Genomic DNA, 917,499 nt, shown 5'->3' with positions numbered 1-917,499 from the left:
GGACTCACTTATTGGCATCCGTGCTTTTCAGCACGACACCTCAAGCACTTTTGAGCGTAGAGCTGTGATTAGCAGTTCTCAGCGAAGTACTTAATGGTACGGACCATCTGAGAGGTGTAGGAGTTCTCGTTGTCGTACCAAGACACGACCTGAACCTGATAGGTGTCGTCGTCGATCTTAGCGACCATGGTCTGGGTGGAATCGAACAGAGAGCCGTAACGCATACCGATGACATCGGAGGAAACGATCTGATCCTCGTTGTAGCCGAAGGACTCAGAAGTAGCAGCCTTCATAGCAGCGTTGATGGACTCCTTGGTGACGTCCTTGCCCTTGACGACTGCGACCAGAATGGTGGTGGAGCCGGTGGGGACAGGCACACGCTGAGCAGAGCCGATCAGCTTGCCGTTCAGCTCGGGAATGACCAGACCGATGGCCTTAGCAGCACCGGTGCTGTTGGGGACGATGTTCTGTGCGCCAGCGCGAGCACGGCGCAGGTCGCCCTTGCGCTGAGGACCATCCAGGATCATCTGATCGCCGGTGTAAGCATGAACGGTGGTCATGATGCCGGAGACGATGGGGTAGGTCTTGTTCAGGGTGTCGGCCATAGGAGCCAGGCAGTTGGTGGTGCAGGAAGCAGCAGAGATGACCTGATCTTCCTTGGTCAGGGTCTTCTCGTTGACGGAGTAAACGATGGTCTTCAGGTCGTTGCCTGCGGGAGCAGAGATAACGACCTTCTTAGCGCCAGCCTGAATGTGAGCCATGCTCTTCTCCTTGCTGGTGTAGAAGCCGGTGCACTCCAGAACGACATCGACGTTCAGCTCGCCCCAAGGAGCATCCTTAGCGTCCTTGACAGCGTAGATCTTGATCTCCTTGCCATCGACAATGATGGAATCCTCGGTAGCCTCGACGGTGTGCTTGTTCTCGCCGATCTTGCCGCAGAAGGAACCCTGAGCGGTATCGTACTTCAGCAGGTGAGCCAGCATCTTGGGGCTGGTCAGGTCGTTGATAGCGACGACCTCGTAACCCTCAGCATCAAACATCTGACGGAAAGCCAGACGGCCAATACGACCAAAACCATTGATAGCAACTCTAACAGCCATGTTAATAGTACCTCCTAAATGTTTCTTACCCTGATTCGGATAATTCACGGTACTCTTATTTTAGACCAAAACGGCAAAAGTTTCAAGTGCCTGCCAAAAAATTAACAAGTCGTTTTCACACTTTTTTGCTTTTGTACTATTTTATCCGGGAAAGGTGTGCTGTTTTGAGCAATTCAACCAACCGGCTGCTGATGGGTTTATGCACCCTGTCCAGCACGGCAGCACCGCACGGCGCACAAGCCCCCCAGCACACCCACGCAGCACAGCCCCAGCCGGAACAGCAGCTCCGGTGTCAGGAGGGCGGCGCTGCCGTTTTCTGTCAGCATCTGCACCACACTGGGCATCTCCCAGCACAGGCAGAGCGCGAAGGACGCCAGTGCCCCGGCGCAGAGGGTGCGGCCATCGGAGGTGCCGGGCAGATAGAGCGCCCGGGCCAGCGCCGAGAGGAACACCAGCCCCGCCAGCAGCTGCCAGACCATCGCAGTGGGGGCGACGCGGTGCCAGCTGGAGCTGTTCTCCATGAAGCGGGCCAGCACGCACCAGTAAAAGATGACGCTGCCCAGCACGGCGGGCGTGAGGCTGCGGGTGGGGGCCTTCCAATCCTTCCGCAGCCAGCTCAGCCCCAGCCCGAGCATCCAGAACGCGCACAGCGCCTCCAGCACTGCGCGCAGGAGCATCACCACGCTGCTGTGCATCCAGAGGATGCGCAGCACAGCGGTCTCTCCATAGCAGACCGCTGCCGCCAGTGCCGCGACGCCGGAGGGGATGCACCGCCCCCGCAGCGCATCAGGCTTCGGCTGACTGCTGCGGCCCGCCGCCACAGCGATGCCGACCACCGCAGCCAGCGCCGCATACCGCAGCCAGACCGGACCGACCACGCAGAGGCCCGTTTCTGCGTCCGTCCAGAACGTCAGGTCGATGCCCCGGAAAATGCCCAGCAGCACACTCAGGATAAGCGAAACCAAGATCAAAGAATTCATCTGTCATCCTCGAATTTTATCCCCTCTGGGGAGAATCTTATAGAATATGATAACGCGCTTTCGGCTGAAATGCAAGGCATTCCTTTCTTGTGCGCTTTTTTGCTGACGTCAGCCGGTAGACTGAGAGTAAAATGTCTGTCCGGGAGGGATGTTCTCAGTGAAAAAAGCCTTTCTGCTCCTCTGTGCCCTGCTCCTCGTGCTGGGCAGCGCTCTGCCGCTGGCGGGCTATCGGCTGGCCCGGGCGGTGCTGGGCCGCAGGGCGGATGTCGCTCCTTCCCCCGCGTCCAGCGCCGTCCCGGCCGCCCCGGAAGCCGCTCCTGCCGCTTACGAGGGCGACGCAGACCTCTTTCTCATCGAGGACAGTACCACCGGCGAAGTGCAGCAGGTGCCGAAGCGGGACTATCTCATCGGGGCAGCGGCGGCTGAGATGCCGCTCTCGTGGCCGGACGAGGCCCTCAAAGCCCAGATCGTCGCCGCCCACAGCTACGCCCTCTACTGCCGCGACCACGCCTCTGCGGCCAACGGCAGCTGGCTCTCCGCCGACCCCGCGCGGCGGCAGGGCTATCTGACCGACGCCGTTCTCCACAGCTACTGGGGCACCGACTACGAGGCCAATTATGCCCGGCTCTCCTCCCTCGTGGATTCCGTCCTCGGCGATGTCCTCTGCTATGACGGCGCGGCGGCAGGGACGAGCTATTTTGCCCTCTCCAACGGCCGCACCGAGGCCAGCGAGAACGTCTGGGGCAGCGCCCTCCCCTATCTCGTCCCGGTAGACAGTAGCACCGACCTGTCCGCCGACAACTACGAGGTCACGCTCACCCTCTCTGCCGCGCAGACGGGGCAGCTCCTTTCGGAAGGACTGGGCATTGCCGCCGACCCTGCCGCGCCCGGGCAATGGTTCGGCGAACCGACCCTGACGGCCTCCGGCTATGTCGCCTCTCTGCCCGTCTGCGGCCAGACCGTCTCCGGCGCGGCCCTCCGGCGGGCACTGGGTCTGCGGAGCGCCTGCTTCACCCTCCGGTATCAGGACGGCGGCTTCTGCATCACGACGCGGGGCTACGGCCACGGCGTCGGCCTGAGCCAGTGGGGCGCAAAGGCGCTGGCCGAGCAGGGGCAGGGCTATGCAGACATCCTCTCCCACTATTTCCCCGGCACCCAGCTCTGCCGGTGACGCAAAAACAGGGTGGCCGGCAAGTGCTGACCACCCTGTTCTTATTTCGGAAACTCAGCCCAGAAGCCAGCTCCAGATGTTCTTTTTCGTCTCGCCTACGGCCTCAGAGCCAGACTCCACTGCCTCGACAGCTGCCGCTTCGACCTCCTGAACGATCTGGCTCACCTTCGAGCCGGAGGGATCCTGCACCGACCAGTAGACAGCGGTGCTGTTGGCGCTGCCGGACACCGTGAAATCGCTCATGAAGCAGAGGGTCTGCCCATTGGAGTCAATCAGGACGACCATGTAGGTGTAGCTGCCCTCCGGCAGCTCACCGAAGCGGATCTGACTGTCGAGGTTCTTCAGCGACCAACTGGACACGTTGGGGGCCGCTTCGGCGCTCTGGACGGTCTGGTCGTTGGCGTCAAGGATGACCACCTCGACCTCCGTCAGTACGGCGTTCGAGGCGCTGGCGGCGATGCCGCTCACGCTCATGCCCTTTCCGGTGCGGATGTTGACCGGATAGTGCATCCCTTCCAGACGGAGGCTGTCCGGCGAGGCCGTGACACTATTCTGATCCGAGGTGATGTACCAGTAGCAGGACGCCCCCGCGATGGAGATGCTTGCCGCCGAGATGGGCACGCGGCCCAGCGAAACGCTCCCGGCCGGGTCGGAGCAATAGAAGACGCCGTCGGTGTAATCCGTCAGGAGAACAGCGTGGGGACGGCTGCGGTCATAGAGGACGATGCCCTCGGGGTGCTCGGCCAGCAGCTGGATAAGCGTCTGCTTCTTGGCTTCCGTGCCGGAGGGCAGGGTGGCGTAGCCCACCTGCATGGCATTATAGTTGAAACTGTGGGCCAGTCCCCCGGACCATGCACTGCCCCGGACGCTGTTCTCGGTCACATCCGTCCAGTCGGTCAGGCCGTCCAGAAAAGCGCGGCGGCGAAGCATCATGGCGGCAGAAGCCAGCGTACAGGTTCCGCCCCGGCTCTGTTTGAAGTAGAAGCCTGCGTCCACATTGAGGTCTACGGCCAGCGCTCCCGGCAGCATCACAGCCATCATCACGAGCGACAGCACAAGGGCCATCAGTTTCTTCCACATCCGGTGCGGCGCACATTCCATGTTTGACTCATCCCTTCAGCTATTATCGCAATTTTCAAAAATAGTGCCTATCAAAATAGCATATTTGCGATATGCAGTTTGCGGATGTTGCTTGTGCATTAAAAACGCAAACTGCTATATTCACTGCTGTAAAGTATAACAGTTTGTTACACTTTTGTAAACCACATGAAGACTTTTTTCTCAAATTTCACACCCTTTGTACACAGTTTCAGAGCAAGGTGCACAATTATCGGCTAACTTTTTGGGCTATATCACAAAAAAGCCCCCGCCATCCCGAAGGACAGCAGGGGCAGGAATGGAACGAAATTTCGTTTAGAACAGGCCTGTGATCTTGCCGTCGGCGTCCACATCGATACCCACGGCAGCGGGCTTCTTGGGCAGACCGGGCATGGTCATGATGTTTCCGCAGATGACCACCACGAAACCGGCACCCGCAGCCAGACGCACCTCACGCACCTCCATCGTAAAGCCGGTGGGTGCGCCGGTGAGCTTGGCATTATCGCTGAAGCTGTACTGGGTCTTGGCGATGCAGACGGGCAGATCGCCGTAACCCATCTCCGTCAGCTCGGCCAGCGTCTTGGCGGCAGCAGCGCTGTAGTTCACGCCGTCGGCGCGGTAGATCTTCGTGGCGATGGCGCTGATCTTATCCTTCAGGGGCATCTCCAGCGGGTAGGTGTACTGGACGGAGCAGTCCTCCATGATGTCCAGCACCTTCTCTGCCAGCGCCTTGCCGCCCTCGCCGCCCTTGGCAAAGACTTCGCTCAGGACGCAGGGCACGCCCTGCTCGGCGCAGACCTGCTCGACGTAGGCCTGCTCCTCGGCGGTGTCAGTGGGGAAGGCGTTGATTGCCACCACCACGGGCAGACCGAAGCCGTTCTTCATGTTGTCGATGTGGCGGACGAGATTGGCTGCGCCCTTCTTGACGGCCTCGAGGTTGGGAGCGTTCAAGTCCGCCTTTGCCACACCGCCGTGGCTCTTGAGGGCGCGGAGGGTCGCCACCAGCACGCAGGCGCTGGGTGCAATGCCCGCATAGCGGCACTTGATGTCAAGGAACTTTTCCGCGCCGAGGTCTGCACCGAAGCCGGCCTCGGTGATGACGTAATCGGCCAGCGAGAGGCTGAGCTTGGTGGCCATGACACTGTTGCAGCCGTGGGCAATGTTGGCGAAGGGGCCACCGTGGATGATGGCGGGGTTGTTCTCGAGGGTCTGGACGAGGTTGGGGTCGAGCGCATCCTTCAGCAGGGCGGTCATGGCACCGGCCGCGCCGATCTCCCCGGCGGTGACGGGCTTGCCGTCGTAGGTATAGGCGCAGACGATCTTGGCGAGGCGCTCTTTCAGGTCGGAGATGCTGGTGGCGAGGCAGAAGATGGCCATGACCTCGCTGGCGACGGTGATGTCGAAGCCGTCCTCCCGGGGGGTGCCGTTGACCTTGCCGCCCAGACCGTCCACGATGAAGCGGAGCTGACGGTCGTTCATGTCCATGCAGCGCTTCCAAGTGATGCGGCGGGGGTCGATGTTCAGGGGGTTGCCCTGCTGGATGCTGTTGTCGATCATCGCGGCCAGCAGGTTGTTGGCTGCGCCGATGGCGTGAAGGTCACCGGTGAAGTGGAGGTTGATGTCCTCCATCGGCACCACCTGCGCATAGCCGCCGCCGGCTGCGCCGCCCTTGACGCCAAAAACGGGGCCGAGGGAAGGCTCGCGGAGGCAGAGCATGGTCTTCTTGCCCAGCGCATTCATGGCGTCGGCCAGACCCACGCTGGTGGTCGTCTTGCCCTCGCCTGCGGGGGTGGGGCTGATGGCCGTGACGAGGATCAGCTTGCCCTGCTTCGAGGCCTTATGGATGAGGCGGTGGTTGATCTTGGCCTTGTAGCGGCCATAGGGGATCACGTCCTCGTCGGCAAGGCCCAGACCGGCGGCGATCTCTGCGATGGGCTTCATTTTGGCTTCCTGTGCGATCTCGATGTCAGACTTCATGTTCAGCATCCTCCTTGATAACAAAAAAGGCAGCTTTGCGCACCATTACGCAAGGCTGCCCAGACGGTCGGCAAAAAGCTTTTCTTCCCTTCCGCACTGTGGTGCTCCACAAGATCCGTCAGCAGAAGGGTCAGCTAACATCTAAAAGATAACACACCCGCGCAGGGTTTGTCAAGCACAAACGAAAAAAGACGCTCCCGCCTTGCAGCGAGAGCGTCTCTTTGTTCAAGAATCGAAATTCAAGAAGCCAACTTCGGGGAGATTAAATTACTTAACCTCAACCTTAGCGCCGGCATCCTCCAGCTTCTTCTTGATGTCGTCAGCCTCAGCCTTGGAAGCCTTCTCCTTGACAGCCTTGGGAGCGCCGTCAACGATAGCCTTAGCCTCCTTCAGGCCCAGACCGGTGATCTCCTTGACCAGCTTGATGACGCCCATCTTGCCAGCGCCAGCCTCGACCAGGATGACGTCGAACTCGGTCTTCTCTTCCTCAGCGGCAGCAGCAGCGCCAGCAGCAGCGGGAGCAGCAGCAGCAACAGCAGAAACGCCGAACTCCTCGCAGTATGCGTCGATCAGCTCTTTCAGCTCCAGAACGGACAGCTCCTTGACGGAGTCGATGATGGCAGTAATCTTCTCAGAAGCCATAGTAGTAACCCTCCAATATAAATGGTTTGTTGTTTGTTTCAGATGTGTTTTAAGCAGCGGTCATGCAGCCATTAGGCAGCAGGCTCCTCCTGCTTGTCGGCATAAGCCTGCATTGCAACAGCCAGACCAGACAGAGTGCTGGTGAGGGCGCCTGCAAACATGGACAGCATGCCTTCGCGGTTGGGCAGCTTTGCGATGGCGTTGGTCTCGGCAGCGTCCATGACCTTGCCCTCCATGAAGCCTGCCTTCACGACGAACTTCTTGGACTTATCGCCATCCTGATACTTGCACAGGATGCGGGCAGCGGACATGGGGTCCTCCTCGTGAGCAAAAGCGATAGCGGTATCGCCCTTGAACTGCTCAGCCAGGGCCTCCAGAGAAGTGCCCTTGACAGCCAGACGCAGCATGGTGTTCTTCACGACCATGTAATCGACGCCTGCCTCACGCAGCTCCTTACGGAGCTTGGTGTCGTTCTCGACGTTGATGCCGCCGTAAGCGACGACGCAGCCGGAAACCGCACTCTCAAACTTTGCCTTCAGATCAGCGACGTAAGCCTGCTTCTCAGAAAGAATCTTTGCACTGGGCATTCGGTTTCACCTCGTTTCAAAAACTTATATCGAAAGCTGGTGAGCAACGAAAAAAGCCTCTTTCCCGCACTTGGCCGAGAAAGAGGCATAAAGCAACTTTACGCACGTTTCTCGGCAGGCGGCATAGCCTTACGCTGGACTCCAGCACCTGCTGTCTCAAAAACAGCATGATTATTTTACCGCAAACGTGCGGAGTTGTCAAGTACTTTTTTGAATTTTTTCAAAAAAGTACTCTTGATCCAAAAATCAGACGCCGTACTTCAGGGTGTTGAGACGGATGCCAGGGCCCATGGTGGTGGCGATGGTAGCGCTCTTGAAGTAAGTGCCCTTTGCAGCGGCGGGCTTAGCCTTTGCAATGGCGCTCATGACGGTATCCAGGTTGGTGTACAGCTTCTCTGCACCGAAGGAAGCCTTGCCCACGGGGACATGGATGATGTTCTGCTTGTCCAGACGGTACTCGATCTTACCAGCCTTGGCCTCGGTGACTGCCTTGCCCAGATCGGGAGCGACAGTACCAGCCTTGGGGTTGGGCATCAGGCCGCGGGGGCCCAGCACCTTACCGAGACGGCCGACGCGGCCCATCATGTCGGGGGTGGTGACGACAACGTCGAAGTCCATGAAGCCGCCGGCGATCTTTGCGATCAGCTCATCATCACCGACAATATCAGCGCCGGCTGCCTCAGCAGCAGCGGCAGCAGCGCCCTTTGCGATGGCGCAGACGCGGACGGTCTTGCCGGTGCCGTTGGGCAGGACGACAGCGCCGCGGACCTGCTGGTCAGCGTGGCGGCCATCGACGCCCAGACGGACGTGCAGCTCGACAGTCTCGTCGAACTTGGCAGAAGCGGTCTTGCAAGCCAGCTCCAGAGCCTCGTTCACATCGTACATTTTAGTAGAATCGACCAGCTTTGCAGCGTCGACATAGTGCTTGCCATGTTTCATTGTATATCCTCCTGTGTGGTCATGCGGGCAGTGTTATGCCCTCCCACTGTTTATGTCTCAGCCCTCGACAGTGATGCCCATGGAACGGCAGGTGCCGCGGACCATGCTGCATGCAGCTTCCAGAGAAGCAGCGTTCAGGTCGGGCATCTTGGTCTTAGCGATCTCTTCCACCTGAGCGGCGGTCAGAGTAGCGACCTTTTCCTTGTTGGGCTTGCCGGAAGCGGTGTTGATGCCAGCGGCCTTCTTGATCAGAACAGCTGCCGGAGGAGTCTTGGTGATGAAGCTGAAGGAGCGGTCAGCGTAGACGGTGATGACGACGGGGATGACATAACCCATCTGGTTCTTAGTACGCTCGTTGAACTCCTTGGTGAAGGCCATGATGTTGACGCCCTTCTGACCCAGAGCAGGGCCAACAGGGGGAGCCGGAGTCGCCTTGCCGGCCTCGATCTGCAGCTTAATGTAGCCAGTAACTTTCTGTGCCATAGTAAATGCACCTCCAAAAATCTGTGGTGAGTTGCGGCGCGGTGTCTCCGCGCCTCCCACGAGCGCGCACCCGATGTGCACGCTCTATAAGAACCGCACTGCGGTCTTACCTTGGTAGAACGGTCTGTGCCGGTTGGTTACGGCAGCTCGACCTGCGCGATGTCCACCTCTGCGGGCGTCTCGCGGCCGAACATATTGACCTTGAGCTTGACTTTGAAGCTCTCGGTATCGATCCCCTCCACAAGGCCCATAAAGCCTTCCAGAGGGCCGGCGGTGATCTGCACGGTATCGCCGACTTTGAAATCGACGGTCAGCGGAGCCGCCTTCTCGACGCCCATCTTCTCCACTTCCTCAGCGGTCAGGGGGACAGGCTTCGAGGCAGGGCCGACGAAACCGGTGCAGCCGCGCGTGTTGCGCACGACATACCAAGTGTCGTCGTTCATGACCATCTTGACCAGAACGTAGCCGGGGAACAGCTTGTGCTCCACCATACGCTCCTTGCCGTCCTTGATCTCAGGGACCATCTCGGTCGGGACCTTGATGTCGCAGATCAGATCCTGCAGGCGGCGGTTCTCCACCATAGTCTGTAAGTCCGTTGCCACTTTGTTTTCGTAGCCGGAATAGGTATGCACGACATACCAAAGAGCCTCATTGGACTGCTCTTCCATTCTGGTTGACCCTCCGTTTCAAGATGATTCAAGCGCCGATGATAAGGCCCAGAATACCGCCGAAGACGGCATCCAGTGCGATCATCACGACGGCTGCGATCGCCACAGTCACGAGCACCACGACGGTGTTGGTCTTGATGTCCGCCTTAGACGGCCACACGACCTTTTTCAGCTCGCTCTTCGTGTCGCGGAAGAACTTTGCCGCATTTGCGGCAAAACCCTTCACGGCGGCCTTCATTCTGGCCACAAAGCCCGGCTTTTTCTCGGTTTTGTCTGCCATGATGTTGTCCGCCTTTCTTACTTGGTTTCGCGATGAACGGTGTGCTTCTTGCAGAAGCGGCAGTACTTCTTCATCTCGAGACGATCGGGGTTGTTCTTCTTGTTCTTCGTGGTGTTGTAGTTGCGCTGCTTGCACTCGGTGCAGGCCAGAGTGATTTTAACGGTCATTTGTTGACACCTCCATTATAACGGTTGTTTTGAACCTCCCTCGGCTTGCGGGTGTGCCCTCTAAACAGGCGCACTTAATAACCCCGCAAAAGAGGTGTTATCATTGTATCACGTCTTTTTCCATTCGTCAAGCGGAAATCCTGCGTTTTTTCTGGTTTTTTGCTTTTTCTTTCTCCCGGCTTGTCTGTGCGGCGGCGCTTGCATCCCGGACATAAATATTATATAATAAGTGTATCTATGGATATAGACTAAATTTTGGGCCTGTCTGCCGGGTGCAGCGGCCCTGAGATCAGGAGAGATCGATTATGTTATCCGATTCTGAACATAAAATGTGCGTTGTCGTCCTGTTCGGCGGGATGTCCAGTGAGCACGAGGTCAGCCGCGTGTCCGCCGGTACCTTCGTGGACCAGCTCGACCGCCAGCGCTACGAGCTACTGACCATCGGCATCACGAAAGATGGCCGCTGGCTCTACACCGAAGCCACCTCGGCCCAGATGGCCGACGGCAGCTGGGAAGAGCTGCCGGGCAATATGCCCTGCGTGGTCAGTCCCGACCGCGCCGACCACGGCCTCATCCTCTTCACCCCCGCCGGGCAGGTGGAGAAGGTCCGCGCCGATGTGGTCATCCCCGTCCTCCACGGCCTGTGGGGCGAGGACGGCACCGTGCAGGGCCTGCTGGAGCTGGCCGGCATCCCCTACGTCGGCTGCGGCGTTCTGGCCAGCGCCGTCTGCATGGACAAGGCAGTGGCCAACGCTATGTTCGACGCTTCCGGCATCCCCCACACCAAGTGGCTCTCCGCCACCCGCTGGGAGATCGAGTGCGACCCCGAGGGCGTCTGTGACGGCGTCATCGCCAAGCTGGGCTGGCCCATCTTCGTCAAGCCCGCCAACGCCGGTTCCAGCGTGGGCATCACCAAGGCCCACGACCGCACTGAGCTGAAGGAGGCCATCCGTCTGGCTCTGGCAAACGACCGCAAGGTGGTCTTTGAGGCCTTCGTGGACGGCCACGAGGTGGAGTGCGCCGTCATCGGCTCTGACCCCGCCGTCTCCACCCGCCCGGGCGAAATTCTGGCAGGCGCGGAATTCTACACCTACGACGACAAGTACAAGAACGGCGTCAGTCAGGTGGTCATCCCGGCAAAGCTGCCCGAAGAAAAGCTGGACGAGGTGAAGACCTACGCCGCCATGGCCTACACCGCACTGGGCTGCGAGGGTCTGGCCCGCTGCGACTTCTTCGTAGAGAAGAACACCGGCCGCGTCCTCATCAACGAGATCAACACCCTCCCCGGCTTTACCCCCATCAGTATGTATCCCAAGCTGATGGAGCACGAGGGCATCCCCGTGCCCGCCCTCATCGACCGCCTCATCGCTCTGGCTCTGGAAAGGACGGAAAAGCAGCATGGATAACCGTCCCATCGGCGTATTCGACAGCGGCCTTGGCGGGCTGACCGGCGTGCGGGAGCTGCGCAAGCGCCTCCCCCACGAGAACATCGTCTATTTCGGCGATACCGGCCGCGTCCCCTACGGCAGCCGCAGCCCTGAGACTATTTTGCAGTACGCCCGGCAGGACATCGCCTTCCTGCTGTCGAAGGATGTGAAGTGCATCATGGCCGCCTGCGGCACGGTGTCCAGCATCTACCCCGCCGCCGAGGCCGCGAAGCTCCCCGTCCCCTATCTGGGCGTCGTGGACGCCGCCGCCCGGGAGGCCGCTTTCGTCACCCGCAACCGCCGCATCGGCGTCATCGGCACGGCGGCCACCATCCGTTCCCGCAGTTATGAGACCCTGCTGCGGAAGCTTGTCCCCGGCGTGGAGATCACCGCCCGTCCCTGTCCCCTCTTCGTCCCCCTCGTGGAGGCCGGTTATGTGGACCACAGTGCCCTCGACAAGCAGCAGGTGACCCGTCTGGTCATCGCGCAGTATCTGGCCGAGGTGCGAGAGGCCGGGGTGGACACCCTCATCCTCGGCTGCACCCACTATCCCCTGCTCAAGGAGATGATCGGCTGGTACATGGGCAAGAACGTCACCCTCGTGGACCCGGCCCAGACTGCCGCTCATCATCTGGAACGGACGCTCAGCGAGCACGGCCTGAAGGGTGACCACGAAAAGGGCGAGGCCCATTTCTACGTCAGCGACGTGCCCGACAGCTTCGCCCAGACCGCCGACCTTTTCCTCGGGGAGTACAAGGGTGGACTCATCGATCAGGTCGCCATTGAAAAATACTGATAAGGACACAAAACTGTGAGCAGATCACCCATTGAAAATTACATCATCCGCATCAAAAGCTCCATCGACCAGTTCGACAACGAGGGCGTCATCCGCGAGGAGGACCGCGATCACATCGAGCTGATGACCCGGGGCAGCTTTACCAAAAAGAACGGCAGCTACTACATCTCCTACAAGGAGACACAGACCATCGGCTTCGAGGGCTGCACCACCACCATCAAGATCGCCGAGGACGGCAGCCGAGTGGCTCTTCTCCGCTTCGGGCGGGCCAACAGCCAGCTCCTCATCGAGCGCGACCGCCGCAACCTCTGCCACTATGAGACGGAGGTCGGCTCTCTGACGCTGGGCGTCACCGGCGACGGCATCGACTGTCAGCTGACCGAAAAAGGCGGCAGCGCCTCTTTCAGCTACCTGCTGGACGCTGACGATGCCCGCATCGTCAGCCGCAACACGCTGGAAATGACGGTACAGCACGTCAACTAAGGATATGCACCTCAAATGAAAGGAATCATACCAATGACCGACTTTGAAAAGACCTACCAGAACTACAACCCCCGGCAGACCGCGCTGGACGAGGCCCGTGCCCTGCTGACTGCCGCCGCCAAGGCTGCAATGGCCGACGGTGCTCTGCCCGAGGCTGAGCTGCCCGCCTTCATCGTGGAGATCCCCGCCGACGTCAAGAACGGCGACATCGCTTCCAACATCGCCATGGCCGGTGCACGCACCTGGCGCAAGGCCCCCAAGATGATCGCCGACGCCCTCATCGCCCACCTGCCCGACCTGACCGGCGGCGTCTTTGCCAAGGTCGAGGTGGCCGGCCCCGGCTTCATCAACCTCTTCCTTGCCCCCTCCTTCTGGGCCGGCGTCGTGCTGGGTGCCTGCGCAAACAAGGAGTATGGCCGCACCGACCACGGCAAGGGCGCAAAGTACAATGTGGAGTTCGTCTCCGCCAACCCCACCGGCCCCATGCACATGGGCAACGCCCGCGGCGGCGCTCTGGGCGACTGTCTGGCCGCTGTCCTCGACTGGTCGGGCTACGACGTGACCCGCGAGTTCTATATCAATGACGCGGGCAACCAGATCCAGAAGTTCGGCAAGAGCCTCGCCGTCCGCTATCTCCAGCAGTACTGCGGCGAGGAGGCCTATCCCCTGCCCGCCGAGTGCTATCAGGGCGGTGACATCAAGGTTCTGGCCGGTGAGTTTGCCGAGCAGAACGGTGACAAGTACGTCGCTGCCTGCAAGGGGATGGACGAGGAGACCCTCTTTGAGAGCGAGGCCTTCGCCGCCCTCAAGGACGCCCTCGTGGCCTACGCCCTGCCCAAGAACATCGCTGCCCTCAAGCGCGACCTCGGCAAGTACCGCATCGACTACGACGTCTGGTTCCACGAGAGCACCCTCCACGAGTCCGGCGCTGTGCTGGCCGTGGTGGACAAGCTGCTGGAGCTGGGGGCCTGCTATAAGGCCGAGGACGGCGCTGTGATGTACCGCAGCGCCCAGTACGCCGCCAAGTACGGCACCGTCAACAAGAAGAAGACCGACGACGGCACCGAGGAGGAGGCCAAGGACGAGGTCCTCGTCCGCGCCAACGGCATCCCCACCTACTTTGCCGCCGACATCGCCTACCACTACAACAAGCTGGCCACCCGCGGCTTTGCCAAGGCCATCGACGTCTGGGGTGCAGACCACCACGGCCATGTCGCCCGCATGAAGGGCGCTATGGACGCCATCGGCCTCCACGGCGAGGACCTCGACGTCGTCCTGATGCAGATGGTCAACCTGATGCGGGACGGCCAGCCCGTCCGTATGTCCAAGCGCACCGGCAATGCCATCACCCTGACCGACCTGCTGGAAGAGGTGCCCATCGACAGCGCCCGCTTCCTGTTCAATATGCACGACGCCGGCAGCGGCATCGACTTCGACCTCGATCAGGCCGTCAAGACCGACAACGACAACCCGGTCTACTACGTCCAGTACGCACACGCCCGCATCTGCTCCATCCTCAAGAAGATGGAGAGCGAGGGCGTGGCCTTCGCAGGCGCGGAGCAGATCGATGCCACCCTGCTGACCGAGCCGTCTGAGATGGACCTCATCCGGATGCTGGCCGCCTACCCGCAGGAGATCGTCATGGCCGCCGAGAAGTACGACCCCAGCCGCATCAACCGCTTCGTCATCGACCTCGCCAGCGCCTTCCACCGCTTCTACGGCAGCTGCCGCATTCAGGGCGCAGACCCCGCCGTCCAGCAGGCCCGTCTGGCCCTCTGCATCGGCGTCAAGAATGTCATCTTCAACGCACTGACCATGTTCAAGATCAATGTCCCTGAGAAGATGTAAGCCGCCTCTCCGTACCTTATAAGATAAGCAAAGCGCCCCCGGAGCTTGAAAAAGTTCCGGGGGCGCTTTTTGGCTTGTGTTTTCCGAAACGGCGGCGGAGCTTACTCCTCCGTCACCTCAAAGTCCAGCGGCTTGCCGCAGTTGGGGCAGACAGGCTCGCCATCCAGCAGGGCTTCCTCGTCCACAACGGAGGTCGCGCCGCAGGCGGGGCAGGTCACTTCGTACTGCACCGGACCGTCCTGCTCGGCTGCTTCGTCGTCCTCGGGGTCTTCCAGTGCGACCTCAAAGGCCACCTTGCAGCTGGGGCAGATGGCTTCGCCGACGTCGAGGTCATCCTCGCTCACATAGACGGTCTTGCCGCAGGCCGGGCAGGCCACTTCGTAGTAAGGCTCACCTGCCACATCCGCGTTGTCGTCGGCCTCGGTCTCGTCATCGGCGTCATCCTCTTCTTCCTCGTCCTCGGCGTCGTCCTCTTCGTACAGGTCTGCTTCAAGGTCTTCCAGCTCTTCGCTCAGGTCGTTGATCTGGTCGTAGGCATGGGTGACATCCTCGTCGATGCTGTCCACAGCCTCGGCCATCTCGCTCAGCAGCTCGCTCATAGCCTTGATGACCTTGCCCTCTTTGGTGCTCTCATCAATGCCAAGGCCATCGATCAGGCCCTTCAGGTATGCAGCTTTTTCCTTCATAGGGAATACCTCCTATCGCAAAACAGCATTTTATGAAAAAACCGGGCAAACGGTCGCCCGCTGCCCGGTCTTATCGATAACGTATCAGACGCGCTCCATATACTCGCCCGTGCGGGTATCGATGCGGATGTGGTCGCCCTCGTTGATAAACAGGGGGACGCGGATCTCAGCACCGGTCTCGACGGTAGCGGGCTTCAGGGTGTTGGTGGCAGTGTTGCCCTTGACGCCCGGCTCGGTCTGGGTGACTTCCAGCTCGATGAAGTTGGGGATCTCAACGCTGAAGACCTTGCCCTTGTAGCTCAGCAGCTTGCACAGCTCGTTCTCCTTGCAGAACTTGAAGTTATCGGGCACATCGCTTGCGTTGACGGGGATGTCATCGTAAGTCTCGTTGTCCATGAAGTGGTACAGGTCACCATCCTCATAGCTGTAGGTCACGTCCTTGCGCTCGATGAAAGCCTGCGGGAACTTAGCGGTCGGGTTGTAGCTGGTCTCGACCACAGAGCCGGTGATGACGTTCTTGGTCTTGGTGCGGACAAAGGCAGCGCCCTTGCCGGGCTTGACGTGCTGGAACTCGACGACCTGAAGAACCTGGCCGTCCTGCTCAAAGGTCACGCCATTGCGAAACTCGCCTGCAGAAATCATAGGAATTCCTCCATTAGTTTAATGTCTCAGATGCATTACGCATATCTCTATTTATTTTACCCAATCCCGCGCCGTTTGGCAAGGGGTTTCGGCAAAAAAGACGATGAAAATGACAAAAAGTGTGGGATAAAGCCGTTGAAGGCTCTCCCTTTGGGAGAGCTGGCGCGAAGCGCCTGAGAGGGCAAGGATGTTGACAGGGACTTATCCACGCTGCGACAGCATCGCTCTGACCAAGGCTTTTGCCCATCGGTGTGCGGCGGCTCTATCGCACCGGGCTTGCCCTCTCCGTCACCTGCGGTGCCACCTCTCCCAAAGGGAGAGGCTTTTATACAGGGTCACTTTGCAGCTTCCTCGTACATCCTCTTCATCGCCTGCGCATCCTCGGCCTGCGTGCCGGCGCTCTCGCAGATGATGACCGGTGCGAGCCTGCGCTCGGCCAGCAGCTCCATCAGGGGCTGCGGCTCAGGGCCGAACTGAGTCTGCGCAAAGGTCCAGTGGCGTTTCTCGCCCCCGGCGGAGAACTCGATGCGGGAGAAGTGGACGTGGAAGCGCTGGGCACGCTCATCTCCCAGTGCCTCACCCAGATGGTCGAGGAGGACGGCGTAGTCCGCCTTGGACTGGATGCCGCCCAGCGTCCGGGCGTTCAGGTGGCCGAAGTCGATGCAGGGCGTGATGCGCTCATCCACCCCGCAGAGGGCCAGCACCTCGTCCAGCGTGCCCAGCTGGCCGATCTTCCCCATGGTCTCGGGGCAGAGGGTCATATCGCCGTAGCCCGCTTCATCCAGCGCTTCCACAGCCCGGCGCATGGTGTCCAGCGCCTTTTCGAGGGCAGCTTCCCGGCTCTGTCTGCCGCAGCTGCCCGAGTGGAAGATGATCCGCCTGCCGCCCAGCGCCCGGCAGACCTCGGCGCTCTGGAGGAGGTAGCGGACGCTGTTCAGCCGCTTTTCTTCCTCAAGGCTGGACATACTGATATAATAAGGTGCGTGGACGCTGAACAGAATGCCCCGCTCTGCGGCGTCTGCGGCCATCCTCCGGGCCTTATCCACCCCGAGGCGGACGCCGTGGCCGCACTGGTACTCAAAAGCGTCCAGCCCCATCTCTGCCGTGTAGGCGGGGATGTCGAGGCTGGTCTTGTAGCCCTTGGCCTCGAAGCTGTCGCTGGTACCGGCGGTGCCGAACCGTATTTTCCAATCACACTCGCTCACAGCGTCTTCCCTCCCCGGTCGTAATACTCCTGCCAGTGGCGCTTTTCCCACTTGCGCTTGAGCACCACCTGTGCGCCGAGGTCAGGGCCGCGGGGAATGACCATCAGCCCCGGGATGCCGTAGAGGGCCGCCGCCATCCGGTCGGCGTAGAGCTGGTCGCCCACCATCGCCATCTCCCGGCGCTTCACGCCCATCCGGCGGCGGGCCGCCATCAGGGCGAAGGGCAGGGGCTTTGCCGAGCGATAGAGATAGGCCAGCCCCAGCTTCTGGGCGAAGGGGCGGACCCGCTTCTCTGCGCCGTTGGAGACGATGGTAAGGCCGATGCCGGCCTCCCGCATCCGGGTCAGCCACCCGGCCACCTCGTCGGGCAGCTCCTGACTGCGGTCGGCGGTGAGGGTGTTGTCGATGTCCAGCACAAGGGCGCGGATTCCCTTTTCTGCCAGAAACTCCGGGGTGATGTGGGTGACATCCTTAAACACATATTCGGGCGTGATCAGCATAACGGCTTTCCCTTTCTCTGCTCTCTGCCGTAAATGAAAATAGAGGAGCCTGAAGTTCAGGCTCCTCTACATCGGCGTTAGCAACGCGTTTGAAATCTAAAGCAACAATGCGATTCCAAGCAGTTAATTACTTGAACTTACGCTTGCGGGCTGCTTCGGACTTCTTCTTGCGCTTAACAGACGGCTTCTCGTAAGCCTCGCGCTTACGGACCTCTGCGAGCACACCGCTGCGGGCAGTGCTACGCTTGAAGCGACGCAGTGCGCTCTCCAGCGACTCGCCCTCTTTAACACGAATTTCCGACATCTTATTCCCTCCCTTGGACCGTGAGGCAGGAATTTCGTTGTTACATGGTAACTAACAGTAGACAGTATAGCGCATTTTCATGCGTTCGTCAACCTTTTTCAGAAAGTTTTTTTGAAAAAACTTTAGCCCTTGACTGCCAGATTGACCAGACGGCCCTTGACGTAGATCTCCTTCACCACAGTCTTGCCAGCCAGAGCCTCGGCGACGGCCGGGTCAGCCTTTGCGGCAGCGATGGCGTCCTCAGAGGTGATGTCTGCGGCCACCTTCAGACGGGCCTTGACCTTGCCGTTGACCTGCACGGCAATCTCCACGGTGGATTCAACGCACTTGGCCTCCTCATACTTGGGCCAAGGATAGTAAGCCAGCTGCTCGTCGTGGCTGTGGCCCAGCTTCTCCCACAGCTCCTCGGTCATATGGGGAGCGAAGGGGTTCAGCAGCTGGACGACGGTCTCGAACTCAGCCTTGGTCGCGCCGCCGTTGTCGTACAGGGCGTTCACCAGCGTCATCAGCTGGGCGATGGCGGTGTTCATCTTCAGGCCCTCGATGTCCGCGCCCACCTTCTTGATGGTCTGGTGCATCAGGGTCTCGATCTGAGGACGGTAGCCCTCGCCCTCCACCAGCTTGTCGGACAGTGCCCACACGCGGTCGAGGAAGCGGTTGCAGCCTGCGATGGCCGAGGTCTGCCACGGTGCAGCCTGCTCGAAGTCGCCCATGAACATCTCATACAGACGCATGGTGTCGGCACCGTAGGTATCCACCACCTCATCGGGGTTGATGACGTTGCCCAGAGACTTGGACATCTTGACGATGGGGTGGCGGGCCATCTCGCCGTACTTCTCCTCCAGAGCCTTCTCGGCGGCCTTCTGGCTGCCGTACTCCTTCAGCAGCTTCTCCTGCTCCTCAGCGGGCAGGTTGACGAAGCTGTGGGGGTTCAGACCGAGGATCATGCCGTGGGCCGTGCGCTTCTGATAAGGCTCTGCAGTGGGCACGACGCCGATGTCGTAGAGGAACTTATGCCAGAAGCGGCTGTAGAGCAGATGCAGGGTGGTGTGCTCCATGCCGCCGTTGTACCAGTCCACCGGAGACCAGTATTCCAGCGCCTCCTTGGAGGCGATGGCGTCCTTGCAGTGGGGATCCATATAGCGCAGGAAATACCAGGAGGAACCGGCCCACTGCGGCATGGTGTCGGTCTCGCGGGTGGCAGGGCCACCGCAGCAGGGGCAGGTGGTCTTGACCCAGTCGGTATGACGGGCCAGCGGAGATTCGCCATCGGGACCCGGCTCAAAGTCGGTGATGTCGGGCAGGGTCAGAGGCAGGCTGCTCTCGGGCAGGGGCTGCCAGCCGCACTTCTCGCACTTGACCATCGGGATCGGCTCACCCCAGTAGCGCTGACGGCTGAAGACCCAGTCGCGGAGCTTGTAGTTGACCTTATCCTGCCCCTTGCCGTTGGCTTCCAGCCACTCGATCATCTTTTTCTTGGCGTCGGTGACAGACAGGCCATCGAGGAAGCCGGAGTTGACCAGCGTACCGGTGGCTACATCGGTGAAGGCCGCCTCGTCGAGGTTGGAGGGGGTGTTGCCCTTGACGACCTCGATGATGGGCAGGCCGAACTTCTTGGCAAACTCCCAGTCACGGGTGTCGTGGGCAGGCACAGCCATGATGGCGCCGGTGCCGTAGGTGGACAGGACGTAGTCGGAGATGAAGATAGGGATCTCCTTGTCGTTGACGGGGTTGATGCCCATAACGCCGTCCAGACGGACGCCGGTCTTCTCCTTGTTCAGCTCGCTGCGCTCAAAGTCGCTCTTGCGGGCCGCCTCGGCCTGATAGGCTTTGACAGCGTCGGCGTTCTTGAGGATGCCCTTTTCCAGCCACTCCTTGACGATGGCGTGCTCGGGAGAGACGACCATGTAGGTCGCACCGAACAGGGTATCGCAGCGGGTGGTGTAGACGGTGAGGGTGTCGCCTGCGGTGGTGCCGAAGTTGACCTCTGCGCCGTGGCTGCGGCCGATCCAGTTCTTCTGCTGGGTGGCGACGCGCTCGATGTAATCCAGACCATCCAGACCGTCGATGAGCTTATCGGCATAGGCGGTAATCTTCAGCATCCACTGGCTCTTGACTCGGTGGACGACCTCGCTGCCGCAGCGCTCGCAGACGCCGTTGACGACCTCTTCGTTCGCCAGCACGCACTTGCAGCCGGTGCACCAGTTGACGTTCATTTCCTTCTTGTAGGCCAGACCCTTCTTGTACAGCTGCAGGAAGATCCACTGGGTCCACTTGTAGTACTCGGGGTCGGTGGTGTTGATCTCACGGTCCCAGTCGAAGGAGAAGCCCAGAGCCTTCAGCTGCTGGCGGAAGTGGTCCACATTGTTCTTGGTGACGATGGCCGGGTGGATGTGGTTCTTCATGGCGAAGTTCTCGGTGGGCAGACCAAAAGCGTCCCAGCCCATCGGGTAGAGCACGTTGTAGCCGTTCTGGCGGCGCTTGCGGCTCACGACATCCAGCGCAGTGTAGCTGCGGGGATGGCCGACGTGCAGACCCGCACCCGAGGGGTACGGGAACTCCACCAGTGCATAGAACTTGGGCTTGGCGTGGTCGATCTCAACGTGGAAGGTCTTTTCGTCCTCCCACACCTTCTGCCACTTGGCCTCCACGGCCTTGTAATCATACTTCATTTTTGTAATCAGCTCCAGACTTTTTCTAAAACAATACCAATGATTTATGACAAACTCAGCGATGCGGCGGACAACCTCTCAGTCTCGCTTCGCTCGACAGCTCCCCTACCGAGGGGAGCCTCTGGCGAAGAGATTAAGCTTTACGAAATGCCAAAGCCTCCCCTCGATAGGGGAGGTGGCACGCCGCAGGCGTGACGAAGAGGTTATCTCCACACCCGAGCCGTTTGCCTTACAGACTGTTATCCGGGGTCAGATACTCCGAGATGTCGATGGGTTCGCCGTCGGCCCACAGGTGCTCGAGGTCGTAGTAAGTGCGGGTGTTGGGCACGAAGACATGGACGATGACGCTGGAATAGTCCAGCAGCACCCAGTTCTTGGAGTCGAAGCCCTCGGTGGTGTGCGGCTCGATGCCGCTCTGGGAAAGCTCGTACTCCACCTCATCGGCCAGAGAGCCGACCTGCGTGGTGGACGTACCGGAGGCGATGACGAAGTAGTCGGTGAGGACAGTCAGGCTGTCCACCTTGAGCACCCGCACGTCCTGCGCCTTCTTCTTGTCGAGGATCTTTGCGATCTCAATGGCAAGAGTCTTGCTGTCGATGTTCTTATCCATAGATATTTCTCCTTATCATTGTCCGACCGGCTGACCGTCGGTGGTGGTCGCGCCTGCCACATCGGTGTCGCCGCTGAGGATGGCGTCGTCCGACTCCTTATCCAGCTGGCCCACGAACTGGACGTTGGCGCTGGTGGAGGCGGTGCCGTGGGGCCAGCTGTCCGTCACGAGGTTCAGCTCGTCGGCACTCACCGGGCCGGTATAATTGCGGAAATAGGTGTTGAGCAGCTCTGCGATGGAACCGGCGTCCGGCACCACACAGGAGTAGCCGTCAAAGCTCTCGGTCGCGCCCACATTGGGCACGCCCATGAAAACAGGGGTCTGCGCCAGCATGATGTTGGCGCTGTCGATGCGGGTGAAGGACACCAGCATCTTGGCGATGGTGGTCAGATCCATATCCGTGTGGATATAGTTGTTGAAGACCAGCGGCAGCTGGTTGAGCACGTCAGTGATGCCCATGCTGCGCACCCGCTTGAACAGGCCGGCGTAGAAGTAGCGCTGCATATTCAGGCGGTCGATGTCCGAGTTGGAGTAGCCCTGACCGTGGCGGCAGCGGACGAAGAACTCCGCCGATGTGCCGTCCAGATTGCGGTAGCCCTTCTTGAGAGCGCTGCCTGCAAAGGACATATCGTGGGGGATATAGACCTCGATGCCGCCGAAGTTGTCCACCATCTCCACCAGCGCCTGCATATCCACCGTCACATAGTAGTCGATGGGCAGCTTGTACTGGTCATAGATGACCTCAGCCAGCGCGGCGATGCTGCCGCCGTTGGACAGGGCCACGGAGTTGATCTGATAGTTGGTGGCGGCGTAGGTCTTGCCGTTCGAAAGGGCGACCTTGCGGCTCTTGGCGGTCACGAGGCTGTTGCGGGGGATCTGCAGCATCCGCAGCGCACCGCCCTTGATGTCGAACTGGCAGTAGAGGATCATGTCCGTCATGCCATCGTTGGAGGTGGGGTCGTTGGAGTAGTTGCGGCCCTCCTCGTAGTCGATGCCGCAGACGAGGATGTTCACCACATCGCCCTTGTATTCCTCGAGGGTCTGGATCTCCTCGATGATGGAGGGAGCATCCTCCTCCGGGCGGATATTCTCCTCCACCCGGTTCACCATGCTGGCGGCATACACCACCACGCCTGAGATGACGGCCAGCACCGCCAGCGTCACGACCAGCGGGAGCCAGAGCGGGGTCTTTTTCTTCTTTTTGCGGCGGCGGGGCGGCTCGCTTCTGCCTGCGGGAGACGGGGCACGGGGCGGCTTTGCGCCGCCGCCTGCGCCTGCGCCTGCGCGGCGCAGCGGCTCTGCGGGTCCTTCCTCTGCAAAGAAGTCCGGCTGGGCAGGCTGCACAGGCCGGGACGCGGAGGCTTTTTCGGCCCGCTGTTCCGTCGGGCGGTTGAGTGAACGGTCTGTCTTGATATGACGCGGATTCTGACTCATTCCATCTTATTCCTTCCAAGCGTTTTAGGGAGCAGGCCGGCCGTCGGCCAAAGCTCCTGTGCTCTTTTTAGTATACCATTCTTCCCCACGATTCGCAATCAGCATTCTTTTTTCTGATGGTTCAGGATGTCCTCGTAGGCAGCAGCGGATTCAGGGTCCAGCGGCTTGCCCTGCGAGAGGACGAAATCGTTGGTCTGCCGGAGGGCCGCCAGCATGGCAGCGTCGAGGTCCTTCAGCTCCAGCTTCCGCAGCTTTCCCACGCCGGGCCAGTCCCGCTCCTTGCTGGTCATGTCGGCCAGATAGACCACCTTATCCAGCTTGGACATCCCCGCCTTGCCCGCCGTGTGGCAGGCGATGGCGGAGAGGATGGCTTCGTCCTCCACGCCCCACTGGGTGCGGGCGAGGATGGCGGCACAGATGCCGTGCCAGACCGGGGTAGGCCGGGCCTCTCCGCCCTCGGCGTACTGGGGATACTGACGCATCAGCGCACGCATCTCGTCTTTGGAGATCTCTTTCGCAGCGTCATGGAGCAGCGCAGCCAGCGCGGCCCTGTTCTCATCCACGCCGTGGCGCTTGGCCAGCTTGACGGCCATCTTTTTCACATTCAGGGTATGCTCGTAGCGCTTGTCACTCAACCGGCTGCGCACAAGCTCTTTTGCCTGTTTCTGGTTCATTTGTGACTTCTTCTCCTTTGGTGTAAAGCCCCTCGCGCCGGATGACCCGGCGCACCGAGGCCGGAAGCTCTTTTTCGCATTCCTCTCCGGCCGCGAGCCGTGCGCGGAGGGCGCTGGACGCCATGGGCAGAGCTTCCACCGGCGCGAACAGGATGCGGCTCCCGCTTTCGTCCAGCTGGTGGGCCTTTGCGTGGAGCGCCGGGTCGTCGCCGACGTTCCGGCTTGTGACCACCAGACGGGCCAGCTTCAGGATGTCCTCCCAGCGGCACCACCCGTCGAAGCTGAGCAGCATATCGCTGCCGATGGCCAGATACAGCTCATCGCCGGGGTTCTCCCGGGCCAGCTTTTCCAGCGTGAGTACGCTGTAATTTTTCCTGCCCAGCGCGGCCTGCTCCACCTCCCAGCCGCTGACTTCGAGACCGAAGCCCAGCTCCCGGGCCAGCGCGGCAAAGCACCCGCACATTTCTACCCGGAGCGGGCCGGAGGCGGTCGTGCCCTGTTTGAAGGGCGAAACGCCCGCCGGCATGACCACCACGCGGTCGGGCCTTACCCGGGCGGCGGCGGCGCGGAGATTGTTCATATGGCCGTAGTGAGGGGGGTCGAAGGAGCCGCCGTAAAGCAGGACCCGCATTACTTCAGCAGATCGGCGTAGGCGCTGTCCTTCTTTTTCTGGAGGTAGAGCACGAACTTGGAGCCGATGACCTGCACACAGTCGGCGCCGGTGGCCTCCGCCAGCTTGACGGAAGCCTCACGGGCGTTGTACATGCTGCTCTCCAGCACCTTCAGTTTGATGAGTTCGCGGGCCTCGAGGCAGTCCTTGACGCCCTGGATCATGGTCTCGTCGATCTCGCCCTTACCCACGATGAATACGGGGTCCATGGTGTTTGCCTTGCCGCGCAGGATCGCGCGCTGTTTGCTCGTCAGCATAATTGTAGTTTCTCCTTTATCATTCGTTTTATTTTCAAGTCAAATTTTTGTACGGCCTTGCTCAAGCCTCTCCCTTTGGGAGAGGTGTCACCGAAGGTGACGGAGAGGGCAAGCCCGTTTTTCAAGAGCCGCCGCACAGCGATAGGCAGATTCTTTGTCAGTGCGATGCTATCGCCATGCTTGCACTTTTCTGTCAGCGTCCTTGCCCTCTCAGGCGCTTACGCGCCAGCTCTCCCAAAGGGAGAGCCTTCAGGCCTTTTTCAAAAACTCCGGCAGCTGCTTCTCCATCTGGGCCAGCGCGTTGCCGCGGTGGCTGATGGCGTCCTTTTCGTCGGGGGTGAGCTGGGCGTAGCTGCGGCCCTCTGTGTTGGGGCGCTTGCCGGTCCTGCCCACGCCGCACTCGGCCGGGATGAACAGCGGGTCGTAGCCGAAGCCGTAGTCCCCGGCCAGCCGCTCGAAAGCCACCCGGCCCGGGCACTCGCCCCGGCAGGTGAGATGCTGGCCGGTGGGCAGGATGAAGCAGACCGCTGCCACGAACTTCGCGCCGCGCTGCTCCGCCGGGACGTCCTTCATCTCCTCGAGGAGCTTGTCGTTGTTGGCCTCGTCGTCGCCGTGATGGCCGCAGTAGCGGGCGCTGTAGACGCCGGGCGCACCGCCCAGCGCGTCCACGCAGAGGCCGGAGTCGTCGGCGATGGTGGGCAGGCCGCTGGCCTTGCAGATGGTCTCGGCCTTGATGAGGGCATTCTCCTCAAAGGTGGTGCCGGTCTCGTCCGGCTCAATGGTGATGCCAAGCTCCTTCTGGCTGACCACCTCGTGGCCCTGTGCCTCGAGGATGCGCCGCAGCTCGCGGAGCTTTCCGGCATTGCCGGTGGCTGCACAAATTCTCATCGGGTTGCTCCCTTTCTATGTCTGTTGCTCCCTGCCCTCGGCAGCAGGGCACTACTGTCTCCGGGGCATCGAGCCTTGCTCGTCCAGCGTCGGCCTGCCCGGCACGCCAGTGGTGCTTCGCACCCGGGTTGCGGCACCCAGCGTCTGCTTCACTGTCGCTCGCATCCTGCTGGCCGCTGCCCCAACAACTCCTCCCTGTTTCCGCCACTGGCGGCGGTCGTCGTCGTTGCCCCTCTTGGGGAGAGGTGTCACCGCAGGTGACGGAGAGGGCTCAATGCTTCCATCCCGTGCGGGGGATCAGTTCTTCCACAAAGCCCTCCGGGGTGAAGGGGATGAGGTCGTCGATGCCCTCGCCCACGCCGATGAACCGCACCGGCAGGCCGAGGCGCTGTTTGACGGCCACCACGCAGCCGCCCTTCGCCGTGCCGTCGAGCTTGGTGAGGATGATGCCGGTGGCGTCGGCGGCCTTGCAGAATTCCTTGGCCTGACTGATGGCGTTCTGGCCCGTGATGGCGTCCAGCACCAGCAGCGTCTCGAGACTGGCCTCGGGCGCGGCCTTCTTGACGCTCCGGCTGATCTTGGACAGCTCATTCATCAGGTTCGACTTGTTGTGCAGACGGCCTGCGGTGTCGGCGATGACCATGTCATAGCCCCGGGCGGCGGCGGACTTCACGGTGTCGAAGATGACAGCGGCAGGGTCCGCACCCTCGCCTGCCTTGACGATGGGCACGCCGGCCCGACCGGCCCAGATCTCCAGCTGCTCGCTGGCGGCGGCGCGGAAGGTGTCGCCTGCGGCCAGCATGACCTTTTTGCCCTGACGGGTGTAGTAGTCGGCCAGCTTGGCGATGCTGGTGGTCTTGCCCACGCCGTTGACGCCGATGACGAGGATGACGGCGGGGTGGCCGTCCAGCGCCATCTCGGCCTCCGGGCGCATCTCGTCGGCGATGAGGCCGCGCAGAGCGTCGGCCGCCTGTTCGCCGGTCTTGAGGCCCTTTTCCTGCACCCGGTCGCGGAGCGCATCCACCAGCTTGATGGCCACATCGCCGCCCACATCGGCGAGGATGAGCTGCTCTTCCAGTTCATCGTAAAGGTCGTCGTCGATCTTGCTACCGGTGAGGGTGTTCATGATGCTGCCCCAAAAGCCCGTGCGGGTCTTTTCGAGGCCATCCTTCATTTTGTCCTTTTCTTTTTTGCCAAATCCAAAGAGTCCCATTGGTTCTCTCCTTTTTCAGGTTTTATTCTCTTTTTCAACTTACCCCTTCGTACAACCTCTCAGTCGGGCTTGCGCCCGCCAGCTCCCCTAGTAGGGGAGCCTCTGGCGAAGAGGGAAAGTTTCCGATATGCCAAGGCCTCCCCTATCGAGGGGAGGTGGCACGGCGTCCGCCGTGACGGAGAGGTTTGATTTACGTCTTATTATACCTACGAAACCATCTCCGCGTCAACCTGTTCAAGGTCGAGCTTGAGCAGCTTGGAGACGCCGTCCTCCTGCATGGTGACGCCGTAGAGGACATTGGCGGCCTCCATCGTGCCGCGGCGGTGGGTGATGACGATGAACTGGGTCTTGTCGCTCACCCGGCGGAGATACTGGGCAAAGCGGACGACGTTGGCGTCGTCCAGCGCGGCTTCGATCTCATCGAGGATGCAGAAGGGCGCAGGGTTGACGGCAAGGATGGCGAAGTAGATGCTGATGGCCACCAGCGCCTGTTCGCCGCCGGACAGCGCCTCCAGATTCTTGATGACCTTGCCCGGCGGGGCCACCCGGATGCCGATGCCGCAGGCGAGCACATCGCTCTCGTCCTCGAGGACGAGGCTGGCCTCGCCGCCGCCGAACAGCTCCGTAAAGACCCGCCCGAAGTTCTCGTTGATGGCACGGAAGCTGTCGGTGAAGATGTCCCTCATCTGGTTCGACAGACCGTTTATCATCCGGGTCAGCTCGTTTTTGCTGCCCTCAACGTCCTCCACCTGTGCCCGGAGGGCATCGTAGCGGGCTTTGACCTCCTGATATTCCTCAATGGCGCTGACGTTGACGCTGCCCAGTGCGCGGATCTTTCCGCGCAGGTCGGCCACCTGTGCCCGGAGGGCGTTGATGTTCTCGAACTCCACACAGAGCGCCTCGGCCTGCGAGAGGGTCAGCTGGTACTCGTCCCAGAGCTTTGCGGCCATCTGGTCGTATTCGCTCTCGGCGGCGGCCTTCCGCTCGGCCAGACGGGCCATCTCCCGGCCCATCTCTTCCCGCTCGTCGGAGGCGGCACGGCCCTTGGCCAGCGCCTCGGTCTCGCTCTTCTGACAGAGCAGCCGCTTCTCGGTGGCAGCACGGATCTCCGCCTCCTTCTCGGCGATGAGTCCGGTGCTGTCCACCTTGGCCCGCCGGATGGCTTCGATCTCCTCCTGACAAGCCCCGCTGCGGGCAGCAAGGGCGGTGAGGCTCTCTTCCAGCGCAGCGCGGCGGCTCTCGGCGTCCTTGGCCTGCTTTTCCAGCGCCTCGATCTGGCTGCGGGCCAGCTCGGCGTCCTTCTGGCGGGCCAGCTGCTCCATCCGCTTGGCACTCAGCCGCTCGGCGAGGCTCCGCTGCCGGGCAAGGAAGGCGTCGTCGCCCTCGGCGATGCGTTCCAGCTCTGCCGTGCGGGCGGCGATGTCGGCGGCGAAGGCCGCTTCCTGCTTCTCTGCCTCGTCGGCCCGGGCGCGGGCGGCTTCCAGCTGGGCCTTCCACCGCTCCATCTCGTCCTGACGGCCTGCAAGAGCAGCTTCCGACTGCGTCACAGCCGCCTCAAGCCGTTTCTGCTCGGCCTCGGCGCGGACGCGGTCATTGGCGGCAGTGATGATCTCGCTCTCGGCGGCGGTCAGCTCTGCGGCCAGCGCATCGGTCTGCGTCTTCAGCTCGTCGGTGCGCTCCTGTGCCGCGAGGCAGTCCTTCTGGAGCTTGGCGGCCTTGACCCGCAGCTCTTCCATCTCCTGCCTGCGGGTGAACAGGCCCGCCGACCGCTGGACGCTGCCGCCGGTGAAACTGCCGCCTGCGTTGATGACCTGACCATCCAGCGTCACCACCTTGTTGTGGTAACCCAGCTCCCGGGCCACCCGGGAGGCTTCGTTGATGTCGTCCACCACCACGATGCGGCCCAGCAGGTTCGACACGATGTTGGCGTAGCGGGGGTCTGCCTTCACGAGGGTGGAGGCCAGCCGGGCCGAACCGGAGAGGTTTCCCCGGAAAAAGCCGGGCTGGACGGTATCCAGCGGCAGAAAGGTGGCGCGGCCCGCATTCTCGCTGCGGAGGAGGGCGATGCCAGCCTTGGCGGCGGCTTCGTTCTCCACCACGATGTTCTGCAAAGCGCCGCCCAGCGCCGTCTCGATGGCCACTTCCCGGCCCGGCTCGACGCTGAGGATGGACGACACCGGCCCGATGATGCCCCGCAGGCGGCGGGCCGAGGCGGCGCGCATGACGGTCTTGACCGAGTTCTGGTAGCCGTCCATGTTCTTTTCCAGCTCTTTCAGCACGCCGAGGCGCTGGCGGGCAGCATCCAGCTCCCGGCCCAGCTTCTGCTCGGCGGCATCGGCCTCGCTGAGGGCGGCTTTCCGGCCCTTGAGCTTGAGGCTGAGGCCCGCCCTGACGTTGGCCAGCTGCTTTTCGTTCTCGTCCAGCAGCTTCCGGTACTGGATGGTATCGGCGAGGTCCTGCTTTGCTTCATCCCGCTGGGCCTCGAGGGCCTCAGCGTTCTCGGCGAGGGTGGGCAGCTGCTGCTGCGCCGCCTCAGCGGCAGCCTCGGCAGCAGCTTTCGCCACCTGTGCCTCAGTGCGCTTGGCAGTCAGGTCGGCCACCTCTGCCCGCAGGGTGTCCCGGCGGGCACCGCTGGCGTTGTTCTCACTGGTCAGCCGCAGAAGCTCTGCATCCAGCTCGGCCAGCTCTGCGGCCAGCTTCTCTCCTGCTGCCGCCATCGACCGGGCCACGGCGCGGTGGCGTTCCAGCGCGGCGGCGGCCTCGGTGCTGTCCTGCTCCCCGGCGGCGATGTCCGCCTGTAAAGCAGCGGCACTCTCCTCGTTGCGGGCGATGTCGTTTTCCAGCACGGCGATACGGCTGTCGCTGCCGTTCAGTTCTTCGGTGATGCTGCGAATATCCCCATTCAGGCGCTCGACGGCGATGGTCAGCTGCTGTGCCTGCATACGGATCTTCTCAGCCTCGGCTTCGGCGGCCTTGGCCTCCCGGTCGAACCGCTCATAGTCGGCCTGCGCGGTCTCATAGTCCCGCACCTGACGGCGGACGGCCTCCCGGGCGCGGTGGACGCCGTCGGTCCAGAGGGTAACTTCCAGCGTCTTGCGCCGGGCGCTCAGCTCGAGGAAGCGCTGGGCCTTTTCGCTCTCTTTTTCCAGCGGGCCGACCCGGGCCTCCAGCTCGCCGAGGATGTCCCGCAGACGCTCGAGGTTCTCGGCCGCTGCGGCCAGACGGCGCTCGGCCTCGTTCCTGCGGTAGCGGTACTTTGCGATGCCGCAGGCCTCCTCGAAGATCTCGCGGCGCTCGCTGCTCTTTGCGGCGACGATCTCCGCGATGCGGCCCTGCCCGATGACGGAGTAGCCATCCCGGCCGATGCCGGTGTCCAGCAGCAGCTCGTAGATGTCTTTGAGGCGGCAGACCTGACCGTTGATGGTGTATTCGCTCTCGCCGGAGCGGTAGTATTTGCGGCCGATGACGGCCTCATCAGCGTCGATGTCCAGCGTGTGGGCGCTGTTGTCCAGTGTCAGACGCACCATGGCAAAGCCCATGGCCCCCCGGCGGCGGGTACCGCCAAAGATGACGTCCTCCATCTTGCCGGCAGCGCGAAGCTGGCGGGAGCTGGTCTCGCCCAGCACCCACCGCACCGCGTCCGACAGGTTCGACTTGCCCGAGCCGTTGGGGCCGACGACGCCGGTGACGCCCTCGTCGAACCGTATCCGGACCTTGTCCGGAAAGCTCTTGAAGCCTTGGATCTCCAGTTCCTTGAACACCATTTTACTTTTCCTTAATGACGCCCAGCAGCTTCAGGGCCTCCCGGGCAGCGTGCTGCTCTGCCATCTTCTTACTGCGGCCCTCGCCCCGGGCGATGCAGTCCGAGTTGAACCGGACCGCCACCACGAAGTGCTTGTCATGGTCGGGGCCGGTCTCCTGCTCCACCACATAGCTCAGTTTCTCTTCGGGGTTCTGCTGGACGATCTCCTGCAGACGGGTCTTGTAGTCGGCCTCGGCGTGCTTGCCCTCGGTGATGAAGGGCAGGATGAAGCCCTTGGCCACCTCCATGCCGCCGTCAAGATAGAGGGCGGCAATGACAGCCTCGAAGGCGTCCGACACGACGCTGGGGCGGGTGCGTCCGCCGCAGCGCTCCTCGCCGCGGCCCAGACGCAGGTAGTCGCCCAGATGGATCTCCTGCGCAAACTGGAACAGCGCCCCCTCGCTGACGAGGCTGGCACGGATGCGGGTCAGGTCGCCCTCGGGACGGTCGGCGTAGGCGTGGAAGAGGTAGTCTGCCGAAACGATCTGAAGCACGCTGTCGCCCAGAAATTCCAGACGCTCATTGTGCTTGACCGGCGGGCGGGTCTCGTTGGCGTAGCTGGTGTGGGTGAGCGCCGTTTCCAGCAGCTCCGGGTGCTTGAACTTGTAGCCAATGATAGTTTCCAACGGATGGCTCATGTCTTTTTAACTCCCTTGATTTCCTTATTCCTTCGCAGTATTCAGCTCATCCAGCGCAGTCTGCATGGTGCCGCACAGGTCGTTTTCCACGCAGATCTTTGCCTGCCGGATGGCGTTCTTGATGCCCTTGGCCTTGGAGGAGCCGTGGGCCTTGATGACCGGCTGCTTTGCGCCGAGGAAGGGTGCGCCGCCGTACTCCTCGCTGTCCATCTGATGCTTGAGGCCGGACACGCTGTTCTTCAGCAGCAGGAAAGCCAGCTTTCCGCCCAGATTTTTCAGGAACATCTCCTTCAGCATCCCCAGCAGCATCTTGGCCACGCCCTCGGTAAGCTTGAGGATGACGTTGCCGGTAAAACCGTCGCAGACGACGACGTCCACGTCGCCGTTCGGCACGTCCCGCGGCTCGATGTTGCCCACAAAGCGGATGCCCGGGGTGGTCTTGAGGAGCTGGTGGGCCTCCTTAAGCATGGGCGTGCCCTTGCTCTCCTCCGCGCCGTTGTTGGCCAGCGCCACGCTGGGGGAGGTGCGGCCCTCTACCTTGTTCACATAGCAGCTGCCCATGACGGCGAAGGCAGCCAGCATCTCGGGGCGGCACTCCACATTCGCGCCGCAGTCCAGCAGCAGGTAGGCCTTATTCTTGGCAGGCACCATGGTGGCCAGCGCCGGGCGCTTGATGCCCCGCAGGGTGCGGACGATAAGGCTCGCGCCCACATGGAGCGCGCCGGTGCTGCCGGCCGAGACGAATGCGTCGCCCCTGCCCTCCTTCAGCAGGTTCAGGCCCACGACGATGGAGGAGTCCTTCTTGGTGCGGATGGCCCTGGCCGGCTCGTCGCACATCTCGATGACCTCGGTGCAGTTGACCAGCTCGATGCCGTCCAGCGGGATGTTGTTGTCCGCAGCAGTCTTGCGGACAAGGGCCTCATCGCCCACGCCGATGAGCTGGACGCCATACTCCTTGACAGCTGCGGCTGCGCCCTCCAGCACAGCCAGCGGGGCGTTGTCGCCGCCCATCATATCCACGATGATCTTCATAGGTTTTGTCTCCCTTCTTGGGGGATAACCTCTCCGTCACGCCTGCGGCGTGCCACCTCCCCTACCGAGGGGAGGCCTTGGCATTCCGGAAAGCTTTTCCTCTTCGCCAGAGGCTCCCCTCGGTAGGGGAGCTGTCGAGCGAAGCGAGACTGAGAGGTTGTCCATTTTACAGAGAAGTTTCCTCCAGCCACTGCTGGAAGCTGGCCACGGCGCGTTCGGCCACGGCCATGTAACGCAGGCGCTTGTCCCGCGGGCGGGTCTCGGCGGGCAGCGGGGGCAGGATGCCCATGTTCGCGCCCATCGGCTGGAAATGCTTGTTCTCGGTGGTGAGGTACTGGATGAGCGCGCCGCACATGGTATCGATGGGCGGCGCGGGCAGCTCTTTCCCCTCCAGACGGGCGTAGAGGCTGCGGGCCGCCAGCAGGCCGCAGGCCGCGCTCTCCATATAGCCCTCAAAGCCGGTGATCTGGCCCGCGAAGAAGACATTGGGGTGCTCCTTGAGGTACAGGCCGGTGCTCAGCACCCGGGGCGCGTCGAGGAAGGTGTTGCGGTGCATAACGCCGTACCGGACGAACTCGGCGTTCTCGAGGCCGGGGATCATGCTGAACACCCGCTTCTGCTCTCCCCATTTCAGGTTGGTCTGGAAACCCACGATATTATACAGCGTCCGCTCCTTATTTTCAGCCCGGAGCTGGACGTTGGCCCACGGGCGGTGGCCCGTGCGGGGGTCGATGAGGCCCACCGGGCGCAGCGGGCCGAACCGCATGGTGTCCGCGCCCCGCGCCGCCATGATCTCGATGGGCATACAGCCCTCATAGACCGTGACGGTGTCGGCCTTCTTGCCGTGGGCGTCGGGGTCGGGCTGTGCGCCCTGCTCTGCCCCTGCATCAAAATCGTGGAGGGGAGCGCGCTCGGCAGAGGCCAGCGCGGCGTGGAAGGCCTCGTACTCGGCCTTATTGAAGGGGCAGTTGAGGTAGTCGGCCTCGCCCCGGTCGTACCGGGAGGCGGCAAAGACCTTCTCGTAGTCGAGGCTCTCCGCCGTCACGATGGGAGCCACAGCGTCATAGAAGTGGAGGCGCTCATCTCCGGTGAGGCGTCCGATCTCGTCCGCCAGCGCGCCGTCGGTCAGCGGGCCGGTGGCCACGAGGACGGGGGCGCTCTCATCAATGTGCTCCACCCGCTCGCGGTGGACGGTGATGCCCGGGCATTCCTCCACCATCCGGGTGACTTCGGCGCTGAAGGTGTCGCGGTCTACCGCCAGCGCACCGCCTGCGGCCACGCGGGCCGTCTCGGCGGCATTCAGGAGCTGGCTGCCCATCCGGCGCATCTCCTCCTTCAGCAGGCCGGAGGCGGAGTCCAGCCGCTCGGCCTTGAGGCTGTTGGAGCAGATCAGCTCCGCGAAACCCTCGCTCTTGTGGGCCGGGGAGAAGTGTGTGGGCTTCTGCTCGTAAAGCTCCACCTGCACGCCCCGGCCCGCCAGCCAGAGGGCCGCTTCGCAGCCCGCCAGACCGGCGCCTAATACGGTAACTTTATAGTTGCTCATTTAATATCCCTTTTATCTCACTTCAAGCTCAAGGCAGTCAGCGAAGACTTTCCCGCACTGCCAAAGGCTCCCCTCGATAGGGGAGCTGTCTGCGAAGCAGACTGAGAGGTTCAATCTTAATCGCCTTTTTTCGGCACCGGCATCTCGAAGCCGCAGCCCTCCTTTGCGCAGTAGAGCTTGGAGCCTTTGCGGAAGAGAGTGGAGCCGCACTTCTCACACTTGGTGGGTACCGGCATATCCCAGGTCATGAAGTCGCAGTCGGGGTAGCGCTCGCAGCCGTAGTAGATGCGGCCCTTGGCGCTCTTGCGCTCCAGCATACGGCCCTTGCCGCACTTGGGGCAGATGCCGCCGGTATCCTTCACGAGACGCTTGGTGCCCCGGCACTCGGGGAAGCCGCTGCAGGCAAGGAACTTGCCGAACTTGCCCACCTTGATGACCATGGGGCGTCCGCAGAGGTCGCAGACCTCGCTGGACGGTTCATCGGGCACCTTGACCTTCTTGCCTTCCATGTTCTTCTCGGCCTGCTCGAGGCTGGCGGCGAAGCCCTTGTAGAAGTCGTCCACCGTCTTGTGCCAGTCGGCCTTGCCGCTCTCCACCTTATCAAGGTTCTTTTCCATCTCCGCGGAGAAGTCCACGTCCACGATGTGGGGGAACTGCTCCAGCATCAGGCCGTCCACGGCACGGCCCAGCAGGGTGGGCTTGAGCTTCTTCTGCTCCCGCTCCACATAGCCGCGGTCGATGATGGTGGTGATGATGGGGGCGTAGGTAGAGGGGCGGCCGATGCCGTTCTCTTCCAGCGCCTTGATGAGGGTGGCTTCGGTATAGCGGGCGGGGGGCTGGGTGAACTTCTGCTCGCTCTTCAGCTCCCGCAGCTTGAGCACCTGACCCTCCTCGAGAGGGGGCAGGCTGGTCTCCTTCTTCTCCTTCTCGTCGGTGGCCTCCTCGTAGAGAACGGTAAAGCCGTCGAAGGTGACGGTGTAGCCGCTGGCCTTGAAGCGGTAGCCCCCGGCGGTGACGGTGACGGAGACGGTGTCCTGCTGGCAGTCGGCCATCTGGCTGGCCATGAAGCGGCTCCAGATCATCCGGTAGAGCTTGGCGGTGTCGCCGCTGATGCTCTTGTCCACTTCATCGGGGGTCAGGCCCGGCACAGAGGGGCGGATGGCCTCATGGGCGTCCTGCGCTGCCGTGGCGCTCTTGGTCTTCCAAGTGCGCTTGTAGGGGCAGATGTAGCTCTCGCCGTAGGCCCCGGCGATATACTCCTTAGCGGCGGCGACGGCCTCATCCGAGATGCGGAGGCTGTCGGTACGCATATAGGTGATGAGGCCCATGGTGCCGTGGCCCGCGATGTCCACACCTTCGTAGAGGGTCTGGGCGGCCCGCATGGTGCGGGTGGCCGTAAAGCCCAGACGGCGGGAGGCCTCCTGCTGCAGCGTACTGGTAATGAAGGCCGGAGTGGGCTGCTTTGCGCGCTTGCCCTTCTTCAGCTCGGTCACGGTGTACTCGGCCCCCTCGAGGCCCTGCTCGATGGCGCGGGCCTCAGCCTCGGTGCGGGGCAGGAGCTTTTTGCCCTTGGCGTCAGAGGCCAGCCGGGCGGTGAAACTCTTGTGGCCCACGCCCAGCGTGGCGTCCACGTTCCAGTATTCCTCGGGCTTGAAGGCCTCGATCTCCTTCTCGCGGTCGTCGATAAGGCGGACGGCTACGCTCTGGACACGGCCCGCCGACAGGCCCCGGCGCACCTTCCGCCAGAGGAAGGGGCTGAGCTTGTAGCCCACGAGACGGTCCAGCACACGGCGGGCCTGCTGGGCGTTGAAGAGGTCTTCGTCGATGGCGCGGGGGTGGGCCATGCCCTCCTTGACGCCCTTCTTGGTGATCTCATCGAAGGTCACGCGGTTGGGGGCGTGGGGGTCAAGGCCGAGGATGTTGGCCAGATGCCAGCTGATGGCTTCGCCTTCGCGGTCCGGGTCGGTCGCAAGGATCACGCCGTCGGCGTGTTTGGCCTTGCTCTTCAGCTCCTTGATGAGCTTTTCCTTGCCCTTGATGCTGATGTACTGCGGCGTATAGTCATGCTCGACATCGATGCCCAGCTGGGAGGCGGGCAAGTCGCGGATATGGCCCATGCTGGCCGTAACCTCATAGTCGTTGCCCAGATATTTGCCGATGGTCTTCGCCTTGGCAGGCGACTCCACGATCACGAGTTTTGCCATTACACTTTACTCCTATATATAGATCCTCATCAGCCGCTGCCGCGCGGGCAGAGGCGAAGCCCGGCCTTGGCGGACTGAGAGGTTTGCTCTCTTTAAATTGCGCGTCCTCAGCGCAGAATATACCGTTTGCCCGGCAGGCAGGTCACCCTGCCGGAAAGCTCGAGCCGCATCAGGACGCCCAGCAGTGCCGCCGTGGGCAGGCCGCTCCTGACGCCCAGCTCCTCGATGCCCTGCGTTCTGCCGCTCATGCAGGAGAGCACGAGCCGCTCGTTCTCGCTCAGAGGCTGGGGCGCAGCCTTGGGCGGCGGGGCCGGCCTTGCAGCGCTCAGCCCCAGTGTACCAAATAAATCCTCTGCTGTACAGACCGCTTTTGCGCGGCCATCCCGCAGAAGAGCGTTCGTCCCCGCCGAGGAAGGCGAAAAGATGCTTCCCGGCAGCGCGAACACCGGCTTGCCGTACCGCTCCGCGTGGGCCACGGTGGACATGGTGCCGCTCTTTTCCTTGGCTTCCAGCACCACCAGCGCCCCCGAGAGGGCCGCGATGAGGCGGTTGCGCTGCAAAAAGCCCACCGTCCCCACAGCGTCGTTCTCGGGCGGGTACTCGCTGATGACGCAGCCCTTCTGCTCGATGGCCCGGCGCAGCTCCCGGTTGGCGGCGGGATAGGTGCGGTCGATGGGGACGCCCATCACCGCGATGGTGGGGCAGTTCTCCCCCACCGCCGCCCGGTGTCCGGCACTGTCCAGCCCGTCGGCCAGACCGCTCACGATGATGGCCCCCGCCCGGGCGAGGCCCTTCCCGATGTCAGCAGCGGCCCGCAGGCCGTATTCGGTGGGTCTTCTCGTCCCCACCATCCCCACGGCGGCAGGCTCGTTGAGCCAGCGGGGGTCGCCGGTGCAGTAGAGCACCAGCGGCATATCCGGGATGCGGGAGAAGGCCAGCGGGTAGTCGGGGTCGTCATAGGTCAGGATGCGGATGCGGCGGGCCGCACACCGCCGCGCAAAAGCGCTGTAGTGCACCGGCGTGTTGTCGGGCAGACAAGCCCGCTGGGCGGCGGCAGGGCCGACAGCGGCGGCGAAGGCATCGGTGTCCCGGGCCTCCCATGCCTCCTGCGCTCCACCGAAAGCATCCAGCACGGCTCCGGCCCGCAGGCTGCCCGCCCCCAGCGTCCCCGCCAGCCAGAGCCAGCACAGGAGCGGGTCGGGGACAGGCTCGGGCGGGAAAAGGCTCAGCTGCCCCTCCCCGGCCCGGTTCACAGGCTCTCCTCCCGGAAGTGCCACAGCAGGATGCTGCCCGCAATGCCTGCGTTCAGGCTCTCGACCCGGTCGGTCATGGGGATGCGCACCGTGCCGGTGCAGGCGGCGATGGTCTCATCCGTCAGGCCCTGTCCCTCGCTACCGATGACGACGCAGACGCCGTCCGGGCAGCTGGACGCCGCCGCGCTCAGGGGCTGGGACTGGTAGAGGGCAGCGGCGAGACAGGTGATGCCCAGTGCCCGCAGCCGGGCGATGGTCTCGGGCATCTTTCCGGCCTCGATGACCGGGATGCGCACCGCTGCCCCCATGGAGGCCCGGAGAGTCTTGGGGGCGAAAACGCTGGCACAGCCGTCGCTGAGCAGCACGCCGTCGAAGCCGAAGGCCGCTGCCGAGCGCAGCAGGGTGCCCACATTGCCGGGGTCCTGCACCCGCTCGAGGGCGAGGTAGCGTCCGCCCTTCTTCACCTCTTCCAAGGTATGCACCGGCGTGCGGAAAACACCGAACACCCCCTGATGGGTGCCCACGTCGGCCAGCTTGTCGGCCACATGGTCCTCCACCAGATAGTGCTCCCCCGGCAGGCCGGAAAGCTCCGGGCATTTTTCCAGCGCCGCCTCGGTGCAGAAGAGGGTCTCCAGCTCTGCGCCCCGGCAAAGCTCGGGGCAGAGCTTCCGCCCCTCGGCCAGAAAGCGGCCCTCGGCGCGGCGGAACGCCCCGCTGGACGCCAGACGGCAGGCGTATTTGACTTTTGCGTTTTCCCGGCTGGTGATCTTCTCCATCCGTCTTTCCTCCTACTGCCAAAACATACAAAAAGGACGCCCGCGTATCAGTACGCGCGGGCGTCTTTTTTAAGGTCTATTAGGCGTTCTTCACGGTCTCGACCAGAGCTGCGAAGCTCTTGGGATCGTTGATGGCCATCTCGCTGAGCATCTTGCGGTTCAGCTCGATGCCAGCCTTCTTCAGGCCAGCCATGAAGCTGGAGTAGTTCATGCCCAGAGGACGGACAGCGTTGTTGATGCGGCATATCCACAGGTTGCGGAACTGACGCTTCTTCATGCGGCGGCCAGCCAGAGCGTAGTTGCCGCTCTTCATGACCTGCTGCTTAGCCATCTTAAAGTGCTTGCTCTTGCAGCCGTAGAAGCCCTTGGCCAGCTTCAGCATCTTCTTGCGACGTTTGTGAGTCATGGTTGCGCCCTTAATACGTGCCATTTTTTATATCTCCTTTAGTATCTCAGTAGAATGTGTTTGCTTGCGGCTCGCTCTTAGGCGTAGGGCAGCATGCTCTTGATGGTAGCTGCGTTGGTCTTGTCAACGTAGCTGGGCTGACGGTAGCCACGGGTCAGCTTGGTGGTCTTCTTGGTCAGGATGTGGCTGCGGAATGCATGACCGCGCTTGATCTTGCCGTTCTTGGTCAGCTTAAAGCGCTTCTTAGCGCCGGAGTGCGTCTTCAGTTTCATCTTAGCCATTTTAGTATCCTCCTAAAATTAGTCCTTATTGGGTTTCGGGATCAGCAGAATGGACATCGTACGGCCCTCGAGGACCGGCGGCTTATCCATGCTTGCCTGAGGCAGGGCCTCAGCGAAGCGCTTCAGCACGTCGGCGCCCAGAGCGCTGTGCGCCATCTCACGGCCGCGGAAACGGATCGAAGCCTTTACCTTGTGGCCAGCGGCCAGAAACTTGGCCGTCTGGTTCAGCTTGGTGTTGAAGTCGTTGGTGTCAATGTTGAGCGAGAGGCGGGTCTCTTTGACTTCGACCACCTTCTGGTTCTTCTTGGCTTCCTTCTCCTTCTTCTGCTGTTCAAAGCGGTACTTGCCGTAATCCAGCACCTTGCACACAGGCGGGACAGCCTGCGGGGCGATCTTGACCAGATCAAGGCCGGCGTCCTCAGCAGCGCGCATGGCCACCTGAATGCTGACCACGCCCTTCTGCTCGCCGTCAGCACCGATCAGGCGAACCTCACGGTCACGGATCTGACCGTTGATCTCCAGTTCCTTCGACTTTCCAGCGGTAGCGATAATGAATGCACCTCCAAACAATAGTCCATAGTGTTGCGTTTTTGGCATAGAAAACGCGGCCGCCCCAGTTTCGGGACAGCCGCGCGAAATTCACTCAAAAGCGCGATTCGTTCTTTAAGACGAACCGGTTCAGGGTATAGCCCGGGAGTCCAGACTCCACAAGGCGAGCGCGGCACAGGCCGTAGCTGCTTTCTTTACTCAAGTATTCTACCACACCCCGGAGAGGCTGTCAAGCATTTTTATGCGCTTTTTTGAAATTTTATGTTTGAGACCGCCCCAAGGCTCTCCCCTTGGGAGAGCTGGCGCGAAGCGCCTGAGAGGGCAAGCCCGGCGCGACAGGGCCTCTTTACAGCGATCGGCAGGCGCTTCGTCAGAGCGATGCTATCGCTGTGCCTGCGATTTTCCGTCAGCATCCTTGCCCTCTCCGTCACCTTCGGTGACACCTCTCCCAAAGGGAGAGGCTTTGGCGTCCCGCAACGCTTCGCCCTCTCTCTATACCTTTATCAATTCCCCCAGCTCCAGCGAGTAGATTCCCTTATACGTCACCCGCCGGGGCGCGAAGCGCTTGTCGATGGCCTTGGCGTACAGCTCCAGCTGGGCGCGGTAGGCGCGGACGAAATCGGCGCGTGTCTTGCGGCGGTCGGTCTTGTAGTCCAGCAGCTCAAGGTGGTCGGGGTAGACGAGGACGATGTCCGCGATGCCCTGCACCAGCACCCCGGCGTCGGCAGCGCTGTTCCCCTCCGGCAGGGCACGTCCCTGCGCGGCCATGACCTCTGCGGCGGGCAGCGAGGTGATGAAGGCCAGCTCCCGCAGCACCTCCTCTGCACCGCAGATGCGGTCAAAGGCCTCGCTGCGCACAAAGCGGAGGATCTTATTTTCATCCAGTTTTTCGGCGATGGCGGGGGGCGTGAGCTGTGCCGCCACCTGACGCTCCCGCTCGGTGCGGACTGCATCCAGCACAGCGGCATCCTCCCCGCCCTGCACCGCCGCCAGCGCGGCGAAGTCGGCGTGCTCGAGGAAGGCGTGGAGGGCCGTGCCCATCTCGGCAGCGGTGAGGCCGTCCTTTGAGAGGAAGCCCGGGCGCTCAAGAGTGGTGCGTTCGGCGGCGTGGACAAGGCTGGTGACGCTGACCTTGGCGGGGATATTTGCCAGCGCCGCCGCCGGATACTGCCAGCCGAAGCCCTGCCGCAGCGTTTCCACAAGGGCGGGGTCGGCCTCGGGCTGAGGCGGCGTTTCCTCCCCGGTGCGCGGCCCTGCGGGCGGGAGGGGGTCTGCCTGCACTGTGAGGGTGAGGGTGCTCCGGGTATCCACAAAGGGCAGTTCAAGGTTCCCCGCAAGGCGGCGGAGCGGCCCGCCGTTCGGGTGGACGAGGAGAGCTGCCCGCAGCCAGTCGGCAAAGCTGCCCGCCTGGGCGTTCAGGGTCTGGCCCGCCCCGGCGGCAAGGAAGGCGGCGGCTTTGGCGAAGGGGTTGGACGTCCGGCCGATGCCCAGCGGGACGGTGAGGATGAGCTTGTCCTGCGCCCGGGTGAGCGCCACATACAAAAGCCGCATCTGCTCGCTGCGCAGCTCAGCGGCGTGGACAGTGGCAAGGGCGGTGTAGGCCGCCGTCCGATAAGACCCCTCGCCGCCCTCGGGACGGAGGCGGAGTCCCGCCCCGCAGACCCGGTGGAGCAGGACGGGCTGGCGGGTATCGGCGGCGTTGAACTGCCGGGCCGTGTCGGCCACGAAGACCACCGGGAACTGCAGGCCCTTGGAGCGATGGATGGTCATGATGGTGACGCAGCCGGGCCTTGCCCCGCCGGGGGTGGTCTCCTGCCCGGTGGAACCGGCCAGCGCGGCCGCGTCGATGGCCCGGACGAGGGCCGAGATGCCCCCCGCGCCCGCACCGGCGCAGAAAGCGGCAAACCTTCTCGCGTCCTCCCGGCGGCGCTGACCGTTCTCCATGGCACCGAGGGCGGCGAGATAGCCGGTGGAGACGAAGATCTCCTCCAGCAGTTCCTCCACCGGCACGCTCCGGGCCATCCGGCGCAGGGCGGTGAGACGCTGGTAAAAAGCCCCCACCCGGCGGGTGAAGTCATCCTCCGCCCCGCTGCGTGCAGCCTGCAATACCGCGCCGTAGAGGCTGATGCGGGTGTGCTGGTCGGTGCTCTGCGCCCCTGCCCGGAGGCGGACGAGGTCATCGTCGGTGAAGCCGAACATGGGGCCGAGCATAGCGGCAGCAAGGTAGATGTCCTGCGCGGGGTTGTCGATGACCCGCAGCAGGGCGATGAGGGGGCGGATGTGGGGTGCGTCCAAGAGGTTCTCCCGGGCGTCGGCGTAGACCGGGATGCCCCGGGCCGTCAGGGCCTCGGCGTAGGCCGGAAAGTCGCCGCGTGCCGCCAGCAGGACGCAGCAGTCCTCATACTGCACCGGACGGGTGGTGCCGCCATCCCGCACCGGCTCACCGGAGGCTACCATCGTCTCGATGCGGTCGGCAATATAATTTGCATCCGTCTCGGCGGTGTCATCGGACAGGAAGCAGGCCTCCACGCTGCCCTCATACTCCCCCGGCGCACCGCAGACAAGGCGCTGGCCGTCGCCGTAGGCCGTATCGCCCAGCTGAGGGGTCATGAGCTGTTCGAAGAGGAAGTTGATGCCCGCCACCACCTGCGGGGCGGAGCGGAAGTTGGCGTCCAGCGCCAGCAGGGCGTTCCTGCCGGGGGCACCCTCTTCGGGGCGGGGGCGGGCCGCGCCGCCGGGCAGGGGCGGCCAGCTCTCCAGCTTCTCCCGGAAGATGGTGGGGTCGGCCTGCCGGAAGCGGTAGATGCTCTGCTTGAGGTCGCCCACGAGGAAGAGGTCGTCCCCTGCCGGGCTTGCGAGGCAGCGGTAAAGGGCATCCTGCAATGCGTTGGTGTCCTGATATTCGTCCACCATGACGGCAGCATAGCCCTGTCGGATGCTCTGGCACAGCTCAGTGGGCTGGCCGTCCTCGTCCCGCAGGAGGCGGAGGGCCAGATGCTCGAAATCGCTGAATTCCAGCAGCCGGCGCTCCCGCTTCCGGGCCGTAAAGCGGGCGTCGAAGTCCCGCACGGCGGCAAAAAGGGCGCGCAGGCGGGGTTCGGCGGCTCTCCGGTCCAGCTCGGCCTCGTCCAGACTACAGCTGATCAGATCTTCTATTTTTTCAAAGAGCTTCGCGGCCTCGTCGGCCCGGGTCTTGACAGCGTCCTTGTGCTCGCCGGTGAGCCGCTTTTTCATATTCTTGAGGCCGGGGACCTGCTCCATGCCGAGGACGTAGGGCGTCAGCTTATCGTAGAGGGGCGTCCACTCCCCCGCCTCCGCCAGATGCTCCACCTCTCCCAGCAGGGCGGCGGCGCTCTCGAGCCGTTCCAGCGGCTCGGCGAACCGCTCATTCATGCCCGCCACAGCCTTTTCCTTGGCGGCGGGGGTCTTTTTGCTGGCCTCGGCGTCGGCCCGCGCCGTGACGAGGTCGGCCCGGCTGTCCTTCAATGCGGCGGACAGCAGCTCCCCCGCCGCCCGGGCCGACCGGGCGGCTTCGGCCAGCAGGATGTCGTGCCAGCAGGTGCGGACGAAGCCGTTCTCGTCCTGCCATGGGGCCAGCATCTCGTCCAGCTTCCTGCCGTAGTCGGGCAGGGCGCGGAGGAAGTCATAGACCTGCAGGACGGCCTCCCCCGCCGCACTGTCGGTGCGGCCCTTGCCGTAAAGGTCGGCGAAGGCACAGAAATCCGCGTTCAGATAGGCCGCTTCCAGCGTCTCGGCGAGGGCCGCAGTGCGCAGCGTCTCCACGCTGCCGGGGTCGGCGGGGGTGAAGTCGGGCGGGATGTCCAGCGCCTGAAAGTGCTTGCGGAGCAGGTCGAGGCAGAAGGCGTCAATGGTGCAGATGGGGGCACGCTGCAAAAGCATCCGCTGGCGGCGGAGGGCCGTGTTGGACGGCTCGGCCTGACTGCGGCGGAGCAGCGCCTGCCCGATGCGGGCGCGAAGCTCGGCGGCGGCGGCGTTGGTAAAGGTGACGATGAGGAGCCGGTCGGCGTCCACGGGGTGCTCCGGGTCGGTGATGAGCCGGACGGCCCGCTCCGTCAGCACGGCGGTCTTGCCGCTGCCCGCGGCGGCGCTCACCAGCAGCGCACCGCCCCGGTCGTCGATGGCGGCACGCTGGGCCGGGGTCCATTTTGTCTCGCTCACGGGTCTTTTTCCTCCTTCTTATCGGGGTCTTCGGATGGCTCAAAGGGCTTTGCGGGGGCGTCGAGGGCGCGCTCTCCCACGCCGTCCTCGTGGCAGCAGATAAAGCCGTAATCGCACCACCGGCAGGGGCTTCGGCCCGTGACCAGCGGCTCGGCGGCGATGCAGCCGCTGTAGAGCTGCTCGCCCATCCGGGTGACGAGGTCGTCGAGGTGGAGCTGGATGCGGGAGAGCTTGGCCTTGTCGGCCCGCTTGTCCTTCTGGTAGGGGCTGGGTTCGCCGCCCCGGAAGCTGAAGGGCAGATACCGTCCCGTCTCCTCGGCGTCCATGGCGTCGAAGACCTTTCGCTCGTCCCGCACGAGGCCGTCCAGTTTATAGTCCATGGTCTGGGCGGCCTTGTCTCGGGTGGTGGTCTCGGGGGCGGGGTCGGCCAGCAGATACAAAACGCCCGCCGGTTCGGCCCCGGTGAAGCGTCCGCCCGCGTCCCGGGTCAGGCTGAACAGGTAGAGCAGCATCTGGCAGTCAAGACCGCAGTAGACCTCCCGGAGGTCCAGCTTCTTCGAGCCGGTCTTGTAGTCCACCACCCGCACCCAGCGGGTGCCGTCGTCCTCGATCCACTCGTCGGCACGGTCCACCGTGCCGATGAGCTGCACCGTCCGCCCGTCGGAGAGGCGGTAGGTCTGGCCCCGGACGGCGTCCTCGCCGGGGCCGATCTTCAGCTCACAGGCCACAGGGCGGAAGCTGGACTGACGCTGCTCGTCCCGCAGGTAGCACAGCAGGCCTGCCATGCTCTTTTTCAGGCGGGAGAGCAGGTAGGCAAAGCGGGCCGTGTCCTCGGGGAGGTAGCGCTTTGCATACTCGTCCACCAGCAGCCCGGCCAGCGCTGCCATGGCCTCGTCGTCGAGGTCGAGGAAGGGCTGCAGGCCCGCGCAGGGGTTGTCGGGGCCGGGATGGGGGTCGAGGGCCATCTGGAGCACCCAGTGCATGAGGGTGCCGCTCTGGTCGGCGGAGAGCTCGGCCCGCCTGCGGGGGCGGAGGCCCAGAACATATTGCAGAAAATAGCCGTACCGACAGGTGTAATATTTTTCCAGCTGGCTGGGCGAAATGCGCAGACGCCGCCCCAACAGGGTCTCGAGGGCCTCAAGGTCGCTGACCTGACGGGGGGCGCGGCCCGCCATCCGGCGCAGGAGGGCGAGCCCCTCCGGCTCGGCTGCACCGGGGGCGCAGAGGGCCTCGGTGAGGCTGGCCCGTTCGGTGTCCGTCAGGGGCCAGCCGCCGCCCAGCACATCGAGGCCGTCGGCGGGGGTGGCGGCGAGGTCGGGCAGCTCCAGCACGGGAGCAGCGGGGGCCAGCAGGTCCACGACCGGCTCGAGGGCGGCGCAGAGGGTCTGGCCCTGCCCCTTGGGCCAGCTGAGCCAGAGGCCCTTGGCCGGGGCGGTGAGGGCCTTGTAGAAGCAGACCTGCTCACGGACGACCCGGTTCTCGAAGCAGTCGGGCAGCTCGACCTCCTGCGCCATGAGGGCGTCCCGGTCGGCGTGGGTCAGGAGGCCCGTCTCGCCGGGCGCGGCGGGAAACTCGCCCTCGGAGAGGCCCAGCACAAAGACGTAGTCCGGCGCATCGAGGCGCATCTTGCCCGCGCTGGCCAGCACCACAGCGTCCAGCGTCTGGGGGATGTGGCCGAGGTCGGAGGAGCGCAGCAGCAGACCGAAGAGCTCCTCGTACTCGGCGATGGTGACGCTCTGACCGCCCAACAGGCTGGCCATCTCGTCCAGCAGGCCCATGACCACATTCCACTCCCGGGCGGCTTCCTCGGCGGCGGGGATGCCCCGCTCGGCCCGGATGGCCTCCACCTGCGCGGCCTGTGCCTCCTCGGCCCCCAGCTCCTTGAGGCAGAAGTAGAGAGCGCGGCTCATCTGCTCGGCGCTGGCGGAGCGGAGCTTTGCACGCAGACCGTCGGCGGCCGTTACAAGGAGGGCGCGGGCCTTCTCGGCCCGGGCGAGGTTCTCGGTATCCTCGGCGGTGGGGTCTGCGTCGCCGAAGCCCCGGGGATTCTTTTCGAAGGGAGCGCGCCACGCTGCCGCGCCCGGCGACCATGTGTAGGCGTAGTTCTCGAGGGCGCAGACCTCCTCTTCGGTGAGGGCACACAGGCCCGTCTTTGCCAGCGTGGTGAGCTGTTCGGTCAGCTCTGCGCCCCGGGCAATGGCCAGCAGGCAGCGCACCGCCGTGGCCGGAGCGCTGAACTCAGGGGTGGTCGGCTCGTCGCAGTAGAGGGGGATGTCCGCCATCCGGAACTCGTACCGGACGGCGGCGCGGTACTTTGCAATGTCGCGGCAGACCACGGCGACCCTGCCGCAGCGGACGCCCTGCCGCATGAGGCGGCAGATAGCCGCAGCAGCAGCCCGGGCTTCCTCCTCCCGGCTGGGGGCGGCGAAGAGCTTTATTTCCGGGCAGGCCGGGGGCGGGTCGCACTGGCCCGACGCCAGCAGCCGGGCCGCTGCCGCGAGGCCGGGGGCATCGGCGTGGCGCACGTCCCGGCGCAGCAGCTCCGGCACGGCCACCTCGGTGCCGCTCCGGCGGGCTAGCTGGCGCAGCTGTGCCGCCACCTGCTTTGCCCCCGAGAAAAGGCTCATATCCCCCGGGATGAGGGGAGCGCCGTCATCGCAGAGAGCCACCGTCACGGTGGGCAGAGAGGCCAGCAGCGCACCCATCAGCCGCTTTTTCGGGGCGTTGAAGGTGTCGAACTCGTCGATGAACACCTCCCGACCGCGCAGAAACTCCGGCAGTCCTCCCCGGGCAAGGGCGTTCTCGAGGCGGGACGCAGCCAGCGTGAGGCGGTCGGAGGGGTCCATGCCCGTCCCGGCCAGCAGGGTCTCGTAGCCCTGAAAGATGAGGGCCAGCTCGCTGAGCTTTGCGCTGTCTGCGCCGCACTCCTGCGCCAGCGCATAGAGCCGCTGGCCCGAGAGGCCCGCGCTCTTCAGCTCGTCGATGGTCTCCGCAGCCATCTGGCAGAAGGCGGCAGAGCGGCGGTGGCGATAGTAATAATGGACGTTGTCCTGCAATTCCTCGAGGGCTCGGCGGACCAGCACGGCCCGGCCCGCATCGCTGAGGGTCTGGACGGCGGAGCCGCCCTCCGCCGACAGGATGTGCTCGGCGAGGCTGGTGAAGGAAAAGCTCTCCACCAGCCCGCTCAGCGCGTCTCCCAGCTCCCGGTGGATGCGGCCCTCGGTGGACGAGGTGAACTGTTCCGGCACCAGCAGGATGCTCCTGCCGCCCGCCTCGGCCCGGGCGCGGATGCGCTGGTACAGCAGGGTGGTCTTTCCGCTGCCGGAAGCTCCTAAAAGTAGTTTTAACATGATGAATCTCTCCGTTGGATGGATTTTCTGCTTATTTCTCATTGTACCACAAAATTGCAGCGACATCTATTCTGTGGTACAATGGAGAAAAAATCATCTCAGGAGGATGACCCTGCATGAAAATATTAGCCGTAGATTACGGTGACAGCCGCACCGGCCTCGCCACCTGCGACCGCACCGAATTTCTCACCACCGCCATCACGCCCCAGATCACCCTCAAGGCCCGGGACAAGGTGGCCTCGAAGGTCTGCGAGGTGGCAAAGGACATCGGGGCGGAGCTGATCGTCATCGGCCTGCCGCTGAACATGGACGGCACCGAGGGCGAGCGTGCCCGCAAGAGCCGGAAGCTGGCCAAGACTGTGGAGATCTGGAGCGGGCTGCCCGTCCGGATGTGGGACGAGCGCCAGACCACCTGCGCCGCCGCCGACCTCCTCGACGAGAGCGGCACCTTCGGCGCAAAGCGGAAGGGCATCCTCGATTCGGTGAGCGCGACGGTCATTCTGGACGACTATCTCGCATGGCGGAAGGAGCATCCGGGGGAGGTCTGAAAGCCCCCCGCCGCCCCTGCGGCAAAGTTTCTTTGCGAAATCCGGACAGTTTGTTGCGAAGTCCGCAGAAAATCGTCGTTTTCCGGTTTGTTTTCACAATTTTCCCAAGCCGAATTTGTATAGTTTTCCGGCTTGACAGCACCGGCTCTTCTCCGATAAAATGAGGGTAGAAGAACCCCCTGCCCAGATGGCCGGGGATGACGCTTCTTCATGAGAAAAAACAACTGGACTCACCGAAACAAAAACGATTGGAGGCGACCCACATGACAAAACTGAGAAAACTGACTGCCCTGCTTCTGGCCGGTGCACTGACCCTTCTGTTCCTGACCGCCTGCAGCGGTGGCGGCGGTTCTTCCGGCCCGGAGGCCCAGGCCGAAGCCGAGGTGATGGGGGCCATCCAACGCAATACCTCCACCGCAAGCCTAAAAAATGACGATGGGATGCAGCGTATCGCCAAAGCCAGTCTGAAGGCCAAACTGAAAGGTAGCTTCAGAGGATACACAGGCTACCACGAAGTAACGTACGATGAAAAAACTTCGACCCTGACCCTCATCGCCCAATACGATTATAAGGACACTACCTTGGAAAAACTCATTGGTTACATCACCGAGAACAAGGAGGCTTCTAACCTGAAGTTCAATCTTTCCAGCAACTGGGCCAAGGTAGGCGTAGCAGCTGAGACCTATCGAGGGAAGACCTACATCGCCATCACTCTGCAGGTAAAGAAGACCTGACCTGTCCCTTTTCCCCATAAACGCAAATCACCCGCCAGTTGGCGGGTGATTTTTTTGCAGCTGTCCCACCGCCCGGAGGGCGGAAAAGCAGCTTCTTATTCGTATTTCGTGATGGTCACACTGTTGATGGTGATGGGTTCGGTGGGGCGCTGAGCCTCATCCACGCCGGTCCGGGCGATGGCGTCCACCACGTCCATCCCCTCGTACACCTGCCCGAAGACGGTATCGGTGTAGTCGAGATAGGGTGCGCCGCCCGCCGTCTGGTAAGCGCTGATGACCTCGGCCCGCCAGCCGGCGGCAGTCATCTGGTCGGTCAGCTCCTGTGTCACTGAGTCTGCGCCCGGCAGCGTCTCCATGACGTAGAAAACGCTGGCGCATTCGCCCGAGGCGTCCGCCGCCGCACAGAGGGCACCGGAGTAATGGTGGAGCTTATCGGTGGTCTCGGCGGGGTAGCGGCTGCCGTTCCAGATGGTGGTGCCCCTGCCGTCTGCGCCCTGCCCGGCCTCGACCACAAAATCCTTCTCCACCCGGGTGACGGTGAGACCGTTATAAAAGCCCTGCCCGGCCAGCGTGGTGAAGTTCTGCACCGCCTGCGGGGCTTCGTCGGGGAAAAGCACGGCCTTAAAGATGCCCGCCGAGGTGTCGAACACCGCGATGGTGTCCCCCGCCGCCGGGTGGGCGAACTGCAGCTCTGCCGACTCCACCGCCGGGCGGCTGATGCTCTGAGCTGACGTGCTGCCGCCCTTGAGGCTGGAGAGGACGCCGCCCCCACTGCACCCGGCCAGCACTGCCGTCAGGGCCAGTGCGGCCATTATTTTTTTCAAGGCTCTCATATCCGGGCCTCCCTCTTCGTATGCTGTAGTAAAAGCTATCGATATAGTATAGCACATTCCGGGATGAAATGCGAGAGAAAAAAGCATCAAACTTTGTCCGATAATTTCTTTGAAAAAACTCTTGACGAGTGACGATAAAAACGCTAAACTATAGGCGTACCCGGAACCCGCACCACCAGAGCGATGGGGCCGCCGGGGCATATGTGAGATAATCTGTTTGTGTATAATAGTGCATACCCGGTATTTCGATAGGAGAACGTGATCTATGGCAGAAGAGATGAAGAAGCCCGCCGCTGAGACCGAAGAGGAGTATCAGCCTGATCTGATGACCCTCGAGGACGAGGATGGCAACGAGGTCACGTTTGAAGTGATCGACGCTCTGGACCACAAGGGCGTGCATTATCTTGCCGTCGTGGAATACGCCGAGAACGAGGATGATCTGGACGAGGATGCCCAGTTGGTCATCCTGAGTGTCGGCGAGGACGATGAGGGCGAGTATCTCGACGTGGTGGAGGACGATGAAACGCTGCTGGAAGTCAGCAAGCTGTTCGAGAAGCGTCTGAGCGACCAGTTTGAGATCGACTGATTTGTCAACTGCGTAAGGTTTTCCTGCCCGACTCGATTTGTTGCGGTTTATATGATCCTACTAATCAATCAACGGGAGCTTGGAGTTCTCCGGTGGATTGCAGACCTCCCCGTCATGGGTCGACCATGAAGGCTCGATGAGGAAGCGCGAAACCGGCGACAGGGCACCCACCTGTCCGTAAGGGTAGGTTTGATTGCCGCAGACGATCGGGTGGGATATCTTTTTATAAAACACACTGGCTTTCGTGCCATTCTTTTCGGTCGGCATGGGAGTCTGAGGTACTGAGATCTGTTCGTGCCATCATTTCCTGCTGGCATGAGCGCCCTGTACGATACAAAAAAGGCTTTCGCGCCGCATTCCTGACGGCACGAGAGCCTTTTTGTTTTGTCCGGAGGCCGGGGTCACTCCCCGGTCTCGTCGTCACCGAACAGCCCCGGGATGCCGCAGACTGCGGCCACGCCCACCAGCGTAAAGACGATGCGCGACCAGATGGACGCGCTGCCCCCCAGCAGCCAGCCGACGAAATCGAACTGGAACAGGCCCACCAGCCCCCAGTTGATGCCCCCGACGATCATCAGGACGAGACAGATTTTGTAAAAGCTCTGCACAAAAAGGCCCTCCCTTCCTGCGGGCAGTATGCCCAAAGGGAGGGAGGGTTATGCATTTGGGGAGGCGAAGGACAGCTTGACCGATACGACGAGAACCGCAAAGCCTAAAAAGGAAAGCCCCCTTGGAGTTCACGGCTCCTTGGGGGCTTTTCCATTGGGGGTTAGGCCAATGGAGTATTCACATTCCTGAATCTATTATATGCCATCCCGCCCAAAAGTCAAGCACGGCATAAAAAATTCACAGATGCATCGTACTGTCAGCGCCGTCTCACCGGCTGCACCTCCGCCCCTCCCCTTACGGGCTGGGCGGTATAGACCTCCGGCCAGCGAGGACGGAGGGCGGCGGCAGCGGCAAGGGCCTCGTCCTCGGTGCGGAAGACGCCAAAGACTGCTGCACCGCTGCCGGTCATGAGGGCAGCGACCGCGCCGTTTTCCCGCAGGGCGTTCTTGATGGCCTCATTGTCCTTCGCGCCGCTGCACTCCTCGAGGGCATTGCCTGCGGCGGCACAGACTCCGTCGAGGTCCTCGGCCCGGATGGCGGCCTCCTGCGCGGCGCAGTCGGGGTGGACGCTGCTGCCCACCCGGTCATAGGCCGCAAATGCCTCAGGGGTGGAGACGCCGTAGTCGGGCATGACCACCGTGAACCAGCACTCCGGCAGGGGCGGCAGGGGCTTGAGCACATCGCCGAGGCCCTGCACCCGGCAGGTGCCGCCCATGAGGGCGAAGGGCACGTCCGCGCCGATGGACGCCCCCAGCGCGCACAGCTCGCTCATGGACAGCCGCGCACCGTACAGCTCATTCAGGCCCACCAGCACGGCGGCAGCGTCGGCGCTGCCGCCTGCCATGCCAGCCCGGACAGGCACGTTTTTATAGATGGTGATGTCGGCCCCCGCCAGCAGGCCTGTGTAGTGAAAAAAGGCCAGCGCCGCCTTGATGGCGGTGTTGCCGGGGCCTGCCTTGACCTTGCTGCCCGGGAGGGTCAGGTCGAGGTAGGGGCTGCGGCGGATGACCACCCGCTCATACAGCGAAATGGCCTGCATGGTCATGTCCAGCGCGTGGTAGCCCCCGGGCAGGATGCCCACCACGTCCAGCGCCAGATTCAGCTTGGCCGGGGCCAGCACCGTCACACTGCTGCGCATCGTCTGTCCCCTCCTCACTTGCCGTTCTCGCTCAGGAACTCCCGGATGCGGCGGAGGGCCTCCATCAGGTGCTCCACGCTGTAGGCGTAGGACACCCGGGCGTACCCCTCGCCGGACGCACCAAAGGCGTTGCCCGGAATGATGGCAACATGCTTCTGCTCCAGAAGCTTGGTGCAGAACTCCTCGCTGGTCATGCCGCTGGACTTGATGCAGGGGAAGGCATAGAATGCGCCCCGAGGCTCAAAGCAGCTCAGGCCCATGTCGTTGAAGCTCTTGACCACGAGGCGGCGGCGCATATTGTACTCGTTGCGCATCCGCTCGATCTCGCCGTCGCAGTCCTTGAGGGCCGTGATGGCGGCATACTGGCTGGTGGTGGGGGCGCTCATGATGGCGCTCTGATGAATTTTCGTCATAATTTTGATGATGGGCGCGGGGCCGCAGGCATAGCCCAGCCGCCAGCCCGTCATAGCGTAAGTCTTGGAGAAGCCGTTGACCACCACCGTCCGCTCAGCCATGCCGGGCAGGGTGGCGATGGAGACATGGTTCTGGAGGCCGTAGTTCAGCTCAGCATAGATCTCATCCGACAGCACCATGATGTCGGTGCCCCGCAGCACCTCGGCGATGGCCTCAAGGTCTTCCCGCTCCATCACTGCGCCGGTGGGGTTGTTGGGGAAAGGCATGATGAGGAGCTTGGTGCGCGGGGTGATGGCGGCTTTCAGGGCGTCGGCCCGGAGGCGGAACTCGTCCTCCTGATGACAGGCCACGTGTACCGGCACGCCGCCGGAGAGGGTCGTGATCGGCTCATAGCAGACGAAGCACGGCTCGGGGATGATGACCTCATCGCCGGGCTGTACCAGTGTGCGGATGCACATATCAATGGCCTCGCTGCCGCCCACGGTGACGAGGACCTCCTTGGCCGGGTCGTATTTCAGGCCCATCCGGCGGTCGAGGTAGCGGGCGATCTCGGCCCGCAGCTCCTTCAGACCGGCGTTGGAGGTATAGCGGGTGCGGCCATGCTCGAGACTCTCGATGCCGGCCTCCCGGACGGCCCACGGGGTCTTGAAGTCCGGCTCGCCGACGCCGAGGCTGATGCACTCGGGCATCTCGGCGGCAAGGTCGAAAAATTTGCGGATGCCGGAGGGCCGCATGGCGGCGGCGGCAGGCGCGATCAGTCTATCATAATCCATCACAGCACCGTGCACTCTCTTTCATCGATTTCTTCGTCCTGATACAGACGGCCCTCTTTCTTGTAGGTGCGGAGCACGAAGTGGGTAGCTGTGGACAGCACATCGTCCAGCGGGGACAGACGCTTTGCCACGAAGAGGGCGATCTCCTGAAAGGTCTGGCCCTTGATGACCAGCTGCAGGTCGTAGCCGCCGCTCATCAGCAGCACGCTCTCCACCTCGTCGAAGGAGGCGATAGTGGCTGCGATCTCGTCGAAGCCCCGGCTCTTTTTGGGGCTGACGTTCAGCTCGATGACGGCCTCCACCCGGTTCACCCCGGCCTTCTCCCAGTCCACGAGGGTCTTGTAGCCCTTGATGATGCCCTGCGCCCGGGCAAGGTCGATCATCGCCGCCACCTCGGCGGGGGATTTGTTCAGCATAGCCGCGATGTCCTCCACCGACATCCGGGCGTTGTCCTCAAGGATCTTCAGAAGCTGTTCCATAGTCGTTTCTCCTTTGTTCAGCCTGTGCGATATTTCTATCAGTATAACACACCAGCGGGCGGTTTGCACCCAGTTTTTGCAGTTTCCCGCCCCATTCCGCCCACAATAGACACTCTTTTGTCCTTCTTCCCTGCTCTTTTTTCCAAAAAGAGTGTTCATTTTTCGTGAAATCTGCTATACTAAGGGAGGATTAACCACTCGGGTATGCCCACGAATCAACCTCTCCGTCACGGCTTTGCCGTGCCACCTCCCCTACCGAGGGGAGGCCTTGGCATTTCGTAAAGTTTCGCCTTTTCGCCAGAGGCTCCCCTACTAGGGGAGCTGGCTGCGAAGCAGACTGAGAGGTTGTACGAGGAGAAGCCTGCCCTCACGCCAAAGGCGTGACGGAGAGGCCGTACCACCACATAAGAGAAGGGGTAGAACTATGAAAGCATTCATTACCGTCATCGGCCACGACACCGTGGGCGTCGTCGCCCGCGTCTCGGGCCTGTGCAGCGAGCTGAACATCAACATCGAAGACGTCACCCAGAGCATCCTGCAGGGTATGTTCGCCATGATCATGCTGGTGGACATCACCAAGTGCAATGTCTCCCACGAGGAGCTGCACCAGAAGATGAATGTTCTCGCCGCCGAGATGGGGATGCAGATCAATCTCACCCGTCAGGAAGTTTTTGACGCGATGCATACCATCTGAGGAGATACGAATATGAACATGATGAACACCGGCGACATCCTCGAGACCATCGAGATGTTCACGCAGGACAATCTGGACGTGCGCACCGTCACCATGGGCATCAGCCTGTTGGACTGCATCGATCCGGACCCCAAAAAGGCCTGCGAAAAGATCTACAATAAGATCACCACCCGTGCCGCCCGGCTCGTGCCCGCTGTGGAGCACATCAGCGCCGAGTACGGCATCCCCATCATCAACAAGCGCATCAGCGTCACCCCCATCGCCATGCTGCTGGGTGCCTGCCCGGACGCCGACCCGGTGGACTTTGCCAAGACCCTCGACGCCGCCGGTAAGAAGGTCGGCGTCAACTTCGTGGGCGGCTACACTGCCCTCGTCCACAAAGGCTTCTCGGCGGGCGACCTGCGCCTCATCGAGTCCATCCCCCGTGCCCTCGCCGAGACGGACATCGTCTGCAGCTCGGTGAACATCGGCGCGACCAAAGCGGGCCTGAACATGGACGCCGTGAAGCTGATGGGCGAGGCCGTCAAGAAGGCCAGCGAGCTGACCGCCGACCGTCAGTGCATCGGCGCAGCAAAGCTCGTTGTCTTCTGCAATGCACCCGAGGACAACCCCTTCATGGCGGGCGCGTTCCACGGCCCCGGCGAGCCGGACTGCGAGATCCATGTGGGCGTCTCCGGCCCGGGCGCAGTCCGCGCCGCGCTGGCCCGCCTGCCCAAGGATGCCCCCATCGATCAGGTGGCCGAGCTGGTGAAGCGGACGGCCTTCAAGATCACCCGCGTGGGCCAGCTGGTGGCCAATCTCGCCTCCGAGGAGCTGGGCGTGCCCGCCGGCATCATTGACCTGTCTCTGGCCCCCACCCCCGCCGTGGGCGACAGCGTGGCCAACATCCTCGAGGAGATGGGCCTTGAGACCTGCGGCTGCTGCGGCACCACCGCCTGCCTCGCCCTGCTGAACGACGCCGTCAAGAAGGGCGGCGTCATGGCCTCCAACCATGTCGGCGGCCTGTCGGGCGCGTTCATCCCCGTCAGCGAGGACGACGGCATGATCCACGCCGCCGAGTCCGGTTGTCTGACCATCGAGAAACTGGAGGCCATGACGGCTGTCTGCTCGGTGGGCATCGACATGGTCATCATCCCCGGCGACACCACCCCCGCCGTCATCAGCGCCCTCATCGCCGACGAAGCCGCCATCGGCATGGTCAACACCAAGACCACCGCCGTCCGCGTCATCCCGGCCATCGGCCGGAAGGCGGGCGAGGTGCTGGACTTCGGCGGCCTGCTGGGCTACGGGCCGATCATGCCCGTCAACCAGCGCGACCCCTCCGTCTTCATCAACCGCGGCGGCCGCCTTCCCGCACCCATGCAGTCGCTGAAGAACTAAGTAAGGCTCCGGCATTCTGATACGGGAGTTGTAAACTTTCCGTGCAGTGCTTGACTTCTGCGGGAAATCGCATATAATAAAAGTACGAGAGTAAAACTCAGCATAACATTTCACCAAAAGCAAAAGAAAACCCCCTTACGGAGCTGCTACTCCACAAGGGGGTCTTCTTTTTAGTGCTTGCGGCCCGAGAACCATCCGTCAAGCCACTTGCAACGGCGACGACCGCCGCCAGTGGCGGAAACAGGGAGGAGCTGTTGGGGCCGCGGCCAGCAGGATGCGAGCGGCAGCGAAGCAGACGCTGGGAGCCGCAACCCGGGTTCCTTTAAAAAATCATTGGCCTCCCTCCCATTTTGTAATGGGCGGGCAAGGCCGCAAGACTATTATAGCACACTTTTCGACGAAAAGGAACTGTGAATAAAACACCCTCCGCCAGCCCATCCTCTGGATAAAACTTCCAGAGGAGGCTGGTTTTTATGTTATCACGCCGGGAGATGGGGGCGCTGTGCGCCGCCCTGCTGCTCTGCTTTTTGCTGTCGCTGGGGGCAGGCTGGGCGAAGGGGCAGCTGGACGCCGCCGACGCCCTCGCTGCCGACACCCTGCGGCTCCACATCCGGGCCGACACCAACGCAGTGCGGGACCAGAGCGCGAAGCTGGCCGTCCGGGATGCCGTGCTGGCCCTTGCCGACGAGAGCTGCCCAGCGGACGGCAAAGCCGACGCCAAGGTCTGGGCGGCGTCAAATCTCGTCCGGCTCGAACTGACGGCCCGGGAGGTGCTGGCAGCGCGGGGCACCCACGCACCGGTGCACGCCTGCCTCGTCAATATGTATTTCCCCACCCGGCGCTACGCAGGAGCGGCCCTGCCCGCCGGACGGTACGATGCAGTGCGGCTGGACATCGGGACGCACCGGCCGGGCCGCAACTGGTGGTGTGTGCTCTACCCGGGCCTCTGCCGGTCGGCCTGCGGCGGGTATGCACGGCCCGAAGAAAACGACCTCGTCTGCGGGGAGTACCTCGTGCGATTCCGGCTGGTGGAGTGGTGGGGCGAAGTCACCGCCCCCCGGGAGGATGCAGTGCTGGCCGGGGGAACGCTCTGCCCCGACGCCGCATAGGATAGGCGCGGAAGGAGTGTGACAACACTATGGCGATCCCTGCTTACTACTCACTCATCCAGCGCGGCAGCTCCGGCCCCGACGTGGCCCTCGTACAGACGTGGCTCAACGGCATCCGGGACAGCTGCACATGGCACGCAGCCCTCACCGTGGACGGCCGCTTCGGTGCAAAGGCCGAAAAGGCCGTCCGGGAGTTCCAGCTGCGGTATGGTCTGGCAGAGGACGGCAAGGTGGGCGCGAACACATGGAACGTCCTCTACGCCCGCTACACGGCCAAGCACGGCCTGACCGTCCCCTACCCCGGCATCGTGCTGCGCAGCGGCAGCACAGGCGGCTGCGTCCGTCTGGTGCAGCAGAAGCTCAACGCCGAGGGCGAGCGCCTGACCACCGACGGCAAGTTCGGCACAGGCACTGCTGCCGCCGTCAAGCGCTATCAGGCCCGCCATGGCCTCGCCGCCGACGGCACGGTGGGCAAGGCCACATGGGAGAAGCTGTTCCCGACGGCGTGATGTAAAAAGGAGTCTGGGCAGCGGCCCAGCGCATATTCTCCCACGCCTCCGCACACCCTAAGTACGGAGGTGTTTTTTATGGAATCTCTCACACCCTTCATCCGCCGCCAGCTTGAGGACGCACCCGGCCCCAGCAGTCCGCCGGAGGAGGCGGGCAGCCGGGTCAGTCCGGCCCTCGGACAGCCGCCGAGCACAGAGCCGCCCAAACCGGGTTGCGGCTCTCAGCAGCCGCCGTCACAGCCGGATGACCCCGATGTGCAGCTGCCTCCCGAGATCGAGCAGCCCGGCGTCCCGATGACGAACGGCACCCCTGTCGCCTGTCGGCAGAAGAACGCCGCCGAGTATCTGGCCGGGCGGTCGCCGGGCGTGATGGCACAGTACGGAGACGGGCTTTTCGGTGCAGAGCAGCACACGAAGAGCCGTCAGCCGGCGCCCGACAAAGACGAGAGCGGCGTTTTACAGCTGGTAGAGTGGCGCGAAGAAGCGCCTTACGGTTGAAACGGGACTAAAATTCAGAAAATATTTTCCAATTACCTGTTGAAATCTTTGCGCAGTTCTTTTATTATGGTAGCAAACAAAGCAAAGGCAGGTAATCTATTATGGCAGAGATCAAATATGAGATCGTGGAGCGCATCGCCGTCCTCGGCGAGCGTCCCCGGGGCTGGGAGCGTCAGCTGAACCTCATCAGCTGGAACGACGGCGACCCCAAATATGACATCCGCGACTGGTCCCCGGACGGCACCCGCATGGGCAAGGGCATCTCCCTGAGCCACGACGAGCTGGCCATCCTCAAGGGCATCCTCGAGGATATGGAGCTGTAAGATGACGGAGCGCGAGGAGTTTCTGGACATTTTCCACCGGTACGTCACCCGTCCCGGCAGTGAAAAGCTGCTGGACTGGCTGGACACCAAGACGGATTTCTTCACCGCACCGGCCTCCACCCGCTTTCATGGGGCCTATGACGGGGGGCTGTGCGCCCACAGCCTCAATGTCTACCGGGTGCTGCGGAGCAGCTTTTTCGAGCCGGACACCGACACGGAGGAGACTTACGCCATCGTCGCCCTGCTCCACGACCTGTGCAAGGCCAACTTCTACAAAAAAGGCACCCGCAACGTGAAGAACGACGAGACCGGCAAGTGGGAGAAGGTACCCTCCTACAGCGTGGAGGATATGTTCCCCTACGGCCACGGCGAGAAAAGTGTCTTTCTCATCGAGCGGTTCATGAAGCTCAAGGTCGAGGAGGCCGTGGCCATCCGCTGGCATATGGGCGGCTTCGACGACGCCGTCCGGGGCGGAAGCTTTGCCATGTCGGGGGCTTTCGAGAAGTACCCTCTGGCCGTCAAGCTGCATATCTCCGACCTTGAGGCGACGTATCTGATGGAGACGAGGGGAGAGTAACCTCTCCGTCATCGCTGACGCGATGCCACTGCCCGGGTTGCGGCACCCAGCGTCTGCTTCGCTGTCGCTTGCATCCTGCTGGCCGCGGCCCCAACAGCTCCTCCCTGTTTCCGCCGCTGGCGGCGGTTGTCGCCGTTGCTCCTATCGAGGGGAGGCCTTGGCATCCCGGAAAGCCTCGCCTCTTCGCCAGAGGCTCCCCTACTAGGGGAGCTGTCTGCGAAGCAGACTGAGAGGTTGTACGAAGGCGAGGCCTGTCCAAGAGACAATAACGGAGAGGTCATCCCACAAACCTAAAAACCGCCCATCGCGCAAAAGCACGCGATGAGCGGTTCTTTTTTACGTTATTTTTCTCCCGGCATCAGCCTCGCCAGCTGAGCCAGCACCTCATCGCCGAGATGTTCGAGGCGGGTCTTGGGCCGGGCCGGGGCAGCCGGAGGCGCAGGGGCAGGCGCAGCGGCCTCCGGGGGCTGCTCTGCATCCTTCTTTTCGTCCCCGGGGAAGGAGATGGTGGGCAGAGGGGGCAGCTCCGGCAGGGGCTTGAGAGCCTCCGCAGCCAGCTTCTCCACCTCGGCGTGCAGCACATCGCACCGGGCGCTCAGGTCGGCATTCTCCTTCCGCAGGGCCAGAATGGTGCGCTCGTAGGCGAACATCCGCGTCTCATAGCGGCGCAGCTCGGCGTTGGCAGCGTTGAGCTGACGGCTCAGCTGCTCAAGCTTGGCCCGTTCCGCCGCCTCGGGCGCAGGGGCAGGGCATGACCGCTCTGGTTCGGGTGCCATGGCTTCTTCCACCTCCTGCAGTCTGCGCTGGGCGCAGCGCTCCTCCCGGGCAGTCTCCCGGCAGAGCGCCTCGAGCCGATGCAGCTCCGGGGTCCGGCGGCTGCTCAGCCATTCCAACGGCAGCTTGGTCTCCTGCTGCTCCACGGTCGGGGCCTCCTTGTGTTTATCTCCGCTTGTTCAGGATCGCCAGCAGGTCGTCATAATAGCTGGTGTCGCTGTTCTCCTCCTCCACGGGCTTGGCGGCAGCGGTGCCGGAAGCGGCAGAGGGGGTGTTGACCTCGGCGCTGAAGACTGCGCTGGGGGCGGAAGCGGTGACGCCGGGTGCTGCGGCACCGGCGGCAGAAGTGCCGAGGGTGCTGCGCAGGCCGTCCGCAGCCTTGTTGTCGAAGCCGGTGGCCACGACCGTGACCCGCATCTCGTCCGACAGGTTCTCATCGAAGGCAGTACCCCAGATGATGTTGGCATCGGGGTGAGCGCTCTGGGTGATGAGGCCTGCAGCGGTCTCCACGTCCTCCAGACCGATGTCGGGGCTGGAGGTGATGTTGATGATGACGCCGTGTGCGCCGGCGATGCTGGTCTCCAGCAGCGGGGAGGAGATGGCAGCCTTGGCGGCGTTCTCGGCCTTCCCTGCGCCCTTGGCGCTGCCGACACCCATGTGGGCGTAACCGGCATCCTTCATGATGGAGCGCACGTCGGCGAAGTCGAGGTTGATGAAAGCCGGCACGTTGATGAGGGCGGAGATGGACTCGACGCCCTGACGCAGCACATTGTCGGCTGCCTGGAAGGCGTTCATCAGGGTGATCTTCTCCTGACTGATCATCTTCAGGCGCTCGTTGGGGATGACGATGAGGCTGTCCACGTGCATCAGCAGGTTGGCGATGCCCTGCTCGGCCAGACCCATCTTCCGCTTGCCCTCAAAGGAGAAGGGCTTGGTGACGATACCCACGGTCAGGATGCCCAGATCGTGTGCCACCTCGGCCACCACGGGGGCTGCGCCGGTGCCGGTGCCGCCGCCCATACCGGCGGTAATGAAGACCATCTGAGAGCCCTTCAGGGCGTTTGCGATCTCGTCCTTGCTCTCCTCGGCGGCGCGCTGGCCGATCTCAGGGTCGGCACCTGCGCCGCGGCCCTTGGTGAGCTTGGAGCCGAGCTGTACTTTCGTTGCAGCATGGTTCTTGGAGAGAGCCTGCTGGTCGGTGTTCATTGCGATGAACTCGACGCCCTGCAGGCCGTCGCTGACCATGCGGTTGACGGCGTTGCCGCCGCCGCCGCCCACGCCGATGACCTTTATCGTCGTTACGTTTTCGTCCATTTCTTCGTCGAGCATGAGTGCCATATCATTGTCCTCCATCGGATTTTATCGTGACCCGCGCCTGCGCGCGCAGGATTATACGCATACTGAAGCTACTATATAACAGTATCGTATCATCTTTTTGCCCCGAATGCAAGTCTATTCTGGTTTTTAGCTGGTATTTTTTTCACACAGCCCGGAGCAGGGGTCATTTCTCTCCCAATTCGTGCCCCGAGCGCGGCCAGCGTCTCCGTCAGGCCCGCGTAACCCCGGTCGATATGACGGGTGTCCTCCACCCAGCTCTTTCCTCCTGCCGCAAGGGCGGCAAGGACCAGTGCCGCGCCGCCCCGCAGGTCGGGGGCCGAGAGAGTCGTACCATGCAGGCCGCTCTCCGGCAGCGGGCCGACGGAGAGCACCCTCCCGGCCCGTTTTGCCCGCCCGCCCAGCCGCTCAAAGCCCTCTGCGCAGCCGAAGCGCTCCTCGAAGACGACGTCCTCGATGCTGCCCTCCCCCTCGGCGCAGAGCATGGCGGCAGCCAGCAGGGGCGCAGCGTCGGTGGCGAGGCCCGGATACACCCCTGTGAAGACCCTGCCCACCCCATACAGCCGCCCGAAGCGGGCTATTTCGGCCCGGTCTGCTCCCCGCTTCACGGTGCAGCCCATTTGTTCCAGAATTTCCAGTACCGGCTCGTAGAGTCCGGGCGGGCATCCGGCCAGTTCCACCCGCCCTCCGGCTGCAGCAGCGGCGCAGGCAAGCGTGGAGGCGAAGATGCGGTCGGGCAGAGGCGAAAAATCGCAGCCGGAGAGCACCCGCCGCCCCTCGATGCGGATGGTAGATGTCCCCGCCCCTTCGATCTGTCCGCCGCAGCGGCGGAGGAAGTCCGCGAGGTCGGATATTTCCGGCTCCCGCGCAGCCCCCCGCAGCACCGTGGTGCCCCGGGCACAGACAGCGGCCAGCAGCAGGGTCTCGGTAGCCCCCACGCTGGGGAAACGGAGGGTGAAGTCAGCCCCGTGAAGCCCGCCCGGCGCGGCCAGCACCAGCCGTCCCGCCCCGGCGTCCAGCTCTTTCGCGCCCATCCGGCCAAGCCCCTCGAGGTGCAGGTCGATGGGCCGCTGGCCGATGGGGCAGCCCCCGGGCAGGGAGGTCTCGGCCCGGCCCAGCCGCGCCAGCAGCGGTGCGCAGAAGAGGATGGAGGCCCGCATCCGGGCGGCAGCGTCCCCCGGCAGGGTGCTGCACACCGGCGTGCCGCTGACGACTACGTCCGCCCCCTGCCGCCGGGCGTCACACCCTGCTCCCCGCAGCAGCGCAAGGCAGCACTCCACGTCCGACAGGGCCGGGACAGCCCGCAGCCGCACCGTCCCCCGGCAGAGCAGCGCCGCCGCAAGGAGCGGCAGCACGCTGTTTTTCGCCGCAGGCACCGCCGCCGTCCCGTTCAGCGGCCTCCCGCCTATCACCCAGATCCGCCCGCTCTCCTGTGTCATATCCCCGGCCCCCCGTTCTCGAAAAGATACCCCACAGTATGCGGAAGCGGAGAAATATGTTTGCAGTTTTGGCAAAAGACTCTCCCTTTTGGGGAGCTGGCGCAAAGCGCCATTTTCTGTTTCTTTTCGTCGAAAAATATGTTATACTTGTTCTGCGGCCTCGTCCGCCCATTACCAGATGGGAGGGAGGTGAACAACATGCAGGACTTGCACTCTCTTGTACTGTCTGTCGCAGCAGATGTGATCTCGTATTGTATCTGCAATGTGCTTGACAGATGGCTGAAGGGCCGTAAGCACTAAAAAGGACCCCTCTTTTTGGAGCGGCAACTCCGAAAGAGGGGTCTTTTTCTTTTGGTGAGCACTTATGCAGGACTCTATTCTCTTGCATCTTTATTATATCCCATCCCATCTAAAAGTCAAGCAGGGTGCAGAAAGTTTACAAAGGAGTCCGGGTTGCGGCTCCCAGCGTCTGCTTCGCTGCCGCTCGCATCCTGCTGGCCGCGGCCCGAGCTTCGCCTCCCTGTTTCCGCCGCTGGCGGCGGTCGGCTCAGCTCCGTGATACCCCCAGTACCACCCCCATCTCTCCCAGCAGCATCATGAGACTGGTGCCGCCTGAGGAGAAAAAGGGCAGGGAGATGCCGGTGTTGGGGATGGTGTTGGTGACGACGGCCACGTTCAGCACCGCCTGCAGCGCCACCTGCACCACGAACCCCACCACCAGCAGCGCCCCGAAGCGGTCGGGGGCGTGGGCAGCGATGACGATGCCACGGCACAGCAGCAGCACGAACAGCCCCACCACCGCACAGGCCCCCACGAAGCCCAGCTCCTCGCAGACGATGGAGAAGATGAAGTCGTTCTGCGGCTCGGGAACAAAAAGATGCTTCTGGCGGCTGCTGCCGAGGCCGAGACCGGCGGCCCCGCCCGAGCCGATGGCGTAGAGGCTCTGGATGGTCTGGTGGCCGTCCCCCAGCGGGTCGGCGAAGGGGTCGAGCCACGACCGCAGCCGGTCGGCGGCGTAGGGCACGAGGTCGGGCATAATGGCCACTGCCGCCGCGACGGCCCCAATGCCGCCTGCCCCTGCCAGCAAGAACCACCGCAGCCCCGTGCCCCCCACGAACATCAGCACCGCCCCGATGCCGAGGATAAGGACGGTGCCAGAGAGGTGGGGTTCCAGCAGCATCAGCGCTGCCACCACCCCCAGCACCAGCGCGAAGGGCAGCACCCCCACGCTGAAATCCTTCATCCGGTCGTGGTTCAGCGCAATGATGTGGGCGAACACCAGCACCACCGCGAACTTTGCGATCTCGCTGGGCTGCAAAGTGCCCAGCCCCGGGATGACCAGCCACCGCTTGCAGCCGTTGTACTCGGGCATGAAGAGCACCGCCGTCAGCATCACCAGCGACAGCCCCAGCACCGGCCATGCCAGCTTGTGGAAGATGTGGTAGTCCACCCGGCTGGCCAGCCCCATACCGCACAGCCCCAGCGCCGCATAGAGCAGCTGCGGCCGCAGGTAGGCCCACGCATCCCCCCGCCGGTAGAGGGCCACAGCGCTGGACGCACTGGCCAGCATCACCAGCCCGAAGCCCACCAGCGTGAGCACCAAGATCAAAAACGGCAGGTCCATGCCGGGCATCGGGCGCAACAGCTTTTTCATCCTCTCCCCCCTTCCCTTTAGTGTACGCAGCCGCCCGGGCGGCTAGTCACACCGACCGCCGCATATCCTGTAGAGAGGGAGGTGCTGTCATGTCAAACGATTCCGACACCCTGCGCACCCTGCCGGAGCGGGCCTTCCGCGCCCGGGCGGGGCTTGCGGCGGGGGTGTTTTGCCTCATCTGCCTCGGGTTGGCGGTGCGGCTGCTGTTTTTGCAGGTGGTGGGCGGCGGCTGGTACGCCCAGCGCGCCCTCGGCCAGCAGCTGCGGGACACCGTCGTCCCCGCCGACCGGGGCCGCATCACCAGCGCCGACGGCCTCCTTCTCGCAGCCAACAGCAGCTGCTGGACCCTCCGGGCCTCCCCCCGGGAGATGCCGGAAGACCGCCTTACCCTTGCGGCCAAGGGCCTTTCCGACCTTCTGGCGCTGGACGAAAAGAAGCTGCTGGAAAAGTTCAGCGACCGCCGCTCCAACGACTGTCTTCTCCGCTACCGGGTGGACCGTCAGACCGCCGACGCCGTCCGGGACTTCTGCGAGGCCAACGGCATCACCGGCATCCGCATCCAGCAGGATTCCAAGCGCTGGTATCCGCAGGGAGAATTTCTTGCGTCGGTGCTGGGCTTCACTAACGTGGACAACGCAGGTGTCTCGGGCCTCGAGCTGAAGTATGACGACCTGCTCACCGGCGAGAACGGCGTGGTGCTGACCGCCGTGAATGCGTGGGGCTACACCCTCGAGCAGAGCTATGAGACAGAGATCCCGCCCACCGAGGGGGACGGTCTCCGCCTCACCATCGACACGAATATCCAGCACTACCTCGAGAACGCGCTGGGCTATGCAGTGAAGGAACACCATGTGGCGGCCCGGGCCGTGGGCATCGTCATGGACGTGAACACCGGGGCAGTGCTGGCCATGTCCACCACTCCCTCCTACGACCCCAATCAGCCCCGGGTGATCGCTGACAAAGCCGCCCGGGAGGCCGTGGAGGGTCTGACCGGCAGCGAGCGGGCGGCAGCGCTCCAGCTGGCCCAGCAGACCCAGTGGCGGAACAAGGCCGTCAGCGACCTCTATGAGCCGGGCAGCGTTTTTAAGCTCATCACCTGTGCGGCGGCGCTGGACACCGGGGCCATCGGCAAACATTCCAGCTTCTACTGCGGCGACTCCATCTCGGTAGCAGGCACCCGCTTCCACTGTGCCAACCACAAGCGCCACGGGGCGCAGACCGTGACGCAGGCGCTGGAAAACTCCTGCAACCAGAGCTTCATCCAGATCGGTGCACGGCTGGGCAAAGAGGCTTTCTGCGACTACTTCGAGGCCTTCGGACTCCGCGCCCCCACCGGCATCGACCTGCCTGCCGAGCCGAAAAAGAGCCTCTACTACACCGCCGAGCGGATGGGGCCTGTGGAGCTGGCCTCCTGCGCCTTTGGCCAGAGCAGCAAGGTCTCCTACCTCGAGATGGCGGCGGCGGTCTGTGCCGTGGTCAACGGCGGGCGGCTGATGCAGCCCTATGTCGTCTCGGACATCCTCGGCCCGGAGGGCGAGGTCATCGACCATCTCGCCCCGGTCTGCCGCCGCCGGGTGCTCAAGGAAGAGACCTCCCGCACCATGCGGGAGATGATGGAGGCTGTTGTGCTCTACGGCGGCGGACGGAACGCCCAGATCCCGGGCTACCGGGTGGGCGGCAAGAGCGGCACCAGCCAGAAGCTGGACAGCACCGACGAGAAAGCCCGCATCGCCAGCTTCGTGGCCGTGGCCCCCATCGACGAGCCCCAGTTCCTCTGCCTCGTCTGTCTCGATGAGCCTCACAGCTGGACGACGGCGGGAGGCAGCCTCTCGGCTCCGGTCTGCGCCGAGGTCCTTGAGCAGACGCTGGTCTATAAGGGCATCCCCCGGGCCAGCCTCCCGGCTCCCTCCACCGCTGAGACCTCCGCCGACCTTCCCGAAGACGGCGACAGCTTCGATGGGGCGTGATTTTTTCGTAAAAGAAAAGACCGCCCGGAGGCGGTCTCGAGTGCATATTCTCCTTAGCTCTGCTGCGGCTGGTCGCGGAAGGTGATCTCGCCGGTGGCGCTGTCCATGGCATCGACGATGGCGAGGCTCTCCAGCTGGATGCCCTTGCTGCGGATCAGCTCGCCGCCCTGCTGGAAGCCCTTCTCGACGGCGATGCCGATGCCCTCCACGGCGGCACCGGCCTTCTCGGTCAGCTCCAGCAGACCCATCAGGGCGCAGCCGTTGGCAAGGAAGTCGTCGATGATGAGGACGTGGTCCTCCGGGGTGAGGAACTTCTTGGAGACGATGACGTTGTAAATTTTCTTGTGGGTGAAGGACTGGATCTTCGTCTCGTAGTTGTCGTAGTCGAGGTTGATGCTCATAGACTTCTTGGCGAACACCACCGGCACGTTGAACTCGCTGGCCACCACAGCCGCAATGCCGATGCCGCTGGCCTCGATGGTGAGCACCTTGTTGATGGGTTTGCCCGCGAACAGGCGCTTCCACTCCTTGGCCATCTCCCGGAACAGCGGGATGTCCATCTGGTGGTTGATGAAGCTGTCCACCTTCAGCACGTTGCCTTCGCGGACGATGCCGTCTTTGCGGATGCGGTCTTCCAGCATTTTCATGTTCTGTCTCTTCCTCCCTGATCTCCTGTCACAAAACGGTCGATATTTCATATCAGTATACCGGAAGCCGCCCCTGTTGGCAAGGCCCTTTCTGCCCAAATTTTGCCTCTTCTCCCCGGTTTTTTCAGCGCTTTGCGTTAAAAGTACGACTTTGCCCTTTCCCGTGCGCTGGGGCGCGTCCATCCGGGGGCAGATTTCTTCCGTTTTCTCTTGTTTTCTGCGCAAAATCGAGTATACTGGTAGCAACCGGAAACGGCTGCTGCGGCCTGTGGGGGCCGCGCCAGAAAAAAGGAGTCACCATATGAAAACAGGGCTAGTATTAGAGGGCGGTGCCATGCGCGGGATGTTCACCGCAGGCGTCCTCGATGTTCTCATGGAGCACGGCCTCACCACCGACGGCACTATCGGGGTATCCGCCGGTGCAGTGTTCGGCTGCAACTTCAAGTCTCATCAGATCGGGCGCGCCATCCGCTACAACACCGAGTATTGCGACGACAAGCGGTATGCCAGCTTCGGCAACCTGCTGCGCACCGGCAATCTCTATAGCGAGGATTTCTGCTACCACATCGTGCCGGAAAAACTCGACCCCTTCGACGAGGAGGCTTTCCGCGCCTCGCCGATGGACTTTTTCGTCGTCTGCACCGACCTTCGCACCGGCGAGCCCATCTACCACAAGTGCCGCACCGGCGATGCCGAGGACGTGCGTTGGATGGAGGCCTCGGCGTCCATGCCGCTGGCCGCCAAGGCCGTCCGGATCGGCCACTATGCCCTTCTGGATGGCGGCGTAGCTGACTCCATCCCCGTCCGCTTCTTCGAGAGTCTGGGCTACAAGCGCAACATCATCATCCTGACCCAGCCCAAAGGCTTCGTGAAAAAGAAGAATCCCTTCCTTCCTGCCATCCGGGCGCGGTATCTGCGCTACCCTGCCTTCGTGGCGGCGGTGGCCGACCGCCACGAGCGGTACAACGAGACGCTCTCCTACATCGCCATGCAGGAATCCACTGGCAGGGACTTTGTCATCCGCCCGCCTATCCCGCTGGAGATCGGCGCTATGGAGCGCGACCCCGCCCAGCTGCGCCGGGTCTACGATACCGGCCGCGCCGTGGCGGAGAATCAGCTGGATAAGATCGAGGCTTTCCTGAATGAAGTGAAGGCGATGCCGGAAGCATAAAGCCTCTCCCTTTGGGAGAGCCTGAGCAACGGCAAAGCCCACCTTCGTACAACCTCCCCAATCATGCAAAAAAGCAGGCCTCCGCCCGGAAGGGCGGAGGCCTGCTTTGCTTTTATCTCTTACGGGACATCGGTCTCGGAGATGGGCGTATCCAGCTCATCGGCGGGCGCGGAGGCGTCCGCTGCTGCTTTTCCGCCCTTTTTCTCCTTGCGGGGCGCTTTCTCCTTTTCGGGCTTGCCGCCCTTGGGGCCGCGCTTGCTGCGAATGCGCTTTGCCAGCAGCAGGAGCAGCACCAGCAGGGCCGCGCCGCCGGCGCAGAACGCCCAGACGGGAAGTTTGCTGGGCACAAAGGCCACTTCCACTTCGGTGCCGGTGACGGTGAAGGTGGTGTAGCTGCCGAAGCTGCCCGTCTCCACTCGCTGCCAGCTGCCGTCGGCCTGCTTGACGTAGACCTTGCCCTCGGCCTTGCCCGGGGTCAGGTAGCGGATCTGATGGGTCTCGTTGCCGTCGTCGGTGAACTCCAGCAGCCACTGCTCGGTGACGCCATGGACGTCGGCTGTGATGTCCTGCTGGGTGACCTGCACCGCGTTGGAGCCGCCGAAGAAGCCGTCCACATAGAAGACCGGGCGACCGTTCTCACGGGTCACGCTGCTGCCCAGCGCCGGGATGTAGGAGGTGTACTCCACATTCACTACGGTGTCGGTGTGGAGGGCATCCAGCACGGGGGTGCTCCACTCGGCGTAGTAGCCCTCCTTCTGGGGGATCTCCGGGTAGTCGGCCTCCGTGAAGGACGCGCCGTAGTCGAAGCTGATCTTCTTGATGGTGTGACCGTCAGCCTTGAAGACGAGGTTCAGCTTGCGGAAGGCCTTGGGCAGGCCCTCCTGCGCGAGCAGGGTCTCATAAGTGACCGGCTCGGCCTGACCGGCCCGGCTCAGGCGGTCGATGCCCTGCAGGTCGTCGGAGACGAAGAGGTTGCCCACGAAGCTGCCGTCCTGACCGCCGGAGATGGCGCCCACATACTGCTGGCCTGCCAGCACCGAGACGAGGGCGCGGTTGTTGATGGCGATAAGACTGCCGTCGGTGAGGTCGCTGTCGCTGCCCTGACCCACGATGCCGCCGACGTACTTTTCACCGCTGAGGGCGCATTTTGCCCAGTTGCTGCGGAGCTTTGCGCTGGCCGCACCAGCGATGCCGCCCACCTGATTGACACCGGTGACGTCGCCGTAGGACTCGCAGGCCGTCACAAGGCCCAGCTCCTCCTGACCCACGATGCCGCCGACCATGTCCTTCTTGGCGGTGACGCTGCCCTCGTTGGTGTTGCCGATGAGGACGGCGCTGACGGTGTAGGAGGTGCGCAGGAGCGAGGTGCCCTCGTCCTTGTTGTCCTCCTCGGGGTCCAGCAGGTTCTCGACGCCCATGGTGCCGGCGATGCCGCCCACGTTCATGTCGGCGTCGATGATGCCCCGGTTGATGCTGTTCTCGATCTTTCCGTCGGACTGGGCGGCGATGAGGTCTTCGGACTCATCCTCATAGATGGTCTTGCTGCCCGGATCGCTGATCTCCTGCACGGCGTCCAGCATCAGGTTGGACACGACGCTGACCTGTGCGGTCACAGCCCGCATCTTGGCGGTCAGCTGCTCGCTGGAAGCCCGCATGGTGCTGTTGATGTCCTCCATCTTATCGGTCAGGCCGCTGACCGCATCAAAGAGGGAGTCCTTGGTGTTGGTCAGCTCCGCCGAGGGACGAGGCACCTTGATGGGGTCCTGCTGGTTGAGCCAGTGGAGGATGTCGCGGGTCTGGCTCATCATGTCAGTCAGCCCGCCGAGGCCGTCCTGCAGCTGGCCCAGCGCCACAGAGGTATGGACCAGCGTTGCACTGGTGAGGGCGGCGTCGGTCTTGAGCAGGTCGATGGAGTCGCTCAGGTCGTCCATGCCATCGCTGAGCTTATCGGACGCATCTCTCAGCCTTTCGATGCCGCTCTTGATGTCGTCTGCGCCGTCCAGACCGCCGACCCAGTCCTTGATGCTGCCCATGATGTCGTCGGTGATGCTGCCCATCCCGGTCAGGGCGTCAGAGGTCTTGGTCAGGGCCGACGCCAGCTCGGGATGGTCGGCGGCAGAGACGGCCTTAGCCGCACTGCCCACGATGCCGCCCATCTGGGTGGTGATGGTGGAGATGGTTCCGATGGCGCTGGCGATCTGAGAGGTCGCACGGGCGATGTCACTGTCGTTGGACAGGAGGGATGCCGTCCGCAGCAGGCCCATGCCTGCGGTGACGGCCTTCATGGCCGGAGAGAGGCCGCTGCCCAGCGTAAAGACGCTGGCCACAGAGTTGGCCACCTTCAGCAGCTCGATGCCGGTCTTGAGGTTCTGATCGGACTTTGTATCCGGGGAGAGGGAGTCGTAGGCCGAGAGGATGCCGGAGATGGCCTGCGAGGCGGCGGTGTCGTCGCCGGTGTTGATGGATTCCAGCAGCTTCTTGATGCCGTTGGAGATACCATGCAGGCCGTCGCGGTTATCTGCGGCGGCGTCTGACACCTTATCCAGACTGTCGCTGGTCTTGGCAAGGGCGCGGGAGGCCATCAGCATCTCCGCAGCCATCTCGCGGATGGCCCACTTGAGGCTGCCGGTGGCTTCGGCGAGCTTGGTCATGGCGTCCTCGCCGGTGTCCATGACCGGCTCCAGCTTGGTGAGGGTATCGGCCAGCAAAGTGGAGGCGCGGTCGATCTCGTCGGCCACCTCATCGCCGTAGTCGCTGGCCTGATCGTCCAGCTGGCGGGCCGTGGCAATAGCGGTATCCATCTGGCTGGTCATGGCGTTGAAGGAATTGGAGATGCTGGTGGTGGAGTTCTCGATGACGCCGGTGGTGTCGTCCACGAGGCCCCGCAGCACATCCAGCTCGGAGCGGAGGCGGCGGATGGTGTCCTTGGACAGGTCCAGCTCCCGGTAAGGCTCGGCCTGACCGGCGATGCCGCCCACGTCCTTGCGGCCCAGCACACGGCCCTGATTGACGCAGCCGGACACAAGGCCGTCGGTACGGCCCACGATGCCGCCCACGTTGTAGCCGATGTGCTCGTAGCCGATGGTGCCGGTGTTGACGCTGGTGAGGATCATGCCGGAGGAGCGGCCCGCGATGCCGCCGGTGTCGGTGGCGACATTGGTGGTGGAGCTTCCACTGTTGTCGGAGGAGTCGATGCTGGCCTTCCGACTGTTGATGTAATCCACCATTTTTGCCGTGAAGCCGTCGGTATCCAGCGAGGCCTCCTGATACTCGGTGTTGATGCTGCCGACGTTGGTACAGCCGGTAATCGCGCCGAGGTTGTAGCCGGTGATGCCGCCGGTGGCGGACTTACCGGTGACGATGGCCCGGGCGGTACAGTGGTCGATGGTGCCCTCGGCCTCGTTGCGGCCCACGATACCGCCCACCTCGCTGTCGCCGGTGACGACGCCGGTGAACTGGCAGCTGATGAGGGTGCCATGGTTGATGCCCACGATGCCGCCGGTGGTGGTGTCCTTGGTGTCCGAAACGGACACGACGCCCCGCACGCTCAGGGACTCGATGGAGCCTTTTTCCTCCACGATGCCGAAGAGGCCCGCCGGGGAGTACTCGCCCGACACCGTCAGGTCGGAGATGGTATGTCCGTTGCCCTTGAACTGTCCGCTGAAGGACGGGATGGGCGCCCAGAACATCCCCTCAAGGGAGAGGTCCTGCTGCAGGACGACGGTCTTGCCCACCGACCACTGATCGTAGGCACAGCTCTTGGCCAGCGAAAGCAGGTCCGAGACGCTGTTGATGTAAATGGTATCGCTGTCGTCAGACGCGAACACTGGCAGAGCGATGCTCAGCGTCAGCACAGCGGCCAGAAGCGCAGCCGTCAGGCGGCGCAGCAGCTTATTCTTCTTCATTCTGCACCTCCTGCGGTCTGTTGTCATCCAGTTCCTGCGCCACATTGCCCGAGATAACGGTCAGCTGGACGTCACCGTCCACGATGGCGTTCATCGTACCGGCCACAGAGCCGTGGATCTCACCCTGCACGATGCCGTTGACCCGCATCCGGCCATTGCCGCTGCTGCGTGCCACCAGCTTGGGCACGGCGAAGCTCGTCTTATCGACGATCTTAGAGCCAACCAGCAGGATCTGGGGCAGGACGAAGAGGACGAGGAAGATGGAGATGATGGTGCCTCGGCCAAGGCACTGGCCGATGCCTACGATGCAGGCGTCGGAGGTCATCTGGCCGATAAGGGTGCCCGACACGGCCATGATCGTGCCGGAGGTCAGGATGGTGGGGAAGGCAAAGTTGATGGTCTCGATCATGGCCTGCTCGTGATCCATCTTGTCCTTCAGCTCGCTGAAGCGGGTACCGATGACGATGGCGTAGTCGATGTTCGCACCCATCTGGATGGAGCTGACGATCAGGTAGCCCATGAAGTAGAGGTTGGTGTGGGAGAAATAAGGGAAGGAGAAGTTGAGCCAGATGGCGCCCTGAATGACCACGATGAGCAGCAGGGGCATACCCACCGACTGGAAGGTGAACAGCAGCACCAGCAGGACGATGAAGATGGACACGACGCTGACGACGACGTTGTCGATGGCGAAGGACTTCTGGAAATCGTACTCGTTGGTGGCGTTGCCGGCCATGTACAGCTCGCCGTCCGGATAATACTTCCGGGCGATGGAGCGGATGGTATCGGTGAACTCATAGGTCGTCTGGCCGGCCTCCAGCGAGGGGCTGAGGTAGATGAGGACGCGGTTGTACTTGTCGCCCTGCAGCTGAGCCAGTGCGCTCTCCATCTTCTCCCGGGCCTCGTGGAGGTCGTCCAGTTCCTCCTGCGAGAGGGAGACGATGCCGGTGTCGGCCTCGTCGCAGACGTAGAGGAACATATCCACAAGGGGCACCCGGTACGAGGCAAAGTTGCCGATGATCTGGCCGTACTCCTCGTTCTCGATGGCGTAGGCGGTGTAGACGAGCTGGGCGGCCTCGTAGTCGAGGTCGGCCATTTCAGAGAACTGGCGGGCGGTGAGCTTGTCTTCCAGCATATAGCCGTCCTGGGCCTCGATGTTGGACAGGCCCTGCGTGTGGTCGATCTCGTCGTAGCTTTCCAGCTCCTCCAGCATCTTTTTCTCGACGCTGTAGTCGTCATTCTTAGGGTAGACGAGGGCCACGAGGTTGGACTTCGTAAAATTCTCCTCGATCATCTGGTCCGCGATGAGGGATTCGTTCATCTTGGGCACCTTGATGACATCGTAGCCGTAGGCGTAGGGGCAGAGGCTCGAGAAGTGGTAGGCGATGAGGATGACCACCACGAAGATGGCGGGGACGATCTTGCGGGTACGCCATGCAAAGCGGCCCACGAAGGGGATGTCCGGCACGAAGTTTTTGTGCTTGGTCTTGTCCATGTAGGGGCCGAAGAGCATCAGCAGACCAGGCATGACTACGAACACCGAGATCATCGAGAAGAGGATGGCCTTGATGAGGCAGGTGGCCATATCCGCGCCGATCTTGAACTGCATGAACAGCATGGCCACCAGACCGCCGATGGTGGTCAGGGAGCTGGAGCTGATCTCCGGGATGCTCTTGCTCAGCGACTCGATGACAGCTTCCTTCAGCGGCATGGTCTGGTGCTCTTCTTTAAAGTGATTGCAGAAGATGATGGCATAGTCCAGCGACAGGGCCAGCTGCAGGATGTTCGTCACCGAGTTGGAGACGAAGGAGATGGTGCCCAGCAGGAAGTTGGTGCCCATGTTCAGGATCATGCCCACCACAAAGGTGAGGATGAGGACGGGCACCTCGGCGTAGGTCTGGGAGGTGAAGATCAGCACCACCACAATGATGACGGCGACGTACACCATGATGACCCGCACCTCGGCATCAATGGTCTCCTGCTGGGTGTTGCCCAGCGAGGTGGAAACGTAGATGTCGTAGTCGGCCAGATACTCCTTCACCCGGTCGAGGGCCTCGAGGCACTGGTCGTCCTCCTCGGGGTAATCGAAGGTGATGGAGTAGAGGGCCGATACCGCGTCCTTATTATAGTGGTCTGTGGTGTCGTCGTAGTCCAGCATCTGGACGCCCTTCAGCTCGGTGAGCTGATCGGAAAGCGCGTCAGCCTCGTCGGGGGTGATGTTGGCCACCATGACGTCGGCAGAGCCGTAGGTCGTGAACTGATCCTCCATGATGTCCAGACCCAGACGTGTCTCTGAGGTCTTGGGCAGATAGGTGGTCATGTCCGTCTCGACCTTGACCCATTTCACCGCGAATACCGTGAAAATGGTCGCCAGAACGACGAACAGGAACACAAGGTTGCGGCGCTCTACGATCTGGCGCGCAAGCTTGTGCATAAAGTCTATCTGTGGTTTTTCGTGTTCGTTCAAAGCGTCTGACCTCCTTTACGATGGTTTGTCGGCAGTTTCATCCCCGGGGATGGGCTGCACAGTCGTCTCATAAGCAACCTCCGTCTAATACACAACTTTTGGTGATTTTGTTAAAATTCACACGGCAATATTTGTACAAATGATATAATAAAGCCCGACCTGTCAAAATGCAATCAACAAAGCCGCTCGAATGATAAAATTAACCCATTCTTTGCCGGGGCGAAGCTTGCCTCAATGCCTGCGCCGCCTGCGCGGGCCTGCATTGACATAGCCGAACACCGTGCCGCACACGCCGCCGACGATATGCATAAAGTTGGCCACGTTGTCCCGCACAAAGATGATGTCATACACCTGCTGGCCCAGATAGAGCGCCGCCACCAGCAGCATGGTCACCGGGATGCCGCCCGAAAAGCCGGACAGGGACGCCAGCATGATGAGCATAAAGACGATGCCCGACGCCCCCAGCAGGGCCGTGCGGGGGAACAGAAGGCACTGCAATACGCCCGAGATGAGGGCCGTGAGCAGGATGCCCTTCAGAAGCGGCAGACTGCCGTACTTTTCCTCCATCGGCGGGCCGACCACCAGCAGCAGGAGCATATTGTTGATAAAGTGGTCCCAGCTGCCGTGCCCCAGCACATGGCCGAAGAGCCGGAAATAGAACAGCGGGTCTTTCAGCGAGGAGCGGTAGACGCTGAACAGATGGGTGGTGGTCCAGCCTCCGGTGTACCGGCCCAGAAACAGTGCCCCCAGCGAGAGGAGGAAAAATGTAAGGATGACCGGCGAATTGTACTGGACTGCCAGCGTGAGTTTAGGTCGTTTCGTGTCTGTTTCCTTCTTTCCCAGCGGGCCGTCCGGGCCGCAAGCTGCGTGATGAAGCAATGATACCATAAGTTCCAAGGCTTTTCCAGATTTTTTCCGCCAGAGAAGCCGATTTTCCGCCCCTTCAGCCCCGGGTCTGCACCCAGTAGGCACCCATGCTCTGGCCGGGCTGGTCGGTGACTTCGTCCCGGAGGTAGTCTGCAAGGCCCACGGCCTCCGGCTGCCAGCTGCGGGCGGCCTCCACGGTGGGGTACTCCACCTCGGCGTACCAGAACTCCGTGGGCTGGCCCTCATCCACATGGTTCACCTCCAGCACCGCGCCGTCGGGCAGCCGGTAGCTGCGGCGGAGCTTCGGGATGAGGGGCTTCGCAATGATCTTCGTCTCAAGGTCGTGGAAGAGTGCTTCGTCGATGTCCCGCTCGATCTCCTCCCGGGCCAGCCCGCCGCCCGACTTGAAGCAGAGGACATAGCTGGTCTTTCCGCCGGTGAGGGCCTCTTCCCGGATGCGGACGGTGGGCTGCACGCTGATGTAGCCCTGCCGCATGGCAAACTCCTCCTCCATCGCCAGCCCCTCCGGCCAGCCCGTCACCATCCATTTGCGCTCGATCTCCATGATGTTTTCCTTCCTTTCGGTGGTTTTTGTATTTATTCTAGCACACTTTTATGGTATTATAAAGAAGCAGCCGACCGCGTGCAAAAGCCTCTCCCTTTGGGAGAGGTGTCACCGAAGGTGACGGAGAGGGCAAGCCGCCTGTGGCAGAGTCTCCGCACAGCGATAAGCAGTTCCTTTGTCAAAGCGATGCTGTCACAGCGTCCGTGCGTTTCCTTCAGCATCCTTGCCCTCTCAGGCGCTTCGCGCCAGCTCTCCCAAAGGGAGAGCCTTAAAAAGCATCAAGGAGCAATCATATGAAATCAGACCGCACCTACCCCGTTTATAAAGTAAATAAAAAAGCCGAGGCCAGCCTTGTGGGCGGACACCCGTGGGTGTACGAGAACGACATCCTCGCCTTCCCCGAGAGCGAGCCGGAGAACGGCACCCTCGCCGATGTGGTGAGCACCAAGGGTGCCTACCTCGGCACCGGCTTCGTCTCCCTCAAGAGCAAGATCCGCGTTCGTCTCATCTCCCGCAACGCCAACGATACCTTCGACGCCAGCTTCTGGCGGCGTCGGGTGGAGTATGCGTGGGCCTACCGTAAGACCGTCCTTGAGCCGGATGACCTCTCGGCCTGCCGGGTCATCTTTGGTGAGGCCGACCAGTTCCCGGGCCTGACCGTAGACCGCTTCAACAACATCCTCGTCACCCAGACTCTCAGCGTGGGGATGGAGAAGCTCAAGCCCCTCCTCTTCCCCCTCCTCGCCGAGGTGCTGCGGGCCGACGGCCAGACCATCGACGGCATCTACGAGCGGAACGACGAGGCTCTGCGCGCCAAGGAGGGCCTCGGGCAGAACAAGGGCTGGTTCGAGCTGCCGGGTGAGACGCACCCCGCCTCCACCCAGACCGAGATCTGCGAGAACGGCGTCTACTACCACGTCGATTTCGAGAACGGCCAGAAGACCGGTTTCTTCCTCGACCAGAAGTACAACCGCCGGGCCGTGGCACGCCTCGCCGCCGGACACACCGTGCTGGACTGCTTCACCCACACCGGCAGCTTCGCCCTCAACGCCGCCAGCGGCGGCGCAGCCCGGGTCACGGCGGCAGACATCAGCGCCGACGCCATCGCCATGGCCCAGCGGAACGCCGCGCGCAACGGCCTGACCAACATGGACTTCCTCTGCGAGGACACCTTCGAGCTTCTGCCCCGCCTCGAGAAGGAGGGCCACCCCTACGACTTCATCATCCTCGACCCGCCTGCCTTCACCAAGGCACGCCGCACCGTGGAAAACGCCATGCGCGGCTACAAGGAGATCAACTACCGGGCCATGAAGCTCCTGCCCCGGGGCGGCTACCTCGCTACGGCCAGCTGCTCCCACTTCGCCACCGAGGAGCTGTTCATCAAGATGCTCCGCTCCGCCGCCAAGGACGCCCACCGCCAGCTGCGCCAGATCGAAGTCCGCCAGCAGGCCCCCGACCACCCCATCCTCTGGGGCGTGCCGGAGACGAATTATCTGAAGTTTTTCTTATTCCAAGTGATTTAACCTCTCCGTCACGCCTGACGGCGTGCCACCTCCCCTATCGAGGGGAGGCTTTGGCATACCGGAAAACTTTCCCTCTTCGCCAGAGGCTCCCCTCGGTAGGGGAGCTGTCTGCGAAGCAGACTGAGAGGTTTTCCCTTTGCAATAGTCATACCCTCCGCGCAAAACTCCAAAATTTCGAGAGTCGGTTTGTGCAGAATCGTCAAATCTGTCTATTGCCTTTTTCGGCCTCTTCGGCTATAATCAACGCATAGACAGCAACGGCGCTGTGAGTCACCTCCTGACTCGCAGCGTCGTTTCGTTTAACCAAATATTTCGCGGGCAGGGGTCTCCCCTCTCCGCGCAAAAATCCACGGCAAGCTGAAGCATTTTGTTCAAGTAAGGAGTAGGAATTTATGGCAGCAAATGTTATGGAGATCTACGGCAGCAAAGTCTTTAACGAGCACGTCATGAAGGAGCGTCTTCCCAGCGCTACCTATAAGAGCCTCGAGAAGACCCTGCACAAGGGCGCGCCTCTGGACATCGAGGTCGCAAACGTCGTGGCCAGCGTCATGAAGCGCTGGGCAATGGAGCTGGGTGCCACCCACTACACCCACTGGTTCCAGCCTCTGACCGGCATCACCAGCGAGAAGCACGATGGCTTCGTCTCCCCCGTGGGCGACGGCACCGCCATCATGGAGTTCAACGGCAAGGAGCTTGTCCGCGGCGAGCCGGATGCCTCCTCCTTCCCCTCCGGCGGCCTGCGTGCCACCTGTGAGGCCCGCGGCTACACCGCATGGGACCCCACCAGCTACGCTTTCGTGAAGGACGACGTCCTCTGCATCCCCACCGCTTTCGTCAGCTACACCGGCGAGGCTCTGGACAAGAAGACTCCCCTGCTGCGCTCCATGAACGCGCTCTCCAATCAGGCCATCCGCGTGCTGAAGCTCTTCGGCAAGGATGTGGACTACGTCTCCACCACCGTCGGCCCCGAGCAGGAGTACTTCCTCATCAAGAAGGAGGACTACGAGGCCCGTCAGGACCTCATCCTCACCGGCCGCACCCTCTTTGGCGCACCTTCGGCCAAGGGTCAGGAGCTGGAAGAGCACTACTTCGGCGTCATCCGCCCCGAGGTCTCCGCGTTCATGAAAGAGCTGGACGAGGAGCTGTGGAAGCTGGGCGTCCCCGCCAAGACCAAGCACAACGAGGTGGCCCCCTGCCAGCACGAGCTGGCCCCCATCTTCGATACCACCAATGTCGCCATCGACCACAACCTGCTGACGATGGAGATGATGAAGAAGCTGGCCCCCAAGTACGGCCTCGTCTGCCTGCAGCATGAGAAGCCCTTCGAAGGCGTCAACGGCAGCGGCAAGCACAACAACTGGTCCATGTCCACCACCCATGAGAATCTGCTGGACCCGGGCGACACCCCCATGGAGAACCTGCAGTTCCTCGTCTTCCTCGCCGCTGTCATCAAGGCAGTCGATGAGTACGCCGACCTGCTGCGCACCTCCGTCGCTACCCCCGGCAACGACCATCGTCTGGGTGCCAACGAGGCACCTCCGGCCATCATCTCCATCTTCGTGGGCGAAGAGCTGGAGGCCGTCATCGACGCCATCGCTTCCGATTCTCCCTACGCCGGCCCCGTCAAGATGAAGATGGACCTGGGCGTGGACGTCCTGCCCAAGTTCAGCAAGGACACCACCGACCGCAACCGTACCTCCCCCTTCGCCTTCACCGGCAATAAGTTCGAGTTCCGTATGCCCGGCTCTGCCGAGAACCTGAGCGACGCCAACACCATCCTGAACACTGCCGTCGCCAAGGAGCTGAAGGGCTACGCCGACGAGCTGGAGAAGGCCGACGACTTCACCAGCGCCGCCATCGCCCTCATCAAGCGCACCATCCGCGACCACCGCCGCGTCATCTTCAACGGAAACGGCTACACCGCCGAGTGGGAGGCCGAGGCAGCAAAGCGCGGCCTGCCCAACAAGAAGAACACCCCCGCCGCTCTGCCCGCCCTCATCGACCCGAAGAACATCCAGCTGATGGAGGACTTCGGCGTCCTGACCAAGGTGGAGATGGAGAGCCGGTACGAGGTCGAGCTGGAGCACTACTCCAAGATCATCAACATCGAGGCCCTGACCATGCTGGAGATGGCCCGCAAGCAGCTGCTGCCCGCCATCAACTCCTACATGAGCGAGGTCGCCAACACCGCTGCCTCCAAGCTGGCCGTCAGCGAGAGCCTGAGCGTCCGCAGCGAGACGAAGACGCTGAGCCACCTGTCCGCCGATGCCGACGCCATGAGCGACGCCATCGACGAGCTGCAGGCAGCCGTCGATGCCGCCAAGGCCCTCTCCGACGAGAGCGCAAAGGCCGTCGCCTTCCACGACGATGTGCTGCTCAAGATGGACGCTCTCCGCGCCGCCGCTGACGACGCCGAGACCATCTGCGGCGAGGACTACTGGCCTCTGCCCAGCTACAGCAAGATGCTTTACTACGTTTGAGCTTCTCGCATCAGCGCAGAATAAAGCACCTTGGGCTGAGGCGCTTCTCTAAGCCATTCTCCTTTTCCTATTTCTTACACCAGCCTGAAGACCTGCTCCTGTATGGGGGCAGGCCTTTGGGCGTTTTTTAAGAGGACACACTATGAGCTATACGACACAGCAGGACATCCTCGATTTCGTCGAGGACAATAACGTAAAATTTGTCCGCTTCGCGTTCTGTGACATCTTTGGCGTTCAGAAGAACATCGCCGTGCTGGCCAGCGACCTGCCCAAGGCGCTGGAAGAGGGCGTCTGCTTCGACGGCAGCTCCATTGCGGGCTTCATGCATGTGGAGGAGAGCGACCTTGTCCTCCGGCCCGACCTGTCCACCACGACCATCCTGCCCTGGCGCACCGCCGAGGGGCGGGTGATGCAGTTCTTCTGCGACGTGGAAAAGCCGGACAACGCCCCCTTCGGCGGCAACTGCCGCGGCTTCCTGCGGGACATCAACCGCCGGTTCCGAAATCTGGGCCTGAGCTGCAATGTAGGCACCGAGTGCGAGTTCTATCTCTTCGAGAACGACGACCATGGCCGTCCCACCCGCATCCCCATCGACGCAGGCGGCTATTTCGATGTGGCCCCGCTGGATGCAGGCGAGAACCTGCGCCGGGACATCTGCCTGACCATGGAGCAGATGGGCCTTGCGCCCCAGCACAGCCACCACGAGAACGGCCACGGCCAGAACGAGATCGATTTCCACTACGCAGGCCCCCTGCGGACTGCCGACAATATCTTCCTGTTCAAGCAGATCGTCCGGGCCGTGGCCGCCAGCAACGGCTTCCACTCCAGCTTCCTGCCCAAGCCCCTGCCCGATCAGGCCGGCAGCGGACTCCACATCAACTTCTCGCTGTCCATGGATGGCAGGAACCTCTTTGAGGGCGACATCGCCCCCGACAGCATCCCCGGCAGCTTCATGGCGGGCATCCTCCGCCACAGCCGGGAGCTGACGGCCTTCACCAACCCCCTGCCCAACAGCTACCTCCGCTTCGGCTGTGACGAAGCCCCCCGCTATGTGAGCTGGAGCCGCCAGAACCGCAGCCAGCTCATCCGCATCCCGCAGGTGAGGGGCAACAACTGCCGGATGGAGCTGCGCAGCCCCGACCCGGCCTGCAACCCCTACCTCGCCATCGGCCTCGTGCTGGCGGCAGGCCTCGATGGCATCGAGAACCGGATGCAGCTGTCTGCCCCTGTCAACCGCAACCTCTTTATCCCGGCCGAGGCCGTCGGCCTCGGCCTCGAGACCCTGCCCGCCTCGCTGGAAGAGGCCGTGGAGGTGGCCAAGGGCAGCGAGTTCCTGCACAAGTTCCTGCCCGACGAGCTGAGTCGGCGCTACTACGCCGAGGCCCTGCGCCGGTGCGAGGCGCTGAAGAGCGCCGCCGACCCGATCGAATACGAGCGCGTCCACTACTTCAATGCCATCTGAGACAGCATGACATGAGAAAGGAGTGAGCCGTATGGGACGTGCCCTGATCGTAAGCGCAGGCGCAAGCTCGAACGAATATATCTCCGCACGCCTGACTGAGCTGGGCTATGCGCGGCCCCTCATCGTGCCCAGCGCGGCGGAGGCGAGGCGGCGGATGCTGGAATCCGACTTCGAACTGATCGTGGTCAACGCGCCTCTGCCGGATGAGTTCGGCCATGAGCTGTGCACCGACGCCGTGGAAAAGACCGACGCGGGCGTGGTGTTTCTGGCCAAAGCCGCTGTCGCCGAGCAGCTTCTGACCCCTCTGAGCGAGCAGGGGGTGCTGCTGGTGACAAAGCCCTTCTCCAACACTTTTTTTCTACAGGCCATCCATATGGCCGCCGCCAGCAACCACCGCCTGCTGCTCCTGCGTCAGGAGAACCAGCGGCTGCAGGAAAAGCTGGCGCAGGTGCGGCTGGTCAGCCGCGCCAAGTGCTGCCTCATCGAGCTGGGTCACATGACCGAGGCCGAGGCGCATCGCTGCATCGAAAAAAAGGCAATGGACACCCGGCGCGACCGCACCGAAGTCGCGCAGGAGATCCTGGACTCCTACGACCCCGCGCAGTGATATATTTGAAGCACTGCGCCCCCACAGCGGGAAAGCATATGTTTCAAGACCATCTGTAATCTGTAAATAGAGGAGAATACTATGGCAAAATTTATTTTCGTGACCGGCGGCGTCGTCTCCGGTCTGGGCAAAGGCATCACCGCCGCCTCTCTGGGCCGACTGCTGAAGTGCCGCGGCCTCAAGGTAGCCAGCCAGAAGCTGGACCCCTATGTGAACGTGGACCCGGGCACCATGAGCCCCCTGCAGCACGGCGAGGTCTTCGTCACCGACGACGGCACTGAGACCGACCTCGACCTCGGCCATTACGAACGCTTCATCGACGAGAACCTGAACAAGTACTCGAACCTGACCACCGGCAAGGTGTACTGGAACGTGCTGAACAAGGAGCGTCAGGGCGCTTATCTCGGCCAGACCGTCCAGATCATCCCCCACATCACCAACGAGATCAAGAGCTACATCTACAATCTGGCCTCTTCCACCGAGGCTGATGTGGTCATCACTGAGATCGGCGGCACCACCGGCGACATCGAGAGCCAGCCCTTCCTTGAGGCCATCCGTCAGGTGGGTCTCGAGCAGGGCAAGGAGAACTGCTGCTTCATCCATGTCGTCCTCGTGCCCTACATCTCCGGTTCGGACGAGTACAAGTCCAAGCCCGCACAGCACTCCGTCAAGGAGCTGCAGGGCATGGGCGTCAGCCCCGACATCATCATCCTCCGCGCCGACGGCAACGTGGGCAGCGACATCCGCCGGAAGATCAGCACCTTCTGCAACGTCAAGCCCGAGTGCGTCATCGAGAACCTGACCATGCCCAGCCTCTACCAGTGCCCGCTGATGCTCCACACCGGCGGCTTGGACGATGTGGTGGTCAGGCAGCTCCACCTCGATGTCCCCCCCGCCGACCTCACCGAGTGGAAGGAGATGCTGTCCCGGATCGCCACCCGCACCAAGACCTGCACCATCGCCCTCGTGGGCAAGTACGTCAAGCTGCACGATGCCTATCTGTCGGTCATGGAGAGCCTCTATCACGCCGGCTTTGAGAACGACAGTCAGGTGGAGATCAAGTGGGTCGAGAGCGAGGACCTGCCCGATCAGGCCGCCTGCCGGGAGGCTTTTGCGGACGTGGACGGCATCATCGTGCCCGGCGGCTTCGGCGACCGCGGCATCGAGGGTATGATCCAGGCCGCACAGTATGCCCGTGAGAACCATGTCCCCTACTTCGGCATCTGCCTCGGTATGCAGATCATGGTGATGGAGTTCGCCCGCCACGTTCTGGGCTACGCCGACGCCAATTCCAGTGAGTTCACCCCGGAGGGCCATCACAACGTCATCGACCTGATGGCCGACCAGCAGGGCAACATCCCCAAGGGCGGCACCATGCGTCTGGGCAAGTACCCCTGCGCCGTCCTGCCCGGCACCAAGATGGCCGAGTGCTACGGCCAGAGCGAGATCTGGGAGCGCCACCGCCACCGCTACGAGTTCAACAACGAATACCGTCAGGAGATGCAGGATGCCGGTCTTGTCATCTCGGGCACCAGCCCTGACGGCCGCCTCGTGGAGACCGTTGAGCTGCCGGGCCGCGATTTCCACCTCGGCGCACAGTTCCACCCCGAGTTCAAGAGCCGCCCCAACCGCGCACACCCCCTGTTCAAGGGCTTCATCGCCGCCGCGCTGAAGGCCAAGAAGGAGAAGATGGGGCACTGAAACAGATAACAAAAGCCTCCGATTTTCTGCGAAAATCGGAGGCTTTTGTTTCTAATATGTAACTCTTACTTACTTGCTGGCCTTGGTGCACTTCTTCCGTGCGGCGGTCTTGCGGGCAGGCTTTGCGGCGGGCGCCTTGGCGGCAGGGGCAGCGGCCTTTGCAGCCGGAGCGGCCTCGGCGGGCTTCTCCTCAGCCTTGGCGGGGGCAGTCTCTGCCTTGACCTCGGCAACCTTTTCAGCGGCCTTGGCAGCGGACTTCTTGGCCGCAGGCTTCTTTTCGGTCTTCGGCTCAGCCTTGGGGGCTGCCTTCTTGGCGGCGGGCTTCTTCGCTGCGGGTGCGGCCTTTTCCTCGGTCTTTGCGGCGGCGGGGACAGCGGCCTCAGCCTTGGCCTCAGCGGGCTTGTCCTCGGCCTTGGGAGCGTGCTTTGCACGGTCCTTTACCTCCGAGATGGTCCACAGCTGGTCCTCACCAGCCGTCTCCTGCCAGATCTGGAGGACAGCGCCATCGGCGGTGCCCATGCCCACGGTGTCGATGCACTTGCCTGCGGCCCACATGGAGCGCAGACGGACGGTGCCCGCCGGGGTCGGCTCCACCTTCCACATCTGGGACGTGCCGCCCACGTCCTCCCACAGGTGCAGCCATGTGCCGTTGGCGGTGCCGGTCATCATCAGGTCGATGAGCTTGCCGGAGGCGCGGTTGCGGATGCGGTAGACGCCATCGCCCTCCCGGACGAAGGCCCACTCCTGCTCGGGCGCGTGCCCGTACTTGCCCAGACGGATGCTGCCGCCATCCTTGGCGTTCTCCACAGCCTGAATGACGCTGCCGGTCTTGGCGGCGATGGTGTAGAAGCGGTCTGCTTCGATAACGGTCTGTGCCACAGATTTCATAAATTTTCCCTCCGTGTTCTGAGGAACTGTTCCCTCAAAGCTCTTCTCAGCGCTGTTTTTTCTCGCAGCGTTTTTCTCTCATGTACCAAATTATACCACTTGACGTGATTTCCCACAAGCAATTCGACCTTTCTTTGTCAAATGTGCTAAAAGACATTCCATTTTTTCCTGCTTTTGCGCTCAATGCCCTAACTTTTTGGAGCCGTCAGCCCCAAACTCCCAGACCTCGACATTTTGCAGGATCTGCGTTATACTTATTTTAATTATGAAAGCGAGGTATCCAGCCCATGCATTCCCCGTCCCAAGCCGATGAGACCGCGCGCAGTGCGCTCCAGTTCGAGAAGATGACCAAGACCCCTGTGCCGAAGCTCATCCTCGGCCTCGCCGCGCCCACCATCCTGAGTATGCTCATCACCAGCATCTACAATCTGGCCGACACCTTCTTTGTGGGCCAGCTGTCCACCAGCGCGTCGGGCGCGGTGGGCGTCGTGTCCAGCCTCATGGCCATCATTCAGGCCCTCGGCTTCATGCTAGGCCATGGCGCAGGCGGAATCATCAGCCGCAGCCTCGGCAATCAGGACACCCACGCCGCCACCAAGTTCGCCTCCACCAGCTTCTTCACGGCACTGGTCTTCGGCATCGTGCTGGCGGGGGTCGGCCTTTCCAACCTGCCCGGCTTCATGATGCTGCTGGGCAGCACCGACACCATCCTGCCCCACGCCTGCGCCTATGCGCGGCCCATCCTCATCGCTGCGCCCCTCATGATGTCCAGCCTTGTGATGAACAACATCCTGCGCTACGAGGGCAAGGCCAGCTTCGCCATGATCGGCCTTGTCACCGGCGGCGTGCTCAACATCCTGCTGGACCCCATCTTTATCTTCGGCTTCGGCATGGGCACCGGCGGCGCGGGTGTCGCCACCGCTCTGAGCCAGAGCATCGGCTTCTGTATCCTGCTGTCTATGTTCCTGCGGGGCAGGACGGTGAGCCAGTTCCGCATCACGAAAGTCACCCGCAGCGCCCGGGACTTCGGCCTCATCTTCTTCAACGGTGCACCCAGCTTTGGCCGTCAGGGCCTGAACAGCATCGGCAGTATGCTGCTGAACGTCGCAGCCCGCAGCTACGGCGACGCCGCCGTGGCCGGCATGAGCATCGTGTCCCGCATCTTCCAGTTCCTGCTGTCGGTGGCCATCGGCGTCGGGCAGGGCCTGCAGCCTGTGGCGGCGTTCAACTACGGCGCACGCCGCTTCGCCCGGGTGCGGCAGGCGGCCATCTTCACCATCTCGACGGCCTTCTGCTTCGTCACGGTGCTGAACATCCTCTGCTGGTTCAATGCCGAGCCTCTCATCCGCCTCTTCCGCGATGACCCCGCTGTCACCGCCGTGGCCCTGCCCGCTCTGCGGTATCAGTGCATCGCCATGTTCTTACAGCCTGTCATCATCGTCACCAACATGATGTTCCAGTCCATCGGCAAATCGGGCCGGGCCACCTTCCTCGCCTGCTGCCGTCAGGGCATCTGCTTCATCCCCCTCATCCTTACCCTGCCCCGCATCTGGGGCCTGCCCGGCATCGAGCTGTGCCAGCCCATCGCCGACGCCCTCACCTTCTGCATCTCGATGCCCTTCCTCCTGCCCTTCCTGAAAGAGCTGGGAGAAAAAGGGGACGAAGCTTGAATTGCCTCCTTCTCCGGCAATTCCCCCGCAAATAACCCGGGACACCTGTCCCGCCCTATTGCCTGCGGCAACAGGGTCCCACCTCCCGGACATTTGCGGGGGAACCGCCCTCGCGTCGGCGGGTAAATGCAGTTGCCCCATTGTCACCAAACTGTAACCAGACCCGGCCAACTTTCTGCAATGAAATGGCCGGGTCTTTCGTATATACTATAAACAGGAAAGTCAAATTCTGGGAAACTGCGAGGTGTTTCTATGAAGACCGCTCTGCTTCGACTCCGCTGCCGCGCCGCCTGCCTTGTGCTGGCAGGCGGACTGCTGACGAGCTGTTCGCTGCTGCCCGCGGCGTCGCCCCGGCCCGAGGGGACGGCGGCATCGCAGGCACCGCAGTATTACAGTGAATCGTGGCTCACCGACGATGCGCTCCATTTCATTTATTCCTACGCTGGCAACGGCGGCGGCACCATCCTCCGGGGCGGGAAAGTGCTCTATCAGGGCAGCCGCTCCGACAGCGTCCAGCTGGTGCGGAACACCCTCACCGGCGAGGCAGACTACTATCTTGTCTCCCACTCCACCCCCGGCACCGAGGAGCGCACCTCCACCCTCTACGACGCCGACGGCAGCGCCGTCATGGCCTTTCCCTATGCCGTGAACGCCACCCTCTCGGGCGGGCTGCTCATCCTGCGGGACGACGCCGACGTCTGGGCCTTTGAGAGCGGTGCCACCGGCGGCATCCGGGTGTACGACCTCGCCACCGGGGCCGAGCTGCCCGTGCCGGAAACGGCCCTTGACTGTCTCGTGGTGGATGAGGGCGGCCAGCGCCTCATCTTCAACTGCTACGACCTGCCCGAGGGCCTCACCTACGCCTACGACGACCCCGACCAGCCCCTGCATCAATACGTCCTCGTCACCGACCGGGAGGGCAATGTGCTGCTGCGGGAGGACGGCTGCACGGCCCAGAGCCTTGCGTCGTATCGCGGCAGCTTCGCCGACTGGCTGACCTTGAGCTGGTTTCGCGGCGCAGACTGGGGCATCGCCCGGGAAGGGCTTTACAACATCCTCACTGGCCAGCTGCTCACCGGCGAGGACGACAGCTCCGCCTCTGCCTGCGGCGTCGGCATCGCCTGCCTCCAGAGCCGTCAGGACAGCCACTCCATCCTCTACGACCTGAACAGCGACGAGGCCGTGGAGCTGGGCCGCTTCGACTGGTGCGTGATGGACCACACGCCCGGCTGTGTCACCCTCCTCGGCAGCGATGACCCGGATAACCCCTACACCCTCATCGACCTCGCCAGCGGCGAAAAAACCGCTGTCCAGCGGTGCGACAGGGACTATCACTCCGGCAATGTCGCCGTCCTGACAGCGGACAACGTCCTGAAGGTCTACGACGGCACCACCGGCGCACTCCTGACCGATGTGGAGGTGACACCCATTGAAGAGGCTCGTCATGTCAGTGTGACGGCCCTGCCCGGCGGCTATGCCCTGCTGCAATATGACGACGAGGACTACAATACCCTCGCCATCCAGACCTACGGCGGCGAAGGGCTGCTCTGGTCGTCTGCTGACGAGACGGAGCAGTACACCTACGTCTCCTACCTCACCAACACCGCCAACGGCCCTCTGCTCACAGCCCACCGGGACAACAGCGACTCGTCGAACCTCTCCGACGTGCTGGACATGGAGGGCAGTGTGCTCCTCCGCCGCCTCGGCAGCTGCTACAGCATCGACGGCCTGCCCGACGACTGCTTTATCGCGCGGCAGGGCTTCGACTACGGCCTGATGGACTCCACCGGCCAGTGGCTCTACCGCGAAAGCATCTTTTCCTCTCCCGGCGACGACTCCGGCGGAGGCTATCTGTATTGACAACGGAGGTTTTTGGATATGAAAGAGAAGATTTCCCGCCGCAGCTTCCTGCAGGTGCTGGGCCTCGGTCTCGGGGCGGCAGTGCTCACCGCCTGCACCCCCGGCGCAGCAGACTCCCCCGTCAACTCTCCGGCGGCGTCTGTCCCCGACCCGGACACCACCCCTGAACCTTTCCTGACCGTGGAGGAGTTTCCCCGCCTCGACGGCTCCACGGCCTGCATCCCTCTGATGGCCCAGCTCAAGGCTGACATCACCGGCATGGACCTGCTCGAAGCTCAGACCGGCATCACCGTCAGCACCACAGCCTATGCGTGGGAGAACTTCGGCCTCTGGTCCCGCAGCGACAGCGACGACTACGGCGCACAGCTGCTCATCGTCTACGAGGCCCCCGAGTACGTTAAGGAAGAGCTGGCCGAGGCCGACGCAAAGCTGGAGCAGAAAGCCATCGGCCGGGACGCGCTGGTCTTCATCGTCAACGAGTCCAACCCCGTCCAAAGCCTGACCCAGCAGCAGCTGCGGGACATCTATGCGGGCCGCATCACCAACTGGAAGGATGTCGGCGGCGCAGACGCCCCCATCGTGGCCTTCCAGCGGGGAGTGGACTCGGGCAGTCAGACCCTTTTCAAAAAGCTGCTCATCGACAAGGGCGATGGCCAGTTGATGACCGCCCCCACCGAGCTGGCTCCCGCCGACATGGGCGGGCTGGTGGACCGCATCGCCGAGTACAACAACTCTGCCAACGCCATCGGTTTCTCCGTCTATTACTACATCGACCAGATGTATTCGAAGCCCGGACTCCGCCTGCTGGCCGTGGATGGTGTGACCCCCGGCAATGACACCATCGCCAGCGAGAGCTACCCCCTGTGCAACGAGTTTTATGCGGTCATCCATGGGAATGCCGCCCCCGACAGCCCCCAGCGGAAGATCTACGACTGGCTGAGCACCGACGAGGGCCGCCGATGCATCGAAACGGCAGGGTATGTGGCCTGCGGCGGAGCGGCTACACCACCAGACACCACAGCGGCGTCGTAATGAGGGACAGTACCGTAGAGAGGGCCGTACACTTGCTGGCGAACGTGGAATCGGCACCGTACTTCTCGGCAAGGATGGCGGTGGTGCCGCCCATCGGCATCCCCGCCAGAACAACAGCGACCCCGGTGGTCAGCTCTCCCACATGGGCTGCGCGGCAGCCCACCAGCACCACCAGCGGCATCAGGAACAGCCGGATGACACAGTAAAGGATGGCGTCCCGGTCCAGCAGCGGGTGGAGGTCGCAGCTGCCGATGATGGCCCCGATGAGGAGCATCGACATGGTCATGTTGCAGTTGCTGGTGCACTGGAGAGCCTTGCCGAGAAAGGCGGGCAGCTGGCATTGGGTCAGCATGAGGGCCATGCCCACGAACACCGCCAGAATACAGGGGTGAGTCAGGGTCTTGCGGAGGACGGCGCGGTGGCGCGTCCTTCCCCCGGGGCTGGCGGCTGCATCGTCCTGCATGAAATAGGACACGCCCATCGACCACATTACGATGCGCTGCGGGATGAGGTAAACGGATGTCAGCAGCAGCCCCACTCCGCCGAACAGGCCCTCGGTCAGCGGACTTCCCAGAAAGCCCGCGTTGGAGCAGACCGTGCCGTACTGCATCACAGCCTTCCGCGCGACGGCGTAGCGATTGTAGCAGACCGCGCAGATCACGCCATAAAACACCTGCAGCACGATGGACAGGATGAGGATGTCCCGCGTGCTGCGGAAGATCTCCGCATTGAACTCGATGCGGAACGACTGGATGGTGTTTGCCGGCAGGATGAGAAAGAGCAGCAGGTCGGTCAGGCAGGCGCGGCCCTGCTCGGTGATGATGTTCTTCTTCGTCAGAAAGATGCCAATGGCCAACAGCAGCAGCATCTGTGCCTGCAGGCTCAGCATGGTGGAAAATTCGGGCACAGATATTCCCCTCTCGTTTGAACGTCCTCTTTTGATGATTTTTCGATGAATTTATTATACCGGCATGGTGCGGGAAGTGCAAGGCCCGCAAGCCCTCCGGCAGCATGATTTTTCCGAATGGTCGGATACCGCCACGCCGCAAAAAGCAAAAGCCCCGCGATACACGCCGCCTTTCGGCGGTATATCGCAGGGCTTTTTTGGAGCTGGTGACAGGAGTTGAACCTGCAACCCACTGATTACAAATCAGTTGCGCTGCCATTGCGCCACACCAGCAAAGCGTACCCTCTCGCATCGCGCAGGGTACTTTAGTAGAATACCAGAAATTTCCCCGGTTGTCAATATCTTCTGCGGCTTCTGCCTCAGAATGCGAAAGCGCCCCGCCGCTCCTGACAGAACGGCGGGGCGCCTGAGTGGTTTCGTGAGTGTTACTGTGCAGCCATTGCCCGCTGGATGGCGGCGAAGTTCTCGAGGGTCAGGGCCTCAGGGCGGATGCGGGCATCAAAGCCCGCCGCCTCGATGGCGGCGATGACCTTCTCCTTTGGCAGACCGAGACCACTGGCGATGGCGTTGGCGGCGGTCTTGCGGCGCTGGCCAAAGGCCGCGCGGATGAGGGCAAAGTAACCGTCCTCATCCTCCACCTGCACGGCAGGAGCGGGGCGGATGTCCATCCGCACAACGGCGCTGGTGACTTTTGGGGCCGGGTAGAAACTGCCCGGCGCGGCAGTAAACATCAGCTTGGAGGTGGCGTAGTAGCTCACAGCACAGCTGATGGCGCTGGAGGCGCGGGTGCCGGGCGCAGCGGCCAGACGGTCGGCGGCCTCCTTCTGCACCATGACCGTCAGGTTCTGGATGGGCAGGCGGTCGCCCAGCAGCTTCATGACGATGGGGCTGGTGATGTAGTAGGGCAGATTGGCGCAGACGGCCACCGGCATCCCGGGGAACTCCTCCTCAATGAGGGCACGGAGATCCACTTTCAAAACATCCTGTAATACCAGCTTAAAATTATCCACACCAGCCATTGTTTCGGCCAGCAGAGGCGGCAGACGCTCGTCCACCTCGATGGACACCACCTTGGCGGCGCGGCTGGCCAGCTCTTTGGTCAGCACGCCGATGCCGGGGCCGATCTCCAGCACGCCCCAGTTCTTATCGACGCCGCTGGCATCCACGATCTTCGGAGGCAGGCCGGGATTGATGATGAAGTTCTGTCCAAAACCCTTGGAAAGCGCAAAATCGTATTTTTCGCACAGGGTACGGATCACGGAGAGGTCGGTCAGCTCCGGCATAGTGTTTTTTCCTTTCTCTTATATCAAGACGCGCTTTCCACGCTGGAAGCAGCAGCCGCCGAGGAAGCCTCGCCCTCCCCTGCTGCCTCGGAAGAGGCGGCGGCGGAGTCTGCTGCGAGGTCGGCATCGTTCACGCCGCCTACGGTGGTGGTGCCGGTGAGCTGCTGTGCGCAGCTGACGGCACGCTGGATCTGGGGGTCGGTGTCGAGAGTGTAATCGTAATAGCTTACCTGCTCGTCCGGGGTCAGCGGACGCTCCACGTCCACGGTCAGGCCGGTGCCGTCGAAGCAAGAGCCGTCGCCGCAGATGAGCTTAGCTACCGTGACCACCACAGCACTGCCGTCCGAGAGGCGCTGAGGGCTGCTTTGGATGGTGCCCTTGCCCATGGTGCTGCTGCCCACGAGGCGTGCGCCGCACAGGGAGCGCAGGCTGGACGCAAACAGCTCTGCCGCGCTGGCGGTGTTCTCGTTCACGAGGCAGACGGAGGGCTGGCTGATGACGGTGTCGTCGGTGCTGCTGCCCAGCAGGGTGCGGTTTCCGGTCTTATCCTCGGCATAGGCCAGCACGCCTTCCGGTGCGACGAGGTCGATACAGCTGATGGCATCGTCAAGGATGCCGCCGCTGTTGTCGCGCAGGTCGAACACGAAGCTCTGTGCACCGCTGGCGGTCAGGCTGCGCAGGGCAAAGTCCAGTTCACTGGGGGTGGAGTTGTCGAACTGCCAGATCTTGATATAGCCCACATTGTCCTGCACCATGGCGGAATCGACGCTGTTGGCCGTGAAACCGTAGTGGGTCAGGTCAGCGGTGTGCTGGGCGTTCTCGCTGTCCAGCCAGACCACATTGACGGTGATGCCGCTCTCGCCCCGGAGCTTGTTCTGGACGGCCTCTGCGCTGCCCAGACTCTTGACGTCCGTGCCGTCGATGGTGATGATGTAATCGCCTTTTTGCAGGTCGGCCTCCTTTGCGGGGGACTCGTCGTACACCTTGGTGACCTTGGCGTAGCCGGACTGGTCGATGGCCAGCTCCACACCGATGCCGATCAGCTTGCCGCTCTGGGCATTGAGCAGGTCGGTGTAGGCCGAGGCGGTGTAGTAGCGGGCGTACTTGTCGCCGGTGCCCAGCAGATAGCCTGCGGTCAGACGGTCGTACAGCATCGTCTCGTCGATGTCGTAGTAGTCGTTGGCACGCACATAGCGGTCTACTTCGGCCACCTTGTTGTACATACTCTCCTTTTCCTTCACGCTGGTGACGGTGCGGTCAAACAGCCGCATCGCCAACAGCATCGTGATGGAAAATGTGACCGTCATTGCCAGAATGACGATGGTCACGGTCATCCCTACGGAAATTTTACGGTTCATTCAGTTTTCCTCCCCGGTTCAGACCAAAAGCATCAGGACGACGCTGCCCAGCACCGACAGCAGGAATACTCCCGCCAGCAGCAGACAGCCCGCCCGAAGGATACGCTTGCGTTTTTGCTCGTTCATTTCGCCTTATGGCCTCCTTTGACCCCTCGACACAGTATTATTTCATAGGAATATAACCACGGGGATTGACTGCATTGGCCTTGGAGCCGCCCTTCCACACCTCAAGGTGGAGATGGTTGCCCGTCGAGTTGCCGGTAGAGCCGACATAGCCGATGAGTTCGCCCTGCTTGACGTACTTGCCCGCCGACGTTGCCACCGAGCGCATATGGCCGTAGAGGGTGGAGTAGGCGTTGCCGTCCGACATTTTGCCGTGGTAGATGATGACGTAGTTGCCGTAGCCGCCGCTGGACCATCCGGCCACCTGTACATAGCCGCTGGCGGCTGCGTAGATGGGGGTGCCGGCGGGGGCGGCGAAGTCGGTGCCCGCGTGGAGCTTGTTGACACCCGAGACGGGGTTCTTTCGCCAGCCGTATTCACTGGAGATGCGGGTATAGCTCTTGAGGGGGCAGATGAAGCCGCTGAAGCTCAGTTGCGGCTTGCTGGCCGCTGCGGCTGCGATGAGTTTCTGGATCTCCTTCTTGACGGCCTCGTAGTTCATCTCATCCGACTCGATGGCCGCCTGCGCGTCCTTCTGGGCCTGCTGAGCCTCGGCGGCGCTCAGACGGGCCTCCTTGACGCTGGAGTTCAGCTCGTTCTGCTTGCTCTGCATCTGCTTATTCTGGGCACTCAGCTCGGCCTTTTTGTTCTGCAGCTGGGTGCGCTCCGCCACAAGCTGGGTGCGGTCATTCACAAGGCTCTCTCGGGCAGCCTTCATGGTGTCAAGGATCTCGGTATCCTTCACCGAGATGTCCTGCATGACCTCGTTGAAGGTCAGCAGCTCGTACAGGTCGTTCACCGAGCTGAGCATGGCCACGCTGCCGCCGTCCCGCAGCTCCTGCATCGCGGCCATATGGCTCTTGAAGCCTTCCCACTGGTCGGCGATGTCCTGCTCCTTCTGGGCGATCTCGGCCTGCTTGGCGCTGATCTGCTGCTCCTTGACGCCGATGCTGTTCTGCACCTCGGCGATCTGGCCCTGAAGCACGCTGATCTGGCTCTGGATCACCGAGACCTTTTCCTTCAGCTCAGACTCGAGGGCCTTTGCGGCAGCTTCCTTCTTCTTGGCGTTGTTCAGTTCTGTCTTATGCTGCTGGATGGACTGGGAGAGCTTATCCAGCTTATTCTGCAGCGAACTCATGCTGGTGGCCGCGCTGGCCGGATAGACCGTCATGCTCAGCACAAGGCAGGCCGCCGCCACAAAGGCGCAGGCAGCACGCATCATGACCGAGTGGCCGGAGGGCTTTGCATGGCGGGGCGAGTGGCGCAGGACGAAGCCTGCGGAATGCTTATCGTGATACACAGTAGGCCCTCCTTACACATTAAGGTGCTTGCGGATGGAGAACATACTGCCCAGACCGCCCACCAGAGCGCCCGCCACGAGGCTGTAGGTCAGGATGGTGGGCCAGACGTTTTCCAGCGGCACCAGAGCCATGCCCATGAGCATCTGCCACAGACTGCCCAGTGTGGGCGAGATCTCCACGATATAGGCGTAGCCGCCGATGCTGGCCGCCGCTGTGATGATGCCGGAGATGAGGCCCATCACCAGACCCTCGATGACGAAGGGCAGGGTGACGAGGGCGTTGGTGGCGCCGACGTACTTCATGATCTCAATTTCGCGGCGGCGGGCAAAGACGCTCAGCCGGATGGTGGTGCCCACCGTGATGATGCTCACGGCCATCAGCACCAGCACGACGATCCGCCCGGCCTTGGTGACGGCCTTCTGGACGTCCACGAAGGTCTTGGTCATCTCGATGGGGGCTGTGACGCTGTAGACGCCCTCAATGGCCTCGAATTTCCTGCTCATGGCCTCCATCTGACTCAGATCCGACAGGGAGACGCGATAATTTGCTTTAAAGGGGTTGTCGTTCTCGAACTCGTCCAGTAGGTCGGCGTACTCGGACATATAGCCCTTGTACTGGTTCAGGACGTCCTCTTTGGACATATACTGCACCCGGCTCACCCCTGCGGTGCTGCCGATGGCCGCGCCGACCGACTCGATGAGGGTGTTGTCGGCCTCGGGGTCTACATAGACCACCATCTCGTTCTGGGTACCCAGATAGTTGACCATGCTGTCCACGTTCACCTCGACGAGGCTGGCGAAGGTGTTCAGGGTCATGCAGACACTGAGCGAGGCGATGCAGGCAATGGTCATGGCCCAGTGCTTGCCGAGGTTGCGCACGCCGCGCCGGGTCAGGAAACCAAACGTCGAGATCTTCATGCGTGCACCTCCTCGCCGAAGCTGGCCGGGACGTCGGAGATGATGCGGCCGTTCTTCAGGGTGACGGTGCGGCGGTTGAAGCGGCGCACCAGCTCATGCTCGTGGGTGACGACCAGCACTGTGATGCCCATCTCGCTCACCCGCTCCAGCAGCTCCATCATCTCAAGGCTCATCTCGGGGTCGATGTTGCCGGTAGGCTCGTCCGCGATGACCAGACGAGGGCTGTGGGCCAGAGCACGGGCCACGGCCACCCGCTGCTGCTCGCCGCCGGAGAGGAACTCGGGGTAGACCTTTGCCTTATCCTCCAGATGCACCAGCTCCAGCATATAGTTGACCCGCTCCTTGATGTCCTTCTTGCCGATGTTGGTGACGTGCATCGCAAAGGCGATGTTCTCGTAGACCGTCATGGTCGGGATGAGGCGGAAGTCCTGAAAGATGATGCCCATCTGGCGGCGGAGATAGGGCACTTTGCCCCGGCGCAGCCGGGCGACATCCTTGCCGTCCACGAGCACGCGGCCCTCTGTGGGCAGCTCCTCCCGGAGGATGAGCTTGAGCAGGGTGGACTTGCCTGCACCGGAGTGTCCCACCAGAAAGACGAACTCGCCGTCTGCCACATGGAAGTCGATGTCCTCCAGCGCGGGCTTGTCGCTCCTCTTGTATATCTTGGTGACATGTTCAAAATCTATCATGAGTATCTTGCTCCTGAAAAGTTATTTGGTACAGAAGTTCCAAGCTTAAACCTCTCAGTCTCGCTTCGCTCGACAAGGCCAGGTTGCGGCTCCCAGCATCCGCTTCGTGCTTTGATAAGCACTCGCGTCTTGCTGGCCGCTGCCCCAACAATGACTCCCTGTTTCCGCCACTGGCGGCGGTCGTCGTTGTTGCCCCTACCGAGGGGAGCCTCTGGCGAAGAGATAAAGCTTTCCGCCGTGACGGAGAGGTTGTCCATACAGGCTATAACAAAAGAAACCGGCCAGCATCGGGGTCGAGCGGCCGGTTTCGGCGTCCGCAGCCGGGACGGCTGAGACGAAATATCAATATTTGGCCGGATTGTTGGACAGGTACTTCTTGACCATGAGCGCTACCTTGAACACGATAGCGTCGTCGAACTCACGCAGATCCAGACCGGTCAGCTTTTTGATCTTTTCCAGACGGTACACCAGCGTATTGCGGTGGACGAACAGGCCGCGGCTGGTCTCGGAGACGTTCAGGTTGTTCTCGAAGAAGCGCTGGATGGTGAAGAGGGTCTCCTGATCCAGACTCTCGATGCTGCCCTGCTTGAACACCTCGCGCAGGAACATCTCGCAGACCGTGGTGGGCAGCTGATAAATGAGGCGTGCAATGCCCAGATTGTCGTAGCGGATGATCTGCTTCTCGGTATCAAACACCTTGCTGACCTCCATGGCGATCTGTGCTTCCTTAAAGGAAGTGGCCAGATCCTTCACGTTGGCGATGGGGGTGCCGATGCCCACGACAGCCTTGATGTAATGCTCTCCGGACAGGGTATCCACGATGCTGGCCGCCAGCTTTTCCATATCGGAGCGGTCGATGCCCTTGCGGATCTCCTTGACCAGAACGGTGTCCGTCTCGCTGATGTTGAAGACGAAGTCCTTCTGCTTGTCGGGGAACAGGCTGCTCACCACGTCGTAAGCGGAGATGTCGCCGCCGCTGGTGACGCGGACGATGAACACCACCCGGGAGACGTCGGTGGCGAAGTGCAGCTCACGGGCCTTGGCGTAGATGTCGCCGGGCAGGATATTGTCCAGCACCACATTCTTGATAAAGTTGGACTTGTCGAACTTCTCGTCGTGATACTGCTTGATGCTCTGGAGGCTGATGGACAGCAGCGCGGCGAACTGGCCCGCAGTCTCGTCAGCGCCTTCCACGAAGACGGCATAATCGTTATGCTTTGCGCTGGAGAACTGCTGATAGGTGTAGCCATCCCGCACGAAGCGGTCTCCGGCCGTCAGACGCTCTGCCATAAAGCCCTCGCGCACCTCGCCGATCAGATTCAGCTCCGAGCAGGAGATGACAGCGCCGGTCTCATCCACCACGCCGACCACACGGTCGATCGCGTCCTTCATCTGGTAGATCACGCTCTGAAATACTCTATTGGCCATAAATGGATACCCCTTTTCCTCTCTTGTGCAAACCGCAGGTGGGCGGGATTGTGATTTTCAACAATTTCGCCGCATTACATTTTATATTTTACACAAAAGAATTTACTTTTGCAACATATTTCACCAAAAAAAATTCTTCTTTCTTGTTGAAATTATCTTTCGGGGCATTTTCAGGGCCAAAAAAGGCCTTTCTGCGTGGTTCTGAGAGCTATTTTACCGGCAAATTGTGATACTTTTTTGAAGAAGGGGTGAAAAGCGCCGCCTCACCCCGTGGTAATTTTCGCCACTTCGTCGGCGGTCAGCTCCCTCCACTGGCCCGGCGCAAGGCTCTCGTCCAGCGTAAGGCCGCCGATGGCGTCCCGGTGGAGGGCGTTGACGCCCGCGCCGTAGATGCCGAACATCCGCTTGATCTGGTGGTAGACGCCCTGCCGCAGCAGGACGCGGACGGTCAGGCCGTCGGGTGTAAGGGCGGACACCTCTGCCGGAGAGAGGGCCGTGCCGTCGGCCAGCGTGACGCCGGCGGCAAAGCCTGCGCGCATCTCCTCCGTCAGCGGGGTGTCGATGGTAACAGTGTAGGTCTTGGAGACATGGCGCTTGGGCGCGAGGATGTCGTGGGCAAAGCCGCCGTCGTCCGTCAGCAGGACAAAGCCGGTGCTGGTCTTGTCCAGCCGCCCCGCCGGGAACAGCTCCCGGCGGGGGTAGGCGTCCCCCACCAGATCGACGACGGTGGTGTCTCTCTTGTCGGTGGAGGCGCTGACGACGCCCTCGGGCTTATTGAGCATGAGGTAGACGAACTGCTGGTAATCAAGTGCCCTGCCGTCCACTGCCACGGCGTCGGCGGCCTTCAGCTGGGTGTCCCCTTTCTTGCAGACCGCACCGTTCACGGTGACGCGCCCTTTTGCCAGCAGCGCCTTGGCCTCGCTCCGGGTGCATTGGGCCGTCTCGGCCAGATATTTGTCGAGTCGCATGGTGTTCTCCTGATTCTCAATGTTTTGTGCGGATATATTGTAGCATTTTAGGTAAAACGGTTCAAGGCTCTTCCTTTGGGAGAGGCTTTTGCAGTGCCCAAAAAAACTTTGTCTCAAAACAAAAGAGAGAACGCGCAGCAGCGTTCTCCCTTTGTGAGCTAATGTTTTGAAGCCTTAGACACTCAGATTCGCATGCTGCTCCACAGCATCCGGATTCGTGTCGAAAATGGGCTTGAGGATGTGGGCAATGAACTCCTCCACCTGCTGGGGAGCGCGGCCCACGAAGTTTTCGGGCACAAGGCCCGCTGTGATCTCCTCCTTGGTCAGGCCAAAGGCGGGGTCAGCGGCGACACGGTCTACCATATCGTTGGGCAGGCCCTCTTCCTTGACCTGCTTGCCGGCGGCGATGGCGTGCTGGCGCAGGCGCTCGTGCAGCTCCTGACGGTTGCCGCCCTTCTCCACGGCCTGCATCATGATGTTCTCGCTGGCCATGAAGGGCAGCTCCGCCATCAGGCGGCTGCGGATGACCTTCGGGTAGACCACGATGCCGTCGGTGACGTTGAGCATGATGTTCAGGATGGCGTCGGTGGCGAGGAAGCCTTCGGCCATTGCCACCCGCTTGTTGGCGCTGTCATCCAGCGTCCGCTCGAACCACTGGGTGCCAGTGGTGAAGCTGGGATTGAGCACATCCACCATCAAGTAGCGGCTCAGTGCGCAGATACGCTCGCAGCGCATGGGGTTGCGCTTGTAGGGCATGGCAGAGGAACCGATCTGGTTCTTCTCAAAAGGCTCTTCCATCTCCTTGAAGTTGGCCAGCAGACGCAGGTCGGTGGCAAACTTCATGCAGCTCTGGCCGATGCCGGCCAGAGCATTCAGGATGAAAGCATCCACCTTGCGGCTGTAGGTCTGGCCGGACACCGGGATAACGGCCTCGCGGTCGAAGCCCATCTCCTCGGCGATAGAGGCATCCACGGCGCGGATCTTATCGGCGTCGCCCTTGAACAGCTCCATGAAAGAGGCCTGCGTACCGGTGGTGCCCTTGACACCGCGCAGCTGCAGGGTCGCAAGGCGGTGGTCGATCTCGTTGAGGTCCATCACCAGCTCGTTGGCCCACAGGGTGGCACGCTTGCCCACGGTGGTGGGCTGGGCGGGCTGGCAGTGGGTGTAGGCCATGCAGGGCATATCCTTGTACTCCTCGGCAAACTTGGCCAGCTTTGCCAGCACGCCGATGAGCTTCTTGCGCACCAGCTCAAGGCCCTGACGCATCACGATGATGTCGGTGTTGTCGCCGACGTAGCAGCTGGTGGCGCCCAGATGGATGATGCCTGCTGCCTTGGGGCACTGCTGGCCGTAGGCGTAGACATGGCTCATAACGTCGTGGCGCACCAGCTTCTCCCTCTCGATGGCGACCTCATAGTTGATGTCGTCCACATGAGCTTCCAGCTCGGCCACCATCTCGGGGGTGATATTGGTCAGGCCCTGCTTCATCTCGGCCCGGGCCAGCGCCACCCACAGACGGCGCCATGTGCGGAACTTGTTGTCGTCCGAGAAGATGTACTGCATCTCATCGGAGGCATATCGGGTGGAAAAGGGGCTGATATAACGGTCATGCTGAGACATTAAGCTGTCCTCCTTGGGTATTCGTTTCCAGAAAGTTACCGTCACGCTGCCAAAAGCCTCTCCCCTTGGGAGAGGTGGCATCGCCTGCGATGCCGGAGAGGGCAAGCCGCCTGACAAACTGCATCCCGTACTGTGATAAGCAGGCTCTTTGTCCAAGCGATGTTTCCCTCTTTCCTGACATCCTTGCCCTCTCAGGCGCTCACGCGCCAGCTCTCCCAAAGGGAGAGCCTTTGCGGATCGGGTAAGTTTCTTCTATTCTACCATCAAATCTTGAAATAGTCCACGCCGCCCTCGAAGATCGGCTGATACTTATCGCCGGTGACATTCTTGTAGAGGTACTCGCCGCTGCGCTCCGAGTGGCCCATCTTACCAAAGACGCGGCCGTCCGGGCTGGTGATGCCCTCGATGGCGAGGACGGAGCCGTTGGGGTTATACCGCAGGTCCATGCTGGGGTTGTCGTCCTGATCGACGTACTGAGTTGCGATCTGGCCGTTGGCGATGAGGGTATCCAGCACGCTCTGGGGGGCCACAAAGCGTCCCTCGCCGTGGCTGATGGCCACGGTGTGCTGGTCGCCCACGCTGCACTTGGACAGCCACGGGCTGCCGGTGGAAGCGATGCGGGTGCGCACCAGCATACTCTGGTGGCGACCGATGGTGTTGAAGGTCAGGGTCGGGTCGCAGGACGTGATGGGGCGGATGTCACCGTAAGCAGCCAGACCCAGCTTGATGAGGGCCTGGAAGCCGTTGCAGATGCCCAGCATCAGGCCGTCACGGTGCTGCAGCAGGTCGCGGACCGCCTCGGTGACGGCCGGGCTGCGGAAGAAGGAGGCGATGAACTTGGCGCTGCCGTCCGGCTCGTCGCCACCGGAGAAGCCGCCGGGCAGCATGACGATCTGGCTCTCGTTGATGGCCTTCACCAGTGCCTCGCAGCTGGCAGTGACGTCAGCGGGGGTCAGGTTGCGGATGACCAGCACCTCGGGGTCGGCACCGGCGCGGGCAAAGGCGCGGGCGGTGTCGTACTCGCAGTTGGTGCCCGGGAAGACCGGGATGATGACCTTCGGCTTTGCCACGCCGATCTTGGGCGCAGCGGGAGCGGTCAGGCTGCCGCTGATCTTCTCGACGACGGGGCCGGACTTGCGGTAGGGGTAGACCGGCTCGAGCTTGGACTCCCAGATCTCCTGCAGCTGTGCCATATCCAGCTTGTCGCCGCAGCACTCGAAGACGTAGTCCGCCGTGGTCTCGCCCAGCAGCTCACCGGCCGGGGCGTCGGAGACCATCTCCAGCACGATGGAGCCGTACATGGGCTTGAACATATCGTGGGTGGACATCTTGGTCATCATCTTGAAGCCGATGCGGTTGCCCAGACCCATCTTGAAGAGGGCCTCGGCCAGACCGCCGTAGCCCACAGAGCAGGCGGAGGCCACGATGCCCTCCTCCATCATCTGCTCGACGATCTTATAGTTGGCTTTCAGGGAGAAGAAGTTGGGGCAGCCGGTCGCCGGATCGAGGATGGGCCGGAGGAGGACGACCGTGCTCTCCGGCTTCTTGAACTCGGTGGAGACGACGCGGCTGGCCTTGCCGATGGCCGTGGCGAAGGACACCAGCGTGGGAGGCACATCCAGCTGCTCGAAGGAGCCGGACATACTATCCTTGCCGCCGATGGAGGCGATGCCGAGGCCCATCTGGGCATCCAGAGCGCCCAGCAGAGCGGCCAGCGGCTTGCCCCAGCGCTCCGGCACATTGCCCAGACGCTCGAAATACTCCTGGAACGTCAGGTAGGCGTCCTCATAGCGGAAGCCGCTGGCCACCAGCTTGGTCACGCTCTCGATCACGGCCATCTGCGCGCCCACATACTGGTCAGCGCTCATCAGATAGGGGTTGTAGCCCCATGCCATGCCGGAGCAGGTGTTGGTCTCGCCGTCCACCGGCAGCTTGGCCACCATGGCGTTCTGGGGGGTCAGCTGGCGTGCGCCGCCGAAGGGCATCAGCACAGTGGCTGCGCCGATGGTGGAGTCGAACCGCTCCGAAAGGCCCTTCTTGCTGCAGACGTTCAGGTCGCCCACCATGTTCTTCATCTTCTGCTCGAAGGTCACACCGGCCCACTGGGGCTGCCAGACGGTGCCCTTCTCGATGTGGACGTTCTGATGCTTCTCGGCACCGTTGGAGTTCAGGAACTCGCGGCTGATGTTGACGATGGACTTGCCGTTCCACACCATGTTCAGACGCTTTTCTTCCGTGACCTTCGCCACGGGGGTGGCCTCAAGGTTCTCCTCGGTGGCAATGGCGATGAACTTGTCCACATCCTCGGGGGCCAGCGCCACGGCCATTCGCTCCTGACTCTCGCTGATGGCCAGCTCGGTGCCGTCGAGGCCGTCATACTTCTTCGTGACCTTGTTCAGGTCGATATACAGGCCGTCGGCCAGCTCGCCGATGGCGACGGAAACGCCGCCTGCGCCGAAGTCGTTGCAGCGCTTGATCATCTTGCAGGCATCTTCGCGGCGGAACAGGCGCTGCAGCTTGCGCTCGATGGGGGCGTTGCCCTTCTGCACCTCGGCACCGCAGTGCTCGAGGCTGTCCAGCTTGTGGGCCTTGGAGGAGCCGGTAGCGCCGCCGATGCCGTCACGGCCGGTGCGGCCGCCCAGCAGGACGATGACGTCGCCGGGGGCGGGGCACTCGCGGCGGACGTGGGAAGCGGGAGTCGCGCCCACGACAGCGCCGATTTCCATACGCTTTGCCACATAGCCGGGGTGATAGATCTCATCCACCTGACCGGTGGCGAGGCCGATCTGGTTGCCGTAGGAGGAATAACCGGCGGCAGCGGTCGTCACCAGCTTGCGCTGAGGCAGCTTGCCGGGCAGGGTCTCGCTGACGGGCTTGAGGGGGTCGCCTGCGCCGGTGACGCGCATGGCCTGATAGACGTAGCTGCGGCCGGACAGGGGATCACGGATGGCACCGCCGATGCAGGTAGCCGCACCGCCGAACGGCTCGATCTCGGTGGGATGGTTGTGGGTCTCATTCTTGAAGAGGAAGAGCCAGTCCTCGTCCTTGCCGTTGACATCACACTTGATCTTGACGGTGCAGGCGTTGATCTCCTCAGACTCATCGAGGTTCTTCAGGACACCCTGCTTTTTCAGCTCCTTGGCACCGATGGTGGCAAGGTCCATCATGCAGCGGGGCTTGTTCTCGCGGCCAAGGTCGGCGCGCATGGCCATGTAGCGGTCAAATGCCTTCTGCACCACGGCATCGTCGATCTGGACGTCGTCCAGAATGGTGCCGAAGGTGGTATGGCGGCAGTGATCGGACCAGTAAGTGTCGATCATCTTGATCTCAGTAATGGTCGGGTCGCGCTTCTCCGAGCGGAAATACTTCTGACAGAACTTGATGTCGCCGAGGTCCATCGCAAGGCCCTTCTCATCGATGAACTTCTTCAGGCCCTCCTCGTCCAGCTCGTTGAAGCCGTCCAGAACGGCCACCTCGGTGGGGACGGGATACTCCATCTTCAGGGTAGCCTTGGTGTCCAGCGAAGCCTCGCGGGCCTCCACGGGGTTGATGACGTATTTCTTGATCTCGGCCAGCTGCTCGTCGGTCAGGGTGCCCTCCAGCAGGTAGACGCGGGCAGAGCGCACCAGCGGGCGCTCGCCCTGACTGATGAGCTGGATGCACTCGGCGGCAGAGTCGGCGCGCTGGTCGAACTGGCCGGGCAGGTACTCCACGGCAAAGGACACGCAGCCGTCCGCAGCGGGCAGCTCCGCATAGGTATTGTCCACCGGCGGCTCGCTGAACACAGTGGGCACGCACTGCTCGAACAATGCCTCGTCGATGCCCTCCACGTCGTAGCGGTTGAGCAGCCGCAGGCCGCTCAGCTCCTTGATGCCCAGCAGCGAGACCAGCTCGTTGCGCAGGCTCTGGGCCTCGCCGTCGAAGCCGGGTTTCTTTTCAACATAGATACGATATACCATTGGGTATTTCCCTCCTGTATCGATTTTTCCGTCCGGGCAGAACCTCTCCGCCGCGCCGCCTCCCCTACCGAGAGGAGGCCTTGGCATATCGGAGAAGTTTTCCTCTTCGCCAGAGGCTCCCCTCGATAGGGGAGCTGTCTGCGAAGCAGACTGAGAGGTTATTCTTCCGCCAGCGCCTTCAGCGCCCGCATCCCGATGTCGGTGCGCTTGTGCAGCTTATCGAAGTGGATGTGCTCTGCGGCCTCGTAGGCAATGGCGATGGCCCGGGGCAGGCCGGGCGCAGTGGCCGTCACGCCCAGCACGCGGCCGCCGTTGGTGACGAGCTGACCGTCCTCGGCGATGGCCGTGCCGGAGTGGTAGACCGTGACGTCCGGCTCATCGGGCAGCTGACCGTCCACAAGGCCGGTGATGGGCTTGCCCTTCTCGTAGGCCACAGGGTAGCCGCCGGAAGCGAGGATGACACAGGCAGCCGCGCCGTCGGAGAACTTCACCTCGGTGTCGGCCAGCGTGCCCTCGGTGCAGGCGGTCATGATCTTCAGCAGGTCGCTCTCCAGCAGGGGCAGCACCACCTGCGTCTCGGGGTCGCCGAAGCGGCAGTTGTACTCGATGACCTTCGGGCCGTCCGGAGTGAGCATGAGGCCGAAGTAGAGACAGCCCTTGAAGGGGCAGCCCTCGGCATTCATGGCCTTGATGGTGGGCAGGAAGATCTTTTCCATGCACTCGGCGGCGATGGCCGGGGTATAGTAGGGGTTGGGGGCGACGGTGCCCATGCCGCCGGTGTTCAGGCCGGTGTCGTGGTCGTTGGCACGCTTGTGGTCCATGGAGGACACCATCGGCTTGACCACCTTGCCGTCGGTGAAGCTGAGGACACTGACCTCGGGGCCGGTGAGGAACTCCTCCACGACCACATGGTTGCCGGAAGCGCCGAACTTTTTATCCAGCATGATCTCCTTGACGCCCTCGGCAGCCTGCTCTTCGTTCTCGCAGATGAGCACGCCCTTACCCAGCGCAAGGCCGTCGGCCTTGATGACCACAGGGTACTTGCCCTCGGCCTTGATGTACTCCATGACCTTGGCGGGGTCGTCGAAGGTCTCATACTTCGCGGTGGGGATGCCGTACTTCTTCATCAGGTCTTTGGAGAAGACCTTGGAGGCCTCGATGCGGGCCGCAGCCTTGTCCGGGCCGAACGCCGGGATGCCGACCTTTGCCAGAGCGTCCACCATGCCCAGTGCCAGCGGGTCGTCCTGCGCTACCACGACATAGTCGAACTTTTCCGTCTCTGCAAAGCCCACCATCGTTTCCACATCGGTGGCCTTGATGTTGACGCAGTGGGCATCATAGCCGATGCCGCCGTTGCCGGGCGCACACCAGACCTCACCGCAGTCGGGGCTTTTTTTCAGTGCCTTGATGATGGCGTGCTCACGTCCGCCGCCGCCAACGACCAGAATTTTCTTTGCCATTTTTATGCCCCCTTAGTGATGGAACAGCCGGATGCCGCAGAAGGCCATCGCAATGCCGTACTTATTGCAGGTGTCGATGACCTGCTGGTCACGGATGGAGCCGCCGGGCTGGACGATGGCGGTGACGCCGGAACGGCGTGCCCGTTCGATGTTGTCGCCGAAGGGGAAGAACGCATCCGAGCCGAGGCAGACGCCGGTGACATGGCTCAAATACTCCTTCTTTTCCTCAACGGTCAGCGGCTCAGGCTGACGGGTGAAGGTCTCGGCCCAGACATCGTCGCCGATGACGTCCTCGGGGGTGTCGCCGATGTAGACATCGATGGCGTTGTCACGGTTGGGCTTTGCCACATCGTCACGGAAGGGCAGGTCCAGCACCTTCGGCATATGGCGCAGCTGCCAGTTGTCGGCCTTCTGGCCCGCCAGACGGGTGCAGTGGATGCGGCTCTGCTGGCCTGCGCCCACGCCGATGGTCTGGCCGCCTGCGGTGTAGCAGACGCTGTTGGACTGGGTATATTTCAGGGTGATGAGGGCGATGATGAGGTCGCGCTTCTGCTCCTCGGTCACGGTCTTGTTCTCCGTGACCCAGTTGTTCAGCATGGTGTCGGCGTTGATGACCAGCTCGTTGCGGCCCTGCTCGAAGGTGATGCCGTAGACCTGCTTGTGCTCCACGGAGGCGGGCTTATAGGCAGGGTCGATGGCGACCACGTTGTAGTTTCCCTTCTTCTTCCCGGCGAGGATGGTCAGGGCCTCCGGCTCATAGCCCGGGGCGATGATGCCGTCAGACACCTCGTGCTGGATGAGCTTTGCCGTGGGCACATCGCAGACGTCGGAGAGGGCGATCCAGTCGCCGAAGGAGGACATCCGATCTGCGCCGCGGGCGCGGGCATAGGCGCAGGCCAGCGGCGAAAGCTCCATGTCCGGGGCGATGTGGTACATCTTCCGCTCCACCTCGCTCAGGGGCAGGCCGAGGGCCGCGCCCGCCGGGGAGACGTGCTTGAAGGAGGCGGCGGCAGGCAGGCCGCAGGCCTCTTTCAGCTCCTTGACCAGCTGGATGGAGTTGAGGGCATCCAGAAAATTGATGTAGCCCGGCTTGCCGTTCAGGACGGTGACGGGCAGGTCAGAGCCGTCCTCCATATAAATGCGGCTGGGCTTCTGGTTGGGGTTGCAGCCGTACTTCAGCGCAAGTTCATTCATTTGGTGCATCCTCCTTGTATCTCGTGTTATTCTTCCTCGGCGTCGAGCTTCTTCAGCAGCTCCAGCTCCTCGGGCAGCAGCTCCGGCTCCTCGGGATCGTCGAGGTCGCTGCACACAGCGTCGTATTTGTTGAAGATCATGTCGCCGCTCTCGCCGGTCTCGAGGTCGATGACCCGGGCGAAGAGGCTGACCTTGTTGTCGGGGTTCAGGTTCTGCCACAGGCCATGGGCGAAATCGCCGATGGTGCGGGGGCAGGCGAAACGGAGCGGCTCGCCCTCAAAGCTGGGGATGGGGCTGCCGTTGTGCTTATAGGTGCTGATGAAGTGACCCTCCCCGGCCACGGGCTGCGGGTAGTCGAAGAAATAGCGCTGCACGCTCTCGCCGTTGCCGTCAGCAGACTTCAGGATGCTCATCTGATAGCTGCCGTCAGCGTACACCACAGCGGAGATGCGGGGGGTGTAGTTCGGCTCGTCCGGCTCGAAGGTGCGGGTGCGCAGGGCGTCGGCAAAGCTGCGGCCCCGGCTCATCTCGTCAAAGATGGTGTCGGTCTGGTCGCCGTTGGTGACGATGTGGGTCTTGCCGAGGGTCAGCACGGGGTTATAGATGATGAGGCTGGGGTCCTCCAGCTTGGCCGGGTCTGCCGCCATCGTGCAGATGCCGCCCCGCTCGGGCACCGGGTCGAATACCCGGTTGCGGCTGTTCTCGCTGCGGCCCATGATGAAATAGCCAATGAACATCTGACGGCCATCCGGTGCTTTTGCCACCGCGATGCCGCGGCCGGGGTACTCGTTGGAGGCCAGATATTCGTTCAGGTCGATTTTTTCCATTGTCTTTCTCCTATCGTTAAACCTCTCCGCTGCAGACCATCGCCACCGCCTGCGGCAGCAGCTTCCACTCGGCCTGCTCCATCACCCGCTTCTGCAGCACCTCGGGGGTGTCGCCGGGCAGGATGTCCACGGCCTTTTGTAACAGGATCGGCCCGCCATCGCACTCTTCATTGACGAAGTGGACGGTGGCGCCCGTCACCTTGCAGCCCCGGGCCAGCGCGGCCTCGTGGGGGCGCAGGCCGTACATACCCGGCCCGCAGAAGGACGGGATGAGGGCGGGGTGGATGTTCAGGATACGGCGGGGATAGGCCTCGATGACGCTGGGACCGAGCACCGAGAGGAAGCCCGCCAGCACCACGAGGTCGATGTCGTGTTCCTTCAGCGTCTTCAGCAGGGCGGCGTCGAACGCCTCGCTGGTGGCGTAGTCCTTCCGGCGGACGACCACGCCCTCGACGCCTGCCTTGGCTGCGCGCTCCAGCGCGTAGACGCCGGGCTTGGATGCCACCACCAGTGTGATCTTGCCGTTCGGGTTCTCGCCCCGGGCCTCACTGTCCAGCAGGGCCTGCAAATTGGTGCCGCCGCCGGACACTAACACAGCGATGTTCAGCACAGCTCGACACCCTCACCTTCTGCGATGACGCCCAGACGATAGGCCTCCGGCTCACCGTTGGCGTGGAGGATGTCCAGTGCCTTGTCGGCCTGCTCGGCGGGGACGGTCAGCACCATGCCGACGCCCATGTTGAAGGTGTTGAACATATCATGCTCGGAGATATTGCCGGTCTTCTGCATCAGCTGGAAGAGGGCCGGAGTGCGGACATCCTCCTTCTTAATGCGGGCGCAGCAGCCCTTCTTCAGGCTGCGGGGGATGTTCTCGTAGAAGCCGCCGCCGGTAATGTGGGAGATGCCCTTGACATCCACCTCTTCCAGCACCTTCAGCACCGGCTTAACGTAGATCTTAGTGGGGGCCAGCAGGGCCTCGCCGAGGGTCTTGCCGCCCAGCTCTGCGGGGGTAGTCTTGAGAACGGCGGGGTCGCCGTCGATGTCGAAAATCTTGCGCACCAGCGAGAATCCGTTGGAGTGGACGCCGGTGGAGGGCAGGGCGATGATGACGTCGCCGGGCTTCATGGTCTCGTTGCTCAGGATCTTTTCCTTGTCCACGACGCCCACGGTGAAGCCGGCCAGATCGTACTCCTCCTCCGGCATCATGCCCGGGTGCTCTGCGGTCTCGCCGCCCACCAGAGAACAGTCGGCCTGCACGCAGCCCTCGGCCACGCCCTTGACGATCTCGGCGATCTTCTCGGGGATGTTCCGGCCGCAGGCGATGTAGTCGAGGAAGACCAGCGGCTTCGCACCGGCGCAGATGACATCGTTGACGCACATGGCCACGCAGTCGATGCCGATGGTGTCATGCTTGTCCAGGATCATGGCGATCTTCAGCTTGGTGCCCACGCCGTCGGTGCCCGAGATGAGGACGGGGTGCTGATAGCCGGTGCAGTCCAGCTCGAACAGGCCGCCGAAGCCGCCCAGCCCGCCGATGCAGTGCTCGTTCATGGTGCGGGCCACATACTGCTTCATGAGTTCGACCGAACGGTAGCCTGCGGTGATGTCCACACCTGCGGCTGCATAGCTTTCCGAATAGCTCTTTTCCATTGTTACTCTCCTAACTTTTTCTCGTCCTTGGGACGGTCATTCAGGTGGCGTTCATGAATATCGGTGGAAAGCACCTCTTCCGGCTTCACGGCGTACTGGCCGGTGAAGCAGGCAGTGCAGAAGCCGCCGTTCGCGTTCTGGGCCAGCCGGACGACGTGCTCCGTCGAAAGGTAGCCCAGCGTGTCGGCCCCGATGATCTCGTTGATCTCGTCCACCGTGCGGCCGGTGGCGACCAGCAGCTTCTGGTCGGGGATATCGGTGCCGAAATAGCAGGGATATTTGAAGGGGGGCGCGGAAACACGGAAGTGGACTTCCTTCGCTCCGGCGTCCCGCAGCAGCTTGATGATGCGGGCGGAGGTGGTGCCGCGCACGATGGAGTCATCCACCAGCACTACCCGCTTGCCCTTGACGGTGCTGGACACGACGTTCAGCTTGATGCGGACGCTGTTCTCGCGCTGCTTCTGGCTGCCCTGAATGAAGGTGCGGCCGATGTATTTATTCTTGATGAAGCCGATGCCGTAGGGGATGCCGCTCTCCTGCGAGTAGCCGAGGGCCGCATCGAGGCCGGAGTCCGGCACACCGATGACCACATCGGCCTCTACGGGGTGTTCCTGTGCGAGGAAGCGGCCTGCCTGCTTGCGGGCCTCATGCACCGAGCTGCCCTCAATGATGCTGTCAGGGCGGGCAAAGTAGATGAACTCGAAGACGCACATCTGGCGGTCGGGACGGCCGCAGTGGTCTTTGATGGAGCGCAGCTCACCGGTCTTGGTGTCGGCGATGACGATCTCGCCCGGCTCCACATCCCGCAGCAGCGTCGCACCGACGGCGTCCAGCGCACAGCTCTCGCTGGCGAAGGCATAGCCGCCGCCGGGCAGGGTGCCGATGCACAGAGGCCGGTAGCCCCGGGGGTCGCGGGCCGCGATGAGCTTGGTGGCCGACATGACCACGAGGCTGTAGGCGCCCTCGAGGACATCCATCGTCTTGCTGATGGCGATCTCGATGCTTCCCATCCGCAGGCGGTTGCGGGTGACGAGGTAGCAGATGACCTCGGTATCGGAGGAGCCGTGGAAGATAGCGCCCTCGTTTTCCAGCTGGCGGCGAAGCTCCAGAGCGTTCGTCAGGTTGCCGTTGTGGCAGAGGGCCATGGTGCCCCGGCCATGCCGGACGATCATGGGCTGGGCGTTGGCCCGGACGCGGCTGCCGGCGGTGGCGTAGCGGACATGGCCGGTGGCCATATGGGCCGTGGGCTTTGCCAGCGAAGCCAGCACCGCCGGGGTGAGCACCTCATTGACAAGGCCGAGGTCCCGGTGGCCGTTGATGACGCCGTCATCGTTCACGGCGATGCCGCAGCTCTCCTGCCCACGGTGCTGCAGAGCGTACAGGGCCGAGTAGGCGGCAGCCGCCACATCCTCCGTGCCTGCACGGTCATAGATGCCGAAAACGCCGCACTCTTCGTGAAGCGGGTATGCAAAATCAGACATTACAGTTCCTCGATCTCTTTCTGCAGTTTTTCTTCCTTTGCGGCGATCTGCTGCGCCATCGCGGTGCGCTCAGCCTCCAGCCGGTCGGCCAGCGCCTCGTCGCCGAGGGCCAAGATCTCAGCAGCCAGCCATGCGGCGTTCTTTGCGCCGTTCAGGGCCACCGTAGCCACCGGGATGCCGCTGGGCATCTGGACGGTGGCCAGCAGTGCATCCAGACCGTCCATCGCGCCGCCCTTCATCGGGATGCCGATGACCGGCAGGGTGGTGTTGGCGGCGAAAGCACCAGCCAGATGTGCTGCCATGCCCGCCGCGCAGAGGATGACGCCGAAGCCGTCTGCCTTTGCCTTTTTTGCGAAGTCCGCCGCCTCGGCGGGGGTGCGGTGGGCCGACAGGATGTGGGCCTCAAAGGGGATGTCCAGCGCCTTGAGCTGGGCGCAGGCCCCCTTGACCACCGGCCAATCACTATCCGAACCCATGATGACTGCCACTTTACGAATCATCTGTATCCAACCTCTCTTTCTCAAAATCCCACGACACAAAAACAAAAAAGGCTGTGATGCACCTACACCACGGCCTTTTATTTCATCTGCGACAGCATAGACTCGCAGCAGGTTACACGAAGGCCCTGATGCATCCCCGCGCCGAGACGGCACTTGGTACTCAGCAGCTCATTCCACATTCTGCTCCTCCTCCGCAAACCTCGTTGTCCACGCTGTTCTTTCCGGCTGAAAAAAGAGTTTGCCTGCCCTTCCGTCCGCCGTCTAGATACAGTATACGGCAAAAAAACGCCTTTGCAAAGAGCGTTCGGGCAAATTTTCCCTTGTGTTCTCTGCTGTCAAAAAACTTTCTAAAATTTTGTGCAGTTTCGACATCGTTTTTCTTTTTAAGTACGACTTCTTGGAGAAACTTTCTATAATAAATATTCTTTTAAAGGCTCTCCCTCCGGGAGAGCTGACGCAACGCGCCTGCGAGGCTTTTCAGAAGATGATCTTCGCGGTCGTTGCCCGTGCAGCCTTGATGAGGTCGGCAGCGGCGCAGCACACCTGCGTGCCGATGCGCCCGCCGGAGACGTAGACCTTCGGCTGGCTCAGCACGCTCTCGTCGAAAACGGTGGTGTATTGCTTCTTCATGCCCACCGGGCTGCAGCCGCCCCGGACATAGCCGGTGACTTTGTTGATGTCGGCAACGTGGATCATCGCCACGCTCTTTTCACCCACGCTGCGGGCGGCGGCCTTCAGGTCAAGCTCCGCTGCCACCGGGATGACGAAAACAAAGTAGTTCCTGCTGGCCCCCTGCGTCACCAGCGTCTTGTAGACGCAGGCGGGGTCCTCGCCCATGCTGGCGGCGACGCTCACGCCGTCCACCGCCACGCCCTCTTCGTGGGGATATTCATGCGCGGTGTAGGCCACCTTGGCCCGCTCCAAGATGCGCATGGCGTTCGTTTTTGCTTCTTTGCCCATATGTAAGACCTCTATTGTTGTATTAACCTCTCCGTCACGCCTTACGGCGTGCCACCTCCCCTATCGAGGGGAGGCCTTGGCATAGCGGAAAACTTCTCCTCTTCGCCAGAGGCTCCCCTCGGTAGGGGAGCTGTCGAGCGAAGCGAGACTGAGAGGTTGAGTCCAGATTTATTCTACCACTTTCTCTCCCAAAATTCAAAAACTTTTGAGAAAGCTCTTGACTTCATGAAACTGAAGTGATATGCTATGTCCATGCCCCGTCACTTCACGATAGTGAAGTTCATGATACTGAAACATCTGCGGCAAGGCGGCTTCCTCTCCCCTGCCGTACGGAAATAGGAAAAGGAGAACCCGCCATGATCATCGTACTCAAACAGGACGCCCCCGAAGCCAAGGTCCACGAATTCTGCCGCGAGCTGGAAGGCATGGGCCTGCAGATCAATGACTCCAAGGGCAGCGACACCCACATCCTCGGACTCATCGGCGACACCAAGGCCATCGCCGAGAGCTGGGTGCTGGCAAATCCGGTGGTCGAGACCTGCCGCCGCGTCTCGGAGCCGTACAAGAAAGCCAACCGCAAATTCCATCCGGACGACAGCGTCATTGATGTGGAGGGCGTGAAGATCGGCGGCGGCAGTTTTGCCGTCATCGCAGGCCCGTGCAGCATTGAGAGCGAGGCCCAGATCACCTACTGCGCCCAGCGCGTCAAGGCCGCCGGTGCCTCCCTGCTGCGCGGCGGCGCATTCAAGCCCCGCACCTCCCCTTATTCTTTCCAAGGGATGCGCAGCGAGGGCCTCGACCTGCTCAAGCTGGCCCGCCGTGCCACCGGCTCTCCCATCGTCACCGAGATCATGAACACCGAGCATCTGCCCCTCTTTGAGAATGTGGACCTCATTCAGGTCGGCGCCCGCAATATGCAGAACTTCGAGCTGCTCAAGGCCGTGGGCCGTCAGAAGAAGCCCGTCCTGCTCAAGCGCGGCCTTGCCAACACGCTGGAGGAGTTCGTCATGAGCGCCGAGTACATCATGGCCGAGGGCAACGAGAACGTCATCCTCTGCGAGCGCGGCATCCGCACCTTCGAGACCAGTATGCGGAACACCCTCGACCTCGCCGGTGTGGTCATGCTTCACAAGATGACCCACCTGCCCGTCATCGTGGACCCCAGCCACGCCTGCGGCCACGCATGGATGGTGCCTCAGCTGGCAAAGGCCGCCGTCGCCGCCGGTGCCGACGGCCTGATGATCGAGGTCCACAACGACCCCGCCAAGGCCAAGTGCGACGGTGCCCAGAGCCTGACCCCCGACCAGTTCGACGAGCTGATGGACTTCATCGGCAAAGAGGTGGAGTTCTTCGGCAAGAAGATGAACTGAGTTTTGCACCGTGCGCCCTCTTCGGAGGGCGTTTTTTCTTTGGGCCGCGTTTTCTTTTTCCGTTCTTTATGGTATACTATAGTGTATTTTGATTTATCCTTTGAAAAAGAGGTACGATGCAATGAAAGCACATATCGCACGCAACCAGAATGCCGGCGTCCCGCTGGCGCTGGGCTGGAACCTGTCCGCCGCCGACCGGGGCATCCTTGAGGGGATGGCCCCCGCCTTCGGCATGAAGCTGCTGTCCGTCTCCCCCGCCGACGCAGGCAAGACCGTCGCCCAGCTGCTGGGCGAGGTGGAGGTCAAGACCTCCCGCACCCTCGTGCTGGAACCGGGTGCCTATCCTCCTGCGCTGGTGCTGGCAAACTTCCGGGAAAAAGACCTCGACACCCTGCTGGACCTCATGAAGCAGGCGCAGGTGAACATTCCCCTCAAGGCCGTCATCACCCCCTCCAACAAGAACTGGGTCTTCGGCGACCTGCTGGCTCACCTGTCTGAGGAGCACGCCGCCTTCACGGCTGCGGCAAAGGAGCAGGCATGAGCATCAAGCGCTTTGTTTCTACCCTGCTGGCCGGGACGCTCTGCCTGAGCCTCCTTGCTGCCTGCGGCTCATCTCAAAAGCCTGCGGCCTCCGGCGTGAGCGCGGATGCCCAGCGGTACAGCACCATCTTTTACGACGCTTTTGACACCGTAACGCAGGTCATCGCCTACTGCGACAGCGAGGAGGAGTTCAACCGCCAGATGGACGCCCTCCACGCCGACCTGCTGGAATACCACCGTCTCTACGACATCTACAACGACTACGACGGTGTGGTGAACGTCAAGACCATCAACGACAACGCGGGCACTGCCCCGGTTCAGGTGGACGATAAGATCCTCGGGATGCTGGAGCTGGCCCGGCAGATGTACGACACCACCGGCGGCAAGCTGAACATCGCCATGGGCAGCGTCCTCCGCATCTGGCACGACTGCCGCGAGGCCGCTGAGGCCACCGAAAGCGAGGCGGACAACCAGCTGCCCTCGCAGGAAGCGCTGGATGCCGCCGCACAGCACTGTGATATTTCTGACCTCGTCATCGACGAGGAGGCCAAGACGGTCTACCTCTCCGACCCCGCCATGTCCCTCGACGTGGGCAGCGTGGGCAAGGGTTATGCCGTCGAGATGGTGGCGCAGGCTGCTGAGGCCCGGGGCCTGACCAGCGCCCTCATCAGCGTGGGCGGCAACCTCCGCGCCATCGGCACAAAACCCGACGGCTCCCAGTGGTCGGGCGGCGTGGAAAACCCGTGGAACTCCTCCGAGGTCTACACCGCCAGCTCCTCCTACGTCTCCGGTGTCAACATGAGCGACATGGCCCTCGTCACCAGCGGCAACTACCAGCGGTACTACGTCGTAGACGGCGTGCGCTACCACCATCTCATCGACCCGGACACCCTCTGGCCCGCCCGCTACTTCGACAGCGTCAGCGTCCTCTCCCCCGACTCCGGCGCGGCCGACTGCCTCACCACCGGCCTGTTCTGTATGTCCCTTGAGGATGGTCAGAAGCTCGTCGAGTCCCTCGACGGCGTGGAGGCCCTTTGGTGCACGCCGGACGGCGATATTATAAGCTCCAGCGGCTGGTCTGACCACGAGAAAAAGTAACAGAAATCGAAAGTCCCCTCTTCGTCACGGTTCTTGCTCCAATGACGAAGAGGGGACTTTTATATACTTATATATCAAGAATATTTCCGTGCGTTCACTCTTCCATACAGGCATACTTTGCCATCAGGACAGCCCCGCCGGTCACGAGTGCAACGACAAGCTCCACCACCCAGACAGATGCCACTGCACTGAGCAGAACGGCCAGCGAATCGATGACGAAGTGGAACAGATACGCATTGAGCAGGTCTTTCCGGGACTTTTTGCGGATGGACTGGAACACCAGAATCGAAAGGCTCACATGGAGCACCACCGCCAAAAGCCGCTCTACGCCGCCTGCAAAAAACGTCAGGCTCGGTGTCGTCCACAGCGCCGAAAGAGCCGCTGCCGTGTCTGCCGCCTTCTTTGCGTCAAGAGACGCCAGCTGTGCAGACATGGTGCCGGAGTTTATCATCACGGCACTTGCGATGTTGCTGATGGATGCCACGCCGCACAGAAGCATTGCCTCCACGCCGCCGTGTCCGGCACCATACATAAAGGCATTCGGAAAGTCCATCGGCTTCACCAGAAACCTCATGGCGATGTAACGGCCAGTCTCTTCAAAAAGTGCTGCCATCAGGCCGCCATAGACTGCGTATAGGATCACGCTTCCGGTCAGCGCTTCTCCGGCCAGCTGGAACACGATGCGATGGATGGCAGCTTCCAGCATCACCACCATCACGAAGAAAACGCCGCACCCGATAAAGAACGGTGCCGCCTTCGCGCCCAGCTTCTTCTTTGCGTAGATGAAAAGGCCTATGGGAAGTGCGAAGGAGACGACAAGGGAAAATACCATGCCTGCGATGCTTGCTGCGGGGACTGTCATAAGCGTCATAACTGCGCCCTTTCTGCCTGTACGGCTCTCTGCTGTCTGCCATATCCGTCTGCCATGGACTCCGGCGGCTCCGCATTTCCCATGCGGGCCGTCTTTCCTTTGGGGATACCAGAATCATATCACTTTCCCCCTTCTCTGTCAAAGGAAACGCAAAAGGACCCACCCATCCGTAAAATGGACAGGCAGGCCCTCTGCTTTGGAGAAATTGGAGAAATATCGCTTATGTTCGAAAGGAGTCTTAACGCTTGTATTTGGATGCGGTCTGCAGCCGCTGCATGGCACGGTCGAGGGCGATCTTTGTCTGATAGTACTCGTGCATACTCTGCTTGTGCTGCAAGCGCTCTTCGGCGCGGATGCGGGCGGCCTCGGCGCGGTTCTTGTCGATGTCCTCGGGCCGCTCGGCGCTGTCCACCAGCAAAAGCACGAAGGTGGGCGTCACCTCGGCGATGCCGTCACCGACCAGAATTTCCCGGGTCTCGCCGTCCACGGTGAACTTGAGCATTCCCATGTGGATGGCCACCAGCACCGGGCTGTGACCGGCCTGCACACCGTAGACGCCGTCCTTCACGGGCAGCACCATGCTCTCGCAGCTGCCCTGATAGAACTCACCGCTGGAGGCCGTGATGTTGAGGATGAAGCTGTTCATCAGGCCTCACCGCCTTTTTCCTCCGCCAGCTTGTCCGCTGCCTTCTTGCGGGCGTCGTCGAGGGTGCCCACGTTGAAGAAGGCCCACTCGGGCAGGTCGTCGCACTTGCCGTCCACGATGGCGGCAAAGCCCTTGACCGTCTCGGCCAGCGGCACATATTTGCCGGGCAGGCCGGTGAAGTTCTCGGCCACCGCGAAGGGCTGGGAGAGGAACTTCTGCAATTTACGGGCACGGGTGACGGTGAGCTTGTCTTCCTCGCTCAGCTCATCCATGCCGAGGATGGCGATGATGTCCTGCAGCTCCTGATAGCGCTGCAGCGTCGCCTGCACCTTGCGGGCCACGCGGTAGTGCTCCTCACCCACGATGTCTGCTTCCAGAATACGGGAGGTGGAGGCCAGCGGGTCCACGGCGGGGTAGATGCCCTGCTCCACGATTTTACGGCTCAGGACGGTGGTAGCGTCCAGATGGGCGAAGGTGGTGGCGGGGGCGGGGTCGGTCAGGTCGTCGGCAGGGACGTAGACAGCCTGCACCGAGGTGATGGAGCCGTCGCGGGTGGAGGTGATGCGCTCCTGCAGAGCGCCCAGCTCGTTTGCCAGCGTGGGCTGGTAGCCGACGGCGGAGGGCATACGGCCCATCAGGGCGGAGACCTCAGAGCCTGCCTGCACGAAGCGGAAGATGTTGTCGATGAAGAGCAGCACGTCCTTATGCGTCTCCTCACGGAAATACTCCGCCATGGTCAGGCCCGTCTCGGCCACGCGCATACGTGCTCCGGGAGGCTCGTTCATCTGGCCGAAGACCAACGCAGTCTTGTTGAGGACGCCGGAGGCGTTCATTTCGCCCCAGAGGTCGCAGCCCTCGCGGGAGCGCTCGCCGACGCCGGTGAAGATGGAGTAGCCGCCGTGCTCGGTGGCCACATTATGGATCAGCTCCTGGATCAGGACGGTCTTGCCGACGCCTGCACCGCCGAACAGACCGATCTTGCCGCCCTTGGCGTAGGGAGCCAGCAGGTCGATGACCTTGATGCCGGTCTCCAGAATTTCAGTAGCGGGCTTCTGCTCTGCAAAGCTGGGGGCCTTGCGGTGGATGGGCCAGTGGGGCACCTCGTCCACCGGACCCTTGCCGTCGATGGGGCGGCCCAGCGGGTCGAACATACGGCCCAGCGTGGCCTCGCCCACCGGGGCAGTCAGGCCGTGGCCGGTGGCAGTGACCACCATGCCCTTGCCCAGACCTTCGCTGGCCGAGAGCATGATGCAGCGCACCGTCGATTCGTTGACGTGCTGCGCCACCTCCATCGTGCGCTCAGTGCCCTCTGCGGTCACGGTCAGCGCTTCCTGCAGGGCAGGCAGTCGGCCTGCGGCGAACTGGACGTCCACCACAGGGCCGGCTACGCGGATAATAGTTCCCTGTATCATAGATTTGCCTCGTTTTGTTATTCTTGATTCTTCACCGCCGACGCGCCGCCGATGATCTCGGTGATCTCCTGTGTGATGGAGCCTTGGCGGGTGCGGTTGTATTCCAGCTGCAAGTCGCGGATCATATCGTTTGCGCTCTTGGTGGCCGAGTCCATGGCCGTCATGCGGGCGCTCTGCTCGGCGCAGAAGCTCTCGGTCATGGCGCCGAAGATCATGCCGTGCATATAGATGGGCGCGGTCTGCTCGAACACTGTCCAAGCATCGGGCACCAGCTCCACCTCGCCGCGGGGATCGCCCAGACCCTTGGGAGCGGGCTGCAGATGCTCGCGGTCCAGCGGCAGCAGCCGCTCCATGACCGGCTCACTGGTGAGCGCGTTCTGGATCTTGGTATAGATGAGATAGATCTCATCCAGCTTGCCCGACTTAAAATCGTCGATGGCGTCCACCGTGATGTCACGGGCACGCTGCAAAGACGGTGCCGTCGCGCCGTACTGGAACTCCTTCACCAGCCGGGGGTCCTTGCGGAGGGCGCGGTAGCCCACCTGACCGATGACATAGAACCGGTCGTTTTCATCGGCCTTTTCCAGCAGGAGCTTCAGCACGTTCTGATTGAAAGAGCCTGCCATGCCCTTGTCCGCCGTCAGCACCAGATAGGCGCGGCGGGGGTTGCCGTCCTCCCGCTGCCGCTCGTGGAAATACGGGTGCACCGGTTCCTCGGGCAGATGGGGGACGACACGGGAGATGGTGTCCCTCATGCGGGTGAAGTAGGGCAGGACGTTCTGGTAATTCCTGCGTGCCTTGCGCAGTTTGGAGGAAGAGATCAGATACATCGCATTCGTGATCTTGCGGGTGTCCTGAATGCTCTCGATGCGCTCTTTCAGCAGCTTACTGGACGCCATGACTCTCGCCTCCCTCGTAGGCCTTCCATGCGTTCAGGATGGTGTCGGTCTGCTCGGGGGTGAGCTTGCCGGTGGCCGTGATGGCGTCCATCGTGCCGGACACGTCTGCATGGAACTGACGCACAAAGGCGGCGGTGCGTGCCCGCTGTTCCGCGAGGGGCACATCGTCCAGCATCCCGTGGGAGGCCAGCACGAGGATGACCACCTGCTCGGCGTCGGTCTTGGGCTGATAGAGCGGCTGCTTGAGCATCTCGGTCAGGGCCTTGCCGTGTTCCAGCTGATGGCGGGTCTCGGCGTCCAGATCCGAGCTGAACTGAGCGAAGGACTCCATATCCTTGTACTGGGCCAGCTCGATGCGCAGGTTGGCGTTGGCCTTCTTCATGGCCTTGGTCTGGGCTGCGCCGCCCACACGGGAGACGGACAGGCCCACATTGACGGCCGGGCGGTTGCCGGCGTTGAAGAGGGCGCTCTCAAGGAAGATCTGTCCGTCGGTGATGGAGATGACGTTGGTGGGGATGTAGGCGGACACGTCGCCGGCCTGCGTCTCCACGATAGGCAGAGCGGTGATGGAGCCGCCGCCCAGCGCGTCGCTCATCCGGCAGGAGCGCTCCAGCAGACGGGAGTGCAGATAGAAGACGTCGCCGGGGTAGGCCTCACGGCCCGGAGAGCGGCGGAGCAGCAGCGAGATGGCACGGTAGGCCACCGCATGCTTGGAAAGGTCGTCGTAGACGATGAGGACGCTCTTGCCCTGCGCCATGAAGTACTCGGCCAGCGCCGTGCCCGCATAGGGGGCGATGTACTGCAGCGGGGCGCTGTCGGAGGCGGTCGCCGCCACGATGGTGGTGTAGCTCATGGCACCATGCTTTTTCAGGTCCTCGGCCACGCGGGCGATGGAGGAAGCCTTCTGGCCGATGGCGACATAGATGCAGAGCACGCCGGTGTCCTTCTGGTTCAGGATGGCATCGGTGGCGATGGAGGTCTTGCCGGTCTGGCGGTCGCCGATGATCAGCTCACGCTGGCCGCGGCCGATGGGGAACATGGAGTCGATGGCGAGGATGCCGGTATGGAGCGGGGTGTCCACGCTCTGGCGCTCGAGGATGCCGGGGGCCTGCTTCTCGATGGGGTTGTAGCCCACAGCCTCGACAGGGCCTTTGCCGTCGATGGGTTCGCCCAGAGGGTCGATGACACGGCCAAGGAAGCCCTCGCCCACCGGGATGCCCGCGCGCTTGCCGCTGCGGGTGACCATGGTGCCGACGCCGACGCTCTCCGCGCCGTCAAAGAGCATGATGCCCAGACGGCCCGGCTCGACGCTCTCCACCATGCCCTTTGCACCGTTCTCAAAGGTGACGATCTCGCCGTAGACAGCGCGGTCCATTCCTTCTACTTCCACGATGCCGTCGGCAGAGGAGACGACCACGCCGCCCTCCTCGCTGGTGGCAGCGGGCTTGTAGTCCTCGATGCGGGTCTTGAGGGTGGCCAGAGAGGGCTTGTCGGCCATCATCTGGTCGATGGCGTGACGGCCGGAGTTGTCAAAGACGCGGTCGCCGATCTGGAGCACATAGCCGGAGAGGAGGCTGTCGTCCACCGTGACATTCAGGATGACCTCGGTGGCGTCGTACAGCTTGCAGACCTCTTTCTTGATCCGGTCCAGATCCTCCTCGCGGGGGGTGCGGGCGGCACGGAGGTCCGCTTTGACGATGCGGTTGGCCTCAAAGAACTCCTTGCTGAATTCACTTGCCATTTTCAGCCCCCGCTTTCTCCAACAGGTCGTCCAGCAGGCGTGCGTCGTCCTGCTCGTTCAGGCTGCGGGCCAGCAGCTTCTCGCACATGGCGCGGGCCAGTGCGGTGGTCTGGGCGTCGGCCTGACGCAGCTTGTGCTGGCGCTCGGCCTCAGCGGCGGCCTTGCCCTCGGCCAGAATGGCGTCGGCCTGCTTCTGGGCATCAGCCAGCAGCTGCTGCTTGTCCTTTTCGGCCTGCTGTTCGTAGGCCGTGCGGCGGGCTGCTGCCTCGGCGTCCACATTGCGCAGCTTAGCCTGCGCGTCGTTCAGGGTCGCTGCGGCCTCCTGCTTGGAGGTCTCGGCGGCGTTCAGGGCGTCATCCACCTGCTTCTGGCGCTGCGCGATGATGTTCATGACAGGCTTGTACAGGAACTTGCGCAGCAGCAAAAACAGAACCAGAATGTTGACGACTGTATACAGAAGGTTCAGATTCAGAGTCAGCATTCGTCATGCCTCCGTGATCAACCCAGGAACAGGATGATAAGCAGAGCAACGACGAAGCCGAAGATGGCAGTACCTTCGGCCAGAGCTGCGCCCAGCAGGAGGTTGGTCTGGATCTTGCCGGAAGCCTCCGGCTGGCGGCTGATGGCCTCCGTTGCCTTGCCGGTGGCGATGCCGATGCCGATGCCGCCGCCGATACCAGTCAGCGCTGCGATGCCAGCGCCCAGAGCTACGAGTCCGTTCATAATTATTTCTCCTTTATAATCAATATTCTTCTTTGGCTCTCCCCTTGGGAGAGGCTTTTGGAGTGGGTCACTCTTCTCCTCCGATGCTCTCTTTCATGAACAGCGAGGTGAGGAAGACGAAAACATAGGTTTGGATGAGACCGTCGAACAAATCAAAGTAGAGGCTGAAGATGGCCGGCACGAACACCGGGACCACCAGCTTGATCAGCTCCATGATGACGAAAGCGCCCAGCACATTGCCGAACAGTCGCATACACAGGCTGGTGGGGCGGATGGCGATCTCGAGGATGTTCATGGGGGTCATGATGGGGGTAGGAGCGGTGAGGCTTTTCAGGAAGCCTTTGCCGCCCCGGGCACGGACGCCGGAATACTCGATGAGGCAGATGCTCATGAGTGCCAGCGCAGCGGTGACATTCAGATCCTTCGTGGGGGGCTTGATGCCGAACACGCCGATGAGGTTTGCGCAGGCGATGTAGAGAGCCACCGTCATGAGGTAGGGCACATACCGCCTTCCCTGCTCGCCCAGCAGGCCCATGAAGAAGCCGTCGATGGTGGTGACTACCATCTCAAGGACAGCCTGTCGCTTGGAGATGTGATCCACCTTGAGGTTCCGGGTGAGCAGGATGGAGACGATCACCAGAAAGAGCATGATGCCCCAGCTCACCACCACGGATTCCGGCACCTGCAAGCCGCCGATGGAGACCATCTCCACGTTCAGCTCTTCTTTCAGGGCCGCAGTCAATGCGTTCATCGCTTTGCCTCCTTTCTGAGCAGAGTCTTATCTTGAAGCGTAAGGGTGTGGTTCGTTTTCACTCTATCTCCTTTCGTTTCTCTAGTCAAAGAGACCGCGCCGAAAATCAAAGAAGGTGCGTCCGTTTTTCATGGAAACACACCCTCTTTCCGCGCTCAGCGCATCCTTTTGCGTCTGGTATCATAGCACGATTGGGCCGATTTGATAAGCCCTTCGGTCGATATTCTACTTTTTGTTATATCTTATTTCACGCTTGTGCCGAAACTGTCGTACATCTTGCACAATATTTCGCTCTCAAACTGTCCATTTCAACCAATTTCTTAGCCATTTTTTAGCGATTCGTTTCATTTTTTGAGGTAATATGAAACACTCTCGGCAGAAATATACACTCCATGTATATCGGGTATATAAAATTCATATAGTTGTCAAGCGCTTGATACCTGAAATTTTGTTAACCGGAAACTTATATAATATTACCTGTTTATAATAGGCTCACTGTTTCCCGCGGCGGAAGATGAGCCGGAAGAGAAAGCGGGCCAGCGGGCCGCAGTAGAACATCTGCCAGCACAGGGCCATCGGGAAGTTGCAGCCGAAGGTATGCACCCACGTCCCAAAGCTGGGCTCCTTGAACAGCACGGTCGCCACAAGGCTCATGATGGGGCACATGATGCAGACGATCATCAGGGAGATAGCATAGGTGATGAACTGGGGGCGATCCGAAGGGCGCATAAAGGTGAAGGCCAGTGCGGTGGCCAGCTTTTCCACTACAAAAAACTCCAGCACGAAGGCCACCGGCACCATGATGGGCATTTCATGCAGCGCCATGCCGAAGGTGGCGTTGGTCACACCGCCGGTGGCGAGGGCGACATTGTAGACGATCATTCCGTAGACCATGATCGCGGCCATCACGAGAGTAAAGACGATTTTTTCAAGCAGGGTCTTGGGCATTTTTGTTTTCTCCTCATTTTTGGTTGTGGGTAAAATGTCTTCTGGAACTTTCGCCGCACAAAAAAAGACAGACGAGGGCGGAACCTTCGTCTGTCTTTGCACGACTACCATTCATTGCCCGCTATGATAGCACAAACTCCCGCTCCGCGTAAGCGTTTTTCGCCGTTTTCTCCCGTTTTGCGCAAATCCTTCCACGAACGACCCAAAATTTTCGGGCAGATTCGTTACTGCACCGCCTCCCCTGCCCGGAGCCACAGACGGTTTTGGCGCAGGGAAAATCTTTCGTCCTGATATTTGTATGACTCTCACAGTTTTTTGGTCGTTTCTTGAAAAAGTATGTCCAATTCATTGTGCACTCTGCGAATAGACAAAACAGGCTCGTGCGTGTATAATAAAGCCAGAAACCAGAGAAGTACAGCAGAAGTTCAAATGAGAACTCACCCCGCTGACTTTAAGAAGAAAGGAGCGAAGACCGATGGTTGATATGGAACCCGCACAGTGTGCACAGACTGTCGGGGTTCGCTGAGAAGCAAAACAGAGGCTCACCACAAACGGGATGTTTCCCCCGTATAAAAACACAACAACAAGAGCCGGTCTTGAGCATTCAATAAAGCGGATAACAGTACAGTCTGTGAAATAGATCCCTCGCGTTCAAATAGATCCGCCGAAGGTGATTCGAAATGAAGAAAGCTTTTGTACGGAGCATCGTATTTGAATAACTCCAAAGGAGAAACTCCAATGTACTAGTAATGACGCTCCCTTCGCAAATCTAACTCGAAAGAATGTGGTAATATGAAATTCATCTCTGTGATTCGTATCCCGCACTCCAACAGTTAAGAAAAGGGTCATTCCAATGTACTAAGAAATTCATTCCCCTGCTGATCGTTCTTCATCGTTTCAAAGGAGAAGCTTCCATGAAACGTCCGGTACAGACCGAAAAATGAGGAAATCGAGGTCAAGAGGCTATGACTCCGAAGAAGTAAGCATCCTGCCGACAGAGGGCTTGCAACCGCCTCGTGTCGGCAGGTTTTTTTGTCTGATGTTTTCCAATGAAGCCTGCATCCTCCCGCCGGGAGAGTGCAGGTTTTATTTTGTTCCAACCAAAAAGGAGGTCGTCTGCCAATGGCAAGCAATTTCGAATTCTACTCCCCCACCCGGGTCATCTTCGGCAAGGGCACCGAACAGCGCGTGGGCGCGCTGGTGCGCGAATACGGCGGCACCCGCGTCCTCGTGGTCTACGGCGGCAAGAGTGCCATCCGTTCCGGCGTGCTCGACCGGGCCGAGAAGTCGCTGGCGGAGGCCGGCCTGTCCAGCTGGACGCTGGGCGGTGTCGTGCCGAATCCCCATCTCGACAAGGTCTACGAAGGCATCCGCATCGGCCGGGAGAATGGCATCGACTTTCTTCTGGCAGTGGGCGGCGGCAGCGTCATCGACACCGCCAAGGCCATCGCCTACGGTCTCGCTGAGCTGGACAAGGATGTCTGGGAGCTGTACGAGCACACCCGCAAGGCCCAGAAGTGCCTGCCTGTGGCCAGCATCCTCACCATCGCGGCGGCGGGCAGCGAGACCTCCAACAGCAGTGTCATCACCCGCGAGGATACCCACCAGAAACGGGCCTACAACGACGACCTCAGCCGCCCCAAGTTCGCCATCATGGACCCCGAGCTGACCAAGACCCTGCCCGACTACCAGACTGAATCCGGCTGCGCCGACATCATGATGCACACGATGGAGCGCTACTTCACCAACGGCGGCAACATGGAGCTGACCGACGCGCTGGCCGAGGGCCTGCTGCGCACGGTGATGAAGAACGCCCGCATCCTCCACACCGACCCCGCCAACGATGAGGCCCAGGCCGAGGTGATGTGGGCGGGCAGCCTCTCTCACAACGGCCTCACCGGCTGCGGCATCGCCAGCGGCGATTTCATGTCCCACAAAATGGAGCACGAGATGGGCGGTATGTTCGACGTGACCCACGGCGCGGGCCTCGCCGCCCTCTGGCCCAGCTGGGCACGGTATGTTTATAAGGACTGCCTGCCCCGCTTCGTCCGCTTTGCCCGGAATGTCATGGGGGTGACGGCAGACGGCACCGACGAAGAGGTGGCCCTGCTGGGCATTGACGCGATGGTAGACTTTTACCACAGCATCGGGATGCCCGCCTCCTTCCACGAGCTGGGCATCGCCCCCACCGACGCACAGATCAACGAGATGGCCCGCCGCTGCCTCGAGGCCTCCGGCACTGCCCTCGGCTCGGCCAAAAAGCTGGGCCTCGACGACATCATCGCCATCTACCACGCCGCCAATAGATGATCGCCGCTCTGCCGCCTTGCGCTTCCGTCCGCAAAACGGTATACTGAAAGAAATACCACGAAAAGGACGGGGACATCCCATGGACGAAAAAGACCTGCTGATCTTCCTGACGCTGGCCGACACCGGCAACCTGACCCGCACCGCAGAAAAGCTCTACCTCTCCCAGCCCACCCTGAGCAAGCGGCTCCAGAACATGGAGGCAGATCTGGGGGCAGCGCTTTTCCTGCGCAGCAAACAGGGCGTCACCCTGACCCCCGCCGGGGAGGCCGCACGGGAGGTCATCCAGCGCACCGCCCGGGAGCTCAACACCCTGCGGGAGCAGCTGCAGATGCGCAAGGACACCATCTGCGGCACCCTGCGCATTGAGGTCTCCATCGACTACTCCAAATACCGTCTGCCGCAGGTTCTGGCGGCCTACACGGCTCAGTGCCCGGACGTCACCCTCAGAGTCTCCACCAACCACAGCCGTGACTGTCTCCGGACGCTGCAGGACAGCAGCGTCCACCTCGCCATCGTGCGGGGTGAATACGACTGGGACGAGGGCAAGATCCTGTTAGAGCGGGAGCCGGTCTGCCTCATCCGCAGCCGGGAGAATGCCAGCGTGCCCCTGCGCGAGCTGCGCTACATCGGCCGGGACTCTGACCCCGAGCACATGAGCATGAAAGCCCGCTGGCTGATGGAGCACAAGATGGAGCCGGACGCCCAGCTGAATGTGGATGGGCTGTCCACCTGCGTGGCCATGGTCAATGCCGGTCTTGGCTGGAGCATCGTGCCGTCCATCTGCCTGAACTACTTCGACGGCATCTCGGAGCCGCTCTTCTTCGCCGACGGCACCCCTCTTACCCGTTCTACTTATCTGCTCTACCGCAAGCGCGAAAGTGAGCTGCCGCAGGTGCGGGAGTTCATCCGGATGGTCTGCGCCATGAGCAGGCACTGAATCCCATATCCTCTTTCAAAGAGAGACCGGCCCGCCCGGTCTCTCTTTTTTGCTGCCAAACCTGCGTGAAAGGGGTCATTTCCTGCGTGAATGACTGTCCTCAAGGCTGCGCGGGTGTGTTATAATAGGAGCGTAAGGAGGCATATGAGAGGATGGAGCTTCGATTCGCGGTCGTAGAAGACCGCCTGCCCGACGCCCAGCGGCTGGAAGGTCTGCTCCGGCTGGCGTTCGGCAATGGATACATTCTGGTCTGTGACCACTTCGAGAGCGGCGACGCCTTTTTGCAGGCGTTTCCCTCCCGGGCCTATCAGGCCGTTTTTCTGGACATCTGCATGGAGGGAACCAACGGCATCGACACAGCCCGCACCCTGCGCCGCACCGACCCGGACCTGCCGCTGGTCTTTGTGACCTCATCGCCGGAGTATGTGTGGGATGCATTTCCCGTCCACCCCTTCGATTATCTGCTCAAGCCCTACCGGGAAGAGAAGCTCTTTCAGCTGGCCGATGAGCTGCGGCGGGTGCTCTTCCGGGCCGAGCCGGAGCTGGACGTCCGCATCGCACGGCAGACCGTGCAGCTGCCACTGCGGAAGATCCAGTACGCCATGTCCCAGAACCACTATGTCCGGGTCGTCACCGATGACGGCGAGTGCCGGGCCGTCTCCACCTTCGCACAGGTGGAGCAGCTGCTGCGGGCGCAGGAAAATTTCCTCGTCTGCAACCGGGGCGTCATCCTGAACATGGACAAGGTGCTGCGGCTGGACGGCGACGCTTTCGAGATGCTGGACGGCACCCACCTGCCGGTGCGCCTGAAAGATAAAAACACCCTGTTCGCCCAGTTCACACAATACCAGTTCCGCCATATGCGGCGGGAGCTTTGACGACGAGAGGAGGCCCTGCCTTGGACATCACTTTATTCGGACGCTATTTTCTGGACCTCTCCATCCTCTACCCGGGGGCGTTCCTCTGCCTCGCCCCGCTGTGGGAGCATCTGAAATCGCCCCGCCGCACTGCCCTGCTGACCGCCTTCCTCGTCACCGTCATCAATCTTGCGGCGGCGGCTTTCTGCACTGTCCTTGAGCTGAACAGCAATATGATGCTCCTGCCCATCTTCCTGACGGCATTCTGGCTGCTGCTCTGGCGGGTGGAGTCGGCAGTCTCGACCGGGCAGACAGCCTTTCTCTTCTCCCTCTCTGCCGTCATGATCGCCGTCTGCAATCTGCTCTCCATCGTGCTCAATGCCCGGGCCGAGGTGGACAACGACGCGCCGGTCTGCCTTGTCTCCACTGCCCTGCTCAAGCTGGGGCTGTCGGCGGTGCTCTGCATCCTCTTCTGGTTCACCGCGGTCCAGTGGAGCCGCTGGCTGCTGCGGGAGTATCGAGGCGAAGCCTTCTGGCAGTCGGCGTGGCCGCTGCCCGCCATCTACGCGGCCTTCCTCATGTTCTGTATGCCGCTGGACCCGGGCGTCATCCTCATCAACCGGCTGATGATCATCTCCGTGCTGGCCGTCTCCATCTCGCTGCTGGGCATCTTCCTGCTGCTGTATGAGATGTATCAGGTGGCCCGGGAGTACACCCGCAGCGCCCAGCTGGACCGGGAAAACCAGCTTCTGGCTGTGGAGTCCCGCCGCTACACCGAGCTTCGGGCCTATATGGAGCAGACGCGCCATCTGCGCCACGATTTCCGCCAGCACCTTCACGTCATCGCCGGCCTGACCGAAGCCGGCCAGCTGGAGGAGCTGAAAAGCTACCTCTGCCAGTACGAATCCGAGCTGAGTGAGGAGCGCCCCACCCTCTGCGCCAACCCCGCCGTGGATGCGCTGGCCGGGCACTACGACCATGAGGCCCGCCAGCTCGGCGTGCCGGTGGAATGGCGGCTGGAACTGCCCCGCCAGCTGCCCGTTCCGGAAGCCGACCTCTGCATGATGCTGGGCAACCTGCTGGAAAATGCATTCCATGCCAGCCAGAAGCTCCCGCCCGAGCAGCGGCAGGTGAAGGTGATGGCCCGGATGCTCAGCCCCGCCATGCTGGGCCTGCTGGTCGAAAACCGGTACGACGGCGTACTCAAGCGCCAGAAAGGCGCGCTCCACTCCACCAAGCACGACGGCATGGGCATCGGCCTCGTCTCCATCCAGACCACCGCAGCCAAATACGGCGGCTCCATGACCGTCGAGACCGAAAACGGCCTGTTCCGAGTGAATATTTTATTGAATCTTTAACCTCTCAGTCTCGCATTCGCTCGACAGCTCCCCTACCGAGGGGAGCCTCTGGCGAAGAGATAAAGCTTTACGAAATGCCAAAGCTTCCCCTCGTTAGGAGCAACAACGACGACCGCCGCCAGTGGCGGAAACAGGGAGTCGCTGTTGGGGCCGCGGCCAGCAAGACGCAAGCAAAGCGCTGCGGATGCTGGGTGCCGCAACCCGAGCAGTGGCATTGCGAAGCAATGACGGAGAGGTTGACACAGCTAATTAAAGGAGGACTCCACCATGAAAATCACCCGACGCAGCTTCCTCAGCGCTTCCGCTCTCGCTCTGCTGTCCTGTCCGCTGGCCCCCACCGCCAGCGCGGCCAAGTCCGACAGCCTGTTGGCCGGCCTTTTCCACAGCGAAGACACCGCCCTGCCTTTGAAGCCCCTGACGGCAAAGGGCGTGGATGCGAACCCCTTTATGGGCAGCAGCGAGTCGAACATCCACCACGACTGCTACAACACCGACTCCACCGACGCTGTCCTCCCCGTAGGCATCTGCCCCGAGGTCAATGTGGCGATGGAAAAGACGAACCCCAATGCCTCCCCCGCCATCTTCTTCGACAACTTCGACAACCCCATCAGCCCCTTCCTCGGCGGTCTGGCCATCCGCGACCTCGACGCAGAGGAGGTACGGACCATCGGCTTTTTCTCCCCCGCAAAGCATGACGGCGGCGGCTACCTCATCCAAAGCTCCTATTCCTTCGTGGACGGGCGCAACCTCATCGTCTGCCCCACCAGCCACAACCACGTCCTGATGCTGCGGGCCACGGACGAGAGCGGCACGCCGCTGCCCGTTTTCCAGAAGGTGCTGGACATCAACATCAAGGAGGCTGCCGAGCGGGTGCTGGGCCGCAGCCTTGAGCAGAATCTGCTCTCCATCGTCTTTGACTACGACGGCAACCTCTGGTTCGTCACCGGCGGCTTCCGCATCTACCCCAGCCGCGGCCAGCAGGGTGCGATGGGCTATATCTCCCGCGCAGCCATCGACACCATCCTTGCAGGCGGCACCGCCGACCTCAGCCGCGAGGTGCACGTCTACGCCCCCGCCCCCGGCGAGGGTGCTGAAAACGGCATCGCCTCCTGCCGGGAGGGCGCAGTCATCCTCACGAACCTCGCCTGCTACCTGCTGCGGGCAAACGGCGGCGTAGAGGTCGTCTGGCGCACCCCCTACGACAGCGTGGGCGCAAAGGACAGCCGCGAGGGCGCAGCCACTACCGGCGGCGGTCTGGCGTGGGGCGGCGGTTGCTCGCCCTCTCTGAGCAGGGAGCTGGTCTTTTTTACCGACAACCTCGAGGTCGTCAGCCTCATGGCCGTGGACATCCGCACCGGCGAGGTCGTGGCCAGCCATCCCGTCATCGACGAGCTGCCCGACAATATGCCGGTCTCCGTCGAAAACTCGGCCATCGTCTACGACCACGGCGACGGCAGAGTCAGCACCATCGTCTGCAACTGGTTCGGCGCGGGCAGCCCCAACCTCGCAAAGCCCGACAGCGATTCCTCCATCCAGAGCTACGAGAACATCTATGACCGGAACTGGCTGCTCAAGGGCAACTGCATGATCATGCCCGGTGTCGAGCGTGTGGACACCGTCCGCACCGCCGACGGCTGGGCCATGAAGAGCATCTGGTGCCGCGACGACCTCAGCGACACCTCCATGATGAAGCTCTCCACCGCCACCGGCTACATCTACGGCTTCGTGCAGGATGTGGACAGCGGTATGTGGCAGTACATCGTGCTGGACTTCGACACCGGCAAGACCGTCCTCACGGTGGACGTTGCCTCCCTCTACGGCTACAACAACATGGCCATCGGTATGTATGCAGGCCGGGACGGCAACAAGCTCTACTGCCCCACCGGCTACAAGGAGCTGCTCCGTCTGCAGGACCGCTTCGTCTTCCTGCCCGAGATGCCCTACCGGAAGGTCGATCTGGACAAGACCTCCCGCCGGGTGCTTTCTGCCGACGCTTTCCATGCCGCAGGCGGCACAGGCACCCCCGCAAGCTGGCTGCACACCGTCACCCTCGACAATCTCCATCCCCAGACCACCGTTGCCTTCCGCATCAACGGCCTGACCGGGAACCCCGCCGACTACAAACTCTTCGCCCTCGGCACGGACAGCCTCTACCACGAGGTGTCCGGCTGGCGCTTTGACGACGCCCCGGCCCGCTTCAGCGCGAAGAAGGTCTACACCGTCTGCGTCCCCGCACAGGACGGCGGCAGCTTCGACCTCTCCTCCGACGCCAAGGAAGTCACCCTTTCCATCGTTCTGGCCCGCTGAATCTGCAAAAAGGAGGCTCCTGCCATGAAAATGACCCGACGCGATTTTCTCAGGCTCTCTTCCGCCGCTGCCGCCGCCTGCGGCGTCACCCTTCTGCCGACCCAGAAAGCCGATGCGGCTTCTGAGATCCAGACCCTGCTGGAAGAAGCGTACCTCTACGCCTTCCCGCTGGTGCTCGTGGACGCCACCAAGACCGTCTCCACCAACGCGAAGACCCCCTCCGCCAACCGCGCCCCCGTCAACCAGTTCATCCACGCCCGGAAGCTGCTGGACGCTTCCAGCCGCACCGTCGTCAGCCCCAATGTGGACACCATCTACACGCAGGCATGGCTGGACGTCAGCGCCGAGCCGCAAATTTACGTCGTGCCGGAGACCGACCGCTTCTTTAACGTGCAGGTGCTGGACGCATGGACGAACACCGCCGCCGTGCTGGAAGCGCCCGGGGCCTACGCCATCGCCTATTCCGGCTGGGAGGGCACCCTGCCCGAGGGCGTCCGGCGCATCGACGTCCCCACCCGGACGGTCTGGACCATCGCCCGCATCATGCTCTCGGGGCCGGACGACCTGCCGAACGTGGCGGCGCTCCAGAGCCGGATGCAGCTGATGCCCCTCTCGGCCTACCCCGCCGGGCCGGACGCCGCGCCGGAGGGCAGTTATTCCCCGGAAAACGATTTCGTCCCGGTGGAAAAAGTCCTCGCCATGACGCCGCAGGAGTTTTTCGACACCGCCAACCGGCTGATGGAGACCGACCCGCCCGCCGAGGCGGACGCGCCCCTTCTCCGCAGCCTCGCGGCCCTCTCCGTCGGCCCGGGCGAGCGGTTCGACGCCTCCGTCCTCGGCCCCCTCGGCGGGCTGCGCTGGAAGCGGATGCTCCTTCAGCTCAAGAGCAGCCTCCGGGCGCAGGCCGCACGCTATGCCCGGCAGATGGGCCAGTGGACCTACTACGGCGACCCCATCGGCGATTTCGGCACGGCCTACGACTACCGCACCATGGTGGCCCTGATGGGCCTTGGGGCCAACACCACCGACGTCGCCATCTACCCGCGCACCTCCACCGACAGCACCGGGGCCGACCTCACCGGCAAAAAGACCTATACCCTCCACTTCGACGCCCTGCCGCCCACGGTGGGCACCGGATTCTGGTCGGTGACGGCCTACGGCGAGGACAACTTCCTCATCGATAACCCCATCAGCCGCTACTGCGTGAACGACCGCTCCGGCCTCCACCGGAACCCGGACGGTTCCATCGACGTCACCCTCTCCAAGGATGCGCCGGAGGATACCACCAACTGGCTCCCCGTCTCGGACGAGAAGTTCCACCTCTTCCTCCGCATCTACAAGCCCGACTGGACGGCGCTGGACAGCTTCCCGCCGCCGGTCATCCGCGTGAAGTAACAAAAACGCCATCTGCGTCTCGGCGCAGATGGCGTTTTCATCGTTATCGCGTTTTACAGGGTGCTCAGCAGGCGGTGGCCGCCGTTCTGGTCGGCGGCATAGCGGGTGGTGCGGCTGACCTGATTGTCCAGCGGCAGGCCCTCGGCGTAGCGCTTGAGGTTGTGGACGAAGATGTCCACGATGTTGTCCAGCGTCTTGGGCAGGCTGAACTTGCCGGAGTTGTGGGGGGTGATGATGGCCCCCGGCTCGCCCCACAGCGGGTGGTCGGCGGGCAGCGGCTCGGGGTCGGTGACGTCGAGGCCCGCGCCGAAGATCTTGTCGCTGCGCAGGGCGTCCACAAGGGCGTCGCTGTCCACGGTGGTGCCGCGGCCCACGTTGAGGAGGATGGCCCCATCCTTGCAGCGGGCAAAGCGCCCAGCGTCGAACATATGGTAGGTCTCCTCGGTGCCGGGCAGGCTCATGGCGATAAGGTCGGCTTCGGGCAGCTCCTCATCCAGCTGGCTCTGGGCCACCACCCGCAGGCAGTAGTCCGGGCAGGGGGTGTCGGGGTGGACGGTGCGGCGGACGCCCACCACCTCAGCGCCCAGCATATGAGCGCGGCGGGCGAAGTTGGAGCCGATGTCGCCCATGCCGACGCAGAGCACCCGCGCCCCGGTGATGCCCCTCACAGGGCGGTCGATGGGGTCCCACCTGCGCTGGTTCTGGCGGTCGCGGTAGAGGAACATATCCTTCTGGATGCCAAGCCACATGGCCAGCATCCACTCGCTGATGGCCAGACCATATGCGCCGGTGGCGTTGGTCACTACGCAGTCCTCGGGCAGGACGCCGGGCTTCAGGTAGGGGTCCGGGCCGGCGGAGTTGGACTGGAACCACTCCATGTGCTTGTTCTGAGAGATCATCGACACCGGGGCGTTGCCCAGCACCACATCGGCCCAGAGCACGTCCTCGGCGTGGACATCGTCCAGCGCATTGAAGCGGAATTCAAACTCCGGCACGGAGGCCTCCAGCGCGGCGCGGTGGGCGTCGTTCAGGGGCAGACAGACCAAAACTTTTTTATGCATAGGGATACCCTCACTTCCTGATCGTTCTTTTATAAGGATACACGTTTCTACCCTGCTCCGCAAGAGGGGGATCCGCCTTATTCTTAAGAATTCCTTAGGATTTTATCCCCCAAATCCCAAGAAGTATGTGATAAGCTGTCCCCAAAGCAGAAAAAATCTGCTATACTGATACCAAAGCAGCACAGGAAAGGAATCATACACTACGATGATCTCGGCTGCGCAGCGGGCAAAAAGATCCGCGTGCTCATCGCCGTAAAGAACGATTGAAACAAAGAAAGCCCTCTCAGCGGCGCTGAGAGGGCTTTCTCTTCGTATCAGGACTTATCCTTCAGCCAGCGCAGAGCGAACCAGCAAAAGGCCGCAGAGCCTTCGTAGAGGATGCTGTCATCGAACTTCACCTTGGGGTGATGCTGGCCGTAGCAGTACCCCTGTTCCGGGCTGCCTGCGGCGATGAACATACTCACCGTAGGCACCTCGTGGCTCACGAAGGCAAAGTCCTCGCTGCCGCCGCCGGGCTTGCCGCCGGTGAGGGCGGTCATATCCATTGCGCCCCGGCCCAGCAGCTCGGTCATATAGGCCATCGCGTTTCCGGCGAGGGCCTTGTCCACCACCATGCAGGGGCAGAAGTCGGCGAAGGACACCTCCGCCGTGCAGCGGAATGCCGCCGCCACACCCTGCGCGATCTCGGTCATCCGGGTGCGGATCTGTTCGCCCACCTTGTTTTCCGGGTCGGTGGTGCGGATGGTGCCCCACATCTGGGCCACATCCGGGATGACATTGGAGGCTGCACCCGCCTCGAAGCGGCCGGTGGTCAGCACCCCGACGTCGCCGGGCTTCAGCTCGCGGCTGTTGATCTCCTGCAACGCGATGTGGATGTGGGCTGCAGCTGTAATGGGGTCGATGCAGTTTTCCGGCGTCGAGCCGTGGCCGCCCTTGCCCCTGACCACGATGTGGTACTGCTCACAGCTGGCCATGGTGATACCGCCGCCCGGCACCAGCACCGTGCCCGTCGGCAGCGGCATCCCGGCCAGCACGTGGAACATGACCGCTGCGTCCACATGGGGGTCCTCCAGCAGGCCGTTGGCCAGCATATCCGGCGAACCTTGGAAGATTTCCTCGGCGGGCTGGAATTCCAGCTTGACCGTACCTTCCAGCTCGTCCTCGTGGGCCTTGAGCAGCTTTGCCGCACCCAGCAGCATGGCCGTGTGCATATCGTGGCCGCAGCCGTGCATCTTGCCGGGCACTTCCGAGCAAAACTCCTCGCCCGACTCCTCGGGGATGGGCAGCGCGTCCATATCGGCACGCAGCAGGATGGTCCTGCCGGGCTTCTTTCCGCCCGCCAGCGCGAGAACTCCGGCCCTGCCGCAGTCCTTCGGCTCATAGCCCATCTCCGTCAGTGCCGTCTTGACCAGCGCCTTTGTCTGGGTCAGGTCGAAGCCCACCTCCGGGTGACGATGGAGCGTCCGCCGCCACTGTTGCAGCTGCGGTTCCAGCGTGCGGGACTCCTTCAGAAGCTCTTCCGGTGTGATATTCATACTCATCCGCTCCTTTGTTTTTGATTCAGAAAAAGCTCTCCCGAGGGAGAGCTTTCTTGCTATGGTCTTATTCAGCCCTCCGTGTGGCTTCCTTCGGGGTGGTACTTGGCGCAGGTGCACTTTTTCCACTTCAGGCCGCTGCCACAGGGGCAGGGGTCATTGCGGCCGATCTTGATGACCCGGACAGGTTGGCCCTTGGGCGCGCCCTTGGCACCGGGGGCACCGTTGCCGGGCACATAGCCCTCGCCGGTGGGCTTTGCCACCTGCTCGCGCTTGGGGGCTGCGCCCGCCTCGCGCACCTCGATGGTCAGCAGCATCTTGATGCTGGACTCCCGGATGGAATCGACCATCTGGTCGAACATATCGAAGCCCTCGATGCGGTACTCGACGACAGGGTCCTTCTGGCCGTAGCCGCGCAGGGCGATGCCCTGACGCAGCTGGTCCATATTATCAATATGGTCCATCCACTGGCGGTCTACACACTTCAGCAGGCAGATACGCTCCAGCTCCCGCATCAGAGGTGCGCCGTAGCGCTGCTCCTTGTCGTTCAGGATGTCCATGCCGCGCTGATACAGCATATCGGCGATGCTCTCCTGCGAGATGTTGTCGTAATCGGCCACGGTGTAGTGGAAGTCCTCGTCGGTGGTCAGCCAGCCCAGATAGTGGCGGCGGAGTGCGCCGAAGTCCCACTCATCCTTCACATCGCCTGCGAGGAACTGCTTGCAGCTGGACTCGATGTTCTCCTTCAGCATATTGTGCATCTCGGCGCTGATGTCCTCGCCGTTCAGCACCTTGTGACGCTGGCCGTAGATGATCTCACGCTGCTGGTTCATGACGTCGTCGTACTTCAGGACGTTCTTGCGGATCTCGAAGTTGCGACCCTCGAGTTTCTTCTGGGCCGTCTCGATGGTGCTGGTGATCATCCGGTTCTCGATGGGGGTGTCCTCGTCGATGCCCAGCGTGCCCATCAGGTTCTGCACGCGGTCGCCGCCGAACAGGCGCATCAGGTCGTCCTCGAGGCTCAGGTAGAAGCGGGATGCACCGGGGTCGCCCTGACGGCCTGCACGGCCGCGCAGCTGGTTGTCGATACGGCGGCTCTCGTGGCGCTCGGTACCAATGATGAACAGACCGCCTGCGGCACGCACCTCCTCGGCCTCCGCCTCAGTCAGGGGCTTGTACTGGGCATACAGCTCATCGAAACGCTTGCGGACTGCCAGAATGTTGGCGTCGCTGGTCTCGCCGTGGCCGTCGGCCTCGATGAGCAGCTGTTCCACAGCGGCGGGCAGGGCCTCTTCGGGCTTTTCAGGGTTCAGCAGTTTCTCGCAGAAGTGCTCTTTCCGCATCTGGGCCTTTGCCATATACTCGGCGTTGCCGCCCAGCATAATATCCGTACCACGGCCTGCCATATTGGTGGCGATGGTGATCGCGCCCTTCTTGCCGGCCTGTGCGACGATCTCAGCCTCTCGCTCGTGGTTCTTGGCGTTCAGCACATTGAAATCGCGGGTATACTTCTGCAGCATCTTGGCGAGAGTCTCGCTCTTCTCGACGCTGACCGTACCCACCAGAACAGGCTGACCATTCTTATGGCACTCCATGACCTGCTGGATGACCGCGTTGTACTTGCCGTTAATGGTCTTGTAGATGGCGTCCGGGTAGTCCTTGCGGACGTTGGGACGGTTGGTGGGGACGGTGACGATGTTCAGGCCATAAATTTCGGTGAACTCGGTGGCCTCCGTCTTGGCTGTGCCGGTCATACCGGCCAGCTTCTTGTACATACGGAAGTAGTTCTGGAAGGTGATGGTAGCCAGCGTCTTGCTCTCGGCGGCGATCTTCACGCCCTCCTTGGCCTCGATGGCCTGATGCAGGCCCTCGTTGTACCGGCGGCCGATCATCAGGCGGCCCGTGAACTCATCGACGATGATGACTTCGCCGTCCTTCACGACGTAGTCAATGTCCCGCTGCATCACACCGTAGGCCTTGATGGCCTGATCGATGTGGTGGGCGAGGGTCATATTCTCAGCAGCGGCGAGGTTCTCGACCTTGAAATATTCCTCCGCCTTCTTGATGCCCTTGGCGGTCAGGGTGCAGGTCTTGTGCTTCTCGTCCACGACGTAATCGCCGTCAGCCTGCTCGTCGGCCTCCAGCTTGTCTTCCAGCTCGACCACGACGCTCTTGCGCAGGGTGCGGACGAAGCGGTCCACCTGCGTGTACAGGCTGGAGGAATCCTCACCGCGGCCGGAGATGATCAGGGGGGTGCGGGCCTCATCGATGAGGATGGAGTCCACCTCATCGACGATGGCGTAGACATGGCCGCGCTGCACCATGTTGTCCTTGTAGGTCACCATATTGTCGCGCAGGTAGTCGAAGCCGAACTCGTTGTTGGTGCCATAGGTGATGTCGGCGTTGTAGGCCCCACGGCGGGCGTCGCCATCCATGCCCTGTACGATCAGGCCGACCGACAGACCCAGCCAGCGGTAAAGCTTGCCCATCCACTCGCTGTCGCGCTTGGCGAGGTAGTCATTGACGGTAACGATGTGGACGCCCTCGCCGGTCAGCGCATTCAGGTAGGCGGGCAGGGTCGCCACAAGGGTCTTGCCTTCACCGGTCTGCATCTCGGCGATGTCGCCCCGATGGAGGGCGATGCCGCCGGTGACCTGCACCGGGAAGTGCTTCATGCCCAGCACGCGCCATGCGGCCTCGCGGCAGACGGCGAAGGCGTCGGGCAGGATATTGTCCAGCGTTTTGCCGTCGGCCAGCTGCTGCTTCAGCGCGGGGGTCTGGGCCTGCAGCTCGGCGTCGGACATGGCCTGATACTTGCCTTCCAGTGCCAGCACCTGTTTGGTGAGGGGGTTGATCTTTTTCAGCTCCCGGTCAGAGAAGCTGCCAAAGAGTTTTTCAGCTAAGGACATTGGTCACACCTCATGATTCTTTAAAATAGCAAACGTCCGGGCTTTTTTCAGCCTCAAAACGAATATTCACATACAGATATATGATACACCAAAAGCGGCATCCCGTCAAACCCGACCGTGAATTTTAGCCGGTTATTGAATGAATTTTCTGTAAATTCCTTCGCTCTATCCAGCCGCAGCATGGGATCAGCCTTTTTCGATATAATAGCAGACGAGGTCTGTCGCGCCGCGCACCGCATGGCGCACTAGCCACCTTCTTTTCTGAGTAAAAGAAAACCGCCCTGAGAACCCTCAGAGCGGCATATTCAAGTCGGCGACTACCTATTTTCACAAGCCGTTTCCAGCTAACTATCTTGGGCACGAGTGAGCTTAACTGCTGTGTTCGGAATGGGAACAGGTGGAACCTCACCGTCATCGTCACCGACCATATGACTAGCTAAGTATATCATTTCTGACTTACTTTGTCTAGTATTTCTAGAAGGACGTGCCTTCAAAACTGAATAATCACTGCTTACATTTTTTCGTTGACTCTAAGAGTCTCAAGCGAATTGTGGTCAAGCCCTCGACCTATTAGTACACGCTTGCTGAATGGATCGCTCCACTTACACATCGTGCCTATCGACCTTGTAGTCTTCAAGGAGTCTTACTTGTTTAAAACAATGGGATATCTTATCTTTGGGTCGGCTTCACGCTTAGATGCTTTCAGCGTTTATCCGATCCGTACGTAGTTGCCCAGCTATGCTCCTGGCGGAACAACTGGTGCGCCAGAGGTACGTCCGTCCCGGTCCTCTCGTACTAGGGACAGCTCCCATCAAATATCCTGCGCCCACGACAGATAGGGACCGAACTGTCTCACGACGTTCTGAACCCAGCTCGCGTACCGCTTTAATTGGCGAACAGCCAAACCCTTGGGACCGAATACAGCCCCAGGATGCGATGAGCCGACATCGAGGTGCCAAACCTCCCCGTCGATGTGGACTCTTGGGGGAGATCAGCCTGTTATCCCCAGGGTAACTTTTATCCGTTGAGCGATGGCATTTCCACTCACATACCACCGGATCACTAACTCCAACTTTCGTTACTGCTCGACCCGTCAGTCTCGCAGTTAGGCTCGCTTCTGCGTTTGCACTCTTTTGCTTGATTTCCGTTCAAGCTGAGCGAACCTTTGAACGCCTCCGTTACTTTTTAGGAGGCGACCGCCCCAGTCAAACTGCCCACCTAACAATGTCCCCCGACTCGATTCAGAGCCGCAGGTTAGAATTCCAATATCGCAAGGATGGTATCCCAACGGCCACTCCGCAGAAGCCAAAGCTCCTGTTTCCCTGTGTCCCATCTATCCTGTGCATGCAACATCGAAACCCAATATTAGGCTACAGTAAAGCTCCATGGGGTCTTTCCGTCTTGTCGCGGGTAACCGGCATCTTCACCGGTACTACAATTTCGCCGGGCGGGCTGTTGAGACAGTGCCCAAATCATTACGCCTTTCATGCGGGTCAGAACTTACCTGACAAGGAATTTCGCTACCTTAGGACCGTTATAGTTACGGCCGCCGTTCACTGGGGCTTCGATTCAATGCTTGCACATCTCCTCTTAACCTTCCAGCACCGGGCAGGCGTCAGCTCGTATACGTCATCTTTCGATTTAGCACAAACCTGTGTTTTTGGTAAACAGTTGCTTGGGCCGATTCTCTGCGGCTCCATCTCTGGAGCACCCCTTCTCCCGAAGTTACGGGGTCAATTTGCCGAGTTCCTTAACAACCCTTCTCCCGTTGGCCTTAGAATCTTCTTCCTACCTACCTGTGTCGGTTTGCGGTACGGGCACCTCAGAAATACACACAGCTTTTCTCGCCATCTTCCATCCCAGACTTCGGTACTAACTTCCCTCGATCTCTACCGGAACCAACACCCGGCTCTGAGACTTCAAATGTGTCCCTGTGCTTAACTCTTTTGGTGGTGACGGAATCTCTACCGTCTGTGCATCGGCTACGCCTTCCGGCCTCACCTTAGCTCCCGACTAACTTGGAGCGGACGAACCTTCCTCCAAAAACCTGAGGCTTTCGGCCATGCAGATTCTCACTGCATTCGCGCTACTCATTCCGGCATTCTCACTTCTATACACTCCACAGCCGCTTACGCTACTGTTTCTCCGCGTATACAACGCTCCCCTACCCAATCCATTACTGGATTGCCTAAGCTTCGGTGTCAGGTTTAGCCCCGTTAAATTCTCCGCGCAAAGACGCTCGACCAGTGAGCTATTACGCACTCTTTGAATGAGTGGCTGCTTCTGAGCCAACATCCTGGTTGTCTGCGTATCTTCACATCGTTTTCCACTTAACCTGACTTTGGGACCTTAGCTGTAGATCTGGGCTGTTTCCCTTTTGACAATGACATTTATCTGACACTGTCTGACTCCCAAGCATCAATACTCTGGCATTCTGAGTTTGATAAGCTTCGCTAACCTCTCGGCCGCTAGGCTATTCAGTGCTTTACCTCCAGGTATCTAACTTGAGGCTAGTCCTAAAACTATTTCGGGGAGAACCAGCTATCTCCGGGTTCGATTGGAATTTCTCCGCTACCCACAGTTCATCCGCCGCCTTTTCAACGGAGGTCGGTTCGGTCCTCCATGGAATTTTACTTCCACTTCAACCTGACCATGGGTAGGTCACCCGGTTTCGGGCCCATTATATGCAACTTAACGCCCTTTTCAAACTCGCTTTCGCTTCGGCTCCAGACCTTAAGTCCTTAACCTTGCTGCATACAATCGCTCGCCGGACCGTTCTACAAAAAGTACCCTATCACACATTGACGCGCTCTAGGTGCTTGTAGGCACAGGGTTTCAGGTTCTTTTTCACTCCCCTCCCGGGGTGCTTTTCACCTTTCCTTCACAGTACTATACGCTATCGGTCACTGGGTAGTATTTAGGGTTGGAGGGTGGTCCCCCCATCTTCCGACCAGGTTTCACGTGTCTGGCCGTACTCTGGAATCTGCGCAGCTCTCTCCGTTTTCACCTACGTGGTTCTCACACTCTCTGACCGGCCTTCCCATGCCGTTCGGTTAACAGATTGAGTCCTAAAAGCAGTCCGTACCCCGGAAGTATTTCTACTCCCGGTTTGCCCTCTTCCGCGTTCGCTCGCCACTACTTACGGAATCTCGTTTGATGTCTCTTCCTCGCCCTACTTAGATGTTTCAGTTCAGGCGGTTCCCCCGATGCACCTATTTTAAATTTCAGTGCAGCGTACTTGAGTATGAACTCAAGTGAGTTTCCTCATTCAGAAATCTCCGGATCAATGCTTATTTGCAGCTCCCCGAAGCTTATCGCAGCTTATCACGTCTTTCATCGGCTCCCAGTGCCAAGGCATTCGCCCTGCGCCCTTGTTCGCTTGACCATTCAAACTATTCTCTCTCGAGAATGGCTTGTATCCTCTTGATTCTCTCTTGCCAACGAAGATTATTGTTACCCTTCCTTTTGAAATTGTAATATTTCTTAAAAAGAACTTACTATAATCTTTGTTTCGCAGTTATTATTCAGTTTTCAAGGTACGTCTTTGAGTTCCCTTTTCAGGGCCCTCAAAATCGAACAATATCTAATCAACTTGTCTCTGTCACCTGTTCCAAGAACAAACCATCTTCGATGTTTCGTTCTTGCCTGACTCCTTAGAAAGGAGGTGATCCAGCCGCAGGTTCTCCTACGGCTACCTTGTTACGACTTCACCCCAATCACCAGTTTTACCTTCGGCGGCGTCCTCCTTGCGGTTAGACTACCGACTTCGGGTCCCCCCGGCTCTCATGGTGTGACGGGCGGTGTGTACAAGGCCCGGGAACGTATTCACCGTGGCATGCTGATCCACGATTACTAGCAATTCCGACTTCGTGCAGGCGAGTTGCAGCCTGCAGTCCGAACTGGGACGTTGTTTCTGAGTTTTGCTCCACCTCGCGGTCTTGCTTCTCTTTGTTTAACGCCATTGTAGTACGTGTGTAGCCCAAGTCATAAAGGGCATGATGATTTGACGTCATCCCCACCTTCCTCCGTTTTGTCAACGGCAGTCTGGCCAGAGTCCTCTTGCGTAGTAACTGACCATAAGGGTTGCGCTCGTTGCGGGACTTAACCCAACATCTCACGACACGAGCTGACGACAACCATGCACCACCTGTCTCCTTGCTCCGAAGAGAAAACATATTTCTATGTTCGTCAAGGGATGTCAAGACTTGGTAAGGTTCTTCGCGTTGCGTCGAATTAAACCACATACTCCACTGCTTGTGCGGGCCCCCGTCAATTCCTTTGAGTTTCAACCTTGCGGTCGTACTCCCCAGGTGGATTACTTATTGTGTTAACTGCGGCACTGAAGGGGTCAATCCTCCAACACCTAGTAATCATCGTTTACGGTGTGGACTACCAGGGTATCTAATCCTGTTTGCTACCCACACTTTCGAGCCTCAGCGTCAGTTGGTGCCCAGTAGGCCGCCTTCGCCACTGGTGTTCCTCCCGATATCTACGCATTCCACCGCTACACCGGGAATTCCGCCTACCTCTGCACTACTCAAGAAAAACAGTTTTGAAAGCAGTTTATGGGTTGAGCCCATAGATTTCACTTCCAACTTGTCTTCCCGCCTGCGCTCCCTTTACACCCAGTAATTCCGGACAACGCTTGTGACCTACGTTTTACCGCGGCTGCTGGCACGTAGTTAGCCGTCACTTCCTTGTTGAGTACCGTCATTATCTTCCTCAACAACAGGAGTTTACAATCCGAAGACCTTCTTCCTCCACGCGGCGTCGCTGCATCAGGGTTTCCCCCATTGTGCAATATTCCCCACTGCTGCCTCCCGTAGGAGTCTGGGCCGTGTCTCAGTCCCAATGTGGCCGTTCAACCTCTCAGTCCGGCTACCGATCGTCGCCTTGGTGGGCCGTTACCTCACCAACTAGCTAATCGGACGCGAGGCCATCTCAAAGCGGATTGCTCCTTTTCCCTCAGGTCGATGCCGACCCGTGGGCTTATGCGGTATTAGCAGTCGTTTCCAACTGTTGTCCCCCTCTTTGAGGCAGGTTCCTCACGCGTTACTCACCCGTTCGCCACTCGATCGAAGAAGCAAGCTCCTTCTCTCTCGTTCGACTTGCATGTGTTAGGCGCGCCGCCAGCGTTCGTCCTGAGCCAGGATCAAACTCTTTATTAAATGATATTTATCACTTAAAAAGTGTTAAATCTCTCTTCGCTCAGCACGCAATCGCTTGCGTCCTGTGTGAATTACTTTGTTTGGAATTGTTTAACGTGTTTTTCCAACACGAAAATAGGTTCCGTTACAAGTTTTTCGATATTGTTCAATTTTCAAGGTCCTGTAGCGCCTCAGCCAAGCGGCTGACGACTTGATTATTTTACCACAGAAGCGGTTTTTTGTCAAGCTTTATTTTTTCGAAGTTTTTCGTTTCTTACCGAACTTGGAGCATCTCGAAAGCCTCTCGCATTCCTGCCGGACTTTCTCGCGTCTATTGGTTCTTTTCGCTTTACTTCTAGCTGAGACTCGGAAGTCATTCTTTTGTCTCAGCGCTTGGCGCTCAAGTATAATACCACATCACCGCCCGGATGTCAACACTTTTTTGCTTCTTTTTTCAAGTTTTTTCGCGCTGACTGAAATCGGCTTCATCTCCTTGTATTTTCAGACGCAAAACCATACCATCTTTATATAGGTATCGCAGCCGCAGGACGCAAAAGGGCATAAAAAAATCCCCCAAGAGACGTTTCCTGCTCGTCTATCGGGGGACTTTCGAAAGACATCATCACTCAAATCTGTTCCGGCGACTAAAAAAAGAGGAACCACAATACTCATAGACAAAGTAAAGGCAATTCCTCAAAATGCAACTGGCTACCATTTTACAGGCCCTTTAGCTTTGCGTCATAGCTTTTCAACTATTTTGCTAAATATTCTATTCGCAAACTCTTTTTTGAGTCGATCAGATTTAACTGATTTTCCAGCGCTCACGCGCCTTCATCTCTCTGGCAATAATATACCATACTCCCTTAGCTCTGTCAATGGTAAATTTTAGAATTTTTATTATTTTCTGGCTGTAACACAAAAAGGAGGGCAGCCCTTTCGAGCTGCCCTCCAGAAACCTATTTCTCAGCCGATCACTGAGCAGCCTTTGCTGCCTCGATCTGCTTGATGAGTTCGGGAACGACCTTGAACAGGTCGCCAACGATGCCGTAGTCAGCCACGCCGAAGATGGGGGCGGACTCGTTCTTGTTGACGGCGATGATGCACTCGGAATCCTGCATACCTGCGGTGTGCTGGATCGCGCCGGAGATGCCAAGAGCCACATAGATCTTGGGGTGGACGGTCTTACCGGTCTGACCCACCTGATGGTCAGCGGTCATCCAGCCTGCGTCGGTGACGGCACGGGATGCGCCGACAACGCCGCCGCCCAGAGCTGCAGCCAGCTGCTCAGCCAGCTCAATGCCCTTGTTGACGTCCTTGCTGATGCCACGGCCCACAGAGACGATGACGTCTGCGCCGATGAGATCGACCAGCTTCTCAGCTGCCTTCTCAACGCTCAGGACCTCGGTCTTCACATCGTCAGCAGTCAGGCTGAATGCGGGCTTCACGATCTGGCAGGCATCTGCCTTGGCCTGATCGAAGGGAGCCTTCTTCATGACGCCGGGACGGACAGTGGACATCTGGGGACGGAAGCGGGGGCAGATAATGGTAGCCATCAGATGGCCGCCGAATGCGGGACGGGTCATCTTCAGGTTGCGATCCTCATAATCGAACTTCTGCTTGGACAGGTCGATGGTGGAGCTTTCCTTCAGGAACTCGACATACTTTGCAGTGTCGATGTCCAGATGGGTCGCATCAGCGGTCAGGCCGGTGTGCAGACGAGCTGCGCAGCGGGGGCCAAGGTCACGGCCGATGTTGGTAGCACCGATCAGCAGGACCTCAGGCTTATACTCGTTGACCATGTCGCAGACGACCTTAGCGTATGCGTCAGTGGTGTAATCCTTCAGCAGGGGGCTTTCGCAGACCAGGACCTTATCAGCGCCATAGCCGCCCAGCTCCTTTGCGATGCCTTCCACGTTGTCGCCCAGCAGCAGGCCGGTGACTTCGCAGCCCAGCTCGTCAGCCAGCTTGCGGGCCTCGCTGACCAGCTCAAAATCAGTGGACATCAGTGCGCCCTGGCGCTGCTCGCAGAAGACCCAGACGCCCTTGTATTCGTTAAAATCAGCCATTGTAATCCTATGCTCCTTTCATCAGATCAGGTGCTTCTTGGCCAGGATACCAGCCAGCTGTGCAGCGGTATCGTCGCCAGTCAGCATAGTGCCTGCGCCCTTCTGCGGAGGAGTGAAGGACTTGAAGACGTTCGTCGGAGAACCCTTCAGACCGATGGTATCGACCTCGATCAGCGGATCGTCCTTCAGTGCATTGTAATCGAACACTTCCATCGGCTTGTCGTAGCAGGTGAAGATGCCGTTGACGCTCATATAGCGGGGCTGGTTCAGCTCCTTGATGCAGGTCAGCAGGCAGGGAGTCTGCACCTTGACCATCATGTAGCCGTCTTCCAGCATACGCTTGACGGTGAGGGTGTTGCCATCCTTCTGGATGTCTGCAACATAGGTCACCTGAGGCAGGTGCAGCTTCTCAGCGATCTGAGGGCCGACCTGTGCGGTATCGCCATCGATTGCCTGACGGCCGCAGAACACGACGTCCTCGGGGCCGACACCGATCTTGTTGACCGCAGCAGCGAGGATCTGGCTGGTTGCGAAGGTATCAGAACCGCCGAACTCGCGGCCGGACACCAGAACAGCCTTGTCAGCGCCGCGGGCCAGCAGCTCACGCAGCATACCCTCGGCCGGCGGGGGACCCATGGTGACGACGACGACTTCACAGCCGGTCTCGTCCTTCAGCTTCAGGGCGGCCTCCAGAGCGTTCAGGTCATCGGGGTTGGTAATGGTTGCCATAGAGGCACGGTCCAGAGTACCGTCCGCCTTGACGGCCACCTTACCGGAGGTATCAGGAACCTGCTTTACACAAACGATTGCTTTCATTGTAAATCTTGCCTCCCTTACTTCAGCAGCGCGCCGGAAATGACCATCATCTGCACTTCGCTGGTGCCCTCGTAGATCTCAGTGATCTTGGCATCGCGCATCATGCGCTCGATGGGGTAATCACGGGTGTAGCCGTAGCCACCGAACAGCTGCAGGCAGCGGCGGGTGACATCGCTGGCGGTGCGGGCTGCGATCAGCTTAGCCTCAGCAGCCTCGACGCTGTAGCGGACCTTTGCGCCGTTCATTGCTTCCTGCTTCTTCAGAGCGGCAGCGTAGACCAGATACTTTGCAGCCTCGATGCGGGCCTTCATCTCAGCCAGCTCGAACTGGGTGTTCTGGAAAGCGGAAATGCTGCGGCCAAACTGCTTGCGCTCCTTGACGTAAGCGACAGTCTCCTGCAGAGCGCCCTCGGCGATGCCCAGAGCCTGAGAGGCGATGCCGATACGGCCGCCGTCCAGAGTGGCCATAGCCAGCTGGAAGCCCTTGCCACGGATGCCCAGCATACGGTCCTTCGGGATGCGGCAGTCCTCAAAGATCAGCTCGCAGGTGGAAGAACCACGGATGCCCATCTTGTCCTCAGCCTTGCCGACGGAGAAGCCCGGGTCGGTGCGCTCCACGATGAAGGCGGAGCACAGCTTGGTGGGACGGCCCTTCTTGTCGGGCACGACGTCGGTGACAGCGATGACGATGAAGACATCAGCAAAACCGGCATTGGTGATGAAGATCTTGGAGCCGTTCAGCACCCAGTAATCGCCATCTTCCTTTGCGATGGTCTGCTGGCCCTGAGCGTCGGTGCCAGCGCCCGGCTCGGTCAGGCCGAAAGCGCCCAGCCACTCGCCGCTGCACAGCTTGGGCAGGTACTTCGCCTTCTGCTCGGGGGTGCCGTTCTCGTAGATGGGGGCTGCGCACAGGCTGGTGTGTGCGGAAACGATAACACCGGTAGTGCCGCAGACCTTGCTCAGCTCCTCAACTGCCATGACGTAAGACAGGACATCGCCGCCTGCGCCGCCAACGGAAGTGGGGAAGTAAATGCCCATCATGCCCAGCTTGCCCATCTTCTCGACGGTCTCCTTGGGGAAATACTCTTCGGCATCAACTTTCTTTGCCAGAGGCTTAACTTCGTTTTCAGCAAACTCGCGGTACATCTTCTGCACCATCTGCTGCTGCTTGGACAGAGTAAAATCCATCGCTATATCCTCCTAACGGATGTTTTTCTTTCAGCACAGGGCAGCTGCACGCTTGTCCTGTGCAAACAAATTCCTCCCGGCCGCTTTTTGAGGGCGACCGAGAGAAATTTCAAACTAAATTACAGCTCGTCCACCGGGGTCTTGGTGCGGTCTGCGTTGTAAACGTAGAAGCCCTTGCCGCTCTTGCAGCCCAGATTGCCGCCGCGGACCATCTTGCGGATCAGCGGGCAGGCACGATACTTGCTGTCGCCGGTCTCCTTGTACAGGACGTCCATGATGGCGAGGCAGATGTCCAGACCAATGAAGTCGCCCAGCTCCAGGGGGCCCATCGGGTGGTTAGCACCCAGCTTCATGGCGGTGTCGATGCCGGCGATGTTGGAGACGCCCTCCATCTTGATGAAGGCAGCCTCATTGATCATCGGGATCAGGATGCGGTTGACGACGAAGCCGGCAGCCTCGTTGACCTGCACGGGGTTCTTGCCGATGGCGACGGAGATCTCCTTGATCTTCTCGACGGTCTCAGCAGGAGTGTTGCAGCCAGCGATGACCTCGATGAGCTTCATGCGATCAGCGGGGTTGAAGAAGTGCATACCGATCATGGGACGGGACAGGCCCTTGCCGATCTCGGTGATGGACAGAGAAGAGGTGTTGGAAGCAAAGATGCACTCGGGCTTGCAGATCTTATCCAGCTCGCCGAAAGTGGTCTGCTTGACCTTCATATCCTCGAAAGCAGCCTCAACGATGAGGTCGCAGTCAGCGCACAGGTCTTCCTTCAGGCCCGGGGTGATGGCGGCGACGATAGCGTCGACCTTCTCCTGCGTCATCTTGCCCTTAGCCACCAGCTTGTCGTAGCCCTTCTTGATCTTTGCCAGACCATTCTCAGCCCACTCCTGCTTGATGTCGCAGAGTGCAACAGTGTTGCCCTCGACCTGAGCAAATGCCTTTGCAATGCCCTGGCCCATAGTGCCAGCGCCGATAACACCGATCTTCATGGGAAATCTCTCCTTTATTATGTAATGTTTATCCTCTCCGCCGCCTCCCCTTTCCGGGGAGGCTTTGCAGAGGTGGTTGGTTTTAGTTGTTCGTGAACACAGCCTTGGGCTTCGGTTTCTCACGGCTCAGGAAGCAGGCCGCGTCGGTACTGACTCCACTTCGTTCGCAGCAGCATTGCTGCTGTTGCTCACTCTGTTCCGTAGTACCTCCTTCTCCCCACAAAATCTTGCTGCGCAAGCTTTCGCGGGGGCCCCTTCTTGACGGCATGGCCTGCCCGAGGCTGTCGCTTACCCTTTAGTTGTTGGTGAACACAGCCTTGGGCTTCGGTTTCTCACGGCTCAGGAAGCAGGCCATGCCTTCCTTCTGGTCGTGGGTCTCGAAGCAGTCGCCGAAGAGCTTCTCTTCGACTTCGACAGCCTTCTCGATGGGGAGGCTGATGCCGTCATTGATGGCCTTCTTGCAGTTGCGCACCGCGATGGGGGCGTTCTTGGCGATCTTGCCTGCCAGCTTCAGGACATTCTCCATCAGCTCAGCCTGCGGATACACTGCGTTGACCAGACCGATGCGGTATGCCTCGTCTGCCTTGATGTTCAGTGCAGAGTAGACCAGCTGCTTTGCCATGCCCATGCCCACCAGACGGGCCAGACGCTGGGTGCCGCCGAAGCCCGGGGTGATGCCCAGACCGACTTCCGGCTGACCGAACACAGCGTTGTCGGAGCAGATGCGGATGTCGCAGCTCATAGCCAGCTCATTGCCGCCGCCCAGTGCGAAGCCGTTGACGGCTGCGATGACGGGGATGGGGAAGCTCTCGATCATCAGGAACACATCATTGCCCAGCTTGCCGAAAGCCTCGCCCTCAGCCTTGGTCATGGTGCTCATGGAGCCGATGTCAGCGCCTGCCACGAAGCTCTTGTCGCCTTCGCCGGTCAGGACGATGCAGCGGATGGTCTCCTGATCGACTGCCTCGAAAGCAGCCTTCAGGTCAGCCAGAACCTCGGGGTTCAGGGCGTTCAGTGCCTTCGGGCGGTCGATGGTGATGATCTCGACAGCGCCCTGCACCTCGGTTTTTACAAATGCCATTGTGAAAACCTCCAATCAGGTTATATCTTACTCAAATCAGCCCCCGGACAGGGGGACAGGTCTCCGGTCCTGCCCCTTGTCCGGGCGGTATCAATATCCGGAGTGACCCTTCAAAGGGAACTTAGTCCATCTCGACGATGGTTGCGCAGCCCATGCCGCCGCCGATGCACAGGGTAGCCAGACCCTTCTTTGCACCACGATGCTTCATAGCATACAGCAGGGTGACGAGGATACGAGCGCCGGAAGCGCCGACCGGGTGGCCCAGAGCGATGGCGCCGCCGTTGACGTTCAGCTTGTCCTTGTCGAAGCCCAGAGCCTCGCCGACTGCGATGGACTGAGCTGCGAATGCCTCGTTGGCCTCGATCAGATCCATATCATCAACGGTCAGGCCGGTCTTTGCCATGACCTTCTTGGTGGCAGCGATGGGGCCGAGACCCATGACCTCAGGCTCGACGCCTGCCAGAGCACCTGCGACCCAAGTAGCCAGAGGCTTGATGCCCAGCTCCTTAGCCTTCTCCTCGCTCATGACGACCAGAGCAGCAGCGCCATCGTTGATAGCAGAAGAGTTGCCAGCGGTCACGATGCCGTCCTTGGTGAAGGCGGGCTTCAGGGTGCCCAGCTTCTCGACCGGGGTCAGACGGGGGCCTTCATCGGTATCGAACACGGTGTCGCCCTTCTTGCCCTTGATGACGACAGGAACGATCTCGTCCTTGAATGCGCCGTCCTTGATGGCCTTGTCAGCCTTGATCTGGCTGTTGTAGGAGAACTCATCCAGCTGCTCACGGGTGATGGGGCTGTAGCCGTACTTCTTCTGATAGGTCTCGTTGCTGCAGACATTCTCAGCGGTCATGCCCATGTGCTTGTTGAAGCCGCAGGCATCCCACAGTGCATCGTTGACCATGGTATCGACCAGCTCGCTCTTGCCCATGGGAGAACCCATGCGGTAGCCGTAGCGGGCCTTCTGCAGGGCGAAGGGAGCCATATCCATGTTCTCCATGCCGCCTGCGACCACGATGTCAGCATCGCCAGCCTCGATCATCTGAGCAGCCATGTTGACGCAGTTCAGACCAGAGCCGCAGACCACGTTGACGGTGACGGCGGGGGTCTCGATGGGCAGGCCAGCCTTCAGGGAAGCCTGACGGGCGACGTTCTGGCCCAGACCAGCCTGAATGACGCAGCCCATGTAAACATGATCGACCTGCTCAGGCTTCACGTTTGCACGGTTCAGAGCTTCCTTGATGACGATGGAGCCAAGCTCAGCAGCAGGGACGTTTGCCAGAGTGCCGCCAAACTTACCAATAGCGGTACGGCAGGCAGATGCGATAACAATTTTTTTCATGTTAATAGCCTCCTGAAATGTGTATATTTACGGGGTTTTCGTAAAACGATCTATCAAAAGGCCCGAGAGCCTTTCTGCATGATAAAAGGGATCAGATGGTCTTTCCTTCTGCCTGAAGTTGCTCCACTTTCGCGTGGATGGCCGCTTCTACGTTGGGCGTCACGAACTTGGAGATGTTGCTGCCGTAGCGGGCAGCCTCCTTGACGATGGTGGAGGAAAGGTAGCTCCACTTGATGCTGGTGGCGAGGAACATGGTCTCGATGCCGGGCATCAGTGCGTGGTTGGTCTGCGCCAGCTGGATCTCGTTTTCGAAATCCGTCACGGCCCGCAGGCCCCGCACCATCACCGAGGCGTGGCGCTTCTTGGCGAACTCCACGGTCAGGCCGTCAAAGCTCTCCACCGTCACATTCGGGATGTCCTTGCAGCACTCCTGCAGCAGCGCCACCCGCTCCTCTACGGTGAACAGAGGGTTCTTCGCGCTGTTGATGAGCACTGCCACAATGAGGTGGTCGTTGATCTTTGCTGCCCGCTTGATGATGTCGAGATGTCCTCTCGTGACCGGGTCGAAGGACCCGGGGTAAACTGCTGTTGCCATCGGTATGGTCTCCTTTATCGCCGCGCTTTGGAAAAGCGCAATTTGGTGTTGCCATGATAGCACTTTTCAGTTCCCGCTTCAAGTATCGAGGCATACGCCCCTCGCAACATCGTTAATTTTTAGTCAATTAACGTCACACTGGGGCGCTTTGTCTTGGTACACATTAAGTAAACCATATTGTCAAAATTTTATCAAGTCTTTTTTCAAAAAAATTTGTTTTTGTCGTACCAAATTATCCCCACAAATTGCTAAGATTTTTAGTCACCTTGTCCGTAGGGCTATTTTTTGCGAAAGGGGGCTTGATTCTGCTCTTTGTTAATGTTATAACTAAGTTGAGCAAGTCTGCCTCTGCCGGAGGCATCCGTCCTGCTGTTTCCAAGGATACCGCCGGGATGTGATAAGCCGGTGTCAAAACTGGAAACGAACGGTAAATTTCCGGCAAAGATCTTTGTTCCGCAGGAATGTAAATGGTAAATTTACAATTCTTTTATGTTATTATAGGAGAGGATGGTTTATAATGGATTTTAAGGAAATGTACGCGCAGAAAAAGATGACCGCCGAGCAGGCTGCCGCGCTGGTCAAGAGCGGCGACTGGGTGGACTACGGCTGGTGTGTCAACACCCCTGTGGCCGTGGACGCCGCCCTTGCAAAGCGCCTGCCGGAGCTGGAGAATGTCAACTTCCGCGGCGGCATCCTGATGTGGGTGCCCGAGATCTTCCAGATCGACGATCCTGCTGCCCACATGACCTGGAACAGCTGGCATATGGGCGGCATCGAGCGCAAGGCCATCGCACAGGGCTTTTCGTTCTACTCCCCCATCCGGTATTCTGAGCTTCCCCGCTATTACCGCGAAAGCCCCGACCCGCTGGATGTCGCCGTCTTTCAGGTGACGCCGATGGACGAGCACGGCTACTTCAACTTCGGCCCCAGCGCTTCTCATCTGGGCGCTGTCTGCGAGAAGGCCAAGAAGATCGTCGTCGAAGTCAACACCAATATGCCCCGCTGCCTCGGCGGCATGGAGAACTGCGTCCACGTCTCCCGGGTCACCGGCATCGTGGAGGGCAGCAACCCGCCCATTGGCCAGATGGCCGCTGCCGGCCCCGCTTCTGAGGTCGATCTGAAGGTCGCAAATCTCGTCGTGCCCCAGATCCCCAATGGTGCCTGCCTGCAGCTGGGCATCGGCGGTATGCCCAACGCCATCGGCAGCCTCATCGCCCAGAGCGACCTGAAGGACCTCGGCGTCCACACGGAGATGTACGTCGATGCCTTTGTGGACATCGCTAAGGCCGGCAAGATCACCGGCGCACACAAGCAGCTGGACAAGGGCCGTCAGGTCTACGCCTTCGGTGCCGGCACCCAGAAGATGTACGACTACCTCAACAACAATCCCGAGTGTATGTCCGCCCCCGTCGATTACACCAACGACATCCGCAGCATCTCCGCACTGGACAACTTCATCTCCATCAACAATGCGGTGGACATCGACCTGTTTGGTCAGGTGAACGCGGAGAGCGCCGGTATCAAGCACATCTCCGGTGCAGGCGGCCAGCTGGACTTCGTGCTGGGTGCCTACCTCTCCAAGGGCGGCAAGAGCTTCATCTGCCTGTCCTCCACCTTCTTTAATAAAAAGACCGGCCAGCTGGAGAGCCGCATCCGTCCCACGCTGGAAAATGGCAGCATCATCACCGACACCCGCGCCAACCTGCATTATCTCTGCACCGAGTACGGCTGCGTCAACCTCAAGGGCCTGACCACTTGGGAGAAGGCTGAGGCCCTCATCAACGTGGCACACCCCGACTTCCGTGAGCAGCTCATCAAAGAGGCCGAGAAGATGCACATCTGGCGCCGCAGCAACAAAATCTAAACATCGCCGTATCGGCTCCTGCCGTCTGCGGCAGGAATGGAGTCTCACATGATGGACAAAAAACCGCACATCAAGCCCTACATCTACGGAATGTTGGCGGGCTTTGGTGCGATAAGCCTGAGCATCCTCTTTTTCTTCTTCATCTACCGCTTCGACGGCTTCGGCGACGCCGTCTCCACCATGACCGGCATCCTGATGCCCTTCATCTATGGTGCGGTCATCGCCTACCTGCTCAAGCCGGTGTGCAACACCATCGAGAACTTTCTGCACCGCATCTTCCCCCAGAAGATGCACGGTCTGGCCAATATGCTGGCCATCGCTGCCACCCTGCTCTTCGGCATTCTGGTGGTCTACGCGCTGGTGATGATGGTGGTGCCGCAGGTCATCTCCAGCGTCACCTCCCTCTACTACACGGCCCAGACCAGCATCGCCCGCTTCATGCGGTGGGTCAACACGCAGGACGTCTTTCTGGACAATGCGACCCTGATGGGCTACTTTAACGACGCTTACGATGCCATCACGAGCAATCTGGCCTCTCTGCGCACCACCCTGCTGCCCTCCCTCCAAAACCTGCAGGGCATCCTGAGCAGCGTGGGCGTGGGCGTCATAAACGTGGTGATGTGGTTCAAGAACCTGCTCATCGGCCTTATCGTCGCGGTCTACCTGCTGGCCAGCCGCAAAAAACTTGTCAAGCAGGCCAAGATGATCCTTTACAGCATCTTCAAGCCCCGCTGGGCGCAGCTCATTCAGGAAGAAGTCCTTTACGCAGACCGGATGTTCGGCGGCTTCATCAACGGCAAGATTCTGGACTCTGCCATCATTGGCGTGCTCTGCTACTTTGCCTGCATCGTCTTCAAGTTCCCCAGCGCTCTGCTGGTATCCGTCATCATCGGCGTCACCAACGTCATCCCCTTCTTCGGCCCCTTCATCGGTGCGGTCCCCGCCACCCTGCTCATCCTCATCCAGAGTCCCATCAAGGCCCTCTGGTTCGTGCTCTTCGTTCTGGTGCTCCAGCAGCTGGACGGCAACGTCATCGGCCCGAAGATCTTGGGCAACACCACCGGACTTTCCAGCTTCTGGGTGCTCTTCTCCATCCTGCTGTTTGGCGGGCTGTGGGGCTTCGTGGGCATGATCGTAGGTGTGCCGCTGTTTGCCGTCATCTACGACATCATCAAGAAGCTGGTGTTCCATGGCCTCCGCCGCAACGGCCAGCTCGGGCAGGTAGAAACCTACCATGAAGAGTTCGGCGACCCGGATGACCCGGCTCCCGCCCCTGCCGAAGCAGAGAGCGGGACCGAGATCGTCATCGACTCCGGCGAAGAATAACAAGAACAAGCCCCCATCCTCCCGGCTGCCTCAGCCGGTGAAGATGGGGGCTTTTCTGCGCATTTTTATTCCAGTGGAAAGACCGATAAAGTCATTTCGCGGTGGTGGGTCTCCAGTCCTTGTAGTTCTCGTACCGGCTCTCCCGGAGCGTGACGTGAGACCAGATCTCGTCGGCCACAGGCTGCCAGTCTGCCGCATAGGCCGCACACTTGTCGCAGAGGTGGTCTACGGTCTCGGGGGACTGCAGATCCGTGCTGTGGGCACCGGTGTCGTGGACCATCTTCCGCAGCAGCTCGGGATTTTCCAGCATCGGACAGGGCCGCAGGTGGTTTTTATTGAAAGGCTGCCCATTGTGATAGGACATGAAGAGGGGGCTGCGGAGGATGTCGAGGATGCTGCTGTCGTGGATGTTGGCGTTCGAGTAGTGGATAAAGACGCAGGGTTCGGCGTCGCCCGCCGAGTTGATGTGGAAGTAGTTGCGTCCACCTGCGATGCAGCCGCCCACGAACTCGCCGTCGTTCTGGAAGTCCATCGGGTAGAACGGGATGTCGCTCTTCTCCGAGCGGAGATACCGGATGCGCTCCAGCATATACTTGCGCTGGGCCGGGGTGGGCATCAGTTCGGGCGCAGCCTCGTTGCCTACCGGCATGTAATGGAAGTAGAAGCCGAAATGCGCGCCCTTATCGCAGAGCATCCGCATGAAGTGGTCGCTGGTGACGGCCTCAAGGTTGTCCCTCGTATAGCAGATGGACGTCCCGAAGAGGATGCCGTGGGCCTTCAGCAGGTCCATCGCGTGCATGACAGCGGCATAGTGCCCCTCGCCCCGCCGGGCATCGTTGGTGGAAGGCGTGCCCTCGATGGAGAGCATGAAGGCGATGTTGCCCAGCTTTACCACCTGCTCACAGAACGGCTCGTCGATGAGGGTGGAGTTGGTGTAGATGGCGAACTGCACATCGTTGTGCTTCTCCGCCAGACGAAGGATGTCCGCCTTCCGCACCAGCGGCTCGCCGCCGGTGAGCATATAGAGGTAGACGCCCAGCGCCTTGCCTTCGGTGACGATCTTGTCCATATCCTCAAAGCTGAGGTTGTTCTTGTGGCCGTACTCGCCCGCCCAGCAGCCCACACAGTGCATATTGCAGGCCGAAGTGGGGTCGAAGAGGATGAGCCACGGGATGTTGCAGCGGTACTTGACCCGGTTCTCCCGGATGGTCTTGGTGCCCCGGAAGAATGCCTCATAGCCGAGGTTGAGGGCCGTGGTGCGGGCCACATTGGGGTCTGTCTGGCTGAGCACACAGTTGATGAGCTTCGACCACTTGCTGTCCGGGTCAGCCAGCACGGCGCGGGCGTGCTCGTAGGTCTCCTCGCTGAACGAATCGCCGTAAAACTGCTTTGCCACGTCCACCATCTCGGCGATCGCCTTCTGACGGTCCTTGTTGACATGGGCCAGTGCGACATCCACCATCGTCCCGACAGCAGCACGCTGCACCTTGTGGCTCAGAGAATCCAATGCGGTACTCATAATGTCAGCCTCCTTAGCCGGTTCTTTGCCGGTTTTCTTTGACAATACTTTAACATTTTCTCCGCAAAGGTTCTATAAACAACAAAAGCAGGGTGATAGTTTTTCCATCACCCTGCTTTTGTTGCTCAATTTTTTATCAGTCTGTCTCGATTGATGCTTTTCCATCCGTGCGGAAGCGCTGCAAGGCCCGCTTCAGGTCGCCCTGCATGATGGTGTTCAGGCGCTCGGCCATGATGGCCGGGTCGGCCTTCATGTCGCGGCGGATCCATTCCAGCGCCAGCCCCACGAAGCCGTACTTGTAAAAGTCGATGATGAACTGCTTGTCTTCCTCTTTTACCGGGATGTTCAGCCGCTCCACGAATATCCGCAGCAGCGGGTCCAGCATCTTACAAAGGTACTGCTCCACTTGTTCGCGGCTGACCGAGCGGTAGACGTTCAGCACCAGCACCCGATTAGCCTGCACCTTTTCCAGCATCTCCCGGAGCGCCCCGCTCCACGTCTCGAAATCCTGAAGTCCCTCCAGCGCCTCGGCGGCATCCTCCATCAGGATCCAGTCCACAAGGTCATAGATGTCCTTGAAATGATAATAAAATGTCATGCGGTTGACGCCGCAGTCCTCGGTGATGTCGCTGATCGTGATCTTATTCAGGGGCTTGCGGAGGAGCAGCTTTTTCAGCGATGCTTCCAGTGCCCGTTTTGTCGTCTGTGCCACAAGAATGCCCATCCTTTCCGGCCAGAGCCTCTTGCCCCAAGGCTCTCTGCCTGTCCCTCTGCCGCGCGCAGAGTTTTCCAACTTTCATCGGTCATATCTTTATGATACCGCAGACCGTCGGGACAGTGCAAGCATCTTTTCCAACATTTTCATGAACTTTTTGTGTCCCACCGCCGGGTGTTTCCTCTTTATTTCCGGCAAAGGCTGCCTCTTTTCCCCCGCAGCAGAGACAAAATACTTGATTTTCTGCCCGGCTGTGCTTAAATGGAAAGCAGAAAGGAAGGGTAAGTATGAGAAAGACCATCGGATTTTTAGGCTGCGGCAACATGGGCGGGGCCATCGCCCGGGCCGTCTGCAAGGCAACCGACCCCCAGAGCGTCTGGCTGGCCAACCGCACCCCCGCCAAGGCGGAGGCGCTGGCCGCAGAGCTGGGCTGCAATACCACCAGCAACGACGAAGTCGCAGGCCGCTGCGATCTTATCTTCTTGGCCGTCAAGCCTCAGATGATGGAGGAGCTTCTTGCCCCTCTCCGCTTCACGCTGGCCGAGCGGCCGGGCCGCTTCGTGCTGTACAGCATGGCGGCAGGCCTGTCCATTGGCCGCATTCAGGAGATGGCCGGCGGGGACTACCCGGTCATCCGCATCATGCCCAACACCCCGGCCTCTGTGGGGGCAGGCATGATCCAGTACTGCACCTCCGGCGTCACCGCCGAGGAGGAGGCCGACTTCCTCCGCCTGATGGCCCCCGCCGGGCGGCTGGACGCCGTGCCGGAGGCCCTCATCGACGCGGCCAGCTGCGTGTCCGGCTGCGGCCCGGCTTGGGTGTACCAGTTCATCGAGGCGCTGGCCGACGGCGGCGTGGCCTGCGGCCTGCCCCGGGCCAAAGCGCAGGAGTATGCCGCCCAGATGGTGCTGGGCAGCGCAAAGCTGGTGCTCGAGAGCGGCCAGCACCCCGGCGCACTCAAGGACGCCGTGTGCAGCCCCGGCGGCAGCACCATCCAAGGCGTCCGGGTGCTGGAAGAAAAGGGGATGCGGGGCGCTGTGATGGACGCCGTCCTCGCCGCCTACAATAAGACAAAAGAGATGGGAAAGGGCTGAATCTATGCGCATCGTCGTCAAAGTGGGCACCTCTACGCTGGCCCACGCCACCGGGCGGCTGAACATCCGCCACACCGAGGAACTGGTAAAGGTCCTCAGCGACCTGAAGAACGCCGGGCATGAGGTCATCCTCGTGTCGTCGGGTGCCATCGGCATGGGCGTGGGCAAGCTGTCGCTGCCCGCCCGCCCCACCGATATGTCCTCCAAGCAGGCCTGCGCCGCCGTGGGCCAGTGCGAGCTGATGTATGTTTACGACCGGCTCTTCAGCGCCTATGACCATACGGTGGCCCAGATCCTGCTCACCGGCGTGGACGTCGAGCACGCCAGCCGCCGGGAGAACATCCAGAACACCCTCACCCGGCTGCTGGAGCTGGGCGCACTGCCCATCATCAATGAGAACGACACCGTGGCCACCGATGAGATCACCTCCATCGGCGACAACGACACCCTCGCCGCCATCGTCACCTGCTGCATCAAAGCCGACCTTCTGGTGCTGCTGAGCGACATCGACGGCCTCTACACCGCCAACCCCCACACCCACCCGGATGCAAGGCTCATCCCGCTGGTAAAAGAGATCACCCCTGAGGTGATGGCTCTGGCCGATGGGGCCGGGTCGGCGCTGGGCACCGGCGGTATGTCCACCAAGCTCCGCGCCGCCCGGATGGTGACGTCCAGCGGGGCCGACATGGTCATCGCCAACGGCGCCCATCCCGAGCTGCTCTATGACATCGCCGAGGGCCGTGCCGTCGGCACCCGCTTTGCGGCCCACAGACAGGAGGCATGACCATGACCACACAGGAGATCCTTGAGGCCGCCCGCGCGGCCAAGACCGCCGTCGCCCTCTCGGACGGCACCACCCGGAACGCCGCCCTCTGCGGGATGGCCGACGCCCTCGGCACACCGGAGCATCTGGACGCCATCCTCGCCGCCAACGCTGAGGATATGGCTGCTGCCAAGGGGAAGATCAGCGACGTCATGCTGGATCGCCTCGCTCTGACGCCCCAGCGCGTCGCGGCGATGGCCAAGGGTATCCGGGACGTCGCCGCCCTGCCCGACCCGGTGGGCCGGGTGCTGAGCCGCATCCAGCGGCCCAACGGCCTCCTCATCGAAAAGACCGCCGTGCCGATGGGCGTCATCGCCATCATCTACGAGAGCCGTCCCAACGTCACCAGCGACGCCGCCGCACTCGCCATCAAGAGCGGCAACGCCTGCATCCTCCGCTGCGGCAAGGAGGCGTGGCGCTCGGCCAACGCCATCGTGGCCGCCCTGCGGCAGGGCCTGCGGGCCAACGGCCTGCCCGAAACGGCGGTCTGCCTCATCGAGGACACCACCCACGCCTCGGCCAACACCCTCATGACCGCTGTGGGGTATGTGGACCTGCTCATCCCCCGGGGCGGGGCCGGACTCATCCGGGCCTGCGTCGAGAACGCAAAGGTCCCCTGCATCCAGACCGGCACCGGCATCTGCCACATCTTCGTGGACGACACCGCCGACCAGAACAAGGCGCTGGACATCATCGAGAACGCAAAGGCCAGCCGCCCCAGCGTCTGCAATGCCGAGGAGGTCTGCCTCGTCCACAGCGCCATCGCGGCCGGGTTCCTGCCGAAGCTGGCCCAGCGCCTCGGCCCGGACCGCACCGCCAAGGGCCTGCACCCGGTGGAGCTGCGACTGGACCCGCGCGCCGCCGCCCTCATCCCGGGCACACCCGCCGGGCCGAAGGACTTCGACACCGAGTTCCTCGACTACATCCTCGCGGTGAAGGTCGTGGACAGCGTGGAGGAGGCCGTCGCCCACATCGCGGCCCACTCCACCGGCCACAGCGAAGCCATCCTGACCCGGACCGACGCCCACGCGGCCCTCTTTACGGCTGCCGTGGACAGCGCTGCCGTCTACGTCAACTGCTCCACCCGCTTCACCGACGGCGGCGAGTTCGGCCTCGGCTGCGAGATGGGCATCTCCACCCAGAAGCTCCACGCCCGCGGCCCCATGGGCCTCGGCGAGCTGTGCAGCTACAAGTACATCATCCGCGGCGACGGTCAGGTCCGGTGATCTTTTGACAAGACCGCCGCTGCGATAAAAATTTTCTTCATTTTTCACGACAGGCCGGGGCCAGACGCCTCGGCCTGTACTTTTGTTTCATTCGAATGGACTGTTTTTCTGCAGGATACACTTTCGGCTGAAAAAATTTTTACAAATTCATCGGAAAATAAATTCTTGTATCCAAATTTTCGCCATTCTCCACAAAGCTATAGTCATACTTTCCCCATTTTGTCTCGCAAAAATCACAACAAACCTCTTGACATCCGAGCTTTGAGCGGGTTAAATTTAAGATGAAGGTATAATTCAACACCATCTTACTTGTTTGGTCTGTTTGTTGAGAGTTGTTCTCCACGAGGCTTCAGTTTTTTAAGTCGTTTTCTATCCGGGGACACTTTTCCGAGCATATCCGCCCACCCACAACACTATACTTGGAATGAAGGAGAGAGCGTTATGACGATTGCTATACTCGCACATGACTCCCGCAAAGAACTTGCACTTCAGTTCTGTACCGCCTACAGTGGAATCTTATCCCGCAACACGGTCATTGCCACCGGTACCACCGGTCGGATGCTGGCGCAGGCCACCGGTCTGCCCGTGCACTGCTACCTCTCCGGGAAGCTGGGCGGCATCCAGCAGATCGCGGCCCGGGTGGCCTGTGACGAAGTAGACCTTGTGCTCTTCTTCCGCGACCCCCTCAAGCAGGAGACCGGCAGCAGCAACGAGCAGAATCTGCTGCGGCTGTGCGATATGCACAGCGTGCCCATCTCCACCAACATCGCCACGGCCGAGGTTCTGCTGCGCGGCCTCGATCAGGGCGACCTCGATTATCGTGAGGGCATCCACCCCGACATCACGGAGCCTCTGCCCGTCCACCGGGCCGTGTGCTGAGGCTGTTTTTTGAGACATCGACCCATCTGGTGTTTTTTTGTGTATAGAGGGTTTCGAATAACGAAAGACACCGCAGAAGTTTGCGCTTCTGCGGTGTCTTTTCATTTTATCCTGTGCTCAGGCAGCACGGAGGGACGACTTATTCCAGACCGCCCATCTGTTTGATGGCCTTGATGGCAAAGGTCAGGGTGCGGCCCATTGCCACGCCTGCCATCAGGCAGGGGTAGTTGTTGGCGAAGAAGGAACCGGACATATCGCCGGTGACGTACAGGCCGGGCATGGGCTTGTTGTCGTTGTCGAGAGCCTGACCCTTATCGTTGATGGCGATGCCCTGCTCGGTGCACAGCAGGGAGGCACCCAGCCAGCAGCCGTAGTAGGGGGCGGTGCGGATGGCGCTCAGGCGGTAAGCGGGCTTGCCGAAGTCCTCATCCTCCTGCTTGTCGTACAGCTCATTGTAGCGGTCAACGGTAGCGAGGAAGGTGTCTTTTGCCTCACCGGTGAAGCCCAGCTTGTCGGCCAGCTCCTCGATGGTGTCGCAGACGAACAGAGTGCCGGCTGCGACCGCCTCATCGACCTTGCCCTGGAAATACTTCTCGCCGCCGGCACGGGTCTGGGCAGAGCAGCCGATGGTGTGGAAGCGCTTTGCGTCCTCCAGAATATTGGCGTCGCAGATCTGTGCGTAGACGCGGCCCGGCTGGTGGGCAGCAGCATAGACGATGTCGTTGTAGGGGCTGCTCTCGTTGGCGAAGCGCTCACCGTTGCGGTTGACCTTCAGGAAGGGCTGGGTGCCGGGGTTGTACTGGCGGATGGGGCCGGGGAAGGCCTTGCCGCCGAAGGCAGAATCGCTTGCCACATAGCCGCCGTCCACGCCGGGAGCCACGATGCCGCGGTCGAACAGCATGGGAGCTGCTTCCTTGTCGAAGTTTGCGCCGGCCCAGACCGCAGCACGGATGCCGTAGCCCTTATCGGCCGGAGAGTAGGAGCAGGCGGTGGTGACGGAGGTGCCCAGCGGGTCCAGCTGCTCCATCATGTAGGGGTTGCCGGGGAAGCCGCCGCAGGCCAGCAGGACGCCCTTGTTGGCGTTGTAGCGGATGAAGTGGTCGTCCTCGGTGCTCTGGGCGATGACGCCGGTGATGCGGCCGGTCTCGTCCTTCTCCAGCTTTGCCAGAGAAGTCTTGAAGTCCACATCATAGCCCAGCTCGCGGATGTAGTCCAGCAGCAGCTCGTTGCGGGCTGCGCCGGAGCTGCGGTCGTAGGTGTACTCGATCTCCGGGTACATATAGTCGGTGTTGTGCTCGGCGTTCTCGGCGGGCCATCTTGCCTCATCGCCGTAGGTGTAGATCATCTTGACGCCGTACTTGTCCTCCATGATGGAGCGGATGAACTCGATCATCTCGCCGGACTCGTTGATCCAGGTCTTGACGACGCGCTGGTCGCACTTGCCGGAAGCGTAGCGGGACACCTCGCTCAGGAGCTTTGCGCGGTCCATCTTGATGCCCTGTGCCTGTGCGCCGAAGCCGTCCACCGCGCCGACCCAGTGGCGGGTATCCTGCACATTGCCGTTCTGCTCGATGACGCGGAAGTTCAGACCGTTGGCGGCTGCGTAGGCAGCTGCGCCCATGCCGCCGTTGCCCGCGCCGACGATGAGGATGTCGGTGTCCACGGTCTCAGTGATGGCAGCCTCGTCGATGTCAGGCTCCTTGCCCAGCCAGTCGGTCTCATCGCCGGTGGGCAGCTGGACGGAGGTCACAGCAGCCTCGCCCTTGGCCTGTGCGTAGCAGCTCTTGGCGGCCTTCATGACAGCGTCGGAGGTGATGGTGGAGCCGGAGACGCCGTCGATCTCGGCAGAGCCGGCGGCCATCAGCTGCTCGCGCAGCTCGTCGGCAGCGGCAGCGCCGTAGGAAGCAGTCTCGCCGGAGGTATCGACCACAACATCGGTCACAGCGCTGTCAGAGAAGGTCATCGTGACCTTGACGGTGGAAGAGATGCCCTCGGCAGTGCCCTCATAGGTGCCGGGGATGTAGGTACCGGCTGCGCCGGAGGAAGCTGCGGTGGAGGAGCTGGCGGTGTTGCAGGCAGCCAGTGCACCGGCAGTCACACCGGACATGGCGGCCGCGGCAGCGATCTTCAGAAAACCTTTGCGGGAGATCTTATTCATTTTGCGTAGACCCTTTCTTCTCGTTCTTCTTTATTCTTGCTCATAGCTCCGTGCGGCGGCAGACCTTCTCGCGCTGCGCCCACATCGTTCGACAATAATTTAACACAAATGCAGGGGTCTGTCTTTTAAGAATCCTTAAACTTCTCCGCTGCCGTTCGGTCTGATTTTCGTCCCAAAGGCCGTTTTCGTTAATTATTTGCTTAACAAATCACAAAAAGAGCGCCGACTGTTTAAGTTTCCTTAAAAAGTCGGCGCTCTCATTTAAACGATTCTTAAGCCCTCTCCCCCTCCGGCTGGAAGACGTATCCCTTTCCCCAGACATTTTTTAAGTAGACGGGCTTCGCGGGGTCCGGCTCGATCTTGCTGCGGAGGTTATGGATATGGACCTGCACTGTCCGTACATCGCCGAGGCTGTCCTTGCCCCAGATCTTCTGGTAAAGCTCATTGGCCGTAAAAAAGGTGTTCGGGTAGCGGACAAAGAGGGTCAGGATGCGGTATTCCATATCAGCCAGATGGACGCTGCGGCCGTCCTTCTCTACGCTGTGGCTGTTGGCGTCCAGTGTGAAGGCCGTGCAGTGGTAGCCGTTGACGCTGGGTTCTGCGCCGTCCATCTGGACCCGGCGAATGTTGGCCATAATGCGGGCCAGAAGGATCTTGTTGTTATAGGGCTTGGCCAGAAAGTCATCGCCGCCCATTTCCAGTGCACGGACGATGGTGTCAGTGTCGTCCAGACAGGAGGTGAAGATGATGGGGCAGTGGTGCCAGCTTCGCAGGCGCTGGCAGAGGTCTACTCCGTTGGTGTCCGGGAGAAGGATGTCCATCAGGATGACATCGAACCTCTCCCGCGCATGGCTCAGCGCGTCGCCGCCCGTCTCCGCACAGACCACCTCGAAATTCTGCTGGCTCTTTAAAAAATAGCAGGTGGTGTCGCGGATCACGGGGTCATCTTCCACCAACAATACGCGGATCATCCCTGTCAGCCCTCCCCTTTTTTCGCACGATTTGATATACTATAGTATACCTTATTTTTCTTACATCCACAAGGGGAGGCATCGCCATGAAGCAAAAATGGCCCATTCTCATTTTTTCCGCCCTGCTGACGGCTTTCATCGTGCTGGCCGGCATCTGGGGCAATGCACAGTTCCAGCAGCTGCCCAGCGGCGGCGTCCTTACGGCCCAGCAGGCCGCCAAGGGCATCGCGCCGGATGGCTGGCGGCAGGAGGCTCCCGGCCAGTGGCATTTCACCTTCACCGCCGGGGAGGATCTCTCGTCTCTCACCCTCTGCGTCACCAATACGGCAGCGCCGCTGGAGGTCGAACGGCTGACCGATCTTGCCCGCTCGGGCGAGCTGTACGCGCTGGATGTTACACCCGGCGAAACGGTGGAGCTGGTATTCGCCTGCCGCCGCAGCCCCCAGACATGGCTGATGTCCTCGGCCTTCGCCGACCGGGCCTTCCGTTCCCGCACCCTGACCCAGCTCATCACCCTGACGGCTTTTGTGACGATGGGGGTGGTGGTGCTGGCCCTCTACCACTATAAGCACCAGCCGGAGCTGGGGTATTTTCTGCTCTACCTTGTCATCATGAGCGCGTGGGCGCTGATGGTCTTTTTCTTCCCGGCCATCCGGAGCGGCCCGCTTCAACTCGTTCTCCGCTCTTTCTTCGCCTTCACGGTGCTGGCCTCGGCGCTGCTGGCTGCGGGGTTGCTGGGCATGGAGCTGCCCCGCTCCGGGCGGGGGCTTCTCGGGCTCATCGCGGGCTGTGCCGTTTTCTTCCTGCTGGGCATGAACGACTATTCCCCACTGCGGTTCGGGATACTGGCGACAGGTATGTTCTTCTGCCTCTATCTCCTGATGGCCGCTGTGAAGGCAGGCTATGAGGGGGCCGGACTGATGCTCCTGCCCTGCGCCGTCACCACCGGTTTCCGGATCTGGGCGCTGCTGCCCGGTCTGGACAGCCCCTTCTTCGTGGAGTCCGTCCCCTTCTACCTGCTGCGCTGTTCCCGCCTCTACGACCTGCCCTTTGCCATCGGCTGCATGGTCTTCGTCTGCCGCCGGTTCGCCCTCCTCTTCGACCGCACCGAGCAGCTGGCCCGGGAGCTGGACGCCCGGGTGGCCGAGCGGACGAAGGAGCTGACCGCCGAGACCGATGCCCGCAAGAGCATGATGCTCAATATCTTCCACGACCTGCGCAGCCCCCTGTTTGCAGTCAGCAACGGGCTGGAAACGCTGGAATCTGCCCCCGAGGCCCTGCCTGCCCTTCTGCCCGCCCTGCGCCAGCGCGTCGAGTTCCTGCGGCGGCTGACGGAAGACCTCTTCCTTGCGGCCAAGCTCGAGCAGAAGCAGCTCCTGCTCAACGAGGACCGCGCTGCGCTCAACGAAGAAGCCGCCGCCGTCTGCGCGGCCTGTCAGAGCGAGGCCGACCAAAAGGGTGTTGCGCTCTGCCTCAGCGCCGACGTTCTCCTGCCCGTCTGGGGCGACAGCGTGCGGCTGCAGCAGATCCTCCAGAACCTCGTGACCAACGCCATCCACTACACCCCCGCCGGGGGCAGCATCCATGTGGTCTGCCGCGCCGAGGGCGGGACGGCCTGCGTCAGCGTGCAGGACACCGGTTGCGGCATCGCACCGGAAGATCAGGGGGCCGTCTTCGACCGGTATTTCCACACCTCTGCCGACAAAAAGCACGACTCCACCGGCCTCGGCCTGACCATCGCGCAGGAGCTGGCCCGCCTCCATCACGGCGAGATCACCCTGCAAAGCGAAGTCGGCAGGGGCAGCATCTTCACGCTGAGGCTGCCGCTTCTGAATATCGAAGAGTATAGCAGTTTGCGCTTTTATCGCAAGACAAGAAATTAGTGCAACATTCAAACAGCATATTTGCGATATGCAATTCAACGCTGTTGCTGTTGCATTAAAAAGTTGAATTGCTATAATGCACAAGACCCGGAACCTTTTCAGGGCCAGAGTGGCTCAGAGAGGTTCCGGGTCTTGTGCTATTTCTTTGTGTAGACCGCTATCGCATTTTTATCTTGCAGCAGCTTCTTCTACACTCAATCCTTGAAATACGCATTCTGCACCGCCAGCAGGACGCCTGCGCGGCTGGCGGCGAAGTTCAGGCCGCCCTGCAGATAGCAGGTGTACGGCTCACGCAGGGGGCCGTCGCAGGAAAGCTCGATGGTGCTGCCCTGCGTGAAGCTGCCGCTGGCCATGATGACCTCGTCGGTGTAGCCCGGCTCGGGAGAGGGTTCCGGAGCGGCATAGCTGTCCACGGGGCTTGCGGCCTGCACGCCCCGGCAGAAGCCGATGAGGGCGTCTGCCGTACCGGCGTCAAAGCAGGTGACGATGTCGTTGTGGGCCTCGCAGTAGCGGGGGATGGGCTTTTTGCCCACCAGCTCCAGCAGACACTGGGCATAGATGGCCGTCTTGATGGCCTCGCAGACCACGCCGGGGGCGTAGTAGAAGCCCAGATACATATCGCGGGGCGTCTCGAGGGTGCAGCCCAGCTCTTTGCCGAGGCCGGGGGCGTTCAGACGGTAGGCGCACAGCTCCACGAGGTCTTTCCGGCCTGCGATGTAGCCGCCGGTGGGGGCGATGCCGCCGCCGGGGTTCTTGATGAGGCTGCCCACCACGAGGTCGGCACCGGCCTGACAGGGTTCCTCTTTCTGGGTGAACTCACCGTAGCAGTTGTCCACAAAAACGATGATGTCGGGGTTTGCGGCGCGGGCGGTGTCGGCGACCCTGCGGATGGTGTCGAGGTCGAAGGCGTTGCGCTGCAGATAGCCGCGGCTGCGCTGGATGTGGCACACCTTCGCGCCCGGGGCCTTCTGGGCGATCAGCTCATAGTCCGGGGTGAAGTCCGCCTTCAGCGGCGCTTCGTCGTACCGGATGCCGTAGTCCATCAGGGTGCCGGTGCCCTTGCCCTTGCCGTCCAGACCGATGACGCCTTCCAGCGTGTCGTAGGGACGGCCCGTGGCGGCCAGCAGGGTATCGCCCGCCCGCAGCAGGCCGAAGAGGGCCACCGCCAGCGTGTGGGTGCCGCTCTGAAACTGGCTGCGCACCAGCGCATCCTCCGCGCCCATCACCTCGGCAAAGATCTGTTCGAGCTTGGCGCGGCCGCTGTCCCACAGGCCGTAGCCGGTGGTGCCCAGCATATCGGTGGAGGACATCTGGGTGTCCGCAAAGGCTTTCAGCATCTTGAGCTGGTTGTAATCGCGGATGTCCTCCATCTGCTTGAAGTAGGGCTGGCAAAGCGCAAGGGCCTTTTCGTCCAGCGCCAGAACTTCGGGTTTGTAATCGAAAAATTGATTTAACATTGACATGATATTGGTTCCTTAGTTTTTCTGTTTTTTTATTCGCGGCATCTTCGCCGTAGTCGCTCCGCTGGGCCAGAAGCAGAGAGGTAATACCAGCTGCGAAGCAGCAAATCGGAGAAACGAGAAAAAAGCGCAACAGCGACGACCGCCGCCTGCGGCGGATACAGGGAGGAGCTGTTGGGGCCGCGGTCAGCAGGACACGAGTGCCGCTCAAGGCACGAAGTGGACGCTGGGCACCGCAACCCGTCTTAGCGCAGCGGCTAGCTTTTTTCCGTTTCGACAACTCCTTCGGGATTATCAAGGGCGAGCAGCCCTTGATTCGTGCCTCCCGCGCCTCGAAAGTAGCGGGTGCTTTTCTGGTTCTCTTTTGGCACGCAAAAGAGAACTAAGCCCTACCGCAAGAGCAATTTAATCCGCGCTGCCAGCGCGCAGCTCCACCGCACTTTATTTGAGCCAAAAAAACTTACTGCGACGTGTATCTCGCATACTCCCCCAGCTTCTCAAAGCCGAGTCGGGTATAGAAATGCACCCGCTCGGGGCTGCACAGAAAGACGGGCATCCACCCCTCTGCCGAGAGGGCATTGGCCATCCCAACGATGAGCCGCCCGCCGATGCCGCGCCCCCGCAGGGCCTCGGCCGTCTCGCCGCAGGCCATATAGGCCTGCCCTTCCGCCAGCGCATAGGCTCCCACGGTGCAGACGATCTCCTCCTCCCGTTCCAGCGTCCAGACCCGGGCAAGGCCCCGGCTGCGCTTGGAACACAGCTCAGAGTAAAAGTCATCCCGTTTGCCGGGGCGGTCGGGGAAGAGCATCTCCGCTGTCTTTCCGGCCGCAGGCTCAGTGTTCTTTTCGAGGCTCTGCCAGAGGGCGGCGTCTGCCTCGGGCAGAGGCAGCTGCCGCCCCGGCGGGAGGCCGAAGACTGAGAGAGTCTTGGCCCGCTTCCAGCCTGTGGGCGGCGGACACTCGGCCTCGTCCAGCACCACGGCCTCACAGCCGCAGAAGTTCAGGAATCCCGCCAGCTCGTCGGGGTTGACGTGGCCCGCCAGCCATGCCGTGCTGCCGCCTACATCCAGCGCCAGCGTCGGCCCGGCGAAGAAGCGGCCCGGCTGGCTTTTGCCGAAGAGTGAGAGCGCCAGCGGCATCGTCGCTCCAAGACAGAGCTTTTCCCGGCAGGCGTTGAAAAACCGCTGCCGCTGGCGGGACGTTTTGACCTGTGCGATCACTTGAGGGCGTTGACGATCTTCTTGAACTCGCGGCCGCGCACCTCAAAGTTGGGGTAGAGGTCAAAGGAAGCGCTGGCCGGCGAGAGGATGATGATGTCACCGGGCTTTGCGCAGGCGCGGGCCAGCTCCACGGCGTGCTGCATATTGTCGGCGTGCCGGATGGGCAGCTCAGCCTCGTTGAAGTTCGGGTCCTCGCGCACAGCCTTCTCGATGCGGGGGCCGGTGGCACCCATCAGCACCAGATCCTTGACATGGGCGGTGATCTCCGGGGCCAGCGGCTCATAGGGGATATGCTTATCGTAGCCGCCTGCGATGAGGATGACCTTCTGGTCGAAGCTGCGCAGGCCGGCGATGGTGCGGGTGGGGCTTGTGCCGATGGAGTCATTGTAATAGGTGACGCCGTCCAGCACCCGCACCGGCTCGATGCGGTGCTCCACGCCGGTAAAGCTGCTGCCCACCAGCTGGATGGCCTCCACAGGCACCTCGCCCCAGACGGCTGCGGCAGCGGCCAGCAGGTTCTCGATGTTGTGCAGACCCCGCAGCTTCACGTCCTTCTGGGCGAGGAAGGGGGTCACGACGCCGTTCTCGGCCATGCAGAGCATCCCGTCGTCCCGCAGGAATGCGCCGTTGTCCGTCTCGTGCAGGCGGGTGAACCAGACCTGTGTGCCCTTGCAGTCCTTCTGCATCGAGCGGCTGATCTCGTTCTCATAGCCCAGCACCGCGCGGCAGGGCTGCTTCTGGTAGAGCAGGATGTTCCGCTTTGCGTCGATGTACTCCTGCATATCCTTGTGGTGATCGAGGTGGTTGGGGGTCACGTTGGTGACCACCGCGATGTCGGGGCTTTGGTGCATACTGATGAGCTGGAAGCTGGACAGCTCCACCACCGCCACATCGTCGGGGCTGACCTCAGGCAGCATGGGCAGCAGGGCTGCGCCGATGTTGCCGCCCAGATGCACCCTGCGGCCTGCGGCCTCATAGAACTTGGAGATGAGGGTGGTGGTGGTGGTCTTGCCGTCCGAGCCAGTCACAGCCACGATCTCGCAGGGGCAGAACTGGAAGAACAGCTCCACCTCGCTCGTGACCATCGTGCCCGCAGCCATCGCGTCCTGCAGCGGCTTCTCAAAATAGCCCACGAAGCCCGGGGTGCGCATGATGATGTCCTGCCCCTTGAAGCCGTCGAGATAGTTCTCACCGAGGCTCAGGCGGATGCCCAGCTCCTTGATGGTGGCAGCGTAGTCGCCGAACTCCTCCACGCTCTTTTTCTGGTCACAGAGCGTGACCTGCGCCCCCAGCTCCACGAACTCCCGGATGAGCGTCTTATGGCTGACGCCCGCGCCGATAAAGGCAACTTTCTTGCCCTTGATGAGGTTTGCAAGCTCCTGCTGTTCCTTCTGCATAAAAAAGGCCCTCCTCTATAAATATAAATATATTACGATCGTCCCCCGCCGCACGCCGCCGCAGGAGAAAATTCATTGCCGTCCTCCATTATAGACCATTTGTGCCCGCTTGGCAACGGAAAACCCCAAACCTTGGAACAAAATGTCCGCCCAAATCAACAAAATGTCGATTGTCTTTTCGTTTCGTTTCTGCTACACTTAGTACAACTCTGATTTTTGGCGCAGCATCAGCAGCATTGCGCCCCATCGACCCCAGAGTCTCCCTGCGCCCGGCCGGGTGCAGGCCGATCTTTGAACCTGCTTTTTATGACAAACAGGGCCACCGGCCCGGAAGGATGCATTTCTTGAGACAGTTTCGCCTTATCGCAGCCCTGCTGGCTGCGTTTTTTGTCCTGAGCCTCACCGCCTGCGGCTCCGGCTCCAACAGCTTTACATGGTTCGTGGATTCCATCCCCGCGAACCTCGACCCACAGGTGGCATCCAGCGCCGCCGACGTCATCGCCTGCGAGAACCTCTACAGCGGCCTCGTCCGCCGCACGCCGGACGGCCAGCTGGCCCCCGAGCTGTGCGAACGGTGGGAGGTGTCCGCCGACCAGCGCACCTATACATTTTATTTGAAAGACGGTCTGACCTATACCGCCGCAAAGGGCAGCGCCACCGACTACGCCATCACCGCCGAGGACTTTGCCTTTGCGTTCCGGCGGATGTTCCTTCCCGGAACAAATTCTCCCTATGCCGTGGAGTTTTCCGCCCTCGAGAACAGCGCCGCCGTGCTGGCCGGGCAGATGGCCGCAAGTGCGCTGGGCGTCTCTGCCCCCGAGCCTCTGCAGCTGGTGTTCCGCCTCTCCACTCCCGACGAGACCTTCCTTTCCAAGCTGACGCTGCCCGGCGCGATGCCCTGCGATGAGGAGTTTTTCAACAGCACCCGGGGCACCTACGGCCTGACCAGCGCCTCCACCCTCTCCAGCGGCAGCTTCTACCTCTACAACTGGACGTCCGGCGGCCTCTTCCTTCGCCGGGCCGCCTCCGGGGAGCAGATCGACAGCCTGCGCCTTGTGGAAAACACCAACAACTCCGGCCAGTCCGCCGAGGAGCTTATCCGCAACGAGAAGTGCACCGCCGCCCTCGATGACAGCGGTACCCCCACCTCACTCCAGAGCGTGACCTACTCCGACACCACATGGTCGCTGCTCTTCAACTGCAATTCCATCTTCGCTTCCACAGAGCTGCGGCAGGCGCTGGCCAGCGCGGCGGTCTCGGCGGTGGAAGTACCAGACGGCGGGCTGTTCGCGGAGGCCAAGGGCCTCATCCCCGACGGCCTGACTGTGGACGGCATCGACTACCGGCAGGCGGCAGGCGATGTCCGCCCGGCCCTCGGCGACCCCCGCAGCCTCTACATCGCCGCCCGGGACGGCGGCGTCTCCCCCGCAGACTTTGGCCGCATCTCCCTGCTTCTGCCCTCCGGCAGCGGCCTCAGCGACGCCGCCGAGCAGATCAACAGCGCATGGCAGAAGGAATTTTCCCTTTTCTTCTCGGTAGAGGAGGTGGAGCCGGAAGAGTTCCAGAAGCGGCTCGAAAGCGGCGATTACACCATCGCGCTGGCCCCTGTACAGGCCGAGGGCGGCAGCGTCTACGCCGCACTGGCCCAGTTCTCCCCCACCGGCGGCGGGCTGACCGGCTACAGCGACGCCCTCTACACCACCCAGCTCTCGGCCAGCGCCACAGCCACCGGCAGCACCCGCTGCTCTCTGCTGGCCGCCTGTGAGCGCCAGCTGCTTGAGCAGGCCGTGGCCGCTCCCCTCTTCACCCAGCAGAAGCGCCTGCTCCTCGCCAACGGCATCAAGGGGCTGGTCTTCGACCCCTTCGGCCCGGTGCTGGATGTGACCTACGCGACAAAGAGCTGACCGCTCTCAGCATACTATCCCAATAACACCAAAGACGCCCGGCGGTATCACCCGCCGGGCGTCTTTGGCATTGACAGAACAATGATGGGAAAATAATTGGGAAATGGGAAATTGGATTAGGGCTTGATGATTCATGCGGCCTTTGCCGGGGCAAAGACCAGAGCCTTCTTGCGGCGGTTCTGCATCGAACGGACCACACAGCTCAACGTGAAGTTGATGACGAAGTAGATGACACAGGCCGCACCGAACAGCACCATGACGTCGGAGACGTTCACCGTGCCAAGGCCGTTGTAGGTGCCTGCGGCGCTCAACAGCTGACGGATGCGGGCCATCAGCTCGATGGTGGCCACATTGGCCAGATAGGAGGAGTCCTTGATGGTGGTGATGACCTGACTGAGCAGGGTGGGCACGATGTTGCGGTAGGCCTGCGGCAGGACGATGTACAGCAGCACCTCAACGGTGTTGAAGCCCTGTGCATAACCGGCCTCGAACTGGCCCTTGGACACGCCATTCAGGCCGCCGCGGACGATCTCGGCGATGACGGAGGAGTTGAAAAGGATGAGGGCCAGAGCAGCCTTGAACAGCAGTTTCATCTCCACACTGGTCAGGCCGAACATCTTTCGGGCGAAGAAGTCCGGGCAGGGGCAGAACACGACGCAGATGAAGATCCAGAGCAGGTAGGGCGTGTTGCGGAACAGCTCGATATAAGCCGTAGCGAACCAGCCGAGGATGCGGGACGGGCCTTTCTTGCAGTAGGTGCGGGCCAGCGCCAGCAGAGAGCCGACGATGAGGCCCATGATAACACCCAGCACCGAGATGATGCAGGTGAAGGCCACACCCCGCAGCAGGTAGAGCATGACGCCCTGCTTCGTGAGGATGGAAAGGCTTGCAGCAAGCGTTTTCATATCAGGCAGCCTCCTTCAGCTCCACTTTCTTGTTGGCGGTCTTGAGGTTTGCGTTCACGCTGCCCTTGCGCTTCTTGAGGGAGGCTTCCCAGCGGGCTGCCAGCGTGGACAGCGGGAAGCAGACCACAAAGAAGATGACGCCGCAGACGATATAAGCGGGGGCGTATGCGCCGCCGGTGGAAGCACCGGTGACGAAGCTGTAGGTCACGCTGATGAGGTCAGCACCGCCCACGATGTAGAGGCAGGAGGTATTCTTGAAGAGGTTGACCACCTGATTGACCATCGGAGGGAGCATCACGGGGATGCTCTGGGGCAGGATGATGTAGCCCATCCGCTGCAGATAGTTGAAGCCCTGTGCCTGTGCGGCCTCGAACTGGCCCTTGGGGACCGACTCGATGGCGGCGCGGACGACCTCGCCCATGTAAGCGCCGGTGTAGACGCCCAGCGCGATGATGCCGGTGCGGATGACACCGAGGCTCACGCCTGCAAAGGCCAGCGCATAATACAGGAAGCAAAGCAGCAGCAGCAGCGGGGTATTCTGGATGAACTCGACATAGATGCGGGCGACGATGCGCAGCGGCTTATTGCCGCTGGTGGACATCAGACCCAGCGCAGCACCGATGATAAAGGCCAGCGCCAGTGCGCAGACAGCCGTCTGCAACGTGTTGCCCAGACCCAGCAGAAAGCTCTCCCGATGTGTCCAGACGGTGGACCAGGAATCCAATGAAAACAAGCCAGACATGGCAAGCACTCCTTTCCCTACACTCTCTTTGTTCTGGAAGATCCGGGTTTAGCCCAGACCGTTGTCTTTGATGAGCTGATCGATGGTGCCATCGGCCAGCCAGCCCTTGATGAGGTCGTCGCACACCGTGGAGAAGTCGCTGCCCTTCTTGGTAGCGACGCCGTACTCCTGCGGGCTGAACTCGGCGTCAATGTAGCTGCGGCCTTCGGTCTTGTAGATGGCGAGGATGGACTTATCAACGCAGAAGCCCTGCACCTCGCCTGCGCTCAGTGCGGTGCTGATGGCGGGATAGTCGTCGTACTGACGGAAGGAGATGCCGTCCTTCCAAGTGTCGGCGTTGAAGGTGTCGGCGTCGAAGTTTGCACCGTCCAGCACGCCCTCGTCGATCATGGCCTTGACCAGTGCACGGGCGGAGGTGGAGCCGGAGGAGACGCCCACGACCTTGTCCTTCAGGTCAGCCAGACCCTTGATGCCGGTGGAATCCTCCACCAGAACGGAGACGTAGTCGGTGTAGTAGGGGGTGGAGAAGTCCCAAGTCTTCTTGCGCTCCTCGGTGATGGTAAAGGTGGCCAGAACAGCGTCGATGTCGCCGGAGTCCAGCAGCTCGCCACGGGTGGCGGCGGTAACGGTGGTGAACTCCACGTCCACACCGAGGTGCTCTGCGATCATCTCTGCAAGGCTGTCCTCGAGACCGGTGTACTCACCGGTGAGGGTATCCTGAAAGCTGAAGCCCTGCACGGCATTCTTGACGCCGACCTTCAGGACGCCGCGATCCACGATGGCCTGCGTGTCAGCGCCCAGCGCTGCGGCAGAGGCGGCCGTGCTGCCGGCGGCAGAAGATGCCGTAGAGGCTGCGGTAGAGCTTGCGGAGCCGCCGCAGGCGGTCAGGGCAGCCGCAGCGCCCACAAAACCAGTGACCTTCAGGAAATCACGACGCGAGATCTTTTTCATAATAAACCACTCCTCTTTGTTTTTTCGGCCCGAGCGGCTTTCCCTGTCCGCTCCGAAACGGCCTGTTATCAACAACGGCGTCTCACCACAACTTGTGAGTCCCTGCCGTGTCAACCTTTGTGGTGTTCGTCCTCAGCGGACGATCTTGCTCAGGAACTGCCGGACGCGCTCGTTCTTGGGGTTGGTGAAGAAGTGCTCCGGCGTGCCCTCTTCCACGATCTGGCCGTCCGCCATAAAGACGATCCGGTCAGCGACATTCCGTGCGAAGCCCATCTCGTGGGTGACGACCACCATCGTGATGTTCTTCTCGTGTGCCAGCCGCACCATGACGTCCAGCACTTCCTGGATCGTCTCCGGGTCGAGGGCCGAGGTCGGCTCGTCGAACAGGATGATCTTGGTCTGTGCGCAGAGGGCACGGGCGATGGCGATGCGCTGCTGCTGACCGCCCGACAGCTGGGCGGGGTAGACATCCGCCTTATCCCGGAGGCCGACGACCTCAAGATAATGATATGCCAGCTCCTCTGCCTCCTCCTTGGTCTTGTGGTGGAGCTTCATGGGAGCCAGTGTCAGGTTCTTGAGCACCGTCATGTGGGGGTAGAGGTTGAACTGCTGGAAGACCATGCTCATGTTGTCGCGGACGATCTTGGTCTTGTTCTTGTTGGTCAGCTCCTGACCGTCGATGTAGACGTGGCCGCTGGTCGGCTCTTCCAGAAAGTTCATGCAGCGGACGGTCGTGGATTTGCCGCTGCCGGACGGTCCGATAATGACCAGCTTTTCTCCCTCGGCCACCTCAAGATTCACATCCTTCAGGACGTGCAGGTCGCCGAAATACTTGTCAACGTGTTCGAGTTTGATCACTGTGATCCCCGCCTTTCCCTATCCTAGTTCTGTCGTCCGTGCTCTAGCGCCACGGACAGCGCATCCGGTGCGGCTTTCCCGGACCGCACACAAAAACGAAAAAACAAAAAAGGCGCAAAGTGAACACGTTCACTTAAGCGCCTTTGCTTTCGTTAGCTAAAGTATAGTCTTTTTCCGCTCAACTTTCAATCCATAAAGTGCAACAAAAATCTGAACGGTCTTATCTGCATTTTGGAAAGCTGCACAAACATCATACTTAAAATCCGTAAATCAACGGACCATCAGCAGGAGCAGCGCCGACGCAACGGCCTGCAGGATGAGCCAGCGGGCCACCACCTGCTCGTCGCTCCAGCCCAGACGCTTGCGCACATGGTCGTGCAGCGGGGTGAGGGTGTTCCGGAGGATGCTGATGTGCAGGAAGCGCTTGAAGCTGATCTTCAGGATGCCGAGGCTGCCGTCCACGATGAACACCAGCGCCGCCAGCAGGAAGGCGAAGGGATGGCCGCTCTTGAGGGCGAGGATGGCGAGGAAGAAGCCCATCGCACGGCTGCCGGCGTCGCCCATCAGGAGGCTCGAGGGCTTGGCGTTGGACCACAGGTAGGCCAGCAGCGCACCGATGAAGACGATGGCTGCGGTGGAGTAGTCGCCCAGCTCCTCCCCGTAGGCCAGCAGGAAGGTGCCGATGCTCACCACCGCAAGGCTGGCAGACAGGCCATCCACGCCGTCGGTGCAGTTGACCACGTTGATGCTGGCCCAGATGAGGATGACGATGAGCAGCAGGTAGAGCGGGTACGGGATGGCGAAGGTCATGCTCAGGAAGTGCACCGCCGTGCTGTTGAAGTTCAGGTAGGTGACACCCGCCACCACTGCGATGACAAAGTCGATAAGTCCCTTCTTGTACTCGTTCCACGCCGTCTCGGAGGCGTCATCGAAATAGCCCGAGAGCATGGAGGCGATGAGCAGGACAGTATAAATAAGGTATTCCACCTTAAAAGGCACCACCGCCAGCGTCACCAGCGCGATGCAGAGCACAAAGATGAGTCCCGAACCCCGGGCCTTGCCCTTGGAAAGCTCGCCGTTGACCGCGAAAGCACGGCCATGGTCGTGGGGGAGCTTGTCGTGGAAGACCGAGTCCATCAGGGCGGTCAGGGCAAACGCCAGCAGGAACGCCAGCGCGTCCACGGTCTGCTGGCCGGTGGCTGAAATAAGCTGCAGCATATTTTAAACCTCTTTCAATGATATTCTTCTTACTCCGAGAGTGTATCACGCCGGGGCCAAAAAATCAATCACCCGGTCATAAAAGCTGTAACCCGCTTTTGCCGATGCCAGGACCTTCGCCCTTTAAAACTGTACTTCCGGTACAGACGCCCCCATTCGTCACCTGCGGTGACTGCATCCCCCGGCCGGGGGATGTTATAATGCGGAATCAATTTCATCACGGAAGCTGCTGGTTTGACAAATTTCAGCCTCTTACTTATAATAGGAGAGCAAATTCAACCATAACGAAACAGGAGACGACATGACACTTTCTTTGGAGCAGATCTCCGCCCGGATGCGGCAGGGCGAAGACATCCCGCTGTCCGATACTGCCCGCATCGCCCTGACCCTGAGCATCCCGTCCATCTTGGAACAGCTGGTGGTCACGGCCATGGAGTACATCGACGCCGCCATGGTGGGCCACATCGGCGCAGAGGCCACCGCCGCCATCGGCATCGTCAGCTCGAGCACATGGCTGCTCCATGGCATCCTCGTGGGGCTGTACACAGCATTTTCCATCCAGATCGCCCAGTACCTCGGGGCCGACCGCCAGCAGGACGCCCGGGGCGTGCTGCGGCAGGCCATGCTTTTCAACCTGATGCTGGGGCTCGGCGCTGCGGTCTTCGGCGTCGGCATCAGCCGCTTTCTGCCCGGGTGGCTGGGGGCAGACGTCTCCCTTCAGGCCAACGCCAGCGCCTACTTTGCCATCTGGTCAGCGGCTCTCCCCTTCACCATGGCGATGGGGATGTATACTGCCATGCTCCGGGCCACCGGCGACGCCCTGACCCCCGGCCTCATCAGCGTGCTGGTCTGCGCGCTGGATGTGGTCTTCAACTTCTTCCTCATCAACCCCACCCGGCAGCTGGTGCTGTTCGGCCAGAGCGTTACCGTCTGGGGCGCAGGCCTCGCCGTGCCGGGCGCAGCGCTGGGCACGGCCCTCTCCACCGTCGTGGGCGGTCTGCTGGCGCTGGGCGTCCTGCTGCTGCGGGACGGCCCGCTCTGCATCCGTAAGCCCGGCAGCTGGCGCATCACCTCCGCCTGTCTGCGCAACCTCTGGCGGGTGGGCGCACCGCTGGCCGCAGAGCGCGCAGCCCTCTCCTCAGCGCAGGTGCTCCTTGTCCGGATCGTCTCAGGCCTCGGCACGGTAGCCATCGCCGCCAACAGCCTCGGCGTCAGCGCCGAGGGCCTCTGCTACATGGCGGGCTACGGCATTCAGGACGCCTCCATCGCCCTCATCGGGCAGGCTGTCGGCGCCCACCGCCGGGACATGGCCAAGCGGTTCGCATGGCTCTGCACGGCGATGGGCATAGCCATCATGGCCCTGTCGGGCGTAGGTCTCTGGCTCTTCGCCCCGGCCCTCATGGGCATCTTCACGGCAGACGCCGCCGTCATCGCGCTGGGTGCGCGGGTGCTGCGCATCGAGGCCTTTGCCGAGCCGATGTTCGGTGCCAGCATCGTCGCCAGCGGCGCGATGCAGGGCGCAGGCGACAGCACTGCCTGCTTTTTGCTGAATCTCCTCAGTATGTGGGGCATCCGGCTCACCCTCGCCTTCCTGCTGGCCCCTCGGCTGGGCCTCGTGGGCGTCTGGGCCGCCATGTGCCTCGAGCTTTGCATCCGGGGCGTGCTCTTCCTCCTCCGGCTTGCAAGGGGAAAGTGGCTCGACAAGGGCGCTTTGCAATAAAAAAAACAACCTCTCCGTCATCGCTTTGCGATGCCGCCTCTCCTCGGTAGGAGAAGCGGCAAAGCCGAAGGCTTTGACTGAGAGGTTTTTCTTTCTTACTTAATTACTTGCGGCCATGCAGGATGGGCGACAGCGGCTTATAGATGACCATGCAGAGCACGGCATCCAGCAGGCCCTTGACCAACGTGAAGGGCAGGTTGAAGATGACGAGGCACTTAATGAGGCTGTCCGCCGAGGACAGGATGGCCTGATACATCCCGAGGATGGCTTCCAGCGGCATATGGTAGAACTGCACATACGCCGGGTAGGTGATGAAGTAGTTGGAGGGTACACTGAAGACGGCCATTGCGGCGGCACCCGCCAGCGCACCGAGGATGGCGGTCTTGCGGCTCTTGTGACGCTTGTAGATGAAGCCCGCCACAGCGGAGAAGACAGCGCCCAGCATAAAGTTGCACAGCTCGCCCACGCAGGCGGTGGAGGTGCCCTTGATGACGATGTGGAGCAGGTTCTTCATGAAGCTGATGACCACGCCGTACACCGGGCCGAGGGCGAAGGCACCCAGCAGGGCGGGCAGGTCGGAGAAGTCCATCTTGACGAAGGACGGGATGAGCATCGGGATGGGGAACTCGATGAACATCAGGATGAAGGCCACGGCGCTGAGCATAGCGGCGACGGTCAGGTTGTGGGTCGTATCTTTTCTCATAATTTTCCTCCCGGGGCGGCTGCCCCACTCAATAAAGACTGGAAAGCCCTTTTCGCACGCGCCGGAACCGGGAAGACAAATGAAAACGCGCCCTGCCATAGCCTAACACTATAACAGGGCGCGCACAAACAAACCGATTTGTCTGCCGTTTCTTGCATCCGGACTATACCGTTGGCCCCGGAGTCTCACCGGGTCAGCACTCTTTGGGAGTGGTCGCGGGCTGTACCGCCAGTGGGGAATCACACCCCGCCCTGAAACGAACTTTCTGGGCAGAGTATAACGCGCTCTCCCTTTCTTGTCAAGCCCCTTTGTTCAACTTTTTAACAACCCGCCCCGGATTTGCGCCGGAGGCCGGAGTATGCTATACTGATTCCATCATCATTCGTCCGGAAGGAATTTGTTTTTATGATCTTTACCATCCATGATTTAGGCTTTTCGTTCGCCGGGCTGCTGCTGGAAGGCTGGTTCGCCTTTGCAGCCCGGTGCGTCTGTGCGCTGGCTCTGCTGTTCGTCGGCTGGGTCTGCTGCCGCTGGCTCCGGAAAAAGCTCTTCCCCCGCCTGTTGCAGCGCAGCTGGCACTTCGCCTTTACCCATCCCCTGCTGGAGAGCTTCGCCAGCCCCGCCGCCCGCATCGCGTGGTATACCGGCATCTATCTGGCCCTGCGCAGCCTGCCGTGGGCCATTCCCGGCTTCCCGGCCCTCCTGCTGAAGGTCTACCGGATGCTGCTGGTCTTCCTCATCGGCACCGGCTTCTACCACGCCTCCAGCATCGCGGCCCTCCTGCTGGCCTCGTCCAGCGAGGAAGTCCGCACCAACCGCACCCTCCTCACCCTGCTGGATAAGGCCTACAAGATCGTTGTCGTCCTGCTCTGCGGCGCGACCATCGCGCAGGAGAGCGGCCTGCCTGTGGGCAGCATCGTGGCCAGTGCGGGTCTTGTCGGCCTGACCATCTCGCTGGCCGCGCAGGACATGGCCAAGAACTTCTTCAGCGGCGTGGTCATCCTGCTGGACAAGCCCTTCTCCATCGGCGACTGGATCTCCGTCGGCGAGGTGGAGGGAGAAGTGGTGGACATCAACTTCCGTTCCACCAAGATACGGGCCTTGGACAACTCGGTCTACATCCTCACCAACAGCACCGTCAGCAGCGCCACCATCAACAACGCCACCCTCCGCAACAAGCGGCTCTACCGCTTTACGCTGGGCGTCACCTACGATACCACCCGCCCCCAGCTGGAAAAGCTGATGGCTGACCTGACCGCCATGCTGAAAGCCAGCCCCGACGCCTACGAGGACACCGCCTTTGTCCGGATGACCGGCTTCGGCGATTCCAGCATCAACCTGATGGTCTCCGCCTATCTTCGCACCGCCGACTACGGCGTCTTCCTGCGGATGCAGAACGACCTGAACCTGAACATCATGGACGTGATGAAGGCCGACGGTGTGGAATTTGCCTTTCCCTCCACGACGGTCTATCTCGAAAAAGAGGGCTGAACCTAAAAAATCCGATGCAGATGCATCGGATTTTTTGTTACAGCGCGATGTCCAGCGCCATCATGAGGGCAAAGCCCAGCACCACGCTGATGACGCCCGCCGGTTCGTCCTGCCCCACGGCCTCAGGGATCATCTCCTGCGCCGTCACGCAGACCATGCACCCGGCGGCGGCGCTCATCAGCCACGGCAGGGCGGCGCTCACCCAGCCCGCGAGGGCCAGCGCCAGCAGCGCCCCCAGCGGCTCCACGAGGCCCGACGCAGCCCCGGCGCAGAAGGCTTTCCGCCTCCCCTGCCCGGCCTGTGCCAGCGGCAGGCTCACCGCCGCGCCCTCCGGGATGTTCTGCAGGCCGATGCCCAGCGCAAGGGCCAGTGCCCCGCTGACGGCTTCCGGCTCGCCCCGCAGCGCCAGCGCCGCCGCAAGGCCCACCACCATCCCCTCCGGCAGGTTGTGGAGGGTCACAGCCAGCACGACCCGGCCCATCCGGCCATGCTCCCTCCCGCCGCCGTGCATCAGCCGCCCGGCGGCTTCTTCCAGTCGCAGCAAGCCCACAGCGCCCAGCACAAGCCCCGCTGCCGGGGCCAGCCAGACCGGCAGCGGCCCGGCCTCTGCCCGCTCGATGGCGGGCAGGAGCAGGCTCCACACACTGGCGGCCAGCATGATGCCCGCCGCCATGCCGCAGAGCATCCGCCGGGTGCGCGGCTCGTCGGCCCGCCGCACCAGAAAGACCCCCGCCGCACCCAGCGCGGTGCAGAGCGCAGGCAGCAGCAGGACGACCGCCGAAAACAGATAGACGTTCACATTGCATTCCCCCTTCCCACCGATGTATGCGGCAGAAAGAGAGAGTGTGAATACAGAAAGCGGAGGCCTCCCTGTCCGGGAAGTCTCCGCTTTTTTCTGCACAGTGTTCCTTATTCCGACAGCTCGTGCCGCGTCTCCGTGCACGGCAGTCCTTCCAAAGCATTCTTCAGCTGCGGTAGCAGCGGTCCTGACCCACGAGCCAGTCCTCGCACAGCCGCTCGGCCTCTTCCCGGCTGCGGCTGACGCAGTGGAACAGCCGTCCCTTCAGCGAGCAGTAAGAATAGCGGATCTTCGACACTCCATTTGCATCCCGGAACGACTCCCATCGTTCCTGTCCCGGCATCAAACAGCTTTGCTCCATGATTTTTCGCTCTTCCTTTCCGGCCGCTCTGGGCAGCACAACGTGTTCATTTTATCACGTTTTGGCCGGGGAGGCTATTCGCTCTTTCCACAAAAAGCGCCTTGCTTTTTAAGGGAGAATGTGTATTGACAGCGGGGGATTCAACAGCGTTTCTTTTTCTTCCAAACAAAATACCCCGTGTATACCACAAACACCGCCAGCCCGGCCAGCGAGACCTTGCTGGCCAGCGAGAAGCCGTCGGCCTGATAGACGAAATCGATGGTGTTCTCCCCCGCCGGGGCCAGAACCGCCATCAGCCCCTCATCCACCCGGAGGATGTCGGTCTCCTGACCATTGACGTAGGCCGTGAAGCCGTCGTCGTAGGGGACGGAGAAGAAGACGAGTTCCTCCTTTCCGAGGTCGATCTCCGCATGGAAGCCGGAGTTGGTCATCTGGAACACCCTGCACGCAGAGGCCCGGCGGTCGGCACAGTCGGAGACATAGGTGTCATACCACAGGTCGTTCCGCTTCTCCTCAGGCAGCTTTTTGAGATACTTACCATAGACTGCGGCATCCTCCTCGCTGAGCACCAGCGCACGCATCAGAAGGTTCGAGCGGGTGTTCTTCACCGTAGCTTCGTACTCCTCTTCGGTGATGTAGTAGTCGTAGGTGAAGCCCATGGGAACGTAATTTTCGTTCTCGTAGAGCATGAAGCCGTCCCGGGTGTCGTAGTAGTCCCACCCCTCGTCGGCAGCGGCGAGAAAATCTTCCTGCTTTTCGGGGGTGGTGATGAGGTACTTCACGCTCAGCAGGCCCCGCAGGGCGTAATTCGAGATCTCCGGCTCACTGCGGACATCCCGCTTGACGCCCAGCGCCGGGTAGAAGCTGAGGATGCTGGGCGCGGCCGTACTGCCGAAGTATTGCAGGCAGCTCTTGTCGAGCCAGAGGCCGAGGTTATCGTGGGTCTCATAAGTGTCCACACGCCAGTCGCCCTCCGGCAGGTCGTCTTTCAGCTGGAGGGCCGAGGTGTACTGCTCCACAAGGTCGCTGTCCGTGTGCCACTGGCCGAACTTGCCGATGCCGATGTGCACCATGCTGAACAGGCAGGCAAAGGCCAGCACCGCCGCCGTCATCCGGCGGGCAAAGGCCCGGCTGCCCCGCCAGCGGCGGCAGATGAAGTGATAGAGCACCAGTCCCCCCAGACCAAAGCCCAGAACGACGAAATACTGGCCGGGATTCTGCAGAACGCCCAGCGACCACTCTTTGGTGCTGCTGTCCTGCACCGGCACCACGGCAAACGCCAGCGTCGCCAGCATCAGCCAGCCGATGCCCCGCGCCGGAGCGTCCAGCTCGTCGGCGGTGATGTCGGGGCTTTCCAGCCCGCAGGCCGTCATGGCGCAGAGGATGAGCACCGGCATATAGTACCAGCGGGCGTAGTAGCTGGAATTGAGGGCATAGAAGGCGCTGTTGAGCACCGGCACCAGCGCAAAGACGGCACAGACAGCGACGATGCGCTTTTTGCTGTCACCCTGCCGTGCCCGCCAGTAGGCCGTCGCGCCTGCCAGACTGCACAGGGGCAGGTAGGCGGACATACTCGTCCATTTGATGATGCCCTCCGACCAGATGGAGGTGATATAGGGCGAGTCGGGCGGCAGGATCCAGCTCAGCAGAATGGCCAGATACTGCTGCACCTTCGAGTAGGTCAGGAAGCCCCATCCCGACGAGAGATCGATGGTTCGCGGGTTCTGCAGCAGACTCAGCACGGCAGGCCAGAGCAGGACGAAGCCCAGCGCTGCACCCAGCAGGCTCTCGAACGCCAGCCGGGCAAAGAGCCGGAGATCCATCGGGAAATCTCTGGTGGTCAGCTTGCAGATAAAATAGATGACAAGGAAGATGACCTGCCCGATGAAGAAGAAATAGTTGTTGAGCAGGTTGACCCCCACCCAGAACGCGAAAAGCCCATAGTGCTTTTCCTGCTCGTAGAGCGTCTCATCCAGCGCCCAGAGCATCCACGGGAAGAGGGCCACCACATCCACAAAGTGGTTGAAAAAGACATTGTAGACGCTGAAGCCCGAGAACGCATACAGGCAGGCGCCCAGCATCGCATAGTCGGTGCGGCGGACGTAGCGGCAGAGGTAACGGTATGCGCCGCCGCCCGCCACCGCGAACTTGAGGATGAGCAGGGGCACCATGAGGTAGGGTAGCCAGTTCTGGGGGAAGATGAGCGACAGCCAGAAGAAGGGCGAGCCGTACAGATAGAAGGAGTAGGCGTTCATCGCACCGCTGCCGAGGTCGGTGGCCCACGAGAAGGTGTTCCGGGCCGCACCGGCCATGCCGTCGGGGTAGCCGCCCCCCTTGATGAAGCCGTTCATGTAACGGTAAAAGCTGATCTGCTGGCTGTTGAAATCGCCGGCGTAGTGGAAAAAGCCGCCATCTATGAGATAGAACGGCAGGAAGAACACTGCCGCCGTCAGCGCGCAGAGCAGCATCGTGCGGAGCATCTGATCCCGCCGCCCCGGCATATTGAGAAGCCGGGCGCTCCCGGCCTGATGATTCAGATCGTCCATCGTATCCTCTTTCCCCGCCCGGAGGGGCGGCACAGGCCCGGAGCCTGCATCGTTTTCACGTTCAGTATAGCACGCGGCTGTGTGGAAAAAAAGAATTTTCACATTTTGCTTGACATTCGCCCGCCGGGCAGGTATAACCCTCTCAAAGACACTTCAAGGAGGCCGCCATGAAGCTATATCCCTTCAGCGCCCTTTTGGCGCGGATGAAATACATCACCCGGTGGAGTCTGATGCACTCCACCCGCCCGGAATCCCTCAGCGAGCACACCTGTGACACCGCCCTGATGGCGCACATCCTCTGCCTCATCGCGCGGCGGTACACCGGCACCCCCTGCCGCCCCAAGACGGTGGCGGTGGCAGCCCTCTACCACGACGCACCTGAGATCATCACCGGCGATATGCCCACGCCGGTGAAGTACAGCAGCCCCGGCCTGCGGGACGCCTACAAAGCGCTGGAAGCCGAGAGCGTGGCTTCCATGACCCGCCTGCTGCCGCCGGAGCTGGCCGAGGAGGTCAGCCCCTTCATCTCCGGCAGCCTGCTGACCGCCGAGGAAAAGCGTCTGCTGAAAGCCGCCGACCGGCTCTCGGCCCTCGTCAAGTGCATGGAGGAACAGCGCAGCGGCAACCATGAGTTCGACGCCGCGCTCCGTCAGCAGCAGGAGGCGCTGGAAGGGATGCATTGCCCCGAAGCCGACTGGTTCATGGCCCACTGTCTGCCCTGCTTCACCCAGAACCTCGACGAGCTGACCCGCAGCGAATAGGCGTTACGGGAAGGGGACTTCCCGCACATCGTCCGGGTCCTGCCCGGCTTTGCGCTGCTCTTCGAATACTGCCGCAATCAGCTCGTCCAGATCTTCTAGACGGGACAGGGTGCAGCAGCAGCGGCGGAGGGCGGCAGCGCCCTTGAGGCCCTTCATATAGTGCATGGTCTGGGCGCGGGCCTGCGGCATGGCCGTATACTCGCCCTTCTGCTCCACCATCTCCTCCACCTGACGGCGGAGAGCGTTCATCCGGGCCTGCAGATTCGGCTCCTTGGGGGCGGGCAGGCCCTCGATGGCGGCATTCACCCGCTCAAAGAGCCACGGGTCGCCCAGCGCTCCCCGGGCGATCATGACGCCGTCGCAGCCGGTGCGGGACATCATCTCCACGGCATCCTCTGCCGTGTGGATGTCGCCGTTGCCCAGCACAGGCACCTTCACTGCCGCCTTGACCTTGGCGATGATGTCCGGGTCGATGCCCGGGGTGTACATCTGCTCCCGGGTGCGGGCATGGACTGCGATGAGCTGCGCTCCCGCCTGTTCGCAGGCTTTCGCGCACTCCACTGCCGTGATATGGTCGGCGTCCCAGCCTTTCCGCATCTTGACCGTCACCGGACGGGAGGTGTGGGCCTTGACCTGCTCGACGATGCGGCCGCAGAGGTCAGGGTCCAGCATCAGCTTGCTGCCCGCGCCGCCCGAGACAATCTTGGGGGCCGGACAGCCCATATTGATGTCCAGAAAGTCGAAGGAGTATGCTTCGATGGCCGCTGCGGCCTCGCCCATGATCTCCGGCACCTCGCCAAAGATCTGCACGCCATAGGGTGCACCGTTGGGTTCGGCCTTGAGCAGGCTGACCGTCTTGTGGTCGTGGTAGACCAGCGCCCGGCTGGACACCATCTCGCTGACCGTAAAGCCTGCGCCGTGCTGGGCCATCAGCCGACGGCAAGGCGCGTCCGTGAAGCCCGCCATCGGGCCGAATACTGCCCGGTGGGGCAGGGTGATATTTCCGATCTTCAAAGGTTCCATCTTATCCCTCGTTTTGCTTGACAAGCGCTTGCAAAAGCTCTATACTATAAATAAGAAAGGCACTGTCTGCGAATGGTCAGCGTCCTTCCAGCATTAAGTCAAAAGAAATGACCGCTGGCTGTGGGAGCTTGGGCGGTCATTTCTTTTTGCCGTTAAAAATAGTCCAGCTGATTTGAAACGTGATGTAGATCGCCCCGCCAAGAAGCGAGAGCAATAATACGACCTGTTCAAATGTCATGGAGCATCCCCCCTTTCGCCTATGCGTCAGGGGACAGCAGAAAGCTCACCTCCCCGGCGCAGGGCCGGAGGGACGTGACCACCTACATTGCAGACAGTACCAGTGCTGCCTATGCAGCATCTATAGAATATCATATTTTCTGCCCGAATACAACACCCCGTCCGCTCACAGGCCGGGGTGTTCGTCTTGTCTATCCCGCCTTCTCCTGCTATACTGAGAACCAAAGGAGCGGCGGGCAGGCCCCGCCGGACAAAGGCTTATGGAGTATCGGAACTGGAACCAAAAAGACGGCACCGGACGAAGCATCTCCACCTCCCTGCTGGGATATGGATGTATGCGCTTTCCCACCCTGCCGGACGGCAGCATCGACGAGGTGCGGGCCGAAAAGCTGCTGAACACGGCCCGGGAGGCGGGCGTCAACTATTTTGACACTGCCTTCCCCTACCACGGCGGCGCAAGTGAGCCTTTCGTGGGCCGCATCATCGCAAAGTGGCCCCGGGAGAGCTTCTACCTCGCCACCAAGCTGCCTGTCTGGAACTGCAAGACCCTCGACGAGGCCAAGGCCATCTTCGAGCAGCAATTCCAGCGGCTGGGCGTGGACTACATCGACTTCTACCTGCTGCATTCCCTGCACAAGGCCCGCTATGACGCGGCCAAGGAGATGGGCATCGTGGATTGGCTCTGGGAGCAGAAAGCCGCCGGGCGCATCCGCAGCTTCGGCTTCTCCTGCCACGACAACGCAGCAGGCTTCGAGCACATCCTGCGGGACCAGCCGTGGGACTTCTGCCAGCTGCAATACAACTATCTTGACACCGACGACCGGGCTGAAGAGATCGCAGGCGACCGGGGCTACGCCCTCACCGAAGAGCGGAATGTCCCCCTCATCATCATGGAACCCATCAAGGGCGGCACGCTGGCCCAGCTCCCGCCGGATGCCGCTGCGCCGCTGCGCGCACTGGACCCCGCCGCCAGCGCCGCCTCGTGGGCGCTGCGCTGGGTGGCCAGCCATAAAAATGTGAAGGTCGTCCTCTCCGGCATGAGTGCAGAGGACCAGCTGGGCGACAACCTCTCCACCTTCGGACAGTTCCGGCCCGTGACCGACGCCGAGAACGCCGCCATCCGCCAGACTGCCGACATCCTGCGCAGCCACATCAGGGTCGGCTGCACCGGCTGCCGCTACTGTATACCCTGCCCGATGGGGGTGGACATCCCGGACAATTTCAGCATCTGGAACAAACTGGGGATGTTCGGCCAGAAGGACGCCATCCGTCAGCAGTGGACGGCCCACTTCCCCGACGCCGAAAAGGCCAGCCACTGTGTCCGCTGCGGCAAATGCGAGGCCGTTTGTCCCCAGCACCTGCCCATCCGGGACTCCCTCGCAAAGCTTCAGACCGAGCTGGACAGCTTATAACAAAAGAAAGGCGCTCTGCCTGTCCCGAGAGACGGCAGAACGCCTTTCTTTTTAGCCCACGTTGATGTGGCCCACCGGAAGCACCTTCCGCTTGTTGTCGTCGGGCTTGGCCGTCAGGCTGATGGCCAGCGACACCGGGCCGACACGGCCCATGAACATACAAGCCATATACAGCAGCTTTGCGCCGGTGTTCAGCTGCCCTGTGACGCCCACCGACAGGCCCACCGTACCGAACGCCGAGCAGGACTCGAAGATACAGTCGATGACCGACACCGTCTCAGCCGTGTTGTAGTAGACCACGACAGCCGAACCGAACGCCGCCACTGCGCCGAGGACGATGATGGTCAGTGCGCGGTAGACCGTTTTGGACTCGATGTGGTGTCCGCCGATGACGCAGTCGTCGCGGCCCTGTGCCACACTGCGGATGGTCAGGATGAGCACCGCAAAGGTCGTCACCTTGACGCCGCCGCCCGTCGAGCCGGGGGCCGCACCGATGAACTGCAGCACACTCATCAGAAGCTTGCTGATAGGGCTGCACGCTGCGAGGTCGATGGTATTCATACCGGCGGTACGGGTGGACACCGACTGGAACAGCGCCGCCATCAGCTTGCTCGGGACGGACAGGCCGCCCATCGTCTTGGGATTCGACCACTCCAGCAGGGCCAGCAGCACCGCACCGCCCACCCAGAAGATGGCCGAGAACTGCAGCACGACCTTCGCGTGGAGGGAGAGACGCCGCTTTTTGCGGTACTCCGCCAGCTCCACCCAGACCATGAATCCCAAGCCTCCGGCCATGATCATAAACATGACGACCGCCTGCACATAGTAGTTGTTGACATAGGGCACCAGCGAGGAATAGGCCCCAAACTGCCCAAAGAGGTCAAAGCCTGCATTGCAGAAGGCCGAAATAGCCGTGAACACGCTGACCCACACGCCCTCTGCGCCGAACTGGGGCACGAAGGCGAAGAGCAGCAGCACGATGCCCACGGCCTCGAAGGCCGCTGCCAGCTTGATGACGATCTTCAGCACCTCGGTAGCCTTGGACAGGCCATCTGCCGAGACGCTCTCACCCAGCAGCCGCAGGTCGCGGAAGCCCATCCGCCGCCGGGCTGCCAGCGCAAAAAAGCTGGTCAGGGTGACGAGGCCAAGGCCGCCCACCTGAATGAGCATCAGGATGACTACCTGCCCAAACAGCGAAAACTGGCTCCATGTATCCCGCACGATCAGACCTGTCACACAGGTGGCACTGGTGGCGGTGAACATCGCGTCGATGACCCCCAGCCGCCCCGTCCTGCTGGAAATGGGCAGAGTCAGCAGCAGCGTCCCCACCGCGATGACCAGCAGGAAGCTGATGCAGATGGTCTGCGTTGCGCTGCTGCCCGCCAGCCAGCCCTTGTTGGGGCGGCGGAGCGTCCATTCTTTCTTTTTGGTTTTTCCCATTGCAACCTCCCGGGCCGCCTCCGGCCATCTGCCGGAGGGGCGAGTCGTTCTGCGCCTCCGCGCAAAGTTCCCCCAGCGCAGAAGCCTCTTCTTATAGGATACACCTTTTTTCTCTCCGGTTCAACTTGATTTTATGCTCCATTTGCGGTATTATATTTGTGGTGTGTCTCAGTAGCTCAGTTGGATAGAGCGTCCCCCTCCTAAGGTTGTGCTCTACCAGCTGCCTTACGGGGAAAAGTGATCGTTGCCAGTCTCAATTTAATATAAGTCTCTGTAGCTCAGCAGGATAGAGCGTTCGCCTCCTAAGCGAAAGGCCGTGGGTTCGAATCCCGCCAGGGACGCCAGCAAACACGCCGAAAACCTTTGATTTATCAGGGTTTTCGGCTTTTCTTATTTCTGCGGCTTTTGTGGCTTTTTTGCAAAAAACCTTGGTTTGCTAACATTTGCTAACGAGATTTGGCCTTTTGCTAAGAAAGGCGGTAAGTCAGAGGTTCGATTTTTACCAAAGGAACTTGCAAACATTTGTTAGCAGAAATTAGAGGAAGTTGCAAACAAAATCGCGAATTTGCTAACATCGCTCAAAAATGCTTTCAGAACCTTGCTAACAAAAAAAGTGTTTGGTCACTGTGCAAAGTGGTTCAAACGAAGAAAACCTCTCACAAAGTGAGAGGCGTTCTTCTGAGGGAGGGACTTTATAAAGCTTTTGCCAGCTGCTTGAGCAGTGCGGCAGTTTCGGGATTTTTAAGCAGTTCCAGTATCTTCGCTGCATCACTTTCATCACTTTCAGTGACGGCAGTATCCGCAGTTTTAGGCTCTGTATCTTCAACAGGGTCAGGAGTCTTGGATGAGTAAAATGCTTCCTCCAATCGCTGAGCGTTTATGCAGCGATCCTCGTCGATGATGTGAGAGTAGACATCTGCAACCATTTTTACCTGAGCATGACCAGAGTCGCCCTGGACGGATTTCATATCGCCGCCATTGAGTTTCAGCTTGTAGGTGATACTGGAGTGACGGAGAGAATGGAATACAACATGAGGCAGTCCGTTTTCTTTGATAAGTTTATTGAAAGCACGGTTAATCACCTGGCTTTCCATCGGACGGCCATTGCTGGAGCAAAAGACCAGGTTATTGTCGATGTATTCGTCTCCAAACAGCTCCATCAGCTCGTCGATTTCTTTTTTTCTCTCTACCAGCATATAGGCAACTGTTTTCGGCAGGTACACGCGGCGAATACTGGTTTTGGTTTTAGGCTCTTTCAGGACCAGAGCAGTATGGGTACTGGCTATGCAAGGTGGAAACTTCTTAATAACACCTTTGTCGCTCAAATCGTCCAATGCACCTCGTGTAACCCGTTGCAGCTCTTTGTTGACGAATATATAAGCTGAACCATTTTCTATGCTCTGTGGTGCAATATCAATGCAGTCCCAGGTAAGGCCCAGCATTTCGCCAATGCGTAAAGAGCAGGAGAACGCCAGATTTAAGGCAAGGGAGAGGATAGGATCATCACAGACTTCCATCGCCTTGCTCAGCGTTTCGGCAGTCCATATATCCCGTTCTTTATGTTCTTCTTTGGGAAGTGTCGCATTCAGGACAGGGTTACGGCTGATTAGTTCCCAACGCACCGCCTGATTAAAGGCACTGCGAAGTAGCTTGTGAATTTCTCTTACTGTATGCGGGGTCAGATATTCGCTTGTGGGTTTGCGGTTGTTGACGCTTACCGTTTTCACAGAGAGCAGATCGCGGTAATACTTATCCATCATCCTTGGAGTGATGTCGGATAGTAACATATCTCCGATAATAGGAGTTATGTAGTTTCTCGCCAGACCACGGCGGCTTTCATATGTTGACATTGCCCAGGTATTTACACCATAGATGGACATATATTCATCGAGCAGATCGTTCAGGGTCTTTGCCGTAGGAATAAAGAAGGTTCCAGAGTCCTGCTCATACTCAATTTGCTTTTTTCGTTTTTTTGCTTCTGCATTTGTGCTGAAGGTTTCCCAACGCTGTCTGCGTTTTCCGTTTTCATCTGTGTAATCATACACCACAGAATATTTGCTTTTACGCTTCACGATAGATGCCATTTTCATTGCTCCTTTCTGAGATTTTCACATAATGAGTTTGCTTTTGATACCAGGCTTCAAAACTGCTGGTAATGATACGAATTCTTCGATCAATCAAGATCGTCTCAAAATAGCCCCTTTTAACAAGGTCATAAGCTGTGCCAGATTTCAGCCCCAAAAGATCCGCCATTTCCGGAACTGACATCGTAGTATGCCTCCATTTCTCTCCGGGCGGTGTACCATCCACTTTTTTATAGTGGAACTGGCCGGCATACCAATCTTCAAAGCTATCCAGCATAACTCTCATTCGTCCGGCCACTTGAATTGTTTTGAAATAGTTCTTTTTAACCAACCAGTAGGATTCTACTTTACCAAGCCCAAGCATTTTGCCCATCTCTGGTACAGACATACTGGTCTTTACTCTTTGTTTTTGCATGGCTTTTGCCTCCTCTATAAAGTTTTTCTTGCTATGGCCTCATTGTAAGAGAAAGCAGAAAAAAAGTTAAGGATGTCGATTTGGAGAGCGGCATCCTTGACAAATCATTCATCTGCGTGATCCAGCCAGTCATCAAAGCTCTTTTTGGAAATGCGGATATGACCGCCGACTCTGACGCTGTGGAATACACCTTGTTTTACCAGATTATATGCTGTGGGACGACTGATACCCAGAATGTCCTGAATCTCATCGACCGTATAGGTTCTTTTGTCATAGCTGACAGGATTTTGTTCATTAAAGCGGTTCAATTCCGCAATTCTTGCTTCAAACATAAAAACGCCTCCTTTATCCGGTAAGTGGCCTTACGGAGCCTCCATTTCCTCCGGAATATGAATATCTAAACTAACTTGCAGAGCATCATCAATCGCTCTCATTTCTTCGCGAGATACGCGCCCAATGTACGATAAAACACGCCTTTTATCAATCGTTTTAATTTGCTCCAGCAGAACAACAGATTTCAGTCCAAGCTCTGGAACGCTCTCCAGTGCATAGTGTGTGGGCAGCTCCTTTTTCTTAATCCATTTACTGGTGAGCGGAGCTACGATCAAAGTGGGGCAGAAAAAATTCCCCACATTGTTTTGAAGAACCAGGACAGGACGGGTGCCGCCTTGCTCTGATCCAAAATAAGGATTCAAATTGGCATAATATAAATCCCCACGCTTATAAATCCAATCTTCTTTCATGTTCATCCTCCTATGTTTTGAGATTTGATTATGTAAGAAGGAGGCTCTGCAAATTACAGAGTCTCCTTCAATTTAGCGCCTGTTTTATCCCTTACTTGTCCACGACACCCCAGGGACTTGGGTAATCATTAAGCCGCAGATGGCTGGCCTGCTTCTCAGGAATTTCACCTCCACTTCGTTTGGTCTTACCCATGGCCTGCGACGGTTGTTATCACGCTCGGACTATGGCTGTAAGAGAGCTTTCCTCCTTGTTATGCCATGACCGGATGCCATCCGATGTATTCCAGCCTGATATATTTCTGATAAAACGCAAACTCATCTATACAGCAAAAATGGGTTGGCCTGTTATGTGAGTGGCAGCTCTCAGAAAATATACCGCTGATGTAGCGGCTATTACGCCCAAAGAGGATCAAACTTAATGATTCGTATATGAGGTTGTCAAGGTGCAAGTGAAAGGATTTCCCTCTCACTTGCTACTGCCACTTTTTTAGAAAATCGCAACCAACTTTTTTATTTTTTCTTCGATTTTTTTCAATCGCTTATCTGCGGCTTGCCGAGTAATACCATATCGTTGGGCTAAACAAGTTGCATTTGGTATCTTCATTTCATAATAGGACAATATAAAATCTCGTTCTGCCGGACTCAGTTTCAATAGAGCTTGGTGTAAATCCTCAAGAAGTAAATTCTGAATAGCTTGTTCCGCAGTATCAACAGATTCATCCACAAACAAATCTGTATCCTGATAACCTTCCTCTGTGCCGTCACGATCTCCCACATGAGAAGCCGGGAATATAGAGCAACTTTTCTCATGTTCCTGGAGATAGCGGCTGTGGCGGTCCTCCTGCTGGTATTTTTCAAAATCTTTGCGAGAACATTCCATGATAATGCGGTCATCTTCATCACGGAACATTTTGACTGTTTCAACAAAAAAGCGCCCAGTAAAGCAACCATTGCGGCGTGCCTTACTGAACGCTGAAAAACTGATTTCCTCCCATTCCTGTGGGCTGTTATTTTTCCAAATGAATACTCTCGTCATATCCTTTCCTCCGTTCAAATTCTTGGTAGGCAGCGAATTTGAACGGTGTCATGGATATTTTGCTATGTACGCCTCCCAGCGCATACCGGCCTCCTAATACCGGGCAAAGAAAAAGGCCGGAAGTGTTTTCACCTCCAGCCATGTTCCTGCCGCCATATTGCAGCAGGAATGAAAAAAGCCCGGTTAATGCCGGGCCTTATGTAGAAAAGTATTCAATTTAGCGCATTCCTGCCACTATACCAAGTATAGCAGGTCGGAAGTCGGAAGGGAGTAGGGATTAGGTCGGGGACTTGTCGGGATTTAGTCGGAATTTAGTCGGGGCAGCTCCTCCAGGACTTCTGGAATAGAATATCCAAACAAGCAAACAGAAAATAAATAGATGGCTTCTCGTTTTCGGTCATAAAAGACACTGCGTTCTATATTTAGTTCTTCCAGCAATTCTTTCTCTGTACTGTTAAACCGATAGATGAATTGCTTAGTCAAAATTTCATAGTAAAGTTCTCCTCGATCCGGATACCGTTTCAGACGAAGGAGTGCACGGTCAATAATATTGACCAGCATTTGATTTTGAACAAGGCAGCAAACTTTTTCTTCAAAGGCTTGCAGTTCAATATCTGGTGCAAAATTTTCAAGATAGCAGAGGCCGGACTCTATATCTTGTTCTCCCATTATCCAAGCGGTTTCTTGTAATTCTTCTGCCCGCTCACTCAGAACCCAGACTACATCACGGTAAATCTTTAGAATCAGCTTACTTCTATGAAACGCAGCGTCGCTGTTAAGCCCCAAAGCTGTTAGCCTGCTGTTACATTTTTGGATTGTTGTGCTTTCTTTTCTCATAGAACATCCCTCCTTGTTCGCAATATTGCGAACATATTAGGTACAAAATAGCATAGCAGAGGAGCGTGAGAGAGGGCAGTGCCTCTCTCTATTCCCCCATTTGGTTATATCAGGTTTCTGGATTTTAGACGAATCTGCATTGCTTGCTTGGAAACCTCAAAAATATTTGCCATTTCAGCAATGAGCTGTTCATCTGTCCGGCCTATTCTAAGCCGGTAAAAACATTTTTTGATCTGCGGTAAAGGCATCAGCAGAGCAGAGGCCAGGGTATCCGCCTGACGCTCAATTATGCCATGACTTTCGTCGGAAGAAACATTTCCGTTATAAGCAGCAACATCTCCAGTACCGGAGTATAACTTCTTATGTAGTACCCAATGAGCCAGCTCATGGGCACAGGTAAAACGGAGCCGCCCTAATTTTGATGGATCACAAAGCCGTTCATCAATTAAGATTGTACCGGCTCTTACTGCAATCATTCGATACTGTCTCTGTATCTGGTCATATAAAACAACGGCACCGTCATCGAAAATTGTTTCCCCTAATATCTTGGGGTTTTTTCTTAGTGTATGAAACTCCAGGATTAGATCAAACTTTGTCTCGATAATGGTTTCGATTGGCACAGAACATGGTTGCCCGGATAGCAGAGAGGGATCATATTCCATCAGGATTTTTCGCCCTACCGCCTCGATTGCTTCTGTACGGATTTGTGGAATTGACAAAGCTATCCCCCCTATCGTTTACGCTCCTTTAGCATTTTCATAAATGTCTGCCATTCTTCATCGGTAGCGTCTACTTCTTTTGCCACACGCAAGGCTGCCCGAACAATATCTTTTTCCATGATATAGTCTGGCAAATCAGCAGATACTGTATTGCGTGATTTTGCAGCCAGATCCAAAAGCAACTCATGTTCTGATTTATCCAAATTCAGAAAGGCGGAGATGCGTTCCACAAAATCTCCATTGGGTGCAGGACGGCGGCTTTGTTCAATATCACACAGATAGCCGTAAGCAATATTCAAATGCTTGGCTGTATCGCGTAAATTGAATTTGTGCGCCTTGCGTTTCTCGGCTATAAATGATCCAAAAGTTATATTGCCCACAGCATTCACCTCTCATTTGTTCGACGAACTGCGAACATCTTGCTTATATTGTATATCGAACATCTGTTCACTTCAAGGATAAAAATTTCATTTGAAAAGAGGTGTTAAAAATCAATAACACCTCTTTTGCGCTATATAAATTCCTGAGCGATTTGCTGTATTTCTGTAATGCACTCTTTTGGGGATAGAATCTTTATTTTCCCCTTGAATTTGAATATCCAGCCATAAAAAGTTCCACTGGGGTTCACTTCAATTTTGGCTGTGAAGTGCCCGTCATCATACCTCTCAACAGGGACATCTTCTCCGTAATGGTCTATGATTACACGCATCAGTTCGTTTTCACATAACAGGGTTACTTCCTTCGATGACTCTGATGTAAACATATCAACCATTTTGTTTGTATAGGAGGCTACATCAAATCCCTCTACTGGCATAAAGCAAGTTTCAAGGTTTTCTACGCTTGTTAGCCGATCTACACGGAAGTGAGCAATTTTCTGATGCTTCAGAGAATATCCAATTAAATAATAGTGGTCATTTTTCCATTCCAGCGCATAAGGATTTACGACATAATAATATCCATCATGCTTCAAGATTTTCTTTTTTTCCTGAGTATATTCATAGTATTGGAACCGAATTTGCTGATGGTTTCCAATCGCTGTTTGGATATTGTCAATGATGTAGTAAACCTTTTCATTATGCGGTTTGACACGGCTGGATAAAGCAGCAAATTTTTGAAGCTGCTTTGCCTGATGTAGACTGGTCAGACGGCATAATTTCTGCACCAACTCCTCAGACTTCTTGGCAGAAATGATCTTCGAGGATGCTACTGCGTCTGTCAGCATTTTCAGTTCTGGATACTCAAACAGGCGGTTTCCCATAAAATATTGGTTTTGGGTACTCTTAACCACCACAATATCAATCCCCGCATCGATCAGCGCATTGGTATCTGCGTAAACAGTCTGCCGCACTGCCTGAATTCCTTTTCCATTCAGATGGGCAATGATGTCAGATACTGTGGCGGGATGGTTTTCATCGGTCCGCTCATAGAGAAACCGGAGTAATTCCAGTATCCGCATATTTGTTGAATTCTGCATACTTCACCTCCTCGATTCTTAAAATGGCCTATTTTGTATGGTGTCCAGCCCCAAAGACCAGAAGCAGGGCGACAGCACAGAGAAGCAGGCCGATCCAATTTCGATCTATAATCAGCTTGATCACCGCCACAAGCAGAAGTCCGCCTACCAGGAGCACAACGCCATTCATTCAGCGTCCTCCCGAAGCATAGTTTCCCATGTTGATGTCCAGCACCCCTCTGGGCGGCTGGATCAAGGCATCTTCATATTGGCACTTCCACTGGATCTCCCGGCACATCTGGCCATCCGCCACGCCGTCTATGGTTTCCCCATCCTCAATGGGGTTATCATGCTCCAGAATATAGGACGCAACATTATAGGCGTGGTTTACCACCCAGTTGGGGTCCATGCCGTGGAAGTGGTACTGGAGATCCGGCAAAAACAGGGTGCTCATGCCCACCGTGTCGATGAGCATATCCTCCGTGCCCTCGATGTTGAAGAAACGGACATTGACGCCAAAGCGGATGAACCGATCCGGCCCCTCAATCTGATGGGAGCGCACATCCTCTGCCAGAAACAGCTTGCCGCAGTTCTGGAAATAGAACGCCTCACAGGTGGGGTACAGCTCTGCCAGAGCCTCCAGAAAGTCGGCATCCAGGTTGGCACGCTCCAGCGCTGGAAGCGCCGCAGTCAGCATATCGGTGGCCACCACCTGATATTTGCACTCCCGGAAGATCCGGTCACGGTCCTCCTGGCAGTCCCACATCTGGCTCATCAGAAAGGCATCAAAGCCTTTGCCCTTGAACTTGTCGCATTTCATCACCATCAGCTGTACCGGGCACTTGCCGTCCTGAAATTCCGCGACATGATCCAGGGCGGCAAAGCCGGCCATTTTCTTATCATAACAGAAGCACTCTGTTGATCCGATGTGCTTCTCCATTATGGCAGTCATTTTTTCTTTATCCGGCATTTCTACCGGCTCTTTGAACAGCATCTGAATGAGATAGGGACCTCCGGGCTGGGGGCCTTTTTTGTCGTCCAGATTTTGCTGGAAAGCTTTATTGCTCATTTGGTTTCCTCCTTAATAATCAAGCAGGATAGGCACCTGCTGTTCCTCGGCAAACCGCATGGCCCGCCAGAACATGGAGAAGGCAAACTTGGCAAGGGATTGAGTGTCATACTGGGTGTGTTCCGGGATGTCTGCCTTGCTGTACTGTCCATCTGAGTCTACGGTTCCGTCTACCGGGTATCCCTCCGTGTCTGCCCAGCCAAGGATAGTGTCCTCATCGGCCTGCCACGCCAGCTGGTTCAGCTTTTCCAGCTCCTTCCGCAGTCCGCCCAAGGTGGCGATAGCGGCGGTGTCATCGGTAGGCAAGGACCCTTGGAACAGAAAGCTGTCAGAAAGAGGGAGCCACCAGGTAGCCCCACGAAACAGGGACCACACCCGCTCCTCATCTGATGCAAGGCGGGCGACCAGAGGATGCTCCCCGAAGATCCAGTCCTTCTCCACGGTGGAAGGCACCGGTTCCTCGTATGTACGACAGGCGGCCACCAGCAGCATAGCGCCGAAGGCATCCCAATCCGGCTTGTCGGTGTAATAAGGTTTCTCATTATCTTCAAGCCAGGGAGCGTAGGGGGGCTGGCCCGGCTGAGAAATGGCGCTCAAGATCTGATCCCGCCAGTTCTCCACCGCCGCCTGGACCTCAGCCGGGGACATTTCTTCCTCGTTATCAGCAGGTTCCCCGTCCGGGGTGATGCGGTTGAAAGAGTATCCGTTTTCCTCCGCCCACTGCTGCACAACAGTTTTCCAGTTGTGAGAATAGTACCGGGTCAGCGTCCCGGCGTAGATGTCAAGTCCCATAGTAATGTCTCCTTTTCAATCAAAATCCATCCAGACCAGGTGTTTTCCGCAGTGGAGGCACTGGAACAGATAGCATTGCAGATGCCCGCCATTGACAGATTCCCGGATCATTTCTTTTTGCTCATCGTCCCACATCGGATCGTCCAGTACCTCCTCCAGCACACCCAGGGCCCGCAGTTCTCTGGCACCCACATGGCCCAGGTAGGCGCAGTAGTCGCCGCAGTGGGCGCGCCAGTATTCCTGCTGCCAGCCGGAGTAGCCGGGGGTGCGGTGGATCAGCTCGTCCAGCTTCTCCGGATCGTCTACACCATCATCCACAGAGAAATCATCTTGAAAACTACCGTCATATTTCCGGGCTGCTTCGCCGTTGGCGATGCACTCTGGGCACAGATATGCAATATCCTCCACGGCGTAAAAGGGGGCTGTATAGAAAATATGGGTCGTCTTGCCACAGCAGTCGCAGACAACGCCGTCTGCGGATTCCTCAAAAGCCCCAGTTTCCAGAGGGTTTGGGTGATACCGGAAGGCGGGCAGGCCCAGCTGGGCCTGCCGTTCCTTCTCTTTCTGCTTTTCCTCCGGCGTTTTGGGCTTGGGGAGAGCATAATGATTGCCCCAGTTTTCCGCATAGTCCTTCAGCGTGCCCAGCCGCTTGAGGGTCTTTTTATCGGAACGATTTCCGATTTGGCAGAGCAGTTCGTAGGCGTCCTTCTTAAAGTCCAGCAGGTCATATACATCCACCAGCACTTCCTTGGCCTGCTGATCCTCACTCTGCTCAAGTTCTTCCTTGAAGGTATATAGAGCGCGGACATTGTCTGGACCTTCATTGGTCGCAACAAACTGTTTTTTTAGTTCGATATAGGTTTTCTGATATTCTGTCATTGGTCGCACCTCCCATCAATCCCACCAGAAATACCAGACAGTGGACTGCCACAGGACATCTGCCAAGGAGCCAATGCTTCCATCCTCATTCTGATCCAGATCTGGGCAGAAGCCATATTGCTCCACAGCCACTTCCATAGCTCTTTCCTTGGAGATCGGAGTCGGAAGTTCAAACTCCAATTCATCGTGGCTCATGGCGGCAGGGATGGCACCATGCTGCTCGAACCAGTATTTCGCCACTGCCATCAGGTCCGGCGTGTCGGGGCACTCATTCCAATTTCCAAAGGGCAGGTAGGCGAAGATCTCCCAGGGGTTCTTTACCGGAATTTTAGCCAGAATGAGCGGATATGTCATTCCGGTATCATCGTTCCAATAGTTTGCGAAGCGGTCGTTGGGTTCTCCGCCCTCCATCTCGCCCAGGACTTCCTCATCCCAGTCCAGATCATCGTCCTCGGCTTCTTCCTTGCGCTGGCCGGTCAATTCCTCCAAAATCGCCTTTCCGTCCTTGATGGGAGCGGAGAGCACCTTCTTCCGGTACTCCGTTACGGTTTTGAGGTCAAATTCATAGAAGTCCGCGTCATGCTCCGAATCGGCGTTCATTACCAGACACTCCAACAGCGTTTCATCATCCGCCTGGATAAGCACGGGAACAAAGCCCTCCCGTACCCCCAGCCGCTGGGCGTAGCTGTATGCCGACATGATGGGGTCATCATCTGCCATGGATGGGAAATAGGTACACTCGCAGTCCAGATACTCCATGATGGCCTGAGCCACCTCGGAAGGCTCCAGCGTGTCCCCGTCGAAGTCCTGTCCTTGCCAGTTGGTGAAGCGTTCCTCGATCACCTCTGCCATAGCCTGATAGTAGTCCTCGTCAAAGGGGATGAACAGGTAGGCTTCATCCTGGAACTCATCGGAGTGATACCGCTCCGGGCCGAAGAAGCGGAGGGCGTTGTCGTCAACATCGGCAGGATAGTAGGGGCTGTCGCCCTCTCCGTAGTAATAGCCTGCAAAGGCACGGCCTTGCTGATTGAACAGCACAGAGAACAGACAGCCGTCCAGCTCATCCCGGATAAACTCCCTCAGATCCACATTGGCAGGATCAGCTTTGACCTGTTTGGTCACTTCGCTGTATTCTTTCAAGAAGTCCTCGCCCATCAGGTCGTGCTCCATACACCAGCGCAGGTAGATGGCCATGTGGTTATAAGCATTGATGGGGTCAATAGGCAGTTCCTTCTCCTCAATGCTCTCGATATGATAGGAAGCATCGTCCATCTCACCGTCAAAATCATCATTGGAAAGGGTGCCACGGGTGATTGCATCCTGGCGATCAGGCTCCACCACAAAGCTGATGCCGTTCATTTTGCCCAGCAGGGCGTCCGCGTCATGGGCCAGCTTATATTCCAATTCATCCCGGTAGAGAGGAATCACCTGATAGAAGTTGACCTCCTCGCCACTCGGCAGGATGCAGACCTCGCTGCCATCTTCGGTATCCTGGGGACCAGTCAGAATGGCGGCGCACAGCTTTGTGTCCTTTGCAAAATCCTCCTCATTGTCCATGGTATGGCCGAAGCCCAGCCAGGTATCGCTGGCAATGGGAAGGCGGGCCAAGGATTTCAGCAGGCGGATGGGCCAGTACCACTTTTCGTCTTTCATGGACTCCTGATCCAGCTTCCAGTCCGCAGGCAGGGCAATGGCCAGCTCCGCCCGCTCCAGCTTATATTCCGCCAGTTCCTCCGGCACATTCATCCGGTGAGCGCCCATGCCCATGGTGACCAGGGTGCAGTAGTCCCGCTCCTCAGAGGGCGGCACCACGCAGATGTCCACATGGATGTCGGGAGAAACCAGCTCATGGAACACATTCTCGAACTTGCCGAAATACTGCTCAATGTGCCCCTCGACGGCTTCCATCTCCTCCTCGGTGTAGACTTCGGGATTACTGAATTCTTCCTCATCCTGCGTGTCATCATTGTCTGAGTGGTCGCAGCTGTCATCCTCCGGATCTCCCTTTATAGGCTCGTAACCGATCTTCAGGGTCATCTGTTCCTCCGGCAGGGAGACGCCGGGGCTGCGGGTGATGGTGTGCTTATCGTCCGCAGAAAAACCGATGGTCTCGCCGTCTTGCAGTGTCACATCACACGCCAGCACATAGGAGGCAAGGCTGGCCAAAAAGTCCCGCAGTTCCTCCGGCTCAGCGTCGGTGTTCAACACCTCCATTTCCTCCTTGCCAAACACATCCATGCCGTAGGTGTAGCCGTTTAGGCCCCCCTCGCTCCGGTACAGGCCGAACCAAACCCAGTTGAAGATGGGCAGTTCGTCCTCTTTGAGCATATCGGCAAGGCCCTCATAGAAACGAGGCTCAAATACCACGCCGCTGGTGTAGACACCGGTGGCGTATTTCTGCTTGCAGCACACTGCCATCGCCTTGGTGAACAGCTTGCCCCGTTCCAGCAGTTTTTCCTCCTCGCCCAATACAGCCACCATGATATGGGCCTTGTGCGCTTTGGCCACCTCTACGGCCTCTGGCCACATATAGTTGTTTTCGGCGTTGATCTCCGCTTCATTGTCCGGGATGTGACCGTGGAAGAGTGTCACGATCAGCATCATGCCGCCGACCCGCATTACCACAGCGTCATCGCTGTTCTCAACATCTTCGTCGCCCTCATCCGGCTCCTCATCTACGATACCCCATTCTTCCCGCAGATCTCGGATCAACTGCTCCTTGTCCCACTCTGCTTTGGAGAGGAGCACAGATCCGGCAAAGGAACCCTTATGGTCGGTTTCCTCCTCGTCGGCGTCATCCTCAAGACCCTCTACATCTTCATCCGGATCATAGAGGGATTCATGCTCCAGTCCGCGGATAAATTCCTCAAAGCTATCTGCCAGATGGGTAATTTTATAGTCATTTTCCTGATCCACATGGACTACCGCAGGCTCTCCCTGGGGACCGCAAGCCCGGTAGTCCAGGAAAATCATATCGTGTCCGGCGCTTGGACAGTCGCAGATGGCCACGCCGATGGCAGGATACTCCCACTCATCGATCATAAACTGGCTGCCCAGCTCTCCACAGAGGGAGCAGCTCTTTTCTCGTCCGATGCCGAAAATGCCGGTGATGGCCACATGGTCATCTGCCCAGCTGGTAGGTTCATCGCAGGGATAGCAGGTGTTCACCGGAATGCCGCCGTTGTGCTGCTTCATCAGCCAGATGTAGGCGGCGGGCAGCTTGTAGCCCAGTTCCTCCTCCACGCTGGCGATCAGCTCATCGGAAGGCGGATCACTGACATATTCTTTCAGTGCATACCAATTATCATCCCAGAAGTTGGTGAGGTCGAAGCCCTCAAATGGAGTATCACCGGGCACGAATTTGGCCTTCTTCTTCCGGCTGCGCTGGCGTTTCCGGATCTCCGCCTTACACTCCCGAATTACTGCCGGGGCATTTTCGTCCTCGGGGTCCAGCTCCGCCCACCGCTCGGCGTAGGGGATGGCCTTTTCCTCCTGACCATAGAGATACTGATAGCCATAGGCCATCCGCATATTCCACTCCGCCTTGTCCTGGCCTTCCTCCCGGACGGACTCCAGCACCTCAATGGCCCTCAGAAGGGCTTTGTCTCCCTTGGATTTCAAAGTACCTTCGTCATGGTCCCCGATGATGGCGTAGTTCTCCAGTGCACGGGCCAGGGCGTAGGCGGTGCGGTAGTTCCTCCAGTTCTCCGGGATGGCATTCAGTGCCTGGATACAGCGGGTGTACTCGTCTTCGGCGTTCCACTGCTCCAGCTGAGCGAAGAATGCTTCGGCGTTCTGTTGGGTGTAAGGAATATAGTCCATGCCCGTAAGCGTTTCATTCAACTCGTCATCCTGATTCTTAGTTTCTGGCCCATCATCTTGTTGCTTTAGGGGTACAGAACCTGCTTCACGGCGGAAGGTGTGGAAGATGGCCCATGGGATGTCCGTGCCTTCAAAGAACTCTTTCGCCATGTTCAGCGCCTCTTGGATGTCCCAGGCGATGAAGTCCACATAGCCACAGTAGAGGCCGGTAGCCCCGCCGGTGAGAGTGAGCACTTCCGAACCATCCCCGCCGGTGAGCACTTCCTCCAGTTTGTCCCGGAAGTCGAAAATTTTCTGACTGCCTTCCTCCTCCCGCAGGGTATCCAGGGGATAGCAGAAGAAGCCCGCCACCGCGCCGTCGGCATGGAGATCGTCCATAAAATCATTGTCGGCATTCAGATAGCCGTTGATGAGCGGCACACAGCAGGTGGAACCGGCCATTACATCCAGCCGCCAATCGGCGTCCGGGTCCTGTTTGGGTTCCATTTTGTAACCAAGGTAGCTCTCCAGATAGGCTTCCGGGTCGGTGGAGAGCTCCAGGCCCTGCTCCCGCAGTTTGTCGGGCAGCTGGGACAGGAGGAAGGACGGCTCTGCCTTGGGTTCCTCCAGCACATCAAAGCTGTCTATGTATCTCATGTGGGAGATCTCGCCCAGCACTTGGTCGGTGAAGGTAGTGAGCATCCACCAGGCCCGGCCTTCTTCCTCCCGGAGCATAGGCAGCAGCTTTTCGCAGTAGGCGGAGATGGCGAAGCTGTTTTCACCCTGCTCCTCCAGCCAGATCTGCACATCCTCCCCGGAGATGTCCCAGCCATCCTCAATACGCAGGCCGATGTTCTGGAAAGGCTGACGGCCCACAAGGATATTCCAGTGCTCCAGCACCTCCTTGGGGGCGTGCTTCTGGAAGTAGACCAGCTCAAACAGTTTGACCTTATCCCCCTCCGGGGTGAGGATCAGCTCATGCTTTTCGCCGTTGAAGCCTATCTCGAAGGAAATCTCGTCAAAAACCAAATTCAGGGTTTCCTCCATTTGGGCCACGATCTCCGCACCGCGGGTGTGATCTTTGTCCTCGTCCATCATCTGGCGCAGCTCTGCTTCCATCTCGGCAAAGGTTTCCCACCAGTTCTCTGTCCGTTCCCGGAAGCACTCCCAGAACTGCGGCAGAGAAATACCCTTCTTGCACGAGTCAATTAGTTCCTCCATGTCCTGTCGGGTGTTGAGCTTCGGATCATCACCGGGATGCAGTTCCAGAGCTTTTTCAAAATGCCGCAGAGCGCGGCCCTCCTGATCCAGATAATAATAGGCATACCCCATACGGAAATTCCAGGAATAAGTATCTCCCAGTTCCTCCTCATGGGACTGCATCAGTTCCAGTGCCTGGTGAAGCAGCTTCCTTCCCTCCGGCTCGCTGGAGTCCGCCAGATTGTTGTAGGCGCGGGCCAGCTCCATATCCATTTCCGGGGTACGCTCCTCGGCAGAGATTGCCTCCAGTGCGTCAACGATTTTCTGGTGTTTGTCCTCCTCATGCCACTTCTGGCACTGCTTCAAAATATCCATATCAGGGTCCTCCTCGTCCTCATCTGGTTTCCAGTCTTTGATCTGCTGGAACACGCCATTTTCATCCCGCTCAAAGGCGCAGGGAGCGGGGGTGTTCAGCAAAGGGATGATGTCGGGATCGTCATTGCAGATCGTGTTCAGCTTGTAGATCCCGGCGTTGTTAGGGTCGTCCATGTACTCGTCGCTCTCATCACCGGCGGTAAAGCGCCAGCCGCTGTCCCAGCCGCCGTCCGGCTCCTCCCTGTAGCAGTAGCCCACCTTGCGGCCCTCTACTGTGATGCGGTTGGTGGCGATGCAGCCATCGGCACCCTTCCAGTCAGGGAGCAGAGATTTCACATCCTCCGCTTTCACATGGTAGTCCCGGTTGCGGCCAGCGGCCTCGTACAGTTCCTTCCGCAGCGCCTCCACATCCCGAGCCATCTCCTGGATCTCCTCGTTGTCCATCATCTCACTGAGGTCATATTCCAGCGGATTCTGGGCAAAATCCGCCAGTGCCTTGTTCATGGCGTCATGCTCCTCTGGCGTGACGGTGATGCGGATGCGGCGGGCAGGGGTGTTGTACTCGTCCAGATCCTGAAGGTTTACACTGCCGCTGACGCTGCACTCCAGCAGGATGGCGGCCAGATCAGTGACCACATCAATGGCGAAGTGGAAGTCCATCTCCACGCCATCGGAGTGTGTAAACTCCAGATACTCCACGGTCTGGCGGAAGTCCCAGTTTTGTTTGTCCAGCCCAATCTTGGCAAATATCTCGCTGAGGGGGATCTCCTCTTTCTTCTGGTCTTCCAAAAATGCCACAAGGTTCAGACTGTCATCGGAACCGCCAATAAAGTTGCCCCAGTATTTTTTGATATACATTTGTCGTGCCTCCTGTTCTGAATCCAGTCGATCAATGAGCTGATTCAAGTGTTCCAACCACGCAGGAGCGATCTCACCGCTGTCCTCGTTCTTCCAAAGATCCACAATCTCACGGATGCCGTCCTCGTCCGGCACCTCGTTTTTGATGTCGGTGAGCTGCCGCAGCAGGAAAGCAAGGGCTTCTTTGGATGCTGTGAAACCGGTGACTTTATCCCATATAGCTTCTTCATGATCGTAGTCCAGTTTGCTGTTATCCTTCCATTGGAAATACAGCTCCGCCAGAGCCATCGCAGTATTGTCAAAGAGGAAGTCGATTTGTGAGAAGTCAGATCCCAGCATGACTTCCTCTTTCATCAGTTCGATCATCTCGCCCAGATCCATTACCGGATGCTCCGGTACATATTCATTTTTGAGGATGTCCAGTACATCCAACCCTTCGTCACGCTCTAATGCTTTTATGCCCCATGCTCCCATGTCGGCACCTCTCTTTCTTTATTTCGTATCAAGCTTCTATTGTCAATCATAGTTCTCCAACCGAATGATAGGCCGATAAAAGTCATAATCTCCGTTTAGTTCATTGTCCTCCTGCACTTCTGGCTTACAGTGGGGCGAACAGGGTAGGAAACCGAGAAATGGGCCCAGCCCACCGCAGATATTGCATCCGCCGTCACCGCCGCAGGTGGTAAGCCTATCAGCCTGCACCACTTCCCGCATATAGGGATCGTAGGCGATGGACAGGCCGAAGAAGTTGGGCTCCTCCATGTCATAGGGCCGGTTCTCATCCTCATCCATGTTCTCAAACCAGTGCAGACGCATGGAGTAGTCTAACCCATCTCCCCATGGAAACAGGGTCCGACACCCGCCGCCACACAGGTAGGCCCACTCGTCCGCCGTGGGCAGGGAGAAGCCCCTGTTTTCCAGCATGGCAAGAAGCGCATCGTAGTCTGTGTGGTTATAGATACAGATCTGAAAGCCCTTTTCCGTCCGCTCAATGCGGGCCGACTGATGCAAGGTAAGACTGCTGCTGTCACTCCAGGCAAAATCACGGAATTCCTTCAGCCAGTCAGGGTGGACAGTCAGTCTGGGATCATCCATTTTGACTGGCTCCCAGTTAATTTCCTCCAGCTCCCGGCCCACCAGCATGGGTCCAATGGCCGCCTGCCGAACAGGAGCCATGCTTTCCCGAATCATCTCCTCCGGGTCCCGCTCCATTTCCCATTCTCGGAACAGATACTCCAATTCCTCCCGGCTCTCCTGATTCAATCCCACGGCAAACTGCTCCCAGCCCAGGGTGACGGTATCGCCGGGGACAAAGACGAACTCCCGACCATCTTTCTTGAAGATGCCGGTGGTGCAGCTCTGGCCCCAGCGGTCAAAAGTATGTAGACCGAGAAAGGTCATATCATAACGGGCAGCCAGGCTCTCCATCAGCACCTGCTTCTCGATGTTTTCCATTTGATTGAATTGGGTGCGGAATAGTCTTTTGTTCATAACAAGTCCTCCTACAGCCTATCCAGGTTTTCCTGTAAATCGCCCTGCATCAAGTGCTGGGCAATGGCTTGGTTCAGTGCCTTATGGGGGTGATAGGCTGCCTGCTCTACATCGTGCAGGCACTCCTCCATCAATGCCTCCGGAGAAATGCCTTCCCGTTTGCCATAAAGATGGCCGAAGGCATAGCACACGGACTTGAGAAAGTCGAAAATATAGTCGTGATTTCCACGCATACTGGGCAGGTCGTTGAACGAGCCCATACCTCCGTATGCCCGAAGATGGTGGGCAACCTCCCGCCGCTGGTTCCAGTCCTGAATGTCCCGCTCCAACCAGTCGATCCAGTTTTGGAACTCTGGATGGTCTGCCAGAAGGATGGAGCGCAGACAGGTCAGAGCCTCGGTATAAATATCAGACTGTTTCATTGGCCATCGCTCCCCCAAATACCTCCATAGAGCACACCATCTTTTCCAAGGAACAACATCCGGCTGCGAAGCAGGCTGCACTGCTCCACAGCGACCTTGTTTCCGTCACAGGTGGGAATAGCCTCCTGTTTTTTCCCAAGGTGATCACCATGAGCGGTAAGGAAGTAGAATTTATCCCGTTGCTGGTATCCGCCTTGAAACAGGAAGGTATTGCCGGACGGGGCAACAGAAAAAGCTCCGCTTCCTTCGATTGGCAGTTCAAATACAAAGTCCTCTTTGAAGTTCGTCCGCACCAGCCGGAATTCATCGTAATAATAAAACCACAGGTTTTCTTCTTCGTCCAGGCTGATGGCGTAGCAGTCATAGATGGAATAGTTCTCATTCTTCCAGAGAGGAGTTCCCTCCGATGTCCATGCAATCAGGCCGCAAGCACCCAGAGGTTCATCCCAACCGTAATTACCAAATACACCTTCGTCAAAGTAGCTGGTAATGATGGTGCCATCTTTTTTTACCACACAGTCTTGAATGCCATCCCCCAGGCAGAAACGGGACAGCACAGCTCCGTCCCGGCTGACGATCCAGGCGTTCTGGTCGGGGCCGTTTTCCCGATAGGCGCATCTTGCCCCCAGCAGGAGGAAGTGATCACCTGCGGGCCGCAAATAATGAAACTGGAACTTCAAGAGGCCAAGAGGAAACAGCGTCGTTTCCAGCACCCGCTGTTCCGCCCAATCCAGCTGGATTTCCACTGCGGTATAGGTGGAAGGAGTGCTGAGCCAGTCCTTACCCTGTGTTTCGGACGGCTGTTCCATGAGAAGATAGACTTTTCCATCCCTTGCCGTGAAAAAGTCTGTCACTTCTGTGCCCTCCAGATGTTTTTCCCGGCGCAGCTGGTCCAGGTCAATGATGGAGAACAACGGCAGATTTTTGGCTTTTATAGGTTTGTTCATAGTGTCTCCTCCTGGCTACTTTAACGCTCCATCATAGGTGTGGCTTTCCCAGGCGGCCTCAAATTCCGCCTGCTCTATGACGCAGGCGTGGAACTCCTCACCCCAGACATGGGCGTTCAATTCCTCCACGGTGGGGATCGGCGTGATCTCGATGGCGCCGTCGTAAAGGTCAGGGATATTGCGGGTGCGGCCATCTGCAAAGATGTCAATGGAGTGGAGGGCCAGCCGCTCATTTTCTGTATCCACTTCATAGAGGATCACCGACGGTTCTCCCTCCGGTGCGTCCTCCCAAAAAAGCTTGATGTACTCCATCATTCCATTTCCCTCATTTGAACCAATGCCACCCCGTCATGGTGCCGGTTACCTCATCTATCTGTATTGCAATATCATAATTGCCGCGACAGCCCAGCAAGGCCGCGAGATGATCGTTTTCCATAATCAAATCATAAAACTCAACCGCTATGTCTTGGAATTCCTTCGGAATTTCCAGTGCAGAGAAGAAATCCACTGATTGAGCATTTTGGAAAAATTCAATGGCCGTTTTACTGCATTTTACTATAATCCCTGTTTGAGTGGTCAAATCTTTCATGCTTTCGCAACCTCGCTCATGTTCAGATACATCCCCATCGTTTTTTCATTGTCACAGGCCGCCCGGATCATTTTGGACAGCAGCATCAAATCGTCGATGTATTGGGAGTACACGCAGAACACATCCTCGTCAGAGTCGAAGTGAAACAGATCCACGCCGCTGTTATTTTCCTCGAACTCCTGGATCACGCCCCGGGCAAGCCGCTCCCAGTCCTCGCTGTTGCCAATCAGTCCCAGCCGACGGAATACTTCCGTCCGGAATCCATTGTTGATTTTCAGCAGAAGGGAGAGCGCATAGGGGTGGTGGGGAATGAGAAAGAATGGCGCAATCTGCTCCGGCTTCACCCAGATTTTGAAGGGCGGACGCGGGTCAGGTATCCAGGGCAAGATTTCCCATTCGTCCTTCGGCCGGTTTCCGTATTGGCAAAGGTCTTTCATAGTGTTCTCCTTTGTTCTGTCACATTTTTAATCCTGCTCTCGATAACTGGCTTCAATGTCAATGAACCGCACATACACGGCGCAGATTTTGCCCTTGGCGTCATACCCGAAGTAGACAGGATAGTAACCATCCCCCCAGCCGGAGGCAAAGATGGGCAGGTTGCAGTCCGTGCCCGGCACTGTCCAGTTGAGCCAGTCGCCGCAGTCCCCCTGATATTTGGGGTAGGCTTTGGCGTTTTCTTCCATAAGATCGCAGAACAGGTCGTTGTAGGGGTCGATGTCCGGGTCTTCTTCTAAACGCTTGGCCCAGTATGCCTTGAAGGCCGCCTGGGTCTGGATGTCCGCGACACAGCCCATCCCGGCGTCTACGCCAAAGCCAAAATACTCGTCCTCTCCCAGTTCCTCGTCCAGATCCTCGTTGCCCACCATTCCCAGCTCATAGCGGACAGGCTTTTCCTGAGAAACCTCCACCTTGACGCAGGCATAGCGGTCGCCGTATTGTTCGCTGGGCACCACGCAGATTTTTACGGGATAAGTTCCGGCGGGGATCGTTTGAAGGAACGGCAGAGTGTCCTCCAGTTCCACCAGCGGATCACAGGCGAAAATCTGCCCGGTGGGGAAATGGACGGTGCCGATGTCCAGCACATCCACCGCCATGTTCCCAATCACTTTCTCTGTGAAATGGGCCTCCAAGTCATCTTTACAGGTCAATTTATCCTTGATTGCTTCGTATTTGTTCAGCCATTCAGTTGTAGGCATATCAGTTTCCTCCTGTTGATTCTGTTTCTTGATGTACACACTCTTTGAGCCGTCCCAATAGCAGTTCACACACCGGCCATCCTGAAAATGATGGTCACAATTCGGGTAGCCATAGAGAACATGGGCACATTCTGGCACAGCCCCATCATCTGTGAGGAGCCTTTGAAAAACAGGCTTCCGCACTCATCACAAAGGGCCAGTTCTTTTTCTGCCATAGGGTTCACCAGTCCCGTTCCCGGATGGCCTCCTCGGTGTCAATGGGGATGCCAAACCACTCCAGAATGTAGGCCACGGTTGCCGCAATACATTCCCGCGCCACCGTTTCGATCTCGCTGTCGTTCTCGTCAAACTCCTCCTGGAGATCATTGATGCCGCAGACCGCCTCGTCCAGCGTCTCCTGCACCGCATCGGTATTGGTTTCGCCGCTCTCCAGCAGGTCGATGACTTTCTGGAGTTCGTCCTTTACCTTGTCCACCAAAAAAGCAGGATAGTAATCGTCTTGATACATCTCGTCCAGCAGCTTGTAATTGGGGTCAAATGCTTTCATAGGGATTGCTCCTTTCCTCGTGTATGTCAGTCACGCTCAGCTCTCATGTGTGATACAGAAAATCTCCTTGTTCAAATCAAAGTAGATTACCATCAGTTCGTCGGTAATCTCCGGGTTAAAGGACAGATCCAGAATGAAAACTTGCTGGTTCATCTCGCTATCCACCAGACTGCCGAACCGCTTGAGCTTCAAAAAGTCAACCATCTCAGCAAAGGACAGTTTGGCTGGGTCGGTTCCCGGAAAAAGTTCCGCCACAATATCCGGGCCTACATCGTCCCGATGGAACTCCATGAAAAATGTCACAACGCTATGGTAGCGGCTGTCCTCGTCTGCCAGCGCCGCTTTGATGGCGGCTTTGGCCTTCTCCGCCAATTTCTCCGCCTCATCCAGCATTTCTCCCACCGCATCCATGACAGCAGGATCGCCGGTCAGTTCTTCCTCTACATCGAAGATAAAGGGTAGTCCCGATTCCTCGGGAAAGTTGAAGATTTCCTCACCGGGTGTATATGTAAAATCAATGCGTTTACAATTCAGTTTCATAGATATACCTCTTATTTCAATTTCAGCACAAATCCCCAGATACTCACCACAATCAGGAGGACACCCAACAGAAAGAACACCACCCGCCGGTATCCTCTGCTGTGTCGATGGGCATCCCGCGTACCAGTGGGGTCGCAGAGCCAGTTCCAGTTGCGGATCGCCCCAATTAAAATCACGACCCCGATGAGCACCGAGGCAATGTACCAATACTCTTGCAAAAATGCTGTGATCTGTTCGCTGTTCATTCTACTCCCTCCTCACGCAAATACCTGCTGGTATTTCTCTTTCAGTTCCTTCGGTGCTGTCTTGATGACCTTGCTACCACCATTTTCGGAATTCTTTCCCCAGATGGCCCAGAGCAGGCTCTGCCAAGCGATGGCCCGGAATTTCGGGTCTTTGTTTTCTTCCGGCAGGAGATAAGCGGAAAAGCGGCGCTTGACTGCCAGCAGTGCATCCAGGCTTTCCCCATTGGCTATCAGGCTGCGGAATTCCTTGGCAGGCTTCAGCCACTGCATAGATAATGCGCCCCGTACCAATACGCCCAGTGTCCATGTTTGAAAACCAAACTTCCGGATCAAGGCATGAAGGAATTTCTCTTGCAGGGAGGAGTGCTCGTCGTCACAGAGATCCAAATACTCTGCTACCAGCGGTGCCCACTGTTCTCCCTCCAGTCCCAGGGCGAACACGGCAAAGGTGCCAGGCATAGCACAGGCTTCGTCCGCAAGGTTTTGGTACCACTCAAACTCCCGCATAGCCAGACGAGCGTATCGCTCCATAGCTGGATGCAGATTGGGGTGCTGCACAGCGCAGGCAAAGAGCTGATTGACTCCCTTCTTGGGCAGGCCGGGAATAGGCAGATAGAGTTTTTCCTTCCCACGGAACTCCACCGAGTAACTGCGGGGAAATTCCTCCTGCTCCAACACCGCACACAGGTAGTCCAGGATTTCAGCATAGCACTCCTCGGTGGAGTCCCTGGCGGTGATGCGGATGGCAGCAAACGCATCATTGGCCGATGCGGTGAAATGCTCTGTCTTACGCTGCTGGATGTCCTTTGGTAATTTGCCGCTGCCGGCTGTTTTCAGTTGCTTCACCATATCTGGGCGAAGCTGGGAAACCAGGCCAAGGATGTGTTCAGTGGTGAGGGATTCAAAACTCTGCCCGTACACGGTATGGCAGATAGCCACATAGCAGGCAAAGCGCAGCAGACCTTCATCCACATCCTCCGGCCGCAGCTCCGGCCACACAGTACAAGGCGGGTAAGGCGTAAAATCATCCTCTTTTTCTCCAGTCTCAAAATACCTTTCCTGCACCTGCTTTTCTATGTATTTCTCCAATGTATAGCGGATCTCCTGCCAGCCCACCAACCGCCGCAGGGCATCGCAGAATGTAACAGCTTCCTCATAGGGGAATCCCTTCAAAGGCAGTTTGGACAGATACCGCTCCAGGAGCTGGTTGGGAAGAAAGGGTGTCCCGTTGTGATTTCGCACCACGGTCGGGTAGGCGGAGTGATTTTCACGAGCGGTTCCGTTCAGCACATCCTGAATGCAGAGATCCGCCTCCGCCAGCAACTCCGGGGAAGTGTCCGGCTTGTGGATCAGATAGTAGCGGTCATGTACGCCGTCGCGTTTTGGCAAACTCATGCTTGATCACCTCTTTTCAGACAATAAAAAAGCCCCACGCCGCACTGTCATAAAGACAGGCTGACGCAGGGCATGAAGAAGCCGCGTTGAAGGAGCCGCATCCACCAGCAGATGTAGTTTCTTCAACAACCAAAATATTTTTTTCGTATCTTAAAGCAGCAAATTGCTGTCCAATATATTTGTTCATAGCGGCACCATTTGTTCTGAGCGTAGTTTTATATCTTATTATATCACAGCACCCCTTCAATGAAAATATTTTGTTGGAAATGCTAATGAAAAATTTTTGTGAATTTGTTAAGGCGCAGGGGCTGTTATCTCCATAGTGTCTGGATGGATCAGAGTGATTACTTTTCCCTGATGCAAGGCATAGTTGACTGTCTGTGCTGTACCTGAGCGCAGCTTTTTCTGATTATCAAACACACCGATGATGTACTCTGCATGATCGACCATATAATAATTTCTTTTTTTATAACTGGAAACATCCGCAGAATGTGAAATAACAATAGAATCGTTTGCGTTTTGGATCAGCTTTTTCAATCTATGTTTACTCTGATCCGGCCATTTAGAGTCATAGCCGATGAAGGGAACTACAACGATAATTTTAATATCCTCGTATCCTGTTTGTGCTCTCAATGTCAGCAGCTGTTCTCCAGCCCACATATCTACACCAAGAGCACCGCCGACAAAAAAAGTACGGACAAATTTCTCGTCATGGAGTATGCGAAACTGCTCCAGGAGACATTCTTTCAGCTTTTGGCATAGAGGATCTTCCTCATTATATCCAAAGCAAAATCTTGTTGGTCTGTGGCCGGTAATGGCACAGGCATACTGATTCATACAAATCACCCTTGATAACTGCCTTGATTACGCATATAAAGCAAAAATAACGTAAATAATAATGCGTATAAAGGTTATATTACAAAATTATAACACAACACATACGAAGTATCAAGAATTGCTTTCTGCTATGCTAAAAGAGCAGAGAGGTGAGCGTATGGACGAAGAATTTATCCGCAATCGAATCACAGAATTACGATTGAAAAAAGGCGTTTCAGAATATCAGATGAGCATGGAGTTAGGGCAGAACAGAAGCTATATTCAGGCGATTTCTTCCGGGCGTTCTATGCCGTCTATGAAGCAGTTTCTCAACATCTGTGAGTATTTTGAAATCACGCCGCTTCAATTTTTTGATGCACAGGAGAATAACCCTCAGCTTATCAAGAAGGCTTTGGACGGAATGAGAAAGATGTCAGATGACGATTTGATTATGCTGATTGGTTTTATAAGTCGCTTAAACACAGAAAACTAACGATAGGAGGCAGTAAGCGTCCCGTCGTTAGTTTTTTCATTTTATGCGCAGCATATTGTGGCAAGCAATGCTTGTGGCTATCCATTTCGCCACAAGCTGCTTGTTGAGGGCAGCGCCCCCAAGCCCCTTTGAACACAGAATTTCATTCTGTGGCTGCGCGTTCTGCGAACGCTTTTGACCAGGACCAGCTTACCGCTGGCCGTGGTCTTTTTCTTTTTCAACATCCTGTTCTACCTCCATTTTCAGCACTCGATCCACATTGGCCTTTGCCGTTAAAAGCTCCCGCATTTCTTCACGGGAACGCCGGTACTCGGCATAGGTCTTTTTCTTTTCTTCCAGCAATTTCGCGTACTCCGTCTGTAACTCTTTGACCTTGGGCAGCTTCTTGACGCCCATCTCATCAAAGGCATTCTTAGCAGCCTGGTGGAGCAGAATTTCTTCCTCATGTTCCTCCCGGAATTTCTTAGAGTAGCCTGCCTTGCGGTATGCCACATAGACCTCACGGGTCTTGGCATAATTTACAATGTGAGTACGCAGAACAGCAATCTCTGCCATGCGCTTTTCAGCCGCTTTGATCTGCGCCGAAAGCTCATTGTGATGTGCCGTGGCAGCCGCAGCCTTTTCTTCCAAAACCGCATACTCCAGCAGGTTATTCTCTGACAAGTAATTCATGGTCTGCGCCATCTGCTTGAGGTTGAACACCTTGGCCCATCGAGCATAGCCAGCACCTTTTCCAGCCTGCAATTTTGCCTGAATGTCCACCAGCAGATTGACCTTCTGCGTCTCTGCCTGTGTAACTATTTTCTTTCGTGGGGTATGCGTTTTCTTCCCGGAGAGAACCGCCTGCAAATCATCTAATCCATATCCTTCGCCCAGGCTGTCCATTCGGGCGGCTTTCTCCCAGCCGGGGAGTTTCAAACGATACGATTTTCCGCGCTTTGATACTTCACAGCCGGACTCTTGCAGCAGCTTCAGCAGTTCCTCAAAATTAGCAGGACTTTGTGATAATGCGTTGTCAATCGCCACACGAAGCAGCTCTCGGTGAGAGGGCTTTGCCTGATCTCCCAGCCACTTGTTATAGCTTTTTCCGTGAAGTTTCGGATTCTCTACAATGGACAGTCCGTTTTCAATGCAGATGGTATCACTTAACCGGCGAACCGCCTTGGTGCTGCCCCAAAAGTTTCGGAATTTCCGGTCATATTCTAAGCTGACCGATGACCAGATAATGTGATTGTGAATGTGCGACTTGTCTATGTGGGTGCAGACCACAAAGGCATGATTGCCCTTGGTAAAACGCTTGGCAAATTCTACGCCCAGCCGGTTTGCTTCTTCCGAAGTGATCTCTCCGGGGCGGAAGGACTGGCGCACATGATAGGCAATCACATCATCCGCACCGCGCACTCGTCCGGTCGTGGCAAGGTACTGCCGCTTTGCCAGAAGGAACTCTGCATCCGCAGTCCTGCTGTCACACGCATAGCCGGTAATAAGCCTGCCGCTATCTGTTTTTTTGGGATTGGCCACATAGTCGATGATGTCACTGATCGCCCGACTTTCTGTGCGGCCCTTGCCGACATGAAGCGGCATGATTCTCGTGGTTGCCATAGGTCAGACCTCCTTCCCGAAAAGAAAACGGCCTGCCATAGCAGACCGCTTTCACTATTCTATAAAACTTTCTTCATCGAAAAAATTGAACTCATCATCTTCTAAGTGTCTTGGTGGAAATCTCATTTCATATTGCTCTTGCGCCAATGCACGGACATCAGGCCGCCTATCCTTTAGTCGATTTTTCAGCCAGGACAACTGCTCTTTCGATAGCCTCCATGGAAGATTCAAAAGACGATTCAGTGTCATCAGTTCAGCCTGCTTTTCTGCTGGTAGCGAAGCACAGGATTTACAAATGTGGGATGCATGACCTTTGCCTGAAAATTTTTCGTTGGCTTTGTATTCACCACAAACTTTACAATAGTGTCCATGCTTTTTCATAAGCTGATGCCCTTCTCGCAAAGAACATATAACCTGCGAATTGCTTTCATAATCACATCCCATTCCAAATCAGAAGCATAAGAAAACTTTTTACGGTATGCCTCCCAAAGTTTTTGCATAACCGAATCATTTTCCACTTCGTCAAAAACTTCTTCAGCCTGGTTAAGATACTTCTCCGATCCCCGTTTATGAGCAGTTGCCAGAAGCGCATCATGTAAAATTTTCGGGTTCAGCGTGGTTCCATGCAGCTGTTCTAAAATGTAAATATCGTAGAAATCTCTCATGCGGGTATTGGTTGTGGTTCTGGTAATAATGGTTTCCAGTTTTTCTGCCAGCACAGTTTCTAAATTATAAGCCCAAATATCAATGGAGCGATCTTCCAGCATAAGTTTGAATGAATACCGAACCTCTCTTGGAGTGATTGCATCTCCCGTAGAAATATCAATTTTCAAAGGGGTCACTACACCATCGAATGTTGTACTCATGCTGACACGAATCCCCGGATACTCTGCTTCATCCATAATCTCCGAAATACTTTTCAGCTGAAATTTAACACCATCATCAATCGGAACAGTTACGATTGATGAAATTAGATTCTCAATATCCTCCACATTAACATTAGCTCCTTTTATGGTTGCATCCAAATCCATCGTAGAGCGGGCATCCAATCCAACCATAGCCGCTACCAACATACCACCCTTTAAGATAAACTTATCACGATACTCAGAAAGAGAAATACGCTCCAAAAAACGCTCCATCATGTAGTTCCTCATTAAAATCTGAGCATCTGCGGATTTTTCTCTGGAAAGGTTTCGTATTAAATCTTTAAGCTGCCTTGCTGTTTTTATCATAAAAGTACCTCCAAATACTGTCGTAAAATTTTTTCCACCTTGAACATCCCGGCATATTGCATTAAAGCTCGCAGGTTCTTATCTTTTCTACGGGCATACGCTTTCAGTGCTCCCTGAAAGGTCTGAATTTCAATTCTGCTACGGCTTCTGAGCAAATCACAGATCGTTCGCTCCATATCATAAACCGGCACAGTATGCCCGAACGGAGTTTTCGCTGTTGTAAGTCCTACATCATGTAAGTCTGCTTTAATCGTAAAAACTTGAATGCCTTCTGCTTTCATTTTGCTTGGATTGCATCCAGTTTTGACCGTAACTGTATATTCTATTGGTTCACGGTCTGTCAGATCGTGAAAAAATAAAGCTGTTTCATGTGAAAATACTGCTTGTTCAAATCGCAAATGAAGCAGATACATGGCATCCACCCAGGAATCTTTGGACAGATAAATCCCATGTGCAACTCTATCCAAATCTCGTGAACGCACATAATCATAAAATACCGGCTTTGAAATTCCAGAGGATACGACCTGTGATGTTCGCAGCATTCCTTCTTGTGCTGTTAGCATCTGATCCAGCTGTTCAAATTGTCCCATCATGTCACTTCCTTTCGTACTAATATTATATTCAATATTAGTTCAAAAGTAAAGTCGTGGATATAAAATTCCTTTTCCCAAATTTAACAGACGGTGTCTGGCATTTTATGGTTTTGCGTATTTTTATCCATAAACCAACTCCTGAATTGCAAATTTCAAACTCTGCACCTTACCCATCAGCCAGATTGCAGCCAGTGGCAGCCCCATCGGGCTAATCAAAAATGCCATGACCAGCAGAATCACACCATTCTGCGGGGAATAGGTAAGCAGCACAGCCACACCAAGCAGAGCAATCACGGTACTGAACAGGCCGAGCACCAGACCGGATATGTAGATCAGCCCCGTGCAGAGCCGGACAAAAAGTGTCAGAACCAAAATGACCGGTGCAGTTATAATCATCAAAAGCCCTTTCAAAATCTTCATGTCATTTCCTCCTTGCAGCGCTCTTGGTATCTTTTCTAATCATATTATCCGGCATGGGCAGGCAAAAGACAAGGATACCGATAAAAAGAAAAAGCGGAGAGAGGAGCAGCGAAGTAATGCCGTTCCTCCCTCCGCAAATGGAGTATCTATCCCTGTTATAAGAGTTTGGAAAGCTGGGTAATGATTTCCTCTACGCCCTCCCATAACTGTTCCTGCCGCTGGGATATATCCTCCAAGTCAGCATCATAAACCCGCCCAGTCTCATGCACTTTACGGGTCAGCTGGTTTAAGTTGTTGCTGCTTCGGCGCATCAGGGAAACAAGCTCCTTCAACTCCGGCAGCTCCAGCTTGACTACATACCCATCCAGCGCCATTTTTCTTAGATAGGCTTCACGGTTGGAGGTTCCAAACTGAGACATTTTTTGCTCAATCACAGCAAGCTCCTCCGCTGAAACTCTAAAGTTTAATTGCATATCCCGCTTACGCTTTGCCATAGTTATCGCTCCGGCTCCCGTTTCTTCGGGGCGGCAGGCTTATGGGCAGGCAGCTCCTGTTTGAGCTTATCCCGTACTGAGGGGCGGGACGGTTGCAGTTTTTCTCCCTGAGTACGGCTGCGCTGCTGTTCTTCTCGCACCAGATCAATAAAGCCATCCAGCACAGCAGGGTGGCTGTTCAGGACATAACCACAACGGACGGTTTCAGGGTTCTCGTTGGGAATGGTCTTAGCCCATTCCTTATTGCGTCGGGAGTAGCGCCCATCCCAGTCCTGAAGCTGGACGGTGTTGGCCAGAACCAAAGCCACACGCTCCATGCCATAGGTCTCGATCACACCCTTTGCCGCATCGTGACTGAGATACATTCCGTCGAAGTATTCCCGCACCGCCGCTTCAATGGACTCCTTGCATTGGAGATTTACATTGTTGGAAGCTCGGTACTGCTCCAGTTCCCTATGTTCTCTCGCATAGGCGGCAGAGTGGGGATAGACCGGTGTTGTTCGCAGTTCCTCTTTAGCTCTGCACACATCGTCGGCACGGTTCTCAATACTGTCCCGGATCATATCCATATAGCCGGTCTCCAGCTTTTCAAAATAACGGTACACATCCGCCAACGGAGAGGGAGATTCCAAAAGCGCCTGGGCCTGGGTGTCGGTCAGCTCCAGTTCCTCCATCGCCATCACAATATCCTCACGGACAGTATATTCATAGGTGTGGTGTAGGATTTCTTCCGGGGGCTGGCTTTTCAGCCAGTCCCGGAACTTGTCCTGTTCAGCAGTCATCTTTTCATAAAGGGCTGTATTCAGATTATTGGTATTCATGTTATCGCACCTCCTCATGCTGTTTTGGTTTCTTGTCTGTACTGCGGGGCGTCGCCGGACGCTTCAGGCTGTCCAGCACCGAAGTCCGTGTGCTTTTGGCAACAACAGCCTCGGCGTGTGCCTGTCCCTTTCCGTCGATGTTGAGCAAAGTATCCAGCTCCACCAGACGGGCATTTTTGCTTCGCAGTTCTTCTTCATAAAGGAATGGCTTTCCGACTTCCTCCTTTGCGGCAGCCTGCTGCTGATAGAGGTTATCCAGCTGGGCCTTTGCCGCCTCCAGACGCTGGGGCATCTGGGCGAGGGCATTGTCGATACGGGTAAGATTTCCGCGAGGGTCTGTACCAAGGGTTGCCCGGTGGGTCATCTGTCCTTTCAGCAGGAGCGTATACTCCTGTTTCCAAGCGGAAAATTCCACGGATATGGCATAGCCCCGGTAGTTGCCGATCTGCACCGGATTGGAGGTTTTGACCTCCTTGCAGGCATCCAAAAGAGCTGCACCAGCGTTCTCCTTATCGGTCAGCAGGTCTCCACGAATCTCCATACCGGCAAAGCCATCCTCTGGGTGTGGGTGCGCTGCCAAAACCTCCAGATCGGATTCAAAGCCCTTGATAAAACCTTTGTGCTTTTCAATCTCCTCCGGGAAGTATTTGAGCAGCTGGTCCTCCAGACGATATTGCTTGCTCTGGTGGTCGGCTTTCATCAGTTTCAGGCGGGATACCTCCACATCCAAATCCATACGCTCCTTGATACGGGGATCTCCGGCACACAGAGCCTTGATCTCGGCAAAACTCAGGGCGGTTTCATCCACATCATCGCAGGAACGCACCGGCGATTTAGAAGTCATGATCTGGCTGATAAATTTTTGCTTATTCTCCACCGTCTGCCAAAGGTATGCGTCAAAGGTTCCTTCGGTCACATAGCGGTACACATGGACAAGAGGATTCTGGTTGCCCTGGCGCTCGATACGGCCCTTGCGCTGGGCAAGGTCTCCCGGTCTCCACGGACAGTCCAGGTCATGAAGTGCCACCAGACGGTCCTGCACATTGGTGCCTGCGCCCATCTTGGCGGTGCTGCCCAAAAGGACACGAACCTGACCGGTACGGACTTTAGAGAACAGCTCCTTTTTCCTCACTTCGGTATTGGCTTCATGGATAAAAGCGATCTGGTCGGCAGGCATTCCCTGAGCAATGAGTTTCTGACGAATATCGTCATATACCGTAAAGACCGGTTCCTGCTCCGGCAGAGGCACAGAGCCTTCCAATGCGTGAAGCAGTGGATTATCCAGCGTTTTCGCCGCCTTGCTTGCAGGAGCTTTTGCCTGCGGTGTAGAAATGTCGCAGAACACCAGCTGGGTCAGCTTGTCAGCTTTGCCATCCCGCCAGATCTGCATGATGTTGTCCACGCACTGATTGACCTTTGTTCCGGGTTCATCCGGTAGCATCTGGTTGACGATTCTCTGGTCAAGCCCCAGCTTGCGGCCATCCGAGGTAATCTTGAGCATATTATCCTGGGACGGGTCAACGGTTCCGCTGTGTACCAGCGATGCGCGCTCCGAAAGAGCCTTGACCATTTCCTGCTGATGTTCGGTGGGTTGCGCCACGATGTTGTGGTACTCCACTTCCGGGGTAGGGAGATTTAACTGATCGGCAGTCTTAATGTCGGCCACTTCTTTGAACAGGTTCATCAGCTCAGGCAAGTTAAAGAACTTGCTGAATCTCGTTCTTGCCCGGTAGCCGGTGCCTTCCGGTGCCAGCTCCAATGCTGTGACGGTCTCCCCAAATCGGGAAGCCCAGCAGTCGAAGTGGGTCATGTTCAGTTCTTGCAGGCGTTCATATTGAAGATAACGCTGCATGGTGTAAAGCTCGGTCATGGAGTTGCTGACCGGTGTGCCGGTGGCAAAGATCACGCCACGGTTTCCGGTGATCTCATCCATATAGCGGCACTTGGCAAACATATCGGAGGATTTCTGCGCGTCCGATGTGGAAAGACCAGCCACATTCCGCATTTTTGTGTATAAAAACAGGTTCTTGTAGTTGTGGGCCTCGTCCACAAACAAACGGTCCACACCCAGCTGCTCAAAAGTTACCACATCATCTTTTCGCCCCTCGGCTTGCAGCTTTTCCAGTCTGGCTTCCAGAGACTTTCTGGTACGTTCCAGCTGCTTGACGGTAAAACGCTCGCCGCCGCTGGCCTGCACCTCTGCGATACCCTCGGTGATCTCGTCGATCTGCTCATAGAGAAGCCGTTCCTGACGCTCCCGGCTGATGGGGATACGCTCAAACTGGCTGTGTCCCATGATGATGGCGTCGTAGTCACCGGTCGCAATACGGGCGCAGAACTTCTTGCGGTTATGGGTCTCAAAGTCCTTTTTGGTTGTGACTAAGATGTTGGCAGAAGGATAGAGGCGCAGAAACTCCGATGCCCACTGCTCAGTCAGGTGGTTGGGAACCACAAAGAGAGATTTCTGGCACAAGCCCAGGCGTTTGGCTTCCATCGCAGCGGCCACCATCTCAAAGGTTTTGCCCGCGCCTACTTCGTGTGCCAGCAGGGTATTTCCGCCATACAGCACATGGGCGATGGCACTTTTCTGGTGTTCCCGCAGGGTAATGGCCGGGTTCATGCCGCCAAAAGTGATATGGCTGCCATCATACTCGCGGGGACGGGTAGAGTTCATTTCTTCGTTATACTGGCGCACCAAAGTCTGGCGGCGCTCCGGGTCTCTCCAGATCCAGTCCCTAAAGGCTTCCCGGATCGCCTGCTGTTTTTGGGCAGCCAGAGTGGTCTCCTTGGCGTTTAGTACGCGGCGCTCTTTTCCGTCTGCGTCCTCTATGGTGTCATAGATACGGACATCCCGCAGGTTTAAGGAATCCTCCAGAATCTTGTAGGCGTTGGCGCGGCTGGTTCCGTAGGTGGTATAAGCTGCCACATCGTTGTAGGATACAGAAGATTTCCCCTTGATCTGCCATTCAGCAGTAAAGGAGGAATAGTTGACCTCAATGCTGCGCTGGAGATAAAACGGGGTGTTGAAGGTCTCGTACATAAACTGCTGGATGTACTCCTTGTCAATCCAGGTAGCGCCCAGACGCACCTCAATTTCCGACGCATCCAGGTCTTTGGGCTGGGCGGCGGTAAGAGCTTCCACATTGACTGCAAAAGAAGGGTCCTGCTGTGCCGCCCGCTGCGCCTGACGCAGTTTGCGGCGTACATTGCCGGAAAGGTATTCATCAGCAGTCACATAATGGGGTGTGCCGTCCTGTTCCAGCTGTCCCGGCACACGGAAGATCACGCCTTGCAGTTCTCCGGCCAGTTCTTCTTTTGTTTTTCCGGTAAGCTGGCTCATATAGCCCATATCCACGCAGGCTTTTTCCGAGATAGACACCGCCAGTGCTTCACTTGCCGTATCCACCACAGCCACCGCCTGATGGGGCTTGATGGTCCGTTTGGTGAACATATCCGCCTTGCGCTCCAGCTTTCCGTCCTCGTCGATGACTTCCAGCGCACAGAGCAGGTAATAGGAAGAATCGTCTGCATAGGCCAGCCGATTTGCACGGTCATTGATGAGACCGTATTTGGCAGAAAAGCTGTCATAGAGGCTGTTCAGTTCCGCCTGCTTTTGGGTAATGGTGCTGTCCGGAACCGCTGCATCCATCTGAAGGTCGATCAGTTCCTGCACACAATCACGCAGTCCCACAAGACCTTTCACGCGGGCTTCGGCGGTGGCGTTGAGGTCAGGGCGCACCATGCGGCTGTTTTCCCGATAGTACACCTGCCCGTCTACAATGGCATAGGAATAGTTCTTCACATTGGGGTCAGCAGGAATGGAGGTGTCAATGGCTTCGCCCTCGCCCAGCTCCGGCAGCTCTGCCTCCTGATAAGTGCCATGAATGTACTTCACAGCATCATGCAGCTGGTCGGAAAGCTCCAGTCCCTCGATAGGGTTCACGGTGTAATCCATACCATGAGCAGTGCTTACCGGCTCCTGTCTGCCCAGCACCATTTCCGGGTGGTCGATAAAATACCGGTTGATGGCAAACCCGTCCTCCGTCTGTCCGGTCTGGGTCCATTCCGGCACGATGTCCAGCGGGCGGTCCCGCTTTTGGAGAAAGATGATGTCCGATACCACCTCGGCACCGGCATTCTTTTTGAACGCGTCATTAGGCAGACGGATAGCTTCCAGCAGCTCGGCACGCTGGGCAAGATAGCGGCGCACGGTGGAATCCTTGGCATCCATGGTATAGCGGGAGGTCACAAAAGCCACCACACCGCCGGGACGCACCTGATCTAACGCTTTTGCGAAAAAGTAGTTGTGAATACTAAAGTTTAACTTGTTGTAAGTTTTGTCGTTGACCTGATACTGACCGAAAGGCACATTGCCGACGGCAAGGTCAAAGAAGTCACGCCTGTCAGTGGTCTCAAAGCCGCCTACTGTGATGTCCGCCTTGGGATAGAGCTGCTTTGCGATACGCCCGGAAACCGGGTCCAGCTCCACACCGTACAAACGGCTGTTTCGCATTTCCTCCGGCAACATACCGAAGAAATTGCCCACACCCATAGATGGCTCCAGAATATTTCCGGTTTCAAATCCCATACGGTCCACCGCTTCATAGATGGCCTGAATGACCGTAGGGCTGGTGTAATGGGCGTTGAGGGTAGAGCTTCTGGCGGCGGCATATTCCTCCGGGGTCAGCAGTTCTTTTAGCTGGGCATACTCTAAAGCCCATACCGGTTTCTCCGGCTCAAACGCATCAGAGAGACCGCCCCAGCCCACATATCGAGAAAGGACCTCCTGCTGTTCGGGGCTTGCCTGCTGTCCGGCAGCTTCCAGCTCTTTCAGCAAACGAATCGCATTGACATTTGCCTGGAACTTGGCTTTCGGACCGCCTTCGCCCAAATGCTCATCGGTAATGCGGAAGTTTTTTGCATTGCGGTGCAGGTTAGCCTTGTATTCCTCATAAGATGCTTCCTCGGCAGCTTTGGCATTGGGAAAGGTCTGCCACTGGCCATTGACCTGAATGGAAACCGGGTGTTCATCCAACACTTCCTCAAAGATTTTCTCCGGCTCAGTCACAGGGGCTGGTGGCTCCGGCTCCTCGATATGCAGTCGTTCCACCACCACATCATAAGGCAGATTGTTCTTATCGCCCGGATAGACGGCCATGGTCTCGGAATGGAAGGTCGGGGATTCGGTAGCCGGTTGGGGCTGTTCCTGTCCAAAACCATCCTGCTGACGGGCATACATCCCGCGCAGCAAAGGCGCAACCTCATCCCAGTGGAAATACAGCATAGCCAGACGCTTTTCCTCTGCATCCATGACTTCCAGTTCTATGCCCTGTGCCGTGGTACGGTAATCGGCAATATCGCCGGTCTCCAGATTCAGTGTCTCAATCTCACCGGAATAGGCTCTGCTCAGCCAGTAGGCGATCTCGCTGTTGCTCCTGCCGGATTGCAGCAGCGTGGAAATCTGCTTTTTATCCGCTTCATCCATCAGTCCATGAGCCAATACATCCCGCAAGTCCTGATCTGCCTTGTCCGGGTCAGTAGGAAGAAACTCGGTATAGTAAGCATTGCGGCGGTCTGCCCGAAGCAGCTGCTCGAACTGTTCTTTGCGCTCTGCCCGGTAGATGGGATATACCATCCCGGTGGGCAGAAGCTGTACGGTGTCCTCCCGCAGCTCGGTGATCTGATAGGCGTCATCCTCGATATACACGGTATTGCCCACGGCATAGACCGGGGTGGCTGGGTCATAGGAGGTTCTTTGCGGAATTGGGCGGCGAACTGCATCATATTCCTCATCGGAAATAGCAACTTCGGAAGTCTGCTCTGTCTCAGCAGCTGCGATCTGCTCTACATCCGACATCACCTGTTGGATAAACGGATCATTGTCCAGTTTTTCCGGGTCTGCCACCTGGCCGTTGACGATCCCTCTTTCTTCCAGAGCTTCCCGGATGGCGATTGGGTCGATGTCGTCAAAACGGTTCTGTTCTTCTTCGGTATAGAACCGGTCCTCCTGAATGAGCTGGGCAATCCGGCGCTGTACCTTCGGCCAGGGCAGCTGCGTTTCCTCCGGGCTGCCGGCACGGACAACGAACAGGCTGTTGCTGTTACTGCCGCCGTATTCCTGAGCCAGCCATGCGGCGGTATCTTTTTCTCTTGCATGGTCTTTCATATAGCGGGCAACAGCGTGTTTACTCTCGATATTGCCGTTCCATGCACAAAGGGCAGTATCAATATCTTCCTGAGAAAGAGGGCGCAGAAGTTCATGGAGTTTTGGATAGGTTTCGTCGATCACTTCCCGGTGCAGTCGCTGTCGGAACTCCGGCACATCCGAATAGAGGCGAATCAGCTCCATATCCTTAGAACCAAGGACCGCACGGCGCACAGCGGCATTGCCCTCGATGACAGCATTTTCACGGTCAGAATGCCCGCAGGCATTGCGGTATGCGGCATCCTCGGAAATGGCGGCAGTCACCACAGTCTTATACTGCTCAAACTGCTCCCGAAGGGTAGGCTTTGGCGTTTCTTCCTCCACCTCCGGCTGCTGGGCTTGGATGGCATCTTCTTCTGCCAATTCCTTTTCAGCCTGGATTTTGTCATACTGCGCCTGTTCCTGTTCGGTAAGATAGCGGCCTTTCTGGACAAGAGAGGTAATGCGCTTGGCAACCTTTTCCCAGTTCAAGTGAACATCCGGGCAGTCCTGCTTTTTATAGTGCAACCCTTTCCCGTCGTGATCTTCGCCGCTGTGTGTTGCGCCGGACAGGGCATGAGAGCGTCCGCCAATGCCATACTCGTCTTTGAGGAATCTCACTTTTTCCTTATCCGTATGGTTTTCCATGAAGAACGCATAGATACGGCCTTTTCCTCCGGCGAAACTGCTTCCGCCGGTCATGGCGGCGTCGATCTCATCCTCGGTAATAAAGTGCTGGACGGTTGGCACTTGGGAAAGCTCTGAAGAAAAGGTCCTGCGGGGCAGGTCAAGGTCCTTCAGGTTCTCCCAGATCTCCCTCGATCTATGATAGTGAAAACGCAACAGGTCACGGTCCTGCTGATAGGCAGTCCAGAAGGCAGCGTATTCTTCCTTGAGGGTCTGGCGGAAAGCCGGTTCACTCAGCTGCTCCATCAGGCGGCGGGTCTCCTCCGGGAAACCATTGCCTTTGATCTCTGACAGGCAGGACAAATATCCGGCTTTTCTGGCGTCCTCACTGAGATCGTGATACAGATGCCAGAGCTTTTCCGAGAGGAGGGAGCGTTCATAGCCTGCCGCTTCTGCAAGCTCCACATTGGAGGCAAACTGACCACTTTCCAAAAGCTCCCCGATACGCTCTGCGGCACTCTCCCAGGAAATGACCTGGGCAGACCTGTCATAACGGACAGACTTCCCGTGGGAAAGATGGATACCATCCTCGGCATACCATGCGCTCACACTGCCAAGGCCATTGCCGCCGTGGTACAGCGTTTTCAGTATCTCGGCAATCTCAGCGGTGGTTTTCTGCTTTTCAAAGGCTGCAACCACACGCTCCCTTTGACGGTCTGTATTGCCGCCCAAACGCAGCACATGGTCGATGTCATTTTGGGTAAAAGAAAAAGCAGAGGATGTATGCGCTACATTCTCTGCTTCATCTATGGATTGGATCTGTTCCGCTTCGGAGAGGAACAGGTTTAGAGTCAGCTGTTGATAAGCTCCGCCATCAGGATCTCCTCGGCCTGAGCTTTGCAGGTGTTCATCAGCCCCACCCACTTCATGGGATCGCTGGCTTTCAGGTCCTCGGTGGCTCCCGCTTCCTTCGCCAGCTGGGGCATCATCTGCTCCAGTCTGCTCTGGGCGGTCTCGTCGATCTCCAGAAGGTGCGGGTACAGCTTCTCGCTCAGCAGCATCTGGTTGTAGAGGATGGGACGGTGTTCCTTCAGGTAGGTTTTCCTCATCCTTCCGTACTTGCCCAAGGGTTTCTCCGGCTGCTGGCTCAGCTTCAGGTCGGGAATCAGATAGTCTCCGTTCTGGATATAGGTCATGGGATTGTTCATCTTGTTTGCTCCTTTCTTGGTTGGCTTCGCGCTCTGCATTTCGGACGGTAACGCCGATCTGCCGCAGCACCTGCTGGTTGATCTGGCTGACCGCTGTTCCCAGCGCTCCGATGGTTGCCGGAGTATTGAAATCAAAGATCGCCATGAAATCTTCGTGGTCGAAGTAGCGTTCCGGCTCCAGTCCACAGCGGGACATCAAAGCGTAAGTGATACTGACGGTGGCTGCTGCCTTGAACTGTACTCCGATGTTAAACTCATCATATTCCTCCAAAAAGGAACCGTCAACGATATAGAAGAAGTCCTGCTGATGCTCCGTCCAGTATTCCTCAGCCAGTTTTCCGGCTACCTCGGTGAGCTGTCCGGCAAGGTCATCACCGGAAACATCATAGGTGCGCTCCAGCATGGCCTGCACCGAATCCAAATGGCGCTCCTCCAGCTGCCACAGCCAGGGAGTGCGGGAATGTTCACGTGTTCCGGTGTCGGAAATATCAAAAACATAGCGCAGGCGGGGCCTGTCCCCGGAATCGTCCACCAGAGCGATTCCCTTGGAGCCGCGCCTTACATACCGTCCCATCTTTTCATTCCACAAATCGTACTCTGCACAGGCGGTAGCGTCCGGACGCTGGGCGTAGATCATCAACTGCTCATGGAACGGGTACTTGTAAAGGCGGGAAGCAGTGGTGAGAAACCCTGCCCATTCCTGCCAGCTCCCCGTGAGCTGCGTTGCCACCTTCTCCGCCACCCGTATGTCAAGCCCACGACAAAAAAATTTATAACTTTTTTTGAAGTTTTTCGGGCAGCTTCATAGCTGCCCATAGCTGTTTCAAATGGGTGTTCACGGTTATACCTCCTTTTCGGATTCCTTAGTTTCTAAGAAATCCTGTGTTGCATATTCAATCTCAATCCTATCTCCTGGAAAGACGTAAACTTTGTTGATAAGCCGGTCAATCAGAGCTTTTGTCAGCATGTTGGCGTTTCCGACTTCCTGAACAATTTCCTGTTGTTTCAGCTTAATCTCATAATCACTTTTTATCTGCTTTGTCTGTGCAGTAATGACAGCATGAACATTTTTGGCTTGTACCAGCTCCGTGTCATAAACCGCTTTTCGTGTTCGATAGGTTTCCAAATCAATCTCTCCGAGTGCATACTGCTCATAAAGATGCCGCTTGCTGTCTTGAATAGAACGGAGTTTTTCTTCATGTTCGGCCTGCTGGACTGTCTGCAAATCCAATTTATCCTTATTGCTATCAATTCCCAATGCCGGACACATTTGAGCCCGAATTGTTTCAAATACAACCTGCTCCAGATCTGCCATCTTTATGCGCACACCATGACAAGGAAGCGTTTCAGCCACCTCGGAATGACGGCAATAAAACCACGCACCATTTCGTAGAGACATTGCATGATCGCAGCATCCGCAGAATACCTTACCACGGAGCAGATAATCACGCGGCTTTTTATTTGACAGAGAGAAACGCTTAATTGAAGCATTGGCTCTCTCAAATAGATCCACACTTACAATAGCCGGATGATGGTTCGGGATTTTGAACCACTCACTTTCATCCTTTAACTGTGTATGTCGGCTGCCAATCTCTTTTACCTTTCTCTTGCCAATTACATAGGTACCGATATATCTTTGATCTTCTAAAATACGCAGAACCGTTGATGTACTCCAAACGCCGTTTGTTCGGGAAACATTGTAATAGGCCTTGCCTTTAAGTTTGCGATATTCCCCAGGGGTGGGGATATTCATGGCATACAATTTTCTTGTGATCTCGGCTGCGGTGTTGCCTTCAGACGCCCATTGAAATATCATCTGCACATTCGGGGCAACATCCTCGTCCGGTTCCATACGTCCGTCTGCACTCTTGCGATAGCCGTAAGGACAGATGACACTCTGATATTCCCCACGACGCATCTTTGCGTATTTTGCACTTTTGGTTTTCATGGACATATCCCGGCTATACCACTCGCTGATAAGATACTTGAAAGCAATATCAATCCCTCCGGTATCACCTTTGAAATTAGCTGTGTCAAAATCATCACTGACGGAAATAAAACGGGTGTGATAAAGAGGAAATACCCGCTCAATAAAATAGCCGGTTTCAATGCTGTTACGTCCAAATCGGGAAAGGTCTTTTACAATAATACAGTTGATTTTTCCGGCCTGAACCATTGTTAAAAGTTCCTGCACCGCCGGACGCTCAAAGTTTGTCCCCGTATGACCGTTGTCAATAAATTCCAAAATCTCGCTGTCATCCCATTCCGGCAGAGACATAGCTTTTTCACGAAGAATCAGTTTTTGATTTGGTATGCTCAAACTTTCAGTTTTGAAATCTTCCACAGAAAGACGGATATAAAGGGCAATCACATAGTTGCGCACGGTACCACCGCCTTTCCCTGAAATTCATTTTTGAAACGGAAGGTCACATGAATATTCCGCTCGTGGTCTATCTCAATTCGTTCAATGAGCCGTTCGATCAGTTCTACAGTCAGTACGTGATCCTGTGCCAGTGTTTTTGCATCCTTTTCCATTGCACGGTATCTGGCAAGCTGGTTGTCCAGAGAGTCCATAGATTTTTCAAATACTTCAATCTCACCAGACAGAGCATTGATAGCATGTTCATAATCCGCTTTCAATTCAAAGTATTCGTCATTTGTCAAAATACCCTGCACAAAATTTTCATATAGGCCACGGATCAGCCGGCGTGTTTTTTCAATTTCCTGCCGTTTGGCCGACATCTGAATTTTCAGCTTATCTTTTTCCTGTTTTTGTCTTGTCTCCAACTGAAAGAGTGGCAGCGACATTCCCAGCGCAACTGTCAGCTCTTTTTCAAGAATAGCCGTAACAGTAGAAATCAGTTCTTTCTCTTGTATTATCGCACCTTTGCAGCTATCTTTTTCTACCCGGCTGTTTGTAAGGCAGTGGAACCAGTAAGTGTCGGGTCCTTTCCGGCGCTCGGCGCGTTGCCTGTGAAGGCTTCTGCCACAATCAGCACAGAACACTTTACCTTTGAAAATGTTTGGTGTGTAGGGACGTTTTGGAGTTGCTTTGCTTTCTTCACAGATCTGTTTTCTGTATTCCTGAACTGCATTAAACAACTCATGGCTGATGATCGGTTCATGGGTGCATTTTGCAATAATCAGATTATCTTCTCCAGCCTTGACCTGCTGATGATCTACAATCTTTGTTTTTCCTTGCACCAGATCGCCTGTATAAACTTCGCTTTCTAAGATTTTCATCACTGTGCGGGTCTGCCATTTGCCACTTCCGATCAGTCCCGGACTGGTAATCTCGCCAGTGGTCTTTTTATAATGGCTCGGTGCCGGAATTCCCATCTCATTTAGATTGCGGACAATCCGGTTCAGTGCCACATGCTCATGTGCCCATTCAAAAATCTGTTTTACCACAGGGGCAGTATTTTCATCAATCAGAAGTTTATGGCAATTATCCGGGTCTTTCCTGTAACCGTAAGGCGCCCGTGCACCAATATAGTCGCCATCTTTCATAGCCTGCCGCGCCTGTGCTTTGATTTTTCGTCCAATGTCCAGAGCATAGGCTTCATTGATCATATTTTTCAAAGGCAGCATGATACCACCATGAAGATTTCCGGAATCCGCTGTGTCAAACTGATCCGTAACAGCAATGAAGCGAACATTATGAGCATGGAAATACTGTTCGATATAATAACCTGTGTCAATAGAATTTCGCCCTAATCGGGAAAGATCCTTAACAATCACACAGTTAATGTGGCCTGCTTCAATATCAGATAGCATTTGCTGAAATCCAGGGCGGTGAAAATTTGTCCCTGTCGCTCCGTTGTCGATATAAGTATCATACACAACGAAGTCCGGTTTATCCGAAAGAAAGTCATTCAGTACCAGTTTTTGGTTTTCTACTGAGCAACCCCGCTTTTTGTTATCCTCCACAGAAAGACGGATATACAGAGCCACATGTACATACAAAGATGGTGCCGGCATAGGAGCTGCCGTCTGTTTTCTGCTTTTTCTTGCCATTTAGCTCACCATCCTTTCTTCATTTTTTGTAGCAATCTGTTCAGCCAAAGAGATTGCTTTCTGATATTCATCCTGGTAATTAAATTCAATATGCAGTTCATCTTTACCCATTACCCGTATGCTTCGGATAAGCTGCATGACTGCCCGGCGGTCAATATCCTCCATAGTAGAAAATTTCATAAAATGGTTGATCCAACGGTTTCGTTCGCTTCGGTTTTCCAATACATCTGTAAGTTTATCGTTCCATTCAGCGATTGCCTTTTGGAACAGTTCAATATCTGCATTGTATTTTCGCTTATAAGAGAGAAATTCTTCCTTTGTCAGAATTCCACTCACCAGATTTTCATAGAGTTTTGCCTTAAAGCCCTCGGTCTGTGCCACACGCTTTTCATTTACTCTGATCTGTGCGGCATATTCCTGCGCCAATTCCCGGTTGATCCGTTCCTGACTGATACTGGACAGCAGGGCATGGATATAGGCGAAAGGGTTATAGTGCATGGACTTCTTGAAGTTAATGGTATTTAGGACCTTGATTCGGTACGGCTCATAAATGACCTTGCCGTGCTTATCCTTCATAGGCTTTCCGTCTTTCCCCAGCTTGGGTGCGCCCCTTTGGAGCATTTTTCCGCACTCCACCAAAATGGTTCCCTTCGGGTCTGTGACCACATAGGAACTGTGCATCTGCATCAGATTCGGTTTGAGCCAGAAGCGGGTCTTACCGGAACCGGAGCCGCCAATCACCAGCACATTTTTGTTTCTGGCGGTCTTTGGGTCCTTGGGGCGGCTGTTCATTGTCAGGCTCTCCGTTTTCGTCAGAATCACATTGTTCTGGAATACCGGGTCGATGTAGGGTGTAATGTCCTCATGGGTTCCCCACCGGGCGGAACCGTATTCCATGCCGTGCCTGTACTTCTTGGCGTTCTTGCTTTTCAGGTACACAGCCAGCCGCAGGCCGCCGCAGCAGCACAGGCCCACCAGCAGGTCCAGCGGGTGCAGGCTGGGCCACCAGCTGGCCAGCGCCACCGGCAGCGTGGAGAAGAACGAGAGCATTTTTGCCGAAGCGTCCGCACCCACGGCCATCCGCCACGCTTCACCGAAGTTGGTGGAGAAAAGCCCCATCAGGATATACGGCAGATTCAGCAAAATGAGCTTTTTGATGTTCAGCTGCTTTTTCATCGTTCCAGCTCCTTCCGCTTGTTCCGGTCCACGACGGCGTGTTTTACCAGTTCTTTGAACTGGCTCAGCTTTGCCAGCACGGACGGGCGCTCGGATTTCTCCGCCTTTCTGACCTTTTTCCCGGTGTACTCGGTAAAAGCAGCGGTCAGGGCATCCGCGTCCCGACCCTTGAAAAAGATCAGGTACTTGGGTGGGGAGCTGCTGCGGTCCTTCTTCACCGCATAGTCCACGCCGTATTTCCGGGCGATCTTCTCAAACTCCTTGATGGAGGGGTCGGTGATCTCGATGTTGGAAACCCCTTGGTTTTGACCAATCAGCTGTTTCACCGTCTGCTTGCCCTGGGGCTTCACAGGCGCGTCACGGCTTCTCTGCTTTTGCAGCTTCTTTTCCTTGCGGTGGGCAAGGTACTTGCTGATGGCGGCTTTGAGCAGCCTGCCGGTGAACTTTGTTCCGCTGACAACCAGCGTTAAAGTCCTGTTTTCCACTTCTTCCTGCATTTTCATCGCCTCCTTTCCACAAAATGTGCAGGGGTGGTGCATTTATTTCTAAGGCGGGACCACCAGCCGCCGGAGAAGGTATTTCTTCATCGAACCGCCCTCAACGAATTTGCTCAGAACGGTCATAGAGCAAATCTCCATTTCTGACCTTTGCATGACTGAGAATCTTGATCTGTCCCTTTGCCTGACTGTCCAGAGCTTTTTCATAGCCCTTATCTGACAAAAACAGGCGGGTTCGTTCACCTTTCCAGCCCACCGGGGAGTCATGCGTCAGCACATCAAAAATAATCATGTGCCGGGTGTTCTCAGCAAATCGCTGGAGATCCATGTAGTCATGGCCGTGATAGTTCTGCGCTCCAGCTTTCTGGCGCATTTCTTCCATCAGCTGACCGATTGTTTTGCCTTCTGGCATAAAACTCACTTCCTTTCCCACTCTCATACAACCATCAAAATCATGTCTCTCAGCTGAGCAAAGTAGAGTTTGCCTTGCGGGGTTATCAGCGTATAGGAGCCGATATGCCCGTGATTGCAGTAGTCTTTGACACAAAACAGTCCTTCATTGGCTGGCTTTGCATAGGGCAGTACATTACCGGATGCGGTGCGGTACACAAAACGCTTTTCCAGAAGGAAACGGACAAACCGACGCTCCGGGACAAGCAACTCTTTGGCGGTGGTGCGGAGGTTGGTACTGTGATTGAGGTCGATGAACAAATCATAAAAGGCTGCCTTACTCTCCAGCAGGGCATTTTCCTCTCGTAGCGACGCATTTTCTTCCCGCTCAGCAAGCAGCTCGGAGCAGAGCTTTATCAGAGCTTCCGGAGAAGTGGCTATCTCCCACAACTTCTCTTTTGTGAGATAGGCTCCGTGCTTGCGAATGGCAGGTAGAACTTCATCAAACACCCATTGTTCAAACCGTTCCGCTGACGGCAGTTTACTATGGGCGATCAGACGATATAGATCACCTTCGGGGATAAAGAGCATTTCGACCATTTGTACCGCGGGGCTTCCATCTGCCTTTTTCCCAGTCTGGACCCCTATGGAACATTTCGTTCCACCCCTGGTATGGTCGCGGACGGCTTTGCGTGGATTGGTATATCCCAGCGCTGTTGCCACATCTGTACCGCAAAATAATACTTTGCCATTCTGTTCCAAAGTGCGAATGCTTCCGAACTCTGGACTATTGAAAATTTCAATCTGATTCATGCTGTGCCTCCTTTGGTGTAATACAAAAGCGGCTGATTACCAGCCGCCTGCGTGCATATCGTGATTTACCAGTGAAGTGTAGTGGTTATTCATGGTGGTAGGAGCGTTGAACAGCACTGCAAGCAGGTACTGCTTGATGTTGTGTACCTGGGTGGTGTTCTTTTGCAGACAGTCCATGACAAACTCGATGTGAGAGCTGTCCAGCTTCAAAAAGCGGGAGCGTACAATTTCATGAGGAAAGTCCGCACCAGAGATCCGGGTGGTCTTTCGTTTGGCACAGACCGTTTCTACCAACAGCTCTACGATCTCATTCAGGTCATCCAGGTAGAGAGGATAACGCTGCTTCAGACAATCATACTCGATATCCTCCAAAATCAATTCCCGATAATTTTCTATCTCTGTGACAGACATCGCATCCCTTCCTTTCCGTTCCGGCGGTATTACCGCCGCTGTTTCCCGGAAGGGAATGGAATCGGTATTTGATCCATGAGTATTTTGTTTTTGGGTATTTGATTTCTTAGTATCCACCATATCCAAAAGCTCTGGAATCAGTTCAGTCAAACGAACATATCGCATTACCTGGATACCGCTTCGTTCACCGGCTTCTTTTGCCACCTGGTCTCTGGCGCTCAACTTCTGTTCAACTTGAACAGAAGTCAGGTCTGTTCTTGCTCCTTGATGTTTAATGGCTTCCAGCTTCATTTTGTAGGCAAAGGCCCTTTCACTGGGGAGCAGATTTTCTCGCTGCAAATTGCTGTCAACCATAATAATTGTGGCAGCATCGTCATCCAAGTCGCGCACAATGACAGGCATGGTTTCTTTTCCGGCCAATTCGCTGGCTCTGCGGCGTCTGTGACCGGCTACCAGCTCATAACCGCCATCAGGCAGTGGTCTGGCAATCGCAGGAACCAAAACTCCATACTTTTTGATGCTGTCTGCGGTTTCTATCATTGCATCATCATCCTTGACCTTGAAGGGGTGATCCTTGAACGGATGCAGTTCAGATAGGGGAATTTCCTGAATTTTTTCCAGTTGCTCGTCTTGCCGACTTTCTTCAGTAGAAAACAGGTCATCTACTGAGGCCAGCTCTATTTTTTTCGCGCTGCTTTTCAAGTTTCAATACCTCCTTCGTCAGATTTTTGTAGCCCTCAGCCACTTTGCCATTAGGATCATGGGCATAAATGCTTTTTCCTTCAGCACTGATTTCTTTAGCCCTGACAGAATGAGGAATTTCTGATGTAAACACCTTGATCTTACTGCCATAGGTTTCGCGCAGAAGAGCGGAGATTTCTTTGGCAAAGTTGGTTCGGCTGTCTACCATCGTCAGCAGAATCCCATCAATTTGCAGCTTGGGATTGATTTGTCTGCGAACCTTATTGATAGTTTGCAAAAGCTGCTCCAAACCTTTAGCTGGAAGATACTCTGCCTGGACGGGGATTATAACCCTATTAGCGGCAGCCAGTGCATTGACCGTAAGCATACCCAGGGAGGGCTGGCAATCAATAAGGATATGGGAGTATTGCCCCTTCAGCGTGTCCAGATATTGTCGCAGAATGGTTTCTCGGCTCATAGCGTTTACCAGAGATACCTCCATACCAGATAGCTGGATGTCCGCAGGCATCAGGTCTACGCCCTCAGGGTGGTGCAGGATACCCTCGCCGGGACGAATTGGTTCATCCATCAAAATACGGCCCATAGCGTCTGACAGTGTAAAGGGCAGCTTATCAGGCTGAGGATTGCCCAAGCTGATGGTCAGGCTTCCCTGTGGGTCTCCGTCAATCAGAAGGACTTTCTTCCCGGACTGCGCCAGACCAATTCCAAGATTGGCACAAGTGGTTGTTTTGCCGACACCACCTTTTTGGTTGGCTATGGCAATAATCTGTGTATTCATAATTTCACCTCATTTCTTTCTAAGTTTAGATATGAAAAAAAGTGCCTGCTCTACCTTTCCTGAAAAAGATAAAACAGGCACTTTTACTGGCTCTATACCTCTTGTAATGAACCTCTATGTATGGTAAACTATGTCCACGATACCATGAATATAATTAAGTCTCGACGGGAATTGAACTTTTGGCTAACGCCAAATTTCGCGCCTTTGCAAACAGAGTGCAAACAATAGGGGGCTAAAATCCTTTGTTTTTGCTTGATTTTGCTTGTACAAGGTTTATAGAGAACATGGAGAAAAGCCTTGATATAACTGCATTTTCTTTATCCCCGTTGATAGGGAATATATGCACTGGGTCCATCTCCTAAGGGGAAGGCCGCAGGTTCGACTCCTGTCTGGGACATATTGCGAAGATGCGAAGGATGTTTCCGCAAAGGAACTGTCCTTCGCATTTTATTTTACCCCACTGTGCAGTTTTCCACTTTTGGGGCCTGCGCCGTGCAAAGCGTCCTGTCTCCCGGACACAACAAAAGCGGCTTCGATCGCTCGAAGCCGCTTTATAACTGTGGAAGTGGAAACTCATTGGGTGAACTCAGTTTTCCAGCCAACCGTAATCAAATTCTGTAAAGTCGTGGATGTAGTGGTCTGCCCCCAGTGCCAGCAGCTCAGACCCGTCTGCCGTCTCTCCGATGCCCACGAGCCGGCCTGCGCCGTTTCGTTTTGCCAGAGCGATGGCGGTGACGCTGTCCTCGATGACCAAGCACTCAGAGAACGGAACACCCAGCCTCCGCGCCGCTTCCAGATGCATCTCGCCCTTGTCGGCATAGCTTCCGTCGTCGTATACGACATCCTGTTGTTTCAGCCAGTGACCGATTGGAAACGCGTCAAAGTAGAAATCAACATTCGCTTTTATGGAAGCACTCGCCAGCGCGAACGGGATGCCGCGCTTCTGTAAGCCTTGCAGCAGCTCTTCAGCACCTGCTACGAGGTGTAAACTGGCAGGATCGCTCCTGCACGCCTCCCGGTACAGAGCCTCTTTCTTTTCTGAATACTGCTGGCGCTCCGCAGGGGTGAGCCACGGGGCCATGTTCTTCAGGATGACGTCATTGCAGGGGCCGCATATCTTCGTCGAAGCAAGAGGGCTTTTGTCCTCGGGGTGCAGTTCATGATAGATCTTTGACCATGCTTCCATGTGGAAGTGGGTATCAAAGAACATCGTCCCATTAAAATCAAGAAGTACAGCGTGCATTGTAGCTCCAGCTTTGAATTAAGCGAAGATACCAAAGAATGCGCCGACCAGACCGATGACCAGCAGCAGAGCGATGCAGGTAACGGGCTTCCAGTTCTTCTTCTTCATCAGGAAGAACAGGCCGAGGGTCAGAGCCAGAGGGATCAGCTTGGGCAGGACGCCATCCAGAATGCTCTGGATAACGATGGGGCTGTCGCCGTTCTCGATAACGGTAGCAACGGTGGTGCCGCCGTAGTTGGAAGTCAGAGCACCGACGATGAAGACGCCCAGCATGGAAGCTGCACGGGTGAACTCCTTTGCGTTGGCAGTCAGGATGTCGATTGCCTTGGTGCCCAGATTATAAGACCAGTACATCAGGAAGAAGCGGCATGCGAACTGCACGATGTTGAAGATCAGCAGGAACATGATAGGACCAGCAAGCGATCCGTTGATGGCCATGTTCGATGTGATACCTGCGGTGATAGGAACCAGAGTGAACCAGAAGATTGCGTCGCCGATACCGCCCAGAGGACCCATAGCGGCAACACGCACGGCACGAATGGTTTCGATGTCAGCCTTCTGCTGTTCCAGAGAGAGGATGATGCCCATAACGAAGGTAACGAGGAAGGGGTGAGTATTGAAGAACTCAAGGTTATGCTCCATGGAGAGCTTCAGGTCTTCCTTGTTATCGCTGTGGATCTTTTCCAGACCGGGCAGGATGCAGTACAGCCAGCCGGCAGCCTGCATACGCTCGTAGTTGAAAGATGCCTGCAGGTTCAGGGAACGGAACACCATCTTATTCAGCGTAGCCTTATCCAAAGGCTGCGCGGGAGTCAGATTGTTGTAATGAGTTGCATTAGATGCCATCTTCGTCGTCGCCTCCATTCGCAGCAAAACCAGAACCAGCAGCCTGCTTGATAGCAACGCGAGTCTGGTAGTCGTACAGAGCAATTGCAATGCCCACAAATGCGATCAGCAGCAGAGCAGAGCCGGACAGTTCGGGGATGTAGCCGATGATGGTTGCCAGAGCAAAACCAGCAAAGTAGATGCCCCAGAACTCGTTGGACAGCATGATACGCAGCAGGGTTGCGAAACCGACGAAACGCATCATACCACCGGCAGCGCCCAGACCAGCCATGACCCATGCGTACTTCGCAGCGAGGTTGCTCAGGGTAGTGCCCATTGCAGAGCCGCCCAGCATACCGAGGGTGCAGACAACTGCAAACAGCAGGCCCAGCAGAGCCATTGCCATATAGTTCAGACGGACGATGCCCTTGGTGTCGCCCTTTGCTGCCAACTGGTCAGCTTTGGACATCATGGGGGACATGAGGGTGAACAGGAAGGTAACCATGTACTGGCCGATCAGAGCGAAGGGAACTGCCAGACCGACAGCAGCGGTGGTATCCAGATGAGAAGAGATCGCAAACACGGCAGCCATGACGCCGCCGATGACTGCGTTTGGCGGCTGAGCGCCGCCGACCGGCATGTTGCCGATGGTCATCAGCTGGTAAGTACCGCCAACGATCAGACCGGTGGGAAGATCGCCCAAGATCGCACCGATGACAGCACCGGAAACGATAGGCTGGTACAGGGATTCCAAGAAATCAAACTGGTCGATGGCCACGATAAAGACCCACACAAAGACCAGAATGATCTGAAGTGCACTAAAGCCCATAATAAGTACTCCTTTTCAAGTATTTAGGAGAGCAGCCGTCTGTTTACTTGAACAGCTTGTCGGTGCTTTCCGCGTGTTCGGTAGGAACGCGGCGGATCTCCAGCTCCACACCAAGCTCCTGCAGCCGCTTGAAAGCAGCCACATCGGCGTCGTCAACGGCGACGGAACCTGCAACCTGACGCTTACCTTCTGCCATGTGCATGTTTCCGATGTTGACTTTCTTGATGGGGACGCCACCCTCCACCAGCTTGACGACATCCTGCGGGTTCTCGCAGACGATGAAGATCAGCTGCTTGGCGCTGGCCTTGTGGATGGTATCGATCGTCTTCTGGATGGTCCAGTAGCGCATTGCAGCGTAGGCGGGAGCAGCCATATTCATCAGGCCCTGACGCAGGCTGTTGCCAGCCACCTCGTCGTTGGCCACCAGAATAAGGTTTGCACCAATGGCGCCACACCACTGCGTTGCGACCTGACCGTGCACAAGACGGTTGTCGATCCGCGTAAGAACAATGTTCGGCATTCTCAAATTCCTCCTTGAGTTTTTTGTCTGAGTTTCCAATTCAGAGTAACTACATTATAGGCTATATTTGAACAAATGTCTTTATATTTTTTAACAAACTGTTTCGAAAAAACGGTTAAATTCAGCGAGTCTCATTACAATCTACCAAAAAAGTGCAAATAAGACTATTCAAATTGCCAAAAAAATGATATACTTTTTCAGTAAGGAGGGATTTGAATGCAACGCGAAACTTCCAACGACAGTTTTCTGGATTACGGCTCGGTCTATCATCAGCCCATCGACCGCGAACACCCGGAGCTGATCCATCAGACAATGGTCGCCATCACCCGCCGCTATGTCTCCCAGTTCTACTGCTTCAACTGCGATACCTATTTACAGGTAAAGGAGGGCATCGGCGTGCTGCTGGTCTCCCACACGGCGGACGCAGCCGCCGTGGAGGAGTTTGCCATGAACCGGCTCATCCACATCAAGCCGAACGTCTACTTCGCCGTCGTTTCCACGACCCAGAAGCTGGAATACGACCTCTACGCCGAGAGCAGTTATTCGCTTCACATCACGGACTTTCCTTCCCAGTACGAATTTCTGGCCGTCCTGCCCCGCATCGAGATCCAGAAGATCCTGGGCTACTACTACCGCATCCGCACCGAGAATTATTGCTTCAAGGGGGAGCAGCACGATTTCTTCGAGCTGACCTATGTGGACACCGGTGAGCTGGAAACGGAGGTGGACGGTGTGCTCTACTACTTAAAGGAAAAAGACCTGATGATCTACGGCCCGGGCCAGTTCCACACCCAGTACACCGACGAAGAGCACAGGGCCTCCTATATGACCATCCTCTTCGATATGCGCAACCTGACGCCTGTGGAGCGGGAGGTCTGGTACGACGCCCTCATCAACCGGGTGTTCCACTACGACCAGAAGATCAACACCTTATTAAAAACCTTCGTCCGGGAGAGCACCACCGGTATCCCCTATATGAACAGCCTGATGCTCTGCCTGCTGACCGAGACCATCATCCGTCTGCTCCAAGGCACCTACGCCTCCCCCATGACGTCCGCCAGCAGCACAGCCCACCAGAGCGCGATGGACGAGCTTTTCGACCGCATCATCGCCTACATCCACGACAACATCTACGACCCGCTGACCATCCCGGAGATCTGCGAGCACTTTTCGCTGTCCCGGTCGGCCCTGCAGCTGCTGTTCAAGAACTCGGTGGACCAGTCCCCCAAAAAGTATATCAACGACAAAAAACTGGAGCGCAGCTGTCAGATGCTGCTCGAGAACCGCTACACCATCAGCGAGATCTCGCTGCGGCTGGGCTACAGCTCTATCCACTATTTCTCCAAATCCTTCAACATGAAGTACCATATGTCCCCCAGTGAGTTCGTCAAGCAGAACTGTCAGGCCAGTCTCTGATACTCATTATATATAGCAGTTTGCGTTTTTAATGCACAGGCAACATCCGCAAACTGCATATCGCAAATATGCTATTCTGATAGGCGCTATTTTTGAAAATTGCGATAGAAGGAGGAGCACCCATATGAACCTCGGCATCCTCGGCACAGGCTCCATCGCCCGCACGATGGCGGCGGAGTTTGCGAAAGTCCCCGCATTCCACTGCGCGGCGGTCTGCTCCCGGCAGAAGGCCACCGGCGAGGCGCTGGCCCAGTCGTTCGGCATCCCGAAGGTCTACACCGACTATGACGCCATGCTGGCCGACCCGGACATCGACCTCATTTACATCGCCACCCCCAACAGCCTCCATTACGGGCAGGCCAAGGCGGCGCTTCTGGCCGGGAAGAACGTCCTCTGCGAAAAGCCCTTCGTGCCCACTGTGGCCGAGGCCGACGAGCTGATCGGTCTGGCCAGAGAGCGTCATCTGTTCCTCTTCGAGGCCATCACCACGGCCCATCACCCCAACTATGCCCTCGTGAAGGAGCACCTGCCCGACATCGGCCCCCTCCGCATCGTCTCCTGCACCTTCTGCCAGTATTCCAGCCGGTACGATGCCCTGCTCTCCGGGCAGGTGCCGCCGGTGTTCGACCCGGCCTGCTGCGGCGGTGCGCTGATGGACCTCAACCTTTACAACGTCCACTTCGTGGTGGGCCTGTTCGGCGAGCCGATGTCGGTCAGCTACCACCCCAATCTTTACCGGAACGGCATCGACACCAGCGGCATCCTCCTGTTGGAATACCCGGACTTCCTCTGCCAGTGCACCGGCGCGAAGGACTGCGCCGCGCCGGGAAGCGTCCAGCTGGTGGGCGAAAAGGGCCGCATCCTCATCGAGCCGGGCAGCAGCAACTGCAAGAAGCTTCTCCTCGACCGCCCCGGACAGGAGACGTTCTCCCGCGAATGCGACGAGTCGCCGTGGTATTATGAAGTATCGGACATCGCCGCCCTCCTCGCCGCCAAGGACTATGACGCCTGCTATCAGGCGCTGGAAAAGACCCGTCAGGTGGTGTCGGTCCTCGAGGCCGCCCGGCAGGACGCACAGCTGGACTTTTGAAAAATCAACCGCAAATGACAAACTCTTTAGCGTTTTTGCTCTTGCCAAATTAGCCGAGACTATCTATAATAAGGATGAATCGTTAAACTCTTAACGCTTTTGAAGAAGGTAAGCTATCAGGAGGTTTTACTATGTCTTTAGTTACGACCAAAGAGCTGATGCTCGACGCACAGAAGAACCATTACGCCATCGGCGCGTTCAATGCCGAGAACATGGAGATGGTGCAGGCCATCATCGCCGCTGCCGAGGAGCTGCGCGCTCCCGTCATCGTCCAGACCACCCCGGGCACCCTGAAGTATGCTTCTCCGGCCATGTTCCACGCCATGGTGGCCGCCGCTGCTTCTGAGGCCAGCGTCCCCGTCGTGATGCACCTCGACCACGGCAGCAGCTACGAGCTGGCCATGCAGGCCTTCCGCGCCGGTTACACCTCCGTCATGATCGACGGCTCGCACCATGTCTTCGAGGAGAACATCGAGATCACCAAGTCCGTGGTTCGCGCCTGCCACGCCGCCGGCATCCCGGTGGAGGCTGAGCTGGGCAAGGTCGGCGGCAAGGAAGACGACCTTGACGGTGGCAATGGCAACGGCTACACCGTCCCCTCCGAGGCTGCTGAGTTTGCAGAGCGCACCGGCGTGGACTCTCTGGCTGTCGCCATCGGCACCGCCCACGGCGTCTACAAGGGAACTCCCAAGCTGGATATTGAGCGCCTGAGCGAGATCCGCAAGGTCGTGTCTGTGCCTCTGGTGCTGCATGGCACCTCCGGCGTGCCCGACGATGCCGTCCGTGAGTGCGTTGCACGCGGTATGTGCAAGGTCAACTACGCCACCGACCTGCGCATCGCCTTCAGCAAGGGCCTGAAGGAATACCTCGCCAAGGATCCTGAGGTCTTCGACCCGAAGAAGTACAGCGCCGTCGGTCGCGAGTACGTCAAGGAGTATGTCAAGAGCAAGATCCTTGTCTGCGGCAGCAACGGCAAGGCTTAATCACATAAAATCGCAGCGGGAGCGGACGCCCTTCGGGACGTCTGCTCCCGTTTTTTTGCTGCACAAATGACAAGACCCCCGCAGAATGCTGTGATGCTTCTGCGGGGGTCCTGTCGTTATGAAAGAAAGGTAAAGTATATAGCAGAATACAGGGGGACGCTGCTGCTTACTTCAGCAGGCTCTGGACTGCATAGCGGGAGATGGTGATGATGACCTTGGGGGCCACCTCCACCCGGAGGGTATCTTCGTTATCGATGCTGACTACCTTGCCGTAGACGCCGCCTGCGAACATGATGTGGGAGCCGACCTTCAGCCCCGTGTGCACCTCGCCCAGCTCCTTGCGCTTACTGCGCACGTTCTTGGCCGAGATGGCATAGAGAATGAGGCCGATGACTCCCATGAGCACAGCCAGCGTGATGCAGGTCCAGAGGATCACTTCCCAGTTGATGGCCATAGATCAGATCCCGTCACTTTCTTCAGACTCAGTCTCGGCAGTGGCAGCCTCCAGCTCAAACAGAGCGATGCAGTCCCTGCCGGTCTCGATCAGTTCATCGGCCAGCGAGCGGGGGTCATCCTCCATGTCCAGCATGGTCACAGCGGTAACGATCATGGGCAGGTTGGTGCCTGCGATGACCTCGATCTTCTGCTCCGGGCGTGCATACTTGCACTCCACAGCAGTCTTGAAGGGAGAGCCGCCGGGCAGGTCGGACAGCACCACGACGCCGTCGCAGCTCTTGAACTCGTCAAACGCCGCGTTGAACTTCTCGGCCAGCTGCTCGGGAGTCATCCCCTCTTCAAAGTTGATGTAGCGGACATAATCATTTTCGCCCGCGATCATCTGCGCAGAGGTGTGGATACCGTCTGCAAAATGGCCGTGGCCGGTAACTACCAAACCGATCATACTCGTTGCCCTCCTGAATTTATGACGTTGTTTTGATTATTTCAGCGTGTAGGGGTACAGGGTGACGCCCTTGACGACGCGGTTCACCTCGCCGGTGGGGCAGGGGTTGTCCGGGGTGATGCCCAGAGACAGGGACTTCATCAGAGCGATGGTCTGTGCGAAGAGGATGAAGTCCAGACCCAGCAGGACGTTCTCCATGTCTGCGCCGACCTTGATCTGGACGGGATAGTCGGCCAGCTCTTCGATGCCCTCGCAGTCGTGGTTGTAGACGACGGCGATCTTGTTGCCCTTGCGCTGATGGGCCATCTCCTTGACCAGATCCAGCTCGTAGCGGCGGCGGTACTCGTCATCGCTCAGGTAAGCGACGGTCAGGGTGTTGTCGTCGATGATGGACTTGGGGCCGTGGCGGAAGCCCAGCTCGGAGTCGTACATGGTGGCGACCTTGCCGGCGGTCAGCTCGAGGGTCTTCAGAGCGGACTCCTGAGCGACGCCCTTCAGGCCGATGTTGCCCAGATAGACGATGCGGTTGTAATCGAACTCGTCCACGATCTTCTGTGCCAGACCGAACTGGTCGTCGAGGAAGTGCTGGCCAGCCTCTGCCAGCTTCTCCACCTCAGCGGTGATCTCGTCCAGCTTGTCGAGGTTGAAGGCCAGATAGGTGGCCAGATACATATTGCTGTAGCTGGAAGTCATAGCGAAGGACTGGTCGTGGGTCTCGGGGGTCAGGTTGATGGCGAAGCAGTTGTGACGGGTGTTTGCCAGCTTGGACAGGGTGCCCTCGTGGTTGCAGGTCACAAACAGGTGATACAGGTTCTGGCAGACGACCTCAGCGGCCTCCACGTTGCCCAGAGACTCGGGAGAGTTGCCCGAGCGGCCAAAGTTCACCAGCAGGGTGGGCTTGGTGCGGGAGAGGAAATTCTCGGGAGAGGGTACAAGGTCGGTAGAAGCGTAGGACTTGACCTTATAGTTATACTTGGGGTTCAGGTCCTGAAAGAGAGAGTTGCCGACGAACTCGCTGGTGCCGGCACCGGTGAGGACGATGTCGAAATCATCCTGCTTGACGACCTGATCGATAAAAGCCTGAAGCTCATCCTTGCAGGCGGCCAGCTGGGCGCAGGTCTTGCGCCATGTTGCAGGCTGCTGATAGATCTCGTGGGCCGTAAAGGTGGAAGACGTCTCCTTCATCTTCTCATCGGTCAGATTAAAAATGCTCATCCTAAATCTACCTCCTAATGGACACGGTAAAACTTTTTTCTGATAATTCCATAGCAGAGCTGTTCCGCTCTCTTTTGTTTGTTATATCACATTCAAACCGCAGAAAACAAGGGGGTAACTGAAAGCCATAACTTTTTGATTGAAAAAGACAAACTGCCGCCCCGGCATCGGCCTCCCAAGCCGTTTTTTCGCTCATTTTTATAGCTTTTTGCCGAAAGGAATAACAACTCGATTGAAAATTATAAATATTTTTCCAAAGCCTTGCGGTATAATGAAATCAAGCGATCTACCCCAGAAGGAGGGCATTCAAAATGGTAATACAAAGCAAAAAGGTCTGGCTGGCAGACCAGTTCGTCCCTGCTGCCATTGAGGTGAATGACGGCAGGATCACCGCCATCCTGCCCTATGGCACCAAGGATGTGGACGACGATTACGGCGACAAGCGCATCGTCCCCGGCTTCATGGACATCCACTGCCATGGTGCCTACGAGTTCGACACCAACGATGCAAACGAGGACGGCCTGCGCTACTGGGCCGAGCACATCGTCTCGGAGGGCGTCACCAGCTTCCTCGCCACCACCATCACCCAGAGCGTCGAGGTGCTGACCAACGCCGTCACCAATGTGGCGAACGTCATGGAGAGCGGCTACGACGGCGCAGAGATTTTGGGCATCCACTTCGAGGGTCCCTACCTCGACATGAAGTACAAGGGCGCACAGCCCGACCAGTACATCGTGAAACCCACCATCGAGCAGTTCGAGCACTACCAGAAGGCGGCCCGGGGCCACATCCGCTATGTCACGCTGGCCACCGAGCACGATGAGGACTTTGCCCTCACCCGCTATCTGACCGCCCACGGCGTGGTGGTCAGCATCGGCCACAGCGGCGCCACCTACGAGCAGGCCGTCATGGCCTATGCCAACGGCGCGCGCTCCATGACCCACGTTTATAACGGTATGTCGCCCTTCAACCACCGCGCCAACGGTCTGGTGGGCGCGGCCTACCGCATCCGCACCATGTACGGCGAGATCATCTGCGACGGCTGCCACTCCACCCCCGCTGCCCTGAACAACTACTTCATGAGCAAGGGGCCGGACTACGCCATCATGATCTCCGACGCCCTGATGGCCAAGGGCACCCCCGTGGGCAGCAAGTACCTCTTCGGCGGCAATGAGATCATCATCTACCCCGACGGCAGCGCCCATCTGACGGCCACCGGCGGTCTGGCAGGCTCTACCCTGAACATCAACAAGGGCCTGCGCATCCTTGTGGAGGAGGCTCTCGTCCCCTTCAACTACGCGCTGAACTCCTGCACCATCAACCCGGCCAAGTGCCTGCATCTGGACGACCGCAAAGGCTCCATTCAGGTGGGCAAGGACGCCGACCTTGTGGTGCTGGAAGACAACTACGACGTCCTGCAGACCTACTGCATGGGTCAGCCCAAGCTCTGAGAAGGAAACACGAAGGAGAAGATCGATCATGAAACATCCGCTTCAGGAAATGATGGACAAGCGCCGTCAGGGCATTCGCTGCGGCATCCCCTCTTATTGCAGCGCCAATGAGCTGGTCATCGAGATCGCTCTGCGCCGCGCCAAGGAGCGCAGCATCCCCGTCCTGATCGAGGCCACCGCCAATCAGGTCAACCAGTTCGGCGGCTACACCGGCATGAAGCCCGCAGACTTCTATCAGATGGTCCTGAAAATGGCCAAGGACATCGACCTGCCCGAGAACATGATGATCCTCGCAGGCGACCACCTCGGCCCCCTGACGTGGCAGAAGCTGCCCGAGGCTGAGGCCATGAAGAACTCGGTGGAGCTGGTCTATCAGTACGCCCGCGCCGGCTTTACCAAGATCCACCTCGACACCAGCATGAAGGTGGCCGACGACCCCGCCGGCCTGCTGAAAACGGAGGTCATCGCGCGCCGCGGCGCAGCCCTCTACAAAGCCGCCATGAAGGGCTACGAGGAGCTGAAGGCCGAGAAGCCCGACGCCATGCGTCCCGTCTTCGTCATCGGCAGCGAAGTGCCCATCCCCGGCGGTGCTACCGAGGCTGAGGACACGCTGGCTGTCACCAGCCCCGATGCTTTCCGCGACACGGTCTCTACCTACCAGCGCGTCTGGACCGAAGAGGGCGTGGGCGACGGCATGAAGGACGTCATCGCCGTGGTCGTCCAGCCCGGCGTCGAGTTCGGCGACGAGCAGGTGTTCGACTATGACCCCGCTGCTGCCGTAGACCTGTGCGCCGCGCTGAAGGAGTTCCCCGACATCTGCTTCGAGGGCCACTCTACCGACTACCAGACCGCCGCCGACCTGTACAACATGGTCACGGACGGCATCGCCATCCTGAAGGTCGGCCCGGCCCTGACCTACGGCCTCCGCGAGGCCCTGTTCTCCCTCAGCATGATGGAGAAAGAGCTTGTCCCCGAGGATCAGCGCGCCAACTTCATTGAGACGCTGGACGCCGTCATGCTGGCCTCCCCCGCCAACTGGGAGAAGCACTACCACGGCGACGAGAAGCATCTGGCACAGTGCCGCAAGTACAGCTACTCCGACCGTGCCCGCTACTACATCGGCCAGCCCGAGGTGGTCGCCGCCATGAACAAGCTGTTCGACAACCTCCGCGCCTACCCCATCCCCATGAATATGCTCCACCAGTATATGCCCATCAGCTACGCCAAGATCCGCGAGGGCAAGCTGAAGCTCGACCCCCGTGAGCTGGCAATGGACGGCATCGTGCAGTTCATGCTGGACTACGAGAGTGCAGTCTAAGCCTTGACCGTCCCATCCCTCTTTCATTGATAAGGAGACTACGACCCATGAAACAGTTCCAGTACACCATCAAAGATGAGCTTGGCGTCCACGCACGCCCTGCCGGCCTGCTGGTCAAGCTGGCCAAGCAGTATACCAGCACCATCACCATCGAGAAGAACGGCAAGACCTGCGATATGCGCAAGCTGATGGCCGTGATGGGCATGGGCATCCGTCAGGGCGAGACCATCACCGTCACCGCCGAGGGCGAAGACGAGGCAGCTGCCATCGAGGCTGTGGAGAAGTTCCTGACCGAGAACGTCTGAGCATCGTATTATAAAAAATGCCGCCGTGCAGTTTGAACTGCGCGGCGGCATTTTTTTATCGCAAGGCAAGAAATTAGTGCAACCTGAAAACAGCATATTTGCGATATGCAATTCAACGCTGTTGCCGTTGCATTAAAAAGTTGAATTGCTATGATGTTCTCAGAGAAGCTTGATGAAGTACAGGATGGCCAGAAGCAGGATGGCACCGCCCGCCACGACGAGGAAGCTGCGGTCTTTTTTGCCCGGCTCCGGCACAGGGGCGGCAGGCTGCTGACCCTTTTTCAGCGAGCCGATGCCGTCGCCCAGCTTCTTGCGCTTGGGGTCGTCGTTCCGGCGGTAGATGCGGTTCAACGTGCCCATGTAGCGGCTGTAGTCCTCCGGCTTGGACTGTTCCTGCAGGGCTTCTGCCGTTTTCTTTTCGTTTTCGTCCATACGCTCCTCCGGGGCTTACAGCAGGCTCAGAGCCTCTTCGTCCGCCACGAGGGTGCAGTCGGGGTGCAGCTGCAAAATCGAACCCGGGCACTCGGGGGTGACAGGGCCGGAGACGACCGCCTTGACCGCCTTGGCCTTGGCCAGACCGTTGGCCACCACCAGCACCTTGCGGGCCTGCATAATGGTCTTGATGCCCATGGTATAGGCCTGCTTGGGGACGAGATCCTCGTTGCCGTCGAAGAAGCGCTTGTTGGCCTCGATGGTGGCCTCGGTCAGGTCAACACAGTGGGTCTCCAGCTCGAAGGCCTCGCCCGGCTCGTTGAAGCCGATGTGGCCGTTGGGGCCGAGGCCCAGCAGCTGCAGGTCGATGCCGCCCACGCTGTGGATGACCTCGTTGTACTTGGCGCAGGCATCAGCCGCGTCGGGGTTGGTGCCGTCGGGCAGATGGACGGCCTCGGGGCGGATGTTCACATGGTCGAACAGGTTCTTGTGCATGAAGCTCCAGTAGCTCTCGGGGTGCTCCTTGGGCAGGCCGCGGTACTCGTCGAGGTTGACGGTGGTGACTTCGGAGAAGTCGAGGTCGCCCTTGTTGTACCACTCCACCAGCTGTGCGTATGCGCCCACAGGGGTGCCGCCGGTCGCCAGACCCAGCACACAGTTCGGCTTCATGATGACCTGCGCGGAGATGATATTGGCCGCCTTGCGGGACATATCCTTGTAATCTTTTGCACGAATGATCTTCATTGGTAGAACCTCCTGATGCATTTTTGCTATCCTACCGCCTATTATACCATATTTTTCAGAAAGGAGTGCCAGTTTTTTGCATTTTCTGTTGTAATTTTGTGTCAACTTTTTATAATTTTCGGTCAGGAACCGCTTCCGTGAGCGGAGTGCAATGCCTGTGAAAACAGCTCCTTACTTTTGGAAAAGCAGGAGGTTCGTGAGGACAGCGAGAAGGAAAAGATGGACGGGGTAGAACCAGTAGAACGCCCACTGTTCGGCCCTTGAGCAGCTACCCCGCTCGCCGCTATAAAACCACACCAGCCCGAAGGCCAGCGGGGCCACCGGCTCGAAGAGGGTGAAGACTACGCCCGCGATGCACTGGGCCACCCGGTCTTTCCGCGTCAGATAGAGGGCGAGGATGAGGGCCATCCCCATCACGTCGTAGTCGCAGCGGAGCAGCGCCGCCGCCCCGGTGCAGGCTGCCGCGCAGAGGATGCCCCGGGCGTCCGGCGTCCCCTCCCCGGTCCGGAAGGTGTCCAGCGCCTTCATGGCCAGCAGGCCCAGCAGCAGGGTGAAATAGACATTCTGATGCCCCCACCAGACCCCGGAGAAGAAGGCCCAGTCAAAGGGGAACTCACTGAGGAGGGCAAAGCCCAGCATCCGCAGGGCGTATTTCCGGAAGTCGTGGGTGTGCACGAACCCCTCCACCAGCAGGAAGCAGTAGATGGGAAAGGCCAGCCGCCCCGCCATCCGCATCACAAAATCCAGCCGGACGCCGCCCTGCCAGACGGCATTCTGCCGGAACAGGCCGTTTTCCAGCAGAGCCGCGCCGATGTGGTCGATGAGCATGGACAGGCAGGCGATGCGCTTCAGAGCCGTGCCGCTGAGGGAAGGCCCCGGGCGGGCGAGTGTGTTGTGCTCCATTGGATGACCTCATTTCAAAAAAGGCTGCCGCACACATGGTGCAGCAGCCTTTCTGCTCTGTTGATTTACCACAGGCGGATGACCTTGATGACCCCCTCGGCCTTGTCGCGGGCGATCTCCAGATGCTTCTGGAGGGCGTCGGCGGCGGTGTTCCAGTCGCCCTTCAGGGCAGGCTCGAGGATCTCCAGATGCTCCTCGCAGGTCTGCTCCCGGTTGATCATGCTCACCTTGCCGGTCATGATGCGGAACCGGGTGTTCAGGCCGGTGATGCGGTCGTAGGCCGAGCGCATATACTTGTTGGGCAGGGTGCTCATGAGCAGCTCGTGGAAGTCATCGTCCGCCTTGCAGAAGTCGTCGATGATATCCGGGTCGTGCATCATCTGGACAAAGTGCTCCAGCTCCCCGTGGGGGATGTCTGCGCCATAGGTGCGCAGGGCATAAGGCTCCACCAGCAGACGCATCTCGAACATACTGTGCACATCGTCCTCGGTGATGCCGGAGACCATCAGCCCCTTCTTGGGCAGGATGGTGATCAGGCCCTCCTGTTCCAGACGCCCCAGCGCGTCCCGCATGGGGGTGCGGCTGATGTTGCCCATCTCCGCGCAGAGCTTCTGCTCGTTCAGGAACTCGTTCGGGCGGTACTCACAGTTGAGGATCTTGGTCTTCAGGTACTGATACGCCTGCAGCTTCAGGCTCAGCTTTGCCTGTGTTTCCGTCTCTTTCATCTTCCTCTTCTCCAATCATTTCCTGCTGGACGTTCCACACGCGGTCTTCCGGTGCTGCTTGTATCCCTGAAACAATCCAACTATTCTCTCGATTTTATTATCACACAATAGGACATTTTTTACAAGAGTTTCCGCCTAAGTTTGGCTTGATTTCTGTTTTGCCTAAATATCATTCCTCATTTTTGCACATATTTCACAACAGTTTTTGTGCTTATTGTCCGAATCTCCCTGTTGTTTTGCATCGAAGAATAAAATGTGATACACTACAAAGAGAAAGAAGGGATCTGCATCATGGCACGAAGCGACGGCTACAACACCAAGACCCGCCAGCTCATCTTAGATTATCTCATCCGCAACCGCCAGCACGCGGTCAGCGCCTCCAACATCCTCGAGCATCTGGAGGCCGAAGGGGCCAGCCCCAACCCCACCACCGTCTACCGCTATCTGGACAAGCTGGCCGGAGAGCAGCGGGTGATGAAATATGTGGCCGACAAGGGCGAAAAGGCCGTGTTCCAGTATGTGGACGAGGGCCGCCACTGCCGGGAGCACCTGCACCTCAAGTGCGTGCGGTGCGGGCGCATCTATCATCTGGACTGCCACTTCATGGACGAGGTGCGCGCCCACCTGATGGCCGAGCACGGCTTCACCCTGCAATGCGAGGGCAGCGTTTTGTATGGTATGTGCCGCAGCTGCGCCGCAAACGAGGCTCAGGACGGGCAGGCTGCACAAACCTGTAAAAATTGCTGCGCAGAGGTTGACACGGAGAAAAAGCAGTGATACAATTCTCGCAAGAAAAGCGTTGAACGGGAAAAGTAAGGCCCAAGCGCCCTCTTCCAGAGAGTGCGGGCAGGTGTGAGCCGCGCAGATGGCCGGGCCTGAACGAACCCCCGTGAGCTTCCCCCTGAACCCCCGGGTGCTGTGGCGCTGCGGGCAGTAGGGGCAGACGTGCGCCGCTCGTTATCGCGGCAGTGCTTTCAACGGGGAGAGCGCACAAAGTGACTGGCAGGCTCTGCCGGTAATTTAGGTGGCACCACGGATACGGCAGCATTCGTCCTAGCAACAGGACGTTTGCTGCCGTATTTTTTATTTTATCCGCCTCCCCGCCGGGACGAAGAAGGGAAAGCTTCGCAGGCGTGACGGAGAAGTCAAAAACCAACATAAGAGGGGTAAGAAATATGTGCTGTGTGATCGGCTATACCGGGCACGATATCAGTGCCGACAAATTCAAAGAATACCTGATGCGCACCGTCTCCCGCGGGCCGGACGACCAGCGGGTCGTGGAGGGGCCTTTCGGCCTGATGGGCTTTGGCCGTCTGGCCATCATGGGCCTGACCCCGGAGGGGATGCAGCCCTTCTACCGCGGGGCCGACTGCGTGGTCTGCAACGGCGAGCTGTACGGCTTCCGCTTTGAGAAGGAGATCCTGAAGCGCCGGGGCTATAAGTTCCACTCCGACTGCGACTGCGAGATCCTGCTGCCGCTCTACTATGAGTACGGTCTGGATATGTTCCGCCACATGGACTCCGAGTTTGCCCTTATCATGTACGACTCCCGCAAGGACCGCCTCATCGCGGCCCGCGACCCCATCGGCATCCGCCCGCTGTTCTACGGCTACTCCAAGTCCAGCCACAAGATTGCCTTTGCCTCCGAGATGCAGAACCTCATCGGCTGGTGCGACGACATCCGCCCCTTCCCCATCGGCAGCTACTACTGCGACGGCCGCTTCGTCCGCTACGAGGACATCGCCGACGTGCCCGCCCCCATGCAGGACGACATGGACACCATCCTGACCAACATCCGCGAAAAGCTCATCGCCGGTGTAGAAAAGCGTCTGGACGCCGATGCCCCCGTCGGCTTCCTGCTTTCGGGCGGCCTCGACTCCTCGCTGGTCTGCTCCATCGCCGCCAAAAAGCTGGGCAAACCCATCCGCACCTTCGCCATCGGCATGGACACCGACGCCATCGACCTGAAATATGCCCGCCAGACCGCCGAGTATCTGGGCAGCGAGCACCACGAGATCATCATCAACCGGGACATCGTCATCCAGAACCTTGAGGAGGTCATCCGGCTGCTGGGCACATGGGACATCACCACCATCCGCGCCAGCATGGGAATGTATCTGCTCTGCAAGGCCATCCACGAGCAGACCGACGTCCGGGTGCTGCTGACCGGCGAGATCTCCGACGAGCTGTTCGGCTACAAATACACCGACTACGCCCCTACCGCCGACGCCTTCCAGCAGGAGAGCCAGAAGCGCATCCGTGAGCTGTATATGTACGACGTCCTCCGCGCCGACCGCTGCATCTCCGCCAACAGCATCGAGGCCCGCGTGCCCTTCGGCGACCTCGACTTCGTCCGGTACGTCATGGCCATCGACCCCGAAAAGAAGCTGAACAGCTACGGCAAGGGCAAGTACCTGCTGCGCAAGGCATTCGAGGGCGACTGGCTGCCGCCGGAGATCCTCTGGCGCGAGAAGGCCGCCTTCTCCGACGCCGTAGGCCACAGCATGGTGGACGACATCAAGGAGTACGCCGAGAGCCTCTATACCGACGAGGAGTTCCAGCTCCGCCGGGCAAACTACTCCGCCCACTGTATGCCCTTCACCAAGGAGAGCCTGTTCTACCGCGAGATCTTCGAGAAATACTACCACGACCAGAGCCGCACCATCGTGGGCTTCTGGATGCCCAACAAGGCGTGGCCGGGCTGCAACGTCAACGACCCCTCCGCCCGCGTGCTGGCAAACTATGGCGCTTCGGGTGTGTAAGAAGCCTCCGAGCCACGCGGGTTATCTGGCCAAGTTCCAAAATATCAGCGTACCAACGCCATAAAACGAACTTTGCCAAGGTGGCAAACTTGTGCCCTGCTGGCAAACTTCGAACTTTGCCAATCTCAGGGAACTTTGCCAAGCTGGCAAAGTTCGATTCTGAACGTATCTATGTTATTATATTGGAACTTTGCCACTTAATTTTCCTCAGTAGAGCAATGGTAAAAGTAAAGCAGGCACGCCGCTCCGGCTTTCCCGGGTGTGTGCCTGCTTTTGTTTTTGTTCCTGTTCCGGCTCAGCCGCCGGAGGTCGCCAGCGCCAGCACACCGGCCAGAACGGCAAAGCCGCCGAGGACGCCGAGGGCGATCTTTACCTCATCGGCCTCGATCTGTTCCTGAATCGCCACCTGCGTGCCGCAGTAGACATTGCAGCAGGCGCTGTGGCCGTCCGGGGTGGTGGCGGTGATCAGGGCCTCCCCGTCCCCCACCGCCGTTACCAGACCAAAGGGGTCTACGGTGGCGGCGGCAGGGTTGCTGGTAGTCCAAGTGATGGGTACTGCGTCACCGTTCTTCACGGCTACGGAAGCTCTCAGGGCCGCCGTGCCGCCGATGTTCTCCAGATACAGCCGCTCCTGATTCAGGGTCACCCGGCCCACGTTGGACACCACCGTTACGTCACACCGCAGGGTGGTGGTGTAGGTGTTGGCCACGATGGTGGTCTTGCCGGGCTTCTGGGCCGTTACGAGGCCGTTGCGGTCTACGGTCGCTACGGCGGGGTTGGTGCTGTACCACTGGTAGACCATATCTCCGTCTGCCACACTGGAAAGATAGAGCTGACGGACGGGGTGCGGGTCGTTGTATTCGATGGTCATATCCAGATAGCTCTGGCTCAGGCGGCTCTCTGCCGCAGCCTCGGCTGCGTTCTCCGCGTCCAGCTCAGCCACAACCGCAGGCAGCTCAGGCGCAGCGGCAGCAGCGCGCAGGGGGCTGGCCGCAGCGCCGAGCAGAAGCGTCACGGCCAGAGCGGCCGCAAGGTGGGTCAGGTGCTTTCTCATCTAAATTTCCTCATGTTCTGGCGGGTACCGGTCGGCGCGGCCCGCAGTTGTCCGCTTGTCCTGCCGGGTGCAGACGCCGCTCTGCCCCGGCTCGCTTTCCTTTCTATTATATCATCCCGTCCTTTCCCGGGCAAACAAAAGCTCTTGCACAGTTTTTGTGCAGATGTTACAATAAGGGCGTCAAAGCATCCCAGCCAACAACAGGAGGATTTTTATTATGGTCAAGCATATCATTCTCTGGCAGCTCAAGGACGAGTATTCCGACGCCGAAAAGGCCGACATCAAGGCGGGCATCAAGGCAGGCCTTGAGGGTCTGGCCGGTCAGATCCCGGGCCTCGTGGAGGTGCACGTCAACATCAACGGCCTGCCCTCTTCCAACGCCGACCTGATGCTGGACACCACCTTCGAGTCCGCCGAGGCGCTCAAGGGCTACTCCAAGCATCCGGCCCATGTGGCCGTGGCCGATAGCAAGGTGCGGCCCTATTATAAGAACCGGGTCTGTCTGGATTACGAGGTCTGACACATTATCATTGACAAACCCGCCGATTTTGCGTATATTAAATATAATAATGTAAACTGGCTGTGAAGAGAAGAGTACGCCTCGTCTGCGCCTGACAGAAAGCCCGAAGGATGGAACCGGGCAGGCCGCGCGATGCCGAAGATGGTCTCCGAGCTGCGCGGGCGAATCGTTAGCCCGCGACGGGTGCGCCCGTTACCGCGCTCGCCGGAGTTCCGGCGCAAGGCCGCGCCTGCAAGGGCACGGCGAAGCAAGGTGGTACCACGGAAGTTATACGCTCTCGTCCTTGTCCGGCACAGTCGGCAGGGCGGGAGCGTTTTTCGTTCTGAGCGCCAAAAGAAAGGAAGAATCGTTTTCATGAGCGAGCACAAGACATTCTACATCACCACACCGATCTATTACCCCAGCGACAAGCTGCACATCGGCCACAGCTACACCACCGTGGCCTGCGACGCACTGGCACGCTTCAAGCGGATGCAGGGCTGCGACGTCATGTTCCTGACCGGCACCGACGAGCACGGCCAGAAGATTCAGGACAAGGCCGCCGACGCCGGCGTGACTCCGAAGGAGTACGTCGATAAGATCGTCGCCACCGTCAAGGACCTGTGGAAGCTGATGGACATCAGCTACGACCGCTTCATCCGCACCACCGACGACTACCACATGGAGTCCTGCCAGAAGATCTTCACCAAGCTCTACGAGCAGGGCGACATCTACAAGGGTGAGTACACCGGCCACTACTGCAAGCCCTGCGAGAGCTTCTGGACCGACAGCCAGCTGGTGGACGGCAAGTGCCCCGAGTGCGGCCGAGAGGTCTACGAGGCCCACGAGGAGGCCTACTTCTTCAAGACCAGCAAGTACGCCGATCGTCTGCTCAAGCTCTACGAGGAGAACCCCCAGTTCATCCAGCCCGAGAGCCGGAAGAACGAGATGATCGCCTTCATCAAGCAGGGCCTGCAGGACACCTGCGTCTCCCGCACCTCCGTCAAGTGGGGCATCCCCGTCCCCTTCGACCCCAAGCACACCATGTACGTCTGGGTCGATGCGCTGAGCAACTATATCACCGCGCTGGGCTACGGCAACGAGAAGTACAGCGACTACGACAAGTTCTGGCCTGCCGACCTGCACATGGTGGGCAAGGAGATCCTCCGCTTCCACACCATCCTCTGGCCCGCCATGCTGATGGCCCTCGATCTGCCGCTGCCCAAGCGCGTCTTCGGCCACGGCTGGCTGCTGATGAACGGCGGCAAGATGTCCAAGTCCGTCGGCAACGTCGTTGACCCCGTCATCCTCTGCGACCGCTACGGCGTGGACGCCATCCGCTACTTCCTGCTCCGCGAGATCCCCTTCGGCAACGACGGTATGTTCACCAACGAAGCCCTCATCAACCGCATCAACAGCGACCTCGCCAACGACCTCGGCAACCTGCTGAGCCGTACCGTCGCCATGTGCGAGAAGTACTTCGGCGGCACCGTCCACAAGACCGCCGGTGCTGAGGCCATCGACGCCGAGCTGGAGACCATGACCAGCGAGCTGCTGAGCAAGGTCACGGCTGATATGGACAGCCTGACCATCCCGCAGGCCCTGATGGAGATCTTCGCCGTCATCCAGCGCGCCAACAAGTACATCGACGAGACCGCGCCCTGGGCACTGGCCAAGGACGAGGCCAACAAGGAGCGCCTCGAGAGCGTGCTGTACCACCTGTGCGAGGCCCTGCGTGTCTGCGGCATCCTGCTGAACGCCTATCTGCCCTCCACCGCCCCCAAGATGATGGAGCAGCTGGGTCTGACTGCGGCCGACATCGACCTGACCAAGGCCGTCTACGGCGCACAGGAGAGCTACACCGTCCACAAGGGCGAGGCCCTGTTCCCCCGCATCGACGTGGCAAAGGAGATCGCCCACCTGAAGGAAGAGGACGAGAAGCGGAAAGCCGCTGCCGAGGCCGCTAAAAAGGCCAAGGAGGAGGCCGAGAAGAAGGCCGCTGCCCCCGCAGAGGAGAGCAGCGTGGACTTCACCCACGAGGCCGAGATCTCCTACGACGACTTCTGCAAGGTGGAGCTGCGCGTGGCCGAGGTCCGCGCCTGCGAGAACCTGAAGGAGAGCAAGAAGCTGCTCCACCTGACCGTCTTTGATGGCGAGCGGGAGCGCTGCATCCTGTCCGGCATCGCCAAGTGGTTCAAGCCGGAGGACCTCATCGGCAAGAAGCTCGGCATCGTCTGCAACCTCGCCCCCCGCCCGATGATGAAGGGCAAGTACGTCAGCGAGGGCATGATCTTTGCCGCTGACACCGCCGACGGCGGCTGCTCCATCCCCTTCTACAGCGAGGACACCCCCGTGGGTGCCCGCATCCACTGAGCCATGGAGAACACGTCCCTGACCCGCGCCCAGCGGCTTGACCAGATCTTCGGCACGCCGGTGTTCGCGGTGCTGCTGGCCATCTTCTGCAACGTGCTGTGGGGCTGCGCGTTCCCCTTCATCAAGATGGGCTACCGCCTCTTTGCCATCGACCCCAGCAACACGGCCTCCATCTTCTGCTTCGCCGGTGTGCGGTTCATGCTGGGCAGTCTTCTCGTTCTGCTGGGCAGCACCCTGCTCCAGAGCCGGGCACCCACTCTCCCGAGGGGCCGGGTCTTTGCCGAGTGCTGTGTGCTGGGCCTGTGGCAGACCACCCTCCAGTACGCCTTCTACTACATCGCTGTAGCGATGCTCACCGGCGCATTCGGCGGCATCCTGAACAGCACCCAGAGCTTTCTGGGCGTCATCTTCGCCCACTTCCTCTACGGCAATGCCGACCGGATGACCCCCGCAAAGACACTGGGCTGCGCCGTCGGCTTTGCAGGCGTCCTCATCGGCACGCTGGGCAACCACGGCGGCGGCAGCGGCTGGGGCATCTTCTGTATGCTGCTGGCCACCGTCGTCTTCACCCTGTCCGGCCCGTGGAACAAGTCCGTCACCAAAAAGGCGGACAGCTTCGCGGTCTGCTTCCTGAACCTCTTCGTGGGCGGCGCAGCGCTCTTTGTGCTGGGCACGGCCCTCGGCGGGCGTCTGGGCAGTGTGACCCCGCTGGGGGTGCTGGTGCTGCTGTATCTGGCCTTCATCTGCGGCGCAGGCTATCTGCTCTGGGCCTTGCTGATGAAGAACAACCCCGTCAGCCGCATCGCCATCTTCGGCTTCGTGAACCCGGTGGTCAATGTCCTGCTGAGCGCCGTGCTCAACGGCGAGCCGCTGTTCCGCTGGCAGTATCTGGCCGCGCTGGTCTTCGTCTGCGTCGGCATCTGGCTGGTGAACAAGGCCCCCGCCAAGAAGGAGGCTCCATGACCGGCCCCATCTTCGACACCCACGCCCACTACAGCGCCCGCGCTTTCGACGCCGACCGCTTCGCCCTGCTGGACAGCCTGCCTGAAAAGGGCGTCGTGGGCGTCTGCGAGCAGGCCACCCACTCCGGGGACGCCCCCCGGGTGATGGAGCTGGCCCACCGCTATCCGTGGGTGTACGCCGCCATCGGCATCCACCCCGAGAGCCTGCTGGCCCCCAAGGACTGCGGCACAGAGGGGCCTGCCCCGACGGTCTCCGTCTTCGGCGGCGACTGGGCCGCTGAGATGAAGGCCCTTGCGCCCTATTACGACGACCCGAAGGTGGTGGCCGTAGGCGAGTGCGGGCTGGACTATCACTGGCCCGTCCCGAAGGACGCCCAGCTGGCCCTCTTCGAGGCCGAGCTGCGGCTGGCCCTCGAGCTGGACAAGCCCATCATTGTCCACGACCGCAGCGCCCACGCCGACGTCTACGCCCTGCTGAAAAAATACCGGCCCAAGGGCATCGTCCACTGCTATTCCGGCTCTGCGGAGGACGCCGAATGGCTGGCTGCGCAGGGCCTGTACTTCGGCTTCGGCGGTGCCTGCACCTTTAAGGGGGCGAAGCGGGCCGCGAAAGCCATCTCCGCCCTGCCGCTGGAGCGCATCGTCCTCGAAACGGACTGTCCCTACATGGCCCCCGAGCCGGTGCGGGGCACCCGCTGTGACAGCTCCCTCATCCGCTACGTCGGCGAGTACATCGCCAGCGTCAAGGGCCTCTCCCCGGAAGAGGTCTTCCGTCAGACCGCCCAGAACGCCCGGGCAATCTACCAACTGTAAGATTCAGGGCATTTTCCTGTTTCTGTATAAATTTGAATCCATATTTTTCATAAGGAGAAACCTACTATGAAAGCTCGTATCCCTTCTCACCGCGAATTTATCATCAACTTCCCCGACAGCGTCGATAACGCCAAGGCCAACGAGGGCTGGGCAAAGCTGCAGCAGATCGTCGAGGACTACAAGAAGACCCACAACGGCGCTTCCGTCTACGCCCCCACCTTCATCGAGGACTGCGAGCCTGCCGTCAAGAAGCTGCAGGAAGAGTACGGCTTCGAGTACACTGTCGAGTACGTCAAGTAATTTTTTCAAGAGCTTCTACTCTGTGAAAACAGCCGCTGCACGGCTGGGATGAAGCCCCTGAAATCCGTCTCAGGTGTCCTGTCTACGAAGAGATAGGACAGCAACAACCAAATCCCTCAAGCGTCTTTGCCCATCCGGGCAGGGACGCTTTTTTCGTGCCATATTCGCTCAGCTGGCAGAGCGGTCTCCCGGCCCGGTTGTCGCAGAGCAAAACAAAAAGCAGCCCCGGGGTGGGGCTGCTTGGAAAGCTATTGATTTCAGGCAAGATGGAGCTGATGCTTCAGAGCGTCCTGAAGGACTTGGCTGAAGTTCACATTGCGCTCAAGGGCTGCGGCGTTGAGCCACGCCGGGAGAGTGACCGTGCGGTTGACGGAGCGATTGACGCTGGCCAGCCGGACGGAGGGCATATAGGCATCGACCAGCACCACCCGCTCGTTGTCCTTGGGGTGGATGTCCGACAGGGCGGAGGGCGCCGGGATAGGCTCGCCATCCTCCTCCAGCCCGCACATCACGCAGCCAAGCAGTTCTCGGGCCGAGAGCAGAGCATCGTCCTCAGACGTGCCGCTGGTGGCAACACCGAGGTCGGGAAAATCGACGGCGATCTCCTGCCCGTCCTCATAGATGAACACGGCAGGATAGAAATAACGGTCGGGAAGATTCTTTTTCATCAGAAAAACCTCCTATCATTCAGCGGAATTTGAGACCGGACTGCTGCTCGATACGATTCAGTGTGGCCCGGGGAATATCTTTGTCTGGGTCTTTTACGGTGACACGGCCGGGCTTGGTGGGGTGCTTATACTGATGGTGGCTTCCCACACAGTTGACCTCGTACCAGCCGTCGGCCTTGAGCGCCTTTATGACCTCTCGGGAAGAGTAGCTTTTCACTTCATCATCTCCTCAAGAACAGTATAACAAATATAATTATATTTGTCAATCAAGAGAAAGGTCGTGGTCTCTATCACTATCATGAGTCTGATGTTTATGCAAAAGAAAACCGCCAGTGTATTTCTACACCAGCGGTTTTTTCATGGGCGCGGGTGGATTACGCAAGCCGCGCTGCTAAAAACAGCCCACTGGGCTGTTTTTGCGCTGTCTTCTGCGACAGCGCCGCAGCTGTTCGAATCCACCCTAGATAGTGAAACTCAAGATTCCATGTAAAACAAAAATCCAGCGTAATTACTACGCTGGATTTTTTGGTGGGCGCGGGTGGATTCGAACCACCGAAGCTGAAAGCAGCAGATTTACAGTCTGTCCCCATTGGCCACTCGGGAACACGCCCTTATTCATTTTCGTGTCCGTTGCCGGACGACTTGTTTAGTTTATCATAGCTTTCCCGTTTTGTCAACAGTTATTTTGACATTTCCCAAGAAAAAGACACGCTCTCCGACTTTACCGATCCCCGCGCCAAGACAGTCTGCGGCACAAGTCCATGAGCGGCATGATGGATATTTTCATCTACGCTCACCGGAATAAGCACCCTAAGAGTCGTACTCATTCATCATCTTTTGCAAAAACGTGACTTTTTTGTATTTTTCCGGTGGACAAATATCGGACGTCCGTGCTACAATAGGCTTTGTTCTTTCCCGGCTGCTTGCGGGCGGCGGGAGTTTCACACAAAGACAGGAGGAACTTTCATGTTCGAAAAAATCTTTCACCTGAAAGAGAACCACACCGACGTCAAGACCGAAGTCATGGCCGGTATCACCACCTTCATGACGATGGCCTACATCCTTGCGGTCAACCCCAGCATCCTTTCCGCTTCCGGCATGGATGCCAACGCAGTCCTGATCGCCACCTCGCTGGCATCCTTCGTGGGCACTGCCCTGATGGCTCTGCTGGCCAACTACCCCTTCGCGCTGGCCCCCGGCATGGGCCTGAACGCCTACTTTGCCTACACCGTCGTTCTCACGATGGGCTACAGCTGGCAGCTGGCCCTGATGGCCGTCTTCGTCGAGGGCATCATCTTCATCGTGCTGAGCCTGACCAACGTGCGTGAGGGCATCTTCAACGCCATCCCCATGACCCTCAAGAGCGCTGTCAGCGTGGGCATCGGCCTGTTCGTGGCCTTCGTGGGCCTGCAGAATGCCAAGCTCATCGTCAACAGCGACTCCACCCTCGTCACCTACCAGCACTTCAAGGGTGAGACCTTCTCCTCTGTGGGCGTGGGCGCCATCCTCGCTCTGCTGGGCGTGGCCATCACCGCCATCCTGCTGGTGAAGCACGTCAAGGGCGGCATCCTCTACGGCATCCTCATCACATGGGTGCTTGGCATCGTCTGCGAGCTGACTGGCATTTATATCCCCAACCCCGACGCAGGGATGTACTCCGTCATCCCCACCAGCTTTGTCAGCTTCGACTTCTCCGCACTGGGCAAGACCTTCGGGCAGGTGTTCAAGACCGACTTCTCCGGTGTGGGCATCCTGAACTTCTTCGCCGTCATGTTCTCCTTCCTCTTCGTTGACCTGTTCGACACGCTGGGCACCCTCATCGGCGTCGCTTCCAAGGCCGATATGCTGGACGAGGAGGGCAAGCTGCCCCACATTAAGGGCGCGCTGATGGCCGACTCCATCGCCACCTGCGCCGGTGCTGTGCTGGGCACTTCCACTACCACCACCTTCGTCGAGAGCGCTTCCGGCGTCACTGAGGGCGGCCGCACCGGCCTGACCTCCATGACCACCGGCGTGCTGTTCCTGCTGGCCGTGGTGTTCAGCCCCCTCTTCCTGACCATCCCCTCCTTCGCTACCGCTCCGGCCCTCATCATCGTGGGCTTCTACATGATGGGTTCTGCCATCAAGATCGACTTCTCTGACCCCAGCGAGGGCATCCCCGCCTTCCTGACCATTCTGGCCATGCCCACTGCCTACAGCATCTCGGAGGGCATCGCCATCGGCGTCATCTCCTGGACCATCATCAATGTCGTCACCGGCAAGGCCAAGGAGAAGAAGATCAGCCCCCTGATGTACGTTCTGACCATCCTCTTCATCCTCAAGTACGTCCTGCTGTAAACGCTTCCGGCAACAGCAAAAGCCCTTCGCCATTTTTGTCTGGCGAAGGGCTTTTTTCTGCGCTTATTGTTGCAGGTGCACCCCGGGGAGGGCGGCAGTTCAGCCGCCGAACAGCCCGAAAAAGCTGGTATGGGTCATGCCCAGCACCAGAAACAGGACGATGAGGGCGAACAGCACCCCGATGATAATGTCCATCTGGTGCACCGTCAGCGGGAACTTATCGTAGAGCTTCTCTTTCGGGTTGACGAAATCGGGGTCATTGTTGTTGAGGAGCGTTTTGCGGCCCTCCGGAGCCTCTGCACGGGCTGCTTCGAACTTGGCCTGCTCCTGTTCCAGCTGGGCTTCGCGGGCCGCCAGAGCGGCTTCCCGCCGGGCCAGCTCCGCCTCGCGGGCGGCTTGTTCTTTTTCGGTCATAGTTGTGTCTCCTGTTTTTAGATGGTGTTCTCCCCTTCGGGAAGGCTCTCCCTCTGGGAGAGCTGGCGCGTGAGCGCCTGAGAGGGCAAGCCCGGCACGACAGAGCCGCTGCACAGCGATGGGCAGACTCTTTATCAGAGCGATGCGGCCGCCGCGCTCATACTTTCCCGCCAGCATCCTTGCCCTCTCCGTCACGCCTGCGGCGTGCCACCTCTCCCAAAGGGAGAGGCTTTGGCTCGAGGATAGGCTCGTCTCCGTACAACCTCTCAGTCTCGCATACGCTCGACAGCTCCCCTAGTAGGGGAGCCTCTGGCGAAGAGGCGAAGTTTCCCGGCCTGCCAACGGCTCTCCCTCTGAGGAAAGACTTCCCCCGGTCGGGGGAAGATGTCGCGTAAGCGACAAAAAGGGGAATCTGGCGCGTAAGCGCCCGAGAAGGCTATTCCTATTATAACAAAGTGGGCCGCCCACTGCAACGAGTGGGCGGCCCGATAAGCGCTCTCTTCCGGGGGATTTACTTCTTTGCGAGGTACTTGCGAATATCGATGGCGACAGCCACGATAATGACAAGGCCCTGCACGATGTAAGTGTAAGAAGAGTTGACGTTCATGAACTGCAGAGCGACCTTCATCAGCTCGAAGACCAGCACGCCGACGAGGATGCCGGGGACCGTGCCGACGCCGCCGGTGGTGGAGACGCCGCCGATGGTGGAAGCCGCGATGGCGTCCAGCTCATAGCCCATTGCAGTGTTGACGGATGCGCCGCCGGACTTTGCAGCCAGCAGGCAGCCTGCCAGACCGAACATGCAGGAGGCCAGGATGTAGATGCGGATCTTGGTGGCGTAAACGTTGACACCGGCCACCTCAGCAGCAGCCTCGTTGCCGCCGATGGCGTACATATACTTGCCGTGACGGGTCTTGTTGTACAGGAACCAGAAGCAGCAGGCCACGAAGAGGGCGATGATGATCAGCACAGGAACACCGAAGAGGGTGTTGGAGGCCAGAGAGGTGAAGTCCTTGTTCAGAGAGCCGATGGGGGTACCGCCGGTGTAGACGAGGCAGATACCGTAGACCACCTGCTGCATACCCAGCGTAGCGATAAAGGGCTGGACCTTCAGGTAGCTGACCACGAGGCCGTTGCACAGGCCCACGATGGCGCAGATGGCGATGACGAGGATGAAGACCACGGGGGTGGGCAGGGTGGGCATATTGGGGTAGAACTTACCGGCAGCGCCCTCGGTCTGGGCGAAGATACAGGCCAGACAGGCGGCAAAACCAGCCAGACGGCCTGCGGACAGGTCGTTGCCGGTGGTGATCAGACAGCCGGAGATGCCCAGCGCGATGATGTAGCGGATCGAGACATTCTTGAACAGGTTGATGATATTGGCCAGTGCGAAGAAGTTGGGATGGATGATGCCGACGATGAGGGACACGGCCAGCATCAGGACGATGATGGCGTTGTTGCCCAGCCACTTCTTTACAGACTTGCCCGTTACTTTCTTGGTAGCTTCCACGATAGACAGCCTCCTTGTTTACTGATTGGCCGCCGCCGCTTCGGGCGCGGTCTCAAACTGGGTCGCCAGAGCCATGATGTTCTCCTGCGTAGCGTCCTTGCCGTCGATAAAGCCGGTGATGCGGCCATCGCACATGACCATGACGCGGTTGGACATACCGATGATCTCGCTCATCTCCGAGGAGATCATGATGATGCTCTTGCCCTGCTTGGCCAGGTCGGCGATGATGCAGTAGATCTCGTACTTTGCGCCGACGTCGATGCCTCGGGTAGGCTCGTCCAGAATGAGGACATCGGGGTTGTTAGCCAGCCAGCGGGCGATCAGCACCTTCTGCTGGTTGCCGCCGGACAGGCTCTTGATCGCCGTCTTGGGGCTGGGCACCTTGATGGCCATCTTCTCTTTGTTGGTGGCCACCAGCTCGAGGATCTTCTTATCGTCCAGCATGATAGGCCCTTTGCGCAGCGCATCCAGCGAGGCGATGGAGATGTTGTCGGCCACGCTCAGCACACCCATGATGCCGGTCGCGCGGCGGTCCTCCGTCAGCAGAGCCACGCTGTGCCGGATGGCGTCGCGGGGCTGCTTGATGTTGACCTCCTGCCCCTTGATCCACACCTTGCCGGAGGTGTGGGCACGCAGGCCGAAGATACCCTCCATCAGCTCGGTGCGCTGTGCGCCCACCAGACCTGCCACGCCAAGGATCTCGCCCTTCTTCAGCTCGAAGCTGCAGTGGCGGAAGGAGCGCGGATGGATGGAGGTAAAGTCCTCCACCTTCATCATGATCTCATCGGAGGGGTGATTTTCCAGCGGGGGATACAGATTGGACAGCTCACGGCCGACCATCTTGGCGATGATCTCCTCTTTGGTCATGTTGGCGACGTCCCACTTGCCGATGTAGTGGCCGTCACGCATGATGGTGACTTCGTCGGCGATGACCTTGATCTCGTCCATCTTATGGCTGATGTAGACCAGAGCGACGCCCTGCTCCTTCAGCTCGTTCATGATGCGGAACAGCGACTCGACTTCGTTCGCGGTCAGCGAGGAGGTCGGCTCGTCCAGGATCAGCACCTTGCAGTTTGCGGAGACGGCCTTTGCGATCTCCACCATCTGCATCTGTGCGATGCTCAGGCTGCCCAGCTTTGCGTGGGATTTGATATCCAGCTTCAGCTTTTTCAGCAGTTCGTCGGTGTCCTTATACATCTTGGCGTGGTCCACGATGGTGATGGGGCCAGCCTTCTTGGTGGGGTAGCGGCCCAGCCAGATGTTCTCGGCCACAGTGCGGGCCGGGATGGGCTGCAGCTCCTGATGCACCATTGCGATGCCGCGGTTCAGTGCATCCAGCGGGGTGGGGATGTTGACCTTTTGGCCTTCGTACTCGATCTCGCCCTCATCCATCTTGTAAATGCCGAACATGCATTTCATCAGGGTGGACTTACCGGCACCGTTCTCGCCCATCAGGGCCATGACTTTGCCGGGGCGGAGCTCCAACTGCGCGTGGTCCAGCGCTTTCACGCCGGGGAAGGTCTTTACCACGCCTTTCATTACCAGACGGTATTCTGACATTCCTCAGAGCCTCCTTGTCTATGGGTCTCAAAAGTGCCGTTTTTGCCATCGGCTTTTCAAAACAAGGCGCGTGCGCGGAGATTTCTTCTCGCACGCACGCGCTTTTTAGCTCTTAATCAAGCCTTATTGGTTCACTGCGCACCTTGCAACGATAGGGTTTTGGCTGCTTACTTGATGTACTGTGCAGCGTTCTCCTTGGTGACCTTGACGTAATCGACCCAGTAGTACTGCTCGACCTTGCTGCCCTCGACGTACAGCTTGGTAGCAGCTGCGGCGGCGGTAGCCTGACCCACGTCATCGTTCAGAACGGTGCCGGTCATGTTGCCATCGACGACGTTCTGGACAGCCTCGCTCAGTGCGTCAACACCGACCAGATAGACGTCCTTGCCGACGGTGCGGCCAGCCTGCTGCAGGGACTGCAGAGCGCCCAGTGCCATTGCGTCGTTGTTGCAGAAGACGACTTCGATCTTCTCGCCGTACTGTGCCAGAGCGTTTGCGACGTCCTGCTGTGCAGTGGTCTGATCCCAGTTGTCCAGGTACTCGTACAGGCACTCGACTTCCTTGCCGGCGTCGGTCAGAGCCTTGATGGAGTACTCGGTGCGGTACTGAGCGTCGATGTTCTCGGGGTCGCCCTTGCACATGATGTAGGTGATCTTGCCGTCGCCGTTGATGTCGCCCTGCGTCTCGGTCTCGAGGATCAGCTCGCCCTGATAAGTACCGGACTGACGTGCGTCAGCACCGACGTAGCAGCACTTGTCTGCGTAGGAGTCCAGAACGCTCTTGTCGGGCTCACGGTTGATGAAGACGATGGGAGTCTCAGAGGGCTTGATGGTATCAACGATGGTCTGTGCGGAAGTGGTCTGGACGGGGTTGATGACCAGCACGTCCACGCCCTGCTGCAGGAAGGTGTTGATCTGCTCGGTCTGGGTGTTCTGGTCGTTCTTGCCATCGACGATGGTGACGGCGTAGCCCATATCCTTCAGGTACTCTTCCAGATCGGTGCGGTACAGGGTCATGAAGTTATCTGCAAACTGATAGATGCAGACGCCGATGTTGGCAGAGCCGGAAGCAGCGGCGGTAGAGGAAGCAGCGGTAGAAGCTGCAGTAGAGGAAGCAGCGGTAGAGGCAGAGGAACCGCCGCAGGCAGTCAGGACACCAGCAGCACCCACAACAGCGGAAGCCTTCAGGAAGTCACGACGAGAGATCATTTTCATAATTTTGTTCTCCTTCATTACGCTTGTCACAGCATTTCGCAAATCGCACTCTTTGCACGTTTCGCGGTTTCTGTTTGTATTATAACCATCTGCGGAACTGTTCGCAATAGAACAAATCACCAAGATTCTTTGTTATATTTTGTGCGTGTTCCACAATAGCTTCTGTTGTATCCCAAAATCTTTTTGTTAAGCAGCACAATTCTTCATGTTTGTGCAACTTGCGTCCAAAAATCGTGTGTCTGTGCGTAATTTCTTGCAAAATGGTTACAGGATCTTCTGTCTCCTCTGCCCAAAGATGCAACAATTTTATCGGTCTGCGCCAAATTTCTATTTTGTCAGGTTTCCCGGGAAACTTCCATTCCTTTTTGGAAATCCATCTTCCTGCATTGACGAGATTCCTCCCCTTGTGGTAACATAGACTTATATATAATTGTTTGTCGCAGAAGGTCCGCAGTTTTTCTGCCCCCTCCCACGTCATCACCCCCCGTTATCACAGGAGCGACACATGTCCGAACTTACCGACCATATTATGACGCGCCAGCAGGCCGAAGAGGAAATGGCCTGCCTGCGCAAGATATTCCCCATCGTCCGTCTGCTCGACCGGAAGACATTAGCGGAGCAGCCCTGTTATCCGCCGTGGAAAAACGCCCACCCCTGCACCAGCTGTGCGGGCCGTGAAGCGCTGGCCGGAAAATGCCAGTGCACCAAGCTGGAAACGATGGGCAGCAAGCTCTATCAGGCCATCGCCCGTTACGTCGAGATCGACGGTGAGCCGTCTGTTATCGAGATGGTCCTTCCGCTGGACTCTGGTGCCCTGCGGACGCTCCACTCCGACGAGCAGCTCTACACGGACCCCCTCATCGGGGCTTACAACCGCCGCTTTTATGAGGAGGAGCTGAAGCACAAATACCTCAACGCCGGTGTCGCCATGATCGACCTTGACGACTTCAAGCTCTGCAACGACACCTTCGGCCACGCGGCGGGCGATGCGGCGCTCCGGCTCACCGCCTCCATCATCCACCGCTGCATCCGCTCCACCGATATGCTGGTGCGGTACGGCGGCGACGAGCTGCTGCTCGTCCTGCCCAATATCTCTGCCGGGCATTTTGTCCAGAAGCTCCGGTACATCAGCAAGCGCCTCTCCACGGCCCACCTGCCCGAGTTCAGCAAGCTGCAGCTCTCGGCCAGCATCGGCGGCGTGATGGCCGCAGACATCCCCATCAGCGACGCGGTGGTGGTGGCCGATAAGCGGATGTATCTTGCCAAGCGCTGCAAGAACACCGTCGTCACCGAGGACGTCGCCCCCAGCTCCGTCTGCTCCGGGAACGCCCACCGCCCGACGGTCCTTATCGTGGACGACTCGCCCATGAACCGGGACATCCTTTCCGAGATCCTCTCCGATGATTTCGAAGTTCTGGAAGCCTCCAATGGGGCAGAGTGCCTCGAGATCCTGGATGCACGCGGCCCCGAGCTTTCCATCTTGCTGCTGGACATCGTGATGCCCGACATGGACGGCTTCGATGTGCTGTCCCGGATGGCGGCGCAGGGCCTGCTTGAAGACCTCCCCGTCGTGATGATCTCCAGCGAGGACTCCGCCCAGACCGTCCGCCGTGCCTACGAGCTGGGCGCTTCGGACTATATCAGCCGCCCCTTCGACGCCCGCATCGTCCACCGCCGTGTTACCAACATCACCCGGCTCTACGCCCGTCAGCGGCGGCTCCGGGCCATGGTGTCCCAGCAGTTCTACGACCGTGAGAAGAACGACCAGATCCTGTTCGGCATCCTCAGTCAGGTCATGGAGGTCCACTACGGCGAAAGCTCCCACCATATTCCCCGGGTGCAGCGGATCACGGGCATCCTGCTGGAACGGCTCTGCCAGAAGACTGACTGCTACGGTCTGACCGGGGCCGACCGCCGCCTCATCACGACGGCGGCCGCCCTCCACGACATCGGACGGATGGCCATTGACGGCCGCATCCTCAACGCCCCCGACCCGACGCCGGAGCAAAAGGCCATCCTCCGCACCCACACTATTCTGGGTGCGCAGATGCTGGAAAATCTGTCCCAGTATCAGGACGAGCCGCTGGTGAAGTTCGCGCTCCAGATCTGCCGCTGGCATCATGAGCGCTGGGACGGCAGCGGCTTCCCCGACGGCCTGAAGGGCGACAGCATCCCCATCGCGGCGCAGGTGGTCTCACTGGCCGATGCCTACGACAGCTTGGTCGGCAAGGGGGACAAACATCTGGCCCTCCCGCAGGCGCAGGCCATCGCCGAGCTGGAAGCCGGAACGTATGGTGCATTCAACCCGCTGCTACTGGAATGCCTGCGTGACGTAAAAGACCGCCTCGCCGAGGAGGCCGGGATGGATACCCCAGCCCCCCCCCAGAAAAAAGACTGCCCTTTGACGAAACTTCTCTTGGATGAGGTATAAAAAATGACGTTGGAACAAATGTATGCCGCCATTGGCGGCGATTATAAGGCTGTGATGGAGCGTCTGCCCAGCGCGGATTTCGTCCGCCGCTTCGCCCTGAAATTCCTGCAGGACGACAGCTTCCCGAACCTGAAAAAGGCGCTGGAAGCACAGGACGCCCCCACGGCGTTCCGTGCCGCCCACACCCTCAAGGGCGTCTGCCAGAACCTTGGCTTCGATGCCCTCTACGCCCCCGCAAGCGCCCTGACCGAAGCACTCCGCGGCGGCACGCTGGACGGCGCAGATACCCTCTTCCCTCCCGTGGAGAAGGAGTATCAGCGGGTCGTGGCGGCGTTGAAAGAATTGGAGTAAAACAATTAAACCTCTCAGTCTGCTTCGCAGCCAGCTCCCCTACCGAGGGGAGCCTCTGGCGAAAAGGAAAAGCTTTCCGCCATGCCAAAGCCTCCCCTCGATAGGGGAGGTGGCATTGCGAAGCAATGACGGAGAGGTTATCCCCTCTCCCGACCAGAACAAAAAAGCACCCGCTGGGCCTTTCGGCTGCGGGTGCTTTTCTTTATTGGAAGAATATCAGGGGTCGTCTGTCATTATTTCCGGCTTGCCAGCAGGGCCTCGATCTTCTTGATGGGGTCGATGATGCTGGAAACGGACATATCGTGGTTCAGGGCCACGACAAAGTAAGCGGCGTACTTGGAGACGTCAACATCGACGTACCAGTCGCGGGTCAGCAGCTCAGGCATCCGATAGGTCAGGTTGGTGCCGGTGACGTAGTCCAGAGTGCCGTTGGCCACAGCCTTGTCGAACTTCTCGAGGCCGCTGGTGAAGAGCGGGAAGGTGGCGTTGGCGATGATGCGCTTTGCGCCGCGCTCCTTCAGGTTGGTGGCGACCTCCAGCATGCTTTCGCCGGATGCGATGATGTCATCGGCCACAAAGACGGTCTTGCCCTCAACAGAGTCGCCCAGATACTCGTGGGCCACGATGGGGTTGCGGCCATTGACCACGCGGGTGTAGTCGCGGCGCTTGTAGAACATACCGAGGTTGCAGCCCAGCACGCTGGAGAAGTACATATTGCGGCTCATGGCTCCCTCGTCGGGGCTGACCACGATGAACTTGTCCTTGTCGAAGCTGATCTCGGGGTTCTTCTTGAGCAGGCTCTTCAGCACCTGATAGGTGGGCATGGCGTTGTCGAAGCTCATCAGAGGCACAGCGTTCATCAGGCGGGGGTCATGTGCATCGAAGGTGATGATGTTCTTGACGCCCATGGCCTGCAGCTCCTGCAGGGCCACCGCGCAGTCCAGACTCTCGCGGGACACGCGGCGGTGCTGACGGCCGCCGTACAGGCTGGGCATGATGACGGACACACGGTGTGCCTTGCCCGCCACAGCCTGAATGAGGCGCTTGAGGTTGGCGAAGTGGTCGTCGGGAGACAGATGGTTCTCATAGTTGAACAGCTTGTAGGTCACGCTGTAGTTGCCGGGATCGACCACGATGAAAATATCGTCGCCGCGCACCGACTCCTTGACCAGACCCTTGGCATCGCCGCTCTGGAAGCGGGGGCAGGCGCTCTCGATGATAAAGCTATTGGTCTGGTAGCCGGCCTCAGCGGCCCAGCGCACCAGATGCTTGTCGATGAGGTTGGTCAGCTCCTCGGCACCCGGGCAGGCGATGAGGCGCAGGTCGGCGACCTGAGGCTGGTGGAAGCAATCCTTGGGGATAATGACAGACATAATTACAGCTCCTTAATGTTTCTTTTATCGGTCGATAAAATCAGACGTTGAAGTGCATATCCGGTAATATTCTATCACATTTTCGGCGTTTCGACACTAAAAACTCGCATTTTCTGCGCCTTGCACATCTCTTTTTCCAAAAAAGGCCGGAGACTATGTGTTTTTTACAAAAAACATACAATCTCCGGCTCATAGCAGTTTGCGTTTTTAATGCACAGGCAACATCTGCAAACTGCATATCGCAAATATGCTATTCTGATCGGCGCTATTTTTGAAAATTGCGATAAAAGTCATTCTATTCTATTTTCGCGCTCAGAGGGCTGCGACTGCGGCCTTCAGCTCTTCGACGCGGTCGGTGTTCTCCCACTTCACGCCGAGGTCTTCGCGGCCCATGTGGCCGTAGGCAGCCAGCTTGCGGTAGATGGGCTTGCGCAGGTCGAGGGTGCGGATGATGGCGGCAGGCGTCAGGTCAAAGACCTTCTCCACAGCCTTCTCGATCTTCTCGTCCTCCACGACGCCGGTGCCGAAAGTGTCCACCATGATGGAGACGGGCTTTGCCACGCCGATGGCGTAGGCCACCTGCACCTCGCACTGCTTGGCCAGACCGGCGGCCACGATGTTCTTGGCCACCCAGCGGGTCGCATACGCGGCACTGCGGTCCACCTTGCTGGGGTCCTTGCCGGAGAATGCGCCGCCGCCGTGGCGTGCGTAGCCGCCGTAGGTATCGACGATGATCTTACGGCCAGTCAGGCCGGTGTCGCCCTGAGGACCGCCCACGACGAAGCGGCCGGTGGGGTTGATATAATACTTGGTGTTCTCGTCCAGCAGCTCGGCGGGGATGGTGGCTTTGATGACCTTCTCCATCACGTCGGCGCGCAGCTGGTCCATGCTGACGGCCTCGCTGTGCTGGCTGGAGATGACCACAGCGTCCACGCGGGCGGGCTTGCCGTCCACATACTCCACCGTGACCTGACTCTTACCGTCCGGGCGCAGGTAGTCCAGCTCGCCGCTCTTGCGCACCTCGGTCAGCTTCTTGGCCAGCTTGTGGGCGAGGCTGATGGGCATGGGCATCAGCTCGGGGGTCTCGTCGCAGGCATAACCGAACATCATGCCCTGATCGCCTGCACCGCCGACCTCGTCGTTGGTGCCGAGGGCGATATCCGGGCTTTGGCCGTCGATGTTGGAGATGACGGCACAGGTGTCAGCGTCGAAGCCGAACTTTGCACGGGTGTAGCCGATGTCCGCCACGACCTCGCGGACGATCTTCTGAAAATCGACGTAGCAGTTGGTGGTGATCTCGCCCATAATGTGGACGAGGCCGGTGGATGCACAGGTCTCGCAGGCCACGCGGGCGTCGGGGTCGTGGGTCAGGATCTCGTCGAGGATGGCGTCGGAGATCTGGTCACAGATCTTGTCGGGATGGCCCTCGGTGACGGACTCGGACGTAAACAGACGATTCTTTGCCATTTTTGTACCTCCTTGGCGTTGGGGTGTGTATTACTCTTGACAGCTTCCTACACGTTCATCAAGCTCATGCAACAAAAAAACGCTCCGAACCGAAGTTCTGAGCGTCTGCACTCTTATCTTTCGGTTTCCCGCAGGATTTGGCACCTTATGCTCACGCACAGGTTGTCGGGCTTCACAGGGCCTGTCCCCTCAGCCGCTCTTGATAAGTCGGTATTCAGTTTGTCCGGGTAATATCTTATCATTGCTGCGTCGAAATGTCAAGAAGCGCCGCACTCTTTTTCGGCATTTTCTTGAAAATGATGCACCCGCCCTCATTTCTTTTCTGCCAGAGCGCAGCCTCCCCCGCAAACAGAAAAGGCACAGCCGGAGCTGTGCCCTTTGCGGAGCGGAAGCTTAGTAGCCCTTTGCCTGCTCGCCGTTCAGGATCTTGACGGCGCGGGAGGTGCCCAGACGGTCTGCGCCGAGGGCGAGGAACTTTTCCATATCGTCCACGGTGGAGATGCCGCCAGCAGCCTTGACCTTGCAGCGGCCTGCCACGCCCTTGACCATCAGCTCGACGTCGTGGAAGGTTGCGCCTGCGGTGGAGAAGCCGGTGCTGGTCTTGATGTAGTCCGCGCCTGCCTCGCAGACGATGTCACACATCCTGCGCTTCTCGTCGTCGGTCAGCAGGCAGGTCTCGATGATGACCTTCAGGATCTTATCGCCCACAGCCTGCTTGACGGCGCGGATGTCCTCGCGCACGGCGTCGTACTCGCCGTTCTTCAGGCGGCCGATGTTGATGACCATATCCACCTCGGCGGCGCCGTTCTCGATGGCGGTCTTGGCCTCAAAGGCCTTGGAAGCGGTGTCCATCGCACCCAGAGGGAATCCGACCACACAGCACACCGGGATGCGGCCTGCCATGTACTCGACAGCCTGCTTCACATAGCAGGTGTTGATGCAGACAGAGGCCGTGTGGTTTGCGATGGCCTCGTCGCACAGGGTCTGGATCTGGGGCCATGTGGCCTCAGGCTTGAGCAGGGTGTGATCGACGTGGGACAGGATCTCTTCTCGATTCATGTTTTTTCCTCCTGAATCAATTTTTGGTGGCACGGCGCACCTTTGCCATACCGACAGCGCTCAGGGCAATGGCTGTTGCAGACACCGTTGCGCCGATGATGCCCAGCACAAGGCCGGAGACCAGAAATGCAAAACCTTTCAGACCACGTTTCATAATACCGTACCTCCTAAGTTATATTGGATATTTTTCCGCCGTTGGCGAAAAAATATCTCACTTGCGCTTAAAAACAATGAGCTTGCTGAACACATAATTCAGCACGACCACCACCACATTGGAAAAGACCTTGACGGCGAGGCCCCACAGAGCCTGGGCATCGTAGAAGCTGGTGACGAAGATGGCCGTCGGGCCGTCGGCGCCGCCAATGATGGCAATGGCGGCAGAGCCGTCCGAAACAGATGCAGGGGGCGTTATGCTGCTTGTCGCCATGTGGAGCACCGTGTCCGGGCCAAACCAATTCGCCGCTGCGCTCAGCAGACCATTCATGAAGCCCTCCACAAGCGCTGTGCCCTGTGCGGCCAGCAGGTTTCCGAAGACCATCATGATGGCGGCATCCAAGACCAGTGTGCCCAGACGGCAGGTGACGAATGCACCAAATTCCTTCAGCGCCTCCCTGCCCTGCGTCCGGCTTGCAAAGACGAATGCCCGGTTGGTGAGATAGGCGAACAGGATGCAGAGCAGATTGTCCAGCACATTGCCCCAGCTGTTGGCGGCCTCGTACCCGAAAAGCCCGCTGAACAGCATGTACAGCACGATGTTCAGCAGGGTGGTCAGCACCCCGAAGATGAGATAAGCCAGCACCTCGCGGTGCTTTACAAACCAGTTTTTCATTGATCCCAAAACCTTCCGTCGCCAGCAGGGCACTACTGTCTCCGAGACAAGAAAACTTCACTCGTCCAGTATCCGTCCGACCGGCACGCCAGTGGCTCTCCCTCCGGGAGAGCTGTCGCGTCAGCGACTGAGAGGGCGATACAAAAACAGCCCCGCCGCCGTTTTCCCGGCAACGGGGCTGTTGTTCGCATTGTGTCTGAAGAGACTATGCTGCGGGCTGATTACTCAGCGTCGTCGTTCAGCAGAGCCTTCATGGACAGGCTGATGCGCTTCTTGTCGAAGTCAACATCCAGCAGCTTCACATCGACCATATCGCCGACCTTCAGTGCGTCGGAGACCTTCTCAACGCGATCGTTGCTGATCTCGCTGATGTGGACCAGACCGTCAACACCCGGCAGGATGCGGACGAATGCACCGAACTTGGTCAGGGACACGACCGGAGCATGGAAGGTGCTGCCGATGGGGTAGTTGTTCTTCAGCTGCTCCCAAGGATTGTCCTCAGCCTTCTTGTAGCCCAGAGAGACCTTGTGGTTCTCGGTGTCGATATCCTTCACATACACCTCGATGGTGTCGCCCACAGAGACGACCTCAGAGGGATGCTTGATGCGGTTCCAGCTCAGCTCGCTGATGTGGCACAGGCCGTCCACACCGCCGATGTCAACGAATGCACCGTAAGAGGTCAGGCTCTTGACGACGCCGGTGTAGGTCTTGCCGACCTCGACGTTTGCCCAGAACTCCTCACGCTTTGCCTTGTTCTGCTCAGCGGTGACCTTGTTGATGCTGCCGACGATCTTGCGGCCAGAGCACTCGGTGACGACCAGCTGAACGTGCTGGCCGACCAGAGCGGTGTAATCCTCGTCGCGGCGCATGGTGGCCTGAGAACGGGGGACGAACACCTTGACGCCCTTGACGTTGACGACAACGCCGCCCTTGTTGAACTCGGTGACGTCGCCCTCGACGACCTCGCCGGACTCAGCTGCCTTGGCGATCTCTTCCATGCCCTTGCGAGATGCGAGCTTCTTGCGGGAGAGCTGGATGACGCCATCCTGATCCATAACCTTCTCGACGATGAGGTCCAGCTCATCGCCAACTTTCACCAGGTCCTCGACCTTGGCGGAGGAATCATCGGTCAGCTCGCTCAGCTTGACAAAGCCGGTCTGCTTAGCTCCGATATCCACCTGGATCTCGTTGGCAGAGATGCTGGTCACGATTCCTTTCACAATACTGCCTGCATGAACACGCTTTTCCTCGGATGCGTTCAGCATCTCCTCAAAGCTCATGCTGTCATTGATTTCTGCGCTCATACTGTTAAGTACCTCCTCAATAATAGACGATGGCGTTGAAGCCCCGGCTGTGACGCCCGCCGTCTTTACATCTGCAAACCATTCCGGCCGAAGTTCGCTCGCGGTCTCGACCGTTACGGCTCGCGTATGCTTTGCGGCGACCTGTACCAGCTTTTGGGTATTGGAAGAATGATGACCGCCAATGACAACAATGATGTCGCATTGTTGGCTGAGGTCTTCCGCTTCCTGTTGCCTCGCCCACGTCGCATTACATATTGTATCAAAAATTCGGGCGTTTGTATAGGCTTTTTTGAGAAACTCCGAACTTTCTTGCCATTTTGTTACCTGAAATGTGGTCTGTGCAACCGCAAAAATGGGCTTTTGGGGGTCAGAAGGGCCTTTCCACGCCTTCAGCTGGGCCAGATCGCCGAAAACAAATACCTCTCCCCGGGTATGCCCCACGATGCCCTGCACCTCCGGGTGGGAGGCGTCTCCGGCCACCACGAGCACCGCACCGGCAGCTTCGGCCTCGGCGGCGATCTTCTGGATCTTCCGCACAAAGGGACAGGTGGCGTCGTGGTAGACACAGCCCCGGGCCTCCAGCTCGTCGTAGATGCTGCGGGGCACGCCATGGCTGCGGATGACCACCTCATAGCCTGCGGGCACATCGGCAGGGGTGTCCGCCACCATCGCGCCCCGGCGCTCAAGGTCTTCGACCGTCTGGGGGTTGTGGATCAGGGGGCCGAGGGTGGCCACCTTGTGCCCCTCTTCCAGCAAACCATAGGTCAGCTTGACCGCGCGATCCACCCCGAAGCAGAAGCCGGCGGTCTTTGCCAAACGAATTTCCATAAACATTCTCCTAAATTAAACCTCTCCGTCACGCCTACGGCGTGCCACAGCCCGGGTTGCGGCTCCCAGCGTCTGCTTCGCTGTCGCTTGCATCCTGCTGGCCGCGGCCCCAACAGCTCCTCCCTGTTTCCGCCACTGGCGGCGGTCGTCGCCGTTGCCTATCGAGGAGAGGCCTTGGCATTCCGGAAAGCTTTCCCTCTTCGCCAGAGGCTCCCCTCGCTAGGGGAGCTGTCGAGCGAATGCGAGACTGAGAGGTTTATTCCAATCAAGCCGCCTTTACAGCTTCTCCCACGCCTCCAAGACGGCCTGCTTATTCTCCCGCAGCTTTCTGAGGTCGCGGCGGCCCTCCATTGAAAACCGGGCGGCGGGCATCGGCTCGCCGTAGACCACCCGCACCCGGCAGAACGGCTTCATCCTGCCGTCGGGCGTGTCGTAATGGATGCGGCAGGGCACGACGTCCACACCGGCGGCAGCTGCGACGACGAAGAGGCCGCTCTTGAGGGGGAGGAATGCATTTTCCTTTTCCCGCGTGCCCTCCGGGAAGATCAGCAGCGTGCCGCCCTCTTTGCACTTTTTCACCGTGTCGTCGATGGCACCGACCTCCTCCTTCGTGCCCCGGACGCAGACCGCGCCCGCACACCGGAAGAACCACGACAGGAACGGGTTTATCTCAAACAGCTCTTTCTTGGCGAACACCATCATCCGCTGCCCCCAGAACCGGGTGATGACGATGAAGACCGGGTCGATGGCAGAGATGTGGTTGGGCGCGATGATGCAGCCCTTCGTGCCGACCTTCTTCAGATTTTCCCGGCCCTCACACCGGACGCGGAAACCGATGTTGAACACCAGCCATGCCAGCGGCACAATAATATAATATAGTATCATCCGACCTTCTCCACGATCATCTTTTTCATGGCCTCCAGACTCTGCTCGAAGTTCATCTCCGAGGTGTCCAGAAGCTGGGCATCGTCGGCCTGTCGGAGGGGGGCTGCGGCGCGGTGGGTGTCCTGATAGTCCCGCTGCCGGACGTCGGCCAGCACCTCCTCATACGAGACCTCAACGCCCTTCTGCTGGTATTCCTTCCAGCGCCGTGTGGCGCGGGCCTCGGGGCTGGCGGTGAGGAAGATCTTCACCGTCGCATCGGGCAGCACCACAGTGCCGATGTCGCGGCCATCCATCAGGACGTCCTGCGTCTTGGCCATATCCCGCTGCATCCCCAGCAGGAAGGCGCGCACCTCCGGGTTTGCGCCCACGGCAGATGCCGCCATGCCCACCTCCTCGGTGCGGATGGCCGTGCTGACGTCCTCGCCGTTCAGGTAGATGTGCTGTTCGCCCCCGATGAAGGCGAACTTGAGGGAAATCTCGGGCAGCAGGGCGTTGACCGCCTCGTTGTCCTTCGGGTCCTTACCCGCCCGGAGGGCGTAAAGGCCGATGGTGCGGAACATCGCGCCGGTGTCCACATAGATGTAGCCGAGTTCTGCGGCCAGACGCCGCGCCAGTGTAGATTTGCCTGCGCCCGCAGGCCCGTCGATCGCAACAGATACCATTTTTCTATCTCCTTTTATATAAATACGGTTCAGCCTCTCCGTCACGGCTTCGCAGACGGAAAAGTCATCCCAGATTATTCGCAAAGCTCTGCGCCGTGCAGAACGCGATCTGCAAATTATATCCGCCGGTGTAGGCGTCCACATCCAGCACCTCGCCTGCGAAGTAGAGGCCCAGCGCCTTTTTGCTCTGCATGGTCTTGGGGTCCACCTCCCGCACCGACACGCCGCCCGACGTGATGACGGCATGGGCTAAGTCGCCCCGGGCGTCGATGGATACCCGCCAGTGCTTCACCAGCTGCACCAGCTCCCGCTTCTGCTCGCGGGTGATCTGGTTTGCCTTGGTGGCCGGGTCGATGCCCCAGCGGGCCACCATGACCGGCTGCATACTGGACGGCAGCAGCTTCACCAGTGCGCCCTGCGCCGCGTGGTTTGCCAGCAGGGCAAAATCCCGGGTGATGCGGTCATAAAGCTGCTCCTCGCTGAGGGCGGGCTTCAGGTCGATAAAAGCCTCGTACCTGTGTTTTTTCATATCGCCCAGATGGCTCGAGGCGCTGAGGGTCAGCGGCCCGCTGATGCCGAAATGGGTGAACAGCATCTCGCCCTGCTCCTCGAAGATGGCCTTGCCGTCCTCGTGGAGGGTGAGCGTCACGTTCTTGAGGGCGAGGCCCATCATCTTTTTGCAGTCGGCGTCGTGGCTGACGAGGCTGACGAGGCTGGGCACAGGCTCCACGAGGGTGTGGCCCGCCTGCTGGGCCAGCTTGTAGCCGTCGCCGGTGGAACCGGTGGTGGGGTAGCTCAGGCCGCCCGTCGCCACCAGCACGGCATCCGCCCTGTACTCCCGGCCCGAGGTGCCCCGCACGCCCACACAGCGGCAGGCCGGGCCGGGCTTTTTCTTCTTGGGGTGGCGGGGATTTTCCGGCGCGGCGGGCGCTTCCTCCGGCTGAGCCAGCGGCTCCAGCAGCAGCTTTTTCGCCCCGTCGCGGACGATGTCCGCCCCCTCGGCGTACCGCAGAAGGGCCTGCCGGATCTCTTCGGCCTTGTCCGACACCGGGAACACCCGGCGTCCCCGCTCCACCTTCAGCTCCACCCCGAGCGACTCGAACAGCTCCATCGTCTTGGCAGGCGGGAACGCCCCCAGCGACGAGAACAGAAAGCGGGGGTTCGTCCGCACATGGTGCAGAAATTCCTCTGCGGTGCAGTCGTTGGTGACGTTGCAGCGGCCCTTGCCGGTGACGAGGATCTTCTGGGCCGGCTTTTCCATATGTTCCAGCACCGTCACCTCATGCCCCTGCCGCAGGGCCGCACCCGCCGCCATCAGGCCGGCCGCACCGCCGCCTATCACTAAGACCTTCATCCTTCGTTCCCTCCGCTTTTCCTTCATTTCATACTGATACGAGTTTATCATACCAGAATCGACGTCCAAAAGCAATGCATCACCGTCCGCATTTTTCAGCTGGGCTGGACTGCCTGCTGCAGCGGCGCTGTTTTGGAAGACCGCGATAAAAAAGCAGGCACAGCGTTCCACTGCACCTGCCCGGGAATTTCTGCTTATTTCATGGCCTTCACAGGGTCGAGATACCGGCCATCCTGCATGACCTCCAGATGGATGTGGCTCTCCTCGGCGCACTCACAGCTCACGCTGCCCACCTTGCCGATGGTCTGCCCGGCCGAGACGGTATCGCCCTTTTTCACCTTGGCGTCCGCCGTGCCGCAGACCCGCCAGACCCTGCCGGATTCGTCCTCGATGGCGACCACGGGCCCCCACTTGTCGTCGGTGCCCGTCTCCACCACCTTACCCGTCGCCGGGGCGGCTACCTCTGCGCCCTTTTCGGCGGCGTAATCCACGCCGTTGTGGGTGCGCCAGTCCCCCAGCGTCTTGCTGTAGACCAGCTCATCGCCGCTGTAGCTGTTCAAGACGCGCCCCGAGACAGGCTGCGTGGAGGCAGGCGCAGCCGAACTGCTGGCAGGCGAGGACTCGGTTTGCAGCGCGGAAGGTTCGCGCACCGAACCAGACCCAGACTGCGCCCCAGAAGAGGATGCAGCTCCACCGGAGGAGCTGCGGGCTTCGGGCACATTGGCCACGCTGTTTGCGGCGGGTGCGGTCTGCTGCTGCCATTCGGCGTCCTCCTCTCCGGCGAGGCCGGGTGATGTGCGGATGCCCTCGTCGATGCCGGGGGCAGTGCTGGACGGGCTGCGCACCGCGTCCAGATCTTTCTTCAGCTCCTTGCGCACCGTGCGCACGGCCCACACTCCGGCCGCTGCCGCCGCCAGCAGGCAGGCGGTGAGCACCAGTGCAAAGGCCTTGTCCCGCAAAAACTTTCTGAATTGCTCCATCGTTCGTTACTCCAATCCATCTTTGTGTACGGAATCGTTTCTTTGGTGGTAGTTTGGAGCGATGGAGTGGGGTTTATTCATAAAGACGCAAAAAGGCCCCGGCGGATCGGGGCCTAACGAGTTCATGATTCAGTGGGCGGGCATTGCTGCGGCTGAGGCTCAATCCTCAGAAGCACCTTCATCAATGCCACCGTCATTCTTATCAATTTTTATCCGGATTCTGATTCGGCTTATAATCCGGATTCGTTACAGCAGTAGTCTTAAAGAGCGCGACCATGTACTTCTTACCGTTAATTTCACCGGTAGCAACGGCAACATAAAATTTGTCACCATCGGTCCAATTACGGTTCCGCTCAGAATCCTTAACTGTGGCAGGCGGATTGATTTCGTCGTCCAAGCGGTTCTCCATCAGTTGAAGCGCGTAGTAAATATTCTGGCTGCTGCTTGCAGACAAAGTTGTGCTAATATCGACAAAGCCAAACTCATACAGCGGCGAATTCTCATCATCAATGGTTGCTTTGGAGAACTGCTTTGCCCAATCCTTCAGCTTCAGCTTTGCAGCGCCATCGTTCACGATGGCCCAGTACATTTCATCGATGTCCTCGCCACCTTGAAAATTGATTTTCTTACCGGCGTCATCCACGATTTCCACCAAATCGTTTACCTGAGCCTGCAATTTTTCATCGCCCTTTTCGAAGGTAATACCCTCACCATAAAATCTTGACCAGTCATTCAGCGCATCGAGCATTTTCACGGTAGCCACACTATTGCTGTTGTTGCAGCCCGTCAGGACGGACAGCGCCAGCACACCCGCAAGGGCGGCGGCGAGAACCTTTTTGAACAGTTTCATTCGAAACCCCTCCTCAATAAAAATAAGCCTTGTGTGATGCTGCCGCAAACATCGTCCGCCGCATCACCACACAAATTTTACCCCCCCCCCGAATTCTGTCAACCTTTTCCTCGATTTTTGGCAAATCGCACAGTTATCATGATTCAAAGCAGGCATTCTGACAAAAAGAGCCGCCGTGCAAACGCTCTGCACGGCGGCTCCCTTATTTTTTATGCAGCACAATCCGGGAAGTTTACGACCGTGATCTCTGCCACAGCCTTTTCGACGGTCTGCAAAATACGCTCTATCTTTTCTATCGTGTCTGCCGACAGAACGACCTCACCGCACTGTTCACACTTCATACAGGGAACATTTTTGATGACAACGACACAGTTCTTTAGCTGTACGGTGTGGATAGTCGTGCCGGGCTTCATCTCGCCCTTGCAGAAAAAGCAGGTCATGTTCATCAGTTGTTGCGGCTGCGGCTGTTCATGCCCAGCAGGCGGACAACATACAGGAAGATGTTGATGAAGTCCAGATAGAGGGTCAGTGCGCCGTAGATGGAAGCCTTCTCGGCCATCTCGGCGTCGCCTGCGTAGTAGGCGTAGATCTGGCGCAGCTTCTGGGTGTCGTAGGCGGTGAGCAGCATGAACACCACCAGACCGATGCCGCAGTAGAGCACCGAGGCACCGAAGCCAAAGCCGAAGAGCGCGCCCACGAGGCTGGTGACGATCATGGCCACCAGAGCCATCATCAAACGGGGACCCCAGCCGGTGAGGTCCTTATGGGTGGTGGTGCCGTACACGGCCATAAGGCCGAAATAGACCGCCGTGGCGAGGAAAGCCATGACCAGAGTGCCCACCGAGAAGAGCAGGAAATAGTAGCTCAGCACCATGCCGTTGAGGATGGCGTAGCCAAAGAATGCGGCCCGCGCCCCGTCGATGGACATCCTCTGCACCCGGGCGCTGAGCATGAACACCAGCGCCAGCTCGGCGATGGTAAGCAGGAAGTAGAGGGAATCGACCAGATAAATGAGCGGCGTGGTCGCCGTGATATAGGCCATTGCGAAGGTGACGAGCAGGCCGCCGGCCATCCAGCGGTAGGTGCGGGTCATATAGTCCGATGCGCTCATCGAAGGCTCCGCATAGCCGCGGTCATAGTTGTTGTAATCCATAGGGAATCCTCCATTCAAAATCAGGGCATCGGCCTCGGCCTTGCCCCGGTCTACGAAATATAGTATACTGCATAGAAATGAACGATTCATGAAAAAGGCTGTGATATTTGATGTCCCTCGGACTTTATCTGCATATTCCCTACTGTTTTTCCAAATGCCGGTACTGCGATTTCTACTCTGCCCCCGGCCAGCGCGGCGTGCCCCGCGCCTATGTGGACGCTCTGCTGCGGGAGCTTTCCCGCTTTGCGCCGGACGCCCCCCTGCGGCCGGACACCCTTTATTTCGGCGGCGGCACCCCCAGCCTCCTCGCCCCCGCAGACGCTGCCCGCCTCATCGACGCCGCCCAGCCCCTGCCGGGGGCAGAGATCACGCTGGAAGCGAACCCCGAGACGGTGACGGAGGCGTCCCTCCGGGCGTTCCGCGCCGCAGGCGTCAACCGCATCTCCTTCGGCGTCCAGTCGGCCCGGGACAGCCAGCTCAAGACGCTGGGCCGTCCCCACACCGCAAAGCAGGCCCGTGCGGCCTTTGCCGCCGCACGCCGGGCCGGGTTCGAGAACATCAGCGGCGACATCATGCTGGCCCTGCCCCATTATACGCAGGCCGAGTTCGACGAGACGCTGGAGCTTATCGAGGAGGGCGGCGCGACGCATATTTCGGCCTACCTCTTAAAGATAGAGCCGGACTCTGCCTTTGGCCGGACGCCCCCCGAGGGTCTGCCCACCTCCGACGAGGCGGCGGACTTCTACCTCTACGCCGTCGAGCAGCTGGAGCACCACGGGTATCTGCAGTACGAGATCTCGAACTTCGCCCGCCCCGGCTATGAGGGGAAGCACAACCTCATCTACTGGGACTGCGGTGACTATCTGGGCATCGGCCCCGCCGCCCACTCCTGCATGGGCGGCAAACGGTTCTACTACCCGGCCGACACCGAGGCTTTCCTGCGGGACGAGGCCGCGCCGGTCATGGACGGCGGCTGCGGGGCGGAAGATTATCTCATCTTACAACTCCGTCTCCGCAAGGGCCTGAACCTCGACGAATACAAAAAACGCTATGGCAGGGAGCTTTCCAGCGCACAGCGGGCTTTCGTGCAAAACTGTGTGAAGAGCGGCTACGCCAGCTTCGACGGCCGCACCCTCGCCCTCACCCCCGCCGGGCTTATCGTGCAGAACAGCATCCTCGCCGAGCTGTTGTGAGCCTCAGTGGAGGGCAAAGCTCAGGGCCGCCAGCACAAAAATTCCAACGATGTCGGTGATGCGGCCCATCCGCTGCATCGAGTAGTACCAGTCGGTCGGCTCGCCGCCGGATACCTCCAGCCCGTGGCGGAGATTCCAGAACAGCAGCGGGAAGCGGAGGTCCAGAAACAGCAGCAGCGCCAGCGCCCCCATCGGCAGCAGGAGAGCCACGCTGCCCCGGGTCTCCCGCCGTCCGCCGACGGCCACATTATAGAGCCAGCCGCAGCTGGGCCAGAGGTCATCTTTCTGGTATTCGCCATTGACGATGACCTTCACCTCGTCGGCCAAGCCCCCGTCGTCCTCCCGCCAGAGGATGGCATCCCCGGGGTCGCCCAGTGCACTCCCGTCAAAGACAAGCGCCCCGTCCTGATAGAGCTTTACCTCTGTGCTGTCCTTCGCCTCGATGCGGTAATGCCTCGTCTCTCCGTCCAGCGTGAACGCTGCCTCGGCTTCGCTCTCCGTCCCGGAAAGCTGCAGGGTGTAGGCCGCATAGGCATCCTTGCCCGAAAAGCTGCCGTCTGCCTGCCGGTACAAAAAGGCGTCCCGCAGCCAGACCCCCGGACGGAGGGCGGCGAAGAGGTAGACGCCAAGCAGTACGAGACAGACGATCCAGCAGGTGCTCGTCTGCATTTTGTGGAAGATCGATCCTTTCATACAGCTTTCTCCTTGACAATCCACGTTAAAACGCATATACTAGAAATACAAAAGGTGCTGCCCCAAAAACGGCTAGCTCCTTACCATACGCGAGCAAAAAAGATTGACCGGCATACTTGGGGAAGTAGGTGGCGGTCAGTCTTTTTTGTTTTTATGATCTTTGTCGTCATGGCTGATTTTCCATGTAATGTCGAAGACACCATAGGCTACGCTGAAGACGAGCGTCAACAGCAGCAAAACCTCGGACAGAGTCATGCGCTATCCCTCCTTCTGCCAGAACATCGGGAGTATGCGCCAAAAAAGCCGCTCTCCCGATGCCTGTTCACTCGAAAGTTAAACAAGAGCGCATCGGTAAGGAGCGTTCGCCGCCTGCGTTTGAGGCAACACCTTTGCAGTCCGGAGACTGCATTCCTAGCATAGCATAAATTCTTTCAAATTACAATCGCCCTACCCCAATTCAATGACCCTCCACCCCAGCTCCCGGATGGCCGCTTGGTCGTGGGTCGCCAGCAGGGCGGGCTTTGCGCCGCAGCGTGCTTTGAGCATGGCTGCGGCCTTTTTCATGGCGGCGGGGTCCATCCCGGTGAACGGCTCGTCCAGCAGGAGGGTGTCACTCTCGGCCCAGAGGGCACGCAGGAGGGCGGTGCGCCGCTTCTGGCCGCCGGAGAGCTTCCGGGCCGGCAGGGCGAGGGCCTCATCATCGAGTCCAAGCTGTATAAGGTCTTTCCTTATCTGCTCTTTGTATTGCGTTTTTGCCTTGTACTGCTCCGCCGGGAGCACCAGCGCCACATTTTCCTCTGGGGTGAGCTGGGGGCAGAGCCGGTCCTCCTGAAAGACCACGCCGACCCGGCCCACCCCCTCCACGCTACCGGAGGTGGGCACTTCCAGCCCCATTAGGATGCGCAGCAGGGTCGTCTTGCCCCAGCCGCTGGGTGCCCAGAGCACCGCCGGGCCGTCCACCGTCAGGGACAGACCTTCGAAGAGCGTTTTCTCTCCGAATCGTTTTGTCAGGTTCTTTATTTCCAGTTTGTTATGATATTCTCCCATTTTTATGCCCCCTCTTCGCCCAGAACTGCCGTCACCGCCCTGTCCAGCAGGGCGAGGAAGAGCTTTTCGAACACCGCGCTCAACAGGATGATGACGAAGGTCCATGCGAACAGCTCCCCGGTAGAGAGGGTGATCTTCGCCCGATAGAGGGCGTCGCCGATGCTGCCATCGGGCAGGCCGATGACCTCCGCCGCCACGCCGCTCTTCCAGCAGATGCCCAGCGCCACACTGCACCCCTGCCGGAACGCAGGCAGCACCGCCGGGAGCCAGACGGCCCGCAGACGCCGCCCCAGCGGCAGGCGGAACACCTGCGCCATCTCGAGAAGCCGGCGGTCGGCGCTCCCGATGCCGGTGCGCACCGCGCCGTAGAGGACGGGCAGCACCATCAGGAAGCTGATGAGGACCGACAGGGACGAGCCGCTGACCCACACCAGCGCCAGAATGATGAAGCTGGCCACCGGGGTGGCCTTGACCAGCTGCATCACCGGGGCGAGAAGGGCGTCCACCCACTCCCATTTTTCCGCCGCCACCGCCAGCACGGTACTGGACAGTGCACCCAGCCCGAAGCCCAGCAGGATGCGCCCGGCGCTGAACGCCACCCGCTGCCAGAACTCCGCCTGCGGCAGAAGCTGTACCAGCGTCCCCAGCGCCTGCACCGGCGAGACCAGAAAGACCTCCTGCCCGATGGCCATTGCCGCCGCCTGCCAGACGCCCAGCCAGAAGACCGACGCCGCCAAGAGCTGAAGGCGGCGCTTTTTTGTTTTTTCCATCTGTTTCTCTGCTCCTCTTCTTTTTTCGCTTTCAGAATATCACATCATGTGAAAGAATACAATCCTTCATCTTTTCTTCTCTTGACATGAAGGGGATAAAACTCTACACTGTAATAAAGCAATCCGTGTTTCATATTTTACGCGCTCCTGCGCACGACTGGGAGAGATGACCATGCACGAATCCACGCAGGCCCTCCGGGGCAAAAAGCTCTTTCTGGTGGGGTTTACCCTGTTCTCGATGTTCTTCGGGGCGGGCAACCTCATCTTTCCGCCCTTCCTCGGCGCACAGGCCGGGACGGCGCTCTGGCTCGCCTTCGCAGGCTTTGCCGTCAGTGCTATCGGCCTGCCCATCGCGGGCGTGGCGGCGGTGGCGCGGGCGGGCGGTCTGCCCGTGCTGGCCGGGCGGGTGCATCCCCGCTTTGCGCAGGTGTTCGCTGTGCTGGTCTACCTGTCCATCGGCCCCTGCCTCGCCATCCCCCGCACGGCCAGCACCTCCTTTGAGATGCTGACCCCTCTGGTGGGGCGGAGCACGCTGGGGCAGTTTCTCTACTCCCTTGTATTCTTTACGGCAGCGTACTTTGTGGCCCTCCGGCCCGAAAAGCTGACCCAGCGGCTGGGCCGCATCCTCTGCCCCGCCCTGCTGGTGCTCATCGTGGTGCTGTTCGCGGGCTGCCTCCTCCGCCCTGCTGCCTCCGGCTACGGCGTGCCCACTGCGGCTTACGCCGCCCTCCCCGCCGCGCAGGGAATATTGGACGGCTACCAGACCATGGACGCGCTGGCGGCGCTCAACTTCGGAGCCGTCATCGCCCTGAATATACAGGCCGTCGGCATCACGGAAGAAGCCGCCGTGCGGCGGGGCACCATCCGGGCCGGGCTCGTCGCAGGCGGGATGCTGCTGGTGGTCTACGCCATGCTGACCCACATCGGCGGCATCTCGGGGGCAGCGTTCCCCGGCTGTGACACCGGCGCGGCCGTCCTGACAGCGCTGGCCGACGGCCTGTTCGGCCGGGTGGGACAGGTGCTGTTAGCCGCCATCTTCGTCATCGCCTGCTTCAACACCTGCGTAGGACTCATCGCCAGCGTGGGCGAATACTTCCATGAGCTGCTGCCCCGGCTGTCCTACCCTGCCATCGCGGCCTTCTTCGCACTGATGAGTATGCTTCTGGCCAACATCGGCCTTGCGGACATCCTGAGTCTCTCTGTCCCGGTGCTGAACGCCATCTACCCCATCGCCATCATCCTCATCGTGGTGGAGTTTCTGCCGGAACGGTTCCAGCGCCCTCCGGTCTGGCGGCTGGGCGTCCTCTTTACCGCCCTCCAGAGCATCCCCGCCGCCCTGCCCTTCGGCCCTCTCTCCGGGTTCATGAACGCCCTGCCTCTGAGCGGCCTCGGCTTCGGCTGGCTGCTCCCGGCCCTCATCGGCATCGGTGCCGGCCTCGTCTTATAACGTGAAAAAACTGCCGTACAGCTGTGCGGCAGTTTTTCGTTGCAAAACTTACTTTGCAGAGTTGCGGATGGCCGCCATGACCTTGCGGAGGACGGACGGCTCGGTGTAGTAGAAGCCATCGTCCGGCAGCTTGCCGCCCACAGAAGCGGGCGAGGCATCGTAGAGCACCTGCAGATAGGCGGAGATGTCCTTCTTCATTTCCTCGCCGTTGCGGTAGACGATATTGCACTTGGGCAGGGCCTTTTTGGCGATCGCCGCCTTGGCCACCACGCCGACCTGCTCACACAGGGCGGCAGTTCCGTCGATGTCCTCATTCGCAGCCTTGACGCTCTTCTGGTAGTCGGTCAGGAAGGCGGCGATGACGTCCGGGTTCTTTTTGGCGTACTCGGTGCGCACCACGGTGACGCCGGTAATGAGCTGGGTATCGCAGATCTTGTTCCACTCGCGGGTCAGGTCAAGGACGACGCGGAGGCTGCTGTCCTTCATCTGGGCGGCAGTGACGTAAGGCTGGGGCAGAACGGCGATGGCGTCCTTCTTGGCAGCGGCCATCTGGGCCGTGACCTCAGAGGCCTCGCTGTAATACTCGATCTTCACGTCCCTGTCGGGGTCGAGGCCGTTCTTCCGGAGCAGATAGCGCAGGACGTATTCCGGCGTCGTGCCCTTGCCGGTGGAGAGGATGGTGCGGCCCTTGAGGTCGGCGAAGCTGTGGACGGTGTCGCCCTTCTCCACGACGTAGAGCACACCCAGCGTGTTCACTGCCATGACCTGAATGCCGCCGTTCGTCTTCTGGTAGAGGGTGGCGGCGAGGTTGGCCGGGATCGCAGCCATATCGAGGTCGCCCTTGATGAGCTTGGGCACGATCTCATCGGCTGCACCGTAGAGCTGCAGGTCGTAGTCGAGGGAGGCGGTGCCCTCCTTCTCCATGCTCAGCAGGTTGACGAGGCCCATGGTGGTGGGGCCTTTCAGGCCGGCGATCCGCACCTTGGTGTTGGTCTTGGCCGATGCGCCGCAGGCCAGCATACTCACCAGCAGCACCGCCGACAGGAGCAGAGATGTCAGTTTTTTCATTTTGTACAGTTCCTCACTTTCATCGGGATAAATTTTCCCGCAGAAAATTTGCAAAAACCATTTGCTTTACGCCCCCAAGTTTACTATAATAAAAGAAAAAATACCGTTGCGTATGCAACGGAATCGCAGAAGGGCGGTGAGGGCCCGGGGAAAACCTCACGGAATGGGTATGGAAAACTATCTTCCGCTGTTACAATCCACCTCTCTGTTCGCCGGGCTGGAGGCCGAATCGCTCCGGGTCCTGCTGGGCAACGTGGGAGCCGTATTGCGCACCTACAGCCGGGGCGAGACCCTCGTGCTGGCCGGGCAGACCAACCGCCGGGTGGGCGTGGTGCTCTCGGGCACCATCGAAGCCTATCACCCTGCCGCCAGCGGGGCGCGTCTGCCCATCAGCCAGATGGGGCCGGGCGGCGTATTCGGCGACGTGCTGGGCGGCTCGAGCCTTTCCAGCCCGGTGACGGTGATGGCCTCCGCCCCCTGTGAGGTGCTGCTGATGCCCTACGAAAAGCTCCTGCTGCCCGGGGCCGACCCGGCCCGCCAGCGGGTCTTACAAAATCTCGTGCGCACCATCAGCGACAAATATTTCCTCCTCTCCCGCCGGGTGGACCTGCTGCTGCTCAAGAGCCTGCGGGCCAAGGTGTGCGCCTACCTCCTCAGCGAGGCGGAGGTGCACCACAGCCTTACCTTCACCATCCCCTACTCCCGCATCCAGTTGGCCGATTACCTCAACTGCGACCGCAGCGCCCTCTCCCGGGAGCTGAGCCTCATGCAGCGGGACGGCCTGCTGGAGACTTATCGGAGCAGCTTCAAGCTGCTGGAGCCGGAAGCGCTGCGGCGGATGGTTTTATAAAGGAGAACTTCATCATGTCCAAACCTATCCTATGGATCGTCATCCCCTGCTACAACGAGGAGCAGGTGCTGCCCATCACGGCCCCCCTGTTCCTGAAAAAGATCAACGACCTTGCCACAGCGGGCCTTGTCAGCGAGAAGAGCCGGGTGCTCTTTGTCAACGACGGCTCCCGCGACGCCACATGGTCCCTCATCCAGAGATTTTCCGCTGAGGACGAGCACTTCATCGGCATCTCCCAGAGCCGCAACCGCGGCCACCAGAACGCCGTGCTGGCCGGGCTGATGGAGGCGCTCCACAGCGGCAGCTGCGACATTACCATCTCCATCGACTGCGACGGTCAGGACGACATCAACGCCATGGACGAGATGGTCAAGAAGTATCTCGCCGGGGCCGAGGTGGTCTATGGCGTGCGCAGCCGCCGGGACACCGACACCTTCTTCAAGCGGTTCACCGCCGAGGGCTTCTACCATGTGATGAACGCGCTGGGGGCCGACATCGTCTTCAACCATGCCGACTACCGCCTCATCAGCACCCGTGTGCTGGAAAGCTTTGCCGACTACCGCGAGGTGAACATCTTCCTGCGGGGCATGGTGCCGCTGGTGGGCTACCCCAGCGACACCGTCTATTACGAGCGCCACGAGCGTCTGGCCGGTGAGAGCCACTACCCGCTGCGCAAGATGCTGGCCCTCGCCTTCGACGGCATCACCAGCCTGTCGAACAAGCCCATCCGCCTCATCACCGGGGCGGGCATCGTGGTCAGCCTCATCAGCTTCATCGGCGTCCTCTGGGCCATCGTGCAGGCGGTCAGGGGCAGCGTCGTGGCCGGCTGGGCCTCCACCATCTGCATCGTCTGCTTCATGGGCGGCGTCCAGCTGGTCTGTCTGGGCGTCATCGGCGAATACGTCGGCAAGATCTACATGGAAACCAAGGCCCGCCCCCGCTACATCATCAGCGAGCGGACATGGGCACCCTACGAAAGGAAGTATCACGGATGAACAAACAGAGCTGGCGGGGCAGCACCCTGCTGAACCCGGAGCCGCCGGTGCTGGTCTCCTGCGGCGGGCTGGACAAGCCCAACCTCATCACCATCGGCTGGACGGGCACCATCTGCACCCAGCCCAGCATGGTGTCCATCAGCGTCCGCCCCGAGCGGTACAGCCACCATCTCATCAAGGAGAGCGGACAGTTCGCCATCAACCTGCCCACCGAGGCACTGGTGAAGTCGGTGGACTGGTGCGGCGTCAGGAGCGGCCGGGACTTCGATAAATTCGCGGCCTGCGGCCTCCATGCCGCCCCCGGCTCGGTGCTGACGGACTGCCCCATCCTCGCCGAAAGCCCCGTCAATCTGGAATGCCGGGTGACGCAGGTCATCCCGCTGGGCAGCCACGACCTCTTCCTCGCTGAAGTCGCCGCCTGCGACGTGGACGAAAGCCTGCTGGACGAAAATGGCAAGCTCTGCCTCGACAAGGCCAGGCTCATCGTCTACAGCCACGGCGAATATCTGGCACTGGGCAAAAAGCTGGGCACCTTCGGCTACAGCGTCCGGAAGAAAAAAGCACGGCGGAAATAACTTCCCCGTGCTTGACAATTCGCGTAAAACAAACTATACTAAAAATAGAAAAGGCACTGCGACAAGCGGTTAGCCTCTAGTCTAAGGTTTTAAGCTCTATTGAACCGTCGCCTTTGCCGAGGTGGCGGTTCAGCGTTTTTTCACGATAATGGTGATAGTAAACTCACCAATATGGAAAGTAATCCGCATTGCCTCACCCCCTTTCGGGAAGTGTAGGCCAACCGCCTGCCGTATGTGCAGTGCCTTGCCGCCAAAGCAGCAAAATTAGTATAACACAGTTTTCGACAATCTGCAATCACAAAAGCCGCAGGATGCATAAAGCATCCCGCGGCTTCGATTTTATCGCAAGGCAAGAAATTAGTGCGACATGAAAACAGCATATTTGCGATATGCAATTCAACGCTGTTGCTGCTGCATTAAAAAGTTGAATTGCTATATTTCAGCAGATCACTCAAGCACTTGACCGTCCGGCCATGATGGCCGGTAACGGTCTCCGCGTGGAGCAGACTGCTCAGGACGCTCTCCTCCACGCACTCGGCCACGGCCCGGAACAGGGGGTTGATGGCGTCGTCGTGGACCATGCCCATTGGCAGGATGGCCTTTTCCGAGTCATGGGGCACCCGGTTCGCGGTGGTGAAGGCGATGACGATCTCGCCCGAACCGTTTCCGCAGAAGGAGCCGGTGCGGGACAGGCCCACCAGCGCCCGGTGGCAGAGCCGCCGCAGCTGGCGCTCACTGAGGGGGATGTCCGTCGCCAGCACCGTGATAATAGAGCCTTTGTCCTCGTGGGGCGGGATGCTGGCGTCCAGCAGGGTCTGGATGGGGGTGCCCGCCACTACGAGGTCGTCGAAGACGGCGTGGTTGGAGAGCACCAGCGCACCGATGGTGTAGGGCTTCCCGTCCAGCTCCACCACGCGGGAGGCCGAGCCGATGCCACCCTTCAGGCCATGGCAGCGCATTCCCCGGCCTGCGCCCACCGCACCCTCGGCGAAGTCGGCGCGGCAGTCGGCCAGCGCGGCCCACACATTTTCCTCGGTGACATGGAGGCCCCGGATGTCGTTCAGGCCGCTGTCGTTGCACTCGCAGACCACCGGGTTGACGCTGCCGGTGGTCTCGCAGATGTCGGGGTTCCGGTCCAGCATATACTTCACCAGCGCCGTCTCCACCGTGCCCACGCTGAGGGTGTTGGTGAAGAGGATGGGCGTCTCCAGCGTGCCCAGCTCCTCGATCTGGACAAGGCCGGTGGTCTTGCCGAAACCGTTGATGACGTGGCTGGCCGCCATCACCTTATCGTGGAAAATATCCCCCGGATGGGGCAGCAGGGCGGTGACGCCGGTCTGGACCTCGCCGTCCGACAGCGTGCAGTGGCCCACCGTGACGCCCGGCACGTCACTGATCTTGTCCAGCGGGCCGCAGGGCAGCTTGCCCACCCGGATGCCCCGGTTTTTCCATTCTGATTCGATTCCCATACAAATTCTCCTTACAAAAATGCCCTCCTCGTTTCGTGCGGAGAGGGCGTTCTTTGTTTATTCTTCCCCGTGCTCCACCCGCTTGATGGCTCCCAGATCGTAGGGCGTATTCTGGTAGACGTAGTAGTTCAGCCAGTTCTCATACAGCAGATGTGCGTGAGCGCGCCAGCGGAAGAGGGGCGGCTGGGCGGGGTCGTCCTCTGGGTAGTAGTTCTTCGGCACAGCGATGGGCAGGTCCTTGGCCACATCCCGCTTGTACTCGGCGTCGAGGGTGTACTTGTCGTACTCCGGATGGCCGGTGACGAAGATCTGCCGGCCATTCTCGGTGCTCATCAGGAAGGGGCCTGCCTCGTCGCTCTCGGCGAGGATGCGCAGGGCCTTGCAGTTCAGCACATCCTCGCGGGAGATGCCGGTGTGGCGGCTGTGGGGGGCGTAGAACACCTCGTCGAAGCCCCGCACCAGCGGGTTCGAGGGGCGTGTGACCCTGTGCTCGAAGACGCCGAACATCTTCTCGTCCAGCAGCTGCTTGCGGATGCCGTAGTGGTAATAAAGCCCCGCCTGCGCACCCCAGCAGACGTGGAGGGTGGAGTAGACATTCGTCTCGCTGAAGTCCATGATCTCGCACAGCTCCGGCCAGTAGTCCACCTGCTCGAAGTCGATCTTCTCCACCGGTGCGCCGGTGATGATCATGCCGTCGTAGCGGTTATTCTTCACCTCGTCGAAGGTCTTGTAGAACGTCTCGAGGTGGGCCGCCGAGACATGGGTCGCCGCGTGGCTGGCCGTCTGCAGCAGGGTCATGTGCACCTGAAGAGGCGTATTGGCCAGCAGGCGGGCGATCTGCGTCTCAGTCGCAATTTTCGTCGGCATGAGGTTCAGGATGAGGATCTCCAGCGGGCGGATGTGCTGGGAGAGCGCCCGTTCCCGGTGCATGACGAAAACATTTTCCTCGTAGAGGGCGTCATAGGCGGGAAGGGTCTTGGGGATGATCAGGGGCATAGCGATTTCTCCTTAGATTTTATCGAGTGCCTGTGCAATATCTGCGATGAGGTCCTCGCTGCTTTCCAGTCCGCAGCTCATCCGCACCAGCTCGGCAGGCACACCGGCAGCGGCCAGCTGCTCGTCGTTCATCTGGCGATGGGTGCTGGAGGCCGGGTTGAGGCAGCAGGTACGGGCATCGGCCACATGGGTCTCGATGGCGGCAAGCTTCAGCTCCTTCATGAAGGTGCTGGCCGCCTCGCGGCCTCCGGCCAGACCGAAGGAGACGACGCCGCAGCTGCCGCTCGGCAGATACTTCCGGGCCAGTGCATGGTAGGGGCTGCTCTCGAGGCCGCAGTAGTTGACGTAGGCCACCTTCGGGTGGGCCTCGAGGAACTTTGCGACGGCCATGCCGTTCTCGCAGTGGCGCTGCATCCGGACGTGGAGGCTCTCAAGGCCGAGGTTCAGCATATAGGCGTTCATGGGGGACTGCATCGAGCCGAAGTCCCGCATCAGCTGTGCGGTGGCCTTGGTGATGAATGCCCCCTCCTTGCCAAAGCGCTCGGCGTAGGTGATGCCGTGATAGCTCTCGTCGGGGGTGCACAGTCCGGGGAACTTGTCGGCGTGGGCCATCCAGTCGAACTTTCCGCCGTCCACGATGGCACCGCCCAGCACCGCACCATGGCCGTCCATATATTTGGTGGTCGAGTGGGTCACGATGTCAGCCCCCCACTCGAAGGGGCGGCAGTTGACCGGCGTGGGGAAGGTGTTGTCCACGATGAGGGGTACGCCGTGGGCGTGGGCGGCCTTGGCGAACTTCTCAATGTCCAGCACAGTGAGGGCAGGGTTTGCGATGGTCTCGCCGAACACGACCTTGGTGTTGGGCTGGAAGGCAGCGTCCAGCTCCTCCTCGCTGCACAGCGGGTCCACAAAGGTGGCGGTAATGCCCATCTTCTTCATGGTGACGGAGATGAGGTTGAAGGTGCCGCCGTAGATGGTGCTGGACGCCACGATGTGGTCGCCTGCCTCGCAGAGGTTGAACAGTGCGAAGAAGTTTGCGGCCTGACCGCTGGACGTCAGCATGGCGGCGGTGCCGCCCTCCAGCTCGCAGATCTTTTTCGCCACCAGATCACAGGTGGGGTTCTGCAGGCGGGAGTAGAAGTAGCCGTCGGCTTCGAGGTCGAACAGTTTGCCCATGTCCTCGCTGGTGGCGTACTTGAAGGTGGTGGACTGGATGATGGGGATCTGGCGGGGTTCGCCGTTGCCGGGGGTGTAGCCGCCCTGCACGCAGATGGTATCACGGTTCATTGCAACATACTCCTTTACTGGGTTTGTCTGTATAGCACAATTCCCCGCCAGAGGGCAGGCCTCCGGCGGGGAATCGGTTCGTTAAATTTTGTTCCCTGCTGGAAGCCGAGACCTCTAAGTTTACAACCTACGGTCAGGCCGTCCTTCCATCCAACCTCTCAGTCTCGCATTTGCTCGACAGCTCCCCTTGTAGGGGAGCTTCTGGCGAAGAGGGAAAGCTTTCCGCTATGCCAAAGCCTCCCCTCGTTAGGGGAGGTGGCACGGCGACAGCCGTGACGGAGAGGTTGAGCGACCACTTACTTTCTCAGCCGCTTATCGCTCTTGGTCGCCCAGAAGGTGCCGACGGTCTGGAACACCTGCACCATGAGCACCAGCAGCACGACGCAGACGATCATGATGTTGGTCTGATAGCGGTAGTAGCCGTAGGACAGGGCGATCTTGCCCAGACCGCCGCCGCCGATGACGCCGGACATGGCCGAGTAGCCGAGGATGGTGGTCAGGGCAGTGGTCATGCTGGAGATGAGGCCGGGCAGGCACTCAGGGATCATGACCTTGGTGATGATCTGGAAGGGGGTCGCGCCCATGCTCTGGGCTGCTTCCACGACGCCCTCGTCCAGCTCGCGCAGGCTCGTCTCCACGAGGCGGGCCACAAAGGGGAAGGCCGCGACCACCAGCGGAACGATGGTGGCCTTGGTGCCGACGGTGGTGCCCACGATGGCGCGGGTCAGCGGGAAAACGCAGATCATCAGGATGAGGAAGGGCACGCTGCGCAGGATGTTGATGACGATGTTCAGGATGTGCATCAGCCAGCCCGGCAGGGGCAGCACGCCGTCCTTGTCGCCCGCCACCAGCAGAACGCCCAGCGGCAGGCCCAGCACCAGAGAAAATGCCGTGGAGAGGACGGTCACATAGAACGTCTCCCAGATGGCGAAGCCATAATCTGCAAAGCTCATTCTCCGGTCACCTCCTCAACGGTCACACCATTCTGGCTGCGCATATAGCACACAGCCTGCTTTGCCTGTTCGGTATCGCGGGGAAGCTTGAGCAGCATCGAGCCATAGCACTGGCCGCTCAGGTCGCGGGTGTCGGCGCTGAGTACCGACACAAGGATGCCCTTCTCCGCTGCGAGACTCGCCACCAGCGGCTTTGCGGCGGACGAGCCGTTAAAGGTCACACGCACGACGTGGTCATCGGGCGCAAAGCTCGAGAGGTCGCGGGCCGCGCTGCCGCCGTTGGGGGCGACAAGGCGCTTGGCCGCAGCCGTCTTGGGATTTGCGAAGATCTCGCGCACCTCTCCCTGCTCCACGACCACGCCGCCGTCCAGAATGGCGACCCGGTCGCAGATCTCTTCCACGACGCTCATCTGGTGGGTAATGACCACCACCGTGATGCCCAGCTTTTTGTTGATGTCCTTGATGAGGGTCAGGATGGCGTGGGTCGTATTGGGGTCCAGCGCACTGGTGGCCTCATCGCAGAGCAGGACTTTGGGGTCGGTGGCCAGCGCACGGGCAATGGCGATGCGCTGCTTCTGGCCACCGGAGAGCTGGGCGGGGTAGGCGTTGGCCTTATCGGGCAGGCCCACCATTTCCAGCAGCTCTTTTGCGCGCTTTTCGGCGTCGGCTTTCTTCACGCCCGCCAGCTCCATCGGGAAGCAGATGTTCTTCAGGCAGCTGCGCTGCATCAGCAGATTGAACTGCTGGAAGATCATGGTGATGTCCCGGCGGCGCTCCCGCAGGGCGGCGGGAGACAGGGTCTCCATCGCGGTGCCGTCGATGACGACGCTGCCCTCGGTGGGGCGTTCCAGCAGGTTGATGCAGCGCACCAGCGTGGATTTGCCCGCGCCCGACATACCAATGATGCCGTAGATGGAGCCATCGGGGATGGTCAGGTCGATGTCCTTCAGCGCATTCACCGCGCCGTCCTTCATCTGGAAAGTCTTGGAAAGGTGTTTGATCTCGATCACAGTTTACTCCTTAGTAGGGTCTTAACCCTCGATGGGGGCAAGGCTGTCCTGCTTGCCGCCGTAGATGCCCATCGGCTCGACGTGGATGCCGGCGACCGTCACCAGATGGGTGCCCTTTTCCTCATTGAAGTTGTCCAGATACGGCTGATGCTGGAAGTAGTTGGTGTCGCACTGGCCGTCCTCGACGATGGTGTTGGGGATCACATAGTCGTCGTACTCCTGAATGTCCAGCGTGATGCCCTTGGCGGCCAGAATGTCCTTGCAGACCTCCAGCACCTCGCAGTGGGGAGCGGGGGTAGCGGCGCAGCTGACGGTCTCGCCGTTCAGTGCGTCATAGTCGATGGAGGGATCGTAGCCGTCAGTGGGGTTCTCGACGACGGAGACGACAGCACCCTTGTAGTTTTCATCCATGAAGTCCTTGACCTGCTGGCTCTGCAGAGCAGCCACCAGCGCCTTGATCTTCGGCTCGTTCTCGTTGCCCTCCTTGCAGACCAGCACGTTGACGTAAGCAGAGGAGCCGTCCTCCATGGCCAGAGCGTCGGTCATGGGGTCCAGACCAGCGGAGATGGCGTAGTTGGAGTTGATGACCGCGTAGTCCTCGTCCTGCAGGACGTTGGGCACCTGAGCAGCCTCGACCTCATCGACGGTGACATTCAGGGGGTTCTCCTCGATGTCGTTCTTGGTGGCGGTCAGACCGGCGTCTGCCTTCAGCTTGAAGAAGCCGTTCTTCTCCAGCAGGGTCAGGGCGCGGGCCTCGTTGGTGGTGTCGTTGGGGACAGCGACCTTGATCTTGTCCAGCTTTGCAGCAGCGGAAGCAGCCTCAGAAGAAGCAGCGCCGGAAGCAGCAGAGCTTGCGGTGGAGGAAGAGCCGCCGCAGGCGGTCAGGGCAGCAGCAGCGGCTGCAACACCAGTAACTTTCAGAAAATCACGACGAGTAATCATAGTTTTGTTCCCTCTCTATTGTTTGGATAAAATGTACGGCGGCGCGGCACAGTCCGCGCCAGCTCTGGACGGAAGCTCGAAAAAAGCCTCCGTCCCTGTCAGCTCTGCGCTGCACAAGGACGGAGGCCTGAAACTTCCGTGGTACCACCTTGGTTCGCAGCATCCTCACGGACGCTGCCTCAAAACTGCGGCAGAAACTCTTTCTGCTTACAGCCGGACGCTTTAACGGGCGCACCCGTCGCGGACTAATGCTCTTGCTCGTCGTCCGCGCAGCTCCGAGACCATTTTCAGCTCCCTGTCTCCTGCCCTTTTCCATCCTCCGGGCTTTCTGGTAAGGCTCATGCGAAAGCTTACTCTTCTCTTCACAGCCATTTTTGTGATATTGCGTTTATTGTACTCGCCTTGACAGGATTTGTCAACCCTTACAACAAACTTTTCTGGTAGGGAACTAAAATTTTTTCGCCCGGCAGACAAAAATGCCCCCGCGCGAGGTGCGCGGAGGCATTTTGGAAAACGTGATTTAGCCCTGCTCCTGCTGTGCCTTCTTGGCTTCCAGAGCCAGAATGGCATCGCGGCGGCTCAGGTTGATGCGGCCCTGCTGGTCGATGTCCGTCACCTTGACGACGATGGCATCGCCCACGGCGACCACATCCTCCACCCGCTCGACCCGCTTGGTGTCCAGCTTGGAGATGTGGACGAGGCCCTCCTTGCCCGGAGCGATCTCGACGAAGGCGCCGAAGTTCATCAGACGGGTGACTTTGCCCTTGTAGATGGCACCGATCTCGGGGTCCTCCACGATGGTCCTGATGGTAAAGATGGCACGCTTTGCATCCTCCTGATCCACCGCAGAGACGAAGACATGGCCGTCCTCCTGCACATCGATCTTGCAGTTGCAGGTGGCGCAGATGTCCTGAATGACCTTGCCGCCCTTGCCGATGACATCCTTGATCTTATCGGTGGGGATCATCATGCTGAACATCTTGGGTGCCCAGCGGCTCAGCTCATGGCGAGGCTCGGCGATGACCGGCTTGATGATCTCATCGAGGATGTACAGACGGCCCTTGCGGCACTTCTCGAAAGCCTCGGCGATGATGTCGTAGGTCAGGCCGTCGATCTTGATGTCCATCTGGATGGCGGTGATGCCCTTGCGGGTGCCGCCCACCTTGAAGTCCATGTCGCCGTGGAAGTCCTCGACGCCCTGAATGTCCAGCATGGTCATCCAGCGGTCGCCCTCGGTGATGAGGCCGCAGGAGATGCCGGCGACCGGAGCCTTGATGGGCACGCCTGCGTCCATCAGGGCCAGCGTCGAGCCGCAGATGGAAGCCTGCGAGGTAGAGCCGTTGGAGGACAGGACCTCAGACACGCAGCGGATGGTGTAGGGGAACTCCTCCAGAGAGGGCAGCACGGGCACGAGAGCGCGCTCGGCCAGTGCGCCGTGGCCGATCTCGCGGCGGCCGGGGCTGCGGGGTGCGCGGGCCTCGCCGACGGAGTACGGCGGGAAGTTGTAGTGGTGGATGTACCGCTTGGTCTGCTCGTCGGTCAGGTCATCCATGAGCTGGTTGTCCTTGGTGCCGCCGAGGGTGCAGGTGGTGAGCACCTGTGTCTGGCCGCGGGTGAACATACCGGAGCCATGCACGCGGGGCAGGATGCCGACCTCTGCGGCCAGCGGACGGATCTCGTTGATGCCGCGGCCATCCACACGCTTGCCCTCATCCAGCAGCCAGCGGCGGACGACGTACTTCTGCATCTTGTAGCTGACGAGGTCGAGGTCGGCGTCGGTCAGGTCGGGGTACTCCTCGGCGATCTTGTCCATGATGGGCAGCAGGGCGGCGTCACGCACATTCTTGTCGTCGGTGTCCATGGCGGCCTTGAAGTCGTCCAGATACTTCTCCTTGATGGCATGGAACATATCCATATCGAGGCCCACGACCTGAAAATCGATCTTCGGCTTGCCGCGCTCGGCCACGATGCTGTTGATGAACCCGATGACCTTCTTGATCTCCACATGAGCGGCCTTGATGGCGTCCAGCATGGTGTCCTCATCCACCTCGTTGGCACCGGCCTCGATCATGACGATCTTGTCCATGGTGGCGGCAACGGTCAGGGCGAGGTCGCTCTTTCTGCGCTGCTCCTGCGTGGGGTTCAGGACGATCTCGCCGTCCACCAGACCCACCTGCACGCCGCCGATGGGGCCGTTCCAGGGGATCTCCGACACGGCAGTGACCAGCGAAGCGCCGATCATGCCGGCGATCTCGGGGCTGCAATCGGGGTCAAGGCTCATGACCGTCATGGTGATGCAGACGTCGTTGCGCATCTCCTTGGGGAACAGGGGGCGCATGGGGCGGTCCACGACGCGGCTGGTCAGGATGGCGCGCTCGCCGGGGCGGCCCTCACGGCGCATGAAGCTGCCGGGGATGCGGCCTGCGGCGTAGAGCTTTTCCTCGTACTCCACATTCAAGGGGAAGAAATCGACGCCTTCGCGGGGCTTAGGGCTCATGACCACGTTGCACATCACGCAGGTCTCGCCGTAGCGGATGAGGGCGCTTGCGTTGGACAAGCCGCACATCTTGCCCATTTCCACCTTGAAGGGGCGGCCTGCCAGCGTAGTCTCGTAAACTTTGAAGTTGTCAAAGTTTTCTTTGCGGGAACCAAATTCGATTGCCATTTGGTTTGCCTCCTTATGTCCGTTTGATATTCCAAAAGGCTGCCCGCCGCGCATCATAGCAATAAATCCAGCGTCCGTACCAAGGCACAGGCGCTCGATTTACTGCTGCAACACGCAGCAGCGGCCTATTTGTTCCAGAGCTTGGGATACAAGGGAAAATCCAACAAAAAAGAGCAAAGGGCAGGCACCACATTGCGGTACCTGCCCTCTGTTTTCTATTACTTACGCAGACCCAGAGTTGCGATCAGAGCACGGTAACGCTCGATGTCCTTCTTCTGGAGGTAGGCCAGCAGATTGCGGCGGCGGCCAACCATCTTCATCAGACCACGGCGGCTGTGGTGATCGTTCGGGTTCTTCTTCAGATGCTCGTTCAGCTCGTTGATGTGAGCGGTCAGCAGAGCGACCTGAACCTCGGGGGAGCCAGTATCCTTCTCGGTCAGAGCGACTTTGGCCATAACTTCCTGCTTGTTCATAGTAACAGTACCTCTTTATAAAATTTTATTTGCCGACGGCACAGCAGCGGGAAAACGGTACTCCCGGATGGGCATACTCCCAGCCCCGTATCGCGGTAACAGTGCTAGTATAACAGAAACGACCGTAAAAAGCAAGAAAAATTTTTACAGATGTGCAAAAATGAGGATATTGTTTTTCTGTCGAGTCATGGTATAATCTGTCTGTTATCAGAATGAGGTATCTCTATATGTTATGTGAATTTTCCCGCCGCAGCTTCCTGAAAGGGAGCGCAGCCGCCGCAGCGGCGCTGGCCTGCCCGCTCTGCCCGGCCGATGCCGCTCCTTCCCCATCCGAAAACGGCCTGTTCTCCCCCGTCACGCCCCTCCGCCCGACTCAGTATGGCCCGGTGCGGGGCAGGGCGCGGGAGGATGGCACCCTCTGCTGGTACGGCATCCCCTACGGGGCCGCACCCACAGGCGAGGACCGCTGGACATCCCCCCGAGAGCCTGCCCGCTGGCGGACAGTGCGGGACTGCACCGCCCCCGCCCCGGCAGCGTATCAGCACACCAGCTTCCCCCTCGGCACCGAGGACTGTCTGACGCTGGACATCTATTCCGTGCCGGAGGCAAAAAAGCGGCCCGTCCTCGTCTATCTCCATGGCAGCGCTTTCTCCGGCTCGCCGCAGGAGCTGCCCGGCAGCGCACTTGTGCGGGACACCGGCTGCGTCTTCGTGGCCCTCAGTTACCGGCTGGGGCTGTTCGGCTGGAACTGCCTGCCCGCCCTCACCGCCGGTTCAGACACCGCCGGGAACTTTGCCCTGCTGGACATCCTCCGGGCGCTGGACTGGGTGAAGGAGAACATCCACCACTTCGGCGGCGATGGGGCCAGCATCACCCTCTGCGGCTTTTCCGACGGCGGACGGATGGCGGCTGCCCTCGCGGCCAGCCCCCTCTCCCGGGGCCGTTTCCAGAGGGCCATTGCGCTCTCGGGCGGCTGGTCTCTGGCCGACCCGGACGCTTCGGCCCGTCAGCTGGCCGAGCGCTTCGCGCCGCTGGCCGTGGAGGACGGCCTGTTTGCCGACCCGGCTTCCGCCGCCGGATGGCTGCTGACGCCGGGGGCTGACGTCCGGGAGTGGCTCTGCGGCCTCGAACCGGCCCGCATCGCGGCCCTCGGTGCGCCCTCCATCCTCTATGCCGACGAGGCGCTGCTCCCCCGGGATGCCCGGAGCGCCGTCCCCCTCCTGCTCCTGAGCAGCGCTACTGAGTTCAGCGGCCTCGTCCGGGACGACCTGCGGCCCGCCTCCGGCCCGGCCCGGGCCTACGCCGTCCGGTACGGCTCGGCCCTCTGCCGGTGGAGCAGCACCGAGGCCCTCGCCGAGGCGCTGGGCGGCAGCGCACCGGTCTGGCTGGGCCTCATCGACTACGGCGGGGCCGACAGCCGCACCGTCCTCCCGGGCCTCGGCTCCTTCCACGGCATCCTGCTGGCCCTTTTGTCGGGCGAGAGCAGCTTCTCCCGCTGCGCCGACCTCTCCTCCGAGGGTGCACAGGCCCTCTCCTCCCGCCTGAAGCAGTCCCTCGCCGATTTCATGACCAGCGGCACCCCGGGCTGGGCGGAATGGACGCCCCAGAGCCGCACCGTCCTCCGGCTCGACGCGGACAGCACTGCGTGCTTTTCCTCCCTCTCTGCCTACCCCGACACCCGGGAGAGCATCCGCGCCGCCATGGCCGCAGACGCCTCCCTCTCCGACGCCGAAAAAGAGACCGTGGAGCACCTTTACCTTTCGGGCTTCTACTTTTGACCAAGCAGAAAGCACCCCGCCGATGCAAGCGCATCAGCAGGGTGCTTCTTTCTTTTTGTTCAGCGGACGGTGCCGTCACTCCGCAAAGTATTCCTGTGCGCGCTTCGCTGCGTGGTCGATGCAGCCCCGCAGCTCATCCAGCGTGTCGAACTTTTTGCTGGGGCTGAGGTAGGCGTGGAACTCCACCACCGGGTCGGTGCCGTAAAGGTCGCCGGTAAAGCCCGGGATGAAGGTCTCACAGGTCACCTTGCTCTCGTCGCTGTTGACGGTGGGCCGGGTGCCGAGACCAGTGGCCGAAGGATACCAGTGCTCTCCGATCTTGGTGCGGGTGATATAGATGCCGTACCGGGGCAGCTGGAAGCCCTGCGGATAGATCTGGTTGATGGTGGGCACCCCCAGCGTCCGGCCAAGGCCCGCCCCGTGGTGCACCGTGAAGCGGATGGCGTAGGGCATCCCCAGCATGGCGTTGGCCGCCGGGATGTCGCCGCCCTCCAGAGCAGTGCGGATGCGGGTGGAGGAGACCGGTTTCTCCTCGAACTGCGCCATCGGCAGGACGATCACCTCCACGCCCAGCGGTGCGCAGAGCTGACGCAGCAGCTCCGGCGTGCCCGCCGCCTTGGCACCAAAGGTGAAGTTCTCGCCGCAGAACAGCGCCCGGGCGTTGCAGTCCCGGATGATGCCCAGCACGAACTGCTCGGGCGTCATGGCCTTGATCTCCTCGAAATCGGGGCAGAGGTAGTGCTCGACGCCGAGGCTGGCGATGAGGGCGTGCTTGTCCTCGGTGGAGAGCAGCCGCTTGCCCTTCATCTTGTTCTCGGCGGGCAGGCGGAAGGTGAAGACCACCGGGGCCGCGCCATGGGCTTTGGCCCACTCCACCGCGCTGCCGATGACAGCCCGGTGGCCGATGTGGATGCCGTCAAAAAAGCCCATTGCCACAGCAGAGCCGTGGGCACCGCCCAGCGCAAGCGGCGCAAGCTGCGAATAGATCTGCATGAATGTTTAGTCCTTTTCGTTTCTCTCTACGAAGAGTTTTTCGACCTTGAGCACGCCGCCGGTGATCTTTGCAAGCCCGAGGAACTGTCCCCCGGCGCTGCGCACGCGGTAGCGGCCATCTGCCGCCGGGTAGCGGCTGGTGGGGCAGCCATTGTAAAGATGCTGCTCCACCCTCGGCTCCACCACCAGCAGGGGCAGAGACTCGAACACGCTCTCCACCGGCAGCATCAGCGCCTGCAGCGCCTCGGGGCCTGCGTCCTTCGCGGCCTGGATCTCTTCCAGCGTGTGGGCGTCGGCCTCGGTGTAGACGCCTGCCGTCGTCCGGCGCAGAGCGCTCATGGTGCCCTTCTGGCCCATCGCCGCAGCGATGTCCTCCAGCAGGGTACGGATATAGGTGCCCTTGGAGCAGCGGACCGTGAGGACGTATTCGTTCTCCGCCGGGCTGCCGCCGTACCGGATGTCCAGTATCTCGATGGGGCGGGCCTTCCGCTCCACGGTCACGCCCTCGCGGGCCAGCTTATAGAGGGGCTGGCCGTTGAGCTTGACCGCCGAATACATGGGCGGCGTCTGCATCTGCGGGCCGAGGAACCGGGGCAGCACCGCCAGCAGCTCGGCCTCCCCCGCCGTCACCGGGGCCGTTTCCAGCACGGTGCCGGTGATGTCGCCGGTGTCGGTGCGCAGCCCCAGCTTCAGCCGGGCGCAGTAGGTCTTGGTGTGGTCGAGCTGAAGGTCCACAGCCTTGCTGGCCCCGCCGCAGAACACCGGCAGAACGCCGGTGGCCATGGGGTCGAGGGTGCCGCTGTGGCCCAGCTTGCGGGTACCGAGGATACCGCGCAGCTTGGCGATGACGTCGAAGCTGGTCCAGTCCATCGGCTTATCTACGATCAGGATGCCCTGCATCAGCCTTCCTCCTGCATCTCGGGGCGGTCAAGCTCCGCCTGCACTTCGGCCAGAATGGCGTTCTTGGCGTTGTCGAGGTTGCCCAGCAGCTCACAGCCCGCCGCGCGGGTGTGGCCGCCGCCGCCCAGACGCCGCGCGATGGCGCAGGCGTCCACGCCCTTGGCGGTGCGCACGCTGATGCGGTAGCTGCCGCCGGGCTGCTGGCGGAGCAGTAGCCCCACTTTGACGCCCTCGATGCTGATGGGCAGGCTGGTCAGCTCCTCCAGATCCGCAGGGTCCACGCCGCTCTGCTCGATCTCGTCGCGGGTAAGGTACATCAGGGCGCAGCGGTCGTCCAGATGATATTCCAGATGGTTGCGGGCGATGCGCTCGGCCTCCATCCGCTCCCGGGGCTTGGTGTCAAAGAGCAGAGTGTTCAGCTCTTCCAGCTGCGCGCCCGCCAGAATGAGCTTCGCCGCCACAAGGTGGGTGTTGGCCGTGGTGGACGAGAAGCGGAAGCAGCCGGTGTCGGTGGCAAGGCCGGTGTAAAGGCAGTTGGCGATGAGGGGGGTGATCTCCACGCCCATCTCGCTGATGACCTCATACAAAAGCTCTGCCGCTGCGGCCGCGCTGCCGTCCAGCAGGGTGAAGTCCGCATAGCCGCTGTTGCCCGCGTGGTGGTCGATGCAGAGATCGATGTGGCGGGTATACTGGGGCACGCCGTTGTTTTCGCCGAAGAGCTGCACGCTGGCAACGTCCACGGCCACGACGGTCTTCGGCTCGAAGCCGCCCCGGAACATCACCGGCGCGGTAAAGCTGTAGCGGGAGGGCACTGCATCGGAGCAGAGGACAGCCGCCGTCTTGCCCAGCGCCTTGAGCGCGTGGCAGAGGGCGCTGCCGCAGCCGATGGTGTCGCCGTCCGGGTTTTTATGACACAGGATCAAAATGTTGTCCGCAGCACAGAGGCGCTGGGCCATCTGCTGCACATTGAGCTGTTCTGTCATTCGATGGATCATCCTTTCCGCAGCGCTGGATTTATTCCTCGGTCTCGGCGGGCTGAGTCTCCTCGGCATCGCCATTCACATTCAGCGTGCGGAGCAGCTCGTTGATGTGGGCTGCATAGGCGGCACCGTCGTCCTCCACAAAGATGAAGCGGGGTGCCTTGCGGATGTGCATCTTTTTACTCACTTCGGTGCGCACATGGCCTGCGGCGCGGTTCAGGGCCTCGATGGCAGGCTTGGGGCCGTCCTCGCGGCCCATCACGCTCACATAGACCTTTGCCACGTCCAGATCCGGCGTCACATCCAGCCGGGTGACGGTCAGCAGACCGCCCTCCAGCCGCGGGTCCTTCAGCCGTCCGATGATGGCGATCAGCTCACGCTTCATGTCCTGCGCCAGACGGCCCATATTTTTCTGAGACATAGTTTCTCCTCTAAAAAGTCTGTTATCACCGCCCGATGGGCGGTGATAACAGTACCTTCAACTCTTAGTCGCGGTATTCTTCCATCTTGAAGGCCTCGTAGACGTCGCCTTCCTTGACGTCGGCAAACTTTGCCAGAGTGACGCCGCACTCGTAACCCTCGGCCACTTCCTTGGCGTCGTCCTTAAAGCGCTTCAGCGATGCGATCTCGTCCTCGGTGATGACGATGCCGTCACGGACGACGCGCACCTTGCTGTCGCGGGTGATCTTGCCGCTGGTGACGCGGCAGCCTGCGACGGTGCCGACGTTGCTGATCTTGTAGACCTGACGGACCTGCAGCTCGCCCAGAGACACCTCGCGGAACTTGGGAGCCAGCATACCCTTCATAGCGTCGGTGACGTCGTTGATGGCGTCGTAGATGACGCGGTACATCCGCATCTCGACCTTGGTGGCCGCAGCCTCTTCCTTCGCCACATTGTCGGGGCGGACGTTGAAGCCGATGATGATAGCGTTGGAGGCGTCGGCCAGATCGACGTCGGACTTGCTGATGGCACCGACACCGGCGTGGATGACGCGGACGCGGACCTCCTCGTTGGAGATCTTCTCGAGGCTCTGCTTGACGGCCTCGGCGGAACCCTGCACATCCGCCTTGACGACGATGGCCAGCTCCTTCATGTCGTTCTGTGCCATCTGGCTGAACAGGTTATCCAGCGTGACCTTCTGGAAGGAGGAGAACTGCTTCTCCTTGGCGGCGGCAACACGCTGCTCGGCCAGCTCACGAGCCAGACGCTCGTCCTCGACGGCCTCGAACAGGTCGCCGGCCTCCGGCACAGCGGTCAGACCGGTGATCTCCACGGGGGTGGAGGGGCCTGCGTCGTTCAGCAGCACACCCTTGTCGCTGCGCATGGTGCGCACGCGGCCCACAGCGGTACCGGCGATGATGACATCGCCGGAGTGGAGGGTGCCGTTCTGCACCAGAATGGTAGCGATGGGACCCTGACCCTTATCCAGACGGGCCTCGACGACAGCACCCTTGGCGCGGCGGTTGGGGTTGGCCTTCAGCTCCATGACCTCGGCCTCCAGCGCGATGCGCTCCAGCAGGTCGTTGATGCCCATGCCGGTCAGGGCAGAGACGGGGATGCAGGCCACGTCGCCGCCCCAGTCCTCGGTGATGATGCCGTACTTGGTCAGGCCTTCCATCACACGCTCGGGGTTGGCGGTGGGCTTATCCATCTTGTTCATGGCCACGATGAGCTTGACGTTGGCAGCCTTGGCGTGGTTGATGGACTCGACGGTCTGGGGCATGATGCCGTCATCGGCAGCAACGACCAGAACGGCGATGTCGGTCATGTTGGCGCCGCGGGCACGCATGGAGGTGAATGCCTCATGGCCCGGGGTATCGAGGAAGGTGATGAGGCTGTCGTTGACCTTGACCTGATAGGCGCCGATGGCCTGCGTGATGCCGCCGGCCTCGCCTGCGGTGACGTTGGTCTTGCGGATGGCGTCGAGGATACTGGTCTTGCCGTGGTCAACGTGGCCCATGACGCAGACGACCGGGGGACGGGTGACGAGGTCTTCCTGTGCGTCCTCCTCCTGCGTGAACAGGCGCTCTTCGATGGTGACGTGGACTTCCTTCTCGACCTTGGCGTGGAACTCCTCGGCCAGCAGAGAAGCGGTATCGAAGTCGATGACGTCGTTGATGGCGTGCATCTCGCCCATCTGCATGAACTTGGCGATGACCTTGCCTGCCTGCTGCTTCAGGCGGGCGGCCAGCTCGCCGACGGTGATTTCATCGGGGATAAGGACCTTCAGCTGTGCGTTGCGGGCCTTTTCCAGCTGGATGCGCTGCAGACGCTCGAACTCGGTCTCGCGCTTGCCCTTCTGGAACTGCTGGCGCTGGCGCTGGCCGCGCTGGGTGAACTTCTGCTTGTTGCCCTGCGGGGTGGGCTTGCGGCGGTTTTCGGTGTTCTTGGTGGAGGCCAGATCGTCGTAGCGGGCATCGAAGCGGTCCACGTTCATATCGACAGTGCGGGTGTCCACCGTCACCTGATTGTCCTCGCGGCGGACGGAGACGGACTGTGCAGGGGCAGCGGTAGCCTTTGCGCCGGTCTCACGGGCCAGATCCCGCAGGGAGACGGTCTTCTCCTCCCGCTTCTTGTGCTGCTCGGGCTTCTTGCCGTTGTCGTGCTTGGCGGCGGGCTTTGCCTCAGCCTTTGCAGGCTCGGGCTTTTTCTCGCTCTTGGCCTCCGGCTTCTTCTCCGCCTTCGGCTCTGCCTTCTTCTCGGCAGGCTTTGCCTCGGCCTTGGGGGCCTTGGCGCTGTTCAGGAACTCATCGAGGTTCTTGACGCTGTTGTCCTTGCTGAACTTCTCCAGCAGGAAGTTCAGCTCGTTCTCCTCCAGAGTGGAGCTGTTCTTCTTGCCGGTGCTGCCCATGGCGTTCAGTTCATCGAGGACCTTCTTGGCAGAGATGCTCAGGTCCTTTGCAAAATCGCTCACTTTATATTTTACGGTCATTCGCTCATATCCTCCTCATTTTGAATCGCTCCGCACGCCGTCAGCCGGTCAAAGCAGAGCTTGGCGAGGTTGCGGTCGGTGACAGCATACACGGCCACCGGTTTGCGGCTGATGTCAGCCAGCTTATCCTGTGTCAGCGGCATGGGGATGACGTCCACCATATCGCCCACAGCGTAGTTGAGCCGCTGCACGGTCTTGGCGCTGGCGTCCGACGCGGTCATGACCAGCCACGCCTTGCCCTTGACGACGGCCTCCTCCACTGCATCGAAGCCCATGGTCAGTGCGCCCGCCTTGCGGCAGAGGCTCACGGCCTGAAACAGGGCCTCCTTCGGCTCGAGGGCCGGTTTTTCGGGGGCGTTATGCTTCTTTGCCATCGCGGTCAGCCTCCTTTTCCACTTCCACACCGGCCAGCTGCTGGGCCAGTGCATCGTATACCTCGGCGGGGACCGGCTGCTCAAAGCAGCGTTCCAGCGCCTTCTTCTTCTTTGCCTTTGCAAGGCAGGCGGCATCCGGGCAGAGGTAAGCACCGCGGCCGGGCTTCTTGCCCACGGGGTCGATGCTGATCTCTCCGCTGGGTGCGCGCACCACACGCACCAGCTCCTTCTTGGGGCGGCTGGTCATGCAGCCGATGCACTGGCGGGCAGGGATCTTTTTTTGTGCCATCCGGTTTTCCCTCCTTCGGCAGGTGTTCTGCGCTTATTCTGCGGCGGTGTCTTCGGTCTTCTCCGCCTCGGCAGCCTTCGGCTCTTCCTCGCCGTAGTAGCCGCTCTCGGGGCGGATGTCGATGTTGTAGCCGGTCAGGCGGGCGCACAGACGGGCGTTCTGGCCCTTATTGCCGATGGCAAGGCTCAGCTGCTGGTCGGGCACGGTCACGCGGCAGGAGCGGGTCTCGCCGGGCAGAAGCTCGACCTTGACCACCTTGGCGGGGCTGAGGGCAGCGGAGATGAACTCGGAGACATCCTCGCTCCACTTCACGATGTCGATCTTCTCGCCGCCCAGCTTCTCGACCACAGCGGCCACACGGTCGCCGTGGGGGCCGATGCAGGCGGAGACGGGGTTGACGTTGGGGTCCTTGGACCAGACGGCCATCTTGGTGCGGGCACCGGCCTCGCGGCTGATGGCCTTGACCTCGACGGTGCCGTCATAGATCTCGGGCACCTCCAGCTCGAACAGACGCTTGACGAGGCCGGGGTGGGTGCGGCTGATCATGACGCGGGGGCCGCGCTCGCTGGCCACCACATCCACGATGTAGACCTGCAGCATCTGTCCCTCGGTATACACCTCGCCGGGCACCTGCTCGTTGCGGGGCAGGATGGCCTCGCCGCCCTTGCCCAGATCGAGAGCAACGATGCCCTTCTCGGGGTCAACGCGGGTGACGGTGGCCTGCACGATGTCGTGGGCGCGGGACTGGATCTCGCTCAGCTGCTGGCTGCGCTCGGCCTCGCGGATGCCCTGACGGATGACGTGCTTTGCGGTCTGGGCGGCGATGCGGCCGAAGTCCTTGGTCTTGAGGGGGGTCACGACCCGGTCGCCCACCTGATAGCTCTTGCGGATGTGCTGTGCCTCGGTGATGCCGATCTCGCTGTGCTCGTCGTACCAGTCCTCGTCGGCCACGACGTCCTGAATGAGGGCGACGTTGAACTTGCCGGTCTCGGGGTCGATCTCGACCATGACGTGGTCGTCCTCGACCTCATAGTTCTTCTTCACGGCAATGATGATAGCAGCCTTGATCTTGTCGATCAGGTACTCTGCCGTAATGCCGCGCTCGTGCTCCAGCATGGAGAGAGCTTCAAAAAATTCGTTGTTCGCTGCTGCCATTTTTCGGGTTCCTCCTAGTTTATATTGTATCTTCTCTCGGTTCCTCTTTGGCTCTCCCCCCGGGAGAGCTGTTTTCAGTCAAACAGGTGTTCATCATCACAGAGATGGACGCTGGATGCAGCGCTCACCTCAAAGCTCACCGGGCCGTTCTCGGTCTCGACCGTGACGGTGCTGCCCTCACGGCCTTTGAGGATGCCGGCAAACTCGCGCACGCCGTCGGCGTTAGGGCGGATGAGCTTGACGCCGATCTTTTCGCCCTTGAGCGCCTCATAGTGCTCCGGGCGGGTCAGCTTACGGCCAAGGCCGGGGCTGCCCACCTCGAGATAATAGCTCTGGTCGATGGGGTCTGCCTCATCAAGGATGGGGTCCAGCGCGTGGGACACTTCCGCACAGGTGTCGGTGTCCATGGTGCCGTCCTTGTCGATGAGCACGCGAAGATACCAGTCCGGCCCTTCCTTCTCAAAGACCACATCCCACAGGCGCAGGCCCATGCCCTCCACGGTGGGGCGGACAAGCGCTTCGACTCTCTGGGCGGTATTGCCGCCAGACTGCTTCGCCATAAAAAACCTCCAAACAAACAAGAAAAGCGGACCTTGCGGCCCACTTTCCAATAAAACTATAGCGTACTACTAGAATATAGCATACTCTTGCGAATTATGCAAGCTTTTTCGTGAAAAATCCTCTTCTCACAGCACCCAGACGCCGTCGCGGAAGAGTTCCACGGTGCGGCCGTCGCGGCATTTGCCGGTGATATGGCTGTCCTCCGCGCCGACCATGACATCCTCGTGGATGGTGGACTGGTTCATGCCCCGGGCCAGCAGCTCGTCCTTCGACAGGCGGGTGCCGTTCTCGGTGGTGCCGGGGTAGCTGGCACCGAAGGCGATGTGGCAGGCAGCGTTCTCGTCGAAAAGGGTGCTGTAGAACAGCGCGCCGCTGCGGTTGATGGGGCTGGAGGCAGGCACCAGCGCCACCTCGCCGATGCTGCGTGCGCCCTCGTCGGTGTCCAACAGCTGGCCCAGCAGCTCTGCGCCCTCCTCAGCCCCGTGCTCCACGACCCGGCCATCCTTGAAGGTAACATGGAAGCCCTTGATGAGCTGGCCATTGAAGACGTAGGGCTTGGTGCCGTAGACGATGCCGTCCACCTTGTCCTTGTGGGGTGCGGTGAAGACCTCCTCGGTGGGGATGTTGGGCAGGAAGACCACGCCCTTCTCGCTGACGCTGGCGGCGCTCTCCCAAGTGGCCTTATCGGCGATGCCCACGGTCAGGTCGGTGCCGTTGGCGCTCTCGAAGTGGACGCTCTCGAGGTCGAGGGCGTTCATCTTGTTTTTCAGGTCGGTCAGACGGTCGAGATGGGCCTTCCACTCGTTGACCGGGTCGCCGTTCGTCACCCGGCAGACGTCGAAGATGAGCTTCCAGAGCTTCTCGACGGCGGCAGCCTCGTCCAGCTCCGGGAACATCTTCTTGGCCCACGGGGCGCTGGGCATGGCGGCGATGGACCACTGGACGCGGTCGTTCATGGTGTACTCCCGCCACGGGGCCATGAACTTGCGCTGACCGGCGTTCACCCGGCTGATCTTCGCACCGTCCAGACCGGCGTAGACCTCGGGGTCGTCGGCATGGATGTGGAGGACGCAGACGCTGCCCTCGCTCTCGGCGTAGTCGAGGTAGCGGCGCAGCTGCCACGACTTGAAATCGCTCAGGGCCTCCTCGCTGCCCAGCTCCATCCGGCTGCGGGAGACGTCGTTGTCGCTCCAGTTCACCAGCACGTCACGGGCACCGGCCTCGTAGGCGCTGCGCACACACAGACGGGCCAGCGGAGCGGCCTCGAGGCAGCAGTTGATGATGAGGGTCTGGCCCGGCTGAGGGTTCACGCCCACCCGGACGATGAAATCGGCATATTTTTTCAGAAGAATGTCAAAGTTTTCCACAAAGATTCCTTTCTGCCGTGCAGAACACGGCGGTGCATTTTCTGCTTAACAGTATAACCCATTTACAGGGGAGTTGTCCATATTTGAAATTTCAGGAGATCCATTGCCTTTTTCACGTTATCGTGCTATACTATAGATACAAAAAGAGAGTGTTGCCCGGCAAACGGTCTTCGCTCTTTGGCTAGTCACAAAAATGACCGCTCAGTTTGCGAGACTGGGGGCGGTCATTTTTTGTTGCCGAAGATTTTCCAAGCGATGTCGAACATTCCAAAGCCGACCGTTGCAATCAGCGTCAGCAGAGCTAAAGTCTCCAAAAGCGTCATGGTCCATCCCCCCTTTCGCAGTGAAGCGTCAGGGGTGCAGCAATGCAGGCTCCCTGACACCGTGCCAAAGAGCTGCAAGACCGCCTGCCGTATGTGGGCAGCACTCTCATATTTTAAGTATAACAGACATTCCGTAGTTTTTCAACAAAAAATGACCGCCGTGCCTACCAAACTCGTGCGGTCATTCTTTGTGATTGACTTGCCGGAAAGGTACTGACCGTTTGCCAGACAGCACTTTCTTTCGTTGTATTAAAAAACAGCCCCGCCGAAAATGCAACGGCGGGGCTGTGTTTTTACTCACGAAAGTAAGTTTTTTATCAGAACTCGATCTTGCTCTCGATGTAGCTCTTCAGCTCGGAGATGGGCATACGCACCTGCTCCATGGTGTCGCGGTCGCGGACGGTGACGCAGTTGTCGGCTGCGATGCCCTTGGCCTCGTCGCCCACGGTGTCGAAGTCCACGGTGATGCAGTACGGGGTGCCGATCTCATCCTCGCGGCGGTAGCGCTTGCCGATGGAGCCGGTGTCGTCGTAGTCCACCATGAAGTACTTGCTCAGCTCGTTGCGGATCTCCATGGCCTTGTCGCCCAGCTTCTTGCTCAGGGGCAGGACGGCGCACTTGTAGGGAGCCAGAGCCGGATGCAGGTGCAGAACGGTGCGGATGTCCTCCTTGCCCTTGCTGTCGGTCAGGTGCTCCTCGTCGTAGGCCTCGCACAGGAAGGCCAGAGCCACACGGTCACAGCCCAGAGACGGCTCGATGACGTAGGGGATGTAGTGCTCATTGGTCTCGCTGTCGAAATACTCGAGGCTCTTGCCGGAGGCCTCCTGATGGCGGGTCAGGTCGTAGTTGGTGCGGTCTGCGATGCCCCACAGCTCGCCCCAATCGGTGAACGGGAAGGCGTACTCGATGTCAGTGGTAGCGCGGCTGTAGAAGGCCAGCTCGGCAGGCTCGTGGTCACGCAGGCGCAGATGCTCCTTCTTGATGCCAAGGCTCAGCAGCCAGTTCTCGCAGTAGTCCTTCCAGTAGCTGAACCACTCAAGGTCGGTGCCGGGCTTGCAGAAGAACTCGCACTCCATCTGCTCGAACTCGCGGGTGCGGAAGGTGAAGTTGCCCGGGGTGATCTCGTTGCGGAAAGCCTTGCCCACCTGACACACGCCGAAGGGCAGCTTGCGGCGGGTGGTGCGCTGGATGTTGGCAAAGTTGACGAAGATGCCCTGTGCGGTCTCGGGGCGGAGATAGCAGGTCGAAGAGCTGTCCTCGGTGACGCCGATGGCGGTCTTGAACATCAGGTTGAACTTACGGATGGGGGTGAAGTCATGCTTGCCGCAGACGGGGCAGACGATGTCCTCGTGCTCGGCGATGAAAGTGTCCATCTCGTCGAAGCTCATGGCATCGACGTTGACCTCGGGGTGCTCCTCGCCGATGAGCTTATCGGCGCGGTGGCGGGCCTTGCAGGCGCGGCAGTCCAGCAGGGGGTCAGAGAAGCTGGAAACGTGGCCGGTCGTCACCCAAGTCTGGGGGTTCATGATGATGGCGGCATCGAGGCCGACGTTGTAGGGGCTTTCCTGCACGAACTTCTTCAGCCATGCCTTCTTGACGTTGTTCTTGAACTCGACGCCCAGAGGGCCGTAGTCCCAGCTATTGGCCAGACCGCCGTAGATCTCAGAGCCGGGGAACACATAACCACGGTTCTTGCAGAGATTGACGATCATATCAAGGGTCTTTTCGCTCTGTTCCATTGTAAGTACATCCTTTCCGTCCGCGGCTGGTTTGCCGTGTCGTGTTGTAGTATTCTCCCGGCCGCTTTCCCCGCAGCCGGGCGTGCCTTTCCTGTCGAAAGCACATTATCTTTACTTTATCATGTTTTGGGGGGATTGTAAAGGCCAAACCGCGTTGTTCTTCCGCGTTCCTTCCCTGAAAACACCAAGGCCCGGGGTGTCTCCACTCCGGGCCTTGGTGCCATTTTTTATCGAAGAAATAGGGAATTGCTTAGTTGGAAGAATCAGGAAGCAGACTTGACCTGAGCCTTGCAGGTGACAACGACCATGACGTAATCCTTTGCATCCTTGCCGCTGCCGATGGTGAACTCCTTCATGCTCAGCTTAAACTCGTTGCCAGCCTCGATGGCAGTGCCGCTCTTGCCATCGACCTTGACGTCACTGTAGTTGACAGCGGCACCGGTGTTGATCGTTGTGGCAATGGGCATCACGAGCATCATCTTCTTGGCGATCTTCTGAGCCTTATCACCCTTCTTCAGATCCTTGGTCTCAAAGCAGTCGTACCAGACGTACTTATCGTTGTTATCCTTGCTCAGTGCAGTCTTGACGTCAGCCTTCAGAGTAGCCTCAGCCTTGAGCTTGCCGTCAGTGGTCTTAGCAGCATCGACTGCCTTTTTTGCCAGATCGTCATCGACAGCCTTGACGGTAGCCTTGGGGTTAGCGGCCTTCAGCATACCCTCCAGCTCGTCAGCGACCTGACGAGAAGAGATGCTTGCGCAGCCGGTCAGCATGGACATTGCCATGACGCCGGTCAGGACGAGGGCCAGAAGTTTCTTTGCCATTTTCATGATTTTTTGCCTCCATAAGTAAAAATAAATTATACAGGCAGGCCATCCATTTCCGGCTGTCGGCCTGTGGCCTCATTATACCCCCCCCCCCCGAATAGATTTGTCAATATCTTTTTCGCATTTTTATCACATTTACAAATTATCTCTATCCAAACCGTGCATTTTCCACAAATTCACAGAAAGGGACAGCGAAATACAACCGCTCCTATCGAGGGGAGGCCTTGGCATTCCATGAAGCTTTGCCTCTTCGCCAGAGGCTCCCCTACAAGGGGAGCTGTCGAACGAAGTGAGACTGAGAGGTTGGACAACAGAAAGCCTACCCTTTTCCACACTCTCTCCACGCAAAAAGGACGCCGCCCGTTCCCGGACAGCGCCCTTTGCGCACCATTCTTATTTATGATACTTCATCCCCGCGTTGATGGTGCAGGCGCGGTAGATCTGTTCCGTGAGGACGAGGCGGGCCAGCTGATGGGGCATCGTGATGCGGCCCATGCTGAACTTGAGCGCCGCCGCACGCTTGACCTCCTCCGAGAGGCCGTGGGATGAGCCGATGACGAAAGCCACATCCCCCGCCCCGCTGTTTGCACGGTCGGCGAGGAACTGCGCCAGCTCATCGGAGGAGATTTGCTTTCCCTCGATGCACATGGCCACGATGGCCGCGCCCTTGCGGGCGCTGGCGAGGATGGCTTTGCCCTCCTTGTCCAGCGCTTTTTTCACCACAGCGTCGGAGGCATTTTTCTCTTCGATCTTCTCCTCCGGCAGCTCGACGATGCGGAAAGACGCGAACGCCGCCAGACGCTTCTGGTATTCGGCCACGCCCTCGGCGAAATACTTCGCGTTGAGCTTGCCGACGCAAATCAAGTCGATGTTCTGCATTGTTATTGTTCCTCTTTTATTGTGTGGTATCTCGCGCTGGTGGCGCGGGGCAGAGCGCTTTTTCGTTAAGGCTAATGTTCTCTTTTGCGTGCCAAAAGAGAACCAGAAATGGTTCTCGCGCTGGTAGCGCGGATTAAGTTTTTTCTTTTGGTCAAGCGGCTTGCGCTCCGCGCGGGCCAGAGGCAGGGAGGGGTGTTTCGACTCCCCCCTCCCTACCTCTGGACTCCACTCTCCCCGCAACGAGTTAAGGGCTGCTCGCCCTTAACAATTCCAAAGAGGAAGTCGAAGCCCAAAAATGCTAGCCGCTTCGCTAAACGCATTTTTTTGTGCTTCTCCCATTTACGGCTCCGCCGAAGATTTCACGTCTCTGCTGAACTTCACGCCCTGCAAGGGCGTAACACCAGCTGCGAAGCAGCAAGTCGGAGAAACGAGAAAAAAGCGTTTAGCGCAGCGGCTAGCTTTTTTCCGTTTCGACCTCTCCTTCGGGGTCTGAAAGGGGCGAGCAGCCCCTTTCTCGTGCCTCCCGCGCCTCGAAAGTAGCGGGTGCTTTTCTGGTTCTCTTTTGGCACGCAAAAGAGAACTAAGCCCCACCGTAAGAGCGATTTAACCCGCGCCACAAGCGCGCGCACCCGTTCATCTTATAAATTATAAAATCACAGCAGCGTCATCTGCTCCCCTTCATCCTCCGCCCGGATGAGCGCACCGGTCGCAGGCAGGCTGCGGACGCGGTAACGGTGGGGGTTGGCCAGCTCCAGCGTATCCGCCGGGACGACGGAGGCGATGGTCTGGTTCTTTTTCAGGGTCACGACCGCCACGCCCTGACTGTCGCGGGTGGCCTTGGCGGCGATCTGCGCCGTGCTGACCAGCAGCATCCGGCCCGCACTGGTGCGGATGGCAAGCTCCGTCTCCTCCGGGAGGAAGAGCATCGCCGCCAGCGGCTCCTTATCGCAGTAGGCTTTCAGCAGCTTGCGGCGGTTCTGTTTGGTGGCGTAGGAGCTGAGCGGGATCTTCGCGCACTTGCCGCTGGCAAAGAAGAAGAGCATCTGCCCGCTGTAGTCGGAGGTGATGACCATCGAGAGGATGGCTTCGCCCTCGTCCATGCCCAGCCGGCCCGGCAGATAAATGCCCATCTGGGCCACCTTGCCGTCTTCCAGCTCCGCCAGACGCACCTTGTACACCTGCTGCCGGTCGGTGAAGAAAAGCGCTTCCACATTGTTCCGCGTCTCTACCTGCCGGATGATCTCGTCGCCCTCCTTGAGCTTGTGGGCACCGGCTGTGCGGAGGCTCTGGGGCGGGATCTTCTTCAGGTAGCCCTCGCGGGTGAAGAAGACGGTGACGGGATAATCCGGCACGGCCTCTTCTTCGGCGCCGCCCTCTTCCTCGGGCAGGTCGTACAGGATCTCGCTGCGGCGGGGCTGGCCGTACTTCTTTGCCACGTCGCCCAGCTCCTTGATGATGATCCTGCGGATGCGGGCGGGCTTTGCGAGGATGTCGTTCAGGTCGGCGATGTCGGCTTCCAGCTGCTCGATCTCGCCGGTGCGCTTGAGGATATATTCCCGGTTGAGATGGCGCAGCTTGATCTCCGCCACATAGTCGGCCTGTACTTCGTCGATGCCAAAGCCGATCATCAGGTTGGGCACGACCTCCGTCTCCTCCTCCGTGGTGCGGATGATGTGGATGGCCTTGTCGATGTCCATCAAAATCGCCGCCAGACCCTTGAGCAGGTGGAGGCGCTTTTCCTTGCCGTGGAGGTCGTAGTAGGTGCGGCGGCGGACGCACTCCATCCGGAAGGCCGTCCACTCCTGCAAGATCTCCCGCACGCCCATGACCCGGGGCTGGCCCGAGACGAGGATGTTGAAGTTGCAGCTGAAGCTGTCTTCCAGCGGGGTGGCCTTGAAGAGCTTGGCCATCAGCTTGTCCGCGTCCACGCCCCGCTTGAGGTCGAGGGTGAGCTTGAGGCCGTTCAGGTCGGTCTCGTCGCGCATATCGCTGATCTCCTTGACCTTGCCCGTCTTGACCAGCTCGGCGATCTTGTCCATGATGGCTTCCACCGTGGTGGTGGGCGGGATCTGGGTGATCTCGATCATATTTTCGCCCGGCACAGCGGCGTAGCGGGCGCGTACCTTCACGCTGCCCCGGCCATTCTCGAAGATGTCCCGCATCTGGGCTTCGTCGTATAAGATCTGACCGCCGCCCACGAAATCCGGGGCGGGCATGGTGGTGGCGATGTCGTGGCCGGCATCCTTCATGAGGGCGATGGTGGTGTTGCACAGCTCCGCCAGATTGAAGGAGCAGATGTTGCAGGCCATGCCGACGGCGATGCCCAGCGTATTGTTGGCCAGAATGGTGGGGAAGGTCACGGGCAGCAGGGTCGGCTCGGTGGTGGTGCCGTCGTAGTTGGGCACGAAGTCCACCGTCTCCTTGTCGATGTCCCGGAACAGCTCTTCGCAGACGCTTTCCAGCTTGGCTTCGGTGTAGCGGGCTGCGGCGCAGGACATATCCCGGCTGTAGGCCTTGCCGAAGTTGCCCTTGCTGTCCACGAAGGGCACCAGCAGGCTCTCGTTGCCCCGGCCCATGCGCACCATCGTGTCGTAGATGGCGGCGTCGCCGTGGGGGTTGAGGTGCATGGTGCTGCCCACGATATTGGCCGACTTGGTGCGGGCACCCTTGATGAGGCCCATCTCATACATCGTATACAGCAGCTTGCGGTGGGCGGGCTTGAAACCGTCGATCTCCGGCAGGGCGCGGCTGACGATGACACTCATAGCGTAGGGCATATAGTTCGTTTCCAGCGTGCGGGTGATGGGGTCTTCCAGCACGCTGCCAGCGTTCAGTATTTCGACGCCCTCGCCCAGCTGGGGGCGGACAGGCTTCAGGGTCTTTTTGCTTGATTTCTTTGCCATTTTCTATCCTCTTTAAGACACATCCAGATCATCCAGATACTCCGCGCCGTGCTGGGCGATATGCTCCTTGCGTCCGGCGAGGTTGTCGCCCAGCAGGATGTCGAACACCTGCGCGGTGCGCTCCACGTCGGTGGGCATCACCTTGATGAGGCGGCGGCTCTCGGGATTCATGGTGGTCAGCCACATCATCTCGGGGTCGTTCTCGCCCAGACCTTTCGAGCGCTGGATGGTGTATTTCTTGTCGCCGATCTCCTCGAGGAAGGTGGCCTTCTCCGGCTCGGTGTAGGCAAAATAGGTACGGTCTTTTGTCGTGATCTCGTACAGCGGCGACTCTGCGATATAGACATAGCCCTCGTTGATGAGGGTGGGGGTCAGCCGGTAGAGCATGGTGAGCACCAGCGTGCGGATCTGGTAGCCGTCCACATCGGCATCGGTACAGATGACGATCTTGTTGAAGCGGAGGTTGTCGAGGTTGAAGGTGGCCAGCTCCTTATTGTGCTTGCCGCCCAGCTCGACGCCGCAGCCCATGACCTTGATGAGATCCACGATGACGTCCGACTTGAAGATGCGGGCATAATCGGCCTTGAGGCAGTTCAGGATCTTGCCCCGGATGGGCATGATGGCCTGATATTCGCTGTCGCGGCTGGTCTTGACCGCGCCCATAGCCGAGTCGCCCTCCACGATATACAGCTCCCGGCGGGAAGCGTCCTTGGTGCGGCAGTCCACGAACTTCTGCACCCGGTTGGCGAGATCGATCTGGGTCGTGAGGGTCTTTTTGATGCTCTGGCGCGTCTTTTCGGCGTGCTCACGGCTCTGCTTGTTGACCAGCACCTGCTGGCAGATCTTCTGGGCCTCGTCGGGCTTTTCGAGGAAGTAGACCTCCAGATAGTGCTTGAGGAAGTCGGTCATGGCCTGCGAGACGAACTTGTTGGTGATGGCCTTCTTGGTCTGGTTCTCGTAGCTGGTGCGGGTGGAGAAGCTGGACGAGACGTAGACCAGACAGTCCTGCACATCCTGAAAGCTGATGGCGCTCTCGCCCTTCTTATAGAGGTTCTTGTCCTTGAGATACTTGTTGATCTGGTAGACAAAGGCCGTGCGGACGGCGTGCTCCGGACTGCCGCCGTGCTCGAGCCAGGACGAGTTGTGGTAATACTCCAACATCTGCACCTTGTTGGAGAAGCAGAACGCCGCGCTCATCTTCACCTTATATTCGGGCTGGTCGTCCCGGTCGCGGCCGGTGGCCTCGCTCTCGCAGCTGAACACCGGGGTCAGGCTGTCTTCGCCCGCCGTCTCAGCGACGTAGTCGGCGATGCCGTGCTCGTAGCACCAGCTCTCCTTCCACGGCTTGCCGGTGGCCGGGTCTTTCTCCTTCTCATCGGTGAAGTTGAGGGTCAGGCCCGCGTTGACGACGGCCTGACGGCGGAGAACATCCTTGTAGTAGCTGCCGGGCACGTCGATGTCGGTAAAGACCTCGTCGTCCGGCTTCCAGTGGATGATGCTGCCGGTGCGGCGTCCCTTGAACGGCTCTTTGTGCAGGCCACCCACATTCTCGCCCTTCTGGAAGTCGAGATGATAGTGGAAGCCGTCGCGGTAGATGTCGGCGGTCATCCACGCCGAGGCGTACTGGGTGGCGCAGAGGCCCAGACCGTTCAGGCCAAGGCTGAATTCGTAGTTATCCTCCCCCTCGCCGTACTTGCCGCCTGCGTACATCTCGCAGAAAAGCAGCTCCCAGTTGTAGCGCTCTTCGCCCTTGTTCCAGTCCACGGGCATACCGCGGCCAAAGTCCTCGACGATGACGCTGCCATCCTTGCAGCGGGTGACGTTGATGGTGTCGCCGTGGCCGTCGCGGGCCTCGTCGATGGAGTTCGAAACGATCTCGAAGATGGAGTGTGCGCAGCCCTCCACGCCGTCCGAACCAAAGATGACGGCCGGGCGCTTGCGCACACGGTCCGCGCCCTTCAGCGAGGTAATGCTTTCGTTGCCATATTCCTGTTTTTTTGCCATGCTGCTCCTCCCGGCCCCGGAATGGTCTGCTGCGGGGCCGTCTCAAACGCTTTTGCTATATATAGGTATATATCTCCCCTTGTCGGGAAAAAAGCGATTTTTGTCATTCCTTTTCATTAAACCATAGGTTGTTGCCAATGTCAATTCTTCTTTCTCATTCTGCTCCTTTCCTCCTACCCTCCCAAAACCGCCGAAAAAGTCTGTCTTATTTTGGTCGATGGCACGGCAAAAATAAAGAAAATTCAAAAATTCTCAAAAAAATTTGCATTTACCCCTTTACAAAATCGAAATTTCAGGTATAATAATCATCGTCCGGTGCGCCTCTGTAGCTCAGTCGGTAGAGCAGGGGACTGAAAATCCCCGTGTCATTGGTTCGATTCCGATCGGAGGCACCAGTCAGGAAACCCAGCAGGGTTTCCAATATGCGGCCGTAGCTCATCTGGTAGAGCGCCACCTTGCCAAGGTGGAGGTAGCGAGTTCGAGCCTCGTCGGCCGCTCCATTATGGAGCAGCAGCAGTTGCTCCGGTATGGCCCGGTAGCTCAGTTGGTTAGAGCACCAGCCTGTCACGCTGGGGGTCGTCGGTTCGAGCCCGATCCGGGTCGCCACATTTGAAGCGAAAGCTTCTACCTACTTTGAATTTATTTCAGGGCATCATTAAATGATGGGTGCAGGGGTAAATGCACCGAATATGCGGCCGTAGCTCATCTGGTAGAGCGCCACCTTGCCAAGGTGGAGGTAGCGAGTTCGAGCCTCGTCGGCCGCTCCATAAGGAGCAGCAACAGTTGCTCCAAATATGGTGACGTGGCCAAGTGGTAAGGCAAGGGTCTGCAAAACCCTCATCCACCAGTTCAAATCTGGTCGTCACCTCCAAAAGATTCCCGGGTGCTGAGGCATCCGGGATTTTTTGTTTTCCGCTCTCGTTAAATAATCTACTTACGCAAAAAGTCTTGTCCCCCCTCTTCGCTCTGTGCTATGCTAGGCGTGTCCGCAAAAAAACGGCTAAGAACTGCATCAATAGAGGAGGATACAGACTCATGCCAGAGTTCCCGCGCAAGGATTTCCAGCTCCATGTGGGCTGGCGCACCATCAAAACTGCCGTCAGTGCCATGCTGGTGGCCATCGTCTACTGTCTCATTGGCCGCAACCCGGCCTTTGCCTGCATCGGCGTCATCTTCGGCATGGGCGTCGATATGCGGGATTCCATCCAGAACGGCGGCAACCGACTGTTCGGCACCCTCATCGGAGGCCTGCTGTCCATCGGTGTGTTCTGGGTGTATCTGCTGTTCTATCCGCAGGGCGGCCACACCGTTTTTCTGGCGGTGCTGCTGGGCGCTGCCACCGTCATCCTCATCCTGCTGTGCCAGTATTTCTGGCCGGGCGGCGTCCAGCCCGGCGGCGTGGTGCTCTGCATCGTGCTGTTCAGCACCCCCATCGAGAGCTATGTGAGCTACGCGCTCAATCGCATCCTCGACACCGCTATCGGCGTCATCATGGCGCTGCTGGTCAACTACTTCCTCCCCCGCGCCCGGGTCGTGGCCTTCTGGGAGGGACTCAAAGGTCTGTTCCGAATGGGCAGCAAGGTCTGAACATCTTCGCGCCCCGCTCCGGCGGGGCGCTTTTCTTTTGCCCTCCGCCGTGATACAATGGACATATCATCACTTTCCGGAAAGGAGGCCGCGCCATGCCTGCCGAGTCTCACACCACCCTCACCCCGGACACTCCGGTGCGCTACCTCAAGGGCGTCGGCCCTAAGACCGCCGAGCGGTTCGAGAAGCTGGGCATCCTGACCCTCAGCGACCTGCTCTGCCACTATCCCCGCCGGTATCTGGATTTCTCGAAGCCCTATTCCATCGCCGAAGCTCCCAGCGACACCGAGTGTGTCGTGAAGGCCGAGGTATTCGCAAAGCCCGGCGGGCGCATCCTCCCGGGCGGGCGGCGGATGGAGCGCATCACCGCCGGGGATGATGTGTCCAGCCTCGAGGTCACATGGTTCAACAATCCCTATGCGGTCCAGAAGCTGGAGCTGGGACAGGAATATTATTTTCAGGGCATCGTGACCGGCGGGATGCTCCGCCGCCAGATGGTCAACCCGCAGGTGCGCACCGACGCACAGGTGGCCTCCTCCCCCTTCGAGGCCGTCTACCCACAGACCGAAGGGCTGACCAGCAGCGCCATCGCCAAATGTGTGCGCCAGCTCCTCCCTCACGTCGAGCTTCTGCCCGACCCCCTGCCCCCCGGGATGCTGAAAAAATACCGCCTGCTCCCCAAGGCCGACGCCGTCCGGGCCATCCACTGCCCTGCCTCTGAGGAGGAGGCCTTCGCGGCGCGGCGGCGGCTCATCTACGAAGAACTGCTGGTCTTGCAGCTGGGCATCGGGCGGATGAAGACCCACGGCGCAGCCTCCACCGGCGCGCCCATGCAAAAGGCCGACGTCTCCCCCTTCTGGGACGCTCTCCCCTTTTCTCCCACCGGCGCACAGCGGCGGGCCGTGGAAGAGATCCTGACCGATATGGCGGGTGAGACCTCCATGAACCGGCTCCTGCAGGGCGACGTGGGCAGCGGAAAGACGCTGGTGGCCGCTGCGGCCATCTGGGCCTGCATCCGGGCCGGGTATCAGGCAGCGCTTCTGGCGCCCACCGAAATCCTGGCCAGCCAGCACGCCGAGAACCTGAACCGCCTGCTTGCCCCCTTCGGGATGCGGGTGGCCCTGCTCACAGGCGGGATGAAGGCTGCCCCGCGCCGCACCACCCTCGCCGCCATCCGGGACGACGAAGCCGACCTCATCGTGGGCACCCACGCCATCCTCAGCGAGGGCGTGAGCTTCGCCCGGCTGGGGCTTGCCGTCGTGGACGAGCAGCACCGCTTCGGCGTCCGTCAGCGGGGCCTGCTGGCCGAAAAGGCCGCGAACCCCCACCTGCTGGTCATGAGCGCCACCCCCATTCCCCGGACACTGGGGCTTCTGATGTACGGCGACCTCGACATCTCCATCCTCGACGAGCTGCCGCCGGGCCGCAAGCCGGTCAAGACCCGCTGCATCACCGGCAAGAAGCGGGCCGACCTCTACGGCTTCCTCGACCGGGAGATCGGTGCCGGGCGTCAGGTGTATATCGTCTGCCCCGCCATCGAGGACGCGGGCGGCAGCGGCCTTAACGCCGTCAAGAGCTACTACGAGGACATCGCCAAGGCCCTGCTGCCCGACCGCCGGGTGGGTCTGATGCACGGCAGGCTCAAGCCGAAGGAAAAAGCCGAGGTCATGGAGGATTTCAAGGCCGGGCGGTTGGATGCCCTCGTCTCCACCACCGTCATCGAGGTGGGTGTGGATGTGCCAAACGCCACGGTCATGGTCATCGAGAATGCCGAGCGGTACGGTCTGAGCGCCCTCCACCAGCTGCGCGGACGGGTGGGCCGGGGCGCGGCGGAGAGCTGGTGCTTCCTCGTCAGCGACAACGCCTCCGAGTCGGTGCAGAAGCGGCTCCGCTTCCTCTGCTCCACCTCCGACGGCTTCGCTGTGGCCCAGTACGACCTCGAGACCCGCGGCCCCGGCGACTTCTTCGGGAGCCGCCAGCATGGCCTGCCGACCTTACAGGTCGCCGACCTCATGAACGACACCCGCACCCTCCACGCCGCCCAGAGCGAGGCCGCGGCCCTGCTGGCCGCAGACCCACTCCTCGAGCGCCCTGAGCACGCCCTGCTGGCCCGTCAGGTCGAGCAGATGTTCGATCAGGCCGGGGCCATGAACTGAGGAGCAGCAAAAAAGGCCCCCGCAGCGTCAAACTGCGGAGGCCTTCTGGTTCAATGTCTGCTCTTTTTCTGCCACCACTTTTTCTTCTCCCCGATGCTCACCACATCGCAGAAGAGGCAGCGGCTCTTGGTGGAGAGCTGCACGTCCCGGTGATAGCAGCCGAAGAACCACTTTTCGTAGGTCGTCTTCATCACGACCTTGTCGAGGAAGAGGTGCAGCCGGTTGCTCTCGCCCACAGCCAGCACGCTGAAATCCAGAAACTTGCTTGGCGCGTCGTGGGTCAGCACATAATCTACCTGCCAGCCGTTTGCTTCCAGCGCAGCTTCGCAGCGGGCGTATTCCTCGTCCGAGGGCATCTCCTGCGGCCACCAGTTGACGTGGGTCTCCCGTTCTTCCTTGTCCGGGCTTTCCGCACCGCCGAAGCAGAGGTATTTCTTCCCTTCCAGCTCCAAAACGCTGCCCCGGCAGACATGGTACAGCTCCCCGCCCAGCGGCTGCACCAGCCCGCCGAATTTTTCCTCGGTGGGATACTGCTCCAGCAGGTCGTAGTTCTCGTGGCTTCCGTCGAGGAAAAGGAGGGTGTAAGGCCGTCTGCGCAGCCAGTCCAGCTTCTTCTGCTCGGCCTTGCTGCCGTCCCACACGAAGCCGAAATCGCCCAGCACGATGACGATGTCGCCCTTGCCTGCCCGGCGCAGTTCTCTTTCTTTGAAACGGTCCAGCTCGCCGTGGGTGTCGCCCGTAAGATATACCATTCTCTGCCTCCCTGTGCGGAGTGTGAAATCGACCCAAAAGCCTTGTCACGCCCCATCAAACCTGTTATTATAAAGTATAAGGCCCCTCTGGCGAGCCTTGTTTCTGCTCTGTGTGAACGGACCATGCTTTTTGTCCGATACTATAATATATTATCGCTTTTTGAGGAAAATGTCCACATGAAACGTATCGTTACCCTGTTTCTCAGCCTTGTTTTGCTGTTGAGCTGCCTGTGTGCACCGGCCTCAGCCCTCTTCGACCCCAGCCTCTTCTATGAGGTGCAGGCCAGAAGCGCCTATGTCGTCAATACAGACACCAACATCATCGTCTACGACAAGGACAGCTCCCGTCAGGTGCCCGCCGGGGGGCTGACCAAATATATGACCATCGCACTGCTGCTGACAAACTATGCCGACCAGCTCGACAATACCTTCCAGATGCCCTTTGCCATCTCGGACTACGTCCACAACAGCGACAACGCCGATATGCGCTCCAACGAGACCTTCACCTACCGGGAGGCCGTCTATGCGATGGTGACGCGGAACGCTAACGAAGCCGCCATGGGCCTCGCCTACAGCCTCTCGGGCGGTGACCTCGCCGGCTGGGTGAGCCAGATGAATGCCCTCTCCCAGCGCATCGGCACCACCGGCAGCACATGGACGGACGCCTGCGGCCTCGACAGCGGCAATGTGACCACAGCCGTGGATATGTACCTTATCCTGCGGTATCTGATGAGCTTTGATGCCTTCGTGGAGATCTCGTCCGCCCCCACCTTCACCATGCCCGCCAAGGAAAAGCACGCCAAGAGCTTCGTCCTCCTGAGCCAGAATGTAGCGCTCAACAAGACCAGCGGCGGCAGCTTCTACCGAAAGGCCATGCAGGGCGGTATGTGCGACGTGATGGCCTACAAAAACGACCACGGCGACCAGAGCTATGTTTCGTGGGCCAATCAGAACGGCTCGACCTATATCTTCTGCATCATGCAAAGCCCTGACACCTGCGACGCCTACGGCTATGCCAACCGCCGCCCGGCCCTCTACGAGACGACCCGGCTTATCGACTGGGTGTTCCAGAGCTTTTCCATCCAGCCCGCGTTGGACACCGACCTCGCACTGGCCGAGATCCCCGTCAAATATTCCTCCGACACCGACACCCTCAAGCTCTACCCCGACAACAGCATGATGACCCTCCTGCCCTCCTCGGGCGACGGCACCGTGACCCAGAAGTATTTCCATCTGCCCGACTACGTCTGCGCCCCCATTCAGCAGGGCGACATCATCGGAACGGTGGAGCTGAAGCTGGCCGGCGAGACCATCGGCATGGTCAACCTCATCGCCGGGCAGGACGTGAGCCAGAGCAGCCTGCTCTACTCCCTCTCGAAGCTGCGGGAGTTCTTCGGCAGTCTCTACCTCAGGGTCGTGCTCTGCGTCAGCGCCCTCTGCGCCATCGTCTATGTCGCGTGGCTCTTCCTCAACGCCCAGCATGACCGCCGCCCCTCCAAGAAGATCCACCGCTACGGCCGTCCCCGCGACTGAACCATGCCGTCCAGCATCCGGATTTTCCCGAAAAAGCTGTAAAAAGCAGTTGACAAACACGCTCCCGAGTGGTAATATATACAGGCAGTCTTCGACTGCAAAAAACTGTATAAGGGCGTGTTCCCGAGTGGCCAATGGGGACAGACTGTAAATCTGCTGCTTTCAGCTTCGGTGGTTCGAATCCACCCGCGCCCACCAAACAAGAAAAATCCGAACCTGTTTCCGATTGGAGAAGGGTTCGGATTTTTCGTTTTCTTCGGGTACAACAATGAAGGCTCCTGTGGACGGCGCAAAACTCTGATGCCTTGTCATAGACCGTAAGCCGATAACGAGAATTGGAGGATGCGATTATGAAGTACGATGAAAGAGCCTGCAAGTTTAACATGGATACCGGGTGTGTGGAGTTGACTCTCCAAGATGGGAGAAAAATTTCCATCGGCTGCACCGGGGTCGAGGATGCACTGAATGTGACTATGGCACAGCAGACGGAATTGGACTACCTTATCTACAATGACCCGCTGAGCTATGCCGATTTGATTCTGAACGGTGACCCAGAGGAATATTTGAAAAATGCAGCCGGGAGCCATGGGTTAGAAGATTAAGGGCAAAAAAATAAGAGGTGTGCCCAACTGGACACACCTCGGTGAGATACATCTATATAAGGCAGGGCGTTCCCTTTACTGGGAGCGTCCTGCTGTTTTTATGCTGCAACAGGCAAGGCTTGTAGAACTTCCTGCTCTTTCAGCCATTCCTCATATTCACGCTGGCCTTCCTCGCTGTTGAAAAACTCAACCATGGAGGGATAAAAGCAACGCGCAAGGGTCTTGATTGCTTCATCCGGGTAGCCGGATTTGTTCGACTTCTTCTTTTTGTTCAAATGGTATCCTCCGAAAATCAAAGTTCCATATCCTGCCCACGCTTGCGGTTTCGCTGCGGCACATTCATGGTGCGCTCCTGCTTGGGGGCAAGAATCTTTTCCAGAAAGCCGCGCACCAGTTCGGGCGCACGGTGGAGAGCATCCAGATAGGGTTTCACGTCGTACCACAGGTCGTGGTACTTGTTGCTCCAACGAACGGCCTCCTTCTTGGCGGTGGAAAGTTCTTCTTTCAAGCGGCGGTTCTCCACGTCCATCATATAGCCGTGGTCGGCTTGCTTTTTCAGCTTGGAAAATTCTTCTTCGGTCAGCGAGTAGTTACCGAGAATGGTGCGCTTGCCGATATAATCCAGATCGCGCGCATGAATGAGGGCTTCTTTCGTGAGCGTGGCCTTTTTCTGCACAGCGGCAAGTTCCTTTTCGGTCTTGGAGAGGGTTTTGTTGGTTTGGGTGAGGTGCTGCTCTTTCTGGTCAATCTGGGCAGTCAGGCTGTCCAGACGCTCCTGCTCCCGCTGGACTTTGAACTGGGTGACGGTCAGGTGTTCTTCAGTGCTGCCGCGTTCACCGCGCTCTATATCGGTGTACCCGGCAGCGCGCATAAAATTGAAGAAGTTGTCCTGCAAGACGCTGTACGACTTCTTCAGGACTGGCTTGCCGTTCTTTTGCAGCGCAGGCTTTCCGGCATCGTCCAGCAGAGGTTTGGATGCCCACTTCTTGCTCCGGCTGACCTGCATGACAGTCTCCTTGACGGTGCCGACCAGTGCCTTGTCCTTGCAGCGTTTCGACCAGAGGATCTGCTTTTCCACCACAGGCACATAGACCACATGGAGATGATAGTGGTAGACTTCACGGCCTAATGCTTCGGTCATGGCACGGTTGATCTCATCGGCGTGCATGACTGCCGAGAGGATATACTGCTCACCGCCCACGATTTGAACGGCAGCTTGGTAGGCATCCTCATAGAACTGCTTGGCGAACTCGTAGCCGCCGTGGTTGTCAAAGTAGGCCGAGTTGACATCAAAGACAAGCTCGCAGTAATGGGTGGCATCCGGCTTCAAGCCGCGCGTGGAGATGGTTCCGGCGGCTTCCAGTTGGGCGAATAGGTCGGTGTAGCTGGCGGTTGGCTTTTTGAAGTGGACGTTCCATGCAGCGCGCTGGGGGATAATATCGGGGTTCCGATAGCTGTCCTTTTCGCGCTCGTTGTGCTGCTGGGTGTTACCAACGGCCTTATCCGAAACGGCGAGGTTTCGGACACTTGTGCGGTCAATACCATCATTTCTTGCCAAAGGGCATCCCTCCTTTCGGGGTTCATCGGGAGGTAACGGGGAACGGAGATGCACTTCTTCGGAAGTGTAATAACCCACTATAACACTTTCATCCCTATGGGCTGCAAAGTGTAGTGGGCTCTTCGAGGACTCTCCGAGGGGGAACGTCTCCTGCGGGAGAGCTACGATCAAGTTCGCACAATGCGAACTTGATTGCTCCGTACGCATCTGAAAAAATTGCGTACGGACTTCAAATAACCCGTACGGTCTGTACGGCGTACGGAAATTTGAAATATAAACGATAGCACGTTTTAATTTACTTGAATTTTCCGTACAGGTGCGTACAAGTACAGACCGTACAGGTTGTACGAACTTCTTCCGTAAAAAAATGCACTTTTTACGGGCAGGGGTGGACAAGCGGCTCAATGCCCACGAAACCCCGCACCCTGCGGCCACCGGGCAGGTAGATGTTGTTGGTGGCTTCAAGGTTATAGCGGCGGTCATTCTGGCGCAGTTCGGCGCTGAAACGGATGGCCGATACGCTGTGGCAGGCGTTGTCTTCGCACCACTGTTTATAAATGTCGTAGAACTCCTTGGAGCTGATGGAGTAGTCCGCCTTGAAGCGGAAGTAGCCCTCGGACTCCATGAAGTCGATGACATTGTTGCTGCTGCGCTTGATGGTGTCCACGTTGGCGGCGGCTCGTTCGCTGACCGTGAAGCGGAAATCGTTCTGCACCAACCGGTGCAGCCCTTCCAGACACCAGAGCAGGATGCCCTCCAACTCGGCGCACATCTTCTCCACAAGGAAGGGGTCATCCGTGCGGTCGGCAGGCTTGTCCTTGGTGGTCAGGATGAGCTGGCGGCGAAAGAAGCCGTCCGAATGGTCGTACAGCGAGGTCAGCGCACCGTTGCCGAAGCAGAGGAACCGGGCGTAGATGTCACGCTGGTAGCTCTGGACACCCTTGCGCTCCAAGTCCAACTTGGCTTCGGCAGTCACGATGGTCTTGATATAATTCGTCTTGGGCAGGGCGTTCATGTCCATATCATCGTCGATCATCAGCAGGCGGCGTTCCAGATCGGCACGGGCAAAACGGTTGTTCTCGACTTTCTGGACGCTGCCATTGCTGGCGGCATCTCCCATGAGTCGCTTGAGCACCAGCCCGATGCGGGACTTGCCCTCGCCGCCCTTGCCAACGATGAGCATCATCTTCTGCCCCTTGGTACTGGGGATGAGGCAGTAGCCCAGATATTCCTGCAAGGTGGGGATGTCGGCATCGTCCAGCAGTTCGTGCAGGAAGGTCAGCCAGCGGTCAGGGGTGGGTGCTTTGGGATCGTACTTCACCGGCAGGCGGTTCTGGCAAAACAGGCGGCTTTCCTGAAAGGTGCCGTCCGGCAGATGGTACACGCCGTTCTGGAGGTGGATGCAGTCCTGCTCGATGGGGAACGGGTCGGAAAAGGCCAGCAGCTTGATGGTCTCCAGAATGTTGGTGACCTTTTTGGACAGGCCGGAGGTGACATATTCCTCGATGTTCTCCAAGATGCGCTGCTTGATCTCACTTTCGTCCTCCACCGGGCCGTCCAGCGTGTACAGCGTTCCGTTGACGCATTTCAACGGCCACTGCTCCAGAAAGGCACGGCCAAACTGGACTTCATCGATCTTCTTGCCGTTGTACCAGTCCGGCCATAAGGGGTTGCGGGAAATGTTTTTCTTCATAGGGTGGTTCTCCTTTAGAAAAGTGAAGTGGTTGGTCTCACGGTGAGACCCACCACTTCGGGTGAATAAATTATTAGGCGCACTTTGCCAGAGCAAGGCGGTCGGTGCGCTCTTCCAGCATCAGCAGGTACGACCCGGACAGCAGTTGTGCGGCGGCAGCGGCCTTCTGCTGGGGCGTCCCAAAAGCAACGCAGTCCGTCAGGTGCTCGATGGTCTCGGTCGTGTGGAGGGCTTCCACGAACCGCTCGTCCAGCGGTTCTTCCGGGCTAGTAGGCTTGTAACACTCTCGCCAGTCGTGCAGCAGGTCGAGATAATCGGTCAATACCCGCAGGCAGTAGGCGATGTCTGCCCACTGCTCGTCCGTCAGGTCACGCTTGGGCGGCAGCAGGGCGATGGCATTGGCGGGCGGCTTGTCCGGGTCAAGCCAGAGCTTGTCGGGGCAGGGCCCCTCCATCTTGCTGACGCAAGACCGCTCTGTCACTTGCAGTCCCCACTGGGGACTGCATTGCTTCGCAAACGCGAAGTCATTTATCAGCTTCTCGGCGGCTTGCCGGGGGTTCAGGTCGAACAGCTTGGCGGTGAGGTCGATGGCATCTCCATTGGCTCCACAGCCAAAGCAATAATAATAGGTGTCGTTCAGCTTCATGCTGGGGTGGTTGTCGGAGTGGAACGGACAGCACACCATGCCATGGCGGTCGGGCTCCATGCCGTACATCTCTCCCACCTGCCGAACGGTGATGGCGGACTTGACAGTTTGATACAGGCTCAAGGGCATTCCTCCTTTGTTTCGTGCGTTGCACCAGAGTCCCTAGCGTGGGAACTCTGGTGTTTTTTGCTTCCTGCCTGAATATACGGAAAATTTTGCAGAAAAGGCGAAAAAGCGGCAGAACTGCAACGGAAAAAGAAAAATGCCCTCACTGGTTGCAGGACTGCAACAGCGAGGGCAGAGAGGTAACCGTATATTGAACAAAACGGCAGAGCGTATTATAATGAGGAAAAAGCTCAAAAAGGAGGGCCGACCACATGGCACAGGAATATCTGCCCGCACCATCCAACATCCGTCTTGCGGACTTGATGAAAGAGCACAACATCAGCCAACCAGAACTTGCCAAGGAACTCGGCTGCTCCAAGAGCACCATCAGCCGCTTTATCAGCGGTGCAAAGGGAACCCTGACCCATGAGCAGGTGCTGAAAATTGCAAGGCTGTTCAACGTGTCCACGGATTTTCTGCTGGGAGAAACCAACATTCCCGACCGCAAGAACTACGACATTGCCGAGTTAGGCTTGTCCGTAGAAGCCGCAAAGAACCTCTACACAGGACGTGTCAATACAGAGGTGGTCAACCTGCTGTTGGAAAACGCTCGCTTCGCAGAGCTTACTTACCGCATATCGCAGTATTTTGATGATACCTTTGCTTCCGGCATCGCAGCACAGAACGCCATGCTCACGACATTGAGCACCCTGCTGCGTACAAGGGTCAAGACCCCGGAAGCAGCCAAAGCCGCAAAGGACATCAGCCTTCGGAGAAAGCCAGTATACCAAGGTGACCTTGATGACATTGAGATGTACTTCATGGCAACGGTCAAGGAAATCAAAAAGGACATCGGGAGCCATTACGCCGAACAGGAAGCCATGAGCAAGAAAGTGGCAGAGAAGATGTTCACCGAATTGACCAAAGGGCAGGATGTGCAGCACCCAACGATTACGGCAGAGCAGTTGACAGATGCAATGTTGGACAGTGTTTCGGGCATGGAAGGAGCCACGCCGGAAGCACTGGAACAGCTGCGAAGCGGTCTGTTGGGAATCTTGCAGTCTGCCGCAGAGCAGGAAAACGCCCATGAAGCAGACGAATGAACGGCTTTGTGCGCTGGCACAGAAAGGCGATGCTGCCGCGTTGGACAGCTTGATTGACAACAACAAGTCCTTTATTGGCAAGGTGGCAAATGACCTTTTCCGCAGCATGAATCTGGCACAGTCTGGCCTGAACCTTGACACGGACGATCTGAAACAGGCGGGCAATCTGGGCTTGTGGAAGGTCGTGCCGAAGTTCGATGCAGCGCGCGGCATGAAGTTCCTGACCTACGCAGCTCCGGCCATCCGCAACGCCATGATGGACATGGTGCGGGATGCCTTTGCCGCTTTTGAACAGCGGATGGTAACGGAGGACAAGGACGGCGTCTGCTACCAGCGCGTTTCGCTGGACGATGTTCTGCCGGGAGAAGAGCAGCTGCGGCGCATTGAAGCCATAGCCGACCCCTACGCCATGCAGCCGCAGAGCATTATGGAGGAGCAGGAATCGCGCCGGGAGCTGTACGATGGCCTGAAACGGCTGACCCAGCGAGAGCAGACCTATCTGCTGTACCGCTATGGCTTTACTGATGGCGAGGAACATCCGCTGATCGGCACGGCGATATACTTTCACCTGACGAAAGGCCGTGCCAAAAAGACCGAGGAACAGGCCATGGATAACCTGTGGCTGGAACTGCCGTGGTGGTTTATCTGAATGGGCAGAGAGGAATTGTGTCAAATTGACATAATTCCTCCCGATAAGAGGGATGTGAGCGAAAATGCTGGCAATGTATCTGGCAGTTCTGGATGACCGGAGCAGCGAAGAACAATTTATAGATGTATATAATACCTACAAACGGCTGGTCTACCATACCGCTTACAAAATTATGGGCGATTCGTATCTGGCAGAAGACGTACTGCAAGAAGTGTTTTTGTACGTTGCCAAAAATTTTTCTAAAATTCATCGAGAAAACTGTCACGAACTCGCCGCTTATCTCGTTAGTTGTAGTAGAAGCCGTGCATACGATATGCTTCGCAAGCAGCGAGAAGAACCGCTGGAAGAAGTCCCGGCCGCACCAGACGATGCCCCGGTGCCGGACGATGCAGTAGTCAGCACCGATAACATCCAACACCTGACAGAACTGATCAGCCAGATGAAACCGATGTACCGTGATCCGCTTCGCCTTTTGGCAATGGGCTACACCAACCGGGAGATTGCCGAATCGCTTGGACTGACGGATGAAGTGGTTCGGATGCGGCTTTTCCGTGGAAGAAAACTATTGTGGAAGGAGCTAAACAGCCATGAGTGAGCGGACAGAAGTTTCTTTTGACGCTGCATTGATGATGGCACTCCGTGCAGATGCACAAAAAGAGCTGGATGAGCTGCCAAGTCCGGCCCAGCTTAAGGAACGCTACCCGGATACTTCCCGATGGGATGCTCGCCTGCAAGCGGCATTGCATAAACGCCGCCCTATGCTGAAACGGGTGCTTGTTGCAGCCCTGACGCTGGTAATTTTAACTCTCGGTGCGCTTGCAGTAAGCGCAGACTTCCGCAAGACAGTCTATACGATGATTCAAAAATTTCTGCCCATTGAGATGCAGCTGACGTATCAAGTGGATGGAGAACCATTGGAACAGCTTCCGAATGGATACAGCGATTATTATGTGCCGGATGGCTTTGAACGAGATTGTGAGCAGGAATTTGAAAGCGCAGAAAACTTTTTGCACGTTTACTCGTCAAAAGGAAGCGGTAAAGGATATACTGTTCGATGCTCCATTATACAGCCGGGGCAACAGTCCTCGTTTGACAATGAGCATACAACTTATGAGAACGTAAAAGTTGGAGACGCAGACGCAACTTTGGGAACGAGCGTAGAAAAGAACGGCGATACAGTATATATTTTAAGCTGGGAGCAGAGAGGCATTTCAAACACGATTATGGGAAACATCTCACAAGATGAGATTGCGAGAATCGCTGAAAACATTTTTTAATATGAGCCTCCATGTTATTTGTTAGAATCAACAAATAACATGGAGATTTTTTGTATAAGCGTACAAACATAACGAAAAGCAGAGATTTTTTCAAAAAAGCTGTCACAAACATAAGGCGAATTACGTTGACTAAACAAAAGCTCCTATTGGGAGCAAAAAAATGGAGGTGTATGGTGATACTATTATAATTTATGATGTGGGATATGCGTCCTCTGATGATAAAGATGCTCTCCAAGGCTCATCGGAGCGATTAGGGCGATATAATTATCCAACCTCATATTCTTACGGAACCGAATGGGAAGCCCAGAACTATTTTGTTATCTCAGTAGCAAAGGGGCAAACGACAACTTTGACCAGAGCATTTGAACAGACAATTGGAACGTCTCTTAAAGTCGGAACTCCATTTGAAATAACCGCTGAACTAAAAAAATCCGTAACGGCAAGATATGAAACAACTCAGAAGTTTGCAGGTCCTCCGGAGACCAGTGCATACAATAGTAGAGAATATCGAGTACAGTTTTATGCGAGAACTTGCACATGGACGCAAAGACAAGTCGATATTCAAACGGGAAAAACAGTGGCAAGCAAAACTGGTCAGGCGGATGTGCCTTCTAAATATCTGCTATATAGTTTGGATCATTTGATGGGATGATGAAAAATTTTTTTACGGTGACTTTTTCTGCGATAGTCTTTTTAGTTGGTATAGTATTTGTTCTTTGTGCTGATGCTGATATTCTGAGGTACAGATTTAATCAATCCATTACGCTTACAGTAATTGGAGGATGCATTCTATGTACTTTAGGTGGTATCGGCCTTCTCATGAATCTTTGGGCTATCTTAAAAGGTTGGAATGATAAATAATGGTTGAACATAGTATCAGAAAATTATAGCCATAAAAATCAAGCAATTGCCCTTATTTTTAATGAAACCGTCGGTAAATGTTGAAAACCATCAGCTATCCGTCTTATGGTGACTTTGGTCGAATAGCTGATGGTTTACAAGAATAAAAGTTGATTCCGTAAAAAGTCTCTAAAAAATTGGTGTGTAAACCCCGGAACCATCTAGAGCAATCTATGCTCGAACTGGATCCGGGGCTTTACTTTTTATGAGCACTCAGTTGATATTGATACACCTCAAGTTTTATAGTGGCTTTCTACACTCCATGAATCCAAAAACTATTACTTCCTTCAGGATCTTTGCTTTTCCATTCTTTTATTTTTTGGAAAAAATCCCGAAATTTTCCATCTTCCAATGCAAGCTTTTCAATCTGTTCCCATTGTTCCGTTGTTATTTTCTGCGATGCATAATAGGAAAAATCAGGAATAACTTGTTCCAGATAAGGATTCAAACAATAAAAATCATCATCGGACACAAAAATAGAATCCGCATTCCAGTTTTGGAGATGCCTAATGTCATAACAAAACTCTAGGACATCATGGGACACTAGTTCTTTCAGCAACATTGTTCTCATAGTTGATTCTCCTTTAAAGCATAATTAGCTTCTACGAAACTTCAGAACTCCAATTTGTTTTAACTCGCTGGACTAATATGGTTAATTTAATAATTATACGACAATTATATTTTATTTGTTGCAAATAAAATAGCAACTTGAAAATGTTTGGCACTTTAACCAATATATCACAAGAAATATTGTGCAACTAAGAGAACTTTGATTGAGGCTGCACACTCAGTTGACTTGTAAAGCGAAAAGCATTACAATGGATTCGAGGTGATAACTATGGAAAAATCGATGATGCTGAACGTCCGGGTCAGCCCCAGCGTCAAACAGCAAGCCGAGGATGTACTGAAACAGCTTGGCATCCCGATGGCAACCGCCATTGATATGTACCTGCGCCAGATCACCCTGACTGGCGGCATCCCCTTCTCGCTGTCTTTGCCGAAGGCTCCTGCGGCTCTGAATGCTGACACCATGACCGATGATCAGCTTCATGCAGCCCTGCAGGTAGGCATTAAGGAAATTCAGAACGGTGATACCGTGGATGCCGCAAGCGCATTCGCACAGTTCAGGGAACAGCACAGATGAAGCAGTATGACGTAAAAATTTCCCATGCAGCCCTCAGTGATATGGAGCAGATTTACAGCTACATTGCTGACCGTCTGCTGGAGTCTGACACGGCCATGGGGCAGTATAACCGCATTGCAGAAGCTATCCAATCGCTGAACATCCTGCCGGAACGCTGCGCGCTGGTGGAAAGCGAGCCGGAGCGCACCCAAGGGCTGCGGCAGATGCTGGTGGACAACTACTCGGTGTTCTACATTGTGGGCGAGGATGCTGTGTCGGTGGCGCGTGTGCTGTACAGTGCATCCGACCTTGTCCGCCGCCTGCGGAGAATGAAGTGAAAGGGGTGTTTGCATGACCGCCGTGATTTATGCTCGCTATTCCAGCGACAACCAACGCGAAGAATCCATTGAAGGCCAAATTCGTGAATGCACGGCCTATGCGGAAAAGAACGGCATCACCATCGTCAAGCACTACATCGACCGCGCCCTTTCCGCTAAAACTGACAATCGTCCGGAGTTCCAGCAGATGATAAAGGACAGCGAAAAGCGGCTGTTTGACATTGTGCTGGTCTGGAAACTTGACCGCTTTGCCCGAAACCGCTATGATTCGGCACACTACGAGTATCAGTTGGAGCGGAACCACGTCAAGTTGGTATCGGCCACCGAGCCGATTTCAGAAGGCCCAGCAGGTATTATGGTCAAAAGTATGCTCACCGGCATGGCTGAGTACTATTCCGCAGAACTTTCTGAAAAGGTCGTGCGCGGCATGACCGAGAATGTTCTGAAGGGTAAGTACAACGGCGGCACGATTCCCATTGGCTATACGGTAGACGAGGAAAAGTTCTTCCAGATTGACCCTTTGAAAGCTCCCTTTGTGGTAGAAGTCTTTCAGCGTTACAACGATGGTGCAACCATGAAAGAGCTGATGAACTGGCTGAACGACAGTGGCGTGACCACCAACCGCAATCAGAAGTTCACCTATAACAGTATTCAGACCTTGCTGACAAACCGCCGTTATATCGGCGAGAACCGTTTTAAGGACATTGTGATGCCGGACAGCATCCCGGTTATCATTGAGAAAGAACTGTTCGACAGTGTACAGGATAAAATCGCCAAGAACCGCCGCGCTCCGGCTCGGCACAAAGCGGAGGACGATTATTTGCTGACGACCAAGCTGTTCTGTGGAATGTGTGGAGCGATGATGTTCGGCGAGTGCGGAACGAGTCGAAATAAGAACGTCCACCATTATTATAAATGTGCTAATGCCAAGCGCACCAAGACCTGCAAGAAAAAGACCGTCCGCAAAGAGTGGCTGGAAGATCTGGTAGTCAACGAAACCATGAAGATGATTCGTGACGATGACAGTATCCAGTCCATCGTGGATGCGGTGATGATTCTTCAGGAACAGGAGAACACGGTGCTGCCCCTGCTGGAAAAGCAGATGAAGGATATAGAGAACGGCATCGAGAATCTGTTAAATGCGATTCAGGCAGGTGTACTGACCAGCTCGACCAAAGGACGCTTGGAAAAGTTGGAGGCTCAGCAGAAAGAGTTGGAAATCCGCATCGCGGAAGAAAAGCTGGCGAAACCGAAAGTCAGCGCAGATTTTGTGAAATTTTGGCTCACCAACTTCCGCAAACTCGACCCGAACGTGAAAAGCCACCGGGAAACGCTTATCAATACGTTCGTGAATGCTGTTTATCTCTATGATGAAAAAGTTTTGATTACATTCAACTACAAAGACGGCACAAAAACCATCACGTTCGATGAGATTGCTGCCAAAGATGCCCCAGAGGGCAATGGTTCGGATTTAGGTTGCTTCGCTCCATGAAAAAACCGCTGGTGTAGAAATACACTGGCGGTTTTCTTTTGCATAAATGTCAGACTCACACTGGCGGGGGGATTCGAACAGCTGCGGCGCTGTCGCAGAAGACAGCGCAAAAACAGCCCAGTGGGCTGTTTTTAGCAGCGTGGCTTGCGTAATCCATCTGTGCCCGCCTTGGAAATCGCACAGCTCTGCACAGACCTCCAGCACATAACAGAAGAAATGCGTTCTATTCTTGCATCGGTAGAATGACCCCATACGAAAAAGCGCCCCCGCCTCGGAGAACATCCGAAGCGGGGGCGTTGTCATGCTTATGCAGTTATGGGCCGCATTTGCGGTCAGGCCCAGTTCTTCCGCCCGTAGCGGGTGGTCATCTGGCCGATCTCCTTTTGGAGCTTCTTGGTCAGCTGGGTCTTTTTCAGCCGCCAGCACCAGTTCTGGCCCACGGTGGAGGGCTGATTGATGCGGGCGGAGTTGTCCAGCCCCAGCCAGTCCTGCATGGGGATGATGCAGGTCGCCGCTGCGCTGCGCAGGATCAGTGCGATCATGCTTTTATAGAGCTGCTCCTCTTGGGTGGCGTAGTCGTACAGATAGTCCCGCACCATGGTACGCTCGGCGGCAGTGATGGTCTTGTACCACGATACCAGCGTTTCGTTGTCGTGGGTTCCGGTATAGGCCACACTGTTCACAGAGTAGTTGTGGGGCAGATAGTCGCTGGCACTGCCGGTATCCCGGGAGTCAAAAGCAAATTCCAGCACCTTCATGCCGGGGAAGCCGCTGTCCCGCACCAGCTGACGCACGGTGTCGCTCATGTAGCCAAGGTCTTCCGCGATGATGTTCCGCTTGCCCAGTGCCTGCTCCACAGCGCGGAACAGCTCGATACCGGGGCCTTTCTCCCAGTGGCCCGGCGCGGCGGTCTCGCTGCCGTAGGGGATGGAGAAATACTCGTCGAAGCCGCGGAAGTGGTCGATGCGAACCACGTCGTACAGCTCGAAGCAGTACCACAAGCGGGTGATCCACCACTGGTAGCCGGTCTCGCGGTGCGCTTCCCAGCGGTAGAGCGGGTTGCCCCAGAGCTGGCCGGTGGGCGAAAAGCCATCCGGGGGGACACCCGCCACTGCTGTGGGGAGATTCTCCTTGTCCAAAGGGAGAGGCCTTGGCATTTCCTGCAAAGTTTCTGGTTTCGCCAGAGGCTCTCCCTTTGGGAGAGCTGCTGAGCGCAGCGAAGTTGAGAGGGCAAGGATGCTGCCCTCTCCTATTTTTTCCGGTATTCCCGCGGCGTCATGCCGAAGTGTGCCTTGAAGGCCCGGTTGAAATAGGAGAGAGTTTCAAACCCGCACCGGGAGGCGATGGTCAGGATGGTCTCATCCGTAGTCTGGAGCGCTTCGGCGGCGGCGTTCAGGCGGTATTCGTTCAGAAAGGCGATGAAGCTCTGCCCCGTCATCTGCCGGAACCATCGCATGAAGTGGCTGGCGCTGAAGGAGCAGACCCCGGCAGCATCGGCGACCCGAAGCGCCTCGGCATAATGGGCCGAGAGCCATTGCAGGACGGCTTTCAGCCGCTGGGTGTCGGCGGTCTCTGCGGGGAGCTGCTGTTTTCCCTGTGCAATGAGCAGGGCCAAAAAGCGCAGCAGCGCCCCCTTGACCAGCAGTTCATAGCCGGGGAGCTTCGAGCGGTTGGCCTCCTCCACCTCCCGCAGACAGGCGGCAGCCTGAAGATAACACAAATCGTTTGGGGTCAGACGGGCAGGCAGCGACAGCCGCCCGCTCTGGAGCGGAAGCAGATATTTCTCGGCGCAAAGGTCCTCCGCACCACCCAGAAGCTCCAGCTCAAAAATAAGATTCTCGTATTCCATGGACTGTCCCTCCGTCTGCCGCAGGGCGTGGAGGGTGCCGGGCGTAAAAACGAAATTGTACCATAGTCTGCACTTTTAAGGCAAGATTTTGATCGTTTTATGTGGTATATCTTGAATTGCAGATGTCAAACCTGTTTTCCGTAGCAAAGGAGGATCCATTTATGAACTTCACCGAGACCTTACAGAATCTCACGGGCAAGCCGCTGGCCGACTGCACGGATCAGGAGCTGTACCTCGCTCTGCTGGAGCTTGTCCGGCAGAAGAGCGCAGACCGTGTGCAGCCCGTCACCGGCCGCAAGCTGTACTATATCAGTGCCGAATTTCTCATCGGCAAGCTGCTGTCCAACAACCTCATCAATCTGGGGCTGTACGAGGAAGCCCGCGATGCACTGGCTGCTGCCGGAAAGCGCCTGTCGGACATCGAAGAGGTGGAGCCGGAACCTTCTCTGGGCAACGGCGGTCTGGGCCGTCTGGCGGCCTGTTTTCTGGACTCGCTCGCAACGCTGGGCCTGCCCGGCGACGGCGTGGGCCTGCGGTATCACTTCGGCCTGTTCCACCAGTCCTTTGAGGACGGCGTCCAGAACGAAAAGCCCGACCCGTGGCTGACCGCCCACAGCTGGGCCGAAAAGACCGACGTCACCTATCCGGTGGAGCTGGCGGGCAAAGAGTACACTGCCCGGCTGTACAAGCTGGCCGTCACCGGCTACGAGGGCCGCACCAACACCCTGAACCTGTTCGATCTGGACACCATCGACGAGAGCATCGTCCACGACGGCATCGCGTTCGACAAGACCGCCATCGACAAGAACCTGACCCTCTTCCTCTACCCGGACGACTCCGACGAGGCAGGCCGCCGTCTGCGGGTGTACCAGCAGTACCTGATGGTCTCCGCCGGTGCCCAGCTCATTCTGGCCGAGTGCGCCGCCCGGGGCTGCAGCTATCATGATCTGGCCGACTACGCCGCCATCCAGATCAACGACACCCATCCCAGCATGGTCATCCCGGAGCTGATCCGGCTGCTGGGCGAGAAGGGCATCGAGTTTGAGGAGGCCGTGGCGATCGTCACCAAGACCTGCGCCTACACCAACCACACCATTCTGGCCGAGGCGCTGGAAAAGTGGCCCCGCGCCTATCTGGATGCCGTTGTGCCCCAGCTGATGCCCATTATCGAAAAGCTGGATGCTCTGGCCCGCACCCGCACCAAGGACGAGAGCCTTGCCATCATCGACAAGGACGACCGGGTGCATATGGCCCACATGGACATCCATTTCACCCACTCCACCAACGGCGTGGCGGCGCTCCACACCGAGATCCTGAAAAATTCCGAGCTGCACAGCTTCTACGAGCTGTACCCGGAAAAGTTCAACAACAAGACCAACGGCATCACCTTCCGCCGCTGGCTGCTGGAATGCGACCCCCGCCTGACCGCTGTGCTGGAACAGCGCATCGGCTCCGGTTTCCGCAAGGACGCAGCTGAACTGGAAAAGTTGCTGGCCTTTGCCGACGACGAGACCGTGCTCGGCGAGCTGACCGCCGTGAAGAAGGCCAACAAGGAAGCTCTGGCGGACTGGCTGCTGCGCACCCAGAAGGTGCAGGTGAACTCCTCTGCCCTGTTTGATATTCAGTCCAAGCGCCTGCATGAGTACAAGCGTCAGCAGCTGAACCTGCTGTACCTCATCCACCAGTACTACGAGATCAAGGCCGGGCACCTGCCTGCTGTCCCGCTGGTGAGCATCTTCGGAGCCAAAGCCGCTCCGGCCTACACCATTGCCAAGGACATCATCCACGCCCTGCTGACCCTTTCCAAGGTCATCGCCGCCGACCCGGAGGTGTCCAAGTGGCTGCAGGTGGTCTTTGTGGAGAATTACAACGTCACCGCCGCCGAAAAGCTCATCCCGGCCTGTGACCTGTCCGAGCAGATCAGCCTTGCCTCCAAGGAGGCCTCCGGCACCGGCAACATGAAGTTCATGCTGAACGGTGCGCTGACGCTGGGCACCATGGACGGTGCCAACGTGGAGATCAGCCAGCAGGTGGGCGATGAAAACATCTATATCTTCGGCCAGACCTCCGATCAGGTCATCCACCGCTATGCCGTGGGCGATTACGACCCGGCCCAGTGGGTGGAGGGCGATGCCAACATCCGCCGGGCCATCGACTTCCTGACCGGCCCCGAGATGCTGGCTGCCGGTCACGCCGAAAACCTGACCCGCCTCCACGACGAGCTGATCCACAAGGACTGGTTCCAGACCCTGCCGGACTTCAACGCCTACGTCGTGCGGAAGGGGCAGGCCCTCAGCGATTACGCCTGCGACCCCATGGGCTGGCGGCGCAAGTGTCTGGTGAACATTGCCAAAGCGGGGATGTTCTCCTCCGACCGCACCATCGCCGAGTATGACCGCGACATATGGCATCTGGGCAAGTGAGCTGAATCGCCCCAACAAAAAGCTCCGTCATCAAAACAGAGCGCATAGAACCGATACAAAAAGCACAGCCCCGTTCTGGTGAAGGAATCCAGAACGGGGCTGTATTGATGAAGGAGAAATGAAGGGAATATCAGGTTACAGATTCAGCTCAAACTGTTCTGCCGTAACAGTTGCTTTGCCATCGGCAGCAAAGGTGATGCCGTCGGCAGACTGGGGCGTGTAGATCCATGCGGTCATGGTCTGCTCGCCGTCGTTGACAAAAACTTCGATGCTGTTTTTGTCCAGCAGGATACGGAGTTTGAGCGCACCGTTCTGGCTGCGGACCTTGCAGCTGCGGCGGTGCACGATGTCGGCACGGGAACCGGCATAGCTGCGATCCAGCGTCAGCTCGGAGGTGTAGGGGTCGTAGGTCAGGCTGGTGTGATGGTCTGCATCGGCGGCCAGCTTCAGGGTGAAGGAGCGGTATTCGCCGGGCTGCACCGTGACGGTCAGGTCGGCCACACGGCCCTTGATGCCCTCCAAAGCGGTTTCGCTCTGCACGGTCACATTCTCATGCAGCGTGCGCTTACCGTGGACGGCATCCAGCTCCCGCACCGGGGTCTGAATAATGCGCCCATCCTTGATGTGCAGTTCGCGCGGGCAGATGGTCTGCCCGAACCACTTGCAGCCCCGGGGCTTATCCTCGGTGTCCGACCATGTCTGCAGCCATGCGGTCATGATGCGGCGGCCATCCGGGGCAAGGGTGGTCTGAGTGGCGTAGAAGTCGATGCCGCCGTCCATCAGCTGCACGTTTTCCTTGGTGAAGGTGTGGCTGGCTTCGTCGTAGCTGCCGATGAAGGCAATCACGTTGTGGCCGTTGTGGAACTCGCCCTTGGGCAGCATCTCCATGGGGCCGAGCATCAAAATCTGCTTGCCGTCCAGCGGGAAGAAGTCCGGGCACTCCCACATTTTGCCGTACTGATTGTTGCAGCGTTCCAGCACCGTGACAAAGTGCCAGTCGAAGCCGTCCTTGCTCTGGAACAGTGCTGCTGCGCCGCTGCCGTCATCGGCGAGGCAGACAGTGACGGCGGAGTAGGTGCCGTCGGCCTCACGCCAGATCTTGGGGTCCCGGAAGTCGAACTTGCTGAAGCCTTCCGGCAGGTCTTTCTGGGTCAGGACGGGGTTGCAGGCAGGCTTTTGGTAGTCGAGACCATCACCGATGGCAATGCTCTGGGTCTGGATGTCCCGCATCTCCCCATTGGGCTGCTTTTCTGCCACCACGCTGGTGTACATCAGCAGCTGCTTGCCATCGTCCATCTCGGTGGCAGAGCCGGAGAAGCAGCCGGGGCCGTTGTCCGCCGGGGAATCCGGGGCAAGCGCACAGGGCAGATACTCCCAGTGCAGCAGGTCGGTGCTGACGGCGTGACCCCAGTGCATGGGCGCCCACCGCACATCGTAGGGATTGTACTGATAGAACTGATGGTACTGCCCCTTATAGTAGGAGAAGCCGTTGGGGTCGTTCAGCCAGCCCACATAGGGGGTCAGGTGGTAGGCAGGGCGTTCCGCCGGGGAAATGGCTGCGCCGTGCTCGGCCTCGTAGGCACGGGCTTTTTGTAAAGTCAAATCGTTCATGGAATCCTCCAAAGGAAAGAATTCTTATGCGTAGTAAGCATCCAGATATTTCTGCATAATGCCCAGATAGTCGGACAGGCCGTAGGCTTCCAGCTTGCTCAGATATTCGTTCCACTCTGCATCCGTAGTGCCGTTCATGATCCAGTCCGCCTTCTGCGTATTCATGTAGGTCTGCAGATCTGCCTGCAGGTTAGAGACCTGCTCGGTGTCCTCGTTGCTCATAAAGACATTGGGATAGACATAATCGTTGTTCATATCCGGGGTGTAGATCTCCTTGATCCAGTCCAGACGGTACTGTGCATCGTCCGGGCAGGTAACGTATACACCATAGTAATCATCCAGAACCGCCAGAGGCCCACTGACACACTGCGCTTCACGGACTTCCACGGGAGAAGCATCGCCCAGAGGAGCGTGCTTCAGCATGGGCTCGCCCTTATCGTTGGTGGACAGTTCAAAAATATTAAAGCCTTCCGCATCGCCGTAAGTACCCCAGTTGTTCTGCGGAGACTGGAGGGGAGCGTACATCTGATCCAGCCATGCGCAAACCAATGCGGGGTTAGTTGCCTTTGCGGTGACAACGCATCTGCCGCGGGCAAAGCCGCTGGTGAAAGAGCCGTTCTGCGGGGTGATATTGCGGGTATCGGCGGTCAGGGCAGGCAGCGGCTCCCAGTCGGTCAGGTTGTCAATGTTGGCAACATCCCAGCTGAAGCAGACACCATAGCGGCCAGCCTTGCCCTTGGAAACATAGGTGGACCACTCCTGCGTGAAGCACTCCGGGTCAATGAGCTTCTCGGCATACAGCTTGTGCAGCCAGTCCAGACCATCACGGTAGCCCTGCTGGGTGGCGGCACAGATGACTTTCCGGTCGTTGGTAACGGCGATATGGCGGTCTTTGTCTGCATCGCCGTAGCCTTCGCCAAAGCCATTGATGAGGATGCTGGGATCCTGATCGCCGTTGTTGACGATGCAGGACATGGGGATGATGTCGCCGTCAATGCCATACTCTGCCTTGATAGAAGCGGCGTTATCACGGAATGCCATCAGCACCTGTTCAAACTCGTCCACTGTGGTGGGCATCGACAGACCGAGGAAGTTCAGCCACTTGGTATTGATGAAGCTCATGTTGCCAATGGTCTGGATGGCGGTCTTTTCTGCGCCGAGCTGCTCGATCCAGGGCAGTGCCCAGATGTGGCCCTCGCTGTCGGTGCACATGGTGCGGTACTCCGGGTACTGCTCAAAGACCTTCTGGAGATTCGGCATATTGTTGTCAATATAGTCTTCCAGATTGAGGATGACACCCTGATCTGCGTAGCGCAGCAGATTGCTGTCGGTAAAATCAGCAGTAAAAACAAAATCCGTCAGGGTGTTGGGGTTGGACATATTCAGGGTGATCTTATCGCTCCACTGGTCGGACTGGATGGCGGTCCAGTCGATGTGCACATTGGTCTGCTCTTCCAGACGCTTGAAGATGGTGCGGTTGTTCGGCTCGGGTTCGCTGCCCACAGGGAAGCTGGTCATACCGGTAAAGGTGACCTTTTCGGACAGCGGAAATGTAACGGCACCGGTTACGTCCACAGCTGCGGCAGCAGAATTGTTGCCGCCGTTGGATTTGCCGCCGCCACAGGCAGACAGAGCAGCGGCAGAGCCCGCCAGAGCGCAGACCTTGAGGAAGTTGCGGCGAGAGATCAGCTTTTTCATGGTATTTTCTCCTTTTTCATGTTTCTTTTTTCGTGTGACAGATGAGCGTACCGGCTCATAAAATTCTGGAATATCCTCAGCCTTTAATGGAACCAGCCATGATGCCGGCATCAAAATACTTCTGGAAGAAGGGATACATCACCAGCAGCGGCAGACTGGAAATAATAATGGTTGCATATTTGAGCAGCTCTGCCATCTTCGCACGTTCGGCAGTACTTTGGATATCTGCGATCATACCGGATTCCGGCTGGCTCTGGATCAGGATGGAACGCAGCACCAGCTGCAACGGCTGCTTCGATGCGCTGTTCAGGTAGATCATGGCGTCAAAGTAGCTGTTCCACATTGCCACGAACTGCCACAGAGCCAGAACTGCCACCACCGGCATACAGACGGGCAGCAGGATCTTGAAGAAGTAAAGCATCTCGCTGGCTCCATCCACATCCGCAGCTTCACGCAGCTCACGCGGGATGCCTTGATAATAGGTACGGGCAATGATCATGTTCCACACGCTGAATGCTCCCGGCAGAATGACCGCCCACATGGAATCCAGCAGACCCAGATTGTTGATGAGCAGGTAGGTGGGGATCAGACCGCCGCTGAAAAACATCGTGATCACAAACAAGGTGTTGAAGATATTTTTGCCCTTGAAGTCCGGCAGCGACATGGGATAAGCGGCAAGCATCGTCACAGCTACCGAGATGATGGTGAAGATGATCGAGTAAAGTACTGCGTTCTTGAAGCCGACCCAGATCTGCTTGTCCGAAACGACACGCTGGTAAGCATCCAGACTCCACTTGCTGAAATCAAAGGAGATGCCCTTGTTTTGCAGAGTGACCGGATCCATAAAGGACGCGATGACGATGTAGATCATCGGAATGATGATCGCCAGCAGGAACACGCCCAGAAGTGCGTAGCCGCAGTACAGGATGATCTTATCTTGTCTGGTGTAGAGGGCCATTTTTGATTTTTTCTGTTTTGCCATGGTAAACCCCTCCTTACAAGCCCTTGCCATCGTTCATTTTGGCAACGACCTTGTTCACTGCGATCAGCAGGATGACATTGACAACGGTGTTGAACAGACCGACTGCCGTGGAAAAGCTGTAATCGCCGTCCAACAGGCCCTTTTTATAAACATACGTTGCAATGATCTCGGCCGTGTTCAGGTTCAGGTCAGTTTGCAGGGCATAGGCTTTTTCAAAGCCGATGCTCATGATGTTGCCTGCCTGCAGGATAAACTGAATAACGACCATATCCTTAATGGCGGGCCACTCCACCGTCATAATCTGCTGGATCAGGTTTGCGCCGTCGATCATCGCAGCTTCCTTCAGATCTTTGCTGGCGTTAGAAAGGGATGCGGTGTACATGATGGATGCCCAGCCGGCACCCTGCCAGATGCCGCTGATGATGTAGATGGGGCGGAACGCTTCCGGCAGCGTCATGAAGTTGATGCTGGTGTGAAGCAGGCCGTTCACCGGACCAGTGACACTCAGCAGCACCCGGACGATACCGCACAGCACGATGACCGAGATGAAGTTGGGCATATACAGCACCAGCTGCACCTTCTGCTTGATCTTCTTGCTCTCGATACGGTTGAGCAGGAATGCCAGCAGGATAGGGATCGGGAAGCCCCACAGCAGACCGTAGACGCTCAGCTTCAGGGTGTTGATCAGATAGCGCTGGAAGTCCGGCGAGGACATGAAGCGGGTAAAGTTTTTGAAGCCTACCCACTCGCTGCCCCAGATGCCCCTGAAGGGATTGTACTTCTGGAATGCGATCAGCACACCGCCCATGGGAGCGTACTTGAACACCAGCGTCAGCACCACGGCAGGCAGCAGGAACAACAGGTAAAGCTGCCAATGCCGTTTGATGTAGACCCATGTGTTGTGCAGCTTGCGTTCTGCCGTCAACACAGCCGTTTCCGGCGAGGCTGTCTTTGCTTTCATGAATCATTCTCCTCCTTTTGATTTGTTTGCCGCTTGATCAGTGTTTTACATTTGCACCTTTGAATTTTACGTTTTTTCATTTCGATTGTGCAAATGTAAAATTCTCTAATTCATTTATACCACGCAAACAAGCGAATGTCAATGATAATTCATGGGATACATAAAGAAATACTGTGCATTCGTACAGGTGCACAAATTCGAAAGTGCGTAAATATGCAAAATGATGATTTGCATTTTTACATTTGACTAATTTGTGCATTTGCACTATACTGGAGTCATAAAGAATACGAACCGTCACCAGACTTTATCTATAAAAGGATATCTGCCCCTATATTATAAGGAAAGAGGTTGACTTATGGCAACCAAAGTCACCATTCAGGATATTGCCGACGAACTGCAGCTTTCCCGCAACACAGTTTCAAAGGCCATCAACAACACCGGTGTGCTGGCAGATGCCACACGGGAGAAGATCCTGCGCAAAGCCGCCGAAATGGGCTATAAGCAGTTTGCCTATCTGCCGCTGTTTCAGGAAAACGCTGCAAAAGCAGCAGAGCCTTTCATTCTGCCGAGTGACAAACGGGAGATCGCCATGCTGACGACCCAGTTTCTGAGCAGCTCTCACTTTTCCTCCATGATGCTGGATCGTTTCCAGGCGGAAATCGACCATCTTCACAGCGGCATGACCATCCATCGCATTTCTCCCATAGAGCTGAAAGAGAAAAAACTTCCATCCTCTCTCAACATCCAGCGCACAGCCGGCATCATCTGCTTTGAAGTATTCGACTATGACTACGCACAGATGCTGTGCGATCTGGATGTTCCGCTGCTGTTTGTAGACACCCCTGTGATGGATATGCGTCCTCCTCTTAAAGCTGACCGCCTTTATATGGAAAACCGCATTGAGATCCAGCATGCAGTGGCCCACATGGTCCAGCGCGGCAAAAAACGCATCAGCTTTGCGGGGGATAAAAACCACTGTCAGTCCTTCTTTGAGCGTTATATGGCTTATAAGGATGCAATGGAGCACTTTGGTCTGACAGAAGGCCTGAGCACCTGTGCGATGCCATCTGGACAGCAGAACTATCCGGCATCCCTGTACGAAACCATACGTCGGTTCAAAACGATGCCGGATGCCTTTGTCTGCGCCAATGACTTTGTTGCCATGGATCTGGTCAAGGCATTGAATGAGCTGGGGTATTCGGTTCCCGATGATATCTGGGTCTGCGGCTTCGATGACAGTCAGGAGGCTTCCTACTTTGTCCCCCGTCTGACTTCGATCCATATCCATGAACAGATCATGGGCTACACCGCTGCCAATCTGCTTATGACCCGCATCGAAGAGCCATCGCTGAACTATCGCACCGTCTATACGGAAACCAACCTGATCCTGCGCGAATCCACAGGAGATTGAGCGAAAGGAGAACCCCCATGCGTGACCTGTGCAATACGGACAAGCCGCTGTTTTCTGTGCTGACGAAATTGACTTACAGTGCTTACCTGAACATCTTATGGCTCGTGTGCAGCCTGCCCATCGTTACCATAGGGGCTTCTACGACCGCACTGTTCTACGTCACGCTCAAAATGGCGGAAGATCGGGACGATGGTCTGACCCGGATGTTTTTTAAGGCGTTCCGGGAAAATTTTAAGCCTGCCACAAAACTCTGGCTTATCCTGCTGGCAGTCGGCAGTTTTCTGGCTGCGGATGGCTTTGTGCTGCGCCGAATGTGGAGCGAAAACATTTTCTGGACGCTGCTCACTGCAGTGCTTATTGGTGCGGCAGTTCTGTACGGCATCGTTCTGCTGTATACCTTTCCCCTGCTGGCACGCTTTGAAAACACCACCTTCGGCATTCTGAAAACAGCGTTTCTCGTGGGTGTCCGGTATTTGTTTTGTACCCTGCTGATGGCGGCGATCTATGGCATTATGGGGTACGTCATCGTGTTTGTGTTCACGCCTGCATTCCTGCTGGGCATGGGCTTCTGCGCCATGATCTGCTCCTTTCTGATGCTTCGGATCCTCTATCTGATCGGTGGAGACCCTGACGCAGTACACGAGGAATACGACCATGACAAAAACTGACCGGGATACGCTCCGCTCCCTCCATGGGTACAAAAAGTGGGAGCACATCTGGGCATATTACAAGCTGCCCATTGCGATCGTGCTCATCGTCGTCTATATCCTTGGCTATGCAGCCTACCGCCATGTGACGAAAAAAGAGGATGTGCTTTACCTTGGTCTGGTAAATATCACTGCCGGGTCTGATCTGACGGAACAGCTTACCACCGGCTTTGCCGAGGCGCAAGGTCTGACCAAAAAGCAACAGGTCAATCTGCTGTCCGGCTTGCTGCTCAGCGAGAGCGAACGCGCAGAGGAGCAGTATGTATATGCTTCGGAGATGAAGCTGCTGGGTGCAGTCAGTGCCCAGCGGTTAGATGTTGTTCTGATGGACGAATATGCACGGGACCGACTGTTGGCAGATGATTATTTTCTCGATCTGCGAACGCTGGATCCGTCTTTCCATGCCCTGTCGGGTCTGAACGCCGGTGGGACCGTGCTGGATATTTCGGATACGCCGTTTGTCAGGCAGGCAGGTTTTTCTGGCAGGGTCTATCTTGGGGTGGTGCAGAATGCACCGCACCCGGAGCGTGCAGCCGCTTACATTCATTATCTGTTCCAACGGTGATCGTTGGGTTTCACACCAAGAATAAGGAGAATTATCATGGACATTGTAACGATTGGTGAAGTTTTGATCGACCTGACCCAGACCGGCAAGGATGCGCGCGGCATTCCTCAGTTTGCCGCAAACCCCGGCGGTGCCCCGGCAAATCTGGCTGTGGCTGCTTCTAAACTGGGCGCACAGACTGCCTTTATTGGCAAGGTGGGTGCAGATGCCTTTGGCCGCTACCTGAAAGAGGTTCTGGCGGAAAACAAGGTGGATGTTTCCGGCATGGCGGTGGATGCAGACCACCCCACCACCATGGCGGTGGTCTCGGTGGATGCCACCGGCGAGCGGGATTTCAGCTTCTACCGCAGTGCCAACGCTGACGTGATGCTGTGCAAAGAGGATATTTCGGACGAGGCTCTGAAAGCTGCCAAAATCGTCCACTTCGGTTCTGTCAGCCTGACCGCTGACCCCTCCCGCACTGCCACGCTGGACGCTGCTGCCCGTGCTAAAAAGCTGGGTGCTACCATCACCTACGACCCCAACTACCGCGCCAACCTCTGGAAGAACAAAGAGGAGGCCATTGCCCAGATGAAAGCACCCCTGCCGCTGGTGGATATTCTGAAAGTGTCCGATGAAGAGCTGCCCCTGCTCACCGGCACCACCGACTGCGAAAGCGGCACAGCACAACTGGCACAGAACGGCATCCGGCTGATTTTTGTCACCTTGGGTGCAAACGGCGTATTCTACCGCTTTGGAGACAAGACCGGCCATGTGGCTGGCGTTCCCTGCAAGGTGGGCGACACCAACGGCGCAGGCGATACCTTCTTTGGAGCTGCTCTGTCCAAGCTCTGCAAGGAGGAGCTGGACACCCTGACGGTGGACAAGCTGGAAAGCATTCTGGCCTTTGCCAACAAGGCCGCCAGCATCACCACCAGCCGGCATGGTGCCATCCCCGCTATGCCCACCCTTGCAGAAGTGGAGGGCTGAACCATGGCAGCAAAACAGGAATTTGAGTCTCGGTTTGCCAAGCACAAGGACGAGCTGGAATGGCTGTTCATGGAGCTGTACCACAACCGGGAAGGGCTGGAGGTTCTGGAGCGGGAGATGGCAGAAGCCTACAACGCCCGCAGCGCTGAGCTGAAAGCACTGGACAAGGCACGCTCTGCCGACCCGGAGTGGTACAAGCGGGGCAATATGTTCGGCATGACCATGTACACCGACCTCTTTGCCGGAAATCTGAAAGAACTGGCAAAGAAGCTGCCCTACCTCAAGGCGCAGAAGCTGACTTATCTGCACCTGATGCCCCTGCTGCAGATGCCCCACCCTCACAACGATGGCGGCTATGCGGTGGAGGACTTCGACACCGTAGACCCGGCCCTTGGCACCAACAAAGATCTGGAAAACCTGACCCGTGAACTGCGCAAGGCAGGCATCAGCCTGTGTCTGGATTTTGTCATGAACCACACCGCCAGCACCCACCGCTGGGCGATAGCGGCAAAGGCGGGCGACCCGTGGTTTCAGGCCTATTACCATCTCTATGACGACCGCACCATCCCCGACCAGTACGAGCAGACGGTGCCGCAGGTGTTCCCCAACACCGCGCCCGGCAACTTTACATGGTGTGAGGAGTTGCACAAGTGGGTGCTGACCACCTTCCACGACTATCAGTGGGATCTGAACTACGGAAACCCGGCGGTGTTCGTGGACATGACCAAGAGCATTCTGCACCTTGCAAATCTCGGTGTGGAAGTGTTCCGCATTGATGCCGTGCCCTACATCTGGAAGCAGCTGGGCACCACCTGCCGCAACCTGCCGCAGGTACACACCATCGTGCGGATGCTCCGCATGGTGCTGGAATGCGTCTGCCCCGCTGTCGTGCTCAAGGGCGAGGTGGTCATGGCTCCCAAGGAGCTTGCCGCCTACTTCGGCACCCCGGAAAAGCCGGAATGCCATATGCTCTACAACGTATCCACCATGGTCAACCTGTGGGGCGCCCTTGCCAGCCGGGACACCCGACTGCTGAAAGCCCAGCTGGATGCCCTCCACGCCCTGCCGGACAACTGCTGGTTCGTGAACTATCTGCGCTGCCACGATGACATCGGCTGGGGTCTGGACGAGGCGGTGGAAAACCGGCTGGGCATCGACCCGCAGAAGCATAAGGAATATCTGTACCACTTCTACGAGGGCAATTTCCCCGGCAGCTGGGCAAAGGGCGAGCTGTACAATTACGACCCCGCCACCGGCGATGCCCGGAGCTGCGGCACCACCGCCAGCCTGTGCGGCGTGGAGCAGGCACTGGAAAAGGACGACAAAACCGCACTGGACTACGCGGTGAAGCGTGACCTGCTGCTGCACACTGCCATGGCGTTTTTGCAGGGCTTCCCCATGCTGAACTGTGGCGATGAGATCGCTCAGCTCAATGGCTGGGATTACAAAAATGACCCCGACCGTGTGGAGGACAGCCGCAATCTGCATCGCAGCAAATTCAACTGGGAAGATGCCAAACAGCGCACCCAAAAGGGCACGCTGCAAAACCAGCTGTGGCAGGGTATGGAGCAGCTGCGCCAGATGCGGGCAGACCCCTGCTTTGCCCCGGATGCGTGGGTAACAACTTGGGACAGTCACAACCCCGGCGTGCTGGCGCTGGTACGCAAGCGTGGCGAGGAAACGCTGGTGGGACTGTTCAACTTTACCGAGTACCCGGCAGGGGCCAGTCTGGACGCGCTGGGCGGCAAGTATCACACCCCGGAGGGCACTTCCGTCTGGCTGGCGGATGTGGAGCTGGAGCCGTATCAGGCGCTGCTGGTAAAAAATAAATAAGCAAAACCAGATTCATTGCAGGGATTTGGACATTTCAAAACAAATCAGGGAGCAGCTGTGACCTATGCTGCTCCCTGATGTGTTTTTTGTGGTTCTTTTTAATGTGTCACCGTCACGGATCTGTTGCTTGCAGCACGCAGGCACAATACCCCGGCTCCGGCTGGTAACAATGGATGGTCAGGTATTTATCCGCCTCCGGGCTGTAATCGTGAAGCGTGTGCTTTGTGCCGTTCAGCGCCACATCTGCATACGATACCAGCCACTTTTTATCGCCATTGGGGAACACCTTGTAAAAAGAGCGATCCAGCATTTCTTCCACTGGCACACCCTCGATATTTGCCATTTCTGCGTTGCAGTAGCGGAAGATGAAATCCACACCATGCCCATCCTCATTAAAGACCAGCTCAATGACGCAGAACGCCAGCGGCATATCGTCCAGCAGGCTGCATTTTTCCAGCAGGCTCATGTTCATGGAGTGGGGCTGTGTGTCTGCCACCCCAATCTCCGCACGCAGGCGGCGATGGTCGCGCATTCCACGCTTGCGTCCCTGAAAGGTGCGCCCGTCGGACATGGTATAGACCCCATCGTTGCTGATATTTACGATCTGGCTGCGGCACACTGCGATCCCTTTGCTGATGTTCAGAAACCGGTCTTCCGGCAAAATGGACAAGACGCTGTGCAGCGGAGCATACAGCGCAGCTTCCTCCCCGTCCATGCGGTGAACAACCGTTTTGCGGTCGCTGCGGTAGAGATACAAGATGTTTTCTGGGCAAAGGTCATTTTTCTGAAACCACTCATGCAGATCATTCATCGCCATACTCCTTTGTCAGTTGGATATGTTTAGTATAGCATACCTCCGTGCAGAGCACAAGAACAGCTTGATTAAAATTCACTTCAACGGAGTTTTTACCAATTTACATCGTGCGTTTTTGTCAATATTCACATTTTTAATGTCGAAAGTGCAGAAGCCGTTGACTTTCGAGCATTTCCTGTGTATTCTGTAACATAGAAGGTCAAATGGTTTTTCGCAAGATGTATGAAGCACATCAAACGAGAGGTCTGACAGGAGAGCTTCCACTATGAAAATGGCTCGCCGAGATTTTCTGAATGTTTCCACTGCGGCTGCGGTGGTATGCGCAGCCGTGCTTCTACCTGTGGAGAAAGCCGCAGCAACACAACAAATGATGGCGGCGCAGGAACTTCTGGAACAGGCGTATCTGTACGCCTTTCCACTGGTTCTGATGGATGCGACCCGAAAGGTTTCAACCCACACAGAAACACCGAACGGTATCCGTGCGCCGATCAACCAGTTCTGCCACGCGGAAAAGCCGGCAGACGCCCACGGTCTGTGTAAAATAAGTCCAGATATAAAGGAGGCAAACCACCATGAAGATGACTCGCAGAAACTTTCTTTCCACTTCAGCGGTTGCGGCGTTAGCCTGCGGCGCATCCCTGACCGCGCACGCAGCAGGCAGTACCGATGAAAACAGTCTGAACTTTATCACAGACATTTTCAAGGACCCCACCCAGCCGGGGGAGGTCGAAGGCGCAACGACCCGAACCGCAGAAAAAAATGCAGAGTGGTACAGCAAACTGGATTTTTCCGACCGGCGGGAACTTGACAATGCAGCACGTGGCCTGCTGGACAATCAGGAAGGCAGGGTCATCTACAACGATGACGGAACAACGGCATGGGATCTGCAAGGCTATGGGGATCTGGACCGTGATGCGCCGGATACGGTCAACCCGAGCCTGTGGCGGAATACCCAGCTCAATGCCAAAGCCGGTCTGTTTGAAGTATGTGACGGCATCTATCAGGTGCGTGGCTTTGATATGGCCAATGCGACCTTCATCCGCACCAACAACGGCTGGATCATTTTTGATGTCCTGATGTGCAAAGAAAATATGCAGGCAGCAAAAGCGCTGATGGAAAACCGGTTCGGACCGCTGGATGTCAAAGCTGTGCTGTACAGTCATAGCCATGTGGATCACTTTGGCGGCGCAGAGGGTGCGATCGACCGGAACGATGTAGCGGACCCCAGCCTTTCCATCGATAAACAGCTTGCCTCGGGCAAAACGGTCATCCTTGCACCGGAAGGATTTTTGAAACACGCCATCAGCGAAAACGTCTATGCCGGCATCGCAATGGCCCGGCGTGCGCAGTATCAGTATGGTACGGTGCTGGAAAAAGGGGAGAAAGGAGCGCTCTCCATCGGCATCGGCATGGGACAGTCTACCGGTCAGGTGAGCCTTATTGCACCGACCTATGAGATCGGGGAAGATGTTCCAAAGCTGACCATCGACGGGCTGGAGATTGAATTTCAACTAACCCCCGGCACCGAAGCCCCTGCCGAAATGAACGCCTATTTCCCGAAGTACCGTGCCCTCTGGATGGCCGAAAACTGCACCGGCACCCTGCACAACCTCTACACTCTGCGTGGCGCACAGGTGCGGGATGCCAACGATTGGGCGAAGTACATCATCGAGGTTGACCAGCGCTTCTGTGACAAGACCGACGTGGTGTTCCAGAGCCACAACTGGCCGCACTGGGGCGAGGAGATCCATGAATATCTGCTGAATACGGCAGCCATCTATAAGTTTATCCACGACCAGACCCTGCATTACATGAATCAGGGCTATACCTCCAACGAGATCGCCGCCATGATCTCGCTGCCGGATGCCCTCGAAAAAGTCTGGTATACCCGCCAGTATTACGGCACGCTGCCGCATAACGCCAAAGCCATCTACCAGAAGTATCTGGGCTGGTACGATGCGAACCCGGTCAACCTGGACCCGCTCCCGCCCAGCGATGCCGCTAAGAAGCTTGTAGAATATCTGGGCAGCACGGAGCTGGTGCTCTGCAAGGCAAAAAAGGACTATGCAAAGGGCGAATATCAGTGGGTGGCACAGATCACCAAGGAGCTGGTCTTTGCAGACCCGTCCAACCAGAAGGCACGCAACCTGTGCGCCGATGCGCTGGAGCAGTTGGGTTATCAGGCGGAATCCGGTGCGTGGCGCAACGCCTACCTGATGGGTGCGGCGGAACTGCGGAACGGCAATCTGTCTGGGCGGGCCCGCACGGCGAATGGTCTCACCAACAGTATGCGAGCAATGACGGTTTCCATGCTGTTGGATTATATCGCCATCCTGACGGATGCCAACGCTGCACAGAATGATGACCTGACCCTGAATCTGACCGTAACGGATGAGAATGAGCAGTTCTATGTCACCCGCAAGAACGGCGTGCTGCTGACCTATCCCGGCGAGAATCGCCCGGATGCGCAGGCGTCCGTTACTTGTCGGCGGCTTCAGTTGTTTGCTCTGATGACCGGTCAGCAGGCAGGTCAAGTCCAGATCAGCGGCGATGCCACAGTCCTGAAACGCCTGCTGGCGTATGCCTCCAAGTTTGAAAAGACCTTCAATGTGATCGAGCCGTAAAAACGGCTTCTGATCTCGGGATATGTCAAGAGGGCTGTTGCAAAATAGCCCAAACGAAAAAAATGAGATAGACTTCCCCGAAAGGGGTTGCCTATCTCATTTTTGTTGTAAGCTGAAACTGCAATGAACCAACTACAGCATAAACAGTATACAGGAAAGGGCGGCATAGCGGTTGGCACTGCCCTCTGCCTTGACCACAAGAACGCATTCGCCCTCTTCCACCACTGTTCCGGCGTAGACGGTGGCACCCATGATCTTGCGTACCGGCATAGATTCTCCGGTGCGGGCGGCTTGGTTCACCATGGCTTCGCTCTCCAGTACCATGCCGTCCAGCGGTATCGGCAGCATGGATGACATCCAGGACTTGTTCAAGGAAACCATTGCCGAATTCATGGAGAATGGTCTGCGGCATTCCAGTGCGACCTACCCATGCAGAGGATTCCTATGAAAACGCCAACCGTGCATCGCCCGTGCAGACCCCGATTTTGGGGATTACACAACAAAAAAGAACGCAAAATTTTACGATTTGACGCTCAAAATCCGGCGTACCTCGCGCACTCATATCCGAACTTTTCTCTGCTTTTACGGCTTCCCCAAAAGCGACCGTTTCCGTACCTTCCTTATAATTAAAGGTAATGAGAACCTTATCATCGTAGAGATAGATGGCATTGATGAAGGTATCCACCAGTGCCTGCCGCTGCTCCGGCTGGGTCATATCCAGCTTACGGAAACGGAGCAGCCAGAACCGGACGAATTCTTCTTTCATCTTCGGCTTGGCCAGCCGTTCTTCTGCAATGCGGGCTTGCAGTTCCTTCCGCTGTTCTTCCAGCGCTTCCAGCCGCTCCTTGGTGGAGCTGGTCAGAATGCCCATCTGGATAGCGTTCAGCATATTAGTGATGCCGGTTTCCGTTTCCTTCAACTGCTTTTCGTAGATAGGCAGGTCAGTGCTTTCCTGATTTTGCAGCTCCATGACCTTGGCAATGATGGCATTCATGGAAGCATCATCTTCCACCAGCTTCATGGTTTCGTTGACCACCAGATCTTCCAGCCACTGTTTCCGCACGGCCTTTTTATCGCAGGTCTTTTTCTTCTTGGCAGCAGCACACTTGTAGTAGGTATACATTTTCCCGGTGTGGCTGACACCGCTTTCTCCGAACATCAGTGCACCGCACTTGCCGCAGTACAGCTTGGTGGTGAGCAGATAGCTTTCCTCTGCCTTATGACGGGCAGGGGCTTTTTTGTTTTTCGCCAGCTTTTCCTGCACCTTGTTGAACAGGTTCGCGTTTGCGGAGCGCAGTGCAGCAATGAAAGCCCCAGTGGGGCTTTTAAGCGACAGAACGGTCTTGCGTAGCAAGATGGAGGGGCCTTACCCCGACAAGTTCACCTGACACCAGTGCCGGGATTGCATTGGGCTGTACCACATCCCGCAAACGCAATTCGCCGATGTACCGGCGATTACTCAACATCCGCTAATCGTGTTATAGGACATCTCCCCGCCCATCGAATTTTTGATGTTGTGCGCCTTCAACCAATCCCGCAGGTCAGTCATCAAAGATGCCACGTTCGCTGTCCTTAATCATCTGCTGGAACTGCGGGCGATTATCCGTTTTTTAACCGAATGCAATACTTTTTCCAAATAAAAGCCGCCATCATTCTCAGATCGTCCAGTTCTGGCTTGCCGACTGCAGATCCACCATGTGGGTGTACAGTCCCTTCCGGGCGTACAGCTCTGCCGGGCTGCCCTGCTCGGCCACGATGCCACCCGACAGCACCACCACCTGATCCGCACCGGCTACGGTGCGCATCCGGTGGGCGATGATGAGGACGGTCTTGTTTTTTATGAGCCGGGATAGTGCCTCCTGAATGGCAGTTTCGTTTTCCACATCCAAGCTGGCGGTGGCCTCGTCCAGCAGGATGATAGGCGCATCCTTCAGAAAAGCACGGGCGATGGAAATGCGCTGACGCTCGCCGCCGGAAAGAGCGCATCCATTCTCGCCGATGTTGGTGTTCCACTTGTCCGGCAGCTTTTCGGCAAATTCCTCGCAGTTTGCCAGCTTTGCCGCCGCCAGAACCTCCTCGTCGGTGGCCCCCTTGCGCCCCAGACGGATGTTTTCGAGGATCGTGTTGTCAAACAGGGTCACATCCTGAAAGACGATGGAATACAGGCTCATGAGCTTTTCCGGGTCTATTTGGGAAACCTCCATGCCGCCCACGGTGATGCTGCCCTTCTGATAATCCCAGAACCGTGCTGCCAGCCGGGAAACAGTGGTCTTGCCGCCGCCGGAGGGGCCCACCAGTGCCGTGACCTCGCCCTGCTTTGCGGTAAAGGAAACATCCCGCAGAACCGTCTCGCCAGAGTTATAGGCAAAGCCCACATGGTCGAACACGATATCGCAGCCCTGATTGGTCAGCTGCTCGCTGCCGGTCTGGACTGGGTATTCCAGAATCTCATTCATCCGGCCCACGTTGGTGCGCATGGCAATGACGGCTGCCAGATTCTGCAAAGCGCCCTGCATAGGATCGTACATCCGGGAAGCTGCCATCAGGAACAGAAACAGGGTCAGTACGTCGATACTGCCCTGCACCAGCAGCACTGAGCCGGTGAGCGCCACCGACGCAATACCCAGCTTGAGCACCATGCCGGCGGAGGACACAAACAGCGCTGTTTCCAGTTCTGCCACAATAGACTGCTTTTCCACTGCCCGAATTTTGTCGGAAAGGCCAGACAGATACCGCTGCTCCGCATTGCTGGCTTTCAGGTCCCGGAGGGTCTCGATGTACTCCTGAATGCCGTCCGCACAGGCCATTTTCGCCGCCATGGTCCTGGCCTGCACCTTATCCTGTACCCGATAGCTGCCCACCACGATGGCAGCGGATACCGGAATGACCCACAGAGCCGCCAGTGCCATCCGCCAGTCGAACGCAAACAGGCTCAGGGCAATGAGCACGGTGGAGATGAGGGAGCCGAACAGACCGGGGATGAAGTGGGAGCAGTCCTTTTCCAGTACCTCGCAGTCTGCCATGATGGTGCTGGTCAGGTCGGCAAGATCCCGCTTGCCAAAGAAGGACAAGGGCAGCTTGCGCAGCCGCTCTGCAAGGGTCAGGCGGCGGGTGCCGCTCTCTTTATAGGTAGTAAAATAGGTGCCGTTGTACTGGAACCATGTGGTCAGCAAAATCAGCACAAAGCAGGCAACGCATCCCACCAGATAAAAGGTGCTTCTCCCGCTCGTAGAGCCTGCCAGCAGGTCTTTTACCAGAAGATACAGCAGCCCGGTGGGCAGCATGAACGCCATGTTCTGGAACGCACAGGCCAGAACGCCCTTTACAAGCCCCTTTGCGCCCTCCGGGGAGCTGGCTGTGGCGTGTTGAATTTTTTCGATCATTCCTTACCCCTCCTTTGCGACCTTCCACTGCACCGACGCCTGATACTCCTGCCACATCCGGGCAAACAGACCGTTCTGCGCACACAGTTCGTCCTTTGTGCCGGATTCCACAATCTGCCCATCCTGCACCACATAGATGCAGTCGGCGTTGGCGACGGTGGACAGGCGGTGTGCGATCATAATGACCGTTTTGCCCTTGGCAAGCTGCGCAAATGCAGCCTGCACTCTGGCTTCATTGTCCGGGTCGGCAAAAGCGGTGGCCTCGTCAAGCAGCAGGATAGGCGCATTTTTCAGCATGGCGCGGGCAATGGCAATGCGCTGCTGCTCGCCGCCGGACAGATACACGCCTTTTGTGCCAATGACGGTATGGATGCCCTCCGGGAACTTTTCCACGATATCCATGCACTGTGCAGCTTTCAGCGCCGCCAGCACCTCGGCTTCGGTGGCCTGCGGCCTACCCAGACGGACGTTGTCCAGAATGCTGCCCTTGAGCAGGCGGCTGTTCTGGAACACAAAGGAGATGGTGTCCATCAGTTCTTCCTTGGGGATGTCCCGCACATCCGCTCCGCCCACCCGGACGCTGCCGCTCTGCACATCAAAGAACCGGCAAATCAGGTTTGCCAGTGTGGATTTGCCGCCGCCGGAGGGGCCAACGAAAGCCACCATCTGACCCGGCTGAATTTTCAGCGAAACGCCCTTGATAACATCCGTTTTGCCATCATAGCTGAAATGCACATCCTGCAGCGCGACAGAGGAATCCTTCGGGTGCTGCGGAACAGCCTGCACCTGCATGGGTGCTGCCTCCAGCACCGAGTCGATGCGTGCCAGCACATCCGCCACAACGAGTTCATTTTCGCTCATGTACATGATGCGGGTCAGGGTCAGGGAGATCACCGGCGTGATGATGATATAGAACAACAGGTTCAGCAGAAATTCCGCGGTCACGCCGTTGGCCGTGAACAGCAACCCGCCTGCGATCAAAAAGGCAAACACGCCGTTGACGGCAGCGGTGTAGAACATCATGGGCAGGCGCAGATCTTTAGTGTAGGAGATGACCCATTTTTCGTATTCGTCAATGGTGGCCTTGAACTTTTTGAAGGAAAATACCGATTGTCCGAAGGTCTTGACCACCGGGATGCCCCGGACGTATTCCACTGCCTCGTTGGACATCGCCTCCAAGGCGTTGCCGTACTGCCGCATTTTTTCAGCCATCCGCTTGCCGGTCATGGTCGCCATGATGAGAAACGCCAGCACCACCGGCGCAAGGCTCAGCAGACCCAGCCGCCAGTCGAACGCCAGCAGCAGCACCAGCAGCCCCACCGGGGTGGCGATGGCGTTGTACTGGTCGGGCAGCTGGTGGGCCAGATAGGTCTCGGCGGCTCCGGTGCTCTCGTGGATGATCTTGCGCAGCTTGCCGCTACCGAAGGTCTCGGCAAAGCCCAGCGGCAGCACCGCCAGATGCTCTGACACCGCCAGCCGCAGATTGGTCGCCACCCGGAACGCCGACAGGTGGGAGCACATCAGTGCCGCAATGTAAATGAGGTAGGACAGCACCGCAAACAGCACTGCCATCCAGCCGTAATGGGGGATGTTCACCGCCTGCGCATAGTCTGGCGCGGCGTTCAGCACATCCCGCAGGATCTTCCAGATGTACACAAAGGGCACCAGCGCCACCAGCGCACTGACCGCAGACAGCACCCACGAAGCGTAGGTGAAATATCGGTAGTTCCCGGCGTAGCCCATCAGCCGGGAAAAGTCCGATCGTTTTTTCAATCAAATCACATCCTTACCGTAATATTGCCATGCGTACCGCCTGACATGATCGGGTGCGCATGTGCCGTTTATTCTGCCTCAGACAAATTTTCCGTGACGAAAAGTTCAATGACATTTTCCATAGTTGCCTGATCATAGTCCTCTGCGATGGCGGCAGCATTCCAATAAGCATAATTTCCTTCATACCAGCTCTGCAGGTCGTCGAGATCCTCTGCATAGCGGAATTCCAGATGATACGTCGTTTCCATCGTATCGGGCGCAAAGGCAAAGTAGGTAAACTCCCCGGAATCCGCATCCTCGCTCTGGTAGAAGAGGAAGCTGTTTTCATTGTCCACATCCAGTTTCTGGTAGGTGTGTGCAAACACTTCCTGTCCTTGCGCATCCAGACCGGTGATGGTGTCGCCATTCATCACGAATTTTTCCACGCCGCCCAGAAAATAGCAGTTGAACGCCGTGCTGTCCGGATCTGCTGCATATTTTTCAACAGCCTCCTCGCCATACGGCTCTGCCATGCACATTCCCAGCAGCATATCCGTAGCCGATTCCGCATTGTCCTCGCCTACCAGCGGAGTCGCAGCGTCGATCCACAAATTCCGGTATTCACTCTTTGCCATCTCCGGGAACAGTTCCACATAAGTCCCGCTGATACCAGACAGATAATCCTCCGCATCCATTACCTGACTTGCGGAAGCCGAAGAAGCCACCGAGGAGGAAACGCTGGATGCCGAAGACGCTGTGCTTGCGCTCTGCTGGCCGCAGCCGACAGCAGACAGCAGGCAGACCGCAGACAAGGCCACTGCAACAAATTTCTTTTTCATCATCATATGAAAGTACCTCCGGTTTTAAAGTAAGTTTGTTCTAACCGCTCTGTACTTTAGCATATTTTTCGGCCGTGGACTACTCCATTCTGATTTCCCTGCTCCGTTTTGCGAGTCCATTTGCGTGGGTGCGGTACTGCGACGGGGTCGTTCCATATCGTTTCCGGAAAGCCTCCGAAAACTTGCTGGCGTTGTCATATCCTGCATTCTGTGCGATCTGCGTAATGGGCTTTGCGCTCCGGACAAGCTCTACGGCAGCCTGTTCCAGACGGTATTCCTTGATATAGTGGTATACTGGCACACCGTAGACCTGTTTGAACATTTTTTGCAGGTGCGAAACCGAGATCCCGTGTTCTTCTGCCAGCTGCGCAAGGGAGACATACCCCTCCCGGTTTGTCAGAAGGTGATCCCGGAGATGGTGTGCTAGTTCGGTCTGTTCGGTAGAACAGTACAAGTCCGTTCCTTCCTCCTGCGGAATGCGGCTCAGCAGCATCAACAGCTCCACCACCTTGAGCCGCAGGAACCGGAGATCCATGTAGGGCGCATTTTCGTACAATTCCCGGAAAACGTGCTCACAGCGGGGTCCTGCCGTACCGAACATGAACCATCGGTTTCCCAGAAGATTCTGCTTCAGTACCGCAAAATCCACCGAAAAGCCCGGTGCGTTCTTCTCAAGCCAGTTCTGAGCGGCTGCTGGATCAACTTCCAGACACAGCCCTTCGTAACAGCCCAGCGGGAACCGTGACTCTGAACGTGTTCCATGCCGTCCGTCGTAGCAGCTGACGGCCATATCCCCCGGCTTTAGCAGAACGCTATCACGCATGGAAAAGCTGGTTTCAAAACGGCCATTGATGCAGAAATTGATCTCTATCATACCGATCTGCGTGCGGATTTCCGTATAGGTCTCCATCTCCAGCCGCAGCAGCATGATCCCCACGCCATCAAACAGCCGGTAATAGTGAATTTCTCCACTTCCGGCCGCATTTTCAAAGCCGCCTGTTTGTCCGGGATTATAGGGAGTGACCCCCGTTTTGTCATGAAAAATGATATCAATCATACTGTTTATTCAATCCGATCTCCACAATCCGTCTTTTGCAGGGCTTGGAATGGCAGCTGTGGTCAACTGGCAGATCTCTGTCTTTCATATTTTTCCTTTCTTCGCCCCTTGCATCGCAATTTTCTCAACCATGCGCTATCCCAGTGCCACATCCAGTACCATCATCACGCTGAAGCCTACCGCAAAAAACACCGTGCCGACGTTAGAGTGCTGCCCCTGCGACATTTCCGGGATCAGCTCCTCCACCACCACATACAGCATGGCTCCGGCGGCAAAGCTGAGCAGATAGGACAAAGCGGGCACCACAATGCCTGCCGCCAGGATCGTCAATACTGCCCCGATCACACCGAGAATGTACCATCGAATCAGCTTTTTCGGTTTCTCCGTCTTCATCTTTTTTGCCTCCGATTGCAGTTCATGATTCTGCTTTTCATTTGGGCAATTTCCAACTTCTTAGAAAATCAAATGGACAATACCGCCGACAATTGCCGCTCCCGCAACCCAGATCAGCGCCAGTATGCTTCGCTTTTTCAGCACCTGCCTCCAGGTCTGCACGAACGGCGCATCTTCAAGCCCTGGCAGCACCCAAAACTGGCTGTGCCCGACCCATAGCTTGTCGATTATAACGCCGTCATAGATATTCATGACCTCAAGAAACAGCAGCGCCTGCCAATAGACCTCACCAAAGGAGGAAGCCCCGTTCCACAAACCGATGATCAGCACAAGAGCAGCAAGCATTACGATAAAGAACAGTATCATAAAGCATTTTCGTTTCCGGTTCATCGTATTGCGGTCGATCAGTCCCAGTTCGATGGCGCGATCCTGCACCTCCTTGGGATAAAAGTACAGTCCATTGACAGCACCGCCGATCACAGCGATTTTTACCATTGCGGTAAACAGCAGACAATAAAGCAGCAGTTGCAGTACGATCATTGTTTTTCTCCTCTCAGTCTGCGTGCGAATCGAGCATCTGGCATCATCGCGGTGTAGCGGATTCCTTGTTTTCCCTTATGCTGAAGCTGCTGGATATGGGCTTCTGTTGTTTTTCTTTTTTCATGCAGGACTTTTTTTATCACACGCATAGAAAATCTCTGCCTCCCAAAACTATTGCTTCTGTCACACGTCCTCAAAGCAGTGCGCAAAGCCACGCTGCCACAGCGGAGGCGGGAATGTAGATCACAAAGTGCCGGATATGTGTTCGCTTGTTATAGCCGAACATATGCGGACCGACCACGCCCTTCAGCTCCGGATAGAAATGCGGAAAGAAATTGGAGTGACACAGCAGCACCCAGTCAAAGAAAATGATGTCGTAGATCTCCATGGCGTAGAGCACGGCGAGAAACCGCACAAAGAAGTCCAGGAAGCCGAAGCCGTTTCTGACGCCGTCCCATACGCTTAGTGCCGCCGCAGCGAGAAAAAGCAGGATGGCAATGATCTCAATCACCCAGCCGATACTATGTGCGCCGGGAAATCGTTCCTTTGTATCGGGGATTGCGTCCAGATTTTCCTTTGGTGCGGATGAGAAAAAACGCTTGTCCTGAATGAAACCCACCCCGCCGTATAAAACAAGAAAGTATGCCAGAAATACCATGAGCGTTACAAGAACCGTGATTTTCATTTTGATGTTGATGCCTCCGTACTGACAGACTGCTGCTTTTCCGCGTCCGGTTTTTTGATCAGGTCATACAGCTTTCCAAATTCGCCGATGTCCCGCACTCCGGCAAGTTCCATGCCCAGATGGACATATTTGTCGCACTTGCTTTTTGCATCCGTTTCCAGGATCACCGGCACGCCCAGCCGGTCGCCCTCAGCAAAGGCAAGGTCCAGCACCTTTCGCATATAGCCCTGCCCCTGATACTGTTCCCGCACACAGACAAGTCCAACGAAAATGTAGGGTTTCTTTTCCTTGTCCATGCGGTCTTGCAGGGAAGCCCCGCCCCGCTTGATGGCAATACCAAATTGCAAAAGGCGCTTCAGGGTGGAGTTGTGCAGCATTCCGCAGGCGATGGGCCACATCGTCTTGAGTCCCATCTTCTCCTTTGGCAGCTTGTAGGCGATATATCCCTCGCCCCGCTCGCTGGTGGTGTGCAGAAAGCCGCCCCGCAGCACCCCGCGCACATAAGCGCAGATATAGTTTGCCGTGGCTTCTTTCCCGGAAAAGGCAGCGGACATTCCTGTTTCCTCTTCATAGTCATAATAGCCGAAGGCATGGCCGATATCACGGATGGATTTTTCGTCTAATGTTGTAACTTTCATTGTATTTCACTTTCCTGATCCTTTAGCACATCTCTCTGTCCCGCCATCCGTCAGAAAGCGTTCCAGCTCCGATGCAAGCAGCGCCGGATGATTGATGATCTCGCCATGGCCGAAACCGGGGAAACAGCGGACGATCAGGCTCGGATATGCCGTCCGCAGCCGCTGGATGGCCTTTTTCATGTGCCCTTCTTTTTCTCCGTACCAACAGGCGACCTTTGCATCGGGCTGTACCAAAAAGTCCGTTCGATAGAGATAAAGTCCTGCCTCCCAAGTGGCCCGGACGGATTCCAAACTGATATGATCCGGGATACGGCGGAGCATAGTCTGCATTCCCTGCTCCGTCTGCCCCATAAAGCGCAGTGCCCATGCAGGCATATACTTTTCGTGTGCCGTTCGATATTGCTTTTGCGGCATGACCTTCAAAATCAGTCGATTCAGCACTCCGAAATCCAGATACTCCGGCCCGCTGAGGATCATCCGATCGATCTGAACGGTTGGGGAAGCCTTCAGAAAAACAGCCGGTCCGCAGCCCAGCGACTCTGCAAAAAGCAGATCCAGCCGTCCGTCAAGCTCTTTCTCAATATAACCGGCCAACTTGTCCGCCTGATTCTGGGCGGTCGTGTAGGTTGTTTTGCCTGTTCCGTCAAAGCCATCGAAGCTGACGGCATACACGCAGAATTTCCTTTCCAGCAGCGGGATCAAATCCTCAAACTGCTGCCAGCACATAAGATTTCCGTGCAGCAGCATCATGGTCTTTCCCTCTATATTGCCGAATCGTTTGATTTCCATACCAATCTGCCTCCCCGCTATTATCTGACCTTCATGCAAAAATCGCAGCGGTCATTTCCGTGCCCCAGCGTCATGCTTCTCTCCCAGATCAGCTTCGGATGCAGCCCAGTATAGCTGATGTCATCACTGTCGCAAAAGCAGCGGCACAGCTCCGGGCAGCCGTATTCTGTGCAGGTGTCGTGATAGGGACACTTCATCATATCCACACGCCAGACGCCGTTACCGGTCTGCAGTTCTTTTGGGGCAAAGCCCGCCGCCGGGCCGAAAACGCTCCGGGTGGATTTGACGAAAACGCCGGGAACAAGGCGGTAAAGCCCCGGTATGTGCAGCAGGGCGGCAAGCTGTTTGTGGCTCGTTCTCGCCAGCCGCTCCACATAGCCGTGAACGGTTTGCAGTGCTTCTTCTTTCGGCATGACTCGCTGCAAGGTTTCGTAGGCCGCAATGCCCGGCAATATCTGCCGCTTGAGGTGGTATTGCTTTTCCTTGCTTGCATCTGCATTTTCAGCCAGCAGCGCACTCAGGCGCATATCGAAAGCGGTGTTCAGTTCCTTTGCCTGCGCGGGAAAGCGCAGTGCCGCAGTCTCCCGGAAATCACGGGAAAGATAGGTTTTCTTCCTCTTCATCGTCCGTTACCCTTTCTTTTTGTACCCGCAGTCGCAGTAGGATCCGCCGGAAGCAAGGGTATACTGCCGCACAAAATTTGTCACACCGCCTGCTTCGCTCATGGTGTAGTCCAGATGGCACAAAGCAGGGGTCAGGTCATACAGCCCCAGCTCCTTCATCAGCACACAGATGCCGCACTTGGTAAAGCGTCCTTCGTAGCCGCTGCCGTCAGGGTATTCGTAAAATTCCATGTTCCACGAGTAGGGGTTGCGGTCGGCGGCTTTCAGAGCAGCAGTGGCCTTCATGGCGGCAATATCCTTTGGGGTAAACTTGCTTTTTCCGCTCTTGCGGCAGAACCACTGCATGGGCTTTGTCATCATAGATTTTGCATAATACTCCGTCAGCCGCTCCACATCCGGGTGCTCCGGCATGGAGAGAATAAACGCACCGATCATCGCGCAGTTGACGAGGTTCATCTTGAACCGGTCGCCTTTTTCAAACTCCGGTAGCCTGCGGATGATCTGCCGGTATTGCGGCTTTGCTTTTTTGGTAATGGCTCTTGCGGTGTCTGCATCATAGCCCAGCACAGCGGTCAGCTGCTTTTGAAAGGAACCGGCAAACAGCATCCACATTCCAAAGGGCATACCCATGTATTTCATTGCACGGTCTCCTTACATTCTCCGCATTTTGCCTTCTCCCGAAGCAAAACCAGCCCCAATACCAAAACCAGCAGGTGTCCGGCGGATTCCGTGCCGTGATCGATCTGATCCAGCGGCCACGGCAGAAGCGTGAAGAGATTTCCCACAATCCCCGTAAAAACGATGGGGTTGCAGAAGGATGCCAATATCCGCTGTGCCGTCGTTTTGAGCGGGAGCATCCTTTTCCAGATCATAACGAGCATCACGACAGAAAGAAGTACATCACACAGGATATATGCTGCCAGCAGCGGCGCGGCGTTGCAGTAAAACACCTTGTTGGCAATTTCAGCTGCCGCCTGCATATCGCCGTATTTCTCAAAGGTAAACTTGAAGATCAGCGCCACATTCATGAACATAGCATGAACATAGCCCCAGCAGACCGTGCCGGTGAGATAGGCAATTTGAAACAGCTTGACCCATTTCTGCTGCTTCGGTTGGGTGAGGCGTTGCTTCAAAAGCTTCCACATCTGGTGAAAACCGATGTAATAGAGTGCCGTTCCGAGAACACCGCAGATGATGCTGACCACCATGCGCCATGTTGCCATATCAAGATAGGCGACCTTGACCATCAGCCCAATGGATTCTGTGCTTTGGCTTTTCCCGGTCGCCGCAAACAAAAAGTCGCCGATCACATATAAAAGGCACCCAATCATACCTGCGATGAGTGCTCGTTTTTCTTTGCTCATTTTCATTGCTTGCCTCCGAATTCGATTTTCACGATCTGCATTTTCATCCCGTTGTCCCCGACCCTTGCGAAGAAGCGGAAAAAGCTGCTGACAGAAGGGTCTTTCCGATCACTGTACTGTCATCATTGCCGCCAGCACCATCGCTATGACTGCCATGCCCACCGTGCCGAACAGCCACTTTTTCGCCTTGTCCTTGGCGGTAATATAAGGCTTCAGATCTTCTGTTCCGGGGATCGTCCATGCGTTCGTGTGCCCCACCCAATAGCCGTCAACCAACAGGCGGTCCATGAGATTCATAACGGACAAGATGACGAGTAACTGCCAGAAACCCTGAACAAAGCCCTTTGCACCGTTTATCCCATAGACACAGACCAGCACATAGCCGATATAGCCGGGAATGCAGACTGCTTTGAACAGCAGGCTGTTGCGTCGGATGCGTTCCGGACTTGTAAGCCCCAGTTTTACGCACCGCTGCTGCACCGCCGGGCTGTAAAGATGCACCATCCCAACAGCCCCCTTACGGATGCCCGCAGCGCAGATCAGAACCAGCAGAACTCCCAACCCAAGACCTTCCAGAATCACTTGTAAAATCATTCCCTGTTCCTCCTGTATCCGTTTTCGTCCCGGTATTCGGGATGTTCCTTTAAGTATGGATCCTGATCGCCGCAGATGGTGTAGTCGCACTTACAGCCATTTGCACAGGTGGTCGTCCGCACCAGCCTTGCGTGAAGCAGTTCCATCGCTGCAAAATCCACATTGCACAGGGCGGGCATACGCTCCTTCTCTATTTATTTTCCACCTGTAAATAGAAGAGATATATTTCTTCGTATAGGGCAGAGTTTTGAGTTAGGCAAAGCTAACTTTCCATTCTATAAAATGCCGCTTCTCCGCGGTCCTTCTGCCAAAATAATACGCCCTGCCGTCTCCTCTGTCAAGGAGTTTAGTCATTTTCGGAGATTTTGAAAAAGATTTCGTTATTGGAGCTTCCCCTGCGGCATAGAGGAGGCAAAACGTTTCCCGCATCGAAAAAATTTCGCCTCTGTAAACTTGTCTGTTTCTGCTTGACAACGCCCGGTGGGAGTGCTATTTTTACTTCGTGAATTTGTTTTACCTAACCATCTGAGGGGTTTTTCCCCTGCATTTTTTTGCATCGATTGTTAGACAATGGTCAAAAATGCAACATCCTGTTGCTGCCGGCAATAGAAAGATCTACCGCAGACAGAAAATGGGGGTTGTTCTGATTCACATAGCGTATTTTTTCCTAAAGCTACAAGATGTGTCATACTTTTCTTGCTTCACTTCAATAAATTTTTCAAAACCCTCTTGACGCATTCTACATGCCGTGGTATTTTTCTTGTAAGTCCCACTGGTTTTGTGGATTGGTTACAAGTCATCCACAAGATGTGGTCGTGTTCATTTTGAACACAGCCACAGAAAGTGGTTGGTTATCACCGTGAGACCCACCACTTCAGTGAGGGAAAGTCCGCAAAAGAATTTACCGCCCCGCAACACACCCGATCAATTTTGCCGCCGATTCACCCGACAAAATCATCGCTGCGCTGCGTGGGCGGTATTTTTCTTTTCTGGGAACTTGTCAGGGCAAAGTCCTTCCATCTTGCTGTGCAAGACCGTTCCGTTGCTTAAAAAACCACTGGGGCTTTCATTGCTACGCTACGCTTGCAAACGCAAACCGTACCTTGAAAATTTCATAAGCCGTCCGAACGTGATACCGACTTTTCGTCAACGCCGCTGCACAAACAGGGGCAGGAACTTCGTTCGGATCAAACGGTGACCCCCTTACATGAGCAGCACCACCTCTACTTATTTTTGCGTCTTAACAATTCGGAAACATTTGTTGAAAATCAACCCTGCGCTGGAACCGTTTTCCGATGCGGATTTCCGGAATGATCTGAAAGCATTTGTTTCCGGTGAGACAGAAGTCCTTTCCGATGCCGGACTGCCGCACATGACGCTTTCGGTCTGCGAAACAGACTATCCCTTGCTTTGCTATGCAACGGCTCTTTGTGAACGCCTGACTGCTGCCGGAGCAGATGTCACGTTGAAGCAGTACAGCGAAACCATGCTGCGTTCCCGTGCAATCAATGGGCGGTATCAACTGCTGCTGGTTTCGGAAAATACGCTTGATGCAACAGCATTGCCGGATGCAGACATCCTTCTGCTCTCCGCAGAAGAAATGGAGGACCCCTCATGCGAAAACTGAACACCATTCTCTCCGTTCTGCTACTTTTCATCTGTCTGCTTCATGGGCTGATGGGCAGTTTTATGTTGCTGGGCATCAGTTCCGGGGCAGGAAAGTTTCTGGCATGGATCGGCGTTGGCATTCTGGCGGCGCACACCGTCCTTGGGCTTTTGCTGACCGCACAGACATTCCGGGCTTCCCGGTCCGGCGGAAAACTCTACGGAAAGCAGAATGCTCTGTTCTGGGCAAGGCGCACCAGTGGGCTTGCTATTTTACTCATGCTCTTTTTCCATATTGGCGTGTTCGGCAGAGTGCAGGATGGCGTATACATTCTGTTTCCGTTCACAACGGTCCGGCTGCTGACGCAGCTTTTACTGGTTGCTTCGGTATTTGTGCATCTTCTGCTCAATCTCCGACCCCTTCTGGTATCGCTGGGCATCGTCCGGGATAAGGAGCAGCGCGGCGACCTCTATCTGATTCTTTCTATACTGGTGCTGTTTGCTGCCGGTTCGATCATTCTATATTATATCGGGTGGAACAATGTATGAAACACACTTTGGTGATCGTGGGTGCAGGGCTGGCAGGGCTTTCCGCTGCTTTGACTGCTGTGAAAAACGGCTGGACGGTAAAGCTGGTGTCCTCCCTTGCCTCCGAGCGGGCGCAGTCTGTTATGGCAGAGGGCGGAATCAATGCAGCCTTGAATACCAAGGGAGAGGAGGATAGCCCGGAGCAGCATTATACAGATACCCTGACCGCTGCCTGCGGACTTGCTGACCCGAATGCAGTCTGGGGGATGACGCAGGCTGCGTCCGAACTGGTGCGCAGCCTGCACCATCTGGGAGTACAATTCAACGTGACAGATGACGATGAACTCGACCTGCGGAATTTTGGCGGACAGAAGAAAAAGCGGACGGCCTTTGCACAAAGCGATACGGGAAAGCAGCTAATGACCGCTCTGATTGATGCTGTGCGCCGGGAAGAAAGCGCAGGAACGGTCGAACGCTTTCCACACCATAAGTTCCGCACCCTGCTGCTTTCCGGGAACATCTGCGGTGGCTGCACAGTGCAGGACACCTATACTGGCGAACTGCTGCGGTTTGTATGCGATGCCGTCCTGATTGCCACAGGCGGGCTGCATGGCTTATTCGGTGATACGACCGGCTCTCTTGCCAATACCGGAGAAGTCACCGCAGAACTGTTCCGTCTGGGCGTTCCGATGGCAAATCTTGAAATGATCCAGTACCACCCTACCACGGTCGAACTGGGCGAAAAACGGATGCTTCTGAGTGAGGCCGCCCGTGGTGAGGGCGGGCGGCTGTTTGCATTACGGAACGGGAAGCCGTGGTATTTCATGGAAGAAAAATATCCGGAACTCGGCAACCTGATGCCGCGTGACATCACCGCGCGGGAAGTCTGGACGGTCAGCCGTGACTATGAGGTGTTCCTTGATATGACAGAGCTTCCTAAAGAAGTCATGGAGCATAAACTTGCCGGACTGGTGGATGATTGTCAGACCTATCTGCACAAAGATATTCGCAAAGAACCCATTCCGATTTTGCCGGGTATCCACTACTTTATGGGAGGCATTCAGGTGGACGAGCGGCACCGCACTTCGATGCGGAATCTGTACGCTGCCGGTGAATGCTGCGCTCAGTACCATGGCGCAAACCGTCTGGGTGGAAATTCTCTTCTGGGTGCGATCTATGGAGGACAGATTGCTGCGGAAACTGCCTGCCGGGAAACAGTCAGTTCCCCCAATATGCCCTGTGCCGAAGAATCCCTTCTGCCCGAACTTTCCCCGGACGCTCAAATGCAGATGAATCGTATTCTGCTGAACGCACTCGGTGTCGTGCGGGATGCACAGACATTGGAAGCGGGCATTCAGGAAATCCGCAAACTGTCTGGCACCCTTCCGCTTCTGGGCTGTGCCATGCTGGAAAGTGCCCTCGCCCGAAAAGAAAGCCGGGGTGCGCACTGGCGGGCAGATTATCCCCAACGCAACGATGCCGTTTACTGCAAAACCACCGTGGCACACTGGAACGGGCAGCATATCGCCATCAGCTTTGAATCCATCCCCGAAAGGCGGCATGATTTATGAACTACACCATCCGAATCAAACGGCAGGAAAACCCGCAGGCTTCACCCTGCTGGCAGGAGTTTTCCTTTGAGGGAAGTGCGGACACCTCGATTGCTTCGGTGTTGAACGAGCTGAATCACCGCAGCCCTCTGTGCGAAAAGAGCGGAACGGTCGTTTCCCCCATTGCGTGGGAATGCGGCTGCATGATACGCAAGTGCGGTGCCTGTGCCATGCGGATCAATGGTCTGCCTCGTCTTGCCTGTTCCGTTTTTCTGCGGGACTGTAAGGGAAGCGTTGTTACTCTGGAGCCTTTGAGCAAATTCCCACTGGTGAAAGATCTGGTCGTAGACCGTTCCGTGATCTTTGAAGCACTGAAGCGGACAAAGCTGTGGCTGGAAGGAGATGCGTTCCAGACCAGCTATACGCACAGCCAGCGGTATCGATCTGCTAAGTGTCTGCTCTGTGGCTGCTGCTTGGAGGTCTGCCCGAACTTTGACCCGAACAGTGAATTTGCTGGAGCTGTTCTGCCCGTCAACGCTTACCGTATTCTGAACGAAGAACAGGATATTGCCCATCGGACAGAACTCGCAAATGCGTATCGTCAGCTTTATTTTGAAGGCTGCGGAAAATCTCTTGCGTGCCAGGACATCTGCCCAGCCGGAATCCCGGTCGAAGAACTGATGTCACGTTCCAATGCCGCAGCGGTCTGGAAGCGATAAAGTGTAAAAGGGTATGCGGTTTATAGCCGCATACCCTTTTATGCTTAATCTTCTAATCCGTGACTTCCCGCCACATTCTTCAGATACTCCTCTGGTTCGCCGTTCAGAATCAAGTCTGCATAGCCAAGCGGGTCATTGTAGATGAGATAATCTAACTCCAACCTCTGCGCCATGGTCACGTCCAATTCATCCTCGACCCCAGTGCAGTCAATGGAGATCATTCTCCCATCCCGGAGCAGCAGCTCCACGCAGCCGGTATCCATGTTGAAATGGCAGGCTCTTGCATCGTACTTCATGTTTGTGTCCTTTCTGCCTTACGGCACTCTTACCGTGGTCTGTCGTGCTTTTTTGTGATAAGGTCTAGGACGTTTTTCGATGGAAGCAAGGGATTCGTTCTGTTTTCCAAAGAAAACAAAAAATCCGAACCCTTCTCCTATCGGAAAAAAGTTCGGATTTTGTTGTTGTGGTGCACCTCCAGGGACTCGAACCCTGGGCCCACTGATTAAGAGAGCAAGTCGCCGGTTCGTCTCAGTTTCTGGAAGTTTCGAGTTATCGTTATTTTTAATCAAAGCAACGTAATTTTTCACCCAGCAATTTCTGCACCCTTTATCCAATTTTGCAACGATTTGCACCATCTGCACGGTTTGAAACCGTGCAAAATCCGTGCAGAAACCGTGCACTTACTCTCCGACAAATAAAATCACCCTATCCCCCATCGACTTGACGGCATTGGTTTGGGTGGCCGACCCAGATATCCTAAATTATCTCTCTATGTTTACAAAACATCTGTGATTCTCTCTTTCTATTACGTAAGGACGCAAATGAAGGGCCCCATAAACGTCCTACTAAAAAAAGGAGATTATTACTATGTTACTCAAAAATGGAAGTACTGGCAACTATGTTATGTACCTGCAGTATGGACTGCATATCATGTGCTGCCCTCCGGGTAGTTTTGACAGCAAATTTGGCTCTGGTACTGAAAATGCTGTTAAGAAGTATCAGGGCAAAAAAGGTCTTACCCAAGATGGCATTGTTGGCGATGGTACATGGAACGCACTGGTAAGCGACATTAAAACCATCCAGCAGCTCCTGAAGAACAAAGGTTATTACGCCAGTACAGTGGATGGCCTTGCAGGTTCAGGCACTTATAACGCTGTTATCAGTTTTCAGAAAGCATCCGGCTTGACTGCCGATGGTATGGTCGGCAGTGCCACCCTAAACGCATTGAACGCTTCTTCGGGCGGTACAAGTGGTCAATCTCATTCAATCACTCTGCCTACTGATAGAAACTATCTTTGGGCACAGAAGAATCCGGACATTGTTAAGCTTGTTGGAAATAGTGGTTGCTCTCTTGTTGCCGTGTTGAATACCGCTAATATCTATGGGCCTCGTGAATTCACCCCTAACGAAGTCCTGACTGCCTGTGGAAATTGGGGTGCAAACGGTCTGAATACTTGGGCTCTTCCCAGCAAGTGCAATGGTAAAATCGACACGAGCAACTACACTCATGGCGGTAAGGAGCAGGCGACTGTATTCAGTGCAGTCAAAGCAAGTATTGACAATAACCTTCCCATCATTATTCGGCTCAACAGTAGCGATGGCAAAAAGACGCATTTTGTCACAGCGATTGCTTATACTGGCAGTTGCTCCTCTGCAAGCAGCATTTCCGTCATTGATCCTGCTGGTGGTGTCATTCGAACTCTTGAGGAAGCGGGAACTGCACGCAATGAAACCGTATACGGTGATTATATCGCAACCGCTCGTCGCTCCTAAATATCTCTACTCTCTTCATCAACAATAAGTTGTAAAGCATCATTTTTAACATATATCCCCCCCAAAGTCTTTTCTCAACTCTCGAAAAGGCTTCGGGGGGGATTTTTCAATGCCTATTATATGCAACACTTTTCACTATCTGCTTATCCAAGCTCAGGCGAGTGATATTTATTTACTCTCCACACATCCCCAACTTTTACCAACTGCATTTCATATTCGACTTTATTCATGTCATCATATGAATACTCATCATGTTCCTCATACGTTTCATTGGGATTATAGTATGCAATCATTACAAAATTTACTTGTGCTTCCGTTTTATTTTTCAAATAGTATCGCACTGAGCAGAAATCATCCGGATAATATTCTCCCACATATCCAGTAAAATATGGAATTTGTGCCAAATCATAGTCATCACAAACGGCAAGTTTTCCATTATAATTCACAAACTTTTTCTCAATTGAATCTTGTGACAAGAAATCATTTGTAAAAATAGATTTCATATATTCTTCAAACTCTTTATAAGAATTTTGATAGACCTCATAATCATGTCCGTTCAGTTTTACATATGTCGGCGCATTTTGCGTCATAGGCACAAAAGTCGGAGCATCTTCAATTTTAAAATTCAGTCCTTTTAAGTTACTTGATTGTCCCCAAAGTGCATAGTCTATTTTCTGCGCTTTTTCAAAAACAGTATATTGATCTTGATCTAAAAATACCGAGGTCGAATCAACTAACGTCTGGGAAAAATCTTGCAAATCATTTTTTTCTTCAGAATTGCATGAACTTGACGATGTATCCTGTGACGAAACTACTGTGGACATTGATGATGCTGTTGTATCATTCATTCCACATCCCACCAAATTCACCGCAATACAACCTAGAATCACTATCATTTTTACACTTTTTGCACAATTCATATATGTTCTCCTTTTTTATAAGTTTATCAACATATTGTTTAGTCTCTATTACCTTCTTGTAAACTTTTTATATTAGCTCACAAAAATCTATTTTTCCGTTTACAAATCTTAACATTTTTTCTCTTTCCTCTTAAAAGGAGGAAAGAAAATTGAATTATACGCTTTTTGACCTTTTTCTAAATGCATATAACGGCAACTCCTTTGCACAGCTACAAATCGTCCAACGTTTTCAGCCATTACTGAAAAAATATGCAGCTCTTCTTAAGTATGAGGATGCCTATTCAGATTTACAATTATATCTTCTCGAATTACTGCATTCCGGAAAATTGACCAAACTTCAAAGAAAAGATGACGGCACATTAGTGAAATATATTGAATCCTCTATCCGGCATCAATACATTTCGCTTAACAGCCGAAAAAACGCCGTAGATAACTCTGTCATCGCAAGCGTTGATGAAATTGATTTCGATTAGATGTCTTTGTCCTCAAACGATGAATATCCTGAACTATTGATTTCCGATTTACATTCTGTTCTTCAACCTTCTGAACTGACCTTATTATCTCAATTTGTTTTTAAAGGAATGAGCATCGCAGATATAGCAGAAAAATCTGGTGTCAGTAGACAAGCTATCAACCGTAAAAAGCTTTCCATATTAAAAAAATTAGAATGTGCATTCTTCCCTAAAACTTCCAAATAAATTCTCATTCATTTTGATTTCATTCTTTAGTGTATAAAAGCTATTTTCTTCGCTCCCTTTAATCAAACCACCACGGCAGTTCCAGCCACAGGTTATCCATGGCCTGTTCCTCGGTCTTTTTGGCGCGGCCTTTTGTCAGGTGAAAGTATATCGCCGTGCCGATCAGCGGATGTTCCTCGCCATCGGTGAAGCCATAGCGGTACAGCAGATAGGTCTGCTCCCGTTGGGTCAGCCGTTTCAGGCCATCGTACAGTTCCCGGCGCGATTCCTGCTCTTCCATAATACTCTGCGGCTGCATGGCGTAGGGGTCGGCTATGGCTTCAATGCGCCGCAGTTGTTCCTCTCCCGGCAGAACATCGTCCAGCGAAACGCGCTGGTAGCAGACGCCGTCCTTATCCTCCGTCACCATCCGCTGTTCAAAAGTGGCAAAGGCATCCCGTACCATGTCCATCATGGCGTTGCGAATGGCAGGAGCCGCATAGGTCAGGAACTTCATGCCGCGCGCCGCATCAAATTTCGGCACGGCTTTCCATAAGCCCAGATTCCCCGCCTGTTTCAAATCGTCCGTGTCAAGATTCAGACCGGACTGCGCCAGATTCATACTGCGGAAAAGGTCATTTGCCACCTTGCCGATAAAGGACTTGTTGTTTTCAATCAGGCTGTCCAGTGCGGCGGCATCGCCTTTCTGCGCCAGCGCACAAAGCCGTTCATTCGTCTGCTTCATGGGCGTTTTCCTGCTCTGCGGCAGACTGCAAGATTCCCAGCAGACCGTTCCGCAGCTGTTCCAGTGCTTCCGGCGTAGCTCCCTCCATGCCCGAAACACTGTCCAACATTGCATCCGTCAGCTGCTCTGCTGTAATCGTTGGGTGCTGTACATCCTGCCCCTTGGTCAATTCGGTGAACATCTTCTCTGCCACTTTCTTACTCATAGCTTCCTGTTCGGCGTAATGGCTCCCGATACCCTTTTTGATCTCCTTGACCGCTGCCATGAAATACATCTCAATGTCATCAAGGTCGCCTTGGTACACAGGCTTTCTCCGAAGGCTGATGTCCTTTGCAGCCTTGGCTGCTTCCGGGGTCTTGACCTTTGTGCGCAGAAGGGTACTCAATGTCGTGAGCATAGCGTTCTGTGCTGCGATGCCGGATGCAAAGGTATCATCAAAATACTGCGCTATGCGGTAAGTAAGCTCTGCAAAGCGAGCGTTTTCCAGCAGCAGATTGACCACCTCTGCATTGACACGCCCTGTGTAGAGGTTCTTTGCAGCTTCTACGGACAAGCCCAGTTCGGCAATATCGTAGTTCTTGCGGTCAGGAATGTTGGTTTCTCCCAGCAGAAAATCCGTGGACACGTTGAACAGCCTTGCAATCCTCAGCACCTGCTCATGGGTCAGGGTTCCCTTTGCACCGCTGATAAAGCGGCTGATGGTACTCTTGGAGCAGCCGATTTCCTTGGCAAGCTCCGGTTGGCTGATATTGTGCTCTTTCATCAAGTCCGCAAGACGGACGTTGGACGGTTCGGGCAGATATTCCTGTGCCATGTGGTCGGCCCTCCTTTTTGATCTTTTTCCTCATTATAATACGCTCTGCCGTTTTGTTCAATATACGGTTACCTCTCCGCCCTTGCTGTTGCAGTCCTGCAACCAGTGAGGGCTTTTTTCTTTTTCCGTTGCAGTTCTGCCGCTTTTTCGCCTTTCCTGCAAAATTTTCCGTATATTCAGGCAGGAAGCAAAAAACACCAGAGTTCCCACTTTGGGGTCTCTGGTGCAACGCATAACACCGCCCTGCCCGGTGGCCGCAGGGTGCGCGGTTTTGTGGGCATTGAACCGCTTGTCCACCCCTGTCCGTAAAAAGTGCATTTTTTCACGGAAGAAGTTCGTACAACCTGTACGGTCTGTACTTGTACGCACCCGTACGGCGAATCGAAGCAGATTAAAACGTGTTATCGTTTTTATTTTAGATTTCCGTACGCCGTACAGACCGTACGGGTTATTTGAAGTCCGTACGCAATTTTTTCAGATGCGTACGGAGCAATCAAGTTCGCATTGTGCGAACTTGATCGTAGCTCTCCCGCAGGAGACGTTTTCCCTCGTTCCCCCTCGGAGAGCCCACTACACTTTGCAGACCGCAGGGATGAAAGTGTCATAGTGGGTTATTACACTTCCGAAGAAGTGCATCTTCATTCCCCGTCACCTCTCGATGAACCTTGAAAGGAGGGATGCCCTTTGGCAAGAAACGATGGCGTTGACCGCACCAGTGTCCGAAATCTCGCCGTTTCGGACAAGGCCGTTGGCAACACTCAGCAGCACAACGAGCGCGAAAAGGACAGCTACCGGAACCCCGACATCATCCCCCAACGCACTGCATGGAACATCCACTTCAAAAAGCCAACCGCCAGCTACACCGACCTGTTCTCCCAACTGGAAACCGCTGGCACGATTTCAACGCGCGGCTTGAAGCCGGATGCCACCCATTACTGCGAGCTTGTCTTTGATGTCAACTCGGCCTACTTTGACAACCACGGCGGCTACGAGTTCGCCAAGCAGTTCTATGAGGATGCCTACCAAGCTGCCGTTCAAATCGTGGGCGGTGAGCAGTATATCCTCTCGGCAGTCATGCACGCCGATGAGATCAACCGTGCCATGACCGAAGCATTAGGCCGTGAAGTCTACCACTATCATCTCCATGTGGTCTATGTGCCTGTGGTGGAAAAGCAGATTCTCTGGTCGAAACGCTGCAAGGACAAGGCACTGGTCGGCACCGTCAAGGAGACCGTCATGCAGGTCAGCCGAAGCAAGAAGTGGGCTTCCAAGCCCCTGCTGGACGATGCCGGAAAGCCTGTCCTGCAAAAGAGCGGCAAGCCAGTCCTGAAGAAGTCGTACAGTGTCCTGCAAGACGATTTCTTCCACTATATGCGCAACGCCGGGTATACGGATGTAGAGCGCGGTGAGCGTGGCAGCACTGAAGAACACCTGACCGTCACCCAGTTCAAAGTCCAGCGGGAGCAGGAGCGACTGGACACTCTGACCGCCCAGATTGACCAGAAAGAGCAGCACCTCACCCAAACCAACAAAACCCTCTCCAAGACCGAAAAGGAACTTGCCGCTGTGCAGAAAAAGGTCACGCTCACAAAAGAAGCCCTCATTCATGCGCGCGATCTGGATTATATTGGTAAGCGCACCTTTCTCGGCAACTATTCGCTGACCGAAGAAGAGTTTTCCAAGCTGAAAAAGCAAGCCGACCACGGCTATATGATGGATGTGGAGAACCGCCGCCTGAAAGAAGAACTTTCCACCGCCAAGAAAGAGGCCGTTCGTTGGAGCAACAAGTACCACGACCTGTGGTACGACGTGAAACCCTATCTGGATGCTCTCCACCGTGCGCCCGAACTGGTGCGTGGCTTTCTGGAAAAGATTCTTGCCCCCAAGCAGGAGCACACCATGAATGTGCCGCAGCAAAACCGTAAGCGTGGGCAAGATGTAGAACTTTAAGCTGAATTTTTAGATGATATGACAATATAAGGAGCAATGCTTATGGATTTTGACCGTAATTCTATGACCGTCCCTGTGCAATCTTCCGATTATACGAAAAAGTTCTTGCAAAAGGACTCGAATCCCACTACAATGGAAGTGGTCACTCAAACCAATGCCGTCAAGTCTCCGACTGACAGCCCGGCAACCACGAAACTGGTGTACACGGTGGAAGAGATCGCACGAATGCTGGCCATCAGCCTGCGCTCTGCTTACAATCTGTGCAACAGCACTACCGAATTCCGTGTCCTGCGAGTAGGCGGAAGCATCCGTGTGCCGAAGGACAGCTTCGATGCGTGGCTCTACCGGGCAGCTTGATAAGGAGGCAAACAGTATGGCATATATTACGAAGCGCGGCAACTCTTACAGCGTCCGCTACACCTACGAAGATGAGCACGGCAAGAGCTGCGACAAATGGGAGAGCTTTCCCACAAAAGAGGAGGCAACGAACCGAAAAAAGCAAATCGAGCATGAACTGGCCGCTGGCACTTTCCTGATTCCGTCCTCGGTAACGGTGGCAGAGTTCCTGATGGACTGGCTGCCGAAACAGTGCAGCAAGCACAAGTGGGCACCCAAAACCTACGAATCCAACCTTTCCACCATTCAGAATCTCATTATCCCCTATATCGGTAGTATGGAGATGCAGAAGCTCAAGCCCTACCACATGGAGAACCTCTACACGACCCTGAGCAAAACGCCCTGTGGTTCGTATATCGAGGGCAAGAAGCAGGAACTGACCGAAAAGCAGAAGCAGCGTTTCCTTTCCGGCACAACGATCCATGAGGTGCACCGGCTGCTGGGCACTGCCTTCCAGTATGCCGTAGAGTGGGGCATCCTTGTCAAAAGCCCTGTTCCCGTGGACAGCCCCAAGAAGTCTACGCAGGAGCGCACCATCTGGACGGTAGAGGAAATGAGGGCGGCTCTGGACAGCATGGAGGACCCCATCCTGCATCTGGCAGTCCACCTCACACTGGTGGGCGCACTGCGAGAGGGCGAGATCGTAGGTCTGACCCCGGAAGATCTGGATTTTGATGCTGCGGATGGCATCGGAACCTTCCGTATCAACAAGTCCATGCAGCGAGTGCGAAAAGAAGCCCTGAACCAAGTGGACGATGGCTGCATCATCAAGATATTCCCGGACAAGCTGGAGCGCAGCACCACTTCCCTCATCCTGAAAAGCACCAAAACCGCATCCTCCTGCCGTACCATCTTCATGACCTCTGCACTGAAAGAGGAATTGAAGAAGTGGCTGAATCAGTTGGCGGCAGACGAGAGGAAAGACCCGGCACGCTACCATGATAGCGGAATGCTGTTCCGTCTACCCAATGGTCTGGCAGTGGAGCCGGTGCTGATCCGCAAGAAGTTCCTCAAATGGCAGGATGCCCACCCGGAATTCCCCCGCATTGTGTTCCACGGTTTGCGGCATTCCAGTGCCACCTACCAACTGATGATCTCCGGCGGCGATGTGAAAGCCGTTCAGGGCACCACAGGGCACGCCACGGCGGATATGCTGGTGAACACCTACGCTCATATCCAGCAGTCCTCTCGTGTAGAACTGGGCAGGAAATTTGAGGAAGGGTTCTATGCTAAACAGGAAAGCCCCAGCCCGCAGGCTGTACCCGCCGCAGGCGAACCGACCATCTCCATGACCGCTCTGCTGGAACTTCTGAAGGACGCAGACCCCGAAGTAAAGGCGCAGCTCCGTCTGGCTCTGCTGACCTGATGCAAAATTTACCACGCATTTCAAAGCAATTCCAGCCCATGCAGAGGATTCCCACGAAAACGCCGACCGTGCAAAAACCGTGCATTGACCGTGCAAACCCCGATTTTTCGGGGTTACATAACAAAAAAGAACGTCAAATCTTACGATTTGACGTTCAATATCTGGTGCACCTCCAGGGACTCGAACCCTGGGCCCACTGATTAAGAGTCAGTTGCTCTACCAACTGAGCTAGAGGTGCATATGGTGACCCGTACCGGAATCGAACCGATGTTAAAGGCGTGAGAGGCCTCTGTCTTAACCGCTTGACCAACGGGCCATATAAAAGTCGGCGGCTACCTATTTTCACAAGCCGTTTCCAGCTAACTATCTTGGGCACGAGTGAGCTTAACTACTGTGTTCGGAATGGGAACAGGTGGAACCTCACCGTCATCGTCACCGACCATATGACTGACACAGTATATCACATTTCTGTGTATCTGTCCAGTATTTTTAGAAGGACGTGCCTTCAAAACTGAATAATCACTGCTTACATTTTTTCGTTGACTCTAAGAGTCTCAAGCGAATTGTGGTCAAACCCTCGACCTATTAGTACACGCTTGCTGAATGGATCGCTCCACTTACACATCGTGCCTATCGACCTTGTAGTCTTCAAGGGGTCTTACTTGTTTAAAACAATGGGATATCTTATCTTTGGGTCGGCTTCACGCTTAGATGCTTTCAGCGTTTATCCGATCCGTACGTAGTTGCCCAGCTATGCTCCTGGCGGAACAACTGGTGCGCCAGAGGTACGTCCGTCCCGGTCCTCTCGTACTAGGGACAGCTCCCATCAAATATCCTGCGCCCACGACAGATAGGGACCGAACTGTCTCACGACGTTCTGAACCCAGCTCGCGTACCGCTTTAATTGGCGAACAGCCAAACCCTTGGGACCGAATACAGCCCCAGGATGCGATGAGCCGACATCGAGGTGCCAAACCTCCCCGTCGATGTGGACTCTTGGGGGAGATCAGCCTGTTATCCCCAGGGTAACTTTTATCCGTTGAGCGATGGCATTTCCACTCACATACCACCGGATCACTAACTCCAACTTTCGTTACTGCTCGACCCGTCAGTCTCGCAGTTAGGCTCGCTTCTGCGTTTGCACTCTTTTGCTTGATTTCCGTTCAAGCTGAGCGAACCTTTGAACGCCTCCGTTACTTTTTAGGAGGCGACCGCCCCAGTCAAACTGCCCACCTAACAATGTCCCCCGACTCGATTCAGAGCCGCAGGTTAGAATTCCAATATCGCAAGGATGGTATCCCAACGGCCACTCCGCAGAAGCCAAAGCTCCTGTTTCCCTGTGTCCCATCTATCCTGTGCATGCAACATCGAAACCCAATATTAGGCTACAGTAAAGCTCCATGGGGTCTTTCCGTCTTGTCGCGGGTAACCGGCATCTTCACCGGTACTACAATTTCGCCGGGCGGGCTGTTGAGACAGTGCCCAAATCATTACGCCTTTCATGCGGGTCAGAACTTACCTGACAAGGAATTTCGCTACCTTAGGACCGTTATAGTTACGGCCGCCGTTCACTGGGGCTTCGATTCAATGCTTGCACATCTCCTCTTAACCTTCCAGCACCGGGCAGGCGTCAGCTCGTATACGTCATCTTTCGATTTAGCACAAACCTGTGTTTTTGGTAAACAGTTGCTTGGGCCGATTCTCTGCGGCTCCATCTCTGGAGCACCCCTTCTCCCGAAGTTACGGGGTCAATTTGCCGAGTTCCTTAACAACCCTTCTCCCGTTGGCCTTAGAATCTTCTTCCTACCTACCTGTGTCGGTTTGCGGTACGGGCACCTCAGAAATACACACAGCTTTTCTCGCCATCTTCCATCCCAGACTTCGGTACTAACTTCCCTCGATCTCTACCGGAACCAACACCCGGCTCTGAGACTTCAAATGTGTCCCTGTGCTTAACTCTTTTGGTGGTGACGGAATCTCTACCGTCTGTGCATCGGCTACGCCTTCCGGCCTCACCTTAGCTCCCGACTAACTTGGAGCGGACGAACCTTCCTCCAAAAACCTGAGGCTTTCGGCCATGCAGATTCTCACTGCATTCGCGCTACTCATTCCGGCATTCTCACTTCTATACACTCCACAGCCGCTTACGCTACTGTTTCTCCGCGTATACAACGCTCCCCTACCCAATCCATTACTGGATTGCCTAAGCTTCGGTGTCAGGTTTAGCCCCGTTAAATTCTCCGCGCAAAGACGCTCGACCAGTGAGCTATTACGCACTCTTTGAATGAGTGGCTGCTTCTGAGCCAACATCCTGGTTGTCTGCGTATCTTCACATCGTTTTCCACTTAACCTGACTTTGGGACCTTAGCTGTAGATCTGGGCTGTTTCCCTTTTGACAATGACATTTATCTGACACTGTCTGACTCCCAAGCATCAATACTCTGGCATTCTGAGTTTGATAAGCTTCGCTAACCTCTCGGCCGCTAGGCTATTCAGTGCTTTACCTCCAGGTATCTAACTTGAGGCTAGTCCTAAAACTATTTCGGGGAGAACCAGCTATCTCCGGGTTCGATTGGAATTTCTCCGCTACCCACAGTTCATCCGCCGCCTTTTCAACGGAGGTCGGTTCGGTCCTCCATGGAATTTTACTTCCACTTCAACCTGACCATGGGTAGGTCACCCGGTTTCGGGCCCATTATATGCAACTTAACGCCCTTTTCAAACTCGCTTTCGCTTCGGCTCCAGACCTTAAGTCCTTAACCTTGCTGCATACAATCGCTCGCCGGACCGTTCTACAAAAAGTACCCTATCACACATTGACGCGCTCTAGGTGCTTGTAGGCACAGGGTTTCAGGTTCTTTTTCACTCCCCTCCCGGGGTGCTTTTCACCTTTCCTTCACAGTACTATACGCTATCGGTCACTGGGTAGTATTTAGGGTTGGAGGGTGGTCCCCCCATCTTCCGACCAGGTTTCACGTGTCTGGCCGTACTCTGGAATCTGCGCAGCTCTCTCCGTTTTCACCTACGTGGTTCTCACACTCTCTGACCGGCCTTCCCATGCCGTTCGGTTAACAGATTGAGTCCTAAAAGCAGTCCGTACCCCGGAAGTATTTCTACTCCCGGTTTGCCCTCTTCCGCGTTCGCTCGCCACTACTTACGGAATCTCGTTTGATGTCTCTTCCTCGCCCTACTTAGATGTTTCAGTTCAGGCGGTTCCCCCGATGCACCTATTTTAAATTTCAGTGCAGCGTACTTGAGTATGAACTCAAGTGAGTTTCCTCATTCAGAAATCTCCGGATCAATGCTTATTTGCAGCTCCCCGAAGCTTATCGCAGCTTATCACGTCTTTCATCGGCTCCCAGTGCCAAGGCATTCGCCCTGCGCCCTTGTTCGCTTGACCATTCAAACTATTCTCTCTCGAGAATGGCTTGTATCCTCTTGATTCTCTCTTGCCAACGAAGATTATTGTTACCCTTCCTTTTGAAATTGTAATGTTTCTTAAAAAGAACTTACTATAATCTTTGTTTCGCAGTTATTATTCAGTTTTCAAGGTACGTCTTGGTGATGTCCTGCAAAGCCCGGTCTCCCGAAACTCTGCTCTTCATCACATGGTGGGCCAAAATGGACTCGAACCATCGACCTCACGATTATCAGTCGTGTGCTCTAGCCAGCTGAGCTATTGGCCCATGTGGTGGAGATTAAGGGAATCGAACCCTTGACCCCCTGCTTGCAAAGCAGGTGCTCTCCCAGCTGAGCTAAACCCCCACATTAGGTTTTGAGTAACCCCTTTTCAGGGCCCTCAAAATCGAACAATATCTAATCAACTTGTCTCTATCACCTGTTCCAAGAACAAATCATCTTCGATGCTTCGTTCTTGCCTGACTCCTTAGAAAGGAGGTGATCCAGCCGCAGGTTCTCCTACGGCTACCTTGTTACGACTTCACCCCAATCACCAGTTTTACCTTCGGCGGCGTCCTCCTTGCGGTTAGACTACCGACTTCGGGTCCCCCCGGCTCTCATGGTGTGACGGGCGGTGTGTACAAGGCCCGGGAACGTATTCACCGTGGCATGCTGATCCACGATTACTAGCAATTCCGACTTCGTGCAGGCGAGTTGCAGCCTGCAGTCCGAACTGGGACGTTGTTTCTGAGTTTTGCTCCACCTCGCGGTCTTGCTTCTCTTTGTTTAACGCCATTGTAGTACGTGTGTAGCCCAAGTCATAAAGGGCATGATGATTTGACGTCATCCCCACCTTCCTCCGTTTTGTCAACGGCAGTCTGGCCAGAGTCCTCTTGCGTAGTAACTGACCATAAGGGTTGCGCTCGTTGCGGGACTTAACCCAACATCTCACGACACGAGCTGACGACAACCATGCACCACCTGTCTCCTTGCTCCGAAGAGAAAACATATTTCTATGTTCGTCAAGGGATGTCAAGACTTGGTAAGGTTCTTCGCGTTGCGTCGAATTAAACCACATACTCCACTGCTTGTGCGGGCCCCCGTCAATTCCTTTGAGTTTCAACCTTGCGGTCGTACTCCCCAGGTGGATTACTTATTGTGTTAACTGCGGCACTGAAGGGGTCAATCCTCCAACACCTAGTAATCATCGTTTACGGTGTGGACTACCAGGGTATCTAATCCTGTTTGCTACCCACACTTTCGAGCCTCAGCGTCAGTTGGTGCCCAGTAGGCCGCCTTCGCCACTGGTGTTCCTCCCGATATCTACGCATTCCACCGCTACACCGGGAATTCCGCCTACCTCTGCACTACTCAAGAAAAACAGTTTTGAAAGCAGTTTATGGGTTGAGCCCATAGATTTCACTTCCAACTTGTCTTCCCGCCTGCGCTCCCTTTACACCCAGTAATTCCGGACAACGCTTGTGACCTACGTTTTACCGCGGCTGCTGGCACGTAGTTAGCCGTCACTTCCTTGTTGAGTACCGTCATTATCTTCCTCAACAACAGGAGTTTACAATCCGAAGACCTTCTTCCTCCACGCGGCGTCGCTGCATCAGGGTTTCCCCCATTGTGCAATATTCCCCACTGCTGCCTCCCGTAGGAGTCTGGGCCGTGTCTCAGTCCCAATGTGGCCGTTCAACCTCTCAGTCCGGCTACCGATCGTCGCCTTGGTGGGCCGTTACCTCACCAACTAGCTAATCGGACGCGAGGCCATCTCAAAGCGGATTGCTCCTTTTCCCTCAGGTCGATGCCGACCCGTGGGCTTATGCGGTATTAGCAGTCGTTTCCAACTGTTGTCCCCCTCTTTGAGGCAGGTTCCTCACGCGTTACTCACCCGTTCGCCACTCGATCGAAGAAGCAAGCTCCTTCTCTCTCGTTCGACTTGCATGTGTTAGGCGCGCCGCCAGCGTTCGTCCTGAGCCAGGATCAAACTCTTTATTAAATGATATTTATCACTTAAAAAGTGTTAAATCTCTCTTCGCTCAGCACGCAATCGCTTGCGTCCTGTGTGAATTACTTTGTTTGGAATTGTTTAACGTGTTTTTCCAACACGAAAATAGGTTCCGTTACAAGTTTTTCGATATTGTTCAATTTTCAAGGTCCTGTAGCGCCTCAGCCAAGCGGCTGACGACTTGATCATTTTACCACAGAAGTGGTTTTTTGTCAAGCACTTTTTTGAAGATTTTTGAAGTTCTTGGGAGAACCAATCGACCTTCGTGCTTTTCTGTCGCTCATTTCAGAGGCGTTTCTGTCAGACGTCCACCTGACGTTTATACATTTTAGCATAGGATTTCTCAAAAAGCAAGTCTTTTTTACACTTTTTTCGAATTATTTTTCAGTTCGTCTTTTTGCCCAGTTTTTTCTCCCGGATTTGACCATTCTGTCTTGTCATTCATCCAGCAGCCTGTCCCGCATCACCTTCAATATCTTGCGCTCCCGCCGGGAGATCTGCACCTGCGTCGTATGCAGCAGCTTTGCAGTGTCGCTCTGGGTCTTTCCTCCATAGAAACGAAGCTGGATGATGCGCCTGTCTTCTTCCGGCAGACCTTTCAGCACCTCTGCCAGACCGATCTTATCGGCAAGCTCTTCCTCCGGCGACTCTACCGGAATGTCCATCTGTCGGTCGCTCTCTTCCCGGTTCTCCGGCGTCAGACTCACCGCAGGCTGGGCCGCCTGAATGGCCAGCGTGATGTTCTCCACGCTCTCCCCCAGTTCCTCCGCCAACTGCGACAGGGTCGGCTCCACTCCGCAGAGCTTGCAGTGATGCTCCCGTGCCGCATTGATGCGCAGGCTCAGCTCTTTGAGCGACCGGCTCACCTTCACGGTGCCGCCATCCCGGAACAGCTTTTTGATCTCCCCCAGAATGACCGGCACGGCATAGGTGGAAAAGCAGACGCCCCGCGACTCGTCAAAGCCGTCATAGGCCTTGACCAGCCCCATGCACCCCGCGCTGTAGAGGTCATCGTACTCGATGCCCCTGCCCCGGAACCGCCCGGCGCAGGAATGCACCAGCCCCAGATTCTGCTCGATGAATGCACTCCGCCGGGTCTTGTCCGTTACCATTGCAACGCCCTCTTTTCTTTTATTATGTAGAGCGCTCATCCAGCCGCTTGGTCAGCACCACCCGCGTCCCCTTACCGGGCTGGGAGGACACCTTGACCTTATCCATAAAGCTCTGCATCACGGCAAAGCCCAGACCGGAGCGCTCCTCCGGATTTCCGGTGGTGAAGAGCGGCTCCATCGCCCGCCCGATGTCCGGGATGCCGATGCCTTTATCCATCACCGTGATCTTGACCAGCCGTTCCGGGTAGACTGCGATGCACAGCGTCACCGGGCCGATGCGGTCGGGGTAGGCGTGGACGATGCAGTTGGTCACTGCCTCGGACACCGCCGTCTTGATGTCGGCCAGCTGGGGCACAGTGGGGTCGTACCGGGCCAGAAATGCTGCCGCCGCGCCCCGGGCAAAGGCCTCGTTGGCACTCAGGGAGTCAAACTGGATCTTCACACTGTTTTCCGCTTTCATTTCATATCCCTCCTGATATTTCCCCGCCCGGCTCGGTGCAGGGGATGCCTGCAAGTTGTAAGACCCGCCGGAGCTGTTCCGGCGCGTGCTGGATGCGCAGGCTGCCGCCCAGCGTCCGGGCACAGCGCTGCCGCCCTAAGATCAGCCCGATGCCCGACGAATCCATGAATCCCACTCCGCCGAGATCCATAACCAGAATGCGGGGGCTGCGGGTCAGCAGGGCGTCGTCCAGCTGGATGCGCAGCCCCTGCGCCGCATCGTGGTCGATCTCACCGGCCAGGTAGGCGTAGAGCACATCGTCTGCCGCGCTGAAAGTCACGGTTGCCATATCCTCATCTCCTTTGCTTGTCCTTTTTCTGGATAAAGAAAAGACCTGTGCACCTTTTCAGTGTACAGGTCTTTCGGGTTATTTTTTAGAGAACGGTGTCGCTCAACAGTTTCTCAGCCTCGAGGGCGATGGCCTCACTGCCGCAGACCAGCAGGCCGCGGCGGCTGTTGGCTTTCGCCTGCTTGACGGCGTCGTCCAGCGACGGGCAGAGCACGGCGTCGAAGTGATACCGTGCCTTTTCGGTCAGGCGCTCGGCCAGCGCAGCTTCCGTTCCCGCCGGGGCAACGAGGAAGACTTTGTCGAAGGGGTTCTCGTTCATGCCGGGCATCGTCCCCTTGTCCTTCTTCTGTTCCTCGGGGGTCAGACCGCTTTCCAGCACGGAAAAGAAGGCCTCTGCGCCCTCCTCCCCGGTCAGGCCGATGACAGCGCTCATGTGGCGCACCTTGGCCATATTGAGGACGCGCAGAAGGGCTGCGGCCTGCTGGGGGGTACGGCAGGCGTCGAGGATGATGAGGGGCTTCTGGGACAGGACGCGGATGCTGCTGCGGTTCTCCACAGCGGCAAGGCCCGCCAGAATGGCCTCATCGGGGATCTCGAAGCCCTTCCGCCAGAGGGCCAGCGCCAGCTCGACTGCGACGGCGGCATTGCCCGCCGCGTGACGGCCAAGGAAGGCCAGCGGCGCGGTGTATCCGCCGTAGTCCACCCGGCTGGTGAATTTTTCCGCCTCAAGGAAGGTGATGTCCTCGGCGTCGGGCACCACAAGCTCGCACTCCGCCTTGGCTGCGGCCACCACCAGCTCGCTCAGGACAGCCTTCGGCTGCTCCGGCGCGGTGACGCAGACCGCGCCTTTCCGCATGACGCCCGCCGCCAGCGCGGCCAGACGCTCCACCGAACGGCTCACGCCGTCGGGGCCGATGGCTGTGACGGCGCAGACCGGCATACTGGGCAGGGCAGCCGCCAGACCGGCATCCGGCAGCTCCACCACAGCCAGCTTACAGCCTGCCGCACCGAAGCAGCAGGCCGCAGCCGCCAGCTCTGCCGCTGCGCGGGGCAGAGGCTTTGCGGCGCTGAGGGCCTCTGCGGCCTGACAGAACAGCACCGGGTCCACCGACACGCCGCCGATGGCGATGCGGGCCGACAGCGGCTCGCATCCGGCACGGTAGAAGCCGGTGTGGAACGCTGCCTCCCGCAGGATCGCCGTCAGCAGACCGGCGGCAGCGGTCTTGCCCGCCGTACCGGCCACGCCGACGAACTGCACCTTCCGGGCATCCGCCGTCAGGGCAGCGCTCAGCTCCTCCGCCGGGGCAAAACCCTCGGGCAGAGAGGAAAAATATTCGTTTGCCTGTTCGATGGTCATTGCGTCAATCCTCATTTCGATGTTTGTAGAGCAGATAGCACATCCTGCACAGGGCCAGACAGAACATCCCCACCAGAATGCCGGTCAGCACACCGGAAAAATCCAGCCAGACATCGGTGATCTGGCTGCTCCGGCCATCGCTGAACATCTGGATGGTCTCGTCGGTCAGGGCCGTGAGCAGACCGCCCAGAATGGGCCACGAGATGTGGCGGACGAACCGCCGGGTGTAGACCCGCAGGCAGAGCGTCAGCAGGAAGCCTTCCAGCATATACTCGCAGAAATGCGCCATCTTGCGCACGATGTGGTCGGTCAGGCGGCTGGCGATGCCGGGCATCCCCAGCCGGGTGAACACCTTTCGCATCAGGGTCAGCGCCCTGCCGCTGGCCACAGATGAGACGTCGGCGATCTGCATGGAGTTCGAGAAGATGAACACGATGCAGGCGATGAGCGCGAAGGTAAAGAGGACTCGCGTCGCAATGAGCCAAGGAGAGGTCTTTTGCATATTGGACTCCGTGGGTATCTCCTTTCCCCGCATCAGCCCAGAGCCTTGATGCTCTGCTCAATGTTGGCGAGCTTATCCTGACTCTTGGCGTGCTTGGCGCGGATGTCCTCCACCAGTGCGGCAGGGGCGCGCTCGACGAACTTGGGGTTGTTGAGCTGGTTCTCGAACATGGCCAGCTCCTTCTCGGCCTTGGCCTTTTCCTTGTTCAGGCGGGCCAGCTCCTTGTCACGGTCGATCAGCTCCATCATGGGGATGAAGCCGCGGGCGGCGTGGGTGGACACCTGCACCATGCCGTCGGTGCTGCCCTCATACTTGGCGGTGAAGGTCACATCGGTGGCGAACGCGAACTTTGCCAGATAGACTTCGGCGTTCTGGAAGGGGGCCGGGTCGGCCGTCTCGATGATCATGCTGGTCTTCTTGGCAGGGTGGACGTTCATCTCGGTGCGCATGGTACGCACAGCCTTGATGTAGTCCATCACCTTCTCGAAGGCTTCCTCTTCCTCTGCCCAGTTGTGGCTCTCGTCCACGGTGGGCCATTCCTGCGTCATAATGGTCTCGGCAGAGCCGGGCAGGGCCTGATACAACTCCTCGGTGATAAAGGGCATGAATGGATGCAGCAGCTTGAGGGCCTTGTCCAGCACATACACCAGCACGCGGCGGGCGGTGTCGGCCTGCTCGGCGTCGCCGGAGTTCAGGCGGGGCTTTGCGATCTCGATGAACCAGTCGCAGTAGACGTCCCAGATGAAGCTGTTGATCTTCGCCGCAGCCAGACCCATCTCGTAGTGGTCAAGGTTGTCGCTCATGGCACCGGCCACCTGATTCAGCTTGGTCAGCACCCACTTGTCGCTCATGTCCAGCTTGTCCTCACTGGGCAGGCCGGGCTGGAAGTCCTCGGGCAGGTTCATCAGCACGAAGCGGGTGGCGTTCCACAGCTTGTTTGCAAAGTTGCGGGCAGCCTCCACCTTCTTCTCGCTGTAGCGCATATCGTTGCCCGGGGTGGAGCCGTCCACCAGCATGAAGCGCAGGGCGTCCGCGCCATACTGGGCGATGACCTCCAGCGGGTCGATGCCGTTGCCAAGGCTCTTGGACATCTTGCGGCCCTGACTGTCGCGGACGATGCCGTGGATGCAGACGGTGTCGAAGGGGGCTTTACCAGTGTAGGCAAGACCGGAGAAGATCATGCGGCTGACCCAGAAGCCGATGATGTCGTAACCGGTGACGAGGGTGTTGGTGGGGTAGAAATACTTGAGGTCTTCGCTCTCCTCATTGGGCCAGCCCAGCGTGCTGAAGGGCCACAGCGCGGAGGAGAACCAGGTGTCGAGGGTGTCGGGGTCCTGCGTCAGCTTTGCGCTGCCGCACTTGGGGCAGGTGCAGGGTGCACTCTTGGCGACCACAGTCTCGCCGCAGTCGTCGCAGTACCATGCCGGGATCTGGTGGCCCCACCACAGCTGACGGCTGATGCACCAGTCGCGGGTGTTCTTCATCCAGTTCATATAGTTCTTGGTGAAGCGCTCGGGCACGAACTTGATGTCACCCTTCTCCACGCTCTCGATGGCAGGCTCTGCCAGAGGCTCCATCTTGACGAACCACTGCTTGGACACCATCGGCTCGATGGTGGAGTGGCAGCGGTAGCAGGTGCCGACCTCGTGCTTCAGCGGCTCGATCTCCTTCAGGAAGCCGCCTTCCTTCAGGTCGGCAAGGATGGCCTTGCGGGCCTCGAGGGTGGTCATGCCGGCGTACTTGCCGCAGTCCAGCACATGAGGCTCGTTGACGGTGTTCTTCCCGGCAGCAAACAGGGCGTCGGCCGCAGCCTTGTCGGCGGCACCGGTCATGTGGCCGTCGTAGGTGAAGACGCGGACGATGGGCAGGTCATGGCGCAGGCCGACCTCGAAGTCGTTGGGGTCGTGGGCCGGCGTGATCTTGACGACGCCAGTGCCCTTGGTCATGTCGGCGTGCTCGTCGCAGACGATGGGAATCTCCTTGTTCAGCAGGGGCAGGACGACGTGGCAGCCGTGCAGGTGGGCATAGCGGGGATCCTCGCCGTTGATGGCGACGGCGGTATCGCCCAGCATGGTCTCGGGACGGGTGGTGGCCAGCTCCAGCATCTCGCCGGTCTCCTTGACCGGGTAGAGCAGATGCCAGAAATTGCCGTCCTTCTCCTCATACTCCACCTCAGCGTCGGAGATGGAGGTGTTGCAGTGGGGGCACCAGTTGACCATGCGGTTGCCGCGGTAGATGAGGCCCTTGTCGTACAGGCGGACAAAGACCTCCTTGACGGCCTCGGAGCAGCCCTCGTCCATGGTGAAGCGCTCACGCTCCCAGTCGCAGCTGCTGCCCAGCTTCTTGAGCTGGCTGACGATGCGGTTGCCGTATTTAGTCTTCCAAGCCCATGCACTCTCGAGGAAGCCGTCGCGGCCCACCATCTCCTTGGTCAGGCCCTCCGCACGCATGGCCTCCACGACCTTGGCCTCGGTGGCGATGGAGGCGTGGTCGGTGCCGGGCACCCACAGGGCAGCATAGCCCTGCATCCGCTTGGTGCGGATCAGGATGTCCTGCATGGTGTTGTCCACGGCGTGGCCCATGTGGAGCTGGCCGGTGACGTTCGGAGGGGGCATGACGATGGTGTAGGGCTTCTTGTCGGGGTCGGCCTTCGTGTGGAAGTAGCCGCCATCCAGCCAGAACTGGTAGATGCGGTCTTCCACCTGGCTCGGATCATACTGCTTTGCGAGTTCTTTCATAGAGAATCCTCCCGGATGATTGATTGGTGGGACGAAAAAAGCCGCCCCACGGAGCGTTCCATGGGACGGCTGAATATAACCGCGGTACCACCCAAATTGCACACAGCGCTTTGCCGCGTGCCCCTTGATGCCCCGATAACGTGGGGCAGACCCGGAGGCGACTACTCCCTTTCCCCGCCTCTGCTCAAAAGCGACAGCACGCCGCACCGCCATACCGGGTTTTCAGCAGCCCCCCGGCTCTCTGGATGGCAGTTTCAAAACGGCGCACACTCTTTTTCCTTGCATTTATAAAAAGAATATAGCGTTTTTTGTGCGTTTTGTCAATCTCTTTTTGACCGGAACAAAATTTTCACACCCTTGTGCGGGGCCCTCGCTCCCTGCGTCAGGCAGATTTTATTTCTTTTCTCACCCCTCCGCGTCCAGAAGCTCGGTCCGGAGCCGGGCGATGAGCCGCTCCATCAGAGCCACCCGGTTGAAGGGGGTCATGAGGTAGAAGCCGTCGGCGTAGGGCAGGGCCTCCCGAGCCATCTGCATCGACACCTCAAGGCCCAGCGCCTCGCCCTGCTCCCGGTCGAGGCCCGCAAAGCGCTGGATGATGTCCTCCTCCACATGGATGCCGTTGATCTCATTTTCCATGAAGATGGCGTTCCGCTGGCTGACCACCGGCATGATGCCGGCCAGGATCCTCGCCCGTTCGCCCAGCGTCTGGCGGGCCTTGCGGAGATTTTCCACTGCCTGTGCCGAGAGCACCGGCTGGGTCAGGAATCCCGCCATCCCGTTTTCCAGCTTTTCCACGGCCCGGCGGAGTTCCACGTCGAAATTCCGGGCGTTGAGGTTCAATGCGCCGAACACCGTCATAGGCGAGGGCATCTCCCGGCCCTCCCCGGCCAGAGAGACGATGTACTGGGCCAGCTTGCGGGAGTTGAACTGGTAGACATTCTTCACCTCGTCCCGCTCTGCGGTGGGGATGGGGTCGCCGGTGATGGCCAGCACCTCCCGCACGCCCTCGGCGTAGAGGCCCAGCAGAAGGGCTTTCGTGGCGTTCAGATTGCGGTCGCGGCAGGTCATGTGAGGCAGGGCACACATTCCCAGTTCCCGGTGCACCCGGCAGGCCACGAGGGAGGAATCCATCCGAGCCTGTGCGATGGGGCAGTCGGCGATGGTCAGCAGGTCGGCACCTGCGGCCTGCAATCTCCGTGCGCCGTCCAGATAGCCGCTCAGGTCGGCCACCCGGGGAGAGTCCAGCTCAATGGCGATGACTTTTTCGCCTTTGTCCAGCTTCCGCAGGAAGGTGTCGTCTTTTTCCACCTCCGGTGCGGCGACGGTGGAAAGTTTTGCGACCGGGGCGGCTCCAGTCTGCCGGGGCAGAGCATCCAGCTCTGCCCGCAGGGCTGCAATGTGGGCAGGGGTCGTGCCGCAGCAGCCGCCCAGAATGCGGACACCGGCGGCAGCGATCTGCCCCATCTCCCGGGCGAAATACTCCGGCTTGCCCTGATACAGCACCCGCGCCCGGGTGACGACCGGATAGCCCGCGTTGGGCATCACCGACAGGGGCAGCCGCGTCTCGCCCAGCCCCTGCACCAGCTTCTTCATCGCGCCCGGAGCCGAAACGCAGTTCAGGCCCACGGCATCCACCACGCCGCTGCCCTCCATCCGGTGCAGCAGGTCGCGGAACAGCAGGCCCTCGCGGGTGTAGCCGTCCGGCAGCACTGCGAAAGACACCATGATGAAGGCGTCCGGCACAGCTACCCGGAGGGCCTTCACAGCCTCCACCACGCCCACATCCGAGCTGAGCGTCTCAAAAAGGAAATTCTTTGCCCCCAGCGCCGCGAACTGCTGGGCTGCAAGGCCGTAGGCACTGCTGGCCGGGGCGGCCTCCGTGTCCAGAGCCGGGCCGAGGTCCGCAAAGACGGCGGCGTCCTTCTCGGCGGCGGCGTCGCAGGCCAGCTTCCAGCCCGCCTCGGCCAGCTCTTCCCAGCCCGGCATCTGGGCCGCTGCCATCCGGGGCAGGCCGAAGGTGTTGGTCTTGATGGCCTGTGCGCCCGCCGCCAGATACTCGGCGTGGACCCGCTTCACCCCTTCGGGGTCGGTGAGGTTCGCCAGCTCGCATTCTACGCCCGGCGCGGCTTTATAATAGGTACCCATGCCGCCGTCGAACAGCAGCGGCTTATGGGCAAGATACTCTCGGATGTCCGTCATCGTAAGGTTCTCCTTTTTTCTTCATTTTTCCCTCTATTTTTCCCGGCTCCCCCGGGACGGAGCTTTTGTGCAGTCATCTTCAGTTTAATGAAGTTTGCGCACTTGTCAAGCATTTTTGTCTCTCAATGGCCCATTTTGCTTGCACCGGAGCCGCTTTTGTGCTATTCTATGCATATTTATAGCAGTTTGGAGGAATGTATCATGCGCCACGCCGGCACACAGGAGATCGAAACGCCGCGGCTGCTTCTGCGCCGCCTTCTGCCGTCCGATGCCCCGATGATGTACGCCAACTGGGCCAGCGACCCGGAGGTCACCCGCTGGCTGCGCTGGACGCCGCATAAAGATGTGGCCGAGACGCGGGAGCTGCTGACCGCATGGGCGCTGCTCTACCCCAACGAGGACTACTACCAGTGGGCCATCGTGGAAAAGGCCTCCGGGCAGGTGTTCGGCTCCATCAGCATCTACAACAGCCTTGCGGGTGAGCCGCAGCAGAAGGCCGAGTGGCCCGGGCGGGACATTTCCGAGGGCATCTGGGAGCCGGGCTACTGCATCGGCAGAGGCTGGTGGAACAAGGGCTATACCACCGAGGCGCTGGACGCTTTAGTAGTATACTGGTTCAAGAATACGGACAGTAATTGGCTTGCCTGCTGCCATGCCGCCGAAAATCCCGCCAGCGGCAGGGTCATGACCAAAGCAGGCTTCGTTTACGACCATGACGCAGAGTACCACAAATTCGACGGCTCCCCCGTCCCCTGCAGGTGCTATGCACTGACAAGAGAGCATTATCTGGAACGAAAGGAATCATTTTGAGCGAACTTTACGATATTTTAGTGGAAACACCCCCGACGAAGGTAATTTTGCTGGCCCTCGATCAGGGCCTGTGGGACTGCGAGCGCAGCCTCGCCGAGCTGGCCGCGCTGTGTGAGGCCAACCACATGGAGGCCGTGGCCGAGGTCACCCAGAAGCGCCAGACCCCCGAGACCGGCATCGTGCTGGGCAGCGGCAAGCTGGAAGAAGCCGCCGCTGCCGCCGCAGAGCTGGGGGCCGTGTGCGCCGTCTTTGACGGCGAGCTGACCGGCAGCCAGATCCGCAACATCTCCACTGCGCTGGGAGGCCTCGAGGTCATCGACCGCACCATGCTCATCCTCGAGATCTTCCGCAGCCGCGCTGTGACCAACGAGGGCAAGCTTCAGACCGAGCTGGCCCTGCTGCGCTACCGCCTGCCCCGCTTACAGGGCATGGGCGAGAGCCTGAGCCGTCAGGGCGGCGGCGGTGGCGGCGGCGGCGGTGCACGCCGCGGTGCCGGTGAGACCAAGCTGGAGCTGGACCGCCGCCACGTCCACGCCCGCATCGACGCGCTGGCCGAGAAGCTGGCCGAGATGGAAAAGCGCCGGGGCGAGAGCCGGAAGGCCCGCGCCAAGACCGGGATGCCGGTGGTCAGCCTCGTGGGCTACACCAATGTCGGCAAATCCAGCCTGATGAACGCTCTCTGCGGCCCCAGCGTCGCCGAGGCAGACATGCTCTTCGCCACCCTCGACCCCACCAGCCGGAAGCTCGTCCTGCCCAGCGGCATGGCGGTGCTGCTGGTGGACACCGTCGGCTTCGTCTCCCGCCTGCCCCACAATCTGGTGGAGGCCTTCAAGTCCACGCTGGAAGAGGCCGCATGGTCGGACGTCATCGTCCGGGTGGCCGACGCAGGCGACGAGCAGCGGGAGGAGCAGCTGGCCGTCACCGACGAGGTGCTGGACGGCCTCGACTGCGCCGACATCCCCCGCCTGACCGTCTACAACAAGTGCGACAAGCCCGGTGCACTGAGCTTTGACCCCGACATCCTGCTCACCAGTGCCAAGACCGGCTACGGACTCGACAAACTGCTGCAAAAGCTGGACGAGACCCTCAGCGACCGCGTCCACACCATCCGCGTCCTGCTGCCCTACGACAAGCTGGGCCTCGCCGCCCCCATGCGGGAGCGCGGCAGCGTCCAGCTGGAGGAGTACCGCGAAGATGGCCTCTACCTTGAGGGCATCGTAAAGACCGAGGATCTCCACTGCTTCGAGGGCTACCTCGTCTGACATCCTGCACCCAAAAAGAGCCAGACTCAGGCCGAGTCTGGCTCTTTTGCTGTCTTGGCAGGCGGTCAGCCCACAGCCGGGGGCATTTCCGCCAAGTCCATCAGCTGGTCGTACCGTCCGGTAAAGACCCGTTCCGGCAGGGCCGCGGTCAGGGCGAGGGCAGCGGTCAGCCGCTCCTCGTCGGTCAGCTCTGCTTCCACCGGCGGGAAGTGGGCAAGCACCTCGTCCAGCTGTTTTCTGACCTCCCGGGCCACAAAGATGCCCCGGTCGGTGAGGTAGATCTTGCCGTAATATTCCTTGACGATCATTCCCCGCTCCATCAGCAGGTTCATCACCCGCACCACCGAGGGCTTGGTCACGCCCAGCTTCTCGGCAATGCTGCGGGAGCTGATGTCCAGATGGGTCTGCGAGACCTCATAGATGGCCAGCAGGTAGCGCAGGTGTGCCGGCGTCAGTTCCATCTCGTATCACTCTCTTTTCGTTCTGTTACGCTAACTCTCGATCTTCAAAAGGGGCGCGGGCCAAAGCTCTGACCCGCGCCCCCTTCTCTTCCATTATGGCTCAGTGGCAGCCGCCCTTGCAGCTGCTGCAGCTTCCGCCGCAGTCACAGCCGCCGCTGCATCCACTGCAGCCGCCGTGCTTATGAGAGTGCCATGTGATCCAGCCCACACCGCCAAACACGATGGCTCCGACGATGATCGTCGGCAGATTGAAATTCGCAGCCAGAAACTCCATCATAAAAATGCACCCCTTTCAGCGCGTTTTGAGAAATTTTTACTTGATCTTGGAAACGTCGATCTTGACTTCGTTGTCGTTCACATACTTGTTGGGACGGAACATCAGATACAGGAAGGCAGCGACGATGACCACGGCCACGACGGTGAAGAAGTTGAAGCCGACTTCACCGGTGATGAGGCCGCCCAGCTGGTACACGACCAGAGCAGAGCAGTAGGCCAGTGCGCACATATAGCCGATGGCGAATGCCGTCCACTTGCCGTTGTTCATCTCACGCTTGATCGCACCCATAGCAGCGAAGCAGGGAGCGCACAGCAGGTTGAAGATCATGAATGCATAAGCGCTCAGCGCGGTGTAATCTGCCGCAACAAGGCTCCAGATCTCATCGCCGTTCTCAGACAGCTCCTCGCCGCCGAAGTGATACAGAACGCCGAAGGTACCGACGACATTCTCCTTTGCGATCAGGCCGGAGACAGAAGCGACCGTTGCCTTCCAGTTGCCGAAGCCCAGAGGAGCGAAGATCCAAGCGACTTTGGTGGCGATAGCCGCCAGCACGGAGTTGTCCTGATCCTCCACCATGCCGAAGGCGCCATTCTCGAAGCCGAAGCCCTGCAGGAACCACAGGACGACGGTAGCAGCCAGAATGACGGAGCCTGCACGCTTGATGAAGGACCAGCCGCGCTCCCAAGTAGCGCGGAAGACATTGCCCCAAGCGGGGATATGGTATGCGGGCAGCTCCATGACAAAGGGAGCAGGGTCGCCTGCAAAGGCCTTGGTCTTCTTCAGGATGATGCCGGAGCAGATGATGGCAGCCATGCCGATGAAGTAAGCGGAGACAGCCACCAGAGAAGAACCGCCGAATACCGCACCTGCGATGAGGCCGATGATGGGCATCTTTGCGCCGCAGGGGATGAAGCAGGTGGTCATGATGGTCATGCGGCGGTCGCGCTCATTCTCGATGGTACGGGAAGCCATGACGCCCGGGACGCCGCAGCCCGTGCCGACCAGCACGGGGATAAAGCTCTTGCCGGACAGGCCGAACTTGCGGAAGATACGGTCCATGATGAAGGCGACACGGGACATATAGCCGACATCCTCCAGAATGGACAGCAGGAAGAACAGGACCAGCATCTGGGGAACGAAGCCCAGAACTGCGCCGACACCGGCGACGATGCCGTCCATGATCAGGCCGTACAGCCAGCCCGCCACGCCGATGCTCTCGAGGAAGCCGCCCAGCGCGTTGGGGACGATCTCACCGAACAGGACGTCGTTGGTCCAGTCGGTCGCAAACGTGCCGATGGCCCAGCCGCCATCGGCGATGGAAGTACCCACAGACAGGGAGTACATCAGGTACATGATGACTGCGAAGATGGGCAGAGCCAGCACACGGTTGGTGACGATCTGGTCGACCTTATCGGAAACGGTCAGGTGCTCGACGCGGGCCTTCTTCTTGACAGCCTTATCGACGACACCGTTGATGTAGGCGTAACGCTGGTTGGTGATGATGCTCTCGGCGTCATCGTCCATCTCAGTCTCGCAGTCCTTGATGTGCTGGTCGATGTGCGCGGTCAGGTCGGAGGGCAGCTTCAGCTCATCCATGACCTTGTCGTCGCGCTCGAACAGCTTGACGGCGTACCAGCGCAGGAAGCGGTCATCGACCTTGCCCTGAATGGACTCCTCGATGTGCGCAATGGCGTGCTCGACGCTGCCGGTAAAGACGTGGGGCAGCTCGCCGGCCTTGCCTGCCTTTGCAGCAGCCATAGCAGCCTTTGCAGCGGCCTCGGTGCCCTCGCCCTTCAGGGCGCTGATCTCGACTGCCTGACAGCCCAGCTCGGCACTCAGCTTCTTCAGGTCGATCTTGTCGCCGTTCTTGCGGACGAGGTCGATCATGTTGACGGCCATGACCACGGGGATGCCCAGCTCGATGAGCTGGGTGGTCAGGTACAGGTTGCGCTCGATGTTGGTGCCATCGATGATGTTCAGGATGGCGTCGGGCTTCTCCTTGACCAGATAAGTACGGGAGACGACCTCCTCCAGAGTGTACGGAGACAGGGAGTAGATGCCGGGCAGATCCTGAATGATGACATCCTTCTCGCCCTTCAGCTTGCCTTCCTTCTTCTCGACGGTAACACCGGGCCAATTGCCGACGTACTGGTTCGAGCCGGTCAGATTGTTGAACAGGGTAGTTTTACCGCAGTTCGGGTTGCCGGCCAGTGCAATTTTGATACTCATTGCAGCTCCTTTCCTCTCGTTGCGATCAAACGACTTCGATCATTTCAGCGTCGGCCTTGCGCACGCTCAGTTCGTAGTTGCGCACGGTCAGCTCCATCGGGTCGCCCAGAGGGGCGACCTTGCGGACATAAATTTCAACGCCCTTGGTGATGCCCATGTCCATGATGCGGCGCTTCACCGGGCCTTCGCCGTGCAGGCGCGCCACGGTGGCAGTCTCGCCGACCTTAACGTCTTTCAGAGTCTTCATAAAAATCCTCCTCTGCTTGTCTTCTTTCTATTCAGAGACTATCCCAGTTTCGGAGCGTCTCCCAAACAGCGGTCTCGCCGCTGCTCAGCCGATCATAATGCGGTTCGCCATCGTCTTGTCGAGGGCCAGACGGCTCTCCTTGACCTGAACGATGAGGTTGCCTGCGATCTCATTGACGATCGTCACCTGACTGTCCACTACGAAACCCAGTTCGGCCAGATGCAACCGCACCTCATCCTTCCCGGTGATCTTGCGGATGGTGACGGTCTCGCCCGCTTTTGCCATAGTCAAAGGCATCATAATTGTTCCACTCCCATTCGTGCTCCCCATTCTGCGGGGAGCGTTTCGGTTCGCTTTTTTCGTCCTCGGGGATGGCCGCACCAGCCAGACGCCGCAGCGCGCTCGCTCATGTCCGCGTCCCCCTCCGAAAAGCTACGGCAGTTAGTCAGTCGCAACTATCAGCATAGATAGTTTACACTTACTAACCAATTCTGTCAATCATTTTTCCGTAAAAAAAGTTAGTTTGTACGAACCAACAAATTTTATCCTCTGCTTTTCAGAAAAATTTAACAATTTCTACATATGACACAGCCGCCCGGTGCAGGGGGTATTCTGCACCGGGCGGCCGCGTGTCAAAAGGAGGATTTCTTCCCGTCATCGTCTATTTTAAGCAGACTCCGACGGGCGCCAGGATAAAAAGAGAGTATTTGGAAGTGAATGTCAGGATTTCAGGAGCGTCAGGCTGCGACGGCCAGACGCTGGATGGGGGTGCCGCTGTGGAACAGGCGGAGATACACCGCCGTGCACTTGTTCAGCTGGGCGAAGTGCTGCCGGGCAGCGGCAGGGTCGCCGTAGGCTTTCCAGCAGCCGCAGCAGGTGAAGTTGCGGCCCTCATTTTCGATAAAGCCCACCACATCGGGGAGGGGGTAGCCCAGAAATACGCCGATCTCATGGGGAAAATCAGCCTCACAGCAGAGCCTCCGGGACAGCTGCCGCAGCAACGGCGCATCGTCATCCGGCTGCTGGGGAAGGTCGTACCCCTCGCCGCGCAGGAAGTCCCGCACCTGCGGCTGGGCCAGCAGGACGCGCAGCCTGCTCTCACGGTAGACGTACACGAGATACTGGTGCGTCCGCATACAGCCCTTGAGGACGCGGACGCAGAGGCCTTTTTCGTCCAGCTGCTCATTCCAGCTGCGGACGCGGCGGGCAAGGTCTGCGCAGTCTCTGGTCTCATAGCGGAAGAGTCCCGCAGGCTTCAGGCCAGCCAGCACCGGGGCGCATTGCTCGATCATCACAGTCTCAAAGTTGCGTTCCATTTCCCGGCCTCCCTGCCTGTTTTCCGCTATTGTCTCCTGCGGCGCGACGTTTATGCAGAAGGTGTAGTTAGAATCAGCTAACCAGCGCTGCAAAAAGAACGCGGCAGCAGCCGCTTTGTCTCTTGGAATCTTTCAGGTTAGTTATTTCTAACGTGACATTATCTTATCATAGCTTTGGCCCTGTGTCAACACCTTTTTACAAAAATATTTGCCCCATCTTCTCTGCCGTGCTATACTGGGCAAAAGGATCATTGAGCAAAGGAATGGTGTCCCCATGCATCTTGTGTCCCCCGAAGAGCTGTCCGGTCTGATCACGGCCCGGCTCAAGCAGCAGCCCACCGTCCTCGTGGCGCTGGATGGCCGGTGCGGCAGCGGCAAAACAACGCTGGCCGCACAGCTGGCCGAGCGCTTTCCCCAGAGCATCACCCTCCACACCGACGACTTTTATCTCCCGCCGCCCCAGCGGGTCACAGGCTGGGAGCGCATTCCCTGCGCCAATATGCACCTCGAGCGGCTGCGGGCCGAGGCCGTCGCGCCCGCACGGGCCGGGCGGGCCGTGTGTTACAAGGCCTACTCCTGCCGGGAGGGTGCCTATCTGCCGCCCCGGGTGCTCGGGCCTGCGCCGCTGGTCATCGTAGAGGGCAGCTACAGCCATCACCCCAGCCTTGCGCCCTACTATGATATAAAAGTATTCGTCACCTGCTCGGCGGAAGAACAGATGCGGCGGCTTCGTGCCCGGGAGGGGAAGCGGTATCTGAATTTCGTGCAGCGGTGGATCCCGCTGGAAGAGGAATATTTTACGGACTATGCCATTGAACGAAACGCGGAGATGACGGTCGTTACAGGGTAATAGTATAGAGCGCTCTTGCGGGAGAATTTGTTTTTTATGAACGGCTTCTCGCGCTGGTGCGCGGGGCAGAGCGCTCTTTCATTAAGGCCAATGTTCTCTTTTGCGTGCCAAAAGAGAACCAGAAAAGCACCAGCGATTTCGACGCGCTGGATCCACGAGAAAGGGGCTGCTCGCCCCTTTCAGACCCCAAAGGAGTTGTCGAAACGGAAAAAAGCTAGCCGCTTCGCTAAACGCTTTTTTCTCGTTTCTCCGATTTGCTGCTTCGCAGCTGGTGTTACCTCTCTGCTGACGGTAACGTCCAGCAGAGACGTGAAATCTTCGGCGGAGCCGTAAATAGGAGAAGCACAAAAAAAAATGCGTTTAGCGAAGCGGCTAGCATTTTTGGGCTTCGACTTCCGTCTTGGGTTTGTTAAGGGCGAGAAGCCCTTAACTCGTTGCGGGGAGAGTGGAGTCCAGAGGTAGGGAGGGGGGAGTCGAAACACCCCTCCCTGCCTCTGGCCCGCGCGGAGCGCATGCCACTTGACCAAAAGAGAAAACATACCCCGCGCTACCAGCGCGAAAACCCACCTGAAATCACAAATGTACTCCCCTCTTGTAAAAAGCCCTCAAAAAGGGTATCATAAAGAAAAAACATAAAGGAGCTTTACTTATGCGTGCTTACGAGCGACTTCTGAAATACGCCAAAGTATATACCACCTCTGACCCCGAATCCGGCACTCACCCCTCTGCCGCGCGGGAATTTGATCTGGCCCACCTGCTGGTGGAGGAGATGAAGTCCATCGGCATCGAGGACGCCTTTGTGGACGAGCACTGCTACGTCTACGGCAGCATCCCCGCCACCAAGGGCTGCGAGAAGAAGCCCGCGCTGGGCCTCATCGCCCACATGGACACCGCCCCCGACGCCTCCGGCGAGAACGTCAAGCCCATCCTCCACGAAAACTACGACGGCGGCGATGTCGTCCTGCCCGGCACCGGCATGGTCATGAAGACCTCCACCTTCCCCTTCCTGAAAGAGCTGAAGGGCGAGACCCTCATCACCACCGACGGCACTACCCTGCTGGGCGCAGACGATAAATCCGGCGTGGCCGAGATCCTCACCGCCGCCGAGACCATCATCCAGAAGAAGCTGCCCCACGGCAAACTCTGCATCGCCTTCACCCCCGACGAGGAGATCGGCGAGGGCGCTTCCCTCTTCGACATCCCGGGCTTCGGCGCAGACTTCGCCTACACCGTCGATGGCGGCGACGTGGGCGGCATCGAGTATGAGAACTTCAACGCCGCCTCTGCCACCGTCACGGTCCACGGTTTCTCCGTCCACCCCGGCAGCGCCAAGGACGCCATGATAAATGCCTCCAACGTGGCGATGGAGTTCCACATGGCTCTGCCCGCCATGGCCCGCCCCGAGACGACCGAGGGCTATCAGGGCTTCTACCATCTGTGCCAGATGTACGGCGACGTCACCGAGGCTAAGCTGGGCTATATCCTCCGCGACCACGACATCGGCAAGCTGCAGTTCAAGAAGGACAACCTTCTCCACATCGCCTGCTACCTCAACTGCAAGTATGGCCCCGGCACGGTGGAAGTCGAGATCAAGGACAGCTACCGCAATATGCTGGAGAAGATCAAGCCCCATTTCCACCTTGTGGAGACCGCCCGCAAGGCCATCACAAAGGCCGGCCTGACCCCGGAGGAGATCCCCGTCCGGGGCGGCACCGACGGCGCTGTTCTGAGCTGGAAGGGCCTGCCCTGCCCCAACCTCGGCACCGGCGGCTTCAACTTCCACGGCGTCTGCGAGTGCACCACCGTCGAGCGGATGGACAAGGCCACCGAGATCCTGCTGAACATCGTAGAGCTTTACTCTAAGTAATAATATAAGATGATACAACAAAGGCCGCCCCGGGCAAGGGCGGCCTTTGTTATGCGGGATCGAGGCTCTGCCTCCTCTTCCCGAAGAAGCATCTCCGGGCCATTTATCCCGCGGTCATATCCCAAGCAGACCATGCAGCCCAAGCCCGGCCACGCCGCACAGGCACATGGTCAGGATGGGGTTCCATTTGAGCTTCCGCAGCGCAAAAAAAGCCGCGGCAAAACTGCCGATGCCGACCCAGTCCAGATGGGCGAGGGTCTTTGCATCGCCGCCAAACGCCACCATCGACAGGATGGAAAGCCCTGCGCCAAAGATAAGTGCCACGATGACCGGCCGCAGGCAGGCCAGAACGCTTTGCAGCAGGGAAATGTCCTTGTACCTGCGGTACTCACAGAAGAACTTAAAGTGTACCTGATAGATGCCCAGAGTCTTTTCGGAGAGGTTCTTAGCTTTGCACTTCTCCATAAAGTCGGCGAAGGCTTCTGTTATCAGAACGTCTTGGGGTCTAGTCGGCTGCATCTTGATTTTTTCCATAGTGGAAATTCATTCCTTTCAGCAATAAAAAATACTCGTCGGACTGCCTGTAAAGGGCTGAAAAGTCTGACGAGTATTTTCTTGCCGAGAAGTAAAACAAAAGACCTTGTAAGTATCGTACCTACAAGGTCTTTTTCAGAAGATGGTGCAGTAAAGCAATCCAAATCCGAACCATTTTCTTTTGATGCGGCTTGAGCCGCTTCCTCAAACGTGATGGTCTGTGTACCTTCTTTATAGTTAAAGGTTATCAAAACCTTATCATCGTACAGATAAATCGAATTGATGAACGTATCCACCAACGCCTGCCGCTGGTCTTTCAGGCTCATGTCCAATTTACGGAACCTCATCAGCCAGAAACGGATAAATTCCTCTTTGATCTTGGGCTTTGCCAGCTTTTCTTCCGCAATGCGGGCTTCAAGCTCTCGCTTGGTTTCTTCGAGCTGCTCCAGCCGCTCCTTGGTGGAACTAGTGAGGATTCCGGCCTGAATCGCGTTGAGCATATTCTGGATACCCGATTCCGCATCCCGGAGCTGCTTCTCATAGAGGGGAAGATTGGTGTTCTCCCGGTCTTGCAGCTCCATGACCTTGGCAATGATGGATTCCATGGCGGCATCGTCCCGGACAAGCTGCATGGTCTGGTTGACCACCAGATCTTCGAGCCACTGTTTGCGGACGGTTTTCTTCTTGCAGCCCTTCTTCTTTTTGACCGTGGCACATTTATAGTAGCGGTGGACTTCTCCCGTCCGGCTTGTACCGCTTTCGCCAAACATCAGCGCACCGCAGCAGCCACAGTGCAGCTTGGTGGTCAGCAGGTAATCGTCCTCTGCCTTTCTCCGGGCAGGGGCTTTCTTGTTTTTGGCAATCTTTTCCTGCACATCATCGAACAGTTCCAGTGGCACGATGGGCGGGATCGCATCCGGCACGACCACATCCCGGAATTTCAACTCCCCGATGTACCGCCGATTCTTGAGCATATGTTCGACACTGTTATAGGTGAACGCACCGCCGACCGGGTTCTTGATGCCATTTTCGTTCAGCCAGTCCCGAATCTCTTTCATCGTGAGGCCATCCCGATACTTCGTGAACGATTCCAGTACGAAAGGGGAGGCAAGCGGGTCGATGTGAAATTTCCGCTCGGAATCCAGCGTATATCCAAACGTTCCACGACCACCGTTGCAGCGGCCTTTCAGGATGTTCTCTGTCTGTCCACGGACAACCTTTTCGGCAAGGTCGGCAGAGTAGTATTCTGCATAGCCCTCCAGAACCGATTCCAGAATGATACCCTCTGGCCCCTCGGAGATGATCTCCGTAGCTGACATGAGCTTGACACCGTTCTTCTTCAGCTGGGTTTTATACCGGGCACTATCGTAGCGATTCCGGGCAAAACGGTCAAGTTTCCAGACCAGTACAATATCAAACAGCTTCTTGTCGCTGTCCTTGATCATCTGCTGAAACTGCGGGCGGTTGTCCGTCTTAGCAGAGATGGCACGGTCAATGTAGTGCTTGACGATAGTGATGCCATTTTTCTCGGCATACGCCGTACATTCACGAATCTGACCCTCAATGGATTCTTCGCGCTGGTTATCACTGGAATAGCGGGCGTAAATCACGGCGGTCATGGCGGACACCTCTCATTCCACATCATTGAACGGTGAAACGTTCTTTCAAAGCATTGTTTCGTATAATGTATATACCATGTTTTGATGGAGAAATCAAGACTTTTTATTATCTTCAGTTTTTCTTTTTGAACAATTGACCCAACAGCCACCCCTCTCGTTGAAATGAGGTGACTGTTGGGCCGACTTGCTCGGATTCCTTTATTCTTCGTTTAGCTGGACGATGGTATTATAAAAGATTTTGTTTGGAATAACGACTTGAAGAACACCCTTTTTCAAAAGTGCTTCTATGCGTTTCATGACATACCAGTCACTTACCGGCGCAGAAATCGCTTTTAATGCGTCTGCGGTAAGTTCACCAACCGAAATAGGAATTCTCGATACTAAACTAATAATTCTCTGGTCGAAATAATCTATGTTAACGCTTTTAACATCGTTCGCATGCCAAATACGCATGGAGGTGTTTTCGTTTAATAACTTTCCCCATCTTTTGGCATACTCGGTAATAGTTTCTTCCGTCAAATACTTTTGTGAGATCTTATCGGTTTTCCCTTCCATAAATTCTTTCAGACCTTCTCTGGATGCAAGCAAAATTCTATTTGTACCATACTTTGCTGCATAGTAACAAATATAATAAATGCCGCACCAACAATCGGCAGAACTCCTGACCCAAACACGCAGTGGCTTATGATTTATCATATCACATTGAACCGCATTCGCTGTACCATGATATTTCGACCACAGTTGTCTAGCTTCAATTTGGCTGTCAGGATAATATTCTGAAAGGCAATTCACGAATTGTTTGCAACGATATTCTGAATCGCAAGCATATTGAAGTTCTCCCATTGATAACATAAACGGAAACAACTTTACACTTTCGACGATGCCTAAAGCTGCTAACATATTGACATCACTGGGTTCAAAAACAATTTCATCCATAGCTGGTCAGAATCATAATTTCGGGATAGTGACTTGTGTAGTTGCACTCCAATAGATTGGTTTGCTTGAGCCAACCACTCCAAAATAACACCCAACGCTGCAATCAAGATAAGTTCCAACATCATAGAAGTCATATGTATAGGTTGTATTATATATACTTTGTTCTGGAACTAGTGCTGTCGTTGAAAATGGGCAGCTTCGTTCGATGTTATCGGAATAGCTCGTGTAGTAATCCGTTCCTGAAACATTTTTTATTAAATCCGGGCCAATACCGACGGTAGTTCCACTCATATAAAAGCCCAATCCATTGGCCTTTGTATAAAGAACTCTCCATGTTCCATCAATATACGATACAACTCTTGAGCCGTCTGTATTAGAAACAGGAACGCGCATTGGAACCTCGGCCAAAACATAAAATCCGAGATTCTCTTGTTCTTGCACAGAAAGATTGAGAAGTTCTTCTATCGAATAATCATCGATCTTTCTCTTATTTCCAGTTGCAAATGCTGGCTGAATGGTCAGGAGAAATAAAACCGTGACCAATAGAATGGAAATCAGCCGTTTGATTTTGTTAGTCATAGTATACTGCCTCCTAATTTATTTTTTTCTTCACTCAATACACTAAAGCTCCATTGGAATCACCTTCATTAAATTTTCCCCTTCAGGTGTATACTCCTCGGCAAATAAATGTGAACCATACAAATGCTGAAACTACTAGAATACTGTTGGAATAGAAAATATTGTGACCTTACACTGCTTTGGGTGATTACGTTGCTTTCCTTCATTGAATAGCTAGAACAACAGCTACTATCAAGAACAAAGTTGAAAGCCCAAGCTGAACCCATGCAATTTTTTCGTTTTCGGCATTGTTACAGCCTTTGGAGGATACTGCCACTTGGATATAATGCACTGCTACGATTCCATATGAGAAAAACAAAGAAGCCCAAGCATAAGGTACTGCGCTTTTATCTGTCAATCGGACAAGATTACTAGTCCATACTGAAATGCAGCCCCAAAGAGCAAAAGGAGCAATAAGAAAAAAGTTGCTTTTGCCTTTTTTCATTCTTAGCCTCCCACAGCTTGATGGTACGATTTTGTAGTATCCATAAGGTGTCCACCGGAATCATACGAATACAAAATATCATGATAGCAATGGGTAATGTCTATCATATGAGTTTAGTTGCGATCAAGCGATTCAGGGACATCCGGCTGATACGCTGTAAAGCAGCAGGTGCTATTCACACTTAAGACTGCAATCGCCATTGCAAAAGCACATGTAATTTTACTCAGGAAAAAAATCAGTTTTTGTGAATTCTGTTTCATATTGTCCTCCACATTACATAGAATACGTTACATCGACTTCATTGTTTGTTCCACGAGGAGTTCCCTTCAGCCAGCAAGTATGAGAAGCAATACCATTATAAGCGTTACTGGTAAAGGTGAGTTTTGCCGAACTGGAGTTATACGTCAAACTTGCATCACTGTATGTGGAACCCAAAGTTGTAATCGAATAATCCCAGGCATTCGTGACTTTATTATTCGTCACCGTCATATAAAAATATGCATGAATTACCACTCCTTTATACGAAACCTTCCAAGAATTCGACGATTTTGCTGCACGAGAAATCGAATTATTCACTGACTCAATAGTAATAGTTGCTGGATTACCATTACTGTCAACTACTGCAATTGTGAGCTTCTCGTTTGCCTTCAGTTGATCGAGATTGCTAAAAGTAACAACATTGTTCTTAACGGTAGCTTTCGGTGAATTCGATTCAGCGAAGGCAGACTGAACGCCAAACGACATTACAACCGCAATAAAAAGCAGACTCGCAGTAAGTTTTTTGATAAATTTTCTTGTACTCATGATCATATTTTCCTTTCCTTATTTTGATTTGATTGCTTTTACGACTAAATAAATGACCAGTATGCCGATGCAGAGAGAAATAATTGTCAATGCCTCTGCCGTTGCATTAAGGCAAGCACCAATAAAATAAATCAATACCAAAAATGCAACAAAAGCGATAAGAAGCAGTACCCATTTGTTTTTTTTCATGTTATCACCTCGTATAATAAAATAGTAGTATTTATAGACCGCTCTCCAGCGGAATGCTACAATAAGTTCAGGATGCTGTGGATTGGTGGAACATCACCTACCGCAAAGACGGTTTTCGGGAGGCTCCAACCACAGCTTCTTTGTTGAAATGTTAATCAGTTAGATACCGCCAGACGGTTTATTTAGAACGAGGTTACAAGAGCAAAGAAGTCTGTGGTCCTGAACAGCATCGAAATAAATATACCGGAGGTATCAAAATGGTTTGTGTTGGAATTGATGTTGCCAAGGATAAGCATGACTGCTGTATTCTTGATTCAGACGGAATGGTTCGTGCTGACTGCTTTACCATCCCCAACAACATGGATGGATTTAAGCAGCTGCTTCAAACGATTCGAAACTGCACCAAAAAGTCAGACAAAATAAAAGTAGGACTTGAGGCTACCGGACATTACAGCTACAATATTCTTGGGTTCCTTCTTGACAACGGTCTGCCAACTTATGTCATTAACCCTTTACACACCAACCTGTACCGAAAAAGTCTCAGCCTTCGCAAAACCAAAACCGATCGTGTGGATGCAAGAACGATTGCAACTATGCTATTGTCCGATGTAGACCTCAAGTCCTACACGGATATAGCATACCATAACGAAGAGCTAAAGTCACTAACAAGATACCGATTTGATAAAGTTCAGGAATGCGCTAAACTAAAGCAATCGGTGTCCAGATTGGCTACGATTCTGTTTCCCGAATTGGAAGGGCTTGTTTCGTCTATCCATGGCACTTCAATCTACGCACTTCTTAGCGAATATCCCGGTGCAAAGCAAATTTCAGAAGTCCATCTTACCAAGCTGACAAACCTTCTTACAACAGCGTCCAAAGGACGCTACGGAAAAGAGAAAGCCATCCAGATTCGAGAGGCAGCCAGAGCTTCTATTGGCTCTGTCATGCCTGCCAAATCTTTGGAATTGAAGCATACCATTAAACTCATTCAAGAACTTGCCTCCGAGATCGACGAAATTGAAGATTCTATTCAGAAAATCATAGATGAGCTCAATCCACCAATTCTCTCGATTCCCGGCATGGGAGTAAACTCCGCTGCTGTAATCCTTGCAGAAATCGGGGATTTCTCCAATTTCAGTTCTCCTGACAAAATTCTTGCTTACGCTGGCTGCTCTCCATCTACATACCAGTCCGGAAAACTCACGAACTGCTATGCTCACATGGAAAAACGTGGCTCCCGCTACCTGCGACATGCCCTTTACAACGCAACCAAGTACGTCTGCTACTGGAATCCTGTCTTTGCTGAATACCTTGCCAAAAAACGTGCCGAAGGAAAACACTACAATGTTGCCCTGTCCCATGCCATGAAGAAACTCGTGCGGCTGATCTACGCTTTGCAGAAGTCTGGAAAAACATATCTTACAGCTGCATGATTTTCTCCTGAGCCTGAGCTAATTCCAACAGAAACTTAGCTGGCGCAGCGAACCCTTGACGAACCGAAGCATTCAAATGCTATTCTGTTTCTGCGAGGGTTGGCCGGGCTTGCTTTGCTGTTCTCTCCGTCGCCCTCGCTGTTCCAAGACCAGCATTTGAATGCTGTTTGTCAGGGGCAGCGGTCGGTTGGCGGATTTTTTCATTTTGGGGCTTGACTTTTAATAGTTAGTCTCCCTATCTACAAAAGTTGGCATTAAATTTTTGTTGAACCAAAGGAATTGTTGAGAATACAATCAATACCCATTTGGAGAGATAGTAGCAAACTACATGACGTGTATACGGAAGCACATTAAAAATGGCAAGCAGGAAATCTATTGATGAAAGAATAGATGCGACCATCTTGTAACTTGATCGCTTCTTTTCGCTCAAAGGCTTATTCTTTGCTTCGATAGGAGAGAGAATGATAGAGATGCCCAAAAGAGCTGCTGTTGTCAGGATACGAAAAAGGTGATTTGCCACAATTGTCTTACTTAACAAAATGCAGATAAGTTCCAGTCCGGAGAATGCCAAATAGCATTTGGTGTGCGATGTTGCATGGTATCCACCAATGTAGATTCGCTGTGGGATAAAACCAATTAAAAATGAAAGCGAGTATCGCACATCACCACACACAGCAGCGATGAGAATAACAAGCAGAATGCTCACGATAGATGATATAAGCAACTCGTACCCATAAACATACGCATCCGTTTTTGCTTCATCTATCACTTTTTGCTCGCAGAAAAGACGGACTAATTTCTGAGACAGCGTGCGTTCCCACATTGCAGTTGCGCCACCTTATCTTCTGATTTTTGCTTCACTGTATCATAAATTTCAGCAAAATCAAGAAGTTTGGCAAAACTGGTCGTTCTGGTGACAAAAGTGGTAGGTCAGGCTACTTGTAAGGAGCCTTTACACAGCCTATAATGGTAGCAGGACATTATTTTGTGGAGGTTGTCAAAATGCTGAAGTACCACGTTGCAGTCTGCGATGATGAGAAATCAGACCTTGATGGCATTGTTCAAAGCGTCCAGCAGTACGATGTGCAAGGCTGCTTTGACATTGAGACTTACATGGACGGGAATGAACTTCTGAGCGAATTGCAGATGCAGAAGAAATCCTTTGATCTGCTTCTGCTCGATATCGAGATGCCATCCAACGGTTTTCAGTTGGCGCAGTCTTTGATCCAAATGGAGAAGCATCCTTTGGTGGTATTTGTCACGAAGCGGCATGAGTACGCTGTGCAGGGATATGGCATTGCATTCCGCTACCTTGTCAAACCTTTGGATCAGACTCTGTTCGCTGCGGCAATGGATGCTGTCCTTCAGGAACTGAACTCCAAACATTTCACGATCGAATACGATGGTGTTACCATATCCTTGGAAACATCGGACATTTACTTTCTGGAAAGCCACGGACATAAAGTTCTGATTCACTGCAAGGAGCAAGACCTTACATTGCGAATGAGCATTCCTGAAGCCTTGGAGCAGCTTCCAAAACGGTGCTTTGTGTCACCACACAAAAGTTATCTCGTCAACATGGAACACATTGTTTACGCTACGGGAACCGCTGTTTTTCTTTCCAGCGGACATCAGCTGCCGATCAGCAGGAGGAAGCGTCAGGAGTTCAATCAGAACTTCAACGCTTATTTGGGAAGATGATGCTATATTATTTCGTTGAGTTTGCAGGGAGCTTTGCCAACATTGCCCTGTTGCTGCTTTTTATCGGTCGGCTGCTTCCTAAAAAAGAACCTGTTTCAAGATGGTTCTATCTATATGTTGTACTTTTTGTCGCGGGGCAATGTGATTTGAGCTTATTCCCGGATTGGGTAACGCAGCGCACGATCTATCTTTTAGTTGGCGGATTTCTCCTTGCATTGCTGTTCTATGAGGTGCGCCCATGGCAGGCAGTTTTCGCAAGCGGAACCTTCTTTACACTGGCTGCTTTGGTTGAAGTGTTTGCAATGCTTTTGATTGGGCTGCGCATCCCGGATACCGACATTCTGATGCAGGCTGGGGCAGCACGGTTGGTCTATGTTGTTTTTTCAAACCTGATTCAAATTCCACTCGTAGTCCTGATCTCACATTTTTTTAGCCGAAAAGGAAATGCTCTGCGCATCCTATGGCTGCTGCCGATCATTGCGATTCAAATCGCAAGTATTGCTGTCTGTTATGTGGCACAGTATCATGCTGCGGATGAGTATTTCCCGGATTATATGGTCGGTCTTATGGCGGTGCTTCTCCTTATAAACATCCTGATTGTGTTCTATGTGGAAGCTCTCCGGGAAAATGAGCTAGAAAAATTCAAAGTCAAGTTCAACGAGCAGCAGTACAATCTTCAAATGGAATACTACCAGCAGCTCAAAGAACGTCAGGAAGAAGTCCGTTCTCTACGGCATGATGTGAAGAAATACATTCTGGCGATGCAGGCAGTTGCAGAACACGGCGATACCGAAGAACTTCACAAGATTGCACAAGCTGCCACGGATATTTTTGAGCGTTCCACAAATGTTTCTGCTGTCGGAAACCCTGTTGTGGATGCTCTTTTGAATTATTACCTGCGAATCGCAGAGAAGAATAACATCAAGGTCAAACTGGATGTGACGATTCCTGAAGTTTTGACGATTTCATCACTGTCTTTGAGCATCATCATCGGAAATACATTCGACAATGCCATTGAAGCCTGTTGCAGTCTGCCAGCGGAGCAGCGAACCATTCATTTACAGCTGCGCAAACAGTATCGAAGCCTCTTCTATCGGCTGGAAAACCCATACAGTGATACTTCTCGCGGAATCCGCATCGGAGAGTATCACGGTTACGGACTAAAGAACATAAATCGTATCGTTCAGGAAAATCATGGTGACTTCTATACGAAAAAGAAAGACGGTGTGTTTACCGTCCAAGTCCGCCTGAACTGCGAAAATTAAAACATTCTTCTAAAACGCAGCCTTGCTTTCGCTTGTGCTTTGTGTGTTTCGTTCATCTGATGTATTCATTATCCTGAAGTGTTGACACGCATTCGTACTTATGTTATCATTCCCAACAAATCCACAGAGATTTCTGTAAAGAAACGATTCTGTGCGGTTTTATTTCCTGCGAAGATTTACCGCCCCGCAACACACCCGATCATTTTGCCGTCTGTTTCACCCGACAAAATCCTTCGCCTGTACTGCGTGGGCGGTATTTTTCTTTTCCGGGAAGCCGTACCTTGAAAATTTCATGAGCCGTCCGAACGTGATACCGGCTTTCCGGCCAACGCCGCTGCAAAACAAGGGCAGGAACTTCGTTCGGGTCAAACGGCGATTCACATACACGAGCAGTGGAACTTTCTACTTATTTCTGCGTCTTAACAATTCGGAAACAACTTTCGGAAATGCGTTTTGAGCGCAGCGGTGGAGAGCAAGAACCGTCCCGTGGCCACAAATTTTCAATTCTTGAAAATCTTGTGCTCCACCGGGACTTCACATCTGCAACTCTTGCGAGTTTTGATGTGATCTTGTTGGGGCGTGCCTGCCCCAAACCCTGCTCATATTCGCACCTTTCGGTGCGAAAGAACGGCGTGTCGTGCTTACATAGCTCCACCGAGGAGCCAGCAAGACGACAGGAGGTTCAATGAACAAAACGAATGTCAAAGCGAATCCCAGCACGACCCACCGCCACGACACGCCGAACAACAAAACGCACATCATCAAGTTCCGTGTGACGGAAACTGAAAAGATGGAACTCCAATGCACAGCAAAACTCCTTCATCTCTCCCTGTCCACCCTCATCCGCCGTGCGCTGCACAATGCGAAGATCGAGCGCACCGTTGTCGTTGCCGGCGGCGGAGAAGAAACCCTCGCTGCCGTTTCTACTCTGCTTGCCCAGTGCAGCAGGGTGGGCGGCAACCTGAACCAACTCGCACGACACTTCAACTCCGGCGGAGCCGACACCGAACAGCTCCGGGCGAAACTTCTGGACGAACTTGCAGACCTGACCACCTTCCGGCTCAACGCCGAGAAAGTTCTGGGTGAACTGTATGGCAACGCTGAAGCATATCGCCTCTAAAAACTCGGACTACTCCGCTGCCGAAACCTATCTGGTTTACCAGCACGATGAATTTTCCGGCAAGAAGATTCTGGACGAACAGGGCAGACCCAAGCTGCGGGAATCGTACATTCTGGATACCCTTGAATGCGGCGAAGCCTCGTTTGCAACGGCCTGTCTGCTGGCAAATCGGAAGTACGACAAGAACAACAACCCGGATGATATCAAGAGCCACCAGTATATCATCAGCTTCGACCCACGGGATGCAGTCGAAAATGGACTGACGATGGAAAAGGCACAGGCCCTCGGCCTGAACTTCTGTAAAGAGAACTTTCCCGGCCATCCTGCTATCGTCTGCACCCACCCGGACGGACACAACCATTCGGGAAATATCCATGTCCACATCGTGATCGGTAGCGTCCGGACACAAGAAGTGGAGCGCAAGCCCTATATGCAGAAGCCCCGTGACTGGCGTGAGGGCATGAAGCATTCCAGCACAGCCCAGACCATGCGGCACTTGCGTGTCGCGGTCATGGAAATGTGTCAGGATGCCAAGCTGTACCAGATCGACCTGCTCAGCTCGAAAAAGCGTGTGAGTGAGCGCGAGTACTGGATGAAACGGCGCGGTCAGATGAAACTCGACCGTGAAAACGCAGCCCTGCTTGCCGCCGGACAGCAGCCCACACAAACGGAGTTTGAAACCGCAAAGGAGACTTTGCGGAAACAGATCTCGGATGTGCTGGACAATGCAGTGAGCTTTGAAGATTTCTCGGACAGGCTCTTGCAGCGGTACGGCATCACGGTCAAGGAAAGCCGTGGGCGGCTCAGCTACCTGCCAGCCGGAAGAAAGAAGTTTATCCGGGCACACAGCCTCGGTGACAAGTTTGAGAAAGAACTCGTGCTTGCCACCTTGAAAGAAAATGCCAAGAGCCAGCCCATTATCCTCCACAGCAATCTTGAGGAAGAACCCGACCGAATCAAGAAGCTGGTGGACATTCAGGCGAAGCTGAAGCAGGGCAAGGGCATCGGCTATGAGCGTTGGGCGAAGAAGCACAACCTCAAAGCCATGGCACAGACCTTGATTCTTTTAGAAGAAAAGGGCTTGACCGATGAGGACGCACTCAACCAGAGAATCGCAGAGCTTGACACCAAGTTCCATGAATCGCTGGCCGTAGTGAAAGACCTCGAAACCCGCATGGCAGACAATCAGAAGCTGCGCAGCCACGCTGCTGACTACAAGCAGTACCGACCGCTTGCACAGAAGCTGAAAACTGTCAAACACCCAGCAGTCTTTGAAGAACAGCATCGTGCAGAGCTGACAGCATACCGGGCGGCAGCAGCCTATCTCAAGGCAAACAACATCACCAGCCTGTCCAGTCCGAACAAGCTGGAAGCGGAATACTGCGCTCTTGCTTCTGAAAAGGCCCAGTTCTATGAGCAGTACAGGGAAGCCAAGTCTGAACTGCTCAAGCTGAAAGATGCAAAACAGAATGTTGCCCTGTTCTTCCGGGAGGAAAAGCAGACGCAACATCATGAGAGAGAAGGAGTGTGCGTATGATCAATCTGAAAATCGACCCGGAGTTCCAGAATCAGATCCCACCGCTGACGGACGATGAATACAGGCAGCTTGAAGAAAATATCCTCAAGGAAGGCAAGCTTCTCTCTCCTTTGATCGTTTGGAACAACACCCTTGTTGACGGACACAACCGTTATGCCATCCTCCAGAAGCACCCGGAGATTTGCTTTTCCACCATGCCGCTCCGATTTGAAAGCAGAGAAGAAGTCCTCGCATGGATCTGCAAGAATCAGTTGGGGCGGCGTAACCTCACCCCGGAGCAGAAGCTGTTCCTCATCGGGAAGCAATATGAAGCGGAAAAATCCTCTCATGGCGAAGCCCGCAAAGAATCGCATGATGAAAATGGCCGATTTCACCGGAGTTCTCAAACTGATAACTCCGGTGAAGCCATGAAAACCTGCGAACGAATCGCAGAGGAAAATGGTGTAAGCAAGGCAACTGTACTTCGCGCATCGAAGTACATGAAAGGTGTTGAAATTGCTGAATCCCTGATTCCCGGTATGCGGGAGAAGATTCTGAACAAACAGGTAAAAGTCAGCAAGTCTGATATGCACCGCCTTGCACGAGCCAACTATGATGCCCGCGCACAGACCTTGCAGGAAATCCTGCACCCGGAACTGAAAGTTGAACCGAAACCGGATGCCGATGGCATCATCCGGGAACCGGGAAAGGCACCTGTAATGCCGTTTCAGAAAATCGAATCGGTCTATGACAGCGATGCTTACCCGGAAGAAGTGCGGCATGATTATGTCGCACTGGAACACGTTACAACACGTTTCCGCACAGAGTTTGACTATCTTCTGAGAACTATGCCAGACACAGCACAGCGAGAAGTCATTCTCGAAATCATCCACAAGCACAAGGAGTACCTTGCTTCTCTGGAATCTGCGCTCGCAGAGGATGAGCAGACAGCATAACAACAGGCACATTGTATGCTGTCAACAGAAGTCCAAAGGAGTGTGCGTTTGAACAAAAAGAAAAAGTCCACAAATATTTCCCCTTACCCCGATGAAGCCATCGAACGTCTGGCACGGGCATTTTACCCGGCGATCCTTGCCTGCTGGAACAGCGAGGAAGGTCAACGGGAGTTTGCCGCATGGCAGGCGGAGCAGGCTCATATTGCAACCAAAGAAAAACAGGAAGTTCCCACTTGCTGGGTATCCGTAAAACAGTTTTCGAAAAATGACACGGCAACTGCCTGTCAGGATTGGTTACGGAGTACCCGGCTAGGCCGAGGAAGCATCAAGTCCCATGTCCGCACCGTTAAGGTGTTGGGTATGGGGCTTTTTGCATTTCAGGAACGTATACACCTCTGGAAAGGTGTAACACACTAGACTTTGTACCAAAGTCGTGTGCCAAGGGTGCTGCGCCCCTTTGGAATCCCTGCTCACATCGCCTGTGGGCGATGTGGATTCGCCGGACAGAAAGCTCTCACAAAAGGCATACCCGGTTGTCTGCGGCGAGAAAAAGGCACTTCTGCGGAAGTGTAATAACCCACTATGACACTTTCATCCCTGCGGTCTGCAAAGTGTAGTGGGCTCTCCGAGGGGGAACGGCTGTATAGGGTGCGTTTCGAGCAAATCGCTGTGTACGTGCGTACGGGAGAAGTTGGTACGCACGTACGCAATAAAACGGCCAAGTTCTCCTATATAGGGGTGTTCTTTCATCGGAGAGTATGGTATACTCGGCTTAGCCCAGTAAATCGAAATTTTCGGAGGCAAAGATTATGAAGAAAAAAGCAACAATAGTGTCTGTTATCATTGGGATTCTTGCTGTAGCTGCAATTATTGTATTTTCTGCATACCGGTCTTCGGAATCCTATAGAAAGGCAAAGGCAGCAATACAGTGGGACTGCTCTGTGACCTGTACAGAAGAATCAACTTCTGCTAAGTATGTAATCACATACTCTGATGTAAAAGTTTTATCCAAAACAGGTACACTAACAATTCAAAATAAAAATGATTTTGACATTGTAGTTCATTTGCTTTGCGAAGGTGAACAGGAAGTCGTATCTGACAATATTCCGGCGAACAGTTTTTATTCTTTTACGAATGTTACGGATAAAGAATATACGGTGGGTATTCATGCGGATGTTGGTGTAGCTGCTGACATTAGGGTCGTTGTATATGATGGAAAAGACACAGAGCCATATACCAAATAGCGCGACTAGCTAAACTCGATAAAATAGTACTTGCAGAGGTGAGCATATTTGAAAAAACATCAATGTCCATGTTGTGGGCATTTTACCTATACTGTTCCACCGGAAGAAGACTGCGGGTATATTTGCCCCGTTTGCTTTTGGGAAAACGATCCATTTATTGCTTCTGATGATGACCCCAGCGACTCAAACCACGGAATAACTCTAAACGAAGCAAAAGCCAATTATTTGGAATTTGGCGCCTGTGAAGAAGAAATGTTGCGTTATGTTCGTCCGCCCGAAAGCGATGAGAATGGACACTCGTAACCCAAACTTCTAGTTTGCCGTACTCGCTCTAAGCAGGGTTTGGGGCAGGCACGCCCCAACAAGAAACAGTCCCAAAGGGGACAGGAAATTTTCGAGTATTGAAAATTTGTGGCCACGGGACGATTCTTGCTCTCACGAAAACCCATATTTTTGAAAAAACGCTTTCCGCAGCCAAAGGAGGATGCACCATGAAAAAAGAGATCGAAGCCTTTGTCAACGCAGCCAACGAGCAGGAGTTGGAAGCCGCATGGAACAACCTCTCGGCAGAGGAACAGCGAGTTTTCGAGCAACTCATGGAGGAAGACTCACCCGAAGATGCACTGGCATTTTTCGCCCAGCTGTATGACGATGCCCCGAAAGAGCAGACCAGCGAGACTGTGAGCATCTCCGAAAATGAAATCTACTTCAAGCGGAAGCCCTTGACCGAAGAGCAGAAGAAACACGGCTCTTATGTGGACGAGAACGGCAACCTCCATGTCAAGAACCTGTCCGCTTTCTGGATTCCGGAACTGACCACCACGGAGAAAGTCGGTCACACCACCTACACCGTGACCGGCAGCTATGAGGGCAAGGAATCCTTTTTGAAGAAGCTGGAGCGCATTGTTGCCAAGAACGCCCAGCAAAAATTTGAAGATGAGGGTGCAGACGAATGACAACTGCGCCCAATTCTGCTATACTTGACCCGGTAACCAATCCTGTACTGACAGTTGCTCCACAGAGTAAGGAGGACACAACAATGTCTGGAGCAACGAATAAAATCACCGCACTTTACTGCCGACTGTCGCAAGAGGACGCACGGCTCGGCGAAAGCCTGTCCATTGAGAACCAGAAGGCTATCCTTCTGGAATACGCCAAAAAGAACCACTTCCCGAACCCGGTGTTCTTTGTGGATGATGGCTACTCCGGCACGAACTATGACCGCCCCGGCTTTCAGAGTATGCTGGTCGAGATCGAAGCAGGGCGTGTAGGAATCGTTATCACGAAAGACCTGTCCCGACTGGGGCGCAACTCTGCCTTGACGGGTCTGTACACAAACTTTACCTTTCCCCAGTATAGCGTTCGCTACATTGCCATTAACGACAATTACGACACCATTGACCCGAACAGCGTAAACAACGATTTTGCGGGTATTAAGAACTGGTTCAACGAGTTTTACGCCCGCGATACCAGCCGCAAGATTCGGGCTGTCCAGAAGGCCAAGGGAGAGCGTGGAGTGCCGCTGACGGTCAATGTTCCGTACGGCTATGTAAAAGACCCGGAGAACCCGAAGCATTGGCTTGTTGACCCGGAAGCGGCTGCGATTGTGAAGCGCATCTTCTCCATGTGCATGGAGGGACGTGGCCCGACCCAAATTGCAAACCAACTGTGGGTGGACAATGTTCTGACTCCCACCGCCTACAAGCTGAGCCATGGCCGGAGTACAAACGCACCTGCCCCGGAAGACCCTTACCGCTGGGATAAAAGAGCAGTAAGTTTGATTCTGGAACGCCGGGAGTACACTGGCTGCACAGTCAACTTCAAGACCTATACTAACTCTATCTGGGATAAAAAGAGACATCTGAATCCTGTGGAAAATCAGGCTATCTTCCCGGATACACATGAGCGCATTATTGACGATGATGTGTTTGAAAAGGTTCAGGAGATTCGTAACCAGCGTCACCGCATGACTCGGACAGGCAAGAGCAGCATTTTCTCCGGTATGGTCTACTGCGCTGACTGCGGTTCCAAGATGCAATATGGTTCGTCCAACAACAGGGACTTCAGTCAAGACTTCTTTGATTGCTCTCTGCACAAGAAGAACGGGAGCAAGTGCAAGGGACACTTCATCCGAGTAAAGGTTCTGGAAGGACGTGTACTGAGTCATGTTCAGCGGGTGACGGACTACATTCTCCGTCATGAAGACTACTTCCGCAAGGTCATGGAGGAGCAGCTTCGGGTGGAAAGCACCGAAAAGCTGACCGTCCTGAAGAAGCAGCTTGCCCGGAATGAGAAGCGGATTGTAGACCTCAAACGGCTGTTCATGAAAATCTACGAGGACAACGCCAATGGAAAGCTGAGCGATGACCGCTTCGACATGATGAGCCAGAGCTACGATGCCGAACAGAAGCAGCTGGAAGAGGAATCCCTCTCTATCCAACAGGAAATCGAAGTACAGGAACAGCAAATCGAGAATATTGAAAAATTCGTCCAGAAAGCGCACAAGTACGTTCATATTGAAGAACTCACTCCCTATGCTCTCCGTGAACTGGTGTCGGCTATCTATGTAGATGCCCCGGATAAGTCCAGCGGAAAGCGGGTGCAGCACATCCATATCAAGTACGACGGGCTGGGGTACATCCCTCTGGATGAACTGGAAGCAAAAGAAAAGGCGTGACCGAAGTCACGCCAAATCTTCCCCATTTAGGGAACTTTTGCAAATACTGTTTTATGGGAACTCTGCTCTGGGGAACTCCCTGCCTTACTTATCGTGTGTGGATTTTTGCAGGGTGCGTCCGGCAGGGCGCACCCTGTTTTTGCGTTCAATCCTCTAATCCGTGACTACCTGTTACATTCCTCAGATACTCGTCCGGCTCACCGTTCAAGATCAGTTCGGCATACGCCAGCGGGTCATTGTAGATGAGATAGTCCAATTCAGTCCGCTGTGCCATGGTAACATCCAGTGCATCTTCGACCCCGGTGCAGTCGATAGAAACTTTTCTGCCATCCCGGAGCAGCAGCTCCACACAGCCGGTATCCATGTTGAACGAACAGGCTCTTGCATCGTACTTCATAATCGTGTCCTTCCTGCCTTACGGCACTCTTACAGTTGTGACCTTCGTGATACGGTCTTTCTGATAAGGTTTTGGGCACACAGCCGTCAGGGAAGAGCCGTTGTTCTCGTTTCCGAAGAAAACAAAAAATCCGAACCCTTCTCCTATCGAGAAAAGGTTCGGATTTTCATGGTTTGGTGCGGATAAGAGGACTTGAACCTCCACCGAGTTGCCCCGATTAGAACCTGAATCTAACGCGTCTGCCAATTCCGCCATATCCGCATATTCTGTTTTTGTTCGTCGCCGTTCGGCTCGGAACGATAATTATTATACCACAGAAAGCCGCAAAGTCAAGCATTTTTTCAAAAAAGTTTTTGCAATCTTTCCTGTATATTTTATCTCACGTCTCTGCGCACAAAAAGCAGTCATCCGCCCCGGTGATGCCTGCTTCCGGGGTGGATGACTGCCCGCTCACGCCGTTTTCTTTTGCAGTTTTTTCCGAATTTTCTCACACGCCCCAGAACAGCCAGAGGCTCCCCGCCCCCACAAGGACGGCCGCCAGCGTGAATGGCACGCCGATGCGCAGAAAGTCGCTGGTGCGGACGCGCTCGCCGTTTTTGCGGAGGATGCCGATGGCCGCAATGTTGGCCGACGCGCCGATGGGGGTCAGGTTGCCGCCCAGCGTCGCGCCGGTGAGCAGACCGAAATAGAACAGCTCCGGCTCGATGCCTGCGCCGCCGTTCATGAGAGCGGCGACCCCCTGCACCACCGGCAGCATGGCCGCCACATAGGGGATGTTGTCGATGAAAGCCGACAGCCCCACCGACGCCGCCACCAGCAGGAGATAGAGCCGCAGCGGCTCGTCTCCGGCGGCGGAGTGGAACAGCCGGGCCGCCGCGTCGATGACGCCCGCCTTGCTCACTCCTTCCAGCAGGATGAAGAGGCTGAACAAGAGCAGCAGGGTGTCGTAGTCCAGTGCCCGGGCCGTCTCGCCCAGCGGAGTCAGCGAGCGGCTGCGCCAGCAGGCCCGGGCCACCCCGAAGAGGCAGAGTCCCATACAGACAAGGCCGCTGCGGAGGGTGTAGAGCAGATGCAGCACGCCGCCGGACGGCTCAGGCAGGAAGGACGCCGCGATGAGCAGCCCCACCGTCAGCAGGAGCAGAGCCGTGGGCACATCGTCCTCCACCTTTGTTTTCACCTCCACATGGACGGGCTGGCGCTGGTCGCGGAAGAGCCAGAACAGCACTCCCAGCGAGGCCAGCGCGCCCAGTTCCACGCTCCAGAAGATGCCGGGCCGGCCCTCCATCCAGAAGAAGTCGAAGAAGTTCATCCCCGCAAAGCCGCCCAGCAGAATGCTCGTGGTGTCCCCCACCAGCGTGGCTGCGCCCTGCAAATTGGAGGACACCGCGATGGCGATGAGCACCGGCACCGGCGAGATGCGCAGCCGCCGGGCGATGGCAAGCCCCACCGGGGCCACCATCAGGACAGTGGCCACATTGTCCACGAACGCGCTGATGAACCCCGCCAGCAGGGCCAGCACCGACACGGCCCACCGGACATCCGGCATATAGGCGATCAGCTCCTCGGCCAGCCGGGCGGGCATTTTGCTCTGGATAAAAAGAAAGACCGTGCCCATCATTCCTGCCATCATCAGCAGAACATTGAAGTCCACGGCCCGGGCGGCGTCCGCCAGCGTGAAATCGTACACGCCCAGCTTCCCCAGCAGCAGGAACGTCCCCGCGCCGCCCAGCGCGACCCAAGGACGGTACTGCTGCACCACCAGCATCAAAATATAAAACAGGACGAACAGGATCAGCGCCAGTGTCATTTCGTCTCCTCCGCAGGCTCCAGCGGCTTGGCGTCTTCCTCGATCATCCGATAGCCCACGCCCAGCTCGTTGAGGATGTAGGTGTTGCTGCCCGGGCGGCTGCCCAGCTTTTTGCGGATATTGGCCATATTCACCTGCAGCTTCTTGGTGCTGCTGGCGTCCGTGTCGCCCCAGATGGCCCGGACGATAGCCGCATAGGTCATCACACGCCCGGCGTGCTCGGACAGGAAGGCCACGATGTTGTATTCCGTCTGGGTCAGGCGCACCTCCTGCCCGTCCACGAACACCTTGCGGCGCTCGTAGTTGATGGTGAGGCCCTGTGCGCTGAACACCCCGCCGGGCAGACTGCCGCCGCCATAGCGGTTCACCCGCAGCGCAGCCCGCACCCGGGCCAGCAGCTCACCGGTGCCGAAGGGCTTGGTGATGTAGTCGTTGGCACCGAGGTCAAGGGCCTCGATCTTATCCCGCTCGGTGGTACGGGCCGACAGCACGATGATGGGGGTCAGATACTTCTGACGGATGGAGCGGATGGCATCCAGACCATCCCGGTCGGGCAGACCAAGGTCAAGGATGACGAGGTCGGGGTTGTAGGAGATGAACATAGTCATGCCCATCATGCAGGTCTGGGCCACCAGCGCCTGATAGCCGTTGGTCTCCAGCAGGGTCTGGATGAAGCTGCAGATGTTCGCCTCATCCTCGATGATAAGTACCTTGAATTTATTATTGCTCATCCTCTGTTTCCTCCGTATCCACTTCTTCCGTTTCCAGCCAGAACCGGATGGTCGTGCCCTCGCCGGGCGTGCTCTCGGCTTTGATCTCGCCGCCATGGGCCTTGATGATGGCCGCACACACCGACAGCCCGATGCCCATGCCGTGCTTGCCGCTCGACGAGGTATCCTGCGCCAGCGTCGTGCCGCTGAAAAGCCTCTTCAACTGTTCTTTCGGGATGCCGCAGCCGTTGTCGATGACCTCGAACACCGCCCGCCGCCCCAGCGTGAACACCCGCAGCGTCAGGTTGGTCATCCCCTCTGCGTGGAGCACGGCATTTTCCAGCAGATTGGTCAGCACCTGCTGGATGAGCATGGAATCCATCGGGATGACGATGAAGTCATCCGGCAGTTTCACCTCCACCGGCACGCCGGGGTGGAGCTTCTGGAACCGCACCAGTACGGTATCCACCAGCTCTTCCAGCACCGTGGGGGTCTTCTGGATGGCGACGCCGTCGGCGTCGATGCGGGTGACGGAGAGCAGGTTCTCCACCATCCGGTTGAGCCACTGGGCGTCGGCGCATGCCTCGGAGAGGAGCTTGACCTTCTGCTCCCGGCCCAGCGAGTCGTAGTTGTCGATGACGGTCGAGCAGGCCCCGTAGATGGACGTCAGCGGGGTGCGCAGGTCGTGGGAGACTGCCCGCAGGAGGTTGGCCCGCATCTTTTCGGCCTCGCTCTCCATCCGCAGCTGCTCCTGCTTTTTGATGCGGGTGGTGAGGGTGCTGGTCATGAAGGACACCACCAGCATCACCACGCCCGAAAAGATGTTCTCCGGGATGGTGAAGTTGAAGGCAAAATAGGGCGTGCGAAACGCAAAGTTGACCGCCAGCACGCTGGTGATGGAGGCTGCAACGCCCCACCAGTAGCCGTCGGTGTACATCGAGACGAAGAACACCGCCAGCAGGAACACCATCGAGGCCACGCCGTCGATGCGTCCGCTGATGAACTGGATGAGCGTCATGCAGGCGAATGCACCGATGAGCGCCGCCAGAAACACCCAAATATCCCGCTTGCGGAGCATCTTCTTCATCGTTGTCCCCTCCCGATCTATATTCGGTCTTACCATAAAATTATACCACAAATATATTAAAGATACAGCAAAGGGTGGCTGTTTTCTGCCCCCTGAATTGACAAACTCCGGGCCGGGGTACATAATAAAGTCATCCGCTGCAGAAAAGGAGTAGAACGTATATGCTGTATTTTGAAAATGATTACTGCGAGGGCGCGCATCCGGCCATCCTCCAGAAGCTGACCGAGACCAACTTCGAGAAGGTGTCCGGCTATGGCACCGACCCCTACTGTGCCAGCGCAAAGGAGAAGATCCGCGCCGCCTGCGCCTGCCCCGAGGCAGATGTGTCCTTCATCTCGGGCGGCACCCAGACCAACGCCATCGTCATTGCCTCCCTGCTCCACCGCTGGGAGGGCGTGCTCGCCGCCGCCACCGGCCATGTGGCCGGGCATGAGGCCGGTGCCATTGAGTTCACCGGCCACAAGGTCATCGGCCTGCCCCAGAAGAACGGCAAGCTGGACGCCGCCGATGTAGAGGACTTCTGCAAGACCTTCTACGCCGACGCGAACCACGACCACATGGTCTTCCCCGGCATGGTCTACATCTCTCACCCCTCCGAGTACGGCACGCTGTACACGAAGGCCGAGCTGGAAGCCCTGTCCGCCGTCTGCCACGCCTACCATATGCCCCTCTTCGTGGACGGCGCACGTCTGGGCTACGCACTGGCCAGCGAGGGCACCGATGTGACGCTGGCCGACCTCGCCAAGCTGACCGATGTGTTCTACATCGGCGGCACCAAGGTGGGCGCACTCTGCGGCGAGGCCGTGGTCTTCCCCCACGGCGCACCGGCCCACTTCATGACGATGGTAAAGCAGCAGGGCGCTCTGCTGGCCAAGGGCCGTCTCATGGGCATCCAGTTCGACGTCCTCTTTACCGACGACCTCTACACCCGCATCAGCCGCAACGCCATCGAGACGGCCAATGCCCTCAAGAAGGGCCTCGCCGCAAAGGGCTACCGCTTCTTCATGGACTCCCCCACCAACCAGATCTTCGTCGTGCTGGAAAACGCACAGCTGGCCGCGCTGGAGGGCAAGGCCAAGTTCGGCTTCTGGGAGAAGTTCGACGACAGCCACACCGTCGTCCGCATCGCCACCAGCTGGGCCACCCGGATGGAAGAAGTCGAGGAGCTTATCGCTTTGATGTAAGGAAGGAACGCTCTATGGGCTTTTTTGACAGGCTCTTCGGCAGCAGGGCAGAGGCGGCGGAAGAGACGCGGTTCTCCGGCGAAAAGATGGTCGTCAAAGCGCCCATCGACGGCATCGTCCTCCCGCTGGAGCAGCTGCCCGACGAGACCTTCGCTGCGGCCATCCTTGGCCCCGGCTGCGGCATCGAGCCGACCGGTGACACGGTCTTTGCTCCCTTCGACGGCAGAGTCATCTCAGTGGCCTCCACCCTCCATGCCATCGGGCTGGAAAGCGATGAGGGCATCGAGCTGCTCATCCACATCGGGATGGACACCATCACCCTCCGGGGCAGCGGCTTCGCCCTCCTCGTCCAAGAGGGCCAGACCGTCAGGGCGGGCACGCCCCTGCTGCGGGTAGACCTCGACGTCATCCGCGCCGCCGGGCTTTCCACCGAGAGCGCCGTCATCGTGACCAACGCCGACGACCTGCCGGCACTCCATCTCACCGCAGGCGGCATCGTCTCCACCGGCACGCCGCTGTTCAAATTCGAGTAAGATACAAAAAAGACATCTGCCGCCGGCGGATGTCTTTTTCGTTATGCTCATGCTTTTTCGGGCTTATACTGCAGGACCCGCTCGGAGACGAGGCCGTTGAAGAACTGGATGAAGGGTCCGAGGCAGAACGCGCAGATGAGGGTGCCCAGACCCACAAGACCGCCCAGGAGCCAGCAGAGCAGGGCGCAGAAGGCGTCGGTGAAGACGCGGCAGCCGAAGTACTGGAAGTGCGTGTAGTCCCGCAGACCCAGCGAGAGGTAATCGTAGGGCGCGATGCCGAGGTCAGCCGTCTGGTAGAGAGACGCGCCCAGCGCCGTCACAAGGACGGCCAGCACTACCCACACCAGCTGTTCCGGCAGGGACGCTGCCGGGCCGAAGGCCGCGGCAATGGGGTCGTAGAAGAAGGTTATGATGAACCCCATACCGATGCCGTTGACGAAGGTGCCAAGGCCGATGTACTTGCGCCCGAACCAGAATTCCAGCGCAAAGAAGAGGATGTTGGTGGCGACGTTCTGCACGCCCAGCGAGATGCCCAGCAGCTCGGCGAGGCGCATATTCAGCGCGCTGATGGAGTCGTTGCCGAGATGGGACTGCTTGAAGAGGGCGATGCCCAGACCAATAATGACAATGCCCACCACCATGCCCACGATGCGGCGGGTGGTCGGCTTTTGGGTGGTCGAAATGCTCATGAAACGGCCTCCTGATTTATTTTTCTCTATTATAACGCTGCAGGAGGGTCGGCGCAATCAATATTGCACAATTATCTGCTTCCTTGTGGAAAACTCACCGTCTCAGCTCCTCTTCCAGCCGGGCCTTGTCCAGCCCCTCGCCGATGACGATGAGCACCTGCTGTCCCTGCGGGATGGGTGCAGCCGTCAGACCGGCTGCGGTGGCGTTCAGCTCATACCACTGGCCGCCGTCCTCCACGAAGCCCTTCACCCGGAGGACCCTGCCGCAGGCGGCATCGCCAAAGAGGGACGGGATATTCCGTTCCAGACGGGCACGGGACAGGCCCAGTTCGAGGAAATAGGCCGAGGCAAAGGCGTCGTGCTCCTCAAAATGGAGCTTTTCGCTGCTGGCCTGTCGGTAGCCGCACCCCGCGATGCGGGCCATGTCGTCAGTCGTCAAATCGGCCCAGTCCTTTGCAAGGATTTCCTCCGGGCCGAACTTCCGGGAGCACTTGCAGGCCTCCAGCGCACGGGCCAGATGGGCCTTTGCTCCCTCCTTCTGCCCGTCCGTGGCCAGCTGGCAGCGGCTCAGCAGGACCTTGCCCGCCCATGCGCTCTCGGAGGCGAGGATATATTCCGCCTGCGGCGAGAGGGTCTCAGGCAGCAGAGCGTCCACGATGGCGATGACATTCCCCAGCTGATACCAGCGGTCCAGCGGCTCGTCCCGCAGCACGTCGAAGAACTCGTCCACGTCGAAGATGCCGCTGGGTTCCACGATGACCCGTTCAAAGCCCCGCATGGCCATCGAGATGAGCTTCGTCCGCATCCGGCGCTGATGGGTGTCGCAGTCGCAGCCGCCGCTGATGGTCTCGACCTCGACCCCCACCGCCTCCAGATCCTGAAGCAGCATGGCGTCCACATTCACCGCACCGAAGTCGTTTTCCAGCACGCAGACCCGGACGCCCTGCCCGGCCCACCACGCTGCATATCTGCGCAGGAAGGTGGTCTTTCCTGCCCCGAGAAATCCCGTGATCAAATCTACCTGTACCATATTCCGTCCCTCCGTCGGTTTCTTTTTCCGCTGTCAGTATAAGCGAACGAGGCCGGATTGTCAAACAGAGGAAAAGGCCCTTTCCCGCTGTGGAAAAGGGCCTTTTTTGCCGCAATGCTCCGATGTTACAGAAATTCGACGCTGCCGTCCTCGATGTGATACATCGCACCGACGACCCGCAGGCCTGTTTCCTCCTCGATGTTATGGATGCACAGGCTCTTTTCGATCTCCTGTACACTGTGCCGGACGTTGAGGCAGCTGGCCTTGTAGGGGTCGGTCTCCTCTCCGATGGCCTTCTTGATCTCGTCCGTGATGTAGCGGATATAGCCGGACGACTCGTGGTGGATGGCCGCATCCACTGCGCCGCAGTGGGTATGGCCCAGCACCACCACCAGCCGACAGCCCAGATGACCTGCCGCGTACTCGATGCTGCCCAGCTGGTGGTCGTCGATGACATTGCCCGCCAGCCGGATGACGAACAGTTCCCCGATGCCCGCCGAGAAGATGTTCTCCGGGATGACCCGGGAATCCGAACAGGTAACGATGATGGCGTAGGGCGACTGGCCCTTGGCCCATGTGGACATCCGGATGCGGCGGGAAATATCGCCGCTCCCGTTCTCCGCGTTCAGGTATTTCAGGTTGCCCGCTGCCAGCTTGTAGATGGCATCGGCCGCGGTGCAGACAAAGTTCTCACGCATTGCAGCAGCCTCCTTGGGAAAAAGTGGTAAAAAGATTTTGCAAAAATGCCCGGCCGTCCAACGAAGGGCAGCCGGGCGGGAGTTCAGTTGATCAGAAGTGGATGACGCCGAGGATCAGACCAGCGACGAGGCAGATGATGGAAACACCCCACTGCCAGCCGAAGCAGTACTTGATGTGGTCCTTGATCTCGACACCGGCCAGACCGATGCCCAGATAGGTAGCGGGGGCCACCGGGCTGATGAAGGTAGCGCAGTTGCGGCAGACGACCATTGCGATGGCGATGTGAGCCGGGTTGACGCCGAACTGGTTGCCGACGCTGACCAGAACGGGCAGCAGGCCGTAGAAGTAGGAGTCGGTATCGAACAGCAGAGCCAGAGGCACGCTCAGGACGCCGATGATGATGGGCAGGAAACGGCCCAGAGAGGTCGGGATGAAGCTTGCCATGACGACTGCCATCTTCTCCATGATGCCGCTCTTGCTCAGGACACCGAGGAAGACACCGGCACACAGAATGGTGGATGCCATGCTCAGACCAGCGGAAGCGTGGCTCTTGATGATGGAGTTGTGCAGCTTCTTGCCGCGGTAGTTGACCAGAATGCCCAGAGCACAGCCGACCATGAAGACGTAGTAAGAGGGGAAGATGTCCAGAACCAGCACGATGATGACGGCCAGAGTCAGGATGACGTTGAAGATGAAGTTCTGGGGACGAGCCAGAGTCTCGTCCTTCTTGCCGTCGTCGGAGTCGTCGTACTTGCCGGCGTCCTCAGCAGCGATGGCATCGCCGAGCTTTGCGATGCGCTTCTTCTCCTGCAGGCCCCAGAAGATGGCAGTGCCGACAGCCAGCACGAAGCCGACGATCTGCATGGGCATGAGCTGGAACCACAGGTCGTTCGGCTCCATTTCGATGACGCTTGCGGCGCGCATGGTGGGGCCGCCCCAGGGCATCAGGTTCATGACGCCCATTGCGGTGACGCAGATGAGCAGCAGGGTCTCACGGCGCATATGCAGGCGCTTGTAGACGGGCAGCATGGCGGGGATGGTGATGAGGAAGGTGGAAGCGCCGCCGCCGTCCAGATGGCCGATGATGGCGATGAGGCAGGTCATCAGGGCAACGCCGACGACGTTGTTGCCGACCTTCTTCATCAGAGCACCGATGATCTTGTCGAACATGCCCGCATCGGTCATGACGCCGAAGAACAGGACGGAGAAGATGAACAGGACGGCAGTGCCGTGGACGCCCTTGACGCCCTCCTTGATAAAGCCGGCCATCTCATCCAGCGTGAAAGCACCGGTCGCCACCAGAATGGCTGCGGTGATGGTCGAGACACTGACGAATGCCAGTGCAGGGACCGTGACATTGCGCAGCAGCAGGACGATGACCGCAATCACCGTTGCAAAGCCGAGCAGAGCGAGGATCGTATCACTCATGGGTTTGTACTTCCTTTCCTTTTTCGTATACTGGGGATGCATTCTGTTTTGTCATCCAGAACCATTCCCGTTCGTTATGATTTCAGTATACCGGCCCAAACTTAAACGCCAAAGCGCCTTGCGTTACGGTTTGTTAAGGAATCTCTTAATATCCTGTAAGATTCCGTATGGAAGGTTGGATACAATAAAACCTCTTCTCCCCCGGAAGGCTCTCCCAAAGGGAGAGGCTTTGCGCGCAGCCCTCATTCCTTTCTGCTGCTCCGTATCTGGGCCAGCAGGGTGGACGCCGACACGGGCTTGACGATATAGCCGTCGATGACGCCGTGGCTGCGGGCGTCCACGATCTCCCGGGTAGGCGAGTTGGTCATGACGATGCGGGTCATGCCGGGGTAGCGGCCCCGGATGGCCATGCAGAAATCCACGCCGCTGCTGCCGGCAAGGCTCTCATCGATGGCGAGGACGTCGAAAGGCTGCTGCTCCAGCAGCTGGCGCAGCTCGCCCCGGCGGGAACAGGTGGACACACTCAGGCCCAAGGCGCTGAGGTCTTTGTCCAGCAGGTCGAGGACCTTGTTGTTGTCGTCTGCCGCAAGGATGCGCAGCTTGCTGTCCACGCCCCACTGCAGCTGTTCCCGCTCCTGCTGCTGTTCCAGCACCGGCAGGTAGACGTAGAAGGTGGTGCCCCTGCCAATGGTGCTCTCGGCCCGGATGCGGCCCCGGTGGGTGCGGATGATCTGGTCCACCAGAGCGAGGCCGAGACCGGTGCCTTCGCCGGTCTTTTTTGTGGTGAAGAAGGGCTCGAAGATGTGCTGCATCGTCTCCTTGTCCATGCCGCAGCCGGTGTCGGTGACGCTCAGGCAGACGTAGCTCGACCATTCTTCGGAAATTTTCTCTTCCGGGAAGAGGGCCTCAAGCTCCCTGCGGGGCACGACGCTGCCCCGGATGGTCAGCTCTCCGCCCTCGGCGCCGATGGCGTGGATGGCGTTGATGCTGATGTTCAGCAGCACCTGCTGCAGCTGGGTCGCGTTGCCCAGCACACACTCGCCGGTCAGCGCGTTTTCTTCGCACAGCTCCACATTCTTTGGGCAGTTGGTCTCCACCAGCTTCCGGGTCCGATGGAGCAGTCCCTCCACCGACACGGCGTCGTAGACCGTCTCCACGTTTTTCCGGCTCATGGAGGAGATCTGTTTCACGACCTCCTGCGCCTTCTGGGCCGCCTCACTGATCTCCATCGCGTTGTCATAGATCTCGCTGCCCGGGTCGGCGTCGGCCATGATGAGGTCGGCATAACCGGTGATGGGGGTGAGGAAGTTGTTGAACTCGTGGGCGATGCCGCCGGTGAGGGTGCCCATCATCTGCAGCCGCTGCCCATGGGCCAGCGATTCCTCGCTGCGGTGCAGCTCCTCGAGGGTCTGGTTCAGGGTCTTCAGGTCGCTGATCTCGGTGGCGCTCCGGCGGTCGCGCTCCTGCAGACGGAACATCTGGAACATGAAGAGCACCAGCACCAGTGCCACGCCGCCGAAGATGAACACCACCTTCACGAAGCTCTGCTGCACCGGCTCGTAGAGGTCGTCATAATCCACCACGGCGCTGACGATCCAGAAGCTGTCCCCTACCTTCAGATGGCGGAAGGCGCTTATTTTATGCACCCGGGGCAGGCTCGGGTCGGTCCACCAGTAGGAGTAGTAATCCAGCGTGCCGGCTTCCTCCTCCTGCTGAGCGCGCAGCAGCTCGCTCAGGCTGCTCAGGTCCAGCGTCCGATCCTTATAGATGCGCTGGCGGCCCTCCACGACCTTGATGCCCCACTGGACGGCCTCGGGGTGCATGACCACAAGATTGTCGTCGTTCTTTATCATGATGTAACCGTTGGTGCCGACGTGGATCTCCGAGATGAGCTGCTGGTACATGACCGTAGCGTCCACCACGAGGCAGACGGTCTTCTCCCCCGCCTGTTTTTTCATCACAAGATAGTGTTCATCCCCGCTGTGGTACTGCCAGTAGGAGATCTTCTCTGTCCGGGTGATAAGGACATCACAGACCGCGCTGAGTTCATAGCAGCTGTAGACGACCTCGCCGTTGCTGTTTTCCAGCCAGACGTCCCGGATGGTGTCGCTCCGGGCCACGGTGGGGCGGAGACCTGCATCCGCCGCCACCTTTTCGGCGATGGAGTCCAGTCGGTCAGCGTATTCCTCCAGCAAGACGCGGATGCTGTCGGCGGTGCTCTGCACCACCAGCTCCATCTGCCGCGTCTGGCTGGTCATCAGGGCGGTGCGGTAGTCCTGCCACACCGCCCCCACCACAAGGGCCAGTGCGGCCACCGTCACGATGCCGATGGCCAGCGGCACCCACAGGACGCGCAGGGTCTGGAGCCATGTCTTTTTCGGGGCAGTTTTCTCCTTCATTTCATATCCTCCTTTGGGGCGGTCTTGCTCTTCCTGTCTAAAAATGTTATAATTTTATCTATGTAAGCGTAAGCAGAATCAACCGTTCCGGTCAGAAAAGTACAGGGAGTTATCATGTCGTATCATGTTCTTATTGTAGACGATGATCCAGCAATTTGCAAACTTTTATCGAAAGTTATGATCAGCAACGAGATGGACCCTCTCGTCGTCAACAGCGGCGCGGCTGCGCTGGACGTCATTGCGCGGCAGAGCGGCACGCTGGATATGATCCTGATGGACATCACGCTGGGAGACATGGAGGGCTTCGACGTCATTCAGACCATCCGGCGCAACGGCGTCACCACGCCGGTCATCATCATCAGCGGCCGCAACGAGGATTATGATTTCATGTACGGCCTGTCTCTGGGCGCAGACGACTATGTGACCAAGCCCTTCCGCCCCCAGATCTTAGGCGCGAAGGTCAAAGCCCTTATCCGCCGCAGCAAGAGCTTCTCACAGGAGAACAGCCAGCAGATCAGCTGCGGCCCCTTCCTCTGCGACACCACCACCATGCGCTTTTACAAAAACAACGTGGAGCTGAATCTTTCGGAGAAGGAGCGCAGCCTGCTTCTCCTCTTTGTCCGCCACCCGCAGCAGGTGTTCACCAAGGATATGATCTACGAGCAGATCTGGGGCAACCTCATCGCTGTGGACGACAACGCCATCATGGTCTACATCAACCGTCTGCGCAGCAAGATCGAGGACAACGCCCGCACTCCCCAGCACATCATCACCATCCGGGGCGTGGGCTACCGGTTCGTGCCGTAAGAACATCCTTTTTTCAAAAAACAAAAAGAAGAGCAGCCAGCTGCGCGCGGTGCAGCTGGCTGCTCTTTGGTTTTATGCCGGTATAAAACACAAAACCTTGAAAAAGGAGAATCGCATGAAGCTTGTGTGCGTATCCAGACACAAAAACGGGGGTGAGAAGAGCGAAGGAATATCCGTGAATCCATTCCGAAGCGTGGTTGGCAAGCCACAAACCCGTTTTTACGCTATATCACTCAATCTTCGCGGAAAGAGAAAGGCTTGACTTCGCGGACGACATCCATGACGGTGCCGTCGCGGGCCTCGATGATGCCCACGATGCGGTCGCCGAACTGGACCTTCTCCGGCTCGCCGACGATGGAGTAGGCGATGTCGCGCAGCTCCTCGATGGTCTTCAGAGGCACGCAGTCAGCGGCCTTCAGAGCCTCCAGCAGGTCAGGACGGCGGGGGTTGACGGCCACGCCGTAGTCGGTGACGACAATGTCAACGCTCTCGCCCGGAGTGGTGACGGTGGTCACGTCGGTGCAGATGGCGGGGATGCGGCCCTGCAGCAGAGGAGCGATGACGATGGTGCACTTTGCACCCTGTGCGGTATCGGGATGGCCGCCCTGTGCGCCGGTGATGATGCCATCGGAGCCGACGACGACGTTGCAGTTGAAGTGGGTATCCACTTCCAGAGAGGCCAGAATGACGTAATCCAGCTTGTTGACGAACGCGCCCTTGTTCATCGGGCTTGCGTACTCGCCAGCAGAGATGGGGAAGTGGTTGGGGTTGGTGCGGACATTGTTGACCGCGTCGAGGTCAAAGTCCTGCGTATCCACCAGCTTGCGGGCCAGACCGCGGTCCAGCAGCTCGCACATGGGCTTGGTCAGGCCACCGACACCCAGACCCATATGGATGTTCTTCTCCTCCATGATCTTGGACAGCGAGATGGTGGAGGCGATGGATGCGCCGCCCACGCCGGTCTGGTAGGAGAAGCCGTCCTTGAAGTAGGGGGTATTTGCCACGACCTGAGTGCAGTACTCGGCCATCAGGATCTTGCGCTGGTCGGTGGTGGGCTTGGCCGCACCGGTAGCGATCTTCTCGGGGATGCCGATCTGATCCACGACGCAGACGTAATCCACCTTGGTCTGGTTGATCTCTGCGGGGTAGTTGGGGTAGTCCACGAGGCAATCGGTGACAGCGACGACATAGTCAGCCATCTCGGCGTCCACATAGGCGTAGCTCAGGACGCCGCAGTTGGTCTTGCCGCCCATGCCGGAGCAGTTGCCGTACTCATCGCAGGAAGGTGCGCCGATGAAGGCGATGTCCACATGGGTCTCGCCGGTCTCAATGGCGCGGACGCGACCGCCGTGGCTGCGCATGGTGGCCAGCCCCTTCAGCTTGCCGTGGGAGATGGCATCGCCGATCTTGCCGCGGACGCCGGAGGACTCGATGTTGACGATGGTGCCGTCCTCGATCATGGGGACGAGGGCGTCATGGGCCTTGCCCAGAGAGCTTGCGCTCAGGGTGATGTTCTTGAAGCCCATCTTGTGGATCTCTTCCATGACCATGCAGACCACGAGGTCGCCCTCGCGGAAGTGGTGGTGGAAGGAAACGGTCATGCCGTCGTGTGCGCCGCACTTGACGAGGGCCTCGTGGATGTTCTGGACCATCTTATCGTGGTCGTTGCGCATCACGGGGGTGACTTTCGGGCTGGCCTTCTGGAAAGCCTTGCCGTCCTTATAGTTGTTGCCCTGAAAGACCTCTTTGCCGGTGCGCCCGAGGATCTCTTCGGGAATTTCTCTGCCGACTGCGTTCAACATAATTACAAATCCCCCTTATACACGCCGGATGCCTTTGCCAGATCGATGGTGCGCTTTGCGCCGTCGTAGAAGGCGATGTCGATCATCTTGCCGTCAACGGTGAAGACGCCGATGCCCAGAGCCTTCTTGGAGTCGATCTCCTTGACGACCTTCTCGGCGAAGATGATGTCCTTCTGGGTGGGCGTAAAGATCTCATGCACAATGGGGATCTGACGAGGATTGATGATGGATTTGCCATCGAAGCCCATCAGGTGGATGTTCTCCACGTCCTTGCGGAAGCCATCCATATCCTTCAGGTCGGTGTAGACGGTGTCGAAGCACTGCACACCGGCGGCGCGGGCGGCAATGATCATCTGCTGGCGGGCGCCCATCAGCTCAATGCCGGTGCCGGTGATGTGGGTCTGCAGGTCCTTGGTGTAGTCGCCGCCGGACAGTGCGATGCCGAACAGGCGCTCGTCAGACTCGCAGATCTCCAGAGCGTTCATGACGCCGCGGGCAGACTCCAGCGCAGCGATGATGAGCACCTCGCCCTCGGGACGGCCATAGGTCTTCTCGTCCTCGGCGATGGCAGCAGCCACGCGGCGGACGTCCTCGGCGTGCTCGGTCTTGGGGATGCGGATGGAGTCGCAGCCGCCGGCCACACAGGCGCGGATGTCTTCCCGCCAGTAGGGGGTGTCCAGACCGTTGATGCGGACGACCCGCTCTGCGCCGCGGTAATCCACGGTCTTCAGGGCGTGGTACAGGCTGAAACGGGCCACATCCTTCTGGTTCTCAGCGACAGCGTCCTCGAGGTCCAGCATCAGGGAATCGGCCTTATAGATGTACGGGTCCTTGATGAGGCCGGGCTTCTGCGCATTCAGGAACATCATCGTGCGGCGCAGGCGCTTCTTGTTGGGATTATTCATCGAATGGCACCTCCCCAAGGCAGATCCTCATACTGGTCAACAGAGCGATAAACAGCGCCCTCGATGCGGGCCTTCAGGGTGCAGTCCAGTGCGCCCTTGTCCACGATGGTGATGCGGACGTTATCGATGTCCAGATTCTTCAAGGTCTCCAGCGCGACCTTGCGCAGCTGGTTGCCGTACTGGTGGATGACGGAGCTTTCGAGGGAGAAATCGATCTTGCCCTCGCCCGGCTCCACGGTCACCATGCAGTCGCTGGATTCCAGAGTACCAGCCGTGGCTGCTTTCTTGATCTCCATGCTTTTTTCCTCCTTGGCAGGTGGTTTCTTCATTCATTATACCGTTCTTGCGGGGCGGCGCTCTTCTGCACCGCTCCTGATGGTTCTATCATAATCGGACAATCTTACAAAAGGCATAGCTTCCGTCTTAATATTCGTTAAGAATCGCCAAAAATTTCTCTTGTACACAAGATTTATTCCATTTGGTCATGGAAGGCTTGCATTTTCTCTTCCGCTTTACCCGTTTTCCTGTACGGAATGTCATCCGGCCGGGTAGTGCAAAACAGGCAAAACCACTGGCTGTGCGTTTTGCCTGCTGCGGAAAAATCCTTTTTACACGGGGCTGAAGCCCTTACCGATGATCTCGCTGGAATTTTCTATCATGATAAAGGCCGTCGGCTCCTGCTGGCGGATGAAGTTGCGCAGGCGGATGGCCTGACTGCGCCGCATGGTGGTCATGATGACCGTCTTGTGGGCGTCAGAGTACGCGCCGCGCGCTTCAAAGGTGGTCGCGCTTCGGTTCAAATCGTGGATGATAAAGTCGCAGATGGCCTGCGGGTGCTCACACACGATGTTGAAGCACTTGCAGAGGTTCATATTTTCGATGACGTTATCCACCACCATCGACTTGGCCACCAGACCCATGATGGAGAACAGACCGGTGGAGGGGCCGTACATTGCAAACGAGAGGCCCACAGCCGCCACATCCGCTGCCATCAGGGCAGAACCGATGTTCATGCTGGTGTACTTTTTCAGAATCATGGCGATGACATCCGTGCCGCCCGAGGATGCGCCGACGTTGAACAGGATCGCCGAACCGACAGCCGGGAGCATAATGGCAAATACCAGCTCCAGCATAGGCTGGTCGGTCAGAGTACCGTGCATCGGCACCAGAGCGTCCAGTGCCTGCAAGCTCACCGACATAACGATGGTCGCATAAACGGTGCGGATGCCGACGCTCTTGCCCAGAAAGATGAAGCCCAGCACCAGCAGCGCGTAGTTGGCAACGGTGGTGAAGGTACTTGCCGAGCAGTGGAGCAGCTGGCTGAACACGGTGGAAAAGCCGGTCACGCCGCCGAAGGCAAAGTGGTTTGGGAATTTGAAAAAGTAGATGCCGATGACCATGATCCAGATGCTGACCGTGATGAGACCATACTCAGCCAGCGTCCGAATCCAGGGATTTTTGATTTCTTTTATTGTTGACGCCATAGCCTGATTTTTTGCCGCCTTCCAGTTCACATGGGGCCGAGGTGGATCGCCTGTGCGATCATCAGCAGCACAGAACCGACGGCCAGCCAGATGAGGAACAGCTTCCACATGAACTTCATCCAACGGTCATAGGGAATGTTCACAGCGCTGATGATACCCATCAGAGCGGTGGAAGTGGGCAGGACGTAGTTGCAGAAGCCGTCGCCGAAGTTGAAGGAAAGAATTGCGGTCTGACGGGTAACGCCCACGAGGTCGGCCAGAGGTGCCAGAATGGGAATGACAGCTGCGGCCTGACCGCTGCCGGAAGTCAGGAAGACGTTGATAATGGTGTTTGCCAGCAGCATGGCGGGTCCGAGCAGGATGGTGGGGACGAAGTTCAGGCCGTTTGCCAGTGCGTGGACAACGGTATCAGTGATGTGACCGGCGTTCATGATGCTGCTGATCGCCTGTGCCATGCCGATGATGAAGGCAGCGCCCAGCATCTTCTTGCAGCCCTCAAGGAACTCTTTGGAAATCGCGGAGGGGCCAAAGCCGCCCAGCACGCCTTCGATGACAGCCAGTGCGAGGAAGACAGATGCAGTCTCAGACATATCCCAGTCGAGCTTGATGCCGCCGTAGACGATGAGGATAAGGGATGCGAAGAAGACCAGCATGATGAGGATCTTGCGGGCGTCCAGCTTGCCGAAGGAGTCGAGGTCAGCAGCATTGCGGAACTCGCTGGTCTTGTCGATCTCGTACATGGGGCTGAGTTCGGGATGCTTCTGGATCTTCAGCGCGTAGCGGATGAGGTAGATGTTCGTGATAACATAGAACACAGCAAAGCAGATAAAGCGGTATCCCACGCCGGAATACAGCGGCAGACCGGCAATTTTCTGAGCCACGATGGTGGTGTTGATGTTCAGAGGGCCAGTGGAGAAACCGATGGCGCCGCCCAGCAGGATGATGGATGCACCGGTGATGGAGTCCAGACCCATCGCAAAAGCCATCATGACCATGATCGGTGCAAAGGCAATGAACAGGTTGACGCCCTGCGTGGTGCAGATGAGACCGAACACCAGCGTCAGGATAGGCAGGAACAGATAGACGCGGGTGGAGAAGATCTTTGCCATCTTGGCAACCACGGCGTGGAGTGCGCCGGTCTTGGTCAGGATGTGGAAGGCACCGCCTGCGAACATGATGACCAGCATCAGATCAATGCGCTTGATGAAGGCTTTGACGATGTACAGCGGAATTTCGAGCGGGTTGACGGGAGTTTTATCAATGTAGTTGAAATCGTTGGGGTCGATGACCTTAATGCCTGCTTCGTTCTCGAAGCGGGTGTAGGAGCCTGCCGGGATGATCCAGGTCAGCAGGACCGCAAACAGGATGATGATGCCGATGATGACGAAGGTATGCGGCATCTTGAATTGCTTCTTTTTCGTTTCCATAATTTTCTCCTCTCTTTTGACGCGCCAAAGCTTCAGCTCTGGCCGTGCAGTTCTTTGGCCAGATTCTCATGGAACTCCTTCTTGATGGCTTCCAGCTTTTCCGGGTTCTCAATGAGCTGTGCGCCCGTCAGAGCCAGAATCTTTGCGCCGTAGACCACCGCATTGTGGGCCGCTTCGGTCTTGCCGGCATCCAGATACTCCTGCGAGTGAGCTGCTGCACCCTCCGGGACAAAGGCCACGCGGATGCAGGTGCCGGGCACATGGCGCATCACGTTGCCGAAGTCGGTGGAGCCGGTCTTCTGGCGGGCCGGACGGATGCAGGGAGCCTTGACCTTCTCGGCCTGCTCCATCACCAGTTCGTTGAGGGACAGCACCGGGATCTTGTTGTCGAGGCTCTTTTCCTCGATGATCTCCACTTCCGTCTCTGTCATCATGGCCGCACCCTGCAATACCTTCTTGACGCGGGCCACCACGCCGTCCAGCTCCGTGCGGTTGTAGGAGCGGACATACATACTCGCTTCTGCATAGCCGGGCACCACATTTGCCGCCGTGCCGCCGCAGTTGACGATGGTGTAGTGCATCCGAACGTCCGAGGGAACATGCTCCCGTAGGAACTCGACGCCCTGACAAGCCAGAATCAGGCCGTCCAGTGCGCTGCGACCTTTTTCGGGCTTGAGCGCTGCGTGAGAGCAGACACCGTGGTAGATGATCTTGAGCTTGTTGAGTGCCAGCGACTTGACATCCACCTGCGTAGCCGGGCCGCCATGCATCATGAGCGCCACATCCAGCTCCTCAAAAGTGCAGCCGTTTTCCAGCATCACGACCTTGCCGCTGATGGTCTCTTCAGCAGGTGTGCCGTAGACCGTGATGGTATACGGTGCGTCGATGGCTGCATCTTTCAGTGCCTTGGCTGCGCCCAGAATGGCCGGCCCCTGCATATGGTGGCCGCAGGCGTGGCCCAGACCGGCCAGAGCGTCGTACTCGCAGAGCAGGCCGATGTTCGGGCCGCCCTCGCCGTGCTTCCAGACGGCACGGAACGCTGTCTTCATACCAGCAATCCCACGCTCCACAGTGAAGCCTTCTTTTTCCAGCCAGCCGGTCAGGGTCTCAAATGCATGAAACTCCTGCTGACCCACTTCCGGGTGGTCGAAGAAGTCGTCTGCCATTGCAGTCAGGGCAGCTGCGCTCTGCTCAACGCTTCGCTCTAGTTTTTCCTCCAACATAATAAGCACCTCCATTTTTGGTACTTTCAGTTTACCAAATCGGAGGCGCTTTGTACATTTTGAAAAAATTATATCTTCATTTTGGAATTCTTATGTTTAGTTTATCAGAACTCCAAATACTCCTCTGCCGCATCCTTCATCTGCATGATCATAGCTCGCATGGGTTTGGTCAGCTCCACATCCTGACGGTAGGCCACCACAACATCCTGTCCGTACTTGGAACTATCAATGGTGTAGTATTTCACCGGCTTCGGATAGTGGATGTTCTTCTGATAGCCCTGCCGGATAAAGCCCACACCCAGACCCTCGGCCACCAGCTGTGCGCCAAGCTCCATATTGCGTACTACCCGGATGCGTCCCGGCTTGACCTTGTAATCTTTCAGGATCTTCTCTTCCACCCGCCGGGCGCTCTGCATCTCGGTGTTCAGAAATATCGTCTCACCGCTCAGAAGGTGCGGGTCAAGGAAGTCGAGCTTTGAGCCTTCGACGGGAACCGCCTTTTCGTTCAGCGGATGGTCTCCGGACACCATCAGCAGAAAATCTTCCATGCCCAGTGGGACAGTCTCCATCTCGGACGTTACATCGCTCTGGCTCAGCACCACAAGGTCAAGCTCCCGTTTTTTCAGCATGATGGTCAAATCGGCCAGATTTCCTTCCCGGATGACCACATCCACCTGCGGCCACTCCCGCTCGTACACCGACAGCACCGCAGGCAGAAACCAGATGCCGCGCCGCTGTGCGATACCGATACGCACTTGCCCGGCACTCTCCTGCTCCGTCTGCCGCATCACCGCCTCGAACTGCCGCTCCAGCTCCAGCATCTGAGAAGCCTTTTCCACATACTGCTTGCCCAGCCACGTCAGCTCGAATTTCCGGCCATTCCGCTCGAACAGCGGCGCCCCCAGATTCTTTTCCACATTATTGATGTACAGACTCAGTGCGGGCTGCGAGATATACAGCCGCTCCGAGGCGCGGGTCAGGCTCTTGCACTCCGCAAGGGTGCAGACGTACTTTTGCTCCTTTAAGTCCATTCGATTCCAGCCTCCTCACCAAATAACGACATCTTTCTTATTATAGCACATTTGAGCGCAAACAAAAAAGCCCTCCTTTGCAGGCAATGCCGTTAAGACAACAGGATATCCTCAGCGGCAAGGACACCAAGCTGCTGCGGGTGGAGCTGAATAAGCAGAACAAAGAAAAAGCACATCTGCATCATTTCTCTCCGAGGAATGACATAGGTGTGCTTATCCTGCTGATTATTTTTATGCGTGATTGAAGCCCTTGCCGAACACCTCGGTGGTGCTGAGCATCGAGATGAAGGCGTTGAGGTTCTCTTTGTGGATAAAGGCCTGTAACTGCAGGGCCTCGCGGTGGGTAAGGGTGGTATAGATCATGTAGTGAGGGCGGTCGGTGTAGGCACCGTAGCAGGGGGTGTAGGTGGCACCGCGCACCAGCTTACGCATGACGAAGTCACAGATGGGGTCCTTGTCGTCGCAGATGATGAGGATAGCCTTGCACATCTTCATCTGTTCCAGCACCGCATCGACGACAAGGCTCTTCACCGTCAGACCCACGAAGGAGTAAAGGGCGGTGTAGAGGTCGAACACGAAGCAGGCTGCCAGCACCATGGCAAGGTCGGTGATGAAGAGGGCCTCGCCGGTGTTCTGCATATGGGTATATTTTTTCAGGATAAGGGCGATGACATCGGTGCCGCCAGAGGAGGCGCCCACATTGAAGAGCAGGGCCGACGCGATGGCAGGCAGGGCGATGGCGAAGACCAGATCCAGCATGGGCTGGTCGGACAGAGGGCCGCTGAGGGGAACATATTTTTCGAACACGGCCAGCTCCACATTCATAACGACGGTGGCCCAGCCGGTGCTGATGGCAAAATTCCTGCCGAGAAAGATCCAGCCCAGAACGAGCAGGATGACGTTTGCCCACGACGAGAAGGCCGAGGCCGACAGGGGGGTGAGCTTTGCCACAAGGGCTGCGCCGCCGGTCACGCCGCCGAAGACGAAGTTGTTGGGGAATTTGAAGAAGTATACGCCGATGGTCATGATGCTGATGCTCAGGGTGATGATGATGTACCTGCTGATGGTCTGCAAGAGTTTCTCCCGCGTGCTGATCTCCATTTGACTGTTTCCTTTCGCCGTCCGCACGGCTTCCTTTTTCTTACACCAAAGGGACGAAAATGTGCCCGTTTCTTGTGCTATTGTAACACCACCCACCGCCCTGTTCAAGAGGTAAAACACCGCAACGCAAAAACCGCCCGCTCTGGTCTTCCCCAAAGCGGGCGGTGGTCGGAATTTCCGGGAGCCTTACAGCTTCTTGCCGGTCAGCATCTCGTAGGCTTCCTCATATTTGGCGATGGTCTTGTCGATGACGTCCTGCGGCAGGTCGTAATCGCTGTCGGGGTTGGCCTTGAGCCAGTTGCGGACGAACTGCTTGTCGAAGGAGGGCTGGCCGTGGCCTGCCTCGTAGCCCTCCAGCGGCCAGAAGCGGGAGGAATCGGGGGTCAGCATCTCGTCGCCGAGGATGACATTGCCATTCTCGTCCAGACCGAACTCGAACTTGGTATCAGCGATGATGATGCCGCGGGAGAGGGCGTACTCGGCGCACTTCTTATACAGGGCGATGGTGTAGTCGCGCAGCTTGGTGGCGTACTCCTCGCCGTGGCCGGGGAACTGCTTTTCCAGCACATCGATGCTCTGCTCGTAGGAGATATTCTCGTCGTGATCGCCGATCTCGGCCTTGGTGGAGGGGGTGTAGATCGGCTCGGGCAGCTTCTCGGACTCCTGCAGGCCCTCGGGCAGCTGGATGCCGCAGACCTTGCCGGTCTTCTGGTAGCTGGCCCAGCCACTGCCGGTGATGTAGCCGCGGACGATGCACTCGACGGGCAGCATGGTCAGCTTGCGGCACATCATGCTGCGGCCCTCGTACTGGGGCTGCTGGAAGAACTCCGGCATCTCCTTCACGTCCACGCTCAGCATATGGTTGGGCAGCAGGTCGCGGGTGTAGTCGAACCAGAACTTGCTCATCTGGGTGAGCACCTTGCCCTTGTTGGTGACTTTATTCTTTAAGATAACATCAAATGCAGAGATGCGGTCGGTGGCGACCATGATGAGGCTGTCGCCGTTGTCGTAGATCTCGCGGACCTTGCCTTCCTTGATGGGCTTGAACTCAGTCATAGCAAAACTCTCCATTTCCCTTATTCCGTAGGTATCTTTTCGTCATTGGGGAAAACCTCTCAGTCTCGCTATCGCTCGACAGCTCCCCTATCGAGGGGAGCCTCTGGCGAAGAGATAAGGCTTTGCGGAATGCCAAGGCCTCCCCTCGTTAGGGGAGGTGGCACGCCGCAGGCGTGACGGAGAGGTTGTCCATTCATTACACTATAATCTTACCATAGGAATTGTCCGTTGGGAAGAAACAGATAGGAGAGAAATGGGCCGATTTTTGGTTTTTTCTCGTGAAAAGTGCTAAAATCCAGCTTATTTTTTCGTCGTTTTGACGATAAAAGTCGTACTTTCGCCCTTCTTCTCCTCCTGTGAAGCGCCGTCATTGACGGAATTTGTGAAAACGTGTATCATGTACGGTAGTATTTTTTTCAATAATCTGTCTTCTAAGGAGCTTTGCCCATGCGCCCTCTCATTATCGCCCATCGCGGCGCGTCCCATCTGGCACCCGAAAACACGCTGACGTCCTTCCGTCTGGCCAAGACGCTGGGCGCAGACGGCTTCGAGTGCGACGTCCAGCTCACCAAGGATCGTCACCTTGTGGTGGCCCATGACTACTTCACCGACCTCAAGGCCGGCGTCCACGGCAACATCCCGGACATGACCTTCGACGAGCTGCGGAAGCTGGATTTCGGCAGCTGGAAAAGCCCCGAGTACGCAGGCGAGCAGATTCCCACCCTCGAAGAGGTGCTGGATGTCGCGCAGGGCTTCCAGATGATCCACATCGAGCTGAAGCCCTACTTCGACCGGGACGAGGAGATCGCAGACCGGGTCATCGACGCCGTCCTCGACGCGGGACTGGAAGAAAAGGCCGTCATCACGGCCTTCGAGTACGGTGCCCTCCGCCGGGTGAAGGAGCGGATGCCCCAGATGGCCATCTGTGCCATGACCTCCAGCCCCGAGTCCCAGCTCGTCCAGCCCGCCACCTTCTGGGAAAAGCTGGGCCTCAAGAAGACCGACCCTCTCGCAGAGAAGCTTTCCAGCCCGCAGGCCCTCAGCGAAGCGGCAGCCCTGCTGGAAGACCCCAACAGCCTCGACGAGGAGAACAGCATCCTTCTTTATTATCTGAAAGACCGCCTCGATTTCCTCTACTCCATCTTCCCCGGCATGAATCTGGCCCAGATCTTACAGCAGTATTACTACCAGACCGATTTCGTGAATTACGTCGCACAGTTCAGCTTTCCGGTGGACTACATCGGGCCGGAGTACCACGCCTTTTTCCGGGACAAAGACCTGATCTCCAACGCCCACGCCCACGGCTTCAAGGTCGCGCCGTGGCCGGTGGGCAACGACAGCCGGGATGACCTGCGCCAGCTGTTCCGGCTCGACCCGGAACTCGTGGTCACAAACAAGCCCGAAGTCGCCATCGCCATCCTGACAGGGCTGGGCCGGTGGGACTAGGCGCAAAAGAGGGTTGACAGCCCTCTTTTTTTGGTCCATAATAGTCCTGTATCAAACAGTTTTATGTGAAACAGTTCGACCTCCGAACATTCACAGCTCTGCCATATAACGAACAGAAGGATGATAACTATGTGTAAAGAAATCGAGCCTTGCTGCACTCCTGTCGCACCGCCTTGGGAGACTCCGCAGGTCATCCCGGCCCAGCTGCGCCGGGTGAACAATCTCATCTTCCGCAGGATCGGCCAGATCTCCCGCGCCAACGGCGTGGAGGCCGTGACACCCATGCACGGCTGGATCATGGAGTACCTCTACCGGAACTCCGACACCCCCGTGTTCCAGCGGGACATCGAGCGGGAGTTCTCCATCACCCGCTCCACCGTCACCAATATTTTACAGCTCATGGAGCGCAAGGGCTACATCGCCCGTCAGAGCGTCGCGCAGGACGCCCGCCTCAAGCAGCTGGTGCTCACCGAAAAGGGCCGCCAGTTCCACGAAAATACCATGCTCGCCCTCCACCAGACCGACGAATACGTCGCCGGCCTGCTGACGGAAGAAGAGAACACCGAGCTGCTGCGGCTGCTGAATAAACTATATCTGGGCTTGAAGTGAAACAAATATGAACTTTTTCCGAAACTTTGAAAAAAGCATTGACATTAAAATTGTTTTGTATAAAATTGTTCCGTACCAAACAATTATTCAAAGGAGGTTCCACAGATGATAAAAAAACTTGTGTCTCATCTGGGCGAGTATAAGCGCGCCGCGATCCTGACACCGATGTTTTCTGCGCTGGAAGCCGTCATGGACATCCTGCTGCCCACCATCATGGCCTTCATCATCGACCTTGGCATTGCAAAAGGCGATATGAACGCCATCCTCAAGTATGGCCTGCTCACCTTCGCAGTGGCGGCCATTGCTCTGCTGCTGGGCATTCTGGCGGGCAAGTATGCCGCCGAGGCATCCACCGGCTTCGCCGGCAACCTGCGCGATGCGATGTACGAGAACATCCAGCACTACTCCTTCTCCAACATCGACAAATTCTCCACCGCCGGCCTCGTCACCCGCATGACCACCGACGTGACCAACTTACAGAACGCCTTCCAGATGATGGAGCGTATGTGTGTGCGCGCCCCGGTCCATCTGGTGTTCGCCCTCATCATGGCCTTTTCCATCGGCGGCCCGCTGACTCTCATCTTCGTGGTGGCTATCGCCTTCCTTCTGGCTGTACTGGCCAGCATCATGGTGCCCACCTTCAAGATCTTCGACCGGGTCTTCAAGAACTACGACAACCTGAACGCCTCGGTGCAGGAGAATGTCTCTGCCATCCGCGTGGTCAAGAGCTTCGTCCGCGAGGGCTTTGAGAACGAGAAGTACACCAAGGCCTGCGAGGGTCTGTACCAGCAGTTCGTCAACGCCGAGAGCCGCCTGAGCTTCAACAACCCCGCCATGTTGACGGCCATCTATGGCTGCAACATCGCCCTGAGCTGGTTCGGCGCAAAGTACATCCTCCACGGCGCACTGACCACCGGCCAGCTGAACGCCCTGTTCGGCTACATCATGAACATCCTGATGGCCCTGATGATGCTGAGCATGGCTTTCGTCATGATCTCCATGTCCGCTGCCTCCGCCAAGCGTATCGTCGAGGTCCTGGACGAAAAGACCGACCTGCCCCCGGCCAAGGCCCCGGTGCAGGAGGTCAAGGACGGCAGCATCCGCTTCGACCATGTCTCCTTCAAGTATAAGCATGGTGCAGGCCAGCCCGTCCTGAACGACATCACCTTCGACATCCGGCCCGGCGAGACGCTGGGCATCATCGGCGGCACCGGCAGCGCAAAGTCCAGTCTGGTGCAGCTCATCCCCCGCTTGTACGACGCCGAAAGCGGCACCGTCAGCGTGGGCGGCGTGGATGTCCGGGACTACGACCTCAATGTCCTCCGTCGGGAGGTCTCCATGGTGCTCCAGAAGAACGTCCTGTTCTCCGGCACCATCCTCGACAACCTCCGCTGGGGCAACGAGAACGCCAGCGAGGAAGAGTGCATCCGGATGGCCAAGCTGGCCTGCGCCGATGAGTTCATTGAGCGCTTCCCGGACAAGTACAACACTTGGATCGAGCAGGGCGGCTCCAACGTGTCCGGCGGCCAGAAGCAGCGCCTGACCATCGCCCGCGCCCTACTGCGCAAGCCGAAGATCCTGATCCTCGACGACTCCACCAGCGCCGTGGATACCGCCACCGACGCAAAGATCCGGAAGGCCTTCCGGGAAGAGATTCCCGGCACCACCAAGATCATCATCGCACAGCGCATCTCCTCGGTGCAGGATGCCGACCGCATCCTTGTGCTGGACAATGGCCAGATCAACGGTCTGGGCACCCACGAGGAGCTGCTGAAGACCAACACGATCTATCAGGAAGTCTACAACAGCCAGACACAGGGCGGCAGCGGCGACTTCGACAAGCAGGGAGGTGAGCAGTAATGGCAGAACAGAAAGCAAAGGTCGTCCACGGCCCCGGCCCCCGCGGCATGGGAGGCCCGCGTCCGAAGGTCGAAAACCCGGGCAGACTGCTCAAGCGCATCATGGCAGAGGTGTTCCAGCACTATCTGCCCCACTGCATCCTCGTGCTCATCTGCATCGTGGTCAGCGCACTGGCCAACGTGCAGGCCAGCCTGTTCCTCCAGACCCTTATCGACGACTATATCATCCCCATGACCCAGCAGCAAGACCCCAGCTTTGCGCCGCTGGCCGGTGCACTGATGCGGGTGGGCTGCATCTATGTGGTGGGCATCCTCGCCGCATGGCTCAATGCCCGCATCATGGTCAACGTCACGCAGGGCACCCTGCGCAACCTGCGCATCCAGCTCTTCACCCACATGGAGAGCCTGCCCATCCGCTACTTTGACACCCATCCCCACGGCGACATCATGTCCGTCTACACCAACGACGTGGATACCCTCCGCCAGATGCTCAGCCAGAGCATCCCCCAGCTGGTGTCCAGCGCCATCACCATCGTTTCCGTCTTTGCCAGCATGTGTATGCTGAGCTGGCAGCTCACCATCGTCACCATGCTGATGGTGGCCCTGATGATGTTCTGCTCCAAGAAGATCACCCAGCAGAGCGGCAAGTTCTTCATCGCCCAGCAGCGCGACCTCGGCAAGGTGAACGGCTACATCGAAGAGATGATGGAGGGCCAGAAGGTCGTCAAGGTCTTTACCCACGAGCAGAAGACCCTCGAGGGCTTCCGCGAGCTGAACGATAAGCTCAAGGACAGCGCCAAGCAGGCCAACAGCTTTGCCAACATCATCATGCCCGTCACTGCCCAGCTGGGCAACATCAGCTATGCCATCTGCGCTCTGGCGGGCGCAGCCATGGCCGTCAGCGGCGTCGGCAGCGTGACGCTGGGCACCGTCATGGCCTTCCTCGCCCTGAACAAGAGCTTCAATATGCCCATCAGTCAGGTATCCATGCAGGCCAACAGTATCATCATGGCGCTGGCCGGTGCAGAGCGCATCTTCAAGATGATGGATGAACCCAGCGAGACCGACGAGGGCTATGTCACCCTTGTCAACGCCAAGTATGATAAGGATGACGCCCTCGTGGAGACCAGCGAACGCACCGGTATCTGGGCGTGGAAGCACCCCCACCACGACGGCACCACCACCTACCACAAGCTGGAGGGCGACATCACCTTTACCGACGTCGATTTCGGCTATCTGCCGGACAAGACCGTCCTCCATGACATCAACCTCTATGGCCGTCCGGGCCAGAAGATCGCCTTTGTCGGCTCCACCGGTGCCGGCAAGACCACCATCACCAACCTCATCAACCGCTTCTACGACATTCAGGACGGCAAGATCCGGTACGACGGCATCAACATCCAGAAGATCCGGAAATCCGACCTCCGCCGCTCTCTGGGCATCGTGCTGCAGGACACCCACCTGTTCACCGGCACGGTCATGGAGAACATCCGCTATGGTCGGCTGGATGCCTCCGATGAGGAGTGCATCGCCGCCGCCCGTCTGGCCAACGCCGATGGCTTTATCAAGCGTCTGCCCGACGGCTACAACACCATGCTGACCGGCGACGGCGCGAACCTGTCGCAGGGCCAGCGTCAGCTGCTGGCCATCGCCCGCGCAGCGGTCGCTGACCCGCCGGTGCTCATCCTCGACGAGGCTACTTCTTCCATCGACACCCGCACCGAGGCTCTGGTGCAGCGCGGCATGGACGGCCTCATGTATGGCCGCACCAGCTTCGTCATCGCCCACCGCCTCTCCACTGTCCGCAACGCGGACTGCATCGTGGTGCTCGAGCAGGGCCGCATCATTGAACGCGGCAACCACGACGAGCTGATCGCCAAAAAGGGCAAGTATTACCAGCTCTACACCGGCAATCTGGCCGAAAACTAAAGAAGAAAGCAAAGGGACCCCGGCAGCGCTGCCGGGGTTCCTTTGTTTTCTATCAGTTCAGATCGTGCTTTTTGCAGAGCTTCTTGCTTACCCAGTACATCCCGGCCCAGATGGCGATGGCGAGGATGAGATACACCGGGTTCCGCAGCGAGCTGACCAGCGACTGGCCGAAGAGGGCCATCATTGCCACCATCACGGCCTTGCCGACCAGAAGGGTGAGCAGATAGCGCTTCTCGTCAAAATCCGAGATTCCGAAAGCCAGATGCAGAAACGCTGTGGGCGTGAAGGGCAGGACCGCCAGCATGAAGAGGGTGGCGGTGTCCACATGGCTGACCCACTGCTGGGCCTTTTTCAGCTTTTCGGAGCGGGAGGCCAGCTTCCAGAAAAAGCGCTTGACCACCCGCCGCCAGAACAGGAACACCACCGTGCCTCCGGCAGCGACGCCGACCCAGCTGTAGACAAAGCCCAGCAGCCCGCCGTGGGCTGCGACGTTGAGGGCCACGATGGCGATGAGGGGCAGCGGCGGGAAGATGGACTCCACCATTGCCAGAAGGATAGGTGCCACCGGCCCCAGCCCCTCAAAGCTGTCCAGCAATGTCTTCCAGAATTCCAGCGTACCCAGCTGATGTATCCCATCGATGAACATCGTTCCCATCGTGCCCGTACCCTTCCTTTCGCTTCCGACCATTATTGAGTCATAGTATATCCATCATCTATGACCGGGAGATGAACAAAATCTGAGCAATTTTGCCATTTTACAGCCTCATCTCTCCTATAACAACGGAACAGGCCCTCGTTTTCCTGCACGATATTTTCTTTTTCAATTGTTCTGGGCCGCTTCGGCGGCCTGCTTTTCGGCCTTGATGCGCTGGCGTTCCAGATACTGGGCGCGCTGCCTTTTCCAGTTGGCCAGAGAGGCATCGTCCGGCATCTGGATGCAGCGGGCGAAGGCCCAGTGCAGGCCGTCCCGGCGGGACATCCGGTATTTCTGGAACACGCCCCGGCCTGCCTCGCCGCCCTTGCCCGCACAGACGGGGCACTGGGACAGGGTATACCAGCCGCTGCTCCCCTTTTTCAGCCAGACGTCGTCCGGCTGCAGAGCCGTGTGGCAGACCGGGCAGGCCATCGTGCCGATGACCGGGTCCAGCTTCCATGTGGACTGTTCCAGATAGCCCCGGAACACCTTGAAATCCCGGTAGTCGCCCGGCGTCGGGCAGAGGTTCTGGTGCAGCGTCTCGTCCTCGGTGGGGTAAGCGGCCAGCCCGGCCCGCAGATCCAGCCTGCGGCAGATGTCGGCGGTGTAGAGGGTGTCGGACAGAGCATCGTGGAAGGGTCGCTCCATCGGGATGCCCATCCGGGTGACGACGCTCTCCAACTTCATCCCCTCGCCCTCTTTGCGGGGATGCTCCCGCAGGAAGATCTGCTGCAGGTCGTACCAGACCGTCGGACGGCTCTCGTCGAGGTTGCACAGGAAGAGGTTCTGCTTGAGCACCGGCACATCGTCCAGCCCCCACTCGGCAAACTCGGCATCGGGGCCGCACCACTTCATGAAGCGGCGGAGGCCCTGAAGGATGGGTTCGCCCTTGTCGAGGTCCTCCTGCGTCAGACCGGTGACTTTGGCGATGTGGTGCTGCAGGCTGCGGAAGATGCGGGGACGGAGGTGGATGGAGAAGGTATCCAGCACATTGGCGTCCTCGTCGATCTTGACAGCGCCGATCTCGATGATCTCGCCCCGGAGCGTCTGCTGGACGCCATGGTAATTGAAGGTAAAGGGCTTATAGCCGATATTCCACTCCAGATCGAACAAAACTAAGTTGCGCGGCATTTGCGTTTGGTATCCTTTCACAAAATGAACTTCTCGATGGCCTCAGCCACACCGTCGTGGTTGTTGTCGGCCTCCGTCACATAGTCGGCGGCCTCCTTGACGGGCGGCTCGGCGTTCTGCATGGCCACGCCCACACCGGCATAGCGGATCATGGAGCGGTCGTTGAGGCCGTCGCCGCAGGCCATCAGGTTGTCGCGGGTCAGGCCCATCTCTTCCAGCAGGCCCGCAAGGCTCACATCCTTGGCGACGCCCAGCGGCACGGCTTCGATGAAGAAGGGGCTGGACGGGTAAAGGTCGATCTTGCCTTCAAACACCTTCCGGCCTGCCGCCAGCACCTCGTCGCGGCGGGCGGGGTCGAGGGTGATGAGCATCTTGCAGATGGGGTAGTCCACATAGGCGGCGAGATCCTCCACCCTTTGCATGGGCAGCCCGCAGGTGAAGCACTCCTTCAGCGCCCACGGGTCCTCGGGACTTTCGGAGACGACGCCCTGCTCATTGTATGTGACAATGGCCACCTTCTGCTCCTTGGCAAAGGCACAGAGGGCCGGCACATATTTTGAATCCAGCCACTGGCTGTAGAGCGTCCTGCCGGTAGCGCAGTCGGTGATGGAGCCGCCGTTGTAGGAGAGGATGCAGCCGCCCTTCTTGTCCAGCCCCAGCTCCTGTGCCAGCGGCACCACGCCCGCCGTGGGACGACCCGAAGCCAGCACGATGGTCACGCCCTTGGCGGCGGCAGCGTCCAGCGCCGTCCGGGTGGCGGGGGTAACGACCTTCTGGTCGTTGGTCAGGGTGCCGTCGAGGTCGAGCGCCAGCACACGGATCTCTTTCTTTTCCATTTCCTGCCTCACTTATCTGGAACAGGCCGGAACGCGCCGCCCTGTCGCTGTTTTTGGTCATACATTGTTTATTGTACAACGGATGCAGCGTCCTGCGCAAGACTCTGGCCGAGATTTCTCTGAAATTCCCGGTTTGTTTGAAAATACAAACTGTAGTTTGCTTCAAAAAACGCGAAGAGACAGTCCTCTCTAACTACTTTCCGTAAAAAGTTAATACATCTTAACATCGCCAAAAAACCTTGCAAATTCCGAAATCCGCGCTATAATATCCGCAGAAACACTTGTACGGTGTCTTTCCCGACACCTCTGTGAAGTACGATAAAAGGAAGGTATATAAACTATGGTCGATATGAAAAAGATCGCTCTGTTCGCTGCCGGCACCCTGTTCGGCTCCGCCGGCTTCAAGCTGCTGTCCAGCAGCGACGCCAAGAAGGTCTACACCCAGACCACCGCCGCTGTCCTGCGCATGAAGGACTGCACCATGGAGACCGTCAGCAAGGTACAGGAGCAGGCCGGTGACATCCTCGAGGATGCAAAGGCCATCAACGAGGCCCGCGCTGCCAAGGCTGAGGCCGAGGTCATCGAGGACACGGCTGAGGCCGCCGCCGAGACCAACGAGTGATCTTACAGCCTCTGAGCCGCCTGCGGGCGGCTCTTTTTCGTGGCTATTTTTGCAATACGCAGAGGATATTCAGATATGAAATGTACTATTCTTCATGAAAGCCGCGGCCGTCTGCGGGTACACGTCTGCAACGTGCGGATGACGCTGCACCGGGCCGACGTGTTGGAAGCCTACCTGAACCACCACGACGCTGTCAGCAAGGCCAAGGTCTACGAGCGGACGGGCGACGTGGTCGTCTGCTACACCGGTTCCCGCAAGGCTGCTGTCGCTGCCCTGAGCGGCTACCGCTTCGACGACCCCGAGCTGGACGCTCTGGTCACCAGCGCCGACAGCCGCCGCATCAATCAGGAATATCAGGAAAAGATGTATGACCTCGTGGCGGGCCGGGTGCTGCGCAAGCTCTTCCTGCCTGCCCCCCTCGACGCCGCCTATACGGTGCTGCGCTCCCTCCACTTTCTCTGGAAGGGTGTGCGTTGCCTGTGGCGGCGCAGGCTGGAAGTTGAGGTGCTGGACGCCCTGAGCATCGGCGTGTCCATCCTACGGAGGGATTTTGCCACTGCAGGCTCGGTCATGTTCCTGCTCAACGTCGGCTCCCTGCTGGAAGAGTGGACCCGCAAGAAGAGCCTTGACGATCTTGCCCGCAGCATGGCCCTGAACGTCGATAAGGTCTGGGTGCGCGCACAGGGCACCGAGGTGTTGATGCCCCTGACCAAGGTGCACCCCGGCGACGAGATCGTCGTCCGCTCCGGCAACATGATCCCGCTGGACGGCACCGTCATCGAGGGCGAGGCCATGGTCAATCAGGCCGCGCTGACCGGCGAATCCATGCCGGTGCGGAAGATCACCGGTGCCACCGTCTACGCCGGCACGGTGGTGGAGGAGGGCGAATGCGTCCTGACCACCAAGGCCGAGGGCGGCACCAACCGCTACGACAAGATCGTGGCCATGATCGAGGAGTCCGAGAAGCTCAAGTCCAGCACCGAGAACCGTGCACTGGCTCTGGCCGACCGTCTGGTGCCTTGGTGCCTCGGCGCGACCATCGTCACCTATGCCCTGACCCGGAACGCCACCCGTGCCATCTCCTGTCTGATGGTGGATTTCTCCTGCGCCCTCAAGCTCTCGATGCCGCTGGCTGTCCTGTCCGCCATGCGGGAGTGCGGCGCAAGCCACATCACCGTCAAGGGCGGCAAATACCTTGAGGCCCTGTCCAAGGCCGACACCATCGTCTTCGACAAGACCGGCACCCTGACCCGCGCCACCCCCAAGGTGGTCAAGGTCGTGCCCTTCTCCGGCAGAACCGAGGCCGAAGTCCTTCAGCTGGCCGCCTGCCTCGAAGAGCATTTCCCCCACTCGATGGCCAACGCCGTCGTCCGGGAAGCCAAGGAACGCGGCATCTCCCACGAGGAGATGCACTCCGAGGTAGAATATATCGTGGCCCACGGCATCGCCAGCCGGGTCAGCGGCGACCGGGTCGTCATCGGTAGCCATCACTTCGTCTTTGAGGACGAGCACTGCAGCATCCCCGAGGAGGAGCGCCAGAAGTTCGACGACCTCGAGCCGGAATACTCCCACCTCTATCTGGCTGCCTCGGGCCGTCTGGTCGGCGTCATCTGCATCGCCGACCCGCTCCGCCCGGAAGCCGCCCGTGTGCTGCGCGCCCTGCGCAGCCTCGGCATCACCCGCACGGTCATGATGACCGGCGACAGCGAGCGCACCGCCGCCGCCATCGCAAAGCAGGTGGGCGTGGACCGCTTCTTCGCCGAGGTTCTGCCCGAGGACAAGGCCGCCTTCGTCCAGAAGGCCAAGTCCGAGGGTCACACCGTCGTGATGATCGGCGACGGCATCAACGACTCCCCCGCCCTCTCCGCCGCCGACGTCGGCATCGCCATCAACTCCGGCGCTGCCATCGCCCGCGAGATCGCGGATGTGACCATCAAGGCCGACAGCCTCGAGGAGCTGGTCATCCTCAAGACCATCGCCAACTCCCTGCAGCGCCGCGTCAGCGCCAACTACCGCTTTGTGCTGACCTTCAACTCTGCCCTCATCGCACTGGGTGCTCTGGGCATCTTGCAGCCTGCCTCTTCGGCCATGCTGCACAACCTCTCCACCATCGGCATCAGCCTCAAGAGCATGACCAACCTCATCCCCGAGGAAAAGGCGCAGAAGGCGCTGGCGGAAAAGAATTAACTCCCTCCGGAATCCAAAAAAATACCGGCTGTGCAGCTGCACAGCCGGTATTTTTATGTTCAAATACTACAGTTTACTCAAGGCCGATCTGCTGGGCATACTCTTCCAGCAGCTCCCGCTCGAGGAAGGGAGTCTTGACGCCCTCGCGGTCGCGGTAGGTCTCGTGGCCCTTGCCGATGACGGCGATGAGGTCGCCCTCCTGTGCATGGTCCACGGCATAGTGCAGCGCATCGAGGCGGTCGGGGATCTCCACGAATTTGGCGTCGGGGTTGCCCTTGTTCATGCCCACGCGGATGTCGGCGAGGATGTCCTCCACCTTCTCAAAGCGGTTGTTGTCCTCGGTGAGGATGGAGAAGTCAGCCATCTTGGCGCAGATCTCACCCATGCCGTAGCGGCGCAGCTTGGAGCGGTTGCCGCCGCAGCCGAACACCACCACGAGGCGGTGGGGCTTGTAGGCCCGCAGGGTGGTCAGCAGGCTCTCGGTGGAGACCTCGTTGTGGGCGTAGTCCAGCAGGATGGTGAACTTCCTGCTGATGGGCACCAGCTCGACGCGGCCCTTGACCACGCAGCGGCTCAGGCCCTCGTGGATGGCCTCATCCGGCAGGCCCAGCACCTTGCCCACGGTGAGGGCAGCCAGCGCGTTGTAGACGCTGAACTCGCCGGGCATATTGACCCTGACGTCCATATCGTCCTTGCCGGAGACATGGAACCGGACGCCGAGGAAGTCGTGGGTGCGCAGCAGCTGGTACGTACCGGCGCGGTAATCGGCCTTTTCATCGCAGCCGTAGGTCACGAGTTTGCAGGTGTGGCCTTCCAGCAGGGCCTCGGTGTTCTCGTCGTCGATGTTCACGACGCCGGTGGTGCAGCGTCGGAAGAGCTGTCCCTTCCAGCTGCGGTACTCCTCGAAGGTCTTATGCTCGCCGGGGCCGATGTGGTCGGGCGAGAGATTCGTAAAGACGCCGACATCATAGTGGATGCCCGCCACACGGTCCATCATGAGGCCCTGACTGGACACCTCCATCAGAGCCGTGTCGCAGCCCGCGTCCAGAAACTCCCGGAAGGTCTTCTGCAGCTCATAGCTCTCGGGGGTGGTGTTGGCCGTCTCCTGATGATGGCCGAGGAAGTAGATGCCATTGGTGCCGATCATGCCGACCTTGCGGCCTGCGGCCTCCAGCACGCTCTTGATCATATGGGTGGTGGTGGTCTTGCCCTTGGTGCCGGTGACGCCGATCATGGTCATCCGGCGGGAGGGATTGCCGAAGAGATTGCCGCTCATGAGGGCCAGCGCATAGCGGCTGCTCTCCACCTTCAGCACAGTGACGCCGGGGACGGCAGAGAGGTCGATGTCGTGCTGGATGACCAGCGCCGTGACCCCCTCGGCCGCACACTGGGCGGCATAGTCATGGCTGTCCCGCTGGGTGCCCACGATGCAGACGAAGAGCCGCCCCGGGGCCGCCTTGCGGCTGTCGTAGATGATGTCCTCGATGTCAAGCTCAAGGCTGCCCTGCACCAGCGTATAGGGCACGCCCTCCAACAGTTGTTCCAGTTTCATGGTTCAGATGCTCCTTATTGCTGTTCTGCCGCTGTGGCAGTGGGTTCATCGGCAGGCGCGGCGTCCGCGCCCTCCGTGTCAGGTTCGGGGTCGGAGGCTTCCTCCGGCTGAGGCTCTGTCTGTGCCGGGGCCTCAGCCTGCACCGGGGCGATATAGCCCGAGGGCAGAGTCGGCTCTCCCTGTGCGAAGCGGAATTTGCGGGTGGACGAGGCGCTCAGGTGGCTCAGGTCCAGCATCCCGGTGTCGGTGGGCGAGCAGCCCTTGCCGTCCTCGTCCAGCAGGACGTATTTTGCCAGCCGGAGCTTATAGTCCAGCTCGTTCAGGGTGCCCAGAAGCACGCTGATGCGGCCCTGATACAGGAACGCCATCTGCTCGGGGTCTTCGAACTCGATGCGGGTGACGTCCGCCCCCAGACCGCTGTTGTCCAGCGCGGTCAGCAGGGTATTCAGGGAGTCGAGGCGCTTATCGGCGGGGGCTGCGGCCTCACTGGACGCGGCGCTGTCCGACGCTGCCGGCGTATCCGCTGCAAATTCTAGCTGGACGCCCGGCGTCGCAGACTCCGGCTCGCCGCCGTAGAGGACGGGCAGCTCCGGCTGGGCAGCAGTCTTATCCAGAATTTTCAGCCCGGCGGAGAGGCTCAGCCAGCCGCCGGAGGTCTGCATGGCGTAGGCGGCGGTGGCCGCATCGGCCCGCACCACCACCGTATTGGGATAATCCCGCTCCACATAGATATTCTCCAGCAGAGGGAACTGCCGTTCCAGCGCGGCGGACTTTTCTGCCGGGTCGAAGCTGAAGATGTTCTCCTCGGCGTGGACTCCCAGCGCTTCCAGAATTTCGGCGCTGGAATAGCCGCCCACCTCGCTCACCACCGCTCCGTCGGACACCACCTGCAGGGTGTTGATCTTGAAAAGCATGGTCACAGTGAGGTAGACGCCCACTCCGATGACACAGAGCAGCAGCGCCAGCGCAGTCAGGCGGCGGATGGCCCTGCGGCGGCGGATGGCGGCCCGGGTCAGGCGGCGCTTCTTTTTGCCCTCCCGCCGGGCCGGGCTGCGAAGGTTCGCTTCGGTGGGGCGGTAGCGGCCATTGTTCTGTGCGCTGCCGGGCCGCTGGCCGCTGCGGGGATATGGCTGTGTGTTCTGGCGGCGGGGCCTCTGGCCCTGCGGCCGGGCCGGACGGCGGGCCTGTCCTGCCCGGCTCTGGCCGTTGGGGCGGCGGGCCGTCTGCTGGGGGAACTGGATGCTGTTGTCCCCGTAGTGCTCGAAGCTCCCATCCCCGCCGGAGAAGTCCAGCGTCTGTTCCTGATAGCCCTGCGGCCGGGTACGGCGCTGCGGAGCGGAGGCTCGCCGGTCCTGTGTCCAGTCGTAGGCTCTGTGGGAGCCGTTCTGGGTCTGCGGCCTGCGGGGCCGGGCGCTGCTCTGCGGCCCGGCACGGCGGTCATTTCGGTTCTGGGTCATGGTGCGGCGCTGCCTCCTTTCCGTCTGATTTTATCACAAGAGGGCCGTCGAATCAATCACGGGGTCTTGACCAGTTTGAGCAGGGCGTCCACGATGCGGTCGAGGCTGTCGTCCACCGAGAGGCTGCGGGCATTCCGGCCCATCGCCGCCAGCTTGCCCGGCTCAGACAACAGACCGGAGACGGTGGAGATGAGCTTCTCGCCGGTCAGGTCCTTTTCCTCGATGACCACAGCGGCCCCGGCCTTCTGCAGCTCCATGGCGTTGTAATACTGGTGGTTCTCGGCCACATTGGGGCTTGGGATGAGGACGGCGGCACGGCCCTCGGCTTCCAGCTCGGCCAGCGTCAGAGCACCGGCACGGCTGATGACGAGGTCGGCAGCGGCCAGCAGCTCGGGCATATTGTTGATGTATTCCCTCACCTCAAGGCTCTCGCCGGGGGCGAAGCCCTTTTCCTTCTCAAGGTTTTTGAACAGCTCCACGCCGTACTGTCCGGTGGCATGGATGTGGAGCACAGGCTTATTTTCCTTCTGCTCCCATGCGCAGAGGTCGGCCACCACCTCGTTGACCCGGCGCGCGCCCAGACTGCCGCCGAAGGAGAGGATGACGGTGCGGTCGCCTGCGCCCAGCTGGGCGCGGATGGCATCCCGTTCCCCGGCCTTCTCGAACACTTCGGGCCGGACCGGGTTGCCCACCACCTGCGTCTTTTCGGGAGCGCCCAGCTTCTCGACAGCGGCGGGCACGGCGGCAAAGACGATGTCCACATCGGGGGCCAGCAGCTTGTTGGTCACACCGGGGAAGGCGTTCTGCTCGTGGATGGCGGTCTTGATGCCCTTCTTGGCGGCGCAGCGCACCACCGGGCCGGAGACATAGCCGCCGCAGCCGATGACAAGGTCAGGCTGGACCTCCTTCATCATCGCCTTGGCCTTCGGGCCGGAAAGGGCCAGATTCCAGAGGGTGATGAGGTTCCGTCTGATGTTGTTGAGGGAGAGCTTCCGCTGGAAGCCGGTGATCTCGATGTGGTGGAAGGGATAGCCCGCCTGTGTCACGAGGCGGTACTCCATCCCCTCCTTCCGGCCTGCAAAATGGATCTCTGCGGCGGGGTCGGCTTTTTTGATGGCTCCCGCGATGGCCAGAGCCGGGTTGATGTGTCCGGCCGTACCGCCGGCTGCGATGAGTACACGCATGATGATTTCCTCCTTGAACGGTCAGAGGCCCATATCGGGTCTGAGTACAATGGTGTTATCCGGTTTCTTTTCCTGCTGCTCCCGCAGGGCACGGCGGTTTTCCCGCTCGAGGCGGGCGCGCTCGCCGCCCCGGCCGATGTTGATCATCACGCCCATCTCGGCCAGCAGCAGGATGAGGCTGGTGCCGCCGGAAGAGAAGAAGGGCAGTGAGATGCCGGTGTTGGGCAGGGTGTTGGTGACGACCGCGATGTTGCAGAACACCTGCCATGCGATCTGGGCCATGATGCCGATGCCCACCAGCGAGCAGTAGCGGTTCTCGGCGTGGAACGCCATCCACAGCCCCTGCACGAGGAAAAGGACGAAGAGCAGGATGACCACCACAGCCCCCACGAAGCCCAGCTCCTCGCAGACGACGCTGAAGATGAAGTCGTTGGTGCTTTCGGGGAGCCAGAGCTGCTTTTCGATGCTGTTGCCGAGGCCGAGGCCCGTCACGCCGCCGGAGCCGATGGCGTAAAGGCTCTGCAGGGTCTGGTCGGTCATCTTGGCAAGGTCATGCGTCCAGCCGTCGAGGCGGCTCTGCAGGTAGGGGATGGAGTCGATATGCCCCAGCAGCGTCTGCAGCAGGCTTGCGCCGAGGCCGGCACACGCCCATGTGATGACGCCGCCGCTGCCGCCCAGCATGAGGATGGTGCCCACGATGGCCGTCGTCAGGACGATGCCCGACATATGCGGCTCCAGCACCAGCAGGCCCACCACCGGGACGAGGGGCAGCAGCGGGATGACCAGCTCCCGCACGATGCGCTGGTAGAGCCATTTCCGCACCGGGATCCGGCGGGGCGAGGAGGGGTCGAGCTTTTCCAGATGGGGCGCTTTCGCGGCCAGATGGGCCGTGAGCAGGATCATCTCGAACTTGGCGATCTCCGACACCTGAACCGTGACACCGGCCACACGCAGCCAGCGGCGGCAGCCGTTCAGGGGCGCACTGAAGAGCACCGCGATGAGCATGAGGATGCAGATGAAATAGCCCGGCCAGACCAGCCTGCGCAGGAAGCGGTGGTCGATGCGGGAGAAGAGCAGCATCGCCCCCAGCCCCAGCCCCAGACAGAACATCTGGGACTTGATGTAGTAGAAGCTGTCCCCCATCCGCAGATAGCCCGTGGTGTAGCTGGCGCTGAACAGCATGATCAGCCCGAACACGATGATGACCGCCAGCGTCGCCAGCCAGTTGATGAGCACCTGCGGCCATGGGCCGGGGTCTTTCTGGACGATAGCAAACGGCTCAGACTTTTTTCTTCGGATGGTCGCCATCCGCACTCCCTCCTTATGGGCCGCTCAGCTGGCCCGCGCCGCCTGCAAGGTCAGCGCGAGGCCCAGCAGGGCCAGAACTCCAAAGATATAAAAGATATTCACCGGGTCAAAGCCCCGCTTCTCGAGCCAGCGGTGGAGCGGTGCAGTGCCAAACAGCTGCCGCCGCCCGCCGGAGGCCTTCCATACGACGATCTGCAACGCCACCATGCCGCCCTCCAGCCAGTAGGGCAGAGCCAGCGGCAGGGTCAGCCCGGGCCAGCCGATGCTCAGGGGCACACAGCCCAGCGCACCGGCCAGAAACTGGCATCCCACCGCGCCGGGGCGGAGCTTTGCGGGATAAAAGTTCCAGAGCAGAAAGGCCATCAAGGCCCCGGCCAGCGCCGCCGGGAGGACGCCCAGCGGGAACCAGCCCAGAAGCGTCATGGCCGTCATGAGGCCCAGCATGGCGATGAAGGCGCAGCCGCAGACCGTGCCGTCCATCCCGTCGGCGGTGCGGACGCTCTCGGCCAGCGCCACGAGGAGCACCAGCCAGACCGCCGGGGCCAGCGGCCCGAGGGTACAGTAGCCAAGGCCCGGAACGGCCAGCCCGTCGGGCAGGCAGTCGTTCAGCCCCAGCAGGGCCAGCACCAGCGCGCCGGAGGCCGCTTCCAGCCCCAGCCGCACCGGACGGCGCAGCCCCAGCGGCGAGCGATGCCGCAGCCGGGCCAGATCGTCCGCGAGGCCCACGCCCCCGAAGCAGAGCGCCCCGAAGAGGGCGATGAGCAGCCGGGTGGTCAGCAGGTTCTCGCTGCCCAGCAGCTCAGGCTGGGCGACGCAGGCCGCCGTCCAGCCGACGCCCACCGCCGCCATCGTGCCCGTCATGAGACACAGCCCGCCCATCGTGGGCGGCTCGGCTTCCTTCTGAGGCTGCTGCCGGTCGTGGAACGCCCGGAGCAGCGGGGTCATTAAATTCCCGAGCGCCGCCGTGAGGAAAAATCCCAGCGTCGAGGCGACGATCAAGGCAAAACGAATCATAATAATACTCCAAGTATTTCTTTACTTCCCGCAGACGGGATAGAACAGGGCCAGCGCCTTTTCCAGCGCCATGCCGCGGCTGGCCTTGACCAGCAAAGCGTCTCCAGCCTTCATCCGGGCCAGCAGGGCGTCGGCCGCCTGCTGGTAGTCCCCGGCGTGGACCACGTCGGCAAGGCCCGCCGCTCTTGCGGCCTCCGCCGTCCGTGCAGCCTCGGGCCCGTAGGTGACGAGGGTGGTCAGCCCGGCCCCGGCCGCCTGACGGCCCAGCTCCTCGTGGGCAGAGGCGCTCATCTCCCCCAGCTCCAGCATATCGCCCAGCAGAGCAAAGCGGCGCTTGCAGGGGTACTCCCTGAACATGGCCAATGCGGCCTTCATGCTGTCGGGGTTGGCGTTGTAGCAGTCCTCAATGACGTCCATGCCGCCTGCGTGGACCACCTTCTGGCGCATACCGGTCTGCTCGAAATCGGCCAGACCCGCGATAACGCCCTCGGGCGCGAGGCCCAGACGGGTGGCGGCGGCATACGCGGCCAGCGCATTCGCCACGTTGTGACGGCCCATGGCGGGGATGGTCACTTCATAGCGGCCTGCGGCCCTGTCGCAGAGGGTGAAGGCCATGCCGTCCCCCTCCTGCCGGACGTTGAGGGCACAGACGTCGGCGCTCTCGTCGCCGAGGCTGAACCACACCGGACAGACGTGGCCGGGCAGAGCGGCTTTGCGGAGGAAGGGGTCGTCGCCGTTCAGCACGAGGGGCGAACCCTCCGCAAGGCCCGCGCAGATCTCCAGCTTCGCCTTGCAGATGTTCTCCTGACTGCCCAGATTGCCGATGTGGGACACGCCGATGCAGGTGATGATGCCCACATCGGGCCGGGCACAGCGGGCCAGACGCTCGATCTCGCCTGCGTGGCTCATGCCCATCTCCACCACGGCGTATTCGGTCTCCTTCCCGATGCGGAACAGGGTGCGGGGCAGGCCCAGCTCGTTGTTCTGGTTGCCCTCGGTCTTGATGGTATCCCCAAAGCCCGCGATGGCGGCATAGGTCATCTGCTTGGTGGTGGTCTTGCCCACGCTGCCGGTAACGCCCACCACCTTGGGGTGGAACTGGCTGCGGTAGTTCGCCCCCATGACCATCATGGCGTGGTAGCTGTCGGGGCTGATGACCGCCTTTTCTGCCGGGACCCCCTCCACCGGGTGGTTCAGCACGACATAGGCTGCCCCCTCTTCCAGCGCCTTGGCCGCGAAATCGTGGCCGTCGAACCGCTCGCCCGGAAAAGCCACGAAGATGCAGCCGGGGCAGACCTCGCGGCTGTCGGTGGTCACAAGGCCGATGGGCCGGCCGTCGGCGAAGCCCTCGGGGGCAAGGCCCTTCAAAAGCAGATCTGCTGCGATATGTTCCATAAATCATTCTCCCCTTATTAAGATGATGTAACGACTTCCGAAAGCCTCTCCCTTCGGGAGAGCCTCCCTCCATTATCCGCAGGTGATGGTAACGACGGTGCCCTTCTGGACACTGGCACCTGCGGCCTCGCTCTGGCTCTGCACCGTGCCTGTGCCTTCCCCTGCCACCTGACAGTTCAGTCCGGCGGCGGTCAGCATCTGGCGGGCAAAGTCGGCGCTCTTGCCGCTGACGTCCGGCACCTCGGTGTGACTGCCGGAATAGGTATCGGTATACAGATAGATGGTGGTGCCGCTGGCCACCTCTGCCCCTGCATGAGGGTACTGGTAGGTGACGACGGCGGCGGTCTGGCTGCTCTCGCTCTCCACCAGCTGGTGCTTGAGGCCCTTGTTGTTCAGGGCGACCTGCGCGTTGCTCCACTCCTTGCTCACGAGGTTGGGCACCTTCACGGTGGTCTGGCTGCGGTCGATGCCGTCGGTGGCGATGCCCAGATAGGGGGCGATCTCACTGATGATGTTGCCGACCACAGGCGCGGCCAGAATGGAGGAGTAGTCGGTGCGGGCGTTGTTGGGGTCGTCCAGCATGACATAGACCAGAATTTCCGGGTCGTTGGCGGGCAGGACCGCCGCGAAGGACGCGACCTTCTTGTAGTCGCCGTCGGCGCGGCGCTCCATGTTCAGCTGCTCGGAGGTGCCGGATTTGCCGCCGATGCGGTAGCCTGCGACGTAGGCATTGGAACCGCCGCCGCTGGTGGAGCCGTCGCCCACCTCGTACTCCATGATCTGGCGGATGGTCTCACTGGCGCTCTCGCTGATGACCTGACGGCGGACGTTCGCGCCGACCTCCTCGACCACATTGCCGTTCTGGTCGGTGATCTTATCCACCACATGGGGGGTGACAAGATAGCCGCCGTTGACCGCCGCCGAGATGGCGGTGCAGACCTGCAGCGGGGTCACGGCCATGGCCTGACCGAAGGCGGAGGACGCAAGCTGGACCTCCCCCAGCTGGTTCTTGGTGTAATACTTCATCATGCCCGTTTCATTGGGCAGGTCCACGCCGGTGCGCTCGGTGAAGCCGAAGGCGTCGAAGTAGTCATAAAAGACGCTGGAGCCGAGCCGCTGCCCCAGCTGGATGAAGTAGATGTTGCAGCTGTTGCGGAGGGCCTCGGCAAGGTTCTGGACCCCGTGAGACTTCTTTCCGGCGCAGTGGTAGGTCTCCTTCGCCACGCCGTAAGCACCGGAGCAGTTGAGGGTGGTGTAATAGGTGGCCTTGCCCGAGTCCACCCCCATCGCCGCCGTGATGACCTTAAAGACGCTTCCGGGGTAGTACAGCTCGGTGATGGCCTTGTTCTTCCACTGGATGTCGCGGTAGGTGCCGGTGTAGTCCGGGTCCGGGTCGGGGACCTTCTTGCCGTTCTCGTCCAGCAGGAATTTTTTGGGGTCGTCCGGGTCCTTGAGGTAGATGGTATAGATCTCCGGCTCGGCCTGAACCTGCTCGCTCAGATAGGTCAGGTTCGCGCTGAAATCCAGCGGGTCATTGGGGTCGAAGTCGGGCTTGGAGGCCATTGCAAGGATGGCACCCGTCTTGACGTTCATGACGATGGCCGCACCGCGGTTCTCGACGTTGTTGGCGTAGACCGCCTCGTTGAGGTAGCGCTCCACCACCTCCTGCACGTTGACGTCCAGCGACAGCACCAGATTGGAGCCGTCCTTGGCGGCATAGGTGGTGGCGTTGGCGTCGGCGATGGCGTTGCCGTAGGCGTTGCGGCGGGTGATGGTGCGGCCGTTGACGCCCGCAAGGGTGGAGTCGTAGGACTTTTCCAGCCCATAGAAACCCTCGCCATCGCCATTGCAGAAGCCCAGCACCGACGCGGCGAACGCACCGTAGGGGTAATCCCGCTGGAAGCTCTTGGACGAGGAGACGGAGATGCGGCCCTTCCGGACGGTGGTGCCGTCCTCCAGCGTCTTGGCCTTGGTGTGTTCTTTGTTGTAGGTGCTGACGTATTTCTCGATGGAGAGCTTGACGGCGTTGTTCACCTTGGTGGCAAGGACCTGATAGGAGGAGGTATTCTTCGCCAGCGCGTCATGGACGGTCTGGTACTGGGTCTGGTACTCCGCCGAAGAGGTGTCCACGCGGTCAAGGCTCTCCCCGTCGCCGGAGAGCAGCCGCAGGGTGATCTGACGGCTCACCTCAGCCAGCGTCGTCTCGTCCACCGTCTTGAGGACTTCGCCCGTCTCCTCGGCGGTCTGGCTGGTGAAGAGGGCCGTGGAATAGCTGGGGTCGGCCCAGATGGTCCATACTACGCTGGTAGAGGCCAGCGTAATGCCGGAGGCGTCGTAGATCTCGCCCCGCGTCGCCTGAATGGTGCTGTCCAGCAGCTGCTGCTCGGCCGCATACTGGCGGAAGGTCGCACCCTGTTCGATCTGGATCTTATACAGGCTGTAGGTCACGATGCCCGCAGCCGCCATGACAAAAAATACCGCCGCACCGAAGCTGAAACGCCGCAGCCGTGCGCTGAGGCGCTCGTGCGGGTCGCTGCGGCGAAGGCGGTAGTAGACGTTCCTGTGCTGGTTTTTGGAGGGCTTATTTTGCATGGTATTCTCCTGCAGAAACCAGAAAAGCGTGCGCTGCCGCACGCTTTTCTGTCTGTTTGCTTATTTTATGCTGCCGACGGAGGCCAGAACGGTCATTGCGCCGTCGTGCAGAAAATCCGTCCACTGGTGGACAGCCGACTCCCTGCGCACCAGCACGCTCTCGCTGTCGAGGCGGATGTAGGTGATCTGGCTCTGGTCCATCTTCATCAGGCCCAGACGACCGGCCACCTCTTCCACGCTGGTGATGTTGGTCTTGCTGTTGAGGACGCTGTTGTAGTAGGTGTACTGGCTTTGCTCGCTCACCAGCTCTGCCTTGGCTTTCTGGATCTGGTCGTTGACCTCCACCAGCTGGGCCTCGCTCCAGAGCAGGCTGACCGCAAGGCCCGCCAGCAGTGCCATCGAGATCAGCTGAAGCAGATGCTGCATGGCCGCCTGAACTGGGTTGAGACGGCGCTTGCCGCCCTTTTCCACCCGCAGCGCGACCTTGCGCTGCGTCTGAGGTGCTTTTCTGCGGCGCACCTCAGACGACATATCATAGGCTGGCTGACCCATAGTGATCTCCTCCTCTCACCCTGAGCGGTGCCCTGTCCGGCTCAGAGCTTTTCCAAAACGCGCAGGTGGGCAGAACGGCTCCGCCGGTTCTCCTCCAGTTCCTGCTGGTCGGCCTCGATAGGCTTTCGGGTAATGAGCTTTGCTTTCGCCTTGCCGCCGCACACGCAGACCGGGAACTCCGGCGGGCAGGTGCAGGCCGTGGACCAGCGGCGGAATTTGTTCTTCACCAGCCGGTCTTCCAGCGAATGGAAAGTGATGACGCACAGCCTTCCACCCGGGGCGAGGTGGTCGAAGATGGTGTCCAGCCCCTCCTCCAGAGCGTCCAGCTCATGGTTGACTGCGATGCGCAGCGCCTGAAAGGTACGCCGCGACGGGTTCTTGTTCTTGCGCCGCTCTGCCGGCGGCATGGCACTGGCCACGATGTCGGCCAGCTGTAAGGTCGTCTCGATGGGGGCCGTCTCCCGAGCCTCCACGATATGCCCGGCGATCTGCCATGCATAGGGTTCCTCGCCGTAGTCCCGCAGGATGCGGGCAAGCTCTTCCCGGCTGGCGGTGTTCACGAGGTCTGCCGCCGTCTCCCCCTGCTGGCTCATCCGCATATCCAGCGGAGCGTCCGCCCGGTAGGAAAAGCCCCGGGCCGCGTCATCCAGCTGATGGCTGGAAACGCCGAGATCCAGCAGCGCACCGTTGATCTTCTCGATGCCGAGGCCCTCGAGGGCTTGTCCGGCATAGCGGAAATTGATCTGCACCACGGTGGCCGGAAGCCCCGCCAGACGTGCCCGGGCGGTCTGCACCGCGTCGGGGTCCTGATCCAGCGAGACGAGCCGCCCGCCCTTTGTGCCGTCGAGGCGGAGGGCGATCTGGCGGGAGTGCCCCGCGCCGCCCGCCGTGCCGTCCAGATAAATGCCTGCCGGGTCGATGTTCAGTCCGTCGAGGCACTCGTTCAGAAGCACGGGGATATGCTCAAACGAGGCCGGGTCGAACTGCGCCATCTCTTCTTTCTGTGTCATCGTGCCCAGCCTCCCTTCGTTTCGTGTTCCGAGCCGTCCGATACGCCGGACATCTCTCCGGGAGTTTGTCCCGTTTAAATGCTGTCAAGATACCTGACGACTCTATTTTATTGTAGCAAATCACAGCGCTGAATGCAAGTTTTTTCCTTCGCTTTTTTCCTACAAAATCGCACAAAAAAAGCCCCTGCGAATCGTCACTTTGACTCGCAGGGACTTGGAAGCCCTCTTATGCGCCGCGGCGGGGCGTCTGGCGCAGGTTCGCACGGACGTTTTTCACCTGTGCGGCGTTCTCGGCCATGGTCTCTTCGGTGGTTTTCAGCATATTGTCGCAGTAATCCGTCACGGTCTGGCGGACGGTGCGGGCCTCGGTCTGGGCGGCGGAGACGATCTCCGACGCACGCTGCTGGGCGGCGCGGACGATCTCGGCCTCGCTCACAAGGATGCGGGCACGCTCTTCGGCCTTCTTCACGATGGCCTGCGCCTGTGCGTTGGCCGACTCGATGAGCTGGGCACGGTCGCTGACGATGGACTGGGCCTGCCGCAGCTCCACCGGCAGGTTCGCGCGGATGTCGTCAAGATAATCCCGGATCTGCTCCACATCCACGATGCGCTTGCCGCCCGAGAGGGGCATCCCCGTGCTCTCTTCCAGCAGATCCTCAATGGTATCCAAAAGCTCGTTGACGTTCATCAGGCTTCTCCTTCTTCCTCGGCGGCGTCTGCCACCGGCTTGCCATATTTCCAGAGCAGGACCTTGCCGTACTTGTACTGCTTTTTCAGCTGCAAGCCGCCCACCTCAGCGGGGAGGACGAGCTTCGTTTCGCTCTCGCAGATAACGATGCCGCCGGGGGCGACGCACTTGTCCACGAGGGGGAGGATGTTTTCCAGCGTGCCGTTGTGGAAGGGCGGGTCCAGCAGCACCAGATCGAACTGCTCCCGGCAGGCAGAGAGGAAGCGCGCTGCCTCGCCGATGTTGACCCGGCTGCGGTCAAAGACGCCGCAGCTCTTGCAGTTCTTCATCACGATGCCGACGGCCTCGCGGTTCTCATCCAGAAATACACACCGGGCAGCGCCCCGGCTCAGCGCCTCGATGCCCAGCTGGCCGCTGCCTGCGTACAGGTCCAGCACACGGGCACCGGGCAGGTCGAACTGGACGATGCTGAACATCGCCTCCTTCACCTGATCGAGGGTGGGGCGGGTAATATCCGTGCCGGGCAGCGCTTCCAGCCGTCTGCCGCGGGCTTCTCCTGCAATGACTCGCATGTTTTGGCCTCCTTTGGTCTTTCCTGTTATCGTAACTTCATATTATCGTCATACCGCCGCTCTTTGTCAAGGGCAGCGCCAAGATTCGTTGCGTTCCGGGCCTGAATGTGCTAAAATTATCCCAGAACGCCGCTTTTTCGGGCGTAAGAAGGAGAGTATACATCATGAAAGTCCTGCTCATCAACGGCAGCCCCCACGAAAAGGGCTGCACCTATACCGCACTGACCCTCATCGCCGGAGAGCTGAACACTGCCGGCATCGAGACGGAGATCCTGAACGTCGGCACCAAGCCCGTGGGCGGCTGCATCGGCTGCGGCGGCTGTGCCGCCGGCAAGGGCTGCGTCTTCGGCGGCGTGGTCAACGAGGCCATCGAGAAGGCCAAGACCGCCGACGCCTTCGTCTTCGGCACGCCGGTGCACTATGCTTCTGCCTCCGGCAACATGACCAGCTTCATGGACCGCCTCGCCTACGCAGGCGGCAAATATCTGGCCTACAAGCCCGCCGCCATCTGCTGCTCGGCCCGCCGCGCCGGTACGACGACCACTCTCGACCAGCTGGTAAAGTACCCCGAGTTCTTCCATATGCCGCTGGTGAGCGGCTCCTACTGGCCGATGGTCCACGGCTCGAACCCGGAGCAGGTGCTGCAGGACGCCGAGGGCTGCGCCGTGATGCAGGAGCTGGGCCGCAACATGGCATGGCTGCTCCGATGCATCAAAGCGGGCCGGGCCGCCGGCATCGACCACCCGGAGAATCCCCGCCGCCCGATGACGAATTTTATCCGATAAACCTCTCAGTCAAAGCCTGACGGCTTTGCCAGCTCCCCTACCGAGGGGAGCCTCTGGCGAAGAGGAAAAGCTTTGCGAAATGCCAAGGCCTCCCCTCTTTAGGGGAGGTGGCACGCCGTAGGCGTGACGGAGAGGTTTTCTCCAAGGGGCTGCTTTCCCGCCGGGGGAGCGCCCCCTTCTTTTTTGAATTTTTATTCCAAAACCGATAAAAACCGGCCCGGATTCTTTTTTCGTTCATAACTTTGTGGTAGCATAAGAACAAAAGTATTCTTTGCCACGGAGAGCATTTGTGATGGAACACTACGATTGGAATGACGGCTGGCAGTTCACCCCGGTCTTCGACCCCGCCATCGTGCGGCCGGAGTCCCCGGAGCTGGAGCTGGAAGAGGTGCGCCTGCCCCACACGGTCAAGACCCTGCCCTACAATTACTGCAATGAGAACGACTACCAGAAGCTCTCGGGCTACCGGCGGGAGTTTTTTGCGCCCAGAGAGTGGGAGGGCCGCACTGTCCTGCTCACCTTCGGGGCCGTGGCCCACGACGCCACGGTGTTCTGCAACGGGCGGCGGGTGTTCCACCACAGCTGCGGCTACACCGCCTTTACGGTAGACCTGACCAGCGCCCTCCATCTGGGCCAGAAAAACGTGGTGGCCGTCCGCTGCGACAGCCGCGAGGACCTGAACATCCCGCCCTTCGGCGGGCAGATGGATTTTCTCACCTACGGCGGCATCTGCCGCGCCGTCTGTCTTGACGTCAAGGAGACTGCCTACCTGCGGGACATCTTCATCGAGACGAAGGCCGAGGGCGGTTTCCGCATCTACACCGCCACCGTGGGCGAGACGGTGGGCTGCACGCTGCAGGCTGAGATCCGCAGCCCCTCGGGCAGCCGGGCTTTTTATACCGGTGAGCTTTCGCTGCCCATCACCGGCGCGCTGAACAGCGTCCATCCGTGGAGCATCGAACACCCCACCCTCTACACCCTCACCGTCCGGCTCATCCGGCCCGGCACCGGCGGTCTGCCCGACCGGGTGCTGGACGAAAAGAGCTGCCGCTTCGGGTTCCGCACCTTACAGTTCGTGGCCGGGGGGCTTTATCTCAACGGCCAGCGGGTGGAGCTGCGGGGCCTCAACCGCCCCCAGAGCTACGCCTATCAGGGCTATGCCATGCCTGACAGCATCCAGCGTCTGGACGCCCAGCTGTTGAAAAAGCAGCTGGGCTGCAACGCCGTCCGGCTCACGATGCCCCCCAGCCCCGCCTTCCTCGACGCCTGCGACGAGCTGGGTCTGCTGGTCTTTGTGGAGATGCCCGGCTGGCAGTATGTGGGCGACGACATCTGGAAAGCGCAGGCGCTGCAGAACTGCCGCGAGATGGTCTGCCAGTGCCGCAGCCATCCCAGCATCTTCCTCTGGGGCGTCCGGGTCTGCGGCAGCGCCGACGACGAGAGCTTCTATAAGCGCACCAACGAGACGGTCCGCCGCCTCGACCCCACCCGCCCCACGGCGGGCACCCGCAGCACCCGCCGCAGCCAGCTTCTGGAGGACGTCTACGCCTACACCGACTACTCCTACCGGGGCCGGGGCGTCGGCTGCGAGGCCCGCACTGCCGTCACCCCCGATCCCCGGAAAGGCTACCTCATCAGCGAGTTCGAGGGAGCACAGTTCCCGGCCAAGCCCTTCGACGACGAGCCGCACCGTCTGGCACAGGCGCTGCGCTATGCCTCTGTCCTCAACGACACCATCGCCCAGCAGGGGGTGGCCGGCAGCTTCGGCTGGTGCATGACCGACTACAACACCCATCGGGAGTTCGGCAGCGGCGACCGCATCAGCTATCAGGGCGTGATGGACCTGTTCCGCAACCCCAAGCTCTCTGCCGCCGTCTACGCCAGCCAGAAGCTCCCCCGCTCCCCCTCTGACATCGTGCTGGAGGTCTCGTCCACCATGGCGCCGGGCGACCATCCGGGCGGCTTTGCGGGGGCGTGCTGGGCCTTCACCAACGCCGACAGCCTGCGGTTCTACCGGGACAACGACTTCGTGGCCGAGTTCGCACCCGACCGCCGGGGCCGTTTCGCGGCTCTGCCTCACCCGCCCATCGAGATCCACGACTTCGTGGGCCTGCTGCTGGAAAAGTATGAGGGCCTCGACCGGGCCGCTGCGCCGCAGGTAGCCGCCATCCTCAACGAGATGCGCCGGGACGCCATGGAGCTTTCGCCCCTGTCCCGGGCGCGGATGTACTCGCTGCGTCTGAGCTGGAACGAGCTGCTGCAGCTCTACTACAAATATATCGGTGTGCTGGGCAGCCCCTCCGCCGTCTACCGCTTCGAGGCGGTGTGGCATGGCCGGGCCGTCCGCACCGTCGTGAAGGAGCCGGTGCAGAGCGTCCGGCTGGAATGCACCGTCCACAACCCCATCCTCACCGACGGCCCCACATGGGACTGCGCCGCCGTCAGCCTCCGGGCCATCGACCAGAACGGCAACCTCCTGCCCTACTGCGGCGAGGCCGTCCAGTTGAGCGTGGAGGGGCCGCTGCGCATCCTCGGACCCAGCGTCGTGCCCCTGCGGGGCGGCATGGCAGGCACCTATCTTGCCACCACCGGCGAGGCCGGCCCGGCCCGGCTGCGCTGCCGGATGGAAGGTGCGCTGGACACCGAAGCCTCCCTTACCATCCGCCGCCGGGAGGAGGAGAGGGGTTAAATCTCGTCTCTTTACGATAGGTTTGCACTCTGTTCAAAATTTTCTCATGGTTGCATGGTATCCTGAGAGCAGAAAAATACCGAGGGGCGGCGCACCCGCCCCTCTTTTATGAGGAAGGACGTTTATGAAAGAAAAGATCCGCCAGTTCATGATCGGCCGCTACGGCACCGACGGCCTGAACCAGTTTTTGAATATCGCATCCCTTGTGCTGGTGCTGGCCTATATCCTCACCCGGCTTCCTCTGCTGCTGTATGTCGGCGTGGTGCTGCTGGGCTTCTGCTACTACCGGATGTTCAGCCGCAACATCTCCAAGCGCACCGAGGAGAACTATCGATACTACGCCGTGAAGGACCGCATCCGCAGCAAATTCAGCAGCCTGCGCGACCAGTGGAACAACCGCAAGCTCTACCACTACTACCGCTGCCCCCAGTGCCGCCAGAAGCTGCGGGTGCCCCGGGGCCGGGGCCGCATCCAGATCTCCTGCCCCCGCTGCGGCACCCAGTTCATCAAAAAGAGCTGAGCCATGTTTGGATACGTCATCCCTGATCAGGCCGCACTGGACGATGCGGCCAAGGCCCGCTACCGCACGGCCTACTGCGGGCTTTGCCGCCGCATCGGCGCGCTCCACGGGCTGCGGGGCCGTCTGACCCTGAGCTATGACCTGACCTTCCTGAACCTGCTGCTCTCCAGCCTCTATGAGGGCGAGAGCGCGTGCATCACCGGCAGCAGCCACTGCCCCATCCACCCCATCCGGAAGGTGAGCTGGCGGCACAGCGGCCCCACCGACTACTGCGCCGATCTGAGCGTGGCCCTCCACTATTACAACGCCGCCGACAAGTGGAACGACGACCGCAGCCTCCTCGGCCTCGGCTTCGAAAGGCTGCTGGACGCCCCCACGCAGGAGGCCGCCAAGCGCTGGCCTCGTCAGTGCGCCGCCATCCGCTCCTGCCTCGACCGTCTGGCCCGGCTGGAAGCCGAGGGCAGCGAAGACCTCGATGCGGTGTCTGGCTGCTTCGGGGAGCTGATGGCCGAGCTGTTCGACTACCGGCAGGATCACTGGTCCCCCGAGCTGCGAAGCATCGGCTTCCATCTGGGCAAGTTCATCTACCTGCTGGATGCCTACGACGACCTCGCCCGGGACGAGAAAAAAGGCGCGTACAACCCGCTGCGCTCCCTCAGCCGCCAGCCCGACTATGAGGAGGAGATGCGGGACATCTTCGAGCTGCTTCTGGCCCGGTGTGCCAGAAGCTTCGAGCGTCTGCCCTGTGTGGAGGATGCCGACCTGCTGCGGAACATCCTGTACTCCGGTGTATGGCTCAAATACAACTGCAAACAGGCCAAGGAAGCCGGAAAAAAATAAACGATTCCGCCCAAAAGGCGGATATTCTTTTGATTTGCGCTTGATTTTACAGGCGCTGTCCTGTAGACTGTAATACTGTATGGAACGAAAGGGCCGCGCAAGGCCTGAGAGAGACGTGAGGAAGTAGACCCATGAGAGATCCCTATGAGGTGCTGGGCATCCAGCGCGGCGCGACCGACGACGAGATAAAGAAAGCCTATCGGGCCAAGTGCAAGCGCTGGCACCCCGACCTGAACCCCAACGACCCCACCGCAGAGGAGCACTTCAAGGAGGTGCAGGCGGCTTATGACGCCATCACCAAGGGCGAGACCGGGCCTCAGATGGGCGGCCCGTCCGGCTATGGCCAGCAGAGCTACGGCGGCTATCAGCAGGGGTACAGCGGCTACCAGCAGGGCTACGGCTCAAACGGCTGGCAGCAGGGCGATTTCGACTTCGGGTTCGACCCCTTTGGCTTTGGGTTCGGCTTCGGCGGCTATCAGCAGCAGAGCGGGGCCAGCTATTCCGGCTCGGACGGCCCCGAGATGCAGGCGGCCCGCAACTTTGTTTCGAATGGCCGCTACGCGGAGGCCCGCCGGGTGCTGGATGGCATGAACAGCCGCTCGGCGCGGTGGTACTACCTCTCCTCGCTGGCCAATCAGGGCCTCGGCAACAGCATCGACGCGCTGCAGGACGCCCGCCGCGCCGTCCAGCTGGACCCCAATAACACCGAATACCAGATGCACCTGCGCCGGATGCAGAACCCCGGCCAGACCTACCGCACCCAGACCACCTACGCCCAGCCCGGCGGGCTGATGCGCTGGTGCTGGAGCATGATCCTGCTCAATCTGCTGTGCAACTGCTGCTGCGGAGGCGGCTGGGGCTGGCGGTTCCGGATGTAAGCAAGACAGAAAAAACCTCCCGTACGCCAGTACGGGAGGTTTTTCTGTTGACGTTAATAGATCACGATGGTGCGGGTGATCTTCTCGCAGGAGTAGTTGCCCGTGGCCTGAGCGGTCTGGGTGTAGGTGCCCGGCTCGGTGGGGAACTCGGTGGACTTGCTGCTGAGCAGGCCCTTTTTCTTATAAGTGTAAGTGACCTTCGCGTCATTGGCCACCACGCCGTCCGACTCCAGCAGAGCGCCGGTGTTGTGGGCTTCGGCCTCGGCCAGCGTCACAGCGGGCAGCTCCTCGGCCCAGTAGAGGCGGACGCCCTCCGTCTTGGGCTTGATCCGGAACATGGCCACACCGGCGGTGTTCAGGTCGCCGGACTGCAGCGCCACAGCACCCGCGATGTACCGGCCCGAATCCACCGGCTGTTCATCCAGATAGATGCGGCTGAACACGCCCTCAGGCAGGTAGCGGCGGATCATTTCCAGCGAGAGCTTAAGGCCCATCGACACATCCTTCAGGGTGGGGATATAGAATTTCAGGGCATCCATCACCTTGACGACCTCATCGGCCACGCTCAGAAGCACGCTGACGTCGTTTCCGTCGATGAGCTGTTTGACATAGGCATAGACGTTGAACTCCTCCACCTGATCGGGGGTCTTGGACATCTTGCGGGGCAGGGGTATCATCTTGAGCAGGGTGCGGAGCTTATCGGAGAGCACGAGGGTGACGTAGCCTTTGGCTTCGCCCTTGACGCCCAGCACCACGCCGATATACTGTACGTCTGCCGGGCGGGTGACCACCGACAGCTCGAACGGGGAGCCATAGACCAGCTTGCCGGTGGCCTGCAGGCGGATGGAGACGGCCTCGTTGGTCTCCTCCATCTGAGTCTGCGAAGCGAGGGGCAGCTCGGTCTGGGCCGCTGCGGCAAACGCCGGAGTCATCATGCTCAGCATGAGGGCTGCTGTCAGGAGCAGCGAGAGCATTCTTTTGGCCTTCATATGGACAAACCTCCTGTATTCATCATCTTCGCCGGGCGGGCTGGTGCCCATGACCCAGCTAGGATAATTTTACCGCAAATCCCTGTCAGGGTCAATAACGGGATTCAAGCAAAAGGGCCGCTGCTTTGGATGGCAGCGGCCCTTCTCCGTTCTCTTACAGGATGCGCACCCGGATAACGGCGGGGATCGCCGAGAGCTTTGCAGCCAGCGCGGCGTCCACTGCGCCGGTGGCGTCCAGCATGGTGTAGGCCATGTTCTTCTTGCTCTTGTTGACCATGTTCTCGATGTTCAGGCCCGCCTCGGTGGTCAGGGCAGTGATCTGGCTGATCATGCCCGGCTCATTCTTGTGGATGATGCAGATGCGCTTGCCTCCGGCGCGGGGCTGGTGCACCTCGGGCATATTCACCGAATGGGTGATATTGCCGTTCTTGAGGTAGTCGCTGATCTCCTGCGCGGCCATGACGGCGCAGTTGTCCTCCGCTTCCGGGGTGGACGCGCCCAGATGGGGCGTGCAGATGACGCCCGGACGGCCCAGCAGGGCCTCGGAGGGGAAGTCGGTCATGTAGCCGGACACCTTGCCGGTGTCGAGGGCCTCCAGCAGGGCGTCGGTGTTGACCAGCTCGCCGCGGGCATAGTTCAGCAGCTTGACACCGTCTTTGCAGAGGGCCAGCGTCTGGGCGTTGATGGTGTCCTTGGTGGTGGGCAGATAGGGCACATGGATGGTGATGTAGTCGCAGAGAGGCAGCATATCGTTCAGGTTGACGCAGTGGCGGACCTGACTGCTCAGATTCCACGCAGCATCGATGGAGATGTAGGGGTCGTAGCCGTAGACCTCCATGCCCAGCTCGATAGCACAGTTGGCGACGCGGGAGCCGATGGCACCCAGACCGATGACGCCGAGGGTCTTGCCCTTGATCTCGTTGCCCACGAACTGCTTCTTGCCCTTCTCCACGCTCTTTGCCATGGCGGGATCTCCGGCAAGGCCCTGCGTCCACTGGGCAGCGGCGGGCACGTTGCGGCTGCCTGCGATGAGCATTCCGATGACCAGCTCGGCCACGGCGTTGGCGTTGGCGCCGGGGGTGTTGAAGACCACGATGCCCTGCTCACTGCACCGGTCGAGGGGGATGTTGTTGACGCCTGCACCGGCGCGGGCGATGGCCAGCAGGCCGTCGTTGAAGGTGGTGTTCAGCAGGTCAGCGCTGCGGACGAGGATGCCGTCCGGGGCGTCAGCGTCCACCGACACATCGAAGAGGTTCTTGTTCAGCTTTGCCAGACCCACCGGGCTGATGGCGTTCAGGGTTTTTATCGTAAACATTGGTTTATCTCCTTACGCATTATCCTTGCGGAACTTCTCCATGAAGTCCACCAGCTTGTCAACGCCCTCGGCGGGCATTGCGTTGTAGATGGAGGCGCGCATACCGCCCACGAGGCGGTGGCCCTTCAGGTTGACGAAGCCGGCGTCTGCGGCCTCGGCGCAGAACTTCTTGTCGAGGTCGGGGTCCGGGCTGGTGAAGGTGACATTCATGGTGCTGCGGTAGCGGTGCTCGACGGGGTTCTTGAAGAAGTCCTGACCGTCGAGGTAATCGTAGAGGACCTTCGCCTTGGCTTCGTTGATCTCCTGCATCTTGGCGAGGCCGCCGATGTCATTCTCCAGATACTTGAGCACCAGACCGGTCATGTAGATGCACCAGCAGGGCGGGGTGTTGTACATGCTGTCCTTGGCCAGCAGGGTGGTGTAGTTCATCATGGTGGGCACAGTGTCGGCCGCGTGGCCCAGCAGGTCGTCCCGGACGATGGCGATGGCCATGCCAGCGGGGGCGACATTCTTCTGGACGCCGAAGTAGATGCAGCCGTATTTCGTCACATCCACGGGCTTGGAGAGGATCATGGAGCTCATATCGGCCACCAGCGGCACGCCCTCCACCTGCGGCAACTCGACGTACTGGGTGCCGAAGATGGTGTTGTTCTGGCAGATGTGGATGTAGCTGGCGTCCTTGTCGTAATCGATGGCGTTCACATCGGGGATATAGGTGAAGTTCCTGTCCTTGCTGGATGCGACGATCTTTGCCTCGCCGAACTTTGCGGCCTCCTTGGCGGCCAGATTGGAGAAGTTGCCGGTGACGATGTAGTCGGCCTTGCCGGTGGTCATAAAGTTCAGGGGCACCATGGCGAACTGCTGGGTCGCGCCGCCCTGAAAGAAGCCGACCTTATAATTATCCGGAATGTTCATCACCCGGCGCAGGGTGGCTTCGGTGTCCGTGATGATGGCGTCGAACCACTTGCTGCGATGGCTCATCTCCATCACGCTCTGGCCGCTGTCGCCATACTCTAGCAGCTCTGCCTGAGCCTGCTTGAGCACCTTTTCGGGTAACATGCTGGGACCTGCGCTGAAATTATAAACTCGTGCCATGGATCGCACTCTCCTTTTCCTCTTCCTGACGGCCCCTTCGGGCGTTGTGCTCTGGATTTGTCCGTAGTATAATGGTTTCAGGGGGTGCAAAACAAGAGCATCTTTGCACAAAGTTCGGCCTCCAAAGTCCGGGCCATCAGCACGAAGCGCACAAATGTCTTTGCCACAGGGACACTTTCAGAGACATCTGTAAAATATACGTCCTATTCCCGCATGAATGCTGGATTTTCCGCCCTTGCTCTCTCCGTCGATTTCTGTTATAATGGCAGTATCTAAGACAAATGTAAAATCAAGTTTTTGCTCAGAAAAGGAGAGAAACGCCCCATGTATGGCATTCCGGACCGATTGAAGCCCCTTTCGGCGGCAGAGGAGCAGGTGCTTCTGGCCCTGTGGGACTGCAAGCCGCCTGCGTCGCGGCGGGACATCGGGGCGCGTCTGGCCGCAAAAGGCTGGGCCGCTGCCACCGTGCTGAATTTTTTGTACCGGCTGGAAGAAAAAGGCTGGGTCATCTGCACCAAGGAGCAGAATCGCAACTTCTACTCCCCCACCGTCACCCGCCGGGCCTACGGCGTCTTCACCATGCGCCAGCGTCTGGACACCGTCTTCGGCGGCGACCTCGCACAGGCCGTGCGGGCGCTGGTGAGCGAGAGCGGCTGCTCCCAGAGCGAACTGGAACAGGCCATCGCCGTGCTGAACGAAAAGCACGCAGAGGCGGAAGAATACGATCTGTACGACCCCTACGGTTAGCCCTCTCCCAAAGGTCGAGCCAATGTACTGCCATCCGTAAGGCACCGGGCCTTCCGGTCTGGCTTTTTTGGAGGATATTATTTATGGATTGCAAACTGCGCACCCAAAACTGCGGCGGCTGCCCGATGCTGAGCACCGAATACGCCGAACAGCTCAAAAAGAAAGAATCCGCCGTCCGCGCCCTGCTGGGCAAATACGGCCCTGTCGCCCCCATCCGGGGGATGGAGACGCCCTATCACTACCGCAATAAAGTGATCTCCACCTTTGCACCCGCCCCCGGTGGAAAACTCACCTCCGGCATCTACGCGGCCCACACCCACAAGGTGCTTCCGGTGGAGAGCTGTCTGCTTCAGGACGAGGTGCTGGACAAGGTGATGCTGGCCGTCCGCGCCGCCGCCAACACCTGCCGCTACCAGCCCTTCCACGAGGACAAGGGCACCGGCCTGCTGCGCCACTGTCTGCTCCGCCGGGGCGTCGCCACCGGTCAGGTGATGGTCGTGCTGGTCACTGCCCAGCCCGTCCTGCCCGGCGCAAAGAACTTCATCAAGGCCCTGCTGACCGAGGCCGAAAAGCGGGGCGTCCCCGTCACCACCGTCGTCCAGAACTACAACCCCCGCCGCACCAGCGTCGTTCTGGGCGAGGACGAAAAAGTCCTCTACGGCAAGGGCTTCATCCTCGACACCCTCTGCGGCAAGACCTACGCCCTCAGCCCCCGCAGCTTCTATCAGGTCAACCCCATCCAGACCGCCGTGCTCTACGGGCTGGCCGTGGACGCCGCCCGCCTCACCGGCAGAGAGGTCGTCCTCGACGCCTACTGCGGCATCGGCACCATCGGTCTGACGGCCTCCGACAAGGCCCGTCAGGTGGTGGGTGTGGAGCTGAACCGGGACGCCGTCCGGGATGCCATCGGCAACGCAAAGCACAACGGTGTGAAAAACGCCCGCTTCTTCGCCGCCGACGCCACAGCATGGATCCGGGAGGCCGCCGACGCAGGCCAGAAGGCCGATGTCGTCTTCATGGATCCGCCCCGGGAAGGCTCGACGCCCGCTTTTCTCGAAAGCGTGGCCCGCATGGCCCCGAAGCGGATCGTCTACGTCAGCTGCAACCCCGAGACGATGGCCCGCGACCTCGCCCTCCTGACCCAGAAGGGCTACCGTGCCGAGGGCTTTACCCCGGTGGATATGTTCCCCCACAGCGCCCATTGTGAGGTGGTCTGCGCCCTGTCCAGAACATCCTCCGGGAAGCGCTGAAGCGTCTCCAATATAAGAAGCTGTTTTTCATAAACGGGTGATTGCTATGAGTGACTTTTCACACTTAAAGAACAAGCTGCTCGCAGAGCAGGTCGAAGACCAGATCTACCACTACATTCTGGATACCCCCATCGAACCGGGCGCAAAGCTGCCCAACGAGTTTGCTCTGGGCGAAAAGTTCCGCGTGGGGCGCAGCACCATCCGGGAGGCTATCAAGCTGCTGTCCAGCAAGGGCATCGTGGAGGTGCGGCAGGGCTCCGGCACCTATGTGGTGACCACGGTCAAGGGGCTTTCCGACCCGCTGAACCTTCGCAGCGTGCAGGACAAGAATGCGCTGGCCTTTGATCTGGTAAACGTCCGTCTGCTGCTGGAACCGGGCATTGCGGAGATGGCCGCGCAGAACGCCACCCCGGAGGATATTGAGCGACTGCGGCGGCTCTGTGAGCGGGTGGAGACGAAGATCCGTGACGGCGAACGCTATATCGAGGACGACATCGCTTTCCACACCTGCATCGCAGAGAGCAGCAAAAATCTGGTGGTGGGGCAGTTGATCCCCATCATCGACACGGCGGTGATGATGTTTGTCAACGTCACCCACAAAAAGCTCATCGACGAGACCATCATGACCCACCGGATGATCACAGAGGCCATTACCAACCACGACCCCCTCGGAGCAAGATCCGCCATGGTGATGCACCTGAACTTCAACCGTACCTATATCAAAAAGGTCTACGATGGTGAGGACCCCGACGACGGCACCATCGGGATGGCCGCCTTTGTCAAATGAGGAACGCCCTGCACGGAAAGATCCATGCAGGGCGTTTTTGTCGCACAAGTCATCTGATGATTTTTAAAAGTGAATCGAATGGAAGCGGGTCGAAAAGGCGTGTTTTGGATGATATATCCCAGAGAATTGGGCAGAGTGCATGATGTATCCCAGATTTTTTGCACAAAAAGTAGGACATACATGGGACAACTTGCAAAAAAGTTACTGTAGATTTACAATAAAATCACAAAAGGTCCTACAGAAAAAAGGACGAAAGCAAGCAGTATTTGGAGGTAATGAATATGGAGTTGCGTTCACAGGAAGTCCGCACTTTAGCACCCGAGAATGACCCGCTGAAGATGGGTATGGGCTGGAAGGTCGAGGACCTTGCAAAGCCCCAGATCATGGTGGAGAGCACCTTCGGCGACAGCCATCCCGGCAGTGCCCATCTGGATCAGTTCGTCAAGGAGGCCGTGCAGGCGGTCAACGATAACGGCGGCAAGGCGGCCCGCTATTTTGCCACCGATATGTGCGACGGCATCGCACAGGGGCATGACGGCATCAACTACTCTCTGCCCCACCGTGACGCCATCGTGAATCTGGTGGAGGCACAGGCAAACGCCAGCGTCTATGACGGCGGCGTGTTCATCGCCAGCTGCGACAAATCCGTGCCCGCCATGCTGATGAGCATCGGCCGTCTGAAGGAGATGAGCGCCATCGTGGTCACCGGCGGCGTGATGGAAGCCCACACCCTGCCCAAGGAGTATGTGGTCAACGACCCCGCCTGCGCCATCAACGAACTGCTGACGCTGGAGCAGATCGGCAAGTTTGACGCATGGGAAAAGACCGGCGTCATCCCCAACAGCCAGCTGGATTATTACAAGCACAACGCCTGCCCCAGCTGCGGTGCCTGCTCCTTTATGGGCACCGCCTCCACCATGCAGATCATGGCAGAAGCACTGGGTCTGATGCTGCCGGGCACCGCCCTGATGCCCGCCACCGCCCCGGAGCTGAAGCAGGCCGCCTACGATGCCGGCAAGCAGCTGATGGAGCTGGTCAAGAAGGGCATCACCGCCAAGGACATCGTGACCAAGAAGAGCTTCGAGAACGCCATCATGGTGCACGCCGCCATTTCCGGCTCCACCAACGCCACCATGCACCTGCCCGCCATCGCCCACGAGTTCGGCATTGAGATCGACGCCGACACCTTTGACCGGATGCATCGCGGCGCACACTACCTGCTGAACATCCGTCCCTCCGGCGACTGGCCCGCACAGTACTTCTACTACGCAGGCGGCGTGCCCCGGGTGATGGAGGAAATCAAGTCCATGCTGCATCTGGATGTGATGACCGTCACCGGCAAGACGCTGGGCGAGAATCTGGAAGAGCTGAAGAAGAACGGCTTCTACCAGCACTGCGACGCCATTCTGGCAGAAAAGACCGCCGGTTTTGCCCGCCCGGTCAGCCGCGAGGACATCATCCACAGCTTTGATCACGCCAAGGGCACCGACGGCAGCATCGCCATCCTGAAGGGCAACCTTGCCCCGGAAGGCTGCGTCATCAAGCACACCGCCTGCCCCAAGAATATGTTTGAAGCCACCCTGCGCGCCAAGCCCTACGATAGCGAGGAGGAGTGCATCTCCGCTGTGCTGCACGGCGAAGTGAAGCCCGGTGACGCCATCTTTATCCGCTACGAGGGCCCGCGCGGCAGCGGTATGCCCGAGATGTTCTACACCGGCGAAGCCATCTGCGCCGACCCGAAGCTGGCTTCCAGCGTGGCCCTCATCACCGACGGCCGCTTCTCCGGCGCAAGCCGCGGCCCGGTCATCGGCCATGTCAGCCCGGAGGCTGCCGTGGGCGGCCCCATCGCACTGGTGGAGCCGGACGACCTGATCCAGATCGACGTGCATAACCGCAAGCTGGCCATCGTTGGCGTGAAGGGCGAGGCAAAGACCCCCGAAGAAATGGACGCCATCCTCGCCGAGCGCCGCGCCAACTGGAAGCCCAAGGCTCCCAAGTACACCAAGGGTCTGCTGAAGCTCTACTCTCAGCACGCCGTCAGCCCCATGAAGGGTGCATACATGGAGTAAATCACTCCGCACAAATAACAAAAAGTAAACCGTCCGGTGCGTTTTTCCGGACGGCTTGGATAAGTGCAACCAAAATCACGAAACGGAGGAAATTTCTATGACAGCAGTTGCAACACCCGATGCGGCACGGCTGGTTTTTGCTGCCGTGGCTGGTCTGATCCTATTGCTCGTTCTCATTATCAAGTTCAAGGTACACGCCATGATCTCCATCCTGATCGGTGCGGTGGGCATCGGCCTGATGGCCGGTATGCCCCTGTCCGACATCATCGGCTCGGTGAACGAGGGCATCGGCAACACCTTAAAGGGCATCGCTCTTCTGGTGGGTCTGGGCTCCATGTTCGGTGCCATTCTGGAAGAATCCGGCGGCGCACAGACGCTGGCCGTGACCATGGTGCGGAAGTTCGGTGACGAAAAGGCCGCATGGGCACTGGGCATCACCGGCCTTGTGGTGGCCATGCCGGTCTTCTTCGACGCCGGCCTCATCATCCTCATCCCGCTGGCCTTCTCTCTGGCAAAACGCACCAAGCGCTCCGTTCTGTACTACGTCATCCCCCTGCTGGCCGGTCTGGCTGTCGGCCACGCATTCATCCCTCCCACGCCGGGTCCTGTGCTGGTGGCTAGCATGCTGGGCGTTGACCTCGGCTGGGTCATCCTCATCGGCATCTTCTGCGGCATCTTTGCCATGATCGCCGCCGGTCCCATCTGGGGCAGCATCTGCGGCAAAAAGTACATGGTCGAAGTCCCCGAGCACATTGCACAGCAGGCAGACATTGACGAGAGCAAGCTGCCCAAGTTTGGCACCATCGTGGGCATCATCATGATCCCGCTGCTGCTCATCATTGCAAACTCTGTGGCCAAGGTCGTTCCCGCTCTGGCTGGCATCCAGCCGGTTCTGGCCTTCCTCGGCGAGCCCTTTATGGCTCTGCTGCTGGCCACCATCGCTGCTATGTACCTGCTGGGCACCCGTCACGGCTACACCAACGCCCAGCTGGAAAAGATCATGACCAAATCTCTGGAGCCTACCGGCATGATCCTGCTGGTCACTGCCTGCGGCGGCGTGTTGCGCTATATGCTGCAGAACTCCGGCCTGGGCGATGTCATCGGCAACGCCGTGGCAAACGCCAGCCTGCCGCTGGTTCTGGTGGCCTTCATCGTGGCTGCCCTGGTGCGCATCTCGGTGGGTTCCGCTACCGTGGCAATGACCATGGCTGCGGGCATCATCTCCGCCATGCCCGGCATCAGCGAACTCAGCCCCCTCTACCTCGCTTGTGTCACCGCTGCCATCGCAGGCGGCTCCACCGTCTGTTCTCACTTCAACGACTCCGGTTTCTGGCTGGTCAAGAGCCTTGTCGGTATGGATGAAAAGACTACCCTCAAGACTTGGACCATCATGGAAACGCTGGTCGGCGGCGTAGGTTTCCTCGTCGCACTGATCATCTCCTTCTTCGCCTGACCGTTATCCGGATACTGCACACCAGATAACTGTTTGGATGTTCTCCTAATCATTTACCTCCTTGAAAACGCAGCCGCTCCGGTTTATGCTTTGCCTGGGGCGGCTGCCTTTTTTGCAGAGAGATACAACAGGCCCCGGAGGCTTCCTGTCCTCCGGGGCCTTGTAATTCCTATCCTTACAGCCCGAACATCGCCAGCAGGCGGTGCCACAGGCGGACAAAGAAATTGCCCTCCGTGGCGTTGTCTGCTGCCGTCTCCACCGGGGCCGTTTCGGCGGGCGTCTCGGCGGTCTTGTAGATGAACTTCACCCTCTGCTCTGCCCCCTCGGGCGCACCGGCGAAGCTGGTGTAACCGGCGAGGCGGCTGGTCATCTCCTCCACCACGGTCTGCAGGGCGTGGAGCTGGTCGGCGTCCAGTGCGCCGGTGAGCTGAGAGATGCCCTCGGCGTTGAACTGCACAAGGCCGCCGTTGAGCTGGTCGGTGCCGTTCTGGAGCTGGAGCACACCGTCATACAGGGCGGATGCGCCGCCGGCCAGCCGGGCGCTGCCCTCCTTGGCGGTGTGAGCGCCCTCGGCAGCTGCGGCCACGCCGTCGGCGTACTGGCCGACGCTGGACACGAAGAACCGGATCTGTCCCAGATTTTCCTTGAGGGCGCGGACGCTGGCCATGTCCTCACTGTTGGCGGTCTGGTAGACCAGCTCGTCGTGGATCTTCTGTTGGGCGTCGCTGTCGGTGAGCTTCCGGAGCCAGCCCACGATGAAATCGGGGGAGAAGCTCTGCATCAGGCGCAGCGCAGCCTCAAGGTCGTGCCCCGTCTTGGTGGCCGCGAGGTAGAGGGCGATGTCCAGCTGGCTGGCCTTGAACTGAGGAGCCTGCTCCCAGATGGTACGCACCATCTTTTTGCGGCCTGCCGCCAGCGTTTTCTCCCCCAGCGAGAGGATGTCGTCGATGACGGCCTCGTAGGTATCCCACGTCATGGGGGTGTCGATGAGACCGTTTTCCATGAGGGTCTGGTTGGCGGAGTCCAGCACACCGTCGGCCACCTGCTGTGCGCCGGAGGTCAGGGCGGCGTTGTTGGAGGTCAGGGTGTCCAGCCCTTCCGTCAGCTGGCCGAGGCCGCTGTCCAGCTGGTTGGCCCCATCCAGCAGGGCCAGCGAACCGGCGGCAAGCTGGGCTGTGCCCGCCTTCAGCTGGGAAGCACCGTCCAGAAGCTGGCTCATGGCATCGTTCAGGGCCGCGATGCCGTCGGTCAGGCCGTTGAGGCTGTCGAGGTCAAAGACCTCATCCCCCTGCCCCAGCGCCTCGGCGGTGGCAGCACAGGCCAGCAGGATCTGAGGTGCCGTCAGCTCTTCTACATCGGCCTCCACGGTCAGGCTGTCCTGTAAGTACCGGGTCACACCGTCCACCTGCTGGGGCAGAAGGCCGTCGAGGGACGCCTTCACGCCCGGCAGGGCGACGAAGGCCGCCACGCTGCTCTTGGCCGCGCTTTCCAGCAGGCCGTTCACGGCGTTGACGTTGCGGGCGTCTCCGCCCAGCACGACGCCCACCGCTGTCACCAGCGGGGTGACGACGGTGCGCTCTTTTCCGTCCACCGTCAGCGTCCCCTTCTCGTTGTTGGTCAGGTCGATGGTGAGCACAAGGTGGCCGCTCTGGCCCAGAAGCTCGCTCAGGGGGGCGGTCCTGCCGTCCAGCGTATAGGTCACTTTCGCGGAGATGGGGAGCTGCCGGTCGGTGTCGCCCTTATAGTAGACGTCGGTGTCGTCGGTGTTCCAGACCAGCGTGTCGCCGTTCCGGGTATACTCGGCGAAGCTCTCGGTGTTCACGATGTTTTTCAGGGTGGACTTGTCCTCCACACCGGCGAGGCCGTCGGCAGCGTAGAGGTGCTCGCTGACGGTGGTCTTCTGGACCGAGCCGTCTGCCGCCATGACGGCATACACCGTCTCATCCTTCGAGAAGGGGGCTTTCGTCGCCGCAAAAGCGGGCCGACAGAGGCCGACCGTCATGGTCAGGGCAAGCGCCGCAGCGCCAGCGCGGCGCAGAAGATCCTGCGTTTTTTTCATATGATTCACTCCTTTGCAGCGTTGGGGGCGGTGAGCCAGTGGTATGTCGTGCGGCAGATGAGGCCGTCCAGCAGCATCAGCGCGGCGGGCAGCACCAGCAGAATGACCGCCATGCTGATGAGCGCACCCCGGGAGATGAGCAGGCAGATGCTTTCCAGCAGCTCCACCCGGCTGATGGCCGCGACGCCGAAGGTGGCCGCGAAGAAGGTCAGGCCGCTGGTGAGGATGCTCTGGCTGCAGTGCTCGAGGGCCTGCTGTGCCGCCGCCTTGGGCGAGCGGAGGGCCAGCCGCTCTTCGCGGTAGCGGGTGGTCATGAGGATGGAGTAGTCCACCGTCGCGCCCAGCTGGATGGTGCCGATGACGATGCTGGCGATGAAGGGCAGCGAGCCGTCGATGAAATAGGGGATGCCCATATTGATGGCGATGGCCGCCTCGATGCTGGCCACCAGCAGCACCGGCACCGACAGGCTGCGGAAGGACAGCGCGATGATGACCAGCACCGCCGCGATGGACCAGATGTTGACGTTTTTGAAGTCCTCGTCCGCGATCTCCACGAGGTCCTTCATCATGGCTCCCTCGCCGGTGACGAGGCCCTCGGGGTCCGCGGTCTTGACGAGGCGGACCAGCTCGTCCACCTGCGCATTGAGGGCGTCGCTGCCGGATTTGTAGCAGCCGTTGGCGAGGATGAGCTTATAGCCGCCGTTCTGCACGATGTTCATCAGTTCGTCGGGCAGAAGCTCCGTCTCGAAGCCGGGGCCTGCGATGGAGTCGAGGCTGACCACCTGCGTGATGCCGTCCACCCCCTTGATCTCGTCGCAGAGACCGGATACCTGCGAGGCCGTCAGCTCCTCCCGGACGAGGATGAAGTGGTTGGTCATCATGCCAAAGTCTTCGCCCAGCTTGTTCGTGCCCACGATGCCGGGCATATCCTGCGGCAGAGCCGCAAAAATATTGTAGTAGATGTCCGTCCTGCTCTGAGCCAGCCCGAAGGGGATCATCAGCAGGAGAAAGACCGCCACCACAGGCACCGGGTGCTTGGAGACAAAATGGCTCAGATGGGTGAGCCGCGGCATGAAGGTGCGGTGGCGGTATTTTTCCACCCACCGGTCAAAGAAGAGGATGAGCGAGGGCAGGATGACGATGGTGCAGAGGACGCCCAGCGCCACGCCCTTCGCCATGACGACGCCAAGGTCTGCGCCCAGCGTCAGCTGCATGGCACAGAGGGCCAGAAAGCCCGCGATGGTGGTGAGGCTGGACGCCGCGATGGAGCTCATGGTCTTGCAGATGGCGTTCTCCATCGCCTCTTCGTTGGAGGCACAGGAGGCTTTTTCCTCCTCGTAGCGGTGGAGCAGGAAGATGGAAAAATCCATCGTCACGCCCAGCTGCAAAACTGCCGCCAGCGCCTCGGTGATGAAGCAGACCTGCCCCAGAAAAATATTCGTGCCAAAGTTATACACCAGCGGGAAGAGCAGCCCCAGCATGAAGAGGAAGGGCGTGAGCCAGCTTTCCAGCGAGAGGAAGAGCACCAGCAGACACCCCGCCACGGCGCAGAGCACATACAGGGGCATCTCCCCCATGACCAGCTCCTTGGTGTCGCTCAGGATGACGCTGATGCCGCCGAAGAAGCAGTTCTTCCGCAGTATTTTTTTGATCTGGGCCACGGCCCCCATCGTCTCCTCGCTGACGCTGGAGCCACCCAGCTGGACGATGAGGATGGTGGAGTCGTTCTTGCCGAACAGGAACTGCTGAAGGTCTGCCGGCAGCATCTCCACCGGCACCGCCGGGTCCAGCACATCGCTGAGCCAGAAGGTGTTCAGCACGTCCGGCACCTCGTCGATCTCGGCCTTCATGGCCAGCAGCTCGTTTGTGGGCATCCCCTCCACAGTGATCATGTTGGTGGACGCCAGATGGTAGTCCGTCTCTAAGAGCAGCTGCCCCACCCGGGAGTCCAGCTCCTGCGGCAGATAGGAGAGGATGTCGTAGTTGATGGGCGTGGCGACGGCCCCCACTGCCGCCGGGATGAGCAGCAGCACCGCCGCAATGAGGATGAGCCTGCGCATCCGCACGATGGCCCGCGCTAGTTTTTTCATTCATTTCCTCCCAAAGAGCATTTTTTCGCCGTTTCAGAGAAAAACGACTTTTCTCGTTTTTTCGATATACTTTATTATAGTACTCTCCCTTTGGGTGTCAAGAGACAACTCTTCCTCAGCCAAAGCCTCTCCTAAGGGGAGGCTTTGGCATTCCGCAAAGCCCCATCTTCAAACGGAAACCATCCCGCTTGGCAAACAAAAAGCGGGACGCACAGGTGGTCAAGTCTGTGTGTCCCGCATTTTGTTTCTTTTTTGCACAGGACGCCGTACCAGAGCGCCTGCGTTGCGCGCAGGGAAAGCGGAGCAAACCATAAGCCGCTTTCCTTTTTATAAATAGGAGAATGGAATGGAGGAACCGAATCTCCGCAAAGAGAGTTGCAGGCATCTCTTCGGAGGAGTCGGAAGAGCTTTGGTTAGATTTAACTAACCTCGCCGTGACAACAGGATACCATAGTTTGTCATGACTGTCAAGCCTGTTTTTCAAATTTTCTGCAATTTTTTTATCCATGGCCTCCATGAGCATTTTTCATAACAAAAAGTACCCGCGCTTGTGGAAAATCCACAGGTTTCCTCTTGCTTTTTCTGAGAATCACTGTTATTATAGTGTCAAAGCCGCTGCTGGCCGACTCGATTGCCCGCCCGCAGCCGCTTTTTGCAACGTGGAGGTTGCCATCCAAATACCTCTGCGTGATGTATCGCCCTGCCTTTAAAAGACCGCAATCGGCGGCTTTTTTAAGACAGATTAGTTAGGCAATCCTAACCAGCTATTGCAAAGCAGCTGTGGTGTTGGATTGCGATAGGAGCAAGGAGGTTCCAATGATCAATTTTGAACAGTGGGAAGGCTTTGAGGGCCGCATCTGGAAAGAGGAAGTCAACGTCCGCGACTTCATCCAGAAGAACTACACCCCCTATAACGGCGACGAAAGCTTCCTCGCCGACCCCACTGAAGCGACCAATAAGCTGTGGGGCGCACTGCAGAAGCTGCAGAAGGCCGAGCGCGCCAAGGGCGGCGTGCTGGATATGGAGACCGACGTCGTCAGCAGCCTGACCGCATACGGCCCCGGCTACATCGACGAGAGCCTGAAAGATCTGGAGCAGATCGTCGGCCTGCAGACCGACAAGCCCCTGAAGCGTGCATTCATGCCCTACGGCGGCATCAAGATGGCAGAGCAGGCCTGCACCACCTACGGCTACCAGCCCTCTGCGGAGCTGCACAAGATCTTCACCGACTACACCCGCACCCACAATCAGGCCGTCTTCGACGCCTACACCCCCGAGATGAAGGCTGCCCGCCACACCCACATCATCACCGGCCTGCCCGACACCTATGGCCGCGGCCGCATCGTGGGCGACTACCGCCGTGTGGCCCTGTACGGCATCGACGCCCTCATCAAGTTCAAGCAGGAGGACCTCGCCAACTGCGGCGACGGCACCATGACCGATGACGTCATCCGCCTGCGCGAGGAGATCGCACGCCAGATCAGCGCCCTGAAGGGCATGAAGAAAATGGCCGAGGCCTACGGCTACGACATCTCCCAGCCCGCAAAGAACGCAAAAGAGGCCTGCCAGTGGCTCTACTTCGGCTATCTGGCCGCCATCAAGACCCAGAACGGCGCCGCCATGAGCGTGGGCCGCATCTCCACCTTCCTCGACATCTATATCCAGCGCGATCTGGACAAGGGCATCCTGACCGAGAGCGAGGCTCAGGAGCTTATCGACCACATGGTCATGAAATTCCGTATGGTCAAGTTCGCCCGCATCCCCAGCTACAACCAGCTGTTCTCCGGCGACCCCGTCTGGGCAACTCTGGAAGTGGGCGGCATCGGCATGGACGGCCGCAGCATGGTCACGAAGAACTGCTACCGCTTCCTGCACACCCTCGAGAACATGGGTCCTGCACCTGAGCCGAACCTGACCGTTCTGTACTCCTCTGCCCTGCCCGAAAACTTCAAGAAGTACGCCGCCAAGGTGTCCATCAACACCAGCTCGGTCCAGTACGAGAACGACGACGTCATGAAGCCCGTCTGGGGCGACGACTACTCCATCTGCTGCTGCGTGTCTGCTACCCAGACCGGCAAGGAGATGCAGTTCTTCGGCGCACGCGCCAACCTCGCCAAGTGCCTGCTCTACGCCATCAACGGCGGCGTGGACGAGAAGAGCCACGAGCAGTGCGGCCCCAACTACGCCCCCATCACCGGCGAGTATCTGAACTACGACGAGGTTCTGCCCAAGTACGTCCAGATGCTGGACTGGCTGGCTGGCCTGTACGTCAATGTGCTGAACCTCATCCAGTATATGCACGACAAGTACTACTACGAAGAGGCTGAGATGGCCCTCATCGACACCGACGTCCGCCGCACCTTCGCCACCGGCATCGCCGGCTTCTCCCACGTCATCGACTCCCTGAGCGCCATCAAGTACGCCAAGGTCAAAGTCGTCCGCGACGAGGCAGGCCTTGCTACCGGCTTCGAGATCGAGGGCGACTTCCCGAAGTACGGCAACGATGACGACCGCGCCGACGAGATCGGCGTCTGGCTGCTGAAGACCTTCCTCGAGATGATCAAGAAGCGCCACACCTACCGCAACTCCGAGGCCACCACCTCCATCCTGACCATCACCTCCAACGTGGTCTACGGCAAGTACACCGGCGCTCTGCCCGATGGCCGTGCCGCCTTCACCCCCTTCGCACCCGGTGCGAACCCCAGCTACGGCGCAGAGCAGAACGGCCTGCTGGCCTCTCTGAACTCCGTGGCAAAACTGCCCTACCACTGGGCACTGGACGGCATCTCCAACACCCAGACCATCAATCCCGACGCTCTGGGCCACAGCGAGGGCGAGCGGATCGAGAATCTGGTGCAGGTCATGGACGGCTACTTCGATCAGGGTGCACACCACCTGAACGTCAACGTCTTCGGCAGGGAGAAGCTCATCGACGCAATGGAGCACCCCGAGAAGGAGGAGTACGCCAACTTCACCATCCGTGTCTCCGGCTACGCCGTCAAGTTCATCGACCTGACCCGCGAGCAGCAGATGGACGTCATCTCCCGTACCTGCCATGCAGCTCTGTAACTCCCCTGTCGGGTACGTCCACTCGCTGGAGACCTTCGGCTCCGTGGACGGCCCCGGCGTCCGGTTCGTCGTCTTTCTGCAGGGGTGTGCCCTGCGGTGCAAATACTGCCATAACCCCGAGACATGGGCGGACGGCGGCGAGGAATGGACGGTGGAGCAGCTCTTCCAGCGGGTGTGGCGCTACCGCAACTACTGGGGCAGGAAGGGCGGCATCACGGTCAGCGGCGGCGAGCCGCTGCGCCAGATGGAGTTCCTGACGGCCTTCTTCGAGCTGGCCCGCTCCAAGGGCGTGCACACGGCCCTCGACACCGCCGGTCAGCCCTTTCGCCCCGACGATGCGGCCTATCTGGCCGACTTTGACCGGCTGATGCGCTCCACCAGCCTCGTCATCCTCGACCTGAAGGAGATCGACCCGGAGAAGCACCGCCAGCTCACCGGAAAAGACAACGCCAACATCCTTGCGATGGCGCGCCACATCTCCGACCTCGGTGTCCCTCTCTGGATCCGCCATGTGCTGGTGCCCGGCCTGACCGACGACGAGGAGGGCCTGCGGAGGACTGCGGAGTTCATCTCGTCCCTCAGGACGGTGCAGCGGGTGGAGGTGCTGCCCTACCACACGCTGGGCCTCTTCAAATGGCAGAAGCTCGGCATCCCCTATCCCCTGCCCGACGCTGTCCCGCCCACGGCGGAACAGGTCAGGCGGGCCGAGGAGCTGCTGGAAGTCCACAAGTATCCGGGCTGACCGAAAGCTCTATCCATCGCAAGACCAGAGAGCCGCGCAGCCATGTCATCTTGCTCGGCGCTATTTTGGGAAATTGCGATAAAAGTTGAATCACCATAACACAAAACACCCTGTACATCTCTGTGCAGGGTGTTTTACATTTCCGGCTCTTTCTATCAGCAGATGACGGCATCCTCAGCGGTAAAGCCGCCCAGAGAGTGTTCCTTCACCTGAATGCAAATATAGGTAATGCCCTCATCTGCGGCAGCAGAGAGCTGGCGCTTTGCTGCCGGAGCAATTTTCAGCCAGTCGCCAGCGGTCAGAGCGATCTCCTTCCCATCGATAACGGCTTTGCCCTTTCCTGCAATAATACCGTAGATCTCTTCATTGTTCCTGTGGGCGTGCACAAAAGGCACCCCTGCGCCCGCCGGGAGCTGGTTGATGCTGACCTCCGCACCTGTCAGGCCCAATTTTTCGTGAAGTTCCACTCTTGCCTCGTTGCCGATATTCGTTTTCGTATAGTTTTCCATCTCTTTTACCTCCAAAGGATATTGGCGCTCTCGCTCGCCTGTGTATAGTTTAAGCCGGAGAACACTCTAAAACAAGTACGCACCTTTTTATAACTGTACATATTAAAAAGAATATGTTATGATGTTCTCGGAGGTGTGATGCCATGAAAACAAAAGAAGAACTGCCCGCCTGCCCCGTGGCCACTGCGGTCTCCCTCATCGGCGGCAAGTGGAAGCTGCTGATCCTGCGCAATCTCAAGACCCGCCCATGGCGGTTCAACGAACTGCAAAGAGATCTGGAGGGAATCTCTCAGAAAGTTTTGACGGACAGCTTACGGCAGATGATCGACGACGGGCTCGCCTACCGACACGACTATCAGGAAATGCCCCCTCGCGTGGAGTATGGCCTGACCAGCCTCGGCAGAGAGATGCTTCCCATCATTGATGCCCTTGCCGATTTCGGGAACTACTACCAATCCATCATCCGATGATTTTCCACAACAAAAAAGGCGTGACCGCGCGGTCACGCCTTCTTGTTCTTTTATCGCAAGACAAGAAATTAGTGCAACATTCAAACAGCATATTTGCGATATGCAATTCAACGCTGTTGCTGTTGCATTAAAAAGTTGAATTGCTATATCCTGCTTTAGCCGCCCAGATATGCGCTGCGGACACGCTCGTTGGTCAGCAGTTCGGCACCGGTGCCCTCCATGACCACACGGCCCGTCTCGAGGACGTAGGCGCGGTCGGCCACAGAAAGGGCCATCTGTGCGTTCTGCTCCACCAGAAGGATGGTCATGCCCTCCTTGTGGATGTTCCGGATAATGTCAAAGATCTCCTGCACCAGCAGGGGGGACAGGCCCATAGAAGGCTCGTCCAGCATCAGCATGGAAGCGTTGCTCATCAGGGCGCGGCCCATGGCCAGCATCTGCTGCTCGCCGCCGGACATAGTCCCGGCCAGCTGCTTGCGGCGCTCCTTCAGGCGGGGGAACAGCTCGAAGACCTTTTCCTTGTTGGGGGCGATGGTGGAGTTGGGCTGGGTGTAAGCGCCCATGTCCAGATTCTCCTCCACGGTCATATGCAGGAAGACGTGGCGGCCCTCCGGCACCTGTGCCAGACCGGCCTCGACGATCTTATGGGCGCGGACGCCCTTGATGCTCTTGCCCTTATAGAGCACATCGCCGGTCTTGGGGTGGAGCAGGCCGGACACCGTCTTCAGGGTGGTGGACTTGCCTGCGCCGTTGGCGCCGATGAGGGTGACGATCTCGCCCTCGTTCACCTCGAAGGAAACATCCTTGACCGCGTGGATGTTGCCGTAAAAGACGTTGATGTTATCAACCTTCAGTAAAGTCTGTGCCATCGCTCAGCCCTCCTTTTTGCCCAGATAGGCTTCAATGACCTGCGGGTTATTGCGGATCTCGTCCGGCGTGCCCTTGGCGATGATACGGCCAAAGTTCAGCACGGCGATGCCCTCGCAGATGCCCATGACAAGGCTCATATCGTGCTCGATGAGCAGGACAGCGATGTTGAACTCGTCGCGGATGCGGCGGATGGTCTCGGTCAGCTCCGCAGTCTCGGAGGGGTTCATACCGGCGGCAGGCTCGTCCAGCAGCAGCAGCTTCGGGCTGGTGGCCAGAGCACGCATGATCTCCAGACGGCGCTGCGCGCCGTAGGGCAGGCTGCCGGCCTGTGCATCGGCGAGGTCGGCCATGTGGAAGATGTCCAGCAGCTCCAGTGCACGCTCGGTGCACTTCTTCTCTTCCTTCCAGTAGTTGGGCAGGCGGAGGAGCGAGGAGGCCAGATTGTACTTCATGGACTCATGGAGGCCCACCTTCACATTGTCGATGACGGACAGCTCTTTGAACAGCCGGATGTTCTGGAAGGTGCGGGCCACGCCCATCCGGTTGACCTGATAGGTCTTCTTCCCGGCGGTGGGCATACCATCGATGAGGATGGAGCCGCGGGTCGGCTGATACACGTTGGTCAGCAGGTTGAACACCGTGGTCTTACCGGCACCGTTGGGGCCGATGAGGCCCGTGATCTCGTTGCGGCCGATCATCAGGTTGAAGCCGTCCACGGCGGTCAGACCGCCGAAGTCGATGCCCAGCTCACGGACGTCGAGGATGGGCTTCTTGTCCTTGTCGCGGTCGGTCAGAAAGCCGCCGGAAGGGACGCTGTGTAACTTCGTCTGAAACTCACTCATGGTCTGCGCCCTCCTTGTCAGCATTCTTTTTGCGGAACAGTTCGCCGTTCATGGCCTTTTCCACAATGCGGCTCATCGAGAAGTCATAGCTGCCCAGCAGTCCGCCCGGGCGGAAGATCATCATGAGGATCAGCACCAGCGAGTAGACCACCATGCGGTAGCTCTCGAAGCTGCGGGTGGCCTCGGGCAGGATGGTCAGGACGGTGGCGGAGAGGATGGAGCCAAGCATGGAGCCCATGCCGCCCAGAACCACCATGACCAGGATCTCGATGGACTTCATGAAGCCGAAGGTAGAGGGGTCGAGGACGCCCAGATAGCAGGCGTACAGGCCGCCGGCCAGACCGGCGAAGGCCGCAGAGAAGGCGAAGGCCATGACCTTATAATAGGTCGTCTGGATGCCGCAGCTCTCGGCTGCGATCTCGTTGTCGCGGATGGCGAGGACAGCCCGGCCATGGCGGCTCTTCATCATGGCGTGGATGGCGAAGCAGGTGATGACCACGCAGAGGAAGACGTTCCAGTAATTGGAGTATTTCGGGATGTTCTTGAGGCCCTTTGCGCCGTAGAACAGCTTGAAGCCCAGCACATCGTCGATGTTGTTCAGGGTGATGCGGATGATCTCGCCGAAGCCCAGCGTCAGGATGGCCAGATAGTCGCCGGTCAGGCGGAGAGCCGGGATGCCGATGAGGACGCCGAAGATGCCGGCCATCACAGCGCCCAGCGCCAGACCGATGACAAACGCCACGCCGGAGGGCAGCGGGCTGTACTTGGTGAAGAGGGCGCAGGTATAAGCACCCACAGCCATAAATCCGGCATGGCCCAGCGGCAGCTGACCCAGATAGCCGGTGGACACGTTCAGGGACACGGCGAGGATGATATTGATGCCCACGGTGAGCAGGACTTTGTTCTGATAGGTGGAGAGGACGTTCTGCGTCATGAAGGAGAGCAGAACGAACAGCAGCACCACCAGCACGGTGTTCATCAGATAGCGCACCGGCATCTTCAGGGTCTTGCGTTTCAGTTTGTTCATGTTACAGTCCCCCTTACACCTTTTCCTGCACCTTGCGGCCGAGGAAGCCCGTGGGCTTGACCAGCAGCACGATGATGAGGATGGCAAATGTGACGGCGTCCTTCCATGCAGACAGGCCGATGGCCGAGACGAAGCACTCGCACAGGCCGATGGCGATACCGCCGACCATAGCGCCCGGGATGGAGCCGATGCCGCCCAGAACGGCGGCGACGAAGGCTTTCAGGCCCAGCATGGAGCCCATCGTGGGGGTGGCCTGCGGGTAGGAGCAGCAGTACAGCACCGAGCCGATGCCGGCCAGCGCCGAGCCGACCGCGAAGGTGAAGGAGATGGTGCTGTTGACGTTGATGCCCATCAGGCGGGCAGCATCCATATCCTCCGAGACGGCGCGCATGGCCTTGCCGAGCTTGGTCTTCTGGACGAGGAAGGTCAGCGCCAGCATGGACAGCACCGTAACGACCAGCGTGATGATGGAGGTCAGGCCCAGAGGCACCTTGCCGACCGAGAAGGTCTTGGCGTCAAAATAGGAGGGGATGACCTTTGCGCCGCTGCCCATGACCAGCTCTGCAGTGTACTCAAGGAAAAACGACACACCGATGGCCGTGATGAGCAGAGAGATGCGGGGCGCACTGCGCAGCGGGGTGTAGGCCACCTTCTCGATGACCACGCCCAGCAGCGTACAGGTGATGATGGTGGCGCAGACGGCAGTTACCGGGCCAAGACCCAGCTGGTTCATGACGAACCATGACATATACGCACCCACCATGATGACATCGCCGTGGGCAAAGTTCAACAGCAGGATGATGCCGTACACCATGCTGTAGCCCAGTGCGATCAGTGCGTAGATGCTGCCCAGCGACAAGCCGTTGATGAGCTGGCTGAAAAACACTGTCATTGTCTGATACTTCCTTTCTGAGGTCGTGGACGGATATAACAAAAAGCGGAGGCTGCCGAGTAAACCTGTTCCGGCGGTCTCCGCAAATGGGTCATTTACTTTCTGGATCTCGCTCTTATGCCGCACACCGGTGCGCAGAACCAGAGCAGGATCAGAACATCTCCTTCAGGACCGGCTTGCCGTCCACATAGGTCAGGATAGCGGTCTGCTTGACGGGGTTGTTGTGCTCGTCGAAGGTGAAGGTGCCGGTGATGCCATTGATCGTACCGCCCTTGATGGCATCGATGACAGCCTGCTTGTAGTCGTCAGAGGCAGCCTCAAGACCGGCATCCTCTGCGGCCTGAATGCCGTAAACAATGGTCATTGCTGCATCGTAGCCCAGCGGAGAGAAGCCGTTGGGGTACTCCTCACCGTACTCTGCCTTGTAGGCATCCTCAAAGTCGGTGTTGGAGCCCTTTGCATAGTTGGCGCAGAAGTAGGTGTCGGTCAGCTGGTCGTTGGAAGCATAGCCCTCCAGACCATCCCAGCCGTCGCCGCCGAGGAAGGGGACCGTCAGGCCGATGCTCTCTGCCTGAGACAGGATCTGACCCACCTCCTGATAGTAGTTGGGGCAGAAGACCGTCTCGGGGGCTTTGCCGAGGATGGTGGTCAGCTGAGTCTTGTAATCGACGTCGCCGTCGGAGTAGCTCTCCTGATCGACGATGGTGCCTCCCTGTGCCTCGAACTCGTTGACGAAGTTCTCGGCCAGACCCTCGTTGTAGTCAGCGCCCTTCTTGAAGATGACGGCTGCCTTGGTGTAGCCCAGTTTCTGGTAAGCGTAGTCTGCCATCTTGATGCCCTGGAACGGGTCGGTGAAGGTAGCACGGAAGACGTTCTCATAGACGGTGTCGGTCTCGGCATCGTAGGTGACAGCCTCAGCGGTCGCAGAAGCAGTGACCATGGGCATATTGTAATCCTGACTCTCGGCCACGACAGCCAGAGTCGGGGTGGTGGTGACGTCGCCCACCAGAGCGGTGATGCCCTGATCGCACATCTTGGTGAAGCAGGTGACAGCCTGCGTAGCATCGCCCTGCTCGTCCATCGTGATGATCTCAAGCTGCTTGCCGTTGACGCCGCCCTTTTCGTTGACCTGCTTCAGGTACAGGGTAGCGCCGTTGACGACGGCCTGACCGTAGACAGAGACATCGCCGGTCAGAGGTCCGATGACGCCGACCTTGATGGTGTCGCCGGAAGCGGCAGTGGAAGCAGCGGTGGAGGTGGAAGCAGCGGTGCTGGAAGAGCCGCCGCAGGCGGTCAGAACACCGGCAGCAGTCACAACACCGGCAGCAGCCAGAAAGTTACGACGAGAGATCATGTTTTTCATAAGTCTATATCCTCCTGATATTTGGAAGCATTCGTGTTTTTGGCGGCTTTCCTGCCCGGCCTGCTGCCGGTATCCGGAAAAGCCGCTAAGGAAGCAAAGTTCCCTTCCCTCAAAGCGGCTCTGCTATCTTGAGTCTTATTATAAGCACTCCGGTGCAAGTCTGCAATTCACAAATCGTCCATAGTTTCCGAGGGCTTTCCGGCAAAACTTGCTATTTTTCACAAAATCATCGGTTGCTTTTTGGTTACTTTTTCAAATTGTTCACCTGAGAAAAACAGAACATGAAATCGATTCACAAGTAACAAAAAGATGACACAACTTTCCTGCATTGAAGTTCGTTTTGGCTAACATCATCGTTTTCTCTTGCATCCCGGGCCGAATCATGGTAGGATAATGTCGGTTAGTTAGCGTATACTATCCAAATGAGAAGAGCGCATCCATTCCTATTATATATGGAGGTACAGAGTATGAACTATCTTGAGATCGTAGACGTTCTGGGCCGTGAGATCCTGGACTCCCGCGGCAACCCCACTGTAGAGGCCGAGATCACGCTGGCCGACGGCACGGTAGCCCGGGGCTGCGCCCCTTCCGGTGCATCCACCGGCGAGTTCGAGGCACTGGAGCTGCGCGACGGCGACAAGGGCCGCTATCTGGGCAAGGGCGTCACCAAGGCCGTGGAGAACATCAACACCGTCATCGCTGATGCCGTCATCGGCATGGATGCCTCCGACACCTATGCCATCGACAAGGCCATGATCGACGCCGACGGCACCAAGGACAAATCCAAGCTGGGCGCCAACGCCATTCTGGCCGTCTCCATCGCCGCCTGCCGCGCTGCGGCCGCTTCGCTGGATATGCCCCTCTACCGCTTCCTCGGCGGCGTGAACGGCAACCGTCTGCCTGTCCCCATGATGAACATTCTGAACGGCGGCGCACACGCCACCAACACCGTGGACACGCAGGAGTTCATGATCATGCCCGTGGGTGCCCCCTCCTTTAAGGAGGGCCTGCGCTGGTGCGCTGAGGTCTTCCACGCTCTGGCCTCCATCCTGAAGGCCAAGGGTCTGGCCACCTCCGTCGGCGACGAGGGCGGCTTCGCCCCCAACCTGTCCAGCGACGAGGAGACCATCGAGACCATTCTGGCCGCCATCGAAAAGGCCGGCTATGTTCCCGGCAAGGACTTCATGCTGGCCATGGACGCTGCTTCCTCCGAGTGGAAAAGCCCCAAGGGCAAGGGCTTCTACAAGCTGCCCAAGGCGGGCACCGAGTTCACCTCCAGCGAGCTGATCGCCCACTGGAAGAAGCTGGTGGAAAAGTACCCCATCATCTCCATCGAGGACGGTCTGGACGAAGAGGACTGGGAGGGCTGGCAGGAGATGACCCGCGAACTGGGCGATAAGGTCCAGCTGGTGGGCGACGACCTGTTCGTCACCAACACCGAGCGTCTGGCCAAGGGCATCTCTCTGGGCGCGGGCAACGCCATCCTCATCAAGCTGAACCAGATCGGCTCTGTGTCCGAGACCCTTGAGGCCATCAAGATGGCCCACAAGGCAGGCTACACCGCCATCAGCTCCCACCGCTCCGGCGAGACCGAGGACACCACCATCGCCGATCTGGCCGTAGCCCTGAACACCTGCCAGATCAAGACCGGCGCGCCCAGCCGCACCGAGCGTGTGGCGAAGTACAACCAGCTGCTGCGCATCGAGGAGCAGCTGGGCGACAGCGCCGTCTACCCCGGCATGGCAGCCTTCCATGTGAAGCGCTGACCTGAGATCATCGAAAAGGGCGTCAGCCCGGCGCTGCCGGGCTGACGCCCTTTTTTCTCTTTTCTATGCCGTTTTGTATAAAGTATACAAGAAAAAACTCCAAAAGTCGTCGAATCGACTATTGCCAATTCGCAACTGATATATTAGAATATAAGTGAGAGAGCGAGGCACTCCTGCCGCGCACAAACGCAAAGCAAGATAAACGGAGGACATCCACTATGCCTATGAAAATGGGTTGGCGCTGGTATGGCGAGGGCAACGACCCCGTCACCCTCAGCGACATCAAGCAGATCCCCGGCGTGACCAGCATCGTCTGGGCACTGCACAACAAGATGCCCGGCGAGATCTGGGAAATCGACGAGATCCAGAAGGTCGCAGACCAGATCCACGCCTATGGCTTCGACATGGACGTTGTCGAGTCGGTCAACGTCCACGACGACATCAAGATCGGCCTGCCCACCCGCGACAAGTACATCGAGAACTATAAGCAGTGCATCCGCAACCTGTCCAAGTTCGGCGTCAAGGTCATCTGCTACAACTTCATGCCCATCTTTGACTGGACCCGCACCGACCTGTTCCACCCCGTCGGCGACGGCTCCACTGCACTGTTCTACGAAAAGGACAAGATCAAGGACGATTACAAGTCCATGGCCGAGTACATCATGTCCTTCACCGAGAAGTACAACATGACCTTCCCCGGCTGGGAGCCGGAGCGGATGGCAAAGCTGGACGAGCTGTTCAAGGCCTACGCCCCCGTCACCAAGGAGAAGCTCTGGGAGAACCTGAAGTACTTCCTTGAAGCCCTGATGCCCACCTGCCGCGAGTGCGACATCAAGATGGCCATCCACATGGACGATCCCCCTTGGGATATCTTCGGCCTGCCCCGCCTGCTGGTGGATGCCCAGAGCATCGACCGCTTCCTGAGCATGGTGGACGATGAGTACAACTGCCTGACCCTCTGCTCCGGCAGCCTGAACGCCAACCCCAATAACAATGTGGCTGAGATCGTCCGCAAGCACTGCGACCGCATCGCATTCGCACACATCCGCAACATCCATCACTTCCCCAACGGCGACTTCTCCGAGGCTGCCCACCGCGACTGCTGCGGCGAGACCGGCATCATCGAGATCCTGCGCGCCTACCATGACTGCGGCTTCGAGGGCTACATCCGCCCCGACCATGGCCGTCAGCTGTGGGAGGAAGGCCCCGGCGTCTGCCGCCCCGGCTACGGCAAGTATGACCGTGCGCTGGGCATCCAGTATATGCTGGGCGTCTGGGACCTGCTGGACCGTCTGGACGAAGAAAAGAAGAAGGGCTGATCGAATATGAAGCTGACTGACATTAAAAACGGCAATCTCTCTGCCGAGTGGGCAGAAAAGGGCTATGAGCTGCCCAAGTTCGACGTCGAGGCCGTCAAGGCCAAGACCCACGCAGAACCCACTTGGGTGCACTTCGGTGCCGGCAACATCTTCCGTGCTTTCCCGGCTGCCATCCTGAACGACGCACTGAACAGCGGCAAGTATGACCGCGGCGTCATCGTGGCCGAGAGCTTCGACTACGAGATCATCGACAAGGCTTACCAGCCCTACGACAACCTGAGCCTGCTGGTCTGCCTGAAGTCCACCGGCGACATCGAAAAGAAGGTCATCGCCTCCGTCACCGAGAGCCTGAAGGCCGACTACTCCTTCGGTGCTGACTGGGCACGTCTGGTCGAGATCTTTCAGGCTCCCAGCCTGCAGATGATCTCCTTCACCATCACCGAGAAGGGCTACGGCGTCGCTCCTGCTGACCTCGAGCGCGGCCTGACCCCCGTGCTGGCCATGGGCAAGGTCACTGCCCTGCTCTACGAGCGCTTCAAGGCCGGTGCTCTGCCCCTGACCGTCCAGAGCATGGACAACTGCTCTCACAACGGCGATAAGGTCAAGGCTGCGGTCTTTGCCTACGCCTCCAAGTGGGTCGAGCAGGGTCTGGTGCCTGCCGAGTTCCTCGCCTACGTCAAGGACGAAACCAAGATCACCTTCCCGTGGAGCATGATCGACAAGATCACCCCCCGCCCGGATGCCAAGGTCCAGCAGATGCTGGCCGACGACGGCTTCGAGGACAACTACACCATCGTCACCGAGAAGCACACCTTCACCGCTCCCTTCGTCAACGCCGAGGAGACCCAGTACCTCTGCATCGAGGATCACTACACCAATGGCCGTCCCCCGCTGGAGCTGGGCGGTGTCCTCTACTGCGACCGCGAGACCGTCGATAAGATCGAGAAGATGAAGGTCTGCACCTGCCTGAATCCCCTGCACACCGCCATGTCCATCTACGGCTGTATGCTGGGCTACACCCTCATCTCTGCCGAGATGGCCGACGAGGATCTGCGCGCCTTCATCCAGAAGATCGGCTACATCGAGGCCATGCCCGTGGTCGTCGATCCCGGCGTGCTGAACCCCTACGAGTTCATCGGCGCTGTCATCAACCGCCGCCTGCCCAACCCCTTCATGCCCGATGCTCCCCAGCGTATCGCTACCGATACCTCTCAGAAGCTGGCCATCCGCTTCGGCGAGACCATCAAGGCCTACGAGGAGCGCGGTCTGGACAAGTCCAACCTCGTCCTCATCCCGCTGGTTCTGGCAGGCTATGCCCGCTACCTGAAGGGCATCGACGACAACGGCCAGCCCTTCGAGATCTCTGCTGACCCGATGCTGGCTGAGCTGCAGGCCATCGTGGCTCCCCTGAAGGTGGAGGCCGGTGAGCAGGACTTCTCCTGCCTGAAGGCTCTGTACAGCCGTGCCGATGTCTTTGGCGTGGATCTGTATGCCGTCGGTCTGGGCGAGAAGATCGAGTCCATGGCCAAGGAGCTGTTCGCAGGCCCCGGCGCTGTCCGCGCCACCCTGCACAAGTACACGCTGGCCCGCTGAGCGCTGACTGTATCTTGAATTAAGCCATTCCCGCACCCATGCTGCGTTTTGCTTTGCCGCAGCGTGGGTTTTTTATTTTGTCCTTTTCCGGGCAAAACGAAAGACCGCCGGGTTTTGATGCCCGGCGGTCTTTCTTATGATAGGAGGATCAAAAATGATCTTAGACGATCAGTTCAGGACGGTCTGCTCGGTCTCGACGTCGAAGAGATGGACCTTGTGGGGATCGAAGGCAACGCGGACCTTGTCTCCGTTGCGTGCCTTGGAGGTAGGAGCGACGCGGGCGGTCATCTTGTTGCCCTTGTACTCGAGGTACAGGTAGATCTCAGCGCCCATCATCTCAGAGACATCGACCTGAGCATCCAGCTGGCAGTCGGTGTGCTTTGCCATAAACTCCGGCTCGTCGTCGATGTCCTCGGGACGGATGCCCATCTTGACCTTTTTGCCGACGTAGGAATCCAGCTTGCCGTCAGCGGTCTTCTCCTTGGGCAGGGGGATGACGTCGCCGCCCAGATCGATGCCGTACTGGTCGCCCTTCTTGATGACAGTACCGTCGAGGAAGTTCATCTGGGGGCTGCCGATGAAGCCTGCAACGAACATATTGCAGGGCATATCATACAGGTTCTGCGGGGTATCGACCTGCTGGATGATGCCGTCCTTCATGACGACGATGCGGTCGCCCATGGTCATAGCCTCGGTCTGGTCGTGGGTGACGTAGATGAAGGTGGTAGCCAGCTTCTTGTGCAGCTTGATGATCTCGGTACGCATGGAGGTACGCAGCTTTGCATCCAGGTTGGACAGAGGCTCGTCCAGCAGGAAGACAGCCGGGTTACGAACCATTGCGCGGCCCAGAGCGACACGCTGGCGCTGGCCGCCGGACAGAGCCTTGGGCTTGCGGTCCAGCAGGTGCTCGATCTCAAGGATCTTGGCAGCCTCATGGACGCGGCGGTCGATCTCGTCCTTCGGGGTCTTGCGCAGCTCCAGACCGAAAGCGATGTTCTTGTAGACGGTCATGTGGGGGTACAGAGCGTAGCTCTGGAAGACCATGGCGATGTCGCGGTCCTTCGGGGGGACGTCGTTGATGAGGCGGCCGCCGATGTACATCTCGCCCTTGGAGATCTCCTCCAGACCGGCGATCATGCGCAGGGTGGTGGACTTACCGCAGCCAGAGGGGCCGACAAAGATGATGAACTCCTTGTCCTGAATCTCCAGGTTGAAATCGGTGACAGAAGGAGCAGTAGCACCGGGGTAGATCTTGTAGATATGCTGGCAGCTGATCGAAGCCATAACGCATTTTCCTCCATTGATGTTGTTTCACTCAAAGGCCCACGCTTGACGATGAGCCGTTTCATTGCTATTATAATAGCAGATTATTTTGTGATATGAAATAGCATTTTATTGATTCGAGGTGTCAGATATTGATTTACGCCCCCAGCACCACCGCCGCCCTCGGCGTCGTGGAGGATGTCCAGCCGGAAACGCCCCTGACCCTGCGGGGCGAAGGGCTTTGGGTCTGTCTCATTTCCAGCGGAAAATGCGTCGTCTCCCTGTCGGAAACGGGGGCAGCGCCCGGCGGCTCTGCCCTCCTGCTGCCGCCCCAGAGCGCGGCGGCGGGCCATCTCGTGCTGAGCCGGGGGCCTCTGACCCTCGCGCCGGAAAACGAGTGCCACCTGCTCTGTGTCCAGCTTACGGGGCAGGCGGCAGAGCAGTTCCTCGGGGGGCTGTCTGAGATGCCCTTCCTCGCCCGGGGCGAGACCTGCCCGGCGGCGGCAGAGCTGATGGGACGCCTCGCCGAGGAGCAGGACGCTTCCGAGCGGGTGCGGAGCCAGCTGGCCTTTGCCCTGCTGTGTGAGCTTTCAGACGCCGACAGCGCCGCCCCGGCCCTGCCCCCGCTGGTGGCTGCGGCCATCGAGGACATCCGCAGGAACTACGCCGGGCTTTACGGCGTAGAGGAGCTGAGCGAGCGTCTGGGCGTCTCCAAGAGCCACCTCGTCCGGGCTTTCACGGCGGCGCTGGGCGTCTCGCCGGGGCGGTATCTCACCAGTGTCCGCATCGAGGCCGCCATGCGGCTCCTGCTCCACCGGGAGTACACGCTGGACGTCATCGCCAGCCTCTGCGGCTTTTCGGGGGCAAACTATCTCTGCCGCGTCTTTAAAAAAACGACCGGCCAATCCCCCACGCAGTGGCGGGCGATGGCCGGTCGGAGCGCCCTGCCCGGGCTTTCGCCCGAGCAGCAGCGGCTGGAACAGGAATTGTTTATTTAACAGGCTTCCGCTTCAGCAGAAGGAGGGTCAGGCAGGCCGTGATGGCCTCCGAGGCCGGGAATGCAGCCCAGACGCCGTTCATCCCGAAGAGGGCGCTCAGCACCAGCGAGCAGGCCACGATGGCCGCGACGCCCCGGGACAGCGAGGTGGCAGAGGCCTCTGCGGGGCGGTCTACCGCGCCCAGATAGCCTGCGGCCACGATGTTGAAGCCCGCGAAGAAGTAGCCGAGGAAGTAGATGCGCATCCCTCGGAAGGCATACTCTGCCATGAGGGCCGAGTTCTCGCTGTTGAAGACGGCGACGATGGGGCCGGTGAACCCGAAGAGAACAACATACAATGCCGCCGCCAGTGCAAGAGCGGTCCCGCTGCCCAGCAGCAGGAGCTTGTGCGCTCCGGCGGCATCGTTTTTGCCGTAGCACCGGCTCACCAGCGGCTGTGCGCCCTGTGCCACGCCGTTGAAGATGGCCGTCGCCACCAGCGCGTAATTCGCCACGACGCCGTAGGCCGCCACGGCCACATTGCCCGCCAGACGGAGGAGGAGCAGGTTGAAGACGGTGGTGGTCACGCCCGAGGACATCTCCCCCACGAAGCCTGACACGCCCAGCTGGCAGCTCTGGGCCAGAAGCCTCGGCGAGGGCAGCTGCCGCACGAAGCAGATGGTGTTTTCCTTCTTGAGAAAGTGGCGGCTGCAAATGAGGATGCTCAGCACCGGCGACACCGCCGTTGCCAGCGCCGCGCCGGGCAGGCCGAGGCCCATGGGGAACATGAAGATATAGTCGAACACCACATTGAAGAGGCTGCCGCACAGCGTCGCCACCATCGCCAGCGAGGGGTCGCCGTCGTTGCGGACGAAGGATGCGACGATGTAGTTGCACATAAAGAAAGGGGTGAACAGCAGGAAGATGCGGGCGTACCCCACACCGAGCGCGATGATCTCACAGTCGCCGCCCATGAGCCGCAGCAGTACCTCGGGGCAGAAGACTCCCGCCAGCATGAAGGGCAGGGCGAACACCAACGCCCAGAGCAGGGCGTTGGAGAAATAGCGCACCGCGCGCTCGTCCCCCTGCGCCCGGAGGATGGCGTAGCGGGTGGCCGCGCCGAGACCCAGCATCGAGCCGATGGCAAAGATGAAGTTGTAGATGGGCAGGCAGAGGTTGAGCAGGGCGACGCCGTCGGTGCCCGCCGCCTGCGAGATGAAATAGGTATCCGCCAGAATGTAGCAGGACGTACCCAGAAGGCCGAAAATGTTCTGGCTGACGTATTTGAAATACTGTCTGGTAAGGCTCATGTTCTCCTCGTCAAATATCACATTTTTGTCGTTGCAGCTTTGGATATACTGCCATATTGGGTCAGTCTATCACAATCCGGCCAAAGGTGTCAAGCACTCCATTTGCACAAATGCCCGGATGGGTGTATACTGTAGTTTGTTTTTGAAACTGCACCGAAAGGAGGGCGCATCGTGTCGGGCAGCACTTTATATTGTCTCGGCGAAGCGTGGCTCGAGCTGGAAAGCCCTGCCCCGCTCTCGTCGGCGGAGGCGTTCCGGCCCCGGGTGGGCGGCAGTGCCGCCGCGCTGGCGCTGGCCTATGCGGCGCTGGGCGGCAGAGCTGCCCTTCTGGGCCAGCTGGGGGAGGATGCCTTCGGGCACCGCATTGCAGACGCTCTGACCGACGCCGGCGTGGATGTCCGCCGCCTCTGCTTTACCTCCCGCGCCCCCACGCCTCTCCTCTTCCGGGGCGGCGGCGGGGCGCTGCCCTGCCGCATCCGCTCGGCCGACCTGCTCTACTCTGCCGGGCAGCTGGGGGAGAGCTGGGCCGCAGACGCCGGGGCACTGGCCCTTTCCAGCGCCTGCCTCGTAGACAGCCCCTGCCGCTTCACCCACCTCTCTGCGCTGGACACGGCCCACGCCTCCGGTGTGCCGGTCTGCTTCGTCCCCGCCCTCCGTCCGGCCCTCTGGCCCAGCGAAAAGACCCTGCGGGACACGGTGCTGCAGTTTCTCCCTTTTGCAGACCTGCTGGTCCTCACCGAAGACGAGATGGAGCTTCTGCTGGACACCCGGGCCTATCAGGTGGGGCTGTTCTTCCTGCTGCGGGGGCACGTCCAGCTGGTCCTGCTCCAGACCGCCGAGGGCGTCCACGCCTTCACCCGGGCGGCACACGCCTTCTGGCCCGGCCTTTCGGCCCCGCCCGAGGAGCTGGCTGCACGGCTGCTGTTCCGGCTCGACGCGCAGGACGCCGCCCTGAAAAAGCTCATGAAATACAGTGCAGCCGCCCTTCAGACCCTGCTGTGACGCAGGAAAGCCCCCGCCTTGTGACAGGCGGGGGCTTTCCTTTTACCATCCGGAGGAGGATGAGCAGATCAGCTTATCAGTGGATGAACACCGGGCCAAGAGGATTGGCGATGGGGCTGACGTAGCCGCCCAGCAGCTTGGGGATCGCAAGGCTGATGTCGGGCACATAGGTCAGGAGCAGCAGGGCGATGAACATGCACAGATAGAACGGCAGGGTAGCCCTGACGACCTTCTCCATGGGGCGCTTTGCCACGGCAGAGCCGATGAACAGGACAGCACCGACAGGGGGGGTCAGCAGGCCGATGCCGCAGTTCAGGACCATGATGATACCGAACTGGATGGGGTCGATGCCGATGGAGGTGGCGATGGGCAGCAGGATGGGGGTAGCGATCAGGATGATGGGAGCCATATCCATGATGCAGCCCAGCACCAGAATGATGAGGTCGATGAGCAGTGCGATGATGTAGGGGTTGCTGGTGACGCTGGTGATGGCGTTTGCAGCCAGATCGGGCACGTGCAGCATGGTCAGGCAGTTGCCGAACACTGCAGAGGTGGCGATCAGGATCAGGACGATGGACAGGGTGTTGACGCACTCGTCCAGAGCGTACCAGACGCCCTTCCAGTCAAGGCCCTTGTAAACAAAGACGGAGACCAGCAGAGAGTAGATAACGGCGATAGCAGCGGACTCGGTGGCGGTAAAGACGCCGCCGACAACGCCGAAGACGACGATGACGACTGCGGCCAGTGCCCAGATGGAGGTGCCCAGCTGCTTGATGAAGCCTTTGATGGTGAAGGGAGAGCCCTTGGGGTAATTCTCCTTGACGGAGATGATGTAGGAGCCGATCATCAGGACGATGGCCAGCAGAGCGCCGGGCAGGTAGCCGGCGAGGAAGAGGCTGCCCACGGAGATGCCGCCAGCGGTGGTGGCGTAGATGACCATGTTATGGCTCGGGGGGACCAGCAGACCCTCGCAGGAGGAGGTGATGGTGACAGCGGTGGAGAAGTCGGCATCGTAGCCCTGATCGACCATCATGGGGATCATGATAGAGCCGATGGAAGCGGTATCTGCAGAAGCAGAACCGGAGATGCCGCCGAAGAAGTAGGAAGCAACGATGTTGACCATTGCCATGCCGCCGCGCATCCAGCCGACGCAGGCGTCAGCCAGCGCGATCAGCTTTTCGGAGATGCCGCCGCTGCCCATGAGGACGCCCATGGTGATGAAGAAGGGGACGGCCATCAGGCTGAAGGACGAGATGCCCTTGACCATCAGACGGCAGACATCGGTCAGCGCCTGACCCTGCACCATCAGGCAGAGCACGCTGGACAGGCCAACGGCGTATGCAATGGGGAAACGCAGGAAGATCATGACGAAGAAGCTGACAAGAAGGACAACGATCGCCAGTGTCTGAACTGTCATATTAGTTCTCCTCCTTTACAAAAAAGCTCTTGACATGGTTGTACAGCGCCTCGATCTCGAAGATGATCATGGCGACACCGGCCAGAGGCACCGGGAAGTACATCCAGAAACGGCTCAGCCAAGGCATCGAGACATAGAAGCCGCGGCCGCCCAGCGTGGTGGCATAGTTCCAGCCCACCACCATCATGATGATGCCGAGGACGCAGACTGCCAGATCCGCGAGGATGTCCAGCACCTTGACGACGATCTTGGGCAGATAGACGTCAAATGCGGTCATCCGGATGTGTGCGCCGCGGCGGATGGCCAGAGCCGCACTCAGCACGGCCATATAGCTCATGCAGGTCAGGACGACCTCTTCGGTCCATGCGGGGTCCGGGATGAATGGGACGTAACGACCGATGACCGACATGGTGGTGATGAGAATATCTGCGATCAGCAGCAGCTTGCAGATAAACAGAACCACTTTGTAGGTGATGTCGTACGCCGGCTTGATCTTATCCAGAGTGGTAAAGATTTTCGGCATAGGATCTCCTCCATACTCTATAAAAAACCCGGCGGGTCTGCGGGCGTATCCCGTAGTCCCCCGCCGGGCTTATGTACTACTTCAGGACAAAGACGCTGTTATCAGCCCTTCATATCCAGCAGCTTCTGGTACAGCTCAGCCTGATCCGAGGTGTTCTCGCTGATGACCTTAGCGCAAGCCTCCTGCCAAGGAGCCTTATCGGGGACATCGACGACGTTGCAGCCAGAGGACTTCAGCTCGTCGAGGACCTTGTTCTCAGCGCTCTCGGACAGGTCAGCGTTGAAGGCCTGCGTATCAGCACCGGCCTCCATGATGGCAGCCTGCTGGTTCTCGGTCAGCTTAGCCCAAGCGTTGTCGGTGATGACAGCCTGAATAGCGCCCAGAGTGTGGCCGTCGAGGATCAGGTTGTTTGCGACCTCGGGGAAGGCGTTGGACTTGTAGTTTGCGATGGGCTGCTCAGCGCCATCGACAACGCCGGTCTGCAGTGCGCTGTACAGCTCACCGAAGGAGACGACGGTGGGGTTAGCGCCCAGACCCTCGACCATGCCGTTCATGACGGGGTCGTTGGACACGCGCAGCTTCAGGCCCTTGAAGTCAGCGATGCCGGACACGGGCTTGACCGTGAAGAAGTGACGGAAGCCCTCTTCGCCGTAGAAGATACCACGGACGGGCAGGCCCAGCTCCTGAGGCTCGTTCAGGAACTCAGGTGCCAGCTCGCTGTTGGCGAAGTTCCAGAAGTGAGCGCGGTTCTCGAAGGTGAAGGGGATGGACAGCAGCTTGGACTTGTTGCAGCCGTAGCTGGTCAGTGCGAAAGCAGAGATACGGCTCATATCAATGGAGGTGGAGCCGCCGAGGATGGCGTCCAGAACATCGTTCTCAGAGCCCAGAACGCCGGAAGCCTGCACGTCGATGACGACGGAGCCGCCGGTCAGCTCTTCGACCTTCTCCTTGAAGTGGGTAGCGGTCTGGCCGACGATGGTATCCAGCGGGTTGACCTCGGCGTAGACCAGAGTCACCTTGGGGTCGGAAGCAGCAGCTGCAGCATCGCCAGCGGGGGCGGTGGAAGCAGCAGCGGAAGTAGCGGTAGAGGTTGCGGTGCTCTTGGAGCCACCGCAGGCGGTCAGTGCCAGAGCAGCGGCAGAAACGCCTGCTGCTGCCAGAAAGCTGCGACGAGAGATCTTCTTCATGATAATTGTCCTCCTAAAAAATTTCCTCTTGTACGTCGGCGCGCTCTGCACGGGTCGCACGCCGTCCGTTCATTTACTATACACACTTTAGCAAAAATTTTAAGCCAGAGCAAGGGGTTTTGAAAAATGTCCTGTTTTTCAAAAAAATGTGAGAAACACTTTTGTGCATCTTCTACAATCATCAGTGTGGTTTCTTCAGCATATCGCCCAACAAGATGAATACAATGTGATATTTATATCCTTTTCTCAGCTTTCCCGGATGCGCTGGAGGAGGCCGTTCTGCTCCCCGAAGCGCGCATACAGCGGCTCCACTGCCGCCCGGAAGCGGGCTTTCTCGGCGGCGGAAAGGGTCGTCACCTCCACGCCCCATGCCCGCATATGGGCCTCGGCGCTGGCCTCCCGCTCGGCCCAGAGGCGGCGTTCGGTCAGGGCGCTCTCCTTCCCGCAGGTGCGGACGATGTCGGGGAAGCTCTCGTCCAGCTTTGCCAGCTTTTCCATCGCGGCCTCGCTGGCCAGCTGCAATTCGGGCACACGGGTGTGCTCATCCTCTAAAAAATAAGGTGCGACCTCATAGTGGCCCATAGCCTCATAGCTGGGCCAGTTGTTCTCGGCGCCGTCGATCTCGGCGTTGTGGAGGGCCGCATACACCCGGCTGTAGACCACCTGCACAGGCTGTGCGCCAAGGTCCTGTATCATCTCGCTCATCAGATCCGACTCCTGCACCCGGAGGGTCAGCCCCACGAGATCTGCCAGCGTCTCCACCTTTTCGCGGGTGTAGAAGCTGCGGACCCCGGCGTCGAACCACGACAGCCCCACAAGGTCCATCGCATCGAGGCTGGAGAGGAACCCATCCCCGATCTCGCCGTCCAGCACCCGCCACATCTGAGGGGCGTCGGTGTAGAGGAAAGGCAGCTGCAAAACGCTCAGGGTTGGCAGCTGCTCCGCCAGCTGGCTCAGGGAGACGCGGGCAAAGTCAATGCCGCCATACTGCATCTGCTCGATGACGCTCTGCTCGGCCCCCAGCCCGCCTCCGCTGTAGACGACGACCTTGACCCTCCCCTCCGTCCGCTGGGCCACAAGGTCGGCGAAGGCCAGCGCGGCCTGCGTGGTGGGGTAATCCTCGGGCTGGTTCTCGGCGTAGCGCAGGATAAGCTCCGGGCCGGTATATTCCTCGGCTCTGCCGCAGCCCACAGCGCCCAGTGCCGTGCAGGCGGCCAGCGCCAGCACACTGCGGCGGGAGATCCTCCGCCCGCTCAAAGCTCGGCCTCCGGGTCGGACTTCGCTTTCTGCCCCGCCTGACGGCGGTACTGGGTGGGGGTCATTCCGGTGCGCTTCTTGAACGCCCGGGCGAAGTAGCTGGCGTCCTCGTAGCCCACCATCGACGCCACCTCTGCCGATGAGCGGAAGGGGTCGGTCAGCAGCTCCTTGGCTGCGTTGATGCGCAGCTCGGTGAGGCAGTCGAGGAAGTTCATCTTCTGATACTTCTTGAACTGGGCCGACAGGTACGCCGGGCTGATGTGCAGGATCTCACCCACGCTGTCCAGCGACAGGTCGAACATATAGTTGTCCTCAAGGTAGCGGCGGACATGGGCCATGATGAGGGCCGCCTGACTGTTCTCGCCCTCCTCGGGGGACTCTTCAGCCTCCTCTCCGGCCGCAGGCGGTTCCGGCTGGGGCTGAGGCTGGGCGGCGGCCAGCTCCTCCAGCTTCCGCTCGGTCTGGATCTGCCGGATGGCCCGGCGCACCGAGGCCTCCAGCTCATCGGGGTCCACCGGCTTGAGCAGGTAGTCGCAGGCCCCCAGATGCACCGCCTCGTGGGCGTACTGGAACAGGCTGTAGGCCGTCACGAAGATGACCCGGCAGGAGGGCCGCTGGGCCAGCACAGCGCGGGCTGCGTCGAGGCCGCTCATCCCCGGCATCTCGATGTCCATGAGGATGAGGTCTGCGTTCCACAGCACCGCCGTGTCGGCAGCCTTGCGTCCATTCTCAGCCATCTCCAAGACCACTTCCCGCTCAAAGCGGCGCTGGACGAGTTCTGCAAGCGCCTCCCGTTCCAGTTTTTCATCATCCGCGATCAACAGCCGGATCATCGTCCAATTCCTCCTCCAAAAGTTCTACTAAGGGCAGATACATACTGATGGCCGTGCCCCGGCCGGGGTGAGAGCGGATGACCAGCCGCCCCCGTTTGTCCAGAAGCCGCAGACGCGCGGCCACATTGTAGACGCCGATGTGCTCCCAGCGCTCACCGGGCCGGGCCAGCGCGGCTTTCAGCTGGGCCAGCTGCTGGGGCTGGATGCCCACGCCGTTGTCGCAGACGCTGATATAGAGCAGCCCCTTCTCCCGCAGCGGGTTGATGCGGATGCGCACCACGCCGCCCTCTTCCTTGGGCGAGATGCCGTGCTTGAAGGCGTTCTCCACGATGGGCTGCAAGATAAAGGAGGGCACCATCGTCTCCGTCAGGTCGAGGGAGTCGGAGATGCGCCACACCATCTTCACCCGGTCGCCGAAGCGGACGTGGTAGATGGAGTAGTATTCGTCCACGATGCGCACCTCCCGGGCCAGCGGCACCTGCTCGTCGTTGCTCATGAGGCTGTAGCGCAGCAGGTGGGACAGCGCTGTGATGAGGGCCTGCGTGCGGTAGGCTTTTTCCTGTCCGGCGGTCTGCAGGATCACGTTCAGGGTGTTGAAGAGGAAGTGGGGGTCGATCTGGCTGCGCAGCTGCTGCAGGCGGCTGCGCTCCATCCGGTTCTGCAGCTCCAGCGCCTCCGTCTTCTGGCGGTGAAGCTCCCGCTCCATCTCGTTCTTCTCCCGCAGGGTAGTCACCTGCTCGGCCATCGAGTGCTTCATGTGATTGAACGCTTCGGTGAGCTGGGCCATCTCGGGCTGATGGGGCACAGGCAGGTCGGGCGAGTCGAACACGCCCCGGGTGACCTCCCGGGAGGCACCGATCAGCTGCTGCACCGGGGTCAGCAGGTGGATGACCGAAAGCGCCATGACGCAGCCCAGCGCGAGGCAGAGGGCCACCACGACGGTCTGCGCCCACTTGACCCGGTCGCTGAGGGCCGACACGGTGGTGTAGGTGCTCTGTGCGTCGGCGATGGCCCTGTTGAGCAGCTGCTGGGTGTATTGACGCAGATAGCCTCCGCAGGGGACGATCTTATTATAGTAGAGCTGGGCAGCCTGCGCGTCCTCGCCGGAGGCCACCGCCTCTTCCAGTCGGCCCACCAGCGCGGTGTAGCTGCCGTAGGTGGTGGAGACGGCGTTGTAGAGCAGATACTGCTCCTCGCTGACGGTGCCAATGTCGCCCTGAATGCGCCAGAGCCACGCGTTGGTGACAGAAAAGGCCCGGTTCAGTTCCTCGGTCAGCGCCTTGGCGTCGCCGTACTCCCAGCGGTAGTTCTCCATTGCCGAAAGGCTCTGCTCCACGCCGTTCTGGAAGCGGCTGATGGCGTTGAAGTTGCCCATCTGGTCGTCCAGCTCCCGCAGCACGGTGCCGGACTGGTAAAAGCTCAAGAATATCTGCCCTGCCAACGCCAGAAAAAACGCCGCCAGGCAAAGGCTGATCTGCCCCTTCAGGGTCATCCTGCGCCCCACGCATCCGCCCTCCTCACTTGGTATTATTCCACCCGCTCCGGCCTTTCTGCCGCCCGGGCGGAGCCTTGATCCATTTTCTTTTTCGTCCTATTTTAGCACATTTTAGGGCATCTGCGCAATATCATCCTTGATTGTTGGAAAACAATATGGTACTATGACCAAAAAGGAGGATATTTTATGTCTCAGCCGATCTCTGTTTCCGTCCAGATGGACGCTGCATCCTTCCACGACTTCGCCGCCTTCGACCTGCTGCGCCACCGCAAGGCGTGGCACCGCCCTCTGGCCTTCACGGCCATCCTGCTGGCATCTGCCGGGGTCTGCCTCTCGCAGGTGGGGCAGAAAGACGGCGCGGCCCTGCTCACGGTGGTGCTTTCCGTTGTGGCTCTGGGCGTGCCCGCCGTCTACTTCTGGACCTTCTTCCACTCTCTGCGCCTTCAGATCAAAAAGATGGGCCTTCCCCGCCCCTTCTATCGGCTGACGCTGGACGATGCAGGGCTTTCGGTCTGGATGGCAGGCGAGCAGGACAAGCCCGAGCCGACCCGGAGCTATCCGTGGCATGACCTCCACCTCGCCTACCGCACACCGAACGCCATCTATCTCTACGTCCAGCAGACGCAGGCCTACCTGCTCAACGACAGCCTCGACGCCGCATGGAGCCTGCTGCAATCCTCCCTCCCGGCAGAACGCCTGCGCGACCTGCGATAAAACGTAAAAATCCCTCGCACAAGCCGTGCGAGGGATTTTTTTGACCTCTCAGTCTGCAAAACAAAAACAGACAGCGCCGTGGAAAGGAGGAGAAAGCGGCGCTGCCTGTGTATGAGAACTCCTAAACATTTGCGGCTGTTAGGAGGTTGTTGGTAGTCTGTCCGCCGCCGTGGCTGTTGCCTCGCATTGGCTGGGGGACAGTGTTTTTTTAGGGACGCAGCGCCCGCTGCGGGGGCCTGCGCATGAATCTTGCCTGCATGGCATCGTGGGAAGCTCAAAAGCCGGAGATGGGGGACTCACGTTTCTGTCTTCCCGACTGCACCCTTATTGTACCGGATAAAAATGGAGTTTCTTTGTGGTAGTTTTGAACAATCTGCAAACAAGATGTGGAAAACCGGAAAGCTTTCTTTTCCGCTCTGCTTGACATTCGGCACGGAACGAGGTATTGTTAATTTTATTGTGCAATATCTCTGGGAACCTTGTTTTTTGAGGGAGGGAAGAACTATGACCGACACGGCACAGCAGCAGAAAAAGACCCTGCTCATGACCGAGGGCAGCATCTGGAAGAGCATCCTGCTCTTCTCAGTGCCGCTCATCCTTGGCAACCTGCTCCAGCAGCTCTACAACACCGCCGACTCCATCATCGTCGGCAACTTTCTGGGCAGCAATGCGCTGGCCGCAGTAGGCTCCAGCGGCTCGCCCATCTACCTGCTCATCGGCTTCAGTCAGGGCGTGGCCGTGGGTGCAGGCGTCGTGGTGAGCCAGTACCTCGGCGCGAAGGACAAAAAGGAGACCCGCATCGCCGTCCACACCTCGCTGGCCATCGCGGCCATCCTCGGCCTCATCCTCACGGTGGGCGGCATCGCAGTCAGCCGCACCCTGCTGGTCTGGATGAACACCCCCGACGAGGTGCTGGGCGACGCCGTCACCTACATGAAGCTCTACTTCGGCGGCGTGCTGTTCAGCGTCATCTATAATATGGCGGCAGGCATCCTCAACGCGGCGGGCAACTCCCGGCGCTCGGTCCTCTACCTTGCCTGCGCCTCCATCACCAACATCATCCTCGACCTCGTGTTCATCGCCGGGCTGAAGATGGGCGTGGCGGGCGCAGCCATCGCCACCGACATCAGCCAGCTCGTCTCCTGCGTGCTGAGCCTCCGCTTCCTGATGAAGGTGGACGCGGACTATAAAGTGGAGCTTTCCTCCATCCGTCCCGACAAGCGGATGACCTCCCGCATCATCCGCATCGGCCTGCCCACCGGCATCCAGAACATGGTCATCTCCTTCTCGAACGTGCTGGTCCAGTCCAGCGTCAACAGCTACGGTGCCGCCGCCATGGCGGGCTTTGCCGCCTACATGAAGATCGACGGCTTCAACATCCTGCCCGTCACCAGCTTCAGCATGGCGGCCACCACCTTCGTGGGCCAGAACTACGGTGCCGGCAACCTCAAGCGGGTGAAGAAGGGCACATGGGTCACGCTGGCCATGGGCGTGCTCTACACCCTCTGCACCGGTGCTCTGCTGCTGGCGTTCCAAAACCCCATCATGCACCTGTTCACCTCCGACGAGACGGTGGTCTCCTTCGGGTGCATCGCCATGCACTATTTCTGCCCCTTCTACTTCCTGCTGTCCATCCTCCACGGCATGGCAGGCGCCGTGCGCGGCACGGGCCGCAGCGTCCCCCCGATGGTGGTGCTGCTGGTCTCGCTGTGCCTGTTCCGGGTGGTATGGATCCAGTTCGTCCTTCCCTTCTTTTCGGGCATCGAGGGCGTGTTCGTCCTCTACCCGGTGTCGTGGGCACTGGGCGCGGCGCTGATGGTCCTCTACGCATGGAAAGGCAGCTGGATGACCTACGACCATTCCTGACCGGCATCACCTTCCATTCTATTTTTCCATTCGTCTTTTGGGGCCGTCTGTGGTATCCTTTATAGGCAGAAAAAACACAGATCTCATATCGCAGGAGGACTCATGCAAGCAGTGAAACAAGCAGTTAAAACAGAAGCCGCACAGCAGCGCCCCGCCGGTGCACAGATGGCCCTGCGGATCCTTCTTTCTTTCATCAAGATCGGTGCCTTCACCTTCGGCAGCGGATGGAGCATCGTTGCCCAGATGGAGCAGGAATTTGTGGACAAGCGGGGCTGGATGACCAAGAGCGACCTGCTGGAACTCATCGCCGTGGGCAAGAGCCTGCCCGGCATCATGGTGGTGAACATCACCATGCTCTTCGGCTACCAGATGGCCGGGGCTTTGGGCGGTGTCTGCGCAGCCGTCGGCCTGTGCATCCCTGCCGTCATCACCCTCACCGTCGTGACGGCCATCTACGACGCCATCAAGGACAACTACTGGGTCTGGTCGGCCCTCCGAGGCGTCCAGTGCGCCGTAGCCCCCATCATCGGCGGCGCGGCCATCTCCCTCGGCAAAGACGCCCTGCGCAGCACAGCGGCCATCATGATCTGCGCGGCGGCCTTCGTGCTCTGCTATTTTACATCCATCAGCAACCTGACGCTGGTGATCGCCGGTGTGGTCATCGCACTGGTCTGGATGGGGGTGAGCGAACATGGCCGCAGCTGAGACCCTCATCCAGCTCTTTATCGCCTTCGCAAAGATCGGCTTCACCAGCTTCGGCGGCACCTCCATGATCCCCCTCATCATGGATGAGATGTCCTCCCATGGCTGGATGACCGACGCCGACCTGACGAACCTCATCGCCATCGCTGAGATGACCCCCGGCTCGCTGGGCGTCAACGCCGCCACCTTTGCAGGCACAAAGACAGCCGGGATGCTGGGCGGCATCTTTGCCGTGCTGGGCGTCCTCAGCCCCACCCTGACCCTGACCCTGCTGGCGGCAGTCTTCTTCCAGAAATTCCGCACCAGCAAGGTCATGAGCTACATCATGCGCATCGTTAAGCCCATCTGCATCGGCATGGTGCTGGGCGTGCTGGTGGGCCTGTGCCGCCAGTCCTACCTCACCGAGGCAGGCGGCATCAGCCTGTCGGGCCTCTTCATCGGCATCCTCTGCTTCGTCCTGCTTCAGAAATTCAAGCTCAGTGTGCCGAAGGTCATCGGCATCGCGGCTGCGCTGGGGCTGGTGTGCTTCGGGGTTTTCTGACTCCAACCTCTCAGTCTCGCTTCGCTCGACAGCTCCCCTACCGAGGGGAGGCGGCATCGCGTCAGCGATGACGGAGAGGTTTATTTTTTTATCGCCAGCGGCGACGGTCTTATGCTCACCTCGCCGTGGCAGAGGGCCTCGGTGCGGCCTGCCTCCCGCTCCACGATGAGCCGCCCGGCGTCGTCGATGGCCACCGCCCTTGCGGCGTAGCTCTCGCCGCCGGCGCAGACCGTCACCCAGTGGCCGGGCACAAAGCACCGGGCGCGGTACTCGTCCAGACAGTCGAAGTCCGGGCAGAGGGCCAGCAGCTGGCGGGCGATCTCTCCCGCCAGCGCAGCCCGGCTCACCGGCGCAGGCCCGCCGGGGTAGAGGCTGCCCGCGATGGGCCGCAGCTCCTCGGGCCAGTCCTCCGGGCGGGAGGTGAGGTTGAGGCCAATACCCGCCACCAGCCATTCCAGCTGGCCGCTCTCAAGGTCGGCCCCGGCCTCGGTCAGGATGCCGCAGACCTTTTTGCCGTTGTAGTAAAGGTCGTTGACCCACTTGATACCCAGCTCCAGCCCGCAGAGCTTCTTCACGGCCCGGCAGACAGCCACCGCCGCGCTGACGGTGACGGCCTGTGCTTCGGTCATGGGCAGGCTGGGCCGCAGCACCAGCGAGAGATAGACGCCCTTTCCCACCGGGCTTTCAAACCGCCGCCCCAGCCGTCCCCGGCCCGCCGTCTGCTGGCTGGCAAGCACCATCGTGCCATGAGGCGCACCCTCAAGGGCCAGCGTCTTGGCGGTGCGGTTGGAGCTTTCCAGCGTGTCGTAGAGGAAGATGGGCGCGTCATACTCCCCCACCGCCTCGGCACAGAAGGGGTCGCCCCCCGCCAGCCGATAGCCCCGCCGGGGGGCAGCTTCCAGCGCATAGCCCTGCGCCGCCAGCGCGGCGGCGGCCTTGTGGACGGCGGCGCGGCTCACGCCCAGCTGCCGGGCCAGCTGCTGGCCCGAGATACACTCGCCCTGCGCGGCGGAAAGGGCCGCCAAGAGGGCCTGTTTTGTGGCAGAGGCCATCGGATCTCCTCCTTTTTGGTGTGTAATAAGAGCATTCTACCACATTTTCAAAAATTTTCCCACGATTTTGCAGGTTTTTGCCCCGCTGTCTCGTATGGATAGACAGAGCGCTTGAAACGCGGGGCAGAAAGGAGGCGGAGCGCAGCCCTTGAACACACTGGAATTTGACCGGCTGGTGCAGAAGTACCAGTCCCTCGTCTACACCATCTGCCACCAGCTGGTGCCGGACGAGGGCGATGCGCAGGACCTGACGCAGGAGACCTTCCTCGCCGCGTGGCGGAACATGAGCCGCCGTCCTGTCGGGTACGAGAAGCAGTGGCTGGCCCGCATCGCCTCTAACAAAGCGAAGGACTACCTGCGCAGCGCATGGGCGCGCCGGATGAACACCCCCGGCGACGCCGTCCTTGCGCTGGAGGGCGCACCGCCCGGCAGCGAGCCGGAAACGCAGCTGCTGGATGCGCTGGGCGAGGAAGAGCTGACCCAGCGCATCCTCGACCTGCGGGAACCCTATAAGACGCCCTGCCGCCTCGTGCTGCTGGAGCAGCACACCGCCGCCGAAGCCGCCCGGCTCTGCGGCAGGCCCCAGAAAACCGTGGAGGCGCAGGTCTACCGGGCCAAAAAGATGCTGGCCGCGCAGCTGAGCGCAGCCGGAAAGGAGGGCATTTAAATGGAATCGTTCCGGAAAGACGGCTGTCTGAGCGACGAAGGGCTGCACGCCCTCATCGCCGGACAGCTGGATGAGCTGGGGCGGCTGGAAGCCGCCGAACATCTCGCCTACTGCGACAAATGCACCGACCGCTACACTGCACTGCTGACCGCGGACGCTCTCTCCGACCCGCCCCGCAGCGTCCGCCGGACGGTGATGGGCACCATCTGGGTGCGGCTGATGCAGAGCACCTGCGGCCGGGCTGCGGTGGCGGGCGTCGCCGCTGTGCTGGCGCTGACCATCTGGCGCACCGGTGCGCTGACCTTCGTCACCGACCACAGCCGCGACCTGCAGGCCCTCCTGCCCGCTGTTCAGGTCACTCTGCCGGAAAAGCAGCCCCCGAAGCTCCTGCCGGAGAAGCTGGGCAAGCCGGTGGACTCCCGCCCCGGAGAGAACTTCTACACCCGCGTTTCCTCTGCGCTGGAAAGCCTGCTGAACGCGGCTGAAAACATCAAGTAAGGAGACCGTTATGCTGAAAAATGGATTTTTGACCTTCTGCTGCGCCTTCGTCCCCGGCGCAGGCCAGATGTATCAGGGCTATATGAAGCGGGGCCTCTCCCTCATCCTTACAGCCTGCTGCATCGGGATGGTGAGCTCACTGCTCAACCCGGTACTGCTCCTGCTTGTGGTGGTGTGGATGTACAGCTTCTTTGACACCTTCAACCTCCGGGCGCAGATCCTCGCGGACACCGCGCCGGAGGACGACTACCTCATCCACTTCGACCCCCGCGACAGACGGCTGGCCCGGGCTCTGCTGGACAGCCACAAGCTGGTGGGCTGGGCGCTCATCGCCTTCGGTGCCCTCATCGCCTACCAGAGCCTCATCATGAACATTCTCGGCGACCTCGTCTACCGCTGGGGCCACTCCTCCCCCGTTTTCCGTGCCCTCTATCTCGTCATGGCCAGCCTGCCGGATGTGGTGGTCTGTGTGGTCCTCATCGTCTGCGGCGTCTGGCTGGTGAAAGGCCCCCATCCGGCCAAAAAGCCGGATGCTTCCAAGGATGTCCCCGAGGATGCCGATTTCTGCGAGTATCACGCCGACGAGGCCGACCATCCGGAAAAAGCCCCGCTGCGCTCCTCTCCTGTGGTGAACGAAAATGAGGTGACGGATGATGGAACAGAACACGACGAATAAGCCCCTGCGCCGGGTGGGCACCCTGACGCTGGGCGTTTGCCTCATCGCGGCGGGCGTGCTCTTCCTGCTGGCCCGCTTCCTGCCCGGCCTGCCATGGCTGGTCATCTGGCAGGTGCTGCCGGCGGCGGGGCTCATCCTGCTGGGGTGTGAGGTGCTCTACTACTCGGCCCGGCCCGGCGCGTGCCGGTGCGACTTCGGCTCGGTGGTGCTCTGCCTGCTGCTGATGGGCGGGTGCTTCGGCATCTCGACCCTCATGCTGCTGGCCCAGATGCTGGGCCGCGGCTACACGATCCACCTGTGAATACAAGAAAGCCTGTGCAGCTCTCCCGCCCCGGGAGGGTCTGCACAGGCTTTTTTCGTTTGAAAAGAGGGGCTTACTGCACGCCGGTCAGCTCAGCCAGCTTGTGGTAGATCTCGGTGTTGTCAAAGACGCCGCGGAACTTCTCCGCGCCGACGCCCAGCGCATAGATGTTGACGGGAGCGCCGGTGTGGGCATAGGTGGTGTGGTCCATGCCGGACTTGTGGTTGATGGTGTGGCAGACGGCCATGCTGAAGGGGATGTAGGTGCCGTACAGCTCATAATCCTGCTGGCTCATCTCCTTCTGGGAGGCAGCGCCGACGGCCAGCGTCCGCTCGTAGGCCTTGCGCAGGTTCTCCACCTCGTAGTCGGTCAGCAGCAGCTTGCCTGCCTTGGCGGCATCGGGGTCGGTGGGCAGGGTCAGGCCGAAGTTGGCCTTCACGTCGGCCATCGCAGCCTCAAAGGGGGTCTTGTTGGCGATGTAGCCCTTGACGTAGGTGGAGTCGAACTTGGCGTAGGACATCTTCTGGTGGGTGAGGTTGGTCAGGAAGGTGTCGTAGTTGGTGGTCTTGTAGCCGATGGCCATGCCGCCGGTCTCGTGGTCGGCGGTGACGAGGATAAGGGTATCGTTGGGGTGGGCGTTGTAGAAGTCCACCGCAGTCTGCACGGCGTTGCTCATCTCGAGAACGTCATGGATGGAGGCGGCAGCATCGTTGGCGTGGCAGGCCCAGTCGATCTTGCCGGACTCAGTCATCAGGAAGAAGCCCTTCTTGTTGTCCAGCAGCTCGATGCCCTTCTTGACGTAGTCGGTCAGCTGCCACTCGCCTGCGGCGGCATCCATGGAGTAGTTCATGGCCTTGCCGTCGGCCAGTGCCTCCGCGATGATGAGGGTCTTGCCTGCACCGGCCTTGAGGGCGGCGGCGTCTGCCTGACGGGTGACGACGTTGTAGCCGTTCTGGGCAGCGATCTCGTGGTTGTTGGGGCCGGTGCCGTCGCCGTTCACCTTCTGGAACTCACCGCCTGCGAAGTATTCGAAGCCGGAGGCGGCCAGCTCTTTGCCGATGGCGTAGTAGTTCTTGCGGGTCTTCTGGTGTGCGTAGAAGGCAGCAGGGGTGGCGTGGTCGATGTTGACGGAGGAGACGACACCCACCTTGTAGTTCTTCTGGGCATGGAGCTTCTCGGCGATGGTCTCATAGGGCACATCGCGGGTCCAGGGACACATATTGATGACGCCGCTCTCGGTCTTGTGGCCGGTGGCGATGGAGGTAGCAGTGGAAGCGGAGTCGGGGCAGAAGGAGGTGCTGTCATAGGTGGTCACGCTGCCCACCTCGGGGAACTGGGTGAAGCTCAGCTCGCCCTCGGTGACGGCGCCGTTGTTCTCCACCGTGCCCTTGTAGAAGCGGGCAGACTGGATCTGGGCCGTGCCCATGCCGTCGCCGATGAAGAGGAAAACATATTTGGGCTTGCCGCCGAAGATGCCCAGCAGGCCGTTTTCCTCCTCTGCTGCCTTGTCCACGTTGGGTGCGGCGGCATGGGCGGCTGCGGGAGCAGCGGCCAGCATACCGGCGGCAGACGCAAAAGCACCAGCCTTCAAAAAGCTGCGGCGGGACATTTTATTCTCTTTCATACCTGAAAGTCCTCTCTTTCCATGAGCCTCACAGGCTCGCTCTCTCTTTTTTGATCCTTGGGAACGGCCTTATTTTACCGCCCACGCCCCCGGCCCGAAACCATGCCGGCGCAAAATCGGTGTAAAACCCCGGCGGCGGTTGAGGACTTTGTGTAAAAAAGAGGACTGTCCGGAGCAAAAAGCGCCCCTCCGCTTTACCGGAGAGGCGCTTTTGTATATCACAGGTCAATTATGCGTTGAACTTTTCCTCGTTCAGCAGGCCCTCGCTCTTGGCCACACAGATACTGGCGACTGCGTCGCCCACCACGTTCAGGGAGGTGACGAGCATCTCAATGGGGCGGTTGATGGCAAGGATGAGGGAGTAGGCCAGCAGGGCGCTGTCGTTGACGAAGCCCGCGCCGGACAGGATGGTGAAGAGGATGACGGCACCTGCGCCGGGAGCGGCAGGGGTGCCCACCGAGGCCAGCAGAGCCAGCAGGGCCACCACGACCAGCTGGGCGGGCGTGACGGTGTATCCGGCGCAGCCCGCGATAAAGACGGTGGCGACCACCTGCATGATGGCAGTGCCGTCCATGTTGATGGTCATGCCCAGCGGCAGGACGAAGGAGGCGATGGACTCATCGACGCCGAAGTCCTCGGTGCAGACCTTGATGTTCAGGGGCAGGGTCGCCGCGCTGGAGGAGGTGGAGAAGCCAAAAACGGCCACATTGGCGATCTTTTTGATGAAGGTGATGGGGTTCTGCTTCGCGCCCAGCGCCACCACCAAAGGGTAGGCCACCAACAGGAAGACCAAGAGCAGAGCCACCGTGACTACCACGTACACCAGCGCAGGCTTGAGGTAGTCGATGCCGTAGATGGCGAAGGTGCGGGTCAGCAGCACGAAGACAGCGAAGGGGGCGAAGGTCGTGACCACGAAGTTGAGGAAGACCACCACCACATCGTTCACCTCGCCCAGCAGGCGGCGGAGGGTGGCCGTGCGGCTCTCACCCAGCACATTCATGCTCAGACCCACGGCCACGGCGAGGAAGACGGAGGAGAGCACCGCGTTGTTGCTGCCGAACGCCGTGACGATGTTGGAGGGGATGACGTTCAGCACCACGTTCAGGGGGTTGGAGCCGGTGGAGCCGGCGGCCTCGGTCAGGCCCTCGATGTGGGTGTTGAACAGGCCCATGGAATAGGTGGCATAGCCCACGCAGCCGGCCAGTGCCAGCGCCATAAAGGAGCACAGCAGGAACCAGAAGAGGGTCTTGGCCGAGATGCGGCCCATGGTGCGGGTGTCGGCGATGCTGCCGATGGCCAGCGCAATGGAGGTGAACACCATCGGGATGATGACCAGCTGCAGTGCCTTGATGAAGAGCTGGCCAATGATGTAGAACAGGCCCAGTGCACGTTCTGCGCCCTCGGTGGTGATGTCCTGAAAGAGCAGGTCGTTGATGGTCTGCCAGATACCGCTGTTGCCGGAAGCAACGAGCTTCTCACGCAGCATCATAAAGGCAAAGCCTGCCGCAAGGCCGCAGACCAGAGATACTGCCATCCTTTTCGCTAGGAGCGAGCCGCTGTTTTTATTTTTTTCCATACGATTTTCCTCACTTTTTCCGTTTCCCAGTGTGTTTCGGTCGCATTCGGCCTATCTTACCACGACACACTGTTGGATGCAAGGGAAAAATCGTCTTTTCAGGCGATTTTTTCGAAAAAGTACGACGTATGAAAAATCGGTGTAAAAATTACGTTTAGGATAAAGAAAACCTCTTCGTCACGCCTACGGCGTGACGGAGAGGTTGTTTCTTATGTAAGGTCTTCCCCCAGCTCCACGGCCTCCAGCACCCGGATGCCTTCGGCCTCGAAAGCGGCGCGCAGAGCCTCGGCAAAGCCGGGGCGGGGCACCTTGTTCTTGATGCAGAGGGTGATGACCCCGTGCAGGCTGGTGGCTTCCAAACCGATGGATGCGCCGTCCGCGGGCACCCACGTCTGGAAATCCTCGATGTACCGGGTCAGCTCCGGGCTGGACGGCCTGAAGGGGTCGCCCAGATAGCTCACCCAGAAGTCGGCCGGAAAGCCGCTGATGTATTCGCCCATCTGGAAGATGCGCTTCTTGATGCTGAGGCTGGCCTTCTGCTGGTAGACCCGGTAGACCCAGCCCATCTGCTCGGCGATGCGGAAAATTTTCTTCTCCGGGGCGAGGTTCGCCTTCAGGTCCGCGTCTACGCCCACGGCCACCTCGGCCAGCGGGGCATCTGCCGTCAGCGGCAGCTTGCGCTGGAAGGAGGCCACGCAGTTGTAGAGGGCGTTCGGCACGCGCAGCGCGTCCCGGGCGTCCGTTGAGTAGCTGTAGAGCACCTCGTCCTTGTCCAGATACGCCCGCACCGCCTTACAGAGCAGAGCCGTAAGGGTGCTGAAGGGCTTGACGCCGCAGCGGAGGGCCGCGTCCACAAGCCCCGCCTTTTCCAGCCGGACGCGGCAGCAGGTGGGCGTCTCCTCAAAGGTCTGCACCACGGGGCGCTGCATATCGTTGGCCACCTGACTCTCGGGGTACTTGGCCAAAATGTCCTCGATGTCGTAGGGCGGGTCGGTCACGAGGGCACGGCCCTCAAAGGTCGTGCCGTACCGCAGGTTGCAGTAGAACTGCAGCACCATGGTCATAAAGGGTGCTATGCCCCGGCCATCGGCCATGAAGTGGAACCAGTCAAAGTAGACGACTTTTCCCTCATAGCTCAGGGCAACAGTAAAGCCGTTCTCGTCCGGAAATTCGGGCTTTGCACTGCCCTGCCGCACCGGGCAGGGGGCGTCCGACGGTTCGAGGTGGAGCAGCTTTTTCTCCCACACCGGCTTCTGGAAATAGTAGGGTGCCTTTGCCCGGGCCGCATCCAGAGCCTGCTGCAAGAGCGCACCGTCCACAGCATCCCTCAGCGTCACCTGATAGCGGCAGTTGACCATGTTTTCACGGTAGTAGTAGACGATGCCCTGAAAAACGGAGCGCTGTTCGGCATCCATCCCTTATTCCCCCGCGTGCGCAGCCAGATAGTCGGCCAGATCGCTGACGGTGACGAAGTTGCGCAGCTCCTTTTCGGGGATACGCAGGCCGAAGGTCTCCTCAAGGTCAGCCACGACGGTCAGGATCTCCATGGACGACAGGTCGAGGTCGTCCATGAGGACGCTGTTCTCGTTCACATCATCGGGGGAAATTTCTGCAACATCTTCCAGAATTGCAAGGATCTGGGACACGATCTCGGTTCTTTCCATAGTTTGAATCTTCCTTTCGTAGTTCCATTAAAGGCGGCTGCGGCTCTTTTCCAGTATTCCGCAGCCTGCCCGGTTTATTCTTACTTGCGCAGCAGCTTGCCGGTGCCGGTGCGGGGCAGAGGCTCAGTGCTGAACTCCACGGCGCTCATCCGCTTGTAGAGCGGCAGGGTGCGGTTGGTCTCGGTGATGAAGTCGCGGACGGTCTGCTGGTCGGCCTCGCCGCAGTAGATGACGGCACAGATCTTCTTGCCCTTCTCCCTGACGATGCATTCCTTGACGGCCTCGCACTTGGACAGCAGATTTTCCAGTTCTTCGGGGCTGACGTTCTCACCGTTGTCGAGGATGATGATATTCTTCTTGCGTCCGGTGATGTAATAGAAGCCGTCCTCATCCACACGGGCCAGGTCTCCGGTGTGGAACCAGCCGTCGGCGTCGAGGACTTCTGCGGTGGCCTCGGGGTCCTTGTAATAACCCAGCATGACGCAGCCGCCGCGGATGCAAATTTCGCCCGTCTCGTCCAGCTTGTACTCGGCGTGGTCGTCGGGCTTGCCCACGGCGCGGATGTGCTTTTCGTCCTGCTCGTAGTTGATGATGCCGTCGCCGCAGGTCTCGGTCATGCCGTACACCTGAGTGATCATCATGCCCTGCTGTGCCAGCTCGGCCAGCATGGCGCCGTCAAACATGGCAGAGGAGCCGCAGGGGTTCCAGATGCCGTTCAGGCGGGCGCGGCGGCCCCGCTTGACGTCTTTGTAGATGGCCTCCATCAGCATGGGAGCCACAGCGATGGCATCGCTGTGCATCAGGCCGAGATCGCGATAGAAGTCGCGGATGTCGGCGGAGAGGTTCAGCGCCCAGCCCTTGCAGGCCCAAACGAAGAGGCAGATGAACGTACCCAGATGGAACAGGGGCAGGATGGCGAAGTTGCTCAGGACGTCGTTTTTGTCCTCGGGCATATGCTCGTGCTTATAGTCCAGCATGGCGTCGCCGAATTTGACCTGGCACTCCACAGTGGTAAAAAAGTTGCGCTCCGAGAGCATGACGGCCTTGCTGCGGCCGGTGGTGCCGGAAGTGAACATCAGCACCATCAAATCATCATGGCCCACGCAGTCAACAAGCTCTGCAGGCGCGCTGTCCTTGAAGGCGTCCATCGGGCGGAGTTTATCGCCGTAGGCGGCCTCGATGTCGGGGCGGCAGCCATAGTCGATGCCGTCGTTGACGATGAGGGAAGGCTCGACAAGGCCCAGCTCATATTCCAGCTCGGGCCAGGTCTTTTTCTGGTTGATGGTCACGACGACGGCCCCGGCGAGGATCGCGCCGAAGCTGTTGACACCGTACTCATAGCAGTTGCGGCTCATGATGCCGACACGCTTGCCCTTGATGTCGGGGATATTCTCCTTAAAATAAGTAACGGCCCTGCGGATGTCCTGCACATACTGGGCGTAGGTCTTTTCCACCACAGTCTTGCCATCGGCGGCCACATAGCGGAAAGCCACCCGGTCGGGGTACTGCTTCGCCATGACGTCCGTGATAAGCTCATATACAGTATTTATCATTTTTGTCGCTCCTTGCTGTTTTTCTTTATTGCAGCGAAACGCCGGCAGCTGACATTTTCTGCCTCAACGTAATAATACCTGTTTCGGCAGAGAAATGCAACTACGCGGCGTGTCCTTTTTCGCTGTTTTATTGTTTACTTGCGCAGCAGCTTGCCCAGAGCGTTGCGGGGCAGCGGTTCGGCGGTGAATTCCACCGCGCTGATGCGCTTATACAGCGGCAAGCTGCGGTTCACCTCGGTGACGAAGGCCCGGACCTCTTCCTGCTTATCCTCAGGGCAGTAGACGACAGCACAAATTTTCTGGCCCTTCTCCTTCACGATGCACTCGATGATGGCCGGGCAGAGGGCCAGCTTCTTTTCCAGCTCTTCGGGGCTGACGTTCTCGCCGCTGGCGAGGATGATGAGGTTCTTCTTGCGGCCGGTGATGTAATAGAAGCCTTCCTCATCCATCCGGGCAAGGTCGCCGGTGTGGAACCAGCCGTCGGCGTCGATGACCTCTGCCGTGGCCTCGGGATCCTTGTAGTAGCCCAGCATCACGCAGTCGCCCTTGATGCAGATCTCGCCGGTCTCGTCCAGCTTATACTGAACGTGGTCGTCGGGCTTGCCCACGGCGCTCATGTGGTCGGCCGTCTGGGTGAAGTTCAGGATGCCGTCGCCGAAGGTCTCGGTCATGCCGTAGCACTGGTTGATGACGAAGCCGTTCTGGGCCAGCTCCAGCAGCATCTTGGGGTCGAGGGCCGCAGAGGAGCAGCACAGGTCCCACAGGCCGTTGAGGCGGCTGACGCGGCCCCGCTTGAAGTCGTTGTAAACCGTCTCCACCAGCATGGGGGCCGAGGCCATGATGTCACTGTGCATCAGGCCGAGGTCGCGGTAGAAGTCGCGGATGTCGCTGCAGAGGTTCAGTGCCCAGCCGGCGGGCGGGTAGGACATGACGCAGACAAAGCAGGCCATGTGGAAGAGGGGCAGCAGGGTCATGTGGCTCAGCGGCAGCTTCTGACCCTCCGGCAGACGGGACGTGATCCAGTTCTCAGCCCGGGCACCGTAGGTGCAGAGGCTGGTGCACATATTCCGCTCCGAGAGCATGACGCCCTTGCTGCGGCCGGTGGTGCCGGAGGTGAACATCAGCATCATCAGGTCGTCGTGGCCGATGCAGTTGGTCAACTCACCGGGGGCGGTGTTCCGATAGCAGTCCATCGGGCGGAGCTTCGGGCCGTAGGCGGCTTCCAGCTCGGCACGGCAGCCGTAGTCGATGCCGTCGTTCAGGATGAGGGCCGGTTCCACAAGACCCAGCTCATATTCCAGCTCCTCCCACATCTTTTTCTGGTTGAGGGTCACGAGGACGCCCCCTGCAAGGATGATGCCGAAGGATGCCACACAGTACTCGTAGCTGTTCCGGCTCAGCAGCGCAACACGCTGGCCCTTGATGCCGGGCACTTCTGCCTTGAGGTAGGCAGTCATCCGGCGGATGTCCTGCGCGTACTCGCGGTACTTCTTTTCCACGACGGTCTTGCCGTCGGCGGCCACATAGCGGATAGCCACATTGTCGGGGAATTCCTGCTCCATGCAGCGGGTCACCATATCATATATGCCTGCGGGGACTTTGATCTCTTCAGCCATTGGTCTTACTCCTTTTTTATTCGCAAGAAAAATAAACAGCACCATTTTGTTCCAGACTCTCCGCATTTCTGGCAAACAGAGGAAAGTTCTGGTTCGATTCCTCTCGGCAACAGTATACCGCATATGCGCCGCAAACGCAAGATTTCATTGCACAAATATGCAATTTAAACTTGCTCTCAGCTTGTGCAACCGGATGTAAATCCTTCCTTTTGTTGCGACGGGACAAAAGCTGTGATACACTTTTTTCGTCAGGACGAAACTTTGCCCGGAAGCTTCGTCCCCTGCAAATTGACAGAAGCCCCAAAAAGCATTATACTGTTTATATCATTTGGCAAAAAAGCTCCCCGCCGAGCTTCATATTTTTATCTATCGCGCCCAAAACACGGCCTTTCAGGGCCTCCGGGACAGGCGGCGCACTACAAGGAGGACCCCTTATATGGAAGGCACCAAGCCCCGCACCGTAAGCAGCCTTGGCATGTTCGACCTGCTGAAAGGCATCGGAATGCTGGCCATCGTCTTTGCCCACACGGCAGAGCTTTACCCCCTCGGCACCGACGACGTCACCCCCTTCGCCTTTGCACTCTTCGCCTACCGCGAAGCGCTGATGGCCGCCTTCTTCATCGCCAGCGGCTACGGCTTCCGCAAGCGCTCCATCCACAAATGCATCGAGCAGCAGATCAAGACCCTGCTCAAGCCTTACCTTTATACGGCAGCGGCCACCACCGTGCTCCACTGCCTCATCCACCACGCAGCCTTCGGCTCGTGGCCCAACGCCATCACCCAGTCGGGCAAGGTGCTGGGCGGCTTCCTGCTGGGGCTGCCCCACACGGCCTCTTACTTCGGGCAGGAGTTCTTCTCCTGCGGGCCGATGTGGTATCTGGTGGCCCTGATGCTGGCGTGGATCCTTCTCGATGTCCTTCTCGACATCTTCCCCGAGCGGTACATAACCCCGGCCGTCATCGGCGTCACCCTGCTGGGCTGGGGCATCACGCTGGTGTGGGAGGCCCCCTTCTGCATCGCGCAGGGCATGGTATCGCTGCCCTACCTCTATATCGGCTATCTGGCCAAGAAGCGCCGCCTGTTTGAGACGCCCCTTTCCGGCCGGGCCAGAGCCGGGCTGATCGCGGCGGCGCTGGGCGTCGTGGCAGGCGTCCTGCTGACCCAGAGCACCGACTGCGTCTCGCTGGGCGAGTGGACGATGGGGCCTGTGAGCATCTTTCTGGACGGCGCAGTGGGCTACGGCATCATCCGGCTCTTCCTGAAATTGCAGCGCCGGGTGGACGGCCCCATCTCCCACGCCATCGAGTGGGTGGGGCGGCGCTCGCTCTTCATCTTCTGCATCCACACCGTGGAGCTGACGGCCATCCCATGGTATCTGATGGCGGCGAAATACGCTGACCGTCCGGTACAGGGGATGCTTTTGCAGTTCGTGCTCTCGCTGGCGTCCATCTTCGCCATCACCGAGCTTCTGATGCGGCGGAAAGAGCTGGGCCGGAAGCTCCGGGGCGGCAAGACTGCGGACAAGCCCCGGCGACGGGACAAGAGCCGTCATTATGCGGCAAAACACTAAAGATACAGCGCTTTGGTATCCGGCCCTTTTTCAGGGCAGACTATATTAGTTCGATGCATGGGCTTGCAGCGAGGGTTGTACGCCTTGCGATAAATTTGAGGAGGCCCCGGTAATGATGAACGATACTCCTGAAGCGGCTCTGCGCAGCCGCATTGCGGATCTGGAACAGCAGCTCAGGCTTGCGGATGAGGGTACCTCGCGGCTGGCCCAGCGCTGCCTTGAGCTGGAAAAGCAGCTGCAGACCTTCTACGCCACCCACCCCCAGAAAGAGATGCAGGCCGACTCACCTGCGCTGGTGCAGCCGCTGCTCTACTTCGATGCCGGCTTCGGCTTTTCCCAGAGGGACACCGTCAAAGCCCCGGACTACGAATACGACGAGATGAACGGGATGGTGACGGCCACCTTCGAGCTGCCCGAGGCCGCCGTCAATCTCCGCTTCGACCCGGGCGAGCTGCCCTGCTGCATCACCAATTTCGTCTTTTCGGATGACCGCATCCTCTGCCGCCCGGTGAACGGCGTACCGCTCCACGGCGACGGCATCCTTTTCCTGAACGACGACCCCAACCTCATGCTGGAAGGGATGAACCGCTTCCCCGCCGGGATGAAGCTGGGCGTGAGCTACGGCTATTTCCCGCTGGAGGCGCTGGCAGGCGACCCGCTCTTCGCCGCAGTGCTGGAGGGCGTGCAGTATTTCCAGAAGACCCGCGTCTGTGAGCAGAAACATCTGGACCAGCTGGAAAAGACCTCTTCCGACCAGAAGCAGACCATCGACGCCTTGCAGAAGAACATCTCCGAGCTGCATCAGGCCAACGCCGAGCTGACCGCCCGGAGCCGGGCCTACGAAAACTCGCTGGAAAATGTCCTTTCGTCCAGCAGCTGGAAGCTCACACTGCCCCTCCGCCGTCTGGTGAGCCTGTTCCATCGTGGCAGCTGAGAGGAGGACCGGGATGTACAGCCGTTATACCACCCTGCAGCGGGCACAGCTCGCCAAGCAGGAATATCTTGATACACAGGACGTCTTTCTCGCCGTCTACGCACCGGGGCGGAGGGCCTCGCTGGAAGCCTCCCTGCGCGACCAGCTCCACCGCAAGTTCCTGCTGGCAGAGGACCTTTCCAGCGGGAGTCTGGGCAGCGCCCGCGGCGTGCTGCTGGCGAAAGAAGACCTGAGCCTGATGCCCACGGCCCTGTCCTGCTTTGCGGATGCGCTGCGCAGCGGCGCAGACTACGTCACCACTGACGCCGTCTTCGGCTATGCAGGTGCCACTGCCCTCTACCACAGCCCCAGCTTTGCGGCCTGCCCCGGCTGCGCCCTCGTCTCCCGGGAGCTGCTGCTGCGCTGTCTGGCCGAGGCCCGTGACCCCGGGAACCCCGCCGAGCTGCTGACGCTGGCGGCAAAGCTCAGCCGGAACCACGTCTGTCTCCCGCTGGCGCTGGCCCACTACGAGCGGGACATCTGTGCCGAGGATGTCTGGTCGATGAAGGGGAAGCGGGTGTTCATCATGAGCCACCTGCTGGACATGACCGGTGCCCCCATCGTGCTGGTCAGCGCTGTGCCGGTGCTGCGCAGCATGGGCTACGAGGTGGTCGTCCTCGGCCCGGAGGACAGCGGCTCGATGCCGCTCTTCCTCGAAGCCGGGGCTGTCGTCATCACCCGGCGCGGCTGCGTCCAGTCTCCCCTGCTGTGGGGGCTGGCCCTCTGCGCCGACTTCGTCCTCGCCAACACTGTCGTCGAGGCCCGGGCTGTCCGTGCCTTGAGCGGGGCACGGGTGCCGGTACTCTGGTGGCTCCACGACGCCTTCGCGGGCTACCCCCATATCGCCCACCAGATCCCCAAAGAGCTGGGGGAGAACATCCGGGTCTATTCCGTCGGCAGCCACGCCGCCAACGCCATGCACTCGGTGCGGCCGGAGTTCAACATCCGGCCTCTCATCTACGGCCTGCCGGACTATGCCTCCGAGAAATTCGCCCACTATGACCTGAGCTATGCGGGCGGGCGTCCCCTTTTCGCCACCGTCGGCTCCTTCGAGAACCGAAAGGGGCAGGACATCTTCTGCAAGGCCATCCGGCTGCTGCCGCCGGAGACGATGAAAAAAGCCTCCTTCCTCTTTGTGGGCAAGGCTGCCGAGCCGGAGATGATGGACGCCGTGCGCAGCCTGACGGCGGACTGCCCCGACAACGTCTTCTACGTCAAGCGGTTGACCCGGGATGAGATCAAGAGCCTGATGGCCCAGTGCACCTGCCTCGTCTGCGCCTCCCGCGACGACCCCATGCCCACCTTCGTCACCGAGGGCCTCATCTTCGGCAAGCCCGCCATCGTATCGGAGCACACCGGCACCGCCGGACTCATCACCGAGGGGGTGGACGGCTTCGTCTACGAGGATGACGACCCCGAAAAGCTGGCGGAGCGTCTGGCATGGGCCATCGACCACCCGGAAAAACTGGCCACCATGCGGCAGGCCTGCCGCGACCTGTATGAACGCCACTACTCGAAGCAGGCCTTTGCCGACGGCCTGAAGCAGGCGGTCCGGGAGCTTACCGGCGAATCCACTTTATCACTCTGCCAAAATTGAGGCAAAAAATTTGGCATCTCTTTACAAATGCACCTCCGGACTGTGGTATACTCTTCCCAGAGTTTATCCCAGTCCGTTTTTGTTGAAAGGAGTTTCCCCCATGAGTTCGTCCGCCTCCCCTGCCCCTTCCCGCCGGAAGACCCTGCTCTCGCTGGGCGTTCTGGCCCTGCTGACCGGCATCGTGGTGTTCATTTTCCGGGAGCACTGGGCCGAGATCTCCGCTGCACTGGGCCAGCTCACCTTCTGGCAGGGATTTCTGGCGCTGGCCGTGGGCCTGAGCTATCCGCTGCTGGAGGGCGTCGTCAGCTGGCTCATCGTCCGCAGCCGCCTGCCCCGGTTCTCTCTGCGCCACGGCATCGACAACGCATGGATGGGCACCTTCGGCAATGTGGTGGGCCTCGGCGCGGGGTCTGTCCCCTTCCAGACGTGGTATCTCCACCGCCGGGGTCTGGACATCGGCCCGGGCGTAGGCCTCATGACCCTGCAATATGTCTTTCACAAAACGGCCGTTCTGCTTTACACCACCCTGCTGCTTCTGGCAGGCCGCCCTTGGCTGGCGGCCCACTCGGACGGCGTGCTGCGGTATCTGCCCGCAGCCTACGCCGTGGTGGCAGGGGTCATCGTGGGGCTGATCGCCCTCTGCGCCCTGCCGGTGGTGCAGCGTCTGGCCCGGTGGCTGCTGCATTTCCTGCCCGACACAGGCCGCTGGGCCGAGCGCCGGGCCGACTGGCTCCGGCAGCTGGACACCCTGAGCACCGAGAGCCGCCATCTGCTGGCGGACAAAGCCCGCTGCGCCGCCATTCTGGGCGTCCATCTGCTCAAACTCTTTCTGCTCTTCTGCCTGCCGTGGATGGGGCTGCGCTTCATGGGGCTGGACGCCGGGCTGCGCTTCTGGCAGGTGCAGCTCCTCGCCGCACTGACCCTCTTCGTCTCCAACGCTCTGCCCAACGTGGCGGGCATGGGGTCGGTGGAGACGGCCTTTCTGCTGGTGTACGGCAGCTTCCTCCCCAATGCTGCGTCCATGAGCCTGCTGATGTTCTACCGGCTGGCCAGCTATTACGCCACCTTCGCCGCCAGCGCCGTCGGCTTCGGACTGGCGCAGCGGAGACTGAACCGCAGCTGACATTGTGAAGGTTCTATTTCATTTTAGTAAAAGTTATCATCTTGTTGTGCATTCTGCGCATAGATCTCTTGATTTTTTCAGCGAAATGAGGACGGCAGCACCCAGAGCTTCGAGACCCTGCACTACGAGACCACTCCCATCTCCCTGAAGAGCGTGGACGCAGCCGCAGGCGCTACCCCCATCGCATTCGCTGCTCCTGAGCAGTAAAGATCATCCCATAACAAAGAAAACGGCAGGTGCGACGCACCTGCCGTTTTGTTATTTTATCAAATATCAGCCCTTCAGGGGGACGAAGCCCACGAGGTCCTTCACGACCTCGCCGCCGATGATGAGGCCCGCGACCGACGGCACAAAGGCATTGGAGCCGGGGACGGAGCGGCGGATGGTACACTTGCGCTGGGTGCCCGGAGGGCAGATGCAATGTTGCTTGCAGCTGATGGAATCGTCCTCGATGGGGGTCATGGCAGGCTCTTTGGAGTAGACGACCTTCAGGTGCTTGATGCGCCGCTTGCGGCACTCGGTGCGCATGACCTTGGCCAGCGGACAGACGGAGGTCTTGTAGATGTCCGTGACCTCGAAGCGGGTGGGGTCCATCTTGTTGCCCGCACCCATGGAGCAGATGATGGGCACACCGGCCTCCTTGCACTTCATGACCAGAGCGAGCTTGCCGGTGACAGTGTCGATGGCGTCCACAACGTAGTCGAACTGGGTAAAGTCGAAGCTGTCCTGCGTCTCGGGGCCGAAGAAGGTCTTGTAGGTCGTGACCTTGATGTCGGGGTCGATGTCGTGGACCCGCTCTTCCGCCACATCCACCTTATATTTGCCCACGGTCTTGCGGGTGGCGATGATCTGGCGGTTCAGGTTGGTCAGACAGACCTTGTCGTCGTCGATGAGGTCGAGGGCACCCACGCCGCTGCGGGCCAGCGCCTCCACGGTATAGCCGCCCACGCCGCCTACGCCGAATACGGCCACACGGGAGTTGTGCAGTTTGGTCATTGCCTCCGCGCCCAGCAGCATCTGGGTGCGGGAATACTGGTCTTGCATATTGTTTCTCCTTACTTTTCCACTCTCATGATCGTCCCTCCGCCGAGGACGGTATCCCCCTGATACAGCACAACGGCCTGCCCGGGGGTGGGGGCACGCTGGGGCTGGTCAAATTCCAGCCGGAAGCCGTCCGGCCCCGCCGGGTAGACGGTGGCGGGCTGCTCGACCTGATGGTAGCGGGTGCGGGCCGTCACCCGCAGGGGGCCTTTCAGCTCCGGGATGGCGATCCAGTTCACCTCGTCGGCGTAGACGATGGTATCGAACAGCTCCGCCTCCGGGCCGACGGTGACGGTGTTGGCCTGCATATCCTTGGCGCAGACGTAGACCGGCGCGCCCATGGCAAGGCCCAGCCCCTTCCGCTGGCCGATGGTGTACCGCACCGCGCCGCTGTGGGTGCCCACCTTTTTTCCGCTGACGTCGAGGAAATCGCCCGCCGGATAGTGTTTGCCGGTGAAGTCCTCCATAAAGCGGGCGTAGTCGCCATCGGGCACGAAGCAGATGTCCTGACTGTCGTGCTTGCGGGCGTTGACGAATCCCTGCTCCTCGGCGATGGCGCGCACCTCGCTCTTGTGCAGCCTGCCCAGCGGCAGACGGACGTGAGCCAGCTGCGCCTGCGTGAGGTTGTAGAGCACATAGCTCTGGTCCTTGCCCTCGTCCAGCCCCTTTTTCAGCAGCCAGCGGCCGGTGGCCTCGTCCTGCTCCACCCGGGCGTAGTGGCCCGTGACCACATAGTCCAGCCCGTGGGCCTCGGCCCAGCGGAGCAGGTGGTCGAACTTCATATACTTGTTGCAGTCGATGCAGGGATTGGGCGTGCCGCCGGCCTCGTAGACCCGGATGAACTTGTCGATGATCTTCTCCTGAAAATCGGCGGTGAAGTCCAGCACTTCGTAGGGGATGTCCATCGCATAGGCCACCTCGGCGGCGTCCTCGATGTCCCGCTCGGAGCAGCAGGTGTGCAGCCCCTCGGTGTCCACGGCCTCGTTGCGGGTGAGGCGCATGGTGATGCCGGTGCAGTCGAAGCCGTCCCGCTGCATGAGCCATGCCGCCACCGAGCTATCCACACCGCCGCTCATGGCGATGAGGGCACCGGGGCGGCGGGAAGTGTTCTGTGTTTCTGTCATTCTGTTCCTCTTTTTGTTATAACACACTAAAACAGTAGATATATACTACCGCAGCTTCTTTCTCTTGTCAAGACGCAGAAAATCCGGCCGCGAAGGCCAGAAGCTCCGTCTTTTCGTTGGGCAGGCGGCCCGTGATGACCTCCTCCAGCAGGGCTTCCAGCACCCGCCGCAGGCCCGGCCCGGGCGCAGCGCCCGCCGCCATCAGGTCGCGGCCATTCACGGCCAGCTGGGAGATGCGGCAGCAGGCCCCCTGCGCCGTCAGCGCTTCGGCCTCGGCCCGCAGGGCATCGAACGACGCTTTTTCTTCCGGCGCAAGGGCCGTCCAGAGGGCCGTCAGCTGCCGCACGGTATGGAGGTCATATTTTCCCAGCAGACGTTTGGCTTGCAAGCACAGATCACATTTGTCCAGAGCGTCGGGAGTTTTCTCTCCACACTCACGCACCAGAGCCGCCGCTCCGTCTATCCTGGCGTTCGAGCACTTCAGGCGCTTGAGCGCTTTCCTCGCCCCCGTCTCACCCAGCGGCAGCAGCAGCGCCGCCCAGCGGGCAGACACCTGCTCCGTCCCCGCCGGAAGAGCATCGATCCGCCTCCGGGCTTTTGTCAGTTCCTCCGGCGGCAGCTCGGGCAGGACGAAGGCCAGCACCTCCGGCTCAAGGTATGCCCCCGGCTGTGGTGCGGCCAGAAGCTTGTTCAGTTCCTCCTCGATGCGCTCTGCCGATACACAGTCGAGGTGGGAAGCCAGCTGCTTTGCCGCCGCCTCGGTGGCTTCGTCGATGGCAAAGCCGAACCGGGCCGCAAAGCGGTAGAGCCGCAGGATGCGCAGGGCGTCCTCCCCGAAGCGGCGCAGCGGCTCACCGACCGCCCGCACCACGCCCCGGGCAAGGTCTTCCCGCCCGCCGAAGGGGTCGCACAAGCCCTCCTCGGCGCTGTAGGCCATCGCGTTGATGGTGAAGTCCCGCCGGGCCAGATCCTCCCGGAGGTCGGGCACAAAGGCCACACTGTCGGGGTGGCGGCCATCGGAATAGCGGCCCTCGGTGCGAAAGGTGGTGATCTCATACAGCTTTCCATCCCGCTTGACGGTGACGGTGCCGTGCTGCAAGCCGGTGGGGATGCACCGGTCTTCTCCGAACAGCTCCATCACCTGCCCGGGGCAGGCAGCGGTGCAGAGATCCCAGTCGTGGGGCGCAAGGCCCAGCAGGCTGTCCCGGACACAGCCGCCCACGACGTAGGCCCCAAAGCCTGCCCGGTGCAGCTCATCCAGAAGGGCGGCGGCACCGGGTTCCAGAACGATGTTCATTCGCCTTCCTCCTCATACTGAAGCGCAATGCTCTTGCCGTCGAAGCCGCACTCCGCCGCCGGGAAGAGGCTCTGGGCCTGCGCAAGCTCCTCCTCCGGGTCGGTGATCATGGGCGAATAGTGGACGAGCCAGAGCCGTTTTGCACCGGCCTTTGCAGCGAGGGCCGCACTCTGGCCGAAGGTGCTGTGGCCGTACTGCTTCGCCTGTGCAGCCTGCTCGGGCAGGGCGTAGGTGGCGTCGCAGAGCAGAAGGTCCACCCCCGCTGCAGCCTGCTCCAGTGCGGCGCAGGGAGCCGTGTCCCCCGAAAAGAGGAAGCTCAGACCCTGCCGAGCCGGGCCGAGGACCGATTCCGGCGCCGCTCTGCTGCCGTCGGCCAGCGCAACGCTCTGGCCCTGCTGAAGCATCTTCCACTGCTGCACCGGCACCCCCAGCGCCCGGGCCTTCTCGGGCGAAAAGCGCCCGGCCCGGGGCAGATCGAGGCGGTAGCCCTGACTCGTGACCCGGTGGCGGGTGGGGACAGGCGTCAGCTTTGCCCCCTGCGGCCAGCCGCCGAAGCGCGCCCGGAGCGCCGCCGGGGCGTCCAGCACCTCGGGGCAGACCGGATAGGGCAGCGGCCCGGTCAGCACCCGCAGCGCGGCCCAGACCTCGCCGAGGCCTTTCGGGCCGTACAGCGCCAGCGGGCGGGTACGGCCCTGACAGCCCAGCGTCTGCAGAAGCCCCGGCAGGCCGAAGATGTGGTCGCCGTGGTAGTGGGTCAGGCAGATGGCGTCCAGCTTCATCAGGTTGACCCCGGCCCGGCGGGCGGCGGTCTGGGTGCCCTCGCCGCAGTCGAGCAAAAGGCTGTGCCCCCCGCATTCGGCCACCGCCGCCGTAAGTGCGCGGTCGGGCAGGGGCATGGTGGCCGCCGTGCCCAGCAGTGTAATGGTCAGCATAAGTCTCTCCGTATCACAAAAATCTTGATGGCTATAGTGTACCACACTCTTCGTCCCGGCACAATCGCACACCGCCGCTCCAGCGGGCATAGGATGGGCCAAACGAGAAAGGGAGGGGTCTTGTATGCGGCGTCAGCGGCCCGGGCATCGTGTTCTATCGTTCCATCATCGGGGGCTTCTGCTCCTTCTGGCAGCAGCCGCGGCGGCCCTCTTTCTGTTCTACAGCTGCTCTCCCGGAGTGGTGTACAGCCCCCCGGGGCGGCTGGTGTTCATCCCCCTTGCACAGGTTTCAGGTAGTAGTACGACTTCGCTTTCCGCCTCTCAAAATTTTTTCAGAAAAGGTATTGACTTCACTTTCGTGAGGTGATAAAATCCCACCAAACCAGTGAGAAAGCATAAGTATCACCGCAAAACTCACCAGTACAGAGAGCACCGGGGCAGCTGAGACCGGGCAGTGTGGGCGCGGATGAGAATGGGCTTTTGAGGGCAAACCGAACCGCATTTTTATGCGCAGTAGGGGCGACGGAGAGCGTCTCCGTGAACAAAGCCGGTATGTGTTGGCATATCACGAGTGGGCAGGGTCATTCCTGTCAAGATTGGGTGGCACCGCAGGAGTATTTTATCCGCTCTTGTCCCAATTCACGCAATGTGTTTTGGGACAGGAGCGGTTTTTATTTTTCCCTCTTGTCCCGCAAGCAAGGGCCGGCATGTGCATCCGGCCCGGAAAGGACAAGCCTTATGAAGACCGAAGCGAACATCCCGTACAAGTTTTATCTGGAAGAATCGGAGCTGCCCACCGCATGGTACAATGTGCGGGCCGATATGAAAAACAAGCCCGCTCCCCTGCTGAACCCCGGCATCCTCAAGCCCATGACGGCCAAGGAGCTGGACGGCGTTTTCTGCGATGAGCTGGTACAGCAGGAACTGGACGACACCACGGCCTACATCCCCATCCCGGACGAGATCCGGGAATACTACCGGATGTACCGTCCGAGTCCTCTGTGCCGCGCCTACCGACTGGAAGAGGCCCTCGGCACCCCGGCGAAGATCTACTATAAATTCGAAGGCAACAACACCAGCGGCAGCCACAAGCTGAACAGCGCCATCGCGCAGGCTTACTACGCCAAGAAACAGGGCCTCAAGGGCGTGACCACCGAAACGGGCGCGGGCCAGTGGGGTACCGCCCTCTCCATGGCCTGCAGCTACTTCGGGCTGGACTGCAAGGTCTACATGGTCAAGGTGAGCTATGAGCAGAAACCCTTCCGCCGCGAGGTCATGCGCACCTACGGCGCATCGGTCACTCCCAGCCCCAGCATGACCACCAATGTGGGCCGCAAGATCCTTGCCGAGCACCCCGACACCACCGGCAGTCTCGGCTGTGCCATCAGCGAGGCCGTGGAAGTCGCCACCTCCACCCCCGGCTACCGCTATGTGCTGGGCAGTGTACTGAATCAGGTACTGCTCCACCAGAGCGTCATCGGCCTCGAGACCAAGACCGCCCTCGACAAGCTGGGCGTCAAGCCTGACATCATCATCGGCTGCGCCGGCGGCGGCAGCAACCTCGGCGGCCTCATCAGCCCCTTCATGGGCGAGAAGCTGCGGGGCGAGGCCGACTACCGCTTCATCGCCGTCGAGCCGGCCAGCTGTCCCAGCTTCACCCGCGGCAAATTTGTCTACGACTTCTGCGATACCGGCATGGTCTGCCCGCTGGCCAAGATGTACACCCTCGGCTCCGGCTTCATCCCCAGCCCCAACCACGCGGGCGGCCTGCGCTACCACGGCATGAGCAGCATCCTCAGCCAGCTCTACCACGACGGCCTGATGGAGGCCACCAGCGTGGAGCAGACCAGCGTCTTTGAGGCAGCAGAGCAGTTTGCCCGCATCGAGGGCATCCTGCCCGCCCCGGAGAGCAGCCACGCCATCCGCGTCGCCATCGACGAAGCTCTCAAGTGCAAGGAGACGGGCGAGGCAAAAACTATCGTCTTCGGCCTCACCGGCACCGGCTACTTCGACATGGTGGCCTACGAGAAGTTCCACGACGGCAAGATGACCGACTGCATCCCCACCGACGCCGACCTGCAGAAGGGCTTTGACGGCATCCCCCACTTCCCCGGCAACGAATAATTCCTGAAACATCCTCTCCCCTCACACTCCCGCGCGGCGCAAGCTGTGCGGGGGTGGTTTTATATAAAACGGAATGACTGCCTGCACACTGAGCCAGACGGTCATTCCGCAAACAGCAAGCCAGCCGCCCTGCAAGACACAGGGCGGCTGGCCGCTTCTATTATGCAATTCAGGAGAATGGAGGAGAAAATAGCGTTTTCAGGGTGCTTGCTTCCGGGGGACGGAAGAAACGCCGGAGTTATTCGCCGCGGACGGCTGCGAAGCCTGCCTCGAGGTCAGCGATGATATCGTCGATATGCTCGGTACCGATGGACAGACGGATGGTGTTCTGGTAGATCTGCTGCTCGGCCAGCTCCGCGTCGGTCAGCTGGCTGTGGGTGGTGGAGGCCGGGTGGATGACGAGGCTCTTGACGTCCGCCACGTTTGCCAGCAGGGAGAAGATCTTCAGGTTGTCGATGAACTTGAAGGCTTCCTCACGGCCGCCCTTGATGTTGAAGGTGAAGATGGAAGCGCCGCCGTTGGGGAAGTACTTCTCATACAGGGCGTGGTCGGGGTGATCCGGCAGCGAGGGGTGGTTGACCTTCTCGACCTGCGGATGGTTGGCAAGGAATTCCACGACCTTCTTGGTGTTCTCCACATGGCGCTCGATGCGCAGGCTCAGGGTCTCGGTGCCCTGCAGCAGCAGGAAGGCGTTGAAGGGAGAGATGGTAGCGCCGGTATCACGCAGCAGGATGGCGCGGATGTAGGTGACAAAGGCGGCAGGGCCGGCGGCGTCCGCGAAGGACACGCCGTGGTAGCTGGGGTTGGGGGCAGCGATGTTGCCGTACTTGCCGCTGGCCTTCCAGTCAAACTTGCCGCTGTCCACGATGATGCCGCCCAGCGTGGTGCCGTGGCCGCCGATGAACTTGGTGGCCGAGTGGACGACGATGTCCGCGCCGTGCTCGATGGGACGGATGAGGTACGGGGTGCCGAAGGTGTTATCAATGACCAGCGGCAGGCCGTGCTTGTGGGCGATGGCCGCGATGGCGTCGATGTCGGGGATGTCACTGTTGGGGTTGCCCAAAGTCTCGAGGTAGACAGCCTTGGTGTTGGGCTGGATCGCGTTCTCGACCTCTTTCAGGTCATGTGCGTCCACAAAGGTGGTGGTGACGCCGAACTGGGTCAGGGTGTGCTCCAGCAGGTTGTAGCTGCCGCCGTAGATGGTCTTCTGGGCCACGATGTGGCCGCCGGCCTGCGCCAGCGCCTCGATGGTGTAGGTGATGGCCGCCGCGCCGGAAGCGGTGGCCAGAGCAGCGACGCCGCCCTCGAGCGCCGCGATGCGCTTCTCGAACACGTCCTGCGTGGAGTTGGTCAGACGGCCATAGATGTTTCCGGCGTCGGCCAGACCGAAGCGGTCAGCGGCGTGCTGGCTGTTGCGGAAGACGTAGGAGGTGGTCTGGTAGATGGGGACGGCGCGGGAATCGGTAGCGGGGTCGGCCTGCTCCTGACCAACATGGAGCTGCAGAGTCTCAAACTTATAATCAGACATAGTATTTTCCCTCTCTATTTGTACTCAAAGTATTATTTTTACTCATAAAAATACCCGGCAGCGTGGGAGTTCTCACCTTTCGTCTGCCGGGCAAAGAAATCGTTCTCCACTCAGAACCTTTTGTCTGTCTTGGGCGTCACATTCGCTCGCGCATTCGCGGCATAGAGGGCACCGTACAGCTTTGGCTCAGAGTTTCTTTCTCAGCCCGGGCGCTGTACATTCGCCCACAGCGGAAGTTGGCGTGCAGAAGATTTTTCCAGATCAGCGTCATTTGAGTACCCTCCTTTCTGAACTCTCATTCAACCTACAAGGCGTGTGGTTTTGTTGTTTGCATTATATCCTCCTATACCCACATTGTCAATAGGTTTTATCTGATTTCCTTTCAAAAAGTTTTAAGAAGTCATTCTTTTGCGAAAAATGCAAAAAGATTGCATTTTGGTCTTGCATTTCACCCAGAATGCGTGTATACTCTTTCCTGCGCCTAAAATGCAATCAGGTTGCAATTTAGGCAACTGAAGCAAATTTTCGGCGGAACACACCTTCCCTATACTTTATCATCAATCACGAGGTATCACGATGGAACTTTTTCTGGACGTACTGGCCGAGTCTCTGGTGGACACCGCCAAGATGCTCCCTTTTCTATTTTTAGCCTATCTCTTTATTGAATATGTGGAGACCCGCCACGGCGAGCGCATCGAGACTCTGCTGGCCGGCGGCGGACGCTGGGGCGCTATCCCGGGGGCTGTTCTGGGCTGCGTGCCCCAGTGCGGCTTCTCGGCCATCGCATCCAACTTCTACGCCTCCCGCGTCATCACGCTGGGCACTCTGATGGCCGTCTATCTTGCTACCAGCGATGAGGCCATCCCCCTGCTGGTGTCCATGCCCGCCTACTGGGACAAGCTGGCTCTGCTGATGGTCATTAAGGTCGTCTACGCCATCTTTGTGGGCTTTATGCTGGACTTCGTCCTCCGCAAGGCCCTGCCCCGCAGCCTGCGGGGCGGCTACACCGGCCACGCCGATGAGGTGGACTGCCACGAGGAGCACAGCGATGATCAGGGCCAGCCCCAGCCCATCTGGAAGGCCGCGCTCCGCCACACCCTCGAGATCTTCGTCTTTATCTTCGCGTTCAGCCTTGTGTTCGGCCTCATCGTCGAGGGCGTGGGCGAGGACGTCTTTGCCGCCGTGCTGGGCCGGATGGGCTTCTTCCAGCCGGTGATGGCCGCGCTGGTGGGTCTCGTGCCCAACTGCGCCGCCAGCGTCCTCCTGACCCAGCTCTATGTCGAGGGTGCGCTCCGCTTCTCGAGCCTCGTTGCCGGTCTGTGCACCGGCGCAGGCGTGGGCCTCGCTGTGCTGTGGCGGGCGAACCCCTCGTGGAAGCAGAACCTCTTCATCACCGGTCTGACGTGGGCCTGCGGCGCAGCTGTGGGCGTGGGCATCCAGATCGTGGTCGCGTTTATCGTCTGAGCATTCTATTTTTCAGCATCCGCATTTCTTCTCTAAAAACGGGGAAGTGCGGATGTTTTCTTTTATCGTGAAAAAGAGCCTTTCTCTTCACAGCCTTGCCCTCTCTGTCTTTGCTTCGCATTGCCACAGCCCGGGTTGCGGCACCCAGCATCCGCTTCGTGCTCTGAAAGGCACTTGCGTCTTGCTGGCCGCGGCCCCAACAGCTCTTTCCTGTTTCCGCCACTGGCGGCGGTCAGAGCTGTTGCTCCCAAAGGGAGAGGCTTTTAACGGCATATTCTTGAGACAAATCCCCCATTTTGTGATATACTCAGCTCATACAGAAGTATAGTAAGGAGAACACCATGCAGTATAAGATCCTCGCAAGCGATTATGACAACACCCTCGTCCCCTTCGGTGAGAGCCAGCCCCGCCCGGCGGTAGTCAAGGCCGTGAAGAAGCTTCAGGCCTCCGGGGGAAAGTTCGTGCTGAGCACCGGCCGGGCGTGGTCTGCCATCAACCGGAAAGGCCAGCTGGGCGGCATCCGGTTCGACTACGCCATCACCTGCAACGGTGCCTGCGTCGTGGACCGAAACGGCACCATCGTCGCCGAGCATCCCATGACCAACGAGGAGATGTACGCGCTGGTGGATTTCTGCGAGGATTACAACTACCCGCTGCAATTCAATTTCCGGGACGCATACTATGCTTACTGCGAGTATGAGACGCTCCGCAGCTGCTACACCCAGATGAACAGCGTCGGGCTGGACTGTGTGGACGGCGAAGACCAGGACCGCCACCTCATCGATATGCCCCACGCGGCGTTCTGCCTCTTCCCCGAGGGGGCGCTGGAGCGGTTCCACGAAAAGTACGGCCACCTCGGCCTTCACTTCATGCAGACGGGCGGCCAGCTGCCCGACGGCTCCCACTTCTATGACATCGTGCGGGGCGGGATCGACAAGGGCGCGGGCCTCGCAGACCTCTGCGAGAAGATGGGCCTCTCCCTCGCCGAGGCCGTGGCGGCGGGCGACTCCGCCAATGACGTGGGGATGCTGAAAGCCGCCGGCCTCGGCTGCTGTATGTCCAACGGCACCGACGACGCCAAAGCCGCCGCCGACCGCATCATCGGCGACGTGCGGGAGGACGGTCTTTCCGCCCTCATCGAAGAGCTGTGGTTCGACGGCCCGAGGGCAGAGCCGTCCAGCCGCGACCTCGGCTCTGCGTGGGAGACGATGGAACGATGAGCTTCGCACCGATCTATTCCGAGAGCAGCCGCGCCCTCATCCTCGGCACATGGCCCAGCCCCAAAAGCCGGGAGATGGCCTTCTATTACGGCCACCCGCAGAACCGCTTCTGGCCCATGATGGCCGCCCTCACCGGCGAGCCTGTCCCCGCCCGGGAGGACATCGAGGCCAAAAAGGGCCTCATCCTCCACCACGGCCTCGCCCTCTGGGACACGCTGGAAAGCTGCACCATCACCGGCGCGTCGGATGCCTCCATCCGGGATGTCGTGCCCAACGACATTGCCTCTCTCTTAGCCAAAGCGCCCATCGAGGCAGTGTTCTGCAACGGGGCCACGGCCCACCGCATCTATACAAAGTACCTGCTGCCGGTGTCCGGCATCCCGGCAGTCAGGCTGCCCAGCACCAGCCCCGCCAACGCCGCCTGCCGCCCCGAAAAGCTGCGGGAGGTCTGGGGCGTGGCTCTCAAAGATTATATAACCGTTTCGAACCTGTAAATTATTCATGAAACGCTTGCGTTTTATGGAGAAAAGGATTTATTATGGAAGAGTACAAGGGGCAGCCGGCCCCTTCGGGAAAGGAGAACCCCCATGAGCAAAGTGATCCGCACCACAAAACCCAGCGTCCTGCCGTGGTATGCGGCGGCGCTGGTGTTCGCGGTGCTGTGTGCCGTGCTGCCGGTCTATAAGCTATGGGCACTGCTGGTGGCGCTGGGCTGCACTGGCGCGGCCTTTGGTGCGGCCCAGAAAGTCTGCCCGCCCCGGGTGGTGGAGCACGAAGTGCCCTTCCACACCGGCAGCGGCGATGTGGACGAGATGCTGGCCGACATCCAGCAGAAGCTGGACGCCCTCCACGCACTGAACGAGGCTCTGCCCGACCCGGAGCTTTCCGCCGCCATGACCCGGATGGAAAAGGCGGGCCGCTCCATCGTGGAGACGGTGGAGGCCAGCCCCGCCAAGGCCAAGCAGGTGCGCCGCTTTGCGAACTACTACCTGCCCGACGCGGTGAACATCCTCGAGCAGTACGCCAGACTCGCCCGTCAGGGCGTGCGGGGCGAGAACGCCGCCGCCATCCGGTCGGAGGTGGAGCACAACGCGGCCTCCATCGCCACCGCATTCGAGAACCAGCTGGATGCGCTGTATGCCGCCGAGAGCATGGATCTCTCGGCAGACCTGACAGTATTGCAGAATATGCTTAAAGGACAAGGGCTGAGTTGAGGCCGAACCTCTCCGTCATCGCTGCGCGATGCCACCTCCCCTATCGAGGGGAGGCCTTGGCATACCGGAAAGTTTCCCTCTTCGCCAGAGGCTCCCCTACAAGGGGCAACGGCGACGACCGCCGCCAGCGGCGGAAACAGGGAGTCGCCGTTGGGGCCGCGGCCAGCAGGATGCAAGCGACAGCGCAGCAGACGCTGGGAGCCGCAACCCGGCCTTGTCTGCGAAGCAGACTGAGAGGTTGTACAGAGCAGGGCCTTTGTTTGTGAATGCATCGTTTTATTGGAAAGGAAGGAATCCCCCATGGCTGACAACACGTTCAATTTCGATCTCGACGCACCCGCAGTCCCCACCCTGACCCTCGACCCGGTGGAAGCCCCTGCGGAGGAAAAGCAGCCGGAGCCTGTTGAGGCCCCCGCGCCCGAGCAGCAGGTCAGGCTGACCCCCGAGGAACAGGCGATGGTGGACTCCTTCGCCCAGAAGATCGACATCACCAACAGCCAGCAGGTGCTCCAGTACGGCTCTGCCTGCCAGAAGAAGATCGGCGACTTCTCGGAGGCAGCCCTTTCTAAGGTGTCCACCAAAGACCTCGGCGAGGTGGGCGGCATGATCACCGACCTCATCGGCGAGCTGAAGAGCTTCGACGCCGCCGAGGAGGAAAAAGGCATCCTCGGCTTCTTCAAGAAAAAGGGCAGTCAGCTCGACAGCATGAAGACCAAGTACAACAAGGCCGAGACGAATGTCGAGACCATCCAGTCTGCCCTCGAGAAGCATCAGGTGCAGCTGCTCAAGGACATTGCCATGCTGGATAAGATGTACGATCTGAACATGGCCTACTTCAAAGAACTGAGTATGTATATCCTCGCCGGTAAGAAAAAGCTGGCCGATTTCCGCGCAAACGAGCTGCAGCAGGCCATGGATAAGGCCAAGGCCTCCGGTCAGCCCGAGGATGCGCAGAAAGCCCGCGACCTCGCCGACCAGTGCGAGCGGTTCGAGAAAAAGCTCTATGACCTCGAGCTGACCCGCACCATCAGCTTACAAATGGGTCCCCAGATCCGGCTTTTGCAGAACAACAACTCCATGATGGCCGAAAAGATCCAGTCCACCATCGTCAACACCATCCCCCTGTGGAAAAACCAGATGGTGCTGGCGCTGGGTCTGGCCCACAGCCAGCAGGCCATGCAGGCCGAGCGTGCCGTCACCGACATGACCAACGAGCTGCTGAAGAAGAACGCCGACGCCCTCAAGATGGGCACTATCGAGACGGCCAAAGAGTCCCAGCGCGGCGTGGTGGACATCGAGACCCTGCAGCAGACCAACAAGAGCCTCATCGAGACGCTGGACGAGCTGAACAAGATCCAGCGCGAGGGCCGCGCAAAGCGTGCCGCCGCCGAGCAGGAGCTGACCCGCATCGAAGATGAGCTGAAACAGAAGATGATGGAGATCCGGAGCTGAAATGGCAAACGCAGATTTTTCCAGACAACCGAATACGACCGGCGGCTTTGACGCTTCCAGCTACCGCGCCGCAAAGCCTGCCGAGGAGGAAGTTCGGCTGACGCCCTTCCAGCAGAAGCTGGCCGGTCTTGAAAAAGCCCTGCCCGCCGCGCTGGGCAGGCAGGCCGTGGCCGTCATCCTGAGCATCGTGGTGATGCTGGGATGCTTTGTCGGCTTTGGCGGAGCGAAGGTCCGGGCCAAGTACGCTGCGGCCAAGGGCTGGTTCTCCACCGGCGTGGCCGCAGACGGCGGCTATACCCTGAATGAGAAATTGACCACACGGCTCAACACCGCCGCCAACATCATCACCACGGCGTCCAATACGCTGGGTGCTGACAGCGCCGAGATGCAGACGGCTCAGGCCGCGCTGGACTCCTTTTCCGCCTGCCTCGGGGCGGTGCAGTCCGACGGCAAGACCCACGCACTGGACTCTCTGAGCGTCTATACCGGCGGCAGAATGCACATGCTCTACCAGTCGAACGAGGCGCTGGGCACAGCCATCGGCCAGCTCTACGCGAAACTGCAGGAGCAGGCCGCAGACCCCATGAAGATGGGCGCGGTGCAGGGGCAGTACAGCCAGTTCAACAGCGCCCAGACCATCCTCAGCAACCTGCATTATAACGACGCAGTCCAGAGCTATCAAAGCGACGTCGGCGGCTTCCCGGCCAATCTGCTGGGCAGGCTGTTCGGCGTACAGGAGGTGGAACTTTTCGCATGAAGACGATGAAAACGCTCTCCCGCCGGATGGCGGCCCTGTTCCTTGTTGTCGTGGTGGGCCTCACGGCGCTGGCCCCGGCAGCTTCTGCTGCCACCATCCAGCTGCCCAGCCTGCCGAAGGACAAGTGCGTCGTGGACGACGCCGGTGTCCTGAGCGACAGCACCACCACCGAGCTTGAGACCATCAACGCACAGCTCTCGGCCAGCTGTGACGGTGCACAGATCGGCGTGCTGACCGTGGATTACACCGGCAGCGCCACCACCGAGGACTACGCCACAGCGGCCTTCAACGCTTGGGGCATCAGCAGCGCCAGCAAGAACAACGGTGTGCTCATCCTGCTGGTGATGCAGTCGGCCCAGTACGCCGACGGCGACTACTACCTGACCTACGGCGACGGCTTCCGCAGCACCATGCTGGCCGATCAGGCAAGCACCCTCGTGCAGACGATGGAGGACGACTTCGCCGCCAAGAAGTACGACGCCGCCGTCCTCACCTGCGCCACCAATGTGGCAAACACCATCGCAGAGGTCTATGGCGTCAGCCTGAACGGTGCCACCATTTCTCCCGACGGAAATGCAGTCCCGAACCCCAGCCATCCGGCACACGCCTCTTTGGGGAACATCATCGGAGGGCTTTTTGAGCTGCTGGCTTATATCATCGTGACCATCGCCCTCTTCTTTGTCTTCATCACCCCCCTCGGCCACTCCTTTGGCTGGTACTGGGGTCCCTTCGGCTGGTTCGGCGCACGGCGGCGCAGAGGCCCCCGTCCTCCGCGCGGCCCTTACGATGACTTCGGCCCCGGCGGCGGTTTTTACGGCGGTCCCCGCGGCCCGAGAGGCCCGCGCGGGCCTCGGCCTCCCCGTGGAGGCGGTTTCGGCGGCTTTGGCGGTATGGGCGGCGGCTCCGGTTTCGGCGGAGCTGGCCGCAGCGGCGGCAGTTTTGGCGGCATGGGCGGCGGCAGCAGCCACGGCGGCGGCGCAGGACGCGGACGCTGAACATTTTTTGATTTTGGATCGAGCCACCAGCGCGGCAGATGCGATTTCGTATCACATCTGCCGCGCTGGTGTTATTTTTTGCCTTTTCCTCCTCCGCCCTTCCATCCTCCCGAAACCATGTCTTCCGGAATCTTATGCAAGATAACTGATATATTTCAATACTTTCTTTAAAAAACTAGGACATTTTTCATCTGCCGTTGAAATTTTGTGAGATCTTTACTATACTTTAGCCATCTTACGGAGCGCACCGCCTGCGAAGGGATGCATCCTTCAACCCGCACGAAGTGTAAGGAGTATTGTATCATGAAAAAAATCACTCGCCGTCAGTTTCTCACCTCTGCCGGTGCGACCTCTGCCGCACTGCTCCTTTCCAGCCTGCCTCATGCAGCAGCCGCAGACGAGAATTGCCTGCGCAAGGTCACTCCTGCTGCTACCAACTCCAACGACCTGTCTTGGGACATGGCCGAAGAGATCCTGACCCACATTTCTGACCCCGTATTCCCTGCCTACACGGTCAATGTTCTGGACTACGGTGCCGTCCCCAACGACGGTAAACTGGACACCGCAGCCATCCAGCGCGCCATCGACGAGACCAGCGCCCACGGCGGCGGCACGGTCGTCATCCCTTCCGGTGTGTATGACGTCGGCGCCATCACCCTCAAGAGCAACGTCAACCTGCATCTGGAAAGCAAGGACACCATCCTGCGCTTCACCCGGGACATCACCCCGGCCAACTACCCGCTGGTGTTCGCCCACTACGAAGGCTCCAAGCTGTACAACTGGAGCCCGCTGATCTACGCTTATCAGCAGGAGAACATCGCTCTGACCGGCAAGGGCACCCTCGATGGTCAGGCCGACAAGAACAACTGGTGGAACTGGTCCCGTACCGTCAACCCGGACGGCACCATCACTAAGCCCGGCAACAACGACGTCAAGCTGCTGCGCAAGATGACCGACAACGGCACCCCCGCAGAGGAGCGTATCTTCGGCGAAGGCCACTATCTGCGTCCCAACTTCTACCAGCCCATCGAGTGCACCAACGTCCTGATCGAGGGCGTCACCATCGCCAACTCTCCTATGTGGGAGCTGAACCCCGTCCTCTGCACCAACTTCACCGCCCGCGGCGTCACCATCGACACCCACGGCTACAACAACGACGGCTGTGACCCCGAAAACTGCAACTACGTCCTGATCGAGAACTGCTTCTTCAACACCGGTGACGACTGCATCGCCGTCAAGGCCGGCCGCAACCGCGATGGCCGTGAGCTGGGCGAAGCCGGTCATCCCACCCAGAACCTCATCATCCGCAACAACACCTTCGCAGACGGCCACGGCGGCATCGCCTGCGGCAGCGAGATGAGCGGCGGCATCAAGAACCTGTTCGCAGACAACAACACCTTCGACAGCCCCACTCTGAACTACGCCCTGCGCTTCAAGACCAACGCAGAGCGCGGCGGCGCTGTGGAGAACATCTATCTGCGCAACTCCAAGGTCAAATCCGTCGGCAACGCCGTCGTCCACGCCACCATGCTGTACGATGTGGGCCGTGATGGTAATTATCTGCCTCAGTTCAAGAACATCACCATCGAGAACCTGACCAGCAGCGGCGGCGAGTACGGCATCTTCATGGAGGCTTTTGAGGAAGTTCCCATCACTGGTCTGGTGTTCCGCAATGTGAATATCTCCAACGTCGGCACCGACATCCGCGCTCTGAACTGGGAAGATCCCGTCATGGAGAACGTGACCATCAACGGCAAGACCTACCCCCGTCCCGTGGAGACCAAGATCCTCGGCGTTCCTGTCCCGGGCCAGCGCATTGAGGGCAGCTCCACCCTGCTGGGCGGCGAAGATACCGACCTGAGCAGCAAGTGGCTGATCTCGGACAGCGCCGACGGCGATTACCATTTCTTCCGCATCCGCCGCAGCTATGCGGTTCCCTCTTATCTGGCCGGAAAGTACATCAAGTTCGTCTCCACCGACCGGAGCGGCAATCAGGACGCCAGCATCCCCTACAAGGTTCTGCGGAGCGCCGAGATCGCCGGCACCACCAATGATGCCGAGCTGCTGCGCGCTGCCTCCAAGGGTTACATCGACGAGAACGACGCACTCGACCTGAACCGCCCCATCACCAAGCGCGAATGCGCCAAGATGCTGGGCAAGCTGTGGAATCTGACCGCCCCGTCTGCACCGGTCACGATCTCCGACATTCCCGCAAGCGACCCGGATTACGGCGTCATCGCCGCTGTGGTCGAGGCCGGCATGATCGAGCTGAAAGACCCCACCAGCGCCATCGCACAGGGCACTCTGTACAACGCCGGTGTCACCAACTCTGAAGGTGCAAAGCGCACCGCTTTCCTGCCCGATTCCACCATCGACCGCGACGAGATGGGCCACATCGCTCTGCTGTCCTGCGGCGTGCCTTACAACGAGACGCTGGGCACTCAGCCGAAGTTCGACGACGCCAGCCAGATCGAATCCGTGTACGAGGACAACGTGGGTGCCAGCGCCTACTTCGGCTTTGTCACCGCCAAGACCGGCAACAGCTACCTGCCCAAGGAAAAGACCACGCTGGAAGATCTGATCCGCATCGTGGAGCGCATCTCCGATTTCGCCAACAAATAATTTTTTCAGCCTCCTCCTAACTCCTCCCCGCCGGAAGCATCCCGCGTGCTCCCGGCGGGGAGTTTTGTATCACTGCTGAAACGACGCACAAAAAGGGGCTGTTGCACAAGGATAAAACCCGGTGCAACAGCCCCTTTTTCTTGCTTTCTCAGCATAAATTGGTGTTCTAAAAATCAATATGTTTCATCCGGTTCGGTAGGTGCTGCGGTAATATCGCGGTAGAACGTGGCCCATGCAGCTTCCTCATAGGGGCGCACGAAGAAAAAACCAATGCTCAATGGGATTGCCAGCAGAAGAACAATGGAAATCGCCATCGCTTCCGAACCGGAGAAATTGTTTAGAAATAGGAAATAGCCGGCATACAGCGGCAGCGCACAGAGCAGCTCCCAGCCAATGAAGCTGAGATCCAGACAAAACAGCCGCCATTTGTTGCCGCCCATGATCCGCCGGGATTCTGTGATTGCTTCATTTGCGGTCAGCGAAGGATGCTCGGCCATGATGTAAGGTGTCATCGCATAGCTGTATATTTTCACGATTCCCGGAATCACCAACAGCAGCGACCAGAGGACGATGTACAGTCCCTGCAGGATCTTCATGCAGAAGCCATCCCACAGACGGTCTTTCTGCGAGAACAGATCCGAGAAGGCCGCATCCTTTCCATCCACAAGGTTCAGATTAAAACGAGCATATCCCAGCTGAACTGCACCGCCCACGATCAGTTGGAGGATCGCCCACAGGCCAATGCCGGCAAGCAGAACGGCAAGCAGCCGACCGCCGTTGGGCTGGGAGAACAGTTCAAAATGGATGTCCGTTCCCTGCTTGGAATTGGATGCGATGCTGTTGGAACTGCTCGAAATGGTAGCACCGAGCGCACTGGCGGCAATGCCTGTCAGAACAGCAGTTTTCCATTTTCCGCGCAGGGCATCGAGAGCGAGCATACGATAGTCGGCAGATACTTTCATAAAAGCAACCTCCTGTCTGAAAACGGCAAGGATGTGTGAAAAGGGAGATGATATGCCACTTTAATTTAGATACGTTTGAAGCGTTGAAAAAATTGCGACAGGAATGGAAAAAGCGGATAGTTCGATAGAATCTTTCGCTGATGACACCTTCAAGCGAAAATAACTCTGGCCTTTTTTTACTGAGCGGTCATCTTATTTGATGCAGGTAGCGCAGGGGCTGTAGCCTGCGGCCACAGCCTCGTCGTAGCTGGAGAAGAGGATCTGATTCTTCTCCGCCGGGAGATTCGGGCAGCTGGGCAGGTGGAACTTTTTGCTGTTCACGTTGCCGATGTAGGCCTGCTGGGCGGTGCTGGACGCCGCCGGGTCGGTGGGGTTCAGCTCGGCGTCGGTGGCATAGTGCTCGGTGGCCACCGTGTAGTTCTGGCCGTCGCTGGACACCGTGATGGTTCCCAGAAGGTCGGTGCGGTAGACGTCCACGCCAGCATCCCGCAGGATGCTCAGGGTCTCCTCGTGGGGGTGGCCGTATTTGTTGTTGACCCCGCAGGAAATGATGCCCATTTTGGGCAGGACGGCGTTCAGGAAAACATAGCTCGTAGAGGTGCTGGAACCGTGGTGCCCCACCTGCAAAACGTCCACCTTGAGGTTCGCGCCGCTGGCCACAAGGTCGCGCTCGGCGTCGGCCTCCATATCGCCTGTCAGCAGAAAGCTGGTCGCGCCGTAGTCGATGCGCAGGACGATGGAGGTGTCGTTGGTTTCCTCATACTGGGCCACCGGGCCAAGCATGGTCACGGTGGCGCTGCCCAGCGCCCACTGGGTGCCCACCGTGGGCACCTCGACTTGGAGGTTCTGCTGCTGGGTGTACTTGACAAAATCCTTGAAGCACTTGGTGGAGGCCTCCGTCACGGGGCTGTAGACGTGGTAGGCCGGGAAGTAGGCCAGCGCAGCGGCCAGACCTCCCACATGGTCCTCGTGGGCGTGGGAGCAGAAGACGTATTCCAGCTGCTCGACCCCCTGACTCTGCAAGTAGGAGACGACCAGACTGCCGTCGTCCACATTGCCGCCGTCATAGAGCATGAACTGTCCGTCGCACTCCACCAAGACGCTGAGGGCCTGCCCCACATCGATGAAGTGCATCTGGAAGGCGGCGTCCTGTCCGTCGGCCGGGACGGTCTGGGAGGCGGCAGGGTTCGGGATGAGGTCGGCGCTGCCGCCGGGGAGAGCGGAGGAGGTGTCACAGCCCACAAGGCCCAGCACAAGGGCCGCTGCAAGGGCCAGCGCCGCAAGCCGGCTCATGAGCTTTCGGGCGGTCACTTTTTCTTTTTTGAAGTTTTCCACGATGCGTTCTCTTTCTGTTGATTACTTTTCGGTTTGTGCGCCGGAGCAGAGTGGGGCGCAAAGCGTGCACTGGGGCTGGGCTGGCGGCCCGCCGGATCGCGGCCCGCCGGGCTGCTGCCCTGCGGCTTCGCGTTTTTGCTGCCCTTGCCTCTGGGCCGGACGGTATAGGTGCCGTCCCCGTGGATGGTCACGTCTGCGGCCTCCGCCCTGCGGGCCGAGCGCTGGACGGCGATGCGGCCCGCAGCGGGCACCAGCAGGGGGATCAGGTCCTCCCGGTGGGTCATCTTCAGCGCCTTGATGACCTTTTCCGCGTTGCGCGGCTCATAGTACTGGAGCAGGGCACGCTGCAGGGCCTTGCCCTCGGCGGTCTTTTCCACGAACACAGGCTTGAGGGTGTAGGGGTCGAGGCCGGTGTAGAACATACAGGTGCTCACCGTGCCGGGGGTGGGATAGAAGTCCTGCACCTGCTCGGGGCGCATATGGTTCTTATAAAGGTACTCTGCCAGATAGACGGCATCCTTGAGGGTGCTGCCCGGGTGGCTGGACATGAGGTAGGGCACGAGGTACTGCTTTTTGCCTGCCTTCTTGCTCAGCTCGTAGAACTTATCCTTGAACTTGTTGAAGGTCTCGATGGGGGGCTTGCCCATGTAGGCGAGGGTGTTGGGGGCGCAGTGCTCGGGCGCGACCTTCAGCTGTCCGGAAACGTGGTACTCCACCAGCTCCTTGAAGAAGGTGTCGTCGGGGTCAGCCATCAGGTAGTCAAAGCGGATGCCGCTGCGGATAAAGACCTTCTTGACGCCGGGCAGCTCCCGGACGCGGCGGAGGATCTTCAGATAGTCGCTGTGGTCCACGATCATGTGAGAGCAGGTGGTGGGGGCAAGACAGTGCTTGCCGCCGCTGCACATACCGCGCAGCATCTGCTCCCGGCAGGACGGGAAGCGGAAGTTGGCCGTCGGGCCGCCGACGTCATGGATGTAGCCCTTGAAATCCGGCTCGTGGGTCATCCGCTCCGCCTCGGCCACGATGCTGTCGGCGCTGCGGCTGGTGACGCGCCGCCCCTGATGCAGCTGGATGGCGCAGAAGTTGCAGCCGCCGAAGCAGCCGCGGTTCTGGATGATGGAGAACTGCACCTCGCGGATGGCAGGCACGCCGCCCATGGCCTCGTAGATGGGGTGGTAGCGGCGGGTGTAGGGCAGGGCGTAGACCTTATCCAGCTCCCAGCGGACGAGGGGCTTGGCGGGGATGTTCTGGACGAGGTACTTTTCGCTCTGCTTCTGGACGATGATATTGCCGCTGACGACATCCTGATTGTCCATCTGGATGCGGCAGGCCTTGGCGTAGGCCACCTTATCGGAGGCCACCTTCTTGAAGCCGGCACACTCCACATACCGCTCGGGCAGGTGGTCGAAGTCGGTCATGTAGCAGGTACCATCCACGTCGGTGATGCTCTCCACCGGCTCTCCTGCCGCCAGACGGCGGGCGATCGCCACGGTCTGGTGCTCGCCCATGCCGAAGCTGATGATGTCCGCGCCTGAGTCCTCGGCGATGCTGGGCAGGACGGTGTCCAGCCAGTAGTCGTAATGGGCGAATCGGCGCAGCGAGGCCTCGAGGCCGCCCAGAATGACGGGCAGATCGGGGTAAGCCTGCTTTGCAAGTCTGGTGTAGACGGTGGCGCTGCGGTCGGGCCGTGCGCCGCCTTTGCCGCCGGGGGAGTACTCGTCCTCGGCGCGGGGGATCTTGGCGACCGAGTAATGGCTGACCATGCTGTCTACGTTGCCGCCGCCGATGAAGAAACCGTACTTCGGCTTGCCGAACCGCTTGAAGTCCTCGCAGTCGCTGTAGCGGGGCTGGGCCAGCACGCCCACCTTGTAGCCCTCGGCTTCCAGCAGGCGGCTGATGATGGCGGTGCCGAAACTGGGGTGGTCCACATAGGCGTCGCCGCCCACCACCACAAAGTCCAGCTGTTCCCACCCCCGGGCCTCCATGTCGGCCCGGCTGATGGGGAGAAATTCGGTGTAATGTTCCATAGTTATCCTTTATCTCTTTTGTTAAACAGTACCTGCCCGGCGCGCCAGCGGCTTTTCTAACAGGGAAGCTGGCAAAACTGGAAGGCTTTGACTGAGCGGTCATTCATCCGGCTGATTCATCTGCATCTCCAGCCACTGCTGGCGGCTGATGAGGACAGCGCGAGGCTTCGCGCCCTCATAAGGGCCGATGATGCCTTTTTCTTCCATTTCGTCCATGATGCGGGCGGCGCGGGCGTAGCCCAGCTTGCAGCGGCGCTGCAGAAGGCTCGTAGACGCCTGACCGGCGTCGATGACCACCTCCACAGCCTGCTTGAGCATCGGGTCGCTGCCGCCCTCCTCATCGGAGTCGGCAGAGCCGCTGCCCTTCTTGCCGTCCTGAATGGCGTGTTTTTCCATCGCCTCGATCATGGCCTCGTCGTACTGGACGGTGGCGCTCTTCTTGATGAAGTCCAGCACCCGGCTGATCTCCTCATCCCGCACAAAAGTGCCTTGGATGCGGGTGGGCTTGGGTGCGCCCACCGGCATAAAGAGCATATCACCCATACCCAGCAGCTTTTCGGCACCGGCACCGTCGAGGATGGTGCGGCTGTCCACCTGACTGGACACGGCGAAGGCGATGCGGCTGGGGATGTTGGCTTTGATGAGACCGGTGATGACGTCCACGCTGGGGCGCTGAGTCGCCACGATGAGGTGCATACCGGCCGCTCGGGCCTTCTGGGCGATGCGGCAGATGGAGTCCTCCACATCCTTGCCGACCACCATCATCAGATCGGCCAGCTCGTCGATGATGATGGCGATGTAGGGCATCTTCTCGAGGTTCGGGTCGTTGGCTGCCAGCTTGTTGAAGGATTTGATGTCGCGGACATTGTTCTCGGCAAAGAGGTGGTAGCGGCGCTCCATCTCCTGCACCGCGCCGCCCAGTGCGCCTGCCGCCTTGCGCGGCTCGGTGACGACGGGCATCAGCAGGTGGGGGATGCCGTTATACTCCGCCAGCTCGACCACCTTGGGGTCGATGAGCAGGAGCTTGACGTCCTCGGGGCTGGAACGGAAGAGCAGGCTCATGATGATGCTGTTGACACAGACCGATTTGCCGCTGCCAGTGCTGCCCGCGATGAGCAGATGGGGCATCTTGCACAGGTCGGCCACCTGCGCCACACCGGCGATGTCCTTGCCCAGCGCGATGCCCAGCGGCGAGGTCATCCGCAGGAAGCTCTGGCTCTCGAAGACGCTGCGGATGTAGACCGGCGTTTTCTTGTGGTTGGGCACCTCGATGCCCACGGCGGGCTTGCCGGGGATGGGGGCCTCCATACGGACATCGGCCACCGCGAGGTTCAGGGCAATGTCGTCCGCCAGCGAGGTGATGCGGCTGATCTTGACGCCCGCCATCGGCTGCACCTCATACCGTGTGACCGACGGGCCGCGGGAAATGTCCAGCACACGGGTGCGGACGCCGAAGCTCTCCAGCGTGTCCACCAGCTTCTGGGCGTTGGCCTTCAGCTCATCCTCCGCGCCGGGGTCGCCCTCGTCGGGAGCACGCTCGAACAACTCGATGGAGGGGTACTGATACTGGAAGCTCTCTTCCGTCTCGGCCTCCTCTGCAGGGGCCTTCGCGGCCTGCTCCTCCGAGACGGCGGGCTTTTCCATGGCCGCCGCCACCAGCGTGTTGAGGTCTTTTTCCTCCACCGGTTCGCTGGTGATGCTGATCCAGCCGTCCTCATCCGGCTCCGAGCGGAAGGCCGCCGCATTCTCGGCGCTGACCGGCTGTGGGGCAGCCTCCGGCGCAGGCGTCGGCTCATAGAGCGGGATGCCGAAGGAGAGCGGCGGCTCCGGAGTTTCGGTCTCTTCCACCGGGGCAGCGGGCGTCACGGTCGGCGCGGCAGGCGGTTCCGGTTGGGCCGCAAAGAAATCTTCGGCGGCGGTGTCCACCGCATCCGGCACGATGGGGGTCACGGTGGCGCGGATGGGTGCACGGTGGAGCGGGTCCATCCCAAAGGTCCCGCCGGGGCCGAGGATGATCGGCTCGATGGGTTCGCTGCCGCCCTCGGTGACGGTCGTATGGTCCGGGCCGAGGTCGATGTCAAAGGGGGCGCGGGGCCGGGGCTTTTCCACCTGCACCGGGACAGGCTCGGGCTGAGACGGGGCAGGTTCGGCAGGCGCAGGTTCGGCAGGCGCAGGTGCGGCCGGCCCGCCGCCCTGCATCATCTGATGGCCCCAGTGGAAAACGCCCGCCAGCCAGCCGGGAGGCTGGATGTGGAACGCCGGAGCCTCCGGCTCTTCTTCGCTGTAGTCTTCCTCGTCCTCGGGGAAGTCGTCGTCATACCCATCGTACTCCTCCGCTTCGGCCTCTTCTGCCGCGCGGGCCGCAAGGCGCTCGGCACGGCGGGCGGCGTTCTGCTCGTGGACCGCGAGGCCCTTTTCGTGGACGCTGCCGCCCACATTGCAGAGCCACTGCCAGCACTCGGCGGGGGTGATGTCAAAGATGTACAGGCTGGCGCAGGCCGCCAGCGCCGCCATGACCAAGTTAGCGGCAGGTCTGCCGCAGAGCAGCAGGAGCGTCCCGCCCAGCACAGCGCCCAGTGCGCCGCCCGAGAGCCATGCACTCATCCCATTCTGATAGCAGGCGGCGGTCATCTGCGCGGCGGTCTGGTCGGTGGGGATGTCCGAAAAGACGATGACCGTGCCGCTGGCGAAGATAAGGCCCAGCATAAGCTTGGCGATGTGGGGCAGGAGGTCTTCGCCCCGGGTGTAGAGGATGGCCAGATAGCACAGCGCCGCCCCCACCACAAAGCTTCCACAGCCGAACAGGCCGAACAGAACGTCGTGCATCGTGCGCCATGCCGAGCTGCCCGGCACGAAGGCCAGCGCCATGAGCACCAGCCCTGCGAACAGGGTGACAAGCCCCGCTGGCATCCGGTCCTGCGACCGTTTTTTGCGGCGCGAGGCGCTGCCCCGCGCGGAAGTTCTGCGTTTTCTTTTTGCCATGATCCCTAAAACCCGTTCCTTATCCTATATATAGAAGCAGGGCGCGCCCGAGGCGGCTCTGTCGGTGACGATGGAAGAATCCCGATACGATTCGATTCTTTCATTGTACCACGGGAAAAGTCAAATGGCAATTTATTTCCCCTCGATTTCTCGGTAGAGCCACGCCAGCGCATCCGACAGCCCGCCCAGCTCGTCGATGAGCTTTTCCCGCACGGCTTTCCGGCCGTCCAGCACGGTACCCACATCCATGACCAGCTCGCCGGTGCGCATCATCAGCTCGGTGTACCGCTTTTCCGAGATGCCGCTGTGGGCCGCGACGAAGCCGGTGATCCGCTCCTGCATCTGCTCGAACCAGCGCATGGTCTGGGGTACGCCCAAGATCATCCCCGAGTGGCGGACGGGGTGGACCGTCATGGTGGCGGTGGGCACGATGAAACTCCGCTGGGCGCTGACGGCCAGCGGGATGCCGATGGAGTGGCCTCCGCCCAGCACCACCGCCGCACTGGGCTTCGAGATGCTGGCGATGAGTTCGGCCAGCGCAAGCCCGGCCTCCACATCTCCGCCCACGGTGTTGAGCAGCACCAGCAGCCCCTCGATGGCAGGGTCTTCCTGCACAGCCACCAGCTGGGGGATGACGTGCTCATACTTGGTGGTCTTCTGGCCCTGCGGGGCTTCCACATGGCCCTCCACCTGCCCGATGACAGTCAGACAGTGGATGGCGTGAGCGCCCCGGGTGCGGTAGACGCTGCCCATGTCCTCGATCTGCTCTTTTTCCAATCGCTGCTGCTCCACGGGGATATTTTTCTCTTCCTGTGCCATTCTCTGCGCCCTCCTTTTTGCTTCATTTCAGCTTGTCCGGCATTCCTGTCGGTTATGCTTCGGCAAAGATTTCTTTGCTTTTGCAAAAAATTGCGCCAAAGGATTTGACATTCTCGCTTCACGATGTATACTTTATACTAGAGATAAGATTGTCAAATAAGTATCATTATTGTACGGAAAAGTACACATCTATTCCTTGCCGGAGCGCCCTGCCGCTGCGCACCTCTCCCCCCGGCGATCCTGCGGACAAAAAGAAAGGAGAACTCCCTATGAATACTCCCGGCAAAGCTTCCCTGCCCGTCATCAAGCGCCTGCCCAAATACTATCGCTACCTGCGCACCCTGAAAAACGACGGCATCACCAGCATCTCGTCCCGCGAGCTGGCCGCCCAGATGGGCACCACCGCCTCGCAGGTGCGGCAGGACTTCAACTGCATCGGCGATGTGAATGGCCGTCAAGGCATCGGCTATTCGGTAGAGAACCTGCTGAACATCCTTGAGGACCTGCTCTTCGGCAACGGTGACCGTCTGCCCACCATCCTCATCGGCTGCGGCCGTCTGGGCAAGGCCGTGAGCCGCTTTATCACCACCGACACCAACGGCTATAAGCTCATCGCCGCCTTCGACAACGCCCCCGACGAGGTTGGCAAGGAGATCAACGGCATCCAGATCCTCCACATCGATGAGCTGGAGACGTTCTGCGCCGAGCATCACCCCGAGGTGGCCGTCCTCTGTCTGCCCCGCAGCGGCGCAGAGGAGATCAGTGGCCGTCTGGTGGCGCTGGGGATCCAGGGCTTCTGGAACTTCTCCCACTACGACCTGTCGGTGTCCTACCCCGATGTCGTCGTGGAGAACGTCCATCTCGGCGACAGCCTGATGAGCCTCGGCTACCGGCTGCGCAATCAGGACTGAGCCATCTTACTGCAAAATGCCGACCCTCTCCGTCAGGCTCTGGCTGGGAGGGTCCTTTCATGAGGAGATTTTTTCGACATGGCAAAGCTTTATTTCCGTTACGGCGCAATGAACAGCGGTAAGAGCACCGCGCTGATGCAGGTGGCCCACAACTATGAGGAGCAGGGGATGCGGGTGTTCATCCTCAAACCGAAGGTGGACACCAAGGGCAGCGGCGACCTCGTGAGCCGTCTGGGCGTCCGCCGCCCCGCCGACCTGCTGGTGCCGCCGGATATGGACCTCGTGGAGGCCGTCCGGGCCGCCAGCAGCGAGGGCAAGCCTCTGGCCTGCGTGCTCTGCGACGAGAGCCAGTTCTTTACCGCCGCACAGGCCGAGCAGCTGTTCATGGTGACGGTGGAGCTGAACATCCCGGTCATCTGCTACGGCCTGCGCTCCGACTTCTCCCTCAAGGGCTTCCCCGGCTCCACCCGTCTGCTGGAGCTGGCCCACACCATCGAGGAGATGAAGACCATCTGCGCCTGCGGCCGCAAGGCCACCTGCAACTGCCGCAAGGTCAACGGCCGCTTCGTCTTTGAAGGCGAGCAGGTGGCCATCGACCTTCAGAACGACGTCCAGTACGTCAGCATGTGCCCCCAGTGCTATTTCCGGGAGCGCCGCGCTTTCTATGCCGCCCGCCGATGATCGTTTTCCCTGATTTCATGCCGTCCGCACGCCGGGCGGCATTTTTTGTATCTTTTCTTCATCCGTGATATATCAGCCAAGGCCCGATTCGCACGTTTTTTGCGCTATTGATATATCAGTTCATGGCCGGAAGTTTCTGTCATCGTCGCTTTTGATGTATACAACGTCCATTCGGCAAAATATGACTTGGTTACAAAATTCTTGCAAATCCGGCCATTCTTTCCCTGTTGCATCCCAGTTTTCTATGCAAATCGTTGAAGTATACAAGTTGCACAGTTTTTGGCCGCAAGTTTATTCATTATGGCAATGACGTCAAAACCGTGCAAAAAATAAGCGCAATATTTGTTCGTTTTCTGCCGCTATCCCTACAATTTGCATCTTTCTTTTTCTTCTTGCCTTTGGTATCATATTTGTATACAACGGATGCTTTGCAGAGGTGTCCGTGCAAGCAGTTGTTTTTTTACATTAGGAGGAGAACGAAAATGAGCAAGGCAATTTCTCGTCGTGACTTTCTGAAGGTCTCCGGCGCTGTGGGCGCTGCCGGCCTTCTGGCCGCATGCGGCGGCTCTGGCAACGCTGGCTCTACCGCCACTTCCACTGCTGCTTCCGCAGCATCCGTGGCCGGCCTGTCTTCTGACCCCGTCACCCTGACCATGAGCTGGTGGGGCGGCGAGTCTCGTCACAACGCCTATCAGGAGGCCATCAAGGCTTTCATGGCTAAGAACAGCACCATCACCATCAACCCCACCTTCGCTGCATGGTCCGGCTGGGAGGATACCATGTCCACCAAGTTCGCAGGCGGCGTCGCTGAGGATGTCTGCCAGATCAACTGGAACTGGCTGTACAACTATTCTAAGAGCGGCCAGACCTTCATCGACCTGAACAGCGTCACGGATTACCTCGACCTGACCCAGTGGGATGAGGCCAAGCTGGCTGCCTGCAATGTGGCAAACGCCCAGCAGTGCGTGCCCGTCTCCATGACTGGCCGTATCTTCTACTGGAACAAGACCACCTTCGACAAGGCCGGCATCTCCTACCCCACTACTCTGGACGAGCTGATGGCTGCCGGCAAGACCTTCCAGGAGAAGCTGGGCGATGACTACTATCCCCTGCATCTGGGCGCATACGACCGTATGATCCTGATGGTCTTCTACCTCGAGTCCAAGTACGGCAAGGACTGGGCAGACCCCACCACCTCCACCCTGAACTACGACGCTGACCAGATCGCCGAGGGCATCGACTTCATCAAGAGCCTCGTCGAGGGCCACGTCATCATGAGCCTGCCCACCTACTACGGCTCCAACGGCGATAACGCTGCTCACCAGTCCAACGAGTGGATCACCGGCAAGCTGGCTGGCTGCTTCGAGTGGGACTCCTCCGCTACCAAGTACGCTGACGCTCTGGACGAAGAGAACAAGGCTGGCTTCACTGTCGGCGACGAGATCAAGTTCGGCGATTACAACGGCGGCTTCTCCAAGGTCTCCATGGGTCTGGCCATCACCAAGACCTGCGCACACCCCGCAGAAGCAGCTACCCTCATCAACTTCCTGCTGAACGAGGAAGAGGGCGCTTCCATCATGGGTTCTGAGTGCGGCATCCCCGCTTCCAAGGCTGGTCTGGCTGCTGCTCAGGCTGCCGGCGCTGTCAAGGAGCTGGTCGCTGAGGCAAACGGCAAGGTCATGGCCTTCGTTTCCAACCAGCTCGACCCCCTGTTCGAGTCCAACGACCTGAAGGCTACCGGCACCGGCGTCTATCAGGAGGTCTTCGACTCTCTGGATTACGACAACGTCTCCGGCGCTGATCTGGTCGATACCCTGCTGGACGGCATGGACGCAGTCGGCTATACCGTCTAATTTCCGCCTCACAGACCTCTCGCGGCCCGCGCACGCGCGGTGTTCGTACGGGCCGCACCGCATAAAAAGGGTCTTGCAAGGGGGCATCCTTTCCACCTACGGACGGATGCCCCTTTTTCGCAAGACAGCGATGACATTTTTTTGACAAAAGTATGTCCAAATGATTGCGGTGCACGAGAGATTATCCTTACAAAAGGAGGATTCCCGGATGAAAGAAAGCAAAGCGCCCTCTATCGGGCGTACCCCGGCCCAGAAGTTCGTTGACAAATGGCAGGGCCTGTTCTATCTGATCCCTTGGATCATCGGCTTCGTCGTCTTCAAAGCCATCCCGTTCGGCCAGTCTCTGTACTACAGCTTTACGGATATGGACTTCTTCAACGGCATCCATCAGTACGGCATCATGAACTATGTGGACGCCTTCTCCACCCCCAAGATCACCAAGGCGCTCATCACCACCTTCAAGTACAGCTTCATCACGGTGCCCCTGAAGCTGGTGTTCGCACTGTTCATCGCCTACATCCTGAACTTCAAGATCGCCTGCGTGAACCTGTTCCGCACCGTCTACTACATCCCTTCCATCCTCGGCGGCTCTGTTGCCATCGCCGTGCTGTGGAAGGCTGTCTTCCGCGATGACGGTCTGGTCAACACTCTGATCCGTATCCTGACCTTCGGTCATTTTCAGGGTCCCTCTTGGCTGAGCGACCCCAGCTACGCACTGTGGATCATCTGCTTCCTGCGTATCTGGCAGTTCGGCTCCGCCATGGTGCTGTTCCTCGCCGCCCTGAAGGGCGTGCCCGCCGACCTGTACGAGGCTGCCACCATCGACGGCGCAGGCAAGTGGCGTCAGTTCTTCTCCATCACCGTTCCGATGATCACCCCCATTATCTTCTACAATCTGGTCACTCAGATCTGCCAGGCTTTCCAGGAGTTCAATGGCCCGTTCATCATCACCAACGGCGGTCCCCGCGGTTCCACCACCCTCATCTCCATTCTGGTCTACAACTACGCATTCAAGTCCAACCAGATGGGCATGGCTTCCGCACTGGCATGGATCATGTTCGTTATCGTCTGCATCCTGACGATCATCGCCTTCACCAGCCAGAAGAAGTGGGTCTACTACTCGGATGAAAGGTAAGGTGTGACAGTATGGGAATGAAAGCTTCTAACGCCATTGCGACGTTTTTCAAGTACTTTGTCCTGATCCTGGTGGGCCTCATCATGATCTATCCCCTGCTGTGGATGATCAGCGCCACCTTTAAGGACAACAGCGAGATCTTTGCAGGCATCGGCCTGTGGATCAAGAACCCCACTCTGGAGGGCTACAAGAACGCGCTGAACAACTTCGGCGGTTCCATCAACATCCTGCAGGCCATGCTGAACACTTACAGCTACGTCCTGCCCAAGGTCATCTGCACCGTGGTCTCTGCCTGCATCGCAGCCTACGGCTTCGGTCGCTTCGATTTCCCGGGCCGGAAGATCCTGTTCAGCATCATGCTGGCCACCCTGTTCCTGCCTCAGGTCGTCCTGAACGTGCCTCAGTTCCTGCTGTACACCAAGTTCGGCTGGGTCAACAGCCCGTTCTATCTGGCCATCTGGGTCCACTGCGCATTCGCAACGGAGACTTACTTCGTCTACCAGTTGGTGCAGTTCATGCGCAACGTCCCCCGCGATCTGGACGAGGCTGCCGCCATCGACGGCTGCTCCTCCTTCCAGACCCTGTACAAGGTCATCGTCCCGATGCTGATGCCCGCTCTGGTGTCCTGCGCACTGTTCCAGTTCATGTGGAGCTGCAACGACTTCATGGGTCCCCTGCTTTACGTCCAGACTCCTGCAAAGTACCCCATGTCCCTGTTCGTCAAGCTGTCCATGGACGGTGATACGGGCTTTGCTTGGAACCGTATTCTGGCCCTGTCCCTGATCTCCATCCTGCCGCAGCTCATCGTGTTCTTCTGCGCACAGGATCAGTTCGTCGAAGGTATCTCCGCCGGTGCAGTCAAGGGCTAAGCTGACGCCCCCGCTGCTCGGATAACCCCAGACAAACACGAATGCCCCCTGTGCCTCTTCCCGTAGAGAGGATGCAGGGGGCATTTCTAATGTCAAAGGCTCGCCCCTTGGGAGAGGCTTTTGAGGCTCGCTATTTTCTGCTCTTCCGATATTGCAGCGGCCCGACTCCCATCGTCTCCCGGAAGACGCGGCGGAAGTGGGCCGCAGAGGCAAAGCCGGTCTGCTCCGCCACGCTGCCGATGCTCAGCTCTGTCGTTTCCAGAAGCTTCTGGGCCGCCTCGATGCGGCGGGCGTTGATATAGTCCACGATGGACTGCCCCGTCACCCGCCGGAACAGCCGGCTCAGGTAGTAGGGCGAGATGTAGAACCGCGCCGCCACCTCGGTGAGGGAGAGCTTCTGCTGGTAGTTGGCCGCGAGATAGGCGCAGATCTGCTCCACCGTCTCGTTGCGGGGGCGGGCGTCGGCGGCGCTCTGTGCCCGGTGCTCCTGCTCCACATAGTGGAGCGTCAGCGCCAGATACAGCCCGCCCGGATACTCCGGCTCCCCCATCGCACTCCGCATCATCTCCAGCAGCGTCCGCAGGCGGCTGGCCCACTGGACGCTGCCGTAAAGGGCCATCTGGCTGCCCGGCGCAAAGAGGCGGAGAAAATCTTCGCCGGTGGCGTTCTTCATCTCGTGGAGCGCCGTCAACGGGAACCCGCATCCCAGCATCTCGGGCAGGGCATGACCGGCCTGCGACACCACCCATGCCCCCGGCCCCAGCAGCAGCACACAGCCGGGGCTGACCAGCAGGGCCGTGTCCCCGCACCGGACGGTACAGCTGCCGCCCGAAAACAGGATGATATGGCACGACTCCGCAGGCAGTTCGAGCTGCCCGCTGGTCATTCGGAGTGACCCCGCCGTGATCTTTGCATTGAGTTTTTCCCGTTCGGCCCGCATCGTCCTTCTCCCCTCTGCTTTGCCTGCCCGCTCCGGGCAGTGCTTCTATCTCTTCTATCCCCAGTGTACCATGCCCGCCCTCTGCGGGCAAGCCGCAAATCGACGCAAATAACTCAGGAGGCTGTAAAAATGAACCTGTCTCTCATCCGTTCCATGACCCGCAGCGCTGTCTTCGAGCTGGAAAACGGCAAGTGCTTCCGTCCGGAGCACCCCTTCACCGTGGCTCTGAACGGCAAGACCATTTATGAAAGCTGCAACACCAACGTCTTTTCCCTCTTCTCCCTGACCCCCGCCACCTCCTACACCGTGGAGGTGGACGCCGAGGGCGAACACCTGAAGCTGGACTTCACCACCGAGGCCGAGAGCTTCTTTGTGGATGCGTCCCGCTACGGCCTCGTCGCCGACGGCGAGACCGACAATACCGTCCGGCTGCAGGCCGCCCTCTCCACCTGCCCCAAGGGCGGCACGGTGTACGTCCCGGCTGGCCGCTACCGCACGTCCAGCCTCTTCATGAAGAGCTGCACCACCCTCTACCTTGAAAAGGGCGCTGTGCTGCTGGGCGACAACGACCGTACCCACTACCCCATCCTGCCCGGCGTCCTCCCCAGCGAGAACGAGGTGGACGAATATTACCTCACCGGCTGGGAGGGCAACCCTCTGAACAGCTTCGCGGGCCTGCTGAACATCACGCAGGTGCATGACGTCGTCGTCACCGGCGAAGGCACGCTGGACTGCGACGCCCAGAACGGCGACTGGTGGGTGGACCCCAAGGTCAAGCGCATCGCATGGCGTCCCCGCGCTGTGGCAATGGTGGACAGCGAGAACGTCTGCCTCCACGGCATCACGGTGCAGAACAGCTACTCGTGGACCATCCACCCCATCTTCGTCAAGCATCTTGACCTGCTGAACTTCAACATCAACAACCCCTACAACGCCCCCAACACCGACGGCATCGACCCCGAGAGCTGCGAGTACATCCGCATCATCGGCGTCAACATCCACGTCGGCGACGACTGCATCGCCATGAAGGCCAGCAAGGTCTTTCTCGGCATGAAGCTCAAGAAGAGCTGCGAGCACACCGTCATCCGCAACTGTCTGCTGGACAAGGGCCACGGCGGCATCGTCATCGGCAGCGAGATGAGCGGCGGCGTCAAGGACATGGTCGTCACCCAGTGCCTCATGGATCACACTGACCGCGGTCTGCGGGTCAAGACCCGCCGGGGCCGCGGCAACACCGCCGTCATCGACGGTCTGGTGTTCCGCAATGTGGAGATGCGGGGCGTCAAGGCCCCCTTCGTCATCAATATGTTCTACTTCTGCGACCCGGACGGCCATGGCCCCTACGTCCAGTGCCGCGAGGCCCTGCCGGTGGATGAGTATACCCCCAAGCTGGGCACCCTGACGATGGAGGACATCGTCGCCACCGACGCGCAGTTCGCGGGCTGCTACTTCGACGGCCTGCCCGAGCAGCCCATCGAGGGCGTCTCCATGAAGAATGTCACCATCGCCTTCGCCCCCGACGCCAAGGAAGGTCAGGCTGCCATGGCCGACAACCGCCCCTATGTGAAGAAGCTGGCCATCTACGCCGAGAACGTGAAGAGCATCCAGCTGCACAACGTCAAGATCGAGGGCTACGAGGGCGAGCGTCTGCGCTTCGCCAACGTCGGCCATTTTGAGGAGGACTAACATCATGACACACGAAGAGATCCTGTCCATGCTGGGCGATTATGTGGACTACCTCATCGCCAATTCCAGCGCTGAGGCCCCCATGTGGAACATCGAGAAGGTGCGCAGCGGCAAGCCCAACAAGTGGAACTACATCGACGGCTGCATGATCACCGCCTGCCTGAGCCTCTACAAGACCACCGGCGACGAAAAGTATCTGAAGTTTTCCAAGGACTTCATCGACTTCTTCGTGCAGGAGGACGGCTCCATCAAAACCTACGACCCGAAGGAATACAACCTCGACAACGTGAATCAGGGCAAGAACCTGTTCACCCTCTACGACATCTTCGGGGACGAAAAATACCGCAAGGCCATCGACACCATCCGCAGCCAGCTGCTGACCCAGCCCCGCACCAAGGAGGGCAACTTCTGGCACAAGGACATCTACCCGTGGCAGGTCTGGCTGGACGGCACCTATATGGCCCAGCCCTTCTACATGGAATATGAGACCCGCTACAACAAGATGCAGGGCTGCATCGACAGCTACAAGCAGTTCATGAACATCAAAAAACATATGCGGGACGAGAAGACCGGCCTGTACTACCACGGCTACGACGAGAGCCGGACGATGTACTGGGCCGACCCCGTCACCGGATGCAGCCCCAACTTCTGGCTGCGGGCCATGGGCTGGTTCATGGTGGCGATGGTGGATGTGCTGGAGCGGATGGACGAGCAGCTCTACAACGAGTACCGCGGCATCATGGCCATGCTGAAGCAGACCATCGAGGACGTCCACAAGTTTCAGGACGAGGAGACCGGTATGTTCTGGCAGGTGATGGATCATCCCGGCGTCGAGGGCAACTACCTCGAGACCAGCGGCACAGCTCTCTTCGCTTATGCCGTGCTCAAGGGCGTGCGTCTGGGCTACCTGCCCAAGCGGATGGCTGCATGGGCCGAAAAGGCCTTCTACGGCATCTGCGACAAGTACCTCTCCAAGAACCCGGACGGCAGTTTGCAGCTGGGCGGCATCTGCCTCGTGGCAGGCCTCGGCGGCAAAGACCACCGCGACGGCTCGCTGGCCTACTATTTCAGTGAGCCTGTGGTCTGCAACGATGCCAAGGGCGTCGGCCCGCTGGTGCTGGCCTACACCGAGATGATCGCACGGAAGTAAGAAAGGCCGTATCACACACAAAAAGCGTCCCGGCTCCCTCACCGCACGAGGGAGCCAGGGCGCTTCTTGATGCAGAAAAGAGAAGCACCAAGGGGGCTTTATCTCTTTCCGATATGGTTCACCAGATATTTCAGCATTTTCCGGACTTCCGGGTCCCCGAAATGAAAGACCCCAAACAAGGCGACGGATACGGCCTCGCAGAGGATGCCGGAACAAACAAATTTAAGATAGCTATTGGCGATCGGCAGCCTGCTGTTCAGATAAGCGCAGAAGACGATCGAAACCGTCAATGCGACCCCGTCAACGATATTTTTGAGCCAATACTTCAGATAGTCCTCTTTGTCCGCCTGCAAGCACAATTTGAACACGACGTAGCTTCTTCCGAACCAGAACCACATCTGGCTCACGACCGTTCCCAGCAATACGCCTGCCAGTCCTATGGTTTTGGCGCCCAGTATCGATAATGTAATGTTCAATACGGCTGCAATGATCTCGTTGTCTCTGTCTTCTCTGAACAGTCCCGCCGCATTGATAAAATCAACATTTACGCTGTGCACAAAATGAATGTACAGGTCCATTACAAGCAGCACCACCACCGAAGCGGGAAGGATATACTCCGCGCCGACCCACATGGCAATAAAGTCGTTGATCAGAACACAAAAAGGAACAACGATCATCATTGCGATCAGGACACGCATGACTGCATACAGTTTGAATGCGCCCTCTTTGCTTTCCCCCTCGGAATCGGTCGCCAGAACATTTCCGATCATGGGCGTGATCGGATTCAGAAGACCAGCGATCAAGGTTTTGAGCTGCTGTGAGATCGTTGTATAATTCACCAGATACCCGACTTGGACCGTACTGATGAATGCCGAGATCACAAGGCTGTCAGTCGAGCTATACACATAGGCCGCAATTTTCCCTGCAAAGATATTTTTCACATTGGAAAAAAGCGATCTCAATAACGTGAAATTTATTTTTCCCCTCTTTAAAAATGGATACAGCCTTGCGCAGACCCAATGGACCCAGATGTTTGATACGATCACCTGCATGAGCTTCAGCACAAGATACAGCAGATAATCCTTGAAATACACCATCGCTATGATCTGTAAGATGTTTGCGATAACATTTACGATCATATCAATGATCTTGGAGATGTAGTCTTTCTGATCTGCATAAAGCAGCGATCTCTTATAGGCCAAAAAATAGGTGCACGCTGAGGAAAACGCCTGGATTAGAAAATAGAGATAGATCGCATTCGTCACGGTTATCCCTGTGAGGATATACTTTAAGAACGGCAGAAGGGCCAAGGAAGCCAGAATAAAAAAGGCGCCGATGCAGTCATAAACAAACCGGAAAACATTGACAATGTCATTGATCTGCTGCTCGTCTCGTTGCGCCAGTGGCTTATAGAGGCTGAAAACGATAGCCGTTTGAAATCCCAGTTCTGCAAGGGATAGCGTACTCAGGACAGAGGTAAAGGTGCTGTATACGCCCAAAAGTTCAATGCCGATGTACCGGATGAACAGGCTTCGTGTCAAAAACTGGAAAATCAATGTCATCACTTGACTGACCAATCCGGTCGAGCAGTTTTTCAAGAGCAGTACTTTGCTTTTATTCATCGAAGCCCCTGCTTTCCCCTTGCATTTTCGATCCGGATCCAGTTTTTGGGATAATCCGCCCGGTACATCTTTCCGTTATCCGATAAAGAGTATTGCGGGCATACAGTTACGCTGTTTTCCGATTCGTTCAGATATGCCGGCCAAAAACTGAAGGTGCTGTTCGGAATAATATGATGACGGCATTTTTCCATCATCAGCAGATCCGCTTCCACTTCGTCTGCACCATTTGAAACGATCACAGAATTTTCCACATTTCCGAAATGCGCTTTTACATACTCCGCATCATCGGAAAAGAAGTAGAATCTGCAATCCTCGACCCGTTCTTTTATTTTTTGGATTGCTTCATGATAGTATTCATCGCCGCACAGATCAAATCCCGAGCCTGTGTAGTCTCCCTTTCTGACATGTACGCTCACCGAGTTGCAGGACAGCATCTCTGCCACGAGTTCTTTTTTTCCTTCATCAAGATCCAGCGAAAAATCAAAAACTTTCTTGAGTTCCTCTTTGTTCCAGTCGAAATACTGAAGATTCTGCCAGTGTCCACTCAAGTACCAATCTCTTTTGGGGTCCAGGTTGAAAACTTCCGGATTGAAAATATTAAACTTGTAGCCGTGGATCATGTGAGATCTATTGCCTGAGCTTGCCAGATTTCCGATTTTAGAATAGACCCTCCGATAGAGCATTCGGAGCGGCTGAAAGCTCAGGCCCTCTCTTCCAAATCCTTTATAATATCTGCATCCCGAATATACTTTCCTGCATTCCTCTTCTGACGCCACGCACTCCTTTATTCCGAAAACTTTATCCAGAATATACCCGGTATGGGATTTGTCCTTTTCATAATGATTTGTATCGATCTTAATGTCGATGTCCTTATATATTTTTTTGAGCGAGAGCAGCAGCGCATACTGGTACATCTGGTTTCCCAGTCCGTGCGATATTCTGACAACAATCATTTGGTTCTCCTTTACCCCTTGTTCAAGTGATCCGCATTTTTCATGCATAAGCCGCATATTGCATGATTTTCTGCTTTTCGACAAGTATAACATTTCATCCTGAGAAATACAACTGTTCACCGATGCAGAGCCTTGAGGATCTCAGACAGCGGAGCCGGATGGTCGTGCTCGGGCTTGTAGCCGAAGCAGCGGGCGCTCCAAGTGACGGCCAGCATCAGCAGCACGCACATCAGGATGCCGGGGACCCAGCCAGCCATGAACAGACGGCCAATGGAGACCTCGCCGACGGTGCTGTAGATGATCAGGCCCATGCTCGGCGGAATGGTGGCGACGATCAGGCCGGACAGGCCGTTGATGGCGGCAGACCAGCCGCGGTCGTAGCCCAGACGATTCATCTCAGGTCCGAGGATGCGGCACTCCATCGAGGCGTCCGCAACAGCAGAGCCGGAAACGCCGCCCATCAGGGTGGACATCAGGCAGGAGACCTGACCGATGTTGCCGTACATATGGCCGGTGCAGGCGTTACTGCCAAACCCGAACAACGCTCTTTTTGCTCTGCACAAAATCCTGCATCGTTTGGCGTAAAATTGGCGTATGGTGTAGTTTTTGCTGGAAATTCATCAAAAGAAAGAGCCTGAAACTTCTCGTACCATCAAGAAGTTTCAGGCTTTGTTTTTCTTGAATTGGAAATTTACTGCTCAATCGGCTTCATCGTGGGGACAGGTTAAGGAAGGCTCACAAATGGCTTTATTTTCCTTTATAAGCCTATCCATGCGGCTTCCTTTTTCCTGCTCCCGTACGTCACCCTACGCAACTCTCCACAACTTACCGGCAATTTGGTGTAAAAGTGGTGTAGTAGTTGGTGTAGTGGATTTCAGACCGAAATGCCCAGTTTACCGTTCAGATTTGCAAAGGAATGGGCTTTGGCTTCCTTAGTGGCTTCCGCATAAATCTCCATCGTGGTGCTGATGTCCTTGTGTCCCATGATGTCCTGAATGATCTTCAGGTTGGTCTCATTTTCGCACAGCCGGGTGCAGAACGTGTGCCGGAGATTATGGCAGGAGAAGGGCGGCAGCAGCTGCGGCTCCCGTTTTTCCTTTTCGGCCTTTTCCAGCTCGGCTTCGTTGTGTGCCACGCTGATGCGCTTGATGGCGCGGTTGACCGTCTGCGGGTTCTGCGGCTGGCCAAAGCGGTTCAGGAATACGAAGTCCGAGATTCCGTCGATTTCGTATTCGCATACCAGTTCCAGCTCCTGCTGGTTGGTGCGTTCCTGCTCCAGTGCCTTCCGCACTTCGGGCAAGATTGGAATTGCCCGCTTGCCTGCAGCAGTCTTGGGGGTGGACATGGTGAAATAGCAGCCGCCCACCTCGTGGTCATGGTACACCAGATTGTGCTGGATGGTGATAAACCCACTCTCGAAGTCGATGTCGCTCCAGCACAGGCCAACCGTTTCCGAGATACGGCATCCGGTACCCAGCATGAAGGTGAACATCGGGAGCCAGTGCTGGAACTTCGGCGTTTTCTTGATGAAATTCAGAAACGCCTGCTGCTGGGGCAGGGTCAGAGCGTGTCGTTTGGGCGTTTCGTACTGGTGGGCGGCTTTAATGGCCGTCAGGACACCATCCGTGGGATTCACACGGATGTACTCATCGTCCACCGCCACCGCAAAGACCTGATGGAGAATATTCTGGATGGTTTCCAGCGTGTTCAACGCCATCTTGCCATTGCGGACGATGCCATTGTAGTAGCTGCGGATATCCGACTTGCGAATGTCCTTGAGCTTCATCATGCCGATCTCATCCCGGACGAACCGATTGTACATATAGACGTAATTGGCGAAGGTATGCTCTTTCAAGCCCACCTTGTTCTTACGCCACAGTTCAAACAGGTCATTCAGGGTCAAGCTGCACTCCGGAATGCGGATGCCATCTGCCAAGTCGTGCTGGATCTTCTCTTCCTTTTCGCGCAGCCCCTCCAAGGTTGCATCATAGATGGTATGACGTTTTCCGTTTTTTGCAGTCCAACGGTACATATACAGCCCGTCGCTCTTGCGGTAGACCTCGCCATCTTTCAAAACACGGCCTTTATTATCTTTACGTCTTTGCATATAAACTCTCCTTTTCATTCACAGAATGTTGAAAAGGAGCCTTACGCCATGAGTATACCATGACGCAAGACTCCCTGCAACATCAAACGGTCAATTTTCTACACCGCATCAGATCGAGAATGCCTTGTCCAGATATTCGTCCAGCTTACGGCGTTTGATCAGTCGTTTGGTTCCGTTCCAAAGGACGAACTTGCATTCATCGCTATCGGTCATTGACCGCAGTTTATTGATACCGATCCCAGAGTAAGCCGCCGCTTCCTCCAAGGTCAGATTACTCTTTTGCCAAATCGGAACTTCTTTCACTTGCACCTCCATATCCTTGTAACCGGGTGCCGGGGCAGAAAGTGCCAGCTTTCTGCCCCAAACGTTCCCGATGAGGTTCAGATTTCCGAGTGCCCCTCCTGTGTGCGGGGTTGTGCCGCTGGTTTGTTTTGTGCCTGTTCTGCCTGCAAGCGGTTCAGCAGTTGCAGAACGGAATCCCGTGCTTTCTCCTTGACCTGTTCCTTGCCTTTCTGCCGGGCCTCCGGCTTCAGCAGCTTCTCCTGCAAGCGGGCAGCGGTGGTCTGCATGGTCTTGAGAAACTTGTCCAGCACGGTGTCCAACCGATGGGCGGCGTATTCTCTCGTGGTCTGCGGAGCCTTACGTTCCGGGGACAGCACCCACTTCTTCGTGTCCTCGATCATCCGCATATCTTCCTTGCGGGTCTCGGTGCGCACCACGTCGGTCACGACCTCCACCGCCTTGTCATAGGCCGCAGCCGAAACATCTTCCAGCAGGGTCTCCATGTCCGAAACTTTCAGGGTCAGCTTGTCCAGCTTGTTCTGCTGGGCGGCAAGCTGCTCCTTCTGCTTTGCAAGGATGAAATCCTGCTTTTCCAGATATTTGCGGTTTCCGTACTCCGCTTCTTCCTCCAATTCCAGCCCGTGCCGCTTGGCGATTTCAAACAGCATCTTCCGGCAGGCGGCATCAAAGGTGATCTTGCGGTTGTTGCGGCGGCTGAGGGGCTTGTCCGGGTCGGGCAGCTCGAAGCTCAGTGCTTCCAATGCCTTTTCCTGCTGGGGTGCCACCTCGCCGTACTTGTTTTCGCAGTCGAACACATGACGCTCATGGATGTGGGGAGTGCTTTCATCCAGATGCAATGCCCAGTCCAGCACATGAACATGGTCGCCATACTTGGCTTTGAACTCCTCGATGAACTCGGTGACGATGTTCAGCAAGTCCTCTGCGGAGGCATGGTCGTCCATTGTTCCCAGCTGATAGATAGTTTCTTCCGGGCAGGTCTTGCGGCTGGACAACAGGTCGGGAATGGAGCGGTTGCGCTCTGTGTGCCGGATCTTGGCGTTACGCTCATTCTGGCTTTCGACAAAGGCAGTGTAGTGGGTCTCATAGAATTGCCGTTCCACATCTGAAAAGGTCGCCGCCAGATCATCCGGGTCGGGTGGAGCGAGAGCCGAATGGAAGCCGTGGAAGCAGTCCCAGTAGATGTTGCCCTTGGCTCGTTCCGGGTCGATGTGCTCACTGTTAGCAAGGTTGAAACTGCGGTCATTGTGCTTGGGGTTGTAAGTGCCGTGTGCTCCGGCTCGTCCGTTGTGTCGTGTCAGTTTCAGATAGACATCCCTCCGTTTCAACAGCTTGGCGGGGAGAACGCAGCAGCGGAGCTGCTGGATCTGCCGCCGTTTTGCGCCAGATAATACCCAGTAGGATATGACGCACAGCATCATATCACTGGGGCAAAGAGCTGCGCTCTCTGCACTCTTGCTCCGGGCAAGCTGACAGGCAAAGATTTGCGAATCCCTGCCCGCAGCTCGTCCGGCTTTTTCAGTTGGCCAAATTGACCAACTGATTTTGCCTGTTCCCAAAATGGTAACAGGCAGATAGACGGTCTGATAACGGCCATCCCACCCTGATTCCCATTTTGGGGAATTGGGTAGGAGCTGGTAAGTACCGTTTCCCGTCACTTACCACTCTTGGCAAACTGTCAACCTGACACTTTGCCACCCCCCTATAAAGGAGAACTTTGGCGTTTTGCTGCGTACGTGCGTACGCAACAGGCGGCTTTCTTTGTACGCACGTACGCAGCGAAAGACCGAAAACGCACCATATAGGGGGATCAAAAGCGGGTCATGCCCGCCAGCTATTGGGAGTAAGGTCGGGCTGCACAAGGGCTTCAATGCCGATAAAGCCCCGGACACGCCGCCCGGACGAATTGACGATGTTGTTGGTGGATTCCAGATTATACCTGCGCTGGTTGGCGATCAGCGCATCGCTGAACCCTCTGGCCTTGATCGCATTCAGGCTGTTCTCCTCGCACCACATCTTGTAGACCTCATACAGCTCTTTCGAGCTGGTGCAGGCATCCGCCTTCAGGCGGATGTAGCCCTCGGATTCGAGGAAATCAAACACATTGTTGTTGTCCCGCTTCACCAGTTCCCGGTTGCGCTTGGCACGGTCACTCTCGGTGAACTGGAAGCCATTCTTCACCAGCCGCTGCAAGCCCTCAAATGCCCACAGCAGGATGCCCTCGACCTCTGCCGCCATCTTCTCGGCAATGTCCGGGTCATCCACACGAGACAGGGGCTTATCCTTGGTGGTCAAGATGAGCTGACGACGATAGAAACCGTCCGAGCGGTCATACAATGCCTGCAAATCGCCATTGCTGAACGCCAGCAGGCGGGCGTACATCCAACCCTGATAGCTCTGCTTGCCCTTGCGCTCCAAGTCCATCTGCCCCTGTGCGGTCACGATGGACTTGACATAGTTGGTCTGGCGCAGGGCTTCCATCCGCATATCGTCGTCCACGCAGAGCAGGGTGTGCTCCAGGTCAGCACGGGCGAAGCGGTTCTCCGAGATCTTGCCGATGCTGCCATCCTTCATATTGCAGCCGAACAGCCGGGACAGCACCACACCGATCTGCGACTTGCCCTCGCCGCCGTTGCCCTTGATGACCATCATGCGCTGGCCCTTATTGCTGGGAATCAGGCAGTAGCCGATGAACTCCTGCACGGTGGGGATGTCCTCCGGGTAGAGCAGGTCGGACAGAAACCGCAGCCAGTGGACGGGCTGGGCGGCTTTCGGGTCATACTTGACAGGCAGGCGGTTGCGCACGATCTCCGGCTTGCCCTCCTGAAAGGTACCGTCCAGATACAGGGTGCCGTTTGCCAGTGCGATGCGGTCGGTGACAGGCGGAAAGTCCTCCACCTGTGCCGCCAGTTTCAGCACGTCCACCACATTGGTGACCTTCTTGGCAAGGTTCGCCCCGACGTATTCACGCATCATCTCGAAGATCTCACACCGCAGGGGCATGGGGTCCACCATTCTGCCGTCCGGGGTGAAAAATGCGCCATTCGAGTAAAGCAGTTGGTGGATGCTCAGAAAATCGTCACAGAACAGGGATTCGTTGAAAAAACCTTTCTTGAACCATGCAGGGGTAAAATTACTCATAGGCACACCGTCCTTTCTTGGCGTTACGGAAAAACGATGTGATCATTTTGAGCACATCGTTTTTCTCCGCAACTGGGAAATCAACATCCTGCCGTTCTCCCTGCATGGCTTTCCTGCCCCCTTCCGGCGGCGTTTTCCGGCTCTCCCACTTGGGGGTCATCGCCGGGTATCCCATGCAGACGGTCATGCGGTTTTCAAGGTTCAACAGGCAAAACGGCAACAAAAAAGCCGTCACAAAACAGACCAGCCATGCCTTCGCTTTTTCTGGAAGGTCATGCTAGTCGGTTATGTAACGGCTGAAAGCCAAAATGTTTAGCCCCGCAGGGTCTGAACGAATATGTAAAAATATGTTATATTCAATTGTTGGGATAGATTACCACAAAAATCGAGCCGTGTCAACAAAAAGTTTTGGGAATACGCTGATTTCGGCAGGGTGCAAGAAAAAGCAAGGGAAACTTTGGCAAAAAGAGAGAGGGCTGGACGACGCCTACCCTCTTGACAAGGCAATAATAGTCAAAAAGTTTCGTACCCATCTTCATCCCGGTTTCGTCCCGGTTTGCAGAATGCCCTTGCAATCCGAAAGGAGCCGTGCTATAATGCCGCTGTAATTGAATCAGAAATCTTCAGGGCAGGGTGCGATTCCCTACCGGTGGTACAGCCCACGAGCCGTAAGGCATGATTCGGTGAAACTCCGAAGCCGACAGTACAGTCTGGATGAAAGAAGATACCAAGCGCAGAGCCCGCACGGTTCGGCGCTTGTGGAGGCTGCTCTGGGATGCGTTTGCATTCTGGAGCTTTCTTTTTTGCACAAGGGTCCCTTGTGTCTTTTCGGCTTGCCCTGAACGTTTTTGTTCAGGGCTTTTTCTTTTGGAGGCAACACGATGAACGACAAAGAGTATATGCGTCTGGCTTTGCAGCTTGCAAAAAAGGGTTGCGGATGGACATCTCCCAACCCGATGGTGGGTGCCGTGGTCGCAAAAGAGGGCAGGATCATCGGACAGGGCTGGCACCAGAGATACGGTCAGGCTCATGCGGAGCGCAATGCGCTGGCATCCTGCACCGAAGATCCGCAGGGAGCGACCCTGTATGTGACATTGGAGCCGTGCTGCCATTACGGAAAGCAGCCGCCCTGCGTGGATACGATTCTGGACGCGGGCATTCACCGGGTGGTCGTGGGTTCTGCTGACCCGAATCCGCTGGTGGCTGGAAAAGGAATTGCAATCCTGCGCGCACACGGCATAGATGTGACCGAAAATGTTCTGCAAGAGGAATGCGATGCGCTGAACAAGGTGTTCTTCCACTATATCACCACAAAACGCCCTTTCGTTTCCATGAAATACGCCATGACGATGGATGGAAAAATCGCCACATACACAGGCGCTTCTAAATGGATCACCGGGGAAATTGCCCGGAATCATGTTCAACGGCAGCGACACCGATTCCGCGGCATTATGGTGGGAGTCGGAACCATCCTAGCAGATGACCCGCTGCTGACCTGCCGGATAGAGGGTGGCCGTGATCCCGTCCGGATCATCTGTGATACACATTTGCGGACACCGCTGCAATCACAGGTGGTCATGACCGCCAAACAGGTTCCGACCATTCTTGCGACCTGCTGCGGCGACCCGGAGAAGCAGGCGGCATATCAACAGGCCGGGTGCCGGGTCCTTTGTCTGGAAGCGCATTGCGGTCATGTGAATCTTCTGCAACTGATGGAACAGCTGGGGCAGGAGCAGATCGACAGCATTCTGCTGGAAGGCGGCGGAACCTTGAACTGGTCTGCACTGGAAAGCGGCATCGTGCAGCAGGTACAGGCTTACATTGCCCCGAAGCTGTTCGGAGGAAGGGATGCCAAAGTACCCATTGAGGGTGCAGGTGTCCCGCTTCCGGATGCTGCATTCCGCCTGAAGAACAGCCGATTGGAACAGCTTGGCAAAGATTTCCTGATCGAAAGTGAGGTGGAGTACCCGTGTTTACCGGAATCGTGGAAGAAGTCGGAACAATAAAATCCATCAATCGGGGACAGCATTCTGCCGTACTGACTGTTCGTGCAAAAACGGTTCTGGAAGAAACCAGAATCGGTGACAGCATCGCCGTCAACGGCATCTGTCTGACCGTCAGGCAGCTCTTCCCGGATAGCTTTGCTGCGGATGTCATGCACGAGACCTTGAACCGCTCTGCACTTGCACAGCTCACCGTTGGAAGTGCTGTCAATCTGGAACGTGCCATGCCGGCCAACGGACGTTTTGGCGGACACATCGTAGCAGGCCATGTGGATGGCGTCGGACGCATTGCTAATATCCGAAAAGACGATACGGCTATCTGGTACACCATTCATGCAGATCCTGCAATCCTTCGCTATGTCGTTGAAAAAGGCTCTATCACAATAGACGGTATCAGCCTGACCGTGGCTGCGGTGGAACCTACGGGCTTTTCCGTGTCCACGATACCGCACACCGTCCGTCAGACGAACCTGAACCAACGGCACAAAGGGGATTTTGTCAATTTGGAAACCGATGTTGTTGGAAAATATATCGAGAGGCTGCTTCCATCAGAAACACCGAAGCAAAACACGCTCACAAAAGAAATGCTGCTGCGCTGCGGCTTTTAAGGAGAGTTTACGATGAACTTCAATACCATTCCCGAAGCTTTGCAAGACCTGAAGCAAGGAAAAATCATTCTGGTAACGGATGACCCCGACCGTGAAAACGAGGGGGACTTCATCTGTGCTGCCGAATTTGCCACCACCGAAAACATCAACTTTATGGCGACCCACGGCAAAGGTCTGATCTGTATGCCGATGTCCGAGGCTTTCGTCCAGAAGCTGCAATTTCCGCAGATGGTGCAGTATAACACCGACAACCATGAAACGGCATTTACGGTGTCCATCGACCACGTTTCTACTTCTACGGGCATTTCTGCCGCAGAGCGTTCCATTACGGCGATGGCTTGTGTGGACGATCACGCAAAAGCAGAAGATTTCCGCAGACCGGGCCATATGTTCCCCCTTCTGGCAAAAAAGAACGGTGTGTTGGAGCGCAACGGTCACACGGAAGCAACCGTTGACCTGTGCCGTCTGGCAGGGCTGAAAGAATGCGGCCTGTGCTGCGAGATCATGCGGGAGGATGGCACGATGATGCGCACCGCTGAACTGGCAAAGCTGGCAGAGCGTTTCCAGATCAAATTCATCACCATCCGTGATTTACAGGAGTACCGCAAGTGTCACGATAAACTGGTCGATCAGGTGACGGCAGTGAACCTGCCCACCAAGTATGGCACCTTCAGAGCTTATGGTTTTGTGAGCCGCCTGAACGGAGAGCATCACATTGCACTGGTAAAAGGTGACATTGGCGATGGAAAGGATATTCTGTGCCGCGTCCACTCGGAATGCCTGACAGGAGATACATTTGGCTCTTTGCGTTGTGACTGCGGCCAACAGCTGGCCGCTGCCATGACGCAGATCGAAAAAGAAGACCGGGGTATCCTGCTCTATATGCGGCAGGAAGGCCGGGGCATCGGTCTGATCAACAAGCTGCGTGCCTATGAACTTCAGGAGCAGGGCATGGATACGCTGGAAGCCAATCTCGCTCTTGGGTTCCATGGAGATGAACGGGAGTATTATCTCGGCGCACAGATCCTCCGGGAACTTGGCGTAAAAAGCCTGCGCCTGCTTACCAATAACCCGGACAAAGTATATCAGCTCTCCGAGTTTGGGCTGGAGATCTCCGAGCGCGTACCCATTCAGATGACGGCGACCCCGTATGACCTGTTTTACCTGAAAACGAAGCAGGCACGGATGGGGCATCTTCTGGAATATTAACAACGAAAGAGGTATTTAAAAATGAAAACATTTGAAGGTAAGCTGGTTTCTCAGAACATCAAGGTCGGTATCGTAGCTGCCCGCTTCAACGAATTTATCACGTCCAAACTTCTGAGCGGAGCAATGGATGGTCTGCTCCGGCACGATGTGCAGGACACTGATATTCATGTTGCATGGGTTCCGGGTGCTTTTGAGATCCCACTGGTTGCCTCTAAAATGGCAAAAAGCGGAAAGTATGATGCTGTGATCTGCCTTGGTGCCGTGATTCGCGGTTCTACCAGCCATTACGACTATGTGTGCAATGAGGTTTCCAAAGGCATTGCCACGGTCTCGCTGGAAAGCGGGGTTCCCGTCCTCTTTGGTGTTCTGACCACCGAAAACATCGAACAGGCCATCGAGCGGGCAGGCACCAAAGCAGGTAATAAAGGCTATGACTGTGCAGTCAGTGCCATCGAGATGGTAAACCTGCTCCGGGAAATGGATACCGCCGCAGAGTAAAATACACGCAGGAGTTTGCCATGATCGTTATAAAGACCCGACAGCCTGACCCGGAATTAGAGCAGAAGATCCGGATGCTTCTGGAACGAGAGCACATCGAGGCAGAGCAAATATCCATTGATTCATGGGAGAAGTTGGTTCTTCCGGGGCTTACACTGGACGGAATGACCCACGAAGTGTCGTGCAACGGCAGAAAAGTCTCCCTTACACGACTGGAGTTCGATTTGCTGCTGATGCTTGCCTCCCACGAAGGACAAATCTTCTCAAAAGAAGAGCTTTTCCGTGCTGTGTGGGGACAAAACTGTGACGACACCTTAAAGGTCGTGGCAAATACCGTTTCCAATCTGCGAAAGAAGCTGGCCGGCTGCGGTAGCTTTATCCGCACTACCCACGGCGGCTATGCTTTTGTAAGCCAAAAGGAGAACGACCCGGCATGACCAGGATCTTATTTATTTGTCTCGGAAATATCTGCCGAAGCCCGATGGCGGAGTATGTGATGAAAGACCTTACGTCCAAGGCAGGACTATCCGAGCAATTTGAAATCGCATCAGCCGCCACCAGTGCATGGGAAATCGGAAATCCGGTCTATCCTCCTGCACGGCAGAAGCTGGCAGAACATGGCATCGACTGCAACGGCAAGACCGCCCGGCAGATGACCCGGCTCGATTATGCACGGTATGATCATCTGATTGGCATGGATGAAAGTAATCTGTGCGACATCCTGCGACTTGTCGGCGGAGACCCACAGCATAAAGTCTCGCTGCTGATGGCGCATACGGATCATCCCCGTGAAGTGGCAGACCCATGGTTCACAGGAGATTTTGAAGCCACATGGCAGGATATACTGGAAGGCTGCACGGCATTGCTTGAGGAACTGCGCTAAATTGGCGTAAATTTGGGCGTATGCCAAATCAGGAGTGTTTGACACTTGCCAACGACAAATTGATTTAACCACAGGAGAAGTTGCCTGTCAGCATAAAATCTCTATACGAAACAAAAAGCGGCAGCTACGTTGTATTTTCACAACATAGCTGCCGCATTTTTGCGTTTGGGGTTCGGTGTACCTACTACACCAATCCGTCTATTCGATTCTTACACCACACCGCTTTGTAAGGCTCCTTTTCGGGAAAACATCCCAAAATTGGTGTAGTTGTGGTGTAGTACCGCAGATGCCGTTTGAAATTCGTTCAAAATTTCATCGCATCTGCGTTTTAATTTCGCGTTTTACTGCTCAATCGGCTTCATCGTGGGGAACAGCAGCACATCACGGATGGAAGCGCTGTCGGTCAGCAGCATGACCAGACGGTCCACGCCGAAGCCAAGGCCGCCCGTGGGGGGCAGACCATACTCCAGCGCGTTGACGTAGTCGTAATCGACCTGCGCCTTGCAGTCCGGCTCAATGGCCTTGCGCTCGGCGACCTGACGCTCGAAGCGGCCCTTCTGGTCGATGGGGTCGTTCAGCTCGCTGAAGGCGTTGCCGTACTCGGTGCAGTCGATGAAGTACTCGAAGCGCTCGGTGAAGGCGGGGTCGCCCGGCTTGCGCTTGGCCAGCGGACTGATTTCGACGGGATAGTCGTAGATGAAGGTGGGCTGGATGAGCTTATCCTCAACGAAGGCGTCGAAGAACTCGGCCAGAATAGCGCCCTTGGTGGGCACCTCAGGCAGCTCCACATGGTGCTCCTTGGCGGAAGCGATGGCATCCTCGTCGGTCTTCCAGTCGTTGAAATCCACGCCGGAATACTTCTTGACCGCCTCGATCATGGTCAGGCGCTCCCAGTGGCTCATGTCGATCTGCTTGCCCTGATAGGGGATGACCATGCTGCCGCAGATCTTCTGAGCCAGACGCTTGTACAGCTCTTCGACCAAGTCCATCATGCCGTGGAAGTCGGTGAAGGCCTGATACAGCTCGATGGTGGTGAACTCGGGGTTGTGCTTGGGGTCCATGCCCTCGTTGCGGAAGATGCGGCCCACCTCATAGACGCGGTCCATGCCGCCCACAATGAGGCGCTTCAGGTACAGCTCAGTCTCGATGCGGAGCACCATGTCCATGTTCAGGGTATTGTGGTGGGTGTAGAAGGGACGTGCGGATGCGCCGATCTCAAACGGGGTCAGGATGGGGGTGTCCACTTCGAGGAAGCCCTTCTCGTCCAGATAAGCGCGGATCTCCTTCAGGATCTGGCTGCGCTTGACGAAGGTATCCTTGACCTCGGGGTTTGCGATCAGGTCAACATAACGCTGACGATAACGGGTCTCGGTATCGGTCAGGCCGTGGAACTTCTCCGGCAGGGGACGCAGGCTCTTGGCCAGCAGGGTGATCTCCTCTGCGCGGGCACTCAGCTCGCCGGTCTTGGTGCGGAACACCTCGCCCTTGACGCCGATGATGTCGCCCACATCCAGCTTCTTGAATGCGGCGTAAGCCTCATCGCCCAGCTCATCGCGGCGGACGTAGAGCTGGATGTCGCCCTTATCGTCGCGCAGGTGGGCAAAGCTTGCCTTGCCCATGACGCGCTTGGACATCAGACGGCCGGCCAGAGCGACCTTCTTGCCGCTGTCGGTCTCGTTGGGCAGATCCTTGAACTCTTCCTTCAGGTCGGCAGAGTAGGCGTCCTGCGGGAACTTGGTCAGAGCAAAGGGGTCGCTGCCTGCGGCCTGCAGGTCTGCCAGCTTCTGGCGGCGCACCTGCACCTGCTCGCTCTCAGACAGGCCCTGTGCGGGGTTCTTCTTCTGTTCTTCCATGATTTCCTCCCGCTCGTGCTCAGTTTGCAGCGTGGGTAATGCCCAGCACCTTGTAGTTGACGGTGTGGCCGGTGGGCAGCAGGACCTCGGCGACATCGCCGACGGCCTTCTCCAGCAGGGCATGGCCCACAGGGCTTTCGTCGCTGATCTTGCCGTTCAGGGGGTCAGCCTCGGTGCGGCCCACGATGTCGTACTCCTCGACCTCGTCCTCACCCTCCATCTGGATGGTGACATGGGTGCCGACGGAGACGCTTTCGACGCTCAGCTCGCTCTCGTCGATGACGACAGCGTTCTTGACCATCTGCTCCAGCTCGGTGATGCGGTTCTCCACCAGACCCTGCGTGTTCTTTGCCTCATCGTACTCGCTGTTCTCGGACAGGTCGCCGTGGCTGCGGGCTTCCTTGATCTCTTCTGCCAGCTCCTTGCGGCGGACCGTCTTGAGGTATTCCAGTTCCTCCTGCATCGCCTTCAGGCCAGCAGCGGACATCTTGATCTCTTGTGCCATTTGGAAATCTCCTTATCTATTTTTTGGGGTACGGCAGGGCGTCTTGACGCACAAAACCGCACACGAATGCCATTTTGACCTATTCATTATAATAGCAAGCTGCGGCCTTGTCAATAAAAACTGCCGCTCTGCGGGCCAAAAAGGGCACAAAAAAGCCCCGCCGACAGAGGGAAGTGCCGACAGGGCTTGGAAAATGTCTTATTTAGTCGTCTGCGGATTCATCCAGATTGCCCAGCTTCTTGGCCTGCTCGACCACAGCGGGCACCAGCATCTCCGGCAGGATCTCATAGCGGGCGAACTCGGTGGTGAACCAGCCGCGGCCCTGCGTGATCTGACGGATGAAGGTGGTGAAGTTGGCCAGCTCTGCCAGAGGCACCTCGGCAATGATGGTCTGCATACCGTCTTCGTCCGGCTCCATACCCAGCACACGGCCGCGGCGCTTGGTGACGTCGCCCATGATGTCGCCGGTGTTGTCATTGGGGACGTGGGCCTTCAGGGTGTGGATCGGCTCGAGGATGACAGGGCCGGCCTCAGGCATCGCGGCCTTGTAGGCCAGCTTTGCGGCCATGATGAAGGCCATCTCAGAGCTGTCCACAGGGTGGTAGCTGCCGTCCAGCAGGGTGGCTTTCAGGCCCACCACGGGGTAGCCCGCCAGCACGCCCTTCTCAGCGGCGAGGCGGACGCCCTTCTCGACCGCCGGGAAGAAGTTCTTGGGCACGCTGCCACCGAACACCTTTTCTTCAAAGACGACCTGCTCGCTGTCGCAAGGCTCGAAGTTGATGATGACATCGCCGAACTGGCCGTGGCCGCCGGTCTGCTTCTTATGGCGGCCCTGCTTCTGGCAGGCCTTGCGGATGGACTCACGGTAGGCGATGCGGGGAGCCTCGAGGCCGATCTCCACGCCGAACTTGTTCTTCAGCTTGGCCTTGACCACATCGAGGTGCTGCTCGCCCAGACCGCCGATGATCTGCTGGTGAGTCTCCGCGTTGTTGATGTAGCTCAGGGTGGGGTCTTCCTCCATCAGACGGGCCAGAGCGCTGCTGATCTTGCCCTCGTCGCCCTTCTTGGCCACAGTGACGGCCATGAACAGGCTGGGTTTGGGGAAGACGGGCGCCGGCAGCTTGACCACACGGGAGGCATCGCAGAGGGTGTCGCCGGTCTTGGCGCTGATCAGCTTTGCCACAGCACCCACGTCACCGGCACCGATGCTCTCTGCCTCGGTCTGCTTTTTGCCCAGAACGGTGAGAGGCTTGCCCAGCTTCTCGGTCTCGCCGGTGCGGGCGTTGACGAGGGACGCGCCTGCGGTGATCTTGCCGCTGATGACGCGCAGATAGCTCAGTTTGCCCACGAAGGGGTCTGCCACAGTCTTGAAGACGTATGCAACGGTGGGGTCGCTCTCGGCGCAGTTCAGCTCGACGGGGTCGCCGTTGGCGTCCTCTGCCAGAACGCTGTTGTGCTCCGGGCTGGGCAGCAGCTTATGCATATTGTACAGCAGCATATCCAGAGCCTGCTGGTTGACGGCGCTGCCGCAGAACACGGGGGTGATGAGGCCGTCCTTAACGCCCTTGCGCATTCCCTCGACGATCTCCTCTGTGGTGAACGCCTCACCGCCGAAGAACTTCTCCATCAGCTCGTCGTCGGTCTCGGCGATGGCCTCACTCATGGCCTCGATGAGGCCCTGAAAGCGGTGGCCGATGTCGGGCAGCTCCACCTGTACCTGCTTGCCGCCCTCATACTTGAACGCCTTCTGGCTGAACAGGTTGATGTACACGGGGGTGCCGTCATCCAGCTTGGCCGGGACGACGCAGGGGCAGACGGTGGTGCCGAACTTGATCTTCATATCTTCCAGAATTTTGAAGTAGTTCGCATTCTCCAGATCACACTTGGAGACGAAGACCATCGTAGCCTTGCCGTTCTTGCGGGCCAGCTGGAAGGCCTTCTCCGCGCCGACAGTCACACCGCTGCGGCCCGATACGCACACCAGCACGCTCTCGGCTGCACGGATGCCCTCGTACTCGCCTGCCTCAAAGTCGAACAGGCCCGGAGCATCGATGAGGTTGTACTTGATGCCCTCATACTCCACCGGCACCACCGATGCCGACAGACTGGCCTTCCGCTTTGCTTCCTCGGGGTCAAAGTCCGAAATCGTGGTGCCGTCCTCGACCCGGCCCATACGCTCGGCAGCGCCCGAAAAATAGACCAATGCCTCGGTCAGCGTCGTTTTGCCGCTGCCGGCATGGCCCGCGATCAAGATATTGCGGATGTTGTTGCTTGCGTATTTCATATCGGTTTTTCCCTCATTTCCGCCGCACGGAGCATTCTCTCCGCTTTTGTGGCATATTTTACAAAGATAATACCACACTTCAAACGATTTTTAAATATTTCGTTTGAAATTTCCGGCTTTCGCCCTGCCAAACTTCCCGGCCTCGTTTTGTGCATTTTGCCTTGAGGAAGATGGTTTTATTGTAAAAGTCCCTGCGGCACGCTATAATAGGGGCGTCGAGACCAACTTTCATGCAAACGAAGGAGCACTGCACGATGAAACGCACGGATTATATCAACTGGGACGAATACTTCATGGGCATTGCCCTGCTCACGGCGATGCGCTCCAAAGACCCCAGCAGTCAGGTGGGGGCCTGCATCGTCAGCCCGGAAAACAAGATCCTCTCTCTGGGCTACAACGGTATGCCCATCGGCTGCGACGACGACGCCATGCCGTGGGAGCGGGAGGGCGACCCGCTGAACACCAAGTATATGTACGTCTGCCATGCCGAGCTGAATGCCATCCTCAACAGCGCCCACAACAACCTGAAGGGGGCGCGGGTGTACGTCACCCTCTTTCCCTGCAACGAGTGCACCAAGGCCATCATCCAGTCCGGCATCGCGGAGGTGGTCTACTACAGCGACAAGTACCACGACACCGATTCCAGCGTTGCGGCGCGATTCATGTTCAAAAAGGCCGGTGTCCGCCTCACCCCCTACCAGCCCAGCGGACGGAAGGCGGAGCTGGAGTTGTAATCCGTCAAAAATTATGCTAAACTGAGAATAAGGCGCTGATTGCAAAATTGGTGGTCATGCTTTCCTGTCCCGCGTCGCTGATTCTTCCTCTACATTCATCCTCGGTCTTCTGGGGCTGATCGTTGACGTAGTCCGCCTGACCATTGATGTCATGGAGAAATCTTCTCAGAAGAAAAACGATGATAACAAAAAAGATTGACCGCCACAGTGTTCCAAGCCTGACGGTCAATCTTTTTGATTCTGGGATGGAAAGCTGACCCTTTGCAGTCAGCGCCCCTTCTGTTTGTAGTATAGTCGAATCACCGTTATTTGTCAAGGCATCCATTCGTTCTTGACTGCTTTCCCTTCCTGTATTATAATAGAGTTTACAAAAGTATAAATATACAGCATTTTGCGAATAGAGAGGAATATATACAATGAATCTTACAAACCGCAGCTTTTTGAAGCTCCTTGATTACACCCCCGACGAGATCGAGGGCCTGCTGGATCTCGCCGCCGACCTGAAGGCCAAGAAAAAGGCCGGTGTCCGCCACGACGCTCTGCGCGGCAAGAACATCGCCCTCATCTTTGAGAAGACCTCCACCCGCACCCGCTGCAGCTTCGAAGTTGCAGCCCACGACCTCGGCATGGAAGTCACCTACCTCGACCCGTCGGGCAGCCAGATCGGCAAAAAAGAGTCCATCGCCGACACCGCCCGGGTGCTGGGCCGGATGTTCGACGGCATCGAATACCGCGGCTACGGCCAGCAGATCGTGGAAGACCTCGCCCACTACGCCGGTGTGCCGGTCTGGAACGGCCTGACCAACGAGTTCCACCCCACCCAGATCCTGGCCGACTTTCTCACCATCCGGGAGCACTTCGGCCATCTCAAGGGCATCCACTTCGTCTACTTCGGCGACGCCCGCTACAACATGGGCAACAGCCTGATGGTGGGCTGCGCCAAGATGGGCCTCCACTTCACCGCCTGCGCCCCCAAAAAGTACCAGCCCGACGCTGCTCTGGTGGCCGAGTGCCAGAAGATCGCCGCCGAGACCGGGGCTACCCTCACTTTTGAGGAAGACCCCGCCAAGGCCGCACAGGGCGCGGACGTCCTTTACACCGACGTCTGGGTCTCGATGGGCGAGCCGGTGGAGGTCTGGGCCGAGCGGATCAACGACCTCTCCGCCTACCAGATCGATCAGAAGCTGATGAATATTGCAGGCCCCCACGCCGTCTTTATGCACTGCCTGCCCGCTTTCCACGACCACAAGACCACCGTGGGCAAGGAGATGGGCGAGCGCTTCGGCCGCGACGCGATGGAGGTCACGGACGAGGTCTTCGAAGGCCCCCAGAGCATCGTCTTCGACGAGGCCGAGAACCGGATGCACACCATCAAGGCCGTCATGGCGGCTACGCTGGGCTACAAGGGCTGATATGGGCGGAGGACACGTTTCACGCCCCGATTTCGGGATGCCCCAGCCAGACCCTTCCCACCCACTGACCGAGTTTTACTGCCTGCTGCAGCGCGCACTGGACCGGGAGGGCGTCTTTGCCCTGCCCGCGCTCTACGCACAGTTCCGCGCACCGGCGCGGCGCATCTACGCCGACGAGGCCGCGGATTTTCTCACCCTCCTGCCTGAGGAGGGCGAGGGCGCTTCCCGGCTGCTGGCCCCGGCACAGCTCCAGCTGCTCTACTCCACCCTCCACGTCACACCGGAAGGTGCGCCCGCCGCCCTGCTGCTCACCGAGGAGTGCACCCGGACGGTCTATGCCGTCCAGCTGCTGCCGCCCTTCGTCTGGGAAGACCCGCTCCCGCCCCTGCCGGACGCCCCGGCAGCGCTGAGCCTCACCCTCACCCTGCGGGACGTGGAGGAGATCGACGCCCACCCCGCCGCATTGGGCCACCGCCTCGTCTGCGACAAGGCGGGCAAGCGCTGGCTCCACCACCCCCGGGCTGAGACCTATCTTTCCGAGCGGGTGGCGCTCTTCCAGCGGCTCTACCGGTAATACAGAATCTGCACTCAGGGTCATCTGCCAAAACATGGCGGCAGATGGCTCTTTTGTTTTTTTCGTATTCATGTTATACTTTGGGTAACTGTGGAGCGTCCGGCGGAAGATTTTTCCGCCCTGCCCCATAAACTGCAATAATCGGGGCCGCTCATCCGTGTATGAGGTGAATGTCCCCTGTCGATCACCAATTCCACCGTGCCCTGCTGTACACAGGGCGTCAAAGGAGCATAGAACTATGGGACAGCTGACCAAAAATGAAATTTTTGCGCTGGCCGTGCAGCGATACAGTGACACGGTGTTCCGCGCCGCCATGCACAACTGCAGCTGCACTGCCGATGCGGAGGATGTGGTGCAGGATGTTTTCGAAAAACTGCTGTGCTACAATGGCCGCTTCGAGAGCGAAGAGCACCTGAAAGCGTGGCTGCTGCGCGTGACCATCAACCGCTGCCACGACCTGACCCGCGCCGCCCGCCAGAAGGACACCGAGCTGGACGAGAATCTTCCTGCCCCGGGCCAGATGGAGGACGGCAGCGTGCTGGACGCCGTACGCGCCCTGCCCGAGAACTACCGCAATGCGGTCTACCTCCACTACTACGAGGGATACACCGCCGCCGAGGTGGGCCGGATGCTGGGCGCTCCCACCAACACAGTGCTCAGCTGGCTTCGCCGCGCCCGCGCCCAGTTACATACGATGCTGAAGGAGGAGATTGAAGATGAGGTGGTTTGAGTACAAGATGGAGGTGGACGACCTTCACGCATCGGATGACCTGAAGGCGAAGCTTCTTGCCATGCAGGGGGGCCAGACGGCATCCAGCGCCCTCAAAGCCGCTCCGAAGCCCAGAAAGGCCATCCGCTTTTCCCGCAAGACCCTGAGCATCGCCGCCTGCGGCCTACTCTGCGGCGTCGGCCTGTATGCAGCGGTCGGCGCGCCCTTCCGCCTGATGGCTGCGGGCGGTGCGGCACTCACGGCAGAACCGGCCCCCGAGACGGCCTCCTATGCCGCCTACTCGGTGGACGGCGCGAACAGCGCCCTTTCCGACTCCAAAATGGCCGTCCAGAGCAGCGGTGCTGCCGACACCGGCAGCGCCGTGAGCGACCGCAGCGCAGATGACACCAGCGCCCTGCGTGCCGAGGCCGCACAGGAGGGCACGAAGCTCATCTACACGGCCAACCTCACCATCGAGAGCAAGGACTTCGATGCCGCCCGCACCGCCCTCAACGAGGCTGTGAGCGCCGCTGGCGGCTATATGGAGTCCAGCGATGAGTCCTCCTATTCCGGCATGGGCCGCAGCCTCTCCCTCACCATCCGCGTCCCGCAGGACAACTACACCAGCTTCCTCGCAGCCGCCGCGCAGGCAGGCAACCTCGTGGACAAGAGCGAGCAGGTGCAGGACGTCACCACCCAGTATATGGACATCGAGGCCCGGCTTTCGAACCTGACCGCCCAGCGCACCCGTCTGCAGGAGCTTCAGGCCACCGCCGAGAACCTCTCCGACCTGCTGGAGATCGAATCCTCCCTCAGCGACGTGCAGTATCAGCTGGAAAGCTGGCAGTCGCAGCTGAACTGGTACAGCCAGCAGGTGGAGTGCTCCACGGTCTACCTCTCGCTGTCTGAGGTGAAGGAGTACACCCCCACCGAGGAATCCTATCTCTCCCAGCTGTCCAGCGCCCTCCGCAACGGCTGGTCGGGCTTCGTCTCCGGCCTCCAGCAGCTGACGGTCTGGGTCGTGGGCGTCTGGCCTCTGCTGACCCTCATGGCCGCAGCCGCTCTCATCGTCCATCTGGTGCGCCGCCGCACCCGCAAATGATCTCCGTCGAAAAAAATCCGGAACCTTTTTGAAAAAACGCTTGACATCCGCCCCATCCTGTGGTATTATACTTGAGCAGTCAGCGAGAGGCTGACAGCGAAAAGTAAATATCGCGGGGTGGAGCAGTCTGGTAGCTCGTCGGGCTCATAACCCGAAGGTCGTTGGTTCAAATCCGGCCCCCGCAACCACCAAGCATCTTGATTTCATCAAGATGCTTTTTCTTTTGTTTTCCGTATACGAGAAGAGGGACTGCATGGTAAGCGCAGTCCCTCTTTTGCATTATGTTACAGCATCCCGTGCCGACGCTGCTCGGCTTCCAGCTCCTGATTCAGAGCCGCCTTGCGGTGGTCCAGCAGGAGGTCTTTGTTGTACTGGAAATACCGCTCACAGCCGTTTTCGGCGATGAACGCATGGGCGGCGGGCGACAGGGTCAGCTCGGTGACGAAGACCACCATCTCCTGACTCTCGGCAAAGGCCTGCTCCATGAAGTCGAAGGCCGCCTCCAGCGCGGCGCTGGCCCTCTGCTGGGCCGTGTCGCGGGCCTCCGACAGGGTGCCGAACTGCTCCCGCAGCACCTTGAAGGCGGCGTCTGCGTCCGGCGCGGCGGCACGCAGCAGCGTTTTCTCCCAGCCGCGCAGAGTCTTGGCAGTCTGCAGGCGGGCTTCCAGCGCGGGCTTGTCCAGCAGACCGGCGGTGCGCTTTTTCTGGGTCTCAGCCTCGTAGTCGGCGGTCATCTGGCCGAAGAGCTGCGCCCAGCAGTTCGGCTCCTGCGCCAGCTCTGCGGGCATCCCGGCAAACGCCTTCTTGGTCTCCTTCAGGAAGGCATAGCAGCCGTCGGCCACAGCATCAGCCCGCCGGGAGGCGGCAAAGCGCGTCTCGAGGCCGGACAGGAGGAGGCTGACAAGGCTCAGTCTCTCGTCGAAGGGGGCCTGCAGCAGCCGCGCAAAGGCGGCGGGCTTTGCCTTACCAGCCAGAATGTCCTCCACGCCGTAGTCGTCGCGGTACTTGTAGTAGAGGTCGAGATAGGCCGCAAAGTCCTCTGCGATCTTCTGGTGCTGGATATACTGGCGGATCAGCTCCTCGTCGGCCTGCAGGCCCAGCGACTCGTAGGTGTTGAGCAGGTTGGACAGGTCCTCCCAGCCGCGGGCGGTGACGAACTGGGTGCCGTCCACGTCGGCGTTGATCTGGTAGAAGTTCTGGGGGTGCAGCTCAAGATAGCTCAGGATGGCGCTGTGGAGATGGGCTGCGCGGGCGTAATCCTTCCAGACCGGCAGGTCCGGCTCGATGTCCATCCGGCGGACGCGGTCGAGGGTGACGATGTCGAAGTCGCGGACAGATTTGTTGTATTCCGGCGGATTGCCTGCCGCCACGATGACCCAGCCCGCAGGCACGGCCTGATTGCCGAAGGTCTTGCACTGCAAAAACTGCAGCATGGTGGGGGCCAGCGTCTCAGAGACGCAGTTGATCTCGTCGATGAAGAGGATGCCTTCTTTCAGGCCCGTGGCCTCCATCTTAGCGTAGACGCTGGCGATGATCTCGCTCATGGTGTATTCCGTCACCGAGACGTCCCGGCCGCCGTAGTTGCGCTGGCGGATGAAGGGCAGGCCCACGGCGCTCTGGCGGGTGTGGTGGGTGATGGTGTAGGCCACCAGCGCCACGCCGCACTCCCGCGCCGCCTGCTCCATCACCTGCGTCTTGCCGATGCCCGGAGGCCCCATCAGCAGGATGGGGCGCTGGCGGATGGCGGGGATGGCGTACTCGCCCAGAGCGTCCTTGGCGAGATAGGCTCGGACGGTATGCTCGATCTCTTCTTTGGCTCGTTTGATGTTCATATTGCTTTTCCTCGTTATCACGAATTGTTGAGGTCGCGGTAGAGGTCGTCCTCCTCCGCCAGCGCTTCGGCGAGCGCCGAGGCGCTGCGGGCGGCCTCACCGGTAAATTCTTCTTCGTCCAGAACCACCTTCATGGCCCACGGCGGCACGTTGGCGTCGTCAAAGCGATCCCCCAAGAAGAGGAACGCCGTGTCGTAGGCCGGACGGCGGGCCGGATAGCTGCCCATGCCGTCGGTAAAGTAGAGCAGGCCCCGCAGGTTCGAGAACTTCTTCTCGGCGCAGAGCTGGCTGACGTACTCGAAGGCGGGCCGGAAGTCGGTGCCGCCGCCGCCCCGCAGCTCGAAGTGGTTCATGGCACGGATGAGGTCGTCCTCGCTCTTTACCGGGATGTCCTGCCGGACGGCGTTGTCCGCTTGGATGAGATGCAGATTCATCCGGTGGAAGAAATTCTCCCTGCCCTTCAGCAGGGTGTACGTCTCGGCCAGAAAGGCCCGCACCAGCTCGCCCGACGTGGAATAGCTGGTGTCGATGACGAGGGCCAGCTCCTCGATCTTCTTGCTCTCCCGGGTCTCCAGCGGCTCGATGAGGGGCAGGTTGCCATAGACCGACAGGCCGTAGGTGTAGAAGTTCAGGTCGAACTCGTCCGGGTCGAGGTGGACTTCCTCCCGGGTGACGCAGAACCGGCGCAGAAAGTCGCTGTAGCTGCGGCGGCTGCGGTTCGCGGCCTTGACCTGCTCCCGCAGGGCGTCTGCACCCTCACCGGCCTCTTTGTCCCGCAGTTCCAGTTCGGTCTGCATCCGCTCGCCGATCTTCTGCCACGTCTTCTGGGGCAGAGGGGTGGGCATCTGCTGGGGCTGGTCGGGGGCGTCCTTGGGCCAGAGGCGGTGGTCGTCGGCGTAGAACTCTTTTTCCAGCTGCCGCAGCACGCCGGGCGTCTGACGCACCAGCCAGCGGTAGATGGGGGCCGCAGCAGCCACCTTCTCCTGCGCGGCGATCTCTTCATAGGCGTGCTGGCGCACCCACGTCAGGGGGCGCTGGACGCTCCTGCGGCCAAGGCCGTCGATGACGTTTTCCACTGCGATGTCACAGGCGAGGCTCCACAGCCTCGCGTCCCGCCTGCCCCGCAGCCAGAGGTGGCGGAAGATGCAGTGGAAGACGGTGTGGAGATACAGCCGGTTGAGGTACTTCGGGTTCTTCTGGTAAAGCCGCAGCAGAGCACTGGGCTGGTAGCAGAGGATGGTGCCGTCGGTCGCCAGCACACCGCACCGCTCGTCGGCGGTGGGCGTCAGGGCCGAGAGGGCCTGATCCAGAAAGCGGAAGTCCAGATACAGCCCGCTGCGCACCACGGCCAGCACCTCGCCGCCCATCCGGGCCTGCCACTCCTCATGCGTCTCGGGGCGGGCCGACTGGAAGGGCTTGCGGGGGTCGAAAAACTTTTCCTTCTCAGAAATCAAAATCATACCTCTTCTTTTGGGGCGCAGCGGCACGCTTTTTGTGCTCTGCGTCGGCCAGCAGGGCAGCCGCACCGGCGTTGTCGGCCTTGGCGGCGAGGGCAGCGCCCTCGGCAAAGGCGTCGGCGTCCATGACGTCCAGTGCCAACAGGGCCTTGATGCCCTCCATGTCCTGCGCCTTGAGCAGGCGGGTCAGCACCCGCCCGGTGTTTGCTTTCAGGAAGTCCCGATAGGCCCCCTGCGCGGCGGCGCTCAGCTGCCACGGCCAGCGGAGGCGGTCGAAGCAGAGCATCGCCATCACCGCCGCGTCGTCGGCGTCGTGGCCCTGTGGGAAGATGGCGTCGTACTCCGCCGGGAGGAGCCTGTTTTCGAGGAAGCACTGCCGATAGTGGTAGCCCTGCCCCGAAAAGGTGTGGAGCAGGATGTGAGCAGGGGTCTCTTCGATGTCCTCCCAGTAGGCGGGATACCACAGCCCCGCCCGGGGCGAGGCCTCCCCCACCGGCCAGAAGAGCGCCCGTACCGCCTCGGTGATGCTGCCCACAAGGGCGAACAGGCCGGTGGGCTGCTCGGGTGCTGCCCGGACGATGAGGTCTTCCAGCGCGAAGCAGTTGAGGAAAACGTCGCTGCCCATGGTCAGCTCCCCCGCCCCGGCGCTCAGACGGCGGAGCTTCCGGCAGTTGTAGAACGCACAGCTGCCCACGACCCGCAGGCTGTCGGGCAGGGAGACTTCTTCGAGGAAGTTCCCGCAGACGGGGTGCAGGTCGTCGTCCTGCGCCGACGCCGCAGGCGCATCGAAGTCGAAGCTGTACCGCGCCCGGTCCCCCACCTCCCGGCCGAAGGCACGGGTCAGGCGGAGCGTGCCGTCCTCGGCCTGCTCATAGCGGCAGGTTTTTTCCGGCCCGGGCAGGCCCCGGGGCTTCTCCGAAAAGCAGTAGTCGCCCAGCTCGGTGATGGGCCACTCACCCCCCTCCGGCCCGGGCACAGCCCCGGGCAGCACAGCGCACGGCTCGCCGCCGTACACCCGCACAAGGCGGGCCGCACCGCCCGCCAGCGGCAGAATATCTAGTAGCATAATAACTCCTATCCACTAACGCAAGGCCCGCTCTTTTTCGCCACATCGGGCTTTCAGCGGCCCGCTCAGAGTTTTCCGGCCTGCCAATGGGTACTTCGTACCCGGGTTGCGGCTCCCAGCGGCTGCTCCGCTCTCGCTTGCATCCCGCTGGCCGCTGCCCCAGCAGCTTCTCCCTGTTTCCGCCACTGGCGGCGGTCGTCGCTGCTGCCCTCTGGGGGAGCTGGCGCGCCAGCGCCTGAGAGGGCTGCATAAAAAAGGCTGCTGCACAGACACGCCGTGCAGCAGCTCCATTCAAAGCTTCATCCCTGTGCGGCCTGTGCAAGGCAATCGTTCATTGCCGCAAATACCGCGTCGCTGGTCATGGTGCTGCCGGAAACGGCATCCACGCCCGCCGTAGAGCCAGCCGCCAGCAGGGAGGCCGACAGGGCTTCTGCCGCCTTGCCGCCCAGATCCGGCGTCTCGCCGGAAGCATCGATCGCAACATTGGTCACTTTGCCGCCGGTGATGGTCACGGTGACGCCCACCTCACTCAGACAGCCCTGCGCGCTGGCGGTATAGGTGCCGTCGGTGTAGGTCTCGGCATTGTCGGCAGCGGGGACCGTGCCGGTGCTTGCGATATAGAGGGCCAGCACGATGCCGAGGACGACATCCAGCACCAGCATGAGGATAATGTTGCGGGTCAAGTGTTTTTTCATAGTCTGTGAAGTGCTCCTTTTGCGATGTTTGGTGTCCTGCCCGCCGGACTTACTTTGCGGGCTTGAAGCTGTCGCGCAGGGTCACGACACGGTTGTACACGCCGGGGTTCTTGCTGTCCGGGGTGAAGAAACCGGTGCGCACGAACTGGAACTGCTCGCCGGGCTTTGCGTCGGCCAGAGCCTCTTCCAGCTTGCAGTCCTTCCGGACGACGACGCTCTCCGGGTTCAGATAGTCCTTGTAGTCGCTGCCCTCAGGGATGGCGTTCATGTTGGCCTCGGTGAACAGCTTGTCGTACAGACGTACTTCGGCGTCCACAGCGTGGGCTGCGCTCACCCAGTGGATGGTGCCCTTGACCTTGCGGCCGTCGGCGGGGTTGCCGTTGCCGGTCTCGAGGTCGGCGGTGCAGTGGATGACTGCGATGCTGCCGTCGGGGTTCTTCTCGACGCTCTCGCACTTGACGAGATAGCCGCCCATCAGGCGGACCTCGCCGCCGACGGTCAGGCGCTTGAACTTCGGAGGCGGGACCTCGGCGAAGTCCTCCTTCTCGATCCACAGCTCCTTGGTGAAGGCCACCTTGCGGGTCGTGGCATCGTTGGCCTCCCGGTTGGGGTTGTTGGCGATGTCGAAATACTCGGTCTTGTCGGCGGGGTAGTTGTCCACCACCAGCTTGACAGGGTCCAGCACGGCGATGCGGCGCTGGGCGGTCAGGTCCAGCTCGCTGCGGATGCAGGCCTCCAGCTGGCGCATATCAATGAGGTTGTCCGACTTGGAGATGCCGGCCTCCCGCACAAAGGTAAAGATAGAGGAGGCGGTATAGCCGCGGCGGCGCAGGCCGCACAGGGTGGGCATACGGGGGTCGTCCCAGCCGTCTACGATGCCCATCTCCACCAGCTCGCGCAGATAGCGCTTGCTCATGACGGTGTTGGTCATGTTCAGGCGGGCAAACTCGCGCTGCTTGGGGAACTCAGTGCCGAAGATGTTCTCGATGACCCAGTTGTACAGGGGGCGGTGATTCTCGAACTCGAGGCTGCACATACTGTGGGTGATGCCCTCGATGGCGTCCTGAATGGGGTGGGCAAAGTCGTACATCGGGTAGATGCACCACTTATTGCCCTGACGGTGATGCTCGGCATACTTGATGCGGTAGATGGCCGGGTCACGCAGATTCATATTGGGGCTGGCGAGGTCGATCTTGGCACGAAGGGTCTTCTCGCCCTCCTTGAACTCGCCCGCACGCATCCGGCGGAACAGGTCGAGGTTCTCTTCCGGGCTGCGGTCGCGCCACGGAGAGGGGCGGGAGGGCTTGCCCGCGTCATTGCCGCGGTACTCGCGCATCTCATCGCGGGTCAGATCATCGACGTAAGCCTTGCCCTCAAGGATGAGCTTCTCGGCGTACTCGTAGCACTTGTCGAAGTAGTCGCTGCCGTAGAAGATGCCGCCCGTGGGGTCAGCACCCAGCCAGTGCAGATCCTCGATGATGCTGTTGACGTACTCCTCGCCTTCGCGGGCGGGGTTGGTGTCGTCGAGGCGGAGGTTGAACTTGCCGCCGTACTGGTTGGCGATGGACCAGTTGATATAGATGGCCTTGGCGCTGCCGATGTGCAGGTAGCCGTTCGGCTCCGGCGGGAAGCGGGTATGGATCTCGCTGACCTTGCCTTCGGCGAGGTCGGCGTCAATGATCTCGGTCAAAAAGTTTTTATCTGCCATATGGCGTTCCCCCTATCAGGGCATAACAAGCCCGGAATTACACTTTTGATACCCTTTATGATACACTATTTCCTGCTCTGCTTCAAGGTGGAAAGCCGAAGTTTGGGATGTTTTCGGCGTCATTTTGCGAAAAAGCGGGCCTTCTCTGCCCATCTTTCCAAAAAACTTGAAATTCGCGCTTGACATTCGGCACAGAATCTTATATAATAATCAAGCATTCAGCGAATGCGGAACACATCTAGGGGTATAGCTCAGTTGGTAGAGCAGCGGTCTCCAAAACCGCGTGCCGTGAGTTCGAGACTTACTACCCCTGCCACAAACGCACAGAGGATATTCTGTGCGTTTTGTTTTTGCCTTTTTCGCCCAGATGTCGGACTTTCTGAAACTTTTTTGGGTTTTTCTGAATTTCACGCTTGACAACAGGGTGTTTCTCAGGTATAATAACACACGTTCCGGCGGTCAACCGCCAGACACACTTGAGCGATCATGGCCCGGTAGCTCAGTTGGTTAGAGCACCAGCCTGTCACGCTGGGGGTCGTCGGTTCGAGCCCGATCCGGGTCGCCATTTGCTGCTATAGCTCAGTTGGTAGAGCGCATCCTTGGTAAGGATGAGGTCTCCAGTTCGAATCTGGATAGCAGCTCCAGTCTGAAACACCTTGGAGTCCAAAGACTTCAGGGTGTTTTGTTTTGTGCAAAAGAGCAGGTTCCCCTGATTTTTACTACCCGGGTTGATTTTTTGCGCCAAATGAAGTATACTATCTTCATAGTCCCGACGGGATTTAAGAAACCATTTTCTACGAGAACTATTTCCTCCAATAGATAAACCGCGCCGCAGGTTCGAACATTACCTGCGGCGCGGTTTTTGTTTGCAAAGAAACCACTAAGGCGGAAAAACTTTCCTCTTCGCTGGCGCAAAAGGTCAGGCCTCACTTCATACAACCTCTCAGTCTGCTTCGCAGCCAGCTCCCCTTGTAGGGGAGCCTCTGGCGAAAAGGACAAGCCCCACGGTATGCCAAAGCCTCCCCTCGGTAGGGGAGGTGGCATCGCGCAGCGATGACGGAGAGGTTTAACCCTTTACCCGCAAAATAAAAACACCCCAAAACCTTCCGGCTTTGAGGTGTCTTGAGCTGGAGCTGCTATCCAGATTCGAACTGGAGACCTCATCCTTACCAAGGATGCGCTCTACCAACTGAGCTATAGCAGCACAATCACAGCTCAATTATGATACCATAAACTCTGCCGCATTGCAAGAGGTTTTTGCAAAAAATCTGTCTTTTTTCGCATTTTCCCGCCCGGGCATCAAAAAACGGCTGCCGTTTTCCACGGCAGCCGTTCGTATGGTTGAAAACCGATCACTCGATGAGGCCGTTCAGCAGGGCAAGGCACTTGCGGCTGTGCAGCTTGCGGATGGCCTTTGCCTCGATCTGGCGGACACGCTCACGGGTGACGCCGAAATCGCGGCCCACCTCTTCCAGCGTGCGGGGACGGCCATCGTCCAGACCGAAGCGGAGACGGATGACCTTCTCTTCACGAGGGGTCAGGCTCTTGAGGGCCTGATTGATCTGCTGGGCCACCATGGCGCGGTCTGCGGCCTTGCCGGGAGCCTCGGCGTTCTCGTCGGCGACGAAATCGCCCAGAGAGGAATCCTCCTCCTCGCCCACGGGGCTTTCAAGGCTGGCAGGCTCCTGCGCCATCCGCTGGATCTCGCGGACGCGCTCGACGCTCATATCCATTGCCTTTGCCAGCTCCTCCGGGGTCGGCTCGTGGCCGTTCTGGTAGACCAGCTGGTTGGTGGCCTGACGCATCCGGTTGATGGTCTCCACCATATGCACCGGGATGCGGATGGTGCGGGCCTGATCGGCGATGGCGCGGGTGATGGCCTGACGGATCCACCACGTTGCGTAGGTGGAGAAACGGAAGCCGCGGTCGCAGTCGAACTTCTCCGCCGCCTTGATCAGGCCGATGTTGCCCTCTTGGATCAGGTCGAGGAAGGCCAGATTGTGGCCGACGTGCTTCTTGGCAATGGAGACCACCAGACGGAGGTTCGCTTCGCTCAGGCTGCGGCGGGCGTTCAGGCCGTCGCGGCGGATCTTCAGCAGCTCCTGACGGCGCTCCTCGGTCAGGGGACCGTTCTCCACAGCCTCCATGGCCTCTTCTTCCGCAGCCTTCTCCTCGGCGTCCTCGCTGGACTTCTCATTGCCCTCTTCGTCGATGTCCTCGGTGTAGCTGCGGCTGTTCTCGTCCTCCTCGAAGGAGAAGCGGGCGCTGTTCTTCTTGATGTACTCCGGCGCACCGTACTTCTGACGGTCCGCCTGCAGGATATGGGCAGCCTCGGCACCGGAGTGGATGCGCTTGCTCAGGTCCACTTCCTGCTCTGCGCTCAGCAGCGGGATCTGGCCGATCTGCTTGAGGTAGTTCTTGACCGGGTCGTCCAGCAGCTCATCCATCGCGGCCTTCAGGTCGGCGGGGTTCTCCTCGGCGGCCTCTTCCTCGTCTTCCATGCCCAGACCCAGCTCGTCACTGTTGTTCTCGGCGTTCTCCACCTCGGCAATGATGCTGTCCACGTCCAGATTCACATCGGCGTCGGCCTCATCCTCGATGATCTTGATGCCGCGCTCTTCAAGGAGCGTATAGAGCGTTTCCACATCCATCCTGCACTGTGCGGCCAACGTCTTGGCCTCCTGTGCCGACAGGGTGCCCTCGCCTTTCGTCAACAGTTCCTTCAAAGTCATGCCCATTTCGCTCTCTCCTTCTCACCACGGGAAAACCTCCCCGCAGGTGAACTTGTCTCATAGTTTCGGCCCTGCTGCATCAGATCACAAGGCCTCCGTTGACGCCAAACACCTGTCCGGTGATGTAGCCGGCGTCCTCTCCGGCGAGGTACAGCAGAAGCTTTGCCACCTCTTCGGCGGTGCCGAGACGCCCCACCGGGGTCTCCTCGGCCAGTGCCGCTTTGTCCTCAGCAGTGAACGAGGCCATCATATCGGTGTCGATGACGCCGGGGGCCACACAGTTCACGGTGATGCCGCTGGGACCTTCTTCTTTTGCCAGAGCCTTGGTCAGGCCGATGAGGCCCGCCTTGGCGGCGGAATAATGCACCTCGCAGCTGCCGCCGGTCTGGCCCCACATACTGCTCACGGTGAGGATACGGCCCGCCTTGCGGCGGATCATCCCGGGCAGGGCCAGCTGGCAGAGGTTGAACGCACCGGTCAGGTTGACGTTCAGCATCCGCTGCCACTCCTCCGGCGTGATGTCGGTGAACAGCTTCTGCTGGGCGATGCCCGCGTTGCTCACCAGCACATCCAGATGGCCCAGCGCCTGCTCGGCGGCGCGGAAGGCCAGCTCACAGCTGGCCCGGCTGGCCACGTCACACTGGACGGCCAGCACGCCCGGCAGCTCTTTCTCCAGCGCTGCCGCCGCCTCGGCGTTGGTGTGGTAGAACACCGCCACCCGGTAGCCTGCCGCGTAGAATGCACGGGCCGCAGCGGCGCCGATGCCCCGGTCGCCGCCCGAGATGAGGACGGTGCGGCCGTTCGCCGCCGGGGCAGCGGGCTGCGGCAGTCCCACAGGCTCCGGTTCTGGTTCCGGCGCAGCGCTGGCCGGAATTTCCCTCGTTTCCTGCGCCAGCGGTGCGGCCTCGGCCGCTTCCTCCCGCTCGGGCAGAGTCGGCCTGCGCTGTTCCTTCTTCGGCCCGGCGTCTGCCAAGTCGAACGTCAGCTCAAATTCGTCGTTGTACAAGAGTCAAACCCTCCTGTCCACTATTTTCGGCCATGAAAACCCCTTCGTGTCAGGGCGTCACGGCGGGAAAGGAAACAGTCCCCCCACCCCGCCGGAGCTGCGCTCTGCTCACTTTTTCCGGTCTAGTCCGGTCCTGTGGCGCGCCCGGTGGCGTTTGTGTGGTTTCGACAAGTTTCCATTGAATAATATAGCACAATCGGGCGAAAAAAGAAAGTGGGCACCGGCGATTTTTTCACGCAGTTCCCACTTTTTTCACAGATTCAGGGGGTCACGGGCGGTTTCCAGCGGGGCTTTGCGGCCCGCTGGGCCCGCAGTGAGACGAAAAACGCCTGCAAAAGCTGTTGCGCCTCGTCGGCCCGCAGCCCTTTTTCGATGACAGGGTGATGGTTGAAGGGCTGGGCGAAGAGGTCGGTCACAGAGCCGCAGCAGCCCGCCTTGACGTCGGCTGCGCCGTACACCACCCGCTTGATGCGGCTGTTGATGATGGCCCCGCTGCACATGGGGCAGGGTTCCAGCGTGACGAACAATTCGCACTGCCACAGCCGCCAGCCTCCCAGCTTTTTGCAGGCCGCGTCGATGGCCAGCAGCTCCGCGTGGTGGAGGGCGTTCTTTTCGGTCTCCCGGGTGTTGTGGGCGGCGGCGATGATCTCGCCATCCTTTGCCACCACAGCGCCCACCGGCACCTCGCCCAGCGCGGCGGCTTTCCGGGCCTCGTCCAGCGCAGCCCCCATCAGCTCAAAGTCGGTCATCCCATTCCCCTTTCCGCCAGCCGTGCGGCAAACACGAGGCAGTTGTTTATCATATGAAGTGCGCAGCCGGGCCATACGCTCCGGGCTTTCCGGGCCGCCCAGCCGAAGATAAGGCCCATGCCCAGCGCATAGGCCCGGGCCGTCCAGCTGCCGTGCAGGCCCGCAAAGAGCAGCGCCTGCACCACGACAGCCGTCCTGCCGCCCAGCGGCTGCAAAAGATAGAGTGCACCGCCCCGGAAGGCCAGCTCCTCCGCCAGCGGGGTCACAAGGCAGATGCGCAGCGCCGCCCACCCGAGGGCCGCGCCCTCGGGCAGAGCGCTCTGTTCCTCCGGGAAGAACAGCTGCGCCCCCGCTGCCAGCAGCGCCCAGAGCACCGCCGCCTCCGTCAGGACCCGGCACTGGGCGGCGAGAGACGGCTTTTCGGTCTTCTTTTTCGGTCTTTCCACGGTGCACCCTCCTGTCGGCGGACATTGTACCATACTACCGTCCTGTTTTGCAAGCAGTTTTTTCGCTCATTCGAAGAAATTTTGCTCAAAAGATTGACATACTATCCAACCTTCTGGTATACTTTGTACGACTTTTTATGAATTTATCGTCTTCCGATAAATACGACTGAACCGCACCCATGGAGGTACCAACCACATGATACGCATTCTTACCGATTCTGCATCCGACATCCTGCCCGCTGAGGCTGCAACGCTGGGCGTGGATGTCATCCCCCTCAACGTCACCCTCGAGGACGGCACCGTCATCCGGGACGGCGTGGACCTGACCCCCAGCGAATATTACGCACACATGGCCGCCTGCAAGAAGCTGCCCACCACCAGCCAGCCCAGCCCTGAGCTGTTCGAGAAGTTCTACGCCGAGGCCGCAGCAGCCGGGGACGAGGTCGTGGGCATCTTCCTGTCCCATGAGCTTTCCGGCACCTACCAGTGCGCCAAGCTGGCCGCAGACCTTGCCAACGTGGACAACGTCGTCTTCGTGGACAGCACGAATGTCTGCCTCGGCGAAGCCCTGCTGGTGCGTCTGGCCGTCCAGCTGCGGGACATCGGCAAGTCCGCCGTCCAGATCGCAGCCACCCTTGAGCACGCCAAGGAGCATCTGCACCTCGTCGCCGCCATCGACGACCTGAAATACCTGCGCAAGGGCGGCCGTCTGCCGGCCGCCGTAGCCGTGGCGGGTGGGATGCTGGGCATCAAGCCCCTCATCACCCTCAAGGAGGGCAAGGTGGCGATGGCTGGCAAGGCCCGCGGCCTGCCCGGCGCTTATGTCGCCCTCTTCAAGAAGATCGAAGAACTGGGCGGCATCAACCCCCGCTTCGACTCTCTGGCCGGTTACACCGTCAGCACCCGCGAGGTGGCTCCCATCCAGACCTATCTGGTCGATAATCTCGGCCTTCCCGAGCCGCTGGTGCGCCAGATCGGCTGCGTCATCGGCACCCACGCAGGCCCCGGTGCCTTTGGTCTGGCTTTCTTTGACAACGGGCTTATCATCGACTAAAGATCCACAGAAAAAGGCTGCCGTGCATCCGCACAGCAGCCTTTTTTGTTTTGTTTACAGCATATCCGTGACCAGCTTGCCCAGCAGGAGCACCAACACCACGAGCATCATGGGGCGGATGAACTTTGCGCCCTTGGTCAGGGCGAAGTGGGAGCCGATGATGTTGCCGACGATGCCGCTGATGGCGCAGGGGATGCCCACCGTAAAGACCACCAGACCGCTGCTCAGATAGGTGAAGAGGCTGGCGTAGTTGCTGGCAAGGTTCAGCACCTTGGCGTTGCCGTTGGCGGTGCGCAGGTCGAAGCGCATCAGGCTGGTAAAGGCAATGATGGCAAAGGTTCCCGTGCCCGGGCCAAATATGCCGTCGTACAGGCCGATGCCAAGGCCAATGCCCAGCGCCAGCAGGGTCTTTTTCAGGTCTATGGTGCCGTCGTCCCGGTTCTCATCCGGGAGGTTGCGCCGCCACAGGATAACGACCGCCGCGATGGGCAGGATGATGAACATCATCGCCTGCAGCACCTCATCGCTGAGCATCAGGACGATGTGCGCCCCCAGTGCGCTTCCCACAAAACTGCCGACGGCGGCGAGGACGCCCACCTTGACATTCATCGCGCCATTCCGGAAGAAGCTGGCGGTGGCGAAGGTGGTGCCGCAGGCGGCGCTGAACTTGTTGGTGGCGTAAGTATAGTGGGGCGGCAGACCCGCAAAGAGATAGGCCGGCAGGCTGATGAGTCCGCCGCCGCCTGCTGCCGAATCGACAAAGCCCGCAAAGCCGGTCATAAGCACCAGAAACGCCATCATCGGCAGGCTGATTTGAATACCCATTGTTATAATTTCCTTTAATATTCCTATTTTCGATTGATCTTTACTTGTAAAGCTCACCCTCGCAGGCCAGGACCTGGTCGAGGATCATCCGGGACACCCGTGCACCGTAAACCATCGAGGGGTGGTCGTTGTACTCGATGATGTCGTGGAAGTCCTTATTCATCAGGACGATGACATACTCGCCGTAGGGGGTGTGGACGATGCCGCCGTCGTTGCGGCAGGCGTTCATGCTGCCGCTCTTGCTGGCCACCCAGATCAGCTCCGGCTCACCGGTCTCCTCACAGTCGAGGTAGAACTGGGGGAAATCGTGGGTGAGCATGGTGTTGTAGTGCTGCTGACGGAAGATGGCCAGCATCTCGGCGCTGGCCTCGGCGCTGACGAGCGTGCCCTTCGCCACCTGCGCGAAGAGGGAGGCATAATCCCGGGGCGTCGTGGTGCCGAGGTCGGCGTAGAGGTCAAAGTGAAGGGGGTTGTGCAGGACGGTGTGGGCAAAGCCCATCTCCCGGATGCAGGCGTTGATGACATCCAGCCCCAGATAGTCGATGACCATGTTGGTGGCGATGTTGTCCGAGCAGATGATCATCATGGTAGCGGCGTCCTTGACCTTCAGGCTCGCGCCCACCCCCAGTGCCCGCAGCATCCCCGAGCCATCCACGAAGTGCTCCGGCTTGTAGGTGATCTTTTCCTCGAGGCTGGCTTTGCCCCGGCTGGCCTGCAGATACAGGGTCGCGAGGATGTACGCCTTGATGGTGGAAGCCGTCTCGAACTCCTCGTCGGCCCCGATCTCCACCGTGTGGCCGTGCAGGTCGTCCACAAAGACGCTCATCTTCCCCTGATAGGAGTAAAGCTCCGCCGCAATGCGCTTTTCCAGCGTCATGTTTTTATCCATATCGGAATCTCCTTATTCTTCTCTACTTAGCGTTGTCACGTCCTGTCGAAACCGCGCCGTACTTTTCAGTATACCGCAGTACAGCGGGAAAGTCCACTCTCTCAGAGATTCTCTTCGAAGAACCGGCGGGCGTTGCGGTAGAAGATGTCCTCTACCTCATCCTCGGTGAAGCCCTCGCGGCGGAGGGCCTCCGCCAGCAGCGGGAGCTTCGAGCAGTCGTCCATCTCCAGCTTTCCGCCAATGCCGTCGAAGTCGCTGCCCAGACCAATGATGCCGATGCCGCCCACCTGCTTGAAATGGGCCGCGTGCTTTGCCATCAGGGCCGTGGTGCTGCGGCAGAGCTTTTCTTCCGGCTGGTGGTCGAGGAAGCCGCTGCAGTAGTTGAGGCCCACAAGGCCGCCCTTATCGGCCAGTGCGCGGATCATCTCGTCGGTGAGATTGCGGCAGTGGGGCGCGAGGGCGCGGCAGTTGGAGTGGCTGGCCGCAAAGGGGCGGGTGGAGTGCTCGACAATGTCCCAGAAGCCCTTGTCGGACAGGTGGCTCACGTCCGCAATGAGATGCAGCCGCTCCATCTCGGCGAGGAACTCGAAGCCCTTCTCCTTCAGGCCCGTCTCGGTGTTAGGGGCACAGGGCCAGATGTCGCCGCCCCCGCCGGGCACGACGTTGGGGCTGGCAAGCTCATTCTCGTGGTTCCACGTCAGGGTCATCATCCGGACGCCCAGCTCGTACAGCCGGCGCAGCACGCCGAGGCTGCCCTTGCAGCAGCCGCCCTCTTCGATGGTGAGCATTCCGCTGATCCTGCCCTCGGCGGCGTTTTTGCGGATGTCGGAGGGGCGATACACCGGCGCGATCTCCTCCGGGTATTTTTCCATGATGCGCTTGAAGACGTCGATCTCTTCCAGCGCCGTCACCAGCGGGTCGGCACCGGGGGTCTTATCGCCCAGATTGACGAAGGCGGCAAAGCATTGGAGCATATAGTCGCCTTTTTTCAGCTTCTGCAGGTCGATGTGCAGATCGTTCTGCGCAAAGCTCTTGGGTGCGCCCGCCTTTTCGGCGTAGCGCAGCTCGCTTAAAGTGTCACAATGTAAATCGAAGACTTTCATTTTGGTTCTCCTTTGTTAAAGGGAAGGTGATGCTTCCGTTAAGCTTATTTTTTTTATAAACGGCTTCGCGCGCCTGTGCGCGGGGCAAAGCTCTGTTGCAGTAGGGCCGTTTTTTAAGCAGGTTCTCGCGCTGGTGGCGCGGGGCAAAGCTCTGTTGCAGTAGGTCTTGGTTCTCTTTAGGTTGGATTGCGCGCTGGTGGCGCGGGTTAAATCGCTTTTGCATGAGGGCTAATGTTCTCTTTTGCGTGCCAAAAGAGAACCAGAAAAGCACCAGCGATTTCGACGCGCTGGATTCACGAGAAAGGGGCTGCTCGCCCCTTTCAGACCCCAAAGGAGTTGTCGAAGCACAAAAATGCTAGCCGCTTCGCTAAACGCATTTTTTGTACTTCTCCGGTTTACGGCTCCGCCGATGGCGTTACGTTTTCGCAGAACTTTACGTTCTGCAAGGGCGTAAAGTCTGCTGCAAAGCAGCAAATAGGAGAAACGAGAAAAAAGCGTTAAGCGCAGCGGCTAGCTTTTTTCCGTTTCGACTTCCTCTTTGGAATTGTTAAGGGCGAGCAGCCCTTAACTCGTTGCGGGGAGAGTGGAGTCCAGAGGTAGGGAGGGGGGAGTCGAAACACCCCTCCCTGCCTCTGGCCCGCGCGGAGCGCAAGCCATTTGACCGAAAGAAAAAACTTAATCCGCGCTACCAGCGCGCGAAACGTCGTTTTCAGAAAACGCTCCCCACCGCATATAAGCTCTTGACCAGATCGTCTCGATACAGCGGGTCCTCCGGCTCAAGGCTGTTGATGACCACCCCGCCGCTGACTGCGGCTCCGGTGGAGTGGATGTATCTCCCTTCCCCAAGATAGAGGGCCACATGGCCCGGGAAGAAGAGGGCGTCGCCGGGCTTCTTGTCTTCGAACGCCACCTCATGCATCGGCCAACCCTCGACGATCTTGGCGTCCCGGTAGATGAGGACGCCGCACTGCATATAGGCACTGCTGACGAGTCCTGAGCAATCAATGCCCCGGCCCGACTTTCCGCCCCAGCGGTACTCGGTGCCCCTATACTTCTTCGCCTGTGCACAGACTGCAGCCCGGAAGGCATCCTCGCTGCCGCCGTACCAGCGGGCCACGGCGTCGGGCACCAGCCGCTCGGCCGTCGTGGTCAGCGCCTCAGCCAGTGCGTCGTTGAAGGCCAACCCCTCTCTCTGGGAGAACACCGCCGTCATCTCGTACCGCACCGGCTCCAGTGCCACATCCCGGACGTAGCCCGTCCGGCCATCGGTCAGCAGGACCTTTGCCCAGCCCTTGTGGGCCTCGGCCTCTTCAGCGGTCTCGTGCTGGCGGCGGAGGACGCCGCCCCGCTCCAGCTCCAGCATCCGCACCCCCTGCACCTTCGGCAGGCTGAGGACGTCCGTGGCCCGGCCCACGAGAACGAGGTCTGCCCCCAGATACTCCCACAGCTCCTCCTCTCGGACGAACTGCAGCTCCCGCCGGTCCACATAGCCGCGATAGCCGTAAAAGCTGACCACCTCGGCCACATCCGGCGGCAGCAGGACGCCGGCGGCGGTCACGCCGCCGGGCGCAGTCCGCACCTGACAGGCCTGCCCGTACAGACCCTCGTCCCCGATGGTGGAGACAAACCCTGCCTCGCCCTCTTTGATGGTCTGGGGCAGGTCGTAAATGGTGCCCACCGGCACCGAAAACAATGCGTATTTCATCCTTCGCTCCCTTCCAGCAGCCGCAGCAGCTCGTCCGGCCGCATCGAGAGGATGGCACCATCGGCGGTGCCGGTCACGGTGTCGGCCAGCGACTGCTTGGCCTGCTGCAATTCCACGATCTTTTCTTCGATGGTGTCCTGTGCAATGAGTTTATACACCTGCACCGGGTTCTGCTGTCCGATGCGGTAGGCGCGGTCGGTGGCCTGATTCTGCGCGGCCACATTCCACCACGGGTCGTAGTGGATGACGATGTCCGCCGCCGTCAGGTTGAGGCCCGTGCCGCCCGCCCGCAGCGAGATGAGAAAGACGCTCACCTCGCCGCCGTTGAACCTCCGGACAAGCTCCGCCCGGACCGGCTTCGGCGTCGAGCCTTGGAGGGTAAAGTGGCTGATGCCCTCGGCATCCAGACGCTTTGCCAGCAGCTCCAGCATGGAGGTGAACTGGCTGAACAGCAGGATGCGGTGGCCGCCCTCCACGGCGCCGGAGATCAGCTCCACGCAGGCATCCAGCTTGGCGCTGCCGCCCTCCCAGTTGTCCGCGATAAGGCGCGGGTCGCAGCAGATCTCCCGCAGCCGCATGAGGACAGCGAACACCGCCATCTTGTCCTCCGGCTTTGCGGCGCGCAGCTTCTCCCTGGCGTCCACCACCGCAGCCAGATAGAGCTTCCGCTGCTCTTCTTCCAGCTCGATGCGGTAGACGTTCTCGGTCTTGGGGGGCAGCTCCTTCAGCACATCCGCTTTCATCCGGCGGAGGATGAAGGGGCCGGTCAGCTGGTTGAGCCGCCGGACGGCCGTCTGATCCTCCTCCTGCACGATGGGCTTCTCGAACCGGCTGCAAAAGCTTTTATAGGGCGGCAGATAGCCCGGCATCAGGAAGGAGAAGATGCTCCAAAGCTCGCCAAGCCGGTTTTCCACCGGCGTGCCGGTGAGGGCGAACCGCACCCGGCTGCGGACCTTGCAGACGGCCTTATATTTCTGGGTGGTGTGGTTCTTGATGGCCTGCGCCTCATCGAGGATGCAGGCGTAGAACTCCTGCCCCTCGTAAAGAGCCTCATCCCGGCGCAGCAGGTCGTAGCTCGTCACCACGAGGTCGGCGGCGGGCCAGCTCTCAGCCAGCGCAGCCCGGTGGGCTGCGTCGCCGTCCACCACCACGCAGGTCAGCTCCGGCGTGAACTTCCGGCACTCCTCGGCCCAGTTCAGCACCAGCGAGGCCGGGCAGACGATGAGGCTGGGCAGCAGCCCTTTGCTCTCAGTCTGGCCGCTCTGCTTCATCGCCAGCAGGTAGCTCAGCACCTGCACCGTCTTGCCCAGACCCATATCATCGGCGAGGACGCCGCCCATCCCGTAGCTGTCCAGCGTCCGCAGCCAGCGGTAGCCGTCCCGCTGGTACTTGCGCAGGGTCTTTTGCAGCGAGGCAGGCGGGGCATACTCGCTGTCCTTGACCGCGTGGAAGCTCCGGCTGATCCGCCGGAAGGCGTCGTCCCGGTCGAACCGCACGCCGGTCTGGCCCGAGAGCGCCCAGTCTAGGCTGGGCGCACGGTAAAGGGGCAGCCGGGCGTGGTTCTGGCCCAGCTTTGCGCCGGAAAGCTCCAGCGTCTCGTTCAGCTCGTCCAACACTTCCAGCGAGTCGTCCAGCCGCAGCAGGCGGCCATCCCGCAGGCGGTGGTAGCGCTTTTTCTGGTGGAGCGACTTCAGCAGGGCCTTCAGCTCGCTCACCGGGAACTCGCCGGTGTCCACCTCCAGATCCAGCACGCTGCCCTGCACCGACACGCTCACCGAGATCTTCGGCGGCGCAGCCTGTAGGTCGCGGAATGCATCGCTGAGATAGACCTCACCTTCTGCCAGCAGGGCCGGCACGCCCTCTTCAAGGAAGGTGACAAGGGTATCCTCGTCGTCCGTGCCGTACTCCGCGGGGCTGGTATCGGTCTGTTGGGGCAGATAGGTCTGAAGCATCCGCCCCGCCCGCCGCTCTGCCCGGGCGTCCCGCAGCAGATCCGCCGGAGCCGCAAAAGGCGTCACCTTATCCTCCCCGTACAAAAACTCCGGGTGGGCGCGGATGACCCCCATGTGGGGCGCATCCAGATAGAACTGCACCACCGGCTCGAGGGGGATCTGATTCAGCAGAAGCCGGTCGGGGTCCTCGATGGTAAGCTTTCGGCCCAGTTCCGGCAGCACAAAGCTGCAGAAGGATACCGCGTCCTTGCTGGTGAAGAAAAGCCCGCTGCCGCAGAGCGCATTCAGCGCGGGCAGCAGCCGGGCCGCATCGGCCCGTTCCAGCTTCCAGATGGTGTCCTCGTTATAAAGATAGCTGTAGTCGAGGCCTTGCAGAGTGTGCAGGCTTGGTTCCACCACGATGTGCACGCCGCCCCGCTTCTTCTCGACCTTCAGGGTCAGCGGGGGCAGGCCCTTGCGCAGCTCATAGCCGCCCACCTCGCCTCGCGGCTCGTACAGGGCCGCCAGCGCGTCCAGCAGCTCACCCGACAGCGGCACACTTCCAGCGGGGCCATTTGCGATGCTGCGGGTGGGACGGCCTGTGGCCGCCTCCACGCTCTTCACGGTGTCCTGCTGACGGCGCAGCAGGGTCAGGATCCTCTGCGCTTCGGGGGTAAAGGCACTCCATCGGTGGACGAAGGCCAGCGTTTTGCCGTAGCTGACGCTCCGCTCTTTCTCGATAGCCGTCAGCAGTTCCGGGATGCTTTTTACGACATACTGCCGCCCGCCGTCCGAAATGCGGAGGCGCAGCAGCGGCGGCTGTCCGGAGTAGTCCAGAATGAGTTCGGGTTCCAGCTCCGCGAATCCTCTCTGCTGGCTGTCCGAGGCCGTCAGGCTCTCCACCTCGGCCAGTGCGTCTTCCTGATAGGCCCGGAGAAGCTCCTGCGCCTGCAGATCTGACACCGGCTCGTCGCCCCGCCATTTCCTGCCGAACAGCATCTCAAGTCCAGAGGCATAGCTGTCCTTCCGGGCTGCGGCTTCCTTGGCAAATTCCGTCCCCCGCTGCACGCCCGGAATATCCAGCGCCCTGCGTTTTTCTGGCTTCGGCGCAGCTTTTTCTTCCGGTTCGGCTGCATCCTTCAGCAGCAGCGCACCGATGTGCTTGCAGCAGGGGCCTTCGCCGTTTTCATTGAAAGGGCAGGTGCAGCTCGCGCTGACAAAGCTTCCGTTCTGACGCAGCCATGCCTGTGTACGGTAGATATTCCGGCCGCTGCCCCGCACGTCGGCGCTCAGATGACGCACGCCGTTCTCCGCCGTCTCACATTCCATCCCCTGCACCCGGTTTTCGTATGCCTTGGCCCGCGCATAGATCGTGCTGCCCAGCAGATAGCGGATCTCTTCTCTGTCCATGCCTCTGCCCTCCCTCTCCCAAGCGTTCTATTGGTTAAGCATACCGCACCCGCAGGCCAGATGCAAGAGCTTTGGACGAAAAAAGTCCCGCACGCTCTCGGTAAAACGTGCGGGATGCTTTTACAGATTTCAGCACCGGGTCTGCTCCGCATTCCGCGAACCCTTTGCTGAGCAAAAAGAAAACCGCCCTGAGAACCCTCAGAGCGGCATATTCAAGTCGGCGACTACCTATTTTCACAAGCCGTTTCCAGCTAACTATCTTGGGCACGAGTGAGCTTAACTGCTGTGTTCGGAATGGGAACAGGTGGAACCTCACCGTCATCGTCACCGACCATATAACTGACACAGTATATCACATTTCTGTGTATCTGTCCAGTATTTTTAGAAGGACGTGCCTTCAAAACTGAATAATCACTGCTTACATTTTTTCGTTGACTCTAAGAGTCTCAAGCGAATTGTGGTCAAGCCCTCGACCTATTAGTACACGCTTGCTGAATGGATCGCTCCACTTACACATCGTGCCTATCGACCTTGTAGTCTTCAAGGAGTCTTACTTGTTTAAAACAATGGGATATCTTATCTTTGGGTCGGCTTCACGCTTAGATGCTTTCAGCGTTTATCCGATCCGTACGTAGTTGCCCAGCTATGCTCCTGGCGGAACAACTGGTGCGCCAGAGGTACGTCCGTCCCGGTCCTCTCGTACTAGGGACAGCTCCCATCAAATATCCTGCGCCCACGACAGATAGGGACCGAACTGTCTCACGACGTTCTGAACCCAGCTCGCGTACCGCTTTAATTGGCGAACAGCCAAACCCTTGGGACCGAATACAGCCCCAGGATGCGATGAGCCGACATCGAGGTGCCAAACCTCCCCGTCGATGTGGACTCTTGGGGGAGATCAGCCTGTTATCCCCAGGGTAACTTTTATCCGTTGAGCGATGGCATTTCCACTCACATACCACCGGATCACTAACTCCAACTTTCGTTACTGCTCGACCCGTCAGTCTCGCAGTTAGGCTCGCTTCTGCGTTTGCACTCTTTTGCTTGATTTCCGTTCAAGCTGAGCGAACCTTTGAACGCCTCCGTTACTTTTTAGGAGGCGACCGCCCCAGTCAAACTGCCCACCTAACAATGTCCCCCGACTCGATTCAGAGCCGCAGGTTAGAATTCCAATATCGCAAGGATGGTATCCCAACGGCCACTCCGCAGAAGCCAAAGCTCCTGTTTCCCTGTGTCCCATCTATCCTGTGCATGCAACATCGAAACCCAATATTAGGCTACAGTAAAGCTCCATGGGGTCTTTCCGTCTTGTCGCGGGTAACCGGCATCTTCACCGGTACTACAATTTCGCCGGGCGGGCTGTTGAGACAGTGCCCAAATCATTACGCCTTTCATGCGGGTCAGAACTTACCTGACAAGGAATTTCGCTACCTTAGGACCGTTATAGTTACGGCCGCCGTTCACTGGGGCTTCGATTCAATGCTTGCACATCTCCTCTTAACCTTCCAGCACCGGGCAGGCGTCAGCTCGTATACGTCATCTTTCGATTTAGCACAAACCTGTGTTTTTGGTAAACAGTTGCTTGGGCCGATTCTCTGCGGCTCCATCTCTGGAGCACCCCTTCTCCCGAAGTTACGGGGTCAATTTGCCGAGTTCCTTAACAACCCTTCTCCCGTTGGCCTTAGAATCTTCTTCCTACCTACCTGTGTCGGTTTGCGGTACGGGCACCTCAGAAATACACACAGCTTTTCTCGCCATCTTCCATCCCAGACTTCGGTACTAACTTCCCTCGATCTCTACCGGAACCAACACCCGGCTCTGAGACTTCAAATGTGTCCCTGTGCTTAACTCTTTTGGTGGTGACGGAATCTCTACCGTCTGTGCATCGGCTACGCCTTCCGGCCTCACCTTAGCTCCCGACTAACTTGGAGCGGACGAACCTTCCTCCAAAAACCTGAGGCTTTCGGCCATGCAGATTCTCACTGCATTCGCGCTACTCATTCCGGCATTCTCACTTCTATACACTCCACAGCCGCTTACGCTACTGTTTCTCCGCGTATACAACGCTCCCCTACCCAATCCATTACTGGATTGCCTAAGCTTCGGTGTCAGGTTTAGCCCCGTTAAATTCTCCGCGCAAAGACGCTCGACCAGTGAGCTATTACGCACTCTTTGAATGAGTGGCTGCTTCTGAGCCAACATCCTGGTTGTCTGCGTATCTTCACATCGTTTTCCACTTAACCTGACTTTGGGACCTTAGCTGTAGATCTGGGCTGTTTCCCTTTTGACAATGACATTTATCTGACACTGTCTGACTCCCAAGCATCAATACTCTGGCATTCTGAGTTTGATAAGCTTCGCTAACCTCTCGGCCGCTAGGCTATTCAGTGCTTTACCTCCAGGTATCTAACTTGAGGCTAGTCCTAAAACTATTTCGGGGAGAACCAGCTATCTCCGGGTTCGATTGGAATTTCTCCGCTACCCACAGTTCATCCGCCGCCTTTTCAACGGAGGTCGGTTCGGTCCTCCATGGAATTTTACTTCCACTTCAACCTGACCATGGGTAGGTCACCCGGTTTCGGGCCCATTATATGCAACTTAACGCCCTTTTCAAACTCGCTTTCGCTTCGGCTCCAGACCTTAAGTCCTTAACCTTGCTGCATACAATCGCTCGCCGGACCGTTCTACAAAAAGTACCCTATCACACATTGACGCGCTCTAGGTGCTTGTAGGCACAGGGTTTCAGGTTCTTTTTCACTCCCCTCCCGGGGTGCTTTTCACCTTTCCTTCACAGTACTATACGCTATCGGTCACTGGGTAGTATTTAGGGTTGGAGGGTGGTCCCCCCATCTTCCGACCAGGTTTCACGTGTCTGGCCGTACTCTGGAATCTGCGCAGCTCTCTCCGTTTTCACCTACGTGGTTCTCACACTCTCTGACCGGCCTTCCCATGCCGTTCGGTTAACAGATTGAGTCCTAAAAGCAGTCCGTACCCCGGAAGTATTTCTACTCCCGGTTTGCCCTCTTCCGCGTTCGCTCGCCACTACTTACGGAATCTCGTTTGATGTCTCTTCCTCGCCCTACTTAGATGTTTCAGTTCAGGCGGTTCCCCCGATGCACCTATTTTGAATTTCAGTGCAACGTACTCAGGTATGAACCTGAGTGAGTTTCCTCATTCAGAAATCTCCGGATCAATGCTTATTTGCAGCTCCCCGAAGCTTATCGCAGCTTATCACGTCTTTCATCGGCTCCCAGTGCCAAGGCATTCGCCCTGCGCCCTTGTTCGCTTGACCATATCAAACTATTCTCTCTCGAGAATGGCTTGTATCCTCTTGATTCTCTCTTGCCAACGAAGATTATTGTTACCCTTCCTTTTGAAATTGTAATATTTCTTAAAAAGAACTTACTATAATCTTTGTTTCGCAGTTATTATTCAGTTTTCAAGGTACGTCTTTGAGTTCCCTTTTCAGGGCCCTCAAAATCGAACAATATCTAATCAACTTGTCTCTATCACCTGTTCCAAGAACAAACCATCTTCGATGTTTCGTTCTTGCCTGACTCCTTAGAAAGGAGGTGATCCAGCCGCAGGTTCTCCTACGGCTACCTTGTTACGACTTCACCCCAATCACCAGTTTTACCTTCGGCGGCGTCCTCCTTGCGGTTAGACTACCGACTTCGGGTCCCCCCGGCTCTCATGGTGTGACGGGCGGTGTGTACAAGGCCCGGGAACGTATTCACCGTGGCATGCTGATCCACGATTACTAGCAATTCCGACTTCGTGCAGGCGAGTTGCAGCCTGCAGTCCGAACTGGGACGTTGTTTCTGAGTTTTGCTCCACCTCGCGGTCTTGCTTCTCTTTGTTTAACGCCATTGTAGTACGTGTGTAGCCCAAGTCATAAAGGGCATGATGATTTGACGTCATCCCCACCTTCCTCCGTTTTGTCAACGGCAGTCTGGCCAGAGTCCTCTTGCGTAGTAACTGACCATAAGGGTTGCGCTCGTTGCGGGACTTAACCCAACATCTCACGACACGAGCTGACGACAACCATGCACCACCTGTCTCCTTGCTCCGAAGAGAAAACATATTTCTATGTTCGTCAAGGGATGTCAAGACTTGGTAAGGTTCTTCGCGTTGCGTCGAATTAAACCACATACTCCACTGCTTGTGCGGGCCCCCGTCAATTCCTTTGAGTTTCAACCTTGCGGTCGTACTCCCCAGGTGGATTACTTATTGTGTTAACTGCGGCACTGAAGGGGTCAATCCTCCAACACCTAGTAATCATCGTTTACGGTGTGGACTACCAGGGTATCTAATCCTGTTTGCTACCCACACTTTCGAGCCTCAGCGTCAGTTGGTGCCCAGTAGGCCGCCTTCGCCACTGGTGTTCCTCCCGATATCTACGCATTCCACCGCTACACCGGGAATTCCGCCTACCTCTGCACTACTCAAGAAAAACAGTTTTGAAAGCAGTTTATGGGTTGAGCCCATAGATTTCACTTCCAACTTGTCTTCCCGCCTGCGCTCCCTTTACACCCAGTAATTCCGGACAACGCTTGTGACCTACGTTTTACCGCGGCTGCTGGCACGTAGTTAGCCGTCACTTCCTTGTTGAGTACCGTCATTATCTTCCTCAACAACAGGAGTTTACAATCCGAAGACCTTCTTCCTCCACGCGGCGTCGCTGCATCAGGGTTTCCCCCATTGTGCAATATTCCCCACTGCTGCCTCCCGTAGGAGTCTGGGCCGTGTCTCAGTCCCAATGTGGCCGTTCAACCTCTCAGTCCGGCTACCGATCGTCGCCTTGGTGGGCCGTTACCTCACCAACTAGCTAATCGGACGCGAGGCCATCTCAAAGCGGATTGCTCCTTTTCCCTCAGGTCGATGCCGACCCGTGGGCTTATGCGGTATTAGCAGTCGTTTCCAACTGTTGTCCCCCTCTTTGAGGCAGGTTCCTCACGCGTTACTCACCCGTTCGCCACTCGATCGAAGAAGCAAGCTCCTTCTCTCTCGTTCGACTTGCATGTGTTAGGCGCGCCGCCAGCGTTCGTCCTGAGCCAGGATCAAACTCTTTATTAAATGATATTTATCACTTAAAAAGTGTTAAATCTCTCTTCGCTCAGCACGCAATCGCTTGCGTCCTGTGTGAATTACTTTGTTTGGAATTGTTTAACGTGTTTTTCCAACACGAAAATAGGTTCCGTTACAAGTTTTTCGATATTGTTCAATTTTCAAGGTCCTGTAGCGCCTCAACCGAGCGGCTGACGACTTGATTATTTTACCACAGAAGTGGTTTTTTGTCAAGCTTTATTTTTTCGAAGTTTTTCGTTTCTTACCGAACTTGGAGCGTCTCGAAAGTCTCTCGCATTCCTGCCGGACTTTCTCGCGTCTATTGGTTCTTTTCGCTTTACTTCTAGCTGAGTCTCGGAAGTCATTCTTTTGTCTCAGCGCTTGGCGCTCAAGTATAATACCACATCACCGCCCACTTTGCAAGCCTTTTTTACAAGTTTTTTGCTCTTTTTTCGCCTTTGCACTTTTTCACCAGTTTTTCGCGGCGTTTTGACCTGTTTTTTGCTTTCGTTCTTCCTTATTATAATATAAAAGCAGAGCGGGCACTTTCAGGGCTTTCTGCCCCAAAAAACACCCGCTCTGTTTCCTGTTTTATTCTCTCATCAGAAATAGCACTTGATCTGGAACCGGTCGGCGCTGTCCTGCTTTTTTTCCACCACGATATGCTCATGATTGAAATCGAAATGCACCGGCGTGCACAGATCCGTATTGCGGGTCAGACGCAGCAGCTCCTGCACCCGCTTCTTCTCCTCCGGCACATAGAACAGATAGCTCACGCCCTCCTTCTTTGCGCGGCCGGTGCGGCCGATGCGGTGGGTATAGTGCTCGTTGTCACCGGGGACATCGTAGTTGATGACCGCATCCACATCCGAGACGTCGATGCCACGGGCCGCCACATCGGTAGCCACCAGCACGTTCAGTTTTCCATCCCGGAAATTCTGCATGATACGGTTGCGCTCACTCTGGGAGAGGTCGCCGTGAAGGCAGTCCACCGAGAAGTTCAGCCGGGCCAGCTGGTTCGCCAGCGCCGCCGTATTGAATTTGGTGTCGCAGAACACCATGACCCGCTTATAGCCCTCCCCAATGATGATCTGCGCCAAGTCCGACAGTTTATTGCGGCCGGAGGTCTCCAGCATATATTGAGTGATCTTCGGCTGGCTCTCTTCCTTGGGCTGGACGGTGATCTCTTCGGCGTCCTTCTGATACATCCAGCCGATGTCCATCACCTCCCGGCTGATGGTGGCCGAGAACATGGAGAGGGACTTGCGGGCCTTCATCAGTCCGATGATGTGCCGCACGTCCTTATAAAAGCCCATATTCAGCATCTCATCGGCCTCATCCAGCACCACCTGCGTCACATGGTCGAGGTCGATGCTGTGGTGCTTGTAGTGATCCATGAGGCGGCCCGGAGTCGCCACGACGATCTGGCAGCCCTCGGCGAGGCGTTTGGCCTGCTTTTCCATATTTGCGCCGCCGTAGACGCAGACCACCTGCACTTCCGGCATGAAATAGGTCAGCTCGGCCAGTTCCTCGGCGATCTGCTGCGCCAGCTCACGGGTCGGGGCCAGAATGACGGCCTGCGGGGCCTTGAGGGCGGGGTCGATGTGCTCCGCCACCGGGATGCCGAAGGCGCAGGTCTTGCCGGTGCCCGTGGGGGCTTTGGCGATGACGTCGCGCCCGGCCAGCATGACGGGGATGGTCTTTTCCTGCACCTCGGTCATTTCCGCAAAGCCCATCCGCTCTACGGCCTTATGGATGGCCTCGCTGCACTGTAACTCGCTGTAAAGCATGGATCCTTCTACTCCGTTCCTTTTTCGTTTTTCTTCTGCGCAATGCCCTCTGGGGGCCGCTTTTCGTGATGATATGCCCAGTATACCATGAAAATCGCATTCTGTCAGCAAAAAAGCGCCGCATCCCGAGTCAAGGATGCAGCGCTTGCGCGTTATGTTCTATCAGGCGGTCTCTTCGACGCTCTTTGCGGCACGGCCTGCCTCAAGCTTCTGCTTGAAACGGCCGCTGGCCTTGAAGCCGGGGATAGAGGTAGACTCCAGACGGCTGGAGACCTTGGTCTTGGGGTTGGTGTATGCCTTTGGCTTGCGGGGACGCATCTCGAAGCGGCCAAAGCCAGCGATAGTGACCTTTTCGTCGGCACGCAGGCAATCGGCGATCTGGTCAAACAGTGCGTCCATCGTGGTCTCGACCTGCGCTTCGGTGAAGCCGGTCTTGCGTGCCACAGTTTCGATCATCTGGGAACGAGTCATGTATCTATATCCTCCTGGAACGTCCAAAAGTAACGTCTTTTGGCAAATTTTGCGTTGTTGAGTATAACAAATGCAGCCCCTCATTACGAGGGGCTGCGCACAAACGGTATATTTTTGCGCACGAAGTAGCGGAGTGTGTTTATTTTTTATGATACAGCGTTGCAATATCCACCAGCGGGATGTCCTTCATGCTGTGCTCGCTGCGCAGGCAGTTGACCAGAGCATTGGCCGTATCCACAGCCGTGATACAGGGGATGCTCAACTCCACAGCCTTGCGGCGCAGGCGGACAGAATCGCGCTTGGGGTCGCGGCCCTTGGCGCTGGTGGAGAAGACATAGTCCACCAGACCGCTCTGCAGAAGGTCCACGATATTCGGCGCTTCACCGGACATATTCCGCACCTCATTGCAGGGCACCATGTGCTTGTTGAGCCATGCGCAGGTGCCGGAGGTGCCGTAGAGCTTATAGCCCATGCTCTTGAGCTTCCACGCGATGTCCACGAACTCGGGCTTGTCGCTGTCCTTCACGGTGAAGATGCAGCAGGAAGCCGGGCCGGGGGTCTTGAAGGTGTAGCCCGCGCCGATGAGGCCCTTGAGCAGGGCATCGTGGTAGTTGGGCGCAATGCCCAGCACCTCGCCGGTGGACTTCATCTCAGGGCCGAACTGGGTATCGACGCCATGCAGCTTCTCAAAACTGAAGACAGGCACCTTAACAGCCACATAGGGGGCATTGGGGTGCAGGCCGGTGCCGTAGCCCATATCGGTCAGCTTCTCGCCGAGGCAGCAGCGGACGGCCAGATCGACCATCGGGACGCCTGTGACCTTGGAGATATAGGGCACCGTGCGGGAAGAACGGGGGTTGACCTCGATGACGTAGACCTTGCCGTTGGAGACCGCATACTGGACGTTGACCAGACCGGTGACGTGCAGCTCCCGGGCAAAGCGGCCGGTGTAGTCCACCATCGTGTCGATCTCGGCCTGCGTCAGATGCTGGGCCGGGTAGACACAGATGGAGTCGCCGGAGTGGACGCCGGTGCGCTCCACCTGCTCCATGATGCCGGGGATGAGGTAGTTTTCGCCGTCGCAGATGGCGTCCACTTCGCACTCGGTGCCCATGATGTACTTATCCAGCAGGACAGGGTGGTCCATATCGACGTGCTCGGTGATGACGCCCATATATTCGATAACGTCCGCCTTGGTGTAGGCCACGATCATGTTCTGACCGCCGAGGACGTAGGAGGGGCGCATCAGGACGGGCAGACCGATCTCGTCGGCTGCGGCCAGTGCCTCTTCCAGATTAAAAACGGTGCGGCCGGGAGCGCGGGGGATGTTGCAGCGCTCCAGCAGCTCGTCGAAGCGCTCGCGGTCCTCTGCCTCATCGATGGCATCCGCCGGGGTGCCGAGGATGGGCAGACCGATCTCGTCCATATGCTTTGCCAGCTTGATGGCGGTCTGGCCGCCGAACTGGACGACGCAGGCGTCGGGCTTCTCGGTGGCGATGATGTTGTCCACGCTCTCCGGGTTCAGGGGGTCGAAGTAGAGGCGGTCACCGGTGTCAAAGTCGGTGGAGACGGTCTCCGGGTTGTTGTTGACCAGAATGGCCTCACAGCCGTGCTTCTTCAGCGTCCAGACGCAATGGACCGAGCAGTAGTCGAACTCGATGCCCTGACCGATGCGGATGGGGCCGGAGCCGAAGACGAGGACCTTCTTCTTTTTCGGCTCACCCTGCGCGGCAGCCTTGGCCTCTTTCTCGGCGATGAATGCAGCGGCCTCGTTGTCGCCGTCGTAGGTGGAGTAGAAGTAAGGGGTGTTGGCCGAGAACTCGGCAGCACAGGTATCGACCATCTTGAAGCCGGCGCGGTAGTTCTCCACGGGGAGCTTGTCCACCTTGGCCAGACGCTTGATGGTCTTATCCTGAAAGCCGTACTTCTTGGCTTCCCTGTACTGGGCCTCGGTCAGGACGCCCTCGCACTTGGCCAGACCCTTTTCGAGGTCTGCCAGATGCTGCATCTTGTCGAGGAACCACCAGTCGATCTTGGTGATGCGGTAGATGGTCTGGTGGTCGATGCCGCGCTTGAGGGCCTCGTAGACGCAGAAGACGCGCTCTGCGTCCTGCACATACATATGCTCCACGATCTCCTCATCGCTCAGCTCCTCGAAGGGCTTGTGGGTCAGGGTGTCCATTCCCAGCTCGATGGAGGAGACGGCCTTCATCATGGCAGCCTCGAAGCTGTTGCCGATGCTCATGACCTCGCCGGTGGCCATCATCTGGGTGCCCAGAGACTTGTCGGCGTAGACGAACTTATCGAAGGGCCACTTCGGGTACTTGACCACGATGTAGTCCAGCGCAGGCTCGAAGCAGGCGCAGGTCTTGCCGGTGACGTCGTTGGTGATCTCGTCCAGCGTGTAGCCGATGGCGATCTTCGTCGCCACCTTGGCGATGGGGTAACCGGTGGCCTTGGAGGCCAGCGCGGAGGAGCGGGACACACGGGGGTTGACCTCGATGACCGCGTAGTCGAAGCTGTCGGGCTTGAGCGCGAACTGACAGTTGCAGCCGCCCTCGATGCCCAGCTCGGTGATGATGTCCAGCGCAGCGGTGCGCAGCATCTGATACTCGTGGTCGGTCAGAGTCTGGGAGGGAGCCACGACCACAGAGTCGCCGGTGTGGATGCCGACGGGGTCGAGGTTCTCCATGTTACAGACGGTGATGACGTTGCCCTTGTGGTCACGCATGACCTCATACTCGATCTCTTTCCAGCCCGCGATGCACTTTTCCACAAGGATCTGGTGGATGGGGGAAAGACGGAGGCCGTTGGTGCCGATCTCAATGAGCTTTGCCTTGTTCGCGCAGATGCCGCCGCCGGTGCCGCCCATGGTGAAGGCCGGGCGGACAATGACGGGGTAGCCGATGCGGTCGGCGCAGGCCAGTGCGTCCTCCAGCGTCTCCACGACCTCGGAGGGGATGATGGGCTGATGCAGCTTCTCCATCGTCTCCTTGAACAGCTCACGGTCCTCGGCGCGGTCGATGGTCTCCGGCTTGCAGGCCAGCAGACGGATGCCGCTGCGGTCAAGGTAGCCGGAGCGGGCCAGCTCCATGGAGAGGTTCAGGCCCATCTGGCCGCCGAGGTTGGGCAGCACGGAGTCGGGCTTCTCGATGTCGAGGATGCGCTCCACGACCTCGAGGGTCATCGGCTCGATGTAAACATGGTCGGCCACGTCGGGGTCGGTCATGATGGTAGCGGGGTTGGAGTTGAGCAGAACGGTCTCGATGCCCTCTGCTTTCAGGGCGCGGCACGCCTGCGTGCCGGAGTAGTCGAACTCAGCAGCCTGACCGATGATGATGGGGCCGGAGCCGATGACCAGCACTTTTTTGATTCTGGGGTCCTTAGGCATTTCAGCGTGCCTCCTTCTTTGCTGCTTTGACGTTGTTCAGGAAGCGGTCGAACAGGAACTCGGTGTCCTTGGGGCCGCCGTTGGCTTCGGGGTGGAACTGGACGGTGAAGCAGTTCCACTTCTTGTACTTGATGCCCTCGCAGGTGCCGTCGTTGGCGTTCACCTGTGCCACCTCGCCCATCTCGGCGGGCAGCTCGTCGCCCACGACTGCATAGCCGTGGTTCTGGCTGGTGATGAAGGTGCGGCCCGACTCAAAATCGGTGACGGGCTGGTTGGCACCGCGGTGGCCGTACTTGAGCTTCATGGTCTTGGCACCGGCGGCCAGTGCAGAGAGCTGATGGCCGAGGCAGATGCCAAAGGTGGGGATGTTCAGCTCAAAGATCTGCTTGAGGTTCTCGATGACCTCCACCGGCTCGGCGGGGTCGCCGGGGCCGTTGGAGAGCATGATGCCGTCCGGGGCCAGAGCTGCGACCTCCTCGGCGGTGGCAAAGGCGGGCATGACCGTCACCTTGCAGCCCCGCTTGACGAGGCAGCGGACGATGTTCCGCTTGCAGCCGTAGTGCATCAGCACGATGTGGGTCTCGCCCTTCTCGTTGTAGACCTCGGGCTTTGCGCAGGTGACGCTCTTGACGGCGTCGGTAACGGCGTAGGCCCGGATGTCTGCCAGCAGGGCCTCGGTCTTCTCCGCGTTGGCCGGGTCGGCGGGGTCGAAGGTGGTCAGGATGGCGCCGTTCATGACGCCGCTCTCCCGGATGATGCGGGTGAGGTGGCGGGTGTCGATGCCCTCGATGCCGATGGTATTGTTTTTCTTCAGAAAGCTGTCCAGCGTCTCCTCACAGCGCCAGTTGGACGGGGTCTTGCAGGCCTCGCGGACGATGTAGCCCTTGGCCCAGATCCGGTCCGACTCCATATCGTCCTTGTTCATGCCGTAGTTGCCGATGAGGGGATAGGTCTGGGTGATGATCTGGCCGTAGTAGCTGGGGTCGGTCAGGGTCTCCTGAAAGCCCACCATACCGGTGGCAAAGACGACCTCGCCCACGGTGACGCCCTCTGCGCCCACCGACTGGCCGGCAAAGACCATACCGTTCGCCAAAAGAAGATATGCGTTCATAGATACTCCTCGCTTCAACACGCCTGCGCGTTTACAGGGTCTGCTTGGCTTCCTGCTTCATCTTGCGGCTGCCCAGATGCACCAGAGGCAGCTTGCCCTCCTTGCAGATGGGGCACTCCTCGGGGGCGTAGTTGGGCAGGTCCAGCTTGAGGGCGCTTGCCACGATGGGGATGGGGGACGGAGCCTCGGGCTTGGTGCGGTCCACCACGCAGGTGATGCCGAGGCAGACGCCGCCTGCCTCTTCGATGACGCGCTTGGTCTCCAGAGAGGAGATGCCGGTGGTCACGACGTCCTCCGCGATGAGGCACTTCTCACCCGGATGGATGGCAAAGCGCTTCAGGATCATCACGTTGTCCACGCGCTCGGTGAAGATGGCGCGCTTGCCGGTCTGACGGGCCAGCTCGTAGGCGTAGACGATGCCGCCCATGGCCGGGCCGACGATGACGTCCACATCCATCTCCTTGATCTTATCGGCCACGGCCTTCATGACCTCGGCGCAGCGGTCGGGGTACTGCTGCAGATAAGCCATCTGGCAGTATGCGCTGGAATGGCGGCCGGAGGAAAGCAGGAAATGGCCCTCCAGAAATGCGTCACAGCTCTTCAGAATCTCAAGTGCTTCACTCATGGTATTTCTCCCTCTCTATGTTCCGTTGTTTTCGTTCATGCGGTATTGTACCACGCATTTTGTCAAAACGCAAATTTATTCACAAATTTTAAGATTTAATGAATATTTGCGGGCATTATGCGTTTAAGCTTTATTTTATGCACTCAGCGTGCACAACCACGGATCTCGTCCAGCGTCCGGACGCCGTGGGCGTCCATCCATGCAGCCATCTCCTCGGCGATGGTCTCCATCGCCCGGGGGTTGGCAAAGTTCGCTGCGCCCACCTGCACCGCCGCCGCACCGGCCATGATGAACTCCAGTGCGTCCCGGCCGGTGGCGATGCCGCCGAGGCCCACCACCGGGATGTTCACTGCGCCGACAGCCTGCCAGACCATCCGCAGGGCGATGGGGCGCACCGCCGGGCCGGACAGACCGGCGAAGATGTTGTCGAACACCGGGCGGCGCTTCTCGAGGTCGATGGCGCAGGCCTGAAAGGTGTTGGTCAGGCTGATGGCGTCTGCACCCGCAGCCTCCACCGCCTTGCACATCGCGGGGATGTTCTCGGCCTGCGGGCTGAGCTTGACCATCAGGGGCTTCTTGCAGGCGTCGCGGACCATCCGCACCACCTCGCCGGCGGCCTCGGCCTTGACGCCGTAGGCCATGCCGCCCACCTTGACGTTGGGGCAGGAGATGTTCAACTCCACGATGTCCACGCCGCTCTCGCTGAGCATGGCCGCACCCTCGACGTACTCTTCCTCGCTGTGGCCGCCGAGGTTGGCGATGGCCACCGTGCCATACTTCTGCTTCAGCTCCAGCATCTCGCCCAGCTCCACATCAATGAAGTGCTGGACGCCGGGGTTCTGCAGACCGATGCTGTTGATGAGGCCCGAGGGGGTCTCCCAGAGCCGCTCGCCCTTGTTGCCGTACTGGCCGTAGAGGGTCAGGCCCTTGCCCGAGATGCCGCCGATCTTCGAGAAATCGGCCAGCTCTTCGTATTCCACGCCGTAGCCCACCGTGCCCGAGGCCCCGATGATGGGGCTGTTCATGGTGAAGCCCAGCAGGTTCGTTTTCAGATCTGCCATCAGAACACCTCCGCTGCATCAAACACAGGGCCATTCTTGCATACGCTCTTGCCCTCGCCGCTTCTGGTCTCGCAGGTGCAGCCGAGGCAGGCACCGATGCCGCAGGCCATCTTCTTTTCCAGACTGACGAAGCAGGGGGTGCCCTTCTCCGCGCAGAGGCGGGCAGCGTTCCGCATCATGACCGTGGGGCCGCAGACCAGCACCACGTCATAATCTGCCGGGTCGTACAGCTGGGTGACAAAGCCGTGGAAGCCCACCGCGCCGGTGTCCGTAGACACCTTGACGCTGTTTGCAATGGAGCGGTATTCCTCCATGCAGTAGGGCTTATCCCGGAAGCCGAAGAAGACGTCGGGCTTGACCCCGCCCGCCGCCAGCTCACGGGTGAGCTGATACATGGGGGCGGTGCCGATGCCGCCGCCCACGACGGCGATCTTCTTGTACCGGCTCAGCAGGTCGGCCGTATCGAAGCCGTTGCCCATGGGGCCGGTGAGCTGGAAGCTGTCGCCCGGCATCAGGGCCGTCAGCTTCCGGGTGCCCTCGCCCACGACGGCGTACAGAAACTCGACGGTCTGGGTCTCGGCGTCCCACTTGTGGACACTGATGGGCCGGGAAAGGAAGGGCGCTTCGTCCGCGCCCCATGCACGCAGGGTGAAGAACTGCCCGGCGTGGGGGATGTGCTCACGGTCCGGCCAGAGGACGGTCAGCAGGCGGATGTCCTCCGCGATGACCTCATGGCGCAGGACAGTGGCCTCACAGCAGGCTGCACGCATGGGCAATGGCCTCCTTCATGTTCACACACTCGTTGTAAGCGGCCTCGTCGAAGGCCACGCCCGGCTGCTTCTTGTAGGCCAGCAGGATGCCGCGGCTGGAGTTGACCACGCCGCCGTTGCCCTTGCTCAGATACTGGGCGATGTCCTCGGCCTTGCCGCCCTGTGCGCCGTAGCCGGGGATGAGGAAGAAGCTGTCCTTGTACTTGGCGCGGATCTCAGTGGCCTCCTCGATGTGGGTGCCGCCGATGACCAGACCGATGGAGGAGTAGCCGTGCTCGCCCATGTAGTCCTTGCCGAGAGCGTTCAGCTTGTCGCCCACGAGGTCGTAGACGTGGCGGCCGTCAGCCAGCTTCTCGTACTCGAAGTCCTTTGCGCCGCCGTTGGAGGTGCGGCAGAGGACGAACATACCCTTGCCCTGCTTCTCGGCGTAGGGCAGATAGGGGCTGATGGAGTCCAGACCCATGTAGGGGGCCAGCGTGACGAAGTCGGCCTCAAAATCGCCGGTGAAGTGGCCCATGGCGTACATTTCGGCGGTCTTGGCGATGTCGCCGCGCTTGATGTCGGCGATGACCGGCACACCGGCCTCGCGGACGGCCTTCAGGGTGTCGGCATATGCCTTCAGGCCCTCGAGGCCCAGAGCCTCATAGTAAGCGATCTGCACCTTGTAGCAGCCGGCCACCGCCTTGGTGGCGTCGATGAGCTTCTTGTTGAAGCGGACGATGTTCTCGCCCTTGGAAAGGGTGCTGTCCACAAAATCTGCGGGCAGGTAGCTGAAATCGGTGTCCAGACCCACGCAGACCGGGCCGCGTGCTTCGACTGCTTCGTAGAGCTTATCCATGTTCGTCATTTTGGGGTTCCTCCTGTTGTCTCTCTTTTTATAGGTATCTCTTCTATTGTCAGCATCCTTGCCCTCTCCGTCACGGCTGACACCGTGCCACCTCTCCCAAAGGGAGAGGCTTTCGCTTGACCGCCACGCTTTTGGCTCTCCCCTTGGGAGAGCTGGCGCGCAGCGCCTGAGAGGGCTAGGCCGTGAAAGGTTTTTTACTCTTCCGCCTGATAGGTCAGCTGGCCGCCCTTGACGGTGGCGCAGACCCTGCCGTAGAGCTGTGCCCCGTCGAAGGGGCAGTTGTGGGACTTGGAGTGGAGCTTATCCTTGTCCACCGTATAGGGGGTGTCAAGATCCACCAGCACGAAGTCGGCGTCATAGCCCGGCTCCAGCTGTCCCTTGGCAAGGCCCAGGATCTCCGCCGGGCGGGTGCTCATCAGGTGGCTCAGCAGCTCAAGGGGCAGCCCCTCCTCTTTGCAGAGCTTGGTGTAGCAGACGCCGAAGGCCGTCTCGCTGCCCACCATGCCAGCCATGCCCTTGAGCTTATCTTCCTCGGAGTGGGGGGCGTGGTCGGTGGCGATGGCGTCCACCACGCCGCTGCGGATGCCGTCGATGAGGGCCTGCACATCGTCTGCCGTGCGGATGGGCGGGTTGACGCGGTAGTCGCAGGTGTCGTTGGTGAACCAGAGGTGGTGGGGCGTCACCTCGCAGGTGACAGGCGCGCCCCGCAGCTTTGCCATCTGGATGGCCTCGATGGCTCCCCGGGTGGAGACGTGGCACATATGCAGCCGGGTCTGGTAGTATTCGCTCAGCCAGCAGTTGCGCACCGTCTCGATGTCCTCGGCCAGACGGTAATCCCACGGGCTGATCTCCATATCCTCGGCGTGGCTCATCACAGTGATGTCGCGCTGGGTGCAGATGGCGAAAGCCCGGGCCATGGTGGCGTTGTCCTGCACGCCGTGGCCGTCCTCGGTGATGAAGCGGACCGAGGCGGGCAGGGTCTTGAGGTGGTCGATGGTCTTGCCGTCGAAGTTCTCGGTGATAGAGACGGTCTGGTTCACATCGCACAGGCCCACCTCTGCGGCCTTCTGCTCCACCATCGCAGCCTGTGCAGCGGAAGAGCAGACGGGCTTGGTGTTGGGCATCAGGTTCACGAAGGTGTAACCGCCTGCGGCTGCGGCCCGGCTGCCCGTCTCGATGTCTTCCTTATATTCAAAGCCCGGGGTACGCCAGTGGCAGTGCAGATCCACAAAGGCGGGCAGCACGGTCAGCCCCCCGGCGTCCAGCACCGTCTCGTCCTCTCCGGCCAGCGCGGCCAGTCCCTGACCGACGGCGGCGATCTTTCCGTCCTTTGCATACAGCTCCACCGGCCGGCCCTCGGCGTTGACAGCGTTGATGAGCAGCATAAGATTACCTCCCTGTCTGTGTTTGTCTGGTTTCATCGTCCGGGTGTGTCGGCCCTCAGAAGGGCAAAAAAAAACTTTTCCCCGCAAAGGGAAAAGTCAACACGCTAGAAAAGGAAACACCGGAGCCACAGCAAAAACGGCTGCAAACTGATTCTTCAGCTTTGCACGCATCATCTTAGCCTTCATGCTCCCGTCTCCTTTTCTGTTCCGTTCTTTTCGATATATTTTAGCATAGAAACGCGAAATGTGTCAATGCCTTCGGCCTCTTTTCTGTGTGAAAAGGTTTGACGCTGCAAGCGGCGATTTTTAGCTACTCTACCGAAAAATCCCGCCTCTCCCCCGCCGCCAAAGGTCTCGTGCAAAAAAATCCTCATTTTTGCTCTCATATCCTACCATTTCACTGTACATTAAAGTTTCGTTGTGCTATTATAGTGTCTATCAGAGAGGGGCCGCCATTGCGGGCGGCAAAAATGGAGGTTTTCTGTTATGGGGCTTTTAGAGGACGCGCGGAACATCCAGCGCAAGGACCCCGCAGCACGCACCGTGCTGGAGGTCATACTGCTTTACCCGGGCTTTCACATTCTGGTCTACCACCGCGTCGCGCACTGGCTGTTCGAGCACAAGCACTTCTTCCTCGCCCGCTGGGTCAGCCAGCGGGGCCGGCATAAGACCGGCATCGAGATCCACCCCGGCGCAAAGATCGGCAAGTGCCTGTTCATCGACCACGGCATGGGCATCGTCTTTGGCGAGACGGCGGAGATCGGCGACAACTGCACCATCTACCACGGCGTGACCCTCGGCGGCACCGGCAAGGACACCGGCAAGCGCCATCCCACTTTGGGCAACAATGTCCTCATCGGCGCGGGCACCAAGGTCCTCGGCCCGGTGTATATCGGCGACAACGCCCGCATCGGCGCGGGCAGCGTGGTGCTCAAGAATCTGCCCGCCAACTGCACCGCCGTGGGCGTGCCTGCCGAGGTGGTGCGCATCAACAACAAAGCCGTCAACCCGGCCGACGACCTCGACCAGCAGGACCTGCCGGACATCATGGCCCAGCGCCTTCTGGACCTCGACCGCCGCATCGGCCAGCTGGAAAAAGCCGCGCAGGGCGACATCCCCCCCACGGCCCAGCAGGTGGCCGCACGCCAGCGGACATCACTCCGGACATAACGAAAGCGGAAGCTCTCCCTCGGGAAAGCTTCCGCTTTTTGCTTTATCGGATCAGCTCTTTGACCTTTTCCACCGCCGCTGTCACCAGCTGGCCGATGGGCTGGTCGGGCACCCCCACCACGATGTTGTCGCAGTGGTTGATGGGGATGAGCACCCGGGTCGCGTCGCTCTGACAGACTGCCGCCGCCATCGCCGGAGTGATCTCGCCCAGAAGCGAATCCGCGATGACGATGCCGATGGGGCCTACGATGACGTCCGCCCGGCGGCAGTTGACCACCACGGCGTTCTCGCCGGTGGCGGCGCGCGGTGCGCCTGCCCGGAGCATGGCCGAGGCCGCAAGACTGTTGGTGCCCACAGCGGTCAGCTCCGCGTCCGGGCATCCGGTTGCGAGGGCTGCGACCAGCTGACGGCCCAGTCCGCCGCCCTGCCCGTCAATGACCAGCACCCGGCTCAAAAGTCGATCTCCTCCAGACGCAGCAGCGCGATGATGTAGATCTTGAGGGCCTCCAGCAGCTTGTCGATGGGAGCGGCCTCGTTCGCGCCGTGCATCGGGCCGCCGAACTCGGGCAGCACCATGTCGCTGTGCTCCGGGCCGAAGCTGACGGCATAGGGGAAGTGGCGGGCATAGGTGCCGCCGCCCATGGTGAAGGGGGTGGCGTTCTCGCCGGTGACTTCGTTGTAGGTGTCGATGCAGGCCTTGATGGCGGGGGTGTCCGCCTCGATGTAGAAGGGCTTTGCGCTGCCCACATCGGTCAGCTCTGCGCCGGTGCCGATGGCGGCACGGATCTTTGCGGCGATGGCGTCGCCGTCGGTGCAGGTGGGATAGCGGCTGTCCATGGTCTGGATCATCCGGCCATCCACCATCGACATCTTGCCGCCGATGATGGTCAGCGGGCCGAAGGGGCCGTCGGCACAGTCGATGCCCAGACCCGCACCGGCGGTGGAGTCGTGCAGCTTCTTGACGGCTTCCAGATAGGCGCGCTCGGCGTCGTTGCACAGGCCGTTGTCCAGCAGGTAGTTCACCACCAGACCGATGGCGTTGACGGTGCCTTCCGGCATGGCAGCATGGCCGGACTTGCCCCAGCCGCGGATGCGGACGCCCTCGCCTTCCGGCTCAAGGGTGATGTTGGGGGCGTTGCGCAGCTTGGTGATGTCGGTGGTCACGAGGGCGCTGGCGCGATCCGGCACAGCGTTGGTAGCGACGCCGCCCTCAAAGTCCTTGATGACGCCGTTGCAGACCGGGCTGACCAGCTTGCCGTCGAAGTGGCCCTTCTCGCCGTTGCAGACCGGGAACTCGGCGTCCGGGGTAAAGCAGAACACCGGGGCCGGGTAGTTGGCGAGGTAGTAGTCCACATCGTGCATATGGGTCTCCTCGTTGTCGCCCACGAGGGCACGGATGGGGTAGCGCAGGGAGACGCCCTCCTCCTTGAGGAACTTCAGGGCATACAGGGTAGCCACCATCGGGCCTTTGTCGTCCGCCACGCCGCGGCCGATCATCCAGCCGTCACGGATCTCCATCTGGAAGGGATCCTGCGTCCAGCCGTTGCCCTCGGGCACCACGTCCACATGGCAGATGGTCGCCAGATACTTCTCGGCGTCCGCACCGGCCAGCTCGGCGTAGCCGATGTGGTCCTCGCAGTTGCGGGTGGCAAGGCCCATGCCTGCAGCCAGCTCCAGCGTCTTGTCCAGAGCGGCCCGGGGGCCAGCGCCGTAGGGTGCACCCTCTTCCGGGGTGCCCTCCACGCTGTTGATGGACACCAGTGCAGCAATATCCTTCAGGAGCTGCTCTTTGTTCGCCGCGATGAACGCGTCGATCTTCTGATTCAAGGCCTCTTGCATCTTTGATTCGTCCTTTCTTTGCCTTTGTTCAAGACACACTGCTGTTATTCTAGCACACTTTGCAGCGGAAAACCAGCCCTCTCCAGCCCATGCAGCGCGAAATAGCTTCCGGTTCACACCGCAAACAGCCCGCTCAGCGCACCCAGAAGGCCCGCGCTGGCCAGACCCATGATGATGCCGGCCAGCAGCACGCCGCCCATGCAGGCGACGAGCACGTCCTTGAATTTCATGTCGAGGATGGAGGCGGCCAGCGTGCCCGTCCATGCGCCGGTGCCCGGCAGCGGGATGCCCACAAAGAGCAGCAGCGCGGCCACAAGGCCCCGACCAGCCTTGGCCTCCAGCGCGCGGCCTCCCTTTTCGCCCTTGACGATGCAGAAGTGGCAGAAGGGGCCGATGAGGGGCTTGTGATAGCCCCAGATAAGGAGCTTCCGGGCGAACAGATAAATGAACGGCACCGGCAGCATATTGCCCACCACGCAGACCAGATAGGTGGGCAGGATGGGCAGGCCCATCCCGATGCCCACCGGGATGGCGCCGCGCAGCTCCACGAGGGGCAGCATCGAGATGAAGAAAACGATAAGATAGTTTTTGAGCATAGAGCCCTCCTTACAGGTCGATGTCCAGCTCCACCGGGCAGTGGTCAGAGCCAAACACCTCGTTGTGGATCTCGGCGGCTTTTATTTTGTCCGTGATTCGGTCCGAGACGAGAAAATAGTCGATGCGCCAGCCTGCATTCTTCTCCCGGGCGTGGAAGCGGTAGCTCCACCAGCTGTATTTCACCTCATCCGGGTGGATCGCACGGAAGCTGTCGGTGAAGCCCGCCGCCAGCAGCTCGGTCATCTTGGCCCGCTCCTGATCGGTGAAGCCTGCGCTCATGCGGTTGGTCTTGGCGTTCTTGATGTCGATCTCCTGATGGGCCACATTCAGGTCGCCGCAGAGGATGACCGGCTTTTTGGCGTCCAGACCCAGCAGGTAGGCCCGGAAGTCATCTTCCCACGTCATCCGGTAATCCAGCCGCTTGAGGCCGTCCTGACTGTTGGGCGTATAGCAGTTGACGAGGTAGAAGCCGGGGTATTCCAGCGTCAGCACGCGGCCCTCGTGGTCGTGCTCCTCCCTGCCGATGCCGGTGGTGACGCGCAGGGGCGGGGTCTTGCACCAGCAGGCCGTGCCGGAGTAGCCCTTTTTCTCCGCCGAGTAGGTATATTCTGTGTAGCCTTCCGGGGCAAAATCAGCCTGCCCGGGCTGCATCTTCGTTTCCTGCACCGAGAACACGTCCGCGTCCAGCGCGGCGAAGCTCGCGGCAAAATCGTGGGTCAGACAGGCGCGCAGCCCGTTCACGTTCCAGCTGATGAGTTTCATCTGATGTTCCTTTCTGTTATCAGGCCTTGTATTTTTCTTTCCAGACACCGCTGCGGAAGCGGGTCACGAAGCAGGTCACGCGGCAGACCCAGTCCACCACCATGGCGATCCAGACGCCGATGGCTCCCATGCCCATCCGCACGCCGATGATGTAGCTGAAGCCGATCCGCCAGCAGGCCATGCTGGCGATGGAGACGACCATCGTGAACTTCACGTCGTTGGCGGCGCGCAGGGCGTTGGGCAGCACGAAGGAGAGCGGCCAGAGCAGCATCGCAAAGCCCGCGTGGATGCAGGCCAGAATGATGGAAAGCTCCATCGTCTCACCGGACAGCTCATAGATGCCCACCAGAGGCCGGACAAAGAGCAGGATGAGTCCGTTCAGGATGCCCATGACGAGGTAGGCCCAGCCCAGCAGCTTTTTTGTGTAGTAGACTGCCTGCTCGTTGTCGCCTGCGCCGACGCACCGGCCTACGACCGTTATCATCGCAAGGCTGATGGCCTTGCCCGGGATGCAGCCCACACCGTCGAGGTTGTTGGCGACGGCGTTGGCGGCGATCTGGACGGTGCCGAAGGTGGAGATCATGCTGACCACGACGATGCGGCCCGCCTCGAACAGGCTGTTCTCAAACGCCGAGGGCACACCGATGCCGAGGATGCGTTTTGCCATGCCGGTGTCGAGGCGGACGGTCTTGGGCACCGTGAGGGCGTGGCCCTTCTGGTAGCAGCGCCCCAGAATGAGCGCCGCCGCAATGACACGGGAAACGACGCTGGGCCATGCCACGCCATCGACGCCCATCTTGAAGCCGAAGATGCAGACCGCATTTCCCACGATGTTGATGATGTTCATCAGGATGCTGATCTGCATCGAGATCTTGGAGTTGCCCATGCTGCGGAAAAGGGCCGCGCCCGCGTTGTACAGCGCGAGGAAGGGGTAGCTCAGGGCCGTTATTTTAAGGTACAGGACACCAGCGTCCAGCACGTCCGCGTCGATGGAGCCGTAGCAGGCGCTGATCATGGGCCGGGCAAAGAGGATGCAGAGCACCGCCACCGCCGTGCCCAGAATGGCGCTCAGCAGGATGAGCTGGCCTGCGCTGGCGTCGGCCTTTTTCTGCTCCCTTGCGCCCAGATACTGGCTCACCACCACCGCGCCGCCGGTGGCCAGCGCTGCGAACAGCACGATGATGAGGTTGTTTATCATATCCACAAGGCTGACGCCCGAGATGGCCGCCTCGCCGCAGCGGGAGACCATCATGGTGTCGGCCATGCCGACGGTCACGGCAAGGAACTGCTCGATGAGCAGCGGCCCCGCCAGCCGCAGCAGGTCTTTCTGGGAAAACAGCGGTTCCCGCCCGCTAAAAAGGGGCTTTGGGCCGCCGTTCGATACGTCTTTTACCATCTATATTCTCCTTTGGTCATCTGCAATATCACATCCGATGCGCTTCTTGGCGCAGACTTCTCATTTTACGTTATCATCTTAGCACAGCCCGTCCAGCCGTGCAAGAGCCGAAGGGCGGCTTATGAGAATTTATGGTGTTCCGCTTTGGAACATCCCGCTTCGTCAAATTGCCGGTGAAGTGCCATCAGGATTTGTGCGTTGTGCCAAAAGTACAACATCCAGCCCATTTTGTGGATTTTTTTCGGAAAAAGCCTTGCAATTTCTCTGCAATCGTGTTATTGTTGTATCCAACAAAGGCAGGATGTTGGATACATACCTCCCGCTGCCCTTGTTTTTCTTTCTGTTTTCACCTTCTTATTTTTGCTATTTTCTTCATTTACCTTCTTATCATTTACCCTGCTTGCCCGAAAGGGCAAAAAAGCGATGGCCCATCTGCACTGGGTCATCGCTTTTCTTTTATTTATTCTGCCGTCAGCCGGGCGAACGCCTGCCGGACGTCGCCGGAAAAGTAGAGGGTGCCGAGGGCGCAGACCGGGCCGTCCCCGCCCAGCTCGACGGCGCGGGCGACCCCGGCGGGGATGTCCGCAGCCGCTTCCGCCCTGCCGCCCCGGGCGCGGATGTGCTCAGCCAACGTCTCGGCAGGCATGGCCCGGGGGGTGTGGGCCGCGACGGTGACGAACTGCTCTGCCAGCGGCAGCAGCAGCGCCAGCATCTCGTCCACATCCTTGTCGGCCATGATGCTGAGCAGGAAGACAAACTTCTGCCCCGGGAAGCGGTCCCGGAGGCTCTGGACGGTAGCCCGCATCCCGTGGGCGTTGTGGCTGCCATCCAGCAGGAAGGCGGGCGCGTGCCGCAGCAGCTCAAAGCGGCCCGGCCAGCTCACCTGCTCGAGGCCGGTGCGGATGGCGCTGTCGGGGATGTTCCAGCCCCTGCCCCGCAGCACCCGGAGGGCCGTGATGGCGAGGGCGGCATTCTTTGGCTGATAGCTGCCAATGAGCGGCAGCCGGATGCCGTCCAGTCCGTCGAAGTCGAAGGCAACGGCGTCGAGGCTTCCGCCCTCCACGTTCAGGCGGGAGAAGTCCACCACCGTGAGGGGGGCGTGCTTTTCTTCCGCCGTCCGGGCGATGACGGCGTCCGCCTCCGGCACACCGCCGTAGCTCACCACCGGACTGCCCGGCTTGATGATGCCGGCCTTGGCGGCGGCGATGTCTGCAAGGGTGGGGCCAAGCTCCTTCACATGATCCATACCCAGCGCCGTGATGACCGCACACTCGGGCGGGTCGATGACGTTGGTGGAGTCCAGCGTACCGCCGAGGCCCACTTCCAGCACTACGATGTCGCATTTTTCCTCGGCGAACCAGAGCATCCCCAGCGCAGTGATGATCTCAAACTCGGTGGGTACATCGCTCATGGCTTCCGCCGCCGGGCGGACGCGCTCCACCAGACGCACCAGAGCGTCATCCGGGATCTGCTCGCCGTCCACCTGAATGCGTTCGTTGAAGCGATTGATGAAGGGGGAGGTGTAAAGCCCGACCCGGTATCCCGCCGCATGAAGGCAGGACGCCAGCATGGCGGCGGTGCTGCCCTTGCCATTGGTGCCCGCCACATGGACGAAGCGGAGCTTTTTGTGGGGGTCGCCCAGCGCCGCCAGCAGCGTGCGGGTGCGGCTCAGGCCCGGCTTGTGGCCGGCCCACTGGACTGCGTGGATATATTCCAAAGCGGATTCGTAATTCATGAAAAAACGCCTCGTTTGTTGGTTTTATTTTTTGGGAAGCGGCATTGCGCGCCTGTGCGCGGGATTAGAGCGATGTTGCAGTAGGGCTTGGTTTTCTTTAAGCAGGTTCTCGCGCTGGTAGCGCGGGGCAAATCGCTTTTTCATTAAGGCTAATGTTCTCTTTTGCGTGCCAAAAGAGAACCAGAAAAGCACCAGCGATTTCGACGCGCTGGATCCACGAGAAAGGGGCTGCTCGCCCCTTTCAGACCCCGAAGGAGAGGTCGAAACGGAAAAAAGCTAGCCGCTTCGCTAAACGCTTTTTTCTCGTTTCTCCGACTTACTGCTTCGCAGCTGGTGTTACGCTTTTGCAAGACGTGAAGTTCAGTAGAAAGGTGAAATCATCGGCGGAGCCGTAAATAGGAGAAGCACAAAAAAATGCGCAACAGCGACGACCGCCGCCTGCGGCGGATACAGGGAGGAGCTGTTGGGGCCGCGGTCAGCAGGACACGAGTGCCGCTCAAGGCACGAAGTGGACGCTGGGCACCGCAACCCGTCTTAGCGCAGCGGCTAGCATTTTTGGGCTTCGACTTCTTCTTTGGGTTTGTTAAGGGCGAGCAGCCCTTAACTCGTTGCGGGGAGAGTGGAGTCCAGAGGTAGGGAGGGGGGAGTCGAAACACCCCTCCCTGCCTCTGGCCCGCGCGGAGCGCAAGCCATTTGACCGAAAGAAAAAACATCCCCCGCGCTACCAGCGCGAGAACCTGCTTAAAAAACTGGCCCTACTGCAACAGCGCTCTAACCCCGCGCCACCAGCGCGCAAGCCTGCTTAAAAATACTGCGCAAGCCCTTACCGCTTCGCCACCGCCATCAGCGCCCGATTCTCAAGCAAAATGCGCAGCAACACCGTATTCACTGCGGTGAGCACCAGCGCATTCGGGATGCGGGCCACCAGCACCGCCCACGCATAGCCGTAGAAGATGTGGAGCGCCAGCGAATTGATGACCATGGAGCCGACGAAGTGGGCTGCAAGCACGCTGCACCACAGCCGGTTGCCGGTGCGCAGATTCGAAAGCTTCTGCCAGCCCAAGCCCCCTACAAGGCCGATGGAAGCCGCGCCCAGCGTGATGAGCGGATTGATGGCATAGCCCGCCAGCACGCCGCCGATGATGTCGGCCACCATGCCCACGACGAAGCCCGCCCACGGCCCAAAAAGGATACCCGCCAGCAGCACCGGCAGGCTGCCGAGGTTGAACCGGACAAAGCCGGTAGAGATGCTCAGCACCCAGGAAAAGACGATGCTCATGGCAATGAGCAGGGCCATCGCCGTCAGGGTGCGCACGGAGATCTTCGAATGGTTGTTCATATCAACTGTCCTCCTGTTTTTCAGGAACTCGCGGGAGGGCAGAATGAAACGCCCTCCCCTGTGACAAACCGCACAAAGGAGGGCGTGAGTTCAACAAACTTCACTTCCGAGCGACGCCGTGCAGACAGCATCGCCCGCACCCAAGTCCATGCAGCAGCGGGATGCAGGCCATGCACCGCGGGTCTCCCTTCGTCCGCAGCACAACTCCCCGTTGATGCGGCACTTGACGCACATGGCCTTACTCTGTTGATACTGTTATTATATGCCTTTTTTCGCTCGGTTTCAATCATGGGATGCAACAGGTTTACTAAAACAAAGCCTTTGAATTTATCACATATGTCCAAAGCCTTTCTTTTTCGGCCCAAACGTGATAAGATGGACTTACTATTGAAAGGGACTTTCCTGTCCCGGAAAGGATTTTCTCGATGAAATTCAGTGAGATGACCTATACCCGCCCCGACATCGACGCACTGCTGGCCCGCTGCAAGGAGCTGACGGCAAAAGCCGCAGCCGCCGACAGCGGCGAGGCCCTTGTGGAGACCTATTACGAGCAGAGCCGCGCTTTTGCCGACTACACTACCGCTGCGAACCTCGCCAATATCCACTACACCTGCGACACCCGCGACACCTACTGGAAGGCCGAACAGGATTTCTTTGACGCCAACGGCCCGGCTGTGTCCAACGCCAGCGTCGAGATCAGCCGCGCTTTCCTTGCCAACCCCCATGTAGATGCCCTGACGGAGGCCTTCGGCTCCACCTGCGTGGCTGGCATGAAGAACGCTGTGCTCGGCATGGACGAGCGCACCGTAGCGCTGCAGCAGGAGTACAACGCCCTCGTCAGCACCTATCAGCAGATCTACGGCGGTGCGCTGGTGGAGTTCGACGGCCGACAGCTTACCATCCCCCAGCTCGGCCCCTACAAGGAGAGCACCAATGCCGCCACCCGCCGCGCCGCCTATGAGGCCGAGGCCGGCTACTTCGACGCCCACCGCGCCGAGCTGGACGAGCTGTACACGAAGATCGTCAAGAACCTGAACCAGCAGGCTCAGGTCATGGGCTATCACGACTACAGCGAGCTTTCCTATGTGCGGATGAACCGCATCGGCTACGGCCCCGAGGACATCAAGCGCTTCCGCGAGCAGGTGGCCCATGACGTCGTGCCTGAGCTGCAGAAAGTCATCGCCCTCAAGAACAAGCGCACCGGCATCCAACACCCCACCTTCACCGACCTGCCCTTCGCCTTCCGGGACGGCAACCCCAAGCCCATCGAAGGTTACGATGCCCGGATGGCCGCTGCCCGCACCATGTACCACGAACTCAGCCCCGAGACGGCGGAGTTCATCGACTTCATGCAGGACAACGAGCTGTTCGACGTCGAGAGCCGTCCCGGCAAGATGTCCGGCGGCTATATGACCAGTCTGCCCTCTTACAAGGCGCCCTTCATCTTCGCCAACTGGAACAACACCTCGGCTGACGTAGACGTGCTGACCCACGAGTGCGGCCACGCCTTCGAGGGCTATGTAGCCGAGCGCGACCCCAAGATCCCCGCCGACCTCGAGTGCCCCGGCATGGAGAGTGCCGAGATCCACTCGATGGCGATGGAGTTCCTCACCGCGCCGTGGCATCACCTGCTCTTCGGCAAGGATACCGACAAGTACGCCCTGCTCCACGCCGAGGACAGCTTCCTCTTCCTCGCCTACGGCTGCGCAGTGGATGAGTTCCAGCACATCATGTATCAGAACCCCGACCTCACCCCCGACCAGCGCAACCAGACTTGGCTGGAGCTGGAGCACAAGTACCGCCCCTGGATCGACTTCGACAATCTGCCCTTCTATGGCCGCGGTGCGGGCTGGCAGCGTCAGCTCCACATCTACGAGTGCCCCTTCTACTATATCGACTACTGCCTGTCCACCATGGCCGCGCTGCAGTTCTTCCTGCTGAGCCTCCACGACCAGAAGGACGCATGGGAGCGCTATCTGCGCCTCGTCCGCCGCGCCGGTACCGCCAGCTACACCGAGCTGTGCGAGACCGCTGGTTTGCAGGTGCCCTTCCGCGACGGCTCCATCAAGGCCATCGCCCAGCAGATGAGCCAGTGGATCGCAGAGCATCAGGTCTGACCGCCCAGCCCTCTCAGGCGCTTCGCTCATCCGCCGCAAAGCAGCAGCTTTTCTCTTGAAAATGGCAGATGTATCCTGTATTATAGAGCTATATCATGCCATTTGCGGTAAAAGGAGCGGTAGTTATCATGTCAGAAAAGAAAACCAGCGGCATCAAAAAGTTCTTTGATGAGTTCAAAGCCTTTGCCATGCGCGGCAATGTGCTCGATATGGCAGTCGGTGTGGTCGTCGGCTCGGCCTTCACCGCCATCGTCAACTCTCTGGTGAACGACATCATCTCCCCCATCATCGGCCTGTTCTTCAACGCCGATTTCTCGGATGTTGTCATCCAGATCGGCGATGTGGGCATCGGCGTGGGCTCCTTCCTCAACGCCGTTATCAACTTCCTCATCGTGGCCTTCGTGCTCTTCGTGACCATCAAGGCCATCAATATGCTGCACAAAAAGCCCGTGGAGGCCCCGAAGGAGCCTACCACCAAGAAGTGCCCCTACTGCCAGAGCGACATCGCCATCAAGGCCGTCCGCTGCCCCCACTGCACCTCAAAGCTCGAGGGTTTCCCCGAAGCAAAGCAGTGAGCTTTCCCGCATTTTCCCCGGTGCTGTCCGTTTTCCGGACGCCGCCGGGGCTTTTTTGCGCCCTTTTTTTGAAGATCTCAAAAGAAAATCAGAATTTTTTCGAAAAAAGTATTGCTTTTTCGGGAAAGTCATGGTATTATATCAGAGTCGTCACGACGCAACAGAATATGGACGGTTAGCTCAGCTGGTAGAGCATCTGCTTGACGTGCAGGAGGTCACAGGTTCGAGTCCTGTACCGTCCACCAAACAGTTCGTACTCGAACCCAATTCTTTACGAAAAAGGGTTCGGGTACGTTTTTTGTTTATCGGAAGTTCTGCGGAAGGACTACACAGAGCGTTAAACGAGCAAAGGCAGGGTATCACTATGACGGTGGTATCCTGCCTTTTGCTTTGAGGAATCAAGTTCGCTTTGTGCGAACTTGGTCGTCACCCTATATGACGCATTGGGGGCAATCGCTGTGTACGTGCGTACCGGGAGAGCGTGTACACCTCTGACAAGATGTAACACACTAGACTTTGTTCCAAAGTCTGTGTGCCAAGGGGCATAGCCCCTTTGGAATCCCTGCGGAGCGTGTACGCACGTACGCAGAAAAATGGCAAAATTTCACTATATCGGGGTGTTCTTTCATGGTGGAGTGTGGTATACTCGGCTTAGCCCAGTAAATCGGAAGTTATGGAGGTACTTTATGAACGAGAGAGAAAAAATTATCCGATTATGGTTTGATATGTGGATTAAGAAAGCAGATTTAGGAATTGACAATATTTTTACAGATGATGTTGTATATACTGAGAGTTGGAGTCCTAAATATGAAAACCGCAAAACGGTAAAGCACTGGTTTGACGAATGGAATACACGCGGAAGTGTTCTTGTCTGGGAGATTAAGCAATTTTTTCATCAAGGCAATCAAACAATCGTGGAGTGGTATTTTAAAAGCAAAATGAATAATGGAAATGTTGAAGAATTTGACGGAATATCTTTAATTGTATGGACACAGGATAACAAAATAAAATCATTAAAAGAGTTTGGTTGCAATCTTCATAATTACAATCCATATCGAGATAGTGATATTCCCGTATTTCGAGAAGAAAAAGCAAATTGGTTTTGAGAGGACTATAAATTCCAGTTTGCCGTACTCCTTCCAGCAGGGTTTGGGGCAGGCACGCCCCAACAAGAAGCTGCCCCATGGGACGGTTCTCGCACTCACACTTTCACCCTCTTTGCATTTTTCTTTCTTGAAAGTCCATCGTTCTTTCGTTATAATAAAGCTGAAAGAAGGTGAGTGCAATGATTTTGCAATACTATGTAATAGAATCTGTTACCGGGAAGCATATCAATATTGAAGTCGATGCAGCATCAAAAGATGATTTGGAGATCACCCGGGGCGGCTGGCAGACCGTCTGGGACACAGATTTTATTCTTGACCCTCAGAAAGAAAAGTACGTTGCCAAAACCGAAGATGGTGAAATCGTTGCGCTGGGTGCTTACCGTGTTCGGGAAGGAAGCGTAGCGGTCTATATTGCCTACATCGAAAGCCAGCCGGAAAGCAACCCCACTCTGACAAGGCAAAAGAAGTATCAGGGCATTGGGAAAGCCATGATCGCATTCGGCATCCAGCTTTCGATCGATGCAAACTGCAACGGCGTGGTTGTTTTTGAAGCAAAAACAGACGAGCTGGAACAGCATTATATCCGGGATTTTGGCGCACGTCCGGTAGCATCTCTGTATCCGGATGGACCCAAGACTTTTATGATTGCTGATCAGGCAGCTAAAGATATTTTTTCTTCGTATCTTTTCTGAGAAAGGAGAAAATTATATGAAAGAGTACAATAAAGATTTTGACCTTGATTTTTCTCCCATGTCAGATGAAACCATGTCGTGGCTGGACGAACTGCTTATGACTTGTAAGCACTTTAATGTGGATTACTATAATGCGTCTGAAAAAGACCGTGCCTTTGTGGAGGCCGTAGCACGAAAAAATTATGGTCTGAAACAGGCTTACGCCAATGGAAAAAACGCTTCCACCGTTGCGCCATTCTTTGGCATTCATCGTGCCGGCTGAGCACATCAGGTTCGCCTGCCGTGGACATGCTCCACCACAAAAATCACCCTCCTCAGCAACAACTCGTTGCTTGCTTTTCACTGCTTTTCTGATACACTGGACACAGAAGGCGGTGATAACAATGAACACAAAAGACATTCTCCGACAGCTGCGGGTTCAGAAAGGGCTTTCGCAGGACGAACTAGCCGAAAAGCTCTACGTGACCCGGCAGGCGGTGTCCCGCTGGGAGACGGGCGAGACGACGCCGAACGTCGAAACGCTGAAACTGCTCTCGCGTTTTTTTGATGTCTCCATCAACACCCTGCTGGGCACTCCCCGGGCACTGGTCTGCCAGTGCTGCGGGATGCCACTGGACGATGCGAGCCTCAGCCGCGAGCTGGACGGCGCGTTCAACGAGGACTACTGCAAATGGTGCTACCACGACGGCACGTTCCAGTACGAAAGCAAGGAGCAGCTCATCGATTTCTGCGTCGAACACATGGCCACCGAAACTTGGCCCAAAGAGCAGGTTCGCGCCCACATGGAAGCGGTCGTTCCCCTACTCAAGCACTGGAAATAACAAAACGAGAGGCAGACGCCTCACACAGGAGCGTCTGCCTCTCGTTTTGTTCCGGGCTGTTGCAGAGCAGCCCAATTTGGAAACCCAGTGATAAAAGGAGAACGGGGGAAATCGTTTAAAGGCTGATGTCCTTGCCGCCGTTGAGCTTGCTGAAGGCCAGCAGGGAGATGACGGTCAGGATGGTCATGATGGTGGACAATGCGGCTGCAGTGCCGTAGTTGCCGCGGATGACCTCGGTGTAGATGGCCACCGTCAGGGTCTTGGTCTTGCCGGTATACAGGATGATGGCGGTGGACAGCTCACTGATCATCGTGACCCAGCTCAGGATAGCACCGGAGATGATGCCGGATGCCATCATGGGCACCGTGATGCGGAAGAATGCCTTCATCTTCGAAGCACCCAGCGAGATGGCGGCTTCCTCGATGCTCATGGGGATCTGCTGCAGAATGGCCACCGACGAGCGGATGGTATAGGGCAGACGCCGGATGATGAGGGCCACCACCATGATGAGCATGGTGCCGCTGATGAGGAGCGGGGGCTTATTGAAGCCGATGAGCAGCGCGATGCCAAGGACCGTGCCGGGCACGATGTAGGGGATCATCGAGAGGATGTCCACCACGTTGGTCAGGGCGTTGCGGCGGCGCACCACCAGATAGGCGATGAGGACAGCCAGCAGCACGATGACGACAAGCGCCAGCAGGGGGATGATGATGGTGTTCTGGATGCTGCGGCCCAGCTTGCCGATGGCGGTCTGGTAGCTCTGCAGTGAGTAGCCGTCCACGAAGATCTTACCCTGCGTGTTCTTGAACGAGGTGTAGATGACGTAGGCCTGCGGCAGAATGGCGATGCCCACCACGAGGTAGACCGCCAGATGCACCAGAGCGTTGATGCCCTTGCGGGCCTCGCGCTCCTCCACGGGGTGCATACTGTTCAGCGCGAAGGCGTTCTTGTTGGAAACGTACTTCTGGACGAGGAAGACCAGCGTGGTGATGACGATGGCGATGACGGCGATGGCGGCTGCAAAGCCGTCGCTGCCGCCGACCTCGTTGATGAACTCGGTGTAGAGGACGACGGGGAAGGTGCGGTAGCCCTCGCCGATGAGCATCGGGGTGCCGAAGTCTGCAAAGGAGCGCATGAACACCAGCAGAGCTGCGGCCAGCAGGGTGGGCATGATAAGGGGCACGACTACCTTGAAGAAGCAGGCAATGCCCGAGCAGCCGAGGTTCTCAGCCGCCTCGATGAGGGAGTTGTCGATGTTCTTCAGCGCACCCTTGGCGTAGAGGAACACCAGCGGGAACAGCTGGAGCGTCATGACCAGCACGATGCCGCCGAAGCCGTAGATGTCCGGGATGGCGATGCCGAGGTTCTTGAAGAAGGTGGTGATGACGCCGCTGCGGCCCAGCAGCAGGATCCACGAGTAGGCACCGATGAAGGGGGCCGACATGGATGCCACCACGATGAGGATGTTCAGCACGCCCTTGCCCTTGATCTTAAAGATCGTGAACAGGTAGGCCAGCGGGGTGCCAATAGCGATGGAGAGCACCGTCGCTGTGATGGACACCTTGAAGCTGTTGATCAGGGTCTCGAAATAGTAGCTCTTGGAGAAGAACTTGGTGAAATAAGCCAGCGTGAAGCCGCCGGTGTCGGGGTCCAGCACAGACTGGCGGATCAGGTATGCCATCGGGTAAAGCAGGAACAGTGCATAGAGTGCGATGGTCCCCAGCGTAATGGCTCCCCAGACATCAAGACGGAACTTATTATTGTTTTTCATAAGCGTCGCTCCTGATGAGATTGGTATCGCCGTCCTTGGTAAAGACGTTGATCTTCTCTTTCTTGACCTTCAGCAGCACCTTCTCGCCCTTCTTGAGGCCCTCGCCGATGGAGGACTCCTCCACGATCTCCACCGAGTCACCCTGATCGGTGTCGATGGTGTAGTGAGTGTTGAGGCCGAGGTAGGTGCACTCCTGCACGGTGCCGTGGATGCCCTCGGTGCCATCCTTGCAGATGATAAACTCCTCCGGACGGATGGAGCAGCGCACCTCCTGCTCTGCGGCCTTGTCCAGAGCGTCGATGTGCTCATGGTAGCCGTCCGCAAAGGTGATGACGCCGCCCTTGACGTGGGCGTTCACGATGTTGGTGCGTCCGATGAAGGTGGCCACGAAGACATTCTTCGGGCGCTGGTAGATGTCGCGGGGGGTGCCGACGTGCTGGATGACGCCATCCTTCATGACGGCGATGCGGTCACTGATGGCCATTGCCTCTTCCTGATCGTGGGTGACATACACGGTGGTGATACCAACGCTCTTCTGGGTGTGGCGGATGACGCTGCGCATCTCGACACGGAGCTTTGCGTCCAGATTGGAAAGCGGCTCGTCCATCAACAGCACATCCGGCGAGATGACCAGCGCGCGGGCCAGTGCGATGCGCTGCTGCTGGCCGCCGGACAGCTGATTGGGCATACGGTCGGCATACTGCATGATCTGCATCAGGTTCAGGAACTCGTCCGTCCGCTTCTTGATCTCGGCCTTGTCCACCTTGCGGTTCTTCAGGCCGAAGGCCACATTGTCCCGGACGGAGAGGTTCGGGAAGATGGCGTAGTTCTGGAACACCATGCCGATGTTGCGCTTGCTGGGGTCCATATCGTTGATCCGCTTCTCATTGAAGAAGATGTCGCCGCCCTCGATGGAGTTGAAGCCTGCGATCATACGGAGAAGGGTGGTCTTGCCGCAGCCGGAGGGGCCGAGCAGGGTGAACAGCTCCCCATCTCCGATCTCCAGATTCAGATCCGGGATGACCGTATTATTCCCGTAGCGCTTTACTGCGTCTTTAACTGATATTCTGCTCATACTAGCCTCCTGCTGCCCTTCGAATTACTTGCTCTGCAGATCGGTGAAGATCTCGGTGTACTTGTCCACCAGTTCTGCCTTGTGGGCGCTGACGTAGGGGATGTCCTCTTCGATGACATTGATGTCTGCCATCGGGGTCATAGCATCGTTGGTGGCGGCGTCTTTCATGACGGGGCGGTTGGTCAGGGTGCTGCCCCAGATGTTCTGCACTTCCTCGCTCAGGATGAAATCGATGAACAGCTTGGCGTTGTCCATGTTCTTTGCGCCCTTGATGATGGTGGCGGAAGCAGGCAGGAAGACGGTGCCCTCCTTCATGTAGACGAGCTTGACGGGTGCGCCGTCCAGAACCAGCTGTGCGCAGGGATCCTCATAGGACAGGCCCACCACATACTCGCCGTCGGCGACTCCCTTGTAGACGGCGCTGGAGCTTTCGCAGATCTTGCCGTCCACGTTCTCGAACAGGTCGTGGACGTACTGCCATGCCTTATCGTCCTCGTAGCCGCCCATCGCCAGCAGCATATTGGTCAGGTGTGCAAAGGCAGAAGAGGAGTTGGCCGGGTCGGCGGTGGCGATCTTACCCTTCAGCGCAGGGTTCAGCAGGTCTTCGTAGCCCTCGATCTTGATGTCACCGATGAGGTCGGTGTTGACGATGAGGACGCTGCCGTCCAGCACGTTGCCGGTGATGAAGCCGCACTTATTCTTGTAGGCATCGATGACGTTGCCGTCGTTGGCCGAGACATACGGCTCCCACAGATCCTCGTTGGTGTACATCAGCGACCAGGAGCCGCCGAACAGGACGTCGGCGTAGGGGTCATTCTTCTCGGACTGGATGCGCTTGACCAGCTCGCCGGTGCCGGCCTGGATCAGCTCGACATTGACACCGTACTTTTCCTCGAACAGGGGGATGGTGGCGTTCAACAGGCCTTCCGAGTTGGGCGAGTAGATCACGAGGTCGCCGCCGCCCTGTGCAGCAGTACCAGAAGCGGCAGTGGAAGCAGCGGTAGAACCGGCAGAAGAGGTGCTGGCGGAGGAGCCGCCGCAAGCGCTCAGAGCAGCAGAAGCTGCGATAACACCGGTAGCCATCAGGAACGAACGACGAGAAATCTTTTTCATAGTAAAAACCTCCATTTTTTACCTGAAACCTTTCGATAGTCCCATTTTAATGCTTTCAGTACAAAAATAATACTCAATTTGCAGAACAAATAGAAAAAATACCGAACAGGGGCTGTTCGGTATTTTTTCATTTTCTCCTATTTCAGGGTGCTCTGGTACTCCCGCACCGAGCAGCCCATGTATTTTTTGAAGACGTGGCTGAAGTACTTGTACTCGCCGATGCCGCACTCCCATCCGATCTGCGAGATGGGCAGTTCCCCTTTCCGGATGAGTTCAAGAGCGTTCTGGATGCGGCAGCGGTTGAGGTAGTCGATGACCGTCGTGCCAAGCTCTTTCTGGAACTTCTGGTTGATGTACCGCTCCGAGTAGTGGAACTGCTCCTGCAGGTCGGCAAGCGTTATCTTGCTCTGGTAATTCTCCTTCAGATAGGCCACGATGCGCAGCACCAGCGGGTCGGTGACTTTTTCCTCGCTCAGGGGCGGCAGGGCGGTCCGGCTGCGGACGGCCTCCGCCTCATCCTCCCGCTTCTGGAGATACTGGCTGTCCCCCGCGAGGCGGACGGCCTTTTCCAGCGCAGCGCCCATCTCGTCCATGTCGAGGGGCTTGAGCACATAGTCCGACACACCGTTCCGGATGGCCTGCTGGGCATACTCGAACTCCGAGTAGCCCGTCAGGATGATGGCGATGTACTTGTATTCCTCCCGGGTGTCGGCGATCATCTCGAGGCCGCTCTTCACCGGCATGGTGATGTCGGTAATGACGATGTCGGGCCGCAGCTCTGCGATCTTTTCTTCGCCCACTGCCCCGTTCTCGGCCTCCGCCACGACGCTGCACCCATATTCCTCCCACGGCACCGAATAGCGGATGCCCTTGCGGATGATCTCTTCGTCTTCTACCAGCAGAACGCGATACATGGTCTACCTCCCTCCCCGCCGGAGCTTGAGCTTCACCGTGAAGCCCTCGCCCTCGGCGCTGTCAATGGTCAGGCCGCTGTCGCCGCCGTAGCCCAGCCAGATGCGGCGGTTGATGTTTTGCAGGCCGTTGTGTTCAATGTTCACTTCCTCTGAGCGCAGGATGCCCCGCAGCTGTTCCAGCGTCGCTGCGTCCACCCCGCCGCCGTTGTCTTCTACCGTGAAATAGAGCGCGTCCTCCTCCAGCCAGCCCCGCGTCCTGACGTGGATGCGGGGCTTCTTCTGGAAGCCGTATTTGATGCTGTTTTCCAGCAGGGGCTGCAAGAGCAGCTTCGGGATGATGAACTCCATGCAGGCGTCGTCGATGTCCATCTCGTAGGAGAAGTTCGCACCGAAGCGGGTGGACTGGATGACGAGATAGTCCTGCAGATACTTCAGGTCCTCCCGGACGGTGACGTTATGCTTGGTGTTGTTGATGCTGTAGCGCAGGATGCCGATGAACCGCCCGATGAGCTGCTGGGCGCGCTGGGGGTCCGCCGGGATGAGATAGCGGATGTTGTCCAGTGTGTTATAGATAAAGTGGGGGTTGATCTGGGCCTGCAGGTTCTGCATCTCCATCCGGCTGTTCACCTCGACGAGGTCCATGTTCCGCTGGCTCAGCTCCTGAATGCTGCGCACCATCTTGTTGACCTGATGGGCGATCTCTTCGATCTCGTCGCCGGTGTCGATCTCAATGATATGGTCGGGGTCTTCCTTCCGGATGAACCGGATCTCCTGCACGAGGGTGTCCACCGACTTCACCATCTGCTCGGTCATGACGTGCATGATGCGGACGAACATCGCCGACCAGCTCAGGCCCAGCATCAAGATCAGGAACAGCCCCACCAGAAGATAATCGTAGTTCGGGGGCGAGTAAATGAAGGAATAGGCCAGCACCGTGCCGTTTTCCAGCGAGCGGCTGCTGCGCAGATAGCGGCTCCCATCCACCTTCACATACCGCGCCGCGTCGGCGGGGCGGTACTTGTTGGCGTTCTTCTGGGAGAGGAAGGAGGCGTTCGAGCAGGCGATGACATCGCCGTTGGGCTTGGTGAGGATGGCGTCGTACTGGTATCGGCTGAACAGCTTCGTCCAGTCGTTCTCGTTCAGATAGACCGCCGCCGCACCCTGATATTCGCCGTCCCGGTAGAGGGGGTGTATCATGACGTATTCCGAGCTGTTGGCCCGGAAGTGGTAGACCGTGGTATAGACGGCCCGCATGAGGTGGCAGGCGTTTTCCTCCGCGATGCGGTTGAACTCCTGCCGGTGCAGGTTCATCTCCCCCTCTGAGAAGGTCGTGAACCGCACCTCTCCCTTGGAGTCGGTCAGGATGAGCTGGAGCTCCACAAGGGCCGAGACGTTGTACTGGCTGATGAGATAGCGCAGATTGTCCTGATCCTTCCGCCGGTCGGAGAGGAACAGCTCGGTGTGGTCTGTGTCCAGCAGGAACGCCGCCGTGTCGTTGTACACCTCATTGAAGGTGGCAGCGACGCCCGCGAGATGGTCTTCCCGCCGGGCGTTCTGGTTCAGGGTGTTCACGGCGGCGATGGCCACGAGGAACAGAAGGCACCCCAGAAGCAGGCTCGTGACCAGCCTGCGGGAAACGCTCCGCTCCAGTTCCCGCCGGAAGCGGCTCTTTTTGTAGGTGCGGTCGGGGGAATGATAGTCCATGCTTCAGCGCTCCTGCCTTTATTTTTTCGGGGCTTCGGCAAACTTTGCCATGCTTCGATTATAATGCCTCCTGACGGATGCGTCAACCGGGCCGCAGTGTTTTCGCTCCCGGGTATAGCGCACCGCCCCGCAGTATGGTATACTCGGAAGCAGACTGGACGATAAAAAGGAGAACGATCCGATGCAATACTACACCGCCCCCATGGAGGGGCTGACGGACCGCATCTGGCGGCAGGCACATCAGCGCTGGTTCGGCGCACCGGGCGCACCCGCCCGTTATTACGCGCCCTTCCTCTCTCCGCCCGAGAACCGGGTGCTCATCAAGAAGAAGATGGCCGAGCTTGACCCTGCGGCGAACCCCGGCGCGCCCGTCATCCCCCAGCTCCTCGCCAAGGACGGCGCACTGGCCGCATGGATGGTCACAGAGCTGCGCAGGCTGGGCTACACGGAGGTGAACCTCAACTTCGGCTGTCCCTCCGGCACTGTGACCGCCAAGGGCAAGGGTGCCGGGATGCTGCGGGACCCCGCAAAGCTCGAGGCCTTTCTGGACGAATTCTTTTCCCGGACGGAGGGGCCTGTCTCGGTCAAGACCCGGCTGGGCGTCACCCGTCCCGAGGAGTTCGACGCCATCCTCGACATCTATAACCGCTACCCCATCTGTGAGCTGACCATCCACCCCCGGGTCATGCGCCAGCTCTACCGGGGCGAGGCCGACCGCGCCGCCTTTGCAGCCTGTCTGCCCCGCTGCCGGATGCCCGTCTGCTACAACGGCGACATCACCACCCCGGCCCAGCTGGCCGCGCTGGAGGCAGAGCATCCGTCCCTCTCCGGCATCATGGTGGGCCGGGGCCTCATCGCCGACCCGGCCCTGCTGCGGCAGGCCGTGGGCGGTGCCCCTGCCAGCAAAGAAGAGCTTCGCGGCTACCTCGACGAGCTGTATCACGGCTACACCGCGCTGTTCGGCGCGTCCAGCTGCGCCGTCAGCCGGATGAAGGCCCACTGGCACTACCTCATCTATCGGTTCGAGGGGTCGGAGGCGCTGGAAAAGCAGCTGCGCAAGGCCCGGGAGGGCTGGGAGTATGAGGTGGTCGTGAACCAAATCTTCACTCTTCCTCTGAAATAAAAAAGCCTGCCGTCCCATAGGACAGCAGGCCAGAAGGCGAAGGAACCTCAGACGTTCAGATAGCTGCGCAGCATGGCCTGCAGCAGATCGTCACGGTCTACTTTGCGGATAAGGGAACGCGCTCCTTTGTAAGTCGTGATATAGGTAGGATCTTCGGACAGGATATAGCCCACCAGCTGATTGACGGGGTTATAGCCTTTTTCCTTGAGTGCGTCGTACACCTGCTGCACGACTTCATGGATCTCGATGTCCTTCTGATCGTGGATGGAAAAAATGGCAGTAGCGTCGCCCACGAAATACACCCCCTTAAATAACTATGATTCATTGTACACGACTTGCGGCAAAACTTCAAGTTTCCCCGGCGAGATTTGCACATTTTGCTTAAATTTTTTCGATTTTATCATGCAAATCAGCAAAGCTGTTTTTGCAGAAAGAGGCATATTATGATCTATGGCATCGGCTGCGACCTCTGCAGCACCGCCCGGATGGCAAAGAGCCTCGGCGGTGCCCACGGCCCTGCTTTTGCGGCCAGAGTCTTCGGCCCGTCCGAGCGGGAGGCTCTGGGCCTTACAGGGGGCATCCCGGACCCACTCAGCGCCCACAGATCCGCCAGCGCGGCGGCGGATTTTGCCGCAAAGGAAGCCTTCCTCAAGGCGGCGGGCACCGGCCTTGCAGGGCCTTTCGCCCTCTGCGAGATCGAGGCCGTCCGGCTGGAAAGCGGCGCTCCGGAATACCGCTTTTCGGGCGGCAGCGCACGGTGGATGGCCGCGCACGGCCTGCGGGCCAGTCTCTCCCTGAGCCACGACGGCGGCATGGCGCTGGCGTTCTGCATTCTGGAAACGGAAACCTGAATCTTCCTCCCGCATACAATGAGAGCAAGCTGTCCCCGCGTGCATAGCCTGCCCCCTGCCTGCCCATAATAAGGCCAGCAGAGGACGGCACCGCGCACCACATAGCGGGCCTCCCAGTATGCAAGGAGGGAGTTTTCATGGAGGTACACAGAGGAGAAGTTTTTTACGCCGACCTTTCGCCGGTGGTCGGCTCGGAGCAGGGCGGCGTCCGCCCGGTGCTCATCGTCCAAAATGAGATCGGCAACCGGCACAGCCCCACGGTCATCGCAGCCGCCATTACATCCCGGCTGGACAAAGCCCGGCTTCCCACCCACATCAACATCCGGGCCGCCGACACGGGCCTCGCCAAGGACAGCGTCGTCCTGCTCGAGCAGATCCGCACGCTGGACAAACACCGCCTGCGGGAGCGGGCCGGGCAGATCACCGCCGAGGACCAGCGCCGGGTGGATCAGGCGCTGGATGTGAGCCTCGGCCTCAGCTCCTATTGAGAAGCCGTTTTGATCGGCACTATTTTTGAAAATTGCGATAAGACAGACAGCCGCCTCCACGCACTTGTGGAGGCGGCTGTCTGCTTTTTTATTGGAGATTCAAATTGAATGGATCACTCGGACTTCTGGACGCTGCCCTCTGCGTCGTGGAGCAGGGCATATTCCCGGATCTTTCCCAGCGTCTGCTCGCTCAGGATATGCTCTGCCTTGCAGGCATCCTCGGCGGCGACCTCTTCGTCCACGCCCAGCTGCACGAAGAAATGGGTCAGCAGGCGGTGGCGGCTGTAGATGCGCTCTGCGATCTCGCGGCCCGGCTCCAGAAGGGTCAGGTTGCCCTCGCCGTCCACCGCAATGTAGCCGTTTTCCCGCAGCTTTTTCATCGCAATGCTGACGCTGGCCTTGGTATAGCCCAGCTCGTTGACCACGTCGATGGAGCGCACGCGGCCCATCCGCTGGGTCAGCATAAGGATAGTCTCAAGATAATCTTCTGCGGATTGGTGGATCTGCATGGTTTTGTCGGCCTCCTGCCTCGTAAAATTCCCTGTCCGGGGCACACAGGCGTTCCGGTCTGGTTTGTTATAGGATACCACATTCCGTATCGTGTTGCAAGCCATTCGCAGAAAGTTTGTCAAACCAAACCAATTCCACCCTGCGCAATTTCGTCATTTTACCGTCTCGAGATAGGCCGCCGGGCCGGCCTCGTAGAGGTCGCCGCCGTGGGCGTCGAGGATGACCGTCAGCGGCATTTTTTCCACGGTCAGGCGGCGGACGGCCTCGCAGCCGAGGTCGGGCCATGCGATGACCTCCAGCGTCTGGACGCTCTGGGCCATCAGCGCACCGGCGCCGCCCAGCGCGGCCAGATAGACCGCACCGTTGCGGACGACGGCCTCTTTGACTGCCGCGTCCCGCTTGCCCTTGCCGATCATGATCTTATTGCCGAGGTCCAGCAGGCGGGGACTCATGGCGTCCATCCGTCCGCTGGTGGTCGGCCCGGCCGAGCCGATGACCTCGCCGGGGCGCTCCGGCGTCGGGCCGACGTAGTAGATGGCACTGCCCTCCAAGTCGAAGGGGAGCTTTTCGCCCCGGTCCAGCGCTTCCAGCATCCGCTTGTGGGCCTGATCGCGGGCGGTGTACACCACACCGGACAGCAGCACCGTGTCTCCCGCCTTCAGGGGCGCGAGGTCTGCCGCCGTGCAGGGCGTGTTCAGTTCGTATTGCATCTTGTATTCTCCTTTAGCGTCCTTGCCCTCTCAGGCCGCTTCGCGTCCAGCTCTCCCAGAGGGAGAGCCTTTCGCCTACCGGCAAGCTCCAAGCCTCTCCCTTTGGGAGCAACAGTTCTGACCGCCGCCAGTGGCGGAAACAGGGAAGAGCTGTTGGGGCCGCGGCCAGCAAGACGCAAGTACTTTTCAAAGTACGAAGCGAATGCTGGGTGCCGCAACCCGGGCCGTGGCATTGCGAAGCAATGACGGAGAGGGCTAGCCCTCTTATAACACCGCAGATGCCCGCCGGGTGACATGGCAGGACACATTGACCGCCACGGGCAGACCCGCCACATGGGTAGGCATCTGCTCGATAGCAAGGCCGAGGCAGGTGGTCTTTCCACCGAAGCCCTGCGGCCCGATGCCCAGAGCATTGATGGCCGTCAGCAGCTCCCCCTCGAGGGCGGCGTAGTAGGGGTCCGGGTTCGGAACATCCAGCGGGCGGAGAAGGGCCTTTTTGGCAAGATACGCCACCTTATCAAAGCTGCCGCCCACGCCGATGCCCAGCACGATGGGCGGGCAGGGGTTCGAGCCAGCCAGCCTGACCGTCTCCACCACAAACTTCTTGAAGCCCTCCACGCCGTCGGCGGGCTTGAGCATCCGGATGCGGCTCATGTTCTCGCTGCCGAAGCCCTTCGGCGCCACGGTGATGGTGCAGCCGTCGCCGTCCACCAGATGCACCGTGATGGCGGCGGGGGTGTTGTCGCCGGTGTTGCCCCGGCGCAGCGGGTCGGCCACGATGCTCTTGCGCAGGTAGCCGTCGGTGTAGCCCCGCCGCACGCCCTCATGGATGGCAGCTTCAAAACTGCCCTCGATGTGGACCTCCGTGCCCAGCTCCACAAACACGCAGGCCATGCCGGTGTCCTGACAGATGGGCAGAGCTTCTTCCCTCGCCGCTGCAAGGTTCGACCAGAGCAGGTCGAGGGTATTTTTTGCCAGCGGCCACGGTTCCTCGGCCCGGGCCTTGTCCAGCGCCTCCTGCACGTCCCGGGGCAGGCGGGTGTTGGCCTCGATGCAGAGGCGGGCCACAGTGTCCGTGATTTGCTGTGCTGTGATCGTCCTCATGGAAACGCCCTCCGCTTACAGCCGGGCCACGCCGCTCTCGCGGGCAGCCTTTGCCACGGCAGATGCCACCGCCTCGGCCACCCGGGGGTCGAATGCGCCGGGGATGATGTTCTCCTCGCTGCGGTCCTCGTCGGTGATGAGGTCAGCGATGGCGTAGGCAGCGGCCAGCTTCATCGTATCGTTGATGTCCCGGGCACGGACGCTCAGCGCGCCCTTGAACAGGCCCGGGAAACAGAGGACGTTGTTGACCTGATTGGGGAAGTCGCTGCGGCCGGTGGCCATGACGCGGACGCCGCCTGCCTTGGCCTCGTCGGGCATGATCTCGGGGGTGGGGTTGGCCATGGCAAAGACGATGGCGTCCTTGTTCATGGTCTGGCACAGCTCGGTGGTCAGGATGCCGGGCTTGGACACGCCGATAAAGACATCTGCGCCCGCAAGAGCCTCCTTCAGGCCGCCCTTGATCTGGCGGGGGTTGGTCACTTCACCCAGCCAGTTCTTGTGGGCCTCGGCGCTGTTGCAGCCCTTGTACAGAGTGCCGAACTGGTCCACGGCGATGATGTCTCTGGCACCGGCGGTCATCAGCATCTTGATGATGGCCGTACCGGCCGCGCCGGGGCCGTTCAGGACGATGTGGACGTCCTCCATCTTCTTGCCCACCACACGCAGAGCGTTGATGAGGGCAGCGGTGACGACGATGGCCGTGCCATGCTGGTCGTCGTGGAAGACGGGGATATCCAGCTCCCGCTCCAGCGTCTCCTCGATCTCGAAGCACTCGGGGCTTTTGATGTCCTCAAGGTTGATGCCGCCGAAGGTGGGGGCGATGGCCTTGCAGGCCGCGATGACGCTGGCTGCATCGTGGGCGTCGATGCAGATGGGGAAGGCGTCCACGCCGCCAAACTCCTTGAAGAGCACAGCCTTGCCCTCCATGACCGGCAGACCGGCCTCGGGGCCGATGTCGCCCAGCCCCAGCACAGCCGTGCCATTGGAGACGACGGCCACCATATTGCCCTTGAAGGTGTACTTGTAGACGTCCTCGGGGTCTGCCTTGATGCGGCGGCAAGGCTCGGCCACGCCGGGGGTGTAGGCGGTGGACAGGTCATCCCGGGTCTTGACCTCTACCTTGCTCACGATGCCCACCTTGCCGTGGTGGCTCTCGTGCATTTCCAGAGCTGCTTTGTTGAAATCCATTGGCTTTTTCCTCCTTATTAACCCCATTGTATCAGAACCCCTCCCCCATTTCCACCGGTTTTCCGCCTTTTTCCCCTCTCCGGCCCCAAAAGTCCGACAAAGGACGGGCAGAGTGTGGAAATTTTGCAAAAAACTTTTCTTTTTCATTTTTAGCCTTTATAATAGAGTTTGTTTTTCGAATCACCGGCAAAATACCGGTCTACCAACAGGAGGGAATTCTTTTGAAACGTATCTTCACCAAGGCGCTCTGCCTTGTCTGCGTCGGCGCTCTGGCGCTGAGCCTCGCGGCCTGCGGCGGCAAGGCCGACAGCGCCGCGTCCAGCACGGCGTCTTCTTCCACGCTCGGCAGCGCGGCCGACTACGATTACCAGAACTTCAACTACAGCGACGGTCTGGACGAAAAGGGCTACTGGGAGGGCATCCGGGCACTGGACTATGTGACCCTGCCCGAGGACTTTGCGTCCGTCGCCGTCAAGCGTTCGGACGTCGAGCCCACCAGCGAGGAGGTCGAGAAGCAGATCAGCGATCTTCTGAGTCGGTATTCCTCCACCAACCACGTCACCGACCGCGCCGCCGCCGACGGCGACACCGTCAACATCAACTACACCGGCTCGGTGGACGGTGTGGCGTTCACTGGCGGCAGCGCAGAGAACTATGACCTGACGCTGGGCAGCAACACCTTCATCGACGGCTTCGAAGAACAGATCGTCGGCCACAAGCCCGGCGAGACCTTCGACGTCAACGTCACCTTCCCCGACGGCTACAGCGACTCCACCGACGCCAGCGGGAATACTGTGAAACTCAGCGGCCAGAAAGCCGTCTTTACCGTGACGCTCAACTACATCAGCGAGAGCGTCCTGCCCGAGCTGACCGACGCATGGGTGGCCAGCAACTTCGGCTCCTCCAATAACCTCTACACCGCAGAGGCCCTCCGCGCCTACTATCAGGAGCAGCTCTACACCTCGAACCTGAACACCGCCGTCATGGACGACCTGATGGCCAACTCCACCTTCAAGTCCATCCCCCAGCAGGTGATGGATTATCAGGTCAACCAGTGCCTCAACTATTACAGCACGCTGGCGGGCTACTACGGCTATGACCTCGACGGCCTTGTTCAGAATCTGCTGGGCTACGAGAGCACCGACGATATGCTGGCCCACCTCGAGAGCAGTCTGGAAAACTACTCCAAGGAAGCTTTGCTCTATCAGGCCGTGGCTGAGTCTCTGGACATCACCCCCACGCAGGAGCAGCTGGACGCCTACTCCGATTATAAGGACACCTACGGCTCGAACTACTGCACGATGGTAGCCCTGATGGACGCCGTCACCGACACGCTGACCAGCGGCGCGGTCGTGTCCTGAAAAAAACGCATCTGATCGCACGAAAAAACTCCCTGCCGACGGCGGGGAGTTTTTTTGCCCAGATTCAGATGACGTAGTCGTTGCCCGCCTCTTCCGGCGAGGCAAGGTCGGCGATGGTGATGTGGCTGAAGTAGTCCTCGATGAGGTCATCAAGGCCCTTCCACATATCATACGTACGGCAGCTGCTCATCCGGCGGCAGGGAGCCGCACCCTGTGCAAGGCAGCTCACCGGTGCGAGGCTCCCCTCGGTAAGGGTCAGCACCTCGCCGACGGTATACTGGTCGGGGTCACGGGTCAGGCGGTAGCCGCCGCCCTTACCCCGCAGGCCCTCGAGGAAGCCGTTCTGCACCAGCACCTTGAGGATGTTTTCGAGGTATTTTTCGGAGATTTCCTGCCGGGCGGCGACCTCCTTCAGGGGGACATATTTCTCCGTCCGATGCTCGGCCAGATCTATCATCACACGCAGCGCATAGCGCCCCTTGGTGGAAACGATCATAGACATTCCTTTCTCTTCTTTCCTGTTTTGGTCTTGCAGCGCCGCCGGGCGGGCTGCGGGACCTGTTCCGAATAAGTTTTAACCTATTATACAACAGGGTTTATAACTTTTCAATCGGAAATTTTCGATTTTCCATTGACAAGTGCCCCAAAGGAGGCTATAATACAGCCAAACCCACAAACCACATTGGTTTAACGGGAATAAAGGGGACATCAAGACGACACCGGCCCGGCCGGTGCAGCCGGGCGCATCGCCCGCAATAGAGAGGTTTACTATTATGAGCAAGATCTATACTTCCGCAGACCAGCTGATCGGCCACACCCCGCTGCTGGAACTGACCCGCATCGAGAAGGACGAAAACCTTTCCGCCAAGCTGCTGGCAAAGCTGGAATACTTCAACCCCGCCGGTTCCGTCAAGGACCGCATCGCCAAAGCCATGATCGATGACGCCGAGGCCTCCGGCAAGCTGAAGCCCGGCTCCGTCATCATCGAGCCGACCTCCGGCAACACCGGCATCGGTCTGGCCGCTGTGGCTGCCGCCAAGGGCTACCGCATCATCATCGTGATGCCCGAGACCATGAGCGTCGAGCGCCGCCAGCTGATGAAGGCCTACGGCGCAGAGCTGGTGCTCAGCGAGGGTGCAAAGGGCATGAAGGGTGCCATCGCCAAGGCCGATGAGTTGGCAAAAGAGATCCCCAACTCCTTCATCCCCGGCCAGTTCGTCAACCCGGCCAACCCCAAGGCCCACATCGCCACCACCGGCCCTGAGATCTGGGACGACACGGACGGCAAGGTGGACATCTTCGTGGCCGGCGTCGGCACCGGCGGCACTGTGACCGGCGTGGGCCAGTACCTCAAGAGCAAGACCCCCGGCGTCAAGGTCGTGGCCGTCGAGCCTGCCTCCTCCCCCGTCCTGAGCAAGGGCACCGCCGGTGCACATAAAATTCAGGGCATCGGTGCCGGCTTTGTGCCCGACGTGCTGGACACCAAGGTCTACGACGAGATCATCGCCGTGGAAAACGAGGACGCCTTTGCTGTGGGCCGTCTCATCGGCCACAAGGAGGGCGTGCTGGTGGGCATCTCCTCCGGCGCTGCCGTCTGGGCTGCCATCCAGCTGGCAAAGCGCCCCGAGAACGCCGGTAAGAACATCGTCGTCCTTCTGCCCGACACCGGCGACCGCTATCTGTCCACCCCGCTGTTTGCTGAATAAGCTTCTCATTCCTTCCGCCCCTGCCGTGGTCTTCCGCCCGACAGGGGCTTTTTGTCTGCGCCGCCGAAACGATATGGTGTGATTTTTTACAAGTTTGCAAACTTTTTGTGAATCCATGCCGCCGCTTGGATTTCCCTATTGACATTGTGGATTGTTTGGAGTATATTTTTAGCAGTCGATGAGCAAGAGTGCTAAAGCAACATTCCGACCCACCGCCTGAATCTCAACTTCCGGTATGAATGGAGGCTTGACTTTATGAATACCAATCAATATACCCAGAAGACCCTTGAGGCTCTGCAGGCCGCACAGCAGCTGGCTGTGGAGTATCAGCACAACGCACTGGAGCCGGAGCATCTGCTCCACGCTCTGGCCACGCAGGAGCAGGGCCTGATCCCTCAGCTGCTCCAGAAATTGAACGTAGACGCAGGCAGCTTCTCCGCCGCTGTGGCCGAAAAGCTCTCTGCGATGCCCCGGGTGTCCGGCTCTGGCCGCGACCCCGACAAGGTCTATATCTCGCAGGCCACCGATAAGGTGCTGAGCGCTGCCGCCCGCGAAGCCAAGGCCATGAAGGACGACTATGTAAGCGTCGAGCACGTCTTCCTCGCTTTGCTGGACGAGCAGACCCAGAACACCTCTGAGCTGTTCCGTGCCTTCAGCATTACAAAGGATAAGTTCTTACAGCAGCTCACTGCCGTCCGCGGCAACCAGCGCGTGACCAACGATAACCCCGAGGACACCTACAATGCCCTCCAGAAATACGGTCAGGATCTGGTCGATCTGGCCCGCAAGCAGAAGCTGGACCCCGTCATCGGCCGCGATCAGGAGATCCGGAACGTCATCCGCATCCTGTCCCGTAAGACCAAAAACAACCCCTGCCTCATCGGTGAGCCGGGCGTCGGCAAGACGGCCATCGCCGAGGGTCTGGCCCAGCGTATCGTCCGGGGCGACGTGCCCGAGAACCTGAAGGACCGCATCGTGTTCAGCTTGGACATGGGCGCTCTGGTGGCCGGTGCAAAGTACCGCGGCGAGTTCGAGGAGCGCCTGAAGAGCGTCCTGAACGAGGTAAAGAAGAGCGAGGGCAAGATCATCCTCTTCATTGATGAGCTGCACACCATCGTCGGCGCAGGCAAGACCGACGGTGCGATGGACGCCGGCAACCTGCTGAAGCCCATGCTGGCCCGCGGCGAGCTGCACTGCATCGGCGCCACTACGCTGGATGAGTACCGCCAGTATATCGAGAAAGACCCCGCCCTCGAGCGCCGCTTCCAGCCGGTACAGGTGGACGAACCCACCGTCGAGGACACCATCTCCATCCTGCGCGGCCTGAAAGAGCGGTATGAGGTCTTCCACGGCGTGAAGATCAGCGACAACGCCCTCATCGCCGCCGCGACCCTCTCCGACCGCTATATCACCGACCGCTTCCTCCCCGATAAGGCCATCGACCTTGTGGATGAGGCCTGCGCTATGATAAAGACCGAGATGGACAGTATGCCCAGCGAGATGGACGACCTCGCCCACCGCATCACCCAGCTGCAGATCGAGCAGGTCAGCCTGAAAAAGGAGACCGACGCTCTGAGCCAGAGCCGTCTGAAGGACCTCGAAAAAGAGCTGGCCGAGCTGCAGGATAAGTTCCGCAGCATGAAGGCAAAGTGGGAGAACGAGAAGAACGCCATCGGCAAGGTGCAGTCTCTGCGCGAGCAGATCGAGCAGACCAATGCCGCCATCGAGAAGGCCCAGCGCGAATACGACCTGAACAAGGCCGCCGAGCTGAAATACGGCAAGCTGCCCCAGCTGCAAAAAGAGCTGGAAGAAGAGGAGAAGGTCGCCGCCGCCAAGAAGGAAGACAGCCTGCTGCGCGACCGCGTGACCGACGAAGAGATCGCCCGCATCGTGGCCCGCTGGACCGGCATCCCCGTGGAGAAGCTGGTGGAGGGCGAGCGCGAGAAGCTGCTGCATCTGGACGATGTGCTCCATAAGAGGGTCATCGGCCAAGATGAGGCCGTCACCAAGGTGAGCGAGGCCATCCTGCGCAGCCGCGCCGGCATCGCCAACCCCAACCGCCCCATCGGCAGCTTCCTCTTCCTCGGCCCCACCGGCGTCGGCAAGACCGAGCTGGCAAAAGCTCTGGCACAGGCCCTGTTCGACGATGAGCGGAACATGGTGCGGATCGACATGACCGAGTATATGGAGAAGTTCAGCGTCAGCCGCCTCATCGGCGCGCCTCCGGGATATGTCGGTTATGAAGAGGGCGGCCAGTTGACCGAGGCCGTCCGCCGCAAACCCTACAGCGTCGTGCTGTTCGATGAGGTGGAAAAAGCTCACCCCGATGTCTTCAACATCCTGCTGCAGGTTCTGGACGATGGCCGCATCACCGACAGTCAGGGCCGGACGGTGGACTTCAAGAACACTGTCATTATCCTGACCTCGAACCTCGGCAGCGACATCATCCTGAACGACCTTGAGCAGCGCCGCGCCGAAGGCTCCAACGAACTGAGCGCGGACGCCCGCAAGCAGATCGACCTGCTGCTGAAGTCGAAGTTCCGCCCCGAGTTCCTGAACCGTCTGGACGAGATCGTCTACTACAAGAGCCTGACGAAGGACGAGACCCGCAAGATCGTGGACCTGCAGCTGGAAGACCTGCGCCACCGGATGGACGAGGGCAAGCACCTCAAGCTGGACGTCACCACCGCCGCCAAGGACTTCATCATTGATTCGTCCTACGATAGCGTCTACGGCGCACGCCCCATCAAGCGGTTCATCCAGAGCCGTGTGGAGACCCTTATCGCCAAGGCCATCATTCAGGGCAGCTACCCCGAGGGTGCGACCCTGACCGTGGATTACGACGGCACCAGCCTCGTGCTCCGCTAAAAAACCGCAAACTTTTTACCTGTTTTATCTCTCCTCCTGACCGGAACGCTTGCACCGGCGGGTGGAATATGATATTATAGGCGTTGAACAAAGTGCTTTTCATCGTCGAAGGCAACGGTGGAAAGCACTTTTTGGTTAATATATTATTATAAGAAAGTAGAGTTGATTATCCTTTATTATGGACGATGGCAGTATAACGCTCTTGGTGGCGCTTGTGATCCTGATCGCGTTTTCCGCGTTCTTCTCCGCCTCTGAGACCGCATTTTCTTCCCTGAACCAGATACGCCTGAAAAGCCGCGCCGAGGAGGGCGACACCTCCGCCGCCCGGGTTCTGGCGATGGCCGAGAAGTACGACAAGCTTCTCTCCTCCATCCTTATCGGCAACAACATCGTGAACATCGCCGCCGCTTCCATCGGCACGGTCCTCTTTACCAAGTGGCTGGGTGAGGAGCGGGGTGCCACCGCCTCCACCATCGTGCTGACGATCGTTGTCCTCATCTTCGGCGAAGTGACCCCCAAGACCCTCGCCAAGGAGATGCCTGAGACCATCGCCACCGCCGTCTCCCCGGTGCTGAACCTGCTCCTGACCCTCTTCACCCCCCTGACATGGCTGTTCAGCCAGTGGAAAAAGCTGCTGGGCCACTTCGTCCACAGCAGCGAGAGCGACACCATCACCGAGGGTGAGCTGATCACCATGGTGAGCGAGGCCGAGAGCGACGGCGAACTGACCGACCGCGAAAGCCAGCTCATCCGCAGCGCCATTGAGTTCGATGACGTGGAGGTGGAAGAGATCCTGACCCCCCGTGTGGACGTGGTGGCCGTGGAGGACAATATTTCGCTGGAGCAGCTCGCCCAGACCTTCGCGGAGTCCGGTTACTCCCGCCTGCCTGTCTACCATGACACCATCGACAACATCATCGGCGTCGTGCACGAGAAGGACTTCTATCTGGCCCGGCTGAAAAAAACCGCCACACTGGAGGACCTCATCGCCCCCACCCTCTACACCACCGGCTCGACCCAGATCTCCCAGCTGCTGCGCACCCTGCGGGAGCAGCACCACCACATGGCCGTCGTCGTGGACGAATACGGCGGCACCGAGGGCATCATCACCCTCGAGGACATTCTGGAGGAGCTGGTCGGCGAGATCTGGGATGAACACGATGAGGCCACCGAGGACTTCCGCCAGCAGTCGGACGGCAGCTGGCTGGTGTCCGGCTCGGCCAGCGTAGACGACCTCTACGAGACGCTGGGCCTGCCCGAGGACGAGGACATCGACTCCAACACCGTCAACGGCCTCGTGCAGGAGAAGACCTGCCATCTGCCCAAGGTGGGCGACCACTTCACGCTGGGCGGCTACGAGGGCGTCGTGACCCGCACGGCCCGCCGCCGCGTCACCGAAGTCCGGCTGAGCCTCACCCCGGCGCAGGACGAGGACAAGGATAAGGACAAAGACAAGCGTTTCTCCCGCCTGCCTCAGCGCACCGAGAGCCGATAACTTCATCCGAACATACAAAAAGCTCCTCTCCCATCGTCGGGAGAGGAGCTTTTCCTGTTTTCTGCGCTTTACTGCTGCTTTTTCCAGCGGCGCATGACGCCCATGCCCAGCGCGTAGGGGCCGGTGTGCACTGCGATGGTGCAGCCGATCTGAAGCAGGCCCACCTCGCACGCAGCGGCAGGGTACTTGGCCCGCAGGGCGGCACGGGTCTGGAGCCAGAGCCGCTTGCCCTCTTCCTCGTCGTAGCCGTAGCCCACAATGAGGCGGTAGTCGTCCGGCGTGCCGCCGTTGGCATCCAGATAGTTCATCAGCTGCTCGAGGGCCTTCTCGAAGCTCTTCTGGCGTCCCCGGGCCACGCCGCCCGAGAAGATCTCGCCGTCCTTGAAGAGGATCATGGGCTTGATGCCCAGAAGGTTCGCCGCCCGGCCGGACACCTTGCCGATGCGTCCGCCCTTGATGAGGTAGTCAAGGTTGCCCACCGTAAAGAAGATGTTGTTGGTGGCCTTTTCCGCCTCCAGCCACGTCACCGCCTCGTCCAGCGTGCAGCCTGCGTCCCGGATGGCCACCGCATTCTCCACCATCGTGGCCTCGGTGACGGTAGCCGCCGCCGAGTCGAGCACCTCGATCTTCGCGTCGGGATAGTCCTCGAGCACCAGCTCCCGGGCGTTGCGGGCACTGCCCACGCAGCCGCTCATCTTGCCGGTGAAGCAGAGGCAGAGGGTGGGCCGTCCGAGTTCTGCCTGACGGCGGAACGCCTCCTCGAAATCCTCGATGGAAGCAAGGCTGGTCTTGGGGTAGGCCGAGGGGTTGTCCACCATGAACTGGTAGAAATCCCGCACAGCGATCTCCTTGCCCTCCTTGCGGTAGTGCTCACCGTCCAGCGAAACATAGAACGGCACGACCTCTACACCCATCTTCTGGGCCATTTCCGGCGTCAGGTCGCAGGCGCTGTCGGTGATGATGTCAAACATAAGCGGCGGTCCCTCTTTTCGGCAAATTCAAGGCTCAGACGACGTGGTGGATGTATGCCTCACGCTCTGCGCCCACAGAGATATAGGTGATCTTGCAGCCCACGGCCTTTTCCAGATACTCGACGTAGTCCCGGGCCTCTTTGGGCAGATCCTCCCACTTGCGGGCAGCGGTGATGTCGCAGTGCCAGCCGGGCAGATACTCGACCACCGGCTGTGCGGTGTCCAGAGCCTCGCCCATGGGGAAGCGGGTGGTGGTAGTGCCGTCGGTCAGCTTATAGGCCGTGACCATGGGGATCTTCTCCATGTAGTCCAGCACATCCAGCAGGGTCAGCGCGACCTCGTCGCAGCCCTGGCAGAAGACACCGTAGCGGCTTGCCACCAGATCGATGGGGCCGACGCGGCGGGGACGACCGGTGGCGGCGCCGTACTCGTGGCCAGCCTCACGCAGGTCATGCTTCTCTTCCTCGGTCATGGCCAGCTCGGCGGCGAAGGGGCCGTCGCCGACGCAGGAGGAGTAAGCCTTCATGACGCCGATGGAGTTGGTCAGCTTGTGGCCCGGGATGCCTGCGCCGATGGGGGCGTAAGCACCGATGACGTTGGAGGAGGTGGTGTAGGGGTAGATGCCGAAGTCGATGTCGCGCAGAGCGCCCAGCTGGGCCTCGAACAGCACCTTCTTGCCCGCAGCGTCGGCGTCGGCCAGATACTGGCCCACATCGCAGATGTAGTCCTTGAAGATGGCGGCGTACTTCTCCAGCCATGCCCACATCTCGTCCACGCTGATGGGGGCGGCGTTGTAGCTGCCCTCCATGACGAGGTTCTTGGAGTCCACCATGGTGACGAGGCGCTTGTGGACGGAGTCATCCAGATGGAGCAGGTCGCCCATGCGGAGGGTCTTCTTCATGTACTTGTCACCGTAAGCGTAGGCGATGCCCCGCTTGGTGGAGCCGAACTGTGCGCCGGTCTTGGACAGACGGGCCTCTTCCAGACCGTCCTGCTCCACATGATAGGGCATGGTGATGGTGGCGCGGTCGGAGATCTTCAGGTTGGCGGGGGTGATGGAGATGCCCTGCTCGCGCAGCTTGTTGATCTCACCGTCCAGATGGTGGGGGTCGATGACCATACCGTTGCCCATCACGCAGACAACATCGGGACGGAGGATGCCGGAGGGCAGCAGGTTCAGCACGAACTTGCCACGCTCGTTCTTCACGGTATGACCAGCGTTGTTGCCGCCCTGATAGCGCGCAACAATATCATACTCCTGGCTGATCAGATCGACCATGCGGCCCTTGCCCTCGTCGCCCCAGTTGATACCCGTAATTGCAGTAAGCATAATAAATGACCTCTTTATTGTTTTTCAAAAGACAGCCTTTTCCGTGCACCTTGCCCGGGATACGCCACCTTGGGAAACTTGTTTTCTGCCGTGCAGCTCCTCGCCGAAGCCCACAACAGCTCAAGTATAAGTATAGCACGCTTTTGCCCACAAAAAAAGAGGAAAAAGCGGTTTTGTACGACTTTTTCCTCCCCGTTCAGTTCTTTTTGCTCACCTTGTGGATGGTGCCGTCCGGCTCTTTGATGGAGGTGCGCTCCAACTGAGCGCGGAGGCTGGACTTCATCTCCTCGATATACTCCTTGCGCAGCGCCTGCTGCTCGGTTTTTTCGGCCTCGGTCAGGCCGACGGTCTTGCTCTTGTGTGCCAGCTCGTTGATGCGGGCGATCTTTTCTTTGGTCATCGAAGTTTGCCTCCGTTTGTGATATAATGTTAGCAGCCCTCTCAGTCAAAGCCTGTCGGCTTTGCCAGCTCCCCCAAAGGGGGAGCCGCTGGCGTGCCGGTCAGGTCTTTGCTGGACGAGGGAAGTTTTCTCGTTTCCGAGGCAGTAGTGCCCTGCTGTCTTGATTCACAGCAGCTTAACAAGGGGCGCTCCTGTCCAGAAGCAGCTGCCCTCGCAAGCAAGGCCCGGCATTTTGCGCCACTGTACGCTTTCAGCGTCCAGCAACAAGGTCGCCCGGCTTGCCAATGGCTCTCCCTTTGGGAGAGCTGGCGCGAAGCGCCTGAGAGGGCTATTTTAGTATAGCAAAGGACTTTTCTTATGTCAAACCAACTCAATTTTTCACAGCAGATGGACGAAGTGTTGAAAACTCTGGGTACTTCCCGTCCCCGGCTGCTGCTGCACGCCTGCTGTGGGCCCTGCTCCAGCGCCGTGCTGGAGCGGCTGTGCCAGTATTTCGACATCACCGTCCTCTACTACAACCCCAACACATGGCCCGCCGCCGAGTATCACCGCCGGGGCGAGGAGCTGGAGCGTTTCGTCGCCGCTGCCCATCCGCTGGGGGTGACGGTGGTGGAGGACCGGTACGACCCGCAGGAGTTCTACTCCGCCGTGGCAGGCCTTGAGAATGAGCCGGAGCGGGGCGGACGCTGCACCGTCTGCTACCGGCTGCGGATGCGCCGCGCTGCCCAGTATGCCGCCGAGCACGGCTTCGACTGGTTCACCACCACCCTCTCCATCAGCCCCCATAAGGACGCCAAGCGCATCAACGCCATCGGGCAGGAGCTGGAACAGGAGTTCGGCGTCCGGCACCTTCCCTCCGACTTCAAGAAGCAGAACGGCTATCTGCGCTCCCTGCAGCTGTCGGAGGAATACGGTCTCTACCGGCAGGATTACTGCGGCTGCGAGTTCAGTGCAAAGGCCCGCGGCATCGAATGACCAGAAGGGCCGCTGCGTGCGCAGCGGCCCTTCTGGTCTTCTTTATTCTTCCGGCAGCCGTGCCACGAGGATGGCAAAGAGGACCAGACCCACGCAGGGGATGATGTTGGTCATCATACCGGCGGCAAGGCCCGCACCCTCGGCCACCATGCCGATGACCCACGGCATCAGGATGGCACCGCTGGCCGCCACCGGCAGCATGATGCCCATACTGGTCACGCTGGTCATCCGGCCCGCGCTGGCCACGGCGGTGGGGTTCATGCCCGCCATCGCAAAGGCGAAGGCGAACAGCAGCGCGATGGCCGCCCCCTGACTGCGGGCCTGCACCAGCAGGATGTAGAAGATGGTGCAGCTCACGCCCATGACCACCATGGCCTTGCGGGGCTGCTTGAAGGGAAAGACGAAGGCGATGAGCAGGCGGGCCACGAGGGTCGCGCCCCACATGACGGTGACGGTATAGGCCGCCAGTGCACCCGCGATGATGCCGCTGCCCTTAAAGTAAGTGACCATCCAGCCGGTGACGCTCTGCTCGGCGGCGTTCTGGCAGAACAGCAGGCCGGTCAGCAGCCAGAAGCGAGTGGACTTGAGGAAGCCCCAGTCGGTGACTTCCTTCCTGCCTGCGCCTTTCCCGGCAAAGGGAGTGCCCATATACACCAGCCAGAGCAGCAGGCCCAGCACCGCCAGCACCAGCACCGCAAAGGAGCCGCTCACCCTGCCCGCCGCCGCGATGAAGAAGGGGCAGAGCAGTGCGCCGCAGGCGTAGCAGCTGTGCATCAGGTTCATGCTCCGGGTGCGGTCGGCCGAATGATCGCTGACGAGGATGGTGCAGGTGTTGATGACGCTGCCCTTGGCGATGCCCACGAGGAAGAACCCCAGCGCCAGCACAGCCACCGCACCGCTGAGGCCCATCATGGCGTAGCCCACCGCGTAGCCGATGGTCAGCAGCAGGATGCTGGGCTTCATCCCCAGCCTGCCGGGCAGCATCGCAATGAGAAAGCCCGCCAGCAGGTTGCCGATGCTCATAAGGGACAGCAGCGTGCCGGTCATACCGTAGGCAAAGCCGTACTGCTCCTGCAATAGACTGACCACCACGCCGCTGGAGATGGCACAGATGCCGCTGAAAAAGAAGGTGATGAAGCCCACGTTCCGCAGGCGGGTGTTCTTTTGTTCCATATGGTTCCTCTTTCCTGTTTTCCTTTTCCGTCCGCACTCACCATAAGCGCGTTGTATCCTGTTTTATTATAGCGCGTTGCGCGTTTTATGCAACCGGAGTTTCCGCAAAAGGCTCTCCCAGAGGGAGAGCCTTTTGCGCTCTCTCCATACACAAAAAGAGGGCCGGACAAAACGTCCGGCCCTCTCTGAGGTCAGTGCTTATTCCGCCTTGGTCTCGGGCTTTGCCTCAGCCTCCGGCTTTGCAGCCGGTGCGGCGGGCTTTGCTGCTGCGGGGGCAGCAGGCTTCACCACGGGCTTCGGGGGATACGGATCGTCCTTCAGCGGGAAGAGGATGATCTTCTTCGGGCACTTCTGGGCGCACATACCGCAGCCCTTGCACTTGTCGTAGTCCACACGGGCCACGCCGTCCACGACATGGATGGCGTCGAACTTACAGGTGCGCTCGCACATACCGCAAGCGATGCAGCTGGTGGTGCAGAGCTTGTTGGCGACAGCGCCCTTGTCCTGATTGGAGCACATAACGACCGGCTTGCGCGGGCCGCCTGCGTCGATCATGATGACCTTCTTGGGGCAGATGTTGGCGCAGGCACCGCAGCCGGTGCACTTGTCCTTGTCCACCTTGGCCACGCCGTCCACAATGTGGATGGCGTCAAACTTACAGACCTTGGTGCAGTCGCCCAAACCGATGCAGGCGAAGGAGCAGGTCTTGGGGCCGCCGTACAGGGTAGCCGCAGCGGCACAGGTCTGGATGCCCTTGTAGTCATACGCGGGCTTGCAGTGCTCGGAGCTGCCCTGACACTGGACCACGGCCTTCTTCTCCACAGCGCTTGCCTCACCGCCCATGATCTTGGCGATAGCGGCGGCAGCCTTGGGGCCGCCGGGGGCGCACTTGTCGCAGGGCACGCCGTCCATGACGACGGCCTTTGCGTAGTCGGCACAGCCTGCGTAGCCGCAGCCGCCGCAGTTTGCGCCGGCCAGACAGCTGGCGACTTCTTCGATGCGGGGGTCTTCCTCAACTGCCATGAACTTGGCAGCGGCGACCAGAATGATTGCGCCGACAGCACCGACGATGGTGCAGAGGATAACAGCAGATGCGATATTCATAAATCCTGTTCCTCCTTTACAGCGTCACATTGAACAGATTCTCAACGATGCCGCCAAAGCCCATAAAGGACAGGCTGGTGATCGCTGCGGCCAGCAGAGTGATGGGCAGGCCCTTGAAGGAAGCGGGGGGATCACAGGCCTCCACACGCTTGCGCACGCCGCTGAACATGACCATTGCCAGCATGAAGCCGACGCCTGCGCCCACGGCACAGATCAGAGCCTCGATGTAAGCAGCGCCAAAGCCCAGAGCAGCCACATCGGCGCCGTAGTCATCGACGACCAGAATGGTGACAGCCAGAACGCAGCAGTTGGTGGTGATCAGGGGCAGATAAACGCCCAGAGAATTGTACAGAGCCACGACATACTTCTTCAGGAAGATCTCGATGAACTGCACGAGGACTGCAATGACCAGAATGAACACGATGGTCTGCAGATAGCTCAGACCGGCGGGGTCCAGAACAAAGATCTGCAGCGGGAAGGTCACGGCCGTAGCCATGAACATGACGAAGATGACGGCGCCAGACATACCCACGGCGGAGTCAAGCTTCTTGGAAACGCCCAAGAACGGGCAGATGCCATAGAACTTCACCAGCACGTAGTTGTTGACAAGGATCATGCTGAAGAAGATAGCAGCGAGTTTGACGAGCATCTTATTAGCCCTCCTTCTTCAGATTGTCGATGTCGCAGCAGCTCTTGCGCTCGATGCGCGCATCCAGCTTGCCCTCCAGCCAGACACAGCCAGCCATCAGGATGCCGTAGCAGAAGAACGCGCCGGGAGCCTGCGTCATGATGCCGATGCGGGCGACGCTGTCGGGCAGGACCTGGAAGCCCAGCCAAGTGCCGCTGCCCAGCACCTCGCGGATGGTAGCCATCAGCACGACGGTGAGGGTATAGCCGATGCCCATGCCGACGCCGTCCAGTGCGGAGTCAACGACGTTGTTCTTGCAGGCGAACATCTCGGCACGGCCGAGGATGATGCAGTTGACGACGATCAGGGGCAGGAAGACGCCCAGAGCGGTGTACAGGCTGTCCATGTAGGCGTGCATGACCATCTGGACGATGGTGACGAAGCCTGCGATGATGACGATGTAGCAGGGCAGATGGACCTTCGCGGGGATCACGTTGCGCAGCAGCGAGATCAGGATGTTGGAGCAGACCAGCACGAAGGTGAAGGCTGCGCCCATGCCCAGTGCGCTGGAAACTGCCGTGGTGACTGCCAGACAGGAGCAGGTGCCCAGAACCAGACGCAGAACGGGGTTCTCTTTGATGATGCCGTTGGTAAGGATGCTTACCTTGGACTTGTTTTCAGATGCCATTTCTTACCAACCTCCTTTATGCCAGCTCGTTGTAGCAGTTGACGCAGTCGTTGATGGCGGCGAACAGTGCCTTAGAGGAAATGGTCGCGCCGCTGTATGCGTCAAAGCCCTGACCGATGGCGATATTCTGGGTGCCGTCCATGCCGTTGAACTGGGCAAGGAAGGTATCCGTTGCGACATTGGAGCCGATGCCCTTGGTCTGAGTGGAAGCGTCCACCCAGATGCCGGTGACGGTGCCGTTGGTGTCGAAGCCCATGATGACGGACAGGATGCCGCCGTCGAAGCCCTTCTCCTCAGCCTTGATGGCGATGCTGCCATCCTCGGCCTTGACCACGCCGGTGACGTTCTCGGTGGTGTAGCCGGTCACTTCTTCCAGCGTCTTTGCGTCGGAAACAGTGGGCATGACGTCCACATAAGCTGCCAGAGTGGCGGCCTTCTGGTTGGCGTCGATGATGGGCGCAGTAAAGGAGTTGACCAGAGCCAGCAGGAAGCTGACCACCAGTGCGATCACGCTCAGCACGACCACCGGCTTTACCGTGCTATCCCAAGTAGACTTATTCATTTGCCAGCAGCCTCCTTCTTTGCAGGTTTGACGTAGCCATACGGCGTCTGGCGGGTCATATCATTGATGTACGGGACCCACAGGTTCATGAACAGCAGCGCGAAGGACACGCCCTCGGTGTAGCTGCCCCAGTAACGGATGGCGAAGGTGACGATGCCCAGCGCCACGCCGTAGACCAGCTTGCCCTTCAGGGTGAAGGGGCTGGTGACGTAGTCGGTCGCCATGAACACAGCGCCGAACAGCAGGCCGCCGCTCAGCACAGCCACCAGTGCAGCGTGGACGCTGTGGGTGGCGATGAGGTAGAACAGGAACATGCTGCCAACGTAGGCGGCGGGGATGGCGATGCTGATGGTCTTAGTGACGACGAGGTAGATCAGGCCCAGCACGATGGCCAGAGCGCAGGTCTCGCCCAGAACGCCGCCATGGACGCCCATGAAGAGGTCCAGCAGGCTCAGCTTGTTGGGGTCAGCCACGGCCAGCGGGGTCGCGGAGGACAGCTGATCGACGGCTGCATCCGGGAACACCCACTTGTTCATCGCGCCGGCGAAGCTGATGAACAGCACGATACGGCCCACCAGAGCGGGGTTCGCAAAGTTCATGCCGATGCCGCCGAACAGCTGCTTGACCACGATGATGGCCACGAAGTCGCCGATGAGCAGCTCACCGATGGGCATCCCCACAGGCACATTCAGGGCGAGGATGATGCCGGTGACTACAGCAGACAGGTCGCCGATGGGGTTTGCCTTCTTCATCAGCTTGCAGTACAGCCACTCGAACGCCACGCAGGCCACGACCGACACGGCAGTGACCAGCAGGGCACGCAGACCAAAGATGATGGCAGAGGCCACGACGCACGGGGTCAGGGCCACGATCACGTTGGCCATCAGGCCGGTGGTCGTCTCCTCAGAGCGCAGGTGCGGGGAGGCCGAAACAATAAGCTTCGTATCCATTACTTATTGCCTCCTTTTTTGATTTCACCGAGATAGAACGCCTTGGCCAGACCCATCATCTGGGTGCAGGGGCGCTTGGCCGGGCAGACGAAGGTGCAGGAGCCGCAGTTGAAGCAGTAATCAACGTGCAGCTTGCCCAGCTCCTGAACATCGCGGGCTGCGTAGGCCTGATTGACCTCGACAGGCTCCAGGCCCATCGGGCAGTACTCGACGCAGCGGCCGCAGCGGATGCAGGGGTTGACCTGCGGAGGCTGTGCCGTAGCCTCGCTCAGCATGATGAGGCCGGAGGTGGTCTTGGTGGTGGGGTAGCTCAGGTCGCGCACTGCGGGACCCATCATCGCGCCGCCGGCCACGACCTTGCCCAGCGTCACGCCGCCCTTCAGGCCGGCCGTGTTCAGGACATCCTCATAGGAAGTACCCACAGGGACGATGAGGTTCTGGGGCTTCTCGCAGGCATCGCCGTCCACGGTGATGACGCGGCTGACCACCGGCATACCGGTAGCCAGATACTTGCCGAGGCTGGACACGCTGGTCACGTTCATGACGATGGCGCCGGCTGCGGCGGGCAGGCCGCCGTGCGGGACCTCGCGGCCCAGACACTTCTCGATGAGGATCAGCTCTGCGCCGGTGCCGTAGACGCTGGGCAGGGGCTTGACCTCGATGGCGGGCTTGTCCTTGGTCTTCTGGCACAGCAGGTCGATGCACTCGGGCTTGTTGTTCTCAATACCGATGACGCACTTCGGGATGCCGGTGTACTTCAGCACCGCCTCGATGCCCCGGATGATGTCGTCTGCACAATTCAGCATCTCCTGCGTGTCACTGGTCAGCCAGACTTCACACTCGGAGGCGTTGATGAGCAGGGTGTCCACGGGATCCTTGGGCTGGAGCTTGACGTCGGTCGGGAAGCCTGCGCCGCCCAGACCGACCAGACCGCTCTCCCGCACGGCGGCGAGGAAGCTGGCCTTATCGGTCACTTCGGGAGCCTTCACGGCGGGGTCTACGGTCTGTTTGCCATCGGTCTTGATGACCACAGAGTCGCACATACGGCCGTTGGACAGACGGAACGGCTCCACAGCCGCCACGGTGCCCGAAACGCTGGAGTGGATATTTGCAGACACAAAGCCGCCAGCTTCACCGATCTTGGTACCGACGAACACCTCGTCGCCCTTCTTCACCAATGCCTTGGCGGGAGCGCCGATGTGCTGGCTCATCAGGATGCGTACCTGCGCGGGCAGAGGCATCGGGACCGGTTTGCTTGCAGCAGTTGCCTTGTCATGCGGCGTATGCGCGCCAAGCGCCGCACGTTTCAGCTTGTTCAACATGGAATTAAATCCCCCATTCTGCTTGAATTGCCGTCCCCACGCCCATGCAGGCGCACTGGTACAGGGACAGGTGCTGCTTAACACACTTATTGTATCATTTTGCGGTGGGAAGTCAACGACAACAAGGCCAAAATGAGAGGATTTTCTTAAATTTCTTGGCTGTTTTTCACGATTAGTTGAGACTAACCTCCTATTTTTTCGTTCGTATCGCACAACTTTTCCCAAAGTCCGGTCGTTTGCCTTTCCGGCAGGAATATGCTATACTACAATCAACAAAGCTCAGGGCGCACCCCGTGCCCGGGGCGCATCCCGTTAAGGAGGGTCTGACCATGAAATTTCTGAAAGTACTGCTCGCTGTTTTGACCTGTCTGGCTGTCACGCTGACCGGCGTGCTGCTCTTTGTGGACAAACGCGGCCCCCACTATATCCAGATCGACAACAGCGAAGACTGATCTTCTCTGCTTTTGAAAAACAGCATCCCCCAGCCTGAGCGGTGTCCCGTCCGGGCTGGGGGATGTTTGGCTTTGCGGCGTACACCGCCCCTGAAAAATGCCTCCGGAGACGCAGCAGCCGGAGGCATTCCTGTTTTTGCTCAGTAATCTTTTTCGCAGCCCAGCAGGAACTTCATGTAGGCAAACGTCCGCTCCTGTCCGAGGTCGCGCACCATCTGGAGGAGCTTTTCCAGCAGCGCCCGGGTCTCGGGGTGGAGGAGGTAGTGGTCCCTGCTGCGCTCGTAGTACTCCCAAGGGGAGGCGTCGGTGTATCTGTCACCCAGATAGATCTGGCTGGCTGCGACCCGGTCGCAGACCATCTCGCAGACATACCGCAGCGGGATCTTCATGCCGGTCAGCCCCGCCTTGGTGGTGCTGTAGTCGATCCAGTACTCGAGGTGATGCTTGTTGCGGCCCTTGTGGTGGAGCCACGCCGAGGTGTAGCCCTTGGCCTCCCGCTCCGCCTCGTTGGGGCTGTGGTCGCCCTGATAATAGATGCAGCCGGGGATGAACTCGGTGGGGCTGTACTTGCTCAGGTCGTGGGCCAGGCCCTGCTCGTACAGTCCGCAGGCAAAGCAGTATTTCATCACCAGCAGCTTATGCCGGGTGATGGTCTCAAAATGGCCCTTGATGTTCATGCGTTCCGCCACCTCACAGTCACTTTTCCCTCTTTCAGGTTCCGCAGGTCGCCGCTCTCCGAGAAGTCCTCCCGGTCGCGGGTCAGACTGGGATTGTAATAGGGGTCGTCAAGGATGTCCGCCTTGCCGTGAACGTCGTAGAGACGCTGCTGTTCGGCCGCAAAGCGGGCTGCCTTGGCGGGATCCTTCTCATCGCCGCCCCGGCTCTTGCTCTCGTAATGGGTCAGCTGGGCGTAGGGCGTCCACGCGATGCGATAGCCCCGGTCCCGCACCCGGAGGCAGAAGTCCACGTCGTTGAAGGCCACGGCGAACTTCTCGTCGAGGCCGTTCACTTCATCCCACACACTGGCCTTCACCAGCAGGCAGGCCCCCGTGACCGCAGAGAAGTCCTGCACCGTCGCGGTGCGGAACATATAGCCGCTGCCGCCGGCCTTCTTGTACTTGTGGCTGTGGCCCGCGTAGCCGCCCAGACCCGTGACGACGCCTGCGTGCTGGAGGGTCTCGTCGGGGTAATAGAGCATCGCGCCGCAGATGGCCGCGCCGCCGGGGTGGGCACACGGACGCAGCAGCTCGGTGAGCCAGCCGCCGTTCCGCACCTCCACGTCGTTGTTCAGCAGCAGCAGGTACTCGCCCGACGCGGCTTTCCGGCCAAAGTTGTTGATGGCCGAGAAGTTGAAGCCCTTTTCCGGCCACGTCACCACCTTCAGCCCGTCGTACCGCTTCTCTGCCGCCTCGTAATAGGCAAAGGTGGCCGGGTCGGTGGAGTTGTTCTCGATGACGATGACCTCGAAGTTGTCCCACTCGGTCTTGGCCCAGATGCTGTGCAGACACTTCTCGAGGTCGTCGGTGTGGTCCTTGCTGGGGATGAGGATGCTGACCTTGGGGTCGCCCTCGATGTCCCACTTCACCCGGTAGGTGCTGGGGAAAATGCCGTCCTCCACCCTGCCGGTGCGCCCGGTGCGGGCCAGATGGTCGGCCAGCGCCTTTTTCGCCGCCGCCGCCACATAGGGCTTGGCGTCGGTGCCGCCGGAGGTCGAACCGGCGTGGACCCGCCAGTAGTAGAGCACCTGCGGGACATGGGCCGCGCCGCCGGTCTGCTCGATGAGGCGGAGGAAGAGGTCGTGGTCCTGACTGCCGTCGCAGGCGGGCCGCTCGCCGCCCAGCTGCTCGTACAGCGCCCGCCTGAAGACCGCCAGATGGCAGATATAATTACAGCAGAGCAGATAATCCGGGGCATAATCGGGCTTGAAATGGCCCACCATCGGCTTTTTGATGCTCTTTGAGAAGAGGGCCTCGTCGCTGTAGACAAAGCCGTCCGGCTCGCCCCTCTGGCGCAGCTGCAAAATAGCCTTTCCCATCGCATACATGGCATGGGGGGCCAACACATCGTCATGGTCGGCGAGGGCGAGGTATTCGCCGTCGGCCAGCGCCTCGGCGGCGTTGGTGTTGGCGGCGATGCCCTTGTTTTCGACCTTTTTGTATCCGATGCGTTGATTTTTCTGCTGATATTCCCGGACGATACGCTCCACCTCGGGGTGGGCGTCATCGGAGGCGTCGGCGAGACAGAGCTGACCGTTGGGAGCCGTCTGGCCCACAAAGGAATCCAGAAACTCCCGCAGGTAATTCTCGGGCGTATTATACAGCGGGGTCAGGATGGAGATGGTGGGCAGGCCGCAGTCCTCGGCGGTTTTTCCTGCCATCTCGGCCCTCTGGGCTTCCAGCACCTTTCTGCCGGGCAGATAGCGCGCCCTCTTGCCGAAGAAGCGGCGGCGGACAAAGCCCGCGCCCCGCTTCACCATCGTGGGCAGGCCCTCGTCCTTTGTGAGCCGGACGGCATAGCCCGCCAGCTCTTTGGCGCGTTTGAGTCGTACATCCATCGCTTTATGCCTCGCCCCGCTGCACGGCCTTGTAGGCGTTGCAGACGGTCTGGGTGTCGCCGTTCATCCTGAGGCGGCCGTGGCTCAGCCATGCCACCTTGCTGCACATCCGCTCGATCTGCTCGATGGAGTGGGACACCAGAATGACCGTGGTGCCGCCTGCCATCAGCTCCTTCATCCGCTTCTCGCACTTCTGCTGGAAGAGGAAGTCGCCCACCGACAGCACCTCGTCGGCGATGAGGATGTCGGGCTTGGTGATGGTGGCGATGGCGAAGCCGATGCGGGCCACCATGCCGGAGGAGTAGTTCTTCAGCGGGACGTCGAGGAAGTTCTGCAGCTCGCTGAACTCCACGATCTCGTCAAATTTCTCGTCCAGATACTTGGGCGAGAAGCCCAGCACCGTGCCGTTGAGGTAGATGTTCTCCCGGGCAGTCAGGTCCATGTCGAAGCCTGCGCCCAGCTCGATGAGGGGCGCAATGGTGCCGTTGACTGTCACCTTGCCCTTGCTGGGCTTATACACGCCCGCGATGGTCTTGAGCAGGGTGGATTTGCCCGAGCCGTTCAGGCCCACAAGGCCGTAGAAATCGCCGGGCATGATGTCGAGGCTCACGTCCCTGAGGGCGTAGAACTCATCGTACTGCAAGCGCCCCTGCACCATGGCAAGGAGGTATTCCTTCAGGCTCTCGTGCTTTTCGGTGGAGAGATTGAAGCACATGGATACATTGTCCACTTTGATGATAGGTTCCATCGTTCTCTCCTCCTTATATATGCAGCACGAAGCGGTCCTGTGTCCTGCGGAACATCTGGACGCCCACCAGCATCGAGACGACGGCGCACAGGCCGCAGACGAGGAACATATTGATGTCCAGCGGGATGCCCCACATCAGGGTGCGGCGGAAGCCCGTGATATACCAGTACATCGGGTTCAGCTTGATGATCTGCTGCATATTGAAGCCGCCGATGGAGAAGGTCATCTGGGTGGGGTCGTAGAAGATGGCGGAGAAGTAGAGCAGCGCCGTGATAAAGACGCTCCAGATGTGCATGATGTCCCGGAAGAACACCGTCGCCGCCGCGAGGAAGAGGCCCACGCCGAGGCTGAAGAAGAAGAGCGTCACCAGCGGGTAGAGCGCCTCAAAGACCGTGATGTGGATAGGGCTGCCGGTGAACACCATCACCAGCGCCAGCGCCACGAAGCTGAAGACGCAGTTGACCATGGCGAAGCAGCACTTTTCCAGCGGGAAGACGTACTTGGGGATATAGACCTTCTTGAGCAGGGAGGCCGCGCCGAGGACGCTGCTCATGCTGGTGGAGGTAGCCTCATTGAAGAAGTTGAAGAGCAGCTGGCCGCACATCAAAAAGACCGGGAAGTTGTCGATGCCGCTGCCCCGCATATCCATCAGGCTGCTGAACACGGCCCAGTACACCAGACACATAAGCAGGGGATTGAGCACGCTCCACACCACACCCAGCACACTGCGGCGGTATTTGAGCTTGAAGTCACGGCTGACGAGGTTCCACAGCAGATAGCGGTAGCACCACAGGCCGTTGAACATTGCCTTGAGCTTTTTCACCGGCGATCACCACTTTTCAAAATACTCGAACTTCTGGGCGGCAAACGGCTCGTGGATCTTGTCCTTGGCGCTGGTCTTGTGCTCACAGCCGCAGTCGGGCCACTGGACGTTGACGGTGGGGTCATCGTAGGGGATGCCGCCCTCGCTGGTGGGGTCGTAGACGTCGGTGCACTTGTAGCAGAACTCGGCCACATCGCTCAGCACAAGGAAGCCGTGGGCAAAGCCCTCGGGGATATAGAACATCTTCTTGTTCTCCTCGGAGAGGGTCACGCCCACCCACTTGCCGAAGGTGGCGCTGTGGGGGCGGCAGTCCACGGCAACGTCAAAGACCTCGCCCTTGGTCACACGCACCAGCTTGCCCTGCGTGTGCTCTTTCTGGAAGTGGAGGCCGCGCAGCACGCCGCGGGTGGAGCGGCTCTGGTTGTCCTGCACAAATTCCTTGTCGATGCCGGCCTCGGCGAACTGGTCCTTCTGATACGTCTCCATGAAGTAGCCGCGGTCATCGCCGAACACCTGCGGCTCAATGACGACGACACCGGGGATCTCGGTCTGCGTAAACGTGAACTTACCCATAATGATTTTCCTCTCTGTTTTGTTTTATCGTTTTTTGTCGATCTGTTGTATATGGAAAAGCCTTTTTGCGGCTTTTGCGCGTAGATTCAGCGCTTCCGGGTCTTTCTGTTCCGGCGGCGCAGCAGCCTCATCACACCCACCGTGACGACCGCAGCAGCAGCCGTGCAGGCCAGCGAGATGAGGATGAGCATTCCGGCGGTCTTGGCAGGCCGGACGTCGGAGGCGGTCTCCAGCTCCCGGCCCACGTTTGCGTCCAGCAGCTCGTCCAGCCCGGTGATGACCGCCGGGACCCGGACGCCCACCGACTCCTGCTTGTCCCCGCCGCTGACGGTATACACCGCATACGCCTCCGGCGAAGCACCCAGAACGTACCGCTCGGGCAGCTCCAGCGACACCGAGACGTCCTGCGCCGTCACACCGTCGGCCAGCAGCAGCCGGACGCCCGGGTCGGTGACGGTCACGCGGCCCAGCGTCCCGCCGCCGCCCACGACCTCCAGCTCCTCGGTCAGCCCCTTCGCGGGCAGGTCGGTGTAGCTCGTGAAGCGGGCGAACGCATCCTCCAGCAGGGTGCGGACATCGCTGTACTTATCGGGCTTGGTCTGGCTCTGCATGGTCACGCAGATGAGGCGGACGCCGTTCTGCTCCGCGAGGCAGACGTAGCTGTAACGGGCGATGTTGGTGTAGCCGATCTTTGAGCCGAGGATGGCAGGGATATAATACCTGCTGTAATGCAGCCGCATCTTGTCCTGCTGGGAGAAATAGCGGGTCACCGGCTGGACGTTCGTGGGCTGCATGGTGTACATCTCGTTGCGGGTAAAGACCGTCTCGAATCCCGGCTGCTCCAGTGCCCATCGCAGGATCTGGGCCATGTCGTAACAGCTGGTGTAGTGGTCGTCGTTGCTGATGCCGTGGGGGTTGGCGAAGTGGGTGTGTTCAAGGCCCAGTGCCTCCACCTGCGCGTTCATCGCCGCCACGCCGCCCTCGATGGTGCCGCCGCCGAAGTATTCGGCCAGCAGGTTCGCGCCGTCGTTGGCGCTGGCGATCATGGTACCGTAGAGCGCATCCTGCAAGGGCACCTCCTCGCCCTCCTGCAGGGCGATGTGGCTGGAATCGGTGCCCGCGAGGGAGTAGACGTCCTCGTGGGAGACGGTAAGCTTGACGCCGTCCCAGTTCCCCTGCGCTTTCTGGCAGGCAAGGCCCAGCGTCATCACCTTGGTGATGGACGCCGGGTGCAGCTCTTCGTTCATATTCTGCTGCGCCAGCACAAGGCCGGTGTCTGCATCAAGGATGCAGTAGGCCTCCGTCGCCGTCAGGGCCGGGCCGACGGCACCGGCGGACAGGACCGTGCAGAGCAGGAGCAACGCTGTGAGAAGCGCAGCGAGGTATTTTTTCATTCGTTCATTCTCCACAAATCTTCATAGATGCTGTTAGTATACCACACTTTTCCCCGGCTGAAAAGCTTTCTCATCCACATGGACACTGCAATACCGGCTGCAGCTGCCGTCCTTCCAACGCCGCCTCGAGGGTCTGGGGCAGCAGCTCGAACCGCGCCTTGAGGCTCTGGGGCTTCGTGTTCGGGTCATCCTGCCCGTAAGGCACAAAATAATAGTGCTTGCGCTGGTAGAGCCGGGCGATGTTCTCCCCGGATGCCCCCAGCCCGTCGTTGGTGGAGACGGCCACCACGATGGGGCTTCCCACCCGGAGCAGGCTTTTCGCCGCCAGTGTCACCGGCGTATCAGAAAGACCCTCGGCCAGCCGGGCCAGCGTGGCCCCGGTGCAGGGCGCGATGACGAGGGCATCGGCCAGGCGGCGCGGGCCGAGAGGCTCGACGGCCTGCAAGGTATCCAGCACCGGATGCCCGGTCAGGCCCTCGAGCTGCTGCCGCCAGCCCGCCCCCCGGCCAAAGCGGGTGTCCTGCCCCGCCGCAAAGCTCATCACCGGCAGAAGCTCCCACCCCTGCCCCCGCAGCGCCCGGGCCGCATCCAGCGCCGCATCCAGCGTGCAGAAGCTGCCGCAGACCGCAAAGGCCGCGCAGCGCGTTCTCGTTCCTCTCATCATGCTTCCTCCCTCTGCCCGATCATCTCGCACACCGTCTGGGCCACCGCCTCCCCTGCCGTCTCGGGCGCACAGGCGGCGGGCAGGCTCAGCGCATGGATGGCTCTGTGGCCCAGCCGCCGGGCGGCCTCAAAGTCGGTGCCGCCGGGGCGGGACGCCAGATCTACGATGAGGCTCTCCGGCCGCAGCCGGGCCAGCACCTCCGCACTCAGCACCTGCGCCGGGACGGTGTTCACCACGGTGTCGAAGGCCGGGGCCAGCTGCCCGAGCCGTCCGATGGCCACGCTCCGCAGCCCGAAGCTCTCCGCCAGCGCCCTCTGGGCCGGACGGCGGGCCGCCGCTGTCACCTGCGCCCCCAGCGCCCCCAGCCGGACGCCCAGCGCCTGCCCCACCGGCCCGAAGCCGGTGAGGAGGATGCTGCTGCCCCACAGGGTGCGGCTGCGCTCCGCCATCAGGATGCCGATGCAGCCCTCCGCCGTGGGGATGGCATTGCGGATGGTCAGTTCCTCCCGGGCGAAGTAGTCCACCAGCTCCACCCCCGCCTCGGCAGCGATGGCCTTCGCCTCCGCCGAGAGCATCCCGCCCAGCGCCAGCGTGCCGGGCCGTGCGGCCCGCAGCAGCTCGGCCAGCGGCGTCCGGGCCGCGTCCAGCGGCAGAGGCAGCAGGATATAATCCGCCACCGCGATCTTCTCCGGCCCGCCCACACTGTACCCTGCCCGGGCCAGCGCCCGGGCCGCTGCCGCCTGCCGGGCGTCGCCGCCCACCACCGCAAACTGCTTCCGTCCTTCCACTGCAAGATCCCCTCCCCCTATCCTCGGTGCGCTATCCTATGCACCGCCCGCCTCCGGGGTGCAAAAAAGGCCCGGCAGACGCTTGTACAGCATCCGCCGGGCCTTGCTTATTCAATTATCGAGCCGGGGACATCTCAGCGGCCGCAGCTCTCGCCGCTGCAATGGTCGCAGTCCTCTTCCAGCTTGCCCACGATGGGTTCCGGGTCGATGCCCTGACGACGGTAGTAGTCAGACAGCGCCGACTTGACGGCCTGCTCAGCCAGAACAGAGCAGTGGACCTTGATGGGAGGCAGACCTTCCAGAGCCTCGACAACAGCCTTGTTGGTCAGCTTCAGAGCCTCGTCCACGGTCTTACCCTTGATGAGGTCGGTGGCCATGCTGCTGGTGGCAATGGCTGCGCCGCAGCCGAAGGTGAGGAACTTGACATCAACGATGACGTTGTTCTCGATCTTGAGGTACATCCGCATGATGTCGCCGCACTTGGGATTGCCGACCTCGCCCACGCCGTTTGCATCGGGGAGCTCGCCCACGTTGTGCGGATGTGCAAAATGCTCCATGACCTTTGCGCTATACATACCTGCCATTTTACTTATCTCCCTTCAGGCTGAACTGGCGGGCCGTGTTCTGACCCTGCAGCCACATACAACTCATAGCACGACGGCGGGGAATGACCTCCTCCAGCACATCGCACAGATATTTTGCTTCTTCCATGGTGTTCTGCGGGCCAAAGGTGAACCGCATGGAACCGTGGCCGATCTCCTCCGGCACGCCGATGCTCAGCAGGACATGGCTGGGATCGAGGCTGTCGGAGTTGCAGGCAGAGCCGGTCGAGGCGCAGATACCGTGCATATCGAGGTCCAACAGGATGGTCTCGCCCTCCAGACCCGGGAAGCTGATGTTCACATTGCCGGGCAGACGGTGCTCAAGGCCGCCGTTCAGGCGTGCCTCGGGGATGTTCTTCAGGACACGGTCGATGACGTAATCGCGCAGCACCTTCTCGTGGGCCATCCGCTCTTCCAGATGCTCCGTGGCCATCTCGAGGGCCTTGCCCATACCAGCGATGCCGGCGACGTTCTCGGTGCCTGCGCGGTGGCGTGCTTCCTGACTGCCGCCGTCGATGAGGTTCTGAGGCCAGATGCCCTTGCGGCAGTAGAGTGCACCCATGCCCTTGGGGCCGTTGAACTTGTGAGCGCTCATGGACAGCATATCCACGCCCAGCTCTTTGACGTCCACGGGGATCGCACCGACTGCCTGAACGGCGTCGGTGTGCATCCAGATGCCATGCTTGTGGGCGATCTCCGCGATCTCCTTGATGGGCTGGATGGTGCCGATCTCGTTGTTGGCCATCATGATGCTGATGAGGGCCGTGTCGGGGCGGATGGCAGCCTCGACGTCCTCGGGGCGGATATAGCCCTCGGTGGTGGGCTTGATATAAGTGACCTCAAAGCCCATACGCTCGAGAGCGGCCATGCTGTGCATGATGGCGTGGTGCTCGAACGCGCTGGTGATGAGGTGCTTTTTGTTCTGGCGTGCCTTGGTGAAGGCAGTGCCCTTCACCGCCCAGTTGTCGGCCTCAGAGCCGCAGCCGGTAAAGAAGATCTCGGCCGGGGATGCGTTGATGGCCTTTGCCACCTGTGCGCGGCCCTTATCCACAAATTCCTTGGCCTCATAGCCCACACTGTAATGGCTGCTGGGGTTGCCGCAGGCACCGCTCAGGGCCTCGACCATCACAGCCAGAGCCTCGGGGGCACAGGCGGTGGTAGCAGCGTTATCCAGATAAACCACTTTTTCTGTGTTTTCCATAGGAATGATTCCTTTCTGCTGAAATGTGGGTACGCCGCGCCTTCTCGGGGGCCGGGGCGCACCCGCATGGATTCCATTTGACGGAATAGTTATATCATATCATTCCCTAGTATGTCAATGGGAATACTCGAATTTCGTGATTCAGTCACATTTCAGGCCTTTTCCGGTGAGTTTTCCCAGCAACACCTTCCACTTCGGGTAGCCCCAGCGCTTGTCTTCCGCGAAGTCGTCGGCCAGCCGCCACGGGAAGGGGCTGCCGTCGAAGTAGAGGTTTCCCTCTTCGTCCACCCGGTCCAGCTTCTTGGGCAGATAGTCCTCGTCGTAGTAGCTCTTGCGGCGGTCGGGCAGTGCCCAGTGGAGGGTGCCGTCGGCGTCCATCCCCTTGGCCCAGACGCCGAACACGAAGGTCGCCGCCTCGCCATAGCAGTGCTGCTCCATCCGGATGGCACCGTCGTAATAGAATTTGATGACCTCCAATGTGCCAGACTCTTTTTTACCGTCCCGGCCCAGCGTGGGGCGGTAGTCCTGCTGGTAGCGGCAGCCGCAGTGGGTGCCGGCGAACTGTTTGGCAGTAAACATCTTCTGACCTTTCTGCTTTCTGTGAGGTGAGACTTCTTAGGGTGAATTGATTTTTCGGCGGGATATGTTTTCGTCAAGCGGGCGTATGCGCCTGCGGCGCAGGGCGGAGCACTGTTGCAGCAGGGCTTGGTTTTCTTTAAGTGAGATTTTGCGCTGGTGGCGCGGGGCAGGTTTTTTCTTATTGTCAAGTGGCTTGCGCTCCGCGCGGGCCAGAGGCAGGGAGGGGTGTTTCGACTCCCCCCTCCCTACCTCTGGACTCCACTCTCCCCGCAACGAGTTAAGGGCTGCTCGCCCTTAACAATTCCAATGTGGAAGTCGAAACGGAAAAAAGCTAGCCGCTGCGCTTAACGCTTTTTTCTCGTTTCTCCCATTTGCTGCTTCGCAGCAGACTTTACGCCCTTGCAGAACGTAAAGTTCTGCGAAAACGTAACACCATCGGCGGAGCCGTAAACCGGAGAAGTACAAAAAATGCGTTTAGCGAAGCGGCTAGCATTTTTGTACTTCGACTACTCCTCCGGGATTATCAAGGGCGAGCAGCCCTTGATTCGTGCCTCCCGCGCCTCGAAAGTAGCGGGTGCTTTTCTGGTTCTCTTTTGGCACGCAAAAGAGAACTTAACCCCGCGTAACCGCGCTCTACCCCCGCGCCACCAGCGCGCAATCCCTCTCAGAAATGCCCCTCAAAGTCCCCCTCGATCTCATAGGGCCAGCTGAGGATGCCCCCGAGGTCATAGATATTGGTATACCCCAGCGCATCCAGCTTCTGGGCTGCATCCGCGCTGCGGCGTCCGGTGCGGCAGTAGACCAGCCACGGCGCATCCTTATCGGGCAGCACCTCAGCGGCACGGCTCATCACCTCGCCCAGCGGCAGCAGCTTTGCCCCCGGGATATGTCCCACTGCGTATTCATCCGGCTCCCGCACGTCCACTGCCTGTGCCTTTTTCGCGTCCAGCAGACGGATGGCGGCTGCGGGGTCGATCTTCTGTATCATAGGTGTCTCTCCTTATCGTCTCTTGTTGTATCATCTTATGATAACAGATATTTTTTGCTCTCGCAAGATGCCGCTTCCCTCTCGCGGTATTTTTCCCGGTCCCCCTCGGATGCTGCCGAAAGGAAGGTTTTTTCACTTTCCAAAAGCGGGACGCCGTGGTATACTGAAAGACGAATAAGGAGAGAGACCGCTATGAAATTTTCCACCAAGAGCCGCTATGCGCTGCGGCTGATGGCCGAGCTGGCCCGCTATGCGCCGGGCACCACCGTCTCCCTGAAGGAGATCAGCGAGCGCCAACAGCTGAGCTTGAAATATCTCGAACAAATCGTCACCCCGCTGGCCCGCGTGGGCCTCGTCAAGAGCGAGCGGGGCAGTCAGGGCGGCTACCGCCTGACCAAGGCCCCCGCCGACTACACCGCCGGTGAGATCCTGCGGGCCATCGAGGGCAGCGTCGCCCCCATCCCCTGCCTCGGCAGCGTGACCAACGAGTGCCCCATGTCCGACCAGTGCTTCACCCTGCCCTTCTGGGCGGGCCTCGACGAGGTCATCAATCAGTACATCGACAGCGTGACCCTCGAGCAGCTGGCCCAGAGCCTCCCGTCCGTCAACGAGGGCTGCGGCTGCTGCGGCGCCAAGTCCTGATTTTTCTGCCCCGGGATTGACTCCGCGCCCAAAAAAAGGTATACTGTTTAGGTATCACCGCCGGGGTGTTGCGCAGTTGGTAGCGCGCCTGCTTTGGGAGCAGGAGGCCGCGAGTTCGAGTCTCGCCACTCCGACCAGACAAAAATAATCCGAACTTATTTCCAATAGGAGATGGGTTCGGATTATTTGTTTTCTTCGGAAAGCTCAATAGCGGTTTCCGACAGAAGACGAAATCCGAAATCATAGATTGACCGATACAAGCCAGACAGTGATTTCAGGAGGACACGATTATGAAGTACGATGCAAGAGCCTGTCATTTTAACATGGACACCGGCTGTGTGGAGCTGCTGCTCCGGGATGGGAGAAAAATTTCCATCAACTGCACCGGGGTCGAGGATGCACTGGATGTCACTATGGCACAGCGGACTGAATTGGACTACCTCATCTATAATGACCCGCTGGCGTATGCTGAGTTGATTCTGAACGGTGAGCCAGAGGAGTATCTGAAGAATGCGGCTGGTAGTCACGGACTAGAGGACTAAACGTAAAAACAGGGTGCGCCCACCCGGACGCACCCTGAAAAATCCACCTACGACAACGATATGTACAACAGGGCGTTCCCCGTCGGGAACGCTCTGTTTCTCTTTGCTGGGGGCATGATGAGCCTGCTCCGCCTGCCATGCAGCAAACTCCCGCTGGCCTTCCTCGCTGTTCCAGCAGGCAAGGATGGCCGGGTAGAATGCCCGTGCCAGACGGTCGATGACTTCATCGGGGTAAGGGGAAGTGTTTGTGGACTTTTTCTTTTTGTTCAAACGCACGCTCCTTTGACTGTCCCACCGTGGCAAAGCCGGGCAAGAAAATCAAAGTTCCAATTTCATGTCAGGCGCAAGGGCGCGGATGCTTTCCGCCCTGCACTTGCGGCTGGTGGCTCGTTGATGGCTTACAAGTGCCTGTCGTTATGCGACTTTTTCATCGTTCAGCATTTCTTCAAACTGTGCCATATACGCCTTGTGCTGCTTCAGGATCTTCGTGGTCTCCACTTTCACATAGGCATCATCAGGCACCTTGGGGAGATACTTCATCAGGAAATCAACATCCTGCTGGATTCGCCGGACGGCAGCTTCCAGCGCAGAATAGTTGATTCCGTAGATGCGTTTCTGCGGAGCAGGGCGCTCCTCCGGGTGCAGAATTTCGTGCACGATCTGCTTGCGGTTCGGAAAATCTGCCCTGGCAAGACGGTGCATATCGGCATCACGGACTTTGAACTGCCCGGACAGAATTTTCTCCTGCATACCGGGTATCATCTGATCCATGATTTGAACGCCCCGCATGAACTTTTCCGAGCGGACAACATAGGATTCGCTAACGTTGTTCCGCTCTGCAATCTGCTTGCGGACGCTTGTATCTGTGGCAGTGGGAGGAATTGTGTCAATTTGACACAATTCCTCCGGGGCGGTTTTCTTGGAAGACGTCGTGTGCTGGTTGTTGCCGTTTCCACCGGGCTTTCGATGTTCCACACTGTACTGCTTTCCAATGAGGAACTTCTTCTGCTCCGGTGTAAGGTTGCGCCGCCCCAACTGGTTTTTGCAGATCCATGCGAGGACTTCTTCTCTGCTTTCAAACGGGAGCGGCATCGTGGAGAAGGAGATTTCGGGATGTTCCTGAACGATTTCATAACGGTTGTGACCATCAACAAGGGTGTTATTCCAAACAATCAAAGGAGAGAGCAGCTTGCCCTCTTTCAGGATATTTTCTTCAAGCTGCTTGAATTCATCATCGGTCAGTGGAGGGATCTGGGACTGGAACTCCGGGTCAATTTTCAAGTTGATCATACGCACACTCCTTTATCTCTCCTGCTGCGCCTGTTCTTCCTCCCGGAAAAAGGACGCAACGTTCTGCTTTGCGGTTTTCAGCTTGAGCAGTTCTTCCTTGGCTTCTTTGTACTGCTCATAGAACTTTGCCTTTTCGGATGCCAACTGTGCATACTCGGCTTCCAGCTTTTTCGGGCTGGGCAGCTTTGTGGTGTTGTTTGCCTTGAAATAGGCTGCTGCCGCTCGGTACGCTGTCAGCTCTGCACGATGCTGTTCCTCAAAGGCTGCGGGGCACTTGGCGGTCTTTAACTGCTGGGCGATGTTCTTGGTGCTGGCGTAGGCTGCGACATGATAGCGCAGCTCTTTGTTGGCTTTCATGCGACCTTCGAGATCTTTCACCACTGCCAGCGAATCGTGGAACTTGGTATCAAGCTCTGTAATTCTCTGGTCGAGTGCGTCCTCGTTGAGCAGACCATTTTCCTGCAAGAGGATCAAGGTCTGTGCCATAGCTTTGAGGTTGTGTTTTTTCGCCCAACGCTCGTAGCCGATGCCCTTACCCTGCTTCAGCTTCGCCTGAATATCGAGCAGTTTCCCGATGCGGTCAGACTTGGACTGGATAGTGCGCTTGCGTTCGGTATTGGCTTTCAGAGCGGCAAGCACAAGTTCTTTCTCGAACTTGTCACCGATGCTGCGCGCCCGGATGAACTTTGTCCTTCCAGCAGGCAGATAGCTGAGCCGTCCACGGCTTTCCTTGACGGTAATGCCGTACTGCTGCAAGAGCCTGTCCGAGAAATCTTCAAAACTCGTTGCAACATTGAGAACCTCCGAAATCTGTCTCCGCAAGGTTTTCTTTGAGGTTTCAAACTTCGTTTGTGTTGTCTGCTGTCCGGCTGCGGTAAGGGCTGCGTTTTCACGGTCAAGTTTCAACTGGCCACGCCTGCGCGCCCAATACTCGGCTTCGCTCACGCGCTCTTTCGAGCCGTTGAGCAGGTCGATCTGGTACAGTCCGGCACCCTCGCACAGCTCCATGACCTCAACACGCAAGTGCCGCATGGTCTGGGCTGTGCTGGAGTGCTTCATGCCCTCTAGCCAGTCACGGGGCTTCTGCATATAGGGCTTGCGTTCCACCTCGCGCATTCGGATGCTGCCGATCACGATGTGGACATGGATGTTTCCCGAATGGTTGTGCCCATCCGGGTGGGTGCAGACGATGGCGGGATGACCGGGGAAGTTTTCTTCGCAGAATTTCAGACCAAGTGCCTGTGCCTTTTCCATGGTCAAGCCGTTGTCGGCTGCATCTCTTGGGTCAAAGCTGATGATATACTGGTGGCTTTTGATATCACCATGCTGGGTGTTCTTGCCATACTTGCGGTTTGCCAGCAGACAGGCTGTTGCAAACGAGAAATCGCCGCACTCAAGGGTATCGAGCAGGTAGGATTCCCGCAGCTTCGGTCTGCCTTGTTCGTCCAGAAGCTGTTTTCCGGTGAACGCGTCGTGCTGGTAAACGAGGTACGCTTCGATGGCGGTGTAATCCGAGTTCTTAGAGCTGATATGCTTGAGCGTTGCCATACAGTTCACCCAGAACTTTCTCGGCGCTGAGCCGGAATGCAGTCAGGTCTGCAAGTTCGTCAAGGAGTTTCGCCCGGATCTGCTCGGTGTCTGCACCGCCGGAATTGAAGTGCCTTGCAAGCTGGTTGAGGTTGCCGCCCACCTTGTTGCACTGGGCAAGCAGGGTGGAAACAGCGGTCAGGGTTTCTTCTCCGCCGCCGGCAACGATGACCGTTTTCTCGATCTTGACGTTGTGGATGGCACGGCGGATGAAAGTGGAGAGGGAGAGATTCAGGAGTTTGCAAGTGAGTTCCAGTGACGCTTTTTCCTCCGCTGTCACACGGAACTTGATGACGTGCGTTTTGTTGTTCGGCGTGTCGTGGTGCTGGGAATTGCTAGGGGTCAGTTGAACATTCGTTTTGGTCATTGTACCTCCTGTCTGTTCGATAACTCCTCGGTGAAGTTATGTAAGCACGACACGCCGTTCCATTCGTGCCGCAAGGCACGAATGATGAGCAGGGTTTGGGGCAGGCACGCCCCAACAAGATCACTTCGGAAATGCAGACGCATTGAAGAAGTGAAGTCCCGGTGGAGCACAACATTTTCAAGAATTGAAAATTTGTGGCCACGGGACGGTTCTTGCCCTCTACCGCTGCGCTCAAAACGCATTTTCAACAAATGTTTCCGAATTGTTAAGACGCAAAAATAAGTAGAGGTGATGCTGCTCATGTAAGGGAGTCACCGTTTGCTCCGAACGAAGTTCCTGCCCCTGTTTGTACAGCGGCGTTGACGAAAAGTCGGTATCACGTCCGGTCGGCTCATGAAATTTTCAAGGTGCGTTTCCCATAAAAGAAAAATACCGCCCACGCAGCGCAGCGATGATTTTGTCGGGTGAATCGGCGGCAAAATGAATCGGGTGTGTTGCGGGCGGTACGTTCTTTCTGGGCAATCGTCCACTGAAAGTGGTGGTTATCACGGTGAGAACCACCACTTTTGTCAGCAGGATTTGGAATAAAGGGTATCATGAAAGTGTAGGTGCGTCAATATTGTTTTGCGAAATTTATTGCGGTAAAGCGGTAGAAGTATCACTAATATCTTCCGAAACGGCCAGATTTTCCTGCTTCAGTACAATTTTGACCGTCGTGCCGGATTCATCACTGTCAAAATCAAACCCAAAGGCCTTGTAAAGCATAGACAGCCGCTCGTAGATGTTTTTCAAGCCAATGCCGTGTCCCTGCGGTTTGACTGTGAAGGTTCGTATCTTAGTTAGCTTCTCTGGTTTGACAGGCTTTCCAGTATTGTGAACAATCAATGTCAAGGTATCATCCTCTGCTTGCACGATCACATCGATTTTGCAAACTTCATCACTGTCCTCCACGCCATAATGGATTGCGTTTTCTACAAGCGGCTGCAAGGTAAAGTGCGGCAAGGACCATTGCTCCAGTTCACCGGATGCCGTCAGCGTAAACTCCGCACGGCTCTTATAGCGAAGTTGCTGAATGGCGATGTAACTGCCTGCCAGCTGTACATCTGCTGCCGCGGTAGAATTCTGGCGCGGGCTGAGGGCGGCACGGAGAATGTCGCCCAGACTGACGATCATCTTACAGGCATCTTCCCGGTTGCCTGCTTTGACCAGCCAGTTCAGCGTTCCGAGGGTGTTGTATAAGAAGTGCGGGTTGATCTGTGCCTGCAGCATCTTATACCGGGTTTCCTGCAGGAGAATCTGTTTTTCGTAATTCTCATGGATCAGTGTGTCGATCTTGCCCAGCATGGAATCAAATTCTTTTGTCAATGTGCCAATTTCATCTGCCGAGATGTCTTTCGGCAACAGGGCGCGGGCTGCTGCAAAGTTACCCTCCTGCTGGTCAACCGTCTGCACCGCTTCGCCCAGAGTATGGATTGGCTTTGTGACAAGGCGCGCCATATGCAGAAGCACCCATGCAAACAGAAGCAGAATCGCACATTCACCGAATATCAGGGCATTTCGAGCCGCATTGATTTGGCCATAGATTTCATGGTAGTCAAATACACTGCATAGCCGAAGTCCAGTAAGTGAACTGGTTTGCCAGCAGATGAATTTTTTCTTGCCGCTCAAGGTCTGGATCTTATAACCCTGTGCGCTGTCCGGCAGCACAACGGCATCCGCCGCCTTACCGCTGTGATAAACCAGCGTCTGACAATTGTACAGATACAGTTCAGATGGTTTGCTGGAAAGGCGGTGAATCTCATTGTCCAGCAATTTCCCGACATTCAGTGCTACCACAACGGTGCCCAGTTTTTTCAGGCTCATGTCCTGACTGCGCAAGATTCTCCGCCCACAGAGGATGTACGGATAGTCTGCACTGTCGGATGACACCAGTGTAAAGCCGCCGGGGGTCTGGTTCAGCGACATTTCAAGGGCGGTCAACCGGGCCGCACCGGGGTCGGGCATATCCTGCCCGATGGTCAGTGTATGTCCATACAGATCGGTATATTGCAGGCTGCTGATTTGCCCGTCCTGATAGATTTTTTCCAGCAGGAGCGGGCGGATGCCTGTGAGCAGATAATAGTAATTTGCTGTCTCCGGGTCTGCGTTTGAAAGGGCGTTCATCTGCTGCTGAATCGTGGAATCCACGGCGATGCTGCGGGTCAGGGTGTCAATGCCCTGAATATCATCGTCCACCTTCTGCACGAAAAAATCCAGTTCCTGCAGGGATTTCTCATAGAACTTTTCCTCAAAGACTGAAAGTCCCAAATGCAGTGCGCCGATCATCAGCGCACCGCTGAGCAGGGTCAGTACCGCAAAGATACCGACAAATTTCTGTGCCAGCGGTAAATCAAGAAACTGTTTTTTGGCTCGGTGGAACATGGCCTTTCCTCACATTTCGTTTACTGCCCCCAGTGCTGCTCCATAAGCCGCCAAAGGGTGTCATCATCCGGGTGATTGTCCGTGTTCAGGATCAGCATCACACGGCGGTCCGCTTCGCTGTCGTTAAACTCCCGCATCCATTCGTAAAAATGCGGGCCTTCGCCCATTGTACGTGCAAAGCTCATCAGGTAACCACAAAGCTGTGCCGACTGTTTAACATCAGTTTGACACTCGTTGGCGTAAAAGTCAATCCATTTTCCATGTTCCCGGTTCCGCATGGCAGCATTTGCGGCAGTGTAGGCATTTTTTGCCCGGCCTGCCTGATAGAAGCAATGCTTCCAGTCGCCCACGAAACCGGCCTCCAGTGCTGCGCATACGTCCTCGCCGCCCTCTGCCCAGAATGTGTAGAGCTGTGCCTGCATCAAAAGCGTATCCTGAAAAAGTGTCCGTGCGGCACCAGTCAGAGTGGCAGCAGTAGCTTCGCATTGGCGAAGATACTGCTCATAGTTTTGCATGGCTTCTCGGAATTTTTCACCGCACCATGCTGCCTGCCCGCTCAGAGCCGGACGGTCACATAGCCAGTTCAGGTCCTCGCTGGGCTGGGTGCGGTCACGGAGGAACTGGGTAATAAGCATCCTGGGCACATGGTTGTAAAATTGATCACCTGCATGGTCGTCCGGGTGTTCCCCGTACGATACGGCATGGTCCGCATATCCGGCAAGGCATTTTGCCACGGGCAGGGCATTGGCTTTGCCGTAGTAAGCCTGTGCATAAGCGATGCAGTGTCCCTCCGGGTCGGCGGTGCCGTTCTGCCAGAGCTGGGCGATATAATCCAGCAGATATGCATGGGGTTTGACGTTGGAGCAGTTGATGAGCCAATAATCGTCCACACCGTGACGGAGAGCATTGGTCAGCTCCTCGCAGACAAACTCCGTGCTGTTGGGCAGCATGGTAATGTGACTTGCCGCCTGCAAATCATAAAAGGATGCGTGATAATACAGACCATGCGCACCGGTATCGCCCTGCGGAGGCAGTGCTTTCACACGCGGATTGCTGTTACCCTGACGGCGGCTGACCATCTTGCCGAAACCATTGTCTGCCCAGATTTTGATCACCTCGTCCGGCAGATCAAGGCAGCCCTGCTGGTACAGTTCCATAGTCTCCCCATACAGATTGGTGCAGCAGACGGCATGCGGGTCGCTGTGCTTGACCAGATCATACTGTTCCCGGATGAGGGAGGAAATCAGTGCGCCCCGCTTTTCCGGGGTGTCGTACTGGGGGTCGTCCTCCCAGAAGGGTTTATCGCCCTGCCCCCGGAACCCGATGTTCCAGACGGTGGGTGTATTTTTTTGCCGGTCAATGGCCTGCTGCCAGAGCGCGCGGAACTTTTCCGGGTAGAGACTGAACTTTGGTTCCAGCTCCGGGTACGCCTGCACAAACATTTCGGCTCCCAGCGGCTCGGCATGGTGGTGGGTGATGATGAGGCCCATATCCGCTGCAAGATCATGGTAGCGGTGGCCGTTTTTGCCCGTGCCGGGAATCACCAGATTGCCGCCCAGCCGCAGCAGCGTCTCAAAGACCATCACAAAGGGCATCTCGCTGCGGCGTTCCACCTTCCAGTGGGAAATCAGAGTTTCATCGTTGACGAACCAGCCGCGGTACCGTACCCGTGCGGGCTTGCTTTCATATGTGAAATTCTGCGGCACAGTCACGCCATCGGTCTGGATAAATTTCTGATCGTTCCAGAACCAGAAGGGCTGCACACCCAGAAAACGGCGACTGATTTCAAACAGACCGTATACAAAGCCGAGGGCATCGGCGGCGGTCAGCATCAGTCTGTCCTCATGCACCTGCAGGCAGAAACACTCCGGCGGAAGGTCACTATCCTTTGCAAGAACGATATCGCCGCCGGGCATTCCGGTCTCTGTGAATACAGCTTTCTTATCTCTCTGCAAGGCAGAGATGGCATACTGTACGGGCTTTGGCGGCTCCGTAGCAACAATCTGACTATTCCGGTTGAGAATCATACACAAAAACCTCTCTTTTGAAAAAAGGCACTGTACGCGCCGCACAGTGCCTTGATGAATGAACTTAACCCTTGATGCCGTCAGTGGCGATACCTTCAACGATATATTTCTGGAACAGGATGAACACGATGATGACCGGCAGCAACGACAGCACCGACATAGCGAACAGACCGCCGTAGTTGTTGTAGCTATTGGGGTCGGTGTAGAGCTTCAGTGCCAGCGGGATGGTATAATTCTTCGGGCTGGAAACGAAGATCAGCGGCTGGAAGAAGTCCTGCCAGATCCAGTAGAAGGCGAAGATGGCTGCGGTCACGATGGCGGGCTTGACGATGGGAATCATAATTTTGAACAGGATGCCGGGCTTGGAACAGCCGTCCAGCATGGCAGCCTCGTCCAGATCACGGGGAATGCCGCGCATATACTGGGCGATGAGGAAGATGAAGAAGCCGTAGCCGAACACCCACGGCAGGGTCATAGAAACCAGCGTATCGGAAAGTCCCAGCTTTTTCAGGATGATGTACTGGGGCACTACCATGACCTGCGAAGGAATCATCATAGTCATGACGATGCAGCCGAACCAGAAGTTTGCACCCTTGAATTTCAGGCGGGAAACCGCATAGGCGGCGAGCAGGGAACAGAAGATAGTGCCTGCAACCGAGACCACAGTAACGATGACGCTGTTCAATGTAAACCGCCAGAACGGAATGCCCGCGATACCCTTCCAGCCGGAAAGGTAGTTTGTGAGAATATCCCACTTTTCCGGGATGAGCGACCATGCGTTGTGGAACATGGTGTCGTTGGACTTGAAAGAGCTCATCAGCAGCCACAGCAGCGGATACACCATGATAAAGCCCAGAACACAGGAAAAAATGTGGAAGAACACGGATTGTGCCTTTGTACTTTTCTGACCAACCATTTTTCTTTCTCCTTACCCTTCGTAATGAACCCAGCTGTTCTGGCTCTTGAACAGGATCAGGGTCATAACTCCGATGATGGCAACCAGAATCCATGCCAGTGCGCAGGAGTAACCCATGTGGAAGTTTGCAAATGCCGAGCGGTACAGGTACAGCACATAGGTCAGAGTGCTGTTCATGGGGCCGCCATCCGTGATAACGTAACTCTCGGTAAAGACGCGGAAACCGTTGATGATCTGCTGGATGAGGTTGAAGAAGATAGTCGGGGTCAGCATCGGCATGGTGATTTTCCAGAATTGCTGCATCTTGGAAGCACCATCCAGCGAAGCAGATTCATACAGGGAATTCGGAATCTGCTTCAGCCCGGAGAGGAACACCAGCATACAGGAACCGAACTGCCACACACCCATCAGGACGATGACGAACAGAGCAGTTTTGGGGTTGCCCAGCAGGGAGAATTTCTGTTCGATGCCAATGGCAGACAGCAGGCTCATAAGAACACCCTTGTTGCCGAAAATCTGCTTCCAGACCACGGAAACAGCGATAGAGCCGCCGACGATGGACGGGATGTAATACAGAACACGATAAAACGCCATGCCCATGTGCTTTTTGTTCAGCAACGTTGCCACGAACAGCGCAAAGGCCAGACGGAGCGGCACCATGATAAAGACATAGCTGAACGTAACGACCAACGCCTTGCGAAAGGTCTTATCGGTTGTAAAAATAGTGATATAGTTTTTCAGTCCGACCCAGTTGGGGGCGGACAGCAGGTTATAATCCGTAAAGGAATAGTAGATGGACATCGCAGCCGGGATCACATACATGAAGATGAATCCAAACAGCCACGGAGCCAGCAGCAGATAGCCGACTTTGGTATCATCGCCAAAATTGTGCTTTTTCAGCGCAACAGCTTTTGTGTTTGACACAGCGAGGCCTCCTTTTCACAAAAAGGCGGGAGGGGTCTGTGGAGTGACCCCTCCCGCATGGTTTCATTAGTTGTTGGTGGCGAGGATGTTGTTGGCCTCGTCATAGAACTGCTGTGCAGCCTCGGCGGGAGTGGCCTGACCGTAGAACACGCTGTAGGCAATGTTCTTGAACTGGGTGTTGATCTCGGAAATACCGGAGGGGTCCGGTGCCGGGGTATCGCCGCAGTAATCAGCGGCATCGGAAACGAAGTCGAACATTTCAACCTGCTTCTGGGTCAGCGCGCCGCTGCTGGTCAGATGATCACGGGAGTTGCTTGCGGAGGGAGTGCCGCGCTCGCCCAGCATGATGTCGTTGGCTTCGTCGCTGTTCAGGAACCAGCTGATGAAAGCGGCAGCAGCATCCTTGACCTTGGAAGTCTCGGACACGGAGAAGAACATGCCGGGCTTGTACCAAAGAGCTTTCTCTCCGGCCTTCTTCACCGGGGGAACCAGCAGCTCCAGCGTGTCGTTGCCGGCATTTGCACCGATGGTGCCAAAGTTGTTCCAGGACTGGTGGAATGCTGCATCGCCGGTGATGACCGGGCTTGCGTCATTGCCAAGGGTCGCAATCTGCTCGTACTCATCGGGGTTCGGTGCGGCACCGGCATCGATCAGTTCTTTCCAAAGCTGGAAGTAATCGGTCAGGATCTGCACATCATCAAAGCCCAGGCTCTTGTTGTCCTCTGCGAACAGGGAGACACCATGCTCACGCACCCAGTAGTTCAGCAGGTTGGTGTCGATGAACGCAGAGCCGCCGAAGCCGTACTTGCCGGTCTTTTCCTTGACGGTCTTGCAGATGGAAACAAAGTCGTCCCAGGTCCAGCCGTTCTGAGGAGCGGTGACACCGGCCTCTTCCAGCACAGAGGGGTTGTAGATGAAGGAGACCAGCGAGGTGGACAGCGGGATACCCACCATCTTGCCGCCAATGGTGCCTGCATCGATCAGGGCATCGTCCACGTTGGAAATATCCAGCGTGCCGTCCGAAGCATAAGAGGACAGGTCTGCCAGAGAGCCGTTCTTGGCGTAGGTGGAGATGTACATATAGTCCATCTGGACGATATCAGCCATGCCGCCGGTGGCTGTGTCGGTAGCCAGCTTCTCAAAGTAGCCATCCCAGCCGGAGGGGGTGGTCTCAAAATGCACATTGGGGTTCAGCTCGGTGTACTTGTCCAGCACTTTCTGGGTCAGGTCGTGACGGGTCTGGCCGCCCCACCATGTAAAGCGAATGGTCACATCGCCGTTTACGGCAGATGCGCTGCCGGATGCGGCAGAAGAAGCAGCGGTGGAGCTGGATGCGCCGCCGCAGGCGGCCAGTGCGGATGCCACACCGGCAGCACCGGCGACCTTCAGAAAGTTTCTGCGAGAGATCTTCATGAGAATTTCCTCCATTTTCCTTCGTGTTTTCTGTTACGGGGGAGCCGTCGCTCCCTGTATGGTACGCACCCTTTTGTTGCTTTTATTGTATCGCTTTTTTTCAAAAACAAAATGGAAAATGTCGGTCTTTCTCTTGGAAAAAACCGACATTCAAAAGCAGCCTGTTCAATGATGGTTCCGGTATTCCGTCGGTGTCACGCCGCAGATCTTACGGAATACTTTGGAAAAATACTGTCCGTCCAGCGGGTAGCCCACCAGTTCCGCCAGACGGCTGATCTTCATATCCGGCTGAAATTCCAGCAGCCGCCGGGCCTGTGTGATGCGGCAGTGTTCCAGATACGCCGAGAACCGGTTGCCGGTCATCTGGGAGAAGATGCGCCGCAGGTGATCTTCGCTCATGAAAAGCCGCTGCTGTGCAATGGTCTGCAAGCTGAACTCCGGCTCCGGGAGGTTTTCGTAGATGGCAAGAAAGATCTCCCGGCTCCGAGCATCGGGCTGGGGGTGGTTCCATGCGGCGGTCAGAGCATCTGCCCATGCCGGGAGCGAATCCTCCGGGGCAGCCTTGTCCTCGAACAGCAGCTTCCACGCCAGCTCGCAGAGCTTTTGCCGCTGCTGCGGGCGATAGTCCTTTGCCTCCATTTTGGCAAAGGAAAACGCAAGCTCCTGCAAAAGCTCCTCATAGCTGCCGGTCTGCCGCAGTGCTTCCAGATCAAAGATCTCGTTCACCGTTTCCGGCAATGCCGCATTCCGGGAAGGGCGCAGAAGGGCGGGCTCGTTTTCATCCATGTTCAGCTGCAAAAGCTCCTGCGCCTGCCGGAACAGCACGGAAAGCTCTGCAAGCGTTCCTGTCCGGCTGGCAGAAGAAAGCATTGGAAGCGTTTCAAACCGCTTGAATTCTTTTTTGAGCACCTGAACCGCTGTTTCCACACTGGATTCCGCCATAGCATCTGCCAGAACCAGAACATCCCGGTCCACACCGGTGGTCATGAGCAGGGTGCCGTCCGGCAAAAGGTCGCCCAGCATATTGCCCACGACATACCGTTCCAGCGAGTCGAATCCGCATTTGAGGCGGAAATCCAACAGCAGGACCATGCGCTGTTCGCCGCCCAGTTCGTCCACAAGCTGCCGTGCGCCGGAAGATGCCTGCGCCTTTCCCAACAGCAGATCCCGGAACAGCTGCTCCCGTGCATAGGGCTTCAGCAGCCGGGCTTCGGTCTCCAGCTTTTCGGAGCGTGCATTCTTTTTGCGGGCTTCTTCCAGTTCCGCAAACGCCTTGTTCAGCACCGGGATCATTTTGGATTCATCGCAGGGCTTGAGGATGTAATGCCGCACCCCCAGCTCCATGGCCTGACTGGTAAATTCGTAGTCACCATAGCCGGAAAGCACCACAAAGGTCATATCCGGGTACTGCTCCTTTGCCTGCCGGATCATCTCAATGCCGTTCATCACCGGCATCTTGATGTCCACGATGGCGAGGTCAGGCCGGAATTTTGCGATTTTTTCCAACCCCTCGGCACCGTTCCGAGCGGTGGAAACGACCTTTATCTCATAGGAATCCCACGGTATGAACTGTGCCATTCCTTCACGCTCGATCTCCTCATCGTCCACGATCAACAGTGTATACAAGTTGCTCTCTCCTTCACCATTTTCTCCTGCCTATAAAATAATATACTTTATTATAATTTGCAAGATTTGCCCGCAGAATGTCGCTCCGGTTCAAGAAGAATGCCGGATTTGTACAGGCAGAACCGGGCAGAATGTGATATTCTGAAGCCACAGGAAATCCGCATCGTGCAACCTGCATCCATTGATTGCCACCGGCATCTGCCGCCGATGGAGGTGGGAGCGGTATTCCTCCCAAGACTTTTTGCTTGGTTTTCTCCTTCTTCATCATTTTCACAGCATAGAAGCAGCCGTTCGTGAATGTCGGCTGCTTTTGTGCTATACTGAGTTAAAAAACACGCAGGAGGCGTTTTGTTATGGCATTATGGATCAACGATGGGCTGCATGAAGCGGCAGCAGATATCCATTCTTTTCTGCTGGTGGGGCAGTCTAACATGGCCGGGCGCGGCGACCTGACAAAGGAAAACGCCATCACTGCACCGGACTGCTTTATGCTGCGGATGGGCCGCTGGCAGGAGATGAGCGAACCAATCAATGTGGACCGGGCCGTGGTGGAAGGGGCAGTTCCCCGCAGCGGGGCAAACCTTGCAGCCAGCTTTGCGGCGCAGCTGCAAAAAGAGACCGGAGCAAAAATCGGCCTGATTCCATGTGCAGACGGCGGCACCCGCATTTCCCAGTGGCAGCCGGGCGAGGTGCTGTTTGACCATGCCGTGTTTCAGGCAAGGCTGGCACAGCGTACTTCTGCGCTTACGGCGATTTTATGGCATCAGGGTGAGAGCGACTGCCTTGCACCGGAACAGCTGGAAGCCTACCCCGAACAGTTTCAGCGCACGATGCAGGCGTTCCGGAAAGAACTCGGCGATCTGCCCATCGTGGTGGGCGAACTGGGCTGGCCGGAAAACGGCTTTCACGGAACACCCGCAGAACTGCTGCACGAATTCAACCGTCGTCTGCCGGAGTGGGCAGCGCAGCTGCCCCGGTGTGCCGTAGTCTCGGCAAAAGGCCTGACAGCACGCCCGGATGGACTGCACTTTACCACCGAAGCCCTGCGCACATTGGGGCTGCGGTATCTGGAAGCTTATCAGAGTCTGTTATAAGGAGAGCTTTTATGCCGAACCATTTCTTTTCACAGAACGGCCTGACCGCCTGCTGCACCGATACAAGCATTACCTTGTTCTGGGATAAGCCCGCCGCTGCCGGTGCGGTCGAAACCTATACCGTCCTGCTGGACGATGCCGCTGCTGCTCATACCCAAAAGACCCACTGTACATTGGAGAATCTGCGTCCGGAAACGACCTATTCGCTGTTCGTTCAGTGGCGGAGCGGCAGCATTGGGGAATTGACTATCCGGACAACACCGACCAAACGCTGTTTGGATGTGACTGCATCTCCTTATTCTGCTGTGGGCGATGGAAAGGCCATGAATACTGCCGCCCTGCAAAAAGCCATCGACGACTGCGGCGAGCGTGAACAAATCTATTTTCCGGCAGGTGTTTACTGCACAGGCACATTGCGTCTGCACAGCAATATGGAACTTTACCTTGAAGAAGGAGCTGTGCTGCAAGGCACAGCAGACCCAGAGGATTATCTGCCGCGCATTTCCAGCCGCTTTGAGGGCACTGAGATGGAGTGCTACAGCAGCCTGTTGAACCTCGGTACGCTTGACCATACTGCCGGGCCAAACTGTGAAAACGTAATTCTGCGCGGCAAGGGAACGATTGCATCCGGCGGAAAACTGCTGGCAGAGCGCATCATTGCAAGCGAGCGGGAAAGGCTGAAGGACTACCTTGCCCAAAATGCCACTCTTGTTTCTACCTGCGAAAATGCCGATACGATTCCGGGGCGCGTCCGGCCGAGACTTGTCAACATGAGCAACTGCCGGAACATCTGGATGGAAGGGCTGACATTTGCAAACGGCGCAAGCTGGAATCTGCATATGGTCTACTCCGACCAAATCGTGACCGACCACTGTACCATCCGGTCGGATGGTGTCTGGAACGGGGACGGCTGGGACCCGGATTCTTCCACAAACTGTACGATCTTCGCCTGCGAGTTTTTTACCGGAGACGATGCCGTTGCCATCAAGTCCGGCAAGAACCCGGAGGGGAATATCATCGACCGCCCGACGAAACACATCCGCGTGTTCGACTGCCACAGCGGTTTCGGACACGGTATCTGCATCGGAAGCGAGATGAGCGGCGGTGTGGAGGATGTGAAGATCTGGGACTGTGATATGGCAGTATCCACCTCCGGGCTGGAGATCAAGGTTACGAAAAAGCGGGGCGGCTATGTCCGGAATGTGGAAGTACGGGACTGCACCCTCTCTCATGTCATGGTGCATTCGGTCGGGTACAACGATGACGGCATCGGTGCACCTGTGCCGCCTGTGCTGGAAGATTTCCGCTATAATCGGGTGACGCTGCTTGGACGATACATTGACCACGACCATGTATGGCACACCTGTCCTGCCATCGAGCTGAAGGGCTTTGATGTGCCGGGCTATGAGGTGAAGAACATTTGCTTCAAGGATGTGGTGTTAGAGGACAACGGCGGCCCGGAGCAAAACATCCGGATGCAGTACTGCCGGAATGTCAGTTTTGAAAATATTACCGTCCGGTCAGGGGTGCAGCCGGAATGATGCCGTTTTTCTCCAAAAAAGCAGCCTCTTTTCTACAACCCGTTTTCTCTCTGACTGTGGTACAATAAAACTGTAAAACGAACCGCAATGGAGGAAGCAGAATGATGTTTGAACAGAACTTTATGCCGGAAGGTGCAGAAATCAACCCGGATACGCCCCGCAAAAAAGGGCTGGCGCGGTTGTTTGAAATTCTGAGCCGGGATCTGGACGGCATTTTCCTGTCCGGGGCACTGGCGATGTTAGTCTGCGTCCCGGCAGCAATTCTGGCAGGCATTGCCCTCTGGCTGGGCAGCCTGCCGCTGTGCCTGCTGGCGGCGGTCGCCGCCGGGTGGCTGGTGGGTCCGGCTCTGACCGGACTGTACGATACCATCCTGCGTGCCTTGCGGGATGAGCCGGGATTCTGGTGGCACACCTACAAGCGGGCATGGAAGCAGAACTTCCGAAGCAGTCTTGTTCCCGGCATCGTGTTTACCGTGTTGTGGGCACTGCTTGCATGGTCGGCATTCGTGCTGCCGCAGATGACAGAAATCTCCCTGAGCTTTGCGCTGATTCTGCTGCTGGATGCCGTTCTTCTCTTGACGCTGGGCAACTACTTCTGGATGCAGAACGCACTGTTTTATGGCTCGATTTTTCAAAAGTCGTCCAATTGCATCCGGATGTTCTTCGGCTTCCTACCGCAGACTGCCCTCTCTGCAATCGTGCAGGTTGGATACTGGCTGCTGATAGCATTCTTGATTCCACGATGTGCGTTTATGTTTCTGCTCACTGGATTATGGGTCCCCAGTCTGTTAGCAGCATTCTCTGTGTATTCCACAATGGAAAAGAATCTGCATCTGGAAGAACGGATTCAGGATATCAAAAATTATTGAATATTTTCCCGCAGCGTAACTCAAGGTTCGTCTGTGTCATTTTCTCCCTTGGAGGTAACATATCATGCCATTGAATCATCCTATGATCCCGGCACTGTTGGCTGACCCGGAGATCTTCCAGCAGAATCGCCTGCCGCCCCATGCGTATTTTTCCGACCAGACCAGCCCGGCCATGCCGTTGACGGTCAGTTTGAATGGTGAGTGGGCGTTCCGCTACGCAGAGAATCTGACAGCACCTTTTTCAAACTGGGATACCCTGACCGTGCCGGGGATTATCCAGATGCAGAGCCTGCAAAAGCCGGGCCGGCCCTACGGCACGCCCCATTATGTCAACACCCAGTACCCCTGGGACGGCCACGAAAAACTGCACCCCGGGCAGATCCCGCAGGAGTATAACCCCATCGGGGAATACAAGCGCAGCTTCACCCTGCCGGAAGAGTGGGCAAACTGCTATCTGCGCCTGAACGGGGCTGACAGTGCCGCCGCTGTCTGGTGCAACGGGGTCTATATCGGCTATACCGAGGATACCTTTACCCCGGCAGAATTTGATATGACGGAAGCCGTCCAGCCCGGCGAAAATGAGGTGACGATTCAGGTTTACCGTTTCTGCTCCGGCAGCTGGCTGGAAGATCAGGATTTCTGGCGGATGAGCGGTCTGTTCCGCTCGGTGGAGTTGTTCACAAAACCTGAGATTCATCTGGAAGATGTGTTCGTCAGGCAGAACTTTGCGCCGGACTTTTCCAGCGTGAAAGTGACGTTCGACTGCAAGGTCAGCGGCGCGGGCCGGGTGTCGGTGGTGTTCAACGGGCAACAGCAGTCCGCTGAGGTGGGCGAGCCGGTCGAATACGGCAGCGGCGTGGTCTTTGGCAAGGGCGAAGCCGACCCGGATGTGGAACCGGACGTGCAGGATGTTTCCTTTGCCTTTAAGGTAGAACAACCGGAATTGTGGAGCGCAGAACAGCCGACCCTTTATGAGGCAGAGATCGCCCTATTGAATGGGAAAACACTGGTGGAGCGCACCGGACTGAAAGTCGGTCTGCGCAGGTTTGAACTGAAAGACCGCCAGATACTGCTGAACGGCAAGCGCATCGTGTTCAAAGGGGTCAACCGCCACGAGTGGAGCTGCAAGACCGGCCGCACTGTCAGCCGGGAAGAAATGCTCTGGGATGTGAAAAATCTCAAGGCGCACAACGTCAACGCTGTGCGCACCAGCCATTACCCCAACGATTCGTATTTCCTCTCTTTGTGCGATGAGTACGGCCTGTATGTCATCGAGGAAACGAATCTGGAAACGCATGGTACCTGGCAGAAGCTGGGGGCCGACGGCTCGGACGAATGGACTTTGCCCGGCGACCGCCCGGAGTGGCGGGAAAATGTGCTTGCCCGTGCCGAAGCCATGCTGGAACGGGACAAAAATCACCCGGCCATCCTGATCTGGTCCTGCGGCAACGAGAGCCACGGCGGGAAAACGCTGTGGGAGATGAGCGAGTATTTTCGCCGCACCGACCCCGGCCGCCTTGTGCACTACGAGGGCATTTTCTGGAACCGGGAATACCCCGCCACCTCCGACATGGAGAGCCAGATGTACACCCCGGTGGTGGACATCAAAAAGTTCCTCACTGAACACCCGGAAAAGCCCTTTATCATGTGCGAGTACAGCCACGCCATGGGCAACAGCTGCGGCGGCATCACGGATTACACCGAGTACGCCTACGAAGAGCCGCTCTATCAGGGTGGGTTCATCTGGGAGTACATCGACCACGGCATTGCAGTCACCGGCCCGGACGGCAAACTGAGCTTTGCCTACGGCGGCGACTTCGGCGACCGCCCCACCGACCGGGAATTCTGCATCGATGGCCTTGTTCTGCCCGACCGCCGCAACACCCCCAAGATGGATGCGGTCAAGGTGGCCTATACGCCGTTCAAGATCACCCTGACCGAGACCGAAGCCGTGGTGGAAAACCGTACCCTCTTCACCGATCTGAACGCCTATGATCTGGTGTTCGCATCTTCCATCAACGGCAAACCGGAGCGCCGGGCTGTCTTGCGGGCAGACTGTGCCCCCGGTGAAAGCGTCCGTATTCCGTTCCCGTTTGCAATGCCGGAAACGGGCCTTGCCTGCATGACGGTAACAGTCATCCTGCGCAGCGCCCTGCCGGGTCTACCTGCCGGGTATGAAGCGGCGTTCGGACAGATCTGGAAGAAACACGCCGAAGCCCGGTTGACCGTCCCGGCTCCGCAGCTGGTGGAGATGGACTGCAACATCGGCGTAAGGGGCGAAGGCTATGAATACATTTTCAGCCGGGGCAAGGGGCTGACCTCCATCCGTTTTGACGGGGTGCAGCTGCTGGATGATACGGTGCGCCCCAGCTTCTGGCGCGCGCCCACCAACAACGATGACGGCTGCGCCGAGCCATTCGAGTTTGCCTTCTGGAAAACGGCGGGCCTGTATGCCCGGTGCGACAACCTGACCGTAGAAGCCGGAACGGAGACCGTGACCGTACACGCCGTTTACACCCTGCCGGATGGACGGACCCTGCCCATTGATTTTACAGTGGACGGCACAGGCCGGTGTGAGGTGGCCATGACATGGCAGGGCGAAAGAGCGGAATTGCCGGAGTTCGGCCTGTTGCTGCCGCTGCGGCGGGAGCTGACAGGCGTTTCCTATCTGGGCCTTGGCCCCCGTGAAACCGTAGCCGACCGCACCGTGGGCGGAAAAATGGGCGCATGGAACTATAATATCCGGGAAGATTTTGCCCAGAACAGCCCGGTCTATCCGCAGGAATGCGGAAGCCGCACCGGGGTATACTGCGCCGAAGTGACCGGTAGCATTCCGGGCATCTGCTTTGAGAGTGATCCCGGCATGGTCTTCTCCGCCTTGCCTTATACACCCCATGAGCTGGAAAACGCCCGGCACCTCTACGAACTGCCCCGGGACGACTGCAAAACCATCGTGCGGTGCGCAGCCTTCCAACGTGGTGTGGGTGGCGACAGCAGCTGGGGCGCAAAGCCCCATGAAAATGTCTGCTTTGCGGCAGAAAAGGGTATGCAGTTCAAATTTACGCTGAACAAGCTGAATTGAGCGATTCACAAGCGACAGAAGAGGTGGTGTCCAAAATGAACACCACCTCTTCTGCCTATAATAGTGTAAATATATCTTGCAATCCATCGTATATTATGGTATATACATTATACGAAACAATTTTTGAATGAACGCTTTAGCGTGCAACGATGTATAAAAGTGAGGTGCTTGCCATGAATGCTGTGATCTACGCTCGCTATTCCAGTGATAACCAGCGTGAAGAATCCATCGAGGGTCAGATTCGTGAATGCACAGCCTATGCCGAAAGAAACGGCATCACAGTGGTCAGGCACTACATTGACCGTGCACTTTCTGCCAAAACGGATAATCGACCGGATTTCCAGCAAATGATTCGGGACAGTAATAAGAAGCTGTTTGAAATTGTGCTGGTCTGGAAGTTTGACCGCTTTGCCCGGAATCGTTTTGACAGTGCAAACTACAAGATGATTCTGAAAAAGAATAATGTCCACTTGATTTCGGTCATGGAACCAATTGCTGAAGGTTCGCAGGGCATTCTGGTGGAAACGTTGCTGGAGGGCATGGCAGAATACTATTCGGCTGAACTTTCCGAAAAGGTCATTCGAGGTCAGACCGAAAACGCCCTGAAAGGGAAATGCACAGGCGGCACCGGAACGATTGGATATAAAATCGACGAAGAAAAGTTCTATCGCATCGACCCGCTTGTTGCTCCATTTGTATTAGAGGCTTTTCAGCGGTACGACAATGGTGAAAAAATCGTTGAGATTCTGAACTATCTCAACGAAAAAGGCGTTCGTAATATGCTGGGTGGAAAACTGACGTGCAGCAGCATGAACACCATGTTGAAGAATCGCCGTTACATTGGAGAGCTTTCTTTCCGAGATACCGTTGTGCCAGATGCGATTCCTGCCATCGTCCCGAAAGACCTGTTTGACCGTGTTCAGAAGCGTCTGGAGAAAAACAAGCGCGCACCAGCTCGCGGAAAGGCAGATGAGGAATACTTATTGACCACCAAGCTGTTCTGTGGCAAGTGTAGAGCATTGATGTTTGGCGAAAGCGGAACAAGTGCCACCGGACGAACCTACTATTACTATAAATGTGCTACTGCCAAGCGGCGCAAAGGCTGCAATAAGAAAACCGTACAGAAAGACTGGCTCGAAAGTTTGGTCGTCCAAGAGACGATGAAGCTGATTCAGGATGATGCCATGATTGAACGGATCGTTCAACTGGTTATGGATTTTCAGAACCAAGAGAACACCACGATTCCGCTCTTGGAAAAGCAGCTCCGAGAGGTGGACAGGAAACTGGACAACCTGATGAAAGCAATCGAGGAGGGCTTATTTACCCGGACGACCAAGGAGCGTCTGGATGCCTTGGAAGCTCAGAAGGATGAACTGACTGCCAAAATTGCTGACGAGAAGTTAAGAAAGCCATCCTTCAATGCCGATTTCATCCGGTTCTGGCTGATGAAATTCAGAAAGTTCGATATATCGCAGCAAAAACAGCGCAAAGCACTGATTGAGATTTTTGTGAACGCGATTTTCCTGTATGATGACCGGATGCTGATTACGTTCAACTACAAGGATGGTTCTCAAACCATCCGCTTTGAGGATGCCTTGACTGCTGCTGAAGCAGTGGGAAATAGTTCGGATTTGTCCAGCTCTGCTCGACCACAAAAAAGCCACGATGAAGCGTCGGAGAATGACGCACATCGTGGCTTTCTTCATCTGCACAGGAGGTTTTCTATGATCCGTGACATCTGCAAAGACGAGCTTTTTCTCGCCCGGAAAGCCGCATCGGCCTCCCCGGAAGACCTGCCCATCGCGCAGGATCTGCTGGAAACGCTCATCGCCCACAAAGACGGCTGTGTCGGCATGGCGGCGAACATGATCGGCGCTGCAAAGCGCATCATCGCCGTCGAGGGCGAGGACGGCTATCTCGTCATGTTCAACCCGGTCATCCTCAAAAAGTCCGGGCCGTATGAGACCGAGGAGGGCTGTCTCTCCCTCACCGGCACCCGAAAGACCAAGCGCTTCCAGACCATCAAGGTCCAGTGGCAGAACGAAAAATTCCAGACCCGCATCAAGACCTTTACCGGCTGGACCGCCGAGATCCTCCAGCACGAGATCGACCACTGCGACGGCATCCTCATCTGAGACGACAAAAGCCCTGCGGCGGGTGCCACAGGGCTTTTTTGCTGCCTGAGATTACTTAGGCTGACGGCCGATATAGGCGAGGATGCCGCCGTCGGCGTAGAGGATCTGGCCGTTCACGAAGTCCGAAGCATGGGAGGCGAGGAAGACGCAGGGGCCTACCATGTCCTCCGCCTCGCCCCAGCGGCCTGCGGGGGTCTTGGCGGTGATGAACTGGTCGAAGGGGTGGCGGCTGCCGTCGGGCTGGATCTCCCGCAGCGGGGCGGTCTGGGCGGTGGCGATGTAGCCGGGGCCCATGCCATTGCACTGGATGTTGTACTCGCCGTACTCGGAGGCGATGTTCTTGGTCAGCATCTTGAGCGCGCCCTTGGCAGCGGCGTAGGCGGAGACGGTCTCGCGGCCCAGCTCGCTCATCATGGAGCAGATGTTGATGATCTTGCCCTCACGCTTTTCCATCATGTCGGGCAGGACGGCCTTGGAGCAGTTGAATGCGCCGCCCACATGGACGTCGATGACCCGCATGAAATCGGCGTGGCTCATCTCGACCATCGGCACCCGTTTCATCAGACCGGCGTTGTTGACCAGAATGTCCACCGGGCCGACCTCGGCCTTGATCTTTGCCACCATCGCGTTGACGGCGTCCTCGTCGGACACATCGGCGACATAGCCGTGGGCCTCGATGCCTGCTGCCTTGTAAGCCGCCATGCCTTTTTCGAGGCTGGCTTCGGAAGAGCAGTTGAAGCAGATGGCCGCACCGCACTTGGCCATCCCCTCTGCGATGGAAAAGCCGATGCCGTGGGCACCGCCGGTGATGAGGGCGACCTTGCCCTTCAGGTCAAAAGCTGACAGATCCATTGTATTCCTCCTGTTGATCGTAACGTCAGGGCCATCGCCCTGACGTGATAGCGTGTTTTTCTCTGTCCGCTCCACGCTGGCAGGTGTGGTAGGGCTGAGAGAGCCAAGTTAAATATTTAGCAAAACGCCCCGCGCCGGTCTCCCGGTGCGGGGCGTTGTATGGTGTACTGTTTAGCGCAGGTCGGTGGTAGCGATGTTGTCCATGTCGTCAAACTCCATGTTCTCGCCGCCCATTGCCCAGATAAAGGTGTAGTTGGAAGTGCCTACGCCGCTGTGGATGCTCCAGGAGGGGCTGATGACAGCATCCTCGTTGTGCATCACGATGTGGCGGGTCTGAGTCGGCTCGCCGCACATATGGAACACCACCTGCCCCTCGGGCAGTTCAAAATAGGTGTAGATCTCCATCCGACGTTCGTGCGTGTGGCTGGGCATGGTATTCCAGTTGGAGCCAGGCTCCAGCTCGGTCATACCCATGCTCAGCTGACAGGTCTTGAGCACATCGGGGTGGATGAACTGATTGATGGTGCGCTTATTGCAGGTCTCGACGCTGCCCAGAGGACGGTGATTTGCATCAGCCATCTTGATGAGGCGGGTCTCGTAAGAGCAATGTGCCGGAGCGGAGACCATATAGAACTTTGCCGGATGCTCAGGGTCTGCGGAAGCGAAAGTCACTTCCTTGGTGCCCTGCGTGATATACAGGCAGTCCTTATAGCCCAGCTCGTACTTCACACCGTCGGCCACCACGATGCCCGTGGAGTCCTTGCCGATGTTGAAGATACCGATCTCGCGGCGCTCGAGGAAATAGTGGGTGCCAAAGTTGGCCCAGACGTCGATGCCCTTGTCGATGGAGACCGTCTCGTGGACCGGCATACAGCCCAGCGTGACCATACGGTCAACATGGCTGTAGACGGCCACGACCTCGTCGGCCTTGTACAGGCCGGTGATGAGCATCTCGTCGCGCATCTCCTCGGTGGTGTAGCGCTTGAAGTCTTTCTGATTGCAGGAATAGCGGATCTCCATTGCGGATCTCCTTTCCTGCTTAGCGCTGGATACGGCCGGAACCGTCGCCGCCAGCCAGCTTCTCGACCTCGGAGACAGTCATCATGTTGTAGTCGCCCTCGATGGTGTGCTTCAGAGCAGAAGCAGCAACAGCGAACTCAACAGCATCCTGAGTGCTCTTGCCGTTCAGCAGAGCGTAGATCAGGCCGCCGCCGAAGGAGTCACCGCCGCCGACGCGGTCGATGATCTTCAGCTCGTACTTCTTGGAGAAGCAGTACTCGTTGGAAGCGACATCGTACAGCATAGCGCTCCAGCCGTTCTCGGAGGCGTTGTGGCTCTCACGCAGGGTGATAGCGACCTTCTCGAAGTGGAACTTGTCAGCCAGCTGCTTTGCGACGCTCTTGTAGCCCTCAGCGTTCAGCTTGCCGCCGTAGATGTCGGTAGCCTCGGCCTCGATGCCGAACACGTCCTTTGCATCCTCCTCGTTGGAGATGCAGACATCGACGTACTCGCACAGCTTGGTCATAGCCTCACGAGCCTCGGCACGGGTCCACAGCTTGCCGCGGTAGTTCAGGTCGCAGCTGATCTTCACGCCGTGAGCCTTAGCAGCCTTGCAGGCCTCGAGGCAGATCTCGACGACATTTGCGCCCAGAGCCGGGGTGATGCCGGTGAAGTGGAACCAATCCACGCCCTCGAAGATCTTATCCCAGTCGAAATCGGAGGGCTGAGCCAGCTGGATAGCGCTGTTGGCACGGTCGTAGATGCAGACAGAGCCGCGCTGAGAAGCGCCCTTCTCGTTGTAGTAGATGCCGACACGGTCACCGCCGCGGGTGATCATGCTGGTATCGACGCCGTAGCGGCGCAGGCTGTTGACAGCGGCCTGACCGATGGCGTGTGCGGGGAGCTTGGTGACGAAGGCTGCATCCAGACCGTAGTTGGCCAGAGAGACAGCGACGTTGGCCTCACCGCCGCCGAAGGTGAACTCCAGGCTGTTGGCCTGAACGAAACGCTCGTAGTTGAAGGGCTGCAGACGAACCATCAGCTCGCCAAAGGTAACGACTTTCATAGTGTTTCTCCTTTTATGTTCGTATATCATCCCGCCGCAGCGGGTATTGACGGAATGGAGCGGCAATTATGCCTGAACCAGATGGAATGCAAAGCCGGCGATCTCGCCCTCCATGTAGCAGGCGACGGTCTTGCCGTTCTTGACGTTCTTGCTGTCGAGGTCGAACTTCACGCCGCGCTGAGACAGGTGGTAGATTGCACGATCCACGTTGTTGCAGCCGATGGCGATGTGGCCGTTGGTGCCGCGGCCCGGCTTCTTCATGATCTCGAACTCCTTGTTGCCCACGAAGATGCTGGAGTTGCCCGGAGCGACCTTCATGTTCAGCATGGTGGAGATCAGGCCGGCCACCTTGGCAGCCTCTTCCTCGTTGCCGGTGTTGATGCCGACATGGATGAGGTGCAGGCCCAGCATGGTGTCAACAGCTTCCTTGCTCTGTGCGGTGATCTTGGCCCAATCGCCGGCCTTGATGACGTCGCTCTTGCACATCCAGGTGCCGCCGACTGCGAAGATCTGGTCATAGCCCAGATAGTCGTTGACGTTCTTGGCGTTGACGCCGCCGGTGCACATCCAGCGGGCACCCTTCAGGGCAGCGCCGATGTTCTTCAGCATACCCACGCCGCCGTTTGCCTCGGCGGGGAAGAACTTCAGAGCCTCGCAGCCCATGTTCATGGCCTGCTGCATCTCGCCTGCGGAGGCGGTGCCGGGCATCATGATGCCGCCCTTGTCGATGACGTGCTTGCAGACCTCGGGGTCGAAGCCGGGAGCGACGATGAAGGAAGCGCCTGCAGCCATAGCGCGGTCAGCCTGCTCACAGGTCAGGACAGTGCCGGCGCCCAGCAGCATCTCGGGCATCTCCTCGTGGATCTTGCGGATGCAATCCTCAGCACATGCGGTGCGGAAGGTGACCTCAGCTGCGGGCAGGCCGCCCTCAGCCAGAGCCTTGCACAGGGGCAGGGCCTCGTCTACGCTGTTAAAAGCAATAACAGGGATAATGCCGATCTGATAGACCTTTTCTACGATGGGATTCATAACGCATTTCTCCTTTTTAACATTTGCATGAATTCACATGGCTGGAGTCCCTTGCGGGCATACCTTCCCCACCATGCATTCGTATCTTTAGTATAAACGACATCGGCCCGTTTGGTAATGCTCAACAAGCACAATGTTTTGCATAAGAGCTTGTATACATTGCACAAAAACGCCGATTTTGGCTTCTTAAACCCCGAGACGGGCAAAGATTTCGGCCACGCCGTCGTGGTCATTGTCGTTTTCGCTGACGATGTCGGCCAATCTGCGGATGTGCTCCATCCCGTTGGCCATCACAGCGGCGACGCCCGCCTTTTCCAGCATGGCGCGGTCGTTTTCGCTGTCGCCCACGGCCAGCGTGGCTTCCCGGGGGATGCCCAGATGGTCGGCCAGCGCCAGCAGGCTCTCGCCCTTGTTCACCCCCGCCGCCGTGACCTCGATGTTGTCGGGGGAGCCTTGCACCACCTCAACGCCCCGGATGGCCGTGAAGCGGGGCAGATACTGCCGCGCCTCCTCGGCAGAGTGGAAGAACATGCAAAACTTCTCCACTGCATGGGCGTGGCGGCTCATCCACTCGCTCTGCTCCCGCAGGATGGTGAAGCGGCCGTCGTTGGGCTGGATGGCCTCCGTCCCCCGCACGGCCGCCAGACGGGCAAAGCGCTCGTCGAAGAAGCGCTGCTGCACCGTGTCCCGGAGGGCACGGCCATCGCTGAAGATGTTCAGCCCGCCGGGCAGGCCGCGGAAGGCCTCGTAGACCTCCCGGGCCGTCTCCACCGGGAAGCAGCGCCGGATGATGCACTCCGGCTGGCTGGTCTCATGCTGGGCGGCGTTGGCGTACCGGCTGTAGACGCAGCCCAGAGGGTCATTTCCGAGGTCCCAGACCGCCGCACCGTTGGAGGTGAGGGCATAACGCACCCAAGGCTGTTTTGCCACCACAGGCGGCAGGCTGGCCAGCGGACGGCCCGTGGCCGGGATGATCACGACGCCCCGGTCAGAGGCCTCGGACAGGACCTTCCGGGTGTAGTCCGTGACTTCGCCGCTGCTGTTGAGCAGCGTGCCGTCCAAGTCGAGGGCCGCAAGAAGGATGGGGTGAGATGAAATAGACATGAAAGCTCCTTTGTGCTCGTGCATACACATTTCTCCTGCCCCGGCGGAGCAGGCTGTCTTTATTCTATAACAGGAAATAGATTTGCGCAAGTCGGCCAAGTGTGGTAAAATGTATCATCGTATGACAGATTTATAGGAGAATTTACATGAAAACTTCCCTTCTTCGTGCACGGCCCCATCTGTGGTACCAGCTCTACTGGGTGCTCTACCTCATCTGGTTCTTCTGGCTGGACTTCACCGTCACCGACCCGAAATACATCATCCGCAGCCCGCTGGACGACTTCATCCCCTTCAACGAGTGGTTCATCTTCCCCTACGGCAGCTGGTTTTTCCTGCTGGCCGGGGTCACGGCGCTGCTGTGGTGGTTCGACACCGCCAGCTACGACAAGCTCTGTCTCATGATGTTCTCGGGCATGACCTTCTGCCTCATCGTCTATATGGTGCTGCCCAACGGCCTCGATATCCGCCCCATGGCGGAGGAGGTGGGCCGCAGCAATCTCGCCATGACCCTGATGCAGCTTATCTGGAAGGCCGACGCCTCGGTGAACGTCTGCCCCTCCATCCACTGCCAAAGCTCGGCCTGCATGGCCATCGCCTTCTCGGGCAGCACGCTGGCCCGGAAAAAGAAGTGGCTCAAGATCCTGGCCTTCGGCTGGGCTGCCCTCATCTGCGCCTCTACCGTCTTTACCAAGCAGCACTCCATCATCGACGTCTTCTGCGGGCTGGCCGTGGCGCTGGTCTGGGTGCCGGTGCTCTATCTTCGCCCCCGGAAGGCGTGAGTTTTCGGATAAAATATGCCGTTTTTGCTGTGTCCGCTCTTGACGGCACAGCGGCCCGCGGGTACAATGGTGGTAGCTGATATATCACATCTGCGGGCACTGCCCGCTTCGAAAGGAGCATGACACGGCCATGGCATCACGAAGTGCGCGGGAGATCGCCTACGAGACCATCCGCAGCCGGATCATCACGATGGACTTAAAGCCCGGCGACGAACTGAACGACCGAGAGCTGGCGCAGGAGCTGGGCATCAGCCGCACCCCCATGCGGGAGGCGCTCATCATGCTCAACATCGCCCACATGGTGGTCATCAAGCCCCAGAGCGGCACCCATGTGGCCCCCATCGACCTCAAGCTGATGGAGATGGAGCAGTTCGCCCGCTTCACGCTGGAAAAGGAGATCCTGAACCGCATCCGGGGCCGTCTGACCGCCGAGCAGGAGGTCGCCTACCGACTCAACCTTGAGAGCTACCGCCAGCTGGAGCGCGACCCCTCCGCCGAAAACCGGGAGACGAGGATGCTCGACCTCGACAACGCCTTCCACCGCCGGGCCTTTGAGCTGTGCGGCATGGAGGAGCACTTCGACCATATGCTCTCCACCTTCCAGCACATCGAGCGTCTGCGGAAATTCAGCCTCCAGACGGAGGAGAACAAGTCCGTCTGCGCAGCCCACACCCGCATCCTCGAGGCCGTCCTGCGCGGCTCGGAGGAAGACCTCAGCCGTGCCCTCAGCGACCATCTGAACCGCTACAAGCTCTCGGTGGAGCAGGCCCGCCAGCGCCACCCTGAGTATTTTACCGAGGGGACCGTCCACCCGGTAGACCACATCTGACCAGACACAAAAAAACGCCGCACAGCGTATCAAAATCGCTGTGCGGCGTTTTATTCTACGGTAAAGTTTCGGAGGGTGCTCAGACCTTCTCGATGGTGATGCTCCACTCGCTGGTCATGGCCTCATCGACGTCCAGCACCTCGTGATGGCCCTCCTCGTTGACGCTGTTGGCCCAGCCATTCCAAGGCTCCATGCAGACGAAGCTCTCGGCATCCTGCTGCCAGAGCACGCCCTTGTCGAAGGTCTCATCGGCGTCCACCGTGACCTTATGGCCGTTGCCCTTGTCGGTGAAGGTCATGGGGAACTCCACGCCGGTCATCAGGCGGATGGTGTTGTCTGCGCCCTCCTTGCGGGTGAGGGTGATCTTTTCCGGGGCAGCGGGCTGCTCGCCCTTGGCATTCTCGGAGCAGGTGGCGCACTTGATGTCAAAGTCCACATTTTCCAGCGCAGAGGCCACGAAATAGGGGTGGTAGCCGAAGCTGAAGGGCATGGGCTTGTCGCCCTCGTTGATGACGGTCAGGCTGATGAGGGCCTTATTGCCCTCGAGGTTGTAGTTCACCAGCAGGGTGAAGTCGAAGGGGTAGAGGAACTTGGTCAGCGGGGTGGATTCCAGCGCCAGCGTCACGCCGTCCGGGCCGACGCTCTCCACGTCCCAAGCGCACAGGTCGGCGAAGCCATGGGTCTCCATGGGGTAGGCCTTGCCCTCAAAGTTGTGGACGCCGCCGTCGGGGTTGCCGCAGCTGGGGAAGAGCACCGGCACGCCGAAGCGGGGACGGTTGCACTCCGAGAAGTTGGGGCGGCGGGTCCAGATATACTCGTCGCCGTCGAGGGTAAAGCCGGTGATCATGCCGCCGCGCTCGGGGGTGATGGTTAGGCTGGTCTTGGCGGCGGGGTCGGTGATGACGTACTGCTCATAACAGGCGCCGTTCTCGGTGATGTACTGGGTGGTGATCTGGTTCATAGTTCAGTCCTCCGTATTTTTCTGGTTTTTCTGGTATTCCGCCAGTTTTTCAAAATAATAATCGATGCCATAGCGGATAAAGTATTTGACGATGCGGGCCGCGATGCAGATGACGGCTGCATAAATCAGCAGTGTGAAGAGCAGCGCTCCATTGGCTCCTATTCTCATAAAATTCTCCTTTCGCTATGCATAAAGAGGCCGCCGGGCGGTATGTACCGCTCAGCAGCCTCATTTTTACTTAAAGAACGACGCCGTCCTTGAAGATGGAGATCTCGCGGAAACCGTGCTTCTCGGCCTTGGTCTGCTCGCCGCTGGCCACCCGGATGACCAGATCCAGCAGATCCTTTGCGGCCTCGTCGATGGTCTTCTCACCGTCGGCGATGACGCCGGTGTTGAAATCGATCCAGCCCGACTTCTTCTCCGCCAGCGGGGTGTTGGTGGAGATCTTCAGGGTGGGAGCCGGGGCAGAGAAGGGCGTGCCGCGGCCGGTGGAGAAGAGGATGAGGTGTGCACCGGCGGCGGTCATGGCGGTGGCGGAAACGAGGTCATTGCCGGGGCCGTAGAGCATATTCAGGCCCTTGGTGACGACGGGGTCGCCGTAGCCGATGACATCCATGATGGGGGCCGTGCCGCCCTTCTGGACGCAGCCGCAGCTCTTGTCCTCCAGCGTGGTGATGCCGCCCTGCTTGTTGCCCGGAGAGGGGTTGTCGTAGACGACCTCATTGTGGCTGATGAAGTAGTCCTTAAAGCCGTTGATCATCTTCTCGGCCTTGACGAAGACGTCGTGGTTGATGCAGCGGTCCATCAGGAAGCCCTCGGCGCCGAACATCTCGGGCACCTCGGTCAGGACGGTGGAGCCGCCGCGCTGGCCCATCATGTCGGAGAAGCGTCCGATGGTGGGGTTGGCGGTGATGCCCGACAGACCATCCGAGCCGCCGCACTTCATGCCGACCACCAGCTCGCTCACGGGGATCGGCTCGCGCTTGAACTGGCCGGCGTAAGCGGCCAGCTCCTTCAGGATGTCGCGGGCGGCGGCAAATTCATCGTCCACGTCCTGACAGGTCAGGAATTTCACCCGGTCGTGGTCATACTCGCCCAGCTCTTCCACGAACTGGTCGTGCTGCAGGTTCTCACAGCCCAGATGCAGCACCAGAACGGCGGCGGCATTGGGATGGCGGACGAGAGCGGCCAGCAGCTTGCGGGTCTGTGCGTGGTCATGGCCGGTCTGGCTGCAGCCGAAGGGATGGGTGAAGGTGTAGAGGCCCTCGATGGTGCCGGTGACGAGGTCCTGATTGTCGGCCACCATCTTCTTGGCGATGTCGTTGACACAGCCGACGGTGGGGATGATCCAGATCTCGTTGCGGATGGCGGCGCGGCCATCCTTGCGGCGGAAGCCCATGAAGGTCTCGGCCTCCACCTTGGGCAGCGGGGCCAGCTCGGGGGAGGGGTTATAGCTGTACTCCACCTCGCCGGAGAGGTTGGTGTGGACATTGTGGGTGTGCATCCAAGTACCCGGCTCGGCGTCGGCGGTGGCGTGGCCGATGGGGAAGCCGTACTTGATGACGTTCTCGCCGTTCCGGATGGCCTTGACTGCCATCTTGTGGCCCTGCGGGATGTCCTCCAGCGCGGTGACGGCAAGGCCGTCCACCTCGACGAGGGTGCCCTTGGCAATGGGATGCAGAGCGACAACGACGTTGTCGATGGGGCTGATATGGATCGCCTGCGGCATAGTTTTTCTCCTACTCTCTCATAACGCAAAAGGGGGCTGCTGCCCAAAGCAGCAGCCCTCTGTGTCCAAATTTTCAGCTTACAGGCAGCTCTTGTAAGCAGCCTCTGCGCCCTCGGTGCGGATCAGCTCGAGGTCTGCCAGAACAGCGGCCTCAAGGCCCTCGATCTTGGTCAGATCCTGATCCCACATCTGGGTGTTGGTCAGCACGGCGTGTACCAGCTGGGCAGCGGTGTCGTCCTTGTGTGCATAGTAGAAGTCCAGTGCCCATGCGTCATCCTGAATCTTATAGGTATTGCCGGCCGGACGCTTGCAGATGAGGCCGTCGGCGGTGCGCTCCTGAATGTCGTTGGAGTAGAAGGCGATGTAAGCAGCCAGAGACATGGTCAGGCACTTGGGCAGCTTCTTCTGCTCCTCGATGTAGGTCAGGAAGGAGGGCATATTGCGGGCCTTCCACTTGGAGGTGGAGTTCAGGGAGATGCTCATCAGCTCGTGGTTGATGAAGGGGTTGTTGAAGCGGTCCTGCACAGCAGAAGCAAACTCCTCGAGATCCTTCTTGTCCAGAGGCAGGGTGGGGATGACCTCCTCATGCAGCATCTTGTTCATGAAGCCGCGGACGGTGTCGTTGTGCATGCAGTCACGCACGATGTCGAAGCCAGCCAGATATGCGCCCAGAACGAAGCCGGTGTGTGCGCCGTTCAGGATGCGGACCTTGCGCTTCTTGTAGGGGGTGACATCGGGCACGACCATGACGTTGACACCGGCCTTCTTGAACGGCAGCTTGTCCTCCAGACCATCGGGACCCTCGATAACCCAGACGCCGAAGACTTCGCCGACGTCCAGCGCCTTATCGGTGTAGCCGTTGGCCTCTTCCAGAGCAGCCAGCTCCTGCGGGTCACGGATGCGGCCCGGGACGATGCGGTCCACCAGAGTGGAGCAGAAGGTGTTGGCGTTGTTCATCCAGTCGATGAAGGCAGCGTCGAGGTTCCAGTCCTTAGCGTAGTTGTTGCAGCACTTCTGCAGCTCCTTGCCGTTGTTGTCGATCAGCTCGCAGGACAGGATGATCAGACCCTTGTCGGCAGCGCCCTTGAATGCGGTGTAGCGCTCATACAGCACGCGGGTCAGCTTTGCAGGGAAGCTGTTGGGGGGAACCTGATCGAACTGGCTGTCGCCCTGCGTATAGGCGATGCCGGCCTCGGTGGTGTTGGAGACGACGATTTCGAGATCCTCAGAGCGGGCCAGAGCCAGAACTTCGTCCCACTTGCCCTCGGAGTAGGGGCAGACGCAGTCGGAGACGCAGGAGATGACGCGCTTTGCATCGACCTTCTGGCCCTTCTCGCTGCCGCGCAGGTACAGGGTGTACAGGCCCTCCTGCTCGTTCATCCAGTCCGCCATCTGGGGGAAGTTAGCGATGGGCTGCACCAGCTTGACCTTGCCGTTGAAGCCAGCCTTCTCGTTGGCGATGTCGATAAAGTAATCCACGAATGCGCGCAGGAAATTGCCCTCGCCGAACTGCATCACCTTAACGGGTGCGTCCTTGAGGATATAGCCGTTGTAACCGGTGCTTTCCAGAACCTTGTAATTCAAAGTTTCCATTTGAGTGTCTCCTTTTATCAATTTGCTTTGCCTTTCACGGGGCAGCCAGAGCCGCGCCCTTCTCTTTCTCTATTTTATGCTGTTGTATACAAATAAGTCAAGTGGTTCTCCACAGTTTTTTGCAGGAAAAGGGGCCGTTTTTATAAAAACCAGCGAATTGTACAAGTCTGGGCGAGAATTTTGGGCAGTTTTTCAGTTGTATACATCCGCATTTTCCGGTATACTAAAGACAGGCATCGCCTGTTTGCACGGAACAGGCCCATACCCCTATTTTTTAAAGAATGTTTCAAACCGTCAAGACCATTGAAAAAAGGAGTTCTGACCATGAAAGCATTTATGGATAAGGAGTTCATGCTCCAGTCGCCCACCGCACAGCACCTGTATCACGCTTACGCTGAGGGTATGCCCATCTGTGACTACCACTGCCACATCCCTCCCCGCGAGATCTACGAGAACCGCCGCTTCGACAACATCGCTCAGGTCTGGCTGGGCGGCCGCAACCCGGACGGCAGCTACTTCGGCGACCATTACAAATGGCGCGTCATGCGCTCCAACGGCGTGCCCGAGGAGTACATCACCGGCGACAAGCCCGACCGCGAGCGTTTCCAGAAGTTTGCCGAGGCTCTGCCCATGGCCATCGGCAACCCGATGTACCACTGGACCAACCTCGAGCTGCACACCTTCTTCGGCTATGACGGCGTGCTGAACGGCGACACCGCCGAGGAAGTCTGGAACCTGTGCAACGACAAGCTCCAGCACGACCCCAAGCTGACCGTCCGCGGCCTCATCGAGCAGAGCAACGTGGCTTTCATCGGCACCACCGATGACCCCATCGACAGCCTCGAGTGGCACAAGAAGATCAAGGAAGACCCCACCATCAAGTTCACCGTGGCTCCTTCCTTCCGCCCCGACAAGGCCATCAACATCAACAAGCCCGGCTTCGTTGAGTACATGGGCAAGCTGGCTGCTGCCGTCGGCAAGGAGAAACTGGCCTGCATCGACTGCGTCACCGGTGCTCTGACCGACCGCATCGAGTTCTTCGCCGAGATGGGCTGCCGCGCTTCCGACCACGGTCTGGACTACATCCCCTACCGTGAGGCCTCCAAGGACGAGGTCAACGCCATCTACCAGAAAGTCATGAAGGGCGAGGCCGTCACGCGGGAAGAGGCTGAGAAGTATCAGACCTACATCCTCATCCATCTGGGCAAGCAGTATCACCGCCTCGGCATCGCCATGCAGATCCACTACAACTGCCTGCGCGGCGTCAACCGCAAGATGAACACCCTGCTGGGACCCGATACCGGTTTCGACATGATCAACACCGCCACCTGCGGCGGCGAGATCGCAGCTCTGCTGAGCGCCCTGAACGACACCGACGAGTGCCCCAAGACCATCATCTACAGCCTGAACCCCGGCGATGACGCTCAGATCGGCACCATCCTCGGCTGCTTCCAGAACAGCGAGGTCCCGGGCAAGATCCAGCACGGCTCCGCTTGGTGGTTCAACGACCACAAGATCGGCATGGAAGAGCAGATGTCCCGTCTGGCCAGCCTCGGCCTGCTGGGCAACTTCGTCGGTATGCTGACCGACAGCCGCAGCTTCCTGAGCTACACCCGCCACGACTACTTCCGCCGCATCCTCTGCAACCTCATCGGCCAGTGGGTCGAGGACGGCGAGTATCCCAACGACGAGAAGGCTCTGGAGAAGATCGTCCGCGGCATCTGCTTCGACAACGCAAAGCGCTACTTCAACCTGTAATTTCTTCGTTTTATAAAAAAGTGAGGCTCCACGGCGAACACCGTGGAGCCTCACTTTTTATTTTTCTTTTTACTTGTTGTCGGCCACCATCATCTTGCTGGCCTTATATATGTCGCCGCAGCCCAGCGTGATGACCAAGTCACCCTCGCGGGCATTCTGCTTCACCCAGTCGGCGGCAGCTTCCAGACTGTCCACCAGCACCGAGCCGGGGATCTGCGCCGCCAGCTTTGCGCTGGTGATGGACGGGTCGTTCGGCTCGCGGCTGCCCATGATGGGGGTGATGACCGCAATGTCGGGGATCTTGAGCACATCCACGAAGTCGTTGAACAGCATCTTGGTGCGGCTGTATGTAAACGGCTGATGGACGGCGATGAGGCGCTTGTAGCCCAGCTCCTTGGCAGTGGTCAGGGTCGCGCGCAGCTCGGTGGGATGGTGGGCGTAGTCGTCCACCACCACAGCGCCGTTGCACTCGCCGTAGACCTCGAAGCGGCGGCCTGCGCCCTTGAAGCTTGCGGCAGCGGCGGCGCACTGCTCGACGGTCAGGCCCGCAAAGCGGCAGACCGCGCACATGGCCAGCGCGTTGTAGATATTGTGACGGCCCGGCACAGCCAGCCGGATGTGGCCGGTGACTTTGCTCCACTCCTTCAGGTCGAACTCGAAGAAGCCGGGCTTATACTCCTGTACATTGACGGCCTGATAGTCACCGTCGTTGTTGATGCCGAAAGTGCGCACACGGCGGTCGAGGGTATACATAACGTCCATCGTGTTCTTGTCGTCGGCGTTTGCAAAGATCATGAACTGGGTCATAAGGGCGAAGCGCTTGAAGGCAAACTTCAGCTCGCCCATGCTGCCGTAATAGTCCAGATGGTCGTTGTCGATGTTCAGCACAACCGAGAGGTAGGGGGTCAGTTTCAGGAAGGTCTCCGAGAACTCACAGGCCTCGATGACGATGTCGTCGCCCTTGCCCGCCTTGCCGTAGCCGTGGATGAGGGGCAGCTTGCCGCCGATGACCGCAGAGGGGTCGCGTCCTGCCAGCTCCAGCGCAGTGGTGATCATGGAAGTCGTGGTGGTCTTGCCGTGGGTACCGGAAACGCAGATGCTCTGCTTGTACAGGCGGCTCACATAGCCCAGCAGGACGCTGCGCTCCACCGTCGTGATGCCGTAGGAAGCTGCCGCATTCAGCTCCACATTGTCCTTCGCAATGGCGGCGGAGTAGACCACGAGGTCTGCACCGATGACATTGTCTGCGCTGTGGCCCAGCGTGACCTTAACGCCCATCTCCCGCTCGGAGCGGATGATGCTGCCGTCCAGCACGTCGCTGCCCGAGATGTCATAGCCCTTTGCGGCCAGGATCTGGATGAGCGGATACATTCCGCTGCCGCCGCAGCCAATGAAATGGATCTTCTTCACATTATCCAGCAGGTGCTGGGTGTAATCGGTGTACATGAACATAGAAAGCATCCTCCAATAATATAAACGGCTGCCGGGCAGACCGTATCCATTCTAGTGACACCTATTATTATATAATTTTTGGCGCACAAAATAAACACTTCGGAGCGAATTTTCGGAAAGAACTATAAAATCATACGCACTTTTGTGCTATCTGTATAGAATCTGCGGGCCAAGGCTAGCTATTTTGACGCTTCACAAAAGATTTACAATTACTCAGGATAAATAGCTAACGATCTTGAGATTTTTGTGATATAGTTATAGAGGAAATTTTGCTGTGGCAGCGCCTGCATCGACGTCGGCTGTGCCCGGCACGAAAAGAGGAGACACTTTTTTGAAGATCAAAATCACGGCCGACAGCACCTGCGACCTCTCCGAAGCGCTGCTGCGGCAATGGGACATCTCTCTCATGCCCATGCATATCCTGATGGGCGGCGAGAGCTATCTGGACGGCATCACCGTCCGCCCTGCTGACGTCTTTGCCCATGTGGAGGCCGGCGGCCAGACCCCGAAATCCGCCGCAGCAAATCCGGTGGAGTACATCGACTTCTTCGGGCCGTTCGCCAAAGAGTACGACGCTGTCATCCACATCTCGGTCAGCGCCAAGCTTTCGTCCTGCTATCAGAACGCCTGCCTTGCCGCGCAGGAATACGACAACGTCTCAGTCATCGACAGCGAGAACATCTGCACCGGACAGGGCTATCTTGTCCTCCGCGCCGCCAAATGGGCGGCAGACGGCCTGACGGCCCGCAACATCTGTATGCGGCTCCAGAACCTCGCTAAGCGGGTGGAACTGAGCTTCGTGCTGGACCAGCTCAATTACATGGCCAAGAGCGGCCGCTGCTCCGGCGTGCTGGCGTTCGGCGCAAACCTTCTGGGCATCAAGCCCAGCCTCGCTGTCATCGACGGTGAGCTGAAGGTCGTCAAGAAGTATCGCGGCAGCCTGCCCATCTGTGTCGGCAAGTACATCACCGACCTGCTGGACGGCCGGGACGACATCGACAACTGCATGGTCTTTATCTCGTCCTGCCAGCCCAAGCCCGGCTGCATGGAGGCCATCAAAGCCGGTCTGCGCAGGTACGGCAAATTCGAGAACATCATCGAGACCGACATCGGCACGACCATCGGCGGCTACTCCGGCCCCGGCACCATCGGCATCGTATTCGCAAAGAAAGTCTGAACAGGATTCAACCAAGACGGCCCGGCCAAGTGGAAAACTCCACAGCCGGGCCGTTTTTTAGTTGCAGGAACACTTTTCAGCGTCGATGGCCAGCACGAACATCAGCACATACAGCGCATCCTCCGGCTTTGCAATGTCCAGCACATAAGTATCCGTCCAGTGGAGCAGCTCCTTGGAGATTGCCGCCACCGTCGCCCCATCCGGCCCGGTGATGGTGTAGTCCCATTCCGCCCAGTCGCCTTCGATGTGCCAGCCGTTGAAGTCGATATTATACCGCGGCTTGAACCAGCCCCACGGTTCTTTTTTCAGGGTGCCGATGCAGTCGCTCCCCTCGTAAAGTTCGAATTGGGGCCACCAAGAAAAAATCCGCTCCTTCACAGTGCCCAGCTCGTGCTCCTCGCTGGCGTCGAATATTTTCAGGCAGTGTCCCCAAGAGAGCTGGCCTTTCACGATATAGACCGTGTTTTCATTTTCATCGTAGATGTCATAGCTGTCGAACCAAGCAAATGCACGCTGTTTGAATAAAAGCTTCATGCCGTCCTCCTCTGTCCGCTTTGTCACACCCTGCTTGACTTATATACGATTTACGCCGCTGTTTTCATGCAGCACCTGGAAATTTTTTCGGATAAATATAAGAAAACCGCCCTGAGAACTCTCAGAGCGGCATATTCAAGTCGGCGACTACCTATTTTCACAAGCCGTTTCCAGCTAACTATCTTGGGCACGAGTGAGCTTAACTGCTGTGTTCGGAATGGGAACAGGTGGAACCTCACCGTCATCGTCACCGACCATATAACTGACACAGTATATCACATTTCTGTGTATCTGTCCAGTATTTTTAGAAGGACGTGCCTTCAAAACTGAATAATCACTGCTTACATTTTTTCGTTGACTCTAAGAGTCTCAAGCGAATTGTGGTCAAGCCCTCGACCTATTAGTACACGCTTGCTGAATGGATCGCTCCACTTACACATCGTGCCTATCGACCTTGTAGTCTTCAAGGAGTCTTACTTGTTTAAAACAATGGGATATCTTATCTTTGGGTCGGCTTCACGCTTAGATGCTTTCAGCGTTTATCCGATCCGTACGTAGTTGCCCAGCTATGCTCCTGGCGGAACAACTGGTGCGCCAGAGGTACGTCCGTCCCGGTCCTCTCGTACTAGGGACAGCTCCCATCAAATATCCTGCGCCCACGACAGATAGGGACCGAACTGTCTCACGACGTTCTGAACCCAGCTCGCGTACCGCTTTAATTGGCGAACAGCCAAACCCTTGGGACCGAATACAGCCCCAGGATGCGATGAGCCGACATCGAGGTGCCAAACCTCCCCGTCGATGTGGACTCTTGGGGGAGATCAGCCTGTTATCCCCAGGGTAACTTTTATCCGTTGAGCGATGGCATTTCCACTCACATACCACCGGATCACTAACTCCAACTTTCGTTACTGCTCGACCCGTCAGTCTCGCAGTTAGGCTCGCTTCTGCGTTTGCACTCTTTTGCTTGATTTCCGTTCAAGCTGAGCGAACCTTTGAACGCCTCCGTTACTTTTTAGGAGGCGACCGCCCCAGTCAAACTGCCCACCTAACAATGTCCCCCGACTCGATTCAGAGCCGCAGGTTAGAATTCCAATATCGCAAGGATGGTATCCCAACGGCCACTCCGCAGAAGCCAAAGCTCCTGTTTCCCTGTGTCCCATCTATCCTGTGCATGCAACATCGAAACCCAATATTAGGCTACAGTAAAGCTCCATGGGGTCTTTCCGTCTTGTCGCGGGTAACCGGCATCTTCACCGGTACTACAATTTCGCCGGGCGGGCTGTTGAGACAGTGCCCAAATCATTACGCCTTTCATGCGGGTCAGAACTTACCTGACAAGGAATTTCGCTACCTTAGGACCGTTATAGTTACGGCCGCCGTTCACTGGGGCTTCGATTCAATGCTTGCACATCTCCTCTTAACCTTCCAGCACCGGGCAGGCGTCAGCTCGTATACGTCATCTTTCGATTTAGCACAAACCTGTGTTTTTGGTAAACAGTTGCTTGGGCCGATTCTCTGCGGCTCCATCTCTGGAGCACCCCTTCTCCCGAAGTTACGGGGTCAATTTGCCGAGTTCCTTAACAACCCTTCTCCCGTTGGCCTTAGAATCTTCTTCCTACCTACCTGTGTCGGTTTGCGGTACGGGCACCTCAGAAATACACACAGCTTTTCTCGCCATCTTCCATCCCAGACTTCGGTACTAACTTCCCTCGATCTCTACCGGAACCAACACCCGGCTCTGAGACTTCAAATGTGTCCCTGTGCTTAACTCTTTTGGTGGTGACGGAATCTCTACCGTCTGTGCATCGGCTACGCCTTCCGGCCTCACCTTAGCTCCCGACTAACTTGGAGCGGACGAACCTTCCTCCAAAAACCTGAGGCTTTCGGCCATGCAGATTCTCACTGCATTCGCGCTACTCATTCCGGCATTCTCACTTCTATACACTCCACAGCCGCTTACGCTACTGTTTCTCCGCGTATACAACGCTCCCCTACCCAATCCATTACTGGATTGCCTAAGCTTCGGTGTCAGGTTTAGCCCCGTTAAATTCTCCGCGCAAAGACGCTCGACCAGTGAGCTATTACGCACTCTTTGAATGAGTGGCTGCTTCTGAGCCAACATCCTGGTTGTCTGCGTATCTTCACATCGTTTTCCACTTAACCTGACTTTGGGACCTTAGCTGTAGATCTGGGCTGTTTCCCTTTTGACAATGACATTTATCTGACACTGTCTGACTCCCAAGCATCAATACTCTGGCATTCTGAGTTTGATAAGCTTCGCTAACCTCTCGGCCGCTAGGCTATTCAGTGCTTTACCTCCAGGTATCTAACTTGAGGCTAGTCCTAAAACTATTTCGGGGAGAACCAGCTATCTCCGGGTTCGATTGGAATTTCTCCGCTACCCACAGTTCATCCGCCGCCTTTTCAACGGAGGTCGGTTCGGTCCTCCATGGAATTTTACTTCCACTTCAACCTGACCATGGGTAGGTCACCCGGTTTCGGGCCCATTATATGCAACTTAACGCCCTTTTCAAACTCGCTTTCGCTTCGGCTCCAGACCTTAAGTCCTTAACCTTGCTGCATACAATCGCTCGCCGGACCGTTCTACAAAAAGTACCCTATCACACATTGACGTGCTCTAGGTGCTTGTAGGCACAGGGTTTCAGGTTCTTTTTCACTCCCCTCCCGGGGTGCTTTTCACCTTTCCTTCACAGTACTATACGCTATCGGTCACTGGGTAGTATTTAGGGTTGGAGGGTGGTCCCCCCATCTTCCGACCAGGTTTCACGTGTCTGGCCGTACTCTGGAATTCGCTCAGCTTTTGTCGCTTTCACCTACGTGGTTCTCACACTCTCTGACCGGCCTTCCCATGCCGTTCGGTTAGCAACTTAAGTCTTAAATGCGCTCCGTACCCCGGAAGTATTTCTACTCCCGGTTTGCCCTCTTCCGCGTTCGCTCGCCACTACTTACGGAATCTCGTTTGATGTCTCTTCCTCGCCCTACTTAGATGTTTCAGTTCAGGCGGTTCCCCCGATGCACCTATTTTGAATTTCAGTGCAGCGTACTTGAGTATGAACTCAAGTGAGTTTCCTCATTCAGAAATCTCCGGATCAATGCTTATTTGCAGCTCCCCGAAGCTTATCGCAGCTTATCACGTCTTTCATCGGCTCCCAGTGCCAAGGCATTCGCCCTGCGCCCTTGTTCGCTTGACCATTCAAACTATTCTCTCTCGAGAATGGCTTGTATCCTCTTGATTCTCTCTTGCCAACGAAGATTATGTTACCCTTCCTTTTGAAATTGTAATATTTCTTAAAAAGAACTTACTATAATCTTTGTTTCGCAGTTATTATTCAGTTTTCAAGGTACGTCTTTGAGTTCCCTTTTCAGGGCCCTCAAAATCGAACAATATCTAATCAACTTGTCTCTATCACCTGTTCCAAGAACAAATCATCTTCGATGCTTCGTTCTTGCCTGACTCCTTAGAAAGGAGGTGATCCAGCCGCAGGTTCTCCTACGGCTACCTTGTTACGACTTCACCCCAATCACCAGTTTTACCTTCGGCGGCGTCCTCCTTGCGGTTAGACTACCGACTTCGGGTCCCCCCGGCTCTCATGGTGTGACGGGCGGTGTGTACAAGGCCCGGGAACGTATTCACCGTGGCATGCTGATCCACGATTACTAGCAATTCCGACTTCGTGCAGGCGAGTTGCAGCCTGCAGTCCGAACTGGGACGTTGTTTCTGAGTTTTGCTCCACCTCGCGGTCTTGCTTCTCTTTGTTTAACGCCATTGTAGTACGTGTGTAGCCCAAGTCATAAAGGGCATGATGATTTGACGTCATCCCCACCTTCCTCCGTTTTGTCAACGGCAGTCTGGCCAGAGTCCTCTTGCGTAGTAACTGACCATAAGGGTTGCGCTCGTTGCGGGACTTAACCCAACATCTCACGACACGAGCTGACGACAACCATGCACCACCTGTCTCCTTGCTCCGAAGAGAAAACATATTTCTATGTTCGTCAAGGGATGTCAAGACTTGGTAAGGTTCTTCGCGTTGCGTCGAATTAAACCACATACTCCACTGCTTGTGCGGGCCCCCGTCAATTCCTTTGAGTTTCAACCTTGCGGTCGTACTCCCCAGGTGGATTACTTATTGTGTTAACTGCGGCACTGAAGGGGTCAATCCTCCAACACCTAGTAATCATCGTTTACGGTGTGGACTACCAGGGTATCTAATCCTGTTTGCTACCCACACTTTCGAGCCTCAGCGTCAGTTGGTGCCCAGTAGGCCGCCTTCGCCACTGGTGTTCCTCCCGATATCTACGCATTCCACCGCTACACCGGGAATTCCGCCTACCTCTGCACTACTCAAGAAAAACAGTTTTGAAAGCAGTTTATGGGTTGAGCCCATAGATTTCACTTCCAACTTGTCTTCCCGCCTGCGCTCCCTTTACACCCAGTAATTCCGGACAACGCTTGTGACCTACGTTTTACCGCGGCTGCTGGCACGTAGTTAGCCGTCACTTCCTTGTTGAGTACCGTCATTATCTTCCTCAACAACAGGAGTTTACAATCCGAAGACCTTCTTCCTCCACGCGGCGTCGCTGCATCAGGGTTTCCCCCATTGTGCAATATTCCCCACTGCTGCCTCCCGTAGGAGTCTGGGCCGTGTCTCAGTCCCAATGTGGCCGTTCAACCTCTCAGTCCGGCTACCGATCGTCGCCTTGGTGGGCCGTTACCTCACCAACTAGCTAATCGGACGCGAGGCCATCTCAAAGCGGATTGCTCCTTTTCCCTCAGGTCGATGCCGACCCGTGGGCTTATGCGGTATTAGCAGTCGTTTCCAACTGTTGTCCCCCTCTTTGAGGCAGGTTCCTCACGCGTTACTCACCCGTTCGCCACTCGATCGAAGAAGCAAGCTCCTTCTCTCTCGTTCGACTTGCATGTGTTAGGCGCGCCGCCAGCGTTCGTCCTGAGCCAGGATCAAACTCTTTATTAAATGATATTTATCACTTAAAAAGTGTTAAATCTCTCTTCGCTCAGCACGCAATCGCTTGCGTCCTGTGTGAATTACTTTGTTTGGAATTGTTTAACGTGTTTTTCCAACACGAAAATAGGTTCCGTTACAAGTTTTTCGATATTGTTCAATTTTCAAGGTCCTGTAGCGCCTCAGCCAAGCGGCTGACAGCTTAATTATTTTACCACAGAAGCGGTTTTTTGTCAAGCTTTATTTTTTCGAAGTTTTTCGTTTCTTACCGAACTTGGAGCGTCTCGAAAGTCTCTCGCATTCCTGCCGGACTTTCTCGCGTCTATTGGTTCTTTTCGCTTTACTTCTAGCTGGGACTCGGAAGTCATTCTTTTGTCTCAGCGCTTGGCGCTCAAGTATAATACCACATCACCGCCCACTTTGCAAGCCTTTTTTACAAGTTTTTTGCTCTTTTTTCGCCTTTGCACTTTTTCACCAGTTTTTCGCGGCGTTTTGGCCAATGCTTTGACATCCCTGCATCGGATACAAATATAGCAATTCAACTTTTTATCGCAATTTTCAAAATAGTGCCTATCAAAATGGCATCTTTGCGATATGCAGTTTGCGGATGTTGCTTGTGCATTAAAAACGCAAACTGCTATAATGCAGCAGCAACAGCGTTGAATTGCATATCGCAAATATGCTGTTTTCATGTTACACTAATTTCTTGTCTTGCGATAAAAGCATCCGCTGCCCTCATTGGGCAGCAGATGCTCTTCCTTATATAATAGTTATTTCTGGGCGCAGACCTGCTTGAGATGCTCACTCAGTTTCATATTCTCGCTGTAGTCCACCGGCACTACGATGACGCTGGGCACATCCTGCCGGAACGCCTCTTCCAGCGTGGGGATCAGCTCATCTGCCTTTTCGACGCGATAGCCCTTGCAGTGCATCGCTTCCGCCAACAGTTTAAAGTCGGGGTTGGAAAAGTCCACATAGCAGTGCTCCCCGCCGAACTGTTCCTGTTCCTTCCACTTGATCAGGCCGTAGCTGGAATCCTCCCAGATGAGGGTCACGAAGGGCACCCTCTCCCGCACCGCCGTCTCCAGCTCCTGACTATTCATCATGAAGCCGCCGTCGCCGCAGAGGGCCAGCACCTTCTTCTCCGGATAGAGCAGTTTGGCCGCGAATGCGCCCGGGATGGAGAAGCCCATGCTGGCGAAGCCGTTGGAGATGAGGCAGGTGTTTGGCTCGTAGCAGTCATAGTGGCGGGCGATCCACATCTTATGAGCACCCACATCGCTGACCAGAATATCGTCGCGGCCCATGACCTTCCGCACATCGGCAAGGATGCGGGCAGGCTTCATGGGGCAGCTGTCGTCTGCCGCCATCGCCTCATGCTCCGCCACCATCGTCTGGCGGAGGGCCAATGCAAACTCCGGCTCACCGGTGCGGTGGGCACAGCGAAGGATCTCATACAGGCTCTCCGAGATGTCGCCCACCACTTCCACGGCGGGCTGATACCGCTTGTTGACGTCGGCGGGGGCGCTGTCGATGTGCACGATGGTCATGTCCTCCCGCGCGCCCCACTTGGCCGGGGCACACTCCACGATGTCGTATCCGATGGCGATGACCACATCGGCGCGGTCGAAGAGCTGGTTGACGTAGTCCTTCTGCGGGATGCCGATGGTCCAGAGGCTGTATTTGTCGTCCATCGGGATGATGCCCTTAGCCATCATGGTGTTGACCACTGGGATATGCAGCCGGTCGGCCAGCTCGGTGACGGCGGAAGCGGCATGGCCGCGCACCGCGCCCGCACCCGCGAGGATGACCGGGTTCTTTGCCTCGCTGATGATCTTTCCCGCCGCCGCAATGTGGGTCGGGTCGGCGTAGACATCGTGCATCTGCTGGCGCTTGAGCGGCACGGCATCGGCGGGCATTTTGGCGATGTTCTGAGGCAGGTCGATGTGGGTCGCGCCCGGCTTGCCCTTCTCGGCGTGCTTGAAGGCCAGACGCACGATCTCGCCCACCGTGTCGGGGCGGATAATCTGCTTCGAACGCTTGGTGATCGGCTCAAACATGGCCGTCAGGTCGAGGTACTGGTGGCTGGTGAGCTGCATCCGGTCGGTGCCTACCTGTCCCGTGATGGCCACCAGCGGCGCGCCGTCCAGATAGGCGTCCGCCACGCCGGTGACTAGGTTGGTCGCGCCGGGGCCAAGGGTGGACAGGCAGACGCCGGCCCGGCCGGTCAGACGGCCATAGACATCGGCCATAAAGGCCGCGCCCTGCTCGTGGCGCACCGGGATGAAGCGGATCTTGCTGTTCCGGATGGCAAACATCAGGTCAAGCGTTTCCTCGCCCGGAATGCCGAACATCACATCGACGCCCTCGGCTTCCAGACAGTCCACCAGCACTTGCGCGGTCGTTTTCATTTCCTTCATTTTCTTTCCCTCCCAAACGAAAAAGGCAGCGCAGCCCCTTACGGGCTACACTGCCTTTGCTGCGCCTATTGTAAACGATTTTAAGCCGCCCCGCAAGTGGAATTTTCCACAAAAAACGACTCACATTCGGTTTTTGCTCCGGCAGGCTTGACAAGCGGCGGGGCAGGCCGTATGATGAAGGTACTTTTTGCAAAGCGAGGTAGTTATCATGTCCAGCATCACCATCCGCGGCTGCTGCATCGGCGCTGGCCGCCCCAAAGTCATCCTGCCCATCGTCGCTTCCACAGCGGACGGCATCCTCAGCGAGGCTGTGCGTCTGGCCGCACAGAAGGCCGACTGCATCGAATGGCGGGCCGACTGGTTTCCCGGGGCGCTGGACCCCTCCGCGCTGGGACAGGTGTTGTCCGGACTGCGGGCCGCATTGGAGGAAAAACTGCTCCTCGTGACCTTCCGCACCAAGGCTGAGGGCGGCGAAGCCGCGCTGACGCCCCAGCAGTACGCCAGTTTCTGCGAGGCCGTCTGTGCCAGCGGCTGCGCCGACCTGCTGGACATCGAATTTTTTCCGAACCGGGAGCATCTGTCGGCCCTCATCGAACAGGCACATCAGGCAGGCACAGCAGTGGTCTGCTCCAGCCACGATTTCCACAAGACGCCGCCCCGGACAGAAATGGTCGCCCGCCTGACCGCCATGCAGCAGGTCGGGGCCGACCTGCCCAAGCTGGCCGTGATGCCCTGCTCCCCCTCGGACGTCCTTGAACTGCTGGCTGCCACCGCCGAGATGGCAGAGCGCCACCCCGAAACGCCCGTCATCACCATGAGCATGGGAGTGCTGGGTGCCGTGAGCCGTCTGTGCGGCGAAGCCTTCGGCTCGGCCATGACCTTTGCCAACCCCGGGCAGGCCAGTGCGCCCGGGCAGGTAGCCTTGGATGTCGTAAATGAAGTCTTGGAGAGCCTGCGGCTCGCGTAACCCAGTGCGATTTGCAAGTATAGCAGTTTGCGCTTTTAATGCACAAGCAACATCCGCAAACTGCATATCGCAAATATGCTATTTTGATAGGCACTATTTTTGAAAATTGCGATAAAAAAGACAGCTGCGTTTTCCTGTTCCGCAGCTGTCTTCATTTTTACCCGCTCGTTCGAGCAAGTATTTCTATGACCGTATTATACAAAATATCCTTCCCGCCTGTCAATAGGGAAAAAGATTGCTTTCTGTCGGTTTTTGTGGTATCCTTGTTTGCAGGAAAGGCGCTGTTTCGTCAAACGCAGGCGGCTATGCTCCTCCCGGCTTTGCTACATCGTTCTTTGGAACGAAATGAGTATGGGAGGGCGCTTTTTGAAGTTTTCCTCCCGATGCTCATCGAGTAAAGGGGGGATGCCACATGACTCTTGCTGAAGTTTTCGCACTTCTGGCCCTCATCGTCAGTCTACTGATGTTGTTGGCTCAGGTCGTGCATGTCACTTTTGACATTGCATGGCGGATTTCGCACGATAATGGCAATAACGACAAAAAGAAATGACCGCCCAACGCTTCACACTCGTGGTGGCGGTCATTCTTTTTGACTGTATGCCGGTGAGGGGCTAGCCGTTTGCACGGACAGCGCCTTTCCTTATCTTTATTATAGACGTCGGCACGCGGATTGTCAAGCACCGAAAGGCATTGCTTTCTGTCGGTTTTTGTGGTATCCTTGTTTGCAGGAAAGGCGCTGTTTCGTCAAACGCAGGCGGCTATGCTCCTCCCGGCTTTGCTACATCGTTCTTTGGAACGAAATGAGCATGGGAGGGCGCTTTTTGAAGTTTTCCTCCCGATGCTCATCGAGTAAGGGGGGATGCCACATGACTCTTGCTGAAGTCTTTGCACTTCTGGCCTTCATCGTCAGTCTACTGGTGCTGTTGGTTCAGGTCGTGCATGTCACTTTTGACATTGCATGGCGGATTTCGCACGATAATGGCAATAACGACAAAAAGAAATGACCGCCCACAGTCTCCAAACGGTGGCGGTCATTCTTTTTGACCATATGCCGGTGAGGAGCTAGCCGTTTGCACGGACAGCGCCTTTCCTTATCTTTATTATAGACGTCAGCACGCGGATTGTCAAGCGCGCTCCGCTCTCTTATGCGGCATCCCGAAAAATTTCTTCTGCCGATCACAAAGCCGTCTGTATCTTTCCTGACACAGACGGCTCACCCGACGCTTTCTGTCGCATTCTGTTGTATTCCGACGCTTTTATGCTTTATCTCGTATATCGCGTTTCAGCGTCATTTTGTGGCCATTTCAATGCATTTTCGGTGCTTTTTGGTGCTTCAAAAATGCACATTTTCGCATTTTTGAAGTTTCCAGTATTTTCCATCAAGCCCGAAACCCGTCCAATGCATCCTATTATTCAGTTTTATTATAGCCAGATGCCCTTCGTTTGTCAATAGCCCTTCTGCCCCATAAAAAGCCCAAGGGCGAGACCCCTTGCGGAGCCTCGCCCTCAGACTATGTGAGATAATCATTACGCACTTGAGACACAGGCATAATGGTTATCAATTACAGGCCGTGTGCCTGTAATAGCTTAGTTGGATGCGCTGATTAGACAGTAGCCTTAGCAATAACGATAGCGTAGTGAGTGGACTTCTCAGCGCCCTGAGCCTTGTAGCTCTCAAAGGTAACATCAATCTTGATCTTGTCCTTCTTATCGCCGGTCTTCTCAGCAGAAACGCTCATGACCCGATCGATGAGCTTGGCATCAGCAGCCCAGTTCACAGCCTTCTTAGGGCTGTCCGGAGTCTCAACAACGTAGCAGACGTAGTTCTTTTCTTTGTACTCGACCTTAGTGACCTTACCCGGGACAACAGTCTTGCCTTCGCCCAGCTCATTCTTCCAAGCGTGCTTAGCTGCACCCTCATAATCAGCAGAGCTGTAGGTGTAATCGCTCTTAACGCTGTCAGAGTTCAGAGCATTGATCAGAGCGTTCTGCTTAGCAGCGTCGTTCATGGCGCAACCGGTCAGCATGGAGACAGCCATAACAGCAGTCAGAGCAACAGCCATGAGTTTCTTGAACATTTTCATAGTGGTATTCCTCCAATAAAAAATGATTTTTATTTCGGCAAACCACTACAATTATTGCGTGGCTTGTCTCGATAGGTTTAGTATAGTTCATTTTCACAAGATTGTCAAGATACGGTATTTGTTTCGGCGTTTTGCCTAATCAAGCCCTTAAAAAAATGGCAAAGTGTTGGTTTGCCGTGCATTTGTGCCGGAGTTTGGGGCGCAAAGCCCGGGTGTTTGTGATAGATTTGTGGCGAAGATGTGATAACCCGCTCCGTGCAGTCCGGCACGCCGGCGGCTCGGCTGTGACGGGCCTGCCCTCTCCGTCACCTCTGGTGACACCTCTCCCAAAGGGAGAGGCTTTTGGCCTGCCGGAAAAGCTCTGCGGTATGCCCTAACAAAAAGGGCAGTGTGCGCTTGACAATCCGCGTGCTGACGTCTATAATAGAGATAAGGAAAGGCGCTGTCCGCACAGTGGTCAGCCTCCCTCCTTGAGTGTCACGTTAGAAAACATGACCGCCGAAGTTTGGGATGCTACGGGCGGTCATTTTTCTTGTCATTATTTTTTCGAATCGTGTTTTGCGCGGTGCGAGTCACGAAAAATCGCTTGGGCGAGCGTCCAAGTGATCTTGGCCGTGCCAATGATGACAGTGACCAAAAGGGTGAGCAGGGCGAGAACATTATTCCAAATTTCCATAACGGAATACCTCCTTGAGTAACTCATGTATAAAAACACTCGTACCCTCGGAGGGCGACAAAAAATTGAACTTCCTCTAAGGGTACGACACATCGGTGACCCCAAGAAGGGAAGCATGACCGCTGCACTTGCAGAACAGCGCCTTTCCTGCAAATAAGGATACCATAAAAATCGACGGATTGCAACAGCTCCACCTTCCCGGGTGGAGCTGTTCTTTCTTTCTCCCGGAATTGTTCAATCTGCCGGTTCTCGGCATTTCGAATTGGGCATCCATCCAGACTTTTTTCGATTTTACGTCAGAATATTGACATCTTCCTGTCATCGTCTTATCATTGTGTTGTAGAGACCGCAAGTGTTTGAAAGCGTTGCTTATCGTCTGTTTCAACGGTTTTCGAATCATAGCAATTCAACTTTTTAATGCAACAGCAACAGCGTTGAATTGCATATCGCAAATATGCTGTTTAAATGTCGCACTAATTTCTTGCCTTGCGATAAACAGGCGGACTGCGCAGACGGGAGGGTTCTGCCATGACACGATGCACAAACCGCCGCACTGCCATCCTTACGCTCATTCTGGGCCTTACACTCCTGCTTTGCGGCTGTCAGGTCGGCGGCGGGGTGTTTGTCCTGCCGGACATTTCCGCAAAAGACAGCACGCAGGGCAAAACTCAGCTTCTCGCCGCCCTGAATAAACATTATTACACCCACTTTGACAACAGCGATTCCAGCCACTTTGTCTATGGCAATGACTCTGCCGCCGAGGCTGTTTTCTTATATCTTCAAGACGCCTGTAACGGCGATGCTTCTCAGGTATCTACACTTCTTGCAGAGAACAAAAACACGGGTCTTGTGAACTGTGCCGAGAATTTAGCAGTCATGCCTCCCTTCTTATCCATCGGACCATGTCGGATCAGTTATTCCGAACTTCGTCCTGATTTATTGGATGGTGGAGTGCTTCGGGAAAATGCCGACTTTTCCTCTGTCGCCAAAAATCTTATCAATCGCCAAAAGTTTCTCACCATCCCCGATGATTCCTCCAAAGCAGTCTACGACCGGGTCAGTTTTGCCGTCGGCACCATCGGCGGACAACCCTTCGTGATCGCCGTCTTTACCGCCTGATAGAAACAAAAAGCCAGCCGCAGTTTTCCGTCCTGCGGCTGGCTTCATCTTTTACTTGCTCAAGTGGGCATTTTCTCCGGTTGTTATAAAATGTCATCTCCGTTTGTCAATAGGGAAAGAGATTGCTTTCTGTCCAATTTTATGGTATCCTTATCGGTAAGAAAGGCGCTGTTCTGCAAGTGCAGCGGTCATGCTTCCCTCCTTCGTATCACATTGTGCCGCGTCAGGAGGAAGTTCAATTTTTTGTCATCCTCCTGATGGTTCGAATGTTACACATCCGCTACTTGAAGGAGGAGTCCATTATGGATATTCTGAATATTGTTTTTTCCGCACTGAACCTTTTGGCTACAGTCGTCATCGGTGTCATCAATGTGACATGGATGATTTCGAGGGACGTCTTTCGGAACAAGCCTCGGGCAAAACACGATTCAAAAAAATAAAATGGCAAGAAAAATGACCGCCCATAGCTCCTACACTCTGGCGGTCATATTTTCTCGTAAAATGTGTTGCTGAAGGGGGAAGCTGACCACTGTATGGGCAGCGTCTTTCTTTATCTTTATTATAGACGTCAGCACGCAGATTGTCAAGCCTCACAGCGTGAACTGCACCGCGCAGAACGCGGCATAGATGCAGAGCAGCGCCACGCCCTGCACGCGGGAGAGTCTGCCGCGCACCAGCGCCGGGATGGTCAGCAGGATCATCACCAGCAGCATCACGGGCAGTTCGAGCACGAGGCTCGAGTTGATGCCGAACAGAGTCGCGCTCTGCGGAATATCAAACGGTGCCAGCGCCACCGACACGCCGCTGACCAGCACGAGGTTGAAGACGTTCGCGCCCACGACGTTGCCCAGCGAGAGGTCGCTGTGGCCCTTCATCAGCGAGGTGATGGCCGTGACCAGCTCGGGCAGCGAAGTGCCCAGCGCCACGAAGGTGAGTGCAATGACCGATTCGGGCACGCCCAGCGCCTGTGCAATGATGGTGCCGTTGTCCACCAGCAGGTTCGCACCCAGCGCGATGAGGGTCGCGCCCACCACCAGCCGCAGAACGATCCTCCCAAGGCTCATCAGCTCTTCTTCGTGCTCCGGCTCTGCCGGGGCACTTTTCATCTGCCAGACATTCGCCACCATATAGGCCGCGAACATTGCCAGCATCAGCAGCCCCAGAGGCCGGGTGAAGCGGCCCATCCCGTAAGCGGCGAAGCAGTAGACGGCCGCCGCCGCGAAGAAAAAGGCCACCGGCACCCGCAGGGTCTTGGGGTCCACCTTGGCGGGCCGCACGGCCACCGTGATGGCCGCGATGAGGGCCGCATTGCAGATGACCGAGCCGATGGCGTTGCCGTAGGCGATCTCGCCATGGCCGGACACGGCTGAGATGGTGGACACCATCACCTCAGGCAGGGTGGTGCCGATGGACACCACTGTTGCGCCGATGAGCAGCTCCGGCAGGTGGAACCGGCGGGCCAGCGCCGATGCGCCGTCCACGAACCAGTCGCCGCCCTTGATGAGGCAGAGCAGACCCAGAACGAACAGAATGCTGGGGATTATCATAGTACTCCTCCAAAATCGGGCGCAGCGTGCGCCGTATCCTATAACGCATATTCATCGGCCCGCACTTTCCGGGCCGTGTTTTTATATGATACCAGATTTACCCCCGGAATACAACGTCCCACCACGAAACATTTTGCAGCGCTATTATATATAAGGTAGCCGGAGCGCAAAAAAGCTCCCCCGGAGGGGAGCTGAACGGTCTTATTTGCACCATTTGGAAAATTCTTCATCCGTACACTTGACGTAATGGCTGCCCTCCACATGGTGGCTGGTGCCCTTGGAATAGTCGATGCCGGAGGTGGCGTAGTCGTAGGTCTCGGCCACCCGGCGCTTCTCCACCACCGGGTTCGGCAGCGGGATGGCCGACAACAGGCTGCGGGTATAGGGGTGGATGGGATTTGCAAAGATCTCCTCCGTTGTGCCCGTTTCCAGCAGGTGGCCCAGATGGAGCACGCCGATGCGGTCGGAGATGTACTTGACCATCGACAGGTCGTGGGCGATGAACAGATAGGCCGTGCCCGTCTCCTGCTGGATGTCCTTCATCAGGTTGACGACCTGCGCCTGAATCGACACGTCCAGCGCCGAGATGCACTCGTCGGCGATGATGAGCTTCGGGTTCATGATGAGGGCGCGGGCAATGCCGACGCGCTGACGCTGGCCGCCGGAGAACTGGTGGGGGTAGCGCTCGGCGTGTTCCGGTGCAAGGCCCACCTTCGCCAGAATCTTCTCCACCTTTTCGCGGCGCTCGGTCTGCGTCTTGTACATATGGTGGATGTCCAGACCCTCGCCGATGATGTCCTCCACCTTCTTGCGGGGGTTCAGGGATGCCATCGGGTCTTGGAAGATCATCTGCATCTGGGTGCGCAGGGTGTTGTTCTGGGCGTGGCTCAGATGGCCGCTGATGTCCTGCCCGTCGAATGTGATCCTGCCTGCGGTGGGGTCATACAGCCGGATGATGCTCCGGCCGATGGTGGATTTGCCCGAGCCGGACTCGCCCACCAAACCATAGGTCTCGCCGGGATAGATCTCAAAGCTGACATCGTCCACGGCCTTGACCGTGAAGTTTTTGTTCACCTTGAAATACTGCTTCAGCCCCTCGACCTTCAGCAGAGGGGTAGCGCTTTGTGCTGCCATTTACTCCGCCTCCTCGATCTTTTTTGCTTCTGCGCGCATCCGGGCCACACGTTCCTTCAGCTCCGGCGGCATCTCCACCTTGGGGGCACGGGGGTCCAGCAGCCAAGTCGCTGCAAAGTGGGTGTCGCTGATCTTGAACATGGGCGGGTCGATCTCGTCGTCGATCTTCAGCGCGTACTTGTTGCGGGGTGCAAAGGCGTCGCCGGCCTTTTCGTGCAGCAGGTTCGGCGGCGAGCCGGGGATGGTGTAGAGCCGCTCGTCAGCCGTGTCAAGGTCGGGCATGGCCGACAGCAGGCCCCATGTGTAGGGGTGGCGGGGGTCGTAGAAGATCTCATCAATGGTGCCGGTCTCGACGATCTTGCCCGCATACATGACATCGACATAGTCGGCCACCTTTGCCACGACGCCGAGGTCGTGGGTGATGTAGATGACCGAGATGCCGCGCTCCTTCTGGATGCTGCGGATAAGCTCCAAAATCTTCGCCTGAATGGTCACATCCAGTGCGGTGGTCGGCTCGTCGCAGATGAGCAGGTCGGGGTCGCAGGACAGCGCGATGGCGATGACCACGCGCTGCCGCATACCGCCGGACAGCTGGTGGGGGTAGCTCTTCATCCGCTTTTCAGCGTCGGTGATGCCCACCTCTTCCAGCAGCTTGAGGGCCTTCTTATAGGCCTCGGCCTTGGGCATCTTGAAGTGCCAGAGCATCCCCTCCATGATCTGCTTGCCGATGGTCATGGTGGGGTCAAGGCTGGTCATGGGGTCCTGAAAGACCATGGCGATCCGCTTGCCGTTGATGTGGCGGCGGATCCACTTCTTGTCCTTCTGCAGCAGGTCGACCGTCTCCGGGCTGCCGTCGGCGTGGTGGTAGCTGAACTGGATGCTGCCGCTGTTCACCTTGGCGTTCTGGGCGAGGATACCCATAGCCGCCTTCATGGTGACGGACTTGCCGGAGCCGGACTCGCCCACCAGCGCCACCGTCTCGCCCTTGTAGAGGTCGATGTTCACGCCCCGGATGGCATGGACGGGGCCGGCGGTGGTCTTAAAGGTAATATCAAGGTCTCGCACCGACAAGACCTGTTCTCTTTTTGCATCAGGCATGCTGTGCGCCTCCTTACATACTCTTCATCTTGGGGTCAAGTGCCTCGCGCAGGCCGTCGGCCAGCAGGTTGAAGCTGAGCATCAGCAGGCTCATGACCACGATGGGTGGGATGATCTGATAGGGGTGGGTGGTGAAGCTGTTGTACAGCTCACTGATGAGGGAACCCAGCGAGCACTGGGGCACCGGGATGCCCAGACCCACAAAGGAAAGGAAGGCCTCGGTAAAGATGGCCGTCGGGATGCTGAACATGACCTGCGTGATGATGGGTCCGATGATGTTGGGCAGCACTTCCTTGAAGATGATGAAGAAGCTGCCTGCGCCCAGCGTGCGGGAGGCCAGAACGAACTCCTGATCCTTCAGCTTGAGCATCTCAGCGCGGGCGATCCGGCTCATGCCCACCCACTCGGTGAGCATCAGGGCAAAGATGATGGTCACCATGCCGGGCTGCAGCACCAGAAGCAGCAGCGTGACGATGACCAGACGGGGGATGCCGTTGGCGATCTCAAGGAAGCGCTGCATCAGCATATCCACCTTGCCGCCGAAATAGCCCGAGACAAGGCCGTAGCTCATGCCGATGACCATGTCAATGACCGCAGCGGCCACGGCGATGATGAGGGAGACGCGGGCACCTTCCCAAGTACGGGTCCAGATGTCGCGGCCGTACAGGTCGCTTCCGAACCAGTAGTAGACGTCATCCTTGCCTTTTTCGACATAGTTGTTGACGATCTTCGTGCCGGTGGTGGTGCTCATCTTCTCGCTGCCGTCCAGAATGCCGAACTGCTCGATGCCGGGCACGCGGGGCGCAAAGTTTTTCTGGCTCAGATCCTGGCCGGAGTAGGTGTAGTCATTCATGCCCGGGCCAAAGATGGCCAGCAGCAGGATGACGAAGATCATGATCAGGCCCAGCACAGCGCTCTTCTTGCGGAAGAAGCGGATGCGGACATCTTTCCAGAAGCTCTGGGCCGCAAAGTTGGTATCCACCGCAATCTCGGCGGCGTTATCTTTCCGGGCAAACTCTTCGGCGGTGAAGCTGTGCTCCGGGTATAGCTCCTGCACGGCCTGCGTGATGGCTGCTGCGGTGCTTTCGCCGCCCAGTCGGATCGCTTTTTCTGCCATATCAGTCGTCCCCCTTTGCCAGACGGATGCGCGGGTCGATGATGCCGTACAGCAGGTCAACGACCAGCATGATGCCAATGTACATGGCGCTGTAGATGAAGCTCAGACCAATGACCACGTTGTAATCGTTGGACTGGATGGCCGTCACCAACAGGCTGCCCACGCCGGGGATGGCAAAAATCTTCTCGACCACCAGCGAGCCGGTCATCAGGTCCACGATGAGGGGCGCCAGCACGGTGATGATGGGGATGAGGGCGTTGCGCAGGGCGTGGCGGAAGATGAGCGCCGGGCCAGAGATGCCCTTGCTCTCGGCCAGCAGCATATAGTCGGAGTCCAGCACCTCGATCATCTCGCTTCGGGTAAAGCGGGCGATGGAGGCCATCGTGAACATGGACAACGACACGCTGGGCAGAACGCTGGAACCAAAGATGTCCTTGGCTGAGAACAGCATCGGGAACCAGCGGAGCCGGAAGCCGAAGGTGTAGCTCAGGGCCAGTGCGAAGACGTAGGACGGCACCGACACGCCGATGACCGAGATGATGGTGGCGATGGTATCAAAGATGGTGTCCCTCTTGAGGGCGGCGATGATGCCCAGTACGAGGCCCACCAGAGCGCCCAGCGTGACCGCCATGCCGCCGATCTGGATGGAGATGGGCAGACGGGACTGGATGAGCTGGGAGATGGGCGTGTTCTTCGAAATGTTGTAGCTTACGCCGAAGTAGCCCCGAAGCATATTGCCCACATAGCGGAAGAACTGGACATAGATCGGCTGGTCAAGGCCGTATTTTGCGTAGAGCGCGGCTCTCATATCGGCTGTCAGCTTTTCGTCGTTGAACGGCGAGCCGGGCATCAGCTGCATCAGGATGAACAGCACCAGCAGGATGGCCAGCAGCGTAAACAGCGAGGTGAGGACACGCTTGAGCGTATATTTTTTCACGTCAGGTGAACCCCCTTTTGTGGCCGCAGCGGCGGTCAGTCGTGCGCGTGCTGCGGACAGGTACAATGCCAAAAAGGCGCACAGTGGCTTTTGCGGGCCACTGTGCGGCCTTGGTTCAGCGATTCTTATTTAAGCGTTCTTCACAGTGCGCTTGTACACGCGGTTCAGTGCCACAGGGTGGAACTCTACGCCGGTAACAGCAGAAGAGACCATCTCGGCGTTGCACTGGCCGTACAGCGGGAAGATGACGGCCTGCTCCAGAACGATGGCTTCTGCATCGTACAGAGCGGCCCAGCGGCCCTCGGGGTCGGTGCAGAGGTCACCGGTGGTGCACTCCTCAATGATGGAGTCATACTCGGCGTCGCTCCACAGACCGTAGTTGTTGGAGTTGCCAGTGACCCACATACCCAGATAGGTCATGGGGTCGGCGTAGTCGGGACCCCAGCGGGTCAGGCCCAGCTGGAAGTTGCCGTCCTGCATATCCTGCACGCGCTGCTTCTTCGGCTCAACGGTCAAGTTCACCGTCAGGCCGGGCAGGGTGGTCTCCAGCTGCTCCTTGACGACCTGTGCCACCTTCTGAGGTGCATCGTCGGCGTCAACGACCATATCGAAGGAGAAGCTGTCCTTGCCCAGCTCGCTCTTTGCAGTCTCGTAGTACTCAGCAGCCTTGGCTGCATCGAATGCGCAGTAATCCGCATACTTGGTCTGGTCAGCGCTGAAGTCGCTGCCGTCCGGGCCGGTTGCGAACTGAGGAGGAACGGCGGTGTAGCAGGGGGCGGAGCCATCCTTCAGGACGTCGCCGGTGATGGCGTCGCGGTCCAGAGCGAAGGTGAGAGCCTTGCGCAGATTCTCGTTTGCCAGCTCAGGCACACTGTTGATGTTGGGGCTGATGTACCACAGATAGCCAGCGCCCACGCTGATGAACTCGGGATCGTCCTTGACCTGATCGACCTGCTCACCATTCAGCAGGGTGATGTCCAGAGTACCGGTCTGATAGCTCATCAGAGCCTGCTGGCTGTCCTTGATGACCTGATAGGACAGGCCATCCAGCGCGATGCTGTCGGCATCGTAATAGTCGGTGTTCTTGACCATCTCGAATGCGGTAGCAGCGGGCTGATAGTCGGTCAGGATGAAAGCACCGTTGGACAGCACCGTGTCGGGGCTGGTACCGAAGGTGTCCGCGCAGGTGTTGAAGAAGGCCTCGTTGACCGGGTAGAAGGTGGGGAAGTACATCAGGCTCAGGAAGTAGCTGACCGGGACGTTCAGCTGGACCTCGAGGGTCTTGTCATCCACAGCGGTCACGCCCAGATCGGTGACGGGCTTTTCTCCTGCAATGATCTCGGCAGCGTTGACCACCTGACCAATATCCGACAGCATATAGGAATACTCGGAAGCGTTGGCAGGGTCAACCGCCCGCTGCCAGCCGAACACAAAGTCGGCTGCGGTGACGGCGTCGCCGTTGGACCACTTTGCATCGCGCAGGTGGAAGGTATAGGTCTTGCCGTCCTCGCTGATGTCGCAGCTCTCGGCAATGGCCGGGACCGCTGCGCCGTCGGTATCCATCTGCATCAGACCGTCGGTGTAGTCTGCGATGACCTCAAAAGAGGTGCCGTCGGTGGCGATCTGCGGGTCCAGAGACTGGACTTCGGTCTCCAGCATGATGTTCAGGGTGCCGCCTGCGGCAGTGCCAGCTGCGCTGGAAGCACCGGTGGAGGCAGCCGTGGAAGCTGCCGTAGAGCTGGAGCCGCCGCAGGCCGTCAGGGCCAGAGCTGCTGCGGACACGCCTGCTGCTGCCAGAAAGCTGCGGCGCGAAATACGACGATCGAATCTCATAATATCTTTTCCCCTCTCTAACACCGCTTTAATCTATTAAAGCGACTGTTTCAAAAAAATGCACAAGGTGTTCCGCTCCCCCTCTGGAGCCTTTCGCACACCCTTGTGCCTTGGCCGCATTATACCGCGTCTTCCGCCGAAAGAAAAGGTTTTTTTCCAAATTTACATCTCCCAAAGGACGATTTCTGTGGTTTGACCAACAATATACCGAAATTTTGATTTGAATTTTGTATAGTTTTCCTCTTGAACTGTACTCACTCAGAGCACAGTTCAGATGAAACGAGCGTCATCTGTCCTCCCGTCATGCACACTGCAGTCATTCCTCTTTCTTTTATAAAGAAAACCGCCCGCCGCACTTTTTGGTGCGGCGGGCGGCCCAGACTTTATTTTTTATTTGGAAAATGCTCAGACTGCCTCAGCGGCAGGCACTTCGGCCTCGCCATTGTACACAGCCTCATCCAGCTGACCTTCGGTGGCGGCCACAAGAGTAGTAGCGGCCGCAGCGCCGACGACGTTGGTGGCGGTACGCGCCATATCAACGATGCTGGAAATGGGGGAAAGCAGGATGATGGCTTCCACCGGCAGACCGGCGGCGGCAAAGAGGGCCGTGGCGGTGATGGTAGCCGTACCGGGCACGCCGACGGTGCCGATGGAGACGACCACAGCCAGCACGACAAGGAAAGCGTACTGCACCGGGATGTATTCAATGCCCAGCAGATGGATGGTGAAGACCGCCAGCAGGGTGGGCCAGATGCCGGCGCAGCCCGGCATACCGAGGTTTGCGCCCAGACTTGCGCCAAAGGCGGCGACATCCTCATTGACGCCCAGCTTCTTGGTCAGCTGGTTGACGGTGACAGGGATGGTGCCCACGCTGCTCTGAGAGGTAAAGGCCACGGTGGCTGCGGGCCAGATGCCCTTGAAGAAGCGGACAGGGTCCAGCTTGCCGACCAGCTTGACGAGTACGCCTTCCACCACGAAGAGCTGGATCGCGCAGAGGATATAGGCCAGCACCAGAACACTCAGCAGCGGGATGAGGTCAGCCGGAGAAGAGCGGCTGACGGCGCGGGCGATGAGGGACAGGACAGCATAGGGGGTAAAGGAGATGACGTAGCTGACCACACGGCCCATCACAAGGTCGCCGGCGTCGATGAACTTCTTGAAGGGGGCGACCTCCTCGGGCTTCTTGACCACCAACTTGTTATAGCTGATGGCCACCAGAATGGAAAAGACCACGATGGGCACCACCTCGCCGTTGGCCCAGTGCGAAGCGAGGTTCTGGGGAAAGAGGCTGATGACGGTGTCCACGAAGGTGGGCACTTCCTTGGCGGTGTAGTCGGTGGCCAGCTCATACTGGACGCCGTGGCCGATGTTGGTGGCCACCCCGGCGACCAGAGTGATGAGGCTGGCGAAGAAGGTGTTCAGGACGAGGAAGAAAACGGTCTTGAGGCCGATGTTTTTCAGACGAACGGAGTTGCCCAGATTGGTGATGCTGGAAATGATGCTGAAGATCAGCAGCGGGATGACCACCGCCGAGACGACGTGGGCATAGACCGTGCCCACAGCGGCCACATAGACGTGATGGCCCTTGAACGCGAGGCCCACGATGAGGCCGAGGCCCACCGCCAGAATGGTGCGCACGCCGAAGTCAACGTGCTTTTTCTTGTGCAGGTAGTACAGCAGGGCAAAAAATACGGCAGTCAGAGCCAGTGCGGCCAGATCCAAAATTTCTACAGACATAAAACGGATGCTCCTTTATTTTCTGAGTGTGATGTCGTTTTTGTCTGTCAACACATTCGCTCTCTCATGATGTTCCTCCCATTTAGCACAAACCTACTTTGTATGTATGTTTGTTCGGTTGCTGTGGAGTATACTACATCCCGTTCCGGTTGTCAAGCAAATTATGAAAAAACTTTGAATTTCACGTCCAAACGGCATTCTTCTTTTGCAGCTCTTTCCTCTGCCCGCTTGACTTTTTCGCTCTGGTTGCATATAATAGAGGTGCAAATGAGAATGACAGTCGCCATTCATATCACCAAATAAGCAACAAGAAACCCCTGCGGTACTGTGAATACCGAAGGGGTTTCCTGCTGCCTAGGGGTTAGTGCTTGCCAGCCTTGAACTGTTCGTCAAGCCACTTGCAGATGTAGTAAGCTACTATACCTGCTGCGACGGACAGCGCAAATGAAAATATGGTCTCCATTCTTATCACCTCCTTCTCCGTATAATGGAGTCGGAAGGCCGACACTATCAGAATACCATAAATTTCGACGATTCGCAATGAATCCATGAGAATATGTAAAAAGAGCCGCCGTGCACACGCACAGCGGCTCTTTTAGTTTTTCGATCTCTTACTTTGCGTACTCGACAGCACGGCTCTCGCGGATGACATTGACCTTGATCTGGCCGGGATAATCCAGCGTATCTTCGATCTTCTTTGCGATGGAGCGGGCCAGCAGGATGACCTGATCGTCGCTGATGACGTCGGGCTTGACCATGATGCGGACCTCGCGGCCGGCCTGCACGGCAAACGCCTGCTCGACGCCCTCGAAGCTGGAGGAGATCTCCTCCAGATTCTCCAGACGCTTCACATAGCTCTCGACGTTCTCGCGGCGGGCACCCGGGCGGGCGGCGCTGATGGCGTCGCAGGCCTGAATGATGAAGGCCAGCGGCGTCTTCGGCTCCACATCGCCATGGTGGGCCTCGATGGCATGGATGACCTGGGTGTTTTCCTTGTACTTGCGGCAGATGTCCACGCCGATCTGGACGTGGCTGCCCTCGATCTCGTGGTCGAGCGCCTTGCCGATGTCATGCAGCAGACCGGCACGGCGGGCCAGCGTGACATTCACGCCCATCTCGCCTGCCAGCAGACCGGCCAGCCATGCCACCTCCATGCTGTGGGTCAGCGCGTTCTGACCAAAGCTGGTGCGGTACTTCAGACGGCCAATGAGCTTGATGAGGTCGGGGTGCAGGCCATGGATGCCCAGCTCCATGACAGCGCGCTCGCCCTCCCGCTTCATCTGCAGCTCGAGGTCGTGGCGGCACTTTTCCACCGTCTCCTCGATGCGGGCAGGATGGATGCGGCCATCGCCGATGAGGCGTTCCAGCGTCATGCGGGCCACCTCACGGCGGGTCTGGTCGAAGGAGGACAGGGTAATGGCCTCCGGGGTATCGTCGATGATGAGGTCAACGCCGGTGGCGGTCTCAAGGGCGCGGATGTTGCGGCCCTCGCGGCCGATGATGCGGCCCTTCATCTCGTCGCTGGGCAGCGGGACGACGCTGACGGTCGTTTCGCTGCAGTGGTCAGCAGCGCAGCGGCTGATGGCCTGACCGATGAGGTTGCGGGCGATGCCGTCGCAGTTCTCCTTCAGGTCGGTCTCGTAGGCAGCGACGCGGATGGCCTTCTCGTGAGTCAGCTCCTCGTCTACCTTGTGCAGCAGCACCTCGCGGGCGTCCTCCTGACTCAGGCCGGCCAGCGTCTCCAGACGCTCCATCTCCTTGGCGCGCAGGGCATCGACCTCCGCCAGATGGGCGTCAGCCTCCTCGTGCTTCTTTTTTAGCTCGTCCTCGCGCTTTTCCAGTGCCTCGGTCTTGCGGTCGAGGGCCGTTTCCTTCTGGTCGATGCGGTTCTCCTGACGGCTGATCTCTGCGCGGCGCTGCTTGATCTCCTTGTCGGCCTCTGCCTTCTGGGCATCCACCTCGGCCTTCAGACGGAAGGCCTCATCCTTTGCTTCCAAAATCGCTTCCTTGCGCTTCTGGTCAGCAGCCTTGATCGCTTCGTTCACCAGCCGGGTAGCCTCGGCCTCGGCGCTGCCGATCTGGGCCTCAGCGGTCTTCTTACGGTTGTTGTAACCAATAAAATAGCCCGCAGCTGCGGCAGCGACAGCAACGATCAATGCCGCGATCACTCCGATTACGGTCATTGTTCTTCACTCTCCTTAACAGTCAAATTTTGTTTTAACAGGCAGGAGACGCTGTGCGGCCGAACGCGGGCCAGCAAAAATCAAATTTTCAACGAAAAAGAGGCAGACAAGAACAGACGCAGAGAAAGATCTTCCTGTGCGGTGAGTCTGGTGCAGCTTTTCGATTTACAAGATGTGCTTATAAAAACGGGCCAATGATGCCCCATTGAAATATCTGGTCGCGGAATGCTCCGCCTACAGCGTCTTAGATTCCATACTACTTCTTATATTACGAAACATTTTGCACAATGTCAAGGAGAAGTAAGGCGGAAAGGCGAAATTATTTTTGATTTATTCCAGATACATCCGGCGCAGACGCATCAGACGGGCCGGAGTCAGGCCATATTCGGCCTCCAGATAGGCCTCGGCGCTGCCGAAACGCTGCCGGATGATGTCCAGCACGAAGGGAGCCGACTCCGGGTGGACGCCAAAAACGCCGAGGTAGAAGTCCTTCCGGGAGGGGTCGGCGGCGATCTCATCGGCGTGCTCGGCCCAGACTTTTTCCAGCTCCGGCCTGCGCCAGATGTTTGTCTTCACGAAATCTTCGGTGATGGTCTCATCCGACGCACCCAGCGCCAGCAGAATGAGCATCGCGGCCACGCCGGTGCGGTCTTTTCCCGCCGAACAGTGGAAGAGCACCGGCGTCTCGCCCACTTCCAGCGCACGAAACAGCTCTTTATAGGCCTTGTTGCCGAACAGCATCCGCTCGTACATGGCATCCGCCATCCGGCGTCCCTCGTCGGGCATCCCCTTCAGCAGGGTCTCCCGGTCTTCGGGCGAGAAGTCCACCTCCTTGCCGTTCTCAAGGCAGAGGCCGCAGATGCGCACGAGCCGTGCACCGTCGGGCACATAATCAGGGCTTTCGGCGGCCTCTGCCTCGCTGCGCAGGTCAAGGATGAGCCGCAGCCCCAGCGAGTCCAGCAGCTTCCGATCAGCCTCACCGGTGAGCTTCCACGTCGGGATGCCCCGGTAGATCTGCCCCCACCTGACGTGCTTGCCCTCGTCGGCCTCGTAGCCGCCCAGCTCGCGGAAGTTGTGGCCGCCCTCGAACGGCAATTCTGTGCCGGGGGCCGGATGCACCACAGCGGGCTTGGACGCCGCACTGGACAGGACGGGCAGGTCGTAGAAGGGCTTGGCCGGACGTCCGCGCCGGGGCGGCAGGCTGGCTGCGCCGCCCAGCACCTCCATGAGGTAGCCGCGCAGCAGGTCGAGGTAGGCCGAGGTGTGGTCGCGCCGCTGCAAAAGAGAGACGCAGAGGGGCGGCAGGTCCTCCAGCAGGACATCCCGCACCCGGTCCAGCTCCCGCCGTGCCCCCGGCTCATACCGGGTCAGGCAGGTGCAGAGCTGCTCCTGCACGAGGTAGTAGGCCTGATAGAAGCTGGGGCCGATCTCGGCGTTGGGCGCGAAACCCGCCCGGGCGCAGGCCTCCCACAGCGGAGCAAAGAGGTCCTGCCGCAGGCTGGGCAGAAGGACCCGCTGGTTCCGCAGCTCGGTCAGCGGCACGCTCTCCCTCTCCCAGAAGGGGTGGCCCCGCGGCACCAGCAGGCAGGCCGGGTCGGCCCGGAGGGTGGTGCGGGCCAGCACCGGTGCGGCGCAGCCCAGATCCATCACGAGGCCCGCGTCCAGCTCGCCCTGCTCCACCCCCTCGGCCACCGCGTCGTTGTCCAGCAGGCGGAAGCGCATCTCGATGTGGGGGTACTGCTGGCGGAACTTGTCCAGCTGGGTCTCGAGGCCGGGCAGATAGTCCGGCACCAGTGAGACGCTGATGCCGATGCGCACCGGCTGGGCCGACTGGATCTCCGCGTGGAGCGCTGCCTGCATCTGCTGAAACTGCTCCACCACCGGCGCGGCATGGCGCTGTAAGCTCACGCCCCGTTCGGTGAGGCTGAGCTTGTGGTGGGCGCTGAGAAAGAGCGGCCCGCACAGCTCGGCTTCGAGGGCCGAGATGCTCTGACGCAGAGCCTGCCGGGATAAAAACAGGCGCTGGGCCGCGCGGGTGTAATTCATCTCCTCGCAGAGGACCAGAAAATAATGCAGCTGGCGGATGTCCATCGTTTCCTCCTGAATGATCGTAGTCTCATGGGTAAAGCATACCGCCTTTTGGCCGGATTGTAAAGCCGCCGGGCACAAAATCCCGCTTTTTCTGCCCTATTGACGTCGGCTCTGCCCACGCGTAAAATAAGGAAAAAGGAGGCCCTGCCTATGACACACAATGCTCCGGCGCCGAAGGCCCAAAGCCTCGGCACGCTGTTTTTTACCTTTTTCAAGATCGGCCTGTTCACCTTCGGCGGCGGCTATGCTATGATCGCCCTGCTGGAAGAGGAATTTATCCAGCGCCGCAGGTGGCTGGATAAGGACGAGTTCCTCGACATGACCGCCATCGCGGAATCCACCCCCGGCCCGGTGGCCATCAACAGCGCCACCTACCTCGGCTACAAGCTGGCCGGAGTCCCCGGCGCGGCGGCCGCCACCGTGGCCGTCTGCCTGCCGTCCTTTCTCATCATCTACGCCATCTCGCTGTTTTTTGAGCAGTTCACCCAGCTCACCGTCATTGCCAACGCCTTCAAAGGCATTCAGGTCTGCGTCATCTATCTCATCTTCTCGGCTGGTGTGCGGATGCTGCAGGCGCTCGACCGCTCCCTCTTTTCTTCCGGCGTCCTCCTGTCCGTCTTTCTGGCGATGACGAGCCTTTCGCTGGCGGGCATCAGTGTCTCGTCTATCCTGCTGATCCTCCTCAGCGGTGCGGCAGGCGTGGCCGCGTGGCTCTTGGGCCGCAGAAAGGAGGGAAAGTGATATGCTCCTGAAGCTGTTCCTCACCTTTTTCGAAATCGGTGCCGTCTCCTTCGGCGGCGGCTACGGCATGATCTCCCTCATCCGGGAAAAAGTCCTGCTCCATGGCTGGCTCTCTGAGGCCGAGTTTCTGAGCTTCATCGCAGTGTCGGAATCCACCCCCGGCCCGCTGGCCGTCAACATGGCCACCTTCATCGGCTCTTCGCAGGGCGGGGTGCTGGGGGCGCTCTGCGCCACACTGGGCGTCGTCCTCCCCTCCTTCTTCATCATCCTGCTCATCGCGGCCCTCATCCACGACTTACTCAAGTACGCCGGGGTCGAAGCCTTTCTCTCCGGCGTCCGGCCCTGCGTCGTGCCCCTTATCCTCTCCACTGCCCTCACGATGGGCCTGAGCACCCTGCTGGACATCTCCACCGCCGCCGACGCCCCCGCGCCATCATGGCAGGGCATCGGCATCCTTGCGCTTCTGGCTGTCGTCCGGCTGGTCTGGCAGAAAGCGAAGGGCAAAGCCCCTTCGCCCATCGGGATGATCCTGCTCTCGGCGGTGCTGGGCGCACTTTTATACCAATAAAAAAGAACGGCATCTGAGCTTTTCTCCGATGCCGTTCTCTATTTTGCTCTTCTGAAATCCGATTCACAGACCCGGCCATTCTGGGCCAGAACACGGCGCAGGACCTGCATCACGCCGGAGTTGGTGTTGGGCGGCGCGAGGAAGGGCACCTCCTCCCGGAGGGCGGGCGAGCCGTTCTCCACAAGGAAGCCGTACTTTGCCGCCTTCAGCATCTCCGCGTCGTTGAAGGTGTCGCCGAACGCCATCATGCCCTCGGGCGGGACGCCCAGACGCTCCCCCAGCCGAAGCAGGGCCGCGCCCTTGTGGACGCCGGGGTTCATGATGTCCACCCAGTCTGCACCGGCCACCGCCACCGAGAAGCGCCCGCCCCAGACCGAACCATAAAGCGCGTCGTAGCCCTTCTGGGCATCCCCCTCGGGGAAGTAGATGGTGAATTTATCCACCCGGGCGGTCACGTCCTCCAGATAGGGGACATATTCCACCTTGGTGTAGAATCTCTTGAAGACCCTGTCGTATGGCCGGAACTGCTCCTCCACATAGGCCGTTTCCAGCCCGCAGAGGACGGCGGCGTGGCCCGCGCTCCGGGCCTGCCCGGCCAGCGTGTGCCAGTCGGCGGCGTCCATCTCGGAGAGATACAGGCTCTCGCCCTTCCAGCAGATGGCACCGCCGTTGTCACCCACAAGGATGATGTCGTCCTGCAGGGGCGCGAACATCTCCTCTAAGGTATAGATGGGCCGTCCGCTGGCGGCAGCGAACCGGATGCCCCGCTCTGCCAGTGCGCGGACGGTCTCCGCGAAGTCCGGCGGGAGCTGGCTCTGGCCGTCCAGCAGGGTAGCGTCAAGGTCGGAGGCAATGAGGCGGATGACGTCCATGCGCGCCTCCTCAGCCCACATAGCTGATGTTCACGTCGATCTGTCCGCCATAGCCGGGGATGCGGGCGGTGCAGCTGCCCTGCCACATATCGCAGGAGATGGGGCTGCTGGCCACACCGTAGTGTGCGTTCCAGATGCTGTAGCCCGTCAGACGGCTCAGGTCCACCCGCTGGCGGAACCACAGGGTAGAGGCGTATACGCCGGGCTTGTAGCCCTGCGCCTTGACCTCCTCGCAGAAAGCGATGGCGCACTTGGTGCGGTCCTCGACGCCCAGACCGTCGGCACGGCCATTCTTGCCGCCGGAGGCCTCAGTATCGAAGTAGATGGGGTAGTCCAGCTTGCGGCCGTTCAGGACGTAGGCACAGCCCATGGCTTCCTCCCGGGCCTCCTCCTCGTTGACGGCCTGACTGAAGAAGTAGACGCCCACCTTCAGGCCCGCGTTGCGGGCGTTGGTGAAGTGCTGCTCAAACATGGGGTCCAGCACCAGCGCACCGCTGCCGTAGCCGCGGTAGCCGATGCGGATGATGACGAACTTGACGCCCGCCGTCTTTACCTGTTCCCAGTCGATGCTGGACTGATATTTCGAGACATCGATGCCGAAGGTGGCATTCTGCTGCACGCCGTTGGCGTCGAAGTAGTAGAGCTTGTTGTCGATGGACTGGATGCCCTTCACGGGCTGGTTGGTGTACTGGTCATAATAATAGGTCTTGCCGCCCACCGTGCGCCAGCCGGAATAGACCGGGGCCGGGGTGCTGCTGCCGCTGTCGCTGTCGTCTTTGTCGCTCCTGCCAAAAAGCAGGTTCCACAGCCAGCTCAGCAGGCCGTTCTCGTCAGTGAGACAGGCGGGGTCGATGCTGCTCTCGTCCAGCGTGCCTGCATCCAGTGCGGCGCGGATCTCCTCCGGGGTCAGCAGGATGGTGCCCTCCTCGGTCTTTACCGGCAGGGCAGTCTCCTCAGAGTTCGTCTCTGCACCTGCCTCCGGCTGGACCTCTGCGGCCTGCTCCACCGGTGCGCTCAGGGGATCCTCTGCGGCCAGTGCCTCCGTCTCCTGCTGTAGGCTGGGGAAGTTGTTCTCCTGCTCCAGCTCCTCGATGCTGCCCATCATGGGGTCAGCAGGCGCGGCCTCCGGGGCCGCAGGCGCTGCGGCCGTTTCCTCTGCGGGGGCAGCCGGAGCCTCCGACACGGCAGGCGCTTCCGTCTCATTCTGGCTGGGGGCAGCGGGCTGCGCGGCAGACGCAGCGGTGCTCTCCGCCTCCGAGGATGCAGAGTCCGTCTTTGACGGCTTGGGAGCTTCCTCCTTGTCGTCTTTCTTTGTGCTGTGGGCCGCGTTGCTCTCGCCCTCCCACAGCAGGGCCGACGGCTCCACCGTCAAGCCTGCGGGCTGAGACGCCAACAGGGCCGTGGTGCCAAAGCCGCCCACTGCGATGGCAAGCGCCATCACCGCCGAGGCCACCATCTGGCCCGCCGCGCGGCGCGTCTTCTTTTTTGGGGTTCCTGTATCGTTCCGTCTCATTCCGCCTGCTCTGCCTCCAAGCTCTATTCTAACGCGGCCTCTCGCCGCCGGAAGTGCTATTTGCACACCTATAGTATACACCCAACTGCAAGCTCCCGTCAATCTCCTTCGGTGCGTCCTGCGGAGCGTCTCGCGGGGGGCGTCTACTGCCAAAAATGCTCTGTATGAAATACGGCCCAGACCGCCTCATTATTGCACCGACGAGAAAAAAGACAAGTTTCGGGCAGGATTTTTGCGTTTTCCTCTTGTTGTCTTGACAGGTGTATGGTATTATGATGGTCATGCAGCTTTTGCTGCCCTTTTGAAACTGTAATGACGGAAAGGCAGATCTTTATGTCAAATGTAAAAGATTTCTTAAAACGCAAGGACATCGTCATCACCCCCCAGCGCTACCTCATCGAGGCGCTGGGCGCGATGGCACAGGGCCTGTTCGCCAGCCTGCTCATCGGCACCATCATCAAGACGCTGGGCCAGCAGACCGGGCTTGAGACGCTGGTGGACCTGGGCGGCTACGCCACGGCCATGAGCGGCCCGGCCATGGCTGTGGCCATCGGCTGGGCGCTCCACTGCCCGCCGCTGGTGCTGTTCAGTCTGGTGACGGTGGGCTACTCCTCCAACGCTCTGGGCGGCGCAGGCGGTCCTCTGGCCGTCCTCATCATCGCCATCGTGGCCGCTGAGCTGGGCAAAGCCGTCAGTAAGGAGACCCGCATCGACATCCTCGTGACCCCGCTGGTGACCATCTTCTCCGGCGTCGGCCTCTCGATGCTCATCGCCGCCCCCATCGGTGCCGCCGCAAGTCAGGTGGGCACCCTCATCATGTGGGCCACCGAGCAGGCCCCCTTCCTGATGGGCATCCTCGTCTCGGTCATCGTGGGCGTCGCACTGACTCTGCCCATCTCCTCTGCCGCCATCTGCGCAGCGCTGGGCCTGACCGGCCTTGCCGGCGGTGCCGCTGTGGCGGGCTGCTGCGCCCAGATGATCGGCTTCGCCGTCATGAGCTATAAGGAAAACGGTGTCGGCGGCCTCATCAGTCAGGGCCTCGGCACCAGTATGCTCCAGATGGGCAACATCGTGAAGAACCCCCGCATCTGGATCGCACCCACTCTGGCCAGCGCCATCACCGGCCCTCTGGCCACCTGCGTCTTCCACATGGAGATGAACGGCGCAGCCGTCTCCTCCGGCATGGGCACCTGCGGCCTCGTGGGCCAGATCGGCGTCTACACCGGCTGGGTCAACGACATTGCCGCCGGCACCAAAGCCGCCATCACCCCGATGGACTGGGCCGCCCTCGTCCTCATCTGCTTCGCTCTGCCCGCCGTGCTCAGCGTTCTCTTCTGCGAGATCGAGCGCAAGCTTGGCTGGATCAAGGACGGCGACCTGAAGCTGAACTGAACAAGCAAAAAAGCCTGCCGCCGCAGGCTTTTTTCTGTTTATACCACTCGTTTTCCGTCCAGTACCGCCTGCCGGAGCGTATCCCCTTCGTACACCAGCTTGAGGGAGAACCACGGGCATTCCTCGTTCAGCAGCCGGAAGAAGATCTTGTCGCCCTCCCAGATGGGCAGCTGCGTCACCTTCTCCTTCGGCACCCATTCCAGCACGCCCTCCCGGCAGGCATCGCCCTGCATCATCTCGCCCGTCCACTCGTCGGCGGTGTAGAGGTGGATGAACTCGGTCATATTGCCCCAGATGAAGGTCAGCAGGCCCCGGCTGCGCCAGTGGGTCAGGGTTAGGCCCGTCTCCTCCTTCACCTCGCGGAGAAGGCAGTCCTCCGGGCTTTCGAACCGCTCGAATTTGCCGCCCACGCCGATCCACTTGTCGTGGTTGTAGTCGTCCTCCTTCTTCACCCGGTGGAGCATCAGGTAGGCGTCGTCCCGCTCCAGATAGCACAGCGTCGTGCTGAAGATCGGGTATTCCGGGTCCATAAAGGCTCCAAGCTTCATCGTTTTTCCTCTTCTCTGAATCAAACTGTTACAGCAAAGCGCCCCGCAGATGACCCCTGCGGGGCGCTGTTTTCATGCGTTCATGCCTTGCGGCCTGCCCGGCCCTTGCCCGCGTTGTTCAGCTTGCGGACGAGGTCGTTCTGGTGCTTGCGCTGGGAGGGCGTCGGCTCGGGGTCGTGTACTTCCTCTGCCTTGGCCCGGGTCTGCTGGGCGGTGGCGTCCACACGCTCAAGGTTCCACTCCTGATTGCCGCCCGAGACGAAGTTCCAGATCTGGGCCTGCGCACCATTGGAGGTGTTCATGCCCACGAGGTCGATGTACTTGTCGGCCAACACATTGCGGATGCGGGTGCGGCCATTGCGGGTGGGTTCCAGTGCCCAGCACTGGCTCATGCCGCTGGTGCGTCCCCACTGATGGAGCCATGTGCCCTCCACCACGCCGCCGAGGGCAAGGTCGATCATCTTCCCGGTAAAACGGTTCTGGATGCGCCAGCGGCCTTCGCCGGCATCCACGAATTTCCACTGCTGCCATGGATGACCTGCGTAATCCCACAGACGGATCGCAGCGCCGTTCTCCGTGTTGAAGTTCTTTACTTCCAGCACCTTTCCATTGGGGGCCTTGATGAGGTAAAACTCATTTTCCGATAATACGACCTGCGATGCCTTTGCCATAACTGCGATCTCCTTTCAGCGTAGATTTTACTGCCCCTATTATAGCGCATTTTCATTTGGGCAGCAAGAATAGTTTTCCATAATCTTTTCCGATTTCTTTATACATTTTGACCGTTTTGCTGGAATTCCCCCTGTCCCGGGTTCCGCCGTCGGCGCACACTTGTATACATTATGAAAACGGCCCGCCGGGGGCGCTTTCCGCGCTGTCTCCACAGCAAGAACAACGCCCTCGTTTTCGGCTCGTTTCGGGCCGGTTCCGGGGCGTTCTGTAGTTGCTGCAAGGCCAATTCAGGGCAATGACTTTATTTTTATAAATCAAAGCTCACTTTGATGCTTTACTTTAATGATAGATATAGCATTTCAGAGAACGCTTTAATTTGTTTCACGTTTTCTGCTATTGACTTTATTTCAAAACCGGTGTATAGTAAGCTTGAAAGGAGCAAAGAACGCTCCTCAACAACGAGCTTCAGGTCCTGCGTCCGGCGGGCCTGTGAGAAAATATAGGAGGTTTGACTATGTATTACTACATTCTGGGCTGCGGTATCGCTTGTTTGATCCTGTTCGGCATCGACAGCATGGAGACGGTATGCGTCAAGCCGGCTGAGATGGTTGGCAAGGTCCTGCTGTGGCCTGTCACCCTGATGGAAGCAGTTGTCCGTTACAACTCCACTCATCACGACTTCAAGGCTGCGCTGTAAAACGCATCACGTCCAAGGACGTCGAAAAAGCCATCAAGGCTGCCGTACTCTTTGCGGGGTACGGCAGCCTTTTTGCTTTACACCCGGGGGCCGGATGTGATACACTATCTTTATAAGCCGCTTTCCCCCACCGAACTTTATCATGCGCAGCGGTGCGCTGTCTTTTCAGGAGGACTATGAAACCCGATTACAAGCTGGTCGCCAAGGCCAAATACATCCACATGACCGCCGACCTCGCCAGTGAGACCTGGCACGAGGTCTACAAGCGCTACTTCCCAGCAAAGCAGCTGGACGCCCTCGTCGAGAGCATCCAGAGCGCCGACGCCATCGAGGAGGACATCGACAACGATGTGAACTACTTCCTCGTCTTCCTCGGCAGCCAGCTCATCGGCTATTTTGCGTGGAAGATGGAAAACACCTCGCTCCACCTGCTCCATCTCTACCTCAAGCCCGCATACCGGGGCAAGGCCATCGGCCGGGACATCGTGGCGTCCTGCGAACGTCTGGCCCGGGGCGAGGGCCGGGGCCGGGTCTGGTGCGGCGTTAACGCCAAGGCCCTGCCTGTGCAGCAGTTCTTCAAGGCCCGGGGCTACCGCTCCCTCGGCCCTGCCGAGAGCGAGGGCGGCATCGACCGCAACGAGCTGATCTTTGAGCGGATGTTGTAAGAAAAAGACCATTGCATTTTTCCTGCATTTGTACTACACTAAAGTAGTGTATTGAAGTGCCCGTCTGCGGGCCGACCATCAATGAATGACCGGGGAGGAACTGTATATGGCTAAGGACCATCCGACCGGAAAATCCGGCCTGTATGCCGCTTTTCTGGAGCTTGAAACGCCGGAGGAATGCTACCGCTTCCTGCAGGACGTATGCAGCTATGCAGAGCTGAGCGCGATGGAGCAGCGCTACAACATCGCCGAAAAGCTCATGCGCAAGCAGAGCTACACCAGCATCATGGGCAATATCGGCGCTTCCAGCGCGATCATCAGCCGTGTGAGCCGGGTGCTGAGCCGGGACGACAGCGTCCTGCGCCGCATTCTGGAGAAAAACGGCGTCTCTACTGACGCTGAGGAATGATCTTTCACTGACCGCTGCGCACTGCGGGCCGGGGACGCCCCGCCTGCGGTGCGCTTTTTTCGTTGATCTATAAGGAGATGTTCTTATGAGCAAAGCTGTTCTGTTTTTTGCCGACGGCACCGAGGAGTGCGAGGCCCTTCTGGTGGCCGACCTGCTCCGCCGCGCCAAAGTCGAGGTCATCATCGCCTCTGCGATGGGCCGCCGTGCGCTGGTCAGCAGCCACGGCATCCACTTGAACGCGGACGCACTGGCTGAGGACGTGGACTACAACGATGTGGACATGGTCGTCCTGCCCGGCGGCATCCCGGGCACCCCCAATCTCGCCGAGAACAAGACCGTCACCGACACCTGCGTTTCCTTTGCCAAAGCCGGGAAAAAGGTCGCCGCCATCTGCGCCGCCCCCAGCGTCCTTGCCAGCCTCGGCCTGCTGGAGGGTAAAAACGCCACCGCACACGCCGGTTTTCAGGATAAGCTGGCCGGTGCCATCGTCCACGACGAGGAAGTCGTCGTAGACGGAAGCATCACCACCAGCTACGGCCTTGGCGGTGCCATTTCTTTCGCTCTGGAGCTGGTGCGCCAGCTGGCAGGCCCCGCCGAGGCCGACCGCATCCAGAAGGCCATCGCTTATCGGCACTGAGAAGGAGGCTTTTCGATGCGCTTCATCACCTGCCGTCTGCCCGACGGCGTAGAAGACCCGGCCATCCTGTCGGCGGATGGCCGTCAGGTCTGGCCCCTGAGCTGGCTGGGCCTGTCCTACGAGACTCTGTCCGACGCCATCCCCTTTCTGACCCCGCAGGTGCGGGCCGGGCTTTCGCTGGCCATCGCGGGCATCCCGGCCCTGCCCATCGAGGCCGTCACGCTGGAAAGCCCCATCCCCGCCCCGGCGCAGGATGTCATCTGTCTGGGCATCAACTATATGGCCCATTCGGACGAGGCCGAGAAATACTCCGCCGACGCCTTCGCCACCCAGCATCAGGATGCCATCTACTTTTCCAAGCGGGTCACCCGGGCCGTGCCGGACGGCGGCTTCATCGAGGCTCACACCGACCTCGTGAAAAAGCTGGACTACGAGTGCGAGCTGGCCGTCGTGCTGGGCCGGGATGCCAAGGACGTTCCCGCAGGGCAGACCAGAGACTACGTCTTCGGCTACACCATCCTGAACGATGTCTCGGCCCGGGACGTCCAGACCGCGCACAAGCAGTGGTATTTCGGCAAGAGCCTCGACGGCTTTACCCCCATCGGCCCCTGCATCGTCACGGCGGATGAGTTCGAGGCTTATCCGCCCAAGCTCCCCATCCGGTGCTTCGTCAACGGCGAAAAGCGGCAGGACTCCAACACCGGCCTTCAGATCTTTGACATCGACCACGTCATCGCCGAGCTGTCGCAGGGCATGACCCTCCGCGCAGGCACCATCATCGCCACCGGCACCCCGGCAGGCGTCGGAATGGGGATGGACCCGCCCCGCTTCCTCGTCCCGGGCGACGAAGTGCGGTGCGAGATCGAGGGCATCGGCACCCTGACGAACACGGTCCGCTGAGTGCCTCCAATTCCAATCGGTATTATTCTTTGTAGTTTCTACCGTATCAATTGGTTTTTGTGTAAGCCAGCCTTTTATTCACGAATAGTTCATATTAAATTCATATTCCGTTCATGCATCTTCGGTATATGTATGGCATCCAAGGCGCACAACGCGCCAAAAAGCCGCTGACGGCACACTCCATGCTGCTGCCCCGCCCGGGCGGCAAAGGAAAGGAATCAGAAGATATGAAAATTGGTTTTTTGGAACTCGTGGTCATCGTGGTCATCGCGTTCGTCTTCATCGGCCCCGACCAGCTGCCCGTCTACGCAAAGAAGCTGGGCAAGATGCTGCGTGAGCTGAAGAAGTACACCGGCGCTGCCTCCGAGGAGATCCAGAAGAATGTCGTGGAGCCTCTGAATGAGATTCAGGCCCCCCTCAAGGAGGCAGTCGCCCCCCTGACCGACATCAAGAAGGACATCGACAACAGCGTGAAGGACGTCACCAAGAGCTTCACCGGCATCGGCAAGACCAGCAAGGAAGAAGCCGCCAAGGCCGAGCAGCCGGAGGAAGTCACCGAGCTGGAGGTCGAAGAGCTGCCCGAGGAGGCTCCTGCTGAGGCTCCCGCCGCTGAGACGGCTGAGCAGCCTGTGAAGGCCGAGGAAAAGGCCGACGCCCCCGCTGCGGCAGCTCCTGTGGCCGAAGAAGCCGCACCCGCTGCCGAGGCCGCACCCGCCGAAGAGGCAAAGGCCTGAACATCCACACCGATGCACCCGCGCCCGCGGTTGCCTTATACATCGTAATCAGCCCGCCTCGCGGCGCGGCAAAGTAAAAAGGAGATCATTATTATGCGTATTGGTACTAACGAGCTGCTTATCATCCTGGTCGTCGTCCTGCTGATCTTTGGACCCAAGAACCTGCCGAAGCTGGGCAAGATGTTCGGCAAGACCATGAACAACTTCAAGAAGGGCATGGAGGAGTCTGACGACGAGGCCGAGACCACCACTGCAAAGGCCGAGACCAAGACTGAGAAGAAGGACGACGAGGAGTAATCTGTGGCTACGAACGTAAAGCGCAAAAAAAAGGCCGAAGTCATGGCTGACGACGGCAACATGACGCTGACGGGCCACCTGAAAGAGCTGCGCAACCGCCTCATCGTCTGCGCCGTGGTGTTCGTGGTGGCGGTCGTGGTCACACTGTCCTACGCCGACCGCCTCATCGACCTGCTGACCGCGATGGGACAGGGCTTCTACACCTTCGTGTCCATCGCCCCGCAGGAAAAGCTGATGCAGTATTTCCGCGTCTCCCTGCTGGCGGCTGTGGTCGTTACGGTGCCGGTGGCGCTGTATCAGGTGTACGCCTTTGCAAAGCCCGGCCTGAAGAAGAGCGAGACCTTCTTCCTCAAGCTGGTCATCCTGCTGGGTCTGGCCCTCTTCGTGGTGGGCGTGATGTTCGCCTACAAGCTCATGATGCCCTTCATGCTCCAGTTCCTGAGCACCGGCATCGAGGGCGCCGATTACATCCAGACCACCACCAGTATCGAGAGCTACGTCAGCCTCTGTCTGACCATGTTCATCATCTTCGGCTGCGTGTTCGAGATGCCTCTGGTCACCATTATTCTGGCCAAGATGGGCATTGCGAACCCCCAGCTCATGAAGAAGGGCCGCGGCATTGCCATCGTGCTCATCTTCTTTGTTGCAGCCGTCGTCACCCCGCCGGACATCGTTTCCCAGTGCATGGTAGCCATCCCGATGGTCCTGCTCTACTTTGTCAGCACCTTCCTGAGCGGCATCTTCTACAAGCCCCGCACGGAGGAAGGCGACGAAGAGGACGAGGAAGACGAGGACTAAGGCTTCTTAAAACAAAAATGAGACGGGCAGCCCCTTTGCGGGGAAACCTGTCTCATTTTTTGTTGTCCGCAGAAGCAGAGCGTCCGCCTCACAGGTCCACTACGCTCCCCACTTCTCCCGGCGCAGCGGGCACCGGGCCGAGCCGGACGGCATCGGCATCCCGCCGCACCACGAACTCCACCGGCTGACCGGCGGCAAAGGCGGGGCGATAGCTCAGCTCCAGTGTCTCCCACTCGCCCGGGACGGCACAGAAGCAGTGGAGCATCGCGCCGCGCCCGGCGGCGAGGTTCAGGGTAAAGGCCGAGGCGTCGGCAGCGTTCTCTGCATAGAGCGGGGCCGCGAAGCTCCCGCAGGGGATGCTCTGCCCCCCGCAGCGGGCCGTGACGCCGCTGTCCAGACTGTACAGCTCGTTCAGAGTGGAGACGTCCCGGCTGTGGAGGTAGCTTGCCCCCACCGGCAGGGTGCGGGCCGAAAGGTTCTCCACCGAGAGGTAGACCAGCACCCCGTTCAGCCCGGGCGCAGGCGCATAGCCCAGCAGCTCCACCGCCGCCTTGCCGTCCAGCAGGGCAGGCTGACCCACGGCCCGGGGCTGTGCCCCAGCCGCCGAGACACCTGTGAGCAGGGCAGCGGCCAGACTGACCGCGCCCGAACCGGCGCATTTCAGGAACGACCGGCGGGAAAGGGACTGAGACATGGGGGACTCCTCCTTGCAGCGAGAAAAATCATTCACTTTATAGAGTATCGGTTTCTCTGCGCCCTGTCAAGAGTCTGGACGGGTTCTGCCGCAGATTTTGCATTTTCTTTGCCGATCTTGTACCAAAAAGCCGCAAAAATGCCGCCCGGCGTCAAAATCGCCGGGCGGCAGCGGGTGCAGTCTTATTCGAAGGCCTCGTTCTCCTCTGCTTCGGCCTGACCGCGCAGGGTGTCGGCGTAGCCGAAGGGCACGATGTCGATGGCCTCCACCAGACGGTCGCGCATCCAGAGCTGAACGTCGGTCTGGACGGTGTAGCCGCAGCCGGGGTCAGCCATCCACTGTTCCGGGTGGCGGGAGGGAAGGGCGCGCTGGCTCAGCATACTCATGATGACGCCGCCGTGGGTCACGCAGGCAGCCTCGGTGACGTCCATCCGGATCATATACTCGAACAGCTTGAGCAGCGTTTCCGCGCAGCGTGCGTGGAACTGCTCGGTAGGCTCTGCGCCCTCCGGCACGAAACCCGAGCCGGGGGTGATCCACTTCTTGAAGTCCTCGTTCTTCACCAGCTCCTTGACGGGATGGTTCTCAAAGACGCCAAAGCCCGCCTCCCGCAGGTCGTGCACCGAGAACTGGTGGGTGGCATTCGGGAACAGGATGTTGGCCGTCTCCACGGCGCGCATCAGGGGGGAGGAGAAGACGGTATCCACCTGCGGATACTCGAACCGCTCCTTCAGCTCGGCCAGCTGGGCGCGGCCCTCGTCGCACAGGGGGATGTCCGTTCCGCTGCCGATGTAAAGGCCCTGTAAATTACCGGCCGTCAGGCCATGGCGGATGAGATGGAGCTTAAAGGTTTTCATGCAAAAACACCTCTTGTGAGCTATCTTGTACTGTGCTGGTTCGCACAAATCTTGCTTTTCTGCTAAAATTCCCGGCATCCTCAGACACAAAATGTATGCCGTCAGGCTTTAGTTTAACATAGATATGGTGGAAAGAGCAACCCCTTTGACAAAAACACCGAAATTATCGCGGAAAATCCGTCACTTTTTCGCTTTACAAGTCGTTTTCCATTGTGTATAATCAACGTGCTGTAAACCAAAAATCAAGGAAGTCCCATCTTTTATCTGAGGAGCCAAACATCATGGAGTTCAATCGTATCATCAAACTGCTGCGCAAGGAGCGCGGCATCACCCAGAAACAGGCGGCAGAGGATCTGGGCGTTTCGCAGGCCCTGCTTTCCCACTATGAAAAAGGCATCCGGGAGTGCGGCCTGGACTTTGTGGTACGGGTCGCCGATTATTATAATGTCTCCTGCGACTACCTGCTGGGCCGCTCGGCAGAGCGCAACGGCATGATGCTCTCGGCAGAGGACATCCCCAACCCCGACAAGATGAAGGACAACGTCTACCATGGCAGCGTCCTTCCCACCATGAACAAGAAGCTCATCTCCAACAGCCTGAACGTGCTCTACGCCAAGATCGGCGAGTGCCACAGCAAAGCGCTGACCACCGAGGTCAGCGCCTACCTGATGACCGCCGTGGCCAAGATGTTCCGGCTGCTCTACTCTGCCGAGCCGCACAACGCCCCCAGTATGTTCAGCGTGGACGCCCGGCGCTGGCCCGGCTATTCCGATGCCGTGATGCACTCCGCACAGGCCAACGTGGAGGCCCTGCTGGCCGGAGAAGAGCTGCCCGGCGGCGAGGGCGTAGCCGACCCGTCCTGCCTCGCCATGACCACCGAGAGCCTGACCCGGGAATACCCGCTGTATACGCCCAGCCTGCTCAATCTGGTCAAGACCAGCGAGACCCGCGCCCGGGAGCTGACCGGCGAGGACCGCACTTAACTCTCTGTGAAACTAGTGTAAATTCTGCTCTGTTTTGCTTGCATCTGCGTGCAAAAAATGTTATAAACAAGACAGAACATTTTCATCGTGCTTTTTTATTCATAAAACGATTTCAAGGAGGGACACATCCATGTCCAATAAGATTTCCCGCCGCACCTTCCTCAAGTGCACCGGCGCTTCCGCCGCCGCTCTGGGCGCTGCTGCCATGCTGGGCGGCTGCGGCTCCAGCACCAGCGACGCCATCGAGGTCAAGGTGGGCGATAAGGTCAGCAACTGGAACAATCTGGGTGTCCAGCTCACCAGCGTCTTCACCATGAGCACCACCCCCGACCTGCCCGACCACGAGTACGTCGCCGTCCTCATCACTGCGGTCAACCGCTCCGGCGCGACCACCTTCAACATCGGCGCACAGAACCTCGCCGAGCTGGATGCGGCCTACCCTCTGGACAATGAGGCCACCAAGATTGACGTCGCCCGCCAGTATTTCCACGCTCTGGCTGCCTCCACCACCGACTTCACCGCCACCTGTGACGGTGCCGAGGCCGAGGTGGGCGCTTACATCCAGCTCTACAACGCCGACGCCCAGAGCTTCTCTGAGTCCACCAACCTGCCCCCGCAGGGTTCCGGCTACATTGAGCTGATCTGCTGCGTCCCCACCGGCTGGCAGAAGCTGAACGTCACCTTCGTCCCCACCTTCGTGGCCAACAAGAGCCTGACCTTCACCCTCAGCTCTTCCGATATTGCACAGGCCTAAAGGCGTTTTTCCCGGACGAAATTCCGTCCCACGGGCAGATCTTTCCCCACAAAATTTTGTGAAAACCATTGACATCTGCTCATTTTTCGCCTATTGTATAGGCAAGACGCCCTTCGGGGCAGTACAATGATTTCTGTGTTTCTACATAAAGGAGGAACGATCATGTCCTTAGAATTCAATCGCCGCTCTTTCCTGAAGTACAGCGCCGCCGCTGCTGTGGCTGTGGCTGGTTCCAGCCTGCTGACCGGCTGTGGTGAGGATGAGTACCAGAAGACCGGTAAAATCGGCAGCACCCTGAAGCTGATGGGCACCTTCAAGATGAAGGATGCGCCCACATTCGATAACGGTACTTTCAAGACCACCATCAACATTAAGTGCACTACGGACAAGGTTCCTCTTTGCGTGACTAGGGGTAACTTCGAGCTTACTGTAAACAGTACTGGCAAGAGCAAGGATGACGTAGACTATCTGGACAATGCCATCACTGTCAAGCGTCAGGGTGCAGGCTCTTCTGGCGGAAAGTTCGATTTGACGACTGATGACGGTGAACAGGATTTCGATATTACTGTTACCGGCGTTACTCTTAAGAACAACGACAAGGTCGAGTTCAAGTACTGGCCCCGTATTCAGGCCAGCAGCGGCAACAGCGGCTACACCCGTGCTTTCTGCACTTGGAAGATGACCGCCAAGGTCGATGCTACCACTGGAAAAGTCACCTTCGAATAATTTCTTATTTCCGCACTCCACGCCCAAGGCTCACGCCTTGGGCGTTTTTGTTCGCCCTGTTTCGTCGATATGCTAAATTCAGGGCAAAGAATTTTAGTGGTTTTATGTCTTGTGCACAGGGGGCTTTTCCTGCTACAATAAGGGCATACCAACCGGGGAGCGCAGCGGCCGGGCAAGTGCCGCCGCGCTGTTTCCTTTTGAGGGATGGGCGTCCTGCCTGATTTCACAAGAACAGGAGTGTGCAGTTTATGATCAATATGGTAAAACTTCCCACCAACAAGAGCAGTCTGTTCCTGCGCGTGGCAAAAGGCCACTTCGCCACCAGCCACAGCCACATCAACTACTACATCGACGTCACCACCCAGAAAGCCCGCCTCTCGGAGGCCAAGGCTGTCGCCAAGGAGCTGGTGGCCGCCTATCAGCACAGCACCATCGTGGACACCGTGCTCTGTCTGGACGGCACGCAGGTCATCGGCACCTGTCTGGCCAACGAGCTGACCAAGGACGGCTTCGCCAATATGAACGCCCACCAGACCATCTACGTCATCACCCCCGAGTACACCAGCGGCAGCCAGATCATCCTCCGCGACAACCTCGCCCCGATGGTCAAGGGCAAGCACGTCCTCATTCTGGCTGCCTCCATCACCACCGGCTACACCGCGCAGGCGGCCATCGAGGCCGTCAACTACTACGGCGGCGTTGTGGCGGGCCTGTCGGCCATCTTCGCTACCACCCACGAGTGTCTGGGCATCCCGGTCACATCCATCTTCGACCCCTCCAGCCTGCCCGACTACGCCAGCTTCGACAGCCGCGACTGCCCCATGTGCAAGGCGGGCCAGCACATCGACGCGCTGGTGAACAGCTTCGGCTACTCGGCTCTCTGAACTCTGCCCCTTCCTCCCTCTTTCTCCCCGCTGTGCAGCGTGCATGGCGGGGAGTTTTTGCATCCGCGCTTCCTTTCTGCGATTTTGCCAAAAATCGCAGTCCATTTCCGTCCGATTGCATAAAATCCGGCCCGCCCTCTGCTCTTTTGGGCCGGAGTATGTTATACTGTTGTCAGCTAAAAACGGCGGACGACCGCCGCAGAAAAAGGGGTAAATGAATCATGAAAGAATACGCATTCGGCATCGACCTCGGCGGCACGACCGCCAAGGTCGGCCTGTTCACCACCTCGGGCGCACTGCTGGAAAAGTGGGAAGTCCCCACCGACACCTCGAACGCCGGTGAGCACATCCTCGAAAATCTGGCCGACGCCATCCACGCCAAGATGGCCGAGAAGGAGATTCCCTCCGAGCAGGTGGAGGGCGTCGGCATCGGCGTGCCCGGCCCTGTGCTGGACAGCCGCGTCGTCCCCATCATCTGCGCCAACCTCGGCGGCTGGGGCGAGCGGAACGTCTCGGCCCAGCTGTCCGGCCTGCTGGACGGCATGAAGGTCTTGGTGGGCAACGACGCCAACGTCGCCGCTCTGGGTGAGATCTGGATGGGCACGGCCAAGGGCTGCCGCAGCGCCGTCATGGTCACGCTGGGCACCGGCGTGGGCGGCGGCGTCATCGTCAACGGCAAGGTCATCGACGGCGCACACGGCGCTGGCGGCGAGATCGGCCACATCACTGTCAACCGCCACGAGACGGCCACCTGCGGCTGCGGCAAGCACGGCTGTCTCGAGCAGTATTCCAGCGCCACCGGCGTCGTCCGCTGCATGAAGAAGCTGCTGGACGAGAATCCCGACGCTGACTGTGTCCTGCGCGGCAGGGATTTTGAGGCCAAGGACGTCTTCGACGCCGCCCGCAATGGCGACGCTCTCGCCGCCCGCGAGGTGGACGAGATGACTGACACCCTCGGCATGGCTCTGGCCACCATCGCCGCCACCACCGACCCCGAGATGTTCCTTGTGGGCGGCGGCGTGTCCCGCGCAGGTGATGTCCTCTTCGACCCGCTGGTGGAGCACTACAAGACCTACGCCTTCAAGTCCTGCCGCGAGACGCCCATCAAGGCCGCAAGCCTCGGCAACGACGCCGGCATCTACGGCGCAGTGCGGCTCATCGTGGGCGACTGATATTTTCTTTTTCAATCGATAAAAATAAGAGGCCGCTGCAAAGTACAACCTCTCAGTCTCGCTGTCGCTCGACAGCTCCCCTTGTAGGGGAGCCTCTGGCGAAGAGATGAGGCTTTCCGCCCTGCCAAAGCCTCCCCTCGATAGGGGAGGTGGCACGGCGAAGCCGTGACGGAGAGGTTGCTTGCAGCAGCCCCTTTTATTTTATCAGGAATTATAACGTATCTTCCCCCGGCAGCTGGTTCCACAGGCGGTAGTAGACGCCCTTCTTGGCCAGCAGCTCGTCGTGGGTGCCGGACTCTTCGATGCCCTCCGCGCCCAGCACGAGGATGCGGTCGTAGTCCTTGATGGTGGTCAGGCGGTGGGCGATGGTCAGGGTGGTGCGGCCGTGGGCCAGCTTCTCGAGGCTCTGGCCCACCAGGATCTCGCTCTCGTTGTCGAGGGCGCTGGTGGCCTCGTCGAGGATGAGGATGGGCGGGTTCTTCAGGAAGACCCGGGCGATGGCGATGCGCTGCTTCTGGCCGCCCGAGAGCTTGACGCCGCGCTCGCCGACATAGGTGTCGAAACCGTCCTTCAGGGCGCGGATAAACCGCTCTGCGCCCGCCAGACGGGCCGCCTCGATGATCTCCTCCCGGGTCGCGCCGGGCTTGCCGTAAGCGATGTTGTCCGCCACAGAGCCGCTGAAGAGGTAGACCTCCTGCTGGACGATGCCGATGTCCTCCCGCAGGCTCTTGAGGGTGACGTGCTGGATGTCCTGCCCGTCGATGAGGATGCGGCCTCCCGTCACCTCGTAGAAGCGGGGGATGAGGTTGCACAGGGTCGTCTTGCCGCCGCCGGAGGGTCCGACCAGCGCCAGACGCTCCCCGGCCCGGATGTCGAGGCTGACATGGTGCAGCACCTTGTTGTGGTCGTCGGGGTACTCGAAGCTGACGTCCTCGAACCGGATGGCGCCCGGGCCGGGCTGCAGGGGCTTGGCATCCTCGGCGTCCTTGATGGTGACGGGGGTGTCCATGATCTCCGCAAAGCGCTCGATGCCGGTCATGCCCCGCTGGAACTGCTCGGCGAACTCCACGATGCGGCGGATGGTGGCGATGAGGGTGGTGACATAGAGCATATAAGCCACGAGGTCGCCGGCGGTGATCTTCCCATAGACCAGCGACAGGCCGCCCGCAAGGATGACCACCAGATACATCAGGCCGTCGAACAGGCGGGTGGAGGTGTTGAAGGCCGCCATCGCGTAGTAGCCCAGCGTCTTGATGTGCTCAAAATCCTTGTTGCCCTTGGCGAATTTCTCCCGCTCCTCGTCCTCGGCAGCGAAGGCCTTCACGACGCCCTGACCCAGCAGGCTGTCCTCGATGGTGGCGTTCAGCTCACCGATCTGGATGCGCTGCTGGCGGAACCGGGCGCGCAGGCGCTGGTTCAGCTTGACGGACACGATGCCCATCAGGGGCACGCAGGCGAACACCGCCAGCGTCAGGGGCACGCTGGCCTGACACAGGATGAGGAAGGAGGCTATAATTTTGATGCCCGCGATGAAAAATTCCTCGGGGCAGTGGTGGGCGAACTCGGTCACATCGAACAGGTCGTTGGTGATGCGGCCCATGATGGTGCCGACCTTGGTGTTGTTGTAGTAGGTGTGGTCGAGCTTGAGCAGATGGTCGAAGGCGTCCCGGCGCATATCCGTCTCGATGTGGACGCCCATGATGTGGCCGATGCCGGACATGAAATACTGCGCTGCGCCGTCGATGATGCGGAGCACGAAGTACACCGCCGCCAGCTTGAGCACGATGCCCGCCGTGAGGGTGATGCCCACGCCCATGGCGGAGTTGGTGATGGTGCTCATGATCTTGGGCAGGATGATGTCGCACAGGGTGGTCATCGCCGCGCAGAACAGGTCGATGAACAGGGTCATTTTGTACTTTGCCAGATAGGGCAGGAAGCGCCGGATGAGTGCGCCGCTGCTGGTATGCCGCGCTGCGGGGTCTTTGACGTTTTGCATAGTTCCTCCAATTTTTATAGCGGGCTTGCCCTCTCAGTCACCTTCGGTGACAGACTCCCCTTTTTGTCGCTTGCGCGACATCTTCCCCCGGCCGGGGGAAGTCTTTCCTCAAAGGGAGAGCCTTTCGCCTACCGGCAAGCTCCAAGCCTCTCCCTTTGGGAGAGGTGGCATTGCGAAGCAATGACGGAGAGGGCAAAGCCGTTTATTTCTTACTATAATCTCTCTCGCCGTAGATGGCCGTGCCGATGCGCACGAGGGTCGCGCCCTCGCGGATGGCATTCTCGAAATCGCCGCTCATGCCCATGGAGAGGGTCTCCATCTTCACGTTGGCGTAGCCGCGCTCTCCGGCCTGCACGAACAGCCGGTACACCTCGGCCAGATACCGGCGGTTCTGGGCATCGTCGTCGTTGACCGGGGGAATGGCCATCAGGCCCTTGACCCGGATATGCTCTTCGGCGGCAGCAGCGTCCAGCAGGGGCCAGAGCTGCTCCGGCGAGACGCCCGACTTGGACGCCTCACCGCCGATGTTCACCTCCAGCAGCACATCCTGCACGATACCGGCCTTGGCCGCCTCCTTCTCGATGGCGGTCAGCAGGTGCTCGCTGTCCACGCTCTGGATGAGGCTGGCCCGGCCCAGCACCTTCTTGATCTTATTGGTCTGCAAATGGCCGATGAAGTGGCTGGGCTTGCCGCAGTAGGCTCCGGCGTCGAAGTTTGCGCAAAGCTCCTGCACATGGTTTTCGCCAAAGACGTCGATGGCAAGGGCCGCGCTGGCGGCGACGGTGTCGGCGGTGCGGGTCTTGCAGGCCGCACAGAGCTGCACCCCGGCGGGGTCTCGGCCCGCCTCCCGGGCCGCTGCGGCCATCTTTTCCCGGATGGCCTCTACGGCCTCCCGCATCTCGTCCAGATTCTTTTCTGCCATAAAGCTCAATCCTCCTCGGTATATTTTGCGCGCTCGCCGCCGATGAGCTTCGGGCGGGTGCGGGCGCAGAGAATATTCGCTTCGCCGATCTTCGAAAGGCTCAGCCGCACCGGCACGGCCACCCGGCGCAGATGCATCCCGATGAGGGTGCCGCCGATGTCGATTCCGGCGTGGGCACGGATCTCTTCGACGGCGATGGGGTCACGGAACTGCTTCCAGCAGGTGGTGGCCCAGCTGCCGCCCGCATGGGGGCGGGGCACGACGCAGACCTCCTCCCAGCCGTATTTCCCGGCGGCCTCCCGCTCGAGGATGATGGCCCGGTTGAGGTGCTCACAGCACTGTGCCGCCAGCCAGATCCCGTTTTCGGCCAGCACCGGCGCAATGCCCGCGTAGACCGCCTGTGCAGCCTCAAGGCTGGAATTCTTGCCGATGTGCCCGCCGACGATCTCGCTGGACGAGCAGCCCACCACAAAGACATCCCCCTTTTTCAGCTTTGCCTGCGCCAGCAGCTCGGTCACAGCCTGCCGCGCCTCGTTTTCGATCTGCTTTTTGAACTCTTCCGTCATAAAAAACACCTCGTTTACACTCTTGCCGACAGCAGGCTGGCAGAGCCTGCCGCACCGAAATACACTTTGCTGCCCGCCGGGCAGACTGCGGTGCAGCCGTCCATCTCCCGGCCCGTGAAGGTCCGCTCCCAGCTGCCGTCCGCCGTATCCACCGCCTCGGCGCAGGGCGCGTCCGCCGACAGGCCGAACAGCTTCTGCTGCATATTTTCACCGGCCCGCAGGGCGATGCTCCGCAGCAGGGTGCGGTCCGCGTTCTTCTCCAGCCAGTTGCTGCGCGCCCAGCGGTAGCTGACGTAGAGGATGCCGTCCTCGTCCAGCGCCAGTGCGCCGGGGTAGCCCGGCAGGCCGGAAAGGAAGCTTTTGCAGTTCTTCCCCCCGGCAGTCAGCTCCCGGGCGTCGGCGTCCACGGCCCAGACGCAGCGGCTGCCGAGGTCGGAGACATAGAGCGTCCCGCCGTCCTCCGAGAGGGCCAGCCCCGACGCGCCCGCGATGCCCCCCAGCACCCGCTGCACCGAACGGTCGGCCGGGTCGTAGACGTAGACCCAGCCCGTGCCGGTGTGGGCCAGAAGCTCGGTGCGCAGCGCACCTTCCAGCCCGTTTTTCACGCTGGTCTCCGCCGCGGCGGCAAAATAGACTTTTCCGTCCGGGCCGGCCTCCACCGCCGACAGCGCACCCAGCGGTGCGCCGTCCAGCTGGGTGACCACCGGCTCCACCGAGGTGCCCCAGCTGTCATGCCGGGCACGGCAGAGGGTCCCGCCGGTGGGCGTCACGACCGTCAGCCACAGATCCCCGTTTCCGTCAAAGGCAAAACCTGTCAGCTCCCCCTCCACGGACAGGATGGCCGCATCGTGCCCGCCGTCGGTGCGGACCAGATCGCTTTTCCGCTTTTTCATTGATGCACCGTCGTAGGCCGCAGCGTAGACAAGGCCGTCCTGTGTGCGGACACAGTCCACGCCCAGATAGTCCCCCAGCTTCCAGCCATCTTTGCTGTCGGCGGACAGCTCCGTCCGGGCCGCGCCGGTGTCCTGCCGGACATCCGGGACGGTGTAGGCTTTCGGCGGCGTCTCGATGGGCCGCAGCAGCAGGCCGTAGGCCAGCGCCGCCAGCAGCAGCAGGGCAAAGACATTGCTGGCCACCCGGAAACGGGTCAGCAGAGCCTCCCGCTCGATGGCGGCCTGTGCTTCCAGCTGGGCCTTCCGGCGGGCCGCTGCCGCCGAGGTGCGCTGGGCGCGGCGGAGCCACCGGTCTACGAAAAGGGCCACGTTCGGCCCCACCGTGAGGGATGCGATGAAGAGGAGCAGTACCAGCTCTACAAATCCAATGCGCATGAACAGTTTTCCTTTGCTGTGTCAGATTTTGGGTGTTGCTTTTATCATTGTAGTATAGCACACTTCGTTTTTTTTTCCAAGACGGTGCTGGACTTGACACGCCCCTTATGCCCGGGCTGGGATGTTTTCCCAAAAAATCTACCCAAAATTCACAGAAATTCCTAATTGATAGGGTATGATAGAATCAGACTTCGTATCCAGTTCCGCCGGGCTGCATCTGAGCCGTCCCGGCGCTTTGAGAGATATAAGCTTATGAGGAGGAATGCCTTATGGCAAAAATTCTGATCGTTGACGATGAGCCGCGCATCCGGGAGCTGATCCGGGAAAATCTGCAATATTCGGGCTACACCTGCGAGGAGGCCGGCGACGGCTCTGCCGCCCTGTCCCTGCTGTCCGGCGGCGGCTATGATCTGGTCATCCTCGATCTGATGATGCCCTTCATGGACGGCATGACCTGCCTGCGGGAGATGCGCACCCGCCGCATCAACACCCCCGTCATCATCCTGACCGCCCGCGGCGAGGAGTACGACAAGCTGGCGGGCCTCGAGGGCGGTGCCGACGACTATGTGGTCAAGCCCTTCTCCCCCCGGGAGCTGGTGGCCCGCGTCCGGGCAGTGCTCAACCGCACCATGCCCCGCACCGAAGCCTCCGACAGCACCATGACCTTCGGCGAGCTGTCCATCGACACGGCCAGCCACACCGTCAAGGTCTCCGGCGAGGAAGTGAGCCTGACCCCCAAGGAGTTCGACCTGCTGGTCTTCCTCGCCTCCAACAAGGGCATCGCCCTGAGCCGGGAGAAGATCCTGCAGAAGGTGTGGAACTACGACTACTTCGGCGAGGACCGCACCGTGGACACCCACGTCAAGATGCTGCGGGGCCATCTGGGCAAGTGCCGCAGCTACATCGCCACGGTCTGGGGCATCGGCTATAAGTTCGACCCCGACGCGGCGCGTTAAGCGGAGGTTCTGCTCTTCATGCGGCAAACGAGCAAGACACGGCGCACCATCGGCATCCGGGGCCAGCTCATGGGCTTTCTCTGCTTCATCTGCTTTTTGCTGGTGGGGCTGTTCTGGTTCCTGAGCACCCAGCTGCTGGAGCCTCTCTACACCACCCATATCCAGAAGCAGCTCACCGAGCAGGCCGAGGCCATCGTCGCCCGGATGGATGAGGCCATCGAGCGGGGCGAGACGCTGTCCTACTGGGCCTTCGGCAGCCAGCTCTACGTCAACAACACCTTCTTCAACTCGCTGCGGGACGACATCTTCGAGATGGGCGGGATGAGCAGCTTCTGCATCGACATCTCCGACACCACCCTGCGGCAGATCTTCAAGGTGGACAACCTCTCCTACTGCAACCTCCACCGCACCCGCCCCACCGACTCCTCCGACGAGAAGGCGGCCTACACCACGGCCCGCGCCATGCGCCAGCTCTGCCGGGAGAGCGGCGGCGCGGTGGTGCGGAAGATCAATCCCCCTTCGCCCTCCGGCTCGGTGCAGCTGATGGTGGGGCGGATGACCGCCGACGGAAATTACACCGTGCTGGTCACCACCAGCCTCATGCACGTCGCTGAGGCCGGCAAGGTGCTGAGCACTGTCCTGCCGCTGGCTGCGGCCCTCATCTTCGCCTTCTCCATGTCGGCGGCGTGGCTCTTCAGCGAATGGTTCACAAAGCCCCTGCGCGCCCTCTCCGGGGCCGCACGGCAGGTGGCACAGGGCAACTACGCCGTCCATGTGGACTCGGTGCGGAACGACGAGCTGGGCGATCTGGCGCAGGAGTTCAACCACATGGCGAAGGAGGTCCAGCACGCCTCCCAGATGCAGCGCGACCTGCTGGCCAACGTCTCGCACGACCTGCGCACCCCGCTGACCCTCATCAAGGGCTACGCCGAGACGGTGCGCGACCTGACCGGCGACGACAAGAAGCACCGCGACGAGCAGATGAACATCATCGTGGACGAGACCGACCGCCTGACAGCCCTTGTGTCCAGCGTCATGGAGCTGAGCAAAGTGACCAGCGGTGCGCTCAAGTGTGAGAAGGTCCACTTCGACATGGGCCAGCTCTGCGACGAGGTCAGCGAGCGGTACGACGCCGTCTGTGCCCAGAACGGCTGGCAGCTCAAGCTGGAGCTGCCCGACGAAGAGCTGCCCGTCTGCGCCGACCCCGACATGATGCAGCGGGCGCTGCACAACCTGCTGGGCAACGCCATGCACCACATCGGCGAGGACGGCATCTTCGTGCTACGGGCGCTGCGCTGCCCCGAGGGGGTGCGCGTCGAGGTAGAGGACCACGGCCCCGGCATCTCGGCGGAAGACCTGCCCTATATCTTTGACCGGTATTACCGCTCCCGCTCCGACGCGGGCAAACAGGGCACCGGCCTCGGCCTCTCCATCACGAAAGCCATCTTCCAGCAGCACGGCTTCCGCTTCGGCGTCCACTCTACGGTGGGCAGGGGCACCGTGTTCTGGTTCATCATGACCGACGCCGAAGAAATTTCGGCATAACAAAAAACGGACAGCGACCCAAAATCGTTGTCCGTTTTTCTGTTTTGCTCTTGTCCGGGCCTCAGGTGCGGGTCGTGGCTTCCATGCAGTGCTCCGAGGGGGCGTAATACTCCATCAGGGCGGTGTAGTTCTCGAAGTGGTGGCAGAACGCCGCACGGATCGCATTGTCGGGGGCGCTCCGCATCGACACGAACATCAGGATGTACTTTGCAATGAGGCTCACCGCCTCGCTCTCAAGGCCGTAGCAGAGGCCCACGGCCAGCACCGGCACCACGATCTGCTGGGCACGGATGGGGATGCTGCCCGTATCGACCCGCTTGAGGACGGCACGACTCATGGTGGACGCCGCCCAGACGGCGTGGGAGATCTTCCAGTAGTCCATGTTCTTCAGGTGGGTGAGGGTGCGCAGACGCTGGATGACCTCGCCGTCGTCGAGGATCTTGTTCTCCGTCACCTCTTCCTCCGAGCGGATAAAGGTGCACTGGATCATGTCCATCAGGGCCGCCTCGTAGTTCTCGTGGTAGTTCTCCCGGGAGATGAAATATTCCTCCATCTTGAGCATAAGCTCGTGGGTCTCTTCGTTGGTGGCAAGCCAGCTGAAATCCAGCGGCACGGGGCCGAAATCGTTCCTGCCCATCTCGTTGAGGTCGTTCAGCTCCTCTTCGTTCCGGGTGGAGGGGAGGAAGCGGTCGTTGCCGTTCCGGTGGTAGCCCCATTCCTCGGGCATCAGGCAGGGCACGATGTCGCCGCTGGAGACGATGTTGAAGATATTGCTCTCGCCCCAGCTCTCCTTCAGGGTGCCGTCGGCGTTGTGGTTGTTGTCGTAGTCCTGCTGCAGGTTGGGGTAGTCCTGCGGGCCGAGGGCCACCGGCGTGGCAAAGGTGTAGACGAAGACGTCCTCCCGCGCCAATCCGGGCAGCTCTTTGTTGAGGCGGGCGGCGAGAAGGTTCGCCACCGCAGCGCCCCGGCTGTAGCCGCCCATCCAGAGCTTGACAAGGCCCAGTCCACCCGCCTTCTGGGCTGCGGCCAGATAATTTTTCAAATCGGTGAACACCTCGTTCACCGGGATGATGAAGCCGCTGTGGGCATGGCCTGCGCCGGTGTGCAGGTTGCTCACCCACTCGCCGCCATAGCCGCCGCCCCGCAGGATGAGCGCCACGATGGTGGTTCGCCTGCCATTCAGGGTGATGGTCTTGCGGGCGGTGGACCAGCCCACAAAGTCACCGGCCTTGCCCACATCGATGTCGTAGTAACGATACTTCGCATCGCCGTAGCCCAGCTTCGTATAGGCCGCGTCGAGGCTGTTCTCGCGGCCCACATCCCCGTTGGCCCAGTATTTCGCCTCGCTGACCCATGTATTGAATGCCGCGCCCACCATGCCCAGCGTGGCCAGCGCCAGCTGGTGGTCATACTGGAGGGACGAGTGCGCAAAAAAGCTGTCGCTGTAGTAATATTCGTGCTCAATGTCCATCTGGCTCAGCTCGCTGCGGAACGACAGGCTGTATTTTCCCGACGGCACCGCGCGGCCCACCGTCTGGTTCTTCGCGGCTGCCTCGGCCCGGGGCAGAGTCAGCCCGGGCGCAAGAGCGGCACTGCAAGCCAGCGCTTTGCAGAAATCACGTCGTTTCATGTTCTTTGCCCCCCTGCTGTTATGATAAACTCCATTTTATTTGCGGTTTGCTATAGTATACCGTATTTTGCCTCCGGATACAATCGTCAATTCTATAGTTCTGCATGAAAAAAAACGGACCGCAGTGCTGCGGCCCGTTCTCTCACGATTCTTAAAGAGGCTGTGCGTCCATCTGGTGGCAGAAGTCCACGATGTGATGGAACATCTGTTCGACCGCCGGGGCCATCGCCGTGGGGCGCTGGACCGCCAGACCCACCACGCGGTCTTCCTCCGGCTCGATGGGATAAATCTTGACGGCTGCAGTGCAGCTGCGCAGCAGCATCCGGGGCATGATGGAGATGCCAAGGCCCGCTTCCACCATCGCAATGTTGGACTGGTCATCGATGACATGGCAGCGGCGCTCTGTAGAGATGGAATATTTCTTGAGGAACTGGCGCATCTCGGCGTCGGTGGCGTCGCACTGAACGACGAAGCTCTGGCCGTTCATCAGCTCGGGGGTCATAATGCCGTTTGGCGGCTCGGGCCAGTCCTGCGGCACGATGCAGAGCAGCGGCTCCCGGAACAGCTCCGTCAGGTTGAACTCCTCCCGGCAGGTGGCGGACAGGAAAGCCAGATCCACCTGACCGGTGCGCAGCCACTCCTTCACATCATCGTAGGTGCCCTGATAGACCTCCACCTCGATCTGAGGGAAGCTGGCCATAAAACTCTTGAGGATCTGGGGCAGCAGACCGGCGCAGACCGAGTTGAACGCACCCAGCTTCACCTTGCCCTTTTCCAGACCGTTGAGGCGGGCGATGCTCTGCTGCAGGGCTTCGTCGCTGTTGAGCACCGCCCGGATGGACGGGTAGAGCGAGGCGCCGTAGCTGGTCATGGTCACGCCGTTTTTGCCGCGGTTAAATAAGGTAAAGCCCAGTTCTGCCTCCATCACCGCGATGGCGTGGCTGATGGCAGAGGGGGTCAGGTGCAGCTGCTGGGCCGCCTTGTTAAAGCTGCCCTGCCGCGCAACTGCATCGAAAATCTCGTAGGAAAACAGCGTCATGCCCCAAGCCTCCTTCCGTTTTTCAGTTCGGAGACGCCCGTTCTTCTGTGAATCTTTTTCACCTTGTAGATGCTATGCATCAATTTTCTTTTTGAGTGTACTATCCTATCTCCGCTTTGTCAAGCGTCCGGAACCCAATTTTGGACGTTGGACTAAATTTCTGCTCTTAAAACGCTATTTATCGGGTATATTTGCGCCCTTTCGGGGCGGTTCTCGGTCATTTTCCACAAATTTTCCGGGCGGAAACTTCTCGGCTTCCGAAATTTCATCGTTCTCTTAGGGCCGTTTGAAAAACGCCCGGGACTCCTTCGACCACCTCCTGCGCAACCGGCGGCTGAACACCATCATCTCTCCTGCCATCATGGGCCTCGGCAGGGAGCTTATGGCGCTGGTACGCAACCTCTAGACTCTGATTCTGGTCCTTGCCATCATCGTCGGCAACATCTCGGCGACCTTTGCGGGCGCTTTCGTCATCCTGCCGAACTACTTTGTCGATCACTTCAGAAAGAGCGACCTGAAAGACCTCATCGTCCGTTCCGCAGAGCCGGTGCTTCTGGGCAAAATGTGCAGTTCATCCTGAATGTGGCCTTGGGCGAAAAAAAGAATGTCGTGGCCGCCTTTGCCGGTGACTTGGAGGAGGCTTATGCTGCGGGCGTCGCCTTTATCCGTGAGCAGTCTCAGTGCCCCGTCGTAAGTGGAGATCGAGGCTTATCTCTCGCAGATCCCCCCAGACAAGACCATTCCGGAGCAGTGGTGTCCCCAGATCTATGCCCGCATCCTGAAAAAGCACAAGGTAATTTTAGTCACGACCTCTCTGGACCACGAGCTGGTCCGCAAAGCCAATATGATACCCGCCTCGACCCCCGATGAAGCGCTGGCCATCGCCTACGAGATGAAGGGGCCGGATGCAAAGGTCGTCGTCATCCCGGACGGCGTCGCCGTGCTGGCGGTATCCTGAAAGGAGCAGATGACAATGGATGGACCCCGAATTGCTCTGAAGGTAAACGACAGAGACAACGTCGCAACGATCTTTGCCAACGGCATCCACAATGGGAGCGAGGTGGAACTGCGCGATAAGAAAGGCTTTGTCGAGACGCTCACGGTCCACGGCGAGATTCCCTATGGGCACAAGATCGCCGTCCGCGACATCAAGCTGGGCGAGCTGATCTTCAAATACGGCGAAGAGATCGGCATCGCCACCCAGAACATCAGAAAAGGCGATCATGTCCATATCCAGAACCTCGACAGCCTGCGCGGCCGGGGCGACCTGCCAAAACGGGAGGAAAATTATCATGGCGTATGAATTTATGGGATATGTCCGCCCGGATGGACAGGTCGGATGTCGGAACCATGTGGCCGTTATGCCCAGCGTGACCTGTGCCGGAGACGTGGCCTCTGCCATCGTGCGGCAGGTAGCCGGGACAGTGGGCTATTTCCACCACCAAGGCTGCTGCCAGCTTCCGCCTGACCTCGACCGTGTCACCGAAACGCTCATCTCGCTGGGCAAAAGCCCCAATGTGGCAGCGGTCTTGGTGGTGAGCCTCGGCTGCGAGGGCACCGACCACGAGCGGCTGACCGCTGAGATCCGCAAGACGGGGAAACCCGTCCGCATCATCCGCATTCAGGAACTGGGCGGTGTCAGCGCCGCCATCAAGGCCGGTATCGATGCCGCGCAGGAGCTGGTAATGCTCGTCAGCGGCATCCAGCGCCAGCCTGTCAGCATCGACCGCATCACCATGGCCATCAAATGCGGCGCTTCGGACACCACCTCCGGCATGGCCTCCAACTGCGTCGTGGGCTATGTGGCCGACAAGCTGGTGGACCTCGGTGCGACGGTCGTGTTCGGCGAGACGACGGAGTTTCTGGGCGGCGAGCATCTGCTGGCCCGCCGTGCGGTCAATCCGGAAGTAAGCGACAAAATTTATGAGATCGTAAACCGGATGGAAGCGCGTGCCCGAAGTCTCGGCTGCGATATGCGCAAGGGCCAGCCCACCCCGGGCAACATCGAGGGCGGTCTGTCCTCCATCGAGGAAAAAAGCCTTGGTGCCATCGTAAAAAGCGGCACCAGTCCCATTCAAGGCGTCATGGAGTACCCCGAGACCATCGGCCAGCGCAAGGGACTCTGGATCAAGGACACGCCGGGCCGCGAGCCAGAGATCTTGACCGGCATGGCCGCCACCGGTGCACAGTTTATGATGTTCTCTACCGGCCGCGGCGCGCCGCAGGGCTTTCCTACCATGCCCGTCCTGAAAGTGTGCGGCAACCCCAACACCTACGAGCGGATGTCGCACGATATGGACATCAACGCCGGCCGTATCATCACCGGCGAAAAGAGCATCGAGGAGGTAGGCGAGGAGGCCTTTTCCGCCATTCTCGACCTGCTCTCCGGCAAGCAGACCAAAAATGAGACCCTCGGCTATCACAGTTCCATCGATATTTACACTCTTGGCCCGGTCATCTGATCCACAACCGCCCAAGAGATCTCCTCCTATTTCTCCTGTTCGGGCATAACACCCGAAAGCAGCGGGGCCGCTGCAAAATGATAAATACCCCCAATACTGGACACCCGGTATTGGGGGTATTTACTACAAAAATTTTCAGATTTGTCACATTTTCCAGCCCATTTTCAGCATATAAAAACAGAAAAGCCCACGATTTACGCCGCATTTTCAACGGCCAATCGCAGGTTTTTTGGTGCGCTCGAGGGAACTCGAATCCCTGGCCCTCTGATTAAAAGTCAGATGCTCTACCGGCTGAGCTACGAGCGCATATTTTCAGTTTTGCATATATTGCCGAATAATAATACCACAACCGCGCCCAAAAAGCAAGAGGGAAGTGCAAAAAAGTGGCCTGTGCACCGCCCACAGCGGAACCGTCCGCTTTCTTTTATGAAAAAGGCTCCGGGCCAGCCCTGTGCTCTGGCGGCAACTCCCTCTTTACAAATGGGGCGCAAACCAGTACAATCAAAACAGAACGCACCGCCCCGTCCCGTATGCGGCGGGGCTTTTTGATAGGAGGCTGTTTTATTATGAAGATCTCTCGTCGGTCCGTCCTTCATGTTTCCGGTCTGGCAGCGGCAGCGCTGGCTCTGACCGGCTGCTCTGCGTCCGGCAGCGCCGCGCTGGGCGGCAGACTGCCCGGCCTGCTCAAAGGCCTGCTGGGGAAAGGCGAAGCGGCCGCTTCGTCGGCCCCGTCCGAGGCATCCAGCGAGATGGCCGCCTCCTCGCTGCCCGAGATCGAACAGCCGGAACCCGGCCCCTCCGCCCTGCCCGACTACGACGCCGACCTTCTCACCGGCATCGGGCGCAGCACCAACAGCCGCCCGGTGGCCGTGATGGTGAACAACATCGCCAACTCCCAGCGCCAGAACGCCCGTCCCCAGCGGGGCATCGGCAGCGCCGACCTGCTCATCGAGGCGAAGGTCGAGGGCGGCATCACCCGCCTGTGCGCCGTGTTCAGCGACGCTGACAGCATCCCCGAGGTCGGCCCCATCCGCTCGGGCCGCGACCAGTTCCTTCAGCTGCTCATGCCGTGGAACATCCTCTATTACCACGACGGCGAGAGCATCTTCTGCACCCAGTTCGTCAATGTGTACGGCTACTCCGGGCTGAACATCGGCGGCAAGAGCTACTTCAACACCCCCACCCACCCCATCGTCTCTCATCGGAACAACCGCGGCCGGGACGTTGCCTACGAGCACACCGAGTTCACCTCCGGCAAGGAGATCTGCAAAGCCGCCTCTGATGCCAAGATCAGCCTCTACGCTCCCAGCGAGGGCACCATCTTCCACTTCGCCGACTACCGCACCGACGAGGTGAACAAACTCCCGGGTGAGCCTTCCGCCAAGAAGCTCACCATCCTGCATTCCGAGAGCTACCGCACCTCGTTCAGCTATTCCGCGTTCAGCCACACCTATGCGATGCAGATGTACAATTCCTCCAAGAAGGCCACTGAGAACACCGTCGATGAGTTGACCGGCGCTCAGCTCACCTTCGAGAACGTCGTGGTCTGCTTCGCCGACATGGACGCCTACGCAGGCGACTCCCACGATGTGCAGGAGGTCCGGTACATTCAGGGCGGAAAGGCCTATCTCTTCACCCGCGGCGGCGTGCAGGTGGGCCGCTGGGAAAAGACCTATCCCACCAACCCCCTCAAGCTCTACACCAAGTCCGGCGAGGAAATGACCCTCAACCGCGGCAAGACCTATTTCGCGCTGGTGGACGAGGACGAGCGGAGCAATTTCAGCTACCAGTAACGCTCCATGAGGGACACGATGATGAAACGCATTCGAACCGCGCTCTGCCTCATTTTAGCCGCTGCACTGCTGGCAGGCTGCGCCTTTCTGCCCAGCGAGAGCGAACCGGAGGCCTTGGCGCCTGCCGACCCCCTCACCGGCCATCCGCTGGAATGGCCGGGCCAGCGCCCGGTGGCCGTGACCATCGAGAACAGCACCGCCTCCGCCACCCAGTGGGGCATCTCCTCCGCGTCGGTGGTGCTGGAGGCCCTCACAGAAGCCGGGATGGCCACCGAGCTTTGCCTCGTCTATCCGGCGCTGGCCGCCACCCCCAAGGTCGGGCCGGTGGCTGCCGGACAGGACATCTACTGGCGGCTGTTGGTGGGTCAGCAGCCGCTTCCCGTGCAGCGGGGCGGGGGACAGTTCGACCAGAATTATCTGGACTACTACTCCATCCGCGCCGTGGACGCGCTGGAAGCCGGACGCACCGCGTTCGACTGTGGCAGCGAGTGGAGCAATGCGCCGCTGTGGTACACCAGCGGCAGCGCCGTCTCCAAGGTGCTGGATGCACTGAGCATCTCCGCCGTCCTGACCGAGTCCCGGGTGACGAGCGCTGCATCTGCGGCTGCCGCCAGCGCCTCTTCCGGGTCAGACGCCGTACTGACCGTTCCGGCGCTTCTGCCACAGGAAGAAGACGGCAAGCTGCCCGATGCCACCGCGCCGGACGCCGTGAACGTCCGGGTCTGCTTTGACGACAACAACGCCACCGGCTTCGCCTACGACCCGGACAGCGGCCTTTACCGGATGCTCCACGCCGACGGCACGCCCCAGCTCGACGCCAACAACGGCCAGCAGGCCGGATTCGACAATCTGCTGGTGCTGTTCAGCGCCTCCGCGCTGCGGGACGACGGCAGGACCTACGACTTCGACCTGAGCATGGGCGGCGGCGTCTGGCTCAACGGCGGGCATCTGTGGACCATCACATGGACACAGGGGCAGGACAACACCCTGCTGTTCTACGACGCCGACGGCCGCACCATGAACATCCGGGCGGGCACGAGCTACATCGCCCTCGTCACCAGTGTGACCGGGCAGGAGCTGACCGTCACGAATTCCAGCGGGGAAGAGATCCTCGGATGAACAAAAGGACTGCTGCGTCGCCGGCAAGAATGCCCTGAAGGACATCTGAGCCTGAGACCATCTTTTCCGAAGCCCGGCGCAGGAAGCCCCTGTGCCGGGCTTTTTGTGATTCGGTCACGGAAAAACGCCGCGCTTTGGGGTATACTGTCCCTGTCAGATGAAAAAATACTCTTTCAGGAGGCAGTAAATATGGCAGTCATCACCATCACGAAAGAAAACTTCGACGCTGAGGTGCTCCGGAGCGCCCAGCCCGTCCTGCTGGACTTCTGGGCCAGCTGGTGCGGTCCCTGCCGGATGCTCAGCCCCATCGTGGACGAGGTGGCCGAGGAGCGCACCGACGTCAAGGTGGGCAAGGTGAACGTGGACGAGCAGCCCGAGCTGGCGGCTGAGTTCGGCGTCATGAGCATCCCCACCCTGCTGCTGTTCGAGAACGGCAAGCTGACCCGTCAGGCCGTCGGTGCCCGCCCCAAGAGCGGAGTGCTGGAGCTGCTGGGCTGAGAAAAAGGAACTGCGGGGAGCCGCTGCACAGGAAAATGCTGTGCAGCGGCTCCTTTTTTGCGCTCCCATCATCTCAAAGCGGGCTTTCGTGAAATGATTTCGCCTTTCTGTACAAACGCACAGAAAAATCGTATCATAAAATCGAAAACACGGTCACTTTCACACTTTACAGCTTTACCTTGATAAAGTAAAATAGTCTTACATCAAGGAGCGTCGAGCGTCCCCGGAACGCGGCGGGACGCAGAGGGCCGGTGCAGTCAGGTGTCCGGCAGAAATGAGGAAAAGGGTATGAAATTTGACATCTCCTGCTTGCAGCCGAAGGAGCAGGCTTCCTTTGCGCTGCGGGCGCTGTACGAAGCGGCGGGCTGCCGCAAATATCACATGGGCCGCTTCGAGGAGTACGGGCTGTATCAGGAGAACCGCAGCTTTCTTTCGTCGGAGCAGGTCATCACCTTCACCGATCTGGACGGGCGGCTGCTGGCCCTCAAGCCGGACGTGACCCTTTCCATCGCCAAGACGGCACAGCCCGCCCCGGGCGAGACGCTGCGCTACTACTACCACGAAAACGTCTACCGTCCCTCGGCAGAGAGCCACACTTTTCAGGAGATCGGCCAGATGGGCCTTGAGCTGCTGGGCGAGGTGGGCGAAACGCAGGTGCGGCAGGCCGTGTCGCTGGCGGCCCAGTCCCTCGCCCGGCTGGGAAAGCCGTGGGTGCTGGAAGTGAGCCACATGGGCTATCTGTTCGGCCTGCTGGACGCGCTGGGCGTACCCGAGGCCTCCCGCGCAGCCCTGCTGGCCAAGCTGCGGGCCAAGAACCTTCACGAGCTGCGGGCGGCGGCCTCTGCCGCCGGGCTGGACGAGGCAGGCGCAGAGGCGCTGGCCGGGCTGATGCAGCTCTGCGGCCGCTGCGAAGAGGTGCTGCCTCGGGTGGAAGCGGCCTGCCGGAACCAGCGGATGCGGGCCGCCGCCGCTGAGCTGAACGCCATCGCCGCCGAGCTGAACGGTGCGGACGGAAGCATCCGTCTGGACATGACGCTGGCCGGTGAGATGGAGTACTACAACGGCCTCGTCTTTCAGGGCTATCTGGAGTCCCTCCCCCGTCCGGTGCTCAAAGGCGGGCGGTACGACCTGCTGATGCAGAAATTCACCCCGGGGGCGGGGGCCATCGGCTTCGCAGTCTACCTCGACGAGCTGGACCGCCTGAGCGCCCCGCTGCCGCCGGTGCAGAAGCAGCCCACGGAAAAGCCCATGCTGAACGTGGCCCTGCCAAAGGGCCGTCTGGGCGATAAGGTCTATGACCTTCTGGCAGGCATCGGCTACGGCTGTCCCGAGGACTACAACGCCACCCGAAAGCTGGTGGTGGAGAACCCGGCGGCAGGCATCCGCTATTTTCTCGTCAAGCCCAGCGATGTGGCCATCTACGTCGAGCACGGCGCAGCGGATGTGGGCATCGTGGGCAAGGACATCCTGACCGAGGCCTCCGCCGATGTCTACGAGCTGCTGGACACCGGCCTCGGCAGGTGCCGGATGTGCGTCGCCGCCCCGGCCGACTATCAGGACGACCCCAGCCGCCCGGTGCGGGTGGCCACCAAATTCGTCAACATCGCCAAGAGCTACTATGCATCCATCGGGCGGGACATCGACATCATCAAGCTCAACGGCTCCATCGAGCTGGCCCCCATTCTGGGCCTGTCGGACGTCATCGTGGACATCGTGGAGACGGGCACCACCCTGCGGGAGAACGGCCTGCGGGTGGTGACGGAGTTCATGCCCATCTCGGCCCGCTTCATCGCCAATAAGGCCAGCTACCAGTTCAAGCACCGAGAGATGGACGAGATGCTGGAAAAGCTGCGCGCCGCCCTTGCCGCAAAGGAGGAGAAAAAATGATAAAGCTGTACAACTTCGACGAGCTGAAGCCCGAAGAGATCCTGAACCGCGACATCCGCGCGGAGAAAAACGTAGAGGATGTGGTGGACGGCATCATCGCCGACGTCCGCGCCCGGGGCGACGAGGCCCTGAAGGAATACGCCCTCAGGTTCGACGGGGCAAAGCTCGAGAGCCTCCAAGTGACGCAGGAAGAGATTGAAGAGGCCTTTGCAGGGATGGACGGCTACTTCCTCGAGACGCTGCGGGAGGCCGCAGCCAACATCGAGGCCTTCCACCGCCAGCAGGTGCACAAGAACTTTGTGATGAACGACAAGCCCGGCATCGTGCTGGGCCAGAAATACACCCCCATCGAGAAGGCAGGCGTCTACGTCCCCGGCGGCACAGCGGCTTACCCCTCCACCGTCCTGATGGACGTCATCCCGGCCAAGGTGGCGGGCGTTTCGGAGATCGTGATGACGACTCCCGCAGGGAAGGACGGCAAGGTGAACCCCGTCATCCTCGCCGCCGCGGCCACCGCAGGCGTGACGAAAATTTTCAAGACCGGCGGCGCACAGGCCGTGGCTGCGCTGGCCTACGGCACCCAGACCATCCCGGCCGTCGATAAGATCGTCGGCCCGGGCAACATCTACGTCACCACCGCCAAGCGGAAGGTCTTCGGCAAGGTGGGCATCGACATGATCGCCGGACCCAGCGAAATTCTGGTGCTGGCCGACGGCGGCTGTGACCCCGCATGGGTCGCCGCCGACCTTCTGAGTCAGGCCGAGCACGACAAGCTGGCAAGCCCCGTCCTCGTCACCGACAGCGCCGACCTTGCCAAGGCCGTGCAGGCCGAGCTGGAAGTACAGATCCCCCAGCTGCCCCGCGCTGCCATCGCCCGGGCCAGCGTGGACGACAACGGCAAGATCATCGTCTGCTCTGACCTGCGCAAGGCCATCGAGGCCTGCAACATCATCGCACCGGAGCACCTTGAGGTCTGCATCGACGACCCCTTCAGCGTGCTGAACGAGATCAAAAACGCGGGTAGCATCTTCCTCGGGCGGAACGTCCCCGAGGCGCTGGGGGACTACTTCGCCGGCCCGAACCACACCCTGCCCACCAGCGGCACGGCCCGCTTCTCCAGCCCCTTGGGCGTGGACGACTTCGTCAAGAAGTCCAGCTTCCTCTATTACACCCGGGAGGCGCTGGAAAAGGCCGCACCCCGCATCGCTGACTTCGCCGAGCGGGAGGGCCTGCACGCCCACGCCCGCAGTGTGACCATACGATACGATAAATAAAGGGGGATCATTATGAGCCGTTTTCTTTCTCCCACGCTGGAAGCTGTCACCCCCTACACCCCGGGGGAGCAGCCGCAGGACCAGCAGTACATCAAGCTGAACACCAACGAAAGCCCCTACCGCCCCTCTCCGGCGGTGGTGGCGGCGGTGAGCGAGGCCGAGGTGGAAAAGCTCCGCCTCTACTCCGACCCCGCCTGTGCCGAGCTGCTGCGGACGGCAGCGGCCCACTTCAATTTGCAGCCCGACCAGATCATGCCCGGCAACGGCAGCGACGAGAACCTCTTCTTCGCCCTGCGGGCCTTCTGCGACGAGGCGCATCCGCTGGCCTATGCAGACATCACCTACGGCTGCTACGGCGTCTGGTGCGGCCTGATGCACATTCCCAGCCACATCATCCCTCTGAAGGGCGACTTCGCCCTCGACCCAGCCGACTATTACGGCCTGAACGAGACCATCGTTCTCGCCAACCCCAACGCCCCCACCGGTCTGGCCCTGCCCCGCAGCGCCATCGAGGGCATCCTGAAGGCGAACCCCGACAACGTGGTCATCGTGGACGAGGCCTATGTGGACTTCGGCGGCGAGAGCTGTGTCCCCCTCATCGACCAGTACGAAAATCTGCTGGTCATCCAGACTTTCTCGAAGTCCCGTCAGCTGGCTGGTGCCCGTCTGGGCCTTGCGATGGGCAATGCAAAGCTCATCGCCGACCTCAACCGGGTCAAATTCAGCCTCAACCCCTACAACATCAACCGCCTGACCCTGAAGGCCGGCAAGGCCGCGCTGGAGGATACGGCCTATTTCGAAAAGACCTGTGCCGCCATCGTCGAAACCCGCAGCTGGACGAAGCAGCAGCTGGAAGCGCGGGGCTTCACCGTGCTGGACAGCCGGACCAACTTCCTCTTCGCCTCCACCGGGAAAAAGGGCGGCGGCGAGCTGTATCGGAAGCTGAAGGAAAAGGGGGTGCTGGTGCGCCATTTCGACGCGCCCCGCATCACCGACTGGCTGCGGATCACCATCGGCACGCCGGAGGATATGGAAGCCCTGCTGCGGGCGCTGGATGAAATTTTGGAGGGTTGAGCCATGCGGGAAGTGACCATAGAGCGGAACACGAACGAGACACAGATCGAGCTGACCCTGAACCTCGACGGCGCAGGCCGGTATCAGGTGGACACCGGGTGCGGCTTTCTGAATCATATGCTGGAGCTGTTCGCCCGGCATGGCCGGTTCGATCTGGTGCTCACCTGCCACGGCGATGTGGAGGTGGACTATCACCACACCACCGAGGATGTGGGCATCGCGCTGGGGCAGGCCTTTGCCGAGGCGCTGGGCGATATGCGGGGCATCCACCGGTACGGCAGCTTCTACCTGCCGATGGACGAGGCCCTCATCCTCTGCGCCGTGGACATCTCGGGCCGCTGCACCCTGAACTGGGACATCCGCTGTCAGACCGAGAAGGTGGGCGACTTCGACGTGGAGTGCGCCAAGGAATTCTGGCTGGGCTTTGCCCGCAGCGTGCCCGCCACCGTCCACTTCGTCCAGTTTGCGGGCGAGAACACTCACCACATCTTAGAGGCGGCCTTCAAGGGTGCCGGTCGTGCGCTGGCCGACGCCGTCCGCATCGACGCCGCCCACCGGGACGAGATCCCTTCTACGAAAGGACTGCTGGTATGATCTGCATCATCGACTACGGCGTGGGCAACCTGTTCAGCCTGAAGTCCAGTCTGGCCCATCTGGGGCTGGACGCAGCGGTCAGCGCCGACCCCGCCGACATCCGTGCCGCCGACCGGCTCATCCTGCCGGGGGTCGGGGCCTTCGGGGACGCCATGGCAAAGCTCGAGGCCACCGGCCTTGTGCCGGTCATCAAGGAGGAAGCGGAGAAAAAGCCCCTCCTTGGCATCTGCCTCGGGATGCAGCTGCTGTTTGAAAAGAGCTTCGAATACGGCGAGCACCCGGGCCTCGGCTTTGTGCCGGGGCAGATCTGCCCGCTGGCCCCTGACCTCGGCGATAAGACCCTGAAAGTGCCTCAGATCGGCTGGAACGCCGTCCACATCCTGCACGACGACCCGATTTTCAAGTACGTCCGGGACGGCGAGTATTTCTACTACGTCCACAGCTACTACGGCAAGAACTGCGCCGCCAACACGCTGGCTGTCAGCGACTATTCCCTCCCCGTCACCGGTGTGGTGAAGGCGGGCCGGGTGTACGGCACTCAGTTCCACCCGGAAAAAAGCGGCGACGCGGGACTGCGGCTGCTGCGGGCGTTCAGTGAGTTGTAAACTTAAAGGCGGCTTGCCCTCTCCGTCACCTTCGGTGCCACTCCCGGGTTGCGGCTCCCAGCATCCGCTTCGTGCTTTGATAAGCACTCGCGTCTTGCTGGCCGCGGCCCCAACAACGACTCCCTGTTTCCGCCACTGGCGGCGGTTATCATTGTTGCTCCCAAAGGGAGAGGCTTTTGGCTCCCCCTTTGGGGGAGCTGTCACCGAAGGTGACTGAGAGGGCAAGCCCGCTAAAGGAGAAACGAAATGCAATTATTCCCAGCCATTGACCTGCGGGGCGGAAACGTCGTGCGCCTGACGCAGGGCGACTACGATAAAATGACCGTCTACGGCGAAGACCCCTGCGCACAGGCGCGGGCCTTTCTGGACGCCGGGGCCAAGAACCTCCATGTCGTCGATCTGGACGGCGCGAAGGACGGCACCCTTTCCAACTACGACACCATCGCCGCGCTGGCCAAGCAGGGGGGCTTATACATCGAGGTGGGCGGCGGCATCCGCACCGAGGAGCGCATCGAACGATACCTCTCCCTCGGGGTGGGCCGGTGCATCCTCGGCAGTGTGGCCGTGACGGACTTCGATTTCACGGCCCGGATGCTGAAAAAATACGGCGACAAGATCGCCGTGGGCGTAGACGCCAAGGACGGCTATGTGGCCATCCACGGCTGGAAGGAGGTCAGCGCCGAACCGGGCGTGGCCTTCTGCCAGCGTCTGGCCGAGGCGGGCTGCAAGGCCATCATCTACACCGACATCGCCTGCGATGGCGCGATGCAGGGCACCAACCTCGCCCTCTACCGTCAGCTTGCAAGGGAAGTGCCCGGCGTCGCCATCACAGCCAGCGGCGGCATCTCCTCGGAGCAGGAGCTGCTGGAGCTGGAAGAGATGGGCACCGCCGCCGCCATCCTCGGCAAGAGCCTGTATACCGGCGCACTGGACCTCAGACGCTGCGTTGCGCTGGTGCAGAAGTAAGGAGCTAGACCATGATCACAAAACGCATCATTCCCTGTCTGGACGTCCGCAGCGGGCGGGTCGTCAAGGGCACGAACTTCGAGGGCATCAAGGACGTGGCCGACCCGGTGGAGATGGCCCGGATGTACAACGCGGCCGGCGCGGACGAGCTGGTGTTCTACGACATCACGGCCAGCGCCGAGGGCCGCTCCCTCTTCACCGACATCCTTACCCGGGTGGCCAGCGAGATCTTCATCCCCCTCACCGTGGGCGGCGGCGTCAACACGCTGGACGACTTCGACCGGGTGCTCAAGTGCGGGGCCGATAAGGTCAGCGTCAACTCGGGCGCGCTGAAGGACCCCTCCCTCATCCCGGCGGCGGCGAAGCGCTACGGCGACCAGTGCGTCGTCCTCTCCGCCGACGTCAAACGGGTGGGCGGGCAGTTCCGCGTCTTTGCCAAGGGCGGGCGCGAAGATACCGGCCGGGACGCACTGGAATGGATCAAGTGGTGCGTGGACAACGGCGCGGGCGAGGTCTGCCTCAACAGCATCGACACCGACGGCGTCCGCAACGGCTTCGACCTTGAGATGCTGGACGCCGTGGCGGCCCGGGTGAACGTGCCCATCATCGCCAGCGGCGGCGCGGGCAAAAAGGAAGATTTCCTCGAGCTGTTCCGCCACGAGGGCATCGACGCGGGCCTTGCGGCGGGCATCTTCCACCAGAAGCTGCTCACCATCCGGGCACTAAAGGAGTACTTAAACGAAAATGGTGTGGAAATGCGGCTGTAAATGCTTGCGTTTGCCCGCCGAATACGCTAAACTATAGCTGTCCCCCTGCGGGGAAGGAGAAACATTATGGATCTGAAGTTTGACGAAAAGGGTCTCATCCCTGCCATCGTGCAGGACCACTACACCAAAGAGGTGCTGACCCTCGCCTACATGAACGCCGAGACGCTGGCGCTGACCATCGCGGAGGGCCGGACGGTGTTCTGGAGCCGCAGCCGTCAGGAGATCTGGCGCAAGGGCGAGACCAGCGGCAACGTCCAGCGGGTGGTGTCCATCACCGCCGACTGTGACGCCGATGCGCTGGTGGTGGAGGTCGTCAAGAGCGGCCCCGCCTGCCACACCGGTGCCGAGAGCTGCTTTTTCAACGAAGTGTATGTTTCCCCCGAGCTGAAGCAGTTCAGCTGGCAGGGGCTGTATGACCTCATCAAGGGCCGCAAGACCAGCCCCAAGGAGGGCAGCTACACCACCTACCTCTTCGAGAAGGGCAAGGAAAAGATCCTCAAGAAGGTGGGCGAGGAGTGCACGGAGGTCATCATCGCGGGCGAAAAGGAAGACAAGGCCGAGACGGTCTACGAGATCAGCGATCTGGCATACCATGTGCTGGTGCTGATGGTGCAGGCCGGCATCACGGTGGAAGACGTCACCCGCGAGCTGGAAAAACGTCACGTTATCGACCACAAGGTCAAACAGGAAAGGATGCAGTGATTCACTATGGCAGATTACAAGAAGTCCAGTGTCCATTGTCACTCGACGATGTGTGATGGCAAAAACACCTTACAGGAGATGGCCTCCGCCGCGTGTGCGCAGGGGCTGACCACACTGGGCTTCACGGGCCATAGCTACACCCAGCGCGACCGTGAATACTGCATGAGTCCCAGCCGCACGGCCCAGTACAAGGCCACCATCGCCAAGCTCAAGACCGAGTACAAGGGCAAGGTGGACATTCTCTGCGGCATCGAGTGGGACCTGCTGAGCGAGGACAAGCGCACCGGCTACGACTACTGGATCGGCTCGGCGCACCACCTCTACGGCAAGAACACCGGCAAGTATTACGAAATCGACTTCCGCCCGCAGGACCTGCACGACTGCATCTACGACGACTTCGACGGCGACCCGCTGGCCGCTGTGGAGGCCTACTTTGCCGAGGTGGAGAAGGTGGCGGCCATGGGTCCCGACATCCTCGCCCACATCGACCTCATCAAAAAGCTGAACGCCGACGGCGAGTTCTTCGATGAGGAGGCTCCCCGCTACAAAGCCGCAGCCCTCAAGGCACTGGCTGTGGCCAAAGAGCACGGCTGTCGGCTGGAAGTGAACACCGGCGGCGTCTACCGCGGCTACCGCAAGGACTTCTACCCCGGCGCATGGATGCTGGGCGAGTGGCAGAAGATGGGCGGCCGGGTCATCATCACCTCCGACGCCCACGACATCGGCAGCCTGACCTTCGGCTTCGACGAGGCCGCAGCTGCCATCAAGGCCGCAGGCTTCTCCAGCGTGGACGTGCTGACGGCCAACGGCTTCGAGACGCAGGAGCTGTAACAATCTGAAACGATTCAAAAGGGCTGTTGTACAGCAGGATCAACCTCTCCGTCATTGCTTCGCAATGCCACCTCTCCTACCGAGGAGAGGCCTTGGCATTCCGGAAAGCTTTCCCTCTTCGCCAGAGGCTCCCCTCAGTAGGGGCAACAACGATGACCGCCGCCAGTGGCGGAAACAGGGAGTCGTTGTTGGGGCCGCGGCCAGCAAGACGCAAGTGCTTTTCAAAGCACGAAGCGGATGCTGGGTGCCGCAACCCGGCCTTGTCGAGCGAATGCGAGACTGAGAGGTTGAAGCTGTACAGCAGCTCCTTTTTATGACGATAAAGGAGAATGCCTATGATCCGATCCCCCGCAAAAAAATCGTTTTTCAGCCAGAGCGTGGACCTGATGAACGGCCCCATCTTCCAGAGCCTCGTCATCTTCATGCTCCCCATTCTGGTGTCGAGCCTCTTCCAGCAGCTCTACAACACCGTGGACACCATGATCGTGGGCAATGTGCTGGGTGACACCGCCCTTGCTGCCATCGGGGCCTGCGGGGCCATCTACGAGCTTCTGGTCGGCTTCGGCATCGGCATCGGCAACGGCCTTGCCATCGTCGCAGCGCGCTCCTACGGGGCCGGAGACGACGAGCAGCTCAAGCAGACCGTTGCAGGCTCCATCGTCATCGGACTCATCGCGTCGGCGGTCATCACGCTGGCGGGCGCGATGGGCCTGCACCCGCTGCTGGAGCTGCTGGACACCCCGGCGGAGATCTTTGAGGACGCCTACCGCTACATCATCATCATCGACTACGGCGTCTTCATCATGTTCGCTTACAACCTCTGTGCCGGTCTGCTGCGAGCCATCGGCAACAGCTTCATGCCGCTGGTCTTCCTCATCCTCTCGTCGGTGCTCAATGTCATCCTCGACCTCTGGTTCATCGCCGTGCTGGGCATGGGGGTAGCCGGTGCGGGCGTGGCCACGGTCATCTCGCAGGGAGTGTCGGTGGTGCTCTGCATCCTGTACGTCTTCCGCAGTGCCCGGCTGCTCCTGCCCGAGAAAAAGCACTTCCATGTGGGCAGCCGCCTCTACTGGGAGCTGTTCAGCCAGAGCATCTCGATGGGCCTTATGAGCAGCATCGTCTCGGCAGGCTCGGTGGTGCTGCAATATGGCATCAACGGGCTGGGCACACTGGTCATCGCGGGCCACACCGCCGCCCGGAAGCTCTTTTCCTTCACGGATATGCCTCTGACGGCGATGGCCTCCGCCTGCTCGACGTTCGTATCCCAGAACTACGGTGCGAACCACCCCGACCGCGTCCGGCGCGGGATGCGAGACATCATCCTCTACAGCATCGTGGTGGCCGCCGCCATCACGGTGCTGATGAGCGTGGGGGCAGAATGGATGGTCCGGCTGGTGTCCGGTTCCTCTGAGCCGGTGGTGCTGGAAAACGGCGCACGGTATCTGATCTGGAACGCCCCCTTCTACGCCGTGCTGGGCGTCCTGCTGGCGAACCGGTATGCGCTGCAGAGCATGGGCGAAAAAGTGCTGCCCCTCCTGTCCAGCGTCATCGAATTTCTGGGCAAGATCGTCTTTGTCATGGTGTTCATCCCCCGCTTCGCGTACAACGCAGTCATCCTCTGTGAGCCGGTCATCTGGTGCTTCATGACCGCCGAGCTGATGACGGTCTATCTGCACAATCCGTTCGTCTTTCCGAAGAAGAAAAAATAAAGCATCCTCGCATAAAAAATGAGACAGGCAGCCCCTTCCGGGGAAGCCTGTCTCTTTTTTCTTATGCAGGAAACGCTTGGCTTATCGGCCCAGCATCTCCTTTGCGGTCTTGCAGATGGTGGCGGCGTCCAGACCATACTCGCGCAGCAGATCCCATGCAGGGCCGGAGCAGCCGAACTTGTCCTGCACGCCCACGCGGCGGACGGGGGTGGGCAGCTTCTCGCTCAGAAGCGAGCAGACGGCCTCGCCCAGACCGCCGATGACGTTGTGCTCCTCGGCGGTGACAATCTTGCCGCACTCCTTGGCTGCCTTGAGGATGATGTCCTCATCCAGAGGCTTGATGGTGTGGATGTTGAGGACGCGGGCGTGGATGCCCTCGGCGGCCAGCGTCTCAGCGGCCTTGCGGGCCTCGTTGACCATCAGGCCGGTGGCCACGATGGCGATGTCATTGCCCTCGGTGAGCTGCTCGCCCTTGCCGATCTCGAAGTGGTAGTTGGCCTCGTCGTGGAACACAGGGACGGCCAGACGACCGAAGCGGAGGTAGACCGGCCCCTGCATCTCGTAGGCAGCGCGGACAGCAGCCCGGGCCTCCACATCGTCAGCGGGGCAGATGATGGTCATGCCGGGCAGGCTGCGCATGAGGGCGAAGTCCTCGCAGCACTGGTGGGAAGCGCCGTCCTCACCGACGGAGATACCGCCGTGGGTGGCGCCGATCTTGACATTCAGGCGGGGATAGGCCACGGAGTTGCGGATCTGCTCAAAGGCACGGCCCGCAGCGAACATGGCGAAGCTGGACACGAAGGGGACATAGCCCATGGTGGACAGACCGGCGGCAACGCCCATCATGTTGGCTTCGGCGATGCCGCAGTCGAAGTGGCGGTTCGGGTAAGCCTTGCGGAACATCCCGGTCTTGGTGGCGGCGGCGAGGTCGGCGTCCAGCACCACCAGATCATCATGGCCCTCAGCGGCCAGTGCTTTCAGAGTATTGCCGTAGCTCTCGCGGGTCGCGATCATTTTCACATCTGCCATCTTACTTGTCCTCCTGTTCCAGCGCGGCGTAGGCTGCGTTCAGCTCCTGCATGGCCACAGCGTACTCTTCGTCGTTGGGGCCTTTGCCGTGCCAATCCACAGAGTTGGTCATAAAGGAGACGCCGGTGCCCTTGACGGTGTCCAGAATGATGCAGGTGGGCTTGTCGTTCTCGGCGTGGAACGCCTTGACAGCCGCCTCGATCTGGTCGTAGTCGTGGCCGTTGATGGTCAGGACGTTGAAGTTGAAAGCCTTCAGCTTCTCTTCCAGCGGGGCGCTGTTCATGACCGTCTCGGTCGTGCCGTCGATCTGGAGATGGTTGCGGTCCAGCATGACGCAGAGGTTGGAGAGCTTATAGTGGGCGGCAAACATGAACGCCTCCCAGCACTCGCCCTCTTCCACCTCGCCATCGCCAAGGATGGTGTAGACATTGACCGGCTTTTTGCTGATCTTTGCGCCCAGAGCCATGCCGCAGGCGGCGGACACACCCTGACCCAGACTGCCGGTGGACATATCCACGCCCGGCGTCTCATTCATGTTGGGGTGGCCCTGCAGGTAGCTGCCGATCTTGCGCAGGGTCTTGAGGTCTTCCACCGGGAAGAACCCGCGCTCGGCCAGCGCAGCGTAGAGCGCCGGGGCGGCGTGGCCCTTGGACAGCACCAGACGGTCGCGGTCCGGCTTTTTCGGAGCCTTGGGGTCAACATTCATATCCACGAAATAGAGGTAAGACAGCACCTCGGCGATGTCCAGACTGCCGCCCGGATGGCCGCACTTGGCGCTGTGAGTTCCCTCGATCACGCCCATGCGGATGTGGCAGGCGTGCTTGGCAAGGGTGAGCTTTTCTGCATTTGTCATGATGGTCCTCCCGTATGAACCTCAGAATTTGCAAGGTAACAGCCGCGCAAGGTGCGGCTCCTGCCGCCTCATTGCGCTATAATTCAAGTTTATATTATCTATTCTGTGCAAAAAGGTCAAGCTTCTTCCAGCAAAATGTACACACGCGGTCAAAAACTGCTCCAAACGCATCCTTTTTTGGTCAATTTGCAGTCTGCTTTGCACCGGTCTTGACAAATCCTGCGGCACTCTGCTATAATTTTCACGATTTCCGGCAGGAAGCCGGGCCTGCGGGCCGAAGCCCGCCGCACGCTTATTTTCCGCCGTACTTTTTGCAACAGACGCCATGAAGGGGTCTGCCTTTGGGATGCATTTCCAAGGGCAGCCCCCTTTTTCTGTCCCGGTGCGGCCTGCAAGGAGGAACTCCGATGAAAACGAAACACACCTCTCCGGCCCGCAGCATCGTGCTGGCTGCGCTCTTTCTGGCTCTGGCCTTCGTCCTGCCCATGGTGACGGGCCATGTGCCGCAGGTGGGCAATATGCTCTGCCCCATGCATTTCCCCATCCTGCTCTGCGGCTTCGTGCTGGGCGGGCCGTGGGGTCTGGCTGTGGGCTTCGCGGCCCCGCTGCTCCGCTCGGTGCTCTTCGGGATGCCCCCGCTGTACCCCATCGCCCTCTCGATGGCCTTTGAGCTGGCTGCCTACGGCGCGGTGTCCGGCTGGCTCTACCGCCGGGTGAACCACACGCTGCCCATGACCTATGCTACCCTCGCGGCGGCCATGGTGGCCGGACGCCTCGTTTGGGGCGCAGTCCGCTTCCTGCTGGCGGGCCTCAGCGGCTCCAGCTTCCCCTTCTCGGCCTTCCTGTCCGGCGCACTCTTCACCGCTGTGCCCGGCATCATCGCCCAGCTGGTGCTCATCCCCCTCATCGTCACCGCACTGCAGAAGGCAAAGGTCATCGACTGAGCCTTTTCCGGAAAACGAAACAATGGCTGGAGCCGCGCGGCTCCAGCCATTGTTTTTTTGCACTTTACTTGCGGAGGAAGTCCGGCAGGGGCTTGCCCTGCTTGAGCCACTGGTGATACTCGGCGGTAGCGGCGAACTCCACATCGCCGGCGGAGTTCAGCGCAGTCTCCACAGAATCCTGGATCACGCCGATGATGAAGCCGACGCCGACCATCTGCATGGCCACATCATTGGAGATGCCAAACAGGGAGCAGGCCATCGGGATGAGCAGCAGGGAGCCGCCGGCCACGCCGGAAGCGCCGCAGGCACCCAGAGCGGACATGGCGCTCAGGACGATGGCGGCAGGCAGGGTCACGGGGATGCCCAGCGTGTTGGCCGCAGCCAGCGTCATGATGGTGATGGTGATAGCCGCACCATCCATATTGATGGTAGCGCCCAGAGGGATGGAGACGGAATACATATCCTTATCGAGGCCCAGCTTCTCGCACAGGGCCATGTTGACGGGGATGTTGGCCGCCGAGCTGCGGGTGAAGAATGCGGTCAGGCCCGACTCCTTCAGGCAGCGGAACACCAGCGGATAGGGGTTGCAGCCCAGATAGATAAACATGATGAAGGGGGAGACGATGAGCGCCATGAACAGCATGGTGCCCACCAGCAGGGCCAGCAGCTTGCCGTACTGGGTAAAGATGGCCAGACCGTTGCCCGACACGTTGGTATACACCAGACCCATGATGCCGAAGGGGGCCAGATTGATGATCCAGCGCACCACCTGCGACACCGCATCGGCGGTATCGGCGAGGAACTTCTTGGTGGTATCCGAGCCGATGCTCTTCATGGCGAGGCCGAACATACAGGCCCAGAACAGGATGCCGATGTAGTTGCCGCTCATCAGAGCGCTGATGGGGTTGGCGACAAAGTTGGTGATCAGGGTGCTCAGCACCTCGCCCAGACCCTGCGGCACCACGTCCGACTGAGCAGCGTCTGCCAGAACGACCGACACAGGGAACATGAAGCTCGTAACGGAAGCGATGGCCGCCGCAAGGAAGGTGGTCAGCATATACAGCCAGATGACTGTGCCAAAGCGGCGGTCCAGCTTGGAGCTGCCCTGCGCCAGCGCACTGGCCACGATAACGAACACCAGCACCGGGGCGATGCCCTTCAGCGCGCCGACGAACAGGCTGCCCAGCTCGCCGACCCAGCCCGCACCCGGCACCGCAAGCGCCAGCACCGCACCGATGACCAGACCGGCGACGATGCGAAGGATGAGGCTGACCTCATTGTACTTCTTTGCCACGGCTTTTACGCCATTCATCATATCAAAACACTCCTCCATATGTGTGCGCACGCCGCGCACACTTTTCTGTCTCTTTCCCAAAGACAAGTGTTATTATAGCACACACGGCAGAAAAGTCAAAGGTTTTCCGCAGATATTTCGGGCGGTTCCATCCGATTTCTCCCTTTTCCTCCCGGCCCCGCCGACAAAACTGTATTCGTATCGCATACAGAGTTAAGATATTTCACCCAGCAAGGCAGAAAAATCCCCCGGCAGAGAAACTCTGCCGGGGGAAAGTCATTCTTATTTATTTTTCAGTCGTCCAGATAGGTCACTTTGCCGGGGACGAAGCCCTTGATGCCCATGCCGGGGGCATCCGATACGGTGATGTCCTTCTCGTTGAAGACCGCGCCGCCGAGGATGTGGTCCTCGCTGCAGAGCACCGGGCCGTCCAGATCGACCTTCGTGATGATCTTTTTGGCGCAGGCCAGCTCCACCGCCGCATTGACGGAGATCTTCGCCTCCAGCATACAGCCGATCATGCACTCGACGCCGTAGACCTCCGCCGCCGAGGCGATGCGGAGGGCGTTGGTGATGCCGCCGCACTTCATCAGCTTGATGTTCACAAAGTCCGCCGCGCCGGTCTGCATGATGCGCAGGGCATCTGCGGGGCTGAACACGCTCTCGTCGGCCAGCACAGGCACGCTGGCGTTCCGGGTGACGTACTGCATCCCCTCGAGGTCAGCGGCAGGCACAGGCTGCTCGACGAACTCGATGTCGAGGCCCTTTTCCTGCATCTGGTCGAGGATGCGGACGGCCTGCTTCGCATTCCACGCCTGATTGGCGTCGATGCGGATCCTGACCTCTTTTCCCACAGCCTCGCGGACTGCGGCCAGACGGGCCACATCCAACTCCGGGTCGATGCCCACCTTGACCTTCAGGCAGTCATAGCCCCGCTCGAGGGCCGTGCGGGCGTCCCGCGCCATTTCCTCCGGCGGGTTGACGCTGATGGTGATGTCGGTGACGATATTGCTGCGCGCGCCGCCCAGCATCCGGTAGACCGGGGCACCGTACTTCTGGCCCAGCAGGTCCCACAGGGCCATGTCCACCGCCGCCTTTGCACTGGTGTTGTGCACGAGGGCCTTCTGCACCGCAGCGGTCAGATCCTCGAACTCGTCGAGGTCGCGGCCAAGGATGGCCGGGGCGATGTGGTCCCGGATGGCCCCGATGATGGCCCCAGTGGTGTCGCCGGTGATGACGCCGGTGATGACGCCGGTGGGAGGTGCCTCGCCGTAGCCCACCGCGCCGGTGTCGGTGTGCAGCTCAACGATGACGTCCTCCACGCTGCGCACGGTGCGCAGCGCCGTCTTGAAGGGGACGCGGAGCGGGGTCGAGATGCGGCCCAGCTTTACCTGTGTGATCTTCAATGTCCAGTCCCTCCTTATTCTGCCCGCAGAGGCAGAGTCGCAGACAGCTTCTGATAGGCGATGCGGGGCTTGCCGTCATCCGCTAAGATGATGCCGCAGCGGGCAAAGCCGTTCTTCTCGAGAAGATGCTGCATGATCTTGTTGTCCTCGTGGGTGTCGGCGCGCAGGCTCTCGCAGTGCTCGAGACACCATGTAATGACCTCGTCCGTCACGCCTTTGCGATGGCCCGCCGAGGCCAGCCGGTGGATGGTTCCGTAGGGCAGGGTGTCGTTGAGCCACTTGCCGCCCTCGATCTTTGCATAGGTGGGGTCCGGCCCCAGAATGAAGGCGAACACCGCCTCAAGCCGGCCGTTGACCGTATAGATGAACAGCCGGTTGGCGTCGATGTCCTCTTCCAGCATCTCTCTCGGCGGATAGTCGTCACCCCACTGGGTCGGGTTGCCCGAAGCAGCCATCACCTTCCGGGCACGGGCATAGATGTCTAAGATCTGCTCCAAATCAGAGTGTCTTGCTCCACGAAACATTCCGTTTCCACCCTTTCTTTCTGTGCGCCGCAGCGCACGTCTGGCTTCTATTGTAGCACACTCCGCCTCATTTTTCCATGCACAGGCACCAAAAGGCGTCCCGAAGGCACGGGACGCCTTTTGGTGCATCTTGATCTTGCGGTTCAGGCCGGGGTGCGGGTGCGGACGGCGCGGCTCTGGCGGTACTCGCGGGGGCTTTGGCCGTAGCGCTCGTGGAACAGGCGGTAGAAGTAGCTGGTGTTCTCGTAGCCGACATAGGTGATGATCTGCTGGATGTTCCAGTCGCTGCGGCGCAGCAGACGGGCGGCCGTCTCCATCCGGTGCTTCTGGAGCAGCTCCTTGTAGGTGCGGCCGGTCTGCGCCCGGACGCACTCGCTGACATAGGCCAGCGAGACGCCGTAGCTGCGGGCCACATTGGAAAGGCTGGCCTCGCGGTAATTCTGGGTGATCTCATCCAAAGCCGCCTGTACCAGCTCGGCGCGGCTGACGGCTACACCGTGGGCTTCCAGCGGGAATTTCTTGGTGTCCATAGGTATCCTCCGTTGCGGCGCGGCCCGCCGGGAGACAAGGGGATGTCGGAGCCGGGCCGCGCTCAGGTCTCACAAGCGCCCCCTTTGGGAGGCTTCTGCTTATAATACGACACAGCGTGGCCGGAAATTGCACCAGAGGGGGAAAATCTCCAAAATTTTTCAGACGGGGTTTCGGCGCACAAACAAAAGCTGCCGCCCACACCCGGGCAGCAGCTTTTCAGGAAAAGAAAAAGAGGAAAACAGAACTCAGAACATATTCTCGTGGTGATACCGGCCGGTGCGCAGGAACTCCACCCACTCGGCGACGTTCACAGCGTGGTCGCCGATGCGCTCAAGGTACTTGATGACCATCAGCACATCGAGGGCGGCGTCGATCTTCCCGGGGTCGGCAGCGATCTCCGCTGCCAGCATCCGCTTGATGCTGTTGAAGTCGTAGTCCACGGCATCGTCGGCCTCGATGACGGCCTTTGCCGCCGCCTCGTCCTCTGCCGCAAAGGCGGCCATGGCGTCGTTCAGCATCTTGTGGGCTTTCCGGCCCATCTCGATGCTCTTGCTTACGGCGGGGTCGCCCGCCTTGCGGACACCGGCCAGATGGGGCACGATCTCCGCGATGTCGGCGGCGTGGTCACCGATGCGCTCCACATCCGTCACTACTTTCATGGCTGCGGAGATAAAGCGCAGGTCGCTGGCCACCGGCTGCTGACGGAGCAGCAGGGTCATGCAGCGGTGCTCGATGTCCCGTTCCATCCGGTTGACCTCAGAGTCGCCCTTGATGATCTCCTTTGCCCCCTCGGCGTCAGCCGTGCAGAGGGACTCCAGCGCGTCCTCCACCGCGTCGGCGGACAGCTGGCCCATCTTGGCCAGCAAAGCCTTCAGGGCCGCGAGGTCGGCGTCGTACTGTGTGCGTGTGCTCATATCGCAAACCCTCCTTTTTAACCGAAGCGGCCCGAGATGTAGTCCTCGGTGCGCTTGTCCTTCGGGGTGCTGAAGATCTCACTCGTGGGGCCGCACTCCACCAGCTCGCCCAGCAGGAAGAAGGCCGTGCGGTCGCTGATGCGGGCTGCCTGCTGCATATTGTGGGTGACGATGACCACGGTGTAGTTCTTCTTCAGCTCGCTCATCAGCTCTTCGACCTTCATGGTGGAACCGGGGTCGAGGGCGCTGGTCGGCTCGTCCATCAGCAGCACTTCCGGCTTGACCGCCAGTGCCCGGGCGATGCACAGGCGCTGCTGCTGGCCCCCGGAAAGGCCCAGCGCGCTCTTCCTGAGGCGGTCTTTCACCTCGTCCCAGAGGGCAGCGCCCCGCAGAGAGCTTTCCACCAGCTCGTCCAGCTCCGCCTTATTGTGGACGCCATGGAGTTTGGGACCATAGGTGATGTTGTCGTAGATGCTCATGGGGAAGGGGTTTGCCTTCTGGAAGACCATGCCAACGCGGCGGCGCAGGTCAGTCAGCTGCATCTCCTTCGAGAAAATATCCTCGCCCCGCAGCCGGACATCTCCCTCGATGCGGACATTCGGCACAAGGTCATTCATCCGGTTCAGGGTCTTCAGAAAGGTGGATTTGCCGCAGCCTGAGGGGCCGATGAGGGCCGTGATCTCTTTTTCGCCCACATCCAGCGAGATGCTCTTGAGGGCTTTGAAGTCACCGTACCAGAGGTTCAGGTTCTTGGCTGTAATAATCGATGCCATACAGACTCCTTGTATTTGTTAGCTGCGCCTTCGTACAACCTCTCAGTCGGGCTTGCGCCCGCCAGCTCCCCTGGTAGGGGAGCCTCTGGCGAAGAGGCCGACTTTTCCGGTATGCCAAGGCCTCCCCTCGATAGGGGAGGTGGCATCGCGCAGCGATGACGGAGAGGTTTACTGTTTCTGTTTCAGCTTTGTTTTTGCCAGACGGGCTGCAAGGTCGATGAGGAGCACCAACACCAGCAGCACCGCACCGATGCCCCACGCGGAGGCGAAGTCGCCGTCCTCGAAGGCCCGCAGATAGAGCAGGACCGAGAGGGTCGCGCCGTTGGAGGTGTAGGCCTTGGCGATGCTGCCCGCGATGACCTCCGCCGCACCTGCGGTGAAGAGGAGGGCGGCGCTTTCGCCCACGATGCGGCCCACAGCAAGGATGCAGCCGGTGACGATGCCGTCGATGCTGCACGGGAGCACGATGGTGCGGATGATGTGCCACTTGCCTGCGCCAAGGCCCAAGGCACCCTCACGGTAGCCCTGCGGCACCGTCTTGAGCGACTCCTGCGTCGTGCGGATGATGGTGGGCAGGTTCATGACCACCAGCGTCAGACTGCCGGAGAGCAGGCAGGTCTTGAAGCCCATGGTCTGGGCGAAGACCAGCATACCCACAAGGCCGTAGATGATACTGGGGATGCCTGCCAGCGTCTCATTGGTGAACTCGATGACCTCGATGAGCTTTCGGTTGGAGGCGTACTCGGTCAGGTAGACCGCCGCGCCCACGCCCAGCGGAAGCACGATGAGCAGGGTCAGGAAGATGACATACAGGGTGTTGAGGATGGCGGGCAGGATGCCGTCGGTGCCCTTGAGGACGCTGGCGGTGGTGGAAAGGAAATTCCAGCTGATGTGGGGAATGCCCCGGATGAGCACCAGCCCGATGACGCCCGCCGTCAGGGCGATGACCAGCACCGCCGCAGCCCAGACCGCCGCCGTCAGCGCGATGTTCCACGCACGGCGGGAGGGGGAGAAATCACGTTTCATCCTTATTTCCTCCCTTCAGCACAGCGTTGAGCAGCACATTGATGGCCATGATGAAGACGAACAGCACCAGCGCGATGCTGAACAGCGCCTGTTTCTGCAGGCCGCTGGCGTAGCTCATCTCCTTCGCAATGGCCGTAGTCAGGAAGGTGACGCTGCGGAAGAGGCCGTCCGGCACATTCGGGCTGTTGCCGGCCACCATCATGACGGCCATGGCCTCGCCGATGGCGCGGCCGATGCCCAGCACGATACCGGCGGCGATGCCGCTCTTTGCCGCTGGGATGCTGATCTTGAACCATGTTTCGGTGTCCGTAGCGCCCAGCGCGAGGCTGCCCTGCTCATACTCCAGCGGGACAGCGTTGAGGGCCGTCACCGACACCGAGACGATGCTGGGCAGGATCATAACGGACAGCACCACGATGGCCGACAGCAGGCAGGCGCCCGAGGCCTTGCCAAAGGCTTTTGCTACCGCAGGCACCAGCACCTGCATCCCCAGCAGACCGAACACCACGCTGGGGATGCCGCTCAGCAGCTCCACCGCCGTGACCACGACGTTCCGCACGCCGGGCGCTGCGGCCTTCGAGAGGAACACCGCCGTCAGCAGGCCCACCGGCACGCCGATGAGGGATGCGCCCAGCGTGCCGTAGATGCTGGAGAGCACAAAGGGCAGGATGCCGTACTTCGGCTCGGCGGCCGTGGAGGCCCACTCGGTGCCGAAGAGGAACTTCAGCGGGCCGATCTTCCCGATGGCGGGCAGGCCCGACAGGAACATATAAACCGTGATGACAGCCACACAGCCCACCGCGAGGATGCCGCAGAGAAAGAAGATGGCATTCATGATGGCCTCCAGCCACTGGGCCGGAGTGCGGGGCAGCTCAAACTTTTTCATAAAAACACCTGAGCGTTCGCGCTCAAAATCACTCGTTCACCGGGACAGCGCCAGCAGTGCGGATGAGGTCGGCGGCGTCAGCGCTGGTAGCGAAGTCGAAGAAGGCCTGAGCCTGAGCGGAAAGGGTGACAGCGTCGTTGGTGACGAAGACAAAGGGACGCTGCACCTCGTAGCTGCCATCCTTGACGGTCTCTTCGCTGCACTCCACGCCGCCGACGGTCACAGCCTTGACGGTGTCACCGACAGCAGACAGGGAAGCATAGCCGATGGCCAGAGGGTTGGCCTCCACCGCGCTGATGACAGCGCCGGTAGCGGTCAGCTCCTGTGCATACTTGCAGGAGTCCTTGACGTCCACGATGCTCTCGAAGCCGTCGCGGGTGCCGGAGCCAGCCTCACGGCCCACCAGAACGATCTCGCCGTCGTCGCCGCCGACCTCAGACCAGTTGGTGATCTCGCCGGTGAACATCTGCTTGAGCTGATCGACGGTCAGATCCTCGACCTTGCTGCTCTTGTTGACAATGATGGCGATGCCGTCCAGAGCCACGGTGGTACCGGTAACGCCGGTCTCATCTGCCTTCAGAGCACGGGAGGACAGGCCGATGTCCAGCGTCTTATCGGTCGCGCCGGTGATGCCTGCGCCGGAACCGGTGGGGTCATAGCTGACGGTGACGTCCGGCTCGATCTCGGCGAAGCCCTCGGTCAGAGCAGCGATGACGTTCTTCATGGAGGTGGAACCGCCTGTGGCCACATTGCCGGACAGGGCAGCGCCGGAAGCAGCAGACTCCGCAGTGCTGGAAACGGCTGCGGAAGAGGCGGCGGCAGAAGAAGCTGCACCGCCGCAGGCGGTCAGGGCAGCAGCAGCGGCAGCAGCGCCGCAGATGGACAGGAACGAACGACGAGTGATCTTTTTCATCATAAATATCTCCTTCGGATGGGCCGGCCCTACGTTCTGGCCGGGATGTGTTTTCCTTTTTCTTGTTCCCTGTTGTCTCTCTCGGAACGTCTTTATTGTAGCGCGCCGCCCATCCTGCTGCGACCATACCGGTGCAAAATGCAGGTAAAGCTTCGTGCTGTTGTTTTATCCCACTGTCATCCTCTGGTAAAGTCCGTGTGGAAAACATAGCAGTCGATTTTACATTTCCGGTCAAACTGTCAAAAACAGCCGCTGACCTTTGTGCATCCCGCCCACCGGAGGGTGCAAAAAAGGCTGCTCCACCCTCCGTGAAGCAGCCTTTTGCGCGGTGTTGTCTTAAAATTTCTCTTCTTCGCCGTCCGGGCGGTAGAGCTGGACGTATTTCCGCCATTTATCCTCGCCCATGACCCGGCTGTAGCAGTCGGCCAGCGCCTTGTTGGCCTCCCCGGCCTCCATCGCGCTGTCCTCGGCGGGCAGCACCAGCACCCGGAACCATGCATCGAAGAGATGCTCGGTCCAGCCGGTGTCAGCTGCGCCGCAGCGGGCATAGAAGCCCAGACGGCGGACGGCCATCGCCCTGTCGTCCGCCTTTTCGGGGCACTCGGCCTCGATGAGGATGGCTTTTGCGCCCTCCTCGTGGGCGGGCAGAGCGGCCAGCAGCTTTGCGCCCACCCCCGAGCTGCGGTAGGCGGGCAGGACGGAGAAATAGTCCAGCTGGCTCACTTCGCAGCCCGCGGGCCGCACCATCAGCAGGTAGGACACCAGCGTGTCCTCCGCGAACACGCCCCATGTGTGGGCCATGCCGGCGGCCTCGCTGTTCAATATCATGCTCAGAGGCTTCAGCTCGCTGGGCGGGAAGTCGCGGCGCATCTCGTCCAGATACACCCGCGTCAGCTCGTCGGCGGTGAGTTTTTTCCAAGTGAGGTTCTGGGGCTTCATATCGGGTTTCCTTTCCTATTGAATTAAAAAATGCCGCCGGGCCGGGCACTGAGGCCCGCTCCCGGCGGCGCTGCATCGGATGTTTTACAGCTGCTTGCGCAGGGCGTCGTACACGGCCTGCACATCACCCTTGATGACCACCTGACAGGCATTCTTGGCCGGGCGGATCACGCCCTCTGCACCTGCGGCCTTGGCTGCGGCCTCATCCACGGAGGCATAGCTGTGCACCTCGAAGCGGAGACGGGTGGCGCAGTAGTCCATCTTGATAATGTTCCCTTTGCCGCCGAGGGCTTTCAGGAGGCCGGAGGCCATTGCCTCGCTCTCGGCCGAGGTCATGCTGGGCGTCTCCGCCCCGCCGTTCTTGTGGTCGTGGTAGTACTTGCGGCCAAAATAAAAGCAGGCCATCGCCGCCATCGCCAGAACGATCTTCACCGGCAGAGAGACCGGAAGGAAGGTGACGATGAGTGCAATGACGATGGCAGCGATCCAGCTATAAATATCCATTCCCAAAAACATACGATAATTCCTCCTTTGGGGAACACAGCGGCGGGCACTTCCGGCAGGAAGCGCCCGGGTCTGATCCGGGTACGACTCCATATTAACATACCGCCGGAAAAAAAGAAAGCCTTTTCGCACATCTTTCGCCCCGGGAGCTTGCATCCCGGGCCGGAATCGGGTACTATAAAGGCAGTATATCCCGAATACACGGAAGGAGCATCCTTATGGAATGGACTGATATTCGCCTGACCGTATCCAAAGCCGACGCCGAGGCCGCCGAGGCCGTGGCCACCATGATCGCGGAGGGCGGCATCTATATCGAAGACTACAGTGACATCGAAGAGCAGGTGGAGCAGATCGCCCACGTAGACCTCATCGAGCAGGAGCTGCTGGACAAGCCCCGGGACACCGTCATCATCCATATGTATCTCGAGCCGGGGGACTCCCCGGTGGAGACGCTGGCCCTCATCGCGGCCCGGATGGAGGCCGCAGGCATCCCCTACACCTCCGAGACCGAGGGCGTAGAGCAGGAGGACTGGCAGAACGGCTGGCGCAAGTACTACCACCCGATGGACGTGGGCCAGCGCCTCGCCGTCGTGCCCTCGTGGCAGGACTACGAGACGAGCCGCGTCAAGCTCATCCTCGACCCGGGCCTCGCCTTCGGCACCGGCGGCCACGAGACGACCAACCTCTGCCTTGAGGTGCTGGACGAGCGGGTCAGGGGCGGCGAGCGGGTGCTGGACATCGGCACCGGCAGCGGCATCCTCGCCATCGCGGCCCTTAAACTGGGGGCAGCCGTGGCCGAGGGCGTGGACATCGACCCCGTGGCCGTCCGCACGGCCGGGGAGAACGCCGCCCTCAACGGCGTGGCCGACAAGCTGACCGTCCTCGTGGGCGACCTGTCCGACAAGGCCAGCGGCAAGTACGACATCATCACCGCCAACATCGTGGCCAACGCCATCATGGCGCTGGCCCCCGCCGTCCCCGGCCTGATGGCCGACGACGCCGTCTTCATCGCCAGCGGCATCATCGACAGCCGGAAGGATGAGGTCATCGCCGCGCTGGAAGCTGCCGGCCTCGCCGTGCTGGAAGTGAAGGAAAAGCGCGGCTGGGAGTGCATCGTCTGCAAGAAGGCGTAAATTTTTTAACGGGCTTGCCCTCTCCGTCATTGCTTACGCAATGCCACCTCTCCCAAAGGGAGAGGCTCAAAGCCTCACCGCCGCGTCTTTGGCTCTCCCTCTGGGAGAGCTGTCACCGAAGGTGACTGAGAGGGCAAGGACGCTCAGGAGGAACTATGCCGCACCGCTATTTTACCACCGAGATCTCCGACGGCACTGCCGTGCTGCGGGGGGCTGACGCCCACCATCTCTCCCGCGTCATGCGGGGAAAGCCGGGAGACACCGTCATCCTCTGCGACGGCAACGCCGTGGAATACACCGCCACCATCACCGGCTTCGGCGACGAGACGGTGGAGTTTTCCGTCGAGCCGGGCTATCCCAGCGCCGCCGAACCCACTGTGGACGTCACCCTGCTGGTGGGCTACCCCAAGCAGGACAAGCTGGAGCAGGTCATCCGCCACGGCGTCGAGCTGGGCTGTGACCACTTCATCCCCTTCTTCAGCCGGTACTGCGTGGCCGCCCCCAAGAAGGAGGAGCAGAAAAACGAGCGCTACAACCGCATCGCCTTCGAGGCCGCCAAACAGTGCGGACGGGGGGTGCTGCCGGATGTAGCCCTGCCGCTGCCCAACTTCGGCGCAGTCTGCCGCAGCCTCGGACAGTACGACCTCGTGCTCTTCTGCTACGAATGCGGCGGCGCGCCCCTTCGCCAGCTGCTGGCCGAGGCAAAGCCCGCCGACGGCCAAAAGCTGAAGCTCGCCGTCATCACCGGCGCAGAGGGCGGCTTTGCCGCCGAGGAAGCCGAGATGGCCGCGCAGGCCGGGGCAAAGACCGTAGGCCTCGGCCCCCGCATCCTCCGCTGCGAGACGGCCCCTCTGGCCGTCGTCTCCGCCGTCATGACCCTGACGGGAAATCTCGAATGATATGCAGCAAAAAGGGCGTCCCGCCGCGGCGGGACGCCCTTTTTCTTTATCTTGTTTCTGCATCCCGCAGGGCCTTTTTGATGGCCAGAAGGTTCTGGGGACTCATGGAGAAGCTGCGCAGGCCGAGGCGGAGATACTGGGTGGCGTTGACGGCGTTGCCGACGGCAAGGCCGCAGATCGTCACAGGGATGTCGGCTTTTTTCGCGGCGTCCACCACCATGGCGATGAGCTTCTTCATGGCCGGGCTGGCGGGGCGGTAGTAGTGCTCGGCAATGGCCAGCTCCCGGCTCACGGCGTGGGTGTACTGGGTCAGGTCGTTGGTGCCGATGACAAAAAAGCGGCAGCCGTGGGCCGTAAAATCCTCTGCCGTCAGACAGGCGGCAGGGATGCTGAGCATGACGCCGAAGGGCACATCCGGCTCGAACTCTTCCCCCCGCTCCGCGAGCTTGCGGCGGCAGTGGTCCACCACCTGCATGGCGGAATCCCAGTCCTCGATGTCCGTCACCATGGGGAACATGACCCGCAGGGGGCCTTTGGCGGCAGCCCGCATGAGGGCACAGATCTGGACTGCCATCTGGGGCAGGTTGCGCAGGCTGCTGCGGATGCCCCGCAGGCCCAGCTTGGAGGACTGGACGCCCTGATAGGCGTCCGCCATCGTGCGGTCGGCACCAAAGTCGAAGGTGCGCACCGTCACCATCTTTCCCTTGGCGGCGGCGAGGCAGGAGGTATAGAACAGATACTGCTCCTGCTCGTCCATGGCGTGGCCGGGCAGCATCATGTAGCTGCTGCGCAGCAGGCCCACGCCGGACGCTCCGGAGCTCATGGCCGTGCCCACATCCTCCGGGCCGAAGCAGTTGGCCAGAAGCTCGAACTCCTCGCCGTCCCGGGTGCGGTTGGGCAGCTCCAGCTGCGCGTTCAGCTCCTCGTTCTGGCGCTGCAGCTCGCAGATGCGGGTGATGGCGCTCTGGCGGGCGGCGGCGTCCGGGTCAAGGATGCACTCGCCCTCGGTGGCGTTCAGGATGACCTCGCGGCCATCGCAGTCCTCGAGGAAGTCCCGGCCCACCTGCGTGATGCCCGGGATGTTCAGCGAGCGGGCGATGATGGCCGCGTGGCTCTGGCCGCTGCCCTCGGCAGTGATAAGGCCGAGGATGCGTCCCTGCGGGATGCTGAACAGGTCGGTGGGCATAAGCAGATCCGACGCGATGATGACCGGGTGGTCGAGGGCCAGCCAGCTGCGGGGGCGGCGGCAGAGGATGTTGGTGATGCGCTGGGTCACGTCGAGGATGTCCACGCTCCGCAGCTGCATATAGGCGTTGTCTTTCATGGCCGAGAGCTGGGCCGCGTAGCGGCGGCCCACACGGTCCATCGCTTCGGCTGCACCCACACCGGCCCGGATCTGGAAGTTGACCTCATTCATGAAGCCCTCATCCTCCAGCATCATGCTCTGGAACAGAAAGATGGCCTGCTCGGTGGGGGCGGCGCGGTCTGCCATATCGTTCAGCTCCTTCTGAGCCAGCTGAATGGCATCTTCCAGCGCCTGCTTTTCCTGCTCGGGATGGAACGGCCCCTCGCCAAAGACCAGCGGCGGGCGCTCAAGACGGCTCACCTGCCCCAGCACAAGGCCGGGCGAGGCGGTAAATCCCTTGTATCTCTTCATGTTTCCATTTCCTCCGGCGGCACTCTGCCGGTCAGCGCCCGGCAGACCAGTGCCTGCAAAAAGGTGTTGGGCAGCAGCGCGGCCCGCGCGGCCTGTGCCGGGCCTGCCTCGCCCTCGAACAGCGGCCCGAAGCGCGAAAGGCGCTCAAAGTCGCATTTTGCAAGGAACGCTTCTCCCAAGCTGCGGGTGGTATAGTAGGGGGCAGGGTCCACGCCCACATCCTCGGCGACGGCTTCCAGCGGGGCCAGCTCGGCATCCGAGAGCTTCGCCAGCAGGAGGGCAATGTCCGCCGTCAGGGTGGAGGGGTGCTTCTCCCGCACCTCCTTCTGGACGGCCTCAAAGGCCGCATGGAATGCGGCGGCGTCCGCGCTGCTCCCGGCCCCGCTGTCCACAGCGTAGGCACAGCCGCGCAGCCGCCCAAAGGCCCGCAGGGTATCGTGATAGCCCAGCTCGATGTTCCGCCGGGCGGTGGCGGGGTCAAAGTGAAGGATGTCGCCCAGCTCCCAGTAGCTCCGGATGAGGGTCGTGGGCAGGCCGGTGCGGTTGGGGCGGGTGATGCCCACACCCTCAAGGTCTACGCAGACCAGCTCTTCCGCCCCCATCTTCTGGGCCAGCGCCGTGGGCATATTGTCCCGGTAGCCGCCGTCCAGATAGGAAACGCCGTCGATGGTGTGGGCGCGCAGAGCCGGGAAGCAGGCCGCCGAGGCCAGCAGGTAGTCTTTCACCTTTCCCTCCGGGATCTCTTCCAGCGGAAGCTCCCGGGCCTTGAGCGTCTTCTGCTCCACCGTGACGAGACCCAGCCGGATGGGGCTGCGGCGGAGGGCGTCCTCGTCCAGCACCCGCTCCACGATCTCTTCCAGCGGGGTGACGTCCATGCCGCCCTGCGTCACGGCGTCCTTGAGAAAGGCGTGCAGCTCCGGCAGGGGCGCGTCCTCGGCGGGCAGCTCTATCACATCCTGACTGCGGATGGTGAGCCACATATCCCGGGCCGTCTCGTAGAGGTCGAGGGCGAACATCGCACCGTTGAGGCTGCCCACGCTGGTGCCCGTGATGATCTGGGGCCGCCAGCCCAGCTCGGCGAGCGCCCGCCAGACGCCCACCTGATAGCTGCCGCGTGCACCGCCGCCTGCCAGCACCAGCGCCCTTATGGGGGTGTTGTTCTGCGCCATATCTGCCGCCTCCTTTGATGCGTTCCGGTTTTTCCTAGATTATAGCATATTTCCCGGGAGATTTCTCTCTGTTTTTGTAACAAAAAATATGCTATAATAAACTCACTTTGCCAGAACGATTCAGGAGGACCACAGATGCACCGCAAACAATGGATATTCGACATGGACGGCACCCTCACCGACAGCATGACCGTGGTGTGGCAGGGCGCACCGCTGGAGCTGCTGCGCCGCTATGGCCGCGAGGCCCGGCCCGGCATCCACGACGTCCTTCTGAGCATGGGGATGGTGGAGGGGGCAGAGTATCTCATCCACACCTACGACCTGCCCCTCACCCTCCGGGACTACGAACCCGCCATGCGGCAGGTCATCCGGGACCTGTATCAAAAGGTCGAGCTGAAGCCCGGCGTCCGGGAGATGCTGGCCCGGCTGAAGGCCGAGGGGGCGCGGATGTGCATTTGCTCCAACACATGGGCTGACCAGTGCAAAGAGGTCCTCACCCGGCTGGGCGTGGCGGACTATTTCGAGTTTTTCTGCACCGCACAGGGCGCGAAGAGCAAGGCCCACCCCGCCGTGTTCCATGAGGTGCTGGGCCGTCTGGGCGGCAGCTGCCCCGCCGACGCCGTCGTCTGTGAAGACGCCGTCTACGCCTCCCGCACCGCAAAGCAGTGCGGCTTTTACCTCATCGACATCGAGGATGCGTGCAGCGCCGCCGACAAGCCGGAATTGCAGCGGCTCGCCGACCAGTACATACACGACTGGACACAGCTGGACTGGGCGGAGCTTTAAGAAGCGGTTTTATCGCAAGGTAAGAATTACAGCAACATGAAAACAGCAGTGGGGAGGCTCATTCCGGGCCTCCCCACTGCTGTTTATTGAAACTGTTTTTCCAGATAATCCCGCAGCGCCGTCCGGGCCGCAGGCTCCCGTCCGCGCGGCACAGGCACCCGCGCGCCGCTCTGCATCCAGAACTCACCCGCCGCCAGCTGGGAGACTGCCGCCAGATTGACCACATAGGAGCGGTGGAGCTGGACGAAGCGCTCGTCCGCCAGCAGCGGCTGGGCCACCTGCGCGAAGGGGACCCGGACCGAGAGGGAGGGCACATCCTCGCCGCTGGCGAGGTGGAAATGCACCACATGGTGGGTGCACTCGAGGTACTCGATGTCCGCGAAGGGCAGCACCCGCAGCCCCGACGCCGTGGCCACCGGGATGGCCGGGCCGTACTCCGGCTCGGTGGCCCGGGCCAGCAGGGCCATCAGCTGCTCGGGCGGGACGGGCAGCAATAAATACTGCATGGCGTCCACCCGGTAGGCGCTGTAGGCGTGGGCGGGCGTGTGGGCCAGAAAGGCCATCGGCGTCCTGCGTCCCCGGCTGCGGAGCGCCGCCGCCGCTCGCAGCGACGCAGCGGCCGCCGTGCTGGGCAGCTCGATGAGATACAGCTCGTACCGCTCCCCGGCGTCGTCCCGGGCCAGCAGGGCCTCCGGGCCGTCCAGCTGCTCGACGATGCAGGCATCGTCCCGCCGGGCATAATAGTCGAGGCACTGTCGCTCCACCCGGCTGCGGAGGACGCTGTCCGGGCTGCACACTGCGATATGGAAGATCAATTCAAAGCCCCCTTTCGGGCCTTCCGCCGGGTGCTTGCTTTTTCGGCCCGGTGGGAGTATCATTGCTGTAAAAAGCGCTATCGCAAAGATGCCGTTTTGACAGGCGCTATTTTTGAAAATTGCGATAAAAGGAGAAACTGCTATGGAAATGCCCCTCGTCAGCATCATCCTGCCGGTGTACAATGCCCAGAGCCATCTGAACCGCTGTCTTGGCAGCATCTGTGCCCAGCAATATGAGGATCTCGAGATCATCGTCATCAACGACGGCTCCAAGGACCAGAGCCTGCCCGTCTGCGAGGAGTTCCGCAAAAAGGACAGCCGCATCCTGCTGGTGGACAAGGCCAACTCCGGCGTGTCCGACACCCGCAACCTCGGCCTCAAGCTGGCCAGCGGTAAGTACGTCCAGTTCGTGGACAGCGATGACTACATCGCCCCGGACTACACAGCCCGGCTGGTGGAGGCGGCGGAGCAGTCGGGCGCTGACCTCGTCATCTCGCCCTACACCATGGTCATCCCCGCCGGGGCATCCAAGCCCGGGCAGGTGCTGGAAAAGATTCAGGACGATCTCGGCGTCATGCACGTTGCCCGCCCGCCGGAAACGAGGGAATACGGCTTCCTGCCCGCAGGCATCTACGACAAGGACACCTTCGCCCTCCGCCTGATGGACAAGCCCGCTTCGTATTTTTACGGCGTGCTCTGGAACAAGCTCTACCGCCGCGACCTTTTCGCGGCCCACGACATCCGCTTTACCAGCGAGATGCGCTGGGCCGAAGACCTCGTGTTCAATATGCAGTATATCCAGTACGCCGAGGTCTTTGCGTCCATCCCGCAGCCCGGCTACTACTACGTCCAGAACCCCCAGAGCATCTGCCACACCCAGATCAAGCCCGCCACCCTCGTGCAGAACAAAATTCAGGTGTTCCGCTACTACAAAGACCTCTACACCCGCCTCGGGATGTACGAGGAGGTGCGTCCCCAGCTCTACAAGTTCCTCATCGACATCGCCGAGAGCACCTATCCCTCCGGCCCCTTCAAAAAGGTCATCGACGAGGCCAAGGCCTACTGGAAAGAGCACAAGGCCGAGCTGGAGCAAAGGTCCTGACGAGAAACAAAAACGGGCTGTTGCACATCCCAACCTCTCAGTCTCGCATTCGCTCGACAGCTCCCCTACCGAGGGGAGCCTCTGGCGAAGAGGGAAAGCTTTCCAGAATGCCAAGGCCTCTCCTCGATAGGAGAGGTGGCATTGCGAAGCAATGACGGAGAGGTTGTCGATATGCCGCAGCCCTTCTTTTATTTGTTATGCCCCGATGGCAGCGCACTTCTTGGCCAGCCAGTCGCGCTCATCCTCGGTCAGGCGGGGAGCCAGCTTCTCGAAGACCTCGCGGTGGTAGGCGTTCAGCCAATCCAGCTCGTCGCGGCTCAGCACGCCGGGGACGATGGGGGAGGTGGCGATGGGCACGAACGTCACCGGACGGAAGGCGAGGAACTCGCCGTACTGGTTGGAGGCCTTGTGATAGCACTCCAGCTCGTTCTCGATGCGGATGCCCACGACGCCGCCCTCGTAGACGCCCGGCTCATCGGTGACGATCATACCGGGCTTGAAGACGGTGGTATTGCGGCCGTTCAGGGCGTGGGGGCCTTCGTGGACATTGCCCACATGGCTGACGCTGTGGCCGGTGCCGCAGCGGTAGTTGATGAGGTGGCGCCACAGCGGCTCGCGGGCGATGGTGTCCAGCATATGGCCGTCGCAGTAGTCCAGCCAGACAGCCCGGGCGATGTCGATGTGGCACTGGAGCGTCCAAGTATAGAACAGCCGCTCGTCCTCGGTCAGCTCGCCCAGCGGGTAGGTGCGGGTGATGTCGGTGGTGCCATCCATGTAGGTCGCGCCGCTGTCCACCAGCAGGAAGCCCTTCTTCTCCAGCTTTGCGTGATCTTCCTCGGTGGCGTGGTAGTGCATCATGGCAGCGTTCGGGCCGTAGGCGGCGATGGTGCCGAAGCTCTCGGTCAGGAACTTGTCCTGTGCACTGCGGTATTTGTGGAGGAGCTCGTCGATGGTCAGCTCGGTCAGCTCCTCGCCGGCAGCCAGACGGTTCTCCAGCTCGATCTGGAAGCGCACCATGGCCACGCCGTCCCGGAGGTGGGCCTCGCGGGTGTGGGCCAGCTCGACTTCGTTCTTGACGCCCTTCATGGGCAGCAGGGGGTCGGCCTCATCCTTGACGGTGAGGGCCGGGTTGGCCTCCAGCGTCTGATAGACAGCATAGTTGACGGAGGCGGGGTCGGCCAGCACGGTCTGGGTCTCGGTCTGGGCGGCGAGGAAGGAGAGCACATCGTCGTACTCTGCCAGCTCGACGCCGTTCTCCTTCAGCTCAGCCACTGCCTCCGCGCTGACGCGGGCGGTGTTGATGAAGAGAGTCGCCTTGTCCGGGGTAACGTAGCAGTAGGCCATGGCATAGGGGGTGCACTGGATGTCCATGGCGCGGAGGTTGAGCAGCCATGCAAGGTTGTCCAGCTTGCCCACGAGCTGTGCGGTGCAGCCCAGCTCAGAGAGCTTCGCACGCAGCTGGCCCAGCTTTTCAGCGGGGGAGAAGCCTGCATATTCCTTCGGCAGGATCCACGCCGGGGTAGCAGGCAGGGCGGGACGGCCCTCGGTCCACAGCTCGTCCTCGAGGTTCAGCAGCTTGATGGTGCCCTTCTTGGCGTCCAGCTCTTTTTGCAGGCTGCGCACCAGACCGCAGGAGGCCGTCAGGCCGCAGAGGCCCAGCTTGCCGCCCTCGGGCAGGACTTTGGCGCAGTACTGCTCGGCGGTGGGCACATCCGGCTCACCCATCCGCATCAGCTGGATCTCAGTACCTGCAATTTCCTTCTCGGCCTGCACAAAGTAGCGGCCATCCGCCCAGACGGCGCTCTCGGTCATGGTCACGACGAAGTTGGAGTTCTCGCCGTGGAAACCGGAGAAGTAGGTCAGAGCGGTGTAGTGGTCCGGCATATACTCGCTGGCGTGCGGGTCGCCCACCGGAATGAGGTAGACGTCCACACCATTTGCCTTCATGGCCGCGCGCAGGGCGGCCAGACGCTCAGGAACGGTATTCATGCTCATATCAAAAAAGCCTTCTTTCTTTGTTCTGCCGGAAAAACGCCCGGCGGCGATGATCTGCCGGGTCTATTGTATCATTCTGCGCTACAGAATGCAATTCGTGGCGGCGTTTTGACCTTCCGGGCATCCTTCTTCCCGGATGGAGGCGTCTTCCGGCTCACGGAAGAGCTGGACTAAGCTGAAAACGCAAGCAAATTGCAAAAAATGTTACAAATTTCTCATCAAAAAGGCCGGTTTGCCATTGACAGCCTTGTTATAATAGGAGTGTAGGAATTTTTCCGGGTCAGCACTCAGCGCCCCGGATTGCTTGTAAGGCCCGAAGGGCCTGCTGGGCAGCGCCTTTTGCGGCGGCTGCATAAAAGAAAGAGGCATTTCGAATATGACCAAGATCGACATTTTCTCCGGCTTCCTTGGTGCCGGTAAGACCACTCTTATCAAGAAGCTCATCAAGGAGTCCTTTGCAGGCCAGAAGGTCGTGCTCATCGAGAACGAGTTCGGCGAGATTGGCATCGACGGCGGCTTCCTGAAGGAGTCCGGCATCCAGATCAACGAACTGAACGCCGGCTGCATCTGCTGCTCTCTGGTGGGCGATTTCCGCGCCGCACTCCAGCAGGTGGTGGAGCAGTACCACCCCGACCGCATCGTCATCGAGCCGTCCGGCGTCGGCAAGCTGTCTGACGTGACCCGCGCTGTCGAGGGCGTGGCCGAGCATCTGGACGTCCAGCTCAGCAGCTTTGTCACCGTGGCCGATGTCAACAAGGTCAAGATGTATATGAAGAACTTCGGCGAGTTCTACGACGACCAGATCAGCCACGCAAGCTGCATCATCCTCAGCCGCACCCAGACCGCCTCTGAGGAGAAGATCGCCGCCGCTGTGGCCCTGCTGCGTGAGAAGAACCCCACCGCCACCATCGTCACCACCGCATGGGACGCTCTGACCGGTGAGCAGATCCTGAAGGCCATGTCCACCAAGAACGACTTCAAGGCCGAGCTGATCGCCATGGCGGCCAAGGCCAACGAGGAGCGCGCCCACGAGGACGAGGAGGAAGAGCATCATCACCACCATCATCATTACGATGAGAACGGCGTCTGCACCTGCGGCCATCATCACGATGAGGATGACGACGATGATGAGGATGAGGAGCACGAGCACCATCATCACCACGACCATGATGACGATGATCATGACGGGCACTGCTGCTGCGGTCATCATCACGACCACGACGAGGACGATGATGAGGACGAGCATGAGCATCACCACCACGACCACGACGGTCATTGCTGCTGCGGCCACCATCACCATCATCACGACCATGACGCCGACGAGGTCTTCACCAGCTGGGGCGTCGAGACGGCCAAGAAATTCTCCAAGGCAGACATCGAGCACGCCCTCACCGAGCTGGACTCCGGCAATTACGGCATGATCCTCCGCTCCAAGGGCATCGTGGACGGCGGCGCCGACGGCTGGCTGGAGTTCGACTACGTTCCCGGCGAGTGGGAAGTCCGCGCACGCGGCGCAGATGTCGGCGGCAAGCTGGTGGTCATCGGCTCCAAGCTGGATGAGAAGGCCATCTCAGCACTGTTCGGCTGCTGATATTGGCCCTGAAAGGATAAACGATTATGGCAAATGAGATCCCGGTATACCTGTTTGTGGGCTTCCTCGAGAGCGGCAAGACCAAGTTCATTCAGGAGACCTTTGAAGACCCCAACTTCGACTCCGGCGACAAGACCCTTCTGCTGGTCTGCGAGGAGGGCGAAGAGGAATATAATCAGAAGAAGTTCGCCTTCCCCGGCGTGACCCTCTACAACCTCGAGGACAAGGCCGAGCTGAACCCCCAGAACCTCGCCAAGCTGGCCAAGGAGGCCGATGCAGGCCGCGTGGTCATCGAGTACAACGGTATGTGGATGCTGCAGGATCTGGCAAACAACCTGCCCGAGAACTGGATCGTCTACCAGTGCATCGCCACCGCCGACGGCACCACCGCCCTGACCTACGCCCGCGACAACTCCATGCGCGCGCTGATGCTGGACAAGATCGCCCGCAGCGAGCTGATCGTCTTCAACCGCGCCGAAGCCGTCAACAACGACGCTGCCCGTCAGGAGCTGCACAAGCTGGTGCGTCAGGCCTCCCGCAAGTGCGACATCGCCTATGAGTTCAAGGACGGCAGCGTGGCTTACGACGACATCCCCGACCCGCTGCCCTTTGACATCAACGCCCCGGTCATCGACATCCCGGACGAGGATTTCGGCATCTGGTATATGGACTGTCAGGACGAGCCGCAGAAGTACACGGGCAAGACCGTCAAGTTCCTCGCGCAGGTCTGCCAGACCAACCGCGCCGGCAAGAACAGCTTCGTGCCCGGCCGGTTCGCCATGACCTGCTGCGTGCAGGACATCCAGTTCGTGGGCTTCCCCTGCAGCTACGACGGCTACAAAGCCCTCGAGCAGCGGGCTTGGGTCAAGGTAACGGCCAAGGTGGGCTACAAGTTCCACAACATCTACCGCGGCAAAGGCCCGGTGCTCACCGCTCTGTCGGTGGAGCCTGCCGAGAAGCCGCTGAACGACGTGGTCACGTTCTCTTAAATCATCACACTGCCAAGGAGGTCATGACATGAAAGCAATCTTCCGCATTCTGGGCACTGCCGCCGCTGTGGCGGCTACTGGTGCTGCCATCGTCATCATGGACAAGTTCCTGAACGAGAAGGCCGCTCCTTTCATCGAATCCATCGAGTTTCCCGAGGACGCCGAGCAGGACGATGCAGAGGCCGCCAAGACCGCCGAGGCATACGCTGAGGGCGAAGCCAAGGCAGAGGCCGAAGCCGCCGCACCGGCGGAAGAGGCCTCTCCCGCCGAAACGCCTGCCGCACCAAAGGCAGAGGCCGAAGAACCTGCGGCACCGGCCAGCCCGGACGAGGAGCGCCCGGTCTATGACCCCGAGGCCCCGAACCCGAACCCCGTAGAGGCCGGCCCCGCCGTCGCCCCCAAGGACGAAAGCGGCAGGTTCGACCCTACCAAAATCGCTGAAGCTTCTGATTTCGGCGACTGGGAAGAGCAGGGGTGTAAAGGGTAAACCTCTTAGATAATAAAAATGCCATCGCGCTTTGAGAGCACGATGGCATTTTTTATTGCTCGTAATGCGTCAAGAGGCTCAGGATCTTGATGGTCTTTTCTTCCTCATAGACTTGATAGACCAGCCGGTGCTGTAAATTGATGCGGCGTCTGTACGCTCCGCCCAGATCACCGACCAGTTTTTCATAGGGCGGCGGCTTCCGGAAGGGGTCATCCCGGATAATATCGATCAATGCCTTCGCCTTATCCGCTAGATGTGCGGCTTTCAGCTTCGGGATGTCCTTTGCCGCCGTTTTTGTGTAGACGATCTTGTACATTTACCACTCCACGTCCTCTTCGTCCAGGCACTCATCCAGCGGCTGTTTCAACCCGTCCATGACCTTCTCTCTCATGCCGGGCATCGAGACCAGATACAGCGTCTCCATCAGGCCGCTGTAATCCTCCGCGCTCAGCAGAACGGCGTCGCCGTCCTTCGTGCTGATGCTGAGCGGCTCATTGTACTTGATGGTCTGCTCCACATAGTTGAACGCATTCTTGCGGAAATTGGTGATGTTTGTCGTGGTCATGCTATCGCCTCCCTTATGTACATAATAGCGTACGCATCGAAGATTGTCAATCATTTTGAATGAATTTTATTTCTGTAAAGAAAAAGCCGCTGCTTGACATATATTGTGTCGAGCAACGGCCTTTTTTCGCTTGTTTGAGTTTCACTATCATTCAACGCTCGTCAATACGATGGCCTACGTTATTACCACCCAAAGCACCAATCACACCGCCTGCAATCGCACAGGGAATCGTGCCTGCGATTGCACCGATGGGGCCACCGACGGCAATGCCGATACTGGCCCCTTTCGCTGCGCCTGCCGCTGCACAAGCCGCCGCGCCTACAATCGTGCTAATCAATTCAGCTTTCATCGTTCTACCTCCTTATTTTTGAATAAACCGGTCTTCTTATTCCTATAATACATCCGATAAGGCGTAAAGTCAATACATCTTATCAGATGTCAAGTATAGTTCCTCTCAGGAGGGCTTACGATGTATTACTATGGACGCCTGCGTGACCTGCGGGAGGACGCTGACCTCACACAGAAGGATGTTGGGAAAATCCTCAATACAACACAACAGCAGTATGCAAAGTATGAGTTGGGTGTACAAGAGATACCCACCCACCACCTCATCACGCTGGCCGATTATTATCGGGTAAGTCTTGATTATATGGTGGGGCGGGCCGAATGGTCAGAGGTAGAACAGTGGCGTGCTCAGCACCGGGCAACCCCAAAATAGACATAAAAATGCCATCGCGCTTTGAGAGCACGATGGCATTTTTTATTCCCCATGGGCTATTTTCAGCAATTTATCCTTATCCGTCACTGTCACCCCGCCGCGGTAGAGCTTCACGATGCCCTCACCGGCGAAGTATTTGAGCAGGCGGCTCACCACCTCACGGGCAGAGCCCATGTACTTTGCCATCTGATCCTGCGTCAGGCGGACGTCCTCGCCGCCGGTCTTTGCAAGCTCGTCCGCGAGGAAGATGGCCAGCCGCCGGTCGGCGCTCATGAAGAGGATCTGCTGCATGGTCCACATGGTGTCGGAGAAGCGCTCAGCCGTCATCTGGTAGGCGAAGCACCGCACCTCCACGTTCTGCTGCATCAGGCTGCGGAAGACGCCCGCGCTGATGCAGTAAGCCTCGGTGTCCTCCTCGGCGTCGATGTAGAGGTCGAAGTTCACCGAATCCATCACGCAGGAGGCCGAGAGGATACAAATTTCGCCGCCGAAGAGGCGGTAGAGGGTCACATCCCGGCCATCGTCGGAGAGCAGGTAGGCCCGGAACTGGCCGGTGCGCAGCAGCAGGATGCCCACGCAGTTCTCCACCGGACTGTGGACGCGCTCACCCCTGCGGTAACGCACAGGCCGGGTGGCGCGGCAGAGCAGCTCCTGCTGGTCAGCGGTCAGCTTGTCCCAGAAGGGGAAGGCGCAGGCGAGGCACTGGCGGTGCTCACCGCATCGGGGGATGGGGAGAACTTCCGGCATCTTGGCTCACTCCTTTCGCAGGGCCTTGGCGGCTTCGGTGCCTGCCAGCGCGCCCTCATAGACGGCCTTTGCCACCTGCAAAAGCCCGCCGGTACAGTCTCCGGCGGCGTAGAGGCCGGGAACAGTGGTCTGCATCTTCCCGTCGGTGACGATGCGGTTATTTTCCACCGCTGCACCGATCTTCCGGGCCAGCGCCGTGCTGCCCGCAACGCCCAGCGCGATGAACACACCCGCCAGCTCCACGACCTCGCCGCCCGCCAGCTGGACGCCGGTGACTTTCTGCTCGCCGAGGACAGCGTCGATCTTTTCGGGCCGGACGGTCACTTCCGGCGGGAACTGGGCCGCCGGCGGCGCACCGTTCAGCAGGAGGGTGACGCTGGACGCCACCGGAAGAAGGGCCTGCACCTCGTGGAGAGCGTATTCGCCGCTGCCCACTACCGCCACATCCCTGCCGCGATAGAAAAAGGCGTCACAGGTGGCACAGTAGCTGACGCCGTGGCCCTCAAGACCCGCCAGCCCCGGGATGCGGGGCACGGCCCGGGCTGCACCGGTGGCGAGGATGACAGCATCCGCCGGGTAATCTCCGTCGAGCGTCTCCACCGTGAGTTTATCGGTATAGGTCAGGCCCACGGCTTCGGTGGTGACGAACTTAACGCCCACCGCCTTGGCCCCCTCGATGCCCTGCCGCTCCAGCTCGGCACCGGAGATGGGAGCGGCGAAGCCGTAGTAATTCTGGATCCCCTCGGCGCGGTCGAGCGCACCCGGCCCCCGGGTGAGGACGGTGGTGTCCACCCCGGCGCGGGCGGTATACAGCGCAGCAGATACTCCCGCCGGGCCGGAACCAATGATGACGATGTTGGACATAGTGGGCCTCCTTATACTTCTTGTATCATCAAATCCATGCATTTTCGCTATTTGCTGGATTTGCTGGAACGCGATGCCTGTTGCAGCAGGGCTAAGTTTTCTTTAAGTGGGATCGCGCGCTTGTGGCGCGGGGGATGTTTTTTCTTGCGGTCAAGTGGCTTGCGCTCCGCGCGGGCCAGAGGCAGGGAGGGGTGTTTCGACTCCCCCCTCCCTACCTCTGGACTCCACTCTCCCCGCAACGAGTTAAGGGCTGCTCGCCCTTAACGATTCCAAAGAGGAAGTCGAAGCACAAAAATGCTAGCCGCTTCGCTAAGACGGGTTGCGGTGCCCAGCGTCCACTTCGTGCCTTGAGCGGCACTCGTGTCCTGCTGACCGCGGCCCCAACAGCTCCTCCCTGTATCCGCCGCAGGCGGCGGTCGTCGCTGTTGCGCATTTTTTTGTGCTTCTCCCATTTACGGCTCCGCCGAATATTTCACGTCGTCGCTGAACTTCACGCCCTGCAAAGGCGTAACACCAGCTGCGAAGCAGCAAGTCGGAGAAACGAGAAAAAAGCGTTTAGCGCAGCGGCTAGCTTTTTTCCGTTTCGACTACTCCTTCGGGGTCTGAAAGGGGCGAGCAGCCCCTTTCTTGCAACGGCGACGACCGCCGCCTGCGGCGGATACAGGGAGGAGCTGTTGGGGCAGCGGCCAGCAGGATGCGAGCGGTAGCGAAGCAGACGCTGGGAGCCGCAACCCGTCGCCTCCCGCGCCTCGAAAGTAGCGGGTGCTTTTCTGGTTCTCTTTTGGCACGCAAAAGAGAACATTAACCTAGCGTAAGAGCGCTCTGCCCCGCGCACAGGCGCGCAAGCCCACTTAAAGAAACCTCACCCCGCGCAACCTCGCTCTACTCTTCTATTATACACCAAAATCCCCACATTTCTGTGACCAAGTCCCAAAAGCCTCCATTTCCCGCCGGAACTCCACTTTGCAAGGGCCGGAGAGTGTGTTATACTTTCCTTGAATTTGATTTTTTATCTTCCCAATGGAGGCTTTTACTTATGTCCACAAAGCAGCGCCTGCTTTTCATCACCACCGGCGGCACCATCGCCAGCGTCCGCACCCAGCAGGGCCTCAAGCCCGTGCTCACCAGCGAAGAGCTGCTGGCCCATCTGCCCGAGCTGAACGACCTCTGCTGCCCCGACACGCTGGCCCTGTGCAGCATCGACAGCACCGACCTCGGCCCGGAGCACTGGCTGATGATGGCAAAGGCCGTGCAGGAAAATTATGCCCTCTACGACGGCTTCATCATCTGCCACGGCACCGACACACTGGCCTACTCGGCGGCGGCACTGTCCTACCTCATCCAGAACGCCGACAAGCCCATCATCCTCACCGGCGCACAGCAGCCCATCTCCAACGAGATCACCGACGCCAAGAAAAACCTGCGCGACAGCGTCATCTGCGCCCTTGACCCCGGCAGCCGGGGCGTTATGGTGGTGTTCGGCGGGCACGTCATCGCGGGCACCCGCGCCAAAAAGAACAAGACCATCAGCTACGACGCGTTCGCCTCCGTAAATTTTCCGGCGCTGGCGCTGGTACAGGGCGACCGTCTGGTGCGGTATGTTCCCTCGCCATGGCCCACCGGCCCGGTGGAGTTTGGCCGCGCCCTCAGCCCCCGGGTCTTTCTGCTCAAGCTGACGCCGGGCCTCAGCCCCGACCTCATCCCGGACATCTTCCGGCTCTACGACTGCGTCATCGTGGAGAGCTTCGGCGTGGGCGGCATCCCTCAGCGGCTGATGGACGCCTTTGCCGAGGGCCTCGGCGACTACGACAAGACCCGCAAGGTGCTCATCCTCACCACACAGGTGACTTACGAGGGCAGCGATGTGGGCATCTACGAGGTGGGCAAGCGGGTCAAGAACCGCTTCCGTTTCCTCGAGGCCCACGATATGACCATCGAGGCCGTCGTGACCAAGATCATGTGGCTGCTGGCACAGGACTGCGACAGCTTCGATCAGTTGCAGCAGCGGTTCTACCGGCAGGTCAATTTTGATACGTTCTATCACTAAAAAACAAAAATCGTGCCGATTTGACCAGCACGACCACATTTTCAGAACACCATCTGCACCAGCAGCACATAGCACAGCGTGCCGCCTGCGATGGAGACGAGCGTCTGATGCTTCCACTTATGGAGCGCGACGGTCACGCCGATGGCGATGGCCTCGGGGATGCCGTGGCTGCCTGTGGCAAAACTGACGCCCTTGAGGCAGTAGACGATGAGCATCCCGAAGATAGCGGCGGGCAGCACATGGCCCAGATATTCCACCACCTCGGGCACCCTGCCGCCCCGGGAGCCGAACACCAGAAAAGGCAAAAACCGGGTGAGCATGGTCGCCGCCGCACAGACGGCGATGGTCAGGATGAATTGGAGATCACTCATCGTACCGCCTCGCTTTCCTTGGCCTCGATGGGGCGGCGGAGCAGGAGCAGGGCCGCGAGGATGCAGACCATCGAGGGGATGAGGAAGCTGCCCGCGCCAAAGATGCGCAGGCAGACCAGCGGTGCAGCGAGACCGATGACGGCGCTGGCGTGCTGCTTTTCCTTCTCCCACTGGTTGAGGAAGATGACCACAAACATGGCCGTCATGACAAAATCGACGCCCTCGGTGCTGAAGGGCAGGACTGCGCCGAGGGCCGCCCCCATGGCCGCGCTGGCGACCCAGTAGAACTGGTCCAGCAGGGTGATGAAGAACATGAACCAGCCCCGGTCCACCCCCTCCGGCGGCTCTGCTGAGCAGGTGATGGAGAACGTCTCATCGCTCATGGCGAAGATCATGTAGGCGCTGCGCAGGCCGTAGCCCCGGTAGCGCTGCAGCATGGTCAGGCCGTAGAAGAGGTGCCGCGCCTGGATCATCAGGGCCATCAGAAAGGCCGACACCGGCGCAAAGCTGCCCAACAGCAGTGACGCCAGCACAAATTCCAGCGAGCCGCCATACACCACCGTGCCCATCAGGGGCGGCAGCCAGACCGGCAGACCCAGCGACTGCACATAGATGCCGTAGCCGAGGCCCAGCACCAAATATCCGGCAAACACCGGCAGCGTCTGGGGCGCTGCGGCCCGGAACGCGCGCCACACCGGCGCACGGTTCAATTTTATTTCGTTTTGTTCTTGCATTGGCTTCAACCCTCCATTCTAGTATTATAACAGGTTTATAATACATTGCAAGAGAGGAGTTTCCCCCTGCCAACAGACAAAAAGCATCCGCAGAGGCGGCTCTCCGAGCTTTTTTCGGAGAAACACCCTCTGCGGATGCTTTCTTTTTGCGATAGGATGCGGCCCTTAGTCCAGCTTATCCTTCTTCACGAGGTCCTTCGTGTAGAGGGCGCGGGTGGCGTTCAGAACAGCGAGGACCATAACGCCGACGTCCGCGAAGATGGCGGCCCACATATTGGCGATGCCCAGCGCGCCCAGCAGCAGGCAGGCCGCCTTGATGGCCAGCGCAAAGACGATGTTCTGGTAGACGATGCCCTTGGTGCGGCGGGCAATGCGCATGGCGAGGGCGATCTTAGCCGGGTCGTCGTCCATCAGGACGACGTCTGCGGCCTCGATGGCGGCGTCCGAGCCGAGTGCGCCCATGGCGATGCCGATGTCAGCGCGGGAGAGGACGGGGGCGTCGTTGATGCCGTCGCCCACGAAGGCCAGATTCTCCTTGGGCCGCTTCTCGGCGATGAGCTTCTCGATCTGGTCCACCTTGTCGCCGGGCAGCAGGCCCGCATGGTACTCATCGAGGCCCAGCTCTGCCGAGACGGCCTTCGCCACCGGCTCGGCGTCGCCGGTCAGCATGACCGTCTTGCGGACGCCGGCCTGCTTGAGGCCCTTTATGGCCTGTGCACTGTGGGGCTTCACCACATCGGCGATGAGCAGGTAGCCCGCATACCTGCCGTCGATGGCCACATGGACGATGGTGCCGGTCTGGGGCACATCGGGGACAGAAAGGCCCAGCTTCTCCATCAGGCGGGCGTTGCCCGCCGCCACCGGCCTGCCATCCACCTTGGCGGTGACGCCGTGGCCGCCCAGCTCTTCCACATCGGTGACGCGGGCGGCATCGATGTCCCTGCCGTATGCGGCCTTGATGCTCAGGGAGATGGGATGCTTCGACCAGCTCTCGGCCAGCGCAGCAGCCTCCACGAGGGCTTCCTCCGCACCGCCCTCCACGGGGCAGATCTTAGTGACTTTAAAAGTGCCCTGCGTCAGGGTGCCGGTCTTATCGAAGACCACGACGCCGGTGTTGGCCAGCTCTTCCAGATAGGTAGAGCCTTTGACGAGGATACCGCAGGCGGACGCGCCGCCGATGCCGCCGAAGAAGCTCAGCGGGATGGAGATGACCAGAGCGCAGGGGCAGCTGATGACGAGGAAGGTGAGGGCACGGTAGACCCAGTCCCCGAAGCGGGCCGGCTGGCCCATGAGAAGCAGGACGACGGGGGGGATGAAGGCCAGCGCCAGAGCGCCGTAGCAGACCGCCGGGGTGTAAAACCGGGCAAAGCGGGTGATGAAGTTTTCAGCCCGAGCCTTCTTCATGCTGGAATTTTCCACAAGGTCGAGGATCTTGGAGACGGTGGATTCGCCGAACTCCTTGGTGGTCCTGACCCGGAGCAGGCCGCTCATATTGACGCAGCCGCTGATGACCTCATCCCCGGACTGGACATCGCGGGGCAGGCTCTCGCCGGTGAGGGCGGCAGTGTTCAGGGTGGAAGCGCCCTCGACGATGACGCCGTCGATGGGCACACGCTCACCGGGCTGGACCACAATGACCGTGCCCACCTCGACTTCGTCGGGGTCCACCTGTTCCAGCTTGCCGTCCTCGCCCTCGATGTTGGCATAGTCGGGCCGGATGTCCATCAGGGCCGAGATGCTGCGGCGGCTCTTGCCGACGGCCACGCTCTGGAACAGCTCGCCGATCTGGTAGAAGATGATAACGGCGCAGCCCTCGACGTAGTCGCCCAGCGCGAATGCGCCCACGGTGGCGACTGCCATCAGGAAGCACTCATCGAAGGCCTGACGGTTCTTGATGCCCAACAGAGCCTTGCGGAGCACGTCCCAGCCCACCACGAGGTAGGGGATGCAGTAGAGCAGCAGCTCTGCCGCCATGGGCAGGGGCGGCAGCAGCTTGAGCACCAGCACCAGCGCCAGAGCGGCGAGGATGCGGTAGAGCATTTTCTTTTGTTTTTTCGTCATGGGTCTCAGGCCTCCTTTGGGGCACTTTTCTCAGATTCAACAGGTTTTCCCCACAAGGGGCTTGTTTTCCACCCTTTCCCCCGGCTTTTCCACGATGTTTTCCCGCAAAAAGCCTCAAATGCGCGTTTATTTTTCCACTTTTGCGCAAAGGATGTTGAAAACACGGTGGAAATTGTTGAAAACCGATTTATTTTTCCACAGTTTCCACCCGCATCTCGTCCGCTGCGGCAGACGCTCAGATGCCGAAGATCTCGCAGTCATCCTCCACCTTCTTGCAGGCAACGAGGACGTTCTGCATGGTGGCCTTGGGGTCAGCGCCTTCGGCAAACTCGACGTTCATCTTCTGGGTCATGAAGCTGACGGTAGCCTTTGCCACGCCGGAAACGGTGTTGGCGGCATCCTCCATCTTCTGAGCGCAGTTTGCGCAGTCCACTTCGATCTTGTAGCTCTTTTTCATAATAAGTACCAGCCTTTCTTTCTATATAGCCGCTCCGCCGCAGGGTGCAGCAAAGCTTGCAGCATTTCAGGGGGCATCACTCTTCGATATGGTCCATGCCCATCGAGAGGATGCTGCGCACATGGTCGTCGTCCAGCGCATAGTAGACGGTCTTGCCGTCGCGGCGGAAGCGGACGAGCTTTGTGTCCTTCAGCACCCGCAGCTGGTGGCTCACCGCCGACTGGCTGAGCTGGACGGAGTTTGCGATGTCCTGCACGCAAAGCTCGTCGTCGTGGAGGGCATAGAGGATCTTGATGCGGGTGGAGTCGCCGAACACCCGGAACAGGTCGGCCAGCTCATAAAGCATCTCATCGTCCGGCAGCACCGGCGGAGCCTTGGGCAGTTTTTCGGGGGAAGTGACTTCTTCAGCCATCGTTGTCACCCTTTCGTTTTTACATATGAACATCTGTTCATGTATTCATGATAACACGCAGACGCCCCCCTGTCAAGCGTTTTGGCACAAAAACTCATCATGCCCTCAGAATTGATAAAACAAACCGTAAAACGCCGGAAATTTGCAATCAGCTTGCGGTTTCATTTTGCAGGAAGAGTGTGATTTGGAAAGAAAAAAGCAACTCTATTCGAATTGCTTTTCCTCTATATATTCTTTTCGATTTTTATGCAGCCGTATTTGCTGTATCGTTCTCCTTTAGGTACTTCCATATTTTGTTTTATTGAATTTTAACAAATTTTCCCCATAATTTTTTTCTTCAAAACATCCCTGCTGTGTTTTATGTCCTCCCTCTGCTCCGCCACTCCTTCAAGGCCCACGGCAGATACATAACGGCCAGCGCCAGCGCGATGGCAGGCAGAAAGCCCAGAATATAATACTTTTCGCCTAGCAGCTCTGTAAATGTACTGGTGATGATATTCCCATAGGGATTATTGAGGAAATAGAAGTTGGTGTTAAGGGACTTATTCAAAAAGTAGATGGGCAGGGCGGATCCAAACAAGAACGCCAGCACCTGTGGGATTCGCCGAGGGCTGGGACGATAGCCACCCACCACCAGCAGGGTAGGATAGAGTACCAGCAGGGCATGGATGCTGACGGAGTGCAGATTGATGAGCGTCCACCAAGAGGGGACATCCAGCCAGCTGGGGCAGAGCAGGGCCAGCGCCGCACCCGGAATGCAGAGCGCATAAAGCTCCTCTTTGCACCAATTCCTGTCCGTGAGGGTGTTATATAGGCAGACAAAGACATTGATGCTGCACAGGTGCAGGGGCAGATAACTCCAGTTCCATTGACCGGTCAGCTCCATCCCCAGCAGGAGGGCAGCTTCGTCCAGCACAAGTAGGAGAGTGACTCCTATTAAAATACGCCGCCGGGTGCGGGCAGAGCTGCGGCGATACCACCAAGCCATTCCTCCAATGAATGCAAGCGAAAGAGCCAATTCTGTGAGGTGGATGCCGCCATACAGCGGATAACACCGGTAATCGGCTCCAAATTCAGCGTGGGTGATGTCGTAGGATTTCCAGAAATCATTCATCTTCTCTCCCTCCCTGTCCAGCTTATGATACCGCTTTTGGCTTCAGGCGGAAAGAGTTTTGGAGAAAAAATCCCGAAAACAGATGCAATGACCGATATTTTGTGGTATCCTTACGAATGTGAAATTATCTGCCGCAAACTGCGGCAGGACGAAGATTTGAGAAAGAAGGCATTTTTATGTTAGAGACTGGCATCCGCGGCAGACAGAGCGTCGCCGTCACCCCCGAAAACACCGCCAAGACGATGGGCAGCGGCACGCTGAACGTCTTCGCCACCCCCGCACTGGTGGCGCTGGCCGAAAAGACCTGCTGGATGAGCGTCGCCGACGCACTGGACGAGGGCTGCGGCTCTGTGGGCACCAAGCTGGAGCTGGAGCACACCGCCCCCACCCCCGTGGGCATGACCGTCACCTGCGAGAGCGAGCTGACCGCTGTGGAGGGCCGCAAGCTGGTGTTCAAGGTGTCCCTGTACGACGAGAAAGGCCCCGTGGGCGGCGGCGTCCACGAGCGCTTCGTGGTCAACGACGCCAAATTTGCCGCCAAGGCCGAGAGCAAGAAGGGCTAAGACTCTTTTTGCTCTCCGCGCCCGGCAAGCTCGATGGGCGGCGGGTCGGCAGCCAGAAGCTGCTGCTCGGCCCGGGCCTGTGCTTCCTGCAGGAGCCGGGCTGCCTGCTCGCTGGCGCGGAACAGTTCCAGATACATCGCTTTATAGTCCGGCGCAGCCAACACCCCCTTCCGTCCCGTTCTTGGGGATAGTCTGCCCGGCAGACCGCAAAAAAATCAAGTGAGGAGCTTATCATGAAAAAACCAATCTTTCGTGGGTGGGTGCTCTTCTGGTGTTTGCCCTGCTGCTGTGGTGCACCGCAGCAACGCCCGGCAAGATCGCCGACCCCTCCACCTACACCTGCGCAGTATACAGCTCTGCGCTCTCCCTGCTGCCCCCTGTGGTGGCCATCGTTCTGGCCCTGAACACCAAGGAGGTCTACACCTCGCTGCTGGTGGGCATCGCCACCGGTGCGCTGCTCTACGCCAACGGCAACCTTGAGCTTGCGCTGACCACCCTCTTTTTCAACGAGGACGGCGGTATGATCTCCAAGCTGTCCGATTCCAGCAATGTGGGCATCCTCGTCTTTCTGGTGATGCTGGGCATCCTTGTGGCCCTGATGAACAAGGCCGGCGGCAGCGCCGCGTTCGGCCGCTGGGCCTCCACCCACATCCACACCCGGGCAGGCGCACAGTTCGCCACCCTGCTGCTGGGCATCCTCATCTTTGTGGACGACTATTTCAACTGCCTGACCGTCGGCTCCGTCATGCGCCCGGTCACGGACCGGCAGAAGGTCTCCCGCGCAAAGCTGGCCTACCTCATCGACGCCACCGCCGCCCCCATCTGCATCATCGCGCCGGTGTCCAGCTGGGCTGCCGCCGTCACCTCCTCGGTGCCGGAAGGCTCGGGCATCAACGGCTTCACCATGTTCCTGCGCACCATCCCCTATAACTACTACGCCATCCTCACGATGGTGATGAGCCTCTTCCTCATCTTCAGCGGCTTCGACTACGGCCCCATGAAGAAGCACGAGGACAACGCCCTGCTGGGCGACCTCTTCACCACCGACGACCGCCCCTACGGCGACGATGTGGACGACGGCTCCGACGCCCGCGGCCATGTGGTAGACCTCATCGCACCGGTGCTGGTGCTCATCGCGGCCTGCATCTTCGGCATGGTGTACACCGGCGGCTTTTTCGAGGGCGTGGACTTCATCACCGCCTTCGCAAATTGCAGCGCCTCTGTGGGCCTCGTGATGGGCAGCTCCATCGCCCTGATGTTCACCTTCGTCTTCTACCGGGTGCGGGGCGTCATGACCTTTCAGGACTTCGCCGCCTGCATCCCCGAGGGCTTCAAAGCGATGGTCAGCCCCATGCTCATCCTGACGCTGGCGTGGACCCTTTCCGGCATGACCGGCCTGCTGGGCGCAAAATACTACGTCGCCAGCCTGCTCAGCGGCTCCGCTGCGGCGCTGCAGTACCTGCTGCCCATCATCATCTTCCTCGTGGCCGTCTTCCTCGCCTTCGCCACCGGCACTTCGTGGGGTACCTTCTCCATCCTCGTGCCCATCGTCTGCCATGCGTTCCCGGAGGGTGAGATGCTGGTGGTCTCCATCGCCGCCTGCCTGTCCGGCGCGGTCTGCGGCGACCACTGCTCGCCCATCTCCGACACCACCATCATGGCTTCTGCCGGTGCCCACTGCAGCCATGTCAACCACGTCTCCACTCAGCTGCCCTACGCCATGACCGCCGCCGCCATCTCGGCGGGCTGCTACCTGCTCTGCGGCGCAGCGCAGGCCGTCCTCGGCGAGGCTGCCAACGTCCTGACCTCCTTCGTGCTGCTGGCCTGTGCCGTCGTCATCGAGCTTGTGATCCTGAGCATCGTCAGGGCACGGATGGGCCATCCCGGGAAGAAAAAGTCTGGAAAAGCCTAAAATTTCCACCAAAATCGTGGATTTTTCTCTTCCCCTCCGGCCAGAATCATGGTATACTGTAAAAAGAGTAAATTTTTTGAGCTATTAGGCTCATGGAAGGAGAATCCATGCTGGAAGAAGTCTTTCAGGACGTTTATACCAAATTCAAGCTGCACTTTTATCAAAATGTATTTCAGCGCTTTGCCACCCGCGAGGCCACGCTGACCACGGTGGAGTCCTTCTGCATGGAGGGCATCATGGCGATGGGCGAGCCGACCATTGCGGAGTTCTCCCGCATGATGCGCATTTCCACTCCCAACGCGGCCTACAAGATCGGCAGCCTCGTGAAAAAGGGCTATGTGGAGAAGATCCAGTCCACCACCGACCGCCGCGAGTACTATCTGCGCCCCACCCAGAAATACATCGATTACTACAGCATCAGCTACTCCTACCTGCACACCGTCATCGAGCGGGTGCGTCAGCGGTTCCCCGCAGAGGACTGCGACAAGATGGAGCAGATGCTGTCGGTCATCAGCACCGAGCTGATGCCGGAGCTGGATATGCTGGCCAAGTGCCACCATTCGGAAGCGCCCGCTGCTCCGGAGACGCCCGCCGAAAAGTAAGCGTGCAGCAAAACGATAAGGCCCTCCCGGGCAAAACCGGGAGGGCCTTGTTGTTTGCAGGGAGCTTACCCTCTTACAGCACCATAAACAGGGTGCCGGCGGCGATGAGGGCGCAGCCCACCATACTTTTGGCGGTAAAGGGCTCGTGGAGGAACACAAAGGCCAGCACCAGGGTGATCACCACGCTGAGCTTGTCGATGGGCACCACCTGAGAGGCCCGGCCAAGCTGCAGGGCCCGGTAGTAGCACATCCAGGACGCCCCGGTGGCCAGCCCCGATAGGATGAGGAAGAGCCAACTCCGGCGGCTGATCTCCCCCATGCCCCCCTGGGCCCGGGTGAGGAACACCATGCCCCAGCTCATGGCCAGCACCACCACAGTGCGGATGGCGGTGGCCAGAGTGGAGTTGACCCCCTCGATGCCCACCTTGGCCAGGATCGAGGTAAGGGCCGCAAACAGGGCCGAGCACAGTGCAAATACAAACCACATAAACAGACCTCCGTTTTTGCTGCCCAAAGCGAAGTGCGGCCGCCCCGACGGAACGGGACAGCCGCAGCTTCATGGGAATGTAACAGACAGAGCTTGTCAGGATGTTGAGCTTATGCCTTCTCCTGTGCAGCGTTTGCAGCGGTGCGCTTGTTGATCTTGCTCTGGTTATAGACCGAGTAGATGATAACGAGGATGGCTACGCTTGCAAAGACCATAGCGATGGGAGAGGTGGTGATGGCGAAGAAGTTTCCGCGCTGGATGTTCATGTAGCGCACGAAGTTCTTCTCGCACATGGGTCCCAGAATAAGGGCCAGCAGGATGGGAGAAAGGGGGAACTCGTACTTGTTCATCAGCCAGCCGATGATGCCGAAGGCGACACAGACGCCCACGTCAAAGGCATTCTTGTTGATGGAGAAAGCGCCCAGCAGGGAGATGACGAGGATGATGGGGTAGAGCATCTTCTTCTCGACAGAGACGATCTTTGCAAAGAAGCGGACGCCGAGGCAGCCCACCACCAGCATGCAGAGGTTTGCCAGCATCAGAGCTGCGAAGACGCGGTAGACGGTGGGCAGCTCGGTGACATACATCATGGGGCCGGGGGTGATGCCCTTCATGATGAAGGCACCCAGCAGGATGGCCGTGACGGAGTCACCGGGGACGCCCAGAGACAGCAGGGGGATCATTGCGCCGCCGGAGCAGCCGTTGTTGGCGGACTCGGTCGCCGCAACGCCGTTGGGGATGCCGGTGCCGTACAGCTCGGGGTGCTTGCTGGCGGACTTGCTGGCGCCGTAGGAGACGAAGACGGCGATGTCACCGCCTGCACCGGGGATGGCACCGATGAAGGTGCCGATGAGGCCGCCGGAGAGGATGTTGGGCCAGATCTTCTTGATGGTCTTCCAGTCCGGCAGGACGTTGGTGATCTTCTCGTTGGATCTCTGCTCCTGCTCCTCGCCGCGGATGATGCGCTCCACGCCGGCGATGACCTCAGAGACTGCGAACAGACCGATCAGGGTAGGGATGAACTGGAAGCCGTCCAGCAGGCCGGTCTGCTTGGTGGTGATGAAGCGGGGGATGCCGTTGGTGGGGTCGAGACCGACGGTGCACAGCAGCATACCGAAGAAGGCGCTGATGAGGCCCTTGGCCACGGACTTGCCGGAAATTGCGACGATGACCGACAGGCCGAAGACGGCCAGCATGAACATCTCGCCGGGGCCAAAGTTCATGGCCATGTCAGCGACCAGCGGAGACAGGAAGGTCATGACCAGTGCGCCGATGACGCCGCCGCAGAAGGACGCGAACATGGCGACGGACAGGGCCTTGCCGGCCTGACCCTTCTTGCACATGGGGTAGCCGTCCAGCAGGGTGGCGGCTGCGGCGGGCGTGCCGGGGGCGTGGATGAGGATGGCGGAGATGGAGCCGCCGTACATACCGCCGCAGTAGATGCCCAGCAGCAGGCCGATGGACGGGATGAGATCCATGCCAAAGGAGAAGGGGATGAGCAGCGCCACGCCCATGGTGGCGGTCATGCCCGGGATCGCGCCCAGCAGAACGCCGCCCAGCGCACCGATGAAGGTCATCAGAAGGACCTCGGGGTTGGACCAGACAGTCGCGTAGCTGGAAAGAAGCAGACTAAAATCCATAACTGTGCTCCCTCCTTAAATCATGTCCACGAGGGTGCGCAGGAAGTTCAGCGGACCCAGCGGAATATTGACGGTAAGCACCTTGTAGAACACCAGCCACATCAGCAGCGGCACCAGAATGCTCACAAGGATCATCTGCACCCAGTTGCGCTTGCCGATGAGGAACATGATGATCATCGACAGCACCATTGCGCACAGGATGTAGCCGCAGCTTTTGAAGAGGGCGGCGAACAGCACGCAGAGGAGGATGACGAAGTAGGCTGCGGCCAGACCCTTGTCCTTCAGGGGGTTCAGGGTGCCGACCTCAACTGCGGTGGGGTCGCCCTCCTTCATGGTGCCCATCAGCTTGAAGATGGACTGGAGGAGCAGGATGACGGAGAAGATGACCACGCCCACGATCATGACGCGGGGGAAGGTGGACGCCTGCACATAGGTGTTGGCCACCTCGGGGAAGTTGCCGGTCTGGAACCATGCCCAGATGCCGATGGCAAGGAAAATGATGGAGCCGATCAGATTGGAAAAGGCCATCGTTTTCATTTTGTTTTTGTTCAAAAGGGGTTCCTCCTCTCTCTATTTTCAAAAAAGGGGCAGGCACGAACTGCCTGCCCCAGCAAATACGCAGAGAGACAAATCAGAGGCCGACAGCGTCCATAGCAGCTGCGACGTCGGTAGCAGCCTGCTTCAGGTAGTCCGCATAGCCCTGTGCATCCAGATAGGAGATGGCCTGACCGTTGTTTTTCATGAAGGTCACGAAATCGGGATCCTCGATGGCTGCGGCGCAGGCCTCTTCCAGACGGGTCATGATGGCATCGTCCACGCCCAGAGGAGCGGCCATGCCGCGCTGGGTGTAGTAGGTGATGTCGTAGCCCTGCTCCTTGCAGGTGGGCACGTCGGGGAAGACGGGGTTGCGCTCCTCGTCCATGACGCCGAGGCAGATCAGGTCGCCGGACTCGATGAAGCTGCGGGCCTCGGCCAGAGAAACGGTAACGCCCTGAATGAAGCCGCCGGCTGCATTCTGGACGGCGGTAGCAGCGCCCTCCTGATAGGTGATCATCTGGATGTCGATGCCGGTAGCGCTCATCAGGTAGCCGCCTGCGATGTGCCAGACAGAAGCGTTGGAGGAGCCGCCCATCTGCACCTCACCGGGGTGAGCCTTGCAGTAGTCGATGAAACCGGGCAGGTCGGTGATGCCGTTGCTTGCAGCCCACTTTGCGCCGACGGTGATGGCAGCTGCGTCGGTGTTGACGCGGCACAGGGGAGCGTAGTTCTCCCAAGTCAGCTCGCTGGTGCCCAGCTTCTTGTAGGTAGCCAGCTCGAAGGTGATCATGCCGATGGTGTAGCCGTCGGTGTTGGCGTCTGCGATGGCCTGATGGCCCAGGATGCCGCCGCCGCCCGTCTGGTTATCGACGGTCAGGGTCACACCCAGATTCTTGCCCATTGCCTCGCAGAATGCGCGCAGGCAGGAGTCCGTGCCGCCGCCTGCAGACCAGGGGCAGATGACCGAGATGCCCTTGGTGGGGTAATCGGTGGACTTGCCGCCAGCGGTGCTGGCAGCAGCGGAACCTGCAGTAGAAGCAGCAGTGCTATTGGAAGAGCCGCCGCAGGCGGTCAGGACGCCAGCAGCACCCACGACAGCAGAAGCTGCGAGGAAGTCACGACGAGAGATCTTTTTCATTTCTTGTTACCTCCGATTCATGTTGCGTTTATCCGTTTCATAGCTGTGCCGTGCTTTGCTCACAGCACCATTCCCTCCGCAAACGGACTCGCCTTTCGCTACTATGATAGTGCATATTTTTCCATCCCGCAATTAGAGTCAAGCACAAATTTTTAACGGAATGTTTGTACAAAGTGACCCGATTGATTGGTTTTCTATCCGCCTGTCGTGCAGATATTCAGGATCTTCGCTTTTATATACAAGATTCTTTGCTGCTGTACTTTTGATGTATGCGGGCGTGCCGTGCGCCCGCGTCCCCCTCTCCCGGGACCGACTGACGCCAACGCAAAACCAGCCCGCAGGCCGGGCATTTTGTCCGTCCTGCGGGCTGGTCATTTCCTGTGAAATTACGCTCTCCCTGCGCCCCGGTCGAGTATCTTATCGAAGCGGGAAAAGAAAGTAATGGCCGTGATGGTCGCGGCCAGAAGGTCGCTGACCGGCTCTGCCAGAAAGACGCCGAAGCATCTGTCCGCCACAAAATGGGGCAGGATAAAAATGAGGGGGATGAGCAGGATGATCTTGCGCAGGCAGGCCAGCAAAAGGCTCACCTTCGCCTGACCCAGCGCCATAAAGCTCTGCTGGCAGGCGATCTGAACGCCCATCGCAAGGATGCCGGCCATATAGATGCGCATGGCCCATGTGGTGTAGTCGATCAGGGCGGCATCCGAGGTGAAGATGCCCGCCACCACGCCGGGCACGGCCATCATAAGCAGCCAGAACAAGGTGGTGTAGCCGAAACAAAGGGTGAGCTGGAAGCGGAACGCCTCCTTGACCCGGGCCTTTTTGCCTGCGCCGAAGTTGAAGCTCATGACCGGCTGGCCGCCCTGACAGATGCCCTGAATGGGCAGGGTGCACAGCTGGGACACGCTGGTGATGACGGTCATCGCGCCTACGGCGATGTCGCCGCCATAGCGGGCGAGGCTGGAGCTGAAGCTGATGGAAAGCAGGCTTTCCGTCGAGAGCATGACGAAGGACGAGATGCCCAGCCCCAGCACCGGCAGGATGACGCCGCGCTCCACCCTGAGGTACTCTTTGCGGAGTTTGAGAATCGTCTTCGGGCCGGTGAGGAACTTCAAGATCCAGCAGGCACCCACGGCCTGACTGAGCACCGTCGCCACCGCTGCGCCCCGGACACCCCAGCCAAGGCCGAAGATGAGGATGGGGTCGAGGATGATATTGATGACCGCACCGATGACGGTGGTGAGCATACTGATCTTCGCAAAGCCCTGCGTCGTGATAAAGGGGTTCATGCCCATGACCAGCAGCACGAACACCGAGCCGAGGATATAGATGCGGCCATAGGCCACCGCGTAAGGGAGGGTGGCGTCGCTGGCGCCAAAAAGCCGCAGCAGGGCGGGCGCACCGGCATAGAAGCCGATCGTCAGCACCACGGCGAAGAAGAGCAGCATGGTAAAGCTGTTGCCGATGATCTTTTCGGCGTCCTCTTTGTTGCCCTGCCCCAGTGCGATGGCCGTGCGGGGCGCACCGCCCGCGCCGATGAGCATGGCGAAGGCGTTCAAAAGCATGAGGATGGGGGCGAACAGGCCCACGCCTGTCAGCGCCGCCGCGCCGATGCCCTCGATGTGGCCGATGTAGATGCGGTCTACGATGTTATAGAGCAGATTGACCACCTGCGCCACCACGGCGGGGATCATCAGCTGCAAAAGCAGGGGCTTGATCGGCCCGCTGCCCATATCCTGTCGATTCTGTGCTGCCATAGGTCCTCCTTCGAGTCTATATGCTTCAAATTTGAAATAAATATAGCATATGCCGCCCCGCCTGTCAAGGGAGAGGGCAGAGCGCAGCAAAAATCAGAAGGCCCTCCCAGTCCTGCTGCCTGAGGTCAGACAGCCGCCGGAAGGGCTTTTTGTTTTTCCAGTTGACGGAAAGGCGGGATTTTGCTATAATAATAAAGCTGTATATGGATAAGGAGCATTCCTCCTACCAGCAACTGTTCCACGTTTCAAGGCCGATTTGCGATCTACAAATCGTAAATTTGCTGTGAAAATATACTTGGAGATGTATCGAAGCGGTCGTAACGAGAACGACTCGAAATCTAACTGGCTTTTTGGAAGTGGTTTTCCGGTTTTGCTAGGTTTCATGCGGGTTTTCCGACTTCGTGAGGGAACGATTTTCTGGCGTTCTCTCCTGCAATTCTCTCCAAAGTTTTCCCAGAATGCACGGCGCATTCTAAAATTTAATATCTGGAGCATTACTCAAGTGGTCGTAAGAGGTCGCACTCGAAATGCGATAGGCCGGGAGACCGGTGCCAGGGTTCGACTCCCTGATGCTCCGCCAAATCGAATGGACAGATGAATTTTATTCGTCTGTCCATTCTTTTTTGCCGGAACATCGCCCGTCCACCCTGTCTTGTGGGCGTATGGCATCATGCTGACGCATTGCCATAGCCCAGCCCCTCCAGCATCGCCTGTGCAGACGAGAGCTTGGAAGCGTAATCGAGGTGGGCGTAAATATTGGCGGTGGTGGAGAAGTCGCTGTGACCCAGCCATTCCTGAATCTGCTTCATGGGAACGCCGTTTGCCAGAAGAAGGCTGGCGCAGCTATGACGCAGGTCATGAAAGCGGATAGGACGCAGACCGTTTTTCTCCAACAGCTTCGGGAACTGCTCGGAAACGTAGTTGGGGCGGATGATGTTCCCGATCTCGTCCACACACAGATAGCCCAGATAATCCCGGTTGTAGCTTTTACCGCACAGGCGGCGGTAGGTTTCCTGCTGACCTTTCAGCATCAGCAGGCGGTCACGGATGGGCGGCACAAGAGGCAGCGTCCGCAGGCTGGACTTCGTTTTTGCACGGTCTGCCTGTACCAGAACCTTTTTGCCGTCGATGGATGCCTGCGTAACGATGTGCTTGATCTCCAGAGTGTTTTCCTCAAAGTCGATCGCATCCCACTTCAGCCCCAGCACCTCGCTGCGGCGCAGGCCGTAGAAGGATGCCAGCAGAACCGGGATCTCCAGCTTGGTGCCCTCTGCGACCTCCGTCAAAGCATGGATCTCTTCGGCACTGTAATAGCTGCCCTTGAACGCATTCTTCTTCGGACGCTCGACCTTATCTGCCGGATTGGTGGGGATCAGGTCGATCTTGACCGCATACTTCAATGCCTTGTGGATGTTTGCATGGTAATGGATCACCGAATTTGCCTTGACCCGTTCAAGCTGTTTGGTATAGAAATCCTGCAAATCGGTGGCTTTCAGGTCTACCAGCTTGATGCCGCGCTTGCGGAAATAGGGAGCGATGATGCGCTCCACCATTCCTTGATAGCTGGCATAGGTCGTGATTTGGACAGAGCTTTTCGTGACTTCCAGCCATTTCAGCATGAAGTCCGAAAAGAGAATGTCATCGTCCAAGCGGATCTCCGCAGGTGCGGTGGGAACCATGAAGTTCCTCCGACGTTCCAGCAAAAGAGCTTCGGCTTTCTTCTTGTTCCTCTTGACGGACAGACCGGTGGCTTCCCACTTGGTCTTTCGCTTTCCGTCTGCGTCCTTGTAACTCAGAACGATGTAGTAGAAGTCGTTTTTTTCTTGCAGATGCCCTGCTACCATAATGTTTCCTCCTGTCTTTGCATCCACCTGAATATGTAACTTCTGCCGCTGACACCATCAGTGTACCCAACGGCAGGAGAGAATGCAAGGATGTCACGCCCGGATGGTGTGACCGGGTGCGAATCCGATAAGATAAGTCAAAAGATGTGCCTTGGGGATGCGGTAGGAGCGTCCGACCTTCAAATGCTGGATGCTCCCCTTTTTCAAAAGCGCATACCCGGTTTTTGTGCTGACGCTCAATATCTCGCACATCTGGTCGATGTTCAGCACATCCGGGTAATCCCGGAGCATCACACGGTACGCATCACGGGGATTCAAAGTTTCTTCGCCCAAACAGATCCCCCCTTTCTATAATGGAGTGTACCGCTCCGTCTTGCGGTCAGGCTCTTCCTGAATCAAAGTGCAGGCTGCGATCTCGCTCATTCCTGTCCTCTCCTCTCTAGTTCAATATGTCAATTATTCAAAAGAAAATACTATATGTAAAGAGCAAATGGCCTTTTTCGGGTACCATCGCCCTTGCCAAAGGAGATATTTGAGCTTAGAACTTCATCGGCAGTGCGTCTTTCCTGCACTTGCCGTTGTAGGTGGTGTAGATGGGATAAACGTACCGCCGCCAACCCGGGAGCTTGGCGGGGTTATCCCGGCTGATGCGGTAGAGCTCCATGGGGTGGACGCCGCCCAGCGCACGGACAAGCCGCTCCGCGCTGTACTGCCCGTGGTACAGCTGCACAAAGTACATCACGCCCCGCAGGACAGCCGCCCGGAAGGAATCCGGTCTGCCCTCCCACGCCGCCACGATGTGCCGCAGGGCTTCGCAGTAGATCTCTTCGCCCAGCTGGTCGTACAGCTTCAGCGCCGTGCCCACGCAGCTGATGCGGTAGTCGCTCAGCTGCATACTGTCGTAGTTGAGGGACAGCCCCACCCGGTTGGTGGCTGCAACAAACGCCTTGGAGGGCGCATCGCCGCCCACCACCTTGGCGCGCAGCTTGATGCCCGCCGACAGGGGTGCAGAGTGACCGTTCTGCTCCGCAAAGAGCAGGGCTTCCTGCTCCATCGTCAGACCGGTGTAGACCTTGCAGAGGATCGGGCGGTCCTCGCCGCCGTTGAGGAGGATGCAGCCCTCGATGGTGTGCTGACCGTCCATTACATAGTACCTGCCGTTGCGGAAGCTGACCTTCGGCTCGTTAACGATGTACTCGTTGAAATCCCTTGCAATCAGCTCCACCCGCTTGCGCTCCACGCCCCGCTGGTAGATCTCGCGGGGGTAGATCAGCTTGCTGCTGTGGATGACCGAAAGCTGGTACGGCGGGTTGATGCCAATGAAAGTATTATTGTCGTTCAGGCGCATCTCATTTCCTCCTTGATCCTCCAAATGTACTTCTCAGCTTCTTCTAAGATCTCAGTCACCTGCTGCTTACGCTTCGGGCTGGTGAGCAGGCTGGGATTGAAGGTGAAGCTGTATTCCAACCGCTGGATCATGGCATGAACCGCGGATTGCAACTCGGTGTACAGCATCATTTCCTCGATGCTTCCGGCGTTCTCAAAGGACGACCGGATGGGCGTATAGGGGTAGACAGGCGGTTTGCCATCCACCACCTCAGGCGGCGCATAAACCGCCGTAGAGCGCCGGATAGGCTCTATCTGCTGGATGCTGCCCATAGGGTTCAGCGCAAGGCTGATGCGAACTGCATCATCGACCCGGCGCATCTCCTCCGGGGTCAGATGCCCCAGATACTTCAGTGCCCGGCTTTTGTCGATGGTGAAGATCTGCTCTGCCTGCACAACAGACGGCATATTCAACCCTGCGTTTTCCAACAGGCAGTGGGTCGGCTGATTTACTTTCTTTTCCGCCTTGCTTGTCATGGTCGCAACGATCAGGGTTGGAGAGTGGTAATTGCCCACGTCATTCTGAAGAATGACCGCCGGGCGGTCACCGTGCTGTTCCGAGCCGGTGCTCGCCCCGAAATGGGTGAAGAAGATGTCTCCGCGTTGGAATTTCCAGTTTTGCTGCAAAATTGTACCTCCATGTTGTTATGTGCAAAGCCCGCTGCCGGATGTTCCACAGCGGGCTTCGTTCAAGGTATGGTGGTATGGTTGGGGTCAGCGGTGCATGACCACATAATCATAGCCGCGCCTCATCTGGCAGACGGTGCAGGTGTCCATGCTTCGGTCAGCGCTGGGTACAAGCGCGATCTTGAAAGCCTTTGCATCCACAAAGTGCCGCAGACAGGTGCCGCAGAGGGTGCGGATGGACTTGACCATCTCAGGGGTCAGCTCCATCTCCTCGTAGATTTCCTGCTCGCGCACCGTGGGGTTCAACTCGTCCATAAAAGTGTCCTCCTATGTATCAAAAGTGGATATTCGGGTAAAGAATAAATAAGAATACGTAAAAAACGGGAACTGCCGGATGCACAGAACGTACCCGGCAGCTCCCGGATCAATATGATTAAAGGTCTCGCATATTCGCCCTCGGCCCCCTGCGAGTGGGGCATGAACATCTGGCAGCGGACTTGTACCGCTTCATTGGCATTTCAGCCACCCCGTCTGCTTTGTGACCGGGCCGCGAATTACGGAAGTATCATTATCGGAGTACCAGATGACGGAACTATTCAGTTTTCAAGGTGCGCGAGATCGGACGCTTTGCCCTGCGGTGAGTGCCGCTTGGGAAATTGTCCCTTCACTTACGAGCCATCGAGAAGGGGCAAATTGTTACCTGAAAAAGAAAATAGTTCAAAAGTTCTTCAAAAACATAGTCATTCGCTCGATTCGCTTATGAATCGTAATCCTTTTGGATTCCAAGGCACTTGCAATCTCGGACTCGGTGTACCCGGCATAGACATAGAGCGTAAGGATTTTGAGATCAAGTTCCGATAAGCTTTCAAGAGCAGCCAGCAACCGCTCATTCTCGATTTCGCCGATCCATCCAAAGCGGCTCTTGGTTTCGTGGTAGGTATCTGTTACCGTGATCGCAGCCTCATATTGCTTAAGATCTGCTGCTTTCCTTGCGTCAACGTCATCTTCGCCATCACAGACTGCCACCGTGCTGGCATCATAGGCGCGTTCACTGTTCAGGACGCCCAAATCAAACTCATACATCGCCTGAATTGCCTCTTCGCTCATTCCGGCTTCGCGGTACTGCACACGGAGTTGCTCCCACTTTGCGTTCAGCTTGCGACGTTCATTACCATTATTGAAACTCATGTGTAACCTCCAAATTTTCGATAAAGCGTAAAAAGTCGAAAATTTGGAAGGCTACGGATATTTCGCCGCTTGGGGCATCCACGAAAAACGGACAAACATAAAGCCTGCTCCTTTTTGCGGGAGCAGGCTTCCTGAAGGCTAAAAAATAGCCGGACAACCAACTAACAGAGCGGTTCTAAAAGCAGAATCACTCTATCAGCTGTTGCCCGGCTATTTGGTGCACGTTTCATACATTGCCTTGCGGCAATGGCCCGTTGCTCGGTGACGAACAGTCCATATTCAGGGTGCAATGCACCCGATTTTTGAAATTGTGTTTTGTCTAAAAAGTCAGCGCCTGCGGTAGGCTAAGTCAACGGTTGCTACGTTGCCGCACTTGAGGCACTTTATGCTGATAGAGCCTGAACAGCTCTCAGTTTTTTGGTAGAGCTTGTGTCCGCAAACCGGACAAAACCTCCAGCCAATGCTGAATTGTGCCTGCTGTATATTGTTCAGCGGTTTACTCTTAAAAGAGCGATTATTTGACCAAGTCATATTATTCTCCAAATCGAATGACGTCTAATGGGTGGCAGTGGATGGGTTTGCCGTTGATGATCTGCATCTGCTGTAATCTGATCCTAATCGCAGACCACGATACTCCCATCCGTGCAGCCATCTCCAAAATTTTTTCATAGTTCGGGTCCGATGCGGATTTGTACAGGATTCCGTTTGGCAGGCACAGCGCTGCACGTTTTATTTCGGCGTTGACCAGAAATGTTGGCATCAGCAGCTCCGCTGCAAGGGTGTTCGCCTGCCATTCTTCCCATGAGGGCTGTCCGTTTCGTTCCCGATAGGCAATGTGCCCACGGCACTTGACTGCTTTTCCGTAGTCGTTCGGAAACTGGTCAGCCAGAATATGGTGTGCCGCTTCATGCGCTATCGTGAAATTCCGGCATCCGGTGCAGCTGTCTGCCGCAAGGGCGGAATCGATTACGACGTCCTTCGGCATGAACACCTCTACAAGCTTTGTTCCGTCCCCCAAGGTTACGGTAAAACCGCATTTCTGGAAAACAGTCAGTCCTAGGACACTGCCATCGCTGCATAACGGCAGCATTTTCACATTCAGCCCAAGAACAGAACTTGCGAGCCGTTCCGGGTCAATGGGTTCTGGGGCATCCTTGCTAATTCCGAAAAAGTTATAGTACTGCTCGATATACCTGCCCGCTATGTGCGAAAGGTCTGTGCGGGATAAGTATTTTGCCATTACGAAGCACAGCTTTCCGGCACGGAACAGTAGGCTTCCACGAACCACTTGCCCTGTTCAAGCCAAAGATTCCGCTTCTGACCGCAAATCAGGCAGGTGAAGCAGTGACCTTTTCCGCCTAGGCGTGATGTCCCGTGTTTGACTGCCAAGACACGATCAATTCCATAAGTGTGAGCCTTGTCATAGTTTATGGCAAGAGGGCGGATCTTGCCATCAGGAGTAAAACGAACGTCCACTTCGACGTATCTTTTCTCACGGCGAAGGGTGTAATCACCACACATCAGAACCCCTCCTTTTACAGGTTTGTCAGAACACAGTGTGCATTACTTGCGAATCATATCGATCGTATATCTCACGAGCCAGCTTTGAAAACTTCATATATTGCTCATAGTGCGGCTCCACGATCACAAGATCCTGGCACTTCTGCTTTGCCTGCCAGATTGCCTCTCCCGTGGAAACGCCAAACGCCTTTGCTGCATAGTTCTTCGCAAGTACGATACCATGCCGTTCCTCCACAGAACCACACACTGCCACCGGCTTGTTCTTCAGTTCCGGGTTCAGCATACACTCAACAGAGGCATAGAAATTGTTCATATCACAGTGAAGAATCACTCTCTGCATCCCGTATTCCTCCTCTCCGTTTGTGAAAACATGAACAACTTTTCACGAACGCATTGACACACAGCATTTCTTGTGATACTATAATTACACGAATTGTATTTCATGCTTTCATCGTCATTATAGCAAGCACGGTTTTTCATGTCAATAGATTTTTAAGAAAAAGCGTTCGTGTTTGTCATCAAAAAAGAAAGAGGTATTCCTATGGTCTTCAAAGAAAGGTTGAAAGAAAAAAGAACAGAAGCCAATTTAACTCAGGTAGAACTTGCAGAGAAGGCCGGTGTAACCGCCCGCACAATTCAGAATTATGAACTTGGCAGCCGCAAGCCATCCAATATGGTTACGATGCAGAAGATTGCGGATGCGCTGAATACTACTACTGAGTACCTGCTGGGCAGCAGCGGCACCTATGTCGTAGAAGCTCACGAAAAAGGCGGCGCAAAAGCAGCGAAAGATATTGAAGAGCTGGTCAGTGAAGTGACCGGTATGTTCGCTGGCGGCGAATTAAGCGAAGATGCCATCGAAGGAGCTTATAAAGCTCTGACCGATGCCTACTGGATTGCCAAAGAGAACAATAAAAAATACGCCCCGAAAACGAGGCGTAAAAAATCCGATCAGTGATATTTATCGTACACACTTTTCGCTATACTGTAAACTGGAGGTGGTATGATGAATGCGGAACAGCTTTCACGGGTCGGTGAGAAACTGGTAAAACGTTGCGGTTCCAGAGACCCTTTTGAAATTGCAAGGCAGCTTGGTATCAATGTCATGCTTTGCGAAAATTTTGGTTCCCTGAAGGGAATGTACCGGGTGATTAAGCGAAATCGCTTTATTTTCCTGAATAACAGTCTGGATGAAAATATGCTGCGCATTGTGTGCGCACATGAATTAGGGCATGACCAGCTTCACCGGAATATGGCGAAAACCACCCCGATTCATGAGTTCATGCTCTACGATATGAAATCCAAACCAGAATATGAAGCCAACATCGTAGCAGCAGAAATCCTGATGGACAGCGATGAAGTCCTTCGCTACATCTATGAGTATGGATACACAGCTGAGCAGATCGCCAGTGCGATGTCCACCGACATCAATCTGGTTGCGCTGAAGGTGGCGCACCTGGCCACACTTGGATATAATCTGCACGCGCTGGAACATAAAAGCAACTTTTTGAAATAATGTACCTTCGAGGAGCCTGGACTGGCTCCTCTCTTTTTTGTTGCAAATTGTGCAGATGACGTCTGCACAATTATCAGCCTAACATCTGCATATGATAGAGATTCACTTTTTCCTCGAACGGCAGTCCCGGATCAATGCCGACTTCTTCCCACATCACACCGAACGGTGCGCCGCCATCTGTGTATCCAGCGATAAAGGCAAAACGATCATCGCAGTCCTCATACAGTTCTGCCAGACGTTCCCTCTCTTTCGCTTCCCGCTCCATTCTCCGCTGCCGAAGCCGCTGCTCTTCAGCCTGTTTTATCTGGTCGAGCTGTTCCTGTGTATAATTGACCCCCAGCTCCTGCAAATCTTTAGCGGCAGTCACAGCATCCACATGAAAGCGTTCCCGGTAATGCTTGTTCATCTTTTTCGGTGAACCGGTATAGGTGAGCAGCCACTGCTTGCCTTTTCGGAGGCGTGCTTCCTTTCGCTCAGCCTTCGTCAATTTCTTTTTCTTTGCCATTTGCGGAATCTCCCGGATTTTTTCCTGATGACTTTAAGTTGCGCTTTTTCGGTGCTGTCAGCTCATAGCTCAAAGAAAGCAGATCTTTGATAGCATCATCCAGTTCCGGCTTGCCAAGCTGAATACTGAGCCATTTTTCCTTGTTCATGTGATAGGCCAGAAAATAGCCTTTCTGCCCGCGAAGAGAGCCAATCAGTAGCAGATCGCTTTTCACATTAAGGACATCAACGATGCCTGCCTCCGGCAGTCCCAACTTATCAGTTGATACTTCCAGAACTACACCATACCATTTATTATTGTCGTTGTGCCGCAACACAGCATTCCAGTCATGCCTGGGATATTCCGGCTCTGTGCCGTACTGCTGGTGTATCCATGTAAATAATTCTTGTCGCGTCATTCCACATTGCAAGTGAAGTCAATCTATGTTGTACTTCCCACTGCATCCTCCATTTCCACAGAATTCGCAGCCATAAAAGCACGGTACGACGAGCAACAGGCAAAACATAATGCACATGAGTATATGTACCCTGTGCGAAAAATCATCTGTAAGGGCTGCGGAAAAACGTTTTATACAATTGTCAAATCGAAAAAATATTGTGACTACTACACGTGCGGAAAACTTGGCAACTGGAAACGCCAGCGACAGAAGCGGCTTGCACAGCGCACCGGCCTTGTTTGCAGGTGTTGTGGCAAAACATTTACGCCTAAACGCAAAGATGCTGTCTATTGTAGTAATGCCTGCCGTCAGAAATCCTACCGCCAGAGCGTTACGGATAAATCATGCGATCAAAAAAGACACATGGTAGAGCCGTAACGAAATTTCAAAACGATTCTGCTTAGCAGCAAACGGACATTCTGTCCATTTACCACAACCGTAACGATAGCACCACGACTGCCGATGTTATCATTTTGGAGACATCGTATCTTGAAGCTGCCAAGCCTGAGCTTGAAAAATACGATGTTTTGACAAAGCAAATCAAGGCTGCTATCAAAACGCGGAAAGAGTTACAGGCCGAGAAAAAGGCAACGCCAATTCTTAATGTTTTGAAGCATCGTGAGCTGACCAGCCGCATCGAGGATTTGACGGAACAGCTCGAAGATTTGCGCTCGGAGCGGGCAATAATCCTCATGTATCTTGACTGTGAAGAAAGTAGGGATACCGCCGAAGTCAAGAAAAGGTGTACTGCCGCAGAGACGATGCTTGAAAAGCTCGAAGTCAGCGAGGCAAAGTATTCTTATGCGCTGGATGATGCAAAAAACGCTTTTGCCGACTTACAGGAACAGGCAAAAGATTTGGACGCAGGAGAGTTATATGAAGCAAGGCTGGCTATTCGCAACGAGAAAGAATAGAACGCTGTTCAGCAACTGCAAAAGGCGTATGGAGAACAGTTTACTCCTGCTACAATGCTTCATGGCAGGCGTGATGTTGAAAAAGTTCTCAATGAAAGAGCCGAACCGCCGCAGTCTGTTCAGGAAGAAAAACGCAATCGTCAAGCAATGGCTGAAGATCCGCCGAGGCAAATACCCAAACGCAATGAAATAGAGTTATGAACCACAAACAGGCCGAGTATACGTTGATTTCGTTCTCGGCCGGCTTTCTTTTATATTTGATGTTTACAAGTGCAAACATCGCAAACAGACAAAAGATTTTGAATCCCCCAAGACTATAGCATAGCGAAAAGAACATACAAAAAATTGAAGCATATTAATAACAATTCTTACAACATTGATAAAACAATTTGATGCGGAAAAGTTAAAGTTTTCTGAAATTTGTATTTGCTGCAACACAGCAAGTTATTAAAACGCACAAAACCCCCGCTCCACAAAAAACGAGACGGTATTCAAGTGCTTGAGTGCCGACTACATTAATAATAAGTCCAAGATTTGATTGCAACAGCTTCGGTAAAACAATGTCAACAAGCGGGCCTACGACAACGTATGACAAAGGAACAAAACACCTTGCAATCATGGAACGCGATGCAAACACACGCCCCTGAAGAATCCGTGGTGTTTCCTGCATCCACAATGTGCCGGCAACCGTATTCAAAATTGGCGTAACAAATGAAAAGGAAAATCTTCCGATTGCAACAATGCAAGTAATATGTGTGAACCCCATAAGTTGCAAAGCTATGCCAGCAACCAAGCCACCAATAACGATCGTTTTATAAGTAAAATGTATTTTCTTTGAAAATGTAACAACCAAACTTCCGCATAAAATCCCGAATCCACCACAAGCCTTAATAATGCCTAGGTCAAATGTATTCCCAAGTGTCAAGCCGAAAGGCTCTATTAATGAGGTTGCGAGATTAAACGTAAAGTTTAAAATAGTAAAGTAAATCAAAAGTACACGTAAACTTCCTTGAGAAAAAATAAATTTGAATCCAAGCAAAATTTCTCTTTTTGTATTTCGTTTCTTCTGATTTTCGTTGTCCATTGAAAACTTGCTTGAATCTATCGTAACAAGAATTACTAAAGAAACAAGATAGCTTATTAAATCAATTATTATAATCCCATTTAGTCCAATTAATGGATAGAGCATTCCGGCAACAATCGGGGAAGCAATACTATCCAATGAATCAATAATCTGACTCATGCCGTTAGCAGTTTTTACTTCATCAGGAGAAACCAAAGTTGTAATTGATGCTTGATATGCATTATTATCAAAGAAATTTGCACAAGAATCAAGAAAGGTAAAAACACAAAGAACAAAATAATTGAATTCATAATAACTGACGCAAATATAGATAAACACACTTATCAAAGCGGCAATGGAGTCGGCGCAAATAATGATAGCCTTACGATTGTATTTGTCACATAAATAACCACTGAAAGGTGCTAAAAATATCGCTGGTAATATAGAGAAAAGGAGAATCAAAACCATTGGGGTCGCTTTTCCTGTGACCGTGTAAACCCAGACACTTACCCCAAATGACGTTAATCCTGTCCCCAAAATGGAAATCAATCTTGCAAACCAAACTTTCCTATAAGACGAATTGATATTCATAACTATTATGCCCTTCCGCCATCAAATGGGATGTGCTTCATCACAATCTCAAATATAAAATCACAAATGCATTTAATACATTCGGAATCAATTGAACCAGTTTCATTACGAAAGGAATGATCAATGCTAAAGACTTCCTTATGAATTATATCACTTTCAGTAGAACTAATTGAATCGAAAAAAAACAGATGTTGTTTAAAGTCGATTGCGCAATCTCGACTTCCTATAAGCAAAAGTAATGGCAAAGAGATGCTTTTGCATCCACTTAAGAAATCAATTTCAGACAGCTCATGGTAATAATTTGTATCATGCCCTGCAAATAGTCCATGTTCAACATATGTACTATACTGAGGATTTTGCTTCACGATATCATTAATGGAGTGCTTTCCATCAAGAACAATTTCAATAAAGGAATCAAATGTCCGCGCATTATACATTATTTTGTCTTTTGGTATTCCCCTTAATATATCTTGCCGAATTTTATTTTTGACAAAGTAATCCTTCGGGCCAAAAATCATTGTATCAAAAATAATTGCAGCCAATACGCTCTCTCTATTTCGATTAACTAAAGACGGAACCATTAGAGCACCAATGCTGTATCCAAAAAGAATCAGTTTTTTCCCAGAGGCAACAACATGATGCATGGCAGCGTCGTATAAGTCAATTATGTCGTTGAAACCATATTTACCACATTTATATCCGTCACTATCACCGTTCCCAAATAGTTCGACCCTTACCGTAGGAATCCCAAAATTGCTCAAGCTATACATTAAATCTCGATACGTGTTTTTACTCAATAATGGAGTATCAATTGTTGAGCAATCAATGCCTTGCAATAAAAAAAGGACAAAATCATTATCGTTAGGTTTTGTAATCAGAAGTTCTATAAACAAATTTTTGTATATAAATGAATCATATTCAATGTCAAAAAGACTTGAAGATTCACGAGGATATTCGTATAAGATGCAATTCTGTGAGATGTACTTTTCGTTTCTAACCACAGTAATATCCAGCGAATCCCCCGCATGGTACTTTTTTATTATTGCTTCCAATTGATACATCGATTCTATCGGTTCGTTTTGGATAGAATAAATTGTATCTTCTTGCTTGAAGAAAGAGGCATTCAAATAAACCTCCTTTACTTTTACATTTTGTTTTTCAGCTTTGAATGTGCATCCCAAAAAGCCGCGTCTGTGATGGTTAATTGTCTTCATGTATGACTATTACACCTTCATTAATAAAATAGCGAAAAATCTCTACACTAAAATCCTGAATGTCAAAATCCGATTTTTTGAAATAATGATTTTTCTCAAAAAATTCAGACATTTCATCCGAAAGCGTATAAAACGAGTTTTTCGATGCATCAACGAGATAGTTAAACACTCTGTCAGATATTTCGCCGGTACCCAGAATGAATTTACCATGAAAAATATTACAAGATGGATTCATTGAATAAAGTGCATCTTCTACAATGTCACATGGTTCATTATCGTTTCTCCGCAATGGCAGAAACAAAAGATGATTCCTGGATAACAACTCATAGTCAAAGTATCTTTTCAGATTTTTATCTCTGTATACATAGTCAGTTATATCATGGGCCTGTAATGGAGTTATTCCATTGGAAACACTATAATTATCATATAGGCACAATTCTCCGTTTCGATGAATTATCTTTACTCCAAACAAATTTGCATCTTGATATACAGGAATGTTTTTAAGCAACACAAAAGTACCCATTGCAATATGTTGGATTGAGTCACTATATTTTTGCAATAATTCTATGGTTTCAATTGCATCCGCATAAGTTTCGCCAGGAAACCCAAAAAAGAACATTGGCATAGTTTTGATTTTAAGCTCTCTGCAATAATCAAAAATCTGTGATATGCGTTCTTTGTTTGTCCCTTTTTGCATTTTGCCTAGGATTTTGTCACTGCCCGATTCGAGGCCAAAAAACATCAAAGAGCAACCGCCCTTTTTAATTTCACTCAAATATGAATAATTGAGAAAAGAATCAAAACGGAATTCGGAGTACCAATGAAACGACAATCCGCTTTCATATATTCTCTTTGCGATAATTTTTCCAATCCAAGCTGTCATGGCTTCATCGACAAAATAAAAATTTTCTACACCATAAATTTTATAAAGCCTGTACAAATCATCAAAAACATAATTACCTAAATCGATATCATTTTGTGCGTATCTTTTTACACATATATCTTTGTAAGATTGATATCCACAAAAGCTGCACTTTCCCCAATAACAGCCAATTGACATGGCGTATGGTAATATATTATGAGGAACGAGATATCTTTGCAATGAATAATCAGAAAAGTCCGGCAGAGCCCTTTTGATTTGTGGAAGGGGAAGATTGTTATGGATGAATGAATGCCCATTACTACGCATACACCCAGGAATATAATCTAGGGTGTCGTATTCTATTATATTATTCCATGGATACTCACCGGCATAAATTATCAATGCATCAGAATATTCAGCAAAGATATTTAATGCGCTTATTTTATTTGCATATGCTGGAAACAGCGAACCGCCAAAAATTATTTTCACACGAGAAAAGGCTTTCTTTATTAATGCTGCCAAAGTAATTGCAGGGATAATTTGACCAGAATAATTTACAGATATTCCAACATATTGTGTATCGTCTTGAATAATTAAAGGCAATATACTATGATAAAATTCAATCAGCGGGTTCTGCTCGCGATAGTTAATATATGACTTTATAGCATCGGAACAATCTTCACCTTTCTGAAATAATATTACAGCAGAAGAAATCGATGTAGGATAAAATCTTGATCCAAACAACTTCAGTGAACGTTCGATGATGGATGAATAAATTTCATATTTTGAATATTTGTAATAGGTTTCTTCCTTTTTTAAAGCAGAAATCGCTTCATCTATATGCGAACATAAGTACTCTCCATTTAGTAAGCACTCGAGAAGCAATTGTCTATAGCTATCAGTCAATTCTTCGCCAGAAAAGAACAAACGATTTTCATCATATTGAATGCTGCGCCTCAATTGTTTGGTATTTACTGCATCTCCGATTTGAACTTGCTTTGCGGTCACGGCAACTGCCTCCTGAAAAATTTTTGATGAGTCCAGTATAACAGCTGCGAGCGGAATTGACAATTCAGATGGATGCAATGGCTTCTGCAAGCAGTGCTTCGTGGTACCATTCTGGTACGCCGAAGCTCTCTTGCAAGCAATGTCTTTGTATATACAAAGCCCCTTGCCTTGCAAGAGCTTGTTGGGCACAGCCCAAACCTGTTGTTCTGCATCGTGCCGATGCAGGCTTCGCGTTTCTGCAAAACGCTCTTTCAGCACTCTGTAAGAGTGCACAGCCATCACGGTTCCGTGATGTTCACAGGGATTGGGACTGCATCCCAACAAGCAGAATACGCACGGCAAATTTGCAATGCCATGCGTGTTTGAGCCTTTGTATATACAGAGGCACTGCTTGCAGATGCAACTTGGAGCAACAGAGTTATTTCATCATCTCCCGGATTTTTTCCAGAATCGTCTGGTCAGCCGGGAGCCACTGTACAGAATCCAGTTCGTCTTTTGTCAGCCAGCGCGCGGCTTCGGCTTCTTTCAGAACAAGGTCACCAGAAAGGACCTCGCACCAGAAGCAGTCCATCGAAAGATGAAATGCAGGATAGTCGTATTCGATGGTGCCGATTTTATCATGTACCGCAATTTCGGTGTCCAACTCTTCCTCAATCTCTCGTTTCAGCGCCTGCTGTGCGGTTTCTCCCGGCTCGATTTTACCACCCGGAAATTCCCACTGGCCTTTGTAGTCGCCATAGCCGCGGGCGGTGGCATAAATTTTATGTTTCGTCTGAATATCGTCGCAGATCACAGCTGCAACAACGCGAACAACCTTCATGATATTCTCCTTTTAACCGACCACCAGCTTGTTGGTCTTTTTGAGAAACTTTGCAGGGATTGGGCGGTTCAGCCGCCATGTGATATTCATGGGGCGGGAGCCCTCGTGTTTCACATAGTTCACCGTGCCCAGATAGGTATACGCTCCTGCACCGCCAAAACGGGCCTCTGCCTTGAACTCGCGCACGAACAGCAGCACCCGGCTTCCTTTTTCCCGGTGATGGATGTAGCGCTGCCCGGTGGCAGAGTTTTCGGCGGTGGTGCTCTGGCTCTGCCAGTGGAAAAGGCTTTCGTTGATGGAATAATCCTTGTACATGGTGGTGGGGGAGTAATCCTTGTCCGCTTTGTTCAGGGTCACAAAGAATACGTCCAGCTGTTTTTCCGGCAGCCACTTCACGCCCTCGCGGACAGTGGCAGGCTTCAAAAAGTCCAGCGCCACCAGCAGCTGGTCACGGGTATAAGTACAGTGCAAATCCAGCGGACAATCAAAGCCCACATCCACCGGCTCGTCAATAAAATCGATGCGGTCATATTGATACTGCAAAAGTGCCTGCAGCTCCCCCAGCAAAACGGGACTGTCCGAGAGAGCATACAGGTTATCGAGAACTTCTTCATCCTCCCAGCTTTCTGCAGTTTTGCCCCAGAGGGTCACATAGAACATCTGCAGCATCCGCTTCTCTACTGGCGATAGAGCCGCAAAGTCGGTGTTGTCCAACTTTGGCAGAAGTTCCAGCAAAAAACGGATCCACCTGCGGGAATCTGTGACTGCAAAGCGTGCAAAGGCTTTGGTCATAGTTTCTTCCAAAGGTTCTGTAAAATCGGATGCCGCCCCTGCACGGACGCACAGCCTGCTGAAGCAGATCTTTTTGCTGTAAATTGCACGCGGGTCAAGATGATAGTAGTCGAGGAAGTTCCCAAGTGTCAGGGGCAGACCAGTATCCTCTGTGAAGGCAGCCGCCCGCGCCACAAGCCCGGAGGTGCGGTCATAGGAGGAGCTGATATTATCCAGCACATACTTTGCAGCAATTTTCTCCAACTGAATATAGCAGCCTTTAGGTGCAGAGACAAAGCCCTCTTTGAGCTCCCTGCTGACGCTGCGGGTGGTGTTCGAGAGCAGTGCTGCGAATTTCTCCTCAAAATTATACTTTTTGTTGGCCTGCCCGATGAAATCCAGAACGGTCAGGCAATCCTTGTTTTCTGCCAGACGTAAGCCGCGCCCCAACTGCTGCAAAAACACGGTCAGCGACTCGGTAGGACGCAGGAACAGCACCGTGTTCACCTCGGGGATATCCACGCCCTCGTTGTAAATGTCCACCACAAAGAGAAAACGGAGCTCCCCAGAAACCAGCCGCTGCTTGGCGGCGTTGCGCTCCTCGTCAGGAGAGTCGCCGGTCAGTGCCATAGATGGAATGCCGTGGGTATTAAAGTAGCGCGCCATGAACCGGGCGTGCTCGATGGAAACGCAGAAGCCCAGACCCTTTACCTCGTCAATATCGGTGACATATTTCAGGATAGAATTCACCACAAGGTCAGCGCGGCGCTGTGCTACCATGCCGCTGAAGGTGTACAGGTTGGACAGTTCGGCCTTATCATAACCGCCGGTGCGCCATTTCAGACTGCTCAGGTCGGCCGTATCGGTCACGCCGAAATATTGGAACGGGCACAGCAGTTTCCGGTCAATGGCTTCCGGCAGGCGAATCTCGGCGGCAACGCGCCCACCGAAATAATCCAGAATGCTCTTGCCGTCCATACGCTCCGGTGTGGCAGTCAGGCCCAACAAAATCTGTGGCTGATAATACTCCAACAGCTTCTGATAGGTGGGTGCAGCTGCATGATGGAATTCGTCCACCACGATATAATCGTAGAAATCAGCCCCGGTCTTGGCGGTAAAATCCTGCGAGTTGAAGGTTTGGATGGAAATAAACAGGTGTTCAATGCTGTCCACTTTGTAATTGCCGACCAACAGTTCGCCGAAATTGGCATCTTTCAACACGGCACGGAAAGTGTACAGGCTCTGTTTCAGGATTTCTTCCCGATGCGCCACGAACAGCAGGCGGCAAGGCTTTCCGGGATGCTGTTTGCAGAACCGCTTGTAGTCCAGCGCAGAGATGACCGTCTTGCCGGTACCGGTGGCAGCAACCACCAGATTGCGGTTGTGCCCGCGCACGGCGCGCTCCGCTTCCAGCTTGTCCAGAATTTCCTGCTGGTAGGAATACGGCAGAATATCCAGTGTGTAAATGCCACCGTGGTCGGTCTCGCTGTACTTTTCGGCTTTCAGGGCCCGCGCAAGGCGCTCCCGCTGACCTTCATCGTAGTACTCGAACTCGCCGGCGTTCCAGTAGCTTTCAAAGGTGGCGGCGATCTTATCGATGGTCTCCGGCAGATCTTTCCGGGTCACTTTCACGTTCCATTCCAAGCCGCTGGAAATGGCCGCGTTGGACAGGTTGGAGGAGCCAACATAGGCCGTCGTGAAACCGGTATCCCGGTAGAACACATACGTCTTGGCGTGGAGTCGGGTGCGCTTGGTGTCGTAGCTGACCTTGATTTTCGTGTTGGGCAGCTGGCGCAGTTCTTCGATAGCCTTTACATCGGTGGCACCCATGTAGGAAGTGGTAATGATACGCAGCTCTCCGCCGTTCTGGGTAAACTGTCGTAGCTCGTCCATAAGCAGGCGCAGACCGCTCCACTTGATGAAGGATACCAGCATGTCGATGTGGTCGGCAGACACGATCTCCTTTTTCAGTTCAGTGTACATCTGCGGCTCGTGGATGGCACCGGTGAACAACGAGCTTTGCGCAAGAGACGTTTCCGGCCGTTCGATGTCTTTGGCCGCTTTTCCGGTTGCAAGGCGGGGGTCATTTTCCCGTAAAAGCGCAAGAAGCTGCTCTGCACGCTGGTCAACGCCCAGCGCGGCAAAGTCAGGTTCTTTGGTGGTAGTCTGGATGGTGCTTACGATCTGGTTTGCCAGAGCAATCTGTGCTTCGATGCCGCCGCCATTGTCCTGTACGTTGTCGAGGCCTTTTTGTACCACTTCGGTCAGGTACTGCGCCAGCACTTTAGAGGCTTCCGCCGTGTCGATGGGCGCAGTGGATTTACGGGTTTCCGGAACCTCCGAAAGCTCGCGGTTCAGCGCATTGTTAATGACCTGTTCGTACAGTCCGGGGTGAAGCATGATGATACTTCCTTGCAGTTTTCTTCTATTATAGCGCGGACAAAAGCCCTATTCAATGCTCACAATACGGATGAGACATTGCTTAGCCACTCAAAAAGCACAATAAACAGGCAGGCTGCTGACATATTTCTGTACTAATCTCTGGAAAGAAGTCAGAAAGTGCTCTATAATGAACTTATAACGAATTCGGATTCTACAAAATACCCAAAGAGGTGTGCTCTATGGAACCATTAAAAGCAACCAGCGTCAATAGCCGTGCGGAAGAACTGTTTGTTCAGCTGTTCTGTGAAGCATTCGGCCCGGAGAAAACAGAAAATTTGCAGGTTCAGTATCCGTGTGTTGATATCTATGGTCGGCATCGCTACATCGACTTTGCGTTGGAATCGCCTGAATCCAAAATTGCAATCGAGATCGACGGAGAAACTTACCACAACCCAAGTAAGGTTTCCGAGAACAAGTATGCAGATGACCTTCTGAAGCAGAACAGTCTGGTTTATGATAACTGGAAGGTTTACCGCTGGATTTACAGTCAGCTGGAAAAGCAGCCGGAAAAGGTCAAGGATGAGCTGATCACATTCCTGGGCACCAGCCCCATGTTCAAGGTGTTTGAAGCGGACCTGCCGGTTCAGATGGGGCAGACCATCGAGCTTCGGGATTACCAGCAGGAGGCTATCGAGAACCTACAGAAAATGCGAGAGGACGGCAAGACCATTGCGCTGCTGTACCATGCAACCGGCGTGGGCAAAACTATCACAGCAGCAACGGATGCCAAGGCTGTTGGTGGGCGCACACTATTTCTGGTCAACGGCCTGAAGCTGGCATCTCAGGCAAAAGAGACCTTCGCCAAGGTCTGGCCGGAAGCAACCTTGGGAGAGTACACCGGAAGCCAGAAGGATATGACCCAGACGGTCATTTTTGCAACGGTGCAGAGTATCTCCAAGGATCTGGAAAAGTTCTCGCCTACGGATTTTGACTACCTGATCGTGGACGAATGTCACCATGCGGCGGCCAATACTTATCAGAAAATTTTCACCTACTTCCACCCAAAGTTCATTCTGGGGCTGACCGCCACTCCGGAACGCAGCGATGGCGAGGATATGCTGGAGCTGTTCCAGAATGTCGCCCACAAAATGGATCTGAAAACTGCTGTGGAGCGTGGCATACTGGTGCCGATTCGCTGCATCCGGGTCAAGACTAACATCGACCTGACCGATGTGCGAATCAACGGTATCAAATACAATTCGCAGGATCTGGAAAGCAAGCTGTTCATCCCGGAACGCAACCAGTTGATCGTTGACACCTATCTAAAGTACGTCAACGGCAAAAAGACAGTAATCTTCTGTGCCAGCGTAGACCATGCAGCCGAAATTGCAAAGTTGCTGCGGGACAACGGTGTGAAGGCGGAAGCAGTTTCCGGGCGGGATCGTGTTGAGGTTCGGGAAAAAATCCTGAAGGACTATGAAACCGGCTCGACCAACGTTCTTTGTGCCTGCGACCTTCTGAACGAAGGCTGGGACAGCCCGCATACCACGGTGCTGTTCATGGCGCGCCCGACCATGTCCAAAACAATCTATCTACAGCAGCTTGGCCGTGGTACGCGCCGTTGTCCGGGCAAGGATGACTTGCTTGTCATCGACTTCGTAGACAACGCCAATATGTTCAATATGCCGTATAGTCTGCATCGTGTGTTGAACATTGCCAAATATCAGCCGATGGCCTATGTTCTGGCACCGGAAAATAAACGGAAATTGGATCAGGATATGCTTTTCAAAGGCGAGAAGCCCGAAGCATGGCTGGATGTTCCGATTGATGTGGATGACTATGAAATCATTGACCTGTTCAACTGGCAGAACAGCGTCAAAGATATGATTTCGCAGATTGAGCTTGTCCGCATGGTCGATGTTCAGTCCGAAACGGTTGAACGCTATATTAAAGACGGAAAAATCAAGCCTGATCTTTCCATTCCGTTTGGGGATAAGCGGATGTTCCACTATTTCCGGGAGGAAAGCATCCGAAATATCGCTAAACAGTATGGCTGGGATTTAATTACGCCGCAGAATATGGCAGACAAGTTTATGAAGTTCATCGAAACAATGGATATGAGCTTTTCCTATAAGCCGGTGCTGCTCAAGGCAATCTACGAGTATATGGACAGCAACGGTCGGGTAGCTCTGCCGGATGTTGTGGATTATTTTATCGACTTCTATGAAGATCGTAAAGCGCATGGGATGATAGCAGAAAAGCCGAACAGCATCTATCAGAAGGGTGGATACACCCGGAAAGATGTGGAGAAAAATGTTCTTTCCAATCCGTTCAAGCGGTTTGAGGATATGCGTTTCCTGATGCGCTGCAAGGATGTGGAAACCATTGAAGTCAACCCAATCATTTTCCGCAAGCTCACGAAGGAAGATTGGCTGCATATCATAAGGGTCTGCGATAAGAGTCTGGAAAAGTATTATACGAGAATCTCTTGAAGTTAGTATAGAAAATATCGATTTGGGGTGGCGATAACGATGAAGATAAATCAACTTTTAGATGAAATAGATCTTCCTAAAAGGTACTTTAGTGAGGCATTTATCATTGGTGAAAAATTCGAAGAGGAAGCAAGTAAATACCTAACACTTCTTGACAATTGTGATGAGTGTGATCTTGATGCCGATAAAAAAGCTGAATTTAATGAAAAATTAAATGAGTCAAAAAGGGTTGCCGCTGAGATAAGTACAAAAATAATTGCTGTCTTCGAAAGCTATGAAGAATCGAATTATAAGGTATCGCAAGAACTATTCGATGAAGTCATGGAAATTTTGAGACCGGCTCTTTTTATAAGTTTGATGAATGGAAGAATTCTTGTATCTGCTGGAGAAAAAACAATCTTCACATGTATGAGACTGTTTGGAAGTTCTAATGGGGGACGATACTTTAGAATTAGGGCTGTAGATGGCCGTAGTCAGACTATCAAAAGTAATCCAAATGAATTGTTTCATATTCCAATGAATAAGCGAGCATATTCGAGTAATGAAAGATTCAGCTTAGCAGGATTTCCATGCCTGTACTTATCTACAATGCTCCCTCTCGCTTGGCAGGAATGTAATTATCCCTCAAAATATTATTATTCTGAATATCAATATATTTGGAGTGAAAGCCAGGATAATAAAATAGATCTGAGCAAAGAACTGAAATTATTGGCATTATATTCTCCCATGGAGATAAAAACGTGGGGATTTACGGTAAAATACAAAGATTTTGAAGTGTGGAATGAGGTGATCTGTCGGTATCTTAAAATGTATCCGTTGATTTTGGCATGCTCATTTATAAATCAAAGCGGCAACACACCATATAAGCAGGAATATATAATTTCACAAATGCTGATGCAGTGGGTTAAGCGAAATCATGAAACCGTTCAAGGAATAGACTATTTTTCTTGTGTAGATATGTTCTTTGATACATCTAAATGGTGTGCTAATAATATCGTGATTCCGGCTTTTCCTAACTATGAAAATGGTATTAGTGTTCCTTTGCGTGAAAAATTTTCATGGACAATGCCTGCTTTTTGTGAGCTTCCGATTGTTTCAAAAAATAAAACGGAACGGGATCGAAAATTCATATATGAATTCATGGAGCAAATCAATCATGCGCTTCGGGTACATCGGCCCATGCCTGATATGTATATTAGAGTCCTTCAGAGCATGAAGGAAACAGCGGATTGCCTTCTGAATTTAATGGCAAATGACAATATTTGCGACATGAGATTGATGTTGAAAATTTTAAAATCGCTTGGTTCAAATGTTGCGGATATTTCACGGATGAATTTATTGGAAAACATTGAGGATAAAATATCAGAAGCTGAAGATGGAAAATGGTCAACGGAAGAGGTTAAAGCGGCCAGTGTTGAATTTGAAAAATTGTATAGAGACTTCACAGGGCAGGATAATAGTGTTAAGTCTATAATCGATAAGCATCAAGATTTGATATGGAATCACCATGAGACTCAACCAACGTGGGAAATATTGTATCAAGGTGCACACGAAATCATTGGTTTTAAAGATCTGCTTCACAATGCTCATCGCCTATTTGGATTTAGTGAAATCAAAGACAACGAGGATACATTTAATAACCTGACGAGACTCGCACAGGATGCAGGTGTTCCGATAGGAACGTTTTGGGAACAAGAAGGAAAGGACGACGTGTGGCTAAGAAATCATATTATAGAAATAAAAATTCCAATATTGATTGAACGGAATAACACAAGTATTTATTCAGATAAAAAAGTTAAGTCACAACAGATTCTATGCATTGGATGTACTGAGAAAAAGCTAAAAGAAATATTACAAAAGTAAATGCTCGGATGCACATCTGTAAATTGGGAAACAGAAAGATGCGAATTATTATATCGAACAAAATCCGTTGCAAACGCTGTGGAGACGTCATCGAAAGCAAAAGCCATTACGATTTGAAGAAGTGCAGCTGTGGTCTCTGCTGCGTAGATGGCGGCAAGGACTACGTGCGGCGCGTTATCAGGACCACCGAAGGCGGAAAATATGCGGACTACTGCGAAGAACTTTCAGAGTGGGTAGAAGTTCCTGACCCAAACGATGATGACGGAACTTAAATGAATAAGACCCACAGATTGGAGGCTCATTCCAATCTGTGGGTCTTGTTGTATCCATTGACTGATACCTATTGATACCAATTAGTATCAATATATTGACAACCAACAAAAAAGTTATATAAATAGGACTGCTTCAAACCTTACTCAATTATGCTTTCCCTTAAAATCGGCTGCATTTTAAGGGAAAAGCAAAGCGATTAAGGGATTCTGCTCTAAAAAAGCTGGACATTCGAGAAGAACCAGTATATACGGCAGCAATGCCGCCTTAAAGTGAGGGGCCGATGGATTGAACCCTAGTATTGATACTAGTTGGTATCAGCTGACTTCTGATATTCGGCCATGATCCTTCTTGCCCTGCCGCGGGTGGTATCCTCAAAAGTCTCAGCTTCGCTGAAACGCAGCCAGAAAGGGTCCTCCATCAGGCAGGCATTGGTGCGCTTGACGATTTCCCACGCATTGTAGTCTGGCAGGCCCATCATCTCCAGAATCTCCTTGCAGTCCATCCGGTTTCGGGGGAAGATGCGTTTCTTTGCCCAGACGACTACATCGACCAGCGGCACCTTGCGGCTGTTGCCGATAAAGAGGTTCAAGGGCAGGTCATACTGTGGCATACCCTCATTGGCGCAGAGATACTGCCCATCTTCGCTCAAATGAGCGATTTCCCTTTCATCCATCATCAATTTCAGGTAAGTCATAAAGACACCTCTCAAACTTTGGAGTTCAGGTATTCAACGAGTTCATAGACTGTTGCCAAAGGATTGCTTTGGCGTGAAATTGGTTCAGTTCCTTGGTTCCGTATTTGTTCAGAGCGGGTCTTGGCTCGTTGAACTGCCACGGCTTGCAAAGGCTTCAAAACGTCAAAGTAATCCTTATTTTTTTCATAATCAGGGATTCTGTTCGGCTGTTTCAGCAAGCGAATCAATGCCTGACAATCCTCGACCTCTGCCTGTTGATTTACAAAGTGCAGTAGGAACCACAACTCGAAAGATGGGTTAGAATAGGCCAAATGATAGCCTTCCTTTTGAGCGGACTGTTTGGCACGCAGAAGAACTTCGTTGGAGTTATCGTCACGGTCAAATACGCACCAGATGGAGTCACCATCTTCCGGGTAGTATGGATTATTGCCCATCGTTGCTTTGGCCTTTTGCACAAGCTTGTCGGCAGACTTATACTGCGAAGAAATCGGGATAATGTCAATATTGCATCCTCGACTGCGGAAACGCTTAAAATAACGAATCTCCGTTTCGCTGCCCTCGCAGATAAGATACACGACCGGATTGCGCTTTCTGGTGTGGACAGATTTGCGGCTGATCTCTTTTATTCTGCCCATACTGCATTCCCTCCAATGAATGGAATCGCTCCATACCGTCCTTGCAGATAGCCCTTGGAGATGTTCTCACCTTTCCGGGGAGAGAACTCGGTCAGGGCGTAAATATCGGTCTGCATGGTCTTTTCGTTCTTCTCAGCAAACCAAATCTGATCGCGCCGCAGCAACGTCAGGTCGAGAAGTCCGGTATCGTGTGTTGTAAAGATGAGTTGTGCATGGTTTGTATTGATAGCGGCATCCTGCACCATCTCGATCAGATGCCTTGTCAGCAGCGGGTGCATACTGGATTCTATCTCGTCTACTACCAAAACAGAGCCTGCTTCTAGTGCAGTGAGCCACATACCGATGCGAGAGAAGAAACGCTGTGTTCCAACGGATTCTTGCCCCAACGGGAGCCAGAAACCCTTAGAAGTGCCATCTTCGGCATCGAGAGTGTGCAGTGCGGAAATGATAGGCTCTTCCTTGGAGCCTGTAATGCGGATGTCCTTGATACCGAGGTCTGCATACAGCATTTCATGCAGGATACGGCTCTTTTCAGAGCCGCCTTGCCGGATGGCAGACAAAGTTGCGTCCAGTCGCATTTCCGTTCCCATAAAGCCTGTCAGTTTTTCAAAGAACCACAGATATGCCTTTTCAGTCTGGGGGCAGTTCCACTCGTTCGAGCTGGACAGATAAAGGCGATTTTCAGCAGTTCGTCCAGAAAGCGTAAGCTGTTCTTGGATGTTTTCACGAAATTGGTAGCCATTTCCCTCTCTGGAAAAAATCAAGGCTTCCCGGCCATTCGGCCAGTGATAGAGGTATTCGGTCAGGACTTTGGACTTGTCAAACGAGAACCCATAGGCATACTTGATGCCGCCATAAAAATAGATGGCTTCAAAGCTGGTCGGCTGTGTGGGCTGGTCAGTGAAAGCAAACGGCTCCTGCGGAAGGGACTCGCCCTTCAGCAGCTTGGCATATCGGCCACAGACCATTTCCCGCATGAGCAGGAGAGCATGGAGAACATTGCTCTTCCCGGCTGCATTTGCGCCGTACAGTGCCAGCACAGGTACAAGCTGTTTCTTCTCGTCCGGCGAAATCAGGCAATCAGGCAGACTTTTATCCGTAGATGCTTTCAAGCTGATAATAGCCGTGTCCTTGATGGAGCGGTGGTTGGTGACTGAAAATTGAAGCAGCATCGCGATTCCTCCCAGATGATTTTCTGAATCCAGTGTACTCTATTCTGGGCAGAAAGTCAAATTTTGATTTTGAAATTTGCAAATATTCCGCAAAAATCAAGAATAAAATTCAAAATATCGGCTTTTGATACCGTTCAGATGCTATCAGGAATCATTCTGCATACACGACTTCCCTCACCACTACCTCTTCAGCCTGCGCTTTCAGCCCGTTCATGTGCGCCACCCAGAGAAGCTGTGCACGCTCTTTGTCCGGCGCGGGGTACTTGTCTAACAGAGCCGTCATTGTGCGTTCCAGCCACTCGTAGGCCGTTTTCTGGACATCCTGCAAATGTGGCCAGAGCGTACCGTTCAGCAGCATCTGGTTGTACAGCACGGGGCGCTGATTTTTGAGATAGGCCAGCCGCATCCGGCCATACTTGCCCAGCGGTTCGGTATCATCGGTCTGCGGCAGGGTGAGCAGGGGCAGCTGATACTCCCCAACCTGTGCGTAATGGATCTCGGTGCGGACGGCGTTCGTGTTCTTCATGGAAATTCTCCTTTGCATTTTCAACAGGCGTTGCGTTCTTTGTGGAAAACAGCGCTTACTTCTTCTGATTCTGTGCGGTCAGCCAGTTGCCCTGCGCCTGATAGTAGTGCTCCATCGTGGTGGGTGCGTTCAGGATGGTGGTGCGCAGATAGGCCATGATGTTCTTGATGGGCTGGGTGGTGTTGGACATCACATCGAAGATGTACTCAATGTGCTGGCTGGTCAGCTTGTCCAGCCGCAGCCGGATGGCCTTGGTGGTCTGCGGCTGTTTGCCGATGTACTGGGTCTGTCGTGGACAGCAGTACATCTCCACAATGTTGTCCAGCAACTCCTCCAGCTTGTCGGGATCGTATCGCTGGGCAAGTGCGTCGATCTCCAAACGTTCCCGAAACTCCTCCCGTACCTGTGCTTCCATCTGGTCAAAATCTGCGGATTCGCCTGTCGGCCCTGATAGATTAGTACTTTGTCTTTTAGTATTTTGTTTATTAGTATTTTGTTGCGTTGCCTTTTCCAAATTGGGCTCAGCCAAATTTGGAAAATCCAAAAATGGTGAAGAACAAGGTTTCATGCGGCTTTTCGGGCTTTTGGTTGCGGACGGGTTCGATGGCCCGCCTTCCTTGCCGGGAACGGCAGGAGCGTCCTCAACAGGCGATTCATAAACCTGATAATCGTAGTCGATGATCTGCCCTTTGGCATTGCGGACTTTCTGACGGCGGACATAGCCGCGTTCTTCCAGTTCCAGAACAGCGGTGCGTACACTGTCCAGACCATCTTTGCAACCAACGGTCAGCCCTTTCAGGCTGTAATCCCAATCGTCCGGCAGGGAGAGCATATAGGACAGCAGGCCCTTGGCCTTCAGGGACAGCCTCTTATCCTGCAGGTGGTGGTTGCTCATGACGGTGTAGTTGACATTTTTATTGACGCGGAATGTTGACATGGCGGCTTCCCTTTCAGCCCAATGCGGGCAAGAGAAAACGCAGCATTTCCCGGCTTTCGGGAAACACTGCGTTCAGACAGGGAAGCCTGCTGTGAGCTGGCACAGCAACGGCAGCACTGCATATTTCTAACGGACATCTAACACAACTACACCTGAAATGCAGCCGTTGACGCCCCGTGTGAAAAAGGCTTTTTCTAACGTCATTTCGCAAAAAGCGGCTGATTTTCGCCTGCAAATTGCGGTGTGACGTGCCTTTTTGGAGGTTACAAGAATGCCCTCCGCTGCCAATGACAGCCGCGCGGGACCAGCTTCATCCAACAATTTCAAAGACTCGAAATCGTTTTGTCCTTAATCGGGCACGTGGGTTCGAATCCCACCATCTCCGCCAGAAGTCGCAGATTCAAACGAATCTGCGACTTTTTCTTTTGTGTACTTCTGCTGCGACGGGGGAATTCTCCGGGCGGTTGGCTGGTTTTCAAGGTCTGTTCTCTCCTGCATTCTCTCCAACGGGCGAGTGAACTGATTGCTTGTTGCTGCTTGCATGATAATGGATCACCGAATTTGCCTTGACCCATTCAAGCTGTTTGTTATAGAAATTCTGCAAGTCGGTGGCTTTCAGGTCTACCAGCTTGATATTGCACTTTCGGAAATGCGGAACGATGATGCGATCCAGCAGGATGCCGTACAGTGTCCGGGCATCGGTGGAGAGCTGCCGGAAACGGCTGTCTTGGAACAGTGCTTTCGGGATGCGGAAGTAGGAGAACAACTCGCCTGACTGACCATAGAAGTAGTCCAGCGTCATTTGGTGTGACCTCGGATTTTCAACTGTATGGGTGTGTTCATGTTGAAAACCATCCCTCCCTCCGAAATGAATGAAAAACAGGTTGACATTCACCAGAAAAAACGCTTACAATGGTGATAATAAAAGTGTCAACCGATGTAACAGGAGAAGATGCTTATATGCTTAATGTTTTTTACGGTGATATGCCGAACGTGATCTACAACACCGCTGTTTATTTTAAGAACACTTATGCAGAGGAGTGGATCACGGCTCCGCTTACTCGTGAGATGATACAAGACGTAGACCATTCCACTGTACTGGACAGCGGTGTGATCGATAGTCCGGTGCTGGGGAAGATTCCCCCGGTGCAGTTGTCGGGCGGAGTAAAGACCTTGATTTTGATCGCCAACGAGCCGGAAAAGGTGTTCAACGCTTCGACCTGTGGAGATAACTGTGCCAAATGGCTGTTAAAAATCGCTGAAAATCGGGATGTTACCATCAACCTTCGGCATCTCATGGATTTTGGAAATGGAACATTTACCATCCGCATCCTGAACACCGATCAAATTGTTCACTCCATGCGGGAACTTGTCCCCGTTGCAGGACTTTATGTGTGAGGATTTTTTATGACAGGAGCATATCGGGTCGTTGTACAAAACCGAAAAATCAAGTTCGATTTTGAAATACGCCGGAACATCACGATCTTGCGTGGAGATAGTGCCACAGGAAAAACAACGCTCGTGGAGATGATTCGGGAATACGAGGAACTAGGCCCGGACAGTGGAATAGAACTGCAATGCGAGAAGGATTGCGTTGTCCTTTCCGGGCGGCAGTGGGAAAAACAGCTTTCCGACCTTTCGCAGAGTATCGTTTTTATTGATGAAGGGAATGCTTTTACTGCTTCAAAGGAATTTGCCGCAGCGATTCAGAAAACAGACAACTACTATGTGCTCGTCACGCGGGAAGGACTTGAAACATTACCGTACAGCGTAACGGAAATTTACGGCATCCGGGCATCCAAACACTTCGGAGACTTGAAACAGACCTACAATGAGTTTTTCCGAATTTACGGAAAGCCGATGGGGTTGGAGAAACTAAAACCAGCGGCAATCATTACAGAGGATTCCAATTCGGGATTCCAGTTTTTTCAGGCTGTTTGCGCCGAAAACGGAATTATCTGCGAATCTGCTGGTGGAAAGTCCAACATTTTCAAAATGCTGTCTGACCGTGCAGGGGAGAATATTCTGGTGGTTGCAGACGGTGCGGCGTTTGGTTCGCAGATGAAGCGCATTATGCAACTGCTTGCCCTCCAGCCGGATTCTCATATTTACCTGCCAGAATCGTTTGAATGGTTGATTCTTCGTTCTGGATTGCTCGAAGACGCGGAGGTCGATGAAATTCTGAAATCGCCGGAAAATCATGTGGAAAGCCAGCAATATTTCAGTTGGGAGCGGTACTTTACAGCTGTGCTGATGCAAAAGACCGCTGACAGCTATCTGAAATATACGAAGTCAAAACTAAATCCGGTGTACTTGCAGGAACACGAAAAGAAAGCTGTTCTTTCGGAGATGTCCCGCATCCAGCTCGACAAGAAAGACATATAAATCCCTACTAAGTAAACAGGACTGCTTCACACACATTGCACTGTGGAGCAGTCCTGTTCGTTTAATATGTAATTGTCATTGCGCCTTTATGGCAGTCCTGTGCATAGGTGCGGAGCAGATCGAGGTGCTTTGAGGATTTTCGGACGATAGCCGTTGCACGGTCGCCGGACATAAACTCAACGACCGCAAGGCGCGGAATCGTCAATGTGCCACGAATTTTGAAGCCCACAAGGATCTTCTGATTGCACCATCGCTGGATGCTTTGTGCAGAGTAGCCTGTCAGTTCCGAAACTACCGGGGTGGTCAGCAGATCATCATATCCAACCGTGAGCTTTTCCCATAGGGTGTACAGCCCTGTTTTTTCCGGTTCTGTAAAATTGAAGCGGATCATCTCTGCGGTAGGCTTGTCTGGATGCCGCTTGGAGCAGCCATTCTTTCCGATATAAAAGCCCGTTGGAACGCCGAACTGCTTTGCAATCTGCAAAGTCAGATCGACGACCGGGCAGCCGTCTGCATCAATCAAAATATTCATCGGCTTTTCTCCATCACCCACCGAAATGCTCTTGCGGTACGCAAATCGGCGTCTTTGAAATGCCCGCCGCTGTTCCATTCAAGGGTGCAGTCTGCGCCACGCTCTATAAGCCGACTGTGCAGGGTGCGGATGCTATCGCCAACCACAGCCATGACGGTGTTTTTCGTGTGCTCTTCCCTGTCGCCAAGGCTCAGATAAACGCACTGTGCCTGTATCGGGTGCTGCTGCTCAAACTCCATCCAGCCCGGAAACCACACAGAGGGCGAGGCTGCGGCGATACCGTAGAACAAACCGGTCTGGGTGGGTGTCCACAGCGCAAACAATCTCGCCAGCGAATAGCCACCCAGAATGATTTTGACGTTTTCCGGGAGATTGAACTGTTGTTTCAGTGTGGGGATGACCTGTTCCGTCAGAAAGCGCAGGGTATCCTCAGCATTGCCACCGAAGCCTTGCTTTCCCCATACAGCAGGGGCTTCCCACGGAGAAAGTGCATCGTTCCAGCTTTCCACTGGAATGGCCGCAAACAGAAAATTCCGGCTGCTTTGTGCAATAGCAGCCACTTCATGGTCTATGCTCTGCAACTCATGTTCGCCTGTCATTTGGAGCAGCAGGTATTCTGCATGGGCTTCGCCGTAAATGCGGCAAGGTCTGTTTCCGATTTGCATTGTCTGTGCGGTCACTGCGGCGTCCTCCCGAAAAAACTTTGATAAGCCCAGTATAGCAACTGAAAAATCATTTTGCAATTCAAAAGGCGTTCATAGCAGTGGCAAACCTGCTAACGAGTGTCAATAGCCTGAACAAAAAAACATCAAAAATTTATTGCCGGGTGCAGTTGAGCATCCGGCAACTTTAATAAGCCGACAGCACAGCTTGTCGGCTGAAAATCATCGTAATGGTTCATCAGAAACCATCAACAGGCACCAGGAGATGGCTGGGAACGCAGAAATTCAGTAACACGAGCGTAATAGACTCGCAGGAACTTGGCACTTCCTGCGACGGTATAAACGTAATAGTGCTTTCCTTCGGAACGCTTTTTGTCCATAAAGCAGTAAACAGCATTTTCCGGGTTTGAGCGTGTTAAAATAATATTCGATACAATAAAAATAGTTCGCCTCAGATGCGGTGAACCTCGTTTGGAAACATGGCGTGACTTGGATTCAAATGCACCAGACTGGAACGGTGGTGCATCAATACCAGCAAAGGCTACCAACGCTTTCTTGTTTTTGAACCGTCGAACATCACCAATTTCGGCCATAAGAGCAGGCCCGGTAATGGGTCCGGCTCCTTCCATCTGCATTACAACCTCGTATTCGGGGAGCATTGCAGCCAACCGCTGCATTTCAAGCTGGGTGCTTTGCTTGGCCTCGCAAACGGCATTCAGGCTTTTACAAGCCTGCGTGATCAGCATCTTCGTACTTTCGCATTTCGGAAGAGTAGCCACGCCCTCCTGTGCAAGCAGATAGATTTGGTGAGCGGTATCTGTACGGAACTTGTAGTTTTTTCGTTTGCACCATCCCCGATAAGATTCCGTGAAAGCCTCCATGGAATATTGACAGACACAATCCTTGTGCCAATAACGCAGAAAGAAGTCCACCCACTTTTCATGTCCATTCGCATTTTTTGTGTTCGGATCAAATGCAATATTTACCCCAGGAAATATTTGGTCAGCCAGTGCGATCAGCCCGTTCCGCAACGCTGTTGCAGTCGCAGTGATTCGCTCGTTTGCTCTGGATTGCATTTTAAGAAGCAGTCTGGTTTCTTCTTCATTGTTGAACGGGGGTAGTGTATCCCAAAAGGTGAGCGCATAGTTTGCAATTTTAAGAGCATCCGCTCGGTCCGTTTTTAGCTTTCGGATCGTATTATCACTGAAATCGTGAATTAGCATCGCATTGACAACGGAAACAAAAAAGCCGGCTTCCTTCAATGTCAGTGCGATTGGTCTCCAGTACGTACTGGTATGTTCCATTACAATACGAATATCGCCTCCCAGTTTTTTGAGTGTGGATCTAAGCAAACAAGACTGCCTCACACAAAATCTTGTGGAGCAGTCCCGTTCGTTTATGATAATCAATGGACCTTGTAGAATACCCGATTTCCAGCCTTTCGTGCAGCCAACAGTCCCATTTCATGGAATTTCATTGCAAATGTTCGAATGGTGGCATACGCAGCGTTGCAGAAGCAGGACAAAAAGGCGTTACATCCGTATAGCCTGAGATTAAAACATTTTTCTCAACACGTTCGCAGGCTTTGGAATAAGCCCCCTTGCTTTCGGCAATATAGCGAGGAAACGGCGTGAACAGCGCCGCAGGATAAGGTGGCTGCTGCGGCAACTGTATGATGGAGACCTTCTTTGATAGATTGAAAAAACAAAATATTCTGTGATTTTGAGAAAGATTATCCTTCCTTTGAAGTGTTCTCCGAAGTGATTGCTGATGATATCGACTATTCTAATGCAGAATCCAAGCGAAAACAAAATGGATGCCTCCCGTAAAATTCAGGGAAGCATCCATGATGAAAAGTTAATGATTCAATTTTGAACCGGTGTCCGGAAAACTGGGGACAGATCATTTATTTTACAACAGCAATGGCCTCAATCTCGATCGTCATTCCCCCATTGAATTTGCCCACCTGCATCGTGCTTCTTGCCGGCGGATCCTCCGGAAAATACTGCCGGTAGGTTTCATTAAACAAAGCGAACTGATCAATATCTGCCACAAAGACTAAGGTCTTAAAAACATGATCCATATCAGATCCGGCTTCCTCCAGAATTGCTTTCATGTTCTTCATAATCTGATGTGTCTGAGAAACAATATCATCGGGAGCTGCCAGTTTCCCTGTTTCCGGATCCACACCTGTTATACCTGCTGTATAAATGAGATCTCCGATTCGAAATGCTTGGGAATACCAGCCGCCGGGCTGTGCAGCTTTGGACGTTGAGATTTTTTTCATTTCCATAAGATTATCTCCTGTTCTTTGAGAAAAGGCTGCTGTACAAGCGTGCAGCAGCCTTTAAGATCTTTTGTAAATTAGTTTCCGTCAGCTGCGGTTCTGTTTTTCTTATCGAAGAAATAGTAGGCAGGCAGACCGGTAACAAGTGCAGCGCCACTGGCAATCAAGGCTGCAGTAGGTGCCCACATGAACGTGGAAACCAGAAGGATGCCGTTTGCAAAAATTGCAATAACCGTCATAATTTTCCACGCCGGGCATTTCCAGCCGGGGTTATAGTCAGCCTTTTTGTGGTGAACAAACATGGTGCAGAACACCAGCATGTTTTTCACCAGACAAATAAATGTGAAATAGCCCAGAAGATCGTTGATGCCGGAAACGCAAACCAGAATGATTGCGTAAATAGCCTGAGCCATCAGTGCAAAGGAAGGCGTATTGTATTTGGGATGTACTTCCGCAAAACGGCTGTACCATAATCCGTCCTTTGCCATTGCGTACTCCAGACGAGGCTGGTACATCGTTGCACCGGAAACCGATCCCGTAATTACAACGATTGCCATCAGCGCGGTGATGATGCCTGCAGTGGAACCGATTACAGGGATTTTTGAGAATGCAAGCGCAATAGGAGCATCGGAGGCCGCAAGCTCTCCCAGAGGGATCAGGCCTGCTGCAATGGTAGAAAGACCGGCGTACAGAAGAATGACAATTGCAATGCAGTAGATCATTACCTTTGGCATGGTCTTGTCGGGATCTTTTACTTCGCCTGCCATATAGCAAGCGCCTATTGCGCCATCGTAAGACCATGTGGTTGCAGATACGCCGGCGAGCAAGGCGGCAATTCCTACAGGAGCGCCTGCAGCAGCGGGCACAGAAATCAACTCAGTGTTCATGTAGAACAGGCCAACGCCAACCAGCAGGAAGAAGGGCAGCAGCTTCAGACTGGTAATAAAAGCCTGAAACCGTGCGCCGGCTTCTACGGAGCGATAATGCAGCGTGGTGAAACCAATAATCAGCAGGATTGCTACGACTTTAATGCCGATTCCTGTCAGTGCAGGAATGAAGAAAGCAAGATAGCTGGCGATTGCCAAGGACATGACAGAGCAGGTTGAAGGATCGGTTGCCCAGAAGGCCAGCCAGCCGTTCAGGAAGGCCACAGGACGCCAGCCTGCTTCTTTCAGCCATGTATATTGACCGCCATCTTCCGGATATGCTGATGCAAGCTCCGCATAGAGAAGATTCTGGGGGATCATGATCAGACCACCGATAACAAAGCTGACAATCATCATCAACGCAGAACCGGATGCACCAGCCACTTCCGCCAGCGACGAGAAAATACCGGAACCAATCGTTGTGCCGACAGCCACTGCCAAGGCGGCGCCAAGCCCCAGCTTCCGCTTCAGCTTTCCCTGTTCGTGAATCGTTTCATTTCTTGTTTCCATAGGGTTTCTCCTTTCATTTACTCTGCTTTTGTAGCCGTTACATTTTTATTGAGCGGTGTAGCCGCCATCGACCATCAGATGGGTTCCGGTAATAAAAGAAGATTCCTCGCTTGCAAAGAATGCCACAGCGTAAGCCATATCGATGGGCTGACCGAGGCGTTTCAGGGGATAGCTGGAAATCAGACGGGCAACCTCCGCCTCATAATTGCCGGTTCGGGACATATCCTTGATAAATGCGGGTGTTTCCGTGCCGGAGGGGCAGACCACGTTGACGCGGATACCGAAGGGAGCCAGCTCCAAAGCCAGGCTCTTTGCAAATTGAATGACCCCACCCTTGGAGGTATTGTATGCGAGGCTCTCCACGCAGCCAACCACGCCCAGTTCACTGCCGGTGCAGATAATGGAGCCGTGGCTGCTCTTTTTCATAAGAGGCAGGGCATATTTTGCACACAGGAAATACCCCTTCAGGTTGACTCTCATTACGCGATCCCAGTCTTCTTCAGTGGTATCCCAAAGCGTTTTGCTCAGAGAGTAGGCGGCATTGTTGTACAGCACATCGACCACGCCATACTTTTCCTCTATTGCCTGAAACATCGCCTGCACCTGCGCGGAATCGCTGACATCTGCTTTGTAGAACCAAGCGCGTTCTCCAAGCTCAGCTTCTAAGGCGCTGCCCCGTTCCTCGTTGAGATCAACAATGACCACTTTGGCGCCGCGCTCGATAAAGAGCCGTACCGTTGCTTCGCCGATGCCGCTGGCACCACCAGTGATTACTGCTACGTAATTGTTCAGGTTCATAATCTTTTTCTCCTTGTTATTAAATTTTGGGTAATACGTCTTAATCGTGCTTTAATTATATAGTGTTTTTTTTGCGTTGTCAATAGTAAAATGTTCTGGGGGATTAATTTTTTTGGGAAAGATATTCAATCCTACAGCGAATACTCAGCCGCAAGGATGCTCGGCAATACAGCACAGTGTGATGTGTGCAGTTTGTTTGGCGGCCAGAGTGCATCGTCACCTAAAAATATGCGATGCCGCCCATGGGGTGGAGCGGCTCCACCGATCAGACAATATCTTGGAAAACAAATTATATTACCGAATTTACACTTGCAAAATCGCGAAATATCGAGTATACTGGTTAAGTAATCTATTAATAAACAGTTGGAGAGCCGTGTTTTATGAAAAGAGCTACATCCAAGGATGTCGCCAAGCTTGCAGGCGTATCCCAAACAACCGTTTCCTTTGTAATGAACAATACCCCCAATGTGTCTTTATCCGAAGAGACCCGAAAAAAAGTGCTGGACGCAGCAAATCAACTTCAGTATATTCCAAATTCCTTTGCCAGAGGGCTTAAAACCAGCCAATCCAAGCTGTTGGGCGTATTTCTTCCAACGATGGACAATCCTTATTACCCCATGCTGATGCAGTATATCGAAAAATACACTGCCCGTCTTGGATACAGCGTGATCCTATGCTGTACTTACCGCAATCCGGAACGTGAAAAGGCCTATCTGGACTTGTGTGAGGAAAAGCACATGGATGGTGTCATCTATCTGTTTACCCCCAATTGGATGAAACGTGTTGTCCAGCTTTCGCATACCATCCCGGTAGTTCTACTAAGTGAGAAATCGGACGATATTCCGTTAAACACAATCAGCCTGAATGGGTTTCGATGTGGGTATCTGGTGGCAAAGTATCTTTTGGATCTGGGACACAAGAGTATCGCTTTCCTGATGAGCTCTGTTTCTTCGGTCTCCCTGACCCGTACGAAACGTCTGGAGGGTATCAGAAGTGCCATTCGCGATGCGGGTCTGCCGCCGGAAACGCTTCAGGTTTTTACTGCTCCGTTGGGCGATTCCGGGCAGTCCGAAGCGGAAGCCGGATATTCCATAATGGAGCAGCTGCTGAAACGTAAGGATATTACAGCTGTTATCGGCGTAAACGACCTTGTAGCATTCGGCGCGCTTTCCTGCGTCCTGAACAGTGAGGATAAGCGTGTCCCTCAGGACGTTTCGATCTGCGGCTTTGATAATATCTACCTGACTACTATGACTCGTCCCAAAATCACTACAGTATCTTATTGTACCGAGGCACTTTGTGAACTGGCTGTTGATATGGTGCTGAAGGCAACGGGTGATTCGGACGTTCTCAAACTTGCTAGCGAGCCGCAGCTGATTGTTCGGGAATCTACCGGCCCCGCGCCCGGTACGTCCGGCCAGTGCGTTTCCTCGTAAAAGAAAAGATACAAACAAAATGGGTGAACCACAGGCTTCACGGCTGTGGTTCACCCATTTTTCTTATGACAAAACTGCGCAGGCTCTGCCGGAGCGGCGCTTAAGGCGTCAGACGGGAATTGTGTGACAGTTGCTTATCCCTTTTCCTTTTGGGAATCCCATTCAGGACGTATCATCCGACCATAGCCGGGCTTCTGCTTGATAACACCATCGCGATAAACCGCATTGCCCCGAACCCATGTGGAGACGATTCGGCAGTGAAAAGTCCTGCCCTCGTGCGCGAATTTATCGAGCTTACTGACAGAAAAGCTGTTCTTGCGGGAATAGGTCCAATTCGTGTCCATATCAACCAAATAAAAGTCCGCATCGGCCCCCACAGCCAGAATACCTTTTCGAGGATACAACCCAAATCTTTTTGCTGCATTTGTTGATGTAAATGCAGCAAAGCGCTGCAGCGGCATCTTTCTGTTGCGGACACCTTCCTCCAGAATCAAAGGAATGGCAACATCAATTTCGGGCGCACCGCAGGCAGCCTTCCGCAAATCTCCATCCGGTGGGAGCTTGTCCGATAGCAGGTAGGGTGCGTGATCTGTTCCGAGGTAGTCGATGGTTCCGTCCAGTACATATTTCCACAGGCGTTCCATCCTGTCTCGACTTCTCAGAGGCGGATTGATCATAGCGAATGTTCCCAGATAAGCCTGATCCTGATAATTCAGAGTTAGATAGTGAGCACAGGTTTCCACAGTCACATCTACGCCCATTCGGCGCGCAGAGGCGATTCGCTCAGCACCTTCCGGAATGGACATGTGGCAGATATGCAGCTTGCATCCTGTCTTTTCTGCATAAAGCAGCAAGGTATTGATTGCGGTCAGCTCCGCAATCCAGGGACGGCTTGCATCGTGAACTGCCAGAGACCAAGGCTCCTCCTTGTGCTCATTTGAAAAACCGTTGACCAGTGTCCGGTCTTCAGCGTGAGCCCCAAAAATACCATGGAAGGATGCGACTTTTTCCATCTCCTTCAGCTGGCTATACTCATCAGAAAAGGGGTAGTTGGAACCGGCGTAAACCGTAAATGCCTTGAAACCTACACATCCTTGCTTGTGCAGCGGAACAAACTGCTCTATATTTTTCGGCGTTGCGGCACCCCAGAATGCATAATCGATCAACGCCTTTCGTTCAGCCCTTTCCTGTTTTAGCGCAAATGCCTCCAAATCAAGTACAGGGTGTTCGGGGGTGTTAGGCATATCCAATACCGTCGTAAACCCGCCTGAGGCAGCGGCCTGGGTTCCGTGTTCCAGATCCTCCCGCGCCTCTGCTCCGGGCTCAAAAAAATGCGGATGAGTATCGATTGCTCCCGGAAGCAGCAGCATCCCTTTGGCGTCCAGCGACTGTGCCGCCTCATAAACCGGAGCATCGGAGCCCATGGCTGCAATTTTTCCGTCAGAAACACAGATATATCCCAGAAAGACCTCTTCCTCTGTCACAATTTTTGCATTGTAAATGACAAGATCATATTTCATACCTGGATACCTCACAGTTCATCATTCTGCATCATGCGGTGCAGTCTGGATTCGGGGATTTTAGAAAAAGGGAGTTCTGCTGCTTTGCAGACTCGTTCCGCTGCCGCCTGTGCATCCCGAACGACCTGCTTTTCGTCTACGGTAAGGACTTGGAAGTTCTCAATAAGGATATTACCGTCTACCATTACCAGCTCCACTTCACTTCCCTTGGCAGAATAAACCAAATTGGGAACTACATTGCGTACCGGGTGGAGAATGATGGGTGACAGACACGGCTGAGTCATATCGATCATCAGAAGGTCTGCTTTTTTTCCGACATCAATGGAACCGATTTCGTTTCCAAGACCAATCGCCTTTGCTGCTTCAATGGTCGCCATTCTCAAAACCTTCCCTGCCGGGAACACCGAGGGATCTTTGAACTTACACTTATTCAGTATGGCCGTAAACTTCATTTCATTGAACATATTATTGCAATTGTTTCCGGGGGCTTGATCAGAACCAAGTGCCAATCTGTCACTGACCTCCAAAAATTCTGCAGCCGGTGGAATAATGCCATCAATAATTGCAATGCTCCCACTGCATAAAATCATTCCTGCTCCCTTGGATGCAAGCAGCTGAGTTTCCTCTTTGGTTGCCTCTGTCAGATGGACTGCCATTAATCTGTGATTCAGATATCCGATTTCGTCCAGGAAAGGGATCGAACGCTTTCCGTAACGCTTCATCATTTGGTTGATCTCTCTATCACCCTGAGAAACATGCATGTGGATACCGGTATCCAGCCTGAATGCAGCCTCTTGTATCTCCAAAAGCAGTTCCTTGCTGCACATATCGGGGCCTTGCGGTCCCAGCATACAGGTGATCCGGCCGTTTTCACGGTCGTTCCATTTCTGGATCAGATCCAGATTTCTGAGAAATTTTCGGTTGCCCTGAGCCGGGTCAAAGGTGTACAGCTCACCCACAGCCGTCTTATTTTCCTCTGGCAGCTCACTGATAAGCTCGGCAACTCTGGCTCGTGTTCCAACCTTGACATGGTTTTGGACGATCTGCGTCATAGGAGTATCAAAATCGCAGAAGGTCGTAGTGCCCGCCTTGAGTGCCTCTACAATATTCATCAAGGAACCTTTGCATACTGCATCAACATCCTTCCGCAATTCCTGTTCAAACGGCCAAAGCCCATGCTGCATCCAGTTGTTCAGATCCTGAGACACACCGCGAACCAAGCCATCTCCCGTATGGATATGCGCATCGATGAGGCCGGGCATCACCACTTTTCCGGATGCGTCAATCACCCGATGCGCCGACCAATCCTGAAGAACCTCTTTCGTAGCACCGACAGCGCTGATCCGGTTTCCGGTTACAGCCACAGCGCCATCTTCTAAAATACCTACGCCGTTTCCACGCATAGTGATCAGAATCGCATGGATAAACAAATAGTCTGCTGTCATGGTTTCTGTCCCTTTCTGTTTTCAGTTCTCTCGGTTGGCCGCGATAAACAGAGCGTTTGTCAATATCTGTGTGCCAATGACCAGATCATCACGGGTTGTATACTCCTCAGGGCAATGGCTGAGCCCGCCATTTGAGCTTCGCAAAAACAGCATCCCCATCGGCATAATTCTCGACATATTCATAGAGTCATGTGCGGGGAAGCTGATCATTCGGTCTTTCTCAAATCCGGTTCCGACGGCTGCTTCTTCCAAAATATGGATCAGTTCCGGTGCGCAGTGCGCCGGTCTCAGGTCGCAGGTTGTTTCCACAGTCCAAGATAGACCCCGTTTTGCGCATTCCTGCTTCGTGACCTCAATCAGATCCGTATAGAGCTTTTCCCACTTCATGTCCTCCGTTTCACGGAAATCCACGGAAATCGTCACGTCCTCCGGGATAATATTGTGTTCACAAGGTAACACGGAAATATATCCAACCGTACCTCTAGTGTCTTTGCTGCATTCCTTTGCCAGATTTTCCACAGCGGAAATTACTGCCGCCGCTGCGGCCAAAGCGTCATGACGATCCGACATCGCCATTCCACCGGCATGCGCTGCTGTTCCATGAAAGTGGAGATAAAACTGTTTAATGCCTGCAACACAGCTGACAATGGAGAAGGGTTTGTCTGCGTCCAACAGATACCGCCCCTGCTCTATATGCATTTCCAAAAAACCACAATAGGCGTGGGGGTCTATTTTACTCTCTGTTAACCTTTCTGGATCCAACCCCATCCCGAATTCTCTCATGGCATCGCTGAGAAGCTGACCTGTCTGTCGATTGCGCAGATGAAAAGCGTAGTCGTCCGGAAGCATCCCGCATATCGCCTTGCTTCCGAATGTTCCGCCCAAAAATTGGCTGGCTTCTTCATTGATAAAGGCCACCATTTCCAAAGGCTTTTTGTGCGGAAGTCCGGATTCTTTGATGGCAACCAGCGCTTCCAATGCCCCCATTACACCAGCCAATCCATCAAAGCATCCTCCTTGAGGTACGGTATCAAAATGAGAGCCGCTCAGCACAGCCGGAGCATGTGGATCATCGCCCTCCAGCCGGGCAAATACATTTCCAACGGTATCGATCCTTGCCGTCAGGCCCGCTTCCTTTATCCACCGGATCAGGAGCATTACGGCTTCCTTATAAGGGGGTTCCCAAGCAAAACGACTGATTCCGCCTCTGGGATCACTTCCAATATGCCCTACCTCGTTCAATCGCGCCCACAACCGATCCGAATTGATGCTGACATAGTTTTCCATGTTGCTACCTCTTTTCTATTTTAATTTATTTACGTGCTCTTTCATAAAACACCGCACCACTCTTGCCTGACGGATGAAGCAATGTTTTGTCAGGCGCTGTGCCTGGAATTATGCGGTACTGCCTTAGGATTCATAAAATCAATCTCGAATCCGGCAGCATGGTTAATTTGCAATTTATACGATTTAATTATATATTAGCCGGTGAGCGGTTGTCAATAGCTGCAGTAATATTTTTTAGCAGAAGGTATTCGTACCGCAGACATAAAACCAACCACCGCGGGAAGCGCAATCGATTAAAAATTTTTCGCATATTGGCAGGGGCGGCTGTTGATATATGCTGCTCTTTTCTGTATGCCGTTCTCCATCCCGAAATACGAATTTGCGGCGGGCACTGCCGTCCGCAATGTGGTGCAGGATCTGATGACCCCGGAGGATGCCAGCCGCATGGCACAAGCCCTTTACGATGCCGCAGATCCGGTCTGCCGCTGAACCGGAGCAGAAACTGCACGAATATGGCAAAGCAAAACCCACAGGCTGGAATTCCATCCAACCTGTGGGCTTTGTTGTACTTGCTAATTGATATAGGTTGATATCAATTAGCATCAGCTGCTTTTCCGATTCTCATTCATGATCCTTCTGGCTCGTCCGCGCGTTGTGTCCTCAAAAGTTTCCTCTTCGCTGAATCGCAGCCAATAGGGATCTTCCATCAGACAGGCGTTGGTGCGCTTGACGATTTCCCAAGCGTTGTAGTCGGGCAGTCCCATCAATTTCAAAATCTCTTTGCAGTCCATCCGATTTTTCGGGAAGATACGCTTCTTTGCCCAAACCACCACATCGACCAATGGAACTTTGCGTTTGTCACCAATGAAAAGGTTCAGTGGAAGGCTATCCTGCGGCACACCCTCATTTGCGCAAAGAGACTGCCCATCTTCGCTCAAGTGGGCGATTTCTTTTTCATCCATCATCAATTTCAGATAGGCCATTTTATCACCCCATGGCGGCTTTCAGGTAGTGCAGACGGTATTTCAGGTATTGACGAATCGAAGATGCTCTTTTTTCGCTCAACAATGCAAGAATCGGCGAAATAGCCTGAATGATCTCCTGATACAGCGTATCCAGATCACGCACAGGCAGCACAGGCTCGTCGATCAGTTTGATCTGCTGGGCGTGACGACTGCGGAACGGTTTGGCTTTGTCGAACTGATAACGGAGCTTCGTGTCAGTCAATTCCTCGTCGATTGCCCATGCAAGCAGACTGCCGCCATTGTCGTAAATAGGCGGAGCATAATTTTTTCCATCCCGGACGATTACATCAAAATTGTTTTCGTGGCGGTCTTCGTTGCCGATAAAGGCATCGAACGCCAACATCTGATAGAGCCACTTCTTGCCATACAATTCTGTCGCATACTGAAACAGTGCCTCCGGTGAAGCGGCCTGACCGCTGGCAAGAAAATGGGCGTCAGCCAAGTCTGCAAAATGATACAGTTGTTCATCGTCCGTTGTGAACTTGAGGCAGATGCTGACTACATCGCAGGAATAGGTTTGAATGTCGGGAAAGAGTTTGGCAGGCATCAACGTATATTCTACATGGGGCAAATTCAGCACCTGTGCAATCAGCGATGCCATCACCTCAGAATACGGCTCATACCCAGCGGTTCCGGCCTCTGTGATGGAGTTGCCCTTGACCATGACAAGCTGGTCATCCACGCGATACCAGCCCTTTGAGAGCATTCCACGGCTTGTGCGTGTTTCACGTTTTTCGACCAACTGGATTTTTGCAGGGACTTTGATTGGGCTCATAGTATCACGCTCCTTTGTTCCATTATACCATGTTTGGATGGATAGACAAGATGAATTGACGAGCCGGACGATTTGTTGAAACAAAAGCCCAACCCACCGCAAACATAGGTAAGATTTTCAAGAAATCAAAATTGGGCCTTGACAAATGGAAGATCCGTGATTTCATATAGCCAAATTCAATACACCAAACCGTTGAAGCGGAGATAACGGCGAACTATGCCCGTACAGAGAGCCTGCGCAGCTGAGAAGCAGGCCGGAAACCGTTCGTCAAGGAAGACGCGGCGTTTCGTCGCTTTTCCCGAAATGGACCGCTGAGGGTGCAGGGAACTGCGGCGCATCTGCCGCACAGTATTCTGCAACGTAGGGCATACGTCAGTTGCCGGGGATGTGTTGGCATCCCGCCAAGTGCATGGGGTCGTTCCCATGAAGTCAGGGTGGCACCGCGGATAAAAGGCTAAGCTTTATTCGTCCTTGACAGAAGAGGTTCTCTTCTGTCGGGGGCGTTTTTCTTTTCCACTCCCTCAGCAGAAGAGCCGGGGGAGTTTTTTGTTTGACGCAGAAAGGGGAAGCTGCTATGAAGATACGGCCTGCACTGGACGAAGTGAGAGCCATTGCGGCGGCAGGTGATTACAATGTCCTGCCGGTCAGCGGCGAGATCTTAAGGGGATAAGGGTACCCTCCTGCTGCATAAAACAAAAAAGGAGCTGCTGCACGGGTCTTTCCCCGGTGCAGCAGCTCCTTCTTGTATTTTTTATTTCTCTGCCAGCAGCACGGCCAGCACGGCCTTCTGGACGTGCAGCCGATTTTCCGCCTCGGCAAAGATCTCGTCCGCGTGGGCCTCGAAGACGGCGGTGGAGATCTCCTCGCCCCGGTGGGCGGGCAGGCAGTGGAGCACCATGCAGTCCGGCTTTGCCGCCTTCAGAAGGGTGCTGGTGAGCTGGAAGCCCGCGAAATCCCGCAGGCGGCTCTCGCTCTCGGTGGTCCCGGGGGCGGCGGTGTTCCAGATGGCCGTCACCACCGCGTCGGCGTCCCGGACGCCCTCGGCGGGGTCTTCCAGCAGACGGAAGGCACTGCCATACCTGTGGGCAAACATCAGCACATCTGCCGCCGGGCGGTAGCCGTGGGGGCAGACGCAGTCCACCTTCATGCCGGACAGCAGACCGCCCACGATAAGGCTGTTGGCCATATTGCTGCCGTCGCCGACAAAGCAGAGCTTCTGCCCCGCCAGCGGGCCGCGGCTCTCCCGGATGGTCATGAGGTCGGCCAGCACCTGACAGGGGTGGGCATAGTCGGTGAGGCCGTTGATGACCGGCACGCCCGCGTACTCTGCGAACTCCTCAAGGTCGCGCTGGCGGTAGGTGCGCCAGACCACACAGTCGTAATACCGGCCCAGCACCCGGGCGGTGTCCTTCAGCGGCTCGCCCCGGCCGGACTGCAGCTCGGTGGCGGCGTTCATGTAGTTGCCGAGGCCTCCCAGCTGGTAGACGCCCACCTCAAAGCTGGTGCGGGTGCGGGTGGAGTTTTTCGAAAACATCAGTGCGACGCTCTTGCCCTTCAGCAGAGGCTCCGTGCCTCCGGCCTTCTGTCGGGCCTTCAGCTCGTCGGCCACATCGAGGATGTGGGCCACCTCGGCTGGGGTCAGGTCGCTCATTTTCAGCAGATGCTTCATGCCTGCCCCTCCGTTTTGCTGGGGTCCATCCCGGCCAGCACGCTGCCCAGAATGTCCAGCGCCATCTCCACATCGTGGGCGGTGAGGCTCAGGGGCGGCAGCAGGCGGAGACGGGTCTTGGCCGTCAGCACCAGCAGACCCTTCGCGCGGCAGGCGGCCAGCACGTCAGCGGCCTTGATGCCCTCGAGAAACTCGATGCCGACCATCAGGCCGATGCCCGACAGGCTCTTGACCCGGGGCAGCTTTTCCAGACCGGTGCGCAGCTGGACGGCCCGCTCGTTGACGTTGGCAAGGAAGCTGGCGTCCATCCGGTCCACGACCACATTGGCACCGGCGCAGACCACCGGGTTTCCGCCGAAGGTGGAGCCGTGGGTGCCCGGCCCCATCCCGGCAGCGACTTTCTCATTCATCAGCACTGCGCCGATGGGCAGGCCGCCGCCCAGACCCTTGGCCAGCGTAACGATGTCGGGCTTGAGGCCGTAGTGCTCACAGCACAGGAAGGTGCCGGTGCGGCCCACGCCGGTCTGCACCTCGTCCACGATGAGGACGAGGTCCTTTTCGTCGCAGAGGGCGCGGACGGCCTGCACATATTCCGGGTCGAGGGCCACGACGCCGCCCTCGCCCTGCACCAGCTCCAGCATGACGGCACAGGTGTGACGGTCCACCATCTCGGTCAAGGCGCTGATGTCACCCGCCTTGACATACTGGAAGCCCTCGTTGAAGGGGCCGAAGTAGTTGTGGAACACGCCCTGTCCGGTGGCGGTCAGGGTGGCGATGGTGCGGCCGTGGAAGCTGTTGACCAGCGTGATGACATTGTAGCGGTCGGCGCCGTACTTGTCGAAGCTGTACTTGCGGGCGGCCTTGATGGCACCCTCGTTGGCCTCTGCGCCCGAATTGCCGAAGAACACCTTGCTCATCCCGGTGCGCTTGCAGAGCTTTTTTGCCAGCTTGCCGCAGGGGGCGGTATAGTAGAGGTTGGAGGCGTGCTGCAGCTTATGGGCCTGCTCGGAGACGGCCTCGGCCCACGTCATGTCGCAGTAGCCCAGACTGTTGACGCCGATGCCGCTGGTGAAGTCGAGATACTTCTGTCCCTCAGGGCCTTCGGCGTAGAGGCCGTGGCCCTTCTCGAGGACGATGGGGTTGCGTCCGTAGGTGTGCAGGACGTATTCGCCGTCCCGCTTGATGACTTTTTCGGAATCCATAGCGTTCTTCCTCCTTGGTAGCATCCTTGCCCTCTCCGTCATTGCTGACGCGATGCCACCTCTCCCAAAGGGAGAGGCTTCCAGTCTTGCTGTGAGCTTCATCTTTTCGCAAAGGCTCTCCCCTTGGGAGAGCTGGACGCGAAGCGGCCTGAGAGGGCAAGCCCGTTTCTCTTATTATAAAGCGCTTCTCGGTTTTGAGCAACCCTTATTCGTGATGGCTGCGGCGGTAGAAGCGGGTGCCGGAGCCGCGGTCGGAAAACAGCTCCAGCAGGATGGAGTGGGGCACACGGCCATCGATGATGACGGCCTCGTGGACGCCCTGATAGATGGCATCAGCCATGCCGCCGATCTTCGGGATCATGCCGCCCGCGATGATGCCGGCGGACTTGTAGCCCTCGATCTCGGAGACCTCCACCTCGGGGATGAGGGTGGACTCATCCTCCTTGTCCCGCAGCAGGCCCGCGATGTCGGTCATGGAGACGAGCTTCTCAGCCTTGAGGGCGATGGCGATCTGGGCAGCAGCCGTGTCTGCGTTGACGTTGTAGGCCTGCCCGAGGTCATCCATACCCACCGTTGCGATGACGGGGATATAGCCGCTGTCCAGCAGGTTGGAGATCAGGGTGGGGTCCACATGGATGATCTCGCCCACATGGCCCAGCTGGGGGTCCAGCTCGGTGCAGCGAAGCATCTGGCCGTCCATGCCGCAGAGGCCCACGCCGCGGCCCCGCAGCTTTGCCACGAGGTCCTTGTTCACCTTGCCGGCCAGCACCTGCTGGACGATCTCCATCGTTGCGTCGTCGGTGACGCGCAGACCGCCTGCAAAGTGGCTCTCGACGCCCACCTTCTTGAGCATCTCGTTGATGGCCGGGCCGCCGCCGTGCACCAGCACCACCCGGACGCCCAGCAGGGTGAGGGTGACGAGGTCGTTCATGACGGCGTTCTTCAGCGTCTCATTGATCATGGCGTTGCCGCCGTACTTGATGACCATGGTCTTGCCGTGGTATTTCTGGATATAGGGGGTCGCCTCCGAGAACAGGAGGGCCATTTCTTCATTTTTCATTGCGGTCCTCCTTCTCAGGTGCGGTAATCGCCGTTGATCTTGACGTAGTCGTAGGTCAGGTCGCAGCCCCATGCCTTGGCCGAGGCGTCGCCGGTGCCCATATCCACCTTCACGAGGATGTCATGCTCAGCCAGAACTTTTGCGGCCTCCTCCTCGCTGTAGGGGTGGTAGGCGGCGTTCTCGCAGACGTAGACCTCACCGGCGGCGCTGGACAGCCAGACGCAGACCTTGTCGATGGAGAAGTCGCCGGGCGTGTAGCCGATGGCGCAGAGGATGCGGCCCCAGTTGGCGTCGCGGCCAAAGACTGCGGCCTTGAAGAGATTGGAGCAGACCACGCTGCGGCTGACGGCGCGGGCCGTTTTGAGGTCGGGGGCGTGGGTGATTTCGCAGGTGATGAGATGGGTCGCACCCTCACCGTCACCGGCGTGCTCGGCGCACATATGCTCGGCGATGGCGGTCAGCGCCGCCACAAAGGCGTCGTAATCGGCGTTCTCCTCGGTGATCTCCGGGTTGCCCGCGAGGCCGGAGGCCATGATAATAAGGGTGTCGTTGGTGGAGGTGTCCAGATCGACGCTCATCTGATTGTAGGTGCCGGGCACCACCGTCTTGAGGGCCTTTTCCAGAAGGGCGGGGCAGACGGCGGCGTCGGTGGTGTAGAAGGCCAGCATGGTCGCCATGTTGGGGGCGATCATCCCGCTGCCCTTGCCGATCGCGCCCACCGTGCAGGTCTTGCCGCCCAGCTCGAACTGGATGGCATACTCCTTCTTGTGGGTGTCGGTGGTCATGATGGCTGTTGCCGCGTCGGTGCTGCCCTGTGCGTCAGCCGCCAGCTTCGCCGCAGCGGCAGGGATTCCCCGGGCGAAGGGGTCGATGACCATAGGCTGGCCGATGACGCCGGTGGAGGAGGGCAGGACGTCCTCTGCGGCGATGCCCAGCGCCTTGCCCACCAGCTCACAACACTCCTCGGCCAGCGCCACACCGTTGGCGGCGCAGGTGTTGGCGTTGCCGCTGTTGACCACGATGGCCTGTGCATAGCCGTCGGTCAGGTGGGCGCGGTCCACCTTGATGGGTGCGCCGCAGACCTTGTTGGTGGTGTAGACACCGGCTGCGGCGCAGCGGACGTCGGCCTTGATGAGTGCCAGATCGTATTTTTCACTGTGATTCGCCCGGATGCCGCAATGGACACCGGCCGCTGCAAAACCTTTGGGCGCGCAGATGCCGCCCTCAACTTCTTTATACTGCATCTGAAAATCCCCCTAATTTTATCGCAATTTTCAAAAATAGTGCCTATCAAAACGGCATCTTTGCGATATGCAGTTTGCGGATGTTGCTTGTGCATTAAAAACGCAAACTGCTATAAAACTCTCAGTCTCGCTTCGCTCGACAAGGCCTCTCCTCGATAGGAGCAACAACGACGACCGCCGCCAGTGGCGGAAACAGGGAGTCGCTGTTGGGGCCGCGGCCAGCAAGACGCAAGCAAAGCGCTGCGGCGGCTGGGTGCCGCAACCCGGGCAGTGGCAGCGCGCCAGCGCTGACGGAGAGGTTATTCCAGCCCCTCCGTCTCATCCATCCCCAGCATCAGATTCATGCACTGGATGGCTGCACCGGAGGAGCCTTTGCCCAGATTATCGAACAGGGACACCAGCATCATCTGGTCTCCCGCTGCGTTGACGGTCATGTACAGCTCCATCCGGTCGCTGCCGGACAGGGCGTTGGAGTACAGGCCATTCTCGGGCAGAGCTTCGTTGAGGGCGTGGACGGAAACGGTCGCGCCCTCCTTATAATATTCCGCGATGCCTGCGGTCACGGCCTCCGCGCTGGTGCCAGCCAGCTTGAGGTCGAGGGGCACCAGCACCTGCATCCCGCTGTAGTAGTCGCACACCACCGGCACAAAGGCGGGGGTGTGGGCGAGGCCGCTGATCTTCTGCATCTCGGGCAGATGCTTGTGGGCAAGGCCGAGGCCGTAGCTCTTGGGTGCGTCCAGCTTGCTGTGGGCCGGACGGTCGGCGCTCTCGTACTCGGCGATCATCTTCTTGCCGCCGCCGGAGTAGCCCGAGATGCCGGTGCAGCTGAAGGGATAGTCCGCCGGGGCCAGCCCCAGCTCCACCAGAGGCCGCGCGATGCTGATAAAGCCGCTGGCATAGCAGCCGGGCACCGCCACGCGGCAGGAATTTTTGATCTTCTCCTTCTGACCCTTTAGCTCCGGGAAGCCGTAGTCCCACGCTGCATCGGTGCGGAAGGCCGTGGAGGTGTCCAGCACCTTGACGTCGGGGCGGAGAAGCGGCATGACCTCTTTGGACGCCGCATCCGGCAGGCAGAGGAAGGCGAGGTCGGCGGAGTTGATGACCTTCGCCCGTTCGTTCACATCCTTGCGCCCCTCCGCCGAGATGCTCAGCAGCTCGATGTCAGGCCGGGCGGCCAGACGGTCGGCGATGCGCAGGCCCGTCGTGCCCGAAGAACCGTCGATAAAGACTTTCACGCTCATGCGTTTTCTGCCTCCCATGCGCCGAGCTGGGCCGAAGCCAGCTCGATCTGCTTTCTGACGCTGGCCTCGCTGGGGCCGCCGTAGCTGGTGCGGCCCTCGCAGCACTTGATGAGGTCGATGGCGTCGTAGACGTCGTTTTCGAACAGAGCGCTGTAGCCCTTGAACTCCTCAAGGCTCAGCTCCTCCAGCACCTTGTCCTTCTGGATGCAGTCGGAGACCATGCAGCCGGTGAGCTTGTAGGCGTCGCGGAAGGGCATTCCCTTCTTGGTCAGATAGTCGGCGCAATCGGTAGCGTTGATGAAGCCTTTGGCGGCGGCGCGGCGCATATTGGCGGGCAGGGTCTTCATGGTGTCCAGCATCGGGGTCACGGTCTTGAGGCAGAGTTCCAGCGTATCCACCGCGTCAAAGATGGCCTCCTTGTCCTCCTGCATATCCTTGTTGTAGGCGAGGGGGATGCCCTTCATCATGACCAGAAGGGTGTTCAGGTCGCCGTAGACCCGGCCCGTCTTGCCGCGGATCAGCTCGGTGACGTCAGGGTTTTTCTTCTGGGGCATGATGGACGAGCCGGTGGTAAAGGCATCGTCCAGCTCGATGAATTTGAACTCCCAGCTGCACCACAGGATGATCTCCTCGCTCAAGCGGGACAGGTGCATCATGCACAGGGAGATGGCGCTGGCCAGTTCGATGCAGAAGTCACGGTCGGACACGCCGTCGAGGCTGTTGGGGCAGGGTGATGCAAAGCCCAGCTTCTCGGCGGTAAAGGCGCGGTCCAGCGGATAGGTGGTGCCTGCCAGAGCGCCGCTGCCCAGCGGGCACTGGGCGTCCATCCGGGCGGTGGCGTCCTCGAAGCGCTGCAGATCCCGCAGCAGCATCCATGCGTAGGCCATCAGCGCGTGGCCGAAGGTAATGGGCTGGGCGCGCTGCAGGTGGGTGTAGCCGGGCATGACGGCGGTGGTGTTCTCGGCAGCCTTCTTGCAGATGACCTTTACCAGCTCGACGATGTAGGCCTGCAATGTATGGCTGTAGTCCCGCAGGGTCAGGCGGATGTCCAGCGCCACCTGATCGTTCCGGCTGCGGCCGGTGTGGAGACGCTTGCCTGCGTCGCCGATGCGGGCGGTCAGAGTCTGCTCCACAAAGGTATGGACGTCCTCGGCGTTGGGGTCGATGGTAAGGGCGCCGGAGGCCAGATCGTCGGCGATGGAGGCCAGACCGCTCAGGATGTCCTCACAGTCTTTTTCCGAGATGATGCCCTGCTTGGCCAGCATGGCGGCGTGGACGCCGCTGCCCCGCATATCCTGTGCGATCATCCGCTGGTCGAAGCGGATGGAAGAGTTGAAGTCGTTGACGCGGGAATCGACCGCCTTGGAGAAACGGCCCTTCCAAAGTTGTTCTGCCATTGTTAAAGTCCCTTTCATAAACCTCTCCGTCTCGCTTACGCTCGACAAGGCCGGGTTGCAAGGCCTCTCCTCGATAGGAGAGGCGGCAGCGCGTCAGCGCTGTCGGAGAGGTTGTTCCTTAAAAACGGCAAAGCCGCCGCAGGGGAAAAAGCTCCCGCGGCGGTGCCGCCAGCAATATGCCGGTGATTGAGCCTTCAGCGTGAAAGTGTAAAAAACACGCCAAAGGGGAGGATAAGCAGTTCCTTACTTGATCTCAGGCCAGTTCTTGGACAGCTTTGCGCGCTCCTTGATGGACAGGCCGAAGAGGTTGATGAAGCCGGTAGCATCGGACTGGTCATAGTCCTTATCCACGCCGAAGGAAGCAGTCTGCTCGTCGTACAGGGTGTACGGAGAGGTGACGCCGGCGTTGATCATGTTGCCCTTGTAGAGCTTCAGCTTGACATCGCCGGTGACGGTCTTCTCAAGGCTGTCGGCGAAGGCATCCAGCGCCTCACGCAGCGGGGTGAACCACTGGCCGTTGTAGACGATGTCGGCGTACTTCTGGGCCAGCTGAGCCTTGAAGTGTGCGCTCTCCTTGTCCAGCGTGATGGTCTCCAGAACATTGATGGCTTTGTAGAGGATCGCGCCGCCGGGAGTTTCATAGACGCCGCGGCTCTTCATGCCCACCAGACGGTTCTCGACGATGTCCAGCAGGCCGATGCCGTTCTCGCCGCCCACCTTATTCAGGTACTCGACCAGCTCGACTGCGCCCATCTCCTTGCCGTCAACGGCGGTGGGGATGCCCTTCTCGAAGTGGAGGGTGATGTAGGTCGGGGTGTCGGGTGCCTGCTCGGGGGAAACGCCCAGCTCGAGGAAGCCGGGCTTGTTGTACTGCGGCTCGTTGGCGGGGTTCTCCAGATCGAGGCCCTCGTGGCTCAGGTGCCACAGGTTCTTATCCTTGGAGTAGTTGGTCTCACGGTTGATCTTCAGGGGGATGTTGTGTGCCTCGGCATAGTCGATCTCCTCGTCACGGCTCTCGATGTCCCACTCACGCCAGGGAGCGATGATGGCCATATCGGGGCAGAGGGCCTTCAGGGTCAGCTCAAAACGCACCTGATCGTTGCCCTTGCCGGTGCAGCCGTGGCAGATGGCGTCTGCGCCCTCCTTGATGGCGATGTCCGCCAGCGCCTTGGCGATGCAGGGACGTGCGAAGCTGGTGCCCAGCAGGTAGTCTTCGTACTTTGCGCCGAACTTCAGGGTGGGGAAGATGTAGTTCTCGACAAAGTCCTTCTTCAGGTCGAGGATATACAGCTTGGAGGCGCCGGTCTTCTTGGCCTTCTCCTCCAGACCGTCCAGCTCGGTGCCCTGACCGACATCGCCGGAGACGGCGACGACCTCGCAGTTGTTGTAGTTCTCCTTCAGCCAAGGAATGATGATGGAGGTATCCAGACCGCCCGAGTAAGCCAAAACAACTTTCTTAATATCTTCCTTTTTCATGATATTCGCTCCTTTGTTTGTTACACTTTTTACACTTTTGTCTGCCGCCCGGGCATCCCTCCCGGGTCGCTCGGCATCTTATCTTTCGGAGTACGCTTTTATTATACGCCAAGCGGTTTTTCCGTCAATGCAGAAAACCGCCAAACCTTGTGCAGATTTGGCGGTCCTTTTCTGTTATTTTGTATGTTTATGCATTATTTTCTAAATATATTCAAATTTTATGCATATTTAGATGCATATTCGCAGCGGCCCACCCGGCGCAGAGAGCCTCCTTCCGGGCCTTCGGCAGCTTTTTCAGGGCGATCTCCCTCCGGAGGGCGGCAGACTTGTCTGCACACTCCTCCAGATACGCAAAGTCCAGCGCCGTGTGGGCGCGGGTGTACTTCGCGCCCCGGCCGCTCTGGTGGGCCTTGAGGCGGGCGGACGGGTCGTTCGTCCAGCCAGTGTAGAGTTGTCCGCCCGCGCAGCGCACCATATAGACGTAGGCCGGCTTCTCAGAGGCGGCCATTGTTCTTCAGCACCTGACGGCAGGCGGCAAGCGCCGTCTCCTTGTCCTTGGCCGTGATGAGGAAGCGGCTGGCGTGGCAGAAGCTGATGCCCTCGAGGCCGCTCTTCTGCTCGATGACCTCCTGCGGCTGGCCGGCCCAGCTCTGGGGGAAGGGGAGCTTGGGCTTTTTGGTCTTGTGGTCGGTGACGCACTGGGCGCTCCAGCCGCCCCGCTGGCTGGGATAGATGACGAAGAGGGCGTCCGTCTTGTACAGGCCGTTCTTCCACGGCAGATAGCAGGGCAGCACCACGATGCCATCGCGGGAGTTTTTGTAGGCCTGCTGGACCTTCTCATCGGCGCGGTTGACGGCGTTGGCGCTCTCGATCTGGTTCTCGAGGATCTGCTTTGCCACGGCCACCGCCTTGAAGAAGCAGGCGTCCTGATCCTCCTTGGAGTCCCAGACAGGGTTGAAGAAGCCGATGGCGTCGCAGAGGCTGTTCTGTTCGCCGGTGTTGTCGTTCAGGTCGAGGGGCTGGATGAAGTTCTCGTCGATGAGCCGGGCCTGACGCTCGCCCACGAGACCGGGGCCGAGCACCCGCCACAGCAGGCCGAAGGCCGCGTAGGGGGTGCCGTTGGCACGGGTCTCCCGGGGTTCCTGATGGTGGTCGAACATCCCGAAGCCGATGTCGTACACGATGCCGTCGAAATCCTCCGGCACGACAAAGCCGCGGGTGATCCGGATGTCCGGGCGGAGTATCTGAAGCAGGGCCGTGGCGAACACATCGTCCGCGTGGAATTTGCCTGCATGGGTAAAGCCGTTTGCGGGAATTTTCATAGGATTCTCCTCATTCTCTCATACATTCTGTTGCTCACAGTATAGCACATTCCGGGGCAACGGACAACAAAAAGGAGCTGCCGAAGCAGCTCCCGTGTCGCATCTGAAACGCCCTTACTGGCCCATCTGTGCGGCCAGCTCCTCCTGCGTCATGATCTGATAGTCCGCAGGGATGATGAAGAGGTTCTGGTCCACGCTGGTGGAGGTGACGCGGTACTCCACGATGGTGCGTCCTTCGGCAGCGTCTGTGACCACATACTTGAGGTCATCGCCGACGAGGCAGTAGGAGACGGTGGACGTCTGGCCGTCGTCCCCGGTGACGGTGTAGGAGAGGGCCTCGCAGTCCTGACCGTTCACGTTCATCGTCGTCTCCGTGCAGGGGATGCCCTGTGCCTCGCCCTCGCCGGAGACGGCCTCTTCGCTCACGGTCACGGTAGGCACCTCGCCCTTGACAGCCAGCTTGGAGGCGGCATCCACCAGATAACCCTGACCATCCTTCAGGATGTAGACCAGCTGACCTGCCTCGCCCATGTCCATCTTGATGTAGGCGTTGCCGTTGCTGCGGGCGGCGGTCATGGTCTGGGTGGTGCCGTCCGGGGAGGTAGTGACGACCTCCTCGTAAAACTCTGTGCTGGCACGCAGGGCGAACGCATGGTTCAGGCGGGTCTCGATGGAGTCGCCGGGAGCAGCCATGCACACCGGCATCAACACGGCAGCCAGCGCGGCCACCGCCAGCAGAGAGGCGATCTTCTTATACAGCTTCATATCAAAATTCTCCTGTCTTTCAGCTCATTCTGTGAGATTTTTCTTTTCTTGCATCCTGATTATCTTACAACTTTTCACGGGGCTCTGTCAATCATCACATTCGCTCTCATGTCAAAAAACAGCCGCAGAGGCGTTTCTTTCGCTCTGCGGCTGCGGTTTGTAAAGTTTTTGTGGAGAGATCACTTCCGGCTTCTGCGGCCGGTCTTGGTGACAGCGCGGGTGGGGGTCTTGGTGACTGCCGTGGTGGGCTTGACCACCGGGCTGAGATCCGGCTTCGGGGTCAGGGCCTTGGTGGTAGGCTCGCCCAGCGCCAGCACCTGCGAAAGCTCGGCCTGTGCGGCGGCAGCATCGCCGTCCGTGACAGCCAGCACATCGGCGTAGAACTGCTCCATCTCCTCCCGGGTGGCGAAGGTGGCGACGTACATCTGGTTGCCCATGGCGCCGGAGAGGGCGTCGGGGATGCGGTCCACCATCTTCATGTTCTTCTGGTACTTCTGCATGATCTGCTCGTGGCTGTACACAAAGTTCTTGCCGTCGCGGCGGCCTGCAAAGGGGCAGTAGTAGTGCTCGCCCACCGGCATATCGGTGCCGCCGAAGGCGATCATGTCGGCCCAGATCTTATAGACGTTGGTGGAGCGGGCAAAGTTGATCATATCGGGGGTGAAGCCGCCGCAGGGGCGCATATTGACCTCAAGGGCCACGATCTGGCCCTTCTTGCCCATGCTGGCCTGATTCTCGGTCATGCGGAAGAACTCAAAGTGGACAAAGCGGCTCTTGACACCGAAGCTCTTGACGGCCGCACGGCCTGCGGCGCGGGTATCCTCGGGCAGGTCCTTGATGATGTAGTAGATGGAGTTGTCGTCGTTGTTCACGATGTCCATGATGGACATGGGGCTGACATTGCCGGCCTCAAAGATGGGGTTGCCGGAGGCGTCGATGATGGCGTCGTAGCTGTTGACCTCGGCATGGACGAACTCCTCCATGATGTAGGAGACGTCCGGATGGTTCGCGGCCTTGTAGTCAAGGAATGCCTTCAGCTCCTCGTCGCTGGCCAGCCTGTGGGTATCGGAAGCGCCCACACCGTTGTCGGGCTTGACCACGACCGGATAGCCCACCTGCTTGATGAAGGCTTTGCAGCCGTCGAAGTCGTCCACCATGTGGTAGCGGGCGACGGCGATGCCGGCTTTCTTGTAATACTCCTTCATCTTGCTCTTGTACTTGATGCGGGGCATATCCTCGGTCTGGAAGCCGGAGGTGATGTGGAAGTCGGTGCGCAGGGCGGCGTCCCGCTCCAGCCAGTACTCATTGTTGGACTCCAGCCAGTCGATGCGGCCATACTTGAAGGCGAAGAACGCCACCGCGCGATAGACCTCGTCGTAGTTTTCGAGGCTGCCGACCTTGTAGTATTCGTTCAGGCTGTCCTTCAGCTCAGGCTTCAGCTCATCGTAGGGCTGGTCGCCGATGCCCAGCACATTCATGCCGTCGTTCTTCAGCTCCCGGCAGAACTGCCAGTAGTTCGTCGGAAAATTGGGGGAGATAAAAATAAAATTTTGCATTTTCGATTCTTCTTTCCTTAAATATCCTCTCTATTCTGCCTCCCGCAAAGAGGCAGGCCAAAAGCCTCTCCCTTTGGGAGAGGTGTCACCGTAGGTGACGGAGAGGGCAAGCCCGGTAAGGCAGCGCTGCCGCGCAGCGACTCGCAGACCCTTTGTTTGAGCGAAGTTATCGCTGTACCCCTGTTGTGTTTCCCGGTCAGCATCCTTGCCCTCTCAGGCGCTCACGCGCCAGCTCTCCCAAAGGGAGAGCCTTTTTCGGGGGCCATCACCCCAGAATATACGACATATAATAAACCACCTGCTTATACCACCAATCCCAGTCGTGCTTGACATCGTGGCCCCACAGGTCCACCCAGACGGGGATGTTCTTTGCCTCGAAGATGCGCTTGAGCATCCATGTGGTGTCGGGCTGCTCCCATGCGCCCTGACCGCAGCAGATGACGGCCTTCTGGTTCCGGTACAGCTGCATATAGGGGTGATCCTCCGGGAAGTTGCGCATATAGTCCACAGGGGAGTTCATATAGACCAGCTCGTCCATGTAGTCGCCGAAGCCGTAGTGGGCGGTGTAGATGCCGCTGAGGGCCAGACAGCCGCAGAAGATGTCGGGGCGGCGGAGATAGAGGTTGACCGCGTGGGTCGCGCCGAGGCTGCAGCCGAAGGCGATGACGCCGGGCAGGTCGTCCCAGCCGTTGCGCTCCTTGGACAGATAGCGCAGCTTGGGCACTGCCTCGTCCACGATGTAGCGCAGCCACTGCTCATACCGGCGGATGCGCCAGTAGGGGTCGCCGTTGGTGTCCGACCACGTCTCCTTGTCCAGCGTGTCGATGGACAGGACCATGATCTGGCCCGACTCGATCCACGGCGCGAGGGTGTCTGCCATGTGGAAGTCCTCGAAATCGAAGAAGCGGCCATCCTGACAGGGGATATACAGCATGGGCCGGCCCCCGTGCCCGTAGATCTTGCACTCCATCTCCCGGCCCAGTGCCGGGCTGTATTCCTTGAAATACTGCATCTCCATATACTTTCCTCCTCTTTTTTATCGCAATCTTCAAAAATAGCGCCTATCAAAATAGCATATTTGCGATATGCAGTTTGCGGATGTTGCTTGTGCATTAAAAACGCAAACTGCTATATTACAGCTCGTACATCAGCGTGTGGAACACGAAGGGCAGCTGCTTTTCCCAGCTGGCCTCGCTGTGGTTTCCGCCGGGCACGACGCGGGCCGTCAGGTTGATGCCGCGGGCAAAGATCCTGCTGCACATCTCGCCGAAGCCCTTCCGCATCCCGTCGTGGTTTCCCATCTCCTTGGAGCCGTAATCCATATAAAGCACCGTGCCCGGGGCCAGCTTGCAGCGGCCCACCAGCGCCGTCAGGGCCTCTGGGGCCACCCACAGCGAGGGCGAGAGGGCCGCTGCCCTGCCGAACACATCGCCGTACTGCAAAAGGGCATACAGGCTCATGAGTCCGCCCATGGAGCTGCCGCCGATGAAGGTGTGCGCCCGGTCGGGCTGAGTGCGGTAGTTGGCATCGATGAAGGGCTTGAACTCGTGGACGAACCAGTTCAGGGTGTCCTTGCCCTTGCCGTCAAAGTGGCCGTACTGCTTGTCGTCGAAGCGGTAGGGCGAATACTCCACCAGACGCTCGTTGTTTGCGCCTGCGTTGCATTCCACCGCTGCCACGATGAGGGGCGTGTCGGTGTAGTCCAGATAATCGGCCACGCCCCAGCTCTTGCCGTAGGTGGCGTCCTCGTCAAAAAATACGTTCTGCCCGTCGAACATATACAGCACCGGATACCGCCGCCCGGGGTCGGCGTCGTACATGGTAGGCAGGTAAACATAGGCCCGGCGTTCTTCTTCGCCCCCCACTGCGGGGTAGCGGATGCTCCACTTCTTTATCATCTTCTCATTCCCTCTCGTCATAGGTATGCTTTAAGTGTATCACCCACGGAGGAGAATTGCAATCCACACCGGGTACAGAAAACGCCGCCGGGCGCGGGGCCGGGCGGCGTATGGAAGCCCTAAAGGCTTAGTACTTCTTCTCCACAGGGACGATCCAGCCCTTGGTATCAGGGATCTTGCCCCACTGCATACCGGTCATGGTGTCGTAGAGCTTCTGGGTGACTGCACCGATCTTGCCGTCGCCGATGTAGGCGTGCTCGCCCTTCCAGACCAGCTCCTTGACGGGGGAGACGACCGCAGCGGTGCCGGTGCCGAAGACCTCTTCCAGCTTGCCGTCGCGGGCAGCCTGCATGATGTCGGCGATGGCCAGCTTGCCCTCGATGACCTCATAGCCCCAGTCCTTCAGCAGCTCGATGCAGCTGCGGCGGGTGACGCCGGGCAGGACGGTGCCCACGGTGGCGGCGGTGTAGACCTTGCCGTCGATCTTGAACATGATGTTCATGCTGCCGACTTCCTCGACGTACTTCTTCTCGACGCCGTCCAGCCACAGCACCTGTGCATAGCCCTGCTCCTCGGCCAGCTCACCGGCCTTGATGGAAGCAGCGTAGTTGCCGCCGCACTTGGTAAAGCCGGTCAGGCCGGGAGCGGCACGGATGTACTCGTCTTCGACGTAGATGCGGACGGGGTTGATGCCCTCGGCATAGTAAGCGCCCGACGGAGCGCAGATGATGCAGAAGATATAGTGCTTGGAGGCGTGGACGCCCAGACCCACATCGTTTGCGAAAATGAAGGGACGGATGTACAGGGAAGCGCCGTCCGAATGGGGCACCCAGTCGCGGTCCACATCCACCAGAGCCTCGACGGCCTGAATGTAGTCCTCCACGGGGATCTTAGGGATGCACAGACGGTCGGCGGAGTCCTGCATACGCTTTGCGTTGCACTCGGGGCGGAACAGCTGGATGGTGTCATCCGCCGTGCGGTAAGCCTTCATGCCCTCGAAGATCTCCTGTGCGTAGTGGAACACCACGGTAGCGGGATCCAGCTGGAAGGGTGCGTAGGGGACGATGCGTGCATCGTGCCAGCCCTCACCCTCGGTGTAATCCATAACGAACATATGGTCCGTAAACTTCTTGCCAAAGCCCAGCTTCGACTCGTCCTGCGGCTTTTCCTTCGGGCAGGTAGTACGAGTGATCTTGATGTCCAACATGATAAATTTCCCTCTTTTCTGATCTCACACAGCGCCGCGCAGGCTGCACGCCTCGCGCCAAAATTGCCGAATGTTGTTTTCTATTATAATGCCGCCGACCGGATTTGCAAGCAACCGAAAAATGTTTCATCTTTGGGGCGGGTAAGTTGTCACAAATTATGACCTTGGCGGTGTGCAAAAGCGGGAAAACATGATACAATAGGACCAATACGAACGATTTTCTGCCGAGAGGAGCTTGTTTTATGATACAGGGCGTTATTTTCGACATGGACGGGCTGATGTTCGACACCGAGCGCATCTGGGATACCTGCTGGGCGCCGGCGCTGGCAAAGTTCGGCCTTTCTTATAAGGAGGGCCTCTCGCAGGCCTCCCGGGGCACGACACGATCCGGCACCTGCGATGTGCTGCGCCGCTTCTACGGCGACGGCTGCCCCGCTGCGGGCATCGTGGAAGAGCTGTACCGGCTGGCCTACGAGGCTTTCACCAAGCCCGTGCCCAAGATGGCGGGCCTTGACGAGCTTCTGGCGTGGCTGGACGCCCACCACATCCCGATGGCGGTGGCCTCTTCCAGCCCCATGACCATCATCGAGGGCCATCTGGACCACTGGCAACTGGGCCATTACTTCAAGGCCGTCATCTCCGGCGAGCATCTGGCCCGCTCGAAGCCTGCGCCGGACATCTTTCTTCTGGCCGCAGAAAAGCTGGGCACTGCCCCTGCCGAGACACTGGTGCTGGAGGACAGCTACAACGGCGTCCGGGCCGGTGCAGCCGGGGGCTTCGTCACTGTGATGGTGCCCGACCTCTCGCCCGCCACCGATGAGATGCGCCGCCTCTACACCTGCGAGTGCACCTCTCTCCATGAGGTGTGCAAAAAGCTCGAAGCAGGGGCTTTCGACGAGGGCTGCGGGGGAGGATGCCGCTGACCCTTGCCTTACAGGAGGGGCCTTTCTTCCTGTTTTCGCGCGTTTATATCCTTTCCTTGTACCAGTCCATCGCCTGCCTCATCGCAGCTTCGGGGGCAAAGACATAGCGGCGGTCCAGCACTTCCAGACCCAGCGCACCGGTATAGCAGCAGATCTCACCCTTTCTGATTTTCATTTTTACCGACAGCTCCCGCCTTTTCAGAATCTTTCTCCGTTCTGATCTTATGACAAAACAGACCAAACCGGTACAAATAGGTTTGGTCTGTTTTGCATTTACCCGCCGCAGGCGAACCCACCATCTCCATGACGGCTCTTTTGGAATTGCTCAAGGATGCCGACCCGGAAATGAAGGCAAAACTCCGCTTAGCCCTGCTCACCTGATGCAAAAAAGGGCACTGATTGCAATGCAATACAGCGCCCTACATAATCGGACATGGATAACACCGACCGTGCAGAAACCGTGCAGAAACCGTGCACTTACTCCCAGACAAACTAAAATCCACTTCATCCGACAACGACTTGACGGCATTGGTTTGAGTGGCCGCATACCAAAATCAAGTCTTGGAGGATATGACTATGACAAAATTGCTTTCCTGCCGCTACAATATGGACACCAACCGGGTGGAAGCCCGGTTCGAGGATGGCACCACCGTTGCCATCGACTGTGCCGCTGTGGAGGACGAGTACGGCAACACCCCGGCACAGCGGGCAGAGCTGGACTGGCTGCTGTGGAACAAGCCCTTGGAGTATGCACAGATGGTGCTGAGAGGGGAGATGGAGCACCACCTGTCGCTGGGGTGCGACCACGGCAGGCTGGAAGATTGAATCTTAGAAAACGCGCGGCAAAAATGCTAATCGCGCGGCGCGCATTTCTCAGCGTAAATTCAGCGCAAACCATACCAAGTCAGCGTATTTTCAGCGTAAATCTCGGAAAGTCAGCGTAAATTCAGCGCAAATCAAACTTTCAGCGTAAAAGTCAGCGCAAATTTTCACTTCACGCTCTTGTATTTTGTTCCTCGGCCTACACCATCAGGCTGCAAGATGCCGTCCTTGCACATCTGGTGCAGGATATAATAGGTTTGATTCTTGTTAAACCCACACAGTTCTTGTGCTTTCTGATTCGTAATCGACGGCTTATGCTTCAGATATTCGAGAATCCGATCCTTTGCCTGAATCTGGCTGACCGTCTTATCCTGCACATAGGCCACATCGGTTTTCACCGTTTCGTAGACCTTGAGGGACAGCATATAGGTCTTGCCATTGAGTTCCAGAAGCCCCTCATCTCGGAGACTGTTCAGAACCTTGTGGGCATTGTCATCGGTTTCCTGAATCGTCTTTGCCGCCTGCTTCAGGGTGATTTTCTGGTGCTCCCGGAGATAGTGCAGAATCATCAGCTCCGACAGCGTGAACATCTTGGAACGCTTATCCTGCGTCTCTGCGATGAAACGCACGAAGTTCTGGTTTTCCATCGTGCTACGAAGGGTCAGCCGGACAGAGTTGGGCGTGCTGGCGTACTCCGGGTAGGGTTTGCCCTCGGTGAGCATACTCTGGAACATAATGTCCACACCCTGCCCGGAACGCTGCACATACTTCAGGTGCTGAAGAGTCATTGCGATCAGCTTATTCCGGGGAATGGACTGGTGGGTAATGATGTTGCTTTCGTTGATGTCCCCCGGAAAGCCGCCGGGGTTCTCAATCACGATCTTTGTGGGGTAGTGCTTGACGTAAACCGGTGCCATGTCCTCATAGGAGCGGTGCGCCAGCGCATTCAGCAGCGCCTCCTGAAAAACCGCTTCGGAGAAATCGTACACCTCCAGCCGGAACAGCCCTACCTGCACATTGGTCAGACGGTTATAGGTGCGGATGCGCTCGGTCAGCTTATCCAGAATCGAGATCACCGGCTCCTGCATATCCATGCGGTTGTCGTATTCCGTCTGCGCTTCGTCGCTGTAATGGAGGTAGATCACCTCTGCCTGGGGCAGCAGCCGTGCAATAGACGCCGCCTTGCCCACAAACAGCAGCCCTGCCACCGTCACGCGCACTTCGTCCTTGTCCATGCGGATCAGGTTCAGGTTGTCCAGAAAGGTGGTATCTGCCAAGTCCGGCAGGGCAGAGCCTGCATCCCGAATCCGCAGCTTCTCTTTCAGGCGGTACACTTCCAGCAGGTCAATGTCGCTTTCGGTTGCGCCCTCCACGATCTTTGCCGAAAAATCCGGGTTATCGGCAGGGGAGTACACATCGTTTGCCGGGTAGTCGGGCTTTGTCACATTCCCCAGCCGTCTGTAATAGATGCCGCCGGTGGTGGCAACATGAGAATTGGATTTCTCCACCGATACCACCAGCACCACACCGTCAGAGGTTTCCACCGGCTTGATTTCGGTAAACAGGCTGGGCCGGGTCATATCGTAGATGGCTTCCATCAGTGCCTGCGGGTCGCTCTTGGGGCAGCCCGTAATGGTGCCGTCATCTTCCACGCCAAACAGCAGAACGCCGCCCTTTGTATTTGCCAGCGCAACCGCACTTTTTACCGCCAACTCTTTCCGCTGCCGGCAGTCCTTGCACTTCACCCACGACTTAAACTCCTGCCGTGTGCTTTCCCCGGCAGCAATCATTTTGCGGAGTGCTTGTTCGGTCATGGTTGGGACCTCCTTCCCTTGCTCATCTATTGGAATGAACAGTTGCCTGTATGTAGCTTAAAACATGAAATCCTTCTGTCATTCATCATCTTTTGAAAAGTTTATTAAAGTCGATTTCATAGCCAATGCTCTGTAATTCTTGTAAAACCTCAGTTTTCCAACTTTCTGAATCTGTGTAAACGACCCCTTGTAAATCGGACGGAAGTTCTACACCTTCATCTACTAACATTATAACTCTCTCCCGCCCCAGTTTTCCCATAAAATAACCCGCTTCATACACGACATTCTGTCGTGCGCGTTGCTTCTCTACGGCTTCACTTTTTTCTTTTCCAATATCATCACCAGTAAACAGGCAAATTGCAGCACCCACATCACTGTTTTCTTCAAACTTCTCAATGATCGTCTTGCCCTTATTAGCCTGTTCACTCAAGATAATTGCTTCAAGCCCTTGTTTTTCAAGGAGCCTTGCCACTTTTTCTTTAAGTGCTTCATCATGCCCATGAACAACAAATACTCTATTCTTTTGACGGCTTGAATCCGTTTGTGCATCTACCTTTGATTCTTTGTCTTTTACTAACATTTCCTCTTTAATTTCTGTCAGATAGTCCTTAAAAACGTCTTTTGTCTTTTTCAATCCGTTGCAACAAGTACTTATGCGGATATAATCTGCACCGGGCACATACATAGTTGGTGAAAACAACGTATTGGAAAAATCTGTCACCTCGTAGGTGGTCGGCCCAAAATGATTTACCAAAAATCTTTCAGCTCTCGAATGCCACGATTCAAATTCAGGGGATTCAGCCATAACACGTTTTGCAATCAATGTATCAATTTCATTATAAATCGCTTCTAATTTTTGATAATCGGTCATTTGGGGTTCCTCCTGATTCTTTATCCAAAATCTATTTTTCCTGCCATCATCATATCATAGTGCTTGGCGAAAAATCCAGTACCCTATTTCAACGAAAATGGTACTGGATTTTTCACCGTTCAATGTGATATAATTAAAGATTACTTTTTAATTCGGATGGCCGATCATTCTTGTCCATTACCTCCTGTGCTGCCCATTCACCTCACTCCATCACTCTAATCGTACTCTCAATAAACGCAATCTCATCTTCCGTCAGCTCGTACTTCTTGTACAGCTTTTCGTCCGTCCATTCCTCCGTAAAATCCTGATCGGGCACAAAGATAAAGTTTGCTCTTGCAATGTGCATGGAAGAATAGGTCAGGCGCAGCATGAAGCGAGTAAACTTACACATCAGATACTGCTTGTAGTTTTTGATTTCTGCTTCGGTATCGAATGCGCCCAGAACCAGATAGGAGAAGGTGTTCACTTCTCCCGGAATCTCAATCCGGGGTGTTGTGATTGCCTTATATCCCTTGGACGGGTCAATGCCAACCTCACCATTACAGGGAACCAGAATGGAGATCGTCGCCTTGTACTTGTCGATCAGCTCTGCGTTTTTCTTGACATCGCTTCTCTTAATATAGCCAATGCCTTGGCTGTGAATAAGGGAAATGCAACCATCAAAGGGTTCTTTTTCGCCACGAGCCGCAGAGGGGAATCCAAAGGCATCAATAGGCTGCACCCGATCGGTCAGGAAGTGTTCCGAACGGCTCAGAACCTTATGGATGATGGACAGCGATTCATTCGACCGAATGAAGATTTCCCCAAATTCATTAAGGTTGCGCCGCATGGTATGGCGTTCCAGACCGCTGACGTTTGTAACCTCGCAGACCTCCTCCTTATCCCGATCCCACAGGAAATAGCAAATGCCGCCTGCAATATCTACGGTGCTGAAGCAGTCTTTGGAGTTCACAAAATCCGTCAGCCTGATCAGATGTGGATCGTTCAGCATCTCATTGCGGAAATCGTTCAGTCCGATGCCGCCAGCATACCAGCGTGCCGGCATAATCATGGAGATATAGTGGGGCTGCATGGTTTTTGCCTGATCCACAAACAGGTTATAAACCGGGCGTGCCTGCTTTGCCGCCACATTGGCTGCGCTTCCGCCGCCTGTATCCTCCTGATACGGCGGATTGCCCACAATGGCATCAAAATTCATGGGCTGTCCCTCCTTTCCCCATGTATCGGTTCGCTGCAGCTTCTTTGCCAGACGCTGTGGGTCTTTTTCCATCCGTTCCAGCAGGTGCGGAATGTAGGTGGTGTTGACCGTCCAATCCTGATAGCCCACCAGCGTCCGCCGGGTGATGCTTTCTGCCATCCGGGTCTTGCACAGAACAAAGATCTGCTGCTCCACGGTTTCCTGCCAGAGAGCCTGTGTCTGCTCCAGCGGCAGCTTGTCCTCCGGGCCGGGCAGCTTCATGGCGTACAGGCTGTATGCCATATACAAAGGATACAAGCCGGATTTGGAGTTCATTTCCAGAATCCGTGCCTCCGGGTTGAGGAAGATGTCCTCCGTGACCTGCCCCTGATCCACCAGACGAGGCTCCTCCAGAACCTCCTGCGAGTCGAACTGCTCGTTGAGGAAGCAGTAGCCGCCCACCATGCTGCTCAGATGAAGGTTCACCACCCGCCACGGGGTCAGAACAGTTTCCTTGTCGGGGTTGCGGAAGTGGCTGAAGATCTCGGCAATGCGCTTCACACGCTCGGTGGGCAGCAGCTCGTCCGCAGCCTTTGCCATGCGGCGGATGCGCAGACCTGCTCCGCTGACCACATCCTCGTCGTAGTATTTCAGCAGCTTGCGGAACAGGGACTTGTCCACGGTTTTGGGCATAAACTCCTGCCAGGATTCCTCATCCACCAGCGTGATGAAGTCTGCCATCTTGATGCTCTCGGTCAGGTCCACCTTGGCACCGTAAATCAGCAGGGGCAGACGGATGGACACATTCCGCAGCAGCCGGATGACCTTCTCGCGCTCTTTCTTCTGCTCTTGCAGTTTTTTGAGCAGGTCATCGTCCTCTTTGGTGCGCTCCCGCTTGGGCTTGTTGGAAATCTTGTCTGCCTTTTCGTATTCCTCGCCCGTCAGCCCCTGATGGTTGATGTGGACTTTAGTTTCCTTTTTGGCGGCTTTCTGCTCGCTGAGCTTGTCCGACAGGGTATGGAACAGCTGCACATCGTCCTCGTGGACAAAATCACCCACCTGTGCGCCAGCCGGCAGAGGACGGAAATCCCGTGCAGGGTCGCCCACTCCCGCTTGCGTCTTTGCTCCTGCCGGATCTACAAAAGTTTTCGGTAATGACCTCGTTCCAGAAATTCGATCATCCCTTTATCCCGAAGAAATTGCATCTGTTGGCGAATCTTCGCTTCAATGTTTTGATTGTCGGGATGCTGAATCTTCAGTTTGTCTGCAAACACATAAACATCCTTCAGATAAAAATCTTTCGTCGGGATAGCGTTTACACAGTTGAGTACATCAAACAGCCATCCACGCTTTTCAATAGATCCCGTTTGCAGATGTTTGATTCTTGCATAGTCTTGTACGATACGATCCTTACTGCGGAAATTCTGATTTTCAATAATAGGGATTCGCCCTTGTTCTGGAATATCACCGTACAAAATATTGCAACCGACCCATCCAGCACGTCTGGCAGTTGGCGATAACGGTTTTCTCTTTTCGATTACTGTAGGTGTAAAGAAGAATTTGGGAACAACTGTTAAATCGACGACCTGTAAAGAGGAGTAGTGCATAACCAACAAATCGGGATTTGTCATACTGGTTATGCGACTTATCATGGTATCGTATGCACCATCCGATATTTTTCTTCCAATTCTTCCATCTTTACTTTTTAACTCAAAGATTTCCCCACAGGATGGGCACTGAAAGTCTGCAACAGGGCGGTTATTTTCCAATTTTGAAATTCGAGCGTTTCCACATACTGGGCAGAAAATATTGTCGTTGACCCAGCTTTCGCTCATTACACGGATTTTCTGTGAATTGCTTTTATATCCAAGTCCAAGCGATTGGTCAAAGCACAAGTTCATAGTTCAAAATCCTCACACCGGATATTGCTTTTTATGATTGTATCACGTTAGTCAGGCGCTGTAAATATCAGAGCCTCATGCCGCCATCTTTTTGCATCCGGGGCACAGTTCAATCTGTTCTTCGGTGTCCGTGTTTTCGCTGATAACACGCAGCTTGCGGTCCAGCAGGCCAATTCGCTTGGAAATGGGAATGGTTTCGCCCGTTACGGTGTCGTAGCGGCTTACCAGATAGGGACCTCGCCGCAGGAGATTTCCAGCCGCTGTGCATCCACATATTTCTGCCATGTGTGCTGACGGTCGTCCGGGAAGGCGATTTTGTCAGCCGTTGCTTTCCACGACATCTCCTTCTGGATGTTGAAAACATCCTTCCTGCCAAACCACTGCTCATCCACCAGATTGTTCTGTGCGTTGCAGATCCAACTGGGGGTAAACACCTCTGCTTTATCACGGGTGCGGTTGGTCTGATGCTCCACTGCTTTTTCCACTCTGGGCTGAATCAGACTGTCCTGTTCGCCTGTAACCAGTTCCGGCAGGATTTCTTTTTTGAAGCTGTATGGTTCGCCCAGTTCGGCGTAATCATCGGTTGCCCAGATGATGTTTTTCTTGGTGGTCTTGTCCTGAAGCAAAATCTCAAGGAGGGTGCGTTCATGGTTCAAAAGCTCCTGCTCCAACAGGTCAATTCCTGTAATGCTGAACATCCGCCGCCCTCCCTTCCATTTATTGATGGTACTATACAGGACACGCCAGTGCGGATATGCTGGTGAACACCTACGCCCATATCCAGCAGTCCTCCCGTGTGGAACTGGGCAAGAAGTTTGAAAGCGGCTTCTATGCCAAGCCCGACGCTTCCAGCCCGCAGGCTGTACCCGCCGCAGGCGAACCCACCATCTCCATGACGGCTCTATTGGAATTGCTCAAGGATGCCGACCCGGAAATGAAGGCAAAGCTGCGCCTGGCCCTGCTCACCTGATGCAAAAAAGGGCACTGATTGCAATGCAATACAGCGCCCTACATCATCGGACATGGAAAACACCGACCGTGCAAAAACCGTGCAGAAACCGTGCACTCATGGCTTACAAAACAAAAAAGCCATGAAATCTTTCGATTTCACGGCATTTTCTGGTGCAGTAAAGCAATCCAAATCCGAACCATTTCCCTCGGATGCAACTTCTGTCGCTTCTCCAAAAGTCACGGTCTGTGTCCCTTCTTTATAGTTAAAGGTAATGAGAACCTTATCATCATACAGGTAAATCGCATTGATGAAAGTATCCACCAGCGCCTGCCGCTGGTCTTTCAGGCTCATGTCCAGCTTGCGAAACCGCAGCAGCCAGAACCGAATGAATTCTTCGGTCACTTTCGGCTTCGCCAGCTTTTCTTCCGCAATGCGGGCTTCAAGCTCACGCTTGGTTTCTTCCAGCTGCTCCAGCCGCTCCTTGGTGGAACTGGTCAGGATTCCAGCTTGAATCGCGTTCAGCATATTCTGGATACCAGATTCCGCATCCCGAAGCTGCTTCTCATAGAGTGGAATGTTGGTGTTCTCCTTATTTTGCAGTTCCATCACCTTGGCGATGATGGATTCCATAGCGGCATCGTCTTTCACAAGCTGCATGGTCTGGTTGACTACCAAATCTTCCAGCCACTGTTTGCGGACGGTCTTTTTCTTGCAGCCCTTGTGCTTTTTGGCAGTGGCACATTTATAGTAGCGGTGGACTTCACCCGTCCGGCTTGTGCCGCTTTCGCCAAACATCAACGCCCCACAGTAGCCGCAGAACAGCTTGGTGGTGAGCAGATAGTCATCCTCTGCCTTTCTACGGGCAGGGGCTTTTTTGTTTTTGGCGATTTTCTTCTGCACATCCTCAAACAGTTCCAGTGGAATGATGGGCGGGATAGCATCCGGCACGACCACATCCCGGAATTTCAGTTCTCCGATGTACCGCCGGTTCTTGAGCATATGTTCAACGCTGTTATAAGTAAATGCACCGCCCACCGGGTTCTTGATGCCGTTTTCGTTCAGCCAGTCCCGAATCTCCTTCATAGTGGAGCCTTCATTGTACTTCTTGAACGATTCAAGCACAAAAGGCGAGGTGAGAGGGTCGATGTGGAACTTCCGCTCGGAATCCAGCGTGTACCCAAAGGTTCCACGGCCACCGTTACAGCGGCCTTTCAGGATGTTCTCGGTCTGTCCACGCACGACCTTCTCGGCAAGGTCAGCGGAATAATACTCGGCATAACCTTCCAGCACAGATTCCAGAATAATGCCCTCCGGCCCCTCGGAGATGATCTCGGTGGCAGACATGAGCTTGACGCCGTTCTTCTTCAGTTGGGTCTTATACCGGGCACTGTCGTAGCGGTTCCGAGCAAAACGGTCCAGCTTCCAGACCAGCACAATGTCAAACAGCTTCTTGTCGCTGTCCTTAATCATCTGCTGGAACTCCGGGCGGTTGTCCGTCTTGGCAGAGATAGCACGGTCAATATAGTGCTTGACGATGGTGATGCCATTTTTCTCGGCATAAGCCGTGCATTCCCGGATCTGGCCTTCGATGGATTCTTCGCGCTGGTTGTCCGAGGAATAGCGAGCATAGATCACGGCGGTCATGGCGGGCACCTCCATTTTATACGTCATTGAACGGTAATACGTTCATCAAAGCAATGTTTCGTATAATGTATATACCACAGTTTTGCCCTGATTGCAAGCCCAATGATTTATTTTCATGATTCCAACAGACAAATTGTCTTAAGATTATATTCCGAGCAAAATGTGAAGTCCAAGCCCGGCCACGCCGCACAGGCACATGGTCAGGATGGGATTCCACTTGAGCTTCCGTAGGACAAAAAATGCCGATGCAAAACTGCCGATGCCGATCCAGTCTACGTTGGCGAGCGTCTTTGCACTCTCTCCGAACACCACCATAGACAGTATAGAAAGACCTGCACCAAAGATAAGCGCTACAATGACCGGACGCAGGCAGGCCAGAACACTTTGCAGCAGAGAAATATCCTTGTATTTACGATAGATGTAGGATAGAAGTGAAACAAAGAACAGCGCCGGTGTAATGCAACCTAGTGTTGCAATGATGGCTCCGGGTACCTGCGCGATACGCAAACCAACAAAAGTTGCCGAGTTGACCGCAATGGGACCAGGGGTCATTTCTGCAATCGTGATGAGGTCAGTAAACTCCTGCATCGTCAGCCAGCCATGTTGTTCCACCACTTGGCTCTGGATCAGGGGCATGGCCGCATAGCCGCCGCCTACGCTGAACATACCCACCTGCAAAAAGCTGAGAAAAAGCTGTAAGTAGATCATTTTGCACCACCTTTTTTCCACTGGACCAGAGCCAGCACCACGCCGAATACTGCAGCGGCAAGGATGACCACCACCACATTGACATCAAACACCGTATTTGCGACAAACGCTGCGACCATCAGGGCAATATACACCCATGAGCGGGTCTTCAGCACCTTGCCGCCGAGGTCGAATACAACATCCAGAATGACCGCCGCCACACCAGCCTGCATTCCCTTGAGTAACAACGCGATATAGCGATTGGTGGCAAAAGCATTGTAGAACACAGAAATGACTGAAAGAATGACCATAGGTGGGATGATGGTGCCCAACACTGCCACGATCATTCCAATCAAGCCTTCTACCTGCCAGCCTACCAGAATTGCAGCATTGACCGCGATTGCGCCCGGAGAGGACTGCGCCAACGCTGTCATATCCAGCATTTCCTGTTCATCGATCCAGTGCAGCTCATCTACAAATTTTTTCTTCATAAAGGTCACGATGACAAAGCCGCCGCCGAAGGTAAAGCTGCTAATGTACAGCGTACTCAAAAACAGCTTCCAAAGCCGTGCTAACCGTGTACCGTATGTTTTATTTTCATCCATACAAGTTTTCTTCTCCTTTTTTTGATTTTCGGACAACTATATTCGTTTTCTTACTATTTCAAACAGCTTTTAACTGTTACTGCTTGCGAAAGCCCGTATTTTCCGGTATCCTTGTTTTAAGAACTGCGAAGCACGGAGGGAATCTCTATGAAACATAATACATTTCTCGTCAAGCCAGCGTCCAGCCTGTGCAATCTGCGTTGCCGGTACTGCTTTTATGACGATGTTTCCAACAGCCGAGCCTGCAAAAATATGGGACTGCTTTCCCATGAAATGGCAGGAGAACTGGTTGAAAAGGCTTTTGCAGCCACAGAGGAAGGCGGCAGCGTCCATTTTCTGTTTCAGGGCGGCGAACCGACTCTTGCCGGGTTGGATTTCTTCCGGTTCTTTCTGGAAACGGAGCGTTCCATGCAGCGCAATATCTCTGTGTTCCACAGCATCCAGACCAATGGCATTTGTCTGGATGAAGAGTGGGCTTCCTTTTTCAAAGCCAACTCTTTCCTCGTAGGCCTCTCTCTGGACGGCACACAGGAGAACCATGATCTCTATCGGCTGGACGCAGCTGGGCAGGGCACATGGGATAAAGTAACTCATGCGCTTGCGCTGCTGGATGCCTACAGGGTCGAAACGAATCTGCTCTGTGTTGTGACCGGACAGCTGGCCAGAAAGCCGCAGCGAGCCTTCAAATGCCTCTGCGAGTTGGGACAGCACAATCTGCAATTCATCCCATGTCTTGACCCACTTGATACGATTGGAGGGCAGGCATATTCTCTAACGCCGGAACTTTATGGTCGTTTTCTGTGCGGCGTCTTTGATAATTGGTATCAGCAGCTGCAACGAGGCAATTATATCAGCGTTCGCAATTTTGAGGACTATCTGCGTATCCTGCTGGGAATGCCGCCTACCTCCTGCGCTTCCTCCGGTTCCTGTGGACATTATCTTACCGTAGAAGGTGACGGAAGCCTTTATCCCTGTGACTTTTATGTTCTGGATGAGTGGAAGCTGGGAAATCTGAGCCACTGTACCGTTGAAGATGCGCTTGATTCTCCCACAAGCCAGACATTTCTGGCACAGGGCCGCAAACGCCCGGCGGAATGCGCAGCATGTGCTTATCAGCTGCTCTGCCGGGGCGGATGCAAGCGAGATTGGGATGCCTCTGGAAGCAACCGCTTTTGCGCAGCGTATAAGCAGTTCTTTGCCTATGTGCTTCCGCGCCTGCATACTGCTGCACATTTTCTGGCACAACAAAACCGGTAAAGAGATTCTCCCGGAGAGCAGTACTGCCTCCGGGAGAATCTTTATTTTACCTTTTTGAGCTTCCGGATGGAATGGCCATCGTAGAGGATGGGCTTCATGACATAAGTGTAGTTCCGGTCATCGCATTCGCCGGTGGAAATCATCTCCATAAGCCGCAGCGCAAGCTGACGTCCCATCTCGAAGCCTTGCTCCACGGAGCAGGTAACATCCTCCTGCCGATAAGTTTCTTCGGAATAATCAAAACAGACCAGCGAATAATCTTCGGGTACAGTCTTCCCCATTTTCTGCAGGGTTTTCATGACCAGCCGATAGATGATGTAGTTGCAGCAGACGATAGCGGTGCATTTAGGGATGCTCTTCAGAAATCTTTCAATGGAACGGACATAGCTTTCGTTGTGGGCTTCGTCCGAAATACACCACTTGATGTAATCATCGTTCAGTTCCAAACCACGATTTCGCATCGCTTCCGCCATGCCTTGAAACTTTTCTACGCTCTGGTAGTTGTCGTACACGAAGATGCCTGCAATGTGGCTGTGTCCGGCATCCATCAGGCGTTCTATCAGCTGATGGGCACATTCGATATCATTGATCGTTACGCGGGGGCAGCGCAAGTTCCGATAGAAGTTGTTGTAGAATATCACCGGGATCTTACGTCGGTAAAGCTCCTTGTAGCAGTCAAGATTTGGGCTGAGGATGCTCGATTTGACACCATCCACGATGAAACCGTGAAAATTCTGATGTACCACAGTCTCCAGACAGCGGCGTTCGTTGCAGAATTTGTTATCGGTCAGAAATACATGGAGGTCAACCTGCTCCTGCGTCAGGACACTGCGAACCCCTTCGATTAATCCCGAATTTGCACTCGTATCCTGACCTTGCAAAACAAGGCCGATCTTATAAAGTGCATCCTCGGTGTTCAAATCGCGCGTCATCACCTTTTCCCGGTGGAAATAGGTGCCGCTCCCTTTGACTTTGTACACGATTCCTTCATTCACCAATCGGTCAATGGCAACTCGAATCGTTTCCCGGCTGACGCCCAGCTTTCGGCAGAGTGCATTTTCCGAGGGCAGTCGTTGATTTCCAGAAAACTTGTTTTCGTCGATATAAGCCAGAAGCCAACGATATACCTGAGCAGATTTTTTCTCAGCAGCCGAGAGCATGGGCAAACGCTCCTTTTCAGTCGGTGATGGTGGGGCGGGTGCCTTCTGCGTGCTGTATCCAGTTCAGCAAGCGCTCACGAAGCTCCGCTTTGACGTCGGCGTATGCAGGATCTGCGACAACATTGTTCAGCTGCCACGGGTCTTTCTGCATATCATAGAGGAAGTCGTCCGCATACACATCAGATGCCGCAGCCTCGCCGCCATTGACACCGGGGGCATAGACAGAGTACATATAATCTGCCGTGCGGATGCAGCGGCCGCAGCGGCTCTCCGAGATTTGGGCGTAGACCTCATTAGCTCTATTATGATTTTTCTTTTCCACAACGTCAAGCAGATTTTCGCCGATCATCTTGTCGCCGACATCCACGCCTGCCAAAGCCAACAGAGTCTTGGGGATGCTCTCGGTGCTGACCAGCTCGGTGACTTCCTTGCCGCCCTTGAACGGGCCGCCGCAGATGACCAGCGGCACATGCAGGCAGCCGTCGTGGCACGAGCGCTTATAGTCATCGTATCCGTTCAGATGGGCGTCGCGGTTGCGGGTCTTGAAATGAGAGCCATGGTCGGAAGCGTAAAGGATAACAGTATTCTCATACAGACCCTTTTCTTTCAGTTTTTCCACCAGCTTGCCGAGGTTCTCGTCGAGGCTTGCGCACTGTCCCAGATAATCCGGATACTCTTCTGCTGCATTGCCGCCCAGAGCCTTCAAGTCTTCGGGGAGGACAAAATCCGCAAATCGCTGCTTCGAGCCGTTGGGGCCTTCGTAGTGGTTGTGGTCATTCTGATGGTGCGGCTCAATTTGGGATACGGTCATGAAGAAGGGCTTTTCGCCGGTGTACTGGTCGAGGTAGTCCAGCGCGAACTGGTTGATGCAGTCAGCACGGTAGCCCTTAAAATCGATGCGGTTGTTGTTCTCGTCGAACACATAGCCGTCGTAGCCGTGGGAGGTAAATTCCAGCACATCGGCTGCACGCCAGTAGCCGGTGTAGCCGCCACGCAACTCCAACGGAACGGCTGTAATGGTATGGTCAATGGTCGGCTTCTTTTCCAGCTCGCCATCCGAGGCCAGATGCCACTTGCCGACATAGGCAGTTTCGTAGCCGGCATCTTTTTCCATATACTCGCCCAGAGTCTTGATATTCGAGGGCAGCATCAGGTTATTGCGGAAACAGCCTGTCTCAGTGGGGTATTTTCCGGTCTGGAATAGGGCGCGGCAAGGGCCGCACACCGGCTGGGGAGAGAAAGCATTGTCAAATTTTACGCCCTCCTCTGCCAGCTTGTCCAGATTGGGTGTGACGTTGAGCGGCTGGCCGAAGCAGCCGCAGGTATCCCAGCGCTGCTGGTCACTGAAGTAGAAAATAATGTTATATGCCACGGTCTTTACCTCCTTTTACTGTTCCACTTTCGCGTTCTTCGTTTCCTTCATCTTGCCGCGCAGGATGCCGATGATAACCACCACGATTAGCGCGATAAAAATCCAGCAATACACACTGCTGAAGAAGATTTTGGGACTTCCATCCGAGATGAGCAGGGCGCGGCGGAAGTTCGTCTCGGTCATATTGCCCAGCACCATGCCCAGCAGCACAGGGACAGCGGGCAGCTCCAGCTTGCGCATGAACCACGCCATCACGCCGAACACCAGCGCAACGCTCAAATCAAAATAGCTGCTGTTCACCGAGTAAGCACCGGCGAAACAGAAAATCACGATGATGGGGGTCAAGATCTGCTGAGGGATGGAGACGACCTTTGCAAACAGGCTAGTCAGGTATTTGCCCTGCAGGAACATGAAGATGTTCACGAGGATAAGGCCCAGCATGATGGCATACATGATAGCGCCGTCGGTGGTGAACAGCGAGAGACCGGGGTTCAGGCCATTTATCATCAGGGCCGACAACATGATGGCCACGCAGCCGTCGCCGGGGATGCCCAGCGTCAGCAAGGGAATCAGGGTCGCGCCACAGACGGCATTGTTGGCAGACTCAGCAGCCGCAACGCCCTCCACAGAACCGTGGCCGAATTCCTCGGGATGCTTGGACAGGTTCTTCGCAGTGTTGTAGGAGAACCACGAGGCCTCCGACGCACCCGTGCCAGGTACGATACCAACACAGGAACCGATGATAGAACCCATCAGCACTGGTCGGAACATCCGCTTGTATTCATCTTTTGTGATTTTGCCGTCATCATTGCCGATTTTTCCGGCGTGAAGGTTCAACTCATTCCGCTTCAGCTCTGCCTTGCCAATGATTTCCACCAGTGCGAACAAACCGATGAGGGTAACGGCAAGGTCAAGACCCAGATACAGACGGGGAATACCAAATGTAAAGCGGTCATAGCTGGTCATGGGGTCTGCGCCCACACAGGAAATAAGCAAACCAAGGCAGGCGGCGATGATGCCCTTGACAAGGCTCTTACCAGAAACGCCTGCAATAATCGTCATGCCGAACAGGCAGACCATAAAGTACTCCGCCGTGCCCAGCTGTGCCGAAATTTTGGCCACCTGCGGGCCGAGGAAGAGCAGCACCAGCGCAGAGAAGATACCGCCAAAGGTAGATGCATAAAGTGCAATTTTCAACGCCGCCTTAGTGCGGCCCATTTTGGACAGCGGATAGCCGTCCAGCATAGTAGCCGCCGCGTGGGGCGTACCCGGCGTGTTGATAAGGATAGCCGATACCGATCCACCATAGCCACCTGCGCAGTAAATGCCCAACAGGAACATCATGCCGGGAATCGCACGCATGGTATAAGTGACAGGCAGGAATAGGATGATGCAGAGGATAACACTTAATCCCGGGATGGCCGCGAACACGCAGCCAATAAAGACGCCGAGGTTTATCCAGATGATATTTTCGAGGGTGAAAAGCAGCCCGGAGGCCGGGCCGATAAAGTCAAACAAACCCATATTCTGCCTCCTCAGAAACTAACATTCAGCACAAAGTGGAACACGACCCAGATCAGCACAGCCATTGAAACTGTGATGGCATAGTAAAGGGGTTTCTTGCAGCGGAAAAAGACCAGAAATGCCAGTGCGCAGAATACAGCGCCCACAACAAACAGATCCGTGACCTCTGCCAGCAGATAAGTGACCACCAGAATGAGGACGATGACGAGTGCTTTTGTTTCCACCAAAAGATTCAGCGTTTTAGTTTTGGTCGGGCGGTGCATCACCATGTTGTATGCCTCGCGGCCCACCAGAAGGGCGCTCATGGCCAGCATGAGCCAAATCAGCATCGTCGGGAAAGCGCGGCCATTCACAACGTCTTTTTCCGAGATCTGCACCTGCTGCGGCATGATGAGCAGCAGCACGATGCCAATGACCAGAAACAGAATGCCGCAAATCAGGTCTACCGGGTACTCGATGTTCTTCTGTTCGAGCTTTGCGCCCCATTCATCCAGTTTTGCTTCGGCACGTTCTATCAGATTTTTCACTTGTTTCAACTCCTTTTGGAAACATAAAAGCAGGGAGAAGGGGATGTCCCCGTTCCCCCTGCTTCAGCTTTTTGTCGCTATGAGGGCTTTTTATCAGCCTGCCACGATGTCCTTATACTGCTCGACGATGCTCTTGACGTTCTCAATGTGAGCCTTCACATCGTCCTCGGTCATGGTATCGACTTCCAGCAGCATGGTGTCGTTCAGCCACTCGACCATCTCATCATCGGCGAGGATCTTATCATACAGCTCTTTCAGCTCGGCAACCTTTGCGGCGTCAGTACCTTTGCGAGCCATGACGAAGCAGCGGTTGCGGAAGTAGGGGTAGCCCTTGGAGCCAACGCCCTCAACGCCTGCGAAGGGGCCGTTTTCGATAGCCTTGTCATCGAATGCGCAAACCACATCAACGCCGCCCTGCTGGTAGGTCTCAAGAATCTGAGACTGGTGAGAGACCGCGAAGTTCGTTTCACCCTTAGCTACAGCCTGTGCAGCCTCCGCAGCGGACTGGTACGGAGTCAGTTTCAGCTGGTCGCCGGCACCCATAGAGCCGAACAGAGCCGCTGCCAGGAAAGCCTCGGAGCCGGTAGCGCCGTTAACGGCCACGGATACGGGGTTGCCTGCCTTGACATAGGCCTCCAGATCGTCCAGATTCTTGAGGTTCAGTGAAGAATCAGCGGACAGGACGAAGACGGAGGAGTACAAGTTCTCCACGAACTCAAAATCGTCGTAGCTGAACTGCAGCTTGGCCGGATCCAGAGTCTCGGTAATGGCGAACAGACCCTCACCGGCGAAGACCAGTTCCTTATCATTTGCCTTAGTACTGGACACCCAAGTGTTGACAGTAGCAGCATCGCCCTTGACGGCTTCAGCAACCAGTGTGATTTTATTATCAGAATAATCAGGGGACTTGGCAGCAGCCTTTTGGCTGACCATCGCTGCTACACCAGACGGTGCCCACGGGCAGGTAACTTTCCAGCTCTCCTGTTTGCTTCCGCAGCCGGTAAGCATCGACAAAGCAAGGACACCGGCGGTGACCAACGCCGCAATACGCTTTTTCATCATTTTACTCTCCTTTTTTGTTTTGCCTTTTCGTGTGGTAGCAAGCACTTCACCGTGCTTTTGTTACCAACAAGATAACATTTCAAGCAATTTCAAGTCAACAAATTTTTTTATTTTATAAAAAAAGTTGTCTGGTAAAAGAGCTAAATGACCACATCTGTATTTTGCTGTAGAAAACTTATTGTGCACATTGCACATCCGCTTGAATCATCTTTGTGCAGCTTAAATTCTTTCATGATGTAAAGTGTATCATATTCATAATAGAAGTCTTACTATTGTCTCCATTCATAAATAATTTCTTCGGAATCATCTTGACGTACCCTACGAACCATGATATTCTCTATCACAAATCCCACTGAACTTGTAGATTGATTGCAAATCTTCTGCAAAAGTGGTTGGTTATCACCGTGAGACCCACCACTTCAGTGAGGGAAAGTCCGCAAAAGAATTTACCGCCCCGCAACACACCCGATTCATTTTGCCGCCGTTTCACCCGACAAAATCATCGCTGCGCTGCGTGGGCGGTATTTTTCTTTTAGGGAGCTGCACCTTGAAAATTTCATGAGCCGACCGAACGTGATACCGACTTTTCGTCAACGCCGCTGCACAAACAGGGGCAGGAACTTCGTTCGGAGCAAACGGTGATCAACATACACGAGCAGAGCCCCGCTACTTATTTTTTGCGTCTTAACAATTTGGAAACATTTGTTGAAAATGCGTTTTGAGCGCAGCGGTAGAGGGCAAGAACCGTCCCGTGGCCACAAATTTTCAATTCTTGAAAATGTTGTGCTCCACCGGGACTTCACTTCTTCAATGCGTCTGCATTTCCGAAGTGATCTTGTTGGGGCGTGCCTGCCCCAAACCCTGCTCATCATTCGTGCCTAGCGGCACGAATGGAACGGCGTGTCGTGCTTTACATAACTTCACCGAGGAGTTATCGAACAGACAGGAGGTACAATGACCAAAACGAATGTTCAACCGATTCCTAGCAATTCCCAGCACCACGACACGCCGAACAACAAAACGCACGTCATCAAGTTCCGTGTGACAGCGGAGGAAAAAGCGTCACTGGAACTCACTTGCAAACTCCTGAATCTCTCCCTCTCCACCTTCATCCGCCGCGCCATCCGCAACGTCAAAATCGAGAAAACGGTCATCATTGCCGGTGGTGGCGAAGAAACCCTGACCGCTGTTTCCACTTTGCTTGCCCAGTGCAGCAAGGTGGGCGGAAACCTCAACCAGCTTGCAAGGCACTTCAATTCCGGCGGTGCAGACACCGAGCAGATCCGGGCGAAACTCCTTGCCGAACTTGCAGACCTGACTGCATTCCGGCTCAGCGCCGAGAAAGTTCTGGGTGAACTGTATGGCAACGCTCAAGCATATCGCCTCTAAGAACTCGGACTACACCGCCATCGAAGCGTACCTCGTTTACCAGCACGATGCGTTCACCGGGAAGCAACTTCTGGATGAACAAGGCAAGCCGAAGCTGCGGGATTCGTACCTGCTCGACACCCTTGAGTGCGGCGATTTCTCGTTCGCAACGGCCTGTCTGCTGGCAAACCGCAAGTATGGCAAGAACACCCAGCATGGTGATATCAAAAGCCACCAGTATATCATCAGCTTTGACCCAAGAGATGCAGCCGACAACGGCTTGACCATGGAAAAGGCACAGGCACTTGGCCTGAAATTCTGCGAAGAAAACTTCCCCGGTCATCCTGCCATCGTCTGCACTCACCCCGATGGGCACAACCATTCGGGAAACATCCATGTCCACATCGTGATCGGCAGCATCCGAACACGAGAAGTGGAGCGTAAGCCCTATATGCAGAAGCCCCGCGATTGGCGCGAGGGCATGAAGCACTCCAGCACCGCCCAGACCATGCGGCACCTCCGTGTCGAGGTCATGGAGCTGTGCGAAAGTGCCGGACTGTACCAGATCGACCTGCTCAACGGCTCCAAGGAGCGTGTGAGCGAAGCGGAGTATTGGGCGCGCAGGCGTGGTCAGCAGAAGCTCGACCTTGCAAACGCAGCCCTTACCGTAGCCGGACAGCAGCCCCGGCAGAAGAAGTTTGAAACTGTGAAGGATACTTTACGGAGACAGATTTCGTCTGTATTGTACCGTGCCACGAGCTTTGAAGAATTTTCCGACAGGCTCTTGCAGCAGTATAGCATCACCGTCAAGGAAAGCCGTGGACAACTCAGCTATCTGCCCTCTGGCAGAACGAAGTTCATCCGAGCGAAACATCTCGGGGACAAGTTCGACAAGGCAGAAGTGCTTGCTGCCCTGAACGCAAATGCCGAACGCAAACCCAAGGCGCAGTTCAAGCAGGATACCATCGGGAAACTGATCGACATCCAGTCGAGGATGACCGAGGGCAAGGGCATCGGCTATAAGCGTTGGCTCACTAAACACAATCTCAAAGTTATGGCACAGACCGTGAAGCTTCTGCAGGAAAAGGGCTTGACCGACGAGGACGCTCTAAACCAGCGCATCGCTGAACTGGAAACCAAGTATCACGATGCACTGGCGGTGGTGAAAGACCTCGAAGGTCGCGTGAAAGCCAACAATGAGCTGCGCTATCACATCGCAGCCTACACCAGCACCAAGAATGTCGCACAGCAGTTAAAGACTGCCAAACAACCCGCAGCCTTTGAGGAGCAGCACCGTGCAGAGCTGACAGCGTACCGGGCGGCAGCAGCCTATTTCAAGGCAAATGACCTCACCAAGCTGCCCAGCCCGAAAAAGCTGGAAGCCGAGTATGCGCAGCTGGCATCCGAAAAGGCAAAGTTCTACGAGCAGTACAAGGAAGCCAAGAAAGAACTGCTCAAACTGAAAACCGCAAAGCAGAATGTTGCGTCCTTTTTCCGGGAGGAAGAGCAGACGCAGCAGGAGAGATAAAGGAGTGTGCGTATGATCAACTTGAAAATCGATCCGGAGTTCCAGTCCCAGATTCCCCCTCTGACCGATGATGAATTTAAGCAGCTTGAAGAAAATATCCTGAAAGAGGGCAAGCTGCTCTCTCCTTTGATCGTGTGGAATAATACACTTGTTGATGGCCACAACCGTTATGCCATTCTCCAGAAGCATCCTGAGATTTATTTTTCCACTATGCCGCTCCGATTTGAGAACCGCGAAGAAGCCATTGCGTGGATTTGCCGGAATCAGTTGGGACGGCGAAACCTGAGCCCCGAACAGAAACGCTATCTGCTTGGGAAACAGTATGAAGCTGAAAAGAAAGCTGCAAAAATCTTTCGGGGTAATCAGTACACTTTAGCAAAGAAAAGTGGTGGTGATCACGGTGATAACCACCACTCTGGAAAGAAAACCTGTGACCGGATCGCAGAGGAAAATGGTGTCAGCCGTGCCTCCGTTCTCCGCGCCAGCCACTATACACGAGGCATCGACATCGCAGACAACCTCTCTCCCGGCATCAAGCAGAAAGTCTTTTCCGGCGAAGTGAAGTTTACCAACGAAGAAATGTCCAAACTCGTGCAGGCAAGTGCCGAGCATCGTTCAGATGTCCTTGCTCAAATCCTGCATCCAGAGGCATTGGAAGTGTTGGAATCTGCCAGCGCAGAATTTGAACCTGAAAAAGCAGAACCCGTTCCCATGCCCACACCACAAACAGAAGAATTCCGGTGCTATCATGTACCGGACGAGTTTATGAAGGTTTACAAATCCTTGAGCCGTGCGACCGAAATGATGAAAAACTCATGGAAGAAAACGCTCAAAAACAATCCCAGCTATTTCACTGACCCGGAAAAGCAAAAGGTTCTCCGCTTCGCAATGCAGAGGCCTGCTAACTACCTGACTGAAATCGAAACCTATCTGGAAAAGGCTCTTGCAGAAGCCCTTGAAGAAGA

825 protein-coding genes, 23 tRNA genes, 12 rRNA genes, 1 other RNA gene, 10 pseudogenes, 6 riboswitches and 3 other annotated features (1 of these 880 cut by a window edge) are annotated in these 917,499 nt (G+C 58.2%); of the genes and pseudogenes, 294 read left to right on the top strand and 577 right to left on the bottom strand.

Going from position 1 to position 917,499, the window contains the following annotated elements; genetic code table 11:
• Positions 1-68 precede the first annotated feature (68 nt).
• Together gap and MTP38_RS04825 are read right to left on the bottom strand one after the other, a co-directional pair.
• Positions 69-1,100, bottom strand: coding sequence for a type I glyceraldehyde-3-phosphate dehydrogenase (gene gap / locus MTP38_RS04830; protein ID WP_249234420.1), 1,032 nt, complete (start codon positions 1,098-1,100; stop codon positions 69-71).
• A 197-nt stretch (positions 1,101-1,297) separates the two neighbouring features.
• The gene (locus MTP38_RS04825) at positions 1,298-2,080 is read right to left on the bottom strand and encodes a hypothetical protein (protein WP_249234419.1); all 783 of its coding nucleotides are present in this window, start codon (positions 2,078-2,080) and stop codon (positions 1,298-1,300) included.
• Positions 2,081-2,228: 148 nt separating this feature from the next.
• On the opposite strand from MTP38_RS04825, the gene MTP38_RS04820 reads away from it, so the two are divergent.
• On the top strand, positions 2,229-3,251 hold the full coding sequence (locus MTP38_RS04820) for a SpoIID/LytB domain-containing protein (RefSeq protein ID WP_249234418.1): 1,023 nt from the start codon (positions 2,229-2,231) through the stop codon (positions 3,249-3,251).
• 54 nt (positions 3,252-3,305) lie between these two features.
• Here the strand turns inward: MTP38_RS04820 and MTP38_RS04815 are convergent, their stop codons facing one another.
• The 9 genes from MTP38_RS04815 to rpmG all read right to left on the bottom strand — a co-directional run bounded on the left by MTP38_RS04815 (position 3,306) and on the right by rpmG (position 10,092).
• Positions 3,306-4,352 (bottom strand): hypothetical protein, encoded by a 1,047-nt coding sequence (locus tag MTP38_RS04815; RefSeq protein ID WP_249234417.1) that lies wholly within the window; start codon positions 4,350-4,352, stop codon positions 3,306-3,308.
• A gap of 312 nt (positions 4,353-4,664) precedes the next feature.
• Positions 4,665-6,326, bottom strand: a complete 1,662-nt coding sequence (locus MTP38_RS04810) for a formate--tetrahydrofolate ligase (RefSeq protein WP_249234416.1) — start codon at positions 6,324-6,326, stop codon at positions 4,665-4,667.
• A 50-nt stretch (positions 6,327-6,376) separates the two neighbouring features.
• A riboswitch (ZMP/ZTP riboswitch) is annotated at positions 6,377-6,462 on the bottom strand.
• Between the two features lie 131 nt (positions 6,463-6,593).
• Positions 6,594-6,968 carry a 50S ribosomal protein L7/L12 gene (gene rplL / locus MTP38_RS04805; RefSeq protein ID WP_227619841.1) on the bottom strand — a complete coding sequence of 125 codons (375 nt, stop codon included), beginning with the start codon at positions 6,966-6,968 and terminating at the stop codon, positions 6,594-6,596.
• Between the two features lie 71 nt (positions 6,969-7,039).
• Positions 7,040-7,555: a 50S ribosomal protein L10 gene (rplJ, locus tag MTP38_RS04800; protein WP_227619842.1), complete on the bottom strand. Its 516-nt coding sequence runs from the start codon at positions 7,553-7,555 to the stop codon at positions 7,040-7,042.
• 40 nt (positions 7,556-7,595) lie between these two features.
• Positions 7,596-7,734 (bottom strand) — a sequence feature (ribosomal protein L10 leader region).
• A 67-nt stretch (positions 7,735-7,801) separates the two neighbouring features.
• Entirely contained in the window at positions 7,802-8,494 is a 693-nt protein-coding gene (gene rplA, locus MTP38_RS04795) for a 50S ribosomal protein L1 (RefSeq protein ID WP_227619843.1), read from the bottom strand.
• 57 nt (positions 8,495-8,551) lie between these two features.
• Positions 8,552-8,977, bottom strand: a complete 426-nt coding sequence (gene rplK, locus MTP38_RS04790) for a 50S ribosomal protein L11 (RefSeq protein ID WP_227619844.1) — start codon at positions 8,975-8,977, stop codon at positions 8,552-8,554.
• Between the two features lie 137 nt (positions 8,978-9,114).
• The gene (nusG, locus tag MTP38_RS04785) at positions 9,115-9,645 is read right to left on the bottom strand and encodes a transcription termination/antitermination protein NusG (RefSeq protein ID WP_022257697.1); all 531 of its coding nucleotides are present in this window, start codon (positions 9,643-9,645) and stop codon (positions 9,115-9,117) included.
• Between the two features lie 28 nt (positions 9,646-9,673).
• Entirely contained in the window at positions 9,674-9,925 is a 252-nt protein-coding gene (gene secE, locus MTP38_RS04780; RefSeq protein ID WP_249234415.1) for a preprotein translocase subunit SecE, read from the bottom strand.
• 17 nt (positions 9,926-9,942) lie between these two features.
• Positions 9,943-10,092 (bottom strand): 50S ribosomal protein L33, encoded by a 150-nt coding sequence (rpmG, locus tag MTP38_RS04775; RefSeq protein WP_005920501.1) that lies wholly within the window; start codon positions 10,090-10,092, stop codon positions 9,943-9,945.
• A 305-nt stretch (positions 10,093-10,397) separates the two neighbouring features.
• On the opposite strand from rpmG, the gene MTP38_RS04770 reads away from it, so the two are divergent.
• Genes MTP38_RS04770 through argS form a run of 4 tightly spaced genes read left to right on the top strand, consistent with a single transcriptional unit; the run spans position 10,398 to position 14,646 of the window.
• The gene (locus MTP38_RS04770; protein WP_227619846.1) at positions 10,398-11,498 is read left to right on the top strand and encodes a D-alanine--D-alanine ligase family protein; all 1,101 of its coding nucleotides are present in this window, start codon (positions 10,398-10,400) and stop codon (positions 11,496-11,498) included.
• Positions 11,491-12,315, top strand: a complete 825-nt coding sequence (murI, locus tag MTP38_RS04765) for a glutamate racemase (RefSeq protein WP_227619847.1) — start codon at positions 11,491-11,493, stop codon at positions 12,313-12,315. Before MTP38_RS04770 ends, murI begins: the two co-directional genes overlap by 8 nt.
• A 15-nt stretch (positions 12,316-12,330) precedes the next feature.
• The gene (locus MTP38_RS04760) at positions 12,331-12,798 is read left to right on the top strand and encodes a DUF1934 domain-containing protein (protein ID WP_227619848.1); all 468 of its coding nucleotides are present in this window, start codon (positions 12,331-12,333) and stop codon (positions 12,796-12,798) included.
• Positions 12,799-12,831: 33 nt separating this feature from the next.
• Positions 12,832-14,646, top strand: a complete 1,815-nt coding sequence (gene argS, locus MTP38_RS04755; protein ID WP_249234414.1) for an arginine--tRNA ligase — start codon at positions 12,832-12,834, stop codon at positions 14,644-14,646.
• A 101-nt stretch (positions 14,647-14,747) separates the two neighbouring features.
• Here the strand turns inward: argS and MTP38_RS04750 are convergent, their stop codons facing one another.
• The 25 genes from MTP38_RS04750 to MTP38_RS04630 form a co-directional block, all read right to left on the bottom strand.
• A complete protein-coding gene (locus tag MTP38_RS04750) occupies positions 14,748-15,332 on the bottom strand; it encodes a CD1247 N-terminal domain-containing protein (protein ID WP_249234413.1) in 585 nt (194 codons plus the stop codon).
• Positions 15,333-15,416: 84 nt separating this feature from the next.
• Entirely contained in the window at positions 15,417-15,974 is a 558-nt protein-coding gene (gene efp, locus MTP38_RS04745) for an elongation factor P (RefSeq protein ID WP_015563681.1), read from the bottom strand.
• Between the two features lie 335 nt (positions 15,975-16,309).
• Positions 16,310-17,179: a TIM barrel protein gene (locus MTP38_RS04740; RefSeq protein WP_249234412.1), complete on the bottom strand. Its 870-nt coding sequence runs from the start codon at positions 17,177-17,179 to the stop codon at positions 16,310-16,312.
• The gene (locus MTP38_RS04735) at positions 17,176-17,679 is read right to left on the bottom strand and encodes a YqeG family HAD IIIA-type phosphatase (RefSeq protein WP_249234411.1); all 504 of its coding nucleotides are present in this window, start codon (positions 17,677-17,679) and stop codon (positions 17,176-17,178) included. Before MTP38_RS04735 ends, MTP38_RS04740 begins: the two co-directional genes overlap by 4 nt.
• A 127-nt stretch (positions 17,680-17,806) precedes the next feature.
• A complete protein-coding gene (gene rpsU, locus MTP38_RS04730; RefSeq protein WP_005928271.1) occupies positions 17,807-17,983 on the bottom strand; it encodes a 30S ribosomal protein S21 in 177 nt (58 codons plus the stop codon).
• Between the two features lie 122 nt (positions 17,984-18,105).
• The gene (gene leuS / locus MTP38_RS04725) at positions 18,106-20,655 is read right to left on the bottom strand and encodes a leucine--tRNA ligase (protein ID WP_249234410.1); all 2,550 of its coding nucleotides are present in this window, start codon (positions 20,653-20,655) and stop codon (positions 18,106-18,108) included.
• A gap of 229 nt (positions 20,656-20,884) precedes the next feature.
• Positions 20,885-21,265, bottom strand: coding sequence for a ribosome silencing factor (gene rsfS, locus MTP38_RS04720; RefSeq protein WP_149793852.1), 381 nt, complete (start codon positions 21,263-21,265; stop codon positions 20,885-20,887).
• Between the two features lie 15 nt (positions 21,266-21,280).
• Complete coding sequence (locus MTP38_RS04715) at positions 21,281-22,699, bottom strand: LCP family protein (RefSeq protein WP_249234409.1); 1,419 nt, start codon at positions 22,697-22,699, stop codon at positions 21,281-21,283.
• Between the two features lie 98 nt (positions 22,700-22,797).
• Positions 22,798-23,373, bottom strand: coding sequence for a bis(5'-nucleosyl)-tetraphosphatase (symmetrical) YqeK (gene yqeK / locus MTP38_RS04710; protein ID WP_227619855.1), 576 nt, complete (start codon positions 23,371-23,373; stop codon positions 22,798-22,800).
• Positions 23,327-24,004, bottom strand: a complete 678-nt coding sequence (gene nadD / locus MTP38_RS04705) for a nicotinate (nicotinamide) nucleotide adenylyltransferase (protein ID WP_249234408.1) — start codon at positions 24,002-24,004, stop codon at positions 23,327-23,329. The genes yqeK and nadD overlap by 47 nt, the downstream gene beginning before the upstream one ends.
• Positions 24,004-24,300, bottom strand: a complete 297-nt coding sequence (locus MTP38_RS04700; RefSeq protein WP_227619857.1) for a YhbY family RNA-binding protein — start codon at positions 24,298-24,300, stop codon at positions 24,004-24,006. Before MTP38_RS04700 ends, nadD begins: the two co-directional genes overlap by 1 nt.
• Before the next feature lie 249 nt (positions 24,301-24,549).
• Positions 24,550-25,188, bottom strand: a complete 639-nt coding sequence (rdgB, locus tag MTP38_RS04695) for an RdgB/HAM1 family non-canonical purine NTP pyrophosphatase (protein WP_249234407.1) — start codon at positions 25,186-25,188, stop codon at positions 24,550-24,552.
• 271 nt (positions 25,189-25,459) lie between these two features.
• Positions 25,460-26,401 (bottom strand): signal recognition particle-docking protein FtsY, encoded by a 942-nt coding sequence (ftsY, locus tag MTP38_RS04690; RefSeq protein ID WP_227619859.1) that lies wholly within the window; start codon positions 26,399-26,401, stop codon positions 25,460-25,462.
• A 206-nt stretch (positions 26,402-26,607) separates the two neighbouring features.
• Positions 26,608-30,165 (bottom strand): chromosome segregation protein SMC, encoded by a 3,558-nt coding sequence (gene smc / locus MTP38_RS04685; protein WP_249234406.1) that lies wholly within the window; start codon positions 30,163-30,165, stop codon positions 26,608-26,610.
• Between the two features lies 1 nt (position 30,166).
• Complete coding sequence (rnc, locus tag MTP38_RS04680) at positions 30,167-30,841, bottom strand: ribonuclease III (RefSeq protein ID WP_227619861.1); 675 nt, start codon at positions 30,839-30,841, stop codon at positions 30,167-30,169.
• Positions 30,842-30,865: 24 nt separating this feature from the next.
• Complete coding sequence (plsX, locus tag MTP38_RS04675; RefSeq protein WP_249234405.1) at positions 30,866-31,873, bottom strand: phosphate acyltransferase PlsX; 1,008 nt, start codon at positions 31,871-31,873, stop codon at positions 30,866-30,868.
• 166 nt (positions 31,874-32,039) lie between these two features.
• Positions 32,040-33,416, bottom strand: a complete 1,377-nt coding sequence (trmFO, locus tag MTP38_RS04670; protein ID WP_249234404.1) for a methylenetetrahydrofolate--tRNA-(uracil(54)-C(5))-methyltransferase (FADH(2)-oxidizing) TrmFO — start codon at positions 33,414-33,416, stop codon at positions 32,040-32,042.
• 116 nt (positions 33,417-33,532) lie between these two features.
• Positions 33,533-35,620 carry a type I DNA topoisomerase gene (gene topA, locus MTP38_RS04665; protein WP_227619864.1) on the bottom strand — a complete coding sequence of 696 codons (2,088 nt, stop codon included), beginning with the start codon at positions 35,618-35,620 and terminating at the stop codon, positions 33,533-33,535.
• Positions 35,621-35,727: 107 nt separating this feature from the next.
• Entirely contained in the window at positions 35,728-36,873 is a 1,146-nt protein-coding gene (gene dprA, locus MTP38_RS04660; RefSeq protein WP_249234403.1) for a DNA-processing protein DprA, read from the bottom strand.
• The gene (locus MTP38_RS04655) at positions 36,870-37,649 is read right to left on the bottom strand and encodes a TrmH family RNA methyltransferase (protein WP_249234402.1); all 780 of its coding nucleotides are present in this window, start codon (positions 37,647-37,649) and stop codon (positions 36,870-36,872) included. The genes dprA and MTP38_RS04655 overlap by 4 nt, the downstream gene beginning before the upstream one ends.
• A gap of 79 nt (positions 37,650-37,728) precedes the next feature.
• Positions 37,729-38,079: a 50S ribosomal protein L20 gene (rplT, locus tag MTP38_RS04650; RefSeq protein WP_015563667.1), complete on the bottom strand. Its 351-nt coding sequence runs from the start codon at positions 38,077-38,079 to the stop codon at positions 37,729-37,731.
• Positions 38,080-38,132: 53 nt separating this feature from the next.
• Positions 38,133-38,336, bottom strand: coding sequence for a 50S ribosomal protein L35 (rpmI, locus tag MTP38_RS04645; protein WP_005928215.1), 204 nt, complete (start codon positions 38,334-38,336; stop codon positions 38,133-38,135).
• A gap of 18 nt (positions 38,337-38,354) precedes the next feature.
• Positions 38,355-38,933, bottom strand: coding sequence for a translation initiation factor IF-3 (gene infC, locus MTP38_RS04640; protein WP_249234401.1), 579 nt, complete (start codon positions 38,931-38,933; stop codon positions 38,355-38,357).
• 444 nt (positions 38,934-39,377) lie between these two features.
• Positions 39,378-43,064, bottom strand: coding sequence for a UvrD-helicase domain-containing protein (locus MTP38_RS04635; protein ID WP_249234400.1), 3,687 nt, complete (start codon positions 43,062-43,064; stop codon positions 39,378-39,380).
• On the bottom strand, positions 43,061-46,414 hold the full coding sequence (locus tag MTP38_RS04630) for a PD-(D/E)XK nuclease family protein (protein ID WP_249234399.1): 3,354 nt from the start codon (positions 46,412-46,414) through the stop codon (positions 43,061-43,063). Before MTP38_RS04630 ends, MTP38_RS04635 begins: the two co-directional genes overlap by 4 nt.
• A 116-nt stretch (positions 46,415-46,530) precedes the next feature.
• On the opposite strand from MTP38_RS04630, the gene ruvX reads away from it, so the two are divergent.
• Positions 46,531-46,962: a Holliday junction resolvase RuvX gene (ruvX, locus tag MTP38_RS04625; protein WP_249234398.1), complete on the top strand. Its 432-nt coding sequence runs from the start codon at positions 46,531-46,533 to the stop codon at positions 46,960-46,962.
• A 263-nt stretch (positions 46,963-47,225) separates the two neighbouring features.
• Positions 47,226-47,696 carry a hypothetical protein gene (locus MTP38_RS04620; RefSeq protein ID WP_249234397.1) on the top strand — a complete coding sequence of 157 codons (471 nt, stop codon included), beginning with the start codon at positions 47,226-47,228 and terminating at the stop codon, positions 47,694-47,696.
• A 95-nt stretch (positions 47,697-47,791) separates the two neighbouring features.
• Here the strand turns inward: MTP38_RS04620 and MTP38_RS04615 are convergent, their stop codons facing one another.
• Positions 47,792-48,529 (bottom strand): peptidylprolyl isomerase, encoded by a 738-nt coding sequence (locus MTP38_RS04615; RefSeq protein WP_249234396.1) that lies wholly within the window; start codon positions 48,527-48,529, stop codon positions 47,792-47,794.
• A 265-nt stretch (positions 48,530-48,794) separates the two neighbouring features.
• Here MTP38_RS04615 and MTP38_RS04610 point away from each other — a divergent pair, with 265 nt between their 5' ends.
• Positions 48,795-49,115, top strand: a complete 321-nt coding sequence (locus MTP38_RS04610) for a DUF1292 domain-containing protein (protein ID WP_227619873.1) — start codon at positions 48,795-48,797, stop codon at positions 49,113-49,115.
• Positions 49,116-49,132: 17 nt separating this feature from the next.
• A non-coding RNA gene (ssrS, locus tag MTP38_RS04605) (6S RNA) lies at positions 49,133-49,336 on the top strand.
• A 180-nt stretch (positions 49,337-49,516) separates the two neighbouring features.
• On the opposite strand, the gene MTP38_RS04600 is transcribed toward ssrS, so the two are convergent.
• The 4 genes from MTP38_RS04600 to MTP38_RS04585 all read right to left on the bottom strand — a co-directional run bounded on the left by MTP38_RS04600 (position 49,517) and on the right by MTP38_RS04585 (position 52,528).
• On the bottom strand, positions 49,517-49,723 hold the full coding sequence (locus MTP38_RS04600) for a DUF378 domain-containing protein (RefSeq protein WP_227619875.1): 207 nt from the start codon (positions 49,721-49,723) through the stop codon (positions 49,517-49,519).
• Positions 49,724-49,980: 257 nt separating this feature from the next.
• A complete protein-coding gene (gene ispE / locus MTP38_RS04595) occupies positions 49,981-50,862 on the bottom strand; it encodes a 4-(cytidine 5'-diphospho)-2-C-methyl-D-erythritol kinase (protein WP_249234395.1) in 882 nt (293 codons plus the stop codon).
• Between the two features lie 14 nt (positions 50,863-50,876).
• Positions 50,877-52,049 (bottom strand): aminotransferase class I/II-fold pyridoxal phosphate-dependent enzyme, encoded by a 1,173-nt coding sequence (locus MTP38_RS04590; RefSeq protein WP_249234659.1) that lies wholly within the window; start codon positions 52,047-52,049, stop codon positions 50,877-50,879.
• Entirely contained in the window at positions 52,049-52,528 is a 480-nt protein-coding gene (locus MTP38_RS04585; protein ID WP_015563659.1) for an Lrp/AsnC family transcriptional regulator, read from the bottom strand. Before MTP38_RS04585 ends, MTP38_RS04590 begins: the two co-directional genes overlap by 1 nt.
• A gap of 424 nt (positions 52,529-52,952) precedes the next feature.
• On the opposite strand from MTP38_RS04585, the gene MTP38_RS04580 reads away from it, so the two are divergent.
• The 7 genes from MTP38_RS04580 to MTP38_RS04550 all read left to right on the top strand — a co-directional run bounded on the left by MTP38_RS04580 (position 52,953) and on the right by MTP38_RS04550 (position 57,618).
• Positions 52,953-53,222: an ACT domain-containing protein gene (locus tag MTP38_RS04580; RefSeq protein ID WP_249234394.1), complete on the top strand. Its 270-nt coding sequence runs from the start codon at positions 52,953-52,955 to the stop codon at positions 53,220-53,222.
• Between the two features lie 12 nt (positions 53,223-53,234).
• Positions 53,235-54,602, top strand: a complete 1,368-nt coding sequence (locus MTP38_RS04575; protein ID WP_227619881.1) for a PFL family protein — start codon at positions 53,235-53,237, stop codon at positions 54,600-54,602.
• Between the two features lie 473 nt (positions 54,603-55,075).
• The gene (locus MTP38_RS04570; RefSeq protein ID WP_249234393.1) at positions 55,076-55,711 is read left to right on the top strand and encodes a stage II sporulation protein R; all 636 of its coding nucleotides are present in this window, start codon (positions 55,076-55,078) and stop codon (positions 55,709-55,711) included.
• 29 nt (positions 55,712-55,740) lie between these two features.
• A complete protein-coding gene (locus MTP38_RS04565; protein ID WP_249234392.1) occupies positions 55,741-56,220 on the top strand; it encodes a peptidoglycan-binding domain-containing protein in 480 nt (159 codons plus the stop codon).
• A gap of 78 nt (positions 56,221-56,298) precedes the next feature.
• Positions 56,299-56,718, top strand: a complete 420-nt coding sequence (locus MTP38_RS04560) for a hypothetical protein (RefSeq protein ID WP_249234391.1) — start codon at positions 56,299-56,301, stop codon at positions 56,716-56,718.
• Positions 56,719-56,819: 101 nt separating this feature from the next.
• Complete coding sequence (locus MTP38_RS04555) at positions 56,820-57,041, top strand: YdbC family protein (protein ID WP_227619886.1); 222 nt, start codon at positions 56,820-56,822, stop codon at positions 57,039-57,041.
• A 1-nt stretch (position 57,042) separates the two neighbouring features.
• Positions 57,043-57,618, top strand: coding sequence for an HD domain-containing protein (locus MTP38_RS04550; RefSeq protein WP_249234390.1), 576 nt, complete (start codon positions 57,043-57,045; stop codon positions 57,616-57,618).
• A 341-nt stretch (positions 57,619-57,959) separates the two neighbouring features.
• Here the strand turns inward: MTP38_RS04550 and MTP38_RS04545 are convergent, their stop codons facing one another.
• The 4 genes from MTP38_RS04545 to MTP38_RS04530 all read right to left on the bottom strand — a co-directional run bounded on the left by MTP38_RS04545 (position 57,960) and on the right by MTP38_RS04530 (position 62,820).
• Entirely contained in the window at positions 57,960-58,538 is a 579-nt protein-coding gene (locus MTP38_RS04545) for a hypothetical protein (RefSeq protein WP_249234389.1), read from the bottom strand.
• Positions 58,539-58,557: 19 nt separating this feature from the next.
• Positions 58,558-59,730 carry a cell division protein FtsZ gene (gene ftsZ, locus MTP38_RS04540; protein ID WP_249234388.1) on the bottom strand — a complete coding sequence of 391 codons (1,173 nt, stop codon included), beginning with the start codon at positions 59,728-59,730 and terminating at the stop codon, positions 58,558-58,560.
• Between the two features lie 89 nt (positions 59,731-59,819).
• Positions 59,820-61,166 carry a UDP-N-acetylglucosamine 1-carboxyvinyltransferase gene (locus MTP38_RS04535; protein WP_249234387.1) on the bottom strand — a complete coding sequence of 449 codons (1,347 nt, stop codon included), beginning with the start codon at positions 61,164-61,166 and terminating at the stop codon, positions 59,820-59,822.
• A gap of 547 nt (positions 61,167-61,713) precedes the next feature.
• A complete protein-coding gene (locus MTP38_RS04530; RefSeq protein ID WP_249234386.1) occupies positions 61,714-62,820 on the bottom strand; it encodes an FtsW/RodA/SpoVE family cell cycle protein in 1,107 nt (368 codons plus the stop codon).
• A gap of 89 nt (positions 62,821-62,909) precedes the next feature.
• Between MTP38_RS04530 and MTP38_RS04525 the strand changes: the two genes are divergently transcribed.
• Positions 62,910-64,787 carry a peptidoglycan D,D-transpeptidase FtsI family protein gene (locus tag MTP38_RS04525; protein ID WP_249234385.1) on the top strand — a complete coding sequence of 626 codons (1,878 nt, stop codon included), beginning with the start codon at positions 62,910-62,912 and terminating at the stop codon, positions 64,785-64,787.
• 53 nt (positions 64,788-64,840) lie between these two features.
• On the opposite strand, the gene MTP38_RS04520 is transcribed toward MTP38_RS04525, so the two are convergent.
• Positions 64,841-65,434 (bottom strand): xanthine phosphoribosyltransferase, encoded by a 594-nt coding sequence (locus MTP38_RS04520; protein ID WP_227619894.1) that lies wholly within the window; start codon positions 65,432-65,434, stop codon positions 64,841-64,843.
• Between the two features lie 301 nt (positions 65,435-65,735).
• Between MTP38_RS04520 and MTP38_RS04515 the strand changes: the two genes are divergently transcribed.
• Positions 65,736-66,605, top strand: coding sequence for a patatin-like phospholipase family protein (locus MTP38_RS04515; RefSeq protein ID WP_249234384.1), 870 nt, complete (start codon positions 65,736-65,738; stop codon positions 66,603-66,605).
• Between the two features lie 119 nt (positions 66,606-66,724).
• Here MTP38_RS04515 and MTP38_RS04510 read toward each other — a convergent pair whose 3' ends face one another.
• From MTP38_RS04510 to MTP38_RS04495, 4 genes are all read right to left on the bottom strand, one after another.
• On the bottom strand, positions 66,725-70,510 hold the full coding sequence (locus MTP38_RS04510) for a hypothetical protein (protein ID WP_249234383.1): 3,786 nt from the start codon (positions 70,508-70,510) through the stop codon (positions 66,725-66,727).
• On the bottom strand, positions 70,497-72,974 hold the full coding sequence (locus MTP38_RS04505; RefSeq protein ID WP_249234382.1) for an efflux RND transporter permease subunit: 2,478 nt from the start codon (positions 72,972-72,974) through the stop codon (positions 70,497-70,499). Before MTP38_RS04505 ends, MTP38_RS04510 begins: the two co-directional genes overlap by 14 nt.
• 231 nt (positions 72,975-73,205) lie before the next feature.
• A complete protein-coding gene (locus tag MTP38_RS04500) occupies positions 73,206-73,775 on the bottom strand; it encodes a rhomboid family intramembrane serine protease (RefSeq protein ID WP_249234658.1) in 570 nt (189 codons plus the stop codon).
• 142 nt (positions 73,776-73,917) lie between these two features.
• The gene (locus MTP38_RS04495; RefSeq protein WP_249234381.1) at positions 73,918-74,406 is read right to left on the bottom strand and encodes a CYTH domain-containing protein; all 489 of its coding nucleotides are present in this window, start codon (positions 74,404-74,406) and stop codon (positions 73,918-73,920) included.
• 293 nt (positions 74,407-74,699) lie between these two features.
• On the opposite strand from MTP38_RS04495, the gene MTP38_RS04490 reads away from it, so the two are divergent.
• The 5 genes from MTP38_RS04490 to MTP38_RS04470 all read left to right on the top strand — a co-directional run bounded on the left by MTP38_RS04490 (position 74,700) and on the right by MTP38_RS04470 (position 82,179).
• Positions 74,700-75,929: a class I SAM-dependent rRNA methyltransferase gene (locus MTP38_RS04490; RefSeq protein ID WP_249234380.1), complete on the top strand. Its 1,230-nt coding sequence runs from the start codon at positions 74,700-74,702 to the stop codon at positions 75,927-75,929.
• A gap of 392 nt (positions 75,930-76,321) precedes the next feature.
• On the top strand, positions 76,322-78,409 hold the full coding sequence (locus tag MTP38_RS04485; RefSeq protein WP_249234379.1) for a glutamine synthetase III family protein: 2,088 nt from the start codon (positions 76,322-76,324) through the stop codon (positions 78,407-78,409).
• Between the two features lie 142 nt (positions 78,410-78,551).
• Positions 78,552-79,871, top strand: coding sequence for a glutamine synthetase family protein (locus MTP38_RS04480; protein WP_249234378.1), 1,320 nt, complete (start codon positions 78,552-78,554; stop codon positions 79,869-79,871).
• A 31-nt stretch (positions 79,872-79,902) separates the two neighbouring features.
• Positions 79,903-80,478: an ANTAR domain-containing response regulator gene (locus MTP38_RS04475; protein WP_249234377.1), complete on the top strand. Its 576-nt coding sequence runs from the start codon at positions 79,903-79,905 to the stop codon at positions 80,476-80,478.
• An 81-nt stretch (positions 80,479-80,559) separates the two neighbouring features.
• Positions 80,560-82,179 (top strand): CTP synthase, encoded by a 1,620-nt coding sequence (locus MTP38_RS04470; protein WP_227619903.1) that lies wholly within the window; start codon positions 80,560-80,562, stop codon positions 82,177-82,179.
• A gap of 69 nt (positions 82,180-82,248) precedes the next feature.
• On the opposite strand, the gene MTP38_RS04465 is transcribed toward MTP38_RS04470, so the two are convergent.
• A complete protein-coding gene (locus MTP38_RS04465; RefSeq protein WP_249234376.1) occupies positions 82,249-83,067 on the bottom strand; it encodes an RICIN domain-containing protein in 819 nt (272 codons plus the stop codon).
• Positions 83,068-83,354: 287 nt separating this feature from the next.
• On the opposite strand from MTP38_RS04465, the gene MTP38_RS04460 reads away from it, so the two are divergent.
• The 3 genes from MTP38_RS04460 to MTP38_RS04450 all read left to right on the top strand — a co-directional run bounded on the left by MTP38_RS04460 (position 83,355) and on the right by MTP38_RS04450 (position 87,629).
• Positions 83,355-84,737 (top strand): MATE family efflux transporter, encoded by a 1,383-nt coding sequence (locus MTP38_RS04460; RefSeq protein WP_249234375.1) that lies wholly within the window; start codon positions 83,355-83,357, stop codon positions 84,735-84,737.
• A gap of 252 nt (positions 84,738-84,989) precedes the next feature.
• Entirely contained in the window at positions 84,990-86,597 is a 1,608-nt protein-coding gene (locus MTP38_RS04455) for a DUF5046 domain-containing protein (protein WP_249234374.1), read from the top strand.
• 18 nt (positions 86,598-86,615) lie between these two features.
• On the top strand, positions 86,616-87,629 hold the full coding sequence (locus MTP38_RS04450; RefSeq protein WP_249234373.1) for a PstS family phosphate ABC transporter substrate-binding protein: 1,014 nt from the start codon (positions 86,616-86,618) through the stop codon (positions 87,627-87,629).
• Here the strand turns inward: MTP38_RS04450 and MTP38_RS04445 are convergent.
• The 19 genes from MTP38_RS04445 to ybaK form a co-directional block, all read right to left on the bottom strand.
• On the bottom strand, positions 87,598-88,536 hold the full coding sequence (locus MTP38_RS04445; protein WP_249234372.1) for an AEC family transporter: 939 nt from the start codon (positions 88,534-88,536) through the stop codon (positions 87,598-87,600). The genes MTP38_RS04450 and MTP38_RS04445 overlap by 32 nt on opposite strands.
• A gap of 198 nt (positions 88,537-88,734) precedes the next feature.
• Positions 88,735-88,809: transfer RNA gene (locus MTP38_RS04440), tRNA-Thr, on the bottom strand.
• 152 nt (positions 88,810-88,961) lie between these two features.
• Positions 88,962-89,819, bottom strand: a complete 858-nt coding sequence (gene rsmA, locus MTP38_RS04435; protein WP_227619909.1) for a 16S rRNA (adenine(1518)-N(6)/adenine(1519)-N(6))-dimethyltransferase RsmA — start codon at positions 89,817-89,819, stop codon at positions 88,962-88,964.
• A gap of 23 nt (positions 89,820-89,842) precedes the next feature.
• Complete coding sequence (locus tag MTP38_RS04430; protein ID WP_249234371.1) at positions 89,843-91,177, bottom strand: S41 family peptidase; 1,335 nt, start codon at positions 91,175-91,177, stop codon at positions 89,843-89,845.
• A gap of 163 nt (positions 91,178-91,340) precedes the next feature.
• Positions 91,341-92,639 (bottom strand): murein hydrolase activator EnvC family protein, encoded by a 1,299-nt coding sequence (locus tag MTP38_RS04425; protein WP_249234370.1) that lies wholly within the window; start codon positions 92,637-92,639, stop codon positions 91,341-91,343.
• Between the two features lie 12 nt (positions 92,640-92,651).
• Positions 92,652-93,557 carry a cell division protein FtsX gene (locus tag MTP38_RS04420; RefSeq protein ID WP_249234369.1) on the bottom strand — a complete coding sequence of 302 codons (906 nt, stop codon included), beginning with the start codon at positions 93,555-93,557 and terminating at the stop codon, positions 92,652-92,654.
• Positions 93,554-94,246: a cell division ATP-binding protein FtsE gene (ftsE, locus tag MTP38_RS04415; protein WP_227619913.1), complete on the bottom strand. Its 693-nt coding sequence runs from the start codon at positions 94,244-94,246 to the stop codon at positions 93,554-93,556. Before ftsE ends, MTP38_RS04420 begins: the two co-directional genes overlap by 4 nt.
• 342 nt (positions 94,247-94,588) lie before the next feature.
• Positions 94,589-95,674 carry a PucR family transcriptional regulator gene (locus tag MTP38_RS04410; RefSeq protein WP_227619914.1) on the bottom strand — a complete coding sequence of 362 codons (1,086 nt, stop codon included), beginning with the start codon at positions 95,672-95,674 and terminating at the stop codon, positions 94,589-94,591.
• 263 nt (positions 95,675-95,937) lie between these two features.
• On the bottom strand, positions 95,938-96,642 hold the full coding sequence (locus MTP38_RS04405) for a pseudouridine synthase (RefSeq protein WP_227619915.1): 705 nt from the start codon (positions 96,640-96,642) through the stop codon (positions 95,938-95,940).
• A 174-nt stretch (positions 96,643-96,816) separates the two neighbouring features.
• Positions 96,817-98,262 carry an adenylosuccinate lyase gene (gene purB, locus MTP38_RS04400; protein ID WP_227619916.1) on the bottom strand — a complete coding sequence of 482 codons (1,446 nt, stop codon included), beginning with the start codon at positions 98,260-98,262 and terminating at the stop codon, positions 96,817-96,819.
• Between the two features lie 263 nt (positions 98,263-98,525).
• The gene (locus tag MTP38_RS04395) at positions 98,526-102,221 is read right to left on the bottom strand and encodes a phosphoribosylformylglycinamidine synthase (protein ID WP_249234368.1); all 3,696 of its coding nucleotides are present in this window, start codon (positions 102,219-102,221) and stop codon (positions 98,526-98,528) included.
• 158 nt (positions 102,222-102,379) lie between these two features.
• Positions 102,380-103,681: a phosphoribosylamine--glycine ligase gene (gene purD / locus MTP38_RS04390; protein ID WP_249234367.1), complete on the bottom strand. Its 1,302-nt coding sequence runs from the start codon at positions 103,679-103,681 to the stop codon at positions 102,380-102,382.
• A 12-nt stretch (positions 103,682-103,693) separates the two neighbouring features.
• Entirely contained in the window at positions 103,694-104,884 is a 1,191-nt protein-coding gene (locus tag MTP38_RS04385) for a phosphoribosylaminoimidazolecarboxamide formyltransferase (protein WP_330221123.1), read from the bottom strand.
• A 17-nt stretch (positions 104,885-104,901) separates the two neighbouring features.
• Positions 104,902-105,702 (bottom strand): IMP cyclohydrolase, encoded by an 801-nt coding sequence (locus MTP38_RS04380; RefSeq protein WP_227619920.1) that lies wholly within the window; start codon positions 105,700-105,702, stop codon positions 104,902-104,904.
• A gap of 16 nt (positions 105,703-105,718) precedes the next feature.
• Positions 105,719-106,312: a phosphoribosylglycinamide formyltransferase gene (purN, locus tag MTP38_RS04375; protein ID WP_249234365.1), complete on the bottom strand. Its 594-nt coding sequence runs from the start codon at positions 106,310-106,312 to the stop codon at positions 105,719-105,721.
• Positions 106,306-107,352, bottom strand: a complete 1,047-nt coding sequence (purM, locus tag MTP38_RS04370) for a phosphoribosylformylglycinamidine cyclo-ligase (protein ID WP_249234364.1) — start codon at positions 107,350-107,352, stop codon at positions 106,306-106,308. Before purM ends, purN begins: the two co-directional genes overlap by 7 nt.
• A 2-nt stretch (positions 107,353-107,354) precedes the next feature.
• Positions 107,355-108,833: an amidophosphoribosyltransferase gene (gene purF, locus MTP38_RS04365; RefSeq protein WP_227619923.1), complete on the bottom strand. Its 1,479-nt coding sequence runs from the start codon at positions 108,831-108,833 to the stop codon at positions 107,355-107,357.
• Positions 108,833-109,333 (bottom strand): 5-(carboxyamino)imidazole ribonucleotide mutase, encoded by a 501-nt coding sequence (gene purE, locus MTP38_RS04360; RefSeq protein ID WP_249234363.1) that lies wholly within the window; start codon positions 109,331-109,333, stop codon positions 108,833-108,835. The genes purF and purE overlap by 1 nt, the downstream gene beginning before the upstream one ends.
• A gap of 477 nt (positions 109,334-109,810) precedes the next feature.
• Complete coding sequence (ybaK, locus tag MTP38_RS04355) at positions 109,811-110,293, bottom strand: Cys-tRNA(Pro) deacylase (protein ID WP_249234362.1); 483 nt, start codon at positions 110,291-110,293, stop codon at positions 109,811-109,813.
• A 356-nt stretch (positions 110,294-110,649) separates the two neighbouring features.
• Here ybaK and aroF point away from each other — a divergent pair, with 356 nt between their 5' ends.
• The 3 genes from aroF (at position 110,650) to MTP38_RS04340 (ending at position 113,301) form a co-directional block, all read left to right on the top strand.
• Positions 110,650-111,663, top strand: coding sequence for a 3-deoxy-7-phosphoheptulonate synthase (aroF, locus tag MTP38_RS04350; RefSeq protein ID WP_227619926.1), 1,014 nt, complete (start codon positions 110,650-110,652; stop codon positions 111,661-111,663).
• A gap of 121 nt (positions 111,664-111,784) precedes the next feature.
• Positions 111,785-112,204: a DUF3783 domain-containing protein gene (locus tag MTP38_RS04345; RefSeq protein ID WP_249234361.1), complete on the top strand. Its 420-nt coding sequence runs from the start codon at positions 111,785-111,787 to the stop codon at positions 112,202-112,204.
• Complete coding sequence (locus tag MTP38_RS04340) at positions 112,201-113,301, top strand: FAD:protein FMN transferase (RefSeq protein WP_249234360.1); 1,101 nt, start codon at positions 112,201-112,203, stop codon at positions 113,299-113,301. Before MTP38_RS04345 ends, MTP38_RS04340 begins: the two co-directional genes overlap by 4 nt.
• Before the next feature lie 94 nt (positions 113,302-113,395).
• On the opposite strand, the gene MTP38_RS04335 is transcribed toward MTP38_RS04340, so the two are convergent.
• From MTP38_RS04335 to MTP38_RS04295, 9 genes are all read right to left on the bottom strand, one after another.
• Positions 113,396-114,172 (bottom strand): YhfC family intramembrane metalloprotease, encoded by a 777-nt coding sequence (locus MTP38_RS04335; RefSeq protein WP_227619929.1) that lies wholly within the window; start codon positions 114,170-114,172, stop codon positions 113,396-113,398.
• A 238-nt stretch (positions 114,173-114,410) separates the two neighbouring features.
• On the bottom strand, positions 114,411-114,818 hold the full coding sequence (gene atpC, locus MTP38_RS04330) for an ATP synthase F1 subunit epsilon (protein WP_227619931.1): 408 nt from the start codon (positions 114,816-114,818) through the stop codon (positions 114,411-114,413).
• Entirely contained in the window at positions 114,818-116,230 is a 1,413-nt protein-coding gene (atpD, locus tag MTP38_RS04325; RefSeq protein ID WP_249234359.1) for a F0F1 ATP synthase subunit beta, read from the bottom strand. The genes atpC and atpD overlap by 1 nt, the downstream gene beginning before the upstream one ends.
• A 17-nt stretch (positions 116,231-116,247) precedes the next feature.
• Positions 116,248-117,129 (bottom strand): ATP synthase F1 subunit gamma, encoded by an 882-nt coding sequence (gene atpG, locus MTP38_RS04320; RefSeq protein ID WP_227619933.1) that lies wholly within the window; start codon positions 117,127-117,129, stop codon positions 116,248-116,250.
• A complete protein-coding gene (atpA, locus tag MTP38_RS04315; protein ID WP_249234358.1) occupies positions 117,116-118,870 on the bottom strand; it encodes a F0F1 ATP synthase subunit alpha in 1,755 nt (584 codons plus the stop codon). Before atpA ends, atpG begins: the two co-directional genes overlap by 14 nt.
• Positions 118,860-119,351, bottom strand: coding sequence for a F0F1 ATP synthase subunit B (gene atpF, locus MTP38_RS04310; protein ID WP_249234357.1), 492 nt, complete (start codon positions 119,349-119,351; stop codon positions 118,860-118,862). The genes atpA and atpF overlap by 11 nt, the downstream gene beginning before the upstream one ends.
• Before the next feature lie 17 nt (positions 119,352-119,368).
• Entirely contained in the window at positions 119,369-119,593 is a 225-nt protein-coding gene (atpE, locus tag MTP38_RS04305) for an ATP synthase F0 subunit C (protein WP_015563599.1), read from the bottom strand.
• 67 nt (positions 119,594-119,660) lie between these two features.
• A complete protein-coding gene (locus tag MTP38_RS04300) occupies positions 119,661-120,344 on the bottom strand; it encodes a F0F1 ATP synthase subunit A (RefSeq protein WP_249234356.1) in 684 nt (227 codons plus the stop codon).
• Positions 120,345-120,836: 492 nt separating this feature from the next.
• Positions 120,837-121,292 (bottom strand): DUF2798 domain-containing protein, encoded by a 456-nt coding sequence (locus tag MTP38_RS04295; RefSeq protein ID WP_249234355.1) that lies wholly within the window; start codon positions 121,290-121,292, stop codon positions 120,837-120,839.
• Positions 121,293-122,414: 1,122 nt separating this feature from the next.
• Between MTP38_RS04295 and MTP38_RS04290 the strand changes: the two genes are divergently transcribed.
• From MTP38_RS04290 to MTP38_RS04265, 6 genes are all read left to right on the top strand, one after another.
• Complete coding sequence (locus MTP38_RS04290) at positions 122,415-123,602, top strand: iron-containing alcohol dehydrogenase (RefSeq protein ID WP_249234354.1); 1,188 nt, start codon at positions 122,415-122,417, stop codon at positions 123,600-123,602.
• 79 nt (positions 123,603-123,681) lie between these two features.
• Positions 123,682-124,539, top strand: coding sequence for a LysR family transcriptional regulator (locus tag MTP38_RS04285; protein WP_249234353.1), 858 nt, complete (start codon positions 123,682-123,684; stop codon positions 124,537-124,539).
• Positions 124,540-124,691: 152 nt separating this feature from the next.
• A complete protein-coding gene (locus MTP38_RS04280; protein WP_227619941.1) occupies positions 124,692-125,417 on the top strand; it encodes a LytR/AlgR family response regulator transcription factor in 726 nt (241 codons plus the stop codon).
• Positions 125,418-125,437: 20 nt separating this feature from the next.
• Positions 125,438-126,754, top strand: a complete 1,317-nt coding sequence (locus tag MTP38_RS04275; RefSeq protein WP_249234352.1) for a sensor histidine kinase — start codon at positions 125,438-125,440, stop codon at positions 126,752-126,754.
• Between the two features lie 267 nt (positions 126,755-127,021).
• Positions 127,022-129,061, top strand: a complete 2,040-nt coding sequence (locus tag MTP38_RS04270; protein ID WP_249234351.1) for a hypothetical protein — start codon at positions 127,022-127,024, stop codon at positions 129,059-129,061.
• Between the two features lie 24 nt (positions 129,062-129,085).
• Positions 129,086-130,456 carry a DUF1254 domain-containing protein gene (locus MTP38_RS04265; protein WP_249234350.1) on the top strand — a complete coding sequence of 457 codons (1,371 nt, stop codon included), beginning with the start codon at positions 129,086-129,088 and terminating at the stop codon, positions 130,454-130,456.
• Between the two features lie 53 nt (positions 130,457-130,509).
• Here the strand turns inward: MTP38_RS04265 and MTP38_RS04260 are convergent, their stop codons facing one another.
• The 13 genes from MTP38_RS04260 to coaD all read right to left on the bottom strand — a co-directional run bounded on the left by MTP38_RS04260 (position 130,510) and on the right by coaD (position 149,184).
• The gene (locus tag MTP38_RS04260; protein ID WP_249234349.1) at positions 130,510-131,517 is read right to left on the bottom strand and encodes a D-2-hydroxyacid dehydrogenase; all 1,008 of its coding nucleotides are present in this window, start codon (positions 131,515-131,517) and stop codon (positions 130,510-130,512) included.
• A gap of 314 nt (positions 131,518-131,831) precedes the next feature.
• Positions 131,832-133,052, bottom strand: a complete 1,221-nt coding sequence (locus MTP38_RS04255) for a M20 metallopeptidase family protein (RefSeq protein ID WP_249234348.1) — start codon at positions 133,050-133,052, stop codon at positions 131,832-131,834.
• A gap of 71 nt (positions 133,053-133,123) precedes the next feature.
• Entirely contained in the window at positions 133,124-135,961 is a 2,838-nt protein-coding gene (gene secA, locus MTP38_RS04250) for a preprotein translocase subunit SecA (RefSeq protein WP_249234347.1), read from the bottom strand.
• Positions 135,962-136,269: 308 nt separating this feature from the next.
• Positions 136,270-136,386, bottom strand: a 5S ribosomal RNA gene (gene rrf, locus MTP38_RS04245).
• A 125-nt stretch (positions 136,387-136,511) separates the two neighbouring features.
• A 23S ribosomal RNA gene (locus tag MTP38_RS04240) occupies positions 136,512-139,346 on the bottom strand.
• A 272-nt stretch (positions 139,347-139,618) separates the two neighbouring features.
• Positions 139,619-141,129 (bottom strand): 16S ribosomal RNA (locus tag MTP38_RS04235).
• The 16S, 23S and 5S rRNA genes sit together here, the layout of an rRNA operon.
• Before the next feature lie 675 nt (positions 141,130-141,804).
• Positions 141,805-141,880, bottom strand: a riboswitch (cyclic di-GMP riboswitch).
• A 199-nt stretch (positions 141,881-142,079) separates the two neighbouring features.
• Positions 142,080-143,174, bottom strand: a complete 1,095-nt coding sequence (gene acrA, locus MTP38_RS04230; RefSeq protein ID WP_249234346.1) for an acryloyl-CoA reductase electron transfer subunit beta — start codon at positions 143,172-143,174, stop codon at positions 142,080-142,082.
• Between the two features lie 21 nt (positions 143,175-143,195).
• Positions 143,196-143,990, bottom strand: coding sequence for an acryloyl-CoA reductase electron transfer subunit gamma (gene acrB / locus MTP38_RS04225; RefSeq protein WP_227621593.1), 795 nt, complete (start codon positions 143,988-143,990; stop codon positions 143,196-143,198).
• Between the two features lie 17 nt (positions 143,991-144,007).
• Positions 144,008-145,177, bottom strand: a complete 1,170-nt coding sequence (locus MTP38_RS04220) for an acyl-CoA dehydrogenase (protein ID WP_227621594.1) — start codon at positions 145,175-145,177, stop codon at positions 144,008-144,010.
• 119 nt (positions 145,178-145,296) lie between these two features.
• Complete coding sequence (locus MTP38_RS04215) at positions 145,297-146,169, bottom strand: 3-hydroxyacyl-CoA dehydrogenase family protein (RefSeq protein ID WP_227621595.1); 873 nt, start codon at positions 146,167-146,169, stop codon at positions 145,297-145,299.
• 295 nt (positions 146,170-146,464) lie between these two features.
• A complete protein-coding gene (locus MTP38_RS04210; RefSeq protein WP_055187889.1) occupies positions 146,465-147,250 on the bottom strand; it encodes an enoyl-CoA hydratase-related protein in 786 nt (261 codons plus the stop codon).
• 121 nt (positions 147,251-147,371) lie between these two features.
• Positions 147,372-148,589: an acetyl-CoA C-acetyltransferase gene (locus MTP38_RS04205; RefSeq protein ID WP_249234345.1), complete on the bottom strand. Its 1,218-nt coding sequence runs from the start codon at positions 148,587-148,589 to the stop codon at positions 147,372-147,374.
• Between the two features lie 91 nt (positions 148,590-148,680).
• Positions 148,681-149,184 (bottom strand): pantetheine-phosphate adenylyltransferase, encoded by a 504-nt coding sequence (coaD, locus tag MTP38_RS04200; protein ID WP_249234344.1) that lies wholly within the window; start codon positions 149,182-149,184, stop codon positions 148,681-148,683.
• Positions 149,185-149,701: 517 nt separating this feature from the next.
• On the opposite strand from coaD, the gene MTP38_RS04195 reads away from it, so the two are divergent.
• Positions 149,702-151,048, top strand: a complete 1,347-nt coding sequence (locus MTP38_RS04195; protein ID WP_249234343.1) for a butyryl-CoA:acetate CoA-transferase — start codon at positions 149,702-149,704, stop codon at positions 151,046-151,048.
• A 48-nt stretch (positions 151,049-151,096) separates the two neighbouring features.
• Positions 151,097-152,374: an AI-2E family transporter gene (locus tag MTP38_RS04190; RefSeq protein WP_249234342.1), complete on the top strand. Its 1,278-nt coding sequence runs from the start codon at positions 151,097-151,099 to the stop codon at positions 152,372-152,374.
• 91 nt (positions 152,375-152,465) lie between these two features.
• On the opposite strand, the gene MTP38_RS04185 is transcribed toward MTP38_RS04190, so the two are convergent.
• Together MTP38_RS04185 and MTP38_RS04180 are read right to left on the bottom strand one after the other, a co-directional pair.
• Positions 152,466-153,893, bottom strand: a complete 1,428-nt coding sequence (locus MTP38_RS04185) for a radical SAM protein (protein ID WP_249234341.1) — start codon at positions 153,891-153,893, stop codon at positions 152,466-152,468.
• Positions 153,894-154,029: 136 nt separating this feature from the next.
• Positions 154,030-154,605, bottom strand: coding sequence for a TetR-like C-terminal domain-containing protein (locus MTP38_RS04180; protein ID WP_249234340.1), 576 nt, complete (start codon positions 154,603-154,605; stop codon positions 154,030-154,032).
• A 290-nt stretch (positions 154,606-154,895) separates the two neighbouring features.
• Between MTP38_RS04180 and proC the strand changes: the two genes are divergently transcribed.
• The 4 genes from proC to MTP38_RS04160 all read left to right on the top strand — a co-directional run bounded on the left by proC (position 154,896) and on the right by MTP38_RS04160 (position 158,630).
• Positions 154,896-155,702, top strand: coding sequence for a pyrroline-5-carboxylate reductase (gene proC / locus MTP38_RS04175; protein WP_249234339.1), 807 nt, complete (start codon positions 154,896-154,898; stop codon positions 155,700-155,702).
• A gap of 4 nt (positions 155,703-155,706) precedes the next feature.
• Entirely contained in the window at positions 155,707-156,486 is a 780-nt protein-coding gene (proB, locus tag MTP38_RS04170; RefSeq protein ID WP_249234338.1) for a glutamate 5-kinase, read from the top strand.
• Positions 156,487-156,488: 2 nt separating this feature from the next.
• Positions 156,489-157,751: a glutamate-5-semialdehyde dehydrogenase gene (locus MTP38_RS04165; RefSeq protein ID WP_249234337.1), complete on the top strand. Its 1,263-nt coding sequence runs from the start codon at positions 156,489-156,491 to the stop codon at positions 157,749-157,751.
• 441 nt (positions 157,752-158,192) lie between these two features.
• A complete protein-coding gene (locus tag MTP38_RS04160; RefSeq protein WP_227621610.1) occupies positions 158,193-158,630 on the top strand; it encodes a methylglyoxal synthase in 438 nt (145 codons plus the stop codon).
• 139 nt (positions 158,631-158,769) lie between these two features.
• Here the strand turns inward: MTP38_RS04160 and MTP38_RS04155 are convergent, their stop codons facing one another.
• Together MTP38_RS04155 and MTP38_RS04150 are read right to left on the bottom strand one after the other, a co-directional pair.
• Entirely contained in the window at positions 158,770-160,788 is a 2,019-nt protein-coding gene (locus tag MTP38_RS04155; RefSeq protein ID WP_249234336.1) for an FAD-binding protein, read from the bottom strand.
• A 272-nt stretch (positions 160,789-161,060) separates the two neighbouring features.
• A complete protein-coding gene (locus MTP38_RS04150) occupies positions 161,061-161,759 on the bottom strand; it encodes a response regulator transcription factor (protein ID WP_227621612.1) in 699 nt (232 codons plus the stop codon).
• Positions 161,760-161,845: 86 nt separating this feature from the next.
• On the opposite strand from MTP38_RS04150, the gene MTP38_RS04145 reads away from it, so the two are divergent.
• Positions 161,846-163,642, top strand: coding sequence for a sensor histidine kinase (locus MTP38_RS04145; protein WP_249234335.1), 1,797 nt, complete (start codon positions 161,846-161,848; stop codon positions 163,640-163,642).
• A 194-nt stretch (positions 163,643-163,836) separates the two neighbouring features.
• Here the strand turns inward: MTP38_RS04145 and MTP38_RS04140 are convergent, their stop codons facing one another.
• From MTP38_RS04140 to murD, 3 genes are all read right to left on the bottom strand, one after another.
• On the bottom strand, positions 163,837-165,099 hold the full coding sequence (locus tag MTP38_RS04140) for a methionine gamma-lyase family protein (RefSeq protein ID WP_249234657.1): 1,263 nt from the start codon (positions 165,097-165,099) through the stop codon (positions 163,837-163,839).
• Positions 165,100-165,562: 463 nt separating this feature from the next.
• Positions 165,563-166,321 (bottom strand): GNAT family N-acetyltransferase, encoded by a 759-nt coding sequence (locus MTP38_RS04135; RefSeq protein WP_249234334.1) that lies wholly within the window; start codon positions 166,319-166,321, stop codon positions 165,563-165,565.
• Positions 166,318-167,718: a UDP-N-acetylmuramoyl-L-alanine--D-glutamate ligase gene (gene murD / locus MTP38_RS04130; RefSeq protein WP_249234333.1), complete on the bottom strand. Its 1,401-nt coding sequence runs from the start codon at positions 167,716-167,718 to the stop codon at positions 166,318-166,320. The genes MTP38_RS04135 and murD overlap by 4 nt, the downstream gene beginning before the upstream one ends.
• A 335-nt stretch (positions 167,719-168,053) precedes the next feature.
• Between murD and MTP38_RS04125 the strand changes: the two genes are divergently transcribed.
• Positions 168,054-169,622, top strand: coding sequence for an ABC transporter substrate-binding protein (locus tag MTP38_RS04125; protein WP_249234332.1), 1,569 nt, complete (start codon positions 168,054-168,056; stop codon positions 169,620-169,622).
• 131 nt (positions 169,623-169,753) lie between these two features.
• Here the strand turns inward: MTP38_RS04125 and MTP38_RS04120 are convergent, their stop codons facing one another.
• The 5 genes from MTP38_RS04120 to MTP38_RS04100 all read right to left on the bottom strand — a co-directional run bounded on the left by MTP38_RS04120 (position 169,754) and on the right by MTP38_RS04100 (position 174,296).
• Positions 169,754-170,527, bottom strand: a complete 774-nt coding sequence (locus tag MTP38_RS04120; RefSeq protein WP_227620404.1) for an amino acid ABC transporter permease — start codon at positions 170,525-170,527, stop codon at positions 169,754-169,756.
• A gap of 1 nt (position 170,528) precedes the next feature.
• Positions 170,529-171,269, bottom strand: a complete 741-nt coding sequence (locus MTP38_RS04115) for an amino acid ABC transporter permease (protein WP_249234331.1) — start codon at positions 171,267-171,269, stop codon at positions 170,529-170,531.
• A gap of 48 nt (positions 171,270-171,317) precedes the next feature.
• A complete protein-coding gene (locus MTP38_RS04110; RefSeq protein WP_227620402.1) occupies positions 171,318-172,220 on the bottom strand; it encodes a transporter substrate-binding domain-containing protein in 903 nt (300 codons plus the stop codon).
• Between the two features lie 132 nt (positions 172,221-172,352).
• On the bottom strand, positions 172,353-173,078 hold the full coding sequence (locus MTP38_RS04105; RefSeq protein ID WP_249234330.1) for an amino acid ABC transporter ATP-binding protein: 726 nt from the start codon (positions 173,076-173,078) through the stop codon (positions 172,353-172,355).
• Between the two features lie 270 nt (positions 173,079-173,348).
• Positions 173,349-174,296, bottom strand: coding sequence for a phospho-N-acetylmuramoyl-pentapeptide-transferase (locus tag MTP38_RS04100; RefSeq protein WP_227620400.1), 948 nt, complete (start codon positions 174,294-174,296; stop codon positions 173,349-173,351).
• A 301-nt stretch (positions 174,297-174,597) separates the two neighbouring features.
• On the opposite strand from MTP38_RS04100, the gene MTP38_RS04095 reads away from it, so the two are divergent.
• Positions 174,598-176,016: an MATE family efflux transporter gene (locus MTP38_RS04095; RefSeq protein ID WP_227620399.1), complete on the top strand. Its 1,419-nt coding sequence runs from the start codon at positions 174,598-174,600 to the stop codon at positions 176,014-176,016.
• A 103-nt stretch (positions 176,017-176,119) separates the two neighbouring features.
• On the opposite strand, the gene MTP38_RS04090 is transcribed toward MTP38_RS04095, so the two are convergent.
• Positions 176,120-176,719, bottom strand: a complete 600-nt coding sequence (locus MTP38_RS04090; RefSeq protein ID WP_249234329.1) for an ECF transporter S component — start codon at positions 176,717-176,719, stop codon at positions 176,120-176,122.
• Positions 176,720-176,861: 142 nt separating this feature from the next.
• A riboswitch (FMN riboswitch) is annotated at positions 176,862-176,982 on the bottom strand.
• A gap of 142 nt (positions 176,983-177,124) precedes the next feature.
• Between MTP38_RS04090 and MTP38_RS04085 the strand changes: the two genes are divergently transcribed.
• A complete protein-coding gene (locus tag MTP38_RS04085; RefSeq protein ID WP_249234328.1) occupies positions 177,125-178,210 on the top strand; it encodes a mechanosensitive ion channel family protein in 1,086 nt (361 codons plus the stop codon).
• 37 nt (positions 178,211-178,247) lie between these two features.
• Here MTP38_RS04085 and MTP38_RS04080 read toward each other — a convergent pair whose 3' ends face one another.
• From MTP38_RS04080 to MTP38_RS04070, 3 genes are all read right to left on the bottom strand, one after another.
• Positions 178,248-178,883: a ZIP family metal transporter gene (locus MTP38_RS04080; protein WP_249234656.1), complete on the bottom strand. Its 636-nt coding sequence runs from the start codon at positions 178,881-178,883 to the stop codon at positions 178,248-178,250.
• A 292-nt stretch (positions 178,884-179,175) separates the two neighbouring features.
• On the bottom strand, positions 179,176-179,370 hold the full coding sequence (locus tag MTP38_RS04075; RefSeq protein ID WP_227620395.1) for a DUF3873 family protein: 195 nt from the start codon (positions 179,368-179,370) through the stop codon (positions 179,176-179,178).
• 140 nt (positions 179,371-179,510) lie between these two features.
• Positions 179,511-181,916 carry a YfhO family protein gene (locus tag MTP38_RS04070; protein ID WP_249234327.1) on the bottom strand — a complete coding sequence of 802 codons (2,406 nt, stop codon included), beginning with the start codon at positions 181,914-181,916 and terminating at the stop codon, positions 179,511-179,513.
• Between the two features lie 167 nt (positions 181,917-182,083).
• On the opposite strand from MTP38_RS04070, the gene yfbR reads away from it, so the two are divergent.
• A complete protein-coding gene (gene yfbR, locus MTP38_RS04065; RefSeq protein ID WP_227620393.1) occupies positions 182,084-182,677 on the top strand; it encodes a 5'-deoxynucleotidase in 594 nt (197 codons plus the stop codon).
• A 3-nt stretch (positions 182,678-182,680) separates the two neighbouring features.
• Here the strand turns inward: yfbR and dusB are convergent, their stop codons facing one another.
• A complete protein-coding gene (gene dusB, locus MTP38_RS04060; RefSeq protein ID WP_249234326.1) occupies positions 182,681-183,700 on the bottom strand; it encodes a tRNA dihydrouridine synthase DusB in 1,020 nt (339 codons plus the stop codon).
• A 497-nt stretch (positions 183,701-184,197) separates the two neighbouring features.
• Here dusB and MTP38_RS04055 point away from each other — a divergent pair, with 497 nt between their 5' ends.
• Entirely contained in the window at positions 184,198-185,349 is a 1,152-nt protein-coding gene (locus tag MTP38_RS04055; protein ID WP_249234325.1) for an aldo/keto reductase, read from the top strand.
• A 51-nt stretch (positions 185,350-185,400) separates the two neighbouring features.
• Here MTP38_RS04055 and MTP38_RS04050 read toward each other — a convergent pair whose 3' ends face one another.
• The gene (locus MTP38_RS04050) at positions 185,401-186,789 is read right to left on the bottom strand and encodes a TrkH family potassium uptake protein (RefSeq protein WP_249234324.1); all 1,389 of its coding nucleotides are present in this window, start codon (positions 186,787-186,789) and stop codon (positions 185,401-185,403) included.
• Positions 186,790-187,056: 267 nt separating this feature from the next.
• Between MTP38_RS04050 and MTP38_RS04045 the strand changes: the two genes are divergently transcribed.
• Positions 187,057-187,133, top strand: a tRNA-Arg gene (locus tag MTP38_RS04045).
• A 348-nt stretch (positions 187,134-187,481) separates the two neighbouring features.
• Here the strand turns inward: MTP38_RS04045 and MTP38_RS04040 are convergent.
• The 27 genes from MTP38_RS04040 to MTP38_RS03910 all read right to left on the bottom strand — a co-directional run bounded on the left by MTP38_RS04040 (position 187,482) and on the right by MTP38_RS03910 (position 211,259).
• Positions 187,482-188,873 (bottom strand): tyrosine-type recombinase/integrase, encoded by a 1,392-nt coding sequence (locus MTP38_RS04040; protein ID WP_117440307.1) that lies wholly within the window; start codon positions 188,871-188,873, stop codon positions 187,482-187,484.
• On the bottom strand, positions 188,851-189,288 hold the full coding sequence (locus MTP38_RS04035) for a helix-turn-helix domain-containing protein (RefSeq protein WP_117440306.1): 438 nt from the start codon (positions 189,286-189,288) through the stop codon (positions 188,851-188,853). The genes MTP38_RS04040 and MTP38_RS04035 overlap by 23 nt, the downstream gene beginning before the upstream one ends.
• A 104-nt stretch (positions 189,289-189,392) precedes the next feature.
• Entirely contained in the window at positions 189,393-189,620 is a 228-nt protein-coding gene (locus MTP38_RS04030; protein ID WP_002569114.1) for a helix-turn-helix domain-containing protein, read from the bottom strand.
• 30 nt (positions 189,621-189,650) lie between these two features.
• A complete protein-coding gene (locus tag MTP38_RS04025; protein WP_002569115.1) occupies positions 189,651-190,031 on the bottom strand; it encodes a type II toxin-antitoxin system PemK/MazF family toxin in 381 nt (126 codons plus the stop codon).
• Between the two features lie 487 nt (positions 190,032-190,518).
• Positions 190,519-191,067 carry a sigma-70 family RNA polymerase sigma factor gene (locus MTP38_RS04020; RefSeq protein WP_024739394.1) on the bottom strand — a complete coding sequence of 183 codons (549 nt, stop codon included), beginning with the start codon at positions 191,065-191,067 and terminating at the stop codon, positions 190,519-190,521.
• Positions 191,068-191,367: 300 nt separating this feature from the next.
• Positions 191,368-191,904: a hypothetical protein gene (locus MTP38_RS04015; protein ID WP_002569117.1), complete on the bottom strand. Its 537-nt coding sequence runs from the start codon at positions 191,902-191,904 to the stop codon at positions 191,368-191,370.
• A 104-nt stretch (positions 191,905-192,008) separates the two neighbouring features.
• On the bottom strand, positions 192,009-192,566 hold the full coding sequence (locus MTP38_RS04010) for an ImmA/IrrE family metallo-endopeptidase (RefSeq protein ID WP_425518609.1): 558 nt from the start codon (positions 192,564-192,566) through the stop codon (positions 192,009-192,011).
• A gap of 68 nt (positions 192,567-192,634) precedes the next feature.
• A complete protein-coding gene (locus tag MTP38_RS04005) occupies positions 192,635-193,003 on the bottom strand; it encodes a helix-turn-helix domain-containing protein (protein WP_002569119.1) in 369 nt (122 codons plus the stop codon).
• A 131-nt stretch (positions 193,004-193,134) separates the two neighbouring features.
• Positions 193,135-194,097, bottom strand: a complete 963-nt coding sequence (locus MTP38_RS04000; protein ID WP_117499825.1) for a helix-turn-helix transcriptional regulator — start codon at positions 194,095-194,097, stop codon at positions 193,135-193,137.
• 169 nt (positions 194,098-194,266) lie between these two features.
• Positions 194,267-195,145 carry a DUF4261 domain-containing protein gene (locus MTP38_RS03995; RefSeq protein WP_215676523.1) on the bottom strand — a complete coding sequence of 293 codons (879 nt, stop codon included), beginning with the start codon at positions 195,143-195,145 and terminating at the stop codon, positions 194,267-194,269.
• Positions 195,146-195,157: 12 nt separating this feature from the next.
• Positions 195,158-195,937: a hypothetical protein gene (locus tag MTP38_RS03990; RefSeq protein ID WP_002576912.1), complete on the bottom strand. Its 780-nt coding sequence runs from the start codon at positions 195,935-195,937 to the stop codon at positions 195,158-195,160.
• 15 nt (positions 195,938-195,952) lie between these two features.
• On the bottom strand, positions 195,953-196,816 hold the full coding sequence (locus tag MTP38_RS03985) for a CbrC family protein (protein ID WP_020225633.1): 864 nt from the start codon (positions 196,814-196,816) through the stop codon (positions 195,953-195,955).
• Between the two features lie 15 nt (positions 196,817-196,831).
• Positions 196,832-203,050, bottom strand: a complete 6,219-nt coding sequence (locus MTP38_RS03980; RefSeq protein WP_442900561.1) for an immunity protein Imm33 domain-containing protein — start codon at positions 203,048-203,050, stop codon at positions 196,832-196,834.
• 516 nt (positions 203,051-203,566) lie between these two features.
• A complete protein-coding gene (locus MTP38_RS03975) occupies positions 203,567-204,541 on the bottom strand; it encodes a hypothetical protein (protein WP_002588993.1) in 975 nt (324 codons plus the stop codon).
• A gap of 11 nt (positions 204,542-204,552) precedes the next feature.
• Complete coding sequence (locus MTP38_RS03970; RefSeq protein WP_002588992.1) at positions 204,553-204,963, bottom strand: DUF6966 domain-containing protein; 411 nt, start codon at positions 204,961-204,963, stop codon at positions 204,553-204,555.
• Positions 204,960-205,910 (bottom strand): hypothetical protein, encoded by a 951-nt coding sequence (locus MTP38_RS03965; protein ID WP_006773008.1) that lies wholly within the window; start codon positions 205,908-205,910, stop codon positions 204,960-204,962. Before MTP38_RS03965 ends, MTP38_RS03970 begins: the two co-directional genes overlap by 4 nt.
• 15 nt (positions 205,911-205,925) lie before the next feature.
• A complete protein-coding gene (locus MTP38_RS03960; RefSeq protein WP_006773009.1) occupies positions 205,926-206,225 on the bottom strand; it encodes a DUF6881 domain-containing protein in 300 nt (99 codons plus the stop codon).
• Between the two features lie 10 nt (positions 206,226-206,235).
• Positions 206,236-206,499 carry a hypothetical protein gene (locus MTP38_RS03955; RefSeq protein WP_006773010.1) on the bottom strand — a complete coding sequence of 88 codons (264 nt, stop codon included), beginning with the start codon at positions 206,497-206,499 and terminating at the stop codon, positions 206,236-206,238.
• A complete protein-coding gene (locus MTP38_RS03950) occupies positions 206,496-206,936 on the bottom strand; it encodes an immunity 51 family protein (RefSeq protein WP_249234322.1) in 441 nt (146 codons plus the stop codon). Before MTP38_RS03950 ends, MTP38_RS03955 begins: the two co-directional genes overlap by 4 nt.
• Positions 206,937-206,963: 27 nt before the next feature.
• Entirely contained in the window at positions 206,964-207,695 is a 732-nt protein-coding gene (locus MTP38_RS03945; RefSeq protein WP_117484456.1) for a DUF4241 domain-containing protein, read from the bottom strand.
• Between the two features lie 65 nt (positions 207,696-207,760).
• Positions 207,761-207,910, bottom strand: a complete 150-nt coding sequence (locus tag MTP38_RS13700) for a hypothetical protein (RefSeq protein WP_006059601.1) — start codon at positions 207,908-207,910, stop codon at positions 207,761-207,763.
• A 5-nt stretch (positions 207,911-207,915) separates the two neighbouring features.
• Positions 207,916-208,242, bottom strand: coding sequence for a DUF5713 family protein (locus MTP38_RS03935; RefSeq protein ID WP_117499827.1), 327 nt, complete (start codon positions 208,240-208,242; stop codon positions 207,916-207,918).
• A gap of 36 nt (positions 208,243-208,278) precedes the next feature.
• Complete coding sequence (locus tag MTP38_RS03930; protein ID WP_002588985.1) at positions 208,279-208,782, bottom strand: DUF2004 domain-containing protein; 504 nt, start codon at positions 208,780-208,782, stop codon at positions 208,279-208,281.
• An 11-nt stretch (positions 208,783-208,793) separates the two neighbouring features.
• Entirely contained in the window at positions 208,794-209,027 is a 234-nt protein-coding gene (locus tag MTP38_RS03925) for an immunity 17 family protein (protein ID WP_117499828.1), read from the bottom strand.
• A gap of 12 nt (positions 209,028-209,039) precedes the next feature.
• On the bottom strand, positions 209,040-210,422 hold the full coding sequence (locus tag MTP38_RS03920; protein WP_117499829.1) for a DUF6138 family protein: 1,383 nt from the start codon (positions 210,420-210,422) through the stop codon (positions 209,040-209,042).
• 16 nt (positions 210,423-210,438) lie between these two features.
• Positions 210,439-210,609 carry a hypothetical protein gene (locus MTP38_RS03915; RefSeq protein ID WP_166434156.1) on the bottom strand — a complete coding sequence of 57 codons (171 nt, stop codon included), beginning with the start codon at positions 210,607-210,609 and terminating at the stop codon, positions 210,439-210,441.
• A gap of 107 nt (positions 210,610-210,716) precedes the next feature.
• On the bottom strand, positions 210,717-211,259 hold the full coding sequence (locus MTP38_RS03910; RefSeq protein ID WP_117484446.1) for an SLOG family protein: 543 nt from the start codon (positions 211,257-211,259) through the stop codon (positions 210,717-210,719).
• A gap of 130 nt (positions 211,260-211,389) precedes the next feature.
• Here MTP38_RS03910 and MTP38_RS03905 point away from each other — a divergent pair, with 130 nt between their 5' ends.
• On the top strand, positions 211,390-211,731 hold the full coding sequence (locus tag MTP38_RS03905) for a helix-turn-helix domain-containing protein (RefSeq protein WP_008723376.1): 342 nt from the start codon (positions 211,390-211,392) through the stop codon (positions 211,729-211,731).
• A 189-nt stretch (positions 211,732-211,920) separates the two neighbouring features.
• On the opposite strand, the gene MTP38_RS03900 is transcribed toward MTP38_RS03905, so the two are convergent.
• The 9 genes from MTP38_RS03900 to MTP38_RS03860 all read right to left on the bottom strand — a co-directional run bounded on the left by MTP38_RS03900 (position 211,921) and on the right by MTP38_RS03860 (position 224,912).
• On the bottom strand, positions 211,921-213,333 hold the full coding sequence (locus MTP38_RS03900; RefSeq protein WP_249234321.1) for a relaxase/mobilization nuclease domain-containing protein: 1,413 nt from the start codon (positions 213,331-213,333) through the stop codon (positions 211,921-211,923).
• Between the two features lie 54 nt (positions 213,334-213,387).
• Positions 213,388-213,714: a hypothetical protein gene (locus MTP38_RS03895; protein WP_006773027.1), complete on the bottom strand. Its 327-nt coding sequence runs from the start codon at positions 213,712-213,714 to the stop codon at positions 213,388-213,390.
• Positions 213,711-214,565, bottom strand: coding sequence for a nucleotidyl transferase AbiEii/AbiGii toxin family protein (locus tag MTP38_RS03890; protein ID WP_002595844.1), 855 nt, complete (start codon positions 214,563-214,565; stop codon positions 213,711-213,713). The genes MTP38_RS03895 and MTP38_RS03890 overlap by 4 nt, the downstream gene beginning before the upstream one ends.
• Entirely contained in the window at positions 214,562-215,155 is a 594-nt protein-coding gene (locus MTP38_RS03885) for a type IV toxin-antitoxin system AbiEi family antitoxin domain-containing protein (protein ID WP_425516120.1), read from the bottom strand. The genes MTP38_RS03890 and MTP38_RS03885 overlap by 4 nt, the downstream gene beginning before the upstream one ends.
• Before the next feature lie 123 nt (positions 215,156-215,278).
• Positions 215,279-215,578 carry a CD1845 family protein gene (locus tag MTP38_RS03880; protein WP_249234320.1) on the bottom strand — a complete coding sequence of 100 codons (300 nt, stop codon included), beginning with the start codon at positions 215,576-215,578 and terminating at the stop codon, positions 215,279-215,281.
• Positions 215,579-215,733: 155 nt separating this feature from the next.
• Positions 215,734-216,078, bottom strand: coding sequence for a plasmid mobilization protein (locus MTP38_RS03875; protein ID WP_430413571.1), 345 nt, complete (start codon positions 216,076-216,078; stop codon positions 215,734-215,736).
• Positions 216,075-216,893, bottom strand: coding sequence for a DUF3849 domain-containing protein (locus tag MTP38_RS03870; protein ID WP_249234319.1), 819 nt, complete (start codon positions 216,891-216,893; stop codon positions 216,075-216,077). Before MTP38_RS03870 ends, MTP38_RS03875 begins: the two co-directional genes overlap by 4 nt.
• A gap of 1 nt (position 216,894) precedes the next feature.
• Entirely contained in the window at positions 216,895-223,725 is a 6,831-nt protein-coding gene (locus tag MTP38_RS03865) for an SNF2-related protein (protein WP_442900560.1), read from the bottom strand.
• Between the two features lie 830 nt (positions 223,726-224,555).
• On the bottom strand, positions 224,556-224,912 hold the full coding sequence (locus MTP38_RS03860) for a TnpV protein (protein ID WP_009003371.1): 357 nt from the start codon (positions 224,910-224,912) through the stop codon (positions 224,556-224,558).
• Here MTP38_RS03860 and MTP38_RS03855 point away from each other — a divergent pair.
• Entirely contained in the window at positions 224,899-225,720 is an 822-nt protein-coding gene (locus tag MTP38_RS03855) for a hypothetical protein (RefSeq protein ID WP_249234318.1), read from the top strand. The genes MTP38_RS03860 and MTP38_RS03855 overlap by 14 nt on opposite strands.
• A 33-nt stretch (positions 225,721-225,753) precedes the next feature.
• Here the strand turns inward: MTP38_RS03855 and MTP38_RS03850 are convergent, their stop codons facing one another.
• The 13 genes and pseudogenes from MTP38_RS03850 to agaV all read right to left on the bottom strand — a co-directional run bounded on the left by MTP38_RS03850 (position 225,754) and on the right by agaV (position 237,113).
• The gene (locus MTP38_RS03850) at positions 225,754-227,295 is read right to left on the bottom strand and encodes a recombinase family protein (protein ID WP_249234317.1); all 1,542 of its coding nucleotides are present in this window, start codon (positions 227,293-227,295) and stop codon (positions 225,754-225,756) included.
• Positions 227,280-228,929 carry a recombinase family protein gene (locus MTP38_RS03845; protein WP_249234316.1) on the bottom strand — a complete coding sequence of 550 codons (1,650 nt, stop codon included), beginning with the start codon at positions 228,927-228,929 and terminating at the stop codon, positions 227,280-227,282. The genes MTP38_RS03850 and MTP38_RS03845 overlap by 16 nt, the downstream gene beginning before the upstream one ends.
• Positions 228,930-229,394: 465 nt before the next feature.
• Positions 229,395-230,105 (bottom strand): annotated as a pseudogene (locus tag MTP38_RS03840) (type IV secretory system conjugative DNA transfer family protein); the annotation flags it as partial.
• Positions 230,102-230,602, bottom strand: coding sequence for a PcfB family protein (locus MTP38_RS03835; RefSeq protein ID WP_008723309.1), 501 nt, complete (start codon positions 230,600-230,602; stop codon positions 230,102-230,104). The pseudogene MTP38_RS03840 and the gene MTP38_RS03835, both read right to left, overlap by 4 nt.
• 100 nt (positions 230,603-230,702) lie before the next feature.
• Positions 230,703-231,014: a DUF5720 family protein gene (locus tag MTP38_RS03830; protein WP_008723307.1), complete on the bottom strand. Its 312-nt coding sequence runs from the start codon at positions 231,012-231,014 to the stop codon at positions 230,703-230,705.
• Positions 231,015-231,037: 23 nt separating this feature from the next.
• Entirely contained in the window at positions 231,038-231,805 is a 768-nt protein-coding gene (locus MTP38_RS03825) for a BRO family protein (protein ID WP_002589066.1), read from the bottom strand.
• Between the two features lie 36 nt (positions 231,806-231,841).
• Positions 231,842-232,330, bottom strand: a pseudogene (locus tag MTP38_RS13675) (DUF6017 domain-containing protein); the annotation flags it as partial.
• Positions 232,319-232,918, bottom strand: a pseudogene (locus MTP38_RS13670) (ParB/RepB/Spo0J family partition protein); the annotation flags it as partial. The pseudogenes MTP38_RS13670 and MTP38_RS13675, both read right to left, overlap by 12 nt.
• Positions 232,875-233,696, bottom strand: coding sequence for a ParA family protein (locus MTP38_RS03815; protein ID WP_002569249.1), 822 nt, complete (start codon positions 233,694-233,696; stop codon positions 232,875-232,877). The gene MTP38_RS03815 and the pseudogene MTP38_RS13670, both read right to left, overlap by 44 nt.
• Positions 233,697-234,282: 586 nt before the next feature.
• Positions 234,283-234,939, bottom strand: coding sequence for an HAD family hydrolase (locus tag MTP38_RS03810; RefSeq protein WP_227620380.1), 657 nt, complete (start codon positions 234,937-234,939; stop codon positions 234,283-234,285).
• Positions 234,940-234,957: 18 nt separating this feature from the next.
• Positions 234,958-235,785: a PTS system mannose/fructose/sorbose family transporter subunit IID gene (locus tag MTP38_RS03805; protein ID WP_227620379.1), complete on the bottom strand. Its 828-nt coding sequence runs from the start codon at positions 235,783-235,785 to the stop codon at positions 234,958-234,960.
• On the bottom strand, positions 235,775-236,593 hold the full coding sequence (locus MTP38_RS03800) for a PTS mannose/fructose/sorbose/N-acetylgalactosamine transporter subunit IIC (protein WP_227620378.1): 819 nt from the start codon (positions 236,591-236,593) through the stop codon (positions 235,775-235,777). The genes MTP38_RS03805 and MTP38_RS03800 overlap by 11 nt, the downstream gene beginning before the upstream one ends.
• Before the next feature lie 43 nt (positions 236,594-236,636).
• Positions 236,637-237,113, bottom strand: coding sequence for a PTS N-acetylgalactosamine transporter subunit IIB (agaV, locus tag MTP38_RS03795; RefSeq protein WP_227620377.1), 477 nt, complete (start codon positions 237,111-237,113; stop codon positions 236,637-236,639).
• Positions 237,114-237,329: 216 nt separating this feature from the next.
• Between agaV and MTP38_RS03790 the strand changes: the two genes are divergently transcribed.
• The 3 genes from MTP38_RS03790 to fba all read left to right on the top strand — a co-directional run bounded on the left by MTP38_RS03790 (position 237,330) and on the right by fba (position 240,602).
• A complete protein-coding gene (locus tag MTP38_RS03790; protein ID WP_249234314.1) occupies positions 237,330-238,529 on the top strand; it encodes a helix-turn-helix domain-containing protein in 1,200 nt (399 codons plus the stop codon).
• Between the two features lie 124 nt (positions 238,530-238,653).
• On the top strand, positions 238,654-239,619 hold the full coding sequence (locus MTP38_RS03785) for a Gfo/Idh/MocA family protein (RefSeq protein ID WP_249234313.1): 966 nt from the start codon (positions 238,654-238,656) through the stop codon (positions 239,617-239,619).
• A gap of 131 nt (positions 239,620-239,750) precedes the next feature.
• Positions 239,751-240,602 (top strand): class II fructose-1,6-bisphosphate aldolase, encoded by an 852-nt coding sequence (gene fba, locus MTP38_RS03780; protein ID WP_227620374.1) that lies wholly within the window; start codon positions 239,751-239,753, stop codon positions 240,600-240,602.
• A gap of 166 nt (positions 240,603-240,768) precedes the next feature.
• Here the strand turns inward: fba and yajC are convergent, their stop codons facing one another.
• From yajC to MTP38_RS03765, 3 genes are read right to left on the bottom strand one after another with little or no spacing between them, the layout of a single operon-like run.
• Positions 240,769-241,056, bottom strand: coding sequence for a preprotein translocase subunit YajC (gene yajC / locus MTP38_RS03775; RefSeq protein WP_227620373.1), 288 nt, complete (start codon positions 241,054-241,056; stop codon positions 240,769-240,771).
• Between the two features lie 3 nt (positions 241,057-241,059).
• Complete coding sequence (agaF, locus tag MTP38_RS03770; protein WP_149794804.1) at positions 241,060-241,503, bottom strand: PTS galactosamine/N-acetylgalactosamine transporter subunit IIA; 444 nt, start codon at positions 241,501-241,503, stop codon at positions 241,060-241,062.
• Positions 241,504-241,539: 36 nt separating this feature from the next.
• Positions 241,540-242,718: an SIS domain-containing protein gene (locus tag MTP38_RS03765; RefSeq protein ID WP_249234312.1), complete on the bottom strand. Its 1,179-nt coding sequence runs from the start codon at positions 242,716-242,718 to the stop codon at positions 241,540-241,542.
• Between the two features lie 311 nt (positions 242,719-243,029).
• Between MTP38_RS03765 and nagA the strand changes: the two genes are divergently transcribed.
• The 3 genes from nagA to MTP38_RS03750 are packed head-to-tail and all read left to right on the top strand — an operon-like array spanning position 243,030 to position 245,792.
• A complete protein-coding gene (gene nagA / locus MTP38_RS03760; RefSeq protein ID WP_158402996.1) occupies positions 243,030-244,169 on the top strand; it encodes an N-acetylglucosamine-6-phosphate deacetylase in 1,140 nt (379 codons plus the stop codon).
• 28 nt (positions 244,170-244,197) lie between these two features.
• Positions 244,198-245,487, top strand: a complete 1,290-nt coding sequence (locus MTP38_RS03755; RefSeq protein WP_249234311.1) for a class II D-tagatose-bisphosphate aldolase, non-catalytic subunit — start codon at positions 244,198-244,200, stop codon at positions 245,485-245,487.
• A gap of 47 nt (positions 245,488-245,534) precedes the next feature.
• Complete coding sequence (locus MTP38_RS03750; RefSeq protein WP_217211774.1) at positions 245,535-245,792, top strand: HPr family phosphocarrier protein; 258 nt, start codon at positions 245,535-245,537, stop codon at positions 245,790-245,792.
• A gap of 159 nt (positions 245,793-245,951) precedes the next feature.
• Here the strand turns inward: MTP38_RS03750 and MTP38_RS03745 are convergent, their stop codons facing one another.
• The 4 genes from MTP38_RS03745 to MTP38_RS03730 all read right to left on the bottom strand — a co-directional run bounded on the left by MTP38_RS03745 (position 245,952) and on the right by MTP38_RS03730 (position 248,596).
• Positions 245,952-246,224, bottom strand: coding sequence for a hypothetical protein (locus MTP38_RS03745; protein WP_249234310.1), 273 nt, complete (start codon positions 246,222-246,224; stop codon positions 245,952-245,954).
• A gap of 15 nt (positions 246,225-246,239) precedes the next feature.
• Positions 246,240-246,968: a glucosamine-6-phosphate deaminase gene (nagB, locus tag MTP38_RS03740; protein ID WP_249234309.1), complete on the bottom strand. Its 729-nt coding sequence runs from the start codon at positions 246,966-246,968 to the stop codon at positions 246,240-246,242.
• Positions 246,969-247,139: 171 nt separating this feature from the next.
• Positions 247,140-247,871: a TraX family protein gene (locus tag MTP38_RS03735; protein WP_249234308.1), complete on the bottom strand. Its 732-nt coding sequence runs from the start codon at positions 247,869-247,871 to the stop codon at positions 247,140-247,142.
• 65 nt (positions 247,872-247,936) lie between these two features.
• Positions 247,937-248,596, bottom strand: coding sequence for a GntR family transcriptional regulator (locus tag MTP38_RS03730; RefSeq protein WP_249234307.1), 660 nt, complete (start codon positions 248,594-248,596; stop codon positions 247,937-247,939).
• A 291-nt stretch (positions 248,597-248,887) separates the two neighbouring features.
• Here MTP38_RS03730 and MTP38_RS03725 point away from each other — a divergent pair, with 291 nt between their 5' ends.
• Together MTP38_RS03725 and asnB are read left to right on the top strand one after the other, a co-directional pair.
• Positions 248,888-249,373 carry a Fur family transcriptional regulator gene (locus tag MTP38_RS03725; protein WP_227620364.1) on the top strand — a complete coding sequence of 162 codons (486 nt, stop codon included), beginning with the start codon at positions 248,888-248,890 and terminating at the stop codon, positions 249,371-249,373.
• A 13-nt stretch (positions 249,374-249,386) separates the two neighbouring features.
• Positions 249,387-249,655 (top strand) — a binding site (T-box leader).
• 116 nt (positions 249,656-249,771) lie between these two features.
• Positions 249,772-251,358 carry an asparagine synthase B gene (gene asnB / locus MTP38_RS03720; protein ID WP_249234306.1) on the top strand — a complete coding sequence of 529 codons (1,587 nt, stop codon included), beginning with the start codon at positions 249,772-249,774 and terminating at the stop codon, positions 251,356-251,358.
• Between the two features lie 295 nt (positions 251,359-251,653).
• Here the strand turns inward: asnB and MTP38_RS03715 are convergent, their stop codons facing one another.
• Positions 251,654-252,412: an Ig-like domain-containing protein gene (locus tag MTP38_RS03715; RefSeq protein WP_249234305.1), complete on the bottom strand. Its 759-nt coding sequence runs from the start codon at positions 252,410-252,412 to the stop codon at positions 251,654-251,656.
• A gap of 217 nt (positions 252,413-252,629) precedes the next feature.
• On the opposite strand from MTP38_RS03715, the gene MTP38_RS03710 reads away from it, so the two are divergent.
• From MTP38_RS03710 to MTP38_RS03690, 5 genes are all read left to right on the top strand, one after another.
• Positions 252,630-252,932: a Dabb family protein gene (locus MTP38_RS03710; protein ID WP_158400089.1), complete on the top strand. Its 303-nt coding sequence runs from the start codon at positions 252,630-252,632 to the stop codon at positions 252,930-252,932.
• Positions 252,933-253,286: 354 nt separating this feature from the next.
• Positions 253,287-255,284 (top strand): methionine--tRNA ligase, encoded by a 1,998-nt coding sequence (metG, locus tag MTP38_RS03705; protein WP_249234304.1) that lies wholly within the window; start codon positions 253,287-253,289, stop codon positions 255,282-255,284.
• A gap of 3 nt (positions 255,285-255,287) precedes the next feature.
• Positions 255,288-256,247, top strand: a complete 960-nt coding sequence (locus MTP38_RS03700; protein ID WP_249234303.1) for a DMT family transporter — start codon at positions 255,288-255,290, stop codon at positions 256,245-256,247.
• The gene (locus MTP38_RS03695) at positions 256,244-257,059 is read left to right on the top strand and encodes a TatD family hydrolase (RefSeq protein ID WP_249234302.1); all 816 of its coding nucleotides are present in this window, start codon (positions 256,244-256,246) and stop codon (positions 257,057-257,059) included. Before MTP38_RS03700 ends, MTP38_RS03695 begins: the two co-directional genes overlap by 4 nt.
• A 66-nt stretch (positions 257,060-257,125) precedes the next feature.
• Positions 257,126-257,359: a methylenetetrahydrofolate dehydrogenase gene (locus tag MTP38_RS03690; protein ID WP_227620358.1), complete on the top strand. Its 234-nt coding sequence runs from the start codon at positions 257,126-257,128 to the stop codon at positions 257,357-257,359.
• 257 nt (positions 257,360-257,616) lie between these two features.
• On the opposite strand, the gene MTP38_RS03685 is transcribed toward MTP38_RS03690, so the two are convergent.
• Both MTP38_RS03685 and MTP38_RS03680 read right to left on the bottom strand, forming a co-directional pair.
• Complete coding sequence (locus MTP38_RS03685; RefSeq protein WP_249234301.1) at positions 257,617-258,027, bottom strand: type II toxin-antitoxin system HicB family antitoxin; 411 nt, start codon at positions 258,025-258,027, stop codon at positions 257,617-257,619.
• A gap of 19 nt (positions 258,028-258,046) precedes the next feature.
• On the bottom strand, positions 258,047-258,244 hold the full coding sequence (locus MTP38_RS03680) for a type II toxin-antitoxin system HicA family toxin (RefSeq protein WP_249234300.1): 198 nt from the start codon (positions 258,242-258,244) through the stop codon (positions 258,047-258,049).
• Positions 258,245-258,340: 96 nt separating this feature from the next.
• On the opposite strand from MTP38_RS03680, the gene MTP38_RS03675 reads away from it, so the two are divergent.
• Positions 258,341-258,517, top strand: a complete 177-nt coding sequence (locus tag MTP38_RS03675; RefSeq protein ID WP_249234299.1) for a hypothetical protein — start codon at positions 258,341-258,343, stop codon at positions 258,515-258,517.
• 36 nt (positions 258,518-258,553) lie between these two features.
• Here MTP38_RS03675 and MTP38_RS03670 read toward each other — a convergent pair.
• Positions 258,554-258,638: transfer RNA gene (locus tag MTP38_RS03670), tRNA-Tyr, on the bottom strand.
• 355 nt (positions 258,639-258,993) lie between these two features.
• On the opposite strand from MTP38_RS03670, the gene MTP38_RS03665 reads away from it, so the two are divergent.
• Positions 258,994-260,364 (top strand): NCS2 family permease, encoded by a 1,371-nt coding sequence (locus MTP38_RS03665; protein WP_227620355.1) that lies wholly within the window; start codon positions 258,994-258,996, stop codon positions 260,362-260,364.
• A gap of 99 nt (positions 260,365-260,463) precedes the next feature.
• Here the strand turns inward: MTP38_RS03665 and MTP38_RS03660 are convergent, their stop codons facing one another.
• The 4 genes from MTP38_RS03660 to MTP38_RS03645 all read right to left on the bottom strand — a co-directional run bounded on the left by MTP38_RS03660 (position 260,464) and on the right by MTP38_RS03645 (position 265,062).
• Complete coding sequence (locus MTP38_RS03660) at positions 260,464-260,778, bottom strand: hypothetical protein (RefSeq protein WP_227620354.1); 315 nt, start codon at positions 260,776-260,778, stop codon at positions 260,464-260,466.
• 511 nt (positions 260,779-261,289) lie between these two features.
• Positions 261,290-262,288, bottom strand: coding sequence for an ABC transporter permease subunit (locus MTP38_RS03655; protein WP_158396431.1), 999 nt, complete (start codon positions 262,286-262,288; stop codon positions 261,290-261,292).
• A gap of 18 nt (positions 262,289-262,306) precedes the next feature.
• Positions 262,307-263,848, bottom strand: a complete 1,542-nt coding sequence (locus MTP38_RS03650; protein ID WP_249234298.1) for a sugar ABC transporter ATP-binding protein — start codon at positions 263,846-263,848, stop codon at positions 262,307-262,309.
• A gap of 167 nt (positions 263,849-264,015) precedes the next feature.
• Complete coding sequence (locus MTP38_RS03645) at positions 264,016-265,062, bottom strand: substrate-binding domain-containing protein (RefSeq protein WP_249234297.1); 1,047 nt, start codon at positions 265,060-265,062, stop codon at positions 264,016-264,018.
• 505 nt (positions 265,063-265,567) lie between these two features.
• On the opposite strand from MTP38_RS03645, the gene MTP38_RS03640 reads away from it, so the two are divergent.
• Together MTP38_RS03640 and MTP38_RS03635 are read left to right on the top strand one after the other, a co-directional pair.
• The gene (locus MTP38_RS03640; RefSeq protein WP_249234296.1) at positions 265,568-267,493 is read left to right on the top strand and encodes a diguanylate cyclase; all 1,926 of its coding nucleotides are present in this window, start codon (positions 265,568-265,570) and stop codon (positions 267,491-267,493) included.
• A 3-nt stretch (positions 267,494-267,496) separates the two neighbouring features.
• Positions 267,497-267,844: an Hpt domain-containing protein gene (locus MTP38_RS03635; protein ID WP_249234295.1), complete on the top strand. Its 348-nt coding sequence runs from the start codon at positions 267,497-267,499 to the stop codon at positions 267,842-267,844.
• 233 nt (positions 267,845-268,077) lie between these two features.
• Here the strand turns inward: MTP38_RS03635 and MTP38_RS03630 are convergent, their stop codons facing one another.
• From MTP38_RS03630 to MTP38_RS03570, 13 genes are all read right to left on the bottom strand, one after another.
• On the bottom strand, positions 268,078-269,217 hold the full coding sequence (locus MTP38_RS03630) for a ribose-phosphate pyrophosphokinase (RefSeq protein ID WP_227620347.1): 1,140 nt from the start codon (positions 269,215-269,217) through the stop codon (positions 268,078-268,080).
• 312 nt (positions 269,218-269,529) lie between these two features.
• Positions 269,530-270,684 (bottom strand): methionine adenosyltransferase, encoded by a 1,155-nt coding sequence (gene metK, locus MTP38_RS03625; protein ID WP_249234294.1) that lies wholly within the window; start codon positions 270,682-270,684, stop codon positions 269,530-269,532.
• A gap of 110 nt (positions 270,685-270,794) precedes the next feature.
• Positions 270,795-270,893: riboswitch (SAM riboswitch) on the bottom strand.
• 184 nt (positions 270,894-271,077) lie between these two features.
• Positions 271,078-271,743 carry a deoxyribose-phosphate aldolase gene (gene deoC, locus MTP38_RS03620; RefSeq protein ID WP_227620345.1) on the bottom strand — a complete coding sequence of 222 codons (666 nt, stop codon included), beginning with the start codon at positions 271,741-271,743 and terminating at the stop codon, positions 271,078-271,080.
• 16 nt (positions 271,744-271,759) lie between these two features.
• Entirely contained in the window at positions 271,760-271,897 is a 138-nt protein-coding gene (locus MTP38_RS03615; protein WP_015565914.1) for a hypothetical protein, read from the bottom strand.
• 57 nt (positions 271,898-271,954) lie between these two features.
• Positions 271,955-272,572, bottom strand: a complete 618-nt coding sequence (locus MTP38_RS03610; protein ID WP_249234293.1) for a GtrA family protein — start codon at positions 272,570-272,572, stop codon at positions 271,955-271,957.
• Positions 272,573-272,793: 221 nt separating this feature from the next.
• Complete coding sequence (locus MTP38_RS03605; RefSeq protein WP_249234292.1) at positions 272,794-274,704, bottom strand: bifunctional 4-hydroxy-3-methylbut-2-enyl diphosphate reductase/30S ribosomal protein S1; 1,911 nt, start codon at positions 274,702-274,704, stop codon at positions 272,794-272,796.
• 276 nt (positions 274,705-274,980) lie between these two features.
• The gene (locus MTP38_RS03600) at positions 274,981-275,589 is read right to left on the bottom strand and encodes a lysophospholipid acyltransferase family protein (RefSeq protein WP_227620342.1); all 609 of its coding nucleotides are present in this window, start codon (positions 275,587-275,589) and stop codon (positions 274,981-274,983) included.
• Entirely contained in the window at positions 275,586-276,251 is a 666-nt protein-coding gene (gene cmk, locus MTP38_RS03595) for a (d)CMP kinase (RefSeq protein ID WP_227620341.1), read from the bottom strand. The genes MTP38_RS03600 and cmk overlap by 4 nt, the downstream gene beginning before the upstream one ends.
• Before the next feature lie 64 nt (positions 276,252-276,315).
• A complete protein-coding gene (locus tag MTP38_RS03590) occupies positions 276,316-277,605 on the bottom strand; it encodes an NAD(P)/FAD-dependent oxidoreductase (protein WP_227620340.1) in 1,290 nt (429 codons plus the stop codon).
• Positions 277,606-277,799: 194 nt separating this feature from the next.
• Positions 277,800-278,585 (bottom strand): M23 family metallopeptidase, encoded by a 786-nt coding sequence (locus tag MTP38_RS03585; protein ID WP_249234291.1) that lies wholly within the window; start codon positions 278,583-278,585, stop codon positions 277,800-277,802.
• 202 nt (positions 278,586-278,787) lie between these two features.
• Positions 278,788-279,435 carry a hypothetical protein gene (locus MTP38_RS03580; RefSeq protein ID WP_249234290.1) on the bottom strand — a complete coding sequence of 216 codons (648 nt, stop codon included), beginning with the start codon at positions 279,433-279,435 and terminating at the stop codon, positions 278,788-278,790.
• A 209-nt stretch (positions 279,436-279,644) separates the two neighbouring features.
• Positions 279,645-279,881, bottom strand: coding sequence for a type II toxin-antitoxin system MqsA family antitoxin (locus MTP38_RS03575; RefSeq protein WP_249234289.1), 237 nt, complete (start codon positions 279,879-279,881; stop codon positions 279,645-279,647).
• A complete protein-coding gene (locus MTP38_RS03570; RefSeq protein ID WP_249234288.1) occupies positions 279,881-280,588 on the bottom strand; it encodes a Bax inhibitor-1/YccA family protein in 708 nt (235 codons plus the stop codon). Before MTP38_RS03570 ends, MTP38_RS03575 begins: the two co-directional genes overlap by 1 nt.
• 110 nt (positions 280,589-280,698) lie before the next feature.
• Between MTP38_RS03570 and hemW the strand changes: the two genes are divergently transcribed.
• The gene (gene hemW / locus MTP38_RS03565) at positions 280,699-281,781 is read left to right on the top strand and encodes a radical SAM family heme chaperone HemW (RefSeq protein WP_249234287.1); all 1,083 of its coding nucleotides are present in this window, start codon (positions 280,699-280,701) and stop codon (positions 281,779-281,781) included.
• Positions 281,782-281,784: 3 nt separating this feature from the next.
• Here the strand turns inward: hemW and MTP38_RS03560 are convergent, their stop codons facing one another.
• The 3 genes from MTP38_RS03560 to MTP38_RS03550 all read right to left on the bottom strand — a co-directional run bounded on the left by MTP38_RS03560 (position 281,785) and on the right by MTP38_RS03550 (position 284,291).
• Entirely contained in the window at positions 281,785-282,474 is a 690-nt protein-coding gene (locus tag MTP38_RS03560; RefSeq protein ID WP_249234286.1) for a hypothetical protein, read from the bottom strand.
• A 447-nt stretch (positions 282,475-282,921) separates the two neighbouring features.
• A complete protein-coding gene (locus tag MTP38_RS03555) occupies positions 282,922-283,521 on the bottom strand; it encodes an ATP-binding cassette domain-containing protein (protein ID WP_249234285.1) in 600 nt (199 codons plus the stop codon).
• Positions 283,522-283,523: 2 nt separating this feature from the next.
• Positions 283,524-284,291 (bottom strand): ABC transporter permease, encoded by a 768-nt coding sequence (locus tag MTP38_RS03550; RefSeq protein ID WP_227620332.1) that lies wholly within the window; start codon positions 284,289-284,291, stop codon positions 283,524-283,526.
• A 172-nt stretch (positions 284,292-284,463) separates the two neighbouring features.
• Between MTP38_RS03550 and brnQ the strand changes: the two genes are divergently transcribed.
• Positions 284,464-285,738, top strand: a complete 1,275-nt coding sequence (gene brnQ, locus MTP38_RS03545; protein WP_249234284.1) for a branched-chain amino acid transport system II carrier protein — start codon at positions 284,464-284,466, stop codon at positions 285,736-285,738.
• Positions 285,739-285,786: 48 nt separating this feature from the next.
• Here brnQ and MTP38_RS03540 read toward each other — a convergent pair whose 3' ends face one another.
• The gene (locus MTP38_RS03540) at positions 285,787-286,806 is read right to left on the bottom strand and encodes an ABC transporter substrate-binding protein (protein WP_249234283.1); all 1,020 of its coding nucleotides are present in this window, start codon (positions 286,804-286,806) and stop codon (positions 285,787-285,789) included.
• A 163-nt stretch (positions 286,807-286,969) separates the two neighbouring features.
• Here MTP38_RS03540 and MTP38_RS03535 point away from each other — a divergent pair, with 163 nt between their 5' ends.
• The 3 genes from MTP38_RS03535 to MTP38_RS03525 are packed head-to-tail and all read left to right on the top strand — an operon-like array spanning position 286,970 to position 289,226.
• Complete coding sequence (locus tag MTP38_RS03535; protein ID WP_249234282.1) at positions 286,970-287,656, top strand: Crp/Fnr family transcriptional regulator; 687 nt, start codon at positions 286,970-286,972, stop codon at positions 287,654-287,656.
• A 14-nt stretch (positions 287,657-287,670) separates the two neighbouring features.
• Positions 287,671-288,651: a glycosyltransferase family 2 protein gene (locus MTP38_RS03530; protein ID WP_249234281.1), complete on the top strand. Its 981-nt coding sequence runs from the start codon at positions 287,671-287,673 to the stop codon at positions 288,649-288,651.
• Entirely contained in the window at positions 288,648-289,226 is a 579-nt protein-coding gene (locus tag MTP38_RS03525) for a flavin reductase family protein (RefSeq protein WP_249234280.1), read from the top strand. The genes MTP38_RS03530 and MTP38_RS03525 overlap by 4 nt, the downstream gene beginning before the upstream one ends.
• A 416-nt stretch (positions 289,227-289,642) precedes the next feature.
• Here the strand turns inward: MTP38_RS03525 and MTP38_RS03520 are convergent, their stop codons facing one another.
• The 8 genes from MTP38_RS03520 to rpsO all read right to left on the bottom strand — a co-directional run bounded on the left by MTP38_RS03520 (position 289,643) and on the right by rpsO (position 299,021).
• Positions 289,643-290,695 (bottom strand): DmpA family aminopeptidase, encoded by a 1,053-nt coding sequence (locus tag MTP38_RS03520; RefSeq protein ID WP_227620326.1) that lies wholly within the window; start codon positions 290,693-290,695, stop codon positions 289,643-289,645.
• Positions 290,696-290,752: 57 nt separating this feature from the next.
• On the bottom strand, positions 290,753-291,691 hold the full coding sequence (gene metA, locus MTP38_RS03515) for a homoserine O-acetyltransferase MetA (protein WP_249234279.1): 939 nt from the start codon (positions 291,689-291,691) through the stop codon (positions 290,753-290,755).
• A gap of 12 nt (positions 291,692-291,703) precedes the next feature.
• Positions 291,704-292,978 carry an O-acetylhomoserine aminocarboxypropyltransferase/cysteine synthase family protein gene (locus MTP38_RS03510; protein WP_249234278.1) on the bottom strand — a complete coding sequence of 425 codons (1,275 nt, stop codon included), beginning with the start codon at positions 292,976-292,978 and terminating at the stop codon, positions 291,704-291,706.
• A gap of 296 nt (positions 292,979-293,274) precedes the next feature.
• Positions 293,275-293,931, bottom strand: a complete 657-nt coding sequence (locus MTP38_RS03505) for a methionine ABC transporter permease (protein ID WP_249234277.1) — start codon at positions 293,929-293,931, stop codon at positions 293,275-293,277.
• Positions 293,928-294,941, bottom strand: a complete 1,014-nt coding sequence (locus MTP38_RS03500; protein ID WP_249234276.1) for a methionine ABC transporter ATP-binding protein — start codon at positions 294,939-294,941, stop codon at positions 293,928-293,930. The genes MTP38_RS03505 and MTP38_RS03500 overlap by 4 nt, the downstream gene beginning before the upstream one ends.
• A gap of 21 nt (positions 294,942-294,962) precedes the next feature.
• The gene (locus MTP38_RS03495) at positions 294,963-295,883 is read right to left on the bottom strand and encodes a MetQ/NlpA family ABC transporter substrate-binding protein (protein WP_227620321.1); all 921 of its coding nucleotides are present in this window, start codon (positions 295,881-295,883) and stop codon (positions 294,963-294,965) included.
• Between the two features lie 112 nt (positions 295,884-295,995).
• Positions 295,996-296,258, bottom strand: a binding site (T-box leader).
• Positions 296,259-296,403: 145 nt separating this feature from the next.
• The gene (locus MTP38_RS03490; protein WP_227620320.1) at positions 296,404-298,548 is read right to left on the bottom strand and encodes a polyribonucleotide nucleotidyltransferase; all 2,145 of its coding nucleotides are present in this window, start codon (positions 298,546-298,548) and stop codon (positions 296,404-296,406) included.
• Positions 298,549-298,766: 218 nt separating this feature from the next.
• On the bottom strand, positions 298,767-299,021 hold the full coding sequence (rpsO, locus tag MTP38_RS03485) for a 30S ribosomal protein S15 (RefSeq protein ID WP_005933138.1): 255 nt from the start codon (positions 299,019-299,021) through the stop codon (positions 298,767-298,769).
• Between the two features lie 227 nt (positions 299,022-299,248).
• Here rpsO and MTP38_RS03480 point away from each other — a divergent pair, with 227 nt between their 5' ends.
• Complete coding sequence (locus tag MTP38_RS03480; protein WP_249234275.1) at positions 299,249-300,799, top strand: carboxylesterase family protein; 1,551 nt, start codon at positions 299,249-299,251, stop codon at positions 300,797-300,799.
• Between the two features lie 75 nt (positions 300,800-300,874).
• On the opposite strand, the gene ribF is transcribed toward MTP38_RS03480, so the two are convergent.
• The 15 genes from ribF to MTP38_RS03405 form a co-directional block, all read right to left on the bottom strand.
• Positions 300,875-301,792, bottom strand: coding sequence for a riboflavin biosynthesis protein RibF (ribF, locus tag MTP38_RS03475; protein WP_227620318.1), 918 nt, complete (start codon positions 301,790-301,792; stop codon positions 300,875-300,877).
• Positions 301,793-301,798: 6 nt separating this feature from the next.
• Entirely contained in the window at positions 301,799-302,692 is an 894-nt protein-coding gene (gene truB, locus MTP38_RS03470; RefSeq protein WP_249234274.1) for a tRNA pseudouridine(55) synthase TruB, read from the bottom strand.
• Positions 302,692-303,675 carry a DHH family phosphoesterase gene (locus MTP38_RS03465; protein ID WP_227620316.1) on the bottom strand — a complete coding sequence of 328 codons (984 nt, stop codon included), beginning with the start codon at positions 303,673-303,675 and terminating at the stop codon, positions 302,692-302,694. The genes truB and MTP38_RS03465 overlap by 1 nt, the downstream gene beginning before the upstream one ends.
• 31 nt (positions 303,676-303,706) lie before the next feature.
• Positions 303,707-304,093 (bottom strand): 30S ribosome-binding factor RbfA, encoded by a 387-nt coding sequence (gene rbfA / locus MTP38_RS03460; RefSeq protein WP_227620315.1) that lies wholly within the window; start codon positions 304,091-304,093, stop codon positions 303,707-303,709.
• A 64-nt stretch (positions 304,094-304,157) separates the two neighbouring features.
• Positions 304,158-306,605 carry a translation initiation factor IF-2 gene (gene infB, locus MTP38_RS03455; RefSeq protein ID WP_249234273.1) on the bottom strand — a complete coding sequence of 816 codons (2,448 nt, stop codon included), beginning with the start codon at positions 306,603-306,605 and terminating at the stop codon, positions 304,158-304,160.
• Positions 306,602-306,979 (bottom strand): L7Ae/L30e/S12e/Gadd45 family ribosomal protein, encoded by a 378-nt coding sequence (locus tag MTP38_RS03450; protein WP_227620313.1) that lies wholly within the window; start codon positions 306,977-306,979, stop codon positions 306,602-306,604. The genes infB and MTP38_RS03450 overlap by 4 nt, the downstream gene beginning before the upstream one ends.
• A complete protein-coding gene (rnpM, locus tag MTP38_RS03445; protein WP_227620312.1) occupies positions 306,963-307,268 on the bottom strand; it encodes an RNase P modulator RnpM in 306 nt (101 codons plus the stop codon). The genes MTP38_RS03450 and rnpM overlap by 17 nt, the downstream gene beginning before the upstream one ends.
• A gap of 33 nt (positions 307,269-307,301) precedes the next feature.
• Positions 307,302-308,423 carry a transcription termination factor NusA gene (gene nusA, locus MTP38_RS03440; protein WP_227620311.1) on the bottom strand — a complete coding sequence of 374 codons (1,122 nt, stop codon included), beginning with the start codon at positions 308,421-308,423 and terminating at the stop codon, positions 307,302-307,304.
• 74 nt (positions 308,424-308,497) lie between these two features.
• A complete protein-coding gene (rimP, locus tag MTP38_RS03435; protein WP_227620310.1) occupies positions 308,498-308,983 on the bottom strand; it encodes a ribosome maturation factor RimP in 486 nt (161 codons plus the stop codon).
• A 126-nt stretch (positions 308,984-309,109) separates the two neighbouring features.
• Positions 309,110-310,351 carry an aminopeptidase gene (locus MTP38_RS03430; RefSeq protein ID WP_249234272.1) on the bottom strand — a complete coding sequence of 414 codons (1,242 nt, stop codon included), beginning with the start codon at positions 310,349-310,351 and terminating at the stop codon, positions 309,110-309,112.
• A 640-nt stretch (positions 310,352-310,991) separates the two neighbouring features.
• Positions 310,992-312,413: a glycine--tRNA ligase gene (locus tag MTP38_RS03425; RefSeq protein WP_249234271.1), complete on the bottom strand. Its 1,422-nt coding sequence runs from the start codon at positions 312,411-312,413 to the stop codon at positions 310,992-310,994.
• 263 nt (positions 312,414-312,676) lie between these two features.
• Complete coding sequence (locus MTP38_RS03420; protein ID WP_249234270.1) at positions 312,677-313,240, bottom strand: hypothetical protein; 564 nt, start codon at positions 313,238-313,240, stop codon at positions 312,677-312,679.
• Positions 313,241-313,630: 390 nt separating this feature from the next.
• Complete coding sequence (gene rlmH / locus MTP38_RS03415) at positions 313,631-314,116, bottom strand: 23S rRNA (pseudouridine(1915)-N(3))-methyltransferase RlmH (RefSeq protein WP_227620306.1); 486 nt, start codon at positions 314,114-314,116, stop codon at positions 313,631-313,633.
• Between the two features lie 653 nt (positions 314,117-314,769).
• Positions 314,770-317,019 (bottom strand): DNA gyrase subunit A, encoded by a 2,250-nt coding sequence (locus MTP38_RS03410; RefSeq protein ID WP_227621922.1) that lies wholly within the window; start codon positions 317,017-317,019, stop codon positions 314,770-314,772.
• Positions 317,020-317,031: 12 nt separating this feature from the next.
• Positions 317,032-319,023: a DNA gyrase/topoisomerase IV subunit B gene (locus tag MTP38_RS03405; RefSeq protein WP_227621923.1), complete on the bottom strand. Its 1,992-nt coding sequence runs from the start codon at positions 319,021-319,023 to the stop codon at positions 317,032-317,034.
• A 319-nt stretch (positions 319,024-319,342) separates the two neighbouring features.
• Here MTP38_RS03405 and MTP38_RS03400 point away from each other — a divergent pair.
• The 7 genes from MTP38_RS03400 to recG all read left to right on the top strand — a co-directional run bounded on the left by MTP38_RS03400 (position 319,343) and on the right by recG (position 322,766).
• Positions 319,343-319,418: transfer RNA gene (locus tag MTP38_RS03400), tRNA-Phe, on the top strand.
• A 29-nt stretch (positions 319,419-319,447) separates the two neighbouring features.
• Positions 319,448-319,523 (top strand) — tRNA-Gly (locus MTP38_RS03395).
• A 29-nt stretch (positions 319,524-319,552) separates the two neighbouring features.
• Positions 319,553-319,629, top strand: a tRNA-Asp gene (locus tag MTP38_RS03390).
• 85 nt (positions 319,630-319,714) lie between these two features.
• Positions 319,715-319,790: transfer RNA gene (locus MTP38_RS03385), tRNA-Gly, on the top strand.
• 29 nt (positions 319,791-319,819) lie between these two features.
• Positions 319,820-319,894, top strand: a tRNA-Cys gene (locus tag MTP38_RS03380).
• Between the two features lie 164 nt (positions 319,895-320,058).
• Positions 320,059-320,610, top strand: a complete 552-nt coding sequence (locus tag MTP38_RS03375) for an FUSC family protein (RefSeq protein WP_249234269.1) — start codon at positions 320,059-320,061, stop codon at positions 320,608-320,610.
• A 95-nt stretch (positions 320,611-320,705) separates the two neighbouring features.
• Positions 320,706-322,766 (top strand): ATP-dependent DNA helicase RecG, encoded by a 2,061-nt coding sequence (gene recG / locus MTP38_RS03370; RefSeq protein ID WP_249234268.1) that lies wholly within the window; start codon positions 320,706-320,708, stop codon positions 322,764-322,766.
• A gap of 50 nt (positions 322,767-322,816) precedes the next feature.
• Here the strand turns inward: recG and MTP38_RS03365 are convergent, their stop codons facing one another.
• The gene (locus MTP38_RS03365; RefSeq protein ID WP_227621915.1) at positions 322,817-323,518 is read right to left on the bottom strand and encodes a metallophosphoesterase family protein; all 702 of its coding nucleotides are present in this window, start codon (positions 323,516-323,518) and stop codon (positions 322,817-322,819) included.
• 177 nt (positions 323,519-323,695) lie between these two features.
• Here MTP38_RS03365 and MTP38_RS03360 point away from each other — a divergent pair, with 177 nt between their 5' ends.
• The 3 genes from MTP38_RS03360 to MTP38_RS03350 all read left to right on the top strand — a co-directional run bounded on the left by MTP38_RS03360 (position 323,696) and on the right by MTP38_RS03350 (position 325,653).
• Entirely contained in the window at positions 323,696-325,051 is a 1,356-nt protein-coding gene (locus tag MTP38_RS03360) for a D-alanyl-D-alanine carboxypeptidase family protein (RefSeq protein ID WP_249234267.1), read from the top strand.
• Positions 325,052-325,164: 113 nt separating this feature from the next.
• Positions 325,165-325,249 (top strand) — tRNA-Tyr (locus MTP38_RS03355).
• Positions 325,250-325,401: 152 nt separating this feature from the next.
• Entirely contained in the window at positions 325,402-325,653 is a 252-nt protein-coding gene (locus MTP38_RS03350; protein ID WP_005922003.1) for a DUF6061 family protein, read from the top strand.
• Between the two features lie 98 nt (positions 325,654-325,751).
• Here the strand turns inward: MTP38_RS03350 and MTP38_RS03345 are convergent, their stop codons facing one another.
• The 4 genes from MTP38_RS03345 to MTP38_RS03330 all read right to left on the bottom strand — a co-directional run bounded on the left by MTP38_RS03345 (position 325,752) and on the right by MTP38_RS03330 (position 329,679).
• Positions 325,752-325,928, bottom strand: a complete 177-nt coding sequence (locus MTP38_RS03345; RefSeq protein WP_223389193.1) for a hypothetical protein — start codon at positions 325,926-325,928, stop codon at positions 325,752-325,754.
• Positions 325,929-325,945: 17 nt separating this feature from the next.
• Positions 325,946-327,211 carry a plasmid recombination protein gene (locus MTP38_RS03340; RefSeq protein ID WP_249234266.1) on the bottom strand — a complete coding sequence of 422 codons (1,266 nt, stop codon included), beginning with the start codon at positions 327,209-327,211 and terminating at the stop codon, positions 325,946-325,948.
• 376 nt (positions 327,212-327,587) lie between these two features.
• Positions 327,588-328,904, bottom strand: coding sequence for a DNA primase family protein (locus MTP38_RS03335; protein ID WP_249234265.1), 1,317 nt, complete (start codon positions 328,902-328,904; stop codon positions 327,588-327,590).
• Between the two features lie 73 nt (positions 328,905-328,977).
• Positions 328,978-329,679 carry a CHC2 zinc finger domain-containing protein gene (locus MTP38_RS03330; RefSeq protein ID WP_249234264.1) on the bottom strand — a complete coding sequence of 234 codons (702 nt, stop codon included), beginning with the start codon at positions 329,677-329,679 and terminating at the stop codon, positions 328,978-328,980.
• A gap of 248 nt (positions 329,680-329,927) precedes the next feature.
• On the opposite strand from MTP38_RS03330, the gene MTP38_RS03325 reads away from it, so the two are divergent.
• The 5 genes from MTP38_RS03325 (at position 329,928) to MTP38_RS03305 (ending at position 333,336) form a co-directional block, all read left to right on the top strand.
• Positions 329,928-330,758 carry a helix-turn-helix domain-containing protein gene (locus MTP38_RS03325; RefSeq protein ID WP_249234263.1) on the top strand — a complete coding sequence of 277 codons (831 nt, stop codon included), beginning with the start codon at positions 329,928-329,930 and terminating at the stop codon, positions 330,756-330,758.
• Positions 330,742-331,407 carry a sigma-70 family RNA polymerase sigma factor gene (locus MTP38_RS03320; RefSeq protein ID WP_249234262.1) on the top strand — a complete coding sequence of 222 codons (666 nt, stop codon included), beginning with the start codon at positions 330,742-330,744 and terminating at the stop codon, positions 331,405-331,407. Before MTP38_RS03325 ends, MTP38_RS03320 begins: the two co-directional genes overlap by 17 nt.
• Positions 331,408-331,471: 64 nt before the next feature.
• Entirely contained in the window at positions 331,472-332,002 is a 531-nt protein-coding gene (locus MTP38_RS03315) for an RNA polymerase sigma factor (protein WP_249234261.1), read from the top strand.
• Positions 331,995-332,684 carry a DUF4367 domain-containing protein gene (locus tag MTP38_RS03310; protein WP_249234260.1) on the top strand — a complete coding sequence of 230 codons (690 nt, stop codon included), beginning with the start codon at positions 331,995-331,997 and terminating at the stop codon, positions 332,682-332,684. The genes MTP38_RS03315 and MTP38_RS03310 overlap by 8 nt, the downstream gene beginning before the upstream one ends.
• 160 nt (positions 332,685-332,844) lie before the next feature.
• Positions 332,845-333,336 (top strand): hypothetical protein, encoded by a 492-nt coding sequence (locus MTP38_RS03305; protein ID WP_249234259.1) that lies wholly within the window; start codon positions 332,845-332,847, stop codon positions 333,334-333,336.
• 501 nt (positions 333,337-333,837) lie between these two features.
• On the opposite strand, the gene MTP38_RS03300 is transcribed toward MTP38_RS03305, so the two are convergent.
• Entirely contained in the window at positions 333,838-334,155 is a 318-nt protein-coding gene (locus MTP38_RS03300; protein ID WP_249234258.1) for a hypothetical protein, read from the bottom strand.
• A gap of 267 nt (positions 334,156-334,422) precedes the next feature.
• On the opposite strand from MTP38_RS03300, the gene MTP38_RS03295 reads away from it, so the two are divergent.
• Genes MTP38_RS03295 through MTP38_RS03285 form a run of 3 tightly spaced genes read left to right on the top strand, consistent with a single transcriptional unit; the run spans position 334,423 to position 336,537 of the window.
• A complete protein-coding gene (locus MTP38_RS03295) occupies positions 334,423-334,728 on the top strand; it encodes a type II toxin-antitoxin system RelB/DinJ family antitoxin (RefSeq protein WP_015565863.1) in 306 nt (101 codons plus the stop codon).
• Entirely contained in the window at positions 334,725-335,045 is a 321-nt protein-coding gene (locus MTP38_RS03290; protein ID WP_249234257.1) for a type II toxin-antitoxin system RelE/ParE family toxin, read from the top strand. The genes MTP38_RS03295 and MTP38_RS03290 overlap by 4 nt, the downstream gene beginning before the upstream one ends.
• Positions 335,046-335,058: 13 nt before the next feature.
• Positions 335,059-336,537, top strand: a complete 1,479-nt coding sequence (locus MTP38_RS03285) for a recombinase family protein (protein ID WP_249234256.1) — start codon at positions 335,059-335,061, stop codon at positions 336,535-336,537.
• Between the two features lie 332 nt (positions 336,538-336,869).
• Here the strand turns inward: MTP38_RS03285 and MTP38_RS03280 are convergent, their stop codons facing one another.
• Together MTP38_RS03280 and MTP38_RS03275 are read right to left on the bottom strand one after the other, a co-directional pair.
• Positions 336,870-337,694, bottom strand: a complete 825-nt coding sequence (locus MTP38_RS03280) for a 4-alpha-glucanotransferase (RefSeq protein WP_442900548.1) — start codon at positions 337,692-337,694, stop codon at positions 336,870-336,872.
• A gap of 92 nt (positions 337,695-337,786) precedes the next feature.
• Complete coding sequence (locus MTP38_RS03275; RefSeq protein WP_249234255.1) at positions 337,787-338,386, bottom strand: helix-turn-helix domain-containing protein; 600 nt, start codon at positions 338,384-338,386, stop codon at positions 337,787-337,789.
• Between the two features lie 161 nt (positions 338,387-338,547).
• Here MTP38_RS03275 and glgP point away from each other — a divergent pair, with 161 nt between their 5' ends.
• The gene (gene glgP, locus MTP38_RS03270) at positions 338,548-340,809 is read left to right on the top strand and encodes a glycogen/starch/alpha-glucan family phosphorylase (RefSeq protein WP_249234254.1); all 2,262 of its coding nucleotides are present in this window, start codon (positions 338,548-338,550) and stop codon (positions 340,807-340,809) included.
• Between the two features lie 135 nt (positions 340,810-340,944).
• Here the strand turns inward: glgP and MTP38_RS03265 are convergent, their stop codons facing one another.
• The 4 genes from MTP38_RS03265 to MTP38_RS03250 all read right to left on the bottom strand — a co-directional run bounded on the left by MTP38_RS03265 (position 340,945) and on the right by MTP38_RS03250 (position 346,061).
• Entirely contained in the window at positions 340,945-342,420 is a 1,476-nt protein-coding gene (locus MTP38_RS03265; RefSeq protein ID WP_249234253.1) for a glycoside hydrolase family 32 protein, read from the bottom strand.
• Between the two features lie 24 nt (positions 342,421-342,444).
• Positions 342,445-344,118 (bottom strand): extracellular solute-binding protein, encoded by a 1,674-nt coding sequence (locus MTP38_RS03260; protein ID WP_249234252.1) that lies wholly within the window; start codon positions 344,116-344,118, stop codon positions 342,445-342,447.
• Between the two features lie 76 nt (positions 344,119-344,194).
• A complete protein-coding gene (locus MTP38_RS03255) occupies positions 344,195-345,130 on the bottom strand; it encodes a carbohydrate ABC transporter permease (RefSeq protein WP_431834195.1) in 936 nt (311 codons plus the stop codon).
• Positions 345,114-346,061: an ABC transporter permease gene (locus tag MTP38_RS03250; protein WP_249234251.1), complete on the bottom strand. Its 948-nt coding sequence runs from the start codon at positions 346,059-346,061 to the stop codon at positions 345,114-345,116. The genes MTP38_RS03255 and MTP38_RS03250 overlap by 17 nt, the downstream gene beginning before the upstream one ends.
• Positions 346,062-346,416: 355 nt before the next feature.
• Between MTP38_RS03250 and MTP38_RS03245 the strand changes: the two genes are divergently transcribed.
• The 5 genes from MTP38_RS03245 to MTP38_RS03225 are packed head-to-tail and all read left to right on the top strand — an operon-like array spanning position 346,417 to position 351,546.
• Positions 346,417-347,472, top strand: a complete 1,056-nt coding sequence (locus MTP38_RS03245; RefSeq protein WP_249234250.1) for a LacI family DNA-binding transcriptional regulator — start codon at positions 346,417-346,419, stop codon at positions 347,470-347,472.
• 17 nt (positions 347,473-347,489) lie between these two features.
• Complete coding sequence (locus MTP38_RS03240; RefSeq protein WP_249234249.1) at positions 347,490-348,140, top strand: YesL family protein; 651 nt, start codon at positions 347,490-347,492, stop codon at positions 348,138-348,140.
• Positions 348,127-348,744 (top strand): hypothetical protein, encoded by a 618-nt coding sequence (locus MTP38_RS03235; protein WP_249234248.1) that lies wholly within the window; start codon positions 348,127-348,129, stop codon positions 348,742-348,744. Before MTP38_RS03240 ends, MTP38_RS03235 begins: the two co-directional genes overlap by 14 nt.
• Before the next feature lie 36 nt (positions 348,745-348,780).
• Positions 348,781-349,713: a carbohydrate kinase family protein gene (locus tag MTP38_RS03230; protein WP_249234247.1), complete on the top strand. Its 933-nt coding sequence runs from the start codon at positions 348,781-348,783 to the stop codon at positions 349,711-349,713.
• Positions 349,714-349,716: 3 nt separating this feature from the next.
• Positions 349,717-351,546 carry an amylosucrase gene (locus MTP38_RS03225; RefSeq protein ID WP_249234246.1) on the top strand — a complete coding sequence of 610 codons (1,830 nt, stop codon included), beginning with the start codon at positions 349,717-349,719 and terminating at the stop codon, positions 351,544-351,546.
• A 112-nt stretch (positions 351,547-351,658) separates the two neighbouring features.
• Here the strand turns inward: MTP38_RS03225 and MTP38_RS03220 are convergent, their stop codons facing one another.
• Positions 351,659-352,357 carry a LytTR family transcriptional regulator DNA-binding domain-containing protein gene (locus MTP38_RS03220; RefSeq protein ID WP_249234245.1) on the bottom strand — a complete coding sequence of 233 codons (699 nt, stop codon included), beginning with the start codon at positions 352,355-352,357 and terminating at the stop codon, positions 351,659-351,661.
• Positions 352,358-352,625: 268 nt separating this feature from the next.
• On the opposite strand from MTP38_RS03220, the gene MTP38_RS03215 reads away from it, so the two are divergent.
• Positions 352,626-353,030: a hypothetical protein gene (locus tag MTP38_RS03215; RefSeq protein WP_249234244.1), complete on the top strand. Its 405-nt coding sequence runs from the start codon at positions 352,626-352,628 to the stop codon at positions 353,028-353,030.
• Positions 352,933-354,984: an alkyl/aryl-sulfatase gene (locus tag MTP38_RS03210; RefSeq protein WP_249234243.1), complete on the top strand. Its 2,052-nt coding sequence runs from the start codon at positions 352,933-352,935 to the stop codon at positions 354,982-354,984. Before MTP38_RS03215 ends, MTP38_RS03210 begins: the two co-directional genes overlap by 98 nt.
• Positions 354,985-355,149: 165 nt before the next feature.
• On the opposite strand, the pseudogene MTP38_RS03205 reads toward MTP38_RS03210, so the two are convergent.
• From MTP38_RS03205 to MTP38_RS03125, 18 genes and pseudogenes are all read right to left on the bottom strand, one after another.
• Positions 355,150-355,323: pseudogene (locus MTP38_RS03205) on the bottom strand (P-type ATPase); the annotation flags it as partial.
• 103 nt (positions 355,324-355,426) lie between these two features.
• A pseudogene (locus MTP38_RS03200) lies at positions 355,427-356,533 on the bottom strand (recombinase zinc beta ribbon domain-containing protein); the annotation flags it as partial.
• Between the two features lie 106 nt (positions 356,534-356,639).
• Entirely contained in the window at positions 356,640-358,367 is a 1,728-nt protein-coding gene (locus tag MTP38_RS03195; protein ID WP_249234242.1) for an ABC transporter ATP-binding protein, read from the bottom strand.
• A 3-nt stretch (positions 358,368-358,370) separates the two neighbouring features.
• Positions 358,371-360,140 carry an ABC transporter ATP-binding protein gene (locus MTP38_RS03190; RefSeq protein ID WP_249234241.1) on the bottom strand — a complete coding sequence of 590 codons (1,770 nt, stop codon included), beginning with the start codon at positions 360,138-360,140 and terminating at the stop codon, positions 358,371-358,373.
• A 68-nt stretch (positions 360,141-360,208) separates the two neighbouring features.
• On the bottom strand, positions 360,209-360,964 hold the full coding sequence (locus tag MTP38_RS03185; RefSeq protein WP_005935769.1) for a hypothetical protein: 756 nt from the start codon (positions 360,962-360,964) through the stop codon (positions 360,209-360,211).
• Positions 360,965-361,037: 73 nt separating this feature from the next.
• Entirely contained in the window at positions 361,038-362,015 is a 978-nt protein-coding gene (locus MTP38_RS03180; protein WP_005935772.1) for a helix-turn-helix transcriptional regulator, read from the bottom strand.
• A gap of 135 nt (positions 362,016-362,150) precedes the next feature.
• Positions 362,151-362,369, bottom strand: a pseudogene (locus tag MTP38_RS03175) (zinc transporter); the annotation flags it as partial.
• 99 nt (positions 362,370-362,468) lie between these two features.
• On the bottom strand, positions 362,469-362,948 hold the full coding sequence (locus MTP38_RS03170; protein WP_249234240.1) for a hypothetical protein: 480 nt from the start codon (positions 362,946-362,948) through the stop codon (positions 362,469-362,471).
• Positions 362,945-363,097: a hypothetical protein gene (locus MTP38_RS03165; protein WP_005935779.1), complete on the bottom strand. Its 153-nt coding sequence runs from the start codon at positions 363,095-363,097 to the stop codon at positions 362,945-362,947. Before MTP38_RS03165 ends, MTP38_RS03170 begins: the two co-directional genes overlap by 4 nt.
• 44 nt (positions 363,098-363,141) lie before the next feature.
• Positions 363,142-363,633 (bottom strand): hypothetical protein, encoded by a 492-nt coding sequence (locus MTP38_RS03160; protein WP_156067042.1) that lies wholly within the window; start codon positions 363,631-363,633, stop codon positions 363,142-363,144.
• Positions 363,630-364,271 (bottom strand): GNAT family N-acetyltransferase, encoded by a 642-nt coding sequence (locus tag MTP38_RS03155; RefSeq protein ID WP_249234239.1) that lies wholly within the window; start codon positions 364,269-364,271, stop codon positions 363,630-363,632. The genes MTP38_RS03160 and MTP38_RS03155 overlap by 4 nt, the downstream gene beginning before the upstream one ends.
• A gap of 6 nt (positions 364,272-364,277) precedes the next feature.
• Complete coding sequence (locus tag MTP38_RS03150; RefSeq protein ID WP_249234238.1) at positions 364,278-365,060, bottom strand: alpha/beta fold hydrolase; 783 nt, start codon at positions 365,058-365,060, stop codon at positions 364,278-364,280.
• Positions 365,061-365,080: 20 nt separating this feature from the next.
• On the bottom strand, positions 365,081-365,683 hold the full coding sequence (locus MTP38_RS03145; RefSeq protein WP_249234237.1) for an L-2-amino-thiazoline-4-carboxylic acid hydrolase: 603 nt from the start codon (positions 365,681-365,683) through the stop codon (positions 365,081-365,083).
• A gap of 6 nt (positions 365,684-365,689) precedes the next feature.
• Positions 365,690-366,322 carry an L-2-amino-thiazoline-4-carboxylic acid hydrolase gene (locus MTP38_RS03140; protein WP_249234236.1) on the bottom strand — a complete coding sequence of 211 codons (633 nt, stop codon included), beginning with the start codon at positions 366,320-366,322 and terminating at the stop codon, positions 365,690-365,692.
• Positions 366,319-367,053: a DUF6796 family protein gene (locus MTP38_RS03135; RefSeq protein WP_249234235.1), complete on the bottom strand. Its 735-nt coding sequence runs from the start codon at positions 367,051-367,053 to the stop codon at positions 366,319-366,321. Before MTP38_RS03135 ends, MTP38_RS03140 begins: the two co-directional genes overlap by 4 nt.
• Positions 367,050-367,163: pseudogene (locus MTP38_RS13695) on the bottom strand (class I SAM-dependent methyltransferase); the annotation flags it as partial. The pseudogene MTP38_RS13695 and the gene MTP38_RS03135, both read right to left, overlap by 4 nt.
• Positions 367,156-367,641, bottom strand: coding sequence for a hypothetical protein (locus tag MTP38_RS03130; protein ID WP_249234234.1), 486 nt, complete (start codon positions 367,639-367,641; stop codon positions 367,156-367,158). The pseudogene MTP38_RS13695 and the gene MTP38_RS03130, both read right to left, overlap by 8 nt.
• Complete coding sequence (locus MTP38_RS03125) at positions 367,638-367,820, bottom strand: hypothetical protein (RefSeq protein WP_249234233.1); 183 nt, start codon at positions 367,818-367,820, stop codon at positions 367,638-367,640. The genes MTP38_RS03130 and MTP38_RS03125 overlap by 4 nt, the downstream gene beginning before the upstream one ends.
• Positions 367,821-368,848: 1,028 nt before the next feature.
• Between MTP38_RS03125 and MTP38_RS03120 the strand changes: the two genes are divergently transcribed.
• The 4 genes from MTP38_RS03120 to MTP38_RS03105 are packed head-to-tail and all read left to right on the top strand — an operon-like array spanning position 368,849 to position 372,043.
• A complete protein-coding gene (locus MTP38_RS03120) occupies positions 368,849-369,268 on the top strand; it encodes a DUF6921 family protein (RefSeq protein WP_249234232.1) in 420 nt (139 codons plus the stop codon).
• A complete protein-coding gene (locus MTP38_RS03115) occupies positions 369,256-369,795 on the top strand; it encodes a hypothetical protein (RefSeq protein ID WP_005935830.1) in 540 nt (179 codons plus the stop codon). Before MTP38_RS03120 ends, MTP38_RS03115 begins: the two co-directional genes overlap by 13 nt.
• Positions 369,792-371,345 (top strand): FAD-binding protein, encoded by a 1,554-nt coding sequence (locus MTP38_RS03110; RefSeq protein ID WP_005935834.1) that lies wholly within the window; start codon positions 369,792-369,794, stop codon positions 371,343-371,345. The genes MTP38_RS03115 and MTP38_RS03110 overlap by 4 nt, the downstream gene beginning before the upstream one ends.
• On the top strand, positions 371,342-372,043 hold the full coding sequence (locus MTP38_RS03105; protein ID WP_154276978.1) for a succinate dehydrogenase/fumarate reductase iron-sulfur subunit: 702 nt from the start codon (positions 371,342-371,344) through the stop codon (positions 372,041-372,043). The genes MTP38_RS03110 and MTP38_RS03105 overlap by 4 nt, the downstream gene beginning before the upstream one ends.
• Positions 372,044-372,087: 44 nt before the next feature.
• Here the strand turns inward: MTP38_RS03105 and MTP38_RS03100 are convergent, their stop codons facing one another.
• On the bottom strand, positions 372,088-372,339 hold the full coding sequence (locus tag MTP38_RS03100; protein ID WP_015536698.1) for a DUF6061 family protein: 252 nt from the start codon (positions 372,337-372,339) through the stop codon (positions 372,088-372,090).
• A gap of 571 nt (positions 372,340-372,910) precedes the next feature.
• Here MTP38_RS03100 and MTP38_RS03095 point away from each other — a divergent pair.
• Positions 372,911-373,816, top strand: coding sequence for a peptidoglycan-binding domain-containing protein (locus MTP38_RS03095; protein ID WP_055186213.1), 906 nt, complete (start codon positions 372,911-372,913; stop codon positions 373,814-373,816).
• Between the two features lie 143 nt (positions 373,817-373,959).
• On the opposite strand, the gene MTP38_RS03090 is transcribed toward MTP38_RS03095, so the two are convergent.
• Entirely contained in the window at positions 373,960-374,736 is a 777-nt protein-coding gene (locus tag MTP38_RS03090; RefSeq protein ID WP_249234231.1) for a hypothetical protein, read from the bottom strand.
• 149 nt (positions 374,737-374,885) lie between these two features.
• On the opposite strand from MTP38_RS03090, the gene MTP38_RS03085 reads away from it, so the two are divergent.
• Positions 374,886-375,209 (top strand): hypothetical protein, encoded by a 324-nt coding sequence (locus MTP38_RS03085; protein WP_249234230.1) that lies wholly within the window; start codon positions 374,886-374,888, stop codon positions 375,207-375,209.
• A 283-nt stretch (positions 375,210-375,492) separates the two neighbouring features.
• On the opposite strand, the gene MTP38_RS03080 is transcribed toward MTP38_RS03085, so the two are convergent.
• Both MTP38_RS03080 and MTP38_RS03075 read right to left on the bottom strand, forming a co-directional pair.
• Positions 375,493-376,158 carry a sigma-70 family RNA polymerase sigma factor gene (locus tag MTP38_RS03080; protein ID WP_217209638.1) on the bottom strand — a complete coding sequence of 222 codons (666 nt, stop codon included), beginning with the start codon at positions 376,156-376,158 and terminating at the stop codon, positions 375,493-375,495.
• Positions 376,142-376,972 carry a helix-turn-helix domain-containing protein gene (locus MTP38_RS03075; protein ID WP_249234229.1) on the bottom strand — a complete coding sequence of 277 codons (831 nt, stop codon included), beginning with the start codon at positions 376,970-376,972 and terminating at the stop codon, positions 376,142-376,144. The genes MTP38_RS03080 and MTP38_RS03075 overlap by 17 nt, the downstream gene beginning before the upstream one ends.
• 684 nt (positions 376,973-377,656) lie before the next feature.
• Between MTP38_RS03075 and MTP38_RS03070 the strand changes: the two genes are divergently transcribed.
• Genes MTP38_RS03070 through MTP38_RS03060 form a run of 3 tightly spaced genes read left to right on the top strand, consistent with a single transcriptional unit; the run spans position 377,657 to position 380,684 of the window.
• Positions 377,657-378,922 (top strand): plasmid recombination protein, encoded by a 1,266-nt coding sequence (locus MTP38_RS03070; protein ID WP_249234228.1) that lies wholly within the window; start codon positions 377,657-377,659, stop codon positions 378,920-378,922.
• Positions 378,923-378,964: 42 nt separating this feature from the next.
• Positions 378,965-379,279 carry a helix-turn-helix domain-containing protein gene (locus tag MTP38_RS03065; RefSeq protein WP_097783233.1) on the top strand — a complete coding sequence of 105 codons (315 nt, stop codon included), beginning with the start codon at positions 378,965-378,967 and terminating at the stop codon, positions 379,277-379,279.
• A 16-nt stretch (positions 379,280-379,295) separates the two neighbouring features.
• A complete protein-coding gene (locus MTP38_RS03060) occupies positions 379,296-380,684 on the top strand; it encodes a site-specific integrase (RefSeq protein ID WP_249234227.1) in 1,389 nt (462 codons plus the stop codon).
• Positions 380,685-380,846: 162 nt separating this feature from the next.
• Here MTP38_RS03060 and MTP38_RS03055 read toward each other — a convergent pair.
• The 14 genes from MTP38_RS03055 to MTP38_RS02990 all read right to left on the bottom strand — a co-directional run bounded on the left by MTP38_RS03055 (position 380,847) and on the right by MTP38_RS02990 (position 394,790).
• Positions 380,847-380,922 (bottom strand) — tRNA-Lys (locus tag MTP38_RS03055).
• A 3-nt stretch (positions 380,923-380,925) separates the two neighbouring features.
• Positions 380,926-381,000 (bottom strand) — tRNA-Glu (locus tag MTP38_RS03050).
• Positions 381,001-381,007: 7 nt separating this feature from the next.
• A 5S ribosomal RNA gene (gene rrf, locus MTP38_RS03045) occupies positions 381,008-381,124 on the bottom strand.
• Positions 381,125-381,249: 125 nt separating this feature from the next.
• Positions 381,250-384,084: ribosomal RNA gene (locus tag MTP38_RS03040) — 23S ribosomal RNA — on the bottom strand.
• Between the two features lie 209 nt (positions 384,085-384,293).
• A tRNA-Ile gene (locus MTP38_RS03035) sits at positions 384,294-384,370 on the bottom strand.
• A 3-nt stretch (positions 384,371-384,373) separates the two neighbouring features.
• Positions 384,374-384,449: transfer RNA gene (locus MTP38_RS03030), tRNA-Ala, on the bottom strand.
• A 125-nt stretch (positions 384,450-384,574) separates the two neighbouring features.
• A 16S ribosomal RNA gene (locus tag MTP38_RS03025) occupies positions 384,575-386,085 on the bottom strand.
• A 446-nt stretch (positions 386,086-386,531) separates the two neighbouring features.
• Positions 386,532-387,206 carry a sigma-70 family RNA polymerase sigma factor gene (locus MTP38_RS03020; protein ID WP_227621740.1) on the bottom strand — a complete coding sequence of 225 codons (675 nt, stop codon included), beginning with the start codon at positions 387,204-387,206 and terminating at the stop codon, positions 386,532-386,534.
• 22 nt (positions 387,207-387,228) lie between these two features.
• Positions 387,229-387,666 (bottom strand): anti-sigma F factor, encoded by a 438-nt coding sequence (gene spoIIAB / locus MTP38_RS03015; RefSeq protein ID WP_249234226.1) that lies wholly within the window; start codon positions 387,664-387,666, stop codon positions 387,229-387,231.
• Between the two features lies 1 nt (position 387,667).
• Positions 387,668-387,994, bottom strand: a complete 327-nt coding sequence (locus MTP38_RS03010; RefSeq protein WP_227621742.1) for an anti-sigma factor antagonist — start codon at positions 387,992-387,994, stop codon at positions 387,668-387,670.
• Positions 387,995-388,079: 85 nt separating this feature from the next.
• The gene (locus MTP38_RS03005; RefSeq protein WP_249234225.1) at positions 388,080-389,351 is read right to left on the bottom strand and encodes a folylpolyglutamate synthase; all 1,272 of its coding nucleotides are present in this window, start codon (positions 389,349-389,351) and stop codon (positions 388,080-388,082) included.
• 4 nt (positions 389,352-389,355) lie between these two features.
• On the bottom strand, positions 389,356-389,853 hold the full coding sequence (locus MTP38_RS03000) for a VanZ family protein (RefSeq protein ID WP_249234224.1): 498 nt from the start codon (positions 389,851-389,853) through the stop codon (positions 389,356-389,358).
• A gap of 32 nt (positions 389,854-389,885) precedes the next feature.
• Positions 389,886-392,591, bottom strand: coding sequence for a valine--tRNA ligase (locus MTP38_RS02995; RefSeq protein ID WP_249234223.1), 2,706 nt, complete (start codon positions 392,589-392,591; stop codon positions 389,886-389,888).
• A gap of 405 nt (positions 392,592-392,996) precedes the next feature.
• Positions 392,997-394,790: a bifunctional homocysteine S-methyltransferase/methylenetetrahydrofolate reductase gene (locus MTP38_RS02990; protein WP_249234222.1), complete on the bottom strand. Its 1,794-nt coding sequence runs from the start codon at positions 394,788-394,790 to the stop codon at positions 392,997-392,999.
• Positions 394,791-394,991: 201 nt separating this feature from the next.
• Between MTP38_RS02990 and MTP38_RS02985 the strand changes: the two genes are divergently transcribed.
• The gene (locus tag MTP38_RS02985) at positions 394,992-395,600 is read left to right on the top strand and encodes a GNAT family N-acetyltransferase (RefSeq protein ID WP_249234221.1); all 609 of its coding nucleotides are present in this window, start codon (positions 394,992-394,994) and stop codon (positions 395,598-395,600) included.
• Entirely contained in the window at positions 395,597-396,862 is a 1,266-nt protein-coding gene (hflX, locus tag MTP38_RS02980) for a GTPase HflX (RefSeq protein ID WP_227621750.1), read from the top strand. Before MTP38_RS02985 ends, hflX begins: the two co-directional genes overlap by 4 nt.
• 65 nt (positions 396,863-396,927) lie before the next feature.
• On the opposite strand, the gene MTP38_RS02975 is transcribed toward hflX, so the two are convergent.
• The 6 genes from MTP38_RS02975 to MTP38_RS02950 form a co-directional block, all read right to left on the bottom strand.
• On the bottom strand, positions 396,928-397,323 hold the full coding sequence (locus MTP38_RS02975; protein ID WP_249234220.1) for a metal-dependent transcriptional regulator: 396 nt from the start codon (positions 397,321-397,323) through the stop codon (positions 396,928-396,930).
• A 100-nt stretch (positions 397,324-397,423) separates the two neighbouring features.
• Complete coding sequence (locus tag MTP38_RS02970) at positions 397,424-397,600, bottom strand: FeoB-associated Cys-rich membrane protein (protein ID WP_207677805.1); 177 nt, start codon at positions 397,598-397,600, stop codon at positions 397,424-397,426.
• A 36-nt stretch (positions 397,601-397,636) separates the two neighbouring features.
• Positions 397,637-399,829 (bottom strand): ferrous iron transport protein B, encoded by a 2,193-nt coding sequence (feoB, locus tag MTP38_RS02965; RefSeq protein WP_249234219.1) that lies wholly within the window; start codon positions 399,827-399,829, stop codon positions 397,637-397,639.
• Positions 399,830-399,854: 25 nt separating this feature from the next.
• Positions 399,855-400,076, bottom strand: coding sequence for a FeoA family protein (locus tag MTP38_RS02960; RefSeq protein ID WP_015565615.1), 222 nt, complete (start codon positions 400,074-400,076; stop codon positions 399,855-399,857).
• Between the two features lie 84 nt (positions 400,077-400,160).
• A complete protein-coding gene (locus MTP38_RS02955; RefSeq protein WP_249234218.1) occupies positions 400,161-400,376 on the bottom strand; it encodes a FeoA family protein in 216 nt (71 codons plus the stop codon).
• Between the two features lie 437 nt (positions 400,377-400,813).
• Positions 400,814-401,392 carry a DUF3793 family protein gene (locus tag MTP38_RS02950; protein WP_227621753.1) on the bottom strand — a complete coding sequence of 193 codons (579 nt, stop codon included), beginning with the start codon at positions 401,390-401,392 and terminating at the stop codon, positions 400,814-400,816.
• A 274-nt stretch (positions 401,393-401,666) separates the two neighbouring features.
• Between MTP38_RS02950 and MTP38_RS02945 the strand changes: the two genes are divergently transcribed.
• Complete coding sequence (locus MTP38_RS02945) at positions 401,667-402,242, top strand: uridine kinase family protein (RefSeq protein WP_249234217.1); 576 nt, start codon at positions 401,667-401,669, stop codon at positions 402,240-402,242.
• A 649-nt stretch (positions 402,243-402,891) separates the two neighbouring features.
• Positions 402,892-404,109 carry a peptidase T gene (gene pepT, locus MTP38_RS02940; protein ID WP_227621945.1) on the top strand — a complete coding sequence of 406 codons (1,218 nt, stop codon included), beginning with the start codon at positions 402,892-402,894 and terminating at the stop codon, positions 404,107-404,109.
• A gap of 114 nt (positions 404,110-404,223) precedes the next feature.
• Here the strand turns inward: pepT and MTP38_RS02935 are convergent, their stop codons facing one another.
• From MTP38_RS02935 to MTP38_RS02900, 8 genes are all read right to left on the bottom strand, one after another.
• The gene (locus tag MTP38_RS02935) at positions 404,224-404,574 is read right to left on the bottom strand and encodes a chromate transporter (RefSeq protein ID WP_249234216.1); all 351 of its coding nucleotides are present in this window, start codon (positions 404,572-404,574) and stop codon (positions 404,224-404,226) included.
• A 23-nt stretch (positions 404,575-404,597) separates the two neighbouring features.
• Positions 404,598-406,262: a recombinase family protein gene (locus tag MTP38_RS02930; protein WP_249234215.1), complete on the bottom strand. Its 1,665-nt coding sequence runs from the start codon at positions 406,260-406,262 to the stop codon at positions 404,598-404,600.
• 198 nt (positions 406,263-406,460) lie between these two features.
• On the bottom strand, positions 406,461-407,198 hold the full coding sequence (locus tag MTP38_RS02925; protein ID WP_223386544.1) for a DUF3658 domain-containing protein: 738 nt from the start codon (positions 407,196-407,198) through the stop codon (positions 406,461-406,463).
• 12 nt (positions 407,199-407,210) lie between these two features.
• A complete protein-coding gene (locus tag MTP38_RS02920) occupies positions 407,211-407,777 on the bottom strand; it encodes a hypothetical protein (RefSeq protein WP_117535234.1) in 567 nt (188 codons plus the stop codon).
• A 202-nt stretch (positions 407,778-407,979) separates the two neighbouring features.
• The gene (locus MTP38_RS02915; RefSeq protein ID WP_005943373.1) at positions 407,980-408,261 is read right to left on the bottom strand and encodes a hypothetical protein; all 282 of its coding nucleotides are present in this window, start codon (positions 408,259-408,261) and stop codon (positions 407,980-407,982) included.
• A 113-nt stretch (positions 408,262-408,374) separates the two neighbouring features.
• Positions 408,375-408,521, bottom strand: coding sequence for a cyclic lactone autoinducer peptide (locus MTP38_RS02910; RefSeq protein ID WP_081027705.1), 147 nt, complete (start codon positions 408,519-408,521; stop codon positions 408,375-408,377).
• 13 nt (positions 408,522-408,534) lie between these two features.
• Positions 408,535-409,071, bottom strand: a complete 537-nt coding sequence (locus tag MTP38_RS02905; RefSeq protein ID WP_243138924.1) for a DUF5626 family protein — start codon at positions 409,069-409,071, stop codon at positions 408,535-408,537.
• 12 nt (positions 409,072-409,083) lie between these two features.
• Positions 409,084-409,254: a hypothetical protein gene (locus tag MTP38_RS02900; protein WP_179859011.1), complete on the bottom strand. Its 171-nt coding sequence runs from the start codon at positions 409,252-409,254 to the stop codon at positions 409,084-409,086.
• A gap of 257 nt (positions 409,255-409,511) precedes the next feature.
• Between MTP38_RS02900 and MTP38_RS02895 the strand changes: the two genes are divergently transcribed.
• The gene (locus tag MTP38_RS02895; RefSeq protein WP_097839216.1) at positions 409,512-410,687 is read left to right on the top strand and encodes an IS110 family transposase; all 1,176 of its coding nucleotides are present in this window, start codon (positions 409,512-409,514) and stop codon (positions 410,685-410,687) included.
• Between the two features lie 235 nt (positions 410,688-410,922).
• Here the strand turns inward: MTP38_RS02895 and MTP38_RS02890 are convergent, their stop codons facing one another.
• The gene (locus MTP38_RS02890) at positions 410,923-411,510 is read right to left on the bottom strand and encodes an accessory gene regulator B family protein (RefSeq protein WP_249234214.1); all 588 of its coding nucleotides are present in this window, start codon (positions 411,508-411,510) and stop codon (positions 410,923-410,925) included.
• Between the two features lie 179 nt (positions 411,511-411,689).
• On the opposite strand from MTP38_RS02890, the gene MTP38_RS02885 reads away from it, so the two are divergent.
• From MTP38_RS02885 to MTP38_RS02840, 10 genes are all read left to right on the top strand, one after another.
• Positions 411,690-412,388: a LytR/AlgR family response regulator transcription factor gene (locus tag MTP38_RS02885; protein ID WP_097774010.1), complete on the top strand. Its 699-nt coding sequence runs from the start codon at positions 411,690-411,692 to the stop codon at positions 412,386-412,388.
• The gene (locus MTP38_RS02880; protein WP_249234213.1) at positions 412,385-413,653 is read left to right on the top strand and encodes a GHKL domain-containing protein; all 1,269 of its coding nucleotides are present in this window, start codon (positions 412,385-412,387) and stop codon (positions 413,651-413,653) included. Before MTP38_RS02885 ends, MTP38_RS02880 begins: the two co-directional genes overlap by 4 nt.
• A 685-nt stretch (positions 413,654-414,338) precedes the next feature.
• Complete coding sequence (locus tag MTP38_RS02875; protein ID WP_097779154.1) at positions 414,339-414,773, top strand: plasmid mobilization protein; 435 nt, start codon at positions 414,339-414,341, stop codon at positions 414,771-414,773.
• Positions 414,745-416,310: a relaxase/mobilization nuclease domain-containing protein gene (locus MTP38_RS02870; RefSeq protein ID WP_097779153.1), complete on the top strand. Its 1,566-nt coding sequence runs from the start codon at positions 414,745-414,747 to the stop codon at positions 416,308-416,310. Before MTP38_RS02875 ends, MTP38_RS02870 begins: the two co-directional genes overlap by 29 nt.
• On the top strand, positions 416,307-417,245 hold the full coding sequence (locus MTP38_RS02865) for a hypothetical protein (RefSeq protein ID WP_249234212.1): 939 nt from the start codon (positions 416,307-416,309) through the stop codon (positions 417,243-417,245). Before MTP38_RS02870 ends, MTP38_RS02865 begins: the two co-directional genes overlap by 4 nt.
• A gap of 42 nt (positions 417,246-417,287) precedes the next feature.
• Positions 417,288-417,662 carry a hypothetical protein gene (locus tag MTP38_RS02860; protein WP_249234654.1) on the top strand — a complete coding sequence of 125 codons (375 nt, stop codon included), beginning with the start codon at positions 417,288-417,290 and terminating at the stop codon, positions 417,660-417,662.
• Between the two features lie 392 nt (positions 417,663-418,054).
• Positions 418,055-418,489, top strand: a complete 435-nt coding sequence (locus MTP38_RS02855) for a hypothetical protein (RefSeq protein WP_097773868.1) — start codon at positions 418,055-418,057, stop codon at positions 418,487-418,489.
• A gap of 48 nt (positions 418,490-418,537) precedes the next feature.
• Positions 418,538-418,792 carry a CPCC family cysteine-rich protein gene (locus tag MTP38_RS02850; RefSeq protein ID WP_097781461.1) on the top strand — a complete coding sequence of 85 codons (255 nt, stop codon included), beginning with the start codon at positions 418,538-418,540 and terminating at the stop codon, positions 418,790-418,792.
• A gap of 188 nt (positions 418,793-418,980) precedes the next feature.
• Complete coding sequence (locus MTP38_RS02845) at positions 418,981-419,445, top strand: hypothetical protein (protein WP_097774989.1); 465 nt, start codon at positions 418,981-418,983, stop codon at positions 419,443-419,445.
• On the top strand, positions 419,442-421,166 hold the full coding sequence (locus MTP38_RS02840; protein ID WP_442900519.1) for a recombinase family protein: 1,725 nt from the start codon (positions 419,442-419,444) through the stop codon (positions 421,164-421,166). Before MTP38_RS02845 ends, MTP38_RS02840 begins: the two co-directional genes overlap by 4 nt.
• A gap of 145 nt (positions 421,167-421,311) precedes the next feature.
• On the opposite strand, the gene MTP38_RS02835 is transcribed toward MTP38_RS02840, so the two are convergent.
• From MTP38_RS02835 to MTP38_RS02815, 5 genes are all read right to left on the bottom strand, one after another.
• Positions 421,312-421,563, bottom strand: a complete 252-nt coding sequence (locus MTP38_RS02835; RefSeq protein WP_097774000.1) for a DUF6061 family protein — start codon at positions 421,561-421,563, stop codon at positions 421,312-421,314.
• A gap of 174 nt (positions 421,564-421,737) precedes the next feature.
• Positions 421,738-421,824, bottom strand: a tRNA-Leu gene (locus MTP38_RS02830).
• Between the two features lie 226 nt (positions 421,825-422,050).
• On the bottom strand, positions 422,051-423,370 hold the full coding sequence (locus MTP38_RS02825) for an SLC13 family permease (protein WP_249234211.1): 1,320 nt from the start codon (positions 423,368-423,370) through the stop codon (positions 422,051-422,053).
• The gene (locus tag MTP38_RS02820; RefSeq protein WP_249234210.1) at positions 423,367-424,101 is read right to left on the bottom strand and encodes a response regulator transcription factor; all 735 of its coding nucleotides are present in this window, start codon (positions 424,099-424,101) and stop codon (positions 423,367-423,369) included. Before MTP38_RS02820 ends, MTP38_RS02825 begins: the two co-directional genes overlap by 4 nt.
• Positions 424,091-425,167, bottom strand: a complete 1,077-nt coding sequence (locus tag MTP38_RS02815; protein ID WP_249234209.1) for a sensor histidine kinase — start codon at positions 425,165-425,167, stop codon at positions 424,091-424,093. The genes MTP38_RS02820 and MTP38_RS02815 overlap by 11 nt, the downstream gene beginning before the upstream one ends.
• A 161-nt stretch (positions 425,168-425,328) precedes the next feature.
• Between MTP38_RS02815 and MTP38_RS02810 the strand changes: the two genes are divergently transcribed.
• Positions 425,329-426,351, top strand: a complete 1,023-nt coding sequence (locus MTP38_RS02810) for a threonine aldolase family protein (RefSeq protein WP_249234208.1) — start codon at positions 425,329-425,331, stop codon at positions 426,349-426,351.
• Positions 426,352-426,365: 14 nt separating this feature from the next.
• A complete protein-coding gene (locus tag MTP38_RS02805) occupies positions 426,366-426,884 on the top strand; it encodes a PTS sugar transporter subunit IIA (protein WP_249234207.1) in 519 nt (172 codons plus the stop codon).
• Positions 426,885-426,931: 47 nt separating this feature from the next.
• Here the strand turns inward: MTP38_RS02805 and MTP38_RS02800 are convergent, their stop codons facing one another.
• From MTP38_RS02800 to MTP38_RS02780, 5 genes are all read right to left on the bottom strand, one after another.
• On the bottom strand, positions 426,932-427,573 hold the full coding sequence (locus MTP38_RS02800) for a YczE/YyaS/YitT family protein (RefSeq protein ID WP_158396311.1): 642 nt from the start codon (positions 427,571-427,573) through the stop codon (positions 426,932-426,934).
• A gap of 94 nt (positions 427,574-427,667) precedes the next feature.
• Complete coding sequence (locus MTP38_RS02795) at positions 427,668-428,603, bottom strand: CobW family GTP-binding protein (protein WP_249234206.1); 936 nt, start codon at positions 428,601-428,603, stop codon at positions 427,668-427,670.
• A 125-nt stretch (positions 428,604-428,728) separates the two neighbouring features.
• Positions 428,729-429,301 carry a carbonic anhydrase gene (locus MTP38_RS02790; RefSeq protein ID WP_249234205.1) on the bottom strand — a complete coding sequence of 191 codons (573 nt, stop codon included), beginning with the start codon at positions 429,299-429,301 and terminating at the stop codon, positions 428,729-428,731.
• A gap of 91 nt (positions 429,302-429,392) precedes the next feature.
• Positions 429,393-430,730, bottom strand: a complete 1,338-nt coding sequence (locus tag MTP38_RS02785) for a CitMHS family transporter (RefSeq protein ID WP_249234204.1) — start codon at positions 430,728-430,730, stop codon at positions 429,393-429,395.
• A gap of 242 nt (positions 430,731-430,972) precedes the next feature.
• Entirely contained in the window at positions 430,973-433,129 is a 2,157-nt protein-coding gene (locus MTP38_RS02780) for an ATP-binding protein (protein WP_249234203.1), read from the bottom strand.
• A gap of 114 nt (positions 433,130-433,243) precedes the next feature.
• Here MTP38_RS02780 and MTP38_RS02775 point away from each other — a divergent pair, with 114 nt between their 5' ends.
• Positions 433,244-433,936 (top strand): response regulator transcription factor, encoded by a 693-nt coding sequence (locus tag MTP38_RS02775; protein ID WP_227620578.1) that lies wholly within the window; start codon positions 433,244-433,246, stop codon positions 433,934-433,936.
• Between the two features lie 233 nt (positions 433,937-434,169).
• Here the strand turns inward: MTP38_RS02775 and citF are convergent, their stop codons facing one another.
• From citF to MTP38_RS02730, 9 genes are all read right to left on the bottom strand, one after another.
• A complete protein-coding gene (citF, locus tag MTP38_RS02770; protein WP_249234202.1) occupies positions 434,170-435,738 on the bottom strand; it encodes a citrate lyase subunit alpha in 1,569 nt (522 codons plus the stop codon).
• A gap of 2 nt (positions 435,739-435,740) precedes the next feature.
• Positions 435,741-436,643 (bottom strand): aldolase/citrate lyase family protein, encoded by a 903-nt coding sequence (locus MTP38_RS02765; protein ID WP_015565469.1) that lies wholly within the window; start codon positions 436,641-436,643, stop codon positions 435,741-435,743.
• Positions 436,640-436,939, bottom strand: a complete 300-nt coding sequence (gene citD, locus MTP38_RS02760; protein ID WP_227620580.1) for a citrate lyase acyl carrier protein — start codon at positions 436,937-436,939, stop codon at positions 436,640-436,642. Before citD ends, MTP38_RS02765 begins: the two co-directional genes overlap by 4 nt.
• Before the next feature lie 312 nt (positions 436,940-437,251).
• A complete protein-coding gene (locus MTP38_RS02755) occupies positions 437,252-438,127 on the bottom strand; it encodes a YitT family protein (protein ID WP_442900545.1) in 876 nt (291 codons plus the stop codon).
• A gap of 26 nt (positions 438,128-438,153) precedes the next feature.
• Positions 438,154-439,554, bottom strand: a complete 1,401-nt coding sequence (locus MTP38_RS02750) for a YfcC family protein (protein WP_227620581.1) — start codon at positions 439,552-439,554, stop codon at positions 438,154-438,156.
• A 32-nt stretch (positions 439,555-439,586) separates the two neighbouring features.
• Entirely contained in the window at positions 439,587-440,777 is a 1,191-nt protein-coding gene (locus tag MTP38_RS02745) for a M20 family metallopeptidase (protein ID WP_249234201.1), read from the bottom strand.
• A gap of 104 nt (positions 440,778-440,881) precedes the next feature.
• Positions 440,882-441,808 (bottom strand): LysR family transcriptional regulator, encoded by a 927-nt coding sequence (locus MTP38_RS02740; protein ID WP_249234200.1) that lies wholly within the window; start codon positions 441,806-441,808, stop codon positions 440,882-440,884.
• Between the two features lie 231 nt (positions 441,809-442,039).
• Complete coding sequence (locus tag MTP38_RS02735) at positions 442,040-442,909, bottom strand: YitT family protein (RefSeq protein WP_249234199.1); 870 nt, start codon at positions 442,907-442,909, stop codon at positions 442,040-442,042.
• 186 nt (positions 442,910-443,095) lie between these two features.
• The gene (locus tag MTP38_RS02730; RefSeq protein WP_249234198.1) at positions 443,096-443,965 is read right to left on the bottom strand and encodes a phosphoribosylaminoimidazolesuccinocarboxamide synthase; all 870 of its coding nucleotides are present in this window, start codon (positions 443,963-443,965) and stop codon (positions 443,096-443,098) included.
• Between the two features lie 447 nt (positions 443,966-444,412).
• On the opposite strand from MTP38_RS02730, the gene MTP38_RS02725 reads away from it, so the two are divergent.
• The 4 genes from MTP38_RS02725 (at position 444,413) to MTP38_RS02710 (ending at position 449,808) form a co-directional block, all read left to right on the top strand.
• The gene (locus MTP38_RS02725; RefSeq protein WP_249234197.1) at positions 444,413-445,411 is read left to right on the top strand and encodes a glycerophosphodiester phosphodiesterase; all 999 of its coding nucleotides are present in this window, start codon (positions 444,413-444,415) and stop codon (positions 445,409-445,411) included.
• Between the two features lie 129 nt (positions 445,412-445,540).
• Positions 445,541-446,020: a MarR family winged helix-turn-helix transcriptional regulator gene (locus MTP38_RS02720; protein ID WP_249234196.1), complete on the top strand. Its 480-nt coding sequence runs from the start codon at positions 445,541-445,543 to the stop codon at positions 446,018-446,020.
• A gap of 105 nt (positions 446,021-446,125) precedes the next feature.
• Complete coding sequence (locus tag MTP38_RS02715) at positions 446,126-447,880, top strand: ABC transporter ATP-binding protein (protein ID WP_249234195.1); 1,755 nt, start codon at positions 446,126-446,128, stop codon at positions 447,878-447,880.
• Complete coding sequence (locus MTP38_RS02710) at positions 447,880-449,808, top strand: ABC transporter ATP-binding protein (RefSeq protein WP_249234194.1); 1,929 nt, start codon at positions 447,880-447,882, stop codon at positions 449,806-449,808. The genes MTP38_RS02715 and MTP38_RS02710 overlap by 1 nt, the downstream gene beginning before the upstream one ends.
• 52 nt (positions 449,809-449,860) lie before the next feature.
• On the opposite strand, the gene MTP38_RS02705 is transcribed toward MTP38_RS02710, so the two are convergent.
• The 3 genes from MTP38_RS02705 to MTP38_RS02695 form a co-directional block, all read right to left on the bottom strand.
• Positions 449,861-450,463 carry a TVP38/TMEM64 family protein gene (locus tag MTP38_RS02705; protein WP_249234193.1) on the bottom strand — a complete coding sequence of 201 codons (603 nt, stop codon included), beginning with the start codon at positions 450,461-450,463 and terminating at the stop codon, positions 449,861-449,863.
• Between the two features lie 165 nt (positions 450,464-450,628).
• Entirely contained in the window at positions 450,629-451,633 is a 1,005-nt protein-coding gene (locus MTP38_RS02700) for a 3'-5' exonuclease (RefSeq protein ID WP_249234192.1), read from the bottom strand.
• A 17-nt stretch (positions 451,634-451,650) separates the two neighbouring features.
• Positions 451,651-452,469, bottom strand: coding sequence for a Cof-type HAD-IIB family hydrolase (locus tag MTP38_RS02695; protein ID WP_249234191.1), 819 nt, complete (start codon positions 452,467-452,469; stop codon positions 451,651-451,653).
• 340 nt (positions 452,470-452,809) lie between these two features.
• Here MTP38_RS02695 and MTP38_RS02690 point away from each other — a divergent pair, with 340 nt between their 5' ends.
• Both MTP38_RS02690 and MTP38_RS02685 read left to right on the top strand, forming a co-directional pair.
• Entirely contained in the window at positions 452,810-453,091 is a 282-nt protein-coding gene (locus tag MTP38_RS02690; protein WP_249234190.1) for a DUF6110 family protein, read from the top strand.
• A gap of 75 nt (positions 453,092-453,166) precedes the next feature.
• Positions 453,167-455,278 (top strand): heavy metal translocating P-type ATPase, encoded by a 2,112-nt coding sequence (locus MTP38_RS02685; RefSeq protein WP_249234189.1) that lies wholly within the window; start codon positions 453,167-453,169, stop codon positions 455,276-455,278.
• Between the two features lie 73 nt (positions 455,279-455,351).
• On the opposite strand, the gene MTP38_RS02680 is transcribed toward MTP38_RS02685, so the two are convergent.
• From MTP38_RS02680 to rsmD, 11 genes are all read right to left on the bottom strand, one after another.
• Entirely contained in the window at positions 455,352-456,830 is a 1,479-nt protein-coding gene (locus MTP38_RS02680) for a UDP-N-acetylmuramoyl-L-alanyl-D-glutamate--2,6-diaminopimelate ligase (protein ID WP_249234188.1), read from the bottom strand.
• Between the two features lie 14 nt (positions 456,831-456,844).
• Positions 456,845-458,287 carry a cell division protein FtsQ/DivIB gene (locus MTP38_RS02675; protein ID WP_249234187.1) on the bottom strand — a complete coding sequence of 481 codons (1,443 nt, stop codon included), beginning with the start codon at positions 458,285-458,287 and terminating at the stop codon, positions 456,845-456,847.
• Positions 458,288-458,343: 56 nt separating this feature from the next.
• Positions 458,344-459,471: an undecaprenyldiphospho-muramoylpentapeptide beta-N-acetylglucosaminyltransferase gene (murG, locus tag MTP38_RS02670; RefSeq protein WP_249234186.1), complete on the bottom strand. Its 1,128-nt coding sequence runs from the start codon at positions 459,469-459,471 to the stop codon at positions 458,344-458,346.
• A 21-nt stretch (positions 459,472-459,492) separates the two neighbouring features.
• Entirely contained in the window at positions 459,493-460,779 is a 1,287-nt protein-coding gene (locus MTP38_RS02665) for an FtsW/RodA/SpoVE family cell cycle protein (protein WP_249234185.1), read from the bottom strand.
• Between the two features lie 24 nt (positions 460,780-460,803).
• Positions 460,804-461,793 (bottom strand): glycosyl transferase family 4, encoded by a 990-nt coding sequence (locus tag MTP38_RS02660; RefSeq protein WP_227620600.1) that lies wholly within the window; start codon positions 461,791-461,793, stop codon positions 460,804-460,806.
• A gap of 21 nt (positions 461,794-461,814) precedes the next feature.
• A complete protein-coding gene (locus MTP38_RS02655) occupies positions 461,815-463,188 on the bottom strand; it encodes a UDP-N-acetylmuramoyl-tripeptide--D-alanyl-D-alanine ligase (protein WP_249234184.1) in 1,374 nt (457 codons plus the stop codon).
• Positions 463,189-463,260: 72 nt separating this feature from the next.
• Positions 463,261-465,780, bottom strand: a complete 2,520-nt coding sequence (locus MTP38_RS02650) for a penicillin-binding transpeptidase domain-containing protein (protein WP_249234183.1) — start codon at positions 465,778-465,780, stop codon at positions 463,261-463,263.
• Positions 465,781-465,840: 60 nt separating this feature from the next.
• Positions 465,841-466,332, bottom strand: a complete 492-nt coding sequence (locus MTP38_RS02645; RefSeq protein ID WP_227620603.1) for a cell division protein FtsL — start codon at positions 466,330-466,332, stop codon at positions 465,841-465,843.
• Between the two features lie 41 nt (positions 466,333-466,373).
• Positions 466,374-467,342, bottom strand: a complete 969-nt coding sequence (rsmH, locus tag MTP38_RS02640; RefSeq protein ID WP_227620604.1) for a 16S rRNA (cytosine(1402)-N(4))-methyltransferase RsmH — start codon at positions 467,340-467,342, stop codon at positions 466,374-466,376.
• 226 nt (positions 467,343-467,568) lie between these two features.
• Positions 467,569-468,030, bottom strand: a complete 462-nt coding sequence (locus MTP38_RS02635) for an ATPase (protein WP_227620605.1) — start codon at positions 468,028-468,030, stop codon at positions 467,569-467,571.
• Entirely contained in the window at positions 468,030-468,602 is a 573-nt protein-coding gene (gene rsmD, locus MTP38_RS02630) for a 16S rRNA (guanine(966)-N(2))-methyltransferase RsmD (RefSeq protein WP_227620606.1), read from the bottom strand. The genes MTP38_RS02635 and rsmD overlap by 1 nt, the downstream gene beginning before the upstream one ends.
• Before the next feature lie 164 nt (positions 468,603-468,766).
• Between rsmD and MTP38_RS02625 the strand changes: the two genes are divergently transcribed.
• From MTP38_RS02625 to MTP38_RS02605, 5 genes are all read left to right on the top strand, one after another.
• The gene (locus tag MTP38_RS02625) at positions 468,767-469,387 is read left to right on the top strand and encodes a flavodoxin family protein (protein ID WP_249234182.1); all 621 of its coding nucleotides are present in this window, start codon (positions 468,767-468,769) and stop codon (positions 469,385-469,387) included.
• A gap of 292 nt (positions 469,388-469,679) precedes the next feature.
• The gene (locus MTP38_RS02620) at positions 469,680-472,076 is read left to right on the top strand and encodes a glycoside hydrolase family 2 protein (protein WP_249234181.1); all 2,397 of its coding nucleotides are present in this window, start codon (positions 469,680-469,682) and stop codon (positions 472,074-472,076) included.
• A gap of 124 nt (positions 472,077-472,200) precedes the next feature.
• Positions 472,201-472,596, top strand: a complete 396-nt coding sequence (locus MTP38_RS02615; protein ID WP_227620609.1) for a hypothetical protein — start codon at positions 472,201-472,203, stop codon at positions 472,594-472,596.
• A 3-nt stretch (positions 472,597-472,599) separates the two neighbouring features.
• Positions 472,600-473,436 (top strand): DUF5685 family protein, encoded by an 837-nt coding sequence (locus MTP38_RS02610; RefSeq protein ID WP_227620610.1) that lies wholly within the window; start codon positions 472,600-472,602, stop codon positions 473,434-473,436.
• A gap of 131 nt (positions 473,437-473,567) precedes the next feature.
• Positions 473,568-474,314, top strand: coding sequence for a J domain-containing protein (locus MTP38_RS02605; RefSeq protein ID WP_249234180.1), 747 nt, complete (start codon positions 473,568-473,570; stop codon positions 474,312-474,314).
• Between the two features lie 53 nt (positions 474,315-474,367).
• On the opposite strand, the gene MTP38_RS02600 is transcribed toward MTP38_RS02605, so the two are convergent.
• From MTP38_RS02600 to serC, 3 genes are all read right to left on the bottom strand, one after another.
• The gene (locus MTP38_RS02600) at positions 474,368-475,303 is read right to left on the bottom strand and encodes a hypothetical protein (RefSeq protein WP_249234179.1); all 936 of its coding nucleotides are present in this window, start codon (positions 475,301-475,303) and stop codon (positions 474,368-474,370) included.
• Between the two features lie 154 nt (positions 475,304-475,457).
• Positions 475,458-476,618 carry a phosphoglycerate dehydrogenase gene (locus tag MTP38_RS02595; RefSeq protein WP_249234178.1) on the bottom strand — a complete coding sequence of 387 codons (1,161 nt, stop codon included), beginning with the start codon at positions 476,616-476,618 and terminating at the stop codon, positions 475,458-475,460.
• Between the two features lie 12 nt (positions 476,619-476,630).
• Complete coding sequence (serC, locus tag MTP38_RS02590) at positions 476,631-477,713, bottom strand: 3-phosphoserine/phosphohydroxythreonine transaminase (protein WP_249234177.1); 1,083 nt, start codon at positions 477,711-477,713, stop codon at positions 476,631-476,633.
• Positions 477,714-478,037: 324 nt separating this feature from the next.
• Here serC and MTP38_RS02585 point away from each other — a divergent pair, with 324 nt between their 5' ends.
• From MTP38_RS02585 to MTP38_RS02565, 5 genes are all read left to right on the top strand, one after another.
• On the top strand, positions 478,038-478,460 hold the full coding sequence (locus MTP38_RS02585) for a BlaI/MecI/CopY family transcriptional regulator (protein ID WP_249234176.1): 423 nt from the start codon (positions 478,038-478,040) through the stop codon (positions 478,458-478,460).
• A gap of 83 nt (positions 478,461-478,543) precedes the next feature.
• On the top strand, positions 478,544-479,710 hold the full coding sequence (rlmD, locus tag MTP38_RS02580) for a 23S rRNA (uracil(1939)-C(5))-methyltransferase RlmD (protein WP_249234175.1): 1,167 nt from the start codon (positions 478,544-478,546) through the stop codon (positions 479,708-479,710).
• A 46-nt stretch (positions 479,711-479,756) separates the two neighbouring features.
• Complete coding sequence (locus tag MTP38_RS02575; protein WP_249234174.1) at positions 479,757-480,497, top strand: FadR/GntR family transcriptional regulator; 741 nt, start codon at positions 479,757-479,759, stop codon at positions 480,495-480,497.
• A gap of 287 nt (positions 480,498-480,784) precedes the next feature.
• Positions 480,785-482,566, top strand: a complete 1,782-nt coding sequence (gene ilvD / locus MTP38_RS02570; protein ID WP_442900559.1) for a dihydroxy-acid dehydratase — start codon at positions 480,785-480,787, stop codon at positions 482,564-482,566.
• A 97-nt stretch (positions 482,567-482,663) separates the two neighbouring features.
• Entirely contained in the window at positions 482,664-484,019 is a 1,356-nt protein-coding gene (locus MTP38_RS02565) for a GntP family permease (RefSeq protein ID WP_249234172.1), read from the top strand.
• A gap of 175 nt (positions 484,020-484,194) precedes the next feature.
• On the opposite strand, the gene MTP38_RS02560 is transcribed toward MTP38_RS02565, so the two are convergent.
• From MTP38_RS02560 to MTP38_RS02550, 3 genes are all read right to left on the bottom strand, one after another.
• The gene (locus MTP38_RS02560; protein ID WP_249234171.1) at positions 484,195-486,078 is read right to left on the bottom strand and encodes a hypothetical protein; all 1,884 of its coding nucleotides are present in this window, start codon (positions 486,076-486,078) and stop codon (positions 484,195-484,197) included.
• Between the two features lie 5 nt (positions 486,079-486,083).
• Positions 486,084-488,168 (bottom strand): efflux RND transporter permease subunit, encoded by a 2,085-nt coding sequence (locus MTP38_RS02555; RefSeq protein ID WP_249234170.1) that lies wholly within the window; start codon positions 488,166-488,168, stop codon positions 486,084-486,086.
• A gap of 115 nt (positions 488,169-488,283) precedes the next feature.
• Positions 488,284-488,676 carry a hypothetical protein gene (locus MTP38_RS02550; RefSeq protein ID WP_249234169.1) on the bottom strand — a complete coding sequence of 131 codons (393 nt, stop codon included), beginning with the start codon at positions 488,674-488,676 and terminating at the stop codon, positions 488,284-488,286.
• 308 nt (positions 488,677-488,984) lie between these two features.
• Here MTP38_RS02550 and pflB point away from each other — a divergent pair, with 308 nt between their 5' ends.
• Complete coding sequence (gene pflB, locus MTP38_RS02545; RefSeq protein ID WP_249234168.1) at positions 488,985-491,237, top strand: formate C-acetyltransferase; 2,253 nt, start codon at positions 488,985-488,987, stop codon at positions 491,235-491,237.
• Positions 491,224-491,979 carry a pyruvate formate-lyase-activating protein gene (gene pflA / locus MTP38_RS02540; RefSeq protein ID WP_249234167.1) on the top strand — a complete coding sequence of 252 codons (756 nt, stop codon included), beginning with the start codon at positions 491,224-491,226 and terminating at the stop codon, positions 491,977-491,979. The genes pflB and pflA overlap by 14 nt, the downstream gene beginning before the upstream one ends.
• A 155-nt stretch (positions 491,980-492,134) precedes the next feature.
• On the opposite strand, the gene MTP38_RS02535 is transcribed toward pflA, so the two are convergent.
• Positions 492,135-492,488, bottom strand: coding sequence for a cupin domain-containing protein (locus MTP38_RS02535; protein WP_249234166.1), 354 nt, complete (start codon positions 492,486-492,488; stop codon positions 492,135-492,137).
• A 143-nt stretch (positions 492,489-492,631) separates the two neighbouring features.
• Between MTP38_RS02535 and MTP38_RS02530 the strand changes: the two genes are divergently transcribed.
• Positions 492,632-492,958 (top strand): winged helix-turn-helix transcriptional regulator, encoded by a 327-nt coding sequence (locus MTP38_RS02530; protein WP_249234165.1) that lies wholly within the window; start codon positions 492,632-492,634, stop codon positions 492,956-492,958.
• Positions 492,959-493,113: 155 nt separating this feature from the next.
• Here the strand turns inward: MTP38_RS02530 and MTP38_RS02525 are convergent, their stop codons facing one another.
• From MTP38_RS02525 to MTP38_RS02505, 5 genes are all read right to left on the bottom strand, one after another.
• Positions 493,114-493,827 (bottom strand): ABC transporter ATP-binding protein, encoded by a 714-nt coding sequence (locus MTP38_RS02525; protein ID WP_227620627.1) that lies wholly within the window; start codon positions 493,825-493,827, stop codon positions 493,114-493,116.
• Between the two features lie 3 nt (positions 493,828-493,830).
• The gene (locus MTP38_RS02520; RefSeq protein WP_249234164.1) at positions 493,831-494,670 is read right to left on the bottom strand and encodes an ABC transporter ATP-binding protein; all 840 of its coding nucleotides are present in this window, start codon (positions 494,668-494,670) and stop codon (positions 493,831-493,833) included.
• Complete coding sequence (locus MTP38_RS02515; protein ID WP_249234163.1) at positions 494,663-495,697, bottom strand: branched-chain amino acid ABC transporter permease; 1,035 nt, start codon at positions 495,695-495,697, stop codon at positions 494,663-494,665. The genes MTP38_RS02520 and MTP38_RS02515 overlap by 8 nt, the downstream gene beginning before the upstream one ends.
• Positions 495,698-495,710: 13 nt before the next feature.
• On the bottom strand, positions 495,711-496,589 hold the full coding sequence (locus tag MTP38_RS02510) for a branched-chain amino acid ABC transporter permease (protein WP_227620630.1): 879 nt from the start codon (positions 496,587-496,589) through the stop codon (positions 495,711-495,713).
• Positions 496,590-496,740: 151 nt separating this feature from the next.
• On the bottom strand, positions 496,741-497,952 hold the full coding sequence (locus MTP38_RS02505; RefSeq protein ID WP_249234162.1) for an ABC transporter substrate-binding protein: 1,212 nt from the start codon (positions 497,950-497,952) through the stop codon (positions 496,741-496,743).
• A gap of 467 nt (positions 497,953-498,419) precedes the next feature.
• Between MTP38_RS02505 and eno the strand changes: the two genes are divergently transcribed.
• From eno to MTP38_RS02490, 3 genes are all read left to right on the top strand, one after another.
• The gene (gene eno / locus MTP38_RS02500) at positions 498,420-499,718 is read left to right on the top strand and encodes a phosphopyruvate hydratase (protein WP_249234161.1); all 1,299 of its coding nucleotides are present in this window, start codon (positions 498,420-498,422) and stop codon (positions 499,716-499,718) included.
• 218 nt (positions 499,719-499,936) lie between these two features.
• Positions 499,937-501,037, top strand: coding sequence for a mannonate dehydratase (uxuA, locus tag MTP38_RS02495; protein ID WP_249234160.1), 1,101 nt, complete (start codon positions 499,937-499,939; stop codon positions 501,035-501,037).
• 6 nt (positions 501,038-501,043) lie between these two features.
• The gene (locus MTP38_RS02490; protein ID WP_249234159.1) at positions 501,044-502,630 is read left to right on the top strand and encodes a mannitol dehydrogenase family protein; all 1,587 of its coding nucleotides are present in this window, start codon (positions 501,044-501,046) and stop codon (positions 502,628-502,630) included.
• A 168-nt stretch (positions 502,631-502,798) separates the two neighbouring features.
• Here MTP38_RS02490 and MTP38_RS02485 read toward each other — a convergent pair whose 3' ends face one another.
• A complete protein-coding gene (locus MTP38_RS02485) occupies positions 502,799-503,914 on the bottom strand; it encodes an ABC transporter ATP-binding protein (RefSeq protein ID WP_249234158.1) in 1,116 nt (371 codons plus the stop codon).
• 131 nt (positions 503,915-504,045) lie between these two features.
• On the opposite strand from MTP38_RS02485, the gene MTP38_RS02480 reads away from it, so the two are divergent.
• Positions 504,046-504,891, top strand: a complete 846-nt coding sequence (locus tag MTP38_RS02480; protein ID WP_249234157.1) for a helix-turn-helix transcriptional regulator — start codon at positions 504,046-504,048, stop codon at positions 504,889-504,891.
• Here MTP38_RS02480 and MTP38_RS02475 read toward each other — a convergent pair.
• Entirely contained in the window at positions 504,884-506,179 is a 1,296-nt protein-coding gene (locus tag MTP38_RS02475) for an MATE family efflux transporter (RefSeq protein ID WP_249234156.1), read from the bottom strand. The two genes, MTP38_RS02480 and MTP38_RS02475, sit on opposite strands and share 8 nt — an antisense overlap.
• A gap of 171 nt (positions 506,180-506,350) precedes the next feature.
• Here MTP38_RS02475 and MTP38_RS02470 point away from each other — a divergent pair, with 171 nt between their 5' ends.
• Entirely contained in the window at positions 506,351-507,181 is an 831-nt protein-coding gene (locus tag MTP38_RS02470; protein ID WP_249234155.1) for a PfkB family carbohydrate kinase, read from the top strand.
• Positions 507,182-507,257: 76 nt separating this feature from the next.
• On the opposite strand, the gene MTP38_RS02465 is transcribed toward MTP38_RS02470, so the two are convergent.
• The 6 genes from MTP38_RS02465 to MTP38_RS02440 all read right to left on the bottom strand — a co-directional run bounded on the left by MTP38_RS02465 (position 507,258) and on the right by MTP38_RS02440 (position 513,821).
• Positions 507,258-508,598, bottom strand: coding sequence for a TRAP transporter large permease (locus MTP38_RS02465; protein ID WP_249234154.1), 1,341 nt, complete (start codon positions 508,596-508,598; stop codon positions 507,258-507,260).
• Position 508,599: 1 nt separating this feature from the next.
• Complete coding sequence (locus tag MTP38_RS02460) at positions 508,600-509,121, bottom strand: TRAP transporter small permease (protein ID WP_227621584.1); 522 nt, start codon at positions 509,119-509,121, stop codon at positions 508,600-508,602.
• Positions 509,122-509,222: 101 nt separating this feature from the next.
• Entirely contained in the window at positions 509,223-510,308 is a 1,086-nt protein-coding gene (locus MTP38_RS02455) for a TRAP transporter substrate-binding protein (protein ID WP_227621583.1), read from the bottom strand.
• A 246-nt stretch (positions 510,309-510,554) separates the two neighbouring features.
• Entirely contained in the window at positions 510,555-511,565 is a 1,011-nt protein-coding gene (locus MTP38_RS02450; RefSeq protein WP_249234153.1) for a TRAP transporter substrate-binding protein, read from the bottom strand.
• Positions 511,562-512,398 (bottom strand): response regulator transcription factor, encoded by an 837-nt coding sequence (locus MTP38_RS02445; RefSeq protein ID WP_249234152.1) that lies wholly within the window; start codon positions 512,396-512,398, stop codon positions 511,562-511,564. The genes MTP38_RS02450 and MTP38_RS02445 overlap by 4 nt, the downstream gene beginning before the upstream one ends.
• Complete coding sequence (locus MTP38_RS02440; RefSeq protein WP_249234151.1) at positions 512,373-513,821, bottom strand: sensor histidine kinase; 1,449 nt, start codon at positions 513,819-513,821, stop codon at positions 512,373-512,375. Before MTP38_RS02440 ends, MTP38_RS02445 begins: the two co-directional genes overlap by 26 nt.
• Before the next feature lie 258 nt (positions 513,822-514,079).
• On the opposite strand from MTP38_RS02440, the gene MTP38_RS02435 reads away from it, so the two are divergent.
• The 4 genes from MTP38_RS02435 (at position 514,080) to MTP38_RS02420 (ending at position 517,716) form a co-directional block, all read left to right on the top strand.
• Positions 514,080-514,607: a YcxB family protein gene (locus tag MTP38_RS02435; protein ID WP_249234150.1), complete on the top strand. Its 528-nt coding sequence runs from the start codon at positions 514,080-514,082 to the stop codon at positions 514,605-514,607.
• 504 nt (positions 514,608-515,111) lie between these two features.
• A complete protein-coding gene (locus MTP38_RS02430) occupies positions 515,112-516,473 on the top strand; it encodes an MATE family efflux transporter (RefSeq protein WP_249234149.1) in 1,362 nt (453 codons plus the stop codon).
• Between the two features lie 111 nt (positions 516,474-516,584).
• Complete coding sequence (locus MTP38_RS02425) at positions 516,585-517,178, top strand: chromate transporter (RefSeq protein WP_249234148.1); 594 nt, start codon at positions 516,585-516,587, stop codon at positions 517,176-517,178.
• The gene (locus tag MTP38_RS02420) at positions 517,165-517,716 is read left to right on the top strand and encodes a chromate transporter (protein WP_227621575.1); all 552 of its coding nucleotides are present in this window, start codon (positions 517,165-517,167) and stop codon (positions 517,714-517,716) included. The genes MTP38_RS02425 and MTP38_RS02420 overlap by 14 nt, the downstream gene beginning before the upstream one ends.
• Before the next feature lie 80 nt (positions 517,717-517,796).
• On the opposite strand, the gene MTP38_RS02415 is transcribed toward MTP38_RS02420, so the two are convergent.
• A complete protein-coding gene (locus tag MTP38_RS02415) occupies positions 517,797-518,768 on the bottom strand; it encodes a biotin--[acetyl-CoA-carboxylase] ligase (RefSeq protein WP_249234147.1) in 972 nt (323 codons plus the stop codon).
• Positions 518,769-518,916: 148 nt separating this feature from the next.
• Here MTP38_RS02415 and MTP38_RS02410 point away from each other — a divergent pair, with 148 nt between their 5' ends.
• Genes MTP38_RS02410 through MTP38_RS02395 form a run of 4 tightly spaced genes read left to right on the top strand, consistent with a single transcriptional unit; the run spans position 518,917 to position 520,910 of the window.
• Positions 518,917-519,435, top strand: a complete 519-nt coding sequence (locus tag MTP38_RS02410; protein WP_249234146.1) for an RNA polymerase sigma factor — start codon at positions 518,917-518,919, stop codon at positions 519,433-519,435.
• Positions 519,436-519,933, top strand: coding sequence for a hypothetical protein (locus tag MTP38_RS02405; protein ID WP_249234145.1), 498 nt, complete (start codon positions 519,436-519,438; stop codon positions 519,931-519,933).
• Positions 519,934-519,943: 10 nt separating this feature from the next.
• Entirely contained in the window at positions 519,944-520,609 is a 666-nt protein-coding gene (locus tag MTP38_RS02400; protein ID WP_249234144.1) for a hypothetical protein, read from the top strand.
• Entirely contained in the window at positions 520,584-520,910 is a 327-nt protein-coding gene (locus tag MTP38_RS02395; protein ID WP_227621570.1) for a hypothetical protein, read from the top strand. The genes MTP38_RS02400 and MTP38_RS02395 overlap by 26 nt, the downstream gene beginning before the upstream one ends.
• A 73-nt stretch (positions 520,911-520,983) precedes the next feature.
• Here MTP38_RS02395 and MTP38_RS02390 read toward each other — a convergent pair whose 3' ends face one another.
• The 6 genes from MTP38_RS02390 to MTP38_RS02365 all read right to left on the bottom strand — a co-directional run bounded on the left by MTP38_RS02390 (position 520,984) and on the right by MTP38_RS02365 (position 528,943).
• A complete protein-coding gene (locus tag MTP38_RS02390; protein ID WP_249234143.1) occupies positions 520,984-522,534 on the bottom strand; it encodes an alkaline phosphatase in 1,551 nt (516 codons plus the stop codon).
• A 229-nt stretch (positions 522,535-522,763) separates the two neighbouring features.
• Positions 522,764-524,110 carry a dicarboxylate/amino acid:cation symporter gene (locus MTP38_RS02385; RefSeq protein WP_249234142.1) on the bottom strand — a complete coding sequence of 449 codons (1,347 nt, stop codon included), beginning with the start codon at positions 524,108-524,110 and terminating at the stop codon, positions 522,764-522,766.
• A gap of 209 nt (positions 524,111-524,319) precedes the next feature.
• Positions 524,320-525,525 (bottom strand): hypothetical protein, encoded by a 1,206-nt coding sequence (locus tag MTP38_RS02380; RefSeq protein ID WP_249234141.1) that lies wholly within the window; start codon positions 525,523-525,525, stop codon positions 524,320-524,322.
• Positions 525,526-525,528: 3 nt separating this feature from the next.
• Positions 525,529-525,774: an acyl carrier protein gene (locus MTP38_RS02375; protein ID WP_158402670.1), complete on the bottom strand. Its 246-nt coding sequence runs from the start codon at positions 525,772-525,774 to the stop codon at positions 525,529-525,531.
• An 80-nt stretch (positions 525,775-525,854) separates the two neighbouring features.
• Entirely contained in the window at positions 525,855-527,327 is a 1,473-nt protein-coding gene (locus tag MTP38_RS02370; protein WP_249234140.1) for a class I adenylate-forming enzyme family protein, read from the bottom strand.
• A 134-nt stretch (positions 527,328-527,461) separates the two neighbouring features.
• On the bottom strand, positions 527,462-528,943 hold the full coding sequence (locus MTP38_RS02365) for an AMP-binding protein (RefSeq protein WP_249234139.1): 1,482 nt from the start codon (positions 528,941-528,943) through the stop codon (positions 527,462-527,464).
• 436 nt (positions 528,944-529,379) lie between these two features.
• Between MTP38_RS02365 and MTP38_RS02360 the strand changes: the two genes are divergently transcribed.
• The 4 genes from MTP38_RS02360 (at position 529,380) to MTP38_RS02345 (ending at position 534,206) form a co-directional block, all read left to right on the top strand.
• Positions 529,380-530,513 (top strand): acyltransferase family protein, encoded by a 1,134-nt coding sequence (locus tag MTP38_RS02360; RefSeq protein ID WP_249234138.1) that lies wholly within the window; start codon positions 529,380-529,382, stop codon positions 530,511-530,513.
• A 112-nt stretch (positions 530,514-530,625) separates the two neighbouring features.
• Positions 530,626-531,447 (top strand): hypothetical protein, encoded by an 822-nt coding sequence (locus tag MTP38_RS02355; RefSeq protein WP_249234137.1) that lies wholly within the window; start codon positions 530,626-530,628, stop codon positions 531,445-531,447.
• A 13-nt stretch (positions 531,448-531,460) separates the two neighbouring features.
• The gene (locus MTP38_RS02350) at positions 531,461-533,083 is read left to right on the top strand and encodes a glycosyltransferase (RefSeq protein ID WP_249234136.1); all 1,623 of its coding nucleotides are present in this window, start codon (positions 531,461-531,463) and stop codon (positions 533,081-533,083) included.
• A gap of 100 nt (positions 533,084-533,183) precedes the next feature.
• The gene (locus tag MTP38_RS02345) at positions 533,184-534,206 is read left to right on the top strand and encodes a lysylphosphatidylglycerol synthase domain-containing protein (protein WP_249234135.1); all 1,023 of its coding nucleotides are present in this window, start codon (positions 533,184-533,186) and stop codon (positions 534,204-534,206) included.
• A 273-nt stretch (positions 534,207-534,479) separates the two neighbouring features.
• Here the strand turns inward: MTP38_RS02345 and MTP38_RS02340 are convergent, their stop codons facing one another.
• The 4 genes from MTP38_RS02340 to MTP38_RS02325 form a co-directional block, all read right to left on the bottom strand.
• On the bottom strand, positions 534,480-535,250 hold the full coding sequence (locus MTP38_RS02340; RefSeq protein ID WP_227620929.1) for a tRNA threonylcarbamoyladenosine dehydratase: 771 nt from the start codon (positions 535,248-535,250) through the stop codon (positions 534,480-534,482).
• 11 nt (positions 535,251-535,261) lie between these two features.
• Entirely contained in the window at positions 535,262-536,371 is a 1,110-nt protein-coding gene (gene mnmA / locus MTP38_RS02335) for a tRNA 2-thiouridine(34) synthase MnmA (protein ID WP_249234134.1), read from the bottom strand.
• A 67-nt stretch (positions 536,372-536,438) separates the two neighbouring features.
• Positions 536,439-537,668: a CCA tRNA nucleotidyltransferase gene (locus MTP38_RS02330; protein WP_249234133.1), complete on the bottom strand. Its 1,230-nt coding sequence runs from the start codon at positions 537,666-537,668 to the stop codon at positions 536,439-536,441.
• Positions 537,665-538,600, bottom strand: a complete 936-nt coding sequence (locus MTP38_RS02325; protein WP_249234132.1) for a ribonuclease Z — start codon at positions 538,598-538,600, stop codon at positions 537,665-537,667. The genes MTP38_RS02330 and MTP38_RS02325 overlap by 4 nt, the downstream gene beginning before the upstream one ends.
• A 738-nt stretch (positions 538,601-539,338) precedes the next feature.
• On the opposite strand from MTP38_RS02325, the gene MTP38_RS02320 reads away from it, so the two are divergent.
• Complete coding sequence (locus MTP38_RS02320) at positions 539,339-540,724, top strand: TrpB-like pyridoxal phosphate-dependent enzyme (RefSeq protein WP_249234131.1); 1,386 nt, start codon at positions 539,339-539,341, stop codon at positions 540,722-540,724.
• Positions 540,725-540,962: 238 nt separating this feature from the next.
• On the opposite strand, the gene MTP38_RS02315 is transcribed toward MTP38_RS02320, so the two are convergent.
• Together MTP38_RS02315 and MTP38_RS13625 are read right to left on the bottom strand one after the other, a co-directional pair.
• On the bottom strand, positions 540,963-542,252 hold the full coding sequence (locus tag MTP38_RS02315) for an O-acetylhomoserine aminocarboxypropyltransferase/cysteine synthase family protein (protein ID WP_249234130.1): 1,290 nt from the start codon (positions 542,250-542,252) through the stop codon (positions 540,963-540,965).
• Positions 542,253-542,388: 136 nt separating this feature from the next.
• The gene (locus MTP38_RS13625; protein WP_255668139.1) at positions 542,389-542,523 is read right to left on the bottom strand and encodes a hypothetical protein; all 135 of its coding nucleotides are present in this window, start codon (positions 542,521-542,523) and stop codon (positions 542,389-542,391) included.
• 305 nt (positions 542,524-542,828) lie between these two features.
• On the opposite strand from MTP38_RS13625, the gene MTP38_RS02310 reads away from it, so the two are divergent.
• The 8 genes from MTP38_RS02310 (at position 542,829) to MTP38_RS02275 (ending at position 551,976) form a co-directional block, all read left to right on the top strand.
• Positions 542,829-543,716, top strand: coding sequence for a putative manganese transporter (locus tag MTP38_RS02310; RefSeq protein WP_249234129.1), 888 nt, complete (start codon positions 542,829-542,831; stop codon positions 543,714-543,716).
• A 341-nt stretch (positions 543,717-544,057) separates the two neighbouring features.
• A complete protein-coding gene (locus MTP38_RS02305; RefSeq protein WP_249234128.1) occupies positions 544,058-544,936 on the top strand; it encodes an HAD family hydrolase in 879 nt (292 codons plus the stop codon).
• Positions 544,933-545,430, top strand: a complete 498-nt coding sequence (locus tag MTP38_RS02300; RefSeq protein WP_249234127.1) for a DNA-deoxyinosine glycosylase — start codon at positions 544,933-544,935, stop codon at positions 545,428-545,430. The genes MTP38_RS02305 and MTP38_RS02300 overlap by 4 nt, the downstream gene beginning before the upstream one ends.
• A 93-nt stretch (positions 545,431-545,523) precedes the next feature.
• On the top strand, positions 545,524-546,150 hold the full coding sequence (locus tag MTP38_RS02295; protein WP_249234126.1) for a 5-bromo-4-chloroindolyl phosphate hydrolysis family protein: 627 nt from the start codon (positions 545,524-545,526) through the stop codon (positions 546,148-546,150).
• 300 nt (positions 546,151-546,450) lie between these two features.
• Positions 546,451-547,602 carry a toxic anion resistance protein gene (locus MTP38_RS02290; RefSeq protein WP_227620919.1) on the top strand — a complete coding sequence of 384 codons (1,152 nt, stop codon included), beginning with the start codon at positions 546,451-546,453 and terminating at the stop codon, positions 547,600-547,602.
• A gap of 1 nt (position 547,603) precedes the next feature.
• The gene (locus tag MTP38_RS02285) at positions 547,604-548,359 is read left to right on the top strand and encodes a LemA family protein (RefSeq protein ID WP_249234125.1); all 756 of its coding nucleotides are present in this window, start codon (positions 547,604-547,606) and stop codon (positions 548,357-548,359) included.
• Positions 548,356-549,354, top strand: coding sequence for a TPM domain-containing protein (locus MTP38_RS02280; RefSeq protein WP_249234124.1), 999 nt, complete (start codon positions 548,356-548,358; stop codon positions 549,352-549,354). The genes MTP38_RS02285 and MTP38_RS02280 overlap by 4 nt, the downstream gene beginning before the upstream one ends.
• Before the next feature lie 303 nt (positions 549,355-549,657).
• Positions 549,658-551,976 (top strand): glycosyl hydrolase family 28 protein, encoded by a 2,319-nt coding sequence (locus tag MTP38_RS02275; RefSeq protein ID WP_249234123.1) that lies wholly within the window; start codon positions 549,658-549,660, stop codon positions 551,974-551,976.
• A gap of 173 nt (positions 551,977-552,149) precedes the next feature.
• Here MTP38_RS02275 and MTP38_RS02270 read toward each other — a convergent pair whose 3' ends face one another.
• From MTP38_RS02270 to MTP38_RS02250, 5 genes are all read right to left on the bottom strand, one after another.
• Positions 552,150-552,938, bottom strand: coding sequence for a DUF975 family protein (locus MTP38_RS02270; protein ID WP_249234122.1), 789 nt, complete (start codon positions 552,936-552,938; stop codon positions 552,150-552,152).
• 192 nt (positions 552,939-553,130) lie between these two features.
• Complete coding sequence (locus MTP38_RS02265) at positions 553,131-554,273, bottom strand: MBL fold metallo-hydrolase (RefSeq protein ID WP_249234121.1); 1,143 nt, start codon at positions 554,271-554,273, stop codon at positions 553,131-553,133.
• Complete coding sequence (locus MTP38_RS02260; protein ID WP_249234120.1) at positions 554,246-556,300, bottom strand: YgiQ family radical SAM protein; 2,055 nt, start codon at positions 556,298-556,300, stop codon at positions 554,246-554,248. The genes MTP38_RS02265 and MTP38_RS02260 overlap by 28 nt, the downstream gene beginning before the upstream one ends.
• A 99-nt stretch (positions 556,301-556,399) precedes the next feature.
• Positions 556,400-559,282, bottom strand: coding sequence for a DNA translocase FtsK (locus tag MTP38_RS02255; protein WP_249234119.1), 2,883 nt, complete (start codon positions 559,280-559,282; stop codon positions 556,400-556,402).
• A 132-nt stretch (positions 559,283-559,414) separates the two neighbouring features.
• The gene (locus MTP38_RS02250) at positions 559,415-560,101 is read right to left on the bottom strand and encodes a ClpP family protease (RefSeq protein WP_249234118.1); all 687 of its coding nucleotides are present in this window, start codon (positions 560,099-560,101) and stop codon (positions 559,415-559,417) included.
• A gap of 269 nt (positions 560,102-560,370) precedes the next feature.
• On the opposite strand from MTP38_RS02250, the gene MTP38_RS02245 reads away from it, so the two are divergent.
• The 5 genes from MTP38_RS02245 (at position 560,371) to MTP38_RS02225 (ending at position 565,550) form a co-directional block, all read left to right on the top strand.
• Positions 560,371-561,012 (top strand): redox-sensing transcriptional repressor Rex, encoded by a 642-nt coding sequence (locus tag MTP38_RS02245; RefSeq protein WP_249234117.1) that lies wholly within the window; start codon positions 560,371-560,373, stop codon positions 561,010-561,012.
• A 78-nt stretch (positions 561,013-561,090) separates the two neighbouring features.
• Positions 561,091-561,693 (top strand): thymidine kinase, encoded by a 603-nt coding sequence (locus tag MTP38_RS02240; RefSeq protein ID WP_249234116.1) that lies wholly within the window; start codon positions 561,091-561,093, stop codon positions 561,691-561,693.
• Between the two features lie 482 nt (positions 561,694-562,175).
• Positions 562,176-563,546, top strand: coding sequence for an ABC transporter substrate-binding protein (locus tag MTP38_RS02235; RefSeq protein WP_249234115.1), 1,371 nt, complete (start codon positions 562,176-562,178; stop codon positions 563,544-563,546).
• Positions 563,547-563,754: 208 nt separating this feature from the next.
• Positions 563,755-564,681, top strand: a complete 927-nt coding sequence (locus MTP38_RS02230; protein ID WP_249234114.1) for a carbohydrate ABC transporter permease — start codon at positions 563,755-563,757, stop codon at positions 564,679-564,681.
• An 11-nt stretch (positions 564,682-564,692) separates the two neighbouring features.
• Entirely contained in the window at positions 564,693-565,550 is an 858-nt protein-coding gene (locus MTP38_RS02225; protein WP_249234113.1) for a carbohydrate ABC transporter permease, read from the top strand.
• Between the two features lie 130 nt (positions 565,551-565,680).
• Here the strand turns inward: MTP38_RS02225 and MTP38_RS02220 are convergent, their stop codons facing one another.
• Positions 565,681-566,490, bottom strand: a complete 810-nt coding sequence (locus MTP38_RS02220) for an AraC family transcriptional regulator (RefSeq protein ID WP_249234112.1) — start codon at positions 566,488-566,490, stop codon at positions 565,681-565,683.
• Positions 566,491-566,619: 129 nt separating this feature from the next.
• On the opposite strand from MTP38_RS02220, the gene MTP38_RS02215 reads away from it, so the two are divergent.
• Together MTP38_RS02215 and MTP38_RS02210 are read left to right on the top strand one after the other, a co-directional pair.
• Entirely contained in the window at positions 566,620-568,176 is a 1,557-nt protein-coding gene (locus MTP38_RS02215; RefSeq protein ID WP_249234111.1) for a glycoside hydrolase family 28 protein, read from the top strand.
• 4 nt (positions 568,177-568,180) lie between these two features.
• Positions 568,181-569,326 (top strand): glycoside hydrolase family 88/105 protein, encoded by a 1,146-nt coding sequence (locus tag MTP38_RS02210; protein ID WP_249234110.1) that lies wholly within the window; start codon positions 568,181-568,183, stop codon positions 569,324-569,326.
• Between the two features lie 98 nt (positions 569,327-569,424).
• Here the strand turns inward: MTP38_RS02210 and MTP38_RS02205 are convergent, their stop codons facing one another.
• The 8 genes from MTP38_RS02205 to MTP38_RS02170 all read right to left on the bottom strand — a co-directional run bounded on the left by MTP38_RS02205 (position 569,425) and on the right by MTP38_RS02170 (position 577,684).
• Entirely contained in the window at positions 569,425-570,948 is a 1,524-nt protein-coding gene (locus MTP38_RS02205; RefSeq protein ID WP_249234109.1) for a lipopolysaccharide biosynthesis protein, read from the bottom strand.
• Complete coding sequence (locus MTP38_RS02200; protein ID WP_249234108.1) at positions 570,945-571,901, bottom strand: alpha-1,2-fucosyltransferase; 957 nt, start codon at positions 571,899-571,901, stop codon at positions 570,945-570,947. Before MTP38_RS02200 ends, MTP38_RS02205 begins: the two co-directional genes overlap by 4 nt.
• 116 nt (positions 571,902-572,017) lie before the next feature.
• A complete protein-coding gene (locus tag MTP38_RS02195) occupies positions 572,018-572,464 on the bottom strand; it encodes a TRAP transporter large permease subunit (protein WP_249234107.1) in 447 nt (148 codons plus the stop codon).
• A 311-nt stretch (positions 572,465-572,775) separates the two neighbouring features.
• Positions 572,776-574,008, bottom strand: a complete 1,233-nt coding sequence (locus MTP38_RS02190) for a tyrosine-type recombinase/integrase (protein ID WP_249234106.1) — start codon at positions 574,006-574,008, stop codon at positions 572,776-572,778.
• A gap of 108 nt (positions 574,009-574,116) precedes the next feature.
• Positions 574,117-574,311, bottom strand: a complete 195-nt coding sequence (locus tag MTP38_RS02185) for an excisionase (RefSeq protein ID WP_156059779.1) — start codon at positions 574,309-574,311, stop codon at positions 574,117-574,119.
• Between the two features lie 77 nt (positions 574,312-574,388).
• Positions 574,389-575,729, bottom strand: a complete 1,341-nt coding sequence (locus tag MTP38_RS02180) for a hypothetical protein (RefSeq protein WP_113621409.1) — start codon at positions 575,727-575,729, stop codon at positions 574,389-574,391.
• A gap of 400 nt (positions 575,730-576,129) precedes the next feature.
• A complete protein-coding gene (locus tag MTP38_RS02175; RefSeq protein WP_249234105.1) occupies positions 576,130-577,449 on the bottom strand; it encodes a DNA primase family protein in 1,320 nt (439 codons plus the stop codon).
• The gene (locus MTP38_RS02170; protein WP_162789028.1) at positions 577,442-577,684 is read right to left on the bottom strand and encodes a hypothetical protein; all 243 of its coding nucleotides are present in this window, start codon (positions 577,682-577,684) and stop codon (positions 577,442-577,444) included. The genes MTP38_RS02175 and MTP38_RS02170 overlap by 8 nt, the downstream gene beginning before the upstream one ends.
• A gap of 380 nt (positions 577,685-578,064) precedes the next feature.
• A riboswitch (FMN riboswitch) is annotated at positions 578,065-578,179 on the top strand.
• Between the two features lie 151 nt (positions 578,180-578,330).
• On the opposite strand from MTP38_RS02170, the gene ribD reads away from it, so the two are divergent.
• Genes ribD through MTP38_RS02140 form a run of 6 tightly spaced genes read left to right on the top strand, consistent with a single transcriptional unit; the run spans position 578,331 to position 582,650 of the window.
• Positions 578,331-579,455 (top strand): bifunctional diaminohydroxyphosphoribosylaminopyrimidine deaminase/5-amino-6-(5-phosphoribosylamino)uracil reductase RibD, encoded by a 1,125-nt coding sequence (gene ribD, locus MTP38_RS02165; protein ID WP_154276951.1) that lies wholly within the window; start codon positions 578,331-578,333, stop codon positions 579,453-579,455.
• On the top strand, positions 579,419-580,060 hold the full coding sequence (locus MTP38_RS02160; protein WP_173016472.1) for a riboflavin synthase: 642 nt from the start codon (positions 579,419-579,421) through the stop codon (positions 580,058-580,060). Before ribD ends, MTP38_RS02160 begins: the two co-directional genes overlap by 37 nt.
• 12 nt (positions 580,061-580,072) lie before the next feature.
• The gene (locus MTP38_RS02155) at positions 580,073-581,269 is read left to right on the top strand and encodes a bifunctional 3,4-dihydroxy-2-butanone-4-phosphate synthase/GTP cyclohydrolase II (RefSeq protein ID WP_005944126.1); all 1,197 of its coding nucleotides are present in this window, start codon (positions 580,073-580,075) and stop codon (positions 581,267-581,269) included.
• Between the two features lie 21 nt (positions 581,270-581,290).
• A complete protein-coding gene (gene ribH / locus MTP38_RS02150) occupies positions 581,291-581,767 on the top strand; it encodes a 6,7-dimethyl-8-ribityllumazine synthase (protein ID WP_249234104.1) in 477 nt (158 codons plus the stop codon).
• Between the two features lie 20 nt (positions 581,768-581,787).
• Positions 581,788-582,204 carry a winged helix-turn-helix domain-containing protein gene (locus MTP38_RS02145; RefSeq protein ID WP_005944121.1) on the top strand — a complete coding sequence of 139 codons (417 nt, stop codon included), beginning with the start codon at positions 581,788-581,790 and terminating at the stop codon, positions 582,202-582,204.
• Positions 582,201-582,650: a low molecular weight protein-tyrosine-phosphatase gene (locus MTP38_RS02140; protein WP_015565338.1), complete on the top strand. Its 450-nt coding sequence runs from the start codon at positions 582,201-582,203 to the stop codon at positions 582,648-582,650. The genes MTP38_RS02145 and MTP38_RS02140 overlap by 4 nt, the downstream gene beginning before the upstream one ends.
• Positions 582,651-582,991: 341 nt before the next feature.
• Here the strand turns inward: MTP38_RS02140 and lysS are convergent, their stop codons facing one another.
• The 3 genes from lysS to MTP38_RS02125 form a co-directional block, all read right to left on the bottom strand.
• On the bottom strand, positions 582,992-584,503 hold the full coding sequence (lysS, locus tag MTP38_RS02135; RefSeq protein WP_249234103.1) for a lysine--tRNA ligase: 1,512 nt from the start codon (positions 584,501-584,503) through the stop codon (positions 582,992-582,994).
• A 19-nt stretch (positions 584,504-584,522) separates the two neighbouring features.
• Positions 584,523-585,008 carry a transcription elongation factor GreA gene (greA, locus tag MTP38_RS02130; protein ID WP_227620894.1) on the bottom strand — a complete coding sequence of 162 codons (486 nt, stop codon included), beginning with the start codon at positions 585,006-585,008 and terminating at the stop codon, positions 584,523-584,525.
• Between the two features lie 202 nt (positions 585,009-585,210).
• Positions 585,211-587,292: an elongation factor G gene (locus MTP38_RS02125; RefSeq protein ID WP_249234102.1), complete on the bottom strand. Its 2,082-nt coding sequence runs from the start codon at positions 587,290-587,292 to the stop codon at positions 585,211-585,213.
• Between the two features lie 254 nt (positions 587,293-587,546).
• On the opposite strand from MTP38_RS02125, the gene MTP38_RS02120 reads away from it, so the two are divergent.
• Complete coding sequence (locus tag MTP38_RS02120) at positions 587,547-588,026, top strand: deoxycytidylate deaminase (protein ID WP_227620892.1); 480 nt, start codon at positions 587,547-587,549, stop codon at positions 588,024-588,026.
• 16 nt (positions 588,027-588,042) lie between these two features.
• Here the strand turns inward: MTP38_RS02120 and MTP38_RS02115 are convergent, their stop codons facing one another.
• The gene (locus tag MTP38_RS02115; protein WP_249234101.1) at positions 588,043-588,351 is read right to left on the bottom strand and encodes a hypothetical protein; all 309 of its coding nucleotides are present in this window, start codon (positions 588,349-588,351) and stop codon (positions 588,043-588,045) included.
• Positions 588,352-588,442: 91 nt separating this feature from the next.
• Between MTP38_RS02115 and argF (MTP38_RS02110) the strand changes: the two genes are divergently transcribed.
• The 5 genes from argF (MTP38_RS02110) (at position 588,443) to MTP38_RS02090 (ending at position 592,011) form a co-directional block, all read left to right on the top strand.
• Positions 588,443-589,438, top strand: a complete 996-nt coding sequence (argF, locus tag MTP38_RS02110; protein ID WP_249234100.1) for an ornithine carbamoyltransferase — start codon at positions 588,443-588,445, stop codon at positions 589,436-589,438.
• 1 nt (position 589,439) lies between these two features.
• Positions 589,440-590,012 carry a hypothetical protein gene (locus MTP38_RS02105; protein ID WP_249234099.1) on the top strand — a complete coding sequence of 191 codons (573 nt, stop codon included), beginning with the start codon at positions 589,440-589,442 and terminating at the stop codon, positions 590,010-590,012.
• A 238-nt stretch (positions 590,013-590,250) separates the two neighbouring features.
• Positions 590,251-590,742: an RNA polymerase sigma factor gene (locus tag MTP38_RS02100; RefSeq protein ID WP_227620889.1), complete on the top strand. Its 492-nt coding sequence runs from the start codon at positions 590,251-590,253 to the stop codon at positions 590,740-590,742.
• Entirely contained in the window at positions 590,729-591,823 is a 1,095-nt protein-coding gene (locus MTP38_RS02095) for a DUF4349 domain-containing protein (protein WP_249234098.1), read from the top strand. The genes MTP38_RS02100 and MTP38_RS02095 overlap by 14 nt, the downstream gene beginning before the upstream one ends.
• 111 nt (positions 591,824-591,934) lie before the next feature.
• Positions 591,935-592,011 (top strand) — tRNA-Met (locus tag MTP38_RS02090).
• A gap of 96 nt (positions 592,012-592,107) precedes the next feature.
• Here the strand turns inward: MTP38_RS02090 and MTP38_RS02085 are convergent.
• From MTP38_RS02085 to MTP38_RS02065, 5 genes are all read right to left on the bottom strand, one after another.
• Positions 592,108-593,655: an ATP-binding protein gene (locus MTP38_RS02085; protein ID WP_249234097.1), complete on the bottom strand. Its 1,548-nt coding sequence runs from the start codon at positions 593,653-593,655 to the stop codon at positions 592,108-592,110.
• A 17-nt stretch (positions 593,656-593,672) separates the two neighbouring features.
• Positions 593,673-595,115 carry a vWA domain-containing protein gene (locus tag MTP38_RS02080; protein WP_249234096.1) on the bottom strand — a complete coding sequence of 481 codons (1,443 nt, stop codon included), beginning with the start codon at positions 595,113-595,115 and terminating at the stop codon, positions 593,673-593,675.
• A complete protein-coding gene (locus MTP38_RS02075; protein WP_249234095.1) occupies positions 595,099-596,178 on the bottom strand; it encodes a leucine-rich repeat protein in 1,080 nt (359 codons plus the stop codon). Before MTP38_RS02075 ends, MTP38_RS02080 begins: the two co-directional genes overlap by 17 nt.
• 299 nt (positions 596,179-596,477) lie before the next feature.
• Positions 596,478-596,873, bottom strand: coding sequence for an FMN-binding protein (locus tag MTP38_RS02070; protein ID WP_249234094.1), 396 nt, complete (start codon positions 596,871-596,873; stop codon positions 596,478-596,480).
• Positions 596,874-596,922: 49 nt separating this feature from the next.
• A complete protein-coding gene (locus MTP38_RS02065; protein WP_227620883.1) occupies positions 596,923-598,581 on the bottom strand; it encodes a glutamine--tRNA ligase/YqeY domain fusion protein in 1,659 nt (552 codons plus the stop codon).
• A 240-nt stretch (positions 598,582-598,821) separates the two neighbouring features.
• On the opposite strand from MTP38_RS02065, the gene MTP38_RS02060 reads away from it, so the two are divergent.
• The 3 genes from MTP38_RS02060 (at position 598,822) to MTP38_RS02050 (ending at position 599,225) form a co-directional block, all read left to right on the top strand.
• Positions 598,822-598,897, top strand: a tRNA-Trp gene (locus MTP38_RS02060).
• A 172-nt stretch (positions 598,898-599,069) separates the two neighbouring features.
• Positions 599,070-599,146 (top strand) — tRNA-Asp (locus MTP38_RS02055).
• Between the two features lie 3 nt (positions 599,147-599,149).
• Positions 599,150-599,225, top strand: a tRNA-Thr gene (locus MTP38_RS02050).
• Between the two features lie 484 nt (positions 599,226-599,709).
• Here the strand turns inward: MTP38_RS02050 and MTP38_RS02045 are convergent.
• The 5 genes from MTP38_RS02045 to MTP38_RS02025 form a co-directional block, all read right to left on the bottom strand.
• Positions 599,710-599,785 (bottom strand) — tRNA-Thr (locus MTP38_RS02045).
• Between the two features lie 148 nt (positions 599,786-599,933).
• Entirely contained in the window at positions 599,934-601,319 is a 1,386-nt protein-coding gene (locus MTP38_RS02040) for an RNA polymerase sigma factor (RefSeq protein ID WP_227620882.1), read from the bottom strand.
• Between the two features lie 73 nt (positions 601,320-601,392).
• Positions 601,393-602,319, bottom strand: coding sequence for an elongation factor P 5-aminopentanone reductase (gene ymfI, locus MTP38_RS02035; protein WP_330221122.1), 927 nt, complete (start codon positions 602,317-602,319; stop codon positions 601,393-601,395).
• A 260-nt stretch (positions 602,320-602,579) separates the two neighbouring features.
• Entirely contained in the window at positions 602,580-603,068 is a 489-nt protein-coding gene (locus MTP38_RS02030; RefSeq protein WP_249234093.1) for a nucleoside deaminase, read from the bottom strand.
• Positions 603,065-603,514, bottom strand: a complete 450-nt coding sequence (locus MTP38_RS02025) for a CPBP family intramembrane glutamic endopeptidase (RefSeq protein WP_249234092.1) — start codon at positions 603,512-603,514, stop codon at positions 603,065-603,067. The genes MTP38_RS02030 and MTP38_RS02025 overlap by 4 nt, the downstream gene beginning before the upstream one ends.
• 196 nt (positions 603,515-603,710) lie before the next feature.
• Here MTP38_RS02025 and MTP38_RS02020 point away from each other — a divergent pair, with 196 nt between their 5' ends.
• Complete coding sequence (locus MTP38_RS02020) at positions 603,711-604,568, top strand: DegV family protein (protein WP_249234091.1); 858 nt, start codon at positions 603,711-603,713, stop codon at positions 604,566-604,568.
• A gap of 54 nt (positions 604,569-604,622) precedes the next feature.
• On the opposite strand, the gene MTP38_RS02015 is transcribed toward MTP38_RS02020, so the two are convergent.
• From MTP38_RS02015 to MTP38_RS01925, 19 genes are all read right to left on the bottom strand, one after another.
• Positions 604,623-605,393, bottom strand: a complete 771-nt coding sequence (locus MTP38_RS02015) for a TSUP family transporter (RefSeq protein ID WP_249234090.1) — start codon at positions 605,391-605,393, stop codon at positions 604,623-604,625.
• A gap of 40 nt (positions 605,394-605,433) precedes the next feature.
• Entirely contained in the window at positions 605,434-606,282 is an 849-nt protein-coding gene (locus MTP38_RS02010) for a serine hydrolase (protein ID WP_249234089.1), read from the bottom strand.
• A gap of 101 nt (positions 606,283-606,383) precedes the next feature.
• Positions 606,384-607,385, bottom strand: a complete 1,002-nt coding sequence (locus MTP38_RS02005) for a dipeptidase (protein WP_249234088.1) — start codon at positions 607,383-607,385, stop codon at positions 606,384-606,386.
• The gene (locus MTP38_RS02000) at positions 607,360-607,608 is read right to left on the bottom strand and encodes a hypothetical protein (protein WP_249234087.1); all 249 of its coding nucleotides are present in this window, start codon (positions 607,606-607,608) and stop codon (positions 607,360-607,362) included. The genes MTP38_RS02005 and MTP38_RS02000 overlap by 26 nt, the downstream gene beginning before the upstream one ends.
• 486 nt (positions 607,609-608,094) lie before the next feature.
• Positions 608,095-609,090: a C40 family peptidase gene (locus tag MTP38_RS01995; protein WP_249234086.1), complete on the bottom strand. Its 996-nt coding sequence runs from the start codon at positions 609,088-609,090 to the stop codon at positions 608,095-608,097.
• The gene (locus MTP38_RS01990; RefSeq protein ID WP_249234085.1) at positions 609,087-612,431 is read right to left on the bottom strand and encodes a DEAD/DEAH box helicase; all 3,345 of its coding nucleotides are present in this window, start codon (positions 612,429-612,431) and stop codon (positions 609,087-609,089) included. Before MTP38_RS01990 ends, MTP38_RS01995 begins: the two co-directional genes overlap by 4 nt.
• 215 nt (positions 612,432-612,646) lie before the next feature.
• A 5S ribosomal RNA gene (rrf, locus tag MTP38_RS01985) occupies positions 612,647-612,763 on the bottom strand.
• A 125-nt stretch (positions 612,764-612,888) separates the two neighbouring features.
• Positions 612,889-615,723, bottom strand: a 23S ribosomal RNA gene (locus tag MTP38_RS01980).
• 273 nt (positions 615,724-615,996) lie between these two features.
• Positions 615,997-617,507, bottom strand: a 16S ribosomal RNA gene (locus tag MTP38_RS01975).
• A gap of 593 nt (positions 617,508-618,100) precedes the next feature.
• Positions 618,101-619,288, bottom strand: coding sequence for a DEAD/DEAH box helicase (locus MTP38_RS01970; RefSeq protein ID WP_249234084.1), 1,188 nt, complete (start codon positions 619,286-619,288; stop codon positions 618,101-618,103).
• Between the two features lie 162 nt (positions 619,289-619,450).
• Positions 619,451-619,759 (bottom strand): HU family DNA-binding protein, encoded by a 309-nt coding sequence (locus tag MTP38_RS01965; protein ID WP_227621777.1) that lies wholly within the window; start codon positions 619,757-619,759, stop codon positions 619,451-619,453.
• Positions 619,760-619,898: 139 nt separating this feature from the next.
• Positions 619,899-623,150, bottom strand: coding sequence for a carbamoyl-phosphate synthase large subunit (carB, locus tag MTP38_RS01960; RefSeq protein WP_249234083.1), 3,252 nt, complete (start codon positions 623,148-623,150; stop codon positions 619,899-619,901).
• Between the two features lies 1 nt (position 623,151).
• Complete coding sequence (locus MTP38_RS01955; protein WP_227621779.1) at positions 623,152-624,261, bottom strand: carbamoyl phosphate synthase small subunit; 1,110 nt, start codon at positions 624,259-624,261, stop codon at positions 623,152-623,154.
• 31 nt (positions 624,262-624,292) lie between these two features.
• Complete coding sequence (gene pyrE, locus MTP38_RS01950; protein WP_249234082.1) at positions 624,293-624,886, bottom strand: orotate phosphoribosyltransferase; 594 nt, start codon at positions 624,884-624,886, stop codon at positions 624,293-624,295.
• A 143-nt stretch (positions 624,887-625,029) separates the two neighbouring features.
• Positions 625,030-625,947, bottom strand: coding sequence for a dihydroorotate dehydrogenase (locus MTP38_RS01945; RefSeq protein WP_227621780.1), 918 nt, complete (start codon positions 625,945-625,947; stop codon positions 625,030-625,032).
• Positions 625,947-626,717: a dihydroorotate dehydrogenase electron transfer subunit gene (locus tag MTP38_RS01940; RefSeq protein ID WP_227621781.1), complete on the bottom strand. Its 771-nt coding sequence runs from the start codon at positions 626,715-626,717 to the stop codon at positions 625,947-625,949. The genes MTP38_RS01945 and MTP38_RS01940 overlap by 1 nt, the downstream gene beginning before the upstream one ends.
• A complete protein-coding gene (pyrF, locus tag MTP38_RS01935) occupies positions 626,698-627,564 on the bottom strand; it encodes an orotidine-5'-phosphate decarboxylase (protein ID WP_249234081.1) in 867 nt (288 codons plus the stop codon). Before pyrF ends, MTP38_RS01940 begins: the two co-directional genes overlap by 20 nt.
• Before the next feature lie 194 nt (positions 627,565-627,758).
• Positions 627,759-628,949 carry a dihydroorotase gene (locus MTP38_RS01930; RefSeq protein WP_227621783.1) on the bottom strand — a complete coding sequence of 397 codons (1,191 nt, stop codon included), beginning with the start codon at positions 628,947-628,949 and terminating at the stop codon, positions 627,759-627,761.
• Positions 628,950-629,131: 182 nt separating this feature from the next.
• A complete protein-coding gene (locus MTP38_RS01925) occupies positions 629,132-629,335 on the bottom strand; it encodes a hypothetical protein (RefSeq protein WP_249234080.1) in 204 nt (67 codons plus the stop codon).
• A gap of 100 nt (positions 629,336-629,435) precedes the next feature.
• On the opposite strand from MTP38_RS01925, the gene epsC reads away from it, so the two are divergent.
• A complete protein-coding gene (gene epsC / locus MTP38_RS01920) occupies positions 629,436-630,119 on the top strand; it encodes a serine O-acetyltransferase EpsC (protein WP_249234079.1) in 684 nt (227 codons plus the stop codon).
• A 43-nt stretch (positions 630,120-630,162) separates the two neighbouring features.
• Here epsC and MTP38_RS01915 read toward each other — a convergent pair whose 3' ends face one another.
• The 7 genes from MTP38_RS01915 to MTP38_RS01885 form a co-directional block, all read right to left on the bottom strand.
• Positions 630,163-630,573 (bottom strand): DUF3842 family protein, encoded by a 411-nt coding sequence (locus tag MTP38_RS01915; RefSeq protein ID WP_249234078.1) that lies wholly within the window; start codon positions 630,571-630,573, stop codon positions 630,163-630,165.
• Entirely contained in the window at positions 630,570-631,958 is a 1,389-nt protein-coding gene (locus MTP38_RS01910; RefSeq protein ID WP_249234077.1) for a Sapep family Mn(2+)-dependent dipeptidase, read from the bottom strand. The genes MTP38_RS01915 and MTP38_RS01910 overlap by 4 nt, the downstream gene beginning before the upstream one ends.
• Before the next feature lie 113 nt (positions 631,959-632,071).
• Positions 632,072-632,554 carry a COG2426 family protein gene (locus MTP38_RS01905; protein WP_249234076.1) on the bottom strand — a complete coding sequence of 161 codons (483 nt, stop codon included), beginning with the start codon at positions 632,552-632,554 and terminating at the stop codon, positions 632,072-632,074.
• A 10-nt stretch (positions 632,555-632,564) separates the two neighbouring features.
• Positions 632,565-633,317, bottom strand: a complete 753-nt coding sequence (locus MTP38_RS01900; protein WP_249234075.1) for an exodeoxyribonuclease III — start codon at positions 633,315-633,317, stop codon at positions 632,565-632,567.
• Positions 633,318-633,336: 19 nt separating this feature from the next.
• Positions 633,337-634,713: an MATE family efflux transporter gene (locus MTP38_RS01895; RefSeq protein WP_249234074.1), complete on the bottom strand. Its 1,377-nt coding sequence runs from the start codon at positions 634,711-634,713 to the stop codon at positions 633,337-633,339.
• Between the two features lie 460 nt (positions 634,714-635,173).
• Entirely contained in the window at positions 635,174-636,448 is a 1,275-nt protein-coding gene (locus MTP38_RS01890) for a bifunctional folylpolyglutamate synthase/dihydrofolate synthase (RefSeq protein ID WP_249234073.1), read from the bottom strand.
• An 823-nt stretch (positions 636,449-637,271) separates the two neighbouring features.
• A complete protein-coding gene (locus tag MTP38_RS01885; RefSeq protein ID WP_249234072.1) occupies positions 637,272-637,787 on the bottom strand; it encodes a folate family ECF transporter S component in 516 nt (171 codons plus the stop codon).
• Between the two features lie 152 nt (positions 637,788-637,939).
• Positions 637,940-638,035, bottom strand: a riboswitch (THF riboswitch).
• 177 nt (positions 638,036-638,212) lie between these two features.
• Here MTP38_RS01885 and MTP38_RS01880 point away from each other — a divergent pair.
• The 7 genes from MTP38_RS01880 (at position 638,213) to MTP38_RS01850 (ending at position 643,098) form a co-directional block, all read left to right on the top strand.
• The gene (locus MTP38_RS01880) at positions 638,213-639,904 is read left to right on the top strand and encodes a M3 family oligoendopeptidase (protein ID WP_249234071.1); all 1,692 of its coding nucleotides are present in this window, start codon (positions 638,213-638,215) and stop codon (positions 639,902-639,904) included.
• Positions 639,905-640,032: 128 nt separating this feature from the next.
• Positions 640,033-640,479 (top strand): large conductance mechanosensitive channel protein MscL, encoded by a 447-nt coding sequence (mscL, locus tag MTP38_RS01875; protein WP_227621917.1) that lies wholly within the window; start codon positions 640,033-640,035, stop codon positions 640,477-640,479.
• 169 nt (positions 640,480-640,648) lie between these two features.
• Positions 640,649-640,724, top strand: a tRNA-Val gene (locus MTP38_RS01870).
• Positions 640,725-641,165: 441 nt separating this feature from the next.
• A complete protein-coding gene (locus MTP38_RS01865; RefSeq protein WP_003864537.1) occupies positions 641,166-641,585 on the top strand; it encodes a nuclear transport factor 2 family protein in 420 nt (139 codons plus the stop codon).
• A 179-nt stretch (positions 641,586-641,764) separates the two neighbouring features.
• Positions 641,765-642,277, top strand: a complete 513-nt coding sequence (locus tag MTP38_RS01860; protein ID WP_249234070.1) for a hypothetical protein — start codon at positions 641,765-641,767, stop codon at positions 642,275-642,277.
• 16 nt (positions 642,278-642,293) lie between these two features.
• Positions 642,294-642,539: a hypothetical protein gene (locus tag MTP38_RS01855; RefSeq protein ID WP_249234069.1), complete on the top strand. Its 246-nt coding sequence runs from the start codon at positions 642,294-642,296 to the stop codon at positions 642,537-642,539.
• Between the two features lie 121 nt (positions 642,540-642,660).
• Positions 642,661-643,098 (top strand): zinc ribbon domain-containing protein, encoded by a 438-nt coding sequence (locus tag MTP38_RS01850; protein ID WP_227621563.1) that lies wholly within the window; start codon positions 642,661-642,663, stop codon positions 643,096-643,098.
• Between the two features lie 115 nt (positions 643,099-643,213).
• Here the strand turns inward: MTP38_RS01850 and MTP38_RS01845 are convergent, their stop codons facing one another.
• From MTP38_RS01845 to MTP38_RS01825, 5 genes are all read right to left on the bottom strand, one after another.
• Positions 643,214-644,869, bottom strand: a complete 1,656-nt coding sequence (locus tag MTP38_RS01845; protein ID WP_249234068.1) for an ABC transporter permease — start codon at positions 644,867-644,869, stop codon at positions 643,214-643,216.
• Positions 644,856-645,944: an ABC transporter ATP-binding protein gene (locus MTP38_RS01840; protein WP_249234067.1), complete on the bottom strand. Its 1,089-nt coding sequence runs from the start codon at positions 645,942-645,944 to the stop codon at positions 644,856-644,858. The genes MTP38_RS01845 and MTP38_RS01840 overlap by 14 nt, the downstream gene beginning before the upstream one ends.
• A 24-nt stretch (positions 645,945-645,968) precedes the next feature.
• Positions 645,969-647,057, bottom strand: coding sequence for an extracellular solute-binding protein (locus MTP38_RS01835; protein WP_249234066.1), 1,089 nt, complete (start codon positions 647,055-647,057; stop codon positions 645,969-645,971).
• A gap of 137 nt (positions 647,058-647,194) precedes the next feature.
• On the bottom strand, positions 647,195-647,971 hold the full coding sequence (locus MTP38_RS01830) for a response regulator transcription factor (protein WP_227621559.1): 777 nt from the start codon (positions 647,969-647,971) through the stop codon (positions 647,195-647,197).
• Between the two features lie 3 nt (positions 647,972-647,974).
• Entirely contained in the window at positions 647,975-649,675 is a 1,701-nt protein-coding gene (locus MTP38_RS01825) for a sensor histidine kinase (protein WP_249234065.1), read from the bottom strand.
• 181 nt (positions 649,676-649,856) lie between these two features.
• Between MTP38_RS01825 and MTP38_RS01820 the strand changes: the two genes are divergently transcribed.
• Positions 649,857-650,798 carry a tRNA dihydrouridine synthase gene (locus tag MTP38_RS01820; RefSeq protein ID WP_249234064.1) on the top strand — a complete coding sequence of 314 codons (942 nt, stop codon included), beginning with the start codon at positions 649,857-649,859 and terminating at the stop codon, positions 650,796-650,798.
• Between the two features lie 47 nt (positions 650,799-650,845).
• On the opposite strand, the gene MTP38_RS01815 is transcribed toward MTP38_RS01820, so the two are convergent.
• Positions 650,846-651,091, bottom strand: coding sequence for an IreB family regulatory phosphoprotein (locus MTP38_RS01815; RefSeq protein ID WP_149794943.1), 246 nt, complete (start codon positions 651,089-651,091; stop codon positions 650,846-650,848).
• 150 nt (positions 651,092-651,241) lie between these two features.
• On the opposite strand from MTP38_RS01815, the gene MTP38_RS01810 reads away from it, so the two are divergent.
• Both MTP38_RS01810 and MTP38_RS01805 read left to right on the top strand, forming a co-directional pair.
• Positions 651,242-651,649: a holo-ACP synthase gene (locus MTP38_RS01810; RefSeq protein WP_249234063.1), complete on the top strand. Its 408-nt coding sequence runs from the start codon at positions 651,242-651,244 to the stop codon at positions 651,647-651,649.
• A 137-nt stretch (positions 651,650-651,786) separates the two neighbouring features.
• Entirely contained in the window at positions 651,787-652,137 is a 351-nt protein-coding gene (locus MTP38_RS01805) for a type II toxin-antitoxin system PemK/MazF family toxin (protein ID WP_227621555.1), read from the top strand.
• A gap of 113 nt (positions 652,138-652,250) precedes the next feature.
• Here MTP38_RS01805 and MTP38_RS01800 read toward each other — a convergent pair whose 3' ends face one another.
• From MTP38_RS01800 to MTP38_RS01785, 4 genes are all read right to left on the bottom strand, one after another.
• On the bottom strand, positions 652,251-652,646 hold the full coding sequence (locus MTP38_RS01800) for a metal-dependent transcriptional regulator (RefSeq protein ID WP_249234062.1): 396 nt from the start codon (positions 652,644-652,646) through the stop codon (positions 652,251-652,253).
• A 153-nt stretch (positions 652,647-652,799) separates the two neighbouring features.
• A complete protein-coding gene (locus MTP38_RS01795; RefSeq protein WP_227621553.1) occupies positions 652,800-653,357 on the bottom strand; it encodes a Fe-S-containing hydro-lyase in 558 nt (185 codons plus the stop codon).
• Positions 653,358-653,621: 264 nt separating this feature from the next.
• Positions 653,622-654,461 (bottom strand): fumarate hydratase, encoded by an 840-nt coding sequence (locus MTP38_RS01790; protein ID WP_249234061.1) that lies wholly within the window; start codon positions 654,459-654,461, stop codon positions 653,622-653,624.
• A 15-nt stretch (positions 654,462-654,476) separates the two neighbouring features.
• Positions 654,477-655,649 (bottom strand): NAD(P)-dependent malic enzyme, encoded by a 1,173-nt coding sequence (locus tag MTP38_RS01785; RefSeq protein ID WP_249234060.1) that lies wholly within the window; start codon positions 655,647-655,649, stop codon positions 654,477-654,479.
• 221 nt (positions 655,650-655,870) lie between these two features.
• Between MTP38_RS01785 and MTP38_RS01780 the strand changes: the two genes are divergently transcribed.
• Positions 655,871-657,010 (top strand): trigger factor, encoded by a 1,140-nt coding sequence (locus MTP38_RS01780; protein WP_249234059.1) that lies wholly within the window; start codon positions 655,871-655,873, stop codon positions 657,008-657,010.
• Positions 657,011-657,074: 64 nt separating this feature from the next.
• Here MTP38_RS01780 and MTP38_RS01775 read toward each other — a convergent pair whose 3' ends face one another.
• The gene (locus MTP38_RS01775; protein WP_249234651.1) at positions 657,075-657,506 is read right to left on the bottom strand and encodes an RrF2 family transcriptional regulator; all 432 of its coding nucleotides are present in this window, start codon (positions 657,504-657,506) and stop codon (positions 657,075-657,077) included.
• A 277-nt stretch (positions 657,507-657,783) separates the two neighbouring features.
• On the opposite strand from MTP38_RS01775, the gene cysK reads away from it, so the two are divergent.
• The 3 genes from cysK to MTP38_RS01760 all read left to right on the top strand — a co-directional run bounded on the left by cysK (position 657,784) and on the right by MTP38_RS01760 (position 663,079).
• Positions 657,784-658,716: a cysteine synthase A gene (gene cysK / locus MTP38_RS01770; protein ID WP_249234058.1), complete on the top strand. Its 933-nt coding sequence runs from the start codon at positions 657,784-657,786 to the stop codon at positions 658,714-658,716.
• Positions 658,717-658,971: 255 nt separating this feature from the next.
• The gene (clpB, locus tag MTP38_RS01765) at positions 658,972-661,584 is read left to right on the top strand and encodes an ATP-dependent chaperone ClpB (protein WP_249234057.1); all 2,613 of its coding nucleotides are present in this window, start codon (positions 658,972-658,974) and stop codon (positions 661,582-661,584) included.
• Between the two features lie 178 nt (positions 661,585-661,762).
• Positions 661,763-663,079, top strand: coding sequence for an HlyC/CorC family transporter (locus tag MTP38_RS01760; RefSeq protein WP_227621547.1), 1,317 nt, complete (start codon positions 661,763-661,765; stop codon positions 663,077-663,079).
• A gap of 68 nt (positions 663,080-663,147) precedes the next feature.
• Here the strand turns inward: MTP38_RS01760 and MTP38_RS01755 are convergent, their stop codons facing one another.
• From MTP38_RS01755 to MTP38_RS01745, 3 genes are all read right to left on the bottom strand, one after another.
• Complete coding sequence (locus tag MTP38_RS01755) at positions 663,148-664,050, bottom strand: DegV family protein (protein ID WP_249234056.1); 903 nt, start codon at positions 664,048-664,050, stop codon at positions 663,148-663,150.
• 34 nt (positions 664,051-664,084) lie between these two features.
• The gene (locus tag MTP38_RS01750; protein ID WP_227621545.1) at positions 664,085-665,380 is read right to left on the bottom strand and encodes an adenylosuccinate synthase; all 1,296 of its coding nucleotides are present in this window, start codon (positions 665,378-665,380) and stop codon (positions 664,085-664,087) included.
• A gap of 196 nt (positions 665,381-665,576) precedes the next feature.
• Positions 665,577-665,780 carry a DUF896 domain-containing protein gene (locus MTP38_RS01745; protein ID WP_249234055.1) on the bottom strand — a complete coding sequence of 68 codons (204 nt, stop codon included), beginning with the start codon at positions 665,778-665,780 and terminating at the stop codon, positions 665,577-665,579.
• Positions 665,781-666,137: 357 nt separating this feature from the next.
• Here MTP38_RS01745 and MTP38_RS01740 point away from each other — a divergent pair, with 357 nt between their 5' ends.
• A complete protein-coding gene (locus MTP38_RS01740; protein WP_249234054.1) occupies positions 666,138-666,755 on the top strand; it encodes an epoxyqueuosine reductase QueH in 618 nt (205 codons plus the stop codon).
• Positions 666,756-666,797: 42 nt separating this feature from the next.
• On the opposite strand, the gene MTP38_RS01735 is transcribed toward MTP38_RS01740, so the two are convergent.
• The 7 genes from MTP38_RS01735 to rsxC all read right to left on the bottom strand — a co-directional run bounded on the left by MTP38_RS01735 (position 666,798) and on the right by rsxC (position 673,182).
• Positions 666,798-667,928 carry an MFS transporter gene (locus MTP38_RS01735; RefSeq protein ID WP_249234053.1) on the bottom strand — a complete coding sequence of 377 codons (1,131 nt, stop codon included), beginning with the start codon at positions 667,926-667,928 and terminating at the stop codon, positions 666,798-666,800.
• A gap of 198 nt (positions 667,929-668,126) precedes the next feature.
• A complete protein-coding gene (locus MTP38_RS01730) occupies positions 668,127-669,032 on the bottom strand; it encodes an RnfABCDGE type electron transport complex subunit B (protein WP_227621757.1) in 906 nt (301 codons plus the stop codon).
• Between the two features lie 16 nt (positions 669,033-669,048).
• Complete coding sequence (locus tag MTP38_RS01725; protein WP_227621758.1) at positions 669,049-669,681, bottom strand: electron transport complex protein RnfA; 633 nt, start codon at positions 669,679-669,681, stop codon at positions 669,049-669,051.
• Positions 669,682-669,685: 4 nt separating this feature from the next.
• On the bottom strand, positions 669,686-670,348 hold the full coding sequence (gene rsxE, locus MTP38_RS01720; RefSeq protein ID WP_227621759.1) for an electron transport complex subunit RsxE: 663 nt from the start codon (positions 670,346-670,348) through the stop codon (positions 669,686-669,688).
• A gap of 16 nt (positions 670,349-670,364) precedes the next feature.
• Positions 670,365-670,910, bottom strand: a complete 546-nt coding sequence (locus tag MTP38_RS01715) for an FMN-binding protein (RefSeq protein ID WP_227621760.1) — start codon at positions 670,908-670,910, stop codon at positions 670,365-670,367.
• Positions 670,907-671,860 carry an RnfABCDGE type electron transport complex subunit D gene (locus MTP38_RS01710; protein ID WP_227621761.1) on the bottom strand — a complete coding sequence of 318 codons (954 nt, stop codon included), beginning with the start codon at positions 671,858-671,860 and terminating at the stop codon, positions 670,907-670,909. Before MTP38_RS01710 ends, MTP38_RS01715 begins: the two co-directional genes overlap by 4 nt.
• A complete protein-coding gene (gene rsxC, locus MTP38_RS01705) occupies positions 671,860-673,182 on the bottom strand; it encodes an electron transport complex subunit RsxC (RefSeq protein ID WP_249234052.1) in 1,323 nt (440 codons plus the stop codon). Before rsxC ends, MTP38_RS01710 begins: the two co-directional genes overlap by 1 nt.
• 329 nt (positions 673,183-673,511) lie before the next feature.
• Between rsxC and MTP38_RS13620 the strand changes: the two genes are divergently transcribed.
• The gene (locus MTP38_RS13620; RefSeq protein WP_255668235.1) at positions 673,512-673,634 is read left to right on the top strand and encodes a hypothetical protein; all 123 of its coding nucleotides are present in this window, start codon (positions 673,512-673,514) and stop codon (positions 673,632-673,634) included.
• A gap of 140 nt (positions 673,635-673,774) precedes the next feature.
• Here the strand turns inward: MTP38_RS13620 and MTP38_RS01700 are convergent, their stop codons facing one another.
• The 12 genes from MTP38_RS01700 to MTP38_RS01645 form a co-directional block, all read right to left on the bottom strand.
• A complete protein-coding gene (locus MTP38_RS01700) occupies positions 673,775-674,311 on the bottom strand; it encodes a DUF5662 family protein (protein WP_227621763.1) in 537 nt (178 codons plus the stop codon).
• Positions 674,308-676,188, bottom strand: coding sequence for a glycosyltransferase family 2 protein (locus tag MTP38_RS01695; protein ID WP_249234051.1), 1,881 nt, complete (start codon positions 676,186-676,188; stop codon positions 674,308-674,310). The genes MTP38_RS01700 and MTP38_RS01695 overlap by 4 nt, the downstream gene beginning before the upstream one ends.
• A gap of 4 nt (positions 676,189-676,192) precedes the next feature.
• Entirely contained in the window at positions 676,193-676,936 is a 744-nt protein-coding gene (locus MTP38_RS01690) for an ABC transporter ATP-binding protein (protein WP_227621765.1), read from the bottom strand.
• 13 nt (positions 676,937-676,949) lie between these two features.
• Entirely contained in the window at positions 676,950-677,759 is an 810-nt protein-coding gene (locus MTP38_RS01685) for an ABC transporter permease (RefSeq protein ID WP_227621766.1), read from the bottom strand.
• A 6-nt stretch (positions 677,760-677,765) separates the two neighbouring features.
• Positions 677,766-678,332 carry a dTDP-4-dehydrorhamnose 3,5-epimerase gene (rfbC, locus tag MTP38_RS01680; protein WP_249234050.1) on the bottom strand — a complete coding sequence of 189 codons (567 nt, stop codon included), beginning with the start codon at positions 678,330-678,332 and terminating at the stop codon, positions 677,766-677,768.
• A gap of 86 nt (positions 678,333-678,418) precedes the next feature.
• Complete coding sequence (locus tag MTP38_RS01675; protein ID WP_249234049.1) at positions 678,419-679,726, bottom strand: D-alanyl-D-alanine carboxypeptidase family protein; 1,308 nt, start codon at positions 679,724-679,726, stop codon at positions 678,419-678,421.
• A 70-nt stretch (positions 679,727-679,796) separates the two neighbouring features.
• A complete protein-coding gene (locus MTP38_RS01670) occupies positions 679,797-680,387 on the bottom strand; it encodes a dipicolinate synthase subunit B (RefSeq protein WP_249234650.1) in 591 nt (196 codons plus the stop codon).
• On the bottom strand, positions 680,387-681,178 hold the full coding sequence (locus tag MTP38_RS01665; protein ID WP_249234048.1) for an NAD(P)-dependent oxidoreductase: 792 nt from the start codon (positions 681,176-681,178) through the stop codon (positions 680,387-680,389). The genes MTP38_RS01670 and MTP38_RS01665 overlap by 1 nt, the downstream gene beginning before the upstream one ends.
• A 134-nt stretch (positions 681,179-681,312) precedes the next feature.
• A complete protein-coding gene (gene nifU / locus MTP38_RS01660) occupies positions 681,313-681,762 on the bottom strand; it encodes a Fe-S cluster assembly scaffold protein NifU (RefSeq protein ID WP_227621771.1) in 450 nt (149 codons plus the stop codon).
• 1 nt (position 681,763) lies between these two features.
• Positions 681,764-682,981 carry a cysteine desulfurase family protein gene (locus MTP38_RS01655; RefSeq protein WP_249234047.1) on the bottom strand — a complete coding sequence of 406 codons (1,218 nt, stop codon included), beginning with the start codon at positions 682,979-682,981 and terminating at the stop codon, positions 681,764-681,766.
• Positions 682,982-683,122: 141 nt separating this feature from the next.
• On the bottom strand, positions 683,123-683,560 hold the full coding sequence (locus tag MTP38_RS01650) for a hypothetical protein (RefSeq protein ID WP_249234046.1): 438 nt from the start codon (positions 683,558-683,560) through the stop codon (positions 683,123-683,125).
• 664 nt (positions 683,561-684,224) lie between these two features.
• On the bottom strand, positions 684,225-684,548 hold the full coding sequence (locus tag MTP38_RS01645) for a rhodanese-like domain-containing protein (RefSeq protein WP_249234045.1): 324 nt from the start codon (positions 684,546-684,548) through the stop codon (positions 684,225-684,227).
• 192 nt (positions 684,549-684,740) lie between these two features.
• Here MTP38_RS01645 and MTP38_RS01640 point away from each other — a divergent pair, with 192 nt between their 5' ends.
• From MTP38_RS01640 to MTP38_RS01630, 3 genes are all read left to right on the top strand, one after another.
• Positions 684,741-685,190: an RrF2 family transcriptional regulator gene (locus MTP38_RS01640; protein WP_227621476.1), complete on the top strand. Its 450-nt coding sequence runs from the start codon at positions 684,741-684,743 to the stop codon at positions 685,188-685,190.
• A gap of 61 nt (positions 685,191-685,251) precedes the next feature.
• A tRNA-Pro gene (locus MTP38_RS01635) sits at positions 685,252-685,327 on the top strand.
• Between the two features lie 153 nt (positions 685,328-685,480).
• Positions 685,481-685,732 carry a DUF6061 family protein gene (locus tag MTP38_RS01630; RefSeq protein ID WP_112122115.1) on the top strand — a complete coding sequence of 84 codons (252 nt, stop codon included), beginning with the start codon at positions 685,481-685,483 and terminating at the stop codon, positions 685,730-685,732.
• Here the strand turns inward: MTP38_RS01630 and MTP38_RS01625 are convergent.
• The 10 genes from MTP38_RS01625 to MTP38_RS01580 all read right to left on the bottom strand — a co-directional run bounded on the left by MTP38_RS01625 (position 685,721) and on the right by MTP38_RS01580 (position 698,303).
• Entirely contained in the window at positions 685,721-686,002 is a 282-nt protein-coding gene (locus MTP38_RS01625) for a transposase (protein ID WP_242983659.1), read from the bottom strand. The two genes, MTP38_RS01630 and MTP38_RS01625, sit on opposite strands and share 12 nt — an antisense overlap.
• A gap of 144 nt (positions 686,003-686,146) precedes the next feature.
• On the bottom strand, positions 686,147-687,022 hold the full coding sequence (locus MTP38_RS01620) for a hypothetical protein (protein WP_112122116.1): 876 nt from the start codon (positions 687,020-687,022) through the stop codon (positions 686,147-686,149).
• 12 nt (positions 687,023-687,034) lie between these two features.
• Positions 687,035-688,570 carry a relaxase/mobilization nuclease domain-containing protein gene (locus tag MTP38_RS01615; RefSeq protein ID WP_249234044.1) on the bottom strand — a complete coding sequence of 512 codons (1,536 nt, stop codon included), beginning with the start codon at positions 688,568-688,570 and terminating at the stop codon, positions 687,035-687,037.
• The gene (locus tag MTP38_RS01610) at positions 688,542-688,976 is read right to left on the bottom strand and encodes a plasmid mobilization protein (protein WP_249234043.1); all 435 of its coding nucleotides are present in this window, start codon (positions 688,974-688,976) and stop codon (positions 688,542-688,544) included. Before MTP38_RS01610 ends, MTP38_RS01615 begins: the two co-directional genes overlap by 29 nt.
• Positions 688,977-689,609: 633 nt before the next feature.
• The gene (locus MTP38_RS01605) at positions 689,610-691,397 is read right to left on the bottom strand and encodes a sensor histidine kinase (protein WP_112122119.1); all 1,788 of its coding nucleotides are present in this window, start codon (positions 691,395-691,397) and stop codon (positions 689,610-689,612) included.
• A gap of 20 nt (positions 691,398-691,417) precedes the next feature.
• On the bottom strand, positions 691,418-693,424 hold the full coding sequence (locus MTP38_RS01600; protein ID WP_242983660.1) for a glycosyl hydrolase 115 family protein: 2,007 nt from the start codon (positions 693,422-693,424) through the stop codon (positions 691,418-691,420).
• Positions 693,425-693,488: 64 nt separating this feature from the next.
• Positions 693,489-694,340: a carbohydrate ABC transporter permease gene (locus MTP38_RS01595; RefSeq protein WP_112122121.1), complete on the bottom strand. Its 852-nt coding sequence runs from the start codon at positions 694,338-694,340 to the stop codon at positions 693,489-693,491.
• A gap of 12 nt (positions 694,341-694,352) precedes the next feature.
• Positions 694,353-695,264, bottom strand: coding sequence for a carbohydrate ABC transporter permease (locus tag MTP38_RS01590; RefSeq protein WP_353963377.1), 912 nt, complete (start codon positions 695,262-695,264; stop codon positions 694,353-694,355).
• Between the two features lie 66 nt (positions 695,265-695,330).
• Entirely contained in the window at positions 695,331-696,677 is a 1,347-nt protein-coding gene (locus MTP38_RS01585; protein WP_242983661.1) for an ABC transporter substrate-binding protein, read from the bottom strand.
• Between the two features lie 165 nt (positions 696,678-696,842).
• Positions 696,843-698,303, bottom strand: coding sequence for a response regulator transcription factor (locus tag MTP38_RS01580; protein ID WP_112122123.1), 1,461 nt, complete (start codon positions 698,301-698,303; stop codon positions 696,843-696,845).
• Positions 698,304-698,656: 353 nt separating this feature from the next.
• Here MTP38_RS01580 and MTP38_RS01575 point away from each other — a divergent pair, with 353 nt between their 5' ends.
• From MTP38_RS01575 to MTP38_RS01550, 6 genes and pseudogenes are all read left to right on the top strand, one after another.
• Positions 698,657-699,397, top strand: coding sequence for a sialate O-acetylesterase (locus MTP38_RS01575; protein WP_249234042.1), 741 nt, complete (start codon positions 698,657-698,659; stop codon positions 699,395-699,397).
• A gap of 11 nt (positions 699,398-699,408) precedes the next feature.
• Entirely contained in the window at positions 699,409-700,938 is a 1,530-nt protein-coding gene (locus tag MTP38_RS01570) for a glycosyl hydrolase family 28 protein (RefSeq protein ID WP_112122125.1), read from the top strand.
• 101 nt (positions 700,939-701,039) lie between these two features.
• Complete coding sequence (locus MTP38_RS01565) at positions 701,040-701,807, top strand: YesL family protein (protein ID WP_112122126.1); 768 nt, start codon at positions 701,040-701,042, stop codon at positions 701,805-701,807.
• Between the two features lie 64 nt (positions 701,808-701,871).
• The gene (locus MTP38_RS01560; RefSeq protein WP_112122127.1) at positions 701,872-704,889 is read left to right on the top strand and encodes a glycoside hydrolase family 2 TIM barrel-domain containing protein; all 3,018 of its coding nucleotides are present in this window, start codon (positions 701,872-701,874) and stop codon (positions 704,887-704,889) included.
• Positions 704,890-705,062: 173 nt separating this feature from the next.
• Positions 705,063-706,541, top strand: a pseudogene (locus MTP38_RS01555) (recombinase family protein); the annotation flags it as partial.
• A 72-nt stretch (positions 706,542-706,613) separates the two neighbouring features.
• Positions 706,614-707,024 (top strand): peptide deformylase, encoded by a 411-nt coding sequence (locus MTP38_RS01550; protein WP_249234649.1) that lies wholly within the window; start codon positions 706,614-706,616, stop codon positions 707,022-707,024.
• A gap of 51 nt (positions 707,025-707,075) precedes the next feature.
• On the opposite strand, the gene MTP38_RS01545 is transcribed toward MTP38_RS01550, so the two are convergent.
• The 5 genes from MTP38_RS01545 to MTP38_RS01525 form a co-directional block, all read right to left on the bottom strand.
• A complete protein-coding gene (locus tag MTP38_RS01545; RefSeq protein WP_249234041.1) occupies positions 707,076-707,876 on the bottom strand; it encodes a gluconate 5-dehydrogenase in 801 nt (266 codons plus the stop codon).
• Positions 707,877-708,047: 171 nt separating this feature from the next.
• Positions 708,048-708,896, bottom strand: coding sequence for a 5-dehydro-4-deoxy-D-glucuronate isomerase (gene kduI, locus MTP38_RS01540; RefSeq protein ID WP_249234040.1), 849 nt, complete (start codon positions 708,894-708,896; stop codon positions 708,048-708,050).
• 19 nt (positions 708,897-708,915) lie between these two features.
• Complete coding sequence (locus tag MTP38_RS01535; RefSeq protein ID WP_158399690.1) at positions 708,916-709,941, bottom strand: sugar kinase; 1,026 nt, start codon at positions 709,939-709,941, stop codon at positions 708,916-708,918.
• Between the two features lie 66 nt (positions 709,942-710,007).
• Positions 710,008-710,970 carry a bifunctional 4-hydroxy-2-oxoglutarate aldolase/2-dehydro-3-deoxy-phosphogluconate aldolase gene (eda, locus tag MTP38_RS01530; protein WP_227621471.1) on the bottom strand — a complete coding sequence of 321 codons (963 nt, stop codon included), beginning with the start codon at positions 710,968-710,970 and terminating at the stop codon, positions 710,008-710,010.
• 186 nt (positions 710,971-711,156) lie between these two features.
• Positions 711,157-712,074 carry an HAD-IIB family hydrolase gene (locus MTP38_RS01525; protein ID WP_249234039.1) on the bottom strand — a complete coding sequence of 306 codons (918 nt, stop codon included), beginning with the start codon at positions 712,072-712,074 and terminating at the stop codon, positions 711,157-711,159.
• A 146-nt stretch (positions 712,075-712,220) separates the two neighbouring features.
• Between MTP38_RS01525 and MTP38_RS01520 the strand changes: the two genes are divergently transcribed.
• Positions 712,221-712,853, top strand: a complete 633-nt coding sequence (locus MTP38_RS01520) for a phosphatase PAP2 family protein (RefSeq protein WP_249234038.1) — start codon at positions 712,221-712,223, stop codon at positions 712,851-712,853.
• A 130-nt stretch (positions 712,854-712,983) separates the two neighbouring features.
• The gene (locus MTP38_RS01515) at positions 712,984-713,682 is read left to right on the top strand and encodes a GntR family transcriptional regulator (RefSeq protein ID WP_249234037.1); all 699 of its coding nucleotides are present in this window, start codon (positions 712,984-712,986) and stop codon (positions 713,680-713,682) included.
• A 79-nt stretch (positions 713,683-713,761) separates the two neighbouring features.
• On the opposite strand, the gene MTP38_RS01510 is transcribed toward MTP38_RS01515, so the two are convergent.
• The 4 genes from MTP38_RS01510 to MTP38_RS01495 all read right to left on the bottom strand — a co-directional run bounded on the left by MTP38_RS01510 (position 713,762) and on the right by MTP38_RS01495 (position 717,965).
• Positions 713,762-714,643 (bottom strand): aldose epimerase family protein, encoded by an 882-nt coding sequence (locus MTP38_RS01510; RefSeq protein WP_249234036.1) that lies wholly within the window; start codon positions 714,641-714,643, stop codon positions 713,762-713,764.
• Between the two features lie 3 nt (positions 714,644-714,646).
• On the bottom strand, positions 714,647-714,811 hold the full coding sequence (locus tag MTP38_RS01505) for a hypothetical protein (protein WP_249234035.1): 165 nt from the start codon (positions 714,809-714,811) through the stop codon (positions 714,647-714,649).
• A 70-nt stretch (positions 714,812-714,881) separates the two neighbouring features.
• Complete coding sequence (locus tag MTP38_RS01500; protein ID WP_249234034.1) at positions 714,882-716,372, bottom strand: UxaA family hydrolase; 1,491 nt, start codon at positions 716,370-716,372, stop codon at positions 714,882-714,884.
• Between the two features lie 78 nt (positions 716,373-716,450).
• A complete protein-coding gene (locus tag MTP38_RS01495) occupies positions 716,451-717,965 on the bottom strand; it encodes a tagaturonate reductase (RefSeq protein ID WP_249234033.1) in 1,515 nt (504 codons plus the stop codon).
• A 324-nt stretch (positions 717,966-718,289) separates the two neighbouring features.
• Between MTP38_RS01495 and uxaC the strand changes: the two genes are divergently transcribed.
• Entirely contained in the window at positions 718,290-719,723 is a 1,434-nt protein-coding gene (uxaC, locus tag MTP38_RS01490) for a glucuronate isomerase (protein ID WP_249234032.1), read from the top strand.
• A 69-nt stretch (positions 719,724-719,792) separates the two neighbouring features.
• Here uxaC and murC read toward each other — a convergent pair whose 3' ends face one another.
• A complete protein-coding gene (murC, locus tag MTP38_RS01485; RefSeq protein WP_249234031.1) occupies positions 719,793-721,175 on the bottom strand; it encodes a UDP-N-acetylmuramate--L-alanine ligase in 1,383 nt (460 codons plus the stop codon).
• A gap of 331 nt (positions 721,176-721,506) precedes the next feature.
• On the opposite strand from murC, the gene MTP38_RS01480 reads away from it, so the two are divergent.
• Positions 721,507-722,352: a DegV family protein gene (locus MTP38_RS01480; protein WP_249234030.1), complete on the top strand. Its 846-nt coding sequence runs from the start codon at positions 721,507-721,509 to the stop codon at positions 722,350-722,352.
• Positions 722,353-722,409: 57 nt separating this feature from the next.
• Here the strand turns inward: MTP38_RS01480 and MTP38_RS01475 are convergent, their stop codons facing one another.
• The 5 genes from MTP38_RS01475 to MTP38_RS01455 form a co-directional block, all read right to left on the bottom strand.
• A complete protein-coding gene (locus tag MTP38_RS01475) occupies positions 722,410-722,886 on the bottom strand; it encodes an LURP-one-related/scramblase family protein (protein WP_249234029.1) in 477 nt (158 codons plus the stop codon).
• Positions 722,887-723,024: 138 nt separating this feature from the next.
• Positions 723,025-723,141, bottom strand: a 5S ribosomal RNA gene (gene rrf / locus MTP38_RS01470).
• Positions 723,142-723,266: 125 nt separating this feature from the next.
• A 23S ribosomal RNA gene (locus MTP38_RS01465) occupies positions 723,267-726,101 on the bottom strand.
• Between the two features lie 271 nt (positions 726,102-726,372).
• Positions 726,373-727,883 (bottom strand): 16S ribosomal RNA (locus MTP38_RS01460).
• Between the two features lie 758 nt (positions 727,884-728,641).
• A complete protein-coding gene (locus tag MTP38_RS01455) occupies positions 728,642-730,291 on the bottom strand; it encodes an acetolactate synthase large subunit (RefSeq protein WP_249234028.1) in 1,650 nt (549 codons plus the stop codon).
• 208 nt (positions 730,292-730,499) lie between these two features.
• Between MTP38_RS01455 and aroD the strand changes: the two genes are divergently transcribed.
• The 3 genes from aroD (at position 730,500) to MTP38_RS01440 (ending at position 732,262) form a co-directional block, all read left to right on the top strand.
• Positions 730,500-731,258 carry a type I 3-dehydroquinate dehydratase gene (gene aroD, locus MTP38_RS01450; protein ID WP_249234027.1) on the top strand — a complete coding sequence of 253 codons (759 nt, stop codon included), beginning with the start codon at positions 730,500-730,502 and terminating at the stop codon, positions 731,256-731,258.
• Positions 731,259-731,670: 412 nt separating this feature from the next.
• Complete coding sequence (locus MTP38_RS01445; protein ID WP_249234026.1) at positions 731,671-731,808, top strand: hypothetical protein; 138 nt, start codon at positions 731,671-731,673, stop codon at positions 731,806-731,808.
• Positions 731,809-732,124: 316 nt separating this feature from the next.
• Complete coding sequence (locus MTP38_RS01440; RefSeq protein ID WP_227621926.1) at positions 732,125-732,262, top strand: hypothetical protein; 138 nt, start codon at positions 732,125-732,127, stop codon at positions 732,260-732,262.
• A 600-nt stretch (positions 732,263-732,862) separates the two neighbouring features.
• On the opposite strand, the gene MTP38_RS01435 is transcribed toward MTP38_RS01440, so the two are convergent.
• Together MTP38_RS01435 and MTP38_RS01430 are read right to left on the bottom strand one after the other, a co-directional pair.
• Positions 732,863-733,342 carry a hypothetical protein gene (locus MTP38_RS01435; protein ID WP_249234025.1) on the bottom strand — a complete coding sequence of 160 codons (480 nt, stop codon included), beginning with the start codon at positions 733,340-733,342 and terminating at the stop codon, positions 732,863-732,865.
• A 538-nt stretch (positions 733,343-733,880) separates the two neighbouring features.
• On the bottom strand, positions 733,881-734,018 hold the full coding sequence (locus MTP38_RS01430) for a hypothetical protein (protein WP_227621938.1): 138 nt from the start codon (positions 734,016-734,018) through the stop codon (positions 733,881-733,883).
• Positions 734,019-734,546: 528 nt separating this feature from the next.
• Between MTP38_RS01430 and MTP38_RS01425 the strand changes: the two genes are divergently transcribed.
• Together MTP38_RS01425 and MTP38_RS01420 are read left to right on the top strand one after the other, a co-directional pair.
• Positions 734,547-735,137 carry a hypothetical protein gene (locus tag MTP38_RS01425; RefSeq protein ID WP_249234024.1) on the top strand — a complete coding sequence of 197 codons (591 nt, stop codon included), beginning with the start codon at positions 734,547-734,549 and terminating at the stop codon, positions 735,135-735,137.
• Positions 735,138-735,439: 302 nt separating this feature from the next.
• Entirely contained in the window at positions 735,440-735,577 is a 138-nt protein-coding gene (locus MTP38_RS01420; RefSeq protein ID WP_249234023.1) for a hypothetical protein, read from the top strand.
• Positions 735,578-735,727: 150 nt separating this feature from the next.
• On the opposite strand, the gene MTP38_RS01415 is transcribed toward MTP38_RS01420, so the two are convergent.
• From MTP38_RS01415 to MTP38_RS01375, 9 genes are all read right to left on the bottom strand, one after another.
• Positions 735,728-736,684 carry a calcium/sodium antiporter gene (locus MTP38_RS01415; RefSeq protein ID WP_249234022.1) on the bottom strand — a complete coding sequence of 319 codons (957 nt, stop codon included), beginning with the start codon at positions 736,682-736,684 and terminating at the stop codon, positions 735,728-735,730.
• A 201-nt stretch (positions 736,685-736,885) separates the two neighbouring features.
• A complete protein-coding gene (locus MTP38_RS01410; protein WP_249234021.1) occupies positions 736,886-737,818 on the bottom strand; it encodes an ABC transporter ATP-binding protein in 933 nt (310 codons plus the stop codon).
• The gene (locus MTP38_RS01405) at positions 737,819-738,916 is read right to left on the bottom strand and encodes an ABC transporter ATP-binding protein (RefSeq protein ID WP_249234020.1); all 1,098 of its coding nucleotides are present in this window, start codon (positions 738,914-738,916) and stop codon (positions 737,819-737,821) included.
• Positions 738,917-738,929: 13 nt separating this feature from the next.
• Entirely contained in the window at positions 738,930-740,033 is a 1,104-nt protein-coding gene (locus MTP38_RS01400) for an ABC transporter permease (RefSeq protein ID WP_249234019.1), read from the bottom strand.
• Position 740,034: 1 nt separating this feature from the next.
• The gene (locus MTP38_RS01395; protein WP_249234018.1) at positions 740,035-740,970 is read right to left on the bottom strand and encodes an ABC transporter permease; all 936 of its coding nucleotides are present in this window, start codon (positions 740,968-740,970) and stop codon (positions 740,035-740,037) included.
• A 129-nt stretch (positions 740,971-741,099) separates the two neighbouring features.
• Positions 741,100-742,803, bottom strand: coding sequence for a peptide ABC transporter substrate-binding protein (locus MTP38_RS01390; protein WP_227620717.1), 1,704 nt, complete (start codon positions 742,801-742,803; stop codon positions 741,100-741,102).
• Between the two features lie 405 nt (positions 742,804-743,208).
• A complete protein-coding gene (locus tag MTP38_RS01385) occupies positions 743,209-744,540 on the bottom strand; it encodes a dicarboxylate/amino acid:cation symporter (RefSeq protein WP_249234017.1) in 1,332 nt (443 codons plus the stop codon).
• 611 nt (positions 744,541-745,151) lie between these two features.
• Complete coding sequence (rny, locus tag MTP38_RS01380; protein ID WP_249234016.1) at positions 745,152-746,723, bottom strand: ribonuclease Y; 1,572 nt, start codon at positions 746,721-746,723, stop codon at positions 745,152-745,154.
• 330 nt (positions 746,724-747,053) lie between these two features.
• Entirely contained in the window at positions 747,054-748,814 is a 1,761-nt protein-coding gene (locus MTP38_RS01375; protein WP_249234015.1) for a tyrosine-protein phosphatase, read from the bottom strand.
• Between the two features lie 150 nt (positions 748,815-748,964).
• On the opposite strand from MTP38_RS01375, the gene MTP38_RS01370 reads away from it, so the two are divergent.
• Complete coding sequence (locus tag MTP38_RS01370) at positions 748,965-749,555, top strand: chromate transporter (RefSeq protein WP_249234014.1); 591 nt, start codon at positions 748,965-748,967, stop codon at positions 749,553-749,555.
• Between the two features lies 1 nt (position 749,556).
• Positions 749,557-750,123, top strand: a complete 567-nt coding sequence (locus MTP38_RS01365; RefSeq protein ID WP_249234013.1) for a chromate transporter — start codon at positions 749,557-749,559, stop codon at positions 750,121-750,123.
• 38 nt (positions 750,124-750,161) lie between these two features.
• Here the strand turns inward: MTP38_RS01365 and MTP38_RS01360 are convergent, their stop codons facing one another.
• Both MTP38_RS01360 and MTP38_RS01355 read right to left on the bottom strand, forming a co-directional pair.
• Positions 750,162-750,995: an HAD family hydrolase gene (locus tag MTP38_RS01360; RefSeq protein ID WP_249234012.1), complete on the bottom strand. Its 834-nt coding sequence runs from the start codon at positions 750,993-750,995 to the stop codon at positions 750,162-750,164.
• A 10-nt stretch (positions 750,996-751,005) separates the two neighbouring features.
• Positions 751,006-752,508, bottom strand: coding sequence for a GH25 family lysozyme (locus MTP38_RS01355; protein WP_249234011.1), 1,503 nt, complete (start codon positions 752,506-752,508; stop codon positions 751,006-751,008).
• 333 nt (positions 752,509-752,841) lie between these two features.
• On the opposite strand from MTP38_RS01355, the gene MTP38_RS01350 reads away from it, so the two are divergent.
• Positions 752,842-753,900, top strand: coding sequence for a PTS transporter subunit IIC (locus MTP38_RS01350; RefSeq protein ID WP_249234010.1), 1,059 nt, complete (start codon positions 752,842-752,844; stop codon positions 753,898-753,900).
• Between the two features lie 38 nt (positions 753,901-753,938).
• Here the strand turns inward: MTP38_RS01350 and MTP38_RS01345 are convergent, their stop codons facing one another.
• Both MTP38_RS01345 and MTP38_RS01340 read right to left on the bottom strand, forming a co-directional pair.
• A complete protein-coding gene (locus MTP38_RS01345; protein ID WP_249234009.1) occupies positions 753,939-754,448 on the bottom strand; it encodes an NUDIX hydrolase in 510 nt (169 codons plus the stop codon).
• 80 nt (positions 754,449-754,528) lie between these two features.
• Complete coding sequence (locus MTP38_RS01340) at positions 754,529-755,119, bottom strand: RICIN domain-containing protein (RefSeq protein WP_227620707.1); 591 nt, start codon at positions 755,117-755,119, stop codon at positions 754,529-754,531.
• Between the two features lie 515 nt (positions 755,120-755,634).
• Between MTP38_RS01340 and MTP38_RS01335 the strand changes: the two genes are divergently transcribed.
• The 8 genes from MTP38_RS01335 to tatC all read left to right on the top strand — a co-directional run bounded on the left by MTP38_RS01335 (position 755,635) and on the right by tatC (position 760,257).
• Complete coding sequence (locus MTP38_RS01335) at positions 755,635-755,817, top strand: hypothetical protein (protein ID WP_227620706.1); 183 nt, start codon at positions 755,635-755,637, stop codon at positions 755,815-755,817.
• 176 nt (positions 755,818-755,993) lie between these two features.
• Complete coding sequence (locus MTP38_RS01330; RefSeq protein ID WP_249234008.1) at positions 755,994-756,482, top strand: GNAT family N-acetyltransferase; 489 nt, start codon at positions 755,994-755,996, stop codon at positions 756,480-756,482.
• Positions 756,483-756,588: 106 nt separating this feature from the next.
• Positions 756,589-756,891 (top strand): YerC/YecD family TrpR-related protein, encoded by a 303-nt coding sequence (locus MTP38_RS01325; RefSeq protein ID WP_227620704.1) that lies wholly within the window; start codon positions 756,589-756,591, stop codon positions 756,889-756,891.
• 85 nt (positions 756,892-756,976) lie between these two features.
• Positions 756,977-757,528 (top strand): DJ-1 family glyoxalase III, encoded by a 552-nt coding sequence (locus MTP38_RS01320; protein ID WP_249234007.1) that lies wholly within the window; start codon positions 756,977-756,979, stop codon positions 757,526-757,528.
• A gap of 15 nt (positions 757,529-757,543) precedes the next feature.
• Entirely contained in the window at positions 757,544-758,428 is an 885-nt protein-coding gene (locus MTP38_RS01315) for a fumarylacetoacetate hydrolase family protein (protein ID WP_249234006.1), read from the top strand.
• 227 nt (positions 758,429-758,655) lie between these two features.
• Positions 758,656-759,162: a twin-arginine translocase TatA/TatE family subunit gene (locus MTP38_RS01310; RefSeq protein ID WP_249234005.1), complete on the top strand. Its 507-nt coding sequence runs from the start codon at positions 758,656-758,658 to the stop codon at positions 759,160-759,162.
• 93 nt (positions 759,163-759,255) lie between these two features.
• Positions 759,256-759,459 (top strand): twin-arginine translocase TatA/TatE family subunit, encoded by a 204-nt coding sequence (gene tatA, locus MTP38_RS01305; protein WP_227620700.1) that lies wholly within the window; start codon positions 759,256-759,258, stop codon positions 759,457-759,459.
• Between the two features lie 3 nt (positions 759,460-759,462).
• Positions 759,463-760,257, top strand: coding sequence for a twin-arginine translocase subunit TatC (gene tatC / locus MTP38_RS01300; protein ID WP_249234004.1), 795 nt, complete (start codon positions 759,463-759,465; stop codon positions 760,255-760,257).
• 88 nt (positions 760,258-760,345) lie between these two features.
• On the opposite strand, the gene MTP38_RS01295 is transcribed toward tatC, so the two are convergent.
• Together MTP38_RS01295 and MTP38_RS01290 are read right to left on the bottom strand one after the other, a co-directional pair.
• A complete protein-coding gene (locus tag MTP38_RS01295) occupies positions 760,346-760,951 on the bottom strand; it encodes a Tat pathway signal sequence (RefSeq protein ID WP_227620698.1) in 606 nt (201 codons plus the stop codon).
• Between the two features lie 182 nt (positions 760,952-761,133).
• On the bottom strand, positions 761,134-761,808 hold the full coding sequence (locus MTP38_RS01290) for a histidine phosphatase family protein (protein ID WP_249234003.1): 675 nt from the start codon (positions 761,806-761,808) through the stop codon (positions 761,134-761,136).
• 281 nt (positions 761,809-762,089) lie between these two features.
• Here MTP38_RS01290 and MTP38_RS01285 point away from each other — a divergent pair, with 281 nt between their 5' ends.
• From MTP38_RS01285 to MTP38_RS01265, 5 genes are all read left to right on the top strand, one after another.
• Positions 762,090-762,791, top strand: a complete 702-nt coding sequence (locus tag MTP38_RS01285; RefSeq protein ID WP_249234002.1) for a helix-turn-helix domain-containing protein — start codon at positions 762,090-762,092, stop codon at positions 762,789-762,791.
• A gap of 130 nt (positions 762,792-762,921) precedes the next feature.
• Positions 762,922-763,545 carry a twin-arginine translocation signal domain-containing protein gene (locus tag MTP38_RS01280; protein ID WP_227620695.1) on the top strand — a complete coding sequence of 208 codons (624 nt, stop codon included), beginning with the start codon at positions 762,922-762,924 and terminating at the stop codon, positions 763,543-763,545.
• Positions 763,546-763,707: 162 nt separating this feature from the next.
• The gene (locus MTP38_RS01275; RefSeq protein ID WP_227620694.1) at positions 763,708-764,271 is read left to right on the top strand and encodes a twin-arginine translocation signal domain-containing protein; all 564 of its coding nucleotides are present in this window, start codon (positions 763,708-763,710) and stop codon (positions 764,269-764,271) included.
• 248 nt (positions 764,272-764,519) lie between these two features.
• Positions 764,520-765,155 (top strand): phosphoribosyltransferase, encoded by a 636-nt coding sequence (locus MTP38_RS01270; protein WP_249234001.1) that lies wholly within the window; start codon positions 764,520-764,522, stop codon positions 765,153-765,155.
• Between the two features lie 221 nt (positions 765,156-765,376).
• Complete coding sequence (locus tag MTP38_RS01265; RefSeq protein ID WP_249234000.1) at positions 765,377-766,327, top strand: ROK family glucokinase; 951 nt, start codon at positions 765,377-765,379, stop codon at positions 766,325-766,327.
• Between the two features lie 211 nt (positions 766,328-766,538).
• Here MTP38_RS01265 and MTP38_RS01260 read toward each other — a convergent pair whose 3' ends face one another.
• The 4 genes from MTP38_RS01260 to MTP38_RS01245 all read right to left on the bottom strand — a co-directional run bounded on the left by MTP38_RS01260 (position 766,539) and on the right by MTP38_RS01245 (position 771,139).
• Positions 766,539-768,323 carry an ABC transporter ATP-binding protein gene (locus MTP38_RS01260; protein ID WP_249233999.1) on the bottom strand — a complete coding sequence of 595 codons (1,785 nt, stop codon included), beginning with the start codon at positions 768,321-768,323 and terminating at the stop codon, positions 766,539-766,541.
• A gap of 202 nt (positions 768,324-768,525) precedes the next feature.
• Positions 768,526-769,245, bottom strand: a complete 720-nt coding sequence (locus tag MTP38_RS01255) for a YggS family pyridoxal phosphate-dependent enzyme (protein WP_227620690.1) — start codon at positions 769,243-769,245, stop codon at positions 768,526-768,528.
• A 5-nt stretch (positions 769,246-769,250) separates the two neighbouring features.
• Positions 769,251-769,811: a TIGR01440 family protein gene (locus MTP38_RS01250; RefSeq protein WP_249233998.1), complete on the bottom strand. Its 561-nt coding sequence runs from the start codon at positions 769,809-769,811 to the stop codon at positions 769,251-769,253.
• 14 nt (positions 769,812-769,825) lie between these two features.
• The gene (locus MTP38_RS01245; protein WP_249233997.1) at positions 769,826-771,139 is read right to left on the bottom strand and encodes an SMP-30/gluconolactonase/LRE family protein; all 1,314 of its coding nucleotides are present in this window, start codon (positions 771,137-771,139) and stop codon (positions 769,826-769,828) included.
• A gap of 269 nt (positions 771,140-771,408) precedes the next feature.
• Here MTP38_RS01245 and MTP38_RS01240 point away from each other — a divergent pair, with 269 nt between their 5' ends.
• Positions 771,409-772,095, top strand: a complete 687-nt coding sequence (locus MTP38_RS01240) for a response regulator transcription factor (RefSeq protein WP_227620687.1) — start codon at positions 771,409-771,411, stop codon at positions 772,093-772,095.
• Positions 772,096-772,113: 18 nt separating this feature from the next.
• Complete coding sequence (locus MTP38_RS01235; protein WP_249233996.1) at positions 772,114-773,640, top strand: sensor histidine kinase; 1,527 nt, start codon at positions 772,114-772,116, stop codon at positions 773,638-773,640.
• Positions 773,641-773,701: 61 nt separating this feature from the next.
• On the opposite strand, the gene MTP38_RS01230 is transcribed toward MTP38_RS01235, so the two are convergent.
• Together MTP38_RS01230 and MTP38_RS01225 are read right to left on the bottom strand one after the other, a co-directional pair.
• Complete coding sequence (locus MTP38_RS01230) at positions 773,702-775,270, bottom strand: lipase family protein (protein ID WP_249233995.1); 1,569 nt, start codon at positions 775,268-775,270, stop codon at positions 773,702-773,704.
• A gap of 151 nt (positions 775,271-775,421) precedes the next feature.
• Positions 775,422-776,309: a LysR family transcriptional regulator gene (locus MTP38_RS01225; RefSeq protein WP_227620684.1), complete on the bottom strand. Its 888-nt coding sequence runs from the start codon at positions 776,307-776,309 to the stop codon at positions 775,422-775,424.
• Between the two features lie 694 nt (positions 776,310-777,003).
• Between MTP38_RS01225 and MTP38_RS01220 the strand changes: the two genes are divergently transcribed.
• The 3 genes from MTP38_RS01220 to MTP38_RS01210 are packed head-to-tail and all read left to right on the top strand — an operon-like array spanning position 777,004 to position 778,771.
• Positions 777,004-777,267, top strand: a complete 264-nt coding sequence (locus tag MTP38_RS01220) for a hypothetical protein (RefSeq protein WP_249233994.1) — start codon at positions 777,004-777,006, stop codon at positions 777,265-777,267.
• Positions 777,268-777,282: 15 nt separating this feature from the next.
• Positions 777,283-777,612 carry a UxaA family hydrolase gene (locus MTP38_RS01215; protein WP_249233993.1) on the top strand — a complete coding sequence of 110 codons (330 nt, stop codon included), beginning with the start codon at positions 777,283-777,285 and terminating at the stop codon, positions 777,610-777,612.
• Entirely contained in the window at positions 777,602-778,771 is a 1,170-nt protein-coding gene (locus tag MTP38_RS01210) for a UxaA family hydrolase (protein WP_249233992.1), read from the top strand. The genes MTP38_RS01215 and MTP38_RS01210 overlap by 11 nt, the downstream gene beginning before the upstream one ends.
• 230 nt (positions 778,772-779,001) lie before the next feature.
• Here MTP38_RS01210 and MTP38_RS01205 read toward each other — a convergent pair.
• A tRNA-Lys gene (locus MTP38_RS01205) sits at positions 779,002-779,077 on the bottom strand.
• A 260-nt stretch (positions 779,078-779,337) separates the two neighbouring features.
• Here MTP38_RS01205 and MTP38_RS01200 point away from each other — a divergent pair.
• The 13 genes from MTP38_RS01200 (at position 779,338) to MTP38_RS01140 (ending at position 792,590) form a co-directional block, all read left to right on the top strand.
• Entirely contained in the window at positions 779,338-780,564 is a 1,227-nt protein-coding gene (locus tag MTP38_RS01200; protein ID WP_249233991.1) for a DUF3048 domain-containing protein, read from the top strand.
• 18 nt (positions 780,565-780,582) lie between these two features.
• Complete coding sequence (locus tag MTP38_RS01195; protein WP_249233990.1) at positions 780,583-781,683, top strand: DUF3048 domain-containing protein; 1,101 nt, start codon at positions 780,583-780,585, stop codon at positions 781,681-781,683.
• Between the two features lie 189 nt (positions 781,684-781,872).
• On the top strand, positions 781,873-782,181 hold the full coding sequence (trxA, locus tag MTP38_RS01190; protein ID WP_249233989.1) for a thioredoxin: 309 nt from the start codon (positions 781,873-781,875) through the stop codon (positions 782,179-782,181).
• A gap of 288 nt (positions 782,182-782,469) precedes the next feature.
• Positions 782,470-784,068: an ATP phosphoribosyltransferase gene (gene hisG / locus MTP38_RS01185; protein WP_249233988.1), complete on the top strand. Its 1,599-nt coding sequence runs from the start codon at positions 782,470-782,472 to the stop codon at positions 784,066-784,068.
• Entirely contained in the window at positions 784,065-785,342 is a 1,278-nt protein-coding gene (hisD, locus tag MTP38_RS01180) for a histidinol dehydrogenase (protein ID WP_249233987.1), read from the top strand. Before hisG ends, hisD begins: the two co-directional genes overlap by 4 nt.
• Before the next feature lie 12 nt (positions 785,343-785,354).
• Positions 785,355-786,416, top strand: a complete 1,062-nt coding sequence (hisC, locus tag MTP38_RS01175) for a histidinol-phosphate transaminase (protein ID WP_249233986.1) — start codon at positions 785,355-785,357, stop codon at positions 786,414-786,416.
• A gap of 3 nt (positions 786,417-786,419) precedes the next feature.
• Positions 786,420-787,010, top strand: a complete 591-nt coding sequence (gene hisB / locus MTP38_RS01170) for an imidazoleglycerol-phosphate dehydratase HisB (RefSeq protein ID WP_227620654.1) — start codon at positions 786,420-786,422, stop codon at positions 787,008-787,010.
• Positions 787,007-787,615, top strand: a complete 609-nt coding sequence (hisH, locus tag MTP38_RS01165) for an imidazole glycerol phosphate synthase subunit HisH (RefSeq protein ID WP_249233985.1) — start codon at positions 787,007-787,009, stop codon at positions 787,613-787,615. Before hisB ends, hisH begins: the two co-directional genes overlap by 4 nt.
• Before the next feature lie 246 nt (positions 787,616-787,861).
• Positions 787,862-788,581 carry a 1-(5-phosphoribosyl)-5-[(5-phosphoribosylamino)methylideneamino]imidazole-4-carboxamide isomerase gene (hisA, locus tag MTP38_RS01160; RefSeq protein WP_249233984.1) on the top strand — a complete coding sequence of 240 codons (720 nt, stop codon included), beginning with the start codon at positions 787,862-787,864 and terminating at the stop codon, positions 788,579-788,581.
• Positions 788,582-788,592: 11 nt separating this feature from the next.
• Positions 788,593-789,348 (top strand): imidazole glycerol phosphate synthase subunit HisF, encoded by a 756-nt coding sequence (hisF, locus tag MTP38_RS01155; protein ID WP_249233983.1) that lies wholly within the window; start codon positions 788,593-788,595, stop codon positions 789,346-789,348.
• 66 nt (positions 789,349-789,414) lie between these two features.
• Positions 789,415-790,050: a bifunctional phosphoribosyl-AMP cyclohydrolase/phosphoribosyl-ATP diphosphatase HisIE gene (gene hisIE / locus MTP38_RS01150; protein WP_227620650.1), complete on the top strand. Its 636-nt coding sequence runs from the start codon at positions 789,415-789,417 to the stop codon at positions 790,048-790,050.
• A 6-nt stretch (positions 790,051-790,056) separates the two neighbouring features.
• Positions 790,057-790,881: a histidinol-phosphatase HisJ family protein gene (locus MTP38_RS01145; RefSeq protein ID WP_227620649.1), complete on the top strand. Its 825-nt coding sequence runs from the start codon at positions 790,057-790,059 to the stop codon at positions 790,879-790,881.
• A 335-nt stretch (positions 790,882-791,216) separates the two neighbouring features.
• The gene (locus MTP38_RS01140) at positions 791,217-792,590 is read left to right on the top strand and encodes an MATE family efflux transporter (protein WP_249233982.1); all 1,374 of its coding nucleotides are present in this window, start codon (positions 791,217-791,219) and stop codon (positions 792,588-792,590) included.
• An 81-nt stretch (positions 792,591-792,671) separates the two neighbouring features.
• Here the strand turns inward: MTP38_RS01140 and MTP38_RS01135 are convergent, their stop codons facing one another.
• Together MTP38_RS01135 and MTP38_RS01130 are read right to left on the bottom strand one after the other, a co-directional pair.
• Entirely contained in the window at positions 792,672-793,619 is a 948-nt protein-coding gene (locus MTP38_RS01135; protein WP_249233981.1) for a transketolase family protein, read from the bottom strand.
• 1 nt (position 793,620) lies between these two features.
• Positions 793,621-794,472, bottom strand: coding sequence for a transketolase (locus MTP38_RS01130; RefSeq protein WP_249233980.1), 852 nt, complete (start codon positions 794,470-794,472; stop codon positions 793,621-793,623).
• Between the two features lie 407 nt (positions 794,473-794,879).
• Between MTP38_RS01130 and MTP38_RS01125 the strand changes: the two genes are divergently transcribed.
• A complete protein-coding gene (locus MTP38_RS01125; protein ID WP_249233979.1) occupies positions 794,880-795,416 on the top strand; it encodes an ECF transporter S component in 537 nt (178 codons plus the stop codon).
• 64 nt (positions 795,417-795,480) lie between these two features.
• Here MTP38_RS01125 and sstT read toward each other — a convergent pair whose 3' ends face one another.
• From sstT to MTP38_RS01070, 11 genes are all read right to left on the bottom strand, one after another.
• Positions 795,481-796,728 (bottom strand): serine/threonine transporter SstT, encoded by a 1,248-nt coding sequence (sstT, locus tag MTP38_RS01120; protein WP_249234701.1) that lies wholly within the window; start codon positions 796,726-796,728, stop codon positions 795,481-795,483.
• Positions 796,729-797,003: 275 nt separating this feature from the next.
• Complete coding sequence (locus tag MTP38_RS01115; RefSeq protein ID WP_249233978.1) at positions 797,004-798,116, bottom strand: dipeptide epimerase; 1,113 nt, start codon at positions 798,114-798,116, stop codon at positions 797,004-797,006.
• Positions 798,117-798,130: 14 nt separating this feature from the next.
• Complete coding sequence (locus MTP38_RS01110) at positions 798,131-798,613, bottom strand: N-acetyltransferase (protein ID WP_412588840.1); 483 nt, start codon at positions 798,611-798,613, stop codon at positions 798,131-798,133.
• Positions 798,614-798,783: 170 nt separating this feature from the next.
• Positions 798,784-799,170, bottom strand: coding sequence for a helix-turn-helix transcriptional regulator (locus MTP38_RS01105; protein WP_227620642.1), 387 nt, complete (start codon positions 799,168-799,170; stop codon positions 798,784-798,786).
• 246 nt (positions 799,171-799,416) lie between these two features.
• On the bottom strand, positions 799,417-800,085 hold the full coding sequence (gene phoU / locus MTP38_RS01100) for a phosphate signaling complex protein PhoU (RefSeq protein WP_227620641.1): 669 nt from the start codon (positions 800,083-800,085) through the stop codon (positions 799,417-799,419).
• Positions 800,086-800,102: 17 nt separating this feature from the next.
• Positions 800,103-800,858: a phosphate ABC transporter ATP-binding protein PstB gene (pstB, locus tag MTP38_RS01095; RefSeq protein ID WP_249233976.1), complete on the bottom strand. Its 756-nt coding sequence runs from the start codon at positions 800,856-800,858 to the stop codon at positions 800,103-800,105.
• Between the two features lie 168 nt (positions 800,859-801,026).
• Complete coding sequence (gene pstA, locus MTP38_RS01090) at positions 801,027-801,884, bottom strand: phosphate ABC transporter permease PstA (RefSeq protein WP_227620639.1); 858 nt, start codon at positions 801,882-801,884, stop codon at positions 801,027-801,029.
• Positions 801,874-802,770, bottom strand: a complete 897-nt coding sequence (pstC, locus tag MTP38_RS01085; protein ID WP_249233975.1) for a phosphate ABC transporter permease subunit PstC — start codon at positions 802,768-802,770, stop codon at positions 801,874-801,876. The genes pstA and pstC overlap by 11 nt, the downstream gene beginning before the upstream one ends.
• 28 nt (positions 802,771-802,798) lie before the next feature.
• Positions 802,799-803,683 carry a phosphate ABC transporter substrate-binding protein gene (locus tag MTP38_RS01080; RefSeq protein ID WP_249234700.1) on the bottom strand — a complete coding sequence of 295 codons (885 nt, stop codon included), beginning with the start codon at positions 803,681-803,683 and terminating at the stop codon, positions 802,799-802,801.
• 336 nt (positions 803,684-804,019) lie between these two features.
• Positions 804,020-804,622, bottom strand: a complete 603-nt coding sequence (locus MTP38_RS01075; protein ID WP_249233974.1) for a GNAT family N-acetyltransferase — start codon at positions 804,620-804,622, stop codon at positions 804,020-804,022.
• An 84-nt stretch (positions 804,623-804,706) separates the two neighbouring features.
• The gene (locus MTP38_RS01070; protein WP_249233973.1) at positions 804,707-805,138 is read right to left on the bottom strand and encodes a glucose PTS transporter subunit EIIB; all 432 of its coding nucleotides are present in this window, start codon (positions 805,136-805,138) and stop codon (positions 804,707-804,709) included.
• 206 nt (positions 805,139-805,344) lie between these two features.
• Here MTP38_RS01070 and prmA point away from each other — a divergent pair, with 206 nt between their 5' ends.
• Both prmA and MTP38_RS01060 read left to right on the top strand, forming a co-directional pair.
• Positions 805,345-806,259 (top strand): 50S ribosomal protein L11 methyltransferase, encoded by a 915-nt coding sequence (gene prmA / locus MTP38_RS01065; protein ID WP_249233972.1) that lies wholly within the window; start codon positions 805,345-805,347, stop codon positions 806,257-806,259.
• Positions 806,260-806,414: 155 nt separating this feature from the next.
• The gene (locus tag MTP38_RS01060; protein WP_227620634.1) at positions 806,415-807,158 is read left to right on the top strand and encodes an RsmE family RNA methyltransferase; all 744 of its coding nucleotides are present in this window, start codon (positions 806,415-806,417) and stop codon (positions 807,156-807,158) included.
• Between the two features lie 46 nt (positions 807,159-807,204).
• On the opposite strand, the gene MTP38_RS01055 is transcribed toward MTP38_RS01060, so the two are convergent.
• The gene (locus MTP38_RS01055) at positions 807,205-808,815 is read right to left on the bottom strand and encodes a phosphoenolpyruvate--protein phosphotransferase (RefSeq protein WP_249233971.1); all 1,611 of its coding nucleotides are present in this window, start codon (positions 808,813-808,815) and stop codon (positions 807,205-807,207) included.
• A complete protein-coding gene (locus MTP38_RS01050) occupies positions 808,812-809,984 on the bottom strand; it encodes a patatin-like phospholipase family protein (RefSeq protein WP_249233970.1) in 1,173 nt (390 codons plus the stop codon). Before MTP38_RS01050 ends, MTP38_RS01055 begins: the two co-directional genes overlap by 4 nt.
• A 135-nt stretch (positions 809,985-810,119) precedes the next feature.
• Between MTP38_RS01050 and MTP38_RS01045 the strand changes: the two genes are divergently transcribed.
• Positions 810,120-810,770: an HAD family hydrolase gene (locus tag MTP38_RS01045; RefSeq protein WP_249233969.1), complete on the top strand. Its 651-nt coding sequence runs from the start codon at positions 810,120-810,122 to the stop codon at positions 810,768-810,770.
• A gap of 83 nt (positions 810,771-810,853) precedes the next feature.
• Here the strand turns inward: MTP38_RS01045 and MTP38_RS01040 are convergent, their stop codons facing one another.
• The gene (locus MTP38_RS01040; protein ID WP_249233968.1) at positions 810,854-811,585 is read right to left on the bottom strand and encodes a LytR/AlgR family response regulator transcription factor; all 732 of its coding nucleotides are present in this window, start codon (positions 811,583-811,585) and stop codon (positions 810,854-810,856) included.
• A gap of 142 nt (positions 811,586-811,727) precedes the next feature.
• On the opposite strand from MTP38_RS01040, the gene MTP38_RS01035 reads away from it, so the two are divergent.
• Positions 811,728-812,687 carry a glycosyltransferase gene (locus tag MTP38_RS01035; protein ID WP_227621810.1) on the top strand — a complete coding sequence of 320 codons (960 nt, stop codon included), beginning with the start codon at positions 811,728-811,730 and terminating at the stop codon, positions 812,685-812,687.
• 195 nt (positions 812,688-812,882) lie between these two features.
• Here the strand turns inward: MTP38_RS01035 and MTP38_RS01030 are convergent, their stop codons facing one another.
• Positions 812,883-814,682, bottom strand: coding sequence for an aminopeptidase P family N-terminal domain-containing protein (locus MTP38_RS01030; protein ID WP_249233967.1), 1,800 nt, complete (start codon positions 814,680-814,682; stop codon positions 812,883-812,885).
• A 204-nt stretch (positions 814,683-814,886) separates the two neighbouring features.
• A complete protein-coding gene (locus MTP38_RS01025) occupies positions 814,887-815,075 on the bottom strand; it encodes a hypothetical protein (protein ID WP_249233966.1) in 189 nt (62 codons plus the stop codon).
• Between MTP38_RS01025 and MTP38_RS01020 the strand changes: the two genes are divergently transcribed.
• The 3 genes from MTP38_RS01020 to MTP38_RS01010 are packed head-to-tail and all read left to right on the top strand — an operon-like array spanning position 815,059 to position 817,749.
• A complete protein-coding gene (locus tag MTP38_RS01020) occupies positions 815,059-816,273 on the top strand; it encodes a GTP-binding protein (protein WP_249233965.1) in 1,215 nt (404 codons plus the stop codon). The two genes, MTP38_RS01025 and MTP38_RS01020, sit on opposite strands and share 17 nt — an antisense overlap.
• A gap of 26 nt (positions 816,274-816,299) precedes the next feature.
• Positions 816,300-817,262, top strand: a complete 963-nt coding sequence (locus MTP38_RS01015) for a TIGR03943 family putative permease subunit (RefSeq protein WP_227621815.1) — start codon at positions 816,300-816,302, stop codon at positions 817,260-817,262.
• A 28-nt stretch (positions 817,263-817,290) separates the two neighbouring features.
• The gene (locus MTP38_RS01010) at positions 817,291-817,749 is read left to right on the top strand and encodes a hypothetical protein (protein WP_249233964.1); all 459 of its coding nucleotides are present in this window, start codon (positions 817,291-817,293) and stop codon (positions 817,747-817,749) included.
• A gap of 52 nt (positions 817,750-817,801) precedes the next feature.
• Here the strand turns inward: MTP38_RS01010 and MTP38_RS01005 are convergent, their stop codons facing one another.
• The 3 genes from MTP38_RS01005 to MTP38_RS00995 form a co-directional block, all read right to left on the bottom strand.
• The gene (locus MTP38_RS01005; protein ID WP_249233963.1) at positions 817,802-818,065 is read right to left on the bottom strand and encodes a Txe/YoeB family addiction module toxin; all 264 of its coding nucleotides are present in this window, start codon (positions 818,063-818,065) and stop codon (positions 817,802-817,804) included.
• Positions 818,066-818,314 (bottom strand): type II toxin-antitoxin system Phd/YefM family antitoxin, encoded by a 249-nt coding sequence (locus tag MTP38_RS01000; RefSeq protein ID WP_249233962.1) that lies wholly within the window; start codon positions 818,312-818,314, stop codon positions 818,066-818,068.
• A gap of 151 nt (positions 818,315-818,465) precedes the next feature.
• A complete protein-coding gene (locus MTP38_RS00995; RefSeq protein ID WP_249233961.1) occupies positions 818,466-818,663 on the bottom strand; it encodes a hypothetical protein in 198 nt (65 codons plus the stop codon).
• 120 nt (positions 818,664-818,783) lie between these two features.
• Between MTP38_RS00995 and MTP38_RS00990 the strand changes: the two genes are divergently transcribed.
• Complete coding sequence (locus tag MTP38_RS00990; protein WP_249233960.1) at positions 818,784-819,032, top strand: helix-turn-helix domain-containing protein; 249 nt, start codon at positions 818,784-818,786, stop codon at positions 819,030-819,032.
• Between the two features lie 42 nt (positions 819,033-819,074).
• Here MTP38_RS00990 and MTP38_RS00985 read toward each other — a convergent pair whose 3' ends face one another.
• Positions 819,075-819,779: a Crp/Fnr family transcriptional regulator gene (locus MTP38_RS00985; protein WP_249233959.1), complete on the bottom strand. Its 705-nt coding sequence runs from the start codon at positions 819,777-819,779 to the stop codon at positions 819,075-819,077.
• Between the two features lie 6 nt (positions 819,780-819,785).
• Positions 819,786-820,643, bottom strand: coding sequence for an NAD(P)/FAD-dependent oxidoreductase (locus MTP38_RS00980; protein WP_249233958.1), 858 nt, complete (start codon positions 820,641-820,643; stop codon positions 819,786-819,788).
• A gap of 1,036 nt (positions 820,644-821,679) precedes the next feature.
• Between MTP38_RS00980 and MTP38_RS00975 the strand changes: the two genes are divergently transcribed.
• Entirely contained in the window at positions 821,680-822,690 is a 1,011-nt protein-coding gene (locus MTP38_RS00975; protein WP_227621615.1) for an asparaginase, read from the top strand.
• Positions 822,691-822,731: 41 nt separating this feature from the next.
• On the opposite strand, the gene MTP38_RS00970 is transcribed toward MTP38_RS00975, so the two are convergent.
• The 6 genes from MTP38_RS00970 to MTP38_RS00945 form a co-directional block, all read right to left on the bottom strand.
• Positions 822,732-823,061: a branched-chain amino acid transporter permease gene (locus MTP38_RS00970; protein ID WP_249233957.1), complete on the bottom strand. Its 330-nt coding sequence runs from the start codon at positions 823,059-823,061 to the stop codon at positions 822,732-822,734.
• Positions 823,058-823,795 carry an AzlC family ABC transporter permease gene (locus MTP38_RS00965; RefSeq protein ID WP_227621617.1) on the bottom strand — a complete coding sequence of 246 codons (738 nt, stop codon included), beginning with the start codon at positions 823,793-823,795 and terminating at the stop codon, positions 823,058-823,060. The genes MTP38_RS00970 and MTP38_RS00965 overlap by 4 nt, the downstream gene beginning before the upstream one ends.
• 165 nt (positions 823,796-823,960) lie before the next feature.
• On the bottom strand, positions 823,961-825,856 hold the full coding sequence (locus MTP38_RS00960; RefSeq protein ID WP_249233956.1) for a heavy metal translocating P-type ATPase: 1,896 nt from the start codon (positions 825,854-825,856) through the stop codon (positions 823,961-823,963).
• Between the two features lie 235 nt (positions 825,857-826,091).
• Positions 826,092-826,313: a cation transporter gene (locus MTP38_RS00955; RefSeq protein WP_249233955.1), complete on the bottom strand. Its 222-nt coding sequence runs from the start codon at positions 826,311-826,313 to the stop codon at positions 826,092-826,094.
• 76 nt (positions 826,314-826,389) lie between these two features.
• Positions 826,390-826,725, bottom strand: a complete 336-nt coding sequence (locus MTP38_RS00950; protein WP_249233954.1) for an ArsR/SmtB family transcription factor — start codon at positions 826,723-826,725, stop codon at positions 826,390-826,392.
• A gap of 358 nt (positions 826,726-827,083) precedes the next feature.
• A complete protein-coding gene (locus MTP38_RS00945) occupies positions 827,084-827,839 on the bottom strand; it encodes a YwaF family protein (protein WP_249233953.1) in 756 nt (251 codons plus the stop codon).
• A 176-nt stretch (positions 827,840-828,015) separates the two neighbouring features.
• On the opposite strand from MTP38_RS00945, the gene MTP38_RS00940 reads away from it, so the two are divergent.
• Entirely contained in the window at positions 828,016-828,402 is a 387-nt protein-coding gene (locus MTP38_RS00940) for a thioesterase family protein (protein WP_227621622.1), read from the top strand.
• Here the strand turns inward: MTP38_RS00940 and MTP38_RS00935 are convergent.
• A complete protein-coding gene (locus MTP38_RS00935; RefSeq protein ID WP_249233952.1) occupies positions 828,399-828,566 on the bottom strand; it encodes a hypothetical protein in 168 nt (55 codons plus the stop codon). The genes MTP38_RS00940 and MTP38_RS00935 overlap by 4 nt on opposite strands.
• A 92-nt stretch (positions 828,567-828,658) precedes the next feature.
• Here MTP38_RS00935 and MTP38_RS00930 point away from each other — a divergent pair, with 92 nt between their 5' ends.
• Together MTP38_RS00930 and MTP38_RS00925 are read left to right on the top strand one after the other, a co-directional pair.
• Entirely contained in the window at positions 828,659-830,314 is a 1,656-nt protein-coding gene (locus MTP38_RS00930) for a Na+/H+ antiporter NhaC family protein (protein WP_249233951.1), read from the top strand.
• Positions 830,315-830,421: 107 nt separating this feature from the next.
• The gene (locus tag MTP38_RS00925) at positions 830,422-830,916 is read left to right on the top strand and encodes a MarR family winged helix-turn-helix transcriptional regulator (protein ID WP_227621631.1); all 495 of its coding nucleotides are present in this window, start codon (positions 830,422-830,424) and stop codon (positions 830,914-830,916) included.
• 73 nt (positions 830,917-830,989) lie between these two features.
• Here MTP38_RS00925 and MTP38_RS00920 read toward each other — a convergent pair whose 3' ends face one another.
• The 5 genes from MTP38_RS00920 to MTP38_RS00900 all read right to left on the bottom strand — a co-directional run bounded on the left by MTP38_RS00920 (position 830,990) and on the right by MTP38_RS00900 (position 836,475).
• Complete coding sequence (locus MTP38_RS00920) at positions 830,990-831,403, bottom strand: EamA family transporter (RefSeq protein WP_227621626.1); 414 nt, start codon at positions 831,401-831,403, stop codon at positions 830,990-830,992.
• 110 nt (positions 831,404-831,513) lie between these two features.
• Entirely contained in the window at positions 831,514-833,043 is a 1,530-nt protein-coding gene (locus tag MTP38_RS00915; RefSeq protein WP_249233950.1) for a tripartite tricarboxylate transporter permease, read from the bottom strand.
• Between the two features lie 15 nt (positions 833,044-833,058).
• Entirely contained in the window at positions 833,059-833,595 is a 537-nt protein-coding gene (locus MTP38_RS00910; protein ID WP_249233949.1) for a tripartite tricarboxylate transporter TctB family protein, read from the bottom strand.
• Positions 833,596-833,674: 79 nt separating this feature from the next.
• The gene (locus MTP38_RS00905; protein WP_249233948.1) at positions 833,675-834,718 is read right to left on the bottom strand and encodes a Bug family tripartite tricarboxylate transporter substrate binding protein; all 1,044 of its coding nucleotides are present in this window, start codon (positions 834,716-834,718) and stop codon (positions 833,675-833,677) included.
• A 386-nt stretch (positions 834,719-835,104) separates the two neighbouring features.
• Positions 835,105-836,475 carry an MATE family efflux transporter gene (locus MTP38_RS00900; RefSeq protein WP_249233947.1) on the bottom strand — a complete coding sequence of 457 codons (1,371 nt, stop codon included), beginning with the start codon at positions 836,473-836,475 and terminating at the stop codon, positions 835,105-835,107.
• A 488-nt stretch (positions 836,476-836,963) separates the two neighbouring features.
• On the opposite strand from MTP38_RS00900, the gene MTP38_RS00895 reads away from it, so the two are divergent.
• Positions 836,964-837,055: transfer RNA gene (locus tag MTP38_RS00895), tRNA-Ser, on the top strand.
• An 88-nt stretch (positions 837,056-837,143) separates the two neighbouring features.
• On the opposite strand, the gene MTP38_RS00890 is transcribed toward MTP38_RS00895, so the two are convergent.
• The 9 genes and pseudogenes from MTP38_RS00890 to MTP38_RS00850 all read right to left on the bottom strand — a co-directional run.
• Positions 837,144-838,319: a tyrosine-type recombinase/integrase gene (locus tag MTP38_RS00890; RefSeq protein ID WP_097791183.1), complete on the bottom strand. Its 1,176-nt coding sequence runs from the start codon at positions 838,317-838,319 to the stop codon at positions 837,144-837,146.
• Positions 838,320-838,412: 93 nt separating this feature from the next.
• Positions 838,413-838,652, bottom strand: a complete 240-nt coding sequence (locus MTP38_RS00885; protein ID WP_370569216.1) for a helix-turn-helix domain-containing protein — start codon at positions 838,650-838,652, stop codon at positions 838,413-838,415.
• Positions 838,653-838,857: 205 nt separating this feature from the next.
• Positions 838,858-839,667 carry a DUF6551 family protein gene (locus MTP38_RS00880; RefSeq protein ID WP_097784817.1) on the bottom strand — a complete coding sequence of 270 codons (810 nt, stop codon included), beginning with the start codon at positions 839,665-839,667 and terminating at the stop codon, positions 838,858-838,860.
• Complete coding sequence (locus MTP38_RS00875) at positions 839,658-840,332, bottom strand: type II toxin-antitoxin system PemK/MazF family toxin (protein ID WP_097771475.1); 675 nt, start codon at positions 840,330-840,332, stop codon at positions 839,658-839,660. The genes MTP38_RS00880 and MTP38_RS00875 overlap by 10 nt, the downstream gene beginning before the upstream one ends.
• An 87-nt stretch (positions 840,333-840,419) precedes the next feature.
• A complete protein-coding gene (locus MTP38_RS00870) occupies positions 840,420-840,647 on the bottom strand; it encodes a hypothetical protein (protein WP_005927345.1) in 228 nt (75 codons plus the stop codon).
• 402 nt (positions 840,648-841,049) lie between these two features.
• Positions 841,050-841,520, bottom strand: a complete 471-nt coding sequence (locus MTP38_RS00865; RefSeq protein ID WP_097791182.1) for a sigma factor-like helix-turn-helix DNA-binding protein — start codon at positions 841,518-841,520, stop codon at positions 841,050-841,052.
• A 532-nt stretch (positions 841,521-842,052) separates the two neighbouring features.
• The gene (locus tag MTP38_RS00860) at positions 842,053-842,760 is read right to left on the bottom strand and encodes an ImmA/IrrE family metallo-endopeptidase (protein ID WP_097776432.1); all 708 of its coding nucleotides are present in this window, start codon (positions 842,758-842,760) and stop codon (positions 842,053-842,055) included.
• The gene (locus MTP38_RS00855; protein WP_015565736.1) at positions 842,760-843,041 is read right to left on the bottom strand and encodes a hypothetical protein; all 282 of its coding nucleotides are present in this window, start codon (positions 843,039-843,041) and stop codon (positions 842,760-842,762) included. Before MTP38_RS00855 ends, MTP38_RS00860 begins: the two co-directional genes overlap by 1 nt.
• Before the next feature lie 43 nt (positions 843,042-843,084).
• Positions 843,085-843,381, bottom strand: a pseudogene (locus MTP38_RS00850) (DNA polymerase Y family protein); the annotation flags it as partial.
• Positions 843,382-843,582: 201 nt separating this feature from the next.
• Between MTP38_RS00850 and MTP38_RS00845 the strand changes: the two are divergent.
• Together MTP38_RS00845 and MTP38_RS00840 are read left to right on the top strand one after the other, a co-directional pair.
• Positions 843,583-843,999 carry a helix-turn-helix domain-containing protein gene (locus MTP38_RS00845; RefSeq protein WP_015565734.1) on the top strand — a complete coding sequence of 139 codons (417 nt, stop codon included), beginning with the start codon at positions 843,583-843,585 and terminating at the stop codon, positions 843,997-843,999.
• Between the two features lie 45 nt (positions 844,000-844,044).
• Positions 844,045-844,557 carry an ImmA/IrrE family metallo-endopeptidase gene (locus MTP38_RS00840; protein ID WP_008396542.1) on the top strand — a complete coding sequence of 171 codons (513 nt, stop codon included), beginning with the start codon at positions 844,045-844,047 and terminating at the stop codon, positions 844,555-844,557.
• Between the two features lie 73 nt (positions 844,558-844,630).
• Here MTP38_RS00840 and MTP38_RS00835 read toward each other — a convergent pair whose 3' ends face one another.
• Both MTP38_RS00835 and MTP38_RS00830 read right to left on the bottom strand, forming a co-directional pair.
• Positions 844,631-845,062: a hypothetical protein gene (locus MTP38_RS00835; RefSeq protein ID WP_015565732.1), complete on the bottom strand. Its 432-nt coding sequence runs from the start codon at positions 845,060-845,062 to the stop codon at positions 844,631-844,633.
• The gene (locus MTP38_RS00830) at positions 845,031-845,459 is read right to left on the bottom strand and encodes an MmcQ/YjbR family DNA-binding protein (RefSeq protein ID WP_249233946.1); all 429 of its coding nucleotides are present in this window, start codon (positions 845,457-845,459) and stop codon (positions 845,031-845,033) included. The genes MTP38_RS00835 and MTP38_RS00830 overlap by 32 nt, the downstream gene beginning before the upstream one ends.
• 512 nt (positions 845,460-845,971) lie before the next feature.
• Here MTP38_RS00830 and MTP38_RS00825 point away from each other — a divergent pair.
• Positions 845,972-846,412 carry a hypothetical protein gene (locus MTP38_RS00825; protein ID WP_097791180.1) on the top strand — a complete coding sequence of 147 codons (441 nt, stop codon included), beginning with the start codon at positions 845,972-845,974 and terminating at the stop codon, positions 846,410-846,412.
• Between the two features lie 403 nt (positions 846,413-846,815).
• On the opposite strand, the gene MTP38_RS00820 is transcribed toward MTP38_RS00825, so the two are convergent.
• The 5 genes from MTP38_RS00820 to MTP38_RS00800 all read right to left on the bottom strand — a co-directional run bounded on the left by MTP38_RS00820 (position 846,816) and on the right by MTP38_RS00800 (position 855,141).
• A complete protein-coding gene (locus MTP38_RS00820; RefSeq protein ID WP_097791177.1) occupies positions 846,816-848,066 on the bottom strand; it encodes an MFS transporter in 1,251 nt (416 codons plus the stop codon).
• 5 nt (positions 848,067-848,071) lie between these two features.
• Positions 848,072-849,280, bottom strand: coding sequence for a serine aminopeptidase domain-containing protein (locus MTP38_RS00815; protein WP_249233945.1), 1,209 nt, complete (start codon positions 849,278-849,280; stop codon positions 848,072-848,074).
• The gene (locus MTP38_RS00810) at positions 849,267-851,150 is read right to left on the bottom strand and encodes a B12-binding domain-containing radical SAM protein (RefSeq protein ID WP_249233944.1); all 1,884 of its coding nucleotides are present in this window, start codon (positions 851,148-851,150) and stop codon (positions 849,267-849,269) included. Before MTP38_RS00810 ends, MTP38_RS00815 begins: the two co-directional genes overlap by 14 nt.
• Before the next feature lie 418 nt (positions 851,151-851,568).
• On the bottom strand, positions 851,569-851,970 hold the full coding sequence (locus tag MTP38_RS00805) for a (deoxy)nucleoside triphosphate pyrophosphohydrolase (RefSeq protein ID WP_249233943.1): 402 nt from the start codon (positions 851,968-851,970) through the stop codon (positions 851,569-851,571).
• A gap of 12 nt (positions 851,971-851,982) precedes the next feature.
• Entirely contained in the window at positions 851,983-855,141 is a 3,159-nt protein-coding gene (locus MTP38_RS00800) for a DUF3427 domain-containing protein (RefSeq protein ID WP_249233942.1), read from the bottom strand.
• Positions 855,142-855,362: 221 nt separating this feature from the next.
• Between MTP38_RS00800 and MTP38_RS00795 the strand changes: the two genes are divergently transcribed.
• Genes MTP38_RS00795 through MTP38_RS13690 form a run of 3 tightly spaced genes read left to right on the top strand, consistent with a single transcriptional unit; the run spans position 855,363 to position 859,750 of the window.
• Positions 855,363-857,615, top strand: coding sequence for a DEAD/DEAH box helicase family protein (locus MTP38_RS00795; protein WP_249233941.1), 2,253 nt, complete (start codon positions 855,363-855,365; stop codon positions 857,613-857,615).
• 39 nt (positions 857,616-857,654) lie between these two features.
• Positions 857,655-859,478 (top strand): hypothetical protein, encoded by a 1,824-nt coding sequence (locus tag MTP38_RS00790; RefSeq protein ID WP_249233940.1) that lies wholly within the window; start codon positions 857,655-857,657, stop codon positions 859,476-859,478.
• An 8-nt stretch (positions 859,479-859,486) separates the two neighbouring features.
• Complete coding sequence (locus tag MTP38_RS13690) at positions 859,487-859,750, top strand: DUF7695 domain-containing protein (protein ID WP_442900540.1); 264 nt, start codon at positions 859,487-859,489, stop codon at positions 859,748-859,750.
• A gap of 305 nt (positions 859,751-860,055) precedes the next feature.
• Here MTP38_RS13690 and MTP38_RS00785 read toward each other — a convergent pair whose 3' ends face one another.
• From MTP38_RS00785 to MTP38_RS00760, 6 genes and pseudogenes are all read right to left on the bottom strand, one after another.
• Positions 860,056-860,445: a hypothetical protein gene (locus MTP38_RS00785; RefSeq protein WP_249233939.1), complete on the bottom strand. Its 390-nt coding sequence runs from the start codon at positions 860,443-860,445 to the stop codon at positions 860,056-860,058.
• A gap of 11 nt (positions 860,446-860,456) precedes the next feature.
• A complete protein-coding gene (locus tag MTP38_RS00780) occupies positions 860,457-861,080 on the bottom strand; it encodes an RloB family protein (protein ID WP_249233938.1) in 624 nt (207 codons plus the stop codon).
• Positions 861,068-862,252 carry an AAA family ATPase gene (locus MTP38_RS00775; protein WP_249233937.1) on the bottom strand — a complete coding sequence of 395 codons (1,185 nt, stop codon included), beginning with the start codon at positions 862,250-862,252 and terminating at the stop codon, positions 861,068-861,070. Before MTP38_RS00775 ends, MTP38_RS00780 begins: the two co-directional genes overlap by 13 nt.
• Before the next feature lie 151 nt (positions 862,253-862,403).
• Complete coding sequence (locus MTP38_RS00770; protein ID WP_249233936.1) at positions 862,404-862,778, bottom strand: TnpV protein; 375 nt, start codon at positions 862,776-862,778, stop codon at positions 862,404-862,406.
• A 55-nt stretch (positions 862,779-862,833) separates the two neighbouring features.
• Positions 862,834-863,715 carry a DUF6017 domain-containing protein gene (locus MTP38_RS00765; protein WP_249233935.1) on the bottom strand — a complete coding sequence of 294 codons (882 nt, stop codon included), beginning with the start codon at positions 863,713-863,715 and terminating at the stop codon, positions 862,834-862,836.
• 661 nt (positions 863,716-864,376) lie between these two features.
• Positions 864,377-864,517, bottom strand: a pseudogene (locus MTP38_RS00760) (replication initiator protein A); the annotation flags it as partial.
• A gap of 158 nt (positions 864,518-864,675) precedes the next feature.
• On the opposite strand from MTP38_RS00760, the gene MTP38_RS00755 reads away from it, so the two are divergent.
• Both MTP38_RS00755 and MTP38_RS00750 read left to right on the top strand, forming a co-directional pair.
• Entirely contained in the window at positions 864,676-865,113 is a 438-nt protein-coding gene (locus tag MTP38_RS00755) for a DUF4869 domain-containing protein (protein ID WP_097791727.1), read from the top strand.
• Between the two features lie 9 nt (positions 865,114-865,122).
• Positions 865,123-866,100, top strand: a complete 978-nt coding sequence (locus MTP38_RS00750; protein ID WP_097791728.1) for a translation initiation factor 2 — start codon at positions 865,123-865,125, stop codon at positions 866,098-866,100.
• 61 nt (positions 866,101-866,161) lie between these two features.
• Here MTP38_RS00750 and MTP38_RS00745 read toward each other — a convergent pair whose 3' ends face one another.
• The 7 genes from MTP38_RS00745 to MTP38_RS00715 all read right to left on the bottom strand — a co-directional run bounded on the left by MTP38_RS00745 (position 866,162) and on the right by MTP38_RS00715 (position 871,815).
• Positions 866,162-866,632 (bottom strand): helix-turn-helix domain-containing protein, encoded by a 471-nt coding sequence (locus tag MTP38_RS00745; RefSeq protein WP_330221132.1) that lies wholly within the window; start codon positions 866,630-866,632, stop codon positions 866,162-866,164.
• Positions 866,629-867,297, bottom strand: coding sequence for an esterase (locus tag MTP38_RS00740; RefSeq protein WP_249234699.1), 669 nt, complete (start codon positions 867,295-867,297; stop codon positions 866,629-866,631). The genes MTP38_RS00745 and MTP38_RS00740 overlap by 4 nt, the downstream gene beginning before the upstream one ends.
• 245 nt (positions 867,298-867,542) lie before the next feature.
• On the bottom strand, positions 867,543-868,661 hold the full coding sequence (locus tag MTP38_RS00735) for an IS110 family transposase (RefSeq protein WP_256466384.1): 1,119 nt from the start codon (positions 868,659-868,661) through the stop codon (positions 867,543-867,545).
• Between the two features lie 106 nt (positions 868,662-868,767).
• Positions 868,768-868,962, bottom strand: coding sequence for a hypothetical protein (locus MTP38_RS00730; protein WP_249233932.1), 195 nt, complete (start codon positions 868,960-868,962; stop codon positions 868,768-868,770).
• Between the two features lie 238 nt (positions 868,963-869,200).
• The gene (locus tag MTP38_RS00725; protein ID WP_187299114.1) at positions 869,201-869,587 is read right to left on the bottom strand and encodes a RidA family protein; all 387 of its coding nucleotides are present in this window, start codon (positions 869,585-869,587) and stop codon (positions 869,201-869,203) included.
• 71 nt (positions 869,588-869,658) lie between these two features.
• Complete coding sequence (locus tag MTP38_RS00720) at positions 869,659-871,017, bottom strand: amino acid permease (RefSeq protein ID WP_249233931.1); 1,359 nt, start codon at positions 871,015-871,017, stop codon at positions 869,659-869,661.
• Between the two features lie 45 nt (positions 871,018-871,062).
• Complete coding sequence (locus MTP38_RS00715) at positions 871,063-871,815, bottom strand: SDR family NAD(P)-dependent oxidoreductase (protein WP_207658179.1); 753 nt, start codon at positions 871,813-871,815, stop codon at positions 871,063-871,065.
• Between the two features lie 380 nt (positions 871,816-872,195).
• On the opposite strand from MTP38_RS00715, the gene MTP38_RS00710 reads away from it, so the two are divergent.
• On the top strand, positions 872,196-873,251 hold the full coding sequence (locus MTP38_RS00710; protein WP_158388905.1) for a LacI family DNA-binding transcriptional regulator: 1,056 nt from the start codon (positions 872,196-872,198) through the stop codon (positions 873,249-873,251).
• Positions 873,252-873,385: 134 nt separating this feature from the next.
• Here the strand turns inward: MTP38_RS00710 and allB are convergent, their stop codons facing one another.
• Genes allB through MTP38_RS00695 form a run of 3 tightly spaced genes read right to left on the bottom strand, consistent with a single transcriptional unit; the run spans position 873,386 to position 877,503 of the window.
• Positions 873,386-874,771: an allantoinase AllB gene (allB, locus tag MTP38_RS00705; RefSeq protein WP_249233930.1), complete on the bottom strand. Its 1,386-nt coding sequence runs from the start codon at positions 874,769-874,771 to the stop codon at positions 873,386-873,388.
• 11 nt (positions 874,772-874,782) lie between these two features.
• On the bottom strand, positions 874,783-876,216 hold the full coding sequence (locus MTP38_RS00700; RefSeq protein ID WP_249233929.1) for an amidohydrolase family protein: 1,434 nt from the start codon (positions 876,214-876,216) through the stop codon (positions 874,783-874,785).
• A 21-nt stretch (positions 876,217-876,237) separates the two neighbouring features.
• On the bottom strand, positions 876,238-877,503 hold the full coding sequence (locus MTP38_RS00695) for a Zn-dependent hydrolase (RefSeq protein WP_158403916.1): 1,266 nt from the start codon (positions 877,501-877,503) through the stop codon (positions 876,238-876,240).
• A gap of 327 nt (positions 877,504-877,830) precedes the next feature.
• Between MTP38_RS00695 and MTP38_RS00690 the strand changes: the two genes are divergently transcribed.
• Entirely contained in the window at positions 877,831-877,992 is a 162-nt protein-coding gene (locus MTP38_RS00690; protein ID WP_223386630.1) for a hypothetical protein, read from the top strand.
• A gap of 113 nt (positions 877,993-878,105) precedes the next feature.
• On the opposite strand, the gene MTP38_RS00685 is transcribed toward MTP38_RS00690, so the two are convergent.
• The 16 genes from MTP38_RS00685 to MTP38_RS00610 all read right to left on the bottom strand — a co-directional run bounded on the left by MTP38_RS00685 (position 878,106) and on the right by MTP38_RS00610 (position 895,340).
• Entirely contained in the window at positions 878,106-878,486 is a 381-nt protein-coding gene (locus tag MTP38_RS00685; RefSeq protein WP_249233928.1) for a hypothetical protein, read from the bottom strand.
• A gap of 4 nt (positions 878,487-878,490) precedes the next feature.
• Positions 878,491-879,303 (bottom strand): hypothetical protein, encoded by an 813-nt coding sequence (locus MTP38_RS00680; RefSeq protein WP_249233927.1) that lies wholly within the window; start codon positions 879,301-879,303, stop codon positions 878,491-878,493.
• Between the two features lie 751 nt (positions 879,304-880,054).
• The gene (gene argF, locus MTP38_RS00675; RefSeq protein ID WP_249233926.1) at positions 880,055-880,972 is read right to left on the bottom strand and encodes an ornithine carbamoyltransferase; all 918 of its coding nucleotides are present in this window, start codon (positions 880,970-880,972) and stop codon (positions 880,055-880,057) included.
• Positions 880,969-882,174, bottom strand: a complete 1,206-nt coding sequence (locus MTP38_RS00670; RefSeq protein WP_227621190.1) for an acetylornithine/succinylornithine family transaminase — start codon at positions 882,172-882,174, stop codon at positions 880,969-880,971. The genes argF (MTP38_RS00675) and MTP38_RS00670 overlap by 4 nt, the downstream gene beginning before the upstream one ends.
• Positions 882,175-882,379: 205 nt before the next feature.
• A complete protein-coding gene (gene argB, locus MTP38_RS00665) occupies positions 882,380-883,234 on the bottom strand; it encodes an acetylglutamate kinase (protein ID WP_249233925.1) in 855 nt (284 codons plus the stop codon).
• Positions 883,235-883,248: 14 nt separating this feature from the next.
• Positions 883,249-884,478 (bottom strand): bifunctional glutamate N-acetyltransferase/amino-acid acetyltransferase ArgJ, encoded by a 1,230-nt coding sequence (gene argJ, locus MTP38_RS00660; protein ID WP_249233924.1) that lies wholly within the window; start codon positions 884,476-884,478, stop codon positions 883,249-883,251.
• Positions 884,479-884,777: 299 nt separating this feature from the next.
• Entirely contained in the window at positions 884,778-885,719 is a 942-nt protein-coding gene (argC, locus tag MTP38_RS00655; protein ID WP_249233923.1) for an N-acetyl-gamma-glutamyl-phosphate reductase, read from the bottom strand.
• Positions 885,716-887,116, bottom strand: a complete 1,401-nt coding sequence (gene argH / locus MTP38_RS00650) for an argininosuccinate lyase (RefSeq protein ID WP_249233922.1) — start codon at positions 887,114-887,116, stop codon at positions 885,716-885,718. The genes argC and argH overlap by 4 nt, the downstream gene beginning before the upstream one ends.
• A 243-nt stretch (positions 887,117-887,359) precedes the next feature.
• Positions 887,360-888,592, bottom strand: a complete 1,233-nt coding sequence (locus tag MTP38_RS00645) for an argininosuccinate synthase (protein WP_227621185.1) — start codon at positions 888,590-888,592, stop codon at positions 887,360-887,362.
• Between the two features lie 211 nt (positions 888,593-888,803).
• Positions 888,804-889,100: a GIY-YIG nuclease family protein gene (locus MTP38_RS00640; protein ID WP_227621184.1), complete on the bottom strand. Its 297-nt coding sequence runs from the start codon at positions 889,098-889,100 to the stop codon at positions 888,804-888,806.
• Positions 889,087-889,914, bottom strand: a complete 828-nt coding sequence (locus tag MTP38_RS00635; RefSeq protein WP_227621183.1) for an MYG1 family protein — start codon at positions 889,912-889,914, stop codon at positions 889,087-889,089. Before MTP38_RS00635 ends, MTP38_RS00640 begins: the two co-directional genes overlap by 14 nt.
• Positions 889,915-890,028: 114 nt before the next feature.
• Complete coding sequence (locus MTP38_RS00630) at positions 890,029-890,679, bottom strand: hypothetical protein (RefSeq protein ID WP_249233921.1); 651 nt, start codon at positions 890,677-890,679, stop codon at positions 890,029-890,031.
• A 179-nt stretch (positions 890,680-890,858) separates the two neighbouring features.
• On the bottom strand, positions 890,859-892,235 hold the full coding sequence (locus tag MTP38_RS00625; RefSeq protein WP_249233920.1) for an ATP-grasp domain-containing protein: 1,377 nt from the start codon (positions 892,233-892,235) through the stop codon (positions 890,859-890,861).
• 265 nt (positions 892,236-892,500) lie between these two features.
• Positions 892,501-893,253, bottom strand: a complete 753-nt coding sequence (locus MTP38_RS00620; RefSeq protein WP_249233919.1) for an esterase family protein — start codon at positions 893,251-893,253, stop codon at positions 892,501-892,503.
• 115 nt (positions 893,254-893,368) lie between these two features.
• Complete coding sequence (locus MTP38_RS00615; RefSeq protein WP_249233918.1) at positions 893,369-894,133, bottom strand: alpha/beta hydrolase; 765 nt, start codon at positions 894,131-894,133, stop codon at positions 893,369-893,371.
• Positions 894,134-894,260: 127 nt separating this feature from the next.
• Positions 894,261-895,340: a branched-chain amino acid aminotransferase gene (locus MTP38_RS00610; RefSeq protein WP_227621178.1), complete on the bottom strand. Its 1,080-nt coding sequence runs from the start codon at positions 895,338-895,340 to the stop codon at positions 894,261-894,263.
• A 242-nt stretch (positions 895,341-895,582) separates the two neighbouring features.
• Here MTP38_RS00610 and MTP38_RS00605 point away from each other — a divergent pair, with 242 nt between their 5' ends.
• On the top strand, positions 895,583-896,263 hold the full coding sequence (locus tag MTP38_RS00605; protein ID WP_249233917.1) for an HAD family hydrolase: 681 nt from the start codon (positions 895,583-895,585) through the stop codon (positions 896,261-896,263).
• Positions 896,264-896,306: 43 nt separating this feature from the next.
• Here the strand turns inward: MTP38_RS00605 and MTP38_RS13615 are convergent, their stop codons facing one another.
• Positions 896,307-896,438, bottom strand: coding sequence for a hypothetical protein (locus tag MTP38_RS13615; protein ID WP_256466383.1), 132 nt, complete (start codon positions 896,436-896,438; stop codon positions 896,307-896,309).
• A gap of 401 nt (positions 896,439-896,839) precedes the next feature.
• Here MTP38_RS13615 and MTP38_RS00600 point away from each other — a divergent pair, with 401 nt between their 5' ends.
• Entirely contained in the window at positions 896,840-897,088 is a 249-nt protein-coding gene (locus MTP38_RS00600; RefSeq protein WP_249233916.1) for a DUF6061 family protein, read from the top strand.
• A gap of 164 nt (positions 897,089-897,252) precedes the next feature.
• On the opposite strand, the gene MTP38_RS00595 is transcribed toward MTP38_RS00600, so the two are convergent.
• The 5 genes from MTP38_RS00595 to MTP38_RS00575 form a co-directional block, all read right to left on the bottom strand.
• The gene (locus MTP38_RS00595; protein WP_249233915.1) at positions 897,253-898,899 is read right to left on the bottom strand and encodes an RNA-binding domain-containing protein; all 1,647 of its coding nucleotides are present in this window, start codon (positions 898,897-898,899) and stop codon (positions 897,253-897,255) included.
• Between the two features lie 85 nt (positions 898,900-898,984).
• A complete protein-coding gene (locus MTP38_RS00590) occupies positions 898,985-899,770 on the bottom strand; it encodes a TIR domain-containing protein (protein WP_249233914.1) in 786 nt (261 codons plus the stop codon).
• 202 nt (positions 899,771-899,972) lie between these two features.
• On the bottom strand, positions 899,973-902,054 hold the full coding sequence (locus tag MTP38_RS00585) for an Eco57I restriction-modification methylase domain-containing protein (RefSeq protein ID WP_249233913.1): 2,082 nt from the start codon (positions 902,052-902,054) through the stop codon (positions 899,973-899,975).
• A gap of 29 nt (positions 902,055-902,083) precedes the next feature.
• Positions 902,084-902,848, bottom strand: coding sequence for a DpnI domain-containing protein (locus tag MTP38_RS00580; protein WP_249233912.1), 765 nt, complete (start codon positions 902,846-902,848; stop codon positions 902,084-902,086).
• A 221-nt stretch (positions 902,849-903,069) separates the two neighbouring features.
• On the bottom strand, positions 903,070-903,546 hold the full coding sequence (locus MTP38_RS00575; RefSeq protein ID WP_249233911.1) for a hypothetical protein: 477 nt from the start codon (positions 903,544-903,546) through the stop codon (positions 903,070-903,072).
• A gap of 56 nt (positions 903,547-903,602) precedes the next feature.
• Between MTP38_RS00575 and MTP38_RS00570 the strand changes: the two genes are divergently transcribed.
• On the top strand, positions 903,603-903,818 hold the full coding sequence (locus MTP38_RS00570) for a hypothetical protein (protein ID WP_249233910.1): 216 nt from the start codon (positions 903,603-903,605) through the stop codon (positions 903,816-903,818).
• A 96-nt stretch (positions 903,819-903,914) separates the two neighbouring features.
• On the opposite strand, the gene MTP38_RS00565 is transcribed toward MTP38_RS00570, so the two are convergent.
• From MTP38_RS00565 to MTP38_RS00555, 3 genes are all read right to left on the bottom strand, one after another.
• Positions 903,915-905,444, bottom strand: coding sequence for a recombinase family protein (locus tag MTP38_RS00565; RefSeq protein ID WP_249233909.1), 1,530 nt, complete (start codon positions 905,442-905,444; stop codon positions 903,915-903,917).
• A 144-nt stretch (positions 905,445-905,588) separates the two neighbouring features.
• Entirely contained in the window at positions 905,589-906,152 is a 564-nt protein-coding gene (locus tag MTP38_RS00560) for a chromate transporter (RefSeq protein ID WP_015536709.1), read from the bottom strand.
• Positions 906,149-906,736 (bottom strand): chromate transporter, encoded by a 588-nt coding sequence (locus MTP38_RS00555; protein WP_005941143.1) that lies wholly within the window; start codon positions 906,734-906,736, stop codon positions 906,149-906,151. The genes MTP38_RS00560 and MTP38_RS00555 overlap by 4 nt, the downstream gene beginning before the upstream one ends.
• A gap of 147 nt (positions 906,737-906,883) precedes the next feature.
• Here MTP38_RS00555 and MTP38_RS00550 point away from each other — a divergent pair, with 147 nt between their 5' ends.
• The gene (locus tag MTP38_RS00550; protein ID WP_249233908.1) at positions 906,884-907,993 is read left to right on the top strand and encodes an anaerobic sulfatase maturase; all 1,110 of its coding nucleotides are present in this window, start codon (positions 906,884-906,886) and stop codon (positions 907,991-907,993) included.
• A gap of 41 nt (positions 907,994-908,034) precedes the next feature.
• Here the strand turns inward: MTP38_RS00550 and MTP38_RS00545 are convergent, their stop codons facing one another.
• The 5 genes from MTP38_RS00545 to MTP38_RS00525 all read right to left on the bottom strand — a co-directional run bounded on the left by MTP38_RS00545 (position 908,035) and on the right by MTP38_RS00525 (position 913,638).
• A complete protein-coding gene (locus MTP38_RS00545; RefSeq protein WP_113991663.1) occupies positions 908,035-909,153 on the bottom strand; it encodes a GntR family transcriptional regulator in 1,119 nt (372 codons plus the stop codon).
• Positions 909,154-909,169: 16 nt separating this feature from the next.
• Complete coding sequence (locus MTP38_RS00540) at positions 909,170-910,525, bottom strand: sulfatase-like hydrolase/transferase (RefSeq protein WP_097776425.1); 1,356 nt, start codon at positions 910,523-910,525, stop codon at positions 909,170-909,172.
• A 15-nt stretch (positions 910,526-910,540) separates the two neighbouring features.
• Positions 910,541-912,049 carry a tripartite tricarboxylate transporter permease gene (locus MTP38_RS00535; RefSeq protein WP_015536705.1) on the bottom strand — a complete coding sequence of 503 codons (1,509 nt, stop codon included), beginning with the start codon at positions 912,047-912,049 and terminating at the stop codon, positions 910,541-910,543.
• Between the two features lie 11 nt (positions 912,050-912,060).
• Positions 912,061-912,576 (bottom strand): tripartite tricarboxylate transporter TctB family protein, encoded by a 516-nt coding sequence (locus MTP38_RS00530; RefSeq protein WP_113991662.1) that lies wholly within the window; start codon positions 912,574-912,576, stop codon positions 912,061-912,063.
• A 93-nt stretch (positions 912,577-912,669) separates the two neighbouring features.
• Complete coding sequence (locus tag MTP38_RS00525; protein ID WP_005941123.1) at positions 912,670-913,638, bottom strand: tripartite tricarboxylate transporter substrate-binding protein; 969 nt, start codon at positions 913,636-913,638, stop codon at positions 912,670-912,672.
• Between the two features lie 954 nt (positions 913,639-914,592).
• On the opposite strand from MTP38_RS00525, the gene MTP38_RS00520 reads away from it, so the two are divergent.
• The 3 genes in view from MTP38_RS00520 to MTP38_RS00510 are tightly spaced (at most 12 nt apart) and all read left to right on the top strand, a layout consistent with a single transcriptional unit that may run on beyond the window.
• Positions 914,593-915,027: a plasmid mobilization protein gene (locus MTP38_RS00520; protein ID WP_249233907.1), complete on the top strand. Its 435-nt coding sequence runs from the start codon at positions 914,593-914,595 to the stop codon at positions 915,025-915,027.
• Positions 914,999-916,534 (top strand): relaxase/mobilization nuclease domain-containing protein, encoded by a 1,536-nt coding sequence (locus MTP38_RS00515; RefSeq protein ID WP_249233906.1) that lies wholly within the window; start codon positions 914,999-915,001, stop codon positions 916,532-916,534. The genes MTP38_RS00520 and MTP38_RS00515 overlap by 29 nt, the downstream gene beginning before the upstream one ends.
• 12 nt (positions 916,535-916,546) lie before the next feature.
• Positions 916,547-917,499, top strand: partial view of a hypothetical protein gene (locus MTP38_RS00510; protein WP_227620567.1) — the 5' portion only. It continues 13 nt past the right edge of the window; the window shows 953 of its 966 coding nt (coding positions 1-953); it begins with the start codon at positions 916,547-916,549; the stop codon falls past the right edge of the window.

This window comes from Faecalibacterium sp. I3-3-89 (genome assembly GCF_023347275.1).
Lineage (GTDB): Bacteria > Bacillota > Clostridia > Oscillospirales > Ruminococcaceae > Faecalibacterium > Faecalibacterium butyricigenerans.
This window is presented reverse-complemented; position numbering and strand designations above follow the sequence as displayed.

Bases quoted from the DNA above. Each gene is read 5' to 3' on its own strand.
- MTP38_RS04290 (WP_249234354.1), top strand. From the start codon at position 122,415: ATGGCAAGCAATTTCGAATTCTACTCCCCCACCCGGGTCATCTTCGGC.
- MTP38_RS04145 (WP_249234335.1), top strand. From the start codon at position 161,846: ATGAAGCAAAAATGGCCCATTCTCATTTTTTCCGCCCTGCTGACGGCT.
- hisA (WP_249233984.1), top strand. From the start codon at position 787,862: ATGCAATTATTCCCAGCCATTGACCTGCGGGGCGGAAACGTCGTGCGC.
- MTP38_RS02800 (WP_158396311.1), bottom strand. From the start codon at position 427,573: ATGAGCATTTCGACCACCCAAAAGCCGACCACCCGCCGCATCGTGGGC.
- kduI (WP_249234040.1), bottom strand. From the start codon at position 708,896: ATGGAGATCCGCTATTCCTGCAATCAGAAAGACTTCAAGCGCTACACC.
- MTP38_RS00785 (WP_249233939.1), bottom strand. From the start codon at position 860,445: ATGACTTACCTGAAATTGATGATGGATGAAAGGGAAATCGCTCATTTG.
- MTP38_RS01715 (WP_227621760.1), bottom strand. From the start codon at position 670,910: ATGAATAAGTCTACTTGGGATAGCACGGTAAAGCCGGTGGTCGTGCTG.
- MTP38_RS00960 (WP_249233956.1), bottom strand. From the start codon at position 825,856: ATGACGAAAAAACAAAAGAAAATGCTCTACCGCATCCTCGCCGCTCTG.
- MTP38_RS04340 (WP_249234360.1), top strand. From the start codon at position 112,201: ATGAGCATCAAGCGCTTTGTTTCTACCCTGCTGGCCGGGACGCTCTGC.
- MTP38_RS04100 (WP_227620400.1), bottom strand. From the start codon at position 174,296: ATGCTGCAGCTTATTTCAGCCACCGGCCAGCAGACCGTGGACGCGCTG.
- MTP38_RS03510 (WP_249234278.1), bottom strand. From the start codon at position 292,978: ATGAACCGTGATACCATCTGCGTGCAGGGCGGCTACACCCCCGGCAAC.
- MTP38_RS04000 (WP_117499825.1), bottom strand. From the start codon at position 194,097: ATGCAGAATTCAACAAATATGCGGATACTGGAATTACTCCGGTTTCTC.
- MTP38_RS00790 (WP_249233940.1), top strand. From the start codon at position 857,655: ATGAAGATAAATCAACTTTTAGATGAAATAGATCTTCCTAAAAGGTAC.
- MTP38_RS02875 (WP_097779154.1), top strand. From the start codon at position 414,339: ATGAACAAAACGAATGTCAAAGCGAATCCCAGCACGACCCACCGCCAC.
- epsC (WP_249234079.1), top strand. From the start codon at position 629,436: ATGGGGCTTTTAGAGGACGCGCGGAACATCCAGCGCAAGGACCCCGCA.
- ftsE (WP_227619913.1), bottom strand. From the start codon at position 94,246: ATGATAGATTTTGAACATGTCACCAAGATATACAAGAGGAGCGACAAG.
- MTP38_RS00545 (WP_113991663.1), bottom strand. From the start codon at position 909,153: ATGCTCTCGGCTGCTGAGAAAAAATCTGCTCAGGTATATCGTTGGCTT.
- MTP38_RS00915 (WP_249233950.1), bottom strand. From the start codon at position 833,043: ATGGATTTTAGTCTGCTTCTTTCCAGCTACGCGACTGTCTGGTCCAAC.
- MTP38_RS02805 (WP_249234207.1), top strand. From the start codon at position 426,366: ATGGGCTTTTTTGACAGGCTCTTCGGCAGCAGGGCAGAGGCGGCGGAA.
- MTP38_RS03425 (WP_249234271.1), bottom strand. From the start codon at position 312,413: ATGGAACAGAGCGAAAAGACCCTTGATATGATCGTCAATCTCTGCAAG.
- MTP38_RS00710 (WP_158388905.1), top strand. From the start codon at position 872,196: ATGAAAAGAGCTACATCCAAGGATGTCGCCAAGCTTGCAGGCGTATCC.
- MTP38_RS00755 (WP_097791727.1), top strand. From the start codon at position 864,676: ATGCTTAATGTTTTTTACGGTGATATGCCGAACGTGATCTACAACACC.
- MTP38_RS00560 (WP_015536709.1), bottom strand. From the start codon at position 906,152: ATGATCTACTTACAGCTTTTTCTCAGCTTTTTGCAGGTGGGTATGTTC.
- MTP38_RS03890 (WP_002595844.1), bottom strand. From the start codon at position 214,565: ATGATAAAAACAGCAAGGCAGCTTAAAGATTTAATACGAAACCTTTCC.
- rpmI (WP_005928215.1), bottom strand. From the start codon at position 38,336: ATGGCTAAGATGAAACTGAAGACGCACTCCGGCGCTAAGAAGCGCTTT.
- MTP38_RS04345 (WP_249234361.1), top strand. From the start codon at position 111,785: ATGAAAGCACATATCGCACGCAACCAGAATGCCGGCGTCCCGCTGGCG.
- MTP38_RS03145 (WP_249234237.1), bottom strand. From the start codon at position 365,683: ATGAAGAGGAAGAAAACCTATCTTTCCCGTGATTTCCGGGAGACTGCG.
- MTP38_RS01640 (WP_227621476.1), top strand. From the start codon at position 684,741: ATGAAATTTTCCACCAAGAGCCGCTATGCGCTGCGGCTGATGGCCGAG.
- MTP38_RS03855 (WP_249234318.1), top strand. From the start codon at position 224,899: ATGGGATTGTTCATCTTGTTTGCTCCTTTCTTGGTTGGCTTCGCGCTC.
- MTP38_RS03885 (WP_425516120.1), bottom strand. From the start codon at position 215,155: ATGGGACAATTTGAACAGCTGGATCAGATGCTAACAGCACAAGAAGGA.
- MTP38_RS04040 (WP_117440307.1), bottom strand. From the start codon at position 188,873: ATGGCATCTATCGTGAAGCGTAAAAGCAAATATTCTGTGGTGTATGAT.
- MTP38_RS02380 (WP_249234141.1), bottom strand. From the start codon at position 525,525: ATGGATGCCGAACAGCGCTCCGTTTTTCAGGGCATCGTCTACTACTAC.
- MTP38_RS01035 (WP_227621810.1), top strand. From the start codon at position 811,728: ATGGAAATGCCCCTCGTCAGCATCATCCTGCCGGTGTACAATGCCCAG.
- MTP38_RS02080 (WP_249234096.1), bottom strand. From the start codon at position 595,115: ATGATTTTGATTTCTGAGAAGGAAAAGTTTTTCGACCCCCGCAAGCCC.
- MTP38_RS02215 (WP_249234111.1), top strand. From the start codon at position 566,620: ATGAACCTGTCTCTCATCCGTTCCATGACCCGCAGCGCTGTCTTCGAG.
- MTP38_RS02895 (WP_097839216.1), top strand. From the start codon at position 409,512: ATGGTTTGTGTTGGAATTGATGTTGCCAAGGATAAGCATGACTGCTGT.
- rimP (WP_227620310.1), bottom strand. From the start codon at position 308,983: ATGGCGAAGCAGTCTGGCGGCAATACCGCCCAGAGAGTCGAAGCGCTT.
- MTP38_RS00640 (WP_227621184.1), bottom strand. From the start codon at position 889,100: ATGGCCGCCTCTGAGAAGCCGGCCTACGTCTATATGGTGCGCTGCGCG.
- MTP38_RS04025 (WP_002569115.1), bottom strand. From the start codon at position 190,031: ATGAAAGAAGATTGGATTTATAAGCGTGGGGATTTATATTATGCCAAT.
- MTP38_RS01795 (WP_227621553.1), bottom strand. From the start codon at position 653,357: ATGCAATACGAACTGAACACGCCCTGCACGGCGGCAGACCTCGCGCCC.
- MTP38_RS02310 (WP_249234129.1), top strand. From the start codon at position 542,829: ATGGAACTTTTTCTGGACGTACTGGCCGAGTCTCTGGTGGACACCGCC.
- MTP38_RS01895 (WP_249234074.1), bottom strand. From the start codon at position 634,713: ATGGTAAAAGACGTATCGAACGGCGGCCCAAAGCCCCTTTTTAGCGGG.
- MTP38_RS03845 (WP_249234316.1), bottom strand. From the start codon at position 228,929: ATGGCAAGAAAAAGCAGAAAACAGACGGCAGCTCCTATGCCGGCACCA.
- MTP38_RS00605 (WP_249233917.1), top strand. From the start codon at position 895,583: ATGATACAGGGCGTTATTTTCGACATGGACGGGCTGATGTTCGACACC.
- MTP38_RS01310 (WP_249234005.1), top strand. From the start codon at position 758,656: ATGAAAATTGGTTTTTTGGAACTCGTGGTCATCGTGGTCATCGCGTTC.
- mnmA (WP_249234134.1), bottom strand. From the start codon at position 536,371: ATGACAGAAACACAGAACACTTCCCGCCGCCCCGGTGCCCTCATCGCC.
- metA (WP_249234279.1), bottom strand. From the start codon at position 291,691: ATGCCCCTGATCATCCCCAAGACCCTTCCCGCCTATGACGCCCTCTAC.
- MTP38_RS01505 (WP_249234035.1), bottom strand. From the start codon at position 714,811: ATGAGAATAGGAGCCAATGGAGCGCTGCTCTTCACACTGCTGATTTAT.
- MTP38_RS01210 (WP_249233992.1), top strand. From the start codon at position 777,602: ATGGCGTATGAATTTATGGGATATGTCCGCCCGGATGGACAGGTCGGA.
- MTP38_RS03215 (WP_249234244.1), top strand. From the start codon at position 352,626: ATGAAAATGGCTCGCCGAGATTTTCTGAATGTTTCCACTGCGGCTGCG.
- MTP38_RS03975 (WP_002588993.1), bottom strand. From the start codon at position 204,541: ATGAACAAAAGACTATTCCGCACCCAATTCAATCAAATGGAAAACATC.
- hisF (WP_249233983.1), top strand. From the start codon at position 788,593: ATGATCACAAAACGCATCATTCCCTGTCTGGACGTCCGCAGCGGGCGG.
- infB (WP_249234273.1), bottom strand. From the start codon at position 306,605: ATGACCGTAAAATATAAAGTGAGCGATTTTGCAAAGGACCTGAGCATC.
- MTP38_RS01690 (WP_227621765.1), bottom strand. From the start codon at position 676,936: ATGGAACCTATCATCAAAGTGGACAATGTATCCATGTGCTTCAATCTC.
- nusA (WP_227620311.1), bottom strand. From the start codon at position 308,423: ATGGCAGCAGCGAACAACGAATTTTTTGAAGCTCTCTCCATGCTGGAG.
- MTP38_RS02155 (WP_005944126.1), top strand. From the start codon at position 580,073: ATGAACTTCAATACCATTCCCGAAGCTTTGCAAGACCTGAAGCAAGGA.
- MTP38_RS03645 (WP_249234297.1), bottom strand. From the start codon at position 265,062: ATGAAAATGATCTCTCGTCGTGACTTCCTGAAGGCTTCCGCTGTTGTG.
- MTP38_RS04655 (WP_249234402.1), bottom strand. From the start codon at position 37,649: ATGGAGAAGATCACCAGCCGGGAAAACGCAAAAGTCAAATACGCCTGC.
- rsxC (WP_249234052.1), bottom strand. From the start codon at position 673,182: ATGTTGAACAAGCTGAAACGTGCGGCGCTTGGCGCGCATACGCCGCAT.
- MTP38_RS02725 (WP_249234197.1), top strand. From the start codon at position 444,413: ATGCGCCCTCTCATTATCGCCCATCGCGGCGCGTCCCATCTGGCACCC.
- MTP38_RS04575 (WP_227619881.1), top strand. From the start codon at position 53,235: ATGAACATGATGAACACCGGCGACATCCTCGAGACCATCGAGATGTTC.
- MTP38_RS02400 (WP_249234144.1), top strand. From the start codon at position 519,944: ATGCTGAAAAATGGATTTTTGACCTTCTGCTGCGCCTTCGTCCCCGGC.
- MTP38_RS02175 (WP_249234105.1), bottom strand. From the start codon at position 577,449: ATGAGTAATTTTACCCCTGCATGGTTCAAGAAAGGTTTTTTCAACGAA.
- MTP38_RS01430 (WP_227621938.1), bottom strand. From the start codon at position 734,018: ATGGAAATTTGGAATAATGTTCTCGCCCTGCTCACCCTTTTGGTCACT.
- MTP38_RS02655 (WP_249234184.1), bottom strand. From the start codon at position 463,188: ATGGAACATATCGCAGCAGATCTGCTTTTGAAGGGCCTTGCCCCCGAG.
- MTP38_RS02620 (WP_249234181.1), top strand. From the start codon at position 469,680: ATGGAACACTACGATTGGAATGACGGCTGGCAGTTCACCCCGGTCTTC.
- MTP38_RS01260 (WP_249233999.1), bottom strand. From the start codon at position 768,323: ATGCAAAACGTCAAAGACCCCGCAGCGCGGCATACCAGCAGCGGCGCA.
- MTP38_RS01280 (WP_227620695.1), top strand. From the start codon at position 762,922: ATGTCCAATAAGATTTCCCGCCGCACCTTCCTCAAGTGCACCGGCGCT.
- MTP38_RS03495 (WP_227620321.1), bottom strand. From the start codon at position 295,883: ATGATTACTCGTCGTGATTTTCTGAAAGTTACTGGTGTTGCAGCCGCT.
- MTP38_RS01835 (WP_249234066.1), bottom strand. From the start codon at position 647,057: ATGAAAAAGATTTCTCGTCGTTCGTTCCTGATGGCTACCGGTGTTATC.
- MTP38_RS02075 (WP_249234095.1), bottom strand. From the start codon at position 596,178: ATGCTACTAGATATTCTGCCGCTGGCGGGCGGTGCGGCCCGCCTTGTG.
- MTP38_RS04480 (WP_249234378.1), top strand. From the start codon at position 78,552: ATGAGCTATACGACACAGCAGGACATCCTCGATTTCGTCGAGGACAAT.
- MTP38_RS03180 (WP_005935772.1), bottom strand. From the start codon at position 362,015: ATGATTGATATCATTTTTCATGACAAAACGGGGGTCACTCCCTATAAT.
- MTP38_RS03265 (WP_249234253.1), bottom strand. From the start codon at position 342,420: ATGAACGATTTGACTTTACAAAAAGCCCGTGCCTACGAGGCCGAGCAC.
- MTP38_RS04150 (WP_227621612.1), bottom strand. From the start codon at position 161,759: ATGATCCGCGTATTGTTGGTGGAAGATGACCCCGTGATCCGCGACACC.
- argC (WP_249233923.1), bottom strand. From the start codon at position 885,719: ATGAGCGTGAAAGTCTTTATCGACGGTTCTTCGGGCACGACGGGCCTG.
- MTP38_RS02635 (WP_227620605.1), bottom strand. From the start codon at position 468,030: ATGAACGTCAACGAGCTTTTGGATACCATTGAGGATCTGCTGGAAGAG.
- MTP38_RS01900 (WP_249234075.1), bottom strand. From the start codon at position 633,317: ATGAAACTCATCAGCTGGAACGTGAACGGGCTGCGCGCCTGTCTGACC.
- MTP38_RS02610 (WP_227620610.1), top strand. From the start codon at position 472,600: ATGTTTGGATACGTCATCCCTGATCAGGCCGCACTGGACGATGCGGCC.
- MTP38_RS04475 (WP_249234377.1), top strand. From the start codon at position 79,903: ATGGGACGTGCCCTGATCGTAAGCGCAGGCGCAAGCTCGAACGAATAT.
- MTP38_RS00590 (WP_249233914.1), bottom strand. From the start codon at position 899,770: ATGACCGATTATCAAAAATTAGAAGCGATTTATAATGAAATTGATACA.
- MTP38_RS01525 (WP_249234039.1), bottom strand. From the start codon at position 712,074: ATGTCTATTTCATCTCACCCCATCCTTCTTGCGGCCCTCGACTTGGAC.
- MTP38_RS01060 (WP_227620634.1), top strand. From the start codon at position 806,415: ATGCCGCACCGCTATTTTACCACCGAGATCTCCGACGGCACTGCCGTG.
- MTP38_RS01080 (WP_249234700.1), bottom strand. From the start codon at position 803,683: ATGAAAAAGATCACTCGTCGTTCGTTCCTGTCCATCTGCGGCGCTGCT.
- MTP38_RS01475 (WP_249234029.1), bottom strand. From the start codon at position 722,886: ATGAAGCTTTTATTCAAACAGCGTGCATTTGCTTGGTTCGACAGCTAT.
- smc (WP_249234406.1), bottom strand. From the start codon at position 30,165: ATGGTGTTCAAGGAACTGGAGATCCAAGGCTTCAAGAGCTTTCCGGAC.
- MTP38_RS02340 (WP_227620929.1), bottom strand. From the start codon at position 535,250: ATGCAAGACCAGTATTCCCGCACCCAGATGCTGCTGGGCGCGGAGGCA.
- MTP38_RS04420 (WP_249234369.1), bottom strand. From the start codon at position 93,557: ATGAAGATCTCGACGTTTGGTTTCCTGACCCGGCGCGGCGTGCGCAAC.
- MTP38_RS03815 (WP_002569249.1), bottom strand. From the start codon at position 233,696: ATGAATACACAGATTATTGCCATAGCCAACCAAAAAGGTGGTGTCGGC.
- MTP38_RS03950 (WP_249234322.1), bottom strand. From the start codon at position 206,936: ATGAAAGACCTTTGCCAATACGGAAACCGGCCGAAGGACGAATGGGAA.
- MTP38_RS04405 (WP_227619915.1), bottom strand. From the start codon at position 96,642: ATGCGACTCGACAAATATCTGGCCGAGACGGCCCAATGCACCCGGAGC.
- MTP38_RS03750 (WP_217211774.1), top strand. From the start codon at position 245,535: ATGAAACAGTTCCAGTACACCATCAAAGATGAGCTTGGCGTCCACGCA.
- pflB (WP_249234168.1), top strand. From the start codon at position 488,985: ATGATCAATTTTGAACAGTGGGAAGGCTTTGAGGGCCGCATCTGGAAA.
- MTP38_RS04050 (WP_249234324.1), bottom strand. From the start codon at position 186,789: ATGGGAAAAACCAAAAAGAAAGAATGGACGCTCCGCCGCCCCAACAAG.
- MTP38_RS04455 (WP_249234374.1), top strand. From the start codon at position 84,990: ATGAAGACCGCTCTGCTTCGACTCCGCTGCCGCGCCGCCTGCCTTGTG.
- MTP38_RS01050 (WP_249233970.1), bottom strand. From the start codon at position 809,984: ATGGCGCAGAACAACACCCCCATAAGGGCGCTGGTGCTGGCAGGCGGC.
- clpB (WP_249234057.1), top strand. From the start codon at position 658,972: ATGAATACCAATCAATATACCCAGAAGACCCTTGAGGCTCTGCAGGCC.
- MTP38_RS02815 (WP_249234209.1), bottom strand. From the start codon at position 425,167: ATGAAGAAGATGCTCCGCAAGCGGGATATTTGGGTGTTTCTGGCGGCG.
- MTP38_RS02320 (WP_249234131.1), top strand. From the start codon at position 539,339: ATGAAGACCGAAGCGAACATCCCGTACAAGTTTTATCTGGAAGAATCG.
- MTP38_RS02810 (WP_249234208.1), top strand. From the start codon at position 425,329: ATGCTGTATTTTGAAAATGATTACTGCGAGGGCGCGCATCCGGCCATC.
- MTP38_RS01905 (WP_249234076.1), bottom strand. From the start codon at position 632,554: ATGCTCAAAAACTATCTTATCGTTTTCTTCATCTCGATGCTGCCCCTC.
- MTP38_RS02030 (WP_249234093.1), bottom strand. From the start codon at position 603,068: ATGACCGACTTTGAGCTGATGGGGGCTGCGCTGGACGAGGCCCGGAAA.
- MTP38_RS01650 (WP_249234046.1), bottom strand. From the start codon at position 683,560: ATGTTTACTGCCAAACAGTTCGCCGGCACCCACTGCGGCTGCCGCTAC.
- MTP38_RS01760 (WP_227621547.1), top strand. From the start codon at position 661,763: ATGGACGATGGCAGTATAACGCTCTTGGTGGCGCTTGTGATCCTGATC.
- MTP38_RS04510 (WP_249234383.1), bottom strand. From the start codon at position 70,510: ATGAAGAAGAATAAGCTGCTGCGCCGCCTGACGGCTGCGCTTCTGGCC.
- MTP38_RS01535 (WP_158399690.1), bottom strand. From the start codon at position 709,941: ATGAAAGTCGTTACCTTTGGCGAGCTGATGGTTCGTCTGCAGCCCTTC.
- murI (WP_227619847.1), top strand. From the start codon at position 11,491: ATGGATAACCGTCCCATCGGCGTATTCGACAGCGGCCTTGGCGGGCTG.
- MTP38_RS02240 (WP_249234116.1), top strand. From the start codon at position 561,091: ATGGCAAAGCTTTATTTCCGTTACGGCGCAATGAACAGCGGTAAGAGC.
- MTP38_RS02525 (WP_227620627.1), bottom strand. From the start codon at position 493,827: ATGGCACAGACTTTACTGAAGGTTGATAACATCAACGTCTTTTACGGC.
- MTP38_RS02985 (WP_249234221.1), top strand. From the start codon at position 394,992: ATGCGCCACGCCGGCACACAGGAGATCGAAACGCCGCGGCTGCTTCTG.
- MTP38_RS00770 (WP_249233936.1), bottom strand. From the start codon at position 862,778: ATGAAGAACACGAACGCCGTCCGCACCGAGATCCATTACGCACAGGTT.
- MTP38_RS01415 (WP_249234022.1), bottom strand. From the start codon at position 736,684: ATGATAATCCCCAGCATTCTGTTCGTTCTGGGTCTGCTCTGCCTCATC.
- MTP38_RS03830 (WP_008723307.1), bottom strand. From the start codon at position 231,014: ATGCCAGAAGGCAAAACAATCGGTCAGCTGATGGAAGAAATGCGCCAG.
- MTP38_RS04470 (WP_227619903.1), top strand. From the start codon at position 80,560: ATGGCAAAATTTATTTTCGTGACCGGCGGCGTCGTCTCCGGTCTGGGC.
- MTP38_RS03555 (WP_249234285.1), bottom strand. From the start codon at position 283,521: ATGGGAGAATATCATAACAAACTGGAAATAAAGAACCTGACAAAACGA.
- MTP38_RS01025 (WP_249233966.1), bottom strand. From the start codon at position 815,075: ATGTCGATCTTGGTCATATTCGAAATGCCTCTTTCTTTTATGCAGCCG.
- MTP38_RS00920 (WP_227621626.1), bottom strand. From the start codon at position 831,403: ATGTGGTTTGTATTTGCACTGTGCTCGGCCCTGTTTGCGGCCCTTACC.
- MTP38_RS02970 (WP_207677805.1), bottom strand. From the start codon at position 397,600: ATGATGGAGTTTCTGGCTGCGAATTTCAATCTGCCGACGATCATCGTC.
- MTP38_RS04770 (WP_227619846.1), top strand. From the start codon at position 10,398: ATGTTATCCGATTCTGAACATAAAATGTGCGTTGTCGTCCTGTTCGGC.
- MTP38_RS00775 (WP_249233937.1), bottom strand. From the start codon at position 862,252: ATGCTGCTTCAATTTTCAGTCACCAACCACCGCTCCATCAAGGACACG.
- MTP38_RS01785 (WP_249234060.1), bottom strand. From the start codon at position 655,649: ATGGATTTCAACAAAGCAGCTCTGGAAATGCACGAGAGCCACCACGGC.
- MTP38_RS03100 (WP_015536698.1), bottom strand. From the start codon at position 372,339: ATGAAGTACGATGCAAGAGCCTGCCATTTCAACATGGATACCGGCTGC.
- MTP38_RS03575 (WP_249234289.1), bottom strand. From the start codon at position 279,881: ATGAACATGACCTGCTTTTTCTGCAAGGGCGAGATGAAGCCCGGCACG.
- MTP38_RS02040 (WP_227620882.1), bottom strand. From the start codon at position 601,319: ATGGGCATGACTTTGAAGGAACTGTTGACGAAAGGCGAGGGCACCCTG.
- MTP38_RS00845 (WP_015565734.1), top strand. From the start codon at position 843,583: ATGGTCTTCAAAGAAAGGTTGAAAGAAAAAAGAACAGAAGCCAATTTA.
- MTP38_RS04120 (WP_227620404.1), bottom strand. From the start codon at position 170,527: ATGAAAACGCTTGCTGCAAGCCTTTCCATCCTCACGAAGCAGGGCGTC.
- MTP38_RS01105 (WP_227620642.1), bottom strand. From the start codon at position 799,170: ATGGACACCAAGAAATTCCCGCTGGAAGCCCACGGTGTAGCCGTCAGC.
- MTP38_RS03790 (WP_249234314.1), top strand. From the start codon at position 237,330: ATGCAACGCGAAACTTCCAACGACAGTTTTCTGGATTACGGCTCGGTC.
- MTP38_RS03665 (WP_227620355.1), top strand. From the start codon at position 258,994: ATGTTCGAAAAAATCTTTCACCTGAAAGAGAACCACACCGACGTCAAG.
- MTP38_RS04525 (WP_249234385.1), top strand. From the start codon at position 62,910: ATGTCAAACGATTCCGACACCCTGCGCACCCTGCCGGAGCGGGCCTTC.
- MTP38_RS01570 (WP_112122125.1), top strand. From the start codon at position 699,409: ATGCCGAACCATTTCTTTTCACAGAACGGCCTGACCGCCTGCTGCACC.
- MTP38_RS03700 (WP_249234303.1), top strand. From the start codon at position 255,288: ATGGAGAACACGTCCCTGACCCGCGCCCAGCGGCTTGACCAGATCTTC.
- MTP38_RS01600 (WP_242983660.1), bottom strand. From the start codon at position 693,424: ATGATTCTCAACCGGAATAGTCAGATTGTTGCTACGGAGCCGCCAAAG.
- MTP38_RS02000 (WP_249234087.1), bottom strand. From the start codon at position 607,608: ATGCAAAAGCGATTTAACCCGCGCCACCAGCGCGCAATCCAACCTAAA.
- MTP38_RS01750 (WP_227621545.1), bottom strand. From the start codon at position 665,380: ATGCTTACTGCAATTACGGGTATCAACTGGGGCGACGAGGGCAAGGGC.
- MTP38_RS00940 (WP_227621622.1), top strand. From the start codon at position 828,016: ATGTTAGAGACTGGCATCCGCGGCAGACAGAGCGTCGCCGTCACCCCC.
- MTP38_RS02585 (WP_249234176.1), top strand. From the start codon at position 478,038: ATGTATGGCATTCCGGACCGATTGAAGCCCCTTTCGGCGGCAGAGGAG.
- MTP38_RS03730 (WP_249234307.1), bottom strand. From the start codon at position 248,596: ATGAAAGAGACGGAAACACAGGCAAAGCTGAGCCTGAAGCTGCAGGCG.
- murC (WP_249234031.1), bottom strand. From the start codon at position 721,175: ATGTTCATGTACACCGATTACACCCAGCACCTGCTGGATAATGTGAAG.
- MTP38_RS01890 (WP_249234073.1), bottom strand. From the start codon at position 636,448: ATGAATTACGAATCCGCTTTGGAATATATCCACGCAGTCCAGTGGGCC.
- MTP38_RS02565 (WP_249234172.1), top strand. From the start codon at position 482,664: ATGACAGCAGTTGCAACACCCGATGCGGCACGGCTGGTTTTTGCTGCC.
- serC (WP_249234177.1), bottom strand. From the start codon at position 477,713: ATGGCACGAGTTTATAATTTCAGCGCAGGTCCCAGCATGTTACCCGAA.
- MTP38_RS03490 (WP_227620320.1), bottom strand. From the start codon at position 298,548: ATGGCAATCGAATTTGGTTCCCGCAAAGAAAACTTTGACAACTTCAAA.
- MTP38_RS01030 (WP_249233967.1), bottom strand. From the start codon at position 814,682: ATGAGCATGAATACCGTTCCTGAGCGTCTGGCCGCCCTGCGCGCGGCC.
- MTP38_RS01315 (WP_249234006.1), top strand. From the start codon at position 757,544: ATGCGCTTCATCACCTGCCGTCTGCCCGACGGCGTAGAAGACCCGGCC.
- MTP38_RS03630 (WP_227620347.1), bottom strand. From the start codon at position 269,217: ATGTCTGTCATTATCCCCAAGGATTGCTTCCACCAGCCTCAGGTCGCC.
- leuS (WP_249234410.1), bottom strand. From the start codon at position 20,655: ATGAAGTATGATTACAAGGCCGTGGAGGCCAAGTGGCAGAAGGTGTGG.
- MTP38_RS03120 (WP_249234232.1), top strand. From the start codon at position 368,849: ATGAGCAGCACCACCTCTACTTATTTTTGCGTCTTAACAATTCGGAAA.
- MTP38_RS01130 (WP_249233980.1), bottom strand. From the start codon at position 794,472: ATGACAAATGCAGAAAAGCTCACCCTTGCCAAGCACGCCTGCCACATC.
- MTP38_RS03155 (WP_249234239.1), bottom strand. From the start codon at position 364,271: ATGAAAGTTACAACATTAGACGAAAAATCCATCCGTGATATCGGCCAT.
- MTP38_RS01695 (WP_249234051.1), bottom strand. From the start codon at position 676,188: ATGGATGTACGACTCAAACGCGCCAAAGAGCTGGCGGGCTATGCCGTC.
- MTP38_RS04530 (WP_249234386.1), bottom strand. From the start codon at position 62,820: ATGAAAAAGCTGTTGCGCCCGATGCCCGGCATGGACCTGCCGTTTTTG.
- MTP38_RS00955 (WP_249233955.1), bottom strand. From the start codon at position 826,313: ATGAAAAAGAGCTACAAGATCGAAGTGGACTGCGCAAACTGCGCTCAG.
- MTP38_RS01825 (WP_249234065.1), bottom strand. From the start codon at position 649,675: ATGGACTATCATTCCCCCGACCGCACCTACAAAAAGAGCCGCTTCCGG.
- MTP38_RS02560 (WP_249234171.1), bottom strand. From the start codon at position 486,078: ATGAAAAAAACGCAGGATCTTCTGCGCCGCGCTGGCGCTGCGGCGCTT.
- aroF (WP_227619926.1), top strand. From the start codon at position 110,650: ATGATCATCGTACTCAAACAGGACGCCCCCGAAGCCAAGGTCCACGAA.
- glgP (WP_249234254.1), top strand. From the start codon at position 338,548: ATGAACTTCACCGAGACCTTACAGAATCTCACGGGCAAGCCGCTGGCC.
- MTP38_RS02100 (WP_227620889.1), top strand. From the start codon at position 590,251: ATGGGACAGCTGACCAAAAATGAAATTTTTGCGCTGGCCGTGCAGCGA.
- MTP38_RS04335 (WP_227619929.1), bottom strand. From the start codon at position 114,172: ATGACGCTTATGACAGTCCCCGCAGCAAGCATCGCAGGCATGGTATTT.
- truB (WP_249234274.1), bottom strand. From the start codon at position 302,692: ATGCAGGGCATCCTGATCGTAGATAAGCCGATGGACTGGACCAGCTTC.
- MTP38_RS01005 (WP_249233963.1), bottom strand. From the start codon at position 818,065: ATGTACAAGATCGTCTACACAAAAACGGCGGCAAAGGACATCCCGAAG.
- MTP38_RS02010 (WP_249234089.1), bottom strand. From the start codon at position 606,282: ATGGATAAAAACATGACGCTGGAAAAGCGCATTGCGGCGGAGCTTTAC.
- rplL (WP_227619841.1), bottom strand. From the start codon at position 6,968: ATGGCTTCTGAGAAGATTACTGCCATCATCGACTCCGTCAAGGAGCTG.
- MTP38_RS00680 (WP_249233927.1), bottom strand. From the start codon at position 879,303: ATGAGCCCAATCAAAGTCCCTGCAAAAATCCAGTTGGTCGAAAAACGT.
- MTP38_RS04185 (WP_249234341.1), bottom strand. From the start codon at position 153,893: ATGAGTACCGCATTGGATTCTCTGAGCCACAAGGTGCAGCGTGCTGCT.
- MTP38_RS02445 (WP_249234152.1), bottom strand. From the start codon at position 512,398: ATGATCCGGCTGTTGATCGCGGATGATGAAAAACTGGAACGGGAGGCG.
- MTP38_RS04560 (WP_249234391.1), top strand. From the start codon at position 56,299: ATGGAATCTCTCACACCCTTCATCCGCCGCCAGCTTGAGGACGCACCC.
- MTP38_RS01700 (WP_227621763.1), bottom strand. From the start codon at position 674,311: ATGAACATCAAGGGCCATTTTGAGACCATCACCCGGCATAAGCTGCTG.
- metK (WP_249234294.1), bottom strand. From the start codon at position 270,684: ATGGCAAAGAATCGTCTGTTTACGTCCGAGTCCGTCACCGAGGGCCAT.
- MTP38_RS03185 (WP_005935769.1), bottom strand. From the start codon at position 360,964: ATGATGATGAAAAAGAAATTTGTTGCAGTGGCCTTGTCTGCGGTCTGC.
- MTP38_RS01410 (WP_249234021.1), bottom strand. From the start codon at position 737,818: ATGGCAGCACAAAGCGCTACCCCTCTGCTGAAGGTCGAGGGGCTGAAG.
- MTP38_RS03915 (WP_166434156.1), bottom strand. From the start codon at position 210,609: ATGAACAAATATATTGGACAGCAATTTGCTGCTTTAAGATACGAAAAA.
- MTP38_RS02945 (WP_249234217.1), top strand. From the start codon at position 401,667: ATGCATCTTGTGTCCCCCGAAGAGCTGTCCGGTCTGATCACGGCCCGG.
- MTP38_RS02700 (WP_249234192.1), bottom strand. From the start codon at position 451,633: ATGCCGCGCAACTTAGTTTTGTTCGATCTGGAGTGGAATATCGGCTAT.
- MTP38_RS03980 (WP_442900561.1), bottom strand. From the start codon at position 203,050: ATGTATATCAAAAAATACTGGGGCAACTTTATTGGCGGTTCCGATGAC.
- MTP38_RS01620 (WP_112122116.1), bottom strand. From the start codon at position 687,022: ATGATCAACTTGAAAATTGACCCGGAGTTCCAGTCCCAGATCCCTCCA.
- MTP38_RS04810 (WP_249234416.1), bottom strand. From the start codon at position 6,326: ATGAAGTCTGACATCGAGATCGCACAGGAAGCCAAAATGAAGCCCATC.
- MTP38_RS00835 (WP_015565732.1), bottom strand. From the start codon at position 845,062: ATGGCAAAGAAAAAGAAATTGACGAAGGCTGAGCGAAAGGAAGCACGC.
- MTP38_RS00565 (WP_249233909.1), bottom strand. From the start codon at position 905,444: ATGACCGCCGTGATCTATGCTCGCTATTCCTCGGACAACCAGCGCGAA.
- MTP38_RS02350 (WP_249234136.1), top strand. From the start codon at position 531,461: ATGTACAGCCGTTATACCACCCTGCAGCGGGCACAGCTCGCCAAGCAG.
- MTP38_RS01240 (WP_227620687.1), top strand. From the start codon at position 771,409: ATGGCAAAAATTCTGATCGTTGACGATGAGCCGCGCATCCGGGAGCTG.
- MTP38_RS02730 (WP_249234198.1), bottom strand. From the start codon at position 443,965: ATGACTGAGTTCAAGCCCATCAAGGAAGGCAAGGTCCGCGAGATCTAC.
- nusG (WP_022257697.1), bottom strand. From the start codon at position 9,645: ATGGAAGAGCAGTCCAATGAGGCTCTTTGGTATGTCGTGCATACCTAT.
- argS (WP_249234414.1), top strand. From the start codon at position 12,832: ATGACCGACTTTGAAAAGACCTACCAGAACTACAACCCCCGGCAGACC.
- MTP38_RS03930 (WP_002588985.1), bottom strand. From the start codon at position 208,782: ATGAAACTGAATTGTAAACGCATTGATTTTACATATACACCCGGTGAG.
- MTP38_RS03255 (WP_431834195.1), bottom strand. From the start codon at position 345,130: ATGGCAAGGGCTTGTAAGGAGGGGTTTACCATGGCAAAACAGAAAAAA.
- MTP38_RS03465 (WP_227620316.1), bottom strand. From the start codon at position 303,675: ATGACAGAACAGCTCAATGTGCAGCAGATGGCCCAGCGCCTCTGTGCT.
- rsmA (WP_227619909.1), bottom strand. From the start codon at position 89,819: ATGCCGGAGCTGACCGACCTCTCCGTGATCCGTACCCTGTGCGAAAAA.
- MTP38_RS02105 (WP_249234099.1), top strand. From the start codon at position 589,440: ATGGGCGGAGGACACGTTTCACGCCCCGATTTCGGGATGCCCCAGCCA.
- proB (WP_249234338.1), top strand. From the start codon at position 155,707: ATGCGCATCGTCGTCAAAGTGGGCACCTCTACGCTGGCCCACGCCACC.
- MTP38_RS03065 (WP_097783233.1), top strand. From the start codon at position 378,965: ATGGATTTTGACCGTAATTCTATGACCGTCCCTGTGCAATCTTCCGAT.
- hemW (WP_249234287.1), top strand. From the start codon at position 280,699: ATGTCCCTCGGACTTTATCTGCATATTCCCTACTGTTTTTCCAAATGC.
- MTP38_RS01605 (WP_112122119.1), bottom strand. From the start codon at position 691,397: ATGTTCCACCGAGCCAAAAAACAGTTTCTTGATTTACCGCTGGCACAG.
- MTP38_RS02315 (WP_249234130.1), bottom strand. From the start codon at position 542,252: ATGTCTGATTATAAGTTTGAGACTCTGCAGCTCCATGTTGGTCAGGAG.
- MTP38_RS04490 (WP_249234380.1), top strand. From the start codon at position 74,700: ATGAAATCAGACCGCACCTACCCCGTTTATAAAGTAAATAAAAAAGCC.
- MTP38_RS02285 (WP_249234125.1), top strand. From the start codon at position 547,604: ATGGCAAACGCAGATTTTTCCAGACAACCGAATACGACCGGCGGCTTT.
- MTP38_RS03735 (WP_249234308.1), bottom strand. From the start codon at position 247,871: ATGGAGCACAACACACTCGCCCGCCCGGGGCCTTCCCTCAGCGGCACG.
- rpsU (WP_005928271.1), bottom strand. From the start codon at position 17,983: ATGTCGGAAATTCGTGTTAAAGAGGGCGAGTCGCTGGAGAGCGCACTG.
- cmk (WP_227620341.1), bottom strand. From the start codon at position 276,251: ATGGTATCTGTTGCGATCGACGGGCCTGCGGGCGCAGGCAAATCTACA.
- MTP38_RS04015 (WP_002569117.1), bottom strand. From the start codon at position 191,904: ATGAGAAAAGAAAGCACAACAATCCAAAAATGTAACAGCAGGCTAACA.
- ispE (WP_249234395.1), bottom strand. From the start codon at position 50,862: ATGCGCAGCAGTGTGACGGTGCTGGCCCCGGCCAAGCTGAATCTGGCG.
- MTP38_RS03020 (WP_227621740.1), bottom strand. From the start codon at position 387,206: ATGGTAACGGACAAGACCCGGCGGAGTGCATTCATCGAGCAGAATCTG.
- MTP38_RS02390 (WP_249234143.1), bottom strand. From the start codon at position 522,534: ATGAAAGAGAATAAAATGTCCCGCCGCAGCTTTTTGAAGGCTGGTGCT.
- MTP38_RS03690 (WP_227620358.1), top strand. From the start codon at position 257,126: ATGAAAGCTCGTATCCCTTCTCACCGCGAATTTATCATCAACTTCCCC.
- pstB (WP_249233976.1), bottom strand. From the start codon at position 800,858: ATGGCATCGATTATTACAGCCAAGAACCTGAACCTCTGGTACGGTGAC.
- nifU (WP_227621771.1), bottom strand. From the start codon at position 681,762: ATGGCAGGTATGTATAGCGCAAAGGTCATGGAGCATTTTGCACATCCG.
- MTP38_RS03650 (WP_249234298.1), bottom strand. From the start codon at position 263,848: ATGTCAGAATACCGTCTGGTAATGAAAGGCGTGGTAAAGACCTTCCCC.
- MTP38_RS03825 (WP_002589066.1), bottom strand. From the start codon at position 231,805: ATGAATCAGATTGAAATTTTCAATAGTCCAGAGTTCGGAAGCATTCGC.
- MTP38_RS03745 (WP_249234310.1), bottom strand. From the start codon at position 246,224: ATGGACGAAAACGAAAAGAAAACGGCAGAAGCCCTGCAGGAACAGTCC.
- MTP38_RS01330 (WP_249234008.1), top strand. From the start codon at position 755,994: ATGAAACCCGATTACAAGCTGGTCGCCAAGGCCAAATACATCCACATG.
- MTP38_RS03080 (WP_217209638.1), bottom strand. From the start codon at position 376,158: ATGAAGCAGACGAATGAACGGCTTTGTGCGCTGGCGCAGAAAGGCGAT.
- MTP38_RS02880 (WP_249234213.1), top strand. From the start codon at position 412,385: ATGATGCTATATTATTTCGTTGAGTTTGCAGGGAGCTTTGCCAACATT.
- MTP38_RS00670 (WP_227621190.1), bottom strand. From the start codon at position 882,174: ATGGATTCCGAAAAAGTCATCAAGCGGGACGGCGAATACGTCCTGCAC.
- MTP38_RS01255 (WP_227620690.1), bottom strand. From the start codon at position 769,245: ATGGCAGAAAAGAATCTGGACGAGATGCGGGAGGCCGTAGAGGCCATC.
- MTP38_RS03955 (WP_006773010.1), bottom strand. From the start codon at position 206,499: ATGAAAGATTTGACCACTCAAACAGGGATTATAGTAAAATGCAGTAAA.
- MTP38_RS01145 (WP_227620649.1), top strand. From the start codon at position 790,057: ATGGCAGATTACAAGAAGTCCAGTGTCCATTGTCACTCGACGATGTGT.
- MTP38_RS00740 (WP_249234699.1), bottom strand. From the start codon at position 867,297: ATGCAAATCGGAAACAGACCTTGCCGCATTTACGGCGAAGCCCATGCA.
- MTP38_RS03235 (WP_249234248.1), top strand. From the start codon at position 348,127: ATGACAAAAACTGACCGGGATACGCTCCGCTCCCTCCATGGGTACAAA.
- MTP38_RS02645 (WP_227620603.1), bottom strand. From the start codon at position 466,332: ATGGGTCAGCCAGCCTATGATATGTCGTCTGAGGTGCGCCGCAGAAAA.
- atpC (WP_227619931.1), bottom strand. From the start codon at position 114,818: ATGAACAGCTTCATCCTCAACATCACGGCCTCCAGCGGTGAGTTCTAT.
- MTP38_RS03005 (WP_249234225.1), bottom strand. From the start codon at position 389,351: ATGACCATCGAACAGGCAAACGAATATTTTTCCTCTCTGCCCGAGGGT.
- MTP38_RS03150 (WP_249234238.1), bottom strand. From the start codon at position 365,060: ATGGAAATCAAACGATTCGGCAATATAGAGGGAAAGACCATGATGCTG.
- MTP38_RS02680 (WP_249234188.1), bottom strand. From the start codon at position 456,830: ATGAAACTGGAACAACTGTTGGAGGGCGTGCCCTATACGCTGGTGCAG.
- MTP38_RS04395 (WP_249234368.1), bottom strand. From the start codon at position 102,221: ATGGTATATCGTATCTATGTTGAAAAGAAACCCGGCTTCGACGGCGAG.
- MTP38_RS02750 (WP_227620581.1), bottom strand. From the start codon at position 439,554: ATGGAAACGAAAAAGAAGCAATTCAAGATGCCGCATACCTTCGTCATC.
- MTP38_RS02005 (WP_249234088.1), bottom strand. From the start codon at position 607,385: ATGAAAGTCTTCGATTTACATTGTGACACTTTAAGCGAGCTGCGCTAC.
- MTP38_RS02375 (WP_158402670.1), bottom strand. From the start codon at position 525,774: ATGGAAAGAACCGAGATCGTGTCCCAGATCCTTGCAATTCTGGAAGAT.
- MTP38_RS01520 (WP_249234038.1), top strand. From the start codon at position 712,221: ATGAAAACTTCCCTTCTTCGTGCACGGCCCCATCTGTGGTACCAGCTC.
- MTP38_RS00570 (WP_249233910.1), top strand. From the start codon at position 903,603: ATGCTGGTGAACACCTACGCCCATATCCAGCAGTCCTCCCGTGTGGAA.
- trmFO (WP_249234404.1), bottom strand. From the start codon at position 33,416: ATGAGCAACTATAAAGTTACCGTATTAGGCGCCGGTCTGGCGGGCTGC.
- MTP38_RS00945 (WP_249233953.1), bottom strand. From the start codon at position 827,839: ATGAATGATTTCTGGAAATCCTACGACATCACCCACGCTGAATTTGGA.
- MTP38_RS03260 (WP_249234252.1), bottom strand. From the start codon at position 344,118: ATGAAAAAGCTGATCTCTCGCCGCAACTTCCTCAAGGTCTGCGCTCTG.
- acrA (WP_249234346.1), bottom strand. From the start codon at position 143,174: ATGGCTGATTTTAACGAATACAAGGGCGTCTGGGTCTTCTGCGAGCAG.
- MTP38_RS03970 (WP_002588992.1), bottom strand. From the start codon at position 204,963: ATGAAACAGTCTGATATTTATACCGAGGCTCTGACCTGTCTGCGCTCC.
- MTP38_RS00805 (WP_249233943.1), bottom strand. From the start codon at position 851,970: ATGAAGGTTGTTCGCGTTGTTGCAGCTGTGATCTGCGACGATATTCAG.
- MTP38_RS00815 (WP_249233945.1), bottom strand. From the start codon at position 849,280: ATGAAGACAATTAACCATCACAGACGCGGCTTTTTGGGATGCACATTC.
- MTP38_RS04055 (WP_249234325.1), top strand. From the start codon at position 184,198: ATGGAGTATCGGAACTGGAACCAAAAAGACGGCACCGGACGAAGCATC.
- MTP38_RS00855 (WP_015565736.1), bottom strand. From the start codon at position 843,041: ATGTGTGGTGATTACACCCTTCGCCGTGAGAAAAGATACGTCGAAGTG.
- MTP38_RS02685 (WP_249234189.1), top strand. From the start codon at position 453,167: ATGAAATGTACTATTCTTCATGAAAGCCGCGGCCGTCTGCGGGTACAC.
- MTP38_RS01045 (WP_249233969.1), top strand. From the start codon at position 810,120: ATGCACCGCAAACAATGGATATTCGACATGGACGGCACCCTCACCGAC.
- MTP38_RS01270 (WP_249234001.1), top strand. From the start codon at position 764,520: ATGATCAATATGGTAAAACTTCCCACCAACAAGAGCAGTCTGTTCCTG.
- MTP38_RS00905 (WP_249233948.1), bottom strand. From the start codon at position 834,718: ATGAAAAAGATCTCTCGTCGTGACTTCCTCGCAGCTTCTGCTGTCGTG.
- MTP38_RS04270 (WP_249234351.1), top strand. From the start codon at position 127,022: ATGAAAATCACCCGACGCAGCTTCCTCAGCGCTTCCGCTCTCGCTCTG.
- phoU (WP_227620641.1), bottom strand. From the start codon at position 800,085: ATGAGCACACGCACACAGTACGACGCCGACCTCGCGGCCCTGAAGGCT.
- pstA (WP_227620639.1), bottom strand. From the start codon at position 801,884: ATGAAACGTGATTTCTCCCCCTCCCGCCGTGCGTGGAACATCGCGCTG.
- MTP38_RS02430 (WP_249234149.1), top strand. From the start codon at position 515,112: ATGACCGACACGGCACAGCAGCAGAAAAAGACCCTGCTCATGACCGAG.
- MTP38_RS02600 (WP_249234179.1), bottom strand. From the start codon at position 475,303: ATGAAGGCCAAAAGAATGCTCTCGCTGCTCCTGACAGCAGCCCTCATG.
- MTP38_RS03105 (WP_154276978.1), top strand. From the start codon at position 371,342: ATGAACTACACCATCCGAATCAAACGGCAGGAAAACCCGCAGGCTTCA.
- pyrF (WP_249234081.1), bottom strand. From the start codon at position 627,564: ATGACGAACATGGATAAGCTCTACGAAGCAGTCGAAGCACGCGGCCCG.
- MTP38_RS03905 (WP_008723376.1), top strand. From the start codon at position 211,390: ATGCTAAAAGAGCAGAGAGGTGAGCGTATGGACGAAGAATTTATCCGC.
- MTP38_RS02145 (WP_005944121.1), top strand. From the start codon at position 581,788: ATGATCGTTATAAAGACCCGACAGCCTGACCCGGAATTAGAGCAGAAG.
- MTP38_RS02885 (WP_097774010.1), top strand. From the start codon at position 411,690: ATGCTGAAGTACCACGTTGCAGTCTGCGATGATGAGAAATCAGACCTT.
- MTP38_RS03405 (WP_227621923.1), bottom strand. From the start codon at position 319,023: ATGGCAAAAAAACAGGAATATGGCAACGAAAGCATTACCTCGCTGAAG.
- MTP38_RS04190 (WP_249234342.1), top strand. From the start codon at position 151,097: ATGATGGACAAAAAACCGCACATCAAGCCCTACATCTACGGAATGTTG.
- MTP38_RS00525 (WP_005941123.1), bottom strand. From the start codon at position 913,638: ATGATGAAAAAGCGTATTGCGGCGTTGGTCACCGCCGGTGTCCTTGCT.
- MTP38_RS01435 (WP_249234025.1), bottom strand. From the start codon at position 733,342: ATGAAAATGTTCAAGAAACTCATGGCTGTTGCTCTGACTGCTGTTATG.
- MTP38_RS01565 (WP_112122126.1), top strand. From the start codon at position 701,040: ATGATGTTTGAACAGAACTTTATGCCGGAAGGTGCAGAAATCAACCCG.
- MTP38_RS04125 (WP_249234332.1), top strand. From the start codon at position 168,054: ATGCATTTCTTGAGACAGTTTCGCCTTATCGCAGCCCTGCTGGCTGCG.
- MTP38_RS00900 (WP_249233947.1), bottom strand. From the start codon at position 836,475: ATGGCAGCACAGAATCGACAGGATATGGGCAGCGGGCCGATCAAGCCC.
- rplK (WP_227619844.1), bottom strand. From the start codon at position 8,977: ATGGCACAGAAAGTTACTGGCTACATTAAGCTGCAGATCGAGGCCGGC.
- MTP38_RS01575 (WP_249234042.1), top strand. From the start codon at position 698,657: ATGGCATTATGGATCAACGATGGGCTGCATGAAGCGGCAGCAGATATC.
- tatA (WP_227620700.1), top strand. From the start codon at position 759,256: ATGCGTATTGGTACTAACGAGCTGCTTATCATCCTGGTCGTCGTCCTG.
- MTP38_RS01420 (WP_249234023.1), top strand. From the start codon at position 735,440: ATGGATATTCTGAATATTGTTTTTTCCGCACTGAACCTTTTGGCTACA.
- MTP38_RS03965 (WP_006773008.1), bottom strand. From the start codon at position 205,910: ATGAACAAACCTATAAAAGCCAAAAATCTGCCGTTGTTCTCCATCATT.
- MTP38_RS02710 (WP_249234194.1), top strand. From the start codon at position 447,880: ATGGCAGAACAGAAAGCAAAGGTCGTCCACGGCCCCGGCCCCCGCGGC.
- rplJ (WP_227619842.1), bottom strand. From the start codon at position 7,555: ATGCCCAGTGCAAAGATTCTTTCTGAGAAGCAGGCTTACGTCGCTGAT.
- MTP38_RS02660 (WP_227620600.1), bottom strand. From the start codon at position 461,793: ATGATTCGTTTTGCCTTGATCGTCGCCTCGACGCTGGGATTTTTCCTC.
- yajC (WP_227620373.1), bottom strand. From the start codon at position 241,056: ATGGCCATCAACTGGGAAGTGATCCTCTGGACCTGCATCACGCTGGCT.
- MTP38_RS02825 (WP_249234211.1), bottom strand. From the start codon at position 423,370: ATGACACTGGCGCTGATCCTGTTCGTCCTGTTTTATATTTTGATGCTG.
- MTP38_RS01910 (WP_249234077.1), bottom strand. From the start codon at position 631,958: ATGCAAGAGGCCTTGAATCAGAAGATCGACGCGTTCATCGCGGCGAAC.
- MTP38_RS04260 (WP_249234349.1), bottom strand. From the start codon at position 131,517: ATGCATAAAAAAGTTTTGGTCTGTCTGCCCCTGAACGACGCCCACCGC.
- MTP38_RS00865 (WP_097791182.1), bottom strand. From the start codon at position 841,520: ATGAGTTTCAATAATGGTAATGAACGTCGCAAGCTGAACGCAAAGTGG.
- MTP38_RS02795 (WP_249234206.1), bottom strand. From the start codon at position 428,603: ATGGTACAGGTAGATTTGATCACGGGATTTCTCGGGGCAGGAAAGACC.
- MTP38_RS03935 (WP_117499827.1), bottom strand. From the start codon at position 208,242: ATGAAAGCATTTGACCCCAATTACAAGCTGCTGGACGAGATGTATCAA.
- MTP38_RS01710 (WP_227621761.1), bottom strand. From the start codon at position 671,860: ATGGATACGAAGCTTATTGTTTCGGCCTCCCCGCACCTGCGCTCTGAG.
- MTP38_RS00795 (WP_249233941.1), top strand. From the start codon at position 855,363: ATGGAACCATTAAAAGCAACCAGCGTCAATAGCCGTGCGGAAGAACTG.
- MTP38_RS01225 (WP_227620684.1), bottom strand. From the start codon at position 776,309: ATGACGCTGTTTTCCTACGAGATTTTCGATGCAGTTGCGCGGCAGGGC.
- MTP38_RS02225 (WP_249234113.1), top strand. From the start codon at position 564,693: ATGGGAATGAAAGCTTCTAACGCCATTGCGACGTTTTTCAAGTACTTT.
- MTP38_RS01545 (WP_249234041.1), bottom strand. From the start codon at position 707,876: ATGGATCTGTCAGCTTTTGACCTGAAGGGCAAGGTCGCCCTCATCACC.
- eno (WP_249234161.1), top strand. From the start codon at position 498,420: ATGAACTATCTTGAGATCGTAGACGTTCTGGGCCGTGAGATCCTGGAC.
- MTP38_RS01440 (WP_227621926.1), top strand. From the start codon at position 732,125: ATGACTCTTGCTGAAGTCTTTGCACTTCTGGCCTTCATCGTCAGTCTA.
- MTP38_RS02070 (WP_249234094.1), bottom strand. From the start codon at position 596,873: ATGAAAAAACACTTGACCCGCAACATTATCCTCATGCTGGTGCTGGAT.
- MTP38_RS03605 (WP_249234292.1), bottom strand. From the start codon at position 274,704: ATGGAAATTCGTTTGGCAAAGACCGCCGGCTTCTGCTTCGGGGTGGAT.
- yfbR (WP_227620393.1), top strand. From the start codon at position 182,084: ATGAAGCTATATCCCTTCAGCGCCCTTTTGGCGCGGATGAAATACATC.
- MTP38_RS01970 (WP_249234084.1), bottom strand. From the start codon at position 619,288: ATGCTTTACAGCGAGTTACAGTGCAGCGAGGCCATCCATAAGGCCGTA.
- MTP38_RS02125 (WP_249234102.1), bottom strand. From the start codon at position 587,292: ATGAAATACGCAAGCAACAACATCCGCAATATCTTGATCGCGGGCCAT.
- MTP38_RS02405 (WP_249234145.1), top strand. From the start codon at position 519,436: ATGGAATCGTTCCGGAAAGACGGCTGTCTGAGCGACGAAGGGCTGCAC.
- lysS (WP_249234103.1), bottom strand. From the start codon at position 584,503: ATGGAAGAACAGAAGAAGAACCCCGCACAGGGCCTGTCTGAGAGCGAG.
- MTP38_RS01010 (WP_249233964.1), top strand. From the start codon at position 817,291: ATGAAAGCAATCTTCCGCATTCTGGGCACTGCCGCCGCTGTGGCGGCT.
- MTP38_RS04075 (WP_227620395.1), bottom strand. From the start codon at position 179,370: ATGGAGCAAAGCTGTTTGATGCCGGGACAGGAACGATGGGAGTCGTTC.
- carB (WP_249234083.1), bottom strand. From the start codon at position 623,150: ATGCCTAAGGACCCCAGAATCAAAAAAGTGCTGGTCATCGGCTCCGGC.
- MTP38_RS03550 (WP_227620332.1), bottom strand. From the start codon at position 284,291: ATGGAAAAAACAAAAAAGCGCCGCCTTCAGCTCTTGGCGGCGTCGGTC.
- MTP38_RS04280 (WP_227619941.1), top strand. From the start codon at position 124,692: ATGGAGCTTCGATTCGCGGTCGTAGAAGACCGCCTGCCCGACGCCCAG.
- MTP38_RS02485 (WP_249234158.1), bottom strand. From the start codon at position 503,914: ATGGCTTCGATCAGCTGCCAGCATATCTACAAGATCTACCCCGGTGCT.
- MTP38_RS02295 (WP_249234126.1), top strand. From the start codon at position 545,524: ATGAGCAAAGTGATCCGCACCACAAAACCCAGCGTCCTGCCGTGGTAT.
- MTP38_RS02900 (WP_179859011.1), bottom strand. From the start codon at position 409,254: ATGAAAAAAAACAAATGGGTACTGCTTCTTATCGCTTTTGTTGCATTT.
- yqeK (WP_227619855.1), bottom strand. From the start codon at position 23,373: ATGAACCAGAAACAGGCAAAAGAGCTTGTGCGCAGCCGGTTGAGTGAC.
- MTP38_RS02510 (WP_227620630.1), bottom strand. From the start codon at position 496,589: ATGACAGTGTTTTTCAGCCAGCTCATCAACGGCTTGTCGCTGGGCAGC.
- MTP38_RS03250 (WP_249234251.1), bottom strand. From the start codon at position 346,061: ATGAAAGCAAAGACAGCCTCGCCGGAAACGGCTGTGTTGACGGCAGAA.
- citF (WP_249234202.1), bottom strand. From the start codon at position 435,738: ATGTTGAACGCAGTCGGCAGAGAAATTCCCGAAGAGATCCTCGGGCGC.
- MTP38_RS02695 (WP_249234191.1), bottom strand. From the start codon at position 452,469: ATGGAAAAGAAAGAGATCCGTGTGCTGGCGCTCGACCTCGACGGCACC.
- hisIE (WP_227620650.1), top strand. From the start codon at position 789,415: ATGGATCTGAAGTTTGACGAAAAGGGTCTCATCCCTGCCATCGTGCAG.
- MTP38_RS03725 (WP_227620364.1), top strand. From the start codon at position 248,888: ATGGCACGAAGCGACGGCTACAACACCAAGACCCGCCAGCTCATCTTA.
- MTP38_RS02255 (WP_249234119.1), bottom strand. From the start codon at position 559,282: ATGGCAAAAAGAAAACGCAGAACTTCCGCGCGGGGCAGCGCCTCGCGC.
- MTP38_RS02515 (WP_249234163.1), bottom strand. From the start codon at position 495,697: ATGAACAAACTGAAACGCAAGACCCTGAAGATGCCGGTGCGCTATCTG.
- allB (WP_249233930.1), bottom strand. From the start codon at position 874,771: ATGAAATATGATCTTGTCATTTACAATGCAAAAATTGTGACAGAGGAA.
- MTP38_RS03870 (WP_249234319.1), bottom strand. From the start codon at position 216,893: ATGAATACCAATAATCTGAATACAGCCCTTTATGAAAAGATGACTGCT.
- MTP38_RS01965 (WP_227621777.1), bottom strand. From the start codon at position 619,759: ATGACTCGTTCCCAGATGATCGAAACTGTGGCACGCAAGACCGGCTTC.
- MTP38_RS01515 (WP_249234037.1), top strand. From the start codon at position 712,984: ATGGCATCACGAAGTGCGCGGGAGATCGCCTACGAGACCATCCGCAGC.
- MTP38_RS03335 (WP_249234265.1), bottom strand. From the start codon at position 328,904: ATGAAGAAAAACATTTCCCGCAACCCCTTATGGCCGGACTGGTACAAC.
- MTP38_RS02950 (WP_227621753.1), bottom strand. From the start codon at position 401,392: ATGGAACGCAACTTTGAGACTGTGATGATCGAGCAATGCGCCCCGGTG.
- MTP38_RS04255 (WP_249234348.1), bottom strand. From the start codon at position 133,052: ATGAATATCACACCGGAAGAGCTTCTGAAGGAGTCCCGCACGCTGGAA.
- MTP38_RS03505 (WP_249234277.1), bottom strand. From the start codon at position 293,931: ATGAGCTTTGCAGATTATGGCTTCGCCATCTGGGAGACGTTCTATGTG.
- MTP38_RS03560 (WP_249234286.1), bottom strand. From the start codon at position 282,474: ATGAAAGGATCGATCTTCCACAAAATGCAGACGAGCACCTGCTGGATC.
- MTP38_RS02915 (WP_005943373.1), bottom strand. From the start codon at position 408,261: ATGAAAAAAGGCAAAAGCAACTTTTTTCTTATTGCTCCTTTTGCTCTT.
- MTP38_RS03895 (WP_006773027.1), bottom strand. From the start codon at position 213,714: ATGAAAAAGCATGGACACTATTGTAAAGTTTGTGGTGAATACAAAGCC.
- MTP38_RS03210 (WP_249234243.1), top strand. From the start codon at position 352,933: ATGAAGATGACTCGCAGAAACTTTCTTTCCACTTCAGCGGTTGCGGCG.
- MTP38_RS03000 (WP_249234224.1), bottom strand. From the start codon at position 389,853: ATGCAAAAGACCTCTCCTTGGCTCATTGCGACGCGAGTCCTCTTTACC.
- MTP38_RS00970 (WP_249233957.1), bottom strand. From the start codon at position 823,061: ATGAGTGATCTCCAATTCATCCTGACCATCGCCGTCTGTGCGGCGGCG.
- MTP38_RS03520 (WP_227620326.1), bottom strand. From the start codon at position 290,695: ATGGGAATCGAATCAGAATGGAAAAACCGGGGCATCCGGGTGGGCAAG.
- MTP38_RS03695 (WP_249234302.1), top strand. From the start codon at position 256,244: ATGACCGGCCCCATCTTCGACACCCACGCCCACTACAGCGCCCGCGCT.
- murD (WP_249234333.1), bottom strand. From the start codon at position 167,718: ATGCAGAAGGAACAGCAGGAGCTTGCAAACCTCATCAAGGGCAAGAAA.
- MTP38_RS01830 (WP_227621559.1), bottom strand. From the start codon at position 647,971: ATGTATCGCGTTCTGCTGGTAGAAGACGAAGAGATCATCCGCAAGGGC.
- MTP38_RS00630 (WP_249233921.1), bottom strand. From the start codon at position 890,679: ATGAAGCTGTATAAGAAGATCGCCTCTCTGCTGGCGGTGGCCGCGCTG.
- MTP38_RS01885 (WP_249234072.1), bottom strand. From the start codon at position 637,787: ATGAACAACCATTCGAAGATCTCCGTGCGCACCCTGACGGCGATGGCC.
- MTP38_RS01550 (WP_249234649.1), top strand. From the start codon at position 706,614: ATGATCCGTGACATCTGCAAAGACGAGCTTTTTCTCGCCCGGAAAGCC.
- MTP38_RS02120 (WP_227620892.1), top strand. From the start codon at position 587,547: ATGAAACGCACGGATTATATCAACTGGGACGAATACTTCATGGGCATT.
- MTP38_RS02870 (WP_097779153.1), top strand. From the start codon at position 414,745: ATGGCAACGCTGAAGCATATCGCCTCTAAAAACTCGGACTACTCCGCT.
- MTP38_RS01930 (WP_227621783.1), bottom strand. From the start codon at position 628,949: ATGCTGCTCATCAACGCTGTCAACGCCGAGGGCCGGCCGGTGGAGCTG.
- atpG (WP_227619933.1), bottom strand. From the start codon at position 117,129: ATGGCGTCCAGTAAGCTGCTGAAAGAGCGCATCGAGAGCATTCAGGAC.
- MTP38_RS02575 (WP_249234174.1), top strand. From the start codon at position 479,757: ATGAGTGACTTTTCACACTTAAAGAACAAGCTGCTCGCAGAGCAGGTC.
- MTP38_RS03985 (WP_020225633.1), bottom strand. From the start codon at position 196,816: ATGACAGAATATCAGAAAACCTATATCGAACTAAAAAAACAGTTTGTT.
- feoB (WP_249234219.1), bottom strand. From the start codon at position 399,829: ATGAGTATCAAAATTGCACTGGCCGGCAACCCGAACTGCGGTAAAACT.
- MTP38_RS03865 (WP_442900560.1), bottom strand. From the start codon at position 223,725: ATGGAAAACCATACGGATAAGGAAAAAGTGAGATTCCTCAAAGACGAG.
- MTP38_RS01295 (WP_227620698.1), bottom strand. From the start codon at position 760,951: ATGTCTCAGTCCCTTTCCCGCCGGTCGTTCCTGAAATGCGCCGGTTCG.
- MTP38_RS03920 (WP_117499829.1), bottom strand. From the start codon at position 210,422: ATGAGTTTGCCAAAACGCGACGGCGTACATGACCGCTACTATCTGATC.
- MTP38_RS00575 (WP_249233911.1), bottom strand. From the start codon at position 903,546: ATGTTCAGCATTACAGGAATTGACCTGTTGGAGCAGGAGCTTTTGAAC.
- MTP38_RS02460 (WP_227621584.1), bottom strand. From the start codon at position 509,121: ATGCCGAAAATCTTTACCACTCTGGATAAGATCAAGCCGGCGTACGAC.
- MTP38_RS04700 (WP_227619857.1), bottom strand. From the start codon at position 24,300: ATGCTGACGAGCAAACAGCGCGCGATCCTGCGCGGCAAGGCAAACACC.
- MTP38_RS02715 (WP_249234195.1), top strand. From the start codon at position 446,126: ATGATAAAAAAACTTGTGTCTCATCTGGGCGAGTATAAGCGCGCCGCG.
- MTP38_RS03480 (WP_249234275.1), top strand. From the start codon at position 299,249: ATGTTATGTGAATTTTCCCGCCGCAGCTTCCTGAAAGGGAGCGCAGCC.
- MTP38_RS03450 (WP_227620313.1), bottom strand. From the start codon at position 306,979: ATGGCAAAGAAGCATAACGCCCCCGAAAAACCGGCCCTCGAGCCGAAG.
- MTP38_RS01290 (WP_249234003.1), bottom strand. From the start codon at position 761,808: ATGAAAACCTTTAAGCTCCATCTCATCCGCCATGGCCTGACGGCCGGT.
- MTP38_RS03710 (WP_158400089.1), top strand. From the start codon at position 252,630: ATGGTCAAGCATATCATTCTCTGGCAGCTCAAGGACGAGTATTCCGAC.
- MTP38_RS02785 (WP_249234204.1), bottom strand. From the start codon at position 430,730: ATGAGTGATACGATCCTCGCTCTGCTCGGCTTTGCAACGGTGATTGCG.
- MTP38_RS03240 (WP_249234249.1), top strand. From the start codon at position 347,490: ATGCGTGACCTGTGCAATACGGACAAGCCGCTGTTTTCTGTGCTGACG.
- MTP38_RS04555 (WP_227619886.1), top strand. From the start codon at position 56,820: ATGGCAGAGATCAAATATGAGATCGTGGAGCGCATCGCCGTCCTCGGC.
- MTP38_RS03835 (WP_008723309.1), bottom strand. From the start codon at position 230,602: ATGCAGGAAGAAGTGGAAAACAGGACTTTAACGCTGGTTGTCAGCGGA.
- MTP38_RS03800 (WP_227620378.1), bottom strand. From the start codon at position 236,593: ATGGGCTTTAGTGCACTTCAGATCATTCTGGTCTTTGTGTGGGTCTTT.
- MTP38_RS00975 (WP_227621615.1), top strand. From the start codon at position 821,680: ATGTCCACAAAGCAGCGCCTGCTTTTCATCACCACCGGCGGCACCATC.
- MTP38_RS01805 (WP_227621555.1), top strand. From the start codon at position 651,787: ATGGAGGTACACAGAGGAGAAGTTTTTTACGCCGACCTTTCGCCGGTG.
- rfbC (WP_249234050.1), bottom strand. From the start codon at position 678,332: ATGGGTAAGTTCACGTTTACGCAGACCGAGATCCCCGGTGTCGTCGTC.
- MTP38_RS04550 (WP_249234390.1), top strand. From the start codon at position 57,043: ATGACGGAGCGCGAGGAGTTTCTGGACATTTTCCACCGGTACGTCACC.
- rplT (WP_015563667.1), bottom strand. From the start codon at position 38,079: ATGGCACGTATTAAGGGCGCAACCATGACTCACAAACGTCGCAAGAAG.
- pyrE (WP_249234082.1), bottom strand. From the start codon at position 624,886: ATGAGTGAAGCACTTGAGATTCTGAAGAGCTGTGACGCATTTCTGGAG.
- rny (WP_249234016.1), bottom strand. From the start codon at position 746,723: ATGACCGTAATCGGAGTGATCGCGGCATTGATCGTTGCTGTCGCTGCC.
- MTP38_RS02370 (WP_249234140.1), bottom strand. From the start codon at position 527,327: ATGATAAATACTGTATATGAGCTTATCACGGACGTCATGGCGAAGCAG.
- MTP38_RS02085 (WP_249234097.1), bottom strand. From the start codon at position 593,655: ATGAACATCAAACGAGCCAAAGAAGAGATCGAGCATACCGTCCGAGCC.
- MTP38_RS04630 (WP_249234399.1), bottom strand. From the start codon at position 46,414: ATGTTAAAACTACTTTTAGGAGCTTCCGGCAGCGGAAAGACCACCCTG.
- MTP38_RS04035 (WP_117440306.1), bottom strand. From the start codon at position 189,288: ATGCAAAAACAAAGAGTAAAGACCAGTATGTCTGTACCAGAGATGGGC.
- MTP38_RS02930 (WP_249234215.1), bottom strand. From the start codon at position 406,262: ATGACCGCCGTGATTTACGCCCGCTATTCCAGTGATAACCAGCGCGAA.
- MTP38_RS02205 (WP_249234109.1), bottom strand. From the start codon at position 570,948: ATGAATAAAAGCAAAGTACTGCTCTTGAAAAACTGCTCGACCGGATTG.
- MTP38_RS04620 (WP_249234397.1), top strand. From the start codon at position 47,226: ATGACAAAACTGAGAAAACTGACTGCCCTGCTTCTGGCCGGTGCACTG.
- eda (WP_227621471.1), bottom strand. From the start codon at position 710,970: ATGAATCCCATCGTAGAAAAGGTCTATCAGATCGGCATTATCCCTGTT.
- MTP38_RS01615 (WP_249234044.1), bottom strand. From the start codon at position 688,570: ATGGCAACGCTCAAGCATATCAGCTCTAAGAACTCGGATTACACCGCC.
- MTP38_RS03805 (WP_227620379.1), bottom strand. From the start codon at position 235,785: ATGGCATCTAATGCAACTCATTACAACAATCTGACTCCCGCGCAGCCT.
- MTP38_RS02855 (WP_097773868.1), top strand. From the start codon at position 418,055: ATGAAGAAAAAAGCAACAATAGTGTCTGTTATCATTGGGATTCTTGCT.
- MTP38_RS02300 (WP_249234127.1), top strand. From the start codon at position 544,933: ATGAGCTTCGCACCGATCTATTCCGAGAGCAGCCGCGCCCTCATCCTC.
- MTP38_RS03635 (WP_249234295.1), top strand. From the start codon at position 267,497: ATGACGTTGGAACAAATGTATGCCGCCATTGGCGGCGATTATAAGGCT.
- MTP38_RS03880 (WP_249234320.1), bottom strand. From the start codon at position 215,578: ATGAAGATTTTGAAAGGGCTTTTGATGATTATAACTGCACCGGTCATT.
- MTP38_RS02625 (WP_249234182.1), top strand. From the start codon at position 468,767: ATGAAAGTCCTGCTCATCAACGGCAGCCCCCACGAAAAGGGCTGCACC.
- MTP38_RS03765 (WP_249234312.1), bottom strand. From the start codon at position 242,718: ATGAGCATTTTTAATCTGACCGATGAGAAGATGAAGGAGACGTCTTCC.
- MTP38_RS02140 (WP_015565338.1), top strand. From the start codon at position 582,201: ATGACCAGGATCTTATTTATTTGTCTCGGAAATATCTGCCGAAGCCCG.
- MTP38_RS13625 (WP_255668139.1), bottom strand. From the start codon at position 542,523: ATGACGCTGATCTGGAAAAATCTTCTGCACGCCAACTTCCGCTGTGGG.
- rsmH (WP_227620604.1), bottom strand. From the start codon at position 467,342: ATGACACAGAAAGAAGAGATGGCGCAGTTCGACCCGGCCTCGTTTGAG.
- MTP38_RS01355 (WP_249234011.1), bottom strand. From the start codon at position 752,508: ATGAGACGGAACGATACAGGAACCCCAAAAAAGAAGACGCGCCGCGCG.
- murG (WP_249234186.1), bottom strand. From the start codon at position 459,471: ATGCGTGTACTCATCGCAGCCGGCGGTACGGCCGGACACATCAACCCG.
- MTP38_RS04565 (WP_249234392.1), top strand. From the start codon at position 55,741: ATGGCGATCCCTGCTTACTACTCACTCATCCAGCGCGGCAGCTCCGGC.
- MTP38_RS01235 (WP_249233996.1), top strand. From the start codon at position 772,114: ATGCGGCAAACGAGCAAGACACGGCGCACCATCGGCATCCGGGGCCAG.
- MTP38_RS01675 (WP_249234049.1), bottom strand. From the start codon at position 679,726: ATGAAAAAATACCTCGCTGCGCTTCTCACAGCGTTGCTCCTGCTCTGC.
- MTP38_RS00635 (WP_227621183.1), bottom strand. From the start codon at position 889,914: ATGAAAATTCCCGCAAACGGCTTTACCCATGCAGGCAAATTCCACGCG.
- MTP38_RS00980 (WP_249233958.1), bottom strand. From the start codon at position 820,643: ATGTCCAACATCGTCATCATTGGTTCCGGCCCGGCGGGAGTATCTGCT.
- MTP38_RS01230 (WP_249233995.1), bottom strand. From the start codon at position 775,270: ATGAAACGACGTGATTTCTGCAAAGCGCTGGCTTGCAGTGCCGCTCTT.
- MTP38_RS03610 (WP_249234293.1), bottom strand. From the start codon at position 272,572: ATGAAAAACTGGTTTGTAAAGCACCGCGAGGTGCTGGCTTATCTCATC.
- MTP38_RS01800 (WP_249234062.1), bottom strand. From the start codon at position 652,646: ATGCAGATCCACCAATCCGCAGAAGATTATCTTGAGACTATCCTTATG.
- MTP38_RS00780 (WP_249233938.1), bottom strand. From the start codon at position 861,080: ATGGGCAGAATAAAAGAGATCAGCCGCAAATCTGTCCACACCAGAAAG.
- MTP38_RS02455 (WP_227621583.1), bottom strand. From the start codon at position 510,308: ATGAAGAAGATCTCTCGTCGCAGCTTTCTGGCAGCAGCAGGCGTTTCT.
- MTP38_RS01000 (WP_249233962.1), bottom strand. From the start codon at position 818,314: ATGACCACGACAAACATCACCAATTTCCGCAAGAATGCGTTCAACTAT.
- MTP38_RS02345 (WP_249234135.1), top strand. From the start codon at position 533,184: ATGAGTTCGTCCGCCTCCCCTGCCCCTTCCCGCCGGAAGACCCTGCTC.
- MTP38_RS02065 (WP_227620883.1), bottom strand. From the start codon at position 598,581: ATGGCAGATAAAAACTTTTTGACCGAGATCATTGACGCCGACCTCGCC.
- MTP38_RS04090 (WP_249234329.1), bottom strand. From the start codon at position 176,719: ATGAGAAAAGATACGACCCACAACCTGACCGTCGCCGCTATGCTCAGC.
- efp (WP_015563681.1), bottom strand. From the start codon at position 15,974: ATGATTTCTGCAGGCGAGTTTCGCAATGGCGTGACCTTTGAGCAGGAC.
- MTP38_RS02755 (WP_442900545.1), bottom strand. From the start codon at position 438,127: ATGGCGTCAACAATAAAAGAAATCAAAAATCCCTGGATTCGGACGCTG.
- MTP38_RS02595 (WP_249234178.1), bottom strand. From the start codon at position 476,618: ATGTTTACGATAAAAACCCTGAACGCCATCAGCCCGGTGGGTCTGGCA.
- MTP38_RS03140 (WP_249234236.1), bottom strand. From the start codon at position 366,322: ATGAAATACATGGGTATGCCCTTTGGAATGTGGATGCTGTTTGCCGGT.
- MTP38_RS00925 (WP_227621631.1), top strand. From the start codon at position 830,422: ATGCTGGAAGAAGTCTTTCAGGACGTTTATACCAAATTCAAGCTGCAC.
- MTP38_RS04115 (WP_249234331.1), bottom strand. From the start codon at position 171,269: ATGTCTGGCTTGTTTTCATTGGATTCCTGGTCCACCGTCTGGACACAT.
- MTP38_RS02260 (WP_249234120.1), bottom strand. From the start codon at position 556,300: ATGGAACATTACACCGAATTTCTCCCCATCAGCCGGGCCGACATGGAG.
- purD (WP_249234367.1), bottom strand. From the start codon at position 103,681: ATGGCAAAGAAAATTCTGGTCGTTGGCGGCGGCGGACGTGAGCACGCC.
- MTP38_RS01325 (WP_227620704.1), top strand. From the start codon at position 756,589: ATGGCTAAGGACCATCCGACCGGAAAATCCGGCCTGTATGCCGCTTTT.
- MTP38_RS04750 (WP_249234413.1), bottom strand. From the start codon at position 15,332: ATGAAGGAAAAAGCTGCATACCTGAAGGGCCTGATCGATGGCCTTGGC.
- MTP38_RS03280 (WP_442900548.1), bottom strand. From the start codon at position 337,694: ATGCCAAGGCCTCTCCCTTTGGACAAGGAGAATCTCCCCACAGCAGTG.
- MTP38_RS02235 (WP_249234115.1), top strand. From the start codon at position 562,176: ATGAGCAAGGCAATTTCTCGTCGTGACTTTCTGAAGGTCTCCGGCGCT.
- MTP38_RS03600 (WP_227620342.1), bottom strand. From the start codon at position 275,589: ATGATACTATATTATATTATTGTGCCGCTGGCATGGCTGGTGTTCAAC.
- MTP38_RS03960 (WP_006773009.1), bottom strand. From the start codon at position 206,225: ATGATGGAGTACATCAAGCTTTTTTGGGAGGACGCACCGGAGGGAGAA.
- MTP38_RS00695 (WP_158403916.1), bottom strand. From the start codon at position 877,503: ATGGAAAACTATGTCAGCATCAATTCGGATCGGTTGTGGGCGCGATTG.
- MTP38_RS00555 (WP_005941143.1), bottom strand. From the start codon at position 906,736: ATGGATGAAAATAAAACATACGGTACACGGTTAGCACGGCTTTGGAAG.
- MTP38_RS03275 (WP_249234255.1), bottom strand. From the start codon at position 338,386: ATGGAATACGAGAATCTTATTTTTGAGCTGGAGCTTCTGGGTGGTGCG.
- MTP38_RS00535 (WP_015536705.1), bottom strand. From the start codon at position 912,049: ATGGGTTTGTTTGACTTTATCGGCCCGGCCTCCGGGCTGCTTTTCACC.
- MTP38_RS01285 (WP_249234002.1), top strand. From the start codon at position 762,090: ATGGAGTTCAATCGTATCATCAAACTGCTGCGCAAGGAGCGCGGCATC.
- agaF (WP_149794804.1), bottom strand. From the start codon at position 241,503: ATGATCGGTTTGGTAGTTACCGGCCACGGCCATTTTGCAGACGGTATC.
- MTP38_RS04570 (WP_249234393.1), top strand. From the start codon at position 55,076: ATGTTATCACGCCGGGAGATGGGGGCGCTGTGCGCCGCCCTGCTGCTC.
- MTP38_RS02955 (WP_249234218.1), bottom strand. From the start codon at position 400,376: ATGATGCCTTTGACTATGGCAAAAGCGGGCGAGACCGTCACCATCCGC.
- MTP38_RS04580 (WP_249234394.1), top strand. From the start codon at position 52,953: ATGAAAGCATTCATTACCGTCATCGGCCACGACACCGTGGGCGTCGTC.
- coaD (WP_249234344.1), bottom strand. From the start codon at position 149,184: ATGGCAACAGCAGTTTACCCCGGGTCCTTCGACCCGGTCACGAGAGGA.
- secE (WP_249234415.1), bottom strand. From the start codon at position 9,925: ATGGCAGACAAAACCGAGAAAAAGCCGGGCTTTGTGGCCAGAATGAAG.
- topA (WP_227619864.1), bottom strand. From the start codon at position 35,620: ATGGCAAAACTCGTGATCGTGGAGTCGCCTGCCAAGGCGAAGACCATC.
- prmA (WP_249233972.1), top strand. From the start codon at position 805,345: ATGGAATGGACTGATATTCGCCTGACCGTATCCAAAGCCGACGCCGAG.
- MTP38_RS01070 (WP_249233973.1), bottom strand. From the start codon at position 805,138: ATGTTTTTGGGAATGGATATTTATAGCTGGATCGCTGCCATCGTCATT.
- MTP38_RS02735 (WP_249234199.1), bottom strand. From the start codon at position 442,909: ATGGAGATCAGCACGCGGGAGAAACTCTTGCAGACCATCAGCAGGTAC.
- MTP38_RS02990 (WP_249234222.1), bottom strand. From the start codon at position 394,790: ATGACGGACATCCGAGAGTATCTTGCCCATAAGCCGCTGCTGTTCGAC.
- MTP38_RS04160 (WP_227621610.1), top strand. From the start codon at position 158,193: ATGACGATTGCTATACTCGCACATGACTCCCGCAAAGAACTTGCACTT.
- MTP38_RS02720 (WP_249234196.1), top strand. From the start codon at position 445,541: ATGTGTAAAGAAATCGAGCCTTGCTGCACTCCTGTCGCACCGCCTTGG.
- MTP38_RS00990 (WP_249233960.1), top strand. From the start codon at position 818,784: ATGTATTACTATGGACGCCTGCGTGACCTGCGGGAGGACGCTGACCTC.
- MTP38_RS00830 (WP_249233946.1), bottom strand. From the start codon at position 845,459: ATGACGCGACAAGAATTATTTACATGGATACACCAGCAGTACGGCACA.
- MTP38_RS02740 (WP_249234200.1), bottom strand. From the start codon at position 441,808: ATGGACTTAAAGGAGCAAAAGTACGTCTGCACCCTTGCGGAGTGCAAG.
- argF (WP_249234100.1), top strand. From the start codon at position 588,443: ATGAATCTTACAAACCGCAGCTTTTTGAAGCTCCTTGATTACACCCCC.
- MTP38_RS02935 (WP_249234216.1), bottom strand. From the start codon at position 404,574: ATGGAGAAGTGCAAAGCTAAGAACCTCTCCGAAAAGACTCTGGGCATC.
- proC (WP_249234339.1), top strand. From the start codon at position 154,896: ATGAGAAAGACCATCGGATTTTTAGGCTGCGGCAACATGGGCGGGGCC.
- MTP38_RS01865 (WP_003864537.1), top strand. From the start codon at position 641,166: ATGAACGAGAGAGAAAAAATTATCCGATTATGGTTTGATATGTGGATT.
- MTP38_RS01820 (WP_249234064.1), top strand. From the start codon at position 649,857: ATGCAATACTACACCGCCCCCATGGAGGGGCTGACGGACCGCATCTGG.
- MTP38_RS01275 (WP_227620694.1), top strand. From the start codon at position 763,708: ATGTCCTTAGAATTCAATCGCCGCTCTTTCCTGAAGTACAGCGCCGCC.
- MTP38_RS03640 (WP_249234296.1), top strand. From the start codon at position 265,568: ATGTCCGAACTTACCGACCATATTATGACGCGCCAGCAGGCCGAAGAG.
- nagA (WP_158402996.1), top strand. From the start codon at position 243,030: ATGGTAATACAAAGCAAAAAGGTCTGGCTGGCAGACCAGTTCGTCCCT.
- MTP38_RS03375 (WP_249234269.1), top strand. From the start codon at position 320,059: ATGCCAGAGTTCCCGCGCAAGGATTTCCAGCTCCATGTGGGCTGGCGC.
- MTP38_RS04295 (WP_249234355.1), bottom strand. From the start codon at position 121,292: ATGCCCAAGACCCTGCTTGAAAAAATCGTCTTTACTCTCGTGATGGCC.
- MTP38_RS02890 (WP_249234214.1), bottom strand. From the start codon at position 411,510: ATGTGGGAACGCACGCTGTCTCAGAAATTAGTCCGTCTTTTCTGCGAG.
- MTP38_RS02605 (WP_249234180.1), top strand. From the start codon at position 473,568: ATGAGAGATCCCTATGAGGTGCTGGGCATCCAGCGCGGCGCGACCGAC.
- MTP38_RS01445 (WP_249234026.1), top strand. From the start codon at position 731,671: ATGACTCTTGCTGAAGTTTTCGCACTTCTGGCCCTCATCGTCAGTCTA.
- hisH (WP_249233985.1), top strand. From the start codon at position 787,007: ATGATCTGCATCATCGACTACGGCGTGGGCAACCTGTTCAGCCTGAAG.
- MTP38_RS04070 (WP_249234327.1), bottom strand. From the start codon at position 181,916: ATGGACGATCTGAATCATCAGGCCGGGAGCGCCCGGCTTCTCAATATG.
- MTP38_RS00620 (WP_249233919.1), bottom strand. From the start codon at position 893,253: ATGGAGATGCAGTATTTCAAGGAATACAGCCCGGCACTGGGCCGGGAG.
- MTP38_RS04585 (WP_015563659.1), bottom strand. From the start codon at position 52,528: ATGGAACAGCTTCTGAAGATCCTTGAGGACAACGCCCGGATGTCGGTG.
- ribD (WP_154276951.1), top strand. From the start codon at position 578,331: ATGAACGACAAAGAGTATATGCGTCTGGCTTTGCAGCTTGCAAAAAAG.
- agaV (WP_227620377.1), bottom strand. From the start codon at position 237,113: ATGCCGAACATTGTTCTTACGCGGATCGACAACCGTCTTGTGCACGGT.
- MTP38_RS00870 (WP_005927345.1), bottom strand. From the start codon at position 840,647: ATGGACGAGTTGAACCCCACGGTGCGCGAGCAGGAAATCTACGAGGAG.
- MTP38_RS01810 (WP_249234063.1), top strand. From the start codon at position 651,242: ATGATCTATGGCATCGGCTGCGACCTCTGCAGCACCGCCCGGATGGCA.
- MTP38_RS04085 (WP_249234328.1), top strand. From the start codon at position 177,125: ATGATCTTTACCATCCATGATTTAGGCTTTTCGTTCGCCGGGCTGCTG.
- pflA (WP_249234167.1), top strand. From the start codon at position 491,224: ATGCAGCTCTGTAACTCCCCTGTCGGGTACGTCCACTCGCTGGAGACC.
- MTP38_RS01740 (WP_249234054.1), top strand. From the start codon at position 666,138: ATGTCAAACCAACTCAATTTTTCACAGCAGATGGACGAAGTGTTGAAA.
- MTP38_RS04535 (WP_249234387.1), bottom strand. From the start codon at position 61,166: ATGACACAGGAGAGCGGGCGGATCTGGGTGATAGGCGGGAGGCCGCTG.
- MTP38_RS03675 (WP_249234299.1), top strand. From the start codon at position 258,341: ATGCAAAAGAAAACCGCCAGTGTATTTCTACACCAGCGGTTTTTTCAT.
- MTP38_RS01375 (WP_249234015.1), bottom strand. From the start codon at position 748,814: ATGGACATCCGCCAGCTGCATTATTTTCTGGTCCTCTGCGAGGAGATG.
- MTP38_RS00965 (WP_227621617.1), bottom strand. From the start codon at position 823,795: ATGCAAGAACAAAACGAAATAAAATTGAACCGTGCGCCGGTGTGGCGC.
- atpF (WP_249234357.1), bottom strand. From the start codon at position 119,351: ATGCTGACTCTGAATCTGAACCTTCTGTATACAGTCGTCAACATTCTG.
- rbfA (WP_227620315.1), bottom strand. From the start codon at position 304,093: ATGTCTCAGAAAAATATGGGCCGTCTGGCGCAGGACATGAAGCGTGAG.
- MTP38_RS03135 (WP_249234235.1), bottom strand. From the start codon at position 367,053: ATGAAAATGAGCAAAGAAAAACGAGCACTCATCGCAGGTATGATTGGG.
- secA (WP_249234347.1), bottom strand. From the start codon at position 135,961: ATGTCCTTAGCTGAAAAACTCTTTGGCAGCTTCTCTGACCGGGAGCTG.
- MTP38_RS02650 (WP_249234183.1), bottom strand. From the start codon at position 465,780: ATGCAAAATAAGCCCTCCAAAAACCAGCACAGGAACGTCTACTACCGC.
- MTP38_RS02995 (WP_249234223.1), bottom strand. From the start codon at position 392,591: ATGAAAGAACTCGCAAAGCAGTATGATCCGAGCCAGGTGGAAGACCGC.
- MTP38_RS00610 (WP_227621178.1), bottom strand. From the start codon at position 895,340: ATGTTGGACATCAAGATCACTCGTACTACCTGCCCGAAGGAAAAGCCG.
- MTP38_RS02220 (WP_249234112.1), bottom strand. From the start codon at position 566,490: ATGCGGGCCGAACGGGAAAAACTCAATGCAAAGATCACGGCGGGGTCA.
- spoIIAB (WP_249234226.1), bottom strand. From the start codon at position 387,666: ATGAAAGCGGAAAACAGTGTGAAGATCCAGTTTGACTCCCTGAGTGCC.
- MTP38_RS04265 (WP_249234350.1), top strand. From the start codon at position 129,086: ATGAAAATGACCCGACGCGATTTTCTCAGGCTCTCTTCCGCCGCTGCC.
- MTP38_RS03245 (WP_249234250.1), top strand. From the start codon at position 346,417: ATGGCAACCAAAGTCACCATTCAGGATATTGCCGACGAACTGCAGCTT.
- MTP38_RS02180 (WP_113621409.1), bottom strand. From the start codon at position 575,729: ATGATGCTGTGCGTCATATCCTACTGGGTATTATCTGGCGCAAAACGG.
- MTP38_RS01940 (WP_227621781.1), bottom strand. From the start codon at position 626,717: ATGCGTGCAGCCTGCTGTGAGGCCACTGTCCTGCGCCATGAGGTCATC.
- MTP38_RS01955 (WP_227621779.1), bottom strand. From the start codon at position 624,261: ATGAACGCATATCTTCTTTTGGCGAACGGTATGGTCTTTGCCGGCCAG.
- MTP38_RS02020 (WP_249234091.1), top strand. From the start codon at position 603,711: ATGATACGCATTCTTACCGATTCTGCATCCGACATCCTGCCCGCTGAG.
- MTP38_RS04030 (WP_002569114.1), bottom strand. From the start codon at position 189,620: ATGTTTGAAGCAAGAATTGCGGAATTGAACCGCTTTAATGAACAAAAT.
- MTP38_RS13700 (WP_006059601.1), bottom strand. From the start codon at position 207,910: ATGGCAGAAAAAGAACTGGCCCTTTGTGATGAGTGCGGAAGCCTGTTT.
- MTP38_RS02675 (WP_249234187.1), bottom strand. From the start codon at position 458,287: ATGACCCAGAACCGAAATGACCGCCGTGCCGGGCCGCAGAGCAGCGCC.
- gap (WP_249234420.1), bottom strand. From the start codon at position 1,100: ATGGCTGTTAGAGTTGCTATCAATGGTTTTGGTCGTATTGGCCGTCTG.
- MTP38_RS00550 (WP_249233908.1), top strand. From the start codon at position 906,884: ATGAAACATAATACATTTCTCGTCAAGCCAGCGTCCAGCCTGTGCAAT.
- MTP38_RS02490 (WP_249234159.1), top strand. From the start codon at position 501,044: ATGAAGCTGACTGACATTAAAAACGGCAATCTCTCTGCCGAGTGGGCA.
- MTP38_RS01455 (WP_249234028.1), bottom strand. From the start codon at position 730,291: ATGAAGGAAATGAAAACGACCGCGCAAGTGCTGGTGGACTGTCTGGAA.
- acrB (WP_227621593.1), bottom strand. From the start codon at position 143,990: ATGAAAGCAATCGTTTGTGTAAAGCAGGTTCCTGATACCTCCGGTAAG.
- MTP38_RS00615 (WP_249233918.1), bottom strand. From the start codon at position 894,133: ATGATAAAGAAGTGGAGCATCCGCTACCCCGCAGTGGGGGGCGAAGAA.
- MTP38_RS01730 (WP_227621757.1), bottom strand. From the start codon at position 669,032: ATGAATATCGCATCTGCTGTTATCCTCTGCACCATCGTCGGTGCTGTC.
- MTP38_RS03075 (WP_249234229.1), bottom strand. From the start codon at position 376,972: ATGGCACAGGAATATCTGCCCGAACCGTCCAACGTCCGTCTTGCGGAC.
- MTP38_RS00985 (WP_249233959.1), bottom strand. From the start codon at position 819,779: ATGCCGGAAGTTCTCCCCATCCCCCGATGCGGTGAGCACCGCCAGTGC.
- MTP38_RS01495 (WP_249234033.1), bottom strand. From the start codon at position 717,965: ATGGAAACTTTGAATTACAAGGTTCTGGAAAGCACCGGTTACAACGGC.
- MTP38_RS01510 (WP_249234036.1), bottom strand. From the start codon at position 714,643: ATGAACCAGATCACCACCCAGTACATCACCGAGAACGGCGCCTGTTAT.
- purB (WP_227619916.1), bottom strand. From the start codon at position 98,262: ATGTCTCAGCATGACCGTTATATCAGCCCCTTTTCCACCCGATATGCC.
- MTP38_RS03095 (WP_055186213.1), top strand. From the start codon at position 372,911: ATGTTACTCAAAAATGGAAGTACTGGCAACTATGTTATGTACCTGCAG.
- fba (WP_227620374.1), top strand. From the start codon at position 239,751: ATGTCTTTAGTTACGACCAAAGAGCTGATGCTCGACGCACAGAAGAAC.
- MTP38_RS04495 (WP_249234381.1), bottom strand. From the start codon at position 74,406: ATGGAGATCGAGCGCAAATGGATGGTGACGGGCTGGCCGGAGGGGCTG.
- MTP38_RS01195 (WP_249233990.1), top strand. From the start codon at position 780,583: ATGATGAAACGCATTCGAACCGCGCTCTGCCTCATTTTAGCCGCTGCA.
- MTP38_RS04410 (WP_227619914.1), bottom strand. From the start codon at position 95,674: ATGGCCAATAGAGTATTTCAGAGCGTGATCTACCAGATGAAGGACGCG.
- MTP38_RS01670 (WP_249234650.1), bottom strand. From the start codon at position 680,387: ATGAGAGGAACGAGAACGCGCTGCGCGGCCTTTGCGGTCTGCGGCAGC.
- MTP38_RS02230 (WP_249234114.1), top strand. From the start codon at position 563,755: ATGAAAGAAAGCAAAGCGCCCTCTATCGGGCGTACCCCGGCCCAGAAG.
- MTP38_RS01425 (WP_249234024.1), top strand. From the start codon at position 734,547: ATGACACGATGCACAAACCGCCGCACTGCCATCCTTACGCTCATTCTG.
- MTP38_RS02975 (WP_249234220.1), bottom strand. From the start codon at position 397,323: ATGGAACTGACGCCGGCACACCTGCGCTACCTGCTGGCCATCTATGAG.
- MTP38_RS01595 (WP_112122121.1), bottom strand. From the start codon at position 694,340: ATGGTTGGTCAGAAAAGTACAAAGGCACAATCCGTGTTCTTCCACATT.
- MTP38_RS02475 (WP_249234156.1), bottom strand. From the start codon at position 506,179: ATGAGCCTTACCAGACAGTATTTCAAATACGTCAGCCAGAACATTTTC.
- MTP38_RS02910 (WP_081027705.1), bottom strand. From the start codon at position 408,521: ATGAAACAGAATTCACAAAAACTGATTTTTTTCCTGAGTAAAATTACA.
- plsX (WP_249234405.1), bottom strand. From the start codon at position 31,873: ATGAAGATCATCGTGGATATGATGGGCGGCGACAACGCCCCGCTGGCT.
- MTP38_RS03535 (WP_249234282.1), top strand. From the start codon at position 286,970: ATGGGTATGGAAAACTATCTTCCGCTGTTACAATCCACCTCTCTGTTC.
- MTP38_RS02840 (WP_442900519.1), top strand. From the start codon at position 419,442: ATGACAACTGCGCCCAATTCTGCTATACTTGACCCGGTAACCAATCCT.
- ruvX (WP_249234398.1), top strand. From the start codon at position 46,531: ATGAAAATATTAGCCGTAGATTACGGTGACAGCCGCACCGGCCTCGCC.
- MTP38_RS01360 (WP_249234012.1), bottom strand. From the start codon at position 750,995: ATGGACGTCATCCGCCTCATTGCCTCCGACCTTGACGCTACCCTGCTG.
- MTP38_RS01200 (WP_249233991.1), top strand. From the start codon at position 779,338: ATGAAGATCTCTCGTCGGTCCGTCCTTCATGTTTCCGGTCTGGCAGCG.
- MTP38_RS03410 (WP_227621922.1), bottom strand. From the start codon at position 317,019: ATGGCAAAGAAATCAAGCAAAAAGACCCTGAAGCCTGTCCGCCCCCAG.
- MTP38_RS02465 (WP_249234154.1), bottom strand. From the start codon at position 508,598: ATGACAGTTCAGACACTGGCGATCGTTGTCCTTCTTGTCAGCTTCTTC.
- MTP38_RS01055 (WP_249233971.1), bottom strand. From the start codon at position 808,815: ATGAAGAGATACAAGGGATTTACCGCCTCGCCCGGCCTTGTGCTGGGG.
- MTP38_RS00720 (WP_249233931.1), bottom strand. From the start codon at position 871,017: ATGGAAACAAGAAATGAAACGATTCACGAACAGGGAAAGCTGAAGCGG.
- MTP38_RS02555 (WP_249234170.1), bottom strand. From the start codon at position 488,168: ATGAAAAAACTAGCGCGGGCCATCGTGCGGATGCGCAGGCTCATCCTC.
- MTP38_RS02775 (WP_227620578.1), top strand. From the start codon at position 433,244: ATGTCGTATCATGTTCTTATTGTAGACGATGATCCAGCAATTTGCAAA.
- MTP38_RS03570 (WP_249234288.1), bottom strand. From the start codon at position 280,588: ATGGATTACAACAACTATGACCGCGGCTATGCGGAGCCTTCGATGAGC.
- dusB (WP_249234326.1), bottom strand. From the start codon at position 183,700: ATGGAACCTTTGAAGATCGGAAATATCACCCTGCCCCACCGGGCAGTA.
- MTP38_RS02905 (WP_243138924.1), bottom strand. From the start codon at position 409,071: ATGATCATGAGTACAAGAAAATTTATCAAAAAACTTACTGCGAGTCTG.
- MTP38_RS04195 (WP_249234343.1), top strand. From the start codon at position 149,702: ATGGATTTTAAGGAAATGTACGCGCAGAAAAAGATGACCGCCGAGCAG.
- rdgB (WP_249234407.1), bottom strand. From the start codon at position 25,188: ATGAGAATTTGTGCAGCCACCGGCAATGCCGGAAAGCTCCGCGAGCTG.
- MTP38_RS00995 (WP_249233961.1), bottom strand. From the start codon at position 818,663: ATGAAAGCTGAATTGATTAGCACGATTGTAGGCGCGGCGGCTTGTGCA.
- MTP38_RS00840 (WP_008396542.1), top strand. From the start codon at position 844,045: ATGATGAATGCGGAACAGCTTTCACGGGTCGGTGAGAAACTGGTAAAA.
- MTP38_RS13615 (WP_256466383.1), bottom strand. From the start codon at position 896,438: ATGAAAATCAGAAAGGGTGAGATCTGCTGCTATACCGGTGCGCTGGGT.
- MTP38_RS04205 (WP_249234345.1), bottom strand. From the start codon at position 148,589: ATGAAAAAAATTGTTATCGCATCTGCCTGCCGTACCGCTATTGGTAAG.
- MTP38_RS02210 (WP_249234110.1), top strand. From the start codon at position 568,181: ATGACACACGAAGAGATCCTGTCCATGCTGGGCGATTATGTGGACTAC.
- MTP38_RS00600 (WP_249233916.1), top strand. From the start codon at position 896,840: ATGACAAAATTGCTTTCCTGCCGCTACAATATGGACACCAACCGGGTG.
- MTP38_RS02200 (WP_249234108.1), bottom strand. From the start codon at position 571,901: ATGATTGTTGTCAGAATATCGCACGGACTGGGAAACCAGATGTACCAG.
- MTP38_RS04110 (WP_227620402.1), bottom strand. From the start codon at position 172,220: ATGAAAAAGATCTCGCGTCGTGATTTCCTGAAGGTCACTGGTTTTGTG.
- MTP38_RS03530 (WP_249234281.1), top strand. From the start codon at position 287,671: ATGTCCAAACCTATCCTATGGATCGTCATCCCCTGCTACAACGAGGAG.
- MTP38_RS01925 (WP_249234080.1), bottom strand. From the start codon at position 629,335: ATGAGAGCAAAAATGAGGATTTTTTTGCACGAGACCTTTGGCGGCGGG.
- MTP38_RS01845 (WP_249234068.1), bottom strand. From the start codon at position 644,869: ATGAAAAACAATAATAAGTTCCGTCTTGATGTCTGGGGAGCCATTACG.
- MTP38_RS04450 (WP_249234373.1), top strand. From the start codon at position 86,616: ATGAAAGAGAAGATTTCCCGCCGCAGCTTCCTGCAGGTGCTGGGCCTC.
- MTP38_RS01645 (WP_249234045.1), bottom strand. From the start codon at position 684,548: ATGATACAGAAGATCGACCCCGCAGCCGCCATCCGTCTGCTGGACGCG.
- MTP38_RS04380 (WP_227619920.1), bottom strand. From the start codon at position 105,702: ATGGAAAAAATCGACCTGAACGAATATCTGGCCTCCAACGAGTACCCC.
- MTP38_RS03615 (WP_015565914.1), bottom strand. From the start codon at position 271,897: ATGAAACGTGGTCTGAAAGGTTTTGCATTTCTGGTCTCCGGCCTTGTG.
- rnpM (WP_227620312.1), bottom strand. From the start codon at position 307,268: ATGGCACAAAAAAAGATCCCTGCCCGCCAGTGCATCGGCTGCATGACC.
- ybaK (WP_249234362.1), bottom strand. From the start codon at position 110,293: ATGGGCAAAGAAGCAAAAACGAACGCCATGCGCATCTTGGAGCGGGCC.
- MTP38_RS03290 (WP_249234257.1), top strand. From the start codon at position 334,725: ATGAAGCAGTATGACGTAAAAATTTCCCATGCAGCCCTCAGTGATATG.
- MTP38_RS04215 (WP_227621595.1), bottom strand. From the start codon at position 146,169: ATGAAGATCGGTGTTATCGGCGCTGGCACTATGGGCCAGGGCATTGCA.
- MTP38_RS00765 (WP_249233935.1), bottom strand. From the start codon at position 863,715: ATGTCAACATTCCGCGTCAATAAAAATGTCAACTACACCGTCATGAGC.
- MTP38_RS02015 (WP_249234090.1), bottom strand. From the start codon at position 605,393: ATGGGTATTCAAATCAGCCTGCCGATGATGGCGTTTCTGGTGCTTATG.
- MTP38_RS00880 (WP_097784817.1), bottom strand. From the start codon at position 839,667: ATGCGCCTGAACGACAATAATACTTTCATTGGCATCAACCCGCCGTAC.
- argJ (WP_249233924.1), bottom strand. From the start codon at position 884,478: ATGCAGTATAAAGAAGTTGAGGGCGGCATCTGCGCGCCCAAAGGTTTT.
- MTP38_RS03315 (WP_249234261.1), top strand. From the start codon at position 331,472: ATGCTGGCAATGTATCTGGCAGTTCTGGATGACCGGAGCAGCGAAGAA.
- trxA (WP_249233989.1), top strand. From the start codon at position 781,873: ATGGCAGTCATCACCATCACGAAAGAAAACTTCGACGCTGAGGTGCTC.
- MTP38_RS03230 (WP_249234247.1), top strand. From the start codon at position 348,781: ATGGACATTGTAACGATTGGTGAAGTTTTGATCGACCTGACCCAGACC.
- MTP38_RS03910 (WP_117484446.1), bottom strand. From the start codon at position 211,259: ATGAATCAGTATGCCTGTGCCATTACCGGCCACAGACCAACAAGATTT.
- MTP38_RS03220 (WP_249234245.1), bottom strand. From the start codon at position 352,357: ATGAATGATCTGCATGAGTGGTTTCAGAAAAATGACCTTTGCCCAGAA.
- MTP38_RS01140 (WP_249233982.1), top strand. From the start codon at position 791,217: ATGATCCGATCCCCCGCAAAAAAATCGTTTTTCAGCCAGAGCGTGGAC.
- MTP38_RS03420 (WP_249234270.1), bottom strand. From the start codon at position 313,240: ATGAAAATGGCAAAGAAACTTCTGGCCCTCGTCCTGACCGGCGTCATG.
- MTP38_RS01630 (WP_112122115.1), top strand. From the start codon at position 685,481: ATGAAGTACGATGCAAGAGCCTGTCATTTTAACATGGACACCGGCTGT.
- MTP38_RS02095 (WP_249234098.1), top strand. From the start codon at position 590,729: ATGAGGTGGTTTGAGTACAAGATGGAGGTGGACGACCTTCACGCATCG.
- MTP38_RS04515 (WP_249234384.1), top strand. From the start codon at position 65,736: ATGAAAACAGGGCTAGTATTAGAGGGCGGTGCCATGCGCGGGATGTTC.
- MTP38_RS04140 (WP_249234657.1), bottom strand. From the start codon at position 165,099: ATGTTAAATCAATTTTTCGATTACAAACCCGAAGTTCTGGCGCTGGAC.
- MTP38_RS01125 (WP_249233979.1), top strand. From the start codon at position 794,880: ATGAAAACGAAACACACCTCTCCGGCCCGCAGCATCGTGCTGGCTGCG.
- MTP38_RS04165 (WP_249234337.1), top strand. From the start codon at position 156,489: ATGACCACACAGGAGATCCTTGAGGCCGCCCGCGCGGCCAAGACCGCC.
- purM (WP_249234364.1), bottom strand. From the start codon at position 107,352: ATGGAAAAGAGCTATTCGGAAAGCTATGCAGCCGCAGGTGTGGACATC.
- MTP38_RS01790 (WP_249234061.1), bottom strand. From the start codon at position 654,461: ATGAGGACGATCACAGCACAGCAAATCACGGACACTGTGGCCCGCCTC.
- MTP38_RS03810 (WP_227620380.1), bottom strand. From the start codon at position 234,939: ATGCACGCTGTACTTCTTGATTTTAATGGGACGATGTTCTTTGATACC.
- MTP38_RS02420 (WP_227621575.1), top strand. From the start codon at position 517,165: ATGGCCGCAGCTGAGACCCTCATCCAGCTCTTTATCGCCTTCGCAAAG.
- MTP38_RS03060 (WP_249234227.1), top strand. From the start codon at position 379,296: ATGGCATATATTACGAAGCGCGGCAACTCTTACAGCGTCCGCTACACC.
- MTP38_RS02615 (WP_227620609.1), top strand. From the start codon at position 472,201: ATGAAAGAAAAGATCCGCCAGTTCATGATCGGCCGCTACGGCACCGAC.
- MTP38_RS02530 (WP_249234165.1), top strand. From the start codon at position 492,632: ATGAAAACAAAAGAAGAACTGCCCGCCTGCCCCGTGGCCACTGCGGTC.
- MTP38_RS02245 (WP_249234117.1), top strand. From the start codon at position 560,371: ATGAATACTCCCGGCAAAGCTTCCCTGCCCGTCATCAAGCGCCTGCCC.
- MTP38_RS04095 (WP_227620399.1), top strand. From the start codon at position 174,598: ATGACACTTTCTTTGGAGCAGATCTCCGCCCGGATGCGGCAGGGCGAA.
- MTP38_RS04825 (WP_249234419.1), bottom strand. From the start codon at position 2,080: ATGAATTCTTTGATCTTGGTTTCGCTTATCCTGAGTGTGCTGCTGGGC.
- MTP38_RS02325 (WP_249234132.1), bottom strand. From the start codon at position 538,600: ATGCTGACCATTACACTGCTGGGCACGGCGGCCACCATGCCCCTGCCC.
- MTP38_RS02360 (WP_249234138.1), top strand. From the start codon at position 529,380: ATGGAAGGCACCAAGCCCCGCACCGTAAGCAGCCTTGGCATGTTCGAC.
- MTP38_RS03900 (WP_249234321.1), bottom strand. From the start codon at position 213,333: ATGGCAACCACGAGAATCATGCCGCTTCATGTCGGCAAGGGCCGCACA.
- MTP38_RS02385 (WP_249234142.1), bottom strand. From the start codon at position 524,110: ATGGAAAAAAATAAAAACAGCGGCTCGCTCCTAGCGAAAAGGATGGCA.
- MTP38_RS04520 (WP_227619894.1), bottom strand. From the start codon at position 65,434: ATGAAAATGCTGGAAGACCGCATCCGCAAAGACGGCATCGTCCGCGAA.
- MTP38_RS00700 (WP_249233929.1), bottom strand. From the start codon at position 876,216: ATGACAGCAGACTATTTGTTTATCCATGCGATTCTGATCACTATGCGT.
- MTP38_RS02790 (WP_249234205.1), bottom strand. From the start codon at position 429,301: ATGCGTGAGAACTTTGTCTGCACCGCGGCCGATGCCATCTACAAGCTG.
- MTP38_RS01020 (WP_249233965.1), top strand. From the start codon at position 815,059: ATGACCAAGATCGACATTTTCTCCGGCTTCCTTGGTGCCGGTAAGACC.
- MTP38_RS13690 (WP_442900540.1), top strand. From the start codon at position 859,487: ATGCACATCTGTAAATTGGGAAACAGAAAGATGCGAATTATTATATCG.
- MTP38_RS03295 (WP_015565863.1), top strand. From the start codon at position 334,423: ATGGAAAAATCGATGATGCTGAACGTCCGGGTCAGCCCCAGCGTCAAA.
- MTP38_RS04285 (WP_249234353.1), top strand. From the start codon at position 123,682: ATGGACGAAAAAGACCTGCTGATCTTCCTGACGCTGGCCGACACCGGC.
- MTP38_RS04590 (WP_249234659.1), bottom strand. From the start codon at position 52,049: ATGGATTATGATAGACTGATCGCGCCTGCCGCCGCCGCCATGCGGCCC.
- MTP38_RS01250 (WP_249233998.1), bottom strand. From the start codon at position 769,811: ATGACGGAAGAGTTCAAAAAGCAGATCGAAAACGAGGCGCGGCAGGCT.
- rsmD (WP_227620606.1), bottom strand. From the start codon at position 468,602: ATGCGAGTCATTGCAGGAGAAGCCCGCGGCAGACGGCTGGAAGCGCTG.
- MTP38_RS00950 (WP_249233954.1), bottom strand. From the start codon at position 826,725: ATGGCTGAAGAAGTCACTTCCCCCGAAAAACTGCCCAAGGCTCCGCCG.
- aroD (WP_249234027.1), top strand. From the start codon at position 730,500: ATGTCCAGCATCACCATCCGCGGCTGCTGCATCGGCGCTGGCCGCCCC.
- ribF (WP_227620318.1), bottom strand. From the start codon at position 301,792: ATGCAGATCTATTCGCAGCTTGCGCCGCTTGCGCTGGGCGGTGCCCAC.
- MTP38_RS02925 (WP_223386544.1), bottom strand. From the start codon at position 407,198: ATGGATGAAATTGTTTTTGAACCCAGTGATGTCAATATGTTAGCAGCT.
- MTP38_RS04735 (WP_249234411.1), bottom strand. From the start codon at position 17,679: ATGCTGATCACGCCCGAATATGTGTTTAAGGATGTCACCCACATCACC.
- MTP38_RS01340 (WP_227620707.1), bottom strand. From the start codon at position 755,119: ATGGCAAAGGCATCGCAGGTCGTATTATCGGAAAATGAGTTTTACCTC.
- MTP38_RS01215 (WP_249233993.1), top strand. From the start codon at position 777,283: ATGGATGGACCCCGAATTGCTCTGAAGGTAAACGACAGAGACAACGTC.
- rsfS (WP_149793852.1), bottom strand. From the start codon at position 21,265: ATGGATAAGAACATCGACAGCAAGACTCTTGCCATTGAGATCGCAAAG.
- MTP38_RS02535 (WP_249234166.1), bottom strand. From the start codon at position 492,488: ATGGAAAACTATACGAAAACGAATATCGGCAACGAGGCAAGAGTGGAA.
- MTP38_RS02355 (WP_249234137.1), top strand. From the start codon at position 530,626: ATGATGAACGATACTCCTGAAGCGGCTCTGCGCAGCCGCATTGCGGAT.
- MTP38_RS02550 (WP_249234169.1), bottom strand. From the start codon at position 488,676: ATGGATAAAAAAATTGCAGAAAATTTGAAAAACAGGCTTGACAGTCAT.
- MTP38_RS01265 (WP_249234000.1), top strand. From the start codon at position 765,377: ATGAAAGAATACGCATTCGGCATCGACCTCGGCGGCACGACCGCCAAG.
- MTP38_RS01135 (WP_249233981.1), bottom strand. From the start codon at position 793,619: ATGGCAGATGTGAAAATGATCGCGACCCGCGAGAGCTACGGCAATACT.
- hisG (WP_249233988.1), top strand. From the start codon at position 782,470: ATGAAATTTGACATCTCCTGCTTGCAGCCGAAGGAGCAGGCTTCCTTT.
- MTP38_RS02765 (WP_015565469.1), bottom strand. From the start codon at position 436,643: ATGAATAATCCCAACAAGAAGCGCCTGCGCCGCACGATGATGTTCCTG.
- MTP38_RS03995 (WP_215676523.1), bottom strand. From the start codon at position 195,145: ATGAGCAATAAAGCTTTCCAGCAAAATCTGGACGACAAAAAAGGCCCC.
- MTP38_RS03685 (WP_249234301.1), bottom strand. From the start codon at position 258,027: ATGAAAAAGAATCTTCCCGACCGTTATTTCTATCCTGCCGTGTTCATC.
- asnB (WP_249234306.1), top strand. From the start codon at position 249,772: ATGTGCTGTGTGATCGGCTATACCGGGCACGATATCAGTGCCGACAAA.
- MTP38_RS01400 (WP_249234019.1), bottom strand. From the start codon at position 740,033: ATGGCAGAAAAAGCGATCCGACTGGGCGGCGAAAGCACCGCAGCAGCC.
- MTP38_RS01390 (WP_227620717.1), bottom strand. From the start codon at position 742,803: ATGAGATTCGATCGTCGTATTTCGCGCCGCAGCTTTCTGGCAGCAGCA.
- MTP38_RS01945 (WP_227621780.1), bottom strand. From the start codon at position 625,947: ATGGCAGATCTGAAAACGAACCTGCTGGGCTTCACCATGAACAGCCCC.
- MTP38_RS01335 (WP_227620706.1), top strand. From the start codon at position 755,635: ATGTATTACTACATTCTGGGCTGCGGTATCGCTTGTTTGATCCTGTTC.
- MTP38_RS01245 (WP_249233997.1), bottom strand. From the start codon at position 771,139: ATGCGCATTGGATTTGTAGAGCTGGTACTGCTCCTCTTCATCGCATCC.
- cysK (WP_249234058.1), top strand. From the start codon at position 657,784: ATGAGCAAGATCTATACTTCCGCAGACCAGCTGATCGGCCACACCCCG.
- rpsO (WP_005933138.1), bottom strand. From the start codon at position 299,021: ATGAACAAGCAGGAAGTTATGGCCAAAGTCGCTCTGACCGAGAAGGAT.
- argB (WP_249233925.1), bottom strand. From the start codon at position 883,234: ATGAAAAATGAAGAAATGGCCCTCCTGTTCTCGGAGGCGACCCCCTAT.
- rlmH (WP_227620306.1), bottom strand. From the start codon at position 314,116: ATGCAGAACATCGACTTGATTTGCGTCGGCAAGCTCAACGCGAAGTAT.
- MTP38_RS01840 (WP_249234067.1), bottom strand. From the start codon at position 645,944: ATGAGCAGAATATCAGTTAAAGACGCAGTAAAGCGCTACGGGAATAAT.
- MTP38_RS04080 (WP_249234656.1), bottom strand. From the start codon at position 178,883: ATGGCGGCGGGCATCATGCTGGCCGCCAGTGTGTGGAGCCTGCTCCTG.
- MTP38_RS13620 (WP_255668235.1), top strand. From the start codon at position 673,512: ATGAAATTTCTGAAAGTACTGCTCGCTGTTTTGACCTGTCTGGCTGTC.
- argH (WP_249233922.1), bottom strand. From the start codon at position 887,116: ATGGCAGAACAACTTTGGAAGGGCCGTTTCTCCAAGGCGGTCGATTCC.
- MTP38_RS03990 (WP_002576912.1), bottom strand. From the start codon at position 195,937: ATGGGACTTGACATCTACGCCGGGACGCTGACCCGGTACTATTCTCAC.
- MTP38_RS01500 (WP_249234034.1), bottom strand. From the start codon at position 716,372: ATGCCGCAGGCGATCCATATCAGCCCCATCGACAACGTCGTTGTCGCT.
- uxaC (WP_249234032.1), top strand. From the start codon at position 718,290: ATGAAAGCATTTATGGATAAGGAGTTCATGCTCCAGTCGCCCACCGCA.
- purE (WP_249234363.1), bottom strand. From the start codon at position 109,333: ATGATTCGTAAAGTGGCAGTCATCATGGGTTCGGATAGTGATTGGCCG.
- MTP38_RS03090 (WP_249234231.1), bottom strand. From the start codon at position 374,736: ATGAATTGTGCAAAAAGTGTAAAAATGATAGTGATTCTAGGTTGTATT.
- pepT (WP_227621945.1), top strand. From the start codon at position 402,892: ATGCGTGCTTACGAGCGACTTCTGAAATACGCCAAAGTATATACCACC.
- hisB (WP_227620654.1), top strand. From the start codon at position 786,420: ATGCGGGAAGTGACCATAGAGCGGAACACGAACGAGACACAGATCGAG.
- MTP38_RS04300 (WP_249234356.1), bottom strand. From the start codon at position 120,344: ATGAACGCATTGACTGCGGCCCTGAAAGAAGAGCTGAACGTGGAGATG.
- metG (WP_249234304.1), top strand. From the start codon at position 253,287: ATGAGCGAGCACAAGACATTCTACATCACCACACCGATCTATTACCCC.
- MTP38_RS03590 (WP_227620340.1), bottom strand. From the start codon at position 277,605: ATGAAGGTCTTAGTGATAGGCGGCGGTGCGGCCGGCCTGATGGCGGCG.
- MTP38_RS02835 (WP_097774000.1), bottom strand. From the start codon at position 421,563: ATGAAGTACGATGCAAGAGCCTGTTCGTTCAACATGGATACCGGCTGT.
- argF (WP_249233926.1), bottom strand. From the start codon at position 880,972: ATGAAGCATCTGCTGAAAATGAGCGACCTGACCCCAGCCGAGGTGGCC.
- MTP38_RS00750 (WP_097791728.1), top strand. From the start codon at position 865,123: ATGACAGGAGCATATCGGGTCGTTGTACAAAACCGAAAAATCAAGTTC.
- MTP38_RS03285 (WP_249234256.1), top strand. From the start codon at position 335,059: ATGACCGCCGTGATTTATGCTCGCTATTCCAGCGACAACCAACGCGAA.
- MTP38_RS02520 (WP_249234164.1), bottom strand. From the start codon at position 494,670: ATGAGTGAGTTTCAGACGAAGTTACACAGCGTCCCTTCCGGCGGCTTT.
- MTP38_RS03365 (WP_227621915.1), bottom strand. From the start codon at position 323,518: ATGGTATATCTTACGGGCGACACCCACGGCGAGCTGGACCGTTTCAAA.
- MTP38_RS00745 (WP_330221132.1), bottom strand. From the start codon at position 866,632: ATGAATATTTTGATTGATGCAGACGGCTGCCCGGTCGTCGATCTGACT.
- rsxE (WP_227621759.1), bottom strand. From the start codon at position 670,348: ATGGCATCTGAAAACAAGTCCAAGGTAAGCATCCTTACCAACGGCATC.
- MTP38_RS00715 (WP_207658179.1), bottom strand. From the start codon at position 871,815: ATGAACCTGAACAATTACGTAGCAGTAATCACTGGTGGTGCCAGCGGC.
- rpmG (WP_005920501.1), bottom strand. From the start codon at position 10,092: ATGACCGTTAAAATCACTCTGGCCTGCACCGAGTGCAAGCAGCGCAAC.
- rnc (WP_227619861.1), bottom strand. From the start codon at position 30,841: ATGAGCCATCCGTTGGAAACTATCATTGGCTACAAGTTCAAGCACCCG.
- MTP38_RS02415 (WP_249234147.1), bottom strand. From the start codon at position 518,768: ATGGCCTCTGCCACAAAACAGGCCCTCTTGGCGGCCCTTTCCGCCGCG.
- MTP38_RS04210 (WP_055187889.1), bottom strand. From the start codon at position 147,250: ATGGCATTTGTAAAAACCGAGGTGCAGGGCGCTGTCGAGATCATCACC.
- MTP38_RS02705 (WP_249234193.1), bottom strand. From the start codon at position 450,463: ATGGGAACGATGTTCATCGATGGGATACATCAGCTGGGTACGCTGGAA.
- MTP38_RS03350 (WP_005922003.1), top strand. From the start codon at position 325,402: ATGAAGTACGATGAAAGAGCCTGCAAGTTTAACATGGATACCGGGTGT.
- MTP38_RS03325 (WP_249234263.1), top strand. From the start codon at position 329,928: ATGGCACAGGAATATCTGCCCGCACCATCCAACATCCGTCTTGCGGAC.
- MTP38_RS03110 (WP_005935834.1), top strand. From the start codon at position 369,792: ATGAAACACACTTTGGTGATCGTGGGTGCAGGGCTGGCAGGGCTTTCC.
- MTP38_RS02845 (WP_097774989.1), top strand. From the start codon at position 418,981: ATGAAAAAAGAGATCGAAGCCTTTGTCAACGCAGCCAACGAGCAGGAG.
- MTP38_RS03130 (WP_249234234.1), bottom strand. From the start codon at position 367,641: ATGATTTTACAAGTGATTCTGGAAGGTCTTGGGTTGGGAGTTCTGCTG.
- MTP38_RS04460 (WP_249234375.1), top strand. From the start codon at position 83,355: ATGCATTCCCCGTCCCAAGCCGATGAGACCGCGCGCAGTGCGCTCCAG.
- MTP38_RS01345 (WP_249234009.1), bottom strand. From the start codon at position 754,448: ATGAAGCTTGGAGCCTTTATGGACCCGGAATACCCGATCTTCAGCACG.
- MTP38_RS04815 (WP_249234417.1), bottom strand. From the start codon at position 4,352: ATGGAATGTGCGCCGCACCGGATGTGGAAGAAACTGATGGCCCTTGTG.
- MTP38_RS03170 (WP_249234240.1), bottom strand. From the start codon at position 362,948: ATGATCGTACTGCAACTGCTGCTTTATTGTCTGCTGTTTACCGCAATG.
- pstC (WP_249233975.1), bottom strand. From the start codon at position 802,770: ATGAAAAAGTTTGAGCTGCCCCGCACTCCGGCCCAGTGGCTGGAGGCC.
- MTP38_RS01995 (WP_249234086.1), bottom strand. From the start codon at position 609,090: ATGAAATACGCATTGTTTTCGGTGCCGGTGGGCACCATTTACGACCTG.
- MTP38_RS01990 (WP_249234085.1), bottom strand. From the start codon at position 612,431: ATGGACAGAGAAGAGATCCGCTATCTGCTGGGCAGCACGATCTATGCG.
- MTP38_RS04155 (WP_249234336.1), bottom strand. From the start codon at position 160,788: ATGAATAAGATCTCCCGCAAAGGTTTTCTGAAGATCGCTGCCGCGGCC.
- MTP38_RS02190 (WP_249234106.1), bottom strand. From the start codon at position 574,008: ATGCAAAGACGTAAAGATAATAAAGGCCGTGTTTTGAAAGATGGCGAG.
- MTP38_RS02745 (WP_249234201.1), bottom strand. From the start codon at position 440,777: ATGTTGGAGGAAAAACTAGAGCGAAGCGTTGAGCAGAGCGCAGCTGCC.
- MTP38_RS01370 (WP_249234014.1), top strand. From the start codon at position 748,965: ATGACACACAATGCTCCGGCGCCGAAGGCCCAAAGCCTCGGCACGCTG.
- infC (WP_249234401.1), bottom strand. From the start codon at position 38,933: ATGCCAAAAACGCAACACTATGGACTATTGTTTGGAGGTGCATTCATT.
- MTP38_RS03330 (WP_249234264.1), bottom strand. From the start codon at position 329,679: ATGCCCTTGAGCCTGTATCAAACTGTCAAGTCCGCCATCACCGTTCGG.
- MTP38_RS04220 (WP_227621594.1), bottom strand. From the start codon at position 145,177: ATGGATTTTACTCTGTCCAAGCAGCAGCAGATGGTGCAGAAGATGTAC.
- MTP38_RS02280 (WP_249234124.1), top strand. From the start codon at position 548,356: ATGAAGACGATGAAAACGCTCTCCCGCCGGATGGCGGCCCTGTTCCTT.
- MTP38_RS02290 (WP_227620919.1), top strand. From the start codon at position 546,451: ATGGCTGACAACACGTTCAATTTCGATCTCGACGCACCCGCAGTCCCC.
- MTP38_RS01725 (WP_227621758.1), bottom strand. From the start codon at position 669,681: ATGCTCGTCAAACTCGCTGCTATCTTCTTCAGCATGATCCTTGTCAAC.
- MTP38_RS01015 (WP_227621815.1), top strand. From the start codon at position 816,300: ATGGCAAATGAGATCCCGGTATACCTGTTTGTGGGCTTCCTCGAGAGC.
- mscL (WP_227621917.1), top strand. From the start codon at position 640,033: ATGTCAGAAAAGAAAACCAGCGGCATCAAAAAGTTCTTTGATGAGTTC.
- MTP38_RS02395 (WP_227621570.1), top strand. From the start codon at position 520,584: ATGATGGAACAGAACACGACGAATAAGCCCCTGCGCCGGGTGGGCACC.
- MTP38_RS04820 (WP_249234418.1), top strand. From the start codon at position 2,229: ATGTTCTCAGTGAAAAAAGCCTTTCTGCTCCTCTGTGCCCTGCTCCTC.
- MTP38_RS02305 (WP_249234128.1), top strand. From the start codon at position 544,058: ATGCAGTATAAGATCCTCGCAAGCGATTATGACAACACCCTCGTCCCC.
- ftsY (WP_227619859.1), bottom strand. From the start codon at position 26,401: ATGGGACTCTTTGGATTTGGCAAAAAAGAAAAGGACAAAATGAAGGAT.
- atpE (WP_015563599.1), bottom strand. From the start codon at position 119,593: ATGAACGGACTCGTAGCTCTGGGCGCTGGCATCGCAGCGCTGACTGGT.
- MTP38_RS01855 (WP_249234069.1), top strand. From the start codon at position 642,294: ATGAAAGAGTACAATAAAGATTTTGACCTTGATTTTTCTCCCATGTCA.
- MTP38_RS04465 (WP_249234376.1), bottom strand. From the start codon at position 83,067: ATGAAATCTGTGGCACAGACCGTTATCGAAGCAGACCGCTTCTACACC.
- MTP38_RS01655 (WP_249234047.1), bottom strand. From the start codon at position 682,981: ATGGAAAACACAGAAAAAGTGGTTTATCTGGATAACGCTGCTACCACC.
- MTP38_RS03755 (WP_249234311.1), top strand. From the start codon at position 244,198: ATGAAACATCCGCTTCAGGAAATGATGGACAAGCGCCGTCAGGGCATT.
- MTP38_RS00580 (WP_249233912.1), bottom strand. From the start codon at position 902,848: ATGAACTTGTGCTTTGACCAATCGCTTGGACTTGGATATAAAAGCAAT.
- MTP38_RS03310 (WP_249234260.1), top strand. From the start codon at position 331,995: ATGAGTGAGCGGACAGAAGTTTCTTTTGACGCTGCATTGATGATGGCA.
- MTP38_RS01385 (WP_249234017.1), bottom strand. From the start codon at position 744,540: ATGTCTGTAGAAATTTTGGATCTGGCCGCACTGGCTCTGACTGCCGTA.
- MTP38_RS00520 (WP_249233907.1), top strand. From the start codon at position 914,593: ATGACCAAAACGAATGTTCAACCGATTCCTAGCAATTCCCAGCACCAC.
- MTP38_RS00800 (WP_249233942.1), bottom strand. From the start codon at position 855,141: ATGCTTCACCCCGGACTGTACGAACAGGTCATTAACAATGCGCTGAAC.
- MTP38_RS02865 (WP_249234212.1), top strand. From the start codon at position 416,307: ATGATCAATCTGAAAATCGACCCGGAGTTCCAGAATCAGATCCCACCG.
- hisD (WP_249233987.1), top strand. From the start codon at position 784,065: ATGATAAAGCTGTACAACTTCGACGAGCTGAAGCCCGAAGAGATCCTG.
- MTP38_RS02665 (WP_249234185.1), bottom strand. From the start codon at position 460,779: ATGGCGACCATCCGAAGAAAAAAGTCTGAGCCGTTTGCTATCGTCCAG.
- MTP38_RS00645 (WP_227621185.1), bottom strand. From the start codon at position 888,592: ATGAAAAAGGAAGATATTAAGAAAGTTGTTTTGGCTTACTCGGGCGGT.
- MTP38_RS03360 (WP_249234267.1), top strand. From the start codon at position 323,696: ATGAAACGTATCGTTACCCTGTTTCTCAGCCTTGTTTTGCTGTTGAGC.
- MTP38_RS04715 (WP_249234409.1), bottom strand. From the start codon at position 22,699: ATGAGTCAGAATCCGCGTCATATCAAGACAGACCGTTCACTCAACCGC.
- MTP38_RS03925 (WP_117499828.1), bottom strand. From the start codon at position 209,027: ATGAACAGCGAACAGATCACAGCATTTTTGCAAGAGTATTGGTACATT.
- MTP38_RS00820 (WP_097791177.1), bottom strand. From the start codon at position 848,066: ATGAATATCAATTCGTCTTATAGGAAAGTTTGGTTTGCAAGATTGATT.
- MTP38_RS01745 (WP_249234055.1), bottom strand. From the start codon at position 665,780: ATGACCAAAGAAAAGATCGCCCGCATCAACGAGCTGGCACACAAGAGC.
- nadD (WP_249234408.1), bottom strand. From the start codon at position 24,004: ATGCGGGTCCTGCTTTACGGCGGCTCCTTCGACCCCCCTCACTACGGC.
- MTP38_RS03320 (WP_249234262.1), top strand. From the start codon at position 330,742: ATGAAGCAGACGAATGAACGGCTTTGTGCGCTGGCACAGAAAGGCGAT.
- MTP38_RS01775 (WP_249234651.1), bottom strand. From the start codon at position 657,506: ATGATCGTTTCCACCAAGGGGCGCTATGCGCTGCGTGTGATGATAGAT.
- MTP38_RS03785 (WP_249234313.1), top strand. From the start codon at position 238,654: ATGAACCTCGGCATCCTCGGCACAGGCTCCATCGCCCGCACGATGGCG.
- MTP38_RS02505 (WP_249234162.1), bottom strand. From the start codon at position 497,952: ATGAAAAACATGATCTCTCGTCGTAACTTTCTGGCTGCTGCCGGTGTT.
- MTP38_RS03945 (WP_117484456.1), bottom strand. From the start codon at position 207,695: ATGCCTACAACTGAATGGCTGAACAAATACGAAGCAATCAAGGATAAA.
- rlmD (WP_249234175.1), top strand. From the start codon at position 478,544: ATGGATTGCAAACTGCGCACCCAAAACTGCGGCGGCTGCCCGATGCTG.
- MTP38_RS04430 (WP_249234371.1), bottom strand. From the start codon at position 91,177: ATGAACCGTAAAATTTCCGTAGGGATGACCGTGACCATCGTCATTCTG.
- MTP38_RS02435 (WP_249234150.1), top strand. From the start codon at position 514,080: ATGTCTCAGCCGATCTCTGTTTCCGTCCAGATGGACGCTGCATCCTTC.
- MTP38_RS03580 (WP_249234290.1), bottom strand. From the start codon at position 279,435: ATGAAACTGTTCAAAAAGGTTCTCGCCGCCGCCCTTGCGGGTGTGCTG.
- hisC (WP_249233986.1), top strand. From the start codon at position 785,355: ATGAGCCGTTTTCTTTCTCCCACGCTGGAAGCTGTCACCCCCTACACC.
- MTP38_RS03525 (WP_249234280.1), top strand. From the start codon at position 288,648: ATGAACAAACAGAGCTGGCGGGGCAGCACCCTGCTGAACCCGGAGCCG.
- ribH (WP_249234104.1), top strand. From the start codon at position 581,291: ATGAAAACATTTGAAGGTAAGCTGGTTTCTCAGAACATCAAGGTCGGT.
- MTP38_RS00860 (WP_097776432.1), bottom strand. From the start codon at position 842,760: ATGGCAAAATACTTATCCCGCACAGACCTTTCGCACATAGCGGGCAGG.
- MTP38_RS04020 (WP_024739394.1), bottom strand. From the start codon at position 191,067: ATGACGAGAGTATTCATTTGGAAAAATAACAGCCCACAGGAATGGGAG.
- MTP38_RS02270 (WP_249234122.1), bottom strand. From the start codon at position 552,938: ATGAAAGTATCTGCCGACTATCGTATGCTCGCTCTCGATGCCCTGCGC.
- sstT (WP_249234701.1), bottom strand. From the start codon at position 796,728: ATGAATGGCGTAAAAGCCGTGGCAAAGAAGTACAATGAGGTCAGCCTC.
- MTP38_RS01850 (WP_227621563.1), top strand. From the start codon at position 642,661: ATGAACACAAAAGACATTCTCCGACAGCTGCGGGTTCAGAAAGGGCTT.
- brnQ (WP_249234284.1), top strand. From the start codon at position 284,464: ATGCACGAATCCACGCAGGCCCTCCGGGGCAAAAAGCTCTTTCTGGTG.
- MTP38_RS02920 (WP_117535234.1), bottom strand. From the start codon at position 407,777: ATGACTAACAAAATCAAACGGCTGATTTCCATTCTATTGGTCACGGTT.
- MTP38_RS02960 (WP_015565615.1), bottom strand. From the start codon at position 400,076: ATGAAGACTCTGAAAGACGTTAAGGTCGGCGAGACTGCCACCGTGGCG.
- MTP38_RS03160 (WP_156067042.1), bottom strand. From the start codon at position 363,633: ATGAAAATCACGGTTCTTGTAACGCTCATGGTATTTCTGGCATACTTT.
- MTP38_RS01560 (WP_112122127.1), top strand. From the start codon at position 701,872: ATGCCATTGAATCATCCTATGATCCCGGCACTGTTGGCTGACCCGGAG.
- MTP38_RS03010 (WP_227621742.1), bottom strand. From the start codon at position 387,994: ATGGCAACCGTGACTTTCAGCGCGGCAGACGATGTGCTCTACGCCTAC.
- MTP38_RS02780 (WP_249234203.1), bottom strand. From the start codon at position 433,129: ATGAAGGAGAAAACTGCCCCGAAAAAGACATGGCTCCAGACCCTGCGC.
- MTP38_RS04385 (WP_330221123.1), bottom strand. From the start codon at position 104,884: ATGCACCAAATGAATGAACTTGCGCTGAAGTACGGCTGCAACCCCAAC.
- MTP38_RS01365 (WP_249234013.1), top strand. From the start codon at position 749,557: ATGCTCCTGAAGCTGTTCCTCACCTTTTTCGAAATCGGTGCCGTCTCC.
- purF (WP_227619923.1), bottom strand. From the start codon at position 108,833: ATGTCTGATTTTGCATACCCGCTTCACGAAGAGTGCGGCGTTTTCGGC.
- MTP38_RS00725 (WP_187299114.1), bottom strand. From the start codon at position 869,587: ATGGAAATGAAAAAAATCTCAACGTCCAAAGCTGCACAGCCCGGCGGC.
- ftsZ (WP_249234388.1), bottom strand. From the start codon at position 59,730: ATGGCACTCATGCTCGACGAAGAAATGGACGAAAACGTAACGACGATA.
- MTP38_RS03585 (WP_249234291.1), bottom strand. From the start codon at position 278,585: ATGGAGCAATTCAGAAAGTTTTTGCGGGACAAGGCCTTTGCACTGGTG.
- MTP38_RS03860 (WP_009003371.1), bottom strand. From the start codon at position 224,912: ATGAACAATCCCATGACCTATATCCAGAACGGAGACTATCTGATTCCC.
- MTP38_RS03300 (WP_249234258.1), bottom strand. From the start codon at position 334,155: ATGAGAACAATGTTGCTGAAAGAACTAGTGTCCCATGATGTCCTAGAG.
- deoC (WP_227620345.1), bottom strand. From the start codon at position 271,743: ATGAATCGAGAAGAGATCCTGTCCCACGTCGATCACACCCTGCTCAAG.
- MTP38_RS00685 (WP_249233928.1), bottom strand. From the start codon at position 878,486: ATGGCCTATCTGAAATTGATGATGGATGAAAAAGAAATCGCCCACTTG.
- rplA (WP_227619843.1), bottom strand. From the start codon at position 8,494: ATGAAACATGGCAAGCACTATGTCGACGCTGCAAAGCTGGTCGATTCT.
- MTP38_RS03115 (WP_005935830.1), top strand. From the start codon at position 369,256: ATGCGAAAACTGAACACCATTCTCTCCGTTCTGCTACTTTTCATCTGT.
- MTP38_RS03125 (WP_249234233.1), bottom strand. From the start codon at position 367,820: ATGCCCGCCCTGTGCAATGTGGATTTTGCAGCGATGGAACTGCTTCAC.
- citD (WP_227620580.1), bottom strand. From the start codon at position 436,939: ATGGAGATCAAGAAAGCAGCCACGGCTGGTACTCTGGAATCCAGCGAC.
- MTP38_RS03715 (WP_249234305.1), bottom strand. From the start codon at position 252,412: ATGAGAAAGCACCTGACCCACCTTGCGGCCGCTCTGGCCGTGACGCTT.
- atpA (WP_249234358.1), bottom strand. From the start codon at position 118,870: ATGGCAAGTGAATTCAGCAAGGAGTTCTTTGAGGCCAACCGCATCGTC.
- MTP38_RS01075 (WP_249233974.1), bottom strand. From the start codon at position 804,622: ATGAAGCCCCAGAACCTCACTTGGAAAAAACTCACCGCCGACGAGCTG.
- MTP38_RS00515 (WP_249233906.1), top strand. From the start codon at position 914,999: ATGGCAACGCTCAAGCATATCGCCTCTAAGAACTCGGACTACACCGCC.
- MTP38_RS04615 (WP_249234396.1), bottom strand. From the start codon at position 48,529: ATGAGAGCCTTGAAAAAAATAATGGCCGCACTGGCCCTGACGGCAGTG.
- MTP38_RS03540 (WP_249234283.1), bottom strand. From the start codon at position 286,806: ATGAAAAAACTGACATCTCTGCTCCTGTCGGCGGTGCTGCTGGTGAGT.
- MTP38_RS03225 (WP_249234246.1), top strand. From the start codon at position 349,717: ATGGCAGCAAAACAGGAATTTGAGTCTCGGTTTGCCAAGCACAAGGAC.
- MTP38_RS01610 (WP_249234043.1), bottom strand. From the start codon at position 688,976: ATGACCAAAACGAATGTTCAACTGACCCCTAGCAATTCCCAGCACCAC.
- MTP38_RS01755 (WP_249234056.1), bottom strand. From the start codon at position 664,050: ATGTTTGACATCATCACCGACAGCGCCTGCGACCTGACGCCGGAAATG.
- MTP38_RS04485 (WP_249234379.1), top strand. From the start codon at position 76,322: ATGGCAGCAAATGTTATGGAGATCTACGGCAGCAAAGTCTTTAACGAG.
- MTP38_RS01350 (WP_249234010.1), top strand. From the start codon at position 752,842: ATGTCAAATGTAAAAGATTTCTTAAAACGCAAGGACATCGTCATCACC.
- MTP38_RS01880 (WP_249234071.1), top strand. From the start codon at position 638,213: ATGAAATTCAGTGAGATGACCTATACCCGCCCCGACATCGACGCACTG.
- MTP38_RS02690 (WP_249234190.1), top strand. From the start codon at position 452,810: ATGGTCGATATGAAAAAGATCGCTCTGTTCGCTGCCGGCACCCTGTTC.
- MTP38_RS00890 (WP_097791183.1), bottom strand. From the start codon at position 838,319: ATGGTAGCAGGGCATCTGCAAGAAAAAAACGACTTCTACTACATCGTT.
- MTP38_RS02115 (WP_249234101.1), bottom strand. From the start codon at position 588,351: ATGGATGCCTTGACAAATAACGGTGATTCGACTATACTACAAACAGAA.
- MTP38_RS02275 (WP_249234123.1), top strand. From the start codon at position 549,658: ATGAAAAAAATCACTCGCCGTCAGTTTCTCACCTCTGCCGGTGCGACC.
- MTP38_RS02330 (WP_249234133.1), bottom strand. From the start codon at position 537,668: ATGAACATCGTTCTGGAACCCGGTGCCGCCGCCCTTCTGGATGAGCTG.
- nagB (WP_249234309.1), bottom strand. From the start codon at position 246,968: ATGAAGATCATTCGTGCAAAAGATTACAAGGATATGTCCCGCAAGGCG.
- MTP38_RS03660 (WP_227620354.1), bottom strand. From the start codon at position 260,778: ATGACCGAAAAAGAACAAGCCGCCCGCGAGGCGGAGCTGGCCCGGCGG.
- MTP38_RS03305 (WP_249234259.1), top strand. From the start codon at position 332,845: ATGGAGGTGTATGGTGATACTATTATAATTTATGATGTGGGATATGCG.
- uxuA (WP_249234160.1), top strand. From the start codon at position 499,937: ATGCCTATGAAAATGGGTTGGCGCTGGTATGGCGAGGGCAACGACCCC.
- MTP38_RS03165 (WP_005935779.1), bottom strand. From the start codon at position 363,097: ATGCGTGTGATAAAAAAAGTCCTGCATGAAAAAAGAAAAACAACAGAA.
- MTP38_RS03195 (WP_249234242.1), bottom strand. From the start codon at position 358,367: ATGATCGAAAAAATTCAACACGCCACAGCCAGCTCCCCGGAGGGCGCA.
- atpD (WP_249234359.1), bottom strand. From the start codon at position 116,230: ATGATACAGGGAACTATTATCCGCGTAGCCGGCCCTGTGGTGGACGTC.
- MTP38_RS01405 (WP_249234020.1), bottom strand. From the start codon at position 738,916: ATGCCTGATGCAAAAAGAGAACAGGTCTTGTCGGTGCGAGACCTTGAT.
- MTP38_RS02820 (WP_249234210.1), bottom strand. From the start codon at position 424,101: ATGAGCAATAATAAATTCAAGGTACTTATCATCGAGGATGAGGCGAAC.
- MTP38_RS00625 (WP_249233920.1), bottom strand. From the start codon at position 892,235: ATGCAAAATTTTATTTTTATCTCCCCCAATTTTCCGACGAACTACTGG.
- MTP38_RS02365 (WP_249234139.1), bottom strand. From the start codon at position 528,943: ATGGCTGAAGAGATCAAAGTCCCCGCAGGCATATATGATATGGTGACC.
- MTP38_RS01585 (WP_242983661.1), bottom strand. From the start codon at position 696,677: ATGAAGATCTCTCGCAGAAACTTTCTGAAGGTCGCCGGTGCTGCCGGT.
- MTP38_RS01860 (WP_249234070.1), top strand. From the start codon at position 641,765: ATGATTTTGCAATACTATGTAATAGAATCTGTTACCGGGAAGCATATC.
- MTP38_RS00595 (WP_249233915.1), bottom strand. From the start codon at position 898,899: ATGACCGAACAAGCACTCCGCAAAATGATTGCTGCCGGGGAAAGCACA.
- MTP38_RS01320 (WP_249234007.1), top strand. From the start codon at position 756,977: ATGAGCAAAGCTGTTCTGTTTTTTGCCGACGGCACCGAGGAGTGCGAG.
- greA (WP_227620894.1), bottom strand. From the start codon at position 585,008: ATGGCACAAGAGATCAAGATGTCCGCTGCTGGCCTGAAGGCGATGCAG.
- MTP38_RS02250 (WP_249234118.1), bottom strand. From the start codon at position 560,101: ATGGCACAGGAAGAGAAAAATATCCCCGTGGAGCAGCAGCGATTGGAA.
- MTP38_RS04010 (WP_425518609.1), bottom strand. From the start codon at position 192,566: ATGGAATATGATCCCTCTCTGCTATCCGGGCAACCATGTTCTGTGCCA.
- MTP38_RS04610 (WP_227619873.1), top strand. From the start codon at position 48,795: ATGGCAGAAGAGATGAAGAAGCCCGCCGCTGAGACCGAAGAGGAGTAT.
- recG (WP_249234268.1), top strand. From the start codon at position 320,706: ATGCCTGCCGAGTCTCACACCACCCTCACCCCGGACACTCCGGTGCGC.
- MTP38_RS01735 (WP_249234053.1), bottom strand. From the start codon at position 667,928: ATGGAACAAAAGAACACCCGCCTGCGGAACGTGGGCTTCATCACCTTC.